The following is a 913,957-nucleotide window of genomic DNA, read 5'->3' as shown; positions in this document are numbered from 1 at the left end:
CCTATGGGCTGGGCGTCATCGTGGTGATGATGGTCTTCGAGGTTGTCGCCCGCTACGGCTTTGGCGCACCGACCTTCTGGGCGCACGAGATTGCTGGCCTATTGGGCGCGGTCGCGTTCCTGCTGGGCGGTGCGTATTGCATGACCGGTGGCTCGCACATGCGTGTCACAGCCCTGAGCGACCGGTTTCCGCCTGCTTTGAAACGTGTTTCCGAAGGTCTGGCACTCTGCTGCGGCGCGATCTACCTCGGCGCACTCGCCTACAGTGGCTGGTTGATTTCCCAGCGGTCCCTGTTTCGGTACATGCCCGATGGCACCTGGTTTCCGGAACGGTCTGGCAGTTCGTGGAACACGCCGCTTCCGGCATTCATCAAATTCGCACTGTTCATCGGGGCGGTTCTGTTTCTCGCGGTTGTGCTGCGGCAACTGGTAACGCTCGTGCGGACGGGTGACACACGCCGAAACCAAGACGGAACGCCGCACTGATGGACATCGGAACGATCACGCTATTGATCGCCGTATCCATGACGGTTCTGCTGCTCCTGGGCGTGCCTGTCGCCTTCGTATCGGGGTCAATCGCGGTCGTTCTGGCTTACGCCAATTTCGGGACGGCCGGGTTCTTCCTGATCTCGACGCGCACGGCAGAGTTTGTGGGATCATTCGAACTCATCGCGGTGCCGATGTTCGTGATCATGGCCTCTGTCATGGAAAAGTCGGGCGTCGCGGACGACCTTTACCGCGCCTTTCACGTCTGGGCGGGCGGTCTGCGCGGCGGCATCGGGGTGGTGACAACCTTTGTGGCCGTCCTTCTGGGCGCAACCACAGGCATCATCGGGGGCGAGATTGTCCTGCTCGGCCTCATCGCGCTGCCGCAAATGCTGAAGCTGGGCTACGACAAACGGCTCGCCATCGGGACGATCACGGCGGGCGGCAGTCTGGGCACCATGATCCCGCCCTCCATCATCCTCATTTTCTACGGTCTCACGGCCGAGGTCAGCATATCCCACCTGTTTCTGGCCACGCTTGTGCCGGGGCTGATGCTGGCCAGCTTCTACATCGCCTACATCCTGATCCGCTGCGGCTTCAATCCCGCGATGGGCCCACCGCTCAGCGCCGAAGAACGCGACATGCCCCTTGTGGACAAGCTCAAGCTGTTCGGGGGCGTGGCATTACCGATGCTGGTCGCCGGTGGCGTGCTGGTGTCGATCTATGCCGGCTTTGCATCCATCACCGAAAGTGCGGCACTCGGCGCGTTCGGGGCGACGGTCGCGGCGTGGGTCCGCGGGCGTTTCAGCTTCCAGATGCTGCGCGACGTGCTGGTACAGGCCATGCGCACCTGCGGCATGGTGTTCTGGCTTGTCTTCGGCACCAACGCCCTGATCGGGGTCTATAACCTCATGGGCGGGATCGATTTCGCGCGCACGACACTGGGCGGCGTGTCAAACGAACCTGCGGTGATCCTTGCCGTGATGATCGGCGTGTTCATCCTGCTGGGCTTTTTCATCGACTGGATCGGCATCCTGTTCCTGACGATGCCGGTGTTTCTGCCGGTGCTGACGTCCCTCGGGTACGATCCGATCTGGTTCGGGATCGTTTTCAACCTGTCGATGCAGATCGCCTATCTCACGCCACCCTTTGGGCCTGCCTGTTTCTACCTCAAGGGGGCCGCACCGCCGGACGTGACCTTGCAGGACATCTTTGCCGCGCAATGGCCCTTTATCGCGATCCAGGTGGTGGCCCTGCTCATTGTCGTGCTCTGGCCGGGCCTGTCGCTCTGGCTGCCTCAACTGGTTTACGGGTGATCTTTCATGGCTGACGCGTCCATCCTCGACACCTTGCCCACGCCGCAAACCAACAGGTTGAGCGGACAGGATCATCTCGCCCTGCTGGAACAGATGATGCTGATCCGACAGTTTGAAATCCGCGCGAAAGAGCTGTTCCTGAAGGGCGTGATCAAAGGGACAGCCCATTCATCTGTCGGACAGGAAGCAATCGCCGTCGGTGCCTGTCACGCGCTCGAACCTCGTGACTTCCTGCTCACCCACCACCGCGGCCACGGTCACACCCTCGCAAAAGGGGCCGACATCGGCCGGATGTTTGCCGAGTTGATGGGTAAGGCCGAGGGCTATTGTGGTGGCATCGGCGGTTCCATGCACATCGCCGATTTTGACCTCAACATTCTGGGTGCCAACGGGATCGTGGGCGCGGGTATGGGCCTTGGCACCGGGGCGGCGCTGGCCGCGAAACTGCGCGGCGACGGCGCGGTGGGCATCGCATTTTTCGGCGACGGTGCCTCGAACGAGGGGATTTTCCACGAGGCCATGAATCTCTGCGCGGTGTGGCAATTGCCGCTGATTTTCTTCTGCGAAAACAATCAGTACGGCCTGACCACGGCGACAGAAAGCGTGGTTGCAGGCAACGGCATCGCCGCACGTGGGGATGCTTACGGCGTTCCGAATGTCGTAATCGACGGCAACTCCCCCACGGCAGTGTTTGACGCCGTGGAAAACGCCGTCCTGCGCGCGCGCGCAGGGGATGGCCCCACGCTGATCGAGGCGATGACCTACCGCTGGGACGATCATTCCATGCGCGCCAATCTCGATGGCTACCGCAGTGCGACCGAAGAAGCCGACTGGCGCGCCCGCGACCCCATCACCCGCCAGCGTGATCTGGTCATCGCCGCAGGCGAAATCGACGCCCAGCAATTCGACGCAATGCAATCAGATGTCATCGCAAAGGTCGAGACCGCCATCGACTGGGCAACGGATCTGAAGGAACTCGACCTCGATGCCGCGCAGCAAATGGTCAAAGTGCCCCCCACTGCAATCCCTGTGCCGGAACCCGCACCCGGCACACGGTCCATCACCTACAAACAGGCCATCAACGAAGCCTTCCACCTCGAAATGGCCCGCGACGACAGCGTGATCCTAATGGGCGAAGACGTCGGCGCAATTGGTGGCATCTTTGGCACGACGGTCGGCCTGCAGCAGGCGTTTGGCCCCGACCGCGTGCGCGACGTCCCCATCGCCGAAGGCGTGCTTGCCAATTGCGGCGTGGGGGCGGCGCTGCGCGGGTTCCGGCCCATCATCGAAATCCAGCTATTCGACTTCGTCACCCTGATGATGGACGCCATCGTCAATCAGGCGGCCAAGGCGCGCTTCATGTTGGGCGGCAAGGCGCGTGTTCCAATTGTCTTTCGCGGACCGCAGGGCGCGGGCATCCGTCTGGCCGCCCAACACACGCAATCGCTCGAAATGCTCTTTGCCAATGTGCCCGGGCTCGAAGTCTACGCCCCCTCCACCGCCTACGACGCCAAGGGGCTGATGGCCCACGCCATCCGGTCAGACAATCCGGTCGTCTTTCTTGAACACAAACTGCTCTACCTCGGGGCGGAAACGCCCGTGCCGGAAGAGGCCTATGAGATTCCCGCCGGACGGGCCCGTATCGTGCGACAGGGCAGCGATTGCACCGTCATCGCCACGCTTGCGATGGTCGAACGGGCCGTACAGGCCGCCGAGCGTCTGGAAAAGAAAGGCATCAGCGTCGAGGTCATCGATCCGCGCACGATCAAGCCGCTGGACATGGACACAATCCTCGCCTCGGTCCGCAAAACCAACCGCGCCGTCGTCGTTCACGAAGCGCCCCTCTTCGGCGGCTTCGGAGGAGAGATCGCGGCCTCCATCATGGAACAGGCCTTTGACTGGCTGGACGCGCCCGTGATGCGCGTGGGCGCACCCGAAATGCCAGTGCCCTACAACGACCGGCTGGAACGGGACTACATGCCCGACGCCCGCGACATCGCCGCCGCCATCGAAACCGTCTGCTACAGGAGTTGACCCCGTGCCCAGTCGAAAAGTCATCATTCCCGAAGGGATGGAAAACATCTACGACACCTACCATTACGCCCCCGGCATCCTTGTCGGTGACACCCTCTATTGCTCTGGCCAGGTCGGTCGCGACGCAAGTCTGAACGTCGTTGAAGGGGTCGAAGCACAATACACCCAGGCCTTCGAGAACATGGGCAAAGTGTTGGCCGCGGCTGGCGCAGGCTGGGACGATGTCGTGGAACTGGAAAGCTGGTTCGCCCCCGACATGGGCAACCTCAAGACATTCATGGCCGTGAAGGACAGGTTCTTCACCAACCTCTACCCCACATGGACGGGCTTTGGCGTGCCCAGCTTTTCCATGCCCGGCATCATCGTGGAAATCAAATGCAAGGCGATCCTGGGGCTGTCCTCATGACCCGCGACCTCAAGGCGCAACTGTCCTCCGACCGGACCAGCCTGGGCACTTGGACCCAAATCGCAGCGCCTGAACTGGTCGACCTGATCGGACTGAACGGCTTCGGGTTCACCATCATCGACTGCCAGCACGGGCCCTTCGGCATCGAAACAGCCGAAAACCTCGCCCGTGCGGCGGATGCAAACGGGATCGCCAGCGCGGTGCGCCTTGCCGACAATGACTCTGTGCAGATCATGAAGGCGCTGGATGCCGGCATTCGCCACGTGGTGATCCCCAACCTCGAAACCGCTGATGCGGCGCAACAGGCCGTGGCAGCCACGCAGTTTGCACCACACGGCCTGCGCGGGGCCTGCCCGTGCTGCCGCTCGGGCGGGCACTTCATCCGCAACTGGACCGACTACGTCGCCGAAGAAGAGGCGCGGGTCGGCGCAATCGCCCTCGTTGAAACCGCGAAAGGCGTCGAAAACATCGAAGCCATCGTGAACGTGCCGGGCCTGACCGCACTAATGTGCGGCCCGTTCGATCTGTCCGTGTCCATGGGGTTCGAAGGCAACTGGCGCGCGCCCGAGGTCAGCGCGGCTGTGGAACATATGGTCGTTACCGCCGTGGCCGCTGGGGTGCCAGTGATGATGCCTGTCTTCTCCCCCGATCAGGAAGAGGCAAAACGGCTGATCACGCATTGGCGAACCAGGGGTGTCGCGACCTTTGTGATTGGATCCGACAAGATCCTGATCGCCGATGCGTTTTCGCAGTGGACGGGACGGCTTGGGGGTTAAGCAGCCTTCGAGACTGCTTAGGACTTGGCCGGCTGCCAGCATTCATTGCAGGTTTGTTTCTTCGTTGCTCACCGCTTGTGCCGCCGTACGAATGGTCGCGAGAATTCTGGATACGTCAGCATCGACGTTCCGCTCAGCAAGGCGATAAATACCAATTTCGATCTTTTGGCGTGATAGCTGTTGGACATTCAGCATGGTGACACCCCGCTCTTGGAAATACGAACGGCAGACCACTGGGTACATCAGAAACGCATCCGTGTCCTTCAAGATGTCCAGCCCAGCGGTCATTGAATTCGTACTCAGAAGGCCCGCCCGGCTCTTGCCAAGCGGTGCCAGTGACGGGTCGAATTCCGCGTGTTCAATGATGCCCAGGTGCTTGTTCACAAAGGGGGCAACGTCCAGTCTTGGGTACTGCCTTAGGTCACTTATGCTGACGGCCCGCCCGGCAAGTGGGTGACCTTTCCGTGCAAAAACAACATCTTCGACCGAAAATAGCCGTTCAAAGACCAGCCCCATATTGTCATTGAGCTGTGCGACCTTGGTGCCGACGAAACACGCGGTATCGCCAGATAACAGACTTCGAAGGCCATCAAGGCTGCTGCAAACATAGACGTGTAATGACACGCCCGAATGATCCTCCCAATACGACTTGACGATGTCGCGCATGAACAGCGACCACCACGCAAACCCGGTGCCGACCCGCACGGCCTTTTGGGTAGACGCCTTGAGGATGTTAATCTCGGCTGCTGCATGTTCATTCAGCCGCGCCATGACCTTGACGTGATCATACAAGATCTTGCCAAACTCTGTGAGCTGAACGCCGCGAGAGCTTCTTGTGAAGAACGCCACTCCATACTCTTCTTCGAGGCGGCGCAAGTTCACCGACACGGTGGGTTGCGACACATTCAGAGCCTCGGCCGCCGTTGTCACATTGCCGGTTTCTGCAACTGCCAGAAATTGGCTCAGCCGTCTATCCATACCCAAGCCCATTATAGGAAAAATCTATTTTAGTCGCCTGAAATCATATTTCCCTAATTCTGCGGTCAACACTAGCCTTTGCCGCAACCGCGTATCGCCAGGTGGCGGCGTCTATAAAAGGGAGGAACGTTTGAGAATGATGAAACACATTTCAACAGCTGCGATTGCTCTGGCGGCAACCGGGGCGATGGCTGACGGACATCTGATCGTCACGCCGGGCGAAGGTCTGTTCAATTGGCAGAGTTACGAGGAATTTGCGGCAAAGCATGACTATACCGGCCAAACCCTGACAATGGCGTCGCCATGGCTTGGCCCCGATGCGGTCGCGGCAGAGGCGGTCCTTGCCTATTTTGCTGAGGCAACCGGGGCAAAGGTCACTCAAGCCGGATCGGATAGCTTTGAACAACAGATCCTGATCGACACCGCCGCCGGGTCTCCGCCCAACCTCGCCGTATTCCCGCAGCCGGGCCTTGCCTGCGACCTCGCCTCGCGCGGATACCTGACATCGCTTGGTGAGGAAACGGCGAACTGGATGGCAGAGAATTATGCCGCCGGTCCATCCTGGGTCGCGCTGGGATCGTGTGCTGGCCTCGAGGGGTTTTACCACTTTGCCTATAGCGTCAATGTGAAGTCGTTGGTGTGGTACGTGCCGGAAAACTTCGAAGACGCGGGCTATGACATTCCGGAGTCCATGGAAGATCTCAAGGCTCTGACCGACCAGATTGTCGCCGATGGTGGTACGCCATGGTGCATCGGCGTGGGATCTGGGGGCGCTACCGGTTGGCCTGCAACGGATTGGGTCGAAGACCTGCTGTTGCGCACGCAACCGCCAGATGTTTACGACCAGTGGACCACAAACGAGATCCCCTTTGATGATCCTCGCATCGTCGCCGCCATCGAAGAATTCGGTGATTTCGCGTTGAACGACGACTATGTCGCTGGCGGGGCGGCCGCGGTCGCATCGACCGACTTCCGCGACAGCCCGGATGGAATGTTTGCAAGCCCACCGCAATGTTACATGCACCGGCAGGCCTCGTTCATTCCGGCGTTCTTCCCCGAGGATGTGGTTGTAGGTGAGGATGCGGACTTTTTCTACTTCCCCGCCTATGACGCATTGGATCTGGGCAAGCCTGTTCTGGGTGCGGGCGTGTTGGTGTCGATCACAGACGACAGCGAGGCGGCGCGTGGGTTCATCGAATTCCTGAAGACACCGATCGCGCACGAGATTTGGATGTCGATCGAGACGCAAGCCTTCCTGACCCCACATCTGGGCGTCAATCCAGACCTCTACCACAACGACACGCTGCGCGGTCAGGGAGAGATTTTGCGAAACGCCACAACCTTCCGGTTTGACGGCTCTGACCTGATGCCCGGCGGGGTTGGCGCAGGCACGTTCTGGACCGGCATGGTGGATTATGCCGGTGGTCAATCTGCGCAAGATGTTGCGGCGGAAATCCAAAAAAGCTGGGACGCATTGAAGTAACCTCCCGGTTTTTGGGCGCCTTTGCCCGAAAGCCAACCGCACCCTGGCTCTGGTCGGTCAGGGTGCACCCAACACTCCTGAAAATTTGAGCACGCCATGACACACTCGGATGCACCGTGGTGGAAAACCGCGACCGGATACCAAATCTATCCCCGCAGCTTCTGTGACAGCAACGGCGACGGCATCGGTGACATTCCGGGCATCACCTCCCGGCTGGACCACCTGCGCGACCTTGGCATCGGATTTGTCTGGTTGTCGCCCGTATATCGCTCACCCATGCGCGACAACGGCTATGACATCTCTGACTATTGCGACATCGCGCCCGAATTCGGGACACTGGCCGATTTCGACGACATGGTCGCCCAGGCGCGCGCGCGCGGCATCCGGATCGTGATGGACCTCGTGGTCAACCATTGCTCCTCCGAGCACCCGTGGTTTCAGGCCGCCTGCGCCTCCAGCCAGTGCGACGAACACGACTACTTCTACTGGCGAGAGGCCGGACCGGACGGCGGCCCGCCAGATGACCAACGCTCATGCTTTGGCGGACCGGCATGGATCTGGGTCGAGTCCGTGGGCAAATACTACTTCGGATTCTTCGGCCCCCAGCAACCCGATCTGAACTGGCAAAACCCGGCCCTGCGGCAAAAGATCTACCAGATGATGAACTGGTGGCTGGATCGCGGCATCGGCGGGTTTCGCATGGATGTGATCGAATTGATCGGCAAGGATGTCGACGCGCGGCACTATTATGAAGGCCCCGACATGCACCGGTTTATTCAGGAAATGCACCGCAAGGCGCTGGCTGGGCGGGACATCATGACTGTGGGGGAATCCGGTGCGGTCACCGCGCGCACTGCGCTGGACTATTGCGGACGCGACCGGGCAGAGCTGAACATGATGCACCAGTTCAATCACATCCACGCCGCGTGGGATCCGGAAAAGGGCAGGTTTGGCCCAAGTCATTTTGACCTTGTGACCCACAAACGCATTCTGGCGGACTGGCAGGACGCGCTGGCCGATGATGGCTGGAATGCGCTTTTCCTTTCCAACCACGACCTGCCACGGCCCGTTTCCCAATACGGGGACGAAGGGCGCTACCGTAAACGCTCGGCCAAGATGCTGGCACTTGTCACCTACCTGATGAAAGGCACGCCTTTCCTGTTTCAGGGCGAAGAAATCGGGATGACCAATGTCGCCTACGGGCGGATCGAACAGTTCCGCGACATCGAAACGCTGGGCCAGTACCGCGACCAAAGTGCGGCGGGCGTGTCCGACGCCGACTTCATCGCCGGGGCCAACACCAATGGTCGCGACAACGCCCGCACGCCGATGCAATGGAACACCACGGCACAGGCAGGCTTTACCTGCGGCACGCCATGGATCGATGTGAACCCGAACTACGTGGACATCAATGTGGCCGACGACAGGCGCGACTTCGACGGCATCTTCGCGTTCTACAAGTCCTTGATATCACTGAGAAAAAGCAACATCACCCTGCGAGAGGGCGCGTTCGCACTGCTTGAGGCGTCCCACCCGCAGATGTTCGCCTACACGCGCCGCCTGAACGGCACGTGCCTGTATGTTCTGGCGAATTTCAGCGCCGCAGAGGTGACGCTCAAAAGGCCCAAAGGGGTGACGACAGCCGCCAAAACCCTGCTCACAAACATGCCGACGCCCATGGACGTATCCGACACCCTGACCTTTGCGCCGTATGAGGCCTGCGTGCTGTGCGAACGCACCTGATCAGGATTGGCCCGCCGACAGCTTCTCCACATAATCGTCGGGGGAAATGGGTCCGCCTACCGCGTCGGTCGCATTGCGTTCCTCGTCGGTCAACGTGTCCTGAACGGCATCAATGCGCTTCCAGCTGGGATGCGGCTGCGCACCGGTCTTGTCCGGAACGTAGGGGCTGTTTTCCTGCCGCACATGTTTGTGCACATAACGCGCGCAATTCAGGAAAAAGGCGCTGACGGCCACCCGCATCAGCATGTTGGCCCCCGGATAATCGGACAGTTCAGGCGCATCCGTCTCGATCTGCGCATGGCCTTCGATGCGCACACGGTTCGGGGTTTCGAAGTCGATGAACAACAGGCCAACCTTGCCCGTTTCCATGGCGTTGCCCATGGACCGAAACATGCCGTTGCCGTCATAGTTGGGAAAGACCAGCGTGGTCGGATCCACAACCTGTACCACCCCCGGCGCACCGCCCTTGTGGGATACGGTGGGCATGCCATCGGCAGCAACCGTCGACAGGAAAAAGAAATCCCGGCTCTCGATAAAGGCCTTGTTCGGCGCGTCAATCTGATCGGCCACGATCGAGTGGAACACGGCATCCGCCAGCGCCTCGCGGTCATGCGCGCGTTGCAGCTTGCGCTGTGCGGATGTGTAAAACGTGTCGGGGGTCATGCCAGCGCCTCTGGCTCGCCTTGGGCGGTCTGCTCTTGTTCAGGCGGCGCCGCTGCTGGCCCGGACGAGCGGCCCAGAACGATACCGGCCACGTCGGGGCGGTTGTAGTGGCCCGCAGGGTCCGCAAACACCTTGGCCCCTTCAATCATGCCCAGATCAATATCGGCAATGGCAAGCCCGTCGGTGTGTTCGTCAATCGGGTCGGTCAAGCGGTATCCGTCGGGGCCAAACACGGCCGCCGCGCCGCCGCCCGTGGACACCATCGGGCGGGCGGCCTCGTTGCCCATGGTGATGTCGTCGATCATGTCTTCGGTGATGATGCTGCCGGGGGTCAGCACGAAACAGCCACCCTCAAAGGCATAGCTGCGCGACTCGTTCAGGTTCGCCTCCGCCGACAGCGCATAGGCTTCGCGGATGTCCTTGAACATGCCGAAACAGGGCCATCCCGCCACGTGGATCTGTTCGCCAAGCTGGTACATGCCCTGCCGGTTGATGGGTTGGATGTTCTCCCAGCAGCACAGGCCACCTACGGTACCGAATGGTGTTTCCGTGACCTTGAGATCGGTGGCAGGCCCTTCGCCCCAGACCGTCCGCTCCATGTGTGTGGGCTTCAGCTTGCGGCGGTTCATGACCCGTTCGCCCCGGTCATCCAGAAGCGCCTGGCTGCAATAGATCGACGCCTTGTCGCGCTCGGCATAGCCCAGCATCACATAGGTGCCTGCCTTTTTGGCGGCCTCTCCGATGGCCTTCATCTCGGGGCCGTCCGCGGCGATGGCGTTCATCCGGTGCCGCATGACCACCTCCATCGACGCCATGGGCGGCACCAGCCATATGGAGAACGGATATCCCGGCAACCAGACCTCGCCAAAGGCCAGAAGCTGGACGTCCTTCTTCCCGGCCTCTTCGATAAGCGCGATGGTCTTGTCCAGCGTTCCCTTGGCATCAAGCCAAACGGGGGCGGCCTGTACTGCGGCGACTTTGGTCATCTGAATACTCCCTGAATTCATGATCAGGAAAAATTAGATGGCAAAAGATTTGCCCTTGGAAGTCCCCGAACGGGTACCCTAGCAGCGGCGGCGAAAGGCGCTTGCCATGGCGGTTCGGTTGGTCGTTCCGAATGTCCTGTTCAGTGCTTTCAGATGCTTGCGCACGGCGGCCTCTCCGGTGCCGATCTGCTGAGCGATCTGCCGGTTCGACAGACCGTCAGCAGCAAGCGCGGCCACCTCTGCTTGCCGGTTCGTGAGGTTGGAACGTTGGACCGGAAGCGCCAGAAACTCCGACGCGATCTTCATCGCAACTGCAGACAATTCCAGCATCCCCTCGTGACCGATGCGTTTGACATTGGCAGACTGCGCAGCGCCAAAAAATAGAAGTGCCCGCATTCTGGAGGCGTCAAAGATCGGCAGCGTCGCAAAGCCCTCGATCTCGAAATGTTGGGAAACCTGATTGTAGAGCTGGCTGTTGTACCACCGTGGCCCCAACAGCGTCAGCGTGGAGACTGGAATGCCGCGTTCCTTGACCGAGGCGACCACCGGGTCAATCCGCAACCCGGTCAGCTCATAGGCGTCCTTGAACTTGCGCGGCAGACCCGCGATGTCCCCATCGCAGAATGTGCCATCCTCGCCAATCACATAGAGCCCGGCATTGTCCATCGCAGACAACGCCATTGCACGCTCCATCAGCGTGAACAATTTGCCATCGGGATAGATCGCGGTCGTCGCTGGAGACATCGAGGGACCAGTTTTTCACGTCGGACACAGCACTCTAAACAGAAGATCGGATTCGAGTCGAATTCGGAGACCTTAGCCAGACGCCTTCACCGCTGCGCAGGCCACTTCCCGAATCCACTTGTGCAGGGGGGCCTGATGTGTGCGTGTCGTCCAGAAGATATCCAATGCCAGCGGCACAGCGCTTGGCAGAGGGCGTTGCACCAAATCCGATGACATGGGCCGGGCGATCCGGTTTGGCAGGATCGCCACAAGGTCCGTCCCTGCGATGTACCCGCGCATATCACCGTACTCAGCCAGCTCCACAACCGGCTCGACCGTGATGCCGTGCGTTTCCAGATTGGCGAAGTACAGCGGTTGCCAGTGTCCGGCGAAGCTGACCGTCAGGAACTTTGCAGTCCGCAGGCCTTGGGCGGTCAAATCGCCCTGCGCCAACGGGTTGTCCGGGTCCATCACGCAAACATAGTAATCCTCAAGTAACCGCCGCTTGAAGACGTGTTCCCCGAGAAAATTCACTGGCCCCATCAACAGATCGCATTCCCCGCGCTTTAGCTGCTCTTCACCCCGCCCAAATGAATTCATGACGCGCAGGCGCACGTTGGGGGCTTGGGCCCGGCATGTGTTGATGAGCTTGGGCAGTACAATCATGCGCTCGTAGTGATTGCAGGAAATGGTCACCAGACCTTCCGCCGTGTCCGGCGAAAAGGCCCGACTTGTGGCGACCCCCTGAAACTCTTCAAGCAACCCAGCGGCGTGCTGCACAATCGCCCGGCATCGATCCGTCGGGATGGATGCGTTGCCTTCGCGCACAAACAGAGGGTCCCCAAAGCAGTCGCGCAGTTTTGCAATCGTGTAGCTGACGTTTGATTGGGTCTGACCAAGCCGTTCCGAGGCCAGCGAAAAGGATTTGAGATCATGCACGTATTGCAGAGTCCTGAGCGCGGCAAAGTCCACTTTCAGCAATCGGCTCATCGTTCGAACATCCTGTTTATCCAATACAATCAAATTTACTGATGTCGTAAATCAAATCAATCAAATTGACAGATGCTTGGAAGTTCGAATTGGTTCAGTGCATTGCAACCACTCGCATCCGGAGGATCGCCATGCCCAAGGACGTTCCGCATGTGTCGGATATCAGCATTGCCATGCTGACCGACGACCCGTATCCGTGCTTTGACCGGGTCCGTGATCGGGCCTCGGCCGTGTGGGTGGACAGCGCCCGTCTCAACCTTGTGACCCGGTTCGATGACATCATGGAGATTGAGCGCAACCACCACATCTTCGCATCGACTAATCCACAGTCTCTGATGAACACCGTCATGGGTCATTCGCTGATGCGAAAGGACGACGAAGCGCACCAGATCGAGCGCAAAGCAATTGAACCTTCGTTTCGGCCGGGCGTGGTCAAACAGCACTTCGCCCCGATTTTCAGTGTGATCGTCGATGAGTTGCTGGACGGCATCGCCGCCAAAGGACAAGCCGATTTATTTGACGCATTCGCGGCACCCATGGCGTCCCACGCTTTGATCGAACTGCTCGGGCTTGACGGTGTCGGATGGCAGGATCTGGCGCGATGGTCCCAAGCGCTGATGGACGGTGTGGGCAATTATGGCGCCGATCCAGACATCGCAAACCGGGCAAAGGATGCGTCCGATGCTGTTGACCGCGTCATCGACAAGGCGTTGCCCAGACATCTCAAGTCCAAAAACCCGACCATTTTATCCTCAATGGCACATGCCCCGACGCTGCACGGTATCAACCAAATCCGTGCCAATGTGAAAGTCATCATCGGAGGGGGCCTGAACGAACCGCGTGATGCCATTTTGACAAGCCTGCATGGGCTTCTGTCCCATCCCGATCAACTGGCAGCAGTCCGCGCCGACCCGTCCCTGCACAGCGCAGTTTTCGAAGAAGCCGTGCGCTGGGTGTCACCCATCGGTATGTACCCCCGGCGAGTCACATGCGACACGACCCTTGGTGAAACGCCACTGAAGGAAGGCGATCAATTGGGCATCTGTGTCGGCGCTGCAAACCGCGATCCGTCGCGCTTTACGCGCCCGAATGACTTCGACATTCACCGCCCACGTCAACAACACCTTGCCTTCGGAGCGGGGCCACATTTCTGCGCGGGCACGTGGGTGGCTCGTCAGATGGTGGGCGAAATTGCCGTGCCACGCCTTCTTCGAAGGTTAAAGGGGCTGCGGCTGGACAGTCAAAAGACGGTACAGGTCAGGGGTTGGGTTTTTCGTGGACCAACATCGCTGCCCGTGCTGTGGGATGCCTGAGGACAGATCAATGGTAAAGCTTACCTTCGTTCAAGCAGACGGTACCGAGCATCAGGTCGATGCCACACTCGGCTTGTCCGTGATGCAGGTCGCGCTAAGCCAGGGCGTTCCGGGGATTAGCGCTGAATGCAATGGCTCGGCGGCGTGCGCGACATGCCACGTTTATTTCGATGCGTCCGTATTCGACCTCTTGCCCGCAGTGCAGACGCATGAAGATGACATGTTGGACTTTGCCGCGTCTGATCGCAATCCGGGCAGCCGCCTGAGTTGTCAGGTACAGGTGACCGAAGCCATTGCAGGAACCCGCATTCAACTGCCCGACCTGCAGTGAACTGACCTGTTCATCGCCAAGTTTGCATGTATATCAGACATGCCGTCGGAAGAATTCCTAGCACCAATTTGTTGTGGCAAGGTCGAGGCAAACGTCCGCAACCATGGGCTTAAAGGACAAGACAGTTAGTCACGGCACTGCAAGATGTGCCGAGATTTCAGCAAACAGAACGCCAGATCACTCTTTTCTTGCATCCACGAGAAACGTGACGAGCGCCCTGACCCGATGTGGCAGTCGATCTCTTGACGGATAGGCCAATACTATGTCCTGAGGGTCGGTTTCAAAGTCTTCGAGCAGCCGAACGAGATGGCCCGCGTCGATGTCAGCGTTCAGGTAGTTTTCGCCCAGTCTGACAATGCCCAAACCGGCCTTGCACGCTTTGACCAGTGCGGCTGCGTTGTTGCTGGACCACCGCCCGGACACCTTCACCTCGAACGCAGCGCCGCCTTCGCGAAACATCCACCTTTGACCCGGTGCCGCAAGGCACGTATGCGCGCTTAGGTCACGTGGGGTATCGGGCAGGCCAGTACGCTCTAAATATGACGGAGAGGCGCAGACCTTGATCCGACGCTTGCCGATCTTGCGGACGACCAAGTCTTGATCATCGGGCATGCCGTAGCGCACGGCCAGATCAAACCCTTCGCGGATCAAATCGACCAGACGCTCGGTGATGTTCAGCTCAACCTCGATTTGGGGATGCTGCGATGCAAATTCGGACAGCTGTTCAGTCACCCAAGTTTCGCCAAACAGTCCTGCTGCCGCAACCCTCACCCGCCCCTTTACCAGATTTTGCTGTTCTGCAAGATCGGTTTCCAACGTCGCGATGTCGTCAAGAATGACATTGGCCCGTTCATAATAAAGCGCACCGATATCTGTCAGGTTCACGCTGCGTGTCGTGCGATGCAACAGTCGCACCCCCAACCGCGCCTCCAGTTCTGCGACACGCCTGCTGATGAAAGAGGTCGATACTCCGAGCGTCTCGCTGGCCCGGGTGAAACCGCCTTCAGTGACCACAGCGCAAAACTCGGCCAAGCCATCCAGCTTGCGCATTATCCCACTCCAGCAATAATCATTGAACCATTTACTATCTTAATCGCTTTGCGCGCAACGATTAGCTTCCTCTCATCAGACAAACAAGACACCAAAAAGGAAACACAAAATGTCCACGCAGACGCAAACAGCAGCAGAAATCGCCGCCGAACTTTTCGACCACTATCGTGCGCAGGACGTGCCCGCGATGGTCGCGATGTTCAAACCCGAAGGCATTGTGGAATACGTCCCCTTTGCCCTCGCCGGTCCTGTTGAGCAAGTTGGACCCGGCAGCTGGGGTGTCCTGATCGACAGCTTCCCCAACTTGTCCAATTCCATTCATTCGATTACGGGCGATGCAAGCGGGCGCAAAGCCTGGATCGACGTCGATATCTCGGGCACTCAGGCCAAGGAAGCCTTTGGCGTGCCAAGCAAGGGCCATGCATACAACCTGCGCCACTTGTTTGTCCTCGACACTGACGAAAACGGCAAGATCACACACATGACCGCCTTTTGGGACAACGTCGACTGGTACCGCCAGCTTGGCAAAGAGACCATTGATTGAACCCCGGCCAACACTTTTGAAAGCACGCTACCATGACACCTTCCCGTATCCTCATCGTCCTGACGTCCCATGATCAATTGGGCAATACCGGCGAGAAAACCGGCTTCTGGCTCGAAGAATTCGCAGCGCCCTACTACGAATTCCGAGACGCAGGCGCAGATGTAACGCTCGCGTCAATCGCAGGCGGACAGCCTCCGATTGACCCCAAAAGCGCATTGGCAGAATGGCAGACCGACGATACACGCCGCTTTGACAAAGATACTTTGGCAAAAGATGCGCTGGCCAACACAACGCCGATCGCAGACCTCGACGCTGGCAGTTTCGACGCGATCTTTTTCCCCGGTGGTCATGGACCCATGTGGGACTTTCCGGACAACAACACCCTCGCTCATTTGATCGAAGCGTTTGACGAAGAAGGCAAACCGGTAGGCGCAGTATGTCACGGTCCCGTGGCCTTGATGGCGGTCCGCAAAGCGGATGGCACACCATTGGTCGCTGGCAAACGCGTGACTGCCTTCACCAATGGAGAAGAAGACGCAGTCGGACTAAGTGACGTCGTACCATTTCTGTTGGAAGATCGCCTGCGTTCGCTTGGTGCAATCATCAGTAATGACACCGACTTCACAGTTAACGTGGTGACAGACGGCAATCTTGTAACCGGCCAGAACCCACAATCTTCAGCCGAAGGCGCACGCGCGATCCTCGCGCTGCTCAACGCAGAATAATACCGGACAGGAGGCTCCCCATGTCATTCGTTGCGACACACCCGATCCGCTCTTTGAACACGTCCCCTGTGCAAGCCGGAACAATTGCCGGACTGGCCGCCGCGATGATCTGGGGAGGATACCTGTCTTTATCCCGGGCCGGCGTGTCAGCAGGTTTGGACGGATACGACGTCGCCTTCCTTCGCTATGTCGTAGCCGGTCCATTGATGTTGCTCGCCTGGATGGTTTTCAACCCACGCGGACGGCCAAACATGCGACTGGGTCAAGCGCTGGCGGTCGCAGCGCTTTTGGGGCCGCCCTTCGTCTTTCTGAGTGTGGGGGGGTACGCATATGCCCCGTTGGCCCATGGGGCTGTGATTTTGCCCGCAACCCTGACGCTTGGTGGTTTTCTGCTTACGAGGATGTTTCTGCGGCAAAAACTGACGAAAGGACAAGCAACCGGGGCCATCGCGATCATTCTTGGATTGGTATTCATCGCGGGACCAAGCGCATTTCAAAGCGGCGTGGGTGCCTTGCGCGGTGATGCCATGTTTGCCCTAGCAGGGCTGCTCTGGGCCGGGTTCAGCGTGTTGCAGCAAAGATGGAAGCTGAACGCAATCGACGTCACGACGGTGGTATCCCTTGCCGGTCTTGTCACCGTTGTCCCTGTCTATCTGTGGCTGCGCGGGGTTGATGCATTTGCCGACTTGAGTGGACCAATGCTGAGCGCACAGATCATCATTCAAGGTGTCTTGTCCGGCGTGGTCGCGATGATCGCGTTTGCCAAAGCTGTGCTGTATCTGGGTGCCGCACGCGCCGCAACGTTTCCTGCGCTGGTTCCCGGCTTTGCCTTGCTGATCGGTATTCCACTCACGATGGAAATTCCGGGACCGCTCCAGGTTGTCGGCATCGTCATTGTGGGTCTCGGTCTTGTTTCTGCAATCTACAAACCGTGAGACCCGCCGATTGGATAACTCCACTCCCAGTTCAATGCAGCCACTGGCTGCCTTGGCTGGTTGCCATTTGAGGCTCGCATTCCCGACCTTCGCGATATCTTCAAGATCCACACGACGAACGACAGTCTCGTTTCGTCAATTTCAAACCTGTCAGAATTCGCCGCAGTCCACTAACAGCTTTGGCTCATTTCTTGCGGCTTGTTTGGTCAATGTTCGCTTTGTCTCTTCGGTTGTTCTGCGCAGTCCAATCGTTCAAGACCACGATTCAGAGGGTGGCGCGCATCCGAAATGCTCATCCCAACAGCGGCAGCTTAAGGGTCCCAAGTCATTGAAACCCAATCGCTCGACCAATCGCGCCCGGGTGCGGGAGGCGTCAGGAAAACGGCGTTGATCAGGCAGCGTTCAGGCAATGTCGAACGATAAGCGACACGCCCCATGTCATCGGTCAGCAGTCTTTCTTGCGCCACTTGGCCGTTGCGATATCGGCAGTGCAAATCGACCGGATGATGTGACGCTACTTTGTCTCCGGCATACAGCGTGATACCCGACCAGGACTTCACCCATTCATACTGAAATCCCAGCTGACGATCTTGGCCCTTATGGCCACCCAAATGCGTCAGCACTTTCGAGAACCGACGATAGGTTTCTCGCAGACCGCCATTTTGATTGGGGTTCGGCGGGTTTTCGGCAATCATATTGCTGGCCCCTACTTCCTCGGCAAAGGCAACGAAATCATCAACCGTTTCATGAACCAGCGCCGTTGGATAGGACGCAACCGCCAGTATGTGTAAGCCTTCGGCTTGGAACATCAGCGAAGGCATACCGTTTGCGAGGGAACGAGTGTGCAATACGTTCACCGCGCTGGGACCGATCCAATAGGCTTCTCTGTAGGCACGCGGCTCGAAAGGAAACACCTCGCCGTCAAAGTCTTCGCCAACAAAGACCTGCACTTCCAATGGCTGCTGAACGGCAGGCGTGCCCTCTACCGGTTCGATCCAAAATTCGTGAGCCTGCCCGCCAGTGCACATCGCAGCGCAGGCAACGCACCAAGCCCAAAAACTACGCATCGCCCAATACCCCGGTGGCCAAAACGGGACCAGTGGGCGCACCCGTCTGCGACCCGCCAACCGGTTCAAGGCTGACAGCGAGCAGCGCCCCTTCCTGCATGGTTGCCGTCGATAGACGCTCGGATTGATTAAAAGTGCCAAGCGACCGTGGTGTTCCATCCGCCGGGATCAACCAAAGTTCAAACGTGCGGTCGGGCACCACATCACCCGCAGTCAAAGCAATGTCCAACACATCGCCTTCGTCACCCACCGAAACAGAAAAGCTGTAATTGCTTTCATCGCTTCCAAGTTGTGCAGCAAGGTGCGGAGCATCACCAAGATTGGGCACAAAGAATCCGATGATTACCGCCATGGCCAGAACGGCGGTGACCAAGCTGATCGGCACCCGCCATCTGGATTTGCGCTTGGGAGCAGCAAACAGCCGCGCATCGATCCGGGCCTTCGATTGCCGCGACGGGTGGACTGTTCCGTAATTCTCATTCAGCCCGGCAAAGTATGCCTCCCAAGCATCTACCTCTTCGACAAATGCTGGCTCTTGACGCAATCGCGCTTCGACCGAGCGGCGTTCATCGAACGATAAAAGGCCCATGACGTACTCCCCCGCCAAGGCCCTGTCCACATCATGTGCGGTGGCGTCGGTCATCTCGGTGCTTGCTCCAAACAGTCGCGCAGACGCATCAGGCTACGACGCAGCCAGGTTCGAATGGTGTTCAGCGGGGTATCGAAGCGGTCCGCCAATTCTTGATAGGACCAACCCTCAAGGTAGGCTGCCCGCACCGCTTCTGCGCGTTGCGCCTCAAGCTCTTCGAGGCAGGCGTCGATCTTGGCGCGATTTTGCCTGTGGACCAGCGCGGTTTCCGGCGTCGGTCCGTCATCGGGGACGTCCTGGGCCATCTCAATAGGGGCCACGGGTGCCGTACGGATGCGCATGCGATCAATGGCCAAATTACGGGTGATTGCAATCAGCCATGACATCGACCGCCCTTCACCCGGCCTGTAACTGCCCGCTCGCTGCCAGATACGCACATAGGCGTCCTGCAGCACGTCTTCTGCCTCGGCCCGGTTTTTCATCATACGCATGGCGACCGCAAACAGTTGGCTGGACGTCATGGTGTAGAGTTGGTCAAACGCCGGGCGGTCTGACAGCGCTACCTGCGCGATCAACCCGTCCAGTTCATCCAGTATGGTCGAAGTACTGTCCATCACCGTGTTGCCCTCCTCTTAATAGACGCCGCCAAGTTCCAACCTGACGGGCCTCTGCGCACGTGTGATGCCACTTGGAACCGCATTGGGGTCAGTGTCGGTGCGTGCCTTTTGCAATGCGTTCAAGCGGTTTTCGTATGTCACCTTCAGGCTTTGTTCGGACCGCAAAACCGTTGGCTTGAGAAAGACAAACAGCGTGCGGCGTGTCTTGTTGCGATTGCGGGATTTGAACAGGTTTCCGAGAATTGGAATGTCGCCCGCGCCCGGCACTTTTTGCAGGCTCTTTAGGTCATCCCGGGTGATAAGCCCGCCCAGCACGATGGTGGAACCGCTGCGCGCCAGCACGCTGGTCTCTATGGACCGGCGGTTGGTGATCAGGTCTGCTGCACCCTCGATATTTGCGTTCACCAGCGACGACACTTCCTGACTGATGTCCAAGCGAACCGTGTCGCCATCGTTGATGCGCGGCAGCACATTCATGGTCAGCCCGACATCCTGCCGTTCGATGGTGGTAAAGGGTTGCACCGTGTTGCCATCCGTGGCGAACGTGCCCGTACGGAACGGCACATTTTGCCCCACGACAATGGATGCCGGTTGATTGTCGAGCGCCATAAGAGACGGGGTCGATAGCAGATTGGCGCTGGTCGACTGGTCCAACGCCTGCAAGAGAAGTCCGAAGTTGCCGCCTCCAATCGTGGCGCTGCCACCCGCTGTCGCCAATGCGGCGTTGGGCCTTCCAAGCGCTGCCAACAAGGTGCCAAGAGCAGCGCCACCATTGCCGAACGACGTGGCTGCAAGACCGCCGGGCAGGGCAAGCTCTCCCAATCCCAATTGCGCGCTGAGCCGTTGCGCAGTTTCGCCTGAGACTTCGACGATTGCCGCTTCGATCAAGACCTGCGCCCGTTTGCGGTCAAGTTGCTGAAGCAAGGCAGCTACTTCATTCAATTGATCCTCGGTCCCGCGGGCAACGATGGCATTTTGCGCCTCGTCCGCCGCGACGGTCACGTCGGGAACCTCCGAAACCGGCGCCGCCGCGTTCAGGCCGTTTTGCTGCAACTCATCGGCCACAGCATTCGTTGCCACTGCGCCAGCACCCGTCAAGGCCGTTGTCAGAATACCTGCCAATTGCTCGGCTTCGCCATACCGCAGCGGGAACACCCTTGTGGTCATGGCCACCTGCGGGTTGGAAACGGGCGGAACATCCATGGCCGTTGCAAGCATCGCGACCTCGGCCAATTCGTCCTCGGTGCCGCGAATGATCAGGGTGTTCGATCCCGGGTCCACCGACAATCGCGCACCTGTCGGGCTAGCCCCCAGCACTTCGGCAATCGCGGCCCCGACCACGGAGGCCTGCGTGTTGCGAAATTGAAGAACCCGCGAGGCGCGCGCTTCGTCCCTGTCGAGATTGCGGGCGATGGTCAGAATACGCGTCGCGCCTTCCGCTGTATCCGTGATCAGCACTGCATTGGGATCCTCCAACGCTTCGATGGACGCGGATGCTGCCACCAGCGGTTGCAGCACACGCACTGCTTCGCTGGCTGGCAAATTGTCCAGCGTTATCAAACGCGTAATGAAATCCTGACTACCTGCGCTGACCTCGCCCATGTCGACCCGCGCCGCTGCCCGCGCCGCTTCAAGCGGAACGATCTGCCAGATGACACCGCTTTGCACTGCGTGAAACCCGCGTGCGCGCAGGATGGACTGAAACAACTCCCAAGCCCCAGCACTGTCCAAAGGTTCGGCGGATACAACCGTGATCTCGCCTCGCAACTCCGGATGCACGATCAGGGTACGGCCCGTTATGTCGGCGATCTGCTCCGTTAGGATGGTGATGTCGGTCTGGCGCAGGTTGATTGTATAAGTCGCGTCTGCCGGCTGTGCGGATGCGGGCGCCGACAACGCCACCAAGAACACCATTGTTATGAACGGTCTCAACATCAGTCACCTCAGCGGAAAGGAAAAGGAAAGCAGTCGGCCGTCTCGTTCAACTTCGATCCGAGCCTGTCCGGCGGCTGCAATTTCGTCGTAGAACTGTTGGTCCTTTTCCGGATCACCAACCGCCTGGCCGTTGACTGTCCGGACCAGGTCACCGGACCGCAGGCCCGCCAACCGCACACCAACATCATGAGTTTCAGCGATCACGTAGCCCTCGTCCGTTGATCGCAAGCCAATCTCATCCAGAACGGCCTGCGGGTTTTTGCGGACACGATGACGCCAATAGTCGATATACTCGGCCGTGGTTTCCGGCTGCTCCGGTTTTTCGTACCTGGCGGGAACGACAAACCCACCCTGCAACCGGTCGAGCAATGATGGCGCATCAGTGACCACAGCAGCACGTTGCACATCGGTCTCGCTGTCAAAGCGCAGCGTGATTGTGCTTTCACCATCTGTCAGTTCGACCAATTCGGATGTGATTCGGGCGACATCCCATTGGTCCGTAACGCGCATCGCCTCACGGTAAAGACCAGGTTCGCCGTTCACGTCCAAAAGAGCAGTCGACAAAGCATCCCGAGCAGCAAAAATGCCACGCAATAAAATGTCGGGCCGGTCAGTGGTGTCTGTCGCCAAGGACCCATCTTCGACCGGAACACGGCCAAAGGGGGCCAACGCAAGCATGGCACTTAGGTCAGTGGCCGGTTCTTTCTGCTGCTCCGGCAGGTTCACGGGCATCGGCGCTTCAAGCACGATAACGCCTGCCACATGACGCGCCGCGGGCACAGCCGCCCAAGCGATATATCCGAGAGCCAGAAAGGCAAAACCCGCGCGTATTGCCGTATCCTTGCCGATCATTCGACGGCACCGCTTGCGGTGTCGATGAACCCGGTCAAACGCGCCAATACAACATCCCGGGCCACGGTTGTCGCGACAAGGATATCAACCCGTTCCAAATCCGGGTCAGGCGTTGCTGACTGGTCCACGCGGACCTCCCATTCGGTGCCGCCCATTTGGACGGTCCCGGACATCTCGCGCCGTGCCTCCAGTTGGACCATGGCGTTTTGCGCGACCCAGCGGGCAATGGTTCGATCAGTGACGGCGGTTACCGTGTGCGTATGCGCTTCAGTCGCTGACAGAATGACCGAGGACGACACGGCAAGCACCGTCATCGCCACAAGCGTTTCAATCAGGCTGAAGCCATCGGTCTTCGGCGCACGCATGTTCATGGCTGGTCTTGCAGGCGCACGCGCGCGCCATCAAAGAACACGATCTGACGGCCTGCACCGCGACCGAACTCGGCGCGAAAGGGTGTAGCACTGCTGGGTATCAAACGGGCGGACACGGCATAAACCTCTTTTGCATTGATTGAGATACGAGAGGTCGACGCAGAAAGTTTCGCCCGCGCGAGATGTTTGTCCGAATGCGCCACCCACTCGGCATCAGACCCGCGCTGAACAAACCGGATCGCTTCGCCATCGTGCAGGACGCCAAACCCTGTTCCGGTGACAAGCGCCTGATCAATGGCCCGGTCCAATTGCGCCACGAAGGCCCGGGCCGCCGCCTCATCAGATGTCGAACGCTGAGATTGGGGCAATGACAGAGCAACAGCACTCGCCACAATCGCAAACAGCGCCAACACGACCAGCATCTCAACAAGGCTGACGCCCGCATGACAGGCACGATGCTGTGTCACAACTCCGCTCGTGCCCGGGTGTCGCGCAATGGAATGTCTGCATTTACCCCGTCACCGCCCACGGCGGCGTCAGCCCCAAGCGAGACTAGATCGAACCGCCCACCCTCAGAGCGATAAACATAGGGCGTGCCCCAGGGATCCAACGGCAGCACCGTCAGGTACCCATCGGCGGGCCAGGTGCGTGGCAGCGGCGGTGTCACCGGCCTGATCGCCAATGCATTCAAGCCCTGCGCTGTCGTCGGGTAGCTGCCATTGTCCAACCGATACAGCTGCAATGCACCGGCAATGGACCGCATATCTGTCGCAGCGACGGACACGCGGGCTTCATCCGGGCGGCCAATCACATTGGGTACAATCAGTGCGGCGACAACAGAAATCATCACCAGCACAACCATCATTTCGATAAGCGTCACACCCGCCTCTGGGCTGCGTTTGGTCCGCGGATCGCGGCCATAAGACATCAATTCCGACATGAAACTATTTCCTCTTGCGGCTCGTATTGTCGATTACATAGGCGCGAAAATTCTCGCCGTAAAGGTAATTAATTATGCTAAATCAACAAGTTAGCATGGCTGACATTGATCGCCCAGATGCTTACTCAACGGCGTTGTCTCCCCTCCCGTCGGGCAACGATGTCCGGTCGGTTGATCCTGAACTTAAAGCGCGCTTGATGCGCGCGGCGGCGGCCTCGGACCGCTCTTCCCCCCAGGTGATCCCGGGTGCCGCCGTCCTTTTGCTCGCTCTTGACTTGCCCCTGAAAACGGATCGCAAGCGCCGCACGGCTGCTGCATACGCAGCCGAACCCTTTCTGGTGACGGGCCTCGACGAAACACATGTGGCGGTTGGTCCCCTGCTGCGCGGGTCGGTGCGCCTGTGCGCAGCGATTGATCGCAACGACCCGGAACTGCAAACTGGGGGTGACTGGGCTGTCCTACCAGATCTCTGTGCCGTACCCATGCCACTGACACCTGAGGCCTGGAGCCTGTGGTGCAGTCCTTACGCCGTTTACATCAGAACTGCTGATGGCGGAGGGTGCGTTGTCGACATCGAGTGTTTCGCCGACCTATGGCGCGCATTTGACCGACCACATATCGACCTTTGGCATGGTACGCCGCCTCCGGGCATAGACATCGGTCAGCACCATGCTGTCGTTCCCAAAGTAGACGCATCAACGTTCGATCTGGATATGCGTCCGGGCGGATCGCACTCTCTGAAACAGTGGCGCAGGCACCTGAATTTCGCCGTTGGCGTTGGCGCTTTCGCTGGCATGGCGCATGCCGCATTGTTGGTCCTCGACGCCCGTGCGCTGGACCGTGCGACAGCGGATCGCCGTGTCGCCCTTATCGAACATGCGTCTGACCGAGGGATATCGCTTGACCTGACCTTGCCCACCCCGGTGATAACCACAGACCTGATGCAACGCGCCCGCCCCGCTACATCGACGGATCCGTTGCTGCGGCTGCTTGCGCGCACGGGCGACGCGTTGTCCGGCACGGACAGCATCGCCTTTCGAGACCTGCGGTACGATGCAAGCGTTGGTACACTGACAATACTGATCAGCGCGCCTGATCTCGCAGCGCTCCAACGCGCCGAATACGCATTACGCACGGGCAGCATGACGGTCGCGAGCGGGGCGGCATCCACGGGCGCATCGGGCGCCGAAATGCAATTGGCCCTGTCGGAGGCCACTTGATGCGCAAAATGTCCGCCCGCGAAAGTGTGCTTTGCGCCGCAACCGCAGCTGTGATCGGCACCGTGGCATTGTGGAGCCTTGTCATCTCGCCGTCACTGTCGTCCCGCAGTGACAGCTTTGCACAATTGCGGAAAATCGACGTCCTTTGGGCCGTTCTGGACCAACTGCCGGATACGCTCACTTTGCCAGCAACGCGGACGACCCAGCCGCTGCGTGATCGGGTAACCGCTTCGGCGCGTACCGCGTCTATCGACATTCGCCGCCTTGATCCACAAGGCACGGCACTTTCTGTTTCACTGGATGCCGTGCCGTTTACTGCTCTGCTCGGTTGGTTGGAAACCTTGACGACGACGGAGGATGTACAGGTTTATTCAGCCGAAATCGGGCGTCGGCCCGAACCGGGGATCGTGTCCGCCCGCATAGTGATGGAGGACGCGCAATGACGACACTTCCTTACGCCTTTGCACGCAGCAACGAGGTGGTTGTTACGGGCGACCACTGTCATTTCACATCGCATACACCGTTTGTGGCACTGGCCGAGGCGCAGCGTGTGGCCGGTCAAGCTCTCAACTTTCGCGCAGTTTCCACGACCTTTCTAGCCGACATCATGGAAGACACTTATCGCGACAGTGCAAGCGCCGCCGCTGGCGCTGCCGAACAAGCTTCGGACCAAGGTGCAACGGACCTTGCTTCGTTGGCTGACACGGCTGCCGCTGTTGACGATCTGCTGGATCAGCGCGCAGATGCGCCCGTCGTCCGGTTGATCAATGCTATCCTGCTTGAAGCCATCCGGGCGCGCGCTTCGGACGTGCATATCGACGTTGAAGAGTCGCAACTGGTCGTGCGCTTCCGTGTAGATGGCGTTCTGCGCGAAGCGCTCACTTCGAACCGGGCACTTGCCCCGCAATTGGTCAGCCGCGTCAAGGTCATGGGGCGGCTCGACATTGCCGAAAAAAGACTGCCGCAGGATGGCCGCGTATCCCTGCGAGTTGCCGAGTTTCATCTTGATGCCCGGATCTCGACCATTCCCACGCAGCACGGCGAGCGTGTGGTCATGCGCCTGCTAGACCGGGGGCAGACGCGGTCGGGCGTGGTGGGTTTGGGCATGAGCGACCATATGCGCGCAGCATTTGAAGGCCTGCTCAATCGCCCCGACGGGCTGATCCTCGTGACCGGGCCAACAGGGTCCGGCAAGACGACAACGCTGTACGCCGGGCTCGACGCCCTGAACAACCTAGAGCGCAATATCATGACGATCGAAGATCCGATCGAATACGCTCTGCCCGGCATTGCTCAGATGCAGGTGAACACCGCGACGGACCTGACCTTTGCACGCGGCCTGCGCGCGTTGCTGCGCCAAGACCCGAACGTGATCATGGTAGGCGAAATCCGCGACGGCGAAACCGCCCGGGTCGCCGTGGAAAGTGCGATGACAGGGCACCTTGTGATGTCGACGCTACACACCAATTCTGCCATCGGATCCATCGCGCGCTTGATTGATCTTGGGGTCGAACGGTTCCTGCTTGCCCCCATGCTGCGCGGTCTGATTGCACAGCGTCTGGTGCGTCAAACCTGCGCGCGCTGCGCGGCGGCCCACACGATCACCGAAAGTGAAGCAGCGCTTTTGTCCCATGCGCTGACCGCAGGTGAAACGACGCTGGCAGGCTTGGGCTGCGATACATGCAATCACACCGGCTTTCACGGACGCCTCGCCCTTTACGACCTTGTCGAGGTCATTCCGGAGCTTGAGCGCGCCATCACCGACGGCGCATCCGAGGCGGAGCTTGCACAGCTTCTTAACCGCGCATTTCCGGGGCTGCTGTCCGACGGCGTGGACAAGATCCGAGAGGGCCTCACCACCCCGCGAGAGGTCGCGCGTGTGGTTTTTGAAATGGCGCAGGACGCCGGCATATGATCCGATTTCGCTACAGCGCGGTGGACTCCAACGGCAAGGCCCGCGCCGGACGGATCGAGGCCATAGGGATCGAAGCCGCCCGCGCCGCGCTACGCGTCAAGGGCCTGTTGCCCCTGTCCGTGGCACAGACGGGCGGGTGGCGATTTGAGATTGGCAGCGCTTTCACCCGGCATGGTTCCCGCCCCCTCTCGCCCACCGATCTGGCGGTTTTTACGCGCCAGATGGCAACCTTGTTGAGCAGCGGCGTGCAGGTCGAGGCGGCCCTCGCCACGTTGGCCCGGCAAGCCAACCCAAGGCTTGGTGCGACATGTCGGGCTCTGCGACAGGCGATCCTTGACGGCGCCAACCTCAGCACGGCTCTGCGGGACGCAAGAGCCGGATTTGACCGGTTCTACCTCACCTCGGTACAGGCGGGTGAGCGGGCCGGGCAACAGGGCGCGGTTTTGGCGCACCTCGCCGACCATGCAGAAGGACGGCTGCGCAACCGTCAGACGGTCGCGCTGGCGCTGATCTATCCCGCCATCCTGATCGTCGTGTCGATTGCCGTTGTTGTCGGCCTGTTGGTATTTTTGCTGCCTGATATCGTCCGTGTCTTTGCGACGCGCGGCGCCGATCTACCACCACTCACGAAACTGATGATCGGGCTCAGCGACTTTCTGACAGACAATGCGGTCATCGTGATCGGGATCGCACTTGCTCTGCTGATTGGGGTAACGGCAGGATTGAGGCTCCCGGTAGTGCAGCACGCTTGGCACACTGCGCTATGGCGCAGCGGTTTGGCGCGCCAAATGACTATTGTACAGTTTTCAGGTACACTCGCGACATTGACGCAAAGTGGCGTGCCGCTGGCTGATGCCCTTTCATCAGCCACTGCGACAGTCAGCAACCAGACCGCCCGGGACACTCTGGCCGAGGTCGCGCGCGACGTGCGCGATGGGGTCCCGATGTCGCGGGCGCTTGCTCGTCAAAACGGCTTTCCCCCGATGATGATCACCATGATTGCAAGCGGTGAAGCGGGCGGCAGCCTGCCCACCATGCTGGGCCGTTTTGCGCAGGATCAATCGCAAAATCTGCAGGCGCGAGTGAAAACGCTAGTCGGTCTGGTCGAGCCGCTTGTCCTGCTGGGCATGGGCGGCGTCGTGATGCTGTTGGTGCTCGCCATCCTTCTGCCGATCGTCAACCTGAACTCGCTGGTCGGATGATGCGCAGCCACACACCCACATCAGGAGTACCGCGCCATGTCAAACGGACAATCCCTTAGCCGCCGCAGATGCTTGGCCATGTTGGCAGCAACCCCAATAGCCGCAGCCTGCACCGACGTGTCCAAGGCCGAGCGGCGCGGGCGTCCCGCGCGGGCAGATGCGCAGGTTGCCCTGCTGCTTCCGCTGTCCGGCGCGCGCGCAACACTGGGCCAGCAAATGGCCAAGGCGGTTTGGTTGGTCGAAGACTTCGGCGGCGCGCCGGGCCAGACCAAGGTGCTGGACGCAGGCGAAACACCGCAGGCCGCAGCACAGGCCGCGCGCGTTGCGGTGGCGGAAGGGGCAAACATCATTGTCGGCCCCCTGTTTCGCGATCAGACACCCGCCGTGGTCGAGGCGGCGGGCAGCGTGCCAGTTCTGTCATTGTCCAATGATACGACCCTTGCCGCGACAGGGGCTTGGGTGTTTGGAGTTACGCCCGCGCAATCGGTGGACACTGTATTCGGGTTTGCCCAAAGCACTGGCGCGCAAAGGCTGGCGATCCTCGAAACCGGCGGCGTGCTTGGACAACAAGCAACAAAAGCACTGCAGTCACGGGCGCGCACGGCACGTATCACAGCGCTGCCCGCCGTTCCCGCCACAACGCGGCCCGAAGATATGGGTGATGCGCTTCGGCAATCGGGTGGAGGCACCATGCCCGACATCGTCTATGTTCCAGCGACAAACACAAACGCGCTTCACCAAGCGGAAGCCGCAGTGCAAACGGGTGTGACGACGATCGGCTCACTGCAATGGTCCGCCTTGGCTCAGCCTCAGTTGGATCGGCTCGACAAGGCCTGCTTCACCGGCCCGGACCCCGTTCGCTTCGACCGATTGTCCTCCTTTTTCAGGGCGCAACTCGAGGAAGAGATGGGCGTGATTGCAGCCCTCGCCCTAGACGCCGTCGGCTTGGCACAAACGGCGAGTAACGGCGGAGACCTGCGCCAACGTAAGAGCTACGAAGGCCTGTTGGGCGATACACGATTTGATCGGAACAAAACGTGCCAACGCACCATGGAAGTACTGAGGATTGATGGCGGTGCCGTACGCCCTGTCCTATGATTGTAAGGGCGCGAACAGCGGGTGTCACGCTCATCGAGATGCTGGTGTCACTCACGATCTCGGCGATGATCGGTCTGGCGGGGTTTGCCTTGCTGGAAAGCGTGACGCGGACAGAGGCAGGAGTGGCTGGCCGGCTTGACCATTTGACCTTGCAAGATCGCGCATTTCGTTTGCTGAACTTGGACATGGAAATCGCAACTCTTGCGCGTTTGGGGGAAGCGCTCGAACTGCGCATCTCGGGGCAGACTATCATCTGGGAGGCCACTGACCAAGGCGTTTTCCGCAGTGTCAACATCGCCAAAGGGGGCGTGATCAAACAGAGCCTTTTGGACCACCCCGCGCGCCTGTCGCGTCATGCGTCAGGCATCCTGGCTCTCCGATTGCCGGAAACGGGCGTCTGGCGGCTGGTTTCTCTTCCACCCACGCACAGCGAATGACACGGAACCGCCAATCCGGCGTTAGCCTCTTGAATGTGCTCGCGGTTCTCGCTGTTGGCACCGGGCTTGTGCAGATCATGTTGCGCGATCAGGATGCAGCGGTGCAACGCCTTGATCACACAAACAGCGCGGCCCAAGCGCACGCCTTGGCGAAGGGTGGCATTACCTCGGTTGCCGTCGCATTGCGGCGCGACTTTCAGGATAGCCCTGATATCGATCATCTTGGAGAACCTTGGGCGCAAGCAGCGCAGGATCAAATCGCGCTGGACTTTGGACAATTCGAAGTGTCGATCGAAGACGCACGCGGCAAATTCGATTTGAACGCACTGGGTCCGGCTGCGCTTGCCGAAATACGGGTGTTTGAAGCTCTGCTTGTCACTCTTGATCTGCCGAGGATTTTGGCTGGCCAAATCACGCAGATTGTTCTGCAAAACGGGCCATTGACCGGCCCTGAGGCACTGCTTGAATACGGCATCGCCCAAAGTGACGTCGACCGTCTAAACCCCCATGTCACCGCCACAGAAACGCGCGGCACACTCAACCTGAACACGGTGACAGCCCCCTTGATGGCAGCGTTGCTGCGCAACCCATCTGCTGCGCGGGGTCTGATCGCACGCCGCGCAGCACAGGGTTGGTTGGAGGCACGCGATCTTGCAGCCCTCGGTGTCGTGCAACCACCTATCTCCGGATACACCTCTGATACCTTTGACGTCACCACAGTTGCATCTGTGGGCGAAGCGCGGGCCAGACTGACACGCAGGCTTGCCCGCGATATGGATACGGGCAAAGTACACCGCATCGCACTGCCATGAAAAACGCCGCCGGGCGGACCCGGCGGCGGCTGTTTTCCTTGCTCTGGAGGATCAGAGTTCGAACGGATCCTGCGTCAATTGCAACACCAGATCGGCGTTCGACACGTCAATGGGGGTATCGTTCGGACGTTGCGCAAAAGCCTGCTGGAACGTTGAGCCCAATGCGCCGATGGCGTCAGCACCGCCGCCGCCCCCACCGCCGCAGGCCGCGATCAAGGCCAGTCCTGCGCCAGTCAACGCCAATCGTAAATGTGTAAGTGTCATGTCGTGCTCCTTTCTTGCCTATGCATCAGTTCACTACCGACACGGTACCGTTTGGAGACCCTGGGATCGGTTTGTTGAGATATGGAAATGCATTCTGCAGCTCTGTGGCCGAAATCGGCGCGCCGTCGGTCAGGGCAACGTTCCCAACCGGGGCTTGATCAGGCGTACAGAAACCAAGGTTAACGAGGTCGCTGGTTGTATCCTCTTCTGCGCCATCGACGCCCAGTTCGGCACCCAGAGGGACCGGGTGGCACAGCGCGCCTAAAGCCACACGCAAGATCACGTCGATGATGTCATCGCCAGGGCGACGGCCATTGGGGAATCCAGCCAGATCCTCTGCCACCACACCAAAGGAATTCTGCGCATCGCGGAGCGTGGGCGGGACGGCCGTGTTCAGACGCATCATTTCGGCCGCAGTGACGTTCTGCGGCTGGTTCAGCCCCGGCAACCCGGTCAGGAACGCTGCAACCAGATCAGTGCGCGGCAGGTTCTTGGGCGCAACATTGTCAACCAGACCAAGGTCGGGACCGAACAGCAACTCGACCAGACGCGGGAATGTCGGGTTGGTCACATAAGTGGCAAAACTCGCATCATCGATGGGCTCAGACCCATTGAAACGATCCTTGTCGGTGATGCCAATGACGATCTCGTTGACCAGCGGCGTCGACAGGCGCGATTGCTGCACCAGTGCGCCACCCACACGGGACGTATCCTCGTAGCTGGGTGACGGATTTTCCAACTCGCCTTGTGCCAAGCTGGACGATGTCCATGCCCCGATGACAGGGTCGTCGCCTTCGGTGACGCACGAAATCGGCAGCTCAAGCGCCAGCGTGGACACGTTTACCTTGCCGAACACATCGTCGTTCACCCGGCTCTGGGTGATCCCGCCGTCAAACCCGGCACCATCGCCCGCTCCCGGCGCACTGTCGCCTTCGATCGGAACAAAGTTGATGAGGTCGAACACTTCGCCCAGGTTCAATGCGAAGGCATCAGCGCGCTGGCCGACAAAGACCCGACCAGGCATGTCGCAACCCGCCATGTCGAAATCATAAATGAACTGGTTGGCATACCCGTCATAGTCAGGCAGTGTTTTCAGACCGACATGATCCAGTGGTTTGGTAAAGGTGACCTGCCCAGACCCGGATTGAGTGATGGCACTGCGGGTGCCACTGCGGCGATCCCCTTCAATCAGCGTCAATTGATAGCTCTCCGACTCGTTCAACAGCGACTGATCATTGGGCAGGATAGGACCCGCGTATTTTAGTGGAATCGCAACATTCACACCGCCAATGTCCAGACCGATGCCAGCACCATTGTTGGCCAACTGGTTCTCGAAATCGAACTGAAAGGTCAGGTCCTCGATCGCATCGCCATCGTTGTCGATGTGGATCTCATAGATCCCGTCGGCGTCCATCGTGTAGTAGCTAGGCCCGCCATAATTCACTTGCAGCGGCTGATAGTTCGCCAGCAGCGTGACATATCCTTCGCGGCCGGGTTCATAGCTTCGGAACATGTAAAAGTCCGTTCCGTCTACTTTTGGATGCTCGGTGATGGCAGGCGCTTCTCGGTGCGACGACGCCGCAACAGGGCCAGTTATAGCCGCAAGAACAGCCACAAGGGCGGAGCTTAGGGCCAATGCCTTTTGGGTCTTCATATCATGTCCTCTCAGATCGAATTTGCGCACGGCTTCCCCGATCGCAAAAACACATGCTTTTGCGCGACAAGCCGTCCGACAGCGGAACTCAGCCCTGGCGCGGAAACGCGCGGTTCTGGGACTTCAGGTGCTGCACCCAGCAAGACGAAGGCGCAGACAAAAAAGTTTCAGGTTTTGAAACAAGATTGCCGGCCCGCCCGTACTGGACAGTACGTAGGTAGGAAGGATGCGCATAGTGACCGGTCTGGAACAGATCAGCAGCACGGAATGGCTGTCGTCGCTCCTTCTTGGCGGGGTACTGGCTTGGGTGTGCGTGTTTGATCTCAGATACTTCCAGATCCCGGATATCGCCAGTCTCGGCCTCGTTGGCGCCGGACTGATCCTCAGCATATGGTCATCGTTGATCGTGCCCACCGACGCCTTGTTAGGGGCGACCGTGGGTTACGGTGTCTTCGCCGCTTTGGGCGCTTTGTTCTTTTGGCACACCGGTCAGGACGGGCTGGGATTGGGCGACGCCAAGCTTCTGGCTGCCGCCGGTGCGTGGCTCGGGCCAATGGATCTGCCTGTCCTTGTGGCCGTCGCAGCGATCAGTGCGCTTTCCTTTGCCCTTCTCACACGGCAGTGCAGGATCGCTTTCGGCCCGTGGCTGGCAGGCGCATTCTGGATAATCTGGATGGTGCGGATCAGCGCCTAGGCGCTGACCAGAACAAGGCAACCGGTCGGCATTGCGATTTCGGGATGCACGCTGCCGGGTTTGGCAACTTGAGCATCGCCTGCCGAATACAGTTTGCCTTCAATCCACAACTCCCCTTCAAGGATAAACAGGTGCTCGGCCCGTTCGTGAATGTGAGGCTTTATGGACGCGCCTGGCAGGCACCGCAAAAGGTACATGGAACGACCTGTTTCGGTCTCTTGCGCCAGCACCTTTTTCCAGACCTTTTCCGACCGTTGCTCCCAAACGCCTTCCTCGGCCCGTACGCTCTGGAACGGGGCGGACTCCGCGCCATCAATCTCGGCCTCGATCATGTCGAACAGGCCTTCGGGCGGCGCGGCCTCAGGCAGCCGGGACAGCAAAGGCGACAAATGCTCGGCAAATGCGGCTGTCTCATCCCTCAGATCGGGGCGCGTGCCCGGCAGGGTCGCATCAAGGCCCCCCAACGCGGCACTCAAGATCTCGGCGGAATGTGTCGCATCGCTCTTCTTCATATCATCGCTTCCTTCAAAGCCGCGATTCCGCGGCGCACCCAGCTTTTGGCCGTTCCGACCGGAACATCCATAACGCCAGCCAACTCGATATAGGTGTAGCCCTGGAAATAGCACAGCAGCAACGCTTGCCGATATTCCGGGCGCAACTCATTCAGCAACTTGCGGATAACCATCGTGTCCAAGGTCGTGCCAGCGGGGTCCGGATCACCGCCGATGTCGGGAATTTCATCCGAAAACTGGACAAACCCGCGGGCGCGCTCTGATCGTAGCCTGTCTATGGCACAATTTCGGGCGATGGATCCGATCCAAGACAGCGGGTTGCCGCAGTCAGCTCGAAAATGCCCCGCCCGTTTCCAGATTCTCACATAGGTTTCTTGCGCGACTTCGCTGGCAATCTCACGATCCCGGAGGATCCCAAGAACCACGCCAAAGACATAGCGCGAGCTCACATCATAGAACCGTCGGAAGGCTGCGCGATCTCCTGTCGCGCAGGCCGTCAACAGTTCCGCCTGTAATCGGGACTGTTCTGCCGTCCCCATTTTTGCCCTGACGCCCCCATGTTGCTGGGACCTGGGCACCAACTTGGTCACACCCACATCCGGTCCTTTCCCTCATGCTGTTTCATAGCACTACGGACCCCACCGATCAAAAGATGCACTCCATGAGAATCTTTTCGTCCCGCCCCATCAGGAGCGTATGTTCGGAGCGGTCATCGGTTGGCGCATGGCGGTGCATAGTAATCAGAAAGTGGGTGTGTCCGCGGCACTTGGCACGCACGAGGTCGCGCAATCCAGACCCGTGCAACGTAACGGACCCCAGGGGAATCCACACGGCATTTGCTGATTGACGGGCCACGATCTTCTGCCGGTCTGACAAAGCGTTGGTGACCACGTTGCCCGCCACCAGCCCTGCCAGAAAGGCGCCGATGACAAGCCAGCGGCGCGTGCGTGCGGGTAGATCAACCGCATCATCAAGGCGCGCTTCGATTTTCGCGAACAGGTCAGGCGTAGGCTCCGCCTCTTCCAACAGATGCACCAGAGGAGTCGCCGCCCCGACATCCGGATCGACCTTACTTGATGGGCGCAAAGTGGCGCGTAGGCGATGGACTAAGCTCTGCATACTGCGATCGGTTCGCGGGAAACGTGTGAATGTATCGGACATTACGGGCGCCAAGGCAGCGCGGTTGCAGCTTCCCCAGCGTCAGCTGCCTCAAATTCCCGCATACCATTCATAGCCGCGGTCTTCCCAATAGCCGCCACGTCCACGACCGACGGCAGAAAAGTCATCGACCAATTCGATTGCGCGGATGTATTTGGCCATCTTGTACCCCAATTGCCGCTCGACACGCACCCTCAACGGCGCTCCGTTGGGGACAGGCAACGCGGCACCGTTCATGCCCCACGCCAGAATCGTTTGCGGATGGCGAGCATCCACCAGATCGATGGTTTCATAGTACCGGACCGTTCCGGACAGGCTGCGTTCGATGGTGTCAAAGCAGTGAAAAAGCACATAGCGGGCTTCGCTGCGCACTCCTGCCACGCTGAGTACGTAAGCCAGAGGAACACCCGTCCAATCAGCGATACAACTCCACCCTTCGACACAGTCATGGCGGGTGATCTGCCGCCGCACGGGCATCGTGCGCATCTGGGCAAGAGACAACGACAATGGCTGGTGCACCATCCCGCCAACTTCCAGTCGGTAGTCGGCAAAATCGGTGGACTTCAGCGCCAGATAGGCATCGTCCTGCGGATTGGTGACGCCATTCGGGCGCTGCGGCTGTCGGATATCTGCAGCAGAATACTCTGTGGCCAGCGCGTCGCGATTCAGCACACCGCGCTGCATCGCCATTGTCAGGTCATTCGCCCGCTCCATGAAGCGGCGGATGGTGTTATCAGGCGCGCTCAGCCCATCCAACACCTTGCATCCGCCCAGCAGCGAGGCCGATGCGGCGGTCATTCCGGCGCGCAACAGCGCTCGGCGTGTCAGCAGACGATCAGACATCATCCACCTCCCCGACATCAGCACGATACCAACCGGTCAGAATAGCCCGCATTTCGTTCAGGGGGCCGGCCAATAGAACCATCGCAACATGCACAATGAAAAAGCCTGTCAGCGCCGCGGCGACCATAAAGTGTAGCGTACGAGCCGATTGCCGCCCTCCCAACACTTCGGGCAACCACGGCAGTGCGGCATTTGCACCAGGCGACATCGCCAACCCGGTGAGAACCATCAGTGGGAACAGGACAAACAGAACCAGCCCATAGCTCAATCGCTGCAGCGGCCCGTACCGCGCGCTGTGGCGACACCGAAAGCGCAGGTGCGCTGCCAGATCACTCCGCAGCCCAGCCCAGTGCTCACGACGCATCAACAGATCACGGCGCAACCGGCCCGCCACCAACGCACCCGCAAGCCATATCAGCAGCGTCGCTACAAACACCCACGCGAAAAAGAAATGGATTACGCGGCCAGTCGCAAGATCTACACCGCTGGGAATAGTGGCCCATTGCGGGAACGCACGCGCCGCCCCATCGGATGTCCCGAGCACACCGAACCCTCTAGCACGCATCCCAAAGAGCACGACAAACCTGCGGTCATCTTCGGCGCCGATGCGCAACACTGCGTTATCGAATTCGAACCCTGATTGATCGCCCCAATACAAAACCGGATGCGCGTTGAAAATCTGCAGGCCGGACAGCAGCAGAAAAAACAGGCAGGCCGCCCACGTCCAATGGGTGATCCGCGTGATGCATGTATGGCGGCGCACCAGCGGGCCGGGTGAATCGGGCATATCCATGGGTTCGGTCTCCTCTTGGGTGTCAGGCAGTACGCCGCCAGTAACGCGAGAGTTTCAGGACATTACTTCAATTCGAGGTGGACAGACTGGGCGAAACTTTTTCGGGGTTGGCTCCGTCTTTCCCGCTGTCCCCGCGGGGACACCCAAACCAATCGAAAGGAAATTCCATGTTCATCCCCCGCAAGACTGCCGCGGCACTCCTGTGCCTCGCACTTGGCCCCACTGCCTCCTACGCCGCAAATCCCGATGTGGGCGGCGCTCCGATGTTCACGAACAAGAACATCATCGAAAACGCGGTAAACTCAGCAGATCACACAACACTGGTGGCGGCCGTGAAAGCTGCAGGTCTGGCTGACGCACTGATGAGCGACGGACCCTTCACCGTGTTTGCGCCTGTTAACGATGCTTTCGCAGTTCTGCCCGCTGGCACGGTTGAGACTTTGCTTAAGCCCGAACAGAAAGAGCAACTAACCAAGGTCCTTACGGCACATGTTGTCGCTGGTGACATTACTGCCCAGGATATCAAAGCCAAGGCTTCGCGCAGCAGCGATGGTTTCGTGCACCTCGAAACCTTATCGGGCGACGCCTTGTCGGCTCAGGTGCGCGGCAACAGCGTTTTTGTCTATGATGAGAACGGCAATGCGGCCAAGATCACTATCGCAGATGTCGACCAGTCCAACGGCGTCATCCACGTTGTGGATAAGGTTCTGCTTCCAAAGTAGCACGAGCATTCTCGGGCGAGAGATACCTTAGATCACTCGCCCGCAAGACCAGTGGGTCGCGCGAAAATTTCGCCGTCTGAAATTGCGTATTGGCTTGGCACATAGCAACCTGCACGGATGATGAACCCGACGACAAGGCGTTCAAAGCGCATTTTTTCTTTCACCAAGATCAATGTCGGGCTCGCCGGAACTAACCGTTGAAGATTCCCGCCGCGAACAAGATCACTCAGGGCTTCGAGATGGCGCTTTGAGTAAGAAGCGTTCGAGTCCTGCTCCATAAAAATCCAGCGTTGTTACAGTTCAGGTTTTTCGCATGCCAAGCAACAACCACTGCATGACAGCAAAGACCACAGGACTGGATCAATAGCAGTCGGATCGGTGCACTGGCGTGCTTAAAGAAGCGGGGTCAGTGGCTACCCTAAGGTAAACATGCCCGACAGTCCTCCAGTCTGGTAAAGCGCTTCCGCCAAAAAATCCAATATGCCGAAGTTATGCGCATAAAACGCTCCGATTGCAGCGAAAGACACGGGCGGCGGACACGAGACGAAGACGCCAAGTACGCCGATGGCGAACGCACAAAAACATGGAACCCGTATGATGTGGGGGATTTGCCGGAATACCCAATCCGCCAGAATGCCGAAATCGGTCCGCATAATAACGGGCAAGCCATACGTTATTGCGATGCGGTCGATGCTTCAGCCCTACGCGGTTTTGTCGCCGCTCAAACGTTTTTGACCAAAAGTCAGTTCTTCAAAGTCCTTTGCAGCGAGCGGTCGCGAAAAGTAATAGCCCTGCAATACGTCACATCCCAGCTTGCCCAGGATCTCGACGCCTTTTTGCGTTTCGACACCTTCGGCGACAACCTCAAGGTTCAGGCGTTCGCTTAAACCGACTATGGTGGAAATGATCGATTGTGCTTCGGGCTCTTCGATACCAAACACGAATGAGCGATCAATTTTTAGCCGGTTGAGTGGCAAGGCCCGCACGTAGCTCAACGACGAATAGCCGGTCCCGAAATCATCCAATGCGATGGTGATACCTGCATCAGAGAGTTCCTCCAAAAGAAACTTCGTTGCCGGAACATCATCGATCAAGACACCCTCGGTGATCTCCACTTCAAGTCGCGTTGCGGGGAATTTTGTTTCGTCGAGAATGCGTTGAATCTTCTGCGCGACATTGCTGCGCATAACTTCAACCGGGGACAGGTTCACCGCCAACATGAGCGGTGTACCATCTTCCTGGGGCGCCCACTTCAAGGCATCCAAACAGGCCCGCCGAAGCAATTGCTCGCCAAGTTCGTGGATCAAGCCCGTTTCCTCAGCGATAGAAATGAACAAGTCGGGCGCTACAAAACCAAGCTCGGGATCATACCATCGCGCCAATGCCTCGGCACCGATCATGCGTCCGCTCTGCGCGCAGTGCTGCGGCTGGTAGTAGGACTCGATTGATCCGGCCTGCACAGCTTTACGAAGGCGTTCAGTCACGATGATCCGCTTTTGCACACCATCCATCATGTTGCTTACGAAGGCGACGCATCTGTTTCGCCCACCCCGTTTTGCTGCATACAGCGCGAGATCGACCTGACTGAGCAAAGTGGACCCTTGGTCAGTGTCCTGAGGGAATTTTGCGATACCGACGGAGCCAGACAATCCGATCTCCAGATGATCAATGTCAAAGGGCTTCGACATGCTTTCCAACAGTCGTTGTCCGATTTGATCCTGAGCGATCAGCATTTCATCGGCCTTCAGTTTGCAAATGACCAAAAATTCGTCGCCTCCCAAGCGGGCGACTTTTGACGCCCCGTCGACGGCGGCCTTTAGCCGCTCCGCCATCACCTGAAGCAACTTGTCACCGACGGTATGACCGTAGCCGTCATTGACCTGCTTGAAACCATCTAGGTCGATCTGGAAAATAATTGCATGGTCCCTTTCCGGGTCCAGATCTTCGAGAAAAGCCTGCACATAATTTCGGTTGTAGACTTGGGTAAGAGGGTCGTGTTTTGCTAGGAACTCAACATGGCGATTTGCTTCTATGGTTGCTGTCGCATCTGCGAAAATACCCCTGAAACCAGCGTAACCAGCATCTTCATACTGAGGTCGACCTTTCATCACGATCCACTTGACGGCACCGTCTGACCGCGACCTCAAGGGCAGAACGACATTGTGCAAGTCAACCTTTTCGTCGAAGGCTTTCTGCACCTTACCGACTTCTGACTGGTGATCCGGCTCAATGGAATTGCCAATGGTGTGGATGAGGTCGGCGCCCTCCACCGCGCCATCATCAACGCTCAGAAGTTCGAGAATTTGGGACGGGCAACTGACCAGCTTTCCCTTTGCATCGGTGCGCCAAATCCATTCATTGCCATGTTCTTCGTAGTCTTTCAGCAAGAGATCAACGACTTCGGTCTTGTGCGCCAGCGCCTCATGGTTTTTGAACGCACGCATCTGTTCCTTGGCACGTTCCAGCGTTGCGTTGAAAATTGCGGCCGACGCGACCACTGCCAAAACCCCAAGCAACAGGTCCTGAGACGTTCCCTTGGCAATGGAATACAGGGTTGGGACTGAAATGAGCGTCGTGGCTTGAATGGCCAGATACCAGAACGCGGCGATTGGGGCATGAGCGAACCCGATCGTTCCCAGGGCGAGGCTTCCCACCATGACTGAGGTCAAGACCGTTTTCGAATCCCCATCGGCAAACGGAAAGAACAACACGAACCCGAGGCACCAAATGGATGCGTTGATTTTCGTCTCGGTGACAAAGCGCGTCATGTCCGAAGCATGCCCATCCGTTCGGTAACTGGAAAGCCAAGCCCAAAAAAGCCACCAAGAGAAAGCAAGCATGACGGCAGTCCAACCAAGCACCATGCCATTTACGCCCGCACCCCACGCCTGAAACGCGAGGACCGGGGCGAAAAACGTATTGCCGATCACAAACACCCGCATCTGTTCGATCGCGCCGCGCATCTGCAGCTTCCGCAATCGATTGGCGGCATCAACAGGCATTGTCTCGAGCGAGATATCGTCCAGTCCAATTGCGCGGCGAACGAAGGTCGTGACAGACGTTAAAGCATAATTCATTCGAAATTGGCCCAGTGTTCCGGCGGGTCGGTTAAAGGAACAAGCTAGTTGCACAGTCGCTGAAAAAACGTGAATTCTCGCAGTCAGCCGACATCTAATTGCCTAAGTTTTAACTGAAATTTTTGGCTCACATCTGGGCAGGCTGAAACTCCGTCGATCGGTTATGAAAGACGGCACGGAAGCCTTCGACAAAGCAATTGAGTAATCACTTTACAGGGCTGATGGGGTATCAAGCGGCTTAGTGATCCTCTTGCAATTCAAAAAACAGCGTTGCGCGTCAATGTCTTGCGGTTGCCTGAAGCTTTCCAGTCCTGAAAATTACCTCCGGTCGAGGTTAAAAAGTCGAATTTGGAGACACAACTGTTCGCGACAGCGTAACCCGCTTGTGCCCATCAGGGTTAAGGGCCGCAACGCGCCACTTGAGCCGCTAAAGGCCGCCCAAAACTGCAACATTGAGGAAGTAGTTTTCAAGCTGCTGGTCACAAACTAGGCGGCTAGGGTCATTTTGACGATGCCACGGAGGCGGCATTCAATTGTGACCGGCAACCACCATCGTATTCTGCCTTTGCTAGGTACAACGCCTCCATTTTTTCCTCAGAAGACATGGCATGCATGCTGCTCTCGGCCATGATGGTCAGTCGATCAATCACAATTGGTCTGCCTCATCAAACTCCACTGGCCGCAGAACGCCGATACCGACTTGGCGCGGCAGACCGATTTGAAAGGTTCTGAAGACTTTGAGCCCGCCAACGACCAAAGTGATCCTTCAATCAACTTCGGCAGAATGATCGCCGTTAAGATCGATACGAGCACCCACTTCAGCGCTGCCCTGATCTGTTTCTAATAACATCAACGCGTTAGCAGAAAACAGCACGGACAGAATGGGCGCATGGAAGGTAGTTCAGTTAAGGTGGTCCTGAATTGCCTACCGCCATCGCCGAACATGCAGTCTCATTAAGCTACCCACACTTCGAAAAGCCGCAAGATGCGCAGGTCATGCATCCTTCAATCATCCGCATTTCGAAACTGCCGCAGCTTGAACACGACTTGCCACGCGGCGCATCAAGTCCCACGACCTCAGCCTTTGGATCGGATTTGAGGCCCATGCCTTCACCCTCAATGAAGCCGGTCGCGATCATGTGCTGTTCGATCACGCCGCCAATCGCCGCAAGGATCGATGGGATATATTTGCCCTGCATCCACGCGCCACCACGCGGGTCGAACACCGCCTTGAGTTCCTCAACCACAAAACTCACGTCCCCTCCCCGCCGGAACACGGCAGAGATCATGCGTGTCAGCGCTACAGTCCAGGCGAAATGCTCCATGTTCTTGGAGTTGATGAACACTTCAAACGGGCGACGGTGACCGCCGATCACCAGATCGTTGATGGTGATATAAAGCGCGTGTTCGCTGTCAGGCCATTTGACCTTATACGTGTTTCCTTCCAAGGCGTTGGGCCGGTCCAGCGGTTCGGCCATATAGATCACATCACCATGGGGTTGCAGCGGTTCAGAGTCATCGTTTGCGAGGACGGACGCTTCCTTGGGCTTGTCCTCGGCCACCGTCAGTACGGATCCCGTCACCGCGTTCGGGCGGTAGGTCGTACACCCTTTGCAGCCCGTGTCCCACGCCTGCATGTAGACATCCTTGAACGCGTCAAAGCTGATGTCTTCCGGGCAGTTGATGGTTTTGGAGATCGACGAGTCCACCCACTTCTGCGCGGCCGCCTGCATCTTGACGTGATCCGACGGGGCCAGCGTTTGTGCGTTCACGAAATAGTCGGGCAGCTCCGCATCGCCGAACTTGTCGCGCCACATTTGTACAGCGTAATCAACTACTTCCTCCTCGGTCCGGCTGCCGTCCTTTTGCAAAACCTTGCGGGTGTAGGCATAGGCAAAGACCGGTTCGATCCCCGACGACACGTTGCCGGCATAAAGGCTGATCGTGCCTGTGGGCGCGATGGAGGTCAGGAGCGCGTTGCGGATGCCGTATTCGGCAATGGCGTCGCGCACGTCTTCGTCCATCGCCTGCATGGTGCCGCTTGCCAGATACCCTTCGGCGTCGAACAGCGGGAAGGCACCCTTTTCCTTGGCGAGGTCCACCGAGGCGAGATACGACGCACGGGCGATGGCTTTGAGCCATGCCTCGGTCTGTGCCGCTGCCTCGTCCGAGCCATAGCGCAGGCCCAGCATCAAGAGAGCGTCGGCCAGCCCGGTGACGCCCAGACCGATGCGCCGTTTGGCGGCGGCTTCTCGCGCTTGTGCATCGAGAGGGAAGCGCGAGGCGTCGACCACATTGTCCATCATCCGCACCGCGGTGGCGACCAGGTCGGCCATCGCATCCCCGTCCAATTCCGCATTCCCTTCAAAGGGTTGACTGACCAGGCGCGCCAGGTTGATCGACCCCAGAAGGCACGCGCCGTACGGCGGAAGGGGTTGTTCACCACAGGGGTTCGTGGCGGCGATTGTCTCGCAATAATTCAGGTTGTTGGCGGCGTTTATGCGGTCAATGAAGATCACACCGGGTTCGGCGTAATCGTAGGTCGATTTCATGATGCCGTTCCACAGATCGCGCGCCTGTACGGTCTTGTAGACGGTGCCTTCGAACTCCAGATCCCACGATCCGTCGGCCTTGACCGCTTCCATGAACGGGTCTGTCACCAGCACGGACACATTGAACATGCGCAGGCGGGCGGCGTCGGATTTGGCGGTAATGAAATCCTCGATGTCCGGATGGTCGCAGCGCATGGTCGCCATCATGGCCCCGCGGCGCGATCCGGCGGACATGATCGTGCGGCACATGGCGTCCCAAACGTCCATAAAACTAAGGGGTCCGGAGGCGTCGGCGGCCACGCCTTTGACCCCTGCCCCTTTGGGCCGGATGGTCGAGAAATCGTAGCCGATGCCGCCGCCCTGCTGCATGGTCAGGGCCGCCTCCTTCAACATCTCGAAGATGCCACCCATGCTGTCGGGGATCGTGCCCATGACGAAGCAGTTGAACAGGGTGACGGAACGGGCCGTGCCTGCCCCCGCGGTGATGCGGCCGGCGGGCAGAAACTTGAAGTCTTCCAAGGCGTTATAAAACGTGTCTTCCCACTTGGCGGGGTCTTTTTCCACCTTCGCCAGATCGCGGGCAATGCGCCGCCAGCTGTCTTCGACCGTGGTGTCGATGGGGGTGCCGTCCGCATCCTTGAAGCGGTATTTCATGTCCCAGATCTGTTCAGCGATCGGCGCGGCGAAACGTGTCATCAAAGCATCCCCATGGCGAGGGCCGAATCTGTCGGTCCCTTTGGCAGGAAACCACGCTACCGCAGATAGCGGCACTTCGCTACCCTAAACCCCACACATTGCACCTGCGGCCATGCGCGCTACAATATAGGGTGTGGCTTGGGGACGACTCTGTGGATAAGTACATCAACCTGATCAAGCTGTCCGTGGGCAGCGAGACCTATGACGATCTGGCCGCTTGGCAGCAGACCAAGCGTGCGCAGACGGCGGACGGCTACCCGCGTCATGTCACCCGGATGTGGCCAAAACGCGAGGCCGAAATCCTGAATGGCGGGTCGATTTTCTGGGTCGTCAAGGGCGTTCTGACCTGTCGCCAGCGCGTTATTCGGCTGGACGAGGTGATTGGCAGTGACGGCATTCGGCGATGCGCCATTGTGTCGGACCCGGAACTGGTGCGGGTGCAATCGGCGTTGAAGCGGCCGTTTCAGGGATGGCGGTATTTGAAGCCGGAAGACACTCCGCCGGACCTGCCGAAAGGGCGCGAGCGGGAGGAGCCGTTGCCGGTCGAATTGAACCGGGCGCTGGCCGAGATTGGGGTGCTGTAGGGCGCTTGAGTTAACGGACAGTTCGGTGCGGTTTTGGGGCCGCATTTTGCGAAACTGTCCACTTTGCCCTGCGGTGTCCCATTAAAGCATGCCTGACTTACGGCCCGCGCAAAAGTTCCTGCGGGCTGCGTAACAATTGTTAGAGATTTGGCTCAGCTTGCGTCGAGACGGGCGAGCAGATGGCCCAAGGTAGCGCGGTCATCCTCCGAAACGTCGGCCACGCGGGACCGCCAGAGGGTCGCCTGACTGGCGAGGATCAGACCGTCACTCAGGATCTTGAGGTGGTTGGCGCGCAGGGTTTCGCCCGACGAAGTGATGTCGGCGATGGCCTCTGCCGTTTCGTTCGCCACGGTCCCTTCGGTGGCCCCCTGACTGTCCACGAGGGCATAGTCGGCGACCCCTGCGTCGCGCAGGAAATCGCGCACAAGACGGTGATACTTGGTGGCAATACGCAAGCGGAAGCCGTGGGCCGCGCGGAAGGCGGCGGCGGCAGCATCCAGATCGTCCGTCAGGTCCACATCCGTCCACGCCTGCGGCACGGCGATGATCAGGTCGGCGTGGCCAAAGCCCATCTCGGCCATCGGTTCGACCTGCTGTTCCCAGAGGGGGAGTTTTTCATGGATGAGGTCGGTGCCGGTGACGCCCAGATGGATGCGCCCGGCAGCCAGTTCGCGGGGCACTTCGCCCGCCGATAGCAGCACCAGCGACACCCCGTCGATGCCTTCGACAGCGCCCGCATATTCGCGATCCGACCCGGTGCGGGTCAGCGTGATGCCGCGCTTGTCGAACCACTGGAACGTCTTTTCCATCAACCGCCCCTTGGACGGCACACCCAGCTTGATCATGGCGCGCCCTCCAACTCGACCAACAGGCCCGGACGGATAACGGCCCCCACAGCCGGGATTTCCTGCCCTGCGCCGAGGCGGCGGGTCAGCGCGTCGTAGCGACCGCCGGACGCGACGGGCGGCAGGTCGGGGCGCCCTTCGGCGTAGAGGCCAAAGACGAAGCCGTCGTAGTATTCCATTGAGGTACGGCCGAAGCTCGCCTCGAACCCCAGCGCGTCCACGTCGATGCCACGTGCGCTCAGCGCCTCAGCGCGGGCATCCACGCGTTTGACCGCCGCGCGGATGGCGGGCAGGTCAACGCAGAGGTCGTGCATCTGCGCCAGCGCAAAGGGCAGCGTTTCGCGGACGTTCAACAGCGCGTCGAGGCAATCCATTTGCGCTTTTGAGAGGGGCGGTTCAGCGGCGTCCTCGTGCAGAGCATTGATCCGCGCGTCGATCTCGGACTGGCTGCGCAGGCCTGTCAGAGGGGCGTCGGTTTTGGCGTTGCCTGCAAGCAGGGCGGCGCGGGTTTCGGGGACGGGGCTGCGACCCGAGAAGCGGTCGAGCAGCGCCCGGAACCGGCGGGGGCGCCAGATGTGGCGGCGCAAGGCGGCCTTGCGCCGGTCGCTGGTGTCGAGCCCGTCAACGGCGGCCATGAGGATGCCGATATCGCCGGTGGCAGCACGCAGGTTGAGCCCCTGGGTGGCGTCAGTGATCAGGGCGAACACCTCGGCATCTGCCGCCGCCGGGTCGGTGCGGTCAAAAACCTCGTAGCCCACTTGCAGGTATTCATTGGCGCGGTCGGGGTCGTCTTCCTGCCGTCTGAATACCTCGCCCGCGTAGGTGTAGCGCGCCGGTTCTGCGCCGGTGTCCATGTGCATCTGCACCACGGGCACGGTGAAATCAGGGCGCAACATCTGTTCGCCGCGCAGGGCGTCGGTGGTGACGTAGGCGCGCGCGCGGATGTCTTCGCCATACAGGTCAAGGAGCAGGTCCGCCGGTTGCAGGATTGGCGGTTCAACCGCCTGGGCACCCTGCGCCACGAAGTGATCCCGCAGGGCATACGCCCGTTGGCGTGCTTGGGTCATTGGTTCAGGATCTCTTGGACCTTGGCCAGCATCTGGTTGCGGGGCACTTCGAACTGGCTGGGGTTCTCGGCCCATTCCTCGTGCGTGGCGGTTTCGGCGATTTTCGCACCAAGGTAGAGGTCCTTGATCTGGACGACGCTGCGCGCCTTCTCGTCCGCGCCTTCGATGATGGCGATGGGGGCATTGCGCTTGTCCGCGTATTTGAGCTGGTTGCCGAAGTTTTTCGGGTTGCCCAGATAGACCTCGGCCCGGATGCCCGCTTGCCGGAGTTCGGCGACCATCGCCTGGTAGTCGTCCATGCGGTCGCGGTCCATGACGGTGACGACAACGGGGCCTGCTTCGGTGGTGCCAATGCGGTTCGTGGCGCGCAGGGCGGCAAGCAGGCGGTCGACGCCGATGGAGACGCCGGTGGCGGGCACTTCCTGTCCCGTGAAGCGCTTGACGAGATCGTCGTAACGCCCCCCGCCCGCGACGGAGCCGAACTGGACCGTCTGGCCCTTTTCGTTCTGGACGTCGAAGGTGAGTTCGGCCTCGTAGACGGGGCCGGTGTAATAGCCCAAGCCACGGACGACGGAGGGGTCGATGACGATGCGGTCGGGGCCATAGCCTGCGATAGAAACTAACTCGTGAATCTCTCTGAGTTCAGAAACCGCGGATTCGCACAACGCATTCCCTTGCCCCACTTCAGACAAGACTTCGATCGCGACCAAAGATGGGTGTGAAGGAGCGTTTTCCGGTCCCAATGGGCCAGCAAATGCAACAGGTGCCGGTTTCTTGCCCTCGACGACGTCTAAGTATGCTTTGAAAAGATTATCCGGCAAATTCTGCTTCATCAGTTTGATGTTTTCAAGGATTTCGGTGACCCGCTCACCCGCGGCGACAAAGCTCATAATTGTGTCAATTTGCTCGTCATCCAGCTTTGCACCCTTCGTGAAGTCCCCGCTCTCGTCTTTGCGGCCTTCGCCCAGCAACGCACGCACGCCGTCCGGCCCGAGACGGTCGAGCTTGTCGATGGCGCGCAGGACGATGCTGCGTTCCGCCTCCTTGTCGTCTCCGGCGAGGCCCGCGACTTCCATCACACCATTCAGCACCTTGCGGTTGTTGATGCGGATCACGTAGTCGCCGCGCTCGATCCCGACGGCTTCGAGCGTGTCTGACAGCATCGCGCAAATCTCGGCGTCCGCAGCCATCGACGCCGTGCCCACCGTATCCGCATCGCATTGATAGAACTGACGATATCGCCCCGGACCGGGCTTTTCGTTGCGCCAGACCGGCCCCATCGTGTAGCGGCGATAAGGGTTGGGCAGGTCGTTGCGGTGCTGGGCATAAACGCGGGCGAGCGGGGCCGTCATGTCATAGCGCAGGGCGAGCCAGTCGCCGTCTTCCTCCTGCCAGGCGAACACGCCTTCGTTCGGGCGATCAACATCGGGCAGGAACTTGCCCAGTGCTTCGACCGTCTCAACGGCGCTCGATTCCAGCGCGTCAAAGCCGTAGCGATGGTAGACCCCGGCAATCGCCTGCAGCATCTCGGCCCGGTCCGAGACGTCGGTGCCGAAATAGTCACGGAACCCCTTGGGCGTCTGGGCCTTGGGGCGGGGGGTTTTCTTGGGCTTGGCCATGCTGGCGCTCCGGTTACGGGTTCGGGCGCGTCACTACCGCAGGCATGGGGGCTGGGCAAGCGGGGCTTGAGGTGGCAGGAGGGAGAGATGGAAAAGATGGAAGAACAAATCGCGCATCTGGAGCGCACGGTGGACGAGTTGTCAGAGGTCGTGGCGCGGCAGGAGACGGAGATTGCACTGCTGGTGCGCCGGGTGCAGATGCTGATGGAGCGTGAGGCGCAGCGCGAGGCCGATGGCGGCGGTGGTGTGGTGATCGGAGATGAGCGGCCGCCGCACTATTGAGCCTGTCAGCCTAGTTGGGATCGGTCCTGCGAAGCATATTGATCAGGGTGTCTTGAGCGCAGATGCCAGTACAGCGCCGTCATGCAACAACATATCCGCCCACTTCGCGTTGTCAGTGAAGTTTTCGTAGGCGCTGACAAATGTCGTGTTTCTTGAAAGCCGGTTGATCCGATCGCCGCACGGCTTGTTTCGACCGACATTGCAGACTTTTCGTTTCAGCTTTTCATAAGCCTGATCGGTCGAAGAATAGGGGTATTCCTCGGCCGGCAAGCCGTAGCGCAGTTGTTCATGGAATGCGGGGTCGCCGAACAGCGCGAGCGACGCCGTGAATTGGCGAGGGCAATTGTCGGAGAACCCGGTGATGTAAAATGTGCGGGGGGTTGTCGCATCGGGCGCTGTATCAAAAAGAGTGTAGCCACGGCCCTTGCGTGCTGCCTTGTCCACCACTTTTGCCGTCTGTGCCGGTTTTGCATCGCAGTTTCGCGCGATGATCCCAAAAGGAAGGACCGTGCCCACGGCCACGTCCGTGTTGTCTGGGCCGTTGCGCGCCGAAGTCGATGCCGCTCCGAACAGACCACGTCGTTTTTGCGGGTCGACCAGATCGCGGCTCGCTTCTGATTGTGCAGCTTTGGTCTTGGTTTTGTCTGGAACTACATCAAATTCGGCAGCGGGCACGGCGGCCGGAGCGACCGTGGGTTTTGTTCCTGTTGACGCTTCGGACTGCGCAGCCTGCCGCAGCCAGCCAAGGACACCCATGCGTTCAGGGACCGCTTCGTCGGCGTCCGACGAATTGCTCGACTTGGCCAAATCACTCGAGTTTCCTGTATCGGGCGCGATGTCTGAATCTGTTGCCCCAGGATCGTTTGCGGTTTGCGCTGGTCCGGTGAGCAGCTCGCCCAAAATGCTGCCTTCGCGTGCCAGTTCTTCTTCGGATGGCAAGGCGGCAGTACCGGGTTCAGGGGGCAAAGTCGCCCCGTCTGAGACGCGTTCGATCCCGCCTAAAGGGTCGCCACAGGCTGTCAACGCGAGCAAAAGCGCGCATGCCGTCGCAGATCGCTTCACGCGTCCGTCCTCCCTCAGTATCAAAACGTCCCGGTAACTACCTAGCGCCAAGCGCGTTTCAGGTCCAGCCAGACGGGCAGAGGGTCGCCTACATGTCCTGCACTTCAACCACGCCGGAAAGCGATTTTATCGCCCCTTTGATCTGTGGCGTGACCGGGAATTCGGTGCCCAGATCCATCTCGACTTCCCCCGGCAGACTATCGTCCATCAGGCAGATCGTGATGGGCCCGCGCCCCGCCCCTTTGGCGGCTTGTGCCGCCCCTTCGAGCACTGTGGCGACGGAGGCAAGTGCTGTTGGTGCTTCGACAAAGATGCGCAAGCCCATACCACCCACATCTGCAACAACTGCGTCGATGGGGGCCACGGACCGGCCCAGCAGCTTGAGTTGGTCGCTCTCCATCGTTGCCTCGACCGACACGATGACCTTGGCCCCGGTTACGAGATGATCCTGTGATTTTTCGAGGCTGTCAGAGAACAGAGTGACCTCGTACGCGCCTGTTGTGTCGGACATCTGACAGAAGGCAAAGCGGTTGCCCTTGGCCGATTTTCTCACTTGCAGGCCCGCCACGACGCCCGCGAGTTTGGCGTTCATGGCGGATTTTTTCCTGACCTCGTCCGTCAGTTCATCAAGCGTGAAGAAAGGTGTCGGCCCGCCGCGATGCTTGCGCCGCAGTGGGGCCATGTAGTCGTCGAGCGGATGACCGGACAGGTAGAAGCCCACCGCTTTGTGTTCCTCGCCCAGCCGTTCGGCGGGCAGCCAGTCGTCCACCGGCATGAGCCGTGGTTCGGGCAGGTCATCGCCTGCCTCGCCAAAGAGCGAGACCTGGTTGGAGTTTTTCTGGTCGTGGATCGCGGCCGAGTAGGCCGACAGCGCGTCGAGCGCGTCGAAGACGCGGCGACGGTTGGGGTCGAGTTGGTCAAAGGCTCCAGCGCGGGCCAGCATTTCGAGGGGGCGCTTGCCGACCTTCTTGAGGTCCACGCGGCGCGCGAAGTCGAAAAGGTTGACGAAGGATTTGCCATCCCGCGCTTCTTGCACCAGCCGCATGGCTTCGACGCCCACGTTTTTCAAAGCACCCAGCGCGTAAACAAGTGCGCCGTCGACCACTTTGAATGTTGCGTCTGATCGGTTCACGCAGGGCGGCACCCATGGCAGGTCGAGGCCCTTGCGGACCTCTTCGAAGTAAACAGCCAGTTTGTCGGTGAGGTGAATATCGCAGTTCATGACGCCTGCCATGAACTCGACCGGGTGGTTGGCCTTGAGCCATGCCGTCTGATAGCTGACCACGGCATACGCTGCCGCATGGGACTTGTTGAAGCCGTAGTTGGCGAACTTGTCGAGGAGGTTCCAGACCTCCATCGCCTTGTCCTTGTCCACGCCGTTTTCTTTTGAACCAGCAAGGAATTTGGGACGTTCGGCGTCCATCGCCTCCTGGATTTTCTTACCCATCGCGCGCCGCAACAGATCGGCACCGCCAAGCGAGTAGCCCGCCATTTCCTGCGCGATCTGCATCACCTGTTCCTGGTAGACGATGATACCTTGGGTTTCGTCCAGAATGTGATCGATGGAGGGGTGAAGCGTGTCGCGTTCGCTGAGACCGTTTTTCACTTCGCAGAACTTCGGGATGTTCTCCATGGGCCCCGGGCGGTAGAGCGCCACAAGGGCAATGATGTCCTCGATGCAGTCGGGCTTCATCCGCTTGAGCGCGTCGATCATGCCCGAGCTTTCCACCTGGAACACGGCGACCGTCTTGCCAGCGGCGTAGAGCTTATAAGACGGTTCGTCATCAAGCGGGATGCCGCCGATGTCATTCTCCATTCCATCCGCTGGCGTATAGAGCTCGGTGCCATCAGCAGCGACATGCAATTTGCGACCCGAGCCGAGGATTTGTTCAACCGCGTTCTGGATGACCGTCAGCGTTTTCAGACCGAGGAAGTCGAACTTCACAAGCCCCGCCTGTTCGACCCATTTCATGTTGAACTGGGTGGCGGGCATGTCCGAGCGCGGGTCTTGATAGAGCGGCACAAGCGCGTCGAGCGGGCGATCCCCGATCACGACACCAGCGGCGTGGGTCGAAGCGTTTCTGAGCAGCCCTTCGACTTGCTGGCCGTATTCGAGGAGGCGGGCGACCACCTCTTCGTTCCGTGCCTCTTCGCGCAGGCGCGGCTCATCGGCCAGCGCTTTTTCAATGCTGACGGGTTTGACGCCTTCGACCGGGATCAGTTTCGATAGCCGGTCCACTTGGCCGTAGGGCATTTGCAGCACCCGCCCGATGTCACGCACGGCGGCCTTGGACAAAAGCGCACCGAAGGTGATGATCTGGCCCACCTTGTCGCGCCCGTATTTCTCTTGCACGTAGCGGATCACTTCCTCGCGCCGGTCCATGCAGAAGTCGATGTCGAAGTCGGGCATCGACACCCGTTCGGGGTTGAGGAACCGTTCGAACAGGAGGGCATAGCGGAGCGGGTCAAGGTCCGTCACCGTAAGGGCATAGGCCACAAGCGAACCCGCGCCCGAGCCGCGCCCGGGGCCCACGGGAATGTTGTGATCCTTGGCCCATTTGATGAAGTCGGCCACGATCAGGAAATAGCCGGGGAACCCCATCCCTTCGATGATATCCAACTCGAAATCGAGCCGCTTTTGGTACTCTTCCACCGACGTTGCGTGTGGGATCACCTTGAGCCGGTCTTGCAAGCCCTCGTTTGCCTGACGGCGGAGTTCGACCACCTCGTCATCGGCGAACTTGGGCAGGATCGGATCACGCCTGTAGGCCATGAAGGCACAGCGCTGTGCGATTTCGACCGTGTTTTCAATGGCCTCTGGCAGGTCGGCAAAAAGCGTGACCATCTCGGCCTGTGACTTGAAATAGTGCTGCGCCGTCAGGCGGCGGCGCGGTTCCTGTTGGTCGACATAGGCCCCGTCCGCGATGCAGATCAGCGCATCGTGGCTTTCGTACATGTCCGGTTTGGGGAAATAAACGTCGTTGGTGGCGACCAAAGGCAAGTCCATGGCATAGGCCATTTCGATCAGCGGACGTTCGGTCAGACGTTCCGCTTCGGGCTGCCCGCCCTCCCCCGGATGGCGCTGCAATTCGACATAAAGCCGATCGGCAAAAATATCCTTGAGGCGGTCCATCAGAGCCTGTGCTGCGGGCACCTGGCTGGTCTGCAGCAGCATCCCCACCGGGCCATCGGGACCGCCGGTCAAACAGATCACGTCAGTGGAATGCCCTGCCAATTCTTCGACGGTGACGTAGGGCAATTCAGAGCCATCGCGCAGGTACAAACACGAGTTCAGCTTCATCAGGTTTTCGTACCCGACCTCAGTTTGCGCCAACAGCACGAGCGGGGCGGGGTCACGGGGCCGTTCACCGGGGCGGGGCGTCATGTATTGCAGATCGACCTGACAGCCGATGATGGGCTGCACCCCTGCCCCCGACGCCGCAACGGAAAACTCCAGCGCCGCGAACATGTTGTTCGTGTCGGTCAGCGCAATGGCGGGCATGCCCGCGTCGTGCACCAAAGCGGGCAGCTTTTTCAGGCGCATGGCCCCTTCCAGCAGCGAGTATTCGGAATGGGTGCGCAGGTGAATGAATCGGGGGGCATCGGTCATGGGGCTACGATATGTCGTGGCGCGCGCGCGCGAAAGCCCCACTGGATGTTATCCACAAGCTAATAGTTAGCTGGTTGACTAGGTGTATTGACTCGAATCATGACATATCAATACTTAGCAATATGACTAACCAACTCGACAACTTCTTCAGCGCCCTTGCCGATCCGACCCGCCGGGCTGTTGTGGAACGGTTGACCCAAGGTCCCGCCGCGGTCAGCGCCCTGCATGACGGGCACGACATGGCCCTGCCCACCTTCCTAAGGCACCTGAAAGTGCTGGAAGAAAGCGGGCTGGTGACCAGCACCAAAAAAGGGCGCGTGCGTACGGTCCACATTGAGGCAGCACCTTTGCGCATCTTGGATGACTGGTTGGCCCGTCACCGCGACCTGTGGGACGCGCGGCTGGACCGACTGACGCGGCTTGCCGAAGCCATGGAAGAAAGTGACGCAGATGACCCCATTTGACCAACGGACCGATCTGCGCATTGAACGCAAGATCGCGGCGAAACCTGAAACGGTCTGGCGCTGCTGGACGGACCCTGCCCTCCTGGCCCAGTGGTTTGCGCCTGCGCCCTTCACGGTCAAGGACATCGCCTATGACTTTGAACCCGGCGGGCGCGCCAATCTGACGATGGTGCTGGAAGATGGCGCAGAGATGCCTCTGAGGGGCTGCGTTTTGGTCGCTGACCCGCCCCGGCGCCTTGTGACCACGGACGCTTTGCTGGGTGGTTACCGCCCCAACGCCGCCCCATTCATGACTGTAATCTACGAGCTGGAGGCAGTGCCCGATGGCACCCTCTACCGCGCCACCGTCCTGCACGGCGACGAAGAGGCCCGCAAGCGGCATGAAGAGATGGGGTTCCATGAGGGCTGGGCCACAGCGATCCATCAGCTGGGCGATTTGGCCAACACAATCGAGGGGAAGACACCATGAGCACCGACACCGGACATTTCGAACTGACACGCACCCTGCCCCTGACGCCGGACCGGCTGTGGCATGTGCTGACAGATGGCAAGATGCGCGAAACCTGGGGCGCGCCCGAGGAAGGGATGGTGCTGACAATGGAGGTGTCGGATTTCCGGGTGGGTGGTTCTGAAACCCACCGGTGCGGACCCGCAGACACCCCGGACTTTACGGTGGACACGCGCTGGTACCGGATCGACGCGCCGCATGACGCGGCCTTTACCGAGACGGTGCACATCGGCGGCGATACGATCGCCACGACGCTTGTGACCTACCGTCTGAGCGCCGAAGGAACCGGGTCGCGGCTAGATGTGGCAGTGGCCGTGTCGTCGTTCACCGGGCCCGATGCGGACGGTGAGTTCAAGGCGGGATGGGAGGCCGGGCTGGCCAATCTTGAGGCACTGGTCGCCAAGATGGCGGCCTGACCCCCGGGCACCGCTTGCCATTGCCTGCCTGCGTCGCCTACCCTTTGTGCCAACAGCCCGTCCCCGGTCTACGCCGCATCGACCGAGGGGCCACAAAAGGGCGCTGGTACCGCGGCGGGCACAAGATATCATGCGCACGACCTTTCTTCTGAACGGAAGCGAGATCACGGCGGACACGTCCCCCACCACGACCCTGTTGGACTGGCTTCGCGACACCCAAAACCTGACTGGCACCAAGGAAGGCTGCAACGAAGGCGATTGCGGCGCCTGTTCGGTCATGGTGACGGATACGGATGGGGCGCGGGCACTGAATGCCTGCATCCTGTTCATGCCACAGCTTGCGGGCAAGGCCGTGCGTACTGTCGAAGGGATCAGCGCCCCTGACGGCACCTTGCACCCGGTGCAACAGGCGATGATCGACTACCACGGCAGCCAATGCGGGTTCTGCACGCCCGGTTTCATCACCACGATGGCAACAGCGCACCTGAACGGCGAGACAGACCACGACACCGCGCTTGCGGGTAACCTGTGCCGCTGCACGGGCTACGCACCGATCATCCGAGCAGCGCAGGCTGCCGAAAGTGCACCCGTCCCGGATTATGTCAGAGATGCCCCTCATCTTCCCTGTTTTGAAAAATCCTCGGGGGGAGCGCCGCAGGCGCGGGGGGCAGACAGCCCCCCAACAACGCCGGGCACCCTTGCAACGTGGATGGATCAGAACCCCGGTGGCACGCTGGTGGCGGGCGCCACAGATGTGGGTCTGTGGGTGACAAAGGATTTTCGCGATCTGGGGCCGGTGGCCTTTCTGAACCGCATTCCCGGATTGGCAGGTGTGACGGTGTCGGAGGACGAAATCCGCATTGGTGCGGCGACAACGCTCACCGATCTTCACGCAGTGATGGCAGAGCATCACCCCAGTTTTGCCGAACTGATCCGCCGCTATGGATCGGTGCAGGTGCGCAATGCAGCGACCATCGGGGGCAATGTGGCCAATGGCTCGCCCATCGGCGATGGCTCGCCCGCGCTGATTGCGCTTGGGGCGACGCTGCATTTGCGGTCGGTGGATGGGGTGCGGTCGCTGCCCGTCGAAGACTTCTTCATCGACTATGGCAAGCAGGACCGGGCACCGAACGAGTTTGTCGAGGCGATCACGATCCCGCGGCAGCGGGATCATCTGCGCTGCTACAAGCTGTCGAAACGGTTTGATCAGGACATCTCGACCGTATGCGGCTGTTTCTGGATTGACGTTCAAAACGGTGAGGTGGCCGACATCCGGCTCGCCTTTGGCGGGATGGCAGGCACGCCCAAACGTGCGGCCCGGGCCGAGGCGGCGTTGCGCGGGATGCCGTGGACGGACGCGACCGTGGCGTCGGCCATGCAGGCCATGACTCGGGATTTTGAACCGTTGAGCGACATGCGCGCCTCTGCCGACTACAGAATGGAGACGGCGCAGAACATGCTGCTGCGCGCGTGGCTGGAAGATCAGGGGCAGGCTACGAACGTGCTGGAGGTGTCGGTATGAGCGTCGCCAAGCCCCTGCCCCATGATGCGGCGCATCTGCATGTGACCGGTGCGGCCCGCTATGTGGACGACACGCCGGTGCCTGCGAGCGCGCTACATCTGGCCTTTGGCGTCAGTGATGTGGCGAAGGGCCAGATCACGTCGATGAATCTGGACGCTGTGCGTGCTGCGCCGGAGGTCGTCGCTGTGCTGGTGGCTGATGATTTGCCCTTTGCCAACGATGTGTCCCCGTCGGCCCATGACGAACCGTTGTTGTCGGACGGGTCCGTGCACTATGTGGGCCAGCCCCTGTTTCTGGTTGTGGCCGGGACCCATCTGGCGGCGCGTCATGCCGCACGGTTGGGCAAGGTCGAGATTGCGGAAGAGACGCCGGTGCTGACCATTGATGAGGCGCTGGCAGCAGACACAAGGTTCGAGGACGGCCCACGCATCTATGCCCGCGGCGATGCCGCCATGGCCATGGGCGGGGCAAAGCACCGCCTTACGGGGTCGTTTGAGATCGGCGGGCAGGAGCACTTTTATCTCGAAGGGCAGGCGGCTTTGGTTTTGCCGGGTGAGGATGGGGACATGCATGTCATCTCCTCCACCCAGCACCCGACGGAGATACAGCACAAGGTGGCCGATGCCATTGGCAAGCCCATGCACGCCGTGCGGGTCGAGACGCGGCGCATGGGCGGTGGCTTTGGCGGCAAGGAAAGTCAGGGCAATGCGTTGGCCGTGGCATGTGCCGTGGCAGCACGGTTGACCGGTCGCCCCTGCAAGATGCGCTATGACCGGGATGATGACATGATCATCACCGGCAAGCGCCATGATTTCCGCATCGACTACGATGTGGGGTTTGACGACATGGGCTGCATCACCGCGTTGGACGTACGGCAATACACGCGCTGCGGCTGGGCAATGGACCTGTCCCTGCCTGTCGCCGACCGGGCAATGCTGCATGCCGACAACGCCTATTGGTTGCCGCATATCCGGATCGAGAGCCACCGGCTGCGCACAAACACCCAATCCGCCACCGCGTTTCGCGGGTTCGGCGGGCCGCAGGGCATGTTGGGCATGGAGCGGATCGTGGACCATGTGGCGGGCCATCTGGGTCTTGATCCGCTGGCGGTGCGGGTTGCCAACTTCTATGCCTCCGGCGGTGGTATTTCCGGTCAGAAGAAACAGACAACACCCTATGGGCAGGAGGTCGACGACTTTATCGGCGATGTCGTTGTGGCACGGGTGCGGGACACGTCGGACTACGATGCCCGCCGGGCGGCAGTAGCGGAATGGAACGCTGCCAGCCCGGTGCTGAAAAGAGGGATCGCGCTGACGCCTGTAAAGTTCGGCATCTCGTTCACCCTCACCCATCTCAATCAGGCGGGCGCTTTGGTGCATGTCTATGCCGATGGGTCGATCCACCTGAGCCACGGCGGGACAGAGATGGGCCAAGGGCTGTTTCAAAAGGTAGCACAAGTGGCGGCTTCGCGCTTTGGGGTGCCGCTGGAGATGGTGAAGATCACCGCGACAGACACAGCCAAGGTGCCCAATACGTCCGCCACAGCTGCATCATCGGGCAGCGATCTGAACGGGATGGCGGTGAAGGCCGCCTGTGACACCATTCGCGATCGTATGGCTGAACATCTGGCCCAGTTGCATCAGGTCCGTCCGGACGAGGTTGTTTTTGACAATGGCCGCGTGCGCGCCGGATCGGGCGACTACAGCTTTGCCGAAGTTGCTACGCTGGTCTACAGCGCCCGCATCAGCCTGTCGGCCACCGGGTTTTACAAGACGCCCGACATCAAATGGGACCGGATCAAGGGACAGGGGCGGCCGTTTTTCTATTTCGCCTATGGCGCGGCGGTGACGGAAGTGGTGATCGACTCGCTGACCGGCGAGAACCGGATTTTGCGCACGGACATCCTGCATGATGCGGGTGCATCGCTGAACCCCGCGCTGGATATCGGGCAGGTTGAGGGCGGATACGTCCAGGGCGTGGGCTGGCTCACGACCGAGGAGTTGGTGTGGGACGGCAAGGGCCGCCTGCGCACCCATGCGCCATCGACCTATAAGATCCCGGCCTGTGGTGACAGGCCCGATATCTTCAACGTGGCCCTTTGGGAAGGCGAAAACCGGGCCGACACGATCTACAAATCCAAGGCCGTGGGCGAGCCGCCTTTGATGCTGGGCATCTCTGCCTTTCTGGCGCTGAGCGATGCGGTGGCGGCATGTGGGCCGCATTATCCGGACCTGCAAGCCCCTGCCACGGCAGAGGCGGTGTTGAAGTCGGTGCACACCGCGCGCGGCGATGTTTGATCGGGCAGGATTGATCTGCGCCTGTCAGGCGCATGGCCGCGTGGTGCGTGTGGTTGTGGCCGCTGTGCGCGGGTCGGCCCCGCGCGAGGTTGGAGCGGCAATGCTGGTCTGGGCCTCTGGCCAATCGGGGACCATTGGCGGCGGCGCGCTGGAATTCGAACTGGCCGCTTCCGCCCGAGATCTGGCGCAGGACACGCACAGCCGCCACGCACTTGGCCCGGATCTGGGCCAATGCTGCGGCGGAGCGGTCGAGGTGCTGAGCGAGGTCTATGACCTGAACCGGGCCCGCGCCCTGCCTTCTGATCTGATGGCACGGGGCCCGGACCCGATGCCCCTGTCGATCAAGCGCATGATGAAGGTGGCGCGCAATGAGGGGCGTCTGCCGCCCGCACAGATGAAAGACGGCTGGATGATTGAGCCGGTGCAAGCGCCCGATCAGGACATCTGGATCTGGGGGGCAGGCCATGTGGGCCGCGCGCTGGTGGATGTGTTGCAACATGTGCCGGGCTATCGGCTGACATGGGCCGATACGGGGGCGGAGCGGTTTCCGCAAGATGTGGCGGATGCGGTGACGGTTGTGCCTGCGGCGGACTTGCCTGCGCTGGCGGCCCATGCGCCGCAGGATGCACATCACCTGATCCTGACCTATGCCCATGATATTGATCTGGGCCTGTGCTACGCGCTGCTGACGCGCGGCTTTGCCTCTTGCGGGTTGATCGGGTCGGCGACCAAATGGGCGCGCTTTCGCAAGCGGTTGGGCGGATTGGGCCACAGCCCCGATGAGATTGCGCGCATCACATGCCCCATTGGCGATCCTTCTTTGGGCAAGGCACCGCATTTGATTGCGATTGGGGTCGCCTATCGGCTAGCACAGTCCACGCAGACCATACCGCAACGACTGGAGACGCGTGCGTGAGCCCCCTTTTGTCCCTGACCGGGTTGACCAAAGCCTATCCCGGCGTGGTGGCGAATGACGATGTGTCGCTGTCCATTGCACCCGGTGAAATCCATGCGCTCTTGGGCGAGAACGGGGCGGGCAAGTCGACGCTGGTCAAGATGATCTATGGGCTGGTCAAGCCGGATGCGGGTCAGATGCAGATGCACGGGACCGAGTTTGCCCCGGGTGATCCACGGGCCGCGCGGGCGGCAGGTGTGGGCATGGTTTTTCAGCACTTTTCGCTGTTCGATGCGCTGACAGTGGCCGAGAATATCGCGCTGGGAATGGAGACGCCGCCGCCTATGAGGGCTTTGGCCGCGCGTATTCGTGAGGTGTCAGAGACGTACGGGTTGCCCTTGTCACCGGACCGCGTGGTCGGAGATTTGTCTGCGGGCGAACGGCAGCGGGTGGAAATCATTCGGTGCCTGTTGCAGGACCCGAAGTTGCTGATCATGGACGAACCGACATCGGTTCTGACCCCGCAAGAGGTTGATATCCTGTTCGAAACCCTGCGCAAGCTGAGCGCGGAAGGCACGGCGATCCTCTATATTTCGCACAAGCTGGAGGAAATCCGCGCCCTGTGCGATGCGGCCACGATCCTGCGCGGCGGCAAGGTGGTGGGCGACTGCGTGCCGCGTGACACGTCCGCGCGCGAGATGGCGGAGATGATGGTGGGCAGTACGCTCGCCACGCCCAAGGCCGCCGCCCACGACGCCGGTGACGTGTTGTTGTCGGTGACAGGTCTATCCGTTGGATCGCCATCAGCCTTCGGCATGTCGTTGAAGGATATCTCGTTCGAGGTGCGCGCAGGCGAGGTGCTGGGCATCGGCGGCGTGGCAGGCAACGGGCAGGACGAACTACTGGCCGTGTTGTCGGGTGAACTGCCCTGCCGCGGCGGGATGGTGCGGTTCAAGGACCGTGACCTGTGCAAGGACGGACCCGAGGCGCGGCGCGGTTTGGGTGTGTTGTCAGCGCCGGAGGAACGTTTGGGCCATGCCGCAGCGCCCAACATGTCGCTGACGGAGAATGCCATGTTGACAGGGGCCGCCCGCGAAGGGCTGGCGCAGCGCGGTATGCTCAATTGGGCCAAGACGCGCGCCTTTGCCGAACGGATCATCGCAGGGTTTGATGTGCGCACGCCGGGGCCGGAAAACGCGGCCCGGTCACTGTCCGGGGGCAATCTGCAGAAGTTCGTGATCGGACGCGAGGTGCTGCAAAAGCCCGAGGTCTTGGTCGTGAACCAGCCCACTTGGGGCGTCGATGCGGCGGCAGCGGCAGCGATCCGGCAGGCTTTGCTTGATCTGGCGGCAGGCGGGTCGGCAGTTTTGGCGATTTCACAGGACCTGGATGAGTTGATGGAAATCTCGGACCGGTTTGCCGCGCTGAACGAGGGGCGGTTGAGTGATCCGCGTCCCACGGCAGGGCTGGATGTGGAGCAGATCGGTTTGATGCTGGGGGGTGCCCATGGCATGGAGGTTGCGCATGTTTGATATGGGCCCTCCGGGGGGGATTTTTTTGAAACAGGGAAGATGGAGGCCCCGCGCATGATCCGGATCGAGGCGCGTCCGCAACCCTCTGCCGTGATGGCCTATGCCACGCCGGTGCTGGCTGTTGTGCTGACCATGATCTTTGGCGGGGCCTTGTTTGCGGTGCTGGGCAAGGACCCGTTCGAAGCCATTGCCACGATTTTCTGGGAGCCGATCTTTGGCGAGTTCGCGTTCTTTTATCGCCCGCAATTGCTGATCAAGGGTGCGCCGCTGGTGCTGATTGCCATTGGGTTGGCGTTGGGGTTCCGGGCGGGGATCTGGAACATCGGGGCCGAGGGGCAGTACATTGTCGGGGCCATTTGCGGGGCTGGCGCGGGCCTGGCCTTTTACCCGACCGAGAGTGTTTTGATCTTTCCGCTGATGGTTTTGGCAGGCGCATTGGGGGGCTGGGCGTGGGCCATGATACCTGGCGTCTTGAAGGTGAAGTTCGGGACCAACGAGATTTTGGTGTCGCTGATGCTGGTCTATGTGGCCGAGCAGTTGCTGGCCTCCATGTCGTTGGGATTGTTGAAGAACCCCGAAGGGTTCGGCTTTCCCGGCTCGCGCAATTTGCAACAATACCCGTCGGCCCATAATGCCGAGATAATTGCAGGCACGGGGATGCATTGGGGTGTGGTGGCCGCGCTGATCGCGGTGATCTTTGCCTACGTATTGCTGACCCGGCACCGGCTGGGATTTGCGATCCGCGTCACGGGCGAGGCACCGCGCGCGGCGAAATTCGGCGGCGTGAATCCGGGACGGCTCGTGCTGTTCTGCCTTGGCATGTCGGGCCTGCTGGCCGGTCTTGCAGGCATGTTCGAGGTGGCGGGTCCCGCAGGTCAGATCAGCATTGATTTCAACGTTGGATACGGGTTCACGGCGATCATCGTGGCGTTTCTGGGCCGTTTGAATCCGCTTGGGATCGTGGCGGCGGGGCTGCTCATGGCGCTGACCTATATCGGTGGGGACATTGCGCAGTCGCAATTGGGACTGCCCGCGGCGGCGATACAGGTGTTTCAGGGGATGCTGCTGTTTTTCCTGTTGGCGCTGGATGTGCTGACAAACTACCGCGTGCGCTTTGGCGCGGCAGAGGTGGCCTGATGGACCTTTCCGCCATAAACCCCATCCTCCTGATCGCCGCCATGATCGCCGCCGCCACACCGATCCTGCTGGCGGCCATCGGAGAGCTTGTCGTGGAACGCGCAGGCGTTCTGAACCTCGGGGTCGAGGGGATGATGATCACTGGTGCGGTCTGCGGGTTCATCATTGCCGTCAATACCGGTTCCCCCACTGTCGGGTTCATCGCAGCCGCCGTCGGGGGCGCAGTGCTCAGCCTGCTCTTTGCCTTTCTCACCCAAGTGGCGCTGGCCAACCAGGTCGCCTCGGGCCTTGCGTTGACCCTGTTCGGGTTGGGGCTGTCGTCGCTCATGGGGCAAAGCTATGTGGGCATCAAACCGCCGCGGGCCGAGGCCACACCGCTGGGGCCGCTGGCCGAGATCCCCATCATCGGCCCCATCCTCTTTGGTCACGACCTGATGGTCTATCTGGGCCTTGGCATCGTGGCCGCCACATGGGCCGTTCTGAAATTCACCCGCATGGGGCTGGTCCTGCGGGCCGTTGGTGAAAACCACGATGCGGCCCATGCGCTGGGCTACAAGGTCAAACGCATCCGCACGCTGGCCATCCTGTTTGGGGGGGCCTGCGCGGGGCTTGGTGGCGCCTACATCTCACTCATCCGCGTGCCGCAATGGACCGAAGGGATGACGGCCGGGGTTGGCTGGATTGCTCTTGCGCTGGTTGTATTCGCGTCGTGGAAGCCGTGGCGCGTACTGCTCGGTGCCTATCTTTTCGGCGGGATCACCCAGCTTCAGTTGAACCTGCAAGGCGCGGGCGTTGCCATTCCGGTCGAGTATTTGGCAATGTCCCCCTACATCGTGACGATCATCGTTCTGGTGATTCTAAGCGCGGACAAATCGCGCGCCCCCGGCTCACTGGGGCGCACATTCCACGCCTCGGGATAAGGGGCGCACCTAAATGGGGAGAGACCTGAAATGAAACTTACGACACTTCTGGCAAGTGCCGCTCTGGCGCTTGGGCTGGCAGGCGGCGCAATGGCCCAAGACAAGACCAAGGTCGGCTTTGTCTATGTTGGTCCCGTGGGCGACGGCGGCTGGACCTATGAGCACGATCAGGGCCGCCTCGCGGTCGAGGCGGAATTCGGCGATCAGGTCGAAACCGTGTTTGTGGAAAACGTGGCCGAGGGCCCGGACTCTGAGCGCGTGATGACGCAGATGGCGCTCGACGGCGCGGACCTGATCTTTACCACCTCCTTCGGCTACATGGACCCGACCAACAATGTCGCGGCCAAGTTCCCGGATGTGAAGTTCGAACACGCAACCGGCTACAAGCGCCTGCATCCGAACGTGTCCACCTACTCGGCCCGCTTCTACGAAGGGCGCGCCATTCAGGGCCACATCGCGGGCAACATGACCAAGTCGAACATCATCGGCTATATCGGGTCCTTCCCGATCCCCGAGGTGATCCGTGGCATCAACTCCGCCTACGTCCACGCCAAGAAGGTGAACCCGGATGTCGAGTTCAAGATCATCTGGGTCTACACGTGGTTCGACCCCGCCAAGGAAGCGGACGCAGCCAAGACCCTGATCGACCAAGGTGCGGATGTTGTCCTACAGCATACCGACTCAACCGCGCCTCAGGCGGCTGCTCAGGAAGCGGGCGGCGTTGTGACCTTTGGCCAAGCCTCGGACATGGGCCAGTATGCCCCCTTCCCACGCGTGTCATCTATCATCGACGACTGGGCACCTTACTATATCGCGCGCACCCGTGCCGTGATGGAAGGCACATGGGAATCGCAAGACACTTGGGATGGTATCGGTGCCGGCATGGTCGGTATCGGTGAGATCACGGACGCAGTTCCAGCCGACGTACGCGAAGAAGCACTGGCGCTGAAAGCGGCACTGGCCGATGGGTCATACCATGCATTCACCGGCCCGTTGAACAAACAGGACGGCTCGCCCTTCCTGGCGGACGGCGAAACAGCGGATGACGGCACGCTGGCTGGCATGAACTTCTATGTTGAAGGCATCGAAGGCGACATTCCGCAGTAAGCGGTGATTGTAAGGCGGGGGTGTCCCCCCGCCCTTTGTGCACCCCCGGCCCCGCGTCGGGGGTTTTTCTTTGCCGTGGGCGCACGTCACCAGCGCATTGTTCGTAAGGCGGAGGTGTCCTCCGCCCCACCCATCAGAGTCGCAACCGCCGCTACTGCGCGAAAATCCGTACCATCTGCGCATCGAAATGCGCCCATGTCATCGTCGCCTTGTTGCCTGCATATCCGTGATAATGCGACTTGCCCGTGTCATTGGGCAGGCCAGCCCAGATCTTGGCCAGGTTGTTCATGAATGCCTCGCGTGGCATGTCACCCGCCAAAAAGGGCGCAAGACCCGCATCGGCCAACAAAATGTCGGCAAGCTGATCCTGAACCTCCGCCGTGAACCGTGTCTTTGGGCTGACCCCCGCCTGCCGCACCAGCCGCCGCAGGGTTGGTGGAATGAACTGGTAACGCCCAATGGCATGCGGTTGCCCGGGTGTTTGATCAATCCAATCGTAAATCTGCTGCACCGTCAGGTTGGTCGGCGCAGCGGGCGGTTTGACGGTGGCGCCATATTGCACCGCATCATAGCCTTTCGAACCTGCCTCTGCCTGTGCAATCAGGTTGCGCAGACGTGCCACGCGGCCAGAAACTGGATAGTTACGCAGGTTGTCCACTTCGCCTGGTTCAGGTGGCGCAAAAAGCCCAGTGACTGCGCGCCCGGCAAAAAGGCTCGGACCGGAATGGCGCATCATGGGCTGAGACCCAATCAGCGGCGCGGCCTTTGTCATCAAGCTGGCCCTGCTCACCATTGGCAAGGCTTCAGCCCATGCAAACGCCGCTTGCCCCACAAGGGCCACACAGGCCAAAAGACACCACATCCACCGCATAGCAACTCCATTCTGAAATCATCGCGTAGGGGGGTGATGCCCCAATGCGCGTTGACAGAAGGTTGCCGCGCCCGTGCCAATGCACTGACAAATTGGATCAAATTAGAGGTGTTTTTCAAAAACGGACCATACTGGCATCAGCGTCTCGATCCGGGACACGGTTGCCTTGATCAGTCCCGTATCGCGCCAGTCGTCGGGCATCGGGCCAGACACGGCCAGCGCTTTGCGCTTCAAAAGGTCTGCGTGCGGGTGATCCGGGTCGAAAGGCTTTGGCACACGCTTCAGCGGCTCCGGACCCCAATCGCTGATCTCGGCCCCTTTATCAGCTGCGTTATCCAGCGCGTCCTGCAGGCCGTCACCCCAGCTGTCCACAAAGGCGCGATAGCGGGTCAGGTGTTCACCCTGCAGGCCCATGACACCCATGCCCAGAATGAAATAGTCCGGTGCCAGTCCCCAGAACCACGACGGCGCCAACGGATCCTTGTCCGCAGGAGACCACATGATGTGCAAATGCGTGTTGAGCGGTGTCTTGTCTTTGGAAAAGCGCACATCTCGGTAGATACGGAACACTTTGGGACTGTGCGGCTTGCCCGTAATACGGGCGATGTCCTCTGCCACCAGATCAGCAAAGAACCCGGCCGGTCCGGCAATGGCATCCTTGTAATGCGCCTTGTGCGGCTCAAACCAAGCTTTGGTGTTGTTCTTGTCCAGCTTGGCAAAGAAGACCAGCGCCGCATCCACCATCGCTTCAAAACCGTCGGCCATACCTGTGCTCTCCATCCTGTTCCCTCCTGACCTTAACGTGTCATGGCGGATAATTCACCGCATCACACTGTCGGTTTGTGGCAGTGCTTCCCCATTTTGCACCTTAGCCGTTGCACGTGATGTGCCCCCCGTGGCACGAATTGGGGCATGACTACGTCCCTCAATGGCACCCCGCTTTCGCCCCTGACATTTGGCACCATGCAGTTTGGAGGCAATGCGGACGCCACCCAAAGTCGCGCCATGTTTGACGCCGCCCGTGTCGCGGGCATCACCCATTTCGATACCGCCTATGTCTATACCGACGGCGCGTCCGAGACATTGCTGGGAGAGATGGCGCAGGCCGTGCGCGAAGAGCTGATCATTGCCACCAAGGCTGCGTATGACGGTGGGTCCAGCCGTGAAAATATCCTCAACGGGTTTGCCACTTCCCAGCAGCGATTGCAGATGGATGTGGTCGATGTCCTCTACCTGCACCGTTTTGATGACGACACGCCGTTACAAGAAAGTTTCGACGCGCTGGCGACCCTGAAACATCAGGGCAAGATCCGTCATATCGGCGTGTCCAACTTCGCCGCGTGGCAGGTGATGAAAGCGCAGGCGGTAGCAGCGCAATTCGAGGTCCGGATCGACATCATCCAACCCATGCACAGCATCGTCAAGCGACAGGCAGAAGTCGAACTTTTCCCGATGGCTGTGGATCAGGGCATTGAAATTGCGCCTTATTCCCCGCTTGGCGGCGGGTTGCTGACAGGCAAATACGTGGGTGGTGGCACCGGACGGCTGACCGAGGATGAACGCTATGCAACCCGCTATGATGTGGCTTGGATGCATGACGCTGCGGCGAAACTAAGTGCTCTTGCGAAGGACCTTGGAACCAGCCCGGCCACGCTGGCCGTCGCGTGGGCCATGGCGCATCCCGCACGGCCCCGGCCCATTGTGTCCGCGCGGTCAGCGGAGCAATTGGCGCCATCGCTTGCCGCCCTCGACTTCGATATGACCGCAGATCTTTACGACCAGATCACCGGCTTCAGCATCACGCCGCCCCCTGCTACGGACCGGATCGAAGAGGCATGAGCGACATCATTGTCATCGGCGGTGGCATCGCCGGGGTGTCTGCGGCGGCGCGCCTGTCGAAGGGCGCACATGTCACGCTGATCGAAGGTGAAAATGCCCTTGGCTATCACGCTTCTGGCCGCTCTGCCGCCCTTTTCGAACAGAATTACGGCCTGCCCCCGGTGATCGCGTTGAACAAGGCAAGTGCTGCATTCCATCAACCCTACCTCAGCCCCCGTGGCTTCCTTCTGGTGGGTCGCGCAGGCGAGGATGCCGGGTTTGAGGCAGACGCCAAAACCCTCAAATGCCCGGAGATCTCAGTGGATGAGGCGCGGCAGCATGTGCCCATCCTCAACGACACGATCTCCCGCACGGCCTATCACGCAGAGGCTTGGGACATCGACACCGACCGAATGATCCAGGACTTCGCCAAAACGGTCCGCGCGAACGGCGGGCAGGTCCTGACAAGCAAACCGGTGACTGCGATCACGCGCAATGGAAGATGGAGCGTGCGGTGTGGAGATGACATCTTGACCGCTGACGTGTTGGTCAATGCCGCGGGTGCCTGGGCGGATCAGATTGCCGCTCTTGCCGGGGTTGGGCCCATCGGCATCGTCCCGCACCGCAGGTCCATGGCGCGCCTGCCTGCGCCGGATGGGCATGACGTGACCCGTTGGCCCATCTTTTTCGGCGTGGGCGAGACGTGGTATGCCAAACCGGATGCGGGAAAATTGCTTGTTTCTCCGGCGGACGAGGATGCGGTCGAACCGCACGATGCATGGGCAGACGACATGGTCTTGGCCGAAGGGCTTGATCGCTACGGCCAGCATGTGACTGCGCCGGTGACGAGGGTGGAGACCACATGGGCCGGTCTGCGCAGCTTTGCGCCCGACCGTTGTCTGGTGTTGGGACGTGACACTCAAGTACCTGATTTCGTTTGGTGCGCCGGTCAGGGGGGATACGGGTTTCAGACCGCCCCGGCAGCCAGTCAGCTTTTGGCGGACATGCTGCTGGACCGCGCGCCTGAGATTGACGCGAACACCATCAAATCCCTGTCGCCAGACCGATTTTGAACCGCTAGGGTCGACATATGTTGACCCGTTTTCTGATCGCAGCGCTTGTCCTGTTGACCGCCTGCGCGCCTGCTCCTGCTCCATTCACCGGCCCTATGATCATTGGCGATGCTGACCCGGTGCGATTTGCCGGGCGCCAGCCCAGCACATTCCCGGTGCGCGGCATGGATGCCGCCCGGTTTCAAACCCGTGTAGACTGGGAACGGGCAAAGGCCGTAGGGATTGAATTTGTGTTCCTCAAGGCAACCGAAGGCGGTGATCTGCTTGACCCGATGTTTCAAGACCACTGGCGCGGCGCAGGCCGCGCCGGCATCAAGCGCGGGGCCTATCACTTTTATTATTTCTGCACATCACCGGAAGTGCAGGCCCGGTTTTTCATCCGCACGGCCCCCAAGACACGCGGCAGCCTGCCGCCGGTGCTGGACATGGAATGGAATCCGTTTTCGCCAACCTGCCAACGCCGTCCGGATGCGGCCACCGTGCGCAATGAAATGCAGCGCTGGCTGGACATAGTGACCGCCTATTACGGGCAACGACCAATCATCTACACCACGCCCGGGTTTTATGACGACGCGGAACTGAACCGTTTGAAAGGCTATGAATTCTGGCTGCGGACGACGGCGAAGACACCATCCGAGGCGTTCCCCGGCCAGCGCTGGCGGTTCTGGCAATATACGTCGACGGGCACGCTGCCCAACACGCCCGGTGCCATCGACATCAACGCCTTCAATGGCTCGCGTTCCGATTGGGACAGCTGGCTGGACCGACGCACGGTCCGCTAGGCCGCAACTTCGTCGTCGCCGACACGGAAGAAGATGGCATAAAGTGCAGGCACCACGATCAGCGTCAGGACTGTTGCAAAGCTCAAGCCGCAGATGATGACGACAGCCAAAGAGGCAAAGAACGGGTCCCACAGCAGCGGCACGACACCCAGCACAGTGGTCAACACCCCAAGCGCCACAGGTCTCACCCGACTGACAGCAGCGTCCACGATGGCGTCCATGCGCGGTTTTCCGTCGGCAATCTGGCTGTCCGTCTCATCGATCAGAACGATGGCCGCTTTAATCAAAAGCCCAGTCAGCGACAGAACGCCGAGAATCGCCATGAACTCAAGCGGGGTTTGCGTGGCAGCCAACCCCCAGATCACCCCAATCAGGGCCAGAGGCACTGTCAGCCAGATGATCAGCGGCTGCCTCACCGCGTTGAACAGGAAGATCACCACAAGGATCATGGCCCCGAAGCCAAGCGGCATGGTCGATGCAAGACCTGCGTTCGCCTCCTGTGAGCTGCCATATTCCCCCTTCCATTCAAGTGCATAACCGGGGGGCAGTGTGATATCCTCGATCGGGGCGCGTACGGCGTCGAACAGATCACCGGATAACACGCCCGGCGCGTTGTCGGCCTGTGCCGTCACCGCCAATTGCCTGTCGATGCGGCGCAGATTGCCCGCCTCAAACACGATATCAAAGCGGTCCACCACCTGATTGATCGGGATGTAACCCCCTGCAACCTGACTGTAGACCTGCACATCACGCAACTCACTGACATCATCCCGCTCTGCCGCGACCGGACGCATGACGACGTTGAGCAATTCATCCCGTTCACGATAGACGCCCAAGGTTGCGCCGCTGAGATGCGTGGCCAAAGCGCCCGAAATCTCGCCCTGAGTGAGGCCCAAACGGCGCGCATTTTCCGTGTTCACCACGGGCCGGATCACTTGCACCTGCTCGCGCCAGTCATCCTTGACCGCGACAGCGCCTGCCTCGGACATGATCGCCTTTGCCTGTGCCGCCAGTTGGCGCAGCACGACTGTATCCGGGCCAGTGAACCGCGCCTCGACCTTGGACCCGCCGCCGGGGCCAAGCACGAATTTCCACACCTTGGCGTTCGAAGACGGATAGTTGGCGTCAATCCAACTTTGCAATTCGATCCGCAGGTCTTCGATCTGGCCGAAACTTTCGACATCAACAAGGATCTGACCATAAGCCGAGTTCTGCGTCTCAGCCTCGTAAATCAACATGAACCGTGTATGCCCGCTGCCGATGGCCGTGTTGGTGCCAGTCACGCCCGGGAGCGAGCGCACGTGATCGCCAATCGCAAGAATGTCGGCTTCGGTTTTGGAGATGTCAGTGCCCTGCGGCAGGAAGTAGTCAATGACGAACTGCGCCCGCGTGGAGGAGGGGAAGAACCCCGCAGGCACCATGCTGAACATGGCGATGGCCGATGCAAAGAGCGCCACGACAATGCCAATGGTCACATAGCGCACGGCGATGGCACGCTTGAGGAGATTGCGGTAGCCGCGAAGGATCGCGTTCTCCTGCGCTTCCACGCCTGTTCCGGGTTTGAGCAGAAGCGTGCAGAAATAGGGTGTCAGCCAGATGGCTACCAGCCATGAGAACAGCAGTGAAATCGCTATGGTCCAGAACAGACTGCCGGCATATTCACCCGTATTATCCGGTGAAAACCCGACGGGCGAGAAGGCAAGGATACCAACGATTGTCCCCCCAAGCAGCGGCCATTTCGTCTGGTTCACGACAGTGATCGACGCACTTGCTGCACTCTCCCCCTTTTGCACGCGCACCAATGTACCTTCGACCACGACGATTGCATTGTCGACCAGCATGCCCAGTGCGATGATCAAGGCCCCGAGCGAGATCCGCTGCATATCCAGACCATAAAGGTACATCCCAAAAAGCGTGCCTGCGACGGTCACAAGCAATATGCCCCCCATCAGGATGCCCGAGCGCAGCCCCATGAAAATCAGAAGCGTGCCCACAACAATGGCGAGGGCCACCACAACGTTCAGGACAAAGTCGTTGACCGACTCCTTGACCGTCACCGACTGGTCGGAGATCGCAATGACATCAATGCCAATTGGCCTTTGATCGATCTGTGCATCCATGCGCGCCTTCACGGCCTCGCCCATGTTCACTACGTTGCCGCCGAGGGTGTTGGAAATTCCGATGCCCACGGCTGGCCGCCCGTCGCGGTAGAGCAGCATCGTTGCGGGATCTTCTAGGCCGCGTGAGATCGTCGCGATATCGGACAGTCGGAAAGACGCCCCCGTCTGTGGATTCGTAATGATCAGATTACCGATTGCCTCGGTCGAGGACACAGCGCTTTCTGGACGTACCACAAGGCGCGTTTGCCCGGCCTGGATCGACCCGGCTGGCCGCACAAGGTTCTGCCCTTCCAGAATCTGCCCGATCTGATCCGGAGACAGTCCAAGCTCGATCAATCGCGCGGACGCATATTCGACGTAGATGACTTCGTCTTGAACACCGTTCAGGATGACCTTGGACACGCCGTCAACTGTGACCAGTTCGCGCTGCAAATCCTTGGCATATTCGTGCAGTTCACTGATCGAATACCCCTCGCCCACGACGGCGAAATACACGGCGTAAACGTCGCCAAAATCGTCAAAGACCTGACTGGGCAGCGCATTGGGCGGCAGTTGCCCCTGCGCGTCGTCAATCTTGGCCCGCATCTGCGAGAAGCGTTGGTAAAGGTCGGGATAGTCCGGCACGGACGCGATTGTGAACTCCACGGTCACAATGCTCAGTCCCGGGGACGACACGGATCGCACCTCGTCCACACCCAGCAATTGTTGCAGCGCGTTTTCAACAACTTCCGTTACTTCTTCGGCCACCTCTTCGGCGCTGGCACCGGGATAGGGCGTGATGATTTGAGCCTGACGGATGATAAACTCGGGGTCTTCAAACCGTGGCAACGCCGTGTAGGCAAAGTAACCAGACACGAGGATCAGCAGCGTCGCGATGGCCGAGATCAGACGCTTTTCGATGGCAAACCGGGCCAGGTCCATGACTTACTCCCCGACCCGGGTGATTGGGCGTACAACCATTCCGTCAATGACCTGACTGACACCTGCCGCAATCACACGATCTCCGACTGCAACACCATCCGTGACAGCGACTTGGGCACCTGCGGCCTCTCCCAGAGTGATGTTTTGCTTCGACACCGCATTATCGTCACCCAACCGCCAGACAAAGGGGGCGCCATCAGGCTCCGCGCCCACGGCTGTCAATGGAATGCGCAGTTCCGACGCCGACCCCGGCGCCGAGGCAAAGACACGTGCAACCATACCCGGCAGGATGAACGTGCCATTGGGTTGCGCGACACTGACACGTCCGCGATAGGTCTGCGTGGCGGCATCCGCCTGCACCGAAAATTCAACCACCACGGCATCGAAAACCTGTCCCGGCAACGCGTCGAATTCGACCTGCGTTTTGATCTGGCTTTGTCCGTTTGCCGACAGCGCGGTCACATCCGGTCCAGGCACGTCAAAGGCCAAGTGCACCGTCGACAGGTTCTGTAGCAGCGCGATGCTTTGTCCGGCTTGGACATTCGTGAAATTGTCGATGTTGCGACGTGCGATGACGCCGCCAAATGGTGCGGTCAGGGTCGCATCTTCAAGGTTGTCGCGGGCGACCTGCAACTGGGCTTCAAGTCCACGCAGCGCTGCTTCGGAAGCTTCAATGTCTTCGGCCCGGCCACCGGACTGACCAATGACGAGTTGTTCGCGTTGCGCTCTCAGATCCGCCTCAGCCACACGCAGCGACGCTTCGTCTCGTTCCAACTGTGCTTCGGCTACGACGCCACGTTCGGCCAATTCACGGGTGCGTTCGGCTTGATCGCGCGCCTGATCCACTTGCGCTTGCGCCGCTTCGACAGCGGCCTCCAAAGCCACGATTTCCTCTGAGCGAGCACCGGACCGAAGTGCGCGCAATTGCGCGTCGGATTGGTCGCGTGCACTTTCCAACTGCGCCACCTGCCGCTCAAAATCACGTGGATCGATTTGGGCAATCAAATCCCCTTCGGCCACATCCTGTGCCCCCCGAATGGGCAGGTCGATCACGCGACCACTTACGCGAAATGACAGCTCCACCTCTTCTGATGGTAGAACAATGGCGGGATAGCCCCGCCGGATCGTGGCCTCTGTCGCCTCGACGGTCGCGACCTTTGCCGGGCGCGGTGCTGTCTGTGCCACAGCACATGTGACGGCCCCCACGGCCAGACCGATACCCAATGCCAATAGCCTGAAAGTCGTCATTGCCGTGCCCCACGTCCCTGTCCCTCAATGCCGTGCAGCTTTAAGGGCCGCGGGAAACGAGTCAACGAAAGACCAACCAGTGGTGGAAAACGAGGCGAGCGCGTTTACCCGTCCTTACGGATCGCTTCGTTTTTGGGATCGTAGGGACTGTCTTCGACAATCTCCGCATCCCAAAGTTGATCGAGCATCTTCACCTTCAACTTGGTCCCCGGCACCGCCAGATGGGGCGTCACGTAGCCCATGCCAATGGATTTCCCAAACGCGACCGAATAGCCGCCAGACGTCAAACGGCCCACACGCGTGTCGCCATCATACAGCACTTCGCGGCCCCACGGGTCCGCATCCTCAGGTCCGTCGATCAGAAGCGTCACACATTTTGAACGAATGCCCTTGGCCTCCATCTCGGCTTTGCCGTGAAAGTCCTTCGACAGGTCCACGAAACGCGGCAGGTCTGCTTCAAGCGGTGTTGCATCACGGCCCAATTCAGTTCCGAATGCGCGGTAGGATTTCTCCTGCCGCAACCAGTTCTGTGCCCGGGCACCCACCAGCTTCATGCCGTGTTTCTCACCCGCAGCAACCAATTGATCCCACAGGTAATTCTGCATCTCAATCGGGTGGTGCAGCTCCCAGCCAAGCTCGCCGGTATAGGCCACGCGGATCGCGCGCACCGGGCACATCCCCAGTTCGATATCGCGGTAGCTGAGCCACGGGAACCGCTTGTTCGACAGCACCGTGGACGGGTCGGCATCCTTGACCAGTTCGTTCAACACATCGCGCGATTTTGGCCCGGCAATGGCGAACACACCCCACCGCGTCGTCACATCTTCCTCGTTGATGCGCCCGAACTCCGGCTCCTTCTCCATGATCGCCTTGTAAAGGTAATCCTGATCATAGGCATGCCAAGCGCCCGCCGACACGAGGTAATAGTCATCCTCGGCCAACCGAACGATGGTATATTCGGTGCGCGTCGTGCCATGGGCCGTCAGCGCATAGGTCAGATTGATGCGCCCCACTTTCGGCAGCTTGTTGGTGGTGAACCAATCCAGAAACGCCGTCGCCCCCGGCCCCGATATCCGGTGCTTGGTAAAGGCAGTTGCATCGACAAGCCCCACGCCCTCGCGGATAGCCTTCGCCTCGTCCACCGCGTGCTGCCACCAGCCACCACGGCGGAAGGATCGTGCATCGTGGTCAAAACTGTCGGGCGCGTCCAAAGGACCGTAATAGTTGGGCCGCTCAAATCCGTTTACGCAGCCAAATTGCGCCCCTGCCGCTTTTTGGCGGTCATAGGCAGGGCCTGTGCGCAGTGGGCGACATGCCGGGCGCTCTTCGTCCGGGTGGTGCAGGATATAGACGTGGTCGTAGCATTCCTCGTTCTTGCGCGCGGCATATTCGGTGGTCATCCAGTCGCCGTAGCGCTTGGGGTCAAGCGAGGCCATGTCGATCTCGGCCTCCCCCTCAACCATCATCTGAGCGAGATAATAGCCCGTGCCCCCCGCCGCCGTGATCCCGAACGAGAACCCCTCGGCCAACCACATATTCGTCAGGCCCGGTGCCGGTCCCACCAACGGATTGCCGTCGGGGGTGTAACAGATCGGCCCATTGAAATCGTCCTTCAAGCCGCTGTTTTCGCAGGACGGCACGCGATGGATCATCGCCATGTACTGCTCTTCGATCCGCTCAAGATCAAGCTGGAACAGATCGGCACGGAAGCTGTCGGGCACACCATTTTCAAACCGCGCAGGCGCGTTCTTTTCATAAACGCCCAGAATCCAGCCGCCCCGTTCTTCACGCACATAGGATTGCGCATCGGCGTCCCGGATCACCGGATGCTCGGCATTGCCCTCCGCCCGGTATTTCACCAGCTCCGGGTCCTGCTCCATCACGATGAACTGGTGCTCGACCGGGATGGCGGGCATCTTGATGCCCAGCATCTTCGCCGTGCGCTGCGCATGGTTGCCGCTGGCCGTCACGACATGCTCGGCCGTGATTACCACCTGCTCGTCCGACGGCACAAGGTTGCCACCTTTTTCGACCATCTTGGTTGCCGTGACCTCCCACGCCTCACCATTCCAGTGAAACGCATCGGCCTGCCACTTGCGTTCGATCATAACGCCGCGTTGGCGCGCGCCCTTTGCCATCGCCATGGTGACATCGGCAGGGTTAATGTAGCCGTCCGTCTGGTGGTACAGCGCGCCCTTCAGATCCTCTGTCCGGATCAGCGGCCACTTCGCCTTGATCTCATCCGGCGTCATGAACTCATAAGGCACGCCACAGGTCTCGGCGGTGGAGGCATAGAGCATATACTCGTCCATCCGCTCATCCGTCTGCGCCATGCGCAGGTTGCCCACGACGGCGAAGCCAGCGTTCAGACCCGTCTCTTCCTCGAGCGTCTTGTAGAACTTGATGGAGTAGTCGTGAATGTGGGTCGTGGCGTAAGACATGTTGAAATACGGCAGCAACCCAGCCGCGTGCCAAGTAGAACCGGATGTCAGCTCATCCCGTTCCAGCAGCATCACGTCATCCCAGGCCGCGCGGGCCAGATGATATGCAATCGACGTGCCCACGGCCCCGCCGCCCACAACCAGCGCTTTGACTTGGCGTTTCATGGCCCGACTCTCCCCTCGCAACCTATCACTGCCGTTCTAGGAAAAGCGCGCGCCCACCGCGCCAACAAGCCGACCGGTCACAGCAAAAAAACGACGCCGATCACCGGTCTAGTCTTCGATGTTTCCAAAAACTCTTGGGGGGACGGTGCAGCCGGGGGCTAGCCCCTTAAGCAAAATCGTCGCGCAAGCGGCCTTTGGTTCAGCGACCGAAGATTTTCCCGGGGTTCATAATGTTGAGGGGATCGAGCGCGGTTTTGATTGCTGCCATGTATTCGACCGTCGGTCCCAACTCCTTGATCAGATAGGGCATCTTGCCCTGCCCGATCCCATGCTCGCCGGTGCACGTGCCGTCCATACGAATGGCCTCGTCGGCAAGAAAGGCGGTAAACTCCTCTGCCCGGCGCACTTCATCCGCGTCCTCCATGTCGATCAGGACCAATGAGTGAAAGTTGCCGTCGCCCACGTGACCCACGATCGGGGCCAGAAGGTCCAGTTCCGCGGCCTTGGCTTGCGCCCCTGTCACCGCCTCTGCCAGCCGCGAGATGGGCACGCAGACATCCGTCGATATCCCCTGCGCGCCGGGGCGCAATTGCAGCGTCGCCCAATACAGATCATGCCGCGCTTTCCACAGCTTATTGCGCTCCTCTGCCGTGGCGGTCGTTGCGAAATCCGTCCCGCCCGCATCTTCGGCAATGGACCCGAACATCTCGGCCTGTTCGATCACACCACGGTCAGAGCCATGAAATTCCAGCAGCAAAAGTGGTGTCTCCGGCAGGCTCAAACCCGCATAGGCATTGGCCGCCTTCACATTGAGCTCGTCCATCAACTCGATCCGGGCCACGGGGATGCCATATTGGATCGTCGTCATCACGGCCTGACAAGCGGCGTCGATAGATGGAAAGGACATGCGCGCCGCCGAAATCGCCTCGGGAATACCTTGCAGCTTCAGCGTGATTTCGGTGATCAGCCCCAACGTGCCCTCAGAGCCAATCAAAAGCCGGGTCATGTCGTAACCTGCGGATGTCTTCTTTGCCCGTTGCGCTGTGCGGATAACGCGCCCGTCCGCCATCACAGCCTCAAGTGCCAGCACGTTGTCCTTCATCGTGCCGTAGCGCACCGCGTTGGTGCCTGACGCACGGGTGGAGGCCATGCCCCCAAGCGACGCGTTGGCCCCGGGATCAATGGGAAAGAACAGGCCCCGATCCCGCAGATAAGTGTTCAACTGTTCGCGTGTCACACCGGGTTGAACGACGCAATCCAGATCTTCAGAATTGACCGCGATGATCTTGTCCATCTGTGTGAGGTCTACAGATACACCACCCGCAGGTGCGTTCACATGCCCTTCGAGCGACGTGCCCGTTCCAAACGGAATGATCGGCACCTGATGGGTCGCGCACACTTTGACAATGTCGGACACTTCCTTGGTCGAACTCGGGAACACTACGGCATCTGGGGCCTGTGCCCTGATCCAAGTGGTCGTGTGCGCGTGCTGGTCGCGCATCGCTTGCCCGGTATGAAAGCGGTCTCCGAACTGCTGCTTGAGGATGCCAAGCGCCGTGGCGATGCCATCCTCGTTCCGTGGCAGATCAATGGCTTGTGCCATGCTCTTGTCCTTCCCTTGTGCGCAGACGTCAGTCGCCCAGCGCAATCCCTTCGCGACGCGGGTCGGCGCCGCCCAAAAGCGTGTCGCCAATTTCAATCGCATGCAGGCCAGAGTTCAATCCGCGGATATTCACCTCGAAGCCGAGAGCCTCCAAGGCGGGCGCCAAATCCGCTGCAGTTGTGCCTTCTTCAAAATCATAGGTGCCGAACCGATTGACCGCATGGGGCAAGCTGACGGCCTGTTGCACATCCATCCCCCAGTCGAGCCAAGCGATGATCGACTGGGCCGTGTAGCCGATGATCCGGCTGCCACCCGGGGAGCCGATGGCCAGCACAGGGGCGCCGTCTTTCATCACCACCGTCGGCGACATGGAGGACCTTGGGCGCTTGCCCGGCGCCAGTGCGTTGGCAATCGGTACGCCATCGACATGAGTGCGGAAGCTGAAATCGGTCAGTTCATTGTTCAACAAGAACCCATGTACCATCAACCGCGAGCCAAAGGCGTTTTCAATCGTTGTGGTCATGGAAGCCACATTTCCAAAGCTGTCGACGATCGAGATGTGGGAGGTTGACGGCAGTTCGATGCTTTCATCATCCGCCCAGTTCTGGCTGTGATCGAAGGCGGGGTTGCCAGGGGCAACCTCTTCCAGTGCCGCGTCACCACCCAATTGTGACGCGCGGTCAGCCAGATAGGTCGGATCGACAAGACCAGCTGTGGGCATCGGGACGAAATCGCTGTCGGCCATGAACCGCCCCCGATCCGCGAACGCGAGGCGCGAGGCATCCCCGATCAGCCGCCAGCTTTCCGGGTTTTCAGCACCAAGCGCCGCCAGATCATAGCTTTCCAGCATACCAAGGATTTGCCCGACAGTGAGCGCACCGGATGATGGCGGACCCATCCCGCAGACATCGTGGGCGCGGTACGTCACGCAAACCGGCGCACGTTCCTTGACCTGATAGACCGCCAGATCAAGCTCTGACAGCACCCCGGGGTTGCCCGGAGCAAATTGTACCGCCGCCATGATGTCCTGAGCGATCTTCCCGGTATAGAAGCTGTCTGCCCCTTCCGCCGCCAACAGCCGTAGCGTGTCCGCGTATTCGGGGTTTTGAAGCGTCGTGCCGACACTCAATGGTGTGCCGCCGGGCAGAAAGTAATCAGCCGTGATTGGGAAGCGGCCAAGGCGTTCAGCATCTCTTTCGATCAAACCGGCCAGACGCGGTGAGACGTCAAAACCATCTTCGGCCAATCCGATGCCGGCGTCGAACAGCGTGGGCCAAGGTTGATTGCCCCAACGCTTGTGAACTTCTTCGAGAAGTGCGGGTGTGCCCGGCGTACCGACCGACCGCCCCCCAACAACGGCATCAAAGAAGCCCATCGGTTCGCCATCATCGGTCTGAAACAGCTTCGGCGTGGCGGCCAGTGGTGCGGTCTCGCGGCCGTCCAGTGTGGTCAGCTCCTGCGTCTCAGCGTCATACCAGACTAGAAAAGCGCCACCGCCAAGTCCGGACGACTGCGGCTCAACGAGACCCAGAACAACCTGCACGGCAACCAGCGCATCGGCGGCAGTACCACCGGCGGCCAGAACCTCAACCCCGGCCTGCACTGCCAGCGGATTGGCAGCAGCCACCATATAACTCTGCGCTGCGACCGGCTCGCCCGCATCCTTGGACGCCTGCGCCGCGGCGATGGCCTCGGTCGTGGCAACGGCAGCGCCCTCGACCCCGGTTTCGGGTTGCACGGCATCGGCGGTCTGTTGGGCAAGTGCTGCCCCTGCAATGAGGGTGAAGGCGACGGTCAGGGAAAAGCGCATGGGGTCCTCCTTTGGCGCAGGCTCGGCAATCAGTTCGATCTAAACCAGGGCAGCCAAGCCGCCCGGGGCATCACAGCATGGACGGCACAACCTGGTCCGGGGGCCGGTGGCCGTCGTCGAAGGTCTTGATATTGATAATGACCTTCTCGCCCATCTCGATCCGACTTTCGCGGGTGGCCGAACCCATATGGGGCAGAAGGACAACGTTGGTCAGTTCACGCAAGCGCGGGTTCACTTCGGTCCCGTTTTCGTAGACGTCCAGGCCCGCACCGGCCAACTCACCCGCGCGCAACATCCGTGTCAGCGCGTTTTCGTCGATCACTTCACCGCGCGAGGTGTTCACGATCACAGCGTCTTCCTTCATAAGCTTCAGGCGACGGGCATTCATCAAATGAAAGGTCGAGGGCGTGTGCGGGCAATTCACGCTGATCACGTCCATGCGTGCCACCATCTGATCAAGGCTTTCCCACCATGTGGCCTGCAATTCCTCCTCCACTTCCGTCCGAAGACGGCGGCGGTTGTGGTAGTGTACCTGCATGCCAAAGGCCGCTGCTCGGCGGGCAACCGCCTGTCCGATCCGGCCCATGCCAAGGATACCAAGCCGACGGCCTGCAACACGTCCACCAAGGAACGCTGTCGGTGCCCAACCGTCCCAATCGCCGGATTGCATCGCGGCCAAACCTTCGGGCAGGCGGCGCGTGACGGCAAGGATCAGACCCATCGTCATGTCTGCCGTATCATCGGTCAGCACACCGGGGGTGTTCGATACCAAAATCCCGCGCTGGCGGGCTGTCGATACGTCAATATTGTCTACTCCAGCCCCGTAATTCGCAATCAGCTTCAGCCGCTCGCCCGCTTGACCGATCATCGCCCCGTCGATTGTGTCAGTGATTGTCGGCACCAGCACATCGGCAGATTTCATCGCCTCGACCACCTCGTTCCGCGACATGGGCGCATCATGATCGCGCAGTGTCACGTCGAACAATTCGCTCAGCCGGGTTTCCACCTCGGCGGGCAACCGTCGCGTAACGACAACACTCAGACGTTCCTTTGGCATTGCGCCCTCCCCGGTGCTTGGCCTCGCGACCTCTTTTTGGCATGGTGGCGGATGTGAGCACGAGGCACAAGAACCTCGGCCATATCAAGAGGCGAGAGATGAGCGGAAAGTTCCCGATGGTGGCGGTGTGGCGGTTTATGCTGTCGATGCTTTTGGTGCTGGGTCTGACCCTGCCCCTGATGGCGCGCGACACTGGTCCTGTGACGAACCTGCCCCTGCCCCGTTTCGTGTCGATGAAAGCTGCCGAAGGCAACGTGCGCCGCGGACCATCGCTGACCCACCGGATCGACTGGGTGTTCAAACGCCGCGACATGCCCCTGCGCATTACGGCTGAACACGGTCACTGGCGCCGGGTCGAAGATCGTGACGGTCTTGGCGGATGGGTGCATTATTCCCTTCTGTCGGGCACCCGCACCGTGATTGTCGAACAGGACATGCTGACACTTCGCACCAAGCCTGAGGCCAACGCGCCCGTAACTGTCGCACTGGAAGTCGGCGTCGTTGCGCGACTGGGAAAATGCGGACCGGAATGGTGCCGCCTGAGTTCAGGTGGTTACAAAGGATGGGCACCGAAAGCCCGCCTTTGGGGTGTCGCCATCGACGAGTTGCGCGACTAGTCCAAAGCCGCCACGACCCGTATTTCCACCACAGCATCAATCCGCCGCAATCCGGCGACTTCGACGGCTGTCCATGCAGGATATGGATCGGACAAGTGCTTAAGCCGCACAGTAACGAACAGATCAAAATGGTCGCGCAGACCCACATGATAGCTGGTCATTTCGACCAGCGCGTCCAGTGTCAGGCCCGCTTCGGCCAGCACGCCTGCAATTTTGGCAAAGCAGGCTTCGAACTGCGCCTGTGGCGTTTCGGGCATTGTGCCGTCGGGGCCTGCCCCCGTTACACCGGTCAGAAATACATGGTTGTGAGACACAATACCGGGCGACATGCCTGCCTTGCCGCACGCGTCGCGCAGCGCGGGTGGCATCAGGACCTGTAGGGTCATTGGAACTCTCCTTGCTCTTGTCAGTAACTCAAGTAGCATCCGCGCCATTGCCCACGGGCCACTTTGAAAAGACCATCCAAATGAAATGCATACAATACTCCCGTTTCGGCCCCGCCTCTGACGTTCTTTCACTCTCCGAAATCCCAACGCCGGATCCTACACCGGGCGAGGTCTTGGTGGAGCTTACGCATTCAGGTGTGAACCCATCGGATGTCAAAGCCCGGTCGGGCGCACGCCCCGGAGTGACGAAGCCGCCATTCGATCAGATCGTACCGCACAGTGACGGCGCCGGTCGGATTGTGGCCGTGGGTGACGGAGTGGCGGACACGCGCATGGGCGAGCAGGTTTGGATTTGGAACGGTCAATGGCAGCGCCCCTTCGGCACTGCATCCACGCATATCTGCCTGCCATCCAATCAGGCCGTGCCATTGCCGGACAGCATAGGCCCCGAAACCGGGGCCGTTCTTGGCATTCCCGGTCTAACGGCCGCGCACGCTGTCTTTGGTGGTGGTGACATTTCCGAACAGACACTGCTGATCCAGGGCGGCGCGGGCACGGTCGGGTTGCTCGCCGTTCAACTGGCCAAATGGGGCGGTGCCAAAGTGATTGCAACCGCCCGTGGCGATGGTTTGTTCGAGGCGGAAAAGGCGGGTGCTGATGTCGTGCTGAACTATGCGGACCCGGACCTGTCGCAGCACATACTGGCGGCCAACGGCGATGCGCCCGTGTCTCGGATCATCGAGGTCGAGTTCGGGCTCAACATCTCGACCGATGCGGACGTCATTGCGCCCAATGGAACAATCGCCGCGTATGGCTCAGCCAAGGAAATGGCGCCAACCCTGCCGTTCGGCCCGCTGCTGTTCAAAGCGGTAACGGTCGACATTCTGCTGATCTACTTGTTGCCCAAGGACCAACGGGATGCGGCAATCGCCAAACTTTACGACGCTTTGACGGCGAATGCCCTGAGCTGCCCAATCGCACAGACCTTTCCATTGGCACAAACCGCTGCGGCACATGATGCGGTCGAGGCAGGCAATCGCGCAGGTGCCGTTCTGGTCGAGGTTCAGTCTTGATACGTGCCTTAATCTTATTGCTGTGCCTGTGTACCACCCAAGTGTGGGCACAGGATACCAGCCAACCCCAAGGGACAATTGCGGTCGAAGACAGTGCATCACAGGATGCGGCCATCGCTGTCCGCATCCGCGACATCCTGAATGAGCTTGCAGGGTTTGATGGTGTCACAGTCTCCGTCACTTCGGGCATCGTTACCTTGCGCGGCACAACGGTCGACACCGCAACGGCGGACCGGCTGAACGAGTTGGTGGGCCGGGTTGAAGGTGTCGTCGCCATCGAAAACCAAGTGACGGAAACCACAGATGTCGTGGCGCGGCTCAATCCCGCGGTTGAACGGTTTCAGGCAAGGATCAGTCAAGCTCTGGCACTGCTCCCTCTGGTCGCGGTCGCAGTTGTGGCCTTTGTATTGGTCCTGACCCTGGGATTGCTGCTGGCCCGCGCGCGCTATCCATGGGACAGGATCGCGCCGAATGCATTCATCGCCAACATTTACCGGCAGGTCGTCCGCATCCTCTTCTTTGTCGCAGGTGTGGTCATCGCGCTGGACATCCTTGGGGCCACCGCGTTGCTGGGCACCATTCTGGGTGCTGCGGGCATCGTCGGTCTGGCCATCGGTTTTGCCGTGCGCGACACGGTCGAGAACTTCATCGCGTCCATCATGCTGTCCATACGTCAGCCCTTTCGACCAAATGACGTGGTCGAGATACAGGGCGACATTGGCAGGGTCATTCGCCTGACCAGCCGGGCGACGATCATCCTGAGCTTTGATGGCAACCACATCCGCATCCCGAATTCGACCGTGTTCAAAAGCCGGATCGTCAACTACTCAACCAACCACGAACGGCGCTTCAGCTTCGAGATTGGGGTAAGTTCCGATGCCGATCTGGCCGATGTCCGGCGTATGACCGAGGAAACGGTATCGGACCTTCCATTTGTCCTGACCGAACCCGCACCAATGTCCTGGATTGAAAGGATCGGCGATGGCGCGATCTTTCTCACCGTCACGGGCTGGATCGATCAGGAGGCGACGTCACTTGTCCGGGCGAAAGGCGAGGCGCTGCGTCTGGTCAAGGCGCGCATCGAGGGCGCCGGGATCGAAGTGCCAGACACGACGTACCGCGTGCAACTGCTGGGTGGCGCTGCCCCAACGACCGAAACCACACGCACCGTGCCGCCCAAAGTTGCACCTGTTGCACCGCCCGCCCCTGCAGTGGAAGCGGACGATGTCACCGATATGTCCGAGGCGGGCCTCGACAAGATGGTAGATGCCGAACGCAATGACCCGGATGCACCTGATTTGCTGACGGATGCGGCGCCCAAGGAATAGTCGGATTTTTGGTTCAAAGGGGCTTGCGCACATCGCTTCACCGCTCTAATTAGCGCGGCACGTTGGGATGTAGATCAATTGGTAGATCAACTGTTTTTGGTACAGTAGGTTGTAGGTTCGAGTCCTACCATCCCAGCCACTTCACCTATTTTCTGAAAGCTCGACGCTCGTGCCCCGCGGAATGTCGTGATTCCGTTGAAAGGTTCGGCCCTGACCTGCTAGCGATTGGGCATGAAACACATATCCCGATCCAACAGCCAAGCCGACGCAACAATCGCGTCTTTGCCGGATGTTCCTTGGCCCAGCGTTGATGCTTCGAAGCCAGCTACACTTCTGACCCGTTGCCCGGCCGCGGCTGAAACGCCGTTGCCCTCGTCGCCTGCTCTGGCCCAAAAGGCGGGTGTCGCTGACGTAGCTATAAAAGACGAGCGGATGCGTATGGGGCTTGGCAGCTTCAAGGCGCTTGGCGCGGCTTATGTCATCGCATGCGATGCCGAAGCGGGGCTCGCGCATGGGCGCACCTATGCCACGGCAAGTGCGGGAAATCACGGGTTGTCCGTTGCGGCAGGCGCGCAGGCGTTTGGTGCGCAAGCCGTGATATACCTCGCGGAAACCGTGCCGGAAGCCTTTGCCGACAGGCTGCGCAGCTTTGGGGCAGATGTGCGCCGTCACGGTGCCGTTTATGAGGACAGCATGACCGAAGCCAAGCGCGCCGCAGATGCCAATGGCTGGGAACTCCTGTCCGACAGCTCATGGCCCGGATATTTCGACGTGCCGCATCGGTTGATGGAAGGCTACACCGTCCTGATGCAGGAAACGGTCGCCGCCATGCACGCTCCAACCCACATCTTTCTACAGGCAGGTGTGGGTGGCTTGGCAGCCGCGTGTGCGGCTTATGCGCGAACGTCTTGGGGCGACGAACCCCGCATCGTTGTGGTTGAGCCGGAGGTCGCCCCGGCACTCTTCGCTTCCATAACCGCTGGCTGCGCTCAAGTCACCGAGGGTCCAAGCTCTGACATGGGACGTCTTGATTGCAAGGAGCCATCACTTATCGCGCTCAAGGGTTTGGCCCGCGACGCAAATGACTTCGTGCTCATCACCGAACAAGAGGGGTTCGACGGTGCCGCCGCGTGTACCGAAGCCGGGTTTGCGTCCTCAACATCCGGTGCGGCTGGTCTGTCCGCACTGCTTGCAAGCACGACGCATCGCGACACACTCGGACTGACGGACGCGTCGCGCGTGCTGGTCATCCTGAGCGAGGAGGCGTCTGGATGACGGACGCGTCACGGGGCTTTCCGGCATCGGAGTACCAAGAGCGAACCAACAAGGCCCAAGCCCTGATGGCGGAGGCCGGATTGGCGGCATTGTTGCTGACAACCGAGCCTGAGGTCCGTTACTACACAGGCTTTCTGACCAGGTTCTGGGAAAGCCCGACGCGCCCATGGTTTGTCGTGCTGCCTGCTGAAGGTGCACCGATTGCGGTGATCCCATCGATTGGCGCGTATCTGATGGGCCAGACATGGATCACCGACATCAGAACCTGGCAATCGCCCAACTATCAAGACGACGGCATTGCCCTATTGGCCGAGACGCTGCGCGAGGTCGTTCCAAACGATGGCAACATAGGATTGGCCGACGCGATGGAGAGCCACGCGCGCATGCCCTTGGCGGATCTAGGCACCTTGAAAAGTACGTTGTTGCCCCGCCGCATTGTCAGCGATGCGCAGATCACGCGGCGTTTGCGACTGATCAAATCCCCCGCAGAGATCGCCAAAATCCGTGCGGCCGCTCAGGTGGCAGATCGCGCATTCGATCGGGTGCCAGAAGTGGCGCAGGCAGGAACGCCCCTGAGCCTGGTGTTCCGCGGGTTTCAGGCGTTGTGTCTGGATGAGGGGGCCGATTGGGTGCCCTACCTTGCGGGCGCGTCGGATCAGGGAGGCTATGGCGACGTGATCTCTCCGGCGACGGACGCGCCTCTGGTACCCGGTGATGTGCTGATGCTGGACACGGGCCTCGTCCGGGATGGGTATTTCTGTGACTTTGACCGGAACTTCAGCGTGGGGCCGCCAAGCGCCTCCGTGCAGACCGGACATGCGCGCCTGGTCGATGCCACGCATATGGCTTTTGAATTGGCCCGCCCCGGCGCTGTCATCTCGGACCTTTTTCACGCGATGAACCGCGTTGCAAACCCCGACGGAGATGCCATGGAGGCCGGGCGGCTTGGCCACGGCTTGGGCATGCAACTCACTGAATGGCCGTCCATTGTTCCTGCCGACCAAACCCCGCTGATGCCCGGTATGGTGCTGACACTCGAACCATCTGTGGCTTTGCAGGGCGGCCAGATCATGGTGCATGAAGAAAACATCGTCGTGAGCGACCAAGGGGCGGAGTGGCTCTCACGTCCGCAAGACCGCAGCATTCGGGTTCTGGTATGAGTGTTGCGTATGATATCGATATCCGCCGCCCAACGCAGGTTGGCATAATCGCATTGCAAGCTGACGAGACAATTGAGCGGGACATGCGCCGCCTTTTGCCGCGCGACTTGGAATATATGGTCAGCCGTGTCCCATCGGGTACGTCGGTCACATCTGAGACCTTGCAGGAGACGGCCGGAAATCTGACGGCTTCCGCAGCCTTGTTTCCGCGCGGGGCGCGCATGGCTTGCGTTGCGTATGGATGCACCTCCGGTACAGCAGAGATAGGCGCGCCAAACATCGCCGATCTTGTTCTGGCAGGCACGCCGACGGACCATGTGACCGAGCCCGTCAGCGCCTTGATCGCAGCTTGCCGACATCTCGGCGTGGCGCGGTTAGGTCTGCTCAGCCCCTATATCGCGTCCGTGTCTGACAAGCTGCGAACTGTATTGGCTGCGTCGGATATTGACGTCACAGCCTTTGCCAGTTTCGACGAACCGGTCGAAGAACGTGTGGTGCGGATCGCTGGGGCCTCCTTAATTGATGCAGGCATAGCACTGGGCCAAACACCAGAAATCGATGCGCTGTTCCTGTCCTGCACCAATCTGCGCACATTGGACGCTATCCCAGCCATCGAAGCTAAGCTTGGCATTCCCGTGCTATCGAGCAACTTGGTCCTTGCATGGCACATGGCACGTCTGGCCAGCACGGCATTGCCGGACCACTTGCCATATCGACTGGTCACTCGGGACGCCACTCAGGTCGCGTCATCGCGATAAAGGTATCGCCTGCCCCGCCCTCGACATTCCGATCCACTACATCGCGCAAGGTTTCGGTCCGATTGATGGCTCTCCATCCAGGCCCGGAGAAGGTCTCGCGCTTGAATACGTGCTTTGACAGAAGCGGATTGGTCAGCGCCTGGCTAAACGCATCAAGCGCCACGAATTTCAGAACGAGGCTTGGCAACGGGCTGTTAGGCACGCGATCTTCGCAAAAGAGCCCAACGTGGAAATCCACATCTCTTGGGCCTTCATAGAAGTCCTGCAACATGCTCGCCACATCTGGATCGGACGAGATTGCCTCGAAACTGGCAGGGCGCGTCTGGCCCATATAGTCGCAATAGTCGGAAAAACTGGCGAGTGCGCAGTCGCGGTCCTGTTTGATCGACGCCACCTCGATGTGCAAAAGCGCGTCTGCAGTGTTCCTAGGCCCAAGTTCTGCGGCCTGCGTGTCGCAAATGCCTTCAAATGCCGCCAACAAACCATCATCGATCAGCAGCGCATTGTTCATGATAGTTGTGTGGACGGGCCGCGCCTCGCCTCCCCATTTCAGCGCGTCCGGGATCAGCGCGTGCCACCGGTACAGCAAGCTGAACTCGGTCGTGATCCAGTTGGGCTTGTTCCACGGGGCGGGCCATGCCACCGAAGGATCCGCACGCAGGTTAAACGGCAGTGGCGAGATGTGGTTGATGTAATCCTCGACCACGATCTTGATGAACATGACGATGACGGTGTTGCGTGCCGTTTCGAACACCCGGTCATCGTCCCAATCGGGATATTCCATTTCGATTTCGGACGCGAGGCGGTTGTGTTCGCGCAAGAACAATGTGTTCAGCATGGACACCTGCGGAACGGAATTGGCCCGATCCCCGCCAAATGCAAAAAGGGTGGCACGGCGCGTGTCGTCCAAGGTGCTTTGACCCAGAGGTGGATCAAGCACTTCGAAATGCGGATCCACCTTGCCGTCTTTGTAAAGGAAGGGCGCGTAATCCTCTCCGTTGATCATTTGGGAGGCGAGGCGGCCCTTGCGGCCCTTGTCTTCTGACCGCAACCGCAACGCCAAGGTCTGCGCGCGCGTCCGGCCATAGAGTGGGCAAAGATCAATCTCGTGATTGGACGTATTTCGCTTGAGGCGATGCAGCGGATCTTCACCGTCGGGCACAAGGTCTTCGGATTCTGTGCGGATAAATCCATCCGTGAGATATTGCGCGAAAGCTGGAAACAAGCAGGTCGATTTGGGACACATACGCTGCATTCCATCACGGCGACGGAACAGATCCGCCAGCGCGTCCGGATCGGGAGCATTCGGACGTGGTCGGGGTGGCAAGTGCCGCCCGCTCCACCGGCGGTCGGTCAACCCACCCCACCAGACATAATCCCGCTCTGTGCTCAGCGGATGCGGGCGGGGACGCGCGCGATTGACGATACGATTGATTGCCCAGCGGTTCACCAGCCTGGCTGCAAACGGGATGGCTTCGATAACGGAAAAAATCGCCTTTTGGGCGGAATAGGGAAGAATGGACATAATGTGCTCAAAATTTGAAAGACTGAATACACGGATCATCTGACAATCGACACGTCATTGCTAGGTAAAGTTGTACTTTCTAACCACACCGGCGAACTCAAGCGCACATCTTCGGCACAACCTGAAAGAAAGCGTAGACATCTCCCGTCAACTTCTGGTCTGCTCCAATAAACTGACTCGGTTGAATGCCAACGCATGACATCTAAGTCACTTGAGGTTCGCAGGTCGAACCAAATAATCAGGACGGTTTCCATGAAGCATCTAGCGTGTCTCGCTTTTCTTTTGGCTGCAACTCTTGGCACGGCCACAATTGCACAGCAGGGACCGCCGACCGTTACAGTGGCCAACCCGGTTGTTAAGACGATTGTAGAAGATGATGAATTTGTCGGCAGGTTCGAAGCGCAGTCCGAGGTGATCGTCAGGTCGCGCGTCTCCGGATACCTCGAAGAAGTGCATTTCGATGACGGTTCGCTGGTCGAAAAGGATCAACTGCTTTTTACAATCGATCAACGTCAGTTTCAGACTGCTTTGCGTCAAGCGCAGGCACAGATCGATGTGGCGGATGCGACCTTTGATTTTGCGTCGGAGCAGCTCGAGCGCGCACGGGCGTTGATCGGCAACGGGACGATCCCGCAAAGTGTTCTGGATGAACGTCGCGAAGCGTTTCTGGCCGCGCAGGGTGCGTTGGAGCAGGCGCGCGCCGCCGTGGAGCTTGCTGAACTTGATCTGGAGTTCTCGGAAATCCGTGCTCCGATGGCGGGCCGTGTTGACCGGGCGCAGATCGACCCCGGCAACCTTGTGTCTGCCGACCAGACGGAATTGACGTCCATTGTGTCAAAAGACCCGATTTACTTCTTCTTCGATATCGACGAGCGGTACTTCCTGGCCTATGCGCGTGACGCCCGCACCCGTGGCGAAGCGCTGCAAGAAGGCGGCGGCGCTTTGGAGGTCAAGGTGACCTTGTCGGATCGCCAGATTCCACCACAATCTGGCTATCTTGATTTTTCGGAGAACCGCATTGATGCCGAAACCGGCACAATGCGCGTCCGCGCTGTTCTGGAAAACCCCAATGAGCTCCTAACACCCGGGCTGTTCGGACGTGTCAACGTGCCCGGTTCCCTGCCGTATGAAGGCATCCTCGTGCCGGACCGCGCCATCGTTGCCGATCAGAACCGGCGATTGGTAATGACTGTCGACGGCGAGGGTCTGGTTACACCGCTACCTGTACGGCCCGGTCCCCGCATTGACGGGTATCGCGTCATCCGCGAGGGCATGGACGGCACAGAAACCATCGTGATTGACGGGCTGGTCAGTGCCCGACCGGGTACAACGGTTAACCCCGAGAAGGTGGACCTGCCGCTGGTCGCGGAAAACTAGGATGGGCCGTTTTTTCGTCAGCCGCCCCATTTTTGCCGTCGTCGTGTCTGTGATCATGACCATCGTGGGCATGATCTCGTACTATCAACTGCCGATCGAGCAATACCCCGAGATCGCGCCGCCCTCGATTGTCGTGCGCGCCTCTTACCCCGGCGCAGACGCGGCCACGATTGCCAACACCGTTGCAACACCGCTTGAACAAGAGATCAACGGCGTTGAGGGGATGCTGTACCTGTCGTCCTATTCAACCGCTGACGGATCGATGAGCCTGACGATCACCTTTGATCTGGGCACCGATCTGGATACCGCGCAGGTCCTTGTGCAAAATCGTGTCGCCATTGCCGAGCCGCGCCTGCCGCAGGAAGTGCGGGCATTGGGTGTCACGACCACCAAATCCTCGCCTGACCTGATGATGGTGGTGCACATGCTGTCGCCGGACGAGACGTTCGGACAGCTTTACGTCTCGAACTATTCACGGGCACGTGTTCGCGACAGGTTGGTGCGGCTGGACGGTGTTGGCGATCTCCAGATCTTTGGTGAGCGCGAGTTTTCAGCCCGCGTCTGGCTTGATCCAGACAAGTTGACGTCGCTTGGACTGACCGCGGCGGATGTCGTGGCAGCGTTGCGCGAACAAAATGTGCAGGTGTCCGGCGGATCACTTGGCGCGCCACCCAACCAATCAGCCAATGCGTTTCAGGTGTCTGTCACGACTCAGGGCAGGCTCGAAGATCCGCGCGAATTTGGCAGGGTCATCGTCAAGGCGTCCGATGATGGACGTGTCGTGCGCGTGCGTGACGTGGCGCGAGTTGAAATCGGTGCGCGATCCTACGTGACGAACTCCTATCTCGACAACAAGCCCGCTGTGGCCTTGGGCATTTTTCAGCGACCGGGATCAAATGCCCTTGCCACGGCCGCCGAAGTGCGGGCCACTATGGATGAGTTGGCCGAGGATTTTCCGCAAGGTCTGGAATACCGCGTCGTTTACAATCCAACCGAATTCATCAGCGCCTCCATCGATGCCGTCTACAAGACACTGTTTGAGGCTGTGCTGCTGGTCGTTTTCGTGATCCTCGTGTTCCTGCAAAGTTGGCGAACGGCGATCATCCCCTTGCTGGCCGTGCCGGTTTCGTTGATCGGCACATTCGCTGTGATGCTGGCCCTGGGATACACACTGAACCTGCTGACGCTGTTCGGCCTGATCCTTGCCATCGGTATCGTGGTCGATGACGCCATCGTTGTGGTCGAAAATGTCGAACGTAACATCGACAACGGCATGACACCGCGCGAGGCGTCCGCCCGCACCATGGACGAGGTACAAAGCGCTATCATCGGTACGTCTCTGGTGCTGATTGCCGTCTTTGTTCCGGCCGCGCTGGTGCCGGGGATCACCGGACAATTCTACAGACAATTCGCGGTGACAATTTCGGTCGCAACGGTCATCTCAAGTATCAATTCGCTTAGCCTGTCGCCAGCACTTGCCGCCGTGTTGCTGAAACCGCGCAGCGATGAGCCATCGCGCAATCCATTGGTGCGCATGGGCGGTTTTTTCGCAGGCGCATTCAACAGCGGCTTTGACGCGATGACGCGGGGCTATACCGCCATCGTGCGAGTGCTGGTTGGGACATGGGGCATGATCGGCGTGGCCCTCTTGGCATTTGTCGTCCTTCTGGGCAGTGCGTATTGGGTTAATGAACAGGTGCCGACGGGATTTATTCCTGATGCGGACCAAGGCTACGCCATCGTCGTAGTGCAATTGCCGGAAGGTGCTTCCCTTGACCGGACGGATGCCATCATCCGGCAGGCGACCGACATCGCGCGCGAAACGCCGGGGGTCAGCAATGCCGTGGCCTTTGCGGGTTTCTCGGGCGCTACGTTCACGAATGCCAGCAACCAAGGCGTGATCTTTACCACCTTCCAGCCATTCGAGGATCGACTTGAAAGCGGGCTGAATGCAAATGCCATCGTGGGGCAGTTGTTTGGGCGAATGCAGTCCATTCGCGAGGCGTTCATCATCGCGATCGCACCCCCTGCGGTTCGTGGTGTGGGCACCGGCGGTGGGTTCAAGCTGCAACTGCAAGATACGGAAAGCTCGGACATGGGGCGTGTTCTGAACACGGCCTACGCGCTCATGGGTGCATCGCAGCAATCGGACAAGGTCACTGGCGTTTTCACCACCTTCTCAGCCAGTTCGCCACAGGTCTATCTCGAGATCGACAGGGTGCGCGCGCAGATGCTGAACGTCCCGATCGGAGAAATCTTCGAGACATTGTCGATCAACCTCGGCTCCGCCTATGTGAACGATTTCAACGCCTTCGGTCGGCTGTTCCAGGTGCGTGCCCAAGCCGACCAGCAGTTCCGACTGGAAGAGGAAGACATCCGCTCGCTTCGCGTCCGCACGGCGACCGGTGGGCTTGTGCCGTTGGGCACGCTCGTATCTGTCGTTGATACGGCCGGTCCAGCCCTTGTCCAGCGCTACAATCAACTGGTGTCCGTCCCGATCCAAGGCAATGCCGGTGCTGGCGTCTCTACCGGTGAGGCGCTGATCGCGATGGAGAAATTGGCGGAGCAAATCATGCCGCCGGGAATCGAATACGAGTGGACCGAACTTGCATTGCAAGAGCGCAATCAGGGGAACACGGCCAGCTATATCTTCGCCTTCTCGGTCCTGTTCGCCTTCCTGTTTCTGGCTGCCCTGTATGAAAGTTGGGTCTTGCCCATGGCCATTATCCTCATTGTACCCTTGGCCGTACTGTCCGCGCTGTCGGGCGTAATGCTACGCGGCATGGACAACAACATCCTGACGCAAGTTGGGTTGATTGTGCTTGTCGGGCTATCCGCGAAAAATGCAATCTTGATTGTGGAATTCGCCAAGCAAGCGCAGGAAGAAAAGGGCATGACGCCAGCACAAGCTGCGGTCGATGCCTGTGCGCTTCGGCTCCGCCCGATCCTTATGACGGCCTTTGCCTTTATCCTCGGCGTCGTTCCGTTGATGATTGCAACAGGTCCCGGAGCCGAAATGCGGCAAGCCCTTGGGACGGCCGTGTTCTTTGGGATGTCCGGCGTGACCTTCCTGGGGCTATTCTTCACACCGGTCTTTTACGTCGCCCTGCGCCGTATTTTCCCCGGGAACACCAAGAAGACTGCGTCCGAAGACGCGGCGGAACCTGCCACCGGCTAAAGGCCGTCTTGCCGCATCGCATGAGGGCTTTGTCCAAAAACGGATTTGAACGCGCGGGTCATTGCACTCGCGTTTTCATATCCACATCTGCTTGCAATCTCGGCCACTGGCAATTCGGTTCCCTGAACCAGCCGCATCGCCGCATTCAGACGCTGCCGGCGATAGGTTGCTGCGGGCGTCATCCCCAACGTGGCACGCATGCGCAGCTCCAGCGTCTTTTGCGTGCACCCCACCCGACGCGCGATATCCGGGATCGAAAGCGGCACCTCGATGTTGTCCTGCATCAATGACACGGCGCGTCCAACCATGCGCGTTGCCGGGATTGGCCCCAACGGCGGCACCGCATCTCGCGACATAAACAGTTGCGCGACATTCAGTGCAACGTCGGGCCCATGTGCCGAGGCGATCAGATACATCACCAGATCAAACGCTGCCATTGCGCCGGAACATGTGATGCGATCCCGATCTACGACATAGCGTCGGCGTGCCGTATCCACATCGGGAAACGCCTCTGCGAAGGCGTCAAGCAAGTCCCAATGCAAGGTCGCGCTATAGCCATCAAGAAGGCCTGCGCGGCCAAGCAACCATGACCCGGTGTCGAACCCGCCGACGATCTCCGCGTTAGCGGCCGCGCGCCTGATAGCGCGCACAACGTCGGGCCGGTCCAACTCACGAATGCCATATGACGGCATCAACATCAGCGCAGGCCCCTCCGACGCGCTTAACGCCGCATGAGGCGCAATCTGCAGACCGCTCGAACTGACGACAGGAGCACCATTCAATGACAGGAAGCGCCATTGATATTGTGCAGTCCGGGCAAAACCATTAGCGGCTCTCAGGGGTTCGACAAAATTGGCGAGGCAGTGGTTCGAGAACTGATCGAACAGGACGATGTCCACATGCTGCATCGCGTCATGGATTTTGGGCCAATTCTGCATGATGAACACCCAATACAGCACATCATGAAAACGCAACCCGCGCTCTGATCGCACTCGTGCAACCCGGAGGCGCGCAAATGCAGTTTGGCCTGACCGAAGAACAGGACATGATCGTGTCCACAGTACGCAGTTTCGTCGAGAACGAGATTTACCCTCACGAGGCAGAGGTCGAGCGCACCGGCCACGTCCCCCACGAATTGGGAGAGGAGATCAAGCGCAAGGTCATTGACATGGGGTTCTACGCCTGCAACTTCCCCGAAGAGGTCGGCGGTGCGGGATTGAGCCACATGGATTTCACGCTGGTAGAACGCGAGTTGGGGCGCGGGTCCATGGCGTTGACCCACTTCTTTGGGCGGCCGCAGAATATCCTGATGGCCTGCAATAACGAACAGCGCGAACGCTACCTGCTGCCTGCGGTTCGGGGCGAACGAATGGATGCGCTGGCCATGACCGAACCAGATGCAGGATCGGATGTACGCGGCATGAAATGTTCGGCTGTGCGTGACGGCGGCGATTGGGTCATCAACGGGTCCAAGCACTTTATTTCAGGGGCCGAGCACGCAGATTTTTTCATCGTGTTCATCGCCACGGGGGTCGATGACACCCCGAAGGGCCCCAAGAAACGGATCACCACATTTCTTGTGGATCGCGGCACACCCGGGTTTGAGGTCCGTGACGGATACAACTCCGTCAGCCACAAAGGGTACAAGAATTGCATCCTGTATTTCGACGACTGCCGCCTGCCCGATGCGCAAGTGTTGGGCGAGGTCGACGGCGGCTTTGCCGTGATGAACGAATGGCTTTATGCCACACGTCTGACCGTTGCCGCCTTTAGCGTGGGTCGGGCGCGGCGGTGTTTTGACTATGCATTGAGTTACGCAGCCGAGCGCAAGCAGTTCGGCCAAGCCATTGGCAAGTTTCAGGGTGTCAGCTTTCAGATCGCCGATATGATCACCGAGATCGACGCCGCCGACTGGCTGACCCTTGCCGCCGCATGGCGTTTGGATCAGGGGCTGCCATCGAACCGAGAAATCGCGTCAGCCAAGCTCTATGCCTCAGAGGCGTTGGCGAGGGTCACGGACACCACTTTGCAGATCTATGGCGGGATGGGGTTGATGGATGACTTTCCCATTGAGCGGTTCTGGCGCGATGCACGGGTGGAACGCATCTGGGACGGGACCAGCGAAATCCAACGCCATATCATCAGCCGCGATCTTTTGCGGCCGTTGGGTGCCTGAAATGGTTTCGAATGGGCCAAGCCCATCCGACAGGAGCGAGGGGCCAGCCCCTCGCGCTCCCCGGGATTTTTCTGAGAAAGGGAATAAGGGACTGTCGCGTTTGCTGCGGCCTCGGTCCATTGCGGTTGTCGGTGGGGGGGCGTGGTGTGCCTCCGTCATCGCGCAGGCAGAGGCGTTTGGGTTTGATGGGCCGATCTGGCCTGTGCATCCAAAGGCTGTTGAAGTGGCAGGGCATGGAGCGTTTCCCTGTATTGAAGACCTTCCATATGCGCCCGACGCCACCTTCATCGGCGTCAATCGCCATGCGACGGTCGAAGTGGTCAGCGCACTTGCTATTTTGAACGCAGGAGGGGCGGTTTGTTTTGCTTCGGGGTTCTCCGAAGCGCAGGCGGAGGACGACACGAGCGGCGATTTACAAGAGCAGCTTGTGCAGGCTGCCGATGGGATGCCGATACTTGGGCCTAATTGCTACGGCTTCATCAACGCGCTGGATCAGGCGTTGTTATGGCCGGACCAGCATGGCTGTGAAACCGTCGCGTCAGGTGTCGCAATCCTGACCCAAAGCTCGAACATCGCGATCAACCTGACCATGCAGCAACGCGCGCTGCCCATTGCCTATGCCGTCACCTGCGGGAACATGGCCCAAACCAGTCAAGCTGCACTTGCCATGGCGATGCTGGACGACGCGCGCGTTACGGCCATTGGTCTGCATATTGAGGGGTTTGGCGACCTGCGGGAATGGGAAGCGCTTGCCGCCAAGGCTTGGGCCAAAAACGTGCCTTTGGTCGCACTGAAAGTCGGTGCATCGGAACAGGCGCAACAGGCGACGGTATCGCACACCGCTTCCTTGGCGGGTTCAGACGCTGGGGCACAGACGTTTCTGGACCGCCTTGGCATCCCGCGCGTTGATGCCCTGCCCGACTTACTTGAAACCCTGAAACTGTTTCATCTGCACGGGCCGCTGACCGGGCGAAACATTGCGTCCATCAGTTGCTCCGGGGGCGAGGCGAGCCTGATTGCCGACATGGCACTGGCCACGGACCTGCATTTTCCCGAACTGAACGAAACGCAAAAATCCCAGTTGCGCGAGGCACTTGGTCCCATGGTCGCACTGGCCAACCCACTGGATTACCACACCTATATCTGGCGCGATGCCGATGCGATGGCCCGTGCTTGGGGCGGAATGACCGGGGATGGGATCGATATGACGCTGTCGATTGTCGATTACCCGCTGACCGATCCGTCGGACTGGACCTGCGCCACCGAGGCCGCCCTTGCTGTGCATGCAAATACCGGAGCGGCATTTGGCGTTGTTGCGACCTTGCCCGAATTGATGCCTGGAGAGGTTGCAGAGATGTTGGCGCAAGGTGGCGTAGTTCCTTTTCTTGGCCTGCGCGAAGCCCTGTCAGCGATTGCAGCCGCGAGTGGGATCAGTGCCCCACATCCAACGCCAGTAGCCTTGCCCCGCTCTCCTGTGGACTCGACGCTGATGACAGAGGCTGAGGCCAAAGTCGCATTGACCGCCTATGGAGTGGAGACGCCGGAGTACCGCATACAGAACGTACAAACGGACAACAGCAGTCTGAAGGGTTTGTTTGCCGTGAAAGGCGTTGGTTTTGCCCACAAGACCGAAGCGGGCGCGGTGCATCTGAACATCGCACCGGAGGACATTTCAAGGGTTGCGGCGGACATCGGCACCGACACTGTATTGATCGAAGAGATGATCACAGACGGTGTGGCGGAACTGTTGGTTGGCGTTACATGCGACCCCGCACACGGATTTGTCCTGACGCTTGGCGCGGGCGGAGTGATGACTGAACTGATGCGCGACACCGCCTCATTGCTGTTGCCCACTACAGCGGACGACATTGACAGCGCGTTGACTAAATTGCGCTGCAACGCGCTGCTACAAGGCTATCGCGGCCAACCTGCAGCGGATCGGACCGCTGTCATCAATGCCATTCTTGCGGTGCAGGCATACATTCTTGCGCACATCGACACCGTCAGCGAAGTTGAGATCAATCCGCTGATCTGCACCCCCACGCGCGCTGTTGCCGTGGATGCCCTGATACGAAAGGCCTGAGCCATGAGCCCCCTAAAAACAAAGCGCGATGGCGCCATTTTGGAAGTCACGTTGGACCGGCCCAAGGCGAATGCCATCGACTTGGAAACCAGCCGGATCATGGGCGAGACATTCCTGGAGTTCCGCGACGATCCGGAGTTGCGGGTGGCGATCATCACCGGAGGCGGAGAGAAGTTCTTTTGCCCCGGTTGGGACCTCAAGGCCGCAGCCGATGGCGATGCGGTGGACGGTGATTATGGCGTCGGCGGCTTTGGCGGGTTGCAGGAAATGCGGGGCATGAACAAGCCCGTGATTGCTGCTGTGAACGGGATTGCCTGTGGTGGTGGGCTGGAGCTGGCGTTGAGTGCAGACATAATCATTGCTGCCGATCACGCCCAGTTTGCACTGCCCGAGATACGGTCGGGTACCGTGGCGGATGCGGCTTCTGTAAAGCTGCCAAAGCGTATTCCCTACCACATCGCGATGGAATTGTTGTTGACCGGTCGCTGGTTCGACGCCGAAGAAGCGCATCGCTGGGGGCTGGTCAATGAAATCGTTCCAGCCCAGGACCTTATGGGACGGGCATGGGACATGGCACAGCTGATAGCATCAGGTCCGCCGTTGGTTTACGCAGCCATCAAGGAGATTGTGCGCGACGCGGAAGACGCCAAGTTTCAAGACGCGATGAACCGGATCACCCAGAGCCAATTGCCGTCGGTTGAAAGGCTTTACCGGTCCGAAGATCAGCTTGAAGGCGCGCGCGCCTTTGCCGAAAAACGCGACCCCGTTTGGAAAGGTCGCTAGGGGTCTATCCGCGCATCGACCGGGAGGCCGCTGGGGACGGTTTCCGGTACGCCAAGCTTGTCGGACATGGCGGTCTCGCCCGTCAGTGCGTGCAGGAAGGCGACGATCTGGTCGACCTCTGTGTCTGTCATCGGGGTCGGTTCGATCTGGATGGCGGCGCGGTGGCGGGCCATTTCGCGGCTGTCTTGCCAGACCATGAAGTCGATGGCTTCGAGCCATGGGGCAGACGGCAGACCGGCCATGTCGCGCGTCCAATTGTCCAATGATTTCAGCGGCTCAAGGTGGTGGCGCACGATCCCTTCCAGCTTGGGATAGGCACCATTGTGGCCGTAGGGAGCAGTGAGGGCCACGTTCCGCAGCATGGGGGTTTTGAACGCGTAGGCGTCTTCCAGCGCATCACTTTCGCCCATCCGTCCGACATCCCGGACCATCGGATCGAAACGGCGGGTGCGACCGGGGCCGAACGGCGGTAAACCCAGAGCGTGGAATTGTTGGTCCGTCATCAGCGGGCCAGCGTGACAGGTGCTGCAATTGGCCTTGCCGTAGAACAGATCAAGCCCTTGTTTCTGTTCATGATTAAGTGCCGTGTGATCCCCTGTCAAATAGGCATCAAACGGGCTGTCGGTGCTGGTCCATTCCCAGATCATGAAGGCTGCAAGCGCGTTGGCGATGTCGGCAATTGTGATGTCTTTTGCAGTGTTGATGTGGTCGTATGCACCCGCGAACCCCTCGGCGTACGCAGGAATGTGCAGGACGCGGTCGGCGATGATGGGCCACGCGTAATCCATGCGTCGGTGGATGGCACCCGCCACCTCGTTTTCCTTTGGGTTTCCGGCCATTTCGAATTGAGCGACCAATGGGAAAATCGCCTGTGCAGCCAATAGGTTATCAAGACCTTCGGGTAGCCACTCCTCAGCCGGGGAGTTGAAGCCGTTTTCGTACGTGTCGGCCACGGAGAGGCGGCCATCATGGAAGATGGTGTGCAGGTCCTTCGCACCCAGGTTCCACAGCCCCGGTGCGTTTCGGGGGATGCGCTTGCGGATGCGGTTTTCGCCCACTCCGGCAGTGCGTTCGGAGCCCAATCCAACGCCCCCTTCGCCTATGCCAAGGCTCAGGCCATCGCCGGTCCCAAGGTCGGGATGGTGGCATGTGGAACAGGCGATATTGCGGTTGCCCGACAGGACGGGATCGTAGAACAGAAGCTGTCCGAGTTTGGCTTGCGCCGGGTCCACGGCGATGAAATCATCCGGTGTCAAAGACCGTGGCAGGCCGTCCGCAAAGGCCGGTGTCGCCGCAAGGAGGATGAGATGCACAAACTTGCGATAGCCCTTGTTTTGATAGCGTTTCCAGCTCTGGCGGAGATCGAGGAAGCGCGCGATTTGATGGAAGCCGGCGACTACAGGGCCGCCTATGACGCGCTGTGGCCCGCGGCCCGGTCGGGCAATGCGGATGCCGAGGAACTGATCGGTGTCATGTACGCTTTGGGACTTGGTGTCGAACGGGACGATGAACGGGCGTTCGAGTGGTATTTGCGATCTTCGATGAAGGGACATCCGGGCGCGCAAAGTGGGGTTGGATGGTACTATGAAGTCGGGCGCGGGATGCCCGCGCCCGACCTTGTGCGCGCCTACATGTGGTACACTTTGAGCGCGATTGGCGGCGACCCGGATGCGGCAATCTCGTTGGAAGAGGTGGTCAAGAAAATGACGCAGGATGAGATTGATCGGGCGCATATTCTGGTCGCTGACTACAAGGTTTGGATGTATCCGTTTCGGTGAGTTTGCCACCGGATTTTTTGCTTGGAAAGCCCCGAGCGCGCGCGACCGTGTTAATGCAACTTGCACTAGTTAAGATCAGATGAAATTCACACTTTGCGGGGCGGATGTGCCCCGCAAAATCCTTCATAATCGTTTCATATCTGGCCCGCGTTAACGTTCGAGCGAAACCGATTATTTTGGTTAGGGAATCGCGGGATGAACCCCGCCCTAAGGACGGAAAAATGTGATAGACTGTTGGCATGGCCGCCAAGACCATCGACGCCTTTCATGCTGCCCTGGCCCCCGAGGACCGGGAGATGTGCGACGTGCTGCGCACGGCGATCAACACCGCGCTGCCCGATGCGCTTGGCAAGATCTGGCACGCGCATCCGGTGTGGTTTCTGGAGGACAACCCCATCGTCGGGTACAGCCGATTGAAAGACTGCGTCCGGCTGATGTTCTGGAGCGGGCAGTCCTTTGAGACACCTGGATTGACCAAAAGTGGTACATTCAAGGCGGGTGAGCTGCGCATTCAGAGGCTTGCCGACGTGAAGGCCGCACCGCTGGAAGATTGGCTGGCGGAGGCGCGAACGATCCAGTGGGATTATAAGAACATCGTCAAGAACAAGGGGCGTCTAGACAGGCTGGTGTAGAGGCGGGGTGAACCCCGCCCTAGCGGGTTAACTAGCGGCCGCTGCGGTGAAGCCTTCGGCGGCTTGGGTCATGGCGTTGGCAAACGGACCGGGGCCATAGCTGGTGCGGGCCACGCCAAGGGCGGCGACCTGAGACACCGAAGACAGCTTGCCGCGCATCATCACGTTCACGGGCAGCGACGCAGCCTCGCAGACCTGCGTGATCATGTCGTGGTCGGTTAGGCCCGGGATGAAGAACCCGCTGCCCCCCGCCTCGGCATAGGCGGCGGCGCGGTCGAGCGCTTCGGCCATATGGTCGGCATGGGCGTCCGGTTTGGATTTGAGAAACAGGTCGGTGCGTGCGTTGATGAAGAGCGGCACGCCAGCCGCATCGGCGGCGGCACGCACAGCCTTGATCCGCGTCACTTGGGTGTCGAGCGGGTAGAGACCGTCGCCGCCCACAACCTGGTCTTCGAAGTTGAGGCCGATGGCACCAGTGCCGATCAGGGCCGTGATGTTCCCGGCGAGCTGATCGGGCTCGGTGGCATAGCCTCCTTCAAAGTCGATGCTGACGGGTAGGTCTGTACTGGCCACGATGCGCTTGGCAATAGGCAACAGGACTTCCAGCGGGATATGTTCACCGTCCGGATAGCCTTGCGCTTCGGCCACGGACCAGCTTCCGGTCGCGATGGCTTTGGCTCCGGCTTGCGACACGGCCTTGGCGGTGCCTGCATCCCAGATATTGTAGATGACCAATGGTGTACCCGGCACGTGCAGGGCAGCGAAGGCGGCGGCTTTGTCAGCTTGGGACATTTTAGAACCTTTGGGACGCGGAGTATTCGCCGCAGCTTTGCGCCGGTTGGAATGCGGTGCAAGGATTCGTCTGGAATTGCCGTGCCGAAGGACAGCCTATTCGCGCATGATTTGCCGAAACTTCGCAGGTGTGGTCCCAACCTTCTTGCGAAACACATCCGTCATATGGGCTTGACTGGAAAAGCCCACATCATACGCGATGTCCGCAATCGTCTGGTCGCTGTTCCTGAGATAGCTCTTGGCCCGCGCCAAGCGCCGTTGGATGACGTATTGATGTGGGTTGAACCCGGTTTCGGCCTTGAATGCCCGCATGAAGCGGAATTGGCTGATGCCGCTCAGTCCCGCAAGGTCTGCCAGCGTGATCCGCGTTGCGATGCACTGTTCTATGTAATCGACGACATCGCGCATCTGCCGAGGCGTGAGCGATGATCTGGCAGCCCCGACCAGTGCATCATCTTCAGCCCGGACCGCGTACCGCAGCAACGCCATGCCGATGTTGATGGTCCATTCGTCGTATTCGATTGCCGAAGGTGTCGGTGTTTCGCGGATAACAGAAATGTGCTGGGCGAGCGTACGGGTCAACTCAGGATCGCGACAGCCGAATTCTACCGGCACCTCCGCGTATAAGGCCGTGCGCGTGTCGATTTCGTCTGCGAGGTTTTCTACAGCCGCGATTGGAAGATAGACATGTATGTAGTCCACCAGATCATCACTGTTAAACACGCCCTCATCCTCTGCAGGCTGCAGGAATGCGGTGCCCGGTGTCAGGACGGCATCTGACCCTTCGCGACGGGTCGAGGCGCCGGACTCGTGATAGCAGATCGTATGGTAGTCATCGCGCGGTGTTGTATGCACGTCTGTCAGTTGCCCACGCCAATGGGCGAATTTGATGGTCCTTTCCGAGTCCCCGCTTCGGAATTCGACAAGAGGCACCCCGTTTCGTTCACGCGACATATACACGTGCCGCGGCGTCGTCTTATGAGCGATAACGTCGTGCATTCGTTCCTACGGTTCAGAGCGTACAAACCACAAACCTCCGCCAACGACTGCGTCCCGTGCAGTCGTCGCCGTGAGTGGCTGGCGCGCTCTTTTGCGCCACTGTCGCTTCGGTCGTGAACTGTCGCCACGATCAAGGCTTTGCACGGCTATCGTCTCACAGCGCTTTGGAATGCGATTCCATGTTTCTGCACCCTGCAAAACGATATGCGATTAGGCGGAAAACGGCGACACATGGGGTAAAGCCCGCATTTACGGGCGGCGGTTTCCGAGATTTTTTGCCCGTGAACTCTCGCCTTATCGTAAGTCATACAAAAAAAGACCGCCCCTCACAGGGCGGCCTTTGATTTTGATCAAGCGGACACTTGTGGCCCGCCCGACGTCAATTCAGATCAGCCGCGCGGGACGCATTCACGTCTTCTTCGGCGGCGGCTACAGCTGATGTCAGCGCGTCAAAGATTTCGGGACCACGGGCCACGTTCTCCTTGAACCAGTCATAGACCGGTGTGGACGCTTCGGCGAAGGCTGCCTTTTGCTCAGGTGTCGGCACATAGAGATCCCCGCCCCCGGCGACGAACTCTTCGTAAGCCTGGATCGACTTGCGCTTGGGCGAGGCGAATGTCGCTTGTTGCAGCGCATAGAAGCCATCGACGACGACGCGGCGCATATCTTCGGGCATCGCGAGGAAGTTCTCGTTCGACATCCACCAGAGCGCGCCCATGTAGGCGTGGCCGTCCAGCGTGACGTATTGCAGGCCCGCATCCGGGAATTTCATGCCCATGATGTCGGTGATACCGTTTTTCGATCCTTCAACCACGCCGGTCTGGAACGAGGTGAAGAGTTCCGGCCACGGGATCGGGGTGGGCGACGCGCCCAGGGCTTTTACAAGCTCCTGCGGCAGGTCGGCGACCACGGTGCGGATTTTCAGGCCTTCCATGTCCGCAGGCTCGGCCACGCGGCGCTGGGTGTTGGCAAAGTTGCGCCAGCCGCCGGTGTTACCGATGGTCATCAGGCGGATGGCACCACCGGAATCCTCAAGCGCCATGTCGCGCATGGTGCGGGTGAAGTCGCCCGACAGGACGTGTTCCGCGATGCGGTCATCGGCCATCAGGTACGGCAGATCGAGCACCTGCACGTAGGGGAAGATGCCCGAGGCGCCGCCGGAGGTGGAGATGTAGACGTCGATTGAGCCGTCGGCCACGCCTTGCAGGCATTCCGCGCCGTTCGAGCACAGCTGCGTACCGATGAAGAGTTCCACTTCAATGGCACCGTTGGAGGCCGCTTCGACGTAGTTCTTGAACACGACGAGGCCGTCATAGTCTTCGTCGTTGGTGTTCGAGTTGGCGGTGGCGCGGATCGTGTAGTCCTGCGCCTGTGCCATTATCGCGGAGCCCGCGACAAGCGCGGCGGCGGTCAGGGTTTTGAGGGTTGTTTTGAGCATTATGGTAGGTCCTCCCGGTTCAAAGCTCTGAGTTAGTTGGCAAACCCCGTGAGACGGGGAATGGTCATGGAAATGGCGGGCACGTAGGTGATCAGGAAGATCACCGCGATCTCGATGGCGAGGAAGGGCAGGATTGCCTTGGCGATGGTTTCCACCTTCTCGCGGCTGACGGCGGCGGCGACGAACAGCACAAGGCCCATGGGCGGCGTGGCCAACCCCACGGTCAGGTTCACGCTCATGATGATCGCGAAGTGAATCGGGTCGACGCCGAGGTCGACGAAGATGGGACCGAGGATGGGCCCGAGGATGATGATCGCCGGGCCTGCGTCGAGGAACATGCCGACAATGAACAGCAGCAGGTTGATCAGGAACAGCAGGACCAGCGGGTTTTCCGACAGTGTCAGGATGAAGTCCGCGAGGATTTGCGGGGCGTAGCTGAGCGAGACGACCGTTTTGAACGCGAGCGCTGCGCCGACCAGCAGCAGGACCACGGCAGAGGTGAGGCCCGCGCGGCTGAGGATGTCGGGCAGGTCCTTAAGCGACATGGTGCGCAGGACGAAGAAGGCGACGAACACGGCGTAGGCCACGGCGACTGCTGCGGCTTCGGTTGGTGTAAAGACACCGCCCAAGATACCGCCCAAGATCAGGACGGGCGTTTGCAGCGGCACGATGGCGCGTTTGCAGATTGTGCGGAATTCACTGCTGACTTGCGTGCGCAGGGCCAGCATCAGCGCGTGGGCGACGAGAATGGCGGCAAAGAATGTGACCCATGTCAGCAAGCCCGTGGTTTCTGGCAGGGGCGCGATGACCCAGAACAGGAGCCCAATGTTCAGCCGGGCAAGCGCGAAGCTCACCCATTTTTCCAAAGCGCCCAGTTCCACACCATCGAACTCGACCCGTTTTGCGGCGGGCAGGTCGTAGCGATCTGCAGTCACGCGGATCATCACCATGAGGCCAACGCCGACAAGGATGCCTGGTACGATACCTGCAAGGAACAGCGCGGCCACGCTTTCGCCCATGACATAGGCGTAGATGATCATGATGCCCGAGGGCGGGATGATCGGGCCGATAACCGACGAGGCTGCGGTGATCGCGGCGGCGTAGCGGCGTGTGTAGCCTTCTTTCTCCATCGCGGGGACCAGCATGGAGCCCAGCGCGGAGGTGTCGGCCACGGCAGAGCCAGACAGGCCCGCGAAGAGGATCGATGACAGGACATTCACTTGGGCCAGACCACCGCGCAGGTGGCCCATGAGGGCTTGGGAGAATTGCACAAGCCGGATCGTGATCCCGCCCTTGTTCATCAATTCGCCTGCCAGCATGAAGAACGGGATCGCCATCAATGGGAAGCTGTCCATGCCGTTGTAGACGTTGCGATAAAGCAGCGTGATGTCGCGCTCCTGCCCGTTCAGGTACAGCAGAATGCCAGGCGCCGCGAGCAGGCCAAAGAACACCGGCAGGCCGATCATCAGGAACAGCAGAAATAGCGGAAGGAACCAGATCAGCATATCATTCGCTCCCCGCAGCCATGTCGCCAAGATCAAGGTCCGGCAGTTGGTCACCGCCGCCCATCAACTCCACCAGCTTGCGCAGGATCAGTTCGACATTGACCATAAGCAGAAGGACCACACCCACCAGCAACGACAGCATCATCCAGCTGCGCGGCACACGGAACCAACCATCGAATGTGGGCAGGTAAAGCGACGCTGTGGCAAAGCGGCCACCGAAGCCAGTCACCTCGGAAATACCAATGGGCAGGGCGACCAACAGGATCGAGATCGAAATGAGCAGAAGGACCAGACCCAGGAGTGCAGCGACTGCCTTGGGCAGCACGCCAGAGATCATGTCGAGGGCAACAAACCCGCCGCGCCGGAACGCCGTGGGGGCCATCAGACCGGTCATCCATAACATGCAGAACCGCGCAGCCTCGTCCGGCCAGGGAAGAGCGTTGTTGAACAGATATCGGGCGACGACCTGAATCAGGATCGCAATGACCATGGCGGCAATGGCCACGATGCCGATGGCACGCCCGATCTTGAGCAGGGTGCCATTCACCCAGCTGAGCGGTGCAAGCACCGTCAGTAATAGACCCATGAACGGGCCCTCCCTTTGCGGTCGCCCGGCGGTTCGTCCCACCGTGGCCCATTTTCCGCTTTAACCCCGCGGGCGGGTCTTGACGTCGTTAGTCGACGCTGCCGAACTGGCCGGCGAAGAAGGTCAGCGGCTGGCCATCACGCATTTCGGTGCGCTGGACCTGGCCCACGACAATGACGTGGTCACCCGCGTCATGTGCCGCCACCCTGCGACATTCGAAGCGCGCAAGGCAATGATCAATCAGAGGAACTCCATCAGCGTTAAGGTGATGGGCGTGGTCGTGCAGCATATGCGCGTCACGTGCGGCCAGCTTGCAGACGTCGTGCTGTTCGGCGGCCAGCACGTGGATGGCGTAGTGATCGGCCATTTCAAAATACGGAAAGCGCCGCGCGGCCCGGTCGACGGACCACAGCACCAGGGCCGGGTCGAGCGATACCGACGAAAAGCTGTTTGCAACGATGGCGACAGGGCCGTCAGCGCTGGGGGCTGTGATCACCGTGACACCGGTGGCAAATTTTCCGAACGCGTCGCGCAATTGGCGGCTGCTGTCTGCGTCGGGGGTAAATGTTGTAGGTTGGTTCGGGCTTTGCATAATCATCAAGCCACCTCGTGTCCAAGCGCCGCCTCGTAAAGACGGAACCATGTGGGTCGGTCGAGCGACACCTTCGTGGCATCCCCGATATTTTTGATACGGTCGAGATTGTTTGTTCCCATGACCGGAATGATACGCGCAGGATGTGCCAACAAAAAGGCAGTCGCGATAGCGGCGCGGTCCACGCCGTGTTCATTTGCCAATTCAACCATCAAGGTCTGCAAAGGCCCACCACCAAACATGAGGTTGCCACCACCCAAAGGCGACCACGCCATGAGCGGCTGCCCGTGTTGCTGGTGGAAGGCCAAATCGCCATTTGTAAAAGGGCTGATTTCACTGAGGCTGATTTCGATCTGATTGGTGACCAGTTGCGTTTTCATACCGGATTGCAGCAGTTTCCAGTCCCAGGGCCGAAAGTTGGACACACCAACGGCGCCGACTTTTCCTGACTGCACGGCCTCGTCCAGTGCGGCCCCCGTTTCATTGTGATCCATGAACGGGTCCGGGCGATGGATCAGCAAAAGGTCGATATGATCAATCGCCATATCGCGTAGCGAGTTTTCGATGCTCTGCATGATGTGGGCGCGGCTGGTGTCGTAATACTTGACTGGCGCGCTTTCGTAACGACCAACGGGGGCCACGATATCGCACTTGGTCACGATCTCCATCTTGGAGCGCAGGCCTGTATCAGCCTTGAGCGCTTCGCCCAGCACCGCCTCGGCGACATAGCCGCCGTAGATGTCGGCCTGATCAAAGGTGGTGATGCCTTGGTCCAGACATGCGTGGATCTTGGCCTGCACATGCGCGGTGGATGTGTCTGCGTCATCGGCCAGACGCCACATACCATAGACGATGCGCGAGAAGTTCAGGGTATCGGATAGTTGGACGCGGTCCATTAGCGGCGCTCTCCTGCGGCGAGTGGGGTTGCGGGTGCCACGGCGGGCACCCGCCCATAAGCATGGGGCAGTGAGCAGGTTTTCAAGTGCGGCATGACGCGCGCGCCGAAATGTTTTGCTTCGTCCAGATGCGGGTAGCCCGAGAAGATGAAGGCGCGGATGCCCATTTTCTGGTACTCTTCGATCTTGCTCATCACCTGATCGGTGGAGCCGACAAGCGCCGCACCGCAGCCTGACCGCGCCCGGCCTACGCCCGTCCAGAGGTTCGGTTCGACATAGCCAAACTTGTCTGCCAGTTCGCGGGCTTTCGCCTGATGGGCGACGCCCAGCGACGTTGAGTCGAGCGCCCGGTCGCGGATGAGTTGGCCGTATTCGTCGTCGAGCTTCGACACGATGTAGTCGGCGTATTCGCGGGCTTCGGCCTCGGTGTCCCGCACAATCGTGTGCACGCGCAGCCCGTAATCCAATGTGCGGTCGTATTTCTCGGCCACGGCGTGCACATCGCGCATGCGCCCTGCCAGATTTTCCTGCGGTTCGGGCCACATCAGGTAAACGTCACAGTGTTGGCCGCACAACTCCAGTGCCGATGGGCTGTAGCCACCGAAATACAGAAGCGGCCCGCCTGTCTGGTAAGGGCGAACGGGATCGGTGGTGAGGCCTTTGAAGTTGTAGACCTCGCCTTCGTAATTGATCTCGTCCCGCGTCCATGCCTGTTTCAGGATTTCGACCACTTCACGCGAGCGTTGATAGCGGTAGTTGCTGTCAGCTTTCTCTCCGGGGAAATCGGACGAGATGATGTTCACCGTCAGCCGCCCCTCAAGCATATGATCCAGCGTGGCGATGGTGCGGGCGAGCATGATCGGTTGCATCTCTCCACACCGCACGGCGGCCAGCAGGTTGATCTTGTCCGTGATGGGCGCGCAGCCCGCGACAAAGGACAATGTGTCTTGGCCAACCTGATAGGACGAGGGGCAGAGAATGTTGCGAAAGCCCTGTGCCTCAGCCTCTTTCACGATGTCGGAGCAGTGCGCCCAGCTTGACCGCAGATCGCCATCGGGCACGCCGAGGAATTGGTAGTCATCCGAGCACAACGCCGAGAACCAGGACACTTCGGCCGCATCGAGATCTGGGGATGTGATGGGGACGATGGTCATCTTTGGTCTTTCAATGGCTTTAACTTGGCACTTGCGTAACACTGTCATTGATGTAGATCAATGGTGTATCAATTTCCACATACGCTCGTTTTAACGTCACGTGACCACCGCTCGACACTCCCCACATGCGCTGCCCATCTACGTGCAGATCGCCGAATTGCTGACCCGTGACATCGTGTCGGGGCGGCTTATGGATGGGGAACGCTTGCCGCCCGAGCGGGACATGGCGACAGAGTTGGGTGTGAGCGTCGGCACGTTGCGCAAGGCCCTGCGGGATATGGGCGACAAGGGGTTGGTGGAGAGCGTGCAAGGCTCCGGCAACTATATCCGGGCCGGGGGCGATACCGGCACTGTCTATGCGATGTTCCGGCTAGAATTGCTGGAGGGAGGCGGGTTGCCGCGGGCACGTGTTCTGTCTGTGGACCTCATGGACAAGCCCGCTGACCTGCCCGAATTCGGCACTTCAGCACAGGCCACACGCATCCGCCGGTTGCGGTCACTGAATGACACAATCATCGGTGTGGAAGAGATTTGGCTGGATGCAGATGCGGGAATCGTCTCTGAGACAACCATGTCCGAATCCCTCTATGCCACCTATCGCAAGGAACTGGGCCTGTGGATCCAGCGGGCCGAAGACCGGGTATCGCTTGGTGCCGTACCGGACTGGGCGCCTGATGCCTACGCCCCGCGCCCCGGCGACACTGTTGGGTATATCGAACGCCTCAGCTGGGCCGATGCTGCGGCCCCCATTGAATTTTCCCGCACATGGTATGACCCCGACCGGGCTGTCTATGTGCAACGAATGAAGTGAAGGAAAGCCGCTTGGAACAGGTACGCTATGGCATCATCGGATGCGGGATGATGGGGCAGGAACACATGCGCAATATCGCGCTCTTGCCGCAGGCGAGCGTGGCCGCGTTCTTTGAACCCGATGACGGAATGGCCGCCTTGTCGAACGCAATTGCCCCCACGGCCAAACGGGTCGGATCGGTGACAGAGTTGCTGGCGGTGGAAGAGTTGGACTGCCTGCTGATCGTCAGCCCGAATTTCTGTCACGCGGCACAAATGGAGCAGATCGCAGCAATACGCCCCCTGCCCCTACTGGTCGAAAAGCCGCTGTTCACCGACCCGCAGGATGCAGCCAAGCTGGCGGCGTTCCGCGACACCTACCCGGCGCCCATTTGGGTGGCGATGGAATACCGGTACATGCCGGTGATCTCTGAATTTCTGACCAAGGCCAATGCGGCCACGGGCGGCATCAAGCAACTCAGCATCCGCGAACACCGCTTCCCCTTCCTCGAAAAGGTGGGCGACTGGAACCGGTTCAACCGCTACACGGGCGGCACATTCGTCGAAAAGTGCTGCCATTTCTTCGACCTGATGCGGCTTGCAATGGGTGCGGAACCTGTGCGGGTGATGGCGTCGGCCTCGCAGGCCGTGAACCACCTGAACGAAAATTACGCAGGCGAAGTGCCTGACATCATCGACAGCGGCTTTGCACTTGTGGACTTCGACAACGGCACGCGGGCTATGCTGGAGCTGTGCATGTTCGCCGAAGGCTCAGCCTATCAGGAGGAACTGTCTGCCGTCGGCCCTACCGGCAAGATCGAAGCCTTTGTGCCAGGTCCCGGTCGCTTCTGGCCGGAACATCTGGGGCCCGCTCCGATTGCCAAGCTGGTAACCTCCCCACGCAAACCTCAGGGACCGGAGGTGCACAACATCCCGGTTGATCCGACACTGCTTGAAGCAGGCGATCATAACGGTTCGACGTTTTACCAACATCAGAAATTCGTGTCGGTGGTGCGCGGTCAAGGCACTCCCGAGGTGACGCTAGGAGATGGGTGGGCAGCTGTGGCGATGGGCATCGCAGCACAGGAAAGTGCGCGCACTGGACAGGCTACTGATCCGCGCCGGTGGATGTAAGCGACGATGGCGACAGACACTGTCATACGTGGTGCGGAGGCAGCCGATCATGCGCAGTGGCGGACACTGTTCGAGGGCTATAACGCGTTTTATGGCCGGTCTGGTGAGACGGCGTTGTCCGATGACGTTGTTCTGACAAGTTGGCACAGATTCCTAGCTGCCGACGAGCCGACACATTGCCTTGTCGCAGAAAAGGGCGAACGCTTGGTCGGCCTCGCGCATTTCGTATTCCACCGCAACACCATCACAATCGAAAACACCTGCTATTTGCAGGACCTGTTCACGGCCCCGGATGTTCGGGGGCAAGGCATAGGAAAGCTGCTGATCACTGCCTTCATGGAACAGGCGGAGCGGTCGGGCACCCGCGGCGTCTACTGGCATACGCATCAATCAAATAGCGCGGCCATGCGCCTGTATGATGAAGTCGCGGACAACACCGGGTTTGTTGTGTACCGGCGAACACTCGGCGGCACCAAAGACTAGGTCGCCTTGCACACCCATTGGTGCGCCAGAGTTATTCTGTCAGCATTTCTTTGAACGCGTGCCACGACCCTTTGGGCGTCCGCTCCAAAGTGTCGAAATCGACATGGACCATGCCGAAGCGTTTTTCATATCCCAGCGCCCATTCGTAATTGTCCATCAGCGACCAGGCCATGTAACCCTTCAGCGGCACGCCCTTTGCAATGGCGTCACGCACCGCTTGCAGGTGGCTTTGGAAGTAGGCGATGCGCGCATCGTCCTGCACCGCGCCGTTCACGATCACATCGGCATTGGACATGCCGTTTTCGGTGACAAACAGAGGCAGGTCGCCAGTATATTCCTTGGCTGTGCGCACAAGGAAGTCGTGCAGGCCCTGGGGGTAAATCTCCCACCCCATTTGCGTCTTTTCCAACGGTCCTTCGACGGCATGGTGATGCGGCCACGGGCCGTCATTCGGGGCAAGGATCGAACGGGTGTAATAGTTGATCCCAGCCCAATCCAGTGGGGCTTTGATCGCATCCATGTCATCTTGCCAGCCGTCGGGGAAATGATTCCCGAGGGCTGCGACCAGACGTTCGGGATATGTTCCTTTGAACGCGCCCGAGACAAAGAAATGGTTGTAGTAGTCGTCATGCAACGCGGCGGCCTCTGCCGCTTCGGCGCTGTCATCAACAGGTGTTGACCATTCCATGTTGAACACCGCACCGAGGTTGTCGATCCCCATCGCACGCATCCGGTCGATGGAGGTGCCGTGCGCCAGCAGGACATGGTGCATGGCGCGGGCTGTGGCACGGATGTCGCGCAGGCCGGGCGCGTGGTGGCCCAAAAAGTGGGAGAGCCACGACACGCACCAGAATTCATTGATCGTGGCAACGGAATAGGTGCGGTCACCAATGCGGCCCATAATGGCTTCGGTGAAATCCCCGAACCAACCCGCAATGTCCCGATTGCGCCAGCCGCCAAGATCCGCAAGGGCCGAGGGCAGTTCCCAATGATAAAGTGTGGCGCAAGTCTTCAGCCCACGTTCAAGCATTGCGTCGACAAGCCGGTCGTAGAAATCCAGTCCTTCCGGGTTCACGGTCCGCCCATCCGGCATCACTCGCGCCCAACTGGTGGAAAAGCGGTAGGCATCAAACCCGCCGTCACGCAGCAGGTCGAGGTCCGCTTCGTAGCGGTGGTAATGGTCACAGGCGCGCGCGCCATCCTCGGCGCGGACCACATTGCCGGGTGTCGCCGCGAAATCGTCCCACATGGCGCGGCCTGCGCCACCATATGCGTGGCCTTCGATCTGATAGGCAGACGTGGCTGCCCCGAACAGGAAACCTTCGGGGAAATCGGAGCGTTTGTGCGTGAACATGGTCAGTCCTTGGAATGGTCCGGCGCCGGGCCGGTCGACGTGCCTGCGACGAACTCGGCCTCCCACAACTCATTGATATGCGGCGCATTGGGTGCCTGGATGCGGTCGATCAGCATCTGAGCGACAGCGGCGCCAGCCAAGCGAACAGACGATTGCCAAGCCGTGAAAACGGGCTGATCACCACCGTTGCCGAAATAGCTGAGGCAGTCGTCGAAGGTCGCGATCGACACATCCTTGCCCGGTCGCAGCCCCCGTTCATCAAGCGCGCGACGAATACCGGCTGCACAGATGATCGATGCGGCCAGAAAGGCAGTTGGCGGGTTGTCCATGTCCAACATCGCGTTGGCTTGAGCGTGGCCATATCCTTCGGTCATTTCGCCCGTGCTCATCAATGCCGGATCAATGGGCAGACCCGCAAAGCGCAAAGAGGATTCGTACCCTGACCGGCGGCGGATGGCGAAATCCATCGTCTCTGGGCCGTTGATCAGCGCGATGCGACGATGGCCGAGGCTGGCAAGGTACGAGGTCGCCTCGGAAAAGGCGCGGGTGTTGTTCACGTCGAGCCACGTATAGGGCCGTTTGATACCGGTGGACCGCCCGTGCACCACGTATGGCAGGTCAATCTTGTCCAAAAGGGCAAGCCGCGAATCGTTGCGGCGCGGCGCGTGCACGACGACCCCGTCGACAGCGCCCCGCGCCTTGAGGCTGAGATAAGTGTCCGCTTCGTCCTGTGCGCCAACACGTGTGACCATCATGTCATAGCCGTGTGCCGCGTATGTTTCGCCCGCGCCCGCCATGAAATCCCCGAAGATCGGGTTCACCATTTCTGCCGAATCGCTGACCGAAATCACGTGTCCGATACACTTGGAATGGCCGGTGGCGAGGCCCTGTGCCCGCGTATTCGGGCTGTAAGCATGCGCCTGAGCGGCTTTCACCACCCGCGCGCGCGTCTTTTCCGACACCTCCGGATAGCCGTTCAGCGCCCGGCTGACGGTGGTCTGGCTAAGACCAAGCAGAGATGACAGTTCCTTAAGATTCACGGGGCGATCCGTTCCAAAGCGCTTGCAGTATGGAGACGCTAACGGCTGGTTGCGCTAACGTCAAAACTTCTCATGACTCCCGTCAAACGTGTTAAACTATTTTGCATCGACAGACGGTCAGCGTTTGACAGACGGTGAAATTTCAGCAACGGTCACGACATTCCAAAGCGCTTTGACAACTTTGAAAGCGCGCATGACCTGCTCTTTGGGTGGGGCGAATTTGGACACGATTGGGAGGACGACCAGAATGACCAACAAACTCTTGGCCAGCGCCGCGGCGTTGGCTATCACTGCTGCCACAGCACAGGCCGACGGCCACCTGGCCTTTGCACCGGGCGAAGGCCCGTTCAGCTGGGACAGCTACGACGCATGGGCCGAAAACGCCCCTGACCTGAGCGGTCAGACCGTCACCGTATTCGGCCCCTGGCTGACACCGGAAGATGGCTACCTGAACAACGCTCTGGCCTATTTCGAAGCGGCAACCGGCGCTGACGTGATTTACACCGGTTCCGACAGCTTCGAGCAGCAGATCGTGATCGACGCCGAAGCGGGCTCTGCCCCCAACGTCGCCGTGTTCCCGCAGCCCGGCCTTGCCGCTGTTATGGCCTCCAAGGGCCAGCTGCACCCGCTGCCCGACGGCAGTGCCGACTGGGTCAACGAAAACTACGCTGCCGGTCAGTCGTGGGTTGATCTGGGCACGTATCCGGATGCCGATGGCAACGACCAGATGTACGGCTTTTTCTACAACGTGAACGTCAAGTCGCTGGTGTGGTACAACCCCGAGAACTTCGAGGATGCAGGTTATGACATCCCCGAAACCATGGAAGACCTCAAGGCGCTGACAGACCAAATCGTTGCAGATGGTGAAACACCGTGGTGCATCGGTCTGGGTTCAGGTGCGGCAACAGGCTGGCCCGCGACTGACTGGGTCGAGGACATGATGCTGCGCACCGTTGATCCTGAGGTTTATGACCAGTGGACAACAAACGAGATCCCGTTCGACGATCCGCGCGTTGTCGCCGCCATCGAAGAGTTTGGCCATTTTGCACGTGACGACGCGAAAGTGTCGGGCGGTGCTGGTGCCGTTGCTTCGACGGACTTCCGCGACAGCCCCAAAGGCCTCTTCTCGTCGCCCCCGCAGTGCTACATGCACCGTCAGGCGTCGTTTGTTCCGGCCTTCTTCCCTGAGGACGTAGAGTTTGGTGTCGACACTGGCTTCTTCTACTTCCCCTCCTACGCATCCAAAGACCTGGGCAACCCGGTTCTGGGTGGCGGCACACTGATGGCGATCACTGAACCGTCGGATGCCACCAACGAGCTGATGACGTTCTTCCAACTGCCCATCAGCCACGAGATCATGATGGCGCAGACCGGCTTCCTGACACCGCACAAAGGCGTCAACACCGAAGCTTACAAGGACGACACGCTGCGTGCGCTGGGTGACGTTCTGCTGGGTGCAACCACATTCCGCTTCGACGGGTCCGACCTGATGCCCGGTGGCGTTGGAGCAGGCACGTTCTGGACCGGCATGGTGGATTACACTGGCGGCAAGGATGCAGCGGCTGTGGCCAGCGACATCCAGGCCAGCTGGGACGCGCTGAAGTAAGTCCCAACCACTCACAAGATCGACCGGTCCGCACGCTGTGCGGGCTGGTCAGCCACCCGGCCCTGCGCCGGACGCGAGAGACACGGGAATAACCGTGCCTCGCCATAGGGAGGAAGCCTCATGAACCCTGCACTGCAAGGTCTGTTGACCATCATCATCGGCGTCGGCGGTTGCATCGGATATTTTTATCTGTCCAACCAGTTTCTGGACAAGGTCCTGTTCCCGGCCAAGGGGCCGCAGGCGGGTCGGAACATCAACCGCGCCAATCTGGTGCGTCCGTGGCTGTTCCTGTTTCCGGCGTTGTTCGCTTTGGGTCTGTATCTGGCCTACCCTGTGTTCGAAACACTGCGCCTGTCCCTGACGGACCGTGATCTGGATGGCGCCTTTGTCGGTCTTTCCAACTATCAGCAGATGTTCGCAGAACCCAAGTTCTGGGAAGCGCTGAGCAACAACATGCTGTGGCTTATCGTTGTGCCCGCTGCCGCGACCGCCTTTGGTCTGCTGGCCGCACAACTGACCGACCGCATCAAATGGGGTTCCGTCGCGAAGTCTCTGATCTTCATGCCCATGGCCATCTCGTTCGTTGGCGCGGCCGTGATCTTCAAACTGGTCTATGACACCCGTCCAGTGGACCAGAACCAGATCGGCATCCTGAACGCCGTGTGGCTGCAATTTGAGGGTGGCGCGGGATCGTTCCTGTTCCTCAAGGTCATTCCGGCCCTGATCCTGATCAGCTTTGCTGGCATCGTGGCCTATGTCGGCTGGATCTTTGTCGCCCCCATCGCCAACAGCCGTGCAAATGGTGGCGGTGCCGGCTTTGTTCCTTTGCGCCTGTTCGTAGCCGCCGCATCGCTGTGGCTGGTCTATCTGTCGATCGGGTCGCTGTTTGGCATCTTTGCATTCCAGTTCCCCTACGGAGAGCCGCAGACCTGGCTGACCATTCCGTTCTGGAACAGCTTCTTCCTGATGATCGTCCTGATCTGGATTCAGACCGGGTTCGCCATGGTGATCCTATCGGCTGCCCTGCGCGGCATTCCCGAGGAAACCATCGAGGCGGCCATCGTGGACGGCGCCAACCCGTTGCAGGTCTTCTTCAAGATCAAGGTGCCGCAAATCATGGGCACCATTGTGGTGGTATGGACCACCATTACCCTCGTCGTTCTCAAGGTCTTTGACATCGTGTTTGCCATGTCCAACGGCCAATGGGAGACGCAGGTTCTGGCCAACTACATGTACGACAAACTGTTCCGCGCGGACGAGTGGGGTGTGGGATCGGCGTCTGCCATCATCATCATGCTGCTCGTGTCCCCGATCCTGATCTGGAACGTCTACAACGCCCGCAAGGAGATGAAATAATGGACAATATCGCTGGTTCCAAATCGTCCCTTGGCTGGGTCGTCCAAATCTCGACCATACTTCTGGTCGCTTTGTGGATCTTCCCGACGGTAGGCCTGTTGGTGTCGTCGTTCCGTACCGCGGACCAGATCTCGACCTCGGGCTGGTGGGCGGCTTTGTTCCCATCCGAGCAGACCGAGCGGTTCCGTGTCGCTGACCCGGATGACAACCGCGCAGCCCGCGGCGACCTGTTCGTGGTCGAAGGCAACTTCTTTGAAGAAAACGACAGCAGCGGCGAGATTACAAGCTGGGGCACCTCGTCCCGTGCAGTCGACGCCTATCAGGCTGGTGAAGTCGCCGATCTGGGCGATGGGGAAACCATCACCATCAATCCTGACAGCAGCTATGTCTGGTCCGGCACCGACGAGCAGATCAGTGGCCGTGGCCAGCGTGTGTTCGTGACCGCCGTGTCACCGCCGGAATTCACGACCGACAACTACAACACCATCCTGTTCTCGGGCACGGCTGGCGACAACATGACCAAAGCGTTCTTCAACACGCTGACGGTCACGATCCCCGCCACCGTCATTCCCATCGTTGTGGCTGCATTTGCGGCCTATGCGTTGGCATGGATGGACTTCCCGGGTCGGGCACTGCTGATTGCCATTATCGTGGGCTTGCTCGTTGTGCCATTGCAATTGGCGCTGATCCCGCTCTTGTCCCTGCACGTCGGTATCGGCATCGGCAAAGGGTATCTGGGCACATGGCTGGCCCATACGGGGTTCGGACTTCCACTAGCGATATACCTCTTGCGAAATTACATGGTTGGCTTGCCCCGAGACATCATCGAAAACGCCAAGGTGGACGGCGCGACGGACTTCCAGATCTTTACCAAGATCATCCTCCCACTGTCGTTCCCCGCCTTGGCGTCCTTTGCGATCTTCCAGTTCCTGTGGACCTGGAACGACCTGCTGGTGGCCAAGGTGTTCCTGATCGACTCAACGGGGCAGACCACAGTGATGACCGACCAGATCGTGAACCTGCTAGGCACCCGGGGTGGCAATTGGGAAATCCTTGCGACAGCGGCCTTCGTGTCGATTGCGGTGCCGCTGGTCGTGTTCTTTGCAATGCAAAAATACCTCGTGCGCGGTCTGCTGGCCGGCTCGGTGAAATAGGACCCCTTCAATGAATAAGAAAGCGGACTTCGACATGGCTCGGACTCTTGTGGCGGATCAGGACTGGTGGCGCGGGGCGGTGATCTACCAGATCTATCCGCGCAGCTTCCAGGACAGCAACGGCGACGGCATCGGTGACCTGAACGGGATCACCAGCCGCCTGCCCTATGTTGCGTCGCTTGGGGTGGATGCGATCTGGATTTCGCCTTTCTTCACGTCGCCGATGAAGGATTTCGGCTACGACGTCAGTGACTATCGCGGCGTGGACCCGATGTTCGGTACGCTGGCGGATTTCGACGCGCTTGTCGAAACCGCTCATGCCCTTGGCCTGCGGGTGATGATCGACCTGGTCCTCAGCCACACCAGCGACGAACACCCGTGGTTCCAGGAAAGCGCGCCCAGCCGCGACAATGACAAGGCTGACTGGTACGTCTGGTCCGACCCGAAACCCGACGGCACGCCACCCAACAACTGGCTGTCGATATTCGGCGGTCCCGCCTGGACATGGGAGCCTCGCCGCGAGCAGTACTACCTGCATAACTTCCTCACCACGCAACCAGACCTGAACTTCCACAACACGGATGTGCAGGATGCGCTGCTGGACGTCACCCGCTTCTGGCTCGACCGTGGGGTCGATGGCTTCCGTCTGGACACCATCAACTTCTATTACGCCGACAAGGAGCTGCGCGACAATCCGGCCCTGCCGCCGGAGCGCCGCAACGCCAACATCGCGCCGTCGGTGAACCCCTATAACCACCAGGAACACATCTATTCCAAGAACCGGCCCGAGAATCTTGAATTCCTGGCCCGCTTTCGGTCGCTGCTGGATGAATACCCCGGCACGGCCGCTGTGGGCGAAGTGGGCGATGCGCAGCGTGGGCTCGAAATCATGGGCGAATACACCGCCGGAGATGAGCGCGCGCATATGTGCTATGCCTTCGAATTCCTGGCCAAGGATCAATTGACCGCCACCCGCGCCGCCGAAGTGCTGGGCAAGGTGGACCAGGTCGCAAGCGACGGCTGGGCCTGCTGGGCCTTTTCCAACCACGACGTCATGCGCCACGCCAGCCGCTGGGACCTGTCGGATGCGGCCATGCGCGCCTATGCGACGCTGATCCTGTGCCTGCGCGGCTCCGTCTGCCTCTACCAGGGCGAAGAGCTGGGGCTGCACGAAGCCGATGTCGCTTTCGAGGACCTGCAAGACCCCTACGGCATCCAGTTCTGGCCCGAGTTCAAGGGCCGCGACGGCTGCCGCACCCCCATGGTGTGGGAGCCATCCAACAGCCATGGCGGCTTTACAGCCGGTGACCCGTGGCTGCCTGTCAGCCGCGAACACCTGCACAACGCGGTCGCCACACAAGAAGACGATCCAAGCGCGCTGCTGCATCACTACCGCAAGGCCATTGCCCTGCGTCAAACTCACAAAGCCCTGTCCAAGGGCACGCATGACGGGGTCAAAGCAACAGGTGATGTCGTGCATTTCACGCGTCAGCACGAGGATCAGGTCATCTTCTGCGCTGTGAACCTGAGCGACGAACCGGCGACGCTGGACCTGCCCGCAGGGGCATGGGTCCCCATCGGGTCGGAACTCGGCAGCACTGCACCCGGACCAGATGGACGCACTCATTTGGGGCCGTGGCAGGTTGCCATCGCCTTGAAGACATAAACGAGGAAAGCGGGGCCCGGGCAGCCGGGTTCCCGAAGGGAGGGACTAACCATGGCTGATCTCAAACTGACAGATGTCGAAAAGACATATGGCGGCACGGTCAACGTGCTCAACAACATCAACCTCGACATCTCAAAGGGCGAGTTGATCGTCTTTGTTGGCCCGTCGGGCTGCGGCAAGTCCACGCTTCTACGCATGATCGCGGGGCTGGAAAAGATTACCAGCGGCACGCTCGAAATCGACGGGACGGTCGTGAACGATGTGCCTCCGGCCCAGCGCGGCATCGCGATGGTGTTCCAGTCCTACGCGCTCTATCCGCACATGACCGTGCGGGACAACATGACGTTTGCCTTGAAGCTGGCCAAGAAATCCCCGCAAGAGATTGACGAGGCCGTAAATCGCGCCGCACGCATTCTGCAGCTTGAGCCCTATCTCGATCGTCTGCCCAAGGCCCTGTCCGGCGGTCAACGCCAGCGTGTCGCCATTGGCCGGTCCATTGTGCGTGATCCCAAAGTGTACCTCTTTGACGAACCGCTTTCGAACCTTGATGCTGCCTTGCGCGTCGCCACCCGGATCGAGATCGCGCAGCTGAAGGAATCCATGCCCGACAGCACCATGATCTATGTGACGCACGACCAGGTTGAAGCCATGACACTCGCCACCCGCATCGTGGTACTGGCGAACAAGGGGATCGCGCAGGTCGGCTCGCCCCTGCAACTCTATGAACGTCCCGAGAACGAATTCGTGGCCCAATTCATCGGCTCGCCCTCAATGAACCTGCTGCCGGGAGAGATTGTCGAGACGGGCGCACAAACCAAGGTGAAAATGGCAAACGGGTCCATCATCTCCTCTGCTGTGCCAACGCAGGATGGCGACAAAGGCATGCATGTGAATGTTGGTGTGCGCCCCGAAGACATGGTCGCCACGGACGGCGACGCGATCTTTGAAGGCAAGGTGGATTTCACCGAAGCCCTGGGCGAAGTGACGATCCTCTATTTCGAAGCGGAAGAGGGCAAGGACGCCGTGCTGGCCAAGATGCCGGGAATCCACAAGGACCTGCGTGGCAATGCCGTAAAGGTGACAGCCGCACCCGAGAAAGTGCAGTTGTTCCACAACGGCCAGTCGCTCTACTATCGCTAAGGGGCGTCAGCCCTGATCAAACAACGCTGCGGACCGGTCGAGGAACAATTGCCCGATGATCGGTCCGGCAGCCGCGCCAATCCCACGTGCATTGGCCCCTATCTGACCTTCAACCGTTTTTGGCCTGATCAATCCCCGCATGTCTTTGGCGGCCAGTGCCGTGCGCGTCATATCCACCAGACGACTGCGTATACCGGATGGCATTGCACCGTCGATCACAATGGCCTCCACATCGATGACGGCACAGGATGCGACGCTGGCGATCGCCAATGCATCCGCCGTCTGTTCCAGCCACGGTTCAACATGTGCGCTCAGATGCGACCAATCCTGCGGTTGTTGCCACAGCTGGCGCGGGTTTTCGTTCGCCCTGATCAACCGCAATTCCAGCGTGCGGATCGAGGCGAGGTCGATCAGGTGCCCCGGTTGGCCCCGCAGGTCAGCCACCGGCAGCGTCCCAAAAGCGCCCGCATTCTTCTGGTTGCCTTCGAACACGGCATGGTCCAGCACCACGCCGCCCCCGATAAATGCGCCAATGAAGAAGTAAACGTAATCGCGGTATTCGCGGCCAATCCCAAACACATGCTCGGCGCGACAGGCCGCTGTCGCATCATTGACCATGCGCACAGGCAAGGCCGTGATCCGGCCCACCTCGGCCACGAAATCCGCCTCTTTCCAGGCGGCAAATTCATCGGCCGGAGCGTCCAACACTTCGTGCCAGTTCCACAGCTCGAACGGCGCGGCAATGCCCACCCCGCACAGGCGCTCACGCATCTCGCCCGGCATCTCATCCATCAATTGCGCGAAACCTTCACGCAGGAACGTGAACACGGTTTTGGGCAGAGGATAGTCATAGGTATCGCGCAGCTGATGGCGTACATTCCCCATCGGGTCCAACACCAGCAGATCCGCACTGCGCCGCCCGATCTTGAGGCCAACCGAAAACACGCCGTCGGGATTGAGCAGATAGGGCACGGACGGCTTGCCCACCTTGCCCTTGACCGGCTCACCTTTCAGCAGCAGCCCATCCTGTTCCAGCTTGCGCAGAATGACCGACGCTGTCTGCGGCGACAGACCCGTCCGGCGGGCAAGGTCACTGCCCGGCAGGCCACCATTGCGCTGCAGAATCGAAAGCAACAGCCGTTCATTATAAGCCCGCACGCCCGTCTGGTTGATGCCAGCAGACAGGGTGCGCACGTGGTCCAGTGTCATCTGACTGGTACCTCCCTCGACCAATCTTTGCGCGCGTAAATTAATAAATCAAGTTGAATTATTAATTGACAGTCCTGCAGAATCGCGTTTCCCTTAGGGCAGTTCGGGTCGGGGGATTTACCGGCCTGGCATAATATTGGGAGGACACCATGAAGAAACTGCTTTTGGGCACAGCCGCTGCCATGACCACCATGGCCGGCGCCGCATTCGCCGAAGACGTATCGGCCTGCCTCATCACCAAAACCGACACAAACCCCTTTTTCGTAAAGATGCGCGAAGGTGCGACAGCCAAGGCGGAAGAGCTTGGCATCAACCTCAGTTCTTTCGCGGGTAAGGTCGATGGCGATCACGAAACCCAAGTGCAGGCGATCGAGACCTGCATCGCCAACGGCGCCAAGGGCATTCTGCTGACCGCATCGGACACGGCCAGCATCGTACCTGTGGTTCAACAGGCACGCGATGCGGGCCTTCTGGTCATCGCGCTCGATACGCCACTGGAACCCATTGATGCCGCCGACATGACCTTCGCCACGGACAACTTCTTGGCGGGTGAGTTGATCGGCGCATGGGCCGCCGCGACCTTGGGCGATGATGCCGCAAACGCCAAAATCGGCATGCTTGATCTGGCCATCAGTCAACCCACCGTGGGCGTGCTGCGCGATCAGGGCTTCCTGACCGGCTTTGGCATCGACGTCAAAGACCCCAACAAATGGGGTGACGAGGATGACGCCCGGATCATCGGCAACGATGTCACCGCTGGCAACGAAGAAGGTGGCCGCCGCGCCATGGAAAACCTGCTGGCGACTGACCCCGAGATCAACGTGGTCTACACCATCAACGAACCCGCCGCAGCCGGTGCCTATGAGGCGCTCAAGGCGATTGGCCGTGAAAACGACGTGCTGATAGTGTCCGTCGATGGCGGCTGCCCCGGAGTGCAGAACGTAGCCGACGGCGTGATCGGCGCCACATCGCAGCAATACCCGCTGCTGATGGCATCGCTCGGGATCGAGGCGATTGCCGCCTGGGCCGCTGACGGCACCAAGCCAGAGGCCACCGACGGCAAGGCGTTCTTTGACACCGGCGTTGCACTGGTCACGGACAAGCCCGCGGACGGTGTCGACAGCATCTCGGTTGCCGAAGGCAAGGACCTCTGCTGGGGCTGATCGTCTGACGATGATCCCTTGATGGGAGCCTTTGCGGCTCCCGTCTCGTCCACACTCCACATCTTGGGGGCGGGCCATGCGCCTGCCCCTTTCCCAACCCCAAGGATGGGACCCCATGACCCAATCGGACAATTACGAAGCCGCCGTCTCCTCTGCCGACGCCACAGTCGCAGAGTTTGAAGACCACCGCCGCGGCCTTGTCGGACGTTTGCAGCACACGTTGCACCAGACACCATCGCTGGTGCCGCTCATCGTGCTGCTTTTTTCGGTTGCGCTATTCGGCATCTTGCTGGGATCGCGCTTCTTCTCACCCTTCGCGCTCACACTGATCCTGCAACAAGTGCAGATCGTGGGCGTGCTGGCTGCCGCCCAAACCCTCATCATCCTGACCGCAGGCATTGACCTGAGCGTGGGTGCCATCGCTGTCCTGTGCACCGTGGTCATGGGTAAGGCATCTTTCACCTATGGCGTGCCTCCGGCCGTATCCGTCGCCATTGGCCTGACGGTCGGCACCGCCCTCGGAGCCATCAGCGGCTGGCTTGTCAGCCGGATGAAGCTGCCCCCCTTCATCGTGACGCTGGGCATGTGGCAGATCGTGTTGGCCGCCAACTATCTCTATTCCGCGAATGAAACGATCCGCTCGCAGGATATCGAGGCGGAGGCATCCTTCCTCCAGTTCCTCGGCACCAAAATCCAGTTCGGGGGGGCCACGTTCACGCTTGGAGTACTGGGTATGATCGCGCTGTTCGTGATCCTCGCCTACGCGCTTCGCTCCACTGCGTGGGGCAGGCATGTCTACGCCGTGGGCGACGACCCCGAAGCGGCAGAGCTTTCCGGCGTCGACGTGCACAAGACCTACATGTCCGTCTACATGGCCGCCGGATTCATCTGCGCGCTTGCAGGTTGGGTGATGATCGGGCGTTTCGGCTCGATCTCCCCCTCCGCCACGACGGGGGTGATCGGTAACATCCAGTCCATCACCGCTGTGGTGATCGGAGGCATATCGCTCTTTGGTGGACGCGGCTCCATCGCCGGCGCCCTGTTCGGTGCGCTCATCGTGGGTGTGTTCGAACTGGGCCTGCGCATGGCCGGGGCGGACCCACAATGGACCTTCATGCTGATCGGCCTGCTGATCATTGCAGCCGTGGCCGTGGACCAGTGGATCAGAAAGGTAAGCGCATGACCCGAACGCACCTCGAGCCGGCGCAAACAGCACGTTTGGCCCAATGCCCTCTCGACGATGCAAGCATCGCCTGCCGGGTTCGCGGCAAAGCCGCTGAGATCAGAAAGGTAAGCGCATGACCGAACCCATCCTCAAAGCCCGCAATCTGGTCAAACGCTATGGCAAGGTCACAGCTTTGGACCACGCTGATTTTGATCTGATGCCCGGTGAAATTCTGGCCGTGATCGGCGACAACGGCGCAGGCAAATCATCGATGATAAAGGCCGTGTCGGGGGCCGTCGTCCCCGATCAGGGGCAAGTGTGGCTCGAAGGGCGCGAGGTCAAATTCCGCTCACCTATCGAGGCGCGTGAGGAAGGCATCGAAACCGTCTACCAACAGCTTGCGATGTCCCCCGCCCTGTCCATTGCGGACAACATGTTCATGGGACGCGAGCTGCGAAAACCCGGGGTCATGGGCAAGGTGTTCCGTCGCCTCGACAAACAAGCGATGGAGAAATTCGCCCGCGAAAAGTTGAGCGAGCTGGGCCTCGCCACGATTCAGAACATCAATCAGGCGGTCGAAAGCCTGTCGGGCGGCCAACGCCAAGGCGTCGCCGTGGCCCGTGCTGCGGCCTTCGGGTCGAAGGTGGTGATCCTTGATGAACCCACCGCCGCCCTCGGGGTCAAGGAAAGCCGCAAGGTGCTGGAACTGATCCTTGATGTCCGGTCACGCGGCATCCCGATCATCCTGATCAGCCACAACATGCCCCACGTCTTCGAAGTGGCCGACCGCATCCACGTCCATCGTCTGGGCAAACGCCTGTGTGTCATTGACCCGAAGGATCATTCGATGTCCGACGCCGTTGCCTACATGACCGGTGCCGCGGTTCCGGAGATGGCGGCGTAGCATGACCCTCGACCAGATCTGCGCGCAGATCCTTGACCGACCTGCGACTCCGCACAGGCGATTGGTGGCCATTGTCGGCCCTCCGGCCAGCGGCAAGAGCACACTCGCCGCAGCGCTAGCAGCCCGTCTGACCGAGCAGGGCGAAGAAGCAGCCGTGGTGCCCATGGACGGCTTCCACCTCGACGACCGCTTGCTCTATGCAGACCGCACGCAGGACCGCAAAGGCGCGCCGCACACGTTCGACGCGGACGGCTTCGTCCGAATGATCGAGGCGCTGCAATCCACCGATCCGGTGGTCTACCCCATCTTCGACCGCAGCCACGAGATTGCCATCGCGGGCGCAGGGCGCGTGCCCGCCACTTGCAAGACGGTGGTTGTCGAAGGTAATTACCTGCTGCTCCAATCCGCACCATGGTCCAGACTGCACGCGCTTTGGACATATTCTGTTGCGCTGCACCCACCGATGGATCTGCTGATCAGCCGCCTCAAGGACCGCTGGATCGAACACGGCAAAGCGGATGCGCAGGCATGGATTGACACCAACGACGTGCCGAATATCACCACGGTACTTACAAAATCGGCTCCGGCCGACATCATCTGGACGGAGACACCCACATGATCCTTTGCGCAGGCGAAGCCCTGATCGACATGATCCCGAATGCCGACGACGCATACGTCCCGCATGTGGGCGGCGCGGTTTTGAACACCGCCGTTGCGCTGGGGCGTCTGGGCGAAGATGTGGGTCTGATTACCGGCCTTAGCTCTGACCCGTTCGGCACGATGATCGCGGATCACATGACAGCCAGCCATGTGTCCACCGACCACGCCGTGCGCAGTGATCGCAACACGACATTGGCCTTTGTGCACTTGGATCAAGGCAATGCCACTTACACCTTCTACGACGCGGACACGGCGACGCGAAACATCCAACCCGCTGATATTGCTGATGTCCCCGCGGGGACAAAGGCAGTGTTCTTCGGCGGGATCTCACTCTGCAACCCGCCCGTGGCGGACTCACTGCTTGATCTGGCCTTGTCGCAACCTGCCGACCGTTTGGTCATGGCAGACCCCAATATCCGCCCCGGCTTCGTGTCGGACCAAGACGGATATCGCACCCGTTTGACCAAGCTGATTGGACGCGCCGACATCGTGAAACTGTCCGATGACGACATCGAATGGCTGATACCCGACGGGGACCTCGCGACCAAAGCGCAAGCCATCCTCGACATGGGCACCAAGATGCTGCTCCTGACCGAAGGCGGCGATGGCGCAACCTCGTATCTTGCAAACGGCACACGAGTCCGCGTGGCCGCCGAAAAAGCCCAGGTAGTCGACACCGTCGGTGCAGGCGACACATTCAACGCGGGCTGCCTTGCGGCCCTGCAACGCGCAGGCGCTCTATCACCCGCCGCCATCGAAACGCTGGATGAAAGCACCATCACCGACATGCTCTCCCTCGCTGCCCGTGCGGCGGCTGTCACCGTCTCCCGCGCCGGGGCCAATCCGCCTTGGGCCAACGAACTGGAGTGACCCCATGAAACGTTCCCGCGTGAATGACATCCTCGCCAATGGCGCCGACTTCTTTGCCAAACACGGCTGGACGGTGCCCCCTTTCGGCACCTGGACGCCCGAAGAGATGCGCAGCGACAAGGCCGCCCATATTCGCGACCGGGGCCTTGGCTGGGACATTACGGATTACGGGCAGGGCAAGTTTGACGACATGGGCCTGTTCCTCTTCACCATGCGCAATGGCGACCTGACCGAGATGGGGCAACAGGGGGCCATGCTCTATGCCGAAAAGCTGATGATCTCACGGCGGGACCAGCTGTCGCCGATGCACCGCCACGTGCTCAAGACCGAGGATATCATCAACCGTGGCGGCGCCACGCTGGTGCTGGAGTTGTTCACCTGCGATGCCGAAGGCCAGATCGATCGCAAAGCCGACGTGAACGTCTTGACGGATGGTGTGCCGGTTACGTTGCCCGCCGGTGGGCACCTCAAACTGCCCGTGGGCGCGTCAGTCACTCTGACACCGATGACGTGGCATGCCTTTTGGGGTGAGGGCGGCGATTGCCTGATCCATGAAGTGTCGACCGTGAACGACGACCTGACCGACAACATCTTTGCCGAACCGATTGGGCGCTTTTCAGAGATTGAGGAAGACGCCGCCCCAACGCACCTTCTGGTCAGCGACTACTAGCCTGTGCCAAAGCGGCATCTGCTTCGGGTTTGGAACGTGCAACGGCCTCGGCCTTGACCGGACCGTACCCGCGAAATTCCAGAGGGGCAGCAAGAAACCGATGAGCCGCATCCAGGTCCGCAATGCCGTGGCTCAACCGCTCCAATCCCGCGACATACCAGTCGATCAACGCCCGCTCCTCGCGCCGTTCCGCCATGTATCCAAACGGATCAGCCCACGTGCCGCGCAGGCGCTTGCCTTTGGCCAGCACGCGCATGGCCCGCTGCATCCACGGCCCAAAGGCGCGCTTCACAGGCCGTCCGCGCGCATCCAATTTTCGCGACAGCAGCGGCGGTGCAAGGTGATGACGCACCGTGAAATCACCGTCGAACTGCTCTGATAAGTGGTCGTAAAACCCGGTCTGCGTATGCAGCCGCGCAACCTCGTACTCGTCCTTGTAAGCCATCAGCTTATAGAGCGCCTTGGCAGCCGAAACGCGCATCTCTTCGTCGAAACCGCTCGCATTTCGATCCAAGGCCTCGCGATACCGCGCGGCATAGGCTGCATCCTGATAGTCCGTCAGCAGCCAAGCCCGATGGGCGATGATCTCATCCGCGGTTTCAGGCATCTTTGCACCTTGCGGTGCCGCGACAGCGCCCGGATCATGCGCCCAGATCCGCCCGATATCAAAGGCCCGCGCGTTCTTCTCAACCGCCACACCGTTCAACGCGATGGCCTGCTTCAACGTCGCTTCGCTGACCGGCACCAGCCCCTTTTGCCAAGCAGCCCCCAACAGCATCACATTGGCAAACACACTGTCCCCCAACATGCGCTCGGCCAGCGCATTGGCGTCCAAAGCCCATAAGTTCTCCGCCCCGATCACCTCTGCAATCGCCGCCTCACGTTCATTCACACGCAAGCTGGCGTCGCGGTGCAGGACCAGATCACCCGTCGGCATCTCGGCCCTGTTCAGCACCATGCGCGTGCCGGAATGGTAGTGGGCAGAGGCCTTGGGGGCCGAGGACACAACCACATCGCACCCAATCACCGCATCCGCCGCAGCCTCTTCAATCCGCACCTGATGCAGCGCGTCCTGTGACGCGCCAAGACGGATATAGCTCAGCACCGTCCCAAATTTCTGGGCAAACCCGGTGAAATCGAGCACCGACGCCCCCCGCCCTTCCAGATGTGCTGCCATGGTGATCAGCGCGCCCACAGTGACCACGCCCGTGCCGCCAACGCCCGTCACCAGCAGGTCGAACGGAGTGTCGAGGGTCGGCACCTTGCGCACAGGTACGCTGGCAAGATGCTTTGCCATATCAAAGGCCTGCGCCTCAGGCGCTTTCCGCACCGCCCCCTCGACCGTGACGAAACTGGGACAGAACCCCTTGAGGCACGACATATCCGCATTACAGGTCGATTGGTTGATCTTGCGCTTGCGCCCCAATGGCGTCTCCAGCGGCTCGACGCTCAGACAATTACTCTCGACCGAACAATCGCCACATCCCTCGCACACATCCGGGTTGATCACGGCAAAACTTTGCACCGGCGGCAGGGTCCCCCGCTTGCGGCGTCGACGCTTCTCGGTGGCGCAGGTCTGTTCATAGATCAGAACGGTCAGGCCCGGGATGTCGCGCAATTCGCGTTGCACCGCGTCCAAGTCATCCCGGTCGTGAAAGCTGGTGCCCGGAGGAAAACCACCCCGCTCAAACTTGCCCACATCATCTGACACAAGCGCGACCCGGTCGACGCCCTCGGCACGGGCCGACCACGCAATCGCTTCAACGCTCACCGGTCCATCCACAGGCTGCCCGCCCGTCATGGCAACCGCATCATTGAACAGCACCTTGTAGGTGATGTTTGTCCCTGCAGCGACGGCCTGACGGATGGCGAGTGAACCGGAATGATACCACGTCCCCTCGCCCAAATTCTGGAAAATATGCTTGCCCCCATTGAACTTGGAGGCCGCGACCCAAGGCACCCCTTCACCGCCCATCTGGGCATAGCCGCCCGTCTCACGATCCATCCAGGACGCCATGACATGGCAGCCAATGCCTGACGCCGCGCGCGACCCATCCGGCACCTTGGTCGACGTGTTGTGCGGACAGCCCGAGCAGAAATAGGGCGTACGCGTGGCCCCTTGGACGGTCAGCAGCCTGGGCGGGGTTTGCAGCGCCTCAGCGCGCGCGGGCAGATCAAGATCGGGCACAAAGGCATGCAACCGTGCGGCAATCAACGGCGCCAGCAGCTTCGGTGACAACTCCCCTGTCCACGGCACCAGCGGCGCACCGGTCTCGTCATGCTTGCCCACCATACGCTCTGGTATGTCGCGCGGCAGATCATAGAACGCCTCCTTGAACTGGCTCTCGATGATCCCGCGTTTTTCCTCGATCACCATGACCTCGCGCTTGCCGCGCACAAAGGCCCGGGCATCGCGCAAGGCCAAGGGCCACACCATCCCAACCTTGTAAATGTCGATCCCCCGCGCCCGGCAGGTCGCCTCATCCAGCCCCAACAGCCGCAGTGCCTCCATCAGGTCCAGATGCGCCTTGCCCGTGCTCACAAACCCAAACCGCGCATCCGCCACGTCATACACACGCCGATCAATCGCGTTGGCTTGGGCAAAGGCCTGTACCGCCTCCAGCTTGTGCCCGATGCGCATCTCGATCTCGGGGCTGGGCAGGTCCGAAGGCCGGATATGCAGCCCACCCGGCGGCGCGATGTAGTCGGGTTGGGCAAATATTGGATCGGTCGGCAAAACCACCGACGCGCCACTCTCCACTGTTTCGGAAATCGCCTTGAAGCCCACCCAAGCTCCGGAAAACCGGCTCAGCGCAATGCCCCACGCGCCGAACTCCAGATATTCGGCCACCGACGCCGGGTTCAACGTCGGCATGAACCACGCCATGAAAGCGACGTCAGACTGATGCGGCATGGACGACGACACACAGCCATGATCGTCCCCGGCCACGACCAGCACACCGCCCAAAGGCGACGACCCATAGGCATTGCCATGCTTCAGCGCGTCGCCCGACCGGTCCACGCCCGGGCCCTTGCCATACCACATGGAAAAGATGCCCTCGTGGGCGCAATCCGGGTCCAGCACCGCCTGCTGCGCGCCCAACACGGCAGTGGCCCCCAAGTCCTCATTCACGGCAGGCATGAAGGTGATGCCGGCCTTGTCTGTCCGCTCCCGCGCCCGCCACAATTCCAGATCAAGACCGCCCAACGGCGACCCGCGATAACCCGACACAAACCCGCCCGTGTTCCGCCCAGCCGCCCGGTCCCGCCGCGCCTGATCCAGCATAATGCGCACCAGCGCCTGCGTGCCCGTCAGAAACACGCGCCCCTCGGTCCGGTCATAGCGATCCTTCAGGGCATAGGTGTCAAAGCGATGGCGCGGGTCAGACATGGGCGGTCTCCTTGGCTCCAGTATGGAGCCGGAACGGCGACCAAGGATTTCAATTTCTCGGGGTGTTGCGCCCACATTGGAATTCCGTTTCCCGTTTTGCCCAAAAATCGGATAGATTACCCAAATGAACCTTGATCACCGCGACCACGCCCTCCTGAAACTCCTCCAAGTGGACAGCCGTATCTCAAACGCGGACCTCGCAGAGCGGGTCGGCATGTCAGCCTCAGCCTGCTGGCGACGTATCAAGGCGTTTGAAGATGCAGGCATCATCGACCGATACGGCGCCATCCTGAACCCCCAAGCCGCGGGTCTGCACTTTCAGGCCATCGTGCACGTCCAACTCGCCCGCCATTCCGAAGACGACCTTACCGCCTTCATCCGCGGTGTCGAAACGCGGCACGAGGTCGTGGAATGCTACGCCACCACCGGGCAATCCGACTACCAGATGCGCGTGTTGTGCCGCGATCTCGACGCCTACAACGCGTTTCTTGAGACGTTCCTGTTCCGCCTGCCCGCAGTGGCCAGCGCACAGACCAACGTGGTCCTGCGCGAGATCAAGAAGAACACCGGCATCGGGTTCTAACGCAGATGGGCGCGTAGAAAATCAATGACGGCACGGACTTTGACAGGCAGATACGCGCGGCTTGGATAAAGCAGCCAGGCACCCGTATCAAACGTGGTCGCCGTCACGTCATGGTCCGGGAACAGGTGCACCAAATCCCCGCGTGCCACATCCGCATCCGTCATCCAATCAGCCAGCAACGCAGGACCAAGCCCATTTCGGGCAGCCTGCCGCAAGGCCAAAGCGTTCGAAATCAGGATAGGGCCGGACACCCCCACCACACGCTCCTCTCCATCCCGGCGAAAGCGCCACTCGGTGCGATAGTCGGGCAAGGTCATCCGCAAACAGTCGTGATCAACCAGAGCTTCGGGTGACGCAGGCACACCATGCCTGTCGACGTAATCCTGTGACGCCACCACGCGGTACCGCGTATCACGCAAACGCGCACTGATCAGATCGCCCTTGGGCGCAGGGGCCAGCCGAATGGCCAAATCAATCTGCCCGGCAACAAGGTCCATGGTCTGGTCGCTCAGGATCAGCTCCAGCTCAATCTCGGGCAAGGCGGTCCGCAAGGCGGCAAGATGCGGCACGATCATCTCATGTCCAAAGGCCACCGATGCCGTCAAACGCACCCGGCCGGACGGCTGGGTCCCGACATCCGCAGCGGCATCGCGCGCCATCTCAAGATCATCCAGCAGCGGCCCGATCCGGCCAAGATACAGCGCGCCGCTTTCGGTCAATGTCAGCTGCCGCGTCGAACGTTGAAACAGGCGCAAACCCAACTGCGCCTCCATCCCCGCCACAGTGCGACTGACGGAGCTTGGGTCCATGTCCAGAACCCGCGCCACGGCAGCAAAACTCCGATGATGCGCAACAAGCTGCACGGTGCGAAGGGCATCAATATCCATTCATGCAAAATACGCACGGATACGATGCGCACAACCGTATTTTTTGCATGTCCCGCACGAAATAGACCCGTTCCCACACCACCACACACAGGAACGTCACATGATCCGCACACTCCCCCTCGCCGCCCTCTTGCTGGGCACAGCCCCTGTCCATGCGGCCCCGACAGAATGGACGCTGGACCTTGGCCACGCGCATATCGGCTGGGAAATCAACCACATGGGCCTCAGCCGCACGGTCGGTCGCTTCAACAGCTATGACGGTACCTTCCTCATTGACGAAGCGGACCCGGCAAACTCGCAAATCACCTTCACCATCGACACTGGCAGCATCGACAGCAACCACGGCCCGCGCGACACACATCTGCGCCATGCCGACTATCTGGACGCAGAGAACCACGGCCAGATCACCTTCACCTCAACTGACGTCCTGATGCTGACGCCCACGTCCGGCAAACTGACGGGCGACCTGACAATGCGCGGCCAGACCGCGCCGGTCACGCTCGACTTCACCATGATCCGCGACCGCACCTACCCCGATTTCATCCCCAATTACGACGAAGTGCGCGTGGTCGGGTTCGAGGCCACGGGCGAGATCCTGCGCCTTGATCACGGCATGGATTTCATCGCCTTTCTCGACAGCCCCACAGGCCTCAGCGTCGATGTCGATCTGCATTTCGATCTGGTGCAATGCGCGGGCACACCGGACACGAACGTCCCCTGCACATGGGGGCGCTGAAAATGGGCCATGTGACAGGCAAAACAATTGTCATCACCGGCGCCAGCAAGGGGATCGGTGCGGCCACCGCCCGGGTCCTCTCGGCCATGGGCGCACATGTGGTGCTGGCCGCGCGCTCCACCCACGCCCTCAAGGAACTGGCCAAGGACACGGGTGGCACGGCCATTCCCTGCGACGTGAGGGACTTCGCGCAGGTGCAGGCGCTGATGGACACGGCAGGCGATGTCGATGTGCTGATCAACAATGCGGGCCTGATCGACCCCATCGCGCGTCTCGCGGACAGCGACTCCACCGCATGGGGCAATGTGGTCGATGTAAACATCAAAGGCGTCTACCACGGTCTGCGCGCCGCCCTGCCCGGCATGATCAAACGCGGCTCCGGCACGATCATCAACATCTCTTCAGGGGCGGCCACCTCTGCCCTCGAAGGATGGAGCCACTATTGCGCCACCAAAGCCGCCGTTCTGTCGCTCACCCGCGTGGCGGACAAGGAAGCACGCGCCGCAGGTGTCCGCGTCATGGGCCTCTCCCCCGGCACCGTCGCCACCGACATGCAGCGCGACATCGCGGCCTCCGGCATCAACCCGGTCAGCCAATTGGCATGGGACGCGCACATCCCGCCCGAATGGGTTGGCCAGACCATCGCGGTCCTCATCGGGCCCGAAGGCCAAAACTGGCGCGGCCAGGACTTCTCGCTCAAAAGCAATCAGGGAAGAACCATCGCCGGTCTGCCGTCACTCCCGACCTGACCCTTCACCTTCTTTCGGCCAAAAATATCCCGGGGGTTTGGGGGCTGGACCCCAAGAAAGGGGGTTTGGGGGCAGAGCCCCCATTCATATATGAATCGCGTCGCGCGCAGCGCGTCCTCCCGGTCACCGCACGTTGCGTTAACCCGTGCCGCACCGTGCGTTGGCGGTGCACAGGGGGTGTACGCAGGGTGCACAGGGGGTGACACCCTGCCACCGCCGTCAATCTCTATGAAAACAAGGTAAATGCAGGGCGCGACTCAGACAAAGGGCAGATAATAGTCCCGCACCTCATCCACCGATTTGTCCTTTAACCGCTTCCACTCATCCTGCTTGAGGAAGATCACCGCATCACAGATCTCCTCCCCCACAGCCCGACGCAGGGGTTTGTCGGCATCAAGGGCATCCAACGCCTTGTCCAGCGCCGACGGCACGTGCCGGGTCGCGCGCACATTCTCCAACCCGTCCAGATCTTCCGCAGGCTCCAGCCCATAGCCCTGCTCAACCCCCAAAAGCGCCGCCTGCAACACTGCCGCCACCGCCAGATACGGGTTCGTCGCGCAGTCCGCCGTCCGGTGCTCCAACCGCGCGGACCGGGGCGAGGTCACACAAGACCGCGTTGTCACCAACCGATGATCATCCGCCCAATTCGCCCAGTACCCCGCCATAGACGCAGGCCCCAAGCGATCATAGCTGTTCACCGTCATCGCAAGCAGCCCGGCCAACCCTTCGTGGTGATGGATCAGCCCCGCCAGGCAGCCCTTGGCGACATCCGACAACTCCCCATTCGGCGCAATCACGTTGGCCCCCTGCGCATCCGCAAAGCTGAAATTCACGTGCAGGCCCGACCCGCCCCGGTCCGGAATTGGTTTCGGCAGAAAGGTCAGCAACAGCCCCATCCCGGCCGCCACCTCCCGCGCCATGGTCCGGAACAGAAACGCGTTGTCACAGGCCGCCAAGGCGCCTTCAAACTTCAACGTCAGCTCGAACTGCCCGCTGTCATATTCCCCATTCATGGACTCAATCGGCAGACCACAGGTCGTGGCCGTGGACCACAGCGCATCCATCAACCCGGCGGGATCATTCTGCGGCCCCGTCCCATACACAAAAGCCCCCGGCGTGTCATAAGGCACCCAGACGCCGTCGGAATCCTGTTGAAAAACATAGGCTTCCATCTCAATCCCGACCATCGGGCTCAGCCCCTTCGCCTCCCACGCCGCGATGGCCGCCTGCAAACGCCCCCGCGCGCACAGGCCAAAAGGGCCTCCGTCTGCATGCAGCGTGCCCAACGCGATCTCGCTGTCACCCAGCCAATCGGGACGGCGGTCGCCGTCCAGCACCAACTCCATATCCGGGATACCGTCAAACACGCCCGCCCCCGGCACGGGGATCAGATCGCGATCAAAAGTGGTGCCAAAAACCCCACGGGCAAAGCCGATCTTGCCCCCCGCCGCCACATCTGGCGGCACAAATTTGCCCCGCGGCAGATTGAGCAGATCGCAAAACAGGGTACGTGTGCGTGTCGTCATGTCGGTCACTTGAGGCTGGGGCGGGCGGTCAGTGATTTGACCCCGCAGATAAAGTTCGAACGGGTCCAGGTGGGGCTGTCCACAACCTCCAACCGCGTGATGCGGGCGGCCAGTTCCTGCAACACGCATTTCAGTTCCAGCTTGGCCAACCACATGCCCAGACAGACATGCGGACCGCCCTGCCCAAAGGCCAGATGCCGGTTCGGGCTGCGATCCAGTCGAGCGAGGTGCGGGTCGTCAAACACCGCCTCATCCCGGCTGCCCGACACAAACCACATCAGCACCTTGTCGCCTGTCCGAATGGTTTGCCCATGCATCTCCACATCCCGCGTGGCCGTGCGCCGAAAGTGCAAAGTGGGCGATGCAAGGCGAATGAATTCATCCGCGCACGTCTCCCAAACCTCACCACTTTGCAGGGTCTCGAGCAGCCCATTTTGCTGCGTCAAAAGATGCAGCGCCATCGCGATGGAATAACGGGTCGTGTCATTACCCGCAGCCACCAGTAGGCAGAAGAAATTCTTGAACTCCTGCCCGGTGATCGCCCCATCCTCAGCCCGCAACACCCGCGCCAGAATGCCCGTCTCATCAATGCCGCGCGCGCCGTTAAGTATCTCTTCAGCATAGTCATATAATTCCACACCCGCCGGAGAGCGAAAGGGCATCATTCGGTACGCCTGCGTATCGACCTTGTCGATCACGGTGTTGGTAAAGTCCGGATCAGTGTTGCCAATCAGCGCATCGCCCCGGTCCACCAGCCAGTCCAGATCGGCGTCCGGCACGCCCAGAATGCGGCCCAGCATCAACATGGGCAGACGCTTGGCGATCTTGTCCACGGCGTCGAACTCAGGCTGCCTCAACGCCTCGGCCACAATGTCACAGGCCAGGTCCCGGATCAGCGGCTCGAACTGCGCGACAACCGGCTTGGCAAAGACCGGGTTCACCGCGCGGCGGGTCACTGTATGCTCGGGCGGATCGGTCTCCTGAAAGGTCCGGCGCGCGAGGTATTCCTCGCGGCTCTGATCCTCGATCCGGATTCCCTGGGCACTCGAAAACACCGTCGGTTCCTTCTGCGCCGCCATGATGTCGGCATAGCGGGTCAGGGACCAAAACCCCTTCTGACCCCCATGCGCCTCCGTCCAGTGCACCGGGTGATCCGCGCGCATCTGCGCAAACGTGTCATGCGGCACGCCATCCACAAAGCTGTCGTGGTCAGCAAGGTTCTTCATGGCGTGCCCCCGAAAAACCGCGTGACCCAATCGGCAAAAAGCTGGCCGTCATTGGCGCGGTTCAACGTGGCTTCGGCCTCCGCCACCTCCTCGGCGCTCAGGTGTGGTCTGGTGTAGTCCAGCACACAGCGCATGAACGGATCGGAAAACTCCGGATGCGCCTGCGTGGTAAAGATGTGATCCCCCTTGGCAAACCCGGCGATGGCGCATTTGGGCGAAGTGGCATAGGCGGTGCACCCCTCGGGCAGCACCGTCACCGCATCGTGGTGGAACTGATAAAGCCCGATGGTCGACGCAGGTGGCTGCATCCACGGCAAGGCTTGCGTCACCTCCACATAATCAATCCCGATATTCCACTCCTGCCGCGCCACCTGACCACCCAAGGCCATGGCAATGGCCTGATGCCCAAAGCACGCGCCAAAGAGCGGTTTGCCTGCCGCATCGCAGGCGCGGATGAAGTCATAAAGCGCTGGCAGAAAAGACAAATCATCCAGCACACTCAGCGGCGAGCCGGTGATAAGATAGGCGTCCTGCTCATCCAGATCACGCGGAACCTCACCCCCGATGGTCATGTAGACCCGGTAGTTGAACCGCTGCTCCTGCGCATCAAACAAGTCGCGAAAGCGGTGCGCGTCGTCGGGAAAGGCATCGCCCACCTCGACCGACCTGTCGTGGTTCACTTGCAGAATGCCGAGGTTCAGACGGGACATGGCTTATCCTTTGGAGAAGGGGGCGACCGCAGCCGCCCCCGATTGGCTCAGCGGCCCAGGATCTCGTTGATCTCAGCCGATTTGGCACGGTCCGCTTCAATACGCGCCTGCGCCTCATCCTGACCTTGCCAGTAAACGGCAGCCCCGGTTTCAGCCATCAACTGCTGCGCTTCCTCGGACGCCATGGTTTCGGCAGCCACGGCAGCAATGGTGTCGATCACCTCTTGCGGCGTGCCCTTGGTCACGAACAGACCGTTCCACAATTCCACATCATTGACACCCGACTGGGCAGAGATCGTTTCCACCCCGTCCAGTTTCGCAATAGGGTTCGCGCCAATGTTGCCCAGCACGTTGATCTCGCTCAGGCAGGGTTCGATCAGCGCCAGCGTCGTGTTGATCACATCCGCATCGCCCGAGGACAACGTGTTGCAATCCAGCGCATCAAAGGCGCTGTCATCCGCGAACTCAAACCCCATCTTAGCCGCCGCCGCCATGGACACTGCCGTGGGGGTCAGACCCGCGCCGAAGTGGCCCAGTACAACGTCGTTTTCCTTCGCATAATCAGCCAGTTCCGCCATGTTGGAATAGGGCGCGTCGCCTGATGCGGCCAGCACAAACGGATAGGTCAGAAAGATGCCCACGGGTACGAAACTGTCCTCTTCGATCCCGATGTCGATCTTTGGCCCGACGATGGGCACGCCGATCACGAAGGACCCAATGACCGACCCGTCATTGGGGCCGTTCAGCACCTCAAGCGCGCCCGGAAATGGCCCGTCACCGCCACCGGGGCGGTTGACCACAGACGCGGGCTGTCCCGTCGCTTCGGCCATGTCGGCGGCAATCATGCGTGTCAGGATGTCCTCGAAATCACCGGGGGGCCACGGCACGATGAACTGCACCGGTCCGGTGGGGTACTCGGCCAACGCGGGGCCGGTAATGGCGGCAAGCGCGAAGGCTGCCGAGGTCAAAAGCTTTTTCATGTTACTCTCCCTGAGTTTGTTTTTGGCTTTTGGTTAGTGTTCAAACCTCTTCGTGCGGAGGCTTTGGATGATCGTGACACCAATCACGATCAGGATGACAACAAAAAGTGTGCCCGCCACGGGCCGGTTGACCAGATCAAAGACGGTTTTGATCTGGCCCGAACCCGCTGTCAGCTTCTCGATCATGATGGAGCCAAGAACGAGCCCCAGCACGATGGGCACCAGCGGCCAGTCGAGGCGGCGCAGGACAAAACCAACGAACCCGAACCCCGCAGCGAACATGCAGTCGGCAAAGGAATTGCGGATCGAAAACACGCCGACAAAGGCGAGGATCAGGATGAATGCACCGAGCAGGCGGTTGGGCACATAGATGATCTTTGCGATCCATTTGGTGCTTATCAGCAGCGTAAGGATCACCAGCACATTGATGATCAGAAGCGCGATGAAGAGCGAGAACAGGAAGTCCGGATTGTTCTCGAAGATGTCCGGCCCCGGTTTGATGCCTGCGTCAAAGAACACAACCATCATCATGGCCGTCAGCGCCTCGCCCGGCACGCCCAGCGCCAGCAGCGGCACCATGGCGGCGGCGGGCACGGCATTGTTGCTTGCCTCTGACGCGATCAATCCGTCGGGCGCGCCACGCCCGAACTGGCCCGGTTCCTTGGACATGGCCCGCGCGGTAGAGTAGCTGAAGAACTGCGCCACAAACTCACCCACGCCTGGAATGATGCCCATGATCGTGCCGTAGCCTGCGCTGATGGTGGCGACGGCAGGGTGCTTGCGCAATTCTCCGAAGCCGCGCAACAGGCCGCCGTGCAATCGCGCCTCAGGCGGGTCGGCATCCTTGCCCGTCAGCAGGAACAGCGCCTGTGAAATCGCGAAGATGCCCACGATTACCACGATCAGGTTGAATCCGGGATAGAGGTATTCGATCTCGAATGTATAACGGTCAATCTGTTTCAAGGATTGCCGTCCGACCAGCGAAATGAGGCAGCCAAACCCGAAAAGCAGGGCCGCAATCCCCATCGTCTTGCGATGCGCGGCGATCAGCAGGACCGCACCCAAGGCGGCGGCCATGAAGATATCGCGTTGGCCGAAGAGTGCTCCCAGATCGCGCAGGTACGGGCCGAACAGCATCAGCGCCGACAGCCCCAGCAGGATCGAAAAACACCCCCCGAAGAACGATGCGGAATAGGCCAGTGACAGCCCGCGCGCCGCCTCGCCCCGCCGCGTCATCGCGTAGCCGTCATAGGTCGTCAGCGCGTTGACCGGTGTGCCGGGCGTGTTGATCAGAATGGCCGGGATCGCGCCGCCATACATGCTTGATCCGTAGACACCCAGCAGCAAGACCAGCGACACCAGATCATCCAGAAACACCGTCGCGGGCAACAGGATCGCAATGGCAATCGCGGGTCCAATCCCGGGCACGGCCCCAATCGCCAAGCCGCCCACTGACCCGATCAGAATGGCCACCAGCACCGGCAGGCTGGCAAGGTTATCAAGGCCGGTCCAGAACGCCTCCATCAGAACCACACCTGCATGAAGGTCTCTGCGCGTTGCGGCAGTTGGTTATAGAGCCAGATGTTCACCGGCGTGCGGATTTGCAGGCCCGTGCGAAACACCAAAACGATGGCAAAACTTGCGCCAAGGCAAATGCCCATCCAACGCGCCCCACGGTAGCCCAAACGCCAAGGCAGCAGCGTCCCCAGCATCAGCGTGGACACCAGATAGCCCAGCACCGGCACCAGCAATGTGTAGGCCACAAACCACGCCACGTATTCCAGCGCACGCAGCCATTGCATCACCTCATGGCCCATGGCCGTGGGCTGGCGGAACCGCTTGCGCCATGCGTGCGCCTTCCACGCGCCGCGCAGGTTCCACAGCGCCGCAGGTACCAGCACCGTCAGACACATCAACGGCGCGACCCAGCTTTGCTTGAGAATACGACCCAACCGCGAGGTCCGCCCCTCGGGCTCTGTCACCCCGAACTGGTCCATCCAATACCGCGCCATGTTCTGCGGCAGCTTGCGGTCTTCCCACCCTGTCTGAGTGAAGAAAAACACGAGGAAAAACAGCGCCAAAGCGGCCATGAACAGAGAGAACACCAGATCCCCCCGGCCCCGGCGGAAGTCCGTGATATCCGTCACGTTGATCTTCTTGTCTGGTGCGCAGGCGCTTTTGAAACCCTGCCCTGTCGCGCGGGACCGCAGGGGCCGCACCGCTGTCGCACTTTTCAGTGCGGAGGATGCGGCGCGAGAGGTCACGCCACCTCGGCCATGGCCTTCAGGCCGGTTTCGGTGGCGGAGAGGATTTTCTGCACATGCCCCGCATCGACAACCAAGGGCGGAGAGAAGATGGCGTTGTTGCCCGACACCCGGATCATCACCCCGTCCGCGTAAGCCGCCTTCTGAAACTCCAGTGGCAGGGCCTTGCCCACGGGTGTCTTCTTGCCCCGGTCGCTGACCAACTCGATGGCGCACATCAGCCCTTCACCGCGCACATCACCAATGACATCAAAGCGCTCGGCCAGTGCCTCAAGCCCCGCCTTCAACTCCGGCCCACGGGCGCGGGCATTGTCCCAAGGTTTGATCCGCATGGTTTCTTCAACCGCAGCCACAGCCGCCGCAGCGCCAACCGGATGACCGGAATAGGTGTAGCCGGAGTCGACCGACCCCACGCCGCTTTCATCATCCTCGAAAACCGCTGCCACATGGTCAGCGATCATCACCGCGCCAAAGGGGAAGTACCCGTTCGTGATAGCCTTGGCCGTGCACATCAGGTCCGGCTGCACGCCCCAGTGGCGCGACCCCGTCTCGGTCCCAGCCCGCCCAAACGCCGTAATCACCTCATCCGCGATCAGCAGCACGCCGTGCTTGTCGCAAATGTCGCGCACCATCGGCATGAACGAGGGATGCGGCGGGATCACACCACCTGCCCCCTGCACTGGCTCCATCACAAAGGCGGCGATCGTGTTGGCGCCCTGAAACGCGATTTCGCGCTCCAGCATGCCGGCACTCAGCCGCGCCAGTTCGGCGGGGTCATCCGTGCCAAACGGATTGCGATAGAGATACGGGCCGGGGATGTGAAAACACCCGGCCATCAGCGGCTCGTACGTGTTGCGGAACTTGGCGTTGCCGTTGACCGACGCGCCACCGAAATGCGTTCCGTGGTAGCCCTTGTCGAGGCTGATGAACTTCGTCCGCGCGCCCTCACCCCGGATGCGGTGATACTGGCGCGCCAGCTTCAATGCGATCTCAATACTGTCGGACCCGCCGCTGGTGAAAAAGCTGCGGCTCATCCCATCGGGGCCAAAGAACTCGGCCAGCAGATAGGCCAATTCGATGGCCTTGTCGTTCGATGTGCCCCGGAAGGTCGAGTAGTAGGGCAGCGCCTCCAACTGTGCGGCAATGGCATCCTTCACGGGCTGGCAGGAATAGCCAAGGTTGACGTTCCAAAGCCCGCCCACCGCATCAATGCTGCGGTGCCCATCCACGTCAGTGATAAAAACCCCTTCGCCCCCGGTCAGGATGGTCGGCGGGTTCGCCATGCTGTCTGCAGGATGCGCCATGGGGTGCCAGAACTGGCGTGCATTGTGTTCCTTCAGGAAATTGCTGTCCTTCATGACGCGGCCCTTTCACGGCTTGGGGTCCAGAGGTCGAGGATCTGGGGTGGCACCACACCCCCCATTGCCTCGCTGATGTCTTGCCCATGCTGCATCAGAAGGCGCGCCAGATGCGCTTCGGTCGCTTTGCCGCCGCGCCCGGTGGGATAGGCGATGGAACAGGTGGCAAAGGCGCGCGATGCGCCGTCGAATACGGGGATGGCGACCGATGACACGCCCAAGCGCAAAGCATCGCGGTTGCTGGCAAAACCGCGGCGGCCGATCAGTTTCAGCTCCGCCTCAATCTCCATCCGGTCTGGCGGCGGCGTTCCGGGCAGTCGGGTACGCGGATCGGCCAACGCCAGATCGAGCAGTCCACCAGGGGCAAAGGCCAGATAGGCCTTGCCCGACGCCGTCGCGAACAGGGGCGGCAGACCATACGCGTCAAAGCTGACGCGCACCGGATGGTCGTGGTCTTCGGCGTGATGCACATGGACCAGATCAAAGCCCTGCAGGCGGCTGATATGCACCAACTCCCCGGCCTCGCGGCTGAGGGCGCCAACAACACTGCGCACCATCTCGACCTCGGGCACGGTTCGGGCGCGCATCCCGGCCAGCCGCGTGATCGCAGGACCAAGGCGGTAGGCGCGTGTATACATATCCTGCTCCAGAAACCCGGCCTGTTCGAGGGCGACCAGATGCCGATGCACCGTGGCCTTGTCGCGCCCGGTCAGGCGCTGCGCATCTGACAGACCCAAACTGGGCTGCGCATCCGAGAACAGGTCCAACAGACCCAAAGCCTTGGCGATCGTTGACATGGAAGGCAGCTTGACCCGGTTTAAATCCCCTTGCAATATATTTTTGCGTCTATCGGTTCATATAATGAACCAATCAAGGAACCTGCCTCATGTCTGCGCTTGACGACAACATCGCGAAACTGGCGCCGCATCTGGCCCGGATTGGTGAGACCGGATTCCTCAATCACATCGGTGGCGTCGCACAGCCAGCCGTATCCGGTGCATGGTTCGAGACGACCTCTCCCACCGATGACAGCGTGATCGCGCATGTGGCCCGCGGTGACGCGCACGATGTGGATGCGGCGGCACAAGCTGCCAAAGCGGCGTTTCCTGCATGGCGCGATACACCTGCGACGACGCGCAAGCGCATCCTGCACGCCATCGCAGACGGGATCGAAGCGCGCGCCGAAGAAATTGCGCTGTGCGAATGCTGGGACACAGGCCAGGCGCTGCGCTACATGTCCAAAGCGGCGCTGCGCGGGGCTGAAAACTTCCGTTTCTTTGCGGATCGCGCGCCCTCGGCCCGCGACGGTCAATCACTGCCCTCGCCCAGCCTGATGAACATCACGACCCGTGTGCCCATCGGCCCCGTGGGGATCATCACGCCGTGGAACACCCCATTCATGCTGTCCACATGGAAGATCGCCCCGGCGCTCGCTGCGGGCTGCACGGTGGTCCACAAACCGGCAGAATTGAGCCCGTGGACCGCTCGCATCCTGATGGACATCGCGGAAGAGGCCGGGTTGCCCCCCGGCGTCTGGAACCTTGTGAACGGGATGGGAGAAGAGGCCGGGCGCGCTTTGACGGAGCATCCAGAGATCAAGGCCATCGCCTTTGTCGGGGACAGCAGCACGGGGTCCGCGATCATGGCGCAGGGTGCCGCGACCTTGAAGCGCGTACATTTCGAACTGGGTGGAAAGAACCCGATCATTGTCTTTGACGATGCCGATCTGGAGGCAGCACTCGATGCGACGATCTTCATGATCTACTCTCTGAACGGAGAGCGGTGCACATCCTCGTCGCGCCTGTTGGTGCAGGACACAATTGCGGACGACTTTGAGGTAAAGCTGGCAGCCCGTGCCAAAGCCATCACGGTGGGTCATCCGCTTGATCCTGCCACCGAAGTTGGCCCGCTGATCCACGAGGCGCATAGGGCCAAGGTCATGGCAAGCTTTGAAACGGCAGTCACGGAGGGCGCGGCCATCGCGGCTGGTGGGTGCCGCGTGGGCGATACAGGCCAGTTCGTTGCCCCGACCCTGTTCACCAACGCAACCAACGATATGGTCATCGCGCAGAAAGAAATCTTTGGTCCGGTCCTGACGGCTATCCGGTTCAGCACCGAGGACGAAGCTCTCGCACTCGCAAACGACACGCCCTATGGGCTGACGGGCTACATCTGGACCAATGACATCACGCGTGCCATGCGTTTCAGCGATGGGTTGGAGGCAGGCATGATCTGGGTCAACTCCGCCAATGTGCGCCACCTGCCCACACCCTTTGGCGGCATGAAGGCAAGCGGCATCGGGCGCGATGGCGGGGACTGGTCGTTCGAGTTCTACATGGAACAGAAACACATCGGGATCGGCACAGGCCCCGCGCAAATTCCGCGCCTCGGGGTCTGAATTCACGCTATGACTGGCGGAGGAAACCTCCGCCTTACACCTCAAAGGATACGACCATGAGCTGGGACGATTTCGCAAAACACGCCAAGGATGCCGCCGATTGGGGTGCCAACTACCACAAGACGATCCGCGACCGGCCCGTGCGTGCGCAGACCAAACCGGGTGACATTGCGGCGCAACTGGAGGCCAGTCCGCCCGAGGACGGCACCGATCTCGCCGCCATCATGCAGGATTTCGAGGACATCGTGATGCCCGGCATCACCCACTGGCAGCACCCCCGCTTCTTTGCCTATTTCAACTCCAACGCCGCCCCGGCAAGCGTGTTGGCCGAGTTCCTCGTCTCGATCATCGCGCCGCAATGCATGCTCTGGCAGACCTCTCCGGCGGCGACCGAAATGGAAACGCGGATGATGGATTGGCTGCGGCAAGGGCTTGGCCTGCCGGACAGTTATCAGGGCGTTATTCAGGACAGTGCGTCATCCGCCACCCTTGCAGCCGTGTTGACGATGCGGGAACGGGCGCTAAACTTCCGTGGCAACATTGAAGGGCTGCACGGGCAACCGCACTTGCGCATCTACTGCTCCGATCAGGTGCATTCCTCCATCGACCGGGCCATCTGGGTTGCGGGTATCGGGCAGGACAATCTGGTCAAGATCCGCACCACAGGCGATCTGCGCCACATGGACCCGCTGGACCTTGAGGCCGCCATTGCCGAGGATAAGCAAGCGGGCCGCATCCCCGCAGGGATCATCGCCGCGACCGGGGCCACGGGCATGGGCGCCTGCGACGATCTGGAGGCGGTCGCGGCTGTGGCCGAAGAACATGGCATCTACACTCACCTCGACGCGGCTTGGGCCGGGACGGCGATGATCTGCCCCGAGTTCCGCACGCTCTGGACCGGGGCCCACCGGTTCGACAGCATCGTGTTCAACCCTCACAAATGGCTGGGCGCACAGTTCGACTGCGCCGCACACTTCCTGCGCGACCCGGACCAGCTGCGCCAAACCCTCGCCATCCGGCCCGAATACCTGAAAACCCACGGGGCTGAGGACGTCACCGACTATTCCGAATGGTCGATCCCGCTGGGCCGCCGCTTTCGCGCGCTCAAACTGTGGTTCCTGATGCGGCACTACGGGATGGAGGGGCTGCGGGCGCGTATCCGCAACCACGTGAAATGGTCTCAGGCGCTGTGCGAACGGCTGCGGGCAGAGGGTGATTTCGAGATCGTGACCGAGCCGATCCTGTCACTTTGGACCTTCAAGGTCACGGGTGCATCGGATGATGATACGCAACGGCTGGTCGATGCGATCAACGATGACGGGCGCATATACCTGACGCAAACATTGGTCGACGGGCAGAAGGTGATCCGCTTTCAGGCCGGACAATTCGACTGCGAAGAACGGGACTTTGATACGGCATTCGATACGATCACCGGGATCGCGCGACAGCTCTAAGCGTGCGCAGGCGCGCGGGCCTCGGCGCCCACTTGTGCCAGCAACCGGGCCGTGCAGCCACCCAATGCAACGGTGTCGGACACAAACAGGAACGCCGGGATACGGGCGAACTGCCCGTCAAAACTGCCATCGGCACGCAACGGGGCCAGAACGCGTTCCCGCCGCTCAGGCGCCAACAGGAACTTCGCCAACGAGCCGTTGAAATACAGCCCCGCCCGCGGGAAATAGGAGTACGCCAGCTCGCGCACCATCAGGCCAAAGGCTTCGGTGCACACCTCAAGCGCTTCACGGGCACGGGGGTCATCCGACTTAGCCAGACCTTCGGCACTGTCGACATCCACCCCAATGACATGGGCCAGACGCAACAGACCCACGCCGGAAAACAGGTTCTCCACACTGTCAAAGCGGGATGTATCGGGCATATGCGACTGCAAGATCGACATCACACTGGACGGCAAGCTGGCATGCCCCTGCTCGGCCGTGAAGACCGTGCCGCTTTCCATGTTGACGGCCGATACGTTGAACCCGGTGCCAAGACCGACAACAAGCGCTTGGCCCGCACCGCCCAATTCGGCACCGTCATGCAATGGCTCAACCGCATCCATTGGCACTGTAGGCACAGCCTGCCCCAAAGCCTCAAGATCGTTCATCAAGACCACCCGTTCTGCGCCAAAGGCGGCTGAGAGTGCATTGGCATTGAAGTCCCAATTGCGGTTGGTCAGGCGCGCGTGGTCGCCGGCCACGGGACCGGCAACCGCAATCACGACATGGGACGGCACGGGACGGCCATCCAGGTAGTGCGTGGCCAGATCAAGAAAGCTGCCGAAACTGGCGTTCGGACACCGCACAACCGTGTCTGCAATCACACCGTTGCGATCCACAAACGCCATGCGCGTGTTCGTTCCGCCAACATCGGCGACCAGGCCAATGGCCTGATCCTGCTTTCCTGCGTTGCTCATTCCGACTCGCCCGGTTTCTTGCCCAAAATGATCATTCCGAGCAGGTCATCGTCGGTTACGTCGGCCACGTCAACCGTGCCCACCAGCTTTCCGTTCTTCATCACAGAGGCCCGGTCACACAATTCCATCACATCATGGATATCGTGGCTGATCAGGAAAATGCCGATACCATCGGCCTTGAGCTGCTGGATCAGTTCCGACACCATCTGCGTCTCGTGCGGACCCAGGGCCGCCGTGGGTTCGTCCATGATCAGGATGCGGGCGTTGAAATAGACCGCGCGGGCAATGGCGACGGATTGACGTTGACCACCCGACAGGGCGCTCACCGGGTCCTTGAACTTTTTGAAGTTCGGGTTGAGCCGCGCCATGATCTTGCGCGTCTCGGCCTCCATCGCGTCGTCATCGACAAACCCGACACTCGACACCAATTCGCGTCCCAGAAACAGGTTCGACGCAGCATCAAGGTTATCGGCCAGCGCAAGCGTCTGGTAGATCGTCTCGATGTTGTAGGACCGTGCATCGCGAGGGTTGGTGATGGTCGCCTTTTCCCCGTTCACATAGATCTCGCCCGAGTCCATTCCGTAGGCACCCGACAGGATCTTGATCAGGGTCGACTTGCCCGCCCCGTTGTGGCCCAGCAGGCCCACAACTTCGCCGGGATACAGGTCGACCGACACGTGATCCACAGCGTGGACCCCGCCGAACGAGATGCAGATGTCCCGCATATCGACAAGGGGTGTTCCAGTCCGATCGATTTTGGATTCACGATCAGTGGTGTGATCGATACTCATTTCGAAGCCCTCCGGTAGAGGTTGTCGAGATACACGGCCAGCACGAGGACAGAGCCCACGACGACCTGTTGAATGGCGGCGTCAAAGCCGATCAAGACCATACCCGTTTGCAGCGATTGCATCACGAAGGCACCCAGGATGGCACCATAGATCGTGCCGACCCCACCAGCGAGCGATGTGCCGCCGATGACAGCCGCTGCAATGACGTACAGTTCGTCCAGCGTGCCAAGCGCGTTGGTGGCCGAGCCAAGTCGGGCCGAGGCGACGGAAGCCGAAAGGCCGGTCAGGAAGCCCATGAGGGCAAAGATCTTGACCGTCATCCACTTGGTATTGATGCCCGCCAACGATGCCGCTTCGGGGTTGCCGCCGATGGCATAGACATAGCGACCAAAGCGCGTGCGGCTCATCACCAGTGTCATCACGATGGCAACGGCCAGCAGGATCAGAACCGGAATGGCAAAGCCGTGGCTGATGAACAGCCCGCCTTCGGGAATTTCGATCCCTTCGGCAGCGGCATAGCGACGGACAACGCCGCGCGGCCATGGATAGGCGTTGACCAACAGGACGGCACCAATCACGGCACCCGCTCCAATGGCGGCGATGAACGTGTCCGCCCACATCGGGCGTTGGGCAAAGCCATGCTTCTTGCGCTGCGTACGGCCTGCAAAGACCAGACCGACCACGATGGCTGCCGCGATGATCCCGATGATCCACGACCCCGTCGCGCCCACCGCGCCCTCGGGCGTGCCGCCCAGCAGACGGAAGGTGCTGTCGACCGGAGAGATCGTCTCGCCCCGCGCCACGAGGAAGGCAGCCCCGCGCCAGACCAGCAAACCGCCCAGCGTCACGATGAAGGCTGGGATTTGCATGTAGGCGATCAGGTAGCCGTGGAAGGCACCCACGATTGTTCCGGTGATCAGGCCGACGATGACCGCGATGATCCAGATCGACCAATGTTCCAGCCCTACGATCTGCGGCAAGAACCAGACCTGCGTGACGCCCATGACAATGGCACAAAAGCCCAGCAGCGAGCCGACCGACAGGTCGATGTGGCGGGTCACGATGACCAGCACCATCCCGCACGCCATAATCCCGATGGAGGAGGTCTGAACACTCAGGTTCCAGAGGTTCCGAGGTGTCAGAAACGCGCCGAAGCCGTTGACCAGCGCGCCATACATGTGAAAGCCGACCCAGATCAGGGCCAAGGCGCCGATCATGCCCAGAAGGCGGGTGTCGAGTTCAGTTGCCTGAAGAAAGCGCGCAACCGGCCCTTTCGCGGCAGGGGGCGTTTGTACGCCCGTGTCGTTTGATGTGTCCGTCATCACGTTGTCCCGGATAAAGGGCGCCTGTGACCACAAAGGCAAACCTTCGCAGTGCGCGCACGCTGATGATGTTGTGAAAGTGGGGTTTGGGGGTGGGTCCGGCGACGCAACGCCGCCGGACCCGAATAGTCAGTTAAGGGCTTAGCAGCCGTCAACACCGTCGATGGCACCGGCACAGACCTTGTCTTTGGCAATGTGGCCTGCGTCGATCACGGCGCTGATGTTGTCTTTGGTGATCGGCGTGGGATCGAGGAAGATGGCGTTCATCTCAACACCATTTGCACCACCGGACCACTGTACGGCACCGTCAACATCCGACAGCGATGTACCACCCGCCAGAGCCACGGCAATCTCAGCCGCCTTGGCACCCAGATCCAGCGAGTTCTTCCAGACCGACACGGTCTGCTCACCACGGGCCACACGGTTCAGAGCGGCGTGGTCGCCGTCTTGGCCGCCGACCGGCACATCCAGACCCTGCGCTTGCAGAGCGGCGATTGCACCACCGGCCATGCCGTCATTCTGGGACAGAACCGCGTCGACGTTGTTGTTTGCGGCGGTCAGGATCTGTTCCATGTTCTTCTGCGCATTGTCAGGCTTCCAACCGTCCGAGAACGCTTCGCCCGCGATGGTGATCTCGCCCGCTTCGACCTTGTCGCCGATGACTTCCATCATGCCTTCCAGCAGGAAGCCAGCGTTCGGGTCACCCTTGTCGCCCTTGATGATGGCGTAGTTGCCTGTGGGCTGAGCAGCCATCACGGTTTCGGCGATGATGCGGCCCACGCCCTTGTTGTCAAAGGTCAGGTAAAAGGTGCGGTCGTCTTCGATCAGACGGTCGTAACCCACAACCGGAATGCCTTCGTTGTCGGCCTGATCGATGGCCGGGCCAATGGCGTCCTTGTCCATCGCAAGGATGATCAGCGCGTCGGCGCCTTGCGCGATCAGCGCTTCAACATCCGTAAGCTGTTTGGCGGCAGAGGCCTGCGCGTCAGCCGAAATGTAGTTTGCGCCCAGCTCTTCCAGCTTTGCCTTGATCGCGGCTTCGTCTGTTTTCCAGCGTTCTTCCTGGAAGTTCGACCAGCTTACACCGACCGTCAGATCCTGTGCCTGAGCCAGCATCGGCGAAGAAATCATGGTGGCAGCCGCCAGGGCGCCAAGTAGCGTGCGTCGTTTCATAGGTGTCCTCCCAAAGACATGGCCAGCCGTCATGGTTTTGCGGCGGGTGACTCATTGTTAGCGACTTAAATTCGAAAAGCAAATTAAATTGGACAGCTTTCAAAAAAACAGTCATCATCCCATATACAGGCTGCAGGCCGCGCCGTGCAGCGGGAGGAAAAAAGAGAATAATATCATGGCATTCGGTCATCATAAGGTCGAAAGCAGGCGGCTGCTTTTGCGCGAAATATCGCAACGCGGACCCGTGCCGCGCATTGATCTGGCAGAGCATACAGGCATCAGCAGGGCCACGGTGACGTCCGTGACAGCCGACCTTTTGCGCGGCGGATTGATCGAGGAAGTGCCCCGCGAATCACGCAGCGACGAATCGGCCCGAGGCCGCCCGCGGGTCGATCTGAAGGTGGCAGGATGCGCGCATCTGATCGCCGGATTGAAAGTGTCGGGCACGTCCATTTCGCTGGTGCTGATGGATTTCGAGGGGGTGCACGTGGCCGATCACGAATGCCCGATCCCTACGGGCCGATTGACGCCTGACGCGCTCGCTGCACATATCCGCGACGGATTGGACGCGCTCGCTGCAAGGGCGGGGCGCGTGACCTCTGACATCTCGGGCGTCGGCGTTGGATTGGCCGGTGTGGTCGATGCGGAACATGGGCTGGTCTACTGGTCCCCGTCGCTGGATCAACGCAACGTGCCATTCAGCGAAATATTGCGGGACGTACTGGGCGTCGATGTCTACCTCGACAATGATGCAAACCTTGTGGCGATGGCCGAGCTCGCATTCGGGCTGGGCAAGGATCACTCGGATTTCATCGTGATCACGATTGAAAGTGGTGTGGGCATGGGGATGGTGCTGGGCGGTCAGCTTTATCGCGGCACGCGGGGATGCGGGGCGGAGTTCGGGCACACCAAGGTCCATCTGGACGGTGCCCTGTGCCGCTGCGGGCAACGGGGGTGTCTTGAAGCCTATGTGGCCGACTATGCACTCGTGCGAGAGGCATCGAGCGTCGGCGGCATGAGCCTGACCACGCCCACCAATCAAGCGGTTTCGACCGTCCTGACCGCCGCAAAGGCAGGTGACCCAACCGCCCGCACGGTGGTGGAGCGCGCCGGCAAGATGTTTGCCATGGGGCTTGCCAACCTCGTCAACATCTTCGACCCCGAACTGGTCATTCTGGCAGGCGAACAAATGCAGTTCGACCATCTCTATGCCGACACGGTGATCGAAGAGATGCGCAAGAGCATCGTGGAGATCGACAAGCCCGCGCCGGATGTTGTCGTGCACAAGTGGGACAACCTGATGTGGGCGCGCGGTGCCGCCGCCTATGCGCTGGAGTTTGTGCAGGACACCGCAGTGGAGGCACTGGAAGATGCCTGAGCGTGGCAGATTTTTCCAAAAATCTGACGTAGGGCGGGGCCTCGTCGCGGTGCTCCTCGGTCTGGCGCACCCGGCCGCTGCCGCCGATCCTCGTTTCGTTCCTGTGGACGTGCCGTCCCACGTTTATGACGGCGGGTGGGAGCATTTTGTGGGCGGTGGGTTGGCCGCGTTGGATTGCAATGGCGATGGGCTGACGGACCTTGTGGCCGCAGGCGGCACCAATCCGGCAATGCTGTTGCAGAATACCTCGGCCCCCGGCGGCACGGTTGCCTTTGTCGATGTAACGCCAGAGGCTTTGATCATGACAGGCACAACCGGTGCCTACCCGATCGACATCGACAACGATGGCCTGCTTGATCTGGTCATGCTGCGCGTGGGCCCCGACGTGATCCTGCGTGGCGATGGCGATTGCGGCTTCACCGCCATGCCCTTTCAATTCGGTGATCACTGGTCCACCGCATTCTCGGCCACGTGGGAGGCCGGGCAGACCGCGCCGACCCTCGCCTTCGGGCACTACGTCGACCGCAGCGATCCCGAAGGCCCGTTCGAGGCGTGCGATGTGAACCATCTGTGGCGGCCGGATGGAGCGATCTATACCGTCAGCGATCTGGCCCCGGGTCATTGCGCCTTGTCGATGCTGTTTACGGACTGGTCCCGGATGGGCCGCGCGGATCTGCGGGTGTCGAACGACCGGCACTACTATGTGCGCGAGGGTCAGGAACAGCTTTGGGCCATGGACCCGACCCCACGCCTATTTACAGAAGAGGACGGATGGGAACGCCACATGCTCTGGGGCATGGGCATCGCCGCACGTGATCTGGACCGGGATGGGCGGGACGAGGTGTACCTGTCCTCCATGGGCGATCAGCGTTTGATGAAGCAAGTGGGTGACGGGCCGGGCTTTGTTGATGTGCCGTTTGAGATGGGCACAACCGCGCAACGCCCCTATGTGGGCGGCGACGGACGCCCCTCGACCGGATGGCACATCGCCTTTGGGGATGTGAACAACAACGGCTTCGACGATGCCTTCATCGCAAAGGGCAATGTGCAGCAGATGCCCGGCAACGCGATGGAAGACCCCAACAACCTGCTGATGGGCCAGCCTGACGGCAGCTTTGCCGAAATGGGCGATGTGGCTGGTGTCGCTTCGATGCACCGCAGCCGAGGGGCGGCCTTGGTTGACTTCAACAATGATGGGCTGCTGGATCTGGCCGTTGTGAACCGGCGCGCGCCCTTGGAGGTGTGGCAGAACGCATCTGAGGCCACCGGCAATTGGGTCTCTGTATCCGTGACGCAGCAGGGCGTGAACACGCAAGCCGTGGGCGATTGGATAGAGGTGGATGATGGCCGGACGGTGCAGGCGCGCGAGATCGTCGTGGGCGGCGGGCATGCAGGGGGTGTCGCAGGGCCGCAGCACTTTGGTGTAGGTGCGACAGACAAGGTTTCGGTTCGCGTGCGCGGGCCACATGGATCGTGGGGCGACTGGCAAAAGGTCGATGTGAACACGGCTCTGTCCATCGAGCGGTAATCCAATAGACGCTGCGCGACGCGATTCGTTTCATCGAATGGGGGCTCTGCCCCCAAACCCCCGTGGTATTTTCAGTCAGAAGAAGTTGAAGGGCGTATTGTCTTATTGATCGACGGGCAATCCACTTGGCACGGTCGCAGGGATGCCGAGCGCGCCGCGGATGCTTTGTGGGTCAGTGAGCGCGTGCAGAAAGGCGAGGATATCGTCCACTTCGGCGTCGTTCAGGTTGACCGGCGCAAGGTCATTGGCGGCTGCTATGCGGTCCACTTCGGCCGGATCGTTCAGCACGCGCATGTCGGCGGCGTCAAACCCAGGCATGATCGCTTGGCCGATGTTGTAGCTGCGCAGGCTGGCAACCGGATCAAGGTGATGCCGCACCACCGCTTCGAGCGAGGCATAGGCCCCACCGTGTCCGTACGGAGCCGTTTGCGCCACATTGCGCAAGGGCGGAGTGCGGAAGGCATAGGCATCCTGCACGTCGCCCGTCACCCGCATGCGGCCCGTATCCTGCGCATGGCTTTCAAACCGCGCGGCCTTGCCCGGCCCGATCTGCGGCATGGCGATGGCATGGAAGTCGTGATCCGTCTGGAAGCGGCCCGCATGGCAGTCTGCGCACCCTGCCTTGCCATAGAACAGGTCCATGCCGCGCATGGCGGCGGGCTCCATTTCAGTCCCGTTGCGCAGGTAGAGGTCAAAGGGGCTGGCCACGCCGCGCCATTCGAAATCGAGAAAGGCCGCGACCGCATCGGAAATGTCGGTGAAGTGGATGGGTTTGTCCCCGATCACGTCGTCAAAGCGGGTGCGATATTCCGGGATCGCCTCGATCCGTTGCGAAAGCCTGTCCCACGCGCCACCGGGTCCGGTGATCAGGCCCTGCCGCACGGCCTGGGAAATGTCGTTCTCGCTGTAATGCCCCGCCATCTCGTCCGCCGACAGCACCGGGAACATGGATTGCGCTGACAATGCAGAGGCAAAACCCATCTCCATCTCCGACCCCAGTGGCGTGCGGATGCCGGAAGGGCGGGTTGCGTCCTCCTCCAACCGGCCATCGTGGAAGAACACCGTGAATTCTGTGGCCCCAAGGTTGAACAGTGGCGGCGCATTGCGGGGGATGCGTTGTTCCGGCAGGTTCTTGGGATCGGCCACCCGGTCCGGTCCCAAGCCATTTGCCCCGTCGCCAAGGCCCAGCGACACCCCGTCGCCCGTGGCGAATTTGGGGTGGTGGCACGTGGCGCAACTGACTGTCTTTGAGCCGGACAGGATCGGGTCGTAGAACAACAACTGGCCAAGTTCGACCTGTGCGGCATCGACGGCGGGAAACACAGGTTCCTCGAACGGCAGATCGGCGGCCCAGACCGGGGCCGCCATCAGGGCTAAACCAAGCGCCTTAAACGAAACGCGAAACATAGTTCTCCAGTATCTCCTGCCGACCCGAATGCGGCTGCGGCTCGATCCCTTCGGACAGCACACGGTCGGAAATCGACGCCAGATCACTGCCCAGCATCGCCTGCGCCTCGGCTGTCTCCCACCCGGCATAGCGGGCGCTCAAAGCGTCTTCCAAACCGCCATCCTCGATCATTGCTGCCGCAGCTTTGAGCCCGCGCGCGCAGATGTCCATGGCCCCCACATGCGCGGCAATCAAATCCTCGGCATCCAGAGACTGACGACGCAGTTTGGCGTCGAAGTTCGTGCCGCCCAGATCAAGGCCGCCCGCCTTCAGGATATGGTAGTAACACAGCGCCACCTCGGGCACGTTGTTGGGGAATTGATCCGTGTCCCAGCCCGACTGGTAGTCGTTGCGGTTCATATCGATGGAGCCCAGCAGCCCTTCGGAGGCCGCCACCGCAATCTCATGCTCGAACGAATGCCCCGCCAGAATGGCATGCCCTTGTTCGAGGTTCAGCTTCACCTCATCTTCCAGCCCATACTTGCGCAGGAACCCGATACAAGTTGCCGCATCATAGTCGTACTGATGCTTCGATGGCTCCTGCGGCTTCGGTTCTACCAGAATCTGACCCTTGAAGCCGATCTTGTGCTTGTACTCGACGACCATCGACAGAAAGCGGCCCATATGGTCCAGCTCTTGCCCCATATCGGTGTTGAGCAGGGTTTCGTACCCTTCGCGCCCACCCCACAGGACATAGTTCTGACCGCCCAGCTTTTGGGTCGCGTCCATGCACCCTTTGACCGTCGCGGCGGCGTAGGCGAACACATCCGGGTCCGGGTTGGTCGAAGCACCCGACATCCAGCGGCGATGGCTGAACATGTTGGCCGTGCCCCAAAGGCAGCCCACACCTGTCTCTTCCATCTTGGGGCCGAAATAGTCCGTGATCTCGTTCAACCGGTCGAGGCTTTCCGAGAACGTCGCGCCTTCGGGACGGATATCGGCGTCGTGCCAGCAGAAATAGGGGACACCGAGACGCGCAAACATCTCGAACGCCACGTCGGCTTTCATCTTGGCGCGGCCCATATCGTCCTGCGGATGCCACGGGCGAATGAACGTCTGCCCCCCAAATGGGTCGCCCCCTTCCCACGCAAAGGAATGCCAATAGGCGACGGCAAAGCGCAGGTGATCCTCCATCCGCTTGCCCATCACCACTTCGTCTGGGTTGTAGTGGCGGAAGGCCATCGGGTTGGTGCTGTCCGGGCCTTCGAATGTGGCAGGTGGTACGGCGTCAAAGAATCCTGTGGTCATGGCATGGCCTTCAGTTTGGGGTAAGCGCCTGCGAAGGCGGAATAAGCATCATCGTAGGCAGCAATCAGGTCCGCCTGCGGGTCTATCACGTCAGCGATGGGCGGTTTGGTCATCACGTCCTTGGGGTCCGCGCCCGTGTCACCGCACATGGCAATCCGGGCCGCCCCCAAAGCGGCTCCAAAAGCGCCCTCGTCCGGGCGTTCCAGCGGGATATTGAGGGTCGTGGCCAGCATACGGGTCCAGTAGTCGGACTGGCTGCCGCCGCCGATGGCAAGGGCAGACGGGAGGTGCGCGCCCGTGGCTTTGAGCGCCTCGAAGCTGTCGCGCAGGGCAAAGCTGACGCCAGCCATGACAGCGTGGGTCAGGTCTGTGGGTCCGCTGGCGATGCCAAGCCCTGTGAACCCACCGCGCACCTGCGCATCATTGTGTGGCGTCCGTTCGCCGGACAGATAGGGATAGAACTTCACCTCACCGGGCGCGGCCAGGACATCCCCCAACGCACCGGACAGGGCCCCGGCACTGTGCCCCGTGATCCGGCTCAACCAGTTCAGACTGTCGGTCGCGGCCAGCACCACGCCCATTTGATACCAGCGGCCGGGCACCGCGTGACAAAACGTATGTACCGCGCGGCCCGCATCGGGCGCATAGCTGCCCCGGCCCGCCAACACGACGCCAGAGGTGCCAAGGGACACGAACCCGTCCCCCTCGCCCAAGGCCCCGACACCGCAGGCGGCCACGGCATTGTCCGCGCCGCCCGCCACAACCTTGCAGCCCGCAGGCAGCCCCAGATCAGAGCGCGCGGCCTGCACCTCGCCCACCACGTCCGTGCCTTCCAACAGGTCCGGCATCTGATCACGGCGCATGCCGCCAAGGGCCAACAGGTCATCCGACCAGCCCCGCGCACCTACATCCAGCCACGAAGTCCCCGCGGCATCCGACATCTCGGTGGCATAGCGCCCTGTCAGCCACCACAGCAGGTAATCCTTGGGCAGCATGACGCGGGCGACCCGGGCAAAGACGTCGGGTTCATTCCTGGCAACCCACGCCAGCTTGGGCGCAGTGAACCCGGGGAAAACGATGTTGCCACTAACCGCACGCGCGACCGGGTCAGCATCCATCGCCGCCGCCTCCGCATGGCTGCGCGTATCGTTCCACAGAATACACGGGCGCAGCACAACGCCCGCAGCATCCACCATAACGGCCCCATGCATGTGGCCCGAAAAAGACAACGCCCGGATCGCGCCATACGCTTGCGCATGCGCGTCGCGCAAAGCAGCCAACGCCGCAGTGACCCCGACCACCCAATCGGCCGGGTCCTGCTCGCTCCACCCCGCAGCCGGGTTCGACACGTCATAGGTGGCGTCGGCACTGCCCACCGCGTGCCCGTCTTCATCGACCAGCAACGCCTTCACACCCGACGTGCCCAGATCAAGCCCAAGATACATCGACATCCTCCCTTGGCTTCACATTCGCGCCCATTAATTCACTTGTCAAACTAATTATGATGTACGCCCCTCAGAAATCCAGGGCGAGCGGCCACCACTTCCCTGTTTCAGAAAAATCCTCCCCGAAGGGCCCCTTTCCACCGGGCTGTCCGCCAGATATATCGCACCCACCATACAAGAGGCTGCCATGACCTTCGACCGCTCGATCAAGATCGCCCCCTCCATCCTTGCCGCCGACTTCGCCAATTTCGGCGCGGAATGCGCCGCTGTCGAAGCGCAAGGCGCCGACTGGATTCACGTGGATGTCATGGACGGCCATTTCGTCCCCAACATCACCTTCGGCCCCGCCACCTGCGCCGCGATCCGCCCGCACATCAAGGGGGTAATGGACGTGCACCTGATGATTGCCCCGGTTGATCCCTATATCGACGCTTTCGCTGATGCCGGAGCCGACGTGCTGACCGCGCATGTAGAGGCAGGCCCCCACATCCACCGCACCCTGCAAGCCATCCGCGGAGCAGGCATGAAAGCGGGTGTCGCCGTCAACCCCGGCACCCCCGCCGCAGCGGTTGCGGACCTGATGGACATGGTCGACCTGATCTGCGTGATGACCGTGAACCCGGGCTTTGGTGGTCAGAAGTTCATCGACATGACGTCCAAGATCAGCGTCCTGCGCGACATGATCGGCGACCGTCCCATCCACGTCGAAATCGACGGCGGCGTTGATCCCACCACGGCACCTCTGGTTGCGAAGGCTGGGGCGGACGTGTTGGTCGCAGGCTCGGCCGTGTTCCGGGGCGGTTCCGTCAGTGACCCCGCCCCTTACGGCGAGAACATCCGCAACATCCGCGCGGCCGCCGAAGGGGTCTGGACCTAGTCCAACAGGTCCGAGAACGTCTCGATCAACTTGTGCTTGAGGATTTTCCCGGTCGGGGCCGCAGGCAGGCTCTGCGCCAGAACATAGCGCGCGGGCCGCTTGTAGCCGGCCAACCTGTCCTTCACGAATGCACGCAGATCAGCCTCTGACAATACGGTTGCGTCTGGAACTTGAACAAAGGCCAGCACCTCTTCGTCGCCGTCCTTGGTGCGGCCCACAACAGCCGCCTGAACGACCTCAGGATGATCATTCAAAGCGGCCTCAACCTCCGGCGGAAACACGTTGAACCCACCGTGGATGATCAGCTCCTTCGCCCGTCCCAGAATGTGCAGCTTGCCGTCCGCATCGATCTGCCCAAGGTCCCCGGTACGCAACCAGCCGTCGTCACTCAAAACCTTCGCAGTCTCGCCCGGATTGCGGAAATATCCTTTCATCACATGTGGTCCACGGGTCAGCACCTCCCCGCCCGGCACCTCTTCATCAATCGCAATCTCGATCCCCGGCAGCGCCGGACCGACGGAGGTATCCGGGTTACCGATCTTGTTCAATGTCGCCGCCGTCCCCGCCGTGCTTTCGGTCATGCCGTAGCCGTTCTGGATCGCGACGCCGTAGAACGCCTCGGCCTCGCGTTTCCATGTGGGGTCAAGCGGGGCCGCGCCGGACGAGACGTAGCGGAGGGTTCTGGACCCAAGCGCCGTCTGCCCGAGCGCCTTGGCGTGGGCCATGAGCAGCGCGTGCATTTGCGGGACGGCAGAGAAGAGGGTGATGCCGTCACGCAGGGCGTCGAAGACGTCGGCCACGACGAAGCGGGGGATCAGGCGGACGGGGGCGCCCGCGTGGATGGCGGCGACGACCACCGAACACAACCCGAAGACGTGGGTGGTGGGCAGGACGCCGTAGATGAGGTCATCTGTGGTCATGCTGCGGAGTTCGGCGCTGGTTTTGCCGCCGAAGCGGACGTTGTCGTGGGTGAGCATGACGCCTTTGGGATCGCCAGTGGTGCCGGTGGTGTAGAGGAGGACGGCGACGTCGCTGTCCCCGGCGAAACTGTCCCCGCGGGGACAGTGTAGACACAGTTTGCCCCATCCGCCGGATATGGTGCTGGCGTCTATATCTGCGATATTTTGCTGTGCGGTGATGCTGTGCTTTTTCGCATCTGCCGAGACTTGTGTGGTGAAGAACACTGCTTTCGGCTCGGCATGGGCATCGACGCGGGCGATTTCGGCCTCGGTTTGGCGGGCGTTGATCGGGACCGCGATGGCCCCGATGCGCCATGTGGCGAAGAGGGCGGCGACCTTGGCGGCGCAGTTTTCGGAGACGATCATGACGCGGTCGCCGGAGGCGATGCCTTTGGCCTTCAGCACCTCGGCGATCTCGTCTACGGCGGCGCTGAGCTGCGCGTAGTTGAGTTGCGCGCCGGTGACATCTTCCAAGGCCAGCGCATCGGGCCGCGTGGCGACCTGATGGGCGAGGAGGTCGTAGACGCTAGGCACCTTTGACCCGTTTGTAGACGCCTGTGGAGGTGGCAAGTACGGTGCCGTTTTCGTCTTCCAGACGCCCTTCGGTGAAGATTGTGCTGCGACCTCCGCCTGCCACTTCGCCGGTTGCCACCACCACGCCGTCGCGTGCGGGGGCGAGGTAGTTGGTCGTCATGGTCAGTGTTGCCACTTTGGTGTCGCCCTTGTCGTCGACGGTGCGGGCTGCCGCGAAGCCCATCGCGTTGTCGAGCATGGCGGACATGATGCCGCCGTGCAGGCCGCCGTGGCGGTTGCCGTGCTGCGCACCGATGTCGAGCCAGCAGCGCGACACGCCGTCCGATTGCCGGATGTCCACGACATAGCCGAGCAGCGTTTGCGCGCCCGTCTCGTCGCGGATGATCCCTGGCCCGTCAGGCGGCAGAGAGGGCAATGAACCGCTCCAAGTGGTAGTCCGTGTCGCCGAAGCGGTGGTCGGCCATGACGATGCGCTTGGCGATGTGGGCCAGTTCGTATTCCTGCGTCATGGCGATGCCGCCGTGCATCTGGATCGCTTCTTCGGCCACGAGGCGACCGATGCGACCAATCAGGTTTTTGGAGGCCGACAGGTGCAGGTCGGCGTCCTTGTCATCCGCGTAGCCCGCGGCGTTGATGACGGCGGAGCGGGCCTGTTCCAATTCGATCAGCAGGTCGGACATGCGGTGCGCCAGCGCCTGAAACGTGCCGATGGGTCGCCCGAATTGCTTGCGCGTCATCAGGTAGTCCTTGGTGAGCGCGGTGGCGGTTTCCATGGCCCCCAGCGCTTCGGCGCATTGGGCGATGAGGGCGAGGCGATTGGCAGCCTCGTAATCTGCGAGCGTGAGGCCGAGGGGGTCGCCGGGGGTGTTGTCGAGCGTGACTTCGGCGGCGCGGCCGCCTGCGAGGAGCGGGTATCCCTGAATGTCGAGACCGGCTGCGCCCTTGTCCACGAGGTAGAGCGCGATGCCGTCGCCGTCCTTGGCCGAGACGATAAGGTGGTCGGCGGCTTCGGCGTTCATCACAACCGCCTTGCGGCCTGTGAGTTTGTCGTCGCTTGCGGTGGTGTTGACGTGGTCGAGGTCATAGCGGCTGTCGGGTTCGCCGTGGGCCACGGCAAGGTGCAGCGCACCGCCGATCACCTGTTCCACGAGGTCCGTTTTGCCCGCCGCGGCGAGGAGGCGACCGCCTATAAGCGCGCTGTCGAGGATCGGTTCGACCACGCCTGCGCGGCCCAGTTCTTCGAACACCACAGCGATGTCAAAACCTGCGCCGCCAAAGCCGCCCTGGTCTTCGGTGAACAGCGCGCCAAGCACCCCAAGCTCTGCGAGTTCGTTCCAGATATCGGCGGAAAAGCCGGTGTCAGAGGCAAGGATATCGTTGCGCCGTGCGGTGCCGTACTGTTCCCGCAGGTAGCGCCGCAACGTGTCCTGCAGCATTTGCCGTTCTTCGGTCAGGTCAAAGTTCATTGGCCGCCTCCGCTCATGGTGACTTTGGCGATGATGCCGCGCTGGATTTCGTTGGAGCCGCCGAAGATCGAGAGCTTGCGGTTGTTGAAATACTGGCCCGCGACGGGGCCTGCATCCAGTGGATCGGGGATGCGGTCGTTCGCTCCTTCGACCGCTTCGGAGGCGAAGGGCATGGCGTAGGGGCCAACGGCGCGGCGCGCCAAGTCGTTGATTTCCTGACGGATAATCGACCCTTTAACCTTGAGCATGGACGCTTCCAAACCCGGGGCCTCGCCTGCTGCAGCCTGCGAGATGATGCGCAGGTTCGTGGTGGCCATGGCGTGCAGGTCAATCTCCACCTGCGCCACGCGCGCGGCAAAGTGCGGGTTTTCGATCAGCGGTTTGCCGTTGTGGTTGGCCGCCTTGGCGATGCGTTTGACGGTCTTGAGCCCCGCCTGGGAGAAGCCGACGCCGCCCAAGCCGGTGCGTTCGTGGGTGAGCAGGTATTTGGCGTAGGTCCAGCCCTTGTTTTCCTCGCCCACGAGGTTTTCCACGGGCACTTTGACATCCGTGAACCAGACCTCGTTTACCTCATGGCAGCCATCCAGCAGGATGATCGGGCGCACTTCGACGCCGGGTGTGTCCATTTCGATCAGCAGGAAGCTGATGCCTTCCTGTTGCTTGGCATCCGCATCCGTACGGACGAGGCAGAAGATCATGTTGGCGAACTGGCCCAGCGTCGTCCACGTCTTTTGCCCGTTGACGATGTAGTGGTCGCCGTCGCGCACAGCCTTGGTTTTCAGCGAGGCAAGGTCGGAGCCTGCGCCCGGTTCGGAATAGCCTTGGCACCACCAGTCGGTGCCGTCGAGGATGCGGGGCAGCCAGTGGTCCTGCTGCTCTTTCGAGCCGAATTTTTGCAGGACGGGGCCGAGCATCGAGAGGCCAAAGGGTACGATGCGGGGGGCGTTGGCGTCAGCCGCTTCGGTGTCGTAGATATGGCGCTGGACGGCGGACCATTCGGCCCCGCCAAATGCCTTTGGCCAGTTTTGCGCCAGCCAGCCGCGGTTGTTGAGGATCGCGTGCCAGCGTTCCATGTCGTCCTTGGTCAGATCGGTGTCCAGGCGGACCTTTTCGGCGATGTCTGCGGGCAGTTCTTCTTGCAGGAACTGCCGTACCTCGGCTTGGAAGGCTTGTTCGTCGGGGGAATAGCTCAGGTCCATATCTCAGCCCTTTTTGTTCAGGTCATCGAAGGTTTTGTTGTCTGCCACCAGTTCTTCGAGCAGGGGCGCGGAGGCCCAGAAGTCGGGGTCTTCGGCGGCGTAGGATTTGATGTCTTGCAGCAGGGGTGCGAGCCCGACGATGTCGGCCCATTTCAGCGGGCCGCCCCGGTAGCGGGGGAAGCCGTAGCCGAAGAGCAGCGTCATATCGACGTCGAGCGGGCGGCGGGCGATGCCTTCGCCGACGACCTTGGCGCTCTCGTTGACCATGGCCGCCATATAGCGGCGCACGATTTCTTCGTGGGTGAAGGTGCGGGGCGTGATGCCCAGCCTGGCGCGATCGGCTTCGATCATAGGCAGGACGTCAGGGTTGGGCACGCGGGCTTTGTTGCCTGCGGCGTAGTCGTAATACCCTTTGCCCGTTTTCTGGCCGAAATGCCCCTGTTCGCAGAGCGTGTCGGCATAGGTCGCGTCGCGCTTAGGCGCGTGCCCTTCGGCCCGTTTGCGTTTGCGCACGGCCCAGCCGATGTCGAGGCCCGCGAGGTCTGCGACGGCGAACGGCCCCATGGCAAAACCGAACTCTTCGAGCGCTGCGTCGATGTCATAGGGTGAGGCGCCGTCAAGGATCATCTGGTCGGCGGCTTGCCGATAGGTCGCTAGGATGCGGTTGCCGATGAAGCCGTCGCAGACGCCCGCGCGAACGCTGATCTTGCTCAGCATCTTGCCCAGCGCAAAGCCTGTCGCCGTGACGTCGGGCGCGGTTTTGTCGCCCACGACGACTTCCAGCAGCTTCATCACATGGGCGGGGGAAAAGAAGTGCAGGCCGAGCACATCGCCGGGCCGCGAGGTGGTCGCTGCAATCTCGTCGATGTCGAGGTAAGAGGTGTTGGAGGCAAGGATCGCGCCCGGTTTGCAGACGCGGTCGAGCTCGGCAAAGACCTGTTTCTTGACCTCCATGTCCTCGAACACGGCTTCGATCACGAGGTCCACATCGCTCAGCTTGCTGTAGTTGGTCACAACCAGGAGGGTGTGGGTCAGGATCTGGTCATGCTGTTTGGGCGTGATCTTGCCCCGTTTGACGGCCCCCGACAGGTTGCGCTCGATGCGGTCGCGGGCGGCTTGACCGGCCTCGGCACTCATTTCCAAGAGCGTGACTTCGAGGCCAGCAAGCAAGGCGGCAGTGGCAATGCCAGCCCCCATGGTGCCGCCGCCGATGACGCCGATATGTTGCACGGCACGCGGTTTCACGTCCTTCAACTCGGGCAGATTGCTGACAGCGCGTTCAGAGAAGAAGGCGTGGATCATGCCCTGCCGCTGGTCGGTCTGCATCAGGTCATAGAAGATCTGGCGTTCGGCTTTCAGCCCGTCGGCAAAGGGTTTCTCAACCGATGCCTGCACCGCACGCACACACCATGCGGGCGAAATCTGGCCCCGTCCGCGGGCAAGCGTCGCCTCGAATGCGGCGTCCCAGTCAATGGCCGCAGGTGGGTCCATCTCGGACACAGGGCGGCGCGTGGCCCCCTGATCCAAAAGCTTCTGAGCATAGGCGAGGCCGTTGTGCATCTGGTCGCCGTCCTTGACGACATCGATGATCCCCAGATCATGCGCCTTGCCCGCACCGATGTGGCGGCCCGTGGTCATCACGTCCAGCGCCGCCTCACCCCCCGTCAAACGCGGCAGACGTTGGGTGCCGCCAGCGCCGGGGATCAGACCCAGATGCACCTCGGGCAGGCCCACTTTGGCAGACGGCACCGCGATGCGGTAGTGACAGCCAAGCGCCACCTCGAGGCCCCCGCCCAGCGACACGCCGTGCATCGACGCCACCACCAGCAAGGGTGACGCCTCGATCCGGTTGATCAGGTCGGGCAAGTGCGGCTCAAGCGGTGGTTTGCCAAATTCGGTGATGTCGGCACCGGCAAAGAACGCGCGCCCCTCACCCACGATCAGAACGGCGCGCACGCCCGCGTCGGCTTCGGCCTGATCCATACGGTCCCACAGGCCCTGCCGCACGGCATGGGACAAGGCGTTTACGGGTGGGTTTTGCACCGTCAGAACGGCGATATCACCCTCTCTTGAATAGGCAATCTTGTCGCTCATGGTCCCTCCGCCGGTGTTGAAAAGCGCACGGGGTCTTCCACCCGGCGCAAGGTTCAGCCTAGGCGTGCACGAAAAAAGGGCAAGCACTTCAACACGCGCCGCAACGTCACTTGGGCGCTGATCCGCTCTTCATCTTGCCAGATAAACTTTCCCCGAAGGGCCGATCTCAACCAGGTCGTGGTGCCGATCAGCTCTCGCGCCGGTAGATGAAACACCGCCCCGGCACCGCCCCTTCGGGCAAGGGCTGTTCGACCAGAGCATCGAAATACATCTTGTCCGATGACACCATCAAACCGCCCATGGCCAGCAGCGGTTCGATCAAGGGGGACACTTTTTGCGCAAAGATATCGTTTTTCTTTCGATTGTGCCCGCCCAGATCAGCGTGGATCAGCACAGCCGTCGGTCCAAAGCGCGCCTGTGCCTGCGGCAGGGTGTCGAACACATCGCCAAGCAGAACCATGTCATCGGGGGGCGTGCTGTCGGGATGCGAGGCGACGGCCCGTTCAAAGACATAGATGTCCCGCGACGGCATGATGTGACGCATATGGTGATAGGTTCGACCGTTCCCCAACCCCAGTTCGAACACCGGCCCATCCAGATCAGCGATGGTCTTGGCGGCATGATCCAGACAGGCGCGTTGGGACACCATACGGTCCACAAACAGGTCAAGGCGGCTTTGCGTCATCGTGTATTCCTTCGCTTTGCCCCTAGATGGGGCAAAAAGTGATGGAACGGTAGCACAATTGCGCGAGTTTCCCGTGTATGGACGTGGTCGTCGGAATCGGTTTGACTGGCACGTGCATGTGCGCGCTAACAAAGGACCTTGAATGGCCCCGCTTCTGGAAGTGAAGAACCTGTCGATCGGCTTTGGCTCGGCCCCGCCGGTTGTGGCCGGTGTCAACTTTTCGGTCGCGAACGGGGAAACGCTTGCGCTTGTGGGCGAGAGCGGGTCCGGCAAAACGCTGACCTGCCGGTCCGTATTGCGCATCCTGCCCAAGACCGCGCAGCTGCGTCAGGGTCAGGTGATATTTGGCACAGGGTCGTCGCGCGCTGACCTGTTGCAACTGCCCAACCGGGCCATCCGTGACATTCGCGGTGATCGCATCGCGATGATTTTTCAGGAACCGATGCGCTCGCTCTCGCCGTTGCACCGTATCGGCAATCAGGTGTCCGAGGTTCTGACCCTGCACCGTGACATGTCGGCCGCAGAGGCCAAGCGTGATGTTCTGGCCACCTTCGACCGCGTCGGCTTTGCCGATGCCGAACGCGCGTTCCGGGCCTATCCGTTCGAGATGTCGGGCGGCATGCGCCAGCGTGCGATGATCGCCATGGCCATGGTCGCCAAGCCTGATCTGCTGATCGCCGACGAGCCGACCACGGCCCTGGACGTGACGACCCAAGCGCAGGTGCTTGGCCTGATGAAGGACCTCCAACGCGACACCGGCATGGCGATGATCCTCGTCACCCACGATCTGGGCGTCGTCGCCAACATGGCCGACAGCGTCGTGGTGATGAACAAGGGCCACGTGATGGAAAGCGGCCCTGCGCCGGCAGTGTTGGGCGCGCCGGGCCATGGCTACACCCAAAAGCTGTTTGCCGCCGCCCCCATGATCCCGAAGGATCCAAAACCGGCAGAGCCTTTGCCGGACAAGGATCTGATCCTCGAGTTGAACAACGTCTGCAAGACCTACACCGTTCGCGCGGGCGGTTGGCGCGCCCAGAAAAAGGTGCATGCCTGTGTTGACGTGAACCTGAAGCTGCCGCGCGGCAAGACGCTGGCGGTGGTGGGCGAAAGCGGGTCGGGCAAGACGACCTGCGCCCGCATCGCACTGGGCGCCGAGGTGCCCGATGAAGGGTCCGAAGTGCTGTTCCGGGCCGACATCGACGAAGAGCCCGTGTGCATCAACAAGTTGAGCCGTGCCGACAAGGTGGCCTTTCAACGGCAGGCCCAGATGGTCTTTCAGGACCCCTATTCCTCGCTCAGCCCTCGTATGCGCGTGCAAGAGGCACTGACCGAACCGATGGAAATCCACCGCATGGGCAACAAGATCGCCCGCCGTGACAAGGCGGCCGAGATGTTGCGCTGGGTGGGTCTCGATCCCGACATGCTGAAACGCTATCCGCATGCGTTTTCCGGCGGGCAACGGCAGCGCCTGTCCATTGCGCGCGCGCTGACACTGGACCCGGTGCTGCTGGTCTGTGACGAGCCGACCTCGGCGCTCGACGTGTCCGTGCAGGAGCAGATCCTGTCCCTGCTGGAACGCATCCGCGACGGGATGGGGTTGAGCTATCTCTTTATCAGTCACGATCTGGCCGTTGTGGCCCGTATCGCCGACGAGGTGGCCGTGATGCGTCAGGGTGTCGTGGTGGAACAGGCCCCGCCGCAGACCTTGTTCTACAATCCGCGCCACCCATATACCAAGGCCCTGATCGCAGCACAGCCGGAACCGGATGTGCACAGGCCCATTGACCTGACCGAAGTTGCCCGTGGCGCGGGATCCCCCGCAAGCTGGCCAGATATGTTTCGCTTCGAGGGCGTGGATGCCCCTGCCCTCATACAAATCGAACCCGGACACAAGGTGCGCTGCCATGTTTAGACACGTTCGACTGCCCCGTTTGACTGCCGTTCTTTTTGCAGGGCTGATGGCGCTGCCCGCCACGGCCCAACCCGTTGTGCAGGAAAGTGAATTCTGGGCGCCGGAGGTGAAGAAAGGGCAGATGGACCCGGCGGTGGACCGCATCCCCGACACGCCGCTGATTGTCGATCTTGAAGCCAAGGGCCGCAAGTTCGGCACCCAAGGCGGCACCTTGCGCACCATGGTCACCCGCTCCAAGGATGTGCGGCAGATGGTCGTTTACGGCTATGCCCGGCTTGTGGGCTACGACCACAATTACGAGCTGAAGCCAGACATCCTGCGCGATGTGGAAGTCGAAGACGGGCGCATCTTTACCCTGCATCTGCGACCCGGTCACCGCTGGTCGGATGGCGCGCCCTTCACCTCGGCAGACTTCCAGTACTGGTGGGAACATGTCGCCCAGAACGACGAGTTAAGCCCCAATGGCCCGCCAGAAGTGATGCGCGTGGGCGACGAGATCGCCACGATGACCTTCCCCGATGACGTAACCGTGGTAGTCGAGTTCCCGAAAGCGAACCCCAACTTCCTGCAATCACTGGCGCAGGCCAGCCCACCGTTCATCTACCGCCCGGCCCACTACCTCAAACAGTTCCATGTCGCCTTCAACACGATGGAACAGATGGAAGAAATGATCGACGCCAAGCGCGTGCGCAGTTGGGCACCGCTGCACAACAAGCTCGACAATATGTACAAGTTCGACAATCACGAATTGCCGACCTTGCAGCCGTGGAAGCCCGCCTCGACCGGGGCGGCGATGCGGCATCTGTTTGTGCGCAACCCGTATTTTCACCGCGTTGACGCCCGCGGCACGCATCTGCCTTACATCGACGTGGTCGAGATGGACATCGTGGGCTCCGGCCTTGTCGCCGCCAAGGCCAACGCGGGCGAGACGGATTTGCAGGCCCGTGGCCTTGATTTCCGCGACACCTCGATCCTGAAAAAGGGCGAAGCGGACGGCGCGCCCTACCGCACCTATCTGTGGTCCAATGGCGCGGCGAGCCAGATCGCCATCTACCCCAACCTCAACTTTGCCGACCCGGTCTGGCGCGAGGTGATCCGCGATGCGCGGTTCCGCCGCGCGCTGTCATTGGGCATCGACCGACGCATGATCAACCGCGCCCTCTATTTCGGTCTCGGCAAGGAAGGGGGCATGACGGCGCTCGCAAAAAGCCCGCTGTTTGATCCGTCGAACCTGACCCAATGGGCGATCTACGATCCGGACACGGCCAATGTGATGCTGGACCAGATGGGTCTGAACCAACGCACGCCTGCTGGCATCCGGCTGCTGCCCGACGGGCGGCCCATGGAGTTTGTGATCGAAACCGCCGGCGAACGGCAAGAGGTCGAAAACGCCCTCGCCATCATCACCGACACGTGGCGCGACATCGGCATTCAGCTGATCATGCGCCCGCTGGACCGTGACATCCTGCGCAACCGGGTCTTTTCCGGCGTGACAATGGCAGCCGTCTGGTACGGATGGGACAATGGATTGCCGCAGCCCGACACGCCGCCCGGATATCTGGCACCCACCGATCAGGTGTTCTTTGCCTGGCCCAAATGGGGGCAATATTACCAGACCCACGGCGCTGCGGGCGAACCCGTGGACCTTGAGCCTGCTGCCCGTCTTATGGAGCTGAGCGCCGAGTGGAAGGAAACAAGCGACCGCACGGGGCGTACCCGCATCTGGGCGGAGATGCTGAAAATCCACGCCGACAACCAGTTCGGCATCGGCATCCTGAGCGAAGCACCGCAGCCCATCGTCGTGTCTGACCGGCTGCGCAATGTGCCGGTGCAGGGCAAATGGGCCTGGGACCCCGGTGCGCATTTCGGAGTGCACCGGATCGACGAATTCTATTTCTCGGATGATGAACAGATCGCGCAGGTGAGTGAATGATGTTCATCCGCTATGCAGCTTACCGGCTGCTGACGATGATCCTGACGTTGATCGTGGTGTCGATGCTGATTTTCATCATCATCAACCTGCCGCCCGGTGACTATCTGTCAAACCAGATTGCCGAGCTGCGAGCCACAGGTCAGGCCGAAGGTGTCGCCAAAGCGGAGTTTCTGCGCACCGAATATTCGCTCGACCGGCCATTGTGGCAACAATACCTGATCTGGGTTGGTGTCGCCCCCGGCCCGCAGGGGTTCTCGGGCCTCTTGCAGGGTGATTTTGGCTGGTCCTTTGAATTTGACGCGCCCGTGGCGGACATCGTGGGCGACGCGCTGTGGTTGACGGTTCTGGTGAACCTCGCTGCGGTTCTGTTCGTGTATCTTGTGGCCCTGCCCCTTGGGGTGTTGGCGGCGGCCCGGTCCGCCACCTGGGTCGACTACACCACCGCTTTCGTGGGCTATCTGGGCCTTGCCACGCCCAACTTCCTGCTCGCGCTGATGCTGTTCTATTACGGCAACAAGTACCTGGGCCTGCCCATCGGTGGCCTGATGGCGCCCGAATACGAAGGCGAGCCGATGAGCCTTGCTAAGGTGCAAAGCGTGCTGGTCCACCTGATCGTGCCCACCTTTGTCATCGGCACCTCCGGGGCTGCCGCGATGATGCAGCGCCTGCGCGCCAACATGCTGGACGAGCTGAGCAAACCGTATGTCGAGACCGGCATGGCCAAGGGCCTCGCCCCCGCCAAGCTGTTGACCAAGTACCCGCTTCGCATGGCCTTCAACCCATTTGTTGCCGATATCGGCAACCTGCTGCCTGCCATGGTGTCGGGGTCCGTTCTTGTGTCGGTGGTGCTAGGCTTGCAAACCATCGGGCCTGCGCTTCTGACAGCGCTCAAGTCGCAGGACCAATTCCTTGCGGCCTTCGTGTTGATGTTCGTCGCACTCCTGACCCTCATCGGCACGATGATCTCGGACCTGCTGCTGGTCCTGCTTGATCCACGCATCCGCTACGGCGCACGGGAAGGATAAGACCATGAGCACCCTGCCCGACGGCCGCTTTATCGACGACGCCCCCTATGACCCGAACGTGGACCTGTCGGCCCCCGAACGGTCGGACATGGATGCCCCCAACTGGGTGCTGGTCTGGCGCAAGTTCCGCAAACACAGGCTGGCCTTGATCTCGGGCATCTTCCTGTTTCTGGCCTATATGGCGATCCCGTTTGCCGGGTTCATATCGCCCTACACGCCCAATGAACGCAGCGCCGATTACCTGTACCACCCGCCCCAAGCCATCAAATTCTGGCACGAGGGCGAGTTTGTCGGCCCCTTTGTCTACCCCACAACCGGCAGCGCCGATCTGGAGAACTTCCAGTGGGTGTACGAGACGGACACATCCCGGCCCATGCCCTTGCAGTTCTTCTGCAACCGGACCGAATACAAGCTGTTCTTCCTGATCCCCGCCGACCGCCACCTGTTCTGCGCGCCCGAAGGGGCGACGGTGTTCATCTTCGGCTCCGACCGGCTGGGGCGCGACGTGTTTTCCCGCATCTCCTATGGCGCGCAGCTGTCGCTGACGGTGGGCCTGATCGGCATCACCGTGTCCTTCATTCTGGGCATCGGGTTCGGGGCCATTGCGGGCTATTTCGGCGGCTGGATCGACTGGGTCGTGAACCGCGCCATTGAAATCCTGCGGTCCCTGCCCGAACTGCCCTTGTGGCTGGCCCTATCGGCGGCGGTGCCATCAAACTGGGGGCCGGTGTCGGTGTTTTTCATCATCAGTATCATCCTTGGCCTCCTTGACTGGCCGGGGCTGGCACGGGCGGTCCGAAGTAAGTTCCTCTCGTTGAGAGAGGAAGAATATGTACGCGCAGCAGAGATGATGGGGGCAAAACCGTCCCGCGTGATCCGGCGACACCTGTTGCCGAACTTCATGTCTCACCTCATTGCGTCGGCCACCCTGTCGATCCCCGCCATGATCCTGGGCGAAACGGCCCTGTCCTTCCTGGGCCTTGGCCTGCGCGCCCCTGCGGTGTCGTGGGGCGTGATGCTGAATGATGCGCAGAACCTGGCCAGCATCGAGATCTACCCATGGACGGCCATTCCCATGCTGCCGATCATCATCGTGGTTCTGGCCTTCAACTTCCTTGGCGACGGGCTGCGCGACAGTCTGGACCCCTATACCTGATGCATATCGCGCAGATCCGCGCACGGGCGGTGATGGCACCGCTGGCCGTCCCCATCACCACGGCACAAGCCTCCATTCCTGCGGCCCCTCTGGTGCTGGTGGATGCAGAGACGGATCAGGGCGTGACCGGCACGGCTTATATCTTTGGCTACACCCCTTTGATGCTGAAGCCACTGGTGCAGTTTCTGACGGACCTGTCCGAAGTACTTAAGGGCACGTCGGCCCTGCCCGCCGATGTCGCACACCACACGGAAACACAGTTTCGCCTGCTGGGACGACAAGGCATGGTCGGCATGGCGCTGGCCGGTCTGGACCTGGCGCTTTGGGATGCGCAGGGCAAGGCGGCTGGGCTGCCGGTCTGCGCGCTTTTTGGGGCCACACCGCGCCCCTTGCCCTGCTATGACAGTCAGGGCCTGTTTGTGCCTGGGCGGGACGAGGGGCTGATCGAGGCATCCTTGGCGCGCGGCTTTCAGGCCATCAAGGTCAAGCTGGGCTTTCCAACCGTAGCCGAAGACGTCGCCGCACTGCGTGTGGTGCGTGACATGATCGGGCCAGAGCGGCGCTTGATGCTGGACTACAATCAGGCGTTTGACGCGCCCGAGGCCACCGCCCGCATCCGTGCCATTGAAGAGGCCGGGCTGAACCTGACTTGGGTGGAAGAGCCTGTGCCTGCTGAGGATCTGGCGGGCTACCGGCGCGTCCGCACGGCGGTTTCAACCCCCATCCAGTCGGGCGAGAATTGGTGGCACCCTGCCGATGCGGCCCGAATGATCGCGGACACCGACTATGCCATGCCGGACCTGATCAAGATCGGTGGCTTCACAGGCTGGTTCCGCGCGGCAGCCATGGCAGAGGCCGCAGGCGTGCCCGTGTCCAGCCATCTGTTTGTCGAAGCATCCGCGCACGCGCTGGCCGCCACCCCCAATGCGCACCTGCTGGAATGGCTGGATATCGCGGGCGGCTTGATGACCGAACCCTATGCGGTGGAGGACGGATATGTCACCGCACGCGGGCCCGGTCTGGGCATCACGTGGGACGACGAAAAAGTGGCACATCATCTGATCCGGTAAGCCACGCCGCCTTGAAACAATCGACCAGATGACTGCCTAAAGTCGCCATACTCTCAACAAATTCGTCTTCTACGCCTAGGCCCAACATACGGCGTAAGAGGGCGAGATGGACGCTTTTTTTGAACTTCTGGACGGTTTCACCGGGTTCCTGTTCGACTGGAATTCGCGTCTGGCGCTCTTGTATCTCTGCCTGACGGTGGTGCTGGTCTACGTGATCTGGCGCGTGCGCGGGCGGCCCACGTCCTTTTCCGCCTTCCTGTTGCCGCGCGACGTCTACACGCACAAATCGAACCTCGTCGATATCCAGATTTTCCTGTTCAACAAGCTGCTGACCGTGTCGGGCTTCTTTGCCGCCGTGACGCTGACGCCCGTGATCACGGCCACCCTGCTGACCACCATGCTGAACGCAACGGGGCGCGACTTGGCCCCGGCGGTGGGCGATGGGCAATGGGGCAAGCTGGCGCTCGCCACCATGATCATGATCCTGACGCTGGATTTCTGCAAATACTGGGCGCACCGCCTGCACCATGAAAACGCGCTGCTGTGGCCGTTCCACGCGCTGCATCATTCGGCAGAGGTGCTGACGCCCTTGACCGCAAACCGGAACCACCCGGTGTTCATCGTGATCCGCCTTTTCATCTACGCCGTGGTTGTCGGATCGGTGCAGGCGCTGATGCTGTTCCTGCTGATGGGCAAGATCGACGTGCTGACGATTGGCAGCGTCAATGCAGGCTATTTCCTGTTCAACGCCTTTGGATCGAACCTGCGCCACAGCCATGTATGGCTCAGCTATGGCCGGGTGATGGAGCATATCCTGATCTCGCCCGCGCAGCATCAGGTGCATCATTCCAACGACCCCAAACACTACAACAAGAACTACGGCGAGGTGTTCGCCTTCTGGGACCTGATGTTCGGATCGCTCTATGTTCCGCAGGCGCATGAAAAGCTGACCTTCGGCCTGTCGGACGAAAGCGGCGTGCCGATTGAACAGCCGCACCCGACCCTGCGCGCCGCCCTCATCCATCCCTTTGTCGAGGCTTGGGAGGCGCTGACCAAAGGCACCGACGATCCCTCCGCCCCGCAGAACCGGGAAACCGCGCAATGACACGGGGGCTGTCGCTGTGGCTCGATGCCTTGCGCGTGGCGGCCACCTTGATCGTGGTCTTTTCGCATGTGGCGTACGCGCGCTTTACCCGCGGGGATTACCAATTCGCCCGCGACCTGAACATCGGCAGCGATGCGGTCATCGTCTTCTTCGTGATCTCGGGCCTTGTCATCGCCTTCGCCGCCGAGCGCGACAAGACGCTTGGCACTTACACGTTCAACCGCGTCACACGGCTTTTGTCGGTGCTGTTGCCGGCCCTTGTGCTGACCTTCGTGCTGGACCAGATCGGACGGCCCATGGACGCGTCGGCCTACCCTGACCGGTTCTACCAACCCCTGCCCCTGTGGGACATGCTGGCCCGTGGTCTGACCATGTCCAACGAATGGGGCCTGTTTGAACGGGTGCGGCTGGGCACCAACGGCCCCCTGTGGTCGCTGAGTTACGAGGCCGCGTTCTACGTCCTGTTTGGCGTGGCCGTGTTCATGTCCGGCCTGCGCCGTGTTGTCCTCCTGGCCGGTCTGGCAATTGTCTTTGGCCCCCGCATCCTGCTCTTGATGCCTGCCTGGTTGATGGGTGTGGCCGTCTGGCACTTCGTGAAGTCCGGCGGTGCCGCGCGCATGAGCACTGGACCCGCCCGGTTGCTGGCATGGGGTGGGCCGCTGGCTTACGTTCTGTGTCAGGCGATGAACGTCCCCGACACGCTGGCGCAGCTGACAGCAGATGCGTTTGCGCCGGGTCATTACCGCTTCATCCTCGTCTTCTCGGACGAGTTCGTTTGGAACAACCTGATCGGGCTGTTCACCGCGCTGCACGTCATCGGCATGGCGCGGCTGGTGCAGGGCTACCAAGGCAGCCACCCGCACCTGCGCTGGTGGGCCGGGGCCAGCTTTTCCATCTACGTGGTGCACTATCCCGTGCTGCACCTGATCGACGCCGCATTCCCGGCCGAAACGCTTGCCCGCGATGCACTGCTGTTCTTCGGGTCGGTCGCGGCGGGGCTTGTGTTTGCCCAGATATTCGAACGGCCCATCGCAGGCGTTCGGGCGGCTGTGCGGGCCATTGCAGGGCGCGCGGGGCTTAGCGGTCGTCCCCGAAATCAGCGGCATCCTCAAGCAACTCTTCTTCCAGAGATGCCTGCGCCGCGGCGGTGATGGCCTTGCGGTCTTCCTCGTTCAGATCGTCGGCCTTTTTGCCATCGGCCAGACGCACGGTCACCTCGCGGTGGGCGAACTTGATGCCACGGCTTTCGAACAGCGCGCGGATCTCTTCATAAACCCGTTTGCGCACCAGCCACTGATCGCCGGGCTTGGTCATGAACTTGACGCGGATGATCATGGCGCTGTCCTGCATCTCGATCACACCCTGCGACTTCAGGGGCTGGATGAAGTTGTCCCCGATCACGGGATCATCCAGCAACTCGACCCCAAGGGTCTTGATCAGCTTGCGCACGTACTCCACGTCGGTGTCATAGGTGACGCGCAGGGGCAGCTTCATGATGACCCAATCGCGGGAATAGTTTGTCAGGACCTGAATCTCGCCAAAGGGCATGGTGTGCAGCGCGCCCAGATGGTGGCGCAACTGGAAACTGCGCACGCTGATCTTCTCGACAGTGCCCTTGACCCCGCCCACATCGATATACTCGCCCTTGCGAAAGGCATCATCGAACAGAAAGAACGCGCCTGAAAAGATATCGCGCACCAGCGATTGCGATCCAAAGCCCACGGCAACACCCACAATGCCCGCACCCGCAAAGAGCGGGCCGACATTGATCCCCATCTGCATCAGCATGATCAGCGCGATGGTCAGAACAATGACGATCAGCACGAAATTGCGGAACAACGGCAACAGCGTGGCCAAGCGCGACGCGGACGATCCACCGCCCTCATCGCCCAATTCGACCTCCTGCACTTCGCCCTGCTCTTCGCGGATCTTGTCGTCGATCCAGATGCGGAAGGCGTTGTAGGCGATGTAGCCGATGAACAGGATCACGATGATATCAAGCAGCCGGTCGGTCCAGCTGTCGCCCATCACCGGGGCCTCCGGGCTCCAGATCGTGACGAAGGCGTAGACGCCCGCAACAAAGGCAAGAATGCCCGCAACACGCTGGGCCAACCCTTCGAATGTCGTGATCCGTGGACCCGGCGCCATGGTCGTGGGGTCGGGGTCAATCTCGGCGGCGGGGACGATATTGTGTTCCCGAACCAGACGCGCACGGGCAAAGCTGCGCTCGATGAAGAAATTAATGACGCCGTAGACCACGATGATAGTGGTCAGGATGCCCCATGCCGCCGCAAGAAGCGGCACGCCAAGCGGGTCGCCAATCACAAGGTGATAGGTCTGATCCCCCCACGCGAACAGGAAATACAAAACCGCAAGCGGCCCCCACAGATGCGAGAGGGAGCGCAGGACCCACGTGGCCTCTGACGCCGCCTTGCCGTTCAGGATCGCTCCGGTGATGGCGCGGCCATTGACGGTCACCAGCAGGATATTCAGCAGCATCACAAAAAGACTGAGAAGCGAAAAGAGGAACACGTAGACTTCACTGTTCAGACCCAATTCCTCGATCCAGACACCAAAGAGGATGGCAAAGAACCCGAAGGCCGCCGCGCCCGACAGCCACAGATGCAAACGCCGGGCATCGCGGTCATTGAACAGCGGAATGCGGTATTGCGGCAGGTAGGGCGACAAGATCATGCGCCACAGGCCCGCCACCACCCGCGCCAGGAAATAGCCGATATTGATCAGCGTGACGGTGAATTGCATGGCGGCATCTTCAAGCGGGCCAAAGATGATGGCGCCAAGGATGTAGGCCACTGCCATGGACACCAGCGTGCCCACGACCCCCATGAAGAAACGGAACACGAGGAACGGCATCTTTTCGACATAGCCATCGGGGGCGTCGTTGATGCGGGCCACGACAAAGCGCTTGGCGATGCGTTTGCCGAATATCTGGGCCTCGAACACCATGCCTGCGGCGAACAGCGCCATACTGATCAACAGCGCCCGCACATAGGCAAAGATGGTCCCGTCCGGGCTGGTGGCGCGCAGGATATAGATCACCTCGTTGAAGGCCACGGGCAGGTTCAAAAGCCGGTCGACCAATGCCGTACGAAAGGCAACCGCCTCGTCCTGAATGGCCATCAGCGTGGTGCCGCTGCCCGGTGCCTGCGGCGGCTCGGCCGTGGCGCCTGTCTGGGTGACAACCCGGCCATCGCTGTCGATGACGATGACGCTGACCCCGTTTTGGGCCGCCGACTGCATGATGTCCGAGATGTTGCTGTTTTCGCTGTCGGTCGTGCGCGCGCCGGGCAGCAGATTGTTCAAACCTTGGGCATTGCCAAGTACCGGAGCCAACAGCGCGATACAAAGCAGGCACAAAAGAAGCAGCCGGTATAGAAAATTGGGCATTATGCGATGTCGCGTCACTGTCAGGTCAGCTTGACGCTACGCCAGCGCAGGTGCGTTTACAATCGGCACCCACCTGGAATTGAACAGGCGCGATCAACCACTTGCGGGCAGATTTTACAAATCGCCTTATATTTGCGATAGCGCGAACATAGGTGATCCCATCTCCGCTCAGACGTGCTGATGCGGCCTTGGGGAACGAAAAGTCTGTGATATACGGCTCAGAGGGATTCTCTGAGCGCCAGGGCACGTGACGTCCGCGAAGAGACGGGGTTAAAGAAGACGACGATGGGCCATTCCACTCCTGCTTCGCCAACTGCGGTTGGTGCCCGTTCGGGTCGCGTTCTTCTTTACAGTCACGACACCTTTGGTCTTGGGCATCTGCGGCGCAGCCGGGCCTTGGCATCGGCACTGACCCAATCGGGTGTGGCGGACAGTGCGATCATCCTGACCGGCAGTCCTGTCGCGGGCCGCTTCACCTTTCCGCCCGCGGTCGACCACGTCCGTTTGCCCGGCGTCAAGAAACTGGCGGATGGCAGCTATATCAGCCAGACCGAAGGCATGGATATCGAAGCGACGACCGCATTGCGGACCGCCCTGATTGATTCAACCATCGACCAGTACGAACCCGACCTCGTCATCGTCGACAAGGAGCCGACAGGCTTCAGGGGTGAGCTTTCGGACACGCTCCGGCGTCTGCGCGAGAATGGCCGCACCCGTGTTGTTCTGGGCCTGCGCGACGTGCTGGACGAACCCGACGTGCTGGCTACCGAATGGGCGCGCAAGGGCGCGGTGGAAGCAACCGAAGCCTTTTATGACGAAGTATGGGTCTATGGCGTGCGATCCGTGTATGACCCGACCCAAGGTTTGCCATTGTCCCAGCAGGTGCGGGACCGCACCGTCTGGACCGGCTATTTGCGTCGCAGCATCATTGATGCCGCAGAGGTGCCCGACACGCCCTACATTCTGGTCACACCCGGCGGTGGCGGGGATGGTGCGGCCATGGTCGATCTTGTGTTGTCAGCCTACGAGCAGGACCCGGATCTGCACCCTCACGCCGTATTGGTCTATGGCCCGTTTCTGTCCGGCGAGGTGCGCGAGAAGTTCGAGTTGCGCGTCGAGGCGCTGGGCGGCCGGGTCACATCCACGGGGTTCGACAGCAAGATCGAGCCACTCTTCGCCGGGGCCGAAGGCGTGATTTGCATGGGCGGGTACAACACGTTCTGCGAGTTGCTGTCCTTCGATCAGCGCGCCGTGATCGTCCCCCGCACCAAGCCGCGGCTGGAACAGTGGATTCGCGCCCACCGGGCAGAAGAGCTGGGGCTGGTGCGCAATCTGGATCGGTTCCGCGAGGGGCTGACAACGCAAGCCATGGTCGAGGCGATCCGCAAATTGCCACATCAGAAGCGCCCGTCCGAGGCTGGCGCGGACGGATTGCTCGACGGTCTCGACGTGGTGATATCACGGGCCCGCGCTTTGATGCAGCGACGGCTGACTGACGCCGCAGAATGACACCCGAATCCCCCCGATTGGCCATCGCGGTCAAAGGCTGGCCACGCCTGTCCGAAACGTTCATCGCGCAAGAGCTTGTGGCGCTGGAAGACGCAGGCGTGGACTTTGAAATCTGGTCCTTGCGGCATCCGACGGACACGAAAACGCACCCCCTGCATGATCGGTTGCAGGCGCGCGTGCACTACCTGCCGGAATACCTGCATGACGAACCGCTCCGGGTCTTGCGGGCGGTGGCGGCGGCGGTGCTGCGGCGCGGCTTCTGGCGCACATTCGGTCAGTTCCTGCGCGACCTGCGGCGCGACACAAACCGCAACCGGGTGCGCCGGTTCGGGCAGGCCTGCGTCATGGCGCATGAATTGCCCGCAGGCACCACTGCCCTTTACGCGCATTTTCTGCACACGCCATCCTCTGTCGCCCGCTACTGCGCGATGCTGCGGGACGTGCCGTGGTCCTTCTCCGCCCACGCCAAGGATATCTGGACCTCCCCGGAATGGGAGCTGCGCGAAAAGCTGGACGATGCCACCAGCGGTGCAGCCTTCGGGGCCACGTGCACGGCATTCGGCGCCGAGCACCTGAATGATCTGGCCCGCTCGACCCCCGTCGATCTGGTCTACCACGGCCTCGACCTGTCCCGCTTCCCGCCCGCCCCGGCCCGGACACCCCGCGCCGCAGGCGATCCGTTCCGCATGATGTCTGTCGGTCGGCTGGTCGAGAAGAAGGGGTTCGACCGGCTGCTCGACGCGCTTGCCCGCCTGCCCGCTGATCTCGACTGGCATTGGACCCATATCGGTGGCGGAGAACTCAAGCACGAGATGCAGGATCACGCCACACGTCTGGGCCTGTCGGACCGGATCACATGGCGCGGTGCCTGCGACCAGCCCGAAGTGATCGAGGCCATGCGCGCCGCAGACCTGTTTGTGCTGCCCAGCCGTGTCGCAGCCAACGGTGACCGTGACGGCCTGCCCAACGTGCTGATGGAAGCGGCCAGTCAAAAGCTGCCCATCCTCAGCACGCCCGTATCGGCCATTCCGGAATTCATCGACACCGAGGTGCACGGGATCCTCAGCAAGGACGACCCGGCCGACCTTGCGGACGCCATGATGCGCGTGGCATCTGACCCAAGCCTTGGATCCGCTTTGGCCGACGCCGCCCACGACCGCCTGCACACCGCGTTCACCATGCAGCCCGGCATCGCACATCTGGCCAAACGGTTGCGGTCCATCATGGGGCCTGCGTGAACCTCGCCTTCTACGCCCCGCTGAAAGCGCCGGATCATCCCGTCCCATCCGGCGACAGAACAATGGCACGCGCGCTGATCAAGGCGATGGAATACGCGGATATCGCCGTGTCCACGGCCTCCGATCTGCGGATCTACGACAGCGCGGGTGACACGGCCCGGCAGGCAGAGCTGATGCGTCAGGCAAAAGCGGAAACAGACCGTATTCTGACCGATCCGGAGGCGCAGACATGGCAGGCATGGCTGACCTACCACAACTATTACAAAGCCCCCGATCTGATTGGCCCTGCGGTCACCCGCGCCCTTGGCATTCCCTATGTGCAGGTGGAAAGCACCCGCGCCCGCAAGCGCCTGACGGGGCCGTGGGCCACATTCGCCGAGGCCGCCGAGGCGGCAAGCGACCATGCCCGCACGATCTTTTATGTCACCGAACGAGATGCAGAAACACTGCGCCGCGATGCACCGGACGGTCAGGTGCTGACGCATCTGCGCCCCTTCCTGCAACGTGCAGATTTGCCCGCCCGGTCGGACTACAGCGGCCCGATGCTCAGCGTCGGCATGATGCGGGCCGGGGACAAACTGGCGTCCTATCACCTGATCGCCGAGACGCTGCACCGGCTTGATGACGACCTCGACTGGCGCTTGGACATTGCAGGCGGCGGCCCGGCGCAGGCCGAGGTTGGGCAAGCGATGATGCCGTTCGGGGCACGGGTGCAGATGTTGGGCGCACTGGGGGCGGACGCGTTGCAGGACCGGTACGAACATGCGCGCCTGCTGTTCTGGCCCGGCGTGAACGAGGCGTTTGGCTATGCGTATCTCGAGGCGCAGGCCGCAGGTCTGCCCGTTGTGGCGCAGGACCGCCCCGGCGTGCGGGACGTGGTTGCAGGCATGCAACCCGCCATGTCCGAAGGCCCGGATGCCATGGCGCTGCGGTTGACGGGGTTGCTCAGCGATACAGACGCGGTTCAGACCCTCGGCGCCGCCGCTCGGGGCAAGGTGGCGGTCCATCACCTGTTGCCCGTCGCCGCGCGGACGCTTCGCACAGCGCTGGAGGATCTCATTTGATCCGCTTGGCCCTTTTGCGACATGGTCACACGGCTTGGAACCGCGAAGGGCGCCTGCAAGGGCGCAGTGACATTCCGCTGGATGACGCCGCGCGTGCGGACCTCGCGCAGCTTCGCCTTCCCGCCAACTGGGCCACCGCCGATCTGGTGTCGAGCCCGCTGAAACGCGCGGTCGAGACGGCGGAACTGGTGGCCCGCCGCGCGCCGCGTGTGGACCCCGCGCTGATCGAGATGAATTGGGGTGATTGGGAAGGGCAACACGGCGCAAAGCTTGCCGAAAACCCCGCAAATGGGTTTCGCCATATCGAAGACTGGGGCTGGACCTATTGCCCCCCGGGCGGAGAGACGCCCGATGCCTTGCGCCACCGTCTGACACCGTGGCTGGACACATTGCGCAACGACACCGTCGCCATTTGCCACATCGGCACCATGCGCGTGCTGATGGCCATGGCGACGAGCTGGGATTTTGACGGCCCCGCGCCGTTCCGGATCAAGCGCAACCGCCTGTTTGTGCTGACGGTCGCGGGCGGCCGCCTGTCCCTGTCACCCGATCCCGAACGGTTGGAGCGTATCTGATGCGGGTCATGATTGTCGTCACGCACCTGTTGGGCACCGGGCATCTTGCCCGCGCATTGACCCTTGGCCGCGCATTTGCGGCGGCGGGCGACACCGTGACCGTGATCAGCGGCGGCACGCCGGTGCCGCACTTTGACAGCGCGGGCCTGTCGCTGGTGCAACTGCCGCCGCTGCGGTCAGACGGCACCGATTTTACCAATCTGCTGACGGGCGAAGGGGGCGCAGCAGATCACGCCTACCACGCGTCCAGAACAGCCGACCTGATTGAAGACGCCACTCAATCAGCCCCCGATGTCCTGATCACAGAACTCTTTCCCTTTGGCCGCCGCTCACTCAAACACGAGTTTCAGGCGCTCTTGCAGGCCTGTGCAGCACTCCGCCCCCGCCCGCTGATCCTGTCTTCGATCCGGGACATCCTTGCGCCACCTTCCAAGCCCGCCAAAATCACCTTTGCCGACGATCTTGTCAGCCAATTCTATGACGGCGTTCTGGTCCACTCCGACCCGGACGTTATCCCGCTGGAACGCAGCTGGCCTGTGTCCAACGCTTTGCGCGACAAGCTGTACTACACCGGCTTCGTCGCCCCACCCGCATCCGCGATGCATGGGGAACCGGATGGCGACATCATCGTCAGCGCGGGCGGCGGCAGCGTCGGTGACGCCGTGTTCGCAGCAGCCTGCGCGGCTGCGTCCCACACGGCGCATCGAAGATGGCGCATGTTGGTGGGCGGCGATGATGCACGACGCGCCGCATGGGCGGACCGCGCGCCAGCCCACATGACGGTCGAAGCCCCCCGCTCAGACTTTCGCACCCTGCTGACGGGCGCTGCGGCATCCGTGTCCATGTGCGGATACAATACGGCGCTGGATGTCCTGCAAACAGGTGTGCCCGCGGTCCTGGTGCCCTTCGATGATGGTGGCGAGGTCGAACAGACATTGCGCGCAGAGGCGTTGCAAACCCTGCCCGGCATCACCGTGGTGCCGCAGGCAGGGCTCGATGGCGTCAGTTTGACAGCCGCCGTCGACGCCGTGGTCGCAGGCACGCGACGGCTGCCCAGATCCACAGGCATGAACGGCGCCCGCAAAACGGTCGACATCGTTCACGCCCTCAAGACCGGAGGCTCGGATGCACATTGACTGGACCCCCTTGCGAGTCGCCCTCGCCGCCAGCAGGCGCGACGGTTTGGATCTGCCCTTCTGGTGGCGGGACGACGACGCAATCGCGCCCACGTCAGCACTGGACCAACTCGCCGCACTTGGGGACGACGCCAGCCTACCGGTGCATCTAGCCGTCATTCCCGCACACGCAACCGATGCGCTGGCCGACCGTGTGGACGGCACACAGCTGATTCCGCTGGTGCACGGGTGGGCGCACAAGGATCACAGCGCCCCCGATCAAAAGAAGAACGAGTTCCTGACAGACCGTGTCGACCTCGCCCACGACAGCGCGCAGGCCCTGAAGCGCATGCATGATCTCTTCGGCCCGCGATTGCGGCACATGTTCGTGCCGCCGTGGAACAGGGTGCAGGACGGTCTCCTGCCCACACTGGCCACGCAAGGATACACCGCCCTGTCGACCTTTGGCCCCCGACGGCAGGCCGAGGCCGCGCCCGGCCTTGCCCAAGTGAACACGCATATCGACCCGATCTGGTGGAAGGGCACCCGTGATCTTGTGTCGCCGGACCATCTGGTGACACAAACCGCCGCCCATATCGACGCACGGCGGCGCGGAGACGAGGACGGGACCGAACCGTTGGGTCTTTTGACCCACCACCTCGTTCACACCCCCGCGATCTGGGCTTTTACCCATGGTTTCATACACGAAATGCTGTCAGGCGGCGCAACACCGTGGACAATGGAGACGACACGATGAGTAGACTGGAATCCATGCGGCGGCGTTTGACCGCGCAGATCGACGGGATCAACTGGGCCGCGGAAAAGATCGAAGCACTCGAGGGCGACGTCCTCGAAATGGGGCTCGGCAACGGGCGGACATATGACCACCTGCGCCAGGAGTTGCCTGGACGTCGGATCTGGGTGATCGACCGCATCCTGAAATGCCACCCCAGCTGCGTCCCACCCGAAGAGGATTTCCTCGAAGGTGAAGCCGAACCCATGCTGACCCGGCTGGCGCAGGACGGACGCAAGATGGCGCTGGCGCACTACGATTTCGGCTACGGGATCAAGGAAAAGGATGTCGAGGAAGGCGCCCGGCTCAGCCCCCTGATCGCGGCGATCATGCATCCGGGCGGGCTGATCCTGTCGCAGCAGCCGCTGGTCGGCTTTGAACAGATCTGCGGGCCCGACACGATCGCCCCCGATCGGTATCTTTTCTACCGTACCATGTAGGACCACGCGGCACTCATCACGATTACGCCCCACCCTGTTGTCACTCACCGGTAACGCCTTTTAAACTCCCGGTGATTCAAGGTCGCGCCAAAAGCGATCATGTCCAACGGGAGTAAAAGATGAAAATGTTCAAGACGGCCGCCCTGGCCGCCACAGCAATCATGTTGGCTACGGCCACATTTGCAGCCCCCCTCAAGCTGACACCAGCCAACCCCCAACCGTCAGGGTTGAAACCCGGGCTTGCTGTCAAATACGCCTATCCCCCTGATGTCAAAAGTCTGAACCAGGCCAACCGCGCCCTGAAACGGGGCAAGGCAGGCCCGGCGCTGGCAGGGCTCGACTACCGCGACACGGCGGACGGGGACAACACGCTGACATCCAAGCGGGCGCACCACGTGGCTGCTGGCATTTCCGGCTATGTGAAATTCGACGCGCCGGGCACCTACAACATTGATTTCCTTACGAATGATGGGCTCGACGCCAAGATCGGCGGCCAGACGGTGGGGTATTTCGACGGACGGCAAAAATGCTTCGAAACACGGGCTGTCCAGGTCGAGGTGCCGCAGGCAGGCTGGTACCCGGTCGACATCACCTACTTCCAGCGCGTGGGCACGGCGTGCCTGCACATGCGGGCCGGCCAAGGGGCCCCCGACTGGATGCCGAACACAGCGTTCGGGCACTGATACCATACCGGCGCTCAGGCGGCGGCACATGGGCTGAACCTGCACAGGCTTGGCCGGAAACAGCAAAATTCCAAACGGCCCCAAGCTTCGGTTTCGGGGCCGTTTTGCATGATCTGCACAGTGCGATCCGGGCAGAGAATGACCCAAAACCACACCAGACATCATCACACCCTGTGGCGACACGGGCGACATGGAACCAGACCGACAGCTGGATCGTTATGCCTTGGAACACGGTCGCACCGCGCGGCCCCATGCAAGGAGAAACAAGATGAAACGCGTGTTGATCATGACAGCCCTTCTGGGCCTTGCCGCCTGCGAGACAACCGAAGGCTTCGGCCGCGACGTACAGACCCTCGGCAGCGCAATCGAAGACGAGAGCCAGGAAGTACAATAAGACAAACGATGGTGAGTGGACGGCCCGGCCCCTATCTTGGGGGTCGGGTTTTTTTTGTGTTTGGGACAAGTGCTGCGCACGTGGTGATGCGCCAAAAAGCGATAAGGCGCCAGGGGCGCGGACCGAAATCCGTGCTGTGCCGCGAGCGACACACCCTGACGCCTCGTTGAACCTTATCTCCCCCCAGAGGGCGACACTCGGCCCAGCTTGCGCATGGCGTTGCCGCCACGTGCCGAGACTGCCTGACCAGGGTCAAACCGTCCCCCGCATCAACCCTGCTGACACCGCCTTTTCGTCACATCCCTTTCGAGATCACACGATCCGACCTGCATCCGGTTGCCCGTTGATGGTTCGGCTAGGTCTTGCAACCCGTCCGGATCATCCCGTTGCCCCCGGGGCCTTTGCGTCCACCGCGTCGTTCTATGAACTCTGCGCCGGTAGATAGAGATTGGGGCAGACAGGGTGAGTCGGGCAACGGAAAAATGACGAGTTTGCGAAATTTCTTGGGGATAAGGCCTTGATAACGCTTGTGGATTTCTTGTGGAGAAGATGGGGATAAGGTTGAAATGTGTAAGGCTGGCAGCGGTTTAGGTTTGGTCAGGAATGGTGTCGTAGGAAGGTTGGAACTACATCAGCCCACCGCCCGCATAAATGCCGCGATCACCCGTTGCCCTGCAGCCCCCGCCCTTTGCGGTCTAATCTTCCGCGGGTTTCTCTTTCGAAAACCAAATGCTGTAGATCGTAAAGCCCATGTTGATAAGCACCAACGCCAGTAAAATCAGATCAAATGTCACATCATACATTTCCGTATCCTCCTACGACCAGCATAGCGATTTGGAGCGAACCGGCCAATTGTGGTGATTGGGTAGTGTCGTAGGGCGGGGTTCCCGCCCCGCCGCCGTGTCCGTTCAACCCGCGTTAACCATGCCCCGCACATGGTTGCCCCATGCCAAACTACCGCCGACCCAAGATCACCGGAGCGTCCATCTTCTTCACCGTCGCGTTGGCGCAGCGTGGCGGCACACTGCTCGTTGACGAAGTCGACGCCTTGCGCGATGCAGTGAGGGTAACGCGTGCCGAGCGCCCCTTTCACATCGATGCATGTGTCGTGCTGCCCGACCACTTACATTGCGTCTGGACCTTGCCAGTGGGCGACCGGGATTTCTCGACACGATGGGCCGCAATCAAAGCGCGGTTTACGCGGACCATTCGGGACTACGGTAGGGTGGGTTTTCAACCCACCCATGCGAAACGGTTGGGACATGCGGTGGGGTGGAACCCCACCCTACGGCGTACGGAAAGCAAGATCGCGAAAGGAGATGCGGGTGTCTGGCAACGGCGATTTTGGGAGCATCATATTCGGGACGACGCCGATTACCTCGCGCATGTGCGATATTGTTGGATGAACCCGGTGAAACACGGGCTTGTAGAGCGGCCCGAGGATTGGGCGTATTCGAGTGTGCATCGGGACGCGCGGTTTCGGGCGGGGATGGATTTGGTTTTGTAGGGCGGGGTTTCACCCCGCCGGTGTTGTGGGTTCACTTGGAATGGCCCCCAATCCAACGATTTCTAAACTTACTAAGAGCGCATCCGAAACCAATCTCGAACAGTCAATTCCAGTCTTTCTTTTTCGTCGTCGGCCAATAATCCACAATGCGCTATAGGATTGCGCAATAAATTCAGTTGGCTCATAATTCTATCAACGGCCCGCTTTGAAGAAAGCACTGCGTTAAAAACATCAAAATTATTTGTAATCAGTTTACCCAGTTGTCCAAAGGTCAAGTAATCGATATTTCTTTCAGATCGAGTCGTAATTTCTGTATTAGCTTCATCAGACTGTATCCTTTGTACATATTCGCGAAACTCTTTCTCTACCCGCTCCGAATTCCACCAATCAGCGCCCTCTGCCTCCTCTAAAATGTTTTCGACTAGTTGTCTTATCGAGACCTCTAGGCAATAGAATATCTCGTAAAACTCAGACATCTGCGCTGCATCTGCACGAACCCTGCCCTCAAATTGATCATATCCCTCAAGCTTTCTGACCTTCTCAGCTCGCGGCCGCACCAGCAAATTGAGTGTCTTTTCCTTCTCAACTTTTGAAATGTCGTCCCGAATTTGAAAACCAGACATTCCAAATGCTCGGACTTTATCAAGGAGTGCACGATCAGTCATCGATCAATAAATTCTCCTTCAGGCTTTTAAAAATGGCATTGAATACAGAGATGTCATCCGTAGCCGGAAGGTTAAGATGAATATTGTAACCAATATTTAACTTCGGTGATTGAACTGAAACCTGCCCTAAATTTCTAAATTCAGCCGGCGGCGCTTCTGGTTCAGGCAAGGTGGCTGTTTGTTTCTCTATAATTTCCGAACGCCCACTAAAGTCCGCGAATTCGTTAAGCGCTTTGAAGCTGGATAAAGCCATTTTGACAGGATTGGAGTCGTCTGCATTCCCCGTTTCGTCGATAATCAAACCTTTCAAGGCTTCATCATCTAGGCTGTAAACGTACTCGTTTCGTTCAAATAGTGGTTGGTACGCTATACGCAAGCATTCAGCAATCGCTTCGCCGCTAGTTGTTGGGTTCCTGAGCTTATTATATAATTCAGTAGGAGACCCGCCAGCGTCCGCCAAACCAATTTTCTTTAAGAAACTCGTGATTTGATCACCAGAACCACCCTTAATGCCGAGAATGTTTTTAACGAAGTCGCCGGAAACCTTGGGTGGTGTAGCGGCTTTCTTAATTGCATCAATGGCTTTCGCAATATTACCCGTTGCTGTTACGTAAGGCAGATTCGCCATATCTGAACCGCTCCCTGTACTACTCAGCGTAGTAGAACAGAATGCCGCTTGATCATCCAGCATTTTCGCTTCATTTCTAAAAACGATGCTCAACCGGGTGCCGCTACGCGCATCGCTGCGCGATACGACTTTCGCGCACTGCTTTCATTTCCGCCCGATATGGACGGCTTAGCCGTCCATCTTGAGGGCGGAAATGAAAGCTTCTTGCGGGATATCCACCTTCCCGAACTGCCGCATCTTCTTCTTCCCGGCCTTCTGCTTGTCCAGCAGCTTCCGCTTCCGCATCCCTACGACAAGGCAAAAAAGCTAAAAACCGATAAATAAAAACCCAGGAAACCTTACCAATTCCCTAACACGCCCCTGTAACCCATTGAATTCTAACGAACGGAGTCCTGTCCCGCGCTGGGACACCCTCCGTCTCACCCATCCATTTTCAGAGCGGAAATAAACGCTTCCTGCGGGATATCCACCTTCCCGAACTGCCGCATTTTCTTCTTCCCGGCCTTCTGTTTGTCCAGCAATTTCCGCTTCCGGGTGGCATCCCCCCCGTAGCATTTTGCCGTCACATCCTTCCGCATCGCAGACAGGGTTTCACGGGCGATCACCTTGCCCCCAATCGCCGCCTGGATCGGAATCTTGAACATGTGGCGCGGGATCAGATCCTTGAGTTTCTCCACCATCGCCCGCCCCCGCATCTCGGCCCGGTCGCGGTGAACCATGATCGACAGCGCATCCACAGGCTCATCATTCACAAGGATCGACATCTTGACCAAATTATCCTCACGGTAGCCCGTCAGTTGATAATCGAAGGACGCGTACCCCTTGGTCACCGATTTCAGCCGATCATAGAAGTCGAACACCACCTCGTTCAGCGGCAGGTCATAGACAACCATGGCACGGCTGCCGGCGTAGGTGAGGTCTTCCTGGATGCCGCGGCGGTCCTGGCAGAGTTTCAGCACATCCCCGAGATATTCGTCGGGCACGAGGATCGTGGCCTTGATCCGCGGTTCTTCCATGTGGTCGACGATGGACAGATCGGGCATGTCGGCGGGGTTGTGCAGTTCCATCATCGTGCCGTCCCGCATGTGGACGTGGTAGATGACCGACGGCGCCGTAGTGATCAGTTCAATGCCGTATTCCCGCTCGATACGGTCGCGGATGACTTCGAGGTGGAGAAGCCCGAGGAAGCCGCAACGGAATCCGAAGCCGAGGGCGGCGGAGGTTTCCATTTCAAAACTGAAACTGGCGTCGTTGAGGGCGAGTTTGTCGATGGCGTCGCGGAGGTCTTCGAACTCGGCGCTGTCTACCGGGAAAAGGCCGCAGAAAACGACGGGTTGAGCGGGTTTGAAGCCGGGGAGAGCCTCGACCTCTTTGCGTTCGTGGGTGATTGTGTCGCCAACGCGGGTGTCGCGGACTTGTTTGATCGACGCCGTGAGGAAGCCAATTTCGCCGGGGCCCAAGCTCTCCACCATCTCCATCTGCGGGCGGAAAACGCCGACGCGGTCCACGTGGTGGACGGTGTTGTTGGACAGGAACTTGATCTTTTCGCCCTTCTTGAGCCGCCCGTCGATGACGCGGATCAGGACGATGACGCCGAGGTAGCTGTCGTACCAGCTGTCGACCAGCATGGCCTTGAGCGGCGCGTCAGGATCGCCCTTGGGGGCGGGGAGTTCGGTGACAATGGCCTCAAGCGTTTCCATGATCCCCTCGCCCGTTTTGGCGGAGACGGCGATGGCACCCGAGGCGTCGATGCCGATCACATCCTCGACCTGTTCGGCGACGCGATCGATGTCACTGGCGGGCAGGTCTATCTTGTTGAAAACAGGGACAATTTCGTGGTCGGCGTCGATGGCCTGATAGACGTTGGCAAGTGTCTGCGCCTCAACCCCCTGGGTGCTGTCCACGACCAGAAGCGAGCCTTCGACGGCGCGCATGGAGCGGCTGACCTCGTAGGCGAAATCCACGTGGCCGGGGGTGTCGATGAGGTTCAGGACGTAGTGCTCACCGTCCTTGGCGGTGTAGTCGATGCGGACGGTGTTGGCCTTGATGGTGATGCCCCGCTCGCGTTCGATATCCATGCTGTCGAGCAGCTGTTCCTTCATGTCCCGGTCGGCCACGGTGTTGGTGGACTGGATGAGCCGGTCGGCGAGGGTCGATTTCCCGTGGTCGATATGGGCGACGATGGAGAAATTGCGGATATGTGAGAGCGGTGTCATGGGCTTGGATATGTCGCGGAACGGGGGGTTGGTCAATGGGCCGGGACGCCGCGGCGCGCAACGTTCGGTGGGGCGTTTTGGCATCGGGCCGGGAATCGGGGGTTAACGCCAATGTTTTATGGCGAAATAGGGTGTCACCCCCCATGCACCCCCTGTGCACCCCCCGTACACCGGCTGTGCAGCGTTTGGGGGGTTAACGGGGCGTGCGGTGGGGTTTGTTGAGATTGGGTTAATGGGGCAGTGGCGTGGTTGAGCGGATGCAACCTGCCTTGGTAGGTTCGGGAAGTGATGCAGAAATTGCGGACATGTGCGAGCGGTGTCATGGTCGAACCGTGCACGGAAATTGAAGCTGGTTTCGCAGGTGGGGTACTTTTGTGAGTGAGGTGGATTTCTCGGACATCGAGCAGGCCAAGGCGTGGTTTGAGAAGCAAAGCCATGAGATGCGGTGCACTATGGCCAGCCGCTCAGCACTGCGGACGATCGCATTAGTCGGCCGTATGCAAAACCCACCTTTGCGAACCCGTGTTTTGCTGGCACTCAGGTCGATCATTACATCCGCAACTTGCGGCTTAAAACAAGCCTCAGATTCGAGAGAAGAATTACGCGTAGCTGCTGCTTCCGCTGCCAGAGCATTCAACGGCCCTGGCTTTTATGCTGCAGCTACCGCTGCCGAAAAAAACGTGACACGTTCCGCCGAGGCCGCCGCCGCAAGTGCCGCTGCCAATGGCAGCGCCTCCGTTGCTGATTATTTCGCTCACCAAACTGATGTAATGTTCAAACCTGAGCATTTGAGTTCATCTGCGGTTTGGCTCGACCCTCCTGCGCCAGAAGAAGTTTTTTTGGCCCACGGCGTTTTTTTTGCAGAGCCTATACCAACATCCGGATTGGGCCTTTTGGGCGAATTGTTATCGCGAGATGTGGAATGGAACGTTCCGCGATTGGGATCTGGCCGTTGAAGTGGCGAAGATCCCGAACGACGTTTGGGAGGGGGAAAATGCGGTCGCCAAGGTGGCTGAGGCGATCCGGGAGATTAAAGCGGATCTCAACACCAAAGACGCCTTGCCGCCTGAAGTCATCGAGTCGCAAGCAGTTGCTCTGATTGAGAATGCGACAACCAACGCCATAGCTGCATCTGGCCTTCAACAGCTTATCACGATGGCTACGAATGCCTACTCTCGTGAAATCTCTAACGCCTTGCCGGAGGCCTTAGAACCTTTAAGTGTATTGCCCGCTATATTGGAGCGTATCGCTTTGATATTGAATAGTAATGCGCCAAAGTCGCAACGAGAAACAGAGCTCCAAGACGCTCTGCGTTTGGCGGCAAACACCGTCTCGAACCTGAACCAACGGCTTGTTCGTGCCCAACAAGAGATCAGCGCGCTGAAGGATGCTGCTGATGCTGGTAGTCCGCGCAGATTGTTTGCAGATGCATTTTATAAAAAGGCAGGTGAAGGCGCCGCAGGCTTGATCACATCGAAAGTCTTATGGGCGTCGATCATCACTGGCAGTTCTTTCCTGCTTGGCGGGTCTGCGGATGCTTTGGTTGAGCAACTCGGCCAGTGTTATAAAGGGATCATTGCCCCAGAAGCGCCGGACGGCTTGCCACGATTGCCAAACGTGACCGAGGCGTAGAACGGCCTTTGCTTGGTTTTGTGGGTGTAGTTTGGCGGGCTGAAGCCCGACCTACGGTATTATTTTGGCAATCGTTGCACCAAGCCGCGCATCGGCTGGCCCTGGTCTGTCGATCCAAGGTTCGTACTGACGCACTTTATGGCTGCCAAGTACGTCTTCTATTTCACCGGCGTGCCAAGATCGACCAAATCGACAGGCCGTGGGAGGGCCTGCCCCCTCTCGGCAGATTTTGCTTTGGCAAAATCGCCTGACGGGCAATGGATGCGCGGCGGGCTTGCGCCCTTGATTCCGCGCGAGAATGTCGAAAACGAGGTTTGCAGAACGATTGATTGGCGGGCTGAAGCCCGCCCTACCGCAGCGGTGCTTGGTTGGAGGCTTACCCCCTCTCGTGCATTGCTTCGCAATACTCTGCCGGGGTGACGCGCACTGGCTTCGCCAGGACGCTAAATCGCCCGGTCCACTGCGTCTGCTGCGCGCGTGATGTCGCGGCCGAAGCCTTTGGCGGTTTCGCAGGCGGTCAGTGTTGTCGCGGCGAGGATCGCCAGCAGGATCAGGCGGGTGCGGGTCATTCTGCTCTCCGGTCTTTTGTGGATGTCTTAGCCAGACGGGTGCGCTTGGTCAAATCCGTGCTGGCCTGTCGGCGGGGTTTGGCTTTGGAGCGCAAGGGCGCTGTCCCCTCTCTTGCATCTTTGATGCGCTGCCGGGGCCGCGCGGGCTGAGTTCGTGATCGCTTTCCCCTCTCTTGCATCTTTGATGCGCTGCCGGGGCTACGCGGCCTGAGTTCTTGATCGCTTTCCCCTCTCGCGCATCTTTGATGCGCTGCCGGGGCTACGCGCGCGGCCCTTGGGGCCGCGCGCTTGTTCGTGAATTGCCCTCTCTCCGGAAATCCGCCATAATTGCATCCATTCAGAGCGGGCCAACCCGCCAGAGCAGAGGCGAGCGGAAACATGAAACGCGCGACCATGATTATTGCCGGGGTGGCAGCCCTGGGCCTGAGCGCCTGTGGCGGCGGCTCTTCCTATTCCAGCAGCCGGGCTGTGACCACGCAGCCGGTGTTGTTTGCCACCGGACCCATCTATTCCGCCTGCCGCAGTGGGGGCCGGGATCAGGCCAGCCGGGCCCGCTGTGGATGTGTGCAGGCGGTGGCGAACCAGTCCCTGTCCTCCAACGACCAACGTCGCGGCGCGGGATTCTTCAGCAATCCGCAGCAGGCGCAGGAGGTTCGGCAGTCGGACCGGGCCATTGATGAGCGGTTCTGGACCCGGTGGAAGGGGTACAGCGACGCTGCCGCCCGCCAGTGCAGCTGAGCTACAATTCTTTCATCCAGAATTGCAGGGGCTTGTCGGTCTCGACTGCCTGATCGACGTCTTTCCAGCCGAAATGCGCAACCACGCCCGGCAGACGGCTGTATCCGCGCCCTTCCCAGAACGGCTCGAGCGACCGGTACGCAGAGGGGCGCAGCGGGTGATCGGGCGGGCGCACAACCGCCGCAAAGCACATGTGCGAATAGCCCATGTCCCGCGCATGAGCCTCGCGTTTGTCAAAGAAGACATGTCCCAGCCCACGCCCGCGAAAGCGCGGCAGCAACACGCTTTCCCCGCAATAAAAGCAGGTGTCGATGTTGATTGTGGTGCCTGCAAACGCGTCAAAGAACGCGTCGGCATGTTCTGACAGGGGGGCTGCGGTGGCCGCCCCCACCATCCAGTCCCCGTCATAGACCGCGACGATGGTCGCCCGGTTGCTTTGCTCGTAGATCTCAAGGTAGCGGCGTTCGTAGGTGAAGTCGCCTTCGTAAAGGTAGGGCCAGTCGCGGAAGACCGCGAGCCGCAACCGGGCCACGTCGTCCAGCGCATCCGTGAGCGCGGCACCGGTCAGCAGGTCCACTCTCATGCGCTGACCTGTCGGATCCAGTCGGCGAGGTTGTAGTAGGTGGTCACACGGGCGATCCGGCCCTCCCGGATGTCAAAGAAGGACCCGGCGGGCAGTTGGTAGGTCTGGCCCGTGGCTTCGAGCAGGCCGTCATCCGTTTGCAAGTAGGTGCCGTTGACCGTGTACTCTGCAGCGGCGCGGGTGCCGTCCTTGCTGGCCATGATCACCATGTCCGTCAGGTTTTCGGCGTAGCAGCGGTTCATGTGGGCGCAAAACGCAGCAAAAAGATCCTTGCCTATGCGCACCTGCCCTTCGTTGACGTGGTGCGCCACATCATCGGTCAGACAGGCCAACATGCCATCCACATTGCCCGCATTGAAGGCTTCGAAATAGCGGGAGATCACATCCATTACTCTTTCTCCTGCGCTGGCCCCCAGCGGTCGGTGAGCCGGGTGATGATCTGGTCGCGGGCGGCGCGGTAGCTTTCCAGCTTGGCCTCGCGCGTTTCACCCAGCCCCGTGGGGTCGAGGATCGGCCAGTATTCGACGTCCAGGTGATAGTAACGGGTGAGCTCCAGCGCGCGACGCTGGCTGGCAGGGCTTAGCGCCACCACAAGGTCAAAGGACGACAGGTCGTCGCCCCAATCCTCCATCTCGTCAAAGCTGCGCGAGCGGTGGCGGCTCAACTCCACATCCAGTTCCTGGCAGACAGCGATGGAGAAGCCATCGATTTCCATGTCGTTTTTGACACCCACGGATTGGACATAGGTGCCGGTGCCATAGAACTTCTTCATGATCCCTTCGGCCATGGGGGAACGGACCGCGTTGTGATCGCAGCAAAACAGGATGGATTGCGGCAGGGGCGAGGTCATCTATCCCCCGAAGTGCAGAACGCAGATCAGGGTGAACAGGCGGCGGGCGGTGTCGGTGTCGACCTCTGCCTTGCCTTCAAGCCGTTCCTGCAAAACGCGGCTGCCCTCGTTGTGGATGCCACGGCGGGCCATATCGATGGTTTCGATCTGGCTGGGGGGCAGCTTTTTCACGGCCTCGAAGTAGCTTTCACAGATTTGAAAGTAGTCCTTTACGACCTGCCGGAAGGGGCCAAGCGACAAATGAAACTCAGCGGCCTTCTCGTCGGCCTCGGTCTGCACGTCAAAAACCAAACGCTTGTCCCGGATCGACAGGCCGACATGATAGGGGCCAGCGGGCACCGGGCGTTCGTCCCGTGCGGGCAGAACAAAGGTGTTGTCTTCAAGCAGGTCAAACATCGCCACTTTCCGCTCCTGCTCGATCTCGGGCGTGGGCGGTGGAAGGTTGGCATCGTCGAGGGTGATGCGGGCAATTTTGGTCATGGCTGCAAGGGCCTTTGGCAACGAAACAATCTTTCGCAATGCTTAGGGGCTGCGCCGCGCCAACACAATGGCGTGCCCCTGATTTCTGGGGCACCCCAGTCCACTTCTTCCGGCTAATAATATCCCGGGGGTCTGGGGGCTGGCCCCCAGTTCTAGCCGTTCAGCTTGCGCAAACGTGCGGTCACGGACAGCCCATGCGCTTCGAGGCTTTCGGACGCGGCAAGTCGTTCGGCCCCCGGACCAATGGCACGCAGGGCGTCGGGTGTCATCTGCGCCAGCGTGGTCCGTTTGACGAAGTCCATGACCGACAGGCCAGAGGAGAACCGGGCCGAGCGCGCAGTGGGCAGCACGTGGTTGGGACCGCCGATATAGTCGCCGATGGCTTCGGGTGTCCATTGACCAAGAAAGATGGCACCGGCATGGGTGATCTGTTCGGACAGCGCCACCGGGTCGGCCACGCACAGCTCAAGGTGTTCAGGCGCGATGCGGTCCGACAGGGCCGCAGCGGTGTCCAGATCAGAGACCGTGATAATGGCACCGAAATCGCGCCAACTGGCACCCGCAATGGCGCGGCGTTCGAGGGTTTCGAGCCGCGCGTTCACGGCGTCTGCCACGGCGCGGCCAAAGGCGGGATCGGTTGTGATCAGCAGCGATTGTGCGCTTTCATCGTGTTCGGCCTGTGACAGCAGGTCGAGGGCGATCCAATCGGGATCATTGTCGCCGTCCGCGATGACCAGAATTTCGGACGGGCCGGCGATCATGTCGATGCCGACCTTGCCGAACACGCGCCGCTTGGCGGCGGCGACAAAGGCGTTGCCGGGGCCAGTGATCTTGTCGACCGGAGCGATGGTGTCTGTGCCATAGGCCAGCGCGGCCACGGCCTGCGCCCCGCCGATGCGGTAGATCTCATCCACGCCGGAGATACGCGCCGCCAGCAGGACCAGCGGGTTGATCACGCCATCGGGCGTGGGCACCGTGATGGCGAGGCGCTTTACCCCTGCTACCTTGGCGGGGATCGCGTTCATCAGGACCGATGACGGGTAGCTTGCCAGCCCGCCCGGCACATAGAGGCCTGCTGCCGACACGGGCGTCCAGCGCCAGCCGAGCGTGGCCCCTGCATCGTCTGTCCAATGGGCGTCTTCAGGCAGTTGGCGTTCGTGGTACGCGCGGATGCGTGTTGCGGCGAGTTCGAGGGCTGCGCGGTCTTCGGCATTCACATCGGCGATGGCTGCGTCAACCTCCTCAGCGCTGATACGCAGCGTGTCCGGTGTCAGCGTGATCCGATCAAATTTTCCGGTCAGGTCGATCACCGCCGCATCGCCGCGCGCGCGCACGTCTGCGATGATGTCGGCCACGGTTGCATCCACGTCCGGGCTGTCCTCGCGCTTGGCGTTCAGCAAGGCGGTAAATTGCGCCTCGAAATCGGGATCGCTGTGGTCAAGAAACTGGGGCATGGCCGTCCTTTCCGGTTCGGATGCGACATAGCGGGCAGGTGCGGCAGGCTCAAGGGCGGGGCGGACGACACGTCCGCCTTACGATTGCGGCACAACGTCCGGCGCAGCTCTCGTAAGGCGCATCTATTGGTGCGCAATGGCGGATCAGGATCCGCCTTACGTCAGGCGCCGGATCATGATCAAATCAGTCTCGGACATGCCGTCGCTGAGGGTTGCATTGGGAATGCGCCCCACTTCGTGAAAGCCTGCACGGGTGTAGAACGCGATACCGCGCGCATTGCTGGACGCGACATATAGTTCGATTTGGCGGATACCCATATCAACGGCCGCCTCTGCCATGCCATCCAGCAAAGCCCGCGCGGTGCCAGTGCCTTGGGCATGTGGCTGGACAAAGAACGCGCCCAACTCGGCGCGGTGTTTTGTCTGTTCTCTGGTTAGGTGGATCAAGCTGCCGATGCCTACGAGGACCGCGTCTTGAAAGACGCCAAAGCTGTGCCCTGTGTCGAGCCGGTGCACGATGGTGTCCATCGGCACAGCCGCCGCCTCGTCATGGGTGGTCAGGAACGCCTGCGGATAGCGCGACAATGCCTCCAGCCGCAGTGCCCGCCACTCCGGCGCATCCGCCCCGGACAGGCGGCGCACAGATGGCTTAGTCATCGTGTTTCGGCACGGATTTCGAGGGAGCCACGTAGGGTTTAGTGACGTCCTTGAGCGTGGCCTCGATCGCCTCGACCGCAAGCCGGATCGCGCCGTCTCCTGCCAGCGTCAGAAGGATATCCCCGGCTTCGTCGTCGCCCGCCTCGAACGTCACGGACAGAAGCGACAGGATCACATCCTTGTCCGCCCGGTCCACGCCTTGGCTAGCGACTTGCAGAACGTTCTCGAAGGCCAAGACCGATTGCACCCGTTCGGGCGCGTGGCGGTCTGCGCCTGCATCTTCCCAGCGGAACCGGTTGAGCAGCAGGCCGAAGCGGCGGGCCTTGCGGTCCCATTGCATTTCCGTCACCGGAAACACCGCGTCCTGCGCCAGTGACGACAGGACCTGCAGGTCATCCGCGTCCAAAGCTCCGAGGTTCAGGGGCGTTTCGCGCCCGTCTTCAAACCGTGCGTCTTCCATCATTCCCCCGCAATGCGTTCGATATCTGCGCCCACGCCCGACAGCTTGCGCACCACATGTTCATAGCCGCGATCAAGGTGGTAGACCCGTGCGACGCGTGTTTCGCCTTCCGCCGCGAGGCCCGCAAGGATCAGGCTGACGCTGGCCCGCAGGTCCGTCGCCATGACCGGCGCGCCTTTGAGTTTCTCGACACCTGTAACCGTGGCGGTGCCGCCATGCACATCAATTTCGGCCCCCATGCGCACCAGTTCGGGCGCATGCATGAACCGGTTTTCAAAGATTTTCTCTTCGAGCACGGAGGTTCCTTCGGCGGTGCAAAGCAGTGCCATCATCTGTGCCTGAAGGTCCGTGGGAAAGCCCGGAAACGGTTCGGTTGTCACGTCCACGGCGCGGATACGTCCGTTCTTGCGCGCGACCTTCAGGCCCTTGTCTGTTTCGCTGACGCTGATCCCTGCGGCGTCAAGTTTCTCGCAGAAGGCGGCCAGCAGGTCGATCTTGCCGCCCAGCAACTCCACCTCTCCGCCACACATGGCCGGGGCCAGCATGTAGGTGCCCAGTTCGATCCGGTCGGTGACGACGCGGTGCGTGGCCCCGTGCAGCTTGTCGACGCCCTGGATCGTGATGGACGACGTGCCGTCCCCGTCGATCTGCGCGCCCATGGCCCGCAGGCAGGTGGCGAGGTCCACGATTTCCGGCTCGCGCGCGGCGTTGTTGACAACGGTGGTGCCCTTGGCGAGGGTCGCTGCCATCATAATGTTTTCGGTGGCCCCCACAGAAGCGAAGGGGAAGTCGATCACGGCCCCTTTGAGTTTGCCGCCGTCCGCCTTGGCGTGCAGGTAGCCGTCGCGCAACTCGATCTCGGCCCCCATCTTGGCCAGCCCGTCCGTGTGGATGTCCATGGGCCGCGCGCCGATGGCGCAGCCGCCGGGCAGGGACACTTCCGCGTGTCCTTCGCGCGCCAGAAGTGGGCCCAGCACGAGGTTCGACGCCCGCATCTTGCGCACGATGTCGTACTCGGCGCGCGTGTTGATGTCGCCATGGCAAGACATGGCCTGCACCTGACCATCCTGCATCGACGTGACCTCGGCCCCCAAAGACTGCAAAAGCTGCGTCATGGTGCGGATGTCCGACAGACGCGGGGCGTTTGTCAGTGTCAGCGGTTCGTCGCTGAGAAGGGTCGCAGGCATCAATGTCAGGCAGGCGTTCTTGGCCCCCGCAATCGGGATCTGACCATTCAGGGCGCTGCCGCCCTTTACCACAATACTATCCATCGTCCTGCTCCTGCTTTTTGCCTGCGTCCGCCCGTGCCCGCGCCTGTGCCTTGCGCTTGGCCATATTTGCCTTGAGCGCTTGCTTCAACCGCGCCTCGCGGTCGTCCTGCGCCGATGCCTTGGGTGGGGTTTTATCTGCCATGCCGCTTCTGTAACGCAGGGCGCATATGGCGTCCAGAATGGGCTTGCATGGGTGACTGTTTGGGGCTATCCCGCCGCGCACGGCGCTGCTGTAGCTCAGAGGTAGAGCACTCCCTTGGTAAGGGAGAGGTCGAGAGTTCGATTCTCTCCAGCAGCACCAGCCCGATCGCTTCCCGATGATACGTCTGCGCCACTTGGCAACCGTCAGGTCTCGACTTATGCGCATCGGCTGCGCCGTTGCGCTGAGTGCGGCGGCCCCTCTCGTGCATCGGCAAGGCCGATACCCTGCCGGGGCGACGCGCGCCGCCAAGGGCGGCACGCTGGTTCGATTCTCTCCAGCAGCACCAGCCCGATCGCTTCCCGATGATACATCTGCGCCACTTGGCAAGCGTCAGGTCTCGACTTACGCGCATCGGCTGCGCCGCTTCGCTGAGTACGCCTGCCCCTCTCGGGCATCGGCAAGGCCGATACCCTGCCGGGGCGACGCGCGCCGCCTTTGGCGGCACGCTGGTTCGATTCTCTCCAGCAGCACCATTTCAGGTTTTCTCCGATCAGAACGCGCCGCTCGATTGCTGGCCGATGTTTTTGATGCGCTGTCACCATCAGTCTTCCTCCGACAATGTCAGTGTCACGCGGTCGCCTGCGAACCATGTGCGGCCCAGTTCAACTGGCTGTCCGGTGGTATCCACGTTCAGACCATCGCTGCGCAGAAGCGGGTCGCCTTCGGCGATGCGCAGGTGCAGGGCTTGGGTCGCGGAGGCCAGCGTGGCTGTCAGCCGTGACCAGGCCCGTGTGTAATCCGCAACCCCGGCGTCTTTGAGCGCTGCTGTCACGGATCCGGACGCCTCGAACGCTGCTGGCAGGTCAGGGAAGGGTGTCGCAGGGAAAACCGAGCGGAAGATGGCGATCGGCTGGGCGTCAGCGAGGCTGAGCCCTTCATAGGCGTGCACCTGATCGTCCGGCTTTAGGCCAAGCGCTTCGCGCTCTTCGGGGCTGGCGAGGCGGGTGGTGAAGGACAGAACCTGCCGCGTCGGCATGCGCCCTGCGGCGCGCAGGTTTTGGTGGAACCGCACCCGTTTGCCAATGGGATAGTCCGTGGGGGTCTGCGCCACAAACGCCCCTGCCCCACGCCGTGTGTGGACTGTCCCCGCTTCGACCAGCGCCGACAGTGCATGGCGCACCGTGTGTCGGTTCACGCCGAAACGGGCGGCCAGTTGCGCCTCGGTCGGCAACTTGTCACCGGGCAGGTACAGGCCATCCGCAATCTCACCCGACAGATCGTCAGCGATGGATTTCCAGATGGGCGTGCGCGGCATATGCTGGTGAACCTTGTCATGAATTGGCTGGACGAGGCTTAGCGACTCGCCTATCACTTGTCTAGTTGTATAGGAATCTCGACAACTCTGAAAGATGTCTAGTTTGACGGCATCACATGATGAAGGAGCGGCCCTTTTGACGACCCTTGGGATTGATCACCTTGGCCTGACTGTGGGCGATCTGCGCGCGGCGCGCGACTTCTTTGTCGAATGTCTGGGCTGGACCCAGTTTGGCGGCAATGACGCGTATCCGTCCGCTTATGTCACCGATGGCCACGCAAAGCTGACGCTTTGGCAGCAGCGCGGAGGCACCCCGTTTGACCGGCACGAGGCGATTGGCCTGCATCACACCGCCCTGAAGGTGCCGGATCAGGCGACACTGGACGCACTGTTCGAGAAGGTGCGGAATTGGCCCGGTGTCGAGGTCGAGTTTGCGCCCGAAGTCTCGGGCAAGGGTCCGAAAGTGCATTTCATGATCTGCGAGCCGGGCGGGACGCGGCTGGAGTTTTCGTATGACCCACGTTGATGTGGCGTGCGGCCCATGAGTGGCCGGTTGATTGCGGTGGTTGGACCGTCCGGCGTGGGCAAGGACACGGTGATGGACGCCATGATCGCCGCTGACCCGCGCCTTGGCCGGGTACGACGGGTCATTACGCGCGCCCGCACTGACAGCGAGGATTTTCAATCGGTGCGCATGGCGGAGTTTGAGGCAATGGCGCGCGCCGGGGCGTTTGCCATCTGGTGGTCGGCACATGGGCTGTCCTATGGCATTCCGTCCGGCGTTGAGGTCGAATTGGCACGTGGCCGTGACATGTTGGCCAACCTGTCACGGGGCGTGCTTGGACAGGCGCAGGCCCGGTTTCCTTGCCTTCAGGTGATTGCATTGACGGCCCGGCCCGAAGTGCTGGCGGCGCGGCTGTCTACCCGTGGGCGCGAAGACCATGATGATATCGCGCGCCGTCTTGCACGGGCGGGCGTCGGGGTACCGGATGGAGTGCCTGCAACCATGATCGACAATTCTGGACCGCTGGACGCGACGGTACAGGCCGCACTGGCCGTGCTTTATCCGGTCAGGGCGTAGTGATGAATGTGGTGAAACATACCCTCGGCATCCTCGCCCAGAAGCGTCAGCCCGGCGATGCGGTAGGGTGTGAGGGCGATGGGGGTGAGCAACTGGTTCAAAGCCGCTTCGGCCTGCTGCGCCGTTGCCTTGTCCAGATTGCCGCTCAGCGTCATGTGAAAGCGGAACTGGTCGAGCACGTATGGATAGCCCCAGCGCATGAGATACGCGTCTTGCGCCGGCGACAGGCGTCTCGTCCGGCGTTTCGACAATTCGGCCTCCGACAATGGGGCGCGGAAGGTGTCGAGGTCCTGCACCACGCGGGCCGCCAACGCGCCGAGGTCATTGGCATCCCCCGTGGGAACAAGCGCGAGGAAACGGCCGAGTTGCGCCAGTTGCAGACCCGTCAGCGTGACGGGGGCGGTATCGGCACATACGGTGGCAAGCGCGCCCTGCATTTCATCAATGCTGCACCCTTCGGCAAGTCGGAAGGGCGGCTTGATCGTACCGTGGAACCCGTATTTGCGGGGCGTGGCGGTGACTGCCGCGACGTCTACCCCATCGATGTTCGGGTGCGCGCGGGCCGACCCTTGGGCGCTGTCCCAACCGAGCCACGCCGCGCCAAGCTCCGCCAGCGGTGTGCCCGCTTCGGGTGTGTGGTAAATGGCGTAGCGCGTGTACATATCCCATCCCCTTTCCAGCGTGAGATGACAGCCACATGACACAAGATACGATCCTCGCCAACGCCAAGCTGGTGCTGCCAAAGGAGGTCATCACCGGCCATGTCGTTGTGCGAGAGGGGCTGATTGCAGAGATCGGCACGGGCGCGGCGGTCCCGGCAGGGGCACTGGATTGCGGTGGCGACTATCTTGCCCCCGGCCTGATCGAATTGCACACCGACAATCTGGAGCGCCACATCGCACCCCGTCCCAAAGTGGCGTGGCCGCATGGACCCGCGATCCTTGCCCATGACAGGGAACTGGCGGGCGCCGGAATTACCACCGTCTTTGATGCAATGCGCGTGGGGTCGATCCCCGAGAGCAAGGGCCGGTATCCAAAATATGCGCGCGCTTTGGCGTCGGAGATGTTGGCGCTGCGGGCGCAGGGGTTCCTCAAGATCAGCCACATGCTGCATCTGCGGGCCGAGATCTGTTCCGAAACGCTGGTTGAGGAATTGTCCGAGTTCAGCACCGAGGACCGCGTCGGAATTCTCAGCCTGATGGATCACACGCCGGGGCAGCGTCAGTTCAGCGATCTTGCCAAGATGCGGGCCTACGTCATGGGCAAGCGGAACCTGACGAATGCAGAATTCGACGCGCACGTGGCCAATCTGCAAAGCATCCAGACCCGGTTCGGCGCGCAGCACGAGGCTGTGGCTGTGGCGGAGGCGGGGCGTTTGGGGGCGGTGCTGGCCAGCCATGATGACACCACGGCGGATCAGGTCGCAGTGTCTGCGGGCCACGGGGTCGCCATGGCGGAGTTTCCAACTACGCTTGCCGCCGCCGAGGCGTGCCGTGCCGCTGGCATTGCGATCATCATGGGCGCACCAAACCTTGTGCGCGGAGGGTCGCATTCGGGCAACGTCGCAGCGCAAGAGCTTGCTGACCGCAGCCTGCTGGACATCGTATCATCTGACTACGTGCCTGCTGCATTGTTGCTGTCGGCGGTCCAGTTGGGCGAGATCTGGGGCGACATGGCGCGGGGCATCGCCACGGTGACCGACGCACCGGCCCGGTCCGTGGGTCTGTCCGACCGTGGCCAGATTGCCTTGAGACGACGGGCTGATCTGGTGCGCTTTGCCAAACATGACGGAATGGCCGTTGCGCGCAACGTGTGGAGTGTAGGCCGTCAGGTCGCATGACCCAAATTGAAATGGCCGCACCCCAGGGGCGCGGCCATCTCCACTTTGCATACAGGCTGATGAAGATCAGAACAGGAAGTCGTCGACGGTCACTTGATCGGCCATGATCCCGTCGAGCGTCACGGTTGTGCGCCCGTAGCTGATCACTGCGCCATCTTCGCCGTCCGACACGATGTCCATCCGATCGCCATTGCCATGGTAGTTGCGCAGGGCAATGGCGTCCTCACCTTGGGTGAAGTCGGTGATCAGGTCGTCGCCGCCGCTGCGACCAAAGACAAAGATGTCCTCGCCTTCGCCTCCGGTCAGTTCGTCATCACCATGGCTGCCGATCAGGCGGTCATTGCCATTGCCGCCGTCCAGCGTGTCATCATCACGCCCGCCACCCAGAGTGTCGTTGCCATCACCGCCAATCAGGACGTCCTCGCTGGAACCGCCGAACAGCCGATCATCGTCGTTACCGCCGTCCATGGTATCATTGCCGCGCCCACCAAGAATGAGGTCATCGCCGTCACCACCAAGTCCGACATCGTTGCCACTGCCGAGACGGATGAAATCATTGCCGCCCTTGCCAGAGGCGAAGTCGTCATTCCAACCCGTGCGGATGACCGAGCCACTGTCGTCGTCAATGACGAAGTCGACGCGGCCGGGCCCGTTGCTTTGCAGCACGTCAACCGGCAACAGCACACCATCGATGACATGCGCGATGCCGTTGGATGCCTCAAGGTTGGTCGCGATCAGGTTTGGATCAGGCACGTCGGGGTCGTTGTCGACCAAGGTGGCCCCGTCCACGCCGATGGTGGCACCCAGCAGAGTGTCCAGCGTGGTGGACCCCAACACTGCGTCCGCGTCCTGCGACCCGGGCGACACGTGATAGAGGAGGATGTCCGTCAGCAACGCGATAGGATCGCCGCCAGCGCTCAGCAAGGTCAGCGCATCGACGATATAGGCGAACGCCTCTCCCTCGTCCGACCCGGCAAAGCCCAAGGCCGTCGCCAAGCCGACAAAAGCCGCATCGTTCGGGGCAAAAACGGTCAGGTCAGCTTCGGGATCGTCCAGCGCGCCTGCAAGCCCGGCGGCCTGAACCGCGTTCAGCAGAATGTCGAAGTCGGTCCCGTCTGTGTCGAACACCCCGCCGCTGGCAGCAACCAGACCTGTCAGGGTCGGCAGTTCAGGCGGCTCGGGCGTGTTGCCGGGAATATCGAGCGGCAAGAGCACCCGGTCGATGGCCTGGATTGTGCCGTTTGTGGCGGTGATATCCGGCACAACGATGTTCGGGTTCTCGATGTCCGGTTCGGCATCGATCAGTTCAGTGCCGTCTGCGCCGATGGATGCGCCCGTCAGCAACGTGTCTATCGTTCCTGCGTCTGCAATCTCGTCCGCCGTCCTGGCACCGGGCGACACGTGATACAATAGGATGTCCGTGAGCAGTGGAATTGGATCGCCGTCCGGTGCCAGTTCGGTCAACGCCGCGGCGATGGCGCCAAATACGGCATCTTCGTCGGACGTGTCGCCGGTAAACCCAAGGTCCACCGCCAGTTGTGTGAAGGCCGCGTCTGTCGGGGCAAACACGGTGATATCATTTGAATTCTGCACGGCTCCGACCAGATTGGCCGCAGTCAGTGCTTGAACCAGAATGTTGAAATCGTCAGATCCGGCCGCAATGGCCACGATGTTCTGTGTCGTGTCGCCGGCGCCAAGGTCTGCGTAGGCCACGTGGAAGACGTCTGCTGCGCCTGTCACCGTCAGTTCGGTGCCAGCAGGCGGCACGGCGCCACGATATGTGAAATAATCAGTGTGGCTGTGTTCCTGCTCGATCTCGATCAGGACGTATTCGTTGCCGTCCGAACCCGTGAGGTGGAATGCACGCTCGGCATAGACCCGTGCGCCTGTTCCGACGTCTTCTCCGCCAGACAGAATTGATGCCTCTTGCCCGTGTCGGTCGATGGAAAAGTCAAAAATGTCACCGCTGAGGGTGGCGTCGTTGTCGGTCACTTCGAATTCGAGGGTCGCGACGTCCGGTTGCGTAAAGACGGAGCCGTGCCCCAGGTTTCCCTGGGACAGGTCGCTTTCAGCAAATCCGGTAAAGGTGAATGTCGTTGTTGGCATGATTCAGTCTCCGTCCGGAAGGTGAGGGTTTAGGGAAGCAGAACGCGGTCGATCACGTGGATCACGCCGTTCGAGGCCAGAATGTCGGCCTGGATCACGTTCGACTTCTCGACCTTCACACCGTTGCGGCCGTCGATATGGACGTTTGCGCCATTTACGGTCGCAACGCTCAGGCGCTGACCGGCAAGGTCGGAGGACAGGGTCTGACCCGGCACGACGTGGTAGGTCAGGATGCTGACCAACTGGTCCTTGTTCTCAGGCTTCAGCAGATTTTCGACGGTGCCCGCAGGCAGTGCTGCAAATGCTTCATCCGTGGGGGCGAAGACGGTGAAAGGACCGGGGCTTTTCAGCGTGTCGACCAGATCAGCGGCCTGAACGGCGGCGACCAATGTGTTGAAGGACCCGGCAGCGATCGCGGTATCCACGATGTCGGGTTGCGTGTTCATCTCCGCGCAAGCGCCCAGAGTGGCCAGAGCCGCGCCAACGGCGGTCATCTTCATAAAGGAACGGCGTTTCATAGGTAGTCTCCCAAAGTTCACGACACGGGGTCGTGCTGTCCGATATTATATGTGGGAATATTTCCCACGGATGACGAAGTGACGCAGCCCCCGAAGAATTCAAGGTTTTGCGTGGAAAAATTTTCCACACGACGTATTGTTATGCCATGGCAAGAAGCGAGCACATTGACGTATCCGGCGCATTTCTGCGTATTCTCAGAGGGTTACTGCGCCCACTGGTACGCACGATGATTGCGCGCGGCCTGACGGCCCCGGTTGTCTACAGCCTGTTGAAACGGGTCTATGTCGAGGTGGCGGAGGAGTCTTTTCGCCTTGATGACAAGCCGCTGACCGACAGCCGCATCGCCCTTTTGACCGGCGTGCACCGCAAGGACATCCGCACAATCCGGGCCGAAGGTGCCGACGAAACGGGAGCTTCCCGCCGAAAAAGCGCGTTATTGGCGACCGTGATCGGGCAGTGGATGTCCGCCCCGGACTTCACCGAGGCCACCGGCACGCCCATCTTGCTGCCCCGGCAGGTGGACAGCGGCCCCGACTTCGAAACACTTGTCCGCTCCGTCAGCCGCGACGTGCGACCGCGCACCGTACTGGATGAGTTGCAGAACGCAGGCCTTGTCACCGAAACACCTGATGGGCTGCTGCAATTGGAAGCCGATGCCATTGTCGGCACCGGCAATGCTCCGGACAAGGAAGCGTTCTTTGCTGCCAATGTGGGGGATCATCTCGCCGCGGCGACAGAGAACCTGCTGGCAGAAACCCCTCCGTTCTTCGAGCGGGCGGTGTTCTACAACCAACTCCCGCCAGAGGCCGTGGATGCCATCGAGACCGCGGCGCGCGCGCAGGCTCAAGCCATGTTGGAAGACCTGAACCGCCAGTCCAGCGCCCTGCACCGCGACAGTAAAGATGCGCCCGGCCCTCGACAACGCTATCGTCTGGGCATTTACTTCTACCGCGAAGACACCGCTGATGCGGACCAAGACGAGAAGGCCCAAGACCCGTGACACGTTTGACAAGACGCACTGCGCTTGGGCTTTTGGGCGGCACCGCGTTGACAGCATGCGCCCCGGCCATTTCCACCTCCCAACTAGGTGACGATCCGTTTGAAGGCGGGATCGGCGGCACCGGCATCGTTGGACTGATGACAGGCAGCGGCAGCGTGCTTGTGAACGGCCTTCGGGTCGAGGTGACGTCCTCCACCCGCATTTTCGACGCAAACCGGCGCGGGGGCGACAGCATGCTTGTGCCCGGTCGCACGCTGACGACGCTGGCCCGTGCCCGGCTTGGCCGGTTTGAAGCCCAACGCATCGACATTGATGACCCGTTGACTGGCATCCTCTTGCGGCAGGGTTCGGGATACTCGGTGAACAGCACGCCCGTTCTTGGCCTGACAAACGCCGCCGCAAACGCAGGCGAGCGGGTCACGGTCAGCGGCATCTGGCAGTCGGATGGATCGGTCCAGGCCAGTCTTTTGCAATCCGCGCCACAGGGCGAAGACATCGTATCGGGCGTTTTGACCGGATCGGCGTCCGAGGGCTGGCGTATCGGGCAAACACCACTCACACCGCCGCCCGGTCGGAGCCTGATCTCCAGCCAATTCGTTGTTGCGAAAGGCCAGTTCACGCACGGAACGCTACAGGTCTCATCGCTCGATTTTGGCCGCTTCCGCGAAGGGGGCAACACGCTGCGCCAATTGTCGGTCGAAGGGTATCTTGAGCCTGTCGCAACGGCACCCGGCTTCCGGGTCGCAGGTCTGGGTCACAGCTTTGACCAGCGCTTGCAGCTTGGTGGATTTGCCAGCAGACGCGCCGTATATTTCGGGCCATACACGGGTCGCTTCGTGGCGCGACGCGCCGTGTTGCTGCCGGACGCGCCATGGCAGCGCGCCTCGCTTTTGCGCCCGGCAGACGGTCGCAACAGTGCGCGCTATCTGGGGGGCGATCAGGCCCGCAGCGTGCCGACGCGCTGATCTTCAGGACGTAAACAGGGACCGTCGCGCGGTGATCCACGCGGCCACAAAATCCACAAATGCGCGGACGCGCGCACTGCGCCGCAGGTCGCCATGCAGCAAAATCCACACCCCACGGCCCGGACCAGCCGGCACGCCCGGCACGCGCACCAGATCCGGATGCGGATCGGCAAGAAACGCTGGCACCCACGCCATGCCCAGGCCTGCGGCCGCCGCCTCGGTCTGCATGAAAATCTCAGGCAATTTGTGGCGCGGTTGCGCCTTGGGCAACGGTGTCTGAGCGATCCAGCTGTCATCACCGCCCCACCCGATCCAATGCGCGCCTTGGCCTTGCGTCTCGACAAGATCGGGGTGCGCGGCGATGTAATCCGGCGTGGCAAAGGCCGCGTTCACATAGTCGACCACACGGCGCCCGACGAGGTCATCATCGATCTTGTTGGCCGCCCGGACAGACACATCCGCCTCTTGCCGTGACAGGTCAGAGATCTTGTTGGTCGCGACCACGTCTACGCGGATGTCGGGGTATTGCGCCGTGAATTCCGCCAGGATCGACACGAAGAACTTGTGCCCGAAAGATGGTGGCAGACTGACACGCACCGTCCCGCTGGGCACGCTATCAAGCCCTGTCAGACGGCGCTGCACTTCGAGCATTCGCCGCTCCATCTCTTCGGCGTGGGGCAACAGCATCTCGCCCGGTTGCGTCAGTGTCAGACCGCGGGCAGAGCGATCGAACAGGCGTGTGCCAAGGCTACCTTCTGCCCCCTGCAACGCCCGCGCGACGGTCGCGTGGTTCACGTTCAGATCGGTCGCTGCCCCACGCAGGCTGCCCGCCCGGTGGATCGCCAGAAGTACCCGCATCTGGTCCCAGTTCATATCCGGCATCCTCACCCCCACTTGGATCGGTAACTATCCGCCATGGCCAAATATTGGCTGTACCACTCGCAAAACCAACGCGCTACACTTTCTCGTGTGAGGTGTGGTCCTGCCAAAAATTCCTGTCAACTATGGACTGTACCGAGTCGCGGCGCAGACCGCCCCTGCGCCCTGTTAACTGTCCTGATTCAAGGAGCTTTCCCCACATGACCGCCTTGTCTGCCCCCCTGGCTCCAAACCAGGCCATGGACCTGTTCACGCGTACGCGCACAAGAACCGATGCGCTGGCCGCCCCGCTCACGCCCGAAGACACGATGTTGCAAAGCATGGAGGATGCCTCGCCCGCGAAATGGCATCTGGCCCACACGACGTGGTTCTTCGAGGAGTTCATTCTGAAGCCGCGCGTGCCCGGATACACCTCGCCCGATGACCGCTTCGCATTTTTGTTCAATTCGTATTACACCCAAGCCGGTCCGCGCCATGCGCGCGACAAGCGGGGCCTTGTGTCCCGTCCGGGCGGCGAGGCGGTGCGGTCCTACCGCGCTCATGTGGAGGATAGCCTGTCCGATCTGCTGACCGCCCGCCGAGATGACTGCGACGACATTGCCGGGCTGGTCGAACTGGGCTGCCATCACGAGATGCAGCATCAGGAGCTTCTGGTCACAGACCTGTTGCACGGGCTCAGCTTCAATCCACTGATGCCCACCTACAAGGACCCTGCGCCGCTGCCTGTGACGTCCGAGGTCTCATTGACCTTTACCCGCCACGACGGTGGATTGGTCGAGATCGGGCATGATGGGCCGGGCTTTGCCTATGATTGCGAGGGACCCCGGCACAGGACTTACCTGACCCCCTATGAAATCGCGGACCGCCCCGTCACCAACCGCGACTGGATCGCGTTCGTGGAAGACGGCGGCTATGACGACGTCCGTCACTGGCTGATGGAAGGCCATGCCGTTTCCCAGCGCGAGGGCTGGTCTCATCCGCTGTACTGGTGGAGCCAGGACAATGAGTGGTGGACCTTCACCTTGCGCGGGCCGCAACCCGTCGCCTTGGACGCGCCCGTGGTTCATGTCAGCTATTACGAGGCCGATGCCTTCGCCCGTTGGGCCGGGGGCCGCCTGCCCACCGAGGCCGAGCATGAGGTGGCGTTCCGGGACACGGCCCTGCGTGGAAACCTGATGGGTGATGCGGACGCCATCGGTGCACTGCGCCCCCTGCCCGGTCCCGGCATCTGGGGCGATGTGTGGGAATGGACCGCGTCCGACTTTGCCCCCTATCCCGGCTTCCGGCCGCCCGAGGGGGCGCTTGGAGAATACAATGGCAAGTTCATGGTCAACCAGCGCGTGCTGCGCGGTGGATCCTGTGCCACACCACGCGAACAGATGCGCGCCACCTACCGCACCTTTTTCTATCCCCATCAACGCTGGCAAATGCTGGGCTTGCGCCTTGCGCGGGATGTGTCCTGATGGACGGCACATTGCAGGTCAAAACGACCGCGCACCCGGAAACCGACGCGTTGACTGTTGATGCGCTGGAAGGGCTGTCGCAGCCCCAGAAGACGCTCAGCCCCAAGTGGCTCTATGACCATACCGGCAGCGCCCTGTTTGAGCGGATCACGCAACTGCCGGAATACTACCCCACCCGGACCGAGGCTGGCATCTTGCGAGACAACGCCACTGCTTTGGCAGGCCTTGTGCCCAATGGCGGCGCCTTGGTCGAGCTTGGATCGGGCGCCTCCGTCAAGACACGCACGCTATTGGACGCAGGGGCGCATTTTGGCGCCTATGTGCCCATCGACATCTCGCGCGACTTTCTGTTCGAGACGGCGGAAGACCTTGCCCGGCGCTATTCTGCCCTGACCATCACACCTGTGGTCGCAGATTTCACCGGGCCTGTTGCCCTGCCCCCTACGCTGGCCCAAACACCCAAAGTCGGCTTCTTCCCCGGCTCGACCATTGGCAATCTCGTTCCCGAACGCGCTCAAGCCCTGCTTGCAGGCGCACGCAATTGGGACGGGATCGAGGCGTTCATTCTGGGCGCGGACATGGTCAAGGACACGCACGACCTGATCGCCGCCTACGACGATGCCCAAGGGGTCACTGCGCAGTTCATCAGCAACATCCTTGTACGGCTGAACCGCGAGGCGGGTGCGGATTTCGACCTGAGTGCCTTTGCTTACCGCGCCAGTTGGGACCCGGAATTGGCACGCATCGACATGGCACTGGTTTCATTGCGCGACCAATCGGTGACACTTGCGGGCGAGGTCTTTGCCTTTCACGATCAGGAACCGATCCATGTGAGTGCAGCCCGGAAGTACACACCTCAAAGCCTGGCCCTGTTGGCGCACGCGGCCGGATGGGAGGTTGCGACGCGCCACAGGGATGCAGATGACCGCTTTTCGGTCGTGGTGCTCGCTCCACGGGATTAATTCAGAACCGGCATCGCGCGCAGGCGCTCTCTGGCCATGTCAATGAAGGCACGCACCTTCGCCGGTGCGCGACGGCCTTCGGCGTGGACCAGGTGGATAGGCAGGGGGGCTGGTTCGAAACCTTCCAGCACGGTGCGCAAGGTCCCATCCATCAGGTCCGGGCCCACTTGATACGACAGAACACGTGTCAGTCCCCAGCCCTGTTTTGCGACCGCAATGGCAGCCGCCACACTGCTGAGCCGCAAGCGCGGCTTGACCCGAACGATCTGCTGCTGATCGGGGCCGAACCGCCAGTCGGCCACGGGGCTGACGGGTCCTGCCGACACGATTTGGTGCGCGGCCAGATCATCGGGGGTTTGCGGCACGCCTATGCGCGTCAGGTAGTCCGGGGACGCGCATATGATGCGCCGAACCTGCCCCACCCGCACGGCAGACAGGCCGGATGACGGCAGCGACCCGATGCGCACGGCCACGTCGAACCCTTCCTCGATCATGTTGACGACCCGGTCGACCATCAGCACATCGCTCGTCACATTCGGGTACATGTTCAGAAAGTCGGTCAGGATCGGGGTCACGTAAATGCGCCCAAACTCGTTGGAGCATGTGATGCGCAACTGGCCCACCGGGTTCGTCGCCGCCCCGACAGCGGCGTCATCGGCAGCCTGCAGCTGCGCCAGGATGTGGCGAGCGTCCTCAAGATAGGTCTGCCCTACTTCCGTCAACCGCACCCGGCGCGTGGTGCGGGTGAACAGACGTGCGCCCAACCGCTCCTCCAGCGCGTTCACTCCGCGGGTGGCCGAGGGTGCGCTGAGCCCCATGGCTCGCGCACCTCCGGCAAAGCTCTCGGCTTCGGCCACGGCGATGAAGACTTCCAAGCTTTGCAGTCGGTCCATAAGCCGCTCATTTACACCAAATTACGGAATAATGTCTTTCAGAATGGGTATATTCAATCGCTGTACGTCGCAATGTAAGTTTGAGCCACGGGCGGAACAGCCCCACCCCAAGACCCAAAGGACACGTCATGACAACCCAAGCGCCCCGCCCGCCTGTACCACCCTTCACCGCCGAAATGGCCGTGGAAAAGGTGCGGCTTGCCGAAGATGGCTGGAACGGCCGCGACCCAGCGAAAGTGGCCCTCGCCTATACGCCAGACAGCACATGGCGGAACCGGGCCGAGTTCGTGACCGGCCGCGCCGAAATCGAAGCCTTCCTGACCCGGAAATGGGCCAAGGAGTTGGACTACCGACTGATCAAAGAGCTTTGGGCCTTCGCGGGAAACCGCATCGCCGTTCGCTACGCCTATGAATACCACGACGACAGCGGCAACTGGTTCCGAGCCTATGGCAACGAGAACTGGGAGTTCGACGAGAACGGCCTGATGGCGCACCGTCACGCCAGCATCAACGAACACCCCATCGCGGAAGAAGACCGCAAATTCCGTTGGCCGTTGGGCCGACGCCCCGATGACCACCCTGGCTTAAGCCACTTCGGATTTTAATCGAAAGGACCCCAACCATGACATCCCCCATCAAACTTTACCGAAACCCCAAATCCGGCCACTGCCACCGGGTCGAACTGATGATGTCTCTGCTGGACGTGCCCTACGAGACGGTCGATCTCGACATGGCCAACGGCGCGCACAAAGCGCCCGAGTACCTTCAGATCAGCCCCCTGGGCCAAGTGCCCGCAATCGACGACGACGGCACGACATTGTCGGACTCAAACGGTATCCTTGCCTATCTGGTCAGCCGCTACGGCAGTGATGATTGGATCGGAACGACGCCCGTGGAAAAGGCCGAAATCCAGCGCTGGCTCTCCATCGCAGCGGGTGAGATCGCCTCCGGCCCCGCAGCGGCCCGACTGGTGACCGTGTTCGGCGCGGGCCTCGACCATGCGGCCGCCAAGGCCAAAGCGCACGGGCTTTTCAAGGTCATGGAGGCAGCGCTTGACGGCAAGACCTTCCTCGTGGGTGAGCGCCTGACCATCGCGGACGTGGCGGGCTACAGCTATGTTGCGCACGCGCCCGAAGGTGGTGTCAGCCTTGACGCCTATCCCAACATCCAAAGCTGGCTGGCCCGGATCGAGGCGCTGCCGAAGTTTGTCGGAATGGCAAAGTCTCCGATCCCCGACGCCGCCTGACCCTACCTTCTGCGCTGCGGGCTCTCCGGCCCGCGGCATCCCCACTCCTGATCCAAGGGACCCTTCCGATGTTTGATGCGACCAATCCTTTCCACCCCGGTGAACTCAAGGCACAAGTCCGCGCGGGCAAAACGGATGTCCCTGAATGGGCTGCCGGTTTCATTCGACCGTTCATGCCGGATCAACACAGAGACTTCTTTTCCCAACTGCCCTTTCTGGTGTTGGCGGGGGCAGACACGGCCGGACGCCACTGGGTGACGCTGCTGGATGGACCCGAGGGCTTCATCACATCCTCTGACCCGACGGCGCTGCAGATCAACACGACCCCAGATACGCAGGACCCGCTGGCCACCGCACTTGCAACCGGCAGCCCTGTCGGGATGCTCGGTATCGAATTGGACAGCCGGCGCCGCAACCGGATGAACGGGCACATGCGCTGCACAGCGGCAGGCTTCGTGATCGACGTTGACCAGAGTTTTGGCAACTGCCCGCAATATATTCATGAACGTACGTGGCGCCGTGTCCCCGCGGGGACACCTGTACGCGCCCAGCACTCAGTCTCGCTTTCGAAAGAGCAGACGGCGCGCATCGGCACGGCGGATACCCTGTTTATCGGAACAGGCCAGCAGCAACGCGAGGATCACGCGTCCAACGGGTTCGATGCGTCGCACCGGGGCGGCGCGCCGGGATTTGTCGATGTCGTGGACGCCACGCATCTGCGCATCCCGGACTATGCGGGCAACAACTTTTTCAACACCATCGGCAATCTCGTTGAAAACCCTGCCATCGGGTTGGTGTTTGTCGATTTCGAAACCGGAGGCCTGCTGCACCTGACAGGCCGCGCGACCATCGACTGGGAGCCCGAAGACAGCCACGATGAAGGTGCGCAACGAATGATAGATGTAACTATTGACGCGGTGGTGGATCGACCCGCTGCGCTGTCTTTGCGGTGGTCCACAGACACGAGCGGTCTGCGCGAACTCGTCGTGATCGACAAGGTCGTTGAAAGCGCAGATATCATGTCGTTTCATCTTGGATCGGCTGATGGCACACCACTTGAGCCTTTTGCAGCAGGTCAGCACTTGCCGATAGAACTGGATGTCCCGGGCCGTGAAGACGTGGTGAAACGCAGCTATTCGCTGTCTGGTGCACCCGGATCAGATCACTACCGTCTCAGCATCAAGCGTGAGGCCCATGGCACTGCGTCCCGGCACTTGCACGACGCCGTCGCTGTGGGAGATCGCATCACTGCGCGGACGCCGTCCGGTGATTTCGTGGTGCCGCGCGGCAATGGTCCGCTGGTTCTGGTCAGTGCCGGTGTGGGGCTGACACCGATGGTCGCCGCGTTGCATGAGGTCGCCGGTGAAGGGACAGAGCGTCCTGTCTGGTACGTGCATGGTGCGCGGGACAGTCGGCACCACGCGCTGACGGATGAAGTGCGCCAATTGGCGCGCAGCAGCGCTAATGTCTCGGTCAAAATTGCGTACAGCCAACCTGGGTCTGCGGATGTCGAAGGGCTGGATTATGACACGCAAGGCCGCGTGACAACCGAGCAGCTTTTGAACCTGAATGTCGGGCCAGACGCAGATTACATGCTGTGCGGTCCTGCCCGCTTTCTGTCTGATATCCGCACCGGGTTGGAACGTGCAGGGGTGCCCAGCGAGAGAATTCATTTTGAGACCTTTGGCCCGACAGGCTGAAGGATACCTGTCCTGTGCAGGCATTGGGGCGCGGATGGCATATGAGTGGTCACCGGTACTGTGGTGCAGACATCACCACCGCCCTTGGACCCACCCTACTCTCTAAGACCACTGTGCGGCACATGCAGTGCCGCCCTTCGACGTCTGTAAGCACGCCCGGTGCGGATAAATATGCGAATTCTCTCTAAATTGTTGCACATTGTCTCATTTAATGATACAAATAATCTCATTAAATGTAAAACGGCAAGGTCAACTGATATTCTCGATCCATGCCTTTTCGCACTCCAATAATGCCAGATTGATACCATGATAAGACCAGTATAGAGTTCTGCGCATGGCACTTCCTGTCGAAACCTTCTTCCTGCAACCCGGCCATCAAGGCACTTTGCAAAGCCAGGTGCAGCAGATGATTGCCCACGGCATTCTGTCAGGGCGGTTCGGATCGGGCGAAAAGCTGCCTTCGACCCGCAAACTTGCGACCCATCTTGGCATCAGCCGCATCACCGTGACGCTTGCCTATACCGAACTTGTGGCCTCCGACTACCTCACTGCGCGGGGCCGTTCCGGTTACTACGTGTCAGCCAATGCGCCCGTCCCGCCAAGCTATCAGCCGCAACCAGCATCCGGTGATGCCGTCGACTGGACCCGGGCCATCGGACAGCGCTTTTCGGGCGGCTTGACCCTTAGCAAGCCGCAGGATTGGGCCCGCTTCAAATACCCCTTCATCTACGGCCAGACCGATCCGCAACTGTTTGACCATGCCAACTGGCGCCAATGCGCGTTGCAGGCTTTGGGCCAACGGGATTTTGCTGCCTTGACGTCGGACTACTTTGATCAAGACGATCCGCAGCTGATCGAGTTCATCCAGCGCAACACGCTTCCCCGCCGCGGGATTTCAGCAAACGCAGATCAGATCCTCATCACTCTGGGCGCACAGAATGCGCTTTGGCTGGCGGCTCAGATCCTTTTGACACAACGCCGCACAGCCGCTTTCGAAGATCCGTGCTACCCGGCACTGCGCGAAATCCTAACGCAATCACGCTGCCATCTGGCACCTGTGCGCGTCGACCGCGATGGCTTGCCGCCAGATGGCATCCCCCCGGACACGGACGTCATCTTTTCGACCCCCAGCCACCAGTGCCCGACAACGTCCACCATGCCCATGGCCCGCAGGCAGGCCCTGCTGGACCGAGCACGCGAGTTGGACGCCCTGATTGTCGAAGACGATTACGAGTTCGAGATGTCGTTTCTCGAACCGCCTTCACCCGCGCTCAAATCCATGGATGTGGACGGGCGCGTGATTTATGTTGGCAGCTTCTCGAAATCCCTCTTTCCGGGTCTGCGGCTTGGGTATCTGGTGGGGTCAGAGCCATTTGTGCGCGAAGCCCGCGCGCTGCGTACCTCTGTCCTGCGCCACCCACCCGGACATATCCAGCGCACAGCGGCGTATTTCCTGTCGATGGGGCACTATGATGCCCAAATCCGCAAAATGGGCGCAGCTCTGCATAAGCGCCGCGATGCGATGCAATCCGCCATCGAGGCACACGGGCTGGAGATCGCGGGACAGGGTGCTTTCGGCGGCTCATCCTACTGGATGCGGGCACCACAGCACGTAGATACACGGCAATTGACGCAGCAGTTGCAAGGGGTTGGTGTCCTCATCGAACCGGGACACGCGTTCTTTTCCGGGGACGACCAGCCGCAGAACTACTACCGCCTTGGGTATTCGTCGATCAACATCGACCGTATCCACGATGGCGTTGGCCTCATTGCCAAAGCGCTATCAGACCACCCTGGACCTAAATAGACATTTCAACTGGCCCTAACGCGACGTCCCACACCCCTTTACCGTCTGCCCCAACCTACCCGGGGCGATTCGACGCCCCCGCCCCCTATTGGAGACTGCCCCATGAAGATGACCACCGAAGAAGCCTTTGTGAAATGCCTGCAGCGCCACGGTATCGAGCATGCCTTTGGCATTATCGGATCGGCCATGATGCCCATTTCCGACATCTTCCCGGACGCTGGCATCAAGTTCTGGGACTGCGCCCATGAAGGTTCCGCGGGCATGATGTCTGACGGCTTCACCCGTGCCACTGGCAAGATGTCGATGATGATTGCACAAAACGGCCCTGGCATTACGAACTTTGTGACGGCTGTCAAAACGGCATATTGGAACCACACACCGCTGCTTTTGGTGACCCCGCAGGCCGCGAATAAAACAATCGGTCAGGGCGGCTTTCAGGAAGTCGAACAGATGAAACTGTTCGAAGACATGGTCGCCTATCAGGAAGAAGTCCGTGACCCGACACGTGTGGCCGAGGTTCTGACCCGCGTGATCAGCCAAGCCAAGCGCCTGTCCGGCCCTGCGCAACTGAACATCCCGCGCGACTTCTGGACCCAAGTGATCGACATCGAAATTCCTGATCCCATCGAGTTCGAAGCGTCCCCCGGCGGCCAGAATTCGGTGGCTGAAGCCGCCAAGATCCTGTCCGAAGCCAAGAACCCTGTCATCCTGAACGGCGCAGGCGTTGTCCTGTCCCAAGGCGGTCTGGCCGCATCCCAGGCACTGGCGGAGCGTCTGACGGCCCCGGTCTGCGTGGGCTACCAGCACAACGATGCGTTCCCCGGAAACCACCCGCTGTTCGCAGGCCCGCTGGGCTACAACGGCTCGAAGGCCGGCATGCAGCTGATCTCCGAAGCGGACGTGGTTCTGTGCCTCGGCACCCGCCTCAATCCGTTCTCGACCCTGCCCGGCTATGGCATCGAATACTGGCCAACGGATGCGAAGATCATTCAGGTCGACATCAACCCCGACCGCATCGGCCTGACCAAAAAGGTCACCGTGGGCATCGTGGGTGACGCCGCGAAAGTGGCCAACGGTATCCTTGGCCAGCTCGCCGACGATGCGGGTGACGCAGGCCGCGCAGACCGCAAAGCCAACATCGCCCAGAAGAAATCTGCATGGGCGCAAGAATTGACGTCCATGAACGAAGAGCAGGATGACCCCGGCACCAACTGGAACGAGCGTGCCCGCGCGGCGAAGCCCGACTGGATGAGCCCCCGCATGGCGTGGCGCGCGATCCAGTCCGCGCTGCCTGTCGAGGCGATCATCTCCTCTGACATCGGCAACAACTGCGCCATCGGCAACGCTTATCCGTCCTTCGAAGAGGGCCGCAAGTATCTGGCCCCCGGTCTGTTCGGTCCCTGCGGCTACGGCCTGCCCGCCATCGTCGGTGCCAAGATCGGCCAGCCAGATGTGCCGGTTGTGGGCTTTGCCGGTGATGGCGCCTTCGGCATCGCGGTGAACGAACTGACGGCCATTGGCCGCGGCGACTGGCCCGCGATTACGCAGATCGTGTTCCGCAACTACCAGTGGGGCGCCGAAAAGCGGAATTCGACCCTGTGGTTTGACGACAACTTCGTCGGGACCGAGCTGGACGAGGACGTGTCCTACTCCGGTATCGCGAACGCCTGTGGCCTGAAGGGTGTCGTGGCCCGCACACAGGAAGAGCTGACCGCCGCGCTGAACCAAGCGATCAAGGACCAGATGGAAAACGGCATCACCACGCTGATCGAAGCCATGATCAACCAAGAACTGGGTGACCCGTTCCGCCGCGATGCGATGAAGAAGCCCGTGTCTGTCGCTGGCATCTCCAAAGACGATATGGTTCCGCAAACCGCTGCGTGATCTGTTAAAGACCGAGGGGACGGGTTTACGCCTGTCCCCTCATTTTTGTTTCCGAAAGGTATTTCGTGCCCCAATCCTTCCTGTCCGATGCCACTGCTATCCCCCCCGCGCACATCATCGAAATGGCGCAACAGGCGGCCAGCCCCCGCGTGGCAATCGCCCGCGCTGGTGCCCCCTTGCCGATGCTGGCAGCCAAGGAAGCAACCGAAGCCAACATGATGATCCCCGTCTTCACGGGTGAGCGTCACATGATCAAGGCGGAGGCAGAGAAGCTGGACTGGGACATCTCCGGCTTTGAGTTGATCGAGGCCGAGGGCGAAGCCGCGTCCGGTATGGCTGCGGCTTTGGCTTGTGGCGAGGGTCGGGCGGATGTCCTGATGAAAGGGCAACTCCATACCGATGCGTTCATGCGCGCCGCTGTCTCGCGCGACGCAGGCCTGCGCACCGGCCACCGCTTTGTCCATATCTTCCACATCACCACGCCTGACGGCACCGGGTCGATCACGATCTCCGACGCCGCTGTGAACGTGACCCCGAACCTCGACACGCGCAAAGATGCGACCGCCGAAGTGGTCAAACTGCTCCATAGACTGGGCAATGCACGCCCTAAGGTCGCGTTCCTGTCAGCGACCGAAAGCCCTATCGAAAGCGTGCCTTCCTCCATCGAAGCGCGCGACCTGCGTGATTGGGCGCTTGAGAACATCGCCGACGCCGATTTCTCCGGTCCGCTGGCGTTCGATCTGATCATGTCGCCCAAATCCGTCGCGACCAAGAAGATGACCGACGACCCCGTGGCAGGCAAAGCAGACGCGATCATTGTACCTGACATCGTATCGGGCAACGGCCTGTTCAAATCCTTCGTCTATCTTGCCGGGGGCTGCGCAGGCGGCATCGTTATGGGGGCCAAGGTCCCAATCCTGTTGACCAGCCGCGCCGACCCACCGGCTGCGCGCCTGTCTTCCGTGGCCCTCGGGGCCATCATGGCCGCCGCATGATTCTGGTCATCAACGCAGGCTCGTCCTCCATCAAAGTGGCGCTGTTTCAGCCCGACCTGAGCGAAGTGATGGCGGGACAAGTCAGCGGCATTGGCGGCGCATTGGCCCATCTGACTTTGGGCGACGAAGACCAAAATGTCTCCGCCCCGGATCATGACGCGGCGCTGACGACCATCCTCGAAAGCCTAGCACGGCAAGGGATCACACCAGACAAGCTGACCGCCGCCGCCCATCGCGTGGTTCATGGCGGCACGTCACTGGTGGACCCCGTCGCTGTTGATGATACCGTGCTCGCAGGGATCGAGGCGGCCACGCCCCTCGCCCCCCTGCACAACCCCAACAACCTCGCAGGCATCCGCGCGCTACAAACGCTCGCCCCCGGCCTGCCGCAATATGCAAGCTTCGGCACGGCGTTCCACGCCAACCAACCCGAGGTCGCCACCACTTACGCCCTGCCTAAAGAGCCGCGCAGCATGGGCATCCGTCGCTACGGCTTCCACGGCCTCAGTTACGCCTGGATCGTCACACAATTTGGCGACGCCTTGCCCAAACGCCTGCTTGCCTTCCACCTTGGCTCGGGCGCGTCGCTCTGCGCGATTCACAACGGCACCTCCGTCGCCACGTCCATGGGCTACTCCCCGCTCGATGGGCTGACCATGGGCACCCGCTCTGGCGCCATTGACGGCATGGCCGTCCTGCGCCTTGCCGAAATCTACGGGCACGACCAAGCTGCACATTTGCTGAACCACGAAAGCGGTCTCAAGGGCCTTGGCGGCAGCAACGACATGCGCCTTCTGCTGGCTGCCGACACTGATGCCGCAAACCTCGCCGTCGACCACTTCTGCTACTGGGCCGCCCGCCACGCAGGCTCTGCCGTCGTTGCGATGGGCGGTCTTGACGCAGTCGCCTTCACCGGCGGCATTGGCGAAAACGCAGAACCCATTCGGACCCGTATCATGGACCATCTCAAACTGTTCGGAGATGTCGACGTCCACGTCGTCAAAGCCGACGAAGAACGCCAGATCGCAACCGACGCCCTCGCCCTGATCCAAGGAGACACCTGATGCCCAAGGACCAACCGGACCTCGACCTCTCGCCAAAAGTCTCGGACGAGGTGCGCAAGACGACCTGCTACATGTGCGCCTGCCGCTGCGGGATCAACGTGCACCTCAAAGACGGCAAGGTCGCTTATATCGAAGGCAACCGCGACCACCCGGTAAACCAGGGCGTGCTCTGCGCCAAAGGCTCTGCTGGCATCATGCAGGTCAACGCGCCCTCGCGCCTGCGCAAGCCGCTCAAGCGTGTGGGCGAACGCGGATCGGGCGAGTTCGAAGAAATCGAATGGGACGAGGCGTTACAAATCGCAACCGACTGGCTAGCCCCGATTCGCAAGGACGACCCCAGCAAGCTCGCCTTCTTTACAGGCCGCGACCAATCCCAATCTTTCACCAGCTTCTTTGCCCAGAACTTCGGCACCCCCAACTACGCAGCCCATGGCGGCTTCTGCTCCGTCAACATGGCGGCCGCTGGCATCTACACAATGGGCGGCGCGTTCTGGGAATTCGGCCAGCCCGATTGGGACCACACCAAGCTGTTCATGCTGTTCGGCGTGGCCGAAGACCACGACAGCAACCCGATCAAAATGGGGATTGGCAAGATCAAGGCACGCGGCGCGCGTGTGATCGGCGTGAACCCGATCCGCACCGGCTACAATGCCGTGGCTGACGATTGGGTCGGCATCACACCCGGTACCGACGGCCTGTTCATCCTGTCGATGGTCCACTGCCTGATGAAAGCAGGCAAGATCGATGTGAACTATCTGGCGCAATACACCAACGCGCCTTGCCTTGTGAACGGGGACGAGAAATCTCCTGAATTCGGCCTGCTCTTGCGCGATGACGATGGCAAGGAACTGGTGATGGACCGCGCCACGGGCAAACTGACCCCGTTTGACCAAAAGGGCGTCAAACCGGACCTGACGGCCACGCACCGCCATGCAGGCATCAGCCACCGCACGGTCATGCAGCACATGGCCGAACGCTACCTCAGCGACGAATACGCGCCCGAAGCCGTGGCCGACCGCGTCGGCATCTCGGCCAAACGTATCCGTACACTGGCCGCGGAGATTGCCCGCGTGGCATTTGAAGAAGCATTCGAGCTCAACCACGCGTGGACCGATTTCCGGGGTGAGACTCACCTGACAATGCAAGGCCGCCCCGTCTCCTTCCACTCCATGCGCGGGATCTCGGCCCACGCCAACGGCTTCCAGACCTGCCGCGCCCTGCACGTTCTGCAAATCCTGCTCGGCAGCGTTGAGGTTCCGGGTGGCTTCCGCTTCAAACCGCCGTACCCCAAACCAGCCACGGCCCACCCGAAACCGCATTGCGGCACCACACCGGACAAGCCGCTTGATGGTCCACATCTTGGCTTTGTGCACGGCCCCGACGATCTGGCCCTCAAGGACGACGGCACCCCCGCCCGCATCGACAAAGCGTTCACATGGGAAAACCCCATGTCCGCCCACGGGCTGATGCACATGGTGATCTCGAACGCCCACGCGGGCGATCCGTACAAGATCGACACGTTGTTCATGTACATGGCGAACATGTCGTGGAACTCGTCGATGAACACCGGTGGCGTCATGGAAATGCTGACGGACAAGGACGACAATGGCGACTACGTCATTCCGCGCATAATCTATTCGGATGCGTATAGCTCCGAGATGGTTGCCTATGCCGACCTGATCCTGCCCGACACCACGTATCTTGAACGGCACGACTGTATCTCCCTGCTCGACCGGCCCATTTGCGAGGCCGACGCCGCCGCAGACGCCATCCGCTGGCCCGTGATCGAGCCCGACCGCGATGTGCGCGGCTTCCAATCCGTGCTCTGCGAACTTGGCGGCAAACTGGGCCTGCCCGGTTTCACCAACGAAGACGGCAGCCAGAAATACGCCGATTACGCAGACTACATCGTCAACCACGAACGCAAACCGGGCATCGGCCCGCTTGCCGGCTTCCGCATGGGCGAGGACGGGCTGACATCGGGCCGGGGCGGCGTGAACGCGAGCCAGTTGGAAAACTACATTGAAAACGGCGGCTTCTTTGTTGAACACATCCCCGAAGGCGCCAATTACTACAAACCTTGGAACGCCGCGTATCAGGACTGGGCCGTGGGCATGGGCCTCTATGACAGCCCGCAACCCTACCTCTTTTCGCTCTATGTCGAACCGATGCGCCGCTTCCAACTCGCCGCCGAAGGACATGGCGATCAACAGCCGCCCGATCACCTGCGCGAGCGGATCAAGGCCACGATGGACCCGCTGCCCATCTGGTACGACCCCGCGCCCGACAACAAGGTGGACGACTACCCCATCACCGCGCTCACTCAGCGCCCCATGGCCATGTACCACTCTTGGGGCAGCCAGAACGCGTGGCTCCGGCAGTTGCACGGGCACAACCCGCTCTACCTGCCCACCAAGCTGATGCGCGAAAACAACCTCGCAGATGGCGACTGGGCCAAAGTGACATCGCCCCACGGCGAAATCACCGTCCCTGTGCTCGAAATGGCCGCGCTCAACGAAAACACGGTCTGGACGTGGAATGCGATCGGTAAGCGCAAGGGGGCCTGGGCGCTCGACGAAAACGCGCCCGAGGCAACCAAGGGCTTCCTGCTGAACCACCTGATCCACGAATTGCTGCCGCCCAAAGGCGACGGGCTGCGCTGGGCCAACTCCGACCCGATCACCGGGCAGGCCGCATGGTTCGACCTCAAGGTGCGCATCGAAAAAGCAGATGCCCCTGCAGAATCTCAGCCAGCCATGAAGCCGATCAAATCGCCCGTGGGCAAAGGCCCAAAGACCCTCACTTGGAAGGTGGGCAAATGACGGGCATCCAGCGCACGCTCCTCGCCATCGCGGCTTTCGTTGCCATCGCCGTTGGAACATTTGTCTACTTCATCGCCAATTGGGACGCGTCCAAAGCGGAACCGATTGGCATGAAAAGCAACGAGACCCCCTTCATTTCGCCAAATAAACCGCGGGGTCTGGGGCAGCGCCCCAGTCCTGCCCTCTCTGTGAGGACAACCGCATGACCACACTCCCGCACTCCACCACCAAAAAGCTCGGCCTCGTCATCGACTTGGACACTTGCGTCGGCTGCCATGCCTGCGTGATCTCGTGCAAAGGCTGGAACACCGAAAACTACGGTGCGCCGCTGGCGGACACGGATGCCTATGGCAGCGACCCGTCTGGTACGTTCCTCAACCGCGTGCACAGCTATGAGGTCCAACCGCCACAGGGAGAAGCCCAACTTATCCACTTCCCCAAATCCTGCCTGCATTGCGAGGACGCCCCCTGCGTCACTGTCTGCCCGACAGGGGCCAGTTACAAGCGGGTCGAAGACGGGATTGTGCTGGTCAACGAATCCGACTGCATCGGCTGCGGCCTGTGCGCCTGGGCCTGCCCCTATGGCGCGCGCGAAATGGATGCGGTCGAAAAGGTGATGAAGAAATGCACCCTTTGTGTTGACCGGATCTACAACGAAAACCTGCCCGAGGAAGACCGCGAACCGGCCTGCGTGCGCACCTGCCCCGCAGGCGCGCGCCACTTCGGTGATTTTGCGGACCCAGACAGCAACGTGTCGAAACTGACCGCCGAACGCGGCGGCATGGACCTGATGCCAGAACAGGGCACCAAGCCCGTCAACAAGTACCTGCCGCCACGGCCCAAGGACACACTGTCCGAAGGGGCTGGCGACATCGACATCCTCGCCCCCTACCTCGAACCCGTCGCACAAGAGGCCAAAGGCTTCCTCGGTTGGCTCGACAAGACGTTGGAGAAACTCTGATGCATCCAGCCCCCTCAGTGATCTTCTTCACAGTCTTCAGCGGTATCGGCTTTGGCCTGCTGACCTTCCTCGGCCTCGGCTACCCGGCGGTCACCGGCTGGTCGGCCTTTGCGTTCTTCATCATTGCCTATCTCTGCGCGGTGGGTGGTCTGATTTCGTCCACATTCCATCTCGGCCACCCCGAGCGGGCCGTGAAAGCGTTCACACAGTGGCGCTCCTCATGGCTCAGCCGCGAAGGTGTCTGTGCTGTGATTGCTCTGATCACCATGGCGCTTTATGGCGCAGGCCTCGTGTTCTTCGGTCAACGCTGGGGCATCCTCGGCCTGATCGGCGCGATCTTCTCTCTGCTGACCGTGTTTACCACCTCCATGATCTACACTCAGCTCAAGACTATTCCGCGCTGGAACTCCCCCCTGACACCCGCCATGTTCCTCAGCTTCAGCCTCGCGGGTGGTGCGCTGCTGGCAAGTCAGGTCAAATGGGCCATGGCGCTCATCGCCATCTCCGGCGTCATTCAGGTGGTCGTCTGGATGCAGGGTGACGGTGCGCTCAAATCCTCCGGTACCACGCTTGCCACGGCCACAGGTCTCGGCACCAAGGGGGATGTGCGCGCGTTCGAACCACCACATACCGGCACCAACTACCTGCTGCGCGAATTTGCTTTTGTGGTAGGCCGCAAACACAGCATGAAGCTGCGGATTATTTCGTTTGTTCTGATGGTCGTGCTGCCGGTCCTGCTGCTGGCACTGCCGTTCACTCATTGGCTGGCGCTGCTGGCCGTGATCAGCCACGTGGGTGGCGCTCTCGCCTCACGCTGGCTGTTCTTTGCAGAGGCCGAACACGTGGTCGGCCTCTACTACGGCAAACGCTGACGTAGGGTGCGCGGTCTCCGCGCACCGCCTCATATCAAGCCGGCGTGCTCGAGGCCTGCATCGACCAACGCCTTGGTCTCATCCGCCAAACCGGTCAGGGGCAACCGCACCTCGTCCGAACACAGACCCAGACGGGACATGGCGTATTTCGCCCCGACCAACCCCGGCTCGGTAAAGATCGCCTTGTGCAGCGGCATCAGCTTGGTCTGGATGTCTAGTGCCGTGGCGAAATCACCCGCAAGGCACGCTTCCTGCATCTGGCTCAGCAGCTTCGGCGCCACATTGGCGGTCACAGAGATACAGCCGACGCCGCCTACGGCATTAAAGCCATGCGCCACCGCATCTTCGGCACACATCTGGATAAAGTCGGCGCCACAGGTGATGCGTGTATCGCACACTCGGGCCATGTCACCGGTGGCATCTTTCACACCGACGATACGCGGCAGTTTTGCCAGCTCACCCATCGTCTCTGGCGTCATGTCGATAACGGACCGGCCAGGAATGTTGTAGATGAAGATCGGAATGTCGGCGCAATCATGCAGAGCGGTATAATGAGCGATCAATCCGCGTTGCGTGGGCTTGTTGTAATAGGGCGTCACAACCAAAGCGGCATCGGCCCCTACACGCGCAGCATGCTCGACAAAGCGGATCGCTTCAACCGTGTTGTTGGATCCGGCCCCGGCAATCACAGGCACCCGGCCCGCAGCAGCCTTGACCACCGTCTCGATCACCGTCTCATGTTCTTCATGGCTCAGGGTCGGGCTTTCGCCCGTGGTCCCCACAGGCACCAACCCGTGTGATCCTTCGCCGATATGCCACTCGACCAGCTTCTTGAGGGTTTCCAGATCCAAAGCGCCGTTACGAAACGGCGTGACGAGGGCAGGCATAGAACCTTTAAACATTCTCACGCTCCTTTTTTACGTGTGGCAGGCAGAGGGCCTGGGATGAAATGCGCACATGCCCGGAAACGTGAGTTGAATCCTCGCGGGTCAGACATATGCTCACAGGCTCTAGCCACGCGACGACAGGAAATGCAAGATCATGCGCCCAATTGCCCTTGCCCTGACCTTGTTTTTTACACTCGCTGTGGCCGCATCTGCGGAACGGCCGCGCCCACTCGGCTGGGCGATGGACGCGCTGAGAAACGGCAATTGGGATAGCGCCGCCACCCTTGCCGCGCGTGATGGCCCCGTCGCCGCCGACGTCATTGAATGGCAACGCCTGCGTGCCGGACGGGGTACCTATGCCCAAGTTACCGCGTTCCTCGACCGCCGCCCCGACTGGCCGGGCGAGGCGCTGCTGCGCAGCCGTTCAGAAGAGGCGGTGATCGACCGCCCCGACGCCGACATTCTGTCCTTTTTCGCGGAAACGGGCCCCCAAACACCCGAAGGCATCCTTGCCCACGCCGCGGCGCTGATACGTGCCGACCGGATGGGCGAGGCAGAGGCCTCCCTTGTCCTCGCCTGGCGCACGCTCCCCATGGGCGCGCTGACACAGGCTCAGTATCTGGAGGCCCACGCCGACCTTCTCAAACCGCACCACACCGCCCGGCTGGACGCGCTTTTGTGGTCTGGCGACACCACAAGCGCACGGCGCATGTTGGGTCTGGTGGATGACGCTCACGTTGCGCTCGCAAATGCGCGCATCGCCCTGCGCGCGCTCTCGAACAACGTTGACGCAATGATCGACGCCATCCCCGACGCGCTGCAGGACGACCCTGGCCTCGCCCACGCCCGGTTCGAATGGCGGGTGCGCAAGGGCCGCTGGGCCGATGCCAAGGCTCTGCTCATGGACCGCTCACGCTCTGCCGAGAAACTCGGGCGCGCGGACGCATGGGCCAACCGCCGCCGGGCGCTGGCCCGCGATGAAATGCGCGACGGCAACCCGCCCCAAGCCTACCAGCTCGCCGCCCGCCACTTCCTGACCGAAGGGTCCGCTTATGCCGACCTCGAATGGCTCGCGGGCTACATTGCCCTGCGCCTGATGGATGACCCCGAAGTCGCCCTTGGCCACTTCACAAACCATAGAAACGCCACCCGCTCGCCCATTTCGCGCGGGCGCGCAGGCTACTGGATCGGGCGCACACACGAGGCGATGGACCAACCAGAGGCAGCCCAAGCCGCCTACGCCGAAGGGGCGCAATACCAAACCTCATTCTACGGCCTTCTCGCCGCCGAACGCGGGAACCTTCCCATGGACCCGCTTCTTGACGGCTCAGAGTCTTTCCCCGCCTCGCCCTACAATCCCCTCGCCGCCCGCGACCTCTTCGAGGCGGGCCTGCTCCTGCAAGCGTCCGGCGAACTCAGCCTCGCCGAACGGTTCTGGACTCATCTGGCCGAAACGCTCGACCGCGACGCCGCAGGCCGCTTGGGTCAGGTCGCCATCGCCGCAGGCCAACCGCACCTCGCCGTGATGATCGGCAAGCGCGTGGCGCGGCGCGGTATCACGATCCACGCGCCCTACTACCCCCTGCACCCGCTGGCTGATGCGGACCTGCCCATGGCCCCTGAAATGTCCCTCGCCATCGCGCGGCGCGAATCCGAATTTGACCCAGTCGTGCAATCAGGCGTCGGCGCGCGTGGGCTGATGCAAATCATGCCCGGCACCGGGCGCGAGGTGGCCGCCGGTCTGGGTCTGTCCGCCGATCACACAACCGCCCGACTGATCTCCGACCCGGTCTACAACGCACGGCTCGGCGCCACCTATCTCAACCAACTTGCGGGCCGCTTCGACGGCAACGTGATCCTGATGTCGGCAGGCTACAACGCCGGACCCAGCCGCCCCGATCAATGGATGCTGCGCTACGGCGACCCGCGCAAAGGGACCAAGGATTTCGACGTCATCGATTGGATCGAACACATCCCCTTCCGCGAAACCCGCAACTACGTGATGCGCGTGACCGAAAGCTTGCCCATCTACCGCGCCCGTCTGGGCAGCGACCCACTGCCGATTCCGTTTTCCGAAGAACTCACCGGCTCAACCCTGCTGCCGTTCGCGCCACAGGGTGAATAGACCCGCGGCCACGATGATGGCTGCACCGATGATCACATTCACCTCCAGCACTTCGCCAAACACGGTGATGCCCACCAGCGCGGCAAAGACCATCTGAAAATACGCAAAAGGCTGCACCGCGCTCGCCTCTGCCACCTCATAGGTGCGGATCAGCAGCCAATGCCCCAAGGCCCCCGTCAGGCACAGCGCGCCCATCCAGCCCCAATCGGGCGCGGTCATCGGCTCCCAAAACCACACGCCCACGCAGGTCATGGCCACAGCCCCCGTGGTCCCGGTCCAGAAAAAGCTCGTCGCCGTGCTGTCATCCCGCGCCACATACCGCGTCAGCAATCCGTACACGGCGAACATGATGGCCGACGCGAGCGGGATCACCGCCGCCGCATCAAACACGCCGAGGCCGGGTTTCAAAATAAACAAGACCCCAAGGAACCCAACACCAATAGCGGCCCACCGCCGCCAGCCCACATGCTCGCCCAGTATCGGGCCCGATAAGGCGGCCACCAACAAAGGGTAAGCCGCAAAAACCGCATGGCTCTCTACCAGCCCCAGCACGGTAAAGGCCGTGACCATCACGCAAATCTCCGCCGCCAACAGCAGCCCACGCAGTCCCTGCACCACCGGCTGCCGCGTCTGCGCCGCTGCCCGCAGCCCCCCAGCCTTGCGCGCTGCAATCGTGATGACAAAGGCCGCAAAGAACCAATACCGGATCATCACCACCATGAAGACGTTGTATTCCCCGGCCAAGTGTCGCGAGATCCCGTCCTGGCTCGCAAACACCACCGATACGGCGATCATCAGCGCAATGCCCAACCGCGTATTGTTGCCTTGGCTCACCCCAGAACGCCCCGCGTCATATGCCGCTTGCGGCCAAATCCGGGTACGCGGGTCACGGTGAACCCGGCCTCTTCCAACCCCCGCCGCACAAACCCCGCAGCCGTATACGTCGCGACTGTCCCCGCGGGGACAGTGTGACGCGCCACCTCAGCCATCAGGTCCGCGCCCCACAGTTCCGGGTTCTTCGCAGGCGAAAACCCATCCAGACACCATGCATCCGCATTGCCATCCCACGCGGCCAACGTCTGGCGCGCATCGCCTTCGATCACGGTTAGCGTCACGTCCTCAAATTCAGCCGACCCGCCACCGGCAGCAACCAGTTGCGCAGCCAACTGCGCAACCTCTGGAAACGCGGCCAACGCTTTCTCCATTGCGTGCAATTCCATTGGAAACGCCTCAAAGCTGGTGAAATGGAACCGACCCGCAACGCCAGCTTCTCGCCACGCCGCCCAAGTGGTTAGAAAGTTCAGCCCCGTCCCAAACCCCAACTCCGCAATGTGAAACCCGTCCACAAACCGCGCAGGCAGGTCGTTCCCATCCAGAAACACATGCCGCGTCTCGGCCAAGCCATTATCAAGCGAAAAATACGGATCATCAAAGCGCACAGACACCGGCACCCGGCCCTCGCGCCATTCCAAATCCGCCCGCTGGTCCTGCATTCCCTGCCCCTGTAAAGGATACCGGCGCGACCTTGGCGAAAGGCATGAAAAATGGCAACGGCAGACATCACCGTCCGCGGCGCAGGCATCTTTGGCCTGTCCATCGCGTGGGTCCTCGCGTGTCGTGGCGCACAGGTGCAGGTGGTTGACCCGAACGGTCTCGCCGCAGGCGCTTCCGGCGGCATCGTCGGCGCGCTGGCCCCGCATGTGCCCGAAAACTGGAACCCGAAAAAGCAGTTCCAGCTGGAAAGCCTGCTGATGGCCGAAACCTTCTGGGCCGAGGTGCAGCAGGCTGGCGGCATATCCCCCGGCTACGCCCGCACGGGCCGCTGCCAACCCATAGCAGACGAACCGGCCCTCACCCTCGCGCTCCAGCGCGTGGAAACCGCCAAAAACCTCTGGGGGAAAAACGCCACATGGACCGTCCGCCCCATCCAAAACCCCGAATGGGCCGCCAACAGCCCCACCGGCATGGAAATCCATGACACGCTCAGCGCGCGCATCCACCCGCGCCATGCCTGTCACGCCCTTGCCGCCGCGCTCGCATCCCAAGGCGTCGACATCCTCACGGACGCGCCCGAGACGGACATAACAGTCCACGCCACAGGCGTCGTGGGCCTCGACCAGCTCAACGCGGGTCGCACCCGTATGGTCGGCGCAGGCATAAAGGGCCAAGCCGCCCTTCTGGACTTCGCCGCGCCCGACGCGCCCCAACTTTTTGCCGACACGCTGCACATCATCCCGCACGCCGACGGCACCACCGCCATCGGCTCCACGACCGAGCGGGAATATGACGATGCGACCAGCACAGACCGGCAACTCGACGACATCGTCGCCCGTGCCCGCGCCGCAATCCCAGCGCTGAAAAACGCAAAAGTCATCGCAAAATGGGCTGGCCTCCGCCCCCGGTCACGCAGCCGCGCGCCGATGCTCGGGCCATGGCCCGGCAGGCCCGGTCACTTCATCGCGAATGGCGGCTTCAAGATCGGCTTCGGCATGGCCCCCAAGGTCGCACACACGATGGCCGACCTCATCCTTGATGGGCACGACACAATCCCGCAGGGGTTCGAGGTGCAGGCCTCGCTGTGAATTTTTGTTGCCTCAAGTCGAAAAGCTGAAAAGTGCGAACCACTTTTCAGCGACATGCTTCAAGCCTCCGCCTCCATACACATCCGCCCATCGGAGCCACGCACCCACAGCGTCCGTCCTTTCCGGCAAAACATGCCCACCTCGTGGTGCATCAACGGCGATGTTGCTCGGTATCGAAAAGTCTCCAAGGGCCCCAACGCCGCTTCAGCCATCAACATCAAATGCTGCGCCAACAGCGGCCCATGCACAACCAACCCGTCATAGCCCTCAACGTCGCGGGCATAGGGCTGGTCATAGTGAATCCGGTGCCCGTTGAAGGTCAGCGCCGAATAGCGAAACAGCAGCGTCGCATCGAACGACCGCTCCACCGCCTCTTCCTCATCCGCCGCAGCTATGGGGGGCACAGGCCGCACTGCACCCGGATCAGAATCCTCGCGATAGACCAGATCCTGCCACTCCGTCACACACGCCGCACCACCCTGCCATATCTCGTGGCGCAAAGTGACAAAGGCCAACGGTCCCGTCCGCCCTTCCTTGCGCTCGGCCTTTTCACAAACGGTCACCCGCTCCGCGGCGACCCCAAGGCGCAAGGGGGCATGAAAGGCCAAGCGTCCCCCGGCCCACATCCGCCGGGGCAGGCCCATATCCGGGATCACACCGCCCACCTTCGGATGCCCATCCCGGCCCAATCGTTCCGCAGGCTCCGGCGTCCAGAAATACGGCTGATGAAAGAACGGCGGCAATGGATCGCCCACCACCAAAGTCGCCGCCTGTCCCAAAGCCACCTGCATCGCACGGGCGCGGGCGGAGTCCATCACGTCGCTTTGACGAAGCCTATCTATCTTGGCACTTTGCATGAGTGCACCCTGTACGACGGAGCCGTAAAATGGAACAACCCACCCTCTACAGCCTTGATCATCTGGTCATCACTGCGGCCGACATGGACGCGACCATTACCTTCTATACGCAGGTCCTGGGCATGATGCACCGCACGCTGGAGGTGCCGGGCGAACGTCCGCGGCATGCGCTGTTCTTTGGGGGGCACAAGATCAACCTGCATCAGCTTGGGGCGGAATTCGAGCCGAAGGCCCGCATGGCCGACGCAGGCACAGCGGACCTGTGCTTTCTAACGCAAGACCCGCTTGATGCGTGGCAGGCGCATTTCGCGGCAACGGGCACCGAGATCGAATTGGGCCCGGTTCCGCGCACCGGGGCGCAATGGCCTATGCAGTCGCTTTATATCCGCGACCCGGATGGCAACCTGATCGAAGTCGGCGCACGCGCCTAGCGCCCTACCTCGGCGCGCAAGCTGTCCATCAATTGGGTCAACTCGCGCACATACATCTCTCCCGTCAAACGACCGTTGTCATCAAACTGCTCTGAACAATTGGCCAGATGAATTTCCGGCCCCTGCAGGATGCGCGGACGAAACGGGACCATGTAGCCACGCAACACCATCTGCGCCCGCTCCCCGCCGGCCCGACCAGACGCGGCCGACATCACGGCCAAAGGCTTGCCTGCCCATGGATTGCCCTTGACCCGGCTTACCCAATCCAATGCGTTCTTCAATACGCCGGGCGGAGCCTTGTTGTATTCCGGGGTCGAAATCAGCACAGCATCCGCTGCCTCGATCTGGGCAGCAATGGCCTTGGCCGCCTCGGGAATGCCCTCCGATGCCTCAAGATCACCGTCATATAGCGGCATCTGCAAATCTGCCTGAACATAGGTGCAGTCCCCAAACAGCCGCGCTGCCTCACGCAACAATTTCGTATTGGTCGATGCAGCGCGCAATGAGCCGGAGATGCCCAGCAAGTTCGGGGTGGTCATGAGGAATCCTTTGGCAGTCTGTCATGCACAGAATGGCGCACGCTCCTCACAACGCAAGAGGCCCCGGAGATGTTCCGGGGCCTCTGATCAGCGAATGATGGTTTTGTCAGCTTACTGTCGCGTGGGCAGGATCACGATCTCGACCCGACGGTTCTGCTGTTTGCCTGCCGCGGTGGCGTTGGTGGCAATCGGCTGGCTCTCGCCCCGGCCAAAGGTCTGCACGCGGTTGAACGGCACGCCTTGGTTCAGCAGCACGTCAGCGACGGCATTGGCGCGACGCTCGGACAGTTGCTGGTTGAAGGCGGCGTCACCGTCACTGTCGGTGTGGCCTACGATCTGAACGGTGGACTGCGGATAACGTTCGAGGCTGCGGGCCAGCGACGCCATGTCTGCATTCAGGCCCGGACGCACGGTAAAGCTGTTGACGGCGAACAGGATCGCTTCGGGGAAGGACACGATCAGGCGGTCGCCCGTGTTGGTGATGGTCACACCACTGTCCAGTTCGCGGCGCAACTCTGCCTCTTGCTGGTCAAGGTCATAACCGATGGCGCCACCGATCAGGCCACCGACAACGGCACCCGCGACAGCAGCGCCTGTATCGCCTGCGACGGCACCGATCACGGCACCAGAGGCAGCCCCGATGGCAGCACCAGTGTTGCGTTTCTGGTTGATGGGTTCACCGCTTGGACCAACTGTGCCGAGGGATCCGGGGTCGGTACACGCGCTCAGTGCAGCGATGGCGCCAATGGCGATGAATGTGGGGGTTTTAAGCATATCTATTGTCCTACTGCCTTCCAAAACGGGGCCGCGTTCGGGCACGCCCCCTTATATGGACGCAAGATAGGGGCGCTGTGTTCCAAGAAATAGGGGGAAAATGCCATAAGCGGCATCTTGCGCACAATTGTGAACGGGTATCTCAGGCCTCTGCCCGCGCCGATTCATAGGCCAGAAGAGCGCGTTTGACAGGCAGCCCCCAGTGGTATCCGCCAAGCCCGCCCGACTTGCGCAAGGCTCGGTGGCAAGGGATCAGCCAACTGACAGGATTGCGGCCCACGGCAGTACCTACGGCGCGCACCGCCCGGGGGTTGCCGATGCTGTCCGCGATCTCGGAATAGGTGGTCACGTGACCCGAAGGGACCTGCAACAATGCCTCCCACACCTTGATCTGGAAGGGTGCGCCGATCAGATACAGCGGTGCCTCCTTCAATTCGGCATCCTCCGCTCCAAAGGCGGCCAATACCCAAGGGCGCAGCCGCATCGGGTCCTCCACGAAGGCCGCCTTTGGCCAGCGCCGCACCAGATCCTGCATGGCCCAGTCTTCACCCATCTCGGCCGCAAAACCCAAGCCACAAATTCCCTTCTCGGTCCCCATGACCAGAGCTAAGCCAAACGGGCTGTCGAACCATCCCCAATAGATGGTGAGACCTTCGCCCCCCTTGGCATAATCGCCGGGGCTCATCGACTCCCAGCGCAGGAACAAATCATGCAGCCGCCCCGAGCCACTCAGGCCCGTTGCATGCGCCGTCTCCAACGTGGTGAACCGATCATTCAGCAGAGCCTTGGCATGGCCCAGCGCCAAATACTGCTGGTAACGCTTGGGCGACACGCCGACCCAGCGCGAGAATATGCGTTGAAAATGCGCCGAGCTCATGCCCATTTCGGTGGCCAAAGCATCAAGGCTCAACGGCTCGTCGGCTCCGTCGATCAGGTCGATGGCGCGGCGCATGACGTTGAAGTGGTAACCGGTTTCGGTGTCAGGGATCTGTGTCTGTTCCATGGTCCTGAAGGTATGGGAAGCGACAGACCTGTGCGACCCGTTTCCTGCGGGAATGTTGGGACTTCGTTTTACGGTTTGTAAGATCGAGCAAGGTGTCCTTCAAGCCGGCGGACGCTTTGGGTGGCTTGGGCGCGATGCGATACTCGCGGCGATCTGTCAGTCGAAACGTATTTAGCCAGTATGAACCGCAGATAGAAAGGGGAATTGCTCGCTTAGCTTTTTCCAGTTCTGGTCATTGATAAGGGGCACTCGTGGGGGGCGACGCCAAATTCTTTTGCTTCGAACATATGATCGGTAAGGCTGCGACGCTCCTTGGCCCAAATTGATTGTTCGAGTGTTGGTCGAATTCAAACCATCTGGAATTCGGATCACTCCGGCAGGCAGATAGAAGTGATCTGTCTCGATAAGGGCCGCGTTTGCCATACGGAGTTTCACACCGCTGCCGCCTCATCTCACCGGGCTGGACCTCAAATCTCGCGCAACATATCGGCACAGTTAGAGACAACAACGGGGAGCACGCTGCACGTCTTCGCATCTGTTCAAAAGCCAATGGAATGGGGCCAATTGGCCTAAAACGATATTTGGGATGTCAGGTGGCGAAGGCTGCGAATAAGCGCCTTAACGGTCCGCTCCGAGGGAGCATGTCCAACCGGAAACCACGCTTAACGCGCTTTGAGCAGAGAAGGTCCATAGGCAACCACAAACCCTCCAAAAGCTGCCAACCAAAATGCGCCGGACACATAGCTCAGCGGTTGATAAACGGACGCGCCCAAACGGGCGAACACAGACCCGAACAGACAGAAATAAATAGCGACCGTCGCCCTGTTCGCAGTCAATGGTTGCTGGGTATGGCCCAGTGTCGCCCGCGTCATCACCGCCAACGTCATTGCGCCAATCGCACCCGACATCCAAATGTGTTGTGCGGCGATCGTGGCGGGTTGTTCGATCACATGACCAAGACCAAGCGCCAAAGCACCCGCAGGGATGAACGCATAAGAAACATGCAGCACCCAAACCAGCGGCTCTTGCAGCGTATGATGCCCCTGCCACCTCGCCATCCGCGCCAGATGTAACAGACCGAACAAGGCCAACAGCATGGCAGTAGACGTGTCGACAGGTTTGGCAATCCAGAATGACAGGGCGATCACGCTAACGAGAAGGACAAACCTGTCAAAGCGCTGCATCGGTACCGCAGGTCGTGCGCTGCTGCCCGTGCCTTCCAACCAGTTGCGGGTAAACGTCGGAATGATCCGCCCGCCAATGACGGCAATCATCAAAATCGCCGTCGCAACCCCCAGTCGCAAACCAAAACCTTGGGCCGGATACCCACCTCTCATCCCTTCGATGTGAAACATGGCATTGGCCAGCGTGAACACCGCCAACAAGGCCAGAATGATCAAATTTCGCCAGTTCCGGCTTGCTACGATCTCGCGCAGGACAACCGCGCCCAGCACCAGTGGAAAGAGAAGATCGACCGTAAGTGGCACACCTTCAGGCAGTATGGCGGAAAACAGGATGGTTATCCTTCCCGCCAACCAGAGCGCCGTCAGACAGGCCAGCGGCCAACCTACAAAAGCCGGACGTCCAGTCCAATTTGGCACGGCCGTCAGCAGAAAGCCTGCCAGAACAACGCCTAGATATCCGAAGAGGAATTCATGGGCGTGCCACGACACCGGATCGAAATGCGTGGGCAGCGCGATGGCGCCCGCCAAAGCAGGCAACCACAGGAGCATCGCAAAACACGCCCACCCGGCTCCGAGCAGGAAAAAGGGGCGGAACCCGAAACTGAACAGCGCTGGCCCTTGCCAGCCTCCCACATGAACTTGGGTCGGTCGCGCCATCTCAGGCTCCTGCGTCCGTGCCACCCACTTCGGCGCGATCCATCAGATGGCGAATATGCCGGGCGAAGTACCATGTGGCTGGTATCCCGATCAGACACCCAAGCCCGATGGACCATACGGCTGACGCAATGGGGCCACCCATCCAACTGAAAATCAGCGAAGCGAAAAAGACATTCACCGCCGCGGCCCCCGCCCCGAACGGATAGAGCACAAGCGTGATCTTGGGTGTGGACCAGCCGCCTCCTGTCATCGGCGCGACACCAGCCGTTGGACCGCGATCATGGACACAACAAGGGCAAGGCAAGCGAGCCCATACCAGACTTCGGCGGTGGCCGATTGTGCCTGCGGAATTGGACGGTCAAATCCGTTTGCGAAAGCCGGGAATGAGATCAGGGTGGTGCACAAAATGGTCAGTCCGCGCATATCATGTCTCCTGTGTGAGGGTGCGATAGATGTCAGGCAGCGCCCGGTTCAGACGTTTTGGATCGGGCAGCAACGTGAATCCACCACGGCCAAAGATGCGGGCGAACCAATCCTGTCCATCCTCGTCGATGATGATGCCATGGAGGCTTTGACCTGCGGCACGGGCGTCACGCACGGCCATGTGGCTGTCCTCGATACCGTGCTGGCCTTCATAGTGGTCCAGATCGTTGGGCTTGCCATCCGTCAGGACGATGAGCAGTTTGCGCGCGCTTGGCTCTTCTGCCAGTTGCGCGGTGACATGTCGAATGGCAGCACCCAAGCGCGTGTAATGGCTGGGTGTCAGGGCCCCGATATTCGCTGTGATGTCGCCCGACATCGGCTCTTGGAACGTTTTGCATCGCGTAAGAAAGACCCTGTCGCGCCGTAGTGATGAAAACCCCCAAATCCCAAGCCTGTCGCCCACCGCATCGATCCCTCCCGCCAGGGCAACCATGGCGTCCCGGGCAACTTCGATCACCGATGTATCGCCAATTGCGGCTTCGGTGGACCGGGACGTGTCGATTAGAAACGCCACTGACAGGTCGCGTTCGATCTGGCGAGCGGAGTGCCAGATGCGGTCTGATCCGCGCCCGGTGGCCGCGATGTTGGCGCGGGCCGTCAGCAACGCATCAAGGTCCAGTTCGGCGCCATCCACTTGCCGGGGTTGCAAGATTCGGCGCGGACGCAGCGCTTCGAACTGACGGCGCACGTTGCGGATGTGTCGTTCGTTCGGATGAAAACGAATACAGCCCGGTTTGGCGGGTGCATCCAGAACGCGGCAATGATCGGCCATGTAGCTGCGGCTCCGGTGGTTCCATTCGGGATAGGTGTACGTGCCGGCCAGCGCTTCGTGATCTGCGTCCGCCGGCGACAGGTCCAGATGCAAGCGCAGCCGGGTTGCAGCCTTGCGATCCTGTTTCGACAGGGTGATCTCGTCCTGGTCGTCTGCCGCTTTCTGCGCGTTATCGTCGTCATCATCGTCAATACTGCGGTTGATGTTCATCGACTCGACCCAAGACAGGATGGATTCAAACCGATGAATGATGAAACTGTCCTTGCGGTTCTGCTGATCCCGATCCTTGCGCTTTCCCAGCTTGCGCGTGCTATGGGCAGCGTTTGGGGGCCGCGGTGCATGGTCGGCCTCCTCCTCTTCGGCAATTGCGCCTGATCCGGGCCGCGCAATGCGCAACCAGATTGGCACAGGTTCGGCGGCCATGTAGCCACGTGGAGCTGGAACAAGCGGTAAGAGCGGCGCGATGTCCTGTAGCTGATCACGGATCGCCATCTCCAGTGCGGTCTCCTGTGCGGGGCGCCAAAGCTCGTTGCGGGCTGCAAGACAGTGCTGCGCCATCCGTGCGTATGCCGGGCGCAATCCCGGACAGGCGGAGTAGGCCGCCTCAGTCGCGACGGCATTTGCACGCACATACGCGCAATCACCAGCCAGTCCGTCCTGAGGCATTTCAATGCCAGCCACATCGACTGATGCCGCCATCGCCGTCAGCCAGAAATATGCCGCACGGTTCAATATCGGATCGGCAAAAGCCGCAATAACCGGCGGTAACGCGAGCTGTTCCCCGTCAAACAGTGCGACACATTCCCGGTCCCGATCTGTGCCCAACTTACGGCGCAGCGGCTGGCGGTGCCGCACTACGGTTGCTGCCGCCTCGCGGATCTCTACCCCCGGTGCGCCCCCTAGGGACCGAAAGAGCACAGCAAGACTGGGCCGTACCGAGGTCAGTGCAATGGCCGCATCAGGATACCGGATATCCGCCCCGATCCCGCTGGCCATCCCGTGCCACAGGTTGCCCACCGTTTCTTCCGGCTCCATGAGGTCAAGAAGGCGCATCAGGCTTATCCGTAGATCGTCGCGACCAGATCACGCAGCGCCTGCTGCACGTCCGGCTCATCGCTCAGCGGTTCTATGATGGCCGCTTCCAGCGCCTGATCGACGCCCATGCCACCCGCCATCAGCGTCGCGGCATAGATCAACAACCGCGTCGATACGCCCTCTTCCAGATCCATGCCCGACAATCGCCGGATATGCCCGGCCAACCGCACCAAAGGTGCTACGCGACCCGCCTCCAAACCGCTTTCGCTGGCGACCACGGCGATCTCTGTCTCAGCGTCCGGAAAATCGAACGATACCGACAGAAACCGCTGCCTGGTCGAGGGTTTCAGCCGCTTCAGCACGTTCTGGTAGCCCGGGTTGTAGGACGCCACCAGCATGAAACCCGCAGGTGCCACCAGCTCTTCGCCCGTGCGGTCGATCATCAGGGTGCGGCGGGTATCCGTCAACGGATGCAGCACCACGGTTACGTCCTTGCGCGCCTCGACCACCTCATCAAGATAGCAAACGCCGCCCTCCCGCACGGCCCGGGTCAACGGCCCGTCGACCCAGACGGTGTCGCCCCCTTTGAGCAGATAGCGCCCAATGAGATCTGCCGCCGACAGGTCATCATGGCAGGCCACGGTATAGAGCGGCTTGCCCAGCCGCGCCGCCATATGCTCGACAAAGCGGGTCTTGCCGCAGCCGGTGGGCCCCTTCAGAAGAAGGGGCAAACCATTGTCATGGGCCGTTTGAAACAGATCGCATTCGCGCCCTGTGGGTTGATAGAACGGCAAGGTGGGTGTGTTTGCGATATTCATCACCTATTCCCCCGGCACGGACGCAGCAGGACCGGGGGCGATGATCTCGTCCTTGCGCACCACCAGCATCGAATAGATGAACAGAAGCGCCCCGATCACAACCGCGGCCCCCGCGCCAAAGCGCATGAGGTAGAAGACCGACAGGCTGTCCTGCACCTGCATGTAATAGTCTCCGATCACACGCTGCATGTGCGTCTGGATCGTGCCCGCGAAGGTCAGCACAAAGGTCATGAAGGCCATGCCACCCGTCATCAGCCAGAAGCTGGCCATGTTGAGCACCTGATTGTAAGGCGCACGTTCGCGCAGCATCGGCATGGCATAGCTGAAGAGAGCAAGATTCAACGCCACGTAGGCGCCGTAAAACGAAAGGTGCCCATGGGCGGCGGTGATCTGCGTGCCGTGACTGTAGAAGTTGACCCCGTGCAGCGTGTGCAGGAAGCCCCAGACACCGGCGCCGAAGAAAGCAACCGTACTGGACCCCAGCGACCACAACAGCGCGGCCTTATTCGGGTGGTTCTTGCGCCCCTTCCAGACCATGACGAACGCAAACGACATCATCAGGAAGAACGGGACCACCTCGAAAGTCGAGAAGATCGACCCGACCCATTGCCAGTAGCCCGGCAGTCCGATCCAATAAAAGTGGTGTCCGGTGCCAAGGATGCCCGAGAACAGCGCCGTGGCGACAATGACATAGAGCCATTTTTCGACCACTTCACGGTCCACGCCGGTCAGCTTGAGCAACAGAAAGGCGAGGATCGCAGCCATGACCAGCTCCCACGTTGCCTCCACCCAAAGGTGCACGACGAACCACCAGTACATCTTGTCCAGGGACAAGTTGTCGGGGTTGATGAAGGCAAAGACCCACAAGAGCGACAAGAGCCACAGGCCCATGAGCAAAACGTTGGTGATGGCTGTCTTCTTGCCCGCCAGCACCGTCATCGACACGTTGAACAGAAAGATCAGCGCGGCGACAAGAATGCCGAATTTGACCCAAAGAGGCTGCTCAAGAAATTCACGCCCGCCGTGGATGCCAACAAGATAGCTGCCCACAGCCCCCAGCGTGCCAACCAGCAGTATAATCAACTGGATATAGGCCAGTTTGGTTGACCATATCTCCCGCTCCGACTCCTCCGGGATCAGGAAATAGGCCGCACCGAAAAAGCCAAGCAGCAGCCAGACAATCAGCGCATTGGTGTGGATCATGCGGATCACGTTGAAAGGCAACAGCTCCGACAGGAAATTGGGCGACACATAAATCCAGCCCGCAAGCAGCCCGCCCAGCACCTGAATGCCGAACAGCGCCATCGCGGCAAGGATGTACCAATACGCCACCTTTTGAGATTGATATTTCATGGGGTGCCCTCCTTATCCGGCATCATTGGGCGGCCAGCCCTGCGTGTCTGTCTGATCGGCCCAGCGCAGAAATTCGGCGAGGCCGCGGATGTCTTCGTCGCTCATGTCATAGGCGGGCATCTGGCGGCGGCCTTCGATGCCGCTGGGCTGGCCTTCGATCCATGCTTTGAGCACTTCGAAGGCGTCTTCGGGGCTGTCCTGCACCCCCCACCGGGTCATGACATTGCCAAGTTCGGGGGCGAAATAGGCACCCTCGCCGTGCAGCGTGTGGCAGTTGATGCAGGAATGCCGTTCCCAGACATGCTTGCCATGGCGGACCTCATCGCTCAGTGCCATGCCAGCGGTCGATGTGGTCACCACGTATCGGTGCGAATGCACAGTCATCCCCACAAAGACGACGACAAAGAAGATCGAGCCTCCGTAGAAGATGTTGCGCGCCCGCGATTTCGTGAGAATTTCAGCCATGGTCCGGCCTCCTGCGTGATCGGGATGGCCAGTTTTACTTCGGCTCAGCCGCTCATAGTTTGCGCCAGCGCAACGTTTCGCTGGAATGCACGCCTATGATGGTCGGAGAAAGGAATGGTGCATGGTCCGTGTCCATCTGGATGATCCCGACCTGCCGCTGGCTGACCTGATGACCGAATGGCCACAGACGATTCCGGTCTTCGTGAAGCACAACATGCTTTGTGTTGGATGTTTGATCGGACCGTTTCATACGGTCACGGATGCCTGCGCCGAATACAGTCTGGATCAAGAGGTATTCTTGACCGAACTGATGCAGGCTGCCGGGTTGGCCTGACCGAACTCAGCCCTGGCTGAGGACCACAAGCGCGTGGGGGTCACAGACTTTGATGCGTTTGCGTTTGCTGGTCACGAGGCCCTGTTTTTCCCATGCGCTGAGCAGCCTGCTGACCGTGTGCAGTGTAGTGGCCGTCAACTCGGACAGATCCTGACGGGTGATGGGAAAGTCGATCTCGATCCCGTCCTCGACCTTGCGGCCCGTCTGGTTGATTAGCCGCAGGATCGCATTCGCGACGCGCTGTTCCACTTGTTGCGTCGCAAGCTCGACAATCCGGTTGTTCATCTCGCCCACACGTGCCCCGACAGTCTTGTAAGTCTCGGTGGCGAACCCGTCATAGTCCTGCACGAAATTGTCCCACAACCGCATGGGCCAGCTCAGCAGAATGGATTCCGACGCCGTCATTGCGGTGGCTGGATACGTGTCTTTGCCCAATGCCTTTGCTATCCCAAGCAACTGGCCTGCGGGAATATGCAGCGACGTCACCTGCTCTCCGTCGGATGTGACGCGTATCACGCGTACATACCCGTCCAGCAGCATATAGAACCGGTCCGCCACATCGCCTTCGCTGAAAACGCAATGGTTTGCCTCGCAACGCCGCGACGTTGCCTGGTCCAAAACGGTGCGGATTTGCCGGGTCTCCAGCTTTGAGAACGGGGGCAGATGGCTCAGCAGGCTTTCGTCAAGCCGCGGAAATGAAGTCTTTTTTGCGGCCACATCCATTCGAACGACCCTGCCACAGGTCAGCGCAAAACGCCACGTTCATTTGCCCTTGCCACATTCGCCGCTTTCTTTGCTCCAGCACAAACTTCCATCCCGCTCCGTCTGTCACAATTGGCGTCAACCGAAGCTGATCGAGAAGGGAACACCACGATGATCCGAACACTTGCAACCACGCTTGCACTCACCGCTCTCATGGGGTCGGCCGCATTTGCCGAAACCTTCGAGGTGCAGATGCTCAACAAGGGCTCTGACGGTGAACGCATGGTGTTTGAACCCGCCTTCGTTCAGGCGGCCCCGGGCGACACGATCAAATTCATCGCCACAGACAAGGGGCATAATGCCGAGGTGGGCAAGGACATGCTGCCCGACGGCGCCGACGCGTTCAAAGGCAAGATCAACGAAGAGATCGAAGTCACGCTGGATGTCGAAGGAGTCTACGGCGTGATCTGCAAACCGCATTACGCCATGGGGATGGTGATGACCATCGCCGTGGGCGATGTCACGGTCCCCGACAGCTTTCTCGAAGGACGCGTGCCCAAACGGGCCAAGGAACGCTTTGAGGCGCAACTGGGCAACCTGTGATGCCCGGCACCCCAACACCATGACATGAACTGGAGGAACCAATGACCAAACTCACCAATCCCGGCCTTGTGAAAACCAACCGTCGCAACGTCTTGCGCGGGTCCGTCCTGGCAGGTGCCGCCGCTGTGGCAGGCACAGGTGCTGGCGCAATGGCCACCCAGCGCCCCGCCAAATTCGACGCGATCAATGCCGCGTCAGCCAAGCTCTACAAGGCGGCAGGCGAACAAACGGCTGAAACCGATGCCAAGCCCGCAGACCTGTCCGGCTACACCCGTGTGAAGCAGGAACTTGTCGCCCCACCCTTTGCCCCCGAACATGAACAGGTCGCCACAGGCGGGCCCAAGATCATCGAAGTGACCATGGAAACCACAGAAAAGCTGATGGTGGTGGACGAGGATACAGGCGCGGAGGTCTGGGCGCTTACCTATAACGGCTCGGTTCCCGGCCCGCTGATCATCTGCCACGAAGGCGACATGGTCGAACTGACCCTGCGCAACCCGGTGGACAGCGTGATGGAGCACAATATCGACTTCCACGCCTCGACCGGGGCGTTGGGTGGCGGTGGCCTGACCCATGTCTATCCCGGCGAAGAAACTGTGCTGCGCTGGAAAGCGACGAAGCCCGGTTGCTTTACCTATCACTGTGCCCCCGGTGGCGCGATGATCCCTTACCACGTCTGCCACGGTATGAACGGTGCGATCATGGTCCTGCCCCGCGATGGGCTGAAGGACAGGGACGGCAACCCACTGCGCTACGACAGCATCGCCTATATCGGAGAGCAGGATTACTACCTGCCGAAAGACGAAAACGGCGACTACAAGACCTACGAAGCCGCAGGCGACGACTACGCCGACAGCATCGAAGCCATGCGCACACTGGTGCCCACCCACCAGATCTTTAACGGGGCCGTGGGCGCGCTGACCGGTGAAAACGCCCTCAAGGCAAAGGTCGGGGAAACCGTCCTGATGGTGCACAATTCGTGCAACGTCGACAGCCGTCCGCACCTGATTGGCGGGCACGGCAACTATGTCTGGGAAACCTCGTTCACCGATCCGGCGCTCACCGGGGTCGAGACATGGTTCGTGCGCGGCGGGTGTGCGGCGGCGGCCATGTACACTTTCGAACAGCCGGGGGTCTACGCCTACGTCAATCACAACCTGATCATCGGCGTTTTGCTGGGGGCCACCGCGCATTTTGTGGTCGAAGGACAGTGGGACAACAACCTGATGGAACAGGTCGTCGCCCCGCGCGAATTCTCAACCTGATGATTGGATAAAAACATGATCCCCGCCAAAATCTCTGGAACCCCGATGGCGCGATTTCTTCTTGCGGCGGCGTTCGGGATATTGGCGGCGGTTTTTCTTGGGGCCGCGCTCTTCGGACGCGGCCCCGACCCTGCTTATCTGCCGGACATGGCGGACCAGCCAATCGCCCTGTCCGACGGGGCCGCAATCTATGTCCAACGGCACGAGGTCACAGTCGCCGAATGGAACGCCTGCGCCACTGAGGGCGGTTGCACTCTGCATGTGCGTGCGCGCCCCGATCAGGACGCACAGGTGACACCGGCAACCGGCCTCAGCTATGTGGACGTCCAGCAATATGTCGCGTGGATCAACGCCAAAACCGGCCACAGCTTTCGGCTCCCAACAGCAGCCGAATGGGCCAATATGGCAGCAGCGGTAATGCCAGAGGCCCCGGATCCGATCTTTACCGATCCGTCCCTGACATGGGCCTCCGCCTATCTGATCGAAGGCAACGCGCCCCGCGCGCTGAAGCCACAGGGCAGCTTTTCCACCTCGCCCGAAGGCGTGGTCGATCTGGACGGAAGCGTGTGGGAATGGACGCAGGAATGCTATGCGGGATCTGCAGGAAGCATGGATTCAGACCGCTGCCCGGCTTTCTTTGTCGGCGGAGAGCATATTGCGGCGATGTCGTATCTTGTCCGCGACCCGGCGCGCGGTGGGTGTGCTGTCGGCACACCGCCTGCACATCTTGGAATGCGCCTCGTGTCGGATAAACCAACTTGAAATAGGTGTGCGTGTGTCCCTGCTTGGTCGAAAAGCAGCATTGATGAACAGAAAATGGCGAAGCGAGCAACAGCGCTCCAACGACGTTCAGCAATTCGGACCACAAAAGGTCGGCTGCGACTTAACTGGCGTTGGCTGTCGAAACAACCCCCGTTACTGTGCGTTTGGAAGCGACATGACACAGGGGCATGATTGAAGAAGATCATCATCACCGGAGCAAACGGCGTCGGGAAAAGCCATTTCGCCAAGCGATTGGCTTTGGTTCGGCCAGATGTTCCCGTGGTCTCCTTCGATGCGATCAAGCTTAGAACCGGCTGGCGGCAACGGCCGCGTTTCGAGACAGATGCCGCTCTGGCAAGCACGCTTGAACAGGATGCGTGGATACTGGAAGGCGGCCCGAGCCTTTTGGCGCAAGCGGTTGCAAAGGCTGACGCGCTGGTTTGGCTGGATCCACCAGAACAGGTCAGGGGATGGCAGCTTGCAACGCGCCCGTGGAAAAACCTTGGACGGACCAGACCAGAACTGCCACCCGGCAATGTCGATTGGCCATGGCAGCAGTACCGATTTGCGCTCCGCAGTCTCAGGAACAGGTCCAAATTCCACTCGTACATCTCGGAAGTATTCCGGAGTGCCGATGGTCTCAAAAAGTGGCGATGTCGGGACGAAAGCGACCGCAGTGCAGTTGAGCATGCATGGTCTGACCACTCAGGCTAGGGCGCAAATGGAAGCCAAGTTGGCCTCACATGGTGTGCTTCTTACACTTGCCAGGCACCCCTAGACGCAGGGCCCAATCGGCGCGGATACGCATTTTTGCATCCCGTGGTTTGTTCCATGCATGTGACTTTGCGATGGGAACTATTGTCGCTCGCTTTCGTTAACCTGTCGGTCGGGTGCTTAATACGCATCTGCAGAACGCAGGAAAAACATCATGAACCGCATTATCTACCTCGTTGGCTTGATCGTCATCATCTTACTGATTTTGTCGTTTTTCGGGCTGCGATGATCACGTGATAATGGCTCTTCGAAATACAGCTACCTGGCTTTTTGCGCTCACGATCTGCTCTCCTGCCGCGGCAGATCAAGTCGGTAATGTGGATGTCGACTGGCTGGGGAATGACATCGTGATTGAAGCCTTCGCAGACCCCAAGGTCGAAGGTGTAACATGCCACGTCGCTTACTTTGAACGTGGGCTGATTGACCGTTTGCAAAAGGGCAATTGGTTCGAGGATCCGTCAAATTCGTCCATTGCGTGCAGGCAGACTGGCGTCGTCTCCATCGGTGATATTGACCGTTCAGATGAGGGCGAAAGCGTGTTTTCCGAGGGTCGGTCGATTATATGGAAATCGCTGAAGGTGAAACGCATTTTCGATGAGGCCAATCAAACGCTGATTTATATCTCACATGCGCGGGACGTCCAGGATGGGTCCGCAAAGATGTCGATCTCAACCGTGCCTTTGTTTAATCCGTGACGCCACAGGAAGCGGATGACCTCGCAAACGGAAACGAAGATTGTAAGGACGTACTCGATGATATCCATTCCTAAGAATGACACCAAAGAGGACACGGTTTTGGCTGAGATCAACTCCGACACACCGTCAGAAGATGACACCGATCAAACTGAAAAAGACGAGGATGGCGCGGTTCTGGAAGACCTGAATGAGTATCAAAGGACGAAGTGATTTTTTGGGATCAAAAATGGGTGGCTCTGCTTTGCGAGTATTGCGGGCGGATCACTTGAACGGAGAATGAATATGTCAGAGCCTACATGTCCCAAGAATGCCTTCGTCGTCGTCGCATCCGGCGCAGAGGCCAAGTTCTTTTTGAACGATGGTTCGGCCGAGGATATCAAGCTGCGGCATGTCGGAGGCCTCACGCCGAAGAACCTTGATGATGACGGCCCGTCCGGAAATCGCCCTCCGGACTCCTCCGCTCAGGAGACCGATGAAGCGACCTTTGCCAAGCAACTGGCGCATCATCTTTATGCAAAGGCGCATGGCGGTGATTTTGATCATTTGATCCTGATCGCCGATCCCGACACGTTGGGTGAAATGCGTCCGATACTCCATCAGGAAGTCGTGGAGAAGATCACCATTGAGCTGGACAAAACGTTGATCAATTCGCCGACCAGCGACATTGAGCGCAGCCTGTCTTCAGCCTGATGGCTCGACAATCGGAAAGCTCGCGGAATGCCCCCCTGCCGATTGAGTTGGTTCGCCCGCCCTCGCGCTTGAACCCCCCAAAAGCTGTTCGAGTTTAATGCGCCCGCCGTCACAGGCACATGAATAGTTGCTACCGATACATGGATGCTCGGCATGACGCCGGCCATGTCCAAGCACTGCCGAAAGGGATCGAGGTGTCTGAACCAAAGCCCGCCACCGAGGGCACGCAAGGCCCTGACAAAGACTTGCTGATTGCCACGGGGATCATAGCGATTGTGGGCTCGATCCTGATGGTCCTGGGCAACATTGTGGGCAGCGTCGTTGTTCCGAACCACGACTGGGTTGCGGACACGGTCAGTGACCTGGCTGCGGGACGGTACGAGATCATTCAGGATGTGGCGCTGTACGGGTATGCGGCGGCGGTCATGGCGTGCGCGGTTGGCGCAGCACACCTGCATCAGGATGGCACCCGCTGGAACCTTGGCATCGGCTGTCTGGCGCTGCTGGTCATGTGCATCATCATTATCGGAGCGCGGAATGAATACGGCGACCAAGACAATGAGGGCGTCGTGATCCACATCTATGTTGTTTATGTCATTGGCTTTCTGTTTGCGGCCCTATTCCTTTTGATGGGACGCGGCATGGCGATGGTGGCTCGCCGTTATGCATTGATCAGTTATGTCTGTGCCGCATTTTGGATCTTTGGCGCGCCGATCTTTTTCTTCATGCCAACTGGCTATGATGGAGCGTATGAACGGGGCTTGGGCGTGATCACTGTCGTCTGGGTCGTGTCTTTCTCGTGGATGCTGATCTCGGTCGGACGCGAGAAATCGCACGCAACTTCAACACGTCAGAAATAGACAGTGTTTTTCGATCACGCTCTCCTCGATGCCATTGCCAAGGGCGCATTGCTGAGCGCGCTGGGGCTTGGTTGGATCATCCTTCTTGTTCGAGTGGTCGGGTTGCGGTCCTTCTCAAAGATGACCAATTTCGATTTCGTCATGACGGTCGCGATGGGCTCCCTTTTGGCGGGCGCCGCGCAGACCGGCAATTGGGCGGCTTTGCTGCAAACGATGACGGCAATGGCCGCATTGTTTGGCGTGCAGTTTTGTGTCGCGTACATGCGCCAACGGTCCGGCGTGATCGACTCAACACTTCAGAATGAACCGGTTCTGCTGATGAAAGATGGTGCAATCCTCCGTGGCGCGCTGCTGAAAACGCGGGTGACCGAAGAGGACCTGATGGCGAAGCTGCGCGAGGCCAATGCCATAGAACTGTCGACGGTGCGCGCGGTGGTTTTGGAGGCGACCGGAGACGTCTCTGTCCTGCACGGCGGGCATGTTGATGATGCTCTGCTCAACGGCGTCGTGTCGGCTGACTGACACACGGGATCATCGTGCCAAAAAGCGGTCAAAACTTGTTCTGGTTTAGTGCACCCAAGACCCGTCAGCGGGTTTGATCTGGTACTTACTAAGTAGCTTGAAAGGCTGGCGACATTTCCAGTCTGGGCCACCGAATTTGGTGATCGCAGAACCGCGCGTTCTCCGATCCGGAATGCGGGAAAATCACAAAAGACCGGCACCTTGATCGTTCGCCGCCCCTAGCGGCGTGGCGGCTGTGTGGGTCCTATCAGGGAAGAAGACATGACCTCGACCATGAGAAATCTGCTTGGCACCGTTGCGTTCGGCGCGATGGCTGCTGGCGGCGCATTCGCGCAATCTACAACCGAAACCAACGAAACCGCCGTTCCTGTTCAGGGTGGACAGGTTGTCGTGGAACAGGAAGACGCGACCGTCAACGTGACCGTGCCCGATCCGAATGTTGAAGTGACGCAAGGCCAACCTGTCGTCACCGTTGAACAGCCTCAGCCCGAAATCACAGTGGTTGTGCCCGAGCCGACAGTACGGGTGCGGCAACAGGCGCCAATCATCACCGTCGAACAGGCCCAGCCGCAGATCACCGTTGTGATCCCCGAGCCGGTTGTCACCGTCATGGTGCCAGAGCCTGAAGTTGACGTGGAAACCGGCGAGCCGATCATTGATCTGGACCAACCTGAGCCCGTCGTGCGCTTTATCCGTCCCGAACCCAAGATCACCATTCAAGAAGCGCAGCCGCGCATCGAATTCCAGCAGGGTGAAGCAGAGGTCAACGTGACTGCCTCTGACGCCGCCGAAATCAACGTGACCCAGGAAGACGCCCAAGTGAACGTGGAACAAGGCGACAATGCCGATGTGTCCGTCACCAGCGAAGAAGCCGAAGTCAACATCGTGGATGGTGGCGAAGCCGATGTGGAGGTTGAGCAGCTGCAGGCCCGTGTGGTCATGGAAGACTTCAACGCAGACGCACAAGGCAACATGTCGGATGAAGATCGCGCACGGTATCAGGATTCTGTTCGGGTATTGCCGATCTTTGACCAGAAAGCCGAAGATCTTATCGGGCGCAGTGTGGCAACAGAGTCCGGCGAAGACGTCGGCGAGGTCGATTTCATCGGCATGCGCGGCCAGACCCTCGTTGCCATCATCGGCGTCGGAGGTTTCCTTGGCATGGGTGAAAACGAAGTCGCAGTGCCGCTTGAGAAGCTGATCGTGCGTCGCAACGAACTGATCGTTCCCCAGTTCACTCAAACCCAGCTTGAGAACATGCCGGAATACAACGAAAGCGAAGTGCGCATTCTGGAACCCGGTGTTCGTCTGGCCGAAGAACTCGGCCTCGATTGATCGGACCCATTGGTAGCCGTCGTCTAGGCTGCATTTAACACGGGCGAAGTGTCTGAGCCGGATGTCTCCGGTTTACGATGCTTCGCCCATTATTAATGCCTCTAGTGAGGCATTTGAAAGGACGACACATCGCTGGAATAGGTTGGATCGGTCAATTGATCGTCGCTGCGGCAGGGGCCTGTGTGTTGATCTATGTGGCGCGTCTTGTCCGTCGCAAACATAGGCAATCGGGGGCAAGTGGCGGGTAATCCAAACGCGTGCCACCCCCCAACCCTATTCCCCTCGCTTAAGTATTCGCTTCGGACTTTGCGACCTCTTCGTCGCCGATGAATCTGGCGAAGGTCGAGAGTGTGTTTGTCTCATCGCAGACGATCTTGATCACGATCAGAACCGGTAATGCGACAACCATGCCCATAACCGACCAAATATAGGCAAAGAACGCGACGGTAAGAAAAACAACCGTTGTGTTCAAACGCATCCGCCGTGAAATGACGAGCGGGGTAATGAACTGCCCTTCAATCGACGTCAGCACAATGTACGTCGCAAAAACGCCCGCGGCGGCCCATGCCCCATCAAGGCTGACAAACGCAACGGCGGCTGCAATCGTTGCCCCCATGAGCCCGCCAAGAAACGGCACAAAATTCAGTCCGAATGCCATGAACCCGAAGACAAGCGCGTTCGGTAGGCCCCAAAGATGCATGGCAATCGCAACGGCTACTCCCAAGCCTGCATTGATGATCGCGATGCCGCCCAGATAGTAGCCAAGCCGGTCTTCGATGGAATGCAAAACCTCTACCGCGCGGCGCTTGTCCCGGAACCTTTCGAAACTCTGCACCGTCTTGATCAGGAACATGTCGCCAGAAGCCACGAGGAAGAAAAGCAGGATGAGGGCAAATGCGATCCGGCTTAGAAATCCCGGCGCCATGCTGAAAATTGTCGCCGCCACGCCTGTGTTGGAGACGACTTCAACGGCAACAGTGCTCCCATCCTGACCCGCCATGATTTCCTCGGCGGCGTCGGTCGCTTCATTGATCGCTTCAAGCGCGCCGCCGGACGCTGTCAGTTTCTCTTTGATTTCTTCCATCAACGACGGAAGGTCCTCGATGAACTGTGCGGCAGGGCTGCTAAGTTGGACCAGCAACACAACGATCAGCGCGGTCAGCAGTGTCGTGAACAGTGCGGCGGACAGCACGGGAGGAACGCCAACCTGCCCCAACCAACGTCGGGGTCTGTTCAGGACGAAATACCCCAGCATCGCTGTAATGACGGGCACGAGGAAGTCACTGGCCGACACCAGAACCTGCAGCATCAACAGGCCCAATATGCCTATGAGTGGGATCTCCAACCTGCTCCTGCTTTGTGGTGCAGACGCAATCGGCGCTTCGACGTTGTTCTTCTGGTCACTATTGTCCAACGTCCGCGCTCCTGTCGTCATTGAAATACACTGTCGCGGCAATGGGGAAGTGATCAGACCCAAAGCTCTCAAGGCGCGAGAAAGACACAAGACCGACATTGTCGGTCACGAAAAGCTGGTCAATTGGCAACCGCATGAAGGGGTAATCTGCATGAAAACTCGAAATCATGCCACGCCCGACGCGCGGTTCCGCAAAGTTGCCGTACTGTTTGAAGCGTTTGGTGGTCCACGACCATGCCACGTCGTTGAAGTCACCCATGCAAACGGTCGGACGCTCCGAAGATGACGTCATCAGCGCTGCCTTCTTGATCTGCCTATCGCGCGTTTCTGTGTCGTTGCCCGGAACCGGTGGGCGAGGATGCAAGCCAATGAAGTTGAACTCTGGCCCGTTGGACGCGCGCAAGACTGCCTTGACCGCCGGTGTCACATCGTCGTGCGGCCACAAGAACTCTGCGCTGATGACATCCAAACGGGTCGCAAAAATGAGGCCATAGTGGTCATCCGCCACATGCGATTTCACTACAGCGTATCTTGCAAGCACGTCTTGCAACGCTTCAGCCCAGATCGCGTCAGTCTCCATTAAGAGTAATACGTCGGGATCTTCGCGATTGATCACCTCGATCAGATCATCATGGCGCGTGTTTTCCATCAGAACGTTGATCGCCAACATGTCCACTTCTGCCGCGCCTTGGGGGGCCGTGGTCAACGCAATTTCGGTTGCGGCAAGCGGTGTGTACGGGAATATCTGCCACGCTTGGTACACAAACGCAGCAGAAACAGCCCCAATAAGCAGAGGTTTGTAAGTCACCGTGGTCAGCAAGGCCGCGAAAATCACGAGTAACGCAACACTTGAGATATGGAGACGGGGGAAGTCCCACATCCGTATCCACCATTGCACGCTGTTTGTCAGCGGCAAGAGCGTTGTGACAACAACGGCAACGGCCACGGACCAAAATATTGCATTCAACATTTGACTTCTGCCGCCGCTAAATACCGGCCGCCTCCCCCAGAGTGTCGGCCTTTTCGGCATCGCGTTGGCCCATAGGTAAATCACGACCCTGCGTCGTATCAACCCGTGTCTGCGCCTCTAGCTCGGCATTCAATTCGGCGCCCATCAGAATGATGAATGCGGAAATCCAGAACCACATGAGCAGCACGATGACGCCAGCCAATGTTCCGAAGCTTTCATTGTAGGACCCGAAGTTGCTGACGTAAAAGGCAAACCCCGCGGACGCCACGATCCAAAGCAGGCACCCTATGACCGCGCCCACTGACGCCCATTTCCACTCCGGCTCGTCCCGCGATGGCGCATAGCGGTAGAGGACGGAGAGCCCGAACATCGTCAACACGACAAGGCCGATCCAGAAGGCAATTGTAATGGTGGTTTCCATGAGCCCGCCAAGATCCACGAACGCCAGTACTGCCGGAAGGGCGAGCATTGACAGTAGGGCAACCAGCAATCCGATCATCAAAAACAAAGTCAGCGCAAACGTCACCAGTTTGAGCTTGATGAAGCCACGCTTCTCTTGCTCATCATAGGCGACGTTGATGCCTTCCATCAGGCTCCCCATTCCCTTGGACGCGGAATACAGGGCCACCAGAATGCCAAAGACAGCGGCCAGTCCCAATCCACCCTCGCGGGAGCCTGCCACCTCTGTTGCTTGGTCGGTGACGATTCCAATCACCTCTTCGGGCACCATGCCAGCCAGCCCACGCAGTTGTTCAACAATGGCACTTGGTTCAACCAAAAGACCGCTGATGGCGATGAGCGCAGTGATCGCAGGAAAAAGCGCCAGCAAACCATAGAAGGCGACACCAGCAGCGATAAGCCCCACCCGATCCTCTGCGATTTCATCCTTCAGCCGAAAGGCGATGTCTTTCCACCCTGCGCTGGGAATGCCGGTTGGTGCTTCTGCGTTGCGACCACGTACCATGGTGTGCCCTTCTCAGCGTCGTTCAAAGGAGATTAACGACGGGACCCCCCTTTTGGTTTCTCAAGTCTTGGGTTTGCCGAGCTTTTCTTTTTCAACGGCGGTTTTGGCCTTCTTTGCGATGCGCTCGGCTGCGTGCCTAGTACAGCGCCCTTTTCCGATTACAGCGGACTGACCCTTCGAAACGAGGCCGCTTGCGCAAGCCTGTGATCGGACCAGCATATGACCTTGGTTGGGACGGCGCGGTCTTCAGACACTAATCTGGTTTAGTGAACGCCGAATAACTCCCACCGATACGCCGATGACATCTTCCGGGGCCGCTATTCGCGGTTAGCGTGACGTCTCACTTTGATAGGACACATGATGCGCATCGACACATTGGAAGACCTGTATCTCGAGCAACTCAAGGACATCTACAGCGCAAACGAGCAGGCGCTGGATGTGACGGAAAAGATGACGGATGCGGCCAGCGGTACGGACCTTGGCAAAGCATTGCAGGCGGGTGCAGACAGCATTCGAGGGGGCCTCGCCGCACTGGAACAGATGGCGCAACGTCACGACGAACACCTTGGTGGTGCGCTGTGCAAGGGTATGGAAGGATTGGCGATAGAGGCTCATGCTCAAGCGCTCGCGCAACCTTTTGGTGACCCAACCACAAAGGATGCAATGATCATCACCCAGTACCAGCACCTCGCCCACTACGTTATTGCAGGCTATGGTTGCCTGATCGCTTTCGCAGACCGGTTGGAGCTGGATGACGATCTGGCGACATTGAAAGACCGCTTGGATGCCGCGTACGACACAGACCGAACCATGACACAACTGGCAACCGGTCGCGTAAGCAAGGATGCACGGACTTAAGAACCGGTTGATGCGGACATATCTGCCGTACTGGTCGGTTTCTCAGTATGGGCAGGTGGGAACCATGATGTGTCCATGTCATGGAATGCGTTCACAAATTCGCAGTCCCTTTCCCATTCATCCCGTTTGAGAAGCCGGAAATAGGGTCGGTCAATTTCGATATCGCCGTCATCGACAAATCTGCGCAGCAACTTGTTCACATAGATTGACGTCAGTCCCACAGCCTGGCCGATCTCGACCTGACTGAAAGGCACGCGAAATCGGTTCCCAAGTCCCACATTCGCAACCTCAAGTCGTGACCGAAGCTGAAGCAACCAGAACTTCAATTTGTTTGCTGCGTCCATTGATCCCAAACTGCTTGCATGATGGCGCAGCGCGATCTGATCGAGACTGCCCAGAGCGGTCAAAAGTGCGCCCAACCTGGGATAGTCGGAAAACAGCGGGGCGAGTCCGGTGCGTGGAAACGGGCAAATCTTGCCATCGGTTTGCATGATGATCCGGTGGTTGGCGTGGGTTGATCCGATTTCGGCAAGCCCCATAACCTCGCCCGGCAGATAGACCCGCAAGATCTGGCTGCGGCCATCCGCACTGTCGGCCTTTACGACCGCCCAGCCCGTTTTCAGAACCATGATGCCTTCGGTCACGTCGCCGACACTGATGACCGGCCTGCCTTTGCGACGGGGGTGTTCATCCCTTTCCATCTCTTCGATAAAGGCGCATTCAGCGTCCGTTAGGCTCACAAAACGCGATAGACGGCTGACCAGGCAGCTTTGTTCATCATCAGTCATGAATAATCTTAACATGGGTTAGGACGCGCGGTCGCATTTATCTTGCCGCGCGGATTGCTCGCGGTATCCTCAGGCTGGTTTACAAAGCCAACAATCGAACCTGCGCTCGTCTGATCGATGAGGCAGGACACAAAGGACGCGACATGATCCTGAACATAGACGTGTCCTTGGCCTACGGCTTGGACCAACCTGTCGACCTCATCCTGCAGATAGAAGCCCCCAGCTTTCACGATCAAACGGTTATGTCCGAGCACATCGACTTCGGATCACCTGATCATGTCGGACGGATCGCCGGTGAAGCCGGATTGGGCGCGCGCATTTTGATGCGCGCCGCTGAGAAGTTTCGGTGCACCTACAAAGCGCAGATCGAAATTGACCGGCCCGAGCTGACACTTGAGCAGCTTGATGCGGTTCCGGTGCATATGCTGCCCGGCGACACTGTGCGATATCTGATGCCATCCCGGTATTGCCAGTCAGACGAGTTGCAGAGTTTCGTGGCTGCGGAATTCGGCACCTTGACCGGCGGCGCGCGCATTGCAGCGATCCGCGATTGGATATCTCGTCACTATAGGTACATGCCCGGGTCCAGCACGGCGCAGACCACCGCGATCGACACATTCGTGCAGCGTCAGGGTGTTTGCCGGGATTTTGCGCATGTGATGATCACTCTGGCACGGGCATCAGCCATCCCGGCGCGTTTTGCGAGCGTGTATGCGCCGCATGTCACACCACAGGATTTCCATGCGGTGGCCGAGGTTTTTCTGAATGGCACTTGGCATCTTGTTGATGCAACCGGTATGGCCACTGCTGGGGAAATGGCCCGGATTGGGGTGGGTATGGATGCGGCGGAAGTGCCATTCCTGAGCAGCTTTGGCTGGATGTCTTTTCAAGAGCAACGGGTGTCTGTGTCTATCGTTGACGCCCCAGGCTGACTAAAATTCCCGAGCAGCCAGAATGCGAACAGGCAACCCGAGTTGAACCTGTTCCCACTCCAATCATCGCGTACTCAATCACCCGACCTCAGCGGCCGCGCCGAAAAAGAAGCGGATCATTTCAGCGCTGGCGTCTGGACCTTGTGGGTCAGTATACGAGCCTGCTGCTGCCCCACCGGACCAGGCATGCCCTTGCCCATCGATGCGCCAGTGTTCCACCATGCCAACGCCCGTGTCGTTCCTGATGATCTTGCGTGTGTAGGTCCGGCCATTCTCTGCGCCCCGTTCCGTTGTCTCAACGCTCTGACGTCCGACAACGTCCATCGCGCGCTGCACGATACGGTCGCCATTCTTTGGATGCACCGTCGCGTCGGCCGATCCATGAAAAACGACTGTCCGAACACCTGAACCCGCTTCGACTTTGCCAGAGGCTTCAAGGACAGTGCCTCCCATAGCTGCAAAGGCGGACGGCACGTCTTTGGCCGCGCCAACTGGCAATCCTGAATGCGCACCAACGGCTGCGAAAACGTCGGGGTAGGTTTCGCCCAAAATGGCGGCCATCGCCCCACCTGCTGACAAGCCCGCGACGAATGTTTGCTCTTTATCGACGCCGTGATCTGCCGCAACTTGCGCGGCCAATCCGGCCAGTATGGCAGGCTCACCTCTGCCCCGACGCTGGTCGCCTCGGCTAAACCAATTCCAGCAGGACTGAGCGTTGTCCCCACGCGATTGCGCTGGATAGATCACGACAAAGCCATTCTGGTCCGCCAGCCTGTTCATCCCTGTCCCTGCCGCGAAATCCACAGGGGTTTGCGTGCAGCCATGCAGCATCATGACAACGCCCGTTGCGCCCTCGAGCGCTGACGTCGGAGTATATATCCAATATGCACGAGTGCCCGCATCGCAGGCGTACGTGTTCTGGAGAAACTGCGCCCCCTCGGGGATTTTAGGTTGAGCCGCTGCGGTTGGACTATGCAATTGCGACAACCGAGCGAGCATGTCATCCATCGCGATCCCACCCGGCTGCGCCGTCCCCGATTGAGGGGCTAGCCCATGCCGTGCAAGAGTGCGTTGCACCAGATCATTGGCTGCAGACAGGCGTGCATCATCGGTCGCAGGGCGCCATGCGCCTATGTCAAAGAGTTTCATTTCGTTTTCCTTTTAAGCGTTGCGCACCTTACTTGATGCGGTCGGCAAGTGCTTTCTTGACGTCCGTACTGGCCTGCAAGGCACCCAGCACCGTGATGGACCCGATGGTTTGCAGTGCCAGTTCCGGTGTTACGGCACCATCGATCCGCGCGAGCCCGACGACCTTGACGTGCAGCATCTCGCCGGCGTCCCGCAATGTCTCCAGATCAGCGACCGAGTAGTCGCGCAAACCCAGTTCCATCGTATGTCGTTCAAGCGTTTTGCTGACCACGCCAGTATGCGTGTCCAACTGGTTCCGAATTGCTGTGCGGATCAGGTCACTTCTGTTTGAATAGAACCCTTCCTGAACCAGCAGGTCGATGCGCCCAAGGTCGACAAAGCCGAGGTTGATTGTGATCTTCTCATTCTCAGGCTGCTTGTCTCGTAGCTGTTTGACGTTGCTCACATCCATTCTCCATCCATGTGGATGGTATACGGCTGATATATCACTGTGTGCAAGCCCGGTCGTGACCTGCCTGCCAAAAAGGGCAACCAATTGCCGTGTATTCCGCCCAAAAGCTGTCCTGGTTTAGGATTTACCCAGATCACCCCCTGAGTGGGGTGGATACCGCCCCCGATGCTTGCGATGCCTTCAGGACTGCACAGGTCAAGACCGATCCTCCCCGCCGCCACAAATCCGCTTCGAGCGCTCGTGATGACATGACAAACTGACCGAGATTGGGCTTTGACCAGACTGCAATGATAAGGTCCCGACTGACGTTATGCTAAGACCGCCCACCGACAGTTGACTGAACGCCCGGGTATCTCCCACGACTTTGTAAGGGCCAACTGGCGGTACGTCGATTGAACTTCAGCCCAACGAATGGCCACCGAATGAACGAACCACACTACAATCTGGCCATCGTCGGCTTGGGCCCACGGGGCCACTACGCTCTGGAATGCTTTCTTCACAGTCTTGCCGCAGCATCCGACAGACAGAATGCAAAGATCATCCTGTTCGAGGAAACGGATCAGACAGGCAACGGCCCGGTTTGGGATATGTCTCAATCCGCCAGCAACTGGAGCAATATCAACGACCGCATTTTGATCCTGCCGGAACGGCCAGAAATCCAATTGGGATCAACAACGATCAGCGCATTTCCCAGCTATCATGATTGGGCAAATATAAGCCAAGCAGATGACGGCAAGAAGTCACCTGACGTCTACCCGCAGCGGCGAACTGTGGGTCAGTATCTATCAAAAAGGTTCGAGACGCTCTTGCAGCCGATTTTGGCGGCAGGTCTTGCAGAACTCGTGTCCGAGCGCGTGGACGACCTGTCTGTGATGAACGACCGCTTATCTGTCATGACCAAGACGGGGGCATCGTTTTCCGCAGACCAAGCCCTGCTGACTGTTGGGCATCAGCCAACGCACCGGGACGCTCAGATCAAAGACTGGATCGCCGCAACAGAAGACAATCCAGCACTGCATTTGTTCCCTGATCCCTATCCGGTGGAGCAGATCGTCAATAGCGTCAGCGAGATGACCAAGGTTAATATGGCGGTTCGTGGGTATGGTCTGGCGACAATTGATATCGCGCGCGCCACAGCGGAGGCGTTCGGTGATTTCACGATCCAAGATGAGTTGACGCGTGCCCAAAGCTTCGAGCTGGTCCGAGATGTTGAAGTGAACATCGTTCCTTTCTCACTCGATGGGCTGCCGTTGGGGCCAAAACCGCTGAACGAACGCCTTGATATGCAATTCAAGCCGTCGAAAGAGGCTTTGGACAAGCTCGACACTCAACTCAGCGATCCGAAGGCACAAGCTGCCGCTCAGGACGAGACGTTCTTGGTCGATGCGATTGTCCCGATCATGGCAGGCGTCTACCCGACGTTGCAGCACAGGCGCGAATGCGCCCCGGCTGATCCGCAAGACCTCGAGCGTCTGATCGCAGATTGGGTCAACGACCAGAGCCATGATCACAGCAGTATTTTAAGCACTGACGTCGCCCCTGTGGACCTCCTGCAAGAGCTCGTGGGTATGTCAGTCGGCGCCGCTCCGGTCAGCCTTGATTATTGCATTGGTCAGGTGTGGCGGCACTGCCATCCCACGATCTATACGGCGCTTTCGCATGGCCAGCTTTCGGACGAGGCCCTGGCCAACATCATATTCCTCGATGAAAGCATGAAGCGGTATTCCTTCGGTCCCCCGGTCGAAAGCCTGCAGCAGTTGATTGCGCTGCATGGTGCCGGTGTGCTGAATTTGGACCACGTGAATGATCCGGACATTGAGGTTTCCGGTGATGGTTGGACCTTGTCCAACGGATCCAACCGGACAACAGCCACCGTGATGGTCGATGCGGTTCTTCAGCCGCCAAAGATCAAGGATGTAAACGCACCTTTGATGGATCGGCTTTTGACCGATGGAATTCTGGCCGCGGTTCATGACGACCTTGGTGTGGACACAACAACTGATGGTTTCATCGTATCGGACTCAGACGATGGGGTGCCTGTCGCGGTCTTGGGCCGTTTGGCGAAGGGCACCATTATTGGCGTGGATGCGATCCTTGAATGCTTTGGCAAGCGGCCGCAGGACTGGGCGGCGGCAGCAGTGGAACGGATGATTGCCCGCGCCGCATAAGGTGATTGTCACATCGCCGTTTCTGTCAATGAAATGGCATGTGCGCCGGACAAATCGCCTACCAACATCTCGCGCAATTCATTCTGTTTCGCCTTATCCGGCGTTCGCAAAATGTGCGACGGGTGAACTGTTATCATGACTGGACGACCGCATAGTCCAGTTTCCAAGTGCCCGCGCCGTTTCAGAATATCACGACGGTCACCGGTGAGGGCCATGGCAGCCGTCGCGCCCATCGCAACGATGATCTTGGGTTGGATACGTCGAATTTCCGCATCCAACCAGAAACGGCAATGCTCAATCTCAGTTCTGTCTGGGCTTTGATGGATGCGCCGTTTCCCTCGGACGATATGTTTGAAATGCTTCACCGCGTTGGTCAGATAGACGCCTTCCCGATCAACCCCGGCCTGCGCAAACGCCCCATCCAATACTTTGCCAGCCGGGCCAGAAAACGGTTGACCGGTGAGGTCCTCTTGATCACCCGGTTGCTCGCCCACGATCATCAGACGCGCAGTGTCTGGGCCGCATCCGGCCACGGCTTGCGTTGCAGTGGCGTGCAGGGGGCACCGGGTGCATGCCGACAGGGCCGCACCCAAGGCGTCGCCGGGCCCTTTCCATGCGGTGTCAAAGTCAGCGGCGGCACGCTGTACCCGCGCTGTGCGCACAGGTGGCAAGGTCGGAGCGGCGTCAGCCATGGCGCGGGCGCGGGCCGGAGCGCCTGCAATCAGGTGCGGGATGGACGCGGCTTCAGGCAGGTTTTTCCAGTACTTCTTGGGCATCTCCGATGTCATGGCATTCACCTTCAACCGCGCCGGATTGAAGATGTTGCAGAAATAGGTGGTCCACAGCTTCTCGTTGGCATCTTCAGGGAAATCCGGCCGCGGCAGATCGAGCGCAAAGCACAGTTTACCGCCCTCAAAAATCGCAGAGACTGACGGGGTCACGATGCGCCAATCCATGTCCGCGAACCGCTTGGCGAAGAAGTCCGCCGTCGGCTCCATGGTGTTGTGCGTCGGCTCAAACCAGGCCGCAAAGCTGCGCCGAGGTGCGGTTGGATCACCAATCTCGCGGAAACGGACGAACGCCTTCATCTTGTGCTGACACCGATGCACCGCCTTTTCCATCTTGCGCAGTTGCGCGATGGCCGGATCCGCACGGTCGCGGATCAAGGTCGGGGTGCTGCGGATGCGGTAGAGTGCGGCGTAAAGTCGATCAAACCTGTCCGCGTCTGTGTGCCAGACAACCGACTGTGCGAGAGACACAAACGCTTTGGGCACCTTTGCCTGATCATGTACGGCGGGCGGTGCATCCGGCGCAGCGTCAAACAGCGAACTGTCCTCGGCGGTGTCACTCCAACGCACATCGTTTGGGTGCAGGTTCATCGCAAGACACACGCGCGCACTGTCGCGCCAAGCTGTTCCGGTCCCGAGACGCGGCAAGACAATGCGCTGAGTCATCGCAGCCTCAGAACAAGGTCAGCTGTTCTGGCGGGGGCGCGAACGTGGCCCGCAAGTCCGCGGTGTCGGACAGTCCATGCGGGCTCCAACCCAGCGCACTGACAAAGGCGCGCGCTTTTTTCATAGAGGCGCCCATCCGGTTGATGTCTTCGTATCGCAGAGTGCGGTGCCGCCGCGTGGTCAGAATGCGGTTCACGGTTTTCACGCCAAATCCCGGCACCCGCAACAAGACATCGCGCGGCGCGGTATTCACATCGACCGGGAAAAGGTCGCGATGGGCCAAAGCCCAGGCAAGTTTGGGGTCGATATCGAGATCCAGATTTCCGCCAAGCGCCGCGTCCGCAATCTCGTGCAACTGAAAGTCGTAGAACCGCAAAAGCCAGTCTGCCTGATACAGACGGTGCTCGCGTTGCAGAGGCGGACTAATCAAGGGCAGGCGCGATGACGCATCCGGTATTGGCGAAAAAGCCGAGTAATAGACCCGCTTCAGATCGTAGCTGCCGTATAAGCGCGTCGATTGTTTCAGAATCGTCAGATCGTTCGCGGCATCTGCACCGATGATCACTTGGGTTGACTGGCCTGCCGGGGCAAAGGGCGCAGGGCGGCGTCCGGTGTGCGATTTGTCCTTTGACACACGCCGGCGCAATTTGACGTCGGCCATTGCTTTCCGGATTTGAGACGGGTTCTTTTCAGGCGCGAAGGCTTCCACAGCGGCGTCGGTCGGCAGTTCGACATTGATCGACAACCGATCCGCCAATCGCCCCGCCTCTTCTATCAATTCAGGCGCTGCATCTGGGATGGTCTTTAGGTGGATATAGCCCCGAAAATTCTCTTCGTGGCGCAGTTTGCGCACGATACGCACCATGTCCTCCATGGTCTTGTCGGGTGAGCGTATGATGCCGGACGAAAGGAACAGTCCTTCGATATAATTGCGCCGATAAAAGTCAATTGTCAGCTTCACAACCTCGTCGACGCTGAACCGCGCCCGTTCAACGTTGGACGACACACGATTCACGCAATACACGCAGTCATAAATACAGAAATTGGTCATCAGGATCTTCAGAAGACTGATGCACCGGCCGTCAGGCGCGTAGGAATGACAGATCCCCGCCCCCGTGTTCGACCCAAGGCCTTTGCCATCTCGGCTGTCGCGTTTGTTTGACCCGGACGAGGCACAGGATGCGTCGTATTTTGCCGCATCGCTCAGCACTGCGAGTTTCTGTTGAAGTGATTTGGAAGCCATTTGTTCATGTTATGTTCCAAATATGTGAGTCGCAAGGCCTGTGTGGCTTTCGTCCGTGTTGGTGGTTTCGACACGGCATAGGAGCTATGAGCTCGGACACCTGCGGCGGACGATTACCGCATTGCGCTCTCGTCAAACACAAGGAGTGCCGCTCATCTTTTTGGTTGGTTGAACACCTTCCGCAGCAGCGACACTCACTGTCTTTCCCAAAGCTTCGGCGTCGGCTCGCTGGCCTTGCCGACGCGCACACGCTCACGGGCACCGTCGAACTGCCACTTGTAGTCCTCGTCAGACAAAGTCGCCTTCAACTCATCAAGCCTCAGCCCGACCGCACGCGGCACGGTATGCCCTTCGGCACGCAGACCTTCGAACCGGGCCAGCACGGCAAGCTTCTTTTTGGTCTGATGCGGCTGCACCTCGTCCAAGTACCGAGGATTGCACTCATTTTCGACCGTGACATAGCCAGCCTCTTGAGCCGCATTCAGCAGATCAAGACCCGCCTTGGTGCGCGCAATCACCGCGTTGGTGCCGAGGTCATCATCTTCTGTCGAAGGATCGGGCGAGCCGCCCGGCCAGGTGTCGGACGCCGCAATATCCGCCGCCTCTCCGATCCCATCGGGGCAGACCTTGCATCGGAACGGCAGCGTCCACATGCTTTGATCCGTGCCCCAAAAGTCGGTATACCGAAACTCCTGCGCCTCCCCGTCCTTGGTGGCAAAGCGCATTTTGCCGGGACAGCCGTGGCCGCGGAAACGGTATTCGGTCAGCGCTTCGTTCTCGACATCGTATTTCTGGCGCAGAAAGCGTGTCATGTCCTGCGGAGGCATGAACCCGCCACAAACAGGCGTCAGCCAGTATTTCACCAGTTCGTTCACGCGCGGATCGTGGCGCGCAAGATTGCGTAGGGCAGAGATGTCACAGGGTTTGCCAACAAAAGCGAAAGGCTGGCCCCGGTCCAGCACCTCCAGCACATCCACAAGCGGCGCGGCGGGGCCATAGCGCGATCCGGCTCCATCCAGAACGTCCGCCGCACTGTGGCTCTCGTGGCGCTCGCCAAAGGTGGCGTATGTGCCAGATTGCTTCACGTGCAATATGAAAACGACCTTTTTGGTGTCGATCAGGTACTGGCCCAAAGCGGTCAACACGCCGCCTTTTGACCCTTTGAAACGGACCTCGGGATCAGTGGCATAGGCCAGTGCCATACTCTGGTACGGCCCCCAAACCATGTCCATCTGCGTGTTGGCGTTTTGCAGTTCGGGCGGCAACCCTTCAAGGCGCTTGCCGGGGCAAACGTCTTCGATCCGGTCCATCGTTTCGTGATCAAGCGTGCCGGTCACGACGGGGCGTTCATAGCCGTTCTCGACCCGGGCGACACGAATGGTATCCGGTCCCGCAATCGACTGGCATAGGCCACAGCCAACGCACATTCCGTCCTGCACGATCTTGTACAGCCGCTCAGTCGGGGTCACGGGAGGATTGCTCATGATACAGCGTCCATTTTCTAAGTGTAGGTGCCCTTGAACGCCTTCAACCCCATGTTCTGACATGTTGCCGCGCGGCGCGTCTACCATGATCAGACCATTGGCAAAGCCCCGGCTGTGCTGGTTGCGCTGCACCGACTTCAACCAAGGCAGTGTCTTAAGCAAAGGTTGTGGCCTCGTGCTGGTTGTTCATAGCCTGCTCCGAAGATGTAGGCTTAGGCGCAGCAAGCCACCAATCGACCTCGAATTTGGTCAACTCCGGGTCCAGCGGGATCCAGCGAAAGGTCGTGCCCACACCACCGGGATAAACCTGAACTGCCGTCAGCGGCCAAAGATACCAGGCTGTAAAAATGTCTGTCTTTGCTGCCTGATCCGCTGCCGTGTCATTGGTGTCGCCGGACTGCGGCAGCGCGCAGTGCAGACGGCTGTCGCCGCGAGCGATGATCTTGTAGGCTTCGGGTTTTATAACACCTTCCGTGAACGTCTTGTGCACGATATGGCAATGATAGCATTCCGAGAAATTCTCGATCACGATCTTCCAGTTCGCCTTGAGCAATGCCTCTGTCCGGTGCGCGAAATGACAGGATGGCAAGTTCGGCAGATAGTCCCGTATCTCATCCGCTGTCGCCCCAAGGCCGGCCGCCAAAGGCGCCGCGTCAGTGTCTAGGTTTACAAAGACAAGACCCTGAAACACCTCAAGCGAGACGCGCCGCAACCCGTGCTCATTCAACTGAATTTCCAGGATATGCTTGGCATTGCGCAAGGATTTGAGCCGCCCGCGCGTATCGTAGCACCACGCGTGATAGGGGCACACAACGATGCGGCGGTTGCCTGATCCTTACAGTAGCGTATGGCCGCCATTTCGCGTTCGAAGACGGAGTCGTCCGTATAAAGATGCGCGGGCAGCGATTTGTATGCGCCTGCGTCAACTGCAACTTCGTCTGCGTGAATATCCATGGACCTTATGCCTTCAACTTGGGGTCATCGTGACAACGCGTTCTTCTGTCATGTCGCGAATTGCAGCGCGCAGGCCTTCCTTGCCTCACCCGGACGCGCTGCAGCCGCCATAGGGCATAGGGTCGGCCCGGTTGGACGACGTGTTGTTGATGTTGAACAGTCCGACCGTTACCTGACGCGCGGCGGCAAACGCGCGGTCGATATCACGGGTGAAAATCCCCGCCGACAGCCCGAACGGCGTGCCATTCACGGCGGCAATCGCATCGGTGAAATCGCTGCAGGGCACAAGACAGACCACCGGGGCGAACATTTCCTCGGCCATCAATGGCATCGTATCCGTCACGTCCGTTAACACTGTCGGGTGCAACATCGCACCGTCGCACGTGCCCGCCAAAACAACCGCGCCCCTGCATCGCATGCTGCCGAGATGTGTGCCTGCGCCGTGTCTGCATCCTGTGGGTCAATCATCAGGCCAACCTGCGTATCCGGATGGCGCGGATCACCGGCGGTCAACTTTTGCGCCGCAGCCATGAAAAGGCCCATGAACGCGCCCGCCACGTCCTCATGCACATAGAGCTGCTGCTACGACGTACATACCTGTCCCGCCTTGCGAAAAGCGGTTGCACAGCATTTCCGGGCCGCCTTTTGCAGACTGGCATCCTCGCACACGATGGTGGCCGAAATATTGCCCGGCTCCATCTGCGTGCGCCGCATGCCTGCCGCGGCTTGTATCAGCGCACCTGGATCACCGCCGCCCGTGAAGGCAAAGAAATTGACGCCCTGGTTTTCGGTCAGCGCGGCACCCGTGCGCCCGCCCGGACCGTTTACAAGATTAAGCCACCCTTTGGGCAGTCCGGCCTCCTCGAACACCTCGACCTGCAGCATGGCGGAGAATGGCGTGTAGCTGGCTGGTTTCAACACCACCGCATTGCCTGCTGCCAACGCCGGCGCGATCTTGTGCGCGACCGTATTGAGCGGCGAATTGAACGGCGTGATACAGGCGACCACCCCCACGGGCACGCGGATGGTAAAGGCCATTTCCCCGGTATGGCCGGGTGCGGAGGCGGTGGGAATGATCTCTCCGGTGATGCGCTTGGCCTCTTCTGCCGAGGTCAGCAGGGTCTGGACGCAGCGATTGAAATCGCTCGTGTTGTCGGATTGGGTAAACCCCGTCTCCGCGACCATGGCATCAATGATCTCATCCTTGCGTCGCAATAGAATGTCATGGGTACTCATCAGCAGCGCATAGCGCTCTGCCAGATCAATCACGCTCGACTGAAAGGCGCGCGATGCGGCAGCCACGGCCTCATCTACCAGCGCCTTATCCGCTGTCTGGGCGTGACCAATCACCTCGCGGGTGAATTTGTCAAAGACCTCGAATGTACTCGCACCGTCCCGCCAGACGCCGTCGATATAGAGCCTTGCCTCCCTCATGCCCGCATCCTTGTGCCATCCGGGTCAAACGGCGCTCTGACATGTATGTCCGCTGGATGGTGCGTGCCTGCGACATCAATCTCGAACCTGTCGGGCATCAGGTCGTCTGGCTTGACCGAACCCTGTTCAATCCACGCCAACGCAACAGATTGGCTCAGCGTGGGCGAATAGGCCGCTGATGTGACCTCCCCCCGCGAGCTGACCATTGCGGTAAATCGGTTTGTGCCCATGTGGCCAGGCCGCCATGTCCGTCGTCAGGGACACGAGGCGACGGGTCAGACCCCTCGCGCGTTGGCGCAGCAGCGCATCGCGCCCCCTGAACGACTGGTTCTTGGGCCATGCGACGGCAAAGCCCGAGGCCGCCTCCAGCGACGTATCGCGCGGTCCCATATCGTGCCCCCAACTGCGAAATCCGCGCTCCAGGCGCAGGACATTCAGTGCATGGGCACCAGCATGGACCAGATCGGACTGACCAGCGCTGCGGAGTGCCATGTGGTGCCCGAGGTCAGCTCGTTCTTTTCAAGCAGGACAACAGCGCGCCACCCAAGCTTGGTCGGGTGTTACAAAACCGAAAGGCCCACAATGCCGCCGCCAATGACCACAGCCCTGGCAGACTGGGTAAGGTCGCGGTTGGTCATGGGGTCCTCGGCGCGCAGTGACGGAACCCCAGGGCCTGCAATCGGCGTACCGCCAATATATTCTGGTTATAACAGCTATGCCGTGGACTGACCTACCAAGAGCACCTCGGGATCTTGTCTAACAGGCTTGAAGAAAGCAAAGGGCAAGCCATGACCGCACATGTTGAGGTGGCTATTATCGGAGGTGGTGTTGTCGGATGCAGCGTGCTGTATCACCTCGCGTTGAACGGCGTGGCTGACACCCTGCTTCTGAAAAAGAACGAACTGACGGCAGGGTCCACGTGGCATTCGGCGGGCAATGAGAACCGGAAATCGCGCGCTTTGCGGGGTCAGACCTGTCCATTGTACCAATGTTGCACCAGTATTTCGCGACCGACACCATCTCCGAGATCGAGGCGCTGGCCCAAGAGTTCCCGGCTGTCAGGGATCGCGAGAACTCGTTTTACCTGCATCGGGAACGTCAGGGCCTGTTGGTGGGGCCATACGAATCCAACCCATAGGTCTGGCACCCCTACGGCATTCCCGCCACATTCGGGCAGGAGTTGTTGCCCGATGATCTGGGCAGGCTGGAGGCTGGCATTCTGTCGGCCGTGCACCGCGTGCCCTGCCTGGAAAACGGCGGCGTCAGCCGGGTGGTGCACGGGCCGATCCCCTATACGCCAGATGAATGCCCGCTGATCGGGCCGCATCCCGACTTGCGCGACATGTTGGTGTGCGCAGGCACCGCGATTGGCATCATTCAGGGTGGCGGCATGGGCCGTTTCCTTGCCGAATGGATGACCGAAGGAGCGACGGAATGGGACCCGTTGGCGTGCCATCCGAGGCGTTTTGGCGACTACGCCACGGTCGAATACACCACCCCCCGCGCGATTAAAGCCTAAACCGAGCATTATGCCGAGGTGCCCTATCCGGGCCTCGAAGGGCGCGCCGGGCGGCCTGCGCAAACCGGTACCAATGACGACCAGCAAAGGACCGACGGCGCGGTGTTCGGCGTCGTCAACGGGTGGGAACGACCATTGTGGTTCGCTCCTCCGGGCACCGATCCGGTGGATAGCGTCAGCTTCAAACGGCCCGCCAGTTTCGCCCATGTCGCAGCCGAACACATAGCCTGCCGCGAGGATGCGGCCCTCTTCGACATGTCGATCTTCGGCAAATATCGGGTCACGGGGCCGGATGCGAAAACATGGTTTGAAAGCACATTCACCGGGCGTGTGCCGAAAACGGGTCGGGCCACACTTGCTCTGCTTTGCAACGAAAAAGGGGGCATTCTCGGCGACTTCGCAGCGGCGGCTGTGACCGACGACGAACTCTTCATCGTGGGCTCAGGCGGCGGCGAAGGGGTGCATTGGGACATCCTGAACGACACGCAGGGACTGAACATGCACCTTGCACGCGACACAACCCGCTTTGGCGTGCTGCACATCGCAGGCCCCAAATCCCGCGCGATCCTGGATGCGCTTGTTGCGGATGATGTCCCGGACGTAGCAATGCCGTTCCTGTCGGCCAGAACGCTGGATTTTGCCCTGTGCCGCTCCTTGACACTACGGGTCAGTTTTTCCGGGGACCTGGGCTACGAAAACCATGTCCCCATCGAATATCACCGCGCACTTTATGCCAGGATCAAGGTCGCGGGGGCGCCTATTGGGCTGCGCCTTGCCGGCGCGCGCGCTGCATTCGCTGCGGCTCGAAAAGGGTTGGTATCTGTGGAGGCACGATGTCACCGCCGAAGTGACCGCCTTTGAGGCGCATCTGTCCTTTCTGGTGAACCTCAAAAAGGACACCGACTTTCCGGACCGCACAGCCCTCAAGGCACTGGCGGACAAGCCGCTTAAGCATTGCCTCTGCCTGCTTGAGGTGGACGTGGACGATGCGGACTGCATCGATGCGGGATCTATTTTCAAGGACGGCATCTACATCGGACAGACCACATCAGGCAGGTTCGGTCATTGGGTGAAAAAGCCCATGGCAATTGCTTGGTTCGACGCGGCACACGCCAGGGCCGGAACGACCATGGACATCGAGCTTTACGGCGAGATGCGCAAAGCGCGGCCAAAACCAAAGGACGTGATAAGAACAAGCAATCCCCGGACACCTCCGCCACGCTTTTTGCAAAGGCCCGCCAGGTCATGCCCGTCGGCATCTCTCACCGCTACCGCTGGCGGCTGCCCAACCCCAACTATGTGGATCGGGCTGAGGGGGCTTATAAATGGGACGTCGAGGGGAAACGCTTCATCGACTACAAGATGGGTGCAGCCAGTCAGATGATGGGCCATTGTCATCCCGCGATTTTGCAGGCCATTGCCGAACAGGCGGGGCGCGTGATCTTCGCGGGTGATTGCAACCCGATTGAGATCGACTGGGCAAAGCGGATCACGGACATGGTGCCCTCTGCAGAACGGGTGCGGTTCACAGCCTCCGGGACCGAGGCCACGATGCTCGCCATCCGCGTGGCGCGGGCACATACCGGGCGTGCCAAGATCCTGCGTATCGACGGGCACTATCATGGCTGGCACGACCACCTGATGAAAGGCGCCAAAGCGGGGTCCGAAGCGCTGCCGTCACTTGGTGTGCCACCCGAAATCGCCGACCTCACGCTGGTTTGCGCACCCGACCGGGCCGCGATGGAGGCCGCCTTTGCCGAACATCCAGACATTGCGGCGGTGATCGTCGAAGCGTCTGGCGCGAACTATGGCGCGGTGCCCATGGCGCAGGACATCCTGTTGGCCGCCCGCGAGGTATCGCGCAGCCATGGATCGCTGATGATCCTCGACGAGATCATAACCGGGTTTCGCTGGGCGCCGGGCGGGCGGCAAGCACTGGCACAGGTCAATCCCGACATGACAACTCTGGCCAAGATCGCCACCGGTGGCATGCCTGGCGGTGCATTGGCAGGCAATGCCCAAGTGATGGACATGCTGGACCCATCCGTCACCAAAAACGGCATGGCGCCGGGTGTGCTGCATCAGGGTACCTTCAACGGCGCGCCCATTGTGGCGGCTGCGGCCGTGGTCATGCTGGACTTGCTCGCTGACGGGCAGGCACAGGCCCATGCCGACCGGATCGCGCACAACATCCGCGACGGGTTGAACGACCTAATGGGCAAACATAGCATTCCGGGACTAGCTTACGGTGAAAGCTCTACCTTCCATCTCTACTTTGGCGAAAATGACGGCACGCTGAACGACATTCCCGCCGCCACAATCCGCATGCCAAATCCAGCACTTGTCTCCGGCCTGATGAACGCCCTGAACGCGCGGGGCGTCGACCTCATGTCCGCAATGAGCGCGGTAACTTCCGCCGCACATACCGACCGCGATGTGGACGAAACACTCACCGCATTCGACGGGGCATTCCATGACCTGAAAGAGGCACGTATTCTGTGACAGGCTTGACTTCACGGGTTGCTCACATACCCCGGTGACGCACCACAACGGTTGGACCCGGTCACTTGGAACTCAGGCAGCTCAGATATTTTCGGGTGATCGCCGAAGTCAAAAGTTTCAGCCGCGCGTCGTCGGTCCTGCGCGTGTCCCAACCTGCGCTCAGTCGCCAGATCAAACTGATCGAAGCGGAACTGGGAACCGATCTGTTTTTCCGGGACGGCCGGGGCGTGCAACTGACGCCTGCTGGGCAGGAATTCTACGAACACGTGACCCGGATCGAGGCGCGGCTGATCAAGGCAAGGGAATCCGCGGCCAGACATGCCAACCGCCCCGGCAAGATCACCATCGGGCTCCTGCCCTCGTTCGGGCCGCTGTTCATGACGAAGGTGACCACCGACATCACGGCGCGGTTCCCGCAAGCCGATTTCGTGCTGATCGAGGACTACAGTTACCAGCTGATCGACTGGGTCAATTCAAAACGGCTCGATCTGGCAATCGTGTACGGGGATCAGGTTTCAGGCCCATGCCGAACGATCCCTTTCTCGACCGAACGACTCTTTCTCATGACGGCCGCCGACACATCCGTGATCAAGGATGAAATCCGCTTCGCTGACCTCGCCGGGTTTGAACTTCTGACCCAAGCCGTGCCCAGCACATCTCGCACGACGTTGGAGAGCATCGCGGAAACGCTGAATGTAAAGCTCACCTTCGGCTCCCAGATCGACTCGCTTCCGACTCTGCGGCACCTTGTGGCAAACCATGGGGCGCATTGTGTCATGCCCTACACATCTGCCGCTCAGGACGTGGCAAAGGGCGATTTGCGCGCGGTGCGCATCACCGACCCCAGCCCTGAACTGAACCTTTCAGTCATTGTGCCGAACGAACCGATCAGCGGGCATCCATGGGGAGAAGTGATCACCATACTCGAAAACTGTCTTGCGGACATGATCACCAGCGGCATGTGGCGCGGCGTTGTTTCGCGCCTCCGCTTGGATACGTCGACGTAAGCGCTGCGGCTCGACCTTAATTCTGAGCAGACGAGTATAACAAAACGGATCATTTCCCGCTGCCTTGAGGGTGGGTATCAAAGTGGAGAACGTCTTGCCCGTCCTGCTTGGCAACCGTTTCTCACCCGCGATCCGGCGCGAGAGACACCCCGTATTCTGCACCGCATGACAGCTTCGACGAACCAGAAACGAAGGTTACCCGTCTTCGTTCACGACAATAACCTCAACCCGGCGATTCATCTCGCGTCCTTCGGCTGTAAGGTTGCTGGCGACAGGGGATAGATAACCCATTCCACCCGCCTCGATCCGATCCCGCGAAACATCATAGCGATCCACCAGACGATCCCGCACGGCGCTGGCGCGGGCACGAGAAACAGCGATGTTCGCCTCCAACCCGCCCACCGTGTCGGTGTGCCCTACAACCGCGATCCGCAGGTCGGGACGATTGGTCATCAGTGCTGCGATTTGTTCCAACTCAGGTGCGGGGCCTTCGCCCAGGTTCGTGGTGCCCACCGCGAAATCAAGGCTGCGCAGAATGACCGATCCGGTTGCCAGCAATCGTTGTCCAAGATTTGTGGACGGCTGCGTGGGGACGACCGCAGATGGGGGCGGAGCGGAGGGCACTGCCGCCTCTTGCGCGCCAACCTGGATCACCTGCAAGTAGCCCGCTTCGGGGGCCGTGCTGGCCAGTAGCGTGACCGCATCGCCAGTATCGGGGTGGCGCGCACTGACGAAGTGATAGGACCGGACATTGACGTACATGTTGGGCGCGGGCAGCACATCTATGGCAAAGCGAAAATCGAAGCCACCGCAGGTATCTGCATCGCAATCCAGCAGCGTTTCATAGCCCGCGTCAACCAGTTGATCGCGAAGCGGTGCAAGGAGTTGCAAGGGCGTCAGGCCGGGCGATGGTACCCTATAGCTGCGCCGTTTGACGGGTCCGTCTATGCGTTCAGCAGCAACCGTGCCATCTGCGAAAGGGGCTGTGGCCACAGATACGCGGTCGAGAATGGTGTCGCGCGCCGCCGTTTGCCGGGCGTTCGATGGCAATTCCAGTTGCAGGGCCAGTGCCGGGCCCGCAAGGACACAAAGAAGGGCCGTTAGCCAAAGCTGCATACCTAGCGGGCCTGTCCGTGATACTCGGGGTTGGGCTGCATACCAGTTGCGCTGGCCACACGGTTGGACATGTTGAAAAAGGCGGTCACGTTGACCAGATCCCAAATGTCTCGGTCGATCAGCCCATGATCACGCAACGCTTGGCGGTCGGTTTCCTCGATCTGGGCTGATGCCAACGTGACCTTTTCGGCAAAATCCAGCATGGCACGTTGCCGGGGTGTGACAGGCGCCACGCGCCAATTCATTACCAATTGTTCTCCCAAGACGGGATCGTCGGACAACTGCCGGACCGCGGCCCCGTGTGCTGTCAGGCAGTAATAGCAGTGGTTCGTCGCACTGACGACAACAGCTACCATCTCGCGTTCGAGCTTGGTCAGGCCGCTGTCTGACAGCATCAGGTCGTTATAGAGCGCCGTGAACACGTTCAGCTTGTCGATGTCAAAAGCGTGTGCTTTCAGGACGTTGGGGATCATGCCCAGCTTGTCCTCGCACACGTCGAAATACTTCTGTGTCGCTTCGGGCAGTGGATCGACCATGGGCAGGTCGAGGGCGGTGGGCTGATCAGTCATGTGTTCTCCGGCGCTGTTCGGTAATGATAGCCGCAGAGATGCGTGAAGCCCAACCCCTGATAGAGCGCGTTGGCCGGGGTGTTGGCCGCCGTGGTCAGGACCGCGATATGGCTGGCTCCGTTTTCTGCTGCCCAGAAGGCGGCACGGCGCATGATCCATTGGGCAACGCCCCGGCGTCGTTGATGCGGCAGAACTTCGACCGCGTGGACCATGGCAATACCATCGTGGATGGCCGCAAAGGCCGTACCAGCGGGCTTGTCATTGTGCCTTGCGAGAATGGCCGTTTTGGTTTTCGCCCGGTGCATGATTGCCAAACGCGCAGGCCCGATCCCGCCCTTTGCCCAAATGTCTTCCATGATCGCCAGCGGCTCCCAGATGGCGAAGGCGGTGACGCGGGGAATGGGGACGTCGGTGAGTTTATCCACCGGCGCGATGTAGCCATTGGTAGGATCCACGACAGTGTAGCCGTTGGTGTCAAGCAGACGGTCGAGAGCCTCTTCGCCTTGCCGCACCATAAAGAGCGGAGACTGTCCGATGGCTCGCATGGCGTCTTCGGCCTGAGTGAGGTCCACGACGGGTTCCTCTGCCGTTGCGGCAGAGACACGTTTGCCACCACCTTGACCATTTCGAATTGTCCAAGGTCCTGCACACATGATTTCGGCGGCGGGCCATGTGCCGTCGATGGCGGCGTAGAAGGCCCCGGGCGTGATCATGCGGAGAATTGCTCGGCCAGCTTGGTCAGGGCCGTGTCCACCTCTGCCACGTCCGTGCCGCGAATAACCACGTTGGCGCCGTAACGTCCGTCTTTCTGGAACGGGTAGCAGCCAATGCTGAGATCGGGATGTGCGGTGGCCAGATCGCCCAGGGGGCCTGCGATGTCGCCCTCGCCCCGGTCGATGCGCAGGGTTTTCGAGATAAGAGGCGCACCGCCTGTGAGCGTGGGCAGGACGGAGGCGACCATGGCTTGAAACACCGAAGGCACCCCCGCCGTGACATGCACGTTTTTGATGGTGAAGCCGGGGGCCGTGGACACCGGGTTGTCGATAAGGGTCGCGCCATCCGGGATGCGCGCCATGCGCAGCCGTGCGGCGTTCAGTTCGAGGCCCGATTTGGCGTAGTGCGCCTCCAGCAACGCGCGGGCGTCGTCGCGGATGTCGATGAGCGTATCAAAGGCGGCAGCGATGCAGTCAGCCGTGATGTCGTCATGGGTCGGGCCGATGCCGCCAGAGGTGAAGACCGTGTCGTGACCCGCACTGAGCGCTTGCACGGCGGCAATGATCGCGTCGCGGTCGTCGCTGACCACGCGCACTTCCTTGAGGTCGATGCCGTGGTCTGTCAATTGCCCGGCCAGATAATGCATATTGGCGTCGCGGGTGCGACCGGAGAGGATTTCGTCTCCTATCACCAGCATGGCGGCGGTGGGGTTGGGCATTTGGCGCCTCCTTGCGTGTGCGGTCTGTGACGGTATAGGGCTGCGCCCATGCGCTTTCAAACCGAACTTGTGCCTGCCACCCTGATCCGCCGCTACAAACGGTTTCTGGCAGATTGTACGCTTGCAGATGGGCGCGAGGTGGTGGCGCATTGCGCAAACCCGGGTTCGATGATGGGGCTGGCAGAGCCGGGGATGCGCATCTGGCTGGAGCCGAATGACGATCCGAAGAAGAAGCTGAAGTACGGTTGGCGGCTGGTAGAACATGGGGACGGGCATTTTATCGGCGTCGATACCGCTGTTCCGAACAAGGCATTGCGGGCCGCGTTCGAGGCGGGCGAGGTGCCGGGGTTTGACGGCTACACCACCGTGCGGCCTGAGCAAAAATATGGGGAAGGCAGCCGGATCGACTTTCTATTGCAGGGCGCGGGCTTGCCCGATGCCTATGTGGAGGTGAAGTCTGTCACCTTGTCACGCCAGCCCGGATTGGCCGAATTTCCCGACTCTGTGACCGCCCGCGGGGCCAAGCATTTGGCGGAATTGGCCCGTATGACAGAGGCTGGGCACCGGGCTGTGATGCTGTATTTGGTGCAGCGTACCGATTGCACGCGGTTCACATTGGCCGCCGATATCGACCCGACCTATGCCAGCGCCTATGCGGCGGCGTCGGGGGCGGGGGTGGAAACCGTCTGTTTGGGCACCCATATATCCCCAAAGGGCGTACAGGTTGGTGCGCCCATTTCTGTTGCCCTATGACCTGCTGGCCCTTTTTGCCGCAGTGCAGTATGTTCTGACCGATAACGCCTATGGAGCGCACCTTGAACCACGAGACACGCGGCCGTCTGACAAAGGATGGCATTCGCATATATGACCCATCGGACTTTGCCGGGATGCACGCGGCAGGTCGGCTTGCGGCCGAGATTCTCGACGCGATGTCGGCGCACGTGTTTCCGGGGCAAACCACCGGTGTCATCGACAAAGTCATCACCGATATGGTCGAGGCAGCGGGCGCGAAATCTGCCACGATCGGCTACAAAGGCTACAAGCACGCCAGCTGCATCAGTGTGAACCACGTAGTGTGTCACGGCATTCCGGGCGACAAGGTTCTGAAAGAAGGCGACATTCTGAACATTGACGTCACTGTCATCGTAGATGGCTGGTTTGGCGACACGTCCCGCATGTTCGTGGCGGGCAAACTGCCGCGCAAGGCCGAGCGGTTGATCGAGATCACCCATGACAGCCTGATGCGCGGGATCGAAGCCGTGAAGCCGGGCAACACCTTTGGTGATATCGGCCATGCCATCCAGAGTTTTGTTGAAAGCCACCGCATGTCAGTCGTGCGCGATTTCTGTGGCCATGGTCTGGGCCGCGTGTTCCACGCGCCGCCGAATGTGCTGCACTATGGCCGTCCAGGCACGGGTGCGGTGCTGGAGCCGGGCATGTTCTTTACGATCGAGCCGATGGTGAACCTTGGCCGCCCCGAGACCAAGACGCTGGCCGATGACTGGACTGCCGTGACCCGCGACAAGTCGCTGTCGGCGCAATTCGAACATTCGGTTGGCGTGACCGAGAACGGGGTCGAAATCTTTACCCTGTCGCCTGCCGGGACGTTTCATCCGACCTATGGCTGAAGTGCATGGCGGATCGAGATCCGCCTTACCGTAAGGCGCATCTTGATGCGCCCTATTCCGCTTCGAGCAATGTGACATGCGTGCCGCCAAAGCGGCGTTGGTCCAGCATCGTATAGCCTTCGGGCGCGGCCATCGGTGCGTTTTCTTCCCAGACGATCAAGGCGTTCTCTGCACAGGCTGGCCGGATCGCGGCCAGTGCCTTTTGCCCCATCCCTTTGCCGTAGGGTGGATCGAGGAAGATCAGGTCAAAAGTCGGGTTGTCCCAGGTGCTGAACTTGGTAGCGTCCGTGCGCATCAGCTTTGCCTGATCGCCTGCATCGAGCTTCTTGATGTTGTCAGCGATCAGCTTTTGCCCAACCCGTCCGTTTTCCACAAAGGTGGCGTGGGCTGCACCGCGCGACAGCGCCTCAAACCCCAGCGCGCCCGTGCCTGCGAAGAGGTCAAGCACATTGGCACCGTCCAGCACATCGCGGTGGGTGAGCATGGAAAAGAGGCTTTCGCGCACCCGGTCGGGCGTGGGGCGCAGATGCGCGCCCGGATCGCCCTTGCCCACCGTTGCAAGCGGTATACCGCGCCACCGCCCTGCGATGATCCTCACTTGAGCATGGCTTTCAGGTCGCCTTCGGGGTCGGCCACAACCGCCGGGTCCGCCGTCTTGCCTGCCTCGATCAGCCGTTTGCCGATCATGTAGGCGCGCGGATCGTTGGCGGCATCCACGGCCAGCAATGTGTCGCCCGCGTAGTACCAGAAGGATTTGGCTGCGCCGCCGTCGCGCGTGACCACGTGGTCGTAGCCGGTGTTCAGCCCTGCGATCTGCAGTTTCACGTCGTATTGGTCGGACCAGAACCATGGCCTTGCGACATAGTCCTTGGCCGCGCCCATGATGTTTTCAGCCACGCATTCGGCCTGATCAATGGCGTTGGGCACGGATTCCAGGCGGATGCGGTCGTCTTTGTAGGGGAAGGACGCGCAGTCGCCCGCGGCCCAGACATGGGGGGCGGAGGTGCGGCCCTGGGCATCCGTTGCGATGCCGTTGTCGAGCGTGATCCCTGCCGCTTCGGCCAACTGTGTGGCGGGTGTGATCCCGACACCCACGATCACGAGGTCCACGTCGAGGCTGGTGCCGTCCGTCAGGTCAGCACCCGTCACGTTGCCGTCGCCTGTGAGGCGCGTCAGGCCGACTCCTTCGCGCAGGTCCACGCCATGCGAGGTGTGCAGGCTGCGGAAGTAATCGCTGGTCTCAGGCGCTGCCACCCGCTGCAGGATGCGGTCGGCCATTTCGACCAGCACCACGTTCAGGCCCAACTTGCAGCAGACTGCCGCCGCTTCAAGCCCGATGTAGCCACCACCGACGATCAGGGCCGTCTTGCCCTGCTTGCACCATGGGGCCATGGCATCGACATCCGCAAGATCACGGACGGTGAAGACCCCGTTCAAGTCTCCGCCGATGGCTGCGGGCAGGCGGTTGGGGGTGGACCCGGTGGTCAGGACAAGGTCCGTGTACTCCATCACCTCTTCACCAAGCGTGACCGTCTGAGCCGACGTATCAATGGCGGTCACAGTTTCACCAGTCCGCACCTCAATATCGTTGTCAGTGTAAAAACTGTCGGGGCGCAGGAACATGCGTTCCAGCGGCATCTCGCCCAGCAGATAAGCCTTGGACAAGGGCGGGCGCTGATAGGGCAGCGCAGGCTCGGACCCGATCAGCGTCACCCGCCCCTCAAACCCGCCATTGCGCAGTTTGGCGACGCAAGAAGACCCCGCCTGCCCTGCTCCGATGACCACAACATGGCTCATGTTCTTCACCTTTGCCCTCGCCCTCTGCCGTGGCGCAGCCTATATCGCAGGGGGACACAGACGCAATTCCAAGAAAGGCGCACATCATGGCTATTTCCGTTGGCGACACTCTGCCCCAAGCAACTCTGGTTCATTTGGGTGGCGACGGCCCCGAGCAGGTCAACCTTGGCGACAAGACCAAAGGCCGCAAGGTCGTGATCTTTGCCCTGCCCGGCGCCTATACCGGCACGTGCAGCACGGCGCATGTTCCGAGCTTCATCCGCACCATCGACCAGTTCAAGGCCAAGGGCGTGGACGAGGTGATCTGCGTGTCCGTCAACGACCCCTTTGTCATGGGCGCGTGGGGCGATGCCACCGGGGCAACCAAGGCGGGCATCACCATGCTGGGTGATCCCGATGCCACGTTTACCAAGGCGATGGGCCGCGCGTTCACCGCGCCGCCCGTGGGTCTTTATGACCGGTCAACCCGCTACGCGATGGTGGTTGAGGACGGCAAGGTGACTGTACTTCAAGAAGAAGAAAACCCCGGCGTCTGCGACGTGTCGGGTGGTGAGGCGCTGCTGGAAACGCTCTGATCGGCGCGCCAAATCAAAGATGTAGCAAAAGGCCCCCGGATCGGGGGCCTTTTTCATTTGGATCACGTTTGGATTTATTCTGCCGCCTGGACCAGCGTGCGCGTGGGGAACGGGATGTCGACGCCTGCGTCGTCCAGCGCCTCTTTGACCTTGCGCTTCATATCGGCCTGATACTGGAAGTAATCGCCGCTTTTGCACCAGACCCGCACCAGAAAATCGACCGAACTGTCGCCAAGGTTGTTCACCTGAATGAACGGCTCAGGGTCCGTCATCGACCTGTCGTCGGCCATGATCGTGTCGCGGATCGTATCTTCGGCCTGTTTCAGGTTCACGCCATAGCCCACGCCAAAGGTCCATTCGGCCCGGCGCGTGTCGTAGATCGAATAGTTGGTGATCACGTTCCCCCACACTTCGGAGTTGGGGATGATGACCTGCGCATTGCCCAGATCCGCCAGTTCGGTGAAGTTCAGGGTGACGTCCTTGACCGTGCCCATCTTGCCCGCCACATCCACGAAATCCCCGATCTTGAGCGGGCGGAACAGGATCAGCATGACCCCGGCGGCAATATTGGACAGGGTGCCTTGTAGGGCCAGACCGATGGCAAGGCCCGCCGCACCCACCGCCGCCACGACCGACGTGGTCTGCACCCCGAACGTGTTCAGCACGATCAGGAATGTGAAGCCCAGCACCACGTAGCGCACGATGGAGCCGAGGAAGTTGAACAGCGTGTCGTCCAGATGTTCGTGGTTCAGCCCGATCTTGCGCACCCGGCGGCCCAGCCATGCGGCGATTGTCCAACCAATGATCAGGATTACGATTGCGGCCACCACCGATCCCACGATGGAGGCCAGGAATTCCAGTGACAGGTAGTCGCCAAGCGTGTTGCCTTCCCACAGTTCTGTGGCAAGCAGGTCGTTGATATAGTCCATGATTTAGTCCGTCAGGCTGTCGAGTTTGCGGGCCAGTTTCACATCCAGCGTGCTCAGTCCACCCACATCATGGGTCGTCAGTGTCACTTCGACACGCTTGTAGACATTGAACCACTCTGGATGATGGTCCCATTTCTCGGCCCAGATGGCGGCGCGGGTCATCCATGCGAAGGCATCCACGAAATCCTTGAACTCGAACGTCTTGTGGATGGCGTCGCGCCCGTCCGTCATGGCCCATCCGGTTGCAAACAGCGGGTCCAGAAGGGTGCCGCGTGTCTCGTCGCTGAGCTTTTCCATTATTCCTGTTCCTCGATCTGGACCTTTTTGAAGGGCCCGTAATCCGTGAGAATTTCTATTTCCTCTTCCACCGCCTCACGCTCGGCTTCGAGGTAACGGGCGACGGCATCGGCAAAGCCCGCGTCCCCGATCCAGTGCAGGCTGTGAGTCTGTGTTGGCAAATATCCCCGTGCCAGCTTGTGTTCGCCCTGTGCCCCTGCCTCGACCCGTTGCAATCCGTGCTGGATCGCGATGTCGATGGCCTGATAATAGCACAGCTCGAAATGCAGGCAGGGATGGTGTTCCGTGCAGCCCCAGTACCGGCCATATAACGCCTGTGCGCCAAAAAAGTTCAACGCGCCCGCCACATAGCGACCTTCGCGTTCGGCCAGCACCAGCGCCATATCATCGGCCATCGTCTCGTGTGCAATGTCAAAGAAGCGGCGGGTGAGGTACGGCGTGCCCCACTTGCGCGCGCCGGTGTCCTGGTAAAAGCGCCAGAACGCGTCCCAGTGTTCTGGCCGCAGATCATCGCCCGTCAGCACGTGGATCGTGCCACCAAACTCCTGAGCCTGCTTACGCTCCTTGCGGATGTTCTTGCGCTTGCGGCTGGACAGAGTGGCGAGGAAATCGTCGAAGGACGCGTATCCGTCGTTCAACCAGTGGAATTGCTGTGTTGCGCGGGGCATGAGGCCAAGGTCCGCGCCGAAGTCGCGTTCCTCTTCTGTGCAAAAGGTCACGTGCAGCGAGCTGAGGTTGTTGTTTTCGGCCAATTGTACCGCGCCCGAGATCAGGCCGCGCATGCCCAACTCGCGGAAATCAGGGTGCGTCAGGAACCTGCGGCCCGTGGCGGGCGTATGCGGCACGGCGATCTGTAGCTTTGGATAATAACGCCCGCCTGCCCGCTCGAACGCGTGCGCCCAATTGTGGTCAAAGATGTATTCGCCTTGGCTGTGGTTCTTGGCGTACATCGGCGCGAAACCGATGGTCTGACCGTCTGCCACGGCTTGCAAGTATTGCGGCTGCCATCCGGTGCCTGCGCCCACCGAATTGCTGTCCTCCAGCGCCTTCAGGAAACGGTGCGTGGTAAACGGGTCATTGGACCTGCCGCCCTGCGCCGCTTCGGGGCAGGCGCAGGCATCCCATTCGGCCTCCGGGATCTGGGACAGGCTTGGCACCACACGAATTTCTATTTCTTGTTCAGACACCTGTGCCTTCCCCTGCTCTTGATAAGACATGTGTGTCACGTCCGGCGCGGATCAACCGGGATGCGGGGCGAGGTAGCCTTCGAAGGTGATATTTTGCGCGACTTGCCGCGCCTGTGCTTCTTGTTCGGGCGATTTGACCGTCCAGCACAGGATGTTTGCGCCCTTGGCCTTGAGGTCCGCGACGCGGGGGCGGTCGAGGTCCGTGATCTCGTGGCTGATGAAGGACGCGCCAACGCGGTCGAAATCGGGGATGGTGCGCAGGTGATCGCGGGTTTCATCGTTCAGCGGCCAGTCGGCGGCCTTGTAGGAACTGGTGACGATGCCGCGCGGGATGTCGGGGCACAGTTCGCCCATGCGGGCAACGCTGTGCGGGTTGAAAGACATCAGTGCCACAGGGCCTGCGTAGCCTTGCAGTGCATCTGCCGTGGCTTGTTCGAGCGGGCCAATGGCGTCGCCCATCGCGCCGTCCTGATCCTTGATCTCAATCAGCAGGGGGACCTGGCCTGCCACGAGTGTCAGCACTTCGGTCAGTATCGGGATGCCCTCGTCGCCGCCTTTGAGCGGGGTCTCTGAAAGTGTCCCCGCGGGGACAACGCGCACTGGACCCGTGCCGTGCGCCAACCGGTCCAATGCGTAGTCATGAAACACCATCGCCTGATTGTCGGCGCTGAGTTGCACGTCAATCTCGATCCCGTAGCCGTGTTTGATCGCCGCGCGGATCGCCGCGCGGCTGTTTTCCGGACGACCATCCGTCACGTCATGCAGAGCGCGATGCGCGAGGGGTGCACCAAGAAAGGCGGCAGGTAGGCGTGGCGTCATTTGATCTGGAAGATGCCTTCGATCTCGACCGCGACGCCCAGCGGCAGGGCCGCAGCCGACACGGCAGAGCGGCTGTGGCGACCTGCGTCGCCAAGCGCTTCGACCAAAAAGTCAGATGCACCGTTGATGACCTGCGGCTGGTTGGTGAAATCTGCTGTCGAGTTCACGAAACCCGTCAGCTTGACGACGCGCACGAGACGATCCAGATCGCCACCGCACGCGGCCTTGACCTGAGCCAGAAGGCTGATCGCACAGGTTTTTGCGGCGGCAGCCCCGGCCTCGACCTCCATATCCGCGCCCAGCTTGCCGGTGATCAGACCATCGGGGCCGTTGGAAATCTGGCCCGAGATGTAGACGATGTCGCCCACCTGCACGAAGGGCACGTAGTTGGCGGCCGGTGCGGGCGCGTCGGGCAGGGTCACGCCGAGGTCGGCAAGGCGGGCTTCGATGGACATGGGGGTACTCTCCGGTTCAGGGGTTTGCGCGGACGCTAGACCGCCCGCGCGCGCCTGAAAAGAGCCGATGTCAGGATTCGCGGAACGCGCGGTTGAAGTAGTCCGCCACCGGCTTGATCAAATAGGTCAGGGGCGAGCGGTCAGCGGTGCGAATAAATGCCTCCACCGGCATGCCTGGCACCAACACCTGCCCCTCGTTCAGTTTTTCGATCTCGCCGGGGTTCAGAACAATTTCAGCGCGATAAAAACTGGCGCCTACATTCTCGTCCTCAAACGCATCGGCAGAGACAAGCGCCACCTCACCAACCAGTTCGGGTGTTGTCCGTTGATCAAGCGCGGAGAACCGCAGGTTTACGGACTGTCCGGTCACGATCTGGTCGATGTGGATCGGATCGACACGGGCGGCAATTACCAATGGGCGGTCCTGCGGGATCAGGAACAGGACGGGATCGGCGGCCCGCACGACAGAGCGCATGGTCTGGACCCGCATGTTGTAGACGATGCCAGAAACAGGCGCACGGATTTCCATCCGCTCAATATCCGTCAGCAATGCCTGACGCTGTTCGATCAGTTCCAACTCGCGGGAGCGCAGGTCCCGCAGGCGCGTGATCGCTTCCTCGCGCTGTTGCGACGTAAGGCGAAGCACTTCAATCTCGATCTCGGTGATGCGTTGTTGCGACTGTGCCTTTGACGCAGCAAGCTCCCCGATCTGCCCATCAAGCGAGGCTTGCTGCCGTTGCAGCGCAAGCACGCCCGAGGCGGGAACGAGGCCGCGTTCGAACAGGCTTTCCTGTGCTTCAAGTTCCTGTTCGATCAATTCGAGCTGACGGGCGAGCGAGCGTTCCTGCGCTTCGATCCCCTTGATCTGGTTGCGGGTCTGCGCCGCACGTTCAGCAAGCTGTTCCGTCTGACGTGCGACAGATTCACGCCGGGCATGGAACAGGTTTTCCTGCCCGGTGATCAATTCCTGCACGTCCGGCCATGTCGTGGCGACAGCGATCAGGTCTTCTTCGAATGTGATCTCGTCCTTTTCGTCGCGTTCCGCTTCGAGCCTGCCGCGGCGGGCCATGAATTCGTAAAGCTGACCTTCGACAATGGCGAGGCTGGATTGCATTTGCTTCACATCAAGCTGGATCAACAGGTCACCCGCCGCAACACTGTCGCCTTCTTGGACAGCGATCTCGGACACGATCCCGCCGGTTGAGTGCTGAACAATCTGTCGGTTCTGGTCCACTTCGATCCGACCGGAGGCAATCACGGCGCCGGAGATTTCCGTCATTGTCGCCCAAGCCACGAGACCGCCGAGCAGACCAAAGAGGCCGAAAAAGCCGATGACAACCGGGGTCGTCGCGGACCAGCGCTTCTTGCTCATGTCACTCCCCCTGCGCCCGCGGGTGCACGTTTGATCTGTTCGTGGTTCTTGACCATTGATTTCAGCACTTCGTCTTTAGGGCCGAACGCTGTGCGCACGCCGCCGTCGATCACCAGCAGCAAGTCGCATTCCTGAATCGCGGCAGGCCGGTGTGCCATGATGATGACGGAACGCCCGTCCGCTTTGCCCGCCCGGATCGCCTGGTTCAGGGCCTGCGTGCCTTCGTTGTCGAGGTTCGAGTTGGGCTCATCCAGTACAAGGATCACCGGATCATCGTACAACGCGCGCGCCAGCCCAATCCGTTGCACCTGGCCACCCGACAGTCGCTGCTGACCTGCATCAATGCGCGTGTCGTATCCGTCAGGCAATTCGAGGATCATTTCATGCGCGTCTGCCTTCTGTGCGGCGGCCACGACCTTGTTGTCGTCAGGTGACGTCGACAAGCGCGCGATGTTTTCGGCGATTGTTCCGTCAAACAGCTGCACCCTTTGCGGCAGGTAACCGATATGTTGACCCAATACATCCGGTTCATATTGATCCAGCGCCGCTGCATCCAGACGGATGGAACCACCAGCCGGCCGCCAAACACCCGTCAAGCAACGCGCCAATGTCGATTTGCCCGCACCTGACGGGCCGATCACGCCCATCGCGTGGCCCGGTGGCAGATCGAAATTCAAACCGCGCAATGCAGCTGCTTTTTCGCCCGGCGGGACAACTGTCAGGCTTTTGGCAACAAGCCGCGCCTTTGGTTTCGGAAGGGCTGTACGTGCGGGTTCGGGTGCCACAGCGCCCAGAAGTTCGCTAAGCGCAGTCCAGCCCTTGATCGCACGTTGAACCACCGGCCATTGGGTCAGCATCAACTCGATCGGCGCCAACGCGCGACCCAGCAGGATGGAACCCGCGATCATCGCGCCCGGCGTCATCTCGTTTTGCAGCACCAGATAAGCACCCAGACCGAGCATCGCGCTTTGGAGGAACAGGCGCAATGTCTTGGTCAGCGACGTGAAGCCACCGCCAATGTCCGTCGCCTTGATCTGCTCATCAAGCGCCTTGCCGCGTGCGTTTTGCCAGCGGTCAAAGGCCGCGTCCCGCATGCCCATGGCCTGCACCATCTCGGCCTCAAGCCGCAGTTGGTCCGACATGGAGGAGGCCACTTGTCCGGCCTGACCCGCCCGCATCTGCGGCAGACGGGACAGCAGTTGGTTGGCCAGTGCAATCACAATCAGAAGTCCACCCCCAACCAGGGCCAGAATACCGAGCCACGGATGGAACATGAAGATCGCCAGAATGAAGATCGGTGTCCATGGCAGATCGAAAAATGCCATGAAAACAGGAGATGTGATGAACCGCTGCACCGCTTCGAGATCAGCGAGCCCCGTCTGGGTCCGCATGTCTGGAGCGATGGCGGATTTCCGCACAACGGCATCAAATACCCGCCGATCCAGATCGTTCTGAAACCGCGCACCGACGCGGGCCATGATCCGACCACGTGTGAAATCGAGAAGGCCCATGATGCCGTAGAGAAACACGACCAGAAGCGACAGCGCGATCAGCGTTTCCTCGCTCCGGCTGCCAAGCACACGGTCATAGACCTGCAGCATGTACATAGGCCCGGTGAGCATCAAAAGGTTAGCAAAAAGGCTGAAAAGGCCGACAGCCCAATACAGCCCTCGGCTCTTGCGACGAACGGCTCGCAATTCGGCCTGTCCCCGTTTCGTCAGATCATTCTGCATCTGCACCTTTTCGCTTGCTCACTGCTCTGTTTTGTTTTCTTACACGATGGCGTATTCTGCCTGTCACGCAAGTGTCACATGTGCAAGGTTCCACATGCGGCGCTATGGGCATTTAGAATAACCGTATTAATTACGTTCCTAGGAATATCCAACGGAGATTTACATTGTCTCTTTTTTACCGAGTGCGGCGTGCTGCCGTTCTGTTGCTTGCCGTCGGATCGTTGGCTGCCTGTGCCACAACTGAGCCGCGTTCGCTACAACCCGAGGGGATAAATGATCCCTATGAGGCGCAAAACCGCCGTGTTCACGAGTTCAACCGTGGGCTGGACCGTGCCATCGTGCGTCCGGCTGCCGTTGGCTACTCAACTGTGCTGCCGGACGAGATCGAGGACAGCATAAGCAACTTTGCGCGCAACCTTGGCGAGCCGTCGGTGACCGTCAACAGCCTGTTGCAGGGCGATTTGCGGGGGGCCGGCATTTCAACGGTGCGCTTTGTGACCAATTCCGTTCTGGGCATCTTTGGCCTGTTTGACGTGGCATCCGACTTTGACGTGCCGCGCCATGACACCGATTTCGGCGAGACATTGTTTGTCTGGGGTGTGGGTGAAGGCGCATATGTCGAGTTGCCCGTTCTGGGCCCATCGACCGCGCGCAATGCCACAGGCAAGGTGGTCGATCTGTTCACCAACCCGCTCAGCTATGCAGTCGACAGCCCAGAACAGTACTACGGCACTGTCGCAGCGGCGGCTTCTGGCCTATCGCGACGTGGCAGATTTTCCGACACGGTGGATTCGATCCTATATGAAAGTGCTGACAGCTATGCCCAGGCACGCCTGATCTGGCTGCAGAATCGGCGCTTTGAATTGGGCGATGGGGGAACCGGAAGCGAGATTGACCCGTTTGCCTTGGACACTGAGGGGTTTTAATGATGATACGACGCCATTTTCTAGCGACAGCCACCAGCTTTGCAGCCTTCGTTCCTGCGCTGCCTGCCTTTGCTCTGAATGAAGCCGGGGCAGAGCGTCTGATCAATTCGCTTGTCGGTGACATCAACGGTGTCATTGCCTCCGGCAAAGGCGAAAACGCCATGTTCCGCGATTTTGAACGTATCTTTGCCCGGTACAGCGACACATCCTACATCGCCGCATATGCAATGGGTGTTGACGGTCGCCGGGCCAGCAACGCGCAAAAACGCGCCTTCTCGGACGCCTTTCAAGGTTACATTGCGCGCAAATACGGGCGTCGTTTCCGCGAGTTCATCGGCGGTCGACTGGAAGTCAAAGGCGTGCGTAAGGTCAAGAACTGGTTCGAAGTTGAAACAACGGCCTTTTTGCGCGGTGAATCACCGTTTGCTGTGACGTTTCATGTGTCCAACCGTTCTGGTCGTGACCTGTTTTTCAACATGTTCATCGAAGGCGTGAACCTTCTGCTCACCGAACGTACCGAGGTGGGTGCATTGATTGACCGCAATGGCGGCAGTATCGACGCGATGATCTCTGACCTGCGCAAAGTGGGCTGAACCCGCTAGCGGCTTTCGCCGGGAATACGGTCATTCGGGCGGGTGGGGGCACTGCCTCCGCCCAGAATGTCCCGCACCAGCATTTCAATCAAACCTTCGGTGGTACGGGGGACTTCGCGTCTTTGCCTTGGTGCTGCCGGGGCAGGTTCGGGGCGTGATGCGCCCGCAGGGGCTTGCATCGGCAACGGCTTTGCTGGCACGCCTTCGTGCACACGTACCATTGTTTCGCGCCAGATCTCGGCCGGCAGGCCGCCGCCTGTCACCCCTGTCAGCGGCGTGTTGTCGTCGTAGCCCATCCAGACACCCGCCACATAATCAGCAGTGAAGCCCACGAACCATGCGTCCCGCGCGGCCTGCGTGGTGCCGGTCTTGCCTGCAATTTCGCGGCCGCCGAACTGGGCCCGCCCACCGGTGCCCTCGCTAACGACCTTTTCCATCATCCAGATCAGTTGCGCCGCCGCACTGTCCTGAACCACACGTTCGCCAATGCCACCGCCGGTGCCCATTAAGGGCTCATCATCCCCCTGCAGGCGCAGGTCAATCAGCCCGTAAGGCGTAACCGATGACCCGCCATTCAGAATGCCCGCGTAAGCCCCGGTCATATCGAGCAGCGTGCTTTCCGATGCCCCGAGCGCCAGGGCCGGACCATTGGCCATTTCGTTGTCGATGCCAAAGTCTGTCGCCACCCGTCGCACCAGATCGCGGCCTACACTTTCGGACACTTTGACAGCCGGAATGTTCAGTGATTGCGCCAAGGCTTGTGTCAGCGTCACCCTGCCTGAATAAGTGTTGGTGTAGTTGCGTGGGGACCACGGCCCAGACCCGGGAATATCGATGGTCATGGGGCTGTCATCCACCGTATCGAGCGGAGAGTAGCCAAGTTCAAGTGCGGCTGCATAAACAAAGGGCTTGAACGCGGAACCGGTCTGCCGTTCCGCCTGGATGGCCCGGTTGAATACACCCGATACGCGCGTTTCGCGGCCGCCCACCATCGCGCGCACGGCTCCGTCCGCGCTCATCACCACAATTGCGGCCTGGGCTTTAGAACCTTCGCGTACCTTGGTGTCGAAGACCTGTTTCAGCGCCTCCTCCGCGGCGCGTTGCAGGCGCTGGTCAAGCGTGGTGCGGATGATCACGTCTTCGGTGGTGTTGCGGGTGAAAAACTCCGGACCGGTCGACATGACCCAATCCGCGAAATAGCCACCGGCCTTGCGCCGCGCGGCGGGCGATAACGTTGCCGGGTTCTGCTGCCATTGGGTCACTTCGGCACCAGACAGATAACCCTGATCGCCCATCAGGCGCAGCACGGTGGCTGCCCGGTCCTGCGAGCGTTGCAGGTTGGATGTCGGCGCCATACGCGACGGCGCTGTCAGAAGGCCTGCAATCATCGCGCCTTCGGCAGGCGTGAGACCGGCGGCGGGCTTGCCGAAATAGCGCTGTGCGGCGGCCTCGGCCCCGTAAGCACCGCCGCCCATATAGGCGCGGTTGAGGTAGATCGACAGGATCTCGTCCTTGGAATACTTCGCCTCCATCGCCATGGCATAGATGGCTTCCTTGGCCTTGCGCTGGATTGATCCGCGACGGCAATCAGCAACATAAGCTGCTTCGGATTTCCATTCACTGGGGTCGTATTCAACACCGAGGCACAAGAGCTTGGCTGTCTGCTGAGTGATGGTCGAGCCGCCATGGCCCTGCAACGGCCCACGCCCTTCGCTCAGATTGATACGTATGGCCCCGGCCATACCACGCGGGCTAACGCCGAAATGGCGGTAAAACCGTTTGTCTTCGGTGGCAATCACCGCATTTTTTAGACCGGGCGCCACGGTCGAGGCCATTACCGCCCCACCGAACTGATCGCCACGCCATGCAAAGCGTTCGCCCTCGCGGTCCAGCAATGTGACGGACCCGCGCGCACGGCCATCAAGCAATTCGTTTACATCCGGCAGCGTGGTCCAGAAGTATCCCACTGCAAGTGCAATGCCTGCCGTGACGGTTAGTCCGACGCGCCACGTGACCCACCAGACAAGGCGCAGCACCCAACGGAACAAGCGGACAAAAATGTTGCGAGATGGTTTCTTGATCGGAGCCCTGCGACGCTTGGCCGGTCCCTTGCGCGCAACCTTTTTGACGGGCTTTTTCGCAGCCTTCTTGGGGTAGCGACGGTCGGCCACCAAGGGTCGTTTGCCCTTTTTTGAATCACTCATACTCGACCCCTGCCCGGCCTTTTGTTTGTGCCACTTTATCGTGTTTGACGCGCTTTGCCACGCCTAGCGCACGCGGCGTTCACGATTCTGATATGCTAAATTTTTAAGCTGTCACGTCGTTTTGCGCATTTTTTATGCACATACCCACTGCATGCGCGGTCTTTGCGCGGGTGAAATCTTTGCCCGCTTCGCCCGATGCTCTCTTTTCCCACACGTATCGCAGGACAACCTGCCAACGTAAGGGGACATGTGGTGAAACTCATCATTGCAACGATCAAGCCGTTCAAGCTGGAGGAGGTTCGCGAAGCGCTGACCGAGGCCGGTGTGCGCGGCATGATGGTCACGGAAATCAAGGGCTTCGGCTCTCAATCGGGTCACACGGAAATCTATCGCGGCGCAGAATACGCGGTGAACTTCGTGCCCAAGGTCAAGATCGAGATCGTGGTTGCTGCCTCAATGGCCGACCAGATCGTCGAAACCATCACCAAAACCGCCCAGACGGGCAAGATCGGGGACGGCAAGATCTTTGTTCTCGACGTCAGCCAAGCCGTGCGCGTGCGCACCGGTGAAACCAACGAAGACGCCATCTGAGCGCCAGTCATAGGGAAAAACGGAACAATGAAACTCACGAAATCTCTTGTAGTTGGTGCGGGTCTGACCGCCCTGCCGACGCTGGCGCTGGCGCAGGATGCCGCCCCGGGCTTTGACGAAATCGGCCCCTACATCATGACCACCCTGCTGTTCTGCATGGCGGGCTTTCTGGTTTTCTTCATGGCCGCAGGTTTTGCCATGCTGGAAGGCGGGCTGGTGCGTTCCAAGAACGTGACCATGCAGATGACCAAGAACATCGCGCTCTATTCCATTGCCGCGATCATGTATTGGCTTGTTGGCTTTAACCTGATGTATCCGGGCGAATTTAACGGCTATATCGGCAGCTTCTTTGTGCCCACCGTGCTTGATCCCGTTGGCGTTGCGGCAGAAAAGGCGGCGCTGGATTATGCGTCCATCGGGTCGGACTTCTTTTTCCAGCTGGTGTTTGTGGCTGCAACGGCATCCATCGTATCGGGCGCACTGGCCGAGCGCATCAAGCTGTGGCCCTTCCTGATCTTCGTCGTCGTTCTGACAGGCTTCATGTATCCGATTTCCGGTTCCTGGAAATGGGGCGCAGGTTGGCTGGACGCTGCAGGGTTCCAGGACTTTGCCGGTTCGACAGTCGTGCACTCTGTGGGTGGCTGGGCCGCTCTGGCCGGTGCCATTGTGCTGGGCCCGCGCCTAGGCAAGTACAAGGACGGTCGCGTGAACCCCATGCCCGGTTCGAACCTTGCCCTTGCGACTTTGGGGACGTTCATCCTGTGGCTGGGTTGGTTTGGTTTCAACGGCGGTTCGCAGCTGGCGATGGGAACCGTGGGTGACGTCAGCGACGTGAGCCGCATCTTTGCCAACACCAACATGGCCGCCGCTGCCGGTGCTGTGACGGCTCTGATCCTGACTCAGCTGCTGTACAAAAAGCCCGACCTTACGATGGTGCTGAACGGCGCGCTTGCTGGTTTGGTCTCCATTACGGCCGAACCTCTGGCCCCATCGCTCTTTGGTGCGCTTTGGATCGGTGCCATCGGTGGCGTGATCGTGGTCTTCACCGTGCCACTGCTCGACAAGCTGAAGATCGACGATGTGGTCGGTGCAATCCCGGTTCACCTGTTTGCAGGCATCTGGGGCACCATCGCGGTGGTCTTTTACAACAGTGACGCGAACCTTGGCACGCAGCTGATGGGCATCATCGCCTACGGTGTGTTTACCTTCGTGGCGTCGCTGATCGTATGGTTTGTTCTCAAAACCGTCATGGGTATCCGCGTCAGCGAAGAGGACGAGATCAACGGCCTCGATATGTCCGAGCTGGGCATGGAAGCCTATCCGGAATTCTCAAAAGGCTAAGGCTCCTTCCCCTTAGCTAGAGAACCAACTGACCGGGCGTTCGCGCCCGGTCTTTTTTTGATTTAATGGTCAGGTATCGCCTGCTCCAGACCGACCCTCCGGGGGGAGTTTATTTGGCAAGATGAAGAAATCTGCACCGCGTGGTCTTACGCGCGGTGAGAAGGTTCAGCTTGGCCACCAGGCTTGTTCACCAAAGGTTTCGCCTGCCCTCCAATGCACGGAAGACTGCCCCTTGAGCACCTCCGCCCCGCGCAATTGGTTCGCGATGTTTGCAAGATCCTCTGTCTCAAGCAGGGGTGCCCAAGCCTTTGCCGTGTTGGCGATGTGATAGAGGAAGACACTACGCGTTTCTATGTTGCTCGTGGCGCTGTCGGCGTAGTCTTCAAGACGTGCAAGGATAGCGCCGCGCACTGCCGGGTGACTGAGCGCTTGTTCAAACGCAGGACCTGCGAGCCCCGCGCGTTCCGCCATCTCGATCAGGTGATGGGCCACCACGTTGTCGCGCTTCCGGTTTTGATCAGACGCCCGCTTTGACAATGGCGTCTGCCAGGATCGGAATGGTTTGCGCTTTCAGGCCCGCGATGTTCATGCGGCTGTCTCCGACCATGTAAATGCCACTGTCTTCGCGCATCTTCACCACGTTTTCGGGGGCGGCCCCAAGGCGTGAGAACATGCCGCGGTGCTGGGCCAGAAAGCCGAAGCGGTTGGAGCCGGAGCGGGTCTCCAGTTCCTTGGCGAGCTGTTCGCGCAAGCTGAGCATGCCTATGCGCATGTCTTCCAGCTCTGCCTGCCAATCGGCGCGCAGGGCGTCGTCGTTCAGGATCATCGTCACCAGCCGCGCACCGTGGTCCGGCGGGAAGGAGTAGTTCTGACGGTTGAGGAAGTTGAGCGTGCCCTGCGCAATCGCCTTGTCCGTGCCACCCGCCACCAGCATCAGGATGCCAGTGCGCTCGCGGTAGATGCCGAAATTTTTTGAGCAGCTGGCCGCAATCAGGCATTCCGGCACCGCCGCCGCGACCTTGCGCGTGCCAGCGGCGTCCGCGTCCAGACCGTCGCCAAATCCTTGATACGCGATGTCGATCATCGGGGTTGCGCCCGTTTCGTGCAGGACCTTGATCACCTCATCCCATTGCGGGCCCGTCAGGTTGGCACCGGTGGGGTTGTGGCAGCAGCCGTGCAACAGGATCAGGTCGCCCTTTTTTGCCGTCTTCAGGTCCGCGATCATGCCGTCGAAATCCACGCCCCGCGTGTCATCATCGAAATAGCGGTACATCACCTTTTCCATGCCAAGGTAGTCGAGGATGGACAGGTGGTTGGGCCAGGTAGGGTCGGACACGAATACGCGTGCATCCGGGTTGGCCATCTTGACCAGTTCGAAGGCCTGGCGCACTGCCCCGGTGCCGCCGGGGGTGGCGACCGAGTTGACCGCAGCACGTGGCACCGCATCGCCCAGCACCAGATTGACCATCGCGTCGTTGAAGTCAGGCGCACCGGCAAGGCCCACGTAAGATTTGGTGTCCTGCGCCTCCCACAGCTTGTGTTCAGCGGCCTTGATCGCGCGCATGATCGGCGTGTTGCCGGATGCGTCCTTGTAGACGCCGACGCCAAGGTCGACTTTGTCGGTGCGCGGGTCTTCGCGGTACATCTGCATCAGCATCAGGATGCCGTCGGGTTTCTGCGCGGTCAGGTGTTCAAACATCAGGCGTCTCCTGTGGCGACGGGGACCATGAGCGACATGCCCCATTCGGCCCAACTGCCGTCGTAAAGGGCCCAACTGTCGTGGCCCATGCGGTCCAATGCCAGCGACAGGATGGCAGCAGTGATGCCTGACCCGCAGCTGGTGATGATAGGTTTGTCGAGGTCCACGCCGGCGGCTTCAAAAATGGCGCGAGTGTCCTGCGGTGATTTCATCGTTTTGTCTGCGTTCAGCAATGTGTCGTAGGGCACGTTGCGTGAGCCGGGGATGTGGCCGGGGCGCATTCCTTCACGCGGTTCAGATGCTTCGCCCTTGAAGCGGGCAGCGGCCCGGGCATCGACCACTTGCGTCGTACCCAATTTGGAAGCCTGGCTCACTTGGGTGACATCTCGAACAAGGTGGTTCTGGAACCGCGCTGTCAAGTGCCGGTCCTTGATGATGGGCGCCATATCTTCGACAGCACGACCTTCGGCTTGCCACTTGGGAAAACCGCCATCCAGCACGGCCACATCGCGGTGGCCCATAAGGCGGAACAACCACCAAACGCGCGCAGCACTCAGCAAGCCGTTGCCATCATAGACAACGACCTGATGCCCGTCACCCACGCCCATCGCACGCATGCGGGACATGAACTTCTCGGGTGGCGGGGCCATATGCGGCAAATCTGAACGTGCGTCGCTGACGTCGTCGATATCAAAGAAGCGTGTTCCGGGGATATGGGCCGCTTCGTATTCGGCCTTTGCGTCGCGACCGGCGTCAGGCAAATACCAAGACGCGTCAAGCAACCGCAGGTCAGGGTCCTTGAGATGCGCCGCCAGCCAGTCGGTCGAAACAAGGGTGCGTGGATCGTCTGACATGGGGTGAGTCCCTTCGAGTGGCCAAAAACGCCCTTGGGTAACGCCGTGCGACGCGCCGTTCAAGGGTGGTCCACCCTTCCCTATTCCAAAAAATCCGGCCCGAAGGGTCGATCTACAGGTGGGCAGGGTCAGCCACGTTCCTTGAGCAGGCGCTGTTTCTGGCGACCCCAGTCGCGCTTGGCCGAAGTGTCGCGCTTGTCGTGCAGCTTCTTGCCCTTTGCGATGCCGATCTTCAGCTTCGCCATGCCCTTGTGGTTGAAGTAAAGTACGAGAGGTACAAGCGTCATGCCCTTGCGTTGGGTGGCATTCCAAAGGTTGGACAGTTCCTTGCGCGACACCAACAACTTGCGGGGGCGACGCTCGTCATGTTTGAACGACTTTGCCTGATCGTAAGGCGCGATATAGCTGTTCACCAACCACAACTCACCATTGTCCACATGCGCGTAGCTTTCGGCAATGTTGGCCCCGCCCGCCCGCAGGGATTTAACCTCGGACCCTTCCAGCACGATACCGCATTCGAGGTCATCCTCGATTGCATAGTCAAAGCGGGCGCGCCGATTTTCGGCGGCCACCTTGTAGTTGGGGTCTGATTTACCTTGGGCCATGGACGGTGGATGTAGGGGGTTGGACTGGTGCAGGCAAGAGGTGCGTCGGGGTTCATGGAATCTTGGCGATTGTACGGATAGGGTCGCCGCAAGGGCAAGAAACGGAGAAGAGAGATGCGGGTGTGGTTGATCCTGTTGGCGTGCGTAACCCTGATCGGATGCACGGAGCCAGTGCCGCCGAACGGGGTTGCACGGATCATTGCGACTGGCGACAGCATGCTGGCTTGGAATGCCGGATCCAACCGATCCGTTGTCGCGGAGCTGGAAAAACGTTTGGGCGCGCAGGTTGTTGACCGGTCCGTGGTGGGCGCGCGGTATCACTATGTTTTGCCCATCAGCGGCAGCCTGGGTGTGCGGATCGGGGCGCAATACGTGTCTGGCCCGTGGGATTGGGTTGTGATGAACGGCGGTGGCAATGACCTGTGGCTGGGCTGTGGCTGCCGTAAGTGCGAAGCACAACTGGATCGATTGATTTCAAAGGACGGGTCCGCCGGGACCGTGGCCGACATGGTAAAGCGGGCACGGGCAGATGGCGCGCGGGTGGTGTTTGTCGGTTATCTCCGTACGCCGGGTCAGCCATCGATCATCGATCACTGCCGTACATGGGGTGAACAATACGAGACCCGCTTGGATCTTATGGCAGCACGCGACGACGGCGTGACCTTTGTCTCTGTGGCCGATGTTGTACCTTACGGTGATCTGAGCTTTCACGACGGGGACCGAATCCATCCCTCGCCCAAGGGCAGTGCCGCCATAGCTGCGCGGATTGCCGCCGCGATTCGCTGAAGTGGGTTCCAAGCGCGCGCCCCGAGCTGAGCCAAGGCGCGCGCGAAATGTCAGGAAAACGCCCGTTTCAATATCGGAATGCGTGACAGGATCAGCCAGTCGAGCAGCAGAACGGTCAACAGAGTGATGCCAGCCATCGGGAAGGCAAGCGACACCGCAAGCCCGACAAGCACGGCCCCCTGCCACAGCGGCATGTTGCGCGGCAGCGCGGGTGCGGCCAACCGTAGACCACCGGCGGGGCGCCGTTTCCACCACATCACCACGCCTGACAGCGACAGGAACAGCACGGCCAGACAGACGATTGTGTTGGCCAGCACGCTCCACAATCCCAGCGTGCCCATGTGCAGCGCGATGCCCACAGCCATGGCCTTGCCCGCAAGCGAATAGTCCGCGAATTTCACATCGGCCAGGATCTTGCCCGTGTACTGATCAACATGCGTGGTCCGGTCGGCCATAGGGTTTTCGCTGTCATTGCTCATGCTGTCGCGCGACAGGGTCCAGACCCCATCAGCCCCGCCGGGCACGTTCAACTGATACCGTGCGTCGAACCCGATCTGACGTGCCAGCATGTCCACACTGTCCAGCGTCACGGCCATGCCGTCCGGCAAGCCCGTGATCCCGGCCTGACTGCCCGACGCGGGCATGGGTGTTTGCTCCAGCGCCCACGGCACTTCCTTGGGGCCGTGGTTCATTGCGGCATGGGTGTCGTCGGACAAGGGAACATTGTCCCATTTCTCGGCGGGAAACTGGCTCCAGGCCTGAACCATCTTGCCGCCCCAGATGCCAGCCCAAGCAAGGCCCGAGATGAGGAAGAAGAACAGGAAGACCGAGATCCAGATACCGAAGACCCCGTGCAAAGATTTCCACGCGCTGCGCCCACGTCCCAAGGCAGGTATCAGTGCCGCCCGCCAGCCCGCACCTCGGGGCCACCACATATACAGACCCGTGGCGATCAGGACCATGCCAAGCGAGGCGGCAATTTCGATCATCCGATCGCCGGTGACGCCCAGCATGAGACTGCCATGCACATTGTCCGCAAAGTCGTACCAGCCGGAGCGGCGGGGGAAGGTTTCCAGGACGGCACCTGTGTAGGGGTCGATGGCAACCATGGTGGCGGTCTCGTCTACGTCCACACGGAAAATGGCAGCGCGGTCAGCGCTGCGCGGGGCCACGTATTGGCGTACCACGCCGTCCGGAACGGCGGCCACGGCGGCATCGGCCTGTTGCGAGATTGCGAGGGCGATCCCTTGCGGGACAACCGGGATGCGGTCACCGTCGCGCCCGTCAAGGAACGCGATCCAAAGCATTGCCATCCCGGTGATTGCCAGCATTGCGAAGAACGGGATGACGTAGAGCCCGGCGTAAAAATGCCATCGCCACGCGGCGCGATAGAGTTTGGAGGACGCAGTTGCGTCTTGCGCCCGTGCGGGCGCTTGTGTCGGGTCGATTGAGACCATGGAAATATTCCTCTGTCAGATCAATGTGTTGGATTGGGTCTGTCAGAGCGGCGTGGGTGGTCCCCTTGGCCTGGTGCGGTCGGGGCGATGCTGTGCCAACGCCGTAGAAATGCGGGTAAGGTTGGGCGCAAAGACCGTGATCTGGGCCGCTTCGGCACGGAAGGCCGTGTCCGGGAGACTATCAAGTGCGGTCTGGCCCGCCCAGTCGCAGAGCTGATGCTGCGCCTCGACCGGGTTGCCTTCGGCATCCAGTGTGACGGTTGTGGTTTCAAGCCCGGTGCAGATCACCATGGTGATGCCGCCCGCATTCGCTTCGGGCATGGCACCCGGCGCGATCAGGGAAAACAGGGTGAAGATCAGCGTGAACAGGGCGCGCGTGGCCCGTTGGGCCGTTCCAGAGGACCGGTTTGGAGCAACTGCGCGCATGCTCTCAATTTAGACGAGAAAAAACCCCTCCGCCACAGCCTTAACTGCGACGTGGCAGCGCGTCGCTGCCCAGCCTCTCAGGAAGGATTTGTCAGGAACAGGAACGAGCGCGGCGTGTTTGGTCAGTCGCCAAGTTTCTTGTGCACTTCGTCAAGGTCGATCTCACCAATGGGCATCTTGTTTGAAGGGTCTTCGAAGTCATATTTGAACACTTCGAAATCGCGCTTGTAGATTTCATAGACCAGATGCATCGACAGATCGTCGAAGTAGTCCTCGACCGGATGTGCGCGTTTCGGACCGTGCCCTTCGCTTTCGTTGAAGCGCGGGATGCCTGCAATGTCGATGGCGTGCGGGGTTTCAACCGCTTGCATCACCTGCTCCATGCCCTCATTGAATTTCTCGGTCCAGATGATCTTGTCATAGCGGCCTCCGTTCACGATGAACGTGCTGACGTGGCCGGACATAGCGGACCAGTGGATGTCAGGCTCCATCGGGCGGCGCCAGCGAATGGTGTCGCGGGCAAACAGAAGAAATCGGCGGAACGACTTGATCTGGTCGAATTCCTGCTTGCCATCGTCGCCGCCCACCTCGATCCCGTATTTCTGGATGAGCAGCGGCACGAGGTTGCCGCGGTAGCGTTTGCCATTGCGCTGGATGCCGCAGATCTTGTCAAAGAAGGATGACAGGATGCGGGTGTAGGGGTTGCGCACGCAGGTGAAGGAGTACGAGCCGTGAGTTTTCACGTTGTCGGTGATGATCGGCTGGCTCGCCTCAAGCGCCCATTTGTGCATGCCACCTTGCGCGTCATGGATGTCGCCGTCGAAGAATTCGCCGTGGTCGGAATAGAACATGATCTGCCCGATGGTCGAGCAGGCGCATTTCGGCACCACGCGGTACACCACGCTTTCACTTTCCGTCATCCAGGTGCCGGGAAATCCCATACCACTCGCCCTTTTTACCGATTGCGACCCTTGCCGTTCGCGTTGTGGCGCAAAAAAGCAAATAAATCCTGTTTATTCAATCTCTCCTTAGCTTTATCACCGTAAACAATCATACGCTAAGAGGCAGTAAAGTTTCCTGAATGGCAAGAATCGCCTACATCCTGCTGTGTCACAAGGACCCGGATGCCATCATCAAGCAGGCGGAACGGCTGACGGCCGCGGGCGACTACATGTCCATTCACTTCGATGCGCGCGCCAGCAGCGCCGCCTTTGCGGAGATACGTGCAGCGCTCAAGGACAATTCGAATGTGGTGTTTGCCCATAAACGTATCCGCTGTGGATGGGGTGAGTGGAGCCTTGTACAGGCGACTCTGCACGCCGTGGAAAGTGCGGTTGAAGCGTTCCCGCGCGCCACACATTTCTACATGCTTTCAGGCGATTGCATGGCCATCAAATCAGCTGAGTACACCCACCAGTTTCTAGACGACAATGACGCCGATTTTATCGAGAGCCTGGACTATTTCGAGAGCGACTGGATCAAGACAGGCATGAAGGAAGAGCGGTTGATCTACCGCCACTTCTTCAATGAACGCACGCAAAAGCGTCGTTTCTATGCGAGCTACCACCTGCAGCAACGCTTTGGCTTCAAGCGCGAGATACCGGCTGACATTCAGGTACAGATCGGCAGCCAATGGTGGTGTTTGCGCCGTCGTACAATTGAGTGGGTGCTGGATTTCACCCGCCAGCGCCGCGACGTGATGCGCTTTTTTCGCACCACCTGGATTCCGGACGAGACATTCTTTCAAACCATCGTGCGCCATGTCGTTCCAGAGGATGAGATTCGCACGCGCACGCTGACCTTCCTGATGTTTACCGACTATGGGATGCCGGTGACCTTCTATGACGATCACTATGATCTGTTGTTGAGCCAGGATTTCCTGTTCGCCCGCAAGATCAGTCCAGAAGCCCGCGATTTGAAACGCCGTTTGGGTCTGCTGTATGCCGCCGAAAACGTGCCGTTTCAGATATCGAACGAGGGCGCCAGCCTGTTCAAGTTTCTGACGGGGCGCGGGCGGATTGGCCGCCGTTTCGCCACGCGATTCTGGGAGACCGAGAGCACGCTCGGCCGAAATCGAGAGCTGTTGATCATCATTTGCAAGAAGTGGCACGTGGCCAAGCGGTTGCTTGAACGTATCCGCGTGATGACCAACGTGCCCGCCATCGAATACTTGTTCAACGAAGAACACACGCCCCTGCCCGATCTGGGCGGTATCCAGAACACGTTGGAAAAGCGCACGCGCCACCGCCGTGCCCTAATGCGGATGCTTTTCGACTATTACGAGACCGACAAGCTGATCGTGTGCATGGATCCCGGCAATCTGGATCTGTTGCAGGACTTCGCGGGAGATCGGTCGATCACTCGAATGCTGGAAATTCAATGTTCGTTTTCGGATGACTACTTGATCGGTCACGCCATGCGCGTGGGCTTGGCCGGGGAGCAGACCAGCCCGGAAACGCTGGAACGCCTGCTGCCCACAATCCGCAACGACATGATCTTTGAATCCGATCGCATTCGGGACGCTGATTTCGAACATCTGGATCGGATGCGGGAGGAGGCGGACATCGAAGACAACGCCAATGCCCTTTCCCGCTTTCTGACGGTGCCCACCGAGAAGGCGCGCGAGATCGCGACCGTCGATTACCTCTATGCCGACTGAGTTCGTCATTTGTGGTCGCGCCGGGCGGCGTGGGTCCCTATAGACGCGGGCATGTCCGAGGATATCCCTGCCCCCATTTTCGCAATTACCCTGCCCGGAATGGAAACCACTCTGGCGGAAGAGGCGCGCGGCTTTGGGTTTGATGTCCGTGATGTGATGCCCGGTGGGGTCAGCATGGCCGGAGGGTGGCCGGACGTGTGGCGCGCCAATCTGGAACTGCGTGGGGCAACGCGCGTGCTGTGGCGCGTTGGGTCCTTCATGGCCTTTCATCTCGCCCAACTCGACAAGCGCGCGCGCAAATTTCCGTGGGCTGACGTGCTCCGCCCGGATGTGCCGGTAAAGGTAGAGGTTGCGACGTCGCGCAAGTCCAAGATCTACCACGCGGGCGCCGCGACCAAACGGATCGAGACTGCTTTGGTGGAAAGTGCGGTCATGACCATCGCCTCGGACGCTCCGGTGGTTCTGAAGGTGCGCATTGACGACAACCGGGTCACCATAAGCGTCGATACATCGGGCGAGCCTCTGCACAAGCGCGGGCACAAGGAAGCCGTGGGCAAAGCCCCCATGCGCGAAACCCTGGCCGCCTTGTTTCTGCGCCAATGCGGATATGACGGGTCGGAGCCTGTGTTTGATCCCATGTGCGGGTCAGGCACATTTGTCACTGAAGCCGCCGAAGTGGCGGCAGGGCTGCAAGCAGGTCGGGCGCGCAGCTTTGCCTTTGAGCAACTGGTGGGGTTTGACCCGGATGCTGTGGCCGCGGTGCGGACATCTGAGCGGCGGGGCGCACCACAGGTGCGCCTTACTGGGTCGGACCGTGACCAGGGTGTGATCGCGATGGCCCGAGGCAATGCCGCGCGGGCCGGCGTTAGCGATTTGGTCCAGTTCGATCAGTGCAGTGCGGGGGACATCCTGCCGCCGGATGGCCCACCCGGACTGGTCATAGTGAACCCGCCATACGGTGCGCGGATTGGTAACAAGAAGGCGCTTTACCCCGTCTATGGCCGCTTGGGCCAAGTGCTGGCCGAGCGGTTCTCCGGCTGGCGCGTGGGTATCGTGACCAGCGAAGCATCGCTGGCCAAAGCCACCGGCCTGCCGTTCTTGCCCGAGGGTCCCAGCATCGCCCATGGTGGGTTGCGGGTGAAACTATGGCGTACCGCAGCTTTGACGTAAGGCGCAGGTGCCCTGCGCCCAGCGTGGCGGATCAAGATCCGCCTTACTCCACCGCTTCAACTGTAAAGCGGATCTTGATCCGCCCTATTTGGATTTCCACGTATCAAGCCAGCGCCGGATGCGCCCGCGCCTTTGCGACACTGCTTCACCTGCAGCGTCCCAACTGTCTTGGATCTCTTCCAGACGCGGATCGATTCTTGCCCTGCGGAATCTGCGCCAGCGGACCCAGATCGCATAGAAGATCGCCGCAATGAGTGTCAGTACGATGATGTTGACCCACGGAATGCCTTTGGATGCGTCCGGCCCCTCAATGGGCCGGAGCGAAATCGCATTGGGAAAGATCGTCAGAAATTCGTTCCGCCAGCCATAATGGGTGATCACGTACCACTCGGGGGCCGCCCGGGTCGAAACTGCATCGGCGGCTTCGGTGAACAGGTTCGAGGTGTCGAACTTGAAATACGGCGGCCAGCTCCAGCCTGTGTCCTCGTTCCGGTAAACCATGGGATTGCCATTCGCGCGCACGGTCTGGAGGAACTGCACATCGCGGTTGATCAGCGTGTCGGATTGTTCGTCGGGGCGCGACCAGAAGATACGTGTCCAGTCGTTCAGGTCCTGGCGCTCCTCGAATACGCGCACGATGCGCACGATGTCGCGCTGCGGCAGCGAGTAGTGCAGGAAGGCACCCGCCACGACCCAGAAGGCAATCAGAAGTGTCCAGCCGATGTAACGCATGTGGGTCCCCTTCAGGCGAAGTTCACTAGGTAGATGATCAGGCACACAAGCGCCATGGGGACGATATACACCCCGAGGATCAGTTTGCGCCTGAGCGATCCGTCGTAATCCGTCAGCCCGTGTTTGACATAAGCCTCGCGCGGGCCGGGTTTGTCGCCTTGATCCCATTCAGCCTCCAGCCGGTCACGGGCACGCGCGCGCGAGTAGAATGACAGCGAGATATAGATCACCGTCAGCACCACGAAGGCGATCAGAAACAGTCTGGCGATGGCCATATCCTTACCTCCTCACTGCGCCCCAAGGTCCCACGCGTGCGATCATATCGCGAGGTTTGACATCGGGCTCCATGGGGGCATCGTGCCCGAACAGTGCTGCCCGCGCCCCCACCTTGTCGGCCTTGTACTCGGCTTCGAGATACTGCGCGACATATTCCTTCTTCGCCTCGGACCATGTGGCATAGGCGGCATAGAACGCCTGCTTGTGGCAGATGAACAGCTGGCGCGCGTCACGTGGGCAAAGCTCGGCCAGCAACATGTTCACAAGGTCCGCATCCGGCGTGTCGGCAGCCCGCAACGTATAGAAATAGGCCGGATGTTCCGAGCTGATGCGCGGCCAAGCGCCGCCATGTTCGGCCCAGTTGACCAGATCGGCCAGTCCGCGGAATTCATCTGGCAGCAGGTGCGCGTGTTGGCGCGCCAGCATCCGCATGTCGCGGCGTGTGGTCCCTGCAAGGTCCACACCCGCTTCGGTCACGGCTGACACAAGGATGAAATCCATTTTCTGACGCAGGATCGCCGCCCCGTCGATGCCGCGCGCCTTGACCACCGGCTCCACCAGATCGTTGAACTCCAGGAACTTGGCAATCCGGTTTCGTTCGGTCAGATCAAAGGTGTATTTGGTGGGCACGTCCTGCGGCTTGTCCCCGGCCGCGATGGTCGCCGGATGGTCGAGCGTCTGGAAGATGTAAAGCCCACCGAAATGGGACGTCCAGAAATTGCCCTTCTCCACCGTCAGCGGCTTCAGCTTGACCGGGTTGCGCGTCACGTCGCCGGTTTGCCCCGCAAGCTGGATCATTTCACTGATCAGAACATCATCGAACCACGCGTCGTCCTCGCTCAGAAACGTGTCCACCTTGCACGCCAGCGTGGCCGCATTACGCACCGTGCCCCGGGTCGTGTCCGCCTCGACCGTGATGGCGCGCAGGTCAAAGAGCCGCGCAGGATGCGAGATATCGTAGACCGAGTTCACCAACTCCCCCGCCACCGCATCGCGGGCGGTCAGGGCAAACAGCGCTGCCTCATTTTCCGCGATGAACCGTTTCAGAATGCCCTGCGAGGTGGAAAAACTTGCATCCAGCAACGGACATTTGCGCTGTTCGGTGCTGAGCAGAATGAACTGCCGATTGACCCCGTTGTGGTTCAGGTAAAGCGGATCGCCCAGCTCATTGCCCACCTCGGGCGAATAGCCAGAGATGTCGATGTAGAAATCGGTGAGCGCCGTGCGCTTGCCCGTCAGGTGTTCAAGCGCGCGGTTGTAACGTTCGACCAGCGCGGGCGAGGCCACGTGAAAGAGATTGCCAAACATCAGACCACGCTGGATGAGGCGGATCATGGCGCACGCCCCATGCGGAAGATGAGCGGGGTTGCGAGCGCCAGCAGCGGCAGCGCAAAGGCGCGGAAGGTAATCTGGACGTTGTAGCCCAGATAGGCACCCCATGAGTTGTTGAAGAGCAGCATGGTCTCCGACAGCGACGTGCCTTCGAAGCCCATCGCGGTGTGGATGGCCGCTTGGACGAGGAACAGGAGCGCTACAGCGGCGAGAAAGCCCAAGAGCGCGCGCCGGAGCGGAAGGAGGCTGCCGAGTATCACGGCGGCGACGGTTATGAGGATCAGCAGCATCAGCTTTCCTTTTCTGCAAGGTCTTTGCCCCGCCATGCCTCGACACGCTGGGCCATATTGAGCCAGCACATAAGCATGATCGGGCCCCATGCGACTGCAAAAAGAAGTGAGCCACGGATAGCGATTTCGATGGCCAGAAAAAGACCGCCAGCTTGAGCAGTGCGTGCGAACTTGCCGGGTTGAAGGGCAGCGAACAAACCTGCAGAGACAAGGATCAGCACAACGGCTGAGGCGGCCATCGCAATGGCCACCTTTATGTGTGATCGCGTGTCGGACGGGGCGATGAAACGCGGCACGCACCAACCCAACGCACCTGCGATGCCAAGCGGCAGGCCAGTGTTCCAAAGTGTGATGGTGTCGGGGGTCATTTTCAAGCCTCGCACACAATGCCTGAACGGCCTGAAACTGGCACATCATGTGAACCGCAGGTGCCCGGCATCGCCGGGCCGCGCCCGATCTCCCCCCCGGGAGGGTGCATTGCTGATGTCACGCTTCGAATGGCCGAATTACGTGATGCCAGCGCCCCACATTGCGCTGATGCTGCGTGCGCCCACCCGAGGTCGGGCACGTCCCCGCTAACCACATTCTGAATTTGGTGAACCATCATTCCCTGTTGTCCCCCAAAAACCGCTTCTTCGCCTCTTCCTGCCGCCCAAACTCCCGCACCATCGCCTCGATCGCGACCTCATCCGACTTGTCCGCATAGCGAAACTCGCTGTCCGCGTAGCGGTTGATCTCCTGCACCACCATGTCGACCGTGATCGGCACACGCAGCTCTTCGATCATCGCTTTCTTCTCGTCATAGCCCTTGAACAGGAACAGCTCCGGGTTCTCCATCCATTCATCGGGCAACTCAAAGTCCATCGCCCGCACCTTCACCGCATCCGTGATGTTCTTGATCGCGCGGCCCGTGAACCGCTCATCCGCCTTCTGGATCGCCTTCAGATACGTGCCCAGCTTCGCAATCGTGTCCATCTCCCCGATGTCCGAATGCACTCGGTCAAACACCTCCATCAGCCCCGGTTCATGCGGGCGGGAGTGGCTGTCAAAGCTGGCGGCGACCGCCTTCTTGATCTCCTGGGCCGAGAACAACTCATGCGCACCCATCGGGATATCGTGGTTCTTGCCCATCAATAGCGCCAGAATGTCGATGTAATCCTCGCGCGTTTGCGGCCCATCCACCAGAAACCGCGCCCCAGCCCGCTGGCGCAGGGCGTCGTCCACGTTCTCGGGGTAGTTCGAGAACATGCCGAAGGTGCAATTGCCCCGCACAACAGTATTGGCGCCTGCAAAGCTCTCCATCAACACGGCGGTGATTTCCAACTGCCCCGCTGACGACTGCCGGTCGCCCCGTTTGCCCGCCAACTGGTCGATATCATCGATGGTGCCAAAGCCTATGACACCCGGATCAAGCACGTTGTTGATGAACGCCTTGGCATTCTGGCCCGATTTGCCCTGATAGCTGTCGATATTGTCCGTGCTCAGGTTCTGATAACGAAACGCATAGCCCGCGACCCCGCAATAGTCGTTGATCAGCCCCGCCATCATCTGGATCAGCGTGGTCTTGCCCGTCCCCGGCGCACCGTCCCCCATAAAGGTGAAGATGAAGCCGCCCAACTCGGCAAAGGGGTTCAGCCGCCGGTCAAAATCATAGGCCATCAGCATCTTGGCCAGCTTCATGGCCTGATATTTGGCGATGTGATTGCCCACAACCTCGTGCGGTTTCTTGAAGGTCATGGTCAGGGTTTGCGACTTGGCCTTTGTCGCCGGGGTAAAGCCCTGCACTGTGAAGTCGTCGGCCTCCACATGCCAAGACGCCCCGGTGAAGGGGGCAAGACGCGGGGCGTTCTGAGCGCGCAGGGCGACCTTTTCCATACATGCCTCCGCAAAGGCCGTGATGGTCGCAACAAGGTGGGTGTCGTCCGGGGCGTGGGTCGCGATGTCCTGATCCAGTTCCCACAGAATGCCGTGCAGGGCGGTCTGGCCATTGTCGGTCAGCACCTCCTCGACCTCACCCACCTCTGCCGTGATTTCGATCTGGTGCGCCGACAGCAAATACGCTGTCGCATTGCCAAAGACGTAGAGGGTGATGAGTGCCTCGGCGGCCAGCAATTCGGCAAACTCAGTCTTGCGCGCGGCGGGCAACGCCCCTTCAAGGTTGGCGCGTTTGAGATCGCCGAGACCCGAGACCGACGCATAGTTCTCGGCCACCGCCAGCGCGATTGAAATGGCGCGGCGCAGGGCGTTCAGCACCGTGGCCTGCACGGGCGACATCAGCGCATCGTCGTCATCGGCCCCTTCGATGGTGGCCATCAGTTGCACAGCACCCGTGGGCACAATGCGCCGCGTGGTTAGCCCCGGCGTGGTCGACCGAAACCGGCGCCGCGTGCCAACGCCGCTTGAGCGCTCTTGCTGAGGTGCCGCCTTGCCCGTCCCGATGCGCGGCGCATGATCAAAACCCTGCAACATGGACAGCGCCATGGGGTAGTGCGCAATGATCTCGGCCTCGCGCAGTTCCATCTGATCCGACGTTTGGCTCATTCACTGATCCCCTGCTTCATCTTGCAAAATAAACTCCCCCCGGAGGGCCGGTTCGCCATGCGTCCCACCCTTCAGTATCTGAGCACCCGCCCCGACGGGCTGACCACAAACTTGCGGACCGATCCAAAACCGGGCGGGTTCATCTCTTCAAGGGCCTGAAAGGCGCGCTGCGGCAACACGATGCTGCGTTCCATCCGTGTGGCTCCCAGATCCGCGCCACGACCCGAGAACGGATCGAGGGCAAAGACCTCACGTTCCACGGACGAAAACCAGCCCGAACGTTCCTCGATCACGCGTTCCGAATGCAGGTCTTCCTCGGTCCACACCAGCGCCCAGTCCTGGCCTGCGGGTGCACGCGCCGCCTTGAGGACATTCAGAATGGGCCCCGATTGATCGGTGAAGGCCGACGAATACATCGGCCCGGCATAGAAGCGGCGCAGGCGTTTGGGGTGCAGGTCGTCGAAATCCTCGTCAAAACCCTTGGCGATGGTTACCAGCTTCAGCTTGCCAAGCGATTGCGCCATCAGGTGCGCTTGGGCTTCCGGCCAGCGGCGGGGGTCTTTGGGCAGGGCGGTGCGGCCTGAGTCTTCGACCTCCATCATGTAGATGACGGGTAGGTTCAGTTCTGTATCGTACACGGCCCAATGGATGCGGAAGCTGCGGCGGTCGTCAGACAGATTGCCGGTCCAAACGATCTGGGGATCGTTGCGGGGCCAGAAAAGCTGACCGCGCACAAGATCCTCGTAATAAAGCCGCTGGGACAGGGCGAATTGCAGTTTCGTCGGCACCTGCCGGTCGCCGATGATGACCTCGACCATCTGCTTTTTCAGCGCGTCCGCCGGTTCGATCCGGTCAAGATGACGTCCCGCCTGCAGCGCGTCCGACGCCATGGTGAGCAATTCTTCGGCGGCGGGAAACCCGCTATAGCGTGTGTCGATTGCGAGACTGCCAAAGAAACGCCCGGTATCGCGGCCCACCAGCAGGTATTTTTGACCCAGCGCGCGGAAGGTAAAGGTGAGCTCAGCGATATAGCGGGTAAGGATCTTGACCTCGTCCCGGGTCAGATCACCCTCGGCCTCCATCACGCCCGCGACACGGCCAAGATGCCCGGTGATGGTCTCGAACTTCTTGAAATAGCGGCGCGATGCAAAGAGGTCGGTGAGGCCGGAGGTTTCGGATTTGATCATGTGCTCGCACCGGGGCCGGAACCATCGCCCCACTTTTGACGTCCGGATCGGTCAGCAGCGGCATCGTATGCGCCGATCCACGCCAACCCGATGAGGATCGGCAGAGACCCAATTGCGTAAGCCCACCAAGCCCCGTGAAATTGATGTACAAGGATCAAACAAAGAGCGCCAACAACGATCAGACCAATCTTCCACTGCATCAGCTTCAACCGTTTTCAAATATAAACAAGGGCAGCCCCCGGCCGCGGGTGGGGGTATAGCCCCCGCCCAGGGGGGCGGTCGGGGGCTGCCCGGAGGTGCCACCGGGCGGGCATTGGATTTGATCTCGCGCCCACAACTCCTGCAGAGTCCTCACCCGCTCTTGCGCCCCTTGGACAGCAGATAGAGCCCGACAATCCCGGAAAAGAACCCCACTCCGTTGACCCATGTGGGGGCGCCGAAGGCGAGTGCTGCCAGCAGGCAGATGATTGACACCGCGATGGCAGCAAAACCTAAATTCATGACTAGCCACCATACGCATTGCTGTCGTGCTTCTCGACGATCTGGGCAAAGCGGCGGGCAAAGCGTTCATCCGCCTTCGCCTTCTGCTCCAGCACGTCGCGGGCAAAGACCATGTGATCTTCGTGCGCTTCCAGCATGTCGGCCATGCGGGCGTTGGTGGCGGCCCCGATCCCGGCCATCGCCGTTTGGGCTTCCTGATCTGTCTGCACGCCTATCTCGTTGATGCGGTGGGCGACGTCCTGTTGTTGTGCTGTTTTCAGAGACTTGGTCAGCGCATCATACAGCACCACACGCTGCTTGGTGTCTGTTTGTAACTTGTTGATCAGCACCATCTGGGTCGCAGCCTGATTTTGCAGGGAGTCGACCCACGTCTTTCCCTTTTCGATGTACCGCTCAAGGGTCTGGGATTTCGCCAGCTTGACCTGCTCTTCTTGCACCATCTCGTTGTATTTCGTGTTCATCTCGGCCAGCTCGGTTTCCAACGCGGTCCGCGCGGCGGCGTCGGTCTCGGATGCGATCTTGTTTTCCAGCGTGATGATCTGCGGATCCATCGCCTGAATGTCGGCTTGCAGGGCCGACAGCTCCTGCACGGTGAATTCACGTTCGTCCAGCGTTTCGGTCAAGTTGGTTTCGACCTTGGTTTTCTGCTCTTCCAGCATGGTCAGCTGACCTTGCAGCAATTGGACGATCACGTCGGACTTGGAAATCAGGTCCTGCAGCTTGTCGTCGATGGAGGCGCTGCGCACGCGCTCCTGCCGCATGGATTCCGACTTGGCCTTGGCAAAGACACCGACAAAGCTTTCCCAGCCCGTTTTGGACCGCATCTCGTCAAAATCCTTTGAAAAGGCGGCGGTCACGTCGTCCAGACCCATGATCAGCTCAGCGATGTTGGCGTTCATCACATCCGTGTGGGCGTGCACGTCTTCCAGCGTGGCGTTTTCAATATCCATGGAAATGTCGTCGCCCGACTTCATCTTAGCCCGCGCCATTTCGATCCGGCTGGTCAATTCGGCGATTTTATCTTGTGCCTCGGCCACTTGCGCCTGAGATTCTTCGACCTGAGATGCGAAATTCGCCATTAAATACTCCCTTGTTTCAATGCGTTGGTACGCATATAGGCAATGTGACGAGGATTTACATCAGCGCATCCCCGGAATTCCCGCGAAGTGTTGCAAAACCACTGCGGGAATAAAAGGATGTGACCGGGGTTTTCCTGCCCTGCCCAGCCCGTTATGCCGTGAACGTGGTTCAAGACGGGGATGGGCATGGCCAGCAAAGCAGAAGAACGCCGCAACGCGTTGCGGGACAGGCTGATCACCCTTGCCGAGCAACAGATCGAGCAAGAGGGCATTCAGGCCATCAAGGCACGCCCGCTGGCGCAGGCGGCTGGGTGTTCTGTTGGTGCAATTTACAACGTTTTTGGCGATCTTGAAGACATCATTATCGCCGTGAACGGGCGCACGTTTCGCAAGCTGGGACGCTTCGTGGCCGCAGCACTTGAGGGCAAGGAGACCCTGCCCCCGACCGACCGTTTGATCGTGATGGCGCATGCCTATCTTGATTACGCGGGCGCACATCCCAAGCTGTGGCGGGCGCTGTTCGACTTGCGTATGTCCGCGGATATAAATGTGCCTGACTGGTACCTTGAAGAGCTGGCGCGCCTGTTCAGCCACATCAACGGACCGGTGCAGGAATGCTTTCCGGACATGGATCAGAACGAGGTCGATCTGTTGACCCGCGCGCTGTTCTCATCTGTGCACGGCATCGTGCTGTTGGGATTGGAAAACCGGATTTCCGCCGTCCCGCGCGACCAGATCCGCAACATGATCGCCCTGATCCTGCGCTCTGCGACCGGAAACAAGAAAATGTGAACATTGTTCATTGTTGTTCTTGAACAATGTTCATGCTACCCTTATCTGACCTTTCGTGAACGATGTTCATGAAAGGGAAACATGATGCTATCCACATTACGTACATTGATTGCAGGCGTTGATGCCCGGGCCGAAGACCGGCTGCGCGACGTCTATGCCATCGAGTTGATCGACCAGAAGATCCGCGAGACCGAAGCGCAGGTCCGCGCGGCCAAGTCTACGCTGGCGAGCCTGATCCAGCGCAGCCGGTCCGAGCAGAAGCTGCTTGATCTGCTGGGCACACGGATCGCCACATTGACCGGCCGCGCCCGCGAGGCGCTGGAGGCCGGGCGCGAGGATATGGCCACCGAAGCGGCCAATGCCGTGGCCGAAATGGAAAACGAAGCGACACTGCGGCAGGCGACCATCGACCGGCTGGACACCCAGACCACGCGCCTGCGCGCTTCCGTCGAACGGGGCCACCGCCGTGTCATCGACCTCAAGCAAGGGGCCATCACCGCCCGTGCCATGCGCCGCGAACAGGGCATGCAGGCCAAGCTGCACAGCACCCTTGCCGGAACATCTTCTGCCGATGAGGCCCAGGAGCTGATCGACCGGGTGGTGGGCAAGGACGACCCACTGGAGCAGGCGCAAATTCTGGCCGACATCAATGCCGGTCTGGACCACAGCGGGCTTGAAGACCGCATGGCCGACGCAGGCTTTGGCGCTGCCACCAAAGTGACGGGTCGGGATGTTCTGGCCCGCCTTAAAGACTGACCAAACCCAACACCGACGGAGAGAAAAAATGCACAATCAACAACCCGATAATACGCTTATCATGTTCGTCAACGGCGCTGGCGTGGCCATTGCCTATGTCATGCTGGGCCTGTCCCTGTGGCTCAGCACCGACGTGCCCCTTGCGACCAAGGGTTACTGGGGCATCGGCATTCTGATGCTGACCCTCAGCCTTGTGAACTTTGTCAAATACCGCTTCGACAATCAGCAGCGCATCGACCGCATCAACCGGATCGAGGAAGCGCGCAACGAGAAGCTGCTTGAGGATTATGTCGGCGACATCAAGGACGCGGCCTGATCCCCACAGGTCGCCCCGGCAAGGGGCGGCCCACCCGATTTGAGAAAGGTGATTTCATGGACAATTCAATGCCCAACCCCTTGCGCAAGCGCCTTCACTGGACGGCCCTGCCCATCGCGGCGCTGTTCTGGCTGGCCTATCTTGCCTATCGCGCGCCCGGCTGGATCCATAACCCCTATTGGATGGACACGCTGCATCCTGCGGCGGCTGGATTACTGTCCCTGATGGCGGGTTATGCCGCCGGGATGGTTGTCACGTTGGGGTATGATGCCCGCACCAGAGTGCGGTCCGCGATGTTTCCCATACACCGGCGCCGTGCCGTGATTGCGGCAGGCCTTATGGCTTTTACACCTGTGTTCTTTTGGGGTGAGATCCCGTTTTTTCCCGCTCTCGCCTTGGTATTTTTTGCCGGGATCCAGCCGGATATGTTTCTGGTCCTGATTCTGCCGGGCGCTGCCGCTCTTCTGGCCGCATGGTATTCCATCCTGTCCATACTGTCCGCTCACGAATGGATGTCCCGCCAGCAACGCATTCAATACACCATGCTGATCTTTGCCGGGAGTGCGGCGGCTGTTTTCATGTGGCTGCGCGAAGGATATTTCTGAGCCCTCTTGCCTCTGCTCGCGCTTTCCGCAATCTGGCGCGCGGACATGAGGGGAGAGAGCACATGGCATGGTCACCGGACAAAACCGAAGTCAAAAGCTGGAACGAATGGGACACGCTGCGCCACGTGATCGTGGGCCGGGCAGATGATTGCCATATCCCGCCCGAAGAACCTGCGCTGGACGCCAAGGTGCCCGAGGACAGCGACATGCGCGGCCAGTGGGGCCGCCGTCCACAAGAAACCATCGACCGGGCCAATGAGCTGCTGGACAATTTTGCCAACCAGTTGCAGGCGCGCGGCATCCGGGTGGATCGCCCGACATCGATTGACCATTCGGTGCCTGCCACCACGCCGGATTTTCACACCGAAAGCCAGTTTGGCTGCATGCCACCCCGTGACGTCTTGCTGACCGTGGGCCATGAGATACTGGAAGCCACGATGTCCTATCGCTGCCGGTGGTTCGAGTACCTGAATTACCGCCCGCTGATGCAGCAATACTGGGACGAGGACCCGAATTTCCGGCACGAGGCCGCCCCCAAGCCCCGCCTGACCGATGCCGATTATCACCCTGATTACCTGAGCGACAAGATCGGCAACGCCAAGCGGCTGGAATGGGCCGCAAAGAAGTTCTTTGTCACGACCGAAGAAGAGCCCCTGTTTGACGCCGCCGACGTGCTGCGCTTTGGCAAGGATCTGGTGGTGCAGCACGGGTTCACCACAAACCTCAAGGGCATCGAGTGGCTGCGCCGTCACTTCCCCGATCACCGCGTGCACACCGTCAACTTCCCCGGTGATCCTTATCCCATCCACATCGACGCGACCTTTACCCCCCTGCGCCCCGGTCTGATCCTGAACAATCCGCAGCGCCGGTTGCCCGACGATCAGCGCGGCATGTTCGAGGCGAACGGGTGGGAGATTGTGGATGCCGCCCAGCCTGCGCATAACTCGCCGCCGCCTTTGTGCTATTCGTCCACGTGGCTAAGCATGAACGTTCTGGTGCTGGACCCAAAGACCGTCTGTGTCGAGAAATCCGAGGTCTATCAGGCCGAGCAGATGGACAAGCTGGGGCTAGAGGTTGTCGAGGTCGAGTTGCGCGATGCCTACGCCTTTGGCGGCGGGCTGCATTGCTGCACTGCGGATGTGTACCGCGACGGCGATTGCGAGGATTATTTCCCCAAGCAATAGCCGCCGCGCGCGCTCAGCCGATCACATTGTGATCCGGGCCATAGGGGAAGCCGGTGATGTTCTCGTTACCGTCTTCGGTGATGATCAGGATGTCGTGTTCGCGGTATCCGCCCGCGCCCGGTTGGCCATCGGGGATCGTCAGCATCGGCTCCATCGAGATGACCATGCCGGGTTCCAGCACCGTGTCGATGTCTTCACGCAGTTCCAGCCCGGCCTCGCGTCCGTAGTAATGCGACAACACGCCGAAGGAGTGGCCGTAGCCGAAGGTCCGGTATTGAAGCAGGTCATGTTCGCGGAAATAGGCGTTTACGCCTTCCGTCACTTGCGCGCAGGTGGCACCGGGTTTCAGCAGCGACATGCCCAATTCATGCGCGGCGACGTTGTGGTTCCAGATGGCAAGGCTGGCGTCGTCCACCGTTTCCACGAACAACGTGCGTTCCAGCGCGGTGTAGTAGCCCGAGATCATGGGAAAGGTGTTGAGCGACAGGATATCGCCGCGTTCCAACTGCCGGCTGGTGACCGGGTTGTGTGCGCCGTCCGTGTTCAGGCCGGATTGGAACCAGACCCACGTGTCGCGGTATTCGGCATCGGGAAAGCGTTTGGCAATTTCCAGTTCCATTGCGTCACGGCCCGCCATGGCCACGTCAATCTCGCGTGCACCCAGCTTGATCGCATCGCGGATGGCATAGCCGCCCACATCGGCCACTTGGGCCCCGTGGCGGATCAGGGCGATCTCGGCCTCTGACTTGTACATACGCTGGCGCATGGTGGTATCCGACAGATCGACGGTGACGATGGGTTTCAGGAAATCTTCCATCTTGCCCTGTTGCTGCACGGTCAGGTGGTCGGCTTCGATGCCGATCACCGCAATCTCGCCCGTCACTTCGCGCACCGCGCGCCAGAAGTTGTCGCGCTGCCAGTCTGTGTAGGTGATGTTGTCGCCATGGCTGAGCCGCCATGGCTGGCCCGCGTCGATGCCTGCGCTGATCGTCACGCAGGCGTCGTCCGTCACGACGCAGGCATATGGACGGCCAAAGGCGCAATAAAGAAAGCCCGAGTAATAGGCGACGTTGTGCATGGACGTGAAGACCGCAGCAGATGCGCCTTGGGCATCCATGCGTTCGCGCAGTTCAGTCAGGCGGGCGTCATATTCGGCGGCCTCGAACGGCAATGCCGCTTTTGAGCCGTTGTGGAAGCGGTAGAAATCGGGACGGTTGGTCATCCTTGACCCTCCTTTGCAGAAAGGTCCCGGCGTTCAGGACAGTCTGGCAGATCAGCGGGCGACGCCATCGCCCGCAGCCGCTGCCTTGTTGCGCGTCAGGGCGCTGTGGTCAAGCGCCGGATCATGTCGCTGTCTGGGTCGGTCAGCGCGTCGATCACGTTGAAATGGTGTTCGCCGTCCGTGACCACGTGATCTGCCCCCCATGCCTTGGCCAGCCAACGCGCCTGATCAAGGAAAACGGGTCGTTCATCCGCCCCGACCCAGACCGTGACGGGCACGTCGGGTTTGGGTTGGTGGATCGGGCTTTCCGCCTGCGCCATGGCCGTGTCCATACCGAATTCAGCGTTCATGGCCGTTTGCAAGAGCGGTTCAAGGTCGGAGACGGGCGAGATCGGCATGACATGTGCAAGCCGCGCCGTCACGGACGCAGGCAGCATCCCCGGTGCCAGCATGCGCGACACCAGATGCCCGCCCGCGGAATGACCGGCCAGACTGATCGGCCCCATGCTGCCCTCGGCCACGGCCATGACGGCCTGCGCGATCTGTTGCGTGATCCCGGCGATGCGGATGTTTGGGCACAGATCGTAGGACGGCATCGCCACCGCCCAGCCTTTTGTCAGCGCCCCGTGGGCCAGATGTGACCAATAGGTGCGGTCGAATTTCAGCCAGTACCCGCCGTGCACAAATATCAGCGTTCCCTTGGCCGCCCCTTCGGGCAGAAAGTAATCAAGCGCCATGCGTTCGGATGGACCATATGTCAGACCGATGCGAGCACGGTCCCCAAGACTGTCACGAAACGCCTGTGCCTGCGCCACCCAGCGCGGTGGATAATCTGCGGCCCCTTCGATATAGGCCCCGTTTGCATACGCATCATCCATGTCTGGCATGATGTCCCCCCTTACTTTGGAACTGGACAAGCCTACCGCGTGTTGTTTCACATGCGCCAGACCTGAAAGGATGCCCCATGCTCGATCAGACCACTGACCTTAAATCCATGCTCAACGATCCGTCACTTCTTGAGACCCGCGCCTATGTGAATGGCGGGTGGATGGATGGCGACGAAGGCACGTTTGACGTGACCAACCCCGCGCGCGGGGATGTTGTGGCGCAGGTGGCCGATCTGAGCCGCGCGCAGGTGGCCGAGGCCATTGCCGGGGCCGAAGCGGCCCAAAAGGAGTGGGCCACGTGGACCGGAAAGGAACGCGCCGCCGTGTTGCGCACGTGGTTTGAGTTGATGATGAAGCATCAGGACGATCTGGGCACGATCCTGACCGCCGAACAGGGCAAGCCGCTGGCAGAGGCCAAGGGCGAGATTGCCTATGGCGCGTCCTTTGTCGAATTCTTTGCCGAAGAGGCCAAGCGCATCTATGGCGAGACGATCCCCGGCCACCAGCGCGACAAGCGGATCATGGTGATGAAGCAGCCCATCGGTGTGGCGGCATCGATCACGCCGTGGAACTTCCCCAACGCCATGATCACCCGCAAGGCCGCACCGGCGCTGGCGGCGGGCTGTTCGTTTGTGGCACGCCCTGCGGAATTGACGCCCCTGTCGGCCATTGCCATGGGCGTACTGGCCGAGCGTGCGGGTCTGCCTGCGGGGGTGTTTCAGGTGGTCACGACATCCGATTCCTCCGGCACGGGCAAGGAGTTCTGCGAGAACCCCGCCGTGCGCAAGCTGACCTTTACCGGATCGACCCAAGTGGGGCGCATCCTGCTGAAACAGGCCGCCGATCAGGTGATGAAGTGCTCGATGGAGTTGGGCGGCAATGCACCTTTCATCGTGTTTGACGACGCCGATCTGGATGCTGCCGTCGAAGGCGCGATGATGTGCAAGTTTCGCAATGCAGGTCAGACCTGTGTCTGTGCCAACCGGATTTACGTGCAGGCCGGGGTCTATGACGCCTTTGCCTCCAAGCTGAAGGACGCCGTCGAGGCGTTGAAGGTGGGTGACGGGTTCGAGGACGGTGTGACCACCGGGCCACTGATCAACGACAAGGCGGTGGAGAAGGTGCAGAACCATCTGACGGATATTGTAGAGCATGGCGGGGCCGTGCTGACGGGGGGTGAGCCGCATGCCTTGGGCGGCGGGTTCTTCCAGCCGACCATCGTGACCGGTGTGACGCAGGACATGACCGTCGCGCATGAGGAGACTTTTGGGCCGCTTGCTCCGCTGTTCAAATTCGACGACGTGGATGATGTGATTGCGATGGCCAACGACACGATTTTCGGCCTCGCTGCCTACTTCTATGCCAACGATCTGAGCCGCGTGTACAAGGTGGCCGAGGCGCTGGAATACGGGATTGTCGGCGTGAACACCGGCATCATATCTACCGAGGTGGCGCCGTTTGGTGGGGTCAAGCAATCGGGGCTGGGCCGCGAAGGGTCGCATCACGGGATCGAGGAATTTCTGGAAATGAAGTATGTGTGCATGAGCGTGTGATGTCCCACGCTGGGACAGCGCACCACATGAGCAATTCCAAGGGGTTACAAAGCCACGTTTGGAATTTGTTAAGGAATGCACCCCTCACATGGCCGTGACCAATTGCGGACAGGATTTTTCAAAACGGCCCAATTGCGCTATGCAAAGCGAACTTCAGTACGAGGAATTTGAACCGATGTTGACCAGACGCCATTTTGTAGTGACCACCGCCGCCCTGTTTTCGGCCCCGATTGCCGGGCCGGTTCTAGCCCGTCCGATCTCGGACCAGTCAAAATGGTCGGCTTGGGATGCGCAGGTGACGCCCGCGAATTATGACCCGGCCACGTCGAACCCTTGGGGCGTGCACCGCCGGTTCCTTCCGCAGCGGGTGCAGGCCAATGATGGGCTGACACCGGGGGACATCCATGTCGATGCCGTGGCGCGATACCTGTACCACATCCAGGCGGACGGTTCGGCCATGCGGTATGGCGCGGCCATCGCGCGCGGCAACCTGTACGAGCCGGGCACCTACACCATCAAGCGCAAGACGAAATGGCCCACATGGACCCCAACCGCCGCGATGATCGAGCGGGACCCGGATCTGTTCGAGAAACATGCTGACGGGATGAATGGCGGGCCGACAAACCCGCTTGGCTCACGGGCGCTGTATCTGTTTGTCGGCAATCGCGACACGTATCTGCGCATCCACGGCACACCCTACCCGCGATCCATCGGCGGGCGCGCAAGTTCGGGCTGCGTGCGGATGATCATGGCCCATATCAACCAGCTTTACCCCAATGTCGCACCGGGCTCGACCGCGTTTCTGTATCCATCGGAAGACGGCGTTACAGCGGCAAGTTGATCACGTAGCCGGCGTTGCTTCAGCCGCCGGACGTGTGCAGATCGGACGCCCTTCGCGCGAGCGGAGGGGCAGGAACGTCGTCTCGACCGGGCCAACGTGGCGGTAGACAAGGCAGCCATCAACCGGGTCGACCTTGACCGCGTTCAGGTCCTGTTTGGGGTCGGCCAGCGCCATGATCCGCTCGGGCAGAGGCGAAATGAAGGGTCCGCCATCCCCGCCCGTTTGTGTCGTCTCATCACAGGCCGCCAAAACTACAGCCGCTGCACCAAGCACCAAAAGTGTTCGTGTCATATCCGTCCCCACGTGGTCTGCGCCCGGTTGATCGTGCCGCGCGTCCATATGCGCTTTTATCATGCCATACGGGTGATCCTGCAACTGGCATCTGCGATGTGACGCCCTCGTGACTTGCAGTGCCGGGTCCGATGCAGTCTGGTTTGGGAATCCCTGTTCCGGAGAGCCCCATGATCCGCCTGATTGCCAGTTGCCTTGCCTTTTGCCTGATGTCCCTGCCCGCGCTGGCCTGTGGCGGGCGCGATGATGCCTGCGAAATTCCGTCGGGCAACTATCATATGGCCGTGCCCGAGGTCGCGCCGAAGGGCTTCGTGATGCACCTGCACGGCGGCGGGGGCCGGGGCCGCGGGTTGCTGAACTCAGGGCTTGCACGCGAGGCATTGGACCGCGGCTATATCTTCGTCGCCCCCGATGGTGATCAACCCACACGACGGTTCAAACGGGATTGGTCGGTGCGTGGCAAGGGGTTGGAATATGACCGGCAGGACTTTGGCTTCCTGCCCGAAGTGATGGCCGATGTCCGGGCGCGCACTGGGTTTGAAGGGGGCACCGTATTGCTGGCGGGCTTTTCGCGCGGTGGGTCCTTTGTGTGGGATATGGCATGCCAGCACCCCGAATTCGCCGATGCCTTTGCCCCACTGGCCGGGGCCTTCTGGGATGATCTGCCCACCGGCTGTGCCGCCCCCGTCCGTCTGTTTCACACCCATGGCTGGAATGACCGGACTGTGCCGCTGGAGGGGCGATCCTTTGCGGATGGGGCCGTTGTGCAGGGCGATGTCTGGGCGTCGTTGAAAATCCTGCGCGAAACCAATGGCTGCAATGCACGCCAGCCAGAGCGCAACAGTTTTGAGGGCGACCTGTGGTTTCGCCACTGGACTGACTGCAGGGCTGGCGACATCCGCCTGATGCTGCACAAGGGCGGGCACGGCGCGCCGCAGGGTTGGGCCGCCCGTGTCATGGACTGGTTCGAGGGCAAGGGGCTGGACGAGAGCGGCTGATCTGGGTCAGATGCGCCCATGCTGACCCGCTCCGATCTTGAGACCGCCGCCCGCTTTGTTCACGCCCGCATGGCCCCCACGCCGCAGCACCATTGGCCGCTGCTGAGTGCCGCCACGGGCGCGGAGGTGTGGGTCAAGCACGAGAACCACACACCCACCGGGGCCTTCAAGGTGCGCGGTGCGCTGACCTTTATGGATTGGCTGGTGCGCACGCACCCGGATGTGCCGGGCATTTGCACCGCAACACGCGGCAATCATGGTCAGGGGCAGGCCTGGGCCGCGACGAATGCGGGGCTGACGGCCAAGGTCTATGTCCCGCGCGGCAATTCGGTTGAGAAAAACGCGGCGATGGAGGCCTTCGGTGCAGAATTGATCGAGTTCGGCGACGACTTTGACACCGCGCGCGAGGAAGCCTTTCGCGTGGCGGACGAAGAGGGGTTGTTCATCGTACCGCCCTACCACCCCGAGCTGGTGCGCGGCGTGGCGACCTATGCCTTTGAGTTGTTCACGGCGCAGCCCGACCTCGACACCGTTTATGTGCCCATCGGGTGTGGGTCGGGCATTTGCGGGACAATCATGGCGCGCGACGCTTTGGGTCTGACCACCAAGGTGGTGGGCGTCGTGTCCGATCAGGCGCAAACCGCAAAGCTATCGGTCGAGGCGGGGCGGCTGGTAGAGACCAACTCGGCCAGTACCTTTGCCGACGGCATGGCCGTGCGGATACCGGTGCAAGAGGCGTTCGACATCTATTCCAAAGGCGCCGAACGCATCATTGCCGTCAGCGACGATGACGTGGCAGATGCAATCCGACTTTATTTTACGGCCACGCATAACGTGGCCGAGGGTGCCGGGGCCGCGCCACTCGCAGGCCTCATGCAGGAACGCGACCAGATGGCGGGCAAGAAGGTCGGCGTGATCCTGTGCGGCGGCAACATCGACACGGGCTGGTTTCGCACCGTGCTGGACGGGCAAACCCCACACGTGTGATGGACGGTTGACGCGACCGTCCCGCGCGCCTAAACCCCGCGCCTTTCCGCAGCGGCACGAGGGCGCGTCATGGCACAGGTTTTGGGCATTGATTTCGGCACCTCCAACTCGGCTGCGGGCTATGTCCGGGACGGCAAGCCGCATCTTGTGACCATGGCACCGGGGCAGACAACGCTGCCGACGGCCGTGTTCTTTGACTATGACGCGCGCAAGATGCTGATGGGGCATCCAGCGAATGCCGCACTTCTTGACGGGATCGAAGGGCGGTTCATGCGCGCGCTCAAGCGGGTGCTGGGCACGTCGATCATGCACGAAAAGCGGCAGTTGCTGAACACGCGGATGACCTTTGTGGACATCATCGGGCGCTTCTTGGCCGAGGTGAAAAAGCGCGCCGAAGCGGAGGCCGGGCACAGCTTTGACCATGCCCTGTCGGGGCGACCCGTGGTGTTTCACGGCACAGATGATCCGCGTGAGGCCCAGGCAGAAGCGGACTTGCGCGCCTGTTATCTGGCGGCCGGGTTCAAGGGCGTGTCCTTCCTGCCGGAACCCGAAGCCGCGGCCATTGCAAGCGGCGCGTTGGATCACCCCGGCGCCACGGGTCTGATCGTGGATATCGGCGGTGGTACGTCGGACTTTTCGGTGTTCCGCACCGGCAATGACGGGGTCACGATCCTTGCCAATCACGGTGTGCGCATCGGGGGCACAGACTTTGACCGGTCCATCAGCATCGACCGTGTCATGCCCCATTTCGGGGCGGGCACGCTGATCCGCAACGCCATCGGCCCCGGCACGCTGCCCGCGCCCAAGGCAATCTTCAACGATCTCGCCACGTGGGAGAAAATCCCGTTCCTCTACACGGCCAAGACCCGGCGCATGGCACGCGACATGGCGCAATTGGCGGAAGAGCCGGGCAAGATGGGACGCCTTGAGACGGTGCTTGAGAACGAACTGGGTCATGACGTTGCCTTTGCCGTCGAACAGGGCAAGATTGACGCAAATTCAGGACGGGAGGATGCGGTGATTGCACTGGATGAGGTGGCCCGAGGGCTGTCGGCAGCTGTGCCCGCCTCTGCGTTGCGGGGCATCCTTGAGCCACATGCAGCCGCATTGCGGAAAGGTGTGGCCGAGGCATTGGAGATGGCGGGCGTGGATGCCGATGGGATCGATCAGGTGATCTATGTCGGAGGCTCAAGCCTGATGTCGATGGTCACGGACACGATGGGCGATCTGTTCCCAACCGCCAAACATTCGTTTTCCGAGGTGTTCACAGCCGTGGCTGACGGGTTGGCAATTGCGGCAAGTCGCTAGGACGCGACGCCTCGGGCCAGCGCCCGTGTGGCGGCACGAATGAACTTTGAAGCGGACCGATAGTGGCTTGCACCAGCCGCTTCGGCCCAACGCCCGGGCGTCCACGCGTTGTTCGCCCCCTTCATCGGGCCACCATAGAGCGTGTCATCCGATTGATCGGCGATAAAGGACGTAAGCCGCGCATGGTTGTCCCGCAGAAGCGCCACCGCATCAGGCCAATCCAGATCCGCCTGCCGTTGGCGCAGGTCGGCATTGTACCGTTTCAAGTCGTTCCACTTGTACCCCTCGGCAGGGAAGAACACAGGTTTGCCCGCTTGCCCATCGGCATACCAGCCCAGAAACAATTCGATCCAATGGGCGCGGTGGCCGATGATATCCTTGATGCAGGTGTCATCCTCCAGCGTCTTCATCGCGATGTCTGGCTCAAGGGAGGCGATCAGCCTCTCCAGCTTGCCAAATTCCTTTTCGGTTACAGCGACAAGGTCGTGCTTGTTGTCTGCGGCCATGGTCCGTCCCCTTTCGCGCGGATCGGAACATAATGGCCGCTTCATGTCCTTGCGCTGGATCAGTTGCGCACGAAAAAACCCGGGATGCCTTCGCATCCCGGGTCCATCCAACAGGGAGGGTGTCGGACTTAGTTCACGGCCTTGGCGTCAACCACGTCGGTCTCAATCGCCTTTTGGTTGGCAATTTCGATGCGGCGGGGCTTCAGGGCCTCGGGAACTTCCTTGACCAGATCGATATGCAGCATGCCGTCCACATGGGACGCACCGGTCACGACCACGTGGTCGGCCAGATGGAACCGGCGTTCAAACGCGCGGGTTGCGATGCCACGGTGGAGGTAGGTCTTGTCCTCGCCTTCGGCTTTCTTGGCCGAAACGATCAGGCTCTTTTCCTTGACCTCGACACCAAGGTCAGCGTCCGAGAAGCCGGCAACGGCAATCGAGATGCGATACGCATCATCGTCGGTCTTTTCGATGTTGTAAGGGGGGTAGCTGTTTGCGTTGCCTTCTGTCGCAGTGACCCGGTCCATCAGGTCAGCGATTTGGTCAAAGCCAACGGTTGCGCGGTAAAGCGGTGCAAAGTCGTATGTACGCATGTCATCCTCATCTTGAGCGATTAACGGCGGGCTTTCCGGTTCGGACAAACCCGCATGGTTGCTATGGTCGGACCCCATTCGGGCATCCGATGACAGTAATGTGGTGAGGATTTTTGGCCGTTCAAGACCCCTAGGGCCGAACGAATTTCGCACCCGTATTGGACCGCTTGCCACCACCCACGGTGATGCGCCGGACTTGCGCCACAGGTGGAGCCACCTGCATGCGCATCTGGCGTTTCACCTCGGTCACGCGTGCGGGCAGCACCATCCCAATGGAGCGTTTCTGACCGTCGACTTCGACCATGCCAGAGATCACGGACATGATCTGACCCCGCCCGTTCCGATGCGTGAAAACTGGCGCGCCAGACGACCCGAAGGTCACATCGCAATCGAACACCATGGTATCACTGGAGCGGCCAAGCATCTGGCATTCCTTTTGCCGCGACTGAGTGGTTGCCCGCCCGCGGCCATAGCTGACAACGCTCACCGGCCCCGGCGTAACCCGCCCGTCATGGACATAGAATGGCGGCACATCGAAGGTGGAAATGGGCTCAGACAGCCTGATCAGACCAACATCATAGGATGCGTTCGTGGCTGTCAAAGCAGCCACTGCATCGAACCTGGAATGTGCGGCGGCATCTGCGGCCCGCCGCGTCGCAACGGCGCGTCCATCCCGGAAACCTGCGCTGAAACGAATGGTGTCCGCTGGCCAAAGCGTATTCGTACCCGGTTTATACAGGCAATGTGCAGCCGTCAGAACCAGATCACGGGCAATCAAAGTGCCGGAACAAAAGGCGCGGCCATCAAAGTCGATACGCCCCACCGCTTTCCAACTGGCCGCAGAATAATCAGTGTCGAGCGAGCGCAGTTGCGAGGTTTGCGCCTGCGCCCAAGGGGCGGCCAAAAGGGCCAGGATCAGCGCCAACGCCCTCATGGTTTGATAAATTTCGCCCCTGTGTCCCGGCGGGTTCCGCCAGAGATTCGAGGGCTCACATCATCACGCTGTGCCACAAGTTCGGCTTGCAGTCGTGCAAGTGGCGCACCAAGCGATGTCCCCAGAGAAACGGCTTTCCCTTCGACTTCAGCCTTGGCAGAGACCACGGACACGATCTGTGCCCGGCCTTGATCGATGACAAAGATCGGTGCGCCCGAGCTGCCGAATTCGACAGAACAGGACGTGACCAACAGACCATCCTGTTGCGCCAGCACGCTGCACAATTCTTGCAGGGACGGGGCTTCGGACCTGCCGGTGCCGTAACTGACAACGCCCACTTTAGCGCCACGGCGTGGGCGGGCTGCGGTTTCAAACGGAATGATTTTGCCGTTGCGGATGGGATGGTTCAGCTCCAGCAGCGCCAAATCGTTGCGCACACCTTCGGAACTTGCGTGCCCGGCATGGGCATAATCGGGATGGATCACGGCCCGGCGCACGTTCCGATAGGCAGAGGCGCGGCCATTGCGCCAGCCCGCCAGAAATTCGACCCGGGTGTGATCGATCCGCTCACCTGTCGCCTTGTCAAAGAGGCAATGTCCCGCCGTCAGCACCAGATTGGATGCGATCAAGGCACCGGTGCAAAAGCCCGTGCCACCGATGTTGAGCCGCCCGACGGCCTCCCACCCGGCGGCATCAGCGCCTGACTCCAGACGCCGTAATTGCGCATCCTGTGCAATCGCACCCGACGCTATCGCCAGCGCCGCTATGAAGAGGGCCATCCATCGGCGCATATGCACGAAATCTCCGATCCCAAGGGTCTGTCCGGTTTAGGATCGAATGGCGGCAAAATTAGGGCACGCGTCGAATTTAACGTAAAATGGGCACGTCGCTTGGGTGCCGGTCCAACGCGGGTGGACGCGGGCCACCTGTCGACCAATCCAGAAGCTCCACCGTATGCACCACAGGCACACCGGCGGCGGACCCGATCTGCATCATGCACCCAATGTTGCCCGCGGCAATGATATCCGGGTTCCTGGCCTGCAATGTCCGCACCTTACGCTCTTTCAACTGCTTGGAAATCTCGGGCTGCATCAGGTTGTAAGTCCCTGCAGATCCACAACAAAGATGGCTGTCAGCAGGCTCAACCACGGTATAGCCCGCGCGTTTCAGAAGGTCCTTGGGAAACGTCTTGATCTGCTGGCCATGCTGCAACGAACAAGCGGCATGGTAGGCGATTGTCATGCCCTTCGTGTCGCCCTCGGGCAGGTCCAACTTCATCAGGACCTCGCTCACATCCATGGCGATACCGGCCACGCGCGCGGCATCGTCAGCCAGAGGATCATTGCGGAACATGTGCCCGTAATCCTTGACCGTGGTGCCGCAGCCGGACGTGTTCACGACAATAGCATCCAGCCCCTTGCCATCCATCTCTGCCGCCCAAGCCTTGATGTTCTTGGCCGCCGTCGCGTGGCTCTCGCTTGCCTTGCCCATGTGGTGGGTCAGCGCACCGCAGCACCCGGCCCCCTCCGCCACCACCACTTCGCAGCCCAGCCGGGTGAGCAAGCGGATGGTCGCATCGTTGATATCCGTGTTCAGCGCCTTTTGGGCACAACCGGTCATCAGGGCCACGCGCATCTTCTTCTCGGCCAAGGGCGCAAAGCTTTGCGGGTCGTCATTGCGGCTGACGGGCGGAATGTGATCCGGCGCCATCTCAAGCATCGCGCGCAACCGCGCGTCCGGCATCAATCGCGCGAACGGGCGTCCCATCTTGGCCCCCAGCAACGCCACACGAAAGCGCATGGGATAGGGCAGGATACGGGCCAGGATCCAGCGCAAGGCACGATCGGTGAAGGGACGTTTGTACCGGTTCTCGATATACTCGCGCGCATGATCGACCAGATGTATATAGTGCACACCTGACGGGCACGTGGACATGCACGCCAGACACGACAGGCAACGGTCGATATGTTTGACCACTTTCTCATCCGGAACCCGGTCGTTTTCGAGCATGTCCTTGATCAGGTAAATACGCCCGCGCGGGCTGTCCAACTCATCGCCCAGCACCTGATACGTGGGGCACGTCGCAGTGCAGAACCCGCAATGCACGCAATTGCGCAGGATCTCGTTGGACCGTTCGATCTGCGGATCGGTCAATTGCTCGGGAGTAAAGGTGGTTTGCATTCTATCTCGCCATCATTTGAGCTGCGGCAAAGCCGAACCATGGCACCGTGGTGCCCATTGCGCATGCGATACGGATCAACCGCCCCGCCCGGACCGAGGGGAACCCCTGCTTCAACGCGCGCGATACAAGTGCCATCACCAGCACCCACGCCAGCCAGATAAAGACCACGCTCAGAACAGCGCCCGTCTCCTCGAAACTGAGGACAAGGCGCGCATCGCTGCGCAGGACAAAGCTGGCGAGAACAAGGATAAATGCGATCAAAGCCAGCGGCCAATGCCGCGATACCATGCGATCCAGCGCAAAAAACAAGGCAGGACCAACGACAAAGGCCATCAGGAACAGGGTCAGGATCATCAGGCCGCCATCAATCCGGGGTTCAGGATGCCCTGCGGGTCAAACCTCTGCCGCAATGCCGCGGTCAAGGCCGCCACGCCCGGGGCTTCGGGTTGGAATACGGGCACGGCGGCGCGAACGTCCTCCGGCCCCTTGATCAACGTTGCATGGCCACCAAGTGCAGCCACCTGCGCCTGCAGGCGCTCATGTGTGGCCGCACTGCCACCGCCGGTTTGACCGATCCAGAGCAGACCGCCCCCCCAATCCATCAACGTCTCGCAGGCGTCTGGAACATCCGCGATCACTGCAGGACCGTCACCCGGCTTGACCGAAACGCGCCAGACAGCGTCGGCCTGCTGCAAGGGCTTTGCATCCCGAACCGTAGCCCAATCGGCGTTCACCTCAGCGGCGTCACCAAACTCGGACAACAGCGATCTCAGCATGCCCGCGCGGTACGCGACCGATGCCTCGAACCCCTCAAGGCGCAGCCAGACCTGCCCGTCGACCCAGGCAGCGCCCGACACCTCGAAGGGCGACCCGAGGGCTTGGCTCATCGCGGCAACGGCGCGGGAGGGGTCCAGACCGTCGATGGCCAGCGTCATCTCGGCTTCAACCGACGGCATCACTTTCAGGCTGACCTCGGTCAGCACGCCCAACGTGCCCCACGATCCACACATCAGCTTCACCAGATCATACCCCGTGACATTCTTCATCACGCGGCCACCGTTTTTGACAACGCGCCCTGCGCCATCGACGAACCGCACGCCAAGCGCAAAGTCCCGCGCGGCCCCTGCCATAATGCGGCGCGGCCCGCTGGCATTGGTGGCAATGACCCCGCCAATTGTGGACGCACCCGAGGTTCCGAGCAGCCCCGTCAAATCATATGGCTCAAACGCAAGACGCTGGTTTTCAGCGGCCAGCGTGGCCTCAATCTCTGCCACAGGCGTGCCCGCCTGCGCCACGATGGTCAACGCGCCCGGTTCGTAAAGCGTCACGCCCGACAGGCCCGACACATCCAGCACCTCACCCACAACCGGTCGGCCCACAGACCGCGTACCGCCCCCGCGAATGGCCAATGGGCCTTGCGCTGATGCAACCGCGTCCGCAATCGCCTCTTCCGTCTTCAATTTGCTCATCTTCATCTTGCCCAATAAACTTCGGGGTGAGGCCATCAGGCCGAGGGGGCTGGCCCCCTACTCCGCTGCAATCTGCACGCCACGGCGTTGTTCCGACACGGCCAGAGGAAACACCTTGGCGGGGTTCAACAACCACCTTGCATCGAACACATCCTTGACGGCCATCTGCGCCTCAAGATCGGCTGGGGCATATTGATAGGTCATCAGATCACGCTTCTCGATCCCCACACCATGCTCTCCGGTCAGACAACCGCCCACCTCAACGCACAGCTTCAAAACTTCTGCACCAAACTCTTCGCACAGTTCGAGGTCACCGGGTTTGTTGGCGTCATAACAAATCAACGGGTGCATGTTGCCGTCGCCCGCATGAAACACGTTGCCCACAGGCAGGCCGTATTTTTCCGACATTTCACCGATGCGGCGCAGGACATAGGGCAGTTCCGACACAGGGATCGTGCCATCGAGGCACATGTAGTCGCTGATGCGCCCGATGGCCGAAAACGCCGCTTTGCGCCCCGCCCAGATGCGTGCGCTTTCCTCGGTCGACGCGCTTTCGCGCAGGGCCACCGGATTGTGGCGTTTGGCAATGTCCGTGATCAACGCCAATTGCGCATCAATCTCTGCATCCGATCCTTCGACTTCGACGATCAGCAGTGCACTGCACATGGGATAGTCGGCCTTGGCGAAATCCTCACAGACCTCGATCAGCATCTTGTCCATGAACTCTATGGCCACGGGCAGAACACCCGCCTTGATGATATCGGCCACGCATGCGCCTGCCACTTCGGCGCTTTCAAACCCCATCAGCACGGGCCGTGCGCCTTCAGGCTTGTGCAGGATGCGCAACGTCGCCTCGGTCACAACACCCAGCTGTCCCTCTGATCCGCAGATCACACCCAAAAGGTCGAGCCCCCCGGCATCCAGATGCGCGCCACCAATCTCGACCACAGTGCCGTCCATCTGCACCAGCGTCACGCCCATCAGATTGTTGGTGGTCACCCCGTATTTCAAACAGTGCGCCCCGCCTGAATTCATCGCGATATTGCCCGCGATGGCACAAGCCAGTTGGCTCGACGGATCGGGGGCGTAAAAGAACCCGTCCTCCTCGACCGCGCCCGTGACGCTCAGATTGGTGCGGCCCGTCTGCACGCGGATGATGCGGTTGTCATAGTCGGTCTCGATCACGTCATTCATGCGGGCCACGCCCAGAATAACGCAATCGGCCGTGGGCAGCGCGCCTCCGGCCAGTGACGTGCCTGATCCGCGTGGCACGACCGGTACACCTTCTTCGTGGCAAATACGCAGCACGTCCGAAACCTCGCCCGTGGTCGACGGCAATACAGCCACCATGGGCGGACAGCGATAGGCGGTCAGCGCGTCGCATTCATAGGCGCGCGTTTGCGCCGGATCATCAATCACGGCGTCAGCTGGCAACACACCGCGCAAACGCTCCACCACCCGCGCCTTGCGCGACAACACGTCAGAATCAGGGACAGGCATTTCCATGGGGCATCCTCCGGCGATTGGTAAAATAATATGACCAATTCCGCAGGGATGCAATCCCAAACGCTGCGGTGTAAGACCGCAGCCATGACCTGGATTGACCGATTTAGCCTGTTCACCCCTCTCGATTTCGGCGCACTTGGCTTGCTGGTGCTCGGGTGGGCGCTGATCGGCTGGCGGATCGAACACCCCGCCTCCAAGCATCCCTCGACCTCACAGATCATGGCCGGCTTCCGACGTGAGTGGATGCAGCAGATGATCACGCGCGAACCGCGGATTTTCGACGCTCAGGTTGTCGCAAGCCTGCGCCAGGGCACGGCCTTCTTCGCCTCGACGTCCGTGATCGCCATCGGCGGCACGCTGGCCCTGCTGGGCAATGCAGAACGGCTCACGGGCATCGCCAACGACCTCGTCTTGATGGACACTCCCGCCTTCGTCTGGGAGGCAAAGATGCTGGTGGTCGCCCTGTTCCTCACCAACGCGTTTCTGAAATTTGTCTGGGCCAACCGGCTGTTCGGCTATGCCGCCGTTGTCATGGCCGCCGTGCCAAACGACACGTCACACCCCGACTGCCACCCCCGCGCCGCCCAAGCGGCAGAGATCAACATCACCGCCGCCCGGTCGTTCAACCGCGGCCTGCGCTCGGTCTACTTTGCCCTCGCCTGCGTGGCATGGTTGGCAGGGCCAATCACCCTACTGGTCGCCACGACCTTCACACTGGCCGTGATATGGCGGCGCGAATTTGCCTCCCAATCGCGCACGATCCTTCTGGGCACGGACACGTGACATGACAGGCAGCCATCAACTGCTTACCCTTCCCATATGAAACGTTTGCTGCCCCTGCTGCTGATCGCAGCCCCCGCCTTCGCCGAAGAACCCGTGATCGAAGATGTCGCCATCACGAAAACCGGCGACGACACATACCGGTTCTCCGTGACGATCAGGCACCCCGACACAGGCTGGGACCACTACGCCGACGGCTGGCGGGTGCTGGATATGGACGGAAACGAACTGGGCATGCGGGTCCTCTTCCACCCGCATGAAAACGAACAACCCTTCACGCGCAGCCTCGACGGCGTGGTGATCCCGGCAGGTACGACAGAGGTGCAGGTGCAGGCCCGCGACCTGCCCAAGGGCTGGAACGAAGGCACCACGATCGTTCCGCTCCCCGGCAGCTAAACACCTTCTCTTGGCCAGAAATATCCCGGGGTTTGGGGCAGAGCCCCATTCAAGAAAAGAAATCGCGTCGCGCAAGCGGCCTTTGGATCACACCCGGTGATAGGGCGATCCGGCCAGGATCGACGCTGCCCGGTACAACTGCTCGGCCAGCATCACCCGCACCAGCATATGCGGCCACACCATCGCCCCGAACGACAACAAATGATCGGCCTCGGACCGAAGCGACGGGTCAATCCCATCTGCCCCACCAATGACAAAGGCGACATCGGCGCGCCCCATATCCCGCCACCCCGCAAGCCGCTTGGCAAAGGCGGGAGACGGCTCGACCTTGCCGCGCTCATCCAGACAGCACATAACAGCGCCTTTGGGAACCGAACGGCGCAACAGGTCCGCCTCGGCAGCCATGCCGCCGCCCTTGCGGTCTTCGACTTCGGTCAGGGTCAGGGGGCCAAGGCCAAGGGCCCGGCCCGTGCGGTCAAAGCGGGTGACATAGTCTTTGACCAAATCACCCTCGGGGCCACCGCGCAGGCGGCCCACCGCACAGATATGCACACGCACAGGTGCGCTACATCAGTTGGTCGCAGCAGCGCTTGGCTGCCACATCTTCTCCAACTGGTAAAACTCGCGCACTTCGGGACGGAACACGTGGACGATCACATCGCCCGTGTCGATCAGGACCCAATCGCCAGTATCCTTGCCCTCAACCCGGGTTGAAATGCCAAACTTGGCCTTCAGCCGTTCGACCAGCTTTTCGGAAATCGCCGCCACCTGGCGGGACGACCGACCGGAACAGATGACCATGTGATCACCCATGGCCGTCTTGCCGCGCAGATCGATCTGCACAACATCTTCGGCCTTGTCGTCTGAGAGGGAAGACAGCACAGCCTCAAGGATACCCTCGCTTGTGGCTTGCGTTTTGGGAGCGGCCATTACAGCCGCGGCTCCATCGGCGGAGTACACCGCGTCGGCAGAGATTGACAGGACATTGTCCTCCTTAGTCAGCACGCCGTCCAAAATCCCCGGCGCTGGGATAACCTGATCGTAACAACGCGCATGCGACATTTCAATGTAGGCGCGACATTCCGTGATCTTCCGTTGCGAAATGATCGAAGCCAAAATGTGATCTGACCTTCGACGCGTCCTATTGGGTCTGCGCGAAAATCCCCAATAAAATCGCAATGAACAGGATGGTCTGCCTTACCACTGTTTACCTCTTTCGAATCATTAATTACTGTTTTACATTAAGTTTTAGATATTAAACAGGAACACCTCATGCAAGACGACATATTCGCCCGCCGCGCCCGCACGTTCGAATGGGCCACCATCGGCCTGATCACGCTGCTGTGCGTGGCTGCTGCCATCAGCATTGCCGATGGCGGGCTCGGCGTTGCGGCATTGCGCGAGGATTACGCCACTACACACTTTCCCGACACGCCCGGACCATGGGCCATCGGCCTTTGGCGCATGGTCGAAGTCGCATCCTTCGGACTTCTGTTGTGGGTGCTGTGGTGCATTCGCAGCTGGTTGGCCGCCTGCGCGGACGGGGACATATTTGAAAGTGACACGGCCCGACAAGTCCTGCGCATCGGCCAAGGGCTGTTGGCGCTGGCAGTGATCAACGTGTTCAGCCACACGTTGGTCATCCTGGCGCTTACCTGGAACAACGCACCGGGCCAACGCACGCTGTCCGTCGCGATTGATGGCACCGGGTTGTTCCTGCTTCTGGCAGCGGCGGTGCTCACCCTGTTTGGATACATCCAGTCCGAAGCGGCGCGGCTGATGACCGAGAACAAGGAATTCGTATGACCGGCATCATCGTCCGCCTCGACGTGATGATGGCGCTGCGCAAGATCAAGGGGCGCGATCTGGCGGCCCAGATTGGCATCACCGAACAAAACCTCAGCCTGCTCAAATCAGGCAAGGTCAAAGGCATCCGCTTCGAAACGCTGGCAAAGCTGTGCGCCGCCCTCGACTGCCAACCGGGCGATCTGCTTGAGGCGGATGTTCAGAGCGCCGACCTGCAACCGGCCGACGTTCTGCGCTCTTGATCCGGGCCGGGCCTACCAGCCGTCTTCGGTGACGATTTTGTCGCTGTCCACGCCCATTTCGCTCAAGGCATCGCGCATCGCGTCCACATAGGCTTGCGGCCCGCAGATATAGAACATCCGGTCCAAATTGCTCAGATGCTTGCGCAGAAACGCGCCGTCGACCTGACCGTGGTGCAATCCATCCACCTGCTCTTGATCCAGCACGTGATCAACGGTCAGGTCCGTCATCCCATCCCACTCATCACGTAGAATAATGTCCTTTGCGCATGTGTTGGAAAAGATCAGGTGGCAGCCCTTCAGCGTGCCCGCGCGGGCGCGGTGGCGCAGGATCGCGATGAACGGCGTGATGCCGACACCCGCCGCGAGAAACACACCTGGTCCCTTGTCCTCGATTGCGCCAAAGGGGCCGTCCATCTCGAAGACGGTGCCGGGCTCGATGTCGGTCAGTTCATCGGTCACACCGTCCTTGCTCGGATAGCTCTTGATGACAAATTCCAATTCATCGTCTTCGGGCAGGGAGGTAAAGGTGAAGGGCCGCGACGCATCGCGCCATCCATCCCGGCAGATCGCAAGCTCTGCGGCCTGTCCGGGTTTGAAATCGAAATTGGCAGGGCGTCCGAAAACGTACCGATGCGTGTCGTGGGTCAATTGCGCGACGTCTCGCAGGGTCATGGTGTGTGGCATGTGGTGTCTCCTTTGATCACCCAACGCCTCGACACCTGTCCTGTTCCGCGCCTAGGCCAGACCCTCGGCAAACCGCACAAATGTCGCACCGTCGACAGCTGGCCCATGCCCAAACGCCACTTTCTTGGGCTGCAAGGCTGCAAGCTTACGGATCGACTGCCTGGCCGCGCCCATATCCCAGGTCGCAACGCCCAAGGGCAGGCCAAGCTCAGGCTTCGTGGTAAACAGGTTCATGCCGACGGCCGCATCACCGGCAATCAGCACGCCATCCGACGCCCGCCAGAACGAGATGTGGCCGCGCGTATGGCCGGGCGTCTCCACCACCTGAAATCCGCCCACATTGTCCCCCTCGACCAAGGTTCGGGCAACCGGATGCCCCCGCCCGGCAAAGAACGTCTGCTGCATCCGCGCCATGAGCGCGTTGGGTTTCGGAAATGAGCCCAGAACGTATCCGGTTTCGGCCGCCTCGCGTTCATCCGCGTGACACATGAGGGGCAGGTTCAGCGCATCGCACATATCGGCGGTTGCACCCTGATGGTCGGGATGGGCGTGGGTCAGCACGTGCGCCGACACGGCTTTGCCCCGCAGCGCACGCAGCAGCTTGGGACCCGACCGTTTGACGCCCGCATCCACCAGTACATCGCCCAGCAAATAGCAGTTGATCGACTGGCGTGGCATCACGGGTATTTGCCATGCCCCTTCCGCAATCTGGATCATGATCCGTCGTCCTCTCCCAACAACCGAACCTCGCGCTGCGGGAACGGAATGGAAATGTTGTTCTCTTTGAACGCGTCCCACAAGGCCAGATACACATTGCCCCTGATATTGGTCAGGCCCCCGGTCGGGTCCGTGATCCAGAAGCGCAGGATGTAGTCCACCGAACTGTCGCCAAAGCCCACGATGTGACACACCGGCGGGCGCGAGGACAGCACGCGCTCGACCTCCTTCGCGGCCTCAATCGCCAGCTTGCGGACCTTGTGCGGGTCACAGCCATAAGACGTGCCAAAGTAAATATCGAGGCGGACAAAATCGTTGGAATGAGACCAGTTGACCACCTGCCCGGTGATCAGGTCTTCGTTCGGGATCAGGTATTCGCGCCCGTCGCGCGTCACGACCGAGGCATAGCGCGCGCCCAGCGTCTGGATCCACCCGAACGTGTCGCCCAGCGAGATCACGTCACCGGGTTTGATGGATTTATCAAGCAGGATGATGACGCCCGACACAAGGTTCGACACCACCTTTTGCAGACCAAAGCCAAGGCCCACACCGATGGCACCGGACAGCACGGCCAGTCCCGTCAGATCGATCCCCAACGCCCGCACACCGGCGTAAAAAGCGATGGCGTAAAACCCGATCTGCACGACCTTCACGATCAGCACGCGCATAGAGGGCGAGATATCTTCGTTGGCCTGAATGCGGCTGGACGTGGTGACCGTGACAAAACGGGCCAGCGCCAGAAGACAGCCGATGATCACAACGCCCTGCACGATCAGCAGGGCCGATATCCGGAACTCCCCGATGCTGAACGCGGCGGCGTCCAGCACCTCTGCCGCCTCGTCCACAAGGCCCAGCACGTAAAGCGTGACATAGATATACGCCCCGTACCGCACTGTCCGGCGCAAAAAGATCGAGCGGATCAACCGCGTTGCAAAGACAACCAGCAGCCACGCCGTGGCCAGCGTTGCAATCAGGCCAAGCACATAGGACCGCGACGGCCACGTCACCTCGCGCATGATCCAGACAACCATCCAGATCAGGACAACGAAAAAGATCGCACGCAGCCTTTGATGCACGACCACAAGCACACGCATACGCCATTTGGGCCAGCCTTCGCGCGTGCCCATCCATTCCCGAATGCGCGGACCAAGGGTCCGGCGCAGCAGCAACGCCGCCACAAACACCAAGAGGGCGATGCCGATCTGGTAGGCCACCCAGGGCCGCAACAGTGATGACAACAGGGTCTGCGCATGCTCCAGCAGCAACAGTGCCAGCGATGCGACCACTTCCAGCAGCGTCTCGCCATCCTGCGACTCGCCCAGCGCTGCCGCTTCCGCCGCGGAATTCAGCGCGTCGGCAATCTCGTTGCCGGTGCTGTCCGTGTGATTGCTCATCGCTGCCCTCCGTTCCGGGCAGCATGCAACGCCCACGCCGGGTGATCAATCGAACCTCGCTTGATCGGCGCATGGAATCCCGTTATCTGGCACGCATGACACGCCTGTTCGACATGGATGACCGCGCACGGCTGCGCGAACGCTTTTTCGGGGCGACGCACACGGTGCTGGCACGCCTATAAGGCGGCTTGCCCTCCATCCATCTCAAAATCCGTTTTCCGAAGGGAGAGGACCCATGTCCCCCAAGACGCTCTATGACAAAATCTGGGATGCCCATGTCGCGCACGAAGCCGACGATGGCACCTGCCTGCTTTATATCGACCGGCACCTCGTGCACGAAGTGACCAGCCCGCAAGCCTTCGAAGGGCTGCGCATGGCAAATCGCCCCGTCCGCGCGCCCGACAAGACCATCGCCGTGCCGGACCACAACGTGCCCACCACGCTGGACCGCGCCAACGCCGCCACCATGACCGAAGACAGCCGCGTGCAGGTCGAAGCGCTCGACAAGAACGCCAAGGATTTCGGCATCCACTACTACCCCGTGTCCGACGTGCGCCAAGGCATCGTGCACATCGTCGGTCCTGAACAGGGCTGGACCCTGCCGGGCATGACGGTCGTGTGCGGTGACAGCCACACCGCCACCCACGGTGCGTTTGGCGCACTGGCCCACGGCATCGGCACGTCCGAGGTGGAGCACGTGTTGGCAACCCAGACGCTGATCCAGAAGAAATCCAAGAACATGAAGGTCGAGATCACGGGCAAGCTGCGCCCCGGCGTCACGGCCAAGGACATCACCCTGTCGGTGATTGGCGAAACGGGCACCGCAGGCGGCACCGGCTACGTCATCGAATATTGCGGCGAAGCGATCCGCGACCTGTCCATGGAAGGGCGCATGACCGTCTGCAACATGGCCATCGAAGGCGGCGCGCGCGCTGGCCTGATCGCACCGGACGAGAAAACCTTTGAATACGTGAAGGGCCGCCCCCACGCCCCCAAAGGCGCGCAGTTCGAAGCCGCCCTTGCATGGTGGAAAACGCTTTATTCGGATGATGACGCCCAGTGGGACAAGGTCATCACGATCAAGGGCGAAGACATCGCACCGGTTGTGACATGGGGCACCTCGCCCGAAGACGTGCTGCCGATCACGGCCACCGTGCCGTCGGCGGATGACTTCGAAGGCGGCAAGGTCGGCGCGGCCCAACGCTCGCTCGACTATATGGGTCTGACGCCCGGCACACCGCTGTCCGAGATCGAGATTGACACCGTGTTCATCGGCTCCTGTACCAATGGCCGGATCGAAGACCTGCGCGCCGCTGCGGAAATCCTGAAGGGCAAGAAAGTGGCCGTCAAACGCGCCATGGTCGTGCCCGGCTCGGGCCTCGTGCGCGCACAGGCCGAGGAAGAAGGGCTGGCCGACATCTTCAAAGAGGCGGGATTCGAATGGCGGCTCGCGGGCTGTTCCATGTGCCTTGCCATGAACCCCGACCAGCTGAGCGAAGGCGAACGCTGCGCCTCCACCTCCAACCGGAACTTCGAGGGGCGGCAAGGCTACAAGGGCCGCACGCACCTCGTGTCCCCCGGAATGGCGGCGGCTGCGGCCATCACCGGCAAACTGACAGACGTGCGGGACCTGATGTAATGCGCGGCGCACTTGCGATATTGGCGGTGGCAGCGGGGGTTGCAGTCCCCGCCGCGGCACAGAACCGAAACACGACATTCTGGTTCTCGCTGTCCGACAATTTCGCAATCGGCAATGCAAGGGCAAGTGCCTTCACCGACGGTGACGTGCGTTCCGCCCTTGCAGCGATCTGCCCCGGAAAAGCAATCTCCGGCTTCACCACATCGGTGGACAGCAGCGGCGACCGCACATTCTCCGCACTCTGCTCTGCCGGATACACAATGCGCACCGGCACGGTTTATGTTGATCGAACATCAACCGGATCGCTGCGCATCGCACCGCTACGCTGACGTCAGAACACACCCGATGGATCATCAAGCCCCAGCCAACGCACGCACCCAAGGGTTAACAGCCCGTTACACCACCTTCGCGGTCGGGGTGCACAGGGGGTGTACGGATGGTGCACGGGGGGTGACACCCTGTCTGCCACACCAAGACAACAAGATGTAGGGCGGGGTTCACCCCGCCGCCAACCTTTGAAAGGTTAACGACAATGGACAAATTCGAAACACTCACAGGGATCGCGGCGCCCATGCCGCTGGTGAATATCGACACCGATATGATCATCCCCAAGCAGTTCCTGAAAACGATCAAGCGCTCCGGCCTTGGCGCGAACCTCTTTGACGAGATGCGCTTTGACCGCTCCGGCAACGAAATTCCCGATTTCGTGCTGAACCAGGACGCATACCGTTCTGCAGAAATCCTCGTGGCCGGTGACAACTTTGGGTGCGGCTCGTCCCGCGAACACGCGCCTTGGGCGATCAAGGATTTCGGCATCCGCTGCGTCATATCCACCAGTTTTGCCGACATTTTCTACAACAACTGCTTCAAGAACGGCATTCTTCCCATCGCCCTGCCCGCCGACGCGGTCGAAGTTCTGATGAAAGATGCCGAAAAGGGCGCGAACGCCCGCATGACGGTCGATCTGGAGAACCAGACCGTGACCACGTCGGACGGCGAAAGCTTCTCCTTCGAGGTCGACGCCTTCAAAAAGCACTGCCTGATGGAAGGGCTCGATGACATCGGCCTGACGATGGAAAAGGTCAGCAGCATCGACACCTATGAGGCGCAGGCCGCACAAGCGCGCCCGTGGGTCTAAGCCTGCATTAACCAAGGTCTGGCATAGCGGTGGTGCGCCGCTATGCCTCCCTCAGAACGTGCACACAACATGTTGGGGTCGCACAATAGAGTGCCCAAACCCTGCCTCAGAAATGATGCACAAACGCACCACCCCGCCCCTCAAAATGCCCAACCATTTACGTTTCATTAACCATGAGACTTGAGACACCGGGTCAATCAAGGCACAAATGTGGCCAGAATGAGGCACCCGCCTGACCCGGCGGGATCAAGTTGGAACAAGTCGCGGCAACGTATCGGGACTGGCCAGTTTGAAGGGATCGAGAAACGTGATTGCACGATTGTCAGGTGCCGCGATGCGCGGCTTTCTTGTGGCATTGATGATTGCCACACCGGCCCTGGTGGTGCCCGGAGCCTCCATGGATTCATCGCAAGCAACCATCCTGATTGCGCTTCTTGCGGCGTTCCTCACCTTTGTCGAATACAATTCGACCAGTCCCAGCATCGTCGAATTCCGCGATGCTGCCCCCTTCAATCGCTTGCGCTTTGCCGCCTTGCTGGCGACCGTTTTCCTGCTCAGCATGATCTGCCGGGGCAAGACGGATCCGACGCTTTTGACCAATGCCCTCACCTCCGTGGGCACGATCATCGGCAACAGCATTGATTTTCCCTACAGCCCCGTGCGCCTTGTCGTGCTGATGCTGCCACCGGACGCACAGGACAGCATTGTGCAATCGGTGCGCACCGCCGCTGGCCTCGCCTATCTGATCTCCCTCACCGCCATGGCCGTGTTCCTGTTCCTTGTTCGGGTGTTGGGCTGGCCGTCGCGCAACGGGTCTTTCAACGTGTGGGTCAACCTGCCGCTGTTCGACCCCACAGCAGGCGGCGACGTCCTGTATCGGCTGAACCGTGACGCACGGATCAACATCGCGCTTGGGTTCCTTCTGCCGTTCCTCATTCCTGCGGTGGTCAAAATGGCCGCTGACCTGCTAAACCCGATCTCGCTTGAGAACCCGCAAACCCTGATCTGGACAATGAGCGCATGGGCTTTCCTTCCCGCCAGCATGATCATGCGTGGCATCGCGATGCAGCGGATCGCAGAGATGATCAAGGACCAGCGCAAGCGGGCCTACGCCAACGCCGACGCGGATTTGTTGCTGGCCTGATCCCGCTCTTCATGGCCCTCGCAACGGGGGCCATGGCACAGGCGGACACGATCCGCATCGCCACATACAACACTGAACTTCACCGCGACGGTCCGGGGCTGTTCCTGCGCGATCTGGCGCGCGGCGAAGATGATCAGATCAACGCTGTTCTGGCTGTCATCAAGCGCGCGGACGCGGACGTTCTGGCCCTGCAAGGCATCGACTACGACCTGACGGGCGAGGCGCTGACCCGGTTCGCCAAGGCCGCCGGATACCCTCACCATTTCGCCCTGCGCCCCAATACTGGCCTGCCCACCGGCCTCGACATGGATGGCGACGGGCGGCTTGGCGGACCGCGTGACGCGCAAGGCTACGGCCGCTTTTCGGGACAGGGCGGCATGGCGATCCTGTCGCGCTTGCCCATCGACGCAGGCAACGTGCAGGACCTGTCCGATCTGCTTTGGGTCGACATTCCCGAGGCGCTCCTTCCCGAGGTGTTGGGCGCGCCTTTCCCATCAGCGGAGGCCCAAGCTGCGCAACGACTGTCCACCACGGGGCACTGGATTGTGCCCATCGACACGCCAGACGGTCCGTTTCAGCTGATGACTTTCCACGCGTCGCCCCCGGTCTTTGATGGCCCGGAAGATCGAAACGGCAAGCGCAATCACGACGAGGTTCGGCTCTGGCAGCACGTGCTTGATGGAACGGTCGGCACAGCCCCACCCGGAGCATTTGTCATCGCAGGGGACGCCAACCTAGACCCCGAAGATGGCAGCGGTTTGCACAGCGGCATATCCAACCTCCTTTCAGATCAAAGACTTATCAATCTGTCCCCGCTGGGACACTTTGGAACAGACACCGTGGACTGGACCGATCCGGTGCCCGGCGACCTGCGCGTCAGCTATGTTTTCCCCTCGATCCATTGGCGCGTGGAAGACAGCGGTGTGCTGTGGCCCGCGCCAGACGACCCCTTTGCCGACACCGTCGCAACAGCCAGCCGTCATAGGCTGGTTTGGGCGGACCTGACCCTTGACCCTGCGGGCGGTGGTGAGTAGGCGAAAGCCCAAGCAATCAAAGGAGTTTCGCCCATGTCCAATCCGTCGATCTTGATCCTGCCCGGCGACGGCATCGGCCCCGAAGTCATGGACCAGGTGACACGTGTCATCGACTGGTACGGCGCGAAACGGGACCTGGCCTTTGACGTGTCCACCGACCTTGTGGGCGGTGCCGCCTATGACGCGCACGGGGTGCCGCTGCACGACGACACGATGGCCAAGGCGCAAGAGGTTGACGCTGTTCTTTTGGGTGCCGTGGGCGGCCCGAAATACGACGATCTGGACTTTTCGGTAAAGCCTGAGCGCGGCCTGCTGCGCCTGCGCAAAGAGATGGACCTGTTCTCGAACCTGCGCCCGGCGCAATGCTTTGACGCGCTGGCCGACTTCTCGTCCCTGAAGAAAGACATCGTTGCGGGCCTCGACATCATGATCGTGCGCGAACTGACCTCGGGCGTCTATTTTGGAGAGCCGCGCGGCATCTTCGAAGAAGGCAACGAACGCGTGGGCATCAACACGCAGCGCTACACCGAAAGCGAAATCGAACGCGCCGCCCGTTCGGCCTTTGAACTGGCGATGCGCCGCAACAAGAAGGTCTGCTCGATGGAGAAGGCCAACGTGATGGAGAGCGGCATCCTGTGGCGCGAAGTCGTCACACGCGTGGGTGCGGATTACCCCGAGGTGGAACTGAGCCACATGTATGCCGACAACGGTGCGATGCAGCTGGTGCGCGCGCCCAAGCAGTTCGACGTGATTGTGACCGACAACCTGTTCGGTGACATCCTGTCGGATTGCGCGGCAATGTTGACCGGGTCGCTCGGTATGTTGCCGTCTGCTTCGCTTGGTGCACCGATGGCCAACGGTCGGCCAAAGGCGATGTACGAGCCCGTGCACGGCTCGGCCCCCGACATTGCGGGTCAGGGCAAGGCGAACCCGATTGCCTGCATGCTCAGCTTTGCCATGGCGCTGCGGTACAGCTTTGACCAAGGTGACGAGGCCGCGCGACTGGAAAATGCCATCGAAAAAGTGCTGGCAGATGGCGCACGGACCGCAGACCTGATGGGCCCGGAGGGCGGCACGCCGCTGTCGACGGCCCAGATGGGTGACGCGATCCTCGCCGCCCTCGACGCCAGCCTGTAAGCCTGACGCGGGCGCGCGATAGCCATATTTCGCGCGCCTTGTAAGGGCAGGAATTCCTGACTTGGGCCATCACGGCACGATCACCACCTCGTGATCTGTTGTAACGGACCAAAGGAAATTCCATGTCCCTGTTCCCTCTTCGCGCCGCGTTGTGCGCCCTTGTTCTTGGTGGCCTCGCGGCTTGCGATCTTGCTTATCCCGTCACGGTCATCGGTGACGATGGCATGACGTTCCGAGGCTCTGCCACAGACACGTTCCTGCATGGCGGCAGCTTTCAGGCCACGAACGGCAATGCTGTTTGCACAGGCACCTATGACAAGTTCGCGGACATCAGCACGGTCAGCTTTCCGGTGTCCTGCAACAACGGTTTGCGCGGGGTCGGCACGGCATATTTCCAGTCGCCCACTGCCGGCTCTGGCTTTGTCACCATGACGGATGGCAGCCGCTGGCAGTTCATCTTTGGACAAGGTGCGTTGTCCATTTAAGTAGCGTCGGGGCTGGTGGACCACTGCCTGCCCCGCTATGCACCGCCCAAACCAACCACCAAGGCGACGCTCATGTCCTCCAACGCAAAAGGTGCCCTGCTGGCCCTGATCGCCTTTGGGCTCTTTTCCACCCACGACGTGTTTATCAAGACGTTGGGCGCGACCTATTCCCCGATCCAGATCGTGTTTTTCAGCGTTCTGCTCAGCTTTCCGCTGGCGACGATCATGCTGATGCGGGATGCCAAGCCCGGCACGCTGGTGCCCGTGCATCCATGGTGGATGGCGCTGCGTACGGTGGGGGCCGTGATCACGGGCGTTTCGGCATTTTATGCGTTTTCCAACCTGCCCTTGACGCAGACCTATGCCATCCTCTTTGCTACCCCGTTGCTGATCACGGTACTGTCGATTCCAGTGCTGGGGGAGAAGGTACGCCTGCCACGTTGGCTGGCCGTAATCGTCGGGCTGCTGGGTGTCATGGTGGTGCTGCGCCCCGGCACCACCGACCTGACGCTGGGCCATGCGGCCGCCATTGTGGCAGCCTTTGCCGGGGCGTTTGCGTCCATTGTCGTGCGCAAGATCGGGGCCGAAGAACGCACGGTCGTGCTGCTGCTCTATCCCATGACGGCGAATTTCATTGTGATGGGGATCGCGCTGGCATTTGTCTACAAGCCAATGCCGATTGAGCATCTGGGCATGCTCGCCGTCATCTCGGTCATGGCGTGGATCGCCGGGCGGTTCATCATTGCGGCCTACCAGACGGGTGAGGCGGCCATCGTGGCGCCCATGCAATACTCGCAAATCCTGTGGGCGACGGCCTATGGCCTGATCTTTTTCGACGAGACGCCGGACATCTACACCGGGGTCGGTGCGGCCATCATCATCGCTTCGGGCCTGTTCATTGTCTTCCGCGAAAGCACCTCCGGAAATTCGGAAAACACACCCGTTTTGCGCACCCGCAGCCGCGTGGGCACCCCCGGTGCGTTTCGTGTCAGCAGCTTGATGACCAGCGGCCGGTTCCGCGACAAGACACTTGCCAAGACGCAGGACGCGGAGTAATTCCGCGCGCATCGGTCGGAGTGTAGCTCAGCCTGGTAGAGCACTGTCTTCGGGAGGCAGGGGCCGGAGGTTCGAATCCTCTCACTCCGACCAATTTCCGAAAGGTTGATCTGTTCATTGGCTGTGGACCGACGTTGGCAAAATAGCCCTTCGATCCGCCGTCAATCCAAGATACCCATGTTTGGCTTGACCCCTTGAAAGACCCGCCCATGCCAACACTGCCCGATTTCCGTCTGGAGACCCATTTTGCCAAATGGGAGTTCAAGGCGCGCTACCACATGACGGCGTCGGACGCCGAAAGCCTCTCGATGCGCGACTTGCTGGCCATGGCGACGCCCGAGGACCGTGAAGAGTTCGAGGGGATGTGGCTGGGCTATACCGAGACCTTTGGCGCCCCCGATCTGCGCGCCGCGATCGCGGATACTTACGCCAGTCAATCTGCGTCCGACATCCTGTGTTTTGCGGGGGCAAGCGAAGGCATCTTTGCCGCCAACAATGTCATTCTGGATGCTGACAGCCATGCCATCGTGGTCACGCCCAATTACCAAAGCCACGAGACGCTGCCCATCGCAATTTGCGAGGCAACCGGCGTGCCACTGGATCCAAACGATGGCTGGTCGCTGGATATTGACCGCATCAAGGATGCCATCCGGCCAAACACAAAGCTTGTCACGATCAATTTCCCCCATAATCCGACCGGCACCATCCTGCCGTTGGATCGGTACATGGCCTTGATCGAGCTTTGCCGGACACACGGCATCTACATCCTTCATGACGAGATTTTTAACGGGCTTGGCCCTTCTGGCACTGAGCACCTGCCCTTTGTCGCGGATGTATACGAGCGGGGCCTGTCGCTGGGCGTGATGTCCAAATCCTATGGCCTTCCCGGGCTGAGGATCGGCTGGATCGCCTGTCAGGACCACGCGCTGCTGTCTCGGATGGAGCGGATGAAACACTACCTGTCCATCTGCAATTCCGGTCCGAGCGAGCGGTTGGCCAAGATCGCCCTCAAGAACCGGGACACATTGTTAGCCCGCAACTGTGGGATCGTGGATGAAAACCTACCCAAGTGGGATGCGTTCTTTGCCCGCCATGCCGACCTGTTCGACTGGGCGCGCCCCGACGGGTCCTGCATGGCGTTTCCGCGCTACAAAGGCCCCGAGGGCGTGGAGGAATTCTGCCGCACCTTGGTCGAAGACAGCGGCGTGCTGTTGTTGCCCAGCACGATCTATTCCTCGGAACTTGGCCAGACTCCCACGGATCGCTTCCGCCTTGGCTTTGGTCGCACTGGTTTGGATGAAGGGCTGGCCGCGATGGATGCGCACCTGATGAAGAACAGGCGCACCTGAAACCCCAAACCACCCGTCGCGGGCAGACTGGCGCATGTCGCGAAAGCACTGGACAGAACTGTCCAGTGTTTTGCACGCTGTGCGCAATCAAGACTCAGTCGACAGGGAACGGACATGAATTCGCAATACAGAGTAGTGGTGATTGGCGGTGGTGTTGTGGGGGCATCGGTCCTGTATCACCTGGCCAAGATGGGATGGTCGGACGTGGCCCTGATTGAACGGTCGGTGCTGACCGCCGGGTCCAGCTGGCACGCCGCTGGCGGTATTCATGCGTTGAACGCCGATCCGAACATGGCGTCGTTGCAAGCCTATACCATCGACCTGTTGCCCGAGATCGAAAAGGAAAGTGGTCAGAACATCGGGCTGCACATGACCGGTGGTCTGACATTGGCGGGCACGCCCGAGCGGTGGGAATGGCTGCAATCCGCGTTCCGCGTGTTCCAGTCCATCGGCATCGAAGACTGCGAATTGCTGACCCCCGGGCAGGCGCAGGACCGCTGCCCCATCATGTCCACAGATGGCGTGTTGGGCGCGATGTGGGCCGACCGTGAGGGCTATGTCGACACCACGGGCACCGTCCACGCCTATGCCACCGCCGCCAAAAAACGCGGCGCGTCCGTGTTCGAACACACCAAGGTCGAGGCGTTGGAGCAGGTCCATGACGGCTGGATCGTGAAGACCGACAAGGGCGACATTCGTTGCGAACACGTGGTCAATGCCGCGGGCCTTTGGGCCAAGCAGGTGGGGCGCATGGCGGGGATCGAATTGCCCGTGTCCCCGCTCAAGCACCATTACCTGATCACCGACCAGATCCCCGAAGTGGCGGCCCATGACTTCGAGATGCCTATGACCGTGGACCTCGAGGGCTTCACCTATATGCGGCAGGATCAGAAGGGCATCCTGATCGGTATCTACGAGTTGGAGCACCAGCACTGGGCCATGGACGGCGCGCCGTGGAATTACGGGATGGAGCTGTTTCAGGAAGACCTCGACCGGATCGAGAATGAGCTGATGCTAGGCTTTGCCCGCTATCCGTCGGCGGAGAATGTGGGGATCAAGACGTGGGTAAACGGGGCCTTCACTTTCTCGCCTGATGGCAACCCGCTGGTGGGGCCGGTGCCGGGCAAGAAGGGGTACTGGTCCGCCTGTGCCGTTATGGCCGGGTTCCTGCAGGGCGGCGGTGTCGGCAAATCCCTCGCCGAATGGATGATCGAGGGCGAGCCGGAGGCGGACGTTTATGCCATGGACGTGGCCCGCTATGGCAAGTTTGCCGAGAACAAGCAGTACATCAAGGAAACCACCGGACAATTCTATTCCCGCCGGTTCGTAATGTCCTATCCGAACGAGCAACTGCCCGCAGGCCGTCCCCTCAAGATGGCCCCGGCGCATGATGCTATGACCGCCGCCGGGTGCCGTTGGGGATCAAGCTGGGATCTGGAGACGCCGCTGTATTTCGCGCCGTCCGAGGATTTCGAGGAGAACCTGACCCTCAAGCGCTCGAACGCGCATGATATCGTCGCTGCCGAGTGCAAGAACGTGCGCGAAAATGTGGGCATGGTGGACATCACCGGCTTCTCGCGGTTCGAAGTGACGGGGCCAAAGGCCGAAGCGTGGTTGAACCACGTCATGGCGTCGAAACTGCCTGCACCGGGTCGGGCCAAGCTGGCGCCGATGTTGGGCGAGGATGGGCGGCTTAAGGGCGACCTGACAGTGCTCAATTGGGGGAACGGCACGTGGTGGATCATGGGGTCCTATTACCTGCGCGCCTGGCACATGCGCTGGTTCGACGATCACATGATGGACGGTGTCACGATCCGCGATCTGGGCGAAGAGATGTGTGGCTTTGGTCTGACCGGCCCGAACTCCCGCAAGGTGATCGAGAAGCTCTGCCATCAGGACATCGGGGCGCTGAAGTTCATGGGCTGTGGCGATTTCGATGTGGGCATGATCCGCGCCAAGGTGGCGCGCATGTCGGTCGCAGGCGAGATGGGGTTCGAGATCAACTGCCGCTATGGCGATCACGTCAAACTGCGCCGGATGCTGCTGGACGCGGGCGAAGAGTTTGGCCTGCAGGAATATGGCTTCAACGCCATGTTGTCGCTGCGGCTCGAGAAATCCTTTGGCATCTGGTCGGCGGAATTCACCCAAGGCTACACGCCCGGAATGACGGGCATGGACCGTTGGATCGACTGGGACAAGGACTTCGTGGGCAAAGAGGCGGCCGTGGCCGAGCGCGATGGCAACGGGCCTGCGCAGCATCTTGTGACGTTGGAGGTTGACGCAGACGATGCAGATGCCAGCGGGTATGAACCCGTGTGGAAAGGCGACACGCGTGTGGGCTTTGTGACCTCGGGTGGATACGGGCACACAGTGCAAAAGTCGCTCGCCATGGCATTGGTGGATGCGGATGCCGCCACAGAGGGCACCGACCTCAAGGTGCATGTTGTCGGCGTCGAACGGTCGGCCAAGGTGATCGCGCCGTCCCCCTATGACCCCACAGGCAAGGCGATGCGCGGATGACCGACCAACCTCGCCGTCGTCGGGGCCGTGGTGCACCACCGGCCAAAACCCGCACCACGAATTACCGCAATCTGCGCAATCCGTTCCCACCGATGAATGTGTTTTCGGAAGACCGGATTGCGGCGATGCACGAGGCGTCGCTGGATGTGCTGGAACGGCTGGGCATCAAGGTGCTGCTGTCCGAGGCGCGGGCGCAGTTCAGAGCGGGCGGCGCGCGGGTCGATGACAGCACCGAGATGGTGCATATCGGGCGTGAAATGGTGGAGGCGGCGCTGGACACCGCGCCCAAGTCTTTCCCTCTGATCGCAGGCAACCCGGATCGGAATCTGGTCATGGAGCTGGGGTCGATGATCTTTCAGCCCGGTGCGGGCTGTCCCCATGCCACCGATCTGGACCGCGGACGACGCCCCGGCACCGAGCAGGACTTTCGAGAGCTGATCCAGTTGACCCAGCACTACGATGTGCTGCACATGATCCCGCCACTGGTGGAACCACAGGATGTGCCCGTTCATTTGCGCCACTATGCGACGGTCAAAGGGCAGATGGAGCTGACGGACAAGCTGCCGTTCATCTTTTCACGGGGAACCGGGCAAGTTGAAGAGAGCTTTGAAATGCTGCGGGATTTTCGCGGGCTTTCAGATGCGGAATTTGCGGCCAATTCGCATAGCTACACGATTATCAACACCAACTCACCCCGCCAGTTGGACATTCCCATGGCCCTCGGGGTCATGGACTTTGCCAAGGCGGGTCAGATGGCCATCATCACGCCCTTTACCCTGATGGGCGCAATGGCACCGATCACGGTGGCCGGGGCCATGACGCTCAGCCATGCGGAGGCCTTGGCGGCGATCACATTGGGCCAGTTGGTCAACCCCGGCGCGCCGGTGTGCTACGGCACGTTCACGTCCAACGTGGATATGAAATCCGGTGCGCCCATCTTTGGCACGCCCGAGCACTTCAAGGCGTCGCTGGCTGCAGGGCAATTGGCCCGCCACATCGGACTGCCGTGGCGTTGTGCGTCCGGGTCGGCTGCAAATCTCAGCGACGTGCAGGCCGCAAATGAGACGCAGTTCGGCACGTGGGGCTGCCTTATGGCCGGGGCCACGGTCACGCTGCATTCTGCGGGCTGGTTGGAAGGTGGATTAACCATTTCCTACGAAAAACTGGTCACGGATGTGGAGGTCTTGCAGATGGTCGCCGAACTGTGCGCAGCCACACCCGCAGAGGACGCGGAGATCGCAATGGACGCGCTGGAAGAGGTGCAACCAGGCGGACATTTCTTTGGCGCTGCCCACACAATGGAACGCTACGCCACCGAATTCTACGAACCTGTCGTGGCCGACTTTGCCAATTTCGGAACATGGGAAGAGCGCGGCAGTGTCGATGCAACAACACGGGCCACGGATGTGTGGAAGGGCATTTTGCGCGATTTCACTCCGCCGCCGACCGACGGCGATCGGATCGAGGCACTGCATAAATACATCACTGACCGAACAGCCGCCGGTGGCTGTGCACCGACCAACTGATGGACGCTCCACTTCTGCACCGGGACGACCCCGACAAGGACCCGTTGATCGGCAATGTGAAGGTTACGCGTCAGGACTGGATGAATGCCGCCTTGACTGTGCTGAAACAGGGTGGCGTCGAAGCCGTCAAGGTCGCCGATCTGGCTGGACACTTGCAGGTGTCTCGGTCGAGTTTCTACTGGTACTTCAAGAATCGCACGGATCTTTTGAACGCCCTGCTGGAGCATTGGCAGAACACCAACACGGCTGCCATGGTGACGCAAGCGAATGCACCCGCGCGCACCATTACTGAGGCGTGTTGCAACATCTTCCATTGCAACATCGACACCGCATTGTTCGACAACCGGCTCGACTTTGCGATCCGGGACTGGGCGCGGCGGTCAGAACGGGTGAATACTGTACTAAAGGCAGGCGATGCGGCCAGACTGGATGCACTGACCGCCATGTTCACGCGCTTCGGCTATGCCCCATTGGAAGCCACGGCACGGGCACGGGTGATTTACTATATGCAGCTTGGTTACGACAACGCGAAACTGGGTGAAACGCTGGAGGAACGGCTTGCCATGGTCCCCGGGTACCTCGTGGCGTTCACGGGCAAAGACGCCGCCGAACACGAGATCGCGGCCTTCAACACCTATGCGCGCGAGGTGGCGGCACACTCCGCCCCTGCTTGACCTTTTTGGAAAATAGTTATGTCGTATGACGATACTTCCAGGGAGAACGTATGCGCACTCAGGTCGTCATAGTCGGTGGCGGGCCATCAGGCTTGTTGCTGGGCCAGCTTTTACACAAGGCTGGAGTTGAAACAGTGGTGCTGGAGCGTCAATCCCGGGAGTATGTGCTTGGGCGCATCCGCGCGGGTGTATTGGAACGCGGCCTTGTGGATTTGATGGGACAAGCCGGCGTCGACGCCCGCATGAAAGCCGAAGGGTTTGTGCATGATGGAACGTTGATCGCCTACGACAACGACATGTTTCGCGTGGATTTCGCGGCCCATACGGACGCCACGGTTCTCGTTTATGGCCAAACCGAGGTCACACGCGATCTGTATGATGCGCGCGACAGCACGGGCGGTGACACCCATTTCGAAGTAGAAGAGGTGTCGATCCAAGATGCCGACACCGATGCACCCTTCGTGACGTATTCCCAACACGGGCAAACTCACCGAATTGACTGCGATTTCGTCGCGGGCTGTGACGGGTTCCATGGGGTCAGCCGGAAAACGATCCCAGAAGATGTCCGAAGAGAATACGAGAAAGTGTATCCGTTCGGTTGGCTGGGCATCTTGTCGGAAACGCCTCCCGTCAATGACGAACTGATCTATGCCAACTCCGATCGTGGCTTTGCCCTGTGTTCGATGCGAAATGCCAATCTGAGCCGGTACTATATCCAGTGCGAGACATCGGATGACCCTGCGAATTGGACAGACGAGGCATTCTGGGACGAGCTGCGCCGCCGCATTCCCCCGCAAGCCGCCGAAGCGTTAGTGACAGGCCCCAGCATCGAAAAATCCATCGCCCCGCTGCGCAGTTTTGTGTGTGAACCCATGCGGTGGGGACGTCTGTTTCTATGCGGCGACGCGGCTCATATCGTGCCACCGACCGGTGCCAAGGGGCTGAACACGGCGGCATCGGATGTGCATTATCTGAACCAGGGCCTGCGCCAGTATTACGGCGAAGGTGATTCCGCGGGTATTGATCAATACTCGATAAGGGCCTTGGCCCGGGTGTGGAAAACTCAGCGTTTCAGTTGGTGGTTTTCGACGCTGATGCACCATTTCCCCGGTCAGACCGAATTCGACAAGAAGATGCAGTTGGCGGAGCTTGCCCTGCTTCGGGACAACAACGAGGCACAGGCTGCAATGGCCTTAAATTACGTAGGCCTTCCCTACTGATGGCGACCCCGGCAGGATTCGAACCTGCAACCTGCCCCTTAGGAGGGGGCTGCTCTATCCAGTTGAGCCACGGGGCCGTTGAACATCGAATTATCGTTTCGTGCAGCCGTTGTCACCCGTTTCAGCACGATACAAGCTGTCCAAACGCTTGAATCCTGAACGGTTTTGACGGTAACTCGGATGAAACACCTGAAAGGACCGTCTTTGACCGAACGCCCTGCCCGCCCGTTGACCCTGCGCGATGTTTCTGCCGCGTCCGGCGTGTCCGAAATGACCGTCAGTCGGGTGCTGCGCAACCGAGGGGATGTCTCCGAAGCCACGCGCAAAAAGGTACTGGAAGCTGCCAAAACGCTTGGCTACGTGCCCAACCAGATTGCCGGGTCCCTTGCGTCACAACATGTGAACCTTGTCGCGGTCATTGTCCCGTCGCTGAGCAATATGGTGTTCCCCGAGGTACTGACAGGCATCAACCAAGTGCTCGAAGAAACCGCCCTTCAACCTGTCTTTGGCGTGACCGACTACATGCGCGACAAGGAAGAACGGGTGCTGTACGAAATGCTGTCGTGGCGCCCGTCGGGCGTGATCATCGCGGGGCTTGAACACTCTGACGCGGCGCAGGCGATGCTACAGAATGCAGGTATTCCGGTGGTCGAGATCATGGACACCGACGGCAATCCGGTCGACAATATGGTTGGCATTTCGCACCGGCAGGCCGGGCTCGATATGGCCAAGGCCATCCTGAAACAGGGCTATTCGCGCATTGGATTTATGGGCACATCCATGCCCCGCGATCACCGCGCGCGCAAACGGTTCGAGGGGCTGACCGAAGGGCTTGCCAAAGCAGGGATCGAAATCGAAGCCCGCGATTTCTATGAGGGTGGCTCAGCGCTGGCCAAGGGGCGCGAGATGACCAAGACGATGCTGGATGCAAATCCAGACCTCGATTTCCTGTATTATTCCAATGACATGATTGGCGCAGGCGGCTTGCTGTACCTGCTGGACGAAGGCATCGATGTGCCAGGTCAGATTGGTCTTGCCGGGTTCAACGGAGTCGAACTGTTGCAGGGGCTGCCACGTCAATTGGCGACGACCGATGCCTGCCGGCTTGAAATCGGGCGCGCCGCAGCCGAGATCATACGCGACCGCAACGCCGACGGCGCAGATCCTGCGCCCAAGCACATCACGCTCACTCCCAAGATCTCCTACGGCGATACGCTGCGCCGCACCATGCGGACGTGACGCCCTTTACTCTATCGAACACTCAAGCGCGTGGCGTCTTTCTGCACCGTCACCTTTTGACAGAAACGCCCGCCGGTCCGGCCCATGGTGCCGCGCTGCTGGATCTGATCACACAGCTTGGCTTTGTCCAGCTTGACAGCATCAACACCGTTGCACGGGCGCACGATTTGATCCTTTTTGCGCGCAAACCTCGGTATCGGCCCAAGAACCTGAAAAACCTGTACGAGCGCGACCGCGCCTTGTTCGAACATTGGACGCACGACGCGGCGGTGATCCCATCGGCATTCTATCCGTATTGGCACCTGCGCCGCGAAAGAGACGCCGCCCGCCTGCGCGACAGGTGGAGCGAGTGGCGCCGCGACGGGTTCGAGGCGAAATTCCAACCCGTGTTGGACCGTATCCGAGAGCAAGGGCCATGCTGCTCAGGCGACGTGGGACAGGATGAAAAGCGAGGTTCCGGCGGTTGGTGGGATTGGCACCCGTCCAAAACCGCACTTGAATACCTTTGGCGCAGCGGCGCCCTTCAAGTCGTCAAACGTGAAGGCTTCCAGAAATACTACGACCTCACCGAACGGGTGCTGGACGCGCGCACTATCGGCAATGCACCAGATGTCGAGGAAACCATCGACTGGTGCTGCCGCGAGGCGCTGAGCAGGTTGGGCTTTGCCACACACGGTGAATTGGCCGCCTTCTGGGATCATGTCAGCCCGGCAGAGGCCAAGGCATGGTGCGCCCAAGCGCTTGCAACCGGGCGTATCATGCAGGTGAATGTGACGGGCGTGGATGGGGTGGCACGGACAGCTTTTGCTTGGCCGAACCTGCCCGATGACCCGGCCTTGCACCACGAACCCACGTCCCGTTTGCGTGTTCTGAGCCCGTTCGATCCTGCCTTGCGTGATCGCAAACGCGCCGAACGTCTGTTCGGATTCGCCTATCGGATCGAGATTTTCGTGCCTGAACCCAAACGCACCTATGGCTACTATGTCTTTCCCCTGATGGAGGGCGACCGGATCGTAGGCCGGGTGGATATGAAAGCGCACCGCGCCGATGATGTACTGCGTGTCCGCGCCGTGTGGCCCGAGCGTAAGGTGCGCTGGGGCAAGGGTCGGCAGGCCGCGTTCGAAGCGGAACTGGATCGTGTAACCAAAGTGGCAGGTGTCTCGCAGATTGCCTTTGAGGAAGGCTGGCTGCGGACGGCGCTTTGACTTGCGTCCGAAGTCAAAGCATCTACGCTGCCGCCCATGACACTCACCACCTCATACACACCGAAAATCCGCTCTGTTGGACTGGATGGTGTGCTTGTGACGTTTGGCGACAAGGCAACCGACGCAGCCAACCGCGCGGCGATCGCCTTTCGCGGTGCTGTGGATGCCGAACGCTGGGATATGATTTCGGAAAGCAGCAGCACACTGGTGTCGGCGTTCTTCCGTGTCGACCTGTCAGTGCATGCCTTCGAAGCCGTCGCAGACCGCTTGAATAGTGAACTGTCCTCCCGGAACTGGTTCGATGCGCCATTGCCCGAAGGCCGGGCGCTCTGGACCATCCCAGCTTCGTTTGGCGGGCACCGTGCACCGCAATTGGCCGAGGCCGCAGAGGCTGCCGGGGTGAGCGAAGAGGACGCTTTGCGTGAACTGACATCGACGCGCTTGAGGGTGCTCACATTGGGCTTCGCGCCGGGTCAGCCGTATCTTGGCACATTGGATGCGCATTGGAATATTCCCCGACAGAAAGAACTGACACCGAATGTTCCAGCGGGTGCGTTGGTGGCTGCGGTCCGTCAGATATGCCTGTTTGCAAATGACACGCCCACGGGCTGGCGGCATGTAGGTCAATCCGCATTTGCCTGTTTTCGCCCGCAAGGCGACACGCCCTTCCCCCTCGCGCCGGGCGATGAAGTTCAGTTCACCGATATCTCCGCGGCAGAGCTGGCGCGCATTGAAGACAAGGTGACCGATGGATCAGGCGGTGCCACGCGTGAGGTGCTGGGATGACCGCATTGCGTGTTGTTCAGGTGGGCCCCGGTGTTGCGGTACAGGATCTGGGCCGCACTGGACTTCTGGCGAAAGGGCTGACGCGCGGCGGTGCCGCAGATCGGCTGGCCGTATACGAGGGGGCCGCGTTGCTGAAGCAACCCAAGGACCTCGCGGTTCTCGAGATGGTCGGCACCGGCGGTACGTTCGAGGCGACGGCGGATATACGTGTGGCGTTTACCGGCGCAGAAATGACGGTGCAAATTGACGGATCTGCCGCGGCATGGAACGCCAGCCACATGGTCCCCAAAGGCGCGCTTTTGGTTATCGGGCCAACACGCGCCGGGACTTACGGCTACCTGCATGTCGGTGGCGGCTTTGACACCGAACCCATGTTGGGGTCCCGCGCAACACATCAATCCTGTGGGTTGGGCGCGTTGGTCACTGCTGGTGACACGCTACCGGTAGGACAGGATTCTGGTGGTGAGGTTGGTTTGACATTGCCACGTGATACCCGGTTTGAAGGGGGCACGGTGCGCATTGTGCCCAGCATGCAAACCGATGATTTCCCAGAAGAAACGCGCCATCGTTTCGAAGCCACAACCTTCCGCCGCGATCCACGCGCCAACCGGCAGGGCATCCGTATGGACAGCGAAGGCGAGGGCTTTGCGGCGCCAGCCGCGCTTGGCATCGTCAGCGAAGTGATTGTGCCGGGGGACATTCAGATCACGGGCGACGGCACACCCTTTGTCCTGATGGCCGAAAGCCAGACGACTGGTGGATATCCCCGGATCGGAACGGTGCTGCCATGTGATCTGCCGCGTGTAGCGCAGGCGCCTGCGGGCGCGTCGCTGCAATTTCAGTTTGTAAGCCTTGACGAGGGCGCTGGCATCGAGGCTCGCGCGCGCGCCGACTGGGCGGCGCTGTCAAAGGCCGCCGCGCCGCTGGTCCGTGACCCGGCGATGATGCAGGATCTGTTGAGTTATCAATTGGTTGGGGGCGTGGTATCGGCCACCTACGCCCCGCTGGACGAAGGATGAAATGACCATGCAAGTCGATCTGAACGCCGATATGGGCGAGAGCTTTGGCCCCTGGAACATGGGTGATGACGCGGCGCTGTTGGAGACGGTGACGTCGGCCAACATCGCCTGTGGCGCGCACGCGGGCGACCCCGATGTGATGGCGACGACCATGGGCATCGCGCTGCAGAAAGGCGTTGGGATCGGATCGCATCCGGGCTTTGCGGACATCCAGGGCTTCGGGCGACGACGCATTGATATGCCTTTGAAATCACTTCAAAATTCAATCCGATGCCAAGTGGGGGCTACGCTGGGCATGGCCAATGCGCTGGGGGCCACGGTGCGACATATCAAACTGCACGGCGCGCTTGGGAACATGACGTCCGAAGACGAGGACATGGCGCGCGGGTGCTACGAAGCGGCCCTGTCGGCGCATCCCGATGCCATCATCATGGTGCTGGCGGCGACGGCGCAGGAACGCGCCGCACGGACCATTGGCGCGAAGTTCGCCTGCGAGATATTTGCGGATCGCGCTTACAATGATGACGCCACCCTCGTGGATCGGCGAAAGCCCGGGGCCATTATCCATGATGCTGAAATTGCAGGGAAAAGGATGGTCGAGATGGTGAAGGCGCAGGCCATCATCACCGACAGCGGCACGCGGATCGAGACACCAGTCGACACAATTTGCTGCCACGGGGATACGCCGGAAGCAGTGGAAATTGCAGCCTCTGTCCGCCGGACTTTGGAAGCCGAGGGGATTGCCGTGCGCGCCTTTGATGGGCGGACCGGGTAGCGTACGCGCAACGGTTTAAGGCCGGCATACAGCCGCACCGCAGCGTAATTGCGTTAACGCCATGAAAACAAGGGGGATGGCCGGTGCACCGGGCGTGCACCCCCTGTGCACCCCCCGTACACCGCCGCAGCGCAGAAACAGCACATTTTGATGGGTTAACGCACCGTTCGCGGCTCATTGTTCACAAATGATTAATGGGGGCGAAGGACACCTCTGCCTGACCTCGTAAGGCGCACCTATCGGTGCGCCCCGCACGTCAAACCAGCTCAGCGTCCGTCATAATCTCGACCAGCGCGGGGCCATCCACATCCAACGCTTTTTGCAAGGCGGCTTGGATGGCGTCGGACGACACCACCTTTTCGCCGTGCGCGCCGCAGATCTTGGCAAAGGCCGCAAAGGACGGATTGTGCAAAGATGTTTCCCACACAGGCCATTCGCCGGATTTCTGTTCCTTGGTGATCTTGCCCAGCTCGCCGTTGTGGAGCAGCACGTGGGTGATATCCATGCCGTATTTCACGGCTGTCGTCAGTTCCATCGCGTATTGGCCAAAGCCGCCATCGCCCGAGATCGAGATGATCTTGCGCCCTTTCAGCCACTCGAAATCCTGCGTCGCCGCCCATGCGCCCATGGCCGCCGGAAAGCCAAAGCCGATGGAGCCGAGATAGCCGGACATCAGCACACGCTGGCCCTTGGTTTCGAAATAGCGGCCAAAGGAATAGGTGTTGTTGCCCACGTCGACCGCGATGATCGCGTCCTCTGGCGCCACGCGGCTGAGCGCGTCGAAGATGGCGAAGGCGTGGATACCCTTTTCGGTTTCTTCCTCCATCCGGGACCGCTTTTCCTTGCGCCAGATGTCCCAACGCTCGGCCAGTTCGGTGATCTGGTCGGCGGCGTCGGCAGGCCGCGACAGACCGGGTGTGATCGCATCGCAAAAGGCACCGATCTCGGACCAGATGGGCAGGTCAACGGGGTGGAATTTGCCAAGCTGCATCCGTTCAAAATCGACCTGGATGATGGGTTTTGACGGCTCGATACCCGTGTGGTTCGAGAACGACGTGCCAAGGGTCAGGATCAGGTCCGCTTCGTTCATGAACCACGATGCGATCGGCGTGCCGGAACGGCCCAGGACGCCCGCTGCATTGGGGTGGCTGTCAGCCAGCAGCCCTTTGCCCTTGAACGTCGTCAGCACCGGTGCGCCGAGGGTTTCGGCCAGCGCCGTGATCGCCTCCATATGCTCCCACGCGCCGAAGCCGATCACGAAGATCGGGCGCTTGGCCTTGGTCAGCATGTCGAGTGCGTCGGCAACGTCTTCGTCCGTAGGTTTGATGGCGACGCGGCCCATGCGGCCGTCCGGTTGCGAGGCAGGTGCGTCGGACGGGTTGGTCTGCATGTCATCCGGGAAGATCAGGTGTGCGACGTCCTGCTGCACCACCGCGTTTTTCATGGCGAGTGACACAAGCTCCGAGTGTTTGGACGTGCTGAGAACCGTCTGACTGAACTTGCTGACCGCGTCGAACGCGCTGGCAAGGTCGATGTCCTGAAACGCGCCGGGGCCAAAGACCTGCGTTTGGACTTGACCGGTCAGCGCAAGGACCGGCGCGCGGTCCACCTTGGCGTCCCAAAGGCCTGTGAGCAGGTTCGTCGCGCCGGGGCCCGCGATGGTGAGGCAGGCGGCAGGGTGACCCGTCAACTTGCCATAGGCGGACGCCGCAAAGGCAGCCGCCCCTTCGTGCCGGATGCCCACATATTTCATCTCGCCCGCTTCGACCCGCATGCGGATCGCATCGGCAAGGCCAAGGTTCGAGTGGCCGACCATGCCGAACACGTGCTTCAGCCCCCAGTTGACCATGCTTTCGGCCATCTGGTCACTGACAGTGCGTTCATGCGGCGGCTCGGGTTCGAGCCCCACGAAGATCTCGTCATCCTCGATCTTGAGCGGATAGATTTTCTGGCCTGTATCCTCATGCCCACCGGGAGGGGCACCGGTCAGCGGGTCAAAATCCCAGCCATGCCACGGGCAGCGGATCCAGCACTTGTCATCTTCGCCCTTCTCGATCGACCCTTCGCCCAAGGGGCCCCGCTGGTGCGGGCAATGGTTGTCCATCGCGGCCCATTGCCCATCGAAATGCGACAGGCATATCGACACGGTGCGGGCTGTCACGGTCTTGACCCGCCCCTCTGGCAAGTCGCCGGTTTGTCCCACACGGATCCAATCGAGCGTTTCGGTCATGCTACTCCTCCAAACGGCACGCCCGAGATATCGGACATGTCCTTTTTCCATGTGGTCAGGTCATCGATGTTGAATTTCGACAGGTGATCATGGCCGCAGGCGCGGGCCATGACCTGCATCAGTTCGGTGCTCGCGTCAAAGAAGTTGGCCAGTTGCCGGGCGGATTTTTCGATGACCAACCGGTTGACCAGATGCGGTTTCTGGCTGGCGATGCCGACAGGGCAATTGTTGGTGTGGCAGGCGCGCATGGCGATGCAGCCGATGGCCTGCATGGCCGAATTTGACAGTGCCACGGCATCCGCGCCCAGCGCCAATGCCTTGATGAAGTCCGCCGGTTTGCGCAGGCCGCCCGTGATGACAAGGCTGACGTCGTGCCGTTCGAGCCGGTCCAGATGCGCGCGCGCCCGGGCCAGCGCAGGGATCGTCGGCACGCTGATATTGTCACGGAAGATGATGGGGGCCGCGCCCGTTCCGCCGCCACGACCATCAAGGATGATGTAGTCCACGCCCACCTTCAGGGCCGCGTCGATATCCTTTTCGATATGTTGCGCAGACAGCTTGTAGCCGATGGGGATGCCGCCGGTGCGGTCCCGCACCTCGTCCGCGAAATCCTTGATTTGCGCGGGGTCGGTCCATTCGGGAAAGCGGGCCGGAGAAATCGCATCTTCGCCCTCGTCCAGATGGCGGACCTCGGCGATCTTTGAATTGACCTTGTGGCCGGGCAAGTGCCCGCCGGTGCCCGTCTTGGCCCCTTGGCCGCCTTTGAAATGGAAGGCCTGGCATTTCTGCACCTTCTCCCAGGCGAAACCGAACCGGGCAGAGGCCAGTTCGTAGAAATACTTTGAATTGGCCTTCTGCTCTTCAGGCAGCATACCGCCCTCGCCCGAGCAAATGCCGGTGCCCGAGAGTTGCGCGCCACGGGCCAGCGCCAGTTTGGCAGGCTCCGACAGTGCGCCATAGGACATGTCGGACACGAACAGGGGGATATCGAGGTGCAGTGGCTTCTGCGCGTTGGGGCCAATGACGACGCCGGTGCCAACCGCCTCGTCCTCAAGCAATGGCGGTTTGTGCAATTGCGCCGTGATCAACTGGATATCATCCCAGTCGGGCAGCTGAACCCGCGGCACGCCCATTGCGTCCACAACGCCGTGGTGGCCGGTTTTGGACAGCCCGTCGCGCGCATATTGCTGGATCAGCCCGGCATAGGGTTCTTCGTCCGTGCCGTGGGACGTGTCGGCATAGAGCCCGAGATAGGCATCGCGATTGAAGGGTTGCGGATTGGCATGGCCCCACGCGTTGATTTCAGTTGCATCGACGCAGATATCGTCGCCCTCGACCCATGATTTGAACTTTGGCAGGGCCTCATCATTGGCGTATTCACTGACCCCGCTGTCCAGACGATAGTCCCAGTCATGCAAGCCGCATATCAAGTTATTGCCACGCACAAACCCGTCCGACATCAGCGCGCCGCGGTGCAGGCAGCGGCCATAGAACACGGACACATCATCGTCGAAGCGCACGACAACAAGATCGACCTCCCCGACGATGGCATAGGCGGGGCTTCGGTCGGGCAGCTTTGAAAGCTGCGCCACTACTTCTTTTTGCATTCGGTCTTCCACTGTCGTCTGTCAGATCAAATTGACACACAACGGTATCGGAAGCATATCACATTTTTGGAAGATTGGTTTGGCCTACGTGGTCCTGCCGACCAGAGTGGCAATCCCCGCCTCGAACCGGGCAATGTCTTGCGCGGCCCGTGCCATGATCTGCGCCCCTTCAACCTGCGCCATGGCCGCCTGTGCCTCGGCTTTGGGGTCGGTGACCTGGCGAATGCTGCCATCCGACTTGCCCAACCGAAAGGCCGCTTCGAGCCACGCGACAACGTCCCGGTGGAAGGCGGCCAGCGTTGCCGTACCGTCCTTTGGCAGCGCCGATTGCGTGACGGACAAGGCAACACACAGGCAAAGGCTGCGCCCACCCTCCGACGCCTCCCGATACAGGTTGAGAAAGCGCAGCAATCGCGCACCGCCGGTGGTTTCTGCGTCGGCAATGCCGTGCAGTTTGTCGAGGAACACAGAGCGATATCGGTCGATCAGGGCCAAAGACAGATCGGCCTTGGCAGGGAAATGGTAATGGACGGACGGCTTTCGGATGCCCGCACCCTCGGCGAGGTCCGCAAAGCTGAACCCGTCAAAGCCACGCTGCCGTGCAAACCCTTCTGCTTGATCCAGTAAGTGTGTTCTGGTGTCCATATCTCTACTCTTGGGTCAGTCGCGTTCACAACGCTATGAGTGGCTAATAAAGAAATATAGGTCTGTACTCTTGCGCCTTCAACGTATTTCCCTACCTTTAGGAAGGTAGTGCGATTGGAGGCCCTCAGATGGAACTGAATGCGGATTTCACCCAGACCGTGCGCGTCTTGAATGACGACAACCCGTGGCGGGCCTCTCCTTCGGCCGGGGTGGAGCGCAAGATGCTCGACCGGATCGGGGATGAGGTGGCACGTGCCACCACAATTGTGCGTTTTGCCCCCGGCAGTGCCTTTGCCCCGCACACCCATGATGGCGGTGAGGAATACATCGTCCTCGAAGGTGTATTTCAGGATGAGGATGGCGATTTCCCCGTTGGCACCTATGTCCGCAACCCGCCAACCTCGCGGCACACGCCAAGTTCGAAACCAGGTGCCACGATCTTTGTGAAGCTGTGGCAGTTCGATCCCGACGACCGGCAGCATGTGCGTATTGATATGAACAGTGTTGAGACCAGCCGGGATGCGGCACGTGAGGGAGTTGCTGTGGCGACGCTGTTCGAGGATGCGCACGAGCATGTCGCGCTTGAGGTATGGGATGCGGACGTCACACAGACATTTGCCGCAGAGGGCGGAGCCGAGGCGTTGGTCTTGGACGGGTCCATCGATGACGGTGATACCACTTTGGGTCCGCGTGATTGGCTGCGCGTGCCACCCGGCAGCGCATCCACATTGACGGCTGGCCCGAATGGTGCCCGGCTTTGGGTCAAGACCGGTCATCTTCGGCAGATGGTCGATAAGTGAGCCATGCGCTCGTTCTTGGTGCAGGTCTTGCCGGTCTGACGGCTGCGCTGCGCCTGCATCAGGCCGGGCACGAGGTCACGGTTCTGGAAGCGCGAGACCGGGTTGGCGGGCGCGCGTTCAGTCTGCCCGTGGCGGCTGGTGGCATTGATCTGGGTCCAGCTTGGATTTGGCCCGCCTATCAGCCGCGTGTTGTCGCGGTGCTGCGAGAGGTAGGATTACACACGCTACCCCAGTACGAAGACGGCGATTTCATCTATGAAACCGCGACCCAGACCCAGCGCGGCGCGTTTCCACGGCGCTATGGCGATGCGGCGCGCATTCGCGGTGGTGTGCAGGCGCTGGCACGTCGTTTGGTTGAGGCGCTGCCCGATGGCGCCATTCACTTTGAAGAGGTGGTGTGTGCCGTGGACCTTGCGGACCGCCCAACAGTGAAAACCCGCAGCCGGACCTGGGATGCCGATGTGGTGGTCTGTGCCGTGCCCGGACCCATTGCAGCAACGTGGACCATGGCCCCCGGCTGGACTCCCGAGGTGGCCCGCGATCTGACCCGCTGGCCCACATGGATGGCGGCGCATGCCAAGGTCATCGCCCTTTATGACCGCCCCTTTTGGCGCGAGGCCGGGTTGTCTGGCGGTGCGGTCAGCCATGTTGGCCCGCTGGTCGAGATTGCGGACCAGTCCGATCCAGATACCAAGGTGTTCGGCCTTTTTGGGTTTGTCGGGGTCCCGTTTGAAGGACGGCAGGATGCGGACGCGTTGCGCGCGGCATCGCTGGCGCAATTGGTGCGGCTGTTTGGGGCCGAGGCTGCGCACCCGGTGCGGTTCGAGATCATGGATTGGGCGGCAGAGCCGTTCACTGCCACGCCTGCGGACCGAACACCGTCCCATGGTCATCCACCCTATGGCGCGCCTGCGTTGTCTCAGCCTGTGGCGCAGCGCTTTTTCTTTGCCGGGGCTGAGGTGTCGCAGGAAAGTGGCGGCTTGATCGAAGGGGCCATTGTGTCGGGCGAACGGGCTGCGGCACTGGCCGGGGCGGCATTGGTCAGCTAGAGGCGCAGGTCACTGTCGGCCGCGTCGAACACAGCTTTCATGTCGAAGAGCACGCCGTTGTCCTTGAGCAGCGCGCGCAGGTGGGACGGCCCTTGGGCCACGATAGTGTCGTGCGGCACGGCGAGGATGACCGCATCGTAATCCGCTGTGGCGGGCAGGTCCGTCAGGGCGACGTCATACTCTGCCATCACCTCGTCCGCGTCCGCCCACGGATCGTGAATGTCGGCCTGCATGCCGTAGCTGGCCAATTCGCCCAGCATGTCCACCACTTTGGTGTTTCGAATGTCCGCGCAGTTCTGTTTGAACGTGATGCCAAGGATCAGCACGCGCCCACCGTGCACTTGCGCCTGCGCCCGGATCATCGCCTTCACCAGCAGCGACACGGCGTGCTGCGCCATGCCGTCGTTGATCTCGCGCGCCATGCGGATGATGTCGGGGATGTGGCCTGCGCTGATCGACTTGTCGATCAGGTAATAGGGGTCCACCCCGATGCAGTGCCCGCCCACAAGGCCGGGGGTATAGCGGATGAAGTTCCATTTGGTCGCCGCCGCATCCAGCACATCGGTGGTGTCGATTCCCAGATGCGAAAAGACAATCGACAACTCGTTGATCAGCGCGATGTTCACGTCGCGCTGGGTGTTCTCAATCACCTTGGCCGCTTCGGCCACCCGGATCGTCGGCGCGAGATGTGTGCCTGCGGTGATGATGGTGCCGTAGAGCGCATCAATCACCTGCCCTGCTTCGGGGGTGGAGCCGGAGGTGACTTTGGTGATTTTGGGCAGCGGGCGGTCCTTGTCGCCGGGGTTGATCCGCTCGGGGCTGTAGCCTGCGTAGAAGTCGGAGTTGAGGCTGAGGCCCGAGACTGCTTCGACCAGCGGCAGGCAATCTTCTTCGGTCGCTCCGGGGTAGACCGTGCTTTCGAAAATCACGATGTCGCCGCGTTTGATCACCTCACCTATGGTGCGGGAGGCTGCGAGCAAGGGGGCAAGGTTGGGCTGACGGTGGCTGTCGATGGGGGTGGGAACGGCAACGATGTAGACGTTGCAGTGCGCGATGTCGGACAGGTTGGTGGTGTAGGTGAGGTGCGCGGCGGCGCTCAGGTCATCCACTTCGCCCGTGCTGTCGGTGCCTGCCTGCAAACCGGCCACCCGTTCTGCGTTCAGGTCGAAGCCAATGGTGGGCCTCTGCTTGCCAAACTCAACCGCCAGCGGCAGGCCGACATAGCCCAGCCCGAGCACGGCCACGCGCATGTCTTCGAGGTTCGGCAGGGGGGCTTGGGTCATGTCATGCGCCTTTGTCTTGCGCTGACCTGCCTAGCGGGCGGGACGGTACAGCGCAATATGAGGACGCGCAGGCGTGATTGCATGGTGATCAGGGGCCAAAGATACGTTTGAATGTGTCGATGCAGGCGCGGAATCCTGCCTCGAAGTCACCATTTCCGGGGTGATAGACGGATTCAAAGCTGATCACCCCGTCATAGCCATCTGCCCTGAGCGCATCGGCCATGGGTTGGAACAAGGGTCCAAGCTGGCCCTTGCCGATCTCGCGGACTTCGAGCGTCGCGCGGGGGGTGTCGACCTGCACGTCCTTGATGTGGACGTGGCCGAGATAGCCGTCCCGCACTTCGTTGTACCCATCGGGAAAGGCCAACTCGTGGCACCAGCAATTGTTGGCCGGGTCCCAGAGCACCTTGAGCACGTCCTTGGCATCCAGTTCGTCAATCAGCTTGCGCGCGGTGTAGTTGGAGTTGACCATGGTGCCGTTGCCCGTCTCAACCACCAGCGTGATGCCTGTCGCGCGGGCGAGGTCCACGGCGGGGGCGATCATGGGGGCCATCGTGTCCCAAGCGCCATGGGCGACGTTCCATTTTTCAGCGCCATTCCTGCCCCACAGGATCTGTTCCTTTTTCTGGGTCATGATGCGGACAAGTGGGCTGCCGACGATGTGCGCCATGTCGATCACGCGCTTGAGGGCATCCATGTGCTGCGTGTGCAGCGGGTCGCCGGGGCGGTTGTCAGACGTGGTGCCTGCAAAGATATGGCGGGAGAGGCAAGATACCGGCTTGCCGCGGTCCCGCAAGAGCGTGTCGATTGACCTGATCTCTTGCCTTGAGTGGTCCCCGACCTCGGTGTCCCCGATGAACTGCAGTTCGGCATAGGTCAGGTCAAACTCGTCCATGACATCGACAGCATGTGCCAGATCGCGGCTGATGCCATCGCAAATCACACCCAGCTTCATCGCGTCACCTTGGCGCCATCGCGGTGCAATTCAGCGCCCACAATCTCTTCGATCACTTGGGTGCAGGTCCAGTTGTCACCATCGGGATACCGCGTGCGGCCTGCGTGGAAGATCTGCATGGCAGACGCAGCTGTGTGGAGCGGAACGCCCAACTCTTCACCCAATGCCATGGAGATGGTCAGGTCCTTGTGCATTGTATTGATGTGGCTGCCCGTGCCTTCGAATTTCCGGTCGATGATCTTTTCAAGCGCGTTTTTCACCACGCCGCACCCGGCAGAGGAGGTAGAGAACACATCCAAAATCACCTGCCCCGGCACCCCTGCCTTGGCCGCCAAAGCGGCGGCTTCGAATGTGGCCGAGAACTGCGCACCGATCAGGGACTGCAGGCAGGCTTTGACCGTTTGACCCTCGCCCGGTGCGCTGCCCACGCGGTGGATGTTGGCCGACACCGCCTCCATCACCGGGCGCGCCTGCGCCATCGCGGCATCGGTGCCTGCGGCCATCATGGTCAGCGTTCCCGCTTGCGCACCGGGGTAGCCACCCGACACCGGGCTGTCGATCAGCTGCAAGCCTGTGCCTTCCAATCCGGCCCCAATGGCGCGCGCCTCTGACGGTTTCACGGTTGCTGTCAGCAAAATGCTGCTGCCGGGTGCCATAGACTGGGCCAGACCGCCGTCCCCGAGGATGACCTCATGCGCTTCGGCACCTTTCATGACCATGACAAAGACGGCATGGACATTCCGCCCGACTTCGGCTGTATCCGCCGCAGCATGGCCGCCCATGTCTGCAAAAGCCTGATGTCGCGCGGGCAGGATATCCCGGCCCCATGTCTCGAATCCGTTTGCAATCAGGTTCTTGGCCAGCCCGCTGCCCATATCCCCCAATCCAATCACACCAACTGACATCATCAGCGGGTCCTCCGTTTCGGTTTTCAGGGTGGGGTTTCACATCATGCGCGGATGCCGGGCAGGTCCAAAAGACACCCCCTGCCCTATCACGGCGCAGGCGATGCTGCGCAGCATGACGCTAGCACAGGATGGCCAAAGCACGAGGGTTTTTTAACCGACAGACACCAACTGCCCGCTCTCCGCCGCCTGCTTGATCGCCTCAATGACCTGCACAGCGCGCAGTCCATCAAGACCACTGACAAGAGGCGATGCCTTGCCCCGGATAACTTCGGCAAAATGCTCAACCTGGTCCTTGAGCGGGTCGGACAAAGGCAGCGGCACGCGGGTCTGGTTCATGGGAGCCCACCAGTCAGGGCCATCTTCCTGCGTCCATACGCTTAGGTTTGGCAAGGACAGCGCACCCTTGGTTCCACCGATCAGATAGCTGGACTGGTCTGTTTTGGGATAGGCTGGATTTTCACCTGCGGTAAGCTCCCAACTCCATGGCCCCACAGCGACATCAGACAGATTGACGGTGCCGAGCGCTCCGCTTGCAAAGCGCAAAGTCGCAACGGTGACCTCTTCGATGTCGGCACGGCGCACCGCGTTGCTTTCCATGGCTTGTACCTGCGCGATGGGACCACACAGATACATCAGCAGATCGATGTCATGGATCAGGTTGATCAGCAGCGGGCCAGCACCCTCTTTCTGCCGCCAAGACTGCTGATAGTAGCTGTCGGGCTTGGGCAACCAGCAGGTTCCCTGCACTGTTGTCACCGCACCAAGCCTACCGCCCTGAATGATTTCGCGCGCTTTGGCGACAAGCGGGTTGTGCCGCCGGTGGTGCCCGACAAGGATCGGCACGCCGGATCGTTCTGCTGCTTCGCAGACAGCAAGCCCTTCGGACGCGGTTGGGGTAAGTGGTTTTTCGATCAGGATCGGGCAATCCGCATCAATGAGGGCGAGGGCCACCTCGCCATGCAAGTGGTTTGGAACCGCCAGAATGACACCATCGGAACCCTCTGCAAGCTGGGCAAGGCTTTTGGTCACGGGCCACTGTACGTCCTCTTCAAGCGCCGGATCGAAAACCCCCGACACGGTTACATTTCGCGCTCGTTCTATTGCATCCAGATGTTGTCGACCGATCAGACCGACACCCGCCACACCGATTTTCATCACGCTCATCCCTTTGCCATTGCGGCCATGATCCCGCGCAATTCGGCCAGCCCACGCATCCGCCCTATCAGAGGGTACCCGGGCAAACTGTCACGTGTCCGGTCCATCAGGATCTCCTGCCCATGGTCCGGGCGCATCGGGATCGCATGATCCGTGCGACCCTCGATCCGGCGACGTGCTTCCTCATCCATCAGTGCGGCAATGGTCGCCACCATGTCGGTGTCCCCTTCAAGATGTGCAGCTTCGAAAAACCCGGGGCGGTCGGGGTCAGGCGACGGCAAGCGCTTGGTGTTGCGCAGATGTGCAAAATGGATACGTGGACCCAGGCGACCCACAAAGTCCGGAGCATCGAAACCTTGCGCTACACCCAGCGACCCGGTGCACAGTGTCGCTCCGTTCGCCTGTATATCCACGGCCAGCAGAACCGTTTCGTAGTCGTCGGTCGAGGACATGACCCGCGGCAAACCAAGCAAGGAAAAGGGCGGGTCATCCGGATGGCAGCACAGCCGCAGGCCAAGCTCTTGGGCCAAAGGCACTACCTCGGACAGGAAGTCGATCAAATGACGGCGCAAGGCAGCAGCATCCACGCCATCATAGGTCGAAAGGCGCGCACGCACATCATCGAGGCTCCAGCCATCATTTGCGCCGGGAAGGCCCGCTATGACAGTGCGTGTCAGGCGTGCGCGATCCGCATCATCCATCTGGGCGAAGGCGTCTCTGGCCGCGTCTTGCGCCAATGGCGGGTAGTCATCGGTCGCAACCGGTCGCTTCAAAATGAACAGATCAAAAGCGGCAAAATCGGCCAGATCGAACAGCATGGCCGTCCCGCCATGGGGTTGCGGCGCATGTGTTTGCGTGCGCGTCCAGTCGAGAATTGGCATGAAATTGTAACAGATCGTCCGCACGCCAGCCTGCGCGAGGGACTTCATGCTTGCCTTGTAAGCCGTCAGATGTGCTGCGGCCTCTGCTCCTTGGGTCTTGATTGCTTCGGACACCGGAAGGCTTTCGACCACTTCCCATGTCAGTCCGGCGGCTTCGATCATTTCCTTGCGCTCTGCGATGGCGCGCGACGGCCATTCCGTACCGGGCGGAAACTGATGCAAGGCCGTGACGACACCTGTCGCACCAACTTGTGGCAGGTCGGACAATTGCGTCGGATCATCGGGGCCAAACCAGCGCCAGCATTCGATCATGGCTGCCACCCATTCCGCAAAGGATGATCTTTAGCCAACGGCAACTCCAACCGCGCGGCCTCCCGATGGGAGGCATAAATGGCCGTGACCAGTTCGATGGACGCAGCCCCGTCGGCCAAAGTGACTGCGCGGTTGTCTTTACCCTTTAGAGCCATGCCCACTTCAGACAGAAAACCGGCGAAGCCCGTTGGACTTAAGGGTGTGGCCGCGCAGACTTGGTCCACTTCAGCCTGTTTGTCGGGATCTCGGGCTATGAACGTCCATGTCCCTTCGCCCGGCGCATACGGGTTCGTATTGGAAGTGACCGTCATGTGCTCATAGACAAACCGCAAGCGCGTCTCGTCCCGTGCCGCTCCGAGAGTTACGCTGCTTGTTGCGAGCGCTCCACCCTCCAACTCGAAGATGAGCGCGGCCGTGTCCTCCGTCTCGATCGTATTGATCAATGTGCCAAGCCGCGCGGTTACAGCACGTATCGGCGCCACGAAGGCCCCCAGCAAATCATGCGCATGAATGGCATGGCCCAGCACGGCGCCGCCTTGCTCTCCGGCCCACGTTCCGCGCCATGGGACAGCGTAATACGCGGCATCCCTGTTCCAGTGGGTTTCCAATGCAGCCATGCGCGGTGCACCAGCGAGCCCCGCCTCTTGCAACGCGGTCAGCTGATCAAATGCAGGGCCGAACCGATACTGAAAGACCGGGAACACGGACTTTCCGGCCCGATCCGCCGCATGCGCGATTGCATCCACTTGGGACAGCGACGTCGCCAAAGGTTTTTCGCAAATCACGTGCTTTCCCGCGTCCAATGCGGCAATTGCAACAGGTGCATGCAGGTGCGGCGGCAGGCAGATGTCGATCAGATCCACATCCGCTTCCAGCGCGGCATCCACCGTTTCGAGCGGCACAATCGTTTCTCCGCAGAGTGACGCGCAGCGGTCCGCATCCTGATCCACCAAATGGGTCACCCGAAAGCCTTCCAACATCTCGTAAGCGGCAAGGTGCTGCGCCCCGATACCTCCCCCAAGAATCGCAACGCGGATCATGCCTGGTGTCCCTCAGCCATCGCCTGCGCCCGCAGCGCCAACTCCATCACCTTGAAGCAGTAGGCCTGCGTCATCGCCGTTTCGGTCCGGTGGGCAATGTCGTGCAGAAGCCGTCCGAAATAGGGCAATCCAGCATCCCGCGCATCAAGTGTCTCGCAACGGTCGCCGTTCACCAGCACCAAATGATCCGTGCCTTCGCGCCCGCCCACATCCACGTATTTGCGAAGCTCGATATAGCCTTTAGTGCCCAGCAGGGTCAGCCGCCCATCGCCCCAATTGGGCAAGGCATCGGGGGTGTACCAATCGACACGGATGTAGCCTGAGGCGTGATCCGACCGCAGCGCCACTTCGCCGAAGTCCTGAAGGCCGGGATCGTCGGGATTGGCGTGGTTGGCCACATGCGCCATGGTCACTTGGGCGTCATCCGATCCGGTAAAGTGCAGAAACTGGTCAATCTGATGTGATGCGATGTCAGTCAGTACGCCTCCGTATATTTCGCGCTGGAAAAACCAGTCTGGCCGCGTGGGTCGGTTCAACCGGTGTGGCCCAAGGCCCGTGGTATGGACCACCCGGCCAATTGCGCCGTCCTGCACCAGTTGATCGGCACGGGTTACGCAAGGCACCTCGAACCGTTCGGAGAAATTGATGGACCAGATGCGGCCCGTCTCTGCCACACAGGCCTTTATGGCGTCCAGCTGCGCGATGGTTGTGCATCCGGGCTTGTCTGTCATGACGTCGTGCCCGGCCTGCATTGCCTTGATGGCAGCACTGGCCCGGTCCGCCGGGATGTTCGACACCAGCGCCAGATCGGCACCGGCAGCCAACGCGTCGTCCAACGTCGCGAACCGCCGCAAATTAGGGAACCGTTTGACATATCCGGCCAATGGCTGCGGATCACAGTCCGTCCAGAAACCAAGACACCGCGCGCCCTGCGCCAACATGTTCTCGGTCATGCCGTAGATATGGCGGTGGTCCAGCCCCAGGGCGACAAAGGCAAGGCTCATGCCACCACCTCGACCACGGTGCCGCTGCGGGCGGCCTGTTCCATCGCGTCGATGACAGCGTGCACGTGCAAGGCATCATCAGGCGGGGCAAGGGGCGGGCGCGTCTCGGACAATGCCGCAACGAAATCTTCAAGGATCGCCTGGTGCCAGGCGTGCGTAAACGCCATTGGATCGGCTCCGCCACCCGTGCTGACGGCATCATCCGGTGCGACGATTTCGACATCACCCGACAACCAATCAACACGCAAGCTGTCCCCTTCCAGATGGCAACGTGCCTTGGTTGTGGTCAGCGTGATGCTCTCAGTCCCACCGGGATAAGCGGTTGTCGTTGCGGTCAAGACGCCGGACGCCCCCGTTTGGAAGATGAAAAGAGCAGCGGCGATGTCCTCGGCCTCCATCCGGTGTAGCGGGCTGGTGCGCATCATGGCCTGCACCTGACCCACCGGCCCGGCAAGCCACAACGCCAGATCCAGCGTGTGGATCGCCTGATTGATCATGACGCCGCCGCCATCACGGGCATAGGTCCCGCGCCCCGGCGCATCGTAGTAGGATTGGTCACGCCACCACGGCACCCGCATCTCTACATGGACCAGATCACCGAGGGTTCCGCCGTCCAATTTTTGTTTCAGGCCTTGTGCGGCAAGGCGCGTCCGATGTTGAAAGCAAAACCCCAGTGTGACGTCCGACCGTGCATAGATATCAACGACCTCCCGCGCATTCGTCAGGCTGCGCTCCACCGGTTTTTCCATCAATGTCGGTACCCCGGCACGGCTCAAAGCATGCGCAAATTCTGTTCTGGCATCGGGCGGTGTGATCACGATGGCCATATCCGGGCGCGCCGCAAGGGCAGTTTCAATGTCAGTAAAAGGGGCAACGTCATACCCCAGTGTCAGTGATGCCTCGGCGCATACGGGCGCCACACGTGCCGCGTCGCGGCCCAGAACACCCATCAGCCGCGCGCCAGCCTGATTGTCACGCAGCGCAAGAATATGCGTCTGAGCGACCATACCCGCTCCGATCATCAATACGTTCATTCAGCCTCTCCCAATGATCAGAGTGGAGGCATTTTGCACATGCGCCAAGGGGCATTCGTGCTAGTCTGCACGAAAATGGAAAGGGGCAGGCATGGGGCTGATACTGGCAGGCGACGCGGCAGACATTTACGAAGGGATCAAGGGCGCGCCCATCGTGTCTCCGCACGGCCATTGCGACCCTGCATGGTTTGCAAAGGACCAGCCCTTTTCCGACCCTGCGGAGCTGCTGGTGATCCCGGATCACTACGTTTTTCGCATGCTTTATTCGCAAGGCATCCCCATGGAAGCCCTCGGCGTCGGCGTGCCCCCAGAAGAGCGTGATCCGCGCGCGATCTTCCGCCTGTTCGCATCCCACTGGCACCTGTTTCTTGGCACGCCAAGCCAACTGTGGATTGAATACGTACTGCGGGAAACCCTGCGCTGTGACCTGCCCTTGGGCGGTGAGACGGCAGATGCCATCTATGACCACATCGACGCATGGCTTGCCGATCCGGCAAACCGCCCCCGCGCGTTGTTCGACCGGTTCGGGATCGAAGTGCTGGCGACCACCGATGCCGCACTTGATCCGCTGCTCCATCACCAAACGATTGCAGCCAGCGATTGGACCGGCCGGGTTGTGCCAACCTTCAGGCCCGACGCGTTGCTCAACCCGAATATGATGGGATGGGCGCAAGAAGTGCGTGCGCTTGGCCGGCAGACTGGCGAGGATACGACGTCATACCCCGGCTTTCTGGCCGCCCTGCGCGCGCGCCGTGCCGCGTTCGAAGCCTTGGGCGCCACTGCCACAGACCACGCAATTGAGGTGCCGCAAACCGTGTGGCTGGACACCCCCGCTGCCGCGTTCGAGGCATTGCTGTGGGGGGACATGACCCACGCTGACGCTTTCCACGGGCACATGTTGATCGAAATGGCCCAGATGTCGCTGGACGACGGATTGGTGATGCAACTGCATGCGGGCAGCCGGCGCAACACCAACCACTCCATGTTCCAGCAGTTCGGTGCGGACAAAGGGGCCGACATCCCAATCGCCACCAACTGGGTTCAAGGGCTGGAGCCGCTGCTCAACCGTGTTGGCAATGACCCAAGCCTCACTCTGATCCTGTTCACGCTGGACGAAACCGCCTATGCACGCGAACTCGCGCCCATGGCGGGGCACTGGCCGGGCCTGCGGATTGGTCCTCCGTGGTGGTTCCACGACAGTGCCGCAGGGATCGCCCGCTATCTCGATCAGGTGGTGGAAACGGCTGGTTATCATAACCTTGCCGGGTTCAATGATGACACGCGTGCCTTCCTGTCGATCCCCGCGCGGCACGATTTGTGGCGGCGGGCGGTTGCCCAGCACTTGGCCTCGCAGATGGAGCGTGGATACTTTGGCCGTTCCACAGCCGACGAGATTGCCCAATTGCTGGCCACCGATCTGGCGCGCAAGACATACAGGCTGGGGTAGGACATGCCGCATATTCTACACCTCGGCGTTGGCAACTTCTTTCGCGCGCATGCCGCCGCCTACACGCAGGACAGCGCTGGCTGGTCGGTGACAGGGGTCAGCTTCAGGTCCGGCACCATACGGAATGGTTTGGCAGCACAGGGATTTGCCTATAGTCTGGTGATCAAGGATGCCGACGGCACAACGATCAAACCGATCAATTGCATCACGAACATGCTGGTTGCGTCCGAAGATCCGCAGGCTGTCATCGACGCCATCGCTTCCGACAGGTTCGATGTGATCACCCTAACAGTCACCGAAAAAGCCTATGGCCTTGGCCCGGACGGACGTTTGGACATGAACGCGCCGGACACGCGCGCGGACGTAAATGGCGCAGGCGCCACTGTTCTTGGAACACTTGCGCGCGGGCTGGCGCTGCGCACGACGCCTGTCACAGTGCTGTGCTGCGACAACCTGCCGGAAAACGGCGCAAAGCTGGCTCAGGCGGTGCGCGATTTTGCGACCGCCAGCAACTTGCAGGTTCCGGATCAGATTACCTTCCCCTCATGCATGGTCGACCGCATTACCCCCGCGACCACCGACGCGATAAGGGACGAGGCGAACGATCCCATGGCCGTTCCAACCGAGGCTTTCACGGAATGGGTGATCGAAGACAGGTTTGCCGCGGCCCGTCCCGATTGGCCGGGCGTGCAATGGGTGAACGACGTCACACCGCACGAGATGCGCAAGCTGCGCATGCTCAACGGCGCGCACTCTTTTCTGGCTTATGCAGGTATCCTGCGTGGCCACACCTATGTGCACGAGGCCATTGCAGATCCTGATCTGCGCAGCACAACACTGGCGCTTATGGCGGAAGCGGCGGAGACACTCCCCGGCGAAGTTCAGAAACAAACGGAAGCGTATGCAAAGGCATTGATCCAAAGGTTCGAGAACCCGAATTTGCACCACAGCCTGCGCCAGATCGCGATGGATGGAAGCCAGAAAATGCCAATTCGCATCCTGTCCACACTGACCGAACGACAGGGCAAATCCAGCCCGGCACTCAATCAGGCTATCGACGCCTGGGTGGGCTTCGTACGGGCCGAGGTCGCAGCAGCGCGTCCCCTGGATGATCCGAGAGCCGAAGCGTTGATTGCCGCTTGCCAATCCGAACACCCGGTCGCTGCGCTACGCGCATTGATAGACGGCTAGCGCGGCAGGATCGCGCCACGGTGTCCGATCACTTCGGCGGCCAAATTGTGTCCACTGTGCAAAGCCTCATCCTGCGGCGCACCGGTCAGGATGCCAGCCAGATAGGCCCCATTGAAACTGTCGCCCGCAGCCGTGGTATCCACGACCTTCGGGGCCGCCGGATAGGTGCCCGATGATCCCGTCTCAAGGCACAATGGCCCCACCTCGCCCCGCTTCAACGCCCCTGTGCGCTTCATGGCCAGAAATCGTTTGGCCACTTGCTCCGCCGTCTCTCCGGTCAGGTCCATCTCATCATCGACCGACGGCAACGCGATATCGCACAGCACCCACATGGCCGTCATCGCCGCGCGCGCCGCATCGACGTCCCCCCAAAGCTTTGGGCGATAATTGCTGTCAAAGGCCACGCGACCCCCCGTACGTCGGAAGGCCTGCAACCATCGGATCAACGCCGCGCGCGTCGACGCGGGCAGGATCGCAAGCGTGATGGCTGACAGATAGATCACGTCGTAGGTTTCCAGGGCTGAAAAATCCGGCCCCGTCGGTGTCGCGAACACCATGCGCGCCGCGGACGTATCGCGCCAATAGGTGAAGCTGCGCTCGCCCGCTGCGTCTGTTGTGATCGCGTACAACCCCGGTGTACCTTCTGGCACACGTTCAACCTGACCGGTGCCGATGTCTTCTGCTGCCATCGTCGCGACAATCCGATCGGAAAAGGCATCTGTGCCGACACGGGTGATATAGTCGACGTCCAGATCAGGCGCGCATCGCTTTAGGTATATCGCTGTGTTCAACGTATCACCCGCCACACGCACGACCGCGTTTTCTCCGTTCATGGACAATTCGATCATCGCTTCGCCAATCGCCGCAATTCTCATGTCACATCCTTTCGCGCGGTGCGTCGCCAGATGATCAACCCAGACACCACGATGATCGATGCCCCCAGCAGCGTCCAACCATCCGGGACATCGCCGAAGACCAGATAGCTGGCGACAGCAAGATACAGCAGAAAACTGTAGGTGTAGGGCATCAGCGTATTGGCTGGGGCATAGGCATGCGCCCGCGAAAAGATTTCGTGCCCGGCCCAGCCCCAAATACCCAACCCGATCATCAGCGCCCATTGCCAGACCGTTTCCGGTGTCGTCCACACGAAAAACGCCAGCGGCGCGAGCGTCACAGCCCCAAATGCGCCCATCCAGAACTGCATCGTTTCAGGTGCGACCACACCCGATATCTTGCGCGTAATAATGGAATACAGCGCCAGTGAAAACGCATTGTACACATTCAGGATCGCAATCGCATGAAAGGACGCGTCAAAGGGCCGGATCACCACCAGCACGCCCATGAACCCCAGAATGATGGCAAACCAGCGCCACGGCCCCACCCGCTCTCCGAGCAGCGGCCAGCTTAGCGCGCAGACAATGATCGGGGCCGAAAACATGATCGACCCCACCACCGTCAGCGGCAGGTAGTTGAGCGTGATGAAGTTGAACAGCGTGGCCGACGCCAGCAGGAACCCGCGCAGCAGCACCAACCCCATATGCTCGGATTGAAAGCTCGACCAGCTCACCCCTTTGCGCAGCAAAAGCGCGGTGGAGATCAGGAAGTGCGGAAAGTACCGCATGAAGGCCAATTGAAACGCAGGCAACCCGGCCACTAGCAGCCACTTCACCGACGTATCGATCAGCGTGAAAAACGCGTATGCCCCCAGCGTCATGGCAATGCCCAACGCCGCGCGGTCCTCTGTGGGATGGGCCGCGATGGCCACGGTTCAGCCTTTGAACCGGTCGGCGTAGTAGTCCACCATTTGCGAAACCATGTCGTCGCCCCGGCCATTGTCGCGCGCGTCTGTCAACGCGCCCAAAGCGCATTTTGACATGATCGATTCAACGCCCGCGTCAGACGCCATCTGCGCGTAGTACCCGACATCCTTGGCAGCATTCTTGATGGCAAAGGCCAGTTGGTTCGGATCACCGTCCACGCCATAACCCTTCACGAAATCCATCATGCCCGATTTGAGCGGCCCCGCGGCAATCACATCGTAAACGCTCTGCCGCTCGACCCCCATCACGTCCGCCATGGCAAACACCTCGGCCATGGCATTGGCGACGGTCATGCCAAAGAAGTTGTTGAGCAGCTTGATCGTGTGCCCAGACCCCAAAGCGCCCAGATGGAACACGTTTTCACCGAGATCATACAGAACAGGACGCACGCTGTTGAAGGCCGCCTCGTCCCCGGCACACATGATATTCAGCAACCCATCGACGGCATGGGACGGTGTCCGCCCCAAAGGCGCGTCCAGATATTGCCCGCCCGCAGCCGCGACCTCATTGCCCAAGGTTCGTGTCGAACCGGGCAGTGACGTGCCGAAATCAATCACAACCGCGCCGGGCTTCAGCCCTGCGATCACACCCTCGGCCCCGCGCATCCGCGCCTCGACATTGGCCGAAGTGTCCATGCACAACATCACGATGTCCGAAGCCTCGGCCACGGCCTTGGCCGTTGTCACCTCGGTCGCGCCACGCTCGATCGCACGGTCCACATAAGTCCGCGTCCGGTTCGCGATGACGGTCAGGTCATAGCCCTGATCCTGCAACCGCCCCACCATCGCCCCGCCCATCAGGCCCAGGCCAATAAATCCAATTGTCGGTTTGCTCATGTCATGTCTCCTTCGACGGAATGGTGTCAAAAGCCCGTGTCTTCAGGCTCTTTTGAATTTCATAGATGGATATCGGCACATCCGGTTGTGGCTGCGGAATGCGGATTGGAATGTCTTTCAGGCGCGGCGTCAGGGTCGGTTCACCGCACAGCATCCGCGTGTTGTAATCTTCGATCCCGTCCCACTTGGTCATGCTGCCCATGATCGGAAAGGCATCCGCCGCCATCATCTCGTAGAACAGAATGCGCCGCGCCCGGTCGCTTGTGTTCAACGCCGACCCATGCACGATGCGCCCGTGATGAATGCTGATCGACCCCGCAGGACCGGTCAGTTTCACTGCACCGGCCATATCCAAGCCGTTCTCTTTCGGCAGCATCGCCCCGGCAAAGACCCCATCCACATGGTGATCAAACACCGGCCCCCTGTGCGAGCCCGGAAACACCATCAGCGGCCCGTTCTCGTCGGCCATGTCGTCGATGCAAATGCCAATCGCCAGAATGTCGTCATTGGTATGCGGATAAAACGCATAGTCCTGATGCCACTCGACCGCCGCCCCGTAGCCCGCTGATTTCATGTTCAGTTTCGTGGTGTGCAGGCGCAGGTTAGGCCCGATCAAATCGCGCGCAGGGGCCAGCACATGATCCGAATACATCAACTCCCGCACCACGTCCGAGATCATGTGCGGCAGCTTGATCCGACGCAGGCGCGGGTCGTCGGGGGTGTGGCTGTCCTCAAGATCAAGGCGGTCGTTGCTGGTCGTCATGGTCGCGGCTTCGTCCTCGAACCGCGCAATCTCATCTCGGATCCTGGTCAGCCAATCGTCAGGAATGCGGTTCTCAACCAACAGATAGCCGTCGGCTTCAAACTGCGCCTTCTGATCAGCGGACAAGCACTCCATCACATCACCGCGCCAATCTGCCAGGGGACGAACTCGTAGTCGCCCAAGCCCTGCGCCTCTGACTTTGACATCTCACCAGACGCCACCCGCAGGAACAGCTCGTAAATCTGGCGGCCCATCTTCTCCAGCGACACCCCATCGCTCAGCATGGCCCCGGCGTTGACATCCATATCCTCGATCATCCGACCATACATTTCCGTATTGGTCGCGACCTTGATCGTTGGACTGGGTTTCGAGCCAAAGGCGGACCCCCGCCCGGTTGTGAAGCAAACGAGGTTGCACCCACCCGCGATCTGGCCTGTCACGCTTGCCGGATCGTAGCCAGGCGAGTCCATAAACGTGAACCCCCGCGCCCGCACGATATCGGCGTATTTGTAAACGCCTGTCAGCGGCGTGGTCCCCCCCTTGGCCGCAGCGCCCAGAGACTTCTCCAAAATCGTGGTCAACCCTCCGGCCTTGTTGCCGGGGCTGGGGTTGTTGTCCATCGACCCCTTGTTGCGGGCGGTGTAGTCCTCCCACCACCGGATCAAGTCCAGCAACCGCTCCCCCGTCGCCTGATCTACTGCGCGGGCGGTCAGCAAATGCTCCGCCCCGTAAATCTCGGGCGTCTCGGCCAGCACGCCTGTGCCACCCTGCGCCACCAGCAGGTCCGTGGCATAACCCAATGCCGGGTTCGCCGTGATGCCGGACCACGCATCCGACCCGCCACATTGCAACGCCACCTTCAACTCCGACGCCGGGCACGGTTCCCGCACCGCCTGGTTGGCCAGCGGCAGCATGGCCGAGACCTTCTCGATCCCCTTCTCAACCGTCTTGCGCAGACCCGCCACAGACTGAATGTTCATCGTGTGAAACAGCGGCCCCTGCTTCAGTCCGTAAGCTTCCAGCAACCAGTCGATCTGGTTCATTTCACAGCCCAAACCCACCATCAGCACGCCCGCATGGTTGGGATGCCGGGCATAGCCCCACATCACGCGCTGCAACGCCTCGAACCCGTCCCCACTGTCGGCCATGCCGCAACCGGTGCCGTGGACAAAGGCAACAACCCCGTCAACGTTGGGATAGTCGGCCAAAAGCTCGGGCGTGAAATGCGCTGCGATCATCCGCGCAGCCGTGGCCGAGCAGTTCACAGACGTCACAATCGCGATGTAATTTCGCGTGCCCACTTGCCCGTTCTCGCGGCGATATCCCATGAATGTATCAGGTGTCCCCGCGGGGACAGGTCGGAGATTGGTGGCGAACTCATACGCCACATCCGTCCCGCGAAATTCGACGTTGTGCGTATGCACATGATCCCCCGCCACAATCGGCATGGCAGCATAGCCGATCACCTGCGCGTATTTTCGAATGGGCTCCCCCTGCGGGATGTCGCGCATGGCAATCTTGTGCCCCGACGGGATCAGCGCGCGGGTGGCGACGCCCTCGACATCCACACCCACCTCAAGCGCGCGGGTCGCCGTAACGACGCTGTCGGACGGATCAAGACGAATGAAATCCATGGTACACCCCTACAACAGGATCGAGATGATGGGCGGCCAGATCAAGAGCACCGACAGCGCGATCAGCTGGATACCGATAAAGGGCAGGAACCCCTTGAAGATATCGGTCAGTTGAATATGCGGCGGAGCCACGGATTTCAGGTAGAACGCGGCCGGACCAAAGGGTGGCGACAGGAACGACACCTGCATGTTCATACAGAACACCACCCCGAACCAGATCGCCACATGGCGCGGGTTCAACTCTCCGAACATCCCGATCTCTTCAATGGGCAGCTTCAGCACGATGGGCAGGAAGACGGGGATGATCAACAGCACGATGCCCACCCAGTCCATGAATGCGCCCATGAACAGCAGGATCAGCATCATGAACAGGATCACCACCATTGTCGGCAGCTCTGACCCAACGATGAAATCAGCCACATAGTTCGGCCCACCGGCAATGGTGTAGGCGCCGGCGAGGGCCGTGGCACCGATCGTCACCCAAACAATCGTGCCTGTCGATTTGAGGGTCCGCATCAGCGAGTCCCACACCAGTTCAGGCGACGCTTCACCACGCAACACGGCGATGACAAAGACGGCCATGGCCCCCATGCCAGCCGCCTCGGTGATGCCCGTGATCCCGCCATAGATCGAGCCCATGACAACGCCGATCACCACGATGGGCGGTACAAGACCCTTGCCCATGGACCAGCCGGTTGCGGTACGTCCGCGCCCAAAGACCAAGAATGCCAGCACCATCGTTGCGGCAAAGATGCCCGCAAAGATGCCGATATACTCCGCTGTCCCCCAGAACGCCGCATCGCCCGTGTTGGCCGCGTTCGATCCCGAGAACTCGAAGAACGATGCCCGCAGGAACAGTGCTGCGGAAAAGCCGGCTAGCACCACGTTCAGGAAGGCCCCGAACAGCATCCATTTCTCGCCTCCGCGGGGTTGCGACTCCAGATCAGCCTTTTCGGCCATCAGCTCGTCGAACTCCCGCGCTTCCGCCTCGGTCTTGTCGGCGACGGCGTTCAGCGCAGCCAGACGCTTGGCAATCGTCTCTTCCGGCAATGGCGCGTCTTCAGGCTTTAACGTTGTGCGAATGACGATGTAGATGATGATGAATGACGCAAGCATGAAGCCCGGGATAAAGGCCGCCGTGAACAGCGCCTTGATCGACGTCTCGGTAATCAGGCCATAGATAATCAACACGATGGACGGCGGGATCATGGTGCCCAATGAGCCGGAGGCACAGATCACCCCGATGGCCAGGTTCTGGTTGTAGCCCAGTCGCAGCATCTGCGGCAGCGCGATCAGGCCCAGCAGAACCACTTCGCCGCCAATGATGCCCGACATCGCCGCCATGATGACAGCCATGATGGAGGTCACGATGGCAATGCCCCCACGGGTGCGGTTGAGCCAGACATTCAGAGACGAATACATCTCCTTGGCGATGCCTGACCGTTCCAGCAGGGCGGCCATGAAGATGAATAACGGTATGGATATCAGGACATAACTGGTCAGGACATCGCCATAGATCCTCTGCGGCAGGATGTTCAGCGGCCCCGATCCCGGTCGCCCGGTCAACAGCCCCTCGCCCCACAAGGCGGGGTTCATCAGCAGCGCAGGCTCGAACTTCATGAACAGGACCACGACCGCCATAAAGGCAGACGCAAAGCCCAGCGGCATGCCAATCGCCAGCAGCAGGATCAGGCCCAGCATCAGGACCAGTGAAATCGTTCCGACATCCATGACCTAGTCCCCTGCCACTTGCGCCTTGATGCGCTCAATTTCTTCTTCGTCGAGGTCTTCGCCGCCGTAATGCACCTCGTCCTTGTTCCAGTCCGAGATCAGGTTGACGATGGCTTGCAATGCCACAAGGGACACGATGATCAGCACCAAGGGCTTCATCGTGGCCGGGATCGGCGGGTCAAAAGCGGTGCCGAAAGTCTCCCATCGGTAAAACTTGTCAAAGGCCTCGCCATACCCGCCGTAGCAAAGGAAAAAGGCAAAGATGACGATGCAGGAGGTCGAGATAATGTCGAACACGCGCTGCACCGCGCGGGGCACAGCATCATAGAGCAGAACAATCCGGATGTGGCTGCGTTGCTGCATGGCATAAAGACCGGCACACAGGAACACGAAACCGGCCAGCCACAGGCTCATTTCATTGGCCCACAGGGTCGGGGCCTCGAACACATAGCGCAGCAGAACCTCGAACAGCATCACGCCGGTCAGGCACACGATCAGCATCATGGTGACGCGGCCTATGAAGACAGCCAGTCGGTCGGCAGGTTTCCAGCTTTCAAACTCCATGCCCGCGCGCTGCACGGTGCGGACACCGAAATACGCGGTGACGGGAATGCCGATCAACGCCAGCCAGTCCACGATATCGGCAAAGCCGCCAAACAGACCGCCCAGACCGGGGGTCACGTCATTGCGTTGAAACAGGGCCGACAGTTTGTCGAATTGGGAGGGATCAGTGGGGGGATAGAAGTCGAGAGTAAAGGCCGGCATGTGCCAGACCACCCAGCCCGCGCACAAGATAAAGGCCATAGGCACAATCCACTCGATCAGAGTGCCGGAGCGCACCTGCATCACGAAATCCCCCTGTGGTAGAACATGACCCGCGCGCATCTTGTCGGGTGCCGCGTCAGGCAAAGTGGGGCCGCGCGCAAACGCGACCCCGGATCGCTACATCTTATTCGGACACAAGGCCCAGCTGCTTGAGATAGCTCAGGTGCGCATCAACCAGCGCCTTGGCTTCCGGCGTATCTGCGAATTCAGGCCATGTGGCCTGTGCCGCGTCACGGAACTTCTGCAGCTCTTCCGGTGCCCACTGGGATAGGGTCACACCATCTTCGCGCAGCTGAGCAGCAGCTTCGGCGTTCTTCTTCTCGAACGTCAGGGCCGTGCGCAGAGCCAGCGCTTCCATCGCCACCTTCATGATGGTCTGGTGCGCTTCGGGCATCGCGTCGAACACAGCCTTGTTGCACGCCAGGTGATCCGACGGCATCGAGTGGAAGCCGGGGAAGTTGGCATACTTGACGATGTCATACAGACCCAGACCCACGTTGTTGGCCAGGCCCGATGCGTCCGCACCGTCGATGATGCCGGTTTCCAGCGCGGTGAAGATCTCGGTGAAGTCCATCACGATGGGCGACGCGCCCAGCTTTTCGAAGATCTTGGTTTCCATGCCGGGAGGCGACCGGAATTTCCAGTCCTTGAAGTCAGCAACTTTCTCGATGGGCTTGGAGGACGCGAACGACTCTTGGCCGTAAACCCACCAGCCGATCAGCTCCATGCCGTACTTGTTGTACAAGGGTGCGGCCGCTTCACGACCGCCGCCGAAATACAGCCAGCTCAGCTGTTGGTATGGCGTTTCATAGCCACCCATGATGTCGCCCACGAACTGGAACGCCGAGTTCTTGCCGGTCTGATAACCGCCACCGGTCATGTCACAGTCCAGAATGCCTGTGGCCGCCGCGTCGAAGGTCTCGACCGACTTCACAACAGACGAAGAATAGAACATCTCGACTTCGATTCCGCCTCCCGACATCGTTTGAATGTCGTCGATATACTGTGCGGCCAGCTTGCCCGAGACCGTCTCGGGGGCGTAGTGCGTCTGGATCCGCAGCTTGGTGGTTTCTGCTGACGCCGTCAGCGCCGTGGTGGCCGCAAGTGCGGCAACAGCAGCGACCGAGGCCGCCTTTTTCAGAAATGTCATGTCATCCTCCCTGACATTATGTAAGCGCACGGCGGGTTCATGTGCCCGCTTTGACGTGTCGTAGAGGAAAGCTATGCGCAGTTGCCCCCATCGGACAACAGAAAAATGAAATTAGGCCGATTTTTGAGATTATGGTGGAATTTCGAGATTTCGTGATTTAACGATAGGGGAATTCTGCACTGCTCGATGGCGGCACATGCCCTACGACACCGACATATACGAAACTCTGCGCTTCCGCCTTATGACCAACGCGTTCGAGCATGGTCAGAAGGTCAGAGCAGAGCATTTGCGCCAGGAATTTGGCTGTTCTGCCAGCACCATCCGCGAGGTCCTGTTCCGCTTGTCGACCCTTGGACTGGTCGAATTTCAGGAACAGCGTGGTTTCCGCGTGCCCGAAAAATCCGATTCGGTGATCCACGAGTTGACCCACCTGCGCGTGTTGCTGGAAGCCGAAGGAACCGCCATGTCGATCCGCCGCGGTGGCGTCGCATGGGAGGCACGGTTGACTGCCGCCCATCACCAACTCAGTCACCTCGAAATGCGGCTAAGCACGGCGACGGACAAGTCCCCATTCGTCGATCTGTGGTTCAACGCAGAGGCGCAGTTCCACGAAACCCTGATCTCCGCCTGTGGCTCACAAGCGCTGATCGACACGCACCACGGCGTCTATTGTCGCTTCCGCCAGCAACTGATGGTCGAAGACCGCGCGTTCGATTTCATCTCGAACAACATCATGCACCACCAGCAAATCCTTGACGCTGCAATGTCGGGGGACGAGGCGCTGACACGGCAAAAGATCCACGACCACCTCGCGCGGCACCTGCTGCCCAAAAGCGCGGTTGAAATGGCCTGAGATCACGCGGTCAATATCCCAACTTGCAACCTGCTCTCCGTGCGCCGAATGTCGTGCAACGACGGGTTTGGAAGGAAGAGCGCTGTGAAAATCATGTGCCTGAACGGCTGGGGCGGCAAACTCTACCAGGACCTTTTGCCTTTCGTGGAAAGCGCAGCGCCCGACATTCTGTGCCTTCAGGAAGTTGTTCACACCCCGGCATCGACCAAGGACTGGCTGACCTACCGCGACGGCGACCACATCCTACCGCAGCGGGCTAACTTTTTCCGTGACGTATCAATGGCTTTACCCAATCACATGGCTGTATTTTGTCCCGCGGCGCAAGGCATCCTTTGGGATGACGATCAGCAAGTGCTGTCACAATGGGGACTGGCCACATTTGTGCACAAATCCATCCCGATCATCGGTCAGGCTCAGGGTTTCGTTCACAAGACCTATTCACCTGTAGGCTACGGCGATCACCCGCGGTCGCGCAGCGCGCACGGTGTCCGGGTTTATGACTATGCCGCCAGCCGCGCCATCAGCGTGACACATATGCACGGCTTGCGTGACCTGAGGGGCAAATTGGACACGCCGGATCGGGCAGATCAGGCGCACAAGTTGCTCGATCTGTCTCGGCAGGTGTCTGAGCCGGATGATGTCGTTGTCATCTGTGGGGACTTCAATGTTGAACCGGACAGCGAGACGCTGAGTATTCTGTCGGGTGCAGGCCTATCCGAATTGGTAACGGGCCAAAACTTCTCTAGCACACGGAATTCGCACTATAAAAAGCCCGGGAAGTTCGCAGACTATATGCTGATCAACGATACGGAGGCCGTGCAAGAGTTCGACGTATTGTACGAACCGGAGGTCTCAGATCACTGCCCGCTGGTGCTCTCACTCTAGCTGCGTGGACAGCAATGCGGCCGCAGTCAGCGCGTCCGCCCGTCCAACTCCTCCTCCACATATACGTCGATGATCTCGCGGAACGTCTTTTCCGCTTCAAACCCCAACGCGGTCGCCCGGTCAGGGGCGAAATTGCGTGGCCAGCCGTCAACGATCTTGGCCACCGCCTCATCCCGCTGCGGTTTGATCAACGCCACCACATTGTTGCCCGCCACATCTCGCAACGCCTCAATCTGCTCGGCCACGGTGCAGCTTAGCCCCGGCAGGTTCAGCGCGCGCCGCCCCTCGAGCCGGTCCGTATCCAACACTGCGGCATGGGCCAGAAACCCAGCCGCCGACCGGGGCGAGGCGTGCCAATGGCGCACCGTATCCTCCACCGGCAGGATGGCTTCCATCCCGTTCAAAGGCTCGCGAATGATGCCCGAGAAAAACGAGGACGCCGCCAAATTTGCCTTGCCGGGACGCACGCAAATCGTGGGAAGGCGCAATGACATCCCGTCGATGAAGCCCTTGCGGGAGAAGTCCTGCACCAGCAACTCACACGCCGCCTTCTGCGCACCATAGCTGGTTTGGGGCGAGGTCAGGAACTCGTCCCCGATCTTGTCCGGATAAGGCCCGCCGAACACCGCAATGGACGACGTGAACACGACCCGCGGCACATATTCCCCGCCCGTCGCCCGGTGCTGGGCACGCAAGCCTTCCAGAAAGTGCCACATCGGCCACAGGTTCGTCTGCCAGCCCAGATCAAAATTCGTCTCCGCCTCACCCGAAACGATGGAGGCGAGGAAGAAGATCACGTCAAACCGCTCTGCCGCCAGTGCGGCCCCCTCGGCCAGAACGGAGAGGTTGCCCACGCGCTTGTCGTCGCCCACCGCATCCTCGGCAAAGCCCAGATCATGCAGCGTTACGGTAAAATCGCCAAATCCGGGCAAGCCCTGCGCCTCAAGCCGGCGGGCCAGCTTCTGGCCCACCATACCGCCGCCCCCAAGGATCAGAATGCGTTTCATGCCACACCTCCCTGCCGCGCTTTCAACTCAAGATACAGGCCCGAATGGTCCTTGTCCGCCCCATCCATGTGATCCACGAAATACGCAAAGCGATCACGCACATCTTGTGTCATGGGCAAAGTCATACCTGCTGCTTCCGCCTCGACCAGCACATTGTCCAGATCCTTCAACTGAAACTTGGACAACCCGCCGGGTTCGAAATTCCCGGTTGTCATCCGCTCCCCGTGCTGCTGCAAAATGGTGCTGTCGGCAAAGCCACCCTTCAACGCGGCCCGTAACGCAGCAGGGTCCGCGCCACCTTCCTCAGCCAGCAGCATTGCCTCTGCCACGGCCCCGATTGTCACGGCAACAATGGTCTGGTTGCACAGCTTCGATAGCTGCCCCGTGCCGGTCGGGCCCACATGTACTGGACGTCCCATCACCTCAAGCACAGGCTGCGCGCGCTTAAAATCCGACTCATCGCCCCCGGCCATGATGGCAAGGGTCGCACCCTCGGCGCCCTTGGTGCCACCAGACACCGGTGCATCCAAGAACCCAACGCCAAGCTCTGCCAAAGCCTCCCGTGCTGCGCGCGCTTCCCCCGGTTTGGTCGATGACATGTCGATCCATAGCGCACCCCGCGACAGTGCCCGCGACACCTCGGCAATGACCGACAAAACGGTTGGCCCGTCACTCATCATGGTGATGATCACATCTGCCCCTGTCACCGCCGCCGTGGTGCTTGCCGCGACAGCCGCCCCATCATCGGCCAAAGGATCAGCCTTGGCCTGCGTCCGGTTCCACACCGTCACAGGCACCCCTGCCCGCGCCATGTTCCGCGCCATGGGAAAGCCCATCAACCCCGTGCCCAGCAGGGCCACATTCTCGAACGCCATGACTTTCCTTTCGAAATTTTCGTGACGTCTGGTCAACGCCCGCACCTTGTCCTACGCTAACACCAAAACGCAGACCCCGCGTCTGCGCAACACCTGATCGGATAAGGGGAGGAGTGCATGGGCCGTCTTGACGGAAAGCGCGCACTTGTGACTGCAGCGGGCCAAGGGATCGGCCGCGCCAGCGCACTTGCCATGGCAAACGAAGGGGCAAAGGTCTTTGCCACCGACGTGAACACGGATGCACTCGACACGTTGCAGCACGACAATATCATAGCCTTCCGGCTAGACGCGCGCGACGAAAGCAGCGTGCATGACGGCGTGGCCGAAGCGCAGCCGGACATCCTGTTCAACTGCGCGGGCTTCGTCCACAACGGCACGATCATGGACAGCACAGATGACGAATGGGACTTCGCCTTCGACTTGAACGTCCGCTCTATGTACCACACCATCCGGGCCGCCCTGCCGGGGATGCTGGAGCGCGGAAGCGGGTCTATCATCAACATGTCGTCGGCGCTTGGGTCTATCATCGGCGCGCCCAACCGCTTCATCTATGGCACGACCAAGGCCGCCGTTGTCGGCCTGACGAAATCCGTGGCCGTCGACTACATCACCCAGGGCGTCCGCTGTAACTGCATCTGCCCCGGCACTGTCGAAAGCCCAAGCTGGCATGACCGCGTCACGGCCCTAGGCGAGCAGCTTGGCAGCTACGACAAGGCCATGGAACAATTCGTCGCCCGCCAACCCATGGGCCGCGTGGCCAAGGCCGAAGAAATCGCTGCCCTCGTCGTCTACCTTGCCAGCGACGAAAGCGCATTCACTACAGGACATACCCACATCATTGATGGAGGCTGGTCAGGACAATGACTGAATCTGGGACCAAGAAAATCGGAATAGAAAACCTGCGTTCGCGCAAGTGGTTCATGAACCCGGATAACCCGGAGATGACGGCGCTCTACCTCGAACGCTACCTCAACTACGGCCTCACGCGCGAGGAGCTGCAATCCGGCAAGCCCATCATCGGGATCGCGCAAACCGGCAGTGACCTGTCGCCCTGCAACCGCCACCATATCGAACTGTCCAAGCGGGTCCGCGACGGCATCATCGCGGCGGGCGGCACATGCATCGAAGTGCCCGTGCACCCCATTCAAGAGACGGGTAAACGACCCACGGCGATGCTCGACCGCAACCTCGCCTACCTGTCGCTGGTCGAAACGCTGTTCGGCTACCCGCTCGACGGCGTCGTCCTCAATATCGGTTGTGACAAGACAACCCCGGCGCTGCTCATGGCCGCCGCCACAGTGAACATCCCCGCCATCGCTTTGTCCGTCGGCCCCATGCTCAACGGCTGGTTCCGCGGCAAGCGCACCGGCTCCGGTTCCATCGTCTGGCAGGCGCGCGAGATGATGGCCAAGGGCGAGATTGACGAGGAAGGGTTCATGGAACTCGTGGCCTCCTCCGCCCCCTCGGTCGGCTATTGCAACACCATGGGCACGGCCACAACCATGAACAGCCTCGCCGAAGCGCTCGGAATGCAACTCCCCGGTGCCGCCGCCATCCCCGCTCCCTATCGCGAACGCGGCCAGATCAGCTATGAAACGGGAAAACGCGCGGTCGAGATGGTGTGGGAAGACCTCCGTCCCTCCGACATCATGACGCGCGAGGCATTCGAAAACACGATCGTCATCAACTCCGCCATCGGCGGGTCCACCAACGCCCCTATCCACCTCAACGGCATCGCCAAACACCTCGACGTGCCGCTGAACAATGACGACTGGCAAGGCGTCGGCCACCACGTGCCGCTTCTGGTCAACCTTCAGCCCGCAGGCGAATATCTGGGCGAAGACTACCAGCACGCGGGCGGCGTCCCGGCGGTCATTGGCGAGTTGATCGCCGCCGACTTGCTGCCCCACCCCGACGCCATCACCGCCAACGGCAAGACCATGCGCGAAAACTGTGCCCACGTGCGCAGCGAGGACCAGAAGGTTATCAAACAGGTCTCCGACCCGCTGAAAGAGCATGCCGGGTTCATCAATCTCAAGGGCAACCTCTTTGACAGCGCGATCATGAAAACCTCCGTGATCTCGTCCGATTTCCGCGCTCGTTATCTGTCCAACCCCGATGACCCCGAAGCGTTCGAAGGCCGCGCCGTGGTCTTTGACGGTCCCGAGGATTTCCACCACCGCATCGACGACCCGGCGGAAAACATAGACGAAAACTGCATCCTTTTCATGCGCGGCGCAGGCCCCAAAGGGTATCCGGGCGGCGCCGAGGTCGTTAACATGCGCGCGCCCTCATATCTACTGAAGCAGGGCATCGACGCGCTGCCCTGCGTCGGCGACGGGCGTCAATCCGGCACCTCCGGCTCGCCTTCTATCCTCAACGCCTCGCCCGAGGCGGCGGATGGCGGCGGTCTTGCCCTCTTGGAAAACGGCGACCGCGTGCGGATTGATCTGAAGAAATGCACCGCCGACATGCTGGTCGACGACACGATCCTGAAGGCGCGCGCCGAAGCGATCATGGCCGCAGGCGGCTACCCCGTACCGACCAGCCAAAGCCCATGGCAGGAAATTTTCCGCGACTATGTTGGTCGCTTTGACGAAGGCATGACCCTGCGCGGCGCGGACAAATACCAAGACATCTCGCGCAATCACATGCCGCGCGACAACCACTAGGGAGCCCCCATGAAACTCGTAAGATACGGTGACGTTGGTCACGAAAAGCCCGGCCTCATGGATGGCGAAATCCTCCGTGACCTCAGCGGCCATGTGGCCGACATCACTGGCGCGATGCTCGACGACGCAACGCTCGACAAACTGCGCAGCATCGACCCTGCCACGCTGCCCGCCGTCGACGGCACGCCCCGCATGGGTGCTTGCGTCGGCAACATTGGCAAGTTTCTCTGTATCGGCCTCAACTACTCCGACCACGCCGCTGAAACCGGTGCGGCCATCCCCGAACACCCCATCCTTTTCTTCAAAGCCAACTCCGCCATCGTCGGTCCCAATGACGACGTCGTCATGCCGCGTGGGTCGACAAAAACGGATTGGGAAGTCGAACTTGGCGTCGTCATCGGCACGACCGCCAAATATGTCAGCAAAGAAGACGCGTTGAACCACGTGGCAGGCTACTGCGTCGTCAACGACGTGTCCGAACGGCACTTCCAAAGCCAACTCACAGGCCAGTGGACCAAGGGCAAATCCTGCGACACGTTCGGCCCTACGGGTCCGTATCTTGTGACACGCGATGAAGTGCCAGACCCGCAAAACCTCGCCATGTCGCTCGACGTAAACGGCACGCGGATGCAGACAGGCAACACGTCCACCATGATCTTCACTGTGGCCGAGATCATCGAACACCTGTCCCAGCTGATGACCCTGCACCCCGGCGACGTCATCACAACGGGCACTCCGCCCGGCGTCGGCCTTGGCATGAAGCCCCCGACCTTCCTCAAGGTCGGCGATGTGATGGAGCTTACCATCGAAGGGCTCGGATCGCAGCGCCAAGAGGTGAAGCAAGATGCCTGACCTTCTGCAAATCGGTGGCATCACCGACACCATGCGCGACCGTTTGGCCGAACGCTTCACCATCCATCAGGCCACAGGCGACTACCCGGCGGACGCGATCACGCATATCGTCACAAACGGTCATGATGGCGTGCCTGCGGATATCCTCGCCAAGTGCACCAACGCCAAAGTGGCCGCCAGCTACGGCGTGGGCTATGACGCCATCGACACTGACGCCTGTGTAGAGCGGGGCATCATTGTCACCCACACACCCGACGTGCTGAACGCCGAAGTGGCCAGCACGACGATCATGCTGATGCTCACCAGCTTCCGCAATTTCCTTGCCGACGAGGCGCACGCCCGCTCAGGCAATTGGGAGGTAAACGGCAATGCGCCGCTGTCGCGCAGCTCCGACAACCGGCGCGTCGGCATCCTTGGCCTCGGGCGCATCGGCCAGGCCATCGCGGACAAACTCAAGGTGTTTAACTCCGATGTCCACTACCACACCCGCAGCAAAAAGGACGTGCCATACACCTACCACGACAGCCTTGTGGACATGGCGAAAGCGGTCGAGGTGATCATCTGCATCACCCCCGGCGGACCCGCCACGCACCACATCGTCAATGCCGACGTGATGGAGGCGCTGGGACCGACAGGCACCCTCATCAACGTCTCGCGCGGCTCCGTCATCGACGAAGCAGCGATGGTCGCGGCCCTGCAAACGGGCAAGCTCGGCTATGCCGCATTGGATGTGTTCGAGGAAGAACCCAAAATCCCAGACGCGCTCAAATCGATGTCCAACGTTGTCCTCCTGCCACATGTGGGCAGCGCTACGCATGAAACGCGGGCCGCCATGGGCGCACTCGTTGTCGACAACTTGATCAGCCATCTCGACAACGGCCTTGTGCTTACCTCCGTGCCTGAAACCGCCCACCTCAATGGCTAGGATCGCCGACGTTCAGGCGCGCCTGTTCGCCGTGCCGCTCGACGAAGTGCTCGTTGACGCCAAACACGGCGACCACAGCCACTTCCACCTGATCACCGCGACGGTCACGCTGGACGACGGGCGGACCGGCACCGGCTACACCTACAACGGCGGGCGCGGCGGGCATGCCACGGCGGCGATGATCACCCATGACCTCGCCCCCTTCCTGATCGGGCAGGACGCGGGCGACGTCGAACACCTCACCCACGCCATGGACGCTCACCTGCACTATGTGGGCCGGGGCGGTATCCTCTCCTTCGCCATCTCCGCCGTAGATATCGCGCTATGGGACGCGCGACTCAAAGGCACTGGCCAATCGCTGGTGCAAGCCGCCGGAGGGGCCGCAGACCGCTGCAAAGCCTATGCAGGTGGCATCGACCTTGGGTTTGATCTGCCCAAGCTGTTGGACAGCGTCCGCACTTACCTCGCGCGCGGGCACAACGCGGTCAAAATCAAGATTGGGCAACCGACAGAAGCCGAGGACATTACACGCATTAAAGCCGTCCGCGACCTCATAGGCCCCGACATGACCTTCATGATCGATGCCAACTATTCCATGACCACGGATCAGGCGATCAGTCTCGCCCACGCGGTTAAGGATCAGAACATCACATGGTTTGAAGAACCGATCGAACCCGACCATTTCGAAGACTACGCCGCCATCCGCGCTGCTACCGGCATGGCCACAGCCCAAGGCGAAAACCTGCACACGATGCATGAGTTTCGCCGCGCCTTGCCACATGTAGACTTCATCCAACCCGATGCCTCGAACTGCCTTGGCATCACCGGTTGGCTAGAGGTCGCAAAGATGGCGCGAAAGGCAGATGTCCCCGTTTGCAGCCATGGGATGCAGGAACTGCATGTGTCGCTTGTGTCCAGCCAAGTCCACGGCGGCTGGCTCGAAGTGCACAGTTTCCCCATTGACCGCTACACGACCCGACCCTTGGTGATTGAGGATCACTTGGCGGTTGCGCCGGACGTGCCGGGTATCGGGGTCGCGTTCGACTGGTCCAAACTGACCCCGCACGAAATTACCCTCTGAACGAAGTAGGGCGGCGCCAACGGCACCGCCCTCCCTAACTCCGATCTGACGAACCGTTTACTCGGTTGGACCCAACGCGTTCAGGCCCTTCAGGATGTCGATGGCATAAGCCAGCTGATAGTCATCCTCCCGCAACTCGGCCGCCGCTTCCGCCTTGGCGCGATCTTCCTCAATCTGCTTGATCTGATCTTCGGTCAGCGAATCGTTATCAAGGCTGCCGCGCAAATCCCCTTCGGACCGTGGTCCGATGGCGCTCGCTGGCCCATCCTCTTCCTCTTCCTCGTCTTGGCGACGACGCGGTTGTTCCACCACGATGTCAGGGCTTACGCCCAGCGCCTGAATGGACCGGCCCGACGGCGTGTAATAGCGCGCTGTGGTCAGGCGCATGGCCCCGTCCCCACGCAGCGGCATCACGGTCTGAACCGAACCCTTCCCAAAGCTCTTGGTACCCACGACAATGGCACGGCGATGGTCTTGAAGAGCGCCCGCCACGATCTCGGACGCCGAGGCGGAACCGCCATTGATCAGCACCACAATGGGCTTGCCCTGCGCCAGATCACCGGGTGTCGCGTTGAAGCGATCACCATCTGCGGGGTCACGCCCACGGGTCGAAACGATCTCACCCTTTTCCAAGAACGCATCCGACACGCGGATGGCTTGGGTCAACAACCCGCCGGGATTGTTACGCAAATCGAGGACAAAGCCGTTCACCGAGTCCATGCCGCCCAGCGTTTCCACCTCTTCTTCCAGCTTGGTCACAAGGTTCGGCGTGGTCTTGTCGTTGAAGGTGGTCACGCGCAGCACAACCGTCTCGCCCTGCGTCCGACTGCGGACCGCCTGCAGTTCAATCGTGTCGCGGATGATGGAAACATCGAAGGGTTCCGTCTCGCCCTCACGGACCACAGTGATGATGATCTCGGACCCGACGGGGCCGCGCATGCGTTCAACGGCAGAATCCAGTGTCAGGCCCAGCATCGACTCGCCATCGACATGGGTGATGAAGTCGCCCGCCTCGATCCCGGCCTCGGCGGCAGGGGTGCTGTCGATGGGCGACACAACCTTGATAAAGCCTTCTTCTTGCGTCACCTCGATGCCCAGACCGCCGAATTCACCGCGGGTCTGCACTTGCATTGCGGCCGCGTCGTCAGGTGAAAGATAGCTCGAATGCGGGTCAAGCGACGTCAGCATACCGTCAATGGCAGCCTCGATCAGTTCCTTCGGTTCCACCTCTTCCACGTACTGGCTGCGGATACGTTCAAAGATATCGCCGAACAGGTCCAACTGCTCGTAAACAGGCGCGTTTGCCGCGTTTTCCTGCGCCAAAAGCGGCCCGGCGATTTGCGTTGTCGCAATCACACCTGCCACCGTTCCGCCCACGGCGGCCATCACGAATTTCTTCATTCCAGCTTATCCATCCTGTTCGGTGCTGAACCACGTGAGGGGGTCCATTGGCACATTATTTTCTCTTACTTCTATATAGAGCGTTTCCGAGCGGTCAGCGCCACCCCCTTCACCACCTGTTGAAGCGGGCGTTGCAGCATCTTGCGCAGGCAGGCCGCCCATCAGGCCCAAAGGCGTGCCAGCAGAGATGATCTGCCCCGATGAGCCATAGCTTACGTCAAGCCCGGCAAGGACGATCAGAGTGCCGGGGCGTGGCTCAAGGATTGTCACCGTACCGAAATCCAGAAGCGGTCCGACATAGCGCAGCGTCGCAGCCGTGGGGGAGGTCACCAAAGTGCCGGGGCGCGTGGCCAGCAATATCCCCGGACGCGTGATTCCAGCCGCGTCCGGCTCACCCGCGCGGCGCAGGATCACGCCGCGGGCGGGCATTGGAAACTCGCCGATCAGGTCGTCAATTTCAGGTGGGGTCCAACCCGCATCATCTTCGGCAATGTTGGCAAGCCCACTTGAAAATGCATCCAACGTCTCTGCTGATGCGATGAGGATGGCCGTGCGCACCGGATCTTCGACAAAGCGCTGCGGCAGGTCGGTGCGCTCCGCCATCGCCTGGTTCAGCTCGGATCGAGCGGTTTGCACCTCGGTCAGGCCGGTTTGAAGTTGCACAGCCGCCTGCTCTTGCAAGACGCGCAGGCTTTCCACGTCGTCCAGGTCTTGCCGCAATTGCGCCGCCCGTTGGTTCAGGGCCGGTGTCAGTTCAGCCAGAAGCATCCCCGCGCGGGCGGTGCCATTTGGTCCATCGGGATGCAGAAAAGCGGTGGGCGACTGACCCGGGGACAGGGTTTGCAAGACGGCAACCAGCTGAGCGATTTCAGCATCCCGCGCCTGCAATTGCCCACGCAACTGTGCCTCTCGGATCGACGCACGACGCAATCCCGAGCGCATGGCCGACAGACCAGCCTCGTACGCGTGCACCGTCTCTGTCAGTGCGCGTACACGGTCCCGCGCACTGTCCGCTTCTGACAAACGAACCGATGCCGCCTCAAGCTGCCCGCCCGCAGCCCTTGCCAAGGCACCGGCATCGTCCTGCGCCAGCGCTGGCAGTGCCCACAGGCCAAGGAAAACTGCAGCGACCCATTTCATTCGATCAGACTGTGTCCCGTCATCTCAACTGGCTGTTCCAGCCCCATGAGTTGCAACAGCGTCGGTGCCAAATCGGCCAACCGCCCGTCCTTCAGCGTGCCCTCGGCACCGATCAGCGCCACGGGCACAAGGTTGGTGGTATGGGCCGTGTGCGGCGCGCCAGTGTCGGGATCGATCATGGTTTCGCAATTGCCGTGATCCGCAGTCAGGATCATCGCCCCTCCCACCTGTTCCAGAGCGGGCAGAACACGGCTCAGACCCGTGTCCACTGCCTCGCAAGCGGCAATCGCTGCCTCAAGATCACCCGTGTGCCCAACCATGTCCGGGTTGGCGTAGTTCACCACGATTAGGTCGTAACCGTCTTCGACGGCCGCGACAAACCTGTCCGTCACTTCCACCGACGACATCTCAGGTTGCAGGTCATATGTCGCGACCGAGGGCGACTTGGGCATCGCCCGATCCTCACCATTTTCAGGCTGCTCCTCTCCGCCATTCAGAAAGAACGTCACGTGTGGATACTTTTCGGTTTCCGCCAACCGGAATTGGCGCAGGCCCGCCTTGGCCACCCATGCGCCCAGCGTGTTGACGATCTCGGGCTTGGGATAAACGGTCGTCATATAGGCTTTGTGCGCCTCTGAGTAATCCGCCATGCCCATCAGGCCTGACCAGTCCGGACGTCCTTCTGGGTCAAAGGCGTCAAATCCGGGATCGCCAATGGCTGCCATGATCTCGCGTGCACGATCCGCCCGGAAATTCAGGCAAAAGAACCCGTCGCCATCCTTCGCGCCCTTGTAGCCATCCATGACCGTGGACGGGATGAACTCGTCGGTGGTGTCGTTGGCATATGCCGCTTCAATCGCCGCTTGCGCGCTTTCGGCAACGGGGCCATCGGCCCGGACCACGACGCTATACGCGGTTTCGACCCTGTCCCAGCGGTTGTCGCGATCCATGGCAAAGTAGCGACCTGTCAGGCTGACGACGCGGGCACCCGCCGGCAGATCGTCATGCAATTGCTCAAGATAGCTCAGCGCCGATTTCGGGGCGACATCGCGCCCGTCGGTGATTGCATGGATGACAACGGGCAGGCCCGCATCGGTGCACGCTTTCGCGGCGGCGATCAGGTGGCGGATATGACCGTGCACGCCGCCGTCAGACATCACACCCATCAGATGCGCGCGCCCGCCCGCCTCCTTGATGGCGTTGATCCAGTCGGTCAGGCGTGCGTTGCGGAAAAAGCTGCCGTCTTCGATGGCAAGGTCGATCTGACCGAGATCCATCGCCACCACGCGGCCTGCACCGATGTTGGTATGACCCACCTCGGAATTGCCCATCTGCCCGCGGGGCAGGCCCACGTCCGGGCCATGGGTGATCAGGGTCGCATGGCTGCACGTGTCCATGATGCGATCAAAGGTCGGTGTGCGCGCCAGCTTGGGGGCATTGCCCGTCTCATCTTCGCGCAGACCCCAGCCGTCGAGGATGCACAGTACAACGGGTTTGGGTGGTGCCATCTCGGGTGTCCTTCCGATGTGTTGGTTGCGTTCTACCGCGCGGCCTCGCGCTTGGAAAGAAGGCTTGCGCAGGCATGATGACCCGGTAGGTTTGCGCCGGACGGAGGATATGGACATGAGCGAACACATGCTGGTGCACCTGAACGTGGTGCGCCCTCTCGGTCCCTTCAGCGCCAGTCACCCGCACGCGCAGTACTTCTTTGGCCAACTGCCGCACGTCTTTGCCCGGGCCAAGGCCGATGACGGGATGTATTGGCACAACCACGGCGCACGCCTGCCCGACGGCACCTATGGCGAGATGAGTGACCTTCTGGCTCTGCAAACGGACCGGACCGAGGACAATTTCCATATCCTGACCATGGCTGCATGGCTGCATGGCAGGACGTGCAGGCGATGCACCGCTTTGCCTACCGCGACGAACTGCACCGCGAAGGCATGAAGACATTGCGCGGCTGGGTGGACCGAACACAGGGCCCGACCATGGTGATGTGGTGGGCGACAAAGGGGACGCGCGTGGCGCTGGAAGATGGCTGGAACCGCCTGCATCAGTTGCGGAAAGACGGCCCAAGCGTCGAGGCGTTCACGTTGCAGAACCGCTTCCCACCGCCGGACTGATCACGTGATACGATCCGGCAATCCACGTCGATTGTTCCACCACCGGTGCGGATTGTCGTTGTTCGGGTTGTAGGCTGCGCGACTGGCCCAATCCTCGCGCAGGAAGATCACCGGTTCTTCGTAGTGGTGCACATCCAGAATGGCCCCCATCACGCGCTCCAGCACGGTCACGTCCCGCTCGACAGAGATCTTCAATTCCACCATCGGATAGGTTTCCGTCGCGCCGGCCTTGAACCCGTCCACATGGGTCGTGGTGGTTGATCCCGGTTCGGGCTGCGCCGTCTCGACCCCTACGGCAGAGATGCTGGCATTGCGCTGATACCGGCCATATCCCAACGGGTGCACGGCCATCACTGCGTCCAGAATGCGGTCCGTATCCTCGGGCAAAGTCTGTATTTCCAGCGTCCAGACCGGGATGAACGTGCCCGATTTGGCCTTGTAATCGGCAAGTGTCGTCATGCTGTCCCTCTCAATCCGGGTTGCCCCGCGTAAAACTGATCTTCGACAAATCCGGTGCCTCTTGGGTGGCGGGTAACACCTCGACCGGGGCCGCACCCGGCGTCAGGATATGGCGCAAAAGGCCCACCGGATGGGCCCGCAGCGTCAAGCGGGTCGAGACGTAATCCTCCACCACCTCTTCGCCCAGGCTCATTTCAGGCAGCAGCGCCGTTGGTTCATCCACCACTTCGCCATCCAGATCGGTCGCAAACAGGGGCAGCGCGGGACCGGGCGCAATCGCCTTGGCCTCCCACAGCGCCTCGCGCCGATTTACACCCGCAGCGGCAAAAGCATCTGCTTCGGCCAGCCGCACAATGATACCCGGGGCCAGACCCGCACGGCGCCAGACATCCTGCACCGACTGATAGCCATTGCCCCGCGCCGCCGTCAGCCAACTGGCATCCTCTTCGCTCAGCCCCTTGATCTGCCGGAAGCCCAGCCGCAGGGCGAGACCGCCCTTGCCATCGGGCTCCATCGCATTGTCCCAGAAACTGGCATTCACGCAGATGGGGCGCACATCAACCCCGTGTTCGCGGGCATCCCGCACGATCTGGGCGGGGGCATAGAACCCCATGGGCTGTGAATTCAGCAGCGCACAGGCAAAAATGCCCGGATGGTGGCACTTGATCCAGCTTGAGGCATAGACGAGCAGCGCAAAGCTCGCCGCATGGCTCTCGGGAAAGCCGTAGGAGCCAAAACCCTCGATCTGGGAAAAGCACCGCTCGGCAAAGTCGTCCTCGTATCCGTTCTTGCGCATACCTTTCAGGAACAGGGCACGGAACTCACTGACGCTGCCATGCTTCTTGAACGTCGCGAGCGACCGCCGCAGCCGGTCCGCCTGATCGGGGGTAAAACCCGCGCCCACAATGGCGATCTGCATGGCCTGTTCCTGAAACAGCGGCACGCCCAGCGTCTTGCCCAACACCTGCCCCAACTCGTCCGAGGGGAAAGACACCTCCTCCTCCCCGTTCCGGCGACGGATATAGGGATGCACCATGTCGCCCTGAATGGGCCCCGGACGGATGATGGCCACCTCGATCACCAGATCATAGAAATTGCGGGGCCGCATCCGGGGTAAAAAGTTCATCTGCGCCCGGCTTTCGACCTGAAACACGCCGATACTGTCCGCCGCGCACAGCATGTCATAAACACGCGGGTCCTCTGGCGGCAAGGTCGCAAGGGTATAGTCCTGCTGGTGGTGCATGCTCAGCAAATCAAAGGCCTTGCGGATGCAGGTCAGCATGCCAAGGCTCAACACATCGACCTTCAGAATGCCAAGCGAGTCGATGTCATCCTTGTCCCAGCAGATGACGGTGCGGTCCTCCATCGTCGCGTTTTCAATGGGCACCAATTCATCCAGCCGCCCTTCGGTCACGATGAAGCCACCCACGTGCTGGGACAAATGCCGGGGAAAGCCGTTGATCTCATAGACCAGCTCAATGGTCTGTTGCAGGCGCCGGTCGCGGAAATCGAGGCCGATCTCGGCCATCCGCTCCGCCTCCAACCCCTTGGTCGAGAAGAAGCCCCAAAGCTGCGAGGACAGCGCGGAAATCGTATCCTCGGTCAGACCCATGGCGCGGCCCACCTCGCGAATGGCGCGCTTGCCCCGGTAATGCACGACCGTGGCGCACAGGCCCGCCCGGTGGCGGCCATAGCGCTTATAGATGTGCTGGATCACTTCCTCGCGCCGCTCGTGTTCGAAGTCGACGTCGATATCGGGCGGCTCGTCCCGCGCCTCTGATACAAAGCGTTCGAACACCATCGTGCCCATCTCCGGGCTGACGGAAGTGATGCCCATGCAGTAACACACCACCGAATTGGCCGCCGATCCGCGACCCTGACACAAGATCCCGCGGGATCGCGCGAAATGGACGATGTCGCGGACAGTCAGGAAATAGGGTTCGTATTTCAGCTTGGCGATCAGGGTGAGTTCATGGCGCAGCAGGGTCTGCGCCTTTTCGGGCGCGCCTGCGGGATAGCGCCATTTCAGCCCTTCGTAAGCCAGCCGCTCCAGCCGCTGGCTGGGCGTCTCGTTCTGCGTGATCTCGGACGGGTATTCATAACGCAGCTGATCCAGTGAGAAGGTCAAGCGCCTGGCCAACTCCCCCGTCCGGTGCACCGCCGCCTCGTGCCCGGCGAACAGACGCAGCATGTCCGCCTCACTGCGCAACCGCCCCTCGCCATTGCTAAGGGCCGCGCGGCCCAGTGCATCGACACGGCATTTAAGACGAATGGCGCTGACCACATCCGCCAGCTTGCGCCGCGCGCCGTGGTGCATGCGCGGCGCGGCAGAGGCGAGGGTAGGCAGGCCAAGGCTTCGCGCCTGATCCGCGATATGGTCAAAGCGCGCCGTGTCCCGCCCGTCATAGCTGGGGGTCATCAGTACATGGATGTTTCCAGCAAAGCGGCGCGTCAACCGTCGCGCCGTTTGCACCCAATCAACCGCGCCGCCCTGCACCGTTTGCGCCTGTGGCCACAAAAGCAGGTGGAGACCACCCGCAAAGTCTTCGAGGTCTTGCAATTGCAGGTCACACTCCCCCTTCTCGGCCCGAAGTCGCCCCTTGGAGATGATCCGGCACAGTGACCGCCAGCCTTGCCGGTCCAGTGGCAGCACCGTGATGGGCGGCGCATCGGAAAACAGCAGCCGTGTTGCCGGGATCAGGCGCGGCGTGAGGGCCACAGGCGCACTGGATGGGGCCGGGATGTGATCCGGCCTTGGTGGTCCAATCAGCCCGTGGATCGCGTCGAACTCCCGTCGTTCCTTCACGGCGCGCGCGATGGTCCTGGCCTGCGTGTGCGCGCGCACGATCCCCGCAACAGAATTGTCGTCAGCGATGGCCAGCGCATCCATCCCGATCAGGGTGGCACGGTTCACATACTCCTCGGGGTGGGACGCCCCGGTGAGGAAGGTGAAATTCGACGTGATCGACAGTTCAGTGAACATGTTTCTGGCAGATTCGGTGGCAGCAGAGCACCAGTATATTCACTTTTTGTTCTCATTTGAACGGGTCCTCTCTGGCTCCGCCCTAAACGCCGGGATTATTTGGAAACAGGGAAGGGGGACGGTTGCGCAGCATTCGGGTCGCGCCCGCCTGAATGGGTGGTGCAGATTGGCGCAAAGGAGACATCTCATGCCCACATTCACTGCCCTGCCCACCGCCATCGTCCAAGCCTACCGCGCCGGGGCGCCTGATGCCTTTGGCAATCCACCGGAACGCGCCGTGTCGAATGGCGACGGCAACCCATGTCGCCATTGTCTGCGCGATGTGCCCAAAGGGGCGGATATGCTGGTGCTGGCCCACAAGCCCTTTGACGGGGAACACCCCTATGCCGAGGTTGGGCCCATCTTTCTATGTGCTGATGACTGCCCGCGCGGGGGCGGTGCGGACCTGCCGCCCATCCTGACCACATCGCCGGATTACCTGATCAAGGGCTACTCCACGGACGACCGCATCGTTTACGGCACCGGCGCCATCACCGCGAGCCCCGACATTCAGGACCGGGTGGCCGCGATTTTTGCCGATCCTGACATCGCCTATATCCACGTGCGCTCTGCCCGCAACAATTGCTATCAAGCCCGCATTGATCGCAACGACTAGGCCCTTGTCTGCGCAGCACCCTTGGCCCATAAACGCGGGCGCATGCGCCGCAGCTGAGGATAGCCAACATGACCATTGAAGCGCCCGAAACCAAAACGGTCCACAGCCACCGCGTGGCCTGTGACGGGGGTGAAGGGGCATTGGGGCACCCACGGGTCTGGCTACAGATCCCCGAGGACACCGGCTGGGTCGAATGCCCCTATTGCGATTGCAAATACGTGTATGCAGAGCAAGCCGACGGCTAAGCCAGCCTAGTCGTCGATCACCTGCCGGATCAGCGCATCTACCTGGGTCTGCACGCGCACATTTGCCTGCTCGATCTTCTCGGACAATTCGCGAATCTCTGTTGCGATGATCGCGAAACCCCGCCCGTGTTCGCCGACATGTGCCGCTTCGATGGATGCGTTGATCGCGATCAAGCCCACATTCTGCGAAATCTCACTGATCTCGCGCAGCGCCGTGCGGGCATCTGTACCGGTTTGCGTCGCGACGGAACGCCGGTTCACCCGATCACCATGCAAATCCGCGCTCAGACGGTTCACCAGCTTGGCAAAATGCGCGTTGAAGTCGCCTGCGGCAAACCGGGTCAAGTCGCGCAGATGTGCAGGCTCACATCGCCCCGCTTCGAACGCGCGCGTCATCTCTGCGACTGCGCGGACAAAACGAGACATCGTCTCAACACTGTCGGGCATGTCTGCCACCGTTGCACGCAACCATGCCATCGCGTCCGGATCGATGCCGGGTTCAATCTGCGTACTGGACAACAGGCGCACGCCGGAATGCGCACCGGGCATCGCCCGCTGGATGCCTTCGATGCACTTCTCGCGATCCTCCGGTCCGTCCAGCAGCAATCCAACTGCGCTGTAAAGCGTTGCGCGCGCGCAGTGCGACCGGATCATATCCACGGCGCGCAACAGTTCGATCCGGGCCGCAATACCGGTTGCCCCGGTCTGCTGGCCCAATACATCTGTCACATCGCCCAAACGGTTCATCGCTGTCATGCGCCTGTTGTGGCAAAACTGAGTTAACAAAGGCTTGTGCTTTCCCCCTTTCGGGATTCGTGGCACATCACCCGGGCACAGGCTTACAAGGGGCGGTTCACATGGCGTTTGGCAAAGGGTGTCACCTGCATCTCATCGACGGTTCGGCCTTCATCTTCCGCGCCTATCACGCGCTGCCGCCGCTCACGCGCAAGTCCGACGGGCTGCCCATCGGGGCCGTCGCGGGCTTCTGCAACATGCTCCACAAATATGTCGAAGGGAATCACGGTCCCGACGCGCCGACCCATGTGGCCGTGATCTTTGACAAGGGCAGCCACACCTTCCGCAATGACATGTACGATCAGTACAAAGCCAACCGCGAAGCGATGCCCGAAGACCTGCGCCCGCAGATCCCGCTGACGCGCCAAGCGACCGAAGCCTTCAACATCGCCTGCAAAGAAAAGGAGGGGTACGAGGCAGACGACATTATCGCCACCCTGTCCGTGAAGGCTCGTGCCGCCGGGGGGCGCGTGACCATCATCAGCTCTGACAAGGACCTGATGCAGCTTGTGGGTGACGGGGTCGAGATGTTCGACGCGATGAAGAACAACCGCATCGACCGCGACGGCGTACATGCCAAGTTCGGCGTCTACCCCGAACGCGTGGTGGATGTGCAGGCACTGGCGGGCGACAGCGTTGACAACGTCCCCGGCGCACCCGGCATCGGGGTGAAGACCGCAGCCCTCCTGATCAACGAATACGGCGATCTGGACGCACTTCTCGAACGCGCTGGCGAAATCAAACAACCCAAACGCCGCCAGACCCTGATCGACCACGCCGACCAGATCCGCCTCAGCCGCGACCTCGTCCGGCTGGACGAAAACACGCCCCTCGACTTCACCATCGACGATCTGGAAGTACAGGACCCAAAGCCCGATCAGCTCATGCCCTTTCTGGCCGAGATGGAGTTCCGCACCCTCACCAAGCGCATTGCCGACCAGCTTGGCGTCGACGCGCCCAAGATCAAGGAACCCGCCCCGGCAGAGGCACAGGATGCCCCCGAAGCGCCCAGCTTTGATGATGCCACCTATGAGCACGTGCAGAACGCCGACCAGCTGCAAACCTGGATCGACCTGATCTACGAACGCGGCCACGTCGCCGTGGACACCGAAACCACCGGCCTGAACGAGATGATCGCCGACCTCGTCGGCATCTCGCTGGCCGTGAACCCCGGCCACGCCTGCTACATCCCGCTCACGCACAAGCAAGGCGGCGATGACCTCTTCGGCTCCGACGATCTGGCCGAAGGGCAGATGCCGTTCGAGACCGCGCTTGAGATGCTCAAACCCGTGCTTGAGGACGACAGCATCCTCAAAATCGGTCAAAATATGAAATACGACGCCAAGATCTTTGCGCGTCTGGGCATTCACGTTGCCCCGATCGACGACACCATGCTGCTGTCTTATGCGATGCACGGCGGGCTGCACAATCACGGCATGGACACGCTGTCCGAACGATACCTGGGTCACACGCCCATTCCGATCAAACCGCTCTTGGGTTCCGGTAAATCCGCCAAAACCTTCGATCAGGTCCCGCTGGACGATGCCGTCAAATACGCCACCGAAGATGCCGACATCACCCTGCGCCTCTGGCAGCAGTTCAAACCGCAACTGCATCGGGTGCAGGTTACGCGCGTCTACGAAACGCTCGAACGGCCCATGGTGCATGTTTTGGCGGGTATGGAACGATCCGGCATCAAGGTCGACCGCGATACGCTGTCGCGCATGTCCAACGCCTTTGCCCAGAAAATGGCGGGGCTTGAGGATGAAATCTACGAACTTGCGGGGCGCAAATTCAACGTGGGCTCGCCCAAGCAGCTTGGCGAAATCCTGTTCGACGAAATGGCCATTGAAGGCGGCAAGAAGGGCAAGACGGGGGCCTACGCCACCGGTGCCGACGTGCTCGAAGACCTCGCCACTGAACACGAACTTCCCGCCCGCGTGCTGGACTGGCGGCAACTCTCGAAACTCAAATCCACCTATACCGACGCGCTACAGGACCACATCAACGCCGACACGGGCCGCGTGCACACGTCCTACTCCATTGCAGGTGCGTCCACCGGGCGGCTCGCCTCCACCGACCCCAACCTGCAAAACATCCCGATCCGCACAGAAGAAGGGCGGCGCATCCGCGAGGCGTTTGTCTCCGAGCCGGGCAAAACCCTCGTCGCGCTCGACTATTCCCAGATCGAGCTGCGCATCCTTGCCCACATCGCGCAAATCCCCGAACTGAAACAGGCCTTCGACGACGGCATCGACATCCATGCGCTCACCGCATCGGAAATGTTCAACGTGCCCCTGGATGAAATGACGCCCGACATCCGCCGCCAGGCCAAAGCGATCAACTTCGGCGTCATTTACGGCATCTCGGGCTTCGGGCTGGCACGCAACCTGCGCATCCCGCGGGCCGAGGCGCAGGGCTTCATCGACCGCTACTTCGAACGTTTCCCCGGCATCCGCACCTACATGGACGACACCAAGGCGTTCGCCAAGGAACACGGCTATGTCCAGACGCTGTTCGGACGCAAGATCCACACGCCCGAGATTGCCTCCAAAGGCCCCCGCGCAGGCTTCGCCGCCCGCGCCGCGATTAACGCCCCGATCCAAGGGACTGCCGCCGACGTCATCCGCCGCGCCATGATCCGCATGCCCGACGCAATCAAGGACCTGCCCGCCGCCATGCTGCTGCAAGTCCACGACGAATTGCTGTTCGAAGTCGAAGATGGCGCTGTGGACGACCTGATTGGCGTGGCCCGCGACGTGATGGAAAGCGCCAATGACCCGGTGGTGAAACTGGACGTGAAACTGACTGTGGATGCGGGGCAAGGGCAGAATTGGGCCGAAGCGCACTAACAAGCACGCACAAGGAGCCTCTGGCGACGATGATGATACCGGCACAAGACGATCTGGATTTTCGCGCCCGGTTTGAAGCGGGCCAAGTCGCGCCAACGGATTTCGATCACCGCGCGCATCTGCGACTTGCCTACGTCTACTTGTGCGAAGGATCCGTAGATGCGGCCACAGCGCGCATGCGCACAACGATCAAATCATTCCTGCGCCGCAACGGCGTGCCCCATGGCAAGTACCACGAGACTCTGACCCGGTCTTGGGTGATGGCCGTTCGCTACTTCATGGACAAATCCATTGCCGCATCCTCATTCGACAGCTTCATTGTCTCTGACGCACGCTTGCTCGACACCCGGATCATGCTGACGCACTATCGCAAAGACACGTTGTTCTCTGATGCTGCGCGTGCGGCCTTCGTAGCACCGGACCTTCAGGCTATTCCGCCCGCGCCCTGATCTGCGCGTGCAACCATAAGCCTCTAACCCGCACTGGGCAGGATCGGAAAAACCGCGCCCTGTCGGGCACGATGGTGCATTTTTTCTGGTTAAAGTCCGCTACCAGACCGCGCGATGCCCCAACCCATTGATCCCAGAGCAAAACCATAAAACGCTTGAAAAGTCGTAACCCGACCGAACAGCCTGTCCCCGCGGGGACAAACTCAGTCCGGACGCGTCAACTTGCCCACCAAGCGCCGCGCGGCAGGGGCCACAATCAGCACAATCGGGAAGGCGACGGCCCAGCTTGGCAGCCATGCACCGATCCACTGGCCGATCACACCCGGTATAAATCCAACGGCAAGAAAGGTCGAAATGCCCGACACAAGGAAAGACATCATGCCGCTCAGAACAAATCCAAACGCGATATGGGCATAGCGGGCGGGGATCATGTCATGCTCCTGGACTTGGTCCCGTACACAGATACCAACCGCACCCACGCTGGCAATCTGTACCAGCGCACAGCCTCAGCGCATCCATTTCAACGTGTCGTCAGTGCGCCCGTCAGTTCGGTATTCCGCCGCGACCCAACCGTCATAGCCGCTGGCATCAATGGCTTCGAACAGTGCTGCAAAATCCACGCTGCCCGTCCCCGGCGCGCCACGGTTCGGGGCATCCCCGATCTGAATGTGACGGATCAGACCCTTCATTGCTTCGAAGGTGCCAATCGCATCACCGGTGATCTCCTGCGCGTGGTAGCTGTCAAATTGCAGGCCGACATTCGGCGCCCCCACAGCCTCGATCACTTCTGCGGCCAGATCAAAGCTGTTCATGAACCAATCCGACTGGCTGGCCGGGCACAACGGCTCGATGGTCAGGGTCAGGTCTTGCGGCAGCGTTTCCGACGCCCGCGTCAGGTTCGAGACCAGAGTGGCCCGGGCATCGGCCCCGCGACCGTTCCCGCTCATCACATGAATGATCGACACACCAAGCGCCTGTGCGTATCGCACCGCACGCCTCATGTCATAATCGAACCGTGTCTCTCCGCCCGGCACGGCAGCAAAACCGCGGTCCCCACCGGTGTAGTTTGGTCCCGGCGCATTCAGCAGCACCATCTGCAACCCATTGCGGTTCAGGGCCTCAAGCGTTTCGGGCACCGGCACGTCATAAGGTTGCTGAACCTCGACTGCCACGAACCCGGCCTCCGCCGCCGCATCAAACCGATCGAGATAGGGCAATTCGGCCCAAAGGTATGAAAGATTGGCGGCAAAACGAGGCATCGCGCGGACCCTAGCGAGCAGTTGCGCAATGCACCAGTACGATCAGAAGCTTTCAACCCACGGACGAAGTGCGATCTCATTCGACCAGGCGGAGCGGTGCTGGTCGATCAACTGCATATACGCGGTGGCAATTGCATCCGGGTCCAGCATCTTGTCGGTGCCATCGTCCGTCCGTTCGGCCCGCGCGGTGTTCGATATCCCGCCGTCGATATTGACCCAAGCCACGTGAATTCCCTTCGGGTGCAACTCGCGCGCCATGGATTGGGCCAGACCCCGCTGGGCAAACTTGCCCATGGCGAAAGGTGCGGATTGCGCGAACCCTTTGACGCCAGCGGACGCGCCGGTGAACAGGATCGTGCCGCGCTTGCCGTCTTGTTCATCTTGCCCCTGCATGATGCGGGCCGCAGCCTGTCCCATCAGGAAAGAGCCAAACGCCGTGATCTCGATCGCGCGCCGCACCTCTTCAGGATTAAGATCGGCCACGGGCGCGCGCTGGCGGGCCGATGGGTTGTAGATCGCCACGCGCAACGGGCCGTCGATGGACGCAAACAGCGCACTGACCTGCGCCGGATCGCTGCCATCAAGCGCGACGGTGCGGGCCTTTGTCTCGGACGCCAAATCCGCCAGCTTGTCGGTGTTGCGCGCGCCAAGGATGAGGTCATTCCCACGGGCATGGAGTTGACGGGCAAGCGACGCGGACAGGCCGCTGCCTGCGCCGATGATGACGGCTGTGCCTTGGGTCATGTGCATGTCTCCTGAGCGTGGGCGGACGACACGTCCGCCTTACGGGGATCAGGATGCAGCGGTTTGGCTTATCGAGCCAGAGCAGCGCGCGCACATGTGATGTGCAACCAGTAAGGCGCATCCTGATGCGCCCCGCACGTCAAGGCAGTTCGTCCGACGGGATAATGCCGAAGAACTGGCCCGATGACCAAACCCCGAACCAGCCGTCATGATGCACGCCAAGGTCGACCAACCGATAAAAACTCTTGCGATCAATCAACGCCTCAAGGTCCGCGCGGATCAGAACATATGGCGACGGCTCACCCGTTTCGGCATCCCGCTCCACCCGAATGGGATGCTCGGGGCCCGCCACCGCGCTGTCCTCCACATGCGTGACAAAGGTCAGCACCTGTTCTTCGCCCTCCCCCGACACCTCGAAATCAAGCGCCACAAACGGTGCGTCATCAACCGTGATCCCCACCTTCTCGACCGGGGTCACAAGGAAATACTTGCCCTCTTCACGCTTCAGGATGGACGAAAACAACTTGACCAGACCGGGCCGCCCAATGGGTGTGCCCTGATAGAACCACGTCCCGTCCCGCGCGATGCGCATGTCCAGATCACCGCAAAACGGCGGATTCCAAAGGTGCACCGGCGGCAAACCGCGTGTTTTGGCAGCACTTATCGACGCCACAAGCCCTTCTGCATCAGGTGTCACGGTTTTTTGTCCGCTCATATCTTTTGCCATTCTCCATTGAGGCAATAGGTTGGTATCAAGATCATATATCCCGAATGAAAGAGATGTCATGACTGACGCAGAGGACCTTGTTGCCGAAATCGAGACGCTGGGGGGCAAGTTGGCCGAGGCCAAGGCCTCCATCACAAAGCGGTTCATCGGACAGGAACGGGTTGTGGACCTGACCCTGACGGCGCTTTTGTGCGGCGGTCACGGCCTGCTGATCGGTCTGCCCGGTCTGGGCAAGACGCGTCTGGTCGAAACGCTCAGCACGGTGATGGGGCTGGATGGCAACCGTATCCAGTTCACGCCGGACCTCATGCCTGCGGATATTCTTGGCTCGGAAGTGCTGGACACAGCCGAAGACGGCCACCGCGAATTTCGCTTTGTGCCCGGCCCGATCTTTTGCCAGCTCTTGATGGCGGACGAGATCAACCGCGCCTCACCCCGGACCCAGTCCGCGCTGTTGCAAGCCATGCAGGAAAAGACCGTGACCGTGGCAGGCCATGACCGCTCCTTGGGGACACCGTTCCACGTGCTGGCGACGCAGAACCCGATTGAACAGGAAGGCACCTACCCCCTGCCCGAAGCGCAGCTTGACCGCTTCCTTGTGCAGATTGATGTTCTTTACCCAGATCGCGGAACCGAGCGGGACATTCTTCTGGCCACTACTGGCATCGAAGATGCGCAGGCCACCGCCGTCTTCACGGGTGAAGAGTTGCTGGCCGCCCAAACCTTGCTACGCAGGATGCCCGTGGGCGACAGCGTGGTCGAGATGATCCTTGATCTGGTGCGCGCCTTCCGTCCGGGCGAAGTCGACGCGTCGGAGCAGGTGAAGGAAACCGTCGCGTGGGGTCCCGGCCCGCGCGCCGCCCAAGCGCTGATGCTGGCCGTCCGCGCCCGTGCCCTCCTGCAAGGTCGTCTGGCCCCATCCGCAGAAGACGTGATAGACATGGCGCGCCCCGTCCTGATCCACCGCATGGCGTTGAACTTCGCCGCCCGTGCCCGTGGCGACAGCCTGTCCGATCTGATCGAGCAGACCGCTGCCGGTCTCAGCCGCAAGGACGCCGCCGCGTGATCACCCCCCTCGCCCTGCGCGAAAAGGCTGAAACGCAAGCCGCCCGCTTGCCTGCGCTCTTGGCGCGGGCAGAGCAGTTGGCAGGTGCCGTCCTACTGGGCGAGCATGGCCGCCGCCGTGCCGGTATGGGCGATGATTTCTGGCAGTACCGCCCGGCGCAGATTGGCGACAGCCGCCGCATGATCGACCACCGCAGGTCAGCCATGGGTGACGTCCAATTCGTCCGTGAACGTGAGTGGCAGATTGCGCAATCCGTGATGCTCTGGGTCGATCAGGGGGCCGCGATGCGCTTCGCCTCCAGCGATGAGGTGCCATCAAAGGCCGAGCGCGCCCGCGTGCTGGGTCTGGCCTGTGCCATCCTGCTGATCCGTGGCGGCGAACGTGTCGGTCTCACCGGCACCCGCCTGCCGCCGCGCCGGGGCAATGCACAAATCCTCCGGCTGGCCGAGATGTTCACCGAGGACGCAGAGCACGACTATGAACCGCCCGAGCACCGCGCCATGATCCCCCATGCCCGCGCCGTCTTTGTCTCCGATTTCATGGGCAACATAGATGACGTGAAAACCGCACTGACCAAGGCCGCGGATCGTGGGGTGCGTGGGGTTCTGCTTCATGTGCTTGATCCGGCTGAGGAGGCGTTTCCGTTTCGGGGACGCACCATTTTTGAAAGCGTCGGTGGGACGTTGGAGCATGAGACGTTGAAAGCCGCGGACCTCAAGGACCGGTATCTGGAGCGGCTTGCGGCGCGCAAAGCCGAGTTGCAGCACCTGTGTTCCGTTGCCGGTTGGCAGTACGGCTTGCACCACACCGACACGCCTGCGCAAGCGGGCCTGTTGTGGCTGTGGCGCGCGCTTGATGGCGGGCGGGCGGGCGCATGATGGTGCTTGGCCCCATCGGCTTCGCGGCCCCGTGGCTGCTTGTGGCGTTGGTCGCGTTGCCCATCCTGTGGCTGATCCTGCGCGCCATTCCCCCCGCGCCCATTCGCCAGCGCTTTCCCGGTGTGGCGCTGCTGTTGGGCTTGCAGGACGACGAAAGCGTGTCCGACCGCACCCCGTGGTGGTTGCTGCTGATCCGCATGCTGGCCGTGGCTGTGATGATCCTCGGGTTGGCTGGCCCCGTCCTGAACCCTGAAGATGATGGCACGGCAAGCGATGGCCCGCTTTTGATTGCCGTCGATGGCAGCTGGGCCGGTGCCGCGCGGTGGACGCGGTTGACCGAAGCGCTCGACGCTGAATTGCGCCGTGCAGGGGCCAATGGGCGAGAGGTGGCCTTGCTTGATCTGGCCGACCCGCAAGCGCCTGTATTCCGCGCCGCCAACACCGTGGCTGCGACCCTGCCCGGATTGACCCCATCTCCGTGGCAACCGGCGGGCGCAGATGCGTTGGCTGCAATCCTGCCCGAAGGTACGTTTGAAACGGTGTGGTTCAGCGATGCGCTGGACTACCCCGCCCGCGCTGACCTGCTGGCAGCTTTCCAGACCCGTGGCCCCGTGCGCGTTGTGCAAAGCGCCTCCGACATCATCGCCCTGACGCCCGCCGCCTACGTGGACGGCGTGGTCGAGGTGACGGCCGTCCGCGCCGACGGGGGACCGGAGCGTGGTGTCAGCATCTTGGCGCAAGGTCGTGACCCCGCGGGGAACGCGACGATCCTTGCCACCGCGAACGCCGTGTTCGACACCGGCGCCACGACAGCGACTACATCCCTGTCCCTGCCCGCCGAATTGCGCGCTCGTGTGACCCGGTTCGAAGTGGCAAATGCCCGCTCTGCCGGGGCTGTCACTCTGGTCGATGACAGTCTGCGCCGCCGCGAGATCGCTTTGATCGCAGGTCGTGAAGGCCGCGAGGGGTTGGAGCTGTTGTCGCCCCTCCACTACCTTGAACGCGCGCTTGCCCCGAATGCTGACCTGCTGCGCGGGGCGCTCACCGATGTGCTGCCTGCGAACCCGGACGTGATTGTGCTGGCCGATGTGGCGACCCTGTCGGACGGTGAGGGGGATGCCATTCTCGACTGGGTGGCAGAGGGCGGGCTGCTTCTGCGCTTTGCTGGGCCCCGCGTGGCCGCCAGCGATATCAGCCGCAGCACCGAGGACCCGCTGATGCCCGTGCGCCTGCGCGCCGGGGGCCGCAGTGTGGGCGGGGCGATGAGCTGGGGCTCCCCCAAGACGCTGGCCCCGTTCCGCGAAAACTCGCCCTTCTTTGGTCTGCCGGTGCCCGCCGATGTCGCCATCACGGCGCAAGTCATGGCCCAGCCCGATCCCACGCTGGCCGAACGCGTGATTGCTGAACTGAGCGATGGCACGCCGCTGGTCACACGCAAGCGCGAAGGGCAGGGCCAGATCGTGCTGTTCCACGTGACTGCGAACGCCGAATGGTCATCGCTGCCTTTGTCAGGCCTCTTTGTCGAGATGCTGGAACGGTTGGCTGTGTCGGCGACCAGTTCTTCGCCCGAAGCGGGCGACCTCGAAGGGACAATCTGGACACCGGAGGTGGTAATGGATGGATATGGCGCGTTGCGGGATGCAGGCGCGATGCCCGGCGTGCCCGGCCCCGCTTTGGTCAGTGACCCCACGGGGCCAAACCTGTTGCCCGGTGTTTATGTGTCCGGTGATCTTGCATTGGCGCGGAATGTGCTGACGGCAGAGGCAACGTTGGAGCCTGCGACGTGGCCCGCAGATGTGCCGGTGTCTGGTCTTGTGGCCGCACCTGAACGTCCTCTTGGTGGGCTCTTGCTTGCTGCTGCGATTGCGTTGTTGCTGGCGGATGTCTTGGCGTCACTGGCGCTGTCGGGACGACTGACAGGTCGGGTGCGGGCGACCGCTTCGGCCCTGATTGCGGCACTGCTGATCGGGGGTGTTGCCGCGCCGGGTGCGCAGGCACAGGAAGAACCGGTTGATGAAATCGCCGCTGCCGCCGAGGTGGTGCTGGCCCATGTCATTACGGGCGACCCTGATGTCGATGAGGTGGCCGAAGCGGGCCTGCGCGGTCTGTCGGACACGCTGTTCTTCCGCACCTCGGTCGAGCCTGCTCCGCCGTTTGCCGTCGATCTGGAAACTGATGAGTTGGCGTTCTTTCCCATTCTCTATTGGCCGATCACGCCCGATCAACCCCGCCCCTCTCAAGAAGCCTATGCCAAGCTGAACGACTACCTGCGCTCGGGCGGTTTGATCCTGTTCGACACGCGTGATGGTGATGTGGCGGGCTTTGGTGGGTCCACCCCGAACGGGCGCAAGTTGCAGGATTTGGCCGCGCCCCTCGATATCCCTGCGCTGGAGCCGGTGCCGCGCGACCACGTTCTGACCCGCACCTTCTACCTTTTGCAGGAGTTTCCCGGTCGCCACCTGAATGGTGAGATATGGGTCGAGGCCGCCCCACCCGGCGCCGAGCAAGTCGAAGGCATGCCCTTCCGCAACCTCAATGACGGCGTGACCCCTGTGGTCATCGGTGGCAATGACTGGGCCTCCGCCTGGGCTGTGACGTCATCGGGTCAAGCGATGCTGCCCGTGGGCCGCGGTTTTGGCGGCGAACGGCAGCGCGAGTTGGCGTATCGCTTTGGCGTGAACTTGGTCATGCACGTGCTGACTGGCAATTACAAAAGCGATCAGGTCCACGTGCCTGCCTTGCTGGATCGGTTGGGCCAATGACCGGAACTGTTCTGTTTGATCCGCTGTTGCCGTGGCCGTTTCTGGCGGTTGTCGCAGCGCTGGCTGTGGCCGGGGTTGCCTTGGCATTGATCCGGGGCCTGAACGGCTGGGCTTTGCGCGGGATGGCCGCACTGGTCGTGCTGGCCGCCTTATCTGGCCCGTCCTTGCAGCAGGAAGACCGCGCGCCGCTCTCGGATATCGTCATCGTGGCCGAAGACCAAAGCGCCAGCCAAGGGCTGCGTGACCGACCCGACCAAACCGCATCCGCCGCTGACGCGATCGAGGCCGCATTCTCGGCCCGTGAAGACACAGAAGTGCGCCGCATCACCGTACCCGATGGCGAGGAAGACGCGGGCACGCGCCTGATGACCGCCCTGTCCGACGCCTTGGCCGAGGAACCCCGCGCCCGTGTCGCCGGTCTGATTGCCCTGAGCGATGGGCAGGTGCATGACGCCGACCGGCCCCTTGATCTGCCAGCCCCCCTGCATCTGCTCCTGACAGGGCGCGAGACGGATTGGGACCGCCGCTTGCTGGTCAAGAACGCCCCGGCCTTCGCCATCATTGGCGAGCCTGTCACCCTGACCCTGCGCATCGAAGACACCGGCGCTGTCCCCGCGGGGACAGAAATTGCCCCGCTCGATATCTCTGTCGATGGGGCACCTCCACAACGTTTCAATGTGCGCATTGGTGAGGACATCGAACTGCCCGTCAGCCTGCCCCATGGCGGGCGCAATGTCATCCAGTTCACCGTGCCCGAGGCCGATGGCGAGTTGACCGACCGCAACAACACGGCCCTCATCCAGATGAACGGTGTGCGCGACCGCCTGCGTGTCCTGCTGGTGTCAGGCGAGCCGCATGCAGGGGGCCGCACATGGCGCAATTTGCTGAAGTCCGACAGTTCGGTTGACCTGGTCCACTTCACCATCCTGCGCCCACCTGAAAAACAGGACGGTGTGCCTGTGGGTGAGCTGTCTCTGATCGCGTTCCCGACCCGCGAGTTGTTTCTGGAAAAGATCGACGATTTCGATCTGATCATTTTTGATCGCTACAAGCGGCGGGGGATTTTGCCCGCGCTCTATCTGGACAACGTGGCCCGTTACATCCGCGATGGCGGTGCGGTTTTGATCGCTGCGGGTCCTGATTTTGCCAGTGCCGACAGTCTTTACCGTTCGCCCCTTGGATCCGTCATTCCGGCCCAACCGTCGGCGCGTGTGCTGGAAGAAGCCTTTCATCCCGAAGTGTCGGAGTTGGGTCAGAAGCATCCGGTCACCACGGGCCTGCCTGCGGCGGGTGATTGGGGCCGCTGGTTGCGTCAGATTGATGTAGAGGCGCAGTCGGGCAGTGTCGTCATGGAGGGTATCGACGAACGCCCCCTGCTGATCCTTGACCGGGTGGAGGAGGGGCGCGTGGCGCTACTCGCCTCTGACCATGCGTGGCTGTGGAACCGGGGTTATGAGGGCGGCGGGCCGCAGTTGGAATTGCTGCGCCGTCTGGCCCACTGGATGATGAAAGAGCCCGAGCTTGAGGAAGAGGCGTTGACAGCCGTGGCCACGGGTCAGTCGATGCGGATCGAACGCCGGACCCTGAACGATACCGTACCGCCTGTGACCATCACGGACCCCTCGGGCAACGTGGTCGAGTTGGAGATGACGGAGGCAGGGCCCGGTCGGTTTGCAGCGGAGTTCGAAGGGCCCGAGATTGGGCTTTATCGTTTGCAGAACGGCGAGTCTGAGACAGTGATTGGCCTTGGTCCCGCAGCCCCCAAGGAGTTCGAAGCGACCATCGCAACCGGTGACATTCTGGCAGCCCGCGTTGAAAGCACGCGCGGAGGTGTGCTGCGTCTGGAAGAGGGCACGCCGCGTATTCGTACCGTGCGCGAGGGACGCCCGGCTGCGGGCCGAGGCTGGATCGGGATCATGCCGCGCGGGGCGTATGAGACGCAGGATGTGCGCCAGATGGGCCTGTTGCCGCCGTGGCTGGTGTTGCTCTTGGCTTCTGGCTTCATCGTGGGCGCGTGGTTGCGTGAGGGGCGGCGCTAGCGCACTTCGATGCTGGCGCGTGTGCTGCGGCCTGTGGCGTCGATGACTGCGATGTCAGAGAAGCCTTGGTTAAGCGCGCCGATGTCGATCTGGCGGTCCCGGACCTGCGCGGCCACAACGGCACCGTTCACCAACACCGTCAGGGGCAGAGCGCCCCCCGCCACCTTCACCACCGCTGCGTTGTGCGCCAGTCGTGCGCCGTCTGGCGGGAACACCATTTCTGGGCCTGTGCCCATGTCCGCCCCGCGCCCGAACCGGCGCAGCGGCGGGGGCAAGTCTGCGGTCGCCAGTAGCAACGTATCCGGTGGCGGCGGTGGGGCCGGTGTGAGCTGTGGTTTCAATCGCCCGAACGCTTCGAACAGGATCGGTGCGGCATGTGCGCCGCCGAACGCGCCGGGCACGGGGGTGCCATCGGGCCGCCCCATCCACACGCCGATCACATGCTGCCCGTCGAACCCGATGGCCCATGCGTCGCGGTGCCCATAGGAGGTGCCGGTCTTGTAGGCGAGGCCCGCTGGTGCACCGGGGGGTGGCGCGATGCCACGCAGGATGTCGCCAACCTGCCAAGCGGCACGGGGCGCGATGAGGGTGGTGTCAGTGGCGGCGAGGTGTCCGTAGACCGACACAAGGTCTTCGAGGCTGAGACCAACGCCGCCCAAGGCCACGGCCAATCCGGCGCGTCCTCCGGGCAAGGCCGGGTCCGCGCCGAAAGCGCGCAGGGCAGCCATCAGGCGTTCGGGGCCAAGGGCTTCGGTCAACGCAACGGGTGGGATGTTGAGGGACAGGGTCAGCGCCTGCCGCGCAGTTACATCACCACGGTATGTGCCGTCAAAGTTCTGCGGGGCGTAACGGCCGAAACGTGTAGGTTTGTCGGCAAAGACAGTTGCGGGATGGGCCAGCCCACGGTCAAAGGCGAGCGCGTAGATCAGCGGTTTCAGGGTCGAGCCGGGGCTGCGCTTGGCGCGCGTCATGTCGATGAAGCCGGGGGTGCCGCCCGCGTCCGAATAGTGCGGCGCGCCGACACGGGCGAGGATGTCGCCCATGCGGTGATCCATAACCATCAGAGCAAGCGAGACCCCCGGGGCTTGCTTGGCGCCATGCAGCTGGATGAGCGTGTGCATCTGTCTTTGCAGGGGGGCCGAGAGGGTTGTGTGGAGATGCTGTTCGATTGGATTTGCCAGACGCAGCGCATCTGCTTCGTGCGGGGCGAGGCGCGGCAGGTTGCGCATTTTGGTTGGCACTTTTGTGTGCGATGGGTCCGCACCGACACGCGCCAGCACCCTGTTGCGCGCGACCTGAGCAGACTGCGGGTGCCGGTCAGGGCGGCGCGCTTCCGGTGCTTGGGGAAGGGCCACAAGCAGGGCCGCTTCGGCATCCGTCAACCGCGTGGGTTCCTTGCCGAACCATGTGAACGCAGCGCTCCGCACCCCTTCGATCCGACCGCCATAAGGGGCGTGTTGCAAGTACAGGTGCAGGATGTCGTCCTTGCTCAGCCGCCGCTCCTGCGCCCACGCGACCCGCATTTGCCGCAGCTTGCCCCGGATCGACCCGGTGCCGGAGTTTTCCAGCAGCCGCGCGACCTGCATGGTCAGCGTCGAGCCGCCCGACACCACCTGCCCGGATGTCACCGCCTGCCAAACGGCGCGCAGTATGGCCCGGCCATCGACGCCGTTGTGACGGTGGAACCGCTTGTCTTCATAGGCGATCAGCATGTCCGTCAGCCGTGTGTCCACGCCCCCGCGCGGGACCGCGAGCCTGATCCGCCCATCCTCCACCGCGAAGGCGCGCATGAGGGTGCCGTTCCGATCCACCATCTCGACGGAGGTTTCAGTGAGCGTTGTGGGCAGCACCGTTCGCTCCACCCACCCGTCCCATGCATCGTGCAGGCTGGCTGCCAAGAGCATCACCGCAGCAATGGCAAAGAGAGGACGATGCGGGTGTTTCACTCCGTCACCACCGTGCGGCCTGTGCCTGTGACGGCGCGGTATTCGGCACGGTACATATCCTCGACCAAGGCCGCCGGGTGGTAGAAGTCACCGGGACTGACCGCGCGCGCAATATAGGCGAGGCGGAAGGGGTCGTCGCTGCGGTGGTTCACAGCGGCAAGGAAGCGGTCGGAGCGAAACTCGGCATGTTCCGTCTGTGCTGTTTGCAACCAGTCGAGGCCCGCGATGTCGCCCGAGCGGATGAGGTTCGGGTTGTCGATCTCGATGCCCGCAGGCAGTGGGTCATCGATCATCAGGCGCGCGCCCACGGTTTCGAATGGTGTCACCGTCAGCACGATCACGCGGCGTTCCCCAATGGTCCATGGGCCTTGTACCTGCGCGCCTTCCATGTCGTAGGCGGTGCGGGTGATGCTGTAGCCGTAGCCGCCCGCCTCCGGTGCCGTCACTGGGACGCCGTAGGTTGTGAGGGTGACGTCCTGTGCTTGGCCCGAGATGTTGCGGATGACGGAGGTGGCATCGCCTTGGGTACGGCTTTGGACGACGGGACCGGAAACGGGTGTGTCATCGACCGAAAGTGCGGGTGTGCCTGCGCCTGTCCGCAACGCTTGGGCGGCCATCAGCACCTGGGCCGCTTCTTGGGTGGAGTAGCCGCCGCGCCTTGCGGTGATTGAGGCCGCAAGTTGCGATTGGTTCACGCGGGTGCTGCCTGCTTCGGCGGCGAGGTGCAGAAGGCCAGCCGCGTCCCGCAGGGGTGTGCCATAGTCGGAGCGCCAAAGGCCGCTGTCATTGCCCTGCGCCGCCAGATCCTGCGCCAGACCAAAGAGCCGGTCGGCGCGGGTTTGCTCTCCGTACGCGGCCAGAGCCGCACCGAGTTGTGCGCGGGCCAGTGGGGTTGAGAAGGCTTTCGCCTTGGTGTCGGCGTAGTAGCGCAGGTCACCGATAGAGGCGGCACCGTTGCGCGCCAGCACCATCAGGGCATAGGCGATGTCCTCGCCCCCTTCGTCGAAGTCGGGCGCGTAGTTGATCCGGTTGCGCAGGTTGTCGAGGGCGAGGCGCAGGGCGCGGTCGGGGACGTCGTGCCCTTGGTCCTGCGCGCGACTGAGGAAGTCAGTGACATAGGCGTCGAGCCAGAAGTCCCCCGATTGCGCACGCCAGAGGCCGAAGGCCCCGTTGCTGGCTTGCCGTGTGAGAACGCGGGTGATGGCCGTGTCGATCCGTTGGTCGATATCCGCCAGCCCTGCCGCCTGGGCCGTGCGCGGCAGGTAGAGCAGTGGGAGAGCCGCGGAGGTCACCTGTTCGGTGCAGCCATAGGGGTAGCGGTCAAGCTGGCTGATCAGGCCCGGCATGTCGAACCGTGCGAGCGGTCCGGCGGCCAGAGTGGCCCGCGCGTTGCCGGGGCGCAGGTTGGCAAAGACGTTGTCGTCGAAGGTCAGCGCCTCGCCTGCGGCCAGTGACAGGCGGCGGGTGGTGGCAATTGTGGGATCGTTGGACCGAACGCCCAGCGTCAGCGATTTATGCAGGACCGTGCCGTCGGGTGTGGTCAGGGCGATGTCGATGCTGTGGTCTCCGACACTGTCTGCCGACAGGGGAAGCGACAGGCGCAGGGTACCGCTTGCTGACAGGTCGATGTTGCCGGGTGCCGTCCCGACCGACACGCCATTGGCTGTGACTTGCAAGGGCATTTGGCCTGCTGCACCTGCCGCATGGACGAACTCCAGTTGCACGCGGCTTTGGTCCCCGGGGGCGAGGAAGCGCGGCAGGGCAGCGGAGATCACCACCGGGTCGCGCGCGACGATGTCTTGTGTGGCTTGCCCGACCCCTGCGTCAGACCATGCCACGGCCATCAGGCGGATAGTGCCGTTGAAGTTGGGGCGGGGGATCGTGACCTGTGCCGTGCCATCTGTCCCCACGGGGACAAGGCCGGAGAATGTGGCCATGACGGCCTCGGTCGGAGGTGGGCTTTGGCGTTGCAACCCGCCGCTGGCATCCCCGCCCGAGCGGACTGTGCCAAGCGCGCCGCTTTGTCCGTCAATGAGCCTGCCATAAACGTCGCGCAGATCGACGCCCAAGCGGCGCTGGCCGAAATAATGGCCCTGGGGGTTGGGCGGCTCAAAGCCCGTGAGGTTGAGTATGCCCACATCGACCGCTGCCAACGTGACGAAGCCCGCCGCGCCGTTGAAGCCATCGACGCGCACAGTGACGTCCGTGGTGCCGGGCTGACCATCCACCTCTTGCGGGGCGTCGATGGAAACGCTCAGCGCCTTTGCGCCGGGGTCAATGCTGGCATGGGCAAGGCCCAATACGCGGGCCGGGCCGGGGTCAGAAGATACACCGCTGCGCAGGACGGAGGCTGTGACGTATGCACCCGTGCCCCAGTCCGCCGTGATATCCAGCGGGATGACATTCTCACCTGCTGTGACAGGGATCGCCTGACGAGAGATGACATCGCCAGACAGGACCGACACCAGCGCCACGCCATCATGTGGTGGGACGATGCGCAATTGCGCCGTGTCGCCAACGGTGTAGCGTTCGGCATCCAGCGACAACGTCAACCGGTCAGGTGTATTGCTGCTGTCTGCGCCGCCGTACCAACCCGATGCGAAATTGACCGAGCTGGCAGTGTAGAGACCTTGGGTGCTTTCAACGATCAGTTCGTAATCGCCCCAGTCGGTGGGCGTGCTAATCTGGAGCGGGTCGGTGCCCAGAACGGCAGTTCCTTGGGCCACACGTATGCGCCGCGAAATCGGTTCCCAGTTCCAATTGCCGAACAGCTGATACCACTGGTAACGCGTCTCGACCCGATTGACGGTCCATTGCACCGGCATGTCCGATTGTGCACCGACAGCGATTACCTCGAACACGGCTGTGCCGCCTTCGGGCAGGACGTCGTCGAAGGCGGGTTTGATCCCAATGACAGGCCCTTGGGGCGCGATGGGGCGCGTCAGTTGGCGCTCGACCGGGCGGCCACCGCTGTCAGAGACGCGGATGGTGGCCGTGGCTTCGAGTAGGATGTCCTCGGCTTCAATCTGGGGCCATGGGAGTGCGAGTTGTACCTGCCCCGAAGTGTCCGTGCGTGCGCCGGAGGTATAGCGGCGCTGCGGAGAGAAGGCCGCATCATGGCGGCCAAAGCGGTAGCCGGGATAGGCCTCAAGCGTGGTGCGGCGTTGCAATTGTATGTCGCCTTCGACCGACAGGTCCGCGCCGGGTGCGCCGAAGAGGTATTGGGCATCCACGTTGATCATGGCGGGAATGCTGAGCGTCAGCGGGGTGTCATCTGCGGTCAGCGTCACGTCGATCCGGTCTGGGATAAAGTCTTCGACCAGCACGGTTTGGGTGGCGAGGGCTGGTGCATTTACATCGCCCTTCACCTCGATCCGCCATGTGCCGCGCGGGACGGTTGCGCCCAAGGGAAGCGCCACCACGTGCCCACCGCTTTGAGCATCTGTGCTGAGGGTCCGGCTGTACTCCACGCCGTCGGAGCGGCTGAGAATTACGGTGAGCGGCAGACCCGTGATGGCTTGCGCCTTGTCATCCCGGGCAAGCGCCGTCAGGTGGATCGTGGCGCCGGGTCGGTACGCGCCACGGTCGGTCGTTACAAAAAGGTCAATAGGTGGGGCCGGGGGACGTCCCTCGACGCCGCGGTTCGACAGGTCAAAGGCGGGGTCGGTCAGCGGCAGGAACACGAAGTCATCTGCTGTTTCCACCTGCACCATGGCCGGACGTGCAGCACCGCGGCCCCGAGTGAGCCCCGCATCGAACTCAACGAACCCATCGGCATCAGATTGCGCCGTGCGAAGCACTGCGTTGGCTTGGGAGATCAGGCGCACCGTTGCCCCTTGCACTGCGCCCGCATCACTGAGTGCGCGTACCGCAGCCGTCAGCCCGTCATTGCCCTGCCATGTGCTGAGCCCAAGATCGGACAGCACGAACCATTGCGTGGCCGCCACTACGTCAGACGCATCGCGCCCGGTTTGTCGTGCCGACACGACGTAGACGCCGGGCGGTTGGTCGGCCAGCGCTTCGTCCAATGGCAGGCGGGTGCGCATTTCGGTGTTCAGTTCGTTCTGCACTTCACCCGTACCACGCCAGATTTCCTGTGCGATGTCGGCATTGAACTCTTCCACCTGCCATTGCGACAGCGGGCGGCCAAAGAAGTCGCGGCGCAAGGACTGCACGAGGTTTCGGTCGCTCACACGGCTCAGGATCAGGTCGACGGTGTTCACATTCACCGTCTCGACCGGGATGCTGGCCCCTGCCCCGCGGGCCAGCACATAGCCGCGCCCGGGGAACCGTACGACAGGCGCGCGGTCACGCACATAAAGGGTCAGCGGCACGTCCTTGGACAAAACTTCTCCGCTGTCGGCGGGCAGGCCGGAGCGGAAGGTCACGGTGTAGCGTTCCCCGTGCACAACACCATCGATGCACAGATCACGGCCATCAGCCGAAATCACAAGACCCGGGGTGGTCGTGCGCACAAAAGGTTCATAATCCACGCCCCCTTTGGCCAGTGGCTCGGAAAAGGTGGCGCAAATGCGCGGAGCGGCACTGTCGTTGTCCACCTGATGTTCGATGATCCGGAACCCGAATTTTCCGATGGCGTCGTCCAATGCTTGGGCCACGTCATCGCGTGGCTGAATGCTTTGAGCCTGACGCAGTACGGTGATCGTGTCGCGGCCACGCCCATTGCGTTCCAACGCGTCGGCGAGGGTTTGAAGGGCGCTGACTTGTCCGCCCGGTGTCTCTGCACGCAGGTATCCGTTGTAGGCGGCAGGCACCGCTATCTGCCGCGCGCGGCGGCGGTCGGCAGACGACACATTTTCGGTCTGGCGCAGGGCGATGTAGGCATACCGGGTCCAGAGATCCGGCGCGTCTGTTACCGCCACGGCCGTGCCCATCCAGCGCAGGGCCGCCGCACGATCCCCCCGCGCCCATGCTGCCCGCGAAGCCGCCAGTAGATCGTCGATGGTTTCACCGGATTGGGCAAAGCGAAGGCCGATGTCCAAAGCCAAGGCACGGGCTGCGTCAGTGTCCTGTTGTGGTAGACCCAGCGCACTGGCACGTCGGTCAGCGGATGCTCTCAGGGTAGTCTGCAACGGCACCTTCGTGGCCGAGCGTGCACCCACGTAAGGTTGCCGGTCGGTAATCTGGGACTTTGGGAAACAGGCGTTTGAGCGGTCGTTGAAGGTGAACGCTTCGCACGCGTCATCGGCGCTGCACGCCCGCACACACGCGTCGAACGTGGTATCAAAAAGAGCCGTACGATCTGCTCCGAAGAAATCCATGTCTCGGGTGACGACATAGCGGTGGTCTGGAACAGCATCCTGCCCCCACGCCAATGTCGACCAGAATGCAGCACCCAGAATCGCAATCACGTAACGCATCTTTTTACCCCTCACTCCCGGCATCCATGGCTCAAGCCTGCCACGGCGCCAGTCCCGCGTGCAACGGTTTCGCCCCGGAGTTAAGCCGTTCTTCATCCTCTCCGTGGAATACCGGGACAATATGGTCGCGGCGGAGGGCTGGCATGAGCCTTGCAAACAAACTGGCAGAAGAGCGGCGCGGTCGCCTTGCAGCCGAACGTTTGCTCGAATTGAAAGAGGCAGAGCTTTCGGCGGCGAACCGTAAGCTTGGCAAACATGCCGCCGCCCTGCAGGGCGAGATCGTGGAGACCAGAGCCCAGGTGGCGACGGTCAAAACCGAAAACGAACGCGTCAAGACCGAGCTGGGGCAGGCAAACCAGAAGGTCCAGATCGCGGAGCGTCGGTTGTGGCATTCGGTTCAAACCATCACCGACGGCTTTGCCTTCTTCAACTCCGACAATCAGATGATCGCAGCCAACGAAAGCTACCTTGCGATTTTTCAGGGCATCGACTCCATCCGGCCCGGCGTGAATTACGTCAGCATCCTACAGATCATGACGGACGAAGGGATCGTGAACACGGACGGCATGGAGGCTCAGGCATGGCGGCAAGTGATGCTGGACCGATGGATGCAGCCGCAGCCCGAACCGGTGACGATCCGGCTCTGGAATGACCAGTACATCAAACTTGTGGACAGACGCGGGCAAGGCGGCGACATCGTCTCGCTTGGGCTGAACATCACCGAATCCGTGCGGTACCAACAGCAACTGAAGACCGCCCGCGCCGAGGCGGAGGCGGCCAGCCGCGCCAAGTCGGCCTTTCTTGCCAATATGAGCCATGAAATCCGCACACCCATGAACGGGGTGGTGGGTATGGCTGAACTGCTGGCCGATACCGGGCTGAATGAAGAACAACAGCTCTACGTCGACACGATCAAGAATTCGGGTGAGGCCCTGCTCGTCATCATCAATGACGTGCTCGACTATTCCAAGATCGAGGCCCAGAAGCTGCAATTGCATGTCGAGCCGTTCGATCTTGAGCGCAGCATTCACGAAGTCATCATGCTGCTGCAAACCTCGGCCCGCGATAAGGGGCTAACCTTGCTGCTGGACTACGATCTGTTCCTGCCGACCATGTATATGGGCGATCCGGGTCGTATACGGCAGGTTCTGACCAACCTGATGGGCAATGCCGTCAAATTCACCAGCGAGGGGCATGTCCTTGTCCGTGTCACAGGTATTCCCGATCTGGAGGCGGGGCATGCGGATGTGACCATCGTGATCGAGGATACCGGCATCGGCATTCCAGACGACAAGATCGATCACATCTTTGGTGAGTTCAATCAGGTCGAAAATGAACGCAACCGCCAGTTCGATGGGACCGGGCTGGGTCTCGCCATCTCGCAGCGGCTGGTCAAGTTGATGGAAGGCGAGGTTTGGGTCAGTAGTGAAGAAGGCTTGGGTTCGGTCTTTGGGTTCCGCATTCCTCTGAGGCTGAGCGAGGCGAAGTTGCCCGAACATCCGCCCGTGCCCGAAGGGTTGCGGCGCGTGATGGTCGTCGACGATGTCGAGGCAAACCGAATGATCCTGCAGCGCCAGCTTGAGCAGTTGGGCTTGGGCGTGATTTGTTGTGCATCAGGAAAACAGGCGCTGCGAGAGATGGATGACATCGATCTGATCCTGACCGATCACAACATGCCGGATATGGACGGGTTGGAATTGGCGGAAGCCGTGCGCGCTTCTGGTAGTGAAACGCCAATCCTGCTGCTGAGTTCGAACCCCAGCTTTGCAATCAATGATCCCGGCGCCAGGCACCTTCACGCGATCATGCAAAAACCGGTGCCACGCGCGGACCTGTTTGCGCGGCTCGAAAGCGTGGGGCCGGTCATCGGGCAGAACGGAGTCCCGATTGAGCCCTCAACGACGCGACGGATGATCGTTTTGGCGGCCGAAGACAACAGGACCAACCAGCTTGTGTTCAGCAAGATGGTCAAGGATGCGGATATCGATCTGCACTTTGCCAATAACGGGCTCGAGGCGATTGAGCTGTTCGAGGAGCTGTCGCCCGATCTGATCTTCATGGACATCTCCATGCCCAAGATGGACGGCAAGGAGGCGACCGAGAAAATCCGTGCGCTGGAAAAACAGAGTGGCGCCCATGTCCCCATAGTGGCGCTGACAGCGCACGCGATGGACGGTGATGACAAGGGCATTCTTGAGGCGGGCTTGGATCACTACCTGACCAAACCTCTGCGCAAGCCGGAAATCCACGGAATGCTACGCGAGAAATGCCCAGTAGATGTGAGCCCCCCCTTCACGGACCTGCCCGACGAGGGTGCCGCCTAGCTACTGGGGTACGGTCTCACGAATACCGGTTTCGCATCGGTGGACAGGTCAGACTTGTACACATACCCATCAGCGTTGAAATTGCGCACCCCGTCGATGTCGGTGACCCGGTTCTGGATGATGTGCCGCGCCATCGCGCCGCGTGCCCGCTTTGCAAAGAAGCTGACGATTTTCGGACCCTGTCCTTTGTCCTCCATGAACGCAGGGGTGATCAGTTGCAGCTTCAGTGCCATTTCCGGAACGGCGCCGAAATACTCTTGGCTGGCGCAATTCACGAGCATGTCTGTTCCGACCTGCTCGGCCTGCGTGTTCAGCGTTTTGGCCAGATCAGTGCGCCAATAGTCATAAAGCGATGTCCCCCGCCGCGTTTTCAGACGGCTACCCATTTCCAACCGATACGGCTGTATCGCATCGAGCGGGCGCAAAAGACCGTAGAGCCCGGACAGGATGCGCAGATGATCCTGCGCATAAGTAACATCATCATTGGACAGGGTCGCTGCATCCAGACCTTGATACGTATCGCCCGCAAATGCGAGCATCGCCGGTCGCGTGATTTCGGCGGTCGGATCATCTTCGAACGCCTGAAAGCGGTCACGGTTCAGGCGTGCGAGATCATCACTCAGGTCCATCAGTGACTTGAGCTTGCCGAGCGTCAGGTTCCGCGCGGTGCGTGCCAGCCGCACCGCATCGTCCTGCATGGCGGGGGCCGTCATCTGAACGTCCCGTTCTGCCCAGTCCAGCCGTTTGGCCGGAGAGATCACTACCAGCATGTCTGCCCCCTTGTCTTCGTTTCGGCTGATCTAGCTCGCAGCCCGCAGCACGTCCAGAAAGGCAGGGCCAAATCGTTCCGCCTTGCGATCGCCCAGCAGCCGTTCCAGTCCGGCATCATCGTCTGGACGCATCTGTGCCACCTTGGCCAATTGCGAGGCTGAGCAGCTGAGCGGCTTTTCAGTGCCATCCTCACCGCGCGACAATTCGGCCTGTACCGCCAGCAGTTGATCAAAGATCGTGCCCGCATTGTGCCCGGCCAGCTTGCGGCGCGACGGATGCACGGCAGCGGCCTCTCCGTTGATCACTTCAAGGAAAGCTGCACCAAATTTCTCCAGCTTCTTCTCCCCGACACCACTGACTTGCGCCATCTGGTCAAGGTTTGCGGGGCGCCGCTCCGCCATCTCGATCAGCGTCCGGTCGGGGAAGATGACGTAGGCCGGCACTTTGGCCGCCTCGGCCAGCGCGCGGCGTTTGGCCTTGAGCGCCGAGAGAAGTGGGGCATCTTCTTCGGACACCATGGATTTGACGGCCGGACGGCGCGCCGCCGCAGCCTTGATCGTGTCCTTGCGCAGGGTGATCCGCGCCTCATCACGTAGGATCGGCAGGGCCGCATCTGTCATCCGCAACGCGCCGTAGCGTTCGGGATCGGGGCGGACCAGATCGTGCCCCATCATCTGCCGGAATACGGCCTGCCACTCGGGCTTGGAATACTCCTTGCCCACGCCATACGTGGGTAGGTTGTCGTGGCCGCGCTGGCGGATCTTGTCCGTCTCATGGCCCAGCAGAATGTCGATCAGGTGACCTGCACCAAACCATTCATCGGTGCGCAGCATCGCCGACAGCGCCTTGCGCACCGCCGTTGTGCCATCAAAAACCTCTGCCGGTTGGTCGCACAGGTCACATTTGCCACAGCTGATTTCGGTTTCGCCAAAATAGCCCAACAGCGTTTGGCGTCGACAGGACAACGCTTCGGCCAGACCAAGCAGCGCGTTCAGCCGCGCGTGATCCGCCATGCGCCGTTCGGGCGGGGCAAGCCCTTCGTCGATCTGCGACCGCCGCAGCTTGATGTCGTCGGGACCAAACAAGGTCAGCGTTTCGGCAGGTGCACCGTCGCGACCCGCGCGCCCGATTTCCTGGTAGTAGGCTTCGATGGATTTCGGCAGATCCGCATGTGCCACCCAGCGAATATCGGGCTTGTCCACGCCCATGCCGAAGGCAACTGTGGCCGCCACGATCAACCCGTCTTCCTGCTGGAACCGGCGTTCGGCGATGCGGCGGTCCTCCGCCTCCATCCCGCCGTGGTAGTGGATCGCGACATGACCCGCCTCACGCAGCGCTTGCGCCAGCGTTTCCGTCTTGGCCCGCGTGCCGCAATAGACGATACCCGACTGCCCTTTGCGCGCAGCGGCAAAATTCAGGATCTGTGCGCGCGGCCCGTTCTTGGCGGCAAAGGCCAAGTGGATGTTGGGCCGGTCGAACCCACGCAAAAATGTGCGCGGTTGAACACCGTCGAACAGCTTTTGGATGATTTCGACCTGCGTTTCTGCGTCCGCCGTGGCTGTGAAAGCGGCCAACGGCACGTCGAGCGCGCGCCGCAACTCGCCAATGCGCAGGTAATCGGGGCGAAAGTCGTGCCCCCATTGGCTGACGCAATGCGCCTCGTCCACGGCGATCAGGCTGACACCGATGCGGCGCAACATCCCGATGGAGGACCCCGCCGCCAGACGTTCCGGCGCGATATAAAGCAGTTTCAGCTCACGCCGTTCGAGCGCTTCCCACACGGCGTCCGTTTCTTCGGGCGTGTTGCCCGACGTCAATGCGCCCGCCTGTACGCCCGCCTCTTGCAGGGCGCGGACCTGGTCTCGCATCAGCGCGATCAGCGGTGAGATGACCACCGTCACCCCATCCCGCATGAGCGCAGGCAGTTGAAAACACAGAGATTTACCGCCGCCCGTGGGCATGATGGCCAGCGCGTTTTCGCCCGCGCTGACAGCCTCAACGATCTCTTCCTGCCCGGGGCGGAAGCCGTCAAAGCCGAATACGTCTTTCAACAGCGTGGCAGCGCCGCTCATGTCCGTAACCCTGTCAAATTTTATGTAGTCTGCTCGTTGGATACAGACTCACATTTTAACAGGCCGTGAACAAGGGGGATCAGAAGAAGATCGCGGGCAGAATGATGCTGCGCAGGGCGATGACGATGACAAAAGCCACAAGCGGGGCCAGATCCAGCGGATGGGTGTCCGGCATGAACCGTCTGATCGGTTGGTAGATGGGTTCCAACAACTTGTTCAAACCGGTCCAGATCTGGCCAACCAGTGGCTGATGCATGTTCAGCACATTGAAGTTGATCAGCCAACTCATGATGATGTGCACGATCATGACCACGTACACGACGCTCAACACCAGATCGAGCAGTTGATAGATCACCAGCATGGGCAGGTCCCTTCATTGTTCCGAACAGACCTAGGCCGAACGCCCATGTGGCGCAAGGTCACGGTGGCCGCGCCATTGAACTTTTGCTGCAGCGCCGCAATTTAAGCATCAAGGAGTTAAGCCCATGTTTCCATTTGTTCGCCTTGCCAAGGAAATGATCAAAGCCCGTCGCCAAGCGCCCCTTGGCCTGACCGATCTGCATGTCACGCAGCATCGTGTCTGGCCTTGGGATCTGGATGGCTTCATGGAGCTGAACAATGGGCGTGCCCTGACCCTGTATGATCTGGGTCGTCTGGGTCTGGGCCAGCGCGCGGGTCTGATCGAAGTACTCAAGGAGAACCGTTGGGGCCTGACCATGGCGGGGTCATCGGTGCGCTATCGCCGTCGCCTGCACGCGTTCCAAAAGTTCGAGATGCGCAGCCGTGCCGTGTGCTGGGATGACAAGTTTACCTATCTGGAACAGTCGATGTGGAAACCCGACGGCGAATGCGCGAGCCACGTGCTGTATCGGTCCGCTGTGACCGACAAGAATGGCATTGTACCTCCGCATGAAGTGCTGTCAGCAATGGGACAGAACGCCAAGTCCCCGCCCACCCCCGACTGGATTGCTGCTTGGATTAAGGCAGAGGCACAGCGCCCATGGCCACCCATGCAGGACGCGGTTGCGCCCCAGTTGAAATCGGTCGCCTAAACCTTTTCTTGCCACATGGCCCCCGGCCTGCTTTGGTCCGTTCAACAAAAAGACGGGGAATGGGCGCGTGGCAGAAATCAGCTTGAAAAAGCGCATTTGGGGATGGTTCTTTTTCGATTGGGCCAGCCAGCCTTATCACACCGTTCTGCTGACGTTCATCTTTGGCCCGTTCTTTGTATCGCTGGCAAGCGAAAGCTATTTGGCTCAAGGGATTGAGACGGAGTTGGCCAAGGCCAACGCCCAGGCGATGTGGTCGTTTACGCTCACCATCACCGGGCTGCTGATCGGGTTTGGCGCGCCTTTGTTGGGTGCATTGGCGGATACGGGCGGGCGTCGCATTCCATGGGTGATCGGGTTCTCGCTGATGTTGTTCGCGGGCGCGGGTGGCCTATGGTTCACAGCACCTGATGGCAGCAACCTGACGTGGATGTTGATGGCCTTTGCCTTCGGCTTCATCGGGGCGGAATTCGCGCTGATCTTCATCAACGCACAGTTGCCGACCCTCGGCACGGAAGAGGAGATCGGCAAGATCTCGGGCTCCGGCTTCAGCTTTGGGTATGCGGGCGGTGTCTTGTCGCTGTTCCTGATCCTGCTGATCTTTGTCGAACAGCCCAATGGCAAAACACTGATTGGTCTGGACCCGCTCTTTGGCCTGCTGGACCCGGAGACGCGCGAAGGTACCCGCAGCGCCGGCCCCTTTGTGGCGGTTTGGTTTGCGGTATTCATGATCCCCTACTTCCTGTGGGTCCGTGACGTTCAGCCCACGGGTGCCCGTACATCCGTTGCCGCAGCATTGTCGCGGCTGTGGGGCACCGTTCGCGCCTTGCCCGCCAAGCGCAGCCTGTTCACCTATCTTGGGTCGTCGATGCTGTATCGCGACGCGCTCAACGGACTCTACAGCTTTGGCGGCACGTTTGCCCTTCTGGTGCTGGATTTCAGCGTCGTGCAAGTGGGCGTCTTCGGCATTATCGCCGCCATCGGGGCATCGGTGTTCAGCTATCTGGGCGGAATTGCCGACAAGCGATTTGGGCCAAAACCGGTGGTTATCGCTTCGATCTGGGTTCTGATGGGCGTGTGTTTCATGCTGGTGAACATATCCCGCGACAGCATGTTCGGCATCGGACTGGCCGAGGGTTCGGCAGCGCCAGACATCATCTTCTACATCTGCGGCGTTCTGATCGGCGGCATGGGCGGTGTCATCCAGTCCGCCAGCCGGACGTTGATGGTGCGCCATTGCGATCCCGCCGCCCCAACCGAAAGCTTTGGGCTCTATGGCCTGACCGGTCGGGCCACTGCCTTTATGGCCCCGTTCCTGATCGGCGTTGCCACGGCTGTCACGGGCAGCACGCAATTGGGTGTGTCGCCGCTTCTCTTCCTCTTCCTTTTGGGACTGTTCATGCTACGCTGGGTCAATCCCAAAGGTGAGGTTTGACAATGTCTTCGGTTCGACGCTCCTTGGCCCTGATCACGGCATTGCTGCTGTGCGCCTGCACCAGCGGGGCGGGCACGGATATTGACGGCACGCCCACACCAGACGTGGACCCGGCCACATTACAGAACATCGCCAAGGGACAGTTCGGCGGCAAGCGCCGCGCCTCGGTTCAGGATTCAGCGGCCTTTGGCAGCTACGCCAAAGGATGTCTCGCGGGCGGTGAGCAATTGGCCGAGACCGGACCCACATGGCAAGCCATGCGTCTGTCGCGCAACCGGAACTGGGGGCATCCTGAGCTTGTCGACTACGTGCAGGATCTGAGCCGTGAGGCCGCGAAACAGCCCGGTTGGGCAGGTCTTTACGTGGGCGACATGAGCCAACCGCGCGGTGGACCAATGCTGACAGGGCACCGCAGCCATCAGATTGGCCTTGATGCCGATATCTGGATGTTGCCCGCTCGCAACCTGTCGCTCAGTACAGCAGAACGCGAAAACATCAGCTCTATCTCGACCCGCCGCGCCTCTGGCGCTTACACCAATTCAAACTGGACCCGCGCCCATCACGAGATCATCAAAGCGGCAGCCAGCGACAAACGCACCGCACGCATCTTTGTCTTTCCGGGCGCCAAGGTGCAGATGTGCAAGGACGCCAAGGGGGACCGCAGTTGGTTGCGCAAGGTGCGGCCGTGGTGGGGACATCACTATCACTTCCATGTTCGTCTGAACTGTCCGCGCGGGGCACAAGGGTGCGCCGATCAAGCGGCACCGCCGCCCGGTGACGGATGCGCCGATGCCCAGCAATGGGTGAACAACATCCTCAACCCACCACCACCGGATCCCAACGCCCCTGCCCGCAAACCACGTCGCGAACTGCGCGTGGGCGACCTGCCGCAACAATGCTCTGGCGTTCTGGCCTCGCGCTGATCCTGAGTGCCGTCGCTGCCGTAGCCGAGCCGCTGAGCTTCGTCGGTCAGCATCCGCTCGCGTCGGACCTGCCCGGCTTTGGCGGCCTGTCTGCGATCGAAATGCGGTCTGGCACCTCTGCGTTGGTGCTGTCCGACCGAGGAATGTCCTTTGCCTTGACGTTGGACCGTGGCGCGCAGCGCGTAACGGCAGAGCCTGTCCCGGTCGCTTGGGACAACCGGGATTCCGAAGGGTTGGCATGGGCCAGCAATCGATTGTACGTCAGTTATGAAGGACCAGCAGAGGTTTCGACAGCCTCAGGTCGCGCCCTGCCCCGCGCTCCAAATTACTGGACATTCCCGGGCAACCGCGGCTTCGAGGCCCTTGCCGGTGCGCCCGATGGCACGCTCTATGCAATACCCGAACGCGGCCCCGCACGCAGCAATCCGATCCCGGTTTTCCGCTATCTCGCAGGCCGCTGGTCGACCTTGACCCACCTGCCACCGCCCAAAGGTTTCCTGCCCGTTGGCGCTGATATCGGACCGGATGGAAAGTTGTACCTGCTCTCGCGATCGTTTTCGCCACTGGGCTTTCGCAGTCGTATCATCCGCCTTGATCCCGAAGACCCGGAATCTGAACGGACCGTCTTGCTGACGACACGACCGGGGCAGTTCGACAATCTGGAAGGGTTGGCGATCTGGCAATCGGACAGCGGCGCGACCTGCCTGACCATGGTGTCCGATGACAACTTCCGCTCGTTGCAGCGCACGGAATTGGTGGAGTACGCCCTGACGGAAACGCTTGAAGGCGGGGCGACCTGCAACTAAGACGCGCACGTCCGGCATGTTGTCGGGCCAAGTCGCCGCAACCTTGCAAAAACGGGCACCATATATGACACGCGCACACCTTCCCGGCATCATAGCCATGGCCATCATCGTCGTGGCCTCGAACATCCTTGTCCAGTTCCTGTTCGGTAACTGGCTGACGTGGGGGGCCTTCACCTACCCGCTCGCCTTTCTAGTCACCGACATCATGAACCGCGTCTACGGCGCCGGTCCCGCCCGCACGGTCGTGTTCGTCGGCTTCATCGTCGGTGTGTTCTGTTCGCTCGTCGGCACGCAGATCATTTTGCAGGGCGATGGTTTCACCTATCCCGCCGTGACCTTCCGCATCGCCATCGGTTCCGGCCTTGCCTTCCTGACAGCGCAATTGCTGGACGTCGGCATATTTTCGGCCCTGCGTAACGGAACGTGGTGGAAAGCGCCGTTGGCATCGACGATCATCGGCAGTTCGGTCGACACGGCGATTTTCTTCACCATTGCATTCTCGGGCGGCCTGATCTGGCTGGAGCCAAGCAATGACGTGTCTTGGGCCGGGGAGGTTCTGCCGCTTCTTGGGGTGGGGCCGATGGTGCCACTGTGGGTGTCTCTCGCCACCGCCGACTGGATGGTCAAACTCACGCTGGCGCTTATTGCGTTGGCGCCGTTCCGCTGGGTGACGGCAAGGACGGACGGACCTGCCGAAATTCGTTGACTTTCACGAAGGCTGTGCCACCATCAAACGTGAGTTCAACAAATCGGAAGGAGGTGATCCAGTGTCGAGAAAGGTATTGGAGAGAGGTGTCGGAACAGCTTGGGGGGTCGCCTGCTGAGGCAATCCTATGCGGTGCAGACCGCCAAGTTGGTCGGTTGATCTAACCGGCACAACCTCCGAAACATTTCGAGAAGGGCCGCTGATCCAGCGGCCCTTTTTCGTGTCAGGTGTGGGGCTTCAAGCCGCGACAGCCTCCGCGTTCAATGACCGCCATGCGGCAATCTCGGTGTCATGTGTTTCAGCCTCTACCGGGATGACTTTGCCCATTGCCTCGATCAGTTGCTCGGCGCTGTCAGGGGCACCAACCACAACGTAGCGGCGTACATTCGTGATCGATTTGAAGCGGCTCTTCAACGCTTCCCAACTCCAGGTCGCGCCGCTTTCCGCGCCGTCGTACCGATCAAAGATCATGAGCAGGTCGACCTTGTCCTCGTGCGCGTCAAAGGCGTCGTTCATCAGCGCGGCCATGGCCTCCATGTCCTCTTGCGTCACCATCCTGGTGATCCGGAACGCGTACAGGTCAGGGCGGCTTGTGTTCACTTGTGTGATGCTTGGTGTGTCCAGCATGATCCGTCTCCAAAATTGTTTGCGATTGGAGGTGGAACGCACTGGCACGGTCAGCTGTTCCACACGTATCAAGGGCCATGCTGCGGATTAACGACGATATCACCATCGAGGACTGGGAGCTGAGCGAGCAATTCGTGCGCGCTTCGGGTCCGGGTGGGCAGAACGTCAACAAGGTCGCCACGGCGGTGGAATTGCGGTTCGAGGCGGCCCGGTCGCCGTCGCTTCCCGGGCCGGTCAAGACCCGGCTCAGGCGGCTGGCGGGGCGGCGCTGGACGACGGAAGGGGCGCTGATCATTCAATGTGATGAGACCCGCAGTCAGGCCCGCAACCGGGATATCGCGCGGCAAAGGCTGGTCGATCTGATCCGGAAGGCGCTGGTGGCGCCTAAAAGAAGGATCGCGACGAAGCCGACTTTGGGGTCCAAAAAACGCAGATTGAAGGCCAAGAAAATGCGGGGGGAGGTCAAGGCCCTGAGGGGTCGGATCGAGGAGTGATGGGCCCCGGAGAAATCAGGTGTCCCACGCTGGGACAGATTTCGGATCATTTAATTTCAATAGGTTACAGAGACGGTTTTACCGTTTGTTAGGTTTTTAGGGGGCATTCTCACGTTTGGTGCGTTTCTGGGGTTTGGTTCGACAAGATATAGTGCAGAGAAGCGCAGCTAGCGGACTTTGCAAAGTTTCAGACTATCGGCGGCTTTCCAGATAGGTACCGCCAATAGTAGATTTACATGATGCAGCTGTCATGCTGCGGCGCTATGCGTCGAACCAGCAGTCCGCCGCAGGTGAGAAACCGATCGGACAGCCAACGAGTAGTTTACGACAAACTCTACTTTACCGCGGTCAATATCTTATCGGGGTCCGCGATGCATACAAAATACCCCTCATTCCTCCGCATCATCAAACCCTTTGGCCTGAGATGCTTTCACAGGCTTTTTCAGGTTTTTGCCGTTCTGTTTGAGTTCTAGCGTGTTGGCCAACGCAGCTTCAACATGCTCCGCATTTGCGAATCTGAAGGATCTGCTCTTTCTCTTCTTCTGTTTGTTAAACAAACTTTGCGAAAGGGTCCTTGCCTTGTCTTTTCCGTGCTTCACGTATATTTGGGCGAGCTTGCGAACTTCTTTTTCATCTTCCGGTTCAAGCCCGTAGATCTTGAGGAATTCTTGCCACTTCACCTGAGTGACCAAGGAAATGTCCAAATGTGGCTGGATGTCTTTTTTTGCCTGCGCTGCGTCCGCGCCGTCCTGTTGACCACCACCCGTTGTTTTCGCCCTATTTTTTGCGTAGCTCAAGATTTCGTCAAGAATCATCTTTTTGGTCAGTGAAGGCATGTTCATTGATATGGATGCAACACTGTGAGCGGTATCCAGGGAAGCAGCCATCCCTTTCTTCTGCCCCGCTACTTGCGCTTCGACAAATTGCTTAACTGCAATCTCGAAGGTGCCATTTTCCCAAATCTTCTTTTTCCAATCAGAGGCCTCCGAACTCTTCTCCGCAGTCCTTTGTTCGATCTTGCTATTCGTTGTCAAAACGAGCTGTTTGAGATCGATATGCAGTGTCTTGGCAAGTTCAGGGCCGACCTCGCTGATGACTCTGCGGTTTTTCATCGTGACAGCGATCCTGAAGATGCCAAACATCTCCACATCGGCTTTGTCCCTCAGGCCCAATTGGGTCGCAAAAGCGTCTGGCTTGCCAATCACTGAGTAGCAATAATCCATAAATGGGCTGTCTGACGAGTAAAAGATTGAGACATAATTCGCGACTAAAAAATTTCCGGCGTCCAGACGTATGGCCTGAAAGAGTTGTGGATCTTTGAGATCCAGTTCCGTTGTGTCTTGGGCGTCACCTTCAGCCATCAAGGTTGCAAAGTCATCAACGGAACCATCCAGATCAACGCCTCCCTGGATCGATTCGCCGTCCAAGGGCTCTTCCTCGCCAGGAGGGCCAAATCCCGGCATGTCGGCCATACCTGCGTCGGGATTCTTAAACAGTGACTTGAACTCCCAAAGGTTCGCACCGCTGACATTGATCTGACGCTTTGCGCCTGGTTCGATAAAGGTTTGAACGATCTCAACCGGATCTTTCTGATCCTTTAGAGCAATAAAAAAATCCAGTGTATTTACAGCACTGGTGTTTCCCGCCACATGCGAACGGAAGAGTGGCAGCACTTGAGGGTGAGCCACAATGGCATCGATGCCGCCGCTGGCGTCAAATGATCCGATTTTTTTTCCGGATTCACCGGCTCTGTAAAGAATGATGGGGTTTGTCATTTTGCCTTTCCCTTTTTGACGTTGTGCAAGAGAGCCATTTGAGGGCGCGATTCCGACAAGTAGGCGACAGACGCGCCCTTTGGCCCGCCTGATACGGGAGTTGGAGAACCTCTTGTCCACGACGGGCTGGAGGTTATGCCTAGTTGAGTCCTCACAGCCTTGGAAAAGGTTCACGACAAAACACGTCTTTCACCTGCTGAATGTTCGTCGATAGAATGGATCAGGTTTTGAAAGTCTGCTTCGTGCTGGCAACAGTCACTGAAACCCTTCGGTGAACGGCAACTCCGTCCCCACAGCCGTCCTTGAGCCGGTCTCGCACAAGCCCGTGGGGTGGTGTTTCATCACCTGTTCGACAGCGCTTTGTGGCAGCAAAGTACAATCCACAGAATTTCCGTTCGGCACGGCAGCCAAAACACCAGCCCGCCGGGACGGGCTTGTGTTGGACCGGCGCCTTCGGCTTGATTCCGGTCCGGTCTGCGCACTGCACAGATGACCTCAGAGCCCGCTACGCCACTGGATCGCCTCCGTGCAGCAACGTCCCGTAGGGCTGACAACAATCACTGAGACCCTTCGGTGAACGGCAACTCTTGTCCCCGCAGTCGTCCTTAAGCCTGCCCCGCAAAAGCCCGTGGGGTCGTGTCTCATCCTCCGTTCGACAGCACTTTGTGGCAGCAAGGTACGGTCCACAGAATTTCCGTTTGGCACGGCAGTCAAAACACCAGCCCGCCGGGACGGGCCCCGTGTTGGACCGGCGCGCATCGCGCTTGTGTCCGGTCCGGTCAGCGCAATGCGCAGATGACCTCAGACTCAGCTACGCCACTGGATCGCCTCCGTGCAGCGAAGTCCCCTTGGGGCTGACACCAGTCCAACCCCACATCCACACGACACCAAGGCGCGGCCGTCTTGCATCGCCAAACCGCCCCCCGGCTGCCGATAGGCTTGGGCTTGGCGTGGCTAGACCACAACCTCCATCTCCACCTGTTCCCCAACCCCGAACACGCGCTTGTAGCGGTCGATCTCAGCCTGTGGTCCCATCGCCTTGTTCGGGTTGTCCGACAGTTTCACCGTGGGCCGTCCGTTGGCCGACACCGCTTTGCAGACCAGTGAGAACGGCGCAAGCTTGTCCGCCCGCGTCAGCCCTTTGAAATCGTTGGTCAGCATCGTGCCCCAGCCAAATGACACTTTTACCCGCCCTTTGAACTGCTGGTGCAGCTCAATGATCTTGTCTGCGTCCAGACCATCGGAGAAGATCACCAGCTTGTCGCGCGGGTCTTCGCCCCGGTCCTGCCACCATTTGATCGCGACCTCGGCCCCTGTAGCCGGGTCGCCGCTGTCGATCCGGATACCCGTCCAGCCCGCCAGCCAATCAGGCGCATGGGCGAGGAACCCTTCGGTCCCATAGGTGTCGGGCAGGATGATGCGCAGGTTGCCGTCATGTTCCTCGTGCCAGTCGCTCAGCACGTCATAGGGCGCCTGTGCCAGCGCCTCGTCCGTCTGCGCGAGCGCCGAATAGACCATGGGCAGTTCATGCGCGTTGGTGCCGATCGCTTCGAGGTCGCGGTTCTTCGCGATCAGGCAATTGGACGTGCCCGCAAACTGCGTCCCCAGCCCTTCGCCCATGGCCTGCACGCACCAGTCCTGCCAGAGAAAGGAGTGCCTGCGCCGCGTGCCGAAATCCGCCACCCGCAGCCCATCATGCCCCCGCAGCTTTTCGATCTTTTCCCAGAGCTTGGTCATTGCCCGCGCATAGAGCACCTGCAGTTCGAACTTGCCCATCTCGTTCAGGACAGCCCGCCCCCGCAGTTCCATCAGCACTGCCAGAGCGGGGATTTCCCACAGCATGACCTCGGGCCATGACCCTTCGAAGGTCAGCTCGTACTGGTCGTCCCGCCGTTCGAGGTGGTAGTCCGGCAGCCGCAGCGTTTCGAACCAGTCCATGAATTCGGGCGTGAACATCTGCCGTTTGCCGTAGAATGTATTCCCGCGCATCCATGTGCTTTCGCCGCGCCGCAGCGACAGCGACCGGATGTGGTCCAGTTGTTCGCGCAGTTCGCCCTCGTCGATCAGCTTGGCCAGCGGCACGTGTTTGGACCGGTTGATCAGTGAAAACGTGACCTGCGTGTCCGGCTTGTTCCGAAACACCGACTGGCACATGAGCAGCTTGTAGAAGTCCGTGTCGATGAGCGACCGCACAATCGGGTCGATCTTCCATTTGTGGTTCCAGACACGGGTGGCGATATCGACCATATGCAGGCTTCCTTGGATGGCTGGGACCGTTGTGCCCAATCAGGGGTAGCGGGGCAAGTCAGGCCCCACAGTCAAACAAGCGTGACACCGGCGGCTGCCATCCCCGATTGCGCGGAAGCCAGCGACCCGTCCAGATCGATGGCCCGGCACAGGTCCATGCGCACCTCGACCTTGAACCCGAGCCTTGCCGCGTCCACGGCCGAGAAGTTCACGCAGAAGTCCGTGGCGAGCCCCACAAGTGTCAGGTCGGTTATCCCACGGGTCCGCAGGTATCCTTCGAGCCCTGTCGGGGTCTTGTGGTCATTTTCGAAGAACGCCGAATAGCTGTCGATGCCCTGCCGGTAGCCTTTCCGCACGATCATGTCGGCGCGGTCGGTGTTCAGGTCGGCATGGAACATCGCCCCGTCCGAGCCCTGAATGCAGTGATCCGGCCACAGCACCTGCGGGCCGTATGGCATCTCGATCACCTCGTACGGGGTCTTGCCGTCATGCGACGATGCAAAGGACGAGTGGCCGCCCGGGTGCCAGTCCTGTGTCAGGATCACCGCATTGAAATCGGACATCAACGCGTTGATGCCCTCGACAATCTCATCCCCACCGGGCACGGCCAACGCGCCGCGTGGGCAAAAGTCGTTCTGGACGTCGATCACGATGAGTGCGTGGGACATGTGAGCCTCCGAATGCGGTTGCGGCAGTTTAGGCGCTGCACGGACAGAGGTGAAGGGCGCGTCGTTTGGTGCGCAAGCGGATATGTGCGATGTTTGGCGCGGGATTACACAGTGACGACATATGGAACAGCCGGACATCACCCTTTGCACCCTGCGCGACAGCGTGTGGATCATTGACGTCTATGCGTGCCCGGACGCGACACGGCTGTTTCGGGCCGAGGCCCTCGCCATGACGTGGACCGAGCCCATGTTCATGTGGCAGCTGCTGGTGTGGTTCGCCGCGCTTGTCGTCACCCTTTGGGTTCTGCGTCTGTTGTGGCGGGACATCCTGTGGGACAGCCGGTTCTGGTTTCGGGCCGTTGTCGTTCTGTTCGGAGCGCCCATCATCCTGACCCTGACCCTTTGGTTCATGAACGCGCCTTACGGCCTTGCCCGTCACGGATTGCAGCTGAGCCATGGGGAATCCATCGGTGTCTGCCTTGCCATTTGGTCGATGGTCATGGGGTGGTTGTTCTTCAAAGCCTCGCAAAGGTCTGGCGGAGGTTGAAGCCCGGCGCGGGGGGGCGTATTTGGCGCGCATGTACACCATCGCAGCTCTTTATCACTTCACACGTTTCGCGGACCCCGCTGCCATCAAGGGACCGTTGGCGGCACTGTGCTGCGGGCAAGACGTGAAGGGCACGCTGCTGCTGGCGCCCGAGGGGATCAATGGCACCATTGCGGGGCCGCGTGCGGGCATTGACGCCGTGTTGGCCCATATTCGCGCCCTGCCCGGATGTGCTGACCTCGAATGGAAGGAAAGCACCAGCGACACCGCCCCTTTCGGCAAGATGAAAGTGCGCCTCAAGCGCGAGATCGTGACCATGGGCCAGCCCGATGTGGACCCGGCCGCGCGCGTCGGTCACTACGTGGACCCCGCCGACTGGAACGCGTTGATCGGGCGCGAGGATGTGGCCGTCATCGACACCCGCAATGACTACGAAGTTGCCATCGGCACATTCGACGGTGCCATCGACCCCACCACCCGCAGCTTTGGCGAGTTTCCGGCGTGGTGGGAAGAAAACAAGCACCGCTTTCACAACAAGAAGGTGGCGATGTTCTGCACGGGCGGCATCCGGTGCGAGAAGTCCACGAACTACCTGCTGGGTCAGGGTGTCGAGGATGTGTTCCACCTCAAGGGCGGCATTCTGAAATACCTCGAAGAAGTGCCCGCGACGGACAGCACGTGGCAGGGCGAATGCTTTGTCTTTGATGGGCGCGTGAGCGTTGGCCATGACCTCAAGGTCGGCCCGCATCAGCTGTGTCACGCCTGCCGCCGTCCGATCCTGCCCAAGGACATGGAGCGCCCGGACTATGAGGCCGGTGTCAGTTGCCACCACTGCGTGGATGAGACAAGCGCTGACGACAAGGCCCGCTTTCGCGAGCGTCAGAAGCAGATCGAACTGGCCCGCGCCCGGGGTGAGGATCACCTGAGCGGCCCGATGGTGCCTGACAAGGGCTGAGGCAGGGGCCGGGGCGGACGACACGTCCGCCTTACGATTGGCGCTGTTTGATCATTCGAAGTTTTTACAGGCCTTTCGTAGAGAACGCGCCCTGAGCCGAGGCGTCCTGAGCATGGGCGTAGCGCCGTTGGTGCCGTCAGGCGGGTTGAAGCACCCGTCGCGGGCGGCCCCGCATCAGCAGCCAGACCATGATGGCAATGTTCAGCCCGTTCCACGCGATCCCGTTCCAGAACGCCATCTGGTAGCTGCCCGTCACGTCATAGACCCAGCCCGACATCCACCCGCCCAGCGCCATGCCCAAGATCGTTGCCATCATCACAAAGCCGACGCGCGCGCCCGCTTCGCGTGCGGGCATGTATTCCCGCACGATGATGGCATAGCTGGGCACGATCCCGCCCTGGCTGAGCCCGAAGATCAGGCTGACCACGTAAAGCGATACAAGCGCGTCGGATGGCAGGTACAGCACCAGTGCGATGCATTGCAGCACCGATCCAAGCAGCAACGTCCGCACCCCGCCAAGCCGGTCCGCCAGCAGGCCGGACACCAGCCGCGACCCGACGCCGCCCAGCAACATCAGCGCCAACATCTCGGCCCCGACGGCGGGGCCATATCCAAGGTCGACGCAGTAACTGACAATATGCACCTGTGGCATCGACATCGCCACGCAGCAGCCGATGCCCGCCATGCCTAAAAGCCATGCCAATGCCCGCGGCGGCAGCCCCACGGAGGCCGCGTTGCCGGACGACATCGTCTCTGCCATCTGGTGTGCCGCCTCGGGCACTTGGCGGCGCAGGGTAAACGCCAGCGGGATCACGACACTCAAGGTCACGATGGCCAGCACGGCATAGGCCATCCGCCATCCCTGCGTTTCGAGAATATCGGCCAGCAAGATCGGCCAGATGGCACCGGAGAGGTAATTGCCGCTGGCCGCAATCGCCACAGCGATGCCCCGCCGCTTCAGGAACCAGTGCGAGATATCGGCAATCAGCGGCCCAAAGCCCACCGAGGTGCCCAACCCGACCAAAAGCTGCGCAAGAGAAAGCGCCCAGATCGACCCGCTGAGCATCGCCAGCCCGTATCCCGCTGCAATCCCCACGGCGCAGACAACCAGAACCGGCGTGACGCCCCACTTGTCCACGGCCCGTCCGACCACGAAATTGCCGACCGCAAAGCCCACCATGGTCAACGTGTAAGGCATGCTGGCTGCCGCGCGGCTGACCCCGAACTCGGCCTCGACCGCGGGCATGATCACAATGATCGCCCACATGCCGACATTTGCGACCATGGCGATCAGCAGCGTCAGGCCAAGACGCATCCAGGAGTAACGGCTGTCATGTGCGGATGAGATCATGCCGTATCTGCGCACCGCGCGCCCGCCTGCGCAAGCGCAGCGTCGCAAGTTGCTGACAATTCTATGTGTTAAGCCAGCCGTAACGCGCGGCATGCTACCGATGGCCTTGGGTGAAATGTGAGGTGTGGACATGAGCGTGCAAGCCAATGCGCGGCCAATCATCATCAAGAAGAAGAAGGTTATCAGCGGTGGTGGACACCATGGTGGCGCCTGGAAAGTGGCCTATGCGGACTTCGTGACTGCGATGATGGCCTTCTTCATGTTGATGTGGCTGTTGAACGCAACGACCGAAAAACAGCGCAAGGGCATTGCCGATTATTTCTCGCCCACGATCCCGATCAACCGGGTGTCCGGGGGTGGTGATGGCAGCTTTGGCGGGGACAGTGTGTTTTCTGAAGTGACGTTGCCGCAGAACGGCACCGGGGCCAGTTCGAAGCGCCCAACCGAATCCAAACAGGCCCGGGGTGAGTTGGGTTCGCAAGACGCGGGCGACCTGACTGCGGAACAGGATGAGGTCTTTGAGAGCGTCGAGGCGCAGTTGATTGGCAAGGGCGGCGAAACCAAGGTGCTGGACAATGATCTCCAGCATATTGTGACCCGTCTGACCGACGAAGGGCTGGTGATCGAGCTGTTCGAGCTTGATGGCGTCCGGCTGTTCGAAGATGGCACCGACACGCCCACGCCATTGCTGCGCAATCTGGTCCAGCTGATTACAGAAGCCTCGAAAACCGTCGAAAACGACATCGCTGTTGAGGGCCATGTCCCGTCACAACCCATCGTGGTTGCGGAACAGTCGACCTGGCAGATGTCCGCGGCACGGGCGGATGCGACGCGCAGCCTTCTTGAGCAAACGGGTGTCGTGCCGCAGCGTATTCAACGGGTGACGGGGCATGCCGACCGCGAGACGGTTGCCAAGAACCCCATGGCCGTCCGCAACAACCGGATCGAAGTCATCTTTTTGCGCAAGTAGTGCACGCGAATACGTTGGATTTTATCTGTTAGCCCGGCGTTAAGGCAACGTCCCTATCTGTTGGCCCAATACGGTTGATACAGCAGAAAGGCGTGTCCATGACGATTTCTTCCTCGCTCAATGCAGGTGTTGCAGGGCTTCAGGCAAATGCAACGCGGCTTGCGTCCATCTCGGACAATATCGCGAACTCCTCCACCTATGGCTACAAGCGGGTCCAGACGGATTTTCAGTCACTGGTCATCTCTTCGAATGGCGGAACATATTCGGCGGGCGGCGTACGCGCATCGACGGAGCGGTTGATCGATCAGCGCGGCTCGCTCGTGTCCACCTCGAACGCCACCGATCTTGCCGTGCGCGGCCGGGGTATGCTGCCCGTCGCGCAAAGCAGCGAAGTGAATGCCGGCAACGGCAGCAGCCAGATGTATCTGACGACGACCGGCTCTTTCAGAACAGATGCGCAGGGTGTGTTGCGCTCCGATTCCGGCCTCGTGTTGATGGGCTGGCCCGCGCTTCCCGATGGGACCGTACCCACCTTCCCGAGGGACACTGCAGATGGGTTGGAGCCGGTTCAGATCAACGTCAACCAATTCTCGGGCGAACCCACGACGCAAATTTCGCTGGGCTTGAACTTGCCCGCCACAGACACCGACGCCGATTCAACTGGCGATGTGCAATACCTGTCGGTCGAATACTTCGACAATCTGGGCACGTCCGAGAACATCAACATCAGCTTCACACCGACCGTGCCTGCAACCGGTGCGTCGAACGAGTGGACGGTGCAAATGACCGACTCCGCGCTTGATGGAGCAGTGATCGGTGAATACGTTCTGACGTTCGATGACAGCCGGGCCGCAGGTGGCACATTGGCGTCTGTCGTCACTACCACGGGCGGGGCGTATGACCCGGCCACGGGCAGTATCGTGATCAACGCTGAGGGCGGGCCGCTTGAAATCAATATCGGTCAGCTAGGGAACAGCGACGGCCTGACCCAGCTTTCGGACAACTTCGCGCCCGTATCCATTTCCAAAGATGGCTCTCCGGTCGGAAACATGACCAATGTCGAGGTGGATGCTAACGGGTTCGTGACTGCATTTTTCGACACCGGCATCAGCCAGACCGTCTATCAGATACCGCTGGTCGACCTTCCGAACCCGAACGGTATGGTCGCACTTGATCAGCAGACCTATCTGCCGTCACCCGAAAGCGGGAGCTTCTTTCTGTGGAATGCCGGAGACGGCCCCACCGGTGATATCGTGTCTTACGCGCGTGAAGAATCTGCCGTCGATGTTGCAGGCGAACTGACCGCGATGATCCAGACACAACGCGCCTATTCATCGAATGCCAAGGTGATCCAAACCGTGGACGAGATGTTGCAGGAAACCACGAACATCAAACGGTAACGGCAAGCTCTAACTGAACAACGAATGGGGTCCGTATCATGTCTCTGACCAGCGCACTATCCTCGGCAATGTCGGGTATCCGGGCCGTGAGCCGCGGATCAGAGATCGTGTCGGGCAATATCGCCAATGCAAACACGCCAGGATATGCGCGTCGCACGTTGTCGATTTCGTCTGACAGCACGGGCCCCGCGATTGGCGTGCGCGTCAACGGGGTCGTGCGGCATGTGGATCAGCAGATCATCAATGATCGCCGCCTCGCCGCGGCGGAGACCGGGTATCGAAACGATACGACAACCGCATTGACCCGCATCGAAGACCTGATCGGCACGCCGGACCAGATCGGGTCCTTGGCAGCGCGCGTTGCCGATTTCGAACAAAGCCTGATCACTGCAAGCAGCCGTCCAGACGCCACCGAACGGTTAACGGCCGTGGCGTTCGGGGCCAAGGATCTGGCGCAATCGATCAACGCGGTGGCCCAGGGTATTCAGGATACGCGATCACAAGCGGACCGCAGCATTGATGCACAGGTCACGCGCCTGAACGATGCGCTCAAAGGGGTCGAAACGCTGAACGCACAGATCGTTTCAACCAATTCAAGCCGCGTGAATGCGTCCGCTCTCGAAGATCAACGTCAACTGCTGATTGACGAAATCAGCGAGATGGTACCGGTACGGCTGGTTGCGCGCGATCATGGCGCCGTCGCCTTGTATTCGACCGGTGGGACGGTTCTGCTTGAAGGGCGCGCCGCCGAACTCGGGTTTGAGCCTGCCAACACGGTAACGCCCTACGAGTCGATTGAAGACGGCACTTTGTCCGGCCTGACGATCAACGGTGTGTCCATAAACACATCCTCAACCAACGGACGTCTCAGAGGCGGCACGCTGATCGCTCAATTTCAGATCCGGGACGAAATCGCGCCGAACGCACAATCCCAAGTCGATGCATTGGCACGCGATCTGGTCGAACGCTTCGAAGACAGCTCTGTCGATCCGACACTTGGCGTCGGGGACCCGGGGTTGTTCACGGATTCAGGCGATCCGCTGGACACCGCCAGCGAAACCGGGCTGGCAAACCGCTTGTCGCTTAATGCGCTTGTCGACATTGACCAAGGCGGTGAAAGCTGGCGCATCCGCGACGGTCTTGGCGCGGCAGCACCCGGCGATGCTGGCGATGCATCCCTGTTGATTGCATTGACCGATGTCCTGAGTACGACGCGGCCACAAGCGTCCGGTGATTTTGGCCCATCCTCCCTGAGTGTCGAAGGCATCGTGGCCAGCCTGTCATCGCAGATTGGATCGGATCGGCTGCGGGAAGACCGGCAACTGTCTTTTGCATCCGCCCAATTGAACGAGCTTACGCAACTTGCGCTTGCAGACGGTGTCGACACGGACGCCGAGATACAGGCGCTTATGGTTCTTGAACAAGCCTATGCGGCCAATGCCCGCGTGCTTTCAACCGTCGACGAGATGTTCGACACACTTCTGAGGATTTGAGCATGAGCAGCTTTGGACTGGGCGATCTGGCGCAAACGTTCCTGTTGCAACGACGGGGTGCGGCGTTGAAGGCGGACATGACGCGCCTTAACGAAGAACTTACCACCGGGCAGGTGAGCGATGTGAAGTCGGTTTTGGCCGGAAACGTCAGCTATCTGTCGGATATCGAGGGCGATTTGCGCACGCTGTCCGGCTACAAGGTCGCCGGAACCGAAGCCGCACAATACGCGTCGTCTGCTCAAACGGCCTTGAGCAGAATTGACGCAAGCGCGACCAACTTGAGCTCAGCCCTGCTGACAATCGCATCGAACACGGTCGGCCCGGTTCTGGACCAGATGTCGGCTGATGCCGAAAGTGAAATGACGGCCATCGTTTCTGCGCTCAACACATCAAGCGCCGGGCGGTCACTGTTTGCGGGTGCCGCAACTGACAGGGCTGCCCTCAACAGCGCGGATACGATCCTCGCTGATTTGCGGGCTGCAATCGCCGGAAATACAACACCATCAGACATCAGCACCGCCGTCGATCAGTGGTTCGATGATCCAGCCGGCTTCAGCGCATCCGCATATGTGGGGTCGGACGCGTCAATCGCGCCGTTCCAGGTGTCGGAAGATGAACAGGTTGCCGTTGATCTAAAGGCCAATGACGCGGTTTTTCGCGATTTGATCAAAGGTGCGGCTATGGCAGCAATTGCCGCAGACGACAGTCTTGGCCTTGATGGTGTCGAGCAACAGGAACTGCTTTCCATTGCGGGCCGCGACTTGTTCTCAGCGAAAGATGATTTGATCGCAACACGAGGCGCGCTTGGTGCAGCCGAAGCACGGATCGATACCATCGCAACCCAGAATGCTGCCCGGGACACCTCGCTGCAATTCGCCAAGGGTGCTCTGCTTCAAGCCGACCCATATGACACCGCAACACAATTGGAGGCAGTCCAATTCCAGCTTCAAAGCCTATATACCATCACCTCGAGAATGTCCGGTCTTTCACTTGTGAATTTCATACGATGATGCGGTATTTGATCTGCATTCTGGCGCTCGTTTGCGGCACCATCGCGTCAGCCAGCCCGATCCGCATCAAGGATCTGGTCGATTTTGACGGCGTTCGCGGCAATGATCTTGTGGGGTATGGACTGGTTGTCGGACTGGATGGCACGGGTGACGGCTTGCGCAATGCCCCATTCACCGAAGACATCATGACGAACATCCTTGAGCGGTTGGGCGTGAACGTGACGGGGGAACAATTTCGCCCGAAAAACGTGGCAGCCGTCATCGTCACATCGACGCTGCCCCCATTCGCCCGCAGTGGCAGCCAGATCGACATCACCGTTTCCGCAATAGGAGACGCGAAAAGTCTTCTGGGTGGCACGTTGGTCATGACACCGATGAACGCAGCTGACGGCGAGATCTACGCCGTCGCACAAGGTACAATTATCGCAGGCGGTGCGGTGGCTGAAGGCGATGGCGCGCGTGTGACCCAGGGGGTTCCGACATCAGGCATCATCCCGTCGGGCGCGCGCATCGAGCGCGAAATTGACTTCGAGCTCAGCAGTTTGACCGATATGCGGCTGGCGTTACGGGATCCCGATTTCACAACGGCTGCTCGGATCGAAGATGCGATCAATTCGGTATTTGGACGCTCGGTTGCGACCATGCTGGACTCGGGCACCGTATCGTTGAACATCCCTCAAACACGTGCGCGCTCCGTGGCGCATGCGCTTGGCCGGATTGAAAACATCGCGGTCGAGCCGGAACGAAAAGCGCGGGTGGTGGTCGATCAACGGTCCGGCACCATTGTCATGGGGGATGACGTCCGCATCTCTCGTGTGGCCGTTTCGCAAGGAAACCTTACGTTGCGCATTCAGGAACAACCACTTGCCGTGCAACCCAACCCCTTTGCAGACGGTCAGACCGTTGTTGTGCCGCGGACCACAGTGGATCTGCAAGAAGAGGATGGACCGGGTTTGGCGGAAGTGCCGGAAGGCGCATCACTGTCCGAAGTCATTGCCGGCCTCAATGCACTCGGAGTGGATCCGCGCGACATGATTGACATTCTGAAGAGCATCAAGGCTGCGGGCGCGCTCCACGCTGAATTCGTTGTACGATGATCCGAAGTAAGTATGAACGCTCCTCCTTCATCGGCGTCTGTAATTCCAGAGAGAGCGCAAATTCGGATACTCCACTTTGTTTCTGGCCGGTCTGTATTCCGCAATCATGGAACCTTGCCCGCCGCTCAAGGTATGCGGCGCGCCTTCCGGTTAGGAATTCTACGGCGGCAAGTGAACTGGCAGCCCTCAAGTGGGCAGTCCAATCGTTTGTTCATTGGAATACCGGCGTGAAATCCTTCTGAACAGTTTGTGGGGCTTCAAGTGTCTGCTCTGAGCGATGGCACAGAAATGCGCTGACTCACAGTGCCGAAGCAGACAGTTAGCGTAGCCCTTAACTCCACGTGCGGGACAGTGTCTCCATGCACCGGACAATTCGGTGTCACAAACGGAGCCATTGCATCGAACCTGTGTTCGGAAGCCAGAAGAACTGCCTACAAATTGTAACTGGGTGCGATCGTTGAACCAAAGATCCCCGATCAGCGGCTACACTTGCTGTATCGGTCGTCTAAACGTGCTTCAGAAGTAACTGCGTACCAAGCTGCCAGCTATCAAGCTCCATCCATCGGCAATGACGAAGAAAGCCAACTTGAATGGCAGCGAAACGATCGCTGGCGGCACCATCATCATGCCCATGCTCATCAGGACCGCAGCAGCGACCAAATCAATAATGAGGAATGGGAGGAAAATGAGAAAACCGATTTGGAAAGCTCGAGAGATTTCCGACAAAAGAAAGCTTGGGATCAGAACAGACAGTGGTGCATCCGGCTCAAGGATTGCGCCGCGCGTGTCCGGCCTGAGATCCGCCATCGCAGAAAATGTATCGCTGTCCAGGCGAGCGGCCATGAAGCCGCGAAACGGCTCGAGCGTTCGCACGAATGCGGCCTCCGGGCCGATTTGCTCTTCCACAAGTGGCTGCAATCCGTTTGTCCACGCTTCGGTGAACACCGGCTCCATTATGAAGTAAGTCAGGAACAGTGCGAGGCTGACGATCAACATGTTTGGCGGGGATTGCTGCAAGCCGATTGCCTGCCGCAAGATGGAGAGAACCGTGACCAGAAACGGAAAGCAGGTCACCATGATTGCAAGCCCGGGCGCCAGGCTAAGGACGGTGATCAAAGCAATCAGTTGGAGCGTTCGCGCGCTGAGGGACGTTTCATCCCCCAACGAAATCGCAATGTCCTGTGCGCCGGCGGCGGCCGGAACCAACAGAGCGATACAAATGCATACTGCTCTCACTGACACTTGATTACAGACCTGCACCGAGGTCGAGAATCTCTGTCAAACGGACCACAAGCTGGCCGTCATCCCCGTCTTCGGCCTCTTCAAGCGTGCCGCGGGCAATCAATTTGTCACCTACGAACAGATCGACAGGGTCATCCACTCTTTTGTCCAGAGTGAGAACCGCGTTCGAGCCCAACATCACCAAATCGCGAACGAGGGGCCGCGCCTTTCCGACCGACACCGTGATTTCAATCGGCACAGCGGTGAAGGGGTTGTGAGTATCAGACGCGAGCGTTTTGGTTGAGGGAATATCAGACATCTTCCACCTCATTCAGTTGAGTTTCAAAATAGGATGCGATTGCTTCGGAGATGTCCGAGATGGCCCGATCGAGGTGCAGTTCCACCTCTCCGCGTTCCAACCGCAGCACAACCTGACTGGGTGCAAGCAAGTCATCTTCTATGATCACAAAAGGCTTGGGCGGATCGTCATCCAGCGCTGTTCGAACCGCCGTTTCGCTTTCTGGTGCGACAACAATTTCAATTTGCCGGTCCAAACTGTCACGCACGAGCGCCTGCACCTTTTCGCGCACATGGGCGCCAAGGCTCATCTGCGCAATTTGAGGCAGAATGACATCCGTCACACGCTCGAGAATCGTTTCGACAGACGTGTTAAGCGTTGCACGCAGTTCGTGATACTCAAATGATGCGTTCTGCAGGCTGCTTGCCAAGCCACTGGAAACAAACGACGAAGTCTCGGTCTGAGCGGCGACAGCATCGTCCCAACCGGCCTGATACCCGCTCTCGAAGGCTTCGAGCTTTTGATCCTCGACATCTTCGACCGGTAGACATGCCGCTGTGTTCGCGAGAGGTTTGGCATTTCCAAAGTCTTCGAATAAATGCGAAACGGCCATTACGCGCGCTCCTCTTCAAGCCAACTGCGCAGGATTTCCACAGTCTCCTCCTGTCTCTCACCAATCATTTCGCGGAGGCGATCAACTGGGTCGGCAGACAATGCGTTCTCACCAGATCCCGCGCCCTCGTAGTCCATGGCAGGCAAGTCAGGCAAAAGGTCGGGTGCCGCACTCATCTCGATATCCGGGAACGAAGCGTCTTCGCCCGCTGCGGGTGCGGCCAGCCCCGGCAATTCCATGGTTCCGGCGGGTGGCAGCGCAGCAAGGTCGCCACTGTTGCCTGGTGCACGTGACAATACAGGCCTGACAACGAAGAGACCGAGTATCAGCGTAACAACGGCAAGAATGGCCATTTGGATCGCCGACATCACGTCGATATGAAACTGATCAAAAATGGATGTTTCGGCGACTGTCCCCTGAGGGAGCACCGACTGCAACTCCATCGCCTTGATGGTAATCACGTCACCGCGAGTCTCATCAAAGCCAACTGCGGAGGCCACCAATTCTCGGAGCGCATCCAGCTCCTCCGGGGACCGCTGAGCAGTTTGCGCTTCTTCTCCGTTCGTGCTGATCGCTTCGTTGACAAGAACCGCGACCGTCACGCGCCGGATGGCCCCGGCCGCCTTCACAATGGCCCGCTCGGTTTCCGACACCTCATAGTTGATGCGTTCTCTGGTTTCAGAGTTTTGCGAGGACGCGCTGTCGCCTCCTGCGCCCTCCCCGTCGGGCAGATTGGACGCGACCGTGACGTCGCCGTTCCCAGCTTCGCTGGACGTGCTTGACCGTTCCTCGGTATCGGTGCTGATGACGACGCGTTCTTGCGGATCAAACCGCCGCTCTCTGATTTCCTCTGTTTCAGTGACCGTATCCACACTCACTTCCACGATGGCGTTGCCCGGTCCCACGCGGGCTTCAAGCAGTCTTTCCACACGCTCGCGCAGCATTTGAGCCTTGTCGTCCGCCCCGCTGGACGGCACCGCGTCGTCCGCCGCTCCGATCAATGCGCCATTGGCATCGATGACGGCAACATCATCGGCAGATAGCCCTGCAACAGCAGAAGCCACAAGGAATCGAATCGCTTTCGCCTGCTGTGCCGACAATTCCGCGCCGTTCGGGGTGATCGATACAGATGCCGTTGGCGTCACAGAGCGTTGAAACGGATTGGATCCCGTGGATGCGATATGCACACGCGCCATTGCGACATGCGGGCTGGATACAACGGTCCGCGCCAGTTCGCCCTCTTTTGCACGCCAATAGGCTGCATCGAACATCTGTGATGTCGTTCCGAAGCCGGACAAATTGTCCAACAGTTCATATCCACGATTGCTGTTCGCAGGCAGCCCTTCGCTGGCCAGCGTCAGGCGCAATTGATCACGATCCTTTGCATCGACAAAAATGGAACCACCGCGCACCTCGAATGCGACACCGCTTTGCTCAAGCGATCGGACAACGTCACCTGCTGCGCCATTTTCCAGACCCGCGTATAGCAGGGTCATGGTGGGCGCTGTAACGGCCCGAGACATGGCAAGGATCGCTAGAAACATTGCCACTGTTGCCACTACGACCGTGATCTGGCGCTTGATATCAAGGCCCATCCAGACATTTAGAAATTGCTGCACAATTGCCTCCGTCGTGTCGCGCGTTCTGCTCGACGTTGTGACAGCAATGACCGAACAGCCTTAACAATCGGTTAGTTGATCTGTGGCAATTCTGATTTCGACAATTTTGATCAGGACTCAAATGACAGACGCAGCAATCGATACACCGGAAGAGGTCCCGAAATCCTCGAAAATGCCACTCATACTTGGGTTATTGGCTCTGCTCCTTGGTGCAGGTGGCGGTTTTTACGCCACATTCTCCGGCATGATACTCGCCCCCGAATCAAGCGGTGGCAAGGATATGGAGATCGCGGCACCCGGCGATTTGCCCGACGTTTCATTTGTCGAAGTGGAACCGATGGTGATTTCCCTCACTCCCAGTACGCAAGGGCGCCATCTCCGGTTTCGCGCGCAATTGGAGGTCCCGGCTGAATATGCATCTGACGTCGAGTCGATCCTTCCCCGCGTTGTCGACGTGTTGAACGGATATCTACGCGCGCTTGAAACGCGGGACATCGAGAGCCCGGCGGCGCTGACTCGATTGCGGGCTCAAATGCTGAGACGCGTACAGATCGTAACTGGACCTGGGCGGGTGAATGACCTGCTCATCATGGAATTCGTTCTAACCTGATGGTGAATAAATGGACCTCGTAGCTGATATCTTGCTGGCCGCGGGCGCCTTGGGCGCAGGCTTTTACTGCTTCGTCCTTGGACGCCGACTGAGCCGCTTCAACAATCTTGAAAAAGGGGTTGGCGGCGCCGTGGCTGTCTTGTCCGCGCAAGTGGACGACCTGACAAAAACCCTCGAGGCCGCGCAGAGAACTGCGGCCGAATCCGCAGAGACGCTGAATGACACAACGCAGCGCGCAACCGAGATGGCGCGCCGTCTGGAATTGCAAATGGCCGCCCTGCACGACGTTCCGGAACCGGCACCTGAAAGGCCGTCGCCTCCGCCTTCGCAGGAACCCAGTGAACCAATTTTCACGCGCCGCGCCTCTGGAGTAAGGTAATGAAAACAAAACGCAAACGTTCCATTGCCAATCGGGGTTCAATTGCGCTCCTCGTTGGCTTGCTTGCCAGTTCCGCACTCCTCCGACTTGCCGTCGGTGCAAATTCCGCGCTGGCCGATGTTGATCTGGCTGCCGGGTTTTCCCTGCCCCTCGGAATCGAACGTTCCGACGTCAAGACCGAGACCACATCAGAGCCCGACATCAAGCCGCTTCTTGACGCCTTACGTGCGCGGGAAGAACGCGTGGTCGCGCGTGAAGATCAACTCGCTGCGCGGACCAAAGCACTGGATGTCGCACAGCGGGAGGTGGAGCGCCGGCTCGTGGCGCTCGAATCGGCAGAACAGCGTCTCCGCCAGACCCTTTCCATTGCGCAAACTGCGGCTGAAGACGACCTGGTGAAACTCACGACCGTCTACGAAAACATGAAGCCCAAGGACGCATCGGCTCTTTTTGAAGCGATGGAGCCGGCTTTTGCAGCAGGCTTTCTTGGCCGTATGGAACCTGCAGCTGCTGCCAAGATTATGGCGGGCCTTGAGCCGCAATCCGCATATTCAATAAGTGCCATTTTGGCAGGTCGAAATGCACGCGCCCCCAAAAACTGACGGGATGTGAGGCTTTATTAACCGCTGTCTGCAATCTTCCCATCTGAACGAATTGAGGGAATCGCGACGTGATCGGAATCATCGGCATTGTGACTATTTTCGTGATGGTGTTCGGCGGGTATTTGGCAGCCGGCGGCAAGATGGGAATCATCTTGAAATCGCTACCGTTCGAAATGACGATGATTATTGGCGCCGCAATCGGCGCTTTTCTGATCAGCAACTCGATGGCAGAAATCAAGCATACGATTAAAGACCTTGGTAAGGTCTTCAAGGGTCCCAAATGGGCGCACGATGATTACAAAGAACTGCTTTGCCTGCTTTTCGAATTGATCAGATTGGCGCGTCAAAACCCTGTGGCAATTGAAGAACATATTGAAGATCCGGCAAGCTCATCGATCTTTTCTCGCTATCCAAAGATCATTGCTGATCAGGAAGCAACCGCACTGATCTGTGACACCCTGCGTTCAGCATCCATGAACTATGACGACCCACATCAGGTCGAAGAAGTTCTGGAAAAGCGAATGGACGCAAACATGCATCATGCGATGCATTCGAGCCATGCCCTCCAGACTGTTGCGGATGGTCTGCCTGCCTTGGGCATCGTCGCCGCGGTTCTCGGCGTGATCAAAACAATGGCGTCGATCGATCAACCGCCGGAAATTTTGGGTAAACTGATTGGTGGCGCCCTTGTTGGTACATTCTTGGGGGTGTTCCTTGCCTACGGGTTGGTTGGACCATTCGCCGCCAAAGTCAAAGCCGTCGTCGAAGAAGATGGACATTTCTACCAATTGATCCGCGAAGTGCTTGTGGCCAACCTGCACAACCATGCAACGAACATCTGTATCGAAGTCGGAAGACAGAACACACCGTCACATTGCCGCCCATCGTTTTCTGATCTTGAAGAAGCCTTGAAAACCGTCAAACAGAACGCAGCATGAGGGGCATCTTTACGACCTTTTGCCTGACGATGGCTCTGACGGGTATGGCGTACGGGGCCGAAATTAATGTTCGCTCGGGCGCCCATCCAACATTCGCCCGCATTGTTCTGGATGTCCCTTCAGGAACAAACTGGACGGTTCAGCAGGGTGCGTCGGGCGCGCGTGTCACGATAGACAACCATGCCGATGGCTTCGACATCTCGAACGTCTTTGATCGAATTGATCAAACATATGTCGAAGCAGTGGAGGCTGATGCCACAACCTTGGACGTCAAGTTTGGCTGCCGTTGCCTCGCGCAGGTGTACCCATCCGGCCCAAACATGATTGTTGTGGATGTCGCAGAAACTGACCAACCGTTTCAGGATGACCAGCCGATAATTTCCACTACGGCTTTGCAATTCGTTGGTGATCAACAGCTGCAGTTTTCTCAACCCGGCGAAATAAGCGATCCAATTGATCGGCCAGCTCCGATGGCGGTCCCAGAGCTTGATTTGGCCAGAAATGTCACGCCGTCTCCTTTGCCCGCCCAGATCATCGAACCGCAGTACGAGGATCAATCTGATAGCCTCAACAAGGCCCAACAAAAATTGGCAGAACACATTGGACTGGCCGCAACAACAGGCATTCTTCGTGCCAACCGCCAATGGGAAAGCATACCAGACCGGCTACAACGCCCCCAGATCGACACGCGGGTTTTTGATGTCCCTGCTCCGGCAGAAACGGTTGACCCATCAAACGAACCACTGAACGGAAACCTGCGGATCTCTACAAGCAGAGACGTTTCGGATGCAGCGATGAATACACTCGCCACATCAACATCGTCGGGAGCACGCTGCATCGACCCTTCCGAAGTTCAGGTCCAGAACTGGGAAGGGCCCGCCGGCTTTGCCGCATCAATTGCAGCACTGCGCAGAGAGCTGTTTTCGGAGTTTGACACCCTTGAAACCATGACTGCTGTCGAATTGGCCCGCACATATCTGCACTACGGTTTTGGCGCGGAAGCGCAGCAGGTCCTGCTCATGTCGCACAAACTGGCATCGGAGAACCGAGCGTTGGTCGACATTGCTCGCATCATGGAGTTTGGGTTCTCAGGGCAGGACAGCTATTTGGCAAATTTTGTTGATTGCGACTCGGACGTTGCGCTGTGGGCGATATTGTCCATTGAAAACCTTCAACCAACAGCGACGATCGATAGCAGTGCCGCTATCCGGGCGTTGAGTGGTTTGCCGATCCACCTACGCCATTTCCTGGCTCCCAATTTGAGCAAAAAGCTATTGGCCTATGGCGACCAAGATGCAGCGGCAGCGGCCTTGCGTGGGTTGGAACGAACCAGCGAACCATTGCCATCTGCAGGTGAGCTGGTGAAGGCAGATATTGAGATTGCCACGGGTGACGTTGAAGCAGCAAGGACTCGGCTGGAAGGAATTGTAGCATCCAATGATCAGCAGTCAGCCGAAGCCTTGATAAGATACGTGGACACGCATCTTGAGGCGGAGCAAGACATCGAAGAAGACATTGCGACACTGGTCGAAGCCTACGCGATCGAGATGCGAAATGACCCACTTGGTGAAGAATTGCAACGGACGCATGTATTGGCGCTCGCCAAGTCAGGCCAGTTTGATGCAGCTTTTCGTGCCATGACCGATGGGCATTCAAACAGTGACGTTCAAGTTACGGATACGCTGTTTTCATCCGCAACCATTCTTCTGGCTCGCAATGCTGACGACGCGACATTTTTGGAACATGCGTTTGCGGCGATGACAGCGCGCTCGGATCGCATGTCGGTCCGCGCCTTGATGCATTTGGCAGAAAGGCTGACACGTCTTGGTTTTTACACCGAGGCAGAAGAACTGTTCTCGACCCGGCCCGACATGCCAGCGACAAAGGAACATCGAGTTCTGCGCGCGACTGTATCTCTGAGTCTTGAAAAGCCACGCGAAGCGATGGCCTTTCTCGGACGTCTTGAAGGCGAAGAACCAGATCGGTTGCGAGCTCGTGCACGCGAGATGTCCGGAGATTACGAAGTAGCCCACGAGCTTTACGGGACGTTGGGCGATGACGACGGTCAGCGGCAAACTGCGTGGCTTTCCGAAGACTGGCGGCGTTTACTCGAAACCAACGAGCCTGTGTTGGGTGCCGCTGTTGACGTAGCATCTGCTAATTTGGATTTGTCGACGGACGTTGATGGAATGTTGGGGCGGACGCAGGACGCTCTTGAGGAAAGTGGACAAGCACGAGATGCGATCGAGCAGTTGTTGCAAGTGAACGATTTTCTTGGAGAATACTGAGATTGAGTATCCAAGGAGATCTTGGTTACCAAATATAAACTGCACAAGGTCTAGGTTGGAATCATCACAGAAGTGATGAGGGCCCGCCGTGACAAAAAACGACTCTCAGCCGAATTGCGGCGACCACCAGAACACCTGCGTTTTGGCTTGGTACGAAGCTGCGTTGTCATTCCGTCAGTTGACTGGTGTACACGGTGCGAAAAACCGCGTGCGGAGCTGTAGATTACTAAGTTATCGAAAGTTTTCTATTTCGAATTTCTCGAAATCACGAGAGCCGTTCGAATTTGGCCTGTATCCACGTATTCTGGTGGGATCAGCTAGATCATGAAATTCTCAACGTCCGCCATTTTCAGCCCCACGGTCTTGCTGGCGGTTGCCCTAATGGCAATCATTGTAATGATGATTCTTCCTATGCCCGCATGGGTTCTGGACATCGGTCTCGCGGCATCTTTCGCTCTTGCGATACTCATCTTTACAATAACGCTTTTCATTGAACGTCCACTGGACTTTTCGGCCTTTCCAACAATCCTGCTCGCATCCTTGATGTTGCGATTATCGCTGAACGTTTCGTCAACTAAGCTTATCATTGGGCAAGGACACACCGGTACGCACGCGGCCGGAGAGGTCATAGAAGGGTTCGCTCAGTTCATTATGGGCGGTAGCGTGTTCCTCGGGCTGGTTGTGTTTTGCGTGCTTCTGATCGTGAACTTCATGGTGATCACGAAGGGTGCCACACGTATGGCCGAAGTGGGTGCCCGGTTTGCACTGGATGGAATGCCCGGAAAGCAGCTCGCCATTGACAGTGATATGTCGGCCGGCGCGATTGATCACAAAGAGGCGAAGATCAGGCGCGAGCTTGAGCAAGCCGAAACTACATTCTTCGGATCACTGGACGGCGCATCCAAATTCGTCAAAGGCGATGCTGTTGCCGGCTTGCTCATCACACTGCTGAACCTTGTCGCCGGATTGGTCATGGGTGTGGCAGTCCACGGTATGGCAATCGGCAGCGCATTCGAAACTTACGCCATTTTGACGGTCGGAGACGGCCTAGTCTCGCAGATACCCGCCGTCGTCATCTCGATCGCCTCTGCCCTGTTGCTGGCGAGAGGCGGAGCAAAAGGTGCGACCGATCTGGCCGTCTTTGGGCAATTGGGGAAGCATCCGGCAGCGCTTGCGACCGTAGCCGTCTTGATGGGCTTGCTCGGCTTGGTCCCCGGGCTGCCACTTCTACCGTTTTTGGCGGGTTCCATTGGCCTCGCTGTAACCGCCTTTCTCATCAACAAACGAAATGGCGCTGCTGAAGCGGTCGCAGTGACCGATTTGGAAGACCATGCGGACGCCCTTCCGGAAAAAACACTCGGCGATGTTTTGGAGCTGGATGACATCCACGTCGAATTCGCACCTGATCTCGTCAACATGGTCCTTGATCCTGGCACAGGCCTGGACGCGCGCATTGCAAACATGCGGGTTCACGTCGCCACCGTCTTTGGCCTCATTCTGCCCGAGATCCGGTTGACGGATAACCCGAGCCTGCCGACGGGCGGCTACGTGCTCCGGATACAAGGGGTCGAGCAGGCGCGCGGGTCGATCAAGCCTTCTGACATTCTGGCTCTGGCCCCCGATACAACCGAGGGCCTTCCCGATGGCGAAGACACAACAGAACCCGTGTACGGCGCACCCGCGCGCTGGATTTCAACGCAGGATCAGGAAGTCGCGGCCATGTCAGGCGTCACGCTGGTCACACCTACGGAGATTTTGGCCACGCATCTGCTTGAAATCGTCAAACGGAACTTCAGCCGACTGCTTACCTTGAAGTCTCTGAGACGTTTGCTCGAGGAGATGAAAACAGTCTCGGATCCGGCACGCGCCGAAGCCAACCGAAAGATGTTGGATGCATTGATACCGGACAAGGTGCCGATGGATATTCTGCATGCAGTTCTGCGACTGCTACTTGATGAGCAGGTGTCCATCCGCAACTTGCCGCTTATCCTTGAAGCCGTTGCAGAAGCACGCGCCGTAAATGCGCAGCCGGAAGCCATCTGTGAACATGTTCGCCAGCGTCTCGGCTTCCAGATTATCTCGGGTATCCGCCGGGACGATGGGACCTTGCCCTTGGTGCAACTTGCGCCCGAATGGGAAGACACATTTGCAAGCTATCAGGTGGATGCGGATCGAGGCCTGGACATCGCACTGCCCCCGGACCTGTTCAATCGTCTTGCGGACAATGTGTCTGACAAGCTGCAGGATGCAGGCGACCAAGGCATCTTCCCGGCTGTGGTGACAAACACACGTCGTCGGCGTTTCCTGAAAACCCTGATGCGCGCAAAGGGAATGAACAACCCCGTTTTGTCCTTCGAAGAAATTGGCGTGGATGCACGGCCAGCGTTGGTAGGCGTGGTCGCCGCATAATGGCAGCTGCAGAGGCAATTTCGCTATTACAAACACAGCTTTGGCTTGGTTTCGTGGTTTTTTTGCGCGTTGGCGCGGCAGTTGCCTTGTTGCCCGGTTTTGGTGAACAATCCGTGCCCATGCGCATCAAATTGGTTGTCGCGATTGCGTTCACCTTGATTGTGGCACCTGCACTTCCGCAAGAGCCCCCGGACCTTTCGATCAACAGCATGGTGTTGTTGGTTGCGACAGAAACCGTGGCTGGCGTTTTGATCGGACTTGGTGTGCGCCTCTTTACTTTGGCGTTGCAAACGGCGGGGGCCATAGCGGCACAGTCAACGTCTCTGTCTCAAATTCTGGGCGGTGCCGCGATCGAACCATTGCCAGCGATGGGCTACGTTTTGTCTGTTGGCGCCATCGCGTTGGCCGTGATGGCGGGCCTGCACATCAAAGCCGCGCACCTTCTCATTCATTCATACGTGTTGCTGCCGATGGGGTTGTTTTCGACGGGTAGCGATGTCGCCGATTGGGGGCTCACGCAGGTGGCGCATGCGTTCGAACTTGCCTTCTTGTTGGCCGCCCCGTTTGTGTTGATGTCGGTTTTGTACAATCTAGCGCTTGGGGTCATCAACAAAGCCATGCCGCAATTGATGGTCGCTTTTGTGGGGGCGCCCGTCATTACCCTTGGTGGGCTGTTTTTGTTATTTTTGGCGGCCCCGATCATGCTTTCCGTCTGGCTCGCCGCACTTGATCAATTCATGGCCTCACCGTTCGAGGCGCAAAGATGAGCGGCCAGGACGACGACAGCGACAAGTCATTCGATCCGACACCTCAAAAGCTTGAAGAGGCGCGGAAAAAGGGGGAGGTCGCAAAGTCAGTCGATCTTCAAACAGCTGCTGCATATGCCGGGCTGACGCTGACGCTGGTGGCCGTCGGGGCGCAAAGCCTGACGTCGTTTGGTGGCCAGATGCAGGTTCTTTTGGACCAGTCCGCAAGCTTGTCGGACACCTTGTTCAACGGCAGCCCTTCTGCGGTGATGGGCGCGATCCTCTGGAACACGTCCGCCGCGCTTGCACCGCTTTTCATCATCCCGGCCATCGCCGTCCTGGCGGCAATCCTCGCTCAAAAAGCGTTTGTTGTGGCCCCGTCCAAATTGCAGCCCAAGCTGTCCCGAATATCCCTGATCCAGAACGCAAAACAAAAATTCGGGCGTGGCGGGTTTTTCGAGTTCGGCAAAAGCTTCGTCAAGCTGTTGCTGTATTCAGGGTTTCTCGCGTTCTTTTTGGTAAGACGACTGCCGGAAATGGTTGGTGTCATGCACGCCTCGCCCGGCCTCGTTGTGATGCTTCTGGCAGAGATGTGTGTCGCATTTCTGTTTGTCGTGGTCTTGATCTCGACGGTCCTGGGCGGGATCGACGCGGTTTGGCAGCATCAGGAACACATTAGAAAAAACCGAATGTCGCGAAAGGAGATCATGGATGAAACCAAGAACTCCGAAGGTGACCCGCATCTGAAGCAGGAGCGGCGCGCACGCGCGCAAGCCATCGCGACACAACAGATGATGGCCGACGTGCCGACCGCGGACGTCGTGATTGTCAATCCGACGCACTACGCTGTTGTATTGAAATGGTCTCGCGCCGACGGAAGTGCACCGGTATGCGTGGCAAAAGGTGTAGATGAGATTGCCCTGCGCATCCGTGAAATTGCGCATGAAAGCGCGGTTCCCATCCACAGCGATCCACCGACAGCCCGCACATTGCATGCTGTCACCGCGATAGGTGATGAGATCCATCCTGATCAATATGGCGTTGTGGCAGCAGCAATTCGCTTTGCCGACAGGATGCGCGAACAAGCGCGTCGCGGGGTATAGGCGTGAACCTGTTTCAGCTACAGCAAATATCTGATCTGAAGTTTCGCCAGAGCGAACAGGCTCTGACCAAGCTACAGTCGAGAGAAGCCACCCTACGAAACGAGTTGCTGCGGTTGCAGGGTCTTGCCCACGAAACCAACAGCCAACCGGCTTCTGATGCCGAGCTGCGTTCGATCGGTGGTGACATCATCTGGCTCAGGTGGCTGGCTGACAGTCGGCGCAAGCTGAATATCGAACTGGCTCAGGTCCTGGCTCAGAAAGAAGCGCTTGTTGCTCGGCACAGGGTTGCGAATGGGAAGAAGATCGTGACCGACGCGCTTTTCGACAAACAACAAGCGTCATCTAAAAAAGAGAAAGCGGATCGCGCCCTTGCCAAAGCAATAGAAACGTCGGTCGCGCGTCCAAGCGATCAATAATCCTGGCGCGCAATCTCGATAATCAACACATCGGTGATTTGATCGCCCATGTCCTTTTGGGCCACTTCGCGCAACGCACCACGCAGAACCGCCAGATTGTTGGCGTTGGTGAACGCTCCGTCGAAACCGCCCACGTTCGCGTGATCAAACAGAACTTGCAGAAATGAATCTCGAAGCTTCGGCTCACGAGAATAAATGGAGTCTTTCTGACCCGCGGGCACCTCAAGGCTTAAGGACAGAACGACCAACGCCTGTACCGCATCGCCATTCACAATGGGCACGACAAACTGATTGTTCATCTTGACGTATTCACGGTCCGAGGTGTCCTCGGCCGTTCCGCCAATTTCCGGCGCCTCCGTCATCTCTTCGGATATCGCGGTTTCTTCAGGGTCTGGTACGGGGCGCATGAAGATACCCGCGCCGACGCCTGCACCGGCGCCGACCAAAAGCAAAATCAGAGGCAAGAGCTTTTTCATAACGTGCGCTCCTAAAAGGGTAAGATCACGTCAAGAACTTGCTGACCGATCCGTGGCTGCTGCACATCCGTGATCTGACCGCGTCCACCGTACGAGACCCGAGCCTGCGCAATTTTGTCATAGGTGATTTCGTTCTGGCGGGAGATATCCGCCGGACGCACAAAGCCAGACACCAAAAGCTCGCGCAGCTCGAAATTGACACGCAGTTCTTGTGACCCCGAAATCGACAATATGCCGTTTGGCAGAACATCAACCACCGTTGCAGCCACGCGTAGGGTCAATTTTTCCTCGCGTTTGACGGACCCGTCACCGCTTGACCCAGAACTGGAGGTGATTGAGACCAGATCGGACGTCGACGCGCCTTCCGGTAGCTTTTCGTCCAGCCGTTGCGGCAATCCACCGAGTTGCGGCACTTGCAGCCTTTCCGTTCCACTGCGCGACCGGTCCGTTTCGTTCGAGATTTCGGCTTTTTCATCAATCTCGATCACGACGGTCATGATATCACCGCGTTGCATGGCTCTTCGATCGCCCAAAAGCGACGATCTTTGCCCACTCCACAAAGATGCACGATCCGTTGGCCCAACCTCTTCAACGACAAGCGGCAGACTTGCGGATACCATTGCCGAGTGCTCACGCGTTTCCATCGGATTGGAAAAACTGGGTGCCTTGCCGATATGGTCGGCTCTGCCACACGCCACGGCAAGGCCACACAAGGCAAGCATCACAACTGTTCGAGTTGGTCGAAACGTCTTCACATTCATCGTGTCACCTTGATTGAACCATCTTCCTGCACAAAACCGAAAAGCGTAGCGCGCGAACTGAGGTTCATGACGCGCACTCGGTCTCCCACCCCTCCTCTTTCCAGCGCACGCCCGTCGGTCGTGATTGAAAGCCCCCCCGCATCAAAAAACAGGGGAACGATTTGATTTCTATTCACAATTGCAGGCGCGCCGATTGCGTCGAACGGGATGGGACGCCCGGCATAAAGCGCCATGCGCGCCTCTTGGCCAACGACGTCTGACACACGGTCGAACATGCCGGGGTGAACTCCGTCCCGCACGGTCAGGTCTGATGCCGTAATGAGCGTCCCGGGCCGCAATGTGCGGGTCGGCATAACCGTGTCCGCATACGCCCCAGTCGCCATCAGCATGAGTATGAAAATCCAACGCATCACCGCACCTGCGTCATCGCGCCCATCATCTGGTCCGCCGCAGAAATGACCTTGGAGTTCATTTCGTATCCGCGTTGGGCCGCAATCAACTCGGTTATCTCGCGAACGGCATCGACCGAGCTTTCCTCAAGGTACCCCTGTCGCAGGGTGCCCAGACCATCAAGACCGGGTGTGGTCGCAATTGGCGGACCAGACGCATCCGTTTCGGCAAACAGGTTGCTGCCCAATGCTTCGAGCCCCTTTGAATTGGTAAAGCCCGTGAGGTTGAACTGACCAATCAGCTGGCCGGCGGCAGTGTCCGCAAAATACGCATAAACCTCACCGTCGCCATTGATCGAGACGCTGCGCGCGTCTTCAGGCACCACGATTTCCGGCGCGACTGGGTACCCGTCAGACGTCACAATGACACCCTCGCCGGTTCGCTTCAGCGCACCATCGCGCGTATACGCGGTCTGCCCGGACGGCAGCGTTATTTCGAAATAGCCATTTCCGTCGATGGCCAGATCAAGATCACCACCTGTTGCTGCCAGTGACCCTTGAGCCAATTGAACCGACACGGCGGCCGGACGAACGCCCAGGCCCAACTGAACGCCAGTCGGCAATACGCTTCCGTCTGATGCATTGATCGCGCCAGGTCGTGTCATTTGCTGATAGTGCAAATCGGCGAACTCCGCGCGCCGTGCATTATACCCGGTCGTGCTCATGTTCGCGAGGTTGTTGGAGATCGTCTCCACTCGCATCTGTTGGGCGAGCATGCCTGTCGCGGCGATCTTTAGGGCGCGCATCTACGTCTCCTCAGTTTGATTTCATCATGGCATCCATCGCACGACGGACACGTTCATCTTCGGAATCAAGAAAGTTCTGACCCATCTCATAGGCCCGCTGAATCTCGATCATGCGAGCCAGTTGGCCGATGGAGTCCACATTGGATGCCTCGACAAATCCCTGCAGCATCCTCGCTGTGTCCGATGGTTCGAACCCATCATCTGCACGAAACATCACGCCGCCTTCGCGGATCAGGCTGGCGCTGTCATTCGGCTGAACAAGACCGATCTGCCCGACAAAAGCGCCGTTCGCACTGATCGTTCCATCTGGCGACACCGACAGTGATCGAACGCCGGGCGGAATGAAGACCGGAGCACCACCGGCGTCCAGAACGGCATACCCATCGGGTGTCACAAGGTCGCCCTGCCCATTTGGGGAAAAGCTGCCGGCGCGGGTCAAACGCTCACCATCAGGCGTCTGGATCAGAAAAAATCCCTCACCTTCAATTGCGAAATCGTAGGTTCCGCCGGTCTGCGTGAGCGTGCCTTGCACAAAGGACGTTTGGCGCACGTTGCCATGCCCCATCGACAAGGATGCACCGCCCTGAATTCCCTGCACGTATTCAGAAAACACGAGACCTTCTTGTCGGTACCCGCTTGTCGCACTGTTTGCGATGTTGTTCGCAACGATCTGCATTTCACGCATGAGACCGGACTGTCGGGTCAATGTGATGTAGCCTGTGCTGTCCATCTCAACCTCCAATTATCAGCGGGATGATCCTGCTCTGGAAAAAGGATACCAATGTTTGTGTCATGAAGCCCATCGACAACCAGAACACGACGACAATGGCCGCGAGCTTTGGCACGAACGTGAGGGTCATCTCTTGGATTGACGTGAGGGCCTGCACCAATCCGATCGACACGCCTGCCACCAAGGCAACCGTCAGGATTGGCATCGACACCAATACGGCGATCCATAGGCCCTGACGCAGGGTGTCAAAGAAGATGACTTCGTTCAGCATATCAGACCGGCATCCGCAGAATTTCCTGATACGCTTCGACCACCTTGTTGCGCACCGTCACTGCGGTCTCCACCGCCAGTTCGGTTTGCGCCAAGGCTTGCACCAAGGCGTGTGGGTCGGCCTGCCCGATCATCGCCTCTTTGGCGACCTGTTCGCCCTGTGCAACCGTCGTTGCAAAATCCATTGCGACCTTGCCAAAGACGCTGCCGCCCGCACCTTGGCCCGGCTGTGTTGCCGGACGTAGAGCTGCATAGTTCTGTACGGCGGATAAAGTTGCGGTTTCCATTCTGGATCTCCTTCAAATTGCCCGCGTCAGCGGCGCAAGAGTTGCATCAGGCTGGACGACATTTGCCGCGCCTGCTCGAACATCTTCAGATTTGCTTCGTAGCTCCGCTGCGCCTCTCGGGCGTCAGCCAATTCAATCAACAGATCGACGTTGGACCCGTCATAGTGACCTGAACCGTCAGCCATTGGGTGACCCGGATCATAAATCCGGGCAAGCGGCCGGTCGTCCAGCGACATGCGGCCAACTTCGACACTGGCAACACCGCCACCGGCATCAAATTCCGTACGGAACGGAATTGTTTTCCGGCGGTAACCCGGCGTATCGGCATTCGAAATATTCTCGGAAAGGTGGCGCAGACGAGACGCTTGCGCCTGCAGGCCACTTGCGGAAACGGAAAGGGATTTTGAAAATTCGCTCATGTCCAGTTCCTCACTGTCGACCAAGGCTTGAGCGGAGGACGTTCATCGCAGATTTGTAAATCGCCAATGATCTGTCGTGCTGGCGTTTGGCTTCCGTCGCGCGCAGCATCTCGGTCTCCAGTGAGACCGAATTTCCGTCCGGCGAGGCAAAAGTCTTGTCTTCGATCATGATGCCGTCAACACCGCCGGATCTGTCTCCGTGCATATGTGTTGACCGGGTCGCACGCTGCATGAATGCATTGCCTTCACCGGGCGCGTACACCTCTGTGAAGCTGGGCAAGTCACGTGAGACATAGCCAGGCGTGTCGGCGTTCGCGACATTCTGCGCGATGACGGCCTGCCTTTGACCTGCATGCATGGCCATTGCTTGTGCTGTGTCGAAAACAGCCAGTTTCTGAAACATCGGGGCTTCTCCCTCGTGTGATCTCAATCAACGCTTAACCCTGATTCCCTAAGAAACTGTTTGCAGACATCAGGAGGATCCGATGAGGCACGCCATGCGACTACAAATGCTGAAAACGCAGCTTTCCGAGGTGCAGGTGATGCGCCCAATCGGGCGGATCAGTGCCGCACACGGCAACGTTCTGACTGTCTCTGGCATGAACGATGTGGCCAAGATCGGAGACCGCGTTCTGGTCTCGCGGCAGTCCGGTGACACGCTAAGCGCCGAAGTTGTTCAACTCTCTCAGGCAGACGCAACGATCATGCCTGACGGTCCAGTTGAAGGGGTCGCGTTGGGTGATCGCGTCATCCTTGATGGTCAAAATACGATTGCACCGAATGACAGTTGGCTTGGCCGAATCATTGATCCGGATGGACAGCCTCTCGACGGACAAAAGTTAAGCCGCGGCCTCGAGAAAAGACCGCTGAAGTGCGCACCGCCAGCGGCGGCAACACGGCGTCCCTTGGGCGCGCGCATGGACACGGGACATGTGGTTTTTGATACGATGTTGCCGATAGTTCAGGGGCAGCGCATCGGTCTTTTTGCAGGCTCGGGTGTCGGCAAATCCAGCTTGATGGGACAACTTGCCAAACGGATGTCCGCAGACATCGTCGTCATTGCAATGATCGGCGAACGTGGTCGGGAAGTTCGTCAGTTTGTTGATGATGTGCTTGGCCCGGAAGGGTTGGCGCGATCTATTGTGATTGCCGCCACATCTGATCAGTCTCCGTTGCTGCGACGGCGGTGCGCGTGGACCGCAATGGCAGTGGCCGAGCATTTTCGTGACGAAGGCAAGTCCGTTTTGCTGTTGGCTGATTCCGTTACGCGGTTTGCGGAAGCACACCGCGAAGTGGCTGTCGCGGCTGGCGAGGCTCCGGTATTACGGGGTTTTCCAGCGTCTACTTCACATTTGATCATGTCACTTTGCGAGCGCGCGGGCCCCGGCGGCCCCAATCAAGGCGAGATCAGCGCCGTTTTCAGCGTGTTGGTGGCGGGGTCGGACATGGACGAGCCAATTGCCGACATTTTGCGCGGTGTTCTGGACGGGCACGTCGTTCTGGATCGCAACATCGCGGAGCGCGGCCGCTTCCCAGCAGTCGATGTGCTGCGTTCGGTTTCGCGCAGCTTGCCAGCGGCCGCATCCGACACCGAAAACGGAACAATTGCACAAGTCCGCAAGCACCTCAGTGTTTACACGCAAAACCAAATGATGATTAGCGCTGGTCTATACACCCAAGGATCTGATGCCGAAATCGACGCTGCCATTCAGGCTTGGCCTCATCTGGACAAGGCAATGGCGCATGTCCATGTGCAAGGGTGCGCGCACAGTTTTGACCAATTGGGGCTCGCGCTGCGTCGTGCTGGTAGCCCGAATGCCAATGGAATGGGGAAGCGTTAGGCTGACCGCGCAGGTGTTGCTTTTGAAAGCGCCAAATCATGTGCGACGAGGCCCGCGATCGGGCTGGCTACGAGGTCTTGGAAATTGCGTTGTCGGTTGATGACTTAGACACTCAAAAGCGTCAGTGCAATCGCAGCACCGGATGCACCTGTCCCGATACTATCGAGTTGTGATCGCGCCAGATACGTTGTGACCAAGCGGTCAAGTGTATCTTCTTGAGCGAAATCCGACGGATCGGAGACGCCCAATATCCGCTCGGACCGTTCCTGAAATACTTTCAGCTGTTGGTCGATGTCTACTTGTCCAAAAGCTTCGGGCAGACCAAGCGCAGTTTCGAACAATGACCTGAGCGGTGGTTGCCCCATAATGCTGAACCACTTTGACGCATCCGACCCTTCGGATTGAACCACGTCAGGCAGCGTTCGCTCTGCATACAGCGCGATCCGCATCGTCTCGTCCTGATTGCCGGTCTCGATTTCAAAGCTGTTCGCCTGAAACTTTGCGATGATACCTTCCGCAAAACCCGGCTCTAGTGCGCCTCTCAATTCGCCCGGTCCAAGGCCAAACGCTTCCGAAAACTCTCTGTAACGACTGTCGGTAAAGCGGTTTGCCAAAGCATCATCTGCAGTGGTGCCATCGCTCAACATCTTTTGTACAAAGAACGTGTTGTTTATGTCGTCTGACAGACCGAAGGCACCAAGGGCCACGGTCAGCAATTGACGATCAGACACCAAATCCTCAGCCGTCTCCACGGATGCGATTTTCTCTGCGAAATGGTCAGTGTCTCGCTTCAGTTGCGTTGACTCGCTGAACGCAGACAGCTGCTGATCATAGGTGCGCTGCAGAAACTGCCACCCGACCAATCCGGAAGAGATCAATATAGGCTGGTACATGGCTAGTGGCTCGCCGCCAATAGCCGTTCTTCACGCGGCAGAAGCGCGCGCAGTGCCTTCAGGCATTTGTAGTGATCATCGTGCACAAGCGCGTGCGATGCGATATCGAGATGTTTGCGGCTGTCTGCATCCACAAAGACCTGGCTCAACTCTTCGATGCTGCGCAATAGTTGCTGCCGAGCTTCGACCTTGTCCGAGTCACCAGACAGAACAAGCTGAACGGCGTAACAGACACGACGCACGGGTGTTTTGGCATCCTCAGGATGAATGGCGTCGCGCAATCGCAAGATGTTCGCATCGGGCGTGACTATTGCCAATCGGCTTCGGCGATCACCGTTTTCGATCACGGCTCCGTTGATCAGCACACGTTCCTTCGGGCTCAACTTGAGAATAAGGCCGCTCATACTGTTCTACCTTCCTGTTTCAAGCCGCGCAAAACAGCCATGTTGATTTCGAGGAGCGGCAGAACCGATGCTTTTTCCCGCAGGATGCGGCGGGTGTGATGTCGTGTAAAATCAGAAAGATAGACGATCCTGGACTTCAGCTCTTTCGGCAGCGGGTTTTGCGGATCCACAACATCGACGACCAAGGCGGTCCAGAGCCGCTGGTTCGCATGAAGCGCGTCAGCATAGGCCGGGAAGTTCTTTTTCGCGTCAACCGCGCGGTCTCGCAATTGCTGGGTAACCTTCGCGATCACCTCGTATTCAGACCGTCGGTCGCTTTTTGTCGACGGCGCGTGTTCTGCGTAGCCTTTCAAGGCTTGTGACATCGCGTTCAAGGTTTCACCTGCTCAATAATGGGAAAGTAGAAGGAGGCGCGGCGTTGCCCCGCCTCCTTCATGTGTTTTAACGGAACAGCGACAGGATCGACTGTGGTGCCTGGTTGGCAATCGACAGCGACTGAACACCCAATTGCTGCTGAGTTTGCAATGCCTGCAAACGGGCCGACACTTCTTCCATGTCAGCATCCACAAGAGAGCCGATACCGGATTTGAAAGAGTCGGTCAGGTTGCTGACAAAGTCCGATTGCGTTTCGATCCGAGTCTGAACCGTACCAAACGCCGCAGCGGCACTGATTGACTGTTCGATGAGACCATCGATTGCAGTCAATGCAGCTGTCGCACCGGAATCGGATGTGACGTCAAGCGTAGACAACGCACCAAGTCCGCCGGTCGAAGCGGTCGATCCAGGTGTGCCACCGTTCTGAAACACAGCGCCGACATCGACATCATCAGCCGTTGCACCGGTCGAAAATGTCAGAGTGCCTGCGTCAATATCAACAGTCACGGAATAACCATCTGCCCCATCAGTCGCCGCACCAAAGAATGCGCTCAACTGGTTGGCCAGACCATTAATGACGTCAGCTTGGCCATCTTCAGCACTCGCGACAAACTGGAAGTCACGACGGCCAGTTGCCGAGCTGCCGTCTGCGGTGTTGATCGACAGACCATCCAAGGTCAGCTGGTAGCTATTGCCAGCGGACACAGCACCAAAGGCCACAGTTGTACTGGTGCCACCAGTGACCGTCACCGACGAGACCGGATCAGTTGCTGCGGCTGCGAAGCCTGTGTTGGCAGCACCAACCTGGACAGCATCGTTGGCCAACGGCTGTGTAGACGCGCCAGCACCAAACGCCTGCGCATCAACCGGAGTCGTGGTTGACAGGTTTTGACGCGCGACATCAATTTGACCTGCAGTCACGGCACCAGTGTTGTCCCGGTTCAAGGACGACAGGATCTGCACGTCGTCCGTGCTGGTCCCATCAATCAGGTTCAGACCATTGAATTGAGCGGCAGCAACGACCGAACCGATCTGTTCCGTAAGTGCAGTGATATCCTGCTGGATCGAATCGCGGTCAACGTTTTCTTCCTGCGCCGCAACGATACGACCCTTCATGTCATTCAGCAGATCGGTGATTGTTTCCGACGCGTTTGCAGCGACTGCAACCGTGCTTTCACCCAACGACAGGCTTTCCGATACTGCCTTGAAGCCCGCAACGTCCGATTCCATCACTTTGGAGATGGCCCAGACCGCCGAATTGTCCTTGGCGCTTGCCACGGACTTACCGGTAGAAATTTCGCTCTGAGTCATCGCAAGGTCTTTGTTGATGGACTTCAGAGTCTGCAGCGCAACCATTGCGCTGTTATTCGTAAGAATGCTCGACATGTGCATTTCCTTTTGTCACGGCGCTTTGCGCCCTGGTTAACGTCCCGCCCCCCAGTGGGACGGCCAAACTGCCGTTCTGACAAATGCACACCCCGTCTTGGGGTCATGCGCCACCCGTCTTAGGATGCGCGGCCAATATGTGTCTGGTATCCCTAATGCTTCCCTAAGCTCCGGAAACTGAAAGCTTCGGATTTGATTCAATCCTGCTCATGCTCTTTTCTCGAGTGATCCGGACTGCTTCAGGTCGACTGTGCTGCGCTGACCCCGCGCGTCATATGTTTCAAGCGACTCGCGCACCCGTCGGATTGCAGCCAAACGCCGGGCGACCGAACGAACACCTTCCGCGGCGGAGCCCAGCAGATCCTGATTGCGTTCCAGTTTGTTTCGCAACGCGCTGGCTTTATGCTCTTCGATCTCATCAAAAGCGCTGACCGCCTCGACCAGCCGCGACTTGCGGTCGAACAGCCTGCTCACTTCTTCGAGGTTTCCGGCCAGCAATGCGGCACGCTCTGCATCAAGCAGGTCGTCCAATTCGTCGAATGTATTCCGAATGTCGTCGCCGTTCATGCGCTGCGTTCCTTAAGTGATTCGAACAGGGCTTCGGCCAATCCAATGCCTCCGGCCTCCACCATTTTTTCGGCCTGCGCCTGCACAAGGAACGACGAAAACTGATCCTCTCCGGCGCCACCGCCAAAGGCATCACGGCTTTCGCCAAGTCCCGCAGATTTAAGCATTTCCGCCAAAAATGCCGCTTCGAGTTTTTGCGCGGCCGAGCGCAAAGCCGCATCGTTTGAAGCGGCCGGCGCAATTGAGTTGGGTAAATTTGAACTGACGATCATGGGCGGTCCTTAGAATTGAATGGAATTATCCGGAACTTTGCGCATCAGCGGTAAAGAACCGGTAACTAAGCTTGGTCCATTCTGCCTCGAACGCGGAAGAATCCCGGAGAAACACGTGCAGCTCAATCAGCTTTTCAGCCAAAGCAGCCATACCAATGGCTTGGCTGGTTCATCGCGGCGGCATGATCCGCCCACCAGCTCCGGGTTCGAGGACGTGATAAATGCTGGGGCAAGTGCTGGTGCGGCCAAGTCCTCTCCCATGCGACAGCAAGACGACGGTATCGACGCGGGCACCGATGACGCTTTGGCCGAGCCGTTGCAAGATGGCGAGGCAAGAGTTCCGGACAATCCAACAACGCCCTCACAAGCCAAAGATGCGTCATCCCAAACTGCACGGCCTGACGGGACAAACTCCAAATCTGACCCGACGGATACTTCCAACCAGAGCACAGACTTGGAACACACGTCTCAGACATCGCCGCCCGATGCCGATGACGCGGTGATCGCGCCAGCCCGCCAAGCGAACAGGGAGTCGCCGATTACCGCGATGGTGCAAGGGATGTCGCAGTCGAGGGATGCGTCAAAACCGCAGGCCGGTTCGGCAAGGAACGCAGGCAATTCACACACTTTGCCGCCATCGGGCCCGGCGACCTTGTCGGTTCAAAAAGGGGGCACTGGCCAGCCAGGGATTGTCGAAGCTTCGGCTCAGAAATCTCTCTCGGGCACTGCTCAGTCGGTGCATGGAATCCCGGGATCGACGGTGGTGCTGCCGGCAACGGGGCAGGTGGCAAAAAGTAAGACCAGCGCTCCAACGATGACGCCCGGCGAACAGGCCGCAGCGATCAAGCCGACCACGACAGAGAACGCGGTGGCACTTTCAGCAACCGGGTCCACGCCCGCGGCACGCAACGCGGCGTCAGATATGGTTGCACAGATCAAAACAGACCAGAGCGCGTCCGACAGGAAAATGACCTTCGGTCAGACCGAAGCCACTGTTTCAACCGTGAAGTCGCCTGTTGATCGGACCCAAACGGCCGATGCGGTTTTGACCAAAGGTAGGGCTGCGGATGTGCAGACCGGACCTCGTACCGTCCCCGTCAACCAAACCACCTCCTTTTCGCAAATGCCTTTGGCGCAAAGGTCTGGGGCAACCGATCCAACGATCGTCTCGGATGAGCTGGTGTGGGACATGCGCCCAACGTCAGCACACCAAACCATGGCCAACCCTACATCTGTTCAGAAGCCTGAACTGCCTGCAAACATCCCACCCGCAATCGCGGACGCTTTCAAACGGGTACCCGACAAGCCCATCGAAATTGCGTTGAACCCAATCGAATTGGGCCGTGTCCGCATGGTCATGGCGACCAACGAAACCGGGATGATCGTCACAGTCACCGCAGAGCGGGGGGATACCCTCGACCTGATGCGCCGCTACATTGACGATCTCGGCAAGTCACTGAGCGATCTGGGGTTCGAGGACGTGTCCTTCACCTTTGAACAAGGCCAGGATCGAACCGATCAAAGGGAATTGGACGAAGGTGACACCACAGTTCTGGGCACCGGTGAACGCGAAGATACCCCCCTACAAAACAAGGCTCCCGGCCATATGGTGAGCGCTCTGCCCCTCGCCACCACCGGAATTGATATGAGGTTTTAAGACATGGACATCACACAAACATCTGCCGCCGCGCAGCCCGCAAGCAACGGCATTGGCAACGCCGCAACCTCCAGCGTTCTCAGTTCGGACTTCGAAGTGTTCTTGCAGATGTTGACCGCGCAGGCCGAGTATCAGGACCCGCTGGAACCCATCGATTCGTCCGAATATGCGGCTCAATTGGCGCAATTCTCCATGGTGGAACAGCAGGTCATGACGAACGATTTGATGCAGGAGATGCTGTCGGCATTGGGTGCCAACGACATGGCAAGTGCAGCCAATTGGATCGGTATGGAAGCCTTGGTGCAAGGCCCTGTGCAATTTGCCGGAGCACCGATTACCATCGCGCCCAATCCACCGGTGGCAGCGGATGAGGTGAACTTGGTCGTGACAAATGCGCAGGGCACCGAGGTCGCGCGGCGCAGTCTGCCGACCAGCGCCGAGCCCTATACATGGGATGGTCTGGACGCCAGCGGATCAGCGCTGCCTTACGGCGAATACAGCTTCGAGATCGAGAGCAGCTCGAACGGGGATACCTTGGTCAAAGAACCGGCCCTCGCCTACAATCGCGTGACCGAGGCACGAATAGAGAGCGGGTCCACCCTTCTTGTTTTGGAAAGCGGGTATCTGGTGCACGCCCAAAGCGTCACCGGATTGCGGGAAGCGCCTTAGGGCACCGCATCCGCAGCTTTGAACGCCGCGTATATGCCCGGCATGACCAGCCTGCGCTGTCGTCCAAACGGGAACCGCGCGGCAGGATCTGCCATGACGCTGGGATAATGTTCGGGTCGCTCGCCTGATGCCAAAGCCGCAAGCAAAGCGCCCGCATGCACCCCCATTGCGACACCGTTGCCGTGGTATGCAAACCCTGCCAAAACGCCCGGCATGTTCGGAACGGGTCCGACAAATGGCACGCGATTGCGCGACAAGCACACCATGCCGGACCATTCATGTGTTACGTCAACATCAGACCACGCGGGAAACATCGCCTTGAAGTCACGAGCAACAGCGGTCCGCGCCGCGTGTTCGGCGGATTGGCTCGCGCGCAACCCACCCCGCATTCCAAACAGAAACCGCCGGTCCGGCATCAATCGGAAATAGTGCAACAGATGCCGCGTGTCATAGGCCATCTGATCGCTTGTCCAGCCCTGCGCTTGCAGTTCGGCATCGGTCAAGGGCCGTGTGACGATCACGGTGGATTGCGCCGGCATGTATCGTCCCGCCATCCACGCCGGGATATCCTCGCTGGAATAGCCGTTCGTCGCAATGATCACGTGGTCTGCCGACACTGCCCCCCGCGCCGTGCGCACTCGGCCCGCGCCGACGTCTGAAACGGGGCTGTCGTCATGAATTTTTACACCCAACGCCGTGCACGCCGTCACCAGACCGGTCAAAAGTTTGCGCGGGTTCAATCCAAATCCGATGGGTATGGTCAGCGCCCCATGAAACGACCCGCCAAGCCCGGCCCCCTCCAATTCCGCCCGCGCCAGCACGTCGACATCCACGCCGTAATTCTCAGACGCCGCGCGGGCTTCGGCCCCGAACCCTGCAAAGTCGCGGCGACGGTGCGCAAGACAGGTTTCCCCTGCCGAATGTCGATCAACATCCATGGAGAGTTCGCGGATCAACCCATCGACCCGCTCTACTGCGGACCGTTCCGCTATCCGCCAAGCGCGCCGGGCGGTCACACCGTATTTTCTGTCGAACGCCGCATCCGACCGCATGCTGCCACCAAGACAACAAAAGCCGCCATTTCGTCCCGACGCCCCCCAGCCAACCGAATTGGCTTCCAGCACGACAACCTGCGCACCGCGCCGCGCCAGATGAAGTGCTGCAGACAGGCCGGTGAACCCTGCGCCCACGATGGCAACATCACAGGAGACATCGCCTGTCAGCGCCGGGTGGCTCGACAGGGTTGCCGTCTCATCCCACCAACATCCGTCGCGGGGTGCGTTGCCATATGCAAAGGACGGAAAGATGCGCGTCATGCCGCGCGCGCGGCAGCCTGCTCGTCCCGTTTGGCACGCACCGCCACCTGTTTCGAGGCAAGCGATGCTGCAATCACGCCAAGTGTGACCAGACCGATCAGGATCGTGCTCAGGGCGTTGATCTCGGGACTGACGCCCAGGCGAACAGACGACCAGATCTTCATCGGCAAGGTGGTCGCAGACGGACCCGAGGTGAAGGAGGCAATCACCAGATCGTCCAGACTGAGCGTGAAGGCGAGCAGCCACCCGGAAATGACCGCGGGCGCGATGATCGGCAACGTGACCAACCGAAACGCGTCAAGCGGCGACGCGCCCAGATCAAGGGCGGCTTCCTCAAGAGATCTGTCAAAACTCACCAACCGCGATGACACGACGACCGACACAAAGCACATCGAAAACGTGGTATGGGCAAGGACAATGGTCAAAACACCGCGGTCCAGCCCCAGCCCGATGAACAACAGCAACAGGGACAGGCCCGTGATCACCTCCGGCATCACCAGCGGCGCATAGATCATGCCCGAAAACAGGGTGCGTCCATAAAATCGACCCGCCCGAACCAGGACGTAAGCCGCCATCGTTCCCAGCACGGTGGCGATCGTGGATGAGATCACGGCGACCCGCAGCGTGACCCACGCGGCATCCAGAAATGCCTCGTTCGACATCAACTCGCCGTACCATTTGGTCGAAAACCCGGCCCAGACGGTGACGAGCTTTGACGCGTTGAAGCTGTAAATCACAAGGATCAGCATCGGCACGTAGAGAAACACAAACCCAAGCGTCAGCGACACGACATTGAAAGAGGACAGACGGTTCATCCCTCAGCCTCCACCTGCTTTTGCTCGTTGCGCTGGAACAGCACGATGGGGATGATCAGGATCAACAGCAGGATAACCGCCACAGCCGACGCGACAGGCCAGTCACGGTTCGAAAAGAACTCTTCGAACAGGACTTTGCCAATCATCAATGTGCCTGAGCCGCCCAGCAAGGACGGGATCACGAACTCGCCCAGCGCCGGGATAAACACCAGAAAACATCCCGCGATGATCCCATTGCGGGACAGTGGAATGGTGATCATCCAAAACGCCTTGAGGCGCGAACAGCCCAAATCCTCGGCCGCTTCGATGAGCGACCCGTCCGACCGGTCAAGCGCCGAATAGATGGGCAGGATCATGAAGGGCAGATAGGTGTAGACGATGCCGATATAGACCGCCGTATTGGTGTTCAAAATGGTCAACGGCGTGCTGATGATCCCGGTCCACATCAGAAACTGGTTCAGGAACCCCTCGCCTGACAGAATACCAACCCACGCGTAAACCCGGATCAGAAACGACGTCCAGAACGGCAGGATCACCAGCATCAACAAGGTGGGCCGCCACTGTTCCGGCGCACGGGCCATGGCATAGGCCATCGGATAACCAACCAGCAGCGTCAGCACGGTCGAGATCAGGGCGATCTGCAACGAACTCAGATAGGCTTTCCAGTACAGGTCATCCTCGGTGAGGAAGATGAAGTTCTCGAAATCCAGTTGCGACAGCATATTCCAGATGCCGTCCTTGGCCGTCGGCGTATAGGGCGGAATGGCCAACGCTATGTCGCTGAGCGAAATCTTGAACACGACAGCAAACGGGATCAGGAACAGCGCCAAAAGCCACGCATATGGCACCGCTATGAGAACCGCGCGCCTCATTTCGCCAACAACACTCCGGCCGTCTTGGTCCAACTGACCCACACCGGGTCTTCCCACGTGAAGTCCCGGCGCGAGATACGGCGCGTGTTGGCGACTTGCGCTTTGATGATGTCCCCGGTTGGCAATTCCACGTGGTAGGTGGACAGGTTGCCCAGATACGCAATGTCCAGCACCTTGCCCTGCACAGCGTTGTCCGCTGCGGGGCGGTCCTTGTGAATAGACACTTTTTCAGGTCGGATGGCCAAATGGCAGGCCTGTCCGTCCGAAAACGGGCGCGTGCTGGCGGCATGCACCGGGTTCTGACCCGCCGCCCACGCCACTTCATACGTGTCCGGTCCAACGGCTTTCGCGGACCCGTGCAGGATGTTCACGTCGCCAATGAAATCAGCCACATACACGCTGTCCGGCGCTTCATAGATACGCTCGGGCGTGGCCACCTGAATGATCTGCCCCTCGTCCATGACCGCGACACGGGACGCGACGGTCATCGCCTCTTCCTGATCGTGGGTCACGATGACAAAGGTGGTGCCCGTCTTTTCCTGAATGTCCATCAATTCGAACTGCGTCGCCTCGCGCAGCTTGGCGTCCAATGCCCCAAGCGGCTCATCCAGCAGCAGCAACTTCGGCGCCTTGGCCAAGGACCGCGCCAGCGCCACACGTTGACGTTGGCCCCCGGAAATCTGGTGGGGTTTGCGACGTGCAAATTTCTCAAGCCGGGTGAGCTTCAGCATCTCTTCGACCCGCGCGGCAATCGCAGCCTTGTTCTTGCTTTCACGCCGCAAGCCAAAGGCGATATTGTCCCAAACGCTCAGATGGGGAAACAGGGCATAGGACTGGAACATCATGTTCACGGCCCGCTTGTTGGGCGGCACACCGGCGATGTCTTGCCCCGACAATTCAATGGCACCGCCCGTCGGGTTCTCGAACCCGGCCAGCATCCGCATCATCGTGGTCTTGCCACAGCCGGACGGACCCAGCAGGGCAAAGAACTCGCGCTCGAAGATGTCCAGGGTCAGGTCGTCGATGGCTGTGAAATCGCCAAAGCGTTTCGTGACGTTGCGAAACCGGATCAGCGGCTTCTCATTCGGGTCGTCCCAGGGGGCGAAAACAGTCTCTGCCAAAGGGGAATCCGTTCAAAATGAAATGGGCGCGAGGGGGTCCCCGCGCCCAAGGTCGGGCGTCAGGTGCCCGACTTGATCTTGGTCCAGGTCCGCGTCAGATTGCGCTGATCGCGTGCGGCCCATGGGGTCACAGTGTACAGATTTTCAAGGGCCGCTTCGTCCGGATAGATCGCTGTGTCGTCGATCACATCCTCGATCAGAAACTCCTTCGATGCCGCATTGCCGTTGGCGTAGTAAACGTAGTTCGACGCCTGCGCCATGTTCTGCGCATCCATGATGAAGTTCAGGAACGCATGCGCGCCTTCGGGGTTAGGCGCATCCGCAGGGATCGCCATCTGGTCAAACCACATCAACGCCCCTTCGCTTGGCGCGGTATACGCAATCTCGACTCCGTTGTCGGCTTCTGCAGCACGGTCGCGCGATTGAAGGATGTCACCGGACCACCCAAAGGCCACGCAGATGTCACCATTGGCAAGCGCGTTGATGTATTCCGACGAATGGAACTTCTGAATGTGCGGGCGGACCGCCATCAGGACCTCTTCGGCCTTGGCCAGATCATCCTTGTCCTTGGAATCAGACGGCAGACCGGCATAGGTCAGGGCCGCCGGTATCATCTCGGTCGGCGCATCAAGGAAGTGGACGCCACATTCAGCGAGCTTTTCCATGTTGGCCGGATCAAAGATCAGCGACAGCGATCCGATGGGGGCGTCATCGCCCAGAATCTCGGTCACTTTGCCGACGTTCACGCCCAAACCCGTGGTGCCCCACATGTAGTTGATCGAATAGGCGTTGTCGGGGTCATAGGACTCGGTCCGCGCCTCGATCACGTCCCACATGTTCTCAATGTTCGACAGCTTGGATTTGTCGAGCGGCTGAAAGACACCGGCAGAAATCTGGCGCTGCAAGAACGTGCCTGTGGGGACAACCACGTCATAGCCGGACGATCCCGCCAGCATCTTGGTTTCCAGCACTTCGTTGCTGTCAAACACGTCATAGACCAGCTCAAGCCCGGTTTCTTCCTCGAACTTGGTCAGCAAATCTTCGTCGATATAGTCGGACCAGTTGTATACGCGCACTTCGTCTGCCAGCGCAGCACCCGTCAGGGCAAAGGCTGCGACGGTGGTCAGCAGTGTAGTCTTCATGGTGTACTCCCCGTATCACGCCCGGTAATCCCGGGTCAGCGCGCATGAAAACAAGTTTTGCACCATGCGTCCAGCAGGATTGCAGATGCTGGATTGACGGCTGCGCCTTTGCCCATATTGTCAGCACGTTGTTCAACCGCCCGAGGTCTCCATGCCCGCCATCACCAACCACCTGCCCACAGCCGAACTGCAAGCGCTGGATGCCGCCCACCACATGCACCCGTTCACCGCAGGGGGCGAGTTGGCCGAAAAGGGCGCGCGGGTCATCACGCGGGCCAATGGCGTGTACCTGCATGACAGCGAAGGCAACGAAATTCTGGATGGCATGGCGGGCTTGTGGTGCGTGAACATCGGCTATGGCCGTGGTGAATTGGCCGATGTGGCCGCCCGCCAGATGCGCGAACTGCCCTATTACAACACGTTTTTCCAGACGACCCACGTGCCCGCCATCGCGCTGGCCCAAAAAATCGCGGAACTGGCACCCGGCGACCTGAATCATGTCTTCTTTGCTGGCTCTGGATCAGAGGCAAACGACACCAACCTGCGCATGGTCCGCACCTACTGGGCGATCAAGGGCAAACCGGAAAAGCAGATCTTGATCAGCCGCAAGAACGCCTATCACGGCTCGTCCGTGGGGTCCGGCAGCTTGGGCGGCATGACGGCAATGCACGCACAGGGTGGTCTGCCCATCCCCGGCATTGTCCATATCGACCAACCCAACTGGTGGGCCGAAGGCGGCGACATGACGCCGGAAGAGTTTGGTGTTTCGCGCGCGAAACAACTTGAGGTTGCAATTCTCGAACATGGCGAAGACAACGTGGCCGCCTTCATCGCAGAACCCATTCAGGGCGCAGGCGGCGTGATCATCCCGCCCGCGACCTACTGGCCTGAAATCCAGCGCATCTGTGACAAATACGAAGTCCTTTTGATCGCGGATGAAGTGATCTGCGGTTTCGGGCGCACCGGCAACTGGTTCGGCTCGCAGACCCTCGGGATCAAGCCACACATCATGACCATCGCCAAAGGCCTGTCCTCAGGTTACCAACCCATCGGCGGGTCAGTCGTGTGCGATGAAGTGGCAGAGGTCATCGGGTCGGGCGAGTTCAACCATGGCTATACCTATTCCGGCCACCCCGTCGCCGCTGCCGTGGCGCTTGAAAACCTGCGTATTCTCGAGGAAGAAAATGTACTGGATCACGTGCGCGACGTCGCCATGCCCGCCCTGCACGAGATGTGGCACGGGCTGGCCGATCATCCACTTGTGGGTGAGACGACGATCACCGGCATGATGGGCTCGCTTGCCCTGACCCCGCACAAGGACAGCCGCGCCAAGTTCGCGATGGACGCTGGCACCGCCGGGTTCATGTGCCGCGAACGCTGCTTTGCGAACAACCTGATCATGCGCCACGTCTATGACCGCATGGTGATCTCACCGCCGCTGGTCATCACGCCGGACGAGATTGCAGAGATGGGCCGCCGCGCGCGAACGGCGCTCGACGAATGCTATGCCCAGCTGAAAGACGGCGACATGCTCAAACCGGCCGCCTGACAGATGCGTCGCGCCACGAGGGGCTCTGCCCCTCGCACTCCCCGGGATATTTTTAGCCAAGAGAAGTAACGGTCGATTAACCTTAATGAGGTCTTGATGAAGCACGGTACAGGCGGGGACGCCGATGACCGTGCCGGGAGAAGTCACAGCTTCTTTCCATGGGGGGTGCCTTAAACGGCATCCCCCATTTTCTTTCGGCCACAAATATCCTCGGGGGGAGGCGAAGCCGGGGGGCAGACAGCCCCCCTCACCGCTTTACAATCATGCCGCGCGGCCTATCACAAAGGCATTCGGCAGGCCCGCTTTCGGTGATGCGGATGCTCTCGGTGATCGCCAAACCCCACCCCTCCATCCAAAGACCCGGCATGAAGTGGAAGGTCATGTTGGGCTCAAGCACCGTATCATCCTCGGCGCGGAAAGATATCGTGCGCTCGCCCCAATCGGGCGGGTAACTCAGGCCAATGGGATAGCCGCACCGGGCGGTCCGTTCGATTCCGACCTTTTTCAATGCGCGGTTCAATGACGCCGCGACATCCCGCGCCTGATTGCCCGCGCGGGCTGCTTCGATCCCGGCCTCAAGCCCCTCGATCACAGCCGCTTCGGCGCGTTTCATCTCGTCCGGCGGATCACCGAGGAAGACGGACCGGCACAGCGGCGTGTGGTAGCGGCGGCAGCAGCCCGCGATCTCCAAGGTCGTCGCCTCACCCGTCCGGAAGCCGTCGCCGTTCCATGTCAGATGTGGGGCCGCCGCATCAGCCCCGGATGGCACCAAAGGCACGATGGCCGGGTAGTCACCCCAGTCTCCGCCGACCCCACGGATGGCATCGCGGTAGGCATCTGCCACCACTTCATTCTTGGGCACACCCGGCGCGATACGGTCGGCCATGCCGTCAATCACCGCTTCGGATATGCGGGCGGCCTTGCGCATAAACCCGATCTCGGTCTCTGACTTCACCGCGCGGCACCAGTTCACAAGCGAGGTCGCGTCGACCAATGCCAGCCCGACATCCCCCAGCACCGCATGCGCCTTGGCCGAGTAGTAGTAGTTGTCCATTTCGACCCCGACGCGGCCCGTCAGGCGGGTGGCGAGGTCCTCCATCGGGTGACGCGCAGGGGTCTGGATGTAGTGTTCGCCGTAGCCTACAGCGCCGCCATCCCCCATCCATGTCGTGCGCCGCGCACCGGCCACATCCTGCAGACGGCCCCACCACAGCGGGTCCGCATCATGGGTCACGATCACCCCCTGATGCACATAGAAGGACCAGCCGTCATAGCCTGTCAGCCACCCCATGTTCGACGGGTCGGTGATCAGAAGGCAGTCCAGATCAGCCTGCGCCATGGCCTCCCGCACCTGCGCCAGTCGCCCGCGATACTCAGCAATTTCAAAGGCGTGCCCCATGATTCCCACGTCCCATCGTTTCAACACTGCGGGAACATTGCCCGAAAACGCACAACAGTGCAGTGATTCCGACCGGATTGCGCTATCAAACCCGGTTTTACGTCATAGTTGGTTGCATTGCCTGGGCCACCTCGGTTTAGTTTGCGCCAAGCGGCGGCGTCAGACCGCCAAGATAACGGGGAGCCAGATTTGGCCGACACTGCGACCGACCAGGCGTTCGTCGAATTCGAACGCGTGCAGAAAAGTTATGATGGCGAGATCCTCGTCGTCAAAGACCTCAACCTCTCTATGCCGAAGGGCGAGTTTCTCACGATGCTCGGGCCATCAGGGTCCGGCAAGACAACCTGCCTGATGATGCTGGCAGGTTTTGAGACGGCCACGCATGGCGAGATCAAGCTGGACGGCCGACCCATAAACAACATCCCGCCGCACAAACGCGGCATCGGCATGGTGTTCCAGAATTATGCCCTGTTCCCGCACATGACGGTCGCCGAAAACCTCAGCTTCCCTCTGGAGGTTCGCAAGATCGGCAAGTCCGAGCGTGAAGAGAAAGTCATGCGTGCCCTTGGCATGGTACAGATGCAGGATTTTGCCGGGCGCCGCCCCGCGCAATTGTCCGGTGGTCAACAGCAGCGGATCGCGCTGTCCCGTGCGCTGGTCTTTGAGCCTGAGCTGGTTCTGATGGACGAACCGCTGGGCGCACTGGACAAACAACTGCGCGAAACGCTGCAATTCGAGATCACCAACCTTGCCCACGATCTGGGGATCACGACCGTTTATGTGACCCACGACCAGACCGAAGCCCTGACCATGTCGGACCGCGTCGCTGTCTTCGATGATGGGCGGATCCAGCAATTGGCACCCCCCGATGAGCTGTATGAAGAGCCGCAAAACAGCTTCGTTGCGCAGTTCATCGGTGAAAACAACACCCTCATGGGCACTGTCAGCAAGATCAATGGCGACCGTTGCGAGGTCACGCTGGACGGCGGTGAGATCATCGACGCCAAGCCCGTCAACGTGTCCGAAGTTGGGCAACGCACCCGTGTCTCCATCCGCCCGGAACGGGTCGAGATGAACAAGGAACGGCTGCAACCCGACGTGCACACGCTCAGGGCCGAAGTGCTGGAGTTCATCTATATGGGCGACATCTTCCGCACCCGCCTGCGGGTTGCCGGAAACGACGATTTTGTCATCAAGACACGCAACGCCCCGGATCAGGTCCGCCTGACACCGGGCACCCAGATCGAGATCGGGTGGTTGCCACAGGATTGCCGGGCGCTGGACGCCTGAGCAAAGAGAAGAAGGCCTGGGCGACGCCCGTGGTCCGGCCTTCGCACATATCAAACGGGCGTTACTAATGGGAGTAAGTTCATGAAACTCACCAAGACCCTACTTGCCACCACTGCCCTGACGCTTGCGTCGGGTACGGCATTCGCAGATGGCCACATGGCATCCGACATGACCCTTGTCAGCTGGGGCGGCGCATACCAGAACAGCCAGCAAAAGGCGTATGTCGAACCCTACCTTGCCGACAATCCCGGCGTGACAGCCGTATGGGACGAAAGCTCGGCCGAGGCCGTGGCGAAACTGCGCGCGATGAACGAAGCGGGCAGCGTCACATGGGACGTCGTTGACGTTGTGGCCGCAGACGCGATCCGCCTGTGCGACGAAGGTTTGGCGCTGGAAATCGACGCAGACGAAGATCTGGCCGCAGCGCCCGATGGTACATCCGCCTCTGACGACTTTGGTGACCTGCTGGTCAGCGACTGCTTCATTCCGCAGATCGTGTACTCGACCACGTTCGGTTACCGCACGGATCTGGTTGGCGACACAGCCCCAACATCCGTGTGCGCCGTGTTCGACACAGACGCATACCCCGGCAAGCGTTCGCTGGAAAAGCGTCCGATCAACAACATGGAATGGGCTCTGCTGTGTGACGGTGTGGCCAAGGATGACGTCTATGACGTGCTGGCCACCGATGAAGGTCAACAGCAGGCGCTGGACAAGCTGGCCACCATCAAGGACGACGTGATCTGGTGGTCTGCCGGTGCTGACACACCGCAACTGCTGGCTGACGGCGAAGTTGTGATGGGGTCGACCTACAACGGTCGCCTGTTTGCCGCGATCGAAGAGCAGGACCAGCCCATCGGCATGCTGTGGGACGCGCAGGTGTTCGATCTTGACGGTTGGATCATCCCAACGGGTCTGAGCCCCGAGCGTGAAGCGCGTGCGCGCGACTTCATCAAGTTCGCCACGGACACGCAGCGTCTGGCGGATCAGGCCAAGTACATCAGCTACGGTCCGGCACGTGCATCGTCCGCACCGCTGGTCGGTCAACACGCGGAACTGGGCATCGACATGGCACCACATATGCCAACCGATCCCGACAACGCGCAGAACACGTTCCTTTATAATTACGAGTTCTGGGCCGACTACCGCGACGACATCGACGCCAAATTCCAGGCGTGGTTGGCACAGTAAGCAGGTAAGGCGGAGTTCACTCCGCCCTGCCGCAAAACAATCGTAAGGCGGGGGTGTCCCCCGCCTTGCCCCACAGAAGGGAACGACCATGCCCAAAGGCTACATCATCGGCCACATCACCGTGAACGATCCCGAGGCGTACAAAGAGTATGTCGAAAAGGACACGCCGATCCTGCTGTCCCACGGCGCCGTGCCGCTGGTCCGCGGCGGCGATGCGCAGTCGATGGAAGGGCCGGAGTTTTCCCGCCATGTCGTCTTTGAATTTCCCACCTACGAGGCCGCCCTGGCCGCATATAACGACCCCGAATACCAAGAGGTCATGAAGATCCGCCATCGCACCGCGACATCCATGATCGTCGTCGCGAAAGGAGCCTGATCCATGGCTGAAGCAATGCTGGCCGCTGACGGCACACCGCTCAAACGCAGCTTGGCCCGCGCCCTGCGTCGCCAAAAGCTGCGCGCGCTGGCCTTGATTGCACCGCTGCTGCTGTTCGTCCTGATCACGTTCATCGTTCCCATCGCCTCGATGCTGTTCCGCTCGGTCGAGAACGAGATCGTCGCCAACACGCTTCCCTACACGGTCGAGGCGTTGGCGGATTGGGACGCGACCGGCACCGACCTGCCCTCCGATGCGACGTTCGAGGCGATGTTCTACGACATGTTCATCGCGGCCGAAGCCAAGCGGCACACCCGCCTTGGCACCCGCCTGAACTACGAGACAACAGGCGTCTCATCGCTTTTCCGTCAGTCCGGGCGGCGCATGGATGACGTCGCCGACATCTCCTACGAACCGCTCGAAGACCTCGACAAGGCGTGGGACGATGGCGCAACGTGGTATGCGCTGTTCAATGCCAGCGGCGATGCAGATCAGGCGCTGTTGTCCGAACAGCGCGGACGCGTCGCACGACTGAGCGGTAGTGACGCAAGTGCGGACATCAACTTTGCACCGGATGCGCAAGCCGCGGCGCTCCTGCCGCTTGCCGCCCGTGAATACACGGCGTGGGCCGTCTATGTGGCCACGCAGGACAATCGCGACCCGGCAGAGCGTGACCCGTGGGAGGCTGTGGCCCCCGCCCTTGTTACCGACCTGCAGACCGCTGACTTGTCAGGCTACTCCGGCCCCATGGCCGACATGCTGCGCACCGCCCAGCAGGCCAACCTGACCGTCCCGAATTTCACCAGGGAATTCGCCGATATGGACGAGGACTGGGCCACGCTTGAGCCGTGGCAAACGATCCAGACCCATGCCGGCACCTACACACCCGGCTATTTCCTGAATGCCATCGACGCGCAGAAAACGCCCGAAGGCATCGCCTGGCAGCCAGAGGAAAAGCAGATCCTGCTGACCCTCTTTGGTCGCACGATCTGGATGTCGTTGCTGATCACCTTCTCTTGTATCGCGCTTGGCTACCCCATCGCGTGGCTGCTGGCGAACCTGCCGATGCGCAAGGCCAACGTGCTCCTGATCCTTGTGTTGCTGCCGTTCTGGACATCGCTGCTGGTGCGCACATCCGCGTGGAAGGTCATGCTGCAGCAACAGGGTGTCATCAACGACGTGCTTGTCTGGGTCGGTCTGGTTGCCGATGATGGCCGCCTGATCATGATCAACAACCAGTTCGGCACGATCGTCGCCATGACGCATATCCTGCTGCCGTTCATGATCCTGCCGATGTATTCGGTGATGCAGACCATCCCGCCCAGCTACCTGCGGGCGGCCAAAAGCCTCGGGGCCACCAACTGGACAGCCTTCTGGCGTGTCTACTTCCCGCAATCGGTGCCGGGCATCGGGGCGGGCAGTATCCTCGTCTTCATCCTGTCCATCGGTTACTACATCACACCGGAAATCGTGGGCGGCACCAAAGGTGTCTTCATCTCGAACCGGATCGCCTACCACATCTCGTCATCGCTGAACTGGGGCCTTGCGGCTGCACTTGGCACCATCCTGCTGGCCGCCGTGCTGGTTCTGTATTGGGCCTATGACAAGATCGTAGGCATCGACAACGTCAAGCTGGGGTAACGATCATGGGCCTTCCTCCATATGCCACGCTGGGTCAGCGCATCTGGTACTACAGCTTTCGGGTGATCTGCGGGCTGATCTTCTTCTTCCTCGTGGCGCCCATCGTCGTGGTCATGCCGCTGTCGTTCAACGCGCAGGATTTCTTTACCTTCACGCCGGAAATGCTGCGGCTGGATCCTGAAGGCTACTCGCTCAAACACTACCGCGACTTCTTCACCAACCCACAATGGCAGCTGGCCCTGAAAAACTCACTGATCATTGCCCCTTTGGCGACGATCATCTCGGTCAGCCTCGGCACCCTCGCCGCCATCGGCCTCAGCCAGAGCCACGTCCCGTTCAAAGGGACAATCATGGCGATCCTGATCTCGCCCATGATCGTGCCGCTGATCATCTCGGCCACGGGCATGTTCTTCTTCTACGCCCAGCTTGGCAACTGGATGGAAAGCACGCTGGGCCTCGACAAGGGGTTCGTCGGCTACGTCAAAGTGGTGCTGGCCCACGCTGTCCTGGGCATCCCGTTCGTGATTATCACGGTCACAGCGACACTGGTGGGCTTTGACCGCTCACTCACGCGCGCGGCTGCCAACATGGGCGCAGGCCCAGTGACAACCTTCTTCCGCGTGCAGATGCCCCTGATCCTGCCCGGTGTGATCTCGGGTGGCCTCTTCGCGTTCATCACCAGCTTTGACGAAGTGGTCGTGGTTCTGTTTGTCGGTTCCGCCAGTCAGAAAACCCTACCCTGGCAAATGTTCATCGGTCTGCGCGAACAGATCAGCCCAACGATCCTGGCGGTCGCCACGATCCTAGTGGTGATCTCAATCGCGCTCCTGACGACCGTGGAACTGCTCCGCCGCCGCAGCGAACGCCTGCGCGGCATGAGCCCCGGCTAGCACCTTCTTTCGGCCAAAAATATCCCGGGGAGTTTGAGGGGCAGCGCCCCTCATCACGACAAATCGCGTCGCCGTCAGGCGCCTTTTTGATCAGCGCAACTGCTTGAGCAAGCTAAGCGACGCATACCCATCCGCGGTCAGGCCCTGCGCCTGCTGAAACGCCCGCACCGCCTCCAGCGTCTTGGGTCCGATCTTGCCATCCACGCCTTGCGTGCTGAACCCTGCCGCCGTCAAACGCCGCTGCATTTCCTGACGTTCCGAGAACGTCAAAGCCCGATCGCCACGTGGCCACTCCGCTTGAAACGCAGCGCCCCCACCGATCCGGTCACTCAAATGGCCCACGCCAATGACATAGGCATCCGCTGCATTGTACCGCTCGATCACTTCGAAATTCTTGAAGATCATGAAGGCGGCCCCCTGCCCGCCCGCAGGCAACAGGATCGACGCGGCCCCATGGTTCGGGACAGGTTTTCCATCGACACCGACAACACCCAAATTCGCCCATTGTCCGGGGCTGCGGGTCACCTTCCGATTGGCTGTCGCATAATCAAAGCCGCCCGGCAGCCGCACCTCAACACCCCAAGGCTGCCCTTTGGTCCATCCGAAGCGTGACAGATAGGCCGCCGTAGAGGCCAGCGCATCCGTGGGATCATCCGACCAGATGTCGCGCTTGCCGTCGCCGGTGAAATCGACGGCATAGTCCAGATAGGACGTCGGAATGAATTGCGTATGCCCCATCGCCCCGGCCCATGATCCGGTCATGTTGCGCGGGCTGGTGTCGCCGCTTTGCAGGATACGCAAGGCAGCAACCAGTTGCCCCTCAAAGAATTCACCACGCCGCCCGTCATAGGCCAGCGTCGCAAGGCTGCGCACCACATCGTTCTTGCCGCGGAACGTGCCGTAGTTGCTTTCCAGCCCCCAGACGGCCACCACGACCTCTTTCTCGACACCGTACTTCGCCTCAATCGCCGTCAGCACGCGGTCATGCGCGCGCAGCGCGTCCTTGCCGTTGCTGACCCGGCTGTCCGAGGCGGCACTGTCCAGATATTCCCAGATTGTCTTGGTAAATTCGGACTGGTTGCGATCCCGCTTGATCACATCCGGGTCGTAACGCACACCTTGGAACGCCCGGTCAAAGGTGGCGCTGTTGATACCCGCAGACAACGCCCGCCCCCGAAACCCATCAATCCAGCGCTGAAACCCCGCATTCGCCTTACTGTCCTCAGCCGGCACCGATGCCTGGCTTGCCAAGACTGCCGGGCGCGCTTGTGGACGGGCCACGGTCGTGTTGGCGACGACCACAGGCAGCAGGGTCTCTGCCCGGCTCACCGTCTCGGTCACGGGCCGCAACTCCGGTCGAATGGAAGATGGAACAGGCTGTGCCAAAGCCGTTCCCGCAAGGAAAATGGCGCTGCTCGTCGCGCTCAGGGTGACTGCCCACCGCATATGTGCCTCATGGTCGCTTGTTTCGCGTTGTTTCCAATGTAGCAACAATTCGCATCTCAACAAAGGGATCAGTCGAAATGAGCGCGGTCCTTTGCCACTTCGTGCACTTCGGCCCGGATCCGGGCAAGGTGATCGCGCAGCAGGGACACACGGTGCGGTCGAAAGCTCTGATCCGTGATTTCAAGATCATCCATACGGTCCAGGCGGAACACCCGGAAGTCTTCGCGCAGATGGCACCAGGCCAGCAACACGTTGGTGTTTTCCATATACACAATGCCAAGTGGCTTGACCGTCCGCACCGTCTGATCGCCCTTGGCGTCCTGATAGGCGAAATGCACGCTCACCTCATCCCATGCCGCTTGGCGCAAGGTGCCCACGTCAATCCGTGGTGGGTCGGGGCGCCAATATCGGCGCGCATCCAGCACCGCATGTTTCAATCGGTGCGCCTGTTTCGGCGGCACGCGCGCCTGTATCTTGGCCAGCGCTGAGGTCGCCGCCTTGGCCAACGCCGGGTCCGCAATCACCGCGACATCGCGCAGGCCAAGAACCAGCGCCTCCAACTCGTCATTTTCGAACCCCAAGGGCGGCAAGGACGCATCTTCGATCAAGGTAAAGCCAAACCCGGCTTCGCCATCAATCACGGCCCCAAGCCCCCGCAGTTCATCAATGTCGCGATAGATCGTGCGCAGGGACACATCCATTTCGTGTGCAAGTGATTGGGCCGTAATGGGCGGCGTCAGACGGCGCAGGGTCTGCATCAACTGGAAAAGGCGATGTGTTCTGGTCATGCACTCTTCATATCACATGTGCTGCCAGTTTCTGACAGCATGTCTCGATATCTCATCCTCAGAATTTCAACTTGAGGAGTGAAAGATGCTGACACTTGTGACTTACCCTCCCGCCTTTGGTCAGGCCAGCGGCAGTCCGTTCTGCGTCAAGGCGCTGTACCTTCTGAACCTGTCGGGCCTGCCGTGGCAGCGCAAGGACACCGCCGATCCGCGCAACTGGCCCAAGGGTAAGCTGCCCGCGCTGTGGGTCGAGGACGAAATCATCGGGGACAGCGACAATATCCGGTCATGGCTGGAAGAACGGGGCGCGCATTTCGATCAAGGGCTGAGCGATCTGGATCGGGCCACATCCCGTGCATTTATCCGCATGGCAGAGGAACACATGTACTTCCACGTGGTCATGGATCGCTGGGGTGACAAAGCCGTTTGGCCCCTTGTCAGAGACACATATTTCGCCGCGATACCCGCCTTTCTGCGTAAATTCATCACGCGCGGCATCCGGCGTGTATTGTTGCGCGGCATGGATGCGCAAGGGCTGGGGCGGCTGACCGCCGGAGAGCGGTTGGAGCGGATTGAACCCGACCTGCAAGCCATCACAGACCGTTTGTGGCATGGCCCATTCCTGTTCGGTGCACAGCCAAGTGCTGCTGACGCGAGTGTGGCTGCGATGCTCGGGGCCATGGCGTCGACACCGGGCGGAACGGCCCTGTCACGCCGGGTGCAGCAGGACGTGATGCTGGTCGACTACATGAAACGGGTCGAGGCGGCGCTGGGTTAGCGCCGCTTGCGGCTGACCTTGCGTTGGACCTTGTCCGTCTTGCGTTTCGATTTGGCGGGTTTGCGGCGCGCGCTGCGACCCGCAGGGCTGCGCCGCCCTTGGGGCAAGGATTGACCATCGAGCGCCAACAGATCCAGGGCGATCCCGCCCGTGACAGGCACCGCTTCGGCCAGACGGACTGTTGCGCGTTGGCCCAGCCCAATGACGATCCCTGTATTTGACCCCATCAGCGTGTTCGCCTCGCGGTCAAAGTGGAAATACTCGGCCCCGATGGACCGCATGGGCACCAGACCATCGGCACCGCTGTCGTCCAGCTTCACGAAGATGCCGAACTTGGCGATCCCAGAGATACGCCCCTCCAACTCATCCCCAACCCGTTCGCTCAGATAGGCGGCAAGGTAGCGGTCGGTTGTGTCACGTTCAGCGACCATCGACCGGCGTTCGGTGTCCGATATGTGCGTGCCTGTCTTTTCGAGGTTCTCGATATCCTCGGGTGACAGCCCATCCTTGCCCCAGCCATGAGCCGTAATCAGTGCGCGGTGCACAATCAGGTCGGCATAGCGTCGGATGGGCGAGGTGAAGTGCGCATAGCTGCGCAACGCAAGACCGAAATGTCCGAAATTCTGCGGGCTGTAATAGGCCTGCGTCATCGACCGCAGGGTCGAGATGTTGATCAGTTCCGCATCCTCGGTATCGGCCGCCTGTGCCAGCAACCTGTTCAGGTGCATCGTTTTCAGCACTTGGCCCTTGGCCAGGGTCAGGCCCGCCGCATGTGCCGTCTCTCGCAAGCTGTCCAATTTGTCCGGCGATGGCTCTTCGTGGTCGCGGAACAGGAGCGGGGTTTGCTTTGCAATCAGCGTTTCGGCAGCGGCGACATTCGCCAGCACCATGAATTCTTCGATCAGGCGGTGCGCGTCGAGCCGATCCTTGAATGACACCGACCGGACCGTGCCATCGTCATCCAGAACAATCTGCCGCTCGGGTAGATCCAACTCAAGCGGTTGCCGCCGTTTGCGTGCCTCAACCAGAGCGGCGTAGGCGGCATAGAGCGGTTTCAAAACAGGCTCTAACAGGGCAGATGTGCGATCATTCGGATGACCGTCAATGGCGGCCTGCACCTCTTCATAGTGCAGCGACGCGGGTGAGCGCATCAGTCCGCGATGAAAGCTGTGCCCGATCTTTTCGCCATGTGCGTCGATCTGCATGCGCACCGCGATACAGGCGCGCGGCACCCCTTCGTGCAGGGAACACAGATCACCTGACAAACGATCAGGCAGCATGGGCACGACGCGATCCGGGAAATATGTCGAGTTGCCACGTTTCTTCGCTTCGCGGTCCAGCGCGGAACCGGGCGTCACGTAGGCTGCGACATCGGCAATCGCGACCCAGATGACGTGCCCGCCGTCGTTCTTGGGGTCGTCGTCGGCATGGGCGTAGCAGGCGTCGTCATGATCCCGCGCATCGGACGGGTCGATGGTGATCAGAGGCATGTCGCGCAGGTCTTCCCGCCCCTTCAGGCCAACCGGCTTTTTTGCATCCGCTTCGGCAATGACCGCATCGGGAAAGGCATCGGGTATTCCGTGTTCATGGATGGCGATCAGCGACACGGCCTTGGGTGCGGACGGATCGCCTAGGCGGTTGACGATCCGGGCGCGCGGCAGGCCCATGCGGGCCTTCGGACCCGCCAACTCCGCCTCAACCAACTCACCGTCCTTGGCGCCGTGGGTGGCACCTGCGGGCACGGACCATTCCCGGTCACTGCCCTTTTCAACCGGCACGATCCGTCCACCTTCGGCGCCCGCACGGAACACACCCAGCACATGTTTGGGGTTCGTCCCGATCCGCCGGATCAGCCGCGCTTCGTAGTTATGGTCATCTTCCTTCACCAAAGTCAGACGGGCGAGGATGCGATCCCCTGCGCCCAAAGCGGGATCAGAGGCACGGGGCAGCACCAGAATTTTCGGCTCAACCCCTTCGCCCTGCCACTCCATCGGGCGGGCAAACAGATCGCCATCACCATCAGGCTCAGACACCTGCAACACGCTCACCGGGGGCAGGCGATCAGGGTCTTGGTACGTCTTCTTGCGCTTTTCCAGATGCCCTTCGGATTCAAGCTCTTTCAACAGGCGCTTGAGGTCGATGCGGGCAGCCCCCTTGATCCCAAAGGCCTTGGCGATGTCACGTTTGGCGGTGAGGGTGGGATTTGCGGAAATCCAGTCCAGGATTTCGGTCTTGGTGGGTATACGGCTCATGGTTTTGGGGTAACACGCACGCGCAGGGGCGTCATCGCAAATCGACGATTGTGTCGACGTCGGCCAGCGTATCGACCAATGCGACACGGGCTGCGCCAAGGCTCGCCCGGCTGTCTGACAGTGCATGCTCTGTTGACCAACGCACGCCGTCTAAGGCTGGTTTTCCCAACTTAGAGCCTGTTTTGACGCCAATCAACCAGTATCCACCATCCGGGGCCGGACCAAATACGGCGTCGTTCGAGCCCAAGGCCGCGAATGCCCGCGCGATCCTTTGACGGTTGATGCCCGGAATATCGGTGCCGATCACGCAGACGGGTCCACCCGCGCGGCGCATCATGCGGATCATTCTGTCACCCAAATTGCCCGCACCCTGCGGCCATCGTTCGAAATGTGCAGGCCAGACGCGGCACACCATCCCCTCGTGATCCGGTGCAACGGCCAGCACCACATGCCAACGCGGGTCTTCGATCCGCCGGAGCAGTGCCTGAACTTGATGCCGGAACCACCACGCCGCAGGCACAAGGCCAATGTCCTTGCCGAGACGGGTTTTCACACGTCCGGGCCGCGGCACCTTGAGCATGACGACCAGCGTTGGTCTCAAACTGGCCGCTCCATGTCGCGATGCGGGATACCGGCATCATCATAGACCGGACCATATGGAACAAACCCGAGCCGCTCGTAGAACGCCAGCGCATGGGTCTGCGCGCCCAGCTTGGCCTTGGTCACACCGTTCTGCTGGCGCGCCAAGTCCAGACACGCTTCGATAATAGCGGCACCCAGGCCCGCGCCCCGCGCAGCGTTCAGGACACAGACGCGCCCGATCTTGGCAACCTGCCCGTCCAGCAGGATGCGCGCGCAGCCCATGGGGACGTCATCGACGGATGCCAATACATGCAGCGCATCACCATCGCGGCCATCAACTTCCTCAGCCTCGCTCACCCCCTGCTCTTCGATGAAGACGGTACGGCGCAGAGCATGACAGGTCGTCAGATCATCGGTTTGCGCGATGACCCACGTCATTCGAAATAGTCCTTCAAGATGCGGCTGTATGTCGATTTGAGCTGGCGGATGTGGTCGACATGCACATGTTCATCCACCTTGTGCATGGATTGACCAACAAGGCCAAATTCGACCACCGGGCAATGGTCCTTGACGAACCTTGCATCTGACGTGCCGCCGGACGTGCTGAGAACCGGGGCAACGCCAGTCTCCGCTTCGACCGCTTTGGCGACCAGATCGGACAGGGGTCCGGGCGGGGTCAAGAAACTCTCGCCCGAGATCTTGATGTTCACCTCAATATCCACGCCGTATCCGACCGCCACGGCATCCGCCTGCGCCTTTAGCCACGCCGACAGGCTGTCGCCGGAATGCGTGTCATTAAATCGGATGTTCACGGTTGCGCGCGCCTGTGCAGGGATCACATTTGTCGCCGGGTTCCCGGTGTCCACGGTGACAACGGCCAAAGTGGACGGATCGAAATGGTCGGTGCCTTTGTCCAACTCATGGGTTGCCAGTTTATCCGTCAGGCGCATCAAGGGCGGCAGCGGGTTCTTGGCACGGTGCGGGTAGGCGGAATGGCCTTGCACCCCGGTCACGGTAAACCACGCAGTCATAGACCCCCGGCGCCCGATTTTCATCATCTCGCCCATGGTTTCAGGACAGGTAGGCTCGCCCACCAGACACACGCTCATCGCCTCGTCCTGTGCATCCATATAGGACAGGAGCGCGGTTGTGCCGTCGATCGCGTCGCCTTCCTCATCGCCCGTGATCGCAAGGATTATTGCCCCGTCGGGCGGCGTCTGGGTGACAAAATCAATGGCAGCGGCAGCAAAGGCGGCGACCCCTGATTTCATGTCCGTGGTACCGCGGCCGTACATAATGCCATCGCGCACCTCAGCCCCGAAGGGTGGGGCCGACCAATCGTCGGGATTGCCAATGGGAACGACATCGGTGTGTCCGTTGAACCCAAACGTGCGCGCGTGGCCCTTTGGACCAAAGCGGGCGAACAGGTTGCGAATGCCAGCCCGATCCGCCCACGCGCAGTCAAACCCAGCGGAGGACAGCAAATCGTGCAGCACGTCCAGCGCCCCGGCGTCTTCGGGTGTCACGGACGCGCAGCGCACCAGATCAGCGGTCAGGGCAACGGAATCAACAGGTTGCATCATGGGTTCCTCTACAAGCATGTGGCGAAAAGGACGCGATGGTCGCCCTCTGAACCGACAAGACAGTTAACAGCGCGCAAATTCCTGTGCTAGGGTGAACGTAATAATATGACCCGAGGCAGGGCATCAGCAGTCCGGTCGCCAACGTGCGGCCACAAAAGTGCAAAAACAAAGCACACGAAACGCGCAGGACAACTGCGCGCGCTGCACCTGTTCTGTCCTCGACCAAAGGGGTGGGACAGATATGCCGGCAGCAGAGCTTCCGATTCAAACAGTGCGCGAAGGCGTAGACGCCGCAGACATGGCGAATGCCATTTTTGGCGATGGTGTGCAGGTTGTTTCTGCCACCTATACCGGGGACCGCGACAGCGCGGGGATATACACCAACGGCGACTCTGTGGCACCGGGCGTTACGCCAAGCGACACAGGGGTGATCCTGTCCACAGGCGAGGTGGAGGATTTTACCAACTCCTCTGGCCAGGAGAACCAATCCGGCAGTACATCGACCAACACGTCCGGTCGAAACAACCAGGCTGACTTTAACGCGGCAGCCGGTGCACGGACGTATGACGCGTCCTATCTGGATGTCGATTTCATCCCCGATGCAGATCTGATGACGATGCAGTTTGTCTTCAGCTCGGAGGAATACCCGGAATTCCAAAACTCGATCTACCAGGACTTCGTGGGCGTCTGGGTGAATGGCGAATTTGTCGAGATGGAAGTGGGCAACGGCGATACCGACCCCGGCAACATCAACACGACAAACAACATCAATATGTTCGTCGACAACGCGAATGATGACTTCAACACCGAAATGGACGGGTTCACGATCACGCTGACCCTGACCATGCCTGTCAACCCGAACGAGGTGAACTCGATCCGGATCGGCATTGCGGACGTGTCGGATAACCGGTACGACTCCAGCTTGTTGATTGCAGGGGATTCCATCCAGACAACGCTGATCGCGGTTGGGGACGATGTGAACGTCTACCCGGACGGGACCACGTCGTTCAACGTGCTGGACAATGATGTGTCGCCCACGGGCAGTACGCTGACGATCACCCATATCAACGGGCAACCCGTCAGCTACGATGCAACGACCGGCATCGGCACCACGATCACCCTGCCGACTGGCCAACAGGTCACGGTTGGTGCCAATGGCGAGTTGACGGTCGTTGGTGACGGCGACGAAGAAGACTTCAACTTCACCTACTCCATCACGGACGGCAGCAACACCGATGTCGGCTTTGTCAATGCAACGTCCGTGCCCTGCTTTGTCGCTGGTACGTTGATCGCAACCCCTGAAGGTGAGGTGCCTGTCGAGACGTTGTCCGAGGGTGATCTGGTCCAAACCCAGGATGACGGCGCACAGCCCTTGCGCTGGATCGGCATGCGCACCGTGCCCGCCCGTGATCAGTACGCACCGATCCTGATCCGGGCCAACACGTTCGGCGCGCATGAGGATGTGATGCTGTCCCCGCTGCACCGCGTCTTGATCCGCGACAGTCTGGCTGAGCTGCTGTTCGGTGAGGGCGAGGTGCTGGTCGCCGCGAAGGATCTGGTGAACGACCGATCCGTTACCCGACGCGAGGGCGGTGACGTCACGTATGTCCATCTGATGTTCGACAAGCACCAAGTCGTGTTTTCGGGTGGGTTGGCGACAGAAAGCTTCCTGCCGGGACCACAAACCACCAAAAGTTTCGAGCGTGAGATCGTGGACGAGATTTGCGGCATCTTCCCCGAACTCGATCCCCAGACGGGCGAAGGGTATGGCCCTGCCGCCCGACGTACCTTGCGCGGATACGAGGCCGGTTTGTGGCGCAAGGCGCGTGCTGCTGCATGAGCTGGTTTGGGGTCACTGACCACGAAGACGGGCGGTTCTCCAAGACCGGCTTGGGCAGTGACGGTGCATCACGACAACTGGGCCCATTGCTTGAGCGCGGCACACTCATGTTCGAAACGCAGGTGGCCGGAAACGAGCGTCCGCACGATCTGTTCGGGGTGGCACATTTGTTTCCATGGCCGCGCGAACTGGCCTTTCGCGCCATTCCCGGCGGTGGCATTGCGATGCTGCACCGGCACAACATGGATATCACCCACGCCGCCATCCGATGGGCCGATGACGGGCGCACCAACACGCTGCGTGTGACCTATGCCTGGAACGCGCTTGAAGGGTGGGGGCGCCTTTGCCTTGAGCGCCCCGAAGGCAATCGGACCGTCAGTCGCCCGGTGCACATGCCTCGTCCTCTGATGACAGATGATTTGCGGGATATCATGCTGGCGCATCCGGCCCGCGCATTGTCCAAAGAGGTCCTGTTCGGCGCAGTTAGTGACGATATCCTGCCCGTTGGGCCGATGCCGTCCCTGCACCCGGCCACACCGATTGCGACCCCGCGCGGGTACCGTGCCGCCGAAGACCTGCGTCGCGGCGATACCGTCCTGACCGACATCGGCGACGTCGTTCCGGTCCTGCACACCGTCCGCCACACGGTTCCCGCAAGAGGCAGCTTTGCCCCTGTCCGTCTGCGCGCGCCCTATTTCGGCTTGCACCGTGATATCGTCGTGTCCCCCGAACAGCGGCTTGTGCTGAAAGGGTCGGAGGTTGAATACAATTTCGGCCACGAAGCGGTTCTTGTGCCCGCCCGGCATCTCGTAAACGGGCACGCCGCGATCTGGAGCAATGCGGCCAGTACCATCGATTACGTGCAGGTTATCCTGCCCGGGCATGAAGTATTGGTGGCTGCAGGATGTGCCCTCGAAAGTCTCTATATCGGGCGCATTCGTCGTGATGCGGAGCGTCTGGCAGCCAGTGTGTTTGCCGACGTGCCAAGCCGACTGCTGCCGGAACATGCGCGTCCCATTCATCAGGTTCTTGGCTCGTTCGAAGCTATCACACTGGTCGATCAGCGGGCTGCCTGAACCTGCTGTTTGCGTGCCTGACAACTCTAAGGGCAGTCTTCGCTATTTGTGACACCGCCACTCGTGTGACGGCTGGTGCCGACGCTGCGTGCCACTGCGCGGGCCGTCAAGTCAGCTGGCGTAGTTCGACCCTTCTTCATCCAGAATGGCCTTCAATTCGGTCAAATGCCGTTCGTCCTGTTCGGGATAGTCCTCGATCTCTTGCGCGGTCTTGGCGGCGATCTCGTCCGGAATCACGCGCAGTGGTTTGCCCGTCTGGAGCGCCAGCATGTAGGTCTGGCACGCCCGCTCGAAATAGAACATCCGGTTGAAGGTTTCCGCGACGGTCTGGCCAATGACCATGATGCCGTGATTGCCCATCACCATGACCTTTTTCCTAGGGTCGTCGAACAGTTGGGCACAGCGTTCGCCTTCTTCCTCGAACGCCAACCCGCCATAATGGCTGTCCACCACCACGCGATCAAAAAACATCGCTCCGTTCTGATCCACCGGGGGCAAAGTGCTGTCTGCAAGCGCCGCCAATGCCGTGGCATAGGGCGAATGCACATGCATGGCGCAGCGCGCATGCGGGCAGTGGCGGTGCATGCCACCGTGCAGGCCCCACGCCGTGGGATCAGGGGCGTCAGGCCCCTCCATGCTGTCGGGGTCGTTGGCATCCACGATGATCAGGTCCGATGCTTTGATCCGGGAAAAGTGCATCTGGTTCGGGTTCATCAGAAACTTTGTGCCATCATCATTGATGGCGAGCGAAAAGTGGTTCGCCACCGCCTCGTGCATGTTCAGGCGCACGGTCCAGCGAAAGGCGGCAGCAAGGTCAACGCGCTCTTGCCAGTGGTCCATATTGGGGCGAATCTGTGTGACGGTCATGCGGCTCTCCCTGTCGTTGGGCAAAGCGTGCACGGACCACACCGGTTCGATCAACACAAATCATGCGCCTTCTGCGACGTGCCCAACCACAGGGCGGCATAGCTTTGCCAAGAGGTATCAGAGCCCCCCTTGCACCTGCCCGCGAAACTTGATCCATTAGGACATGGAACATGACCTTTTCCCGTCCTGGCCCGATGTTGCCCCCGATCTTGTGAATGTCGCTGCTGGCCGTGCGCCCGCCGACACTGTCATTCGTGGTGGTGTTTGGGTAAATGTGCACACGCGCGAGGCGCTGCCGGACCACGATATCGCCATCAAACATGGGCGCATTGCCTGCGTGATCCCCGATGCCAGCGCGCAGATCGGGCCGCAGACCGAGATCATCGAGGCAAACGGCCGCTACATGATCCCCGGTCTGTGCGATGGGCATATGCATATTGAATCGGGCATGCTGACCCCCGCCGAATTTGCCGCCGCCGTCATTCCGCACGGCACCACCACCATGTTCACCGACCCGCACGAGATTGCCAACGTGCTTGGCCTCGAAGGCGTGCGGTTGATGCATGATGAGGCTCTGATGCAGCCGGTGAACATCTGGACCCAGATGCCGTCCTGTGCGCCGTCTGCACCGGGGATGGAGACAACGGGGTTCGAAATCAGTGCCGAGGATGTGGCGGAAGCCATGCCGTGGCCCGGCATCATCGGTCTGGGGGAAATGATGAACTTCCCCGGCATGGCCGCTGCCGACCCGCAGATGCTGGCCGAGGTTGCCGCCACCCAACGCGCTGGCAAAACCGTGGGCGGACATTACGCATCGCCTGATTTAGGGTCTGATTTCGCGGCTTATGTCGCTGGCGGTCCTGCCGATGATCACGAAGGGACGTGCGAAGCGGATGCAATCGCCCGTATGCGCCAAGGGATGCGGTCGATGATCCGTCTGGGCAGCGCGTGGTATGACGTCGAGACGCAGATCACGGCGATCACGGAAAGAGGCCTCGACCCCCGCAACATGATCCTGTGCACGGATGACTGCCATTCGGGCACGCTGGTGAATGATGGCCACATGAACCGTGTGGTGCGGCACGCCATAGATTGCGGATGCGACCCGCTGGTGGCTTTGCAAATGGCGACAATCAACACAGCCACGCATTTTGGGCTGGAGCGGGAAATCGGCTCACTGACACCCGGACGCCGGGCGGATGTAATCTTGACGTCTGACCTGAATACGCTGCCCATTGAGCAGGTCATCGCACGCGGTAAAACAGTCTCTATCAACGGGGAATTGACCGCGGAATGCCCACATCTCGACTGGCCCGCAAAGGCACGCCAAACGGTCAATATGGGCGCAGCCAAAACAGCCGAAGACTTCGAGATCAAAGCCCCCGAAGGCCGCAACTCTGTCACCGCCAACGTGATCGGCGTTGTCGAAAATCAGGCCCCGACCAAGGCACTGAAGCGGGACATGCCCGTGAGCGACGGCAAGGTCGAAAGCCACGGCGACACCTGCCAGATCGCACTTGTCGAACGGCACCGCGCCACCGAGGGCGTTACAAACGCGCTGGTGGCGGGGTTCAACTACCAAGGCAACATGGCCATGGCCTCGACCGTGGCGCATGACAGCCACCACATGATTGTCGTGGGCACCGACCGCGACCAGATGGCGCTGGCCGCGAACCGACTGGCTGAGGTGGGTGGCGGCATCACCCTTTTCCGTGACGGAGAGGAACTGGCGCTGGTCGAACTGCCCATCGCGGGCCTGATGTCCGACAGCCCCGCCCGCGAGGTTGCGGCCAAAGCCGACAAAATGATGCAGGCGATGACCCAATGCGGCTGCACCCTGAACAACGCCTATATGCAGCATTCGCTGCTGGCGCTTGTCGTTATTCCTGAACTGCGCATTTCCGACTTGGGACTGGTCGATGTTCGCACGTTTGATTTCATACCAGTCCTCGAGCCAACAACATGAAAACACTAGAACGGGCCGAATACGGCCACACCGAATTCCACGATGCCAAGGCAGCCGTCGCCCAGCTGCGAGAGCTTTATGACGATGCCGTCCAATTCCTGAGCCGCGAGTTTCAGCACGCGATGGAACACGGCGCGCCCGAAGGACGGATCAGGGCATACTACCCGGAAATCCGGTTTACCACGTCAAGCTATGCGCGCGTCGACACGCGGCTCAGCTTTGGGCACGTGGCTGATCCCGGCACCTATGCCACGACGGTCACACGGCCCGATCTGTTCAAGAACTACCTTGAACAGCAGATTGGCCTGTTGATCGCAAATCACGACCAACCGGTCGAGATCGGGTATTCGAACACGCCAATGCCCGTGCACTTTGCCGTTGCCAACGACCCGGATATCACCGTCCCGCAACAAGGGGCGGCCGCCTTTCCCCTGCGCGACGTGTTCGACGTGCCGGACCTGAGCAACACAAACGATGACATCGTCAACGGCACCTACGAGGCGACGGACGGCATCGGCCCACTTGCGCCGTTCACCGCCCAGCGCATCGACTATTCGCTGGCGCGGCTGACACACTACACTGCCACACACGCACATCACTTCCAGAACCACGTGCTGTTCACCAACTACCAATTCTATGTCTCGGAATTCGAAACCTATGCGCGTGCGCAGCTCGATGATCCGGACAGCGGCTATACATCCTTTGTCTCGACCGGCAATGCCGAGATCACCAAGGGCGACCAACCGCTCGAGGCCAGCCCGAAGATGCCGCAAATGCCCACCTACCACCTCAAGCGGGCGGACGGGTCGGGGATTACGCTCGTCAATATCGGGGTTGGCCCTTCCAACGCGAAAACGGCCACAGACCACATCGCTGTGCTGCGTCCACATGCGTGGGTTATGGTGGGCCACTGTGCCGGCCTGCGGAACTCTCAGGCCCTTGGGGATTTTGTTCTGGCGCACGCTTACTTGCGTGAAGACAACGTGCTGGACACGGATCTGCCGCCCTGGGTGCCGATCCCCGCGCTTGCAGAAATCCAGATCGCGCTGGAAGAGGCGGTGGCGCAGACCACCAAGTTGGAAGGGTACGAGCTGAAGCGCATCATGCGGACCGGCACCGTCGCCAGCTACGATGACCGCAACTGGGAACTGCGCGACCAGCACGGGCCGGTGCAGCGCCTGTCCCAGTCCCGTGCCATTGCGCTGGACATGGAGAGCGCCACAATCGCGGCCAACGGCTACCGGTTCCGCGTGCCCTACGGCACGCTGCTATGCGTATCTGACAAGCCTTTGCATGGTGAATTGAAGCTGCCTGGCATGGCCTCGAACTTCTACAAAGAGCAGGTCGCGCGACATTTGATGATCGGAATCCACGCGATGGAACACCTGCGAACCATGCCGCTGGAACGCATTCATAGCCGGAAATTGCGCTCGTTTGAGGAAACAGCCTTCCTTTAACGGCGAAAAACAGCGGAAAACCCCTTATTTTGGCTTGCCATAGGCCACTATTCGTTGTGTGTTCGCACAACATTCCGTTATATTGCGGAGCAGAGGCCCAAGTTGTCGGGCGGACGAAGGAGACCATGAAATGGCAAAACCAATGACAAAAACCCAACTCGTCGCCGCACTGGCCGAAGAAATGGGGACAGACAAGAAATCCGCAGGCGGCGCGCTTGACGCAATCTGCGGCCTGATCACCAAGGAAGTTTCCGGCGGTGGCGCAGTCACTCTGCCGGGCGTTGGCAAAATCTATTGCCGCGAGCGCCCCGAGCGTATGGTGCGCAACCCTGCCACGGGTGAGCAGTTCAAGAAAGAAGCGGACAAGGTCGTGAAAATGACCATCGCCAAAGCGCTGAAAGACAGCGTGAACGGCTAAGTCGATCTGTATCGACGGACTTCAGGGTCGCCTTCGGGCGGCCCTTTTTCATTCAGCCGTCGAACACCGTGGCCGCGTCCCCCAGATAGTTGTCCCATGCAAACCAGTAGCTGATGTGCCCCGCCACGCGCGGCATCGTCGCCCCGTCTGGTCCAATGAGCGCATCTTCGGTCACGCGCCATTCCGCGCCGGTGTTGTCCAGCAGCCGACCGTTTGCGGGGGTAAATGTCAGGTCCTTGCGCTCGTAAGCGCGCACGCTCCGCGTCTCTACATCACCGATCAACAAGAGCGGCGTACCAGCAATCGCGTCATTGATAATGGGACGCCCGTCAAACGCCTCCAACGGCCACGCGCGGGCAGCGCCGAATTGGCGCACGGCAAAGATGTAGTCTTTTTGCGCCAACTGCCGTTCGTCCACCTGCGCCGGGAACATCAGATCGGGTGAGGCGAAGTAGTCATTGTAGACCACGCCAGAGCCGTAATCCCGCCGGAACCCGGTATCGAGGCTCAGCACTTTCGTCCCCGGATTGGACGCCTTCCAGCTGTCCCAGGTGGTGATCACCACCGGACGCTGCTGCAACTCGATCCCGCTGTTCACAAGCGGACCGACCACAGGCTTGCCCGTCCACTGGTTCCAAAGCGAATGCGTTTCGCGGTCAAACATCAGCTTGTTCGACCGATAGAGAAACCCGGACGATCCAAAGACCAGCGGGTCTGACCGCCCCGCCACATCCGTTTCAAACAGAATACCCGACCCACAAAGGGTGCAATACGCAAGCGCGACTGGCACACCGCCAATCACCTCGTTAAACATCTCGTGCCAGCCCATGATCCGTAGCGGATACGCCCGCACATCACCGTTGATCGACACACCAAAGACCAGATCGTCGTCGCGCAGGTACTCCGCATCGCCCGCGGCGATCAGTTCAGGGTTGTCGAGTGACGGGATACCGTCCTTGACCACACCGCCCCACGTGATCTCCTCCAGCCGGATGCGCATCTGGTCCGGCTGGATATGCTCAGGCCGCAGGAACAGATCGAAATTCTCATCGACCCGCAGCAAAATCTCGCGTTTAAAGGTCGGGAAGTCTAGATGCGGCGTGATCTGCGGGTTCTGTTCCTGCCACAGCATCCACTGGAACCAGTCGGTAAAATGATCCTCTCCCGTGATGGCCGTCAGCGTCTCGGCTATCTGCGGCCCACGTGACCGGGAAAAGCGCAAACCGGTGATCAAGGCGGCAGCCATATCCGGCGACCCGCGTTCTGTGACCCAGGCCATTGCGGCCGCAAACTCGCTGGTGGTCGCCGACAGCGGCGCGCGCATTGCGTCAAGCGCGCTGATCTCTTGCGCGAACGCAGTATGGGGCAACAAGGCCCCCGACAGGGTGAGGCCCCCAAAGGCGCGGCGGGTCAGGGTCATGGCAAGGCTCCTTCGATTGGCACCATACATGGGCCAGACACTGATCACATACATCCAACAGGGTCGTGATCAGTGCCTTGCATCCCTGCCTGATTTCCCCGAACGTCCGGCCCAAGACGAAAGGGACGGCCATGGACATCCGCGCACTTCTGATGGGCCTGACCTTTGCCCTGATCTGGTCGTCGGCTTTCACCTCTGCCCGGATCATCGTCACCCATGCGCCCCCGCTTGCCGCCTCGTCGCTACGGTTCTTTATTGCCGGGATCATCGGCGTCGCGATCGCCCGGATGATGGGGCAGACGTGGAACCTGACGCGCGACCAGTGGCGGGCCACGCTGATCTTCGGGCTCTGCCAGAATGCGATCTATCTGGGCCTCAACTTCTACGCCATGCAAACGGTCGAGGCGTCGCTGGCGTCGATCATCGCGTCGACAATGCCGCTGATGGTGGCGTTCGCGGGTTGGGTCGTATTTCGGGACAAGCTGCCGCCGCTTGGGATCATCGGGCTGGTGCTGGGGATCACGGGCGTGACGCTGATCATGTCGGCGCGGCTTGATGCGGGCGTGGACGTCTATGGCGTCGCACTCTGCGTCATCGCCGCCATTGCCCTCACGATCGCCACGCTCTCCATGCGCACCATGTCCTCGGGCGGCAATCTGATGATGGTTGTGGGCCTGCAAATGTTCGTGGGCGCCATCGTTCTGGGCATCGTTTCCGCCTTTATAGAGACGATTGAGGTCACACCGACGCCTGCGTTGTACGTCGCGTTCACCTACACAGTTTTCATCCCCGGTCTTGCCGCAACCCTGATCTGGTTCGCACTGGTCGCCCGCATTGGTGCCACCAAGGCCGCGACCTTCCACTTTCTCAACCCGTTCTTCGGCGTGGCCATCGCCGCGGCCTTGCTGGGCGAACGGCTGGGCCTGCTCGATATCATCGGCGTTGCCATCATCACGGTGGGCATTCTTGCGGTTCAATTGTCACGACAAGTCAAAAGCTGACAATCGCGCTCTTGCGCGTGGCGACACCGGCAATATGGTGGCCGCAGATTTCAAACTTCCGGAGCCCATTTGATGCACCGCCGCACGTTCATTTTATCTGCTGCTGCCCTGTCGGTGCCCACGCTTGGCGCGGCCTATCCTGCCGAAACCTACACACCCGCCGTCTGGCGTGACCTGCGCAGCACCGATCAAACGGTTGTGATGAATTTCCGCGCGTCGTGGTCGCTCACCTGCCAGATCAAAGCCGATCTGATTGCCGAGGCGCTGGCCGAAAACCCCGCCTACAGCAACCTCACCTTTGTGGACGTCGATTGGGACACGTTTGGACCGTCGCAAATGACCCAACGGCTCAAGGTCGAACGGCGCTCGACCCTGCTGGTGATGAAGAACGGCGATGAAGTGACCCGGTTGGTGAACGAACCCTATGCCCGTAGGGTGCGTGCGCTTCTGGACGCGGCTCTTGCCGCCTGAGGCGACACAGCCAAGGCGCTATGCCTTTCTGCTTGTCCCCGGCTATTCCCAACTGGGCTTTGCCTGCGCGCTTGAGGCACTCAGCCTCGCCAACCTGCATCCGTCGGGTCAGGTGTTCTATACGTGGCGCGTGATCGGGGAAACGGGCGATCCGGTGCCCGCCTACAATGGCATCACCACCGCAGTGGACGCGGCTCTGCCAGACCTGTCCCGCGATGAAACGCTTGTCGTCTGCGCAGGCAACTGCGCGGCCGAGGGCAGCAGCAAACTGATCCTCAACTGGCTGCGCCGCGAAACGCGCAAAGGCATGGATTTCGGCGCGCTATCCTCGGGCACTTACACATTGGCTTTGGCGGGCCTCCTCGCTGGCAAGACGGTCACCACCCATTGGGAATACCGCGATGCGCTGATCGAGTTGCTCCCGGATGTGGTCATAGAAAACAGTCTCTATTCCAAGGATGGGCGCATCTTCACGACCGCAGGCGGGGCCGCGTCGATGGACATGATGCTGGACCGGATCAAGTCGGACTACGGGATCGACCTTGCCACATGGGTCGCGGACCAGATGGTCTATACCGACCCGCGTGCGGCCAGCCACGGCCAGCGCCTGTCGCGCCGGGCGCGGCCCGACATGGCGCATGGCAAGCTGGGCATGGCGCTTCAGATCATGGAAAACAACCTTGAAGATCCGCTGCGCCCGGACGAGATCGCGGATTTGATCGAACTCAGTACGCGGCAGCTTGAACGTCTTTTTGCCAAGCATCTGGGTATGTCGCCCAAACGGCACTACCTGCAACTCAGGCTCGAAAAGGCGCGCGGGCTGCTGCGCCAGACCAGCCTGAGCGTCACCGACATCTGCGTCGCTTGTGGCTTCCGATCGCTCTCGCATTTCTCCAAAAGCTACCGCGGCACCTTTGGCCTCAGCCCCGGGCAGGAAAAGCGCGGCACTGGTTCGATGTGGCCGGCACAGCCGTGATTGCAGCGCAGGCCAGCGCCATGTATCCAAGCCAAAAAGGAACGAGGGGCAGATGAAGCTACTGTTTGTGCACCAGAACATGCCGGGCCAGTACCGCGAATTGATCCAATGGCTGGCTGCGCAAGGCGGGCACGAGATCGTGTTTCTGACCCAACGCCAGAAGGCACCGCAGTTTTCCGGTGTCCAGACGGTGGTTTACAAGTCCCACCATCAGGCAAAGGACGACACATACGCCCTGTCGCGCACGTGGGAAAACGCGGCTGGAAACGGGTTTGGCGCCGTCAGTGCATTGCGGCAACTCGTGGACAAGGGCTTCACGCCCGACATCGTGATTGGTCACGTGGGCTGGGGCGAGATGACGTTCTTTCGCGAAGTGGTGCCTGACACCCCGATGATCGGGTTCTTTGAATACTACTACTCGGTGCATGGCGGCCCTGTCGGCTTCGACCCGGAAAACCCGATCAGCGAACACACGCCATACATCATGCACGGCCACAACGTGGTGCCACAGGTGAACATCAACGTGGTGGATGTGGCGCACAGCCCAACATTTTGGCAGCGGGACCGATTCCCAAAGAATTTTCACGACAAAATCTATGTGTGCCATGACGGCATCCGTACGGACAAGCTGAAGCCGAACAAGAAGGCGCAGGTGAACCTTGGACGCATTGGCCGACCATTGACGTCCAAGGACGAGATCGTGACGTTTATGTCCCGCAACCTCGAGACCACACGGGGCTATCACCAGTTCATGCGCGCGGTGCCCAAGATCCAGAAGGCGCGGCCCAATGCCCGGATTCTGGTGATCGGCGGCAACGACGTCTCCTATGGTGGCAAAAGCAAGCACCCCGGCGGGCTGCGCGGCCAGATGGAGGCCGAAGTGGGTCATCTGCTGGACTGGGACAGACTGCATTTCCTGGGCCAGGTGCCCTATGAAAGCTACCAGAACATCATCCAGATCAGCACCTGCCACATCTACCTGTCGATGCCGTTTGTGCTGTCGTGGTCCCTGCTTGAAAGCATGTCGATGGAAGCGACCATTGTTGCCAGCGACGTGGCCCCGGTGCGCGAGGCGATGGAACACGGCAAAACCGGGTTGCTGGTCGACTTCTTCGATCCCGAAGCGATTGCGGCCCAGGTGGTCGACGTGTTGGAAAAGCCACGCGACTACGCCCATATCGGCCCTTCCGCGCGGCGACACGTTGTCGACACCTACGATTTCGAAACGGTCTGCCTGCCCGAACATATTCGCCAGATCAACGCATTGGTTCCGGCGGACAAGCAGATCGCGATGGTCTGAGCTATGCGCATCGTAATGCTTGGTGCAGGGGGAAAGCTGGGGCAACTGCTTCGACCCCGGTGGCCCGGCGACGCCACATGGACCACGCGGGCCGAGGCAGATATCGATGACCTCGCTGCGCTAAAGCGGGCATTGACAGGTGCGGACGTCATCTTTTGTTTTGCCGGTGCAACGCCTTCCTCCGGCGCACCGATGGATGTCAATGTAACGGTCGCGCGCAAAACGCTGGATGCTGCCCAAGGTGCGCACGTGTTCCTGTTCTCATCCGCGGCGGTCTACGGCGCGTTGCAAGGCCCGTTGTCCGAGGATGGTCCAACCTCTGCCCAAAGCCCTTATGGGCAGTCTAAACTGGAGATGGAACAGATGGCCGCCGACCATGCCAATCCATGCACCGTGCTGCGCCTTGGAAATGTGGCGGGCGCGGACGCGATCCTCGGCAACTGGAAACCCGGCTTTCAACTCGATCAACTGGACGACGGGACGACCCCATCGCGCAGCTACATTGGCCCCACCAAATTGGCGCAGGTCCTCAAAACCCTCGCAACGCAAACACATCTGCCAAAGATTTTGAACGTCGCCGCACCCGGCACCGTACCCATGGGCGATTTGCTGGATGCAGCCGGGCTGGCGTGGACATCGAAACCGGCGACGAACCGCACAATCGCCAGAGTGCATCTGGACACGACCGTGCTGGAAACCGACGTCGCGTTCACGCCGGCGGACAGCACAGCGACCGGCATCGTGAATGACTGGAGACGTGAGATGCACACATGACCTGGCGCAAACGCATCTTCGATCTGTTCTTTGCCAGTCTGCTGGTGATCATCCTTGGCCCCGTCATTCTGTTCCTGATCTTGGTCATCTGGCGGAAACAGGGAAGGCCCCTGTTCTATGTGGCCGAGCGGATGAAAAGCCCCACGGAAAGTTTCGGCTTGTGGAAGTTTCGAACGATGACCGTGGTGGATACCGATCAAGGGGTGTCCGGCGGGCATAAAGAGGCGCGGATCACGCCCTTGGGCGCCAAGCTACGGTCCAAGCGCCTTGATGAGTTTCCACAGCTTTGGAACATCCTCAAAGGCGACCTGTCCTTTGTCGGGCCAAGACCACCATTGCGGGAATATGTTGAGCGATTCCCTGATATCTACGCCGATGTGCTCAAGTCGCGGCCCGGCGTGACGGGGTTGGCCACCATCCGGTTTCACAAACACGAAGACCGGCTTTTGTCGCGCTGCAACACGCCGAAAGAGACGGACGATACCTACTGCCGCATCTGTATCCCGCGCAAAGCGCGACTGGACCTGATGTACCAGCGGAATCAAAGCACCTGTTACGATTTTGATCTGGTGTTTCAAACAATTGGCAACCTGTTCCGGCGCAGCCGTAACTGAACCACAGGCCTTACCGAATCGATTGATTTATGTAAAAAGCAAGCAGGGACGCTTACTAAATAGGCATTTTTTGGCGCTTTTTTGCTGGTCGACCAGCAGCTTTTCTGCACTTGCGAAATAATCGCACGAATTTAAAAAAAGATCGTGCTATCGCTGGTTGCAGCCGGAAACGGTGAAGGACCGAGGGGGCAACATGTTGGATCTGCTGAAGTCGCTGTCGCGCACGCAGAAGCGGAACATCTTCATCGTTATCGATTCAATGCTCATTCCTGCAGCGTTGTTGTTCGCCTTCAGTCTTAATGTGTCCGAAGCGTCGGTATGGGACAGTTTCCGGGCGTATTTGCCGGTCCTGCCTTACATTCTTATCGTCTCTGCGGCGCTGTCGCTTTGGCTGGGGATTTCGACCGCAACCCTCAATGACTACGAGGCCGGGTCCATCGGGCGCAGCAGTGTCTATTCAGCGCTTTTGGTGATGACATCCATCCTGCTGACCACAGCTGCGAACCTGCAAATGTCGTTCTCGACGCATGTCATGTTTGGCGTGTCGTTCTTTGTGTTTCTGATCCTGACCCGGGCGATCCTGCTACAGGTGGTTGTCGCGATCTACCGCAACGGATCTGATCGGTGCCGCGTCTTGATCTACGGTGCGGGCACCACGGGCATGCAACTCGTGTCGGCCCTGCGCAGCCACAAGCAAATCGAACCCGTCGCCTTTGTGGACGACAGCCAAGCGCTTCAGGGCGTGAACGTATTGCGCCTGCCGGTCTACAGCCCCGTCCGTATTGCCGAGATCGTGGCCGAGAAAAAGATCGACCGCGTTCTGCTCGCCATCCCGTCGCAAACCCACCCCAAGCAGATGCAGATCGCGCGGCGTCTGCAGAAGATGGGGCTCGAAGTGCAATCCCTTCCCTCGTTCTCCCAACTGATCGGAGAAGAGGCACTGGTCGACAAACTGACACCCGTGAACCCGCGTAACTTCCTTGGGCGGGACGAGGTGATGACACCGCAGGCCGGTGGTGGCGAAGCCTATGCCGGGCGGCGTGTTCTGATCTCGGGTGCCGGTGGATCCATCGGCTCGGAACTCAGCCGTCAGGTGCTGGAGTATCGCCCGGCGAAGATCGTTCTTTACGAGTTGAGCGAACTCGCCCTGTATCAAATTCATCAGGAACTGACGCAGCTTGCCGAAGGCAGCGATATTCAGATCGTGCCGGTGCTGGGGTCCGTCACAGACGCGCGGCAGGTACGCAAGGTGCTCAGCGATCACGACATCCAGGTTGTCCTGCACGCCGCAGCCTACAAGCACGTGCCGCTTGTCGAATTCAATCCGCTGACGGGTCTGGCCAACAACACGCTGGGCACCCAGACGCTGGTCAGCGAAGCCGCCTCTGCCGGTGTCGAGCGTTTCATGCTGATTTCATCGGACAAGGCCGTGCGCCCGACCAATATGATGGGCGCGTCAAAGCGCCTCGCCGAATTGGCGGTACAGGATATCGCGCAACGGGTCGCAGCACCCAAGGGGCTCAATTTTTCGATCGTGCGCTTTGGCAATGTTTTGGGATCTTCCGGCTCTGTTGTGCCGCTCTTTCAGGACCAGCTGCGGCGCGGTGGCCCGCTGACGGTTACGCATCCAGAGGTGTCGCGCTACTTCATGACAGTGCAGGAAGCCGTGCACCTTGTCCTGCGCGCGGGATCGATGGCGTCGGGCGGCGAAGTGTTTGTTCTGGACATGGGCAAGCCGGTCAAAATCGAACAGCTGGCGCGACAGGTCATCGAAAGTGCTGGTTTCACCGTGCGGGATGCACAAAAACCGGACGGCGATATCGAAATCGAATTCACCGGCCTGCGCCCCGGCGAAAAAATGACCGAAGAATTGACGCTCAGCGGGACACAAGTCGGCACCGGGCACAAAAAGATCTTCTTCACGGTCGAAGACTGTCTGAGCGAGATCGAAGTTGCATCGGCCATGCGGTCGCTGCGCCACGCCTTGGCCGCCAGCGACGAAGACGCCGCCCGCGCCGTCGTCAAGCGCTGGGTCGAAGGGTTCGGAACACCGCAACAGCAGCACGAAGACGCAGGAACAGAGATCACCTACCCGGCCGAATAAAGTCGTAGAACGACAGGCTCACACCTGTCATGTTATTGAAAAAGCAAAAACGCCGGACACAACGCGCAACTGTAACAGCAGTGCAAGGGACAGACAGTGACGAAAGTTATCAACCGCAAGACACCCGCTCTTTTGTTGGGGCTGATCGGTGCAATGGCATTTCATGATCAGGCTCATGCCCAAGCTGAAACAACCTACACGCTGAGTTTCGGCGCAATCTCGGATGACTTTCTGGGCCGGTCCGAACAATACGGCATCCTCGCATTTGACAGTGCCGCAGTGTCGGCCAGCTCTCGGGTGGGGCAGTTTGTGTTCGACCTGACGGTGGGCGAAACGTTCGAAAATGAAGCCGTCGACAGTCTGCTGATCTTTGGCGATGTCGGCTACCGCTTTGGCAATGACAATTGGCAGGTCGGCGTCGGACAGATTGAACGCCATTGGTCGCCATCGGAGTACACATCTCTGGTCCTGTCGCGAAATGCGCCTGCGTTCGCCTCTGCCTATATCCGCAAGGAAGAGGCGCGCACCTCGGATGTGCCCGTGCTGCGCTGGATCGGTCCCTGGAACGGCGAGATTTTCCTCGGTCAGACCGATGATGCCGACCAACCGGACAACGCTCTGATCCTTGGCATGCGGTTGGGGCTTGAACCGATCCCCGACCTCGAAATCGAATTTGTGCGGGTGGCGCAGTATGGCGGCACCGGTCAGCCCGACGGCTTGGACACTTTCTTTGACGTGTTGGTGGGCAACTCCAACGAAGGCGACAGCGCGCCCGCCAACCAAATCGCTGGCGTAGGCGCGTCCTATCGCTTTGGCCCGGACACGTTCAGCAATCGCATCTACGGTCAGGCCGTGGGTGAGGACGAAGCAGGCGGGCTGCCCTCGTGTTTCTTCTTCCTCGCCGGTCTGGAAAACAAGTCACGGCTTTTCAATGCCGACAGCACGATCACGCTGGAATACGTGGACACGACAGTGAACTTCACCGATTCCGGGTTCTGTGGGCCGAACACGGCCTACAACAACGACGTCTATTCCTACCGCAACGAAGGGGTTGTGATGGGTGCCGCCATCGGATCGGAAAGCCGGTCCGCAAGCCTGCGCGGCAAGCATGACTTCGACAGCTGGGCGCTGGACTGGAATGTCGGCAAATTCACGATCAACGACTCATCAAACCCTGATCACAGCCTCAGCACCGCGCGGGAAACGGGCACAATTGTGTCTCTGAGCGCGCGCACGCAGCTTTGGGGCGGCACGCTTCAAGGCATCATCGCGCACCAGTCCTTCGATCTGGACACGGCCGAGCAGGACAGCGGTGTGCGCGTCGGCATCAACTTCAGCCAGTCCTTCTAGGATCCGGCGTCGGCCAACGCCGCCTCGACCGCGCCAGTGATGTCCCGCGACATCGGCGCGGTGCGTGATCCCCACGTGCCCAGAACGGCACCATCCGCACCGATCAACACCTTGTTGAAATTCCAGCGCGGGACAAAGCCAGCCTCGTCGCGCATCGCCTTGTAGAACGCGTGGGCCTCATCCCCCTTGAGCGGCAGGATATCCGTCATCGGCATATCCAGACCAAACGCAATCTCGCAAAACTCCCGCACCTCTTCGGCACTGTCCAGTTCCTGCCGGAACGTGTCGGACGGCACGGCCAGAACAACCAGACCATCGGCGCGATAGGTATCATACAGGGTCTGCAACGCCTCGTATTGATCCGTGAAGGCACATTGGGACGCTGTGTTCACAACCAACACCGGCTGCCCGTCCCACGCAGACATCTCAAGAACGCCGCCCTCAATGGACGGGAATTGCATGTCGCGGATATCGGCGTGGACCATCTGCGCAAGGCAGACCAAAAGTCCTGCAAGAAACGCACGCATGTGATCACTCCCTTTCCTTATTCACTTGCAAGGTAGAACGGCGGCGCGTCGCGTCATCCTCTTTCAATTTGCGCGCGTCACCCCAAATATGAGGAAACGCTGAACGGACAGGCAGATCATGACCCAATACACCAAGAACCCCGACGTCATCGCGACACTCTCCCCCGAAGAATTCTACGTCACCCAGGAAAGCGGCACGGAACGCCCCGGCACGGGCAAGCTGCTGGGCAACAAGGAACCCGGCATCTACGTCGACATCGTCTCGGGTGAGCCTCTGTTTGCATCCTCGGACAAATACGAAAGCGGTTGCGGCTGGCCGTCCTTCACCAAACCCATCGACAACGTCACGGAACACCGTGACGCCAGCCTTGGTATGATCCGCACCGAAGTGCGCAGCAAACACGGCGACAGCCACTTGGGCCACGTCTTTCCCGATGGCCCCCGCGACCGTGGCGGCCTGCGCTATTGCATCAACTCCGCGTCACTGCGGTTCGTGCACCGTGACGATATGGAAGGCGAAGGCTATGGTGCCTACCTGAACCAAGTGGAGGATGTAGCATGAGCGACCAACGCGCCGTACTGGCAGGGGGATGTTTCTGGGGCATGCAGGACCTGATCCGCAAGAAACCGGGAATCAAGGACACCCGCGTCGGCTACACCGGCGGCGACGTGCCCAACGCGACCTATCGCAACCACGGCACGCACGCCGAAGGGATCGAGATCATCTTTGACCCACAGGTCATTTCATACCGTGACATCCTGGAATTCTTTTTCCAGATCCACGATCCCACCACGCTGAACCGGCAAGGCAATGATGTGGGCCTCAGCTACCGCTCGGCCATTTATTACGTTGATGACGTGCAAAAGCAGGTGGCACTGGACACAATCGCGGATGTCGAAGCCTCAGGTATCTGGCCTGGCAAGGTCGTGACTGAAGTCGAACCAGTGGGCGACTTCTGGGAGGCGGAGCCAGAGCACCAGGACTACCTTGAACGCATCCCCAACGGCTACACCTGCCACTTCCCACGCGCGGGCTGGGTCTTGCCAAAACGGGCCGCCGAATAAAAGTCGGAACAATTCGCGCAATCGCTGCGTTCTTTCGCCAAGACGACACAGTCATTGAAAGGACATAGCCATGCTTGGATGGGCAATTACATTTCTGGTGGTCGCACTGATTGCGGCACTTCTCGGGTTCGGTGGAATCGCCGGTGCATCGGCCGGGATCGCGCAGATCTTGTTCGTGGTCTTCCTGATCCTGTTCGTGATCGCGATGGTGGCGCGTGCAGTCCGCGGTCAACCGCCGGTCTGACCCCCGGAAATACAGTCACACGGAAAGAGGTGGGCCCTGAGCCCGCCTTTTTTTATGTCGCGGCAATGCCCGGACGCCCCGTGGCCTCCGCCGTCAATGTGGCTTCGACAAATACCTCACGCGCCTCGGCCTGCGCCGTGCGAATGTCCCGCGCCACATGCAATTCGATGTCCGATGCCCCGGCAGCAAGCGCAGACACGCGCGCGTCTTCGGTCAAAACAGTCTCTAATCGGGCCAAAGCAGGCTCGGACGCCGCGAAATCCTCTGGCCCACTGTCCAGATGCACCCGAAACTGGCCCTCGCTGGGCGATGTGATCGTCCCGGTCCGGCGCACAGTCACACGGCCCACCACAGCGCCAATGGCATTTGCCACGCCGCCATCCTCCGGCAACTGCATCTCGCACCCCAACCGGGCTCCCACAGCCGGATAATACGCCCGCGCCGACGCCCCAAGACCCACCACAGGGACATCCAGCCCCGTATTGACCCGAACCAGACCCTTGGACCCTGACATCCCCCGCTGCATCAACGCATGGGTCGCCAAGGCTTCATCCATCCCGTCCTCGGCCAACGCCGCTTCCAACAAGGCCACACTTGTCTGATGGGTCAACTGATCCACAACACTCTGCGCCATCTTCTCAGGAGCATCAGCCAACCGCTCCCCCGCCCCGGTCCGCCGTCGCCCGAACAAAGCACAGGCCATGCGCGCAGCCTCCACATCCCAGACATCCAATCGCCCCAACACATGGCTCGCATCGGACGGCGTCAGCCCCGCAACCTGCACCAACCCACGGCCCACAAGCCGTTTCAGCGCCCCCTGTTCCATCCGCGTGCGCAACACCGCGCCCAGCCCATGCACCCCGTCCCCGATCCGCGCCAACAGATCGGCATCGCGTGCCGCCAGCCCATCGGCCTGCACGCCGGGCACGGCACGCACGAACCGCCCGTCATATTCACCGGGCACCGAGCCACGCATTTGTGTCTCTAACAAGGGCAAAACCACGTCCGGCACCTCATGCGCCAGCAACGACACCGGCAGAACCCGACGCGGCCCAAGGGTCACACCGCCGCGCAACCCCTCGGCCACAAAATGCACCTCACTGTCCCCGCCCAGCCCGGTGGTGCGCATCGCCACCGCCTCGACCATAGTGCGATGCGGCCCCACCCGTGCGCCATGCGGATCAATCACAGGTCGCCCGCCGCGCAGCACAGCCACATCCGTCGTTGTCCCGCCGATGTCACTGACCAGCGCATGGTCCGCGCCCGTCAACCACCGAGCACCAACGATGGACGCCGCCGGCCCGCTCAAGATCGTCTCAATCGGTCGCCCACGCGCCTGCGCCGACGACATCAATGCCCCATCGCCCCGCACCACCATCATCGGTGCGGTCACACCGATGGCGCGCAGCTCACCCTCAGCCCGACCAATCAGCGCATCAATCATCCCGATAAGCCGCGCATTCAACACCGCCGTCAGCGCCCGCTTCGGGCCACCCAGCTTGGCCGACAATTGGTGCGACGCCGACACGGGCCGTCCCGTCACCTCACGCACCAGCTCCATCGCGCGCAGCTCATGCGCCGGGTTGCGCGTAGCGAACTGCGCTGCCACAGCAAAACTGCTCACATCCCGCTTATGTGTCTCTAAAAAGGCCAAAAGCGCCGTTTCATCCAAAGGCGCCGCCTGCGATCCATCATGGGTATGTCCTCCTGCCAAAACGCACACAGGGTCCCCACCCAGCGCCTCGGCCAACCCCTGCGCCTGAACATCGCGCTCCCGAAACCCTATATAGATCAGCGCCACACGCCCGCCCTGACCCTCGACCAGCGCGTTGGTCGCCAAAGTCGTGGACAACGACGCCATGCCAACCGCTCCCGGCTCCACATCCGCCTCATCCAGCACCGCACGCACCGCCTGCCCGACACCCACAGCCAGATCATGGCGCGTGGTCAACGCCTTGGCGCGCGCCAGCACCCGGTCTTCGTCCTGCATCAAAACCGCATCGGTATAGGTGCCGCCGGTATCCACGCCCAGCAAAATTGCCATGCCTGCTCCCTCGTTTTTGGCGTGCTTACTGCGCCTGTTCGCGACCCGTCGCGCCCAATTGCGTCACCGCCCAGCGCGCCGCGTCTGCCACTGCCGGGTCCGGGTCATCAACCAACGCCTGTACCGCCGGGATCAACGCAGGCACCCCCGAATTGCCAATGGCATAGGCCACATTGCGCACAAACCGATCCCGCCCGATCCGCTTGATGGGCGAGCCGGAAAACCGCGCGCGAAAGCCCGCATCGTCCAGACCCGCCAGCTCTGCCAAAGGCGGCGCATCCACAGCCCCCAAATACCGCATGTCACTGGCCGCAATGGCGAACTTGTTCCACGGACACACGGCCAGGCAATCATCGCAGCCATAAATCCGATTGCCCAAACCGGGGCGCAGTTCCTCGTCCACAGGTCCCTTGTGCTCAATGGTCAGATACGAAATGCACCGCCGCGCGTCCAGTTGATAGGGCGCAGGAAACGCGCCCGTCGGACACACATCCAGGCACGCCCGACACGATCCACAATGATCAATCTCCTGCGCATCCGGCTCCAACGCCAAAGTGGTAAAAACAGACCCTAAATAAGCCCAATTGCCCCAGTCGCGGCTCACCAGATTGGTATGTTTACCCTGCCAACCCAAACCGGCGGCCTGTCCCAACGCTTTCTCCGGCACGGGTGCGGTATCCACAAACACCTTCACCTCGCCACCTGCCTCGGCAATCAACCAACGCGCCAATCGCTTGAGCCGCTTCTTCACGATGTCATGATAATCCCGTCCCTGCGCATAGACGGACACGGCCCCCAGCTCGGGCCGCTCCAACACAGCCAGCGGATCATGCTCCGGCGCATAGCTTTCGGCCAACATGATCACCGACCGCGCCTCGGGCCACAAAGCCGCCGGGTTCCCCCGCCAATGCATTCGCTCAGCCATCCAACCCATCTGCCCATGCCGGCCAGCCTCAACAAAGGCCTGAAGCCGACCCGCGACCTCGGGCACCGCGTCCGGCCGACACACCCGCGCCATCACGAACCCCTCTTCCAGAGCACGAGATATGACGTGCTCTTTCAGGCCCATGTCTTCTTCTGGCCAAAAATATCCCGGGGGTCTGGGGGCTGGCCCCCAGTCCGACGCCGGAATTCAGAAATCAAGATCATTGTAGTGCCGCGGCGGCGGGAAGCCGGAGACCTGATCCGCCAAAATCGACCGAAACGCAGGCCGCGATTTGATCTTGGCGTACCAATCCTTGACCACCTCGGACCGGTTCCAATCCACGTCCGAGATATAATCCAAAGCCGACAAATGCGCAGCTGCAGCAAAATCGGCCAAGGTCATCACATCGCCAGCCAACCAACGACGGTGATCCAGCAACCACGTCATGTAGTCGAGATGATACTTGATGGCCTTCGCCCCGTCCTTGACGTTTCGGCTGTCAGGAAAACCCTGACCCATCATCTTTTTGTTCACCCGCTCGTACAGCAGCTTGGACGTCACCTCGTTGTGGAACTTGTCGTCAAACCACCCCACCAAACGGCGCACTTCCAGTTTGGCCAAAGGGTCGGACGGCATCAGCGACGGCTCTGGCCGCGTCTCTTCGATATACTCGCAGATGGCGGCACTCTCGCTCATCATAACGCCGTCCAGTCGCAGCACGGGCACCTTGGCGGCGGGGTTGCGACGCAGGAAATCCGGGTCAGCCTCCCAATAGCGTTCCTCGACCAGCTCCACCTCGATCTTCTTTTCGGCAAGGCTCAGACGGACCTTGCGGCAGAACGGGGACAGGGGAACGTGAAACAGGCGGGCCATGATCAATCCGGTTTGGTCAAACGTTGGGCATCCATGCACGGCTGGACCGCGATTTTCAACTCTCGAAACAATCGGCACGTCCATCCGCGCGGATCGTGGCCGCCCCGCTCAGGATTTGGGACGCCCGCTTGCGCACGAACGACGACGGGTTGCGGGCCGACCGCCCCTTGGGATTGGGCAGGATCGCAGCCAATCGCGCCGCCTGCACATTGGACAAGTCGTCCGGGCCCACACCAAAGTAATGACGTGCTGCGGCTTCAACACCAAACACACCCTCGTCAAATTCAGCCACGTTCAGATACACCTCAAGGATACGGCGCTTGGACCACAGCGCTTCAACCAGCGGGGTCATGGCAGCCTCCATTACCTTTCGGACCCACGACCGACCGTGCCACAAATACACGTTCTTGACGGTCTGCTGGCTGATGGTCGACGCACCGCGATTGCCCCCCGCATCGATCGCCTTGCGAATGGCCGCGACGTCCAGACCCCAATGCAGGCAGAAATTGGCATCCTCCGCGGCCACGGCTGCGCGGGCCATGATGGGGGCGATCTCTTCTATCGGGACCCATTCGTGATCAACACCACCAAGGCGGCGGGATTCCTGCATCATGTACCACGTCGTGGGTGGGTTGAGGACGGACCAAAGCAAGCTCGCAACGACAGCCACCAGAAACACGACGCTGGTCAGGCGCAACCCCCAGCGAAACAGCCAGCGTCCGGGTCGAAACCGGCGCTTTGCCTTGCTCTTGGATGTCCGTTTGCTGCTCTTTCTTGCCATGCGCCCAGCTATAGGACGCAAGCCCGCGCATGAAAACTAGCGCGCGCGCGTTTGCGCCAGATAGGTGCCGATACGACGCGCTCCGGCGGGGGACGGGTGGATGCCGTCAAATGCAAACAGGGACCGGTCGCCGGGGTCCATCACATCTTCACTGTCGACAAATGTCAGGCCCGGCGTTTGGTTCGCAAGACGGGACAGCCGGGCGTCATATTCCACCAGATACGGGCGGCATCCGGTGAATTGACCGGACCGGGCGCTGGCATAATAGCCCATCCAGATGACCTCCGCTCCGGTGCGCGTCAGGCGCGCCAGAAAGCCCGGAACCTCACCGGTCAGATCCGGCGCAATCAACCCATCCAGCACCGTGTCACAGGCCTGACAGCCGCAATCGTTCAGAAAGTCATTTGCACCGCCATTGATCAGGATCACATCCCAATCGCCCGTCCGAAACTGTGCCCGCACATCAAAACCAGCTGCCCGGCCCAAGGTCGAAGCGTTGGAAAAGCGCGACGCGGCCACAGCGTCATTCTCGACCCGTGCATTCAGCAGTTCACCCATCACCGATGGAATATCGCGCCCGGTCCACTTGTGCCACGCCATGACGCTGTCACCAATCGCCAGCACCCGCAACGGGTCCGCCGACACAGACGACGCCAAACACAACAGGACAAAAGCAAACCAGCGCATGACCCAAAGCTATGGCAGCATCGGGCCAAGACCAGAGGTAACCTTCAATTCACCAATTAATCAGAAAACTATAATCAAAAACAAAGTGTTAATTGCTCACGAAGACGTGTCGATCATGCTATCTTCCCCAGTGGTGGGAGCACAAATTCGTGTTCGGAGATAGGAGATGATTGAAACGACGAACGGCGTCCAACCTGGCGCCATCGCCCCGCAATACCGCGTGCTCAACGCAGCCGATGCCGCCCTGGTCTGGGTGTTGAAGTGGTCCGGTGATGCGGATCATGTGATCGCCAACAAGCTTGGTACCATGCCAACCCGCGTTGCGGATATCCTGGCAGAAAACACCCATGTCGGCAGTAAGGACCAGGCGACCAAGATGGTCGCCCAGCCCAAGGAATAGGCTCTATTCCGCCGGAATGGCCGTTGGCTCTTCGCTGATCGGGTAAGCCAGCTTGTCCAGCATTTCCTTCGGGCAGACCTGAAGGAAATTGTGCTGTTCGGTGTCCCAGTGCTGCAAGATGTTGGCCGCTTTGGCGCTGCCGGTTTCCTCTTGATGCCGTTGCAGCAGCCCCTGCAGTTGCGACTTCCAGTGATTGACGGTCACCGGGCATGTCACCAGCGTTTCGGTGTTCATCAACGCCTCTGCATTGCCATCGGGATTATAGAGATACGCCATGCCCCCGGTCATGCCTGCACCGAAATTGGCCCCGATCTCGCCCAGGATAACGGCGACGCCGCCGGTCATGTACTCGCACCCGTTCGAACCACAGCCTTCGATCACAACCTTGGCGCCCGAGTTTCGCACCGCGAACCGCTCACCTGCGCGACCTGCCGCAAACAGATAGCCATCGGTGGCACCGTAAAGGACGGTATTACCGATGATCGTGTTGTCAGCGGCCACGATGGGCGACGACATCGGCGGCCGCACCACAACGATGCCACCCGACAGGCCCTTGCCCACATAATCGTTGGCATCCCCCGACACTTCCAGCTTCAGCCCCGGTGCTGCAAAGGCCCCAAGCGATTGCCCGGCCGACCCTTTCAGCTTCACCGTCAAGTGGTCCGGCTGCAGCGAATTGCGCATGCCGAACTTGCGGACAATATGGCTGCTGGTCCGTGTGCCCACCGTCCGGTGCGTGTTCTGGATGGCATAGGAAAGCTGCATCTTTTCGCCCTCCTCAAGGAAGCGCGCCGCATCCCGCACGATCTGTGCATCCAGCGTGTCGGGCACAACATTGCGGTCTTTGTCGCGGTTGTAGACGATGTCTTCGGCCCCATCGACGGTGATCAGCATCGGGTTCAGGTCCAGATCATCCAGATGCGCCGACCCGCGCGATACCTGCGCCAGCAAGTCCGCCCGGCCAATCACGTCATCCATGCTGCGCGCGCCGATGGAGGCCAGCAATTCCCGCACTTCCTGCGCATAGAAGGTGATCAGGTTCACCACCTTGTCCGCATTCCCGGTGAACTTCTCGCGCAGCGCTTCGTCCTGTGTACACACGCCCACAGGGCAGGTGTTCGACTGGCACTGACGCACCATGATGCAGCCCATAGCGATCAACGCCGCAGTGCCGATCCCGTATTCCTCGGCCCCCAGCATCGCCGCCATGACAATATCGCGGCCCGTGCGCAAACCACCATCGGTGCGCAGGGTCACACGATCCCGCAGGTTGTTCATCGACAGAACCTGATGCGCCTCCGTCAGGCCCATCTCCCACGGCAGACCCGCATACTTGATGGACGTCGCTGGCGACGCGCCGGTCCCACCATTGTGGCCCGAAATCAGGATCACGTCGGCCTTCGCCTTCGCCACCCCGGCAGCAATCGTGCCAACACCGCTGGACGCCACCAGCTTGACCGTCACCTTACAGCGCGGGTTGATCTGCTTGAGGTCATAGATCAGCTGCGCCAAATCCTCGATCGAATAGATATCGTGGTGCGGCGGCGGTGAAATCAGCGTCACGCCCTTGGTTGAATGTCGCAGCCGCGCGATCAGGTCGGTGACCTTCATGCCGGGCAACTGCCCACCCTCACCGGGCTTTGCACCCTGCGCCACCTTGATCTCAAGCTCTTCGCATTGGTTCAGGTACTCGGCTGTCACGCCAAAGCGGCCCGACGCCACCTGCTTGATCTTGGCCGACGGGTTGTCGCCATTGGGCTCCGGCAGGAAATGTGCGGGGTCTTCGCCACCCTCGCCGCTGTCCGACTTCGCGCCGATGCGGTTCATCGCGACATTGAGGGTCTTGTGCGCCTCCGGGCTGAGCGCGCCCAAGGACATTCCGGGCGTGACAAAGCGTTTGCGGATGGACGTGATGCTTTCCACCTCCTCCAGCGGCACTGGCTTGCCCAGCGGCTTGATGTCCAGCAGATCGCGCAAGTGAATGGGCGGGTTCGACCGCATCTTGGCGCTGTATTGCTTCCACATCTCGAACGACGCGCGGTTACAGGCCATCTGCATCATGTGCATGCTGGTCGCTTCCCACGCGTGCGTCTCGCCCGACTGCCGCGCTTTGTAGAAGCCACCGATGGGCAGCACATTGGTGCCGGTCCAGCCCATGGCATGCACGTCCTCGGCCTTCGACTGAATACCGGTCACACCGATGCCGGAGATGCGCGACGTCATACCGGGGAAATACTCCGCCACCATGGCACGGGACAGGCCCACAGCCTCAAAGTTCAGACCGCCACGGTAAGAGGACACAACCGAAATCCCCATCTTCGCCATGATCTTGAGCAGACCCTGATCAATCGCATTGCGATACCGCGCCACGGCTTCGGTCAACGTGCCATCCAGCAACCCGCGATCAAGCCGGTCGGCCAGGGAATCCTCGGCCAAATACGCATTCACCACTGTCGCACCACAGCCAATCAGAACAGCAAAGTAATGCGGATCAATACACTCAGCCGACCGCACATTCAGCGAACAGAAGGTGCGCAAGCCATTGCGGATCAGATGCGAATGCACCGCAGATGTCGCCAAGATCATCGGCATCGCCACCTTGTCGGCGTCCGAATGCTGGTCGGTCAGCACGATGTGCCCGGCGCCCGAGCGCACGGCATCCTCCGCCTCGGCCCGCACACGGGCCAGTGCTGCACTCAACGCGCCCTGACCAGCTTCAAACGTACAATCAATCTCCACCAGATCGGCGTTGAAGTAGCTGACCAGCTTGTCCCACTGCGCATTGCCCACGAACGGGCTGTCGAGGGTGATGATCTCGGTCTGTGCGCTGCTTTCATCCAGCACGTTCTTCAGGTTTCCGAACCGGGTCTTCAGGCTCATCACCCGGTATTCTCGCAAGCTATCAATCGGCGGGTTCGTCACCTGAGAGAAGTTTTGCCGGAAGAAATGCGACAGTGGTCGGTACTTCTTGGACAAGACGGCGGACGGCGTGTCATCGCCCATCGACGCCAACGCCTCTTTCGCATCCTCGGCCATCGGGGCCAGAATACTCTCCAATTCCTCTATGGAATAGCCCGCCGCAATCTGGCGACGGCGCAACGCCTCGCCCTCAAACAGCGCCTTCTCGGTCACACCGGACAGCTCGGATTCCAGATCGGTGATCTTGCCAACCCACTCGCCAAACGATTGCGAGGCGGCCAGTTGATCCTTGATCTCGGTATCGTGGTACAGTTTGCCCTCCGCCATATCGACGGCCAAAATCTGACCGGGGCCAAGCGCGCCCTTCTCGATCACATTGGCCTCTTCCAGCGGGACCATCCCCGTCTCGGACCCGGCAATGACCATGCCATCGCGGGTCACGACATAGCGCATCGGGCGCAACCCGTTCCGATCGAGACCGGCACAGACCCAGCGACCATCCGTCATCGCCAAGGCGGCGGGACCGTCCCAGGGCTCCATCACCGAGTTGCAGTAGGAATACATATCGCGCCATGCCTGCGGCAGCTCCACCGCCTGCTTGGACCAGCTTTCGGGCACCAGCATGGTCTTGGCCATGGGCGCATTGCGGCCCGCACGGACCAACACTTCAAACACGGCATCCAATGCAGCAGAATCCGACGACCCGTTCGCCACGATGGGTTTGATGTCCTCGGCCATCTCGCCAAAGGCACCCGACGCCATGCGGATCTCATGGCTTTTCATCCAGTTCAGGTTGCCCTTCAGCGTGTTGATCTCACCATTGTGGGCCAACATGCGGAACGGCTGCGCCAGCCACCACTGTGGGAACGTGTTGGTGGAGTACCGCTGGTGGTAGATCGCAAAGGCGCTCTCAAAACGGTCATCCAGCAGGTCAGGGTAAAACTCCGCCACCTGCTCAGCCAGCATCATGCCTTTGTAGATGATGGACCGGCACGACATCGACGCGATGTACAACTCGGGGACTTGCGCGGCGGCTGCCGCCTTCTCGATCCGGCGGCGAATGACATACAGTTCACGCTCAAACGTCTCTTCATCGACGCCCTTGGAATTCGAGATCAGGATCTGCTCAATCTCGGGCCGCGTCGCGTTTGCCTTCTCGCCCAGACAGCCAATGCTCACAGGCACATGGCGCCAGCCATAAATGTAATAGCCCATGCGCAGCACTTCGGTTTCCACGATGGTCCGGCACGTTTCCTGCGCACCAAAATCGGTACGGGGCAAAAACACTTGGCCCACGGCCACCATCTGATCGCGATTGGGCGTGTGACCCGTGCGCTCGATCTGGTCATAGAAGAACTCGACCGGGATCTGCACGTGAATGCCCGCACCATCGCCGGTCTTGCCATCCGCATCGACAGCACCGCGGTGCCAGATCGCCTTCAGCGCCTTGATCCCGTTTTCAACAACGGCGCGGCTTTTCGTGCCATCGACGGACACAACCAGCCCCACACCGCAGGACGAATGCTCTTCGGCTTCAGAATACAGACCGTTTTCGGCCATAAACGTGCGTTTGGCTTCTTCGCGGCGCACCCAGTCGGCATCAAATTTGGTCATGTCAGTCTCCTTCCGGCGATGCGAACATCGCAATCGTTTGTTCGGTGGTCAGGCGACGGTGGTCGCCGCTCAGCGCATAGCCCGCCGGGCATTTGTCACTGAAGAATTCAAGTTTCAGCGGCACATCATCAATGTCCGCGAACAGCCCCGCCGCCGGGTGGCGCGCGCCGTCTTCGGTGGTGCTGTAAAACAGCGTCGATCCGCAGGTCGGGCAAAATCCACGCTCCGCCCAGTCGGACGAGCGGAATGCTGTCACCGGCCCGTCAAAGACCAACGATCCTTCGTCTACAGCCAGCGACATGAACATCCCGCTGGTGTGTTGCCGGCACATGTCGCAATGGCAGGCGCGCAGGATCGGATTGCTGATCGTTGCAGTTGCGGTGATGGCACCGCACAGGCAGCAGCCCTTGATGTCGCGGGGCAGGGTCATGGCACGACCCCGTCGTTCAGGTGCGGGTTCTTAGCCTCGTAGTCCCTCTGAGATATGTGCGCGACGCTATGTCCTTCGATCCAATACCCATCGGGGTATCGATCAGCGTAAACCACACGTGTCAGCCGCGCATCGCCCGCATTGGAAAACAGCCCCGGTGACAACTCCAGATATCCATGATCCCGACCCGCGACATAGCGAAACCAGATCGGGGACCCACAGTCGTCGCACCACGCCCGCTCCGCCAGAGCCGAGGACCGATGGCTTTTCACAGGTCCGGTAATACGCACCGTATCCGGTTTCGCCTCGATACCCATTTGCAGGCCGCCGCCAAAACGCATGCACAGATCGCAAAAGCAGGCACTGATTTCATCGGCCAACCCATCAACCTGCACCTGCACGGCGCCACACAGGCAATGTCCTTGCTTTGATGGACTCATCACGTGTCCCCCGCCAGATCGGGGTTGATCGCCAGCACATCATCCCGCGTCAATCGCTTCTGGCCATCGTCCTGCAAGTGCAGACCACTTGGCGTATGATCCACAAAAATCTCATGCGTCAGAGTGAAGCCGTCAGGGTCATCGAAAATGCCCAAAGGCAGGTCCGTACCCCCAAACCACTTGTCCGGCTTCGTGTGACGGAAATACAGGTTCGTGCCGCATTCCCGGCACCACGCGCGTTCGGCCCAGTCGCTGGTGTTGCGGGTGGCGATATGTTCGGCCCCCGTCCACTCCACATCACCGGTCTTCACGCTCACTTCAAACAGGGCCGATCCGGTCCAGCGGCGGCAGGACGGGCAATGACAGATGCCAAAGGTGGACGGCACGTTACTCGCGACAAAGCGCACAGCACCGCACAGGCATCCTCCGTTTTTCTCCATCTCATCCATCCTTACGTCAGATCGGCTGACCTATTCGTTGCAAAAATCGCGATGCTGCGCGCGCGCCCGGTGCACGGGGGGTGTACAGGGGGTGCACGCGGGGTGCCCCCCTGTCAGACCGCCTTATTCGGCGGCAATCGCGGAAACAGAAAACTGGTCAAGTATCGCCTCGGCGCAGTCGCGCCCATCACGGATCGCCCAAACCACCAGTGACGCACCCCGCACGATATCACCCACGGCATAGACACCGTCGACAGCCGTCTTTCCTGTCGTAAACTCCGCCTTGATCGTCCCCCAACGGGTGACGTCCAGACCATCAGTGTCCCACAGTGTCGGCAGGTCCTCAGGCTCAAACCCCAGCGCCTTGATCACGAGGTCTGCATCCTCGACATAATCCGCGCCCTCGATCACTTCTGGCGCCTGACGGCCTGTTGCGTCCGGCTGGCCCAAGCGCATCTTCTGCACCATCACACCGGCCACGCTGTCACCGTCTGTTGCAAACCCTTTGGGCGCACTAAGCCATTCGAAAATAACGCCTTCTTCCTCGGCATTCTGCACTTCGCGCTGACTGCCCGGCATGTTGGCACGGTCCCTGCGGTACAGGCATTTCACAGACGTGGCCCCCTGCCGGATCGACGTTCGAACACAGTCCATCGCGGTGTCGCCACCACCGATGACGACCACGCGCTTGCCTTCTGCATTCAGACGACCACTGTCGAAGTCAGCCACGTCGTCACCAAAACTCTTCCGGTTGGACGCAGTCAGGAAATCAATCGCTTTTTCAATGCCTTGCGCTTCGCCATTGGGCATCGTCAGATCGCGGCTCTTGTAGACCCCGGTCGCGATAATCACCGCATCATGGGCCGCGCGAATGTCGTCAAACGCGATATCCTCGCCCACGTTGCAGTCCAGCTTGAAGATCACACCGCCCAGCTCAAGCTGTTTGTTGCGGCGCATGACCACGTCCTTCTCCAGCTTGAAGCCAGGGATACCGTAGGTCAGCAGCCCACCCGCGCGGTCATAGCGGTCATAGATGGTGACCTGAACACCCGCGCGACGCAGCACATCCGCAGCGGCCAAGCCACCGGGGCCAGCACCAATAATACCAACCGATTCAGTGCGTTCCACGGATGGAGCAATGGGCATCACCCACCCTTCTTCCCACGCGGTGTCGGTGATGTACTTCTCGACCGAGCCGATGGTGACGGTGCCGTGCCCGGATTGCTCGATCACGCAGTTGCCTTCGCACAAACGATCCTGCGGGCAGATGCGACCACAGATCTCGGGGAAGGTGTTGGTGGCCTGACTGACCTCATAAGCCTCTCGCAGCCGCCCTTCGGCCGTCAGTTTCAGCCAGTCGGGAATGTTGTTGTGCAGCGGGCAATGCGATTGGCAATAAGGCACACCGCACTGAGAACAGCGCGATGCCTGCTCCTTGGCCTTGGCATCGGCGTACTCAGCGTAAATTTCGTTGAAATCTTCACGACGTATGTCTGCTTCACGCTTTTCAGGCATATCGCGGTCGATTTTCACGAATTTCAACATCGGTTGTTCAGCCAAGACATGTCCTCCAAAGGTCGTTCGCGCCGTTTATGGCATTGTTGTACTGATTAAAAGTCAGTAATACTGTCCTACTTTACGTTTTCTGGGAACATACACACTGTAAAGCAACAGAAAACTAGGATTATAGGTCCGATACGGAACTATAATCTCGCTTTGCGTTCAGAATCAAAGGTTTGTATCGTCACGTTATCATGATCGCGGACACAAGATGACTCTTTTTCAACTCCTGATAGTGGCCGTGATCCAAGGCATCACCGAATTCTTGCCGGTGTCGTCCTCGGGGCACCTCATCTTGTTGCCGTCACTGACCGGAACACCAGATCAAGGTCTTGCGATAGATGTGGCCGTACACGTGGGCACCCTGTTGGCTGTTATCCTGTACTTCTGGGCCGATGTGCGGATTGCCGCCCATGGCCTCACGCGGCTGGCGCGGCGCAAGGTCGATACCCAAGGGGCCTTTTTGGCTCTGTGCCTGATCACAGCAACGATTCCTGCCGTCCTCGTTGGCTTTGCCATCAAAGTAACCGGCCTGGACGAGGCCATGCGCAGCGTCGCCGTCATAGGCTGGACCATGCTGATCTTTGGCCTTGTTCTATACTGGGCTGATATGCGCGGACCTACCGTTCGCACCGCTGAGCGCTGGACGATCAAGGACGCGGCCCTCATGGGTTTGGCCCAATGCCTTGCTCTGATCCCCGGCACATCCCGATCAGGTATCACGATCACAGCAGCCCGCGCCCTCGGCTACGAACGAGAGGGTGCGGCCAAATTGTCTATGCTGATGTCGATCCCGGTTATCATTGCCTCAGGTGTCGTGCTGAGTGTCGACGTGGTTGGCCAAGCCAATTGGGCGGTCTTGCGGGATGCCATCATCGCCGCCGCCTTTGCGTTCATCGCGGCACTGGGCGCACTTGTTCTGATGATGCGCCTGGTGCGCAGCGTGAGCTTTACGCCCTACGTGATCTACCGCGTTGTCCTCGGTGTCGGCCTGTTGATCTGGGCGTACACTTAGGCGCGCAGATTCTTCGCGCTTTCCTTGATCGCATCGTATTGGCCCGACGGACGGAACCGCCACAGATATTCGGGCAGCACGGAGCTTAGCGCAGTGGGCGTGATCCCGAGGTCGGAAAACCCTTTTACATCTTCCGCAACCACATTGTCATTGCGCAGGTTGCGCACTTGGTCACGGGTGATCTGTGCCGGGATCAGACCCAGTGAAATTGTGTTCAGCAAGTCAAAGCCGAAACCCATGATGGACGCAGCCCAGAACGGGATATTCACAACGGCACGGCGACGTCGGATCACATCCAGCATCACCGCCATCAATTCGCGGAATGTCCGAACATCCGGACCGCCCAACTCGTATACGCCTGCATCGACGTTCGAGGTCAGGGCCTGTTCAGCCGCCTTGGCAACATCATCCACATAGACCGGCTGGAACCGCGTTCCGGCCCCGACAACAGGCAAGATCGGACCAAAGCGGGTCATGGATGCAAACCGATTGAAGAACTCATCCTCCGCGCCAAACACAATGGACGGGCGCAGGATCACGGCATCCGGCATATGCTCCAGCACCGCAGCCTCGCCTTCGGCCTTGGTGCGGGCGTAGTCGCTTGGGCTTTCTGTATCGGCACCAATGGCAGAGACGTGAACCATACGCGTAACACCCTGTTCGGCCGCGATGCGGGCGATGCGGGCCGCCCCTTCGGACTGCACGGCCTCAAATGTGTTCTTGCCGTGCTTGGCTAGGATGCCGACACTGTTCACGACGGCATCCGCGCCTGTCATCACTTGCGCCACGGACGCATCATCCCGGATATTGCACAGGACAGGTTCGACTTGGCCGACCACGCCATATGGTTTGACAAAGATCGCCTCGTTCGGGCGGCGCACTGCGACACGCACACGCCAGCCTGCCTTGGCCATACGCCGCGCGATGTAACGCCCGACAAAACCGGATCCGCCATAGATCGTGACCAGTTTGGACATGTCTTGCTCCTTGCGCACAGGTTCGAAAGACGGTCTATCGCCCGCGTTGCGTTGAAACAAGTCGGCAATTTGGCGCGGGAAAGGTCTGTTTCTTTATTCCTGAAAAGTCCTTGCCAAAGGCATCGACCCATCGTGTGCCCCATCCGCAGAGAATCGCATTGACACCCCTAGCCCTCGCGCTTAAACGACGCTCCACCAACCCGTGCCCAGATGGCGGAATTGGTAGACGCGCTAGCTTCAGGTGCTAGTGTCCGTATGGACGTGGAGGTTCGAGTCCTCTTCTGGGCACCAATATCCTCAAAAATCTGCATTAAAGATGTCGCGGCCTGTTTTGCCGTCTCCGATTTCCGGGGGGAATGCCGCGCGGCGCTTACCAAAAACCCAATCAAAACCAGAACGCACCCAGCAATTTCAGCCGACGTCGGCGACACGCCGTTCGCCATCAAGGCAATGAACAACGCCACTCCGGGGGTGAAAGTTGGCAACAGGGCAGCAACCTGCGTCGGCAACGCGCGGACGGCACCGATCAATGCCACAACGCTCAGAACGCCACCGATTAATCCTTGCATGATGGCTTGAAAGACCACGCTTTGAAGCGGCGCGGATGCAAGCGTACCAAAAGCTACAGGCCCCAGAACAACGGCGGCCATTACCGCTGAGCCGGACGCAACCGCGATTGTACCGGACAACAGTGACACCTCCCACTTCTTGATCAGGACGGTGTAGGCCCCCCAGAGCATGCCTGCGCAGACAAAGAAAAAAGCCCCAACCCACCACGTGTCAGGCAGTCCGCTTGTCTGGAAGCCGACAAGCACGGCGAGGCCCGTGAACATCACAAGCGCCCCGAAAACACGGCCTTTCGACAGGCTGTCTTTCAATAAGATGTGCCCAAGAACGCCGCCGCTGAGAAAGACGGCAACTGGCGCGAACAACAGCCCATGGGACAACGGCGCGTATTCGTAGCCTGTCACTGCGATGGCGCCGAAAATGGGACCACCCAAAAGCACGAGCGCTGCAAGCCGTCCCAAACGAATGGGCATCACGCGTTGGCGCAGCGCCAAGAAACACGCGAGCGGCAGTGCTATCAAACCCGGAACTGCAAACCGCAGAAAGGCCAGTGCTTCGGGCGTGAGGCCATCTTCAATGCCTTGCTTTGCCGCGACGTTGTAGCTTGCCCAGCACAAGACTGTGAGAGTGCCCAAAGCGGTGCCGAAATAGGGTGATGTGGGCATGCGAAACCTCCTTTGCGGTATGAAGGTCAAAATGGCGCAGCATTTTCATGCCTTCCAATGCTATTAGAATCGCAAACCCATAACCCAGAGGTATCGAAGTGGAATTACGTCACCTGCGCTACTTTGTGGCCGTCGCCGATCATGGCGGCATCAGTCATGCCGCCGACAGGCTTCGCATTGCGCAACCAGCCGTGTCCCGCCAGATCAAGGATCTGGAAGCGGAGATGGGCGTCGATCTGCTGCTTCGGGAAGGGCGCCGCGTCGTTCTAACGGATGCAGGGCGTGCTTTTGCCACTCAGGCCCGGGCAATTCTCGCCAGCACGGATGCCGCAACTTATGAGGCGCAGCAAATTGCCAAAGGGACTGCGGGGCGATTGCGCATCGGGCTTCTGGAAAGCGCGTCATGGTCAGGGCATATGCCGATCGCGTTGAACAGGTATGCGCGGCGGTATCCGGATGTACGGCTCGATATCTCTCCGATGAGTTCGCTGGATCAGATCGACGCCCTTATGGCTGGGGACCTCGATGCAGGGTTCGTTTACCGACAGAACAGTCTGGACGACGAAAAGTTGAACGCGCATTGGCTGCGGACCGATGATGTCGTTCTTGCCGCGTCGACTGACCTTGTATTTGACTCAGATGGCCCCTTGGAGCTTGAGGATATTGACGGCCTGCCCCTCGTTGCCTTCCCGCGCGCGGTCGCACCGGCCTACCACGATCAGCTCGCAGATGCTTGGCGTGGCATCGGTCTGGACCCGGTCATTGTTCAGGAAGCGGAAAACGAGACCACCATGCTGAGCCTTGTGTCTGCCGGTGTTGGGTGTGCCTTTGTAAACTCGGCAAATATGCACCGCCCACCCGAGCGCGTTCAGTTCAGGCAGGTTCAAGGACTGTCTGTGCCGATCGAGTTTCTCTTCATTACTGGCAAAAATCCCGGCACGCTCACACAGGGACTAAGTGAGATCACCCGACAAATAGATACCCAATAGGCATCATTACCATACCAAATCGGACTTTTTAATTATCCTTCTACCCGCCTAGATTTGTCTCAACGCAACGAAAGCATGGAGACAAACAATGAAACGCCTTCTGAACACCGCCCTGATTTCAACAGCACTGACTGCCCTGCCAGCCGCAGCTGTGGTTCTGGCCTTGAACACTCCATCCTTTGCAAGTGACGCATCGGATGCGGGCAGCACCATCACCGCCGAAACACTGGTGGATCATGCCGAAATGGTGCGTATCGCAGACGCGTTGGACGCCGCCGTGGACGCCAAGGATTGGGCCACCGCCCGGTCGCTGTTCACCGACACCATCACTGTGGATTTCACATCGTTGGTTGGTGGTGAGCCTGCGACCATCCCGGCCGATGGACTGATCGCAGGCTGGTCGTCGAACCTGACAGCCGAGAAGACATCATTCCATCTGCGCGGCAACCACCGCATCACGTTCGAAAACGACGGGTCTGCCACCATGCAGTCTCACGGCTATGCCTGGAACCGGATGGAGCGTGGCGCCCTGCCCGAGAATGGCAGCGACCCGATGTGGGAGGTCTGGGGCACGTATGAGCACAGCTTTGTGCCCACTGACGATGGCTGGAAGATCGACGCCATGACCTTTGTCGCCACGGCAGAGCGCGGCAACCCATTTGTGCGCAACACGCCCGGCAGCTGATCGCTGATCCTCACCACTCACATTCCGAAAGGACACGACATGACCAACCCCACCACATCCCGCCGCGCCCTTCTGACAGGTGGCATTGCCACCCTTGCAGCTGGTGCCGCCGCCGCGAACAGCTTGAACCCCCAACCCGCCGCAACGCAGGTGAACCCAAATGGTCGCTTTCAGGACAAAGTGATAGCCGTCACAGGCGGCAACTCAGGCATCGGCGCAGCCACCGTGCGCGCCTTTGCGATGGAGGGCGGCAAGGTGGTCTTTGGCGCCCGCCGTGATGCCCTGGGCCGCGAGGTCGAAGCTGAGGTTCGCGCCATGGGCGGCGACGTGACATGGGTGCAGACCGACGTACGCGACCCGGCGCAGGTCGAACGCTTCGTCAACGCCGCTGTCGACACCTATGGCCGTCTGGACGTGCTGTTCAACAACGCCGGTATCTTCATGACCCCCGCCCTGATCGAAGACATCGACCTCGAGAATTTCGAGGACATGATGCAGACCAACGTGAATGGCGTATTCTACGGCATGAAATACGCGGTGCCGGTGATGAAGGCGCAAGGACGTGGCGTGATCGTCAACATGGCGTCCGTCGCAGCCCACCGCGGCTTTGCCAACACGGCGCATTACAACGCCAGCAAACACGCCGTGCTGGGGCTGACGCGCGCAGGGGCGCATATGGCCAAGGACAACATCCGCGTCACCTCCATTTCGCCCCTCGCGGTCGACACACCGATGCTGGAGGAAAGCTTTGAGTATCAGGGCCTGACCTATGACGGGATGAAGGAATTCTTTGTCACGCCCCGCATCATGGACCCGAACGAGATGGCCGAGGGTGTGCTGTTCCTCGCCTCCGACGCGGCCACGGCTTTTAATGGGACGGACTTTGACGCCACCGGCGGGCAACTGGCCTGATCCGATGGTGCACCGGGCCACGTGATGGCCCGGTGCCCTGTCAAACCGGGGGCGCATTAATGCACGCAGATGCCAAATTGCTGCCGACGGCGTACCGAAAAACATGGGACAGGATCGGCCTATGGTTCCCTCGCACAACACACGGATCGCCCTAATCTCGTAAGCCGGCAGCGTCGCAGCACTCTCACTACACGGTATATCATGTCCGCATCCGAACAGGTCACGCCCGAAGCGCAAACCCGGCTCAATCTGGCAGAGCAGCGGGGCTTGCGTCTTGGCATTGGCATCCGCACATCAATCGCGGCGGCGGCCTTTGTCTGGTATGTGGGTGCGGCCTTGCTGTTTCCGGGGGCGGACTTGCGCCTTGCCACAACCGTTGCGTTACTGCTGTTTACCGCAATTGGCGTCACGCATCTGTGCCTGATCGGCACGCGGTTTGACCGGGCTTGGATGAAATACACGGTCTACATGCTGGATGGGCTGACAATTTGCGCGCTCTTTGCGCTTGTGCCCATCAGCCGCGCAGACGACGTGCCGCAGATCATCGCCTTTCGCGCCTATGGCATCTACTTCCTGTTCCCCTTGCTCGCCATGGCTTGCCTGAGCCTGTCGTGGCGGCTTGTGCTTTGGACCGGGACGGTCTGCGTTGTCGGGTGGTGGGCGGCGTTTGCGTGGGTGTCCACGCAGATGGACCGCACTTTGTCATGGGCGGACATCCCAAGCGCTGCAACCCGCGCAGATTACGAAACGATTTTCCTGTCCATCGACTTTATCGGGCGCGGCAACCGGATCGAGGAAACAGCCATGCTGTTCTTTGCGGCGATTGCGCTCTCCGTCTCTGTCTACCGGGCGCGGGCAGTCTTTTTCGCGCAGGTGGCTGCGGATATCGACCGACGGCGTGAAAAGGCCGCCCGCGAACGGGTGTCGGACCTTCTTGGCAAATATGTGCCCGAAGAAATTGCGCATAAACTGATCGCCGATGACGCACCCATGCGGCCCCAGCGTGCGACGGGCACTGCCCTTGTCATGGATATTGCCGGTTTCACCCGCTTTTCTGCGGCCCACGACCCAAGCGAGGTTATCGCAAAGCTAGATACATTCCTTGCCGATGCTGCGCGTGCCGTTTCGGACAAGGGTGGGATTGTCATTTCGTATTTGGGCGATGGTTTTCTGGTCACGTTCAACGCACCTGTTGCTGTCAAATCCCATGCGACGGCAGCGGTGCAGGCCGCAACTGCTTTGGTGCCGGTCGCACGCGCGCACGCGTTCGACATTCGCGTGGGCATTGCCACGGGCGCGCTTGTCACTGGCATCATCGGATCAGATTCGCGGCAGTCGTTCACTGTCTATGGCGACGCTGTGAACCTTGCGGCGCGGTTGGAGGGGAAATGCAAAGAGCTTGGTGTGCAGATACTGATGGATGACCAAACACGGGCATCCGCCGGGGTTGCAGTGGACGTCCTCAATTGCGGCGACCTGCTTGTCGACGGTATCGAAACGCCCGTACAGGCTTTTGGATTGTCCGGCGTATCCGTCGTTTAGGCCGCAGACCCGCAAAACACGAGATCCGTTGTTCAGATGTAAACCCTCAGCGGCGCTTGGGCGGCTCATTGCCCCCAGCCTTGTACCGCTTGGGGCCTGAGCCGCTCTTTGGCCGACCGCCGCTTGGTCTTGTTGGCTTCCCGGTCTTACCACCCGGCTTGAAGCGTTTCGACGTATCGCTGGCGTTAGACGACGGCGGCTTGGGTTTGCCCTTTGCACCGCCTTTGGGACCGCGCGACTTGTGCTTGTCTGTGGGTGCTTTTTTGGCGGGCTTGGCGTCGCCCGTACTGTGTTCCGCATCACGGGGTTTCGACGCACGATGCGGCTTTACCGCACCATCATCAATGGCGCGTGACATTTTGGACGCGGATTTCTGGTCCCAGACCTTGCGGCTTTTTCCACGCCCTTCGGGCCCCTTTGAAGGAGGTCCATCTGACTTCTCTTTGTGTTTCGGCCCGCTGTAGCGGGGCAAAGCGCTCAGGTCCGGAGCTTCATCCAACTTGCGGGCCTTTATCCCGTCTTCGAGAACGAGACCGTCACCGATCGACGCAAGGAAACCCTGTACGCTGGACTCTTGAATCTCGACAAAGCTTTCTGACTGTTGGATTCGGATGGCGCCGATGGCGTCCTTGTCCAAATTGCCTGCGCGACAAATCAGGGGTAAAAGCCAGCGCGGTTCTGCTCGTTCGTCACGCCCGACAGAAAGCGCAAACCAGACACTTGGTCCAAAGGGCTTCCGCTCGCGTGCTTCCTTTCGGTCGGGGCGGGCACTTGGCGCGGACAGATCTTCGGGCGCGGAAAGGCGCGCGCGATGAAGCGCCAGATACGCCACGGCAATCTTTTCAGGACTGTGCAGATCCAACAACTTGGCAGCGAACGCCTCTTGTTCCGGTGTCGCGTCGGTCGTCCAGACGGGGTCTGCCAACAGTCGTTCCTCGTCCCGTTGGTGAATGTCTTCTGCCGATGGGGGCGCGGTCCAATCCGCTTCTATCTTGGCAAAGCGCAGCAGGCGTTCGGCCTTGCCAGTGCTCTTGGCTGGCACGATCAGGACAGAGATGCCCTTGCGCCCGGCCCGTCCGGTCCGGCCCGAGCGGTGCAACAACCCTTCGGCGTTCGACGGCAGTTCCGCGTGGATCACCAATTCAAGCTTTGGCAGGTCAATGCCGCGCGCCGCCACATCCGTGGCAACGCAGACCTTCGCCCGCCCATCGCGCATCGCCTGCAAAGCATGGGAGCGTTCGGTCTGGCTCAGCTCACCCGAAAGCGCAACGACAGAAAAGCCGCGGTTCGTCAGCCGTGCGGTCAGCCGGTTCACCATCGCTCGCGTGTTGGCAAAGACGATTGCATTTTCCGCATCCTGATATCGCAGGACGTTGATAATCGCGTTTTCGGTATCGTGCTGCGCCACGCGCAGCGCCTGATACGTAATGTCAGCGTGCTGTGAGGCGTCATTGAGGGTCGTCACACGCACGGCATCGCGCTGAAATTGCTTGGCAAGCTTGGCGATCATTGGCGGCACTGTGGCCGAGAACATCAAGGTCCGTCGGCTTTCCGGCGCTTCGCCAAGCATGAACTCAAGATCCTCGCGAAATCCGAGGTCCAGCATTTCATCGGCCTCATCCAGGACGATGGCCCGCAAGTTGCTCATGTCGAGCGATCCGCGCTGAATGTGGTCGCGCAGACGACCGGGTGTGCCCACAACGATATGCGCGCCGCGATCAAGCGCGCGGCGCTCGTCCCGCATGTCCATGCCACCGACGCACGTCGCCAGATACGCCCCCGCCTTGGAATAGAGCCAGCTCAGCTCGCGCTTGACCTGCAAGGCCAGTTCACGTGTCGGGGCGACAACGAGGGCAAGAGGAGCCTCGGCGCTTGGCAGCATCTCACCTTCGACCAGGATATTGGGCGCGACAGCCAATCCAAAACCGACTGTTTTGCCCGACCCGGTTTGCGCGGACACCAGCAAGTCCCGGTCGGTCAGATCAGAATCGGTGACCGCCGTCTGCACGGCTGTCAAATTTTCATAACCGCGCTCGGTAAGCGCATCGGTAAGAGCCTGGAACATGGATGAAATCAATCTGGACTGATGAGGCGCCACAGCGCGGAAGGCGACCGCCGATCAGCAGAGCCAAGCCGTCCGCATAAAGACATCCGATACGCCTGTACACCCATAAACCGCAGGTAAATGCCGCCGAAATCTTGCACAGTTGCAATCGGCTGACCAAAGGCTTTGCATCCTTTCAACTCTTGTCCGGACAGGGTGCATGGGCACAGATTTGTCTGTTTCTTGACCGCGTTGCCGCTTTTTTCAGCGTTTCCTGCCAAGCCCCTTGGCGGTTGATGCCCGTTGGTCCGTCACCACTTTTCTTACTCCGGCGAAGAACCATGCTACTGTCCAATGTGATGCCAATCCACAGGGGAGATGTCTTTCATGAATAAATTTGCGCTTACCTCGGCCCTGGCCGTTTTGCCATTCGCTGCAATGGCCGAAGAGTTGACGCCGGTCACATTCGGAACCAACTGGCTTGCCCAGGCCGAGCATGGCGGCTTTTATCAATCTGTTGCGGACGGAACCTATGCCGCCTGTGGTCTGGACGTGACCATCGTGTCAGGGGGCCCGCAAGTGAACAATCGCGCGCTGCTGCTGGCCGACCGTATCCAATACCACATGGGTGGCGACATGCTGCAGGCGTTCAACGCCGTGGCCGAAGACATTCCGGTCGTGGCCGTCGCGGCCATTTTCCAAAAACACCCGCAGGTGATCGTGGCGCATCCAGACGTGACCAGCTGGGAAGAGCTGAAGGACAAGACCTTGCTGATCGGCGACAACGGCTACAGCAGCTATTACCAATGGATGATCGCTGAACACGGGTTCACCGTCGAACAGCGGCAACCCTATACATTCAACCCTGCACCGTTCATCGCAAACACCGATGCGGCCATGCAGGGGTATCTTTCGTCCGAGCCGTACCTGATCGAAAAGGAAGCTGGTTTCAAACCCAATGTCTTTTTGATCGCCGACAATGGCTATTCATCCTACGCCACGACGATCGAAGTCATGCAGGCCACCATCGATGAGAACCCCGCGCAGGTGGAATGCTTTGTCGATGCATCTCTGACCGGATGGTACAACTATCTGTACGGGGACAGTGCCGCAGCGGATGCGATGATCCTCGAGGCGAATGCCGACATGACACAGGACAAGATCGAGTTTGCAAAGAACATGATGCGCGACGAGGGTATCGTGGACAGCGGCAAGACTTTGGATCTGGGCATCGGTGCCATGTCGGATGAGATCATTGGTGACTTTTATCAGAAGATGGTCGACGCTGGTGTGATTGCGGGAGATCTTGATTGGAAAGCGGCTTACACGCTCGACTTCACCAACAAGAAGGTCGGGATGGACATCAAACCCTGATCACAGCCACCCGATGACAAAAGCCCGGGCGCTTGCGTCCGGGCTTGGCAGGAGTAGCGGATGGCGAAGATCGCCCCATTTTCAGAGCGGCAAGAGCTGTTGCGTGTCAACGCCGTGGACAAGGTGTTCCCCGGTGATGTGCAGGCCTTGCGCGCGATGTCCCTAACTGTGCGCGAGGGCGATTTCATCTCGCTGCTTGGCCCGTCGGGGTGTGGCAAGTCGACAGCGCTGAGGCTGATTGCGGGGCTGTCAGCGCCAACGTCCGGGCGGATCGAATGGGCCAAAACACGCGCGCAGGGCGATTTGGGCGTCGTGTTTCAGGAACCGACACTCATGCCGTGGGCCACCGTGGCCCAAAACGTGTACCTGCCCTTCCGGCTTGAGGGCCAACCTTACAATGCCGTGAAAGACAACGTTCTGGAGGCGCTCAAGCTTGTGGGCCTCGATAAATTTCAGAACGCTTATCCCCGCGAATTGTCGGGAGGCATGAAAATGCGGGTGTCCATCGCGCGGGCCATGGTGACGCAACCCGAACTGATCCTGATGGATGAACCCTTTGCCGCACTTGACGAAATCACGCGGTTCAAGCTGAACAACGATCTGTTGGAGATGCAGGCGCGTATCGGATGCACGGTCATCTTTGTCACCCACTCGGTCTTTGAAAGCGTGTTTCTTTCCGACCGCATCGTCGTGATGGCCGCACGACCGGGGCGCGTGATCGAAGAACTGCATGTGGACGCCCCGTATCCCCGCAACGAAAATTTCCGAACCTCGGCCGAATATGCCGCCCATTGCCGCGCTGCGTCTCAGGCGTTGGAACTGGCGATGGAGGCGGCGGCATGAGCGTCGCCGACCTGAACAATCAATCCGCCCCCACCAAGGCACCCACTGTTGACGCGGAAGAAGCGCGCCGCGCCCGCAGACGTCGGATCGAAAAAACGGCACGGTGGCTGTTGCCGCTGCTTGTCATGGCACTGATGATCTGGGTCTGGGACCGCATCGTGGTCTGGAACGAAATCCCGCACTTCATCCTGCCCAGCCCCGGCCGGGTCTGGGGCAGCCTGACGGGGGATTGGGCAATCCTGTGGGATTCGGCACTGTTGACGGGCCGCATCACATTGATGGCTTTGGCCATTGCCGTCATCGGCGGCGCGGGCCTCGCCATTCTGTTCAATCAGAACAAGATGGTCGAGCTGTCGCTTTATCCCTACGCGGTGATCCTGCAGGTGACGCCGGTTGTCGCCATCGCCCCGCTGATTTTCATCTATGTGGAAAGCAAGACCGTGGGCATGCTGCTGTGCGCCTGGCTCGTCGCGTTCTTTCCGGTGCTCAGTTCCACCACGCTGGGCCTCAACTCCGTCGATCATAACCTGCGCGATCTGTTTCGCATCTACGGGGCCACGCGTTGGCAGCGTCTGTGGATGCTGCAATTGCCCTCCGCCCTGCCCTACTTCCTTGGTGGACTGAAAATCGCGGGCGGTTTGTCCCTGATCGGTGCCGTGGTTGCCGAATTGGTCGCCGGGACGGGTGGCGTCGGCACTGGCCTTGCCTTCCGCATTCAGGAGGCGGGCTACAGGCTCAACATCGCGCGCATGTTTGCGGCTCTTGCCATCGTGGCAGCCATGGGTGTGTTCATCTTTGCAGCCCTTTCACTTTTGTCCCACATGCTGCTTCGGAAGTGGCATGAGAGCGCCATCAAACGGGAGCATTAATGGACTTTCGCGCTCTGCCCAGCGGACCCATAACCCTTGCAAACGTCACCGTCCCTGCCTGTTTGATCGGACACTTTGGTGCCCTCGTTACGACCGACCTGCATATAGACAATGGGCAGATCAGCTCCACACCCGGGCAGCGGGTCGATATGGCCAGTGCGATGGTCCTGCCGTGCTTTACGGACATGCACGTGCATCTGGACAAGGGGCATATCTGGCCGCGTGCGTCCAATCCAGACGGCTCTTTTATGGGGGCACTGACCACTGTCCGCGCCGATCACACCAACTGGTCGGCCGCTGATTTACGGCCAAGAATGGAGTTTGGATTGGCTTGCGCCTATGCGCATGGAACACGGGCGGTGCGGACACATCTCGACAGCATCCCGCCGCAGCCGCAAATCACGTGGCCCCTGTTTGCCGAACTGCGCGAGGCATGGGCCGGGCGGATCGATCTGCAGGCCGTGTGCCTGATCGGGTGCGACAGCTTTTCCGAGAACGGCGATTTTCGCGTCACTGCCGATCTGGTTGCCGAACACGGTGGCGTTCTGGGCATGGTCACCTACCCGGTGCCAGATTTGCGTGACCGGCTGGAGGGGTTTTTTCGCCTCGCTGCCGCGCGGGATCTTGATGCCGATTTCCATGTGGACGAGACGATGGATGCCTCCTCGGAGACCCTGCGCCTGATTGCCGAGGTGGCCCTAAACGTTGGCTTCGAGGGGCGCATCGTTGTCGGGCATTGCTGTTCGCTGTCCACGCAGGACGAGGCCCGCGCGCTGGACACGCTGGACATGGTGGCGCGCGCCGGGTTGCACGTGGTCAGCTTGCCGATGTGCAACCTCTACCTTCAGGACCGGCGGCCCGACGGGATTGCGCGCACACCGCGTTTTCGGGGCGTCACACTTGTGCACGAGATGAAAGCACGGGGCATCCCGGTCTCCTTTGCCTCCGACAACACCCGAGATCCGTTCTACGCCTACGGTGATCTCGATATGCTTGAAGTGATGCGGCAGGCGACGCGCATTGCCCATCTGGATCACTCTGCGACGGATTGGGTCACCTCGTTCACCAGCCAACCCGCAGCGTCCTGCGGATTTGGGTCACAGACCCTTCTGCCCGGTGATCCTGCCGACCTTGTGATTTTCAAAGCGCGGGAATGGACTGAACTGTATGCTCGGCCTCAATCCGACCGCATCGTGCTGCGCGGGGGCGAGGCCATCGACCGCACGCTGCCCGACTACGCCACCCTCGACCATCTGTGGGAGACATCATGAATATTGACGCCGCCAAGGCCGCCCTGGCCCATCTCGACATCGAAGAGAAAGAGACAAACATTCGCGCCTCGAGCCGCGATTTCTTCTGGTATTCACCGGTGCTCAAGGATCGTCTGGACCACGTGGTGGCGGACTTTGTCGTGCGCCCCCGCAATGAGGCGGAAGTGATCGAGGTGCTCAAAGCCTGTTATGCGCATGACGTACCCGTCACAACGCGCGGTGCTGGCACAGGGAATTATGGACAGGCCATGCCGCTGCAAGGTGGATGCGTCATGCACTTGCGTTGGATGGACAAGGTCAAAGAGGTGCATCCCGGCCGTGTGATCGTCGAACCAGGTTGCCTGCTCAAGGACCTTGATGCGGCCTGCAAGGAACAGTCAGGCCAGGAAATCCGGATGTTCAGCAGCACGTGGGCCACCGCCACCATCGGCGGCTTCATCGCCGGTGGCTCTGGCGGCGTCGGGTCCTGCACGTGGGGATCTTTGCGCGATCTGGGCAACATCATCCGCCTGCGTGTCGTCACGATGGAGGAGGAACCGCGCGTGCTTGAGTTCCGGGGAGAGGAACTGGCCCGCGTCAGCCACGCCTATGGTACCAATGGCATCATCACCGAAATCGAAATGCCGCTGGCGCCCGCCTATGACTGGGTGGAGATGTTCGTCAAAACAACCGACTTCATGGCCGCTGCCCGTTTTGCCGAAGAATTGGCAAACGAAGATGGCATTCTGATCAAGCTCGCCACCGTGTTCGAGGCACCCATTGCCAAAGACTTCTTCCAACGCGTCGCCCCTCATGTCGAAGCCGACGACACCCTGATCGGCCTCATGGTTGCGCCGCATTCCATGGATGGCTTCACCACGTTTCTGGGCCGCCGATCCGACGTCGAACTGATCTATCGCAGCGATGACCACAGCTGGGACCGCGCACCCGGGACGGTGTTTGAATACGGGTGGAACCATACCACCCTGCGCGCGCTCAAAGTTGATCCGTCCATCACCTATCTACAGGTGCGCTACGGCTATCCCCAACATCTCGACCTGATCGAGCAAATGCGCGATGCGCTGTCGCCGGAAGTGTTGCAGCACCTCGAAGTGCTGAAAGAGGGCGGCAAGGTCATGTTCGCGGGCCTGTCCCTCGTCAAGTTCACGACCGAAGAGCGGCTGGATGAGATCGTGAAGATGCACGAAGACGCCGGTGCCATGATCTTCAATCCGCACCGCTACACCCTCGAGGAAGGCGGACGGCAAACCGTTGATGACCGGCAGCTTACGTTCAAACAGGAAGCGGATCCCAAAGGCCTTTTGAACCCCGGCAAGATGATTGCATGGGATGACCCGGATTGGGACTTTAGCCGCATGTATGCGTACCCGAAACTGCAGGCTGCGGAATGACCAGCGCGCCGACCGTTCCGGACGAGCCGCAACACGCCTTGGTGCTGGCGGCACATCCAGTGCCGGACAGCTTCAATGCGGCTTTGCACGCGCATGCAGTGGAAGCGCTGCAAGGACGCGGTTGGACGGTCGATGATTGCGACCTGTATGCTGAGGGGTTCAATCCGGTGATGTCCGAGGCCGACAGACGTGGGTATCACGATGTGCCGGACAACACTGTGCCTGTGCAAAACTATGTTGATCGCCTGCGCGCGGCAGACGCTTTGATCTTGGTCTTCCCGGTCTGGAACTTCGGCTACCCGGCCATGCTCAAAGGCTTTCTCGATCGGGTGTTCTTGCCGGGCGTGTCTTTCAAACTGGACGATGGCAAGGTCGTCCCGAACCTGACCCGCATCAGGCGACTGGCGGCGGTGACGACCTATGGCGGCACGCGGGTCCGGGCCATGATGTGTGGCGACCCACCGCGCAAATGTGTCACCCGCGCCGTTTGGCATGTCTGCCGACCCCGCACGACCAAATACCTTGCCCTTTACGACATGAACCGGGCCAGCGACGCAAAACGCCGCCATTTTCTGACCCATGTCGGAGAACAGTTAAGGACATTCTGATGCAGGCGCTTATTGTTTTCTGTCACCCCAAAGAGGACAGCTTCAACGCTGCGGTTCTTGATACGGTGACCTCGCACTTGGACAAGGCGGGCGTCGAATACAGGATGCGTGATCTTTACAGATCCAACTTCATGCCGGTGCTCACGGCACATGAGCTGGATTGCTACCTCGATGAAACCTGCAACGCGGATCCTGTCGCGCAGGATGTGGCCGACGTGCAATGGGCCGACGCGCTGATCTTCATCTATCCGACTTGGTGGTACGGCCTGCCAGCCATGCTCAAGGGATGGCTCGACCGCGTGCTTTTGCCGGGGGTGGCGTTTATCATGCCCAAAGGAGAAGGGGACAACATCCGCCCCGGTCTTACCCACATCAAACGGCTGGGTGTGTTCACGACATGCGGCGCTTCATGGTGGTTGACCACGCTCATTGGATCACCGGGGCGCAAGATGCTGACGCGGGGCGTGCGCGCCATCTGCTCCAAACGGTGCCGCACAGTGTTCGCCGCGCACTACCTGATGGACAGCTCGACAGATGCGTCGCGCGCGCGCTATCTCAGGACGGTGGCAGCCAGAATGGAAAGGCTCACAGCGTGATACCTGTTCTCGACTGGGCAGACGCGGCAACCGACAGAGCCGGATTTGCAACCGCACTTGGCAAGGCCGTCCGAGAGACGGGCTTTTTCCTGCTCACAAACAGTGAGGTCCCCGCATCTTTGCGGGCGGATGTGTTCCGCCATTCCAACGACTTTTTCAATCAGCCACGTGAGGCAAAGGCGAAGTTGTCGATCCTCGACACCCCACATTTTCGGGGTTGGGGCAAACCCGGCGACGAGTCGCTGGACGAAACACGGCCGGAAGTGGATACCAAGGAAACGTTCAACATTGGCTATGACCTTCCGCCCGACGATCCTCGGGTGCTGGCCGATGAACCGTTTCGCGGGGTGAACCGATGGCCGGATATCGCCGGGTTTTCAGATGCGATGCTCGCGTATTACGACGCCTGTCAGGCGCAGGCCTCTGGTCTGTTGAGTGTGATGGCCGAAGACCTTGGACTGCCCGCCGATCACTTCGCCACGCACTTCACCGAACCCTTGTCGGCGATGCGGCTGTTGCACTACCCACCCTCGACCGGGGCCGACAATGAAATCGGGGCCGGGGCTCATACTGACTACGGCGCCATCACCCTTTTGATGACGGACGGTGAACCGGGGTTGCAGGTGCGGCCCCGCGGCGGTGATTGGACCGACGTGCCACATGTGCCCGACGCGTATGTCGTCAATATTGGCGATTGCCTGATGCGCTGGACAAATGACATCTATGTCTCAACACCTCACCGCGTGCTGCCGCCCAAGCGGCAACGACGGTCGGTTGCATTTTTCTGCGAAGCCAATCCCGACGCTTTGATCGCAGCGCTGCCCGGAACAGGTGATGCCAAGTACCCGCCCATTCGCGCGGCGGACTACCTCGCCTCGCGCCTCGAAGCCACCTATGCCCCGAAGGAACCATCATGAGTGCGCGTGACTGGGCCGACCTGCGGATGCCCGAATTCGAGGGGCTGGACCCTGCAAAGACCATAGCCGTTCTGCCCACAGCCGCGATTGAGCAGCACGGACCACATTTGCCCGTAGGGACCGACACGTTGATTGCCGAGGGCATGTTGAACGCAGTGCGCAAGGCCTGCCCGGATGATCTCGACCTTTTGATCCTGCCCGTGCAGGCCATCGGCAAGTCCAACGAACATCTATGGGCGGCGGGCACGTGTACGCTGACCGCCGAGACGGCCTTGAAAGCATGGACGGAAATAGGCCTGTCGGTTGCGCGCGCAGGTCTCAAGAAGCTGATGATCGTGAATTCACACGGCGGCAATCTTGACCTGATCTCGATCCTGTCGCGCGAATTGCGGGTGCGCGCCGGGATGCTGGCGGTCAAGACGCAATGGGGATCGTTCGGTGCGCCGGATGGGCTGTTCAGCGCGCAAGAGAATACCTACGGCATACATGGTGGCGACAGTGAAACGTCCCTCATGCTGGCCTTCCGGCCCGACACGGTAGACATGTCGGCAGCGCGCGATTTCAGATCAACGGCTGAGGGTTCACTGATCCCGCCAATTGGCCCGATTTCGTATGGCTGGATCGCATCTGACCTGTCTGACAGCGGGGTGGTCGGAGAGGCCCACTTGGCCACTGCAGAAAAGGGTCATACCCTCGCCGCGCATCAGGCGAACGGGTGCGTGGCGCTGGCACAAAAGATGGTCGCGATGCCTGTTCCGGACGCGCCGGCAAACCGGGCGTTCTGATACTTCACAGCAGCCTAAGGTGCCAACCAGGAACCCAGCCACTCTGTTTCTCGTGTGAATTCTGCCCTTCGGTGACGCTCTCCCAGTTCCACGAGATCGATGTGATCGATGCGGCACCGCAAGACGGCAAAACGGTCCCGCACGGGCGGCTTTGTGTAGGCGTACACGTCATCAATTTCAGTGCCGGGGTCAGGCTCGGTTCCGTAGGACACGCGAGACGCCGGCGGGACACTCGCCCAAGCGATTTCCACCGTTTCGCCGGTCAGGATCTCCACCGTCGTCGTCAGCCGTATTTGCAGATCCGCCTTGGGCAGCCACACGTGCAGCGCGGCCTTGGGCAAGGCCCGCAAGGATTGGACCTTGGGCGTCACAATGTCCGTATGCACCTCGACCATCCCATCGGTTTGAGACGCGCGACGAAGTGCAACTGTGCGCAATTCGGGCAGGCCATCGGGCGACACGGTTGCAAATGTCGGATAGCGCGCGGGCGAGCGGCCATCGGCCACACCACGACCCAAGTGCTGCCATGCACTTGCAAGGAAAGCCGCCAGATCGTTTGGATCACTCATAGCCTGTCATCTCCAGATATCCGACACCTTCATGGCTGCCGGACATCGTCACCGGCCCTTCCCAATAAGGGATGCTCAGTGGCATCCACGCATTCGGGTTCACGGCATCAACCTCTACGTCAACACCACGATCTGCCAATTGGACCCGCCATGTCGTCGGTACATCCCGTCCGACCACACGGCTTTGCGTCAGTGGGTCAGCCACAAAAGCACCATCAGGATAAGCCGTTGTGGTGCCATCTGGCCCGATCCATGTCGACGCGCTGTAGGTCGACCCATCGCGTTGGCGAAGTTGAAAACCCATCAGCTTGTTCCCGTCCTCGAAGGAGAGGGAGAACCAGTCCCACCCCGATTGAGTGTCCGACAAAGGTTGCGATGACCATTCCCGATCCAGCCACGCACTGCCCGACACGTCAACCGGGCCATCGGGCAGCATGAGCGTCCCCGCGATCTGGTAAAACGGCTGCGAGTAATAATAGCTCGCCTGTCCCTCCGCAGATTTGACGGAAAATCCGCGTTGCCCGTGAAATACCAATGGCCCTTGTGCCTGCAAATTCATGTCATACGCAAAATCAGCCCCCTGAGCGCGCAAGCTCAGCGTGTCGAAATCCGGTCCCTCAAGCGCCCATTCGTCGATCCACGCCCGAAAGGGCGCATGCTCGACACCCGCCAATCCAATGCCACCCCGCGCAAAACGTTCGGTAGCAAAGTGATGGCTGGGTGTGGTCACGGCCGCATGGGCGAACCATACCTGAGGAGAGGTCCAGCCCTCCCCTTCTCCGGGCGCGAGGGCGGAGCGAAACAGTGTCCATTGCAGACCATACGCCGTGCCATCCGCCGCTTGTAGATTGGCGGTAAGGTACCACCATTCGATGCGGTAGTCGGGGTGTGGGCCATGGTCAGCGGGGAAATTGAATTCAGGTTCGGGCTGGGGCACGGCGAAGCCGTCCGCATCCGTGCCCAATCCGGCAAACCCTTGGGCCAATGCTGCGATGGGGAACAGGACAAGTAGGCAAAGCACCTTAACGTTCATGGGCAAAAACCTTGAGCAGCGCACTTGGTGGTGTCCGCATCAGCCGGACCGCAGGCCAAACGGCAGCCGCCACAGCGGCCAACATGGCGTAGAGTCCAAGGCGTGCGTAATCCAAGGGGAAAAGGAACATGGGCAGGCGCCAACCAAATGCCTCGACATTGATGATGGCCAGCAGAACCCATGCAAGCCCCAGCCCCACCGGCAGCGCGAACAGGCATACGACGACAGCGAACACAACCGCTCGAAGCAATTCCAACCGCCCGATCCTGCGCCGTGTCAGCCCGAGCGCCCAGACCGGAGCCAATTGAGGCACCCGCAGGTCGGCAAGCGTCAGCAAGCTCATCAGCATGGCAAAGCCAGCGACGGCCATGGTGAGGACGTTCAGTGCGGCGGTGACGGTAAAAGTGCGCTCGAACACTTGCAGCGAAAATGCCTTGAGCGCCGCCTGATCCGTGATTGCCCCATCGTCTACGCCCAAATCTGAGGTCAGAACGTGCCGCGCCGCAACCGGATCATCTGTACGCAGTCCGAATTGGCGAGGCGTCACATCAGGGTGCAGGTCGCGAAACAGCGCCTCCGACACAACAACCTGCCCACGCGGATTGCCATAGTCGGCAACGATGGCTGCAATGGGCAAGGACAAGCCCGGTGCGATGTCGATATCATCCCCAACCCAAAGGTTGGCGCGCCTGGCCAGTTGTTCATTGGTGACGGCCGCCTGACCGGCGTTCACCTGGTCCCATGCATCAGGCACGGCATCAAGGAACTTCCAATTCTCACGATATGTCGGCCCGACGCGCACGCCAAACAGTCGGGCAGGCAGATCCGCAACTTCAGTCTCGACCGTGAGCAGCGGCAACACCGTCACCCCTTGCGCCATCATGCCATCCTCGATGGCGTAGGCCTGCGCCTCATCTGCGGCCTCGACATACAATTCGGGCGCCAACCTTTGATCCAGAAAAGCGACAAAGGTCAGCCGAAAGCTCGACACCATGGTTGCCACTCCGATATTCGCCGAAATCGCCAAGAGCAGCGCCATCAAAGCAAGGCTGAGGCCCGGCAATTGCTGGCGCGTATCCGCCCAGAACCAGCGCGCCACTGGGCCTTTAGCCACGCGTTCGGCAAGCGTCAGAACAGGGCGCACCAAGAGCGGCAAGAGAAGCGCCGCACCGACCAAGAAACAGCCCAGCAGCGCAAATCCGGCCGTGAGGCCTTGCCCTGCCAGCGCCAAAACACATGCACCGCCCAAAAGTATCCCGGCACAGATCGCCTGCACGCGCTGCGCCCGAACCGATGTCATGGCCCATGCACGTGGGCGGGCGCTAGCCAAAAGCGGCATCCGCGCAATCTGCAACAGACGGATGCCTGCCGCAGCCACAGCCCCGATCACCGCGATGGCCAATCCCGATCCCCACCACGAGAAACGGAATTGCAGCGTCCCCGCCACCTCAGCGCCATAGAGCCCGCGCAAGGTCATCGCCACATCGGGCAACAGAAGCGCGGCAATGGCATATCCCAGCACGATCCCAATGCTCGCGCCGACAAACGCTAGCAGCAGCACCTCGGCCACCATAAGGCTGATCAGGCGCGATAGGGGCACACCCAGCGCGCGCAAGGTCCGAACCATGCCACGCCGCTGTTCAAACGCGAGGCCGATGGTGCTGTAGACAATGAACAAGCCAACAGCAAAGCTGAGCAATCCGAAAGCGGTCAGGTTCAAGTGGAAGCTGTCCGTCAACTCACCCATATCGGCCGTCTGACCTGCTGCTTGCAGACGCAGGTGAGGTGCCACGTCACTGAGTTCAGGGCGTTGCATCGGCTGATCGGACTGCACCAGAAGCCGAGAGATATCCGAGCGTCCGAGCAAGCGTTGCACCACGCCGATGTCCCCGACGGCAATACCCGGTGCAATGGTTGGGTCGATGACAACCGGGACACTCACAACCAACTGCGCCGCAGTCTCTGCATTGGCGAAAAGCTGTCCAGGGTTCAGAAAGGCCCCCAAGTCACCGGTGCCTGCGACCTGCCCAACGCCAAAGCCAGCAGGTGAAGACAACGGATCAAAACCCAAAAGCCTGACACCGCCCAAATCGCCCTCGATAATGGGTGACACGAGCCAGCCCTGCCGACGCAAGGACAGATAGTCAGCTTGTGCAATCGTATCTCCGACACGCGGGGCGATCTGATCGAACTGACCCTCTCCCAATGTCGCGGCGGCGGCATCATAGCTGGCGCGCGCCTCGGCGTTGATGGCTTGCACGCCCGACCACAACGCCGTCGCAAGGGCCAGACCGGTCAGAAATGCAAATAACTGCAACGGATTCCGCCGCCAATAAGACATCAAAGCCGCAAGGCATGCGCGCGTCACGCCACGCGCCCTTTGCTCAGATGCAATTGGCGGTCCATGCGCGCTGCGATGGCCGGTGAATGGGTGACAAGCATCAATCCCGCGCCGGTCTCGGCCACCAGAGCCAACAATTGACCCAGCACGTCGGCGGCCGTGCTTTCGTCAAGGTTTCCTGTCGGCTCATCGGCCAACAAAACCTTGGGGCGGGCCGCGATGGCCCGCGCAATGGCCACGCGTTGCTGCTGACCACCGGACAGCGCTTCGGGGTATTTGCGCATCTGTTCCGTCAGACCCAGTTTGCGCGCAAGATCAGCGACAAATTCACCGTCCACCCGGCCCGCAAGACGCGCTTGAAAGCTGATGTTGTCGGCAACCGTCAGCGACGGGATCAGGTTGAACTGTTGGAACACCACGGCCACCTCCGTGCAACGCACAGCGGCTCGTTGGGTGTCGGACATCCCGGTCAAATCATGACCGGCCACGTGGACGGCACCCGCATCAGCCATCTCCAGCCCGCCCGCGATGTGCAACAGGGTGCTTTTTCCGCTTCCGGACTCACCTGTCAGCGCCAACGTTTCTCCGGCAGCAAGGGACAGATCGACCCCACGCAGTATGGGTACGGGGCCATCAGCCCCATCGAACGACTTTTCCACGCCACTCAAATGCAAAATCTGCGCTTTGGTTTTCATTCCTGCTCCAGATAGGAACGAACCAGTGCGGTGACTGGCAGGCGCGCACGCAGCCGAGATGCCAATAGGAACATGCCGGCCACCTTACGCTGAATGTAAAGCAAACCCATCGGCACTGGCGGTGGGACAAAGCCGTCTGCCGCAAGCGCTTCACCCGCGCGTTGCAAACGCCGAGACAGGTCGGATGTACCAAGGTCAAGAACAGGATCGGCGCGGATCACGTCGAACACCAGCATGACCATGTCGATGATGCGGGTCGCAAACCGTTCTGGCACCGTATGCGGCACCAACCCCATATCTGCCACAAGGCGCGCAACGTCATCACGTTGCCCTTCCATCCCTGCCCGCATCAGTGCGCGCATTTGGGACGAAAGGGATGCAGGCACCGCTCGGGTCGCACCGAAATCCAACAATACGATACGTTCGTTCGTTTGGTCATAGCGATAGTTGGCAAAGTTCGGGTCGGTCTGCATGGTGGCGAAGACAAACAACTCGCGTAGCATGAGGTCACACAAGTGGTGCATCGCCAGATCGCGCTGCTCTTGCGGGGCATGCACAAGCGTCTCTATCGGGTCCGACGGAACATAGGTCATTGCCAACACCTTGCCGGTGGTCAGCGCCTTGTTCAGTTGGGGGAGCGTGAAAGTCGGGTCATCCCGCAAGAGCGCTCCAAAGGTTTCAAGATGCGCTGCTTCGGCCCGGTAGTCCGCTTCTTCCTTCAGTTGCGCCCGGGCTTCGTCAAGATAGGGATCCAGTTCGAACCCCTGTGGCAAAAGGCCGGACAATCGGATCAGTCGCCCGATATTGGCAACATCACTGTCGATGCTGTGGGCGATGCCTGGGTATTGGACCTTGATCGCCAATTCGGTGCCATCCGGCAGCCTTGCCCTATGCACCTGCCCAATCGAAGCAGCGGCGATTGGGCGAACATCGAACTGCGCAAATTGAGAGCGCCAGCCTGCGCCCCATTCCGCATCCAGCACGTCACGCAGCTGTTTGGGCGGCATGAAGTCAGCGTCAGCTCGCAACCGCGCCATGATCTCAGCCAACTCTGGCGGCAACACGTCGCCTGTATCCATCGATACCAATTGGCCAATCTTCATCGCAGCACCGCGCATTCGCGCAAGCTCATCGGCAATGTGGCGCATATTGGCAGAGGTCAAAAGCAAATCGCGCGCTGCAGGGCGACCGCCCTGCCCCCATTGGCGCGCGCCATCCAGCGCCATGCGCCCCGCTACGCCAGCCGCCAGTACGCCCATGCGACCTATCCGCGACACACGCCCGGACGGGACGGCAAGGGGCCGCGAAGTTTGTGAGTGATTGGTCATGTGCCTCTTGCGCGCTCGCCTCGGACGACAAGCTAAGCGGCAGAAGTGCAAAATCAATTGGCCGCACGCAAAGGTGCTCTGTCAGACACTGGAACGGCCGCAGCGTAGTCCCAATGCCTGATCGAAATAAGAAAAAGGCGCGGCTTCGAACCGCGCCTTTCGACGTTTTCAAAGAACGAAGCGTTATTCCCAACCAACTTCGTTGAAGATCTTCTGAGCCGCAGGAACGTTCTTTGCCACTTCGCTCAGGTTCACGGCGTCGGAGCGGAACAGTCCAAGGCTTGCAACCGAAGGGCTGAGGCCAACACCGGGCACTGCCGGATACTCGTCATTCCCGGCTGAAAAGTACTGCTGTGCCTGATCGCTGGCGAGATACTCCATGAACTTGACTGCGTTGTCTCGGTTGGGTGCGTTGGCGGCAACGCCACCACCCGACAGGTTCATATGCGCACCTTCGGCATTCTGTGCGGGAAACACCCATCCAATGTTCGCGCGGGCGTCGGCGGGCAAACCATCTACATCGCGACGGACGGCGCGCGCGAAATAGTACGTGTTGGAGATCGAGATATCGCACTCGCCCGATACCAAGCCACGCAGCTGGTCGGTATCGCCACCCTGCGGTGCGCGGGCAAAGTTGTTCACAACGCCTTGTGCCCAGCTTTTTGCGGCTTCTTCACCGTGGTTCTGGATCACGGCGGCCAACAATGTCTGCGAATACACGTTCGAGGATGAGCGGTGGCAGACCTGACCTTCATATGCAGGGTCCGCCAGGTCCACATATGTGGTGGGCGGGTTGGTCACGTCGGTCTTGTCGTAAAAAATGATGCGCGCGCGCTGGCTGAAGCCGAACCACTGATTGTCGGCGTCTTGCAAGTTAGCAGGAATGCGCGTTTCCAGTACGTCACTGTCGATGGACTGCAACACGCCTGCGTCCTTGGCCCGCTCCAAACGAGATGTATCGACGGTCAGCAGGATGTCTGCAGGAGAGTTGGCCCCCTCGGCCTGCATGCGTGCAATCAGCTCGTCCGCCTTGCCTTCGATCCGGTTGATGGTGATCCCGGTGGCGTCGGTGAAATCCGAGTACAGCCGTTCATCTGTGTCGTAATGGCGTGACGAATACAGGTTCAACTCACCTTCGGCGACCGCGCTGGTGGCCGTGATGGCAACCGCGGCAAGGGCAACAAACGGTGTTTTGGCAGTCATGGAAGGTCTCCGTTCTATCCAGAATCTAATTCTTACTGAAACAGTCAATTACAGGAGTCGCAGCGCAACGCAAGTCTTTCTGATCAAATTAGTCGGGAATTATTTGCACGACCTTTTCCCTTTTGCGTTCAATGCATTTGCCGCTACAGCTTGCCGTGATCCGTTTCACGAGGTGTAGAAATGCGTGCCGCTGTTGTCCGATCCTTTGGCCAGGACCTGTCGATCGAGACGGTGCCAGACCCATCCTGCCCCGACAACGGCGTCGTTATGGAAGTCGCGGCGTGCGGCGTGTGCCGCTCCGACTACCACGGCTGGACCGGCGAACATCCCAAGGTGCAGAACGGGTCGATACTGGGCCACGAATACTGCGGAACCGTGGTCGAGGCCGGGGCAAGCGCCAAACACAAGATCGGCGACCGCCTGATCGCGCCCTTCATCCTGTCCTGCGGTGACTGCCCTGCCTGCCATACAGGCGTGTCCAACACCTGCGAAAACCAGATCGTGCCCGGCTTCGGCACGCCCGGTGCCTACGCCGAATACGTCGCCGTCCCCTTCGATCACAATCTGGTCCATCTGCCCGACACAATGACCCCCGGTCTCGCCGCTGGCCTCGGGTGCCGCGTCACCACAGCATGGCACGCGCTGACGGACCGGGCCAATGTCCGCGCAGGCGAATGGGTGGCCGTGCATGGCACCGGCGGCATCGGCCTTGCCACGCTGTTGTTGGCCAAGATGCTGGGCGCGCAAGTCATTGTGGTCGATGTCGTCGAGGAAAAACTGACGCACGCCCAAAGCCTTGGGGCGGATGCCGCCGTAAACGCCACCACAACGGACGCAGCCGAAGCGATCCGCGACATCACAGGCGGCGGGGCGCATGTGTCGGTCGAAGCGCTGGGGATCGAAGCAACCACCAACGCCTCTATCGACTGCCTGCGCATCCTTGGCCGCCACGTGCATGTGGGCATGCCCGCCGGGTCCGGCATGATGGAAGTGAACATGCGCGGCATCTACACCAAGCAACTGTCCTTCTTCGGCACACGCGGCATGCCCGCATGGAAGTACCCTACATTGCTTGAGATGATCGAACGTGGCGACGTGGACCTGACACCGATGGTTGCGCGCGAAGTGCCCCTGTCGGGTGCCAGCGCCGAGTTGCGGGCGATGCACGGGCCAACGCCACCGGGCACCGCGGTGATCACGGACCTACACGGCTAGGCTCTATTCAAGGCGAAACCCGCGTTTGCGCATGAAGTCCCCGAACCCGGCCCGCTCAGGCGCACTGTACTGGCGCACCTTGTCGATGGACCAGGTGTAGGGCGCGACCTCTCCAAACGTCTCGACAAACCGTTGCCGTGCATAGGGCTGCGCCGCCGCCCGGTCCGCATCGTAGGATGCAACGGCATCACGCAGCCCATCCTCCTGATACCGATCCTCATGCACGGTCACATGCAGCGGCAAGCGCTTGGCAATCTCTGGCGCGGCCGCAGGATACCCAAGCGCAAGCCCCGCAAAGGGAAAGACATGATCGGGCAACCCCAACAGGTGCGACACCGCCCCCGCCTCGTTCCGTACCGCACTGATGGGACAGGACCCAAGGCCCAGCGCATCCGCCGCCGCCACAAAAGCCCCAAGCGCAATGGCCGCGTCTGCCGCCGCATTGATAACTGCATCCAGATGGTCATTGGCAAAAGGCACATCATGCCAGTCGTGCAGCAACCGCTGGCGTCGGTTGTTGCCACAGAACACCAGCAGCATGGGGGCCTGCGCGACCCACGCCTGACCGGACACCAGATCCGCCAATCGCTGCCGCGTCGCTGCGGACTTCAACACAACGATATCCCGCTGCTGCAAATCGCTTTTCGTGGGCGACGCAAGGGCGACCGCACAAAGCGTTTGCACCACATCATCGTGCACAGGCTGATCCAGAAACGCGCGACATGAACCGCGGGCCGCTAATGCATGCAACTCGGGACGATCCGCAACAGCATCCGGCGCATCGCTGAACCGGGCGGCCAAAAGCTGGGACAGGTTCGGTTCGGGCGTATCTGACATTCGGTCATCCTGTAAGAAACACTAACGGAAATGTTCAATACTTATCGCATTCATTAAGCATCCCTATCAGCTATACTCTGACACAAAGCGCGCATCCCCGGAAAGACCGAAGCCATATGACAACGCAGTCGATCAAGGTGACCATCGAACGCAGCCCAGACGAACAGGGTGCATTCGAGGTGCCCGCCTATGACAGCCAGACCGTGCTTGATGTCGTTTCGTGGGTCCAGCAGAATGCGGACCCCACGCTCAGCTATCGCTTCGCCTGCCGCGTCGGTATGTGCGGCAGCTGCGCCATGATGGTGAACGGCGTGCCGCGCTGGACGTGCCGCACGCACATATCAAAGGTGATCAAGGACGGTGCCGTGACCATCGCCCCCCTGCGCAACCTGCCCGTGATCAAGGATCTCGTGGTCGATATGGACCCGTTCTTTGACAAATGGGTGGAAGCCGAAGGGGTGCACCACGGCAGCCTGACACGGCATGACCCCATCGCACCGGTGGACGAAACCAGCGCCACACGGGTCGAAGCAAACGCCGGGATCGAATGTATCAACTGCTCCGTCTGCTATGCCGCCTGTGACACGGTTGCAGGCAACCCGAACTACCTTGGCCCCGCCGCGCTGCAACGGGCATGGACCCTGCTGAACGACGCCAAGGACGAAGGGCGCGTTGCGATCCTTGATGCCGTGTCAGGTTCAGGGGGCTGCCACAACTGTCACTCCATGGGGTCCTGCACCACCTATTGCCCCAATGACCTCGACCCCATGTCCGCCATCGCAGGGCTAAAACGCGAAACGGCGAAGTCGTTTTTCCGGAGGGAGCGCTGATGCTGTCGCTCCGCCTTTACATGCTGCAACGGATCACAGCATTGCTGATGGCACCACTTGTCGTGGGGCACCTCGCCGTGATGACCTACGCCATTCAAGGCGGGCTAAGTGCTGCCGAAATCCTTGGCCGCACTCAAGGGTCCGTCGCGTGGTTCCTGTTCTACGGACTGTTCGTCGTCGCCGTGTCGATCCACGGGGCCATCGGGCTTCGCACCATCGCCCACGAATGGGGCGGCGTGAAAGGACCGGCACTTGAGGCCACGATGTGGGCCATCGGCCTCGGTCTCTTCGCACTCGGGACACGGGCCGTCTGGGCGGTGACATTCGCATGAAACCCCACGGCATCACTTCCCGCGCGCATCCTTTGTGGCTCGCCTACATCCTGCACCGCCTGTCGGGTCTGGGCCTTGCCCTGTTCCTGCCCTTCCACTTCTGGATTCTGTCGCTAGCGCTGACCAACCCCGACAGGCTGGATGGCTTCCTTGCCTTCACCGAGATCGGAATCGTCAAACTGGCAGAGTTCGGGCTGGTCTTTCTGCTGGCCGTCCACATGTTCGGCGGCCTGCGTCTGATGGCAATGGAATGGCTGCCATGGACACCGCCGCAAAAGACATTGGCGGCAGGGGCCACGGCGCTGTCCTTCCTGATCGCAACACTCTTTCTGATGCAGGCGGTGTGACCATGAAACTCTCCGACATCGAACGCCACGATACCGATATCCTGATCCTCGGCACCGGGGGTGCCGGGCTGTTCGCAGCCCTCCACGCCCAGCAAACCGCGCCCGAAGGCACGAGAATTACAATCGCGGTCAAAGGGCTCATCGGCAAATGCGGCTGCACACGCATGGTGCAGGGTGGCTACAACGTCGCCCTTGGCGGCGGGGATACGGTCGAACGACACTTCATGGACACCATTCAGGGCGGCAAATGGCTGCCCAATCAAGACATGGCGTGGCGGCTCTGCGAACAGGCCGTGGTGCGAATCCGCGAATTGGAAAACGAGGTCGGTTGCTTTTTCGACCGCAACCCAGACGGGTCGCTGCACCAAAAGGCCTTCGCGGGCCAGACCGCCGACCGCACCGTGCACAAGGGCGACCTGACAGGAATCGAAATCATCAACCGCCTGATGGAAAAGGTGCTGGCAAGCGGTGTCGAGAAGATGCAGGAACACCGCGCCGTGGGTCTGATCCCGACGCGCGACGGCTCTGCACTGGCCGGTGTCCTGATGATCGACATGCGTACCGGACGCTTTCGTATGGTACGCGCCAAGACGGTGCTGATGGCCACAGGCGGCGGCCCCACGATGTACAAATACCACACGCCCTCGGGTGATAAGACGATGGACGGCCTCGCCATGGCCCTTCGCGCTGGCCTGCAACTGCGCGACATGGAGATGGTGCAGTTCCACCCCACGGGTCTCCTTGCCGGGGACCATACCCGCATGACTGGTACTGTGCTCGAGGAAGGGTTGCGCGGCGCAGGTGGGCAGTTGATCAACCATTCGGGCCAGCGGTTCATGTTCGACTATGACGGCAAAGGCGAACGCGCCACCCGCGACGTGGTCAGCCGTGGCATCTATGCCGAGATGCGCAAGAACAACAATCCCGACCAAGAGGGCGTGTTCATCTCAATGTCCCACCTTGGCCCCGACTGGGTGGCCAAGAAGTTCAAAGGCATGGTCAAACGCTGCGCTGACAGCGGATTCGATCTGGCCGCAGGCAGGGTCGAGGTGGTGCCAACCGCCCACTACTTTATGGGTGGCGTGGTGGTCGATGTGGACACGCGCACGGCGATGGAGGGGCTGTATGTGGCGGGCGAAGACGCCGGCGGCGCGCATGGCTCGAACCGGCTGGGCGGCAACGGGGTCGCCAACTCCACCGTCTATGGCGGCATCGCGGGCGACACGATGGGGCGCGACGTGGGCGGAATGACCCTGCGCGACCCGGACGAAGACGTGCTGGCCGCCGAGTTCGCGCGCGCGACCCATCCCCTGACCCGCACGCCGGACCTGATCCTGCCCCTGCGCAAACAGTTACAAGACCTTATGTGGGAAGAGGTGGGCGTGATGCGGACCGAAGCAGGCATGCAGCGCGGTCTGGACGGGATTGCAAACGTGTCGGACGCACTGATGGACGTTGGCGTGGACGCCAGCAACCTGGCATTCAACCTCACCTGGCACGATTGGCTGAACCTGCGGTCATTGTGTGATATGTCCGCGGTCATAACCAAGGCCGGGATCGCCCGCGAAAACTCTCGCGGCGCGCATTATCGCGAGGATTTCCCCGATGCGGGCGCAATGGAAGACAGTGATTTCACGGTGGCCACGCTTGACAGCGCGGGCATCAAAGTCACCCGTGAACCCGTTCAATTTACAATCGTAAGCCCGGGCGGGACAATCCTGCCCGACGGCGAACCTGAAACACTGGTGGCGGCACAATGACACAACGCAAGACAATCGAGGGCCGCGCGGCCCTTATCGTGATCGACATCCAGGCGTCGACCTTCATCGACATGAGCAGCGACCGGGCCATCGCCAACATGCCCGGCTATCGCGACCGGATGTTGGCGGCGCGCGCGCTGGTGGATGCAGCCCATGAAACCGGTGTACCAGTGATCTTCATTCAGGAAATCCACCGCGCGGACGGGATCGATTTCGGTCGTGAACTGGACGGCGACGAAGACGTGCATTGTCTGGACAATGACCCGCGCACGGAAATTGCCTTTGACGAAATGGGCTACCGGTCGGGGGACTATATCGTGCCCAAGCGCCGCTACTCCGCGTTTTTCGGAACCGACCTCGAAATCTTGCTGCGCGGGCTCAAAGTCGAAACACTTTTGCTCTGCGGCGGACTGACGGATGTGTGTGTGCACTATACATTCGTGGACGGACATCAATGGGACTACCACTGCCGCGTGGCCGAAGATTGCGTGGGCGGGTCTTCGATTGAGGCGCACGAGGCATCGTTGAGGGCCATGGAATATTTGCAAACTGGTGCGGTCCAACCCCGAGACACTCTGATCGCCGCCATGCGGGCCACATCTGGAGCATAGCCAAATGATCCCCATCAACCTCGTCCAATCCACCGCCGAGGTCCTCATGGACAAGGCGGCGATCGAGATACCGCAAGATTACCTCGATGGCCTGCAACACGCGGCCAAGACCGAGGATGGCGACCTGTCTTCCTTTGTTCTCAAGGCCATGCTGGAAAACTACGACGCCGCCAAGGAAGACCGCCGCGCCATGTGCGGTGACACCGGCGTGCCCCGCTGGTTCGTGAAAATGGGGAACGAGGCGCGGGTTGAGGGCGGGATGGTTGCCCTTGAAGCCGCCCTAAGACGCGCCACGGCCAACGCGACCAATGGTGTGCCCTTGCGCCCCAACCGCGTGCACCCGTTGTGGCGCACGGATCACGACAACAACGTGGGCATCGGCGCGCCAGAGATCGAATACGGGTTCGAACCGGAAGGCGAGTGGATCGACCTGATCACGGTGCACAAGGGGGGCCTTTTCGGCACCGACTACCGGATGCTGTTCCCCTCCGACGGCATTCAGGGGATCAAGCGGTTCTACCTCGACAGCCTCATGGCGTTCGGCAAACGCGGCCTTGCCTGCCAGCCTGCCATCATCGGCATCGGGCTTGGAGGGTCCAAGGACATCTGCATGACACTTGGCAAACGCGCCTCCACCCTGCGCATCGTGGGCAGCCGCAATTCCGACCCACGGATTGCGGAGATGGAGGATGAGTTCAAAGAGCTTGGCAATTCCATCGGCATGGGGGCCATGGGGTTCGTGGGCAAGAACATGGTGATCGATTGCAATATCGAGGTGGGCTACTGCCACACCGGCGGCATGCCGATGTCAGTGCATGCCTTCTGCCTGTCCTCGCGCCGCGCCGTGGCGCGCATCCATGCAGACGGGCGGGTAGAGCACCGTACGGACCCGGATTGGTTCACAGATTACCAACGGCGCGAAACGGTGGATTGGGAACCGCAACGGGAGGCGGCGGAATGAGCTACGACTTGATGGTCTTCAACCCTGCCGTTGCACCACGAACACGCACAACGTTTCTACAATGGTACGGTGACATTACGCGCTGGGAAGAAGCCAGAGACTATACCGATCCGATCGGGATGACGGGAAGTCTTATCAGTTTCTACCACTTGTTTCGCCGTGATTTTCCGCCGTTGAACGGTCCTCATGCAGTCGCATTGGAAAACGTTGATGATCCATATGTCACAGAATATTCCTTCGCTTCAGACGCGATTTACCTGTCGTTTGCTTGGTCTATTGCTGAATTAGCTCGAGAAGCCACGCTAGACGCCGCGCTGAATACTGCCGTCGGCTTTTTCGATGTGTCTGAGACCAACGGTGCCATTGCATACGATATCCACGACCTTGTTTCATTGAAGCGAGCCACGCAATGAGCCCGCGTGAAGTCCGCCTCTCCACCACCCCCACCGACGAGGCCATTGCCGATCTGCAGCTGGGCGACGTCGTCTACCTCGACGGTCTCATGTACACCGCGCGCGAGGGTGTCTACATGCGCGCGCTTGAGGACAAGGCCAACATACCGATGGAACTGCCCAGCCAATCGGCGGCCAACTTCCATTGCTCGCCCGCCGCCCGCATCAACCCCGATGGCAGCTTTGACATGGGCGCGGTGACGGCCACCGCGTCCTTCCGCTTTGCCAAGTGGCTGCCCGAGTGGATGGCCAAGACCGGGGCCAAGCTGATCGTCGGCAAGGGGGGCATGACGTCGAAGGACTACAAGGAGTACTTCGTTCCAAACGGGGCCGTATATCTGTCGACCGTAGGTTATGGCACAGGCGCGCTTTTGGGGCGCGGGGTCGAAAATGTCGAAGCGGTGCACTGGAACGAGCAGCTGGGTCTGGCCCAGGCCATGTGGGTGATCAAGTGCAACCGGATGGGGCCGTTCATCGTGGCCTCGGACATGAATGGCGACTGCCTGTTCGAACGGGAAAATGCCAAGATTGCCGAAAGCGTGGCCCGCGTCTACGAAGGGACGAAACCTGCGGTTCTCAAACGCTATGGCGAAAGCGATGACCGCACGGACGAGGTGATCTGAAGCGCATATGCCCGACCTGTCCCTGATTGCGTTTGCCAGCGCCGTTCTGCTGCTGGCAGGGACGGTCAAGGGCTTTATCGGCCTTGGGATGCCCACCGTGGCCCTGACCCTGCTCACGCTTCAGCTTGACGCACGGTCCGCTGTCTCGCTGATCGTGATCCCGATGCTGCTGAGCAATGCGTGGCAGTTCTGGCGGGGTCCGGACATGGTGGGATGTGTCAGGCAGCATTGGCGCTATGCGGCCATATTGATCCTGTTTGTGGCGGTGACCGTCTGGGCCAGCCAATCTGCCCCGGACAAATTGCTGCGCGCGGTGCTGGGTGTGTTCGTTCTGGCATTCTGCTTCTTCAGCTGGCGCAATCTGGTGCCCCCGATCCCGGCGCACCGGGTGCGCCTGTTCGAAGGGATCAGCGCCGTGGTCGCCGGGTTGGTCGGCGGATTGACCGCCGCCTGGGCACCACCGCTGGTCATGTACCTGACCGGCCTCCGGCTTGAGCGTGACGCGTTTGTGCAGGCGCTCGGCTTCCTGATCACGGCGGGCAGTGTGTCGGTCTTTGTCATGTATATCGCTGTCGGGCACAGTTCTGGCCCTGATCTTGTGGTTTCAACCTTTTTGCTGATACCGACGCTTGTCGGCTTCACCCTTGGTGAGCGCTTGCGGCATCGCACAAACCCTGATCAGTTCAAAAAGTACTTCCTGGCTGCGTTCGCGGTGCTGGGCGTAAATCTGTTGCTGGGCACGCTTTTGGGATGATGCGCGGCTACGCCAGTTCGCTCAGCAAGATGCCCACACCCATCGCCAGCGTCAGCAGGATCAACAACCGACGAAAGGTGATGTCGTTCAGACGGCGGAACACAAACAGACCCACTTGCGCCGCGATCAGACCACAGGGGATCGTCACGGCAATGGCCCTCAGGGCCACCGCATCATATGCCCCCCTGAAGAACAGCAGAGTCACCGTTGTCGTCAGCATGACCATGTTGAAGGGCTGCAAGACGGCGCGTGTTTCGGATTTGGTCCAGGGGCGGATAGACAGCCACATGGCCGGGAGGGCACCGGACACACCCGCAGCGCCACCAAGCGCGCCGCCCACAAATCCGACCAATCCGTCAATCAAAGGCGTGCTGCGCTCGAATGCAGGCAAGGACGCGCGGAACCCGAAATAGCCACCATAGATGATCAGAAACACGGCGATCCCCATGCGTAACGTCGCGCTGTCAGCGATGCTCAAAAGGACCAGACCAAGGGGCACGCCGCACAAGCCCGGCAGGATGAACCGCAACAACCGGTCACGGCGCGCAAAGATCGACGCGCGAACCACCCACAGCCCCTGTACGCCGACAAGAACCGACATCAGCGCCACGATGGCCACAGCCGTGACGGGCGGCACGACAACCAGATAGAACCCCAAAGCGAACAGGGCCGTGCCCGTCCCCGACAACCCGTTGATAAAGCCGCCCGCCGCAGCGCCCAGCACGAGGAACATGATCATTTCGAAAGTCATTGCGTGTCGGGTGATCCCTGGGTCTGGGCGCGTTCGATCACACCGGCAAAGGCGTTGTACAACTCTTCCATGGCCCGTGTCTTGACCTGATCTTGCAGATAGGCCAGCCCAAGGGTCCGGGTGGGCGCATCGGGCCCAAGGCCCAACCGTTTGACGGGAACGCCGTCTAAAGGCTTTACGGCCAGATCGGGCACAATCGACACACCCAGATTGGCGTGGACCATGCTGGCGATCGCCTCGGGACTGTCCAGTTCCATCGTCTCGGTCACACGGATACGTCTGGACATGATCCAGTTGTCGATCAGCGTGCCCAGAACCGCATTCCGGTTGAAGCGAATGTAGGGTTTGGTGCGCAACAGCTGCATGGGGTCATCTTCGGTTTCCTCCTGCGCAGCGATCAGTTGCATCGGCTCGTCGGTCAAAGCACGAAAGAGGATACCGGCAGGCATCAAATGCGGCTTGGTGATCAGGGCTGCATCCAGATTGCCCCGCTCAATATCCGCCAACAATCCGCCCGTCAGACCGGGGCGAATGTGCAGGCCAACACCCGGGAATTGCGCCTTGAACACAGCCATGGCCTGTGGCGTCAATCCCGTCAGCGTCGTGCTTAACGTGCCAAGCTGGATCACACCGCTTAGGCCCCCGTCTGCCAGAACGGACGGCACAAGGTTGTCATAGTCGGCGATCAATTTGCGAGCTTTGGCCACCAGTTCCTGCGCCACAGGTGTCAATTCGGGCGTCCGCCTGGCCCGGTTGAACAATGTCACGCCCAGCTCCGCCTCAAGCGTCCGCATCTGCTGGCTGACGGCGGCGTGCGTGACATGCACGGCCTCGGCGGCAGCGGTGAACGTCTTGTTGTCGGCAACCGCAACCAGAGTGCGCAACAGTCGGATGGTCATGGGATCTGCGCCTTTTGAAAGCAATCCTTTCGCTTACCATGGCTAGCGACCCATACCTGTAAGCGCAACTTGCAGCTTCCCTTTGGTGAGGTGCAATATCAAGACAGTCGTCAACGGAGATCAGCGCATCTCACACAGCTCGAACAGCAACGCATTGCGCTGATCAAGTATGATCTGTCTGGTAGTGGTGAGCCGTGCAGGGTTCGAACCTGCGACCCACTGATTAAAAGTCAGTTGCTCTACCAACTGAGCTAACGGCCCACTAGGCGGCCTATCTAGAAAGGGTGGGGCAAAGGGTCAAGCCGATTCTCCGATGTTTTCCTGCGACATACTGGATTCCCGAAAATCGCGGGGTTATATGCGCCGGATGGCAGATATGGCGACACCTGATTGGCCCTTCATGAAGATGCACGGGGCGGGCAACGACTTTGTCGTGATCGACGGTCGTGTGACACCTGTGGACCTGAGCGCGGACCTCGTGCGCGCACTGGCGGACCGGCACCGGGGCGTAGGTTTCGATCAACTGGCGCTGATCACGGATGGGACGGATCTGACCGTCACCTACTACAATGCCGATGGCTCGCAATCGGCGGCCTGCGGCAACGCCACCCGCTGCATCGCCGCGCGCGAACTGGCGCAGCGGAAGACCAACGCGCTCCAGATCGAAGTGACCGGGCGCGGAACGCTGAATGCCGTGCGGAACGCGGATGGAAGTACTGCCGTTAATATGGGGCACCCGCAACTCGACTGGCAGGATGTACCGCTGGCGCAAGACGTCGACATGCTGTCCCTGCCCATCGACGGCAACCCTGTCGCCACCGGCATGGGCAACCCGCATTGCACCTTCTTCGTGGACGACGTGGCAACCATCGACCTCGCCACCATCGGCCCACGGATCGAACACCACCCGCTTTTTCCCGAACGCACCAACGTCCAATTCGCTCAGGTGATCGGCCCTGACCATATCCGCATGCGTGTCTGGGAACGCGGCACCGGGATCACACTGGCCTCCGGCTCCTCCTCCTGTGCAACGGCCGTCGCTGCGGCCCGCAGGGGTCTCACAGGGCGCAAAGTGCAAATCGACCTCGACGGCGGCACGCTCCACATCGACTGGCGCGATGATGGCGTCTGGATGTCCGGACCCACAGCCCACGTGTTCAACGGCACCCTCACGCCTGAATTCCTGAACAGCCTATGAGTGTACCCGTCTTTTCCAACCACGGCTGCCGCCTCAACGCCTATGAAACCAAGGCGATGGAGGAGTTGGCACAACAGGCAGGCATGACCAACGCCGTCGTGGTGAACACCTGCGCCGTCACGGCAGAGGCGGTACGCAAGGCCCGCCAGGACATCCGCAAGCTGCGACGCACCCACCCCGATGCCAAGCTGATCGTGACGGGTTGCGCGGCCCAGACCGAACCCGACACTTTCGCCCAAATGGACGAGGTGGACGCGGTGATCGGCAACACCGAAAAGATGCAGGCGGGCACTTGGGCAGGGCTTGCCGGCAACTTCGGAACCGAACCCGTGCAAGTGGACGACATCATGTCGGTCACGGAAACGGCAGGCCACCTGATCGACGGCTTCGGCACCCGCTCCCGCGCCTATGTGCAGGTGCAAAACGGCTGCGACCACCGCTGCACCTTCTGCATCATTCCCTTTGGGCGTGGCAATTCCCGCTCGGTCCCCGCAGGGGTCGTGGTGGACCAGATCAAGCGGCTGGTAGACCGCGGCTTCAACGAAGTCGTGCTGACGGGCGTCGATCTCACCTCTTGGGGCGCAGACCTGCCCGGCACACCACAGCTTGGCAACTTGGTGATGCGCATCCTCACACTGGTGCCCGACCTGCCCCGGCTCCGGATCAGCTCCATCGATTCGATCGAGGTGGACGAGGCACTGATGCTGGCCATCGCCACGGAACGTCGGCTGATGCCGCACCTACACCTGTCATTGCAACACGGCGACGACATGATCCTCAAGCGGATGAAACGCCGGCACCTGCGCGACGACGCGATCCAATTCGCGCAAGAGTCGCGCAAGCTGCGGCCCGACATGACCTTCGGCGCAGATATCATCGCAGGCTTCCCAACCGAAACCGACGCGATGTTCGATAACTCCCTGAAGCTGGTTGAGGATTGCGACCTCACCTGGCTGCACGTTTTCCCCTACTCGCCACGGCCCGGCACGCCAGCCGCACGAATGCCGCAAGTGAACGGCAAGGCCATCAAAGACCGCGCCGCGCGCCTGCGCACCGCTGGCGAAAAACAAGTGCAGGCCCACCTGCAAGCGCAACAGGGCAAGGTCCATCACATACTGATGGAGAATCCGCACATGGGCCGCACCGAGCAATTCACCGAAGTCACCTTTGACACAGCCCAACCCGAAGGCCAGATCGTCACCGCGCGGATCGCCGGGCACAACAACACTGCGCTTACCGTTTCTTCTGACTGAAAATACCACGGGGGCGGCGCAAGCCGCGGGGGCAGAGCCCCCTCCGGGCGGCACCTCAATCACATGCGTCGGCACAGCAGAACCCGTAAGGCGCAGGTGTCCTGCGCCATGCCCCAATAAAAAAGCCCCACCAGATGGCGGGGCTTCCAAGCGCTCAATTCCAAGCGACTTATTTCTTTTTGTATCGGGCTTTGACCGGCGCCCACAGACGCTTGTTGGTCAGGTACAGCATGACCGACAGGATGGTCAGAAAGATCACACCGACAAAACCAGCCTGCTTGCGGGCCATCAGCTTCGGCTCAGCCGTCCACATCAGGAAGGCGGATACATCCTCTGACAGGTGATGCAGGTCCGTGGAATGCCCATCGGCAAACTCGACATCATCGCCATAGAGCGGGGGCGCCATGGCGATCCAGCCACCGGGAAACGCGGTGTTCTCGTACAGAACCGCGCCCGCCTCTTCCTTTTCCTCACCGGTGTACCCGTTGAGCAAAGCAACGATGTACTCAGGGCCGCCCATGCCTTTCAGCAACTGGTTGATGCCCAGACCGTACGGTCCATGGAACCCGGCACGGGCCTTGGCCATCAGGCTCAGGTCAGGTGCATTTTCCAAGTTGGAGCCGGGGAAGTGATCGTTAGGCGTTGCCGCGCGAAAATCGTCAATCTCCGGATCGAACACCTCATAGAATTCGGCATAGGCACGGACCTGATCGTCAGGCAGGTCAGGCCCGCCATCATCGCCAAGGGTCCGCAAGGGGACGTATTGCAAACCATGGCAGGCCGCGCAGATCTCGGTGTAGATCTGCAAACCGCGCTGCAACTGGTTCTGATCGAAAGACCCGAAGGGCCCGTCAAAGGAAAAGTCGACATCCTCGACGTGACCCGCACCGCCAGCGGCGAAGGCACCTGTGGCCAGCGCGAACGCCGCCACCATGCTTGCTGCAAGTTTCTTCAACATCTGCAGTCTCTCCTTATTCCGCAGGCTGGGTGGAGGGCGCGGCCGAACCGCTGTCCCCTTTGCCCATCTTCGCGGCAAAGTCTTCTTCGATGGTCGCAGGCTGCGCATCGGGTTTCTCAAGCACGCCAAGCAGCGGCAGGATCACCAGGAAATACGCAAACCAGTAGGTCGACCCGATCAGGGCGATGTAGGGATAAATCCCCTCGGCAGGCATCGCACCCACCCACATCAGAACAAAGAAGTTCACGACAAACAGCCAGAACCACCACTTGAACATCGGACGGTACCGACCCGAACGCACCGACGAGGTGTCGAGCCATGGCACCAGCGCCATCACCACGATTGCGCCGAACATCGCGATCACACCAAAGAACTTGGCGTCGATGATGCCGCCCGTCAGGGTCGATGCGATGATCACCACCCACACGTCGCCGTCAAAAGCACGCAGGATCGCGTAGAAGGGCAGGAAGTACCATTCCGGCACGATGTGCGCGGGCGTCGCCAGCGGGTTCGCCTCGATATAGTTATCGGGGTGGCCCAGATAGTTCGGCATGAAGCCCACGATGGCAAAGAACACCACCAGAATGACAGCCAGCGCAAACAGGTCCTTGATCACGAAGTAAGGCCAGAAGGGCAGCGTGTCTTTCTCGGCTTCCTCTTTCGACGTACGGCGCACTTCAACACCGGTCGGGTTGTTGTTGCCCGTCGTGTGGAAGGCCCAGATGTGTACGATTACCAGACCGGCAATCACGAAGGGCAACAGGTAGTGCAGGCTGAAGAAGCGGTTCAGCGTGGCATTGTCCACGGCGGGCCCGCCCAGCAACCATGTTTGCAGCGCATCACCGATGAACGGGATGGCACCAAACAGGCCGGTGATCACGGTCGCACCCCAGAAGGACATCTGACCCCACGGCAGAACGTAGCCCATGAAGGCGGTGCCCATCATCAAGAGGTAGATAAGCATACCGATGATCCACGTGATCTCACGCGGGGCCTTATAGGACCCGTAATAAAGACCGCGGAAAATGTGGGCATAGACGGCCACAAAGAACAGCGAGGCACCATTCATGTGCAGATACCGCAGCATTGCGCCACCGTTCACGTTGCGCATGATGTGTTCGACACTGGCAAAGGCCATATCGACATGCGGCGTGTAGTGCATGACCAGAACGATGCCGGTGATGATTTGCAGCGCCAGGCAGAAAGCCAGAACAATGCCCCAGATCCACATCCAGTTCAGGTTCTTTGGCGTCGGAATCATCAGCGTGTCGTACATCAGGCCAACAATCGGCAACCGCTTGGCCAGACCCTTTTCCCAGGCCGCCTTCGGTTCATAGTGGTCGTGAGGAATTCCACCCATGGTCTCTCTCCCTTAACCCAGTAGGATCGTGGTCTCGTCCACGAATTCAGCAACAGGAACCGGCAGGTTGGTCGGCGCAGGTCCACGACGGATCCGGCCAGCAGTGTCATAGTGCGAGCCATGACAGGGGCAGAACCAGCCGCCAAAATCCCCTGCATCGCCCAAAGGCACACACCCAAGGTGCGTACACACGCCCTGCATCACCAGCCACTCGCCCGTGTTTTCCGCACCACCGAAGGGCGGGAGAGACCGGTTTCCATCATCGCCCGGAGTGCCACCCGGCAAGTTTTCGTTCCTTGCTTCGGGGTCCGGAAGATCATCCAACGAAACAGCTACTGCTGCTTCAATCTCTTCTTCGGTACGACGGCGAATGAACACCGGCTTGCCCAAGAACAGGACGGTGATCTGCGTGCCGGGCGAAACACTCGACACATCAACGCGCTTCTTGCTTGCGGCCAGAACATCGGCCGATGGGTTCATCTGATCAACCAGTGGCCAGATCGCTGCACCCGCCGTTACCGCGCCTGCGCCAGCAGTGGCAAAGTACAGAAAATCGCGCCGGGTGCCTTCGTGGTCTTCTTCTGCGTGGGACACGGGGGACTTCTCCAGTTTCAAGGCGACCCCGACGGGGCCAATACATCATTCCATGCCGCGCGCGCGCGTCGGCTTTGACGGGCTATCTAGCGGGGTCACCCCCCCACGTCCAGCGCGCAATCTGACACACGTGGTCGCAGGTGGGTTGAATTAACCCTTTGATAAGATTCGAGACCGCACGGTTCGTTAACCACGGTTTTGGCGACGAACCGGTGTACGGGGGGTGCACAGGGGGTGTACGCATGGTGCCACCCCCATTTGCCTTGTTTCTTTGACGTTAACCGCGATTCGCTGGCGTTCGGTGGAAAACACCCACCGAGCGTTGCGCAACATCACCCTTGCGGGACGGTTGCCTCCATCGACGGACGCGCCGCAAACGCGTCATACCACTTGGCCAACGCGTCCCGTCCCCTGCGCCAATCCCGGTCGCCATGGCGGAAGTCGAGATAGCCCAATCCACAGCCCACACCGATATGACCGATGTCCATTGGCCCGGCCAAATGGCTCATCCAGCGGGCATTCAAGGCATCCAGCGCGCCTTCAACCTTGCCCCATTGCGCCTCGATCCACTTGGAAGATTGCTCGGCCTCATCCCGGAACCGCTTTTCATAGATCATCAGCACGGCAGCCTCCATCAGCGCATCCGCGGTGGCTTCCAATACCAGCGTGTCCCAGCCCTTATCCGGATACAGGCCGGCACCCGCCCGATCATCCAGATACCGGCAAATGACCCGGCTGTCATAAAGCGTCGGCCCCTCATCGCGCACCAGCGCGGGGATCTTGCCCACCGGGTTCGCGGCTTTCAGCGTCGCGTCGGTGCCGCCGGGCGCGGCGGTGACAGTCACCGTCTCCACATCATCGGTCTGCCCTGTTTCATGCAGCAAAACCAGCACTTTACGCACAAAGGGGCTGGGCCCCGCCATCAACAGCTTCATCGCGATTCTCCCTGTGAAGTTGCGCGCAGCCTAGGCCCCACGCATCAGCGCAGCAAGCAGGCGCACCTCCTGCCCCATGCCATAAGCGTCCACATAGTCCGCTGCGCGCAACCGCACCTCATCCGGCTTGTTCTGGTTCAGCTTCCAGGTGCCATCCACGGCCTCGATCGTCATGCGACACGGCACGATCTGGCGCATCATTTTGTCCAAGACCTCGGGCGTCATCTTGTTCGTCTTCCACGGTGTCTTCGGGACCAGCTGATCCTCGAAATGCTTCGACTGCCGATCCAGCATGTCCCGCATCATATCATGCGGCAGCATCTCCAAGCTGCCGGTGATATGCACCGCCACATAGTTCCACGTGGGCACCTGATCCGGCACCTCGTACCAGTCGGGCGAGATGTACCCATCCGCCCCACTGACCGCGATCTTCGCCTGCATCGGCGCTTTCAAGGCGCGCGCAATCGGGTTCGACCTCACAAGGTGAAGGTCCAACTGCGCGCCCTGTTCATCAATCAGAAAGGGGACATGCGCCATCATCGGCCCGCCTTCCCCGTTCATCGCCAACACGCCAAACGCACGCTCTCGCGCAAAGGCAATGTTCCGGTCTGCGGATTCGGTGTGAAAAATTGAGTTCGGGTGCATGGCGATGGTCCGTGATACGTCGCGTCCCTCTTGCCTCTCCGGCTTCGGCTTGGCAACCTGACGCTGTTCTCAGGGCGGGGTGAAATTCCCCACCGGTGGTATCTGCGCAAGCAGGAGCCCACGAGCGCCAAGAAAATTCGTACGAATTTTCTTGGGTCCAGCAGATCAGGTGAGACGCCTGAGCCGACGGTTACAGTCCGGATGAAAGAGAACGCGCAGTATTGTCCCCATACGTGGGTGCCAGTATCTGTGCGCAATCGCCTTGGGTGTTTAAGTGTCTGAACCTAAAGGAGATTTCGCATGACACACACCCGCTTCGCCTTTGTCAAAGCCCAGTGGCACGCCGCCATTGTCGATCAGGCTTTACAGGGTTTCACGGAAATAATCGCGTCAAATCAAGTGGATGTCTTCGATGTCCCCGGCGCATTCGAAATGCCACTCATGGCGCAAACCCTCGCAGAAACGGGAGGCTACAACGCCATCGCCTGCGCGGCCCTCGTGGTCGACGGCGGCATCTACCGCCACGATTTCGTGGCCTCCGCGGTGGTCGACGGATTGATGCAAGTTGGCCTGAAAACCGGCGTACCCATCCTGTCGGTCTCACTCACGCCCCACCACTTCCAAGAGACGGAGCATCACCTTGGCATCTATGCCGACCACTTCGTGCTCAAGGGACGCGAGGCCGCATAAGCGGCCCTCGGCATCGTGGACGCACGGCAGGGCCTGCGCTCAGCGGCCTAGATAGGCGCGCAACGCCTCAGGCGGGTCGGCCATCACCTCGGCCACCGCACGGGGCGGGTCCACACGGCCCGCCTCGACAAAAATCAGATCATCCGCCGCCCGCTCCGCATCCTTGGGTGCGTGGGTGATCATCAACACCGTCGCCCCTGCATCCCGCGCCACCTGCGACGTCAAATCCAACATCTCGGCCCGCAGCGCAGGCCCCAGCGCAGCAAAGGGTTCGTCCAATAAAAGCAACGGCTTGGCCTGCACCAAAACCCGCGCCAATGCCGCTCGGCTTTGCTGCCCACCCGACACATCCCCAGGTTTGCGATCCGCAAACTCCGCCAATCCAACGCGGTTCAACGCATCCCTCATCTGCGCCATCTCAGCTTCCGTCAACCGCAACGCAGGCCGTATCCCCAGCCCCACATTCTGCGCCAATGTCAGATGCGGAAACAGGTTCCCATCCTGAAACAGCATCGCGATCCCACGCTGATCCGGCGCGGCATCCGTCACGTCCTGCCCATCCACCTCAACCCGACCACCAGCGATTTCAATATAGCCGCCCAGCGCATTCAGCAGCGTGGACTTCCCCGCACCCGACGGTCCGATCACAGCCACACGCCGTCCCTTCGGCACTTCAAAATCAGCCGTCAGAGCGAACGCCCCCTGCTCAATCCGCAGCCCCTCAACCGTCAACATGCCGCCGCCCCCACGCATCGCAAATCCAGAACATTCCAAAGGCCAACGCCACCAGCACCAGGGCCGCTCCGGCAGCCGCCTCGGTCCGGTAACTGCCCATCAGGCGGTACATCTGAAGCGGCAATGTCGCAACGTCAGGGTCCGCGAACAGGGCCACAACGCCCAGGTCCCCCACACTCAGCGCTGCTGTCAGCCCGGCTGCAAAGCCGATCTGGGGACGCAGGCGCGGGATCAAGACAATACGCCAATTCGACACACCGCGCAGACCCAGACCCATGCTCAACCGCCCGTAATCATTGAACACTTGCCGCATCGGCGGCAGCAGAATGCGCACGGCAAAGGGCAGCGCCATCATCGCATTGATCAACGCAGTGACGGGCAAGGCAAAGGCCGTGGGCGACACATAGGGATAGATCAGAATGAACCACCCCGTCCCGATCATCAGGGGCGACGCCACCAGCCCCAGCAGCGTCAGCGCCTCGGCTCCGCCCCACCGCGCCTGCGCCAGCCAAGCCGCCATGGGCAGCGCAAGGGCCAGCAGAACAACGGTGCTCACGCAGGCCACCCAGATCGTTGTCCACGTGGCGCTCAGCACCGACAGGGGCATGTACGACAGGCCCGCAAGGCCCGACAGCGCAATCGACATAAGCGGCAGCAACAGGAACCCGGCAGCAAATGTGATCCAGATCGCGTCCCCCCAGGGTGCCGGCGCATCCCACCGGCGCACCGCGCGGTCCCGTCCATTCTGCAAGGCGATGGGGGGCAGAATCCATAGGGCCAGAACCGCCGCCGCCCCGGCCACCGCCAGTTGCAGCAGGCTCAACACCGCGGCGCGACCCAGATCAAAATCAAAGCGAAACGCCTGATAGATGGCCAACTCGATCGTGGTGGCCCGGGGCCCGCCCCCAAGTGTCAAAGCCACGGCAAAGCTGGTCAGGCAAATGACAAAGATCAGCGCAAAGGCTCCCGGAACCACCTGCCGCAGAATGGGCCATTCGATGACCCGAAACACCATGCGCGGCGACAATCCAAGCTGGCCCACCATGCGAAACTGCTCGGCCGGGACGGATTGCCACCCTTGCAGGATCAGCCGTGTCGCAAGGGGCATGTTGAAGAAAACATGTGCCAGAACAACGCCGTGGGCACCATAGATCGACACCTCTGGCAGGCCCAAAAGGCCAAGGCCCGTGTTCAGCCAACCCTTGCGGCCAAAGATGGCCAGCAGACCAAGCACAGCCACAATGACCGGCAGGATGAAGGGCGCACCCAGCAGCGTCACCAACACCCTGTGGCCGGGCAACCGCCGCCGCGCCAACGCCCGCGCCACCGGCACCGCCAACAGGACAGAGAGCAGCGCGGACAGCAGCGCCTGCCAAACGGTAAAGCGCACCGCCTGCCATTCAGCGATGCGCAAACCGGATGTGGCCTCGACCCGTTGGCCAATGCCGACAAAGGCGGCAATCACCACCGTAACGACGAACGCCGCCGCCACGATGCCGGGCCATGGGTTTATTGGCTGAGCGTGGCGCGCCATGTCTCGATCGCGTCCGCCTGCAGTGCTGCGGCTTCTGTTTCCGAGTAGAACAGCACCTTTTCGGGCAACGGCAGTTCGGTCCACCCTTCGGGCCAGTCGGCCTTGGGCAAGGCGGATGGCAGCGACCAGTTGGCCGTTGGGATGATGGTCTGGAAGTCGCGCGACATCACAAACTCAAGGAACTGATCCGCCAGCTCCGGTTGGTCCGTGCCTGCAATCTTGCCCACAGTTTCGACCATGAAATAGTGCCCTTCGGGGAAGATGGCCGCCTTTTTGGTAAAATCTTCTTCGGCGAACATGTGGTAGGCGGGCGAGGTGGTGTAGCTGAGCACCATGTCGGCTTCGCCATCGGTAAAGAGGCCGTAAGACGCCGACCAATCCTTGGTCACGGTCAGGATATTGTCGGACAATGCGTCCCACACCTCTGCCGACCGGTCGCCATAGACGGCCTGTACCCACAGCACCAAAGCAAGACCCGAGATTGACGTGCGCGGGTCCTGAATGACGATCTTTATGTCATCGGGCAGGGCGAGCAGATCATCGAATGACGCAGGCGGCGCGTCCATTGTAGTTTCGTCATAAATGAAAGCCGTGTGCCCATAGTTGAACGGCAGAAAGGTGTCGTCGGTCCATTTGATGGGCAGCGTCAACGCGCTGTTGTCTTGCCCATGCGGCGCGAACAACCCGGTGGCACGCGCCTTGGCCGTCACGTCCGAGGTCAGTCCAATCACCACATCCGCCTTGGTGCGTTCCCGTTCCAGCAATAAACGGGGCACCAGATCACCGGTGGACCACTCCAGATCGCATTCGCAGATCTTTTCAAACTCGGTCTCAAGGACGGGGCCCGGACCCCATTCGGACGTAAAATAATCCCCTGCATAGACCGTGAGTACAGGTGTATCGGCCAGCGCCGTTGTCGCGCCAAGCATGGCAGCCAAAGTCAAAGCGTATTTCATCGCATCCTCCAAATGCAGAGGCGGCGGGATAAGGGTCTTGGGATGATCCAAACCTTCCCTCCGCCGGTGTTAACCGGTTCAGGTTCAACGGGTTCGCATCATGCATCTCAGCTGTTTCCAGCACCCCGAGGTATGGCAATAGCTAGGGCGCGCACCGCCCGGTCGCAAGCGTAAAACGCCTTGAGCCGAAAAGACCGCACCGCTAGACGGGGCACGCAACAGGAGCGCGCACATGTCGATCAACAGCTTTGGCCATCTTTTCCGCGTGACCACATGGGGCGAAAGCCACGGGCCTGCCTTGGGCGCAACGGTCGATGGATGCCCTCCGGGGGTCGAGGTGGACGAGGCGATGATCCAGCAGTGGCTGGACAAACGCAAACCCGGTCAGAACAAGTACACGACCCAGCGGCGCGAGGCGGACGAGGTGAAAATCCTGTCTGGCGTGTTCGAGGGGCAGACGACTGGCACACCGGTGCAGTTGATGATCGAGAACACGGACCAGCGGTCGAAGGATTACGGCGACATTGCCGGGAAATTCCGCCCCGGCCATGCCGACATCACCTATTGGCAGAAATACGGCATTCGAGACTATCGCGGCGGTGGTCGGTCCTCGGCCCGAGAAACGGCGGCGCGTGTTGCGGCGGGTGGCTTGGCCCGTGCGGCGCTGGCCAAGCTGGTGCCGGGGATCGAGATCAAGGGCTACATGACCCGCATGGGCACGCACGAGATTGACCGGGATAATTTTGACAGGGACCAGATCGACCAGAACCCGTTCTGGGTGCCGGATGCACAGGCGGCAGGAACTTGGGCCGACTACCTTGATGGCCTGCGCAAATCCGGGTCGTCGGTTGGCGCGGTGATCGAAGTGGTCGCGCGCAACGTGCCCGCAGGTCTCGGCGCGCCAGTTTACGGCAAGTTAGACACTGATCTTGCTGCCGGTATGATGTCCATTAACGCCGTCAAAGGTGTCGAGATCGGCGAAGGCATGTCCGCCGCCATGCTGACGGGCGAGTTGAACGCGGACGAGATCACGATGGGCCCGGACGGCCCCGAGTATTCGTCCAACCATGCGGGTGGAATCCTTGGCGGTATCTCGACCGGACAGGACATCGTTGTGCGCTTCGCGGTCAAGCCAACCTCGTCCATCTTGCAAACGCGCAAGACGATCACCAAGACGGGCGAAGAGGCCGAGATTGTCACCAAAGGCCGCCATGATCCCTGCGTCGGCATCCGTGCCGTTCCGGTGGGCGAAGCGATGATGGCCTGCGTGATCCTCGACCATCTGCTGCTGGACCGAGGTCAGACAGGCGGCGTGCGCGGCCCGATCGGCTAAGCCAGCATCACACCAACAGACCGCACGATATTCTTAAGCGTGTCGTGATCAATCCGCGCGCGCGCCATCGTGCGCAGGCCGACATATTGCGCAATCAGCATATCAGCCAAGGCGGCGCGTTCTGCCGGGCTGAGCGTCGCATGCCGAGGCGACGCGCCCAGCGCCTCATAGATGCCATCGCGCAAAACGCCCAAGCCTGCCGACACGGCATGCGCAATTTCATCATCATACGTGCTTGGACCCGCGGCAGCTGTACACAGAAGACATCCGCGCGAATCCCCATCGATCACACGCTGATATGACCCTTGGAACATCGCCATCACGCGTTCTGCGCCATTTGGCACCGACGGGTCGGTCAACATGGCAACTCCGGCCTTGACCGCCTGCCCCTCATACCGCTCCAACACCTTCAAGAAGAGCGTCTTCTTGTCCGTGAACGCCTTGTAGAGGCTGCCACGGGTCAGCCCCATGCCCTCCAACAGGTCGGGCAGGGACGCGCCTTCATAGCCATGCGCCCAAAAGACATGCATCGCCTTTTCCAGCGCGTCGTCCGTGTCGAAAGATCTTGGCCGTGCCATTTTGCCTCCCCTGATGTCTACTTCTCAATATAGCGTTGGGAACCAAATAGTCCAGAACTCACGCGCATGTGATTTGGAACTGATCGGTTTCTAATGTTAGTAATGCGTCTACAAATCAGGCAACCATTCGCGGTTTGCTGAAATATTAATCGGAATGAAAATGCGATCATAGCCGTTGAATGTGAGCTCAGGCTTACACTTCGCTGAATGCACATCGAAAGGAACTCTACCGTGCTGAACTTCATCAAAACCCTTGCGCTGACACTTGCAATTGCTGTTGGCTTCGCCGCTGGGACAGCCTCGGCCGAAACCGTATCCTCCGGTACATTCACCGGCGCATCCGATCACATTACAACCGGCGGTGTCGACGTGATCAAGAACGCTGACGGCAGCCACACCATCGTTCTGGGCGACGATTTCAGCCTTGATGGCGCGCCTGACCCTCGCGTTGGCTTGGGCAAAGACGGCCACTTCAATGGCAACACCGACTCGGGCAAGTTGGGCAACCTGACAGGCAGCCAATCCTTCGTCATCCCCGCTGGCATCGACGTGTCAGAGTTTAACGAAGTCTACATCTGGTGTGAAAAGTTCAGCGTCCCCCTCGGCATCGCCAAACTGAACTGATCGCTTGCCAAACCTCTCCCGGCCCTACATGGATCGGGAGAGATGAAAGCCCCCACCACTCAAAACAAACCCGGCACCGCCATCGCTCTGAAGCTGATGGCGGTGTTTCTGTTCATGGTGATGGCGGCGATGATCAAGGTGGCGACGCAGAACGTGCCGTCGGGTCAGGCGGTGTTCTTTCGCTCCTTCTTTGCCATGCCGATCATCATCGCATGGATCTGGCGGGCCGGAGAGATGCGCGAGGCGCTCACGCCCAAGAACCTCAAAGGCCATATCTGGCGCGGCCTGTTTGGTACCGCCGCCATGGCGCTGACATTCGCGGGCCTCGGCCTGCTGCCGCTGCCCGAGGTCACGGCCATCGGTTACGCCACACCGATGTTTACGGTCATCCTTGCGGCCATCATGCTGGGCGAACGCGTTCGCCTGTTTCGGATCAGCGCGGTCGCCTTGGGCCTTGTCGGGGTGATGATCGTGATCTGGCCGCGTCTGTCGCTTGAGGCCATCGGAACCGCAGGCACCATTGGCGCGCTGTTCGTGTTAGGTGCATCCATCCTGCGAGCATTCGTCCAAATCCACATCCGCACCTTGGTCAAAACCGAACACACAGCGGCGATCGTCTTCTACTTCTCGCTGACGGCCACAACTCTCAGCCTGCTGAGCCTGCCCTTCGGGTGGATAGTTCCCACATGGACGGACCTGATACTTTTGATCGGCGCGGGATTGATCGGCGGGGCCGCTCAAATCCTGGTTACAGCCAGTTACCGCTTTGGTGCGGCATCTATGCTGGCACCCTTCGACTACACATCGCTGATCTTCGCAGCGCTCATCGGCTACCTGATTTTCGCCGAGCTGCCGACAACGGAAACGGTGATTGGCGCGTCATTGGTGGTACTGGGCGGCGTGCTGATCATCTGGCGCGAACGGCAATTGGGTGGCGGGCGCAGCAGGGCGCGGGCGGTGACAGACCCGAAGGGATAAGGAACCTTTCATCCACCGCTTCGTTATCCGGCTATGCCCCTCAAAAGCACACTCGCCCGCATCCTGCACCCTGTCGAAAAGATGGTCGACCGGATCAAGCACCGCCCAAACAAAACGCCGCTGATCGAGCCGTATCTGGGCTATGCGACGCCTGAAACGATCGTGTTGCGCGGTCGCATCCTCAGCCGGCAGCGACGCGGCGCGCCCAAACCGGATCAAGGCAAGTGGGCAAATTTCAAACAGATGCTGGCGCTGTTTGCCACGGACGAGGTGGCGAATGTGACCATTTCCACTGGCGATACGACCGCCATCAGCGATGAAGAAGGGTATTTCACCCTTGTGATCCCGCGCCCTGAAAAGCAATCAGGCTGGATTAGTGTCAACGTTCACCTGCCAGACAGCCCGCAGGAGACCGCAACGCTTGAGGCGCTGGTGCCAGCGCCAGACGCCACTTTTGGCATCATCTCTGACATTGACGACACGATGCTGGAAACCGGCGCCTACTCTTTGGCGCGAAACCTGTGGACATCCTTGACCGGCAACGCACTGACCCGCCGCGTCTTTCCCGACAGCATTGCCCTGATCGACGCTCTGCACGCGGGCCGGAACCCGGTGTATTATGTCAGTTCATCACCATGGAACCTGTTCCACTTCCTCCAAACGATCTTTACACGCAGCGGGCTGCACAAAGGGCCGATGTTCCTGCGTGACCTTGGACTTTCGGAAACACAATTCATTTCAGGCACACACGGCGATCACAAAGGGTCGGCCATTGATCAGATCCTGACCGCGCATCCCGACCTGCCTTTTGTCCTGATCGGGGACACCGGCCAGCACGACGCGCATGTGTATCTGACGGCGGCCCGCGCACATCCAACACAGGTCAAACGGGTCATCCTGCGCGAACCCGGCCCCGGACCGGACGACGACAGCAAACACGCGATCAAGGAATTGCAGGCACTTGGCGTGCGTGTCGACACCGGGCAAACGTTCTCTGACCTGCCTGAATTGTATAGTCAGCGTAGCGGAACATGGCAGGCCGAAGCTGATACAATCAGACCCTCCGCCCCAAAACACAGTGTTTCTGCGGCCAGCACATCCCGATGATTGCGATACGTCAAAACCATCATCCCATGCCCGTGGAACACATTGACAACCACAAAGGACAGGTCGGGTTGGGCAGCCAACGCTTTCGCCCAGTAAGCGCGCAATGCGGGCTTTCCGTGCAACGTGCCATGCCCGACAAGGCGCATCGCCTTTTATGAACGGAACACCACATCCTCGGCATAATGGGCCAGGATGCGGTTCAGATCATGTGCGTTCCACGCCGCCTCCCACTCGATGGCAAAGGCGTCGTAGTCCACGTTACTCGCGCACCAGCTTCTCATACCCTTCCGCGATCTCGCGGGTGATGCCGCCCACCTCAAAGTTGTAGTCTGCGATCTGCCCCACTGGTGTCACCTCAGCGGCGGTGCCGGTCAGCCAGCACTGCTCGAACCCTTCAAGCTCTTCCGGCATGATCACCCGCTCGTGCACTTTGATCTGGCGGTCCTTCAGCATTCCGACAACAGTCTGGCGCGTCAGGCCGTTCAGGAACACGTCGGCCTTGGGCGTATGCACCTCGCCGTCCTTCACAAAGAAGATGTTGGCGCCTGTGCACTCTGCCACGTAGCCGCGGTAATCCATGAAGAGGGCATCGGAACAACCCTTGGCCTCTGCCGCGTGTTTGGACGTAGTGCAGATCATATAGAGACCCGCCGCCTTGGCATGGACGGGCGCCGTCTCGGGCGACGGACGCTTCCACTTGGCGATGTCGATCTTCGCGCCCTTGTACTTGGCGTCGCCATAATAGCTGCCCCACTCCCACGCCGCGATGGCCAGGTGGACGGGGTTCTTGGCAGACGCGACACCCATATCCTCGCCCGCGCCACGCCACGCTACAGCGCGCACATAGGCATCTGTCAGTCCGTTCACGCTCAGCACTTCCTGCTTAGCGGCCTCAATCTCGTCCACTGTGTAGGGGATCTGGAAATCGAGCTCGCTTGCGGAAAAATGCAGGCGTTCCGAATGTTTGCGGCTCAGGAAAATCTTGCCGTTATAGGCGCGCTCACCTTCGAACACGGACGACGCGTAATGCATGGCATGGGTCAGAATGTGGACGTTCGCCTGACGCCAGTCGACCATTTGGCCGTCCATCCAGATTTTTCCGTCGCGATCATCATAGCCAGCCATGGCACCCTCCGAATTTACATTTATTGCGCAGATAAGTCCGATACGGTTACAAAGTTGCGCAAAACCTGCGATTCGATATCGCTTCAGTGTTGGAATGTCAACAAGACTGACTTAAACTGCCACAAAAGACGACGCTTTATGGGGGCGGGTATGGACGACGGACGGGCAACCACCACCAGAGGTGGAGAAAACCTGCTTTTCCTGACGGACGAACAGTTGCGGCAAGGTATCGAGGCGATGTTCTTTGCCTATCGCGGGTTTACCGCTGACCCGGATCGCATCCTGTCCGACATGGCATACGGGCGCGCCCATCACCGGGCGATCCACTTCATTAACCGTGCGCCGGGCACCACGGTCAACAACCTGCTCAACATCCTTGGTGTCACGAAACAGTCGCTCAACCGGGTATTGCGCACGTTGATAGAAGACGGGCTGGTCGAAAGCCGGATAGGCAAATCCGACAAAAGGGAACGGCATCTGTTCCTGACAGAAGATGGGCACGCGCTTGAGGGACGGTTGTCAGACGCACAACGGGCCCGTATGCGCGCGGCCTTTCGCGACGCGGGACCAGAGGCAGTGGCGGGCTTTCGCACCGTGCTAGAGGCAATGATGGACACGGAAATGCATCGGACCTATCAAAGACTTAAGGAGAGCGGTGCATGAGTGACTTCGATACCCATCTGTTGATCGTCGATGACGACGAACGCATTCGCAGCCTGCTGCAAAAGTTCCTGATGCGGAACGGGTTCCTCGTGACCTCTGCCCGCGATGCGGCTCATGCGCGTCGGGTTCTGTCGGGGCTCGATTTCGACATGATCGTGCTGGACGTTATGATGCCAGGCGAAGACGGGCTGAGCCTGTGCCGGTCCTTGCGTGAAACCCACGCCACGCCGATCCTGCTGCTCACCGCTAGGGGCGAGACTGGCAACCGGATCGAAGGGTTGGAGGCAGGCGCTGACGACTACCTGCCCAAACCGTTTGAGCCCAAGGAACTGCTGCTGCGCATCAACGCCATCCTGCGCCGTGTGCCCGACGTGGCCCCGGAAGAGGCTGCTCCCAAAATCCTCACCCTCGGCCCCATCCGATACGACATGGAACGGGGCGAGATGTGGCAGGGCGAAGACCTCGTGCGGCTCACGGCCACCGAGATGCAGTTGATGAAGATATTCTCCGGCAAACCCGGCGAAGCCATCAGCCGCGCCAAACTGGTCGAAGACTTGGGCCGTGACCGTGGCCAAGCGCAGGAACGGGCTGTGGACGTGCAGATCACGCGACTGCGGCGCAAGATCGAAAGCAACCCGAAGCAGCCCCGCTACCTGCAAACGGTGCGCGGCGCGGGATATATGCTCGCTCCGGATTGACCGTAAGGCGGATTTAAATTCGGCTTACCCGATAGCCCAACAGGACGCACACCAATGGCAACAGCCCTCCTGACCCATGCCGATGGTCTTTTGCACGTCACACCCCCCGGCATGCCCGAGCAAGTCGCGCGGCTTGACCATATCCAGCGCGCGCTTGCCGACCTCGACCTTGTCCGTGTCGATCCACCCCTTGCCGATGATGCGTCCATCGCGCTGTGCCATCCGCAGAACTACATCGACAGCGTCCGAGCCAAGATGCCAACCGACGGCTTCGCGGGCCTCGACAGGGAAACCGACGCCGAGACCTTCCTGTCCCCCACCTCCGAAAACGCCATCTGGCGCGCAGCCGGTGGTGCCGTCAAAGCGGTGGACATGGTGCTGGACGACGAGGTGACGAACGCCTTCGTCGCCATGCGCCCGCCGGGACACCACGCAGAACAGTCTCTACCCATGGGCTTTTGCATCTTTGGCAATGTCGCCATCGCAGCCAAGCACGCGCTTGAGGTGCACGGGCTGGAGCGTGTCGCAGTGGTCGATTTCGATGTCCACCATGGCAATGGCACCCAGGCGCTGCTTCAGGACGACCCGCGCGCGCTGGTCATCACCTCACAACAAATGCCGCTGTGGCCCGGCACCGGGCAGGCCTCGGACCGTGGGCCACATGGGACCGTCCTCAACATCCCGCTTGCGCCCCATACCGACGGTGCCCACGCGATTCAGGAATACGAACGTCAGGTCATACCGGCCCTGATCAAACACAAACCGGACCTCATCCTCATCTCTGCCGGGTTCGATGCGCATCAGGACGATCCGCTTGCCCAACTCAACTGGACGGCAGACACCTACACGCGCCTCACCGATATGCTGACGGAAACTGCACGAGAGCTGTGCAAGGGCCGGGTGGTGTCGGTGCTGGAAGGGGGCTATAATCTGGACGCGCTGGCCGCTTGCGCCCGCGCCCATGTCCAATCGCTGATGAAGGCCTCCACATGACTGACCGCCCCGTAGACGAAATGAGCTTCGAAGAAGCGATGGCCGAGCTGGAACAGGTGCTGGGCCAGTTGGAGCGGGGCGACGTGGCGCTGGACGATTCCATCAAGCTTTACGAACGTGGTGCCGCGCTTAAAGCGCGCTGCGAGAAGAAACTGAAAGAAGCTGAGGAGAAGGTTGCCGCCATCACCCTCGATGGCGATGGCAACCCCACTGGCCTGAAACCGGCAGGCGACCTGTAACCCATGTTCCGCGACCGGCTGAACGACACGGCTGCCGCCATTCAGGCGCAGTTTGATACGGTGTTGGGCACATTTGATGCCGTCCCGGTTGTGCGCGCCATGGCCCACGCAACAAACGGGGGCAAACGGCTGCGCGGTTTTTTGGTTCTGGAAAGCGCGCGGTTGCATGGAATAGACCCTAACAAGGCAATTTGGCCTGCCACCGGGATCGAAGCGCTTCACGCCTACTCCCTTGTCCACGACGATCTGCCCTGCATGGACGACGACGATCTACGTCGCGGCGAACCCACGGTGCATGTCAAATGGGACGAAGCCACAGCGGTGTTGGCAGGCGACGCCCTGCAAACACTCGCCTTTGAACTCGCAACACACCCGAGCGCCGGCAATGGCGACGTGTGTGCAGACCTTGCGCAATCACTCGCCAAAGCCTCCGGTGCCCAAGGCATGGTGCTGGGTCAAGCGCTCGACATCGCCGCCGAAACCGCCGACGCGCCCCTCACCCTTGACCAGATCACCGCCCTTCAACGCGGTAAGACCGGGGCACTGATCGAATGGTCCGCCACTGCGGGTGCGCGCATGGCCCAAGCCGATCTGGGACCGCTTCAAACCTATGCCCGCGCACTTGGCCTTGCCTTCCAGATCGCGGACGATGTGTTGGATATAACCAGTGACGCAGCCACCATGGGCAAAGCCACCGGCAAGGACGCTGATGCGGGCAAAGCAACCTTTGTTTCGCTTCTGGGACTGGACGAGGCGAAACGCCGCGCTGACCAACTCGTGACCGAAGCCTGCGACGCCTTACATGTATACCACGCGGACGGCGACGTGTTGCGGGACGCCGCCCGCTTTGTCGTGACCCGCAAGAGTTAGAGACTGATATGTCAGACCGCCCCAACACCCCGCTTCTTGATACCGTACAACGGCCTGCGGACCTCAAACGGTTCTCGGATGGGCAATTGCGCCAGATCGCAGACGAGGTGCGCGCCGAAACGGTATCCGCCGTGTCCGTCACAGGCGGACACCTTGGTGCAGGCCTTGGCGTGGTCGAACTCACAGTGGCGCTGCACGCCGTCTTTGACACTCCGCGCGACAAACTGATCTGGGACGTGGGCCACCAATGCTACCCCCACAAAATCCTGACCGAACGCCGCGACCGCATCCGCACTTTGCGGATGAAAGACGGGCTGAGCGGCTTCACCAAACGCTCTGAATCTCCTTACGATCCATTCGGCGCGGCTCACTCCTCCACCTCCATCAGTGCGGCCCTTGGGTTCGCCGTTGCGCGCGATTTGGGCGGCCAACCACCCGAAGGCTCCGGAGACGCCATCGCCGTGATCGGTGACGGGTCGATGAGTGCGGGCATGGCATATGAGGCGATGAACAACGCGGGCCACCTGGGCAAACGCCTGATCGTGATCCTGAACGACAACGAAATGTCCATCGCCCCGCCCACTGGTGCGATGTCCAGCTACTTGTCCCGGCTCTATGCCCAAAACCCGTTCCAGGACCTCAAGGCCGCCGCCAAAGGGGCTGTCAGCCTGCTGCCCGAACCGTTCCGCGAAGGGGCCAAACGGGCCAAGGAGATGCTCAAGGGCATGGCCGTTGGCGGCACGCTGTTCGAAGAGCTTGGTTTCAGTTATCTCGGGCCGATCGACGGGCATGACATGGACCAATTGCTGCCGGTCCTGCGCACGGTCAAGGACCGCGCAACCGGGCCCATCCTGATCCACGTTCTGACGAAGAAGGGCAAAGGCTACGCTCCGGCAGAAACCGCGCGCGACAAGGGTCACGCGACCGCAAAATTCGACCTGGTCACGGGCGAGCAGAAAAAAGCGCCCAGCAACGCGCCCAGCTACACATCCGTCTTCGCCCAGCACCTGCTGAACGAGGCCGAAGCCGACGACAAGATCTGCGCCGTCACCGCGGCCATGCCCGACGGCACCGGCCTGAACCTGTTCGCAGAACGCTACCCCAGCCGCTGTTTTGATGTGGGCATCGCGGAACAGCACGGCGTGACCTTCTCCGCCGCCCTCGCCGCCGGGGGAATGAAGCCGTTCTGCGCGATGTACTCAACTTTCCTGCAACGCGGTTATGATCAGGTCGTGCATGACGTCGCCATTCAGCGCTTGCCGGTCCGCTTCGCCATCGACCGCGCTGGCCTTGTGGGCGCCGACGGGGCAACCCACGCAGGCGCGTTCGACGTCGCTTACCTGTCCAATCTGCCCGGCTTCACCGTGATGGCGGCCGCGGACGAGGCGGAACTGGCCCACATGGTCGCCACTGCAGCGGCGCACAACGACGGCCCCATCGCCTTCCGCTTCCCGCGCGGCGAAGGCACTGGGGTCGAGATGCCGGAACGCGGCACACCGCTGGAAATCGGCAAGGGCCGCATGATCCAACGCGGCAAAGGCGTCGCCCTCCTGTCCTTCGGCACACGGCTGGAAGAGGTGCAAAAAGCTGCCGAGAACCTCGCGGCCAAGGGCATCACGCCGACCATCGCGGACGCCCGCTTTGCCAAGCCGCTGGACCGCGACTTGATCCTGCAACTGGCCGCAGATCACGAAGCACTCATCACGATCGAAGAGGGGGCCATAGGTGGCTTCGGCAGCCACGTGGCACAGCTTCTGGCAAATGAAGGCGTGTTCGACAGCGGGCTCAAGTACCGCTCCATGGTCCTGCCAGACATCTTCATCGATCAGGCCAGCCCGGCAGATATGTACGCCGTCGCAGGCATGAACGCCGACCAGATCGAAGCCAAGGTGCTTAACGTGCTTGGCGTTACGTCAATCGGTGAGGCGCGCGCGTAACCCTTGCGCGAACGGTGCCGTCTCGGCCAGTGTTAGGGTCACAATTAAGAGGCTCGGACACATGGACATCCATAGCCGCCCCGTTCTGTTCTACCGCTGGATCGTATTCCTTCTGGCGGCGGGCTATTGCCTGCAACAATTGCTGCTCGGCGCATGGAGCGGCGCAGGCGGGCCCTTCCGTTACCTCACGATCTGGGCACTGTTCCTATCGTTCTACGCCGCCAGTCGTATGCTGGCACTCAGCGAACACCGGATCACGCGCAAACACGAAGTGACGGCGATGTGCGCCGCCGTGCTGAATGTCATGGTCGTGTTCCTTTACTGGCGGCTTTACTTCACGGACCCGTCACTGGTGAACGGGCGCGGGCCCATCGACTGGTGGTTGCAATACTACCTGCATGCGCTTGGCCCCGCCCTGCAAATCATCGACGCGCTTTTCTTCGGCCGCGTGTTCCGCCGCGTCTGGCGCGCGGCCCTGCCCTTGATCATCATCATCGGGGCATACGTCGCTTGGGCGGAACTCTTCGTACAACGCTTCAACACCAAACCGGTCGGCGATGTGACCAGCGGGCTGCCCTACCCCTTCCTGAACTCTCTGGAATGGGCGGACCGCGTCACATTCTACGGCGTGAACGCGGCCACTGCTCTTGGATTACTGGCGGTGTTTGGCATCATCGGAGCGGTGATCTACCGTGTCTGGCAGCCTCAGGTCGCGGCCTGAACAACCCGCATCAGCGCGACGCCAATACCGCTCGCCACCACATAACCCGCGATCAGAAAATAGCCGTCCCGCGTCAGCAAGCCGAAGGACAACAGCGCCACCGCGCCTGCGCCAAAGGACGTAACAAAGGGCAACAGCTCAAGAAACGGCCACGACATCGGGATCGCCATACACACCAGCAAGGCCACCTGCCGCATCGGATTATGGGCCAGAAACCGCAGACGTGGATGTGAATGGCGATCAAACCATGTCGCAGGGCGGCGCAGCCAGTGGATCGCTTTCTGCAAACGCACGCGATCAATGCGTCTGCTCGCCAGCAGGGAGGGAAGCCAAAGGTGACGCCGTCCGGCAAGCGCCTGTCCGATCAACAGCAACAGAATGATGGCCGACAGCGTGGGCAAGCCGGGAATGCCGGACAGAGGCGACACCAGAAGGATGGACACCGCCAACACCACCGGCATGATCGATCGCTCGCCAATTTCGTCCAGAATGTCCTGAACCGACACCTTGTCATCGTCTCCCGCAACGTCCAGCGCATCCAGTAATTGGTTGAGCGTGCCATGCGTGTCGTCGGTCATTCCGACTGCTGCAGCAACGCGGCCAGCCCTTCCTTGTAGGTCGGGTACTTTAGCGTCACGCCCAGCGCATCCTTGATCCGGTCGTTCCGCACCCGCTTGCTTTCGGCATAGAAGCTGCGGGCCATCGGTGTCATCTCGGCCGTCTCGAAATCCTCGGCCGGTGGGATGGGCAGGCCCAGCAGATGGGCGGCATGTTCAATCACATCCTGCGGCGGGGCCGGGTCGTCATCACAGACATTGTATGCCGTGCCGGGGTCCGGGTTCGCGATAGAGGCGGCCACGATTTGCGCAATATCCTCAACGTGGATCCGCGAAAACACCTGGTTCGGCTTGATGATACGCCGCGCCGTGCCCGCGCGCACCTTGGCAAAGGGACCACGCCCGGGTCCGTAGATGCCCGCAAGGCGAAAGATATGCAGCAGCACATTGGGGATCGAAGCCCAGGCAGCCTCTGCCTCTTTCCGCCACTGACCACGCCGGGTCGAGGGGGACAGGGGCGTGTCCTCATCCACCCAATTGCCGCCATGATCGCCATACACACCGGTCGTGGACAGGTATCCAACCCACTCGAACTCCGCCGCCCGCGCTGCAATCTGATCGCCAACCGCACGCAACACCGGATCACCCTCGGCATCCGGCCCGGCAGAGATCAGAAGGTGCGTCGCAGTGCCGAGCGCCTCGGTCACATCGTCCCCGGGAAAAATCAATGGCTCGACTCCGGTCGCAGCCAACACTTCGGCCTTCTCGGCACTTCGGGTGGTTCCGATCACGCGCCAGCCTTGCGGGATCAGCAGTTCAGTCAACGCCTTGGCCGAATAGCCGTGGCCAAAGGAAAGTAGTGTCTTGGTCATGCCTCATAGGTGGCGCGGCGGGCGCGCGCGCACAAGCCCCTTGCCAAGGTCAGCGCCGCCCCGCCTAATCGGCACATGACCAAGGATCCGTCTCTCGAAAACGCCTACGCCCTCGAAACGCCCGAAGATTCGGTGCAGCTTTATTCCACTTGGGCCGACAGCTATGACAGCGATTTTGCCCGAGTTAGTGACTATATCCTGCACGAACAGGTCGCCCGCCACTTCGTGAATATCGGTGGGTTTGGCCCGGTTCTGGACGTGGGTGCAGGCACCGGCCTGTGCGGGGCCGCCCTGCGCGCCCGCGGGATTGGCCGGATCGACGGCACCGACATCTCGGCCGAGATGCTGGAAGTTGCGGCAGCCAAAGACATCTACCGCGCCACACGGGTCGAAAACATTTTCGACGGACTCGCCACACCATGCGGCCCCTATCAGGGCGCGGTCAGCTCCGGCACCTTCACCAACGGACATGTGGGGCCGGACGGGTTGGATGCCGTGATCGACGCCGTACGCCCGCGAGGATGGATCGTTGTTTCAGTGAATGCACAGCATTACGAAACAACCGGGTTCGCAGAAAAAATGTCCGTGTTAGAGCCACATATCGCAGACCTCAGCACAACCGAAGTCGCTATATACGGCCCAAACGCCACAGGCTCGCACGCCAAGGACACAGCCCTGCTGCTGGCCTTCCGCCGCGCCTAATCCTTGTCGAAAAACGGCGTCACTTGCGCGACAATCACGGCATTCTCGTCCAGCGCCCGCTGCATCAAAGCCCGCTCCTCGCCGTCAATCTCATGTCCTTCGGCCAACCGCTCATCCGCGGTGCCATACCCTGTCACGTCCAAGGGCGCGGTATCCGCCTGCTTCAGCAGCGCCACGGTCTCACGGACTGCTTCCGCCTCGTCCACACCGCTGGCAAAGCACATGAGCGCTGCGCCGGTCGCACCGTCTGGCAGACCGTCACCGTCCTTGCGCCCTATCTGCACAACCAGCGTATAAACCTGCTGCCGCGATGGCGCCTTGGTCTTTGGGTTCTTGGAGTTCGACATAACAATGGGCCGCCGCAGTTAGACAGCGACAGCCCTAGCCCAATTCGAGGCGGTGTAAAAGCGTCAGGCGCTGCGGACCGCGCGACCCACTGCGATTAGCAGGCACGCACCCACGACACCCACAAATAGTTGCCCGATCCATCCACCCAGTGACGACCCGAAAACAAAGGTCAGGATCGCGTTGAACACGACCGCGCCAAGGATCCCCAACACGATGTTCAGCAACAGCGAATGATCGGTCTTCATGATCTTTTCCGCGATCCAACCCGCAAGCGCACCCACGATGATCGCGGCAAACCAACCCAGTCCAGTCATCGGTCTTCTCCCTCTGTCAGTTGAGGGGATAACCGATGAGCAAGCCATTCGTTCCGATCAGTCGCGCAGCAATTCGTTGATCGATGTCTTGGAGCGGGTCCGTTCGTCCACCTTTTTCACGATCACGGCGCAATACAGGTTCACGCCATTCTTTGACGGCATGGACCCTGCCACAACAACGGACCCCGCAGGCACTTCGCCATAGGTAAACTCGCCCGTCTCGCGGTCCACGATTTTGGTCGACTGACCGATGAACACGCCCATGCCCAGTACGGACCCTTCGCGCACGATGCAGCCTTCGACCACTTCGGACCGGGCCCCGATAAAACAGTTGTCCTCGATGATGGTTGGTCCGGCCTGCATCGGCTCCAACACACCGCCAATGCCCACGCCGCCCGACAGGTGCACGTTCTTGCCAATCTGCGCGCAGGAGCCGACGGTCGCCCATGTATCAACCATAGTGCCTTCGTCCACATAAGCGCCTAGGTTCACGAAAGACGGCATCAGAACCACGCCCGGTGCGATGAAAGCAGACTTGCGGACGATGCAGTTTGGCACGGCACGAAAGCCTGCCTCTTTCCAACGATTCTCGCCCCAGCCCATGAATTTGCTGTCAACCTTGTCCCACCAGCCGCCGCCCTGCGGGCCGCCATCCTGCTGTTCCATGTCCTTGATACGAAAGCCCAGAAGCACCGCCTTCTTGGCCCACTGGTTCACATGCCAATCGCCGCTGTCCTGCTTTTCCGCCACACGCAGCTTGCCACTGTCCAAAGCGTTCAGCGTGTCCTCGATCGCCTCGCGCGTCTCGCCCGTGGTCGCAGGCGTGATGCTATCGCGGGCGTCCCACGCGGCTTCGATGGCGGTTTCAAGCTGGGCGTTGGACATGGTGATCCCCTTTGTCGGTGCAATGTGTTGGCGGTGCTATATGCGGACCCACCCGCCGTTGCAATCGGACGGGGGTATTCCTGACTTGTTGCAAAGGCTGGGGCGGGCAAGTCTACGGCTCAGTCACGCGTCAATTTTTCTGGCGCTCCTGACGGTATTTTAGGGAGGTTTTTCAGATGACGCAGACATTGTTTCCATTGGCGGTGATCATTCTTGCAGGCTCGCTTGCCGCTTTGCAGGCACCGGTGAACGCAGCCCTCGGGGCCAGCCTTGGCTCTGGCGTTGCGGCGGCCACCATTTCGTTTGGCGTGGGATTTGTCGTGCTCTTGGCGATCATGCTGTCCTCTGGTCAGGTCGACCACCTCGCGCGTGTTCTGTCGGTGAACCGTTGGCTTTTGCTCGGCGGCCTTCTGGGTGCGTTCTATGTCTGGGCCATTCTGTGGACGATCCCACTGCTGGGCGTGGTCACGGCCATCTCTGCCATGATCCTCGGGCAGCTTATCGTTGCGCTGGCGCTGGATGCGTTTGGCCCCTTTGGCCTGCCCATTCACGAGGTGTCAGTGCCTCGAGTTCTTGGCGTCGTGCTGGTGGCAAGCGGCCTCATATTGTCCAAGGTCTGACAGACGACCACGCGTGGACAAAGCGCTGCCAACCTGCCACTAACTCAGGACCTTGCGGACAGGAGCCCACGCATGAAAGACGACCACCGCAGCCCATTTCGCGATGCGCACACGGACCGACAAGCCGCCGAAGGTGTGCCCGACACACCGCAAACGCGGTCGCCCGCGTATGGTCTGGCTTTTGCTGATCCGGAATTTCTGTGCCGCGATGAACTGCGCCCCGTGCGGCTGCAACTGGAACTGCTCAAACCCGAAATGCTGATGAACGAGCAGGGGATCGAATCAACCATCGTCCTGTTTGGTGGTGCGCGAATCCCTGACCCCGTGGACAAAGGCAGTGCTCGCACCCAAACACTTGCCGATCTGTCGCAATTCTATGACGAAGCGCGTGAGTTTTCGCGCTTGATGACCCTGAAATCCATTGACAGCGGGTGCACTGAAAACGTCATCGTCACGGGCGGCGGTCCCGGCGTGATGGAGGCAGGCAACCGTGGGGCGGTGGACGCAGGTGGCCATTCCATCGGGCTGAACATCGTTCTTCCCCACGAACAAGCGCCGAACGCCTTTGTCACGCCTGACCTGTGTTTCAACTTCCACTATTTCGGCATTCGCAAGATGCACTTCCTGATGCGCGCCCGCGCCATCTGCGTCTTCCCGGGCGGCTTCGGCACGCTCGACGAATTGTTCGAAGCGCTGACCTTGATCCAGACGGGCCGCATGGAACGCGTGCCCTTCCTGCTGTTTGGCAAGGCCTTCTGGGAGAAGATCATCAATTGGGACGCGCTGGCCGATGCCGGCACGATCTCTGCCGACGATCTGGATCTGTTCCGCTTTGTCGATACCGCGCACGAAGCCATCGAATTGATCGAAAGCTGGGGGCCAACCGACAAACGTGGTGAAATTCCGGGGCGCTAGTCCAACAACAAGGCGCCCGGCGTATTCAGCACGTTATCAATGCAAACAGTGTGGGCCTGAACCCACAGTCAGTTCAGGCAGCGACATCGGCTGGCAGTTTGCACACAGGCACGCGGTGCGGCAGTGTTTCGACAATGTCACCGGCCTCGGTCTCGCGGATGCTATAGCCATAGCCCGCCAAACGGTGTTTCCACTCGCGACGCGACAGCGCCTGGCTACGCTCACGGCTCACCAGATCCAGAACATGCGCTTCGGCAAATTGCTCTTGTCCAAAGATAATCGACATACCAATCACTCCATTTCCTTTTCCCTGAGCCTGTCATGCCGAAGTACCAAGGCCCTATTGGTGCGCAAACAGGAAAAGATTGTGACCATTTCGAGAACAGTACACGGATAGCGAGCAACTAGGTTTGGGCGCGGCGCATCCACATGGTGCGGTTTGGGTCCATCGGGGCAAAGCCGTATTTCTCATACAGCCCGTGCGCGTCACGGGTCGACAGCATCCAGCCTGACACCACCTTCAGCTGTGGGTGCGAAAACAACGCGTCCATCAGAACATGGGCCAGCCCGCGCCCACGGTGCGGCTCAAACACGATCAGGTCGTAGATATAGGCGTGATATACACCGTCCGTGATGGCCCGGGCGACGGCGACCTGCTGCCCATCCTCGAACACACCAACCACGGCTGATCCGGCAAAGGCGCGGCGAATATCTTCGGCCTGCCGCCCTTGCCCCCAGTAACTCGACTGCACAGCGGGCACGATCTGATCAAAGTCAAACCGTTCCACATCCGTCACAATGTCAAACGTCACCCCAGACCCGCTTCGGCAGCAATCTCCTTGCGGCTCTTGCGGGCGCGCTCGGTCGCGGATTTCAGCTGCCCACACGCGGCCAGAATATCCTCACCCCGCGGCGTGCGAATGGGGCTGGCATAGCCCGCATTGTAAATGATGTTGGCAAAAGCGCGGATACGGTTGTTCGACGACCGCTTGTAAGGCACACCAGGCCATTCGTTGAACGGGATCAGGTTCACCTTGGCCGGGATGCCCTCCAGCAGCTTCACCAACCGGTGCGCATCAGCGTCTGTATCGTTCACACCATCCAGCATCACGTATTCAAAGGTAATGCGTTCCGAATTACGCCCGCGCGGATAGGCTTTCAAAGCCTCCAACAACGCCTCGATGTTCCACCGCTTGTTGATAGGCACCAGTTTGTTGCGGACCTCATCCGTGGTCGCATGGAAGGACACGGCCAACTGACAACCAATCTCATTCGCGGTCCGCTCGATCTCCGGCACCACACCCGATGTGCTCAACGTGATCCGACGGCGGGACAACTGAATGCCCTCCTCGTCCATGCAGATCTTCATCGCGTCGCGCACGTTCTCGAAATTATAGAGCGGCTCGCCCATGCCCATCAGCACGATATTCGACAACAGGCGCGTCTCATCCTTGGGCGCACCGGGCACAGGCCACTCATCCAGATCGTCGCGCGCCATCATCACCTGGCCCACAATCTCGGCAGAGGTCAGGTTGCGCACCAGTTTCTGCGTGCCGGTGTGGCAAAAAGAACAGGTCAGCGTGCAACCAACCTGAGAGGACACACACAGCGTCCCCCGGTCTTCCTCGGGAATAAAGACAACCTCAACCTCATGCCCGCCCGCAATGCGAACCAACCACTTGCGGGTGCCATCCACACTCACCTGCTTGGACACAACCTCAGGCACCTCAATCACAAAGCGCTCGGCCAACTCGGCGCGGTATGCCTTGGACAGGTTGGTCATGACGTCGAAGTCACGCACACCCCACTGGTAAATCCACTGCCAGATCTGACCCACACGCATCTTGGCCTGCTTTTCGGGCGTACCATGAGCGATCAACACCTCGCGCAACTGCACACGGGTCAAACCAACAAGGTTGATCGGCCCCTCCGGCAATTTCCGGGGGATCGTCAAAACATCCTGCGTGATCGGCGCGTCAGCCATGGCTCTGTCCATCGTTGGGGTGATGCGCCCCTATATAGGAAAGCAACCGACAATCAAAAGGATTCGCCCAAACGAAAAAGAGCAGCGGCGCGACACCACTGCTCTCTTCATCTTGCCAAATAAACTCCGGGGGGCCCGAAGGGCGGGGGCAGAGCCCCCTCCACAGATCACTCGGCCGCAACGCTCGTTTTCGGTTCCCATGCAAACGGGGCAAAGGCCGCGTCGGTGGGTGTCTCAAACAATGCATTGGTAAAGTTCGACATCACCTTCTGCGCATAGATCAGAATCGTATCCAGGATCGCGCGCTCGCCGTACCCGGCGGCCTCAAAGGCGGCGATGGCATCGGCGCCGGGGCGGCCGTGGCTCTCGCGGATGGCCAGGGTAAAGGTGCGCAGCGCTTCCAGCTTCTCGGGCAACGGGGTCTCGTCACGCAGGGCGTTCACGATATCCTCGTCGATTTTCTCCATCTTCGCGATGCCAGTGTGGGCGGGCACGCAGTAGTGGCAGGTGTTGGCGACATTGATGGCCATCCACACAACAGTCCGCTCTTCGGGAGTGAAGGCGGTCCCGTTGATCGCAAGGCGGTGCAGATGCTGGTAGCCTTCAAGCAGGCCGGGGCTTTCCGCCATCACGCCGTGCAGGCTGGGCAGACGACCAAACGCCTTGATGGAGTTTTCCAGCAAGGGCTTCGAGGCGTCGGGGGCAGTGTCGAGGTTATGAACAGTTGTGGTGACCATTGGGGTCTCCTTTTCGCATTGGGACGCCAAGCGATCTAATAAGGAACCAATAAGTTCCCAACTGCTCAGATGCACGAAGGGGCCGTGCACTGATGCACAGCCCCTCGCGGCCTTGTGAATTGAAATCTCGTCGCGCGTTACCCGCCGCAGCGGGCTTCGGCATCTTCGACCGCGGCGGTGAAGCCCAGCAGTGAAAACGTATCTTTTGTGGTGGTGCCACGGCTCGACACGCCGGTCACAATTGCGTCGGCCCCACGTTTCATCGCGGTCACGATCTTGGAGTCATCCGCCGGGGTCGCAGGCCACGCCCACTCCCCATCGGTGAACAACTCAAACTCGTTGCCACTGATGTTCACATTCACAGTCGATCCCGGCCGGAATGGATAGCCGCCGGTGAACGCCACCTGCCCCTTGGCCTCTGCGCTTGGGCGATAGAAGACCATCAACAGGATCTGCCCCCGGGTCGCCGCCACAACGCGGCCCTCGCGGGTGTTGACCACTTCCTTGGGCGTCGCAACACCCCAGCATTCTGTCGGGTTATCCTCGACAAAAACGCTCCAGTCGGTTTTCGCCGCCACACGGTTGGTGCTTTGCTCCTGAGCAACTCCAGCCCCCGCCATAAGCGAGAGTGCGCCGACCAAGCCAATTACTGTCTTTCCTAATGCCATCACCACAGCCTCCAAGCTGTCACAAACCTCAATACCTGATCCGTCCCACGGGCACGCCATTTTCAGCGCATTCTCTTGCAAGGGCGGTCTTTCTTCTCGACAAGTGGCACATTAGCGCGAAACGCGCGACGCAGGAAAGATGAATTGGCAGGAAATCGCCAAGAAGTGAGGAAAAGATGACGCATCCGGCGCATGGTGCTGTGACACTGACCGAAATCTGGCGCGGCCCTTTCCTGGAAAGTGCCCATCAGGGCCACGCGGTGGTCTGCGATGCCACCGGCCAGATCGTGGAAAGCTGGGGTGAACCGGGCACCGTCGTGCTGCCCCGCTCGTCCTCCAAGATGATCCAGGCGCTGCCCCTGATCCAAAGCGGCGCGGCCGCGGCCCACAGCCTCACACCCGAACATTTTGCGCTGGCCTGCGCGTCCCACCAGGGCGCTCAAGTGCACACAGACAAAGTCGGCACATGGCTGGATGCCATTGGGTGTGCTGATGACGACTTCAAATGCGGCCCCCAGGAATCACGCGACATCGATGTGCGGGATGCCATGATCCGCGCCCACGAATCCCCCTGCCGTATCCACAACAATTGCTCGGGCAAACACACCGGCTTCCTGACGCTGGCAAAACACCTTGGCGCGGGTCCCGACTATGTTAACCCTGACCACCCCGTGCAAAAGGCTTGCCTCGAAGCCTTCGAACGGGTCACGGGTGAAACCTCTCCTGGCTTCGGCATCGACGGCTGTTCCGCACCCAACTTCGCCTGCACATTGCATGGCATGGCGCGCGCCATGGCCCACTTCGCCGCTGCAGATGACGACAGCGCCGAAGCTCTCCTGCATCGCGCAATGGCACACCACCCCGATCTGGTTGCTGGCGAAGGACGCGCCTGCACCCGCCTGATGCGCGCGATGAACGGCAAGGTCGCGATCAAAACCGGGGCCGAGGCGTTCTTTGTCGCCATCCTGCCCGATCAGAAGATGGGCGTAGCGCTGAAGATCACGGACGGCAGCACGCGGGCCGCCGAATGCGCCATCGCTCAAATCCTTGTTCGGCTGGGCGCGCTTGATCCCAACCACCCGGAGGCACTGGCCTACACCAACGGTCCCATCCGCAACTGGGACGGATTGGTCACAGGACACATGCGGGCCGCCCCCGCCCTGCTCTAGGGCGGATCAAGATCCGCCTTACAGTTACCCCCCGCACCACGCACAAGTCACAAAGGCGGAGGATACCTCCGCCTTACATCTCGATGACGGGTGCCACCTCGACTGACCCGGAGCCGTCCGCAACCATCGGGCACCCCTTGGCCATCTCGCACGCCTCCTCGGGCGTGTCGGCCTGTACAATGGTAAAGCCGGATATCGGATTGGCCCCGCCATTCCCGGCGACACCCGATGCGGTCACAGTCATCGACTGCCCCACAGGATGTCCGCCATTCACAACGGCCTTTCCCATATCCTCAAACCACTTGCCCCAGGCCGCCATGGCCCTTTCACCCTCTTCCTGCGTCTCGGGGATCGTCCCCCCATGATAGGCAAACATATATTCCGGCATGCCCAGTCCCTCCCTGTTGGCTGGAAAAAGAGTACCACGATTCGGTCCATCTTCTGTGTTCTAGAAAAATCCCGGCGAAGGCCGCAGGTCGCGGGCAGAGCCGCTACGCACTCACAAACTCGGACCTTGCGTAACCCTGAAGATACAACAGAGCCGTCAAATCCCCGAAATTCACCCGCACATCACATCGCGCCGCCACGGCAGGCTTGGCGTGCAGGGCCACCCCCATCCCGGCGCGCGCCAACATGCCCAGATCATTGGCCCCATCACCAACAGCCAGCACATCGACCTCACCAATCCCAAGCCGGGCTGAAATCTCCTCCAGCGCATCGACCTTGGCTTGCTGTCCCAGAATCGGCCTCCTGACCTCTCCGGTCAGCACACCAGCTTCGGCTAGCAAGGTATTGGCACGGTTTTCATCAAACCCAAGATGCGCCGCCACGGCAGAGGTGAACGCCGTAAACCCACCGGACACCAACGCAGCATAGGCGCCGTGCGCCTTCATGGTCGCCAGCAACGTCGACCCACCAGGCATCATCGTGATCCGCGTCGCCAACACGTCGCCAATCACACTCTGCGGCAGGTCTTTCAGCAGCCCGACACGCTCGCGAATGGCCGCCTCAAAATCCAGTTCACCATTCATGGCACGGGCCGTGATCGCCTTCACCCGGTCGCCAAATCCCGCCACATCGGCCAGTTCATCAATGCACTCCTGCTGGATCATGGTGCTGTCCATGTCTGCAATCAGCATCTTCTTGCGCCGCCTTTCCATTGGCGCAATCACCAGATCCACACCCAGCGCCTGCAGATCTGCCCACACATCCCACCGATTGTCCGGCACGCGCTCCAACGAAAACGCCGCCGCCTCGTCCACGGCCAACCACTGCACATCGCCGCCACCCCACGCATTGCGCAGGTTGTCGATCAGGGCAGGGTCGAGGGACGGATTGGCAGGATCCGTTAACAGGGTACAAACAAACATGAAGGTCAGTTTCCGATACGCGACAGGCATGTCGCAAATAAATGCTCAAGCGGCGCTATAGCCCCGGATTCCCGGTTGCACCACCCCAAGCCCACCCGTACATGCCGCAGTGGGACACCCTTCCCCAACGAAGGGCGCATATCTGTAAGGATAACATCAGATGGCTACTCAAGCACCGGCAACGCGGCCGGCAAACCCGCGTTTTTCCTCTGGCCCTTGCGCCAAACCCCCCACCCATGACCTGACCGCATTGGCTGACGCGCCCCTTGGCCGCTCGCACCGGGCTGCCGTGGGCAAGGCGAAACTCAAACAGGCAATCGAAGATACGCGCGACATCCTCGGCGTACCTGCCGACTACAAGATCGGCATCGTGCCCGCTTCCGACACCGGCGCTTTTGAAATGGCGATGTGGTCGCTGCTGGGCGAGCGCCACGCGGACATGGTCGCATGGGAAAGCTTCGGCGCGGGCTGGGTCACGGACGTGGCCAAGCAACTGAAAATTGAACACACCGTCCACACCGCCGACTACGGGCACATCGTGGACATGGCCGCCCTGAACTACGACAACGATGTCTGCTTCACATGGAACGGCACGACCTCCGGCGTGCGCATGGCAAATGGCGACGCGATCCCGGCAGATCGCGCCGGGCTCACACTCTGCGACGCAACCTCCGCCGCCTTCGCGATGGACCTGCCGTGGGACAAGCTCGATGTGACGACGTTCAGCTGGCAAAAAGTGCTGGGCGGCGAAGCGGCCCACGGCATGCTGATCCTGTCCCCCCGCGCCGTGGAACGGCTGGAAAACTACACGCCCCCGTGGCCCTTGCCCAAGATCTTCCGGCTGACCAAAGGCGGCAAATTGATCGAAGGGATTTTCGTCGGCGAAACCATCAATACACCGTCGATGCTCGCAGTCGAAGACTACCTCTTCTCGCTCAACTGGGCGCGCGAGGTCGGTGGACTCAAAGGCCTGATCGCCCGCGCCGACGCCAATGCAAAAGCGGTCTGGGACTTCTGCGACAGCCACGACTGGATCGACAACCTCGCCGTTGACCCTTCCACACGGTCCACCACCTCCGTCTGCCTCAAGTTCACAGACGACCGGATCACGGACGGTGCCGCCTTCGCCAAGGCCGTCGCAAAACGGCTTGCGGACGAAAACGTGGCCCTCGACATCGGCGCCTACCGCGACGCCCCTCCGGGCCTGCGCATCTGGTGCGGCGGCACGGTCGAGACAGCAGACATCGAAGCGATGCTGCCCTGGCTCGCCCACGCGTTCGAGACCGAAATCGCGGCGGGCTGAAGTCCGCCCTACCGCTATCCCCCAATTCCGTAGGCCGGGCTTCAGCCCGGCACTTACGCAAGGACAAGACAATGCCCAAAGTACTCATCTCTGACAAACTCTCCGAAGCCGCCGTGCAAATCTTCCGCGACCGCGGGATCGAGGTCGTCTTCCAACCTGACCTTGGCAAAGACAAGGACAAACTGGCCGAGGTCATCGGCAACTATGACGGCCTCGCCATTCGATCCGCCACACGTGTCACACCAACGATCCTGAAGAATGCCACCAACCTCAAGGTCATCGGCCGCGCGGGTATAGGCACCGACAATATCGACAAGGAAGAGGCCAGCAAAAAAGGCGTGATCGTGATGAACACGCCCTTCGGCAACATGATCACAACCGCCGAACACGCCATCGCAATGATGTTCGCCGTCGCCCGCCAAATCCCTGAAGCGTCGGAATCGACCCACGCAGGCAAATGGGAAAAGTCCAAGTTCATGGGCACCGAGTTGACGGGCAAAACGCTCGGCGTCATTGGTGCAGGTAATATCGGTGGCATCGTCTGTGATCGCGCCCGCGGCCTCAAGATGAAGGTGCTGGCCTACGACCCCTTCCTGGGCGAAGAAAAAGCCGACAAAATGGGCGTCGAAAAGGTCGAACTTGAGGACCTGATCAAGCGTGCCGACTTCATCACCCTGCACGTGCCGAAAACCGAGCAGACCGCCAATATGATCACCGCAGACCGCATCGCGATGATGAAACCCGGCGTGCGGATCATCAACTGCGCCCGTGGCGGCCTCGTGGACGAAGAAGCACTGGCAGCAGCCCTCAAATCCGGCCACGTGGCAGGGGCCGCCTTCGATGTGTTCGCCGAAGAACCCGCCAAGGAAAACGCGCTGTTCAATCTGCCCAACGTCGTCGTCACGCCCCACCTTGGCGCGGCCACCACGGAGGCGCAGGAAAACGTCGCCCTGCAAGTGGCCGAGCAAATGGCCAATTACCTGCTCACCGGTGCCGTCGAAAACGCGCTCAACATGCCCTCCGTGACGGCGGAAGAGGCGAAAGTCATGGGCCCCTGGGTCAAGCTCGCCGGTCATCTGGGCAGCTTCATCGGCCAGATGACGGACGAACCGATCAAGGCGATCAACATCCTCTATGATGGCGTGGTCTCCACCATGAACCTAGATGCGCTGAACTGCGGCGTGATCGCGGGCATCATGAAGCGCGCCAACCCGGATGTGAACATGGTCTCCGCCCCCGTCATCGCCAAGGAACGCGGCATCCAGATCTCCACCACGAACCAGGAAAAGTCCGGCGCGTTCGAGGGGTATATCAAAGTCACGGTCGTGACCGACAAGCGCGAAAGGTCCGTCGCGGGCACGGTCTTCTCGGACGGCAAACCGCGCTTCATCCAGATCAAGGGCATCAACATCGATGCCGAGATTGGCGCCAACATGCTCTACACCACGAACGAGGACGTGCCGGGCATCATCGGCCTTCTGGGCAACACGATGGGCAAGAACGGCGTGAACATCGCGAACTTCACGCTGGGCCGCGCGGATGTCGGCGGCGAAGCCATCGCGCTGCTTTATGTCGACGACCCGATCCCCAGCGACGTGCTGAACACACTGGACGGCACCGGCATGTTCACGCAGGTCAAACCGCTGGCCTTCGATGTTGCCCAATGACGGGGCGCACGAACGGGGCCTGACGTGCGGGGCGGAGGACACCTCCGCCTTACGATCACCCCCGAACTGACCTACAAGCATGGGCGAACCGCAAGGACCGTCCATGCCACCCGCAGCCTACATCCTGTGCACAAGTCCCCGCAGCGGCAGTACTTTGCTCTGCACCCTCCTGCGCGACAGCGGCGTCGCGGGCCATCCGCAATCATGGTTCCATCGCCCATCACTTGAGGATTGGTGCAGGGGCCTCGACCTGCCCTCGGCCACACCGCTTACAGACATCTTCACCGCCGCCACCATCAAGGGTCGTGGCGGCACCAATATCTTCGGCCTCCGCCTGCAACGCCACAGCGCCCCGTTCTTCATTGCCCAACTGCGCGCCACGCACCCGCTGGCAACCAGTGATACCGCCGCCATCGCCGCACAATTCGGCCCCACCAAGTACATCCACCTGCACCGCGCCGACAAAGTGGCCCAAGCCGTCTCCCTCGTCCGCGCGGCGCAAAGCGGCCTCTGGCACCGCAACGCCGACGGATCAGACCTCGAACGCACGGGCCAAGGACAAACACCGCATTACGACCCACAGGCCATCGCCGCGGAACGGGACGCCCTCACCACCTATGACGCAGAATGGGAGGCTTGGTTTGCCGAGCAAGACATTGCCCCCATGCGGCTCACCTACGACGCCTTAGCAGCCAACCCGGCAGAGGCGCTGCACAAAACACTCGCCTTCCTCGACCTGCCCATAGCGGGCGAACCCAAACCAGCCACGGCCCCCCTCGCTGACGCAATCAACGCAGACTGGATCACCCGTTTCAAAGCCGACACCGCGACCTGAGCACCTCGTAAGGCGGAGGCATCCTCCGCCTTGCCCCCCACCGCAATATTGCTACGGTGCCCGCCATGCCTTCACTCGAAACCTTGCTCGCCTTCGTCGTCGCAACCGCGATCTTTGCCTACATCCCCGGCCCGGCAATGCTCTACGCCACAGCGCAAACACTGGCGCGTGGGGCAAGGGGTGGCCTGATGGCAGCGCTTGGCCTTCATATGGGTGGCTACGTGCACGTCATTGCCGCCGCGTTCGGCCTCGCCGTCCTGTTCGATCTGGTCCCGCCGCTGTATGTTGCGCTCAAATTCGTCGGCGCGGCCTACCTGATCTGGCTTGGCATCCAGATGATCCGCACCCGCAATACCCGTGTTCACGCCGAACCACAGACGGGCAAAGACCCCAAACGCGCCTTCCGCCAAAGCGTGATGGTCGAGGTGCTGAACCCGAAAACTGCGCTCTTTTTCGTGGCCTTCCTGCCGCAGTTCTCGGACCCGGCTGCGGCGCTGCCGATCTGGGCGCAACTCCTGATCCTTGGCACGGCCGTCAACATCATCTTCTCCAGCGCTGACCTGATCTGCGTAGCGCTAGCGCACCGCATCTCGACCCTCGTGGCGCAGTCGGAAAACGCCACTGCGCGGGCCAAAGCGATGGGCGGCTCGATCCTCGTAGGGCTCGGCCTCACGGTCGCTCTGGACCGCTAGGGGCGAAACCCGGTAAGGCGGACGTGTCGTCCGCCCCATACGAAAGCGCACCCATGCCCCCCATCTACGCCATCGGCGACATCCACGGCCAACAGGCCGAACTGGACCGCGTCCTGTCCCTGATCCAAGCGGATGGCGGCACAGACGCGCAGATCGTCTTTCTGGGTGATTACACCGACCGAGGCCCCGACAGCCGCACCACACTCGACACATTGATCGCTGGGCGGGACACAGGGCGCAACTGGACGTTCCTCAAGGGCAACCACGACCGTATGTTCGAATGGTTCATGGGCAACCCGATCCGGCACGACCCCCACATGATGGTCGAGCTGTACTGGCTGCACGACCGCCTTGGCGGCAATACAACACTGGCCTCCTACGGTGTCGACGCCAGCGGCCACCGGCGGGAAAAGGACGTGCAGGCGGATGCCCGTGCCGCCGTACCCGACGCCCACCTGACCTTCCTGCGCGACCTTCGCCTGATGCACATCGTGGGGGACATCATGTTCGTGCACGCGGGTATCCGCCCTGGCGTCGCGATCAAGGATCAGACGGAAGAAGACCTGCTCTGGATCAGGCAGGACTTTCATAACAGCACGGTGCCGCACCCCAAGCTGATCGTGCATGGCCACACCCCGGTCGATGAAGCAACGCACTACGGCAACCGGGTCAACCTCGACAGCGGCGCGGGTTACGGCAAGCCCCTGACCGCGGCGGTGTTCGAAGGGGGCAAGGTCTGGCTGTTGACGGACCAGGGACGTCAGGCGCTGACCCCGTAAGGCGGACGTGTCGTCCGCCCAACCCTCAGGTCCAGTCCAATACAACCTTGCCAGAAGAGCCCGACTTCATCGCCGCAAACCCGGCCTCGAACTCGGTCGCCTTGAACCGGTGCGTGATCACGCCCGACACATCCAGCCCGTTCTGCAACATCGCAATCATCTTGTACCAGGTCTCGAAAATCTCGCGCCCATAGACGCCCTTGATGGTGATGGCCTTGAACACAATCCGGCTCCAATCTACCGGGCTCTTGCCGGGCGGAATCCCCAACATCGCAATGCGTCCGCCCATGGTCATCGCCTCGACCATCTGGTCGAGCGCTTGCTGATTGCCCGACATCTCAAGACCCACGTCAAAGCCTTGGGTCATCTTCAATCCCGGCATCACATCGACCAGTTTCTGCTCGGCGACATTGACCGGCAGCACGTCTGCCACACGCGCCGCCAACGCCAGCCGGTCCGGGTTCACATCCGTGATCACCACGTTCCGCGCACCCACATGCCGCGCGACAGCGGCGGCCATGATCCCGATAGGTCCAGCGCCCGTCACCAGAACATCTTCTCCAATCAGATCAAAACTCAGCGCGGTGTGAACCGCATTCCCGAGCGGGTCCAGAATGGCCCCGATATCGTCGTCTATCTCATCCGGCAGCGGCACCACGTTGAAGGCAGGCAGCCGCAGATATTCGGCAAAGGCCCCCTGCTCATTCACGCCGATCCCGCGCGTCGCCGGATCCAGATGAAACTTGCCCGCGCGGCTCTGACGCGAGGTGGTGCCGATCAGATGCCCCTCCCCCGAACAGCGCTGGCCCAGCGCCAACTCTTCGACATTCCGGCCCATATCCACAATCTCACCGGCAAATTCATGCCCCGTGATCAACGGCGTCGGCACAGTGGCCGAAGCCCACGCATCCCAATTCCAGATGTGAATATCGGTCCCGCAAATCCCGGTTTTCTTCACCCGGATCAACACATCGTCGGGTCCAATCTCCGGCACCGGGGCCGCGACTTTCCACAGCCCTTCTCGCGGGTAAGTTTTTTCAAGCGCCATCATCTGGTTCATGCTGCTGCCCCCCGCTCAAACACCAGCCAGGTCCACGTCACATCCGCCGCACGGTTTCCCTGTTGCAAAGACTGTTTTTCCTTGCGTCTCAAAAGGGTCAGGCCAAGTGCGTCGGCTTGCGCCAAGGTGGCCTCTGTATCAATCCCGACCACCGGTCGCTCCGGGTGCCCACGCCCATGACGCAAGGACAAAACCATGCGCCCACCAGCAGCCAAAAGCCCGGTCAAACGGGCCAGTGCCGCGGGGCGATCACCGGGCGCAACATGCTGCCACACTGCATTCACAAGGATCAGATCATACCGCCCCCGCACGGTCCGCAATTCCGGCAACCGGTCCCGCGAAATGGTTGCTGCAGGGGCGCGCCGCATCGTCTCGGTCACAAAGGCCGCAACCGGATCCACAGCCGTCACATCATGGCCCAACGCGGCGAACCATTCGGTGTCGCGCCCACTGCCAGACCCCACATCCAGCACACGCACAGGTGCAGCCGGAAACAGGTCCTTCACGCCAGCATAGATCGCATCGGACGGCACCGCGTCATATTGCGCAATCAACGCAGGCGCTTGCGCCGCATAGCCCCGTTCAACCTCCACACCAATGCTCATGACAGCACACCCACAGCCTTACCTGCGACCTCGAACGCAGCAAGGCCACGGTCCAAATCCGCCCGTGTCAGAGCCGCATTCATCTGCGTCCGGATGCGCGCCTGCCCGCGTGGCACAACTGGAAAAAAGAAACCCGAAACATAGACACCTTCCTCAAACAGCCGCGCCGCCATGTCCTGCGCCAACTGCGCCTCACCCAGCATGACGGGGATGATCGGATGCTCGCCTGGCAACAGTTCAAAGCCCAATCGCTCAAGACCAGCGCGCCAATACGCGGCGTTGTCAAACAATTGCGCGCGCAGCGCGTCGCCCTCTTCCACCAACCGGATTGCCTCTATTCCCGCCGCAACAATCGCCGGTGGCAAAGAGTTCGAAAACAGGTAAGGCCGCGCCCTCTGGCGCAGCAAATCAATTACCGGCTGCGGCCCCGCGATATAGCCGCCAATCGACCCGCCCAGCGCCTTGCCCAATGTGCCCGTCAGAATGTCCACATCCACGCCCGCATGGGCCGGGGTCCCTTCCCCCTTCGGCCCCATGAAGCCCGTCGCATGACAATCATCCACCATCACCAGCGCGCCGAAATTGCGGGCCAGCGCCGTGATCTCAGGCAGCTTCGCCAGGTAACCGTCCATGGAAAACACGCCATCCGTGGCGATCATGATATGCCGCGCGCCATCCGACTTGGCAGCGCGCAACTGCTTCTCCAGGCTGTCCATATCGTTGTTGGCATAGCGATAGCGCTTGGCCTTACACAGCCGTATCCCATCAATGATGGACGCATGGTTCAGGGCGTCCGACACGATGGCATCTTCGGACCCCAACAGCGGCTCGAAAAGGCCCCCATTGGCATCAAAGCAAGCGGCAAACAGAATGGAATCGTCCTTGCCCAGAAAGCGCGCAATCCGGTGTTCCAATGCCCGGTGCAGATCCTGCGTCCCGCAAATAAAGCGCACAGACGCCATGCCAAACCCGTGACTGTCCATCGCCCCCTTCGCCGCAGCAATCAGGTCGGGATGATCGGCTAAACCCAAGTAATTGTTGGCACACAGGTTCAGAACCTCGCGCCCGGCAACCTCGATGCACCCCCCCTGAGGCGACGTGATCTCACGCTCCCGCTTCAGCATCCCATCCGCTTCGATCTGGGTCAGCGTGTCGGTCACATGGGTCAGAAAGGCTTGGGTCATGGATGTGCTCCTTTGACCCAGCGTCTAACATTTCGGAGGTGATTCCGGTAGAGCGGATATCGCAATTACGGACAAAAATCCGTGAAAACGGATATCACGCGTCCTGCACCACCAGAAACGCCCGCGCCGGGCCGTCCGCCTCAATCCGGTGCGGCACATCAGCGGCATATCGCGCGGTATCCCCCTGCCCGACCTTCTCGGACGCGCCGCCGCTGGTCACACGCAACTTGCCGTCGATCACCGTCAGATGTTCCCGCGCGCCGCGGGCATGGGGCTGGCTGTCCAGCACGCCCCCTTCCACAAATCTCAACTCATAGACCTCGTGCCGCCCGGCATCCTCCGGTGCACTCAGTATCCGAATGGTGCAGCCCGCACCCCGGTTCTCGATGCTCGGCACGTCACCCGACCGCAGCACCTCGATCCGGTCTGCTGCGCCCTCGTCTAAAAGCCCCGCGAAATCCACCTGCAAGGCCCGCGTCAGGTTCCAAAGCGTCGCAATGGTGGGCGACGACTCTCCCCGCTCAATCTGGCTGACCATGGACCGGGACACGCCCGACAGCTTAGCCACCGCATCCAGCGACAGCCCCTGTGCCCGCCGGGCGTCTTTCAGGCGGGTGGGCAAAAGCGACAATATAGCGTCATCATTTTCCGTCATGTCGGACAAATGGCCGTGCCGCTGCGTCAAAGTCAAGACAGCGGGCTGACACAGGCGCACCCCATCGTCATATCCTTATGCAAACGGAGGAATCCCCATGACCAACGACATCGTAATTCTGGACGGCGCACGCACTGCCATCGGCACTTTCGGCGGATCGCTGGCAGGCACCACGCCCATCGACCTTGGCACCGTGGCGGCCAAGGCGGCGTTGGAACGCTCAGGGGTCGAGGGCGGCCAGATCGGCCACGTTGCCTTTGGTCATGTCATCAACACCGAACCGCGCGACATGTACCTGTCCCGTGTCGCAGCGATGCAGGCAGGCGTGCCAGACACAACACCCGCCATGAATGTGAACCGTCTTTGCGGCTCTGGCGTGCAGGCGATTGTGAGCGTGATTCAGTCTCTAATGCTGGGCGATGCGGACTTTGGCCTTGCTGGCGGGGCGGAGAATATGTCCCGTTCCCCCTTCATCATTCCCAGCCAACGCTGGGGCGCAAAAATGGGCGATGTCAAAACACTGGACATGATGCTGGGCGCTTTGAACTGCCCCTTCGGCACCGGGCATATGGGTGTCACGGCAGAGAATGTCGCGGCAGAGCATGGCATCACGCGCAACGATCAGGACGCGTTCGCGATGCAAAGCCAGGACCGTGCAGCGGCGGCTATCGCGGACGGGCGCTTTGCTTCGCAGATCACGCCGGTTGAAGTGAAGGTCAAACGCGACATGGTGTCGTTCGATGTGGATGAGCACCCCAAGGCCACAAGCATGGAAGCATTGGGCGGCTTGCGCCCGGTGTTCCAGAAGGACGGATCGGTCACAGCGGGCAACGCGTCCGGCATCAATGACGGTGCAGGTGCCGTGGTGCTGGCAACCGCAGCGGCAGCCGAAAAGGCCGGACTGAAACCAAAAGCCCGGGTGCTGGGGTACGCCCATGCAGGCGTCCGGCCAGAGGTGATGGGCATCGGCCCCATCCCCGCCGTGCGCAACCTGCTGGACCGCACCGGCCTGTCGGCGAGTGACTTTGATGTGGTTGAATCGAACGAAGCCTTCGCAGCGCAGGCACTGGCCGTGTCGAACGACCTCGGGTTTGATCCCGCGAAGGTAAACCCGAACGGTGGCGCCATCGCGCTGGGCCACCCGGTTGGCGCAACCGGAGCCATCATCACGGTGAAGGCCCTGTACGAGCTGGAGCGCATCGGCGGGTCCAAGGCGCTGATCACCATGTGCATCGGCGGCGGGCAAGGGATCGCGCTTGCGATTGAACGGATGGCCTGACTGTCCCCGCGGGGAAGCGCGTCAGTCGCTGCCCCGCGCCTCTTTGGCCATGTTCTTGAACTCTTGCTTGGCCGCGCGCGCGGCATCGCTGAACCGCTTCAAATCAGCATCCATCTGTTTGTCCCGCACGCCATCTTCGTTGCCCGGCATCCGCAACATCAGCGCATAGCTGGCAAGGTCGATATGCTGCACAAAGGCATCGCGATAGCTGCTGAAATCCTCCGGCCGTCCGGTGTCCTTGTCTGGACCGGTGGCTGCCAGAAGCACACCAAGATGCGTCAAAGTTTCGATATCGCGCCATGCTGCATGCGCGATGTCGGCGTCCCGATCTTCCAGGCCGTCCGCGATCAATGCGCGTGTCCGTTTGTTGTCCGCTTCGTCCTGTGACTGCTTGCGCGACACAGACAGGTATTCATCCCGGTACTCCTCGACCAATTGTTTGAGAAAGATTGTGCAATAGAAAATCGGTCCCTCAAGATCGCGGTACAGGTTGGGAAATCCCTGTTCGGTTGCACGCTTGATGTTGTGCAGAAGGATGATGGCATCCGGCAGGTCGCGCATCTGTTCGCCATACGTCTTGGCCGACTTATGCGCCGTGATCAGGAAACGCGCGCGCTCGACCATGTTGTAGACGGTTTTGAAGTCCTCAAGCAGTTGCGCGACATATGCGGTGTGCGCTTCGATCCCCATTTTGCGATCATCCCACGCATCGAACAGCTTCTTCACGACCCCGCCCAGAACACCCCCAAAAGCCAGCGACAACCCGGCTGTCCCCACGGCGACGAGCAGTCGGGGCCCGGTGTCACCGCCATCCGTGTACCAATAGACGCCCGCCCAGATGCCAATGCCCGTGACAAAGGCCAACGCGATCCAGATCAGAACCGGGTATTGCGCTTTGGGTTTCTGATAAGTGTGCATCATTCGTGCCTCCGACACTGATCAATGGTGCGCGGGACGGTATCACGATTCGTTGTCTGTCAGTGTCAGAGCAGTGTTTCGAGCGTCAGGACCAGCGTTGTCCCAAACAGCGTACCAAGGACCAGCGCCAGCACAATCCAACGCCAGAACCCGCGCCGTTTCGGCGGTTGCGGGTTGGATTGCGCGATCAGCGCCTGTTCAACCAGACGCGGCAGGCGTGGACCAAAGCGGGACAGAACCCGGGCCGTCTTGTAGAGGTCACTGACAACAGCGCGGGGTCCGATTGATTTCTGGATGTAGTCGGTGACGACCGGCGACGCGACCTGCCAGATGTTCATGTTGGGGTTCAGCGACCGCGCGACCCCTTCGACCACAACCATTGTACGTTGCAGCAGGATCAGTTCGGTCCGGGTTTCCATGCCAAAGCGTTCGGTCACTTCGAAGAGGTAGGCCAGCAAACGGCCCATGGAGATTTTGGAGGCATCCATGCCAAAGATCGGCTCACCCACGGCGCGCAGGGCGCGGGCGAATTCATCCACATCCTTGTCGGCGGGCACGTAGCCCGCTTCGAAGTGCACTTCGGCCACGCGTTTGTAATCCTTGCGGATGAAGCCAAACAGGATCTCGGCGTAAACACGGCGCGTGTATTCGTCGATATGCCCCATGATCCCGAAATCATAGGCGATGATGTCGCCGTTGGGGGCCACCTTGAGGTTGCCCTGATGCATGTCGGCGTGGAAATACCCATCGCGCAGCGCGTGCAGAAGGAACAGTTTCAGCACCCGTTCGCTGAGGTCCACGCGGTTGTGACCCGCCGCATCAATGGCATCATTGTCGCCCATAGGCACGCCGTCTGCCCACTCCAGCGTCATCACGCGACGGGCGGAGTACTCCCACCGGATCTTGGGCAGTTTGAACCCTGCATCCTTTTCCGTGTTGGCGGCGAACTCACCCGCGGCAGAGGATTCGAGGCGCAGGTCCAACTCTCCCTGCACGACGCCATCGAAATGTTCGATCACGTCCATGGGTTTCAGACGGCGTGCGCCGGGGGCGAAAACCTCGACTATCCGTGCGGCGAAATAGAAGGCGTCGATGTCCTTTTGAAATGCCTTTTCGATGCCGGGGCGCAGCACCTTGACCGCGACGAATGTCTCTTCGTCCGCCAGCTTGGCCTTGTGCACCTGCGCGATGGAGGCGGCAGCGACCGGTTCGCTGAATTCGGAAAAGAGCGTGTCGGTGGGCACACCCAATTCGCGCGCCACTTCGGCCTTGGCGTCTGCAGCGGCGAAGGGAGGCAACTTGTCTTGCAGGACGCGCAGTTGCACGGCCAGTTCGTCGCCCACCACGTCCGGCCGTGTCGACAGGATTTGGCCGAACTTGATGTAGGCCGGACCCAGCGCTGTGATCGCGCGGATCGCGGGCGGCATGGACGGATCGCCCTTGTAGCCCAGCCAGCGGAATGGCTTGGCCAGCGCCTTGGCGACGAAGCGCAGGACCGGGGGGGCTTCGAACGCGTCGAGCACGACGTTCATCGCGCCCGCCCGTTCAAGTGTGGCGCCAGTGCGGATCAGGCGGATGATATTGTGCGGACCCCTCATGGGGTTGTCCCCGCGGGGACAAGGCGGGTCAAAAGTGTCCCCGCGGGGACACTTGCGCTTAACGCTTTGTTAACCACGACATCTGGGGTCATTGTCAGATTTTCCACCCGGAATGCAGTGCTGCGACGCCCATTGTCAGGTTTCGGTACTTGGCATTTTCAAAACCTGCATCGCGGACCATCGACAGGAACGTGTCCTGATCCGGGAACTTGCGGATGGATTCGACAAGATACTGATAGCTGTCGTGATCGTTGGCGATCAACTGGCCCATGCGCGGGATCACGTTGAAACTGTAGAGATCATAGAGCCTCTGCATGCCTTCGTTGGGCAATTGGCTGAACTCAAGCACCATGAGGCGGCCACCGGGTTTGAGAACGCGGTACGCCTCGGCCAGCGCATCCTGAGGCCGGGTCACGTTCCGAATGCCGAAGCTGATGGTGTAGACGTCGAACGTATTGTCGTCGAAAGGCAACGCCATCGCATCGCCCACCACCCAGTCGAGACTGTCGGCCATGCGATCTGCCTCCGCCCGTTTACGGCCTTCGACAAGCATCGGTTCGGTCAAATCCAGCACTGTGGCGTGCCCGTGGCCCGCGCGTTTGAGGAACTTGAACGAGATGTCGCCGGTGCCGCCCGCCACATCCAGCAGCTTTTGACCGGCGCGCGGAGCCAGCCAATCCATCATCGCTTCTTTCCAGATGCGGTGGATGCCGACGCTCATCACGTCGTTCATGATGTCGTATTTCGAGGCGACGGAGTTGAAGACCCCCTGCACACGCCCGGCCTTTTCCCCCTCGGGCACGGTTTCAAACCCGAAATGCGTGGTCTTGTCGTCGGTCATGGGAAAGGGCGTCTTTCTGTTTTGTCAGGCCTTGTTATAGGCCGCTTCTGGGCATACACAACGTAGCCCTTTTGCCGCAGGAGTGAGCGCATGCCCGAACTGCCCGAAGTTGAAACTGTGCGTCGCGGCCTTGCCCCTGCGATGGAGGGGGCCGTGATTGTGCAGGCGGATGTGAACCGACCCGATCTGCGCTGGCCGTTTCCGGCCGGGATGGCGGAGCGGTTGAACGGGCAGCAGGTGTTGGGGCTGCGGCGGCGGTCGAAGTACATCCTGGCGGATCTCGCATCAGGTGAGACACTGCTCATCCATCTGGGAATGTCGGGGCGAATGTTGGTGTCTGGCGATCCGCTGGGGCAGTTTGTGCATGACCACCCTGCGCCCGAGAAGCATGACCATGTTGTGCTGCACATGGACAACGGCGCGCGCATCACCTTCAACGATCCGCGCCGGTTCGGGGCGATGGATTTGATGGAGACGGCCAGCGCCGATCAGCACAAGTTGTTGGCGGTGCTGGGGCCGGAACCCTTGGGCAATACGTTCAACGAAGATCATCTTGTGGACGCGTTCGAGGGCAAGAATAGCCCCGTGAAATCAGCACTTCTGGATCAGAGAATCGTGGCCGGCCTGGGCAATATCTATGTCTGCGAGGCGCTTTTTCGGGCGGGTATCGCGCCCACACGAAAGGCGGGGCGCATTTCCAAGGCGCGTGTTGCAGCGCTGGTGCCGATCATTCGCGACGTGCTGGCCGAGGCAATCGAGGCCGGGGGATCTTCGTTAAGGGATTTCCGCCAAGCGGATGGCGAACTTGGTTATTTTCAGCATCGGTTTGATGTTTACGGACGCGAGGGGGAACCTTGTCGGACCCCGGGGTGTTCTCAATCCGTGGCACGTATCGTGCAGTCGGGGCGGTCGTCTTTCTACTGCAGGTCGTGCCAATCTTGACTTGAAACGGCAGACGCCCGTGATAAGCCTGCCTTCTTGAACCGTAACAGATGAAAGCAGATCCATGGCCTATGAGACGATCATCGTCGAAGTAGAAGACCACATCGCAAAGGTGACGCTGAACCGTCCCGACGCGCTGAATGCTCTGAACGATCAATTGATGTCTGAACTGGCCGACGCGATGGGCGCGGCACAGGCCAATGACAAGGTACGCTGCATCGTCATCACCGGGTCGGAAAAGGCATTTGCCGCCGGGGCCGACATCGCGATGATGAAGGACAAGTCCTACACTGAGGTTTTCACCGAGGATCTGTTTGGCCCCGAGACCGACGCCATCGTGCGCGTCCGCAAACCCGTGATTGCCGCCGTGAGTGGTTATGCGCTGGGCGGCGGGTGCGAGTTGGCTATGATGTGCGATTTCATCATTGCGTCCGACACGGCCAAGTTTGGTCAGCCCGAAATCAACCTGGGCGTAATGGCGGGCATTGGCGGCACACAACGTCTGACCCGCGCCGTGGGCAAGGCCAAGGCGATGGACATGAACCTGACGGGCCGCTTCATGGATGCGGAAGAGGCCGAACGGTCAGGGCTGGTCAGTCGTGTGGTGTCCACCAAGAAGCTGATGGACGAGGCGATGGGGGCTGCGGCCAAGATTGCCGAGAAATCGATGATCTCGACCATGGCCGTCAAGGAAGCCGTGAACCGGTCCTTCGAGACACCGCTGCGCGAAGGTCTGTTGTTCGAACGCCGCGTGTTCCATTCGCTGTTTGCAACCGAAGACCAGAAGGAAGGCATGGCCGCCTTCCTTGAAAAGCGCGAGGCGCAGTTCCGGGACAAATAACGGGGCGGCACGTTTGGTGCCTGCGAGTGTTTGCCGATGGTCCGGTCGGAACGGGCTTATTTCTGGTTTGCGCCCCGTATCTGGCGAATCGAAGCACGGATTCTGCGCCAGTCCTGAGCTTCCTCGGTTTTGCCCGCTTCGACTGCCATGCGTTCACGCTGGGCAACCTCGGCTTCAGCCTTGTCACCATGGGCGCGGTACAGCGCATGAGCATGCTGAGAAGTGGCCATGGGTTGTGTCATGTCGTCCTCCGTCAGTTAAAAGCTATGAGGGACCATACCACATCGCGGCGGGGTTTACTTGATTCAACGCAAGCGGGCTGCTGGGGCCGTTGACTCTGGTTTTTAAACCGCCTATCTGCGCGGCTTGTTGAAACTACCGCACCAATAGATTGGGACGAGATAAAATGGCAAATTCGCCTCAGGCCAAGAAGCGGGCCCGTCAAAACGAAAAACGCTTCCAAGTGAACAAGGCGCGACGCTCGCGAATCCGTACGCATCTGCGCAAAGTCGAAGAGGCGATTGCCTCGGGTGACAAGGACGCCGCAACAGCTGCATTGAAAGCCGCACAGCCCGAGCTGATGCGCGGTGTGACGAAGGGTGTGTATCACAAAAACACCGCTTCGCGGAAAATGTCGCGACTCTCTGCGCGAGTGAAGTCTCTGGGCTAATTCCCTCGATACACGAAGTCACAAAGCGTCGCATTTTTGCGGCGCTTTTTTTGTTTTTCCTATGAAAACAAGGGTCGCGCAGATTCTTTTTTCAGAATCCTAGAGTCAAGATTTAAGTTCTGTGGACGGCCCGCTCACGAACTTGCTACCCCTATCTTGCGATTTGGAATCGCCTTGGGGGGACAGGCCAGACATCGATGTGCATGGTACGCGCAAAATGTCTGGATTAGGGGATGACAGACTTCGTCTGAACCGAATTTTGTGCACGGCTGCTGGCCAATGCTCGACCTGTCAAAAAATTTGGTGTGCGGAAGGCACGTGCGAAAACCCGAAATATCGGGAAAGGCATGATGCCACATCTGTAAATATCCGAATGGATCAAAGCTACGCCGTAGGCAGTGGCCTGGTTTTGATCGCCTTGAGAACTGGGACGGGCTTTTTCGGCGGGCCGATGATCGCCGATGTTTGATAGTGCAGAAGGGATGGTTGGTAGCGCATGACACAAGAAAAATGGGGACAGCTGAGACAACGGCTGCTCAAGACCGTGGGCCAAAACAATTACACAACATGGATCGAACCGCTGCAGTTTCGGGGACTGCGCGAAGGCATTGCGACCTTCGATGTGCCGACCAATTTCATGGGGAACTATGTCAGCCAGAATTTCTCTGATCTGATATTGCACGAGCTGAAGTCCGAGGATGACAGCATTCGCCGCCTCAGCTTTGCCGTGGCCGCCAACTCACAGAACCGTCCCTCCGCCTTGGATGCACCTTCGTCGGCGCCGACGATGCCAACCGCTGGCAAATCCGCGCAATCCGCCCTGTCGGCGGCACCGCTGGACAAGCGATTCACCTTTGACAGCTTTGTTGTCGGCAAGCCCAACGAGTTGGCCCATGCTGCCGCCAAACGTGTCGCCGAGGGTGGCCCCGTCACCTTCAACCCGCTGTTTCTGTACGGTGGCGTCGGTCTGGGCAAGACGCACCTCATGCACGCCATCGCGTGGGAATTGCAGACCCGCCGCCCCGACCTGAACGTCCTTTACCTGTCTGCCGAGCAGTTCATGTACCGCTTCGTACAGGCCCTGCGCGACCGCAAGATGATGGATTTCAAAGAGATGTTCCGGTCTGTCGACGTGCTGATGGTCGATGACGTCCAATTCATCGCGGGCAAGGACAGCACGCAGGAAGAGTTCTTTCACACCTTCAATGCGCTGGTGGACCAGAACAAACAGATCATTATCAGCGCCGACCGCGCGCCCGGTGAGATCAAGGATCTGGAGGACCGCGTGAAGTCCCGTCTGCAATGTGGTCTGGTCGTGGATCTGCACCCCACCGACTACGAACTGCGTCTTGGTATTCTGCAATCCAAGGTCGAGCAGCAGATGAACACCTATCCCGACCTCAAGGTCGAAGCAGGCGTTCTGGAATTTCTTGCCCACCGCATTTCCACCAACGTGCGTGTGCTTGAAGGCGCGCTGACCCGTCTGTTTGCCTTTGCCTCCCTCGTGGGTCGCAAGATCGACATGGACCTGACGCAGGACTGTCTGGCCGACGTGTTGCGCGCCTCCGAGCGCAAGATCACGGTCGAGGAAATCCAGCGCAAGGTGTCCGAGCATTACAACATCCGCCTTTCGGACATGATTGGCCCCAAGCGTCTGCGCGCGTATGCCCGACCCCGCCAAGTGGCGATGTATCTGGCCAAGCACATGACATCCCGCAGCCTGCCCGAGATTGGCCGCCGCTTTGGCGGGCGTGACCACACCACCGTCATGCATGGTGTGAAGCGCATCGAAGAGCTGAAGCAATCCGATGGACAGATCGCCGAGGATCTGGAGTTGCTGCGCCGGTCGCTTGAGGCCTGAGCCTGCCGCATTTGAGGCACATGGGGCGTCCTTCGGGACGCCCTTTTCCGTTTTCAGTGCTCCGCGACTTGACGCCGTCGCGTACTCACCCGACAAGCAATAAAATGCTTGTGATGCACGGTGGTTGGGCTAGTGTGCCCATCCCGATGCAAGGTGGGGGAGAAAAGGCCATGAAGATCAGTGTCGAACGCGGTGTGCTGCTGAAAGCGGTGAGCCAGGCCCAATCCGTGGTCGAGCGTCGCAACACGATCCCGATCCTCGCCAACGTGTTGATCGAGGCGGAAGGATCTGACGTGACCTTCCGCGCCACTGATCTGGATATCGAGGTGGTGGACAAGGCCCCCGCGCAGGTTGAACGGGCCGGCGCCACAACCGTGGCGGCCACAACGCTGCACGAGATTGTCCGCAAGCTGCCCGATGGCGCGCTTGTGACCCTGATCGCCGACAGTGCTGCGGGCCGCTTGACGGTCGAGGCGGGACGGTCGAACTTTTCGTTGGCGACCCTGCCCAAGGAAGATTTCCCTGTCATGGCGTCGTCAGAGTACGCCTCGAATTTCTCGGTCGAAGCACCGAAGCTGCGCCGCTTGTTCGACAAATCCAAGTTTGCCATTTCGACGGAAGAAACGCGGTACTACCTGAACGGTGTCTACATGCACATTGCCGACGGTGATGATGGCAAGGCGTTGCGCTGTGTGGCAACTGACGGTCACCGTCTGGCGCGGATCGACAGCGATCTGCCCGACGGGGCCGCCGACATGCCGGGCGTGATTGTTCCGCGCAAGACCGTGGGCGAATTGCGCAAGCTGCTGGATGACGACGACATGAAGATCGCCGTATCCGTTTCCGAGACCAAGGTGCGCTTTGCCACGCCCGACATCACACTGACATCCAAGGTCATCGACGGCACGTTCCCCGACTACACGCGCGTGATCCCGGTGGGCAACACCCGCAAGCTGGAGGTGGACGCCTCCGATTTTGCCAAGGCCGTGGACCGGGTTGCAACCGTGTCATCCGAACGCTCGCGCGCGGTGAAATTGCAATTGGACGAGGATCGGTTGATCCTGTCCGTGAACGCGCCCGACAGCGGCGCGGCCGAAGAAGAGCTGGCCGTCGCCTATGGCGATGAGCGGTTGGAGATCGGGTTCAACGCGAAATACCTGCTTGAGATCGCCTCTCAGGTCGATCGAGAGAACGCGGTGTTCATGTTCAACTCTTCCGGTGATCCAACCTTGATGCGGGAAGGCACCGACCAATCGGCAGTCTATGTTGTCATGCCGATGCGCGTTTAAGATTTTTCGGCGAAAAATCTTGCCTCCGGCGGTGGTATTTTCAGTCAGAAGAAACAGGGGACAGGGGTGACGCTGTCCCTTTCCTCTTTGACCCTGTCCCATTTTCGGTCTCACAAGCTGGCGCGTTTGGAGCTGGATGCGCGACCCGTTGCGATCTACGGACCCAATGGCGCCGGAAAGACCAACATTCTGGAAGCTGTATCGCTGTTTTCACCCGGCCGGGGTCTGCGCCGGTCGTCGGCGGAGGATATGACGCGGCGGCCAGAGGCCTTGGGCTGGAAACTGTCTGGTGTGTTGCATTCCTTGCAGCAGGTGCACGAAGTCGAGACGTGGTCTGAAGGCGGCGCCGCGCGGCAGGTCAGGATTGATGGCAAGGCGGCGGCACAGACAGCCTTGGGCCGGATTGCACGGGTGTTGTGGCTGATCCCTTCCATGGACCGTCTTTGGATCGAAGGGGCCGAGGGGCGGCGGCGCTTTCTGGATCGCATGACCCTGAGTTTTATTCCCGATCATGCGCAGGTGTCATTGGAGTATGAGAAGGCGATGCGCGAGCGGAACCGCTTGCTCAAGGACATGGTGCGTGACGCGCATTGGTATGCAGCGCTTGAGTTGCGCATGGCCGAAACGGGGAGTGCCATTCACGCCAACCGCATGCGCGCCTTGGCGGAACTGGCCGAGGCGCAGGAGGGGGCGCAGACCGCCTTTCCAGCAGCGGACCTGACCCTGCAGCCCGGTGAGTTGGGGATGCCAGACACGGTTGAGGATGTGCGCGCAGCCTTGGCTGATGGGCGCGGTCGTGATCTGGCAGCCGGACGTACGCTCTTGGGGCCGCATCGCGCTGATCTATATGGGGTTTACGCGGCCAAGGGCGTTCCGGCGAAGGACTGTTCCACAGGTGAGCAGAAAGCGTTGCTCGTCTCTTTGATCCTCGCCAATGCGCGGGCGTTAGCGCGGGATTTTGGGGCACCACCCCTGCTGCTTCTTGATGAAGTCGCGGCACATCTGGATCAGGACCGGCGGGCCGCGCTTTATGACGAGATTTGTGCGCTTGGAGCACAGGCGTGGATGACGGGGACCGAGACGGAGCTGTTCGACAGTCTGGGGGACCGGGCGCAGTATGTGCACGTGACGGACCATGACGGTCTGAGCGAGGTGTCGGGGCCGTGACCCTCGCGCCTTGGGACATTGCGCTTTATGCAGGCGCGCTGGCGGTGCTGTTCCTGACACCAGGGCCCGTGTGGGTGGGCCTGATCGCGCGCAGCCTGTCAGGGGGGTTTCACGCCGCGTGGCCCTTGGCCTTGGGTGTGGTTGTCGGTGATGTGCTGTGGTCGCTGCTCGCCATCTTTGGCATCACGTGGATCCTGTCCGTCTATGGCGGGTTTCTTGCCGTCCTCAAGTGGGTCGCCGCGGCGATCTTCCTGCTGATGGGTGCGCTGGTGATCCGTAATGCGGACAAGACCATCGGCACCGATAGCCGCCTGACGCGACCCGGCATGTGGGCCGGATTTCTGGCTGGGTTGGCCGTGATCCTGGGCAATCCGAAGGCCATCCTGTTCTACATGGGCATGCTGCCGGGGTTCTTCGATTTGACCCGGCTGACGGCCTGGGACGTGGCTGTCATTGTGCTGTTGTCAATGATCGTGCCGCTGTTCGGCAACCTTGTCATGGCGCTGTTCATCGACCGTGCGCGGCGGCTTATGACCTCTGCCACAGCCCTGCGGCGGATGAACCTGATCGCAGGTGGCTTGCTGATCTGCGTCGGCCTGATCATCCCCCTGACCTGACACACAAAATCTTGTGTCAGTTGCGTGACAATGCCTGTGGAAAACAGTATATTTTGGGCAACGAACAAAGGGGCCCATCAATGGCTGACAACGAGCAAACCCCCGAAGAATACGGCGCGGATTCTATCAAAGTTCTCAAAGGCTTGGAAGCGGTACGCAAGCGTCCGGGCATGTATATCGGTGACACCGATGATGGCAGCGGTCTGCACCACATGGTCTATGAGGTTGTCGACAACGGAATTGACGAGGCGCTGGCCGGTCATGCGGACGCGGTGACCGTCACAATTCACGCGGATTCTTCGGTGTCGGTCAGCGACAACGGGCGCGGGATTCCGGTCGGGATTCACGAGGAAGAGGGCGTGTCCGCAGCCGAAGTCATCATGACGCAACTGCACGCAGGCGGGAAATTCGACTCGAACTCCTACAAAGTGTCGGGCGGTTTGCACGGTGTGGGCGTGTCGGTGGTGAACGCACTGTCGGTCGAGCTTGACCTGCGCATCTGGCGCGACGGCAAGGAACACGTGGCGCGGTTTGCGCATGGCGATACAGTCGAGCATCTGAAGGTTGTCGGTGACGCCGGTGGGCGCACGGGCACCGAAGTGCGGTTCCTTGCCTCAACCGACACATTCTCGAACCTCGAATACTCGTTCGAGACGCTGGAAAAGCGGCTGCGCGAACTGGCGTTCCTGAACTCGGGCGTGCGGATCATCCTGGTGGATGAACGCCCCATCGAACATCTGCGGTCCGAGCTGTTTTACGAGGGTGGGGTCAAGGAATTCGTCAAATACCTCGACCGGCACAAATCCTCCGTCATGCCCGAGCCGATCTTTATCACCGGCGAGCGGGACGACATCGGCGTTGAAGTCGCCATGTGGTGGAACGACAGCTACCACGAGAACGTCCTGCCCTTTACCAACAACATCCCGCAGCGCGATGGCGGCACGCACATGGCGGGCTTTCGTGGTGCGCTGACCCGGACGATCAACAATTACGCGCAGACCAGCGGCATCGCGAAGAAGGAAAAAGTGACCTTCACCGGCGATGATGCCCGCGAAGGGCTGACCTGTGTGCTGTCGGTCAAAGTGCCTGATCCCAAATTCTCGTCCCAGACCAAGGACAAGCTGGTCAGCTCCGAAGTGCGTCCTGCTGTCGAAGGGTTGGTCAACGAAAAGCTGGCCGAGTGGTTCGAAGAGAACCCGAACGAAGCGCGGATCATCGTTGGCAAGATCATTGAAGCGGCCCTTGCCCGCGAAGCGGCCCGCAAGGCGCGGGAACTGACGCGGCGCAAGAACCCGATGGACATGAACTTCCTCAGCTCCAAGCTGAAGGATTGTTCGGACAAGAACCCGGCCAATACCGAAATCTTCCTTGTGGAGGGTGACAGCGCCGGGGGTTCCGCCCAGACGGGTCGGGACCGGAAAACCCAGGCAATCCTGCCGCTCAAAGGTAAAATCCTGAACGTTGAACGTGCCCGCTTTGACCGCATGCTGGGCAGCCAAGAGATTGGCAACATGGTCATGGCGCTGGGCACCGGGATCGGGCGCGACGAGTTCAACATCGAAAAGCTGCGCTACCACAAGATCGTCATCATGACGGATGCGGACGTGGACGGCGCGCACATCCGTACCCTGCTGCTGACCTTCTTCTACCGTCAGATGCCGGAACTGATCGAAGGCGGGTATCTCTATATCGCGCAACCGCCGCTTTACAAAGTCGCGCGCGGCAAGTCCGAGGTGTATCTCAAGGACGAGGCCGAGATGCAGGATTACCTGATCCAACAGGGCATCGAAGGGGCCATGTTGCGCCAGGGCAATGGCGAGGAGATCGTCGGCCAGGACCTTGTCCGCGTGGTGGACGATGCACGGCAACTCAAACGCGTTTTGCAAGCCTTCCCCACCCACTATCCGCGCCACATTCTGGAACAGGCAGCGATTGCCGGGGCCTTTGTGCCCGGTGCGGTCGATGCCGACCTGCAAGGTGTGGCCGACAAGGTGGCCGAGCGATTGAACCTGATCGCGCTGGAATGGGAACGCGGCTGGCAGGGCCGGATCACGCAGGACAAGGGCGTGCGTCTGGCGCGTATCCTGCGCGGCGTCGAAGAGGTCCGTACGCTGGATGGGCCAATGATGCGGTCGGGCGAGGCGCGCAAGACCGGCTCGTTCACACAAGGGCTGCAAGATGTCTACGGCACCCCCGCCACGCTGATCCGCAAGGATCGGGTGCAAGCGATCATGGGGCCGATGGACCTGCTGGACGCCATCCTTGAGGAAGGCGAACGCGGTCTGTCCCTGCAACGCTACAAAGGTCTGGGCGAAATGAACCCCGATCAGCTGTGGGAGACGACTCTGGATCCCGATGCCCGTACATTGTTGCAGGTGAAGGTCGAGGATATGGCCGAGGCTGATGATCTCTTTACCAAGTTGATGGGTGACGTGGTCGAACCGCGCCGTGAGTTCATCCAGAAGAACGCCCTGAGCGTCGAGAACCTGGATTTCTGATCGTGTTTGCCAAGGACAAGCTGGAATACAACCAACTGCCCTTGCCGGACCGGCAGGACCTGAGCGACGACGAGATGCTGAGACGCGTCGAAGAGTTCCGCGATTTCATGGCCCAACGCCACACCGTGCGCGACTATTCCACCCGTCCCGTGGCCCAAGAGGTGATCGAGGCGTGCGTGGCCGCGGCGGGTACAGCGCCCTCGGGCGCCAACCACCAGCCCTGGCACTTCGTCGCGATCAAGGACGCGGACGTCAAACGCCAGATCCGCGAAGCTGCCGAAGAAGAAGAACGCAAGTTCTACGATGGCGGCGCAAGCGACGAGTGGATCAAGGCGCTGGAACCGATCGGGACCAATGCCGACAAGCCGCATCTTGAGGACGCGCCATGGCTGATCGTGGTCTTTGCCCAGCGCTATGGCCTGTTTGACGACGGCACGCGGTACAAGAACTACTACGTGCCCGAAAGCGTTGGCATTGCGACGGGTATGTTGCTGACGGCCCTGCACACCGCCGGTTTGGTAACGCTGACGCACACGCCGAACCCGATGAAATTCCTTGGCGACCTCTTGGGCCGACCCGAGAGTGAGAAAGCGACGATGATCATTGCTGTGGGTCACGCGGCAAAAGATGCGACAGTGCCCGCCGTCGCCAAGATCAAAAAGCCACTGACCGAAATCCTGTCGGTACGCTGACAGACGCCATTCTTGTTTCGTCAACTTGCCTCAATTCTGCCGCCAACTCGCGTCAGAATAGAACCTGTTGATTTGGCTAGAGGTTTCCCATGGCACAGGGACATGACGTATTTGCGGCGCGGCTTGCTCGCCTGAACGAAACGCACACACAACATCAAACCCGCCAAAGTGAAGCTGCGGCTGCCGCACGCGGGCGCACACCGGATTGGGTCCGCAATCTGGCCTATCCCGGTTCCATCGTTGGCGCGCTGTTTGTCGGCATTTTCACGGTAGTGCTGTCCCGATATGCGATGTTCCACGTCAACGGTGCCCCCGACCCAAACGTGGATCCGGATCTAACCATGCTGATGGATGGTGGTCTGGCCATTGCAATCGCCTTTGTTCTGCGGTCGGCCCTGAACCTGACGACCAAGGAACATCTCGCTGCAAAAACCGTCGGCATCTGGGTCGCTCTGACTTGCATGCACAATCTTGTGCACGCCTACCCCGGTGTTTGGACGGTTGCCTTTTCTCCGGAATGGGTCGACCGGACTACGTCAATCACGGAACCCCGGTCGTTCTACGTGCGCGGCTTTACCTTCAGTTTTGACGACACTGGCAACGCAAGCGACAGCGATGCCACCGTGTCCGATCCGGAACAGATGCCAACCACGACGGGCAAGACCGAGATCAAGATCAACCGGTATTGAATCGCAGATCAGCAAAAAATTTGACGGGGAAAAAGCGGCAAACTTTTTCCTTTGTTTCGGCACCCTTGCTGCTCTAACCTCCCGTCCAAGGTCATGAATGGTGGCCAAGTCCAACTGGTGGGAGACTAAGATATGGGCAAACGGGACGATCTGATCGCGCAATATGCGGACGATCTGAAAAACAAATGCAACATGGCGCCGGACATGGACCTGCTGACGAAAGTGACGATCGGCTGTGGTCCGTCGATCTACGACTCTGATGCATCCACCGTCGCGTCCAGCCAGCCGGGGGAGCTGGAAACGGTAAAGAACAACTTCCTTATCAAGAAGCTGGGCCTTGCAGACGGTCCCAAGCTGGACGAAGCGATTGCGTCGGTCATCGAGACCTACGGCAAATCAGAGCGCAACAAGTACCGCGCCGTCGTCTACTACATGCTGACCAAGCATTTCGGGAAAGAAAGCGTTTACGGCTGATATCACGGCTCTGGCGTTAACGAATGGGACACCCGCTTTAAGCGGGTGTTTCTTTTTTGGGTCCAATCGTTGCCACTATGAAATTGAGTTTTTAGCGTCGCACTGCTACGTACCATCCTGTCAGACCAGAAGGTCAGGCCCGAAATTCAGCCTTAGATGCGGTGGCCACTGGGAGTGTACACCGGGGTGAAAGAGGGTTCTGGCCGTGTCAGGTCAGAACCCTTTTTTCAAAACAGCATCAGAACCGCAGCGATCACCGTGCATCCGAATGTGGCATACCCCCCGTCGATCAGTGTCAGCCGAAACGGCCGTGCGCCAAACGCATAGAATGTCGCGATCCAGGGTGTGACCAGAAACAGCCCGATCCCAAAGCCGGACACCAACCCTTCACCAAAGCTGTCAATCGCACTCAGCGCGAATACGTGGCGCATCATACCCGCGACAAGGATCGCGCCAACGATGCTGGTGATGTAGGGCACCGGGTTTTTCTGATTTGCAGGCGCGTCGCCGGCAGCATTGAGCGGCACGCCAGACGCTTCCATCCATGGTTTGGCAAGCACCGTGTACCAAATTGCTCCGAACATGAACCCGGCGATACCCGCCACCAAAACTGCCAAAAATCCCATCTGTCCCTCCGTTTTCGGCCAATTGTGCTGTCAAACTGCCAGAGGATGGGGAAATTCCAAAGCGTTTAGGGGTCCACGCCCGCCATTTCACATACCACGGCCCATTCACGTTCCGTCACCGGCTGGACGGACAAGCGCGAGTTTCGGATCAGCGCCATCTCTTCCAATCGAGGGTCAGCCTTGACCATCTCAAGCGTCACGGGGGTCTTCACGGGCCCAATCGCCTTGATATCCACGCACTCCCACCGATCATCATCGGTGGTGCTGTCAGGATGGGCGTCGGCAATCACTTCAACGATGCCCACAACAGCCTTTTCGGTCTGCGAATGATAAAAGAACCCGCGATCGCCAACCTTCATGTCACGCATGAAATTCCGCGCCTGGTAGTTGCGCACGCCGTCCCATTCTTCGCCTGTGTCCCCCTTGGCGACCTGCTGATCCCAGCTCCAGGTCGAAGGTTCGGATTTGAAAAGCCAGTATTTCATGCCCCAATCACCTGTTTCCACGCCTTGATCTGCACGTCACGAAACAGGCCCGCCTTGGCATAGGGATCGCCGTCAGCCCACGCCTGTGCGGTTGCCATATCCTCAACCTCCAGCACGATCAGCGATCCGCACGGGTTGCCACCCGCGTCCAGAAACGGTCCGGCCTGTTTCACCACGCCGGTGCTCTCAAGGTAGTCGAGATGCGCGGGCCGATTGTCCATCCGCACGTCCAGCGCGCCGTCTTTGTCAAAGGCCATCAGGGCAAAAAGCATGTCATTCCTCCTTGAGCGGGCGGGCCAGCAAACGGGCCATCGCGCCTTGTATATCTATGATGCCGTCCACCAGATCAGCAATTGTGGCACAGACAGGCAAATCAAGATCGTGTTTGGCAGCAACCCCGCGCAGGGCCCGGGCGGTGGCTGCCCCTTCCACGGTGGTGGCGGCATCAAATTCCGTTCCTGCGCCAAGGGCAAGACCCAAGCGGTAGTTCCGCGACTTGTCGGAAGTGCAGGTCAACGTCAGATCGCCCAGCCCGCTCAATCCCATGAGCGTTTCAGGCTGCGCACCAAGGGCGGCACCCACGCGCTGCATCTCGGCAAAACCGCGGGTCAAAAGTGCGGCGCGGGCGCTGTCACCAAGGCCCGCACCCATGACAGCACCGCAGCCGATGGCAATGATGTTCTTGAGCGCCCCGCCCAGTTCCGCCCCAACCACATCCGTGGTGCGATACAACCGAAGTGTAGACGTAGACAGCTGCGATTGCAGCGTTTCGGCGCGTATCTCATCCCTGCAAGCCAGCGTCAGCGCCGTCGGCAAACCAGCGGCGATATCAGCAGCAAAGCTCGGGCCAGTCAGAACAGCGGCACAGTCGGCCCCCGACAGGGCATGCGTCGGCCCGGTCCCGGTTGTCAGATCGATCCCCTTGCAGCACGCAACGGCGGTCATTGCGCTGAGGTCATGACCGGCCACGAACGCGCCCAATGACTGCATTGGAACGGCAAACAGGACGATGTCACAGGCAAAAACAGTCTCTAATTGGGCGGTTATTGACAGATTGGCGGGGAAATTGGCACCGGGCAGACGGCGGCGGTTGCTTCGGTCTGCCTGCATTTCCGCCACGTGTTCTGCGTCGCGCGCCCACAGAACAACGGATTGTTCCTGTCCCAAGGTGATGGCCAAGGCCGTGCCGAAGGCTCCGGCACCTACGATGCCGACGCTCACGCCTTTGCCCCTTTCTTACCTGACCCAAGCATCGATGCACTTGTTGTATCAAGCGGCATGCGGGGACGCGCAGACAACCCCATCCCGTCCGGCGCGCGCAATGGCATTTGTTCGATCCCTGCCGCTGCAATCATGGCGGCGTTGTCCGTGCACAATGCCAGAGGCGGAGCGTTGAATGAGACGCCGACATCCTTGCAAACAGTCTCTAACGCAGCCCGGATGGTCATATTTGCTGCAACACCGCCCGCAACACAGAACGTGCGGGTTTGCGGCGACAGGTCCAGATACAGATCCAGCGCGCGCCGTGCCTTGCCTGCCAGACTGTCCGTGACAGCCGCCTGAAAGGACGCCGCAAGATCGGCCTGATCTGTTTGCGTCAGGCCCGCCTTTTCAGCCACGATGTCATCACGCGCGCGCAGCACCGCCGTTTTCAATCCGGAAAAGCTCAGGTCACACCCGGGCTTGTTCGCAAGCGGTCGCGGGAAGGCAAAGCGCGTTGCATCACCATCTTGCGCGGCGGCCTCAATCGCCGGGCCTCCGGGCTGACCGAGCCCGATCAGCCGCGCGACCTTGTCGAATGCCTCTCCCGGGGCGTCATCGATCGTTCCGCCCAACCGCGTGAATTTATCGGGACCGTGAGCCACCAGAAACTGGCAGTGCCCGCCAGACACCAACAGCATGAGGTAGGGAAACGGAATGCCATCGGACAGGCGCGGCGTAAGGGCATGGCCCGCCAGATGATTGATGCCGTAAAGCGGCTTGCCCGTGGCCGCCGACAACCCCTTGGCCGTCATCACACCCGCCACGACACCGCCAATCAGGCCGGGACCGCAGGTCGCGGCAATGGCGTCCATTTCACTCAGGGCCAAACCCGCCTCCTCCAGCGCACCTGCAACGCTGACGTCCAGACGCTCTGCATGGGCACGGGCCGCGATCTCGGGGACCACGCCGCCGAAATCAGCGTGCAGGGCTGTTTGACCAAAAACAACGGACGAAAGAATCTCCATTTGTCCGGGCACGCCGCGCACAACAGCCGCCGCCGTATCGTCGCAGCTGCTTTCGATCCCAAGAACTGTCACCGTCTGCGTCATAGCCCATCCGTTGCACCAAAGGCGCGTGCGAGGTATCAGCATAAGCCGTGGCAAACAATGCACCTCCCCCCCGCGTCACATTGCTGATGACCCGCCCGCGCGCCGCGGCCGAACGGTTTGTGGGCAACATGCCCGCCGAACTTCGCGCGCGTGTTGGTCCGCTTTTCAGCCCGGTGATGCGGATTGAAGGACTGAGCGGAACGGTGGCCCTCACCAAGTCTGAGATCCCGATTTTCACCTCGTCCAATGCGGTATCTCATGGACCAGAGAGCGATGGCAGACCTGCATATTGCGTGGGTGTTGCAACCACCAAATGGGCAAATCAGCACGGGTGGGGGGCCCGGATGGCCGGGGAAGATGCAGATGGTCTGGTGTCGTATCTGGAAAAATTACCGCCGGACCAGCCGTTTGTGCATGTGCGTGGCCGACACACGCGCGGCAATATCGTCGCCCGCCTGCAAGTCAGCGGACACAGTGCACGGGAGGCGATTGTGTATGAACAGGTGCTCCAACCACTGTCGGATGCTGCAAAAAATGCCATTTCGCGGGAACAAATGGTCGTGGCACCTCTTTTCTCTCCTAGAATGGCTGCACAATTTGCAAACCAGGCGCCGCGCGCCACATCGTTGCGTGTGGTGGCGATGAGTGCGGCGGTTGCGAACGCGGCTCAGCCGTTTACAGCGGCCGCGATTGCCGCCCGGCCCGACGCGCCGGCGATGTACGATGCCATTGCCGATGTCATCAGTGCGGGTTGAGGGGCGCGGGACCGCGCGCTAGACTTTGATGCGGTGCAGCAACCGCACGTGAGAATCGAAAGGGGGATTCCTTGGCCAAACGCAAAAGTCCGGAAAGTGGGCCCAAGGACGATCCCAAGGCGGAAACGCCGGAAACGCCCGACGCAGAGCCAAACGCTGAGGTCGTTCAACCGGACAGCGCTGAAGTGACCCCAGAGCAGGGCGATGCCGTGGGCACAGAGGTGTCCAACGAAGTTGCCGCAACCGAAATCATAGACCTTGAAGCGGAAGAAGTGGTGTTGGCCGATCCCGATGATCCGGCGTCGATCGAAGACACCGCGCAGGAATCAGAGCCAGAGCCAGAGCCAGAGCCAGAGCCAGAGCCAGAGCCAGAGCCAGAAGCTGTCTCATCGCCGCCACCTCCGCAACCGGAACCTGAACGCCGCAGCGTTTTGCCCATGATCTTTGCGGGCATCATTGTCGCGATGGCAGGGTTCATCGCGGCGCGGTCCGACATCCTTGATCCGATCTTCCCCAGCACATCTCCTGCCGGGGTCGACCCGGAAGTGGTGGAGCAGTTGAACAGCAGGGTCGATGACCTGACCGCGCGTCTGGATAACGCCACAGCGCAAATCGCGACGCTGACCTCTGACCTCGAAAACCAGCCGGTGCCGCAAACAGACCTTGGTCCGCTGGAACAACAGATCGCTGACCTCTCTGATCGGATCGAGGCGTTGGCAGATGCACCCGCCGTTGCACCAATTGTGCCCGATGATGCCATTGATGCGGCTTTGGCCGATCTGCGCAGCACCGCGACCGCGCAACAAGAAGAGATTGACCGCCTGCTCGAAGATGCGCGCGTTGCCCGCGAAAATGCGGAGGCGTCCGCCAGCGCAACCCTGGCCCGCGCGGCCGTCAATCGCGTGCTCGCGGCCCTTGACAGTGGTGGCCCGTTCGAAGCCGCGCTTGGTGATCTTGAACAAGCTGGCATTACGGACATCCCTGACGCATTGCGGGCACCTGCGGCGGACGGGGTGCAACCGTTGTCCGCACTGCAGGCGACAGCCTCTGACGCGGCGCGCGATGCACTGGCCGCAGCCCGCTCTGCGGAAGAGGGCGGTGGATTGGGCGCGTTTTTTGAGCGCCAGCTTGGCACACGGTCGATCCTGCCCAAAGAAGGCTCCGACCCGGATGCCATACTGTCCCGGATCGAAGCAGCCGCGCGTGACGGGCGGCTTGGCGACGCACTGGCCGAGGCCGAAGGCCTGCCCGAACAAGCACAAGCGGCCCTCGGGTCGTGGTTGGAACAGGCGCAACAGCGTCACGAAGCGGTTACGGCCGCAAACGCATTGGCGGAACGCCTGTCGGCACTCTGAAGGGGCCTTTTATGATCTGGTCATTGGTTAAAATCATCATTTTCGTGGTCGCGGTTGCGGCCCTGGCCCTCGGCGCCGGTTGGCTTCTCGAAAGCGACGGCGGCGTACGCGTCGTGGTGTCGGGCAGCGAATACACACTTGGTCCGCTGCAATCGGTGATCGGCCTTGTGGTGCTGGTCATCGCGGTCTGGATCGCGTTGAAGCTCTTGGGTCTGCTCATCGCCACGTGGCACTTCCTGAATGGCGACGACACCGCCATCTCGCGGTATTTCGAACGTCGCAAATACGCAAAAGGGTTCGACGCGCTGGCCGAGGGGATGATGGCCCTTGCATCGGGTGAAGCGCGCACAGCGCTTGCCAAAGCAGAAAAGGCGGATCGCTATCTGGACAGGCCCGAACTGACGAACCTGCTCACCGCCCAAGCGGCAGAGCAGGCGGGTGACAGGAAAAAGGCTGAAGAAACCTATCGCAAGCTGGTGGAGAATGATGCCACCCGCTTTGTCGGTGTGCGCGGGATCATGAAGCAAAAGCTGGCCGATGGTGACACGGACACAGCGCTGCAGCTTGCGGAAAAGGCATTTGCCATCAAACCCAAGCACGAGGAAACGCAGGATATTCTGCTGAAACTGCAAGCGGACAAGCAGGACTGGAAAGGCGCGCGCGAGACGCTGAGCGCCAAGCTGAAGCACGGCGCCCTGCCGCGCGACGTGCACAAACGGCGCGACGCGGTGCTCGCGCTGAGCGAAGCCAGAAAGGTGCTGGCAGAGGATGAAACGATCGAAGCGCGTGAGGCCGCGATCGAAGCCAACCGCCTGTCGCCCGACCTGATCCCTGCAGCTGTGATGGCAGCCCATGGCTATATTGAAAAGGGCCAGAAACGATATGCGACCCGCGTGCTGAAAAAGGCATGGGAGGCGCAACCGCACCCGGACGTCGCCGCCGCCTATGCCGCGATTGAACCGGACGAGGATGCGCAAGCGCGGCAGAAGCGTTTCGCGGCGTTGACCAAATCCAAAGCGGACCACCCCGAAACGCGCATGCTTCTGAGCGAGTTGCATATCGCGGCAGAAGACTTCCCATCGGCGCGGCGCGCGCTTGGTGATCTGGTGGAAACTGATCCAACCACCCGGTCACTGACCCTCATGGCTGCAATAGAGCGCGGCGAGGGGGCGAGTGATGCGGTTGTGCAAGGCTGGCTGGCCCGCGCCCTGACGGCCCCGCGCGGTTCGCAATGGGTGTGCGACAACTGTCACAACATCCATGGCGAATGGGCACCGACCTGCAGCAATTGCGGCGCGTTCGACACGTTGACGTGGGAACGTCCGCCCAATGCAGAGCTGTCACTGCCCGGCGGAACCGAAATGCTGCCGCTGCTGGTCGGCACTCCGGCCAAGGCCGAGGCATCCAACCTCGCGGTTGTCGATGATGCGGACGTGCTCGAAGCGGAAGATATGGGCAATCCGGAAAGTAAAACCACCTGATCTGGGGTTTTCTATTGTCAACGCGCAACGGTTTCGGCGATTGATTGCCCGTGCGATAGAATGGTTGTGTGCGCCGCCGATGTTTCCGGCTAAACCTGCTTGGAATATCGCGCCGTAAAGGCGCAGGGGGACAGATCTTGCAATATCCAATTCGCTTTTTTGCGTCTTTGATGATCATTGCGACAGTTGCGGCATGTACTCTGCCACGTGGTGCGGCTGTCGAAGGCGAAATAAATCGCAACCAAGACAACGAAGACGCAGCGTTTTCCGTTGTTCCGATCACACTTCAAAACGTATCGCAGCTGGCATCATGGCCAGCCACAGGGTGGGAGGGTCATTACCATTGGTTCTCTCGCGATCCGGGGCCGAAATCCAATGTCATTCGACCCGGCGACAGCATCAAGCTTGTCATTTGGGACAACCAGGAAAACTCGCTTTTGACCGGCCTGTCGCAGCAAGCCGTGTCGCTCGAGGAAATCATGGTGGCCGCCGACGGCATGATCTTTGTGCCCTACATCGACCATGTCCAGGTCAGTGGATCAACGCCCGACGCGGCCCGCCGCCAGATCGAAGAGCAATTGCGCGTCGTGATCCCTGACCCGCAGGTACAATTGTCCGTCACATCCGGCCCCGACAACTCGGTGGATGCCGTGGGTGGGTTCAATGCGTCCGGCAACTATCCATTGCCGAATCGCAATTACTCGATCCTCAGCCTGATCTCCGCTGCCGGAGGCGTGTCGTCCGATCTGGAAAATCCGCTGATCCGGGTCATCCGTGGCGGCAACTCTTATGAAATCCGGGCCGACGATCTGTATGAACGGCCCTCTGCCAATGTCATCCTGCGGGGCGGCGACAAGATCATCGCACAGGAAGACGAACGGTATTTCGTCGCATTGGGGGCCACCGGGTCCGAGACAATCGTGCCGTTCACGCAGGAACGGATCAACGCCATCGAAGCCTTGGCCCTTGTCGATGGCATCAATGACAACCGCGCCAATCCCAAAGGTGTGCTGATCCTGCGTGACTACGCCAGCAAGGATCTGCGGTCAGATGGCACTGGTCCTGCAAAAACCCAAGTGGTCTTTGCCATTGATCTGACCTCGGCAGATGCACTGTTTGCGGCACGAAAGTTCAACATCAATCCCGGCGACCTGGTGATGGCGACAGAAAGCCCGATCAACTCCGTCCGCACAGTCTTTGGCCTGATCGGATCGGTCGTGGGTATCGGCAACGCTCTGAACGACAACTAAAAAAGGCCGCGCAACGCGCGACCTTTCAAAGCGACTGACGGGCGGGGACATCCCCGCCCGTTTTCTTTAGTAGCGGTAGTGTTCCGGCTTGAACGGCCCGTCGGGCGACACACCGATGTACGAGGCCTGTTCGGGATCCATCTGGGTCAGCTTCACGCCAATCCGGTCCAGATGCAGACGGGCGACTTTCTCATCCAGATGCTTGGGCAGGATGTAGACGTCGTTCTTGTATTCATCACCCTTGGTCCACAGTTCGATCTGCGCCAGCACCTGATTGGTGAAGGACGCAGACATCACAAAGGATGGGTGGCCGGTGGCATTGCCAAGGTTCAGCAAACGACCTTCGGACAGCAGGATCAGGCGATTGCCGTTTGGCATCTCGATCATGTCCACCTGTTCCTTGATGTTGGTCCACTTGTGGTTCTTCAGGTTCGCCACCTGAATTTCATTGTCGAAGTGGCCGATGTTGCCGACGATGGCCATGTCCTTCATCTCGCGCATGTGCTCGATGCGGATCACGTCCTTGTTGCCGGTGGTGGTGACAAAGATGTCGGCGGTGCTGACAACATCCTCCAGCGTGGTGACCTGAAAGCCGTCCATGGCCGCCTGCAGCGCGCAGATCGGGTCCACTTCGGTCACGATCACGCGGGCACCAGCACCGGCCAGCGAGGCGGCCGATCCTTTGCCAACATCGCCATAGCCCATGACCACGGCGGTCTTGCCGGCCATCATGGTGTCGGTGGCGCGGCGGATGCCATCGACCAGCGATTCCTTGCAGCCATACTTGTTGTCGAACTTCGACTTGGTGACGCTGTCGTTCACGTTGATCGCGGGAAATGGCAACTGCCCGTCGCGCACCAGCTGGTACAGACGGTTCACACCGGTGGTGGTCTCTTCCGACACGCCCTTGATCTGATCACGCAGTTTGGTGAACCAACCGGGGCTTTGCGCCATCCGCTTGGCGATCTGCTTCTTGATCACCTCTTCTTCTTCGGAAGTGGGCACGGCAATGACGTCTTCGCCTGCTTCAGCACGAGCCCCGAGCAGAACGTAAAGGGTCGCGTCGCCCCCATCGTCGAGGATCATGTTCGGGCCATCTTCGAACTGGAACGACTTGTCCAGGTAATCCCAATGCTCTTCCAGCGACTGACCCTTGATGGCAAAGACCGGCGTTCCACTGGCCGCGATGGCCGCAGCCGCATGGTCCTGCGTCGAAAAGATGTTGCACGAGGCCCAGCGCACATCGGCGCCCAGTTCGACCAGCGTTTCGATCAGAACAGCGGTCTGGATCGTCATGTGAAGGGACCCGACAATGCGCGCACCGGCCAACGGTTTGCTTTCACCGTACTCTTCGCGGCAGGCCATCAGGCCCGGCATTTCCGTTTCGGCAATGTCCAATTCCTTGCGACCATAATCGGCCAAGGCGATATCTTTTACGACGTAATCTTGTGTCATCTGTTCTGTCCTTTCAAATCGGGTTGAAAGGCAGATAACACCGGACCCCCCAAGGGGCAATCATGTGGAAATTCGGCTGCTGCGCGGCACGGTCGCCGATGACAAAATTGTATCAGGATGCGTCAGCTTGCAGCATGTCCAGAAAGGCAATCGCGGATGCGGAACCACCGTCCTGCGACTCCAGGGACCGGCCAAGCGCAATCAGGGCATCATCGCCAGCCTGCCAGTTGTCACCCTGACTGAGGACGCAGGCCGTTCCGTCACCGTTCAACTCCATCAAGGTCCATGTACCGGTCGCCTCGGACGCCCAGAGTTGCTGTGCATCGACCCAAGCCCCCTCAACCGGTGCTTCGGCGTACCAATCGATCAGGGCCGCCTCCATTTCTGCTGCAAGCATGCAGACAGGATCGGCAGACGCGGCCGTGGCCGGGATAAAAGCTGCGAGGACAAGTGCGATGGTGCGTTTCATACTCTCTTCCTTTCACAGAAAACGCTGCCGCGTCTTTTAGGTTCCCGCGAACTTGCATTTCAGCTTCGTGCGGTGAAGGTGGGCGTCTGGACACGCGATCCTTCCAAGCAGCGCACGCCTGCGCTAGGACACGCCAAGATCGGAGGCGACATGGCCAAACAACCCCGCGCATGGCAGCGCATGCTGTCAGGCCGCAGGCTCGACCTGCTGGACCCGACCCCCATGGATATCGAGATTGAGGACATCGCCCACGGCCTTGCCTTTGTCGCGCGCTGGAATGGGCAGACGGCAGGCGACTATGCCTATTCAGTGGCAGAGCATTCCTTGCTGGTTGAGACATTGTTTGGACGCATCGCGCCCAAGGCCCCGGCAAAATGGCGATTGGCGGCCCTCCTGCACGACGCACCGGAATACGTGATTGGCGACATGATCTCGCCCGTGAAGGCCGCCGTTGGACCGGGCTATAAGGATCTGGATGACCGGCTCGAGGCGGCGGTCCATATCCGCTTTGGCCTGCCCGCCAAGGTGCCGCAAGCGATCAAGCGCCAGATCAAGAAGGCGGACAAGATCAGCGCCTGGATGGAAGCCACCCAGATCGCCGGATTTACCGAAGGCGAGGCCAGTAAATTCTTTGGCAAACCGGACCTCACCCTGATCGACGCCTTGCAGATTGTCCTGCGCCCGCCGGTCGAAACCCGAAACGCATTCACCGCCCGACACGCCGAATTGCTGGAGCACTGCACATGATCAACGTCCGCCGCGCCATCGCACTCGACGCCCCCTCCATGGCCGAACTGCTCAACACCATCATCGAAGAAGGTGGCACAACGGCGATCACCACCAAAGTTTCCGGCGACGATCTGGCCCAGTGGATGGCGGAAAAAGGGCGCGCGGCCTGGCATGTGGCCGTGGACAACGCCGAACGTGTGGTGGGCTTTCAATGGATCGCAAGCGGCACCGACTACCTGCCGCCCGAAGCGGCAGAGATTGCCACGTTTGTCCAGGTGGGCCAGACCGGGCTCGGCATCGGATCAAAACTGTTCGACGCCACCCGCAATGCGGCCAAAGACCTTGGTTACACATGGATCAATGCCAATATCCGCGCCGACAATGACGGTGGGCTCATCTATTACCAGTCGCGCGGATTTCAGGATTACGGCCGCATCGAAGATTACGAGATGGCGAACGGCCAGAAAGTGGACAAGATCCTCAAGCGCTACGACCTCTGATTTCGTTAACGCATCGTTACGCCACCTTCACGGTGGGGGTGCACAGGGGGTGTACGCAGGGTGCACGGGGGGTGACACCCTATGCAGCGGCCACAGATTTCAGAAATTGAAATCTACGGGTGGGCGCACAACCGTGCATCCAACCCGTCTCTGTTCCAGAAAATTCCTCGGGGGGAGGGCGCAGGTCGGGGGCCACACGGCCCCCTTGAACCTGTCAACGAGGCGAGCGTTTCGCCAAAATGCGCTGCAGCGTCCGGCGGTGCATATTCAACCGCCGCGCCGTCTCTGACACGTTGCGATCACACAGTTCATAGACACGCTGGATATGCTCCCAGCGCACGCGGTCGGCGCTCATCGGGTTTTCGGGCGGGGGTGGCAGATCATCACCCGTGGCCAGCAGTGCGTTGGTGATATCCGTCGCATCCGCGGGCTTCGACAGATAGTCAGTCGCGCCGATTTTCACCGCAGCCACAGCCGTCGCGATGGCACCATAGCCGGTCAGGACAACCACACGCGCATCCGGCCTGCGGTCACGCAACACCTCGACCACATCCAGCCCATTGCCGTCCTCAAGACGCAAGTCCACCACGGCATAGGCCGGTGGGCGCGCCGTCGCGATGGCCTTGCCAGCGGTCACGCTGTCGGCCGTTTCAATCTCGAACCCGCGTTTTTCCATGGCCTTCGCCAGCCGCCGCAGAAACGGTTCGTCGTCGTCAACCAATAAGAGAGTTTTGTCCTCTCCCAATTCCTGCTGTGCTGCTTCGGCCATCGAATTCTCCAGTTCCCGCTTATTATTCTGGCTGACGCAGAATATGGCGCGCGCAGGGACCTTGGTCAAATTATTCCGCGATATCAGGCATTTTCCACAAAGCAGGAAACCCGGTCCGCCATGGTGTCTGCGCTGACGTCACGGCGGAAAAACTCGACAAATCCATGTTCCGGCAAAACGAGATAGGTGAAGGTCGAATGATCCACGAGGTAGAACTCGTCCGACTTGTCATGGGCCTTGTAATACGTGCGATAGGTCTTGCTTGCTGCATCCGTTTGCTCAAGCGTTCCGGTGAGGCCAATCATCTTTTCATGCAAGTTATAGGCGAAATCTCCAACGACTTCAGGTGTATCGCGTTCCGGATCAACGGTGATGAAAATGGGCGTCACCGACATGCCGCGTTCGGCCAGTACATCCACGGCTTCGGCATTGCGGGCCGTGTCCAGCGGGCACACGTCGGGGCAGAATGTGTAGCCAAAATAGATCAGGCTTGGTTCGGTGATCACATCTGTGTCCGTCACGGTTTGCCCTTCGGCATTGACCAACTCGAACGGGCCGCCGATCTGATTGCCGTCACCCGCGATCTGGGTGGCACCGCATTGGGCAAAGGCTGTCTCTTCTCCACCCGATTGGGTCACCCACCAGATGCCCCCAAGAAAAAGGGCGGCGACAATGGCGGCAACGGGTGCGATGATACGGGTCATGTTCGGCCTCCGGGCTAGGGTTATACCCTAGCTATCAATCCCCGGCCTGAGTTCAATAAACGAAGAAGTGACACAATGGCGCAACCTGACATTGGCCTGCTGACCGGCCAACAAAGATCCAACTGGATTCGCTTGCGGACGATGATCCTGTTGCGTTGGGTCGCCATCGTTGGTCAGCTTGTTGCGTTGACCGTGGCGCAGCGCCTGTACGGCCTGCAGCTTGAGCTGGGCCTGTGCTATCTCGCCGTCGGTGTTTCGGTGATCGGCAACCTGATCGCCATCTTCGTTTTCCCGGAAAACAAACGCCTGAACGAGTTTGAGAACCTGCTGATGGTCCTCTTCGATGTATTGCAGCTTGGGTTCCTTCTGTTCCTGACAGGTGGATTGCACAATCCCTTTGCCCTTCTGCTTCTTGGACCCGTCACCATTTCGGCGGCCGTCCTGACCACACGGTCCACGTTGTTGGTGGGCGCCACGGCCATCGTTATCGTGACAGTCTTATCCGATTTCCATCTGCCCCTTCGCACCCAGCAGGGCTTCATCCTGCGCATTCCAGACCTGTTTGTTTTTGGAAACTGGATCGCCCTGGTCATCGCGATCTGCTTCATCGGCCTCTATTCCCGCCGCGTCACGTCAGAGATTCATTCGATGTCGGACGCACTGTCGGCCACACAATTGGCCCTCTCACGGGAACAGAAACTGACCGACCTTGGCGGCGTTGTGGCCGCTGCCGCGCACGAGTTGGGCACCCCACTTGCCACCATCAAGCTGACAAGCGCCGAATTGCTCGAAGAGCTGGATGACAGGCCGGAATTGAAGGAAGACGCAGCTCTGATCCGCGAACAGGCTGATCGTTGCCGGGATATCCTGCGCGACATGGGCCGTGCAGGCAAAGATGACCTGCACCTGCGCCAGGCCCCGTTGATGACGGTGGTGCAAGAGGCCGCTGAACCACACACGCAGCGTGGCAAGGTCGTTGAATACATCCATGACCCGGACGCAGGTGATGAAATTGACCAACCCGCCATCCTGCGACAGCCCGAAATCATCCATGGCCTGCGCAATCTTGTCCAAAACGCAGTCGACTTTGCCCGCGCCACCGTCTGGATCGAAGCGCACTGGACCAAAGACGAAATCACGATCCGCATCATGGACGATGGCCGCGGATTTCCTCCGCAGCTTTTGGGACGCATTGGTGATCCGTTTGTTCGGCGGCGAAAAACATCATCAGAACGCGCGCAGCGCCCGGAATACGAGGGAATGGGACTGGGCTTGTTCATCGCCAAGACATTGCTTGAACGATCCGGCGCAGAACTCACTTTTGCCAATGGTGCAGACCCTTATGGAACGTGGGAGCCCGGCGATACGCATATCGGGGCGATTGTCGAAGTGGTGTGGCCACGTCAAAAAGTGGACGCCCGTGTGGGCGAAAACGCCCTGTCGATTGGAAGAAATGAGCGCATAGAGGTTTGAAACCGACCACGCGTTAAGCCTGCGTTAACCATCCTTACCGAATACTCTCCCGCGGGTGGCGAAAGGTCGCGGAATGATGGTTGTCGAGATGTTTGTGGTGTTCAGCGCTGCGCTTTGCGCGGTTGTTGTCGGCATCCTGTACCTCGGTCGCTCTCCCGCAACCGCCACCCACGACGCATCGCCCGGCACATCGGACCCCATGTCTTTTCTGTTTGATGGCGTGGATTTGGAGCATGCTTCGCATGAGGCCGAAACCACGATGCAGCGCAGCCCCGACATCACCGATTGGCAGGCGTTGAAGGCTGGACTGAATGCTCGTTTCCCTGGACTGCCGGACGAAGGTGACATTCAAACCGTCGAAACTCTCACCCTGCAAGCCGCGCGTCCGGACGATTCGGCCGTGCTGCGATTGCACCGCGAAGACGACATGACACGCGTCGAGATTGATGATCACGTGTCAGTCGACGCAAGTACGAAACACGTCATGCAATCGCTCGCGTCTGAGCTGGATACCTTGCGCCTTGCTGCAATTGCGGCCCCTTATCCGATCTGGCTGGTCGACCAGAACCAAAGCATCACATGGCGCAACACCGCATATGACACGCTGGAACGCGCGGTGCATGGAACGGACAACAACGAAGTTCCGGTCGTGTTTGACTTCACGCCCATCGACATGACAGGCAAATCCTCGGTGCGGGTGCCTGTCAAAATGGACCGTAACGGCACAACGGAATGGTACAATGTCACAGCGACCCAAGCGGGGTCTACGACTGTGTTCCACGCCGTCGACATCAATGCCGTCATTCAGGCCGAGGTAGCCCAGCGCAACTTTGTCCAAACACTTGCCAAAACCTTTGCACAGCTGTCCATCGGCCTCGCGATTTTCGATCGGAATGGTCAATTGGCGCTGTTCAATCCGGCCCTTCTGGACCTGACATCGCTGCCAGCGGAGTTTCTGAGCGCGCGGCCCGATATGCTGTCGTTCTTTGACCGACTGCGCGACAATCGAGTGATGCCCGAACCCAAGAACTATGGATCATGGCGGCAAGAGATTTCCGCGATGATCAATGCGGCCTCCCATGGCAGCTATCATGAGACGTGGAACCTCGATACCGGTCACACCTACCGCGTCAGCGGGCGCCCACATCCCGATGGCGCAATCGCGTTCCTGATCGAAGACATCACCGCGGAGATATCGCTGACCCGCAACTTCCGGGCAGAGCTTGAACTGGGTCAATCGCTGATGGACACGTTCGAGGATGCGCTGGTTGTCTTTTCGTCTGCTGGTGTTCTGACATTCTGCAATGCCTCCTACAGAGAGATGTGGAAGCTTGATCCGGACAACAGCTTTGCCGACGTGACCATCGTCGACTGTTTGCAAGCGTGGCAGGAAAAATGTGTGCCAGATCCCGCCTGGGGGGATATGCGCGATTTCGTCATGAAGCTTGGCGAGCGTGCGATGTGGGATGCCGAAGTCCTGCACCATCAACATGGTCCGCTCAGGGCGCAGGTGTCGCCCATTGCGTCCGGGGCAACTGTCATACGGTTTTCAGTAACAGCGCCCGAAACTGCCCGCAAAGATGCTGAGCTGACCTGACCATTCCACCTTGCAGCGCCGGGTGATGGCAGTAGGTTGTGGACATGACCACGACGCCCTTCACGCTCAATTGGCCAACCGACGATGACACGGCTTATGCCGGTGCATCGCTTGGTCCACTGCTGCGTCCTGGGGACGTGATTTTGCTTGAAGGTGACGTGGGCGCTGGAAAGACCCATTTCGCGCGCGCATTGATCCAATCCGTGCTGCTTACGGCCGAAGATGTTCCTTCACCGACGTTCACCCTTGTCCAGGTTTACGAAACCCGAAACGGACCGCTTTGGCACACCGATCTGTACCGCGTATCTGCCGACACCGAAGTGGATGAGCTGGGCCTGACGGATGCTTTTGAGGATGCCATATGCCTTGTCGAGTGGCCGGATCGTCTTGGTCCGCTGACGCCCGCCAACGCGTTGACGATAGCAATAGAGGCGAAGGACGAGGGGCGCGAAGCCACACTGACATGGACAGATTCGCGCTGGGCTGATCGGCTTGAGAGTTTGGTGGCCCATGCCTGATCGCGCCGATCTGAAAACATCTTTTCTGCAGCATACGGGCTGGGATGGCGCGCACCGGGTTCTGGTGGCAGGTGATGCATCCAACCGGAAATATGAACGGCTGACACAAGCAGCTCAGACCCGGATACTGATGGATGCGCCGCCGGAAAAGGGCGAGGACGTCCGCCCCTTCGTCAATATCACGAGCTATCTGCGCAAAGCGGGACTGTCAGCGCCGGAAGTCCACGCTCAGGATGACGCAAACGGCTTTCTGTTGATCGAAGATCTAGGCGATGACCTGTTCGCCCGAGTGATCGAACAGGACCCAACGCGTGAAATGCCACTTTATGAAGCAGCCGTTGACGTTCTTCTGGACCTGCACCAAGCCCCCCCACCCGACTTGCCACGCTACGATGCTGATGTGATGACAGAGGCTGCGAGCCTTGCCTTTGATTGGTATCAACGCGGGGTGCGAGGGTCGGTGAACACCAATGCACGGAACGCATTTGGAACGGCCATGCGCGCCGCGCTTCAACCGTTGGACGCGGCACCTGCGGTTTTGATCCAGCGCGATTACCATGCCGAAAACCTGATCTGGTTGCCGGATCGATCCGGCGCGCGACGCGTGGGCTTGCTCGACTATCAGGACGCAATGCTCGGGCATCCGGCTTATGATCTCGTGTCGGTTTTGCAGGACGCCCGACGGGACGTGTCGCCAAGTGTCCAATCGGCCATGATGGACCGATACATCGCGGGGTCAGGTACAAATGACAGCGCATTTCGTGACGCCTATGCCCTGCTTGGATTGCAACGCAACCTGCGCATTTTGGGCGTGTTTGCACGGCTGTCACTTAGCTATGGCAAACCGCACTATGTCGATTTGATTCCCCGGGTCTGGCATCATATTGAGACCAATCTCGGGCACCCCGCGGCGGCGCACATCGCACCACTCATTCGGGCGGAATTGCCTGACCCGACCCCCACAATACTCCAAAGCCTGAAGAACCAATGCCAAACAATACCCCTGCCGTAATGATCTTTGCGGCCGGGTTCGGGACGCGGATGAAGCATCTGACCAAAGTGCAGCCGAAACCGATGATCCCGGTGGCGGGCAAGTCGATGATCGACCACGCATTGGATATGGTTGACCCGATCGCGCCTCCGCGGACGGTGGTCAACCTGCACTATCGGCCCGAGGTTCTGGAGGCACATCTGGCGGATCGTCAGGTCATAACAGTACGGGAAGAACCGGACATTCTCGAAACGGGCGGCGGGCTACGCAATGCTTTGCCATTGTTGGAATGTGATCCTGTCATCACGGTGAACCCAGATGCGATTTGGGCTGGCCCGAACCCGCTGCATATGTTGCTGGAGGCTTGGAATCCTGAAGATACAGACGCATTGCTGATGTGTGTGCCCAGCGCGAGGGTGCACGGACGTTCAAGCGGCGGCGACTTCCACTTGGACGACGAAGGGCTTTTGCACCGCGGCGGAGACATGGTCTATGGCGGTGTGCAGATCATGAAGACCGCTCTGCTGCGTGAGGTGCCTGACACGGCGTTTTCCCTGAATGTCGTATGGAGCAGGATGGCGGCAGACGGGCGGTTGCGCGGCCTGCACTACCCCGGGCATTGGTGCGACGTCGGTCATCCCGAAGGCATCGACATCGCCGAAGACATGTTGCGACATCACGATGTTTGACCCTTCGGACACAGCCCGCTTGTACGGATGCGCCCCTGGTGTCGATTTCCCCCTCGCCGTTGTGCGCGGATTGGAGGACCGTTTGAAAGACGCCCCGCCCGAAGCGTGGGCGCAGGTGACCTTGCTGGTCAACACCACTCGCATGGCGCGGCGGCTTCGCGCCCTGTTCGATGAAGGGCCTGCCCGGCTTTTGCCACGCATCCGCATGATCACGCAACTGGACGATCTGCTGCCCGCGCAACCATTGCCACCCAGCGCGTCACCCCTGCGGCGAAGGCTTGAGCTTGCGACATTAATCCAGACCTTGATCGACCGACAACCCGACCTTGCCCCGGACGCCGGGCCATTTGATCTGGCGGACAGTCTGGCCACTCTGATGGACGAGATGCAGGGCGAAGGCGTCAGTGCCGCGGACATCGCAAATCTGGATGTGTCGGATCAATCCGGGCACTGGGCGCGCGCGCAGCAATTCATCGCCATCGCCCAAGACTATATCGACGCCAGCAACAGCGCGCCTGATCCAGAAGCACGACAACGCGCAACTGTTCTGCAACTTGCAGAGCATTGGGCGCATACACCACCCAAGGATCCGGTGATTGTGGTCGGGTCCACCGGGTCGCGTGGGACAACCCTTTTGTTGATGCAAGCGGTCGCCGCACTTCCTCAAGGGGCCGTTCTGCTGCCCGGTTTCGATGATCATATGCCGGCAGACGTGTGGGACGTCCTGGCCAAGGATCAAACAGCTGAGGATCATCCCCAATTCCGCTTTCTGCGTCTGTGTCATGCCCTCAATCTGCAACCCGCAGATGTCACATCCTGGACGGGCTTGCCTCCAGCATCTCGCGCGCGAAATGCCCTTGTGTCGCTCGCTTTGCGCCCGGCGCCCGTCACCGACGCGTGGCGCGAAGAAGGTCCGCGCCTGACCGACCTAAGCACTGCAACAGCCAACATCACGCTTGTCGAGGCAGATACGCCGCGGGCCGAAGCAATTGCCATCGCCATGCGCTTGCGAAAAGCCACAGATGATGGGCAAAAGGCGGCTCTAATAACGCCTGATCGCATGTTGACGCGACAGGTGACGGCAGCATTGGATCGCTGGGAAATCGTCCCGGACGACAGTGCTGGCACACCTTTGCACCTCTCGCCACCGGGACGGTTCTTGCGGCACATGGCGGCGGTGTTTCAGTCGCCCCTGGATGCAGAAGCATTGCTTACACTGCTCAAGCACCCATTGGCCCATTCGGGCGCGGACCGAAATCTGCATCAGCTCAACACGCAACGTCTTGAGCTGCGCATGCGCAAGGATGGACTGCCTTATCCCGATCCTGATGGCTTGATCCGCTGCGCTGCGAAAGCCACCAAACAGGTGGAAGAAATCGAACCGTGGGCCACCTGGGTCGGAGACGTCTTGTGCGGGCGCGAGGTATCTGAGCAGCTGCCACTTGAAAGGTGGGTGTCGCTACATCGCACTCTGGCTGAGACGTTGGCGCAGGGACCAAACGGTACAGACGCAGGTGAGCTATGGGAGAAGAAGGCTGGCAAAGCTGCGCGCAGCGTCATGGATAGTCTGGCCGAGAATGCGGGTTACGGCGGCGAACTCTCTGCCCGTGATTATGCAAATCTGGTCGCGACCGCATTGCGACACGGCGACGATGTGCGGGACCGTGACACGCCGCATCCCGACATTATGATCTGGGGCACGCTCGAAGCACGGGTGCAGGGCGCAGACCTTGTGATCCTCGCTGGTCTCAATGATGGAACTTGGCCCGAACCACCCGCGCCCGATCCGTGGTTGAACCGAAAGATGCGCTTTGATGCCGGGCTGCTGCTGCCTGAACGCAGGATTGGCCTGTCTGCCCATGATTTCCAGCAAGCCATCGCTGCACCTGAGGTCTGGCTGACCCGGTCCATCCGGTCAGACGATGCGGAAACTGTCCCCTCCCGTTGGGTGAACCGATTGCGCAACCTATTGCAGGGATTGGCAAGTCAAGGACAAAAGGATCACTGGGCGGCGATGCAGGATCGCGGCACGCATTGGCTTGCACTAACCCGGCAGCTTGAAGCGGCGCCGGATGTACCGAAGGCAACGCGGCCTGCGCCCTGCCCGCCGGTATCCGCACGGCCACGTCGCTTTACCGTCACAGAAATTCAAACCTTGATACGGGACCCTTACGCAATCTACGCCAAGCACGTGTTGCGCTTGCGGGCCCTGCGGCCCTTGGTGCAAACACCCGACGCCCTGTTGCGTGGAATCCTGTCGCATGACGTCATGGAGCGGTTTGTGCGGGACACGCTGGACAAACCGGGCACCCTGACGGTTGACGCATTGATGGAGCACGCGCGTCACGTGCTGACGCGGGACGTGCCTTGGCCGGCCGCTCGTGCGCTTTGGCTAGCGCGTTTCAGTCGAGCCGCCGAATGGCTGGTTGATACGGAAAAGGTGCGGCAGACAATTGCCACTCCGACCCTGTTCGAGAACGAAGCCATCGGGAAGTTGACCCTGCTCGCCATCAAGACAGAACTTGAAGGGCGTGCGGACCGCATTGATGTCGACGCGTCGGGTGCCGTCATACTTTACGACTACAAGTCCGGATCACCCCCGACCAAGGATCAGCAAAAACACTTCGACAAGCAGCTGTTGATCGAAGCGGCGATGGTCGAGGAGGGCGCGTTCGCCACACTTGGCCCGCGGCCCGTTCGTGCGGCGCAATTCATTGGAATGGGCAGCACACCCAAAACCGAAGATGCGCCGCTGGACATCGAGCCTCCGCGTCAGGTGCTTGCAGAATTGGTGGGGTTACTGAGCGCGTATCTCGAAGGTGACAAAGGATATACATCGCGCCGCGCCCTCTACGAAGATCGGGAAGCGCGGGATTACGATCAACTGGCCCGATTTGGCGAATGGGATGTAACAGAGGAACCGGTCGCCGAGGTGCTGGAATGAGTATCGCTGCCAACGAAGCGACACATCGCCAACAACAGGCAGCGCAGCCGATGCAGTCCACATGGCTGTCTGCGAACGCCGGCTCGGGCAAAACGCGTGTGTTGACCGACCGTGTTGCGCGTCTGCTGTTGGAAGATGTCGAACCCCAGCACATCCTGTGCCTGACATATACCAAGGCCGCCGCGTCCGAGATGCAGAACCGCCTTTTTCAGCGACTAGGTGCATGGGCGATGCTGGATGACACCGCTTTGCGATCCGAGCTGGCCGAACTTGGGCTGGAACATGTTCCGGATGCAAAGGAACTGCGTCATGCGCGCACGCTCTTTGCACGTGCGATCGAAACTCCGGGCGGTCTCAAAATACAGACGATTCACTCGTTTTGTGCGTCTCTACTCAGGCGATTTCCACTCGAAGCGGGTGTAAGCCCTCAATTCACAGAGATTGAAGATCGCGCCGCCGAGTTGTTGCGGGCCGAGCTGGTCGATCAAATGGCTGAAGGTACTGACGCAGAGGCGTTGACGGGGCTGGCCGCACAATACAGGGGCGAGGACTTTCTTGCCCTCACCAAGGAAATCGTTGGCATCGGGACAGACTTTGGCGATTTGAAAATCGGCGATGCCTTGGCATTATTTGGACAACCACACGATTTGACGCGCGACAGCTTGCTTGCAGAGACCTTTTCACCCGCCGATTGGGACATGTTGCAAGAACTGATCCCGATCCTCGCAACACAGGGCGTCACGGACAAAGCTGTTGGTGAAACCCTGAAAGAAATCGTTTCGCTTGATACCGGCAGTCTTTCCATTGCCGAGGCGGCTTTTCTGACCCAAGCCGGTACGCGCAAGAAACGCTTTCCAACCAAGTCGACCCAGGCACAAGCGGCCCATTTGTTACCTCAGCTTGAGGCGCTGATTGAACGTGTGGAAGAGGCGCGCCAGTCGCGTCTTGCAATCGAAGCGGCTGAGCGGACTGTCGCGCTGCATCGTTTTGCCAGCCGGTTTTCACAGCTTTACGCCGAGGCAAAACAGAGACGCGGGTGGCTGGACTTCGATGATCTCATCCAGAAAGCGCGGCACCTGCTAAGCGACAAGGACGTGTCGGCATGGGTGTTGTATCGCCTGGATGGCGGGATTGATCATATCCTCGTGGACGAAGCGCAGGACACAAGCCCGACCCAATGGGACGTGATCCGGCGGCTTGCAGAAGAGTTTTCTAGCGGAGAGGGTGCGCGCCCAGACATCACCCGCACGATCTTTGTCGTTGGTGACAAAAAGCAGTCGATCTATTCGTTCCAAGGTGCCGACCCCCGAGAGTTTGATCGAATGCAGATGGAATTCGGCTCTAAGTTGGGAGAAGTCGGGCAAAAGCTCTGGGATCGCAGCCTCGATTTTTCCTTCCGGTCTTCTCCCGCGATCCTACGGTTGGTTGACAAGGTGTTTCAATCGGAGCCGGGGGCAGGCTTTGGCGATGGGGAACATATTGCGTTCAACGCCAATCTTCCCGGGCGGGTCGATTTGTGGCCGCTTGTGCCAAAGCCGGAAAAAACCACGGAGCGGGACTGGTTCGATCCTGTGGACAGGCGCAGCCACGAACATCAGTTCCGTACGCTTGCCATGGCCGTTGCAGAACAGATCAAGACGCTGTTGGATGATGGCACCCTGATTCCGGACGGGAACGGTGCGCGCCCTGTTCAACCGCGCGATTTCTTGATCCTTGTGCAGCGGCGCGGGGGCATCTTTCCCGACATCATCCGCGCCTGCAAAGAACTGGACCTGCCCATCGCGGGTGCGGATCGCCTGAAAGTTGGTGCGGAAACAGCCGTGCGGGATCTGGGCGCGCTTCTGTCATTCCTCGCCACGCCCGAGGACAGCTTGTCCTTGGCGACCGCACTCCGGTCCCCATTGTTCGGGTGGTCAGAGCAAGATTTGTTCACGCTTGCGCATCACAGATCAGAAGAAGAACTATGGCGATCTTTACGCAATAAACTGGACGAATTCCCCGAAACAGTCTCGATTCTGCGGGACTTGCGGGACAATGTGGATTTCCTGCGCCCCTATGACTTGATCGAACGCATGCTGACCCGTCACCGTGGGCGCCAGCGTATGCTCGCGCGCCTCGGAACCGAGGCAGAGGATGGGATCAACGCGCTGTTGTCGCAAGCATTGTCCTACGAGCGCAGTGAGGTACCAAGCCTGACAGGGTTTCTGACGTGGATGGAAACCGACGACCTTGAAGTCAAGCGCCAGATCGACAGCGCGTCTAACCAGATCCGGGTGATGACTGTGCACGGATCAAAAGGTTTGGAAGCGCCCATCGTGATCCTGCCCGAATGCGGAAAGCGCGATATCCAGATCCGCAACAACATAATTCGTATGACAGACACACCGGTGTGGAAAATGCCATCGGACCATCAGCCCGAAGCGATGGGCCAGCGGTTGGAAGAGATGAAAGCCGCACAGCGAGAAGAATCACTGCGTTTGCTTTATGTGGCACTGACGCGGGCTGAAAAGTGGCTCATTGTCGGGGCCGCCGGGGAATTGGACAAGAACGGCGATGATTGGCACCAGCGGGTTCAGGCCGGGATGGAGGAAAGCGGCTGTACCGCTTTTGACACGCCCGTGGGGCCGGGATTGCGGATGCAGCATGGCGATTGGGTGTTCGACGCACGCGATGACATCCCAGCCGACCGACAGATGAGCGCCACGTTGCCCACGCTTTATTCAGAACCTGCGCGCACCCCGGATGTAGACAAAACGACCGTGTCACCGTCCGACCTTGGAGGTGCCAAGGCTTTGCCCGGTGATGGGCTGGATGAGGAAACCGCCAAAGCATTTGGAACGCTGGTCCATGCGCTGCTTGATGGCTCTCGTTTGGGGGCACAGCTATTGGACAATTCGGCGCTTTCCGAAGCGCTGAAGTCTGATGCGCAGGCGCAAGCAAATCGGGTCATGTCTGATCCGGATCTTGCATGGCTTTTCGCCGATGACGTCTTTGCCGAAGTTCCGTTGACGGCCGCCCTGGGTGCGAACCGCATCCATGGCACAATTGATCGGTTACACATCACACCGGACATCGTGCACGTGGTGGATTTCAAGACAAATCGCATTGTGCCCGGCACAGCTGACCAAACGCCCGAGGGTGTCTTGCGCCAAATGGGTGCCTATGCCCATGCAATGGCTCAGATTTATCCCGATCGGGAAATTCGCCTTAGCATTCTGTGGACCCACACAGGTGTGCTGATGCCCATCTCGCACGATATCGTGACGACAGCGTTGTCTCGCACGCCATATCTTGACGATGCTCCGGGGCGTACCTAGGTTGCCACCCTACGCTTGAGCCTGGCAGGAGAACTCACATGGCAACCGTGGCAGTCACCGACGCGACTTTCGACGCCGAAGTCAAAAATTCCGATGTCCCCGTTGTGGTGGACTTTTGGGCCGAATGGTGCGGCCCGTGCAAGCAGATTGGCCCGGCTCTGGAAGAGCTGTCGTCCGAGATGGAGGGCAAGGTCAAGATCGTGAAAGTGGACGTGGATTCAAACCCAAACTCGCCCGCCCAGATGGGTGTGCGCGGTATCCCCGCATTGTTCATCTTCAAGAATGGTGAGGTCGTTTCGAACATGGCAGGCGCCAAACCGAAGGCTGCCCTGCAAAGCTGGATCGAAGACAGCATCTGATCATCCGAAGACTGGTTTTTGAAACGGCTCCGCGTGCGGGGCCGTTTTTATTTGCGGCGTCAGGTTTGGGTGATCAATGGCAAGTGTCGCGCGTGAGCTTTTCGGCCGCAATGCGTGTGCGGATTGAAGCCACTCAACGAACGTCGCATATAGGACCGAACATCAAGGAGATATCGCATGACCAGCTCAGACTTCCCCGGATGGCACGGAACCACCATCATCGGCGTGAAAAAGGGCGGCGAGGTTGTGATCGCCGGTGACGGGCAAGTGTCGCTGGGTCAAACAGTGATCAAGGGCACCGCGCGCAAGGTGCGTCGGCTCAACCCCGGTGGATATGACGTCGTCGCGGGCTTTGCCGGGTCGACGGCGGATGCATTCACGTTGCTCGAACGCCTCGAATCCAAGCTGGAGGCAACGCCCGGACAACTGGCCCGCGCAAGCGTCGAGTTGGCGAAGGACTGGCGCACCGACAAATACCTGCAAAAGCTGGAGGCGATGCTGATCGTGTCGGACGGTGCGGACATGCTGGTCATCACGGGCGCAGGTGACGTGCTTGAACCCGAACATGATGTGACGGCGATTGGGTCGGGCGGGAATTACGCTTTGGCCGCTGCCCGCGGGATGATGGACACTGACAAGGATGCCGAAGCCGTGGCGCGCGACGCCATGCAGATCGCGGCGGACATCTGCGTCTACACCAACGGCAACCTGACGGTGGAGAAGATTAGCAAATGACTGACATGACCTATACCCGCATGGGCAACTCGGGGCTGATCGTCAGCCGCATGTGCTTTGGCACCATGACCTTCAACCATGGGTCCGAGTGGATTCCCGGCGTTGCCAAGGTTGGACAAGACGCCGCGACCGAGATGGTGCATCGCGCGTTAGATGCTGGCGTGAATTTCTTTGACACTGCTGACGGCTATTCCAGCGGCGAGGCCGAAGATATCCTTGGCAAGGCGCTGGGCAAGCGCCGGAACGAGGCGGTGATCTGCACCAAGCTTGGTTTTCGCCAGACGGATCAGATTGGCGACGCGGGATTGAACCGCGCCCATGTCCTGAGACAGATCGAAGGCAGTCTGGGTCGGATGGATATCGATCACATCGATCTGCTGGTGCTGCACAAGACAGATTTCACAACCCCTTTGGAAGAGACGCTCGCCGCGCTGCAAATCGCCGTTGAGCATGGCAAGGTGCGGTATGTCGGTGTGTCAAACTGGAACGCGTGGCAGATGGCCCGCGCTGTGCAATATCAACGCGATCATCGCCTGGCGCCGTTCGTAGCAGGGCAATACCTGTATAACCTCGTGGCCCGCGACATCGAACTGGATGTACTGCCCATGATGACCGAAATGGGCGGTGGCCTGATGGCATGGTCGCCGCTTGCTGGTGGTTTGCTGTCGGGCAAGTACGACCCTGACAACCTCGAAGCAGGCGACGGGCGGTTGAGCGAGGGCGGTGATTTCCTTGGGATCGAGAAGGCTACCGCGCGGAAGATCATCGAAACGCTAAGCGACGTCGCCAAGACGCATGACGCGCATCCCGCAACTGTTGCGCTGGCGTGGTTGCTGGCTCAGGATCGGGGGCACAGCGTGATCTTTGGCGCTTCGAAGATGAGCCACATGGATGCAGCGCTTGCCGCACCCGGATTAACACTGAGCGAGAGCGAGCTGTCAGCCCTTTCGGACATTGCACCACCGGCAAAACGCTATCCGCACTGGTTTGACGCCATGATGACGGATGAGCTGAACACAAAAATCCTGTCGTGAAACGAAAAAGGCCGCTGTTCTGCACAGCGGCCTTCTTTTCGAACGTTGAACCGGATCAGTTCAACTTGGCAACGCCCAGCGGCACGTTGAACTTCTCGCACCAGATCCAGACTTCGTTATATGTCGCGGCGTCGATACCGGCGGGCACATCAAAGGTCTGCTTGCCTGAGTTCGCTTTCAAGAGACCCATCAGCGTGTCGCTGTCATAGCCATCGCGACCCAGCGCCACTTTTGGGTCGGGCGCACCGTCGAACCAGAAGTCATCCAGCAGGATCACCTGGCTTTTGCCATTCTTGGTGACCACTTCGGCGCGGCCTTTGGTGACGTGGTTGCTGGCGCCGGTGAACTCACCGATGCGGCCGTGACCGCCAGCAAAGCTGAAGGACGGGATGGCGGTGGAGGCCAGAAGGGTTGCGGAACCGATAAGGAAAGAACGGCGGTTGGTCATTGGGTCGTCTCCGAGGGGTTGTGTGACGGGACCAACCTACGCCCATGCTGCGGCAAAATAACCAGACCTCTCGCTCAAGTGATGCGCGCGTAATGAAATGCGCGGCAATCGTTGCGTTTTCCGGGTTTTTGCATAGGTAAGTCCAAACACTCTGTAACAAACGGGCCGCTTGTGACTGACCTGACCCCCCGCGAAATCGTCTCTGAACTCGACCGATTCATTATTGGCCAGAAGGATGCAAAGCGCGCTGTTGCCGTTGCACTGCGCAACCGCTGGCGCCGCAAACAGCTGGATGATGACCTGCGGGACGAGGTGTATCCAAAGAATATTCTGATGATCGGCCCCACCGGCGTGGGCAAGACAGAGATCAGCCGCCGTTTGGCCAAACTGGCGCGCGCACCGTTCCTGAAGGTGGAAGCGACGAAGTTCACCGAAGTCGGCTATGTCGGGCGTGACGTGGAGCAGATCATCCGCGATCTGGTCGACGCTGCCATCGTGGAAACCCGCGAATACATGCGGGAAGAGGTGAAAGCCAACGCGCATCAAGCTGCCGAAGATCGTGTGATCGAAGCAATTGCAGGGACAGACGCGCGGGACGCAACGCGGGACATGTTTCGCAAGAAACTCAAGTCGGGCGAGTTGGACGATACGATCATCGAACTGGACATCGCCGACACCACCAACCCGTTTCCTACCATGGACATTCCCGGTCAGCCCGGCGGTGGCATGGGTATGATGAACCTCGGCGATATCTTTGGCAAAGCGATGGGTGGGCGCACCGTGCGCAAGAAACTGACTGTCGCCCAAAGCTACGACATCCTGATCGGTGAGGAAGCGGACAAGCTTCTGGATGACGAAGCGGTGACCAAGACAGCGCTGGAAGCCGTACAGGAAAACGGGATCGTATTTCTGGACGAGATCGACAAAGTCTGTGCCCGGTCCGATGCGCGCGGCGCAGATGTCAGCCGCGAAGGCGTGCAACGTGACCTACTGCCCCTGATCGAAGGCACCACCGTCAGCACCAAGCATGGTCCGGTGAAAACCGACCACATCCTGTTCATTGCATCAGGCGCGTTCCATATCGCCAAACCATCGGACCTGCTGCCTGAATTGCAGGGACGTCTGCCCATCCGCGTGGAATTGCGGGATCTGACCGAGGATGATTTCGTGCGCATTCTCGAAGAAACCGACAACGCACTGACGCTTCAGTACGCCGCCCTGATGAAAACCGAAGAGGTGACTGTGTCCTTCGAACCCGAGGGTATCCGCGCCTTGGCCCGTATTGCGGCAGATGTGAACAAGAGCGTCGAAAACATCGGAGCCCGTCGCCTCTACACCGTGATGGAGCGGGTGTTCGAGGAGCTGTCATTCAATGCGCCGGATCGCGCGGGCGAAGCGATCACCGTCGATGCGGGGTTTGTTGAAACCCACTTGGGCGAACTTGCGCGGTCCACCGATGTAAGCCGCTACGTGCTCTAGCTGTTTGTGTGCCCCTCGGGTACACGCGACAGGTCTGCAGGGCGGCGGGGTACGGCAATGCGCGCAATTCTATTGGGGCTGATCATGGTCCTTGCGGCCTGCAATGACAGGACCGCAGCGCCTATCGTGCCCGCAGCAAAGTCGGTGGGCATCAATCGCGATATCTTCATCGGCACGACGCGAAGCCTCGATGACCAGGGGCAGTTCGGCATTGGCCGATCTTCGTCCCTCAGCCTACTACAGGCGACGGTGTCATTGCCGCCGAAACGTGCATTGGGCAGTGTCACGGACGGGCAAGACCGGCCCAAACCTGAACGTGACTTCGCGCTTGCTGCTTTGAACACCTATCCCGATGGATCGGGCTTTCGCGATGCCCTCGCTGCGGATCTTGCGTCCAAACCTGCGGATCAGCGCGAAGTCACGCTGTTCGTGCATGGGTTCAACAACAGCTTCACCAACGCAGCGTTTCGCATGGCACAATTGGCCGAAGATCTTGAGCTTCCGGGCAGTCATGTCAGCTATTCCTGGCCCAGCCGCGGCAATCCTTTGGGCTATGAATACGACCGCGACAGTTCGCTGTTCGCCCGAGACGGTCTGGCGGAATTGATGCGCGAAATCCGAGCGGCAGGGCAGCCTGATATCATCATTGTTGCCCATTCCATGGGTGGGTCACTGGTCATGGAAACACTGCGGCAGCTCGAAATCGCTGAGCCCGGTTGGGCAGGTCGCAACGTCAGTGGCGTGATCCTTCTGTCGCCCGATATCAACATAGACATTTTCCGTAGCCAGTTTGCACGTATCCAAAAGGTGCCGGACCCGTTCGTGGTCATGGTATCGCGCAAGGACGCCATCTTACGGATATCCTCGCGCCTCAGGGGCGAACGCACACAATTGGGCAATATCCAGAATGCGCAGTCTGTGGCGGACCTGCCTATCACGGTTGTGGATGTAACTGCCTTCTCCGACCGAAAGTCTGGCAACCATTTTGTCGCTGGCGGGTCGCCCGCTTTGATCCAGCTTTTGCGCAGGTCGTCCGATCTTGATCGGGAGTTTCTGCGGGGGCGCGGTGGATCTGTCCTGACAATTCCCGGTGCGCGGCGTGTACAAGTTCCAAACCGTCGCGCAGCCGTCGTTATGATTCCAGGCGAGTCCAGGTAGTGACCGGGACTGCCATGTCACAATCATTGGGCCAGTTCCTGCGAACCAATCAGCGGTGGCTTGGGGCAGGGGCGCTTTTGACGTTGCTGTCGTCCTTTGGGCAAACGTTCTTCATTTCAATCTTTGCCGCCGAAATTCAGGCAGACTTTGCTCTGACCCACGGGACATGGGGTGCCATCTATGGGCTTGGAACGGCTGCGTCAGCGGTTGTCATGATCTGGGCGGGGGGCCTTACCGACCACTTTCGCGCCAGAGCCATTGGAATGCTGATTTTGACGTTGCTGGCGGCGTCCTGCATTGCCATGGCTGTCAATCCATATGCCGCTGTCTTGCCATTTGTCATCTTTGCCCTGCGCCTGACAGGGCAAGGTATGACCAGCCACATCGCGATTGTCGCCATGGCCCGCTGGTTCGTTGCGACAAGAGGCAAGGCCCTTGCTGTTGCAACGCTTGGGTTTTCGTTGGGCGAGGCCATCCTGCCGTTACTGTTCGTTGCGCTGATGACAGTCTTTGATTGGCGGCTTTTGTGGCTGGTCGCGGCCGCCGTTGCCCTGATCGGCGTGCCGGTTCTGGCCCATCTTTTGAAAGAGGAGCGGACACCACAATCTATGGCGGGCGAAAACCAGAGCGCTGGCATGAACAACCAACACTGGACCCGAAACCAAACTCTGGCGCATCCGCTGTTCTGGTTCATGGTGCCCGCGTTGCTGGGTTTGTCCGCGTTTGGAACCGCCTTCTTTTTTCAACAGGCGCACTATGCGGAGTTGAAAGGATGGACGCACTTGTCACTTGTTGCGCTTTTCCCGGTGTACACAGGCGTCGGAATTGCGGCGATGATTGTGTCCGGGTTCGCCTTGGATCGCTTCGGCACTGCGCGTTTGATCCCCTACTACCAAATGCCACTTGTCCTCGCATTTCTCTGCTTTGCTTTTGCGGACGGTCTGTGGATGGCGGCATTGGGCTTGGTGTTTTTCGCGATCACGAGTGGGGCCAATTCAACATTGCCCAATGCCTTTTGGGCAGAGTTCTACGGAACGCGGTTTATCGGATCGATCAAGGCCATGGCGGCGGCGGTGATGGTTCTTGGGTCCGCGATTGGCCCGTTGGTCACAGGCATCCTGATTGACACCGGGGTATCGCTCGAAACCCAGTACATCTGGGTTGCCGTTTACTATGCCGTTGCAAGCCTTGGGATTTGGATCGGCATTCGACGTGCGCGTAACGACCTACCGGTTCCGGCGTAGGTAGACATAATACGCACCACCGCCTCCGTGGCGGACATTGGCTTGGCTCACCTGCATCACGACCGACGACAATGGCGGCATCGACAGCCATTGCGGTACTTGATGACGAAGAACGCCGAAACGGACCGGGATCGGCCCTTCATCGTCGCGGTTCTTGCCCTTGCCTGTCACCACCAAAACCAATCGCTTCCCTTGCGACTGTGCCGACAGGATAAACCGGGTCAGCGCCGGGTGCGCGCGATCCGTTGTCATTCCATGCAAATCCAATTTGCCTTCGGGTTTCAACTTGCCACGCTTCATTTGCGTGAACGCTTTCCTGTCCATTTGGACTGGCTGGGCCGCAACCTGATCCACGATGGACGGTGAAAGGTTGATTGATGTCGATGGCTTGGATTTCTGCGACTTGATAGGCGCCGGGGTCACTTCAAAGGACGCTCTGGTGCGTTGCTGTTGAGGGGGTGTTGTTACGAAATCATCCGGATGGAACGGCTTTTCCGGATGCAGCCGCTCTGTCTTGTCCGTTACCTTGCGCCACAGCTCTTCTTCGTCCGGGCGTAACCTGCGGCGGTTCATATCGCCCCCTCGGGCAACAAGGCATAGGCGCGCTGGATTGGCATCAACACCAACATTCGACCGGGATCGCGCAAACGTCCGGCCTCGCGACCTGCCTTGTCACCTGTCCCGAAAAAGACATCCGCGCGTTGCGCGCCCTTGATGGCAGACCCTGTATCCTGCGCAATCATCAGGCGACGCAGCGGATCAGCCCCATCCTTTTCAACCCAGACCGGCGCACCCAAAGGCACAAAGGCAGGGTCGACAGCCACAGACCGCATCGTTGTGATTGAACGGTTCATCGCCCCAAGCGGGCCGCGTTCCGCAGGCACTTCGCTGACCTCGCGGAAAAAGACATAGGACGGGTTGTGATACAAAAGCTCTTCGCCGACCTCCGGGTTGCGCCGCACGTAATTGCGGATGACCTGCGCGCTGACCTGATGCGAGGCATAGGTGCCACGGCGGACCAGCTCGGCACCAATCGACCGGTACTCATGACCATTGAAACCGCTGTACCCGACGCGGATCATCTCTCCGCTCGGGAGGCGAATACGGCCAGAACCTTGAATCTGCAGAAAGAAAAGCTCGACCGGGTCATCGACCCACGCGATCTCAAGACCGCGGCCCTGCATGATGGACCCTTCGAGAATCTGGCGACGGGTGAGCCACGGACGAATGACCCGCGCTTCGGGCGGCATGGAATATACGGGGTAACGGTAGCGGGCGCTGCGGCGAAGCGACCCTTCCAGTTCAGGTTCGAAATATCCGGTGAAGAGGGCGGGCTGGCCGTCTTCGATCAGGACAGGGCGAAAGAACAGTTCGAAAAAGGCGCGGGCATCCGGAACGTCTGCCGCCAGAGCACACAATGACGTCCAATCAGGATCGTCAAAGTCCCGGCACGTATTGCGAAAGGTCGAGAGCGCAGACTCATGATCATCCTGCGCCCAGCCATCCAGCGCGGCGAAGTCCAGAACCGTGTATTTTACGTCCGATCCAGCGGCAGTCATGGCCAGTGATATCGCACAGAAAAAGACAGCGCAGAAACGGATTACGCGTCTGTAGACACCAGTAGCCAATTCGGGTCGTCTGCCCCCATGGTTCTGGCGAAGGCCCACGTGTCCTTCTGCCGCTTCACCTCAGTCAGGCTACCTTCTACGATATCTCCGCCTTGATCGCGAACAGCTGATTTGAGTTCGGCCACGTAACGGATGGTCAATTCGCCTTCGTTCGTTTCAGGATCGAAGGTGGCATTCATCAACTTCAGCTCTCGTACGCCAAAGAATTCCGCCTCGATGGTCAGACCCTGATCTTCGCGGGCTGCGACGCCATCGACGAAGGATTCATAGATTTCTTCGGACAGAAAAGGCTGGATATCGGCCAGATTGCCGTTCTCGTACCCCATCACGATCATCTCGTAAGCGCCGCGTGCACCTTGCAGGAAATCGGCAACATTGAACGACGGTTCGGCACGTTTCATTTCAGTCAGCGCCTTGGCGGCGTCACTATCTTCGTCGACGTGGTCGGTGATATCCAGATCGGGACCGCCTTCGATCACCTCAAGGTCAGGACGGTTGATCCGATCGGATGCCTGTTTTGGAACCGGCGGTTGTTCGAACCCATCCCGTGTCCCCAACACGTTTTTAAGGCGTAAGATCAGGAAAACAGCGATGCCGGCAAGCACCAGCAACTGGATAAGCGGAGAGTTCATTCATGCCTCGTCATTCGGGGTCGGGTGGCGATAGCGCCGTTGAAACCTTATGTAGGTGTACGGGGAGCCCAAGTCCACTGTACGGCCCCTGACGAAAAGGAAAGGATTACGCGGATGTGGCTGTTTTTGGCCTTTCTTCTGGTTCCATTGATCGAGATCGCCCTGTTCATTCAGGTTGGCGGCGCAATCGGGTTGGGCTGGACGCTTCTTGTCGTGGTGATCACGGCGGTGCTTGGCACGATGCTGGTGCGCGCCCAAGGCATGCAGGCGTTGGGCCAGGTGAAGTCGTCATTCAGCGAAATGCGTGACCCAAGTGAGGCGCTGGCGCATGGCGCGATGATCCTGTTTTCCGGTGCTTTGCTGCTAACGCCGGGGTTCTTCACGGATGCTGTCGGTTTTGCGCTTCTGGTTCCAGGCGTCCGTTTGGCCGTTTTTCGCTGGGCGCGAAGCCGTATCAAAGTCACCACATTTTCCACGCACGCTGGACCCAACCGCCAACATCCCGACATCGTGGATGGTGAATACACCGAAGTTGACCCGGACAGACAAAAAGTTCGTGGCCCTTCGGGATGGACCAAGCATTGAGGCCTGTGGGCCAAGCTGTTACCAAGCGCGCAACTTAATTATTGCCTCGGAGAAAACAGATGGCCGAAGAACAAGCCACACAACCCACCGCGCCACAAATGCGGGTCTTGGGACAGTACATTCGCGACATGTCGTTTGAAAACATCGTGTCCCAAAAGGGTGCTGCACCTGACGTGCAGCCCGATGTGCAGGTTCAGGTGAATCTGGATGCGAAAAAGCGCAGCCAGGACAACCAGTACGAAAGCTCCATCAAGCTGAATGTCACATCAAAGGCGAAGGAAGGCGATACCGTCCTGTTTGTTCTGGAAATCGACTATGTCGGCATGTTCCACATCGAAAACGTGCCGGACGAGCAGATGCACCCGTTCCTGCTGATCGAATGCCCGCGCATGATCTTTCCGTTCCTGCGCCGCGTTGTCAGCGACATCACACGCGATGGCGGCTTCCCGCCGCTGAACTTGGAAAACATCGACTTCGTATCGCTGTACCGCAACGAGATCGCGCGCCGTCAAAAAGAAAACGCATCCACCGAAACGATCAACTGATCTTTCCAAATGATGTGAATGGCCCGGTCTTTGTACCGGGCCTTTTTATTTGGGCCAAAGGGCATCTTCGCCCAGTTTGTTGACAAAGGTCGCATGCGCATCACGCTCTTGCGCGGAAATGCGGCTTGCCAAGGCGCGCGGGCGGGGCGGCGGTGTCCAATTTTCCACCTCAATCGCACCTGCCGCAGAGCTGCCGGATGTCGACAATGCGAAGTCAGGCTGACGACCGCCAATAAGCTCAAGGTACACTTCGGCCAAAATTTCGCTGTCCAGCAAAGCGCCGTGTAGCGTCCGGGCCGAATTATCGATGCCAAAGCGACGGCACAGCGCATCAAGGGACGCCGGAGAGCCGGGGAATCGCCGTCGCGCGATATCCAACGTATCAATGGCACGATCATACGGGATTTGAGGCAGGCCCATCCACCGCAGCTCGGCATTCAGAAACTTCATGTCGAATGCTGCATTGTGAATGACCAGCTTGGCGTCCCCGACAAAATCGAGGAACTTCTGACCAAGCGCTGCAAATTTCGGTTTGCCACGCAGGAAGTCATCGCCCAATCCGTGCACTTCGAATGCCTCTTGGGGCATTGCCCGCTCTGGGTCGATATACTCGTGGAAGACATTGTCTGTGGGCACATGCCGCATCAGTTCAATGGCCCCGATTTCAACGATGCGATCCCCGTTTTCAGGGTCAAAACCGGTGGTTTCGGTATCCAGAACGATTTCGCGCATGTCAGAGCCTGCTTTTGATCTGTTGAACGACAGAATGGACTTGTGCACGGGCATGTTCAACCGTGTCAGTCGTTATGACAAAGTCCGCACGGGCGCATTTCTCAGCGCTCGGCATCTGCTTGGTGAGGATTGCTTCAAACTGGGCTTGGGTCATCGTGCCCCGATCCAAAACGCGGGTCCGTTGCGTCGCCGCATCGACATGGACGACGACGGTTGCATCCATGGCGCTGTCACCGCCTGTTTCAAAAAGCAACGGGATGTCAAAAACCAGGATTTCGGCAGTCGCAGACTTGATGAAATCAGCCCTGTCCTGCGCCACCAAAGGATGCACAATCGCTTCGATCTTGGGCAGGGCGGTCGGGTCATCGGAAATGATCGAGCGCAGCACATCGCGGGATACGGCGTCGTCCACCACAGCTTCGGGAAAGGCCTTGGCCATTGGCACTACCGCCAATCCGCCGACATCATACAAACGATGCACGGCGGCATCTGCATCCCACACGGCGCATCCTTCGTCTTCGAACATTTGCGCAGTCGTGGATTTGCCCATTCCAATGGAACCCGTCAGGCCCAGCTTGAACGTCATCGCAAAGCAGCCGCGCGCGCCGCGCTGTCGACCAGTGGCCTGTGACCAAACCAGCGTTCAAACGCAGGAACAGCCTGGTGCAACAGCATTCCCAGCCCATCAACGGTCACACACCCTGCGCTTTCGGCTGCCGCCAGCAAATCAGTTTTCAAAGGGGTGTAGACCAGATCGGTCACAACAGTGCCGCGGCGCAACCCATCCAGCGGCACCCGCATCGATGGTTTGCCAATCATCCCAAGTGACGTTGTGTTCACGACCAGCGCGGAGTCCTCAAGAATGTTACCGGCCTGCACCCAATCCACCACAGTGACTTTCTTTCCGAAGTCTTCTGCCAACTTCTCGGCGCGCACACGGGTGCGGTTGGTCAATAATATCTCTGGCACACCTGCATCCAACAGAGATGCGATAACGGCACGCGCGGCCCCCCCGGAACCCAATACGGTCGCGGGCCCACTATTGGGCACCCATCCGGGTGCACCGGACTTCAGGTTCTCGATGAAGCCATACCCATCCGTGTTGTCTGCGTGAATCTGGCCGTCCTTGCGAAAGATCAGTGTGTTTGAAGCACCAATCAATGTGGCACGGTCCGTGACAAGGTCCGCCAGTTCTAGGGCAGCTTCTTTATGGGGGATCGTGATGTTTACACCGACAAAGCCAGCCTTGGGCAGCGTACGCAAAACAACCTCAAGATCCTGCGCCGATACGTCCATTGGAATGTAGTCACCGCGCAGGCCAAGGGTTTTCAACCAGTGCCGATGCAGTTGGGGTGACTTCGAATGTGCCACTGGGGACCCGATGACACCCGCCAAAGGAATTTTGTCGCTCATCCTCGTCTGCCTTTGATTATCCGTCGATCACACCACGCAGCGTCAAGAATGCCAACAGTTCCAGCAAGGGCATTCCAAGGACGTTGAAATAATCCCCTTCGATGCTGTGGAACAGGCGCACTCCCTCCGCCTCTAGCTGATATGCGCCAACTGAGCGCCGAATGTCATCCCAATTCCGGTCGACATACCCATCAAGGTAGCTGTCAGACGCGTTTCGCATCCGCAAACGCACTTGCCCGACATGGCGCCAAATGGGCTTGCCCTCTTGGTAGATCACTGATGCCGACAAAAGCATGTGACGCTCACCCCTCAGAGCACGCAACTGTTTGCCGGCATCGACCCGATCTGTGGGTTTTGAAAGCAATTGGTTGTTGAGCGACAGCACCTGATCGCATCCAATGACCATCGCGTCTGGAACCTTGTCGGCAACCTTTCGGGCTTTCATCTCGGCCAGTGCGTCTGCAATATCGCGTGGCGGTGCGTCTTCAGCCAAAAGCGCCGCCTTCATCGCGTCTTCATCCACGCGGGGCGCTACGACCTCGAATTCGACGCCTGCATTCCGCAATAATTGAGCGCGGACGGCAGAGCCGGAGGCCAGGATGATGGGGACGGTCATGTGGATATCCTTGTGCATCTTGGAAGGTGAAATGAAGGATCAATGCCGTGAAAAACAGACCCGTCTGGGGGTCACGGGGAAATCAGGCATCGTTCGGAGTGATATCAGCCAAACTGTCCAGCGTGGGCAAGAACAACCTTCTTCCTGTGTGTAAGCAAGGTTGTCCAGACTTACGCACAGGGTTTTCCAGATCAAGGGTGCTCAGGAAAGCCACATAAGTCATTGTTTTAAATTTGAAAAATATGAAAATTTGTAGACACACGGATTTCGAGAAAATCATATCCCGATGTGGGCAAACCCCTTAAGAAATCGTTAATCCACAGAAATCCCGTTCCCTACAAAATCATCATCTCTTTTCTTTCTTATATTTATTTATAAGGGTGAGCCGGAACAGCGGGGACAAGACAGTCATGGAAATTCTGATCGGCTTCTATCCTTGGATCAAGGCATTCCACATCATGTCTGTGATCGCCTGGATGGCTGCTCTGTTTTACCTGCCACGTCTGTACGTCTACCACTCGGAAACGGTCGGTCTGCAAGGAGAGACCCACGCCTTGTTCCAGACGATGGAATACAAGCTTCTGAAAGTGATCATGAACCCGGCCATGATTGCGACTTGGGTGTTCGGTTTACTGCTTGCTTCTATCCCCGGAGTGATCGACTGGGGCGCGATATGGCCTTGGACCAAGCTGATTGGCATCTTGGCGATGTCTGGCTTCCATGGATGGCTGGGTGCGCAGCGCAAAGCCTTTGCGGCAGGAGGGCCGATCAAGACGGGTCGGCAGTACCGCATGATGAACGAAGTTCCGACGCTGTTGATGGTGCTGATTGTTCTGTCCGTGGTCGTGAAGTTCTGAACGCATTGACTCCGGGCGTGGCAGCGCCTATCTGGCCTTCAGCACCCCGTCCGGGGACCGCATACAGCTTTTACAACTGACTGGACGCGCACCGCTTCTCACAAGCGGGCCAAGAGTATTACCATGACCACTGAATCCCTGAACCTTGCTGACCTCAAGGCGAAGAGCCCCAAGGACCTCCTTGCCATGGCAGAGGAGCTGGAGATCGAAAACGCCTCGACCATGCGGAAGGGCGAGATGATGTTCCAGATCCTCCGCGAACGCGCGGATGAGGGATGGGAGATTTCCGGCGACGGTGTGCTTGAAGTTCTACAAGACGGTTTTGGTTTCCTGCGCTCGCCCGAGGCGAACTATCTGCCGGGTCCGGACGATATCTATGTCTCGCCCGAGATGATCCGTCAGTACTCGCTGCGCACTGGTGACACGATCGACGGTGTGATCAAGGCGCCCGACGATACCGAGCGTTACTTTGCCCTGACCAACGCCACGAAGATCAACTTCGAAGAACCTGAGCGCGCCAAACACAAGATCGCCTTCGATAACTTGACGCCACTGTATCCGGATGAGCGTCTGACGATGGAAACGGACGATCCGGCGACCAAGGACCGGTCTGCGCGGATCATCGACCTGGTGTCGCCCATCGGCAAGGGCCAGCGGTCCTTGATCGTGGCCCCGCCGCGGACGGGTAAGACCGTTTTACTGCAGAACATCGCGTCGAGCATCGAAAAGAACCACCCGGAATGCTACCTGATCGTGCTGCTGATCGACGAACGGCCCGAAGAGGTTACGGACATGCAGCGTTCCGTGAAAGGCGAAGTTGTCAGCTCAACCTTTGACGAACCGGCCACACGCCACGTTGCCGTGTCCGAGATGGTGATTGAAAAAGCTAAGCGTCTGGTTGAGCATAAACGAGATGTTGTGATCTTGCTGGACTCGATCACAAGACTTGGTAGAGCATTCAACACTGTGGTGCCTTCGTCGGGCAAAGTCCTGACCGGTGGTGTAGATGCCAACGCCCTGCAACGTCCCAAGCGGTTCTTTGGTGCGGCACGGAACATTGAAGAAGGTGGATCGCTGACAATCATCGCAACCGCGCTGATTGATACCGGCAGCCGGATGGACGAAGTGATCTTTGAAGAATTCAAAGGCACGGGTAACTCGGAAATCGTCCTGGATCGCAAGATTGCAGACAAACGCGTGTTCCCAGCCATCGACATTCTCAAGTCCGGAACGCGGAAAGAGGACCTGCTGGTCGACAAGGTCGATCTGACCAAAACCTTTGTTTTGCGACGTATCCTGAATCCGATGGGCACTACAGACGCCATCGAATTCCTGATCTCCAAACTCAAGCAGACCAAGACAAACAGCGAATTCTTCGATTCCATGAACACCTGATCAGTCAGCCGGGAGTAGGGGGATGGATACAATCTTTGCCCTTGCCACGGCGCAGGGACGCGCAGGTGTTGCTGTCATCCGCATATCTGGGCCGCAGTCAAAAGCGGTGGCCCAGAAATTGTGTGGATCCCTGCCCGAAGCACGGCGCGCTACCACGCGTAGGCTGCATGATGAAGACGGTCTTGTGCTGGATCACGCACTTGTCCTGGTGTTCGACGCGCCAGCCAGCTTCACCGGCGAAGATGTTGTAGAATTCCATCTGCACGGCAGTATCGCAGTCGTCGCCGCTGTTTTGCGGGAGCTGGGAAAAAGCCAGGCGCGCATGGCCGAGCCCGGTGAGTTCACGCGTCGCGCGCTTGAGAATAACAAAATGGACCTCGCTCAGGTCGAAGGACTTGGTGATCTGATCGAAGCGGAAACCGAAGCGCAGCGAAAACAAGCCTTGCGCACTGTCTCCGGTGAACTGGGTGCCCGCATCGAGCGGTGGCGCAGTCAGCTGATCAGGGCTGCATCCTTGATTGAAGTGACAATTGATTTCGCTGACGAAGAGGTTCCCGTCGATGTGACGCCAGAGGTTCAGGATCTGCTGACCTGCGTTACCGACGACATTTCTGATCAATTGAAGGGGTTCGCTGCCGCCGAGAGGATCAGGACCGGGTTCGAAGTAGCAATTGTTGGGCCACCGAATGCTGGGAAATCCACACTTCTAAACGCGCTGGCGCGTCGGGATGCTGCGATTACGTCGGCAACTGCAGGGACAACGCGCGATGTAATCGAAGTGCGTATGGATCTTGAGGGATTGCCGGTAACACTCCTGGACACGGCCGGGCTTCGCGAGGCTGTTGACGATATCGAGGCCGAAGGTATCTCGCGCGCTGTAGCGCGCGCAAATGCATCGGACCTCCGTATTTTCTTAATGGAGCCGGATGATACGCTGGAAGTGGACGTCCAGGAGGGCGACGTTGTTCGTGCGCCTAAAGCCGATTCCCGAACGGACGAGGCGTTGGCAGTGTCCGGTCTTACCGGGCAGGGCGTGGATACGCTCGTTGCCGAAGTCACAGCGTCGCTTCTAGATCGAAGCCAGAATGCAGGGTTGGCAACTCATGAACGCCATCGTGCGGCAATGACCGCTGCGCTCACTACGTTGAAATCGGTGTGGTCTTTGATTGGTGCAGGTCCTGATCGCTATGATATTGCGGCCGAAGAACTACGCGTTGCGATTCGATCGTTGGAAGCGGTTGTGGGGCGGGTTGATGTCGAAAACCTTCTGGATGAGATATTCTCGAGCTTTTGCTTAGGAAAATGATGGAGTGTTTCACGTGAAACATTTTGATGTTGTTGTCATTGGCGGTGGGCATGCCGGTACCGAAGCTGCGCACGCCGCGGCGCGTATGGGTGTACGCACTGCACTTGTCACTATGAAGCAGACTGATATCGGCGTAATGTCCTGCAATCCCGCCATCGGCGGTTTGGGCAAGGGCCATCTCGTCCGGGAAATTGACGCAATGGACGGCGTTATGGGCCGCGTGGCAGACGCCTCAGGAATCCAATTCCGCTTGCTAAACCGGCGCAAAGGACCGGCTGTACAGGGTCCAAGGACGCAATCGGACCGGGCAATCTATCAGCAGGAAATGCTGCAGATCATGCAGAACACGGCAAACTTGGAACTTATTGAAGCCGAAGTTACCGATTTCGTCATGGAAGGGCAGCGTGTCGCTGGCGTGAGGCTGAAGGATCAATCAGAGGTTTTGGCCAAAGCTGTCATTCTGACAACCGGCACATTTCTGCGCGGTGTCATACATATCGGCGACACCTCCTATTCAGGAGGTCGGATGGGTGACGATGCCTCTGTCTCTCTGGCCGATCGAATCGATGGTTTTGGTTTGCCTCTGGGTCGCTTGAAAACCGGCACCCCGCCTCGATTGGATGGCCGTACGATCAATTGGGATATCCTTGAACGACAATGTGCAGATGAAGACCCGTCGCTGTTTTCCTTCCTGTCGGACAAAGCGCCCATGCCGCAAGTTGCCTGCGGTATTACGCATACTAACACGCAAACGCATGACATCATTCAAAAGAACCTTGAAAGGTCCGCGATGTATGGCGGCCATATCGAAGGTGTTGGACCCAGGTATTGTCCATCGATTGAAGATAAGGTTGTGAGGTTTGCCGATAAGGACTCGCATCAAGTCTTTCTTGAGCCCGAAGGTTTGAACGATCACACGATCTATCCGAACGGCATTTCAACGTCGCTTCCTGCAGATGTTCAGGTTGAATACGTGCAATCCATGGCGGGGCTTGAAGAAGCGCGGATCCTGCAGCCTGGCTATGCAATTGAATATGATTACGTCGATCCGCGTGCATTGAGTGCCGACCTGTCCGTGATGGATGTCCCCGGACTGTTTCTTGCGGGCCAGATTAATGGGACAACTGGGTACGAAGAGGCGGCTGCTCAAGGTTTGGTAGCAGGCTTGAACGCAGCGCGTATGGCGTCTGGAGATGAACCGCTGCATTTCCGGCGCGACCAAAGCTACATTGGCGTGATGATTGATGATCTGACGACGCGGGGTGTGACGGAGCCCTATCGGATGTTCACGTCACGCGCCGAATTCCGTCTGTCTTTGCGTGCGGACAACGCTGATCAACGGCTGACGCAGCTTGGGCGCGATATCGGGTGTGTTTCCGACGAACGTATGGCGTCATTTTCAAAGAAACGGGACTTGTTGGATCGAGCTCGTGGCGAGTTGGAAAAAACAGAATTTACGCCGAAACAGATCGCGTCTCGTGGTATCCGTATCAACCAGGATGGAACGAAACGAACGGCATTTCAGCTGCTGGCGTTCCCGGATGTTACTTCTGACCAAATCTTCAACTTGGTTCCGGAAGCAACTTCATTCCCGGAAGGCATTCTGGAGCAGGTCGGTCGTGACGCACTGTACGCGAACTACATTGCCCGTCAGCAGAAAGACGTCGAAAAGTTGCGGAAGGATGAGCAACTCAAGATTCCAAGTGAGTTCGATTACTCGGCGATCTCCGGGCTTTCAGCTGAATTGACAAACAAGCTCACACAGGTACGTCCCGGCGATCTGGCTCAAGCTGCTCGTATTGATGGGATGACGCCTGCGGCGCTTGCCCTGGTTCTTGGTCGTATTCGTTTTCTCCAAAAGAAGTCAGCGTAATGGAGGCGCCCGCATGGTGGGTCGCCGATGTTTCACGTGAAACATTGGAAAAGTTACAGGCCTACGCTGATCTCATTCGAAAGTGGACGCCAAAGATCAACTTGGTGGCCAAGTCTACTGTAGGTGACCTGGAGGTCCGCCATCTCTGGGACAGTGCGCAAGTTTATGAACCAAGAGAAGATCATTGGGTAGATCTTGGAAGCGGCGGCGGGTTACCTGGCGTGGTTGTCGCAATTCTGGCGCAAGCAAACGGTGATGACGTAAAAGTAACTTTGGTGGAGAGCGATCAGCGAAAATGTGCGTTTCTCCGCACGTGCGCACGCGAGCTCAGCCTCCAAATAAATATTGTTGCAGGCCGCATCGAAGAAATTCCGCCGCTGAATGCAAAAACGATATCTGCCCGGGCGCTGGCGCCTTTGGATGAGCTTATGGGCTTGGCGAAGCCTCATTTGACGAACGACGGTCTGTGCATTTTTCAAAAGGGCGCACAGTGGGGTATCGAAATTCAGGCCGCACAGAAAAACTGGCGGTTTTCATATGAAGCGATGCCAAGTAAAACGAACAGCGAAGCAGTTGTCCTCAAAATCAAGGATATCACGCGTGTCTGACCCGACGCGCCCACCAGGGCCCAAGATTATTTCTGTTGCGAACCAAAAGGGTGGTGTGGGGAAAACCACTACCACGATCAATCTGGCTGCCGCACTGGTCGAGATTGGAAATCGCGTACTCGTGGTTGACCTTGATCCGCAGGGGAACGCATCCACGGGCCTTGGTATCGAGATGGAGGATCGTGTTCGGACCACCTACGACCTGTTGTTGGATGATGTCCCCTTAAACGACGTGATCCTTGCGACCGACATCGAAGACCTCGCAATTATCCCGGCGACCGTAGACCTAAGTTCCGCTGACATAGAACTGATCTCGAACGAGAAACGCAGCTTCTTGCTGCATGATGCGCTAAGGCAGACCGATATGGATGCCTATGCGTTCGACTTTATTCTGATTGATTGCCCGCCTTCCCTTAACCTGCTGACTGTGAATGCGATGATTGCAGCGCATTCGGTTCTGGTCCCGCTTCAAAGCGAATTTTTCGCTCTGGAAGGTCTGTCACAGCTGATGCTGACAGTGCGGGAAGTGCGTCAGACTGGCAATCCGAACCTCCGCATCGAAGGCGTGGTTCTGACGATGCACGATGCGCGGAACAAGCTGTCCCAGCAAGTGGAACAGGATGCGCGCGACAATCTGGGCGATATCGTATTTAAAACGCGAATCCCGAGAAATGTCCGAGTGAGCGAAGCGCCGTCGTTCGCTATGCCTGTACTGTCCTATGACGGCGCGTCCAAAGGCGCAGTGGCCTATCGCGATCTGGCCAAAGAGCTGATCGCCAATAACGCAGCAGTGGGGGCCTGATATGGCTAGCAATGACAAAAAGCGTGGATTGGGTCGCGGGCTGTCCGCATTGATGGCAGATGTCGCAGAACCAGTGCAAACGAGCGCTACATCTGGTAGTGGTGAGCAGCGTATCCCGATTGAAAAGATCAAGGCAAACCCCGATCAGCCACGCCGCCAATTTGATGCTGGCCCCCTTGAAGATCTGGTCGCTTCGATCAAGGAGAAGGGCGTTCTCCAACCATTGATCGTGCGACCCATTGGCGATGAGTATCAAATCGTTGCAGGTGAACGCCGTTGGCGTGCAGCCCAACAGGCCCAATTGCACGAACTGCCCGTGATTGTGCGCGACTTCTCTGACACCGAAGTGTTGGAAGTTGCGATCATCGAGAACATTCAGCGCGCTGATCTGAACCCGATAGAAGAGGCTGCAGGTTACAAGCAACTGATGGACCGCTTTGGCCACACACAGGAAAAGATGGCGGAGGCGCTTGGCAAGTCCCGAAGTCACATCGCCAACCTTCTACGCTTGTTGCAGCTGCCTGAAAGCGTCCGGGGTTTTGTTGTTGATGGATCGCTGAGCGCCGGGCACGCCCGAGCGTTGATTACCGCTGATGATCCGGCCGTATTGGCGAAGAAAATTATTGCTGGTGGGCTGTCTGTACGTGCAACTGAGGCGCTGGTGAAAAAGGCCAATGATGGCGTGGGCGACAATATTTTCACCGGCTCGACGCCCAAAGCCAAAGCGCCCGAAAAAGATGCAGATACACGAGCGCTCGAAGATGATTTGTCGGCGGCCACGGGGGTCAAGGTGACGCTGGCGCACAAACCAAACGGTGAAGCGGGTACGCTGACGCTGCAATATGAAAGCCTCGACCAGCTCGATGATCTGTGCAGACGCTTGAGCGCAACCTAATCGTTCAGCAGTTCGCGCAACACACCGTTCAACAGGCTAAACCCCTGATTTGTAACGGTTAATTTCGTTTTTTCGTGGGCAAGCAACCCCATGTCGACCAATTCGCCAATACGCGACGCGCTTAGAGGTGTGCCCGCCAAGTTTTCGTACCGGTTTATGTCAACGCCTTCCGACAATCGCAGCCCCATCATCAGAAACTCTACTGCCTGATCGGTCCGGGTCAGCGTTTCTGTCGTTTCGCGCTCCTCACCCTTCAGCCACGCATTTGGCATACGCCGCTGTTCGGTCGCCGTTCTTGTGCCCTCAATCGTCAGGCGACCATGCGCGCCCGGACCAATGCCGGCGTAGTCACCATACCGCCAATAGATCAGGTTATGCCGGGACTCAGAACCATCACGCGCGTGGTTCGAAACCTCATATCGCGGCATCTGAAAGTCGGAACAGACGTCTTGCGTCAACGCGTACATATCCGCTGACAAATCGTCGTTCGGCAACCCTTTCAATTTCCCACGCTTGTACCTGTCCCCAAATGCAGTGCCGGATTCGACCGTCAATTGATAAAGCGAGATGTGATCGAGGTCATATGACAACGCTGTACGAAGTTCCGCTTCCCATGCGCTCAGCGATTGATTTTGCCGCCCATACATCAAGTCAAAACTGACCCGATCAAAGACGGATCGGGCCACATCAAAGGCGGCGAGCCCTTCACTTGCGGTGTGCAGACGACCCAATGCGCGCAAATCGTCGTCGTTCAGGGCCTGAATACCCATGGACACACGGTTCACACCGGCGGTTCTGAAGGCAGAGAACTTGTTCGCTTCGACCGATGTGGGGTTGGCTTCAAGCGTCACTTCCAAGTCATTGGCGAGCGGCCAGGTCTTGGTGATTTCATCAAGGATGGCACCCGCGGTTTCAGGTGCCATCAAGCTGGGTGTGCCGCCGCCAAAGAAGACCGATCTCAGGACGCGGCCTTGGGTGAGTGCACCGATCCGCTGTACTTCCGCCACCAAAGCGGTGCGCCATGCATCGTGGTCTACGGAATTTGTAACGTGGCTGTTGAAATCACAGTACGGGCATTTGGCGGCACAAAACGGCCAATGGACATAAAGCCCGAAACCGCCCGCTTCCCAATCTTCAGCCAAAGCAGCCAGCGATCAGTTTTTTGAAGCTGTCCGCGCGGTGACTGATCGCATTCTTCTCGTCAGCCGACATTTCAGCGAACGTGCGGTCATATCCAACAGGCTGGAACATCGGATCATAGCCGTGACCCAACTGGCCCCGCACGGGCCAGACCAACGTGCCTTCGACAGTGCCAGCGAACACCTCGTCATGACCGTCCGGCCAAGCGAGCACAAGCGTCGAACAGAAACGGGCCGTCCAGGGTTGGGACGCGTTGCATGTCGTCAGTTCGGTGTGCGTGCGCGTCATCGCCAACATGAAATCACGCCCCTCAAGCGTTTCCGCCCAATCGGCGGTGTAAACGCCTGGTGCACCGCCCAGCCCATCAACTTCAATCCCGGAATCATCCGCTAGTGCTGGCAACCCTGTCGCTTTGACGGCTGCATGCGCCTTGATCCGCGCATTGCCGACAAATGTGGTCTCGGTCTCTTCCGGTTCGGGCAAGTCCATATCTGCCGCCCCAACGACGGTCACACCGAAGGGCTGGAACAGTTGCTCCATCTCTTCCAGCTTGCCAGCGTTGTGGGTCGCCACAAGGATGCGGTCACCTTCGAACCGTCGCGTCATTTGGAGACGCTCAATTGCATCTCGGCCAACTCAGTTACGCCTTTCTCGGCCAGATCCATGAGGGCGTTCATTTGATCGCGGCTGTACGTCGCCCCTTCGGCACTCATTTGCACTTCGATCAGCTGCTTGTCGCCAGTCATGATAAAGTTGCCGTCTACGCCCGCTTCGCTGTCCTCAGGGTAGTCCAAATCCAATACGGGCTGACCGGCATAGATGCCGCAACTGATCGCTGCCACAGGCGACACCAGCGGGTCAGTTACAACGTCGCCCGCTTTCATCAGCTTGTTAACTGCCAGACGCAGGGCGACCCAACCCCCTGTGATGGATGCACAGCGCGTACCGCCATCGGCTTGCAGCACATCGCAATCGACAGTGATCTGACGTTCGCCCAAGGCAACACGGTCCACGCCAGCGCGCAGTGATCGACCAATCAAGCGCTGAATTTCAACAGTGCGCCCGCCCTGCTTGCCCGCAGCGGCTTCGCGGCGCATGCGCGTGTTGGTGGCGCGGGGCAGCATGCCGTATTCAGCCGTGACCCAGCCCAGACCCGACCCTTTGATGAACGGCGGCACGCGATCCTCAATGGTGGCGGTGCACAGAACATGCGTGTCGCCCATCTTGATCAGGGCGGACCCTTCGGCATGTTTGGTAAAGCCGGTTTCGATGGAAACGGACCGCATTTGGTTCAGTTCTCGACCAGAGGGGCGCATGTAACTTCCTTTTTCGTGTATGGATTGGGGATAGCGCTGCGCCGGGGCAAGAGGCAACCCCGATTGACCTTTGATTCCCGCGCCCTTTTATTATCAACAATGACAGACACACAGAAACTGCTGGATGAGATGAACGACCGTTCGCGCGAAGTGTTTCGCCGCGTGGTCGAAGGGTATCTGAATTCCGGCGATCCGGTGGGGTCTCGAACGCTGACGCGGGATTTCAGCGAAAAGGTGAGCGCCGCGACTATTCGCAATGTGATGCAGGACCTTGAGTTCATGGGTCTGTTGAACAGCCCTCACATTAGCGCCGGGCGTATTCCCACGCAGCTGGGCCTGCGGATGTTTGTGGATGGCTTGCTGGAAGTTGGCATCCCCGACGAGTCAGACCGGGAGAAAATCGACGCGACGATGGGGTCAAATGAACGGGACGTTGCCGGATTGCTCGACCGCGTTGGATCGGCGTTGTCTGGCGTGACCCACGGGGCGTCTTTGGTTCTTACGCCAAAGCATGAGGCGGCCATCAAACACTTGGACTTTGTGCCGCTGGGCCCTGAACAGGCGCTGGTGGTTTTGGTGTTTGCCGATGGCCATGTCGAGAACAGATTGTTCCAACCGCCCCCCGGACAAACCCCGTCATCCATGCGCGAGGCGGCCAATTTCCTGAATGCCATGATCGAGGGGCGCACGCTGAGCGAAGTGAAAACGATCATGCAGCGCGAGATCACGGAACGGCGTCAGGAAATCGATGCCTTGTCCCGCGCCCTGGTGGAAAGCGGGCTGGCGTCCTGGGAAGGCGAGGGTGACACTCCGGAACGTTTGATCGTGCGCGGCCGGTCCAATTTGCTGGGCGAATCGACCGAAGCCGAAGATCTGGATCGCATCCGAACGCTCTTTGACGACCTCGAACGCAAACGCGATATTGCCGAATTCCTGAACCTGACCCAAGACGGCGACGGTGTACGCATTTTTATTGGTTCAGAGAACAAACTTTTCTCACTTTCGGGTTCCTCTTTGGTGGTTTCCCCATATATGAACGCTGATCGAAAGATTATCGGAGCGGTTGGGGTCATTGGGCCCACGCGGCTGAACTATGGCCGGATCGTGCCGATTGTGGATTACACAGCCCAGCTGGTCGGGCGAATGCTGACGGACCGCAATGAAAGGTGACATATGGCTGAGCCGAAGAACGAAGATTTCCTTGATGATATCGATATGGCCGAGGAAGAGGTTTATGCCGAAGAAATGGCAGAAATCGATGACGAGGCGCTCGAGATTGACCAGTTGAGAGCTGAGCGTGACGAGCTGAAAGATCGCTTTATGCGTGCGTTGGCCGATGCCGAGAATGCCCGCAAGCGGTCAGACAAGGACCGGCGCGAGGCTGAGAATTACGGCGGCTCCAAGCTCGCCCGTGACATGCTGCCCGTTTACGACAATATGAAGCGCGCGCTTGAGGCGGCGACAGATGAGCAACGCGAAGTCTCTGGTGCGCTGCTTGAGGGTGTCGAGTTGACGATGCGCGAGCTGCTGAACGTGTTCAAGAAATACGGGATCGAACGGATCTCTCCCGAGGTTGGCGATACATTCGACCCGCAGCTACATCAGGCGATGTTCGAAGCACCAGTGCCCGGGACCAAGGCAGGCGAGATCATTCAGGTGTCTGCCGAAGGATTTATGCTGCACGACCGGTTGCTGCGTCCCGCGCAAGTTGGCGTGTCATCCATGCCGGCCAGCTAAGGCATTTCAAATCTGAAGAACAACGAGGGCGCGGTCAGGATTTGGCCGCGTCTTTCAGTTTGTAGATCAGGTCGAGCGCCTCCCGCGGGGTCAGTTCGTCCGGATGCACCGTTTCAAGCATGTCCAATGCAGGCGACTCTCTGGTTTTCACTGGCTGCGGTGGCGGTGCAGCCGAGAACAGCGGCAGATCATCAATCAACGTCTTTTGCGTAGCACCGCCTTCACGCTCTCCGGACTCCAATGCATCAAGCACCACGCGCGCGCGGGCAATGACCGCCGGCGGCAATCCGGCCAGTTGCGCGACCTGCACGCCGTAAGACCGATCCGCAGCGCCGCGCTTTACCTCGTGCAAAAAGATAACCTCACCTTCCCACTCCTTCACCGATACAGTTGCGTTTTCGACGCCGCTCAATTTTCCGGCCAGTGCGGTCATCTCGTGGTAGTGCGTGGCGAACAGCGCGCGGGATTTGTTGACGTCGTGCAGATGTTCGAGCGTCGCCCAGGCGATCGACAAACCGTCGTAGGTGGCGGTTCCGCGCCCGATCTCGTCAAGGATCACCAGCGCCCGATCATCGGCTTGGTTCAGAATGGCCGCAGTTTCGACCATTTCGACCATGAAGGTTGATCGGCCACGCGCCAGATCATCGGATGCCCCAACGCGGCTGAAGATCTGGCTGACCAGTCCGATATGCGCAGACCGTGCGGGAACAAAACTGCCCATCTGCGCAAGGATCGCAATCAGCGCGTTCTGCCGCAAGAATGTCGACTTACCGGCCATGTTGGGACCCGTCAGCAGCCACACCGCCGCACCGTCTTCGGCATTCAGCTCACAACCATTGGCAATGAAAGGCGCACCGCCCTGCTGTGCCAAGGCGTGTTCCACGACAGGGTGGCGCCCGCCTTCGATCTCGAACGCTCGGGATGTATCGAGGACGGGTTTGCACCAGTTGCTCGACACGGCCAAGTCCGCCAGGGCAGTGGCCAAGTCCAGCTCCGCGAGCGCACGGGCGGTTTGACTGATTTGAGTCGCTGCCTCCAGAACGAGGGTCTTTAGCCCTTCGTAGAGACGCTTTTCAATGTCCAGTGCACGACCGCCCGCATTCGAAATACGTGTTTCAAGCTCCGAAAGCTCCACAGTCGTGAATCGCACCTGATTGGCCGTTGTCTGGCGGTGGATGAAGGTTTCGTTCAGCGGTGCCGACATCATCTTGTCGGCATGTGTCGCCGTGACTTCGATGAAATAACCCAAGACATTGTTGTGTTTGATCTTCAGCGATTGAACACCGCATTGGGCGGCATAATCCTGCTGCATTTTCGCAATGACGGATCGCCCTTCGTCCCGCAGCTGGCGCGCTTCATCAAGTTCCGCGTCGCATCCCGTCGCAATGAACCCGCCATCACGGGCCAGCAATGGAGGATCGGCAACAAGGTCATTGTCCAGCCGATCGATCAGATCCGCATGCCCCGCCAAATCCTTGAAGGCGTCTTGGAGCAAGGATGGCAGATCGTTCGGCTGTCCATCGAACAGTGTTTGCGCTTGCCCCAACCCATTCCGCAGCGCCGCAAGGTCGCGGGGCCCACCCCGATCCAATGACAGCCGCGACAGCGCGCGATCCATATCCGGGACGCGTTTCAACGCCTCGCGGGTGGCTTGGGCGAAACCTGTATCATCAGCGCAGTAGGAAACAGCATCCAACCGGTTCGAAACCGTGTCCAGCATGCGCGAGGGAGAGGCCAATCGCCGCCCGAGCAAACGCGCACCTGCTGCCGTGACCGTCCGATCGATCACGGACAGAAGCGATCCGCTGCGACCACCGGACAGGGCGGTTGTCAGTTCCAGGTTCCGGCGCGTCGCGGCATCTATCTGCACGGTGCGTGCCTGCACTTCTTGTCTTGGTGGCTGGAGGAGCGGCAGCTTGCCCTTTTGCGTGATCTCCAGATATTCGACGAGCGCGCCCATGGCCCCAACTTCGGCCCGGTCGAAATTGCCATACGCATCCAGCGTTTGAACATTGAACAAAGCGCCAAGGCGATCCGTCCCGGCGCTGCTGTCAAAGGCCGCACCACCAAGTGTCGTGATCGAGATGCCGAATTCTTCGACCAAGGGGCGCAGATCATTTTCCTTCGCATCCGTAACGATCAATTCCGACGGGGCCAGCCGTGCCAATTCAGGCCCTAACAAGGCCAAATCAAGCGACATGACGGAAAACGCGCCGGTTGAGATGTCCACCCACGCCAGCGCGCATTGACCCCGAACATCTGCGAACGCGGCCAGAAAGTTGTGCCGTCGTGCCTCCAGCAGGGTATCTTCGGTCAACGTACCGGGCGTGACTAGACGCACCACGTCCCGCTTCACCACGGATTTAGAACCGCGCTTTTTCGCTTCTGCCGGGCTTTCCAACTGTTCGCAAACCCCGACGCGAAACCCCTTGCGGATCAGGGTCAACAGATACCCTTCGGCAGAATGAACAGGCACGCCACACATCGGAATGTCAGCGCCGTCATGCTTGCCGCGCTTTGTCAGCGCGATGTCCAATGCCTCTGCCGCAGCGACGGCATCGTCAAAAAACATCTCGTAAAAATCGCCCATCCGATAGAACAGAAGGGCACCGGGATGCGCCTCCTTTATCTCAAGATATTGCGCCATCATGGGCGTGACTGACATGACTTCCCCCTGTTCGTCGCGCGACATTACAAACGCGGCGACCCGAGGAAAAGCCAAAGTCGATTGAGACACGGCACCCGGCGCGGTATGACGCCTGAGTGTCACGGGAGGACAACCGCATATGAGCAAGACAAAGGTCACGCCGGAAGAAGCCTTGGCGTTCCACATGGAACCCACGCCCGGCAAGTTCGAGATTCAGGCAACCGTGCCTATGACGACCCAGCGGGACCTGAGCCTTGCCTATTCCCCCGGTGTTGCGGTGCCTTGTGAGGCCATCGCCGAAAATCCCGAAACGGCTTATGACTACACCAACAAGGGCAACCTTGTTGCGGTGATCTCAAACGGCACAGCCGTGTTGGGCTTGGGCAATCTTGGCGCGCTGGGCTCCAAACCCGTGATGGAGGGCAAGTCGGTTCTGTTCAAACGCTTTGCCGACGTGAATTCCATCGATATCGAATTGGATACCGAGGACCCCGATGCCTTCTGTCAGGCGGTGAGGCTGATGGGTCCGACATTTGGCGGCATCAACCTTGAGGACATCAAGGCGCCTGAATGCTTCATCATTGAACAGCGCCTCAAGGAAGAGATGGATATCCCGGTCTTCCATGACGACCAGCATGGCACTGCCGTGATTTGCGCGGCGGGCCTGATCAATGCGCTGCACATCTCGGGCAAGAAAATCGAGGATGTGAAGATTGTTCTGAACGGGGCAGGGGCTGCTGGGATCGCGTGTATCGAGCTGCTGAAATCCATGGGCGCGCGGCATGATAATTGCATCGTCTGCGACACCAAGGGCGTGATCTACCAAGGTCGGACTGAGGGGATGAACCAGTGGAAATCAGCCCACGCGGTCAAGACCGAGTTGCGCAGCCTTGAGGAAGCGATGAAGGGTGCCGACGTGTTCCTTGGCGTGTCAGTCAAGGGGGCGGTCACGCCTGCAATGGTCGAGAGCATGGGGGACAATCCTGTAATTTTCGCCATGGCGAACCCCGATCCCGAGATCACGCCAGAAGAAGCCCACGAAGTACGTATGGATGCCATCGTGGCCACCGGGCGCAGTGATTACCCGAACCAGGTCAACAATGTGCTCGGTTTTCCGTACCTGTTCCGCGGCGCTTTGGACATCAACGCACGCGCCATTAATGACGAGATGAAGATTGCATGCGCTCACGCCCTTGCCGCTCTCGCGCGCGAGGATGTGCCGGATGAAGTGGCGCTAGCCTATGGCAAGTCGCTGTCCTTTGGGCGCGATTACATCATTCCGACACCGTTTGATCCGCGCCTGATCCACCGCATTCCGCCAGCGGTCGCACGGGCCGGCATGGACACAGGTGCTGCCCGTCGCCCCATCATCGACATGGACGCATACGAGCTGAGCCTGAAGTCGCGGATGGACCCAACGGCCAGCATTTTGACGGGCATTAATGCTCGTGCGCGGGCGGCACAGGCGCGCATGATCTTTGCCGAAGGCGATGACCCGCGCGTGCTGCGCGCTGCGGTCATGTATCAGCGCAACGGGTTCGGCAAAGCGCTGGTGGTGGGACGTCAGGACGATGTGAAGGCGAAACTGGAAACCGCCGGTCTGGGCGATGCCGTTCGAGAATTGGACGTGGTGAACGCGGCCAACACCATGCATCTTGATGCGTATAAATCGCATTTGTACGACCGTTTGAACCGGGGCGGTTTTGACCGTCAGGACATTCATCGCCTAGCCGCCCGGGATCGGCATGTCTTTGCGGCGTTGATGCTGGCGCATGGTCATGGCGATGGGATTGTGACCGGCGCCACCCGAAAGTCAGCGCACATTCTCGAGCGTATCGGACATGTCTTTGACGTCGATGAAACAAGCAAGGCGGCGGGTATCACGGCGCTTTTGCTCAAGGGTCGGATCGTGTTCATCGCGGATACGCTGGTCCACGAATGGCCGGATGAAGAGGACCTTGCCGACATCGCCGAACAGGCGGCAGTCGTCGCGCGCAATATGGGGCTTGAGCCACGAGTGGCCTTTGTCAGCTTTTCGACCTTTGGCTATCCGGTGTCCGAGCGGGCCGAGAAGATGCACAAGGCGCCTGTCGTTCTCGACCGTCGCGGCGTTGATTTCGAATATGAAGGTGAAATGACCGTAGACGTGGCTCTGAATGCTCAAGCGCAGGCGGCTTACCCATTCTCGCGGCTCACGGGCCCGGCGAACATCCTTGTCGTTCCGGCGCGTCACTCCGCGAGCATTTCCGTCAAGCTGATGCAGGAAATGGGTGGGGCAACGGTGATTGGCCCGATCCTTGCCGGTGTTGGGGGGTCCATCCAGATCTGCTCCTCCGTCTCTACGGCAAACGATATTCTCAACATGGCCGTTTTGGCGGCCTGCAAGGTGGGCTGATGGCAGTCTGGAACCTCGGCTCGATCAATATCGACAACGTGTACCGGGTGCCGCACCTGCCTGCGCCGGGTGAAACATTGGCTGCGACCGCGTTCAGTCAAGGGCTGGGCGGCAAGGGTGCCAATATGTCTGTCGCGATTGCGCGCGCCGCGTCCCGGGTCGCGCATATCGGCGCGGTCGGTGCCGATGGCAAATGGACTGTTGAACGGCTGATGGAATACGGCGTCGACACACGACAGATCGAAGTAGTTCATGGCGAGGCGACCGGGCACGCCATCATCGCTGTAGCCGAAGATGGCGAGAACCAGATCGTGTTGTTCGAAGGGACCAATCGAACCATCACCCAAGACAGGATTGGCGCGGCGCTGACAGAGGCGTCACCCGGCGATACGTTCCTCACGCAGAACGAAACCAGCGGTCAGCGCATGGGTGCGGACATAGCCAAACGTTTGGGGCTGCGGGTGGTCTATGCGGCCGCTCCGTTTGATCCGGGCGCGGTGAAGGACGTTTTGCCTTTCACCGATATGCTGGTTCTGAACCAGGTCGAGGCACAGCAGCTTGAGGACGCGCTGGGCAAACCCGTCAATGCGCTGGGCATCGAAAATGTTGTGGTGACGATGGGGGCAGAGGGATGTTTGTGGATGACGGATGCGGGCGGTGAAACGCACGTGCCGGCCATTTCAGTGACCCCAATCGATACGACGGGCGCGGGCGATACGTTTACGGGGTACCTTGTTGCGGGTCTGGACCGCGGCATGCCGATGCGCCAAGCGCTCGATCTGGCAACGCAAGCAGGTGCGCTAATGGTGACCCGGCTTGGCACCGCTGATGTCATCCCCGACCTGAAAGAGATCGAGGATGCCAGGCTGGGTTAGCTGCCTGCAAACGGAGCCGCATCACCCCAAAGCTGTTTGACACGCGCATCCCGCCCGCAGGCTTCGCGATAGGCCTTGTATGCGTTGGCTTTGGACTTCGGACCGAAACGCGTCAGAATCAGGCTGTTCTGTTTGTAGTAATCCTGATGGTACCCATCCGCCGGGTAGAACTCGGCCGCGCCAAGAATGGGCGTCACAATTGTCTGGCCCAAACTCGCTTGCGCGCCGGCTTTTGCAGCCTCAGCGGCTGCTTTTTGACCTGCTGTGGCAAAGATCGCCGTCCGATAAGTTTCACCCCGATCGCAGAATTGCCCGCCTGCATCGGTCGGGTCGACGGACCGGAAGAACAATTCATAAAGCGTCGCAGCGGACACTTTGGCCGGATCATAGGTGATTTGAACCGCTTCGTAGTGACCGGTGCCACCTTTGACGACTTGCTTGTAAGTTGGGTTTGAAACCGAGCCGCCCGCAAAACCGGACACCGCCTCTTTCACCCCATCGACCTTTTCGAAATCGGCCTCAACACACCAGAAGCATCCACCTGCGACGGTTATCGTTTCGAGCTGTTGCGCGTGGCTGGTCTTTGATTGCGCGATAAAGCCAAGCGCGATCATGACGCCAAGGGATACGGTTTTCAAAGTACGAAGCGATGTCATTGCATGTCTCCTGTTTGGCGACAGACTTACCGCAACAGCCATGACACTCAATTCACAGGACGGAGAGGTCGCGCAAGCGTGAGGTGATTTACCAAATGGTCAAAGGGTCTTAGCCTGTCGCCATGACGATACGTATTGCCATATGGTCCGGGCCCAGAAACCTGTCGACCGCCATGATGTATAGCTTTGCAGCCCGCGGTGATGCCCGTGTGGTGGATGAACCGTTTTATGCGGCCTACCTCGATCAAACGGGTGCGGATCATCCGATGCGGCATGATATCCTTGGCTCTCAGAGCACAGACCCCAGCGTCGTCGCGAAAATGCTGATTTCGCCTGTGTCAGAGACTGTTTTTTACCAAAAGCACATGACGCATCACATGCTGCCGGACTGGGATGAGGCGTGGATGAACGAGGTTCAGCACGTATTTCTGATCCGCCACCCGGCCCGTGTTGTCGCCAGTTACGCGCGCAAACGGGAGGCTCCGGTGCTGACGGATCTGGGGTTTGTCCAACAGGCGCGTATTTTCGATCAGGTCGGGGGTGGCGTCGTTGTGGATTCAAGCGACGTCCGCGCAGATCCAGCAAGGATGTTGCAAAGGCTGTGTGACCAGATTGGCATTCCGTGGACCGATCACATGTTGCATTGGCCTGCCGGGGGACATCCGGCGGATGGAGTTTGGGCGGCGCATTGGTACAACGCCGTCCACGGTTCTAACGGATTTGATGCAGCCGAAGGGCCGTTGCCAACGCTCGACGGAGAATATGCAGCGTTGGCGGACGCGGCGATGCCCTTTTATGAAAAGCTCGCCGCGCGCAAGATCACTTGAGCCGTCGGTCGCGTGCTGCGAGAAGCTTGAGGCGCAGCGCATTCAACTGAATGAAACCCGCAGCGTCCTTCTGATCGTAAGCGCCTGCATCATCTTCGAACGTCACGTGCGCTTCCGAATACAGCGAATGATCAGACCAGCGGCCAACGGTTCGGGCCAGTCCCTTGTACAGTTTCAATCGCACGGTGCCGGTCACATGCTCTTGGCTTTGGTCGATCAGGGCCTGCAGCATTTCGCGTTCCGGTGAGAACCAGAAACCATTGTAAATCAGCTCGGCATAGCGGGGCATCAACTCGTCCTTGAGATGGGCCGCCCCACGATCAAGTGTGATCTGTTCGATGCCGCGATGCGCTTCCAGCAAGATGGTGCCACCGGGCGTTTCGTAGATACCGCGAGACTTCATGCCGACAAAACGACCCTCAACAAGGTCGAGCCGACCAATGCCATGCTTACCGCCCAGTTCGTTCAACTTGGTCAGGACAGTGGCCGGAGACATCATTTCCCCGTTGATAGAGACTGCATCACCCTTCTCGAACCCGACTTCGACATATTCTGGTGTATCGGGTGCATCCTCCGGCGCAACGGTGCGCTGGTAGACGTAATCGGGCGCGTCCTCGGCCGGGTCTTCCAGTACTTTGCCCTCGGACGAGGTGTGCAGAAGGTTTGCATCGACGGAAAACGGTGCTTCGCCACGCTTGTCCTTGGCAATCGGGATTTGGTTCTTTTCTGCAAAGTCGATCAGCTTGGTGCGGCTGGACAGATCCCACTCACGCCACGGCGCGATCACCTTTATGTCGGGGTTCAGGGCATAGGCGGCCAATTCGAAGCGGACCTGGTCATTGCCTTTGCCTGTCGCACCATGGGCCACGGCATCCGCCCCTTCGGCGGCCGCGATTTCGACCAAACGCTTCGAGATGAGCGGCCGGGCGATGGACGTACCGAGCAGGTAAAGCCCTTCGTACAAAGCGTTGGCGCGGAACATCGGGAAGACGAAGTCGCGCACAAATTCTTCGCGCAGGTCCTCAATATAGATGGCCGATGCACCCATCATTTCGGCCTTGGCGCGGGCGGGCTCCAGCTCTTCTCCCTGGCCCAGATCGGCGGTAAAGGTCACAACCTCGCACCCGTATTCCGTTTGAAGCCATTTCAGGATGATCGAGGTGTCGAGGCCGCCGGAATAGGCCAGCACAACTTTCTTGGGTGCGCTCATCTTATCATGTCCCTTGCAAGAGTTGGCTGCCGATAGCGGTTTTGCAGCACAGGGGCAAGATTGACCCGTAGGGGAGGCACCGCTAGGTCAGTAGGATTGCCGACAAAGGGGTCAAATAATGAGCTTTCAGGACAAGGCGCGCGCGGGGGAACAGGCCATGCGCAGCGTGTTTCCGGCCACACCCCTTTTGCGGAACGAGGTGCTGTCGGATCGATTTCAAGCAGACATCTGGCTAAAGCGCGAAGATCTGAGCCCGGTTCGGTCCTACAAGCTGCGCGGCGCCTTCAATGCAATGCGAAAAGTGATGACGGATGGCGCCACGTTTGTTTGTGCCAGTGCGGGCAATCACGCACAGGGGGTTGCATTCATGTGCAAGCATTTTGGCGCTCGCGGTGTCGTCTTCATGCCGGTGACCACGCCGCAGCAAAAGATCATGAAAACGCAGATGTTTGGCGGCAGTCATGTCGAAGTGCGTCTGACTGGTGATTATTTCGACGACACGCTTACCTCGGCGCAGGCTTTTTGTAGCGAAGCGGGCGCACATTTTTTGTCGCCGTTTGACGATGATGACGTGATTGAAGGGCAAGCGTCAGTCGCCGTTGAGATTGAAGCGCAGCTTGGTCGCGCACCGGATCACATCATTCTCCCGGTGGGTGGCGGTGGGTTGTCGGCAGGCACGCGCAGTTTCTTTGAAGAACGGGTGACGTACACATTTGTGGAACCGACCGGCGCGCCATCCCTCGCGCAGGCCATTGCCGCCGGGCATCCGGTGAACGTGTCTCCGATCAACACATTCGTCGACGGTGCTGCCGTCGCGACCATTGGTGCGCGAACCTTTGCGCGGCTGAAATCGGCCAACCCTGAAACCGTCATCGACATCCCCGAAGACCGCATCTGCACCACTATCATTGATATGCTGAACGTCGAAGGGATTGTGCTGGAACCGGCAGGGGCGCTGGCAATCGAGGCGCTCAACGATGTTGCGGATCAGATCGCAGGCAAGAGGGTTGTGTGTGTCACATCTGGCGGCAATTTCGATTTCGAGCGCTTGCCCGAAGTCAAAGAGCGTGCGCAGCGTTATTCCGGCGTCAAAAAGTACTTCATCCTGCGTATGCCGCAGCGCCCGGGCGCGTTGAAAGACTTCTTGAACATCCTTGGGCCCGACGATGACATTGCACGCTTTGAGTATCTTAAAAAGTCAGCACGCAATTTCGGGTCGGTATTGATTGGTATCGAAACGAAGAAACCCGAAAACTTTGATCGGCTTCTGTCAGAACTGGACGCTGCCGGTTTCACGTACACAGACATCACCAATGATGAGACGCTTGCCCAATTCGTGATCTAGGCGGCCTTCCCCGCGGAAAGGCCGGACGTGAATGTGACTTCGGAGGCTTCGAAGCTTGCCACGATCGCTGGGACATCCACCTCTGACGCTTTTCCCTTGGCCGACAACGCCTCACCCTTGTGGCAAAGAACAGAGAAGTCGGTAAATCCCAGGTTGAGTGCGCTGCCTTTGAGGGCGTGCAGGTCTTCCTCGAGCCGAGACAGATCAGGGGTATCGCGAAGCGTATCGATTATGCCTGTTACCTCTTCAATGAACAGCGGCACAACTTCTTCAAAATCTTCTTCGCCAATTTCCGCGCGTAAGGTGTTGACCCGTTCCCAATCAATCATAGCCGTCTCCGATTCACTTGGGATGTTTGACCATGACCAGTCTTAATAAACCGTGATTGTTAAAGGTTTAGGCAATGAGCCGTTTCACTTCACCGCGCGTTAAGCGGCAGGCCGTAACAAGTGCCGAAGCAGTCGGAACACGTGTCAAATGAACGTTGAAATGATCCAGCAGACGGTGCCTGATACACCCGAAGACACCGATGTCCCGCATCGGGTGCTGATCGTGGACGACAGTCGCCTGCAACGAAAAATTCTGTCCAGTTCCGTAAAACGCTGGGGATTCGAAGTGTATGAGGCCGGATCGGCCGAGGATGCACTGGAGATTTGCAAGGATATCCTGCCCGATCTGGTACTTAGTGATTGGATGATGCCCGGCATGAACGGGCTCGAATTTTGTGACGCGTTTCGCAAGCTCAGTCAGGACAAATACGGGTATTTCATCCTGCTGACGTCCAAGAGCGAAAAAGCCGAGGTCGCGATGGGGCTTGAGGCCGGCGCCGATGACTTCGTAACGAAGCCGGTTGATGCCAACGAATTGCGCGCCCGGATCGCCGCGGGCGAACGCATTTTGCACATGCAGCGTGAGCTGACGGAAAAGAACCGTTTGATCACCGATACGCTGGACGAGTTGCAACGGTTATACGACTCGTTGGACAGCGACTTGCTAGAAGCAAAGAAACTCCAACAATCGCTTGTGCGCGAGCGTCACAAGTCTTTCGACACGGCCAATCTGAGCCTGATGCTGCAATCCAGCGGCCATGTTGGTGGCGATCTGGTTGGTTTCTTCCCGGCACAGGCGGGACATTTGGGTTTGTATTCGATCGACGTGTCCGGGCATGGAATAAGCTCGGCCCTTATGACCGCACGACTGGCGGGATATCTGTCTGCCGCCGCGCCTGATCAGAACGTTGCATTGCAACGTTTGGACAACGGGTCATACGCCTTTTTGCCGCCTGAAGAAGTGATTGAGACGCTCAACGATCTCGTCCTCGACGAGATGGACACAGAGCATTATTTCACTTTGCTACTTGCTGACGTCGATCTGGTCACTGGCCACGTTCGTATGGCGCAAGCTGGACATCCGCACCCGGCAATTCAACGTAAGAACGGCCAGATTGAGCAGAATGGACCTGGCGGATTTCCGGTGGGATTGATGTCTGGGATTTCCTTCACCCAGTTCGAAGTGCAACTTCAACCGGGTGATCGGATGCTGTTGTTGTCGGATGGCGTCACCGAATGCCCCGACCCAAACGGCGATATGCTCGAAGAAGCGGGGCTCGAGAGCTTGATGCGGGATCTGTCAGAGGTCGGCGGCCCAGCTTTCTTCGAAGCACTCTTGTGGCGACTGACCGAATTCGCAGGGGAAAGCACATTTCCCGATGATGTTTCTGGCATCCTGTTCGAATATCACGGCCCGGATCAGCAGAAGTAACGCTCCAGGAACGCCCGATCTCCGTCGTTATATACCGCTGCCGCCGCATCCTTTGGTGGCATCCAGGCAACCGAATGATCCTGCTCAACCGGATCACCCAATCGCAACGATGGGCGCGCGACAAAGATGTGGCAGATTTTTTCAGCCCACAGATCGTATTCCGGCATGTATGTGAAGCGCCTGAACGCACCCAACCTGCGGGGTGCCGAGATTTTCCAGCCGGTTTCCTCATGAACTTCGCGATGCAAAGCCTGAATCGGGCTTTCACCTGCATCAATACCACCGCCCGGCAATTGAAACTCTGGCTCAGGCTGGCTTTGAAACGTCAGAAGCAAGGATCGCCCAAGGGGTAGGATCGCATAGGCGCCGGGACGCACGATATACTTGCGCCTTGGGTGGGGTTGCTGTCCAAAACGTCGGATCACATGCCCCCCTTTCAGTTTCTGCGCGCTATCCTATATAGACGCGATATGCCAACGACTGGCACCAAAGGAAACCCCAATGACACTCGGTTCGCAACTCGCGTGGGACGATACCGTCCTGCCTTTCCAACTTGATGCTTCCGACATCCGTGGGCGCGTGGCGCGCCTTGACGGAGTGTTGGATGGCATCCTCAAACAACATGATTACCCTGATCAGGTCGAAGCGCTTGTCGCGGAAATGGCCTTGCTGACGGCGTTGATCGGGCAGACGATCAAACTGCGCTGGAAGCTGTCGCTGCAGGTTCAATCCAAGGGACCCGTGCGCATGATTGCCACAGATTATTATGGGCCCGAGACCGAAGGCGAAATTGCTCGCATCCGAGCCTATGCCAGCTTTGATCGCGACCGGCTGACCGACGGCACGCCGTTCGATCAGGTCGGTGACGGATACTTTGCCATCATGATCGATCAGGGCACCGGAATGACCCCGTACCAAGGGATCACGCCGCTGGACGGAGGGTCGCTTTCTGCCTGTGCAGAGACTTATTTTGCGCAATCTGAACAGTTGCCCACACGCTTTCAGCTGAGCTTTGGCAAGTCGACAGCACCTGGTTCACCAGAACACTGGCGGGCCGGTGGCGTGATGTTGCAGCACATGCCCAAAGCATCACCTTTTGCGGCGACGTCCGAAGGTACAGGTGATGTCCTACGTTCCGATGATCTGCTTGAGGGCGATGAATCCGAAAACTGGAGCCGTGCGAATATCCTTCTCGACACGGTGGAAGAGATGGAGTTGATCGGTCCGCAACTGGCGCCAAATGATCTGCTTCTGCGCCTGTTCCATGAAGAAGCGCCACGCGTGTTCGACACCCAGCCGGTCCGGTTTGGCTGTACCTGTTCCGAAGATCGTGTGCGGCAAAGCCTGTCCATCTACTCGGCCCGCGACATCGAAAAGATGACGACGGACGAAGGGCGTGTCACCGCAGACTGTCAGTTCTGTGGGGCGCACTACGATCTGGACCCGACCACTGTAGGTTTCGAGGCGGAAACTCAGGACGGTGCCTGATCTTATTGATCAAACCCGTGCGGCGCTTGAGCAATCAGGCGCCGCGTCTTCGGATTTTGATCTGAACAGTGGGATCACCCTGCCTGCTGACCGAAAATTGCGGCCCGCAGCCGTGCTGGCCCCGATTATCGAAGGGCGGAACGGATATGAGCTTATCCTGACAAAACGGTCTTCGGCCCTGAAGCATCATCCGGGTCAGATTGCCTTTCCCGGCGGTAAGCGTGACGAGGGAGATATCAGCCTGATCGAAACGGCGCTGCGTGAAGCGCGGGAAGAGATTGGGTTGCATGACCAAAATGTCGAAGTGCTGGGCACTTTCGCCCCGCATGAGACAGTCACGTCCTTTACCGTGACACCTGTGATCGCTTTGGTGAAACGTGAATTTGATGCCATGCCTGAGGCTGGCGAGGTGTCTGAGGTGTTCCGCGTGCCGCTGTCACATGTTCTCGCGCCAGAAAATTTCGTGATTGAGGCACGTCGCTGGCGCGGTCAGAAACGGATGTATTACACCGTGCCCTACGGCCCCTATTACATCTGGGGCGCAACCGCGCGTATATTGCGGGCATGGACCGACCTGTTGCCGCAAAACTAGACCCTAGCACTGGGTTTTTGACCGATCCGGGCGCGCAGACGCTGTGTGGCGCATTGGAAGATGCCGGGTATCAAGCCTATTTCGTAGGTGGGTGCGTCCGCAATGCGGTGATGGGGGTGCCCATCTCTGACATCGATATCGCAACAGACGCCTTGCCTGCACAGGTGATCGACCTGAGCAATGCGGCGGGCTTCCGACCGGTTCCGACAGGAATTGACCATGGCACAATCACTGTCGTCGTGTCGGGTGAGCCATTCGAGGTGACCACATTCCGCAAGGATGTCGAAACCGATGGCCGCCGTGCCGTTGTCGCATTTGCCACGAACCTGACCGAAGACGCGCACCGCCGAGATTTCACCATGAACGCGCTCTATGCTGACCCGCGCGGTCAGATCAGTGACCCAGTAGACGGCTTGAATGACGCGCATGCACGACGTGTGCGATTCATTGATGATGCAGGCGAGCGCATTCGCGAAGATTACCTGCGCACCCTCAGGTACTTCCGGTTCAACGCGCAATATTCCGACCCCGCCAATGGCTGGGATCCAGATGCGCTTGCGGGAATTGCAAAAAATCTTTCCGGGTTAGAGACACTTTCGGCTGAACGCGTTGGGTCTGAAATGCTGAAGTTGCTGGCTGCGCCCGATCCAACGCCCGCTTTGGCTGTGATGCAGCAAACAGGCGTTCTGCCAACTGTGCTTCCCGGTACTGATCCAACCTTCGTTGGCCCTTTGGTTCATCTTGAGAAGATGACCGGTGCGCAGATTGATCCGATGGCACGCTTGGCGGCCCTTGGCGGAATGGATATTCCGGACCGCCTGCGCCTGTCGCGCCGCGATCAAAAGCACCTCGAATCAATCCGACAGCTCAGCGTGTCGACGGACAGTGCGAAAGCGCTTGGACACATCGGCGGATTGGAGGCCGGGACCGCCGCCGTCTTGCTGCGTGCCGCCTATGCCAATGCACCGATTGATCGCAGTGATCTTTGCGCCGTGTCCGAAGGTGCATCCGCAGATTTTCCCATAAGCGCAAAGGATTTGGCACACCTGTCCGGCGTCGACCTTGGCATAGAATTGAAACGCCTTAAGCAACTTTGGCTGGCGTCCGATCTGACGAAATCGAAACAGGATTTGCTGACCCCGTGACATTCGCGATAACCCGCGCTATGTCATTTGTCGAACCTGATGGAGAGCAACATGGTATTTGGAATCTGGAACGACGCCTGATCGTCGCTGATTGTCCTTCGTGACATGCTGGGCCGCTTGCCCGCGTCACGCACCTGTTGCACTTACTTTTCACGGTCCTCCCCATGTTCAAGTTCTTTGAATCGCTCGTCGATCCTTATCTGCCCTACACTGAAACCGACACACCACCGACAAAGCTGTGGCCGTTCCTGCGCGAATATCTGAAACCGTTCCGGGCGGTGATCGCCATCACCTTTGTCTTCAGCACCGTGGTTGCCTTTGGGGAAATTCTGCTGATCTGGTACGTGGCCCGGATCGTCGACCTGCTTGCGCAAGGCACGCCAGAATTGATCATCCCGGAATACGGATTTGAGTTTGCGCTTGTCGCGCTTTGGGTTTTGGTTTTGCGCACAATCATGGGCTTTGTCGACGTGGCGTTGCTGCACAACACGCTTCTGCCCAACCTCGGCACGCTGATCCGCTGGCGGTCGCACCGGCATGTGTTGCGCCAGTCGGTTGGCTGGTTCGAGGATGATTTCGCGGGCCGCATTGCCAACCGCATCATGCAAACGCCGCCCGCTGCAGGTGAGGCAATGTTCCAAGTGCTTGATGCCGGATCGTTCTTTGCGGTGTCCGTCATTGGCGCTGTCCTGTTGTTAATGAGCTTTGATCTTTGGTTGGCGTTGCCTTTGGTCTTGTGGATCGTGGGTTATCTGCTGTTGTTGCGTTGGGTGATCCGGCGGGCTGGCCCTGCGGCCAAGGCCAGTTCGGATGCGCGCAGCGCGATCACGGGACGGGTCGTCGACAGTTACACCAACATCCATTCGGTCAAGATGTTTGCCCATCACAGCCACGAGATCGACTACGCCAAGGAGGCCATCGAAAACGCGCGCCAAACCTTTATGAAAGAGATGCGCATCGTTGTTCGAATGGATGTGGCGCTGACCCTTCTGAACGCCAGTATGATTGTGTCGATGGGTGGTTTGGCGATCTGGCTTTGGATTGGCGGCTTCACGACCGAAGGCATGGTGGCCGCCGCTTTGACCATCGCATTGCGGCTCAACAACATGACGTATTGGATCATGTGGGCAATGACGTCTCTGGTTCAGAACCTTGGCATCATTTCCGAGGGGATGGAGACGATTGCCCAGCCTGTCACCCTCAAGGATGCGGCGGATGCCAAACCTCTTCAGCTGACCAAGGGCGAGATTGCTTTGCACGGGCTGACACACCACTACGGTCGTGGCAGCGGCGGTTTGCAAGAGGTGACGACCGTCATCCAACCGGGTGAAAAGGTTGGACTTGTTGGGCGGTCTGGTGCCGGTAAATCGACATTGGTGAAGCTGCTGTTAAGGTTCTACGACGCCGAAGATGGGCAAATCATCGTTGATGGTCAGGACATCGCACAGGTGACCCAAGACAGCCTGCGCCTGAACATCGGAATGGTGCAGCAGGACAGTTCGCTTTTGCACCGGTCCGTGCGTGACAACATACTGTACGGCCGTCCGAGCGCCTCGGAGGAGGAGGTGTTTGCCGCGGCCAAACAGGCGCAGGCGCACGATTTCATTCTCGACCTCACCGATCCCGACGGGCGGAGCGGATATGACGCGCAGGTGGGTGAACGCGGTGTGAAACTGTCTGGCGGTCAGCGCCAGCGCATCACTTTGGCCCGTGTTATACTGAAAAACGCCCCGATCCTTGTGCTGGACGAAGCAACAAGTGCGCTTGATAGCGAGGTTGAGGCCGCCATTCAGGACACGCTCTATGACATGATGGAGGGCAAGACCGTGATCGCCATTGCGCACCGTCTGTCCACGATTGCACAGATGGACCGTATCCTTGTGTTGGACGACGGTAAAATTGTCGAAGACGGATCGCATGACGCGCTTTTGGCGCAGGGCGGACTATATTCCGACTTCTGGGCGCGCCAATCCGGTGGGTTCATCGCGACTGAGGCAGCAGAGTGAAGATTTCAGATTGGATCAGTGCGTTCCGACGGGCTGAGGGGCCGCCACCGCAAGAGCTGTGGCCCTTCATGCGTTGGTGTTTGTCCGGCGCTTGGCCTGCCTTGTGGTTGGCTGCGATCTGTTCTGCGGCGGCAGGCGCGCTTGAGGCGGGCACGGCGCTGATCCTGGGACGGGTCATTGATGCCACTGTGCAACTTGGGCCGGACGGGTTCTTTTCCGTCACTAACATTGGACTTATCGGCGGTGCGCTGGCCTTTTTCCTAGTCGCGCGACCCATCCTGTTTGGTCTCAGTTCGGCCACCAACTCGATCATTGTGCAACCGAATGTGAACCCCTTGGTATTGTCCCGCCTGCATCGCTGGACGCTGGGCCAATCGGTCACGTTTTTCGACGATGATTTTGCGGGCCGCATTGCGCAAAAGCAGATGCAAGCAGCCCGTGCTGTTACTGACGTCGTGTCCGAATTCATCAACGTGGTTGCTTTCGCCCTCGCCTCGCTTGTGGGGTCCACCTTGCTGTTGCTCGCCATCGACTGGCGGGTGGCGATGGGGTTTGCCGTTTGGCTGGTGGCCTACTTCGCGCTGATCCGCTGGTACCTTCCGCGCATCCGCAAACGCTCTGCTGCGCGGGCGGCGGCGCGGGCGATGGTGTCCGGGCAGGTCGTGGACACGATCACCAACATCAAGACGGTCAAGCTGTTCGCCCATGACGACCACGAGGATCAGGCCGCACTTGGCGCGATGGGCACGTTCCGTAAAACGGCGGTGGATTTCGGTATCCTGTCTGCTGGTTTCCGGTTTGCACTGATGACGCTTGCCGGATTGCTGCCCGTATTTTTGTTGGGTGGCACCATTTTGATGTGGCGGCAAGGCCTTGCGTCACCCGGTGACATCGTTGCCTCTGGCGCCATTGCGATCCGTATCGCCCAGATGACCGGTTGGGTCAGTTTCACGCTGATGGCGATCTATTCCAACGTGGGCGAGATCGAGGATGGGATGCGCACCCTCACACCACGCGCACGGGTGCAGGACGCGGACGATGCCAAAGCGCTGGGCAACATCGCGGGCAAGATCACCTTCGACGATCTGACCTTTAGTTACGGACGTGAAACTGGGGGGATCGATCGGATCAGCCTGACCATCGCGCCGGGTGAAAAGGTGGGTATCGTTGGTGCGTCGGGCGCGGGGAAATCCACACTCGTGTCGCTGCTTTTGCGTCTCTATGAAAGCGAAAGTGGCCGCATCCTGATCGATGATCATGACACCGCCCATGTGACCCAAGACAGCTTGCGGCATAATATCGGGATGGTCACGCAGGAAACTGCAATGTTCAATCGCTCCGCCCGTGACAATATCTTGTACGGTCGCCCCGGAGCGAGTGATGACGAGATGATTGCTGCCGCCCGCAAGGCCGAAGCGCACGACTTCATCCTCGATCTTCAGGATCACAGGGGCCGCCCCGGCTATGATGCGCATTTGGGCGAGCGTGGCGTGAAACTGTCCGGCGGCCAGAGGCAGCGGATTGCATTGGCCCGCGCGATCCTCAAGGACGCGCCAATCCTTGTGCTGGACGAGGCGACAAGTGCGCTCGACAGTGAGGTTGAGGCATCTATTCAATCCGCTCTGTCCCGCGTCATGGAAGGCAAGACCGTCCTTGCAATTGCGCACCGTCTGTCCACCCTGACCGAGATGGACCGTATCGTCGTGATGGATCAGGGCCGCATCGTAGAGGAAGGACCGCACGAGGTTCTTTTGGCCAAAGGCGGCCTCTATGCCCGGTATTGGCAGCGGCAGTCCGGCGGGTTCATCAGCACTCGCGCTGCCGAATAGGGCTTTTGCAATTGGGCGGGTGCGGTTAGGCCACGGCACATGACAACTGTGACAATCGAACGTTTGGGCCAGCAGGGCGATGGGATTGCCCCCGGCCCTGTCTTTGTGCCGCTTGCCCTGCCGGGTGAGGTGGTGAGCGGAACGCAAGCTGGGTCCGGGCTGACCGACATCCGGATCGTGACACCCTCGCCTGATCGTGTGTCTCCTCCATGCCCGCATTTCCGATCCTGCGGTGGCTGCCAGATGCAGCATGCGTCGGATGCTTTGGTGGCTGATTGGAAGCGCGATATTGTTGCTGCGGCGCTGAAATCGTATGGATTAGAGACTGATTTACGCTCGACGGTAACCTCGCCCGATCACTCCCGCCGCCGTGCCACCTTTGCCGCGCGGCGCACGAAAAAGGGTGCGATGGCTGGCTTCCATGCCCGCAAGTCGGACGCCATCATTGCAGTGCCCGAGTGCATACTGGTCACCCCTGCCCTGCGCGTTGGGCTGAAAGTGTCCGAAGATTTGGCACTGGCCGGAGCCAGCCGAAAAACAGCACTTGCAGTCACGGTCACTGAAAGCCTTGAAGGGTTGGATGTCGCTGTGACGGGTGGCAAACCGCTTGATGGGCATCTGCGGATCGTGTTGGCAGCATTGTGTGAACAGCACCGGTTGGCGCGCCTCACATGGGAAGATGAGTTGATCGGCATGCGCGTTCCGCCCGCTCAACCCATGGGCAAGGCACGGGTTGTGCCGCCACCGGGCGCATTCCTGCAAGCGACGGAGCATGGACAACAAACTCTGACAGACCTCGTGGCCGAGACTGTTGGCAACGCCAAGTCGGTGGCCGATCTGTTCGCCGGGTGCGGCACCTTCGCTTTGCCCTTGGCGCAGACGGCGGAAGTTCTTGCAGTTGAAGGGTCAGCCGACATGATGGCGTCCCTCGATGCGGGATGGCGGCAGGCCCAAGGGTTGAAACGTATCGTGACAGAAACCCGCGATCTGTTCCGCCGCCCCTTGTTGCCCGATGAGCTAGCCCGATATGATGCGGTTGTCATTGATCCACCCCGTGCCGGGGCCGCGGCGCAGATTGCAGAACTGGCAATTGCTCAGGTGCCGGTGATTGCTCATGTGTCGTGCAACCCGCAGACCTTTGCGCGCGATGCCGAAACATTAATCAAAGCGGGCTATGTTCTGGACTGGGTGCAGCCGGTGGACCAGTTCCGCTGGTCTGCGCATGTGGAACTTGTCGGTGCCTTCCGTTTGGCCCATATCGCCCGCTGAAGGAGGCCTTACATGGATCGCACCGCGCTTGTTCGCTGGCTGGAAAGCCCACGCATTACCAATGCCATCATCGCTGTCATTGTCCTGAACGCAATCACGCTGGGACTCGAGACGTCGGAGACCGCGATGGCGGTGGCGGGCGGGCTAATTGTTACCATCGACAAGATTTGTCTCGCCATCTTTACGGCCGAAATCATTGCCAAGCTGATCGCCTATCGCGGGCAGTTCTTCCGCAATGGCTGGAACATCTTTGATTTTGTCATCGTGGGCATCGCTTTGATGCCAAGTGCAGGTGGCCTGTCTGTCTTGCGCGCGCTGCGTATCCTGCGGGTGTTGCGCGTCATATCCGTGGCCCCCAGTCTGCGCCGTGTGGTGGAGGGGTTTGTGACCGCCCTGCCCGGCATGGGCAGTGTATTTCTGTTGATGGCGCTGATCTTTTACATTGGGTCTGTCATGGCGACGAAACTGTTTTCCAATAGTTTTCCCGACTGGTTTGGTGATTTGGGGCTCAGTGCCTATTCCCTGTTCCAGATCATGACGCTGGAATCGTGGTCCATGGGCATCGTTCGTCCGGTGATGGAAGTGTACCCTTACGCATGGGTATTCTTTGTTCCCTTCATCATGGTGACGACATTTGCCGTCGTGAACCTGCTGGTTGGTCTGATCGTGAATTCGATGCAGGATGCGCATGCCGAGGAAAGCAACGCCGCCACCGACAGCTACAGGGACGAGGTGATCAAACGGCTTGAAGCGATCGAAGCGCAGTTGAAGGACAAGTGATCTCGCACTGGTGATTGCTGCGGCCAAAAACCCACTTTGAGATTACAGTCGAACCGTGGTAAATTCTCGGCCAAATACAAAAACGACCTATTGGGACAGGACTTACATGAAGCGCAGACATCTTATGATGGGCGGGGCCGCAGCCGTTGGGCTAAGCGCCTGTTCGACACGAGACAGTAAATTCAAAAGATATTCGGGGCCCGATGTCACCTATGTGGTGGTGAACAAAGACACGCGCCGCATGTTTCTATTCAACAACAACAGGGTGCTGAAGGACTACGATATCGACCTTGGGTTCGAGCCCATTGGCGACAAGTTCTTTGAAGGCGACGGGCGTACACCCGAAGGCACATACATCATCGACCGGCGGAACCCGAACAGTCGGTTTTATCTGTCGCTCGGTATCTCGTATCCGAACAGTTTGGATCTGGAAGAAGCAGCCGCGCTGGGCAAACCGCCAGGCGGCGACATCTTTATCCATGGCAACTCCAGCCCGTTCCGGCGCAAGCGCGAGGACTGGACATGGGGCTGTATTGCGGTGACGAATTCCGAAATGGAAGACGTTTACGCGATGGTGCGCAACGGTACCCCGATCAAGATAAATCCCTGATCAGGTCGCAGGCGTGGTGATGATCACCACGTCCTCGCCCGTGTCATCTGTGGCGACCTCGTCTGGATTTGGCGTTGGGTCCGGCACAAGACGCGTGGCGGATGGGTTCGACGCCGGAATAAGCGGCGTGTCGTTGGGATTTCCCATCACCATGGTCCACCAGATCTTGCCATTGGGTTCCTGAAACCAGGCAAAGCCCATATCACCGGCTTGTGGCGACAGGATCGTGCGGCGGGTGTCCGGTTGCTCCATCCATGCGGCCAGCGTTTCTAACTCGGTTTCGTAAGTTTCCGAGATGTTTTCGCCGATCAGGCTGCCCGAGTAACCCACCCGCTGCAAACGATCGATGGGCGACGATCCATCCGAACCAAAGTGCCAAGGACGGTTCTGCAAGGACATGTCGCGTGAATGGGTTGCAGCCGCGGCATTCAATTTCGGGTCCAACTCAACCGGTGCGGCTCCTTGGGCACTGCGCAATGCGTTCACGGAATCGAGCATACGGAACTGTAGTTTGGCGGTATCATTGCCGCGGATACGATACAGTTGGGGCAACGGACGCCCGTCATCACCAATGGTCGGCGCGTTGGGTGTTGCACAGGCCGCCAAAGTGAGTAAAGCGACCAGAAGTACCGAGAAAATACGCATTGTTTCTGCACATCACTGTTGTTGTTTGAAACTCGATAGCCGCTTGGACGTTGCATTACAAACCCACATCGGCGTGAAGCTGCGCGATGACATCTGTTTGATTTGCGACTGTCACTTTCAAGCAATATTGTTCGCGCGACTGGCAGGATTACACATCGGAGAGGCATTTAATGTCCAAGAAATCATTCAATACCCCAAGCCGCCGGGCATTTTTGGCCGGGACGGCAGCGCTTTTGGGCGCTCCTGCGATTGCTCAGAATGTGCCTGCAGGCCAGGCGTCCCGTGATCCCGAACTCTCGGCGCGACGCAATATCTCGAGCTTCCGTTCGCTGGATTGGCAGCCCTATTTCGACAACTTGCGCAAAGGCGCGATCCTTGTCGACATCGACAGCCGTGCCGTTCACTACTGGAACGAAGAGCAGACGGTATACAAACTGTACCCCTCAAGCGTCCCTTTGACCGAAGATCTGACGCGCCGGGGCCGAACAAAGGTGATCCTGAAGGATCCGCAACCGGATTGGCGCCCTACACCGTCCATGAAACAGCGGAACCCTGAATGGCCCGACTATATCGGTCCTGGCCCGCAAAACCCGTTGGGCACGCGGTCTCTGCACCTGAGCTGGACGTATTACCGCATCCACGGCACCCACGATACGCGCAAGATTGGGCGGAAGTCGTCGAATGGATGTATCGGCCTCTACAACGAGCATATCGAAGAGCTTTACGAGATGGCGAACGTCGGAACGCAAGTGTTGCTTATTTGACGACATTGAGGCGGATCGGCTGCTAAGTCCCTGAAACAAGGTTTGCAATCGCGGGCTATTGCTGTTTACACAGACTCACGAGGTAAGTCTTGGGTGCGTTCTGGCGTTGTTTGCCAGCGCGCAAAACTGGAGGTTAATATGAAAAAACTCGTTCTCGCTGCTGCACTGACTGCTGCTGCTTCGACCGCATTTGCTGGCGCACCTGCCGAGCCAATCATCGAAGCACCCGTGATCGTTGAAGAGACTCAAAGCTCTTCCGGTGGCATCATCCTGCCCCTGCTGATCCTGATCGCTGTGGTAGCTGCTGTCGCGGACTAAGTCCTAGACATCATAAAAAGAAAAAGGCGGCTCATCGCGAGCCGCCTTTTTTGTTTGAATTGCCAGTTTTTCAATCCAGCCAGCCGCGTAGGTTTTCGTTGATCACTGTGCTCAGTGCCTCGATATGCGCATCATCATCGTTCAGACATGGAATATAGGTGAACATCTCGCCACCGGCCTCTTCGAAGCTTTCCTTGATCTCTTCGTTGATCTCTTCCAGCGTTTCGATGCAATCGGCTGAGAATGCTGGCGCACATACGGCGATGTTTTTCTTACCATTTTCGGCCAGGCGCGCGACCTCCTCGACCGTATAGGGCTTCAGCCACTCTTCAGGACCGAACTTCGACTGGAAGGTCGTTGTGATTTCAGTGTCCTGCCACCCCAGCCGCTCTTTGAGCAGGCGCGTCGTTTTCTGGCACTGGCAATGGTACGGATCGCCCTCCATCAGATAGCGCAGCGGCACGCCGTGATAGCTGCACACCAGGATATCGGGCCGCGTGTCCAGCGCGCCATAGGCCCGTTCGATGGATTGGGCGAGTGCTTCGATATATTTCGGGTGCTGGTAATAGGGTTCGACTGTGCGCGTGGTTGGCTGCCACTTTTCTTCCATCATGGCGCGAAAGAACTGGTCGTTCGCCGTGGCTGATGTTGCTCCGGCGTAATGCGGGTAGAGCGGGAAAAACAAGATCTTCTGGCACCCGGCTTCGATCATCTCGCGCACCTTGGATTTGGTCGACGGATTGCCGTAGCGCATGCAGAAATCGACCACCACCTGATCGCCATATTGTGCGTGCATGGCATCCTTGATCTTGGCCGTCTGGTCCTTGGTGATGGTCATGAGGGGGCTTTCGCCTGCTTCATGATTCCAGATCGATTTGTATGCCGCACCCGATGAAAACGGACGCTTTGTCAGGATGATCAACTGCAGCAGGGGTTGCCAGATCCACGGGCTATAGTCGATGACCCGCTTGTCCGACAGAAACTCGCCCAGATACCGGCGCATAGACCAGTAGTCGTAGTTATCGGGTGTGCCGAGGTTCGCCAGCAAAATGCCAACGCGCGCCGGCGGGATCGCCGGGTGGTCAACGGCGGCATGCGCCGGACGGATCGCTGTTTTGCTGGTATCAAGCATCTTGGTTCATTCCGTGGTCATCAATGGCCCTCAGATAAACGGTTTTGCTTGCAGGTCAATCTGACAGCGGCGTTTCGTCCGTCTTGAGGGCATCTGCCAGCCGTGCTTGCGCGGATCCTGGTCGCAACGGTTTTTGCTGGCTGTCATCGGGAGCCCACCCTGTTAGCACGATCAGCTCGAAGGTGGCGATGATCCCGCCATCATCGCCGGGAAATCCATTGGCATAGATGTCTGCAGCGCGGTTCAGGATGTTGCGCCGGGTCAGCGATCTGGTCCGTGCCGCAAGCGCGTTTGTCTCTCCCATCGCACGCAGATCGCGCATCAGATGCCACATGGATTGGTATTGCACCCGCAAAGATACGGTGTCTGCGACCGGCAAGGCCAATCCGGATCGCTGCAACAGGGCACCCAGATCGCGCACTTCCGCCATGGGCGCCACGCGCGGAGACAGACCACCGGTTTCCATCGCTTCCGATTCGGCGAGACACGCACGCAACTCATGCAATGTCTGACCGCCCAAACCCACGGCCAACAACAACCCATCGGCGCGCAAGGCGCGGCGGCATTGGATCAGTTGCCCAACCGGATCATTTGCCCAATGCAAGCCCAGACTGTGGATCACCAAATCGTGTGTCGCTGGGGTCAGCGCCAGTGTCTCTGTCTCCGGCAGAACCTCTGCCCCATCAATGCGACCGTGCCACAATGATGGAAAAGCGGCCACGATCCCGGCGGATGAAAAGGATTTGTTAACCATCTCCAGACGATCCTCGACCTCGTCCCGGGCTGCCTCTTGCAGAAACAGGGCCGACAGGTGCGCGCGGGCGCGGTTGCGGGTCAGCGCTGCGGTGTCGGTCAAGGGCGTGGGTTGGGTCATGGCGGCATAGGTAGGACAGGCATGGGCCTTTTACAAACAGCACTCACCGCGATCTATCCCCCCCGCTGTTTGGGGTGCGGAGAGATGGTGGACAGCGATTTTGGGCTGTGCGGTGCATGTTGGGGTCAAACGGCGTTTGTCGGCGGAACGGTGTGCGACATCTGCAGCACGCCTTTGCCCGGATCCGTCGTTGATGAAGTAGTGCATTGTGACGTCTGCTTGCGCGCGCCAAAGCCTTGGAAACATGGGCGCGCGGCACTGATCTATACTGGCATGGGGCGCAAATTGGTCCTGCGTCTGAAACACGGGGATCGCCAGGAAATTGCGAAACCAGCGGCAGGATGGATGCGGCAGGCGGTGATGGATATGGCACCGGAAAATGCCCTGATCGCGCCCGTGCCCTTGCATTGGATGCGGCTGGCCAAGCGGCGCTACAACCAGTCAGCGCTGATTGCGAAGAGCCTGTCGGACATGACCGGACTTGATGCCTGCCCTGATCTGTTGGAACGTCCGCGCAAGACGCCTTCGCTTGATGGAAAGACACGGGGCGAGCGCGCGGATATCTTGGACGGGGCCATTCGGATCAATCCGCGCCGCCGTCACCGGATCATCAATCGTACCGTCGTATTGGTCGATGACGTGATGACAACCGGGGCCACGCTCAGCGCCTGCGCAGAGGCGTGTCGTGCGGCAGGTGCCACTGATGTGTGCGTTGCTGTGCTGGCACGTGTGGCGAAAGATGCCTAGATATCCGGCAAATTGAATTTGCGCTGAAAGGATCTGCGCCATGAAAGATGTTGAAATCTATACCTCACCCCTGTGCGGTTTCTGTCACGCGGCCAAACGGCTGCTGAAGCAAAAGGGCGTGTCCTTTTCGGAAGTTGATGTGCTGAAGAATCCCGGGCGCAAGGCCGAGATGATCCAGCGTGCCAATGGCGGTCGGACCGTTCCGCAGATTTTCATCGGGGAAACTCATGTCGGTGGTTGCGACGATCTCTATGCGCTTGAGCAATCCGGCAAGCTTGACCCGCTGCTTGCAGCGTAAATGAAAGCGGCCCTGCTCCAACTGAATGTCTCGGATGATCCGGTGGCCAATCTGCTCCGGACCATCCAGATGGTTGAACAAGCGGCGGACCAGGGGGCTGAGTTCATCCTGACCCCGGAGGTCACGAATTGCGTCTCAACGAGCCGGTCGCATCAACAGTCCGTTCTACAGTTCGAAGATGAAGATCCGACCTTGAAAGCGCTGCGCGATGTTGCGGCAACCCGCGGCGTGCACATCTTGATCGGCTCACTTGGTTTGAAGACCAACGACCCGGACGGCCGATTTGCCAACCGGTCTTTTTTGATTTGTCCCCGCGGGGACATCCTCGCCCGTTACGACAAAATCCACATGTTCGACGTCGCGATTAATGAATCCGAGACGTTCAAAGAATCCTCCGGCTACCGCCCCGGAACACAGGCCGTGATGGCCCAGGCCGACTTTGGACAGATCGGCATGGCGATCTGCTACGACATGCGGTTTCCACGGCTGGCGGACGCACTGGTGTCGGCAGGTGCGCAAATTCTGACCTACCCCGCTGCCTTTTCGCCCGTGACCGGTGCGGCCCATTGGCACAGCTTACTGCGGGCCCGTGCGATCGAAGGCGGGGTGTGGGTGATCGCCCCGGCCCAGACAGGCACGCATTCCAGCGCCCAGAACAGGACGCGCGACACTTACGGTCATTCGCTGGTCGTTGATCCGTGGGGTGAGGTGATACTTGACGCAAGGACTGACCCCGGCGTTTATGTCTTTGATCTGGATTTGGAAAAGGTGGCCGAGGCGCGCCGCCGTATCCCATCACGGGACAATGCGCGCCCCTTCAAAGCCCCCTGATGGCGCATGAGCACGGAAAAACACGCACTTGCCATTTCGCTGTTCAGCGAGGTGTTGGCGGCGGACCAGATGGTCCGCAACCGCCTGAGCCGTGTGTTGCCCAAGGGCATGGAAATTTCCCATTTCTCGGTTCTGAACCACTTGGCGTGGCACGAGGGTGAGCGTAGCCCGGCGCAATTGGCTGAGACGTTCAACGTCACGCGCGGCGCCATGACCAACACGCTCAGCCGTTTGGAATGGGCAGGTTACATCCACATCCGCCCCGACTGGGACGACGCGCGCCGCAAGATGGTGGCGATCAGCCCCGCAGGCAAACGTGCCCGTGAACAGGCGCTGAGTGCGATTGCCCCGATGGTCAGCGATGTCATCGACAAGTTGGGGGAAGAGCGTGTGCGCTCGACCCTGCCGATCCTGCGTCAATTGCGCGTCGAGATGTCGAACAAACCTAAGCCGGATTCAGAGACGCCGTGACGTAGTTCACGCTGAGGTCTGTGTCCGACAGCTTCCAGCCCCATGTCAGCGGATTGAAGATGAAACCTTTGCGGTCGACTGGGTCCAGACCCGCGTTGCGCATCAGATCAAACAACTCATCCGGCGTGATGAATTTCGACCATTCATGCGTACCCTTCGGCAGCCAGCGCATCACATGTTCGGCCCCGATGATCGCCATCATGTAGGATTTTGGGTTCCGGTTGATCGTTGAACAGATGTGCAGCCCGCCGGGTTTCAAAAGCTGGCGACAGGCGGTGAGATAGCTGAGCGGATCGGCCACATGCTCGACCACTTCCATGTTCAGAACGACGTCGAACTGCTCACCCGCAGCGGCCATGTCTTCGGCCGTCGTGTGGCGATAGTCGATGGTCAGGCCGGATTGTTCCGCATGCACCTGCGCCACGGGGATGTTTCGTTCCGCCGCGTCTGCGCCGACAACTTCGGCCCCAAGCCGCGCCATAGGTTCCGCTAAAAGCCCGCCACCGCAGCCGATATCCAGAATGCGCAGGCCCTTGAATGCTTCAGGGCCGGTAAGGTCCCGGTCAAATTCGGCTGCAATCTGGCTGGTGATATAGTCCAGCCGGCAGGGGTTCAGCATGTGAAGAGGCTTGAATTTCCCGTTGGGATCCCACCATTCCGCCGCCATCGCCTCAAATTTCGCGATTTCTGACGGGTCAACAGTGGTTTGATGCGTTTGCATTTGCGTCTCCGTATGCTCATGTGCGCTTTAAGCCCTATGTAGGTCGGTACGATGGACAAACACAGTGATCAAAAGCGCGCGGTGCAATATCTGTATCCGCCCACCGATCCCTTCGATCAGCGCATGCTGGAGGTGGGGCAAGGTCACCGCATTTATGTAGAGCAATGCGGCAATCCTGACGGTGTGCCCGTTGTCGTGTTGCATGGCGGACCGGGCGGCGGATGCAGCCCGGCCATGCGCCGGTATTTCGATCCCGAACACTACCGGGTGATTCTGTTTGATCAACGCGGCTGTGGCCGGTCCCGTCCGCATGCGTCCGTGATGAACAACACGACGTGGCATCTGGTCGATGATATCGAGTTGATCCGCAAGTCTCTGGAAATTGATGCGTGGATTGTGTTCGGCGGCAGCTGGGGTGCAACGCTCGCTTTGATTTATGCCGAAGAGCATCCAGCCCGTGTGCGCAACCTTGTGCTGCGCGGTGTGTTCCTGATGACGCAGGCCGAGTTGGACTGGTTCTATGGCGGCGGTGCCGGCAAGTTCTGGCCCGAGGTTTGGGCCCGGTTCGAAGGGTTAATCCCCGAGGATGAGCGCGGCGATCTGATCGGGGCTTACCACCGGCGGCTCTTTTCCGGGGATGTCGCGATGGAAACACGCTTTGCCCGCGCGTGGTCGTCTTGGGAAAACGCGCTGGCATCGATCCATTCGTCCGGCGCGGGTGGTGAAGCGCCCGGTGACTATGCTCGCGCCTTCGCGCGGCTTGAGAATCACTACTTCACCAATGCGGGCTTTCTGGAATTCGACGGACAGATCCTTGCCCACGCGGGCAGGATCAAACACATTCCCGGCACCATCGTGCAGGGCCGCTATGACATGATCTGCCCGCCTGACAGTGCTTACGCGTTGTCACAGGCGTGGCCGATGGGGGAGTTGAAAATGGTCCGCAATGCTGGGCATGCCTTGTCTGAGCCGGGAATTTCGGCTGAACTGGTGCGCACCATGGACAGGATTGCAGGAAAATGACCCGGATCGACCGCCGCGCGCTTTTTGCTTCCGGTGCTGCCGCAGCCTTGCTGGCGGCCACGGGCGCATCTGCGCTGCCCAAGCGGGGCGGGCGGTTGAAGGCGGCGTTGTCGCCCGCGCTGTTTGATCAAGCGGTGGCCGCGACAGTCTTCGACAACCTGACAGAGATTGCGGCCGACGGCACGCTGCGCGGTGAATTGGCGACTGAGTGGTCGTCGGATGCAGAGGCGCGTGTCTGGCGGTTCAAGCTGCGCGAAGGTGTGAAGTTCCACGATGGTACCGTATTTAATGCGGCGTCTGTTGGTGGCTTCATGTGGAATGTGACCACGATTGATGACCTCACGTTTGAGATCACGCTGGATGCGCCGAACCCAAGCCTGCCTTATCTCTTGGCGCAGCCGGGGTTCGAAGTGCGGTCTACGACGGGCACCGGGTTATATGAAATACAGAAGCTCGACGCCGGGCGGCACTTCATCGGCAGTCGCGTAGAAAACCACTGGAAGCAGGGTGCCGGGTGGTTCGATTCGGTCGAGTTTGTGCAGTTCAGCGCCGAACAGATTCGTGGCGAAGCGTTGCGCGATGGGTTGGTGGATGTGGCCGATGTAATCGCTTTGGACGACTACGCCGACCCGCGCGATTTCCAGACATTGCCCAATGCGCATGCTGCGACGCATATCGCCAGCCGGTCGGTCACAGTGCCTGTCACCGTCGGCAAATCATGTCCGCTCGACAACCTGCGCATGGCTGAACGGTGGTGGATGGCCTGAACCCAATCGCATGGGGCTTGCAGACTCAGGACCACATGCGTATATCCCCCTCAACAGCGGCGCGCTGGGGTCCACACCCGACGCTCCACCGGGAAACACCAACGGGCCGCGCGCCCGTTTTTTTGTGCCCTGCACCTAGATATTGGACACCATGACCAACGACCTGATCGCCAAAGCAGCCATCGACCGCCGCCTGGCCGAGATCATCACTCCGGTGATCGAGGATCTGGGCTATGAACTGGTGCGCATCCGGCTGATGAGCGGCAAGGAAACGACGCTGCAAATCATGGCGGACAAGCCCGATGGCGGGATCGAAGTGGATGATTGCGGTGCGATTTCGACAGCCGTGAGCGCGACGCTGGACGTGGAGGATCCGATTCTGGACGCCTATACGCTTGAAGTGTCCAGCCCCGGTATTGATCGCCCGCTGACGCGCCTCAAGGATTTTGATGCGTTCGAAGGCTACGAGGCGAAGCTGGAAACCGACGAATTGATCGACGGGCGCCGCCGCTTCAAAGGTGTGTTGGCCGGGATTGAAGACGACGAAGTGCTGATCAACGTGGCCGAGGGCACGATTGGCCTGAAGTTCGAGTGGTTGAGCGATGCAAAGCTGGTCCTGACGGACGAGTTGATCAAGGAAATGCTGCGCCAGCGCAAAGCCGCGGGCGTGTTGAACGAAACTGATTTCGACGAGATACAGACCGAAGGGTCAGAGGAGGACGGCTGATGGCCATTACATCTGCAAACCAGCTTGAGCTGCTGCAAACCGCAGAAGCCGTTGCGCGCGAAAAGATGATCGACCCCGGTTTGGTGGTCGAGGCGATGGAAGAATCGCTCGCCCGTGCGGCCAAGTCCCGCTACGGGGCCGAAATGGACATTCGTGTCGCCATCGACCGCAAGACCGGCAAGGCTACATTCACCCGCGTCCGCACCGTGGTCGAGGATGAGGAGCTGGAAAACTACCAGGCCGAGTTCACCGTCGAGCAGGCCAAGCAGTACATGGAAAACCCTGCCGTCGGTGACACCTTTGTCGAGGAAGTCCCCCCGGTAGAGATGGGCCGCATCGCTGCCCAATCCGCCAAGCAGGTGATCCTGCAGAAGGTGCGCGAAGCCGAGCGTGACCGTCAGTACGAAGAGTTCAAGGACCGCGCGGGCACCATCATCAACGCGTTGGTCAAGCGTGAGGAATACGGCAACGTCATCGTGGACGTGGGTGCGGGCGAAGCCATCCTGCGCCGCAACGAAAAGATCGGCCGCGAATCGTACCGCCCGAATGACCGCATCCGCTGCTACATCAAAGATGTACGCCGCGAACAACGCGGTCCGCAAATCTTCCTGAGCCGCACGGCGCCTGAATTCATGGCCGAGTTGTTCAAGATGGAAGTGCCCGAGATTTACGATGGCATCATCGACATCAAGGCCGTGGCCCGTGATCCCGGCAGCCGTGCGAAGATCGCCGTGATCTCTTATGACAACTCCATCGACCCTGTCGGGGCGTGTGTGGGTATGCGCGGGTCACGCGTGCAGGCCGTTGTGAACGAATTGCAGGGTGAAAAGATCGACATCATTCCATGGAATGAAGATCAGCCCACTTTCCTTGTGAACGCGCTGCAGCCTGCGGAAGTGAGCAAAGTTGTTCTGGACGAAGAGGCCGGCAAGATCGAAGTGGTCGTGCCCGAGGAACAATTGTCCCTCGCCATTGGCCGTCGTGGTCAGAACGTTCGTTTGGCAAGCCAGCTGACCAACCTTGATATCGACATCATGACCGAAGCCGAAGAATCGGCCCGTCGTCAGGCGGAATTCGAGCAACGTACCAAGTTGTTCATGGACACGCTGGACCTGGATGAATTCTTTGCGCAGTTGCTGGTCTCCGAAGGGTTCACGAACCTCGAAGAGGTCGCCTATGTCGAGCAGGAAGAACTGCTGGTCATCGACGGCGTGGACGAAGGCACCGCTCAGGAACTGCAAGCCCGTGCCCGCGACGTGTTGGAAGCGCAAGCCAAGGCAGCACTGGATAATGCGCGCAGCATGGGTGCCGAAGACAGCCTTATTGAATTCGACGGGCTCACACCCCAAATGGTAGAGGCGCTCGCCAAGGACGACGTCAAAACCCTCGAAGATTTTGCGACATGCGCGGACTGGGAACTGGCCGGTGGCTGGACAACCGTCGATGGCGAACGTCACAAGGATGATGGTGTTCTGGAACCCTTTGAGGTTTCCCTGGAAGAGGCACAACATTTGATCATGACGGCCCGCGTATTGCTTGGTTGGGTCGACCCGGCAGAGCTTGAGGCCCAACAGGCCGAAGCCGAAGAAGACGGCGAAGAAGCCACCGAGGAGGCCGAGGCCTGATCTCAGGCCTCGGGTGGGCCTGATGGGACGCGGTGGCGCCTCAAAGGATCGGTCGGATGGACCGGAACGCAAGTGCATTGCCACGGGCGAGGTGCAACCCAAATATGGGTTGATCCGCTTTGTCGTGGGACCAGATGCGCAGATCGTGCCGGACATCGCGGGCAAGTTGCCCGGTCGTGGTATTTATGTTGCGGCGGATCGGTCAGCACTTGAGAAGGCAGTGCAGAAGAAGCTGTTTGCACGGGGGGCCAAGCAACCCGTGCAGGTGCCCGAAGGCCTGGTGGACGAGGTCGAACGCCAATTGGCGCGGCGTGTCGTTGACCTGATTGCCCTGTCCCGCAAGTCGGGCAGTGCCGTGGCCGGGTACGAGAAGGTCAAGAACATGCTTCAGATGGAAGAAGCACTGGTTTTGATCCAGGCGTCGGATGGTTCGGGCCGTGGCAAGTCCAAACTGAGCACGCCGCATTTTGGAACTTACATCGGCTGGTTGACGGCCGACGAGTTGGGTTTGGCATTCGGACGCCAAACTGTGATACATGGGGCGCTCGCCTCTGGTGGACTCACGCAACGTGTTGTAGAGGAAGCCAACCGTTTACGCGGGGTGCGCGAAAATGACGACGGCAAGGGCCGTCGGGAAGGATAGACGAGCTTTATGAGCGATACTGACGGGAAGAAGACTTTGGGTCTGCGCAGCGGCGCGCGTCCGGGCAATGTGAAACAGAGTTTCAGCCACGGACGGACCAAGAATGTCGTCGTCGAAACCAAACGCAAGCGCGTTGTGGTACCCAAGCCGGGTGCCGCAAAGCCTGCCGGCGCTGCGGGCTCTGCCGGTGGTGATCCAAGCCGTCGCCCTGCGGGCATTTCCGATGCTGAGATGGACCGCCGCCTGAAGGCCGTGCAAGCCGCCAAGGCGCGTGAGGTCGAAGAGGCCGCCAAGCGTGCTGAGGAAGAGAAAGCGCGCGAAGTCGAACGCGAGCGTCGCCGGGCCGAAGCCGAAGCCAAAGAGCAAGCCGAGCGTGAACGCGAGGAAGCCCTCAAGGCCAAGGAAGAAGAAGAGAAGCGCAAAGTGGCCGAAGCTGCCGCTGCTGCTCAGGCCGCTGCCGCGGCCCCTGCAGAGGCTGCAAAACCTGCGCAACGTCAGGCCACGCCTGCTGCGACCCCACGCAAGACGGATCGCGAGCGCGAACAGCGCCCCAGCAACCGTGGCCGTGACGATGGCGGTCGCCGCTCTGGCAAGCTGACGTTGAACCAAGCGCTGCGCGGTGGCGAAGGTGGCCGTCAGCGGTCCATGGCCGCGATGAAGCGCAAGCAAGAGCGTGCCCGCCAGAAAGCGATGGGCGGCTCGGTTGAGCGTGAAAAGGTTATGCGCACGGTTGCGTTACCCGAAGCGATTGTCGTGTCTGAGCTGGCCAACCGTATGGCCGAGCGTGTGGGCGATGTCGTCAAGGCGCTGATGAACAACGGCATGATGGTCACGCAGAACCAGACCATTGACGCGGATACCGCCGAGTTGATCATCGAAGAGTTTGGCCACAAGGTGCAGCGCGTTTCCGATGCTGATGTTGAGGACGTGATCAAAGAGGTCATCGACAACGATGAAGACCTGCAAGATCGTCCGCCCGTCATTACCATCATGGGTCACGTTGACCACGGTAAGACATCGCTGCTGGACGCCATCCGTGACGCCAAGGTCGTCTCGGGCGAAGCTGGCGGTATCACCCAGCACATTGGTGCCTATCAGGTGAAAACCGATGGCGGCGCGTTGTTGTCGTTCCTTGATACTCCGGGCCACGCGGCGTTTACGTCGATGCGGTCGCGCGGTGCGCAAGTGACGGACATCGTTGTTCTGGTGGTTGCGGCGGATGACGCTGTGATGCCGCAGACGATTGAGGCCATCAACCACGCCAAGGCGGCCGAGGTGCCGATGATCGTGGCGATCAACAAGATCGACAAACCCGATGCGACACCTGACAAGGTCCGCACCGATCTGCTGCAACACGAGGTCATCGTCGAGAAGATGTCCGGCGATGTTCAGGATGTCGAAGTTTCGGCCATCACGGGTCAGGGTCTGGACGAACTGCTGGAAGCCATCGCGCTGCAAGCCGAGATACTGGAACTGAAAGCCAACCCCGACCGCGCTGCCCAAGGTGCCGTGATCGAGGCGCAGCTTGATGTGGGCCGTGGTCCTGTTGCGACCGTTCTGGTTCAGAACGGCACGCTGCGTCAGGGCGATATCTTTGTTGTGGGTGAGCAGTACGGTAAGGTCCGTGCGCTGATCAACGACAAGGGCGAACGCGTCAAAGAGGCGGGCCCATCGGTGCCTGTCGAGGTTCTGGGCCTGAATGGCACACCCGAAGCGGGTGACGTTCTGAATGTGACAGAGACCGAAGCACAGGCACGCGAGATCGCGGAATACCGCGAGAAAGCGGCCAAGGACAAACGTGCGGCGGCTGGTGCGGCCACGACCCTTGAACAGCTGATGGCCAACGCCAAAGCCGACGAGAACGTCAGCGAGTTGCCCATCTTGGTCAAAGCGGACGTGCAAGGGTCTGCCGAAGCCATCGTTCAGGCGATGGAGAAGATTGGCAATGACGAGGTGCGCGTGCGCGTGCTGCACTCGGGCGTCGGTGCGATCACCGAAACCGATGTGGGTCTGGCCGAAGCGTCAGGCGCGCCTATCATGGGCTTTAACGTGCGTGCGAATGCATCCGCCCGGAACACTGCGAACCAGAAGGGCGTCGAAATCCGATACTATTCGGTGATCTATGACCTTGTGGACGATGTGAAAGCGGCGGCATCTGGCTTGCTGAGCGCGGAGATCCGCGAGACCTTTATCGGCTATGCTGAGATCAAAGAGGTCTTCAAGGTATCCAACGTCGGCAAGGTCGCGGGCTGTCTGGTCACCGAAGGTGTGGCGCGCCGCTCTGCCGGTGTGCGTCTGCTGCGCGACAACGTCGTGATCCACGAGGGCACCCTGAAAACTCTGAAACGCTTCAAAGATGAAGTGGCCGAAGTGCAGTCGGGCCAGGAATGCGGCATGGCGTTCGAGAACTACGACGACATCCGTCCAAAGGATGTGATTGAGATCTTCGAGCGCGAAGAGGTCACGCGGACACTCGACTAATCGCATTACTGACAAGCAAGGAAAAAGGGGACGGCGAAGTGCACCGTCCCCTTTTTTCTTCAGATCGTCGCGTTATGCAGTTTGCGTAACGGGTGTACCGGAGTAGTGAGCTCCGTCGACCCTGACAGTCATCCGTCCATCAGAAAGGGTTTTTACGTAAACCCCTTGGATTAGAACGGCACTGCCCAAGGCAATAGTGCGTAGCATGACTTTCCTCCCCAAAAAGAAAGTGATGCCTCAACTATAAGTATGATGGTTAACAAGTCATCAACAATGTCACAGAACTGTCTCTTTTTTCGCCAGTTTGTGAAGAATATGACTGAAACCTATAGCCAATCTCGGAGGATCGGGATCAGCGGGATGTCCGCTTCGGGCATGGGATAGTCCCGCAAATCCTTGGGCCGCACCCATTTCAGAGCCTGATTTTCGCGAGATTGAGGCGTGCCCTCCCACTTTCGACAGGCAAATAGCGGCATCAGTAGATGAAATGTCTCGTAGCTGTGGCTGGCAAAGGTCAGCGGCGCGAGACATGACTGCCACGTGTCGATTCCCAATTCTTCCTGCAACTCCCGGATCAAGGCAGCTTCGGGCGTTTCGCCCTGTTCGACCTTGCCACCCGGAAATTCCCAGAGCCCCGCCATGGACTTGCCTTCGGGCCGTTGGGCCAACAACACGCGCCCGTCCACATCAATCAGCGCCACGGCTGAAACCAGAACAACCTTCACGACCGGTAATCCGCGTTGATGTCGATATATCCATGGGTCAAGTCGCAGGTCCACACCGTGGCCTGCCCGTCTCCCATGCCGCAGTCTACCCGGATATGGATGTGGTCGCCCTTCATATGCGTTGCTGCATCTTCTTCACGATAGCTCGGACTGACCCATCCATTTTCAGCGACCAAAACATCGCCAAACCAGATCGACAGCGTGTCTCGATCAGCTGGCGCGCCAGATTTGCCAATTGCCATCACGACGCGGCCCCAATTGGGATCTTCGCCGGCAATGGCGGTTTTGACCAAAGGCGAGTTTGCAATGGACAGGCCGTGAGTTTTGGCCGCCGTATTGTCCGTGCAGCCCGTCACTGCGATCTCGACAAACTTTGTCGCGCCTTCGCCGTCCCGCACCACTTGATGCGCAAGGTCGAGCATGACGGAGTGCAGCGCATCCGCAAAATCAGTGCTGTCGGCAACATCCACCCCACTTGCGCCGGTTGCGGCCACAAGCAGGCTGTCCGACGTTGACGTGTCGCTGTCGACGGTAATGCAGTTGAACGTTCGATCGCAGATGCTGCTGGTCAAGTCCTGCAACGCGCCTTGTTCGATCAACGCGTCCGTAAAGATGTAGACAAGCATGGTCGCCATGTCCGGGGCGATCATGCCGCTGCCTTTGGCGATCCCCGCGATACGCACCGCAGTACCGTCAATGACCACCGTCTGCGCGGCACCCTTTGCGTAGGTATCCGTCGTCATGATCGCCGAAGCGGCATCAGCAATTGCATCTGGCGCTTGATTTGTAACGAGGTCGGCCAGATGCGCCGTGATCCGATCATGCGCCAAAGGCTCACCAATCACACCAGTCGACGCGGTAAAGACGCGGTCTTCCGGCAAACTGGTTGCTTGTGAGGTCGCCGTGACCAACGCCTGCACAGCGTCGGTTCCATTACGCCCAGTAAAGGCGTTTGCATTGCCTGCATTCACCAATATCGCCGCGCCAGCTTCGCTATTCCGCCCAATCTTGTTCTGGCAATCCAACACCGGCGCAGCGCGTGTCGCCGATTTGGTGAACACCCCGGCGACAGCCGTTCCCGGAGCGCACACCGCGAGCATGACGTCCTTTCGACCAGTATACCGCACACCTGCAGCGGTTGCTGCAAATGTTACGCCGTTGATTTCTGGCAGTTCGGGAAAACGTTCTGGTGCCAAGGGCGACCGAGGCAAAGCACCGGCCATCGTTTACTGTACCAAGGTCAGATCAAGGAGAACCGAAGGGTCAATCTCAGCCGCTGCGGATTGGTCAATCTGGGCACCTTCAGTCAGTTCCGCCACATATCCTTCGACTGCCGTATCACGGACGGTCTGTTCCAATTCCTCGCGCACTTCGTCCAAAGCGGGGGCTTCGGCGATCCGCGTTTCGTTCAGAACGATGATATGCCAGCCAAAGTCGGTTTGGACGGGGTCAGAGACTTCGCCCACTTCCAGTGCAATGACGGCCGCTTCGAAGCTGGGCACCATTTGACCTGTGCCGAACCAGCCAAGCAGTCCACCGTTCGGGCCCGATGGGCCAGTCGACTTTTCACGTGCCGTGGCTTCGAAATCTGCACCACCTTCGATTTCGGATTTGACGGCGGTCGCTTCTTCCTCTGTTTCCACGAGAATATGGGACGCGTTATACTCTTCCTTTGGTGTAGTCCCGGCGAATTGTGCCTCATACGCGGCCTGGATCGCATCGTCTGTCAGCTGCTCTTGAAACAGTACTTCCAGTGCTTCGCCAGCTGTCAAAGACCGGGTTTCGTTTTCAAGCTGAAACTGCGCGCGCTTCGGAAGTTCACCTTCGTAGGCCTGAGCGAGAAGGGTCTGGTTGATCAGTTGTTCAAGAATGCCGGTGAACAGCACTTCGGGTGGCAATTGCTGGAATTGCTGCGGCAGGGATGCGCGTGCCACAATCATGTGACCAACGGTGATGTCCGTTCCGTTTACAGTGGCGACAACCGTGTCCGCATCCTGTGCAGCCGCCGGTAGCGCCATCGCGGCGATCAGACCAAGCGCGGGCAGGGAAAAGAAACGTTTTTTCATGGAACAGTCCTTGGGCTTCGGCGCCCGTCCCGGGGCGCGCATTGACACGGTTTCTCGTGACCCTTACATCGCCCTATGGACGCGGCCCGGGCCGGTTTTCGCCCACCGTATCTATGGGCTTGGCGCGCGCCCGGCAAGCAGTTGCTGCATGAACATAATTGATCGGCTGGAGAACGCATGCTCGGTTTCGGAACCCTCACCAAGAAGGTGTTTGGCACACCCAATGATCGCAAGGTCAAGGGAGCGCGTCCGCTGGTCGAAAAGATCAACGCACTTGAGCCGGAATTCGAAGCGCTGAGCGACGAGGGCCTTCAGGAAAAGACCCAATCACTGGCCGAACGTGCCATAGGCGGCGAGAGCCTTGATGACCTTTTGCCTGAAGCCTTTGCCAACTGTCGCGAGGCTGCCAAGCGCACATTGGGTTTGCGGGCCTATGACACGCAGTTGTTGGGTGCCATTTTCCTGCATCAGGGCAACATTGCCGAGCAGAAGACCGGCGAGGGTAAGACCCTGACCGCGACCTTTGCCACCTACCTGAACGCTTTGACGGGCGACGGTGTCCATGTCGTGACCGTGAACGATTACCTCGTGCAGCGTGACGCGGAATGGATGGGCAAGGTATTTTCCGCCCTTGGCCTGACAACCGGCGTCGCCATTGCGGGTATGGACGAAGACTCCAAGCGCGAGGCGTATGCCTGCGACGTGACCTATGCCACGAACAACGAACTTGGCTTTGACTACCTGCGCGACAACATGAAGCCCACGATCGAGGATATGGTTCAGCGCGGCCACAACTACGCTATCGTGGACGAGGTCGACAGCATCCTGATCGACGAAGCACGGACACCGTTGATCATTTCCGGCCCATTGGCTGACCGGTCCGAGATGTATGTGACCATCGACGGGATCATCCCGTTGATCGAGGACGATCACTTTACCCTCGACGAGAAACAGAAAAACGTGACCTTCACCGATGAAGGCAACGAGTTTCTTGAAGAGCAGTTGCGGGTACGCGGTCTGATCGAAGAAGGCGCGTCGCTTTACGATCCCGAAAGCACGTCCATCGTGCACCACGTGAATCAGGGACTGCGCGCGCACAAGCTGTTCACGAAGGACAAGGATTACATCGTCCGGGATGGCGAAGTTGTCCTGATCGACGAATTCACCGGGCGCATGATGGCGGGGCGTCGTTTGTCCGACGGTCTGCATCAGGCCATCGAGGCCAAGGAAGACGTGAAGATCCAGCCTGAGAACCAGACCCTCGCGTCGGTCACGTTCCAGAACTACTTCCGCCTGTACAACAAACTGGCGGGCATGACCGGGACCGCTGCGACCGAGGCGGAAGAGTTCGGTGCCATCTACGGCCTTGGCGTTGTCGAGGTGCCAACGAACAAACCCATCGCGCGTGTTGATGAGGACGATCAGGTGTTCCGCACCGGTCAGGAAAAATATCAGGCCATGGTCCAAGAGATCAAGGCGGCCCACGAAAGGGGGCAGCCGGTTCTGGTCGGCACGACCTCCATCGACAAGTCAGAGATGTTTTCCTCCCTGCTGCAAGCGGAAGAAATCCCCCACAACGTTCTGAACGCGCGCCAGCACGAGCAGGAAGCGCAGATTATCGCGGATGCGGGCAAGTACGGTGCGGTGACAATCGCAACAAACATGGCGGGTCGTGGCACGGACATTCAGCTTGGCGGCAATGTCGAATTGAAGGTTCTCGAAGCAATCACGGCTGATCCGGAGGTCGATCCCGAAGAGACGCGCAAACGGATCGAAGCCGAGCATGAAGATGAGAAGCAGAAAGTGCTGGCCGCGGGCGGATTGTTTGTTCTCGCCTCTGAACGGCACGAAAGCCGCAGGATCGACAACCAGTTGCGCGGCCGGTCGGGCCGTCAGGGTGACCCCGGTCGTACGTCGTTCTACCTGAGCCTTGAAGATGACCTGATGCGCATCTTTGGGTCGGACCGCCTGGACAAGGTCCTCAAGACCCTCGGCATGGAAGAAGGCGAAGCCATCGTTCACCCATGGGTCAACAAGTCCCTTGAACGTGCGCAGGCCAAGGTCGAAGGGCGCAACTTCGATATCCGCAAGCAATTGCTGAAATTCGATGACGTTATGAACGACCAGCGCAAAGTGATCTTCAACCAGCGCCGCGAGATCATGGAAGCCGAAGACCTGTCGGAAATCACATCTGACATGCGTGACGAGGTGGTCGATGACCTGATCGACCAATACATGCCCGCCAACAGCTATGCCGATCAGTGGGATACGCACGGTTTGTATGCGGATGTCATCGAACACCTTGGCCTGGATGTGCCTGTGATCGCATGGTGTGAAGAAGAAGGCGTGGATGACGAACAGATCCGCGAACGCCTCATTGAAGCCAGCGATAAAATGCTCGCGGAAAAGGCCAAAGCCTTTGGCGAAGAGAATATGCGCAGCATCGAAAAGCAGCTGATCTTGCAGGCCATCGACGGCAAATGGCGGGAACACCTGCTGACGCTCGAACATTTGCGGTCTGTCGTTGGTTTCCGCGGGTATGCGCAGCGCGATCCGCTGAACGAGTACAAGAACGAGTCGTTCCAGCTGTTTGAATCCATGCTGGAAAGCCTACGGACCGAGGTGACCAATAAACTGTCCCGCATTCGTCCGCTGACAGACGAAGAACGTGCCCAAATGTTGGCGCAAATGAATGCGCAGCAACAGCAGGTTGTAGACGCTGCCGAAACCAACGCCCCGCCGGCACCAACGGCCGAAGCGGTCGAAAACGGCTTTGACGAAAACGATCAAAGCACGTGGGGCAATCCGGGTCGGAACGAGCAGTGCCCATGTGGCTCTGGCAAGAAGTTCAAACACTGTCACGGCGCGCTGGTCTGATCCAGCCGCCGCAATCCTGCCTCAAAGACTCCCAAAGCCGGTCATAACCCGGCCCGCTTGTTGTGCGATTCCCAACCTGAACCAATCCGTGGGAAGGGAATGGGACGATGCGACATATAAAAGAGATCGCGACAGCGGTCGGGACGTTGGCTATTGCTGTGGGTGTTGGTTTTGTCATGCAGAGCAGCGAAGCAGCAAAAGAAAGATATGGTGAGGCGGCTCGACCTTCCGCTGTTGCCGCACCGACGCCGGATGACGAACAGCTAAGCGGGACTTCAAGCGCGGATGTGCTGCTTGAGGTTCAAGAAATCGAACTGACATCCGCGAGCGAGGCGATGCCAGTACCGGTGCCACAAACGGACAGAGGCGTGCATCGGGTGTCAGCCCCGGCTTCGGCGAAAATGCCAGATGCCTCGGATGTTTTGCCACGGGCCGAAAGCTGCAGGATTGTTGCGGATGCGCAAAACGCCCCTGCGGCGATGGTGGCTTTGACGTTGGCCGCGCCGTGTGCCGCCAACGAGCGCCTGACCGTCCACCATAACGGCATGATGTTCACTGAGACCACAAACGCGACCGGCAGTTTGAATGTGATTGTCCCTGCATTGACCGAGCAGGCCGTGTTCATCATGGCTTTTTCAAATGGCGACGGGGCAGTGGCCCAGACAACTGTGCCGGAGTTGGAGCGATATGACCGTACCACGATCCAATGGCGTGGACGGGCTGGTTTTGAATTGCATGCCCGAGAATTCGGTGCTGACTACGGCCAAGATGGTCACGTCTGGTCGGGCATTGCGCAAAATGCCGAGGGGATGACCCAAGGCAACAATGGGTACATCATGCGCCTTGGCGACACGCAATCTGCGGAGCCATTGATGGCCGAGGTTTATACCTTTCCATCCGGGATATCGGCACAGGATGGGACCATCGATCTGAGCGTCGAGGCAGAGGTCACCGAAAGCAATTGCGGTCTCGAGGTTGAAGCACAGTCACTCGAAATGATGGATGGTGGGGTGATAAAAACTCAGGATTTGACCCTCGCAGTGCCTGGTTGTGATGCGATTGGTAGTTTTCTGGTGTTGAACAATCTCGTCGCAGACCTGAAAGTCGCCAGCAACTGACCGCTGCGAAATAGGCTTCATATGGCTTGGATACGTGCGGCGATTTTCGCCGCACTTTCTTTTTGGGGGATCGCGTCTTTTGCCCAAGACGTCACGCTCACTTCGCCCGACGGGCAGGTGGAACTGAGCGGGACACTTCTGGGGTTCGATGGCGAGTTTTACCGGATTGAAACCGTCTACGGCGAATTGACCGTGGATGGATCCGGTGTGCTGTGTGATGGACCTGCGTGCCCCAATCTGCAGGATTTCGTGGCCGAGATCAGCGTGTCGGGGTCCGCCACCATGGGATCTGTTCTGCTGCCCGCCCTGATCGAAGGCTTTGCGCTGCGCAACAATTACAAGGCGGAGCGTCGGGATGTAGACGCACGGAACTTTATCTATGAGTTGACCGATACTCTGACAGACAAACCGGTCGCTTTGTTCTTCTTCCATGTTTCCACGACGGATGAGGGGTTTGCGGATCTGCTTGCCAATGACGCGGATATTGTCATGGCGTTGCGAGAGATTCGCCCGGATGAACGGCAACTGGCCCGCGACGCTGGGATGGGCGACATGACCGAAGCCAACCGCAGCCGTGTGCTGGCGCTGGACGCGATGGTGCCGATTGTGGCGCCGTCCAATCCGATTGATCGAATATCTCCACAAGATCTGGCCGCCGTTTTCGCGGGTCGGATCACCAATTGGGCCGCCCTCGGCGGTGCGGATGCCCCGATTTCAATGCATTTGCCCGGGCTGCGCACGGGACTTGGACAGTCGGTTGAAGACGACATCATGGGACCTGCGCGCACGGCATTTGCCGACGGTATCGTGCGTCATGCGCGTGGGCTTGATGTGGTTGATGCTGTTCTGACCGACCCTTTCGCCATTGGGATTGCAAGCTTTGCCGATACCGGCAACACACGCGCGCTTACTTTGACAGGGCCATGCGGCTTTTCGTTGTCGGCGGGGCGGGAGACGATCAAGACCGAAGACTATCCGTTGACCGCGCCGATGTTCCTGTACCTGCCGGCACGACGTTTGCCCAAGATTGGACGAGAGTTTTTGGCCTTCACCCGCGGTCCATCGGCGCAAGTGGTCATCCGCCGGGCGGGCTTTGTCGATCAAGCACCGGAAGAGGTGTCGATCAATGATCAAGGATACCGCTTTGCCAACGCAGTGACGTCCGCCGGGCCAGAGGTATCGCTGGAAGAATTGCAGCGAATGACCCGCACGCTCTATGGGATGGCGCGTTTGACAACGTCCTTCCGCTTCGAGGCAGGGTCGGTGCGGTTGGACGCCCAGTCACGATCCAACGTTCAACAATTGGCCCGAGCGATCGAGCAGGGAAAGTACGATGCGCGGCAGATTTTGCTCGCGGGCTTCAGCGATGGGGATGGGCCCGCAACAGCCAATAGGGACATAGCACTGCGCCGGGCCGAAGCAGTGCGCCGCGCGATCGAATCGGCTGCGCCGACGGCAAATTTTGAACGAATTCAAATGGGTGTAGATGCGTTTGGAGAGGCGTTGCCGATGGCGTGTGATGACAGCGCGTGGGGGCGGCAGGCCAATCGGCGGGTCGAGGTGTGGGTGCGCTAGAGGTATCCTTCGGACTTGAAGCTCAACTCGCGGCTTTTCCCGACAATCAGGTGGTCATGTACCGTAATCCCCAGCGCGGAGCAGGCCATTTCCATCTTTTCCGTCATGTCGATATCTGACTGGCTGGGCGTCGGATCACCTGATGGATGGTTGTGCACAAGAATGAGTGCAGAGGCGTTCAGTTCCAGCGCTCGTTTCGCGACCTCACGGGGATAGACTGGCACGTGATCGACGGTGCCTTTGGCCTGTTCTTCGTCGGCGATCAGGACGTTTTTGCGATCCAAGTACAGCACGCGAAACTGCTCCGTTTCGCGGTGCGCCATGGTAGTGTGGCAATAGTCCAGCAACGCGTCCCAACTGGAAATAACCTGTTTGTTCAATACTTTGGCGCGGGCAAGGCGATGCGCCGCGGCCTCGATCACCTTCAATTCGCAGATCACTGCATCACCCACACCCTTGAACGCGCGAAGACGTTCGACGGGGGCGGTGACCACCCGATTGAAATCCCCAAATTCAGCCATCAGGGCATATGCGAGCGGCTTTACATCTTGTCGGGGGATGGCGCGGAAGAGGACAAGTTCCAGCATCTCGTAATCGGGCAAGGCAGCGGCACCGCCGTCCATGAAGCGGGCGCGCAGGCGCTTACGATGGTCTGCCATGTAGGAGGGTGTGCGCCCTTGGGAAATGGGCACCGGCGTTGCCTCGTCAAGGTCGAAAGGAAGCGGCTGTTCGGCGAAATGTGACATACCGTGAAGGTGCCCGAGCAGGGTTAGCGAAGGGTTAATTTGACCCGGAAAACAGGGTGTCACCCCCCGTGCACCATGCGTACACCCCCTGTGCACCCCCAACGCGCGATTGTTTGCAGTTTTACGCAACGGGTCGTCCGTCAGTCGCGTGATGAAGGCCGCGACGATGACGGACTGAAATCCGACTTGCGGAGGGGGAGCGTAAGGCGGATCTTGATCCGCCCTACGTGATGCTTCAGCCCTTCATCGAATCCCAGAAGGATTTCACCGATGAGAAGAAGCTGGAGGATTCGGGGTTGTTCTCTTCCGAGAGTTCCTCGAATTCGCGCAGCAGTTCTTTTTGTCGGCCCGTCAGGTTCACCGGCGTCTCAACCGCCAGTTCGATGAACATGTCGCCCGGCCCACCACCGCGCAGCGCTGGCATGCCTTTGGCGCGCAAGCGCATCTGGCGACCCGATTGCGATCCTGCGGGGATTTGCACGCGGCCACGGCCACCATCGATGGTCGGCACTTCGATGCTGCCACCCAAGGCGGCGGTGCCCATGCTGACCGGAACGCGGCAGAACAGGTTCGTGCCATCGCGTTCGAACAGTTTGTGATCGGCCACATCGATGAAGATATAAAGATCGCCCGAGGGTCCGCCGCGCATGCCCGCTTCGCCTTCACCAGCGAGGCGGATACGGGTGCCGGTTTCGACGCCCGCGGGGATGTTCACCGACAACGCACGGTCTTTTTCGACACGGCCCGCGCCGGAGCAGACCTTGCACGGGTCCTTGATGATCTGGCCAAGGCCGGAGCATGTGGGACACGTGCGTTCAACTGTGAAAAAGCCCTGTTGCGCACGGACTTTGCCCATGCCGGAGCATGTGGGGCAGGTTGTGGGTTCTGATCCACCTTCTGCGCCCGTGCCAGTGCAGTTTTCGCACTGAACAGAGGTTGGCACGTTGATGGTTTTTTGCAGCCCTGCAAATGCGTCTTCGAGTGAGACACGCAGGTTGTAGCGCAGGTCAGAACCTCGTGACGCGCGTTGCCGTCCGCCACCACCGCCACCGCGCTGTCCGCCCATGAAGTCGCCAAAGAGGTCGTCGAACACGTCGGAAAAAGCGGAGCCGAAGTCCCCCTGCTGGCCGCCAAAGCCACCACCGGGTCGTCCGCCGCCACCGCCCATGCCGCCTTCGAATGCGGCGTGGCCAAAGCGGTCATACGCCGCCTTCTTGTCGGCGTCTTTCAGGACTTCGTAGGCTTCGTTGGCTTCCTTGAACTGCGCTTCGGCGTTGGGATTGTCCGCATTGCGGTCCGGGTGCAGTTCCTTGGCTTTCTTGCGATAGCCCTTCTTGATCTCGTCGGCGCTTGAGCCCTTGGAGACGCCAAGCACATCGTAATAGTCACGTTTTGCCATGGATTATGTCCTTTGCTGGAACGTCTGAGGCCGGCCTGTTGTGGCCGGCCTCGCGATTGGTTCCTCTGAGGCCCAAAATCAGGCGCGCTTGTTATCGTCGTCGAGATCTTCGAACTCGGCGTCAACGATATCGTCGTCGTCGCCGCGCGGCTCGTCCGCCGCTTGGGGTTCTTCGTCGCCGTCGTCTTGCGCCGCTTTGTAGATCGCTTCGCCCAGTTTCATGGCCGCTTCAGTCACGTTCTGGATGCCCGATTTGATCTTGTCGGCATTTTCGCTTTCCAGCTCGTCCTTGAGCGCGGCAATGGCCAGTTCGATCGCTTCGACCGTGGTCGGATCAACCTTATCCGAATGCTCTTCCAGCGACTTTTCGGTCGAGTGGATGAGGCTTTCGGCCTGGTTGGTTGCTTCGACCAGTTCCTTACGGGCCTTGTCGGCTTCGGCGTTTTCCTCGGCGTCTTTCACCATGTTCTCGATGTCTTCGTCCGAGAGGCCACCGGAGGCCTGGATCGTGATCTTCTGCTCTTTCATCGTGCCCTTGTCCATCGCGCCCACGGACACGATGCCGTTGGCGTCAATATCGAAGGTCACTTCGATCTGAGGCAGACCGCGTGGTGCGGGCGGGATGTTTTCAAGGTTGAACGCACCCAGCAGCTTGTTGTCCGACGCCATTTCACGCTCACCCTGGAAGACCCGGATGGTCACGGCGTTCTGGTTGTCTTCGGCGGTCGAGAAGATCTGGCTCTTCTTCGTCGGGATCGTCGTGTTGCGGTCGATCAGACGGGTGAACACGCCACCCAGCGTTTCGATACCCAGCGACAGCGGTGTCACGTCGAGCAGAACAACATCTTTGACGTCGCCTTGCAGAACACCGGCTTGAATGGCGGCGCCCATGGCAACCACTTCGTCGGGGTTCACGCCCTTGTGGGGCTCTTTGCCGAAGAACTTGGTCACTTCTTCGACCACGCGTGGCATGCGGGTCATACCGCCGACTAGAACAACTTCGTCAATGTCCGATGCCGACAGGCCCGCGTCCTTGAGGGCCGCCTGGCAGGGTTTCATGGACGATTTGATCAGGTCACCGACCAGCTGTTCCAGCTTGGAGCGTGTCAGCTTCATGACCATGTGCAGCGGCTGACCGTTGGAACCCATCGAGATGAAGGGTTGGTTGATCTCGGTCTGGTTGGCCGAGGACAGTTCGATCTTGGCTTTTTCTGCGGCCTCTTTCAGGCGTTGCAGGGCCATTTTGTCTGCTGTCAGGTCAACGGCGTGCTCTTTTTTGAACTCATCCGCGAGGTAGTTCACGATGCGCATGTCAAAGTCTTCACCGCCGAGGAACGTGTCCCCGTTGGTGGATTTCACTTCGAACAGGCCCTCGTCGATTTCGAGGATCGTCACGTCGAATGTACCGCCACCAAGGTCATAGACCGCGATGGTTTGGCTGTCTTCCTTGTCGAGGCCATAGGCCAGCGCGGCCGCTGTCGGTTCGTTGATGATCCGCAGCACTTCGAGGCCGGCAATCTTGCCCGCGTCCTTGGTCGCCTGACGCTGAGCGTCGTTGAAGTAGGCGGGGACGGTGATGACCGCTTGGGTCACGTCTTCGCCAAGGTAGCTCTCGGCGGTTTCTTTCATTTTGCCCAGGATGAAGGCAGAGATCTGGCTGGGCGAGTATTTCTCACCACGGCTTTCGACCCATGCGTCGCCATTGCCGCCGTCGATTACGGCGAAGGGCAGGTTTTTTTTGTCCTTGGCCAGATCCGCATCGTCGTTGCGGCGGCCGATCAGGCGCTTGACGCCAAAGATCGTGTTGTCGGGGTTTGTAACCGCTTGGCGTTTGGCCGGTTGGCCCACCAAACGTTCATTTTCCGTGAACGCGACGATGGACGGTGTTGTCCGCGCGCCTTCGGAGTTTTCAATTACCCGGGGCTGGCTGCCGTCCATGATGGCGATGCAGCTGTTTGTGGTCCCAAGGTCAATACCGATGACTTTAGCCATATTTTCGATCCCTCATATCAGTTCAAGGCGATGACACGAAGCGGCGACCCGAGTTTCGGCATCGACGCCACGTATAGTTTTGCGCACGATTTCGTGCGCGCTGCGGCGTATATAAGGAGGGTGCATGTGCGCTGCAACCGTTCTGACGGGCTGTGAAACAGCAAAATTTGCGCATTTTGAGGGGGAAAAGGACCATGCACGCGACTGTGCGCGGATTTGAGATTTACAAAGGGTATCTGGATGCCGCGGCACAGGCCGGTTTGGTGGCCGATATCCGGCATGTCGCCGAATCTGCACCGATGTTCTCGCCCGAGACACCATATGGCAAACCGATGTCCGTGCGCATGACCTCTGCCGGGTCGGTGGGGTGGTATGCTGATCGGTCCGGCTACCGATATGCGCCGACCCATCCGAGCGGTGTGGACTGGCCGCCGATTCCCGATGCCGTTCTGACCCTGTGGCATGAATTGACAGGGGTAAAGCACCCGCCCGATTGCTGCCTGATCAACTATTATGGTGAAGGCGCGCGTATGGGGATGCATCAGGACAAGGACGAAGCGGATTTCAAATGGCCGGTTCTGTCCGTCTCATTGGGGGATGCCGGGCTGTTCCGCATCGGCAACACGACGCGCGGTGGCAAGACGGAATCGTTGTGGCTGGACAGCGGGGATGTGGTGGTGATGGGCGGTGACGCGCGGCTGACCTATCACGGGGTGGATCGGATCAGGTTCGGGTCATCGTCGCTGTTGCCCAAGGGGGGGCGGATCAACCTGACGTGTCGGGTGGTCCGCTAGCTCTATTCGGTGGGTGGTGCCAGGACAGAGGTGGTGGCCGGTTGTTCGAATGCGGCATCAAGGTCCAGCAATTGCAGTGTGTCGAGACCGACAAGAACCGAATCGACGGCAATGGTGGCAAGGATGATCCCCATGACCCGGCTGATCACGCTGGCCCCGGTATTTCCGATCAGGCGGTAGACGTAAGTGGCGGTCAGCAGCAGCACCAAAGTGACAATCAGCACCAACAGCAAAAGCCCGGCTGTCACGACCTGATCCGTCAGGCTTTCGGTGCTGTTGTCTGTCAGCACGACGATAGCAAGCATTGCGCCGGGCGATGCGATGGACGGCATGGCAAGGGGGAACACCGCGCCCGCAAGGTGATCACGCTCGGCCTCGGCAATCTCGGTCGTGGACTTGGCGTCGCCAAAGATCATGGTGAGCGCAAAGAGAAACAGGATGATCCCGCCAGCGATCTGAAAGGACCCAAGACGCAGGCCAATCGCCTCCAGCAGAAGCTGGCCACCGAGCAGAAAGGCAAAGAGGACGATGCCCGCGATTCCCACGGCCCGAATGGCAAATTGCCGGTGCAGCGCAGCGGGGACGTGGGCCACGGCAAACAGGAACACGGGCAACGACCCCACCGGGTCGATGACAACAAAGAGCGTGATGAAGTCGCGCAGCAGCGACAGCCAATCAAGGGTCATGGCGGCCTATATGCCGTTTAGCGCCGCGCGTTCCAACTGATAGATGCGTGACGTCGCGTGTAAAACTCGCCCATCAGCCCGACCATGAGCAGTATGACCCCGACCCACCACGCATATTCCCAGCTGGAATAACGGGGGTTGTAGTTGATGAACGTGTAGCCGCGCGCCTGGTCGATGGCGTGAAACAGGGGGTTCCAATCGAACATGGCCAGCATGAAGCCCGGCAAGGTGTTGGCGACGAACATCTTGCCCGACGCGATCATGTTGGCCCTTTGGTAGATCTGCGAAAAGATCGAAACAAAGGTTGGAAACCAGGGCTTTATCGCCAGCAGGACAAGCCCCAGCGCGCATCCTGTGAACCATGCAATCAGCAGCATCCCAAAAGCTTGGAACGGTTGTTCGATCTGCACGGGCGTAAAGGCCACGTGATAGACAAAGAGGATCATGAACAGCGACAACACTTGAATATAGAGCGCCCCCAGTGCTGCGGAGCAGATCGATACGATGGTGTTCATCGGTGCGTGCTGCATCATTGGGCTTGAGGGCCCTTCAGCCCCGAGCACCGCCCCGAGCGACTTGGTATGCGTCATGTAGAGGAAGATACCCGTCATGATGTAGAGCAGAAAATCGCCCCGAATTGCGGCCCCACGCAGTCCCAGCACGGAAAACATGACGTAGAAGGCCAAAACGAAAATGACCACCTGCAACATGTTTGTTGCGATGGCCATAAAGGCATTGTTGTGTGCCTTGCGAACGCTTCGCACGATCGAGTGATAAATCACCTCGAACATGGCAATGGCGCTGCCGAATCCCGTCTGCGGTTTACGCGTTGATTGAAACATATGCAGTTGTGCCTCGTGGGCTGCGAAGGTCGCAGGGAAATCTTGCCGTTCCGTTACCGCCGCATCATAAGGACCACGCGGGTCCTTTACAACAAATGCCCGACCACGGAGGCTTTTTGATGACCTATGACGACTTGATCCCGGTGATCCGCAAACTGGCGCTGGAAGCCGGCGACAAGATCATGGAGATCTACAACAGCGACGACTTTGACGTGAAGGTCAAATCTGATGACAGCCCCGTGACGGCGGCGGATGAAGCCGCAGATGCCCTGATCTCTGACGGGCTGCGCGCCGCCTTTCCCGATGTGATGCTGGTGACCGAGGAACAGGCCGCCACCCACAGCACAACAGGCAAGACGTTTCTGATTGTCGATCCGCTCGATGGCACCAAGGAATTCGTCCATCGCCGTGGTGATTTCACGGTCAATATCGCACTGGTCGAAGACGGCGTTCCAACCCGTGGCGTCGTCTATGCCCCGGCCAAGGATCGCATGTTCTACACGCAAGCCGATGGTCAAACCGTGGAAGAAACCGGTGCTCTGGACAAGGACACCGTGGGTGACGTCACCCCCCTGTCTGTGGCCGCGAGTGACAACAGCGCCTTGATGGTTGTCGCATCGAAATCCCATCGCGATCAGGCAACGGACGATTACATCAACAAATACGCCGTCAAGGACATGAAAAGCGCAGGCTCGTCGCTGAAGTTCTGTTTGGTGGCAACCGGTGAGGCTGATATTTATCCCCGCGTGGGTCGCACGATGGAGTGGGACACTGCCGCGGGTCATGCTGTTTTGACCGGTGCAGGTGGGATGGTTGTCCGTTTCGATGATCACAGCCCGCTCGAGTACGGAAAGGACGGATATGCCAACCCGTTCTTTATCGCCTACGCCCCTTCGGTTGATCTGAAGCCCGCCTGATGTCGGTCCTGATCGTCATTCCCGCGCGCTATGCGTCATCTCGCTATCCCGGCAAGCCGCTTGTGCCGTTGACCGGCGCGACCGGGCAGGCGCAAAGCTTGATCGAGCGCAGTTGGCGTGCAGCTATGGCCGTGTCCGGCGTGGACCGGGTGGTGGTTGCCACGGATGATGACCGGATCAAGGATGCCTCGGAGGCTTTTGGTGCCAAGGTTGTCATGACATCAGAGGCTTGCGGCAACGGCACCGAACGTTGTGCCGAAGCGCATGATGCGCTGGGCTCTGGTTACGACGTGGTTGTCAATTTGCAAGGTGACGCCCCGCTGACGCCAGCGTGGTTTATCGAAGGATTGGTGGAGGGCTTGCGCGCGGCACCGGAGGCCGAGATTGCCACCCCGGTTTTGCGATGTGACGGCGCAACGCTGAGCGGCTTTCTCGAAGACCGCAAGGCGGGGCGCGTCGGTGGCACCACGGCCGTGTTCGGTGTGTCGGGCCAAGCGCTCTACTTCTCCAAAGAGGTGATCCCGTACACCAACAATACCTATGCAGATGATGCGGATACGCCCGTCTTTCATCATGTGGGCGTCTATGCCTATCGACCTGATGCGCTGTCGGCCTATCCCACCTGGCCCGTTGGCCCGCTTGAGACGCTTGAAGGGCTGGAGCAGCTGCGGTTTCTGGAAAACGGGCGGCAGGTTCTGTGTGTCGAGGTCGAGGCCCGCGGGCGTCAGTTCTGGGAATTGAACAACCCCGCCGATGTGCCTCGGATCGAAGCCATGATGGCGGAGATGGGTGTGGCATGATCCACCCTTCGGTCAGTGTTGTGGTGGTGAGCCGCGACCGACCGACCGCGCTGATCTGGTGCCTGACAGGGCTTTCACAGCTCCAATACCCGACATATGAGATCGTCGTTGTCGCTGATCCGGCGGGGTGCGCCGCTGTGCAAGACGGCCCGTTTGAAGGTCAGGTCAAGTTGGTTGAGTTCGACCGCCCGAACATCGCGGAAGCCCGCAACACAGGCATCAGTCACGCGGCTGGGGACATTGTTGCCTTCATTGACGATGACGCCGTGCCCGAACCCAGTTGGTTGCATCAACTGGTTGCACCTGCACACCGTCCCGATGTTGCCGCCATGGCTGGATTTGTGCGGGGCCAAGACGGCATTTCGTGGCAATGGGAAGCCCGCACCGTGGATGCGTTTGGCGTGACCGAACCGCTTGATGTCAGTCCGTACCGGGCGACTGTGCTGACGCCGAAAGGCCGCCGCGCCATCAAAACCGAAGGCACAAACATGGCCTTCAGGCGCGATGTGCTGATCGCGCTGGAAGGCTTTGATCCCGGGTTTGCCTTCCACCTGGATGAAACGGATCTGAACCTGCGGCTTGCCCGCGCTGGCTATGCCACGGCGCTTGTTCCCATGGCTGAGGTGCACCATGGCTTTGCCGCAAGCCCGCGCAGACGACAGGATCAGGTGCCCCGTGATCTGTTCGACACAGGCTCAAGCTGGGCAGTGTTTCAACGCAAGTTCCTGTCCGAGGACAAGCGCAAGAAACACTGGCGCGCAATTCGGAGAACCGAACAAACCCGTATCCTGGATCATATGGTGACGGGGCATTTGGCCCCGCGGGATGTGCGGCACCTCATGTCGCGGTTGGATCAAGGGTACGGTCAGGGGTTGATGCGCCAACGTGGTGGGGCGCGTCTGTCCAACAGTCCGGTGTCGGCATTCAAACGGTACCCCTCCAGAACGCGGGCTTCGGTGGTTTTGTCCGGCCACATATGGCAGCGTGCGCGCCTTCGGGCAGAGGCTGTGGAGCGGGCGAATGACGGGGACATCGTGTCGTTGTTTCTGCTTTCTCCGACGACCGAGCACCATCACGTACGCTTTGATCCCGCCGGATTTTGGGAGCAGCGCGGCGGTCTGTTCGGCAGATCAAATCGGGACGCACCCGCCTTTCGGATGTTTACCTATTCCGAACGCGTTGCTGCAGAAACCCGTCGTGTCGGCAAACAGCGGCTGATTGGATAAGCGGGTTTGGCGCGTCTGGGCAACACTCCAAGCGCGCCCGCCCACACTCAAGAATTGGATATTTGTTAAGTAACGGTTAGTAGTAAGGGGAGGATATGACCGAGATTTGAAAGCAAGGGGTAGATATGCCTAAGAAAGTAACGAAGGCGATTTTTCCGGTCGCGGGGCTTGGAACCCGATTTCTGCCTGCAACAAAATCGGTGCCCAAGGAGATCATGACGCTCGTTGATCGCCCGTTGATTCAATACGCCATCGACGAGGCGCGCGCGGCGGGTATCAAGGAATTCATCTTTGTCACATCCCGCGGCAAAGGCGCGCTGGAAGACTATTTTGACCATGCCCCCACGCTGGAACAGGAACTGCGCAAGAAGGGCAAGGACCAGCTTCTTGAGACCCTCAAAGACACCAATATGGAAAGCGGGGCCATTGCCTATATCCGCCAGCACAAGGCGCTTGGCCTTGGACACGCGGTCTGGTGTGCCCGTCGTTTGATCGGCAACGAACCTTTTGCCGTGATTTTGCCCGACGATGTGATTGCGGCTGACACGCCCTGCCTTCAACAGATGGTCGAAGCCTACGACGAAACGGGCGGCAACATCGTGGCCGCCATGGAAGTACCGCAGGAACGGGCGTCGTCCTACGGTGTGCTTGATATCAAGAACGACATGGGCCAGTTGGTCGAGGCCAAGGGCATGGTTGAAAAGCCCGAACCCGGCAAAGAACCATCCAACCTTGCCGTCATCGGACGGTACATCCTGACGACCAAGGTGTTGCGGTCTCTCAACCAGATGAAGTCCGGCGCTGGCGGTGAGATTCAGCTGACAGACGCCATCGCAAGCGAAATCGGCGGTGAGGACGGTGTCTATGGGTTCCGTTTCCGCGGCCAACGGTTTGATTGCGGTTCGAAGTCAGGCTTCCTGCAGGCGACCGTTGCATTCGGATTGGCGCGCGACGAACTGAGAGACGACCTGCTTGGCTACATCCGTGATGTTGTCCAGATGGACAAGGCCGCAGAGTAAGGGCGGACCACAACGCGGCACCTGATCAAGCGCTGGCATAGGATGTTTAGGGTGCCACACGTATGACTGGGTGCGCAGCCCCGGTTTCACACCTGTCGCAGATGGCATTCTTGATCTCGGCTGAATGACCAACGCGTCCCACGCTTACACCGATGCCTGGAGATGGCAGCAAACTGTCCAAGACAACGCATAACGCACCGCTGACGCAATCATACGCTGCGCAGGCGATGACATCCTATCGCATGCGATGGAAACGCAGGCGTTTGCTGTGGCGGTCTTGGCGCAGTCGTCATCAACTGACCAGTGTTGCGGACAGGACCGCACAGATCGGACGACGCGATGTGGTCGCCGTGATGACGGTGCGCAACGAACAGCCTCGACTTGCCTATTTCTACAAGCACTACCGCGCTCTGGGCGTGACCCATTTTCTGGTGGTTGATAATCAAAGCGACGACGGAACCTTCGAATTTCTGAGGGATCAACAAGACACTTCGGTGTGGCGCACCGACCATAGCTATCGCGGATCGCGATTTGGCGTTGATTGGATGACGTGGCTGCAGATGAAGTACTGCCACCGCATCTGGTCACTGACGCTGGATGCAGATGAACTGCTTGTCTACGCCCATCACGACACCCGAAGCCTGACCCAATTGACCAAATGGCTCGAGGATCAGGGCAGATCAGTTTTCGGGGCGATGATGCTTGATCTGTATCCGCGCGGTGCCCTTGGGGAACAGACAGATAATTTGGGCGAAAATCCATTGGATCATCTTCAGTGGTTTGATGCAGGTCAGTACCGGTCGATGCGCCAACAGCCCGCACAGAACCTTTGGGTGCAGGGCGGCGCGCGCGAACGCGTCTTCTTTCAACGCGACACACGGCGCTCACCCACGTTGAACAAGATCCCGTTGATCAAGTGGGATCGATCATTCGCGTACCTGAATTCCTGTCATTCCGCGCTGCCACCCCGGTTGAACCATGGATATGACGGGCCCGGGTCCGATGATCCTTCGGGCGTGTTGCTCCACACGAAATTTCTGCCCAATGTCGTAGGCAAGGCGCGTGAGGACATGGAAAGGCGGCAGCACTTTTCCAACCCTGCAGCCATGAAGGATTACTACGATACAGTCCTGGATAACCCGCGTATGTGGACGCCGGAATCGACGAAATACGAAGATTGGCGGCAGCTGGAGGCGCTTGGATTGATGTCGTCAGGCGGGTGGAATTGAACCGCACAGGTCAGCTTGGATGAGTGTCGCGGCATTCAAAAAGAAGAAAACCACACAAACTCTTGGTAACTTCTTTTAAATTCGTTGCCCGTACACCTAAATTTAGGCCAAATAGAGCCAAAGAGCAAAGCGGAAGCCGCTGATTTCGAAGTGAAAACGCGGCCTTTCGAAGGAATGGAACACACAGGTGGGCATTTGGAACTCCTATAGAATGCGCTTGCGGCGGAAACGTCGCATCGTGCGTGCTGTGCGGAAATCCAGAGAGTTGCACAAAGTGCAGGACCGTACGCACCTGATTCGGCCCAACGACCTGTTGCTGTTTTGCACCTTTCGCAACGAAGCTGTGCGCCTTCCCTACTTCCTGTCGTATTACCGGGACCTTGGGGTCGACCACTTCTTTTTCGTGGACAACGACAGCACGGATGCCGGCGTTGAGCATCTGATAGGGCAAGATGACGTTTCGATCTGGCACACTCAAGGAAGCTATAAATCTGCGACCTTCGGTGTCGACTGGTTGAATTGGCTGCAACGCAAATACGCGCACGACCACTGGACGCTTGTCGTCGATCCGGACGAGTTTTTCGTCTACCCGTTTTGCGACACGCGCTCGCTCAGAGCGCTTACGGATTGGTTGGACGCATCTTCGATCCGGTCCTTTTCGGCCATGCTGCTGGATATGTATCCCAAGGGTCGATTGGACGAACAACCGTACGTTGCTGGACAGAACCCGATGGAAATCGCCAGTTGGTTCGACAGCGGAAATTACACGATCTCCAAGAACCACAGCATGGGCAATCTGTGGATCCAGGGCGGTCCACGCGCGCGCGTGTTTTTCCCGGACCAGCCGGAGCGTGCGCCTGCGCTGAACAAAATTCCGTTGGTCAAATGGAACCGCCGTTACGCCTATGCAAGTTCGACACACACACTGCTGCCGCGCGGATTGAATCAGGTCTATGACGAGTGGGGCGGAGAGAAAGCTTCGGGCGTTCTTCTGCATACGAAGTTCCTCGACACGTTTACGGCCAAGGCGGCCGAAGAACTGGAGCGCAAGCAGCACTACGCCGCATCGGTGGAATACAAGGCCTATGCCGCCAGCCTGCGCGATGATCCGGACCTGTGGTGCAAGTGGTCCGAAAAATACATCAACTGGCGTCAGCTGGAAATTCTGGGCCTCATGTCCAAGGGGAACTGGGCGTGAGCGTCGGTATCGTCATGCTGGTACATACGGCGCTGGACCGGGCCGAACAGGCGGCGCGCTTCTGGGCGATGGGCGGCTGCCCGGTTGTCATCCATGTCGATGTGAACGTGCCAAAGAAGACATATATCGCTTTCACCAAGGCGCTGTCGGACATCCCTGCCATCAAATTCTCGAAACGCTTTCGGTGCGAATGGGGCACTTGGGGCATTGTCGCTGCAAGTCAGGCTGCATCCGAATTGATGCTGGCCGAATTTGACGATGTGCGGCACGTTTACCTCGCATCGGGGTCATGCCTTCCTCTGCGCCCGGTGCAGGAACTGGTGGACTACCTTGCGGATCGTCCGCGCACGGATTTCATCGAAAGCGCGACAACGGCTGACGTGCCATGGACTGTCGGGGGCCTTGATCACGAGCGGTTTACGCTGCGCTTTCCCTTTTCCTGGAAGCGCCGCCGCTTCCTTTTTGACAAATACGTGGAATTGCAGCGCAAGATAGGCTTGAAGCGCAAGATCCCGGCCGGGCTTGTCCCCCACATGGGCAGCCAGTGGTGGTGTCTGACCCGCCAAACCCTGTCTGCCATTCTGCAGGGTCCGGACCGCAAGGAATATGATACCTACTTCAAACAGGTGTGGATTCCTGACGAAAGCTACTATCAGACCCTCGCCCGCCAATATGCGATCGAGATTGAAAGCCGGTCGCTGACCTTGTCCAAGTTCGATTTTCAGGGCAAACCGCACATTTTCTACGACGATCACCTGCAACTGTTGCGCCGGTCCGACTGCTTTGTCGCACGCAAGATCTGGCCGCATGCCAACCGCCTGTACGAAGCGTTTCTGACCGACCCATCGGGCGCCATGAAACGCACGGAGCCGAACCCGGGCAAGATCGACCGCATCTTTGCCAAAGCGGTTGAGCGGCGGACACGCGGACGACCCGGCCTTTACATGCAAAGCCGCTTTCCGAACGAAGATTGGGAGAACGGTGTGACTGCCGCGCCGTATTCCATGTTCCAGGGCTTTACCGAAATTTTCGAGAATTTCGAGCCGTGGCTTGCCAAGGCGACAGGCGCGCGGGTGCACGGGCATCTTTTCCATCCGGACCGCGTCGAGTTTTCCGAAGGGCAAACCACTTTGAACGGCGCGCTCAGCAACAGTGCCGAGGCGCGAGACTATAACGCCAACGCGTTTCTGACCAACGTGATCTGGAATACGCGCGGCGAGCGTCAGTGCTTCCAATTTGGGCCCGGTGACAATCAGGACATCAATTGGAAGGTGGCCAAAGATCCGAATGCCCAGATTTCGGTTATTTCGGGTGCCTGGTCGGTGCCGTTGTTCCGGTCCAATCTGAACTTCCTGGATATCCGCAAAGAGGCCGCGCGCCTGCAAAAGCTGGAAAGCGATCATCTGGATGTGCTTCGGTCCCCCTATGCCAAGGCGCGCATTCGCATCTGGACGATGGCCGAGTTTGTGGAAGCGCCGATGGAGCCTCTGCAGGGTATTTTGGACGAAATTGGCCTGACCCACGCACGCCGCCTGTCAGAAGTGCCGAAGCTGGCCGATCTGGCGGGCTTCGGGCAGTTCCTCCAGAACCTCAAGAATCAGGGCATGCACCCCTATCTCATGGGTGATTTCCCCGTAGCGTTGGGCCCGAAACCTGTTCAGGACCCGCCTCGCAAACCCTATCTGGTGCGCTGATCCGCTATGGCACAGTTCGACTATTTCGTTGTGTTTGCAGAGATGCGCACAGGCTCGAACTTCCTTGAGACAAATCTGAATGCGTTCGATGGCCTTGCCTGCCATGGTGAAGCGTTCAACCCTTTCTTTATTGGGTACCCGAATACGGATGCGCTCCTTGGTGTAAGTCAGGGTGCGCGCGACGCAGACCCCAGAACGCTCCTGCGCGAGATCAAGAAAGCGCCGGGCCTCAATGGCTTTCGGTATTTCCACGACCATGATCCACGGATTTTTGACAAGGTCGTCGATGACCCCAAATGCGCAAAAATCGTGCTGACCCGAAATCCCGTCGACAGCTACGTGTCGTGGAAGATTGCTCAGGCCACCGGGCAGTGGAAGTTGACGGATTCCAAGGCGCGCAAGGACGGGAAGGCAACCTTTGATGCGGATGAATTCGCGAACCATCTAACTGCGTTGCAAGAGTTTCAGGTGTCACTGTTGAACCGTTTGCAGGCATCCGGGCAGACCGCGTTTTATGTGGCGTATGAAGACCTGCAAAGCCTTGACGCAATGAATGGTTTAGCCAAGTGGCTGGGCGTGCACAGTGTTCTTGAGGCGCTCGACAAGAGCCTAAAAGTGCAGAACCCAAGCGCGTTGTCTGACAAGGTGAGCAACTTCGGACAGATGACCGAGGCGCTGTCGGGGCTTGACCGGTTCAATCTGACCCGCACGCCCAATTTTGAGCCGCGACGGGGGGCGGCCGCGCCCACTTACATCGCAAGTCAGGCTCAACCCCTGCTGTATCTGCCCATACGCGGATGGCCAGACGATCAGGCCGTGCGCTGGTTGCAAGCGCTTGATGGGGCAGGCGGGGCCAAGCCGGGATCGAAGCTGTCGCAGAATGACCTGCGCGATTGGATGCGCGCCCACCCCGGGCACCGCAGCTTTACCGTGTTGCGCCATCCGCTGGCTCGGGCGCATTCGGTGTTTTGCCATCGCATCCTGAACACCGGCAAAGGGAGCTATGGCGGTATCCGCGCCACGTTGTCCAAGCGCTACAAGATCGGATTGCCGGATGACCCCTCTGATCCGTCTTATGACAAGGGCGCCCACCGCAACGCGTTTGCGGCTTTCTTGCGGTTTTTGAAGGCGAACCTGAACGGTCAGACCGGCATTCGCGTCGATCCTGATTGGGCCAGTCAGGCCAAGACCATTGAAGGGTTCGCTGAATTCGTGCTGCCCGACCGCCTGATGCGGGTCGAGACGATGGCACATGAGCTGGCAGAGCTCAGCGCGACCGTTGGCCTTGCTGATCCGCCGCAGCTCGATTCAGCGCCGGACGACCGGCCCTACAGATTGATAGACATCTATGATCCGGAGATCGAAGGCTTGGCGCGCGCAGCTTATGCCCGCGATTACCTGATGTTCGGGTTTATGAATTGGATGGCGACTTAGGCCGCTTGCGCAGGCTTTGCTTCGTTCAGGATGGCGAACAATGTGGACGCGTCGGGGTTGGCCCGCAGCTTTGTGCAGATGGTCTGATCGCGCAGCGTCCGTGATACAAGTGCCAGTGCCTTGAGGTGTTCAACACCGGCTTCTTCCGGCGCGAACAGGGCAAAGGCGATGTCGACCGGCTGACGGTCGACGGCATCGAAGTCGATAGGCTTGTCGAGCAGAACAAACGCGCCCATGACGTCCGAAATTCCATCCAGACGGGCATGCGGCAAAGCCACGCCGTGCCCCACACCAGTGGGGCCAAGCGCTTCGCGTGCAATCAGGGCTTCGACCACCAGACCAGCGTTCAAGTCATAGCATCCTTGCACAAGATCACCGATCTCGTGAAAAAGCCGTTTCTTGGACGAGGCGGAGGTCACAACCTTGACAGCCTCGGGTTTCAAAAGAGTCCCAAAATTCATTCTGCTCGCTTGTCGGTGCGTCGTGGCACCGATCCCTTACGGGTCGATCCAGCCAATGTTCCCGTCTTCACGACGGTAGACCACATTCAGCCCGTCTTTTCCTTCGTTTCGGAACACCAGCACAGGGGCGCCCGCCAATTCCATTTGCATGACCGCTTCACCAACCGAGAGAGAGGGAATCTTCGTTTCCATCTCGGCTACGATCATAGGTTGTAGTGTCTCGGGTTCCGAGTCGTCTACTCCCCCGTCAGAGGCGAGGATATAAGAGGCTGCGCCAGAGAGTTCAACAGGCTGTGCGCGGTCCTTGTGATGGTCCTTCAGGCGCCTTTTGTAGCGGCGTAATTGCTTCTCCATCTTTTCGGAGCAACCGTCAAAAGCTGCATAGATTTCAGTGGCATGGGCCTTGGCTTGGGCTGTCAACCCGGTGGACAGGTGCACGGTTGCTTCACATACAAACTCGTGCGCGGACTTGGAAAACACCACTTGGGCGTTGGTGGGGCGTTCCGCATATTTCTGCACAACTGCGCCCAAATCATCCCTTACATGGGATTGCAGTGCTTCGCCGATATCGATCTGTTTGCCACTGATTTGATACTGCATTCTTTCTCCTTCTGGTGTGTCCGCAACGCGCATTACCCCCCTGTCGGTGATCGACGGAGCGTGTGCTGTCAGATGTGCGGAAGTGACTTGATCTGCCCCTGATCGGCTTGCCACCCTGACATCAGGATGGACGACGTGCGGATCGGGAACAGCAACAAAGCCATACCTCATTGCACGCCAAAAGGGTCGTGTCTGTCAATGAAAAGCGGACGTGGCCAACGGTGTTTCGGTTATCCGATCCGGAAATTTTCGCCCAGATAGACGCGGCGCACATTCTCGTTCTGCACAACATCTTGGGGCGTGCCGGACATCAGCACCTGCCCATCGTGGAGGATGTAGGCACGGTCCACGATTTCGAGGGTTTCGCGCACGTTGTGATCGGTGATCAGCACACCGATGCCTCTTTTCTTCAAATCCGCGACAAGATGCCGGATATCCCCGACCGAGATGGGATCAACCCCGGCAAAGGGCTCGTCCAGAAGCAGGTATTTCGGATTTGCCGCCAGCGATCGCGCGATTTCGACCCGGCGGCGTTCCCCACCGGACAAGGCCAACGCAGGCGCGCGGCGCATATGTTCGATTGAAAACTCGCTCAGCAATTCTTCTAGCCGCTCGCGGCGTTTGTGCCGGTTGGGTTCAGTGATGTCCAAAATGGCCAGAATGTTGTCCTGCACGCTCAATCCGCGGAAAATGCTCATCTCCTGCGGCAGATAGCCGATGCCCATTTGCGCGCGCCGGTACATCGGCAGATTGGTCACATCGACACCATCGAGTGTGACCGTGCCCCCCTCGGGTGTGACCAGCCCGGCCACGGCATAGAAGGTTGTTGTCTTGCCGGAACCATTAGGGCCCAGCAGGGCCACCACCTCGCCACGGTTCAGCTCCATCGAGAAGTCGCGGATGACCAGCTTCTTGCGATAGGACTTGCGCAAATGCGAGATCCGCAGGCCCGAAGACCCGCCTGCAATTTTCAAATCAGGTTTGGCCATCAGTTGTTGCCAGTCTGGAGGATCGTTTTGACGCTGCCCTGCATCCGGGCTGTGCCGTCTTCCAGGTTCACCGTCATGCGGTCGGATGAAATCGCGCTTTGCCCTTGTGCCAAAAGCACATCGCCGGTCATCACGATCAATCCTGTATCTATGCTGTAATCGGCGCGCTGGGACTCGGCGGCATCCGGACCCGACACAAGTGTCACCCCACCAGTCGCCTCCATCCGCTCTATCCCGGCCTGATCGTCTCGATACACGACAAGGACACGCGGCGCAGACAGGCGCATATCACCCTGACCAATCACGACATTTCCGGTGAAAATGGCGGCGCCGGTCTCTTGATCAACGTTCAGCTCATCCGCGCTCACTTCAACCGGGGCGGATGTATCCTGTCGGATCGCGCCAAAGGCGACTTGCGTGCCCTGAGCATAGAGTGGGGTAATCAGGCCTATAAAGAGCAGGCAGGCTATGGCACGAAAGAAAGTCACGGGTGTATTACTCTTCCAATTCTTCCGGGCGGTATATCAACTTTACGCCGTTTGTGAAAATCAAATGGGTGTTTTCCCCATCTTCGGTTTTTTCAAGACGCATCTGGCCCGCTTCGAGGTTGCCAGACAGGCCTGTGCCGGTGACAGGACCGGGAGATTCAACACTCATCTGGTCAAAATCGGTCAGCAATTCTTCGGAATTCAGTTTGTATCCGGTAGATGTCGTGATGACGACATTGCCTTCCAAAGATGACGCACCAGCGGTCATGTCGAACTCCCCGCGGTCCGAAAACAGGACAACGCGTGTGCCATTCGAAAGGTCGATATGCGCTGCGAGGTCGGTGGCAGCGTTGTTTTGCCCGCCCGCCGTTGCCATGGTGCCAGCCGACACCGAAATGCGATCTCCGCTTGTCGATGTGCCTGAAAAGAAGGGTGCCGTGACCTGCTGACCCTGAAGCCGTTCCTGAATTTCAGTCTCTGCAAAGGGGATGGACGCAACCGGATCGATGTTGCGCGACAGCAAAAACAGCGTCGACAACAGGCCAAGGGCTGCCAGCGGCAACAGCACCTTCAGCCAGGCGACGAGTTTTGAATAGCCGTCCATGCCATGTTCCTTAGCCCAGCCCCACGCGCAAGCAGTCGTGGATGTGCAGAATACCTTGCGGTGTCTGCGGTGCTCCTGCCTCTACAGCAAACACACATGTAATCTTGCGCGCATTCATGACCGCCACAGCTTCTTCGGCGAGGGCGGCACTGTCGATCGTTGTGGGTGAGGTGGTCATCACATCGGCCGCTGTCAAGGACAACAGCCCTTCCATGTGCCGGCGCAGGTCGCCATCGGTGATAATCCCCGCCAGTGTCCCATCGGCCTTGGTCACCCCAACAACCCCAAGGCTTTTCTGGCTGATCTCGATCAGCGCATCAGCCATAAGCGTCGTTTCGTCCACCAGCGGCATTGCGTTGCCTGTGTGCATCAGATCCCGCACCCGGCTGAGCTTCGCGCCCAATTTGCCACCCGGATGGAAGTCCCGAAAATGTTCCGCCGTGAAATCGCGGTGCTCCATTAGTGCGACGGCCAAGGCGTCCCCCATGGCAAGCGTCAACGTGGTCGAGGTGGTGGGCACCACGCCAGTGCCACACGCCTCGCCCAGGTCGGGCAATTGCAGGACCACATCACATTCACGCCCAAGTGCGCTTTTGGGCGCTTTGGTGATCCCGACCAAAGGTATTTCGAACCGGCGCGAAAACGCGACCATGTTGGCCAGTTCCGGAGCTTCGCCCGAGTTGGAGATCGCCAGAACAACGTCAGCCGACGTGACCATGCCCAGATCGCCGTGGCTTGCTTCGGCCGGGTGCACGAATTGCGCAGGCGTGCCGGTGCTGGCAAAAGTTGCGGCAATCTTGCGGGCGATATGTCCTGACTTTCCGATGCCCGTCACAATGACCCGACCCGTGGCATTCAACAGCAGATCGATGGCGGTGCGAAAATTGTCATCCAGCCCGTCTGCCAGCACGTTAAGCGCGTCAGCTTCGGCCCTGATGACGCGTCGCGCCGTGTCGATGAAGGGGGTCTTGCTGGTCATGAGTGTGCAAAGATGTCCGTCTCGGGCCATCCCGCCAGATCCAGACGCGCGCGCATAGGCAGGAAGTCGAAACAGGCCTGCGCAATCTCCATCCGCCCCTCGCGTTCCAGACGCAGGTTCAGTGCATCCCGCAGTTTGTGCAGGTACAGAACGTCCGATGCGGCATATTCAAGTTGCGCGTCGGTCAGGGTGTCGGCCCCCCAGTCGCTGGACTGCTGTTGCTTCGAGATGTCGATGCCCAGCAATTCCTGCAACAGATTTTTCAGCCCGTGCCGGTCCGTGTATGTGCGGATCAGGCGGCTCGCGATCTTGGTGCAATAAACAGGCGCCGTGACCGCGCCAAACGCGTTCAGCATCGCCGCGATGTCGAAGCGTCCAAAGTGGAACAGCTTCAACACATTGGGGTCCTCCAGCAGCCGGCACAGGTTTGGTGCCTCGGTCTGGCCCAGCTTGATCTGAACGATATGCGCGTTGCCATCCCCACCGGACAATTGCACGACGCACAGCCGGTCGCGGTGCGGGTTCAGGCCCATCGTCTCGCAATCGATGGCGACAAAAGGCCCCAGATCAAGATCATCGGGCAGGTCGGAAATATGCAGGTGGTTTGTCATGCGCACGCTATAGCGCGCGTTTTGCACTTGGGAAAGCGCGGTTTAGGCAGCTTTGATCACATCCAGATCGGGGCGCGCAAACCGTCGCAGCAGATCAGTGACCAACGCACGGCAATCATGACCTCGCCAATCCGACGAATGCGCCGCGCGCGGCAGGGTGGGATGCTTCAGCGCAAGACGTCGCCATGCATGGACGATCATCACGCGTAAAGCTGCGGTTTGCATGGGCGTCAGAGTGCTGGTCAATTCTTCGCGTATGTCGGTCAGCACAGCGTGAAGGGACTTGTACGCATCGCGCATTGTGTCGGTTTCGATCTGACCGCCCAGCCAGTCTGGCAGGCCGTTGGGTGTCATCTGCATTGCGCCTTCGGGCAACGAGGTGCCGATGCTGCACATAAACACACGAGGTCCGATCTGAGCAAAGCGCGTCGGGTCGAGGTCGGTGGGCGCGGGCATCAGGATCACGCGGGCAGCATCGTCCATGTCATCCGGCGCGCCATAAATGCGGGCACGGGCTGCGTCGCTGTCGCGTTGCCCCTGATCGGTCAGGCGATGCAGGCTGGTGCGCCCCCGCTTTTCCGATACCACCCAGCCATCACTGCGCAATCGGTGCAAGGCAACGCGGGTCGCTTCAGGCTTGATCCCGATCTCTGCCATGATGGCTGACAAGGTTGGTCCATCAAGCGGTCGGTCCGGTGCAAGATCGCCAAAAACAGTCACTAACAAGGACCAAACGCGCATCTGCCCAAGATCGCTCAGGCTGTCCAGTGCCTCGGAATAGGCGTCAGTAGGCATTCATCGTCAGCAGCTCGTATTCCGCCACTGCCTCATCGTCCTGATTGGTGAGGGTCACGTGCCAGCGCACCTCTCCATACTCATCATTGCGCGGCGTTTTGGCCTTGACGGTCAGGCGCACCTTGATGCTGTCGCCCGCCTCTACCGGTTTCATGAAGCGCAAATTATCCAGCCCGGTATTCGCCAGCACTGGTCCCGGATCAGGTTGCACAAACAGCCCCGCCGCAAAGCTGAGCAGCAGATACCCATGCGCGACGCGCCCCGGGAAGAACGGGTTCGCCTTGGCGGCTGCATCGTCCATGTGGGCATAGAAGGTGTCGCCGGTGAAATGGGCAAACGTCTCGATGTCGTCCAGCGTCACTTCGCGGGACGGGCTGTTGAACGTGTCGCCAAGCACCAGATCACCAAAGGGCCGCGTAAACGGATGTGGCTTGTCGCTCGCCTCGGCCGCACCCGGCACCCAACGCTGTCCAATGGCTGTCAGAATGTCCGGGCTGCCTTGAATGGCCGTCCTTTGCATGTAGTGTTTGACGGCACGAATGCCGCCCAACTCTTCGCCGCCGCCCGCACGTCCCGGTCCGCCATGGACCATGTGCGGCAGCGGAGCGCCGTGCCCGGTGGCCTCGGCCATGCTGTCGCGGTTGTTGAAATAGAGGCGGCCGTGGAAGGCCGCGGACGCCATCGTAATCTCCCGCGCCACGTCGCTGTCATGAGTGATCACAGAGGCCACAAGTGACCCTTTACCCCGGTTCAGCAAGGCCGCGGCATGGGCAACATCGCGATAGGGCATGACCGTCGATACCGGGCCAAAGGCTTCGACATCGTGCACGGCCTGCGCCGTGTCCGGGTCCGCGCAGTGAAACAACATGGGGGGCACAAACGCGCCCTTGCTGTCCGACATTGCGAAATCGTCCGGGTTGCCGAACACCCGCTCGGCCTCGGTTTCGATCTGCGCTGCCTTCTCCAAAACGTCGTTTTTCTGCGTGTTAGAGACGAGTGCGCCCATCCTCGTGGCTTCGTCGCGGGGATCACCAACGGTTGTTTTGGCAAGCCTCGCATTGATCGCATCAATCACCGCGTCCACGTGTGCTTCTGGCACCATGATCCGGCGAATGGCGGTACATTTCTGCCCGGCCTTCGCGGTCATCTCGCGCTGCACTTCCTTGACGAACAGGTCGAACTCCGGTGTACCGGGCGTGGCATCAGGCCCAAGGACAGAAGCATTCAGACTGTCCTGTTCCGCCGTAAAGCGCACAGCATTGTCGAGCAGGTTTGCGTTGCTTCGCAGCGTGCGCGCGGTATGGGCAGAGCCCGTAAAGGTCACCACATCCTGACAATCCAAGTGATCCAAGAGATCGCCAATCCCACCGGAAACCAGTTGCAACGCACCATCGGGCAATAGCCCGCTTTCGATCATCAGACGCACACAGGCTTCGGTCACATAGGACGTCGCCGTGGCCGGTTTCACGATGGCGGGCACACCCGCCAGCAAGGTCGGTGCCACCTTCTCCAACATCCCCCAGACGGGGAAATTGAACGCATTGATATGGACTGCAACACCCTGCAACGGCGTACAGATATGTTGCCCAAAGAATTGCCCGGCACGCCCCAACTGTTCCGGCGCACCGTCCAGATAGACCCGGCTATCCGGCATCTCACGCCGCCCTTTGGAGGCGAAGACCAGCATCGTACCAATCCCACCGTCGATATCGATCAGGTGGTCGGACTGCGTGGCCCCGGTGTCAAAGCTCAGGTCATACAGAACCTGCCGATGTTCCCGCAGATGCAGCGCCAGCGCCTTGAGCATCCGCGCCCGGTCGTGGAACGTCATCGCGCGCAACGCCGGACCGCCCGTATCGCGGGAATAGGCACGCATTGACTGCACATCCAAACGGTCATTCCCGGCCTCGGCAATCACGTCACCGGTGATCGCGCTGGAAATCGACCGCGCACCGGACCCCGGCGGGACCCATGCCCCGGCAGCAAACGAATGAACCTGGTGCATGATGCTCCCCTAGTGTTGATCGTAGTCGATGCTGAGCGTGTCGCTGATCGGATAGCATTGGCAGGTCAGAACAAAACCTGCTTCGACCTCGTAATCCTCAAGCGCGTGGTTGGTCAGCATCTCGTATTCGCCCTCGGTCACCTTGGCCTTGCAGGTCGAACAGACACCCGCCTTACAGGCAAAGGGCGCGTCCAGAGAATTGGCCAAAGCAGTCTCTAACACGGAGGTATCCTTGGCCATTTCCATCTGATGGGTCGTCCCATCCAGCGTGATCTGCACGGTCGTCTCAGCCGCACCTTCGGCCCGTGCGCTCACCGCTTGCTTTGCCAACCGCCCCTGCTGGCCGGCACCAAATAATTCGAATTTGATCTGATCTTTGGACAGGCCATGCGTCTCCAACGCCTCGGAAATCGCCATCATCATCGGCTCCGGTCCGCAGATAAACGCGGTATCGACTGTGCTTACGTTGATCCAGGATTTGAACAGCAGCGCGCATTTCTCCTGATCCACACGGCCCGAGAAGAGGTCGATATCCTGCCCCGTCTCCAGCACATGGATCAGGGTGAACCGGCCCATGTACCTGTTCTTCAGATCCTCCAGTTCCTCGCGGAACATGATCGTGTGCACGGCGCGATTGGCGTAAACGAGGGTAAACGTGCTGTCCGGCTCGCGTTTCAGCACTGTCTTGAGGATCGCCAGAACCGGCGTGATCCCTGACCCACCGGCAAAGCCAAGGTAGGATTTGCCCTTATTAGGCTCTATTTCTGCACCGAAATTGCCCATCGGCGGCATGGCGTGTAGCGTATCACCAACCTGCAATTCCGTATTGGCGAAGGTCGAAAACGCACCGCCGTCCACGCGTTTGACGCCCACTTGCAGCTTGCCGTCGTCAAGCCCCGCACAGATTGAATAGTTCCGGCGCAACTCGGTCCCGTCAAAGTCTTGTTTGAACGTTAGGTACTGGCCCGGAACGAAGTGAAACGCCTCGGGTTCCTGCGGTTCCAGCGTCAGCACAACCGCGTCGCGGATCGTGTGGTGGATGTCGGTGACGGTCAGGGGGTGAAACTGGCTCATATGCACTTGAAGTAGTCAAAGGGTTCCAGACAGTCGGTGCAGCGCCATTGCGCCTTGCACGGGGTCGATCCGAACTGGCTGATCTTTTCCACGCTTGTCGATTGGCAATGTGGGCAGCGCTCAGGTCCGCCAGCAGGTTGCGGCGGCGCGATGCCATAGCTTTCCAGCTTCGCCTTGCCCGCTTGCGTCATCCAATCGGTCGTCCAAGGGGGGGCAATCTTCCTTTTCAGAGACAGTTTTTCAATACCATTGGCACGCAGCGCCGCCTCAATCTCCATATTGATGATGGCAGTGGCGGGGCAGCCGGAATAGGTCGGTGTAACCGTCACCTCCAGCGTATCACCCTGCCAGCGCACGTCCCGGATGATCCCCAGATCGACAAGCGAGATCACGGGGATTTCCGGGTCCGGCACATCCGCAAGCCATGCCCAGACCTCGTCCACTGAGGTGCGCGCCGTCACCATGTTGCATCTGGATAGCTGCGGGGCAGGACTTGCATCGTCGCCAGCATATGCCCCAGATGTTCGGTATGCCGCGCCCCGGTCTTGCCCCCCATATGGGCAAAGTCACTGTCGGGCCGCACAAGTGTCGCCTCAGTCAAAACAGTCTCTAAATAGGCGTCAAATGTAGGTCGCAGCGCTGCCATGTCGGTCAGATCGTCGTCGTCCGTGCTGAACATCTCGCCCACATAGGGCCACAGCCGGTCCAGCGCCGCTTGCATCCGCGCATGGCTTTCCTCCGTCCCGTCGCCCAAAGCAATGACGGTATCGGAGGACCGTTCGCGGTGATACGTGACCTCCTTCACGGATTTCTGCGCAATTGCCGAAACCTCTGCATCCTCATGCGCGGCCAGCGCCTTCAGCGCCTCCAGATGCCAGGCGTCGAACAAAAACTGCCGCATCATGGTCACGCCGAAATCCCGGTTCGGCTGCTCGACCAGCAGCACATTCCGAAAGTCCCACGCGTCCCGGTGATAGGCCAAAGTATCCGCTGTCCGCCCCTCACCCTCACCCTCACGCTCCGCTGCCAGACCCAGCCACAACTGCGTCTGCCCGATCAGATCCAACGCAGTGTTGGCCAGCGCAATATCTTCTTCCAGCGCCGGCGCATGCCCGCACCATTCCGACACCCGCTGGCCAAGCACCAGCGTGTTGTCGCCCATACGGATAAGGCCAAGGGTACTCACATCGCCCCCACATCGTCTGGAATGTCGTAAAATGTCGGGTGGCGATACACCTTGTCGTCCGCCGGATCGTACAGCGCCTCTTTGTCATCGGGCGATGACGCCGTGATCTGTGCCGCAGGCACCACCCAGATACTTACGCCTTCCTTTCGGCGCGTATAAACATCACGCGCATTCTGGATCGCATGCTCCGCATCGGTCGCGTGCAGCGAGCCGACATGCCGGTGGCTCAGCCCATGCTGCCCACGAATGAATACTTCCCAAAGGGGCCATTCCTGTTTCATGCGCTTACCCCGCGGCCATGGCACAACGGCGCCATGCAGATGTGTCGACGAAATCCCAGCCAAAGGCGTCGTCGGTCGACCCATGATCGGTCAACTTCGCCAACCGCTCCATGGCCTCAGTCAGTGTTGGAATATGCCCCTCCGGCACATGCCACATCACGAAATGAGGCGTCTTCATCGGGACGAACCAATTCGTCCCCTTTTCGTAAAACCGCGCGTGCAGTGTATTGAACACGTAGTGCCCAAGGCTTGTCACATCGTCCCAGACGGAAAGGTTCGAGATCATGTCGGCATCGCCTGGCACTGAAATATCCGTCGCATTGCCGCTGTCCGACTGCATCCGCCAGACAAAACCGGGGCTGCGTTCCGCCATGGCGTTCATGCGGTCCAGATTGTCCATGAACTCCGCCATGCGGGCATCATCGGTGGGGTAGCGGGCATAGCCCACATTAAGCTGAGCCAGTTTCATTCCGCCGCCACCTTTGCTGCCTGTTTCTTGGCTGCATGCGCCATCCGCGCCTCGCGGACCCAAGCGCCATCGTCCCAAGCCTTCTGCCGCGCCTCGATCCGCTCGACCGAACAAGGGCCATTGCCCTTCAGCACGTCAAAGAACTCGGACCAATCAGGTTCGGCAAAGTCATAGCCGCCCTTTTCCTCGTTCCAGGCCAATGTCTTATCCGGCACGGTCAGCCCCAGATATTCCGCTTGCGGCACCGTCTGATCCACGAATTTCTGGCGCAGCTCGTCGTTGGAGTTCATCTTGATCTTCCAGCGCATAGACTGTTCGGAATGCACGCTTTCCTTGTCTGACGGGCCGAACATCATCAGCGACGGATACCAGAACCGGTTGAGCGCATCCTGCGCCATGCGCTTTTGCGCGTCCGTCCCGTTCGCCATCTTCATCATGATGTCAAAGCCCTGCCGCTGGTGGAACGACTCCTCCTTGCAGATGCGCACCATCGACCGGGCGTAGGGTCCATAGGATGTGCGCTGCAACGGCACCTGATTCATGATCGCCGCGCCATCGACCAGCCAACCCACAGCGCCCATATCCGCCCATGTCAGGGTCGGATACGAGAAGATGGAGGAGTATTTCATCCGCCCGTCCAGCAGCATCTCGGTCAGCTCATCGCGGCTCACACCCAGCGTCTCGGCTGCGCAATACAGATACAGACCATGCCCCGCCTCGTCCTGCACCTTCGCCAGCAGGATCGCCTTGCGCTCCAGCGTAGGCGCGCGGGTGATCCAGTTGCCCTCGGGCAGTTGGCCCACAATCTCGGAATGGGCGTGTTGCCCGATCTGGCGGATCAGCGTCTTGCGATAGCCTGCGGGCATCCAGTCCTTCGGCTCGATCTTGTCGCCCGCATCAATGCGCGCCTGAAAGGCGGCCAGCTTTTCGGGATCGTCCTGCGTCGCTTCGGATTTGATCATCTGTGCGTACATCGGTTTATCCTTTTCTAGCCTCTAAGAAGCTGTCTGAGCCGGTTGTGGAAGATTTGGCGGATTTTCTGCACGCCAATCTGCTGTTCGGGTTCTACCCAATTCCCTTCGCTGTCGTATCTGCCGCCATCGTCGTCCATAACAACAGCATCCAACTTGGCAGCGATGAACGACATTTTTGCAATCAGGTCATCCGGGGGACGGTCGACCAGCACGTTTCCTTCGCTCCATTGCAAGGGCCATTCGTCCCCCTGAGATGTGACATACCCAAAGGTGCCCTCCATCTGCCCCTTTACGTCGACGTTCTTGGACCTCGCAATCAAGTCAGGATCAGCTTCGGCACAGTCGCACCACTCGTCCAGCGAGATGATGGCGTCATCATCGTCTGCCCAAAATGCCCGCCGAGTGATGTGCAAGCTCCAGCCCATTTACGCGCGCTCCAATATGAGAGCGACGCCTTGCCCCACGCCCACACACATCGTGCACAGCGCATAGCGGCCGCCGGTTCGTTTCAATTGATAGGCGGCGGTCATCACCAACCGCGCGCCAGACATGCCCAGCGGATGCCCAATCGCGATGGCCCCGCCCTGCGCGTTCACGCGCGGGTCGTCATCTGTCACACCCAGACTGCGCAAGGTTGCGAGCCCTTGCGAGGCAAACGCCTCGTTCAATTCGATCACGTCCATCTGGTCGATGGTCAGACCCGCTCGCTTCAGCACCTTCTCGGACGCAGGCACCGGTCCAATCCCCATGACCCGAGGCTCAACGCCGGCGGCACACATGCCGACAATCCGCGCCATGGGCGTCAGCCCTTGGGCCTTCGCTGCGTCGGTCGAGGCGATCAGCATCGCCGCCGCCCCGTCATTCACACCTGACGCATTGCCAGCGGTGACGGTCAGGTCTGGCCCATTGATCCCACGCAACCCGGCCAGCTTTTCCGCTGACGTGCCGGGCCGTGGGTGTTCATCCGTATCCACAACAACCGGATCGCCCTTGCGCTGCGGGATCGTCACAACCGAAATCTCCTCAACAAAGACGCCCGCCTCATGCGCCGCAGCCCACCGGGCCTGCGACCGCGCGGCAAAGGCGTCCTGCGCCTCACGCTCCACCTGCCAATCGGCGGCAACGTTGTCGGCGGTCTGCGGCATGGAATCGATGCCATATTCCGCCTTCATCTTCGGGTTCACGAACCGCCAGCCGATGGTTGTGTCATAGACCTGATTGGCGCGCGAAAAGGCGGCTTCCGCCTTGGGCATGACAAAGGGCGCACGGCTCATGCTCTCGACGCCGCCAGCGACGACGATATCCATGTCACCTGCTTTGATCCCACGGGCCGCAATGCCCACCGCATCCATGCCCGATGCACACAGCCGGTTCACCGTGATCCCCGGCACATCGACCGGCAGACCCGCCAAAAGCCCAGCCATCCGAGCGACATTGCGGTTGTCCTCACCCGCCTGATTGGCGCAGCCCATGACCACATCATCGACGCGGGCCCAATCCAGGTCAGGGTTCCGCGCCATCAACGCGGCAATGGGGGCCGCCGCCAAATCGTCGGCGCGGACGCCAGACAAAGCGCCACCATACCGCCCGATGGGCGTGCGTTGCGCGTCACAAATCCATGCGTCCATAAAGGTCCTCCTGATGGGAAAATAGAGCGGACGGCGATTCCGTTCAATGATTAATGTTACACGATGCGGTGTGCGGCGCAAAATTTCGTAACGCTTTGAATGCCCGCTGGACGATCAGGACGGCGCACTGTTCTATGGCCGCAAGACAGCCACCAAAAACGGACCCGCCCCATGGATCGCGCCGCTATTGTTCACGACAACTTCCACCGGCGGCTCACGGCCAATGACCTGCCGGACGGAGACGGCGCGGGGAACATGGACGTCGACACGCTCCTGACCCTCTATCGCGCGCAATGCCTGTCGCGCCAACTCGACCGTACCAGTCGCGCGATGCAGAAGGCAGGGCAGGGGTACTACACCATCGGCTCCAGCGGGCACGAGGGCATGGCAGGCGTCGCCCACGCGTTGCGCCCGACGGACATGGCCTTCCTGCACTACCGTGATGCTGCATTTCAGATCGCACGTGCGGGCCAGGTGCCCGATCAAAACCCGGCGTGGGACATCCTGCTCAGCTTCGCCGCCTCTGCCGACGATCCCATGTCCGGCGGGCGTCACAAGGTGCTGGGATCGAAGGCGTTGAACATCCCGCCCCAAACCTCGACTATCGCCAGCCATCTGCCCAAGGCGGTGGGTGCTGCCTACTCCATCGGCCTTGCCAAACGCGCCCGTCCCGAACACGCGCACTTGCCCGATGACAGCATCGTCATGTGTTCGTTCGGGGATGCGTCGGCCAACCACTCGACAGCCCAAGGGGCGATCAACACGGCCTGCTGGACCAGCTTCCAAAACGTGCCACTGCCGCTGCTCTTCGTGTGCGAAGACAACGGCATCGGCATCTCAACCCCCACGCCTTCGGGCTGGATCGCCGCCAACTTTGCGCACAAACCGGGCCTCACATACTTCACCTGCGATGGCCTGAACGTCGCGGAAACCGCCCGCGTCGCGGCAGAGGCTGCCGCATTTGTCCGCCGCCACAAACGCCCGGCGTTCCTGCACATCCGCACCGTTCGCCTTTACGGTCACGCTGGCTCAGATGTCGAAGCCACATACCGCGACAAGGCTGCAATCGAAGCGGATGAAGCCAACGATCCGCTTTTGCACACAACACGCCTGTTGCGCGACAGCGGGGCGTGCACGCCAACCGAAGCGTTGGGAATTTACGAGGAGATCGGTGCTGACTGCGAAGCGCTCGCAGCCAAAGCCACCAAACGCCCCCGTTTGCAAACAGCCAAAGATGTCAGCGCCAGCCTGATCCCCCCAACCCGCACCTGCGCCCCAACGAATGGCCCAAAACCTGACGCGCGCGAAAAAGCCTTTGGTTCCGACCTCAAGGCAATGAGCGAACCGCAAGTGATGAGCAAACTCATCTCATGGGCCCTCACCGACCTCATGCTCGAACACCCCGAGGTGGTCATGGCAGGCGAAGATATCGGACGCAAAGGCGGTGTGTACGGCGCGACCCAGAAACTCCAGCAGCGGTTCGGCCCCAACCGCATCACCGACACACTGCTGGATGAACAATCCATCCTCGGCCTCGCCATCGGCATGGCCCACAACGGCTTCGTCCCGATCCCCGAAATCCAGTTCGTCGCCTATCTCCACAACGCCGAGGATCAACTCAGGGGCGAAGCCGCCACGCTCCCCTTCTTTTCCAACGGCCAACACACCAACCCCATGGTCCTGCGCATCGCGGGCCTCGGTTACCAACGCGGGTTCGGTGGCCACTTCCACAACGACAACTCGCTTGCTGTCCTGCGCGATATCCCCGGCCTCATCATCGCTTGCCCCTCACGCGGCGATGACGCCGCCAAAATGCTGCGGGAAGCCGTCCGGCTCGCCCGCGAAGAACAGCGCGTCGTCGTCTTCATAGAACCCATCGCCCTTTACCCCATGCGCGACCTGCACGGAGACGGCGACAAGGGCTGGATGTCGACCTACCCCACCCCCGACGAACGGATCGGGCTGGGTGAGATCGGCGTGCAAGGCGACGGCACCAACCTCGCCATCCTCACCTATGGCAACGGAAGATACCTGTCCGAACAAGCCGCCAAACGGCTGGACGCAGACGGCATCAAAACCCGCGTCATCGACCTGCGCTGGCTCGCACCGCTCGCAAAGGACGCGATCCTCGACCAAGTGCGCGCCTGCAATGCCACGCTGATCGTGGATGAATGCCGCCGCACCGGCAGCCAATCCGAAGCGTTGATGACACTCCTGACCGAAGCAAACATCCCCAACATCGCCCGCCTTACGGCCGAGGATTGCTTTATCGCCACCGGCCCGGCCTACGCCGCCACACTCCCCTCCACCGACGGTATTGTGAACGCGGCAAAGACCCTGATCTCCAAGTCCTGAAATTCCGGTTTCACGAAATTGACCCCTCCTCTTGATCGGCCTTTCCAATCCGGTCCAAGGTCGCCCCAAAGACAGGGAGAGGACCAATCATGACGCATCAGGCAGCGTTCTATCGCGGCGATAAACACTTCACGGTCGAGGCCGTCGACACCCCCGCACCCGGCCCGGGCCAGGTCCAGATCGACGTGGCCTTTTGCGGCATCTGCGGCACCGACCTGCACATCTACCTCGGCCATATGGACGCGCGTGTCGGCTTTGAACGCACCATCGGGCACGAGATGTCAGGCGTGATCGCCGCCGTTGGCGAAGGTGTCGAAGGCTTCAGCGAAGGCCAGAACATCGTCGTCCGCCCTCTCGACCATTGCGGCGATTGCCCAGCCTGCAACGCGGGCTACCAGCACATCTGCCACAACCTCAAATTCATCGGCATCGACAGCGACGGGGCATTTCAGCAAAAATGGAACGTCCCCGCCCACACGGTCCATGTCCTGCCCGCCGACCTGTACCTCGCCCATGCCGCACTGATCGAACCACTTGCCGTGGCTGTCCACGATGTGGACCGGGGCAAGGTGCAACCGGGCGAAGATGTGCTTGTCATCGGCGGCGGCCCGATCGGCATGCTGGTCGCCATGGCCGCGCGGGAGGCTGGGGCAAACGTCACCGTGGCCGAGATCAACGACAACCGCCTCGCCTTCGCGCAAAAGATCGGGTTCACCACGCTGGACCCCAAAACCACCGACGTTGCCAAGGCCATGCACGAGGCCACCGGCGGCAAAGGCGCGGACGTCGTCTTCGAAGTGTCTGGCAGCCAACCGGGCGTCGACCTGATGACAGCCGCCGCTGCCACACGGGGCCGTATCGTCATGGTCGCGATCCACGCCACCAAACCGCAGATCGACATGTTCCAATTCTTCTGGCGCGAGCTGGACCTGATCGGTGCGCGCGTCTACCGGCCCGAGGACTACGACAAGGCCATGGACCTGCTCGCCAAAGGCGTTGTCGATTGCGACGCCTTCATCACCGACATCAAAGGGCTGGACGACATCGAAGGCGCGTTCAAATCGCTCACCGAAAACCCCAACGCCATGAAATCCATGATCCGCGTGACGGAGGGGCTGCAATGACCGTTCTCGACACTTTCGACCTGTCAGGCAAAACCGCCCTCGTGACCGGTGCCAAACGCGGCATTGGGCGCGGTATGGCCGAAGCGCTGGCCGAAGCAGGGGCAGACATCATCGGCGTCAGTGCCACACTCGAACCCGGCTCGGACGTGCAAAAAAGCATCGAAGCCAAGGGGCGGAAATTCACACCGTACGCCTGCGACTTCTCGGACCGTAAAGCTGTCAAAGCCTTCGCCGCCCAAGTCCTTTCAGACCACCCGCCGATCGACATCCTGATCAACAACGCGGGCACCATCCTGCGCACCCCTGCCGCTGAACACCCCGACGACATGTGGGATAAAGTGATCGAGGTGAACCTGAACGCCCAGTTCATTCTCACGCGCGAGGTCGGCAAGAAAATGGTCGAACGTGGATCGGGCAAGATCATCTTCACCGCCTCCCTGCTCACCTTCCAGGGCGGGATCACGGTGCCCGGCTATGCCGCGTCCAAGGGCGGGATCGGCCAGCTGACCATGGCCTTTGCCAACGAATGGGCCGGCAAGGGCGTGAATGTAAACGCCATCGCACCAGGATATATCGACACCGACAACACCGAAGCACTGCGCAACGATCCGGTCCGATCCAAATCCATACTGGAGCGTATCCCGGCGGGCCGTTGGGGTAAGCCAGAGGATTTCAAAGGCCCCGCCGTCTTCCTCGCGTCCGACGCGTCCGCCTACATGCACGGCCACGTCATGCTGGTCGATGGCGGCTGGATGGGGCGCTAGTCCCTGATCGGATTGGGACCAGTATAGGTCCAGCGATATCCCGGCGGGGTCGGCCCCTTGTTCCGGCCCCCCTGTTGTTGCTGCTCATAGGCATGGGACAAGATGCCAACGCTGCGCGACAGGCAAAACAAACCCCGCGCCAAAGGCGCAGGAAAGCCTAACTCGGCAAAGATAACCGCCGTCGCCCCGTCGATATTCATCGGCACAGGCTTGCCCTTTTCCGCGGCCAATGCGGCCTCGATCTGGCGTGCGATCCCGGCAAAACGACCGGACACCGTACCTGCCTTCGCCGCATCATCGACCAGTGACAACAGCCGCGGCGCGCGCGGATCAACCGGCTTGTGAAAGCGGTGCCCAAAGCCCGGAACAAACCGTCCATGCTCCGCACGCCACGCTGCCAAAACTTCGGTCAAAGGCGCGTCAGAGGTATCAACGCGCATATACAACTCAACCGCCTGTTCGCCCGCCCCGCCATGCACATCGTCCAGCATGTTGACCGCCGACGCCATCGCCCCGTTTAGGGGCAAGCCACAGGTCACCGCCATCCGCGCCGCTGCAATCGACGGCGCTTGCGGCCCGTGATCCACGGCGGCGACCAACGCCGCCTCCAACAGCTTTGCCTCCGCCTCAGACGGCATATCACCCCGCGTCATCAACCAAATCATCTGTGGGAAACTCACCGCTCCGATCAACTCTTCAATCGGGTGTCCGCGTAGTCTGATCTGACCGGGGGCCATGTCGATGATATCGGTACTCCACCAGTCGGAAACGTCGCTCATATCGCGCCCTTGTCGTTCAATTCCGCAATGTCGTCGTCGCTCAACCCAAGCGCGCCCCAAACGTCAGCGCCATGTTCCCCCAACTGCGGCGGCGGGGTCGGCACAGTCAGCGGCGCACCGTCCATTTTGACCCCAGTGTTAACCACGTCGATATCCCGACCTACACCCGGAACGTCGGGGTAATGCGTCATCAACCCCCGCTCCGCCACCTGAGGATGGGACAGCACGTCGGGCACGGACATCACAGCTCCAGCAGGCACCCCAATCGCGTTTAACTCCTGCGCCAAGTCCTGCGCAGCCCAATCCGCCAACGCATCCTCAATCTCGAATCGCAATTCCATACGGTTCCGTTTGCGATCTTCCCGCGTGGCATAGTCCGCACGATCCCGCAGCGCCCCCAGCCCAAGGAAATCCGTCAGCAAAACCCACTGCTCGTCCTTGTTCGCTGCAATGTTGATCAACCCATCACCGGTCTGAAACGCACCCGACGGGGCGGAGGTCGGGTTCTCGTTCCCATTGGCGCTTGGCTCGGCCCCGGCGATCATATGGTTCGAAACAACCCACCCCATCGTCGCCAGCACGCTTTCAAGCATCGAACAATCAATGAACGCCCCGCGGGGACGGGCATTGAGCGCCGCGGCCACAGCAAAGGCCGCCGTCATCCCGCCCACCGTATCCGCCACAGGATAGCCGACGCGCAACGGTGCGCTGACCTCATCTCCGGTGATCGACATGACACCCGAAACACCCTGCACGATCTGATCATAGGCAGGCCGATCCACCCACGGACCGTCCTGCCCAAACCCGGAAATCGCGCAGTAGATCAGATCAGGTTTGCGGGCTTTCAACACGTCATACCCGAGGCCGAGCCGATCCATCACACCGGGGCGAAAGTTCTCCACCACCACGTCCGCCGTCTCGACCAACCGCAGAAACAACGCCTTGCCGTCGGTGTTCTTAAAGTTCACCGTGACCGACTTTTTCCCGGCATTCTGCGCAAGGAAGGACACGCCCATCCCCTTCGCATTCAACTCGGGATCAGCGCCCAACTGCCGCGCGAGATCACCTCGACCGGGGGCCTCGACCTTGATCACCTCAGCCCCCATATGCGCCAGTTGATGACAGCAGAACGGGCCCGCAAGTACGTTGGTCAGGTCAAGAACCCGGACCCCGTCCAATGGTTTAGTCACCGTCGGCCACTCCCGTCGCGCGCGCCCGCGCGCGACGTGCCCGGTAGCTGGGCAGGATCACCAGCAGGGCTGCGATGATCAGCAGGCCAAGCGTCATGGGTCGTTCCCAGATGAAGCTCACGCCGTCGTAAAGCTGCATGGAGCGGGAGAAGTTGTCCTCCAGCATACCGCCCAGAATGAACCCGATCAGCAGCGGAGCCAGCGGGTAGTCCGCAAACCGCAGGATTGTAGCACAGATGCCGAAGCCCACCAGCAGCAGCAATTCGGTCGCGTTGTTCTGCCCGATATAGGCCCCCATCAATGTGAAGAAGAGGATGAAGGGGATCAGGAAGTTGCGCGGCACGGCGAGGATTTTGGCGATATAGGGGATCAGCGGCAGGTTCAGGATCAGCAGCACGAGGTTGCCGATATACATCGAGATGATGACCGCCCAGAAAATCTGTGGATCGTCCACCATCAGGCGCGGACCGGGTGTGACGTTCAAGGCGATCAGCGCGCCCAGCAAGATGGCCGTGGTGCCCGAGCCGGGGATGCCGAGTGTCAGCAGCGGCACGAAGGACCCGGTGCAAGCGGCGTTGTTCGCCGTCTCAGGTGCGGCGAGGCCTTTGATCGACCCTTTTCCGAACTCCTGCTTTTCCTTCTCCGGCGCGATGTTGCGTTCGACCGCGTAGCCAAGGAAGGACGCGATCGTAGCCCCCGCGCCTGGCAGGACGCCGATGAAGAACCCTTGCAGGGACTGGCGGCCGATCACGGGGGCGATGGACTTGGCCTCGGCCCGTGTGATCCGCAGATCCTTGATGTCACCCGATTGACCCGACTTGGATCGGGCAGGGTCCATGACAAGGTACAGCGCCTCGGGCAGGGCGAACATCGCCATGGCGAGCGTGATGAAGGCAAAGCCCGATTGCAGATCCATCAGGCCCATCGTGAAGCGGGGCATGTTGAACAAAGCGCCCTCGCCCACGGTTGCCATGATGAGGCCGAGCAGGGTCATCAGGATGGCCTTAGCCACTTGCCCCGTGCCCGCGAAAGCGGCGATGGCAGACAGGCCCACGACCATCAGTGCGAAGTATTCGGCGGAGTGGAACAGGAGTGCGACCGACGACAGCATCGGCGCGAAGATCATCAACAGGATCGCCCCGATGGAGCCGCCGCAGAAGGACGCAATGGCGGCGATGGTGAGGGCCTTGCCCGCCTTGCCGTCGCGGGCCATAGGATAGCCGTCAAAGCTGGTCGCGACCGTGCCTGCGACCCCTGGCGCGTTGAGAAGAATGGACGAGGTCGAGCCGCCGAAGATGGCGCCGTAATAGACGCCTGCCAGAAGGATGAGGGCTGCGGAGGGGTCGCCCAAAGAGATGGCGACGGGGATCATGATGGCGATGATACTCATGGGTCCGAGACCCGGCAGCATGCCGATGAACGTGCCGATCAGACAGCCGCCGATGACCATGAGCAGGTTCTGGATGGAGAAGGCCGTTTGCAGGCCGATCAGGATACCTTCGAGCATGGCCTTATAACCCCATGAACGCGGGCAGGGGGCGCAGGAAGATGCCAAGCACCACCTGCACCAGATACCAGACGATGCCAGTGGCAAGGCCCGCGACGATCAGCATGATGATCCACCGGCGTTCGCCAAGGATCGCAGACCCGATGACGAGGAAGCCGACCGTTGCGAGGATGAACCCGGCGGGACGGAGTAGCAGGGCGTAGGCGACCATGAGGCCCAGCAGCAGACCTGCCTGACCGAGTTTGAATTCCTTGAGCTGGCGGTAGACGATGACGGAGGGGTTTTCCTCGCGGGGTTTGTCCGATTTTTCGAGACCCAGAACGATGATCAGTGCCACGATGATTCCCATCACGCTCAGCACCTTGGGGAAGGTCGAGGGCCAGATGGGGTTGCGCTGCATGAAGGGGGCGAGGCTGCCGTCCATGGTGAACCACGCGGCGTAGCCGTAGGCGGCGAAGATGCCCAAAAGGATCAGTCCGATCCAGCGATCAAGTGCCATGGTGTCCCCCCGAATGATCTGTCCCCGCGGGGACACCCCTGAATTCATTGAACAAAAGGGTTAATTTTACTTAATTTTAACGGTTTAACCCCCGTTCAAGGGCAGATGCGGGACCAGTGTGGACCCGCACCCAAAGCGATCAGATCAGAGGAAGCCGAGCTTCTTCATCAGGTCGCCGATGACTTTTTCCTGCTCTTCCAGGAAGGCGTTAAAGTCGTCGCCATTGTTGTGGATGTTGACCCAACCGTTGCGTGCACGGACTTCTTCCCATTCGGGTGTGTCGTACATCTTGGTCAGCGCGTCCTGATAGGCGGCCAGTTGCGCTTCGGGCAAGCCCGGCGCTGCGAAGAACCCACGCCAGTTCACGAACTCGGTGTCGATGCCCTGTTCCTTCATGGTCATGGCATCGGGGGCCGCGTCCACACGCTCGGGTGCTGTGACGCCGATGATTTTCACTTCACCTGCGTTGGCCAGATCAACCGCTTCGGAGAAGCCGGTGGAGAGTGCCGCGATTTCGCCCGACAGCAGCGCTGCCATGGCTTTGCCGCCCGCGTCGTAGGGGATGTATTTCACGCCGAGCGCATCCTTGCCCGCAGCTTCCATCACCATGGCTGCCACGAGGTGGTCCATGCCGCCGGGAACCGAGCCACCGCCCACGGCGGTGCCGTCGGGATCGGCGTCATAAGCGGCCAACAGGTCCTCCATCGAGTTGATGGGGCTGTCTTTGCCCACGACCATCGCGGCGTAGTCACCAATGGTGCCTGCGACCAGCGTGAGATCACGGAAGTTGTGCGGGAACACGCCGGTGAGCGAGCGGATCACGATGGGGGTCGAGTTGACCATCAGGGTGCCGTGGTTGCTGTCTGCGTTTTCAATCAGATAGCCGATGGCTTTGCCGCCGCCGCCGCCGGACATGTTTTCGAACGAAGCGGTGCCGACGAGGCCCGCATTTGTCAGCGCTTCACCCGTGCCACGTGCTGTGCCGTCCCAACCGCCACCGGCACCGCCGGGGATCAGGAAGTGGATGCTGTCGACGACCTGATGGCCGTCTGCGAATGCAGCACCGCTCAGGCCAAATGCCATAGCTGCGCCGAGCAGGGCGCGTCGGCCCATCTCAAAAGTTTTCATGGTATCCTCCCATTTGACTTCGCGTTATTTCGCGCGAATGCTGACGTGAAAACATGCGAACCTGACACAGACCTGTCACGGGGGCGCGGCGTGGGCGGATGACATGAAATACCTGCTGATCGAGGACAATGCCGAACTGGCAGGCGCGTTGTGCAATCGCATGCGTCTGGATGGGCATGTCATTGATCATGCAGGCACTTTGTCGGAAGGGTCGGATTTTCTGAGCGTGGGGGAGTACGATCTTATCCTTCTGGACATTATGCTGCCTGATGGTGATGGGCGCGGGTTTCTGGAGCGTCACCGGGCACGTGAGGATGACACGCCGGTTATTGTGCTGACCGCCCGGTCGGAGGTGTCGGACCGGGTTGGGATGCTGGATTTGGGCGCGGATGATTACCTGACCAAACCCTTTGACCATGCCGAATTGCAGGCCCGGTGCCGGGCTGTGTTGCGCCGTCGGACCGGGTCGGCGCAGACGGTTATTCGGCGGGGGGATGCGGCACTTGATCCGGTGGCGTCGGTGCTGACCATTGGGGAGGCGGAGGTGACGTTGCGCAACCGCGAGCTGCGGTTGTTGGAGTTGTTCATGAACGCGCCGGGGCAGATTTTCTCCAAGGACAAGCTGGTGGATCGGCTGTTTTCCTATGACGGGACGGTCACGGACAACGCGATTGAGGTCTATGTCGGGCGGCTGCGCAAGCATTTGGAGCCGTCTTGCCTAACCATTTCGACCCATCGGGGTCTGGGGTATCGGCTGGATGAGGGGTAGGGCGACGTCCCTTCGGCGGCGGCTGACCTGGACCTTAATTGGTGGGGCGGCGGTGCTGGCTGTGCTGTTTTATCTGGTTGTGCGGACCTATGCCCAGCAGATCGCGCAGCAAAGTCAGGACCGGATATTGGAGGCGTCTTTGACGTCTTTGATGGATGCCGCTGTGGTGCGTGAAGGGGCGGTTGAGGTTGACGTGCCTTATGCCGCGTTTGCGATGCTGGATACCGCTGCGGACGACCGCGTGTTTTATGCGGTGCATCAGGGGGAGGCGTTGCTGACCGGGTATGACGGGTTGGTTGACGGGCCGTTTGAACCTGCGGCGCGGCCTGCGTTCCAGACGCAGGCGTTTGGTGAGGCGGAAGTGCGGGTGGCGTCGTTGACGCAGTCTTTGCCTGCCAGCCCTGCGCCTGTTTTGCTGACCGTGAGCGTGGCGCAGACGCGGGACAGTCTGGCGGGGACTTTGTTGGCGATTTCGGTGAATGCGGCGCTGTTTGGCGGGGCGTTTTTTCTGTTGGCGGCGGGGATGGCGCTCTGGACGTCACGGTCCACCGTGCGGCCATTGAGCCAGATGGCGGAGGCTGTGGCGCGGCGGGGGCCGCGGGATTTGCGCCCCGTGGTGCGCCCTGTGCCGACGGAGTTGTCGCCTTTGGTCACGTCGTTGAATTCCCTGATGACACGGTTGAGTGCGTCATTGACCCAGTCGGAGACGTTTATTGCCGAGGCTGCGCACCGGGTGCGGACGCCGTTGGCCACTGTGCGCACCCATGCGGAGGCGACGTTGATGCGGGTAGACAAGGATGAGAACCGGGCGGCTTTGCGGTCTATGATCCGGGCGATTGACGAGAGTTCGCGGGCGGCGGGGCAGTTGTTGGATCATGCGATGGTGACGTTTCGCGGGGATCAGATGGAGCAGCGTCCGGTTGATCTGGTTGCTGTGTGCCGGGAATTGGTGGACCGGCTGACGCCTGTGGCGGAGATGAAGGATCTGGTGTTGGTGTTGGTCGCTAAAGGGCCAGTAGAGGTGCAGGGCGATCCGATCCTGATCCAGAACGCGGTGCGGAACTTGATTGATAATGCGTTGAAATACTCGCCGCCTGATGGGGCGGTGCGGATTGAGGTCGGCGCTGATCCTGTGGCGATTGTGGTGTGCGATGAGGGGGCCGGGTTTCCGGTTGGGCAGATGGCGGAGTTGTCGCAGCGCTTTCAGCGGGGGGTGAATGCGGGCGATACGGTGGGCTCTGGTCTGGGCCTGACCATCGCGCAAGACGTGGCCGAGGCGCATGGCGGGCGGTTGGAATTAAGCAATGCGGACGGAGGCGGGGCATGCGCAACATTGTATTTGTGATTGCATGGCTTTGGGCGTCCGTCTTGGGCGCGGCAGAGTTGGAAGACCGCCAGATGTTTCACGGCGAGGATGGCGTGACCCTGCGCGTGTTGTCGAGCACGGATACGGACATTTTTGCGCCGATCCTTGAGGGGTTTATTGCCCGTAACCCGTCGGTGTCGCTGGATTATGCCGTGGCGGGGTCGGCGGACATTGTGACCTTGATTGCGGAGTGCGGCGATTGCTTTGACGTGGTGATTTCGAGTGCCATGGATTTGCAGTTGAAACTGGCCAATGACGGGTTGGCGCGGCGTCTGGATGGGTTGGCGCAGGGCGGGTCGCAATGGCGGCAGAGCGTGTTTGGGTTTACGCTGGAGCCCGCGACGGTGGTGCTGAACCGGGCCGCATTTGAGGGGCGTGCGTTGCCCACGACGCGGCAGGCGCTGATCGAGGCGTTGCGGGCGGACCCGGAGCACTTTCGGGGGCGGCTCGGGACCTATGATGTGCGGTTGTCGGGGCTGGGGTATCTGTTTGCCACGCAGGATGCGCGGGCGTCCGAGACGTTCTGGCGGTTAATGGAGGTGTTCGGGAACCTTGATGCCCGACTTTATTGCTGTTCGGGGGATATGATCGACGATCTGGCCTCAGGCGAGTTGTTTGTCGCTTACAATGTACTGGGCAGTTACGCATCGACCCGGCCCGAGACGTTGGACAAGGTCACGATCATCACGCCGCAGGATTTTGCGACGACGATGATGCGGACGGCTTTGGTGCTGGAATCGACCGCTATTGGGGATGAGGCGGAGGCGTTGGTGGCCTACCTCACCTCGGGCGCTTGGGCGGCGCAGGATCGGCCCGGCTTTCCTTTGCCGTCGATTGGACAAGCGGAGGTACCGGGTTTGAATGTGGTCAGTCTGGACCCCGGGTTATTGGTCTATCTGGATCGGTTGAAGCGGGCGCTGTTTCTTGAGGCGTGGTCGTCGGCGCTGTTGCGCTGAGGCTTGTTGGTTACAAAATCAACAGTTACCGATGCGACGACTTTTGCAACGGACACCTGCATGACCGCCCCTTTGACCCTGTACAGTTACTGGCGTTCCACGACGTCTTACCGCGTGCGGGCGGCGTTGAACCTGAAGGGTGTGCCGTTTGATATTGTGCCGGTGGACCTGTTGGCGGGGGCACAGAAGGACGCCGGCTATGCCGAAATGAACCCCGGAAAAGGTGTGCCGACGCTGGTGCTGGAGGATGGGTCTGTGCTGACGCAATCGCTTGCGATCCTCGACTATATCGAAGCGCGGTGGCCTGAGCCTGCCTTGTTGCCTGCTGATCCCTTGGCCCGCGCCAGGGTGCAGGCGGCGGCCCATACCTTGGCCGTGGATGTGCATCCTGTGAACAACCTGCGCGTTGTGACCCACCTGCGTGATGCCTACGGCGCGGATACGGATGGCGCGATGGACTGGATGCGGCACTGGATGGTCGAAGGCTTTACCGCGTTCGAGGCGCTGGTGCGGGACGACACTCCCTTTGCCTTTGGGCTCGCGCCGGACCTTGCCGATCTGTGCCTTGTTGCGCAGGTGTATAATGCGCATCGCTGGGGTGTGGATGTGACCCCCTTCCCGAATGCACAGCGGATCGAGGCGGCGTGTCTGGACGTGCCTGCCATTGCTGCCGCCCATCCTGACCAACAACCTGACGCTTCCTGAAAGGACCCGACACATGGCCAAAGCCTTCGCCTCTCAAGGTGACATCACCGAAAAGACGATCACCTTTGATGAGATCGGGGAGGGTCTGTGGGCCTTTACCGCCGAGGGCGATCCGAACTCCGGCGTGATTATTGGTGATGACAGCGTGATGATTGTTGAAGCGCAGGCGACGCCGCGGCTGGCTGAAAAGGTGATTGAGAAGGTGCGGGGCGTGACGGACAAGCCGATCAGCCATGTCGTCTTGACCCATTACCATGCGGTGCGCGTGCTGGGCGCGTCGGCCTATGGTGCCGATCAAATCATCATGTCGGACATGGCGCGTGGCATGGTGGCCGAGCGGGGCCAAGAGGATTGGGACAGCGAGTTCCAGCGCTTTCCGCGTCTGTTCGAGGGGCATGAGAGCATTCCGGGGCTGACCTGGCCGACGACGACGTTTTCGGATTCGATGACAGTGTATCTCGGGTCACGTCGCGTGGACATCAAACACGTAGGTCGCGCCCATACGGCAGGGGATGCTGTGATCCATGTGCCGGATCAGAACGTGATGTTTACTGGCGATATCGTTGAGTATCATTCGGCCTGTTATTGCGGCGACGGGTATTTCGGCGATTGGGGCGACACATTGGATGCGATCAAAGCCTATGACGTGGATGCGATTGCGCCGGGGCGTGGTGATGCGCTTGTGGGGTCCGAGATGGTGAACAAAGCCGTCGAAAGTACGCGGGATTTTGTCGACAGCACGTACCGCCCGGCGGCGCGGGTCGCGGCGCGTGGGGGCACGTTAAAAGAAGCGTGGGATGCGGTGCGCGCTGAGTGTGATCCGAAGTTCAGCGACTATGCGATTTACGAGCACTGCCTGCCGTTCAATGTCGCCCGCGCCTATGACGAGGCCCGCGGCATCGCGCATCCGCGCATCTGGACGGACAAGCGCGATATCGAGATGTGGGAGGCGTTGCAGGGGTAGGCCATGGTCGATGTGCGGTATGACATAGCATTTCAGCTTTACCCATACGCGCCCGTCGCGGCGCAGTCTTTGCCCGCGCAACGGCACCCAGTGGTCATTGTCGGCGGTGGACCCATCGGGATGGCCTTGGCGTTGGATCTTGGGCGCAAGGGCACGCCGGTGCTGGTGCTGGATGACCACGACGGCGTGGGTCAGGGCAGCCGGGCGATTTGTTTTGCCAAGCGGACCTTGGAGATTGCCAATCGGTTAGGTGCGGGGCAGCGCATGATCGACAAGGGGGTGGTGTGGAACGTGGGCAAGGTCTTTCACGGGGACGACCGCGTGTTCCAGTTCAACCTGCAGCCTGAGGATGGGCATCGTTGCCCGGCGTTCATCAACCTGCAGCAGCCGTATTTTGAGAAGTTTCTGGTGGATGAGATCCGGGTGGCTCAGGAGGAGGGCGCACCGATTGAGATCCGGGGGCGCAATGCTGTCACGGCGATGGAGCAGCGGGGTGACCACGTACTGCTGGATGTGGATACGCCGGATGGGCCTTATCAGATCGAGGCCGAGTGGCTGATTGCGTGTGACGGCGCGCGCAGTCCAATCCGTGACATGATGGGGTTGAGCTTTGATGGGCGGGTGTTTGAGGATAATTTCCTGATTGCCGACGTCAAAATGACCGCTGATTTTCCGACCGAGCGGTGGTTCTGGTTTGAGCCGCCGTTCAAGGACGCAGGCCAATCGGCGCTGCTGCACAAGCAGCCAGATGACATCTGGCGGATTGATTTTCAGCTTGGGTGGGACATTGATCGGGCCAAGGAGCTGAAGGAAGAGAACATTCGCGCCCGTGTGGATGCGATGCTGGGCGAGGGGGCGGCGTATGAGCTGGAGTGGACGTCGATCTACACGTTCCAGTGCCGCCGGATGCAGGAGTTTCGGCATGATCGTGTGATCTTTGCCGGGGACAGCGCGCATCAGGTGTCGCCGTTTGGGGCGCGAGGGGCCAATAGCGGTGTGCAGGATGCGGACAATCTGGCGTGGAAGCTGGATTATGTGCTGCGGGGGCTGGCACCCGAGACGTTGCTCGATACCTATTCCGAGGAGCGGGCAGTTGCTGCGGATGAGAACATTCTGAACTCAACCCGTGCCACGGATTTCCTGACGCCCAAGAGTGACATCAGCAAAGTGTTTCGCAATGCGGTGCTGGAACTGGCGCGGGACCATGCCTTTGCCCGGCCTTTGGTCAATTCAGGGCGGTTGTCGGTGCCCTGTGTCTATGACGGGTTGTCGTTGAACGGGCCGGATATGTTGGATGGGCCCGCGCGGACGCGGGTGGGTGCGCCGGCTGTGGATGTGCAATTGGACGATGGCTATCTTCTTGATCGGCTGCCCGGTGGGTTTACGCTGCTTTGTATCGACGCGGCTGCGCCGGACATTTCGGAGGTGGATGGCGTGGCGGTCACGCGTCTGGACCTGATGCGGCGGGACAATCCGGTCTTGTCAGAGCGGTATCTGGGGGATGCCAAAGGTGCTGTTTATCTGATCCGCCCGGATCAGCACGTTGTGGCGCGTTGGGCTGAAGCGTCGGCGGATGATGTGGCTGCGGCTGTGCGGATTGCTTTGGGGAAGGGCGCGTGATGGAATTGAACCTTGAGCCGAACATCGTCGACCCGGATGGGTTTTATGACGAGTTGTTAGCCGCCCATCAGGGGCTGAGCAAGGACGACAGCGACGCGCTGAATGCGCGGTTGATCCTTGTGCTGGCCAATCATGTCGGGGATCGCGATGTACTTTCAGCCGCACTGAAGGCGGCGCGGCGTTAGCTGGTTTCGACGCAATGCCGACGGAAGGCGCGTTTGAGCATGTCCAGCTCTTCGCGCAGAAGCGCCACTTCGCCCCGAATGTCGTCGCCAAGCGCCTCGCCCGCGATCAGGGTGAATTGACCCAGTTTTTCATCGTCCGTCGCGTCCGAGATGACAAAGACCTGTACGCCATCGGCAATAGCCTCGGCAGGGACGGGCACTTGCAACAGCCACTGACCGCCATCGCCCTGTTCGGTGACTTGGACGTCGGGGATGTCGTTTCCCAGATGCGTGACCTTGATCTGCGGCACGCCGGTGCCGTTCTGCTGGATCAGGCCCTGCCAGATGCCGAACCGCATTTTGGTTGGTGTGAGGGTCAGAGTGCTCATGGCTTCCCTTTCGTCACAGGGCCGCGCGCGGACGGCGCGAGAAGGTGAGGTCGCGCAAGGTGACCTGGTTCATTTCCGGCCCTTCAAAGATTAGGTCGATCCACGCCCGCTCCACCCGTTTTTCGTTCAGCTTGGAGTAGGCGAGGTCGAATTCGACGGTCACATCCTCTTCATTCAGAGGCAGTTCGCGGACGATCTGTTCGGTGTTGGGGCCGTGGCGCACGTTAAGGCGGGCGAAGATTTCGAGAGGTTTTTCCATTTCGACAATCGCGTTCATGCCGACAAGATGGTTCTTGGTCAGCCCTTTGACTGCGTCCTCGGGCAAGTCGATCACGAGAGACAGGAACGAGCCGTCGAACTTGAACACGTCAAGCCGGACACCGTAGGGGGCCAGATCTTCTTCGCGCAGGTTGCGCAGCTGGCGCAGGGTCAGTTCGCTGAGTTCGCAGTCATGAAACAGAGTGACCTCATTTCCGAGCATCGATTTGGTTTGAACCGATGATCGTCCGGGAGTTGGCAAGGAGCCACGCCACAATTCGGGCCGCCACGCCCAGTCGGCGTTGTGCGGACGGGGGAATGCGGTCGAGCCGATGGCGGGCAATGCCAGCCGTTCGTCGGCACGGTGGATCAGGCGGTCAAGATGGCTGCGCAGCAAGCGCGCGGCGGACCGCAAACCGCGCAATTCAGACAAGGTGGTATCATTTGCATTGCGCGCCGCACGCGCCCAGCGCCGCACACTTCGCCTGTGCGTGATCTTGTCGATGAAAGAGATGCGGTTGCCTGCCATGTGCCCCTGCGCCCGGTTCGCGTGCCGGTCACTTATCTATGCCAAAGGTTTCACTCAAATAAACCCGAGAGGAGACCACCGTTGGTTTGTTTCGGGCCGCCCGTTGCAGAATTGTCCTGAAGTGCGACCAGTGCCACGACGCTTTGTTCCTGTGTGCGCTCATATGTCTGGATCAGAAGGTTCGGGGCTGTTGCACCCAGATCCTGACCGCTCGTCGCCTCGTAGATGGCCAGACCGACAACGTGATTGCCGACCCGTGCAGCCCCGCGCCAATAGGTATCGCGCATGTCCGGGCTGGGCGGTGCGCCTTTGACCTGCACCAGTGCAAGCGGGCCGTCATCGTCCTGTTGCAGAACCGTTTCCGATGCCCCCGCAACGTCTGATGTGCTGACCTGTGCCGGGCCGGTCACTGCGAGCGTGGTCGCGGTGATGACGGCCAGCGGCGCGTCTGTGTTCAGGTTTCCGCCAAGCGTGTCGCACCGCGCCATGATCGCAAAGCTTTTCCGCAAGCTGCGCTTGTCCACGCAAAAGCCCGGCGGCGGGACCAGTTTGATAGTCCCATCGCCCAAGGTTGCATTGCGCAATGCAAGGTTTTCGCCTGTGGTTGCCCCGCCAAGGTCCAGCGCTGCGATATCTTCGCAGGCGGCCAGACCCATCAGAAGTGCTCCGAGCAGGAAACCCTTACAGGTCCCAGTACTCATGCCGCTCTGCCTTTGCGCCGGGGTGCGTGACCGCCCCTTTGTATGTTTCACCGACAAGCTGCGCGTATTTCCACAGTGCGCCAGAGGCGTAGATGGTTTCGCGCGCGCCAGCCCATGCCGCTTTGCGCGTCGCCAGCTCTTCGTCCGAGAGGTCCACGTTGATGGTGCCCTCGATCGCGTTGATGGTGATCACGTCGCCATCTTTCAGAAGTGCGATGGGGCCACCATGGGCCGCTTCGGGTCCAACATGCCCGATGCAGAAGCCACGTGTCGCGCCAGAGAAACGGCCATCGGTGATCAGCGCCACCTTTTTGCCCATGCCTTGGCCCGAAAGCGCTGCCGTGGTCGCCAGCATTTCGCGCATGCCGGGGCCGCCGGACGGCCCTTCGTTGCGGATGACGAACACGTCGCCTTCCTCGTAGGTGCGGTTCTGAACCGACTCGAACGCGTCCTGTTCACATTCGAACACACGTGCTGGGCCAGTAAAGATCTGGTGCTGGGCTTCCATGCCCGCGACCTTCACGATGGCGCCTTCGGGGGCCACATTGCCCTTCAGGCCAACAACGCCACCCGTCTTGGTGATGGGGTTCTCGATGGGGTAGATGACGCGCCCGTCGGCCTCGAGGCTAATCTTGTCCAGCTCTTCGCCGATGGAGTTGCCGGTGGCGGTCATGCAGTCTTCGTGGATCAGGCCCGCCTTGCGCAGTTCCTTCATCACGACATAGATGCCGCCCGCTTCGTACATGTCCTTGGCCACGTATTGCCCACCCGGTTTCAGGTCGACGAAATAGGGTGTGTCGCGGAAAATCTCGCAGACATCATCAAGGTAGAAGTCGATGCCAGCCTCGTGCGCCATGGCCGGCAGGTGCAGGCCGGCGTTGGTGGACCCACCGGTGCAGGCCACCACGCGGGCCGCGTTTTCGAACGCTTCACGGGTGCAGATGTCGCGCGCGCGGATGTTCTTTTCGATCAGGTTCATGACCGCGGCACCGGACGCTTCGGCGTATTGGTCACGGCTTTCGTAGGGGGCGGGGGCCCCGGCGGAGTTGGGAAGGGCAAGGCCGATGGCTTCGGACACGCAGGCCATGGTGTTGGCAGTGAACTGGCCACCACACGCACCCGCCGACGGGCAGGCGACGCGTTCAAGCACGTCAAGCTCCGCTTCGGTCATGGTGCCGTTTTGCTGGTGTCCGACCGCTTCGAACATGTCCTGCACGGTCAGGTCGCGGTTGGCGTATTCCTCGGGCACCTTGGCCCCGACAGGGGCGCGACCCGGCAGGATCGACCCGCCATAGAGGAAGACGGACGGCACGTTCAGACGGATCATCGCCATCATCATGCCGGGCAGGGACTTGTCACAGCCCGCGAGGCCCACGATGGCGTCATAGCAGTGGCCGCGCATGGTGAGTTCCACGGTGTCGGCGATGGCTTCGCGACTGGCCAGCGAAGAGCGCATGCCCTCGTGGCCCATGGCGATGCCGTCGGTGACGGTGATGGTGGTGAACTCACGCGGTGTGCCGCTGGCGGATTTGACGCCCATTTTCACCGATTGCGCCTGACGGTTCAGGGCAATGTTGCAGGGGGCCGCTTCGTTCCAGCAGGTGGCGACGCCGACCAGAGGCTGGTGAATTTCAGCCTCTGTCATACCCATGGCATAATAGTACGACCGGTGCGGCGCGCGCGCGGGCCCTTCGGTCACATGGCGGCTGGGCAATTTGGACTTGTCGAACTTGCCTTTGAGCATTTGGCGTCTCCCCTGAAAGCGTCTGGACCGGAATAGCCATTGGTCCGCTGTGCTGCAAGCGTCCGCGGTTGTAATAGGACATTGCTGGCACTAGGTTTTCCGGACGGATCGCACCCGGTTGTCGTTTCAACCAATTGGACAGGGGCGGCGCCCGCCAGGACGAGTTATGGATTCCACCATCTTCGCTTTCATCTGGAAGCACTCCAAGCGTGATCAGTTGATGCTGTTGGGGCTCACGATTGTGACGTTCCCGTTTCTCTATGCGACGCTCGAATTGCCCAAGCGCATCATCAACGATGCCATTGGTGCGTCGGGTGGATTGATCAACTTTTTCGGGTTTGACCTGACCCAAATCCAGTTCCTTCTTGCCTTGTGTTTTGGCTATCTGGCCGCCGTTCTGGCGCATGGTTTGCTGAAGATGCGCCTGAACACCATGAAAGGCGTGACGGCAGAGCGGTTGTTGCGCCGCTTTCGGTTCCAGCTGATCACCCGCATGTTGCGGTTTCCGCGCAGTTATTTCCGTTCGACCAGTCAGGGTGAGTTGGTCAGCATGGTCACATCCGAGGCGGAGCCGATGGGTGGCCTGATGGGTGATATGGTGGCACAGCCTGTGTTCCAGGCCGGTCAGATGCTGATCATCGTGGTGTTTCTGTTCCTGCAATCGGTGTGGTTTGGCTTGGCCGGGATCGCGCTGATCCCTCTGCAGGCCTACGTCATTCCGATGCTGCAACGGCGGATCAACCTCCTGAACAAGGACCGGATCAAGCAGGTGCGCGCATTCTCGGCCGAGATTGGCGAAAGCGCGGCAGGCATCTCTGATCTGCGCACCAATGGCGGTCTGCGGTACCGGCAGGCGCAGTTTACGGATCGGTTGGGGCGGATTTTCGAGCTGCGGTTCAAGATCTACCAGCAGAAGTTCTTTATGAAGTTTCTCAACAACTTCATCACGCAGCTGACGCCGTTTTTCTTTTATTCCGTGGGTGGGTATCTGGCCATTCGTGGCGACATCACCGTGGGCGCGCTGGTGGCGGCGATTGCGGCCTACAAGGACCTGTCGAGCCCGTGGAAAGAGCTGCTGACCTACTACAACCAGACGCAGGACATGTCCTTGCGGTGGGAGATCGTGACGGACCGCTTTGCCCCGCGCGACATGATTGACGAGGCGCTGTTCGAGGGCGAGCCGGAGGTTATTCCCCACCTGCAGGGCGACATCGTCATGGACAACGTGACGATCCGCAACGCGGAGAATACGCCTGTTCTTGAGCGGATCGACCTGACCATTCCCAAGGGCGCGCGTGTTGCCATTCAGGCCAAGAACCAATCTGAGCGGACCGCATTGGCCGAGCTGTTGACACGTGAGGTGTTGCCGACGCGTGGCACGATCACGATGGCCGGGCACGACCTGTCGGAACTGCACCAAGAGATTGTGTCGGCCCGCATCGGCTATGCCCAGTCGCGCCCGTACCTGTTTGACGGCACGCTGGGCAGCAACCTGTTGATGCCGCTGATGACCCGTCCGAACACCGTGCCGTGGAATCAGCGCGGCAAGGATCGCTACACCACCGAAGCGCTGCGGTCTGGCAACAGCGTCGACCGGGTGGATACGGAATGGGTTGATCCGGGCCTTGCCGGTCTGGGTACTGAAGATGAAGTGCGCGCGTGGTGGTTCGAGCTGGTCGAAGCTATGGGCATCGACGAATTCATGTTCCGCCGCATGCTCAACAGCCGCATTGACCCGCAAAAACATCCGGAATTGGCCAAAGCCGTTGTTGATCTGCGCCCCAAGGTCGAGGAGTGTCTGCGCGACAAGGGGATGCTGGACGAAGTGTACCGCTTTGATCCCGACGAATTTAACCCAGCCGTGCCTTTGGGCGGCAACCTGTTGTTTGCCGCGCCGTCCCGCGACATCTCGCAACAGGGGCTGGCGCGCGATCATCGCTTCATCAATCTGGTCTTTGAACATGGGCTAGCCGAACAGGGTATCGCCATCTCGCAAACCCTGATTGACACGCTGCACCAGACCTTTGGCCGCGACGGAACAAGCCACCCGTTGTTTACGGCGCTCAACATCGAAGAAGAGATGTATGAGCAGCTTGTCGATATCTCTGCCCGCCGTCGGGAACGTGGCGATGTGGCCTTGACCGATGATGAATTTGCGTTGCTGTTGACCGTGCCCTTCGCCTTTACGGCAGAACAGATTGGCCCCGCATTCCCGGAAAGCTTCAAGAACGAGATCGTGCAAATCCGCAAGACCAACGGGGCGGCGCTGCGCGAGCAGACCAAGGGCATCTTTATCCCGATCGAGCCGGAAACATATCTGCCACGCCTCACTTTGCTGGAGAACGCGCTTTATGGTCGAATCTCCATGGTTGCGGGTGCGAAGGGGGAGTTGATCGAAGATCTGGTTGCCGAACTGATCAGCGACAACAATCTGCGGCGACAGGTGGCTGAAACGATCTTTGATATCCGCACGGGGCTTGGCGGTACCAACTTGCCAACGATCTTCCACGAACGCGCGGCGTTTTCCCGGGCCGGTATCAAGCGCCCGGACATTCTGGTGCTTGATCGGGCGTTGGCAAGCCATGGCGGCGATCAGCGACGCAAGACGCGGACGGCCCTGCGCAAGCTGTTGCCTGACGCCACACTGATTTTCCTTGAGGAACATTTCAACAACCCGGATGCCTATGACCTTTTTATCGAGATCAAGGATGGGCGCATCGACGGTGTGCAAGCCAATGAAGATGATGAGGAGGCCGATGACCTGAGCCGCAAGTTGCGGGTCATCTCTCGGGCTGAGTTGTTTTCGGGGATCGACAGTCGAAATCAGCGCCTGCTTGCCTTTGCCGCGCAGTGGTACACTGCCGAAGAGGGGCAGCGCATCTTTTCGATGGAGGAGAAAGCGGATGCTGCGTATCTGTGCGTCAAGGGCAGCGCCGTGCTCAGCTACGATTCCGATGATGGTCAAGACAGACAGGTGTCCGTGGTCGAACCGGGTCGTTTGATCGGCGACCTTGCGATCATCCTGGACGAGCCGCGCCAGCTGCACCTGACCGCCCTGTCCGAAGTGACATTCCTGCGCATCGGTGCGGCGGAGTTCCGTGCTGTGCTGGAAGAGGATGCAGATGTCTTGATGAGCTTGCTGCACACCGTTGCAAGCCATTTGACGGGGGCGGCCGAGTTGTTGCGCCAGGCCAATGTGCAAATTCCGCAGGACGAGGGCCCGCCGCCCCCGCCGATTGACGACTGATGGGTGTTCTCAGCTTTGATTATCGCCCGCATGCGCGCTTCATCGATCCCGCGCGGGATCGCGCGCAGCTGTGGCGGTTGATCCTTGGCGTCATTCTGGTCGCGGGGTTCTTCCTTGTTCTCAGCCAGCTGGTGTTCGGCACCATTCTCGGCTTGTTGGAGCCGCAGACAGCCAATGCCGTTCTGCGCGACGCCCAGACTGGCCAGACGGCGGGTGGCATGCTTTTGCTCTTGTTCCAGTTGGGTCTTTTGGCGGTCTCTGCCGCACTGGTCGTGATTGTGGTGCACAACCGTCGCCCCGCGACACTGATTGGGCCCGTGAGCCTTGCTGTGCGCCAATTCACGGCGGTGCTGTTCATGATGGTTCTGTTGACCGCTGCGTTGTGGCTGTTGCCCCCTTATGACGCAGGCGAACCGCTGTCGCAGAATATGAATGTAGGCCGGTGGCTGATTTTGCTGCCCATCGCAATTGTCGCTGTTTTTGTGCAGATCGGCGCGGAAGAGGTTCTGTTTCGCGGCTACTTGCAGCAGCAGCTGGCGGCGCGGTTCAAGTCACCAATCATCTGGATGGTTGCGCCAGCCATGCTGTTTGGATTTGGCCATTACCTCCCCGAGAGCGCGGGCAGCAATGCGGTCACGATTGCGCTTTGGGCGACGCTGTTCGGGATATTGATGGCGGACCTGACGGCGCGCTCGGGCACCCTTGGTCCTGCAATGGCCGTGCACTTTTCCAACAACATCTCGGCCATGGTTCTGACGGCCACCCCGGACGAGATGTCCGGTCTTGCCTTGTATGTTTTGCCCTTCGGCATTGGGGACGAGGCGGCGATGGCCGCGTGGCTGCCGGTGGACTTCGGTTTCATGCTGGTCAGTTGGCTTGCGGCCCGCCTTGCCATTCGCGCTTGATTGCATTTGGCGCGGCCCCGGATTATCTGACATGCACCACGGCAGCAGGAAGCCCACATGAACTGGATTACCAACTACGTCCGGCCCCGGATCAATTCGATCTTTTCGCGGCGCGAGACACCGGACAATCTGTGGACCAAATGCGATGACTGCGGCACCATGCTGTTTCACCGCGAGTTGTCGGACAATCTGAACGTCTGCACCAACTGCAACCACCACATGGCGATCACGCCGCGTGATCGGTTCACCGCACTGTTTGATGGCGGCATCTTTACCGAGGTTGAGGTGCCTGCGCCGTTGGCCGACCCCCTGCATTTCCGCGATCAGAAACGATATCCCGACCGGATGAAGGCCGCCCAGAAGGCCACGGGCGAGGAAGAAGCGATGCTTGTCGCGCGCGGCGAGATTGGCCGTACGCCCATCGTCGCCTGCGCACAGGACTTTTCCTTCATGGGTGGATCCATGGGCATGTATGTGGGCAACGCCATCATCGCCGCCGCCGAAGAGGCGGTGAAGCTGAAGCGCCCGTTGGTTCTGTTTTCCGCCGCAGGTGGTGCGCGGATGCAGGAGGGTATCCTGAGCCTCATGCAGATGCCCCGGACAACCGTGGCCGTGCAGATGCTGAAAGAGGCGAACCTGCCCTACATCGTTGTGCTGACCCACCCGACGACCGGTGGTGTGACGGCCAGCTATGCCATGTTGGGTGATGTGCATATCGCTGAACCCAACGCCCTGATCTGTTTTGCCGGTCCACGCGTGATCGAACAGACCATCCGTGAAAAGCTGCCCGAAGGGTTTCAGCGGGCCGAGTATCTTCTGGATCATGGCATGCTCGACCGCGTCACAAGCCGGACCCAAATGCGCGACGAGTTGATCACGATCACGCGTATGTTGATGGGCCTGCCCCCCGCCGTCAAAGGCGACCTGCCGGCACCTGATCCTGCCCCGACCGAGGCCGAGGACGCCGCACAGGAATGAGCGCCGGTTCCGATGCCATCCTCGCACGGATGATGGCGCTGCATCCCAAGGTGATCGACCTGACGCTTGACCGCGTGTGGCGACTGCTTGAGGCACTGGGCAACCCGCAGAACGATCTACCGCCCGTCATCCATGTCGCAGGCACCAATGGCAAGGGGTCGACCCAGGCCATGATCCGTGCGGGTCTTGAGGCCGCAGGGCACCGCGTCCACGCTTACACCTCGCCGCATCTGGCGCGCTTTCACGAGCGTATTCGGCTGGCAGGGGATTTGATTTCAGAGCCTGATCTGACGGCCTATCTGGACGAATGCTATGCCGCCAATGGTGGCGATGACATCACCTATTTTGAAATCACGACCTGCGCGGCCATCCTTGCCTTTGCGCGCACGCCTGCGGACTACACGCTGCTTGAGGTGGGCCTTGGCGGGCGGTTGGATGCCACCAATGTCATTGCCAAGCCTGCGCTGACGATCATCACGCCGGTGTCTATGGATCACGAGGCGTTTCTGGGCGACACGCTGGCCAAGATCGCGGGTGAAAAGGCCGGGATCATCAAGCGGCAAGTGCCCTGTATTGTTGGTCCACAAGATGAAGACGGGTTGAATGTGATCGAAGCGCAGGCCATGCGGCTGGGCGCGCCGCTACAGGTGTACGGTCAGCACTGGCATGCAGCACCCGAACGGGACGGGATGGTGTATCAGGACGAAGCTGGTCTGCTCGATTTGCCGCGTCCTGTGCTGCCCGGCGATCACCAAATCCAGAATGCAGGTATGGCGCTGGCAGCTTTGCGACATCTGGGATGTGACGAGGCGGCTTGTCTTGCCGCGGTGACAAACGCCGAATGGCCCGCCCGAATGCAGCGCTTGCGCACGGGTCCTTTGGCAAAGCGTGCGGCTGCAGTTGGGGTGGAGTTGTGGCTGGACGGCGGTCACAACCCGGCGGCAGGGGTGGCGATCGCAAGTGTCCTGCGCAGCCTGCCCAAACGGCCCACGCATTTGATCTGCGGTATGCTCAATACAAAGGATGCGCGCGGGTATCTCGAACCGCTGGCGGCAGAGGTGGACGGGCTGACCGCTTTGTCCATTCCGGGTGAAGCGAATACATTGCCGGCGGCAGAAACGGCCAAGGCCGCGCGCGATGTCGGTATGACGGCGACGGAGGCTGAAAATGCGGAAGCCGCCCTTGAAACGATCCTGACCCGCCATCCCAACGCCCGCGTCTTGATCTGTGGGTCGCTCTATCTGGCCGGGTCGGTTTTGCGGGAAAACGGCTGACGCTGCCCGATCTCTGGCCGGGTGGAGCAGGTCGTATTGGCCGATCTGCGGATTGCGCCGGTGCGTCAATGGCAGGGTCAAGCCGCCCAATCCACACTTTGCATTTCCCGCAAGCGCGACGCCGTGCGTTCAAATTCGAACGTCCCTTCGCCCTCAAGGTATAGCATTTCCGGCGTGTCAGCGGCCGAGCAGATCAGTCTCACACGCGCCTCGTAAAGCGCGTCGATCAGGGTCACAAAGCGCTTGGCTTCGTTGAAGTTGCTGCGGCCAAGGCACGGGATATTGTCGATCATCAGAACCTTGCAGGCCTCTGCAACGGCTAGAAAATCGGCCGGGCCCAGCGGTTTCGAGCACAGGTCAAAGAAGTTGCTGCGCCCGATCCCGTTGCGGAACTGTGGAATGGTCACGGTGCGTCCGTTGACCGTCAGGTCCAACGGCTCCGACGCGCCGCCGGACAGGTCGGACCAGATCGCATCCATCCCTGCCCGTGCTGCGCCGCCCAATGGTGAGAAATAGACGGGGCTTCCGGACAGGCGGTCCTGCCGGTAATCGGTGGGAGAGGCCAGTTCCCACACCTCCATCTTGTCTTTCAAAAGGTCAATGAAGGGCACGAAAAGCTGCCTGTTCAGACCATCCTTATAGAGGTCATCCGGCACCCGATTTGATGTGGTCACCACGACAACACCAGCCGCAAACAGCGCCTCGAACAAGCGGCCCACAATCATCGCATCTGTGATGTCGGTGATCTGCATTTCGTCAAAGGCGAGCAGGCGGACCGAGGCGGCGACATCTACAGCGACCGGGGCAATTGCGTCGTCCACGCCCTTCTGCCGGGCGACGTGCATGGCGGCATGAATTTCCTGCATGAAAGCGTGGAAATGGACCCGCCGTGCCGGAACGTCGAGGCGCGCGGCAAAGAAGTCCATCAGCATCGACTTGCCGCGTCCGACACCGCCCCACAGATAAAGACCCTTGGGCGCTTCGGGTGCTTTTCGAAACAGCCCCTTTTTCACGGGCGCAGCAAGGGCCGCACGGATACGCTCAAACTCAGGCAGAACGGCCAGTTGGGCATCGTCACCTTGCAGCTCGCCCTTGTCTACAAGCGTTTGATATTCGGTCAGCAAATCGGTCATTGCCCCTGTGGTAGCGCGCACGCCGCCGCATGGGAAGCCCAAGGGAAATCGGGTCAGTTCAGCTTTGGTGATGTGACGCCAAGAATTCCTGATTTGACGCATGTACCTGCGTCCATACAGTCGAGCGTATCAATCAAAGGCGCTTGCATGACCGACCGTACCCCGCTGTTTACACCCGTCCTTATCGTGGGCTGCGTCATCATCATGGTCAGCTTTGCGGTGCGCGCCTCATTTGGTGTGTTCCAGATCCCCATCGCGGAGGAGTTCGGCTGGCTCCGTACCGAGTTCTCACTCGCCATTGCGATTCAGAACCTTGCGTGGGGGATCGGCCAGCCGATCTTTGGTGCGATTGCGGAGAAAATCGGGGATCGCAAAGCCATTTTCATGGGTGCGATCATCTACGCTGTGGGTCTGGTGCTGAGCGCCGGAGCCACGACACCGATCGAGCATCAGCTCTATGCTTGGCTGGTTGGTTTCGGCGTGGCTGGCACCGGTTTTGGCGTCATCCTCGCCGTTGTGGGCCGTGCCAGCAGTGACGAAAACCGGTCCATGTCACTGGCGGTCGTGGCGGCGGTGGGATCGGGTGGGCAGATATTTGGCGCGCCCGTGGCCGAATGGATGCTGAGTTTCATGCCGTGGCAGTCCGTGTTCCTGTGGTTTGCGCTGGCTATCATTCTGTTGGTTCTCACGTTGCCCGCGATGAAGGTTCCGTCCATGGCATCGAAGGCGGAGTTGGAGGAATCGCTGGGTCAGGTTCTGGTGAAGGCGTTCAAGGACCCGTCCTATACCCTCATCTTTCTGGGCTTCTTTTCCTGCGGTTATCAGGTCGCCTTTATGACAGCGCACCTGCCCGCCTTCGTGACGGAAGTGTGCGGCCCGATTGTTCCCGGCGGAGTGCTGCACAATATCGGGATCACAACGACGTCTGCTTTAGGGGCCGTTGCCCTGTCGTTGATCGGGTTGGCCAATATCGCGGGTACGTTGGCAGCTGGCTGGGCGGGCAAGCACTTTCCCAAGAAGTACCTGTTGGCGGGCATCTACGCGGGACGGACGGTGGTTGCATCGCTGTTCATCATCCTGCCCATGACGCCGACGACCGTCATTATGTTCTCTATCGCGATGGGATCTTTGTGGTTGGCAACGGTTCCGCTGACCAGCGGTCTGGTCGCCCACATCTATGGCTTGCGGTACATGGGCACGTTGTACGGCATCATTTTCCTCAGCCACCAGTTGGGGTCTTTTCTGGGTGTGTGGCTGGGTGGGCGGCTTTACGACGCTTACGGAACATACGATCAGGTCTGGTGGATCGGCGTGGCAATCGGCGCGTTCAGTGCCATTGTGCATCTGCCGATCCGCGAAAAGCCCTTGGGTCAGCCAGCAGCCGCTTAACCGCGTGACGCGCGGATCGCCTCAAGAACCATATCGGTATGAGTGTGGGGCAGGGAGTGCCCCGCTTCTGGAACGACGACTTGATGGGCGTTTGGGTTCCACTCAGCCAGCGTGTCTTTGCAGCTCAGAGGGATGACACCGTCTTCTGCCGCCCAGACGGCAAGGACGGGGACACCGGCCGCCGCGATGGCCCTGTGCTGATCTTCGCAGGTCGTACGCAGCAGGCCGCGCAAACTGGACAGCACCGCGGGAAAGTAGCCGCGCCGCGTGGTTTCGGCATGCTGCAGATCATATATCCCGTCAACCGTTGTGGGCAGATGCTCTTCTGCTTTGATGCCGCGCCTCACTTCCCAAGGGTAGGCCGCCAGAAACAGCCAATCGCCTATGATCGGCAGGTCGCGGGCCAGAGCGATGCGGCTGCCGGCAAGCTCGAACATACCTGCCGGAGCCAGCAGGATGAGTTGTTTGACGCGCTGCGGATGGCGCGCTGTGAAATGGGCTGCGACAGCGCCCCCCATTGAGTAACCAAGCACCGTCAGGTTTCCGTCGATATTCTGGTCGCCGAGCAAGTCGACCAGTTGTCGATCAAAAAAGTCGGCGTCCTGATCACCCCTGATCCGGTCGGAATAGCCGCGCCCATACAGATCATAGACGAGGACCCGGAACCCCATCAGGGCCAGTCCTTTCGCCATGCCCCGCCACACGAACGAAGGGGTCGTCAGCCCGTGAATGCAAACGGCAACCGGGCCACGTTCCGGTCCCAACCATTCGTAGTGCGTGGTGCCCTGGGACAGCAGGGCAAATTGCCCGGGTGCTCTTGCGCGCTGGGCGTCGGACATGCCCGACCGCATGAGTTCGGTCGTTATCGGTATGGCCAGAATGCCCAACAGGATCACCACGACCCACATCACGCGGCGGTCCACCGATCCAGAATGTAGCGGCTGGTCATCAGGTCCAAATGTGCGCCGCCGCCATTCTTGAACAGGGTGATATCCTCGTCGTTTCGGGTGAACGCGTTCAGATCGTAGTAGTCGGCCAACAGGTGGTCGCGGCTGATCGTACCGGCCTCAAGCGGGATTTTCACCTCCCCAATATGACCGATGGTTGTGTCGAAACTGTCCACGAACACGCGGGATTTCAGCAGGGCCGTGTCATCCACCTCTCGCATGTCAGGGCGGTAAGCGCCGATCAGGTCGATGTGCTGGCCGGGTTGCAGCCAGTCGCCCTGGATCACGGGTTCGGTCGACATAGTGGCGCTGGTGATGATGTCGGCGCGGCGCACGGCCTTTTCCAGATCATCGGCCACAGTCAGCGTGGGCCGCTCCGCCGCCATCGCCAGCGCATTTGCACGGGTGCGGTTCCAGATGTGAAAATTAGCGCTGGGGAAGATCGCGGAGTAGGCATCGTGCAGAGCCCGACCCACTGTTCCGGCACCCACAATCAGGATGTTGTTGCTGTCAGGACGGGCCAGTTTGCGGGCCGCCAGCAGGCTATCGCCCGCGGTTTTCCACTTGGTTACAAGATGGAAGTCGATGATGGCCTGCAATGTGCCGTCGCCATCGGAATAGAGGTTCACACCCCCATTGATCATCGGTGCACCCCTGCCGGGATTGCCGGGAAAGACCGTTGCGGTTTTGACAGCCATGCCCATTCCGTCGATCCACGCCGCGCGGCTGAGCAGTGTGTCCGGATCGCGATACAGGAACGTGTCTCCGATTTCAGCCTTGGGCAGGGTGTGCCCGGCGGCGAACGCATCGGTCAGGCCGATCCAGTCCAACACCGCCTCGCCTTCCGTAAATGGAATATAGGGGACCGAAGTCACGCCGCTTCGCTTTCCGTCAGCAAGCCTTCTTTCACCAGTCGGTTTGCCCAGCCGTCCGGGCCCTTGAAGTGATGTGTGCGCCAGCCACGCATCTGGGCGGCGGCGATGTTGTCGGCGCGGTCATCGGTAAAAATCAGGCTTTCGCCGCGCAGGCCGCTCGCGTCCTCAAGCATCTTGTAGATATTCGCGTCGGGCTTGACGACCTGCATATGGCCCGAGATGAAGTCGCGGTCGAATTCGTTCAGAAACGGATAGCGGGTGGCAGCGAAGTCGTAGCTGCCAATACCGAAATTGGTGAGCGAAAATACCGGCACCTCGTTGGCCTGAAGCGCTTTCATCAGGCGGACCGAATGGTCGATTGCGGGTGACGCCATTTCAATCCAGCGGTCGTGCCACATGCGAATTTCGTCCCGCCAATCGGGGTACTCTTCGGCGGCCGCATAGATGGTTTCGGTAAACGGGTGGCCCAGATCGACCTTTTCGTTCACGCCATGCAGATCGACGGCCTTGAACATGGCGCGACGACGGTCTTCGCCAATCACGCTGTCATAGAAGCGCTCGGGTTGCCATTCGATCAGCACGTTGCCGATATCGAACACCACAGCTTTGATCATCATCTTTTGGCAGCCCTTAATTCTCTTTCCAATGCGTCCAGAAAACGCGATCTGTCAGCCTTGGTAAAGCCCTTCCCGCCGCCTTGCCGAAACGGGTCTGCCGCGCGCAGGTCGGCCATCAGGTCGCGGGTGGCGAGCACGTTGCCGATATTGGCGGCTGTCAGCGCTTCGCCGTTGTGTTTGAGCACCCGCGCACCCGCTTCGACGCATTTGGCGGCAAGGGGGATATCGCCTGTGATCACCACGTCGCCCGTTGTCGCCCGATCCGCGATCCACATGTCCGCGATGTCAGGACCTTCCGGCACGATAACAGTCTCTACCAAAGGGTTTTGCGACGGGCGTAGTCCGCCGTTGGACACGACTTTCATCGGCACCTTGTGGCGTGTTGCGACCTTTTCGGCCTCTGCTTTCACCGGGCAGGCGTCGGCGTCAATATAGAGGGTGGTCATGCCCAAAGGTGTTCCGCATGGAAGGCGACGTGGTCCTCCATGAAAGTCGAAACAAAGAAGTAGGAGTGGTCGTAACCCGGCTGCATCCGGAACTGGATTTGCTGACGTCGGGCAGCGGCGGCTTCGGCCAGCGCTTCGGGTTTCAGCAGGTCGATGAACTGGTCATTGGTGCCCGTGTCGATCAACATCGGCCCGTCAAAGCCCCGATCCCGCATGCAAAGGGTGGCGTCGTGCGGCGACCAGAGGTCTTCATTGCTTCCCAGATATGCCGAGAGCTGCTTGCGTCCCCAGTCGCTGGCGCTGGGGTTTGTGATAGGCGAAAACGCTGACACAGACCGAAAGCGGCCCGGAGCAGACATCGCCATGGTCAGCGCCCCGTGCCCGCCCATGGAGTGGCCGGTGATCGACTGGCGATCCATATCGACGGCGAACGTGTTGCCCAGAAGCTCTGGCAAGTCCTCCATCACGTAATCCCACATGCGGTAGTGGCTGGCCCACGGTTCTTCGGTTGCGTTCACGTAGAAGCCGGCGCCCTTGCCCAGGTCATAGCCATCATCGTCAGCCACCTCGTCGCCGCGCGGGGATGTATCGGGAAAACACAGGGCAATCCCGTGTTCTGCCGCCCAGGCTTGCGCGCCCGCCTTGGTCATGGCGTTTTCGTGTGTGCAGGTCAGGCCCGACAGATACCAGAGCAGGGGGACGGGCCCGTCTTGGGCTTCCTGCGGCAGGAACAGGCCGAATGTCATGTCACACGAACAGGCGCTGGAGCGGTGGGTATAGATCCCTTGGGTACCGCCGAAGCAGGCGTTTTCGGAGTTGGTTTGCATGGGCGTGATCCTCTCTGTTGGTTCATCGCTAGCGGGCGTTGGCGCTTGCGGCAAGTTTCGGGAGCCTCCGGCGGGAGTTTATTTGGCAAGATGAATGCGGATCAGCTTACCCATGCAATGACGGCGGTAAGGGTGACGACGCTGAGGGCGGTCGAGACGAGGATAGCGGCGGAGACGCGTTGGGGTGCGACGCCGTAGTGTTGGGCGAGCATGTAGATGTTGCCCGCAACCGGCATGGCGGCGCAGGCGATGATCATGGCAGCCCCGAACGGTTCGACGTTGAAAAGATAGATGGCGGAGAAGGCGACAAAGGCCGGGTGCAGCACCAGTTTACAGAAGCTGAGCCAGCCCGCGATCTGGATGCGTTCTGTGGTTTTTGAAGCGAGCGATGCGCCGATGGCGAAGAGTGCACCGGGTGTCGCAGCGCCGCCAAGGATGCTGAGGAAATCATTCATCGGGTCTGGGATCGGGATTTGTAAGCCGGACCACAGCAAGCCAAGTGCCATTGCCACGATCATTGGGTTTTTGATCAGGCCTATGCCAATGGTTTTTATGATGGCTGGCGACATGCGTCCGTCCCGGCCCACTGTGATCAGGATGACGATCAGGCTGGAAAAAACGATGAGGTCCGTGGCCAGCACAAGCATCACCGGGCCAATAGCTTGAGGGCCGAAGAGGAGTGCCAGCATCGGCAGACCCAAAAAGCCCGCGTTGCCGATCACCGCGCATTGCGCCTCGACCGCGTTGGTCTGTACGTCGAGCCCACGCAAGAAGCCGACCATGGTGGCGATGCCGTAGACGAAGGCGGTGCCCCATAGGTAGGCCGCGACCAGCCGAGCATCCCAGACCTCGGCCAGTTCCAGGTTCGCGGCAAAGCGGAAGATCATCGCGGACAGGGCAAAGTAAAAGACGAACTTGGTGAGGTAGGCGGTTGCCTCTTCCGTGAAGAACCGCGTGCGGCCTGCCCAATAGCCAAGGCCGATCAGGGCAAAAAAGGGTAGGGTCTTCAACAGGATCGGCAACATGGGTCAGGGATAGCGCGTGTGGCGCCGCCTATCCACTGCCGATCAACACCCCGGCTGCAAAAACCAACGCGCCCCCTACGACCACCTGCAGAGTTGCCCGCCAGAATGGCGTATCCATGTACTTGTTCTGAATCCATGCGATGGCCCACAACTCGACAAAGACCACGAAGATGGCGGTGATCGTGGCGGTCCAGAAGTCCGCGATCAGGTACGGCAGCGCGTGGCCCAAGCCCCCGACAGTGGTCATGATGCCGGACGCAAATCCGCGTTTGATGGGCGAGCCGCGGCCAGACAATTGGCCGTCGTCGGATGCAGCCTCGGTAAAGCCCATCGATATGCCCGCGCCCACGGATGCTGCAAGGCCGACAAGGAACGTGGTCCAGGTGTCTTGGGTCGCAAAGGCCACGGCGAAGATGGGCGCGAGGGTGGAGACGGAGCCGTCCATCAGACCCGCAAGGCCGGGTTGGACATAGGTCAAGATGAACTGGCGATGCGCTTTCTCATCTTCGGTGGACCGTGTGTCCGGGTCGAGATGGGCGGCTTCCAGTGTTTCGGCCTTTGCTTCGTGCCCTGCCTCGGCGGCGGCGAGATCGCCAAGCAATTTGCGCGTTGCCGCGTCAGAGGTGCGGGCGGCTGCGGCGGCATAGAAGCGTTCGGCATCGCGTTCCATGGCTTCGGCTTCGGACCGGATACGTTCGAGGCTCAGGTTTTCGACCAGCCACACGGGTCGGCGGGCGTAGTAGCCAGACACGTGTTCGCGCCGGATCAGGGGGATCGTGTCGCCAAAGCGGTCTCGATGCAGGTCGATCAGGCGCTGGCGGTGGTCGTCTTCTTCCAGCGCCATGTCTTCGAAGATGGCGGCACTTGCGGGGTAATCCGTGCGCAACCGCTCGGCATAGCCGCGATAGATGCGTGCATCGTCCTCTTCGGATGAAATGGCGAGGGCCAGAACCTCTTGCTCGGTCAGGTCGCTGAAGCGTTTGCGTTGGGTCGTGAAGCGCATCGTACCACCGTTACTTTAGAACCATTCCAAACTATCATGCCCCACAGGATCGAAGATGCAACAGGCGGGATGACTTTTTTGGTATGGAAAGTGAACGAAGCGGTTTATATTGGCGTTATTCCCCGAAACAGGATGGCAGATGAACGACGCAACCCCCATCGTCCGCAAGGGCCGGAAATTTGACCAGGTGCTGGACGGCGCGCGCGATGTGTTCATGGTGGACGGGTTTGAAGGGGCAAGCGTGGATGACATTGCCCGCGCGGCAGGGGTCAGCAAGGCGACGCTGTACAGCTATTTCCCGGACAAGCGCTTGTTGTTCATGGAAGTTGCGAACACGGAATGTGCCCGCCAAAGCCAGGATGCCATCGACAATATCGACATGACAGCCGCCCCACGCGATGTGTTGTGTCAGGCGGGCAAGCACTTCCTGCGCTTCATCACCTCGAAATTCGGCCAGCAGGTGTTTCGCATCTGTGTGGCGGAATCGGATCGGTTTCCCGAGATCGGGCGTGCCTTTTACAAGTCGGGGCCGGAACGGATGCGGGCCGAGATGGGTGACTATTTTCGGGCTGCGGTTGAGCGGGGCGAGCTGAAAGTCGAGGACTTTACGCTGGCGGCGGATCAATTTGGTGAGCTGTGCAAAGCGGATCTTTGGCCACGCCTGATGTTTGGGGTCATTGATACCGTGACCGAGGACGACATCGACCGGGTCGTCGACAGTGCCGTCGAAACCTTCCTTGCGCGCTACGGCGTCTGACTTTTTCCTGATCTGACTTCTCGACTCGGGCCCGCGACTCAGCATATCCATAATCAGAACAAAATGCGAACATTTGCGTATGCCCGACCGTCGTATCCTGTCCATCTGGTTCCCCCGGCTGGGGGCCGAGCGCCTGATCCGCCGTCAGCCCATGCTGGCCGATCAGCCCGTTGCCGTGGTGGAGGAACACCAGAACATGCAGGTGATCACGGCCCTGAACGGGGTCGCGCAGGGCGACGGTTTGCAGGTCGGGCAACCGGTCCGCGATGCTCATGCCATGTGTCCGGGATTGTTGACGTTTCCCCGATCCGAGCAGGGCGAAAAGCAGTTTCTTGAGGCGCTGCAGCGCTGGGCGGGCAAGTTCAGCCCGTGGGTTGCACCCGAGGATGGCGACGCTTTGGTGGTGGACCTGACAGGCTGTGCGCATCTATTCGGGGGCGAGGCGGAGTTGATGCAGGTGGTGCAGGATGATTGCACCGATCTGGGCCTGAGCGTGTTGATGGGTGTAGCGGATACACGGGGGGCGGCGTGGGCGCTGGCCCGCTATGCAGGTCGTGCGACTGGATCGGATCGGTCCGGTGATGCCATTGATCAGGAGGCGCGCGCCACACGGTCCCGTGCGGGCAAGCGGCGGCATTGGACCAAGGGGGGGGCGGCCCCAGCCGTTGCGGCGCAGGCTCTTGATGTCACGCGTATTTCGCCGCCTGGCCAGACCTATAGCGCGCTGTCGCCCTTGCCTATTGCCGCCTTGCGGCTCGCGCCTGAGATGACCGCACAGCTGGGCCGTTTGGGCCTGCGCCGGGTTGGGGATTTGCTGGGGCAGCCGCGGGCCGGGTTGGCCCGCCGTTTTGGCCGGGGTCTGGTGCTGCGGCTGGATCAGGCGATGGGCAGTGCGCCTGAGCCTGTGTCGCCTGCCAAGCCGCCGGATCATTTTGCGGTGCGCATGACCCTGCCCGACCCCATTGGGTTGGCCGAGGACGTGATGGCAGCCATTGATCGTGTTTTGCCGAGACTGTGCAAGATGCTGGAAGATAAGGGAAAAGGCACGAGGCTGGTGATGTTGCAGGCCTTTCGCAGTGACCATGCGGTCGAGGTGGTAGAGGTGGGGCTGGCCCGCCCGACCCATGATCCACATCGCATTCGCCCGTTGTTGGAGATGAAGATCGAGGGCATCGATGCGGGCTTTGGCATCGACATGATCCGCGTTCTGGCGGTGCAGGTGGAGCCCATGCACGACGTGATGACCGTGGGCCACCGGGAGGCCGGGGCGGCGGTGCAGGCGCGGTTGAACAACGCTAATGCGATGGACGATCTGATCGGGCGGTTGGGCGCGCGGGTGGGGCTGGATGCGATCCGCCGCTTTGAACCGGCGGACAGCAACATCCCTGAAAAGTCACATAAAATCATGTCTGCGGCCTGGTCAAAGCCGCATGAGGGGCCGTGGCCCTTGCCCCCGAACCCACGCCCCATGCTGCTGTGGCATCCCGAGCCTGTACACGCGCCTGCCACGCCCAAATTACCGCAAAGCTTTCGCTGGCGAGGGATGGATCTGACCCGGCAGCGGGCCATTGGGCCGGAACGCATTGCGCCGGAATGGTGGCTGGATGACCCGAACTGGCGGTCGGGGACGCGGGACTATTGGGTCACGGATACGGAGGACGGGCAGCGGTTGTGGCTGTTCTATGCGCATGGCGGAGGCATGTCGCCGGGGTGGTTTTGTCAGGGATCCTTTGCCTGACCCTGCGGTGAGGTTCAGGCTCTTCAGATAACCCCGAACTCTACGTCGACAAAGATGTGACCTCGAAAGGCCGAACGTTTGTTCCGAGTTGAGAGGGAAGATGGGGACTGCGGCCCGTTGCGCGGGTTTGCTCAAACGACTGACTACTGAGGCTTGGGAGCTTCTTCTTCATACATCTCCTCGAACCAACTCTGACGGTTATCCGCTTGTCCGATCATTCCCCGGTGACAAAACCGCATGCAAAGCCGCGGAGATGAGTGTTCGCAGCGGTTGGCTTTCATCCTGAGACAAAGCTTTTGCGCCAATTGAGACGCGACCGACGTAGAAATCGGAGATGATACTGAAGATCACGCCTACCTTCTGTTTGGCAGCGTCACCCCAAATCAGTGCGGCAAGCTCATCGACCATCGGATCAAACCCGTTGTCCGCATCGGTCTTGATCGGTAGGTATTGCGCGATGAAATCCACTGGCACCACAAGGTTCTGCCGTATCGCTGACCAATGGGTGCGTTGTCGAAGCCGTTCGCAAAGCAGATTGGAACGACGCAACGGGTGGGAAGATCCGAAAAGGCCTGATGAAGGAGCAGGGCAAGGCGGTCTAGGATGCGACCTCCAACTACGAATTTGACGCCGTCCTGCAAAGGTTCGCAACCGAGCTTGGGAGAGTCAGGTTAAAGGGAACTTTCGCGTATTGCGCCGTGTCTTCAAGCTGTAGGGTAGGAGCACGGCGCTGATGTGAAGAATGGCAAAGCCGCCGGACAGAAAAGCAATCCGTCAGGAGACGTTGCTTATTCCCGCATTCTCCCGCCGAACCAATTTAGCCGTCACCAGAATTTCTGCACCGCTCTCGCACGCCCCCAGAATGCCCGGAGAGAACAGCGAATTCGAAGGATACTTCCCTTAATTCGCCGTTGGACGTCGCTTGTTTAGCGGTGGGCGCGGCGAGCCGAACATGTTGTCAGCCAGATGAAAGACAAAGAACGCAAAGACGGCGGCCTCATCAGCGGGTTGGGCCAGCGGTGTCACGCGCGCGCCCAGCACGAACACCTCGTGTGACGTGCCGTTCTTGCGATAATGGGTCATTGTGGTGAACGCCTGCCCAACCTGCTCAACTTCCTGCCTGAACGACAGGGCGGCCTGATAGTCGGTGTCTTCACCAAGAAGCAGACGCGGCGATTCACCGATCAAATCAGCGCCTTCAAACCCAGACATGTTCTCAAGCGCCTGATTGATGAACAGGAACCTCAGAGGAGCCGTGGCATCGCTGCGAAACAGCAGCGTCGCGGGCAATTTGAGGGACTCCAGAAATTTACTGACAGCTTCGCTTTCCTTCAAACCACTCAACAGAGGATCAATAAGAGGGATCGTCGCGGCAGGCATCTTATTGATACCGGTATTCTGGTAGGTCACGCCCGCAAAGCCTTTCTGAACGCGCCAGGAGGTACGCCGATCGCCTTTGAGAAGGCCGCCGTCATGTGCGACTGGTTCGAAAAGCCTGTCGCATAAGCAATCTCGGCCAGAGGTGCGTTGCTCTGCGCCAGCATCTGCTTGACCCGCATCAGACGCCGCTGGATCAGGAATTGGTGCGGGCTTTCGCCCGTTGCAGCCTTGAACGCCCGGGAAAACCCAAAGGCGTCCCGGTCCAGCAGGCCCGCCATGTCGCTGAGGTCGAAATTGTGCTCCATCTCTGCTTCGATGAATTCAATCAACGTATTCAGTTCGGCTTGGGTCAGCGGGGCTGCACCAGCCTTTTGGGCATCAGAACCGTTGAAAGCCGTGAAAATCTCGTACGCAATGCGGAGCGAAATCGCTTCGGACAACACCCGCCAACCATCGTCTCCGGCGGCCATGACCGCATAGTGTTCCTCGACCAGTTTTTGCAGCGCCGGCCGAAAAAAGGAGGCACGCGGCTCAAGACCGCCTACACGTCCCAAACCCGGGTTGGATTCCGCAACGCGGTCAAGCAGAGACTGATTAATCGAAAGAAACGTGTTTGTCGTTTCGCCATCAAAATCATAGTGTTGATCAATGCCAGGGGGCATGAACGTCAACGATCCCGAACGAATTTCGGCGTCGTGCTTACCGCCACCCGCTTCGACCCGTAGCTTGCCCGCGGATTGGGTCGACAAGACAAGAACAGCATTACCGTATTCAGCATCGATATGCGATTGATGCGCCGCAACGGAAAAGCGTGCGCAATTGATTTCGGATTTTGGTCGAACAACGACGTGCCGTTGCTCCAGTTGGCTTACGGCATCCATCCAGTCAAATGCACGCAATGTAGGCCGTTTTTCCTGCGTCGCCGTTATTCGCGCATAGCTCATAGTGTCAGCTCCCGACGGGATCCCGTCAATATCAGCACGTTTGGCCCAATGCCCCGCCCGGAAGTGCTGAATAGGTCAAATTGTTGTCTCATAACCGCTCCCCGGTCTCAACTGCTGTCCGATCTGATATGCGATATATAGGTGTGTAATTCGATATGACCTTTCGAAAGTGACCTTTCTATCGAAATCTTGCGGGTACTGCCTCAAACGTCCTGCTCAACCAACGCAAGCCTGCGCCGCCACGCGCGGTGCGCCGCCTGATGCGTCGCCATAAGCTGCACTGTGCTTTCGTCATCGGCCTCGCGCGCAACGTCAATGGCTGCGCCAACCGAGTGGATCGCTTGGCGATGCCCTTCATGTAGGTTGCGCACCATCTCCCTGAGCGTGGGTATTCCGTTTGCAGTCGGCGGATTGACCGCAACAACCCCATCCGAATAATCAAGCACCGCGTGGCCGCCCAAATCCACAATATGGCCCGCGAGCGGGTCTATCGACATGTGCATCGCTTCGGCCTGCTCGCGAAAGCAGGCCTGTGCCAAAACCGCGCCGCGCCCAGACACATTCCATTCATAGCTTTTGGCTGTCCGCGACAAACGGCATGTGTTGCCGAGGATGTGGCACAGCGACTCGTGCAGTTGAGCAGGCTCTATCATGCAGGTGTCTCCGGCAGTTGAGCGGTTGGTTGGGCAAACGCCAACATTCAGACGCGCCTTACCTGCGCAGTTTCGTGATGCTCTTTCGAACCGGACTCATACACACCGCCTCAAAGGGCGACAGGCTTCGTCGTGATGTGCACGCACGTGTTCCTGTTTGCAATCATACCACCCATCGCAAATGGCGGCTTCCGGAAGTTTGCTCGATCCTGTCAACGATCGCGTATCGCAAGATTTCAATACGTCGGCCTGCGTCGAAAGAACGCAAGAGGGCCTGAACCTAAGTCGGCTTGTAACGTTTCAATGGACATTCAGAACGATGCATAGACGAGACCATGCCACAGACGAAGCGCTGCACTTCCAAGGGTCGGACTATCTACTTGTCGTGCGGCGACCCGGCGCGTGCCGGATCACAGTGCCAGCCAAGCATCATTTCCTCGATATCTATCTTGGGAAGTCTGACGGCACCTATGAGGTTGCGGGCTTTGAGGACCTTGGCACCGTTTCGAGGCCCTCCACATTCGTTTTCCTGCCTGCAAATGGTGAACGCGAGATCGCGGCGGCGCGTTCGGGGTGGAGCATACAGCTTGCCTTCGACGCTACCCGCATGGATAACGCGATTCAGGCAGCGGACAGTGGCAGTATCAACCTGAATGAACGGTCGGGTCTGCGCGCGATCTGCCACGCCGAAGACGACACTCTGCTTGCCATTGCGCAGCTGATCGCAGGGTTCTGGATTGACGAGTTGCCCAGCCCAACAAAGGAAGAAATCGATGCGGCCGCTACGTTGTTGATGCTCCGCATGCGCCATCATACGCGGCACAGCGACATACGCCCAAGAAAACCGGCTGCTTCATCCAGATGGGTGCAACGCGTTCTCGATCATATCGAGGCAGACCTGAGCGAGAGCCATACCCTGGAAGAGCTGTCCGAGATTGCTGGCGTCAGTCCGTATCACCTGTCACGCGAGTTCCGAAAAGCCACTGGCCGAAACGTACATCGGTATGTCACGGAACGGCGTCTCGCCCACGCCAAACGGAGCTTGCGTAATTCCGATGACTCGATTGTGTCGATCGCTTACGCATGCGGGTTCAGCTCGCAAAGCCATATGACAGATGTGTTCAACAAAGTGCTCGGTACGACGCCGGGAAGGGTCAGACGCGAAGCGATTTGACACCCGACTTGGCGCCTCAAGTGCCGCAGCAGCAACGGACTTTTCCAAGGCTTTCCAGAAAGAGCCAAGTTCAAGTTTTTTTTACAGCGTATTCCCAATTCGGTAGATCGTGCGTCGGCTGTCCAGTATCGGATCGAGAACCCTATGCTTTAGCGCCGATCAACGATCCGGACGGCTTTGCCTTGTGACCGGGCGACTTGCCCTGCGTCGGCGACATCCACAGTTACTGTAATGCCGATGGTCTGCTTGATCTGAGCGGCCAACGCCTGAGCCGCGTGAGCACGATCCGTGTTCTGATCGTTTGCTTCGCAAAGCACCCGCATCTGGTCCATGCGGTCGGGTTTGGACAGTTCGATCTGGAAATGCGGAGCGAGACCATGGGTGGCCATCAGGCATTCCTCGATCTGGGTGGGGAAGACGTTCACGCCGCGCAGGATGATCATATCGTCGGACCGTCCTGTGACTTTCTCCATCCGCCGCATGGTGCGTGCGGTGCCGGGCAGCAGACGCGTGAGATCGCGGGTGCGGTAGCGGATGATCGGGAACGCTTCCTTGGTGAGCGACGTGAAGACAAGCTCGCCCATTTCGCCCTCGGCCACCGGTTCACCTGTGTTCGGGTCGATGATTTCAGGGAAAAAGTGGTCTTCCCAGATGTGCAACCCGTCCTTGGTTTCCACACATTCCATGGACACACCGGGGCCAATGACTTCCGAGAGACCGTAAATATCGACCGCGTGCATGTCGAAGGCCTGTTCGATTTCGCGGCGCATGGCATTGGTCCAGGGTTCAGCGCCGAAGATGCCGACTTCGAGCGACGAGGCGCGGGGGTCGAGGCCCTGTGCGGTGAATTCATCAAGGATCGACAGGGCGTATGACGGGGTGACCGTGATGCCCTTGGGTTTGAAGTCTTCGATCAGCCGAACTTGGCGGGGTGTCATGCCGCCAGAGATTGGGATGGTTGTAAGCTCGAGTGCGTCGGCCCCAAGGTGGATGCCCAAACCCCCGGTGAATAGGCCGTAGCCATAGGCATTGTGTAGCAGATCGCCGGGTGTCATCCCTGCGGCGCGCAAAGATCGGGCGACGACCTGGCCCCAATGACTGAGGTCGTTTTCGGTGTATCCCACGACGGTCGGTTGGCCTGTCGTGCCGGATGATGCGTGGATGCGTTTCACCTGATCGCGCGGGACGGCGAACATGCCGAACGGGTAGTTGGCGCGCAGGTCCTGTTTTGTGGTGAAGGGGAATTTTGCCAGATCGCTGAGGGAGATCAGGTCGTCCGGGTGGATGCCCGCGGCGTCGAAGGCGGCTTTGTAGTGCGGCACATTTTCGTAGGCGTGCGCGAGGGACCATTTCATGCGGTCGAGTTGGAGCGCCTCAATCTCGTCCCGGCTGGCGATTTCGATGGGGTCGAGGGTGTTCGGGGCGGGCGTGAGGTCTTTCATTCTGCGTCCTCGTCGAAATGGGTGCCTTGGATGGTGCGCGACAGGCCACGGAACAGGGCGATCTGGCGGTTATCTGCGCCTGTCACGGTCACATCATAGGTGCCGGAGCGGCCTTGGCGGGCTGTTTCGGTCGCGGTGGCGGTGAGCAGTTCACCGGGTCGTCCGGGCGTGAGGTAGGTGATCTGGTTTTGTTGGGCAACTGTGAGCATGTTATAGGTATTGCAGGCAAAGGCGAAGGCGCTGTCGGCCAGCGTGAAGATCATGCCGCCGTGGCAGATACCGTGACCGTTCAACATGTCGTCGCGCACCGACATGGTCAGCGTGGCGTGACCTGGTGCGATATGTTTGATCTCCATGCCGAGCGCCTGGCTGGCCTGGTCAGAGGCCCACATGCTGTCGGCGCTGCGCTGGGCGCGCTGCTGTGGTGTCATCCGGCATCCTCCCTTATGCGTTTCAGACTGGCGTGACATTGCATGGGTTCTGTAACACGTTCAAGCGCATTGGCTTGCCTCTTGAAATTGTGGCCGCGCCGCGCAAGTGTTGCGGCATGACGCTTCACACGCCTCCTCCCTCAAATCTGCGAGAAATGCCAAGCCCGCAGGTCGCTTTCCATCGGACCGAGTTGTCGGTGATCCTGTCCCTTTATGGCCGCATGGTGGCCGCGGGCGAATGGCGCGATTACGGGATTTCCTGCCTGAAGGAAGTTGCCGTGTTTTCCGTGTTTCGACGGACGGCGGAAAACCCGATGTACCGGATTGAGAAGCGCCCAAAGCTGCGCGGCAAGCAAGGCATGTACGCCGTTATTGGTATGGATGGTCAGGTGCTGCGCCGAGGGCATGATCTGAAGACCGTGTTGCGGGTACTGGAGCGCAAGCTGATCCGGGCCGTTGAGTGATCCAATTGTCCGCTGACGCGGGCGCGACTTATTTTTGCTGACGAGGGGCGCTGCCCCTCGAGCTCCCCGGGATATTTTCAGCCAGAAGAAGATCAGGGACGTAAGTGGTTGGTGATATCGCCACCGCCTTTGGCCGCGATACGTTTTTTGGCGGTGTCGATGGATTCTTCGACCACTGACATGTGAAACGCGTTGGCGTGGATCATGTGGGTGGGGCTTGTGACGAGGGCAACATGCCCTTTCCAGAACAACAAGTCACCGGGCTGGTGTGGGCCGTTGGCTGTTTCGAACGCTGCCTCTTGCTGGTCGCTGTCGCCGGGGCATGGGATGCCTGCGGTGGTGAGTGCAATTTGGGTGAGGCCGGAGCAGTCGATGCCTGCCCGTGTGTTGCCACCCCAGAGGTATGGGGTGCCGAGGAAGAGGCGCGCAGTTTCGATGGCGTTTGCCGTGAAGGGCAGCGGCGAAAGTTGTGCCTTTGGCACGTGGCCGAAGGCTGTTTCGATGAAGTCGGGTGTGTCCGACAATGCCGTGACCTTTGCGCCGAAGGTCAGTGTTGCCGTTTCGGCGGTCTTAATGTTTGCGGCACTGTAGGCATGGGCGGCGGGCGTTATGACCAAATGCGTTGCGGGCGTGACAGGGCCGATTGCGGTTGCCGGAACAAAGCCGACATAGCCGTCGAGATCGGCACGGACATAGGCGTGGCCGTCTGTCTGCACAAGCACAGTGACTGTCGCCCCTGCAATGAGTTGCCGGTCGCGTGGGCCGCTTGGCCGCGACAGCAGATCTGTATGGGCGGCAGAAATCTGGCCCGGCGTCGTGCCATCGACCAAGTGGGGGTCGGGTGTTGTGCGGCGGTCTGTCAAAGGTTCAACATCTGCGGCAAAGCATCAAGCAGGGCGCGCGTGCCTTGGCCGACGCCGCCTTTTGGTCGTGCGGGCGCGTCGCTGGGTTGCCATCCGTAGATGTCGAAATGCATGTAGCGGCTTGTGTCCACGAACCTTCGCAAGAACAACGCTGCGGTGATGGAGCCCGCGAACCCGCCTTTGGGCGCGTTGTCCAGATCGGCGATCCCGGGTTCGATCATCGCCTCGTAAGGCGTGTGGAAAGGCATCCGCCAGACAGGGTCGGCGGTGGACGTTGCTGCAGCCTCAAGTGCGGACACCAATTCAGGATCATCCGTATAGTAGGGCGCGAGGTCGGGGCCGACGGCGACGCGCGCTGCACCCGTGAGCGTGGCCATGGATATGATGAGATCGGGTTCGCCTTCGTCAGCCAAGGTCAGCGCGTCGGCCAGTACCAGGCGCCCTTCGGCGTCGGTGTTGTTGATCTCGACAGTAAGGCCCTTGCGACTGGTCAGGATGTCCTGCGGGCGAAAGGCGTTGCTGGACACGCTGTTTTCGACGGCCGGAATCAGCACGCGCAGTTGCACGGGCAGCCCGGTCGCCATGATCATGTGGGCAAGGCCCAGCACGGCGGCGGACCCGCCCATATCCTTTTTCATCAGCCCCATTGAGCTGCCGGGTTTGAGGTTCAGCCCGCCGGTATCAAAGCACACACCTTTGCCCACAAGTGCAAGTTTTGGACCTTTGTTGCCCCATCTCATGTCGATCAGACGGGGTGCGCGATCAGCAGCGCGCCCGACCGTGTGGATCATCGGATAATTTTGCGCGATCAGATCTTCACCCGTTGTCACGTTGATCTGCGCACCAAAGGTCGACGCGAGATCGCGGGCGGCCTGTTCCAGATCCGGTGGCCCCATGTCCGATGCAGGTGTATTGATCAATGAGCGGCTGAGCGCTTCGCCATTGGCAATCGCAGTGATCCGCGCGGCATCCAATCCGTCGGGCGCTACAAGCTCGGCACCCATTGGCGATTGGTCCTTGTACCGGTCAAACCGATAGCTTGCCAGAAGCCAGCCAAGTGCCTCCACTTCCAGCGTGCCGGGGGCAAGGTCTGACACAAGTTCGTAAGTGCCCGCCGGCAGCTTGGCAGCGCCCGCGGCCAGATGGAACCGACCGCGGGCGCGTGATTTTGTGTTGCCATATCCAACAATGGCACCTGCATCACCCGGAAGAAGCAGAGCCTGACCGATCGCCCCGGTAAAACCGTGCGTTTCGGCCCAATTCCGAACCGGCTCGGGCTGATCCGCAAGCCAGCTTGGGGCGGCCGTGTCATCCAATAGGCGAACGGGCCGGGTCGTGTCAGTCCGAGCGGCAAAGCTAAGCGTCATGATGGAAAAGATCCTGCGGTTGTGTTGCGCAGAGCCTAACCAGTTTGCATATCGCCGCAAGTGGGCGCAGGCACCGTCAAATTGTGACGTCCTGCAAATCCCAGATCGCGGTCAACGATCCCTCGCCCGTGCGCAGCAGTCGGCCCAGGGTTGCTGCGATGGCGACCTGATCCCGTGCTTCGGCGCAGCGGACGACGTCACCCGCGACCTTTGCAAGCGCATCCATGCCAATTTGATCGGCAATCGCGATCAGTGACTTCGCTGATCGGCGCAGATCATTGAGCTGACCCTTGCGGTACAACCGATCACAATGACCCATGCGCAGGGCCAGTTCTTCCATCGCGCGACATACGACATCCTCCGCGTTTGCGGGGTCCATTTCCCCGTAAAGCGCGTTCAGGCGGTCGTGATTGACCTGCACGGACTCGTGCAGCTGAATTTGTGTTACTGTTGACAAAACGTCACCTCTACTCACCCAAAAGTCTTACTGCCCCCACGGCTGGTCTTGGGTATAGGTCACAGACCCTTCCCAAATCGTTATGCGCGCACTGTCTTTTCGCTCGAATTTGTTGCGAAATGGGGCTAATCACCGCCTCCAAGGGCGACATGACAGACTGACCGGGGACGCACATGCACAGGATGAAGCCGCTTCCGACGTTTCTTTTGCAGCGGTATCAGGGCTGGAAGGCCACGACCTATGAAGAGAACAGCGCTTGGTACAAGCGCCTGGCCACCGAAGGTCAGCGTCCGCGCGCCATGGTCATTTCCTGCTGTGACAGTCGGGTGAATGTGACGTCGATCTTTGGCGCCGATCAGGGTGAATTCTTTATCCACCGCAACATTGCAAACCTTGTGCCCCCCTATGAGCCGGATGGCGACCACCATGGCACCTCCGCTGCCGTCGAGTATGCCGTGAACGTATTGCAGGTCGCGCATCTGGTCGTGCTGGGCCATTCCCGTTGTGGCGGCGTGCAGGGCTGTATCGACATGTGCGAGGGCCGCGCGCCCGAGCTGGAGGAAAAGGAAAGCTTTGTGGGTCGGTGGATGGACATCCTGCGCCCCAAGTTCCCCGAAGTGGCCGATTTGGCCGCACCCGAGGACAAGGCGCAGCGCCTTGAGCAACTGGCCGTTGTCACGTCGATGGAGAACCTGATGACCTTCCCGTTCGTGGAAGAGCGGGTGAACAACGGCTCCCTCAGCGTGCATGGGCTTTGGACTGATATTGCCGAAGGTGGGCTGAAGCAGTTCATGGGCAAGACGCTTGATTTTCAACCCGTTTGATCCGGGCCACCCGAGGGGACAGTTTTGGACCAAATCCTGAGCCTTGCGGCGACAAACCTGTTGTCGCCCATCATCCTGAGTTTTGCGCTGGGCGTGGCGGCGTCCTTGGCCCGGTCGGATTTGAACATTCCCGAAGCCGTGGCCAAGGGCATGTCGATTTACCTGCTGTTTGCCATCGGCTTCAAAGGTGGCGTGAGCGTGGCCGATCATGGGATTGACGGCACTTTGGCGGCGTCCCTGCTGGCGGGCATCGTGTTGTCCGCGGCCTTGCCCGTTGTCGCTTTTGGTCTGTTGCAGGTCATGGGCAATCTGAGCCGGTTGGATGCCGCAGCCGTTGCTGCGCATTACGGGTCGATTTCCATTGTCACCTTTGTGGCAGCGACCTCCGTCTTGGACAGCAGCGGGATCGCGTCCGAAGGGTACATGGTTGCCGTGGCCGCGGCGATGGAAGCGCCTGCGATCCTGTCGGCTCTGTGGTTGATCTCTCGCGGTGGGGACAGTCGGCGCATGGACCCTGAGCTGTTGCGGGAGATCATGCTGAACGGGTCCATCGTCCTGCTGGTTGGCAGTTTCGTTATCGGCTGGATCACGGGTGTGGACGGGTTGGCCAAGATCAGCGCGTTCATCGTATCGCCGTTTCAGGGTGTTTTGTGCTTGTTCCTGCTGGATATGGGGCTTGTCGCGGGCCGGGGCCTGCGCGGTGGGTCAGGTGTGTTGAAGCCCGGTGTGCTGGTCTTTGGCATGGTGATGCCGCTGGTGGGGGCCACCTTTGGCTGTATCGCGGGCCTTTTGTTGGGTGTCAGCACGGGCGGCGTGGCGCTGTTCATGGTTCTGTCCGCCTCGGCCAGCTATATCGCCGTGCCCGCGGCCATGCGCGTGGCTCTGCCCGAGGCGAACCCGTCCATCTACCTGACCCTGTCGCTAGGGGTTACATTCCCATTCAATCTGACGCTTGGCATCCCGATCTATGTCGCCATCGCCAGCGCGCTGACCGGAGGATAAGCCCATGCAGACGCACAAGGCCAAACGTGTTGCCATCATCATCGAACAGGTGATGCAAAGCCGTCTGACCGATGCATTGTCCGACGGAGGCGTGACCGGGTGGACGGTTTTGCCCGTGTTGGGCGGATCGGGTCGGTCGGGCGCATGGAGCCGCGAGGGGCAGGTCAGTCGGGGAACAGGCATGGTGCAGGTCGTCTGTATCATCAAGCCCGAGCGCCTCGATGAGATGCTGGATGCCGCCTTTGCCGTTGTGGAACGGCATATCGGCGTGGTCACGGTCAGCGATTGCGAAGTGCTGCGCGCCGAACGGTTCTGAACGAAAAAAGGGCGGCACGTCCCTCAGAATGCGCCGCCCAGACCACTCGTTACCCCACAAACCCGCGCGCCACTCACCCCATTCACTGGTTCCTTCACCGCGCGGATGTTTCGTGCATCAACCGCTGTCCACCGCGCATAGGCATCTGTCCTCTGGCGTCGGGTCACCCACGACCCCGGCCACTGGTTTGATCCTGCGATGGAATGCGGCATTCTGCCGTTTTTGACGCAATCAATTGCGTTTGCGTCGGGGACATGGATCAAGGCGTTACCCGCCTTTTTCGTCCCAAGGCCGACCATGTAGCCGGCCGATGAGGCAGGTATGACAGAGCGGTATTACCAATTGCTTTCCCGGACACCGAGCCGTCTTAACGAGTGCAATGATCCGGAGATTTATCCATTTGAAACAACGTGGTAGCAAGTAATGTCACTTGCGTACAAATTGACCGAACTCGCAAAAGTGCCGCATAGCGCACGTTTAAAGCGGCCTTTTGACTAGCGCAGCACCTTACCTTCGGGCCATGTGAGCGTGGTATCTATGGAAATGGTTTCGGTTTCACCTGCGTCCAGCGACAGTTGCCATTCCAGAATGCCGCGCTGATCATCAACGGCTTCGTGGTCTGGGGCCGGTGAAGCAGACCAGTCGATCTCAAGATCTTCCTGTTCGGAAAACGGGACCGCGTCACGCACGGCCACGTCCCACGCGCGGTCTGTCAGGTTCTCGACCTCGATCCGTACGGCTTCGGTTTCCTCGTTTGACCGGGTGATGATGCCGCGGTCGCCTTCGTTGCGGTCCAGCACCGTGCGGGTCAGGCGCAGGCCGTCGATGCGGCCAAAGAAAAGGTCGGCCTTTGCATTCGGTGGCAGTGCAGCAACCTGTGTTCTGCCGACCAACTGCCCATCCACATAAAGCAGCGCGCGTCCGGGCAGCAGGATTTCCGGGCTGGTGTTGGTGATTTTTGCCAGCCGGAATGCGGTTTCGTCAAAAAGCGGGATCGCTTGTGCGCTGAGCGTGGCATCCATATCCAGCGTATCGAGAGCGACCTGCAGGTCTTCGCTGCGTGCCTTGATCGTGACGAGGGTGGGCAGGGTGTAGGTAACACCGATGCCGTCGAAGTTGGCGGCGGCGGCTTCTTCTACGATCACGGGGGCTTCCATGATGGGTTCAGCGGCACCCATGACGCTGTCGGCTTGCAGCCGGGACAGTTCGCGTTTTTGCTGCACCGGGTCTTCGATCCGGCGCCTTTGGGGCCAGAGTTGACTGGGTTCGGATTGGGCAAAGGGTTCGAGGGTGGAGAGGGTCAGTTGGATATCGGTCCAATCCTCGTTCGTGAATTGCGAGATGACGGCGCTGCGCGCGATTGAAAGAGCCGTGTCGTCCGTCAAGTTGATGTCATAGACCGGAGCCCAAGATACGCCACCTGTGAGGTAGGTCAGGTCCAGCGCAACCGCGACCGGTTGCGGGACGCTGACGTTGAGCGACAAGGTCGCAGGGGCCGTGTTTGTCGGCGTGACAGCATCCAGCGCGGCTTGGGCTTGTGCCATGGCGAACTCCAGATCGGGGCGATCGCGGCGGAGTTGCCGCGCTTCGGCCTCGGCTGCGCGCATGGCGGCGCGAGCGGCAGTGCCGTCGCTGGCGATCAATTGACCGATGGCGCGCAGGTCGTCCACATTTGTGGCCGCGTCTTCGGGAACTGTCAGCCCGTTCAGGAATTCGATCTGATCCTGGGCTGCTTGGGCTGACGCAAGGGCCAATGCGATCCGATCATCCAATGCCGCCAGTGCTTCGGTGGCGGTGTCGAGGGCGTCCTTTGCAGCCACCCAGTCGGGTGTACGCGGTGCGCGGTAAGGGGCGTTTGGCCGCTGCGTCCAACTGCGGGCGATGATCGTGGCCCCGGTCAAACGGATGTCCATCGCGTCCAGCGACAGGCTCGGGTCCATATCGCGCAGCTCAACCGTGTGTTGGCCTGCGGGCAGGTCGACCGTTGCGTTGCGAGAGACGAGCGCCCCTTGCGCATAGACCGTGGCGGCCACTAGCGGGGCTTGTACGACGAAGGTGTCAGCCAGAACAGGCAGGGGCAGCAGGGCAAGGATCAGGGCGAAACGCATGGGGGCACCTTAGGTTGGGTACCGACAGTCTGCACCGTGCGGGCCAAAAGAAAAGGGGCCGATTGGCCCCTTGTTCCCCGCAAGCTGCGTTTGAGACCTAGCCCTTTTTTAGGCACCGCGTGCCCAGCACCTCTGCGATCTGCACCGCGTTCAGGGCAGCGCCCTTGCGCAAGTTGTCCGACACGCACCAGAAGTTCAGGCCGTTGTCGATGGTGCTGTCCTGCCGCAGACGGCTGATGAACGTGGCAAAGTCGCCCACACATTCGATCGGCGTGACGTAGCCGCCGTCTTCGCGCTTGTCGATCACCATGATGCCGGGCGCTTCGCGCAGGATGTCGCGTGCTTCGTCCTCGTCGAGGAAGTCCTCGGTTTCGATATTCACCGACTCCGAGTGGCCGACAAACACGGGCACCCGCACGCATGTCGCCGTGACCTTGATCGACGGGTCGATGATCTTCTTCGTTTCCGCGACCATCTTCCACTCTTCCTTGGTCGAGCCATCGTCCATGAAGCTGTCGATATGCGGGATCACGTTGAAGGCGATCTGCTTGGTGAACTTGGCGGGCTCCACGTCCGTGGTGGGATTGTAGACGGCCTTGGTCTGGTCCCACAGCTCGTCCATGCCAGCAGCACCGGCACCCGACACGGATTGGTAGGTGCTGACCACAACGCGCTTGATCTTGGCCCGGTCGTGCAGCGGCTTCAGCGCCACGACCATTTGCGCGGTCGAGCAGTTGGGGTTGGCGATGATGTTCTTCTTGGCATAGCCTTCGATCGCGTCGGCGTTCACTTCGGGCACGATCAGCGGGACATCGGGGTCGTAGCGGTAAAGCGACGAGTTATCGATGACCACGCAGCCTGCCTTGGCCGCGGCTGGTGCGTATTTCTTGGTCGCGTCCGAGCCGATAGCGAAGAGCGCGATGTCCCAACCCGTGAAGTCGAAGGTATCAAGGTCCTTTGTCGTCAATGTCTGCTCACCAAAGGACACCTCTGTCCCCAGGCTGCGGCGGCTTGCCAGAACGGCCAGCTCGTCCACGGGAAACTGGCGCTCGGCCAGGATGTTCAGCATTTCGCGGCCCACGTTACCGGTGGCGCCCGCGACGACGACACGATACCCCATTTTCGACTCCTTTTCGGGTAGGTGCGTGGGCCTTACACCCAATGCCTGCCGGGGGAAAGGGCGTCAGTCAGTCGAGTCACGGCTGAGTGCATAGATGGCCACACCTATCGCGAGGGCGATGGCGAAAAAGCCGAAGATGGCGATGTAGGGGGCTGTGGGGTCGCCGCCTGCCGTGGCCGTGTGGATGCGGCCCGAGATGGTTTGCATGACCCCGACGCCGCCGATGCCAAAGAGGTTCATCAGTGTGACCCCACGCCCGGTCAGGTGCGGTGGGAAAAAGCTGCGGGCGTGGGCGATGATGACGGGGAAGGACGCGCCGAGGGCGCCGATGGCGGCAAAGAGGGCGATGGACATCCACGGACCTGTGTCGATCCACAGGATCACCAGCGCCAGCATGGCGACGGTCAGGGCATTGCCCGCGAAGACAATCCATTTGCGGGTGCCGAAGATGCGGTCGAGCGGGCCATAGGCGATGGTGCCGAGGATCATGGCGAGGCTCATCACCAGCGTGGCGATCCCGATCTGGGCTGTCGTCTGGTCGAACACGTCGCGCATGTAGGGGCCGATCCAGAGGCCGCGCACGGCGGCGACGGGGGCGTAGTTGACGAACATGATGGGGAAGATGAACCACAGGGCGGGCATGCGCAGCAGGTCCAGAAGTGATCCTTGGCCCGCGGCGTCGGCCCTGGCCGGGTCGCGGACGGACAGAAGGACGCCGATGGCGATCAGCGCCGTGGTTGCCGACAGGACCCACATGGCGTTGCGCCAGCCCATCGTGTCGACCGCGAAGGCCATGGGGTAGCTTGAGATCAGGTTGCCGATGGTGCCGATGCCGATCATCAGCGCGGCGAGCGTGGCAAAGCGGGCCGGATCGAACTCGCGCGCGAAGATGTAGAAGCTGGCCATCAGGACGGGTGAGCAGCCGATGCCGATGAGGGCCATGGCGGCATGGATGTAAAGAGGGCCTTGGGCCAGTGCGAAGAGGGCAGCACCGCCAGCCCCGCCGATGAGGAACAGCCAGCCTCCTGTGCGGCGGGGGCCAAGTGTATCTAGCGCTTTGCCCACGGGCAGTTGCATGAGTGCAAAGGCGAGGAACCAATATCCGGAGGCTGTGGCCAGCACATCGGGTGTGATGCCCAACTCCGTTTCGAGCGGCCCTGTGAGTACGGCCAGGAAGGCGCGAAAGAACTGGCTGAGCACATAGGCCAGCGCCAGCAGGATCAGTCCGGTTTGCATGGAGGTCTCCGTTCCCTGTGCATTGGGTCGCATGGGGTTGGGGTGCGCGCAAGGGACATTGTGTGGGGGCGGACCCGTGTTAGGGTCTGGCGGGAAGGGGTTCAGAGATGTTCTATGATGACCTGCCGCGGCTGACGGCCTTTGACGATGTGGCTGATCTTGGGCGCTATACGCCGCTTCCGGATGATTGGGTTGTTGGCGTGTCCGATATCGTCGGCTCCACCGATGCGGTGGCGGCGGGTAAGTACAAGACCGTCAACATGATCGGGGCGGCGGTGATCTCGGCCCAGATCAATGCGGCGGGGGGCCGGGCCTTTCCGTATGTGTTTGGCGGCGATGGGGCCGCGTTTGCCCATCCGCCGGAGTTTGCGGACGAGGCGGGGCGTGCTTTGGCCGCCGTGCGGGTCTGGGCGGAGGCAGAGTTTGGCATGGGTCTGCGCGTGGGTCTGTATTCTGTTGCCGATATTCGGGCGGCGGGGCCGGAGGTGGCCGTGGCGCGCTATGCGGTGTCGGAGGGTGTGGATTACGCCATGTTTGCAGGTGGCGGTGTGAGTTGGGCCGAGGGTCAGATGAAGGCCGGGGAAGAGACTGTGCCCCCTGTCCCCGCGGGGACACAGCCCGATTTGACGGGGCTGAGTTGTCGGTGGAGCCATATGAAGGCGCGCAACGGGACGATCCTGTCGCTGCTGTTGTCCCCTGTTGAGGGTGTGGATCAGGCCCGGTTCGGCACGGTGGTCGAGGCGGTGCTGGCCGAGGTCGCGCATCTGGATCGCGGCGGGCACCCGTCGCCGCCCGAGGGCCCTGGCACCGATTGGCCGCCTGCGGGGGCGACGCTGGAGGCGCATGCCAGCCATGGGAGCAAAGGCGTGAGGGCGCGCAAGCGGCAGGTGCTGTTCGAGACGTTGATTGCCTGGGTGCTGATCAAGACGGGGATCAAGCTGGGTGGGTTTGATCCCACGCACTATCGAAAGACCGTGGGTGACAATGCGGATTTCCGTAAATTCGATGACGGGTTGAAAATGACTGTCGATTGCGATGCGGCGACGGTGTCGCGCTTGCGCGCGGTGCTGGACGAGGCGCGGGCGGATGGTGTGGCGCGCTATGGGCTACACACGCAGGACGAGGCGATGATGACCTGCATCGTGCCGTCCATCATGGACGACACGCATGTGCACTTCATTGATGGCGCTGCGGGTGGGTATACGCAGGCGTCCGTTGGGTTGAAGGCAGGCTAGGCGGCAGGGCGGGCTTCAGCCCGCCTTGGCTTTCCAGGTTGCGGCCAGGTCGCGGAGTGCTTTGGCGAGGATCAAGAGGTCGAGCCCGGTGGCGACAAAGCGCGCGCCCCAGTCGAGCGCGTCTTGCGTGAATTCGGGCGTCGTTGTCAGGATACCGGGCGCTTTGCCTGCCGCCTCGATCCGGGCGATTGCGCCTTTGATCGTGGCCTGCACGTCCGGGTGGGTGAGTTGGCCCATGTGGCCCATGTCTGCCGAGAGGTCTGCGGGGCCGATGAAGACGCCGTCGATGCCATCGACCGCGAGAATGTCGTCGAGATTGGCGATGCCTGCGCGGTTTTCGACTTGGATCAGCAGGCAGATCTGGTCGTCTGCGGTGGGGCCGTAGTCGGTGATGGCACCAAACCGGCTGCACCGTGCGCCGGAGTAGCCGACGCCGCGCCCGCCCGTGGGGGGGTAGCGCACGTCGTGTACCAGTTGTTTTGCCTGCTCGGCCGTTTCGACCATGGGGACCAGAACGGTTTGCGCACCTGCATCGAGGACCTGTTTGATGATCCATGTCTCGCCCACAGGTACGCGGACAGCGGCGTGGCTGTCTGACGCTTCGAGCGCCATGAGTTGCATGCGCATTTTGGAGATGTCGTAGGGTGTGTGTTCGCCGTCGATAAGAAGCCAGTCAAATCCCGCCGTGCCCGCAATTTCGGTGGCGAGGGGGTCGCCCAGAGAGAGCCAGCAGCCGATGACGGTTTCGCCGCTTTTGATGGCAGCTTTGAATGGGTTGATCGGGGCGGGCATGGGCAGTCTCCTTTGATTTGGGGCACCCTAGACCCGTGGTCGCACCCGTGGCTACTGGTGAATTGCGGCGCGTGCGCGCCACGCGATTTGATACATCTGCCATCCGGCAGATGGGTTTCGCCTCCGGCGGCGGTTTATTCGGCGAAATGAAGTTCAGAGGACTTTGATGACGTCTTTTTCCACAGACAACATGTAGCCGCGTCGGGCGATGTTCTTGACCAGAAGTTCGCTGACGATCTGGTTGCCCAGCGTGTCGCGCAGGCGTTTGATGCGGGTGGCGCCTGCCGCCTCTTCGCAATCCGCAGCGGAGCGGCCCGAGATCACGCCCTCGATCTCGGAGCCGGAGAGCACATCGTCGTCCATGCGTGCCTCGGCCAGAACCGACATGGTTTCCATGGCCGCGTCTGTGAGTTTGAAGCCGAGGTTGTTGAGGTAGACGGTGTTTTCTTCGCGGCTGATCAGGAGGGAGTTCACCTGGATGCCCGCGCGTTCGATCTGGGCCATGCGGCGGTTGAAGCCGACGAGCAAGAGAAGGAATACGAGGGCGGCGATCATCATACCTGTGGCGAAGACCAACAGGACGAAGATCACCAGCCGGTAGCTGGCAAGCGTGTCCGCAAAGGCGGTGCCGGATTGGGCCAGGATTTCCAGGAGCTTGATTTCGGCTTGGCTGGTGAGGTCTGCGTTCTCAATAAACATACGCTCGACCCGGGCGTCGAAGGCACCGGCGTCGGGGAGTGTGAAGAACAGCAGCGCGGCGGCGAGGATCAACAGCAGCACGATGCCCGCGATCCCGAAGATCACGAGCCGCCCGCCGGTGCGCCGCATCTCAGAAGCGGAGGTAGTATTGTCCTGCACTGGCTTTCCTTTGATCGAGACCCTCTGGGCCGAAGACGGACTGGACTTGCAGCAAGGTCCATCCTTGTGCGGCGAGCCGCGACCGAAGCTGCCCTGTGGCGTTACCGGCGCTGCATGCGCCTGACACCTGCGCCACACCATAATGCAGACGCAGCGGGTTGTCCTGTTTGGCCTTGTAGTCGGCAAAGCACTGGGCCTGAGCGGCCCCGGCCAGCGCCAGTGACAAGGCGAGGGATATGGCGATCTGTTTCATGGGGTCAACCTGCGCTGAAACCCCAAGATATTCAATAACCACAACGGTCTGAGCGCCGCGATATTGGATAACACAGGCCCGCTATTGCCTGTCTTTCCGGGCGTGGCCCAAGTTCGGTTCAGCACCAATGCTGCTTCGTTCGCCTTGTTACGCAATTCCTGGAAAGGACACCTTATGACCCATCGTGTACACCGTCAGTTCATTGGCCTTGTTGCAGCAATTGCAATTGCCATCACTGGGTTCACCGCAGCCCCCGCCCGTGCGGGAGACGATGAAGTTGGAGCGGCCATTGCCGCCCTCTTGGGACTGGCCATCGTGGGCGCCGTCATTCACGACAAGAAGAAAGACAAGAAGAAGCGCCACAGTGTTCATAGACCGGTACATCCCAAGCCAATTCCGAAACGGGTGAACCGCAAGCTGTTGCCGCAGCAATGTCTGCGAAGTGTTCCGACGGACCGTGGATATCGCCAGATATTTGGACAGCGGTGTCTGAATAATCACTACCGTCATGTGAACAGCCTGCCGCATGCATGCCACCGTGATGTGTATACCAACCGCGGTTGGCGCCGAGGGTTTTCGGCGCGGTGTCTGAACCGGCATGGTTACCAATTGGCCCGTCGCTAAGAGCGGGCAGATGGGCCATGCCTGCATGGTCCACCTTGCAAAGGGCGGTGTTCGGGCACCGCCCTTTTTTCATTGCGTCGCCTTGCGGCGACACGTGATGTTTGCACTTTCCTCCGGAAAATGCGTTTTGCCTCCGGCGGTGGTATTTTTGGTCAGAAGAAACGGATGACGCTGTGCCGGATTTTGAGATGGAAGCGCGGATTTGTGGGCGCGTGGCTGGTGTGGATGAGGTCGGACGTGGGCCATTGGCCGGACCCGTGACGGCGGCGGCAGTCGTTTTGGACCCTCATGCGATTCCCGATGGGCTGGACGATTCAAAGAAGTTGACTGCCCGCAAGCGAGAAGCGGTTTTGGATGCCATTCTTGGATCTGCGGATGTGTCGGTTGCTCATGCGTCGGTTCGGGAGATCGAGGAGTTGAACATCTTGCGTGCGTCGCATCTGGCGATGGAGCGTGCGGTGGCCGGGCTGCGGATACGTCCGGATCATGTGTTGATTGATGGGACAATGCTGCCGCGCGGGTTGGCTGTTCGCGCGACACCGGTGGTGCGCGGGGACGCCCGGTCGCTCAGCATCGCAGCGGCTTCAATTGTGGCCAAAATATGTCGCGATCGGATCATGGTGGATTTGGCGCAACAGCACCCCGGCTACGGCTGGGAGACGAACATGGGATATCCGTCAAAAAGCCACAGGTTGGCGTTGGAAAATCTTGGGGTGACCCCACACCATAGACGAACCTTCAAACCCGTCCACAATATGTTGTATCAAGAAAAAATCATAAGTGACTGATTCAAAAAAGAATTTGACGACGAATCGGGTATGACTCATCTTAGCTGCAACCAACGAGTGCAAAATGCACCGGGGACAGAGGCAGACGATGACGAAACATGTAAAGGGCGCCGAGGCGCTTCCCTTGAACCAAATCCTTGCGGGTGACTGCATTGATGTGATGAACAGCCTGCCTGCTGGCAGCGTTGATCTGATATTTGCTGATCCGCCCTATAATTTGCAGCTGAAAGGTGAGCTGCACCGCCCCGACAATTCAAAGGTCGATGCGGTGGATGATCATTGGGATCAGTTCAATTCGTTCCGTGCTTATGACGAGTTCACCACTGCCTGGTTGAAGGCTGCGCGTCGCTTGCTAAAGCCCAATGGGGCGATCTGGGTCATTGGCAGTTATCACAACATTTTCCGGGTTGGTGCTGCGCTCCAGAATGAAGGGTTCTGGATCCTGAACGACGTGGTGTGGCGCAAGTCTAACCCTATGCCGAACTTCCGCGGCAAACGCTTCACCAATGCCCATGAGACGATGATCTGGGCGGGCAAGGACGAAGCCAGCAAATATACCTTCAATTATGAGGCGTTGAAGGCCCTGAACGAAGGCATTCAAATGCGATCCGATTGGGTTCTGCCCATCTGCACCGGGCACGAGCGTCTAAAAGATGATCAGGGTGACAAAGCGCATCCGACGCAAAAGCCCGAAAGCTTGCTGCACCGTGTGCTTGTTGGCTCGACCAACCCCGGTGACGTGATTCTTGATCCGTTCTTTGGCACAGGCACCACCGGCGCTGTCGCCAAGATGCTGGGCCGCGAGTTCATCGGGATCGAGCGTGAGGCCGCGTACCGCAAGGTGGCCGAGAAGCGCATCGCCGCTGTTCGCAAGTTCGATAAGGAGGCGTTGACTGTGTCCGCCTCGAAACGCGCCGAGCCGCGTGTGCCTTTTGGCCAGTTGGTTGAGCGTGGTATGCTGCGTCCGGGCGAGGAACTCTATTCCATGAACAAGCGCCACAAGGCCAAGGTCCGTGCCGATGGCACGTTGATCGGCGATGATATCAAAGGGTCGATCCATCAGGTGGGTGCCCATCTGGAAGGCGCGCCCAGTTGCAACGGCTGGACCTATTGGTGCTTCAAGCGCGATGGGCAGACCGTGCCCATTGATGTCTTGCGCCAACAGATTCGGTCGGAGATGCACGACTAATTCTCGAGACACCGCCAGGTGCCTGCGGCCTTAACCAAGGCCAGTCAATGGCACTGCACCTTGCCCCGCCTTTTTGGCGGGGCTTTTTTGTTACTCCGGTTTACATTTGCCGTGCGGACACACGAGGGCAGACAGAATGGTCGATATCAGCAGCACACTGGCGACAGCCGGTCGCAATGACCGTGATGATGAGGTGCCCGCGCACCGCCACGCGCAAGAGGCATTGGCCCGCAACAAGCGCGAGGGGATGGACCTGGCCGTCAAGGCACGCATCGGTGCGTTGTCTGTCACGGCGATCATGCTGGTGTTCCTGAACCCGAACTGGGATGTGATCTGGTACCTGTTCCTGCTGTTCTGTCTTGTGCTTGTAGGACTGGCGCAGCGCCGTGTGGGTCGCGTGGGCCAATCACGAGCTGAGCTGGGATTGCTGTTTTTGGACCTGCTGTTGATGACGCTGGCCTTGCTGGTGCCCAACCCATTGCAGAATGAACCGGTCCCAACGGCGCTGATCTATAACTTCGAGGTTTTCCAGTATTTCTTCATCATTCTGGCCGCAGGGGTGCTGACCTATTCGTGGCGGACCATCATCGCGATTGGCAACTGGACCACGGCCCTTTGGTTGCTGGGCACGCTTTGCGTCTGGTGGTTTGGCAGGACATTTCCGGAGTTGTCCGATGCTGCCGTGCAGATGTTTCCCGACAATCCCGATCTGGCCCGCGCCTTTGATCCGAACAATGTGAACTGGGACCTGCGCTTTCAACAGGTCGTCGTGTTTGTCGTTGTGGCGGCGATCCTTGCTGTGGCGGTGCGCCGCTATCAGAACCTTGTGCTGGACAGTGCCGAGATGGCGCGCGAACGGACCAATCTGGCCAGATATTTTTCGCCTACGATGGTCGAAGAATTGTCGACCAAGGACGAGCCGCTCGGGCAAATCCGCAGCCATGATGCTGCTGTGCTGTTTGTCGATATCGTCGGCTTCACGACCTATGCCAATGGCCGTCCCGCTGAGGAAGTGATTGAGACGTTGCGCGCCTTTCACGCCCGCATGGAAAGCGAGGTGTTCGCCCATGGCGGAACGCTCGACAAGTATCTGGGGGACGGGTTGATGGCGACGTTTGGCACGCCATTACCGCTTGAGGATGATGCCGCGCGTGCGGTGGCCTGTGTGCGGGCGATGGTGGACCGGATGGATGCGTTGAACGCCGACCGGGGGACCGACGGACTGCCAGAGATCGACGCCCGGTTCGGCCTCCATTTCGGGCCCGTTGTTCTGGGTGACATCGGCGCGAACCGCCTGGAGTTTGCCGTGCTGGGGGACACCGTGAATGTCGCCAGCAGGCTTGAGGCGATGACCCGTGGTCTGGATGTGCGCGCTATTGTCAGCGATGCGATTATGGTTGCGGCAGGTGGCACCGATGGCTTCCACCGCGCACCAGATCAAACGGTGCGCGGTGTAGCTAAGCCTTTGCCGGTCTGGGTTCTGGATTAACGCGGGAGCGGGTTGGAAGCCTTGTTATATGCGCTCCAATCCGTGATTTCGGGGTAGTACATGTCCCGCCATTTCTGCACCCGCGGGTTCATTACCCGTTTCCAGACGCTTGGCATCATCGCGGCAATCGTCATCACCGGATAGCCATAGGGCAGTTGGGGGGCGTCCGCTTCGGTGTAGTTTTGCAGGACCGGGAAGCGGCGGTCGGGTTTATAGTGGTGGTCGGAATGCCGCTGAAGGTTGATCAGCAGCCAGTTCGATGCCTTGTGTGCGGCATTCCACGAATGCCGTGGTTGGACATGCTCGTATTTGCCATCGCCCAGATGTTTGCGGGTCAGGCCGTAGTGTTCAATGTAGTTGACCAGTTCCAGCTGCCAGATCGCGACCCCGGCTTGCAGGACGAAAAGGCCAACGCCAGCCCAGCCGCCCAGGATGAAGGCCAGCATGAAGCAGATCAATTGCAGGTAGGCGTATTTCCAGAACGGGTTTGAACTGTCGGTTGCAGGCAGGTCCTTGCGGGCCAGCATCGCCTTTTCGGCGTTCAACGCGGACAAAAAGCACTGTTTCAGAACGCGAGGGTAGTAGCGGTAGAACGTCTCGTTCATGCGGGCAGTGACGGGGTCGCGCGGCGTGGCGACATAGCGGTGGTGCACCAGCAGGTGTTCTGACCGAAAGTGGGAATAGAGGACCATCGCCAACAACGCGTCACCCAGCCAGCGTTCCAACTTGTTCTTCTGGTGCATCAGTTCGTGGCTGTAGTTGATCCCGACCGAGCCGGTGATGACGCCGATGCCAAAGAAAATCGCGATCTTTTCCAGCGTATTCAGGTGTTCGGCCGGGGCGACATAGCCGATCAAGCCAAAGAGCATCAGGAATTGTGCAGGCACCCATGCGACCGTGATCATGCGATACCAGAACAGGTCGTCATCCGTCGCCTCAAGATCAGCATTGTCCGTGTTCAGACCGACCGCCAAATCAAGGATCGAGAACATGTACCAAGTGACTACCGGCAATAGGATCACCGTCCAGCCGCCATAGACTGCGCTGACGATGGCCAGAGGGATCAGGAGGAACGACAAGGCAAAGGGCAGCGCGTTCTGCACCTTGGCGACTGTTTCGGGAGGCAGGGTCATACGAGTTAAAATCCTATGGTGTTCGTACTAAAACAATAGGCCCGCCTACGATGGTCTGCCAAGCGTGACGCTACGCCGCGTGCCTTCACTTCTGCGACAGATCGAATGCTTTGCGCATCACGGTGGGCAGGTCCGACGGGCGGAAGTCGGTGCGTGCAAGGAATCGCCCCCGATCAGGAGTGATGTCGTCCACTTTTGCGATCATCACATCGAGAATCAGGTGGAAATGGGTGAACGTGTGCCGCACTTCCCCTTGCAGCTTGTGCCATGCAGTTTCGAGTGGCGGGTCGGTGGGGCGCGGCAGAGACGTGTCTACCCAATCTGAGCCTGGCCACCCCATCATGCCACCCAGTAGCCCTTTGTCCGGGCGGGTTTCGACCAGCCATGCGCCATCGTCGCGCTGGGCGAGGTAGACAGTGCCATGGCGGACAGGCTTTGGCTTTTTCGGGGTCTTCTTCGGCAGTTCAGGTGCTGTGCCTGCGATGCGTCCGGCACAGGGGTCGCGCCACGGGCAGATGCCGCAAGCCGGTGATTTGGGGGTACAGATCGTGGCTCCCAGATCCATCACCGCCTGCGCATGATCGCCGGGTCTGTCGGTTGGCGTCAGGCGGTCGGCATGTTCCGTCAGGATCGGTTTGGCTGCGGGCAGGGGCGTATGTTCATCAAACATACGCGTCATGACCCGCTCGACATTGCCGTCCACCACGACGTGGCGCAGGTCAAAGGCGATGGAGGCGATGGCTGCCGCCGTGTAAGGACCGATCCCCGGCAATTTCAACAAGGCGGCATGATCGGCGGGGAACTGGCCGCCATGATCATTCACTACGGCGCGGGCGCATTTCAGCAGGTTGCGGGCGCGGGCATAGTACCCAAGACCCGCCCATTCCCCCATGACATCGGCGTCTTGTGCGGCTGCCAGATCAGCCACCGTAGGCCAACGGGTGATAAACCGTTTGAAGTATTCAGTGACCGCCGCCACGGTCGTTTGCTGCAGCATGATCTCCGACATCCAGACCGCATAGGGGTCGGGTCGCACGCCGTCCTTCTTGCCTGTCGGGCTTACCCGCCACGGCATGGTCCGGGCATGAACGTCGTACCAGTCCAAAAGGTCGCGGCTGAGGTCACGCAAGAGTTATGCTTTCCCTATTGAGATGGGTGGTGATCATGCCTTGATCCGCTATGATCACGTCCAAGTGACAGGGAACATAGCCATGGCCACGCGGCGCGCCAGTACAAAAGGGTTCAAACGGACAGCTTCGTTGCTGACCGGGCGTATCCGGCAGGCCAGTGAAAGCCGTGGCTTTGCCCAAAGCCGATTGCTGACGGATTGGTCAGAGGTCGCTGGCGCCGATATTGCCTCGATCGCGCGGCCTGTCGAAGTGAGCTATGGCCGTGGCGGAATGGGGGCAACGCTGACGCTGCTGACCACCGGGGCGCAAGCACCGATGCTGGAAATGCAGAAAGAGCAACTGCGCGAAAAGGTGAATGCGGTCTATGGCTACAACGCCATCGCGCGCATCCGGATCACGCAAACAGCCGCGACCGGGTTTGAAGACGGGCAGGTGGCCTTTGCCCACCGCCCGAAGGAAGACGGACCCAAGCAACCCGCGCCGGAGATGACGCAGGCGGCCAGCAAGGTTGTGGCCCCTGTCGAAGATGAAACACTGCGCATGGCCCTCGAACGGCTGGGCGCACATATCCTGACAAAAGAAAAACAAGGAACACGCACATGAACCGTATCGTTGCCATCCTCGCCGTTGTTGTCGGCGTCGGCGGGTATTTCCTGTGGAACTCGATGCAGTCCAGTGGCCCGTCCACGCAAGAGCAGGCGCAGGCTGAACGGCTGTTGGGTGCGGCCAATGCGCAGGAAGCGTCGAGCGATGTCGACACCTCAAGCGTGGTCGAAATGCAGTTGGGCAATCCCGATGCGCCTGTGACCGTGATCGAATACGCAAGCTACACCTGTCCGCACTGCGCCAGCTTCCACACAGGCGCATATAAGCAGTTGAAGGCGGACTATATCGACACGGGCAAGATCAACTTCATTTACCGCGAAGTGTATTTTGACCGCTTCGGTCTGTGGGCATCCGCCATTGCGCGCTGTGCTGGCACGCCCGAGACGTTCTTTGGCATCACTGACATCCTGTATTCGACCCAGTCCGAATGGGCGCGCGCCGGTGGTGGTGATCCGGCACAGATCGCGGATGAACTGCGCAAGGTCGGTCGTCTGGCGGGCCTTGGTGGTGACAGCGTCGAGGCGTGTCTGACAGACGCGGACAACCTGCGCACGTTGGTGGCGTGGTATCAGGAAAATGCCGCTGCCGATGGTGTCAGCTCGACCCCCAGCTTTGTCATCAACGGGACCACGTATAACAACATGGCCTATTCCGAGATGTCGACCCTGATCGAAGAAGCCGCTGGCAGCTGATCCGTATCAGCCTTTCACCGATATGACGCTCGGCCCTTTGGCCGGGCGTTTTTCATGTGCGGGTTGCGAGTGATTGTATTGCCGCGCGCCTAAGCGTTCTGCGTTGATGATAATGGTACTGGCAGGGCCTTGAGAGCTGCGTCCAGTGCTTCGGGATTGTCGAAAGACAGTCGCACGGGAAGCGTGATGACCTTCGATCGAAACGCAGCTGGCAAGCGCGCAGCATCCTTTTCTGTGGTCACAAGCTGTGCATTCTCGGCCCGTGCGTCACGCTCAAGCCGCGTCAGAAACGCCGCACTGAGTTTTTGATGATCCCCGAGCGCTTCGGTACGCAGAAGTTTTGCGCCTAACGCGCGCAATGTCTCGAAGAATTTATCGGGCCGTCCGATGCCCGCAAATGCGATCAGACGCATACCGGTCCAGTCCATGCCGGTCTGCAGCGGTGTCAAGGCGGCCCTGATATGTGGAAGGTCGCTGGGTAAGGTACTATCGTCAAACCGCTCTTGCGCGGCATCCGACCCAATGGTCAGCACAATGTCCGCACGCGAGAGGCCAACGTCAATCGGTTCGCGCAACGGTCCAGCTGGCACGCACAAGCCATTTCCGAATCCGGTTTCAGCATCCACCACAACAATCGAAAGGTCGTGGGCAAGCGAACGGTCCTGAAACCCGTCGTCCAGGATTATGGCGGTCGCTCCGCCTGCGATCGCTGCGCGCGCGCCTGCAACACGATCACGGGCGACCCATGTGCGGGCAAATGCGCTGAGAAGAAGAGGTTCGTCCCCGACCATCTCGGCGTTGTGACGCAGTGGGTCGACTTCGATGGGGCCGGTCTCTGTCCCGCCATAGCCGCGACTGACGATATGGGGGTCATGGAACTGATCACGCAGCTTTTCCGCGATGGCCATGACAGTCGGTGTCTTGCCTGTACCACCTGCGTTGATGTTGCCAACACAAATGACAGGTACGGGCAACTGCTCTGCCTGTCCCTTGGCGATCCGATTTGCAGTGGCGCGGGCATACAACAGACCCAGCGGCGACAGGAGTTTTCCACGCCAATCAGGTTGTGGCTGTGACCAGAAAGCAGGCGCGCGCATCAAGCGACCCCGCCGCGACGTGCATCCAACCGCGCCTGGATCAAAGAGATGATGCGGTCGAGGCTGTCAGCCCCGCGGGTGACCACATCCCAGCCCGCCATTGCCATGTGGGCGGCGTGATCCGGTGCAATCATCTGACTGACGGCACGCCCCAGTGAAGATGTGTCGTTCACGATCCGCGCCGCACCTGCATTCATCAGTCGGGTAAAGGCATCGACATGCGGGCCTATGTTCGGGCCATATATGATCGCCGTTCCGTGGGCTGCAGCAGAAAATGGGTCACACACTTCGGATCCCGACCGCATGGAGCCTCCGAGGAAGGTGACGGTAGCGACCCGCAACCAAAGCCCCAGTTCATCATCATCGTCCGCAATCAGGACTTGGGTGTTCTCGTCGGGAAATTCGCCCTCTGTCCAGTTGGCCACGCGCAGCCCTTGATCCGTTGACTGCGCCTGAGCGTTCTTGGCCTGTGCCAGATCGGAAAAGTGAAGGATCAGCAGAAGCCGGTGCGAGGCCTTGAGAGCCTGTTTATGTGCGGACAGGATCGTTGCACACTCTGCGGGCGCCGTTCGGGCTGACAGCCAAGTCGGTCGCCCGCCAAGGGCCGTGGACAAATCCGACAGGTCGCTTTCGGCAGCAGGCATCATCTTTCCGAAGGGATGAAGCGCGTCTGCCAGTTCCATCGCACCCACCGGGCGGCCCATCTGGGCCATACGTTGATGCGCGTCTTCGTCACGGGCCGTGACGTGGTTGAATTGAGCGAGCAGGGCGCGGGGCACTTCGGGCAGCCAGCGGTCGCGACGCTTTTCAAAACCGTCGCGCGCGGCGTCCACCAGTATCATGTGTGCACCGCTTTCGGCGGCTGACAGAACAAGATTGGGCCGCAGATCCCCCCAAGCCCATACGAGCACGTCGGGGGCCCAATGCGAGATAAAGGCGTCAGTCACCACTGGATGATCTGGCGGCATGTCTTCCTGCCAGACATCATGTGACCCGCGATCACCAAAGGCATCATGGGCCGCCGTCAGCATCACGTTGCAGCCGGGTCGCATGAACGCCAACCTGTGCGCCAGATCGTTGAGTGCGCGATTGTTGCCCGGCTCGGCTGCGTGGATCCACACCAATTCACCCTCTGGCCGGTCGCGAGACGGAGCAAAGGCGGGCGGCGTACGCCGTCCTGACAATGTGCGATAGGCCGACAGCCCGAGCGATCCGCGCACGTTGGGGTCAGCCCAACTCTTCTGTAGTGGCTGTTTCGCTTTCCTCATCCCGCAGGCGGTGCAGATGCGCGATGTAGTAGCGCATATGCGCGTTGTCGACGGTGCGTTGCGCTTCGGATTTCCAAGCGTCATAGGCGGCCTGGTAATTCGGGAAGATGCCGACAATGTGCAGGTCATCGATGTCCTTGAAAACGTTCTTGGACGGGTCCACCAGTTCGCCACCAAAGACGAGGTGCAGGCGCTGTGTCATCGCGTATTCCTTTGATCATGGGCCGGGCTGCGTGGCGCAGTTTGACCATATGGGTCGAGGGGTCAAGGTGATCAGGCGGCGCGCTCGGGGCCCAGTTCGTTGACCAGTGCACTGTGCAGGCGCGGTCCGGCAGCCACGACTCCATTCAGCGCAGGATGGGAATTGTTGAAGCGCAAGGGGGCTCCGGTCCGGTCTGTTATCATGCCTCCGGCCTCTGAAACGATGAGGGCGCCCGCGGCGATGTCCCATTCCCAGCTGGGGCGCAAAGTGATCATTCCGTCAAACCGACCCTCGCCCACAAGGGACAAACGATACGCCAGCGATGGGCGGTAATGGCGGTCGACAGGTGGCGCACCGTTGCGCCAATGCTTGTCGTTGAAATTGGGCCGTGCGGCCAGAACCGTGCTGCCGGGTTCCATGTCCGCGTGTGTCGCGGTCAGGGGTGTGTTGTTCAGTGTTGCGCCCAATCCCTTGCCAGCCGCATACAGCTTGTCGCGTCGGGGGAGGTAAATTGCTGCCGCAGTGATCTGGCCCTGATGCGCCACGGCAATCGAGATGGCCCAGGTTCGCGCCCCTTCGACAAAGCTGCGGGTGCCGTCAATCGGATCAATGATAAACAGCGTGTCCGCAGACAGGCGCTTGGCGTCATCCTCGGTTTCTTCGGACAGCCAGCCATAATCCGGTCGCGCCAGCCGCAGGGTGGACGCAAGCACGTCGTTCACAGCCAGATCGGCCTCGGTCACTGGGCCCGCGTCGCCGGGTTTGTCCCACCGTGCCGCGGCAGGTCCCGTAAAGCTTGTGGCAACGCGTCCGGCGATCCGCGCGGCGTCGATCAGAAGGGGCAGATCAGCTGCCGGCAAGGGTCATGCCTGCAATCAACAGCGATGGGACAACGCGGCTCAGGTGCGGGCGCGCATCGTTGGCCGGCACAATACGGCGCAGCATGTCCATCAGGTTGCCCGCGATGGTGCATTCGTTGACCGGATAGGCGATCTCTCCGTTCTCGATCCACAGGCCCGACGCCCCACGCGAGTAGTCGCCGGTGTTCGGGTTGATTGTCGAACCGATCATGGAAGTCACCAGAAGCCCCGTGCCCATGTCGCGGATCAAGTCGGTGCGGGATGCGTCGCCGCTGTCCAAGGTGACGTTCCAGTTCGACGGGCTGGGCGGAGCAGACGTGCCGCGCGCGGCGTTGCCGGTGGGTTCCATATTCAGTTTGCGCGCTGTGGACAAATCCAGGGTCCACCCGGTCAGAACGCCGCTTTCGACAATGGTTCGCGCCTGCGTAGGCAAACCTTCTGCGTCAAAAGGGCGGGTGCCGGAGGTGCGAGGCCGCAACGGGTCTTCGGTCAGATTCAGGCCATCCGGCAACACGGCATGTCCAAGCTTGTTGCGCAGCCAGGACGACCCGCGCGCAACACTGGCGCCATTGGCGGCAACCAGCAGATGTCCAATCAGCGTTGATGAAATGCGTTCGTCAAACAGCACCGGATAAGTGCCGGTGGGCGGCTTGCGCGCGCCAATGCGTTCGACAGTCCGCATGCCCGCTTCGGTTCCAATGTCACGCGCGCTGCGCAAATCGCCCTGAAAGATACGACTGTCGCCGCTGTAATCCCGCTCCATATCGGTGCCAGTGCCGGAAATGGCGACGCAGCTCAGTGCGCGGTCGGTCCTACGATACCCGCCTGAAAATCCGTTGCTGCCAGCCAACCATATGTCACGTGCGCCATATGCGGCAGAGGCTTGTTGGACCTGCGACACGCCTTCTACGGCCAAGGCTGCGGCCTCTGCTTCCAATGCATCTGATTGAAGAACGTCAGCCGCAGGTTCGGGCGTCGGGTCGTTAAGCTCCAGCGCATCAATGTTCCACGAGGTCGCCAATTGGTCGGGATCGGCCAGACCGGCATAAGGGTCATCGGGCGCTTCGCCCGCCATGGCAACGGCGCGCATTGCCATCTCTTCGATGGTACGGTCCGTGGTGTCGGATGCAGAAACATTTGCCTGTTTCTGCCCGACGAACACGCGCAGCCCGATGTCGATCGCCTCTGACCGTTCTGCCTGTTCCAACGCTCCGGCGCGCACGTCGACGGAAACGGACGTGCCCTGTACCGCCATGGCATCAGCAGCATCTGCCCCAGCAGATTTTGCCGCCTCAAGCAGGCGTTGGGTCAGGGTCGACAGGTCGGAAGGGGTCATGTGTGTGCTCCGCAGGCGTGTGCATTCAGGTAGCTGCGCAAGGGAGCAGGTGCAAGGGTGACGGTCTGCGCCACCCTCGCCTGTGTCTGTTCAGCGGATGCGCTGACCGTTGGCCAACACGTGGCCTTGTTCATTCACTTCGATTTTCGAATCCAGTGTATCTTCGCCCTCACCCGGCACGGCGAAGAGGCCCATCATCATGCGGGCACCCATGGCCTGATCTTCGGGCAGCAGGCCCATCCCAACAAGTTTTTCGATCAGCCCGTTGGCCCCGACAAGGTTCAGGTCCACCGCACCCTCTGGCCGTGGCAAACCATCGAAAGAGGTCAGATCACTGTTGTCGAAAGTGAAGTCCCCCGATCCGGTCAGGCGCGCACCTACGGCATCGAGCTCAAGCTTGTTGATGGTCAGCGCATTCAATTCACCGGGCACAGCATCCGCTTGCTCCAATACGGCGGCCTGGTCCGGGTCCAGGAAGTCGAACAGCACCTTGGCTTTGCCGCTCAGATCCACAACCAATGTCGCAGGATCACGCGGCAATTGCCCTGTAGGGTCAAACAGGCTCCAGATGACATCGGACATGGCAAAGTCATTCAGCGTCACGGCAAGGCCGAAATCCTGCTCTTCATTCGACTTTTGCAGGGGCACCAGAAAGCGTGTTCCGATCTGCTCGGCTGAAAAGGACAGGGGCAGGGGCAGCTCGGTCAGCAACATGTTCATGCTGACGCCGGTCTGCGCGATGTCATACAGCAGCCCGTCCGGGCCAAGGGACACGTCAAACGCAGCCCCCGTTGATGTGGCATTGGCCGTGCCACTGCCATCGGATCCGCTGCTGAAAGACATGTCATAGCCGCCGCCTGCCGTGGTGAACGACCCGGCTGCCTTGAAGCCGTCGTCCAGCATGGCGTTGAAGTCCTGAACATCCGTTTCTGTCGGCAAGTCGCCCGTGCCGTCCAGTTTCAGGTCCTGCATATTACCCGTGACTTTGAAACTTTCGTCGTTTTGCGGATCGCTGAATGCGACGTCATAGTCGACGGAGGCAACGGTCATATCCTGCGCCACATTGCGCAACTCGCCCAATGTCATTCTCGTGACCTGGGACAGGTCATTCATGGTGATGTCCACTTTGGCAACATCCGGCCCAAGTGAAACACCGTCGATGGTGACGGACTGCAACGCCATGCGCGCCGCTTCGGCTGCGTAGGTATAGGTCAGATCGTTCGGCTCACCCGTCGCCACCATATTGTGCGCGGTTTGCTCGAAGTTGATTGCCAGGGACACGTTTTCACCTGTCTCGGGTTGGAACGCCATGTTCATGATGGTGCTGGCGGGCAATTCGATTGCAACGCTGCCGTCGCCCTGCTCAACGAAGTTGATCGTCTCAAGCACCATGTCGAACGCACCGCCACCGGTGTCGTCGTCAAACTCCATCTTCAACGTCATGTCGGATACGGAGACGGATCCCGCTTCGGTCACTTCCGAGGATGTCACGGTGTAGCCCGAGCTTTCCATGTAAGCTTGCCAGTCGGACCAGACCTCTGCGGCGGTCAGATCCGCAAGCGCTGCCGTGGCAGGCAGACAGACCAGAATGGCAGTACCGGAAAACAACTTCGAAATACGAGACATGACAGAATCCTTGGTTAGCGTTGGCCGTATCGTCTGGGACAGCAAGAAATGCGTCAAGGCCACAGGGTGGACCTATGCGGCTGTTCTGCCTACCACAAGACCAAGCCAGCACATCGGAGGATATGATGCACGATATGAGCGGAAAAACGGTCCTGATCACAGGGGCCAGCCGGGGAATCGGGGCAGACACGGCGCGCGTTTTTGCACAAGCCGGGGCCAACGTTGCACTGGTCGCACGCGGTGCCGATGCGATCACGTCGCTTGCGGAAGAGATTGGACCGCAAGCCTTGGCCTTGCCTTGCGACGTGAGCACCTACGCGGACGTCTCTGACGCGGTTGCCGCTACACGGGACAAGTTTGGCGGGTTGGACGTTCTGATCGGCAACGCCGGTGTCATTGAGCCGATTTCGCATCTGGCGACGGCTGACCCCGACGCGTGGGGTCATGTCATCGACATCAATCTCAAGGGGGTCTTCTTTGGCATGCGCGCGGCGCTGCCGGGTATGTTGGAGGCTGGCGGCGGCACCATCCTCACCATCAGTTCCGGCGCAGCCCATGGCCCGGTCGAGGCTTGGTCGCACTACTGCGCATCCAAGGCAGGGGCCGCGATGCTGACCCGTTGCCTCGACAAGGAAAACGGCGGCAAAGGCATTCGCGCCATGGGCCTGTCACCCGGCACTGTCGCGACGCAAATGCAGCGCGAGATCAAGGCGAGTGGCATCAACCCTGTCAGCCAACTTGACTGGTCCGACCACATCCCGGCGGACTGGCCTGCAAAGGCGCTCCTCTGGATGTGCTCCGCCGATGCGGACGATTGGGTCGGGCAAGAAATTTCGCTGCGCGATCCAGACATTCGCGCACGGGTGGGTTTGACATGATCGACATTGATCGCACTGGCCCGATCCACACCCTGACCATCAACCGTCCTGACAAGGCGGGGGCGCTTACCGAACAGATGTTGATCGACCTGCGCGATGCCGTCCTCGAAGCCAAGGATGCGGCGGCGTTGATCCTGACCGGAACGGGCAAGGTGTTCAGTGCCGGAGCCGACCTTGACGCTGCACGTGCCGGGCTGGCCACCTCCCCGCTATGGGAAGAACTGTCGGGCGCCATCGCAGAATTGCCCTGCCTGACCATCGCGGCGCTGAACGGCACGGTCGCAGGAGGAGCGACGGGCATGGTGCTGGCTTGCGACATCCGCATCGCCGTGCCGACGGCAAAGTTCTTTTACCCGGTGATGAAACTTGGATATCTGCCGCAACCCAGCGACCCTGTGCGCATGGCGGCCCTGATTGGGCCCGCCCGGACCAAATTGATTTTTCTGGCAGGGGAAAAGATCACCGCGCACACCGCATACACGTATGGGTTGGTAGACGAAATTGTCGAAGACGGCGCCGTCACCGATCGGGCACGCGAACTTTGCGCTGATTCTTCGGCGGCTGATTCTTCGAAGGCGCGAGATATTAAAGCCATTTGCAATCAACCGCTTAAGTCCTGAAACACAACAGTTGTCAACTTTGTGTGACAGGGTGTATCCTGTAAGACAATGGCCCGTGACAACCGGATAGAGCGCGCCAAACGCGTGCCCAAGCCCGTGCAGCAAGCTCGGGATTTGACCACGTCAGAACGTGTTCAACTTCTGGTGTCGAATGTTCTGGGCGACGTCACCGACCGACTGGATAAAAAACGCACTCAAGCGCCGAAATCGGGAAGGCGTTGACGTTTCCGTCGGGCCCCCGGCACCTTTGACGCAAATCCCGGCGGTCGCTTTCCCACCCACTTGAAGAACTTTGCCAATCGCGGATGCGAACGCAGCGCTTCGGGCGTGTTGTACGCACGGGCCAGCTCGGCCTCTGTCAGGGTGGCGTGAATCTCGCGGTGACAGATATGATGAAGCAATACCGTTGGCCCACCCTTGCCCCCTTTCAGTTTCGGGATCAGATGGTGCGCGCTTTGCGGGACATCAGGTGGGATGGGACGGCCACATAGGGGGCAGATCGGATCGGACAGCGGGTATGTTCCCTTGCACAGTTGGTGTTGCCCGTGACAATTGGCGCGTCCCGAGACCGAGGCAAGAGGTGCGCCGTGGAGTTTGATCTCGAAAGCCAGCCAGAGATTGTGCAGACCATTGCGGGTTATGCGCTGCAAGGGTGGGAATTGGCACTGACATGGTTGCTGAGCCCGGTGGCGTGGTCGCAGTTTGCTTTGCTGATTGTCGCCTACCTCGCCGCCATTGTAATCACGCGCCGTTTGCGTCCGGCGCTGGCGCGGGTGCTGGACCCCGGCGACAGCGACAATTTCATTGCCACGTCCCGGCGTTTCATCGCGCAATTCCTGCCTCTTTTGCTGCCCCTTTTGGCCTATGCGTTGACCGGAATCGGCGAAAGCGTTGTCCGATCGATCTTTGACAGCGGTGCCGTCATCGCCTTCGGCAAGCGCATCTTCCTGTTTTTGGCGGTGCGCGCTTTGGTGCGGGACATCATCACCGACCCGTTCCTCAAGCTGCTCGGACGCTACGTTCTGATCCCCATTGCTGCGATCTATGCGCTTGGGTTGCTGGACGCCGCGACCGAATGGCTGACGGCCATGCAGGTCAGTTTCGGCAACATCCAGTTTTCGGCCATGGCGCTGGTCCGTGGCGTCATCGCGGGCGGCTTCCTGTTCTGGTTGGGCCGGTGGTCAAACGATCAATCGACGGCCTTCATCTCCAAGCAGGCAGAGATGCGGCCCTCCCTGCGCCAACTGCTGGCCAAGACGGTCGAGTTTGCGATCTTTGCCACCGCCTTTTTGCTGTTGATGAACATCATGGGCATCAACCTGTCAGCCCTGGCGGTGCTGGGGGGTGCCATTGGTGTCGGTCTTGGCTTTGGTCTGCAAAAGATCGCGTCGAATTTCATTTCGGGTGTGATCCTGTTGGTCGAAGGGCAGGCGACGGTCGGTGACTATGTGGAACTGGACGGCGGAGAGGCAGGCACCATCGTCAAGATGACTGCGCGCGCCGCGATCCTTGAAACCTATGACGGTCGCTGGATCGTTGTCCCGAACGAGGATTTCATCACCACCCGCGTGGTGAACTATTCCGACAGCGGATCGGCCAACCGGTACGAAGCGCCGTTTTCCGTCAGTTACGACACGGACATAAACGAAGTGCCCGCCATTATCGAAGCTGCGGTCGCGCAGCACCCAGAGGTGTTGGATGCCCCCTATCCCCCGGATTGCGAACTGCGTGGTTTTGGCGACAGCGGCATAGACTTCGCGGTCGAGTTCTGGGTGAACGGCATCGATGACGGGCCGAACAAATACACGTCGGATGTGCTGTTCCTGATCTGGAACGCCCTCAAGGAAAACGACATTACCATTCCTTATCCGCATCGCGTGGTCGAGATGAAGGGTGAACTGCGGACGATATCGGAGTGAGCAAGGTTGCGGTCATCGGTGGCGGACCAGCGGGCCTTGCAGCGGCCGAGGTGATGGCAGAAGCCGGGTTGTCGGTCACCGTGTACGAGGCCAAGCCAACCGTTGCGCGCAAGTTTCTGATGGCAGGCAAGTCCGGCCTGAACCTGACCAAGGCCGAAGACATCGAAACGATGCTGCCGCGCTATGCCGAGGCGTCCATATGGCTCTCGCCCGCACTCAAGGCGTGGGACGCGGACGCCATCGCGCGATGGGCGGAAGGATTGGACCAGCCGGTGTTCACAGGCTCAACCGGGCGGGTGTTTCCGAAGGCAATGAAGGCGTCGCCATTGCTGCGCGCATGGTTGCTGCGGCTTGACGGGCTGGGCGTTGAAATACGGCCGCGTCACCGATGGATCGGTTGGGTCGGTTCACGTCCGGTGATCGCCGGACCCGATGGTACTTCGGAAAAGATAGAAGCCGACGCCATTGTCCTGGCCTGCGGAGGGGCAAGCTGGGCGCGGTTGGGCTCTGATGGTGCTTGGGCAGATTGGATCGATGCCGAAACCAAGCCTTTCGTTGCGTCGAATGCCGCGATTTCGGTGATATGGTCCGAGCACATGCACAAGCACATGGGGCAACCCATCAAGGGTGTCGGTTGGCGGGCGGGTCCGTATCGGTCGCGCGGGGAAGCCATTGTATCGCGCCGCGGTCTTGAGGGTGGTGGCATCTATTCGGTTTCGCGCGGCGTGCGCGAGGGGGGTGACCTGTTCATTGACCTGCTGCCGGATCTGAGTGTGGACGACGTCGCCGCGCGACTTGAACGGCCACGCGGCAAAACAAGTTTTGCCAACCATCTGCGCAAAGTACTCAAACTGTCTCCGCTCAAGATCGCGCTGGCGCAGGAATGGGGACGTCCGTGGCCTGATGACACGGTTAAGGTCGCGCGGCGGCTGAAGAAACTGCGCGTCACGCAGGCGGGATTGAGACCAATGGATGAGGCAATCTCGACCGGTGGCGGCGTTCCTGCTTCGGCCTTGGACACGACATTAATGTTGCACGCAAAGCCGGGCGTATTTTGCGCGGGCGAGATGCTGGATTGGGAGGCGCCCACAGGCGGCTATCTTTTGACGGCGTGCCTTGCGACGGGCCGTTGGGCTGGACAGGGCGTCGTGCGGTACCTCCAGACCTAATGGTCCGCCGCGGCGCGAAAGGCGGGGCGGGCCCGCAGACGTTTGGAATAGGCTTTGACGCCGTCAGGCAAGGGGGGAAACCCGGCACCAAAGGCCCAGCCGAAACAGTGTACGGCCAATAGGTCAGGCAGCGTTATCTGATCGCCCATAATAAATGCGCCCGATTGGTCCAGCATCCCGGCGAAGGTTTCGGCATTGCGGGCAAATTCCTTGTGCAACGTCGCCGAGATGTCCGGCACACGGAGGTTTTCGGGCAGGACAAACGCGTGCTTGCTGTTTGTCCAAAGCAGTGCATCCAGCTCATCAATCAGCCACAGGGTCACCGCATCCTGACGTGCACGCTCTGGCGTGCCCGCAGGTGCCGTCAGTCCGCCGTGCTTGTCGGCCAGATAGGTCATGATGGCGACACTGTCGGTCAGCACCTCGTCACCGTCCACAAGGGCCGGGATCTTGCCCAACGGGTTGAACTTTGTCGCCTCGTCAGAGCGCGGAAACGCCTCCACCAACTCGTAGGGCTGCCCCAGTTCTTCGAGCATCCAAAGCACCCGGAAGGCGCGACTTTTGACGGTTCCAATGACGCGATACATGGCTGCCCCTTTTCTGTTTCCGAAGGATCGCAGGCATGGGTACCAGCCGCAAGGCTGCTGTCAGAAAATGACACGGACCAGTGCTATGCTTGGGCAAAGAACCAAGAGGAGGTTGTCATGTCTCATTCAGGATCCTGCATCTGCGGTGCGGTTTCTTTCACCATCACCGCTCCGGTCACCGAAACCGGCGCATGCCATTGCAGTATGTGCCGCAAGTGGTCTGGTGGCGTGTTTCTGGGCGTTCAGGTGCCCAAGGGCGGCATGCAGATCGAGGGGGAAGAGAACCTCGCTGTCTACACGTCGTCAGAGTGGGCCGAGCGGGCGTTCTGCAAAACCTGCGGGTCCTCAGTCTTTTACCGCGTCACCGCACCGGGCCCGATGAACGGCGAAATGCATGTTGGCATGGGCACATTCGACGATGCATCGGGCATTCCGCTTACTGGCGAGATTTTCATTGACCTGAAACCCGACGGATACGCATTTGCAGGTGAGGGGCGGAATGTGATGACTGAGGCCGAAGTGATGGCGATGTTCGCAGCCCCACCGGAAGACCATCCGTGATCCAAAGGGCGCTTGCGCGACGACATTCCAAGGGGGGCCAGCCCCCCGGCTTCGCCGCCCCCCATTGATAGTCCTGGAACAGAGAAGAATGGACCTGCGCGTTGATCAGCGTCGTGCGAGCATGGCAAGACGGATGAAACAGCGTTCCACAAGCGCAAGGGCCGGCGCATTTTGCCCGGCCGAGCGGAGTTGCAGGTCTGTGTCCGTCAGTTCCGTCAGAGCAAGTTCCAGTTTCGGCGCCCCCCAATTGCGGGCTTGCGCCAGCATCTTGTCACGATTGGGCCCCCAGATCTGTGGACGGCCAGAGGTGTCGCTTGCGGCTCGGTGCAAGGACCGGAAGTGCCGCATGGCGCCGATACACAGTGCCACCGCATTGACGCCCTGGGCCTGCAATCGCTGCATGACAGGGCCAATGGCAGCTGCGTTCCCATCGCCCACGACCAACAGCACATCATCCACATCCGCCTCAACGGATGCCGGCGCGCAAGCCGTGATGTCATCCGCGCTGAGCGGTTCAGGATCGTTCAGCTTGTAAAGCCCCACCTTCTCCAGTGTCTGACGAAAATCGCCGGGCTCAAGTTGCCGCGCGAGGTCCATCAATAGGTGCATCGCCTCTTGCGGCGGGTTTGTGATGCCTGCGGCAGTGAGATCACGCTCGATCTCGTCTCGGGTCGGAGGGTTATCGTAGATCCCTACGGCATAGGCTGCCGTATGCGCTTCGAAGGCCTTGCGCAGTTTGGACGTGGGTTTCAGCGTTCCGGCGGTGACAACGATTTGGGCGTCGCCTGCGGCCCAGTCCGAAATTGCATCCGTGATGATCGGACCTACGGTTTCATTTGCATCCTCGACAAGCGCGACACGTGGGCCGGGGAAAAACCCAATGGCCTTGACGGCGTCCAGCAGCAACGCGGGTTCCTTGCGCAGATCACCAGCCGCGATCCGTGTCAGGCGCATTTCTTCCTCGCCCTGCGGACCAATCAGCGCCGCCACCACCTGTTGTCGCTTAAGCGCGATACGCATCCCGTCAGCGCCGTATATCAACAGGCCAGCCGCATCCGGATCCGGTTTTGAGAAATAGGCGTTGGCTTGCCCCGTATTCAGCTTCACAGGTCAGAGGCCTGTAATTGCAACACGATTTCGTCTGCAAGCATTGTCATCAGCCGTTCCGTCGCGTCCCGCTTGGCCGCCAACGTCGCCACGGTTGTGCCGGTGGCAGAATAACCCACGAAGTTATCCACAGTATTTGATTGGACCACTGCGCCGGTTGACGTGTCCGACAGCGAATAAGTTGCCTCGCCAATGACGTGGAACCGGCGAATGTCGCCATCGGGGTCAATCGCGCGCGCTTCTTCTTTCACCGACAGCTGGATACCCAGTGCGTAGGCGGGATCACCGCTCCGGCCCAAACGTTCTTCCAATTGGCGGACCAGCAGGAACCCTTCGCGGTCGATGGGTTTGTCGACCAGCACACGGTTCTGCAACTGCGTTCCTGCGCCGCCGGGGCCGTAGACCGGCTCGAACCCGCAGGCGGCGACGGTCAGGATCAGGGCAAGGGCGGCAAGGATGCGCATGTTGGGTCAGACCACCACGTTGACGATACGGCCGGGCACGACGATCACCTTCTTGGGGGACCCGCCGTCCAGTGCCTTTTGCACAGCTTCGGTTGCCAGCGCCTGTTTTTCAACCTCGGCCTTGTCCATATCGGCGGGAACGGTCAGTTCGCCGCGCCTTTTGCCATTGATCTGGATGGGCAGGGTCACGGTGTCGGACACCAGCATTGCCTTGTCCGCCGTGGGCCAAGCTGCATGGATCACAAGACCCTCACCGCCCTGATGCGCCCAGATATCTTCGGCAAGGTGCGGCGTCATGGGGGCCATGAGCTGCGCAAGCGTCATCACGGCTTCGCGCTGGGCGGCATGGCCTGCCTTGGACTTCTGCAGGGTGGCCGTAAAGCCATAAAGCTTGGCGATGGCCGCGTTGAAGCCGAAGGATTCCACACCCATGGTCACGTCATGGATGGTCTTGTGCATGGCCCGCAACAGATCGTCATCGCCGGTGCCGGGCGCGTCCTTGTCCATCTGGCTGATCCGATCGCAGATATTCCAGACGCGGGTCAGGTGTTTGAAGGCCGCTTCCGCGCCCGAGGCTGTCCATTCCACATCCCGTTCGGGGGGCGAGTCGCTCAGCACGAACCAGCGCGCGGTGTCGGCGCCGTAGCTGGCGATGATGCCAAGCGGGTCGACCACGTTCTTTTTGGACTTGGACATCTTGGCCGACGGGATCACATCCACCGGCTCGCCAGTTGCGCCAAGCCGTGCACCCGATTCCGTCCACTCAATGTGTTCGGGCAGATGATAGACGGGCCGGTCCTTCTCATCACGTGTCACGTAAATCTCGTGCGTCACCATGCCTTGCGTGAACAGCGCATCGAACGGCTCTTCACACCCTTGGGGAAGATGGCCGGTGATACGCATCGCGCGCGCAAAGAAGCGCGAGTAAAGCAGGTGCAGGATCGCGTGTTCGATGCCGCCGATATACTGGTCCACATTCATCCAGTACGCGGCATCCTCCAGATCAGTGGGTGTCGCAGCATGCGGCGCAGTGAAGCGGGCGAAGTACCAAGACGAATCCACAAACGTATCCATCGTGTCCGTTTCGCGCTTTGCGGGCTTGCCACAGTACGGACAGGGCACATCGCGCCATGTTGGATGGCGGTCCAGCGGATTGCCGGGGATATCAAAACTGACATCATCGGGCAGCTCGATCGGCAGGTTATCTTTCTTTTCCGGCACCACGCCGCAGTCATCACAGTGAACAACCGGAATCGGACAGCCCCAATAGCGTTGGCGGCTGAGGCCCCAGTCACGCAACCGATACTGCGTTTGCCCTTTGCCAAGGCCATGTGCTTCGAAATAATCGATAGTGGCGTCGATACCTTGTTGGCTTGTCGCCTCCGCAATCCCTGCAAAGTGGTCGATGTAAACAACTTTCTCGGTCTTCGTAGGCACGAGAGCATCATCCGCGACCTCGGTTTCGTCGCCGGGCATGTAAAACGCATTCTGCACCGGCAAACCGTATTTACGCGCAAAGTCGAGATCGCGTTGATCATGCGCCGGACAGCCAAAGACGGCACCGGTGCCGTAATCCATCAAAACAAAGTTGCCGATCCAGACGGGCAGGTCCACGTCCGCATAGACGGGGTGCTTGACTCGCACGCCGGTGTCGATCCCCTTCTTCTCGGCCTTCTCCATTGCCGCTTCGGTTGTGTCCATCTTGCGGCATTCGTCGATAAACGCAGCCAGATCAGGGTTCTGGGCCTCAAGCGCTTTTGCGACCGGATGGTCGGGCGAAACGGCGATGAACGACGCGCCACGCATCGTATCGGGGCGGGTTGAGTAGCACAGGATGGTGCCGTCGCCATCTGTCCGAACAAAGGGGATGTCGATGCCTCTGCTCTCACCGATCCAGTTTTCCTGCATCAGGCGGACCTTGGCGGGCCAATTGTCGAGCCCGGCAAGCGCGTCTTTCAACTCTCCCGCCATGTCGGCAATCTTGAAGAACCACTGCGTCAGTTCGCGCCGCTCTACCTCGGCACCCGAGCGCCAGCCCTTGCCGTCAATCACCTGTTCATTGGCGAGCACGGTCATGTCGACCGGATCCCAATTCACCTGCGCGTTCTTGCGGTACACAAGCCCGGCCTCAAGGAAATCAAGAAAGAGGGCCTGCTGTTGCCCGTAATACTCAGGGTCACAGGTCGCAAACTCGCGGGACCAGTCGATGGACAGGCCCAGCGGTTTCATCTGGCTGCGCATGTCGGCGATATTGTCGTAGGTCCATGTCTTGGGGTGACCGCCGATGGCCATGGCCGCATTCTCGGCTGGCATCCCGAACGCATCCCAGCCCATGGGGTGCAGCACGTTGTGGCCGGTCGACATTTTATAGCGCGCGATCACGTCGCCCATTGTGTAGTTGCGCACATGGCCCATGTGGATGCGGCCCGACGGGTAGGGGAACATCTCAAGCACGTAATACTTTGGCTTGTCGGCGCTGCGCTTAGCCTTGAACACATCGGCCTTGTCCCAGGCGGCTTGCCAGCGGGCTTCGATCTCGGATGGGGTGTAGGTTGCCATGGGGTCTGGTCCTGAATGTGCAAACGCCGGGCACAAGGGCCCGGCGCATCTGATAATGGGGAATGCTGTGCTCTGGAAGGGCTTAAAGGCGGTTGTCTGCCACACGCAGTTGGCGCGCACGGGTCAGGATCGCATCCTCGATCGCGCGCACGGTTGCGGCGCTGGCTGGGCCGTTACGGGTCTGCAAGGCCACATTCAGGGATCTTGCGTCCAGCGCCGGGTCGCCAATCAGGACAGTGGCCCGGTACGCACGACCACCGCCCGGCGGTGTGCCAAAGCCGGTCACAATGACGCCCGTAAACGGGTCAACCGATTGAATCGGAAGAAAATCGAGGACTTGCAGGCTTGCGGACCAGATGTATTTGTTGACCCGAACAATGGATTCCTGATTTCGGCGTGCACGCAGTGCTTCGCCCAGTGTCGTGCCCGACCGAATGTCACGCTCTCGTGCGCTGTCACCGTCACCGACAATACGTTCCGAGTCCGGGTCGGTAATACCGACGCGACCGCCGCATGCCGTCAGCACAAGCGCCAAAGAAAGAATGGCCAAGCGGCCCATTGCACGCGTTTTACGCATTGGAAGTCCCAACCCCTGTTCGTTGGGGACCGTGATAGCCAAGTTGCCAGCGGCTCGCAAGACACGGGCAAGGTGGCGTATCACACTGTTAATGCAGAAGGGACGGTGTGACCGGACTGTGGCAAAGCTGCACCAACCATGCCGGAATTGCGGCCAACACATGATGCGTCGCTTGAGATGCTCCGGCAAATGGTTGAGACAGCATCCATCCCCTCGCCGGATTCCCCGGTTAGGGCGTGTGACTTGAAACCGAGGGAAAACCAATGAAAAAAGTTCTCTTCGCTACAACCGCGCTGATTGCCACGACTGGCATGGCAGCTGCGGAAGTTAGCTTTGGCGGCTTTGGCCGCTTCGGCCTCGTTTATGACGAAAACAACGATGATACTGTCGGCAACGACGATGTCCGTATCGAACAGCGTTTCCGTCTGACCGTAACCGGCACCACAACTTCCGACAACGGTCTGGAATTCGAAGGTCGTATCCGCTTCCAAACGGATGACCAAGCCAATGGCAACAGCAGCCTGGCCGAGCAGTCGGCAGCTGGTTTTGCTGTGTCGACAGGCGGCTTCCGCCTCGACGTTGGTTCGGTTTCCGACGTTCTCGACTCGGGTGACGTTGTTGACTACTACGGCTTCGGCGTTGGTCTGACATCGTCGCTGGAACAGTCGACCGGTTTCGGCCTGCCTGCAAACGGCTTCGGCACCGTGGGTGACCCAGACGACCTGGTAACCGAGCAGGTTACTCCAACAGTTAAGCTGCGTTACACTGCAGGCGACTTCACTGTGTCGGCATCGGTTACAGACGGTACGTCCGCGCAGGACGAAACTGCTGGTACAGCAACCGAAGTTGAAGAATACCAGATTGGTGTTGGCTACAACTTCGGCAACTACTCGGTTGGCTTCGTGTACGGTAACGAAGAAACTGAAGATCGTGACGCTTCCGACGCTGTAGTCGCATCCACGGATGACGACTTCTGGGCCGTGTCGTTCGGTGGTGAAATCGGCGCTCTGGCGTTCTCGATCCTGATCGCGGACTACGATGCCAACGACGACACATCCTACGGCTTCTCGGTCAAGTATGACGTTGGCGCAGCAACCGAAATCCGTTTCGCTTTTGCTGACACCGGCATCGACGGCGACGACGAAGTCTACGGCATCGGCTTCCGCCACTCGCTGGGCGGCGGTGTATCGCTGCAAGGTGGTGTTGGTGAACTCGCCGACGGCGACACCTTTGCTGACCTGGGTGTGGTCTTCAACTTCTAATAGTTGACGACACAGACGATTTGGGGCGGGCCATTGGCCTGCCCCTTTTCGTTTCGACCCCTTTGCATTTGATCGCACGTCGTGCTTTGTGCCACCCATCCCCGAGGCGATAGGTGCACCCGATGTCACTTTCTGAAATAGCGGCAAGAATTGAAGCAGCCTGCGTCAAGGCAGGGCGGGCTCCTGACGCTGCACAACTGATTGCGGTCAGCAAGGTGCAACCTCTTGAGCGGGTGACGGCGGTATTGGATCAGGGACATCGCCTGTTTGGCGAGAACCGCGTGCAGGAAGCGGCTGGCAAATGGCCGGACCTGCGGGATCAATACGGCGACATTGATGTTCATCTGATCGGACCGCTGCAAAGCAACAAGACGCGGCAGGCGATGGAGCTTTTCCAGGCCATTCACTCTGTTGATCGACCCAAACTGGCCAAGACCATTGCACGACTGGCGCAAGAGATGGGGCATTGCCCTGACATCTTCCTGCAAATCAACACGGGCGAAGAGCCGCAAAAGGCCGGTGTCTTGCCTGCTGAGACCGATGCGTTTGTCGCTGAGTGCCGTGGGCTGGACCTGCCGATCCAAGGGCTGATGTGCATCCCGCCGGTCGATGAAGAGCCGTCGCTTCATTTTGCACTGCTGGCCAAGCTTGCAAACCGCAATGGGTTGTACGGGCTCTCCATGGGAATGAGCGGCGACTTCGAAAGCGCCATAGCGCTCGGAGCCACACATGTCCGCGTCGGCTCAGCCATTTTTGGCGAGCGGACAACACAGGCCTGAAGTCAGACGACGATCAACCGCGTCTGATACCGAATGCGCGGTGCAATCCACGCCAGATGATCCGGGCGCAATCCGATGCAGCCTTCGGTTGGATATCCCGGCCGGCGCCACCGGTGCATGAAGATGGCTGATCCTCGACCGGGCACGGCATATGGCCAATTCCAGTCCGTCAGGATCACCAGATCATACAGCGGATCCGCCCTGCGCAGCCGTTCGTGGCTGGGGGCATAGGGCGCACGCACCATGAGGTTGTAGTCCTCGTCATCCACATCATCGGACCACACGTCGCCGGGGCGAATGGGCAAAGCCCAGTTTGACGGGCGGGCCATGCGATCTGGACGGTACAGCATGCCAACGATCCGGTGAACGCCACGCGGAGTGGCACCATCGCCTTCGCGCTTGGTTCCCGTGACGCCACTTCTGCCGACAGTGCAGGGAAAGCAGCGCCCTGCAAATCGCATGCCGCGCGGCGTCACCACCATATCCAAGGGTGTCACAGCAGGTGCCCTGATTTCGCCGCCTTGGTGGCCAGATAATCTCGATTGAACCGGTTCTCGCCAACCTTCAGCGGCACACGTTCGGTCACGGTCACACCGCTGGCTTCCATCATCGAAACCTTGGCCGGGTTGTTGGTCAGCAACCGGACAGCGCTGAAACCCATGGACTTCAGAATATCTGACCCCAACCGGAAATCCCGTTCGTCATCCTCGAAGCCCAGGCGGTGGTTCGCATCTACCGTGTCAAAACCCTGATCCTGCAGAGCATATGCGCGCATCTTGTTCGCCAATCCGATGCCGCGCCCCTCCTGGTTCATATACAGCAGAACGCCGGTCCCCTCGGCCCCCATCTGGGCCAAGGCACCACGCAACTGCGGACCACAATCACATTTCAGACTGCCCATAAGATCGCCGGTGAAACAGGCCGAGTGCAATCGGGCCAACACCGGCTGACTGCGATCCGGGCGGCCAATCTCGATGGCGTAATGCTCTTCCCCGCCATCTTCGGGGCGAAACACATGCAGCCGTCCGGCCTCGGACACTTCCATTGGCAAACGGGCCTGCACAATCGGATGCAATGGGCTGCGGTCCTGCAAGAGCGGCTCCGCCAACGCCAAAGGCACAGCGGTGAGCCCTTGGGCCGCAGCCAAGGCAAACCCGTCCGGCACTTCAACGCACAAGGCCGCGGGCAGCAACCGGGCGGACTTGCACAATTGCAGCGCCGCACGATGGGGGGCGGCGTCGCCGTCGCGCACGGACCGCAACGGCCCCTTCATCGGTGTCGCCAAATCGTCGGCAGGATCAGCCAATGACTGCAACCATCCCAGCGCGGCGGCGTCAGGTACGGCAATCCGGGCCACGTCACCATCATAGACACGGGCCTTCAGCGTTTCCGCCCGCCATCCGGTCAACGCCAGCTCCAGGGATCCACCAAGGGCGCGCAACCCGGCCAGACGGTCAGGCGACAGCGCCTCCACCGCGACAGCCAGAATATGGGCCTCACCCATCACCACAATTGGCACGCCCATCCGCAGGTCCGCGCGTGCCCGCGCCAGCGTTTCGGTGATATCCGGGCCCAGTCCCATGTAACAAATCCTTTCCTACGCACCGCTCGACATAAGCAAATCCCACGAGAATTGAAACATTTGCACACTCCGTCACACATGGGCGTGAAACAAAACCTCCATAACTTGCTGAAATCACCCCCAAAGCGCATCTATCCCTCAACACGGACAGGGAGAAGAGCCATGGCACAACTGAAAAAGATTCTGCTGGTCGACGATGACGAAGACCTGCGCGAGGCGCTCAGCGAACAGCTGGTCATGACCGAAGACTTCGACGTGTTCGAGGCGGGCAATGGTCAGGACGCGCTGGTCAAGGCCAAGGAGGCGATCTACGACCTCGTGATTCTCGATGTGGGCCTGCCCGACACGGACGGCCGCGAACTTTGCCGCGTGATGCGCAAGCAGGGGGTCAAATCACCCATCCTGATGCTGACGGGTCACGACACCGACGCAGACACGATCCTCGGCCTTGATGCGGGTGCGAATGACTATGTCAGCAAGCCTTTCAAGTTCCCTGTCCTTCTGGCCCGTATCCGTGCCCAGCTGCGTCAGCATGAACAATCCGAAGATGCCGTTTTCACGCTTGGGCCGTACACGTTCAAGCCATCCGTCAAGATGCTGATCACCGAAGATGACCGGAAAATCCGCCTGACGGAGAAGGAAACCAACATCCTCAAATTCCTCTACCGTTCGACCGAAGGTGTGGTGGCCCGCGACGTGCTGCTGCACGAGGTGTGGGGTTACAATGCGGGTGTCACAACCCACACGCTGGAAACGCACATCTACCGTCTGCGCCAGAAAATCGAACCAGATCCGTCAAATGCGCGCCTTCTTGTGACCGAATCTGGTGGATATCGTCTGATGGCCTGAGTTTGATTTGGGTCAAGGCGGAACCTTTCGCCTTGGCTCAGGTTACAGGCTAGAAGCCCGCACATGTCGGGGCCGCCTCGCGGCAAAACATGTACCTCCCTGTTGGACTTGCCCGGGCCTGCGTGCCCGGGTTTTTTTTGTGCAGTGGTCAAGGTGACAGTGGCGTTGGAAGCGGGTGAATCCGCAGCAATGCGGTGGCGCAAGACGCTCCTTGGGCCAAGGCGCAGACTGCCGTCAAACGTGGCTCAGATGATCTTGCAACAGGGCTGCAAACAGGTCCGGTTTCTCAAGATGCACGGCATGGGCGCAAGCCGGAACAACGGCAAGGCGCGTGTTCGGGATTGTCTTCCACAACTGTTCCGTCTGCGCCCATGCATAGGTCCGGTCGCAGTCTCCCCAGATGATCAGCGTCTTTGGCCGAAGAGCGGCAAGTGCGGCTTCGCCTGACCAGCCTTCCATCGCATCCAGTCCCGCCATGATGGCGGGCAAAGTCGCCCGTTCTGCGATTGCGGCGCAGCTTGCATAACCGGGGGCGGCGTCGCCCCGCAGGAACCAGGTCGCTGCGATCCGCCGGGCGGTAGTGCGTGCCCCATCTGTCTGTGCCCGCGCCTTGCTTTGCGCGATTGTCTCGAACCGTCCGGGCAAGACGCCCTTGGCCCCCGTCGCATAGAGGATAAGGGACGCGATCCTGTCCGGCACCTTCCGAGCAATGTCCTGAACGATCATACCGCCCATGGAGTGGCCAAGCAGGTGGAACTGACGCACCCCCCGTTTCTCCAACTGCTCAGTCACCCAGTCCGCGAATCCGCCAATGGTGTTGATCGGCTCCAAATCGGCGTTCCGTCCGAACCCCGGCAGGTCGAGGGCAATCACCTCGTGACTGTCCGACAGCGCCGCCACCTCGCCATCCCATTGCGCGCCACCACCCATGAACCCATGGACCATGACAAGCGGTGTCACTTGCGCTGCCCCTGAACAATCCGGTCAAGGATCATCGCGCAAAACAGGATTGCAAAGCCGGCAAGGATCCCCTGGCCGACATTCGCGTATTGCAGCGCTTCCAGCACGTCCTCGCCCAGCCCCTTGGCCCCGATCAGAGAGGCGACAACAACCATCGCCAGCGACAGCATGATCGTCTGGTTGATGCCCGCCCGGATCGAGGGGCTGGCAAGGGGCAAATCAACCCGCGTCAACAAATACCACTTGTTCGCCCCGAAAGAGATCGCAGCCTCGCGCACGCTTTCCGGCACACCGCGCAGGCCAAGTACAGTCAGGCGCACCACAGGCGTGCCACCAAAGATCATCGTGGTCACCACGGCCGCAGGCTTGCCGGTCCCGAAAAAGGCGATGACAGGGATCATGAAGACAAAAGCAGGCATGGTCTGCATGAAATCCATGATCGGCTGAATGGCCGAATAGAACCGCGGACGGCGTGCCGCGAACATACCCAGGGGAATACCAATCAGGATCGACAGGCACGCGGCAGTGCCCAGCAGGGCCAGCGTTGTCATCGCTTTTTCCCAGAACCCCAGCAAGCCCATGTAGGACAGGAACGCGCCCGAATAGATCGCCATGCGGACACCAGCCGTCAACCAAGTCAGCAGGATGATCAACGCGGCAATCACGATCCACGGCGTACTGACAAACACGATCTCCAGCGCGTCCAGCAGCAGGCGGATCACGAAGGTGATCCCGTCGAACAGCGCCTCGCCATTCAGAACCGCCCAGTTGAAAAAGGTCTCGACCCATTCGATGCTGGTCAGGCGGATGTCCGGGTTGGTCGGGAAATTGCCCAGCAGATCGAAGCGCCCCGGAAAGCTGTAGTGCAGCATCGCGGCCAGCACGATCAGGGCCATGAATATCGCGCTAAAGACGATCTGGGATACGGGCATGCCGGACCGGACCGAGCGGTCGGACAACCAGTCGGAAAAGCGCGCCTCAAGCGCCCAGTTGGCCACCATCGCCTGTGCCGCCTTGGCCAGCAGCAAGATGACCAAGCCGATCAGCACGATCTGTGGCCCCTGCGCGGCCATGGCGGCCGCCTCGTCGCGCATGCCGCCAATGTTGGCCTCAAGACCCTCTACGGCCCTTTGGAAGGCATCGACCCTGTCGGACCCGCTTTCGATGGCGGCGGCCAGTTGCTGGCGCCGCAGCTCCAGCGTGCCCTCGATTGAGGCGATGCGCGCCATCGCATCCGCGCCCAGATCACCGAAAAGGCCGCGCGCAATTTGCACCAGCGCCAGCGCTTCGATGATCAGAAATGGCAGGGCCCAGGACCACAGCCCACGTGCCCCGAACCAGATGGGACCAAACAGCCCGGCCATCAGGTTGAGGGTCGGGGTGAACCGGGCCGACGCGCCAATCTTGTTGAAATTCCTGATGTAGTAATCCGGACTGGTCCGCACGAAGGTGCGGATATTGTCACGCCGCTCTTCTGCATAGGCGATCGCGGCATCGCTGTGCGGATCGTCGAGTGGGTTCACTGTGGCGTCCATCATGAAACCTCCGTTCCTTCGATCACGGTGCGCAGCAGATCCGCGCGGGTGATGATGCCTGCATCCTGCCCACCGTCCTGCACAAGGATCGGGTTGGCGTCGTCAATGGCGAGGTTGATCAGATTGCTCAGGGTCTCCTGCCCGTCGACACGCGGGGCGCTGGCCGGGATCGGGCCATTGCTGGCGACATAGGCGTCCATCGGCTGCATGACGGCATGGGCATGCACCACTTTCAGGCGCGAGATACCGGCAACGAAATCCGCCACATAATCATCCGCGGGCTGCATCACGATATCCTCGGCCGTGCCGACCTGAACCACCTTGCCATCGCGCATGATGGCAATGCGGTCGCCAATGCGCACGGCTTCATCCAAGTCATGCGTGATAAAGATCGTGGTCTTTTTCAGGATTTTGGACAGGCGGATGAACTCGTCCTGCAACTGCCGCCGAATAAGCGGATCAAGCGCAGAGAACGGCTCGTCCATCAACAGGACATCCGGGTTCGCGGCCAAGGCGCGTGCAAGGCCGACGCGTTGCTGCATGCCGCCCGACAACTCATGCGCAAATTTGGAGCCCCAGGCCCCCAACTCGACAATATCAAGGATGGCGGCCGCCTGCCGCATACGTTCATTCTTGGCGACTTGCCGAATTTCCAGCGGCATCGCGACATTGTCCAGAACAGACCGATGCGGCATCAGGGCAAAGTTCTGAAACACCATGCCGATCTTGCGATTGCGGAAGGTCTGCAACTCTTTCGGCCCAAGGGCCATGACATCGGTGCCCTCAATCTCGATCTTGCCCGCTGTCGGTTCCAGCAGGCGATTGAAATGGCGCACAAGGGTGGACTTGCCGCTGCCGGACAGACCCATGATGCAGAAGATCTCTCCGCGATTGACGGACAAGCTGACATCGGCGACGCCCACGACGGCATTGTGTTCCGCCAGCACCTCGGCCTTGCTCAGCCCACGGTCGCGAATGGCTTGCAGTGCCTGCTCCGGCTTGGCGCCAAAAATCTTCCAGACGTTGGAGATTTCGATGACCCGTTCATTGGTCTGCATTGTCGCGTCACCCACATTCAGGGGCGTCGGCACGGGGGACCGTGCCGACAGGGATCATGGTCTTGCGCGGATCAAAGACCCAACATCGCGTCCACGCGATCCGAGTTCGCTTCGACCCAGTCTTTTGCAACGTCAGCCGGCTCACGACCTTGGGCGCTGATCTCGAAGGCAAGGTTGCTGACATCATCGGCGGACAGCGCGAAATTGGCAAAGAACTCGGCAATGGCCGGTGATCGGTCGCCCAGCGAGTTGGACCATGCGATCTGCACCTGCTTGAGGTCATCCTTGGTGGCGACCATCGACTTTTCATACCAGTCCGCATCGTCGGAGGGCTGGATCATGTTGTATTTTGCTGGATCGAAGGTTGGCTCCGTCAACATGGTCACGTCGAACATGTACCAGACCGCGTGCGGCTCATAGCAGTAGAACGCATAACCTTCGCCTTTGGCGATGCTGTCCTTGATGCGCGCCGTTTTCACGGCTTCTTCGGCGCGGATGGGTTCAATAAAGTCGAGCAGGCCGTAATCGCGGACCTTCACCTCGTTCACATTGGCAGAGGCCCAGCCGGGTGCACCAATCCACATCTCTCCCAGGCCGTTGCCGTCGCTGTCCATCAGGGCGGCCACGTCAGGACGCCCCAGGTCCGCAATGTCAGTGATGTCGTTGGCGGCAGCAAAGTCCTTGGAGACGCAAAAACCCTGATTGCCTTGATACGGGTTGGACGACAACGTCACCGTGCCCGCCTCATCGACATATTGCTTGGTGAAACTTTCCTGGTTCGGCAGCCAGACATCGGGGTGGACATCAATGTCGCCTTCGCCCTGATCCATGGCTTGGAAAATGGTGGCATTGTTGCCCGGAACATAGTCAACGGTTCCGCCAATGCGCGTGGTCACAATCTCGCCCAGGACATAGGCGATGGCCTGTGCGCCGGTCCAGGTCGGGACACCGATTTTCACTTCTTCTGCAAAGGCCGGCACGGCGAGGACGCTTGTCATCGCCGCCGTCATCAATTTCATCTTCAATGTCATTTCAGGTTTCTCCTTGTTGGTCAGTCTTTTTTGTTTTTATGAGCTGTAGCCCGGCAAATCGAAGGTCTCGGGATAGCCGAACAGGGCGGCACTGCCGCCAGTATGGGTGAAAACGACGTTGCTCATACCGTCGAAATAGCCCTTGCGGGTCAGGTCGATCAGCCCATCAAGGCCCTTGCCGGAATAGACCGGGTCGAACAAAAGCCCTTCGGTCTGCGCCAGCAGTTTCAGCGCGGCGATCATCCCGTCCGTCGGAAGACCATAGCCCGGACCGACATAGTCGCAATTGGCACGGACGCTGCTGCGGGCGATGTCGTCGGGCATGCCCAGAAAGGCCGCTGTTTTCTGTGCAAGGTCAAAGACCATGCCTTCCTGCTTTTCTTGCGGTGCCCGCACGCCGATGCCCAGCAGGTGAATGTCGCTTTCGATGGCGGCCAATCCTGCGACCAGCCCGGCCTGCGTACCGGACGATCCGGTGGCATGCACAAGCGCGTCGATCTTCAGGCCCATGCCGCTGGCCTGCTCGACCAGTTCGCGGGCGCAATTGACATACCCCAGCGCGCCAATCGGGTTGGAGCCGCCGCCGGGGATGATGTAGGGCGTCTTTCCGTCCTGCTGCAAACTGTCGGCCAACCGCTCCATTTCCGCATTCATGTCGGTGCCGCCGCTGCGCTTTGACACGGTCGCCCCATGCAGGCGATCCAGCAGCACGTTGCCGTTCATGATGTAGTTTTCATCATTTGACCCGGTGCGGTCCTCAAGCAGAATATGACAGCCCATGCCAAGTTTGGCCGCCGCCGCAGCGGTCTGGCGGGCATGATTTGACTGGGTGGCGCCTTGGGTGATGATGGTGTCTGCACCCTTTTGCTGGGCGTCAGCCATCAGATACTCAAGCTTGCGGGTCTTGTTGCCGCCCGACGACAGACCGGTACAATCGTCCCGTTTCACCCACAGTCGCGGACCACCCAGCATCTCGCTCAGGCGGTCCATCGGTTCCAGCGGGGTCGGAAAGTGTCCCAGCGCGACCCGCGGAAACTGCGCCAGCCGCACGGCAAGCTCCTTGCAGCGGCTCGCCAGCACATCGGTGTCACTGGTCAAATCTTGCGCCGTCATGTGTTCAGTAGCAGTCACGATGTCCCCCATGCCTCGATCAGCCCAAGCATCATCTAGGGCCAGATAGAAAAACAGTGCTTTTTGCTTGGGCTGCCCATACATTTCCTTTGGCTGGACCTGGGGGACGCGATGCAATTGCAATGGTTGGACGACGTTCTTGTCTTGCTGGAAGAAGGGAACATGTCCCGCGCCGCCGCCCGCCGAAACATCACTCAGCCTGCATTCTCAAGGCGTATTCGCGGGTTCGAGGACTGGCTTGGCGTGACCGTTCTGGACCGGCAGACCAACAGGGTGGAGATCAGCGACGCCCTTCTGTCCAACGAGGCCGAAATCCGCGCGCTGATGGCCCGCCTGCGAGAGCTGCGCACAAAAATTGCGCAATTCGACAAGGCGCGTCAGACGGTTGAGCTGGCCGCCCAGCACGCTCCTGTCTGTGCAACCTTCCCCGATATGGCACTGCGGGCCAGGCGCAGCTTTCCGGGCCTGCAATTCCGCGTGCGCGCCGGCAATCTGAATGACTGTGTGTCCATGTTTCTGCGGGGCGATACCAGCATGCTGCTGTGTTACGAGGCCGAAAGCATCGGCCCGCTTCAGTTCGGCCCGGAGATCCGGCGCGGCATCTGGGGAAACGACTATCTGGTCCCGGTGGTCGGCGGCGCGCTGCGCTATATCGTGACGGACGCGGGCGAGGTTCCGGCCGACACGCCCGCGATCGTCTATCCGGTGGGCAGCTACTTCGGTGAGGTGCTGCAGAAGAACGACAGGCCGTTCGGCATTGCGGGCTCCGGTGCCAACGCATTCAGCGTGTCAGCCTTTTCCAGCGGCACACGGGAGCTGGTGCTTCATGGGCTTGGCATTGGCTGGCTCCCCTTCAGCATGGCGCATCGTGAGATCGAAAGCGGTGAACTGATCTCGCTTGCGAACCGCTATGGTCAGGAAGCGTTGCAGGCGGCGGTCTATGCCAACAGGAACGTCGAAATGGCACAAGCCTTGATGGAGCTTTGGTCAAAGGGCGCGTGACAGGCAAACGCCGCGCCTCGCCTAGAAGGGCAAGGCGCGATCATACTCGCGCACGCGCAGATCACCGGCGAAGCTTACGATGCCGCCGGTTTCGGGTTCGCCGCACGGGACAGAACGAACAGCGCGACTGCCCCGCCCACTCCAATCAGGTCCGACACAATACCGCCCTCGATCATAAAGAGCGCGACAACAATCAACCCAGCCCGGATCGGCCAGCTCGCCCGCCGTGCGGTCCACCAGCCCTGCACGCCCGATGACAACAGGAAGACGCCAAAGATGGCAGTCGCACCGGCACGCAAAACCTCGAACCACGTGCCGTCCATCAACAGTGCTGAGTTATAGAAGAACATGAACGGCACGATGAAGGCAGAGATTCCGATCTTGAAGGACGCGACAGAGGTTTCCATCGGATTGGCCCCGGAAATACCAGCAGCAGCATAGCTGGCCAGCGCCACAGGCGGCGTGATGGCAGAGACGACGGCGAAATAGAACACGAAGAAATGCGCGGTAAGGGCGGGAATGCCCAGCTGAACCAAGCCCGGCGCCACGACGCTTGCGGCAACCGCATAGGCGGCTGTCGTGGGCATCCCCATGCCCAACAGGATCGAAATGCACATGGCAAAGAACAGCGCCAGCAACTGGTTCGCATCTGCAATGCTCAGCAACACGGATGAGAACCGCGCGCCCACACCGGTCAGGGAAATGACGCCGACGATAATGCCCGCGCAGGCGCAGACGGCAATGATCTGGATCGACATGATGCCCGCCAGCTCGAACGCCTTCGCGATGGATCGCAGGCCCATGCGGTAGGGGGTAAACCAACTGACCACGGCGGCGGCAGCCGTCGCCAATGTCCCGGCGCGGATCACCGAATAGCCCATGAACAGGGCCGCGATCAGAATGACAATCGGCAGGAACAGGAACACCCGCCGCGCCATGTCGCGGAACTTTGGCAACTCATCCTCGCGCATCCCGCGCATGCCAAGCTTCGCGGCCTCGAAATCGACCATGAAATAGATCGATACGAAATACAGGACCGCAGGAATGATCGCGGCGATGGCAATGTCGGTATAGGGAATGCCGGTGATCTCGGCCATGATGAACGCACCGGCGCCCATGATGGGCGGCATGATCTGCCCGCCGGTAGAGGCTGCCGCCTCAACCGCGCCTGCGGTTGTCTGCCTGTAGCCGACCTTTTTCATCAGGGGGATCGTCAGGGACCCGGTGGCCACCACGTTGCCCGCCGATGTCCCGTTGATCATCCCCATCAAGCCACTGGCAAAGATGGAAACCTTGGCCGGACCACCGCGCGCGCGGCCTGCGGCGGCAAAGGCGAAGTTGACGAAATACTCGCCAACTTTCGACGCCTGCAAGAAGGCGGCAAAGATGATGAAGAGAATGATGTAGGTCGAGGACACCGCCGTTGTCGGCCCCAAGATGCCCGCATCGGTATAGACTTGGCTGAAGAAACGCTGCCACGCGATGTCGGGTGCGTTCAGGAAGCCGGGCAGCAGGTCACCGACAAACACGTAGACCAGAAAGATGCCCGCAATCACGATCAGGGCCAGACCGGCCACCCGCCGCGTCATCTCCATGATCAATGCGGTACCTGCCACGGCGGCAAGGCTCATTCCGATGGGGGCAAAGGGCGTGCCGGTGGCGTTGCGCATCAACGTGCCAAAGACGGTGATCAGATAGATCGCGACAGCAACGGAACAGACAACAAGCACCAGATCCGCCGACGCGATACTGCCGCGCACCCGCGGCCGCAGCCAGCCAACCACGATGCCAATCGCCGTGGCCGCGATCAGCGGCACGCCGTAGTGCCAAATCTCAGCCGTTCGAATGGCCGCATCAATGCCGTTCCACATCGTGCCGCCCGCGATCTGCGTGGCAAAGGTAATCGCTGTGTAGCAGGCATAGAAGGCAGGCAGCAAAGCCAGGTAGGCGACCATATCAAGCGGGTGCCTGCCGCCCCTGTCCCGCTCCGGAAATTCGCGTGCCGAATACAGCAGGAATCCAAGGATCAAAGCCCCGGCAATGTGAACAATCCGAAAGTTCCACGTCTCCATCGGAAAGACGGGAAGGCCCGGAATATCGATCCCCGTCCACGAATTGATCGACCACCCGTTCAGGACGGCCATGTGGAAAATGGCGTAGAGACCGGAAATCGTGGCAATGGCCAGATAGGCCCGACCTTCGAAGGCGCGGCGATTGTGTTCTACGGGTTCGTCATCAACACCATCGACATTGATCGGCCCGTCGGGCACATCGTCTCGCTGAGCGTTGATGGTCATTCTATACCCCCTTGCCGTGCGCCCTTGTGGCCGCATCATTCCGTCGCTTTGAAATGTCTCATGATATGGAAAAGCGATGGCCGCACCAGCGGCGCGGCCATCACAAAGGGCTTATTTGCTGTGGATCTGGTCCGCAGGGATATCAGCGCCCGCGTTTTCGACAAACCACTGGGCCGCACCGGGGTGCCATGCAATGACGCCGCCGTTCTTGTCCCAGTTCTCCGGAAGGGTAGAGCGGGCAGCCTTGTGAATGTTCATCATCCGCTCATTGTCGGACATGATGATGTCGACCACCGCATTGACCATGCTGTCGGGCAGGTCGCAGTTGGCGATGGCAAAGTTCCACATCGACACCGACCGCGCATCCGCGTCCAGCGTCGAATACGTGCTGGCCGCAATGTCGAAGGGGGCCACGGGGAAGGCTTCCATGATCGTGGTTTGCTCGGCCTCGGTGAATTCGATGATGTTCACATCCGTCTGCACCTCAAGCTGGCTGACCGCAGGCACGGGCACACCGGCGGCAAAGGCGATCACGTCGATCAACCCGTCCTGCAGCTGTCCGCCAAGGTCGCTCCACGACCCGTTGCGGCGGTCAAACTCCACGCCCAGAGTTTCCATCATGCGCGGGAAATACGTGTCGGATGTTGAACCCGCCGGGCCAAAGCCGATCCGGGAGCCTGCGGGGATATCCGCGATTGTCGTGATACCCGACGACGACAGCGCCGTCACCGAGAACGGCGTTTGGTACATCGGGAACATCGCGCAGGCGTTGGTCATCTCAAGGCCGGGCGCAATCGGGCTGAGGCCCGCAATCGCCTCGGCTGCGGGACCCATCGTGGTCATGCCGAACTGCGCGTCGCCGGTATGGACCAGCGCCATGTTCTGTCCGGGTCCACCCGTCACTTCGCCACCGCCGGTCAGGCCCAGCTCCTCGGCAACAAGGTTCGCCCAGCCCGACCCGTAGGCGAAATACGTGCCCCCTTGCGAGGCCGTCGCGACGGTAAAGCTTTCGGGCCAGCCGGTCCGATCCTGATCGCCTTCCGCAAACGCGGTTGTCGTGGCAAGCACCGTTGCAGCAAGTGTTGCTATGGCTTTCATGTGTGAGTCCTCCACTGTTTTTGTCCGACCCCCGAAGGATCAGCTTGTGTCGATGGGGGCCCGAACGTCGGACCCATCCGAGGAGAGGTAGGTCGCAGGTGGGGGTTTCTCAACAAATGCCCCACGATTTTCGTAGGCTTTTCGGTTTCACCCTTCAAAAAAAGGGCGAACAACAGCACGCGGACGGGCCTGAACGTGCGAAGACGCACGGCCCCGGCAGCCTGCAAACTCAAACCAGAGGTCGCGGATCAAATTGCGCCGTCAGCAGATCCAGCCGCCGACCGATGAAATCTCCGGACCGGGTCACCAGCACCAACGACCGTCGGCTTTCTGCCGGCGCGGGGAACTTCACCAGATCCTCATCGGCGTACCGGTTCACATCCGGGCCGGGAAGCAGCGTAAACCCCAACCCCGCTTTGACGCACCCCATGATCGCTTCCAGATTGTCGAGCACCACAATGGGCGCGTCGGCGGGGCGATCAATTGGCTTCATCGCATCCGCGATCAGTTGCCCGATCCCGGTCTGCGGCATGAAGTGAAAGAACGTATGGCGGGCGATCAAAGCACCAAGGCCATCGCCCGCAATCCCCGAATGAGCGGCAAAGACAAACGGCTCCCGGCGCAGCTCCACTTGGGTCAGGCCACGCAAGTTCCCCTCGGTCCCCGTGACCACTGCCGCATCAAGGCGCCCGGTCAGGACGCTCTCCTGCAAGGCCCTGGACAACCCCGTTTCAAACGCGAAAGTGGCGCGTTTCATGCCCCGCTGCGTGTTTTTGAGGAACAGCGGCAACAGCCGCGCCGCCGCAGACGTGACAAACCCGATGCGGAACGTGCCAACCAGATCATCGTCGGGCACACACAGGTCCAGCAACGCATCTTCGCGCGCCAGAACATCTTCGGCCTTGTCGACAATGGCCCGTCCAATGGGCGTCAGGCGCGGCGGCCTCACAGACCGGTCAAACAGCTGAACGCCAAGCTCGGTTTCCAGCCCTTTCATCTGCATGGACAGCGCCGACAACGTCATGTTCAGCTGCTCCGCCGCGCGCAGAAACGACCCGACATTTGCGGTTTTGACAAGGTTTCTCAGGGCACGTGTTTGCATAAGTTCAGGTTTCCTGAATTTGATATTCATTCTTATTTCGTTGAGTTGAAGAAATCCAGCGATAAACTATTCGTGAACAACCCGGAGGCTCCGCAATGTCACATCCAGCCGTCGCCAAAGCCAAAGACCTCGCACCCCTCTTTGCAAGCCGCGCAGCCACGTGGGACACCGAGCGGACCTATTGCTGGGACAACATCGCCGATCTGGTGGATGCAAACATCATGGGGATGAGCCTCCCAAAGGAATTTGGCGGATCGGGTGCCAGTTGCCTGGATGTCGTTCAGGTGGTGGAAGAGATCGCCAAAGCCTGCACGCTGACAGCCCGCGTTGTTGTCGAGGCGAACATGGGCGGCATCAGCGCCATCATGGCATATGGCACCGAGGCGCAGAAAGCGTTTTGCGCCCCCATCGTTCTGGCCGGTGACAAACCTGCGATCTGCATCACCGAGCCCGAAGCGGGCAGTGCGGCAACCGACATGCGCACAACGGCGCAAAAGCGCGGCAAGACCTACGTGATCAACGGGACCAAGCACTGGATCACCGGCGGCGGCGTCTCAAAGCTGCATCTGGTGTTCGCCCGAGTGCTGGACGAGGCCGGTCGCCCGTTGGGCATCGGCGGTTTCATCGTTCACGTGGACCCGGACGCAGGTATTGCACCCGAAGGCTTCAGGATCACGGGTCGCGAAAAGACGATGGGGCTGTGCGGCATGCCCGAGGCCGAACTGACAATGGAAAACCTTGTCATTGCCGAAGACTGGGCCGTTCTTCCGCCATCCGGGTTCCGGCACGGTTTTGCCGATTTGATGAACGCCTATAATTCGCAACGGGTGGGTGCGGGTACAATCGCGATGGGTGTGGCAGCAGGGGCCTGTGACCGGGCCAAGGATTACCTGCTGGAACGCCAGCAATTCGGGCGGCCACTGGCAGAGTTTCAGGGCCTGCAATGGATGGTGGCCGACATGGAAACGCAGATACATGCCGCGCGTCTGATGCTGCATGATGCGGCACGGTCGCGCGGGCCAAACGGCAGCCAGTTCCCCGACATGACATCGGCGGCGCGGGCCAAGCTCTTTGCCTCGGAAATGGCGATCAAGGTCGTGAACGATGCGTTGCAGATGTTTGGCGCGCGGGGCTATGGCGACAAGGAACCGCTGGAACGCATGTACCGCGACGTGCGCATGTTCACCATCGGCGGCGGCACGGCACAGGTCCTGCGCACGCAAATTGCGGGATCAGCCCTTGGTATCCGCACGCCACAGACAAGGGACGGCTTTGCAACGACGCCCGTTCACCATCTGCACGCCGCTGAATAGATCCCAACCGAAGACGCTGCGCAGGCACATCCGCGCTTACAACAACCCGTCGGGCATCTTCTGCTCTGCCGCCGTGTTGGCACGGCGGAAATAAAGCGTGATCAGCGTCGACACAATCACGATGAACAGGGAATACAGCACAGGCACGGCGTTGACCGACTGCTGCTCGACCCCGGAAAACGTGAACGCGATGATGGCAATGGCAAGCGGGCCGTTCTGGATACCCGTCTCAAGCCCAACGGTGCGCGCGTTGCGCGGATGCAGCTTGAGCGCCTTGGCAAAGAGGTAGCCCACGGTGATACCGATCAGCCCCAGCGCAATCGACGCCGCATAGGTCGCCCAACCCGTCTCCATCAGGAATGCGAAATTGCGGGGGATCCACGACACGATCAGGAACGCGATAAAGAAGATCGCCAGCATCGAGCCCATGAATTCCGTCACCGCGCCGACATTGGCGTTAAGTTTGCGCATCACCATCCCGATGGCGACAGGCACCAACAGCAAGACAAGCGTGATGATGATGTTCTCGCGCGGGATATCCACGTCCAGTGCGCCCGCATAGATCACCAGCACAATCGGGATCAGGATCACGCCAAACACGGTCGACGTGACGGTCATCAGCACGGACAGCGCCAGATTGCCCTTTGAGAAGTAGGTAAAGATGTTCGATGTCGTCCCGCCGGGCATGCACGACATGATCAGGATGCCGATCTTGATCGGGTCCGATACCGGCAGGACAAGCGCCAGTATGAACCCAATGAACGGCATGAAGCCGTATTGTGATATCACGCCAATCATCAATCCATAGGGGCGCTTCAGCGCCAGTATGAAGTCGCGCGGTGTCAGGGATGCCCCCATGCCAAGCATGATCACAAAGATCATGAGCGCGAGGATCGCCTGTTCGAATTGTCCGACCATTTTGGGTACTACCTGTAATCCGTATCTTCAGGACGCGTTGCGCAACGCGGTGTCTTCGTTCCGCAAATCCTTGCGCAGGATTTTTCCGACGTTCGATTTTGGCAGGTCATCGCGGACTTCAACCGATGCCGGCACCTTGTACCCCGTCAGATGTTCCTTGCAGTAGGCGCGGATCGCCTCTGGGGTCAGCGTCTTGTCCCGCAGAACGACAAAGGCTTTGACGGCCTCTCCCGATGCGCCGCCCGGAACCCCGATGACAGCCGCCTCCAGCACGCCCGGATGGCGCGCAAGGCAGTCTTCGATCTCGTTGGGATAGACGTTAAAGCCAGAGACAAGGATCATGTCCTTCTTGCGGTCCACGATCGAGAAATAGCCATCCGCATCCATGATCCCGATGTCGCCCGTCAACAGCCAGTCGCCGCGCATGGTCTTGGCGGTTTCCTCGGGCCTGTTCCAGTATCCCTTCATGATCTGCGGACCACGGGCCGCCAGCTCTCCGGCCTCGCCCTGCGGCACCTCGTTGCCGTCTTCGTCCAGACAGCGCAGGTCGGTGGACGGCACCGGTATCCCGATAGAATTGGGGCGCATCTTGCCCGGCGGATTGAACGTGATGACAGGCGACGATTCCGTCAGCCCGTACCCCTCCAGCACCGGCTTGCCCGTCACCTCCTGCCACCGCTGCGCGACAGACCCTTGCAGCGCCATCCCGCCCGCGGATGCAAATTTGAGGTGCTTCGGTGGGCTGTCCTGAAACCAGATTTCGTTGGTCAGCCCGTTGAACAGCGTATTCACACCACTCATCCAGCTGATCGGATAGTTCTCGAACGCCCGCTTCAGGTTCGTCAAAGGGCGTGGGTTCGGGATCAGGATGTTGCGCGCACCAAGGGAATAGAAGCCCAGCAGGTTCACCGTAAACGCAAAGATGTGATACAGCGGCAGGGCCGTCAGGGCGACCTCCTTGCCCTTCTCCACACCGCTGATCATTTCCATGGTCTGTTCCATGTTCATCATCAGATTGCCGTGGCTCAGCATCGCACCTTTCGACACACCCGTGGTGCCGCCCGTGTACTGCAAGCACGCAAGATCGTCGGGCGACAGGGCCGCACGATATTCCTCCACGGCGATGCTGTTGCGCACACTCTCCTGCTGTCCGGCCTCAATCGCTTCGGGCAGCCGGATATGCGGCAACGTGATCGGAGCAAGCGTCCGATCCCAGTGCTTTTGCACAAGCCGCACAATCCCGCGCGGCATCGCAGGGAAAAACTCGGCCACCTGCGTGACGATGATATTTGGAATGGGATGACCCTTCAGGGCCTGGGTCAGCTTGTCGGCAAAGATATCGACGACAATCAGCGCCTGAGGGTCAGCATCAGCGAACTGATGGGCCATCTCCTCGGCCGTATACAGCGGATTGACGTTCACCACGACACATCCCGCTTTCAGGATGGCAAAGGCAGCCACGGGAAAGGACAGACCATTGGGCACCTGCAACGCAACGCGATCCCCCTGTTTCAGACCGGCAGTTTCGCGCAGATAAATCGCAAGCCCGTCAGACATCTCATCGACCTGCGCAAAGCTCAGCGATCCGTTCATCCCGTTGGGCAGGCACGCCGTGAACGCAGTCTGCTTTTTGTACAGATGCGACACCGCGCTCACCATGTCGCCGATGGTCCGGTAGTGGGCGGTGTCGATGTCAGTGCGCATGGACGGCCCGTAAAAGGCCGACCACGGATGATCTGCTTGGCTCATAATCCCTCCCCCAGGACAGTCACGCCACCCTACCGGTCCCCCGCGCGAAGTGCAAAAGCCACACGGACACCCGTGACGTATCTGCAAACGCCCAACGGGTGACGCCGCGCAACACCGGCACCCACCAGAACCTAGAATGCGCCCATCCAAAGACCACAGCCATCGCACATCACCGCGCTGCAACGATCCCTCATTTTCCGGGTGGAGGCCCCGCCCACACGCGTCTACTCTGCCGCCAAACCCAACGCCGGAGCCCACCCCATGCCCTTCACGCTTGCCACCTGGAACATCAATTCCGTCCGCCTCCGCGAACCCATCGTGCTCAAGCTGCTGGAGGAGGAAGGGCCCGACGTCCTCTGCCTGCAAGAGTGCAAAAGCCCCGTCGACAAGATCCCCCGCGACGGGTTCGAAGCACTGGGCTACACCCACATGGTCGCGCGTGGCGACAAGGGCTACAACGGCGTGGCCATCCTGTCCAAAATCCCCATGGTCGAATCCAGCGCACAGGATTTTGCGCGCCTCGGCCACGCCCGCCACATCGCGGGGCAGCTCGAAAACGGCGTCACAATCCACAACTTCTACGTTCCCGCAGGCGGCGACGTGCCGGATCGAGAGAAGAACGACAAATTCGGCCAGAAACTCGACTACCTCACGGACATGCGCGACTGGTTCCACGGCGACAAACCGCAAAAATCCATCCTTGTGGGTGACCTCAACATCGCCCCGCGCGAGGATGACGTCTGGTCTCACAAGCAGCTTCTGAAGGTTGTCAGCCACACGCCGGTCGAGGTCGAACACCTTGCCGAGACCCAGGACGCAGGCGGCTGGGTCGACGTCACCCGCGCCGACATCCCCGACGGCCAGCTTTATTCGTGGTGGTCCTACCGGGCCAAGGACTGGGACGCCGCCGACAAGGGCCGCCGCCTCGACCATGTCTGGGCCACGGGCGACATCTCGAACGCGGCACATTCAAGCCGCATCCTGCGCGACGCGCGGGGGTGGGAAAAGCCAAGCGACCACGCCCCGGTGTTTGCGACGTTTGATGTGTAAGTAAAGCGGGTGGCCAAGGGATAGGTGCGCAGCAGCGCTCACAGCCAAACGGATCGGCGCGCACGCGATAGCACCTCAGACATCACCGTCACCAAACGCGTGCAATTGCAGGGCTTTCTTGATCCAAGCCAGACGCTGGCCAGGGGACAGGTACGCCTTGCAGACAAAGCTGACCCGCCTTCAACTCACTGACCGGACCGGAATCAAGCCGAAGGCGCCGGTCCAACACAAGCCCGTTCCGGCGGGCTGGTGTTTTGGCTGCCGTGCCGAACGGAAATTCTGTGGACTCTGTCTGGCTGCCATAAAGCGCTGTCAAACAGACGATGAAACACCACCCCACGGGCTTGTGCGGGACAGGCTAAAGGACGGCTATGCGGGACTTTGCTGCCGTTTGCCAGTTGAGGCTCAATGTCGGCTATCGCTTCCGATCTGCCTAGATCAAATTGAGTTCCTCAAAAAATCCATTCCTAGGCTGGCAAGCGACAAATGGGTCCGCAATCAAAGTTTCAGGCCTCTCCACAACTTTAAAGCGCATGCCTCTTGGCGACCAGTTGTACACGTTCAAGCCGCTATCACCTTCTACAATAAGCAGTCCGTGGAAGTACCAAGTGTCACCGACTTTGTAACCTGATCTGGTCGTATAGAAGGATAAGCCGCGAAGCCCAAACATGGAGCTTAGTTCTCTCTCAATCGGTGAGTGTTCGCCAATGCAGTATGCACGGTTTGCGGACGCTTCGACGGCGCTTGCGTAAGCTAGGGGAACCGTAGCTAGCGACCAAACCCCAACCAAAATAGGAAGGACGAAAACGCCAAATGCGACCGACCTAGCTTTTTGCCTAGCGGCTGAGACGAGCAGAATGGAAGTGGCACACGCTAATGTCAGAGCCGTTCCGTGCAGTATGACCATTTCTGTTCCGCCGCCCGACAAAGCCATCAAAACGAATGTGGTGAACGCTCCGGCGCTAAAAAAAATCAAGGCAAGGACTAACGCTAAAACGACCGGTATCCTCCGACGACTAACAATTGAAAGCGCCAAGATAGCGAATGGCATGAGAGGCAAAACAGCAACGGACCATTCCAACCAAGTCGCCTTTGGAAGTGACGGGTCGGTCAAGGGAACGGGAACAAAGCCAAATCCGATGATCGCCGCACCAAAGAGCGCTGCATATCTTTGAACGTTGGAGATAGTCCATGCCCTCCGCTCGGTCACTATAGCCGCACCACTTCAATCAATTCCTGAAGCCGACATTGGCTGCATCACAACATTCTTGCAAGATGGGCTCCTTCAAGCCGGTCGCTGCATCCCCCTCCAAAGGCTGCATTTCTCCTTCGGAACAGCAAAAGCCATTCAGTCAAAGCTGCGCGGTGTTCAACAAGGTCACGACCGGGGCGAAGATCGAATTTCGCATCGCCGATCTCTCCAGACCAGTCGAGGCCGATAGGTGTGCAGTCACCTTTGGTCAGCATCGCAACAGGACTGGCTCATTCGAATGTATGCCGGGCCACGAAAATGGCCCGGACAGCATCAAATCCCGGGGCGTTGCACCAGGTCTCAGAGCATGTGCCAACCCTCGACCTTTCGGAAAGCCCGAGGGTGAAAGCACGAAATGGCGTCCGACCAAGACCGCTGCTTGAGACCCAAGTTCCTTAACAACTCCCTAATCCACCTCTGTAACCCCTTGATTCTCCGGGGCCCACCTCCTGTCCCAGCGTGGGACACCCAACTCCCCCTTGGCAGGCCCGCCAATTAAATCCATATAACCCCCAATATCTGAAAAAGGATCGAGATCATGGATTTGGGATTGTCTGCCGGCCCGGCCGAGGCTGATCTGATCAAGGACGGCTCCGAGGCCACCTTCATGCAGGACGTGGTCGAGGCGTCCCAGACCGTCCCCATCGTCGTGGATTTCTGGGCCCCCTGGTGCGGCCCCTGCAAGACCCTCGGTCCCCAATTGGAGGCCGCCGTCACCGCCGCCAAGGGCGCGGTAAAGATGGTCAAGATCAACGTGGACGAGGCCCAGGCCATCGCAGGCCAACTCCGCATCCAATCCATCCCGACCGTGTACGCGTTCTGGCAGGGTCAGCCCGTGGACGGGTTCCAAGGGGCGGTGCCACAGTCGGAAATCAACGAGTTCATCGACCGGGTCATCAAGGCCGCAGGTGGCGAAGCCCCCGCAGACAACCTTAATAGCGCCGTTGAGGCAGCCGAAGAAATGCTTGCCGAAGGCGCGGCCGTAGATGCGGCACAAACCTTCGCTGCGATTCTCGGGGAGGATGCAAACCATGCAGGCGCCTATGGCGGGCTGGTGCGCGCCCACATCGCGATGGATGATCTCGATCAGGCTGAGGCCATCCTGAACGGAGCGCCAGCAGAAATCTCCGACAGCACAGAGTTGGAAGCGGCCCATGCCCAGCTCCAGCTTGCCCGCCAGGCCGCCGATGCGGGACCCGTGGCGGAGTTGCGCGCGGCGGTCGAGGCAGAGCCGGACAATCATCAGGCCCGCCTCGATCTTGCTCAGGCGCTTTATGCCAACGGAGATGCCGAAGCTGCCGTGGACGAGTTGCTGACCATTTTCGGCAAGGATCGCGAGTGGAACGACGGCGCGGCCAAGGAGCAGCTTTTCACGATTTTCGACGCGCTCAAGCCCACTGATCCGATTGTTCTGAATGGCCGTCGCCGCCTGAGTTCAATGATATTTGCCTGAGCCGCTTTGCGAGCTAGCTGACACTTCATGATAAAAGTGGCTGACCTTCCCGGAGTGATCCCGATCTTTCCATTGCCGGGTGCTCTTCTTTTGCCGCGCGCGCGTTTGCCGTTGCATATTTTCGAACCGCGGTATCTGCAGATGTTCGACGACGCGTTGAAAACGCCCGGTCGATTGATTGGCATGGTGCAGCCAAACGAGGTTGAAGGTCGCAAGGGCAATGGCCTGCAAACAATCGGCTGCGCAGGCCGTGTGACTCAGTTTTCCGAAACAGAAGACAATCGCTATCTGATCACCCTGACCGGGATCTCGCGGTTTCGCGTGCAAGAGGAGGTCGACGGGTTCACCCCCTATCGCCGGTGCGAGGTGTCTTGGAGCGGCTTTGACCGTGATCAGGGGCGAACCGAAGAAGATCTGAGCTTTGATCGGCCCGTGTTTCTGGACATTCTGGGCCGATACTTTGCGGCGCAATCCTTGTCTGCGGATTGGGAGACGTTGAAGGACGCGGATGACGAGCTGCTGATCAATTCGCTGTCGATGATGCTGGACTTCGATCCCGAGGACAAACAGGCCTTGCTTGAGGCCCCGTCGCTGAGTACCCGTCGCGAGACCTTGGTCACATTGATCGAGTTTGCGCTACGGGGCGGCGAAGGGGAAATGATGCAATGACCACTGACATTGACCGCCGGGTTCTTGAGGCGCTGATTTGCCCGCTGACACATGCGACCCTGCGCTATGATGCAGACGCGCAAGAATTGATCTCGGACGCGGCGCATTTGGCCTATCCTATTCGCAACGGTATTCCGGTCATGCTGGAAGACGAGGCGCGCAAGCTGGATTGACGGGCGGGGCGGACGACACGTCCGCCTTACGGGTGTTCTGTAAGGCGCAGCTTGCTGCGACAGCACCAGCGGTCACATGGGAACGATGCAGCAACTGTAAGGCGCACGTGTCGTGCGCCCCATCAGAGGGGTTGGCCTTGCATCAGTCGCGGCAAGTCGCCGGTTAGGCCCGCTGCTTCGCGGATGAAACTGCGACGCAGACCAGGCAGCGCGTTGACCACACCCATGCCGATATCGCGGATGCCCCGGACCATTGCATTATCGTTTGAGAACAAACGGTTGAATCCATCCGTCGCCATCGCAAGCGCCGTGTTGTCGAAGCGCCGCCATTCTTCGTAGCGGTGCAGGACGGCGATGCTGCCAGGATCTTCGCCGCGTCTTGTGGCGTCTGTGATCACTTCGGCGAGTGCTGCGATGTCGCGCATGCCTGCGTTGAGGCCTTGGCCTGCAATAGGGTGCACTCCGTGCGCAGCGTCTCCGATGAGCGCGAGACGGTCATCTACGAGGTTTTGTGCGAGCGACAGGGACAAAGGGTAGGTATAGCGCTGGCCTGCGAGGCTTATATTGCCAAGGAAGTCGCCGAAGCGGGGGCGGAGCATGGCCAGATACTCATCGTCTGGCAGTGCGTTGAAGGCAGTAGCGGTTTCCGCTGTTTCGCTCCAGACGATGGAACTGACATTGCCGGGCAAGGGCAGGATGGCAAGAGGCCCTGCGGGCATGAAGAACTGGTGCGCGATGCCATGGTGTGGCTGTTCATGCGCGATGGCGCAGACAAGCGCCGTCTGCCCGTAACCCCAGCCAGTGCGCTTGATGCCTGCCCGTTCGGCCGTACTGCTGCCACGCCCATCTGCGCCGATCAGAACGCTGCCTGACAATGTTTTGCCAGAAACAAGTGTTACCGTCACGCTGCCGGGAGTGACTTGCTGCGCCGTGACCGTTTCACCCGACAGGTGGGTGATGCCATCCGACTGGGCCATCGCATCAAGCAACACGCGCCGGATGTGCCTGTCTTGCACCATGTGGCCCATCGGACCTTCCTCGATCTCGGCATGGTCGAAATGCATGAAGAAGGGTGATGGCCCTTCACCTGCGCGCCCGTCGCTGACCTTAATCTCAAGGATCGGCTGGCTGTTGTCGGCGATGGCGTCCCAGACACCGATACTGTTCAGAAGTCGCTGCGACGTGAGCGCCACGGCATAGCTGCGCCCGTCAAATGCGGCGTTCTTGCGCACTTTTTCCGTTAGTGCGTCGATCACCGTCACGCTGTGTCCACTCTGGGCCAGTGCCAGTGCGAGGATGGGGCCGGACAGTCCGCCTCCGACGATCAGGATATCGCTGTCATGGGTCATGCGGGGCAATATGGCGGGGCGCTTGGGATTGTCCATGCGCCCGACCGTCGCTACCGTTTGCGAAGCGCGACTGGAGGGCAAAGCATGCAAGAGTGGATCGACAAGAGTGCTGCGGATTTGGGCCGAGCCATTGGAGCGGGGGAGGTCGATCCGGTTGATCTGGTTCAGGCATTTTTTGAGCGCATCAAGGGGCATGACTTGGCGGATCGCGTCTATGCCCGGTTGACCGAGGAGCGCGCCTTGGCCGAAGCGCAGGCGGCGTCTGCACGCGCCAAATCGGGGCGACGGTTGTCGGTTCTGGATGGAGTGCCGGTCAGCTGGAAGGACTTGTTTGATACGGCGGGTGACGGGACCGAGGCGGGATCGAAATTGTTGGCCGGGCGTGTGCCGGATCGAGACGCGGTTGTGGTGCAGAATGCGACCGCCGCAGGGCTGGTATGTCTGGGCAAGACCCATATGAGCGAGTTGGCGTTTTCGGGTTTGGGGTACAATCCATCCACCGCCACGCCGCCTTGTGTGAATGATGCGGATGCCGTGCCGGGGGGGTCATCGTCAGGTGCGGCCGCGTCTGTTGCCTTTGGTTTGGCCCCGGCAGCTATCGGGTCGGATACGGGCGGGTCGGTGCGCATTCCGTCGGCGTGGAACGATCTGGTTGGCTTGAAGACAACCCATGGGCGGTTGTCTCTGGAAGGGTGTGTGCCCTTGTCTTTGAAGTTCGACACCGTGGGGCCGTTGACGAAGACCGTTGAAGATGCGGCGCTTTTGATGGCTATCCTGGAAGGGGAGGTACCCGGTGATTTACGCGGTGCATCGTTGGAGGGAAGGCGCTTTGCGGCGTTGCAGACCGTGGTTCTGGACGACATTCGGGATGCGCCCAGGACCGCCTATGATGATGCCGTGGCGCGCTTGGAGGCGGCGGGAGCCGTGGTGGAGCCGTTGGAAGTTCCGGAGTTGGAAGAGGCGATGGCGCAGGCCGGGCCGTTGATGCCCGGTGAGGTTTACGGGCTATGGCGCGATGTGATCGAGGCCGATCCGGAGGCCATGTACTCGGAGGTGTTGCAGCGCTTCAGGCTGGGTAAGAATTTCAGTGCGCCGGATTACAACGCAGCCTGGGCCAAGTTGGAATCGGTGCGGCAGGCCTGGGACGTGGCTGTGGCACCGTTTGATGCAGTGTTGGCACCATCCGCGCCGATCCTGCCGCCGAACCTGGAGCGGTTGAACTCCGATAGTGAGTATTACAAGACCGAGAACCTGCTGGCTCTGCGTAATACGCGGGTTGGAAATTTGATGGGCATTTGTGCGCTGACACTGCCGACAGGTGTGCCCAGTTGCGGGATCATGTTGATGGGGCCGCAGAATTGCGAAGAAGCGCTGTTGCGGATGGGTGTGGCAGCAGAGGCGGCGTTGGGCTGATCCGAAGGGCGCCTGACGGCGATACGATTTGTCATTTTATGGGGGCTCTGCCCCCAAGCCCCCGGGATATTTGTGGCCAGAAGAAGCCGGGATTGGCGGATTTGCCACAAGGTGACGTTTTGACGTGGTTTTTCTGGACGCCGGAGTCTTGCTTGGGGTACATTCGGGGAAACGGGGCGTGAATGATCCCGAACCTGAGGCAGTTTTATGAAGTTTCCCGAGCGGTTTTCGAACCTTCCGGCTTATGCGTTCCCGCGTTTGCGCGCTTTGCTTGATCATATCGAGCCGGGTGGTGACGTGGTGCATATGACCATTGGGGAGCCGAAGCATGCCTTTCCCGCTTGGGTCACCGATGTGATTGCCGAGCATGCCGCGGGCTTCAACAACTACCCTCCGAATGAAGGGCTGCCGGAGTTAAGGCAGGCGTTTTGTGATTGGTTGGGTCGTCGCTATGGCGTGTCGATGGATGCCGATGCCAATGTGATGCCGCTGAATGGCACGCGTGAGGGGCTCTATAATGCGGGCATGGCCTTGTGTCCCGAGGTGAAGAACGGGCAGCAGCCTGTCGTGTTGATGCCCAACCCATTTTATCAGGTTTATATGCTGGCTGCCATTTCGGCAGGGGCCGAACCGGTGCTGGTGCCAGCCACGGCAGAGACAGGGCATCTGCCGGATTACGGATCGGTTGATCCAGAGATATTGAACCGCACTGTTGCTTGCTACATGTGTTCGCCTGCAAACCCGCAGGGGGCCGTAGCTGGTACGGATTATTGGCGCGATTTGATTGCGTTGGCTGAGAAGTACGATTTCCAGGTCTTTGCCGACGAATGTTATTCCGAGATTTACCGCGACGTGCCACCCGTCGGTGTGTTGCAGTGCATTGGCAACGCGGACCCGGAACGCGTCGTTGCGTTTCATTCGCTGTCGAAGCGGTCGAACCTGCCGGGCCTGCGGTCGGGTTTCATTGTCGGCGGGCCTGCAACCATTCGTGAAGCCAAGCAACTGCGCACCTATGCGGGTACGCCGCTGCCAACGCCGCTGCAACATGCGGCGGCCGCCGTTTGGGCGGATGAGGAGCATGTGATTCAAAACCGCGCGCAGTATCATGAGAAATACGACCTGGCAGATCGCATTCTGGGCGATGTGCCGGGGTATGTGGCTCCGGAAGCCGGGTTCTTTCTCTGGCTGCCCGTGCCGGATGGCGAAGCAGCGGCTTTGAAATTGTGGAAAGAGACCGGTGTACGTGTGCTGCCGGGCGCGTACCTGGCGCGCGAGATCGACGGATTCAACCCCGGACATGAGTTTATCAGGGTCGCACTTGTGGCCCCAAAGGCAGAGACCGAGCGGGGCCTGACGGCAATCCGCGACGTCATCTACGCCACATAAGAAAAGACGAGGCGAGGCATGGCATATCAGACACGGCGGGATCCGCTTTTTGATCAAGGGATGCAGGTGGCGTTGGAAAAACGCGGCCGCGAGTTGGTGGGCATCGGCCTGCTGATCGCGGGCCTGATCGCGGCAGCGATGATGCTGAGCTATACGCCAGATGATCCGAACTGGATGGCATCCACGGACGCGCCGGTGCAGAACTGGTTGGGCCGGACCGGTGCCTCGATTGCTGCACCTTTGTTCATGATCGGCGGCTGGGGTGTCTTTGGCATCGCCATTGTGCTGATGGCATGGGGCGTGCGTTTCGCCCTGCATGTCGGGACTGAGCGGGCGCTGGGGCGTTTGATCTTTGCACCCATCGCGATTGCGTTCGGGTCAATCTATGCCGCGACGTTGCAGCCGGGTGACCTGTGGTTGGCGACGCATGGCTTTGGGTTGGGGGGCCTCTTTGGCGACACGGTCATGGCCTTCATCCTGACTGTTCTGCCCCTCGGGTCGAGCTTTGCCGTCAAGCTGATGTCGCTGTTGATGGGCATCGGGATCGTGGTGTTTGGTGCGTTTGTGCTGGGCTTTACCCGGTTGGAAGTGGCGCGTCTGGCGCGGTTCCTGCTGGTGGGGCTGGTCATGGCCTATGCTCTGTTGATGACTGTTCTGGGCCGTGGCGCAAGCGGGGCCGTGCAAGCCGCGCGGATCATGCAGGAGCGTCAGGCGGAACGTAAAGCGGCGCGTGAGGCTGAGGCGGCGGAGGCAGAAGCCTATGCGGCTGCGGTGCCGCCGGTGCATGCCTATGAAGAGCCGGAGTATGAAGAGGCTGCAAAGCCAAGCCTGCTGGCGCGTATGCCTGCCTTGATCAAACGGTCCGACCCTGTTCCGGATGAAATGCCTGAACAGGAGTTGATCGAGACCTACAGCGATGTGGATGTGGGTGAAGGTCCGGGCGACGAGCGGATCAAAACCAAGATCGCCGATGTCATCAAGTCGCGTGTTCGGTCAAACCCGGCCGTGCAGGCCGAGAGTGTCGCACCGCTGACCAAGGGGCGTGGCCGCGGTCCAGACCCGCTGGTTCTGAACACGACGCCGCAAGCGATCTTGCCACCCGAGCCGCCACTGACGGCTGCAGCGTCATTGGGCCGGATGGAGCCGCCATTGACTGCGGCACCTTATGCGCCGGAACCTGTCCAAGAATATGTGCCAGAGCCCGGACAGTTGGATGCGCCCATTCCGGAGCCCGTGGAAGCGGCCCCCGTCATTCCTGTGGCTGAACCGCGTACCGTGGTGCATCAGCCCACGCGCAAGCCGGTGCAGCCGAGCACCCGTGCGCAACTGGAAGCGCAGCCGAAGCTGAGCTTTGAGGACACGCATCCGGGCTTTGAACTGCCGCCCCTGAACCTGCTGGAAAGCCCCAGCGTGGTGCAGCGCCATCATCTGAGTGATGAGGCGTTGGAAGAAAACGCGCGGATGCTTGAGAATGTCCTGGACGACTACGGTGTGAAGGGTGAGATCGTGTCGGTCCGTCCCGGCCCCGTGGTCACCATGTACGAATTGGAGCCTGCGCCGGGTTTGAAAGCCAGCCGTGTGATTGGTTTGGCGGACGACATCGCCCGGTCCATGGCTGCCCTGTCGGCCCGTGTGTCGACGGTGCCCGGCCGGTCCGTGATCGGGATCGAATTGCCGAACGAGAACCGCGAGAAAGTTGTCCTGCGGGAGATTTTGGCCAGCCGTGACTTTGGTGATGGCAATCAGAAGCTGCCGCTTGCCTTGGGCAAGGACATTGGTGGCGATCCGGTGGTGGCGAACCTTGCCAAAATGCCTCACCTGTTGATCGCGGGTACGACCGGGTCGGGTAAATCGGTGGCGATCAACACGATGATCCTGTCGCTTCTGTACAAGCTGACGCCCGAGGAATGTCGGTTGATCATGATCGACCCGAAGATGCTGGAACTGAGCGTTTATGACGGCATTCCGCACCTGTTGTCGCCTGTTGTGACCGATCCGAAGAAGGCTGTTGTCGCCCTGAAATGGGTCGTGGGCGAGATGGAAGAACGCTATCGCAAGATGTCCAAGATGGGCGTGCGCAACATCGACGGCTACAATGGCCGGGTGAAAGAGGCGCTGTCCAAGGACGAGATGTTCTCGCGCACCGTGCAGACCGGCTTTGATGACGAGACGGGCGAGCCGATTTTTGAGACCGAAGAATTCGCGCCCGAGGCGATGCCGTACATCGTCGTGATCGTGGACGAGATGGCCGACCTGATGATGGTGGCAGGCAAGGAGATCGAGGCGTGTATTCAGCGACTTGCGCAGATGGCGCGTGCGTCGGGTATCCACCTGATCATGGCCACACAACGCCCGTCGGTTGATGTGATCACCGGAACGATCAAGGCGAACTTCCCGACGCGGATTTCCTTTCAGGTGACCTCGAAAATCGACAGCCGCACCATTCTGGGCGAGATGGGGGCGGAGCAGCTTCTGGGTATGGGCGACATGCTCTACATGGCAGGCGGGGCGAAAATCACGCGGTGTCACGGGCCGTTTGTGTCCGATGAGGAAGTCGAAGAGATCGTGAACCACCTCAAGGCCTTTGGTGCGCCGGATTATGTGTCGGGCGTCGTGGATGGCCCTGCCGAGGACAAGGAAAGCAACATTGATGCTGTTCTGGGTCTGGGCGGGAACACGGATGGTGAGGATGCGCTGTACGATCAGGCCGTCGGCATCGTGATCAAGGATCGCAAATGTTCGACCTCGTATATCCAGCGGAAACTGGCCATCGGCTACAACAAGGCTGCGCGTCTGGTTGAGCAGATGGAGGACGAAGGCGTTGTGTCGTCGGCCAACCATGTGGGCAAGCGCGAGATCTTGGTGCCGGAGCAGGGGTAAGCGGGGAACTGCACAGCATCGCTCCCCGTTGATATCGCATATCAGTCGGTTGCGGCCTATATCAGTGCCAAGACCAAGACGCGAAAGGTGAGCGGTATGACTCTGATGACCCGGATGGCAGCGGTTGCGCTGGCGGTTGTGACAGCACAAGCGGCGTGGGCGGACAAGTTGCCGCTCAATTCCATTTCCAGCTATTTGAATGACCTGCGCACGGCGGAAGGCACGTTCACGCAGATCAATGATGACGGGACTGTCGATACCGGCAAGATCTATATCAAGCGCCCGGGCAAGATGCGGTTTGAATACAACGCGCCGAATGAAGGACTGGTCGTGGCCAGTGCCAACGCCGTCTACATTGTCGATTCAAAATCGAACCAACCGCCCGAGACATATCCGCTGCGTCGCACGCCCTTGTCGCTTATTTTGGCGCGGAATGTGAACCTGTCACGGGCGAATATGGTTGTGGGGCATGACTTTGACGGCACGGCCACCATTGTGACGGCGCAGGACCCTGAGCATCCGGAATATGGCAACATCCAGATGAAATTCACCGGTAACCCGGTCGAACTGCGCCAATGGGTGATCAACGACAGCGGCGGCGGTCAGACGACCGTCATTCTGGCGGAGTTGGAAAAAGGCGGCTCAATCTCGAACCGCCTCTTTGATGCGCCACGTCGAACGACGGACTGACTTAACAGGACTGCAGCTGTACCGCGTACATGTCAGAGCGGGCGTCAACCTCGCCCGCGACCCGCATCAGCCACGCCTTGTTGCGGTAGGAGCCGCGGGTAAAGCCGGTGCGCCCCTCGTGGTAGGCGAGGTATTGGTTGCGGGTATCGCTGAGCGGAATGCCAAGCCGAGCATTCGTTTCGGCCATGTACCAGCCCATGAAGTCGGTTGCATCGCGGATGCTGTCCCGCCGGGCGCGGCGTTTGCCGGTCGAGTCCAGATATTCACCCCATGTGCCATCCAGTGCCTGGCTGTAGCCATAGGCGCTTGAGATGCGGCCCGTCGGGATCACGCCCGCAGCATAGCGGTAGGGTGGGCGCGCATCCGAGATGAATTTGCTTTCCTGATAGATGGTCGCCATCTGCACGTGCACAGGCACGCCGTATTTGCGTTCAACGGCCCTGAAGGCGCGAAGGTATTCTGGGCGCTCACTGACAATGGAACAGGCGTTGTCCAGCCGGTTGGGGGCCGTACCCGACCCGCCACCACAGCTGGCAGCCAAAAGAACCAAAGCCATTGCGCGAAAGAGTCTGCTCATCTGCCTCACTCGCTTTTTTATGTTTTTTCTTACTTTACCGGAAAATATCGCACGGGGAAATCACGATTTGTCACAGGACAAAGGCGAGGATCACCGGGAGTGCTGCAACCGACATGAGGGTTGACGCAACAACGAGACCAGCGACCTTGTCGGGCTGGGCGCCGTATTTCTCGGCCAAGAGATAAGAGGTAACAGCCACCGGGGTCGCGACTTGCAAAACCAGCACGCCAAAGGCGGTGGGATCGAGGTTGAAGTACCGTCCAACGACCCATGCAATGCCGACGCACAGGCTGAGCTTGAGAGCAGAAAGAACGGCGGCTTGCGCAAGACCCTTGGCGGACAGTCGCGCCACGGCAACGCCCAAGGTGATCAACATCATCGGGATGGCCATTTGCCCCACAAGGTCCAGCGCATTGGTCAGAAAAATAGGGGTTTGCCAGCCCCGCCAAAGGAACAACGCACCCAGAACGGTTCCCCAGACCAGCGGTTCGCGCAGCACTTTGCCAAACGCACCCGCACCTGCAACCAACCAGATCCCGTAGGTATAGGACCAGAGCGCCATGATCGCGAAAACGATGATTGCGTAGCTGAGCCCGATGTCTCCGAACGCAAAAAGAGCAAGCGGCAGGCCCAGATTGCCGGTGTTGCCGAAGATAAGTGGGGCCGCATAGGTACGTGTGTTCAAGCGCGCCAATCGGACCAGTGCGAGCATCACCAAAGTAACAGCGGCGTATGCAACAACCGACGCAACGGAGAGAGCACCAAGGGCCGCCGGATCGATCTCGGTCCGCATGAGGGACACGAAAATCAGGCAGGGTAGGGACAAGGTCATTGCCAGCTGCGTGACGAACTGGATGCGGTATTCAAGACCCGCTTTCACCCATGCGAAACCAATGCCCGCCAACAGGAAAACGGGTGCCACGATTTGCAGGACTGTTAAGGTGAGGTTCACAGACTGTTTCCAGCAATATTGCGCTCAATTATTGGACAAGTGTCCCTTGCACCGTGTACTTACGTGCCTTAGGGGGCGCAATGTCATGCTGAGAACACGCGCAAAATATCATCTGGGCCAGGTTGTCCGTCACAAGAAGCATCCCTTTCGGGGTGTGATCTTTGACGTCGATCCGGAGTTTTCGAACACGGACGAGTGGTACGAGGCGATCCCCGAGGACAGCCGTCCCAAAAAGGCGCAGCCGTTTTATCACCTTCTGGCTGAGAACGATCAAAGCTACTACGTGGCCTACGTGTCTGAGCAGAACCTGGTGGCGGACTATTCCGGCCAGCCCGTGGACCACCCCGATATTCCGGACCTGTTCGGCCCGTTTGAGGACGGGTCCTACCCCCTGCACTTCCAGCTGAATTGAGGGGCGGGGCGGAGGACACCTCCGCCTTACCTCGTTCCTAGTACCCGAGCGCGCAGCCGTCTTTGCGTGGGTCACTTGCCCCTTCCAGCACACCGTCATCGCGCATCAGGATCGCCTGGGCGCCGCCGATGGCCGTATCAGGAATGCTGACCTTGTGGCCCAGTTCGCTCAGCTCTGCGCGCACCTGATCAGAATAGCCTCTCTCCACCTTCATGTCGCCTGCGTCCGAGAAGGCGCGCGGCGCGTCGATGGCTGTCTGCGGGTCGAGGTCGAAGTCGGTGAGGTTCGACACGACGCGCGCGTGCCCGTTCGGCTGGTACGCCCCACCCATCACGCCAAAAGGCATAATCGGCTTGCCGTCCTTGGCCAGCATGCCCGGGATGATCGTGTGCATCGGCCGCTTGCCGCCTTTCAGCTCATTCGGGTGCCCTTCCTCCAGCGTGAAGCCCGCGCCACGGTTCTGGAACAGGATGCCGAACTTGTCGCTGGCGATGCCAGACCCGAAGCCGTGGAAGATGGAATAGATCATGGACACGGCCATGCCGTCGCGGTCGACCACTGTGATGTAGATCGTGTCCTTGTGCACTTGCTCGCTCAAGCTCGTGGCGTTTGCCATGGCTTTGTTAGGGTCGATAAGTGCCGCCAATCTGTTGGCTGTTTCGGGCGACATCATGTGGTCCACACGTGTTGTGTGGTCCGCGTCTGCGAGGAAGCGGTTGCGTGCATCATAGGCCAGTTTTGCAGCCTCGGCTTCGATATGCGCACGCTGGCTGCCCCACGGATCCATATCCGCGATGTCGAAATGCTTCAGGATGTTAAGCATCAGGTTGGCAGTGGCACCGTGACTGTTTGGCGGGTGCTCGATCAAATCCACGCCCTTGTAGGCGCTGCTGATCGGTGTGGTATCCGTGCATTTGGTGTTCGCAAAGTCTTTGGCCGTGTGCTTGCCGCCCAGAGCGTTGAGCGCCGCAAGCATGTCATCGGCAATCTCGCCGCTGTAAAAGGCATCCCGCCCATTCTTGGCGATGCGGCGCAACACCTCCGCTTGACCGGGAGCGGAAAAGGCTTGGCCGACCTTTGGAGCAGCACCGTTTAACAGGAAAGCCTCGCGCGCCGATCCTTGCAGAACGGCTTGATCCTTTGCCCAGTCGAACGCGACGCGTGGCGCAACGGGAATTCCCGTGTCAGCATAGTGGATGGCCGGGGCCAGCAGGCGGTCAAGACCAAGACGGCCTACGCGATCCGAAAGGGTGCAGAACGCGTCGATTGCGCCGGGCACAGTGACCGCGTGCGCGCTGTAGGGCGGAACGGTTGTTTCGCCCGCGTCGCGAAGTTCAGCGGCATCCAGTGCGGCTGGTGCACGACCTGAGCCATTCAGGGCTTGCACCGTTCCATTCGCATCGGACCACAGAACGAAGCAATCGCCGCCGATACCGGTCATCTGGGGTTCGCAAATGCCCAGCAGTACTGCCCCGGCGATGGCCGCATCCATGGCATTGCCACCCGCCTTCAAAACCTCGATGGCGGTTTGTGCCGCCAGCGGGTGCGACGTGGCGCACATGCCGGAGGTTGCCAAAACAGGTGAGCGGCCGGGCAGGTGAAAGTCGCGCATGGTGGTCCCCAAGGTTTTGTTGCAAGGCGCAACCTAACTGGCGAATGGTTGTTGTCCACTGGATATTGTAGGGAGAAGATCCTCGGTGCCGCGCACTGGGTGGGGGCAATTACACGCGACACCGAGGGAAGCTATATGCAGCTACAAGGACCTGTATGCCGTTTGATTTGGGCAGGAATATGGTGGATCGGCGTCTGTTTTGAGAAGTCGGCAAAATCCTCAAAACCTTTGCGGATTAGCTCAGCGCGACAGCGACGCGCATACGCAAGTGATTTTCCATATCGTGCCGCTGGTATGTGACGTCTTTGGCCAGATCCTTGATCAGGAACCAGCCAAACCCGCCTTCGGGCATATCGCAAAAATCGACATCAAGGTCTGCAGCCGCGCCGACAGGCGTGCGGCCATCGGGCATGGCGCGGCCAGCATCAACAACGGTCAGGTGTAACCCGTCCCTTGCGTGCTCGCACGAAATGCGAATCGGGCCGCTTGTGTCACCCTCCGGATACGCGTGTTCGACGATGTTGTTCAGCGCCTCCGCCATGACCAGCTCAACAGTGCCCGCTTCTTCCACATCGAGGTCCAATGGCTTCAGGCCGTCCAGCAATTGGCGTAGCGCGTCCCTGACGGCCAATTGTCCACTCTCCACCAGGATACTGAAAACGGGCAATAATGTCGTGCGGGTCATCGAAAGGACTTTCATCTGGGGCGACAAACTCAGGTCTTCAGCTTGGTAATGGCCCCATCGAGGGTCGGAAAAACGGGAAAGACACTGTCCATGCGGGTCAGGCGAAACACCTTTTCGACGGTGGGTGTCAGCCCGGCCAGTGCCAGTTTGCGGGACTGCCCCATCTGCTTCATTGCGGCAACGATTGCGCCCAGACCGCTGGAATCGATGAACTGAACCTCGCTCAAATCCAGCACGACGGTGTCGTTGCCGCCATCGGTTGCGCTGCGCATGGCTTCCTTGAATTCGATAGCCACGGCTGCGTCGATGCGGCTGTCGTGCACTGACACCACTTGCAGTGTGTCTTCTGATCGGCTGCGAAGATCCATGCGCGCCCTCTTGCAATTCTCTGGTTACATTGTCTGTCTAGGCCGCAATCCTTACTATTAGGTTGCCACCATCAGACCGGAGACACAGGCCATGAAACCAGTTGTGATCGCAGGTGCTTCGCGCACCCCCATGGGCGGCTTCCAAGGCGCGTTGTCAGACATGTCTGCCTCTGCATTGGGCGGCATCGCGATCAAATCCGCGTTGGAGGGCGCCGGTGCGGCGACCGTGGATGAAGTGCTGATGGGTTGCGTCTTGCCCGCGGGTCAGGGTCAGGCCCCGGCCCGGCAGGCAGGTTTTGCAGCCGGTTTGGGTGAAGAAGTGCCCGCCACCACCCTCAACAAGATGTGTGGATCGGGCATGAAGGCGGCGATGATGGCCTTTGACCAGATCGCCCTGGGCCACGCCGACACCATGATTGCGGGCGGGATGGAGAGTATGACAAACGCCCCTTACATGCTGCCCAAGATGCGCAACGGCGCGCGATTGGGCCATGGGCAGGTCATTGATCACATGTTTCTCGACGGGCTCGAAGACGCCTATGACAAAGGCCGTCTTATGGGCACTTTTGCCGAAGACTGCGCCGAGACTTACCAATTCACCCGAGAGGTGCAGGATGCGTTCGCGCTGACATCTCTCAGCCGTGCACAGGCTGCGATAGATACGGGCGCGTTCGAGGATGAAGTCGCGGCGGTAGAGGTCAAGACGCGAAAAGGCGCGGTGGTGGTGCAGACGGACGAACAACCCGGAACAGCGCTCCCAGACAAGATCCCACACCTGAAACCGGCATTCCGCGATGGCGGCACGGTGACGGCAGCCAATTCATCGTCCATCTCTGATGGGGCCGCGGCGCTGGTTCTGGCATCGGAAGACGCGGCCACGGAGCGCAATCTGAACGTCCGCGCACGTATTCTCGGTCATGCCAGCCACGCGCAAGCACCTGGCCTGTTCACAACAGCCCCCGTACCCGCCGCGCAAAAGCTGCTCGACCGGATCGGCTGGGCGAAAGAGGATGTGGACCTGTGGGAGGTGAACGAAGCCTTTGCCGTTGTTCCGCTCGCGTTCATGCGGGAAATGGGACTCAGCCATGATGTCGTCAACGTAAACGGCGGTGCATGCGCCTTGGGTCACCCGATTGGAGCATCGGGCGCACGTATCATCGTGACGCTGCTGAACGCTCTGGAAAAACGGAACCTCAAGCGCGGTGTCGCGGCCATTTGCATTGGCGGCGGCGAGGGAACAGCCATCGCCATTGAGCGGGTTTGAGTTTCTTCTGACTGGAAATACCACGGGGTCTGGGGCAGAGCCCCAGTCCAAGACGCGCATAAAAGGAAACTCCGTGCCCGACTACGACATGCTCGCCAAATCAATTCAAAGCCTGACCGAAGGCGAGGACGATACAGTCGCCTTGATGGCCACGGTCGCCTGCGAAGTGCATCACAGCGACGACCGCTTTGACTGGACGGGATTTTATCGCGTGACGGCCCCCGAGATGCTCAAGATCGGGCCCTATCAGGGCGGTCATGGCTGCCTGCAGATCCCATTCTCCCGGGGGGTATGTGGCGCCGCGGCGCGCACGGGCAATGTGCAACTGGTCGCAGATGTGGATGCCTTTCCCGGTCACATCGCCTGTGCCACCTCAACCCGGTCGGAGCTGGTGTTGCCGGTGCTGAATGCCGATGGTGACCTTATAGCTGTCTTTGATATCGACAGTGACCAGCCGGACGCTTTCTCAGAAAGCGATGCCGAGGCCCTTAAAGCGATTCTCACGGATGTTTTTGCGCGCTCGTGAAAATCTAGCTTGATTTTTCATTTCGGTTGACCTTACGTGAATTCGAAAAGGGAATTTCACGACGCATGCTGCAAACCGATCCAACCATTGCTCACAGCCTCGGCGCGGACTTGCGTGCGTTGCGCAAGGCACGTGGGTTGACGTTGCAGGATATGGCGGATGCGCTGGGTCGGTCTGTGGGATGGGTCAGTCAGGTCGAACGGGACCTGTCGGAGCCGTCGATCACCGATCTGCGCCACATTGCGGCCAAGCTGGATATTGCTGTATCGACCCTGTTTCGCAGGGGGGCTGCCCCCGCGCATGAAGAAGGGTATGTGGTCCGCAGCGGCGCGCGGCGGCCTATCGGGTCACGCACAGCCGGGCTGGTCGAAGAACTTCTGTCGCCCGACCTGACCGATGATTTCGAAATGGTGCACTCGACCTTTGAGCCGCATAGCGAAATCACACAGACCGTGACACGCCCCACACAAGAGGTGGGCTATCTTATCTCGGGCCGTCTTGACTTGGAGATCGCGGGCCAAACCTACGTCATCAATCCCGGCGACAGCTTTCGTGTCCGGGGTGAGCCGTTTCGTTGGAAAAACCCATATGACGCGCCTGCCGTTGCGATTTGGGTTATCGCGCCTCCGGTCTACTGATGTCGGTTGAGGGGTGGATCATATTCGCACTGTTCTGGGTCGTGTTTGTCACGACGCCTGGCCCAAATGCCGTGAACTGCATCACCAACGGGATGACGCTTGGCTTCCGTCGGTCGGTGCCCGGTATCCTCGCGATCCTGACCCAAGCCACGCTGTTCCTGGTCCTGTCGGCGGCCGGCATCACCGCCTTGATTGCCGCGTCACCCACAGCGTTCTTCGTGGCCAAGCTGATCGGAGCCGGGTTCCTGATCTATCTCGGCGTGCGCGGTTGGCTAATGGCGCGGACACCACCGAAGGTGGCGGCTCAATCAGGCAGGTCCATTTATGTCCGCGCGCTGGCCATTGCCACGATCAATCCCAAAAGCGTGGCGGGATACCTCGCGGCTTTCTCGCAATTCGTGCAACCTGACGTGCCCGTCTGGGATCAGATGTGGTTGATCATGCCCACAGCGCTGACGATCACGGCGGTCAGCTATTCCGGCTTCACCGCTCTTGGTGCTGGCATCGGTCGGGCGGCCTTGGGGGCCGTGTTCAACGTGTGGGTTCGCCGTGTCATGGCAGTCTGTTTCGTTACCTACGGTGTGCTTCTTGGCGCGTCGTCGACACCAGCGAGGACCTGAAATGCTGACTGGATCCTGCAACTGCAAGGCCGTGACATGGACAGCGCAGGGCGACATCGGTCAGCCTGCCATGTGCCACTGCGTGCAGTGCCGCAAGCAATCGGGCCATGCGTGGGCATCGGGCTATTGCGACGAAGCGGACCTGACGATCAATGGGGACGTTCAGTGGTACGCCCTGACCGAAACCGCCAAACGGGGCTTCTGCCCGACATGCGGTGCGTTCCTGTTCTGGAAGGACCATTCCGAAAAATGGATCAGCTTTTCCATGGGGTCGGTCGACGGACCGTCGGGTCTGAAGCTGCGCATGCATATCTTTACCGTCCACAAGGGCGACTACTACGACATCGCGGACGACGTGCCGCAACGGGAGGACTGAGATGAGCGATTTTCCAACAATGGCCCGCGTGGTCATAATTGGTGGCGGTGCGGTTGGCACGTCGACGCTCTACCACCTTGCCAAGGCCGGTTGGAAAGACTGCGTCCTGCTGGAAAAGAACGAACTGACGGCAGGCTCCACTTGGCACGCGGCGGGCAATTGCCCCAACTTCTCAGGCTCCTGGGCCGTGATGAACATGCAGCGCTATGGGCTGGAAATGTACCGCTCACTGGCCGATGACGTCGATTACCCGATGAACTACCACGTCACCGGATCGCTCCGCCTCGCCCACTCCAAAGAGCGGATGCAGGAGTTTGAGCGCGTGTCCGGCATGGGCCGGTATCAGGGCCTTGAGATGCCGATCATGACCGCATCCGAGATGCAGGACTACCATCCCTTCATGGAAACGCATGATCTGGCGGGTGGCATGTGGGATCCGCTGGACGGGGACATTGACCCCGCGCAGTTGACCCAAGCACTGGCCAAGGGCGCGCGTGATCTGGGTGCCCGGATCGAACGTTTCTGTCCTGCGACCGGCATTGAGCGGGACGGTGACGAGTGGATTGTGAAAACCGACAAGGGAGACATCCGCTGTGACTATGTCGCGAACTGCGCGGGATACTACGCGCAGCGCGTGGGCGAAATGTTCAGGCCCTTTGGCGGGCGCACCGTGCCCATGGTCGTCATGTCCCACCAGTATTTCCTGACCGATGAAATCCCCGAGGTCGCCGCATGGACCAAGGAGAAGGGCCACAAGCTGCCCATCATCCGGGACGTCGACATCAGCTACTATCTGCGGCAGGACAAGAATGGCCTGAACCTTGGCCCCTACGAGCGGAACTGCAAGGCGCACTGGATCACACCCGAAGACCCGATGCCAGAAGACTTCAGCTTCCAGCTATACCCGGATGATCTGGAACGGCTTGAGTTCTATATCGAAGATGCGATGGCCCGCGTCCCTGCCCTGGGCACCGCAGGCGTTGGCCGCAATATCAATGGCCCCATTCCATACGCGCCCGACGGTCTGCCCTTGATCGGCCCCATGCCCGGGGTGAAGAACGCGTTCGAAGGGCACTGCTTCACCTTCGGCATCGCGCAGGGTGGTGGCGCGGGCAAGGTGCTGTCGGAATGGATCATGCACGGCGAAACCGAGTGGGACATGTGGGCGACCGATCCGCGCCGCTACACAGGCTACGCCGACCACGACTATTCGCTGTCGAAGGCGTTGGAGACGTACGGCCACGAATACGCGATGCACTTCCCGAACCACGAATGGCCTGCGGGCCGGGACAAGAAACTGTCTCCGGTCGATGATCGTATCCGTGCGGCAGGTGGTCAGATGGGCGCCTATAACGGCTGGGAACGGGCCAATTGGTTTGCCAAGGCTGGCGATGACACCTCCGAGGAGGCAACGCATACATGGGACCGTGAAGGACCGTGGCACGTGCGTGTGAAAGAAGAGGTCGAGGCGGTGACAAATGGCGTCGGTGTTCTGGATCTACCGGGCTTTTCCCGCTTCAATCTGAGCGGTGAGGGCGCTGCCGAATGGCTGCGTGGTCGTATCGCCGGTGCGCTGCCCAAGGCGGGGCGCATGACGCTGGGCTACTTCCCAGACAGCCGGGGGCGCATTCTGACCGAGATGTCGATCATTCGGCATGGCGAGGATGACTTTACCCTAATCACTGCCGCACTTGCGCAGTGGCATGATTTCGAATTGCTGAACAAGGACCTGCCCGCGGGTCTGACCCTCACCGACCATACGGAGGAGGTGTCGACCTTGATCGTCAGCGGTCCCAAATCGCGTGCGCTGTTCGAAAAGTTGGGCGTCGAGGCGGACCTGTCGCTGGGTTGGCTGACCCATCAGGATGCTGTTCTTGCAGGCAAGGCCGTACGCTTGCTGCGCGTGTCCTTCGCCGGAGAGTTGGGCTGGGAGGTGCATGCACCAATGGCCGACATCCCCGCGCTGTACGATGCGATTGTGGGTGCCGGGGCCACACCATTTGGCATGTACGCACTGAACTCGATGCGGATCGAGAAAGGATACCGCGCATGGAAGGGCGATCTATCCACAGATTACACTCTGTTCGAAGGCGGTCTTGACCGGTTCGTCAAACTCGACAAACCGCAGGATTTCCCCGGCAAGGCAGCGCTCCTGAACGAAAAGCAGCAGGGATCGAAGAAGCGTTTCGTGACCATGCTGGTGGAGGCAGGCGATCAGGACGCGCCATACATGTCCACGATCTGGAATGGTGATGATGTCGTGGGCGAGACAACTTCGGGCGCGTGGGGGCATCGGATTAACGCCTCTGTCGCCTTGGGTGTTGTGCGGACGGACCTGTCCACGCCCGGCACGGCGCTTGAGATCGAGATGTATGGCAAGCGCTATGCCGCGACCGTGCAGCCGGACCAGCCGCTTTGGGATCCTGCCAACGAACGGTTGCGTGCTTGAGCATTTTCCAACAGGGAAGCCGGACCAGACACCACGTCGGTGTCCGGCACCTCTGACGGAGACGTAGCATGGCAGATATCATCCTTCTTGATGGCGGCATGGGGCAGGAACTGGTGCACCGCGCCGGGGACAAACCCACGCCGTTGTGGTCCACCCAGATCATGCTGGATCACCCCGGTCTGGTCACGCAGGTGCACCGCGACTTCTTTGACGCTGGGGCCACGATTGCCACGACCAACAGCTATGCCATTCACCATGATCGTTTGATGGATACGCCGGTGGAGGGCGCGTTTTCTGCCCTGCACCAAAGTGCATTGTACGAAGCACGCACAGCGCGGCGCGAACATGGGTCCGGCCGGATCGCCGGTGCCATCGGTCCATTGCGGGCCAGCTATCGCCCCGACCTGCACCCATCTGCAGACGAAGCCGTTCCGTTATTCGCGGAAGTCGCCGCTTTGCTGGCCCCTGCCTGCGATCTGTTGATTTGCGAGACGGTCGCGTCTGTTGCTCATACGCGGGACATTCTGGCTGCAAGTGTGCCTTTGGGCCTACCGGTTTGGTTGGCGCTCACGGTGGACGATAAGGATGGGTCCAAACTGCGCTCGGGCGAGCCTGTGTCCAACGCCGTGCCCGTGGCCGAAGCCGGTGGCGCGAGTGCCATCCTGATCAACTGTTCCACGCCAGAGGCGATCCCACCCGCCTTGGCTGGCCTGTCCGGTACCACGTTACCCTTCGGCGCTTACGCCAATGGCTTCGAACAGATCAGCGAAGGGTTCATGGACGATAAACCAACCGTCGATGCCCTGACTCTGCGCCGCGACTTCACGCCCGAACTCTACGCCGATCACGTCATGACCTGGGTGGCGTCCGGCGCCACCATCGTCGGGGGCTGCTGCGAAGTTAGCCCCGCCCACATTGCCGAAATCGCCCGACGCCTGCGCGCGGATGGGCATACTATCGTCTGAGGATTTTTGCTCATGCCTGACCTTCCCACCTCTGCCCGCGTTGTCATCATTGGTGGCGGCGTCATTGGCTGTTCTGTTGCCTACCACCTGACGAAACTGGGGTGGAAAGACGTCGTGCTGTTGGAACGCAAGCAACTGACATCGGGGACAACATGGCATGCGGCGGGACTGATTGCACAGCTCCGCGCGACGGCGAACATGACGAAGCTGGCGCGGTATTCGCAGGAGCTTTATGGCGATCTTGAAGCTGAAACAGGCGTCGCCACGGGCTTCAAACGCGTGGGGTCGATCACGGTGGCTCTGACCAATGAAAGGTTGGAAGAGCTGCGACGTCAGGCCGGAATGGCGCGTGCGTTCGGGGTTGAGGTCGAGGAGATTTCACCCGCCGAAGTGAAGGCGAAATACGAGCATCTGAACATCGAGGATGTGACGGGCGGCGTGTATCTCCCCCTCGACGGGCAAGGAGACCCGGCCAACATAGCATTGGCATTGGCCAAAGGGGCGCGGCAGCGAGGAGCCAAAGTGCAGGAGCGGGTGGCCGTCACCAGCATCGCCCGTGACGGGCGCCGCATCACCGGTGTCGACTGGCAAGGTGAGGACGGCACGAGCGGGCACATCGCCTGCGACATGATGGTGAATTGCGCCGGCATGTGGGGCCGTGAGGTGGGCAAGATGGCGGGCGTAAACGTGCCGCTACAGGCTTGCGAACATTTCTACATCGTGACCGAGGCTATTCAGGGCCTGCAACAATTGCCGGTGCTGCGCGTGCCGGATGAGTGCGCGTATTACAAGGAAGATGCTGGCAAAATGCTGCTCGGTGCGTTTGAGCCGAATGCCAAGCCTTGGGCTGTAGATGGTATTCCGCGCGACTTTGAGTTCGACCAGCTGCCGGAAGATTTCGACCACTTTGAGCCAATTCTCGAAGCCGCCGTAAACCGCATGCCGATGCTGGCCGAGGCAGGCATTCACACATTCTTCAATGGACCGGAATCGTTCACGCCTGACGACGCCTACCATCTGGGCCTTGCACCCGAGATGGACAATGTCTGGGTGGCGTGTGGCTTCAACTCTATCGGCATCCAGTCTGCTGGCGGTGCAGGCATGGCGCTGGCGCAGTGGATGGAAGACGGTCAAAAACCTTTTGATCTGGGCGATGTGGACATCAGCCGCATGCAGCCCTTCATGGGCAACAAGACCTACCTTGCGGACCGGTCGACCGAGACACTTGGCCTGCTTTACGCCGACCACTTCCCTTACCGCCAGAAAGCCACGGCGCGCGGTGTGCGGCGCACGCCCTTCCACAACCACCTGCTGCAACATGGCGCCGTGATGGGTGAGCTGGCGGGCTGGGAACGGGCGAATTGGTTTGCCCGGAACGGTCAGGACCCAGCCTATGAATACTCATGGAAGCGGCAGAACTTCTTTGGAAATGTCGCTGATGAACACAAGGCGATCCGCGAGAATGTGGGCATGTACGACATGTCCTCCTTCGGCAAGATCAGGGTCGAAGGGCGCGACGCCGAGGCGTTCATGAACTATGTGGGCGGTGGTAACTATTCGGTGCCGAATGGCAAGATCGTCTACACCCAGTTCCTGAACAATCGCGGCGGGATCGAGGCGGATGTGACGGTCACGCGCCTGACCGAGACGGCCTATCTGGTCGTCACCCCTGCCGCCACGCGGCTGGCAGATCAGACATGGATGCAGCGCCATGTGGGTGATTTCAACGTGGTGATCACCGATGTCACAGCAGGGGAAGGCGTGCTGGCTGTGATGGGGCCGAACGCGCGCAAGCTGCTGCAAATGGTCAGCCCTGCGGATTTCTCCAATGATGTGAACCCTTTCGGCACGGCGCAGGAGATCGAGATTGGTATGGGCCTCGCCCGGGTGCACCGCGTGACCTATGTGGGTGAGCTTGGGTGGGAGGTCTACGTCTCCTCTGACATGGCGGGTCACGTGTTCGAAACGCTCTATGAGGCCGGGCAGGATCTGGGGATGTCGCTGTGTGGGATGCACATGATGGACACCTGCCGGATTGAAAAGGGCTTCCGCCATTTCGGCCACGACATCACCTGTGAAGATCACGTCCTGGAAGCGGGCCTTGGCTTTGCCGTGAAGAAGGACAAACCGTCCTTTATCGGGCGTGACGCGGTGCTGCGCAAACAGGACGAGGGGCTGGCCAACCGCCTGCTGCAATTCAAGCTGACAGACCCCGAGCCGCTGCTCTATCACAACGAGCCGATTCTGCGGAATGGCGACATCGTGGGCTACCTCAGTTCCGGTGCGTATGGGCACCATCTGGGGGCGGCCATGGGCCTTGGCTATGTGCCGTGCAAAGGGGAAAGCGCGGCGGAGGTTCTGGCTTCGACCTACGAGATTGACGTGGCGGGCACGCGGGTTCGGGCAGAAGCGTCATTGAAGCCGATGTACGACCCGAAATCCGAGCGTGTGAAGGCGTGACGCTGGCGTAGAGCGATGCTAGGGGTGGGACTGAAAGGACCACCCCATGACACAAGCATCCGGTGACACACCCCAAGGGTTGGGCTTTGCCCTATCCGCCTATTTTCTTTGGGGTTTTCTGCCGCTTTATATGAAGCTGCTCAGCCATCTCGGCCCGGCAGAAGTGGTCGCGCATAGGATCATCTGGTCGGTGCCGATTGCTGCTGTATTGCTGGTCCTACTGCGACGGACAGGGGACTTGATGGCCGCGCTGCGCAATCCGCGGATGCTGGCGATGGGCTGTGTGACGGCGGCGCTGATCACGGTGAACTGGGGAATCTACGTGTGGGCGATCACCAGCGGGCATACGCTGGATGCGGCACTTGGGTACTACATCAACCCGTTGTTTTCAGTGGCTTTGGGTTCCGTGCTGCTGCGCGAACGGCTGACGGGTGCGCAGTTGGTGGCGATTGGATTGGCGGCTTGCGCGGTCGCCGTCCTGACCATCTCGGCGGGTGTAGTACCTTGGGCTGCGCTGGGATTGACGGTGACGTGGGGGTTCTATGCATTGGCGAAAAAGCAGTTGCCGATTGGGCCGAACCAGGGATTTCTGCTTGAGGTGCTGATCCTGCTGATCCCTGCGCTTGGCTATGTGGCGTGGCTGGCGTGGACCGGGCAGGGGCAGTTTATGGCGGGTGACCCTGGCACGAATTGGTTGCTGCTGGGCTGCGGTGCAGTGACGGCTATCCCGTTGATCTTGTACGCAAACGGGGCCAAGGGCTTGCGGCTCACGACCATCGCGATCCTGCAATACATTGCGCCCACGATGATTTTCCTGTGTGCCGTTGTGGTGTTCAAGGAGCCGTTTGGGCAGGCGCGGATGATTGCGTTTCCGATGATCTGGGCGGCGCTGGTGATCTACTCCACATCGATGATCCGGCAGATGCGGGCGGCGGCCTAGGCGCCTTCGAACCAGTCGCGGGCGAGCGTGGTCCAGCCGCGGGGCATGCCGTGGCCGCCATCGTGTTCGCAGAATTTTATCGCGCCGTTTCCGCAACTTGCGTTCCAGTCGCGGCAGCGGAAACGCTCTCCGATATCTATTGTGTCGGGGTGGGTGCGGCACTGGTTTGCGGCGCGGGCCAGATCAAGGCTGTCCCACAGGCTGCCTTGGTGCCAGTCGCGGATGGCGCGTCCTTCGAAGGGGACTTGATTGTCGGCGAAACCGTGGATTTGGAGGAAGCGAACGGGGGCTGTGGGGCAGTCTGATGTGTCGTTGGGTTCGCGCAGTGCGCCGGAGATGGAGGCGTAACCTGCGAAGTGTTCAGCTTCTTTGCAAGCCATGAGCCAAGCCATTGATCCACCTGCGGAAAAGCCTGCAACATAGATGCGGTCGGGGTCGATATTGGCTTTGGTTTTGGCGTCTTGGATCACGTCGAGGACGAAGCCCACATCGTCCCGCGTGCTCCCGTCGCGGCCTGACCAGCGGCGGGTTTGGCGGCCATCAATGGGTGTGCCGTTGGGGGCGATGACGACATAGCCTGCGTCGGTGAAATCGGATTTGATCCCGCCCCGGAAAATCATCTGTCCGGTGGCGTTGTGGCCGTGGAAAAAGACGAGTGCAGGCTTGGGATCGGACCCGGTTTCTGCACCTGCCATGTGGTAGCTGCCGCCGTTGATTTCGCAGGGTGCGTCAGAGCCGCATTGGGCGAAGGCGAAGGTTGGGAGGGCGAGGAGGAGCGCGGCTAAGTATTTCATATTGCTGACAGAACATGGGTTTGCGATTCAGGCAATCTGTCAGTGACACCCTCGCTGAAACGTGATGGGGGTTGTCTTTGGTCTGCGTATTTGAGAGGCGGTTTCTCATGGATGATGTCTATGCCCCGCCTGATGATCCTTTGGACATTCTGCACGACGATGCGGAGATGGTGGTGGTGTCGAAACCGTCGGGCCTGCTGAGCGTTCCGGGCAAGGGGGAGCATCTGTCCGATTGCCTGATCGCCCGGGTGCAGGCGGTGTGGCCACAGGCGCTGTTGGTGCATCGGTTGGACCGGGACACAAGCGGGGTGATGGTGTTTGGTTTGACGCCCCATGCGCAGCGGTTTCTGTCGAAGCAGTTCGAGTTGCGTGCGGCGAAAAAGACATATGTGGCAAGGGTTTGGGGGAGGATGACGCCCAAGACGGGGCGGGTTGATCTGCCCCTGATCGTGGACTGGCCGAACCGCCCGAAACAGCATGTGGATCATGAGAACGGCAAGCCTGCGGTGACGGATTGGCGGGTGCTGCGGGACACGGAAACGGAGAGCCGGGTGAGGCTGTTTCCGCAGACGGGGCGGAGCCATCAGTTGCGGGTGCACATGCTGGCTTTGGGGCATCCGATACTGGGTGATCCGTTCTATGCGGAGGGGCCTGCGCGGGAGTTTGAGCGGTTGATGCTGCATTCGGAGGAGCTGCGGATCAAGCATCCGGACAGCGGCAAGATGATGCGATTCCGAAGCCCCGCACCGTTTTGACGCGCAACGTTCGGTGGTCGTTTCGGACGTAACGTCATGAAATGCGCGTTAATCCCTTGCGAATAAGGGGTTTGGGGCCTGTCACCCCCCGTGCACCCTGCGTACACCCCCTGTGCACCCCTTCGGGTGCGTATGGATGCAAATGCCGTGGTTAACGCACCGCACGGTCCCTAATCTTAACAACGGGTTGATGCGTCGGGGCGGAGGACACCTCCGCCTTACGCATAGCGCTGGCGTTCGATATCCATCGCTGCGCGCCATTCGGTGCGCAGGAGGTCCATGCGACGCGGGATCTTGTCCGGCAGCACGTCTGCCTGAGTGATACGTTCGGTGCGGAAGTAGCGGAAGGCGGCGCGCAATTCGCACCATGCGGCGATGATGCGTCCGGCATCGCGGTAGCCGATCAGGATCGGCCAGATGATGCGCTCGGTCCTTGTCCCGGTGCCGCTTTTGTAGGTGAGCCTGATCTTGTGCCGCTGGCGGATCGCAAAGCGGATATCGGCGGCGCTGAGCACCTCGGCAGGTGGTGTCGTCGGGGCCACGCTGGTGGCGGATTCGACAAAGATGCCCTGTGCATCGTCGGGGGCGACCGCGGCAATCTTGGTGATCAGGCTTGCGGCAGCGTTTGCGAGGGTTGGCTCACCCCGGTTTTGCACCCATTGCGCGCCCAGCACGGCGGCTTCGATCTCGTCCGCGGTGAGCATGAGTGGGGGCATATGAAAGCCTGCCTCAAGAACATAGCCGACGCCCGCCTCGCCCCTTATGGGCACGCGTTGGGCCATGAGGGCGGCGATGTCGCGGTAGATTGTGCGTTTCGTCACGTCCAGTTCCGCGCCGATCGTGTCGGCCGAGATGGGACCCTGCGCGCGGCGCAGGATTTCGATGATTTCGAACAGTCGGTCGCCGCGTCTCATGCCATGCCTCCTGCCGACAGAGTGTCATATGCATGCTGACACCATGCTGTCAGCATGGGGCGGATAGACCCGTGGTGCAATCATTGGACCCGGGAGAGATTTGGATGGAGATTAAGGGAAGTTGCATGTGTGGAGCGGTGCGGTTTGCGATCAGCGGGCCGCCCAAGATGATGGGGACCTGCCATTGTTCGCGGTGTCGCAAGCTGGGCACCTCGACGATTGTGTTTGTGGAACGGGATCAGTTCACGTTGGTGGACGGGGAAGGGGAGATTGAGACGGTGGTGCCTGTGCCGCCCTTTACCTATCATCGGTCGTTTTGTCGGGCATGCGGGACCTCATTGGGCGAGCCGTTGTCGCCGGAGGCGTCCTTTCCCATCAATGCGCAGTGTCTGGATGATGATCCGGGCGTGCGGAATGCGTTTCACGAGCATGAGGCGGATCGGCCCATGTGGGCGGAGGGGTGAGGCGGGGTGAAACCCCGCCTTACGGTGTCATGCTTGTGCTGTATTGGGGTGGTCAAAGTGGGAGGGGGGCCAGCCCCCCGGCTGCGCCTCCCCCCGAAGTTTATTTGGCAAGATGAAGTTGGATCGTGCCGTGCGTTATTCGGCGGCCCAACCGGAGACGGCTTTGACCTCCAGGAAATCCTCGATCCCCCAGACGCCGCCCTCGCGTCCGTTGCCGGACTGTTTCATGCCGCCGAACGGGGAGCCAGCGGCGCGGGAGGTGCCGTTCATTTCGACCATGCCGGAGCGGAGCGCTTGGGCCATGCGGTTGAGCCGAGCGCCATCCTGGGTCTGGACGTAGTTCGTCAGGCCATAGGGGGTGTCGTTGGCGATTTGAACCGCTTCTTCCTCGGTCTCGAACGGGATGATGGACAGGACGGGGCCGAAGATTTCCTCGCGCGCGATCGTCATGTCGTTGTTTACGTCGGCGAAGACGGTGGGGCGGACGTAGTAGCCCTTGTTGAAGCCTTCGGGGCGGCCCGTGCCACCGGCGACCAGCTTGGCTCCTTCGTCGATGCCTTTTTGGATCAGGTCCTGGATTTTGGTCCATTGGACTTCGTTCACGACGGGGCCGATATGGCGGCCTTCTTCGCTTGCCGGGCCCACGGTGACTTTGTTTGCGACGGCTGCGGCTTCTTCGACGGCGGCGTCGTATTTGCCGCGCTGGACCAGCATGCGGGAGGGCGCGTTACAGCTTTGGCCGGTGTTGTTCATCATGTGCAGGACGCCGCGTTTGACCGCCTTTTCGTCGGCGTCGTCGAAGATCACGTTGGCCCCTTTGCCGCCCAGTTCGAGATGCACGCGTTTGAGCGTGTCGGCGGCGTTTTTGGAGATCAGGCGGCCCGCGCGGGACGAGCCGGTGAAGCTGACCATGTCCACGTCCGGATGGCCCGACAGGACTGTGCCCACGCCGGGGCCGTCGCCGTTCACGAGGTTGAAGACGCCCGCAGGGAAGCCCGCCTCGTCCATCATCTCGGCAAAGATCATGGCGTTGAGGGGGGATTCTTCGGAGGGTTTCAGGATCATGGTGCAGCCCGCGATGGCCGCCGCGCCCACTTTGAGCGTGACCTGGTTCATGGGCCAGTTCCACGGGGTGATGAGGGCCGCGACGCCGACGGGTTCGTGGATGATCCGGTCATTCGGGGCGTGATCGCCCAGCGGTTTGATGAAGTCGAAGGATTTCGCGGCGCGGATGAAGTTTTTGAGGTGGTAGGTGCCTGCGCCCACCTGCTGGCTGCGCGACATGTCGAGGGGCGCGCCCATCTCAGCGGACATGGCTTGGGCGAGGTCTTCGCCGCGGGCCTCGTACACTTCGATCAGTTTTTCGACCAGCGCGATGCGGTCTTCTAGCGGGGTGGCCATCCATGCGGGAAGGGCGGCTTTGGCCGCGGCAATGGCCGCTTCTGCGTCTTCTGTGCCGCCGAGTGAGATGACGGCGGTTGGCTCTTCGGTCGAAGGGTCGATCACGTGGTGATCAGTGCCGTTCAGTGGTGCGACCCATTGGCCGCCGATGTAGAAGTCGCGTTTTTCGAGCATTGGAAAACTCCCTGAGATTTGGGTGGACTGTGGCACCCGCGAACCGGGTGAGCAAGTCGGGGGATGAAATGGCGGGCCGGATCACTTAGGTTGCGTCTGACGACATTATCCCGACGGAGGACACCATGGGTTTGCGCATTAACGACACGATCCCCGATTTGACGGTTGAAACGGATCACGGCACCCTTTCGCTGCACGATTGGATTGGCGACAGCTGGGCCATTCTGTTTTCGCATCCCAAGGATTTCACCCCTGTCTGCACGACCGAATTTGGCGCTGTGGCGCAATTGGCAGATGAGTGGGAAAAGCGCGGAACCAAGGTGATTGGTGTATCCGTGGACGGCGTTGAGGACCACAAGAAGTGGAAGGGCGACATCGAGAAGGTCGCTGGCACCACCGCCGGTTTCCCGATCATTGCCGATGCGGGTCTGGAAGTGTCGAAGGCCTTTGATATGCTGCCAGCCGAAGCCTATTTGCCCGATGGGCGCACACCTGCGGACAGCGCCACGGTGCGGTCCGTGTTCATCATTGGGCCGGACAAGCAACTGAAGCTATCGATGACCTATCCGATGACTGTGGGTCGGAACTTTGCCGAGGTGGTGCGGGCGCTGGACGGGTTGCAAATGTCTGCCAAGGGTGTCGCGACGCCAGCCAACTGGGTGCCGGGCGAGGATGTGATCATTCCGCCGACCGTGTCCAATGAAGATGCAAAGGCGAAGTTTGGGGAGTTCGAGACGGTGCTGCCCTATCTGCGCAAGACCAAGGCGCCAACCTGATCCTGTGGCGGCTCGGCTCCTGTGATCAGGGGGCGGGCCATCCAAAACGGTCGATCATGGCAGCGATCTGTTGATCGTTGCCACCGGCCGCGTTTGTGGTTTTAAGCGAATCCACCGGATCGCGTTCCCATTCCAAAATGCGATGGTATTCACCGAATTTGTATGCTTCGACACCGTTCAGGCGGTGCATCCAGTACAACCAGACATCGTCTGCCGTCGGGCACAGGGCTGAAGCTGTTTCCCAATCCGTTACGCCAGCTGCAAAGCAGCCCGGCGCGTACAAAATACCCGACACACCTGTGGGAAAGATGAGCCCCGACCGCGTGGGTGCGGAGTGGTTCATCGTCCAATCACCATAGGGTTTTGGCCGGCCATCTTCTTGCAGTTGGACATAATGGCCCCGAACGCAAACAACCGGGGCACCACTGTCATGATGTGCCGTCACGATATCTTCCAGCCAGTGCGGCGGATAATATACGTCGTCATCTGCTGTGATGATCGTGGCATCAGGCGCTTCGGCGAGTGCGGGAAGAATCTTTTTATAAGAGCGTAGATTTGGGCAGCTTCGAATCTCGAGTCCATCGTCCGCTAAGTCGCGGACGGAAACAGGAAGGGCATCCATGTCCTCTTCTGCAATCCAGAGGATCGTGCGATCTGCTGCCATGGTCTGCTTCAGAATACCCTGCAATGTCAGCGCGAGCTTGTCGAAACGCGGGGGATAGCTGGTCAGCGACACGATCAGCGGGGTTCGCAGAGGGTGAGGTTTTGGTGTGACGGTACGGGCGGCAAGCTCGGCCCGGGCACGTCGCCGCCGGATCAGGTACTTCAATCCTCGAAATGCGTCGTCGAGAAATTTTATTTTCACGGGTTCACCCACGCCTGCCGCAGCCAATTCACATCGCCGATGCGCCTGTACCACTTGCTGCCCTTGCCGTTCAGCGCATCGTGCATCTTGGGTTCGCCCGCGAAGACAACAATACGCGCGCCGTCGGGCAGGCTGGGATCGGACAGGTAGCTGCGCAGACCCCGCGGCACGCAGTGGTTCTTGAAACTGACGCACCAATCGTTGGGCCAGTAGTTGAGGTGCCCGTGCTTCGCGAGTTGGGCGCTTTGGAACTGCTGCGAGATTTCGAAACCGGCGGTGGCGGCGGCTGGGTCCGCCAGATAAGCGTCCAGAATGTAGCTGTGCGCGCCGACTGTATAGCGAAACACGGAAGAGTTGCCGACCGCATGCAGGAATTGGTCCCGTTCGGGATTGACGCGCCGCAATGGCTTGTTTCGGAACAGGTCGTCGTCGCGGATGATGCGGAAGGGCGCATCATCCTCAAAAAACGGGTCAAGCGAGGCCACGACGATCAGGTCGAGGTCCAGAAACAGTGCTGTGCCGGACAGACCGGAGAGGTCTTTTGCAAAGAGCCCCAGTTTGCGCCAGCGCGTATCCTCGTGCCCTCCAGGCAGGCGCATTTCGGGCAAGGGCAGCGCTTCGATTCCATCTGCGAGGCCGGTGCTGTCGTCGGTGAAGCAGATGAACCGGTACGGACGCTTCAGGTGCTTTGCTACGCCTGCGGCGAGACGATTGACGTATTCAGGTCCGTAAAGCGTGCCCCATTTCATTGTCAGGATCAGGGCAGGATCGTCCGGCTGTTTGAGGGCAGTGTCCGTCATTTGCCGAAGATCTTTGTATAGAGTGAGGAGTTGCCGCCGAACGCGGCTGTGATGCGTCCGGTGATGAGGCCAAGGCGTTGTGTCAGTTTCAGGATGCCGCGTCCGCCGGTGAAGGGCAACGTGACAGCCAGTACCATGGCGCTGATCAGTTTGAACAGCAGGCTGAAGGGCAGGCGCAGCCAGTAGAACCGTTTGTCCATTTGATCCAAACGAATGCGGTTGATTGTGCGGCTATGCGCTTCGCGCAATTGCGTGCCGAAGGTCAGCCGGTCGGCAGTCATGTCGGCGTAGACCACGGCCTTGGCCGCCCATTCCAGTTTGAACCCGCGATCCCGCGCGGTGTGGAAAAAGCGGCTGTCGGAGCCGCCTGTGAAGCGCAGGCTCTCGTCGAACCACAGGTCGTGTTCGGTGAATAGCGACACCTCGCCCAGCCAGTTGTTTGTCACTGGGCTGAAGCGCCCTTCGGCTGCGGCGGAAATCGCGTGTGCGGCGCGTTGCTTATAATCGGCCGTCAGGTCATCGTGAAACGCCTGCTCAATGCGGGTCAGGGTTTCGCTGCTGGGTGGGATCAGGATCGGTCCGCCAATCAGTGCCGCCCCTGTCTCGCGGTAGCGGTTCACGATCTCGACCAACCATTTCGGATCGACATATTCATCATCATCCACATAGGTCAGCAGGTCGGCGCCCCATGCGATCGCCTCTTTGGCGGCGCGGTTGCGCCCAAAGGGAATGCCCAGTTCGGATTCCAGCACATAATCAAGCGCCAGCCCATTGGCGAGCGGCAGGCAGGCTTGCACGGCGGCTTCTGTCTTACGCTCTGTGTCGTTTTCGACAATCAGGCAGCGCACCTCGCAATTGTCGGGCAGAGCCATGTCGCCAAAGGACCGGATCATATTTGCCACCAGCACGGGCCGCTTGCGCGTGAGCGCCGACACCACGATGCGCAGTTTGCGTGATGCGGGGCCCGTGTCGGTTTGCTGGGGTGTGTTGGCTGTCGCTGTCATGTCCCTTGCCGATTGGCCATTCGGTTTTGCATTGTTTTCAGTCGGCCACGGGTAGCAGTTTCGCCCGTTCAGATAAAGGGCGTTTGCGGCTGGACAGGGTCAGAACGCGTTTGCTGAACGTGTCGTATGAAATGGGGTGAGAGCTGCGTGTGTGCAGGTCGCGCAGCCAGCCTGCGTCCAGATAGGCGTCGCTGTGCTGGGGGCTGCGTTGCAGGTAGAACCCGGCCAGATGCTCGAGCAGCCAATCGGCACGTGGGGCGACAAATTCGGCATATTGCCAGTCGATGATCGACATTGCGCGCGTATCGGGGTGGACCATGATGTTTGCGTCGCGCCCGTCCAGATGATTGGCACCCGCAGCATATAATTCGGTCAGCGCCTGTGCTGCGATCTGGCCGCATTCGGCCACGGTAAACCGTTGTCGCCGCAGTAGTTTGGAGAGTTCGCGGTATCCGTTCAGATCTTCGAACACGGCACCGACGCAAGTTGTGCGCCCCCATTTGCGCTGTTCGATATAGGCGTAGGTGTCGGGTACAGGCAGCCCAAGCGCACGGGCCGCGCGGGTCTTTTCGAACTCGGTCAAGGCGTATTTGCGGGGGTGGAGGCTGCTGAGCAAGTTCAGGGGAAAGAGTTTGACCACCTTTGATCCGTCGGGGCCAACACACCGGTAGATGAAGCGCTGGCGCGCCGATTTCAGCAGGTTGGCGTCGTCTTGGAGGCTGGGCCGCGCAAAGTCTGTTTGCGACAGGAGTACTGTCTTGTCGCGCGCGCTGTGGTCGACCCAAAAGAACCGAGTGCCGTCGGCGGCACGGTCTGTTGGCAAGTTAGCGATGCTGTCGGGGTGTGACATGGGCGTGCTCCGGTGGCGTTGATCTGGCGCAGGTTGTGCGCGTCATGCTGTCCGCCGTGGAGAGGCTGGGGAAACGCCCCCGACCTGAGCCGGGGACGCTGTGAGCGAGAGGATTACTCCTCGGCCGCTTCTTCTTTTTTCACTTCTTCGCCGGTTTCCTGATCGACGACTTTCATCGACAGGCGGACCTTGCCGCGATCATCGAACCCCAGCAGCTTGACCTTGACCTCTTGGCCTTCCTTCAGAACGTCCGAAGGGTGGTTGAGGCGGCGGTTTTCGATCTGGGACACGTGCACAAGGCCGTCGCGCTTGCCGAAGAAGTTCACGAAGGCGCCGAAATCGACGATCTTCACGACGGTGCCGGTGTAGATCGCACCTTCTTCGGGTTCGGCCACGATCGAGTGGATCATGTCGTAGGCTTTCTTGATCGAGTCGCCATTGGGCGATGCGATCTTGATGATGCCATCGTCGTTGATGTCGACCTTGGCGCCCGACACTTCGACGATTTCGCGGATCACTTTACCGCCCGAACCAATGACCTCACGGATTTTGTCCGTGGGCACCTGCATGGTTTCGATGCGCGGCGCGTGGACCGAGAATTCCTGTGCGCCGGTGATGGATTTGCCCATCTCGCCCAGGATGTGCATGCGGCCATCTTTGGCCTGTGCAAGCGCCTTCTCCATGATCTCGGGCGTGATGCCTGCGATCTTGATGTCCATCTGCAGCGAGGTGATGCCGTTTTCGGTGCCTGCCACTTTGAAGTCCATGTCGCCCAGGTGGTCTTCGTCACCCAAGATGTCGGACAGGATGGCGTAGCTGCCGTCTTCTTCGAGGATCAGGCCCATGGCCACACCGGCAACCGCGTTCTTCAGCGGAACACCCGCGTCCATCATCGACAGCGAGCCGCCGCAGACGGAAGCCATGGAGCTGGAGCCGTTGGATTCGGTGATTTCCGAAACCAGACGCACGGTGTAGGGGAAGTCAGTCGAGGCGGGCAGCACGGCTTGCAGCGCGCGCCATGCCAGTTTGCCGTGACCGATTTCACGCCGTCCGGGAGGGCCCACGCGTCCCGCTTCACCCACCGAGTAGGGGGGGAAGTTGTAGTGCAGCAGGAAGTTGGATTTGAAGTTGCCGTGCAGGGCATCGATGAACTGTTCATCATCGCCGGTGCCCAGTGTTGTGACCACCAAACCTTGCGTTTCACCGCGGGTGAACAGCGCTGAGCCGTGGGTCCGGGGCAGCAGGCCTGTCTGGCACACGATGTCGCGAATTTCGTCGGTTTTGCGACCGTCGATTCGGGTACCGGTTTTCACAACGTCGCCGCGCAGGATGGAGGCCTCAAGACCTTTCATCGCGGAGCCGAGGTTGGCGTCTTCTTGCTGCTCTTCTGTCAGCGCTTCGATGATCGCAGCGCGTGCTTCGGAGACCGCCGTGGTGCGTTCCTGCTTGTCGCTGATCGCGAAAGCGGCGCGCATCTGCTCTTCGCCTGCGGCTTTGACGGCTGCGGACAGGTCCGAGTAGTCGGGGGCCTGGAAGTCGAACGGCTCTTTCGCGGAATCTTCTGCCAGCGAAATGATCAGGTCGATCACGGGCTGGATTTGCTCGTGTGCGAAGTTGACCGCGCCCAGCATTTCAGCTTCGGACAGTTCGTAGGCTTCGGATTCGACCATCATCACGGCGTCTTTGGTGCCGGCGACAACCAGATCGAGGCGCTGGTCGGGGTTCAGGCGCAGGTCCTGCATGTCGTCGACGGTCGGGTTCAGGATGTATTCGCCATCCTCGAAACCGACGCGGGCGCCGGCAATCGGACCCATGAACGGCGCGCCCGAGATTGTCAGGGCGGCGCTTGCCGCGATCATCGCGACGATATCGGGGTCGTTGACCAGATCGTGGCTGAGCACGGTGCACATCACCAGAACTTCGTGCTTGAAGCCGGAGACGAACAGGGGCCGGATCGGACGGTCGATCAGGCGGGCGGTCAGGGTTTCTTTCTCGGTGGGCCGGGCCTCACGCTTGAAGAAGCCACCGGGGATCTTGCCCGCGGCGTAGTATTTTTCCTGGTAGTGGACGGTCAGGGGAAAGAAGTCCTGACCCGGTTTTGGCTTTTTCGCGAACGTCACGTTCGCCATGACGCTGGTTTCGCCCAGCGTGGCAATCACGGAGCCGTCAGCCTGACGGGCAACCTTGCCGGTTTCCAGTGTGAGCGTTTCTTCGCCCCACTGCATGGATTTTTTCACTTCGTTGAACATCTAGGTTTCCTAAGTTGGCCGGGTGGCCATTTGCGTAGGGGGCGTATTCCCCCTGACCTCGGTATCTTCTTTTGACACCATCTACTTTCGGGCGCTGAGGTCCGGGCGCCTGGCTTTCAGATTGTGCGCGCATACATGAGAATTGCGGGAAATGAAAGCGTTGCGCATTGCGGCTTATCGGCGCTCAGGACCATGGCCTTTTGGGCGGTCTGGCAAAGGCAATCGGCGCGTCGGGAAATAGGTCGTCTGTCCGGCTTTCCGGCGCTGCGGTGCCCCATTTCTGCATCCACCGCTTTGGCGGGGCAAACGTGCCAGCCGGAGCCCATTCGAAGTAACCCAGTGCACCAGGGGCTGGAATGGGATCGCAGGGTTCGGGGTCTTGCAGTGTCAAGCCCGCCTGGCCGCCGAACCACGGACTGTCGCTTTCAGTGATGATGCCCGTGACCTCGACGGAACCGATGATGGCACCGCGCGGAAGGTCCAGCGGATGCGGGCATCGCACGCCGTGTTTGTCGAGGCGCCAGTAGAGGTAGCGGAATTCTTCTTCCTTGAGGCCCGCCGCGGCATGCAGCGCAATCCGCCCGGGCCCCATACGCCCGGCGCGGATTGAGCCGAGGCTGCGGTTCTCGATGGGTTTGTGGCCCGTGATGATCGCCCAGGCCGAGGGCTGGCGGACCGACAGAGCGATGCGGGGCAGATCATGCATAGGACAGAGGTAGGGGGTACGACAGGTCTGTCCATGTTGTCTGGCACCTCTGAGCGTCCCTTGAGTGTGTTGAACACATTGCGATGGGTTCGTTGCGCGGATTACAATCCTGATGTCTGTTTCGAGGGTGAGATACCGCCGTGACCCAGTCGAAAACGCTGATCTTCTTCGCAAAGATCATTGCCTTTTCGTTCGCGATCGGGGCGATGACAACCTTGCTGAATACGCAGGACGGGATTGCGATCCCGGAACTGTTCGTAGGCGGCGTGACTGGTGCAATGATCGGAGCCGGATGCCTGGTGTTTGAGGTGTTCTGGCTGTCGAATCGATCCATTCGCTGGCTGCGCAAAGTGCCCATCGCAATCATCGTGGTGATGCGGGCGACAGCCTATTCCTTGATCATCGTGATCAGTCTGGTTCTGCCGGCCTTGGTATTTCTGGGCAGGTCGCTCTGGCAGGAACCTGATTTTCTGTTCAGCTTTTCGCTGTCGATCAGCATCGCGGTCGCGATTTCCACGGCTCTGGAGTTGTTCCAGCTTTTGGGTCGAGAGGCGTCGCTGGCTGTGTTCACCGGACGCTACAGGCGGCCAAGGTTGGAAAACCGGATTGTCATGTTTGCAGACTTGACCGGGTCGACCGCGATGGCAGAGCGTTTGGGCGAATTGCGGTTTCACGAGTTGCTGGGTGATGTGGCCTATGATCTGGATGTCCCGATTGCCAACGCGGGAGGTGAAATTCACCGCTATGTCGGGGACGCAATCATCGCCACGTGGCCCATGGTCGAATCGAAAAATTTCGAGCGCGGTTTGGTCTGCGCGGCCGAGATGGTGGGGACGCTGAAAGCAAGTTCTGCCACCTACAGCGCGCGGTACGGACAAGAGTTGCGCATACGGGTTGCGCTCCATTGTGGGCCGGTTGCAGCAGGTGAAGTGGGCGCTTGGAAGAAGGAAATCGCCCTGTTGGGCGACACGATGAACAGTGCGGCGCGGATCGAGAGTGCGGCGCGCGCATATGGTGCGGATATTGTTGTATCCGATACCTTTAAAGGCCATCTGCCGGATACGTGGCAAGCGCGCCTGCGCCGACTGCCAGACTATGCCGCACATGGCAAACATGATGCTCTGCGGCTGTGGGCCTTGGATGCGCGGCGCGATGCAGACGGTTCACAACACGTGTCGCTCAAATGAAAACCGCGCCGAATGGCGCGGTTTCTGGCCGTTCGGTTTTGCGCGGGATTAGCGGCGCAGGCCTAGACGTTTGATCAGATCGGTGTACCGCGCTTCTTCCTTGGCTTTCAGGTAGTCGAGCAGCTTGCGGCGCTGGGCAACCATTTTGAGCAGGCCGCGGCGGCCGTGGTTGTCTTTTTTGTGCGTTTTGAAGTGCTCGGTCAGCGTGGCGATGCGTGAGCTGAGGATGGCAACCTGGACTTCGGGCGAACCGGTGTCGCCTTCCTTGGTGCCATATTCTTTCATCACGCGTGCTTTGTCTTCGGCTGTGATCGACATCGGGATCTCCTTTTCAGGTTAGAGTGAGACGCCGCCGGCCGGGATGTCGTCCAGCACGGGGCCAAGAACCCGGGTGTTACCGGGATGCGCGCGTATAGGAGAGATTCGCTGCGTTGGCAACGGCCCCTGTTCGGCGGCTGAGGGTTTTAGACAGGTGCCATGCCTGTGCTTTGCGCAAGGCTGAGCGGCATGAGGGCAATATCCTCAATCGTCAGGTCAGCGCCGTTCATCACATTTGCAACGGCCACGCCATCCATAATGACATTGGTGACCGCCGGATCATCTGGATCGATTTCCAAAGTGACGTCAGGCACCTCTTCTTCGTCTTCATAGACCAGCAATAAGTTGTCATCGTCCGCGTCGAAATCCATGATTGTCACGGCCGTGCCGTCAGTAATCCAACTGCCCATGACAATGGTGTCTTCGCCGTTGCCGGTCGTCACCACGTCATCGTCACCGGCGATGATAACGTCGTTTCCGCCGCCGCCATTCAGGTAGTCACTGTCATCGGTGTCGTCGACCGTGTCGGTACTAGCGTCAATCACTACACCGTTGATGACGTCATTTCCCCATCCACCGAACAGGGTGTCCTGACCTTGGCCGCCATCCAGCGTGTCGTCATCGAGACCACCATGCACAGCGTCATCACCCGTTCCGCCCGCGACACTGTCGTCGCCCATGCCGCCATGTATCTCGTCATTGCCCGCGCCGCCGTCCAGCGTGTCGCTGTCATTGTCGCCAAACATGTGGTCCGCGCCGTCGCCGCCGTCGATTGAATCGGCGCCGTCCTCGCCGTGCAGCGTGTCATCGCCGCTGCCGCCGCCCACGATGTCATCACCTTCTTCGCCATAAAGGGTGTCATCGCCATCGCTGCCGATCAGCGTATCGTCGTCTTCCGATCCGAGTGTCAACGTGTCGGAACCGTCGTTCAAGCCCGCCTCATCTTCGATCGAGGGCACGGCATCGGCCGTATCATCGCTGATCTCTGGTTCTTCTGACGAGACTTCGACGCCTTCGTCTTCGTCAGATTCTTCGGTGGACATCATGTCGATGGTGCCGACCGCACCGACCGCCATAAGCCCCATCAAACCAGCAAGCCACAACATGTTCAAAATCCAAAGCAAAGGGCGGAAATACCCACGATTCTCTTACCCGAGCCCGTGGTTCGAAACAAAGGTAATCCCGGAAAATGGTTAACGTAGGGTAACGGCGGGCGTCACCGCCCATGGCTGGGGTTGCTGTGTGTAAGGCAGGTAAAGCGGATGCTTGGGGTGACCGGCTTTCGACAGGCCAAGATGAAACAAGGGCCTGTCTACCGCGTTCAAGAGCTGCTCCACATGCACGCCCCGGTCCAGATGCGCTCCGTGTGTGCCCCAAGCCGCAATCACATCGTTGGCCCATGTCGCGCGCTCGACAATCGCTTCGTCGTTCGCGGGTCCAACGGGGTCGGTGGCTGCGCGCATCAATTTGGGATCGGTGTCGCGCCAGGCGAAGATGTTGGTGACTGCAAAACTGCCATATCCCAGAGTGCGGGCGCGCCGTTCGCAGCGTTCGACGGTCGGGTCGTTCTGCACTTCCGTCGCGGTGGACGGGTTGAGCATCACGAAATTCACGCGTTTGCCGCTATCGTCCCAGACCCGCGTCAGGCTGTAACGGTAGCGTTCACAATCGGAATAGATGGCGGTTGAGGGCGCATCGCCCTTGGTGTGTGTTCGAACGATCATGGGGCGGTTCTGCCAGCCGCAGACCGCCCCATCAATGTGTTTATTCAGGTGCCGTTATTCGGCGGGGATGGCCATCGGCTCGCGGCGCAGGTCCAGCACGGCGCCTTTGGCTTCCATGATGCCCGCTGCGACCACGGCGTAGACGATGTGGCCCCACAGAGCGACCCATGTGATGCCTGTCCAACCCAGGAACGGTTTGTTGCCCGTCACGAGGTGCGCCATGAAGTAGAGCGCAAAGACCCAGAGCGCGATGCCGTAAACCACGGCTGTGATCGACCAATGCAGGCGCGGCATGACAGCCAGCTGGATAGGCCGTGCAATGGCGAAGTAGCCCACAGCGTAGAAGATCAGGCCCGTCAGGGCGTGCAGCAGGTGTGCGGCCCCCGAGGGGTTGGCGCCGAAGATCGCTTTGATGGACGCGCCTGCAAGGCCGACGGGGGCCAGTTTGGCGTAGCCGAAGAGGGGGCTGATGGCTTGGCCGAAGGCGTCGAATGCGATGGTGGCGAAAGCGCCTGCGGTCAGGACGGTGCCTACGGTGCGGAGTGTGACGTTTGTCATATCTGAATTCCCATTCATGGACGTTGTTTCTGTCTTGATGGGAGTAATATGGACCAATTGGTTCCTAACGGGTAGGGACCTCACGCGGTGCTTACCTCGGACCCGGTAATTGTAACATTTTAACTATGTTTTTGCCGTGGATTCGTCTGGTTCACCCGTCGAATTCGCCCGTTTGTTACAAATTGAAGACCCGCGTCGGGTGCAATTCGCCCGCCTTGTATCGCCCGACCGCCACAGGCTTGCCATCGAAGGACGCCCAGCATTCATCGCCATAGTCGACATCCGCCGTCATAACCATGCCCGGATTGCCGTTGCGTAGCCGTGCCGCGCCTTCGGCTGTTGCGCGCACTTCTGGCAGATCTGCCAAGCCCTCGGAGATGGGACGCAGATGGTCGTCGAGAGCAGGGGTTTGTGCCATCTCTTCGATCTGATCATACGTCAGTCCATCCGAGGCTTCGAACGGGCCTGACCAGATACGGCGCAATTCGCGCACGTGGCCGTAGCATCCCAGCGCCTCGCCCAGATCGCGGGCGATGGAACGGACATAGCCGCCTTTGCCGCAGATCATTTCAAGCTCCACGTGGTCGGCGTCGGGCCGGTCGGTCAGCACGAGTTCCTCGACCCAGAGGGGGCGCGCTGTCAGTTCCACGTCCTCGCCATCGCGCGCCAGCTTGTAGGCGCGTTGTCCCTCGATCTTGACAGCCGAGAACTTCGGTGGGACCTGCATGATGTCGCCGACGAAGTGGCCGAGAGCGGCCTTGATCTGCGTATCGGATGGCCTTGTGTTGGATTGTGCGATCACCTCGCCTTCGGCATCGTCGGTGTTTGTTGCCTGCCCCAGCCGCACAGTGAAGCGGTATGCCTTGAGCGCGTCGGTGATGTAGGGGACCGTTTTGGTCGCCTCGCCCAGTGCCACGGCCAGAACGCCCGTTGCGTCGGGATCAAGCGTGCCCGCATGCCCCGCCTTTTTGGCCTGCAATGCCCAACGGACCTTGTTCACTACGGCGGTCGAGGTCATGCCCGCGGGCTTGTCCACCACCAACCATCCGGAAATGTCGCGCCCTTTGCGTGTGCGGCCCATGTCACCCTCGTTTTCGTGCAAGGGCTGCCGCGTATCGCAGGCCCGCGCCCCTTGTCAATCGGCGGTCTCGACCACGCCGATGATCGGCCCAAGGGCAAAGCCGAAATCGTCACGATTCACATCCGGCGCGTAGAGCCGCGAGATGTTGCCATCGAAAAACAGCGCATTGGGGAGCTGGAGGTGGTCGCGGAAAAGGCTGCCGAATTCGTGGAAGGTGACGGCGTTGTTCGAGATGGCGAAGATTGCCTTTGATCCGTCCTTGGTCGTGCCCACACCGTTACGGATGAAGCGGGAGGTGCTGTCGGTCAGGAAGCGCGGGTGCAGGTCGCCGTCGATCACCAGCATGGGCCCCGATTGGGTGGCGTGGGTGCAGTCGGGCGCTTGATCCACGTAGTCGAGTGTTTCGAACACGTCGGCGCGGCCAGCACGCAGACACAAGATGCCGTTGGGCAGCAGGCCGAAATTGCCGGGTCCGGGGTTTGAGATCACGCGCATGATCTCCTCCCCGTCCTCTACATAGTGGCCCACCGGAGCGCGGTCGTCGTGGTACATGCCTGCGTTCATCGCGAATCTGAGCGCCTTGCCTTCGTCTGCCAGCGTCCGATCCACGGCACTGAACTGGCCCAAAGGCGCGTCGTTGTCGTCATAGAGGAAAAGCCGCAACTCCTCCTGCGCGGGATCGACAGTGCAGATTGTATAGCGGTTGCCATCGTATTGGATGTTTTCGCAAGTCACGGCCCACGCGGGCACCGCCCACGCCAGCATGGCAAGCGCCGCCCATCGCATCATGCGTCGGTATCGCGCCGCACGGCGTCCTGGTTCAGCATGCGCCGCGTGTCGTCCATCCGGTCAAATGTTTCGTCCAGCTGGAACCGCAGGTCGGGCGCGAATTTCAGGGCCAGCTTCTTGGACACGGCGCGCCGCAGCTCGCCCTTGTTGCGGGCCAGCAGTTTCAACACGTCCTCTTGCCCCTGACCGCCCAGCGGCAGGACATAGGCCGTCGCGATCTTGAGATCGGGGGACGTGCGCACTTCGCCCACGGTAATCGACATGCGGTTGAGGTCGGGGTCATGCACGTCGCCCCGCGCCAGCACCTCGGACAGGGAGCGGCGGATCAGTTCGCCCACGCGCAACTGACGCTGAGAGGGGCCGGGGCCGTCGTGAAACTTGTTCTTTGCCATGTGCCCCATCTAAGACAGGCGCTGACCTTTGCCAAGCGTGGCGGAGCAGGCTAGGGAAGCGGGAAACCGCCAGAGAGGGTGAGGGACATGTCAGATTTGCCGGGTATCGTGATTGCAGGCGCCTCGGGCCGGATGGGTCAGATGCTGATTGAATCCGTATTGAAAGATGATCGGATGCGCCTTGTGGGGGCACTGGAACGTCCGGGCCACGACTGGGTCGGTCGTGATGTGGGTGAGGCGATGGGTGGTCAGCCGCTGGGTGTCTCTGTTTATGATGATCCGCTAGAGCCGATGGCCCGTGCACAGGCTGTGATTGATTTCACCGCGCCCGAAGCGACGATTGCGCTTTCGAAAATTGCAGCGCAGGCCCGCGCTGCGCATATCATTGGCACCACCGGCATGAGCGATGACCAGATCGCGCAGTTGGAACCGGCGTCCCGCCATTCGCCGATTGTGCGGGCGGGCAACATGAGCCTTGGTGTGAACCTGTTAGTGCAGTTGACCAAGCAGGTGGCCGCCGCTTTGGACGAGGACTTCGACATCGAGGTGATAGAGGCGCACCACCATCACAAGGTCGATGCGCCCTCGGGTACGGCCTTGATGCTGGGCGAGGCGGCCGCCGAAGGGCGAAATGTGGATCTGGACAAGGTGCGCGATGCAGCCCGTGACGGGATCACAGGGGCGCGAAACCGGGGCGATATCGGGTTTTCGGTCATTCGCGGTGGCGACATCGTGGGTGAACATGAGGTGCTGTTTGCGGGCGCGGGTGAACGGGTTGTGCTGAAACACATGGCGACGGACCGGGCTCTCTTTGCAAAGGGGGCTTTGCGCGCCGCTCTGTGGGCGCAGGACAAGGTGCCCGGGCAGTACGACATGCTCGATGTGCTTGGAATGCGTGGGTAAACGCCACCGTGTAGCGGCCTTTTTCGGTCCTGAGTGAACCAGTTGCCCGGATCACGCGTAGATATTGGCAAAGGACGCCATCGCGTGAAGGTGATTGTGATATGCGTATGCTGATGTTTGCGGCTGTGGCCGCCGTTGCCGCTGGGCCAGCTTTGGCCGATCTGTTCAAGGTCGATAACCAGCAGACATTCGTGCAATTGGTGAATGGCAAGACGCTGACGCGTCCGTTCGTGAAGCTGAACGTGAAGCCGGATGGCCAGATCGAAGGGCGCGGGGCGCGCTGGGATGTTGAAGGCACATGGTCCTGGCAGAACGGATATTTTTGCCGTGACCTGTTCTGGGGCGGAGACGCCTTGGGCTACAATTGCCAGGAAGTGCAGGCCAGCGCCGATGGCCGGATCAAGTTCACGTCCGACCGGGGCGCCGGTGACAGCGCCATGTTCCGGCTGCGCTGAACGCGATCAAAAGTCGATCGCCAACCCCTTTTTCTCCCAATCTCCATAACGCACGGGCTCTGGCCCGTCGCGTCCACCAAGTTCTGTTGGCAGGTTAACAGCGTCTGCAGTCTTGCGCCGTTCCTCGGCCTCGGCCAAGGCGCGCTGTGCGGCAGGCGGCAGGTCTGCGCCCGTTTGTGGCGGCATCTCGGGTGGCGAGGTTGGGCCCGGTGGTGACTGTGGTGGCAGATCTGGTTGAGGGGCCTCGGGGGGCGCGGGCGCCGGGGCGGGGTCCGGTATGGGCGGAATGCCCGGTGGTGCGTCGGGGCGATTTGGATCGTCTGACATGGTGGGTTCCTCTTGGGACGTCCCCTTGATATACGCCCGGCCTTGGCCCGGGCAAGCGGGTGCGACAGGAATGACCGGGGACGGAAATGAGCGATACGGGACTGCCCGCGCGGCGCAGCGCGATCTATCTGCTGGATCAGATCATTGGCGAGGGCAAGCTGATGCCCGAGTTGATTGGCGCAGGTGTTCTGGACAAGCTCGACCCCGCAGACCGCGCCCGTGCCCAGCGTCTTGCCACCGAGACCCTGCGCGGGATGGAGCGGGCAGACCGCATCCTTCAGAAGCATTTGCAGAAATATCCGCCCCTGACCGTCCGCAACGCGTTGCGTGTCGGCACAATTGAATTGTGCGCGGGTGAAGCAGCGCATGGCGTGGTAAATTCCATGGTGAACGTCGTGTCGCGCCACAAGCATTATGGCCACCTCAAGGGGCTGGTGAATGCCGTTCTGCGCAAGGTCGCGGACAAGGGGGCCGACCAATGGCCGACATTGCGCACGCCCCGCTTGCCCAAGTGGTTGCGGGGGCCGCTGGTTCAGGCGTGGGGTGGAGAGACGGTGCTGGCGATGGAGGCTGTGCACTTCACCGGCGCACCGCTGGACCTGACCGCCAAGAGTGATGCCGCAGCCGTTGCGGAGGCGGTCAAGGGGGATACCTTGCCCACAGGGTCCGTGCGTTTGACCGATGGTGGTCAGGTGTCGGCCCTTGCAGGCTACACGGCGGGCGATTGGTGGGTGCAGGACGCCGCCGCCGCGATCCCTGCAAAAGTACTCGATGCGCAGGCGGGTGAAAAAGTGTTGGACCTGTGTGCGGCCCCGGGCGGCAAGACGCTACAGCTGGCGGCGGCAGGCGCGGATGTGACGGCGGTCGATATCTCCGAAGGGCGGATGGAGAGGGTGAAGCAGAACCTTGTCCGCACGAAGTTGGATGCGACCACTCTGGTTGAGGACGCGTTCAGTGTGACCGGGCAATTTGATGCGATCCTGCTGGACGCGCCCTGTTCGGCCACAGGCACGATTCGGCGTCACCCGGACTTGCCCTTTGCCAAGGACGGGTCCGAGTTCGGCGCACTGATCGAATTGCAGGAGCGTATGCTCGACCATGCCGTGACCTTACTGAAGCCCGGCGGCCGGATGGTGTTTTGCACCTGCTCATTGCTGCCGGACGAAGGCGAAGTGCAGGTGGAAGAAGCCCTTGAGCGGCATCCGTCGCTGAGCGTGGATCGCAAGGCGCTCGACCGTCCGGGCATCGAACCTGCTTGGATCACGGAAGAGGGTGGATTGCGCTTGCGCCCGGACCATTGGGCGGATCGGGGCGGCATGGACGGCTTCTATGTCGCGTGCCTGCGCAAATCGGACTAACCGACGCGTGACTCGCGCCATGGCCCAAGCTATGGTGCGCCTCAAAACGCCGCAGACGCGTAGAGGCAGAGAGCATGTCCATCCCGAGAGGGTTTACCGAACGCAAGGCACGGTTCCTGAACCGTTGGCACGCGCGCCGTGCCACGCGGGCCAAGGCCGTGACGGCCTTTGTGTCGTCGCCCGAGCCGCGCACGATTGGCAGCTTTGCCAAGGGGCGGCAGTTGGTGGCCGGAAACTACCTGTTTGCCGGGGCATTGATCGAGGCCAAGGGCATTTTGATCTGGGACGTTCCCGCGCCCGACACCGGATATCTGAACGAAATTCATGGCTTTGCGTGGCTGGATGATCTGGCCGCTGTCGGAGACGTCACCACCCGAGAGTTGGGACAGGCGTGGCTATGGGGCTGGATTGACCGATTTGGGCGCGGCCGTGGGCCGGGGTGGACACCGGACCTGACGGGCCGACGCCTGATCCGCTGGATCAACCATGCGCTGTTCCTGCTGCGCGGCCACGAGGTGCCGGTGACAGACGCGTTCTACCTCAGCCTTGCCCAGCAGACCCGTTTTCTGTCCAAGCGTTGGCACGCGGCCGCACCGGGTTTGCCGCGTTTCGAGGCGCTGACCGGGTTGATCTATGCCGGGCTTGCGCTTGAGGGGATGGAAGAATTGGCCCCACCGGCGATTGAGGCCCTCGCGAAGGAGTGCGAGAGCCAGATCGACGCCCAAGGTGGTCTGCCGACGCGCAATCCCGAAGAGCTTTTGGACGTGTTTACGCTTCTCACTTGGGCGGCGGCAGCGTTGGAAGAAGCGGAACAGACCGTACCAAGCGCGCATACTGAAGCCATTGAACGGATTGCCCCGACCCTGCGGACACTGCGCCACTCGGACGGTGGCCTTGCCCGGTTTCACGGTGGCGGGCGCGGGCAGGAAGGGTGGCTTGACCACGCGCTTGCCGCATCGGGCGTAAAGACGCGGCAACCGGATGGTTTGTCGATGGGTTATGCCCGTCTCAGTTCCGGACGCACCAGCGTCATCATTGATGCGTCTGCGCCGCCGAAACCCGAGGCTGGACACAATGCGCATGCCTCGACCTTGGCGTTTGAGGTGACATCTGGTCGCCGCCCCCTGATCGTGAATTGCGGCTCGGGTGCCAGTTTTGGCGCCGATTGGCGACGCGCGGGCCGCGCCACACCGTCGCATTCGGCCCTGTCGCTGGACGGCTATTCCAGCGCCCGGCTGGGCGACGCTGAGCGTGCAACGGCCCGCGAAACGCTGATCGATGCCCCCACCCATGTCCCGATCGAGATCAACCACGCCTCTGACGGTTTGCGCTTTCAGGGCGGGCACAATGGCTATGTCCGGACCCATGGCTTGACGCACGCACGCCAGTTGGAGCTGACCTTTGACGGGCGTGGCATGGCCGGAGAGGATATGCTCCTGTCCTTGGAAGATGCCGAAAAACGCCTGTTCGACAAGGTGATGGACGCCAAAAGGCTGGCGGGGATTCCGTTTGATATTCGCTTCCATCTCCACCCGGAGGTGAATGCTGAGCTGGATATGGGCGGCTCTGCGGTGTCCATGGCGTTGAAAAGTGGAGAGCTGTGGGTCTTCCGTCATGACGGCACGCAGGACCTGACATTGGAGCCGAGCGTGTATCTTGAAAAGGGGCGTCTGAAGCCGCGTGCGACGCAGCAGATTGTGCTGACCGGGCGCACCATGACCTATGCCACCCGCGTGCGCTGGTCCTTGTCCAAGGCGCAGGAAACTGCCATGGGCATCCGCGACCTGAACCGGGATGAACTCGGAGAGGTCTATGACTGAAGGATTGCTGCCCACATGACCGACCTCTACCCCGTTCGCCGCGCTTTGATTTCCGTGTCCGACAAGACCGGACTGGTCGATTTCGCCACTGCCCTCGCAGGCCATGGGGTCGAATTGTTGAGCACCGGTGGCACGGCGCGCGCGCTGCGTGATGCAGGGTTGGCCGTAAAGGATGTGAGCGAGGTCACAGGCTTTCCCGAGATGATGGATGGTCGCGTGAAGACCTTGCACCCGGTGGTGCATGGAGGGCTGCTGGCCCTGCGCGACAATGATGATCACGTGGCGGCGATGGACGCGCATGACATCGGAGCCATCGATCTGGTGGTCGTGAACCTGTATCCGTTCGAGGAGACCGTTGCGAAGGGCGCGGAATATGCCGAGGTCATCGAGAATATCGACATCGGTGGTCCGGCCATGATCCGCTCTGCCGCCAAGAACCATGGCTTTGTGAATATCGTTGTGGATGTCGAGGATTACGACGTGGTGCTGGCAGAGATGTCGGCCAATGCAGGGCAAACGACGTATGGGTTGCGCCAGCGCCTGGCACAGACCGCCTATGCCCGCACCGCCGCCTATGACACGGCTGTCAGCACGTGGATGGCAGCGCAAGTCGGCGAGACACCCCGCCGCCGCACTTTTGGCGGGCAGTTGGCGCAATCTCTGCGCTATGGTGAGAACCCGCATCAGGCGGCCGCCTTCTATACCGATGGCTCGGCGCGCCCCGGTGTCGCGACAGCCATGCAACATCAGGGCAAGGAACTGTCCTACAACAACATCAACGACACGGATGCAGCGTTTGAGCTGGTGAGCGAGTTTGCAGGCCAGGGCCCGGCCTGTGCCATCATCAAGCACGCGAACCCGTGCGGTGTCGCGACGGGTGCGACGCTGAAAGACGCGTACTCACGTGCCTTTGATTGCGACCGCACATCGGCCTTTGGCGGGATCATCGCGCTGAACCACGAACTGGATGCGGAGACGGCGCAGGAGATCACGGGTATTTTCACCGAGGTGGTGATTGCCCCCGGCGCGACGGCGGAGGCGCGTGAGGTCTTTGCCGCGAAAAAGAACCTGCGCTTGCTGACCACCAACGGGTTGGCAGACGCCGACACCGCAGCGCTGGCCGTCAAGCAGGTGTCGGGCGGTTTCTTGGTGCAGGACAAAGACGTGGGCCGGATCAGCCGCGATGATCTGAAGGTGGTGACTAAACGCCAGCCCTCGGAACAGGAACTGAGCGATCTCCTGTTTGCCTGGACCGTCGCCAAGCACGTGAAATCGAACGCCATCATCTACGTCAAGGACGGCGCGACCGTGGGCGTGGGCGCAGGCCAGATGAGCCGCGTGGACAGCACGCGGATTGCTGCACGCAAGGCGCAGGACATGGCCGAAGCGATGGGGCTGGACGCGCCGCTCACCCAAGGGTCGGTTGTGGCATCGGACGCATTCTTTCCCTTTGCGGATGGGTTGATCACGGCGGCCGAGGCCGGGGCAACAGCCCTGATCCAACCCGGCGGGTCGATGCGCGATGACGAAGTGATCGCCGCGGCGGACGAGGCCGGACTGGCCATGGTCTTTACCGGCATGCGTCATTTCCGGCATTGAGGCGCGCATGAAACTTCTCTGGATATCTGCGGCCATCGCTTTTCTGCTCGATCAGGTGTCGAAATACGTCGTCATTCACGTGATGGGCGTGTCGCAGTTCAATCCAATCGATGTGCTGCCGCCATTGCTCAACTTCCGATACGGCGAGAACCGGGGGATCAACTTTGGTTTGCTAGGCGATGGCACCAGCGTTTGGGCGCTGATCGCTGTGGCACTGGTGATCTGCTGCGGGGTGCTGTGGTGGATCCGGCGCCATCCGCAAGGGGGGCTTGCCAATGCCAGCGCCGGTCTGTTGATCGGCGGCGCGCTCGCCAACGTGCTGGACCGGTTGCTGTATGGCTTTGTTCTCGACTTCCTGAACATGTCTTGCTGCGGCATCAACAATCCGTTTGTGTTCAACGTGGCAGACATCTTTATCTTTGCGGGGGCCATTGGGCTTGTGTTCTTTGCCAAGGACGGGACACCGCAGAAAAAGGGCGCGTGACAAGGGGTGTGAAGCTGCGATAATGCACGCCGAACAAGGGAGAGTTCCAATGCGACTGATCGCATGTGCCATGATAGCCGTGACCTTCCTCGCCGCGTGCGAGAATCAAGGTCTGCGCCAGATCACGTCGCGTGGTGAAGGACCTGACGAGTTTATCGTCGTACCTGCCAAGCCACTGGAACAACCCGAGAGCTTTTCCGCCCTGCCTGCCCCGACACCCGGTGGGTTCAACCGGTCCGATCAGCGACCGCTTGAGGACAGTGTCGGTGCGCTTGGTGGTCAACGCTCGTCTCCCAACGCGCCAATTCCGGGATCGGACGGTGCATTGGTCAACCACGCCAGCCGCTTTGGGCGCGACGCAAGTATTCGCGCCACCTTGGCGGCAGCAGATGCCGAATTCCGCAAGCGTCAGTCGCGCCTGACCCAGATCCGGGTCGTGCGCGAAGACCTTTATAATCAGGCCTATCGGCGTCAGGCGCTGGACCCCGTGCAAACCGCCCGGAAATTCCAACGTGCTGGCATTCCAACCCCCATGGCCCCACCCAGGATCGTGCGGCGCGGACGGCGCTGAGCCGGTATCGCTCACAAAACTGCCAGTTGTGCTTGATCCCGGGCGTCGGGACCGTATCTCTTGGTCAACACACATTGCCTGAGGTTGACCTGACATGCCCCGATTCCGCTCTGCCCTTGCCGGGCTTGCACTGACCCTATCACCATTGGCGTTGCATGCGGCGGATGACGGGGTGACGTCGTTCACCCTGGACAATGGAATGCAGGTGGTCGTCGTCGAAGACCACCGCGCGCCGGTGTTGCAGCACATGGTCTGGTACAAGGCGGGCTCTGCCGATGAACCCGTCGGGTCGTCTGGCGTGGCGCATTTTCTTGAACATCTGCTGTTCAAGGCAACCGACACTTTGGCGGATGGTGAATTGTCAGCCACCGTTGCCGCCAACGGCGGCACGGACAACGCGTTCACCAGCTACGACTACACCGCGTATTTCCAACGCGTTGCCGCTGACCGGCTTGAGCTGATGATGCGGATGGAAGCGGACCGGATGCGCAACATCAACTTCACGACGGAGAATGTGGCGACGGAACGCGACGTGATCCTCGAAGAACGCAACCAGCGCACCGACAGCAACCCACGGGCGCTGTACTCGGAACAAATGAACGCGGCGCAGTATCTGAACCACCGATACGGCGTGCCGATTATCGGCTGGCGTCACGAGATGGAGGCGCTGGATAAGGCCGACGCGTTGGGGTTCTACAACACCTACTACTACCCGAACAATGCCATCCTCGTGGTGTCGGGTGACGTGACCCCGGAAGAGGTGCGCGCGCTGGCCGAGACATACTATGGCGTGATCCCGGCCAACCCGGACCTGCCGGAGCGGGTTCGTTCGAAAGAGCCGCCTCAGACCACGGAACGCCGCCTGATCTACCGTGACGCGCGTGTGGCGCAGGAATATGTGAGCCGGTCCTATCTGGCCGCCGAACGTGATCCGGGGGACCAGACGGAAGCGGCCGCCCTGACCCTCTTGGCAGAGGTCTTGGGTGGAGGGCAGACAAGCTACCTGACGGAAAAGCTGCAGTTCGAACAGCAAAAGGCTGTGTTCACTGGCGCGTTCTACCGCGGCACGTCGCTGGACGATACGACCTTTGATGTTGTGATCTTGCCGGTGCCGGGTGTGAGCCTTGAAGAGGCGGAAGCCGCCATGGACGCAACCCTTGCCCAATTCCTTGAGGACGGCGTGGACGCCGAACAGTTGGAACGGATCAAATACCAGTTGCGCGCCAGCCAAGTCTATCAGCGTGACAATGTAGATGGCATTGCCCGTCGTTATGGCGCGGCTCTGTCTGTTGGCCTGACGGTGGAGGATGTGCAGGCGTGGCCCGACATTCTGCAAGCTGTCACCGAAGAAGACATCATGAACGCCGCCCGCACGGTTCTGACACGTGAGGCATCGGTGACCGGTTGGTTGACCCGCCCGGTATCCGAGGAGGTGACCCAATGATCCGCTTGTTTGCAGCCTTGACCGTTGCCTTGTTCGCCAGCCTGCCCGCACGGGCCGAGGTCGAGATACAAGAGGTCGTCAGTCCCGGTGGCATCACCGCGTGGTTGGTGCAGGAACCGTCGATCCCGTTCATGGCACTTGAGCTACGATTTCGCGGTGGTGCATCGCTGGACGCGCCCGGCAAGCGCGGTGCGATCAATCTGATGACAGGTTTGCTGGAGGAAGGATCAGGTGACCTCGACTCCCGTGCCTTCGCCCGCGAGGTTGAGGCACTTGCGGCGTCCTTGGGCTATGATGTCGGGGATGACTCGCTGTCCGTGTCGGCTCGTTTTCTGACGGAAAATCGGGCGGCTGCCGTGGAATTGCTGCGCAAGTCGATCATCGAGCCAAGCTTTGATCAGGAAGCGCTGGACCGTGTACGCGGACAGGTGCTGACGGGTCTGCGGTCGGACGCTCAGGACCCGAACAAGATCGCGCGCGCCGCCTTTGACGAACTGGCCTTTGGCGATCATCCTTATGGATCGAATTACCGCGGCACCATCGACAGTGTGAACGCATTGACACGCGAGGATATGCTGGCGGCCCATAGTGCCGTGTTTGCCAAGGACCGGCTCTATGTCGGTGCGGTTGGGGATATCACGCCCGAAGAACTTGGCCCGCTTCTGGATGAATTGCTGGGGGCATTGCCGGACGAAGGTGCGCCGCAACCCGGCCCCGCCGAAATCCTGATCGAAGGCGGCACGACCGTGGTGCCGTTCGACACGCCGCAGTCGGTTGCCATTTTCGGGCAGGCGGGGATCGAACAGGATGACCCGGATTTCTTTGCAGCCCGGGTCTTGAACCAAGTGTTGGGCGCTGGCGGCTTTGAAAGCCGTTTGATGACCGAAGTGCGCGAAAAACGCGGTCTGACCTACGGTGTGTATTCCTTCCTCGTGCCACAGGATCACGCCGCGACTTATCAAGGGCAGGTGGCGTCCGCCAATGAACGCATTGCAGAGGCGGTGTCCGTCATCCGTGATGAGTGGGCGCAGGCTGCCGCAGATGGTGTGACGCAAGAAGAGCTGGATGCAGCAAAGTTGTATGTGACGGGTGCATACCCATTGCGCTTTGATGGCAACGCCCCCATCGCGCGGATCATGGTCGGCATGCAAATGCTGGGTCTGCCCATCGACTACATCGCGACCCGGAACGAAAAGGTCGAGGCGGTGATGCTAGACGATGTGCGCCGTGTCGCGGGTGAATTGCTGGATCCCGAAAGCCTGCATTTTGTTGTGGTCGGTCAGCCGGAAGGGCTGGAGACCACCGTCGGGAATTGAGTGCTAGCGCACACGCGATCTGATTTTGCCTGACGAGGGGGCTGCCTGCCCCCTCGACCTACCCCGAGGATTTTCTTGAGACAGAGAAAAGGGACGTTGGCCCTTATTCCCCGTACGGCACCCAGATGGTCTTGACCTCTGTCGCCGCCTGGAGAAAGGCCTTGCCTTCGCCTTCTGAGCCCATCCAATCGCGCATTTTGCCGTGATTCACCCACGTGCGTTTGAGGTTGCCAGCGGCATCCCGTTCGATCGTTGCTGACAGGTCGGTGCCCGAGAAGGACCAAACCGCATCGACGTTCAGATGCTTCGCCATGTGCGTGGCCATGTCGGCGTGATTGCCTGTCAGGATGTTGACCACACCTGCAGGTACATCTGACGTTTCCACGATTTGGTAAAAGTCGGTCGCGGCCAACGGGAACGGCTGGGATGCTGCCAGCACCACGCGATTGCCCATCGCGATGGCTGGGGCCATCAGCGACACGAGGCCCAGAAGCGGCGCGTCGTCCGGGCAGAGGCCCGCGATGATCCCGGTGGGTTCATTCATGGCCAGTGCCACACCGCGCAAGGGAACACCTTTGGCCGCGCCATCGTATTTGTCCGCCCATGCGGCGTAGGTAAAGAGCCGCTGGATGGTTGCTTCGACCTCTTTGTCGCCGGAGCGTCCGCCCTGCAGCGCGTTCAGGCGGTGGGCAAATTCGTCTCCGCGCGCTGCGAGGTTTTCGGCGATGTAATACAGGATTTGCGCCCGCAGGTGCCCGGTGGTTTTGGCCCAGCCTTTGGCTGCTGCGGCCGCTTCGACCGCGTTACGCACGTCCTTGCGGTTGGCAAGGCTGGATTGGCCCAGAAGTGCGCCGTTCTTGCCATAGACATTGCGGGAATAACCGCCATCAGGGCGCGCCTGCTTGCCGCCAATGTAGAGTTTGGCCGTGCGATCCAGCGGGTCGGATGGGGTGTCATCACCTGTGTAGGCCGCAATGGGTTTGAGCGTTTTGGCGTTGCCTTTGGATCTGGTGTAGGCGAGCAGCCCTTCCCAGCCGCCTTCGCGTCCAAAGCCGCTTTCGCGCACGCCACCAAAGCCTGCGGCGGCATCGAAAAGGTTGGTGGCGTTAACCCAAACCACCCCTGCCGCAAGCTTGGGTGCCACGTCGAGGGCGAGGTTCACGTTTTCAGTCCAGAGTGTCGCGGCCAGCCCGTAGCGGGTGTTGTTGGCCAACTCCACCGCCTCGGATGGCGTGCGGAACGTCGTGGAGACGAGGACGGGGCCAAAGATCTCTTCCTGCATCAACGGGTCTGCGGTGTGCAGGCCAGTGATGAGTGTGGGGGGGTAATAGCAACCTGTCGCCGGCAATGCGGTTTGGGTTTGATAGACTTCTCCGGCAGAATTGCTTCGGACCATATCGGTAATGGTGTCGAGTTGAACGGGGTCCACAACCGCGCCCACGTCGATGGACTTGTCCAGCGGGTCGCCAATGCGCAGCTTGTCCATGCGCGCGCGCAGCTTGGCATAGAACGCGTCGGCGACCGGTTCGTGCACCAAAAGGCGCGAACCTGCACAGCAAACCTGGCCCTGATTGAACCAGATGGCGTCGACCAGCCCTTCAACTGCCGAGTCGAGGTCGGCATCGTCGAAGACGATGTAGGGGGATTTGCCGCCCAGTTCGAGTGTCAGGGATTTGCCGGTGCCTGCAGTGGCTTCGCGGATGCGGCGGCCCACAGCGGTGGAGCCGGTGAAGGCCACCTTGTCCACGTCTGCGTTCACGATCATCTCGCCTACGGCGCCATCACCGGTCACGATGTTGATCACGCCCTTGGGCACGCCCGCCTGACGGCAGATGTCTGCAAACAGCAGCGCGGTCAGGGATGTGTATTCCGCAGGTTTCAGGACAACCGTGTTGCCCATCGCAAGGGCAGGCGCGATCTTCCACGCGAGCATCAGCAGCGGGAAGTTCCAAGGGATGATCTGGCCGCAAACGCCAAGCGCTTCGCGGTCAGGCAGTTCGGCGTCCATCAGTTGCGCCATGCCGGCGTGGTAGTAGAAGTGGCGTTGGGCCAAGGGCACGTCGATGTCGCGGCTTTCGCGGATCGGCTTGCCGTTGTCGAGTGTTTCAAGGACGGCGAAGAGGCGGCTGTGTTTTTGCAGCAGACGCGCGATGGCATAGAGGACGCGGGCGCGGGCGTGGCCACCGGACTTGGCCCATTTGGGTTGGGCGGTACGGGCGGCCTTTACGGCGGCGTCCACTTCGGCTTGGGTGGCTTGCGATAGGGTGGCCAGCACCTCGCCCGTGGCGGGGTTCTTGCTGTCGAACCCGTCCGTGTGGTCGGTAAACTCGCCATTGATGAAGTGGCCAAACCGGGCGCCCTGATCGACGATCCACGCCAGTGCATCACCGGCCGCTTCGGGCGCGAGGCCATAGTCCATGCTTTCGAAAATCTCTTTGACGGTCATGTCATGTGTCCTTTCGGGTCAGCCCATGGCGTGGCGATAGCCAGCGGAGTAGGCGCCGGTCAGGTGGTGTTCAAGCTGACGCTCAATGTCGCCCAGTAGGGACGAAGCCCCAAAGCGGAAGAGGTCCGGTTGCAGCCAGCGGTCGCCGAGCTCTTCCTTGATGAGCGACAGGTAAATCAGCGCGTCCTTGGCCTTGGATATACCGCCTGCGGGCTTGTACCCGACACGGAAACCGGTGTGTTCATAGTAGTCGCGGATCGCCCGGATCATCACCAGTGTCACGGGCAGGGTCGCGTTCACGCTTTCCTTGCCCGTCGATGTCTTGATGAAATCCGCCCCCGCCATCATGCAGACCAGCGATGCACGGGCGACGTTGCGCAGGCTGCCCAATTCGCCAGTGGCAAGGATCGCTTTGACATGGGCCTCGCCGCAGGCTTCGCGCATCTCGGCCATCTCATCATACAGGGCTTGCCAGTTGCCTTCCAACACGTGGCGGCGCGAGATCACGATGTCGATTTCCTCAGCTCCGGCTGCGACGCTTTCGCGGATTTCCTGAATCCGCAGGTGGAAGGGCGATAGGCCTGCCGGAAAACCGGTGGAGACGGCGGCGACCGGGATGCCCGAGCCCTGCAGAGCAGTAACCGCCGCCGGGATCATCTCGTGATAAACGCAGACCGCGCCCGTGGTCAGGCCCGGCATCCCAAACGCCTCAAGCATCGCGGCCTGTACGGGTTGGCGTGCCTTGGCACACAGCCGATGCACGCGGCGTTCAGTGTCGTCACCGGACAGCGTGGTCAGGTCGATGCAGCTGACCGCCTTTAAAAGCCACGCCGCCTGATGGTCCTTCTTGATCGACCGGCGTCCGGGCAGCGTTGCGCAGCGCCGTTCAATGGCGGACGTGTTGGCCTGCACCCGGGCGACCCAATCCAGATCCAGCTTGGTGCCGGGATTGCGGGGCTCGGTCACCTGCGGCAACTGTGCCGAGGTCGTGGCCGTGGTGGTCGTACTCGTCGTTGTGGTTTGCATCTTCGTGATCCTTTCGGACGGCGACGGAGTCCCGGAGTGGCACGGGCACGCGTCTTTGGCAACCATTGCCGCTGTGTCACCGATCTGCACAAACCCTGCACAAGTGGCCCGACATCTCCTGCACCTGCGCCTGTCACTTATGCCTCAAAGCAATGGACCAAAAGGGACAGGACAATGCAGGCTTTGACGATACCGGGTGTTCCGGTGGCGATGCAACAGGATGGGTGGTGGTTGGATGCGCCGACCGACAAGGAAGATCGCCGCCGGGTGGTGCGCCGCCGCGATGCAGGCAAGGCGGGATTGCTACTGGCGCTTATCGCCTTGGGTGATGTCCTCGTTTGGGGATTTGCGCCGGGGCTGAACCTCGCGCTGTTTGCCGGTGTTGTGTTGTTTGCGGGATTGGGGCTGGCGTGGCCGCAGCTTCGGGCGCGCACGCGCGGCGCCATTGCTGCAGGCGGGGTTTTGAGCCTGTTGCCGATGGTCGAAGTGCTGCAGCCACTTTCGATTCTGATCGCTCTGGTGGGGTTGTCGCTGTGTGCGGCTGCCCTTGCCGGTTTATCGCGTGGTGATCTTCTACGCGGCGCCGCGCGGTTGTGGTGGGTGGCGCCGGTGCAATCTGTGTCTGATGGCGCTAACGGCGCAAAAGCCCTGAGTGACCTGAACCTTACGCGTGTTGATCTGCGCGCTCTGGTGATGGTGTGGTGTGTCCCCGCGGGGACAACTCTGATCTTCGGAGTGCTCATCCTTGCCGCGAACCCGGTGTTGGACCGTTGGGTTGCGGACGCCATGACCTGGAACCTGCCTGAACCTGATCTTTGGCGCGCATGGTTCTGGGTCTGCCTAAGTGCAGCAATCTGGCCCATGCTGGTGACATGGCGGATGCGTGAGCGCTTGCGGGCACGCAAGCTGCAACGGCACACGGTGAAACGCGAAGGGGTGATCAACGCGGAATCCGTGGCCCGGTCGCTTGTCGCCTTCAATGCCCTGTTTGCGGTGCAGACCGGGATGGACGTCTTGTTTCTCTACGGAGATGCGGGGTTGCCGGACGGGATCAGCCCGGCCGCCTACGCCCATCGCGGGGCCTATCCATTGCTTGTCACGGCGCTGCTGGCCGGTCTGTTTGCGGTGCTCGCCCGGCCCTATCTGGCGGGTCGGCCCGTCTTGCGGTGGCTGATGTTGATCTGGCTTGTGCAAACGTTGGCCTTGGTGGTGGCGTCCGTCTGGCGGCTGGATATCTATGTTGACGCTTTCGGACTGACCCGTCTGAGACTGGCGGCCTATGTCTGGATGGGGCTGGTCGCGGCAGGGCTGTGCATCGTGGTTTGGCAAATCTGGCAGGACAGGCATGCGGCATGGATGATGCTGCGCAGCAGCGCGCTAGGGGCGGTCACCTTGTATGCCTGCGCTTTTGTCAGTTTTGATGCGGTGGTGGCGCGACACAACCTGACCCACCATGACGAACCGGACATGATGCTGCTGTGTCGGTTGTCAGAGGACGCGATCCCTTCGTTGCGCCATACCCTTGGACTCAATTGGCGCGCGCACTGCCTTTCGGAATATACCCAACCGCGCTTGTTCCAGCCGGACAATTGGCGCGAATGGGGCTTTCGCAACTGGCGGACGCGCAATAGCCTTGCCGCCATGACGATCGAGATTGCCGTACCATGACCCAGACGCATCTGCTGGTGGTTGATGATGACCCGCACATCCGGTCCGTCCTGCGCATCGCCCTCGGACAGGCAGGCCACAACGTGGATGAGGCCGGTGATGGAGCCGAAGGTTTGGCCAAGGCGCAATCTGGGCGCTATGACCTGATTGTCTTGGACATTGGCTTGCCTGAAATGGATGGGCTGGCCTTGTGCCGCGCTCTGCGCGCGAGTGACCAGACCCCCGTACTTTTCCTGACTGCGCGCGAGGACGAGATTGATCGCGTTCTGGGGTTCGAGCTGGGCGGTGACGACTATGTGACCAAGCCGTTCTCCCCCCGCGAACTTGTGGCCCGGATTTCCGCCATTCTAAAGCGCGCACGTCCTGCGCCGTCGCCATCGTTCGTGCATGGTATCTTGCGTATCGATCCGGCACGTCACCTATGTGAGGTCAGCAACGTGCCCCTGAATTTGACAGCCCGTGAGATGGATATCCTAGCACATCTCATGGACCATCCGGATCAGGTGTCCGCACGGCCCGCGTTGGTTGATGCGGTATACGGCATGGCGCAGGTCAGTGATCGCACGCTCGACAGCCACTTGCGGAACTTGCGGGCCAAACTGGCGGCGGCAGGATGCCCGGACGCTATTGAAACGGTGCACGGGATCGGCATTCGGATGGGCGCATGCGCAGGTTCGTAAAGAAGTGGCGCCCGCCCTTGGCCTTGGTTCTGGGCGGCACATTGGCTGCGGTCCTGACGCTGCCCATCCTTGGCATCGTCAACCTGCGGCTCTGGGGCAACGTGCTGGGCTGGGGGGAGGCTGCGTGGCTGATCGCGTGGATCGCCATCATCGCAACGGCTGTTCTGGGCTTTTTGCTGTGGCGGCTGGTGCTGCGCCCGGTCTGGGCGCTTGATCGATACGCCCAAGATGTACGGAACGGCGGCCAGCCGGACGCCCCGACGCATCTTGGCACGCCTGAGTTCATGGCACTGGCGGGCAGCGTCATGGGGATGGGTGAAAGCCTGCAAAGCCGGGCGGACAGTCTGCAGGCCTATGCCAACCACGTCACACACGAGCTGAAGTCGCCGCTGACCGCAATCCGGGGTGCGGCTGAGTTGTTGGATGCCGGCGCAAGCGGCGCGGATGCCGCAACGCTGAGCAAGACAATCATGGACGCATCAAGCCGCATGCAGGATCTGCTGGATGATCTGGTCCGCCATGCACAGGCTGCGTCCTCAGGCGGTGTGGGATCGGTGTGCTTGTCCGAGGTGGTCGATGGTCTGGCGCTGCCCGTTGAAATCCTGCAAGACGGGATGGTTCCGCTGGTGCGTGAGGACCTGCGCACCATCCTGACCCAACTGGCGGGCAACGCGGCGGACCATGGTGCAACTGTCTTGACGGTGCGCGTTTTGGAAGGCGGGATTGAAGTGGCGGATGACGGGCCGGGGGTCAGCCCAGGCAATCGCGACCGCATCTTTGATCCGTTTTTTACAACGCGACGGGAACAAGGCGGCACGGGCATGGGTTTGAGCATTGTGCGCAGTCTGGTGACGGCACGGGGCGGTCAAATTGCGTTGTCGGATGAGGGCCCGGGAGCCTGTTTTCTGGTCTCTTTCGGATGATCCGCCTCCAAAAACGGAAATGTTATTGCGAGTCATTCTCATTCTATTGACTTCTTGCGAATGACTCTCATATTCATTCACATGAAGCACGCAACCTCTTTCCACCTATCGCGTCGGGCGATGCTCGCAGGATTGGGCGCTATGGCGGCATTGCCGACATATGCCAGCACCGCCCCTCTGAACATCGTCGCGACCACCGGAATGATTGCCGATATGGCACGCACTATTGGCGGCGATTTGGTAAGCGTCAAAGGACTGATGGGTGCAGGTGTTGACCCTCATGCCTACCGTCAGACGCGCAGTGATATCGTGGCTATGACACGGGCTGATGCGGTGCTGTGGCACGGTCTTTATCTCGAAGCGCAAATGGAAGACTTCCTTGCGGATCTGGGGCGGAAACGCCCGGTGCATGCGATTGCCGAAACGCTCGATCCCACCCGCCTTGTCGCGCACGAGGATTACGATGGCCGCTTTGACCCGCATGTGTGGATGGACCCGGACCTTTGGGTGCAATGTGTGCCCGCTGTTGTTGATGCATTGTCTGATCTGCGCCCGGATGCACGCGGCACGTTCGAAGCCAATGCAGAAGCTTTCGTGTCCGAAGCGGGAGCACTTTCGATCTACGCCCGCGAGATGCTTTTGAGCGTCCCGACAGAGCGGCGCGTGCTGCTGACCGCCCATGATGCGTTTGGGTATTTCGGCACCGCCTATGATTTCGAGGTGCTGGGCATTCAAGGAATCTCGACCGAAAGCGAGGCGGGTTTGAACCGTATCGGCGAACTGGTCGATCTGCTTGTGGCCCGGGACTTGCCAGCGGTCTTTGTCGAGACTTCGGTATCGGACCGCAACATAAGGGCGTTGGTCGAAGGCGCTGCGGCGCAGGGCCACGAGGTGCGCATCGGCGGATCGCTTTTCAGTGACGCCATGGGCCCGGACGGCACATATGAAGGGACTTGGCTTGGTATGATCGATCACAACGTGACCACGATCGCACGCGCCTTGGGGGCAAATGCCCCCCCTGGTGGACGGTTGGGCAAATTGAGGGCGGCGGCATGAATCTTGCTCTTGTGACATCGCGTGACACCGACCAGGCTGTGCGAGTGGCCAGCCCGCTGGCCGTGCGGGGCATGACAGTATCTTACGGTCAAACGCCTGCCATATTCTCGGTCGACATGACTGTGCGCGCAGGGGCCATGACGGCTGTTGTCGGGCCAAACGGGGCAGGCAAATCCACGCTGCTAAAGGCAGCGTTGGGTGTGATTGCACCGCTGGCGGGATCCGTGACCGTCTTTGGACAACCGATGGCCGCGATGCGCGACCGGATTGCCTATGTCCCGCAGCGGACGAGTGTGGATTGGGATTTCCCGGTCCGCGTGATCGATGTGGTGATGATGGGCATGTACCGCAAGCTAGGCCTGTTGGGGCGCGTGCGTGGTCAGCACAAGGCGTTGGCGCAGGACTGTCTGGACAGGGTTGGCATGGCCGACTTTGCGCACCGCCAGATCGGGCAATTGTCCGGTGGTCAGCAGCAACGTGTGTTCCTGGCCCGTGCATTGGCGCAAGAGGCGGATATCTACGTGCTGGATGAACCGTTTGCAGGGGTTGATGCGGCGACGGAAAAGGCGATTATCGCGGTTCTTCAAGGGCTTCGCGACGCAGGCAAGACGGTACTGGCCGTGCATCACGATCTGGCGACGGTGCCTGACTATTTCGACGATGTAGTATTGTTGAACACACAGGTCGTCGCCGCTGGCCCCGTGGCAGAGGCATTTACCGAAGCCAACCTGCAAGCCGCCTATGGCGGTCGTTTGACCACGGCGCGGGTCGATCCGGAAAGCGTGGCGGGCTAGGTCATGCTGGCCGATGCGCTGCTCTTGCAGCTGGGCTACAACGCGACGCTTGTGACCCTTGGCGCGGCCCTATTGGGCATTGCAGCTGGGGTCGCTGGCACCTTCCTGTTCCTGCGTAAGCGCGCACTTGTCAGCGACGCAATTTCGCATGCCACTTTGCCCGGCGTTGGTCTTGCTTTTGTCGTCATGGTGGCGATGGGGGGCGAGGGGCGGTCGCTGTTCGGTTTACTGCTTGGTGCAGGTGTATCCGCAGCGCTGGGATTGCTGTGCGTGCAGTGGCTGACGCGTCGAACGCGGCTTGGCGAAGATGCCGCCATTGGCGCTGTACTATCGGTGTTTTTTGGCTTTGGGATCGTCATCCTGACTGTCATCCAGACCATGAACGCGGGCCGTCAGGCAGGGCTTGAGGGGTTCCTGTTGGGCTCGACCGCCGGGATGCTGCGCAGCGATGCAATCCTGCTGGCGGTGTCCGCTGCGCTGGTGCTGGCGCTGGTATTGATCCTGCGGCGGCCCTTGGGGTTGGCGGCCTTTGATCCCGGCTATGCCGAGGCGACGGGTTGGTCGCTGCCGCGCATTGATCTGGCGATGATGGGGATCGTGCTGGTTGTAACGGTCGTGGGCCTCAAGGTGGTTGGGTTGATCCTGATCGTGGCGCTGTTGATCGTGCCTGCGGTGACGGCGCGGTTTTGGACGGAACGGGCGGATCACGTGGTGATCATTGCCGGGGTCGTGGGCGGTGTGTCGGGCTACGTTGGTGCGGCGGCGTCTGCGGTCGCCCCGGCCTTGCCCACGGGGCCGATTGTCGTGCTGGTGGGCTTTGCCATTTTCCTCTTTTCCCTGCTCTATTCCCCGCGCCGTGGGGTGTTGGCATCGGTGCTGACGCATCTGCGCTATCAGCGCCGCGTGCATGTGCGACAGGGGCTGTTGGCGTTGGCAAACGGGCAACCGATTTATGAGGCTTTGACGCGGCGATTGCTGGCCCGTTCGGGCCTGATTTTGCCGGACGGCGTGCCTACGGCTGAGGGGCAGGCGGCGGCGTCGAAGGCGCTGCTGGATGAGACGCGGTGGGCGATTGTGCGGGGGGATCAGGCCTATGCCTTGGCGGCGACGCGGTATGATGGTTTGACGCCGATAGAGACGGTTTTGACGCCTGATCAACTAACCGAAATTGATGGAAAAATTGCGGCCCCGCGGGGGATTGCGTGATGGGGGCGGAGTTTGTTGCCCTGTCCTTGCCACCGATTCTGATCGGGGTGCTGGTGGCGGTGGCGTGCGCGTTGCCGGGGAATTTTTTGCTGTTGCGCGGGCAGGCGCTGATCGGGGACGCGATCAGCCACGTGGTGCTGCCGGGGATCGTCGTCGCGTTCCTGCTGACGGGGCTTGTTGCGACGGGGCCGATGCTGCTGGGCGCGGCAGGGGCTGCGGTGATTGCAGTGGTCGCAATTGAGGCCGTGCGACGTTTGGGCAAGATTGAAGCGGGTGCCGCGATGGGCGTCATTTTTACCGCCATGTTTGCGGGGGGCGTGCTGCTGTTGGAGCAGTCGGATACGTCCTCGGTCCATCTGGACGTTGAGCATGCGCTCTATGGCAATCTGGAAAGCTTGATTTGGCTGGATGCGACCGGCTGGGGGTCATTGCTAGACCCCGTGGCCCTCGCCGGATTGCCGGTTGAGCTACCGCGCATGGCGCTGGCACTGCTTGTTATCGCCGTGTTCGTAGGGCTTTTCTGGCGACCTTTGGCCCTGTCCACCTTTGACGAAGGCTTCGCCCGTGGCCTTGGTATCCGCACCGCGCCGCTGGGTCTGGCGTTGGTCATCATGTCGGCCATAGCAGCCGTCGCCGCCTTTGATGCGGTGGGGTCGATCATCGTTATTGCGATGTTCATCTGCCCGCCCGCAGCGGCGCGGATGATGACGAACCGGCTGGGTCATCAGGTGGCGTGGTCGGTGGTGTTTGCAGTGCTAGCGGCGGTGTCGGGATATGTGCTGGCAGGCTATGGACCGCTGTGGATCGGGGCGCAGGCATCCGTCAGCGCGGCGGGGATGATTGCGACCGTGTCGGGGATCATTCTGGGTCTTGCCGCGGTTGCAGGCCCGCACCGAACGCGCAACGGTTGACGTCACAGTCGGCCACACCCCAAACCTAACTGCCCCGATACGTTGAATAGCCATAGGGCGAGAGCAGGAGCGGCACGTGATAGTGCGCCTCTTCGTCCGTAATGCCAAAGCGGATCGGGACTTGATCAAGGAACTTGACCTCGTCCGTCATCAGCCCGTGTACGTCCAGATAGTCGCCGCAGAAGAAAATCAGTTCATACTGCCCCTGCTTCATCTTGCCTTGCGGCAGGATAGGCGCGTCGGTGCGGCCATCGGCGTTTGTTTCAGCCTCGGCGATCTTTTTATGGCTGTTGCCCGACACGCGGTAGAGCGCGATCTTGATGCCCGGCGCGGGTACCCCGCGGGCCGTGTCGAGGACGTGTGTGGTAAGGTATCCGGCTGCCATTGCATCCCGCCTTGTTTGGTCGCAGATTGGCGACATCTCACCTTGATTGTCTGGGGAAGTCCATGGCCGAGTTGCCGCCGCGCTATCCGCGCGATTTTCATGGCCATGGGGCCGATAGACCTGATGCAGCCTGGCCGGGTGGCGCGCGCATCGCCGTGTCCTTTGTTTTGAACTACGAAGAGGGCGGCGAGAATTGCCTGCTGCATGGCGATGCCGCATCCGAGGCATTTCTGTCAGAGATTGTCGGTGCCGCGGCGTGGCCCGGGCAGCGGCATTGGAACATGGAATCGATTTACGATTACGGCGCGCGCGCCGGGTTCTGGCGGTTGCATCGCCTGTTTACCAAAGCCCGCGTGCCGGTGACCGTGTATGGCGTGGCAACGGCGTTGGCTCGGTCGCCTGCGCAGGTCGAGGCGATGCAGGCGGCCGATTGGGAGATCGCCTCGCACGGCTTGAAGTGGATTGACTACAAGGATCATACCGAGGCGGAGGAGGCTGCTGATATGGATGCAGCGATCGCCCTTCATACCGAGGTCACGGGAAACGCTCCGCGCGGGTGGTACACTGGGCGGTGTTCGGTGAATACAGTCGCCTTAGCTGCCGCGCGTGGGTTCGACTGGATCAGCGACACCTATGACGATGATCTGCCCTATTGGGCGCGCATCGGGGACCGAGATCAGCTGATCCTGCCCTATACGCTTGATTGCAACGACATGCGCTTTGCCACGCCGCAGGGGTTCAATTCGGGCGATCAATTCTTTGCCTATTTGCGGGATACGTTTGATGCGCTCTATGCTGAAGGGGCGGCGGGGCGGCCTGCCATGATGTCCGTGGGCCTGCACTGTCGGTTGATCGGGCGACCCGGTCGGGTGCAGGCGTTGCGCCGTTTCATTGACTACGTGCAGGAGCATGAGGGTGTGTGGTGCGCGCGACGGCAAGACATTGCAGCGCATTGGGCAGAGGCGCATCCGCCGGTGCCCGCACGCGGCTGGCACCTGCTGGACCGCGATGCGTTTGTTGCGCGGTTTGGCGGTATCTTTGAGCATTCGCCGTGGATTGCAGAGAGCGCTTGGGCGCTGGAATTGGGGCCTGCACATGACTGTGCTTTGGGCGTGCATAGTGCGCTGTGCCGGGTGTTTCGGGCGGCTTCGGAGGACAAGCGGCTGGATGTTTTGCGCGCCCATCCGGATCTGGCGGGCAAATTGGCGGCGGCCAAGCGGTTGACAGCAGACAGTACCGAAGAACAGGCGAGTGCGGGGTTGGACGCGTTGACGGACGCAGAGCGCGCAGCATTCGAGCGGATGAATGCGGACTATACCGCCAAGCATGGGTTTCCCTTCATCATCGCGGTGAAGGACCACGACAAGGCTGGCATTCTGCGTGCCTTTGAACGGCGCATTGGCCATGAAACGGAGACTGAGATGGCGGAGGCGTGCCGTCAGGTCGAACGCATCGCGCGGTTGCGCTTGGAGGCGATGGAATGAGTTATGCCTTCCCCCCCGGCGGGTTGCCCAGTCAGAACGAACACCCCGAAAGCACTGCGGTGTTTACCGAAAGCTACGCGGTTATTCCCGCCTCTGTGCAGCGCGATATCGTGACGTCTTTCCTGCCCGGATGGGATGGAACGCGGGCGTGGATATTGGCCCGGCCCATGAGCGGATTTGCAGAGAGTTTCGCGCAATACGCGGTCGAGTTGGCGCCTGAAGGCGGCAGCAATGATCCAGAACCGGATGTGGACGCCCAAGCCGTGCTGTTCGTGGCGCATGGCACCGCGCACCTTACACTGGGGGCGGACCTGCATGTGCTGCGGGCAGGCAGCTTTGCCTATATTCCGCCGGGTGCACGGTGGACGCTTTGGAACCGGTCCGAACGGATGTGTGGCGTGCATTGGATACGCAAAAAATATGTTCCCGGGTTGGGCCTGAGCCTGCCGGATGCTGTGGTGACGCATGATCAGGATGTGCCGCCCGCACCGATGCCGGATTGCGGGAACCTGTGGGCGACGCAGCGGTTTCTGGACCCGCTCGACATGCGATACGACTGCCATGTGAATGTCGTGAACTTCCAGCCCGGCGGGCGCATCCCCTTTGCCGAGACGCATGTGATGGAACATGGGCTTTATGTGCTGGAAGGGACGGCGGAGTATCTGCTGAACAAGGATTGGGTAAGCGTGGGGCCGGGCGACTTCATGTGGCTGCGTGCGTTCTGTCCGCAGGCGTGCATTGCCACCGGCGATGGCCCGTTTCGCTATCTGCTCTACAAGGACGTGAACCGGCATGTCCCGCTTTGAGATCACTGCGCAGCCTTTGACGCAGGACGCATTCGCACCCTTTGGTGATGTACTGGAATGCGCGGGCAATCCAGACAAGATCATCAATGCAGGCATGTGCGGGCGCTATCACGACCGGGCGCAGCTGGATTTTGGCGATGCGCGGGGTGGTATCAGCCTCTTTCAAGCGCAGCCACGCGCATTGCCCTACACGCTCGATCTGTTGGAGCGGCACCCGGAAGGATCGCAAGCCTTTATTCCGATGTCGGAGCATGGGTTCCTCGTAACTGTGGCCCCGGATGAGGACGGGAGACCGGGCGTGCCGCTGGCCTTTCTGACCGCGCCGGGACAGGGCATCAACTTGCATCGCGGTGTATGGCATGGGGTGCTGACGCCGCTGCATCTGCCCGGTTTATTTGCAGTTGTCGACCGGATCGGGGAAACCCCAAATCTCGAAGAGTTTTTTCTTGATCGCCCATATGTAGTGGTTCCATAGTCCGCGCGAGCTGCGACAAGACAGCTTGGGAACAGGGATACTCAGAATGACAGACATGACCTCGGGCACGTTTTCGGACCCGGATATCACCCCACCTTTGCATCAGGCCGTACCACTGGGCGTGCAGCACGTTCTGGCGATGTTCGCCTCGAATGTGACGCCGTCGATCATCGTTGCTGGGGCCGCGGGCCTTGCCTTTGGCGGAGCGGAGCAGGTGTACCTGATCCAGATGGCGATGCTGTTTGCAGGCATTGCGACACTGTTCCAGACGGTGGGCCTTGGTCCGGTGGGCGCGCGCTTGCCGATCATGCAAGGCACGAGTTTTGCCTTTGTGGGTGTGCTGGCCGGTGTGGCGGCGACCCAAGGGCTGGGTGTGGCGCTGACCGCCTGCCTGATTGCCGGTGTGATCCATTTCGCTCTGGGGTCGGTCATTCAGCATTTGCGCTGGCTGTTTCCCCCGCTTGTCACGGGCCTCGTGATCCTGGCCATTGGTCTGTATCTGATCCCTGTTGCGATCAAATACGCCGCCGGTGGCGCAGCGACCTTCCAGATGGAGGCGGAAAGCTTTGGATCGCTGATGCACTGGTCCGTGGCGTTGAGCGTGGTGATCGTGGCGCTGGTGTTGAAGTTCTTCACCAAGGGGCTGCTGAGCAATGCGGCCATTCTCGTCGGGCTGCTGGTTGGCTATGTGTTGGCATTTGCATTCGGGATGGTGAATTTCGGCGCTGTGGCCAATGCGTCGTGGTTGATGGTGCCCGCACCGCTGCCTTACGGCTTCGAATTTTCGCTGGGCGCGGTGATTGCTGTCACGCTTGTCAGCGTTGTGTCAGCCATTGAGACGGTCGGTGACGCGTCTGCCACCACAAAGGCGGGCGCTGGGCGCGAGGCCACCGACCGGGAAATTGCTGGGGCCACTTACGCCGATGGCGCGGGTACGGCTGTGGCGGCTGTCTTTGGCGGGTTGCCCAACACATCCTTCAGCCAGAATGTCGGCATCGTGGGCATGACCGGGATCATGTCCCGCCATGTTGTGACCATAGGGGCGCTTGTCCTGATCATTTGCGGCCTGATCCCAAAGATCGGCGCCGTGATCGCTTCCATGCCGTTGCCTGTGTTGGGCGGCGGTGTGATCGTGATGTTCGGGATGGTGGCCGCTGCCGGTCTGAACGTGCTGACCGAGGTCAGGATGAACCGCCGCAACATGGTGATCATCGCGGTGTCTCTTGCGGCGGGTCTGGGTCTGAACCTTGTGCCAAGCGCGGTCCAATATCTGCCCGGTGTGGTGAAAACACTAATGACCAGTGCCGTCGCCCCCACCGCGCTTGTGGCGATTGTGCTGAACCTGGTGCTGCCTGAAGAAGTCTGATCCTTCGGGACCTATGTGGCATTGAAAGAAGCAGGGCGCTTGCTCTGCTTCTTTTTTTGTGGCCCGGTGAGGGCAACCGAGGGAGGCCATGATGAAAGACGACAATTTCCTGCGCGCCAACAACGCCCGCCATATGTGGCACCCGATGGGTCATCCGGGCGAGGCGATGGCCCATGCGCCAACCATTATTACCGGGGCCGAGGGGTCGGTGATCGAGGATATTGACGGACACAAGACCGTGGATGCGGTGGGTGGTTTGTGGTGTGTGAACCTGGGCTATTCCAACAACGCAGTGAAAGACGCGATTGCCAAGCAGCTCTATGATCTGCCCTATTACTCCGCCTTCTTCGGCACCTCGAACCCGACGGCGATTGAGGCGTCTTATGCCGTGCGCTCGTTCTTTGAGGCTGATGGGATGGCGCGGGTGTTCTTTACCTCCGGGGGCTCGGATTCGGTCGAAACGTGTTTGCGTCTTGCCCGGCAGTATCACCGCATCAAGGGCGAACCGGGACGGAGCAAGTTCCTGTCGCTGAAGAAAGGCTATCACGGAACGCATTTCGGCGGGGCGTCGGTCAACGGCAACAATCGTGTTCGCATCGCCTATGAGCCGCTGATGCCCGGCTGTTTCCATCTGCCGTCGCCCTATCCTTATCGCAATCCGTTTCACGAAACGGACCCGGCTGTGTTGGCTCAGAACATCGCCGCCGCGATGGAGGATGAGATCCAGTTCCAAGGGCCGGGCAGCATTGCCGCCTTCATCATGGAGCCGATCCAGGGTGCGGGCGGTGTCATCGTCCCGCACGAGACATTCATGCCGCTGATGCGCGAGATTTGTGACCGGCACGGCATTCTGATGATTGCTGACGAGGTGATCACCGGGTTTGGCCGAACGGGCGATTGGTCAGGGTCGCGGCATTGGGGCGTGCAGCCGGATATGATGAGCTGTGCCAAGGGCATCACCTCGGGCTATTTCCCGGTTGGTGCTGCGCTGATGAGCGAGGCAGTGGCTGAAGTATTTGAACACGCGGATGCCGATGGCGCGATTTTCCACGGCTACACCTATTCGGCGCATCCTGTGGGGGCGGCTGCGGTGACGGCCTGTCTGGAGGAAACCTTGCGACTGGACACCCGCGCGAATGCGGGGCCGCGGGGTGCACAGCTTTATGACGGCTGTGTCTCCCTGATGGAAAAGCACAGCGTTGTCGGTGACGTGCGCGGCGGACACGGGTTGATGACCGGAGTTGAGTTGGTAGCGGACCGGGGCACCAAGGCCCCTTTGGACGCGGAAACCACCAAGCGCATCCACAAGGCCACGTATGAGGCGGGCGCCATGGTGCGCATCGGGGGCAACAACATCATGATGTCACCGCCGCTTGTGGTGACGGAGGACGAGATTGCGCAGGTGTTGTCAGCGTTGGATGCGGGGTTGGGTGCGGTTTGAGTGGCGGCGTGTTTTGGTTGTCGGTAGCGGGGGAAGGTCTGCTGTCGAGCCCACAGTGACCAATGCTGCAGTCAACGCGAATGTCCGTATTCCTTAACCACGCTTGGCCGCGAAGCTCAGCAAAGCCATTTGGATATCGTGAGATTTGGCTTCCGTCGAGCCAACGCCATAGAACGGTGCGATTCTGGGCCACATAACGACAATTTCCCCAAATACCGTTCACAAAACGGTAGGGCTAAAATGAAATATCTTTGCATCCTTGCTCTCCTTATATTTGGCAGTATCACCCATGCTGAGGATGATATGCTCTTCAATGCATGGCCGGAATTGAACGACGTGAATGCCCGGACTCTGTCACCAGCGCAGTTCGCCAAACTTGCAAAGCAATCGAGAACACGTCGCGAGGCGCGAGATGCCAAGCTGACGGAACTGGCCATGGACGCCTTGCGGCTCGTAGAGGTGCAGGTTTTGGTTCGTGAAGCGGACGACGATTTCACGCCAGCCGTCCGCCCAAAAGCGCGGGCGCATCGCCTCGCCTGTCTGGATGGCGATGGGCGGCGCTGTCTGGAACTGGCCGAACTTTATCGCCTTGGGATTGGTACCTGGATAGACAGGGATCTGGCGACCGCGATGTTCGAACTTGGCTGCTATCGGGGCGTGATGGAAGGGTGCCACAAGATCGACCCTTTATTCGGGCCGTTCCGGCTCGACGTCGACGACGCCAGAGCAGCCCTTGTTCCGGTTCTTGTTTCAGCATGCGACTTGGGCGACGGCATCGCTTGTGACGCTTTGGCGGACCGCGCCGAGAAGCTATACATGCGACACTCAGACCCGCGCGCCCTGAAAGAGATGCGGGACCTGAAGTCCCGATCCCGGCGGCTGAGCCGAGCGGCTTGCGCAAGCGGTGACGGGGCGAATTGTCATGCGACTTACCTGTTTGCGTTGAGTGACAATTATTCCTTGGCGACTGGTCTTGCCCGGGATGAAGAGACACAACCACCGGATTGGGATGACGTCGTCCGTAACCTTGAAACAGGGTGCGACCAATTTCATGCGGATAGCTGCGCATCTCTGGCGTCTGTCCTTAAGGAAGGCAAATTCGTCACAGCAGATGTGGAAAGGGCACGTGTTTACAAAGAGCGTGCGTGCAACCTTGGTAAAGCGTGGGCGTGTCGAAATACGGGTCGCGCGTCAGAGGTGTCTCAAGCACCCGTGGTTTGTGGCTCTGGCAGTCCGGAGGCGTGTCTGGAAACACTTCCGAACCCCCACCGTGACCTCGCGACAAGTTGGAATGACGCCCGTGCAAGAATGGCCGAAAATCGTGCCGGAGGTTCGGTGTTCGAGGCACTCGTAAAACCTGAGTACTTTCTTTTTCCCCCGGAGACGCACGGAGCCGTCCGCAGAACAGCGCGTGCCTGTGCAAGTGGTCAGAATGCAGCCTGTGCGACATTGGCCGGGTTCTACGACGACCGCGCCGGGCGTGGGTTCGACTGGGGCCATTTCGACGGTATCGGCGACCGCGAGACGCGCGGGGCGATCTTTGAAGGTCTGTGCGCCACAGGGTATTTCCCGGCCTGCACACATTTCGGAGACATGCATTCCGGACGTGGATCGCGAAGTCGCCCCGACCTGTTTCTGCCCGCATGGCAGCGCGGTTGCGACAACGGCGAAGGTGCAAGCTGCGACAGGCTTGGGATGGAGTTCGAGCTTGGAAGGAATGTTGGGACGGACGAGCATGAAGCCATCAAGTTGTTTCGACGCGCCTGTGACTTGGGGGAAGTTTCCGGATGCCGTCATTTGGCGGGGTACACAGACGGTGATGCAGAAATCTACGCCGCAGCGAACTTGCGTGCGTGTCTCGAAGATGGATCTGGCTGCTCTATTCTGGCTCAGGAGTATGACCAAGGGAGCGACGGTTTCCGGCGTGACAGGAGTTTGGCCAATCGCATCCGCAAATTTCCCTGCGATCTAGGTGCTTACGAGTACTGCAACTGAACTATAGATATTTTGCCAATGCTGATATTGGTATCGCTATCGACAAGTACGCTTTGTCCTCATAGCGGCCAGCAAAATAATTCGGCAACCCGTTCGCACGCTCACCGCGTGCAGACCCCAACACACACGCAACGTACCCACCCACCCGTCTGTGACAAAACGCGCATGTGCACCCTGTCGCACCCCCGCTGACCCGGGTCATGCGGGGTCTATATCTGACCCAAGACACGACAACGTAACCGTTTTTCTTAAGCGGAGGCCTTTATGGACACCCTCATGCTGTCCCGTATTCAATTCGGGGCCAATATCTCGTTTCACATCCTGTTCCCGACGATCACGATCGCCTTGGGCTGGGTGCTGCTGTTCTTCAAACTGCGCTTCAATGCGACCGGCAATGTGCGCTGGATGGATGCCTACCGCTTCTGGGTGAAGGTGTTCGCCCTCAGCTTTGCAATGGGCGTGGTTTCGGGCATCACCATGTCCTTCCAGTTCGGGACCAACTGGCCCGGTTTCATGGAGACCGTGGGCAACATCGCGGGGCCGCTGCTGGCCTATGAGATCATGACGGCCTTCTTCCTGGAGGCGGTGTTCCTTGGCATCATGCTGTTCGGGTTTTCCCGCGTTCCCAGTTGGTTGCACACGTTGGCCACCTTCCTCGTGGCCTTTGGGACAACCATGTCCGCTTTCTGGATCATCGTTCTGAACAGCTGGATGCACACGCCACAGGGGTTCGAGATGCGCGAAGGCGTGGCCTTTGCCACCAGCTGGTTCGACATCATCTTCAACCCGTCTATGCCCTACCGCTTTATCCACATGATGCTGGCATCGGGGCTTACAGTGGCCTTCCTGATCGCGGGCTTCAGCGCCTTCCGCTGGCTTTTGGGGGATCGCAGCCAGGGCGTGCGTGTGACGCTGAAAACCGGTGTGTTCATGGGTGCGATGCTGATCCCGGTGCAGATCTTCATGGGTGACCTGCACGGCCTCAATACGCTTGAATACCAGCCGCAGAAGGTCGCCGCGATGGAGGGCAATTGGGAGACGCAATCAAACGTCCCTCTGCTGCTGTTCGCCATTCCTGATGAAGAGGCGCGGACCAATCACTTTGAGGTCGGCATTCCCAACATGGCCTCTGTCATCCTCAAGCACAAAGCGGATGGGGTTGTGCCGGGTCTGAACGACTTTGTCACCGAAGATGGCGAGGTGCTGCACCCGCCTGTGGCCCCCGTGTTCTGGTCCTTCCGCATCATGGTGGGCACCGGGTTCGCCATGCTGTTCCTGAGCTGGGCGGGCGCGTTCCTGATGCTGCGCAAAAGACGCGGCCCCGAAGGCATTCCGACATTCATGTACTACGCAATGGTGCCGATGGCTTTTTCGGGCTGGGTGGCGACGCTGGCCGGGTGGTACACGACCGAGATCGGGCGTCAGCCATGGCTGGTGCAGGGCGTGCTGACCACCAAACAGGCGGTGGCGGATGTGCCTGCACCCTTTGTGGGCACCACATTGGGCGCGTATCTGGCGATCTATGCCCTACTCTTGTCGGCCTATATCGGCGTGCTGTTCTTCCTCGCCCGCAAGGCGGTGGACGGTGACGTGCCGCGGCCCCGGACACCCCTGTCCGGCCAAGCCATCGCACGTGAAGTTCCGGCGGAGTAAAGCGCATGGAGATGTTTGGCGATCCGGCACAATGGCTGCCGTTCACCTTCGCAGGCCTGATGGGCGTGTCGATCCTCGTTTACGTGGTCCTCGACGGCTTCGATCTGGGCGTGGGGGTCTTGTTCCCCTTCGCCACAGATGGTGAAAAGGACATGATGGTGGCCTCCATCGGTCCGTTCTGGGACGCGAACGAGACGTGGTTGGTTCTGGCCATCGGGCTGTTGCTGGTGGCGTTCCCCACCGCCCATGGCACGATCCTGACAGCGCTGTACCTGCCCGTGGCGATCATGCTGATCGGTCTGATCCTGCGCGGTGTTGCGTTTGAGTTTCGGGTCAAAGCACCTACACCGCACAAGGCCACATGGAATTGGCTGTTCTTCATCGGGTCGCTGATGACGTCGCTGAGCCAGGGGTTCATGCTTGGCAAATACGTCATGGGCCTTGAAAGCACTTTGGGCACGTGGGCCTTTGCGATGATCACCGCCGTGTTCCTGACGGTTGCCTATTCGATGATCGGCGCGTGTTGGTTGATCCTGAAAACCGAAGAGCAGCTGCAGTTTAAGGCGGTCACATGGGCGAAGGGTGGTATCTGGGGCCTTGTCCTTGGGCTTGGCGCTGTATCGCTGGCCACACCGCTGGTCAGCCCGCGTATCTTTGACAAATGGTTCGCGGTGCCGGAAATCTTCATACTGGCACCGCTGCCGATCCTGTCGGGGATCATGGTCCTCCTGCTGTGGCGATCACTGCGACGCTTGCCGAACCCGACGGATGCCGGGGCCAAGTCACCCTTCGCCTACGCGATTGCACTGTTCATCTTGGCGTTTGGCGGTTTGGCCTATTCCTTTTACCCCTACGTCGTGCCGGAAAAGCTGACGATCTACGAAGCAGCCAGTGCGCCTGAAAGCCTCATGATCATCCTCGTGGGCGCGATCGTGGTGATCCCGATGATCGGCGGCTACACGGCACTCGCCTATTGGGTGTTCAAGGGCAAGGCTGCAGAATTGCGCTACGACTAGGGCATCTTCTGACTAAAAATACCACGGGGGAGGCCAAAGGCCGGGGGCAGCGCCCCAATCCCCCTTTCGTCTCCCGCGCGCCGCATCTAACGTGGCGGGCGGGAACGAGAGGGACACCGACATGTACGACCTGGCCGTCATGGGCGCATGGCTGGAATTCGCAGTGCGCTGGCTGCATGTGATCACGGCCATCGCGTGGATCGGGTCGTCGTTCTATTTCATCGCGCTGGATCTGGGCCTGCACCGGGATCGCAACCTGCAAAGCGGCGCGGATGGCGAGGAATGGCAGGTCCATGGCGGCGGGTTTTACCACATCCAGAAGTATCTGGTGGCCCCCGCTGGCATGCCTGACGGGTTGATCTGGCACAAATGGCAAAGCTACTGGACCTGGATCAGCGGGTTCATCCTGCTTGTGCTGGTCTATTATCTGGGGGCCGAGTTTTACTTGATCGACCCCAATGTGATGGATCTGGCGACGTGGCAGGCGGTGGGCATTTCGCTTGTCTCACTGGCCGCCGGTTGGATGATTTACAATACGCTCTGCAAGGTCTTCGTGAACGCCGACCAGACCGTTCTGATGGTGGCGCTGTTCGCCGTGCTCATCGCGATGTCGTGGTTCTACACACAGGTGTTCACCGGTCGCGCCGCCCTTCTGCATCTGGGCGCGTTCACGGCCACGATCATGTCGGGCAACGTGTTCTTCATCATCATCCCGAACCAGAAGATCGTGGTGGCCGATCTGATGGCCGGGCGCACGCCCGATGCGATCTACGGCAAGATCGCCAAACAGCGCTCAACCCACAACAACTACCTCACGCTGCCGGTCATCTTCCTGATGCTCTCCAACCACTACCCGCTCGCTTTTGCGTCCGAATGGAACTGGGTGATCGCCAGCCTCGTCTTCCTCATGGGCGTCACGATCCGGCACTGGTTCAACACCCACCATTCGCGCAAAGGGAACCCGCACTGGACGTGGGGCGTGACGGTGATCCTGTTCATCCTGATTGCGTGGCTGTCCACGGTCCCCACGGATGACCGGGAGGCGGCCGTGGTCACCCGCTTTGCAGAGGTGCCGGGTTTCACGGATGTCCACAACATCGTGCTGGGCCGGTGCAGCATGTGCCACGCAGCCGAACCTGTGTGGCCGGGCCTGCATTGGGCGCCCAAAGGTGTGGTGCTGGAGACGGAGGCCGATCTGACGCGGCAGGCCCGCGCGGTGTACCTGCAATCGGGCGTCAGTCACGCGATGCCGCCCGCAAACCTCAGCTACATGGAAGACGACGAACGCGCCGCCATCGTTGCGTGGTATCGCAACGCAATCGGCGGCTGAACCGCTGGTCGAATCGGCGCGCCACATGCTAAGTCTTGTGGCA

890 protein-coding genes, 6 tRNA genes, 4 pseudogenes and 2 riboswitches (2 of these 902 cut by a window edge) are annotated in these 913,957 nt (G+C 60.2%); of the genes and pseudogenes, 463 read left to right on the top strand and 437 right to left on the bottom strand.

Annotated features, from left to right (window positions below; genetic code table 11):
- The 5 genes in view from Q1A32_RS09075 to Q1A32_RS09055 are tightly spaced (at most 6 nt apart) and all read left to right on the top strand, a layout consistent with a single transcriptional unit that may run on beyond the window.
- Positions 1–485, top strand: the 3' portion of a protein-coding gene (locus Q1A32_RS09075) for a TRAP transporter small permease subunit (protein WP_299652049.1). The gene continues 37 nt to the left of window position 1, outside the view; only the last 485 of its 522 coding nucleotides appear in the window; the start codon falls outside the window, past its left edge; it ends in the stop codon at positions 483–485.
- On the top strand, positions 485–1,801 hold the full coding sequence (locus Q1A32_RS09070; protein ID WP_299652047.1) for a TRAP transporter large permease subunit: 1,317 nt from the start codon (positions 485–487) through the stop codon (positions 1,799–1,801). The genes Q1A32_RS09075 and Q1A32_RS09070 overlap by 1 nt, the downstream gene beginning before the upstream one ends.
- Before the next feature lie 6 nt (positions 1,802–1,807).
- Positions 1,808–3,835, top strand: a complete 2,028-nt coding sequence (locus Q1A32_RS09065; RefSeq protein ID WP_299652045.1) for a dehydrogenase E1 component subunit alpha/beta — start codon at positions 1,808–1,810, stop codon at positions 3,833–3,835.
- 4 nt (positions 3,836–3,839) lie between these two features.
- On the top strand, positions 3,840–4,241 hold the full coding sequence (locus Q1A32_RS09060; RefSeq protein WP_299652043.1) for a RidA family protein: 402 nt from the start codon (positions 3,840–3,842) through the stop codon (positions 4,239–4,241).
- Positions 4,238–5,017 carry an HpcH/HpaI aldolase/citrate lyase family protein gene (locus Q1A32_RS09055; protein WP_299652041.1) on the top strand — a complete coding sequence of 260 codons (780 nt, stop codon included), beginning with the start codon at positions 4,238–4,240 and terminating at the stop codon, positions 5,015–5,017. The genes Q1A32_RS09060 and Q1A32_RS09055 overlap by 4 nt, the downstream gene beginning before the upstream one ends.
- A 42-nt stretch (positions 5,018–5,059) precedes the next feature.
- On the opposite strand, the gene Q1A32_RS09050 is transcribed toward Q1A32_RS09055, so the two are convergent.
- Entirely contained in the window at positions 5,060–5,995 is a 936-nt protein-coding gene (locus Q1A32_RS09050) for a LysR family transcriptional regulator (RefSeq protein ID WP_299652039.1), read from the bottom strand.
- A 136-nt stretch (positions 5,996–6,131) separates the two neighbouring features.
- On the opposite strand from Q1A32_RS09050, the gene Q1A32_RS09045 reads away from it, so the two are divergent.
- Entirely contained in the window at positions 6,132–7,478 is a 1,347-nt protein-coding gene (locus Q1A32_RS09045) for an ABC transporter substrate-binding protein (RefSeq protein WP_299652037.1), read from the top strand.
- Positions 7,479–7,574: 96 nt separating this feature from the next.
- Complete coding sequence (locus Q1A32_RS09040) at positions 7,575–9,221, top strand: alpha-glucosidase (RefSeq protein ID WP_299652035.1); 1,647 nt, start codon at positions 7,575–7,577, stop codon at positions 9,219–9,221.
- On the opposite strand, the gene Q1A32_RS09035 is transcribed toward Q1A32_RS09040, so the two are convergent.
- From Q1A32_RS09035 to Q1A32_RS09020, 4 genes are all read right to left on the bottom strand, one after another.
- Positions 9,222–9,884: a pyridoxamine 5'-phosphate oxidase family protein gene (locus Q1A32_RS09035; RefSeq protein ID WP_299652033.1), complete on the bottom strand. Its 663-nt coding sequence runs from the start codon at positions 9,882–9,884 to the stop codon at positions 9,222–9,224.
- Positions 9,881–10,870 carry a carbon-nitrogen hydrolase family protein gene (locus Q1A32_RS09030; RefSeq protein ID WP_299652031.1) on the bottom strand — a complete coding sequence of 330 codons (990 nt, stop codon included), beginning with the start codon at positions 10,868–10,870 and terminating at the stop codon, positions 9,881–9,883. The genes Q1A32_RS09035 and Q1A32_RS09030 overlap by 4 nt, the downstream gene beginning before the upstream one ends.
- A 78-nt stretch (positions 10,871–10,948) precedes the next feature.
- On the bottom strand, positions 10,949–11,614 hold the full coding sequence (locus Q1A32_RS09025) for a helix-turn-helix transcriptional regulator (RefSeq protein ID WP_299613288.1): 666 nt from the start codon (positions 11,612–11,614) through the stop codon (positions 10,949–10,951).
- Positions 11,615–11,686: 72 nt separating this feature from the next.
- On the bottom strand, positions 11,687–12,583 hold the full coding sequence (locus tag Q1A32_RS09020) for a LysR family transcriptional regulator (RefSeq protein ID WP_299652029.1): 897 nt from the start codon (positions 12,581–12,583) through the stop codon (positions 11,687–11,689).
- 131 nt (positions 12,584–12,714) lie between these two features.
- Here Q1A32_RS09020 and Q1A32_RS09015 point away from each other — a divergent pair, with 131 nt between their 5' ends.
- Complete coding sequence (locus Q1A32_RS09015; RefSeq protein ID WP_299652027.1) at positions 12,715–13,896, top strand: cytochrome P450; 1,182 nt, start codon at positions 12,715–12,717, stop codon at positions 13,894–13,896.
- Between the two features lie 10 nt (positions 13,897–13,906).
- Positions 13,907–14,227 carry a 2Fe-2S iron-sulfur cluster-binding protein gene (locus tag Q1A32_RS09010; RefSeq protein WP_299652025.1) on the top strand — a complete coding sequence of 107 codons (321 nt, stop codon included), beginning with the start codon at positions 13,907–13,909 and terminating at the stop codon, positions 14,225–14,227.
- A gap of 177 nt (positions 14,228–14,404) precedes the next feature.
- Here the strand turns inward: Q1A32_RS09010 and Q1A32_RS09005 are convergent, their stop codons facing one another.
- Positions 14,405–15,277, bottom strand: a complete 873-nt coding sequence (locus tag Q1A32_RS09005) for a LysR family transcriptional regulator (protein WP_299652023.1) — start codon at positions 15,275–15,277, stop codon at positions 14,405–14,407.
- A gap of 109 nt (positions 15,278–15,386) precedes the next feature.
- Between Q1A32_RS09005 and Q1A32_RS09000 the strand changes: the two genes are divergently transcribed.
- From Q1A32_RS09000 to Q1A32_RS08990, 3 genes are read left to right on the top strand one after another with little or no spacing between them, the layout of a single operon-like run.
- Positions 15,387–15,821: a nuclear transport factor 2 family protein gene (locus tag Q1A32_RS09000; RefSeq protein ID WP_299652021.1), complete on the top strand. Its 435-nt coding sequence runs from the start codon at positions 15,387–15,389 to the stop codon at positions 15,819–15,821.
- A gap of 32 nt (positions 15,822–15,853) precedes the next feature.
- Positions 15,854–16,546, top strand: a complete 693-nt coding sequence (locus Q1A32_RS08995; RefSeq protein WP_299652019.1) for a type 1 glutamine amidotransferase domain-containing protein — start codon at positions 15,854–15,856, stop codon at positions 16,544–16,546.
- Positions 16,547–16,566: 20 nt separating this feature from the next.
- On the top strand, positions 16,567–17,481 hold the full coding sequence (locus Q1A32_RS08990; RefSeq protein WP_299652017.1) for a DMT family transporter: 915 nt from the start codon (positions 16,567–16,569) through the stop codon (positions 17,479–17,481).
- Positions 17,482–17,792: 311 nt separating this feature from the next.
- Here Q1A32_RS08990 and Q1A32_RS08985 read toward each other — a convergent pair whose 3' ends face one another.
- The 8 genes from Q1A32_RS08985 to gspG form a co-directional block, all read right to left on the bottom strand.
- On the bottom strand, positions 17,793–18,431 hold the full coding sequence (locus Q1A32_RS08985; RefSeq protein WP_299652015.1) for a hypothetical protein: 639 nt from the start codon (positions 18,429–18,431) through the stop codon (positions 17,793–17,795).
- 109 nt (positions 18,432–18,540) lie between these two features.
- Positions 18,541–19,191 carry an anti-sigma factor gene (locus tag Q1A32_RS08980; protein ID WP_299652013.1) on the bottom strand — a complete coding sequence of 217 codons (651 nt, stop codon included), beginning with the start codon at positions 19,189–19,191 and terminating at the stop codon, positions 18,541–18,543.
- Positions 19,188–19,751, bottom strand: coding sequence for a sigma-70 family RNA polymerase sigma factor (locus Q1A32_RS08975; protein ID WP_299652850.1), 564 nt, complete (start codon positions 19,749–19,751; stop codon positions 19,188–19,190). Before Q1A32_RS08975 ends, Q1A32_RS08980 begins: the two co-directional genes overlap by 4 nt.
- An 18-nt stretch (positions 19,752–19,769) precedes the next feature.
- Entirely contained in the window at positions 19,770–21,689 is a 1,920-nt protein-coding gene (gene gspD / locus Q1A32_RS08970; protein ID WP_299652011.1) for a type II secretion system secretin GspD, read from the bottom strand.
- A gap of 3 nt (positions 21,690–21,692) precedes the next feature.
- Positions 21,693–22,541 carry a hypothetical protein gene (locus Q1A32_RS08965; RefSeq protein ID WP_299652009.1) on the bottom strand — a complete coding sequence of 283 codons (849 nt, stop codon included), beginning with the start codon at positions 22,539–22,541 and terminating at the stop codon, positions 21,693–21,695.
- Positions 22,538–22,912, bottom strand: a complete 375-nt coding sequence (gspI, locus tag Q1A32_RS08960; protein ID WP_299652007.1) for a type II secretion system minor pseudopilin GspI — start codon at positions 22,910–22,912, stop codon at positions 22,538–22,540. Before gspI ends, Q1A32_RS08965 begins: the two co-directional genes overlap by 4 nt.
- Positions 22,909–23,379 carry a prepilin-type N-terminal cleavage/methylation domain-containing protein gene (locus Q1A32_RS08955; RefSeq protein WP_299652005.1) on the bottom strand — a complete coding sequence of 157 codons (471 nt, stop codon included), beginning with the start codon at positions 23,377–23,379 and terminating at the stop codon, positions 22,909–22,911. The genes gspI and Q1A32_RS08955 overlap by 4 nt, the downstream gene beginning before the upstream one ends.
- Entirely contained in the window at positions 23,376–23,852 is a 477-nt protein-coding gene (gene gspG, locus Q1A32_RS08950; RefSeq protein WP_299652003.1) for a type II secretion system major pseudopilin GspG, read from the bottom strand. Before gspG ends, Q1A32_RS08955 begins: the two co-directional genes overlap by 4 nt.
- Positions 23,853–23,947: 95 nt before the next feature.
- Between gspG and Q1A32_RS08945 the strand changes: the two genes are divergently transcribed.
- The 7 genes from Q1A32_RS08945 to Q1A32_RS08915 all read left to right on the top strand — a co-directional run bounded on the left by Q1A32_RS08945 (position 23,948) and on the right by Q1A32_RS08915 (position 30,536).
- The gene (locus tag Q1A32_RS08945; protein WP_299652001.1) at positions 23,948–25,072 is read left to right on the top strand and encodes a type II secretion system protein GspL; all 1,125 of its coding nucleotides are present in this window, start codon (positions 23,948–23,950) and stop codon (positions 25,070–25,072) included.
- Positions 25,072–25,515 carry a type II secretion system protein GspM gene (gene gspM / locus Q1A32_RS08940; RefSeq protein ID WP_299651999.1) on the top strand — a complete coding sequence of 148 codons (444 nt, stop codon included), beginning with the start codon at positions 25,072–25,074 and terminating at the stop codon, positions 25,513–25,515. Before Q1A32_RS08945 ends, gspM begins: the two co-directional genes overlap by 1 nt.
- Positions 25,512–26,987 (top strand): GspE/PulE family protein, encoded by a 1,476-nt coding sequence (locus tag Q1A32_RS08935; RefSeq protein ID WP_299651997.1) that lies wholly within the window; start codon positions 25,512–25,514, stop codon positions 26,985–26,987. Before gspM ends, Q1A32_RS08935 begins: the two co-directional genes overlap by 4 nt.
- Positions 26,984–28,189, top strand: a complete 1,206-nt coding sequence (locus tag Q1A32_RS08930) for a type II secretion system F family protein (protein WP_299651995.1) — start codon at positions 26,984–26,986, stop codon at positions 28,187–28,189. The genes Q1A32_RS08935 and Q1A32_RS08930 overlap by 4 nt, the downstream gene beginning before the upstream one ends.
- Before the next feature lie 78 nt (positions 28,190–28,267).
- On the top strand, positions 28,268–29,287 hold the full coding sequence (locus Q1A32_RS08925; RefSeq protein ID WP_299651993.1) for a penicillin-binding protein activator: 1,020 nt from the start codon (positions 28,268–28,270) through the stop codon (positions 29,285–29,287).
- Entirely contained in the window at positions 29,284–29,724 is a 441-nt protein-coding gene (locus Q1A32_RS08920) for a prepilin-type N-terminal cleavage/methylation domain-containing protein (RefSeq protein ID WP_366141214.1), read from the top strand. Before Q1A32_RS08925 ends, Q1A32_RS08920 begins: the two co-directional genes overlap by 4 nt.
- Positions 29,721–30,536 carry a general secretion pathway protein GspK gene (locus tag Q1A32_RS08915; RefSeq protein WP_299651989.1) on the top strand — a complete coding sequence of 272 codons (816 nt, stop codon included), beginning with the start codon at positions 29,721–29,723 and terminating at the stop codon, positions 30,534–30,536. The genes Q1A32_RS08920 and Q1A32_RS08915 overlap by 4 nt, the downstream gene beginning before the upstream one ends.
- Positions 30,537–30,587: 51 nt before the next feature.
- Here the strand turns inward: Q1A32_RS08915 and Q1A32_RS08910 are convergent, their stop codons facing one another.
- Both Q1A32_RS08910 and Q1A32_RS08905 read right to left on the bottom strand, forming a co-directional pair.
- The gene (locus tag Q1A32_RS08910) at positions 30,588–30,800 is read right to left on the bottom strand and encodes a hypothetical protein (protein WP_299651987.1); all 213 of its coding nucleotides are present in this window, start codon (positions 30,798–30,800) and stop codon (positions 30,588–30,590) included.
- A gap of 25 nt (positions 30,801–30,825) precedes the next feature.
- A complete protein-coding gene (locus Q1A32_RS08905) occupies positions 30,826–32,454 on the bottom strand; it encodes a DUF4331 domain-containing protein (protein WP_299651984.1) in 1,629 nt (542 codons plus the stop codon).
- A gap of 226 nt (positions 32,455–32,680) precedes the next feature.
- Between Q1A32_RS08905 and Q1A32_RS08900 the strand changes: the two genes are divergently transcribed.
- Positions 32,681–33,148, top strand: coding sequence for an A24 family peptidase (locus tag Q1A32_RS08900; protein ID WP_299651982.1), 468 nt, complete (start codon positions 32,681–32,683; stop codon positions 33,146–33,148).
- Here the strand turns inward: Q1A32_RS08900 and Q1A32_RS08895 are convergent.
- The 5 genes from Q1A32_RS08895 to Q1A32_RS08875 all read right to left on the bottom strand — a co-directional run bounded on the left by Q1A32_RS08895 (position 33,145) and on the right by Q1A32_RS08875 (position 36,454).
- Positions 33,145–33,660, bottom strand: a complete 516-nt coding sequence (locus tag Q1A32_RS08895; RefSeq protein WP_299651980.1) for a cupin domain-containing protein — start codon at positions 33,658–33,660, stop codon at positions 33,145–33,147. The genes Q1A32_RS08900 and Q1A32_RS08895 overlap by 4 nt on opposite strands.
- On the bottom strand, positions 33,657–34,199 hold the full coding sequence (locus Q1A32_RS08890; protein ID WP_299651978.1) for an RNA polymerase sigma factor: 543 nt from the start codon (positions 34,197–34,199) through the stop codon (positions 33,657–33,659). Before Q1A32_RS08890 ends, Q1A32_RS08895 begins: the two co-directional genes overlap by 4 nt.
- Positions 34,200–34,305: 106 nt before the next feature.
- Positions 34,306–34,779: a hypothetical protein gene (locus Q1A32_RS08885; RefSeq protein ID WP_299651977.1), complete on the bottom strand. Its 474-nt coding sequence runs from the start codon at positions 34,777–34,779 to the stop codon at positions 34,306–34,308.
- Between the two features lie 90 nt (positions 34,780–34,869).
- On the bottom strand, positions 34,870–35,661 hold the full coding sequence (locus Q1A32_RS08880) for a molybdopterin-binding protein (protein WP_299651976.1): 792 nt from the start codon (positions 35,659–35,661) through the stop codon (positions 34,870–34,872).
- Positions 35,654–36,454 carry a cytochrome b/b6 domain-containing protein gene (locus Q1A32_RS08875; protein WP_299651974.1) on the bottom strand — a complete coding sequence of 267 codons (801 nt, stop codon included), beginning with the start codon at positions 36,452–36,454 and terminating at the stop codon, positions 35,654–35,656. Before Q1A32_RS08875 ends, Q1A32_RS08880 begins: the two co-directional genes overlap by 8 nt.
- 167 nt (positions 36,455–36,621) lie before the next feature.
- Between Q1A32_RS08875 and Q1A32_RS08870 the strand changes: the two genes are divergently transcribed.
- Complete coding sequence (locus Q1A32_RS08870; protein WP_299651972.1) at positions 36,622–37,176, top strand: fasciclin domain-containing protein; 555 nt, start codon at positions 36,622–36,624, stop codon at positions 37,174–37,176.
- Between the two features lie 701 nt (positions 37,177–37,877).
- Here Q1A32_RS08870 and Q1A32_RS08865 read toward each other — a convergent pair.
- Both Q1A32_RS08865 and Q1A32_RS08860 read right to left on the bottom strand, forming a co-directional pair.
- Entirely contained in the window at positions 37,878–40,253 is a 2,376-nt protein-coding gene (locus Q1A32_RS08865; RefSeq protein ID WP_299651970.1) for a bifunctional diguanylate cyclase/phosphodiesterase, read from the bottom strand.
- A 959-nt stretch (positions 40,254–41,212) separates the two neighbouring features.
- Positions 41,213–43,501: an adenosylcobalamin-dependent ribonucleoside-diphosphate reductase gene (locus Q1A32_RS08860; RefSeq protein ID WP_299651968.1), complete on the bottom strand. Its 2,289-nt coding sequence runs from the start codon at positions 43,499–43,501 to the stop codon at positions 41,213–41,215.
- 152 nt (positions 43,502–43,653) lie between these two features.
- Between Q1A32_RS08860 and Q1A32_RS08855 the strand changes: the two genes are divergently transcribed.
- A complete protein-coding gene (locus Q1A32_RS08855) occupies positions 43,654–44,085 on the top strand; it encodes a DUF1489 family protein (RefSeq protein WP_299651965.1) in 432 nt (143 codons plus the stop codon).
- Between the two features lie 152 nt (positions 44,086–44,237).
- Here Q1A32_RS08855 and hisG read toward each other — a convergent pair whose 3' ends face one another.
- From hisG to Q1A32_RS08840, 3 genes are read right to left on the bottom strand one after another with little or no spacing between them, the layout of a single operon-like run.
- Entirely contained in the window at positions 44,238–44,930 is a 693-nt protein-coding gene (gene hisG, locus Q1A32_RS08850) for an ATP phosphoribosyltransferase (protein WP_299651963.1), read from the bottom strand.
- Positions 44,927–45,997: an ATP phosphoribosyltransferase regulatory subunit gene (locus tag Q1A32_RS08845; protein WP_299651961.1), complete on the bottom strand. Its 1,071-nt coding sequence runs from the start codon at positions 45,995–45,997 to the stop codon at positions 44,927–44,929. Before Q1A32_RS08845 ends, hisG begins: the two co-directional genes overlap by 4 nt.
- Positions 45,994–47,616, bottom strand: coding sequence for a HisS family protein (locus Q1A32_RS08840; RefSeq protein WP_299651959.1), 1,623 nt, complete (start codon positions 47,614–47,616; stop codon positions 45,994–45,996). Before Q1A32_RS08840 ends, Q1A32_RS08845 begins: the two co-directional genes overlap by 4 nt.
- 87 nt (positions 47,617–47,703) lie before the next feature.
- Between Q1A32_RS08840 and Q1A32_RS08835 the strand changes: the two genes are divergently transcribed.
- Positions 47,704–47,898: a SlyX family protein gene (locus tag Q1A32_RS08835; protein WP_299651957.1), complete on the top strand. Its 195-nt coding sequence runs from the start codon at positions 47,704–47,706 to the stop codon at positions 47,896–47,898.
- 42 nt (positions 47,899–47,940) lie between these two features.
- Here Q1A32_RS08835 and Q1A32_RS08830 read toward each other — a convergent pair whose 3' ends face one another.
- Positions 47,941–48,960: a hypothetical protein gene (locus Q1A32_RS08830; protein ID WP_299651955.1), complete on the bottom strand. Its 1,020-nt coding sequence runs from the start codon at positions 48,958–48,960 to the stop codon at positions 47,941–47,943.
- A gap of 88 nt (positions 48,961–49,048) precedes the next feature.
- Positions 49,049–52,570: a DNA polymerase III subunit alpha gene (gene dnaE / locus Q1A32_RS08825; protein ID WP_299651953.1), complete on the bottom strand. Its 3,522-nt coding sequence runs from the start codon at positions 52,568–52,570 to the stop codon at positions 49,049–49,051.
- 122 nt (positions 52,571–52,692) lie between these two features.
- Between dnaE and Q1A32_RS08820 the strand changes: the two genes are divergently transcribed.
- The 10 genes from Q1A32_RS08820 to Q1A32_RS08775 all read left to right on the top strand — a co-directional run bounded on the left by Q1A32_RS08820 (position 52,693) and on the right by Q1A32_RS08775 (position 63,368).
- Positions 52,693–53,034, top strand: a complete 342-nt coding sequence (locus Q1A32_RS08820; RefSeq protein ID WP_299651951.1) for a helix-turn-helix transcriptional regulator — start codon at positions 52,693–52,695, stop codon at positions 53,032–53,034.
- Positions 53,021–53,503: an SRPBCC family protein gene (locus Q1A32_RS08815; protein ID WP_299651949.1), complete on the top strand. Its 483-nt coding sequence runs from the start codon at positions 53,021–53,023 to the stop codon at positions 53,501–53,503. Before Q1A32_RS08820 ends, Q1A32_RS08815 begins: the two co-directional genes overlap by 14 nt.
- Positions 53,500–53,958 carry an SRPBCC domain-containing protein gene (locus tag Q1A32_RS08810; protein ID WP_299651947.1) on the top strand — a complete coding sequence of 153 codons (459 nt, stop codon included), beginning with the start codon at positions 53,500–53,502 and terminating at the stop codon, positions 53,956–53,958. The genes Q1A32_RS08815 and Q1A32_RS08810 overlap by 4 nt, the downstream gene beginning before the upstream one ends.
- Positions 53,959–54,088: 130 nt before the next feature.
- Entirely contained in the window at positions 54,089–55,480 is a 1,392-nt protein-coding gene (xdhA, locus tag Q1A32_RS08805; protein ID WP_299651945.1) for a xanthine dehydrogenase small subunit, read from the top strand.
- Positions 55,477–57,777 (top strand): xanthine dehydrogenase molybdopterin binding subunit, encoded by a 2,301-nt coding sequence (gene xdhB, locus Q1A32_RS08800; RefSeq protein WP_299651942.1) that lies wholly within the window; start codon positions 55,477–55,479, stop codon positions 57,775–57,777. Before xdhA ends, xdhB begins: the two co-directional genes overlap by 4 nt.
- On the top strand, positions 57,770–58,693 hold the full coding sequence (xdhC, locus tag Q1A32_RS08795; RefSeq protein WP_299651940.1) for a xanthine dehydrogenase accessory protein XdhC: 924 nt from the start codon (positions 57,770–57,772) through the stop codon (positions 58,691–58,693). The genes xdhB and xdhC overlap by 8 nt, the downstream gene beginning before the upstream one ends.
- Positions 58,690–60,204 carry an ABC transporter ATP-binding protein gene (locus Q1A32_RS08790; protein ID WP_299651938.1) on the top strand — a complete coding sequence of 505 codons (1,515 nt, stop codon included), beginning with the start codon at positions 58,690–58,692 and terminating at the stop codon, positions 60,202–60,204. Before xdhC ends, Q1A32_RS08790 begins: the two co-directional genes overlap by 4 nt.
- Positions 60,205–60,258: 54 nt before the next feature.
- Entirely contained in the window at positions 60,259–61,341 is a 1,083-nt protein-coding gene (locus tag Q1A32_RS08785; RefSeq protein WP_299651936.1) for an ABC transporter permease, read from the top strand.
- Positions 61,341–62,261, top strand: a complete 921-nt coding sequence (locus Q1A32_RS08780; protein WP_299651933.1) for an ABC transporter permease — start codon at positions 61,341–61,343, stop codon at positions 62,259–62,261. Before Q1A32_RS08785 ends, Q1A32_RS08780 begins: the two co-directional genes overlap by 1 nt.
- A 30-nt stretch (positions 62,262–62,291) precedes the next feature.
- Positions 62,292–63,368: a BMP family ABC transporter substrate-binding protein gene (locus Q1A32_RS08775; RefSeq protein ID WP_299651931.1), complete on the top strand. Its 1,077-nt coding sequence runs from the start codon at positions 62,292–62,294 to the stop codon at positions 63,366–63,368.
- A 151-nt stretch (positions 63,369–63,519) separates the two neighbouring features.
- On the opposite strand, the gene Q1A32_RS08770 is transcribed toward Q1A32_RS08775, so the two are convergent.
- Entirely contained in the window at positions 63,520–64,239 is a 720-nt protein-coding gene (locus Q1A32_RS08770; protein ID WP_299651929.1) for a hypothetical protein, read from the bottom strand.
- 102 nt (positions 64,240–64,341) lie between these two features.
- Positions 64,342–65,004: a DUF2461 domain-containing protein gene (locus tag Q1A32_RS08765; protein WP_299651927.1), complete on the bottom strand. Its 663-nt coding sequence runs from the start codon at positions 65,002–65,004 to the stop codon at positions 64,342–64,344.
- 147 nt (positions 65,005–65,151) lie between these two features.
- Here Q1A32_RS08765 and Q1A32_RS08760 point away from each other — a divergent pair, with 147 nt between their 5' ends.
- Genes Q1A32_RS08760 through Q1A32_RS08750 form a run of 3 tightly spaced genes read left to right on the top strand, consistent with a single transcriptional unit; the run spans position 65,152 to position 67,912 of the window.
- Positions 65,152–66,078, top strand: a complete 927-nt coding sequence (locus tag Q1A32_RS08760; RefSeq protein ID WP_299651925.1) for an aldo/keto reductase — start codon at positions 65,152–65,154, stop codon at positions 66,076–66,078.
- Positions 66,075–67,130: an FAD-binding oxidoreductase gene (locus Q1A32_RS08755; RefSeq protein WP_299651923.1), complete on the top strand. Its 1,056-nt coding sequence runs from the start codon at positions 66,075–66,077 to the stop codon at positions 67,128–67,130. Before Q1A32_RS08760 ends, Q1A32_RS08755 begins: the two co-directional genes overlap by 4 nt.
- Before the next feature lie 17 nt (positions 67,131–67,147).
- Positions 67,148–67,912 carry a GH25 family lysozyme gene (locus Q1A32_RS08750; protein ID WP_299651921.1) on the top strand — a complete coding sequence of 255 codons (765 nt, stop codon included), beginning with the start codon at positions 67,148–67,150 and terminating at the stop codon, positions 67,910–67,912.
- Here the strand turns inward: Q1A32_RS08750 and Q1A32_RS08745 are convergent.
- The 6 genes from Q1A32_RS08745 to Q1A32_RS08720 all read right to left on the bottom strand — a co-directional run bounded on the left by Q1A32_RS08745 (position 67,909) and on the right by Q1A32_RS08720 (position 79,277).
- Positions 67,909–70,953: an efflux RND transporter permease subunit gene (locus Q1A32_RS08745; RefSeq protein WP_299651919.1), complete on the bottom strand. Its 3,045-nt coding sequence runs from the start codon at positions 70,951–70,953 to the stop codon at positions 67,909–67,911. The genes Q1A32_RS08750 and Q1A32_RS08745 overlap by 4 nt on opposite strands.
- A gap of 3 nt (positions 70,954–70,956) precedes the next feature.
- The gene (locus Q1A32_RS08740) at positions 70,957–72,201 is read right to left on the bottom strand and encodes an efflux RND transporter periplasmic adaptor subunit (protein WP_299651917.1); all 1,245 of its coding nucleotides are present in this window, start codon (positions 72,199–72,201) and stop codon (positions 70,957–70,959) included.
- A gap of 104 nt (positions 72,202–72,305) precedes the next feature.
- Positions 72,306–74,807, bottom strand: a complete 2,502-nt coding sequence (locus Q1A32_RS08735) for an FAD-dependent oxidoreductase (RefSeq protein ID WP_299651915.1) — start codon at positions 74,805–74,807, stop codon at positions 72,306–72,308.
- A gap of 199 nt (positions 74,808–75,006) precedes the next feature.
- Complete coding sequence (locus tag Q1A32_RS08730; RefSeq protein ID WP_299651913.1) at positions 75,007–76,410, bottom strand: FAD-binding oxidoreductase; 1,404 nt, start codon at positions 76,408–76,410, stop codon at positions 75,007–75,009.
- 28 nt (positions 76,411–76,438) lie between these two features.
- Complete coding sequence (ggt, locus tag Q1A32_RS08725) at positions 76,439–78,220, bottom strand: gamma-glutamyltransferase (RefSeq protein WP_299651911.1); 1,782 nt, start codon at positions 78,218–78,220, stop codon at positions 76,439–76,441.
- A 70-nt stretch (positions 78,221–78,290) separates the two neighbouring features.
- Positions 78,291–79,277: a D-glycerate dehydrogenase gene (locus Q1A32_RS08720; protein WP_299651909.1), complete on the bottom strand. Its 987-nt coding sequence runs from the start codon at positions 79,275–79,277 to the stop codon at positions 78,291–78,293.
- 146 nt (positions 79,278–79,423) lie between these two features.
- Between Q1A32_RS08720 and Q1A32_RS08715 the strand changes: the two genes are divergently transcribed.
- Positions 79,424–79,894 carry an SH3 domain-containing protein gene (locus Q1A32_RS08715; RefSeq protein ID WP_299613787.1) on the top strand — a complete coding sequence of 157 codons (471 nt, stop codon included), beginning with the start codon at positions 79,424–79,426 and terminating at the stop codon, positions 79,892–79,894.
- Here the strand turns inward: Q1A32_RS08715 and Q1A32_RS08710 are convergent.
- Entirely contained in the window at positions 79,891–80,280 is a 390-nt protein-coding gene (locus tag Q1A32_RS08710; protein ID WP_299651907.1) for a RidA family protein, read from the bottom strand. The genes Q1A32_RS08715 and Q1A32_RS08710 overlap by 4 nt on opposite strands.
- A gap of 80 nt (positions 80,281–80,360) precedes the next feature.
- Between Q1A32_RS08710 and Q1A32_RS08705 the strand changes: the two genes are divergently transcribed.
- The 6 genes from Q1A32_RS08705 (at position 80,361) to Q1A32_RS08680 (ending at position 85,874) form a co-directional block, all read left to right on the top strand.
- On the top strand, positions 80,361–81,353 hold the full coding sequence (locus tag Q1A32_RS08705; RefSeq protein WP_299651905.1) for an NADPH:quinone reductase: 993 nt from the start codon (positions 80,361–80,363) through the stop codon (positions 81,351–81,353).
- On the top strand, positions 81,350–82,681 hold the full coding sequence (locus tag Q1A32_RS08700) for a mechanosensitive ion channel family protein (RefSeq protein ID WP_299651903.1): 1,332 nt from the start codon (positions 81,350–81,352) through the stop codon (positions 82,679–82,681). Before Q1A32_RS08705 ends, Q1A32_RS08700 begins: the two co-directional genes overlap by 4 nt.
- 63 nt (positions 82,682–82,744) lie before the next feature.
- Positions 82,745–82,820, top strand: a tRNA-Gln gene (locus tag Q1A32_RS08695).
- 92 nt (positions 82,821–82,912) lie between these two features.
- Complete coding sequence (locus Q1A32_RS08690; RefSeq protein WP_299651901.1) at positions 82,913–83,956, top strand: pyridoxal-phosphate dependent enzyme; 1,044 nt, start codon at positions 82,913–82,915, stop codon at positions 83,954–83,956.
- Positions 83,953–85,116 (top strand): Xaa-Pro peptidase family protein, encoded by a 1,164-nt coding sequence (locus Q1A32_RS08685; protein ID WP_299651899.1) that lies wholly within the window; start codon positions 83,953–83,955, stop codon positions 85,114–85,116. Before Q1A32_RS08690 ends, Q1A32_RS08685 begins: the two co-directional genes overlap by 4 nt.
- The gene (locus tag Q1A32_RS08680; protein WP_299651897.1) at positions 85,113–85,874 is read left to right on the top strand and encodes an Asp/Glu racemase; all 762 of its coding nucleotides are present in this window, start codon (positions 85,113–85,115) and stop codon (positions 85,872–85,874) included. Before Q1A32_RS08685 ends, Q1A32_RS08680 begins: the two co-directional genes overlap by 4 nt.
- Here the strand turns inward: Q1A32_RS08680 and Q1A32_RS08675 are convergent.
- Positions 85,837–87,399: a peroxidase family protein gene (locus Q1A32_RS08675; protein ID WP_299651895.1), complete on the bottom strand. Its 1,563-nt coding sequence runs from the start codon at positions 87,397–87,399 to the stop codon at positions 85,837–85,839. The two genes, Q1A32_RS08680 and Q1A32_RS08675, sit on opposite strands and share 38 nt — an antisense overlap.
- A 252-nt stretch (positions 87,400–87,651) precedes the next feature.
- Between Q1A32_RS08675 and Q1A32_RS08670 the strand changes: the two genes are divergently transcribed.
- On the top strand, positions 87,652–88,776 hold the full coding sequence (locus Q1A32_RS08670) for an efflux RND transporter periplasmic adaptor subunit (RefSeq protein ID WP_299651893.1): 1,125 nt from the start codon (positions 87,652–87,654) through the stop codon (positions 88,774–88,776).
- A gap of 1 nt (position 88,777) precedes the next feature.
- Positions 88,778–91,954: an efflux RND transporter permease subunit gene (locus tag Q1A32_RS08665; RefSeq protein WP_299651889.1), complete on the top strand. Its 3,177-nt coding sequence runs from the start codon at positions 88,778–88,780 to the stop codon at positions 91,952–91,954.
- Here Q1A32_RS08665 and Q1A32_RS08660 read toward each other — a convergent pair.
- Positions 91,951–92,892 carry a GlxA family transcriptional regulator gene (locus Q1A32_RS08660; RefSeq protein ID WP_299651887.1) on the bottom strand — a complete coding sequence of 314 codons (942 nt, stop codon included), beginning with the start codon at positions 92,890–92,892 and terminating at the stop codon, positions 91,951–91,953. The two genes, Q1A32_RS08665 and Q1A32_RS08660, sit on opposite strands and share 4 nt — an antisense overlap.
- 77 nt (positions 92,893–92,969) lie before the next feature.
- On the opposite strand from Q1A32_RS08660, the gene Q1A32_RS08655 reads away from it, so the two are divergent.
- The 3 genes from Q1A32_RS08655 (at position 92,970) to Q1A32_RS08645 (ending at position 96,996) form a co-directional block, all read left to right on the top strand.
- A complete protein-coding gene (locus tag Q1A32_RS08655) occupies positions 92,970–94,130 on the top strand; it encodes an acyl-CoA dehydrogenase family protein (protein WP_299651885.1) in 1,161 nt (386 codons plus the stop codon).
- A 100-nt stretch (positions 94,131–94,230) separates the two neighbouring features.
- Positions 94,231–96,213, top strand: a complete 1,983-nt coding sequence (locus Q1A32_RS08650; protein ID WP_299651883.1) for an acetate--CoA ligase family protein — start codon at positions 94,231–94,233, stop codon at positions 96,211–96,213.
- A 3-nt stretch (positions 96,214–96,216) separates the two neighbouring features.
- Positions 96,217–96,996 carry a carnitinyl-CoA dehydratase gene (locus Q1A32_RS08645; protein WP_299651881.1) on the top strand — a complete coding sequence of 260 codons (780 nt, stop codon included), beginning with the start codon at positions 96,217–96,219 and terminating at the stop codon, positions 96,994–96,996.
- Here the strand turns inward: Q1A32_RS08645 and Q1A32_RS08640 are convergent.
- Entirely contained in the window at positions 96,993–98,309 is a 1,317-nt protein-coding gene (locus tag Q1A32_RS08640) for a cytochrome-c peroxidase (protein ID WP_299651879.1), read from the bottom strand. The genes Q1A32_RS08645 and Q1A32_RS08640 overlap by 4 nt on opposite strands.
- Here Q1A32_RS08640 and Q1A32_RS08635 point away from each other — a divergent pair.
- Both Q1A32_RS08635 and Q1A32_RS08630 read left to right on the top strand, forming a co-directional pair.
- The gene (locus Q1A32_RS08635) at positions 98,304–98,774 is read left to right on the top strand and encodes a tetratricopeptide repeat protein (protein ID WP_299651877.1); all 471 of its coding nucleotides are present in this window, start codon (positions 98,304–98,306) and stop codon (positions 98,772–98,774) included. The two genes, Q1A32_RS08640 and Q1A32_RS08635, sit on opposite strands and share 6 nt — an antisense overlap.
- Before the next feature lie 239 nt (positions 98,775–99,013).
- The gene (locus tag Q1A32_RS08630; protein WP_299651875.1) at positions 99,014–99,406 is read left to right on the top strand and encodes a DUF1801 domain-containing protein; all 393 of its coding nucleotides are present in this window, start codon (positions 99,014–99,016) and stop codon (positions 99,404–99,406) included.
- A 27-nt stretch (positions 99,407–99,433) separates the two neighbouring features.
- On the opposite strand, the gene Q1A32_RS08625 is transcribed toward Q1A32_RS08630, so the two are convergent.
- From Q1A32_RS08625 to Q1A32_RS08590, 8 genes are all read right to left on the bottom strand, one after another.
- Complete coding sequence (locus Q1A32_RS08625) at positions 99,434–100,198, bottom strand: isocitrate lyase/phosphoenolpyruvate mutase family protein (RefSeq protein ID WP_299651873.1); 765 nt, start codon at positions 100,196–100,198, stop codon at positions 99,434–99,436.
- A gap of 96 nt (positions 100,199–100,294) precedes the next feature.
- Complete coding sequence (locus tag Q1A32_RS08620; RefSeq protein WP_299651871.1) at positions 100,295–101,053, bottom strand: AraC family transcriptional regulator; 759 nt, start codon at positions 101,051–101,053, stop codon at positions 100,295–100,297.
- A 523-nt stretch (positions 101,054–101,576) separates the two neighbouring features.
- Positions 101,577–102,635 carry a TRAP transporter substrate-binding protein DctP gene (gene dctP / locus Q1A32_RS08615; RefSeq protein WP_299651870.1) on the bottom strand — a complete coding sequence of 353 codons (1,059 nt, stop codon included), beginning with the start codon at positions 102,633–102,635 and terminating at the stop codon, positions 101,577–101,579.
- A 32-nt stretch (positions 102,636–102,667) separates the two neighbouring features.
- Positions 102,668–104,140 (bottom strand): TRAP transporter large permease, encoded by a 1,473-nt coding sequence (locus Q1A32_RS08610; RefSeq protein ID WP_299651868.1) that lies wholly within the window; start codon positions 104,138–104,140, stop codon positions 102,668–102,670.
- A gap of 1 nt (position 104,141) precedes the next feature.
- On the bottom strand, positions 104,142–104,726 hold the full coding sequence (locus Q1A32_RS08605) for a TRAP transporter small permease (RefSeq protein WP_299651866.1): 585 nt from the start codon (positions 104,724–104,726) through the stop codon (positions 104,142–104,144).
- 88 nt (positions 104,727–104,814) lie between these two features.
- Complete coding sequence (locus tag Q1A32_RS08600; protein WP_299651864.1) at positions 104,815–105,324, bottom strand: flavin reductase family protein; 510 nt, start codon at positions 105,322–105,324, stop codon at positions 104,815–104,817.
- Positions 105,324–106,214, bottom strand: a complete 891-nt coding sequence (locus Q1A32_RS08595; protein WP_299651862.1) for an aldo/keto reductase family oxidoreductase — start codon at positions 106,212–106,214, stop codon at positions 105,324–105,326. The genes Q1A32_RS08600 and Q1A32_RS08595 overlap by 1 nt, the downstream gene beginning before the upstream one ends.
- A complete protein-coding gene (locus Q1A32_RS08590) occupies positions 106,214–107,368 on the bottom strand; it encodes an LLM class flavin-dependent oxidoreductase (RefSeq protein WP_299651860.1) in 1,155 nt (384 codons plus the stop codon). The genes Q1A32_RS08595 and Q1A32_RS08590 overlap by 1 nt, the downstream gene beginning before the upstream one ends.
- Before the next feature lie 100 nt (positions 107,369–107,468).
- Here Q1A32_RS08590 and Q1A32_RS08585 point away from each other — a divergent pair, with 100 nt between their 5' ends.
- From Q1A32_RS08585 to Q1A32_RS08575, 3 genes are read left to right on the top strand one after another with little or no spacing between them, the layout of a single operon-like run.
- Positions 107,469–108,179 (top strand): GntR family transcriptional regulator, encoded by a 711-nt coding sequence (locus Q1A32_RS08585; RefSeq protein ID WP_299651858.1) that lies wholly within the window; start codon positions 107,469–107,471, stop codon positions 108,177–108,179.
- Between the two features lie 11 nt (positions 108,180–108,190).
- A complete protein-coding gene (locus Q1A32_RS08580) occupies positions 108,191–109,291 on the top strand; it encodes a Gfo/Idh/MocA family protein (protein WP_299651856.1) in 1,101 nt (366 codons plus the stop codon).
- 6 nt (positions 109,292–109,297) lie between these two features.
- A complete protein-coding gene (locus Q1A32_RS08575) occupies positions 109,298–109,774 on the top strand; it encodes a GNAT family N-acetyltransferase (protein WP_299613452.1) in 477 nt (158 codons plus the stop codon).
- Between the two features lie 31 nt (positions 109,775–109,805).
- Here Q1A32_RS08575 and Q1A32_RS08570 read toward each other — a convergent pair whose 3' ends face one another.
- On the bottom strand, positions 109,806–111,128 hold the full coding sequence (locus Q1A32_RS08570; RefSeq protein WP_299651854.1) for a GH1 family beta-glucosidase: 1,323 nt from the start codon (positions 111,126–111,128) through the stop codon (positions 109,806–109,808).
- A 2-nt stretch (positions 111,129–111,130) separates the two neighbouring features.
- Positions 111,131–112,168: a substrate-binding domain-containing protein gene (locus Q1A32_RS08565; RefSeq protein WP_299651852.1), complete on the bottom strand. Its 1,038-nt coding sequence runs from the start codon at positions 112,166–112,168 to the stop codon at positions 111,131–111,133.
- Between the two features lie 247 nt (positions 112,169–112,415).
- On the opposite strand from Q1A32_RS08565, the gene Q1A32_RS08560 reads away from it, so the two are divergent.
- From Q1A32_RS08560 to Q1A32_RS08540, 5 genes are all read left to right on the top strand, one after another.
- On the top strand, positions 112,416–113,774 hold the full coding sequence (locus tag Q1A32_RS08560) for an ABC transporter substrate-binding protein (protein ID WP_299613457.1): 1,359 nt from the start codon (positions 112,416–112,418) through the stop codon (positions 113,772–113,774).
- Positions 113,775–113,894: 120 nt separating this feature from the next.
- Positions 113,895–115,130, top strand: a complete 1,236-nt coding sequence (locus Q1A32_RS08555) for a carbohydrate ABC transporter permease (protein WP_299613459.1) — start codon at positions 113,895–113,897, stop codon at positions 115,128–115,130.
- Entirely contained in the window at positions 115,130–116,284 is a 1,155-nt protein-coding gene (locus Q1A32_RS08550) for a carbohydrate ABC transporter permease (protein WP_299613461.1), read from the top strand. Before Q1A32_RS08555 ends, Q1A32_RS08550 begins: the two co-directional genes overlap by 1 nt.
- Positions 116,285–116,294: 10 nt before the next feature.
- Entirely contained in the window at positions 116,295–117,950 is a 1,656-nt protein-coding gene (locus Q1A32_RS08545; RefSeq protein WP_299651850.1) for an alpha-amylase family glycosyl hydrolase, read from the top strand.
- Positions 117,951–118,001: 51 nt separating this feature from the next.
- A complete protein-coding gene (locus Q1A32_RS08540; RefSeq protein ID WP_299651848.1) occupies positions 118,002–119,090 on the top strand; it encodes an ABC transporter ATP-binding protein in 1,089 nt (362 codons plus the stop codon).
- 6 nt (positions 119,091–119,096) lie between these two features.
- On the opposite strand, the gene Q1A32_RS08535 is transcribed toward Q1A32_RS08540, so the two are convergent.
- On the bottom strand, positions 119,097–120,299 hold the full coding sequence (locus tag Q1A32_RS08535) for an ROK family transcriptional regulator (protein WP_299651846.1): 1,203 nt from the start codon (positions 120,297–120,299) through the stop codon (positions 119,097–119,099).
- A gap of 149 nt (positions 120,300–120,448) precedes the next feature.
- On the opposite strand from Q1A32_RS08535, the gene Q1A32_RS08530 reads away from it, so the two are divergent.
- The 6 genes from Q1A32_RS08530 to Q1A32_RS08505 all read left to right on the top strand — a co-directional run bounded on the left by Q1A32_RS08530 (position 120,449) and on the right by Q1A32_RS08505 (position 125,731).
- Positions 120,449–121,462, top strand: a complete 1,014-nt coding sequence (locus Q1A32_RS08530; protein ID WP_299613470.1) for a sugar ABC transporter substrate-binding protein — start codon at positions 120,449–120,451, stop codon at positions 121,460–121,462.
- 115 nt (positions 121,463–121,577) lie between these two features.
- Entirely contained in the window at positions 121,578–122,645 is a 1,068-nt protein-coding gene (locus Q1A32_RS08525) for an ABC transporter permease (protein WP_299613472.1), read from the top strand.
- Positions 122,646–122,760: 115 nt separating this feature from the next.
- Positions 122,761–123,531, top strand: a complete 771-nt coding sequence (locus Q1A32_RS08520; protein ID WP_299613474.1) for an ATP-binding cassette domain-containing protein — start codon at positions 122,761–122,763, stop codon at positions 123,529–123,531.
- A gap of 1 nt (position 123,532) precedes the next feature.
- Positions 123,533–124,150, top strand: a complete 618-nt coding sequence (locus Q1A32_RS08515; RefSeq protein WP_299651844.1) for a nucleoside/nucleotide kinase family protein — start codon at positions 123,533–123,535, stop codon at positions 124,148–124,150.
- Positions 124,147–125,061: a carbohydrate kinase gene (locus Q1A32_RS08510; RefSeq protein WP_299651842.1), complete on the top strand. Its 915-nt coding sequence runs from the start codon at positions 124,147–124,149 to the stop codon at positions 125,059–125,061. The genes Q1A32_RS08515 and Q1A32_RS08510 overlap by 4 nt, the downstream gene beginning before the upstream one ends.
- Positions 125,062–125,065: 4 nt before the next feature.
- Complete coding sequence (locus tag Q1A32_RS08505) at positions 125,066–125,731, top strand: D-lyxose/D-mannose family sugar isomerase (protein WP_299651840.1); 666 nt, start codon at positions 125,066–125,068, stop codon at positions 125,729–125,731.
- Here the strand turns inward: Q1A32_RS08505 and Q1A32_RS08500 are convergent.
- Positions 125,718–129,122: an indolepyruvate ferredoxin oxidoreductase family protein gene (locus Q1A32_RS08500; protein WP_299651838.1), complete on the bottom strand. Its 3,405-nt coding sequence runs from the start codon at positions 129,120–129,122 to the stop codon at positions 125,718–125,720. The two genes, Q1A32_RS08505 and Q1A32_RS08500, sit on opposite strands and share 14 nt — an antisense overlap.
- A gap of 124 nt (positions 129,123–129,246) precedes the next feature.
- Between Q1A32_RS08500 and Q1A32_RS08495 the strand changes: the two genes are divergently transcribed.
- Positions 129,247–129,705 (top strand): Lrp/AsnC family transcriptional regulator, encoded by a 459-nt coding sequence (locus Q1A32_RS08495; RefSeq protein WP_299651836.1) that lies wholly within the window; start codon positions 129,247–129,249, stop codon positions 129,703–129,705.
- Here Q1A32_RS08495 and Q1A32_RS08490 read toward each other — a convergent pair.
- Positions 129,702–130,592 carry a LysR family transcriptional regulator gene (locus Q1A32_RS08490; protein WP_299651834.1) on the bottom strand — a complete coding sequence of 297 codons (891 nt, stop codon included), beginning with the start codon at positions 130,590–130,592 and terminating at the stop codon, positions 129,702–129,704. The genes Q1A32_RS08495 and Q1A32_RS08490 overlap by 4 nt on opposite strands.
- 100 nt (positions 130,593–130,692) lie before the next feature.
- Here Q1A32_RS08490 and Q1A32_RS08485 point away from each other — a divergent pair, with 100 nt between their 5' ends.
- Together Q1A32_RS08485 and Q1A32_RS08480 are read left to right on the top strand one after the other, a co-directional pair.
- Entirely contained in the window at positions 130,693–131,328 is a 636-nt protein-coding gene (locus Q1A32_RS08485) for a YceI family protein (protein ID WP_299651832.1), read from the top strand.
- On the top strand, positions 131,316–132,077 hold the full coding sequence (locus Q1A32_RS08480; protein WP_299651831.1) for an SDR family oxidoreductase: 762 nt from the start codon (positions 131,316–131,318) through the stop codon (positions 132,075–132,077). Before Q1A32_RS08485 ends, Q1A32_RS08480 begins: the two co-directional genes overlap by 13 nt.
- A gap of 257 nt (positions 132,078–132,334) precedes the next feature.
- On the opposite strand, the gene Q1A32_RS08475 is transcribed toward Q1A32_RS08480, so the two are convergent.
- From Q1A32_RS08475 to Q1A32_RS08440, 8 genes are all read right to left on the bottom strand, one after another.
- On the bottom strand, positions 132,335–133,603 hold the full coding sequence (locus Q1A32_RS08475) for a glutamine synthetase family protein (RefSeq protein ID WP_299651829.1): 1,269 nt from the start codon (positions 133,601–133,603) through the stop codon (positions 132,335–132,337).
- A 5-nt stretch (positions 133,604–133,608) separates the two neighbouring features.
- A complete protein-coding gene (locus tag Q1A32_RS08470) occupies positions 133,609–134,829 on the bottom strand; it encodes a cytochrome P450 (RefSeq protein ID WP_299651827.1) in 1,221 nt (406 codons plus the stop codon).
- A complete protein-coding gene (locus tag Q1A32_RS08465) occupies positions 134,826–135,539 on the bottom strand; it encodes a type 1 glutamine amidotransferase (protein ID WP_299651825.1) in 714 nt (237 codons plus the stop codon). The genes Q1A32_RS08470 and Q1A32_RS08465 overlap by 4 nt, the downstream gene beginning before the upstream one ends.
- Before the next feature lie 47 nt (positions 135,540–135,586).
- Entirely contained in the window at positions 135,587–136,519 is a 933-nt protein-coding gene (locus Q1A32_RS08460) for a tripartite tricarboxylate transporter substrate-binding protein (protein ID WP_299651823.1), read from the bottom strand.
- Positions 136,520–136,552: 33 nt separating this feature from the next.
- Complete coding sequence (locus Q1A32_RS08455; protein ID WP_299651821.1) at positions 136,553–138,043, bottom strand: tripartite tricarboxylate transporter permease; 1,491 nt, start codon at positions 138,041–138,043, stop codon at positions 136,553–136,555.
- A complete protein-coding gene (locus Q1A32_RS08450; RefSeq protein ID WP_299651819.1) occupies positions 138,043–138,666 on the bottom strand; it encodes a tripartite tricarboxylate transporter TctB family protein in 624 nt (207 codons plus the stop codon). The genes Q1A32_RS08455 and Q1A32_RS08450 overlap by 1 nt, the downstream gene beginning before the upstream one ends.
- A 113-nt stretch (positions 138,667–138,779) precedes the next feature.
- Positions 138,780–140,141, bottom strand: coding sequence for an aminotransferase class III-fold pyridoxal phosphate-dependent enzyme (locus Q1A32_RS08445; protein ID WP_299651817.1), 1,362 nt, complete (start codon positions 140,139–140,141; stop codon positions 138,780–138,782).
- Positions 140,138–140,938, bottom strand: a complete 801-nt coding sequence (locus tag Q1A32_RS08440) for an IclR family transcriptional regulator (RefSeq protein ID WP_299651815.1) — start codon at positions 140,936–140,938, stop codon at positions 140,138–140,140. The genes Q1A32_RS08445 and Q1A32_RS08440 overlap by 4 nt, the downstream gene beginning before the upstream one ends.
- Before the next feature lie 89 nt (positions 140,939–141,027).
- On the opposite strand from Q1A32_RS08440, the gene hpaE reads away from it, so the two are divergent.
- Both hpaE and Q1A32_RS08430 read left to right on the top strand, forming a co-directional pair.
- Positions 141,028–142,539, top strand: coding sequence for a 5-carboxymethyl-2-hydroxymuconate semialdehyde dehydrogenase (gene hpaE, locus Q1A32_RS08435; protein WP_299651813.1), 1,512 nt, complete (start codon positions 141,028–141,030; stop codon positions 142,537–142,539).
- Positions 142,540–142,595: 56 nt separating this feature from the next.
- A complete protein-coding gene (locus tag Q1A32_RS08430) occupies positions 142,596–143,993 on the top strand; it encodes a pyridoxal-dependent decarboxylase (RefSeq protein ID WP_299651811.1) in 1,398 nt (465 codons plus the stop codon).
- Here Q1A32_RS08430 and Q1A32_RS08425 read toward each other — a convergent pair.
- From Q1A32_RS08425 to Q1A32_RS08410, 4 genes are all read right to left on the bottom strand, one after another.
- Complete coding sequence (locus Q1A32_RS08425) at positions 143,990–144,952, bottom strand: glucokinase (RefSeq protein ID WP_299651809.1); 963 nt, start codon at positions 144,950–144,952, stop codon at positions 143,990–143,992. The genes Q1A32_RS08430 and Q1A32_RS08425 overlap by 4 nt on opposite strands.
- On the bottom strand, positions 144,949–145,743 hold the full coding sequence (locus Q1A32_RS08420) for an ATP-binding cassette domain-containing protein (protein WP_299651807.1): 795 nt from the start codon (positions 145,741–145,743) through the stop codon (positions 144,949–144,951). Before Q1A32_RS08420 ends, Q1A32_RS08425 begins: the two co-directional genes overlap by 4 nt.
- The gene (locus Q1A32_RS08415) at positions 145,740–147,065 is read right to left on the bottom strand and encodes a sugar ABC transporter permease (RefSeq protein WP_299651805.1); all 1,326 of its coding nucleotides are present in this window, start codon (positions 147,063–147,065) and stop codon (positions 145,740–145,742) included. The genes Q1A32_RS08420 and Q1A32_RS08415 overlap by 4 nt, the downstream gene beginning before the upstream one ends.
- A 141-nt stretch (positions 147,066–147,206) precedes the next feature.
- Entirely contained in the window at positions 147,207–148,196 is a 990-nt protein-coding gene (locus Q1A32_RS08410; RefSeq protein ID WP_299652847.1) for a substrate-binding domain-containing protein, read from the bottom strand.
- Between the two features lie 217 nt (positions 148,197–148,413).
- Here Q1A32_RS08410 and Q1A32_RS08405 point away from each other — a divergent pair, with 217 nt between their 5' ends.
- The gene (locus Q1A32_RS08405) at positions 148,414–149,616 is read left to right on the top strand and encodes an ROK family transcriptional regulator (protein WP_299651803.1); all 1,203 of its coding nucleotides are present in this window, start codon (positions 148,414–148,416) and stop codon (positions 149,614–149,616) included.
- Complete coding sequence (locus Q1A32_RS08400; protein ID WP_299651801.1) at positions 149,609–151,144, top strand: VCBS repeat-containing protein; 1,536 nt, start codon at positions 149,609–149,611, stop codon at positions 151,142–151,144. The genes Q1A32_RS08405 and Q1A32_RS08400 overlap by 8 nt, the downstream gene beginning before the upstream one ends.
- A 102-nt stretch (positions 151,145–151,246) precedes the next feature.
- Here Q1A32_RS08400 and Q1A32_RS08395 read toward each other — a convergent pair whose 3' ends face one another.
- The 3 genes from Q1A32_RS08395 to xylB are packed head-to-tail and all read right to left on the bottom strand — an operon-like array spanning position 151,247 to position 155,284.
- Complete coding sequence (locus Q1A32_RS08395; RefSeq protein ID WP_299651799.1) at positions 151,247–152,551, bottom strand: cytochrome-c peroxidase; 1,305 nt, start codon at positions 152,549–152,551, stop codon at positions 151,247–151,249.
- Positions 152,532–153,839: a xylose isomerase gene (xylA, locus tag Q1A32_RS08390; protein WP_299651797.1), complete on the bottom strand. Its 1,308-nt coding sequence runs from the start codon at positions 153,837–153,839 to the stop codon at positions 152,532–152,534. The genes Q1A32_RS08395 and xylA overlap by 20 nt, the downstream gene beginning before the upstream one ends.
- Positions 153,836–155,284, bottom strand: coding sequence for a xylulokinase (gene xylB / locus Q1A32_RS08385; protein WP_299651795.1), 1,449 nt, complete (start codon positions 155,282–155,284; stop codon positions 153,836–153,838). The genes xylA and xylB overlap by 4 nt, the downstream gene beginning before the upstream one ends.
- A gap of 187 nt (positions 155,285–155,471) precedes the next feature.
- On the opposite strand from xylB, the gene rpe reads away from it, so the two are divergent.
- Positions 155,472–156,161 carry a ribulose-phosphate 3-epimerase gene (gene rpe, locus Q1A32_RS08380; RefSeq protein ID WP_299651793.1) on the top strand — a complete coding sequence of 230 codons (690 nt, stop codon included), beginning with the start codon at positions 155,472–155,474 and terminating at the stop codon, positions 156,159–156,161.
- Here rpe and Q1A32_RS08375 read toward each other — a convergent pair.
- The 6 genes from Q1A32_RS08375 to Q1A32_RS08350 form a co-directional block, all read right to left on the bottom strand.
- Positions 156,158–157,654: a class I adenylate-forming enzyme family protein gene (locus Q1A32_RS08375; protein WP_299651791.1), complete on the bottom strand. Its 1,497-nt coding sequence runs from the start codon at positions 157,652–157,654 to the stop codon at positions 156,158–156,160. The two genes, rpe and Q1A32_RS08375, sit on opposite strands and share 4 nt — an antisense overlap.
- Positions 157,647–158,069, bottom strand: coding sequence for a PaaI family thioesterase (locus tag Q1A32_RS08370; protein WP_299651789.1), 423 nt, complete (start codon positions 158,067–158,069; stop codon positions 157,647–157,649). Before Q1A32_RS08370 ends, Q1A32_RS08375 begins: the two co-directional genes overlap by 8 nt.
- Complete coding sequence (locus Q1A32_RS08365; protein ID WP_299651787.1) at positions 158,050–159,120, bottom strand: acyl-CoA dehydrogenase family protein; 1,071 nt, start codon at positions 159,118–159,120, stop codon at positions 158,050–158,052. The genes Q1A32_RS08370 and Q1A32_RS08365 overlap by 20 nt, the downstream gene beginning before the upstream one ends.
- The gene (locus Q1A32_RS08360) at positions 159,117–160,319 is read right to left on the bottom strand and encodes an acyl-CoA dehydrogenase family protein (protein WP_299651785.1); all 1,203 of its coding nucleotides are present in this window, start codon (positions 160,317–160,319) and stop codon (positions 159,117–159,119) included. Before Q1A32_RS08360 ends, Q1A32_RS08365 begins: the two co-directional genes overlap by 4 nt.
- A gap of 3 nt (positions 160,320–160,322) precedes the next feature.
- Complete coding sequence (locus Q1A32_RS08355; protein ID WP_299651783.1) at positions 160,323–162,413, bottom strand: 3-hydroxyacyl-CoA dehydrogenase NAD-binding domain-containing protein; 2,091 nt, start codon at positions 162,411–162,413, stop codon at positions 160,323–160,325.
- A 187-nt stretch (positions 162,414–162,600) separates the two neighbouring features.
- Positions 162,601–163,098 carry a class I SAM-dependent methyltransferase gene (locus Q1A32_RS08350; protein ID WP_299651781.1) on the bottom strand — a complete coding sequence of 166 codons (498 nt, stop codon included), beginning with the start codon at positions 163,096–163,098 and terminating at the stop codon, positions 162,601–162,603.
- Positions 163,099–163,240: 142 nt separating this feature from the next.
- Here Q1A32_RS08350 and Q1A32_RS08345 point away from each other — a divergent pair, with 142 nt between their 5' ends.
- The 7 genes from Q1A32_RS08345 to Q1A32_RS08315 all read left to right on the top strand — a co-directional run bounded on the left by Q1A32_RS08345 (position 163,241) and on the right by Q1A32_RS08315 (position 172,450).
- Positions 163,241–165,010, top strand: coding sequence for an ABC transporter ATP-binding protein (locus Q1A32_RS08345; RefSeq protein WP_299613519.1), 1,770 nt, complete (start codon positions 163,241–163,243; stop codon positions 165,008–165,010).
- Positions 165,011–165,056: 46 nt separating this feature from the next.
- The gene (locus Q1A32_RS08340) at positions 165,057–166,943 is read left to right on the top strand and encodes an ABC transporter substrate-binding protein (RefSeq protein WP_299652844.1); all 1,887 of its coding nucleotides are present in this window, start codon (positions 165,057–165,059) and stop codon (positions 166,941–166,943) included.
- On the top strand, positions 166,940–167,968 hold the full coding sequence (locus Q1A32_RS08335; protein WP_299613521.1) for an ABC transporter permease: 1,029 nt from the start codon (positions 166,940–166,942) through the stop codon (positions 167,966–167,968). Before Q1A32_RS08340 ends, Q1A32_RS08335 begins: the two co-directional genes overlap by 4 nt.
- Positions 167,969–167,972: 4 nt before the next feature.
- Positions 167,973–169,124 (top strand): ABC transporter permease, encoded by a 1,152-nt coding sequence (locus tag Q1A32_RS08330; RefSeq protein ID WP_299613523.1) that lies wholly within the window; start codon positions 167,973–167,975, stop codon positions 169,122–169,124.
- Positions 169,124–170,194 (top strand): enolase C-terminal domain-like protein, encoded by a 1,071-nt coding sequence (locus Q1A32_RS08325; protein WP_299651779.1) that lies wholly within the window; start codon positions 169,124–169,126, stop codon positions 170,192–170,194. The genes Q1A32_RS08330 and Q1A32_RS08325 overlap by 1 nt, the downstream gene beginning before the upstream one ends.
- Before the next feature lie 106 nt (positions 170,195–170,300).
- Complete coding sequence (locus Q1A32_RS08320; protein ID WP_299651777.1) at positions 170,301–171,299, top strand: sterol desaturase family protein; 999 nt, start codon at positions 170,301–170,303, stop codon at positions 171,297–171,299.
- On the top strand, positions 171,296–172,450 hold the full coding sequence (locus Q1A32_RS08315) for an acyltransferase (protein WP_299651775.1): 1,155 nt from the start codon (positions 171,296–171,298) through the stop codon (positions 172,448–172,450). Before Q1A32_RS08320 ends, Q1A32_RS08315 begins: the two co-directional genes overlap by 4 nt.
- On the opposite strand, the gene Q1A32_RS08310 is transcribed toward Q1A32_RS08315, so the two are convergent.
- Positions 172,377–174,707, bottom strand: coding sequence for a mechanosensitive ion channel family protein (locus Q1A32_RS08310; protein WP_299651773.1), 2,331 nt, complete (start codon positions 174,705–174,707; stop codon positions 172,377–172,379). The genes Q1A32_RS08315 and Q1A32_RS08310 overlap by 74 nt on opposite strands.
- 285 nt (positions 174,708–174,992) lie before the next feature.
- Between Q1A32_RS08310 and Q1A32_RS08305 the strand changes: the two genes are divergently transcribed.
- The 10 genes from Q1A32_RS08305 to Q1A32_RS08260 all read left to right on the top strand — a co-directional run bounded on the left by Q1A32_RS08305 (position 174,993) and on the right by Q1A32_RS08260 (position 184,025).
- The gene (locus Q1A32_RS08305) at positions 174,993–176,216 is read left to right on the top strand and encodes a glycosyltransferase family protein (RefSeq protein WP_299613533.1); all 1,224 of its coding nucleotides are present in this window, start codon (positions 174,993–174,995) and stop codon (positions 176,214–176,216) included.
- The gene (locus tag Q1A32_RS08300; protein ID WP_299651771.1) at positions 176,213–177,454 is read left to right on the top strand and encodes a glycosyltransferase family 4 protein; all 1,242 of its coding nucleotides are present in this window, start codon (positions 176,213–176,215) and stop codon (positions 177,452–177,454) included. Before Q1A32_RS08305 ends, Q1A32_RS08300 begins: the two co-directional genes overlap by 4 nt.
- The gene (locus Q1A32_RS08295; protein WP_366141213.1) at positions 177,451–178,518 is read left to right on the top strand and encodes a glycosyltransferase; all 1,068 of its coding nucleotides are present in this window, start codon (positions 177,451–177,453) and stop codon (positions 178,516–178,518) included. Before Q1A32_RS08300 ends, Q1A32_RS08295 begins: the two co-directional genes overlap by 4 nt.
- Positions 178,515–179,093: a histidine phosphatase family protein gene (locus Q1A32_RS08290; RefSeq protein ID WP_299651769.1), complete on the top strand. Its 579-nt coding sequence runs from the start codon at positions 178,515–178,517 to the stop codon at positions 179,091–179,093. The genes Q1A32_RS08295 and Q1A32_RS08290 overlap by 4 nt, the downstream gene beginning before the upstream one ends.
- The gene (locus Q1A32_RS08285) at positions 179,093–180,229 is read left to right on the top strand and encodes a glycosyltransferase family protein (RefSeq protein ID WP_299651767.1); all 1,137 of its coding nucleotides are present in this window, start codon (positions 179,093–179,095) and stop codon (positions 180,227–180,229) included. Before Q1A32_RS08290 ends, Q1A32_RS08285 begins: the two co-directional genes overlap by 1 nt.
- Entirely contained in the window at positions 180,219–180,965 is a 747-nt protein-coding gene (locus Q1A32_RS08280) for a polysaccharide deacetylase family protein (protein WP_299651765.1), read from the top strand. Before Q1A32_RS08285 ends, Q1A32_RS08280 begins: the two co-directional genes overlap by 11 nt.
- Positions 180,962–181,441: a class I SAM-dependent methyltransferase gene (locus tag Q1A32_RS08275; protein WP_299651763.1), complete on the top strand. Its 480-nt coding sequence runs from the start codon at positions 180,962–180,964 to the stop codon at positions 181,439–181,441. Before Q1A32_RS08280 ends, Q1A32_RS08275 begins: the two co-directional genes overlap by 4 nt.
- 125 nt (positions 181,442–181,566) lie before the next feature.
- Complete coding sequence (locus Q1A32_RS08270; protein ID WP_299652838.1) at positions 181,567–182,124, top strand: PA14 domain-containing protein; 558 nt, start codon at positions 181,567–181,569, stop codon at positions 182,122–182,124.
- A 268-nt stretch (positions 182,125–182,392) separates the two neighbouring features.
- Positions 182,393–182,518 carry an entericidin A/B family lipoprotein gene (locus tag Q1A32_RS08265; protein WP_299651761.1) on the top strand — a complete coding sequence of 42 codons (126 nt, stop codon included), beginning with the start codon at positions 182,393–182,395 and terminating at the stop codon, positions 182,516–182,518.
- Positions 182,519–183,464: 946 nt separating this feature from the next.
- Positions 183,465–184,025, top strand: coding sequence for a transposase (locus Q1A32_RS08260; RefSeq protein ID WP_299651759.1), 561 nt, complete (start codon positions 183,465–183,467; stop codon positions 184,023–184,025).
- Between the two features lie 71 nt (positions 184,026–184,096).
- Here the strand turns inward: Q1A32_RS08260 and Q1A32_RS08255 are convergent, their stop codons facing one another.
- From Q1A32_RS08255 to lepA, 4 genes are all read right to left on the bottom strand, one after another.
- On the bottom strand, positions 184,097–184,690 hold the full coding sequence (locus Q1A32_RS08255; protein WP_299651757.1) for a Swt1 family HEPN domain-containing protein: 594 nt from the start codon (positions 184,688–184,690) through the stop codon (positions 184,097–184,099).
- Positions 184,683–185,381, bottom strand: a complete 699-nt coding sequence (locus tag Q1A32_RS08250) for a DUF5343 domain-containing protein (RefSeq protein ID WP_299651755.1) — start codon at positions 185,379–185,381, stop codon at positions 184,683–184,685. The genes Q1A32_RS08255 and Q1A32_RS08250 overlap by 8 nt, the downstream gene beginning before the upstream one ends.
- Before the next feature lie 105 nt (positions 185,382–185,486).
- Positions 185,487–185,555, bottom strand: a complete 69-nt coding sequence (locus Q1A32_RS24035) for a hypothetical protein (protein WP_366141226.1) — start codon at positions 185,553–185,555, stop codon at positions 185,487–185,489.
- A 182-nt stretch (positions 185,556–185,737) separates the two neighbouring features.
- A complete protein-coding gene (gene lepA, locus Q1A32_RS08240; protein ID WP_299651751.1) occupies positions 185,738–187,534 on the bottom strand; it encodes a translation elongation factor 4 in 1,797 nt (598 codons plus the stop codon).
- A gap of 374 nt (positions 187,535–187,908) precedes the next feature.
- Between lepA and Q1A32_RS08235 the strand changes: the two genes are divergently transcribed.
- Positions 187,909–188,490 carry a hypothetical protein gene (locus Q1A32_RS08235; protein ID WP_299651749.1) on the top strand — a complete coding sequence of 194 codons (582 nt, stop codon included), beginning with the start codon at positions 187,909–187,911 and terminating at the stop codon, positions 188,488–188,490.
- Positions 188,450–189,166, top strand: a complete 717-nt coding sequence (locus Q1A32_RS08230) for a hypothetical protein (protein WP_299651747.1) — start codon at positions 188,450–188,452, stop codon at positions 189,164–189,166. Before Q1A32_RS08235 ends, Q1A32_RS08230 begins: the two co-directional genes overlap by 41 nt.
- A gap of 443 nt (positions 189,167–189,609) precedes the next feature.
- Here the strand turns inward: Q1A32_RS08230 and Q1A32_RS08225 are convergent, their stop codons facing one another.
- On the bottom strand, positions 189,610–189,735 hold the full coding sequence (locus tag Q1A32_RS08225; RefSeq protein WP_299613548.1) for an entericidin A: 126 nt from the start codon (positions 189,733–189,735) through the stop codon (positions 189,610–189,612).
- A gap of 378 nt (positions 189,736–190,113) precedes the next feature.
- Here Q1A32_RS08225 and Q1A32_RS08220 point away from each other — a divergent pair, with 378 nt between their 5' ends.
- Positions 190,114–190,473: a hypothetical protein gene (locus Q1A32_RS08220; RefSeq protein ID WP_299613549.1), complete on the top strand. Its 360-nt coding sequence runs from the start codon at positions 190,114–190,116 to the stop codon at positions 190,471–190,473.
- Position 190,474: 1 nt separating this feature from the next.
- Here the strand turns inward: Q1A32_RS08220 and Q1A32_RS08215 are convergent, their stop codons facing one another.
- The 9 genes from Q1A32_RS08215 to Q1A32_RS08175 all read right to left on the bottom strand — a co-directional run bounded on the left by Q1A32_RS08215 (position 190,475) and on the right by Q1A32_RS08175 (position 196,370).
- On the bottom strand, positions 190,475–191,056 hold the full coding sequence (locus Q1A32_RS08215) for a GNAT family N-acetyltransferase (protein WP_299613550.1): 582 nt from the start codon (positions 191,054–191,056) through the stop codon (positions 190,475–190,477).
- Positions 191,053–191,445 (bottom strand): ketosteroid isomerase-related protein, encoded by a 393-nt coding sequence (locus Q1A32_RS08210; protein ID WP_299651745.1) that lies wholly within the window; start codon positions 191,443–191,445, stop codon positions 191,053–191,055. Before Q1A32_RS08210 ends, Q1A32_RS08215 begins: the two co-directional genes overlap by 4 nt.
- Entirely contained in the window at positions 191,445–191,906 is a 462-nt protein-coding gene (locus Q1A32_RS08205; RefSeq protein WP_299651743.1) for a low molecular weight phosphatase family protein, read from the bottom strand. Before Q1A32_RS08205 ends, Q1A32_RS08210 begins: the two co-directional genes overlap by 1 nt.
- Positions 191,907–192,386 carry a UPF0262 family protein gene (locus Q1A32_RS08200; RefSeq protein WP_299613553.1) on the bottom strand — a complete coding sequence of 160 codons (480 nt, stop codon included), beginning with the start codon at positions 192,384–192,386 and terminating at the stop codon, positions 191,907–191,909. It abuts the gene before it with no gap.
- A gap of 152 nt (positions 192,387–192,538) precedes the next feature.
- Complete coding sequence (gene hisD / locus Q1A32_RS08195; RefSeq protein ID WP_299651741.1) at positions 192,539–193,840, bottom strand: histidinol dehydrogenase; 1,302 nt, start codon at positions 193,838–193,840, stop codon at positions 192,539–192,541.
- 156 nt (positions 193,841–193,996) lie between these two features.
- Complete coding sequence (locus tag Q1A32_RS08190) at positions 193,997–194,497, bottom strand: GNAT family N-acetyltransferase (RefSeq protein WP_299651739.1); 501 nt, start codon at positions 194,495–194,497, stop codon at positions 193,997–193,999.
- The gene (locus tag Q1A32_RS08185) at positions 194,490–194,957 is read right to left on the bottom strand and encodes a DUF2948 family protein (protein WP_299651737.1); all 468 of its coding nucleotides are present in this window, start codon (positions 194,955–194,957) and stop codon (positions 194,490–194,492) included. The genes Q1A32_RS08190 and Q1A32_RS08185 overlap by 8 nt, the downstream gene beginning before the upstream one ends.
- Positions 194,957–196,228, bottom strand: a complete 1,272-nt coding sequence (murA, locus tag Q1A32_RS08180) for a UDP-N-acetylglucosamine 1-carboxyvinyltransferase (RefSeq protein ID WP_299651735.1) — start codon at positions 196,226–196,228, stop codon at positions 194,957–194,959. Before murA ends, Q1A32_RS08185 begins: the two co-directional genes overlap by 1 nt.
- Positions 196,221–196,370: a hypothetical protein gene (locus Q1A32_RS08175; protein ID WP_299651733.1), complete on the bottom strand. Its 150-nt coding sequence runs from the start codon at positions 196,368–196,370 to the stop codon at positions 196,221–196,223. The genes murA and Q1A32_RS08175 overlap by 8 nt, the downstream gene beginning before the upstream one ends.
- A gap of 84 nt (positions 196,371–196,454) precedes the next feature.
- Here Q1A32_RS08175 and Q1A32_RS08170 point away from each other — a divergent pair.
- Positions 196,455–196,529: transfer RNA gene (locus Q1A32_RS08170), tRNA-Thr, on the top strand.
- A gap of 442 nt (positions 196,530–196,971) precedes the next feature.
- Here Q1A32_RS08170 and phnF read toward each other — a convergent pair.
- Positions 196,972–197,685, bottom strand: a complete 714-nt coding sequence (gene phnF / locus Q1A32_RS08165; RefSeq protein WP_299651731.1) for a phosphonate metabolism transcriptional regulator PhnF — start codon at positions 197,683–197,685, stop codon at positions 196,972–196,974.
- 103 nt (positions 197,686–197,788) lie between these two features.
- Here phnF and Q1A32_RS08160 point away from each other — a divergent pair, with 103 nt between their 5' ends.
- Together Q1A32_RS08160 and phnN are read left to right on the top strand one after the other, a co-directional pair.
- The gene (locus Q1A32_RS08160; RefSeq protein WP_299651729.1) at positions 197,789–198,211 is read left to right on the top strand and encodes a VOC family protein; all 423 of its coding nucleotides are present in this window, start codon (positions 197,789–197,791) and stop codon (positions 198,209–198,211) included.
- Between the two features lie 15 nt (positions 198,212–198,226).
- The gene (gene phnN / locus Q1A32_RS08155) at positions 198,227–198,766 is read left to right on the top strand and encodes a phosphonate metabolism protein/1,5-bisphosphokinase (PRPP-forming) PhnN (protein WP_299651727.1); all 540 of its coding nucleotides are present in this window, start codon (positions 198,227–198,229) and stop codon (positions 198,764–198,766) included.
- Here the strand turns inward: phnN and Q1A32_RS08150 are convergent.
- Entirely contained in the window at positions 198,748–199,428 is a 681-nt protein-coding gene (locus Q1A32_RS08150; RefSeq protein WP_299651725.1) for a DUF1045 domain-containing protein, read from the bottom strand. The genes phnN and Q1A32_RS08150 overlap by 19 nt on opposite strands.
- 35 nt (positions 199,429–199,463) lie before the next feature.
- Here Q1A32_RS08150 and Q1A32_RS08145 point away from each other — a divergent pair, with 35 nt between their 5' ends.
- On the top strand, positions 199,464–200,606 hold the full coding sequence (locus Q1A32_RS08145) for an alpha-D-ribose 1-methylphosphonate 5-triphosphate diphosphatase (RefSeq protein WP_299651723.1): 1,143 nt from the start codon (positions 199,464–199,466) through the stop codon (positions 200,604–200,606).
- A 66-nt stretch (positions 200,607–200,672) separates the two neighbouring features.
- Here the strand turns inward: Q1A32_RS08145 and Q1A32_RS08140 are convergent, their stop codons facing one another.
- Positions 200,673–202,712: a fasciclin domain-containing protein gene (locus Q1A32_RS08140; RefSeq protein WP_299651721.1), complete on the bottom strand. Its 2,040-nt coding sequence runs from the start codon at positions 202,710–202,712 to the stop codon at positions 200,673–200,675.
- 29 nt (positions 202,713–202,741) lie between these two features.
- Entirely contained in the window at positions 202,742–203,230 is a 489-nt protein-coding gene (locus Q1A32_RS08135; protein WP_299651719.1) for a fasciclin domain-containing protein, read from the bottom strand.
- A 146-nt stretch (positions 203,231–203,376) separates the two neighbouring features.
- Between Q1A32_RS08135 and Q1A32_RS08130 the strand changes: the two genes are divergently transcribed.
- Together Q1A32_RS08130 and Q1A32_RS08125 are read left to right on the top strand one after the other, a co-directional pair.
- The gene (locus Q1A32_RS08130) at positions 203,377–204,231 is read left to right on the top strand and encodes a DUF6502 family protein (protein WP_299651717.1); all 855 of its coding nucleotides are present in this window, start codon (positions 203,377–203,379) and stop codon (positions 204,229–204,231) included.
- A complete protein-coding gene (locus tag Q1A32_RS08125; protein WP_299651715.1) occupies positions 204,228–205,196 on the top strand; it encodes a DUF5666 domain-containing protein in 969 nt (322 codons plus the stop codon). The genes Q1A32_RS08130 and Q1A32_RS08125 overlap by 4 nt, the downstream gene beginning before the upstream one ends.
- 3 nt (positions 205,197–205,199) lie before the next feature.
- Here the strand turns inward: Q1A32_RS08125 and Q1A32_RS08120 are convergent, their stop codons facing one another.
- Positions 205,200–206,069, bottom strand: coding sequence for a LysR family transcriptional regulator (locus Q1A32_RS08120; RefSeq protein ID WP_299651713.1), 870 nt, complete (start codon positions 206,067–206,069; stop codon positions 205,200–205,202).
- A gap of 206 nt (positions 206,070–206,275) precedes the next feature.
- Here Q1A32_RS08120 and egtB point away from each other — a divergent pair, with 206 nt between their 5' ends.
- Together egtB and egtD are read left to right on the top strand one after the other, a co-directional pair.
- A complete protein-coding gene (gene egtB, locus Q1A32_RS08115; RefSeq protein ID WP_299651711.1) occupies positions 206,276–207,538 on the top strand; it encodes an ergothioneine biosynthesis protein EgtB in 1,263 nt (420 codons plus the stop codon).
- A complete protein-coding gene (gene egtD / locus Q1A32_RS08110) occupies positions 207,538–208,500 on the top strand; it encodes an L-histidine N(alpha)-methyltransferase (RefSeq protein WP_299651709.1) in 963 nt (320 codons plus the stop codon). The genes egtB and egtD overlap by 1 nt, the downstream gene beginning before the upstream one ends.
- On the opposite strand, the gene Q1A32_RS08105 is transcribed toward egtD, so the two are convergent.
- Entirely contained in the window at positions 208,497–209,393 is an 897-nt protein-coding gene (locus tag Q1A32_RS08105; RefSeq protein ID WP_299651707.1) for a LysR family transcriptional regulator, read from the bottom strand. The two genes, egtD and Q1A32_RS08105, sit on opposite strands and share 4 nt — an antisense overlap.
- 128 nt (positions 209,394–209,521) lie before the next feature.
- Between Q1A32_RS08105 and Q1A32_RS08100 the strand changes: the two genes are divergently transcribed.
- The 10 genes from Q1A32_RS08100 (at position 209,522) to Q1A32_RS08055 (ending at position 222,744) form a co-directional block, all read left to right on the top strand.
- A complete protein-coding gene (locus tag Q1A32_RS08100; protein WP_299651705.1) occupies positions 209,522–209,998 on the top strand; it encodes a nuclear transport factor 2 family protein in 477 nt (158 codons plus the stop codon).
- Positions 209,999–210,015: 17 nt separating this feature from the next.
- The gene (locus Q1A32_RS08095; RefSeq protein ID WP_299651703.1) at positions 210,016–210,639 is read left to right on the top strand and encodes a glutathione S-transferase family protein; all 624 of its coding nucleotides are present in this window, start codon (positions 210,016–210,018) and stop codon (positions 210,637–210,639) included.
- A 68-nt stretch (positions 210,640–210,707) separates the two neighbouring features.
- The gene (locus Q1A32_RS08090) at positions 210,708–212,339 is read left to right on the top strand and encodes a pyridoxamine 5'-phosphate oxidase family protein (protein ID WP_299651701.1); all 1,632 of its coding nucleotides are present in this window, start codon (positions 210,708–210,710) and stop codon (positions 212,337–212,339) included.
- A 334-nt stretch (positions 212,340–212,673) separates the two neighbouring features.
- A complete protein-coding gene (locus Q1A32_RS08085; RefSeq protein ID WP_299613589.1) occupies positions 212,674–214,146 on the top strand; it encodes a PLP-dependent aminotransferase family protein in 1,473 nt (490 codons plus the stop codon).
- Positions 214,147–214,248: 102 nt separating this feature from the next.
- A complete protein-coding gene (gene xsc, locus Q1A32_RS08080) occupies positions 214,249–216,030 on the top strand; it encodes a sulfoacetaldehyde acetyltransferase (RefSeq protein WP_299651699.1) in 1,782 nt (593 codons plus the stop codon).
- A 65-nt stretch (positions 216,031–216,095) separates the two neighbouring features.
- The gene (locus tag Q1A32_RS08075) at positions 216,096–217,025 is read left to right on the top strand and encodes a phosphate acyltransferase (RefSeq protein WP_299651697.1); all 930 of its coding nucleotides are present in this window, start codon (positions 216,096–216,098) and stop codon (positions 217,023–217,025) included.
- Positions 217,022–218,089, top strand: coding sequence for an acetate/propionate family kinase (locus Q1A32_RS08070; RefSeq protein ID WP_299651695.1), 1,068 nt, complete (start codon positions 217,022–217,024; stop codon positions 218,087–218,089). The genes Q1A32_RS08075 and Q1A32_RS08070 overlap by 4 nt, the downstream gene beginning before the upstream one ends.
- A complete protein-coding gene (locus Q1A32_RS08065; protein ID WP_299651693.1) occupies positions 218,089–220,911 on the top strand; it encodes a molybdopterin oxidoreductase family protein in 2,823 nt (940 codons plus the stop codon). The genes Q1A32_RS08070 and Q1A32_RS08065 overlap by 1 nt, the downstream gene beginning before the upstream one ends.
- A 202-nt stretch (positions 220,912–221,113) precedes the next feature.
- Positions 221,114–221,872 carry a 4Fe-4S dicluster domain-containing protein gene (locus Q1A32_RS08060; RefSeq protein ID WP_299651691.1) on the top strand — a complete coding sequence of 253 codons (759 nt, stop codon included), beginning with the start codon at positions 221,114–221,116 and terminating at the stop codon, positions 221,870–221,872.
- Complete coding sequence (locus tag Q1A32_RS08055; RefSeq protein WP_299651689.1) at positions 221,872–222,744, top strand: DmsC/YnfH family molybdoenzyme membrane anchor subunit; 873 nt, start codon at positions 221,872–221,874, stop codon at positions 222,742–222,744. The genes Q1A32_RS08060 and Q1A32_RS08055 overlap by 1 nt, the downstream gene beginning before the upstream one ends.
- 29 nt (positions 222,745–222,773) lie before the next feature.
- Here the strand turns inward: Q1A32_RS08055 and dapA are convergent, their stop codons facing one another.
- Positions 222,774–223,646 carry a 4-hydroxy-tetrahydrodipicolinate synthase gene (gene dapA / locus Q1A32_RS08050; RefSeq protein ID WP_299651687.1) on the bottom strand — a complete coding sequence of 291 codons (873 nt, stop codon included), beginning with the start codon at positions 223,644–223,646 and terminating at the stop codon, positions 222,774–222,776.
- Between the two features lie 139 nt (positions 223,647–223,785).
- Here dapA and Q1A32_RS08045 point away from each other — a divergent pair, with 139 nt between their 5' ends.
- A complete protein-coding gene (locus tag Q1A32_RS08045) occupies positions 223,786–225,756 on the top strand; it encodes a lytic transglycosylase domain-containing protein (RefSeq protein ID WP_299651685.1) in 1,971 nt (656 codons plus the stop codon).
- On the opposite strand, the gene Q1A32_RS08040 is transcribed toward Q1A32_RS08045, so the two are convergent.
- Together Q1A32_RS08040 and mnmD are read right to left on the bottom strand one after the other, a co-directional pair.
- Positions 225,721–226,590 carry a DMT family transporter gene (locus Q1A32_RS08040; RefSeq protein WP_299651683.1) on the bottom strand — a complete coding sequence of 290 codons (870 nt, stop codon included), beginning with the start codon at positions 226,588–226,590 and terminating at the stop codon, positions 225,721–225,723. The two genes, Q1A32_RS08045 and Q1A32_RS08040, sit on opposite strands and share 36 nt — an antisense overlap.
- On the bottom strand, positions 226,587–227,249 hold the full coding sequence (mnmD, locus tag Q1A32_RS08035) for a tRNA (5-methylaminomethyl-2-thiouridine)(34)-methyltransferase MnmD (RefSeq protein ID WP_299651681.1): 663 nt from the start codon (positions 227,247–227,249) through the stop codon (positions 226,587–226,589). The genes Q1A32_RS08040 and mnmD overlap by 4 nt, the downstream gene beginning before the upstream one ends.
- Positions 227,250–227,300: 51 nt before the next feature.
- Here mnmD and Q1A32_RS08030 point away from each other — a divergent pair, with 51 nt between their 5' ends.
- Positions 227,301–228,338, top strand: a complete 1,038-nt coding sequence (locus Q1A32_RS08030; protein WP_299651679.1) for an FAD-binding oxidoreductase — start codon at positions 227,301–227,303, stop codon at positions 228,336–228,338.
- A gap of 59 nt (positions 228,339–228,397) precedes the next feature.
- Here Q1A32_RS08030 and Q1A32_RS08025 read toward each other — a convergent pair whose 3' ends face one another.
- On the bottom strand, positions 228,398–229,153 hold the full coding sequence (locus Q1A32_RS08025; RefSeq protein ID WP_299651677.1) for an acyl dehydratase: 756 nt from the start codon (positions 229,151–229,153) through the stop codon (positions 228,398–228,400).
- A gap of 71 nt (positions 229,154–229,224) precedes the next feature.
- On the opposite strand from Q1A32_RS08025, the gene Q1A32_RS08020 reads away from it, so the two are divergent.
- A complete protein-coding gene (locus Q1A32_RS08020; protein ID WP_299651675.1) occupies positions 229,225–229,626 on the top strand; it encodes a VOC family protein in 402 nt (133 codons plus the stop codon).
- Here the strand turns inward: Q1A32_RS08020 and Q1A32_RS08015 are convergent.
- From Q1A32_RS08015 to Q1A32_RS07970, 10 genes are all read right to left on the bottom strand, one after another.
- Positions 229,623–230,165, bottom strand: coding sequence for an NADPH-dependent FMN reductase (locus Q1A32_RS08015; RefSeq protein WP_299651673.1), 543 nt, complete (start codon positions 230,163–230,165; stop codon positions 229,623–229,625). The two genes, Q1A32_RS08020 and Q1A32_RS08015, sit on opposite strands and share 4 nt — an antisense overlap.
- A gap of 111 nt (positions 230,166–230,276) precedes the next feature.
- Positions 230,277–230,939 carry an OmpA family protein gene (locus Q1A32_RS08010; RefSeq protein ID WP_299613615.1) on the bottom strand — a complete coding sequence of 221 codons (663 nt, stop codon included), beginning with the start codon at positions 230,937–230,939 and terminating at the stop codon, positions 230,277–230,279.
- A 142-nt stretch (positions 230,940–231,081) separates the two neighbouring features.
- Positions 231,082–231,942 carry a bifunctional helix-turn-helix domain-containing protein/methylated-DNA--[protein]-cysteine S-methyltransferase gene (locus Q1A32_RS08005; RefSeq protein WP_299651671.1) on the bottom strand — a complete coding sequence of 287 codons (861 nt, stop codon included), beginning with the start codon at positions 231,940–231,942 and terminating at the stop codon, positions 231,082–231,084.
- A 662-nt stretch (positions 231,943–232,604) separates the two neighbouring features.
- The gene (locus Q1A32_RS08000; protein ID WP_299651669.1) at positions 232,605–233,783 is read right to left on the bottom strand and encodes an NnrS family protein; all 1,179 of its coding nucleotides are present in this window, start codon (positions 233,781–233,783) and stop codon (positions 232,605–232,607) included.
- Between the two features lies 1 nt (position 233,784).
- A complete protein-coding gene (locus Q1A32_RS07995) occupies positions 233,785–234,033 on the bottom strand; it encodes an NnrT protein (protein ID WP_299651667.1) in 249 nt (82 codons plus the stop codon).
- Positions 234,030–234,206: a protein NnrT gene (locus tag Q1A32_RS07990; RefSeq protein ID WP_299651665.1), complete on the bottom strand. Its 177-nt coding sequence runs from the start codon at positions 234,204–234,206 to the stop codon at positions 234,030–234,032. Before Q1A32_RS07990 ends, Q1A32_RS07995 begins: the two co-directional genes overlap by 4 nt.
- 1 nt (position 234,207) lies before the next feature.
- Complete coding sequence (locus Q1A32_RS07985) at positions 234,208–236,091, bottom strand: nitric oxide reductase activation protein NorD (protein ID WP_299651663.1); 1,884 nt, start codon at positions 236,089–236,091, stop codon at positions 234,208–234,210.
- 5 nt (positions 236,092–236,096) lie between these two features.
- Complete coding sequence (locus Q1A32_RS07980) at positions 236,097–236,891, bottom strand: CbbQ/NirQ/NorQ/GpvN family protein (RefSeq protein ID WP_299651661.1); 795 nt, start codon at positions 236,889–236,891, stop codon at positions 236,097–236,099.
- Between the two features lie 3 nt (positions 236,892–236,894).
- On the bottom strand, positions 236,895–238,244 hold the full coding sequence (locus Q1A32_RS07975) for a cbb3-type cytochrome c oxidase subunit I (RefSeq protein WP_299613629.1): 1,350 nt from the start codon (positions 238,242–238,244) through the stop codon (positions 236,895–236,897).
- A gap of 12 nt (positions 238,245–238,256) precedes the next feature.
- The gene (locus Q1A32_RS07970; protein ID WP_299651659.1) at positions 238,257–238,709 is read right to left on the bottom strand and encodes a cytochrome c; all 453 of its coding nucleotides are present in this window, start codon (positions 238,707–238,709) and stop codon (positions 238,257–238,259) included.
- 121 nt (positions 238,710–238,830) lie between these two features.
- Here Q1A32_RS07970 and Q1A32_RS07965 point away from each other — a divergent pair, with 121 nt between their 5' ends.
- The gene (locus tag Q1A32_RS07965; RefSeq protein WP_299651657.1) at positions 238,831–239,043 is read left to right on the top strand and encodes a DUF1858 domain-containing protein; all 213 of its coding nucleotides are present in this window, start codon (positions 238,831–238,833) and stop codon (positions 239,041–239,043) included.
- Between the two features lie 6 nt (positions 239,044–239,049).
- Here the strand turns inward: Q1A32_RS07965 and Q1A32_RS07960 are convergent, their stop codons facing one another.
- On the bottom strand, positions 239,050–239,766 hold the full coding sequence (locus Q1A32_RS07960) for a Crp/Fnr family transcriptional regulator (protein WP_299651655.1): 717 nt from the start codon (positions 239,764–239,766) through the stop codon (positions 239,050–239,052).
- 150 nt (positions 239,767–239,916) lie between these two features.
- On the opposite strand from Q1A32_RS07960, the gene Q1A32_RS07955 reads away from it, so the two are divergent.
- The 10 genes from Q1A32_RS07955 to Q1A32_RS07910 all read left to right on the top strand — a co-directional run bounded on the left by Q1A32_RS07955 (position 239,917) and on the right by Q1A32_RS07910 (position 247,251).
- The gene (locus Q1A32_RS07955) at positions 239,917–240,348 is read left to right on the top strand and encodes a pseudoazurin (protein WP_299651653.1); all 432 of its coding nucleotides are present in this window, start codon (positions 239,917–239,919) and stop codon (positions 240,346–240,348) included.
- Positions 240,349–240,389: 41 nt separating this feature from the next.
- Positions 240,390–241,613, top strand: a complete 1,224-nt coding sequence (gene nirK / locus Q1A32_RS07950) for a copper-containing nitrite reductase (RefSeq protein ID WP_299651651.1) — start codon at positions 240,390–240,392, stop codon at positions 241,611–241,613.
- Positions 241,614–241,628: 15 nt separating this feature from the next.
- Positions 241,629–242,375, top strand: a complete 747-nt coding sequence (locus Q1A32_RS07945; protein WP_299651649.1) for an SUMF1/EgtB/PvdO family nonheme iron enzyme — start codon at positions 241,629–241,631, stop codon at positions 242,373–242,375.
- Between the two features lie 192 nt (positions 242,376–242,567).
- On the top strand, positions 242,568–243,089 hold the full coding sequence (locus tag Q1A32_RS07940) for a DNA topology modulation protein FlaR (RefSeq protein ID WP_299651647.1): 522 nt from the start codon (positions 242,568–242,570) through the stop codon (positions 243,087–243,089).
- 299 nt (positions 243,090–243,388) lie between these two features.
- The gene (locus Q1A32_RS07935) at positions 243,389–243,844 is read left to right on the top strand and encodes a CreA family protein (RefSeq protein ID WP_299651645.1); all 456 of its coding nucleotides are present in this window, start codon (positions 243,389–243,391) and stop codon (positions 243,842–243,844) included.
- A 57-nt stretch (positions 243,845–243,901) separates the two neighbouring features.
- Positions 243,902–244,054, top strand: a complete 153-nt coding sequence (locus tag Q1A32_RS07930) for a hypothetical protein (protein WP_299651643.1) — start codon at positions 243,902–243,904, stop codon at positions 244,052–244,054.
- 72 nt (positions 244,055–244,126) lie between these two features.
- Entirely contained in the window at positions 244,127–244,534 is a 408-nt protein-coding gene (locus tag Q1A32_RS07925) for a host attachment family protein (protein WP_299651641.1), read from the top strand.
- Between the two features lie 194 nt (positions 244,535–244,728).
- Positions 244,729–245,394, top strand: a complete 666-nt coding sequence (locus tag Q1A32_RS07920) for a DUF998 domain-containing protein (protein ID WP_299651639.1) — start codon at positions 244,729–244,731, stop codon at positions 245,392–245,394.
- 3 nt (positions 245,395–245,397) lie between these two features.
- Entirely contained in the window at positions 245,398–245,916 is a 519-nt protein-coding gene (locus tag Q1A32_RS07915; RefSeq protein ID WP_299651637.1) for a DUF421 domain-containing protein, read from the top strand.
- A 261-nt stretch (positions 245,917–246,177) separates the two neighbouring features.
- Entirely contained in the window at positions 246,178–247,251 is a 1,074-nt protein-coding gene (locus tag Q1A32_RS07910; protein ID WP_299651635.1) for a PRC-barrel domain-containing protein, read from the top strand.
- Positions 247,252–247,537: 286 nt separating this feature from the next.
- Here the strand turns inward: Q1A32_RS07910 and Q1A32_RS07900 are convergent, their stop codons facing one another.
- Genes Q1A32_RS07900 through Q1A32_RS07890 form a run of 3 tightly spaced genes read right to left on the bottom strand, consistent with a single transcriptional unit; the run spans position 247,538 to position 250,599 of the window.
- On the bottom strand, positions 247,538–248,665 hold the full coding sequence (locus Q1A32_RS07900; protein ID WP_299651631.1) for an AI-2E family transporter: 1,128 nt from the start codon (positions 248,663–248,665) through the stop codon (positions 247,538–247,540).
- Positions 248,655–249,635 carry an endonuclease/exonuclease/phosphatase family protein gene (locus Q1A32_RS07895; protein ID WP_299651629.1) on the bottom strand — a complete coding sequence of 327 codons (981 nt, stop codon included), beginning with the start codon at positions 249,633–249,635 and terminating at the stop codon, positions 248,655–248,657. The genes Q1A32_RS07900 and Q1A32_RS07895 overlap by 11 nt, the downstream gene beginning before the upstream one ends.
- Positions 249,636–249,651: 16 nt before the next feature.
- Positions 249,652–250,599 carry a YihY/virulence factor BrkB family protein gene (locus tag Q1A32_RS07890; RefSeq protein ID WP_299651627.1) on the bottom strand — a complete coding sequence of 316 codons (948 nt, stop codon included), beginning with the start codon at positions 250,597–250,599 and terminating at the stop codon, positions 249,652–249,654.
- 360 nt (positions 250,600–250,959) lie between these two features.
- Here Q1A32_RS07890 and Q1A32_RS07885 point away from each other — a divergent pair, with 360 nt between their 5' ends.
- Positions 250,960–251,457, top strand: coding sequence for a DUF892 family protein (locus tag Q1A32_RS07885; protein WP_299651625.1), 498 nt, complete (start codon positions 250,960–250,962; stop codon positions 251,455–251,457).
- Here the strand turns inward: Q1A32_RS07885 and Q1A32_RS07880 are convergent.
- Positions 251,454–252,245, bottom strand: a complete 792-nt coding sequence (locus Q1A32_RS07880) for a Crp/Fnr family transcriptional regulator (RefSeq protein WP_299651624.1) — start codon at positions 252,243–252,245, stop codon at positions 251,454–251,456. The two genes, Q1A32_RS07885 and Q1A32_RS07880, sit on opposite strands and share 4 nt — an antisense overlap.
- Positions 252,246–252,388: 143 nt before the next feature.
- Here Q1A32_RS07880 and Q1A32_RS07875 point away from each other — a divergent pair, with 143 nt between their 5' ends.
- Positions 252,389–253,177 carry a transglutaminase family protein gene (locus Q1A32_RS07875; protein ID WP_299651623.1) on the top strand — a complete coding sequence of 263 codons (789 nt, stop codon included), beginning with the start codon at positions 252,389–252,391 and terminating at the stop codon, positions 253,175–253,177.
- 78 nt (positions 253,178–253,255) lie between these two features.
- On the opposite strand, the gene Q1A32_RS07870 is transcribed toward Q1A32_RS07875, so the two are convergent.
- Both Q1A32_RS07870 and Q1A32_RS07865 read right to left on the bottom strand, forming a co-directional pair.
- Positions 253,256–254,326, bottom strand: a complete 1,071-nt coding sequence (locus tag Q1A32_RS07870) for a PHB depolymerase family esterase (protein WP_299651621.1) — start codon at positions 254,324–254,326, stop codon at positions 253,256–253,258.
- Positions 254,327–254,354: 28 nt separating this feature from the next.
- Positions 254,355–254,771: a CopG family transcriptional regulator gene (locus tag Q1A32_RS07865; RefSeq protein WP_299651619.1), complete on the bottom strand. Its 417-nt coding sequence runs from the start codon at positions 254,769–254,771 to the stop codon at positions 254,355–254,357.
- Between the two features lie 428 nt (positions 254,772–255,199).
- On the opposite strand from Q1A32_RS07865, the gene Q1A32_RS07860 reads away from it, so the two are divergent.
- Entirely contained in the window at positions 255,200–256,945 is a 1,746-nt protein-coding gene (locus Q1A32_RS07860; protein ID WP_299651617.1) for an FAD/NAD(P)-binding protein, read from the top strand.
- 8 nt (positions 256,946–256,953) lie between these two features.
- Here the strand turns inward: Q1A32_RS07860 and Q1A32_RS07855 are convergent, their stop codons facing one another.
- The 8 genes and pseudogenes from Q1A32_RS07855 to Q1A32_RS07825 all read right to left on the bottom strand — a co-directional run bounded on the left by Q1A32_RS07855 (position 256,954) and on the right by Q1A32_RS07825 (position 264,006).
- Complete coding sequence (locus tag Q1A32_RS07855) at positions 256,954–258,399, bottom strand: UdgX family uracil-DNA binding protein (RefSeq protein WP_299651615.1); 1,446 nt, start codon at positions 258,397–258,399, stop codon at positions 256,954–256,956.
- A 7-nt stretch (positions 258,400–258,406) separates the two neighbouring features.
- A complete protein-coding gene (locus Q1A32_RS07850) occupies positions 258,407–259,642 on the bottom strand; it encodes a putative DNA modification/repair radical SAM protein (RefSeq protein WP_299613679.1) in 1,236 nt (411 codons plus the stop codon).
- A gap of 194 nt (positions 259,643–259,836) precedes the next feature.
- Complete coding sequence (locus Q1A32_RS07845; RefSeq protein WP_299651613.1) at positions 259,837–261,126, bottom strand: Coenzyme F420 hydrogenase/dehydrogenase, beta subunit C-terminal domain; 1,290 nt, start codon at positions 261,124–261,126, stop codon at positions 259,837–259,839.
- A gap of 154 nt (positions 261,127–261,280) precedes the next feature.
- Positions 261,281–261,943, bottom strand: coding sequence for an SRPBCC family protein (locus Q1A32_RS07840; protein ID WP_366141225.1), 663 nt, complete (start codon positions 261,941–261,943; stop codon positions 261,281–261,283).
- 222 nt (positions 261,944–262,165) lie between these two features.
- A complete protein-coding gene (locus Q1A32_RS07835; protein WP_299651609.1) occupies positions 262,166–262,498 on the bottom strand; it encodes an aldehyde dehydrogenase family protein in 333 nt (110 codons plus the stop codon).
- Positions 262,429–263,514 (bottom strand): annotated as a pseudogene (locus Q1A32_RS07830) (aldehyde dehydrogenase family protein). The gene Q1A32_RS07835 and the pseudogene Q1A32_RS07830 overlap by 70 nt, the downstream one beginning before the upstream one ends.
- On the bottom strand, positions 263,511–263,720 hold the full coding sequence (locus Q1A32_RS24030) for a glycine cleavage T C-terminal barrel domain-containing protein (protein WP_366141212.1): 210 nt from the start codon (positions 263,718–263,720) through the stop codon (positions 263,511–263,513). The pseudogene Q1A32_RS07830 and the gene Q1A32_RS24030 overlap by 4 nt, the downstream one beginning before the upstream one ends.
- A complete protein-coding gene (locus Q1A32_RS07825; protein WP_299651607.1) occupies positions 263,641–264,006 on the bottom strand; it encodes a hypothetical protein in 366 nt (121 codons plus the stop codon). The genes Q1A32_RS24030 and Q1A32_RS07825 overlap by 80 nt, the downstream gene beginning before the upstream one ends.
- 296 nt (positions 264,007–264,302) lie before the next feature.
- On the opposite strand from Q1A32_RS07825, the pseudogene Q1A32_RS24025 reads away from it, so the two are divergent.
- From Q1A32_RS24025 to Q1A32_RS07805, 6 genes and pseudogenes are all read left to right on the top strand, one after another.
- Positions 264,303–264,437 (top strand): annotated as a pseudogene (locus Q1A32_RS24025) (FAD-dependent oxidoreductase); the annotation flags it as partial.
- Positions 264,438–264,697: 260 nt separating this feature from the next.
- The gene (locus tag Q1A32_RS07820) at positions 264,698–265,033 is read left to right on the top strand and encodes a hypothetical protein (protein WP_299651605.1); all 336 of its coding nucleotides are present in this window, start codon (positions 264,698–264,700) and stop codon (positions 265,031–265,033) included.
- 18 nt (positions 265,034–265,051) lie between these two features.
- A complete protein-coding gene (locus Q1A32_RS07815) occupies positions 265,052–265,894 on the top strand; it encodes a hypothetical protein (protein WP_299651603.1) in 843 nt (280 codons plus the stop codon).
- Positions 265,881–266,417: a glycine cleavage T C-terminal barrel domain-containing protein gene (locus Q1A32_RS24020; protein ID WP_366141211.1), complete on the top strand. Its 537-nt coding sequence runs from the start codon at positions 265,881–265,883 to the stop codon at positions 266,415–266,417. The genes Q1A32_RS07815 and Q1A32_RS24020 overlap by 14 nt, the downstream gene beginning before the upstream one ends.
- Positions 266,333–267,535: an aminotransferase class III-fold pyridoxal phosphate-dependent enzyme gene (locus Q1A32_RS07810; protein ID WP_366141224.1), complete on the top strand. Its 1,203-nt coding sequence runs from the start codon at positions 266,333–266,335 to the stop codon at positions 267,533–267,535. The genes Q1A32_RS24020 and Q1A32_RS07810 overlap by 85 nt, the downstream gene beginning before the upstream one ends.
- 65 nt (positions 267,536–267,600) lie before the next feature.
- A complete protein-coding gene (locus Q1A32_RS07805) occupies positions 267,601–268,542 on the top strand; it encodes a LysR family transcriptional regulator (RefSeq protein WP_299651599.1) in 942 nt (313 codons plus the stop codon).
- 195 nt (positions 268,543–268,737) lie between these two features.
- Here Q1A32_RS07805 and Q1A32_RS07800 read toward each other — a convergent pair whose 3' ends face one another.
- Genes Q1A32_RS07800 through Q1A32_RS07785 form a run of 4 tightly spaced genes read right to left on the bottom strand, consistent with a single transcriptional unit; the run spans position 268,738 to position 271,659 of the window.
- On the bottom strand, positions 268,738–269,658 hold the full coding sequence (locus Q1A32_RS07800; RefSeq protein WP_299651597.1) for an OmpA family protein: 921 nt from the start codon (positions 269,656–269,658) through the stop codon (positions 268,738–268,740).
- A 2-nt stretch (positions 269,659–269,660) separates the two neighbouring features.
- Entirely contained in the window at positions 269,661–270,227 is a 567-nt protein-coding gene (locus tag Q1A32_RS07795) for a peroxidase-related enzyme (protein WP_299651595.1), read from the bottom strand.
- Entirely contained in the window at positions 270,224–270,940 is a 717-nt protein-coding gene (locus tag Q1A32_RS07790; protein WP_299651593.1) for a GNAT family N-acetyltransferase, read from the bottom strand. Before Q1A32_RS07790 ends, Q1A32_RS07795 begins: the two co-directional genes overlap by 4 nt.
- Positions 270,937–271,659, bottom strand: a complete 723-nt coding sequence (locus Q1A32_RS07785; RefSeq protein ID WP_299651591.1) for a molybdopterin-binding protein — start codon at positions 271,657–271,659, stop codon at positions 270,937–270,939. Before Q1A32_RS07785 ends, Q1A32_RS07790 begins: the two co-directional genes overlap by 4 nt.
- A 48-nt stretch (positions 271,660–271,707) precedes the next feature.
- Between Q1A32_RS07785 and sfsA the strand changes: the two genes are divergently transcribed.
- Positions 271,708–272,412 carry a DNA/RNA nuclease SfsA gene (gene sfsA / locus Q1A32_RS07780; RefSeq protein WP_299651589.1) on the top strand — a complete coding sequence of 235 codons (705 nt, stop codon included), beginning with the start codon at positions 271,708–271,710 and terminating at the stop codon, positions 272,410–272,412.
- Between the two features lie 62 nt (positions 272,413–272,474).
- Complete coding sequence (gene map / locus Q1A32_RS07775; RefSeq protein WP_299651587.1) at positions 272,475–273,287, top strand: type I methionyl aminopeptidase; 813 nt, start codon at positions 272,475–272,477, stop codon at positions 273,285–273,287.
- Positions 273,288–273,339: 52 nt separating this feature from the next.
- Here the strand turns inward: map and rsmD are convergent, their stop codons facing one another.
- Both rsmD and Q1A32_RS07765 read right to left on the bottom strand, forming a co-directional pair.
- Positions 273,340–273,885 (bottom strand): 16S rRNA (guanine(966)-N(2))-methyltransferase RsmD, encoded by a 546-nt coding sequence (gene rsmD, locus Q1A32_RS07770; RefSeq protein ID WP_299651585.1) that lies wholly within the window; start codon positions 273,883–273,885, stop codon positions 273,340–273,342.
- Positions 273,882–275,084, bottom strand: coding sequence for an NAD(P)/FAD-dependent oxidoreductase (locus tag Q1A32_RS07765; RefSeq protein ID WP_299651582.1), 1,203 nt, complete (start codon positions 275,082–275,084; stop codon positions 273,882–273,884). Before Q1A32_RS07765 ends, rsmD begins: the two co-directional genes overlap by 4 nt.
- 86 nt (positions 275,085–275,170) lie before the next feature.
- Here Q1A32_RS07765 and Q1A32_RS07760 point away from each other — a divergent pair, with 86 nt between their 5' ends.
- Positions 275,171–275,659, top strand: a complete 489-nt coding sequence (locus Q1A32_RS07760; protein ID WP_299651581.1) for a peroxiredoxin — start codon at positions 275,171–275,173, stop codon at positions 275,657–275,659.
- Positions 275,660–275,733: 74 nt separating this feature from the next.
- Here Q1A32_RS07760 and Q1A32_RS07755 read toward each other — a convergent pair whose 3' ends face one another.
- From Q1A32_RS07755 to Q1A32_RS07725, 7 genes are all read right to left on the bottom strand, one after another.
- Positions 275,734–276,579, bottom strand: a complete 846-nt coding sequence (locus Q1A32_RS07755; protein ID WP_299652835.1) for a mechanosensitive ion channel family protein — start codon at positions 276,577–276,579, stop codon at positions 275,734–275,736.
- A 12-nt stretch (positions 276,580–276,591) separates the two neighbouring features.
- Complete coding sequence (locus Q1A32_RS07750; protein WP_299652832.1) at positions 276,592–276,888, bottom strand: 4a-hydroxytetrahydrobiopterin dehydratase; 297 nt, start codon at positions 276,886–276,888, stop codon at positions 276,592–276,594.
- Positions 276,885–278,072 carry a GNAT family N-acetyltransferase gene (locus tag Q1A32_RS07745; RefSeq protein WP_299652829.1) on the bottom strand — a complete coding sequence of 396 codons (1,188 nt, stop codon included), beginning with the start codon at positions 278,070–278,072 and terminating at the stop codon, positions 276,885–276,887. The genes Q1A32_RS07750 and Q1A32_RS07745 overlap by 4 nt, the downstream gene beginning before the upstream one ends.
- A 51-nt stretch (positions 278,073–278,123) precedes the next feature.
- On the bottom strand, positions 278,124–278,891 hold the full coding sequence (locus Q1A32_RS07740; protein WP_299651579.1) for a glycerophosphodiester phosphodiesterase family protein: 768 nt from the start codon (positions 278,889–278,891) through the stop codon (positions 278,124–278,126).
- Positions 278,888–279,346 (bottom strand): RidA family protein, encoded by a 459-nt coding sequence (locus Q1A32_RS07735; RefSeq protein ID WP_299607509.1) that lies wholly within the window; start codon positions 279,344–279,346, stop codon positions 278,888–278,890. The genes Q1A32_RS07740 and Q1A32_RS07735 overlap by 4 nt, the downstream gene beginning before the upstream one ends.
- 70 nt (positions 279,347–279,416) lie before the next feature.
- A complete protein-coding gene (locus Q1A32_RS07730; protein ID WP_299651577.1) occupies positions 279,417–280,718 on the bottom strand; it encodes an HlyD family type I secretion periplasmic adaptor subunit in 1,302 nt (433 codons plus the stop codon).
- A complete protein-coding gene (locus Q1A32_RS07725) occupies positions 280,715–282,451 on the bottom strand; it encodes a type I secretion system permease/ATPase (RefSeq protein WP_299651575.1) in 1,737 nt (578 codons plus the stop codon). The genes Q1A32_RS07730 and Q1A32_RS07725 overlap by 4 nt, the downstream gene beginning before the upstream one ends.
- Before the next feature lie 164 nt (positions 282,452–282,615).
- Here Q1A32_RS07725 and Q1A32_RS07720 point away from each other — a divergent pair, with 164 nt between their 5' ends.
- Together Q1A32_RS07720 and Q1A32_RS07715 are read left to right on the top strand one after the other, a co-directional pair.
- Positions 282,616–283,377 (top strand): VacJ family lipoprotein, encoded by a 762-nt coding sequence (locus Q1A32_RS07720; RefSeq protein WP_299651573.1) that lies wholly within the window; start codon positions 282,616–282,618, stop codon positions 283,375–283,377.
- 2 nt (positions 283,378–283,379) lie between these two features.
- Positions 283,380–283,970, top strand: coding sequence for a phospholipid-binding protein MlaC (locus Q1A32_RS07715; RefSeq protein WP_299607517.1), 591 nt, complete (start codon positions 283,380–283,382; stop codon positions 283,968–283,970).
- A gap of 5 nt (positions 283,971–283,975) precedes the next feature.
- Here the strand turns inward: Q1A32_RS07715 and Q1A32_RS07710 are convergent, their stop codons facing one another.
- Positions 283,976–286,174: a transglycosylase domain-containing protein gene (locus Q1A32_RS07710; protein ID WP_299651571.1), complete on the bottom strand. Its 2,199-nt coding sequence runs from the start codon at positions 286,172–286,174 to the stop codon at positions 283,976–283,978.
- Between the two features lie 252 nt (positions 286,175–286,426).
- Between Q1A32_RS07710 and Q1A32_RS07705 the strand changes: the two genes are divergently transcribed.
- Together Q1A32_RS07705 and Q1A32_RS07700 are read left to right on the top strand one after the other, a co-directional pair.
- A complete protein-coding gene (locus Q1A32_RS07705) occupies positions 286,427–286,765 on the top strand; it encodes a P-II family nitrogen regulator (RefSeq protein WP_299607522.1) in 339 nt (112 codons plus the stop codon).
- 27 nt (positions 286,766–286,792) lie between these two features.
- On the top strand, positions 286,793–288,106 hold the full coding sequence (locus Q1A32_RS07700) for an ammonium transporter (RefSeq protein ID WP_299651569.1): 1,314 nt from the start codon (positions 286,793–286,795) through the stop codon (positions 288,104–288,106).
- A gap of 165 nt (positions 288,107–288,271) precedes the next feature.
- On the opposite strand, the gene Q1A32_RS07695 is transcribed toward Q1A32_RS07700, so the two are convergent.
- The 4 genes from Q1A32_RS07695 to smpB all read right to left on the bottom strand — a co-directional run bounded on the left by Q1A32_RS07695 (position 288,272) and on the right by smpB (position 291,264).
- Entirely contained in the window at positions 288,272–288,598 is a 327-nt protein-coding gene (locus Q1A32_RS07695) for a hypothetical protein (protein ID WP_299651567.1), read from the bottom strand.
- 25 nt (positions 288,599–288,623) lie between these two features.
- Positions 288,624–289,805, bottom strand: a complete 1,182-nt coding sequence (locus Q1A32_RS07690) for an amino acid aminotransferase (RefSeq protein ID WP_299651565.1) — start codon at positions 289,803–289,805, stop codon at positions 288,624–288,626.
- Positions 289,805–290,659 carry a 3-mercaptopyruvate sulfurtransferase gene (gene sseA, locus Q1A32_RS07685; protein ID WP_299651563.1) on the bottom strand — a complete coding sequence of 285 codons (855 nt, stop codon included), beginning with the start codon at positions 290,657–290,659 and terminating at the stop codon, positions 289,805–289,807. The genes Q1A32_RS07690 and sseA overlap by 1 nt, the downstream gene beginning before the upstream one ends.
- A gap of 128 nt (positions 290,660–290,787) precedes the next feature.
- Positions 290,788–291,264 carry an SsrA-binding protein SmpB gene (smpB, locus tag Q1A32_RS07680; protein ID WP_299607533.1) on the bottom strand — a complete coding sequence of 159 codons (477 nt, stop codon included), beginning with the start codon at positions 291,262–291,264 and terminating at the stop codon, positions 290,788–290,790.
- A gap of 114 nt (positions 291,265–291,378) precedes the next feature.
- Here smpB and Q1A32_RS07675 point away from each other — a divergent pair, with 114 nt between their 5' ends.
- On the top strand, positions 291,379–292,050 hold the full coding sequence (locus tag Q1A32_RS07675; protein ID WP_299651561.1) for an SGNH/GDSL hydrolase family protein: 672 nt from the start codon (positions 291,379–291,381) through the stop codon (positions 292,048–292,050).
- A 50-nt stretch (positions 292,051–292,100) separates the two neighbouring features.
- Here the strand turns inward: Q1A32_RS07675 and Q1A32_RS07670 are convergent, their stop codons facing one another.
- The 3 genes from Q1A32_RS07670 to Q1A32_RS07660 form a co-directional block, all read right to left on the bottom strand.
- Positions 292,101–293,507, bottom strand: coding sequence for a PepSY domain-containing protein (locus Q1A32_RS07670; protein ID WP_299651559.1), 1,407 nt, complete (start codon positions 293,505–293,507; stop codon positions 292,101–292,103).
- Between the two features lie 42 nt (positions 293,508–293,549).
- The gene (locus Q1A32_RS07665) at positions 293,550–293,933 is read right to left on the bottom strand and encodes a hypothetical protein (RefSeq protein WP_299651557.1); all 384 of its coding nucleotides are present in this window, start codon (positions 293,931–293,933) and stop codon (positions 293,550–293,552) included.
- A gap of 122 nt (positions 293,934–294,055) precedes the next feature.
- Positions 294,056–294,874, bottom strand: a complete 819-nt coding sequence (locus Q1A32_RS07660; protein WP_299651555.1) for a sulfotransferase family protein — start codon at positions 294,872–294,874, stop codon at positions 294,056–294,058.
- Between the two features lie 140 nt (positions 294,875–295,014).
- Here Q1A32_RS07660 and Q1A32_RS07655 point away from each other — a divergent pair, with 140 nt between their 5' ends.
- Together Q1A32_RS07655 and Q1A32_RS07650 are read left to right on the top strand one after the other, a co-directional pair.
- Positions 295,015–296,592 carry a DUF5928 domain-containing protein gene (locus Q1A32_RS07655; RefSeq protein WP_299607543.1) on the top strand — a complete coding sequence of 526 codons (1,578 nt, stop codon included), beginning with the start codon at positions 295,015–295,017 and terminating at the stop codon, positions 296,590–296,592.
- A gap of 51 nt (positions 296,593–296,643) precedes the next feature.
- Positions 296,644–297,762 carry a class I SAM-dependent RNA methyltransferase gene (locus Q1A32_RS07650; protein WP_299651553.1) on the top strand — a complete coding sequence of 373 codons (1,119 nt, stop codon included), beginning with the start codon at positions 296,644–296,646 and terminating at the stop codon, positions 297,760–297,762.
- Between the two features lie 84 nt (positions 297,763–297,846).
- Here Q1A32_RS07650 and Q1A32_RS07645 read toward each other — a convergent pair whose 3' ends face one another.
- The 9 genes from Q1A32_RS07645 to Q1A32_RS07605 form a co-directional block, all read right to left on the bottom strand.
- Positions 297,847–298,494, bottom strand: a complete 648-nt coding sequence (locus Q1A32_RS07645; protein WP_299651551.1) for a DUF1523 family protein — start codon at positions 298,492–298,494, stop codon at positions 297,847–297,849.
- Positions 298,495–298,505: 11 nt separating this feature from the next.
- Positions 298,506–298,769 carry a hypothetical protein gene (locus tag Q1A32_RS07640; RefSeq protein WP_299607550.1) on the bottom strand — a complete coding sequence of 88 codons (264 nt, stop codon included), beginning with the start codon at positions 298,767–298,769 and terminating at the stop codon, positions 298,506–298,508.
- A 4-nt stretch (positions 298,770–298,773) separates the two neighbouring features.
- Positions 298,774–300,105 carry a DUF6638 family protein gene (locus Q1A32_RS07635; protein ID WP_299651549.1) on the bottom strand — a complete coding sequence of 444 codons (1,332 nt, stop codon included), beginning with the start codon at positions 300,103–300,105 and terminating at the stop codon, positions 298,774–298,776.
- Positions 300,102–300,392 carry a hypothetical protein gene (locus tag Q1A32_RS07630; protein ID WP_299651547.1) on the bottom strand — a complete coding sequence of 97 codons (291 nt, stop codon included), beginning with the start codon at positions 300,390–300,392 and terminating at the stop codon, positions 300,102–300,104. The genes Q1A32_RS07635 and Q1A32_RS07630 overlap by 4 nt, the downstream gene beginning before the upstream one ends.
- Complete coding sequence (locus Q1A32_RS07625) at positions 300,392–300,760, bottom strand: hypothetical protein (RefSeq protein WP_299651545.1); 369 nt, start codon at positions 300,758–300,760, stop codon at positions 300,392–300,394. The genes Q1A32_RS07630 and Q1A32_RS07625 overlap by 1 nt, the downstream gene beginning before the upstream one ends.
- Positions 300,761–300,995: 235 nt before the next feature.
- Positions 300,996–302,933, bottom strand: coding sequence for an ATP-binding protein (locus Q1A32_RS07620; protein WP_299651543.1), 1,938 nt, complete (start codon positions 302,931–302,933; stop codon positions 300,996–300,998).
- Positions 302,934–303,004: 71 nt separating this feature from the next.
- The gene (locus Q1A32_RS07615) at positions 303,005–304,120 is read right to left on the bottom strand and encodes a hypothetical protein (protein WP_299651541.1); all 1,116 of its coding nucleotides are present in this window, start codon (positions 304,118–304,120) and stop codon (positions 303,005–303,007) included.
- Between the two features lie 351 nt (positions 304,121–304,471).
- Complete coding sequence (locus Q1A32_RS07610) at positions 304,472–304,621, bottom strand: hypothetical protein (RefSeq protein WP_299651539.1); 150 nt, start codon at positions 304,619–304,621, stop codon at positions 304,472–304,474.
- 2 nt (positions 304,622–304,623) lie between these two features.
- A complete protein-coding gene (locus Q1A32_RS07605) occupies positions 304,624–305,700 on the bottom strand; it encodes a hypothetical protein (protein WP_299651537.1) in 1,077 nt (358 codons plus the stop codon).
- A 186-nt stretch (positions 305,701–305,886) separates the two neighbouring features.
- Here Q1A32_RS07605 and Q1A32_RS07600 point away from each other — a divergent pair, with 186 nt between their 5' ends.
- From Q1A32_RS07600 to Q1A32_RS07580, 5 genes are all read left to right on the top strand, one after another.
- Positions 305,887–306,492, top strand: coding sequence for a TetR/AcrR family transcriptional regulator (locus tag Q1A32_RS07600; RefSeq protein ID WP_299651535.1), 606 nt, complete (start codon positions 305,887–305,889; stop codon positions 306,490–306,492).
- A gap of 84 nt (positions 306,493–306,576) precedes the next feature.
- The gene (locus Q1A32_RS07595) at positions 306,577–307,248 is read left to right on the top strand and encodes a PspA/IM30 family protein (protein ID WP_299651533.1); all 672 of its coding nucleotides are present in this window, start codon (positions 306,577–306,579) and stop codon (positions 307,246–307,248) included.
- Positions 307,249–307,276: 28 nt separating this feature from the next.
- Positions 307,277–307,564, top strand: coding sequence for a hypothetical protein (locus tag Q1A32_RS07590; RefSeq protein WP_299607570.1), 288 nt, complete (start codon positions 307,277–307,279; stop codon positions 307,562–307,564).
- A 56-nt stretch (positions 307,565–307,620) separates the two neighbouring features.
- Positions 307,621–308,169 carry a hypothetical protein gene (locus Q1A32_RS07585; RefSeq protein WP_299651531.1) on the top strand — a complete coding sequence of 183 codons (549 nt, stop codon included), beginning with the start codon at positions 307,621–307,623 and terminating at the stop codon, positions 308,167–308,169.
- 62 nt (positions 308,170–308,231) lie between these two features.
- Positions 308,232–309,353 carry a serine/threonine protein kinase gene (locus Q1A32_RS07580; RefSeq protein WP_299651529.1) on the top strand — a complete coding sequence of 374 codons (1,122 nt, stop codon included), beginning with the start codon at positions 308,232–308,234 and terminating at the stop codon, positions 309,351–309,353.
- 13 nt (positions 309,354–309,366) lie between these two features.
- Here Q1A32_RS07580 and Q1A32_RS07575 read toward each other — a convergent pair whose 3' ends face one another.
- Both Q1A32_RS07575 and Q1A32_RS07570 read right to left on the bottom strand, forming a co-directional pair.
- The gene (locus Q1A32_RS07575) at positions 309,367–310,575 is read right to left on the bottom strand and encodes an aminopeptidase P family protein (RefSeq protein ID WP_299651527.1); all 1,209 of its coding nucleotides are present in this window, start codon (positions 310,573–310,575) and stop codon (positions 309,367–309,369) included.
- 95 nt (positions 310,576–310,670) lie between these two features.
- Positions 310,671–311,462, bottom strand: coding sequence for an alpha/beta hydrolase (locus tag Q1A32_RS07570; RefSeq protein WP_299651525.1), 792 nt, complete (start codon positions 311,460–311,462; stop codon positions 310,671–310,673).
- Positions 311,463–311,539: 77 nt separating this feature from the next.
- Here Q1A32_RS07570 and Q1A32_RS07565 point away from each other — a divergent pair, with 77 nt between their 5' ends.
- Together Q1A32_RS07565 and Q1A32_RS07560 are read left to right on the top strand one after the other, a co-directional pair.
- Entirely contained in the window at positions 311,540–313,015 is a 1,476-nt protein-coding gene (locus tag Q1A32_RS07565) for an NAD-dependent succinate-semialdehyde dehydrogenase (protein ID WP_299651523.1), read from the top strand.
- 175 nt (positions 313,016–313,190) lie between these two features.
- On the top strand, positions 313,191–313,856 hold the full coding sequence (locus Q1A32_RS07560; protein ID WP_299651521.1) for a L,D-transpeptidase: 666 nt from the start codon (positions 313,191–313,193) through the stop codon (positions 313,854–313,856).
- Here Q1A32_RS07560 and Q1A32_RS07555 read toward each other — a convergent pair whose 3' ends face one another.
- On the bottom strand, positions 313,857–314,147 hold the full coding sequence (locus Q1A32_RS07555; RefSeq protein WP_299607584.1) for a hypothetical protein: 291 nt from the start codon (positions 314,145–314,147) through the stop codon (positions 313,857–313,859).
- Positions 314,148–314,317: 170 nt separating this feature from the next.
- Between Q1A32_RS07555 and Q1A32_RS07550 the strand changes: the two genes are divergently transcribed.
- The 3 genes from Q1A32_RS07550 to Q1A32_RS07540 all read left to right on the top strand — a co-directional run bounded on the left by Q1A32_RS07550 (position 314,318) and on the right by Q1A32_RS07540 (position 317,440).
- The gene (locus tag Q1A32_RS07550; RefSeq protein ID WP_299651519.1) at positions 314,318–315,145 is read left to right on the top strand and encodes a PHB depolymerase family esterase; all 828 of its coding nucleotides are present in this window, start codon (positions 314,318–314,320) and stop codon (positions 315,143–315,145) included.
- A gap of 18 nt (positions 315,146–315,163) precedes the next feature.
- Positions 315,164–316,132 (top strand): threonine dehydratase, encoded by a 969-nt coding sequence (locus Q1A32_RS07545; RefSeq protein ID WP_299651517.1) that lies wholly within the window; start codon positions 315,164–315,166, stop codon positions 316,130–316,132.
- Between the two features lie 69 nt (positions 316,133–316,201).
- Entirely contained in the window at positions 316,202–317,440 is a 1,239-nt protein-coding gene (locus tag Q1A32_RS07540; RefSeq protein WP_299651515.1) for an Hsp70 family protein, read from the top strand.
- Here the strand turns inward: Q1A32_RS07540 and Q1A32_RS07535 are convergent.
- The 8 genes from Q1A32_RS07535 to Q1A32_RS07500 all read right to left on the bottom strand — a co-directional run bounded on the left by Q1A32_RS07535 (position 317,437) and on the right by Q1A32_RS07500 (position 324,630).
- The gene (locus Q1A32_RS07535) at positions 317,437–317,946 is read right to left on the bottom strand and encodes a ClbS/DfsB family four-helix bundle protein (RefSeq protein WP_299651513.1); all 510 of its coding nucleotides are present in this window, start codon (positions 317,944–317,946) and stop codon (positions 317,437–317,439) included. The genes Q1A32_RS07540 and Q1A32_RS07535 overlap by 4 nt on opposite strands.
- A 128-nt stretch (positions 317,947–318,074) precedes the next feature.
- The gene (locus Q1A32_RS07530) at positions 318,075–318,539 is read right to left on the bottom strand and encodes an Hsp20 family protein (RefSeq protein WP_299607593.1); all 465 of its coding nucleotides are present in this window, start codon (positions 318,537–318,539) and stop codon (positions 318,075–318,077) included.
- A 130-nt stretch (positions 318,540–318,669) separates the two neighbouring features.
- The gene (locus Q1A32_RS07525) at positions 318,670–319,473 is read right to left on the bottom strand and encodes a serine protease (RefSeq protein WP_299651512.1); all 804 of its coding nucleotides are present in this window, start codon (positions 319,471–319,473) and stop codon (positions 318,670–318,672) included.
- Positions 319,470–320,264: a serine protease gene (locus tag Q1A32_RS07520; protein ID WP_299652826.1), complete on the bottom strand. Its 795-nt coding sequence runs from the start codon at positions 320,262–320,264 to the stop codon at positions 319,470–319,472. Before Q1A32_RS07520 ends, Q1A32_RS07525 begins: the two co-directional genes overlap by 4 nt.
- A gap of 76 nt (positions 320,265–320,340) precedes the next feature.
- Positions 320,341–321,654: a glycolate oxidase subunit GlcF gene (gene glcF / locus Q1A32_RS07515; protein ID WP_299651510.1), complete on the bottom strand. Its 1,314-nt coding sequence runs from the start codon at positions 321,652–321,654 to the stop codon at positions 320,341–320,343.
- A 1-nt stretch (position 321,655) separates the two neighbouring features.
- Positions 321,656–322,009, bottom strand: coding sequence for a hypothetical protein (locus Q1A32_RS07510; protein WP_299651508.1), 354 nt, complete (start codon positions 322,007–322,009; stop codon positions 321,656–321,658).
- A complete protein-coding gene (gene glcE / locus Q1A32_RS07505; protein ID WP_299651506.1) occupies positions 322,009–323,124 on the bottom strand; it encodes a glycolate oxidase subunit GlcE in 1,116 nt (371 codons plus the stop codon). Before glcE ends, Q1A32_RS07510 begins: the two co-directional genes overlap by 1 nt.
- Positions 323,125–323,181: 57 nt before the next feature.
- Positions 323,182–324,630 carry an FAD-linked oxidase C-terminal domain-containing protein gene (locus Q1A32_RS07500; RefSeq protein ID WP_299651504.1) on the bottom strand — a complete coding sequence of 483 codons (1,449 nt, stop codon included), beginning with the start codon at positions 324,628–324,630 and terminating at the stop codon, positions 323,182–323,184.
- Positions 324,631–324,714: 84 nt separating this feature from the next.
- Here Q1A32_RS07500 and Q1A32_RS07495 point away from each other — a divergent pair, with 84 nt between their 5' ends.
- Complete coding sequence (locus Q1A32_RS07495; RefSeq protein WP_299607607.1) at positions 324,715–325,413, top strand: DUF599 domain-containing protein; 699 nt, start codon at positions 324,715–324,717, stop codon at positions 325,411–325,413.
- Positions 325,414–325,449: 36 nt separating this feature from the next.
- Entirely contained in the window at positions 325,450–325,806 is a 357-nt protein-coding gene (locus Q1A32_RS07490; protein WP_299651502.1) for a hypothetical protein, read from the top strand.
- An 87-nt stretch (positions 325,807–325,893) separates the two neighbouring features.
- Here the strand turns inward: Q1A32_RS07490 and rlmH are convergent, their stop codons facing one another.
- Complete coding sequence (gene rlmH, locus Q1A32_RS07485) at positions 325,894–326,364, bottom strand: 23S rRNA (pseudouridine(1915)-N(3))-methyltransferase RlmH (protein ID WP_299607611.1); 471 nt, start codon at positions 326,362–326,364, stop codon at positions 325,894–325,896.
- Between the two features lie 12 nt (positions 326,365–326,376).
- A complete protein-coding gene (gene rsfS, locus Q1A32_RS07480) occupies positions 326,377–326,736 on the bottom strand; it encodes a ribosome silencing factor (protein WP_299607612.1) in 360 nt (119 codons plus the stop codon).
- Between the two features lie 342 nt (positions 326,737–327,078).
- Here rsfS and Q1A32_RS07475 point away from each other — a divergent pair, with 342 nt between their 5' ends.
- Positions 327,079–327,612: a hypothetical protein gene (locus Q1A32_RS07475; protein ID WP_299651500.1), complete on the top strand. Its 534-nt coding sequence runs from the start codon at positions 327,079–327,081 to the stop codon at positions 327,610–327,612.
- Entirely contained in the window at positions 327,609–327,854 is a 246-nt protein-coding gene (locus tag Q1A32_RS07470) for a helix-turn-helix transcriptional regulator (protein ID WP_299607617.1), read from the top strand. The genes Q1A32_RS07475 and Q1A32_RS07470 overlap by 4 nt, the downstream gene beginning before the upstream one ends.
- Before the next feature lie 12 nt (positions 327,855–327,866).
- Here the strand turns inward: Q1A32_RS07470 and Q1A32_RS07465 are convergent, their stop codons facing one another.
- Genes Q1A32_RS07465 through Q1A32_RS07455 form a run of 3 tightly spaced genes read right to left on the bottom strand, consistent with a single transcriptional unit; the run spans position 327,867 to position 330,649 of the window.
- On the bottom strand, positions 327,867–328,538 hold the full coding sequence (locus tag Q1A32_RS07465) for an FAD-binding oxidoreductase (RefSeq protein WP_299651498.1): 672 nt from the start codon (positions 328,536–328,538) through the stop codon (positions 327,867–327,869).
- Between the two features lie 51 nt (positions 328,539–328,589).
- Complete coding sequence (locus tag Q1A32_RS07460) at positions 328,590–329,255, bottom strand: MBL fold metallo-hydrolase (RefSeq protein WP_299651496.1); 666 nt, start codon at positions 329,253–329,255, stop codon at positions 328,590–328,592.
- Entirely contained in the window at positions 329,252–330,649 is a 1,398-nt protein-coding gene (locus Q1A32_RS07455; RefSeq protein ID WP_299651494.1) for a mechanosensitive ion channel family protein, read from the bottom strand. The genes Q1A32_RS07460 and Q1A32_RS07455 overlap by 4 nt, the downstream gene beginning before the upstream one ends.
- A gap of 71 nt (positions 330,650–330,720) precedes the next feature.
- On the opposite strand from Q1A32_RS07455, the gene Q1A32_RS07450 reads away from it, so the two are divergent.
- The 15 genes from Q1A32_RS07450 (at position 330,721) to pobA (ending at position 345,571) form a co-directional block, all read left to right on the top strand.
- Positions 330,721–330,831 carry an isopropylmalate isomerase gene (locus tag Q1A32_RS07450; RefSeq protein ID WP_222521904.1) on the top strand — a complete coding sequence of 37 codons (111 nt, stop codon included), beginning with the start codon at positions 330,721–330,723 and terminating at the stop codon, positions 330,829–330,831.
- Between the two features lie 53 nt (positions 330,832–330,884).
- A complete protein-coding gene (gene leuC / locus Q1A32_RS07445) occupies positions 330,885–332,288 on the top strand; it encodes a 3-isopropylmalate dehydratase large subunit (protein WP_299607628.1) in 1,404 nt (467 codons plus the stop codon).
- Positions 332,288–332,617, top strand: coding sequence for a hypothetical protein (locus Q1A32_RS07440; protein WP_299651490.1), 330 nt, complete (start codon positions 332,288–332,290; stop codon positions 332,615–332,617). The genes leuC and Q1A32_RS07440 overlap by 1 nt, the downstream gene beginning before the upstream one ends.
- A 203-nt stretch (positions 332,618–332,820) precedes the next feature.
- Positions 332,821–333,426, top strand: coding sequence for a 3-isopropylmalate dehydratase small subunit (gene leuD / locus Q1A32_RS07435; protein ID WP_299651488.1), 606 nt, complete (start codon positions 332,821–332,823; stop codon positions 333,424–333,426).
- A gap of 307 nt (positions 333,427–333,733) precedes the next feature.
- Complete coding sequence (locus Q1A32_RS07430) at positions 333,734–334,570, top strand: hypothetical protein (protein ID WP_299607633.1); 837 nt, start codon at positions 333,734–333,736, stop codon at positions 334,568–334,570.
- An 11-nt stretch (positions 334,571–334,581) separates the two neighbouring features.
- Positions 334,582–335,604: an endonuclease/exonuclease/phosphatase family protein gene (locus Q1A32_RS07425; protein ID WP_299651486.1), complete on the top strand. Its 1,023-nt coding sequence runs from the start codon at positions 334,582–334,584 to the stop codon at positions 335,602–335,604.
- 33 nt (positions 335,605–335,637) lie between these two features.
- Entirely contained in the window at positions 335,638–336,741 is a 1,104-nt protein-coding gene (gene leuB, locus Q1A32_RS07420) for a 3-isopropylmalate dehydrogenase (protein WP_299651484.1), read from the top strand.
- Positions 336,742–336,863: 122 nt separating this feature from the next.
- Positions 336,864–337,226 (top strand): hypothetical protein, encoded by a 363-nt coding sequence (locus Q1A32_RS07415; RefSeq protein WP_299651483.1) that lies wholly within the window; start codon positions 336,864–336,866, stop codon positions 337,224–337,226.
- Between the two features lie 72 nt (positions 337,227–337,298).
- Entirely contained in the window at positions 337,299–338,282 is a 984-nt protein-coding gene (locus tag Q1A32_RS07410) for a DMT family transporter (protein ID WP_299651481.1), read from the top strand.
- Positions 338,283–338,298: 16 nt separating this feature from the next.
- Positions 338,299–338,375, top strand: a tRNA-Pro gene (locus tag Q1A32_RS07405).
- 116 nt (positions 338,376–338,491) lie between these two features.
- On the top strand, positions 338,492–339,631 hold the full coding sequence (locus Q1A32_RS07400) for an aminotransferase class I/II-fold pyridoxal phosphate-dependent enzyme (protein WP_299651479.1): 1,140 nt from the start codon (positions 338,492–338,494) through the stop codon (positions 339,629–339,631).
- Positions 339,632–339,745: 114 nt separating this feature from the next.
- Positions 339,746–342,151, top strand: coding sequence for an FAD-dependent oxidoreductase (locus tag Q1A32_RS07395; RefSeq protein WP_299651477.1), 2,406 nt, complete (start codon positions 339,746–339,748; stop codon positions 342,149–342,151).
- Entirely contained in the window at positions 342,148–343,677 is a 1,530-nt protein-coding gene (locus Q1A32_RS07390) for a trimethylamine methyltransferase family protein (RefSeq protein ID WP_299651475.1), read from the top strand. Before Q1A32_RS07395 ends, Q1A32_RS07390 begins: the two co-directional genes overlap by 4 nt.
- The gene (locus Q1A32_RS07385) at positions 343,674–344,351 is read left to right on the top strand and encodes a TetR/AcrR family transcriptional regulator (RefSeq protein ID WP_299652823.1); all 678 of its coding nucleotides are present in this window, start codon (positions 343,674–343,676) and stop codon (positions 344,349–344,351) included. The genes Q1A32_RS07390 and Q1A32_RS07385 overlap by 4 nt, the downstream gene beginning before the upstream one ends.
- Before the next feature lie 50 nt (positions 344,352–344,401).
- Positions 344,402–345,571: a 4-hydroxybenzoate 3-monooxygenase gene (gene pobA / locus Q1A32_RS07380; protein ID WP_299651473.1), complete on the top strand. Its 1,170-nt coding sequence runs from the start codon at positions 344,402–344,404 to the stop codon at positions 345,569–345,571.
- Here the strand turns inward: pobA and Q1A32_RS07375 are convergent.
- A tRNA-Arg gene (locus Q1A32_RS07375) sits at positions 345,572–345,648 on the bottom strand.
- Positions 345,649–345,751: 103 nt separating this feature from the next.
- Here Q1A32_RS07375 and Q1A32_RS07370 point away from each other — a divergent pair.
- From Q1A32_RS07370 to Q1A32_RS07350, 5 genes are read left to right on the top strand one after another with little or no spacing between them, the layout of a single operon-like run.
- Positions 345,752–346,810, top strand: coding sequence for a LacI family DNA-binding transcriptional regulator (locus tag Q1A32_RS07370; RefSeq protein ID WP_299607658.1), 1,059 nt, complete (start codon positions 345,752–345,754; stop codon positions 346,808–346,810).
- Positions 346,807–348,015: a winged helix-turn-helix domain-containing protein gene (locus Q1A32_RS07365; protein WP_299651471.1), complete on the top strand. Its 1,209-nt coding sequence runs from the start codon at positions 346,807–346,809 to the stop codon at positions 348,013–348,015. Before Q1A32_RS07370 ends, Q1A32_RS07365 begins: the two co-directional genes overlap by 4 nt.
- A 36-nt stretch (positions 348,016–348,051) precedes the next feature.
- The gene (locus Q1A32_RS07360; RefSeq protein WP_299651469.1) at positions 348,052–348,801 is read left to right on the top strand and encodes an allophanate hydrolase subunit 1; all 750 of its coding nucleotides are present in this window, start codon (positions 348,052–348,054) and stop codon (positions 348,799–348,801) included.
- Positions 348,798–349,820: a biotin-dependent carboxyltransferase family protein gene (locus Q1A32_RS07355; protein WP_299651467.1), complete on the top strand. Its 1,023-nt coding sequence runs from the start codon at positions 348,798–348,800 to the stop codon at positions 349,818–349,820. The genes Q1A32_RS07360 and Q1A32_RS07355 overlap by 4 nt, the downstream gene beginning before the upstream one ends.
- A 1-nt stretch (position 349,821) precedes the next feature.
- A complete protein-coding gene (locus Q1A32_RS07350) occupies positions 349,822–350,595 on the top strand; it encodes a LamB/YcsF family protein (protein WP_299651465.1) in 774 nt (257 codons plus the stop codon).
- Between the two features lie 256 nt (positions 350,596–350,851).
- Here the strand turns inward: Q1A32_RS07350 and Q1A32_RS07345 are convergent, their stop codons facing one another.
- The 3 genes from Q1A32_RS07345 to Q1A32_RS07335 all read right to left on the bottom strand — a co-directional run bounded on the left by Q1A32_RS07345 (position 350,852) and on the right by Q1A32_RS07335 (position 355,077).
- A complete protein-coding gene (locus Q1A32_RS07345) occupies positions 350,852–352,825 on the bottom strand; it encodes a thiamine pyrophosphate-binding protein (protein ID WP_299651463.1) in 1,974 nt (657 codons plus the stop codon).
- Positions 352,822–354,432, bottom strand: a complete 1,611-nt coding sequence (locus tag Q1A32_RS07340) for a glutamate synthase-related protein (protein ID WP_299651460.1) — start codon at positions 354,430–354,432, stop codon at positions 352,822–352,824. Before Q1A32_RS07340 ends, Q1A32_RS07345 begins: the two co-directional genes overlap by 4 nt.
- 84 nt (positions 354,433–354,516) lie before the next feature.
- Positions 354,517–355,077, bottom strand: a complete 561-nt coding sequence (locus Q1A32_RS07335; RefSeq protein ID WP_299651457.1) for a TetR/AcrR family transcriptional regulator — start codon at positions 355,075–355,077, stop codon at positions 354,517–354,519.
- A 128-nt stretch (positions 355,078–355,205) separates the two neighbouring features.
- Between Q1A32_RS07335 and Q1A32_RS07330 the strand changes: the two genes are divergently transcribed.
- Positions 355,206–355,877 carry a cupin domain-containing protein gene (locus tag Q1A32_RS07330; protein ID WP_299651454.1) on the top strand — a complete coding sequence of 224 codons (672 nt, stop codon included), beginning with the start codon at positions 355,206–355,208 and terminating at the stop codon, positions 355,875–355,877.
- Positions 355,874–356,926 carry an NAD(P)/FAD-dependent oxidoreductase gene (locus tag Q1A32_RS07325; protein WP_299651451.1) on the top strand — a complete coding sequence of 351 codons (1,053 nt, stop codon included), beginning with the start codon at positions 355,874–355,876 and terminating at the stop codon, positions 356,924–356,926. Before Q1A32_RS07330 ends, Q1A32_RS07325 begins: the two co-directional genes overlap by 4 nt.
- On the opposite strand, the gene Q1A32_RS07320 is transcribed toward Q1A32_RS07325, so the two are convergent.
- The 8 genes from Q1A32_RS07320 to Q1A32_RS07285 form a co-directional block, all read right to left on the bottom strand.
- Positions 356,923–358,209, bottom strand: coding sequence for a nucleotide sugar dehydrogenase (locus tag Q1A32_RS07320; protein WP_299651448.1), 1,287 nt, complete (start codon positions 358,207–358,209; stop codon positions 356,923–356,925). The genes Q1A32_RS07325 and Q1A32_RS07320 overlap by 4 nt on opposite strands.
- Before the next feature lie 88 nt (positions 358,210–358,297).
- Positions 358,298–359,164, bottom strand: a complete 867-nt coding sequence (locus Q1A32_RS07315; RefSeq protein WP_299651445.1) for a sugar phosphate isomerase/epimerase — start codon at positions 359,162–359,164, stop codon at positions 358,298–358,300.
- The gene (locus Q1A32_RS07310) at positions 359,161–360,072 is read right to left on the bottom strand and encodes an NAD(P)-dependent oxidoreductase (protein ID WP_299651442.1); all 912 of its coding nucleotides are present in this window, start codon (positions 360,070–360,072) and stop codon (positions 359,161–359,163) included. Before Q1A32_RS07310 ends, Q1A32_RS07315 begins: the two co-directional genes overlap by 4 nt.
- 150 nt (positions 360,073–360,222) lie before the next feature.
- Positions 360,223–361,236, bottom strand: coding sequence for a Gfo/Idh/MocA family protein (locus tag Q1A32_RS07305; protein ID WP_299651439.1), 1,014 nt, complete (start codon positions 361,234–361,236; stop codon positions 360,223–360,225).
- Entirely contained in the window at positions 361,233–362,420 is a 1,188-nt protein-coding gene (gene uxuA, locus Q1A32_RS07300) for a mannonate dehydratase (protein ID WP_299651436.1), read from the bottom strand. The genes Q1A32_RS07305 and uxuA overlap by 4 nt, the downstream gene beginning before the upstream one ends.
- Complete coding sequence (locus tag Q1A32_RS07295; protein ID WP_299651433.1) at positions 362,417–363,460, bottom strand: Gfo/Idh/MocA family protein; 1,044 nt, start codon at positions 363,458–363,460, stop codon at positions 362,417–362,419. The genes uxuA and Q1A32_RS07295 overlap by 4 nt, the downstream gene beginning before the upstream one ends.
- Positions 363,457–364,464: a Gfo/Idh/MocA family protein gene (locus Q1A32_RS07290; protein ID WP_299651430.1), complete on the bottom strand. Its 1,008-nt coding sequence runs from the start codon at positions 364,462–364,464 to the stop codon at positions 363,457–363,459. Before Q1A32_RS07290 ends, Q1A32_RS07295 begins: the two co-directional genes overlap by 4 nt.
- Positions 364,461–365,498 (bottom strand): Gfo/Idh/MocA family protein, encoded by a 1,038-nt coding sequence (locus Q1A32_RS07285; RefSeq protein WP_299651427.1) that lies wholly within the window; start codon positions 365,496–365,498, stop codon positions 364,461–364,463. The genes Q1A32_RS07290 and Q1A32_RS07285 overlap by 4 nt, the downstream gene beginning before the upstream one ends.
- A 91-nt stretch (positions 365,499–365,589) precedes the next feature.
- Here Q1A32_RS07285 and uxaC point away from each other — a divergent pair, with 91 nt between their 5' ends.
- Both uxaC and Q1A32_RS07275 read left to right on the top strand, forming a co-directional pair.
- The gene (gene uxaC, locus Q1A32_RS07280) at positions 365,590–366,945 is read left to right on the top strand and encodes a glucuronate isomerase (RefSeq protein WP_299651424.1); all 1,356 of its coding nucleotides are present in this window, start codon (positions 365,590–365,592) and stop codon (positions 366,943–366,945) included.
- 3 nt (positions 366,946–366,948) lie between these two features.
- On the top strand, positions 366,949–368,136 hold the full coding sequence (locus Q1A32_RS07275; protein WP_299651421.1) for a mannitol dehydrogenase family protein: 1,188 nt from the start codon (positions 366,949–366,951) through the stop codon (positions 368,134–368,136).
- Here Q1A32_RS07275 and Q1A32_RS07270 read toward each other — a convergent pair.
- Genes Q1A32_RS07270 through Q1A32_RS07235 form a run of 8 tightly spaced genes read right to left on the bottom strand, consistent with a single transcriptional unit; the run spans position 368,133 to position 376,895 of the window.
- Positions 368,133–369,011 (bottom strand): sugar kinase, encoded by an 879-nt coding sequence (locus Q1A32_RS07270; protein ID WP_299651418.1) that lies wholly within the window; start codon positions 369,009–369,011, stop codon positions 368,133–368,135. The two genes, Q1A32_RS07275 and Q1A32_RS07270, sit on opposite strands and share 4 nt — an antisense overlap.
- Positions 369,008–369,901, bottom strand: coding sequence for a DMT family transporter (locus Q1A32_RS07265; protein WP_299651415.1), 894 nt, complete (start codon positions 369,899–369,901; stop codon positions 369,008–369,010). The genes Q1A32_RS07270 and Q1A32_RS07265 overlap by 4 nt, the downstream gene beginning before the upstream one ends.
- Before the next feature lie 3 nt (positions 369,902–369,904).
- The gene (locus Q1A32_RS07260; RefSeq protein ID WP_299651412.1) at positions 369,905–370,792 is read right to left on the bottom strand and encodes an NAD(P)-dependent oxidoreductase; all 888 of its coding nucleotides are present in this window, start codon (positions 370,790–370,792) and stop codon (positions 369,905–369,907) included.
- 1 nt (position 370,793) lies between these two features.
- Positions 370,794–371,690, bottom strand: a complete 897-nt coding sequence (locus Q1A32_RS07255; protein WP_299651408.1) for a phytanoyl-CoA dioxygenase family protein — start codon at positions 371,688–371,690, stop codon at positions 370,794–370,796.
- Positions 371,690–373,189, bottom strand: a complete 1,500-nt coding sequence (locus Q1A32_RS07250) for a UxaA family hydrolase (protein WP_299651405.1) — start codon at positions 373,187–373,189, stop codon at positions 371,690–371,692. The genes Q1A32_RS07255 and Q1A32_RS07250 overlap by 1 nt, the downstream gene beginning before the upstream one ends.
- Positions 373,190–373,198: 9 nt before the next feature.
- The gene (locus Q1A32_RS07245; RefSeq protein ID WP_299651402.1) at positions 373,199–374,920 is read right to left on the bottom strand and encodes a TRAP transporter large permease subunit; all 1,722 of its coding nucleotides are present in this window, start codon (positions 374,918–374,920) and stop codon (positions 373,199–373,201) included.
- 3 nt (positions 374,921–374,923) lie between these two features.
- A complete protein-coding gene (locus Q1A32_RS07240) occupies positions 374,924–375,829 on the bottom strand; it encodes a TRAP transporter small permease subunit (protein WP_299651400.1) in 906 nt (301 codons plus the stop codon).
- Between the two features lie 40 nt (positions 375,830–375,869).
- A complete protein-coding gene (locus Q1A32_RS07235; protein WP_299607723.1) occupies positions 375,870–376,895 on the bottom strand; it encodes a TRAP transporter substrate-binding protein in 1,026 nt (341 codons plus the stop codon).
- Positions 376,896–377,091: 196 nt separating this feature from the next.
- On the opposite strand from Q1A32_RS07235, the gene Q1A32_RS07230 reads away from it, so the two are divergent.
- The gene (locus Q1A32_RS07230; protein WP_299607724.1) at positions 377,092–377,748 is read left to right on the top strand and encodes a GntR family transcriptional regulator; all 657 of its coding nucleotides are present in this window, start codon (positions 377,092–377,094) and stop codon (positions 377,746–377,748) included.
- 93 nt (positions 377,749–377,841) lie between these two features.
- Entirely contained in the window at positions 377,842–378,633 is a 792-nt protein-coding gene (locus Q1A32_RS07225) for an endonuclease/exonuclease/phosphatase family protein (RefSeq protein ID WP_299652820.1), read from the top strand.
- Between the two features lie 26 nt (positions 378,634–378,659).
- On the opposite strand, the gene denD is transcribed toward Q1A32_RS07225, so the two are convergent.
- Positions 378,660–379,640 carry a D-erythronate dehydrogenase gene (gene denD, locus Q1A32_RS07220; RefSeq protein ID WP_299651396.1) on the bottom strand — a complete coding sequence of 327 codons (981 nt, stop codon included), beginning with the start codon at positions 379,638–379,640 and terminating at the stop codon, positions 378,660–378,662.
- Positions 379,637–380,551 carry an NAD(P)-dependent oxidoreductase gene (locus tag Q1A32_RS07215; RefSeq protein WP_299651394.1) on the bottom strand — a complete coding sequence of 305 codons (915 nt, stop codon included), beginning with the start codon at positions 380,549–380,551 and terminating at the stop codon, positions 379,637–379,639. Before Q1A32_RS07215 ends, denD begins: the two co-directional genes overlap by 4 nt.
- 81 nt (positions 380,552–380,632) lie before the next feature.
- Between Q1A32_RS07215 and Q1A32_RS07210 the strand changes: the two genes are divergently transcribed.
- Genes Q1A32_RS07210 through Q1A32_RS07190 form a run of 5 tightly spaced genes read left to right on the top strand, consistent with a single transcriptional unit; the run spans position 380,633 to position 386,045 of the window.
- Positions 380,633–381,379, top strand: a complete 747-nt coding sequence (locus tag Q1A32_RS07210; protein WP_299651391.1) for an SDR family oxidoreductase — start codon at positions 380,633–380,635, stop codon at positions 381,377–381,379.
- Positions 381,376–383,187, top strand: a complete 1,812-nt coding sequence (locus Q1A32_RS07205; protein ID WP_299651388.1) for an IlvD/Edd family dehydratase — start codon at positions 381,376–381,378, stop codon at positions 383,185–383,187. The genes Q1A32_RS07210 and Q1A32_RS07205 overlap by 4 nt, the downstream gene beginning before the upstream one ends.
- Before the next feature lie 9 nt (positions 383,188–383,196).
- The gene (locus tag Q1A32_RS07200) at positions 383,197–384,039 is read left to right on the top strand and encodes a fumarylacetoacetate hydrolase family protein (RefSeq protein ID WP_299651386.1); all 843 of its coding nucleotides are present in this window, start codon (positions 383,197–383,199) and stop codon (positions 384,037–384,039) included.
- Positions 384,032–384,964 (top strand): 2-hydroxyacid dehydrogenase, encoded by a 933-nt coding sequence (locus Q1A32_RS07195; protein ID WP_299651384.1) that lies wholly within the window; start codon positions 384,032–384,034, stop codon positions 384,962–384,964. The genes Q1A32_RS07200 and Q1A32_RS07195 overlap by 8 nt, the downstream gene beginning before the upstream one ends.
- Positions 384,957–386,045: a mandelate racemase/muconate lactonizing enzyme family protein gene (locus tag Q1A32_RS07190; protein WP_299651382.1), complete on the top strand. Its 1,089-nt coding sequence runs from the start codon at positions 384,957–384,959 to the stop codon at positions 386,043–386,045. Before Q1A32_RS07195 ends, Q1A32_RS07190 begins: the two co-directional genes overlap by 8 nt.
- 57 nt (positions 386,046–386,102) lie before the next feature.
- Here Q1A32_RS07190 and Q1A32_RS07185 read toward each other — a convergent pair whose 3' ends face one another.
- The 3 genes from Q1A32_RS07185 to gpmI are packed head-to-tail and all read right to left on the bottom strand — an operon-like array spanning position 386,103 to position 390,094.
- On the bottom strand, positions 386,103–387,446 hold the full coding sequence (locus Q1A32_RS07185) for a S41 family peptidase (protein ID WP_299651379.1): 1,344 nt from the start codon (positions 387,444–387,446) through the stop codon (positions 386,103–386,105).
- 6 nt (positions 387,447–387,452) lie between these two features.
- Entirely contained in the window at positions 387,453–388,586 is a 1,134-nt protein-coding gene (locus Q1A32_RS07180; RefSeq protein WP_299651376.1) for a murein hydrolase activator EnvC, read from the bottom strand.
- Positions 388,583–390,094 (bottom strand): 2,3-bisphosphoglycerate-independent phosphoglycerate mutase, encoded by a 1,512-nt coding sequence (gpmI, locus tag Q1A32_RS07175; RefSeq protein ID WP_299651373.1) that lies wholly within the window; start codon positions 390,092–390,094, stop codon positions 388,583–388,585. Before gpmI ends, Q1A32_RS07180 begins: the two co-directional genes overlap by 4 nt.
- Before the next feature lie 115 nt (positions 390,095–390,209).
- Between gpmI and Q1A32_RS07170 the strand changes: the two genes are divergently transcribed.
- Both Q1A32_RS07170 and Q1A32_RS07165 read left to right on the top strand, forming a co-directional pair.
- Entirely contained in the window at positions 390,210–390,533 is a 324-nt protein-coding gene (locus Q1A32_RS07170) for a hypothetical protein (protein ID WP_299651370.1), read from the top strand.
- Positions 390,488–390,709, top strand: coding sequence for a DUF3291 domain-containing protein (locus Q1A32_RS07165; protein WP_299651367.1), 222 nt, complete (start codon positions 390,488–390,490; stop codon positions 390,707–390,709). The genes Q1A32_RS07170 and Q1A32_RS07165 overlap by 46 nt, the downstream gene beginning before the upstream one ends.
- Here the strand turns inward: Q1A32_RS07165 and Q1A32_RS07160 are convergent, their stop codons facing one another.
- Positions 390,710–391,168 (bottom strand): hypothetical protein, encoded by a 459-nt coding sequence (locus Q1A32_RS07160; protein ID WP_299651364.1) that lies wholly within the window; start codon positions 391,166–391,168, stop codon positions 390,710–390,712. It abuts the gene before it with no gap.
- A gap of 10 nt (positions 391,169–391,178) precedes the next feature.
- The gene (locus Q1A32_RS07155) at positions 391,179–394,151 is read right to left on the bottom strand and encodes an error-prone DNA polymerase (RefSeq protein WP_299651361.1); all 2,973 of its coding nucleotides are present in this window, start codon (positions 394,149–394,151) and stop codon (positions 391,179–391,181) included.
- A gap of 187 nt (positions 394,152–394,338) precedes the next feature.
- Here Q1A32_RS07155 and Q1A32_RS07150 point away from each other — a divergent pair, with 187 nt between their 5' ends.
- Together Q1A32_RS07150 and Q1A32_RS07145 are read left to right on the top strand one after the other, a co-directional pair.
- Positions 394,339–394,806: a DUF1203 domain-containing protein gene (locus tag Q1A32_RS07150; protein WP_299651358.1), complete on the top strand. Its 468-nt coding sequence runs from the start codon at positions 394,339–394,341 to the stop codon at positions 394,804–394,806.
- A gap of 68 nt (positions 394,807–394,874) precedes the next feature.
- Complete coding sequence (locus tag Q1A32_RS07145; protein WP_299607762.1) at positions 394,875–395,051, top strand: zinc-finger domain-containing protein; 177 nt, start codon at positions 394,875–394,877, stop codon at positions 395,049–395,051.
- Between the two features lie 6 nt (positions 395,052–395,057).
- Here the strand turns inward: Q1A32_RS07145 and Q1A32_RS07140 are convergent, their stop codons facing one another.
- Entirely contained in the window at positions 395,058–395,807 is a 750-nt protein-coding gene (locus Q1A32_RS07140) for a methyl-accepting chemotaxis protein (protein ID WP_299651355.1), read from the bottom strand.
- Between the two features lie 101 nt (positions 395,808–395,908).
- On the opposite strand from Q1A32_RS07140, the gene polA reads away from it, so the two are divergent.
- Together polA and Q1A32_RS07130 are read left to right on the top strand one after the other, a co-directional pair.
- A complete protein-coding gene (gene polA, locus Q1A32_RS07135; RefSeq protein WP_299651352.1) occupies positions 395,909–398,698 on the top strand; it encodes a DNA polymerase I in 2,790 nt (929 codons plus the stop codon).
- Between the two features lie 29 nt (positions 398,699–398,727).
- Positions 398,728–399,147 carry a hypothetical protein gene (locus Q1A32_RS07130; protein ID WP_299651349.1) on the top strand — a complete coding sequence of 140 codons (420 nt, stop codon included), beginning with the start codon at positions 398,728–398,730 and terminating at the stop codon, positions 399,145–399,147.
- A gap of 203 nt (positions 399,148–399,350) precedes the next feature.
- Here Q1A32_RS07130 and Q1A32_RS07125 read toward each other — a convergent pair whose 3' ends face one another.
- The 4 genes from Q1A32_RS07125 to Q1A32_RS07110 form a co-directional block, all read right to left on the bottom strand.
- Positions 399,351–399,578, bottom strand: coding sequence for a DUF2798 domain-containing protein (locus Q1A32_RS07125; protein WP_299651346.1), 228 nt, complete (start codon positions 399,576–399,578; stop codon positions 399,351–399,353).
- A gap of 75 nt (positions 399,579–399,653) precedes the next feature.
- Complete coding sequence (locus Q1A32_RS07120; protein WP_299651343.1) at positions 399,654–400,406, bottom strand: hydroxypyruvate isomerase family protein; 753 nt, start codon at positions 400,404–400,406, stop codon at positions 399,654–399,656.
- Positions 400,407–400,448: 42 nt separating this feature from the next.
- Positions 400,449–401,150, bottom strand: coding sequence for an SDR family NAD(P)-dependent oxidoreductase (locus Q1A32_RS07115; RefSeq protein ID WP_299651338.1), 702 nt, complete (start codon positions 401,148–401,150; stop codon positions 400,449–400,451).
- Between the two features lie 139 nt (positions 401,151–401,289).
- A complete protein-coding gene (locus Q1A32_RS07110) occupies positions 401,290–401,865 on the bottom strand; it encodes a DUF1285 domain-containing protein (RefSeq protein ID WP_299651335.1) in 576 nt (191 codons plus the stop codon).
- Between the two features lie 70 nt (positions 401,866–401,935).
- On the opposite strand from Q1A32_RS07110, the gene Q1A32_RS07105 reads away from it, so the two are divergent.
- Genes Q1A32_RS07105 through Q1A32_RS07090 form a run of 4 tightly spaced genes read left to right on the top strand, consistent with a single transcriptional unit; the run spans position 401,936 to position 408,622 of the window.
- The gene (locus Q1A32_RS07105) at positions 401,936–402,943 is read left to right on the top strand and encodes a MoxR family ATPase (RefSeq protein ID WP_299607781.1); all 1,008 of its coding nucleotides are present in this window, start codon (positions 401,936–401,938) and stop codon (positions 402,941–402,943) included.
- A complete protein-coding gene (locus tag Q1A32_RS07100; protein WP_299607783.1) occupies positions 402,940–403,821 on the top strand; it encodes a DUF58 domain-containing protein in 882 nt (293 codons plus the stop codon). Before Q1A32_RS07105 ends, Q1A32_RS07100 begins: the two co-directional genes overlap by 4 nt.
- A complete protein-coding gene (locus Q1A32_RS07095; RefSeq protein WP_299651332.1) occupies positions 403,818–406,583 on the top strand; it encodes a DUF4159 domain-containing protein in 2,766 nt (921 codons plus the stop codon). The genes Q1A32_RS07100 and Q1A32_RS07095 overlap by 4 nt, the downstream gene beginning before the upstream one ends.
- Positions 406,580–408,622, top strand: coding sequence for a hypothetical protein (locus tag Q1A32_RS07090; protein WP_299651330.1), 2,043 nt, complete (start codon positions 406,580–406,582; stop codon positions 408,620–408,622). Before Q1A32_RS07095 ends, Q1A32_RS07090 begins: the two co-directional genes overlap by 4 nt.
- Here Q1A32_RS07090 and pbpC read toward each other — a convergent pair.
- Together pbpC and Q1A32_RS07080 are read right to left on the bottom strand one after the other, a co-directional pair.
- Positions 408,619–410,526, bottom strand: coding sequence for a penicillin-binding protein 1C (pbpC, locus tag Q1A32_RS07085; protein WP_299652817.1), 1,908 nt, complete (start codon positions 410,524–410,526; stop codon positions 408,619–408,621). The genes Q1A32_RS07090 and pbpC overlap by 4 nt on opposite strands.
- Positions 410,527–410,564: 38 nt before the next feature.
- On the bottom strand, positions 410,565–415,949 hold the full coding sequence (locus Q1A32_RS07080; protein WP_299651328.1) for an alpha-2-macroglobulin family protein: 5,385 nt from the start codon (positions 415,947–415,949) through the stop codon (positions 410,565–410,567).
- A 143-nt stretch (positions 415,950–416,092) separates the two neighbouring features.
- Here Q1A32_RS07080 and Q1A32_RS07075 point away from each other — a divergent pair, with 143 nt between their 5' ends.
- Entirely contained in the window at positions 416,093–418,273 is a 2,181-nt protein-coding gene (locus Q1A32_RS07075; RefSeq protein WP_299651326.1) for a response regulator, read from the top strand.
- Here the strand turns inward: Q1A32_RS07075 and yaaA are convergent.
- The 3 genes from yaaA to Q1A32_RS07060 all read right to left on the bottom strand — a co-directional run bounded on the left by yaaA (position 418,270) and on the right by Q1A32_RS07060 (position 421,477).
- Positions 418,270–419,043 (bottom strand): peroxide stress protein YaaA, encoded by a 774-nt coding sequence (gene yaaA, locus Q1A32_RS07070; RefSeq protein ID WP_299651323.1) that lies wholly within the window; start codon positions 419,041–419,043, stop codon positions 418,270–418,272. The genes Q1A32_RS07075 and yaaA overlap by 4 nt on opposite strands.
- 30 nt (positions 419,044–419,073) lie before the next feature.
- Positions 419,074–421,116, bottom strand: a complete 2,043-nt coding sequence (gene recQ / locus Q1A32_RS07065) for a DNA helicase RecQ (protein ID WP_299651320.1) — start codon at positions 421,114–421,116, stop codon at positions 419,074–419,076.
- Between the two features lie 79 nt (positions 421,117–421,195).
- Positions 421,196–421,477: a YggT family protein gene (locus Q1A32_RS07060; protein ID WP_299607799.1), complete on the bottom strand. Its 282-nt coding sequence runs from the start codon at positions 421,475–421,477 to the stop codon at positions 421,196–421,198.
- Positions 421,478–421,601: 124 nt separating this feature from the next.
- Here Q1A32_RS07060 and Q1A32_RS07055 point away from each other — a divergent pair, with 124 nt between their 5' ends.
- The 5 genes from Q1A32_RS07055 (at position 421,602) to Q1A32_RS07035 (ending at position 426,035) form a co-directional block, all read left to right on the top strand.
- Positions 421,602–422,168 carry an acyl-CoA thioesterase gene (locus Q1A32_RS07055; protein ID WP_299651316.1) on the top strand — a complete coding sequence of 189 codons (567 nt, stop codon included), beginning with the start codon at positions 421,602–421,604 and terminating at the stop codon, positions 422,166–422,168.
- A gap of 67 nt (positions 422,169–422,235) precedes the next feature.
- Positions 422,236–423,600 (top strand): MFS transporter, encoded by a 1,365-nt coding sequence (locus Q1A32_RS07050; RefSeq protein WP_299651313.1) that lies wholly within the window; start codon positions 422,236–422,238, stop codon positions 423,598–423,600.
- A gap of 2 nt (positions 423,601–423,602) precedes the next feature.
- The gene (gene mepA, locus Q1A32_RS07045; RefSeq protein WP_299651310.1) at positions 423,603–424,523 is read left to right on the top strand and encodes a penicillin-insensitive murein endopeptidase; all 921 of its coding nucleotides are present in this window, start codon (positions 423,603–423,605) and stop codon (positions 424,521–424,523) included.
- The gene (locus tag Q1A32_RS07040; RefSeq protein ID WP_299651307.1) at positions 424,496–425,329 is read left to right on the top strand and encodes an esterase-like activity of phytase family protein; all 834 of its coding nucleotides are present in this window, start codon (positions 424,496–424,498) and stop codon (positions 425,327–425,329) included. The genes mepA and Q1A32_RS07040 overlap by 28 nt, the downstream gene beginning before the upstream one ends.
- 64 nt (positions 425,330–425,393) lie before the next feature.
- Complete coding sequence (locus Q1A32_RS07035; protein ID WP_299651304.1) at positions 425,394–426,035, top strand: queuosine precursor transporter; 642 nt, start codon at positions 425,394–425,396, stop codon at positions 426,033–426,035.
- Positions 426,036–426,272: 237 nt separating this feature from the next.
- On the opposite strand, the gene Q1A32_RS07030 is transcribed toward Q1A32_RS07035, so the two are convergent.
- Positions 426,273–426,662 carry an STAS/SEC14 domain-containing protein gene (locus tag Q1A32_RS07030; protein WP_299651301.1) on the bottom strand — a complete coding sequence of 130 codons (390 nt, stop codon included), beginning with the start codon at positions 426,660–426,662 and terminating at the stop codon, positions 426,273–426,275.
- Positions 426,663–426,739: 77 nt separating this feature from the next.
- On the opposite strand from Q1A32_RS07030, the gene arfB reads away from it, so the two are divergent.
- On the top strand, positions 426,740–427,156 hold the full coding sequence (gene arfB / locus Q1A32_RS07025; RefSeq protein ID WP_299607815.1) for an alternative ribosome rescue aminoacyl-tRNA hydrolase ArfB: 417 nt from the start codon (positions 426,740–426,742) through the stop codon (positions 427,154–427,156).
- Positions 427,157–427,545: 389 nt separating this feature from the next.
- Here the strand turns inward: arfB and Q1A32_RS07020 are convergent, their stop codons facing one another.
- The 3 genes from Q1A32_RS07020 to pncA all read right to left on the bottom strand — a co-directional run bounded on the left by Q1A32_RS07020 (position 427,546) and on the right by pncA (position 431,846).
- Entirely contained in the window at positions 427,546–428,931 is a 1,386-nt protein-coding gene (locus Q1A32_RS07020; RefSeq protein WP_299651298.1) for a hypothetical protein, read from the bottom strand.
- A 954-nt stretch (positions 428,932–429,885) separates the two neighbouring features.
- Positions 429,886–431,178 carry a nicotinate phosphoribosyltransferase gene (gene pncB / locus Q1A32_RS07015; RefSeq protein ID WP_299651296.1) on the bottom strand — a complete coding sequence of 431 codons (1,293 nt, stop codon included), beginning with the start codon at positions 431,176–431,178 and terminating at the stop codon, positions 429,886–429,888.
- Between the two features lie 71 nt (positions 431,179–431,249).
- The gene (pncA, locus tag Q1A32_RS07010) at positions 431,250–431,846 is read right to left on the bottom strand and encodes a bifunctional nicotinamidase/pyrazinamidase (protein ID WP_299651293.1); all 597 of its coding nucleotides are present in this window, start codon (positions 431,844–431,846) and stop codon (positions 431,250–431,252) included.
- A gap of 121 nt (positions 431,847–431,967) precedes the next feature.
- Between pncA and Q1A32_RS07005 the strand changes: the two genes are divergently transcribed.
- The gene (locus Q1A32_RS07005) at positions 431,968–432,393 is read left to right on the top strand and encodes a hypothetical protein (protein ID WP_299651290.1); all 426 of its coding nucleotides are present in this window, start codon (positions 431,968–431,970) and stop codon (positions 432,391–432,393) included.
- 31 nt (positions 432,394–432,424) lie between these two features.
- Positions 432,425–433,348 (top strand): rhodanese-related sulfurtransferase, encoded by a 924-nt coding sequence (locus Q1A32_RS07000; RefSeq protein ID WP_299651287.1) that lies wholly within the window; start codon positions 432,425–432,427, stop codon positions 433,346–433,348.
- A 136-nt stretch (positions 433,349–433,484) separates the two neighbouring features.
- On the opposite strand, the gene Q1A32_RS06995 is transcribed toward Q1A32_RS07000, so the two are convergent.
- Entirely contained in the window at positions 433,485–434,699 is a 1,215-nt protein-coding gene (locus Q1A32_RS06995) for an MFS transporter (RefSeq protein ID WP_299651284.1), read from the bottom strand.
- 130 nt (positions 434,700–434,829) lie between these two features.
- On the opposite strand from Q1A32_RS06995, the gene Q1A32_RS06990 reads away from it, so the two are divergent.
- The 5 genes from Q1A32_RS06990 to Q1A32_RS06970 all read left to right on the top strand — a co-directional run bounded on the left by Q1A32_RS06990 (position 434,830) and on the right by Q1A32_RS06970 (position 440,669).
- Positions 434,830–435,669, top strand: a complete 840-nt coding sequence (locus Q1A32_RS06990) for a flagellar motor protein MotB (protein ID WP_299651281.1) — start codon at positions 434,830–434,832, stop codon at positions 435,667–435,669.
- A gap of 98 nt (positions 435,670–435,767) precedes the next feature.
- Positions 435,768–437,069 carry a flagellar hook protein FlgE gene (locus Q1A32_RS06985; RefSeq protein ID WP_299607839.1) on the top strand — a complete coding sequence of 434 codons (1,302 nt, stop codon included), beginning with the start codon at positions 435,768–435,770 and terminating at the stop codon, positions 437,067–437,069.
- A 38-nt stretch (positions 437,070–437,107) separates the two neighbouring features.
- Positions 437,108–438,562 carry a flagellar hook-associated protein FlgK gene (flgK, locus tag Q1A32_RS06980; protein ID WP_299651278.1) on the top strand — a complete coding sequence of 485 codons (1,455 nt, stop codon included), beginning with the start codon at positions 437,108–437,110 and terminating at the stop codon, positions 438,560–438,562.
- A 2-nt stretch (positions 438,563–438,564) separates the two neighbouring features.
- Positions 438,565–439,572: a flagellin gene (locus Q1A32_RS06975; protein ID WP_299651275.1), complete on the top strand. Its 1,008-nt coding sequence runs from the start codon at positions 438,565–438,567 to the stop codon at positions 439,570–439,572.
- The gene (locus tag Q1A32_RS06970) at positions 439,569–440,669 is read left to right on the top strand and encodes a flagellar basal body P-ring protein FlgI (protein ID WP_299607847.1); all 1,101 of its coding nucleotides are present in this window, start codon (positions 439,569–439,571) and stop codon (positions 440,667–440,669) included. Before Q1A32_RS06975 ends, Q1A32_RS06970 begins: the two co-directional genes overlap by 4 nt.
- Positions 440,670–441,185: 516 nt before the next feature.
- Here the strand turns inward: Q1A32_RS06970 and fliP are convergent.
- From fliP to fliF, 4 genes are read right to left on the bottom strand one after another with little or no spacing between them, the layout of a single operon-like run.
- Complete coding sequence (gene fliP, locus Q1A32_RS06965; RefSeq protein WP_299652814.1) at positions 441,186–441,878, bottom strand: flagellar type III secretion system pore protein FliP; 693 nt, start codon at positions 441,876–441,878, stop codon at positions 441,186–441,188.
- 37 nt (positions 441,879–441,915) lie between these two features.
- Entirely contained in the window at positions 441,916–442,209 is a 294-nt protein-coding gene (locus tag Q1A32_RS06960) for a FliM/FliN family flagellar motor C-terminal domain-containing protein (protein ID WP_299607852.1), read from the bottom strand.
- On the bottom strand, positions 442,202–442,801 hold the full coding sequence (locus tag Q1A32_RS06955; RefSeq protein WP_299651272.1) for a hypothetical protein: 600 nt from the start codon (positions 442,799–442,801) through the stop codon (positions 442,202–442,204). Before Q1A32_RS06955 ends, Q1A32_RS06960 begins: the two co-directional genes overlap by 8 nt.
- Positions 442,801–444,420: a flagellar basal-body MS-ring/collar protein FliF gene (fliF, locus tag Q1A32_RS06950; protein WP_299651269.1), complete on the bottom strand. Its 1,620-nt coding sequence runs from the start codon at positions 444,418–444,420 to the stop codon at positions 442,801–442,803. The genes Q1A32_RS06955 and fliF overlap by 1 nt, the downstream gene beginning before the upstream one ends.
- Before the next feature lie 121 nt (positions 444,421–444,541).
- On the opposite strand from fliF, the gene fliL reads away from it, so the two are divergent.
- The 9 genes from fliL to Q1A32_RS06905 all read left to right on the top strand — a co-directional run bounded on the left by fliL (position 444,542) and on the right by Q1A32_RS06905 (position 453,911).
- The gene (gene fliL, locus Q1A32_RS06945; protein WP_299607861.1) at positions 444,542–445,030 is read left to right on the top strand and encodes a flagellar basal body-associated protein FliL; all 489 of its coding nucleotides are present in this window, start codon (positions 444,542–444,544) and stop codon (positions 445,028–445,030) included.
- 10 nt (positions 445,031–445,040) lie between these two features.
- Positions 445,041–445,409 carry a hypothetical protein gene (locus Q1A32_RS06940; RefSeq protein ID WP_299607864.1) on the top strand — a complete coding sequence of 123 codons (369 nt, stop codon included), beginning with the start codon at positions 445,041–445,043 and terminating at the stop codon, positions 445,407–445,409.
- Positions 445,409–446,011: a MotE family protein gene (locus Q1A32_RS06935; RefSeq protein WP_299651266.1), complete on the top strand. Its 603-nt coding sequence runs from the start codon at positions 445,409–445,411 to the stop codon at positions 446,009–446,011. The genes Q1A32_RS06940 and Q1A32_RS06935 overlap by 1 nt, the downstream gene beginning before the upstream one ends.
- Before the next feature lie 68 nt (positions 446,012–446,079).
- Positions 446,080–446,949 carry a flagellar motor stator protein MotA gene (gene motA, locus Q1A32_RS06930; RefSeq protein ID WP_299607869.1) on the top strand — a complete coding sequence of 290 codons (870 nt, stop codon included), beginning with the start codon at positions 446,080–446,082 and terminating at the stop codon, positions 446,947–446,949.
- Positions 446,946–449,237 (top strand): hypothetical protein, encoded by a 2,292-nt coding sequence (locus Q1A32_RS06925; RefSeq protein WP_299651264.1) that lies wholly within the window; start codon positions 446,946–446,948, stop codon positions 449,235–449,237. The genes motA and Q1A32_RS06925 overlap by 4 nt, the downstream gene beginning before the upstream one ends.
- A 324-nt stretch (positions 449,238–449,561) precedes the next feature.
- Entirely contained in the window at positions 449,562–451,646 is a 2,085-nt protein-coding gene (gene flhA, locus Q1A32_RS06920) for a flagellar biosynthesis protein FlhA (RefSeq protein ID WP_299651262.1), read from the top strand.
- Complete coding sequence (locus Q1A32_RS06915; protein WP_299651259.1) at positions 451,646–452,413, top strand: flagellar biosynthetic protein FliR; 768 nt, start codon at positions 451,646–451,648, stop codon at positions 452,411–452,413. Before flhA ends, Q1A32_RS06915 begins: the two co-directional genes overlap by 1 nt.
- Complete coding sequence (locus Q1A32_RS06910; RefSeq protein WP_299651256.1) at positions 452,410–453,495, top strand: flagellar biosynthesis protein FlhB; 1,086 nt, start codon at positions 452,410–452,412, stop codon at positions 453,493–453,495. The genes Q1A32_RS06915 and Q1A32_RS06910 overlap by 4 nt, the downstream gene beginning before the upstream one ends.
- Positions 453,496–453,497: 2 nt before the next feature.
- Entirely contained in the window at positions 453,498–453,911 is a 414-nt protein-coding gene (locus Q1A32_RS06905) for a hypothetical protein (RefSeq protein WP_299607882.1), read from the top strand.
- Here Q1A32_RS06905 and Q1A32_RS06900 read toward each other — a convergent pair.
- From Q1A32_RS06900 to Q1A32_RS06860, 9 genes are read right to left on the bottom strand one after another with little or no spacing between them, the layout of a single operon-like run.
- Positions 453,905–454,387, bottom strand: a complete 483-nt coding sequence (locus Q1A32_RS06900; protein ID WP_299651253.1) for a flagellar basal body-associated FliL family protein — start codon at positions 454,385–454,387, stop codon at positions 453,905–453,907. The two genes, Q1A32_RS06905 and Q1A32_RS06900, sit on opposite strands and share 7 nt — an antisense overlap.
- 11 nt (positions 454,388–454,398) lie before the next feature.
- The gene (gene flgH, locus Q1A32_RS06895; RefSeq protein WP_299652811.1) at positions 454,399–455,109 is read right to left on the bottom strand and encodes a flagellar basal body L-ring protein FlgH; all 711 of its coding nucleotides are present in this window, start codon (positions 455,107–455,109) and stop codon (positions 454,399–454,401) included.
- A 35-nt stretch (positions 455,110–455,144) separates the two neighbouring features.
- Complete coding sequence (flgA, locus tag Q1A32_RS06890; protein ID WP_299651250.1) at positions 455,145–455,558, bottom strand: flagellar basal body P-ring formation chaperone FlgA; 414 nt, start codon at positions 455,556–455,558, stop codon at positions 455,145–455,147.
- The gene (gene flgG, locus Q1A32_RS06885) at positions 455,558–456,343 is read right to left on the bottom strand and encodes a flagellar basal-body rod protein FlgG (RefSeq protein ID WP_299607889.1); all 786 of its coding nucleotides are present in this window, start codon (positions 456,341–456,343) and stop codon (positions 455,558–455,560) included. Before flgG ends, flgA begins: the two co-directional genes overlap by 1 nt.
- Before the next feature lie 10 nt (positions 456,344–456,353).
- Positions 456,354–457,073 (bottom strand): flagellar hook-basal body complex protein, encoded by a 720-nt coding sequence (locus tag Q1A32_RS06880; protein ID WP_299651247.1) that lies wholly within the window; start codon positions 457,071–457,073, stop codon positions 456,354–456,356.
- A gap of 1 nt (position 457,074) precedes the next feature.
- Positions 457,075–457,344, bottom strand: a complete 270-nt coding sequence (locus Q1A32_RS06875; RefSeq protein WP_299607892.1) for a flagellar biosynthetic protein FliQ — start codon at positions 457,342–457,344, stop codon at positions 457,075–457,077.
- 1 nt (position 457,345) lies between these two features.
- The gene (gene fliE, locus Q1A32_RS06870; protein ID WP_299651244.1) at positions 457,346–457,630 is read right to left on the bottom strand and encodes a flagellar hook-basal body complex protein FliE; all 285 of its coding nucleotides are present in this window, start codon (positions 457,628–457,630) and stop codon (positions 457,346–457,348) included.
- Between the two features lie 26 nt (positions 457,631–457,656).
- A complete protein-coding gene (flgC, locus tag Q1A32_RS06865; protein ID WP_299607897.1) occupies positions 457,657–458,049 on the bottom strand; it encodes a flagellar basal body rod protein FlgC in 393 nt (130 codons plus the stop codon).
- A gap of 10 nt (positions 458,050–458,059) precedes the next feature.
- Entirely contained in the window at positions 458,060–458,452 is a 393-nt protein-coding gene (locus Q1A32_RS06860) for a FlgB family protein (RefSeq protein ID WP_299651241.1), read from the bottom strand.
- 94 nt (positions 458,453–458,546) lie between these two features.
- On the opposite strand from Q1A32_RS06860, the gene Q1A32_RS06855 reads away from it, so the two are divergent.
- On the top strand, positions 458,547–459,890 hold the full coding sequence (locus Q1A32_RS06855) for a FliI/YscN family ATPase (protein WP_299651238.1): 1,344 nt from the start codon (positions 458,547–458,549) through the stop codon (positions 459,888–459,890).
- Positions 459,891–459,994: 104 nt separating this feature from the next.
- Here the strand turns inward: Q1A32_RS06855 and Q1A32_RS06850 are convergent, their stop codons facing one another.
- The 6 genes from Q1A32_RS06850 to Q1A32_RS06825 form a co-directional block, all read right to left on the bottom strand.
- Positions 459,995–460,783 (bottom strand): DUF1217 domain-containing protein, encoded by a 789-nt coding sequence (locus Q1A32_RS06850; RefSeq protein ID WP_299651235.1) that lies wholly within the window; start codon positions 460,781–460,783, stop codon positions 459,995–459,997.
- 2 nt (positions 460,784–460,785) lie between these two features.
- A complete protein-coding gene (flbT, locus tag Q1A32_RS06845; RefSeq protein ID WP_299651232.1) occupies positions 460,786–461,187 on the bottom strand; it encodes a flagellar biosynthesis repressor FlbT in 402 nt (133 codons plus the stop codon).
- Complete coding sequence (gene flaF, locus Q1A32_RS06840; RefSeq protein WP_299652808.1) at positions 461,184–461,552, bottom strand: flagellar biosynthesis regulator FlaF; 369 nt, start codon at positions 461,550–461,552, stop codon at positions 461,184–461,186. Before flaF ends, flbT begins: the two co-directional genes overlap by 4 nt.
- Positions 461,553–461,628: 76 nt before the next feature.
- A complete protein-coding gene (locus Q1A32_RS06835; protein WP_366141223.1) occupies positions 461,629–462,918 on the bottom strand; it encodes a flagellin in 1,290 nt (429 codons plus the stop codon).
- A 237-nt stretch (positions 462,919–463,155) separates the two neighbouring features.
- A complete protein-coding gene (locus tag Q1A32_RS06830) occupies positions 463,156–463,515 on the bottom strand; it encodes a flagellar biosynthesis protein FlgN (RefSeq protein ID WP_299651226.1) in 360 nt (119 codons plus the stop codon).
- The gene (locus Q1A32_RS06825) at positions 463,512–463,787 is read right to left on the bottom strand and encodes a rod-binding protein (RefSeq protein ID WP_299607918.1); all 276 of its coding nucleotides are present in this window, start codon (positions 463,785–463,787) and stop codon (positions 463,512–463,514) included. Before Q1A32_RS06825 ends, Q1A32_RS06830 begins: the two co-directional genes overlap by 4 nt.
- An 814-nt stretch (positions 463,788–464,601) precedes the next feature.
- On the opposite strand from Q1A32_RS06825, the gene Q1A32_RS06820 reads away from it, so the two are divergent.
- Both Q1A32_RS06820 and Q1A32_RS06815 read left to right on the top strand, forming a co-directional pair.
- Entirely contained in the window at positions 464,602–465,444 is an 843-nt protein-coding gene (locus Q1A32_RS06820) for a flagellar hook-length control protein FliK (protein WP_299651223.1), read from the top strand.
- Positions 465,445–465,447: 3 nt separating this feature from the next.
- A complete protein-coding gene (locus tag Q1A32_RS06815) occupies positions 465,448–466,113 on the top strand; it encodes a flagellar hook capping FlgD N-terminal domain-containing protein (RefSeq protein WP_299607925.1) in 666 nt (221 codons plus the stop codon).
- Here the strand turns inward: Q1A32_RS06815 and Q1A32_RS06810 are convergent.
- The 5 genes from Q1A32_RS06810 to Q1A32_RS06790 are packed head-to-tail and all read right to left on the bottom strand — an operon-like array spanning position 466,110 to position 471,379.
- On the bottom strand, positions 466,110–467,429 hold the full coding sequence (locus Q1A32_RS06810) for an FAD-binding oxidoreductase (RefSeq protein WP_299651220.1): 1,320 nt from the start codon (positions 467,427–467,429) through the stop codon (positions 466,110–466,112). The two genes, Q1A32_RS06815 and Q1A32_RS06810, sit on opposite strands and share 4 nt — an antisense overlap.
- Positions 467,426–468,244: an ABC transporter permease subunit gene (locus Q1A32_RS06805; protein ID WP_299607931.1), complete on the bottom strand. Its 819-nt coding sequence runs from the start codon at positions 468,242–468,244 to the stop codon at positions 467,426–467,428. Before Q1A32_RS06805 ends, Q1A32_RS06810 begins: the two co-directional genes overlap by 4 nt.
- A complete protein-coding gene (locus Q1A32_RS06800) occupies positions 468,241–469,116 on the bottom strand; it encodes an ABC transporter permease subunit (RefSeq protein ID WP_299651217.1) in 876 nt (291 codons plus the stop codon). The genes Q1A32_RS06805 and Q1A32_RS06800 overlap by 4 nt, the downstream gene beginning before the upstream one ends.
- A complete protein-coding gene (locus Q1A32_RS06795) occupies positions 469,113–470,237 on the bottom strand; it encodes an ABC transporter ATP-binding protein (protein ID WP_299651214.1) in 1,125 nt (374 codons plus the stop codon). Before Q1A32_RS06795 ends, Q1A32_RS06800 begins: the two co-directional genes overlap by 4 nt.
- A gap of 59 nt (positions 470,238–470,296) precedes the next feature.
- On the bottom strand, positions 470,297–471,379 hold the full coding sequence (locus tag Q1A32_RS06790; RefSeq protein ID WP_299651211.1) for a polyamine ABC transporter substrate-binding protein: 1,083 nt from the start codon (positions 471,377–471,379) through the stop codon (positions 470,297–470,299).
- Between the two features lie 151 nt (positions 471,380–471,530).
- On the opposite strand from Q1A32_RS06790, the gene Q1A32_RS06785 reads away from it, so the two are divergent.
- Positions 471,531–472,928, top strand: a complete 1,398-nt coding sequence (locus Q1A32_RS06785; RefSeq protein ID WP_299651208.1) for an aspartate aminotransferase family protein — start codon at positions 471,531–471,533, stop codon at positions 472,926–472,928.
- Positions 472,929–473,175: 247 nt separating this feature from the next.
- On the opposite strand, the gene Q1A32_RS06780 is transcribed toward Q1A32_RS06785, so the two are convergent.
- Positions 473,176–474,327 carry a M24 family metallopeptidase gene (locus Q1A32_RS06780; RefSeq protein ID WP_299651205.1) on the bottom strand — a complete coding sequence of 384 codons (1,152 nt, stop codon included), beginning with the start codon at positions 474,325–474,327 and terminating at the stop codon, positions 473,176–473,178.
- A gap of 189 nt (positions 474,328–474,516) precedes the next feature.
- On the opposite strand from Q1A32_RS06780, the gene Q1A32_RS06775 reads away from it, so the two are divergent.
- The 5 genes and pseudogenes from Q1A32_RS06775 to Q1A32_RS06755 all read left to right on the top strand — a co-directional run.
- Positions 474,517–475,617 (top strand): ABC transporter ATP-binding protein, encoded by a 1,101-nt coding sequence (locus Q1A32_RS06775; protein ID WP_299651202.1) that lies wholly within the window; start codon positions 474,517–474,519, stop codon positions 475,615–475,617.
- Between the two features lie 81 nt (positions 475,618–475,698).
- On the top strand, positions 475,699–476,808 hold the full coding sequence (locus Q1A32_RS06770) for an extracellular solute-binding protein (protein ID WP_299607948.1): 1,110 nt from the start codon (positions 475,699–475,701) through the stop codon (positions 476,806–476,808).
- A gap of 88 nt (positions 476,809–476,896) precedes the next feature.
- Positions 476,897–477,184: a DUF1330 domain-containing protein gene (locus Q1A32_RS06765; protein ID WP_147111938.1), complete on the top strand. Its 288-nt coding sequence runs from the start codon at positions 476,897–476,899 to the stop codon at positions 477,182–477,184.
- A gap of 3 nt (positions 477,185–477,187) precedes the next feature.
- Positions 477,188–478,825, top strand: a complete 1,638-nt coding sequence (locus tag Q1A32_RS06760) for an ABC transporter permease (RefSeq protein ID WP_299651198.1) — start codon at positions 477,188–477,190, stop codon at positions 478,823–478,825.
- An 11-nt stretch (positions 478,826–478,836) separates the two neighbouring features.
- Positions 478,837–479,715, top strand: a pseudogene (locus Q1A32_RS06755) (ABC transporter permease); the annotation flags it as partial.
- Positions 479,716–479,805: 90 nt separating this feature from the next.
- Here Q1A32_RS06755 and Q1A32_RS06750 read toward each other — a convergent pair.
- The gene (locus tag Q1A32_RS06750) at positions 479,806–481,161 is read right to left on the bottom strand and encodes a lytic murein transglycosylase (protein WP_299651195.1); all 1,356 of its coding nucleotides are present in this window, start codon (positions 481,159–481,161) and stop codon (positions 479,806–479,808) included.
- Between the two features lie 68 nt (positions 481,162–481,229).
- Positions 481,230–481,949: a YafY family protein gene (locus tag Q1A32_RS06745; RefSeq protein WP_299607962.1), complete on the bottom strand. Its 720-nt coding sequence runs from the start codon at positions 481,947–481,949 to the stop codon at positions 481,230–481,232.
- Positions 481,950–482,034: 85 nt separating this feature from the next.
- Between Q1A32_RS06745 and Q1A32_RS06740 the strand changes: the two genes are divergently transcribed.
- Positions 482,035–482,727, top strand: a complete 693-nt coding sequence (locus tag Q1A32_RS06740; RefSeq protein ID WP_299651192.1) for a glutathione S-transferase family protein — start codon at positions 482,035–482,037, stop codon at positions 482,725–482,727.
- Here Q1A32_RS06740 and rnr read toward each other — a convergent pair.
- From rnr to dapE, 4 genes are read right to left on the bottom strand one after another with little or no spacing between them, the layout of a single operon-like run.
- Positions 482,724–484,979 (bottom strand): ribonuclease R, encoded by a 2,256-nt coding sequence (gene rnr / locus Q1A32_RS06735; protein ID WP_299651189.1) that lies wholly within the window; start codon positions 484,977–484,979, stop codon positions 482,724–482,726. The genes Q1A32_RS06740 and rnr overlap by 4 nt on opposite strands.
- A gap of 31 nt (positions 484,980–485,010) precedes the next feature.
- On the bottom strand, positions 485,011–485,580 hold the full coding sequence (locus tag Q1A32_RS06730) for a TIGR04282 family arsenosugar biosynthesis glycosyltransferase (RefSeq protein WP_299651187.1): 570 nt from the start codon (positions 485,578–485,580) through the stop codon (positions 485,011–485,013).
- Positions 485,577–485,999 carry a GNAT family N-acetyltransferase gene (locus Q1A32_RS06725; protein WP_299651184.1) on the bottom strand — a complete coding sequence of 141 codons (423 nt, stop codon included), beginning with the start codon at positions 485,997–485,999 and terminating at the stop codon, positions 485,577–485,579. The genes Q1A32_RS06730 and Q1A32_RS06725 overlap by 4 nt, the downstream gene beginning before the upstream one ends.
- Positions 485,996–487,141, bottom strand: coding sequence for a succinyl-diaminopimelate desuccinylase (dapE, locus tag Q1A32_RS06720; protein ID WP_299651181.1), 1,146 nt, complete (start codon positions 487,139–487,141; stop codon positions 485,996–485,998). The genes Q1A32_RS06725 and dapE overlap by 4 nt, the downstream gene beginning before the upstream one ends.
- 244 nt (positions 487,142–487,385) lie before the next feature.
- Between dapE and Q1A32_RS06715 the strand changes: the two genes are divergently transcribed.
- Together Q1A32_RS06715 and Q1A32_RS06710 are read left to right on the top strand one after the other, a co-directional pair.
- Complete coding sequence (locus Q1A32_RS06715; RefSeq protein ID WP_299651178.1) at positions 487,386–488,984, top strand: Hint domain-containing protein; 1,599 nt, start codon at positions 487,386–487,388, stop codon at positions 488,982–488,984.
- Positions 488,981–490,060 carry a Hint domain-containing protein gene (locus Q1A32_RS06710; protein WP_299651175.1) on the top strand — a complete coding sequence of 360 codons (1,080 nt, stop codon included), beginning with the start codon at positions 488,981–488,983 and terminating at the stop codon, positions 490,058–490,060. Before Q1A32_RS06715 ends, Q1A32_RS06710 begins: the two co-directional genes overlap by 4 nt.
- A 111-nt stretch (positions 490,061–490,171) precedes the next feature.
- On the opposite strand, the gene Q1A32_RS06705 is transcribed toward Q1A32_RS06710, so the two are convergent.
- Positions 490,172–490,927 carry a class II aldolase and adducin N-terminal domain-containing protein gene (locus tag Q1A32_RS06705; RefSeq protein WP_299607986.1) on the bottom strand — a complete coding sequence of 252 codons (756 nt, stop codon included), beginning with the start codon at positions 490,925–490,927 and terminating at the stop codon, positions 490,172–490,174.
- Between the two features lie 163 nt (positions 490,928–491,090).
- Between Q1A32_RS06705 and ade the strand changes: the two genes are divergently transcribed.
- From ade to Q1A32_RS06690, 3 genes are all read left to right on the top strand, one after another.
- A complete protein-coding gene (gene ade, locus Q1A32_RS06700) occupies positions 491,091–492,893 on the top strand; it encodes an adenine deaminase (RefSeq protein ID WP_299651172.1) in 1,803 nt (600 codons plus the stop codon).
- On the top strand, positions 492,890–494,350 hold the full coding sequence (locus Q1A32_RS06695; protein WP_299607992.1) for an AMP nucleosidase: 1,461 nt from the start codon (positions 492,890–492,892) through the stop codon (positions 494,348–494,350). Before ade ends, Q1A32_RS06695 begins: the two co-directional genes overlap by 4 nt.
- A gap of 130 nt (positions 494,351–494,480) precedes the next feature.
- Positions 494,481–494,768 (top strand): HU family DNA-binding protein, encoded by a 288-nt coding sequence (locus Q1A32_RS06690; protein ID WP_039684873.1) that lies wholly within the window; start codon positions 494,481–494,483, stop codon positions 494,766–494,768.
- Positions 494,769–494,820: 52 nt separating this feature from the next.
- On the opposite strand, the gene Q1A32_RS06685 is transcribed toward Q1A32_RS06690, so the two are convergent.
- A complete protein-coding gene (locus Q1A32_RS06685; protein WP_299651170.1) occupies positions 494,821–496,188 on the bottom strand; it encodes a DUF3179 domain-containing protein in 1,368 nt (455 codons plus the stop codon).
- 131 nt (positions 496,189–496,319) lie between these two features.
- On the opposite strand from Q1A32_RS06685, the gene Q1A32_RS06680 reads away from it, so the two are divergent.
- From Q1A32_RS06680 to Q1A32_RS06645, 8 genes are all read left to right on the top strand, one after another.
- A complete protein-coding gene (locus tag Q1A32_RS06680; RefSeq protein ID WP_299651168.1) occupies positions 496,320–497,189 on the top strand; it encodes a DMT family transporter in 870 nt (289 codons plus the stop codon).
- A gap of 72 nt (positions 497,190–497,261) precedes the next feature.
- On the top strand, positions 497,262–497,660 hold the full coding sequence (locus Q1A32_RS06675) for a thioredoxin family protein (protein WP_299608004.1): 399 nt from the start codon (positions 497,262–497,264) through the stop codon (positions 497,658–497,660).
- Positions 497,629–498,636, top strand: a complete 1,008-nt coding sequence (locus Q1A32_RS06670; RefSeq protein WP_299651166.1) for a GlxA family transcriptional regulator — start codon at positions 497,629–497,631, stop codon at positions 498,634–498,636. The genes Q1A32_RS06675 and Q1A32_RS06670 overlap by 32 nt, the downstream gene beginning before the upstream one ends.
- A gap of 52 nt (positions 498,637–498,688) precedes the next feature.
- Positions 498,689–499,936, top strand: coding sequence for a glycosyltransferase family 4 protein (locus Q1A32_RS06665; protein WP_299651164.1), 1,248 nt, complete (start codon positions 498,689–498,691; stop codon positions 499,934–499,936).
- Positions 499,937–499,939: 3 nt separating this feature from the next.
- Complete coding sequence (locus tag Q1A32_RS06660; protein ID WP_299651161.1) at positions 499,940–500,710, top strand: NAD(P)-dependent oxidoreductase; 771 nt, start codon at positions 499,940–499,942, stop codon at positions 500,708–500,710.
- Positions 500,707–501,324: a sugar transferase gene (locus Q1A32_RS06655; protein WP_299651158.1), complete on the top strand. Its 618-nt coding sequence runs from the start codon at positions 500,707–500,709 to the stop codon at positions 501,322–501,324. The genes Q1A32_RS06660 and Q1A32_RS06655 overlap by 4 nt, the downstream gene beginning before the upstream one ends.
- A gap of 193 nt (positions 501,325–501,517) precedes the next feature.
- On the top strand, positions 501,518–503,428 hold the full coding sequence (locus Q1A32_RS06650) for a nucleoside-diphosphate sugar epimerase/dehydratase (protein WP_299651155.1): 1,911 nt from the start codon (positions 501,518–501,520) through the stop codon (positions 503,426–503,428).
- 96 nt (positions 503,429–503,524) lie between these two features.
- Complete coding sequence (locus Q1A32_RS06645; RefSeq protein ID WP_299651152.1) at positions 503,525–504,778, top strand: capsule assembly Wzi family protein; 1,254 nt, start codon at positions 503,525–503,527, stop codon at positions 504,776–504,778.
- Here Q1A32_RS06645 and Q1A32_RS06640 read toward each other — a convergent pair.
- The gene (locus Q1A32_RS06640) at positions 504,775–505,305 is read right to left on the bottom strand and encodes a glutathione peroxidase (protein WP_299651147.1); all 531 of its coding nucleotides are present in this window, start codon (positions 505,303–505,305) and stop codon (positions 504,775–504,777) included. The two genes, Q1A32_RS06645 and Q1A32_RS06640, sit on opposite strands and share 4 nt — an antisense overlap.
- A 118-nt stretch (positions 505,306–505,423) precedes the next feature.
- Between Q1A32_RS06640 and msrB the strand changes: the two genes are divergently transcribed.
- From msrB to Q1A32_RS06625, 3 genes are all read left to right on the top strand, one after another.
- Positions 505,424–505,867, top strand: coding sequence for a peptide-methionine (R)-S-oxide reductase MsrB (gene msrB / locus Q1A32_RS06635; RefSeq protein ID WP_299651144.1), 444 nt, complete (start codon positions 505,424–505,426; stop codon positions 505,865–505,867).
- A complete protein-coding gene (msrA, locus tag Q1A32_RS06630; protein WP_299651139.1) occupies positions 505,864–506,370 on the top strand; it encodes a peptide-methionine (S)-S-oxide reductase MsrA in 507 nt (168 codons plus the stop codon). The genes msrB and msrA (Q1A32_RS06630) overlap by 4 nt, the downstream gene beginning before the upstream one ends.
- 70 nt (positions 506,371–506,440) lie before the next feature.
- Complete coding sequence (locus Q1A32_RS06625; protein WP_299608033.1) at positions 506,441–506,614, top strand: DUF1328 domain-containing protein; 174 nt, start codon at positions 506,441–506,443, stop codon at positions 506,612–506,614.
- Positions 506,615–506,666: 52 nt separating this feature from the next.
- On the opposite strand, the gene Q1A32_RS06620 is transcribed toward Q1A32_RS06625, so the two are convergent.
- The 5 genes from Q1A32_RS06620 to Q1A32_RS06600 all read right to left on the bottom strand — a co-directional run bounded on the left by Q1A32_RS06620 (position 506,667) and on the right by Q1A32_RS06600 (position 511,924).
- On the bottom strand, positions 506,667–508,658 hold the full coding sequence (locus Q1A32_RS06620) for a hydantoinase/oxoprolinase family protein (RefSeq protein WP_299651136.1): 1,992 nt from the start codon (positions 508,656–508,658) through the stop codon (positions 506,667–506,669).
- Between the two features lie 25 nt (positions 508,659–508,683).
- Positions 508,684–509,727 (bottom strand): tRNA epoxyqueuosine(34) reductase QueG, encoded by a 1,044-nt coding sequence (gene queG, locus Q1A32_RS06615; RefSeq protein WP_299651133.1) that lies wholly within the window; start codon positions 509,725–509,727, stop codon positions 508,684–508,686.
- 63 nt (positions 509,728–509,790) lie between these two features.
- Positions 509,791–510,456 (bottom strand): glutathione S-transferase family protein, encoded by a 666-nt coding sequence (locus tag Q1A32_RS06610; protein ID WP_299608040.1) that lies wholly within the window; start codon positions 510,454–510,456, stop codon positions 509,791–509,793.
- Between the two features lie 55 nt (positions 510,457–510,511).
- Positions 510,512–511,237 (bottom strand): monofunctional biosynthetic peptidoglycan transglycosylase, encoded by a 726-nt coding sequence (gene mtgA, locus Q1A32_RS06605; protein ID WP_299608043.1) that lies wholly within the window; start codon positions 511,235–511,237, stop codon positions 510,512–510,514.
- Positions 511,238–511,273: 36 nt separating this feature from the next.
- Positions 511,274–511,924, bottom strand: coding sequence for an SGNH/GDSL hydrolase family protein (locus tag Q1A32_RS06600; protein WP_299651130.1), 651 nt, complete (start codon positions 511,922–511,924; stop codon positions 511,274–511,276).
- Between the two features lie 166 nt (positions 511,925–512,090).
- Between Q1A32_RS06600 and Q1A32_RS06595 the strand changes: the two genes are divergently transcribed.
- Complete coding sequence (locus Q1A32_RS06595) at positions 512,091–512,324, top strand: hypothetical protein (protein ID WP_299608048.1); 234 nt, start codon at positions 512,091–512,093, stop codon at positions 512,322–512,324.
- A gap of 3 nt (positions 512,325–512,327) precedes the next feature.
- On the opposite strand, the gene gltB is transcribed toward Q1A32_RS06595, so the two are convergent.
- From gltB to Q1A32_RS06570, 5 genes are all read right to left on the bottom strand, one after another.
- Positions 512,328–516,857: a glutamate synthase large subunit gene (gene gltB, locus Q1A32_RS06590; RefSeq protein ID WP_299651126.1), complete on the bottom strand. Its 4,530-nt coding sequence runs from the start codon at positions 516,855–516,857 to the stop codon at positions 512,328–512,330.
- A 1-nt stretch (position 516,858) separates the two neighbouring features.
- Positions 516,859–517,287, bottom strand: a complete 429-nt coding sequence (locus Q1A32_RS06585) for a GFA family protein (RefSeq protein WP_299651122.1) — start codon at positions 517,285–517,287, stop codon at positions 516,859–516,861.
- The gene (locus Q1A32_RS06580; protein ID WP_299651119.1) at positions 517,284–517,727 is read right to left on the bottom strand and encodes a GFA family protein; all 444 of its coding nucleotides are present in this window, start codon (positions 517,725–517,727) and stop codon (positions 517,284–517,286) included. The genes Q1A32_RS06585 and Q1A32_RS06580 overlap by 4 nt, the downstream gene beginning before the upstream one ends.
- On the bottom strand, positions 517,727–518,167 hold the full coding sequence (locus Q1A32_RS06575) for a GFA family protein (RefSeq protein ID WP_299651116.1): 441 nt from the start codon (positions 518,165–518,167) through the stop codon (positions 517,727–517,729). The genes Q1A32_RS06580 and Q1A32_RS06575 overlap by 1 nt, the downstream gene beginning before the upstream one ends.
- Positions 518,168–518,290: 123 nt before the next feature.
- The gene (locus Q1A32_RS06570) at positions 518,291–519,727 is read right to left on the bottom strand and encodes an NAD(P)-dependent oxidoreductase (RefSeq protein WP_299651114.1); all 1,437 of its coding nucleotides are present in this window, start codon (positions 519,725–519,727) and stop codon (positions 518,291–518,293) included.
- 211 nt (positions 519,728–519,938) lie between these two features.
- Between Q1A32_RS06570 and Q1A32_RS06565 the strand changes: the two genes are divergently transcribed.
- A complete protein-coding gene (locus tag Q1A32_RS06565) occupies positions 519,939–520,742 on the top strand; it encodes an undecaprenyl-diphosphate phosphatase (protein WP_299651110.1) in 804 nt (267 codons plus the stop codon).
- Here Q1A32_RS06565 and Q1A32_RS06560 read toward each other — a convergent pair.
- A complete protein-coding gene (locus Q1A32_RS06560; protein ID WP_299651107.1) occupies positions 520,739–521,719 on the bottom strand; it encodes a complex I NDUFA9 subunit family protein in 981 nt (326 codons plus the stop codon). The genes Q1A32_RS06565 and Q1A32_RS06560 overlap by 4 nt on opposite strands.
- A 204-nt stretch (positions 521,720–521,923) precedes the next feature.
- Between Q1A32_RS06560 and Q1A32_RS06555 the strand changes: the two genes are divergently transcribed.
- Positions 521,924–522,010: transfer RNA gene (locus Q1A32_RS06555), tRNA-Leu, on the top strand.
- Positions 522,011–522,150: 140 nt separating this feature from the next.
- Here Q1A32_RS06555 and Q1A32_RS24015 read toward each other — a convergent pair.
- Positions 522,151–522,951 (bottom strand): annotated as a pseudogene (locus Q1A32_RS24015) (DMT family transporter); the annotation flags it as partial.
- 98 nt (positions 522,952–523,049) lie between these two features.
- Between Q1A32_RS24015 and Q1A32_RS06545 the strand changes: the two are divergent.
- The 4 genes from Q1A32_RS06545 (at position 523,050) to Q1A32_RS06530 (ending at position 527,079) form a co-directional block, all read left to right on the top strand.
- Positions 523,050–523,940 carry a LysR family transcriptional regulator gene (locus tag Q1A32_RS06545; RefSeq protein WP_299651101.1) on the top strand — a complete coding sequence of 297 codons (891 nt, stop codon included), beginning with the start codon at positions 523,050–523,052 and terminating at the stop codon, positions 523,938–523,940.
- 88 nt (positions 523,941–524,028) lie between these two features.
- Entirely contained in the window at positions 524,029–524,625 is a 597-nt protein-coding gene (locus Q1A32_RS06540; RefSeq protein WP_299651098.1) for a nuclear transport factor 2 family protein, read from the top strand.
- Between the two features lie 39 nt (positions 524,626–524,664).
- Positions 524,665–525,537, top strand: coding sequence for an SDR family NAD(P)-dependent oxidoreductase (locus tag Q1A32_RS06535; protein WP_299651095.1), 873 nt, complete (start codon positions 524,665–524,667; stop codon positions 525,535–525,537).
- 201 nt (positions 525,538–525,738) lie between these two features.
- The gene (locus Q1A32_RS06530; RefSeq protein ID WP_299651092.1) at positions 525,739–527,079 is read left to right on the top strand and encodes an adenylate/guanylate cyclase domain-containing protein; all 1,341 of its coding nucleotides are present in this window, start codon (positions 525,739–525,741) and stop codon (positions 527,077–527,079) included.
- 46 nt (positions 527,080–527,125) lie between these two features.
- Here Q1A32_RS06530 and Q1A32_RS06525 read toward each other — a convergent pair whose 3' ends face one another.
- Positions 527,126–529,144, bottom strand: a complete 2,019-nt coding sequence (locus Q1A32_RS06525) for a DEAD/DEAH box helicase (protein WP_299651089.1) — start codon at positions 529,142–529,144, stop codon at positions 527,126–527,128.
- Positions 529,145–529,510: 366 nt separating this feature from the next.
- On the opposite strand from Q1A32_RS06525, the gene Q1A32_RS06520 reads away from it, so the two are divergent.
- Genes Q1A32_RS06520 through Q1A32_RS06480 form a run of 9 tightly spaced genes read left to right on the top strand, consistent with a single transcriptional unit; the run spans position 529,511 to position 537,777 of the window.
- Positions 529,511–530,497: an ABC transporter substrate-binding protein gene (locus tag Q1A32_RS06520; RefSeq protein ID WP_299608083.1), complete on the top strand. Its 987-nt coding sequence runs from the start codon at positions 529,511–529,513 to the stop codon at positions 530,495–530,497.
- A gap of 60 nt (positions 530,498–530,557) precedes the next feature.
- A complete protein-coding gene (locus Q1A32_RS06515; protein WP_299651086.1) occupies positions 530,558–531,340 on the top strand; it encodes an ABC transporter ATP-binding protein in 783 nt (260 codons plus the stop codon).
- Positions 531,337–532,209 (top strand): ABC transporter permease, encoded by an 873-nt coding sequence (locus Q1A32_RS06510; protein ID WP_299651083.1) that lies wholly within the window; start codon positions 531,337–531,339, stop codon positions 532,207–532,209. Before Q1A32_RS06515 ends, Q1A32_RS06510 begins: the two co-directional genes overlap by 4 nt.
- A complete protein-coding gene (locus Q1A32_RS06505; protein WP_299651080.1) occupies positions 532,209–533,480 on the top strand; it encodes a cytosine deaminase in 1,272 nt (423 codons plus the stop codon). Before Q1A32_RS06510 ends, Q1A32_RS06505 begins: the two co-directional genes overlap by 1 nt.
- Complete coding sequence (locus Q1A32_RS06500) at positions 533,477–534,871, top strand: FAD-binding oxidoreductase (RefSeq protein WP_299651077.1); 1,395 nt, start codon at positions 533,477–533,479, stop codon at positions 534,869–534,871. The genes Q1A32_RS06505 and Q1A32_RS06500 overlap by 4 nt, the downstream gene beginning before the upstream one ends.
- A complete protein-coding gene (locus tag Q1A32_RS06495; protein WP_299651073.1) occupies positions 534,868–535,479 on the top strand; it encodes an NAD(P)H-dependent oxidoreductase in 612 nt (203 codons plus the stop codon). Before Q1A32_RS06500 ends, Q1A32_RS06495 begins: the two co-directional genes overlap by 4 nt.
- Positions 535,479–536,075, top strand: coding sequence for an NAD(P)H-dependent oxidoreductase (locus Q1A32_RS06490; protein ID WP_299608098.1), 597 nt, complete (start codon positions 535,479–535,481; stop codon positions 536,073–536,075). The genes Q1A32_RS06495 and Q1A32_RS06490 overlap by 1 nt, the downstream gene beginning before the upstream one ends.
- Positions 536,072–536,992: an isopenicillin N synthase family oxygenase gene (locus Q1A32_RS06485; protein ID WP_299651070.1), complete on the top strand. Its 921-nt coding sequence runs from the start codon at positions 536,072–536,074 to the stop codon at positions 536,990–536,992. The genes Q1A32_RS06490 and Q1A32_RS06485 overlap by 4 nt, the downstream gene beginning before the upstream one ends.
- Positions 536,989–537,777, top strand: coding sequence for a creatininase family protein (locus Q1A32_RS06480; RefSeq protein ID WP_299651068.1), 789 nt, complete (start codon positions 536,989–536,991; stop codon positions 537,775–537,777). Before Q1A32_RS06485 ends, Q1A32_RS06480 begins: the two co-directional genes overlap by 4 nt.
- Before the next feature lie 14 nt (positions 537,778–537,791).
- Here the strand turns inward: Q1A32_RS06480 and Q1A32_RS06475 are convergent, their stop codons facing one another.
- The 6 genes from Q1A32_RS06475 to Q1A32_RS06450 form a co-directional block, all read right to left on the bottom strand.
- On the bottom strand, positions 537,792–538,346 hold the full coding sequence (locus tag Q1A32_RS06475) for a pyridoxamine 5'-phosphate oxidase family protein (protein WP_299651065.1): 555 nt from the start codon (positions 538,344–538,346) through the stop codon (positions 537,792–537,794).
- Positions 538,339–539,379 carry a lipocalin-like domain-containing protein gene (locus Q1A32_RS06470; protein ID WP_299651062.1) on the bottom strand — a complete coding sequence of 347 codons (1,041 nt, stop codon included), beginning with the start codon at positions 539,377–539,379 and terminating at the stop codon, positions 538,339–538,341. Before Q1A32_RS06470 ends, Q1A32_RS06475 begins: the two co-directional genes overlap by 8 nt.
- Complete coding sequence (locus Q1A32_RS06465) at positions 539,369–541,747, bottom strand: ABC transporter permease (RefSeq protein WP_299651059.1); 2,379 nt, start codon at positions 541,745–541,747, stop codon at positions 539,369–539,371. The genes Q1A32_RS06470 and Q1A32_RS06465 overlap by 11 nt, the downstream gene beginning before the upstream one ends.
- Positions 541,744–542,415, bottom strand: a complete 672-nt coding sequence (locus tag Q1A32_RS06460; protein WP_299651056.1) for an ABC transporter ATP-binding protein — start codon at positions 542,413–542,415, stop codon at positions 541,744–541,746. Before Q1A32_RS06460 ends, Q1A32_RS06465 begins: the two co-directional genes overlap by 4 nt.
- On the bottom strand, positions 542,412–543,674 hold the full coding sequence (locus Q1A32_RS06455; protein WP_299651052.1) for an AarF/ABC1/UbiB kinase family protein: 1,263 nt from the start codon (positions 543,672–543,674) through the stop codon (positions 542,412–542,414). Before Q1A32_RS06455 ends, Q1A32_RS06460 begins: the two co-directional genes overlap by 4 nt.
- 252 nt (positions 543,675–543,926) lie before the next feature.
- Positions 543,927–544,946, bottom strand: a complete 1,020-nt coding sequence (locus Q1A32_RS06450) for an extracellular solute-binding protein (protein WP_299651049.1) — start codon at positions 544,944–544,946, stop codon at positions 543,927–543,929.
- Between the two features lie 180 nt (positions 544,947–545,126).
- Between Q1A32_RS06450 and Q1A32_RS06445 the strand changes: the two genes are divergently transcribed.
- Entirely contained in the window at positions 545,127–546,161 is a 1,035-nt protein-coding gene (locus Q1A32_RS06445) for a zinc-dependent alcohol dehydrogenase family protein (protein ID WP_299651047.1), read from the top strand.
- Positions 546,162–546,164: 3 nt separating this feature from the next.
- Here Q1A32_RS06445 and Q1A32_RS06440 read toward each other — a convergent pair whose 3' ends face one another.
- On the bottom strand, positions 546,165–546,998 hold the full coding sequence (locus Q1A32_RS06440; protein ID WP_299651045.1) for a nitroreductase family protein: 834 nt from the start codon (positions 546,996–546,998) through the stop codon (positions 546,165–546,167).
- Positions 546,999–547,114: 116 nt separating this feature from the next.
- Between Q1A32_RS06440 and Q1A32_RS06435 the strand changes: the two genes are divergently transcribed.
- Genes Q1A32_RS06435 through Q1A32_RS06395 form a run of 9 tightly spaced genes read left to right on the top strand, consistent with a single transcriptional unit; the run spans position 547,115 to position 553,668 of the window.
- Positions 547,115–547,828: a succinate dehydrogenase/fumarate reductase iron-sulfur subunit gene (locus Q1A32_RS06435; protein ID WP_299651042.1), complete on the top strand. Its 714-nt coding sequence runs from the start codon at positions 547,115–547,117 to the stop codon at positions 547,826–547,828.
- Entirely contained in the window at positions 547,828–548,160 is a 333-nt protein-coding gene (locus Q1A32_RS06430; RefSeq protein WP_299651039.1) for a succinate dehydrogenase, read from the top strand. The genes Q1A32_RS06435 and Q1A32_RS06430 overlap by 1 nt, the downstream gene beginning before the upstream one ends.
- Positions 548,157–548,507 (top strand): succinate dehydrogenase, cytochrome b556 subunit, encoded by a 351-nt coding sequence (gene sdhC / locus Q1A32_RS06425; protein WP_299651036.1) that lies wholly within the window; start codon positions 548,157–548,159, stop codon positions 548,505–548,507. Before Q1A32_RS06430 ends, sdhC begins: the two co-directional genes overlap by 4 nt.
- 2 nt (positions 548,508–548,509) lie before the next feature.
- Complete coding sequence (locus Q1A32_RS06420) at positions 548,510–550,267, top strand: L-aspartate oxidase (protein ID WP_299651033.1); 1,758 nt, start codon at positions 548,510–548,512, stop codon at positions 550,265–550,267.
- Entirely contained in the window at positions 550,264–550,878 is a 615-nt protein-coding gene (locus tag Q1A32_RS06415) for a cysteine hydrolase family protein (protein WP_299651030.1), read from the top strand. Before Q1A32_RS06420 ends, Q1A32_RS06415 begins: the two co-directional genes overlap by 4 nt.
- A 4-nt stretch (positions 550,879–550,882) precedes the next feature.
- The gene (locus tag Q1A32_RS06410; RefSeq protein WP_299651027.1) at positions 550,883–551,839 is read left to right on the top strand and encodes a fumarate hydratase; all 957 of its coding nucleotides are present in this window, start codon (positions 550,883–550,885) and stop codon (positions 551,837–551,839) included.
- On the top strand, positions 551,836–552,252 hold the full coding sequence (locus Q1A32_RS06405; RefSeq protein WP_299651024.1) for a hypothetical protein: 417 nt from the start codon (positions 551,836–551,838) through the stop codon (positions 552,250–552,252). Before Q1A32_RS06410 ends, Q1A32_RS06405 begins: the two co-directional genes overlap by 4 nt.
- Positions 552,249–552,914: a fumarate hydratase C-terminal domain-containing protein gene (locus tag Q1A32_RS06400; protein ID WP_299651021.1), complete on the top strand. Its 666-nt coding sequence runs from the start codon at positions 552,249–552,251 to the stop codon at positions 552,912–552,914. Before Q1A32_RS06405 ends, Q1A32_RS06400 begins: the two co-directional genes overlap by 4 nt.
- A gap of 7 nt (positions 552,915–552,921) precedes the next feature.
- On the top strand, positions 552,922–553,668 hold the full coding sequence (locus Q1A32_RS06395; protein WP_299651018.1) for a sulfite exporter TauE/SafE family protein: 747 nt from the start codon (positions 552,922–552,924) through the stop codon (positions 553,666–553,668).
- A gap of 7 nt (positions 553,669–553,675) precedes the next feature.
- Here the strand turns inward: Q1A32_RS06395 and Q1A32_RS06390 are convergent, their stop codons facing one another.
- From Q1A32_RS06390 to Q1A32_RS06380, 3 genes are all read right to left on the bottom strand, one after another.
- Positions 553,676–554,407 (bottom strand): sulfite exporter TauE/SafE family protein, encoded by a 732-nt coding sequence (locus Q1A32_RS06390; protein WP_366141210.1) that lies wholly within the window; start codon positions 554,405–554,407, stop codon positions 553,676–553,678.
- Between the two features lie 8 nt (positions 554,408–554,415).
- Complete coding sequence (locus tag Q1A32_RS06385) at positions 554,416–555,318, bottom strand: LysR family transcriptional regulator (protein WP_299651012.1); 903 nt, start codon at positions 555,316–555,318, stop codon at positions 554,416–554,418.
- A gap of 185 nt (positions 555,319–555,503) precedes the next feature.
- Positions 555,504–555,579: transfer RNA gene (locus tag Q1A32_RS06380), tRNA-Lys, on the bottom strand.
- A 115-nt stretch (positions 555,580–555,694) separates the two neighbouring features.
- Here Q1A32_RS06380 and dapF point away from each other — a divergent pair.
- Positions 555,695–556,516, top strand: a complete 822-nt coding sequence (dapF, locus tag Q1A32_RS06375; protein WP_299651009.1) for a diaminopimelate epimerase — start codon at positions 555,695–555,697, stop codon at positions 556,514–556,516.
- Positions 556,513–557,769 carry a tRNA (N(6)-L-threonylcarbamoyladenosine(37)-C(2))-methylthiotransferase MtaB gene (gene mtaB, locus Q1A32_RS06370; RefSeq protein ID WP_299651006.1) on the top strand — a complete coding sequence of 419 codons (1,257 nt, stop codon included), beginning with the start codon at positions 556,513–556,515 and terminating at the stop codon, positions 557,767–557,769. The genes dapF and mtaB overlap by 4 nt, the downstream gene beginning before the upstream one ends.
- A 169-nt stretch (positions 557,770–557,938) precedes the next feature.
- Here mtaB and Q1A32_RS06365 read toward each other — a convergent pair whose 3' ends face one another.
- From Q1A32_RS06365 to Q1A32_RS06345, 5 genes are all read right to left on the bottom strand, one after another.
- Entirely contained in the window at positions 557,939–558,727 is a 789-nt protein-coding gene (locus tag Q1A32_RS06365; protein ID WP_299608160.1) for a cytochrome c1, read from the bottom strand.
- Between the two features lie 13 nt (positions 558,728–558,740).
- On the bottom strand, positions 558,741–560,087 hold the full coding sequence (gene petB / locus Q1A32_RS06360) for a cytochrome b (protein ID WP_299608163.1): 1,347 nt from the start codon (positions 560,085–560,087) through the stop codon (positions 558,741–558,743).
- Between the two features lie 12 nt (positions 560,088–560,099).
- Entirely contained in the window at positions 560,100–560,681 is a 582-nt protein-coding gene (gene petA, locus Q1A32_RS06355) for a ubiquinol-cytochrome c reductase iron-sulfur subunit (RefSeq protein WP_299651003.1), read from the bottom strand.
- Positions 560,682–561,013: 332 nt separating this feature from the next.
- Entirely contained in the window at positions 561,014–561,616 is a 603-nt protein-coding gene (locus Q1A32_RS06350) for a glutathione S-transferase (RefSeq protein ID WP_299651000.1), read from the bottom strand.
- 30 nt (positions 561,617–561,646) lie between these two features.
- A complete protein-coding gene (locus Q1A32_RS06345) occupies positions 561,647–562,261 on the bottom strand; it encodes an FMN-binding negative transcriptional regulator (RefSeq protein ID WP_299650997.1) in 615 nt (204 codons plus the stop codon).
- Between the two features lie 61 nt (positions 562,262–562,322).
- A riboswitch (FMN riboswitch) is annotated at positions 562,323–562,478 on the top strand.
- Positions 562,479–562,561: 83 nt separating this feature from the next.
- Here Q1A32_RS06345 and Q1A32_RS06340 point away from each other — a divergent pair.
- On the top strand, positions 562,562–562,951 hold the full coding sequence (locus tag Q1A32_RS06340) for a 6,7-dimethyl-8-ribityllumazine synthase (RefSeq protein WP_299650994.1): 390 nt from the start codon (positions 562,562–562,564) through the stop codon (positions 562,949–562,951).
- A gap of 39 nt (positions 562,952–562,990) precedes the next feature.
- Here the strand turns inward: Q1A32_RS06340 and Q1A32_RS06335 are convergent, their stop codons facing one another.
- From Q1A32_RS06335 to Q1A32_RS06325, 3 genes are read right to left on the bottom strand one after another with little or no spacing between them, the layout of a single operon-like run.
- Complete coding sequence (locus Q1A32_RS06335) at positions 562,991–563,686, bottom strand: ATP-binding cassette domain-containing protein (protein ID WP_299650991.1); 696 nt, start codon at positions 563,684–563,686, stop codon at positions 562,991–562,993.
- The gene (locus Q1A32_RS06330) at positions 563,673–565,220 is read right to left on the bottom strand and encodes a thiamine/thiamine pyrophosphate ABC transporter permease ThiP (RefSeq protein ID WP_299650988.1); all 1,548 of its coding nucleotides are present in this window, start codon (positions 565,218–565,220) and stop codon (positions 563,673–563,675) included. The genes Q1A32_RS06335 and Q1A32_RS06330 overlap by 14 nt, the downstream gene beginning before the upstream one ends.
- Entirely contained in the window at positions 565,196–566,176 is a 981-nt protein-coding gene (locus tag Q1A32_RS06325; RefSeq protein WP_299650985.1) for a thiamine ABC transporter substrate binding subunit, read from the bottom strand. The genes Q1A32_RS06330 and Q1A32_RS06325 overlap by 25 nt, the downstream gene beginning before the upstream one ends.
- A 38-nt stretch (positions 566,177–566,214) precedes the next feature.
- Positions 566,215–566,314, bottom strand: a riboswitch (TPP riboswitch).
- A 94-nt stretch (positions 566,315–566,408) separates the two neighbouring features.
- Here Q1A32_RS06325 and aroC point away from each other — a divergent pair.
- Positions 566,409–567,509, top strand: coding sequence for a chorismate synthase (aroC, locus tag Q1A32_RS06320; protein ID WP_299650982.1), 1,101 nt, complete (start codon positions 566,409–566,411; stop codon positions 567,507–567,509).
- Here aroC and Q1A32_RS06315 read toward each other — a convergent pair.
- Complete coding sequence (locus Q1A32_RS06315; protein ID WP_299650979.1) at positions 567,506–568,087, bottom strand: TetR/AcrR family transcriptional regulator; 582 nt, start codon at positions 568,085–568,087, stop codon at positions 567,506–567,508. The genes aroC and Q1A32_RS06315 overlap by 4 nt on opposite strands.
- Before the next feature lie 231 nt (positions 568,088–568,318).
- Between Q1A32_RS06315 and Q1A32_RS06310 the strand changes: the two genes are divergently transcribed.
- Genes Q1A32_RS06310 through Q1A32_RS06300 form a run of 3 tightly spaced genes read left to right on the top strand, consistent with a single transcriptional unit; the run spans position 568,319 to position 570,796 of the window.
- Positions 568,319–568,711, top strand: a complete 393-nt coding sequence (locus tag Q1A32_RS06310) for a DM13 domain-containing protein (RefSeq protein WP_299608189.1) — start codon at positions 568,319–568,321, stop codon at positions 568,709–568,711.
- Between the two features lie 42 nt (positions 568,712–568,753).
- Entirely contained in the window at positions 568,754–569,689 is a 936-nt protein-coding gene (locus Q1A32_RS06305) for a DMT family transporter (protein ID WP_299650975.1), read from the top strand.
- A 33-nt stretch (positions 569,690–569,722) separates the two neighbouring features.
- Positions 569,723–570,796 (top strand): App1 family protein, encoded by a 1,074-nt coding sequence (locus Q1A32_RS06300; protein WP_299650972.1) that lies wholly within the window; start codon positions 569,723–569,725, stop codon positions 570,794–570,796.
- Positions 570,797–571,054: 258 nt separating this feature from the next.
- Here Q1A32_RS06300 and Q1A32_RS06295 read toward each other — a convergent pair whose 3' ends face one another.
- Positions 571,055–571,921 carry a branched-chain amino acid aminotransferase gene (locus Q1A32_RS06295; RefSeq protein ID WP_299650969.1) on the bottom strand — a complete coding sequence of 289 codons (867 nt, stop codon included), beginning with the start codon at positions 571,919–571,921 and terminating at the stop codon, positions 571,055–571,057.
- Between the two features lie 150 nt (positions 571,922–572,071).
- Here Q1A32_RS06295 and Q1A32_RS06290 point away from each other — a divergent pair, with 150 nt between their 5' ends.
- From Q1A32_RS06290 to Q1A32_RS06260, 7 genes are all read left to right on the top strand, one after another.
- Positions 572,072–572,584 carry a MarR family winged helix-turn-helix transcriptional regulator gene (locus Q1A32_RS06290; RefSeq protein ID WP_299650966.1) on the top strand — a complete coding sequence of 171 codons (513 nt, stop codon included), beginning with the start codon at positions 572,072–572,074 and terminating at the stop codon, positions 572,582–572,584.
- Positions 572,581–573,282: a response regulator gene (locus Q1A32_RS06285; RefSeq protein WP_299650963.1), complete on the top strand. Its 702-nt coding sequence runs from the start codon at positions 572,581–572,583 to the stop codon at positions 573,280–573,282. The genes Q1A32_RS06290 and Q1A32_RS06285 overlap by 4 nt, the downstream gene beginning before the upstream one ends.
- 54 nt (positions 573,283–573,336) lie before the next feature.
- Positions 573,337–574,275: a histone deacetylase family protein gene (locus tag Q1A32_RS06280; RefSeq protein ID WP_299650960.1), complete on the top strand. Its 939-nt coding sequence runs from the start codon at positions 573,337–573,339 to the stop codon at positions 574,273–574,275.
- Positions 574,272–574,514 (top strand): exodeoxyribonuclease VII small subunit, encoded by a 243-nt coding sequence (locus tag Q1A32_RS06275; RefSeq protein WP_189367148.1) that lies wholly within the window; start codon positions 574,272–574,274, stop codon positions 574,512–574,514. The genes Q1A32_RS06280 and Q1A32_RS06275 overlap by 4 nt, the downstream gene beginning before the upstream one ends.
- Before the next feature lie 3 nt (positions 574,515–574,517).
- On the top strand, positions 574,518–575,384 hold the full coding sequence (locus tag Q1A32_RS06270) for a polyprenyl synthetase family protein (RefSeq protein WP_299650957.1): 867 nt from the start codon (positions 574,518–574,520) through the stop codon (positions 575,382–575,384).
- Positions 575,385–575,392: 8 nt separating this feature from the next.
- Entirely contained in the window at positions 575,393–577,321 is a 1,929-nt protein-coding gene (dxs, locus tag Q1A32_RS06265) for a 1-deoxy-D-xylulose-5-phosphate synthase (RefSeq protein WP_299650954.1), read from the top strand.
- A 61-nt stretch (positions 577,322–577,382) separates the two neighbouring features.
- The gene (locus Q1A32_RS06260; RefSeq protein WP_299650951.1) at positions 577,383–578,042 is read left to right on the top strand and encodes a hypothetical protein; all 660 of its coding nucleotides are present in this window, start codon (positions 577,383–577,385) and stop codon (positions 578,040–578,042) included.
- On the opposite strand, the gene Q1A32_RS06255 is transcribed toward Q1A32_RS06260, so the two are convergent.
- Both Q1A32_RS06255 and Q1A32_RS06250 read right to left on the bottom strand, forming a co-directional pair.
- Positions 578,027–578,620, bottom strand: a complete 594-nt coding sequence (locus Q1A32_RS06255; RefSeq protein WP_299608223.1) for an exopolysaccharide biosynthesis protein — start codon at positions 578,618–578,620, stop codon at positions 578,027–578,029. The two genes, Q1A32_RS06260 and Q1A32_RS06255, sit on opposite strands and share 16 nt — an antisense overlap.
- Entirely contained in the window at positions 578,617–579,471 is an 855-nt protein-coding gene (locus Q1A32_RS06250) for an SDR family oxidoreductase (protein ID WP_299650948.1), read from the bottom strand. Before Q1A32_RS06250 ends, Q1A32_RS06255 begins: the two co-directional genes overlap by 4 nt.
- 75 nt (positions 579,472–579,546) lie before the next feature.
- Between Q1A32_RS06250 and Q1A32_RS06245 the strand changes: the two genes are divergently transcribed.
- Positions 579,547–580,173 (top strand): class I SAM-dependent methyltransferase, encoded by a 627-nt coding sequence (locus Q1A32_RS06245; protein ID WP_299650944.1) that lies wholly within the window; start codon positions 579,547–579,549, stop codon positions 580,171–580,173.
- Here Q1A32_RS06245 and Q1A32_RS06240 read toward each other — a convergent pair.
- The 3 genes from Q1A32_RS06240 to dapD form a co-directional block, all read right to left on the bottom strand.
- On the bottom strand, positions 580,170–580,520 hold the full coding sequence (locus Q1A32_RS06240) for a hypothetical protein (RefSeq protein ID WP_299650941.1): 351 nt from the start codon (positions 580,518–580,520) through the stop codon (positions 580,170–580,172). The genes Q1A32_RS06245 and Q1A32_RS06240 overlap by 4 nt on opposite strands.
- 63 nt (positions 580,521–580,583) lie before the next feature.
- Entirely contained in the window at positions 580,584–580,835 is a 252-nt protein-coding gene (locus Q1A32_RS06235; RefSeq protein WP_299608230.1) for a GlsB/YeaQ/YmgE family stress response membrane protein, read from the bottom strand.
- Between the two features lie 57 nt (positions 580,836–580,892).
- Complete coding sequence (gene dapD, locus Q1A32_RS06230) at positions 580,893–581,720, bottom strand: 2,3,4,5-tetrahydropyridine-2,6-dicarboxylate N-succinyltransferase (protein WP_299608232.1); 828 nt, start codon at positions 581,718–581,720, stop codon at positions 580,893–580,895.
- Positions 581,721–581,896: 176 nt separating this feature from the next.
- Between dapD and Q1A32_RS06225 the strand changes: the two genes are divergently transcribed.
- Both Q1A32_RS06225 and Q1A32_RS06220 read left to right on the top strand, forming a co-directional pair.
- On the top strand, positions 581,897–582,340 hold the full coding sequence (locus Q1A32_RS06225; RefSeq protein WP_299650938.1) for a DMT family transporter: 444 nt from the start codon (positions 581,897–581,899) through the stop codon (positions 582,338–582,340).
- A gap of 72 nt (positions 582,341–582,412) precedes the next feature.
- Positions 582,413–583,255 (top strand): TIGR00730 family Rossman fold protein, encoded by an 843-nt coding sequence (locus Q1A32_RS06220; protein ID WP_299650935.1) that lies wholly within the window; start codon positions 582,413–582,415, stop codon positions 583,253–583,255.
- Positions 583,256–583,328: 73 nt separating this feature from the next.
- On the opposite strand, the gene Q1A32_RS06215 is transcribed toward Q1A32_RS06220, so the two are convergent.
- The 5 genes from Q1A32_RS06215 to Q1A32_RS06195 all read right to left on the bottom strand — a co-directional run bounded on the left by Q1A32_RS06215 (position 583,329) and on the right by Q1A32_RS06195 (position 586,644).
- Entirely contained in the window at positions 583,329–583,541 is a 213-nt protein-coding gene (locus Q1A32_RS06215; RefSeq protein ID WP_299608235.1) for a hypothetical protein, read from the bottom strand.
- 118 nt (positions 583,542–583,659) lie between these two features.
- Positions 583,660–584,067, bottom strand: a complete 408-nt coding sequence (locus Q1A32_RS06210) for a GNAT family N-acetyltransferase (protein ID WP_299650932.1) — start codon at positions 584,065–584,067, stop codon at positions 583,660–583,662.
- A complete protein-coding gene (gene rlmN, locus Q1A32_RS06205) occupies positions 584,064–585,239 on the bottom strand; it encodes a 23S rRNA (adenine(2503)-C(2))-methyltransferase RlmN (protein ID WP_299650929.1) in 1,176 nt (391 codons plus the stop codon). The genes Q1A32_RS06210 and rlmN overlap by 4 nt, the downstream gene beginning before the upstream one ends.
- A 167-nt stretch (positions 585,240–585,406) precedes the next feature.
- On the bottom strand, positions 585,407–585,976 hold the full coding sequence (locus Q1A32_RS06200; RefSeq protein ID WP_299650926.1) for a carboxymuconolactone decarboxylase family protein: 570 nt from the start codon (positions 585,974–585,976) through the stop codon (positions 585,407–585,409).
- A gap of 137 nt (positions 585,977–586,113) precedes the next feature.
- Positions 586,114–586,644 carry an invasion associated locus B family protein gene (locus Q1A32_RS06195; protein ID WP_299608245.1) on the bottom strand — a complete coding sequence of 177 codons (531 nt, stop codon included), beginning with the start codon at positions 586,642–586,644 and terminating at the stop codon, positions 586,114–586,116.
- 176 nt (positions 586,645–586,820) lie between these two features.
- Between Q1A32_RS06195 and Q1A32_RS06190 the strand changes: the two genes are divergently transcribed.
- On the top strand, positions 586,821–587,813 hold the full coding sequence (locus tag Q1A32_RS06190) for an asparaginase (RefSeq protein WP_299650923.1): 993 nt from the start codon (positions 586,821–586,823) through the stop codon (positions 587,811–587,813).
- Between the two features lie 73 nt (positions 587,814–587,886).
- Here Q1A32_RS06190 and Q1A32_RS06185 read toward each other — a convergent pair whose 3' ends face one another.
- Both Q1A32_RS06185 and serB read right to left on the bottom strand, forming a co-directional pair.
- Positions 587,887–588,201 carry a YciI family protein gene (locus Q1A32_RS06185; protein ID WP_299608249.1) on the bottom strand — a complete coding sequence of 105 codons (315 nt, stop codon included), beginning with the start codon at positions 588,199–588,201 and terminating at the stop codon, positions 587,887–587,889.
- A 103-nt stretch (positions 588,202–588,304) separates the two neighbouring features.
- Positions 588,305–589,183: a phosphoserine phosphatase SerB gene (serB, locus tag Q1A32_RS06180; RefSeq protein ID WP_299650920.1), complete on the bottom strand. Its 879-nt coding sequence runs from the start codon at positions 589,181–589,183 to the stop codon at positions 588,305–588,307.
- Between the two features lie 160 nt (positions 589,184–589,343).
- Between serB and Q1A32_RS06175 the strand changes: the two genes are divergently transcribed.
- From Q1A32_RS06175 to Q1A32_RS06155, 5 genes are all read left to right on the top strand, one after another.
- The gene (locus Q1A32_RS06175; protein ID WP_299650917.1) at positions 589,344–590,486 is read left to right on the top strand and encodes a phosphoserine transaminase; all 1,143 of its coding nucleotides are present in this window, start codon (positions 589,344–589,346) and stop codon (positions 590,484–590,486) included.
- Positions 590,487–590,557: 71 nt separating this feature from the next.
- Entirely contained in the window at positions 590,558–592,153 is a 1,596-nt protein-coding gene (gene serA / locus Q1A32_RS06170; protein WP_299650914.1) for a phosphoglycerate dehydrogenase, read from the top strand.
- 103 nt (positions 592,154–592,256) lie between these two features.
- Positions 592,257–592,988, top strand: coding sequence for a Stf0 family sulfotransferase (locus Q1A32_RS06165; RefSeq protein WP_299650911.1), 732 nt, complete (start codon positions 592,257–592,259; stop codon positions 592,986–592,988).
- Positions 592,989–593,053: 65 nt separating this feature from the next.
- The gene (locus Q1A32_RS06160) at positions 593,054–593,680 is read left to right on the top strand and encodes a LysE family translocator (protein WP_299650908.1); all 627 of its coding nucleotides are present in this window, start codon (positions 593,054–593,056) and stop codon (positions 593,678–593,680) included.
- Positions 593,681–593,733: 53 nt separating this feature from the next.
- Positions 593,734–594,459: a metallophosphoesterase family protein gene (locus Q1A32_RS06155; RefSeq protein ID WP_299650905.1), complete on the top strand. Its 726-nt coding sequence runs from the start codon at positions 593,734–593,736 to the stop codon at positions 594,457–594,459.
- Positions 594,460–594,484: 25 nt separating this feature from the next.
- Here Q1A32_RS06155 and tdh read toward each other — a convergent pair whose 3' ends face one another.
- The 4 genes from tdh to Q1A32_RS06135 form a co-directional block, all read right to left on the bottom strand.
- The gene (gene tdh, locus Q1A32_RS06150) at positions 594,485–595,510 is read right to left on the bottom strand and encodes an L-threonine 3-dehydrogenase (RefSeq protein WP_299652805.1); all 1,026 of its coding nucleotides are present in this window, start codon (positions 595,508–595,510) and stop codon (positions 594,485–594,487) included.
- 5 nt (positions 595,511–595,515) lie between these two features.
- Positions 595,516–596,124: a bifunctional 2-polyprenyl-6-hydroxyphenol methylase/3-demethylubiquinol 3-O-methyltransferase UbiG gene (locus Q1A32_RS06145; protein WP_299650902.1), complete on the bottom strand. Its 609-nt coding sequence runs from the start codon at positions 596,122–596,124 to the stop codon at positions 595,516–595,518.
- Positions 596,121–597,308, bottom strand: coding sequence for a glycine C-acetyltransferase (locus Q1A32_RS06140; RefSeq protein WP_299650899.1), 1,188 nt, complete (start codon positions 597,306–597,308; stop codon positions 596,121–596,123). The genes Q1A32_RS06145 and Q1A32_RS06140 overlap by 4 nt, the downstream gene beginning before the upstream one ends.
- Before the next feature lie 94 nt (positions 597,309–597,402).
- Positions 597,403–597,963, bottom strand: a complete 561-nt coding sequence (locus tag Q1A32_RS06135; protein WP_299652802.1) for a helix-turn-helix domain-containing protein — start codon at positions 597,961–597,963, stop codon at positions 597,403–597,405.
- A 97-nt stretch (positions 597,964–598,060) separates the two neighbouring features.
- On the opposite strand from Q1A32_RS06135, the gene Q1A32_RS06130 reads away from it, so the two are divergent.
- Positions 598,061–599,242, top strand: coding sequence for an acetyl-CoA C-acyltransferase family protein (locus Q1A32_RS06130; protein WP_299650896.1), 1,182 nt, complete (start codon positions 598,061–598,063; stop codon positions 599,240–599,242).
- Between the two features lie 21 nt (positions 599,243–599,263).
- On the opposite strand, the gene Q1A32_RS06125 is transcribed toward Q1A32_RS06130, so the two are convergent.
- From Q1A32_RS06125 to ubiE, 3 genes are all read right to left on the bottom strand, one after another.
- Positions 599,264–600,163: a hypothetical protein gene (locus tag Q1A32_RS06125; RefSeq protein WP_299650893.1), complete on the bottom strand. Its 900-nt coding sequence runs from the start codon at positions 600,161–600,163 to the stop codon at positions 599,264–599,266.
- Positions 600,164–600,225: 62 nt separating this feature from the next.
- The gene (gene ubiB / locus Q1A32_RS06120) at positions 600,226–601,758 is read right to left on the bottom strand and encodes a 2-polyprenylphenol 6-hydroxylase (protein ID WP_299650890.1); all 1,533 of its coding nucleotides are present in this window, start codon (positions 601,756–601,758) and stop codon (positions 600,226–600,228) included.
- A gap of 94 nt (positions 601,759–601,852) precedes the next feature.
- Entirely contained in the window at positions 601,853–602,599 is a 747-nt protein-coding gene (gene ubiE, locus Q1A32_RS06115; protein ID WP_299650887.1) for a bifunctional demethylmenaquinone methyltransferase/2-methoxy-6-polyprenyl-1,4-benzoquinol methylase UbiE, read from the bottom strand.
- A 90-nt stretch (positions 602,600–602,689) separates the two neighbouring features.
- Here ubiE and mutM point away from each other — a divergent pair, with 90 nt between their 5' ends.
- Positions 602,690–603,541, top strand: a complete 852-nt coding sequence (gene mutM / locus Q1A32_RS06110; protein ID WP_299650884.1) for a bifunctional DNA-formamidopyrimidine glycosylase/DNA-(apurinic or apyrimidinic site) lyase — start codon at positions 602,690–602,692, stop codon at positions 603,539–603,541.
- A 64-nt stretch (positions 603,542–603,605) separates the two neighbouring features.
- Positions 603,606–604,382 carry an enoyl-CoA hydratase gene (locus tag Q1A32_RS06105; protein WP_299608282.1) on the top strand — a complete coding sequence of 259 codons (777 nt, stop codon included), beginning with the start codon at positions 603,606–603,608 and terminating at the stop codon, positions 604,380–604,382.
- Between the two features lie 56 nt (positions 604,383–604,438).
- On the opposite strand, the gene Q1A32_RS06100 is transcribed toward Q1A32_RS06105, so the two are convergent.
- Positions 604,439–604,624 (bottom strand): hypothetical protein, encoded by a 186-nt coding sequence (locus Q1A32_RS06100; RefSeq protein ID WP_299608284.1) that lies wholly within the window; start codon positions 604,622–604,624, stop codon positions 604,439–604,441.
- Between the two features lie 164 nt (positions 604,625–604,788).
- Here Q1A32_RS06100 and rpsT point away from each other — a divergent pair, with 164 nt between their 5' ends.
- The 9 genes from rpsT (at position 604,789) to Q1A32_RS06055 (ending at position 614,339) form a co-directional block, all read left to right on the top strand.
- Positions 604,789–605,052 (top strand): 30S ribosomal protein S20, encoded by a 264-nt coding sequence (gene rpsT / locus Q1A32_RS06095; protein WP_299608286.1) that lies wholly within the window; start codon positions 604,789–604,791, stop codon positions 605,050–605,052.
- A gap of 496 nt (positions 605,053–605,548) precedes the next feature.
- Positions 605,549–606,913 (top strand): chromosomal replication initiator protein DnaA, encoded by a 1,365-nt coding sequence (gene dnaA, locus Q1A32_RS06090; protein WP_299608288.1) that lies wholly within the window; start codon positions 605,549–605,551, stop codon positions 606,911–606,913.
- A gap of 170 nt (positions 606,914–607,083) precedes the next feature.
- On the top strand, positions 607,084–608,202 hold the full coding sequence (gene dnaN, locus Q1A32_RS06085) for a DNA polymerase III subunit beta (RefSeq protein WP_299650881.1): 1,119 nt from the start codon (positions 607,084–607,086) through the stop codon (positions 608,200–608,202).
- Positions 608,203–608,268: 66 nt separating this feature from the next.
- A complete protein-coding gene (gene recF, locus Q1A32_RS06080) occupies positions 608,269–609,369 on the top strand; it encodes a DNA replication/repair protein RecF (protein ID WP_299650878.1) in 1,101 nt (366 codons plus the stop codon).
- On the top strand, positions 609,366–609,986 hold the full coding sequence (locus tag Q1A32_RS06075; RefSeq protein ID WP_299650875.1) for a LysE family translocator: 621 nt from the start codon (positions 609,366–609,368) through the stop codon (positions 609,984–609,986). The genes recF and Q1A32_RS06075 overlap by 4 nt, the downstream gene beginning before the upstream one ends.
- A gap of 80 nt (positions 609,987–610,066) precedes the next feature.
- Positions 610,067–612,484 carry a DNA topoisomerase (ATP-hydrolyzing) subunit B gene (gene gyrB / locus Q1A32_RS06070; RefSeq protein WP_299608297.1) on the top strand — a complete coding sequence of 806 codons (2,418 nt, stop codon included), beginning with the start codon at positions 610,067–610,069 and terminating at the stop codon, positions 612,482–612,484.
- Positions 612,485–612,486: 2 nt separating this feature from the next.
- The gene (locus Q1A32_RS06065) at positions 612,487–613,176 is read left to right on the top strand and encodes a nitroreductase family protein (RefSeq protein WP_299650872.1); all 690 of its coding nucleotides are present in this window, start codon (positions 612,487–612,489) and stop codon (positions 613,174–613,176) included.
- Positions 613,177–613,265: 89 nt separating this feature from the next.
- A complete protein-coding gene (locus Q1A32_RS06060) occupies positions 613,266–613,865 on the top strand; it encodes a hypothetical protein (RefSeq protein ID WP_299650870.1) in 600 nt (199 codons plus the stop codon).
- 132 nt (positions 613,866–613,997) lie between these two features.
- Positions 613,998–614,339: a DUF2853 family protein gene (locus Q1A32_RS06055; RefSeq protein ID WP_299650867.1), complete on the top strand. Its 342-nt coding sequence runs from the start codon at positions 613,998–614,000 to the stop codon at positions 614,337–614,339.
- Positions 614,340–614,566: 227 nt separating this feature from the next.
- Here the strand turns inward: Q1A32_RS06055 and Q1A32_RS06050 are convergent, their stop codons facing one another.
- The 5 genes from Q1A32_RS06050 to tsaD form a co-directional block, all read right to left on the bottom strand.
- Positions 614,567–614,965, bottom strand: coding sequence for a DUF1761 domain-containing protein (locus tag Q1A32_RS06050; RefSeq protein WP_299608307.1), 399 nt, complete (start codon positions 614,963–614,965; stop codon positions 614,567–614,569).
- A gap of 65 nt (positions 614,966–615,030) precedes the next feature.
- Positions 615,031–615,450: an EVE domain-containing protein gene (locus tag Q1A32_RS06045; protein ID WP_299650864.1), complete on the bottom strand. Its 420-nt coding sequence runs from the start codon at positions 615,448–615,450 to the stop codon at positions 615,031–615,033.
- A complete protein-coding gene (locus Q1A32_RS06040) occupies positions 615,447–615,722 on the bottom strand; it encodes a YciI family protein (protein ID WP_299650862.1) in 276 nt (91 codons plus the stop codon). Before Q1A32_RS06040 ends, Q1A32_RS06045 begins: the two co-directional genes overlap by 4 nt.
- A 1-nt stretch (position 615,723) precedes the next feature.
- Positions 615,724–616,671, bottom strand: a complete 948-nt coding sequence (locus Q1A32_RS06035; RefSeq protein ID WP_299650859.1) for an NAD(P)H-dependent glycerol-3-phosphate dehydrogenase — start codon at positions 616,669–616,671, stop codon at positions 615,724–615,726.
- On the bottom strand, positions 616,668–617,762 hold the full coding sequence (gene tsaD, locus Q1A32_RS06030) for a tRNA (adenosine(37)-N6)-threonylcarbamoyltransferase complex transferase subunit TsaD (protein ID WP_299650856.1): 1,095 nt from the start codon (positions 617,760–617,762) through the stop codon (positions 616,668–616,670). Before tsaD ends, Q1A32_RS06035 begins: the two co-directional genes overlap by 4 nt.
- Before the next feature lie 86 nt (positions 617,763–617,848).
- On the opposite strand from tsaD, the gene Q1A32_RS06025 reads away from it, so the two are divergent.
- From Q1A32_RS06025 to Q1A32_RS06010, 4 genes are all read left to right on the top strand, one after another.
- Entirely contained in the window at positions 617,849–618,517 is a 669-nt protein-coding gene (locus Q1A32_RS06025; RefSeq protein WP_366141209.1) for a uroporphyrinogen-III synthase, read from the top strand.
- A gap of 71 nt (positions 618,518–618,588) precedes the next feature.
- Positions 618,589–619,872: a COG4223 family protein gene (locus tag Q1A32_RS06020; protein WP_299650853.1), complete on the top strand. Its 1,284-nt coding sequence runs from the start codon at positions 618,589–618,591 to the stop codon at positions 619,870–619,872.
- Positions 619,873–619,883: 11 nt separating this feature from the next.
- Positions 619,884–621,353 carry a heme biosynthesis protein HemY gene (locus Q1A32_RS06015; protein WP_299650851.1) on the top strand — a complete coding sequence of 490 codons (1,470 nt, stop codon included), beginning with the start codon at positions 619,884–619,886 and terminating at the stop codon, positions 621,351–621,353.
- 137 nt (positions 621,354–621,490) lie between these two features.
- A complete protein-coding gene (locus Q1A32_RS06010; RefSeq protein WP_299650848.1) occupies positions 621,491–622,603 on the top strand; it encodes a polysaccharide biosynthesis/export family protein in 1,113 nt (370 codons plus the stop codon).
- A gap of 66 nt (positions 622,604–622,669) precedes the next feature.
- Here Q1A32_RS06010 and ahcY read toward each other — a convergent pair whose 3' ends face one another.
- Positions 622,670–624,058 carry an adenosylhomocysteinase gene (gene ahcY, locus Q1A32_RS06005; RefSeq protein WP_299608328.1) on the bottom strand — a complete coding sequence of 463 codons (1,389 nt, stop codon included), beginning with the start codon at positions 624,056–624,058 and terminating at the stop codon, positions 622,670–622,672.
- Positions 624,059–624,170: 112 nt separating this feature from the next.
- Positions 624,171–624,527: an S-adenosyl-L-homocysteine hydrolase gene (locus tag Q1A32_RS06000; protein ID WP_299650845.1), complete on the bottom strand. Its 357-nt coding sequence runs from the start codon at positions 624,525–624,527 to the stop codon at positions 624,171–624,173.
- A 150-nt stretch (positions 624,528–624,677) separates the two neighbouring features.
- Between Q1A32_RS06000 and Q1A32_RS05995 the strand changes: the two genes are divergently transcribed.
- Both Q1A32_RS05995 and Q1A32_RS05990 read left to right on the top strand, forming a co-directional pair.
- Positions 624,678–625,274, top strand: coding sequence for an HD family hydrolase (locus tag Q1A32_RS05995; RefSeq protein WP_299650842.1), 597 nt, complete (start codon positions 624,678–624,680; stop codon positions 625,272–625,274).
- Complete coding sequence (locus Q1A32_RS05990) at positions 625,271–625,756, top strand: GNAT family N-acetyltransferase (protein ID WP_299650839.1); 486 nt, start codon at positions 625,271–625,273, stop codon at positions 625,754–625,756. Before Q1A32_RS05995 ends, Q1A32_RS05990 begins: the two co-directional genes overlap by 4 nt.
- 214 nt (positions 625,757–625,970) lie before the next feature.
- Here Q1A32_RS05990 and Q1A32_RS05985 read toward each other — a convergent pair whose 3' ends face one another.
- Positions 625,971–626,525: an ActR/PrrA/RegA family redox response regulator transcription factor gene (locus Q1A32_RS05985; RefSeq protein ID WP_299650836.1), complete on the bottom strand. Its 555-nt coding sequence runs from the start codon at positions 626,523–626,525 to the stop codon at positions 625,971–625,973.
- An 83-nt stretch (positions 626,526–626,608) separates the two neighbouring features.
- Complete coding sequence (locus tag Q1A32_RS05980; protein WP_299650833.1) at positions 626,609–627,229, bottom strand: SCO family protein; 621 nt, start codon at positions 627,227–627,229, stop codon at positions 626,609–626,611.
- 75 nt (positions 627,230–627,304) lie between these two features.
- Between Q1A32_RS05980 and regB the strand changes: the two genes are divergently transcribed.
- The 10 genes from regB (at position 627,305) to Q1A32_RS05930 (ending at position 640,886) form a co-directional block, all read left to right on the top strand.
- The gene (gene regB / locus Q1A32_RS05975; RefSeq protein WP_299608340.1) at positions 627,305–628,702 is read left to right on the top strand and encodes a sensor histidine kinase RegB; all 1,398 of its coding nucleotides are present in this window, start codon (positions 627,305–627,307) and stop codon (positions 628,700–628,702) included.
- Positions 628,703–628,775: 73 nt separating this feature from the next.
- Positions 628,776–630,299, top strand: coding sequence for a PAS-domain containing protein (locus tag Q1A32_RS05970; protein WP_299650830.1), 1,524 nt, complete (start codon positions 628,776–628,778; stop codon positions 630,297–630,299).
- 44 nt (positions 630,300–630,343) lie between these two features.
- Entirely contained in the window at positions 630,344–630,817 is a 474-nt protein-coding gene (tsaE, locus tag Q1A32_RS05965; protein WP_299650828.1) for a tRNA (adenosine(37)-N6)-threonylcarbamoyltransferase complex ATPase subunit type 1 TsaE, read from the top strand.
- Positions 630,810–631,829: an aminoglycoside phosphotransferase family protein gene (locus Q1A32_RS05960; protein WP_299650825.1), complete on the top strand. Its 1,020-nt coding sequence runs from the start codon at positions 630,810–630,812 to the stop codon at positions 631,827–631,829. The genes tsaE and Q1A32_RS05960 overlap by 8 nt, the downstream gene beginning before the upstream one ends.
- Positions 631,805–632,497, top strand: a complete 693-nt coding sequence (locus Q1A32_RS05955) for a nucleotidyltransferase family protein (protein WP_299650822.1) — start codon at positions 631,805–631,807, stop codon at positions 632,495–632,497. The genes Q1A32_RS05960 and Q1A32_RS05955 overlap by 25 nt, the downstream gene beginning before the upstream one ends.
- Positions 632,490–635,441 carry a double-strand break repair protein AddB gene (gene addB, locus Q1A32_RS05950; RefSeq protein ID WP_299650819.1) on the top strand — a complete coding sequence of 984 codons (2,952 nt, stop codon included), beginning with the start codon at positions 632,490–632,492 and terminating at the stop codon, positions 635,439–635,441. The genes Q1A32_RS05955 and addB overlap by 8 nt, the downstream gene beginning before the upstream one ends.
- Entirely contained in the window at positions 635,438–638,758 is a 3,321-nt protein-coding gene (addA, locus tag Q1A32_RS05945; protein ID WP_299650816.1) for a double-strand break repair helicase AddA, read from the top strand. The genes addB and addA overlap by 4 nt, the downstream gene beginning before the upstream one ends.
- A 38-nt stretch (positions 638,759–638,796) precedes the next feature.
- A complete protein-coding gene (trxA, locus tag Q1A32_RS05940) occupies positions 638,797–639,117 on the top strand; it encodes a thioredoxin (protein ID WP_299608354.1) in 321 nt (106 codons plus the stop codon).
- 177 nt (positions 639,118–639,294) lie between these two features.
- Complete coding sequence (hslV, locus tag Q1A32_RS05935) at positions 639,295–639,852, top strand: ATP-dependent protease subunit HslV (RefSeq protein WP_299650813.1); 558 nt, start codon at positions 639,295–639,297, stop codon at positions 639,850–639,852.
- The gene (locus tag Q1A32_RS05930) at positions 639,849–640,886 is read left to right on the top strand and encodes an aldo/keto reductase (RefSeq protein ID WP_299650810.1); all 1,038 of its coding nucleotides are present in this window, start codon (positions 639,849–639,851) and stop codon (positions 640,884–640,886) included. The genes hslV and Q1A32_RS05930 overlap by 4 nt, the downstream gene beginning before the upstream one ends.
- A 55-nt stretch (positions 640,887–640,941) precedes the next feature.
- Here the strand turns inward: Q1A32_RS05930 and Q1A32_RS05925 are convergent, their stop codons facing one another.
- Positions 640,942–641,334: a DM13 domain-containing protein gene (locus Q1A32_RS05925; protein ID WP_299608360.1), complete on the bottom strand. Its 393-nt coding sequence runs from the start codon at positions 641,332–641,334 to the stop codon at positions 640,942–640,944.
- 171 nt (positions 641,335–641,505) lie between these two features.
- On the opposite strand from Q1A32_RS05925, the gene hslU reads away from it, so the two are divergent.
- Genes hslU through Q1A32_RS05910 form a run of 3 tightly spaced genes read left to right on the top strand, consistent with a single transcriptional unit; the run spans position 641,506 to position 645,215 of the window.
- The gene (hslU, locus tag Q1A32_RS05920; protein ID WP_299650807.1) at positions 641,506–642,813 is read left to right on the top strand and encodes an ATP-dependent protease ATPase subunit HslU; all 1,308 of its coding nucleotides are present in this window, start codon (positions 641,506–641,508) and stop codon (positions 642,811–642,813) included.
- A 57-nt stretch (positions 642,814–642,870) separates the two neighbouring features.
- On the top strand, positions 642,871–643,971 hold the full coding sequence (locus tag Q1A32_RS05915; protein WP_299650804.1) for an alpha/beta hydrolase: 1,101 nt from the start codon (positions 642,871–642,873) through the stop codon (positions 643,969–643,971).
- A gap of 14 nt (positions 643,972–643,985) precedes the next feature.
- The gene (locus Q1A32_RS05910; RefSeq protein ID WP_299650801.1) at positions 643,986–645,215 is read left to right on the top strand and encodes an MFS transporter; all 1,230 of its coding nucleotides are present in this window, start codon (positions 643,986–643,988) and stop codon (positions 645,213–645,215) included.
- On the opposite strand, the gene Q1A32_RS05905 is transcribed toward Q1A32_RS05910, so the two are convergent.
- The 3 genes from Q1A32_RS05905 to Q1A32_RS05895 are packed head-to-tail and all read right to left on the bottom strand — an operon-like array spanning position 645,198 to position 647,475.
- Positions 645,198–645,788 carry a Smr/MutS family protein gene (locus Q1A32_RS05905; RefSeq protein WP_299650798.1) on the bottom strand — a complete coding sequence of 197 codons (591 nt, stop codon included), beginning with the start codon at positions 645,786–645,788 and terminating at the stop codon, positions 645,198–645,200. The genes Q1A32_RS05910 and Q1A32_RS05905 overlap by 18 nt on opposite strands.
- Positions 645,785–646,774: a murein transglycosylase A gene (locus Q1A32_RS05900; protein WP_299608366.1), complete on the bottom strand. Its 990-nt coding sequence runs from the start codon at positions 646,772–646,774 to the stop codon at positions 645,785–645,787. Before Q1A32_RS05900 ends, Q1A32_RS05905 begins: the two co-directional genes overlap by 4 nt.
- 41 nt (positions 646,775–646,815) lie before the next feature.
- A complete protein-coding gene (locus Q1A32_RS05895; protein ID WP_299608367.1) occupies positions 646,816–647,475 on the bottom strand; it encodes a Tim44/TimA family putative adaptor protein in 660 nt (219 codons plus the stop codon).
- A 114-nt stretch (positions 647,476–647,589) separates the two neighbouring features.
- On the opposite strand from Q1A32_RS05895, the gene Q1A32_RS05890 reads away from it, so the two are divergent.
- Both Q1A32_RS05890 and secB read left to right on the top strand, forming a co-directional pair.
- Positions 647,590–648,060, top strand: coding sequence for an FxsA family protein (locus Q1A32_RS05890; RefSeq protein WP_299650796.1), 471 nt, complete (start codon positions 647,590–647,592; stop codon positions 648,058–648,060).
- 59 nt (positions 648,061–648,119) lie between these two features.
- The gene (gene secB / locus Q1A32_RS05885; RefSeq protein WP_299608370.1) at positions 648,120–648,605 is read left to right on the top strand and encodes a protein-export chaperone SecB; all 486 of its coding nucleotides are present in this window, start codon (positions 648,120–648,122) and stop codon (positions 648,603–648,605) included.
- A gap of 45 nt (positions 648,606–648,650) precedes the next feature.
- On the opposite strand, the gene dnaQ is transcribed toward secB, so the two are convergent.
- Genes dnaQ through Q1A32_RS05865 form a run of 4 tightly spaced genes read right to left on the bottom strand, consistent with a single transcriptional unit; the run spans position 648,651 to position 651,366 of the window.
- The gene (dnaQ, locus tag Q1A32_RS05880; RefSeq protein WP_299608371.1) at positions 648,651–649,337 is read right to left on the bottom strand and encodes a DNA polymerase III subunit epsilon; all 687 of its coding nucleotides are present in this window, start codon (positions 649,335–649,337) and stop codon (positions 648,651–648,653) included.
- A 1-nt stretch (position 649,338) separates the two neighbouring features.
- A complete protein-coding gene (coaE, locus tag Q1A32_RS05875; protein ID WP_299650794.1) occupies positions 649,339–649,923 on the bottom strand; it encodes a dephospho-CoA kinase in 585 nt (194 codons plus the stop codon).
- On the bottom strand, positions 649,920–650,750 hold the full coding sequence (locus Q1A32_RS05870) for a shikimate dehydrogenase (protein ID WP_299650792.1): 831 nt from the start codon (positions 650,748–650,750) through the stop codon (positions 649,920–649,922). Before Q1A32_RS05870 ends, coaE begins: the two co-directional genes overlap by 4 nt.
- Before the next feature lie 16 nt (positions 650,751–650,766).
- Positions 650,767–651,366 carry a Maf family nucleotide pyrophosphatase gene (locus tag Q1A32_RS05865; protein ID WP_299650790.1) on the bottom strand — a complete coding sequence of 200 codons (600 nt, stop codon included), beginning with the start codon at positions 651,364–651,366 and terminating at the stop codon, positions 650,767–650,769.
- A 410-nt stretch (positions 651,367–651,776) separates the two neighbouring features.
- On the opposite strand from Q1A32_RS05865, the gene Q1A32_RS05860 reads away from it, so the two are divergent.
- The 7 genes from Q1A32_RS05860 (at position 651,777) to Q1A32_RS05830 (ending at position 659,102) form a co-directional block, all read left to right on the top strand.
- Entirely contained in the window at positions 651,777–652,223 is a 447-nt protein-coding gene (locus Q1A32_RS05860; RefSeq protein ID WP_299608377.1) for a CopD family protein, read from the top strand.
- Positions 652,224–652,346: 123 nt separating this feature from the next.
- The gene (gene rho / locus Q1A32_RS05855) at positions 652,347–653,618 is read left to right on the top strand and encodes a transcription termination factor Rho (protein WP_299608379.1); all 1,272 of its coding nucleotides are present in this window, start codon (positions 652,347–652,349) and stop codon (positions 653,616–653,618) included.
- 22 nt (positions 653,619–653,640) lie between these two features.
- The gene (gene mnmE / locus Q1A32_RS05850; protein WP_299650788.1) at positions 653,641–654,924 is read left to right on the top strand and encodes a tRNA uridine-5-carboxymethylaminomethyl(34) synthesis GTPase MnmE; all 1,284 of its coding nucleotides are present in this window, start codon (positions 653,641–653,643) and stop codon (positions 654,922–654,924) included.
- Positions 654,925–654,937: 13 nt separating this feature from the next.
- The gene (gene mnmG, locus Q1A32_RS05845) at positions 654,938–656,797 is read left to right on the top strand and encodes a tRNA uridine-5-carboxymethylaminomethyl(34) synthesis enzyme MnmG (protein WP_299650786.1); all 1,860 of its coding nucleotides are present in this window, start codon (positions 654,938–654,940) and stop codon (positions 656,795–656,797) included.
- Positions 656,797–657,405, top strand: coding sequence for a 16S rRNA (guanine(527)-N(7))-methyltransferase RsmG (rsmG, locus tag Q1A32_RS05840; RefSeq protein WP_299650784.1), 609 nt, complete (start codon positions 656,797–656,799; stop codon positions 657,403–657,405). The genes mnmG and rsmG overlap by 1 nt, the downstream gene beginning before the upstream one ends.
- Positions 657,398–658,207 carry a ParA family protein gene (locus Q1A32_RS05835; protein ID WP_299650782.1) on the top strand — a complete coding sequence of 270 codons (810 nt, stop codon included), beginning with the start codon at positions 657,398–657,400 and terminating at the stop codon, positions 658,205–658,207. Before rsmG ends, Q1A32_RS05835 begins: the two co-directional genes overlap by 8 nt.
- Before the next feature lies 1 nt (position 658,208).
- Positions 658,209–659,102 (top strand): ParB/RepB/Spo0J family partition protein, encoded by an 894-nt coding sequence (locus Q1A32_RS05830; RefSeq protein WP_299650780.1) that lies wholly within the window; start codon positions 658,209–658,211, stop codon positions 659,100–659,102.
- Here Q1A32_RS05830 and hemW read toward each other — a convergent pair.
- From hemW to rph, 3 genes are read right to left on the bottom strand one after another with little or no spacing between them, the layout of a single operon-like run.
- Positions 659,099–660,244: a radical SAM family heme chaperone HemW gene (hemW, locus tag Q1A32_RS05825; protein WP_299650778.1), complete on the bottom strand. Its 1,146-nt coding sequence runs from the start codon at positions 660,242–660,244 to the stop codon at positions 659,099–659,101. The two genes, Q1A32_RS05830 and hemW, sit on opposite strands and share 4 nt — an antisense overlap.
- The gene (gene rdgB / locus Q1A32_RS05820) at positions 660,237–660,848 is read right to left on the bottom strand and encodes an RdgB/HAM1 family non-canonical purine NTP pyrophosphatase (RefSeq protein WP_299650776.1); all 612 of its coding nucleotides are present in this window, start codon (positions 660,846–660,848) and stop codon (positions 660,237–660,239) included. The genes hemW and rdgB overlap by 8 nt, the downstream gene beginning before the upstream one ends.
- Positions 660,845–661,558, bottom strand: a complete 714-nt coding sequence (gene rph / locus Q1A32_RS05815; protein WP_299650774.1) for a ribonuclease PH — start codon at positions 661,556–661,558, stop codon at positions 660,845–660,847. The genes rdgB and rph overlap by 4 nt, the downstream gene beginning before the upstream one ends.
- Before the next feature lie 99 nt (positions 661,559–661,657).
- Between rph and hrcA the strand changes: the two genes are divergently transcribed.
- Together hrcA and Q1A32_RS05805 are read left to right on the top strand one after the other, a co-directional pair.
- The gene (hrcA, locus tag Q1A32_RS05810; protein WP_299608391.1) at positions 661,658–662,728 is read left to right on the top strand and encodes a heat-inducible transcriptional repressor HrcA; all 1,071 of its coding nucleotides are present in this window, start codon (positions 661,658–661,660) and stop codon (positions 662,726–662,728) included.
- Positions 662,729–662,731: 3 nt separating this feature from the next.
- On the top strand, positions 662,732–663,295 hold the full coding sequence (locus Q1A32_RS05805) for a nucleotide exchange factor GrpE (protein ID WP_299650772.1): 564 nt from the start codon (positions 662,732–662,734) through the stop codon (positions 663,293–663,295).
- 34 nt (positions 663,296–663,329) lie between these two features.
- Here Q1A32_RS05805 and mutS read toward each other — a convergent pair whose 3' ends face one another.
- Positions 663,330–665,960, bottom strand: coding sequence for a DNA mismatch repair protein MutS (mutS, locus tag Q1A32_RS05800; protein WP_299650770.1), 2,631 nt, complete (start codon positions 665,958–665,960; stop codon positions 663,330–663,332).
- A 121-nt stretch (positions 665,961–666,081) separates the two neighbouring features.
- On the opposite strand from mutS, the gene Q1A32_RS05795 reads away from it, so the two are divergent.
- Positions 666,082–668,337, top strand: a complete 2,256-nt coding sequence (locus tag Q1A32_RS05795) for an NADP-dependent malic enzyme (protein ID WP_299650768.1) — start codon at positions 666,082–666,084, stop codon at positions 668,335–668,337.
- On the top strand, positions 668,337–669,212 hold the full coding sequence (locus Q1A32_RS05790) for a ribokinase (protein WP_299650766.1): 876 nt from the start codon (positions 668,337–668,339) through the stop codon (positions 669,210–669,212). The genes Q1A32_RS05795 and Q1A32_RS05790 overlap by 1 nt, the downstream gene beginning before the upstream one ends.
- On the opposite strand, the gene msrA (Q1A32_RS05785) is transcribed toward Q1A32_RS05790, so the two are convergent.
- A complete protein-coding gene (gene msrA / locus Q1A32_RS05785; protein ID WP_299650764.1) occupies positions 669,209–669,868 on the bottom strand; it encodes a peptide-methionine (S)-S-oxide reductase MsrA in 660 nt (219 codons plus the stop codon). The two genes, Q1A32_RS05790 and msrA (Q1A32_RS05785), sit on opposite strands and share 4 nt — an antisense overlap.
- A gap of 122 nt (positions 669,869–669,990) precedes the next feature.
- On the opposite strand from msrA (Q1A32_RS05785), the gene Q1A32_RS05780 reads away from it, so the two are divergent.
- Positions 669,991–670,695 (top strand): HAD family hydrolase, encoded by a 705-nt coding sequence (locus Q1A32_RS05780; protein WP_299650762.1) that lies wholly within the window; start codon positions 669,991–669,993, stop codon positions 670,693–670,695.
- Here Q1A32_RS05780 and Q1A32_RS05775 read toward each other — a convergent pair.
- Positions 670,688–671,905 (bottom strand): argininosuccinate synthase, encoded by a 1,218-nt coding sequence (locus Q1A32_RS05775; RefSeq protein WP_299650760.1) that lies wholly within the window; start codon positions 671,903–671,905, stop codon positions 670,688–670,690. The two genes, Q1A32_RS05780 and Q1A32_RS05775, sit on opposite strands and share 8 nt — an antisense overlap.
- A 118-nt stretch (positions 671,906–672,023) precedes the next feature.
- Between Q1A32_RS05775 and ilvA the strand changes: the two genes are divergently transcribed.
- Complete coding sequence (gene ilvA / locus Q1A32_RS05770) at positions 672,024–673,250, top strand: threonine ammonia-lyase IlvA (protein ID WP_299650758.1); 1,227 nt, start codon at positions 672,024–672,026, stop codon at positions 673,248–673,250.
- Here ilvA and Q1A32_RS05765 read toward each other — a convergent pair.
- Positions 673,247–673,579, bottom strand: a complete 333-nt coding sequence (locus tag Q1A32_RS05765; RefSeq protein WP_299608407.1) for an Hpt domain-containing protein — start codon at positions 673,577–673,579, stop codon at positions 673,247–673,249. The two genes, ilvA and Q1A32_RS05765, sit on opposite strands and share 4 nt — an antisense overlap.
- A gap of 160 nt (positions 673,580–673,739) precedes the next feature.
- Between Q1A32_RS05765 and Q1A32_RS05760 the strand changes: the two genes are divergently transcribed.
- On the top strand, positions 673,740–675,011 hold the full coding sequence (locus Q1A32_RS05760) for a PP2C family protein-serine/threonine phosphatase (RefSeq protein WP_299650756.1): 1,272 nt from the start codon (positions 673,740–673,742) through the stop codon (positions 675,009–675,011).
- Here Q1A32_RS05760 and Q1A32_RS05755 read toward each other — a convergent pair.
- Positions 674,999–675,436: an NUDIX hydrolase gene (locus Q1A32_RS05755; RefSeq protein ID WP_299650753.1), complete on the bottom strand. Its 438-nt coding sequence runs from the start codon at positions 675,434–675,436 to the stop codon at positions 674,999–675,001. The genes Q1A32_RS05760 and Q1A32_RS05755 overlap by 13 nt on opposite strands.
- A gap of 76 nt (positions 675,437–675,512) precedes the next feature.
- Here Q1A32_RS05755 and Q1A32_RS05750 point away from each other — a divergent pair, with 76 nt between their 5' ends.
- The 8 genes from Q1A32_RS05750 to Q1A32_RS05715 all read left to right on the top strand — a co-directional run bounded on the left by Q1A32_RS05750 (position 675,513) and on the right by Q1A32_RS05715 (position 684,730).
- Positions 675,513–676,499: an Hsp33 family molecular chaperone HslO gene (locus Q1A32_RS05750; protein ID WP_299650750.1), complete on the top strand. Its 987-nt coding sequence runs from the start codon at positions 675,513–675,515 to the stop codon at positions 676,497–676,499.
- A complete protein-coding gene (locus Q1A32_RS05745; protein WP_299650748.1) occupies positions 676,492–677,091 on the top strand; it encodes a CoA pyrophosphatase in 600 nt (199 codons plus the stop codon). The genes Q1A32_RS05750 and Q1A32_RS05745 overlap by 8 nt, the downstream gene beginning before the upstream one ends.
- Positions 677,092–677,108: 17 nt before the next feature.
- Positions 677,109–678,236 carry a CCA tRNA nucleotidyltransferase gene (locus Q1A32_RS05740; RefSeq protein WP_299650745.1) on the top strand — a complete coding sequence of 376 codons (1,128 nt, stop codon included), beginning with the start codon at positions 677,109–677,111 and terminating at the stop codon, positions 678,234–678,236.
- A gap of 164 nt (positions 678,237–678,400) precedes the next feature.
- Positions 678,401–680,242: an ABC transporter ATP-binding protein gene (locus Q1A32_RS05735; protein WP_299650742.1), complete on the top strand. Its 1,842-nt coding sequence runs from the start codon at positions 678,401–678,403 to the stop codon at positions 680,240–680,242.
- Positions 680,239–682,071, top strand: a complete 1,833-nt coding sequence (locus Q1A32_RS05730) for an ABC transporter ATP-binding protein (RefSeq protein ID WP_299650739.1) — start codon at positions 680,239–680,241, stop codon at positions 682,069–682,071. Before Q1A32_RS05735 ends, Q1A32_RS05730 begins: the two co-directional genes overlap by 4 nt.
- A 39-nt stretch (positions 682,072–682,110) precedes the next feature.
- Entirely contained in the window at positions 682,111–683,340 is a 1,230-nt protein-coding gene (locus tag Q1A32_RS05725) for a class I SAM-dependent RNA methyltransferase (RefSeq protein ID WP_299650736.1), read from the top strand.
- A gap of 12 nt (positions 683,341–683,352) precedes the next feature.
- Entirely contained in the window at positions 683,353–684,120 is a 768-nt protein-coding gene (locus Q1A32_RS05720; RefSeq protein WP_299608427.1) for an ion transporter, read from the top strand.
- Positions 684,121–684,226: 106 nt separating this feature from the next.
- Positions 684,227–684,730 carry a murein L,D-transpeptidase family protein gene (locus tag Q1A32_RS05715; protein WP_299650733.1) on the top strand — a complete coding sequence of 168 codons (504 nt, stop codon included), beginning with the start codon at positions 684,227–684,229 and terminating at the stop codon, positions 684,728–684,730.
- Here the strand turns inward: Q1A32_RS05715 and Q1A32_RS05710 are convergent, their stop codons facing one another.
- Entirely contained in the window at positions 684,731–685,375 is a 645-nt protein-coding gene (locus Q1A32_RS05710) for a CAP domain-containing protein (RefSeq protein ID WP_299650730.1), read from the bottom strand.
- A gap of 170 nt (positions 685,376–685,545) precedes the next feature.
- Here Q1A32_RS05710 and Q1A32_RS05705 point away from each other — a divergent pair, with 170 nt between their 5' ends.
- Both Q1A32_RS05705 and Q1A32_RS05700 read left to right on the top strand, forming a co-directional pair.
- Entirely contained in the window at positions 685,546–686,139 is a 594-nt protein-coding gene (locus Q1A32_RS05705) for a L,D-transpeptidase (protein ID WP_299608432.1), read from the top strand.
- A gap of 138 nt (positions 686,140–686,277) precedes the next feature.
- A complete protein-coding gene (locus Q1A32_RS05700) occupies positions 686,278–686,457 on the top strand; it encodes a hypothetical protein (protein ID WP_299650727.1) in 180 nt (59 codons plus the stop codon).
- Between the two features lie 70 nt (positions 686,458–686,527).
- Here the strand turns inward: Q1A32_RS05700 and hemH are convergent, their stop codons facing one another.
- Both hemH and Q1A32_RS05690 read right to left on the bottom strand, forming a co-directional pair.
- Entirely contained in the window at positions 686,528–687,589 is a 1,062-nt protein-coding gene (gene hemH, locus Q1A32_RS05695) for a ferrochelatase (RefSeq protein WP_299650724.1), read from the bottom strand.
- A 55-nt stretch (positions 687,590–687,644) separates the two neighbouring features.
- Positions 687,645–688,463, bottom strand: a complete 819-nt coding sequence (locus Q1A32_RS05690; RefSeq protein WP_299650721.1) for an SAM-dependent methyltransferase — start codon at positions 688,461–688,463, stop codon at positions 687,645–687,647.
- Between the two features lie 21 nt (positions 688,464–688,484).
- Here Q1A32_RS05690 and Q1A32_RS05685 point away from each other — a divergent pair, with 21 nt between their 5' ends.
- From Q1A32_RS05685 to Q1A32_RS05670, 4 genes are read left to right on the top strand one after another with little or no spacing between them, the layout of a single operon-like run.
- Positions 688,485–689,210 carry a ComF family protein gene (locus Q1A32_RS05685; RefSeq protein ID WP_299650718.1) on the top strand — a complete coding sequence of 242 codons (726 nt, stop codon included), beginning with the start codon at positions 688,485–688,487 and terminating at the stop codon, positions 689,208–689,210.
- A gap of 40 nt (positions 689,211–689,250) precedes the next feature.
- The gene (gene grxC, locus Q1A32_RS05680) at positions 689,251–689,508 is read left to right on the top strand and encodes a glutaredoxin 3 (RefSeq protein ID WP_299608445.1); all 258 of its coding nucleotides are present in this window, start codon (positions 689,251–689,253) and stop codon (positions 689,506–689,508) included.
- Positions 689,509–690,339, top strand: a complete 831-nt coding sequence (locus Q1A32_RS05675) for a carbon-nitrogen hydrolase family protein (protein ID WP_299650714.1) — start codon at positions 689,509–689,511, stop codon at positions 690,337–690,339.
- Between the two features lie 6 nt (positions 690,340–690,345).
- Positions 690,346–690,810, top strand: coding sequence for a MarR family winged helix-turn-helix transcriptional regulator (locus tag Q1A32_RS05670; RefSeq protein ID WP_299045065.1), 465 nt, complete (start codon positions 690,346–690,348; stop codon positions 690,808–690,810).
- On the opposite strand, the gene ubiG is transcribed toward Q1A32_RS05670, so the two are convergent.
- Positions 690,785–691,531 (bottom strand): bifunctional 2-polyprenyl-6-hydroxyphenol methylase/3-demethylubiquinol 3-O-methyltransferase UbiG, encoded by a 747-nt coding sequence (ubiG, locus tag Q1A32_RS05665; protein ID WP_299650711.1) that lies wholly within the window; start codon positions 691,529–691,531, stop codon positions 690,785–690,787. The genes Q1A32_RS05670 and ubiG overlap by 26 nt on opposite strands.
- Positions 691,532–691,582: 51 nt before the next feature.
- Here ubiG and pip point away from each other — a divergent pair, with 51 nt between their 5' ends.
- The 6 genes from pip (at position 691,583) to infB (ending at position 698,797) form a co-directional block, all read left to right on the top strand.
- Positions 691,583–692,554, top strand: a complete 972-nt coding sequence (gene pip / locus Q1A32_RS05660) for a prolyl aminopeptidase (protein WP_299650708.1) — start codon at positions 691,583–691,585, stop codon at positions 692,552–692,554.
- Complete coding sequence (locus tag Q1A32_RS05655; protein WP_299650705.1) at positions 692,551–693,321, top strand: ABC transporter substrate-binding protein; 771 nt, start codon at positions 692,551–692,553, stop codon at positions 693,319–693,321. Before pip ends, Q1A32_RS05655 begins: the two co-directional genes overlap by 4 nt.
- Positions 693,322–693,472: 151 nt before the next feature.
- A complete protein-coding gene (rimP, locus tag Q1A32_RS05650; protein ID WP_299608455.1) occupies positions 693,473–694,048 on the top strand; it encodes a ribosome maturation factor RimP in 576 nt (191 codons plus the stop codon).
- Complete coding sequence (gene nusA, locus Q1A32_RS05645; RefSeq protein WP_299650703.1) at positions 694,048–695,673, top strand: transcription termination factor NusA; 1,626 nt, start codon at positions 694,048–694,050, stop codon at positions 695,671–695,673. The genes rimP and nusA overlap by 1 nt, the downstream gene beginning before the upstream one ends.
- Before the next feature lie 22 nt (positions 695,674–695,695).
- Entirely contained in the window at positions 695,696–696,316 is a 621-nt protein-coding gene (locus tag Q1A32_RS05640) for an RNA-binding protein (protein WP_299650701.1), read from the top strand.
- Positions 696,317–696,325: 9 nt separating this feature from the next.
- Complete coding sequence (infB, locus tag Q1A32_RS05635) at positions 696,326–698,797, top strand: translation initiation factor IF-2 (protein WP_299650699.1); 2,472 nt, start codon at positions 696,326–696,328, stop codon at positions 698,795–698,797.
- Between the two features lie 326 nt (positions 698,798–699,123).
- Here the strand turns inward: infB and mutT are convergent, their stop codons facing one another.
- From mutT to Q1A32_RS05620, 3 genes are read right to left on the bottom strand one after another with little or no spacing between them, the layout of a single operon-like run.
- The gene (gene mutT, locus Q1A32_RS05630; protein ID WP_299608462.1) at positions 699,124–699,522 is read right to left on the bottom strand and encodes an 8-oxo-dGTP diphosphatase MutT; all 399 of its coding nucleotides are present in this window, start codon (positions 699,520–699,522) and stop codon (positions 699,124–699,126) included.
- Positions 699,519–700,745 carry a bifunctional glutamate N-acetyltransferase/amino-acid acetyltransferase ArgJ gene (gene argJ / locus Q1A32_RS05625; protein WP_299650696.1) on the bottom strand — a complete coding sequence of 409 codons (1,227 nt, stop codon included), beginning with the start codon at positions 700,743–700,745 and terminating at the stop codon, positions 699,519–699,521. Before argJ ends, mutT begins: the two co-directional genes overlap by 4 nt.
- Before the next feature lie 3 nt (positions 700,746–700,748).
- Entirely contained in the window at positions 700,749–701,588 is an 840-nt protein-coding gene (locus Q1A32_RS05620; protein ID WP_299650693.1) for a peptidylprolyl isomerase, read from the bottom strand.
- A 177-nt stretch (positions 701,589–701,765) separates the two neighbouring features.
- Here Q1A32_RS05620 and secA point away from each other — a divergent pair, with 177 nt between their 5' ends.
- The 3 genes from secA to Q1A32_RS05605 all read left to right on the top strand — a co-directional run bounded on the left by secA (position 701,766) and on the right by Q1A32_RS05605 (position 707,158).
- On the top strand, positions 701,766–704,465 hold the full coding sequence (secA, locus tag Q1A32_RS05615) for a preprotein translocase subunit SecA (RefSeq protein ID WP_299650690.1): 2,700 nt from the start codon (positions 701,766–701,768) through the stop codon (positions 704,463–704,465).
- 107 nt (positions 704,466–704,572) lie between these two features.
- Positions 704,573–705,583 carry a hypothetical protein gene (locus tag Q1A32_RS05610; RefSeq protein ID WP_299650687.1) on the top strand — a complete coding sequence of 337 codons (1,011 nt, stop codon included), beginning with the start codon at positions 704,573–704,575 and terminating at the stop codon, positions 705,581–705,583.
- A gap of 21 nt (positions 705,584–705,604) precedes the next feature.
- Entirely contained in the window at positions 705,605–707,158 is a 1,554-nt protein-coding gene (locus Q1A32_RS05605) for a phosphate ABC transporter substrate-binding/OmpA family protein (protein ID WP_299650684.1), read from the top strand.
- Here the strand turns inward: Q1A32_RS05605 and radC are convergent.
- The 3 genes from radC to dnaK all read right to left on the bottom strand — a co-directional run bounded on the left by radC (position 707,155) and on the right by dnaK (position 711,295).
- Positions 707,155–707,904: a DNA repair protein RadC gene (radC, locus tag Q1A32_RS05600; RefSeq protein WP_299650681.1), complete on the bottom strand. Its 750-nt coding sequence runs from the start codon at positions 707,902–707,904 to the stop codon at positions 707,155–707,157. The two genes, Q1A32_RS05605 and radC, sit on opposite strands and share 4 nt — an antisense overlap.
- 235 nt (positions 707,905–708,139) lie before the next feature.
- Positions 708,140–709,303, bottom strand: coding sequence for a molecular chaperone DnaJ (dnaJ, locus tag Q1A32_RS05595; protein ID WP_299650678.1), 1,164 nt, complete (start codon positions 709,301–709,303; stop codon positions 708,140–708,142).
- A gap of 78 nt (positions 709,304–709,381) precedes the next feature.
- Positions 709,382–711,295, bottom strand: a complete 1,914-nt coding sequence (gene dnaK, locus Q1A32_RS05590; RefSeq protein ID WP_299650675.1) for a molecular chaperone DnaK — start codon at positions 711,293–711,295, stop codon at positions 709,382–709,384.
- Positions 711,296–711,489: 194 nt separating this feature from the next.
- On the opposite strand from dnaK, the gene Q1A32_RS05585 reads away from it, so the two are divergent.
- Positions 711,490–712,089: an alpha-ketoglutarate-dependent dioxygenase AlkB gene (locus Q1A32_RS05585; protein ID WP_299650672.1), complete on the top strand. Its 600-nt coding sequence runs from the start codon at positions 711,490–711,492 to the stop codon at positions 712,087–712,089.
- 2 nt (positions 712,090–712,091) lie between these two features.
- Here the strand turns inward: Q1A32_RS05585 and Q1A32_RS05580 are convergent, their stop codons facing one another.
- Both Q1A32_RS05580 and Q1A32_RS05575 read right to left on the bottom strand, forming a co-directional pair.
- Entirely contained in the window at positions 712,092–712,775 is a 684-nt protein-coding gene (locus tag Q1A32_RS05580; RefSeq protein WP_299608488.1) for a MarC family protein, read from the bottom strand.
- A gap of 17 nt (positions 712,776–712,792) precedes the next feature.
- Complete coding sequence (locus tag Q1A32_RS05575) at positions 712,793–713,617, bottom strand: ABC transporter permease (protein WP_299650668.1); 825 nt, start codon at positions 713,615–713,617, stop codon at positions 712,793–712,795.
- Positions 713,618–713,736: 119 nt separating this feature from the next.
- On the opposite strand from Q1A32_RS05575, the gene cysQ reads away from it, so the two are divergent.
- The 8 genes from cysQ to Q1A32_RS05535 all read left to right on the top strand — a co-directional run bounded on the left by cysQ (position 713,737) and on the right by Q1A32_RS05535 (position 723,134).
- Positions 713,737–714,534, top strand: a complete 798-nt coding sequence (cysQ, locus tag Q1A32_RS05570) for a 3'(2'),5'-bisphosphate nucleotidase CysQ (RefSeq protein ID WP_299650665.1) — start codon at positions 713,737–713,739, stop codon at positions 714,532–714,534.
- Positions 714,534–715,334 carry a 3-deoxy-manno-octulosonate cytidylyltransferase gene (locus Q1A32_RS05565; protein WP_299650662.1) on the top strand — a complete coding sequence of 267 codons (801 nt, stop codon included), beginning with the start codon at positions 714,534–714,536 and terminating at the stop codon, positions 715,332–715,334. Before cysQ ends, Q1A32_RS05565 begins: the two co-directional genes overlap by 1 nt.
- The gene (locus Q1A32_RS05560; RefSeq protein WP_299650659.1) at positions 715,331–716,560 is read left to right on the top strand and encodes a glycosyltransferase family 2 protein; all 1,230 of its coding nucleotides are present in this window, start codon (positions 715,331–715,333) and stop codon (positions 716,558–716,560) included. The genes Q1A32_RS05565 and Q1A32_RS05560 overlap by 4 nt, the downstream gene beginning before the upstream one ends.
- Before the next feature lie 125 nt (positions 716,561–716,685).
- On the top strand, positions 716,686–717,579 hold the full coding sequence (galU, locus tag Q1A32_RS05555; protein WP_299608500.1) for a UTP--glucose-1-phosphate uridylyltransferase GalU: 894 nt from the start codon (positions 716,686–716,688) through the stop codon (positions 717,577–717,579).
- A gap of 227 nt (positions 717,580–717,806) precedes the next feature.
- Entirely contained in the window at positions 717,807–718,808 is a 1,002-nt protein-coding gene (locus tag Q1A32_RS05550; RefSeq protein ID WP_299650654.1) for a glycosyltransferase family 2 protein, read from the top strand.
- Between the two features lie 211 nt (positions 718,809–719,019).
- Positions 719,020–720,006: a glycosyltransferase family 2 protein gene (locus Q1A32_RS05545; RefSeq protein WP_299652796.1), complete on the top strand. Its 987-nt coding sequence runs from the start codon at positions 719,020–719,022 to the stop codon at positions 720,004–720,006.
- Complete coding sequence (locus Q1A32_RS05540) at positions 720,003–721,700, top strand: beta-1,6-N-acetylglucosaminyltransferase (RefSeq protein ID WP_299650650.1); 1,698 nt, start codon at positions 720,003–720,005, stop codon at positions 721,698–721,700. Before Q1A32_RS05545 ends, Q1A32_RS05540 begins: the two co-directional genes overlap by 4 nt.
- A gap of 6 nt (positions 721,701–721,706) precedes the next feature.
- A complete protein-coding gene (locus Q1A32_RS05535) occupies positions 721,707–723,134 on the top strand; it encodes a sulfotransferase family 2 domain-containing protein (RefSeq protein ID WP_299650647.1) in 1,428 nt (475 codons plus the stop codon).
- Here Q1A32_RS05535 and Q1A32_RS05530 read toward each other — a convergent pair.
- The 17 genes from Q1A32_RS05530 to pcaF form a co-directional block, all read right to left on the bottom strand.
- Positions 723,131–723,595, bottom strand: coding sequence for a PTS sugar transporter subunit IIA (locus Q1A32_RS05530; RefSeq protein ID WP_299650644.1), 465 nt, complete (start codon positions 723,593–723,595; stop codon positions 723,131–723,133). The genes Q1A32_RS05535 and Q1A32_RS05530 overlap by 4 nt on opposite strands.
- A 36-nt stretch (positions 723,596–723,631) precedes the next feature.
- Positions 723,632–724,195 (bottom strand): ribosome-associated translation inhibitor RaiA, encoded by a 564-nt coding sequence (gene raiA / locus Q1A32_RS05525; RefSeq protein ID WP_299608515.1) that lies wholly within the window; start codon positions 724,193–724,195, stop codon positions 723,632–723,634.
- Positions 724,196–724,425: 230 nt separating this feature from the next.
- Complete coding sequence (gene lptB / locus Q1A32_RS05520) at positions 724,426–725,184, bottom strand: LPS export ABC transporter ATP-binding protein (RefSeq protein ID WP_299650642.1); 759 nt, start codon at positions 725,182–725,184, stop codon at positions 724,426–724,428.
- On the bottom strand, positions 725,184–725,672 hold the full coding sequence (gene lptA, locus Q1A32_RS05515) for a lipopolysaccharide transport periplasmic protein LptA (RefSeq protein WP_299650639.1): 489 nt from the start codon (positions 725,670–725,672) through the stop codon (positions 725,184–725,186). The genes lptB and lptA overlap by 1 nt, the downstream gene beginning before the upstream one ends.
- Before the next feature lie 7 nt (positions 725,673–725,679).
- Entirely contained in the window at positions 725,680–726,276 is a 597-nt protein-coding gene (locus tag Q1A32_RS05510) for a hypothetical protein (protein WP_299608522.1), read from the bottom strand.
- A gap of 10 nt (positions 726,277–726,286) precedes the next feature.
- Positions 726,287–727,255 carry an SIS domain-containing protein gene (locus Q1A32_RS05505; RefSeq protein ID WP_299650636.1) on the bottom strand — a complete coding sequence of 323 codons (969 nt, stop codon included), beginning with the start codon at positions 727,253–727,255 and terminating at the stop codon, positions 726,287–726,289.
- Complete coding sequence (locus Q1A32_RS05500) at positions 727,252–727,866, bottom strand: ribonuclease D (RefSeq protein ID WP_299650633.1); 615 nt, start codon at positions 727,864–727,866, stop codon at positions 727,252–727,254. The genes Q1A32_RS05505 and Q1A32_RS05500 overlap by 4 nt, the downstream gene beginning before the upstream one ends.
- A gap of 42 nt (positions 727,867–727,908) precedes the next feature.
- On the bottom strand, positions 727,909–728,661 hold the full coding sequence (locus Q1A32_RS05495) for a PaaX family transcriptional regulator C-terminal domain-containing protein (protein ID WP_299650630.1): 753 nt from the start codon (positions 728,659–728,661) through the stop codon (positions 727,909–727,911).
- Positions 728,651–730,666, bottom strand: a complete 2,016-nt coding sequence (gene paaZ / locus Q1A32_RS05490) for a phenylacetic acid degradation bifunctional protein PaaZ (protein ID WP_299650627.1) — start codon at positions 730,664–730,666, stop codon at positions 728,651–728,653. The genes Q1A32_RS05495 and paaZ overlap by 11 nt, the downstream gene beginning before the upstream one ends.
- Positions 730,667–730,675: 9 nt before the next feature.
- Entirely contained in the window at positions 730,676–731,740 is a 1,065-nt protein-coding gene (locus tag Q1A32_RS05485) for a 2Fe-2S iron-sulfur cluster-binding protein (RefSeq protein ID WP_299650624.1), read from the bottom strand.
- On the bottom strand, positions 731,737–732,204 hold the full coding sequence (gene paaD, locus Q1A32_RS05480; RefSeq protein ID WP_299650621.1) for a 1,2-phenylacetyl-CoA epoxidase subunit PaaD: 468 nt from the start codon (positions 732,202–732,204) through the stop codon (positions 731,737–731,739). Before paaD ends, Q1A32_RS05485 begins: the two co-directional genes overlap by 4 nt.
- Complete coding sequence (gene paaC, locus Q1A32_RS05475; protein WP_299652793.1) at positions 732,198–732,902, bottom strand: 1,2-phenylacetyl-CoA epoxidase subunit PaaC; 705 nt, start codon at positions 732,900–732,902, stop codon at positions 732,198–732,200. The genes paaD and paaC overlap by 7 nt, the downstream gene beginning before the upstream one ends.
- Before the next feature lie 20 nt (positions 732,903–732,922).
- Positions 732,923–733,207: a 1,2-phenylacetyl-CoA epoxidase subunit PaaB gene (gene paaB / locus Q1A32_RS05470; RefSeq protein ID WP_299650618.1), complete on the bottom strand. Its 285-nt coding sequence runs from the start codon at positions 733,205–733,207 to the stop codon at positions 732,923–732,925.
- Positions 733,208–733,211: 4 nt separating this feature from the next.
- On the bottom strand, positions 733,212–733,676 hold the full coding sequence (locus tag Q1A32_RS05465; protein ID WP_299650615.1) for a DUF3291 domain-containing protein: 465 nt from the start codon (positions 733,674–733,676) through the stop codon (positions 733,212–733,214).
- Positions 733,673–734,650: a 1,2-phenylacetyl-CoA epoxidase subunit PaaA gene (gene paaA, locus Q1A32_RS05460; RefSeq protein ID WP_299650612.1), complete on the bottom strand. Its 978-nt coding sequence runs from the start codon at positions 734,648–734,650 to the stop codon at positions 733,673–733,675. Before paaA ends, Q1A32_RS05465 begins: the two co-directional genes overlap by 4 nt.
- 14 nt (positions 734,651–734,664) lie before the next feature.
- Entirely contained in the window at positions 734,665–735,075 is a 411-nt protein-coding gene (locus Q1A32_RS05455; RefSeq protein WP_299650609.1) for a hypothetical protein, read from the bottom strand.
- Entirely contained in the window at positions 735,076–736,278 is a 1,203-nt protein-coding gene (gene pcaF / locus Q1A32_RS05450) for a 3-oxoadipyl-CoA thiolase (protein ID WP_299650606.1), read from the bottom strand.
- Positions 736,279–736,449: 171 nt separating this feature from the next.
- Between pcaF and Q1A32_RS05445 the strand changes: the two genes are divergently transcribed.
- The 3 genes from Q1A32_RS05445 to Q1A32_RS05435 all read left to right on the top strand — a co-directional run bounded on the left by Q1A32_RS05445 (position 736,450) and on the right by Q1A32_RS05435 (position 740,521).
- Entirely contained in the window at positions 736,450–738,633 is a 2,184-nt protein-coding gene (locus Q1A32_RS05445) for an alpha-ketoacid dehydrogenase subunit alpha/beta (RefSeq protein WP_299650604.1), read from the top strand.
- 89 nt (positions 738,634–738,722) lie between these two features.
- Complete coding sequence (locus tag Q1A32_RS05440; RefSeq protein WP_299650601.1) at positions 738,723–739,757, top strand: zinc-binding dehydrogenase; 1,035 nt, start codon at positions 738,723–738,725, stop codon at positions 739,755–739,757.
- On the top strand, positions 739,754–740,521 hold the full coding sequence (locus Q1A32_RS05435) for an SDR family NAD(P)-dependent oxidoreductase (RefSeq protein ID WP_299650598.1): 768 nt from the start codon (positions 739,754–739,756) through the stop codon (positions 740,519–740,521). Before Q1A32_RS05440 ends, Q1A32_RS05435 begins: the two co-directional genes overlap by 4 nt.
- Here Q1A32_RS05435 and Q1A32_RS05430 read toward each other — a convergent pair.
- From Q1A32_RS05430 to Q1A32_RS05410, 5 genes are all read right to left on the bottom strand, one after another.
- A complete protein-coding gene (locus Q1A32_RS05430; RefSeq protein ID WP_299650595.1) occupies positions 740,518–741,300 on the bottom strand; it encodes a citryl-CoA lyase in 783 nt (260 codons plus the stop codon). The two genes, Q1A32_RS05435 and Q1A32_RS05430, sit on opposite strands and share 4 nt — an antisense overlap.
- Positions 741,297–742,490 carry a CaiB/BaiF CoA-transferase family protein gene (locus Q1A32_RS05425; protein ID WP_299650592.1) on the bottom strand — a complete coding sequence of 398 codons (1,194 nt, stop codon included), beginning with the start codon at positions 742,488–742,490 and terminating at the stop codon, positions 741,297–741,299. Before Q1A32_RS05425 ends, Q1A32_RS05430 begins: the two co-directional genes overlap by 4 nt.
- Positions 742,483–743,997: a tripartite tricarboxylate transporter permease gene (locus tag Q1A32_RS05420; RefSeq protein ID WP_299650589.1), complete on the bottom strand. Its 1,515-nt coding sequence runs from the start codon at positions 743,995–743,997 to the stop codon at positions 742,483–742,485. Before Q1A32_RS05420 ends, Q1A32_RS05425 begins: the two co-directional genes overlap by 8 nt.
- A 4-nt stretch (positions 743,998–744,001) precedes the next feature.
- Positions 744,002–744,496: a tripartite tricarboxylate transporter TctB family protein gene (locus Q1A32_RS05415; protein ID WP_299650586.1), complete on the bottom strand. Its 495-nt coding sequence runs from the start codon at positions 744,494–744,496 to the stop codon at positions 744,002–744,004.
- A gap of 144 nt (positions 744,497–744,640) precedes the next feature.
- A complete protein-coding gene (locus tag Q1A32_RS05410; RefSeq protein WP_299650583.1) occupies positions 744,641–745,624 on the bottom strand; it encodes a tripartite tricarboxylate transporter substrate binding protein in 984 nt (327 codons plus the stop codon).
- Between the two features lie 103 nt (positions 745,625–745,727).
- Here Q1A32_RS05410 and Q1A32_RS05405 point away from each other — a divergent pair, with 103 nt between their 5' ends.
- The 7 genes from Q1A32_RS05405 (at position 745,728) to Q1A32_RS05375 (ending at position 752,189) form a co-directional block, all read left to right on the top strand.
- Positions 745,728–746,393, top strand: a complete 666-nt coding sequence (locus Q1A32_RS05405; protein WP_299650580.1) for a response regulator transcription factor — start codon at positions 745,728–745,730, stop codon at positions 746,391–746,393.
- A gap of 61 nt (positions 746,394–746,454) precedes the next feature.
- Positions 746,455–747,738 carry a sensor histidine kinase gene (locus Q1A32_RS05400; protein ID WP_366141207.1) on the top strand — a complete coding sequence of 428 codons (1,284 nt, stop codon included), beginning with the start codon at positions 746,455–746,457 and terminating at the stop codon, positions 747,736–747,738.
- Entirely contained in the window at positions 747,717–748,715 is a 999-nt protein-coding gene (locus tag Q1A32_RS05395) for an ABC transporter substrate-binding protein (RefSeq protein WP_299650574.1), read from the top strand. Before Q1A32_RS05400 ends, Q1A32_RS05395 begins: the two co-directional genes overlap by 22 nt.
- A gap of 60 nt (positions 748,716–748,775) precedes the next feature.
- Complete coding sequence (gene maiA / locus Q1A32_RS05390) at positions 748,776–749,420, top strand: maleylacetoacetate isomerase (RefSeq protein ID WP_299650571.1); 645 nt, start codon at positions 748,776–748,778, stop codon at positions 749,418–749,420.
- A 13-nt stretch (positions 749,421–749,433) separates the two neighbouring features.
- Positions 749,434–750,384: an MBL fold metallo-hydrolase gene (locus Q1A32_RS05385; RefSeq protein WP_299650568.1), complete on the top strand. Its 951-nt coding sequence runs from the start codon at positions 749,434–749,436 to the stop codon at positions 750,382–750,384.
- 3 nt (positions 750,385–750,387) lie between these two features.
- Positions 750,388–752,004 (top strand): FAD-dependent oxidoreductase, encoded by a 1,617-nt coding sequence (locus tag Q1A32_RS05380; protein WP_299650565.1) that lies wholly within the window; start codon positions 750,388–750,390, stop codon positions 752,002–752,004.
- A complete protein-coding gene (locus Q1A32_RS05375; protein ID WP_299650562.1) occupies positions 752,004–752,189 on the top strand; it encodes a DUF2783 domain-containing protein in 186 nt (61 codons plus the stop codon). Before Q1A32_RS05380 ends, Q1A32_RS05375 begins: the two co-directional genes overlap by 1 nt.
- On the opposite strand, the gene Q1A32_RS05370 is transcribed toward Q1A32_RS05375, so the two are convergent.
- From Q1A32_RS05370 to ilvD, 4 genes are read right to left on the bottom strand one after another with little or no spacing between them, the layout of a single operon-like run.
- A complete protein-coding gene (locus Q1A32_RS05370) occupies positions 752,186–752,557 on the bottom strand; it encodes a hypothetical protein (RefSeq protein WP_299650559.1) in 372 nt (123 codons plus the stop codon). The genes Q1A32_RS05375 and Q1A32_RS05370 overlap by 4 nt on opposite strands.
- Before the next feature lie 13 nt (positions 752,558–752,570).
- Complete coding sequence (locus tag Q1A32_RS05365) at positions 752,571–753,344, bottom strand: DUF6478 family protein (RefSeq protein ID WP_299608584.1); 774 nt, start codon at positions 753,342–753,344, stop codon at positions 752,571–752,573.
- A 50-nt stretch (positions 753,345–753,394) separates the two neighbouring features.
- Positions 753,395–754,045 (bottom strand): hypothetical protein, encoded by a 651-nt coding sequence (locus Q1A32_RS05360; protein ID WP_299650556.1) that lies wholly within the window; start codon positions 754,043–754,045, stop codon positions 753,395–753,397.
- Entirely contained in the window at positions 754,026–755,789 is a 1,764-nt protein-coding gene (ilvD, locus tag Q1A32_RS05355) for a dihydroxy-acid dehydratase (RefSeq protein WP_299650553.1), read from the bottom strand. The genes Q1A32_RS05360 and ilvD overlap by 20 nt, the downstream gene beginning before the upstream one ends.
- A gap of 166 nt (positions 755,790–755,955) precedes the next feature.
- Between ilvD and Q1A32_RS05350 the strand changes: the two genes are divergently transcribed.
- Genes Q1A32_RS05350 through Q1A32_RS05335 form a run of 4 tightly spaced genes read left to right on the top strand, consistent with a single transcriptional unit; the run spans position 755,956 to position 762,193 of the window.
- Entirely contained in the window at positions 755,956–759,036 is a 3,081-nt protein-coding gene (locus Q1A32_RS05350; protein ID WP_299650550.1) for an ABC transporter transmembrane domain-containing protein, read from the top strand.
- On the top strand, positions 759,036–759,941 hold the full coding sequence (locus Q1A32_RS05345; RefSeq protein WP_299650547.1) for a CPBP family intramembrane glutamic endopeptidase: 906 nt from the start codon (positions 759,036–759,038) through the stop codon (positions 759,939–759,941). Before Q1A32_RS05350 ends, Q1A32_RS05345 begins: the two co-directional genes overlap by 1 nt.
- Positions 759,942–759,998: 57 nt before the next feature.
- The gene (gene accD, locus Q1A32_RS05340; RefSeq protein WP_299650544.1) at positions 759,999–760,919 is read left to right on the top strand and encodes an acetyl-CoA carboxylase, carboxyltransferase subunit beta; all 921 of its coding nucleotides are present in this window, start codon (positions 759,999–760,001) and stop codon (positions 760,917–760,919) included.
- A complete protein-coding gene (locus Q1A32_RS05335) occupies positions 760,916–762,193 on the top strand; it encodes a folylpolyglutamate synthase/dihydrofolate synthase family protein (RefSeq protein WP_299650541.1) in 1,278 nt (425 codons plus the stop codon). Before accD ends, Q1A32_RS05335 begins: the two co-directional genes overlap by 4 nt.
- 77 nt (positions 762,194–762,270) lie before the next feature.
- Here the strand turns inward: Q1A32_RS05335 and zapE are convergent, their stop codons facing one another.
- A complete protein-coding gene (gene zapE / locus Q1A32_RS05330; RefSeq protein WP_299650538.1) occupies positions 762,271–763,326 on the bottom strand; it encodes a cell division protein ZapE in 1,056 nt (351 codons plus the stop codon).
- 147 nt (positions 763,327–763,473) lie between these two features.
- Between zapE and Q1A32_RS05325 the strand changes: the two genes are divergently transcribed.
- Positions 763,474–764,715, top strand: coding sequence for an MFS transporter (locus Q1A32_RS05325; RefSeq protein ID WP_299650535.1), 1,242 nt, complete (start codon positions 763,474–763,476; stop codon positions 764,713–764,715).
- Here the strand turns inward: Q1A32_RS05325 and Q1A32_RS05320 are convergent.
- The 7 genes from Q1A32_RS05320 to mbfA all read right to left on the bottom strand — a co-directional run bounded on the left by Q1A32_RS05320 (position 764,712) and on the right by mbfA (position 770,455).
- Positions 764,712–765,623 (bottom strand): alpha/beta hydrolase, encoded by a 912-nt coding sequence (locus Q1A32_RS05320; RefSeq protein ID WP_366141222.1) that lies wholly within the window; start codon positions 765,621–765,623, stop codon positions 764,712–764,714. The two genes, Q1A32_RS05325 and Q1A32_RS05320, sit on opposite strands and share 4 nt — an antisense overlap.
- On the bottom strand, positions 765,623–766,537 hold the full coding sequence (locus tag Q1A32_RS05315) for an ornithine cyclodeaminase family protein (RefSeq protein ID WP_299650528.1): 915 nt from the start codon (positions 766,535–766,537) through the stop codon (positions 765,623–765,625). The genes Q1A32_RS05320 and Q1A32_RS05315 overlap by 1 nt, the downstream gene beginning before the upstream one ends.
- Positions 766,534–767,154: an HAD family phosphatase gene (locus Q1A32_RS05310; RefSeq protein WP_299650525.1), complete on the bottom strand. Its 621-nt coding sequence runs from the start codon at positions 767,152–767,154 to the stop codon at positions 766,534–766,536. The genes Q1A32_RS05315 and Q1A32_RS05310 overlap by 4 nt, the downstream gene beginning before the upstream one ends.
- The gene (locus Q1A32_RS05305; RefSeq protein ID WP_299608613.1) at positions 767,151–767,600 is read right to left on the bottom strand and encodes a YaiI/YqxD family protein; all 450 of its coding nucleotides are present in this window, start codon (positions 767,598–767,600) and stop codon (positions 767,151–767,153) included. Before Q1A32_RS05305 ends, Q1A32_RS05310 begins: the two co-directional genes overlap by 4 nt.
- Entirely contained in the window at positions 767,597–768,427 is an 831-nt protein-coding gene (fghA, locus tag Q1A32_RS05300; RefSeq protein WP_299650522.1) for an S-formylglutathione hydrolase, read from the bottom strand. The genes Q1A32_RS05305 and fghA overlap by 4 nt, the downstream gene beginning before the upstream one ends.
- 101 nt (positions 768,428–768,528) lie before the next feature.
- Complete coding sequence (locus Q1A32_RS05295; RefSeq protein ID WP_299650519.1) at positions 768,529–769,452, bottom strand: AEC family transporter; 924 nt, start codon at positions 769,450–769,452, stop codon at positions 768,529–768,531.
- A gap of 28 nt (positions 769,453–769,480) precedes the next feature.
- The gene (gene mbfA, locus Q1A32_RS05290) at positions 769,481–770,455 is read right to left on the bottom strand and encodes an iron exporter MbfA (protein ID WP_299650516.1); all 975 of its coding nucleotides are present in this window, start codon (positions 770,453–770,455) and stop codon (positions 769,481–769,483) included.
- Between the two features lie 139 nt (positions 770,456–770,594).
- On the opposite strand from mbfA, the gene Q1A32_RS05285 reads away from it, so the two are divergent.
- Together Q1A32_RS05285 and Q1A32_RS05280 are read left to right on the top strand one after the other, a co-directional pair.
- Positions 770,595–771,212, top strand: a complete 618-nt coding sequence (locus tag Q1A32_RS05285) for a TetR/AcrR family transcriptional regulator (protein WP_299608625.1) — start codon at positions 770,595–770,597, stop codon at positions 771,210–771,212.
- 79 nt (positions 771,213–771,291) lie between these two features.
- Positions 771,292–772,950 (top strand): DNA polymerase Y family protein, encoded by a 1,659-nt coding sequence (locus Q1A32_RS05280; protein ID WP_299650468.1) that lies wholly within the window; start codon positions 771,292–771,294, stop codon positions 772,948–772,950.
- Between the two features lie 198 nt (positions 772,951–773,148).
- On the opposite strand, the gene Q1A32_RS05275 is transcribed toward Q1A32_RS05280, so the two are convergent.
- The 4 genes from Q1A32_RS05275 to Q1A32_RS05260 all read right to left on the bottom strand — a co-directional run bounded on the left by Q1A32_RS05275 (position 773,149) and on the right by Q1A32_RS05260 (position 775,927).
- The gene (locus Q1A32_RS05275) at positions 773,149–773,424 is read right to left on the bottom strand and encodes a hypothetical protein (protein ID WP_299650465.1); all 276 of its coding nucleotides are present in this window, start codon (positions 773,422–773,424) and stop codon (positions 773,149–773,151) included.
- Positions 773,425–773,850: 426 nt separating this feature from the next.
- Positions 773,851–774,360, bottom strand: a complete 510-nt coding sequence (locus Q1A32_RS05270; protein WP_299650462.1) for a PAS domain S-box protein — start codon at positions 774,358–774,360, stop codon at positions 773,851–773,853.
- The gene (locus Q1A32_RS05265; RefSeq protein WP_299650459.1) at positions 774,357–775,274 is read right to left on the bottom strand and encodes an AraC family transcriptional regulator; all 918 of its coding nucleotides are present in this window, start codon (positions 775,272–775,274) and stop codon (positions 774,357–774,359) included. Before Q1A32_RS05265 ends, Q1A32_RS05270 begins: the two co-directional genes overlap by 4 nt.
- A gap of 203 nt (positions 775,275–775,477) precedes the next feature.
- Positions 775,478–775,927 (bottom strand): ferritin-like domain-containing protein, encoded by a 450-nt coding sequence (locus Q1A32_RS05260; protein WP_299650456.1) that lies wholly within the window; start codon positions 775,925–775,927, stop codon positions 775,478–775,480.
- A 319-nt stretch (positions 775,928–776,246) separates the two neighbouring features.
- Between Q1A32_RS05260 and Q1A32_RS05255 the strand changes: the two genes are divergently transcribed.
- On the top strand, positions 776,247–777,101 hold the full coding sequence (locus tag Q1A32_RS05255; RefSeq protein WP_299650453.1) for a helix-turn-helix domain-containing protein: 855 nt from the start codon (positions 776,247–776,249) through the stop codon (positions 777,099–777,101).
- A gap of 149 nt (positions 777,102–777,250) precedes the next feature.
- Here the strand turns inward: Q1A32_RS05255 and paaK are convergent, their stop codons facing one another.
- Entirely contained in the window at positions 777,251–778,543 is a 1,293-nt protein-coding gene (gene paaK, locus Q1A32_RS05250) for a phenylacetate--CoA ligase PaaK (protein ID WP_299650450.1), read from the bottom strand.
- Positions 778,540–778,974, bottom strand: coding sequence for a hydroxyphenylacetyl-CoA thioesterase PaaI (paaI, locus tag Q1A32_RS05245; protein WP_299650447.1), 435 nt, complete (start codon positions 778,972–778,974; stop codon positions 778,540–778,542). The genes paaK and paaI overlap by 4 nt, the downstream gene beginning before the upstream one ends.
- A gap of 116 nt (positions 778,975–779,090) precedes the next feature.
- Between paaI and Q1A32_RS05240 the strand changes: the two genes are divergently transcribed.
- Positions 779,091–779,438, top strand: coding sequence for a DUF2794 domain-containing protein (locus Q1A32_RS05240; protein WP_299650444.1), 348 nt, complete (start codon positions 779,091–779,093; stop codon positions 779,436–779,438).
- A 92-nt stretch (positions 779,439–779,530) separates the two neighbouring features.
- Here Q1A32_RS05240 and Q1A32_RS05235 read toward each other — a convergent pair whose 3' ends face one another.
- The 3 genes from Q1A32_RS05235 to Q1A32_RS05225 all read right to left on the bottom strand — a co-directional run bounded on the left by Q1A32_RS05235 (position 779,531) and on the right by Q1A32_RS05225 (position 782,125).
- Positions 779,531–780,301 (bottom strand): C40 family peptidase, encoded by a 771-nt coding sequence (locus Q1A32_RS05235; RefSeq protein ID WP_299650441.1) that lies wholly within the window; start codon positions 780,299–780,301, stop codon positions 779,531–779,533.
- Positions 780,298–781,668, bottom strand: coding sequence for a M17 family metallopeptidase (locus Q1A32_RS05230; protein ID WP_299650438.1), 1,371 nt, complete (start codon positions 781,666–781,668; stop codon positions 780,298–780,300). The genes Q1A32_RS05235 and Q1A32_RS05230 overlap by 4 nt, the downstream gene beginning before the upstream one ends.
- Positions 781,669–781,744: 76 nt before the next feature.
- Positions 781,745–782,125, bottom strand: coding sequence for a hypothetical protein (locus tag Q1A32_RS05225; protein WP_299613937.1), 381 nt, complete (start codon positions 782,123–782,125; stop codon positions 781,745–781,747).
- Between the two features lie 173 nt (positions 782,126–782,298).
- Here Q1A32_RS05225 and Q1A32_RS05220 point away from each other — a divergent pair, with 173 nt between their 5' ends.
- From Q1A32_RS05220 to Q1A32_RS05210, 3 genes are read left to right on the top strand one after another with little or no spacing between them, the layout of a single operon-like run.
- Positions 782,299–782,949 (top strand): carbonic anhydrase, encoded by a 651-nt coding sequence (locus Q1A32_RS05220; RefSeq protein WP_299650434.1) that lies wholly within the window; start codon positions 782,299–782,301, stop codon positions 782,947–782,949.
- Between the two features lie 24 nt (positions 782,950–782,973).
- On the top strand, positions 782,974–783,951 hold the full coding sequence (locus tag Q1A32_RS05215; RefSeq protein ID WP_299650431.1) for a sodium-dependent bicarbonate transport family permease: 978 nt from the start codon (positions 782,974–782,976) through the stop codon (positions 783,949–783,951).
- 4 nt (positions 783,952–783,955) lie between these two features.
- Positions 783,956–784,267 (top strand): transcriptional regulator, encoded by a 312-nt coding sequence (locus Q1A32_RS05210; protein WP_299608660.1) that lies wholly within the window; start codon positions 783,956–783,958, stop codon positions 784,265–784,267.
- A gap of 494 nt (positions 784,268–784,761) precedes the next feature.
- Here Q1A32_RS05210 and Q1A32_RS05205 read toward each other — a convergent pair whose 3' ends face one another.
- The 3 genes from Q1A32_RS05205 to Q1A32_RS05195 form a co-directional block, all read right to left on the bottom strand.
- Positions 784,762–786,375: a DUF4139 domain-containing protein gene (locus tag Q1A32_RS05205; RefSeq protein WP_299650428.1), complete on the bottom strand. Its 1,614-nt coding sequence runs from the start codon at positions 786,373–786,375 to the stop codon at positions 784,762–784,764.
- A gap of 97 nt (positions 786,376–786,472) precedes the next feature.
- A complete protein-coding gene (locus Q1A32_RS05200; protein WP_299650425.1) occupies positions 786,473–787,495 on the bottom strand; it encodes an aspartate-semialdehyde dehydrogenase in 1,023 nt (340 codons plus the stop codon).
- A 63-nt stretch (positions 787,496–787,558) separates the two neighbouring features.
- Positions 787,559–788,731, bottom strand: coding sequence for an MFS transporter (locus Q1A32_RS05195; RefSeq protein WP_299650422.1), 1,173 nt, complete (start codon positions 788,729–788,731; stop codon positions 787,559–787,561).
- 107 nt (positions 788,732–788,838) lie between these two features.
- Here Q1A32_RS05195 and Q1A32_RS05190 point away from each other — a divergent pair, with 107 nt between their 5' ends.
- Positions 788,839–789,966 (top strand): DUF3095 domain-containing protein, encoded by a 1,128-nt coding sequence (locus tag Q1A32_RS05190; RefSeq protein ID WP_299650419.1) that lies wholly within the window; start codon positions 788,839–788,841, stop codon positions 789,964–789,966.
- Between the two features lie 15 nt (positions 789,967–789,981).
- Here the strand turns inward: Q1A32_RS05190 and Q1A32_RS05185 are convergent, their stop codons facing one another.
- From Q1A32_RS05185 to Q1A32_RS05175, 3 genes are all read right to left on the bottom strand, one after another.
- A complete protein-coding gene (locus Q1A32_RS05185) occupies positions 789,982–790,758 on the bottom strand; it encodes an HpcH/HpaI aldolase/citrate lyase family protein (protein ID WP_299650416.1) in 777 nt (258 codons plus the stop codon).
- A gap of 153 nt (positions 790,759–790,911) precedes the next feature.
- Positions 790,912–791,616 carry a hypothetical protein gene (locus Q1A32_RS05180; RefSeq protein ID WP_299608677.1) on the bottom strand — a complete coding sequence of 235 codons (705 nt, stop codon included), beginning with the start codon at positions 791,614–791,616 and terminating at the stop codon, positions 790,912–790,914.
- Positions 791,588–791,869, bottom strand: a complete 282-nt coding sequence (locus Q1A32_RS05175) for a hypothetical protein (RefSeq protein ID WP_299608679.1) — start codon at positions 791,867–791,869, stop codon at positions 791,588–791,590. The genes Q1A32_RS05180 and Q1A32_RS05175 overlap by 29 nt, the downstream gene beginning before the upstream one ends.
- 174 nt (positions 791,870–792,043) lie before the next feature.
- Here Q1A32_RS05175 and Q1A32_RS05170 point away from each other — a divergent pair, with 174 nt between their 5' ends.
- The 4 genes from Q1A32_RS05170 (at position 792,044) to Q1A32_RS05155 (ending at position 795,959) form a co-directional block, all read left to right on the top strand.
- Positions 792,044–792,493, top strand: a complete 450-nt coding sequence (locus tag Q1A32_RS05170) for a hypothetical protein (RefSeq protein ID WP_299650413.1) — start codon at positions 792,044–792,046, stop codon at positions 792,491–792,493.
- A gap of 188 nt (positions 792,494–792,681) precedes the next feature.
- A complete protein-coding gene (locus Q1A32_RS05165) occupies positions 792,682–793,281 on the top strand; it encodes a ribonuclease HII (RefSeq protein WP_299652790.1) in 600 nt (199 codons plus the stop codon).
- Between the two features lie 88 nt (positions 793,282–793,369).
- Positions 793,370–794,470, top strand: a complete 1,101-nt coding sequence (locus Q1A32_RS05160) for a site-specific DNA-methyltransferase (RefSeq protein ID WP_299650411.1) — start codon at positions 793,370–793,372, stop codon at positions 794,468–794,470.
- A 136-nt stretch (positions 794,471–794,606) separates the two neighbouring features.
- Entirely contained in the window at positions 794,607–795,959 is a 1,353-nt protein-coding gene (locus Q1A32_RS05155) for an adenylate/guanylate cyclase domain-containing protein (RefSeq protein WP_299650408.1), read from the top strand.
- Here Q1A32_RS05155 and Q1A32_RS05150 read toward each other — a convergent pair.
- Together Q1A32_RS05150 and mutY are read right to left on the bottom strand one after the other, a co-directional pair.
- Positions 795,956–797,092 (bottom strand): alkane 1-monooxygenase, encoded by a 1,137-nt coding sequence (locus Q1A32_RS05150; RefSeq protein ID WP_299608690.1) that lies wholly within the window; start codon positions 797,090–797,092, stop codon positions 795,956–795,958. The two genes, Q1A32_RS05155 and Q1A32_RS05150, sit on opposite strands and share 4 nt — an antisense overlap.
- An 85-nt stretch (positions 797,093–797,177) precedes the next feature.
- The gene (gene mutY / locus Q1A32_RS05145) at positions 797,178–798,221 is read right to left on the bottom strand and encodes an A/G-specific adenine glycosylase (RefSeq protein WP_299650405.1); all 1,044 of its coding nucleotides are present in this window, start codon (positions 798,219–798,221) and stop codon (positions 797,178–797,180) included.
- An 82-nt stretch (positions 798,222–798,303) separates the two neighbouring features.
- Between mutY and Q1A32_RS05140 the strand changes: the two genes are divergently transcribed.
- Positions 798,304–798,825: a DUF721 domain-containing protein gene (locus tag Q1A32_RS05140; RefSeq protein ID WP_299650402.1), complete on the top strand. Its 522-nt coding sequence runs from the start codon at positions 798,304–798,306 to the stop codon at positions 798,823–798,825.
- Positions 798,822–799,520 carry a DsbA family protein gene (locus Q1A32_RS05135; RefSeq protein WP_299650399.1) on the top strand — a complete coding sequence of 233 codons (699 nt, stop codon included), beginning with the start codon at positions 798,822–798,824 and terminating at the stop codon, positions 799,518–799,520. Before Q1A32_RS05140 ends, Q1A32_RS05135 begins: the two co-directional genes overlap by 4 nt.
- Before the next feature lie 89 nt (positions 799,521–799,609).
- On the opposite strand, the gene lpxK is transcribed toward Q1A32_RS05135, so the two are convergent.
- From lpxK to Q1A32_RS05105, 6 genes are all read right to left on the bottom strand, one after another.
- Positions 799,610–800,617, bottom strand: a complete 1,008-nt coding sequence (gene lpxK, locus Q1A32_RS05130; RefSeq protein ID WP_299650396.1) for a tetraacyldisaccharide 4'-kinase — start codon at positions 800,615–800,617, stop codon at positions 799,610–799,612.
- Complete coding sequence (locus Q1A32_RS05125) at positions 800,617–801,837, bottom strand: 3-deoxy-D-manno-octulosonic acid transferase (protein WP_299650393.1); 1,221 nt, start codon at positions 801,835–801,837, stop codon at positions 800,617–800,619. The genes lpxK and Q1A32_RS05125 overlap by 1 nt, the downstream gene beginning before the upstream one ends.
- A 7-nt stretch (positions 801,838–801,844) precedes the next feature.
- Positions 801,845–802,087: a DUF4170 domain-containing protein gene (locus tag Q1A32_RS05120; RefSeq protein ID WP_299608708.1), complete on the bottom strand. Its 243-nt coding sequence runs from the start codon at positions 802,085–802,087 to the stop codon at positions 801,845–801,847.
- Between the two features lie 71 nt (positions 802,088–802,158).
- Positions 802,159–802,947: a 3'(2'),5'-bisphosphate nucleotidase CysQ gene (locus Q1A32_RS05115; RefSeq protein ID WP_299650390.1), complete on the bottom strand. Its 789-nt coding sequence runs from the start codon at positions 802,945–802,947 to the stop codon at positions 802,159–802,161.
- Positions 802,934–804,283, bottom strand: a complete 1,350-nt coding sequence (locus Q1A32_RS05110; RefSeq protein WP_299650388.1) for a TldD/PmbA family protein — start codon at positions 804,281–804,283, stop codon at positions 802,934–802,936. Before Q1A32_RS05110 ends, Q1A32_RS05115 begins: the two co-directional genes overlap by 14 nt.
- A 90-nt stretch (positions 804,284–804,373) precedes the next feature.
- Positions 804,374–805,909 (bottom strand): DUF2125 domain-containing protein, encoded by a 1,536-nt coding sequence (locus tag Q1A32_RS05105; protein ID WP_299650385.1) that lies wholly within the window; start codon positions 805,907–805,909, stop codon positions 804,374–804,376.
- A 125-nt stretch (positions 805,910–806,034) separates the two neighbouring features.
- Between Q1A32_RS05105 and Q1A32_RS05100 the strand changes: the two genes are divergently transcribed.
- On the top strand, positions 806,035–806,787 hold the full coding sequence (locus Q1A32_RS05100) for an SDR family oxidoreductase (protein ID WP_299650382.1): 753 nt from the start codon (positions 806,035–806,037) through the stop codon (positions 806,785–806,787).
- Positions 806,784–807,407 carry an enoyl-CoA hydratase/isomerase family protein gene (locus Q1A32_RS05095; RefSeq protein WP_299650379.1) on the top strand — a complete coding sequence of 208 codons (624 nt, stop codon included), beginning with the start codon at positions 806,784–806,786 and terminating at the stop codon, positions 807,405–807,407. The genes Q1A32_RS05100 and Q1A32_RS05095 overlap by 4 nt, the downstream gene beginning before the upstream one ends.
- A 194-nt stretch (positions 807,408–807,601) precedes the next feature.
- Here the strand turns inward: Q1A32_RS05095 and Q1A32_RS05090 are convergent, their stop codons facing one another.
- Positions 807,602–807,919, bottom strand: coding sequence for an HNH endonuclease (locus Q1A32_RS05090; protein ID WP_299652787.1), 318 nt, complete (start codon positions 807,917–807,919; stop codon positions 807,602–807,604).
- 75 nt (positions 807,920–807,994) lie between these two features.
- Here Q1A32_RS05090 and Q1A32_RS05085 point away from each other — a divergent pair, with 75 nt between their 5' ends.
- Positions 807,995–809,326 (top strand): mechanosensitive ion channel family protein, encoded by a 1,332-nt coding sequence (locus Q1A32_RS05085; protein WP_299650376.1) that lies wholly within the window; start codon positions 807,995–807,997, stop codon positions 809,324–809,326.
- A complete protein-coding gene (locus Q1A32_RS05080) occupies positions 809,323–810,495 on the top strand; it encodes a TIGR03862 family flavoprotein (RefSeq protein WP_299650373.1) in 1,173 nt (390 codons plus the stop codon). The genes Q1A32_RS05085 and Q1A32_RS05080 overlap by 4 nt, the downstream gene beginning before the upstream one ends.
- On the opposite strand, the gene Q1A32_RS05075 is transcribed toward Q1A32_RS05080, so the two are convergent.
- Positions 810,492–811,082: a glutathione S-transferase family protein gene (locus tag Q1A32_RS05075; RefSeq protein WP_299650370.1), complete on the bottom strand. Its 591-nt coding sequence runs from the start codon at positions 811,080–811,082 to the stop codon at positions 810,492–810,494. The genes Q1A32_RS05080 and Q1A32_RS05075 overlap by 4 nt on opposite strands.
- 117 nt (positions 811,083–811,199) lie before the next feature.
- On the opposite strand from Q1A32_RS05075, the gene Q1A32_RS05070 reads away from it, so the two are divergent.
- Positions 811,200–811,643: a GFA family protein gene (locus Q1A32_RS05070; RefSeq protein ID WP_299650367.1), complete on the top strand. Its 444-nt coding sequence runs from the start codon at positions 811,200–811,202 to the stop codon at positions 811,641–811,643.
- 105 nt (positions 811,644–811,748) lie between these two features.
- On the opposite strand, the gene holA is transcribed toward Q1A32_RS05070, so the two are convergent.
- The 4 genes from holA to Q1A32_RS05050 form a co-directional block, all read right to left on the bottom strand.
- Positions 811,749–812,750 (bottom strand): DNA polymerase III subunit delta, encoded by a 1,002-nt coding sequence (holA, locus tag Q1A32_RS05065; RefSeq protein ID WP_299650364.1) that lies wholly within the window; start codon positions 812,748–812,750, stop codon positions 811,749–811,751.
- Positions 812,747–813,214, bottom strand: a complete 468-nt coding sequence (lptE, locus tag Q1A32_RS05060; RefSeq protein WP_299650361.1) for an LPS assembly lipoprotein LptE — start codon at positions 813,212–813,214, stop codon at positions 812,747–812,749. Before lptE ends, holA begins: the two co-directional genes overlap by 4 nt.
- Before the next feature lie 6 nt (positions 813,215–813,220).
- On the bottom strand, positions 813,221–815,773 hold the full coding sequence (gene leuS / locus Q1A32_RS05055; protein WP_299650358.1) for a leucine--tRNA ligase: 2,553 nt from the start codon (positions 815,771–815,773) through the stop codon (positions 813,221–813,223).
- 82 nt (positions 815,774–815,855) lie between these two features.
- Positions 815,856–816,350 carry a DUF3576 domain-containing protein gene (locus Q1A32_RS05050; RefSeq protein WP_299608745.1) on the bottom strand — a complete coding sequence of 165 codons (495 nt, stop codon included), beginning with the start codon at positions 816,348–816,350 and terminating at the stop codon, positions 815,856–815,858.
- 263 nt (positions 816,351–816,613) lie between these two features.
- On the opposite strand from Q1A32_RS05050, the gene Q1A32_RS05045 reads away from it, so the two are divergent.
- Together Q1A32_RS05045 and Q1A32_RS05040 are read left to right on the top strand one after the other, a co-directional pair.
- Positions 816,614–817,612: a porin gene (locus Q1A32_RS05045; protein WP_299650355.1), complete on the top strand. Its 999-nt coding sequence runs from the start codon at positions 816,614–816,616 to the stop codon at positions 817,610–817,612.
- A 122-nt stretch (positions 817,613–817,734) separates the two neighbouring features.
- Complete coding sequence (locus Q1A32_RS05040; protein WP_299650352.1) at positions 817,735–818,391, top strand: YggS family pyridoxal phosphate-dependent enzyme; 657 nt, start codon at positions 817,735–817,737, stop codon at positions 818,389–818,391.
- A gap of 2 nt (positions 818,392–818,393) precedes the next feature.
- Here Q1A32_RS05040 and Q1A32_RS05035 read toward each other — a convergent pair whose 3' ends face one another.
- On the bottom strand, positions 818,394–818,888 hold the full coding sequence (locus Q1A32_RS05035) for a L,D-transpeptidase (RefSeq protein ID WP_299650349.1): 495 nt from the start codon (positions 818,886–818,888) through the stop codon (positions 818,394–818,396).
- Entirely contained in the window at positions 818,885–819,973 is a 1,089-nt protein-coding gene (gene ribA / locus Q1A32_RS05030; protein WP_299608757.1) for a GTP cyclohydrolase II, read from the bottom strand. The genes Q1A32_RS05035 and ribA overlap by 4 nt, the downstream gene beginning before the upstream one ends.
- Positions 819,974–820,135: 162 nt before the next feature.
- On the opposite strand from ribA, the gene Q1A32_RS05025 reads away from it, so the two are divergent.
- Positions 820,136–820,822, top strand: coding sequence for a response regulator transcription factor (locus Q1A32_RS05025; RefSeq protein ID WP_299608760.1), 687 nt, complete (start codon positions 820,136–820,138; stop codon positions 820,820–820,822).
- 234 nt (positions 820,823–821,056) lie between these two features.
- Here Q1A32_RS05025 and Q1A32_RS05020 read toward each other — a convergent pair whose 3' ends face one another.
- The 5 genes from Q1A32_RS05020 to Q1A32_RS05000 form a co-directional block, all read right to left on the bottom strand.
- Complete coding sequence (locus Q1A32_RS05020; RefSeq protein ID WP_299650346.1) at positions 821,057–821,782, bottom strand: alpha/beta fold hydrolase; 726 nt, start codon at positions 821,780–821,782, stop codon at positions 821,057–821,059.
- Positions 821,779–823,317 carry a proline/glycine betaine ABC transporter permease gene (locus Q1A32_RS05015; protein WP_299652784.1) on the bottom strand — a complete coding sequence of 513 codons (1,539 nt, stop codon included), beginning with the start codon at positions 823,315–823,317 and terminating at the stop codon, positions 821,779–821,781. The genes Q1A32_RS05020 and Q1A32_RS05015 overlap by 4 nt, the downstream gene beginning before the upstream one ends.
- Positions 823,317–824,375 carry a glycine betaine/L-proline ABC transporter ATP-binding protein gene (locus Q1A32_RS05010; RefSeq protein ID WP_299610893.1) on the bottom strand — a complete coding sequence of 353 codons (1,059 nt, stop codon included), beginning with the start codon at positions 824,373–824,375 and terminating at the stop codon, positions 823,317–823,319. The genes Q1A32_RS05015 and Q1A32_RS05010 overlap by 1 nt, the downstream gene beginning before the upstream one ends.
- Before the next feature lie 71 nt (positions 824,376–824,446).
- The gene (locus Q1A32_RS05005) at positions 824,447–825,406 is read right to left on the bottom strand and encodes a glycine betaine ABC transporter substrate-binding protein (RefSeq protein ID WP_299650343.1); all 960 of its coding nucleotides are present in this window, start codon (positions 825,404–825,406) and stop codon (positions 824,447–824,449) included.
- Positions 825,407–825,442: 36 nt separating this feature from the next.
- Positions 825,443–826,456, bottom strand: coding sequence for a D-cysteine desulfhydrase (locus Q1A32_RS05000; protein ID WP_299652782.1), 1,014 nt, complete (start codon positions 826,454–826,456; stop codon positions 825,443–825,445).
- Positions 826,457–826,648: 192 nt separating this feature from the next.
- On the opposite strand from Q1A32_RS05000, the gene Q1A32_RS04995 reads away from it, so the two are divergent.
- Positions 826,649–827,539, top strand: coding sequence for a LysR family transcriptional regulator (locus tag Q1A32_RS04995; RefSeq protein WP_299650340.1), 891 nt, complete (start codon positions 826,649–826,651; stop codon positions 827,537–827,539).
- A gap of 74 nt (positions 827,540–827,613) precedes the next feature.
- Here the strand turns inward: Q1A32_RS04995 and Q1A32_RS04990 are convergent, their stop codons facing one another.
- The 3 genes from Q1A32_RS04990 to Q1A32_RS04980 all read right to left on the bottom strand — a co-directional run bounded on the left by Q1A32_RS04990 (position 827,614) and on the right by Q1A32_RS04980 (position 832,036).
- Positions 827,614–829,836, bottom strand: a complete 2,223-nt coding sequence (locus tag Q1A32_RS04990; protein WP_299650337.1) for a TRAP transporter fused permease subunit — start codon at positions 829,834–829,836, stop codon at positions 827,614–827,616.
- A gap of 111 nt (positions 829,837–829,947) precedes the next feature.
- Positions 829,948–830,934 (bottom strand): TAXI family TRAP transporter solute-binding subunit, encoded by a 987-nt coding sequence (locus Q1A32_RS04985; protein WP_299650335.1) that lies wholly within the window; start codon positions 830,932–830,934, stop codon positions 829,948–829,950.
- A 229-nt stretch (positions 830,935–831,163) separates the two neighbouring features.
- Positions 831,164–832,036 carry a LysR family transcriptional regulator gene (locus tag Q1A32_RS04980; protein WP_299650332.1) on the bottom strand — a complete coding sequence of 291 codons (873 nt, stop codon included), beginning with the start codon at positions 832,034–832,036 and terminating at the stop codon, positions 831,164–831,166.
- 95 nt (positions 832,037–832,131) lie between these two features.
- Here Q1A32_RS04980 and acdA point away from each other — a divergent pair, with 95 nt between their 5' ends.
- The gene (acdA, locus tag Q1A32_RS04975; protein WP_299650329.1) at positions 832,132–833,349 is read left to right on the top strand and encodes a 3-sulfinopropanoyl-CoA desulfinase; all 1,218 of its coding nucleotides are present in this window, start codon (positions 832,132–832,134) and stop codon (positions 833,347–833,349) included.
- A 36-nt stretch (positions 833,350–833,385) separates the two neighbouring features.
- Here acdA and Q1A32_RS04970 read toward each other — a convergent pair whose 3' ends face one another.
- Both Q1A32_RS04970 and Q1A32_RS04965 read right to left on the bottom strand, forming a co-directional pair.
- On the bottom strand, positions 833,386–834,267 hold the full coding sequence (locus Q1A32_RS04970; RefSeq protein ID WP_299650326.1) for a bile acid:sodium symporter family protein: 882 nt from the start codon (positions 834,265–834,267) through the stop codon (positions 833,386–833,388).
- Between the two features lie 27 nt (positions 834,268–834,294).
- Positions 834,295–836,016, bottom strand: coding sequence for an AMP-binding protein (locus Q1A32_RS04965; protein WP_299650324.1), 1,722 nt, complete (start codon positions 836,014–836,016; stop codon positions 834,295–834,297).
- A 261-nt stretch (positions 836,017–836,277) separates the two neighbouring features.
- Here Q1A32_RS04965 and Q1A32_RS04960 point away from each other — a divergent pair, with 261 nt between their 5' ends.
- The 5 genes from Q1A32_RS04960 to Q1A32_RS04940 all read left to right on the top strand — a co-directional run bounded on the left by Q1A32_RS04960 (position 836,278) and on the right by Q1A32_RS04940 (position 840,613).
- Complete coding sequence (locus tag Q1A32_RS04960; protein WP_299650321.1) at positions 836,278–837,066, top strand: exodeoxyribonuclease III; 789 nt, start codon at positions 836,278–836,280, stop codon at positions 837,064–837,066.
- Between the two features lie 899 nt (positions 837,067–837,965).
- Positions 837,966–838,241 carry a hypothetical protein gene (locus Q1A32_RS04955; protein ID WP_299650318.1) on the top strand — a complete coding sequence of 92 codons (276 nt, stop codon included), beginning with the start codon at positions 837,966–837,968 and terminating at the stop codon, positions 838,239–838,241.
- Positions 838,242–838,853: 612 nt separating this feature from the next.
- Complete coding sequence (locus Q1A32_RS04950; protein ID WP_299652779.1) at positions 838,854–839,771, top strand: co-chaperone YbbN; 918 nt, start codon at positions 838,854–838,856, stop codon at positions 839,769–839,771.
- Between the two features lie 27 nt (positions 839,772–839,798).
- Positions 839,799–840,440, top strand: a complete 642-nt coding sequence (locus tag Q1A32_RS04945) for an LON peptidase substrate-binding domain-containing protein (RefSeq protein ID WP_299608892.1) — start codon at positions 839,799–839,801, stop codon at positions 840,438–840,440.
- Positions 840,437–840,613, top strand: coding sequence for a Trm112 family protein (locus Q1A32_RS04940; protein ID WP_299608895.1), 177 nt, complete (start codon positions 840,437–840,439; stop codon positions 840,611–840,613). The genes Q1A32_RS04945 and Q1A32_RS04940 overlap by 4 nt, the downstream gene beginning before the upstream one ends.
- Positions 840,614–840,735: 122 nt before the next feature.
- Here Q1A32_RS04940 and Q1A32_RS04935 read toward each other — a convergent pair whose 3' ends face one another.
- Positions 840,736–841,998: an FAD-dependent monooxygenase gene (locus Q1A32_RS04935; protein WP_299650315.1), complete on the bottom strand. Its 1,263-nt coding sequence runs from the start codon at positions 841,996–841,998 to the stop codon at positions 840,736–840,738.
- 48 nt (positions 841,999–842,046) lie between these two features.
- On the opposite strand from Q1A32_RS04935, the gene Q1A32_RS04930 reads away from it, so the two are divergent.
- From Q1A32_RS04930 to Q1A32_RS04915, 4 genes are all read left to right on the top strand, one after another.
- Complete coding sequence (locus Q1A32_RS04930) at positions 842,047–843,375, top strand: amidase (protein ID WP_299650312.1); 1,329 nt, start codon at positions 842,047–842,049, stop codon at positions 843,373–843,375.
- A gap of 207 nt (positions 843,376–843,582) precedes the next feature.
- Complete coding sequence (locus Q1A32_RS04925) at positions 843,583–844,761, top strand: aminotransferase class I/II-fold pyridoxal phosphate-dependent enzyme (RefSeq protein WP_299650309.1); 1,179 nt, start codon at positions 843,583–843,585, stop codon at positions 844,759–844,761.
- A gap of 18 nt (positions 844,762–844,779) precedes the next feature.
- Positions 844,780–847,641, top strand: coding sequence for a DNA translocase FtsK (locus Q1A32_RS04920; protein WP_299650306.1), 2,862 nt, complete (start codon positions 844,780–844,782; stop codon positions 847,639–847,641).
- A gap of 105 nt (positions 847,642–847,746) precedes the next feature.
- On the top strand, positions 847,747–848,331 hold the full coding sequence (locus Q1A32_RS04915) for an outer membrane lipoprotein carrier protein LolA (RefSeq protein ID WP_299610900.1): 585 nt from the start codon (positions 847,747–847,749) through the stop codon (positions 848,329–848,331).
- A gap of 1 nt (position 848,332) precedes the next feature.
- Here the strand turns inward: Q1A32_RS04915 and Q1A32_RS04910 are convergent, their stop codons facing one another.
- Both Q1A32_RS04910 and Q1A32_RS04905 read right to left on the bottom strand, forming a co-directional pair.
- Positions 848,333–848,908, bottom strand: a complete 576-nt coding sequence (locus tag Q1A32_RS04910) for a lytic transglycosylase (protein WP_299608910.1) — start codon at positions 848,906–848,908, stop codon at positions 848,333–848,335.
- Positions 848,909–848,978: 70 nt separating this feature from the next.
- Positions 848,979–849,860, bottom strand: coding sequence for an AEC family transporter (locus Q1A32_RS04905; RefSeq protein ID WP_299650304.1), 882 nt, complete (start codon positions 849,858–849,860; stop codon positions 848,979–848,981).
- Positions 849,861–849,945: 85 nt separating this feature from the next.
- Between Q1A32_RS04905 and hspQ the strand changes: the two genes are divergently transcribed.
- On the top strand, positions 849,946–850,272 hold the full coding sequence (hspQ, locus tag Q1A32_RS04900) for a heat shock protein HspQ (RefSeq protein ID WP_299548990.1): 327 nt from the start codon (positions 849,946–849,948) through the stop codon (positions 850,270–850,272).
- A 37-nt stretch (positions 850,273–850,309) separates the two neighbouring features.
- Here hspQ and Q1A32_RS04895 read toward each other — a convergent pair whose 3' ends face one another.
- The 3 genes from Q1A32_RS04895 to Q1A32_RS04885 form a co-directional block, all read right to left on the bottom strand.
- A complete protein-coding gene (locus Q1A32_RS04895) occupies positions 850,310–851,884 on the bottom strand; it encodes a gamma-glutamyltransferase family protein (RefSeq protein ID WP_299650301.1) in 1,575 nt (524 codons plus the stop codon).
- 235 nt (positions 851,885–852,119) lie between these two features.
- Complete coding sequence (locus Q1A32_RS04890) at positions 852,120–852,569, bottom strand: ATP-binding protein (RefSeq protein ID WP_299650298.1); 450 nt, start codon at positions 852,567–852,569, stop codon at positions 852,120–852,122.
- Between the two features lie 29 nt (positions 852,570–852,598).
- Entirely contained in the window at positions 852,599–852,937 is a 339-nt protein-coding gene (locus tag Q1A32_RS04885) for an STAS domain-containing protein (protein WP_299650295.1), read from the bottom strand.
- A gap of 91 nt (positions 852,938–853,028) precedes the next feature.
- Here Q1A32_RS04885 and Q1A32_RS04880 point away from each other — a divergent pair, with 91 nt between their 5' ends.
- The 9 genes from Q1A32_RS04880 to rarD all read left to right on the top strand — a co-directional run bounded on the left by Q1A32_RS04880 (position 853,029) and on the right by rarD (position 863,175).
- On the top strand, positions 853,029–854,201 hold the full coding sequence (locus Q1A32_RS04880) for an acetyl-CoA C-acyltransferase (protein WP_299650291.1): 1,173 nt from the start codon (positions 853,029–853,031) through the stop codon (positions 854,199–854,201).
- 88 nt (positions 854,202–854,289) lie between these two features.
- Positions 854,290–854,727 carry a GAF domain-containing protein gene (locus Q1A32_RS04875; protein WP_299652776.1) on the top strand — a complete coding sequence of 146 codons (438 nt, stop codon included), beginning with the start codon at positions 854,290–854,292 and terminating at the stop codon, positions 854,725–854,727.
- 65 nt (positions 854,728–854,792) lie between these two features.
- On the top strand, positions 854,793–855,365 hold the full coding sequence (locus Q1A32_RS04870; RefSeq protein WP_299650286.1) for a helix-turn-helix domain-containing protein: 573 nt from the start codon (positions 854,793–854,795) through the stop codon (positions 855,363–855,365).
- A complete protein-coding gene (locus tag Q1A32_RS04865; protein WP_299650280.1) occupies positions 855,365–855,985 on the top strand; it encodes a LysE family translocator in 621 nt (206 codons plus the stop codon). Before Q1A32_RS04870 ends, Q1A32_RS04865 begins: the two co-directional genes overlap by 1 nt.
- 1 nt (position 855,986) lies before the next feature.
- Positions 855,987–856,361 carry a GFA family protein gene (locus Q1A32_RS04860; protein ID WP_299650277.1) on the top strand — a complete coding sequence of 125 codons (375 nt, stop codon included), beginning with the start codon at positions 855,987–855,989 and terminating at the stop codon, positions 856,359–856,361.
- Between the two features lies 1 nt (position 856,362).
- Positions 856,363–858,810 (top strand): FAD-dependent oxidoreductase, encoded by a 2,448-nt coding sequence (locus tag Q1A32_RS04855; protein WP_299650274.1) that lies wholly within the window; start codon positions 856,363–856,365, stop codon positions 858,808–858,810.
- 68 nt (positions 858,811–858,878) lie between these two features.
- The gene (locus Q1A32_RS04850; protein ID WP_299650271.1) at positions 858,879–859,775 is read left to right on the top strand and encodes a homocysteine S-methyltransferase family protein; all 897 of its coding nucleotides are present in this window, start codon (positions 858,879–858,881) and stop codon (positions 859,773–859,775) included.
- 12 nt (positions 859,776–859,787) lie between these two features.
- On the top strand, positions 859,788–862,235 hold the full coding sequence (locus Q1A32_RS04845; RefSeq protein WP_299650268.1) for an FAD-dependent oxidoreductase: 2,448 nt from the start codon (positions 859,788–859,790) through the stop codon (positions 862,233–862,235).
- 46 nt (positions 862,236–862,281) lie between these two features.
- Positions 862,282–863,175, top strand: coding sequence for an EamA family transporter RarD (gene rarD / locus Q1A32_RS04840; protein WP_299650265.1), 894 nt, complete (start codon positions 862,282–862,284; stop codon positions 863,173–863,175).
- On the opposite strand, the gene Q1A32_RS04835 is transcribed toward rarD, so the two are convergent.
- Positions 863,172–863,969: a PHB depolymerase family esterase gene (locus tag Q1A32_RS04835; protein ID WP_299650261.1), complete on the bottom strand. Its 798-nt coding sequence runs from the start codon at positions 863,967–863,969 to the stop codon at positions 863,172–863,174. The two genes, rarD and Q1A32_RS04835, sit on opposite strands and share 4 nt — an antisense overlap.
- 107 nt (positions 863,970–864,076) lie before the next feature.
- Here Q1A32_RS04835 and Q1A32_RS04830 point away from each other — a divergent pair, with 107 nt between their 5' ends.
- Positions 864,077–864,724 carry an RluA family pseudouridine synthase gene (locus Q1A32_RS04830; RefSeq protein ID WP_299650258.1) on the top strand — a complete coding sequence of 216 codons (648 nt, stop codon included), beginning with the start codon at positions 864,077–864,079 and terminating at the stop codon, positions 864,722–864,724.
- A gap of 218 nt (positions 864,725–864,942) precedes the next feature.
- Here Q1A32_RS04830 and Q1A32_RS04825 read toward each other — a convergent pair whose 3' ends face one another.
- A complete protein-coding gene (locus Q1A32_RS04825; RefSeq protein ID WP_299650255.1) occupies positions 864,943–865,638 on the bottom strand; it encodes a YafY family protein in 696 nt (231 codons plus the stop codon).
- A 125-nt stretch (positions 865,639–865,763) separates the two neighbouring features.
- Between Q1A32_RS04825 and Q1A32_RS04820 the strand changes: the two genes are divergently transcribed.
- Positions 865,764–866,102 carry a GFA family protein gene (locus Q1A32_RS04820; protein WP_299650252.1) on the top strand — a complete coding sequence of 113 codons (339 nt, stop codon included), beginning with the start codon at positions 865,764–865,766 and terminating at the stop codon, positions 866,100–866,102.
- Between the two features lie 135 nt (positions 866,103–866,237).
- Here Q1A32_RS04820 and Q1A32_RS04815 read toward each other — a convergent pair whose 3' ends face one another.
- Positions 866,238–867,677 carry an aldehyde dehydrogenase family protein gene (locus tag Q1A32_RS04815; protein ID WP_299650250.1) on the bottom strand — a complete coding sequence of 480 codons (1,440 nt, stop codon included), beginning with the start codon at positions 867,675–867,677 and terminating at the stop codon, positions 866,238–866,240.
- A gap of 125 nt (positions 867,678–867,802) precedes the next feature.
- Here Q1A32_RS04815 and Q1A32_RS04810 point away from each other — a divergent pair, with 125 nt between their 5' ends.
- Complete coding sequence (locus Q1A32_RS04810) at positions 867,803–868,453, top strand: peroxiredoxin (protein ID WP_299650247.1); 651 nt, start codon at positions 867,803–867,805, stop codon at positions 868,451–868,453.
- Positions 868,454–868,478: 25 nt separating this feature from the next.
- On the opposite strand, the gene Q1A32_RS04805 is transcribed toward Q1A32_RS04810, so the two are convergent.
- The 6 genes from Q1A32_RS04805 to Q1A32_RS04780 form a co-directional block, all read right to left on the bottom strand.
- A complete protein-coding gene (locus tag Q1A32_RS04805) occupies positions 868,479–869,318 on the bottom strand; it encodes a glycosyltransferase (protein WP_299650244.1) in 840 nt (279 codons plus the stop codon).
- Entirely contained in the window at positions 869,315–870,118 is an 804-nt protein-coding gene (locus Q1A32_RS04800) for a hypothetical protein (RefSeq protein ID WP_299650241.1), read from the bottom strand. The genes Q1A32_RS04805 and Q1A32_RS04800 overlap by 4 nt, the downstream gene beginning before the upstream one ends.
- Positions 870,115–871,122 (bottom strand): glycosyltransferase family 2 protein, encoded by a 1,008-nt coding sequence (locus tag Q1A32_RS04795; protein ID WP_299650238.1) that lies wholly within the window; start codon positions 871,120–871,122, stop codon positions 870,115–870,117. Before Q1A32_RS04795 ends, Q1A32_RS04800 begins: the two co-directional genes overlap by 4 nt.
- 37 nt (positions 871,123–871,159) lie before the next feature.
- Entirely contained in the window at positions 871,160–871,972 is an 813-nt protein-coding gene (locus tag Q1A32_RS04790) for a lipopolysaccharide kinase InaA family protein (RefSeq protein ID WP_299650235.1), read from the bottom strand.
- 113 nt (positions 871,973–872,085) lie between these two features.
- The gene (pnp, locus tag Q1A32_RS04785; RefSeq protein WP_299650232.1) at positions 872,086–874,221 is read right to left on the bottom strand and encodes a polyribonucleotide nucleotidyltransferase; all 2,136 of its coding nucleotides are present in this window, start codon (positions 874,219–874,221) and stop codon (positions 872,086–872,088) included.
- A gap of 184 nt (positions 874,222–874,405) precedes the next feature.
- Complete coding sequence (locus Q1A32_RS04780) at positions 874,406–874,927, bottom strand: hypothetical protein (RefSeq protein WP_299650229.1); 522 nt, start codon at positions 874,925–874,927, stop codon at positions 874,406–874,408.
- 140 nt (positions 874,928–875,067) lie between these two features.
- Here Q1A32_RS04780 and Q1A32_RS04775 point away from each other — a divergent pair, with 140 nt between their 5' ends.
- On the top strand, positions 875,068–876,114 hold the full coding sequence (locus Q1A32_RS04775; RefSeq protein ID WP_299650226.1) for an adenylate/guanylate cyclase domain-containing protein: 1,047 nt from the start codon (positions 875,068–875,070) through the stop codon (positions 876,112–876,114).
- 48 nt (positions 876,115–876,162) lie between these two features.
- Here Q1A32_RS04775 and rpsO read toward each other — a convergent pair whose 3' ends face one another.
- The 7 genes from rpsO to rbfA form a co-directional block, all read right to left on the bottom strand.
- The gene (gene rpsO / locus Q1A32_RS04770) at positions 876,163–876,432 is read right to left on the bottom strand and encodes a 30S ribosomal protein S15 (RefSeq protein WP_299608977.1); all 270 of its coding nucleotides are present in this window, start codon (positions 876,430–876,432) and stop codon (positions 876,163–876,165) included.
- A 146-nt stretch (positions 876,433–876,578) separates the two neighbouring features.
- On the bottom strand, positions 876,579–877,538 hold the full coding sequence (locus tag Q1A32_RS04765) for a calcium-binding protein (protein ID WP_299650223.1): 960 nt from the start codon (positions 877,536–877,538) through the stop codon (positions 876,579–876,581).
- Positions 877,539–877,625: 87 nt separating this feature from the next.
- Positions 877,626–878,156, bottom strand: coding sequence for a DUF1643 domain-containing protein (locus Q1A32_RS04760; protein ID WP_299650221.1), 531 nt, complete (start codon positions 878,154–878,156; stop codon positions 877,626–877,628).
- A 54-nt stretch (positions 878,157–878,210) separates the two neighbouring features.
- Positions 878,211–878,714, bottom strand: a complete 504-nt coding sequence (locus Q1A32_RS04755) for a hypothetical protein (RefSeq protein WP_299608984.1) — start codon at positions 878,712–878,714, stop codon at positions 878,211–878,213.
- Positions 878,715–878,889: 175 nt separating this feature from the next.
- A complete protein-coding gene (truB, locus tag Q1A32_RS04750; protein ID WP_299650218.1) occupies positions 878,890–879,795 on the bottom strand; it encodes a tRNA pseudouridine(55) synthase TruB in 906 nt (301 codons plus the stop codon).
- 54 nt (positions 879,796–879,849) lie between these two features.
- Positions 879,850–880,584 carry a phosphodiester glycosidase family protein gene (locus Q1A32_RS04745; RefSeq protein ID WP_299650215.1) on the bottom strand — a complete coding sequence of 245 codons (735 nt, stop codon included), beginning with the start codon at positions 880,582–880,584 and terminating at the stop codon, positions 879,850–879,852.
- Positions 880,581–880,976 carry a 30S ribosome-binding factor RbfA gene (gene rbfA, locus Q1A32_RS04740; RefSeq protein ID WP_299608991.1) on the bottom strand — a complete coding sequence of 132 codons (396 nt, stop codon included), beginning with the start codon at positions 880,974–880,976 and terminating at the stop codon, positions 880,581–880,583. Before rbfA ends, Q1A32_RS04745 begins: the two co-directional genes overlap by 4 nt.
- 87 nt (positions 880,977–881,063) lie before the next feature.
- Here rbfA and dapB point away from each other — a divergent pair, with 87 nt between their 5' ends.
- The gene (gene dapB, locus Q1A32_RS04735) at positions 881,064–881,879 is read left to right on the top strand and encodes a 4-hydroxy-tetrahydrodipicolinate reductase (protein ID WP_299608993.1); all 816 of its coding nucleotides are present in this window, start codon (positions 881,064–881,066) and stop codon (positions 881,877–881,879) included.
- A 101-nt stretch (positions 881,880–881,980) separates the two neighbouring features.
- Positions 881,981–882,334, top strand: a complete 354-nt coding sequence (locus Q1A32_RS04730; RefSeq protein WP_299608995.1) for a dihydrodipicolinate reductase — start codon at positions 881,981–881,983, stop codon at positions 882,332–882,334.
- Between the two features lie 6 nt (positions 882,335–882,340).
- Here the strand turns inward: Q1A32_RS04730 and Q1A32_RS04725 are convergent, their stop codons facing one another.
- Entirely contained in the window at positions 882,341–882,520 is a 180-nt protein-coding gene (locus Q1A32_RS04725) for a DUF1674 domain-containing protein (RefSeq protein ID WP_299652773.1), read from the bottom strand.
- 227 nt (positions 882,521–882,747) lie between these two features.
- Here Q1A32_RS04725 and Q1A32_RS04720 point away from each other — a divergent pair, with 227 nt between their 5' ends.
- The 7 genes from Q1A32_RS04720 to Q1A32_RS04690 all read left to right on the top strand — a co-directional run bounded on the left by Q1A32_RS04720 (position 882,748) and on the right by Q1A32_RS04690 (position 891,253).
- Positions 882,748–884,019 carry an RsmB/NOP family class I SAM-dependent RNA methyltransferase gene (locus tag Q1A32_RS04720; RefSeq protein WP_299650212.1) on the top strand — a complete coding sequence of 424 codons (1,272 nt, stop codon included), beginning with the start codon at positions 882,748–882,750 and terminating at the stop codon, positions 884,017–884,019.
- Between the two features lie 74 nt (positions 884,020–884,093).
- Complete coding sequence (locus Q1A32_RS04715; RefSeq protein ID WP_299650209.1) at positions 884,094–885,839, top strand: heparinase II/III family protein; 1,746 nt, start codon at positions 884,094–884,096, stop codon at positions 885,837–885,839.
- 15 nt (positions 885,840–885,854) lie between these two features.
- Positions 885,855–887,438, top strand: coding sequence for a bifunctional phosphoribosylaminoimidazolecarboxamide formyltransferase/IMP cyclohydrolase (gene purH / locus Q1A32_RS04710; RefSeq protein ID WP_299650206.1), 1,584 nt, complete (start codon positions 885,855–885,857; stop codon positions 887,436–887,438).
- Between the two features lie 7 nt (positions 887,439–887,445).
- Positions 887,446–887,922 (top strand): signal peptidase II, encoded by a 477-nt coding sequence (lspA, locus tag Q1A32_RS04705; RefSeq protein ID WP_299650203.1) that lies wholly within the window; start codon positions 887,446–887,448, stop codon positions 887,920–887,922.
- A 49-nt stretch (positions 887,923–887,971) separates the two neighbouring features.
- The gene (locus Q1A32_RS04700; RefSeq protein WP_299609008.1) at positions 887,972–888,493 is read left to right on the top strand and encodes a DUF3035 domain-containing protein; all 522 of its coding nucleotides are present in this window, start codon (positions 887,972–887,974) and stop codon (positions 888,491–888,493) included.
- 94 nt (positions 888,494–888,587) lie between these two features.
- A complete protein-coding gene (locus tag Q1A32_RS04695) occupies positions 888,588–889,937 on the top strand; it encodes a pitrilysin family protein (RefSeq protein ID WP_299650200.1) in 1,350 nt (449 codons plus the stop codon).
- Entirely contained in the window at positions 889,934–891,253 is a 1,320-nt protein-coding gene (locus Q1A32_RS04690) for a pitrilysin family protein (protein ID WP_299650197.1), read from the top strand. The genes Q1A32_RS04695 and Q1A32_RS04690 overlap by 4 nt, the downstream gene beginning before the upstream one ends.
- 103 nt (positions 891,254–891,356) lie before the next feature.
- On the opposite strand, the gene Q1A32_RS04685 is transcribed toward Q1A32_RS04690, so the two are convergent.
- The gene (locus tag Q1A32_RS04685; RefSeq protein ID WP_299650194.1) at positions 891,357–893,699 is read right to left on the bottom strand and encodes an aldehyde dehydrogenase family protein; all 2,343 of its coding nucleotides are present in this window, start codon (positions 893,697–893,699) and stop codon (positions 891,357–891,359) included.
- Between the two features lie 18 nt (positions 893,700–893,717).
- Positions 893,718–894,725 (bottom strand): deoxyribose-phosphate aldolase, encoded by a 1,008-nt coding sequence (deoC, locus tag Q1A32_RS04680; protein WP_299650192.1) that lies wholly within the window; start codon positions 894,723–894,725, stop codon positions 893,718–893,720.
- A 174-nt stretch (positions 894,726–894,899) separates the two neighbouring features.
- Between deoC and Q1A32_RS04675 the strand changes: the two genes are divergently transcribed.
- The 7 genes from Q1A32_RS04675 (at position 894,900) to Q1A32_RS04645 (ending at position 901,963) form a co-directional block, all read left to right on the top strand.
- On the top strand, positions 894,900–896,393 hold the full coding sequence (locus Q1A32_RS04675) for a DUF4153 domain-containing protein (RefSeq protein ID WP_299650189.1): 1,494 nt from the start codon (positions 894,900–894,902) through the stop codon (positions 896,391–896,393).
- Positions 896,390–897,073 (top strand): response regulator transcription factor, encoded by a 684-nt coding sequence (locus tag Q1A32_RS04670; RefSeq protein ID WP_299650186.1) that lies wholly within the window; start codon positions 896,390–896,392, stop codon positions 897,071–897,073. The genes Q1A32_RS04675 and Q1A32_RS04670 overlap by 4 nt, the downstream gene beginning before the upstream one ends.
- Entirely contained in the window at positions 897,058–897,996 is a 939-nt protein-coding gene (locus Q1A32_RS04665; RefSeq protein ID WP_299650183.1) for a HAMP domain-containing sensor histidine kinase, read from the top strand. The genes Q1A32_RS04670 and Q1A32_RS04665 overlap by 16 nt, the downstream gene beginning before the upstream one ends.
- Positions 897,997–898,137: 141 nt before the next feature.
- Positions 898,138–899,052, top strand: a complete 915-nt coding sequence (locus Q1A32_RS04660; protein WP_366141203.1) for a metal ABC transporter solute-binding protein, Zn/Mn family — start codon at positions 898,138–898,140, stop codon at positions 899,050–899,052.
- A complete protein-coding gene (locus Q1A32_RS04655) occupies positions 899,049–899,846 on the top strand; it encodes a metal ABC transporter ATP-binding protein (protein ID WP_299650180.1) in 798 nt (265 codons plus the stop codon). The genes Q1A32_RS04660 and Q1A32_RS04655 overlap by 4 nt, the downstream gene beginning before the upstream one ends.
- A 3-nt stretch (positions 899,847–899,849) precedes the next feature.
- Positions 899,850–901,052 carry a metal ABC transporter permease gene (locus Q1A32_RS04650; RefSeq protein ID WP_299650177.1) on the top strand — a complete coding sequence of 401 codons (1,203 nt, stop codon included), beginning with the start codon at positions 899,850–899,852 and terminating at the stop codon, positions 901,050–901,052.
- A complete protein-coding gene (locus Q1A32_RS04645; protein WP_299650173.1) occupies positions 901,049–901,963 on the top strand; it encodes a metal ABC transporter permease in 915 nt (304 codons plus the stop codon). The genes Q1A32_RS04650 and Q1A32_RS04645 overlap by 4 nt, the downstream gene beginning before the upstream one ends.
- 25 nt (positions 901,964–901,988) lie before the next feature.
- Here Q1A32_RS04645 and uraH read toward each other — a convergent pair whose 3' ends face one another.
- Positions 901,989–902,348, bottom strand: a complete 360-nt coding sequence (uraH, locus tag Q1A32_RS04640; protein ID WP_299650170.1) for a hydroxyisourate hydrolase — start codon at positions 902,346–902,348, stop codon at positions 901,989–901,991.
- Positions 902,349–902,410: 62 nt separating this feature from the next.
- Between uraH and puuE the strand changes: the two genes are divergently transcribed.
- The 10 genes from puuE to mutL all read left to right on the top strand — a co-directional run.
- Positions 902,411–903,832: an allantoinase PuuE gene (gene puuE / locus Q1A32_RS04635; RefSeq protein ID WP_299650167.1), complete on the top strand. Its 1,422-nt coding sequence runs from the start codon at positions 902,411–902,413 to the stop codon at positions 903,830–903,832.
- Positions 903,829–904,638 carry a bifunctional allantoicase/(S)-ureidoglycine aminohydrolase gene (locus tag Q1A32_RS04630; RefSeq protein ID WP_299650164.1) on the top strand — a complete coding sequence of 270 codons (810 nt, stop codon included), beginning with the start codon at positions 903,829–903,831 and terminating at the stop codon, positions 904,636–904,638. Before puuE ends, Q1A32_RS04630 begins: the two co-directional genes overlap by 4 nt.
- Positions 904,625–905,113 carry an ureidoglycolate lyase gene (locus Q1A32_RS04625; protein ID WP_299650161.1) on the top strand — a complete coding sequence of 163 codons (489 nt, stop codon included), beginning with the start codon at positions 904,625–904,627 and terminating at the stop codon, positions 905,111–905,113. Before Q1A32_RS04630 ends, Q1A32_RS04625 begins: the two co-directional genes overlap by 14 nt.
- A 46-nt stretch (positions 905,114–905,159) precedes the next feature.
- Entirely contained in the window at positions 905,160–906,479 is a 1,320-nt protein-coding gene (locus Q1A32_RS04620) for a uracil-xanthine permease family protein (RefSeq protein WP_299609048.1), read from the top strand.
- A gap of 91 nt (positions 906,480–906,570) precedes the next feature.
- On the top strand, positions 906,571–907,920 hold the full coding sequence (locus Q1A32_RS04615) for an aminotransferase class III-fold pyridoxal phosphate-dependent enzyme (protein WP_299650159.1): 1,350 nt from the start codon (positions 906,571–906,573) through the stop codon (positions 907,918–907,920).
- A 240-nt stretch (positions 907,921–908,160) separates the two neighbouring features.
- Positions 908,161–909,915, top strand: a complete 1,755-nt coding sequence (locus Q1A32_RS04610; RefSeq protein WP_299650156.1) for a hypothetical protein — start codon at positions 908,161–908,163, stop codon at positions 909,913–909,915.
- Positions 909,916–910,179: 264 nt separating this feature from the next.
- Positions 910,180–911,568, top strand: a complete 1,389-nt coding sequence (locus Q1A32_RS04605; protein ID WP_299650153.1) for a cytochrome ubiquinol oxidase subunit I — start codon at positions 910,180–910,182, stop codon at positions 911,566–911,568.
- Positions 911,569–911,573: 5 nt separating this feature from the next.
- Entirely contained in the window at positions 911,574–912,584 is a 1,011-nt protein-coding gene (locus Q1A32_RS04600; RefSeq protein ID WP_299650150.1) for a cytochrome d ubiquinol oxidase subunit II, read from the top strand.
- 121 nt (positions 912,585–912,705) lie between these two features.
- Positions 912,706–913,914 carry a urate hydroxylase PuuD gene (locus tag Q1A32_RS04595; protein ID WP_299650147.1) on the top strand — a complete coding sequence of 403 codons (1,209 nt, stop codon included), beginning with the start codon at positions 912,706–912,708 and terminating at the stop codon, positions 913,912–913,914.
- A gap of 42 nt (positions 913,915–913,956) precedes the next feature.
- Position 913,957, top strand: partial view of a DNA mismatch repair endonuclease MutL gene (mutL, locus tag Q1A32_RS04590; protein ID WP_299650144.1) — a 1-nt sliver only. It continues 1,796 nt past the right edge of the window; a 1-nt sliver of its 1,797-nt coding sequence is all that appears in the window; its start codon straddles the right edge of the window (only 1 of its three bases is visible, at position 913,957); its stop codon lies beyond the right edge, outside the window.

Origin of the sequence: uncultured Tateyamaria sp. (assembly GCF_947503415.1) — a bacterium.
Lineage (GTDB): Bacteria > Pseudomonadota > Alphaproteobacteria > Rhodobacterales > Rhodobacteraceae > Tateyamaria.
Note: the sequence above shows the minus strand (reverse complement) of the source record. Positions and strands in the feature narration are given on the sequence as shown.

Coding starts and splice junctions, on each gene's coding strand:
- Q1A32_RS07080 (WP_299651328.1), bottom strand. CDS start 415,949: ATGCGTTACGTGATTGCGATTCTGGGTGCTGCATTCTGGTCGACATTG.
- Q1A32_RS07195 (WP_299651384.1), top strand. CDS start 384,032: ATGCCTGACCTTCTGCAAATCGGTGGCATCACCGACACCATGCGCGAC.
- Q1A32_RS06000 (WP_299650845.1), bottom strand. CDS start 624,527: ATGAAACGCACCATCGCACTTGTCCTCGCAGCTTTTATCCCGGCCACG.
- Q1A32_RS05530 (WP_299650644.1), bottom strand. CDS start 723,595: ATGAATTTTGGGACTCTTTTGAAACCCGAGGCTGTCAAGGTTGTGACC.
- Q1A32_RS06940 (WP_299607864.1), top strand. CDS start 445,041: ATGGACCTCGTAGCTGATATCTTGCTGGCCGCGGGCGCCTTGGGCGCA.
- Q1A32_RS05980 (WP_299650833.1), bottom strand. CDS start 627,229: ATGACCCGTATCATCGCACCCGTTGCCGCCATTGTCGCCGCCCTTTTT.
- Q1A32_RS08895 (WP_299651980.1), bottom strand. CDS start 33,660: ATGAAGAAGAGCGATGCGACACATTCCGCCGAGATCTTGAGTGCCGCG.
- Q1A32_RS05905 (WP_299650798.1), bottom strand. CDS start 645,788: ATGAACCGCCGCAGGTTACGCCCGGACGAAGAAGAGCTGTGGCGCAAG.
- Q1A32_RS04810 (WP_299650247.1), top strand. CDS start 867,803: ATGGGTTTGCGCATTAACGACACGATCCCCGATTTGACGGTTGAAACG.
- ilvA (WP_299650758.1), top strand. CDS start 672,024: ATGAGCTTTCAGGACAAGGCGCGCGCGGGGGAACAGGCCATGCGCAGC.
- Q1A32_RS06190 (WP_299650923.1), top strand. CDS start 586,821: ATGACGCATCCGGCGCATGGTGCTGTGACACTGACCGAAATCTGGCGC.
- Q1A32_RS08175 (WP_299651733.1), bottom strand. CDS start 196,370: ATGGCAGATAAAACCCCACCCAAGGCATCGGCGCAGGACGACCGCGAG.
- Q1A32_RS05870 (WP_299650792.1), bottom strand. CDS start 650,750: ATGAGCGACAAAATTCCTTTGGCGGGTGTCATCGGGTCCCCAGTGGCA.
- Q1A32_RS07005 (WP_299651290.1), top strand. CDS start 431,968: ATGGAACAGCCGGACATCACCCTTTGCACCCTGCGCGACAGCGTGTGG.
- Q1A32_RS06235 (WP_299608230.1), bottom strand. CDS start 580,835: ATGACTGGACTGGGTTGGTTTGCCGCGATCATCGTGGGTGCGCTTGCG.
- addA (WP_299650816.1), top strand. CDS start 635,438: ATGAGTATCGCTGCCAACGAAGCGACACATCGCCAACAACAGGCAGCG.
- Q1A32_RS07690 (WP_299651565.1), bottom strand. CDS start 289,805: ATGTTTGAACACCTGACCGCGCAGAAACCCGACGGCATCCTGATGCTG.
- Q1A32_RS07490 (WP_299651502.1), top strand. CDS start 325,450: ATGAAACGTTTGCTGCCCCTGCTGCTGATCGCAGCCCCCGCCTTCGCC.
- Q1A32_RS04865 (WP_299650280.1), top strand. CDS start 855,365: ATGTCGGTTGAGGGGTGGATCATATTCGCACTGTTCTGGGTCGTGTTT.
- Q1A32_RS07590 (WP_299607570.1), top strand. CDS start 307,277: ATGCACAATCAACAACCCGATAATACGCTTATCATGTTCGTCAACGGC.
- Q1A32_RS06280 (WP_299650960.1), top strand. CDS start 573,337: ATGGCAACAGCCCTCCTGACCCATGCCGATGGTCTTTTGCACGTCACA.
- Q1A32_RS06825 (WP_299607918.1), bottom strand. CDS start 463,787: ATGATCGTCAGTTCAAATTTACCCAACTCAATTGCGCCGGCCGCTTCA.
- Q1A32_RS06585 (WP_299651122.1), bottom strand. CDS start 517,287: ATGACCCTGCCCCGCGACATCAAGGGCTGCTGCCTGTGCGGTGCCATC.
- mnmE (WP_299650788.1), top strand. CDS start 653,641: ATGGATACAATCTTTGCCCTTGCCACGGCGCAGGGACGCGCAGGTGTT.
- Q1A32_RS06400 (WP_299651021.1), top strand. CDS start 552,249: ATGAGCCCGCGTGAAGTCCGCCTCTCCACCACCCCCACCGACGAGGCC.
- Q1A32_RS06725 (WP_299651184.1), bottom strand. CDS start 485,999: ATGACGTGGGTCATCGCGCAAACCGATGATCTGACGACCTGTCATGCT.
- Q1A32_RS05510 (WP_299608522.1), bottom strand. CDS start 726,276: ATGGACGGCTATTCAAAACTCGTCGCCTGGCTGAAGGTGCTGTTGCCG.
- Q1A32_RS07555 (WP_299607584.1), bottom strand. CDS start 314,147: ATGACACGAACACTTTTGGTGCTTGGTGCAGCGGCTGTAGTTTTGGCG.
- Q1A32_RS08655 (WP_299651885.1), top strand. CDS start 92,970: ATGCAGTTTGGCCTGACCGAAGAACAGGACATGATCGTGTCCACAGTA.
- Q1A32_RS09020 (WP_299652029.1), bottom strand. CDS start 12,583: ATGAGCCGATTGCTGAAAGTGGACTTTGCCGCGCTCAGGACTCTGCAA.
- ribA (WP_299608757.1), bottom strand. CDS start 819,973: ATGGGACTGGGCCCGGATATCACCGAAACGCTGGCGCGGGCACGCGCG.
- Q1A32_RS07700 (WP_299651569.1), top strand. CDS start 286,793: ATGAAACTCACGAAATCTCTTGTAGTTGGTGCGGGTCTGACCGCCCTG.
- Q1A32_RS08055 (WP_299651689.1), top strand. CDS start 221,872: ATGCATCCAGCCCCCTCAGTGATCTTCTTCACAGTCTTCAGCGGTATC.
- Q1A32_RS04745 (WP_299650215.1), bottom strand. CDS start 880,584: ATGATGCGATGGGCGGCGCTTGCCATGCTGGCGTGGGCGGTGCCCGCG.
- Q1A32_RS08590 (WP_299651860.1), bottom strand. CDS start 107,368: ATGACCATCGTCCCCATCACATCCCCAGATCTCGATGCGGCCGAAGTG.
- arfB (WP_299607815.1), top strand. CDS start 426,740: ATGCTGCGGATTAACGACGATATCACCATCGAGGACTGGGAGCTGAGC.
- flgC (WP_299607897.1), bottom strand. CDS start 458,049: ATGAGCGAATTTTCAAAATCCCTTTCCGTTTCCGCAAGTGGCCTGCAG.
- Q1A32_RS07400 (WP_299651479.1), top strand. CDS start 338,492: ATGCCAACACTGCCCGATTTCCGTCTGGAGACCCATTTTGCCAAATGG.
- Q1A32_RS08205 (WP_299651743.1), bottom strand. CDS start 191,906: ATGACCTCGCCCCTGCCGCAATCCATCCTGTTTTGCTGCGATCACAAC.
- Q1A32_RS08350 (WP_299651781.1), bottom strand. CDS start 163,098: ATGACGCAAAGCCGCCTTGACCTGTTTGTGGACCGTATGGTGTCCCAA.
- radC (WP_299650681.1), bottom strand. CDS start 707,904: ATGTCACATTTCGCCGAACAGCCGCTTCCTTTCGACCTTGACGAGGCA.
- sdhC (WP_299651036.1), top strand. CDS start 548,157: ATGAAACCCCACGGCATCACTTCCCGCGCGCATCCTTTGTGGCTCGCC.
- Q1A32_RS04955 (WP_299650318.1), top strand. CDS start 837,966: ATGACCATTTCTGTTCCGCCGCCCGACAAAGCCATCAAAACGAATGTG.
- Q1A32_RS04620 (WP_299609048.1), top strand. CDS start 905,160: ATGACAGACATGACCTCGGGCACGTTTTCGGACCCGGATATCACCCCA.
- Q1A32_RS05750 (WP_299650750.1), top strand. CDS start 675,513: ATGACACTCGGTTCGCAACTCGCGTGGGACGATACCGTCCTGCCTTTC.
- Q1A32_RS07040 (WP_299651307.1), top strand. CDS start 424,496: ATGCTCTGGCGTTCTGGCCTCGCGCTGATCCTGAGTGCCGTCGCTGCC.
- Q1A32_RS07740 (WP_299651579.1), bottom strand. CDS start 278,891: ATGACGCCACGCCTACCTGCCGCCTTTCTTGGTGCACCCCTCGCGCAT.
- pncA (WP_299651293.1), bottom strand. CDS start 431,846: ATGTCCCACGCACTCATCGTGATCGACGTCCAGAACGACTTTTGCCCA.
- Q1A32_RS07980 (WP_299651661.1), bottom strand. CDS start 236,891: ATGAATATCGCAAACACACCCACCTTGCCGTTCTATCAACCCACAGGG.
- Q1A32_RS05155 (WP_299650408.1), top strand. CDS start 794,607: ATGGTCGATATCAGCAGCACACTGGCGACAGCCGGTCGCAATGACCGT.
- Q1A32_RS07155 (WP_299651361.1), bottom strand. CDS start 394,151: ATGTTCACTGAACTGTCGATCACGTCGAATTTCACCTTCCTCACCGGG.
- Q1A32_RS06195 (WP_299608245.1), bottom strand. CDS start 586,644: ATGGCATTAGGAAAGACAGTAATTGGCTTGGTCGGCGCACTCTCGCTT.
- Q1A32_RS08100 (WP_299651705.1), top strand. CDS start 209,522: ATGACAACCCAAGCGCCCCGCCCGCCTGTACCACCCTTCACCGCCGAA.
- Q1A32_RS07650 (WP_299651553.1), top strand. CDS start 296,644: ATGTCCGAGGATATCCCTGCCCCCATTTTCGCAATTACCCTGCCCGGA.
- Q1A32_RS06270 (WP_299650957.1), top strand. CDS start 574,518: ATGTTCCGCGACCGGCTGAACGACACGGCTGCCGCCATTCAGGCGCAG.
- Q1A32_RS05150 (WP_299608690.1), bottom strand. CDS start 797,092: ATGACCCTGCCTCCCGAAACAGTCGCCAAGGTGCAGAACGCGCTGCCC.
- fliL (WP_299607861.1), top strand. CDS start 444,542: ATGACAGACGCAGCAATCGATACACCGGAAGAGGTCCCGAAATCCTCG.
- rbfA (WP_299608991.1), bottom strand. CDS start 880,976: ATGGCAAAGAACAAGTTTCACGACGGCCCCGGCCCCTCTCAGCGTCAG.
- Q1A32_RS07605 (WP_299651537.1), bottom strand. CDS start 305,700: ATGGCGAATTTCGCATCTCAGGTCGAAGAATCTCAGGCGCAAGTGGCC.
- tdh (WP_299652805.1), bottom strand. CDS start 595,510: ATGATGGCGCTTGAAAAAACTTACCCGCGAGAAGGGCTGTGGAAAGTC.
- nirK (WP_299651651.1), top strand. CDS start 240,390: ATGACCAAACTCACCAATCCCGGCCTTGTGAAAACCAACCGTCGCAAC.
- cysQ (WP_299650665.1), top strand. CDS start 713,737: ATGACCTATGACGACTTGATCCCGGTGATCCGCAAACTGGCGCTGGAA.
- Q1A32_RS07180 (WP_299651376.1), bottom strand. CDS start 388,586: ATGAAATGGGTCGCTGCAGTTTTCCTTGGCCTGTGGGCACTGCCAGCG.
- Q1A32_RS06565 (WP_299651110.1), top strand. CDS start 519,939: ATGACTCTTTTTCAACTCCTGATAGTGGCCGTGATCCAAGGCATCACC.
- hemH (WP_299650724.1), bottom strand. CDS start 687,589: ATGCTTGATACCAGCAAAACAGCGATCCGTCCGGCGCATGCCGCCGTT.
- Q1A32_RS08545 (WP_299651850.1), top strand. CDS start 116,295: ATGAATAAGAAAGCGGACTTCGACATGGCTCGGACTCTTGTGGCGGAT.
- Q1A32_RS08255 (WP_299651757.1), bottom strand. CDS start 184,690: ATGACTGATCGTGCACTCCTTGATAAAGTCCGAGCATTTGGAATGTCT.
- Q1A32_RS08335 (WP_299613521.1), top strand. CDS start 166,940: ATGATGTTCATCCGCTATGCAGCTTACCGGCTGCTGACGATGATCCTG.
- Q1A32_RS04845 (WP_299650268.1), top strand. CDS start 859,788: ATGCCTGACCTTCCCACCTCTGCCCGCGTTGTCATCATTGGTGGCGGC.
- Q1A32_RS07410 (WP_299651481.1), top strand. CDS start 337,299: ATGTCCTCCAACGCAAAAGGTGCCCTGCTGGCCCTGATCGCCTTTGGG.
- glcF (WP_299651510.1), bottom strand. CDS start 321,654: ATGCAAACCACCTTTACTCCCGAGCAATTGACCGATCCGCAGATCGAA.
- mnmD (WP_299651681.1), bottom strand. CDS start 227,249: ATGCAGGACCAGCGGGCGGATTTGGAATGGCGCGAGGGCCGGGTGCCG.
- Q1A32_RS06490 (WP_299608098.1), top strand. CDS start 535,479: ATGCAGGCGCTTATTGTTTTCTGTCACCCCAAAGAGGACAGCTTCAAC.
- Q1A32_RS07955 (WP_299651653.1), top strand. CDS start 239,917: ATGATCCGAACACTTGCAACCACGCTTGCACTCACCGCTCTCATGGGG.
- Q1A32_RS08975 (WP_299652850.1), bottom strand. CDS start 19,751: ATGGACAGTACTTCGACCATACTGGATGAACTGGACGGGTTGATCGCG.
- queG (WP_299651133.1), bottom strand. CDS start 509,727: ATGGGCCTGAAAGAGCACGTCATATCTCGTGCTCTGGAAGAGGGGTTC.
- Q1A32_RS06740 (WP_299651192.1), top strand. CDS start 482,035: ATGCTGACACTTGTGACTTACCCTCCCGCCTTTGGTCAGGCCAGCGGC.
- Q1A32_RS07185 (WP_299651379.1), bottom strand. CDS start 387,446: ATGAAGAAATTCGTGATGGCCGCCGTGGGCGGAACGGTGGCAGGTGTG.
- Q1A32_RS08870 (WP_299651972.1), top strand. CDS start 36,622: ATGTTCATCCCCCGCAAGACTGCCGCGGCACTCCTGTGCCTCGCACTT.
- lpxK (WP_299650396.1), bottom strand. CDS start 800,617: ATGCGCGCGCCTGCTTTCTGGTCACAGCCACAACCTGATTGGCGTGGA.
- Q1A32_RS06785 (WP_299651208.1), top strand. CDS start 471,531: ATGCCCGCCATCACCAACCACCTGCCCACAGCCGAACTGCAAGCGCTG.
- Q1A32_RS06060 (WP_299650870.1), top strand. CDS start 613,266: ATGGCACAGGGACATGACGTATTTGCGGCGCGGCTTGCTCGCCTGAAC.
- Q1A32_RS08740 (WP_299651917.1), bottom strand. CDS start 72,201: ATGACGACTTTCAGGCTATTGGCATTGGGTATCGGTCTGGCCGTGGGG.
- Q1A32_RS08000 (WP_299651669.1), bottom strand. CDS start 233,783: ATGGCGCGACCGACCCAAGTTCATGTGGGAGGCTGGCAAGGGCCAGCG.
- Q1A32_RS08340 (WP_299652844.1), top strand. CDS start 165,057: ATGGCGCTGCCCGCCACGGCCCAACCCGTTGTGCAGGAAAGTGAATTC.
- Q1A32_RS04960 (WP_299650321.1), top strand. CDS start 836,278: ATGCCCTTCACGCTTGCCACCTGGAACATCAATTCCGTCCGCCTCCGC.
- Q1A32_RS06415 (WP_299651030.1), top strand. CDS start 550,264: ATGACACAACGCAAGACAATCGAGGGCCGCGCGGCCCTTATCGTGATC.
- Q1A32_RS08605 (WP_299651866.1), bottom strand. CDS start 104,726: ATGGGTCTATTACTGACGGTGCTTGCACCGCTCAGCTGGGTGAATGGC.
- Q1A32_RS08410 (WP_299652847.1), bottom strand. CDS start 148,196: ATGATTTCTTCGCCGATGCTGGCTCAGGCACAGGATCTGACGGTCGGT.
- Q1A32_RS05775 (WP_299650760.1), bottom strand. CDS start 671,905: ATGAGCGCACCCAAGAAAGTTGTGCTGGCCTATTCCGGCGGCCTCGAC.
- Q1A32_RS06935 (WP_299651266.1), top strand. CDS start 445,409: ATGAAAACAAAACGCAAACGTTCCATTGCCAATCGGGGTTCAATTGCG.
- argJ (WP_299650696.1), bottom strand. CDS start 700,745: ATGGCCGGTGCTTTGCCTCGGTCGCCCTTGGCACCAGAACGTTTTCCC.
- Q1A32_RS07500 (WP_299651504.1), bottom strand. CDS start 324,630: ATGGAAATGCCTGTCCCTGATTCTGACGTGTTGTCGCGCAAGGCGCGG.
- Q1A32_RS06455 (WP_299651052.1), bottom strand. CDS start 543,674: ATGGGCGTACTGGCGGCTGGCGTAGCGGGGCGCATGGCGCTGGATGGC.
- Q1A32_RS06025 (WP_366141209.1), top strand. CDS start 617,849: ATGACCCGCCCGCGCGCCGCGGCCGAACGGTTTGTGGGCAACATGCCC.
- Q1A32_RS07210 (WP_299651391.1), top strand. CDS start 380,633: ATGGGCCGTCTTGACGGAAAGCGCGCACTTGTGACTGCAGCGGGCCAA.
- uxuA (WP_299651436.1), bottom strand. CDS start 362,420: ATGATCGAATGCTGGCGCTGGTTTGGCCCCGATGATCCGACGCAATTG.
- zapE (WP_299650538.1), bottom strand. CDS start 763,326: ATGACCGATTTGCTGACCGAATATCAAACGCTTGTAGACAAGGGCGAG.
- Q1A32_RS06675 (WP_299608004.1), top strand. CDS start 497,262: ATGCACCGCCGCACGTTCATTTTATCTGCTGCTGCCCTGTCGGTGCCC.
- Q1A32_RS07960 (WP_299651655.1), bottom strand. CDS start 239,766: ATGGATGTGGCCGCAAAAAAGACTTCATTTCCGCGGCTTGACGAAAGC.
- maiA (WP_299650571.1), top strand. CDS start 748,776: ATGACCGCCCCTTTGACCCTGTACAGTTACTGGCGTTCCACGACGTCT.
- Q1A32_RS05670 (WP_299045065.1), top strand. CDS start 690,346: ATGAGCACGGAAAAACACGCACTTGCCATTTCGCTGTTCAGCGAGGTG.
- Q1A32_RS07520 (WP_299652826.1), bottom strand. CDS start 320,264: ATGCGCCGATGGATGGCCCTCTTCATAGCGGCGCTGGCGATAGCGTCG.
- Q1A32_RS07270 (WP_299651418.1), bottom strand. CDS start 369,011: ATGAGAATTGCGGCGATTGGCGAAGCGATGATCGAATTGTCCATGAAC.
- Q1A32_RS08495 (WP_299651836.1), top strand. CDS start 129,247: ATGAACCTTGATCACCGCGACCACGCCCTCCTGAAACTCCTCCAAGTG.
- Q1A32_RS07675 (WP_299651561.1), top strand. CDS start 291,379: ATGCGGGTGTGGTTGATCCTGTTGGCGTGCGTAACCCTGATCGGATGC.
- Q1A32_RS05610 (WP_299650687.1), top strand. CDS start 704,573: ATGCGACATATAAAAGAGATCGCGACAGCGGTCGGGACGTTGGCTATT.
- Q1A32_RS06185 (WP_299608249.1), bottom strand. CDS start 588,201: ATGCCGGAATATATGTTTGCCTATCATGGGGGGACGATCCCCGAGACG.
- Q1A32_RS07335 (WP_299651457.1), bottom strand. CDS start 355,077: ATGGACACCAGAACACACTTACTGGATCAAGCAGAAGGGTTTGCACGG.
- Q1A32_RS05230 (WP_299650438.1), bottom strand. CDS start 781,668: ATGACGCTTAGCTTTGCCGCTCGGACTGACACGACCCGGCCCGTTCGC.
- Q1A32_RS08420 (WP_299651807.1), bottom strand. CDS start 145,743: ATGAGTATCGATCACACCACTGATCGTGAATCCAAAATCGATCGGACT.
- Q1A32_RS06450 (WP_299651049.1), bottom strand. CDS start 544,946: ATGACTGCCAAAACACCGTTTGTTGCCCTTGCCGCGGTTGCCATCACG.
- Q1A32_RS05620 (WP_299650693.1), bottom strand. CDS start 701,588: ATGAAAAAACGTTTCTTTTCCCTGCCCGCGCTTGGTCTGATCGCCGCG.
- Q1A32_RS08465 (WP_299651825.1), bottom strand. CDS start 135,539: ATGTCCCGTCTGAACCTCGGCATTCTGCAAGTGAACCACGACAGGTCG.
- Q1A32_RS07475 (WP_299651500.1), top strand. CDS start 327,079: ATGCAAGACGACATATTCGCCCGCCGCGCCCGCACGTTCGAATGGGCC.
- Q1A32_RS04980 (WP_299650332.1), bottom strand. CDS start 832,036: ATGCAAACACGTGCCCTGAGAAACCTTGTCAAAACCGCAAATGTCGGG.
- Q1A32_RS06685 (WP_299651170.1), bottom strand. CDS start 496,188: ATGACCCTGACCCGCCGCGCCTTTGGGGGCCTCACCCTGTCGGGGGCC.
- Q1A32_RS06975 (WP_299651275.1), top strand. CDS start 438,565: ATGAGCAGCTTTGGACTGGGCGATCTGGCGCAAACGTTCCTGTTGCAA.
- Q1A32_RS07550 (WP_299651519.1), top strand. CDS start 314,318: ATGATCCGCCTGATTGCCAGTTGCCTTGCCTTTTGCCTGATGTCCCTG.
- Q1A32_RS06350 (WP_299651000.1), bottom strand. CDS start 561,616: ATGAAGCTGTTGATGGCGGGGCCCAGCCCCTTTGTGCGTAAAGTGCTG.
- Q1A32_RS08685 (WP_299651899.1), top strand. CDS start 83,953: ATGACGGACGCGTCACGGGGCTTTCCGGCATCGGAGTACCAAGAGCGA.
- Q1A32_RS08345 (WP_299613519.1), top strand. CDS start 163,241: ATGGCCCCGCTTCTGGAAGTGAAGAACCTGTCGATCGGCTTTGGCTCG.
- Q1A32_RS06470 (WP_299651062.1), bottom strand. CDS start 539,379: ATGAACGTTAAGGTGCTTTGCCTACTTGTCCTGTTCCCCATCGCAGCA.
- xylB (WP_299651795.1), bottom strand. CDS start 155,284: ATGTATCTTGGGCTTGATCTGGGCACGTCGGGTGTGAAGGCGTTGCTG.
- rsfS (WP_299607612.1), bottom strand. CDS start 326,736: ATGGCCGCTCCCAAAACGCAAGCCACAAGCGAGGGTATCCTTGAGGCT.
- Q1A32_RS08820 (WP_299651951.1), top strand. CDS start 52,693: ATGACTAACCAACTCGACAACTTCTTCAGCGCCCTTGCCGATCCGACC.
- Q1A32_RS06445 (WP_299651047.1), top strand. CDS start 545,127: ATGCGTGCCGCTGTTGTCCGATCCTTTGGCCAGGACCTGTCGATCGAG.
- Q1A32_RS07075 (WP_299651326.1), top strand. CDS start 416,093: ATGAGCCTTGCAAACAAACTGGCAGAAGAGCGGCGCGGTCGCCTTGCA.
- secA (WP_299650690.1), top strand. CDS start 701,766: ATGCTCGGTTTCGGAACCCTCACCAAGAAGGTGTTTGGCACACCCAAT.
- Q1A32_RS08480 (WP_299651831.1), top strand. CDS start 131,316: ATGGGGGCGCTGAAAATGGGCCATGTGACAGGCAAAACAATTGTCATC.
- Q1A32_RS06525 (WP_299651089.1), bottom strand. CDS start 529,144: ATGTTCCAGGCTCTTACCGATGCGCTTACCGAGCGCGGTTATGAAAAT.
- Q1A32_RS08425 (WP_299651809.1), bottom strand. CDS start 144,952: ATGAGCAACGCAGGAAAGCAGGATCAGGCCATTGGCCTGGTCGCCGAT.
- glcE (WP_299651506.1), bottom strand. CDS start 323,124: ATGAGCAAATTGAAGACGGAAGAGGCGATTGCGGACGCGGTTGCATCA.
- Q1A32_RS05160 (WP_299650411.1), top strand. CDS start 793,370: ATGACGAAACATGTAAAGGGCGCCGAGGCGCTTCCCTTGAACCAAATC.
- leuB (WP_299651484.1), top strand. CDS start 335,638: ATGTCCAATCCGTCGATCTTGATCCTGCCCGGCGACGGCATCGGCCCC.
- Q1A32_RS04595 (WP_299650147.1), top strand. CDS start 912,706: ATGTACGACCTGGCCGTCATGGGCGCATGGCTGGAATTCGCAGTGCGC.
- Q1A32_RS08760 (WP_299651925.1), top strand. CDS start 65,152: ATGACTACGTCCCTCAATGGCACCCCGCTTTCGCCCCTGACATTTGGC.
- Q1A32_RS07725 (WP_299651575.1), bottom strand. CDS start 282,451: ATGCAGAATGATCTGACGAAACGGGGACAGGCCGAATTGCGAGCCGTT.
- Q1A32_RS07945 (WP_299651649.1), top strand. CDS start 241,629: ATGATCCCCGCCAAAATCTCTGGAACCCCGATGGCGCGATTTCTTCTT.
- Q1A32_RS07345 (WP_299651463.1), bottom strand. CDS start 352,825: ATGACCGAAACGCTCGATTGGATCCGTGTGGGACAAACCGGCGACTTG.
- Q1A32_RS07415 (WP_299651483.1), top strand. CDS start 336,864: ATGTCCCTGTTCCCTCTTCGCGCCGCGTTGTGCGCCCTTGTTCTTGGT.
- Q1A32_RS04825 (WP_299650255.1), bottom strand. CDS start 865,638: ATGAGACGCGGCGACCGACTGTTCGAAATCATCGAAATCCTGCGCCGC.
- Q1A32_RS04610 (WP_299650156.1), top strand. CDS start 908,161: ATGAAATATCTTTGCATCCTTGCTCTCCTTATATTTGGCAGTATCACC.
- Q1A32_RS05220 (WP_299650434.1), top strand. CDS start 782,299: ATGCACAGGATGAAGCCGCTTCCGACGTTTCTTTTGCAGCGGTATCAG.
- rpsT (WP_299608286.1), top strand. CDS start 604,789: ATGGCAAATTCGCCTCAGGCCAAGAAGCGGGCCCGTCAAAACGAAAAA.
- Q1A32_RS06245 (WP_299650944.1), top strand. CDS start 579,547: ATGACCAAGGATCCGTCTCTCGAAAACGCCTACGCCCTCGAAACGCCC.
- Q1A32_RS06250 (WP_299650948.1), bottom strand. CDS start 579,471: ATGACCAAGACACTACTTTCCTTTGGCCACGGCTATTCGGCCAAGGCG.
- Q1A32_RS08095 (WP_299651703.1), top strand. CDS start 210,016: ATGACATCCCCCATCAAACTTTACCGAAACCCCAAATCCGGCCACTGC.
- Q1A32_RS07260 (WP_299651412.1), bottom strand. CDS start 370,792: ATGAGCAAACCGACAATTGGATTTATTGGCCTGGGCCTGATGGGCGGG.
- Q1A32_RS06440 (WP_299651045.1), bottom strand. CDS start 546,998: ATGTCAGATACGCCCGAACCGAACCTGTCCCAGCTTTTGGCCGCCCGG.
- Q1A32_RS05890 (WP_299650796.1), top strand. CDS start 647,590: ATGTGGCTGTTTTTGGCCTTTCTTCTGGTTCCATTGATCGAGATCGCC.
- Q1A32_RS05335 (WP_299650541.1), top strand. CDS start 760,916: ATGAGCGCCGGTTCCGATGCCATCCTCGCACGGATGATGGCGCTGCAT.
- Q1A32_RS07660 (WP_299651555.1), bottom strand. CDS start 294,874: ATGGGATTTCCCGGCACCTGGATGACGGAAAGTGAAAGCGTGGTGTAC.
- Q1A32_RS08145 (WP_299651723.1), top strand. CDS start 199,464: ATGACACAAGATACGATCCTCGCCAACGCCAAGCTGGTGCTGCCAAAG.
- Q1A32_RS04965 (WP_299650324.1), bottom strand. CDS start 836,016: ATGAGCCAAGCAGATCATCCGTGGTCGGCCTTTTACGGGCCGTCCATG.
- denD (WP_299651396.1), bottom strand. CDS start 379,640: ATGAAACGCATTCTGATCCTTGGGGGCGGCGGTATGGTGGGCCAGAAG.
- Q1A32_RS08060 (WP_299651691.1), top strand. CDS start 221,114: ATGACCACACTCCCGCACTCCACCACCAAAAAGCTCGGCCTCGTCATC.
- Q1A32_RS07925 (WP_299651641.1), top strand. CDS start 244,127: ATGTCAGAGCCTACATGTCCCAAGAATGCCTTCGTCGTCGTCGCATCC.
- flgA (WP_299651250.1), bottom strand. CDS start 455,558: ATGCGTTGGATTTTCATACTCATGCTGATGGCGACTGGGGCGTATGCG.
- Q1A32_RS08755 (WP_299651923.1), top strand. CDS start 66,075: ATGAGCGACATCATTGTCATCGGCGGTGGCATCGCCGGGGTGTCTGCG.
- Q1A32_RS05205 (WP_299650428.1), bottom strand. CDS start 786,375: ATGCGTTTCGCCCTGATCCTTGCCCTGCTGCCCCTGCCTGTTCTGGCT.
- Q1A32_RS08935 (WP_299651997.1), top strand. CDS start 25,512: ATGACGACACTTCCTTACGCCTTTGCACGCAGCAACGAGGTGGTTGTT.
- Q1A32_RS06880 (WP_299651247.1), bottom strand. CDS start 457,073: ATGGACAGCACAGGCTACATCACATTGACCCGACAGTCCGGTCTCATG.
- accD (WP_299650544.1), top strand. CDS start 759,999: ATGAACTGGATTACCAACTACGTCCGGCCCCGGATCAATTCGATCTTT.
- Q1A32_RS04760 (WP_299650221.1), bottom strand. CDS start 878,156: ATGATCGTTCGAACACACACCAAGGGCGATGCGCCCTCAACCGCCATC.
- gspI (WP_299652007.1), bottom strand. CDS start 22,912: ATGAACATGCGTGCGCCGAAGACCGATGGCTTCAGCCTGATTGAAACG.
- Q1A32_RS05805 (WP_299650772.1), top strand. CDS start 662,732: ATGGCTGAGCCGAAGAACGAAGATTTCCTTGATGATATCGATATGGCC.
- Q1A32_RS05465 (WP_299650615.1), bottom strand. CDS start 733,676: ATGAAACTGGCTCAGCTTAATGTGGGCTATGCCCGCTACCCCACCGAT.
- Q1A32_RS09045 (WP_299652037.1), top strand. CDS start 6,132: ATGATGAAACACATTTCAACAGCTGCGATTGCTCTGGCGGCAACCGGG.
- Q1A32_RS08285 (WP_299651767.1), top strand. CDS start 179,093: ATGCGGGTCATGATTGTCGTCACGCACCTGTTGGGCACCGGGCATCTT.
- Q1A32_RS05915 (WP_299650804.1), top strand. CDS start 642,871: ATGCGCGCAATTCTATTGGGGCTGATCATGGTCCTTGCGGCCTGCAAT.
- Q1A32_RS08630 (WP_299651875.1), top strand. CDS start 99,014: ATGGCCGCCAAGACCATCGACGCCTTTCATGCTGCCCTGGCCCCCGAG.
- Q1A32_RS08555 (WP_299613459.1), top strand. CDS start 113,895: ATGAACCCTGCACTGCAAGGTCTGTTGACCATCATCATCGGCGTCGGC.
- Q1A32_RS08530 (WP_299613470.1), top strand. CDS start 120,449: ATGAAGAAACTGCTTTTGGGCACAGCCGCTGCCATGACCACCATGGCC.
- Q1A32_RS07125 (WP_299651346.1), bottom strand. CDS start 399,578: ATGATCCCCGCCCGCTATGCCCATATCGCGTTTGGATTTGTTCTGAGC.
- Q1A32_RS06715 (WP_299651178.1), top strand. CDS start 487,386: ATGCCGGCAGCAGAGCTTCCGATTCAAACAGTGCGCGAAGGCGTAGAC.
- Q1A32_RS06130 (WP_299650896.1), top strand. CDS start 598,061: ATGACCAACGACATCGTAATTCTGGACGGCGCACGCACTGCCATCGGC.
- Q1A32_RS06330 (WP_299650988.1), bottom strand. CDS start 565,220: ATGGCGCGCCACGCTCAGCCAATAAACCCATGGCCCGGCATCGTGGCG.
- Q1A32_RS04765 (WP_299650223.1), bottom strand. CDS start 877,538: ATGTTGTGGCTTGCTGGTTTGATGGGGCTTATGGCGGTCGGTGCGGTC.
- Q1A32_RS07620 (WP_299651543.1), bottom strand. CDS start 302,933: ATGAGCCAAACGTCGGATCAGATGGAACTGCGCGAGGCCGAGATCATT.
- Q1A32_RS05405 (WP_299650580.1), top strand. CDS start 745,728: ATGAAATACCTGCTGATCGAGGACAATGCCGAACTGGCAGGCGCGTTG.
- Q1A32_RS05285 (WP_299608625.1), top strand. CDS start 770,595: ATGAACGACGCAACCCCCATCGTCCGCAAGGGCCGGAAATTTGACCAG.
- paaK (WP_299650450.1), bottom strand. CDS start 778,543: ATGAAAGACCTCACGCCCGCCCCGAACACCCTCGACCCCATCGAAATC.
- Q1A32_RS06790 (WP_299651211.1), bottom strand. CDS start 471,379: ATGAAGACTACACTGCTGACCACCGTCGCAGCCTTTGCCCTGACGGGT.
- Q1A32_RS08575 (WP_299613452.1), top strand. CDS start 109,298: ATGGCGACAGACACTGTCATACGTGGTGCGGAGGCAGCCGATCATGCG.
- Q1A32_RS05830 (WP_299650780.1), top strand. CDS start 658,209: ATGGCTAGCAATGACAAAAAGCGTGGATTGGGTCGCGGGCTGTCCGCA.
- Q1A32_RS08715 (WP_299613787.1), top strand. CDS start 79,424: ATGCTTTTGGTGCTGGGTCTGACCCTGCCCCTGATGGCGCGCGACACT.
- paaA (WP_299650612.1), bottom strand. CDS start 734,650: ATGTACGCACAGATGATCAAATCCGAAGCGACGCAGGACGATCCCGAA.
- Q1A32_RS05280 (WP_299650468.1), top strand. CDS start 771,292: ATGCCCGACCGTCGTATCCTGTCCATCTGGTTCCCCCGGCTGGGGGCC.
- Q1A32_RS08365 (WP_299651787.1), bottom strand. CDS start 159,120: ATGAACTTTGACCTGACCGAAGAACGGCAAATGCTGCAGGACACGTTG.
- Q1A32_RS08220 (WP_299613549.1), top strand. CDS start 190,114: ATGAAACGCGCGACCATGATTATTGCCGGGGTGGCAGCCCTGGGCCTG.
- Q1A32_RS07545 (WP_299651517.1), top strand. CDS start 315,164: ATGCTGACCCGCTCCGATCTTGAGACCGCCGCCCGCTTTGTTCACGCC.
- Q1A32_RS06430 (WP_299651039.1), top strand. CDS start 547,828: ATGCTGTCGCTCCGCCTTTACATGCTGCAACGGATCACAGCATTGCTG.
- Q1A32_RS07835 (WP_299651609.1), bottom strand. CDS start 262,498: ATGCGATGCAGGGGCGCGGTTGTTTTGGCGGGCACGTGCGACGGTGCG.
- Q1A32_RS08325 (WP_299651779.1), top strand. CDS start 169,124: ATGCATATCGCGCAGATCCGCGCACGGGCGGTGATGGCACCGCTGGCC.
- Q1A32_RS05190 (WP_299650419.1), top strand. CDS start 788,839: ATGTTCTATGATGACCTGCCGCGGCTGACGGCCTTTGACGATGTGGCT.
- Q1A32_RS06125 (WP_299650893.1), bottom strand. CDS start 600,163: ATGATGCACACTTATCAGAAACCCAAAGCGCAATACCCGGTTCTGATC.
- Q1A32_RS08525 (WP_299613472.1), top strand. CDS start 121,578: ATGACCCAATCGGACAATTACGAAGCCGCCGTCTCCTCTGCCGACGCC.
- Q1A32_RS05485 (WP_299650624.1), bottom strand. CDS start 731,740: ATGAGCCAGTTTCACCCCCTGACCGTCACCGACATCCACCACACGATC.
- leuS (WP_299650358.1), bottom strand. CDS start 815,773: ATGGCAACCTACACCCCATCCGAGATCGAAGCCCGCTGGCAAGCCGCC.
- Q1A32_RS05140 (WP_299650402.1), top strand. CDS start 798,304: ATGGCCACGCGGCGCGCCAGTACAAAAGGGTTCAAACGGACAGCTTCG.
- pcaF (WP_299650606.1), bottom strand. CDS start 736,278: ATGGACGCATGGATTTGTGACGCGCAACGCACGCCCATCGGGCGGTAT.
- Q1A32_RS04800 (WP_299650241.1), bottom strand. CDS start 870,118: ATGACGGACACTGCCCTCAAACAGCCGGACGATCCTGCCCTGATCCTG.
- Q1A32_RS04935 (WP_299650315.1), bottom strand. CDS start 841,998: ATGGACAATCCCAAGCGCCCCGCCATATTGCCCCGCATGACCCATGAC.
- polA (WP_299651352.1), top strand. CDS start 395,909: ATGGCGTTTGGCAAAGGGTGTCACCTGCATCTCATCGACGGTTCGGCC.
- Q1A32_RS08520 (WP_299613474.1), top strand. CDS start 122,761: ATGACCGAACCCATCCTCAAAGCCCGCAATCTGGTCAAACGCTATGGC.
- dnaJ (WP_299650678.1), bottom strand. CDS start 709,303: ATGGCAAAACGTGACTATTACGATGTGCTTGGCGTCTCCAAGGGCTCA.
- Q1A32_RS04850 (WP_299650271.1), top strand. CDS start 858,879: ATGGCAGATATCATCCTTCTTGATGGCGGCATGGGGCAGGAACTGGTG.
- Q1A32_RS06695 (WP_299607992.1), top strand. CDS start 492,890: ATGAAAACACTAGAACGGGCCGAATACGGCCACACCGAATTCCACGAT.
- Q1A32_RS06810 (WP_299651220.1), bottom strand. CDS start 467,429: ATGACGCGCATCTTTCCGTCCTTTGCATATGGCAACGCACCCCGCGAC.
- pbpC (WP_299652817.1), bottom strand. CDS start 410,526: ATGCTCTTGGCAGCCAGCCTGCACGATGCATGGGACGGGTGGGTGGAG.
- Q1A32_RS06805 (WP_299607931.1), bottom strand. CDS start 468,244: ATGAACCGTCTGTCCTCTTTCAATGTCGTGTCGCTGACGCTTGGGTTT.
- Q1A32_RS07970 (WP_299651659.1), bottom strand. CDS start 238,709: ATGGCTGAAATTCTCACGAAATCGCGGGCGCGCAACATCTTCTACGGA.
- aroC (WP_299650982.1), top strand. CDS start 566,409: ATGTCGATCAACAGCTTTGGCCATCTTTTCCGCGTGACCACATGGGGC.
- addB (WP_299650819.1), top strand. CDS start 632,490: ATGTTTGACCCTTCGGACACAGCCCGCTTGTACGGATGCGCCCCTGGT.
- deoC (WP_299650192.1), bottom strand. CDS start 894,725: ATGCAAACCACAACGACGAGTACGACCACCACGGCCACGACCTCGGCA.
- rnr (WP_299651189.1), bottom strand. CDS start 484,979: ATGAGCCGTATACCCACCAAGACCGAAATCCTGGACTGGATTTCCGCA.
- Q1A32_RS09050 (WP_299652039.1), bottom strand. CDS start 5,995: ATGGATAGACGGCTGAGCCAATTTCTGGCAGTTGCAGAAACCGGCAAT.
- Q1A32_RS06155 (WP_299650905.1), top strand. CDS start 593,734: ATGCCCCCCATCTACGCCATCGGCGACATCCACGGCCAACAGGCCGAA.
- tsaD (WP_299650856.1), bottom strand. CDS start 617,762: ATGACGCAGACGGTGACAGTTCTTGGGATCGAAAGCAGCTGCGACGAT.
- Q1A32_RS06435 (WP_299651042.1), top strand. CDS start 547,115: ATGACAACGCAGTCGATCAAGGTGACCATCGAACGCAGCCCAGACGAA.
- dapF (WP_299651009.1), top strand. CDS start 555,695: ATGGCGACACCTGATTGGCCCTTCATGAAGATGCACGGGGCGGGCAAC.
- hisD (WP_299651741.1), bottom strand. CDS start 193,840: ATGCCCCAGTTTCTTGACCACAGCGATCCCGATTTCGAGGCGCAATTT.
- Q1A32_RS08150 (WP_299651725.1), bottom strand. CDS start 199,428: ATGTACACGCGCTACGCCATTTACCACACACCCGAAGCGGGCACACCG.
- gspG (WP_299652003.1), bottom strand. CDS start 23,852: ATGTCGGAATTGATGTCTTATGGCCGCGATCCGCGGACCAAACGCAGC.
- Q1A32_RS06915 (WP_299651259.1), top strand. CDS start 451,646: ATGGCAGCTGCAGAGGCAATTTCGCTATTACAAACACAGCTTTGGCTT.
- dnaE (WP_299651953.1), bottom strand. CDS start 52,570: ATGACCGATGCCCCCCGATTCATTCACCTGCGCACCCATTCCGAATAC.
- ahcY (WP_299608328.1), bottom strand. CDS start 624,058: ATGACACAAGATTACGTCGTAAAAGATATCGCCTTGGCCGATTATGGT.
- Q1A32_RS04780 (WP_299650229.1), bottom strand. CDS start 874,927: ATGCATGATCTGCCCCGCATCGCTCTGTCGGTCCGCCAGCCCTCGGCC.
- Q1A32_RS06655 (WP_299651158.1), top strand. CDS start 500,707: ATGACCTGGCGCAAACGCATCTTCGATCTGTTCTTTGCCAGTCTGCTG.
- Q1A32_RS07785 (WP_299651591.1), bottom strand. CDS start 271,659: ATGCCCAACCCCACCGCCGCCATGCTGGTGATAGGAGACGAAATCCTC.
- Q1A32_RS05095 (WP_299650379.1), top strand. CDS start 806,784: ATGATCGACATTGATCGCACTGGCCCGATCCACACCCTGACCATCAAC.
- Q1A32_RS05985 (WP_299650836.1), bottom strand. CDS start 626,525: ATGGCCGAAGCAGCACAGCAGGAATTGGGAGAGGACAAAACTCTCTTA.
- paaI (WP_299650447.1), bottom strand. CDS start 778,974: ATGACACCACAGCAGCGCGCCCAGCGCAGCGCCGACAGCATGTGGGCC.
- Q1A32_RS06515 (WP_299651086.1), top strand. CDS start 530,558: ATGGCGAAGATCGCCCCATTTTCAGAGCGGCAAGAGCTGTTGCGTGTC.
- hslV (WP_299650813.1), top strand. CDS start 639,295: ATGACCAGCTCAGACTTCCCCGGATGGCACGGAACCACCATCATCGGC.
- Q1A32_RS08265 (WP_299651761.1), top strand. CDS start 182,393: ATGAAACGCGTGTTGATCATGACAGCCCTTCTGGGCCTTGCCGCCTGC.
- Q1A32_RS07395 (WP_299651477.1), top strand. CDS start 339,746: ATGAATTCGCAATACAGAGTAGTGGTGATTGGCGGTGGTGTTGTGGGG.
- Q1A32_RS09015 (WP_299652027.1), top strand. CDS start 12,715: ATGCCCAAGGACGTTCCGCATGTGTCGGATATCAGCATTGCCATGCTG.
- Q1A32_RS07150 (WP_299651358.1), top strand. CDS start 394,339: ATGCCCACATTCACTGCCCTGCCCACCGCCATCGTCCAAGCCTACCGC.
- Q1A32_RS05765 (WP_299608407.1), bottom strand. CDS start 673,579: ATGATTGATTGGGAACGGGTCAACACCTTACGCGCGGAAATTGGCGAA.
- Q1A32_RS05195 (WP_299650422.1), bottom strand. CDS start 788,731: ATGCAAACCGGACTGATCCTGCTGGCGCTGGCCTATGTGCTCAGCCAG.
- Q1A32_RS06580 (WP_299651119.1), bottom strand. CDS start 517,727: ATGAGTCCATCAAAGCAAGGACATTGCCTGTGTGGCGCCGTGCAGGTG.
- dnaK (WP_299650675.1), bottom strand. CDS start 711,295: ATGGCTAAAGTCATCGGTATTGACCTTGGGACCACAAACAGCTGCATC.
- Q1A32_RS08215 (WP_299613550.1), bottom strand. CDS start 191,056: ATGAGAGTGGACCTGCTGACCGGTGCCGCGCTCACGGATGCGCTGGAC.
- Q1A32_RS07465 (WP_299651498.1), bottom strand. CDS start 328,538: ATGCCACACACCATGACCCTGCGAGACGTCGCGCAATTGACCCACGAC.
- Q1A32_RS04720 (WP_299650212.1), top strand. CDS start 882,748: ATGAGCGATACGGGACTGCCCGCGCGGCGCAGCGCGATCTATCTGCTG.
- Q1A32_RS05380 (WP_299650565.1), top strand. CDS start 750,388: ATGGTCGATGTGCGGTATGACATAGCATTTCAGCTTTACCCATACGCG.
- Q1A32_RS08415 (WP_299651805.1), bottom strand. CDS start 147,065: ATGACGGACACATCAAACGACACGGGCGTACAAACGCCCCCTGCCGCG.
- Q1A32_RS05565 (WP_299650662.1), top strand. CDS start 714,534: ATGTCGGTCCTGATCGTCATTCCCGCGCGCTATGCGTCATCTCGCTAT.
- Q1A32_RS04945 (WP_299608892.1), top strand. CDS start 839,799: ATGATAAAAGTGGCTGACCTTCCCGGAGTGATCCCGATCTTTCCATTG.
- Q1A32_RS06765 (WP_147111938.1), top strand. CDS start 476,897: ATGCCCAAAGGCTACATCATCGGCCACATCACCGTGAACGATCCCGAG.
- Q1A32_RS08905 (WP_299651984.1), bottom strand. CDS start 32,454: ATGAAGACCCAAAAGGCATTGGCCCTAAGCTCCGCCCTTGTGGCTGTT.
- Q1A32_RS07575 (WP_299651527.1), bottom strand. CDS start 310,575: ATGACCAACCGTCCCGATTTCTACCGCTTCCACAACGGCTCAAAAGCG.
- Q1A32_RS07730 (WP_299651577.1), bottom strand. CDS start 280,718: ATGAGCAAGAAGCGCTGGTCCGCGACGACCCCGGTTGTCATCGGCTTT.
- Q1A32_RS08515 (WP_299651844.1), top strand. CDS start 123,533: ATGACCCTCGACCAGATCTGCGCGCAGATCCTTGACCGACCTGCGACT.
- Q1A32_RS07320 (WP_299651448.1), bottom strand. CDS start 358,209: ATGACCCAAGCCCCCCTGCCGAACCTCGAAGACATGCGCGTGGCCGTG.
- Q1A32_RS04940 (WP_299608895.1), top strand. CDS start 840,437: ATGACCACTGACATTGACCGCCGGGTTCTTGAGGCGCTGATTTGCCCG.
- egtD (WP_299651709.1), top strand. CDS start 207,538: ATGGACGGCACATTGCAGGTCAAAACGACCGCGCACCCGGAAACCGAC.
- Q1A32_RS05410 (WP_299650583.1), bottom strand. CDS start 745,624: ATGAAAACTTTTGAGATGGGCCGACGCGCCCTGCTCGGCGCAGCTATG.
- Q1A32_RS06640 (WP_299651147.1), bottom strand. CDS start 505,305: ATGCGTGCGTTTCTTGCAGGACTTTTGGTCTGCCTTGCGCAGATGGTC.
- Q1A32_RS06970 (WP_299607847.1), top strand. CDS start 439,569: ATGATGCGGTATTTGATCTGCATTCTGGCGCTCGTTTGCGGCACCATC.
- Q1A32_RS07205 (WP_299651388.1), top strand. CDS start 381,376: ATGACTGAATCTGGGACCAAGAAAATCGGAATAGAAAACCTGCGTTCG.
- Q1A32_RS07190 (WP_299651382.1), top strand. CDS start 384,957: ATGGCTAGGATCGCCGACGTTCAGGCGCGCCTGTTCGCCGTGCCGCTC.
- msrA (WP_299650764.1), bottom strand. CDS start 669,868: ATGACATCGCTTCGTACTTTGAAAACCGTATCCCTTGGCGTCATGATC.
- Q1A32_RS09005 (WP_299652023.1), bottom strand. CDS start 15,277: ATGCGCAAGCTGGATGGCTTGGCCGAGTTTTGCGCTGTGGTCACTGAA.
- Q1A32_RS05700 (WP_299650727.1), top strand. CDS start 686,278: ATGAAAAAACTCGTTCTCGCTGCTGCACTGACTGCTGCTGCTTCGACC.
- Q1A32_RS07890 (WP_299651627.1), bottom strand. CDS start 250,599: ATGGTACGTGGTCGCAACGCAGAAGCACCAACCGGCATTCCCAGCGCA.
- dapB (WP_299608993.1), top strand. CDS start 881,064: ATGTCAGATTTGCCGGGTATCGTGATTGCAGGCGCCTCGGGCCGGATG.
- gspM (WP_299651999.1), top strand. CDS start 25,072: ATGCGCAAAATGTCCGCCCGCGAAAGTGTGCTTTGCGCCGCAACCGCA.
- Q1A32_RS04670 (WP_299650186.1), top strand. CDS start 896,390: ATGACCCAGACGCATCTGCTGGTGGTTGATGATGACCCGCACATCCGG.
- Q1A32_RS08990 (WP_299652017.1), top strand. CDS start 16,567: ATGTCATTCGTTGCGACACACCCGATCCGCTCTTTGAACACGTCCCCT.
- Q1A32_RS08280 (WP_299651765.1), top strand. CDS start 180,219: ATGCACATTGACTGGACCCCCTTGCGAGTCGCCCTCGCCGCCAGCAGG.
- Q1A32_RS08785 (WP_299651936.1), top strand. CDS start 60,259: ATGATCCGGATCGAGGCGCGTCCGCAACCCTCTGCCGTGATGGCCTAT.
- Q1A32_RS08635 (WP_299651877.1), top strand. CDS start 98,304: ATGCACAAACTTGCGATAGCCCTTGTTTTGATAGCGTTTCCAGCTCTG.
- fliE (WP_299651244.1), bottom strand. CDS start 457,630: ATGGAAACCGCAACTTTATCCGCCGTACAGAACTATGCAGCTCTACGT.
- Q1A32_RS05005 (WP_299650343.1), bottom strand. CDS start 825,406: ATGACATTGAAGATGAAATTGATGACGGCGGCGATGACAAGCGTCCTC.
- Q1A32_RS05370 (WP_299650559.1), bottom strand. CDS start 752,557: ATGAGCACTCTGACCCTCACACCAACCAAAATGCGGTTCGGCATCTGG.
- Q1A32_RS06560 (WP_299651107.1), bottom strand. CDS start 521,719: ATGTCCAAACTGGTCACGATCTATGGCGGATCCGGTTTTGTCGGGCGT.
- Q1A32_RS05420 (WP_299650589.1), bottom strand. CDS start 743,997: ATGCTCGAAGGTATCCTGATCGGCCTGCAAACGGCCTTCTCCATCCAG.
- grxC (WP_299608445.1), top strand. CDS start 689,251: ATGAAAGATGTTGAAATCTATACCTCACCCCTGTGCGGTTTCTGTCAC.
- Q1A32_RS08610 (WP_299651868.1), bottom strand. CDS start 104,140: ATGCTGATCTGGTTCCTTCCGCTATTTCTGCTGTTCCTGATGATCGGC.
- Q1A32_RS08845 (WP_299651961.1), bottom strand. CDS start 45,997: ATGACCCAAGCACGCCAACGGGCGTATGCCCTGCGGGATCACTTCGTG.
- Q1A32_RS06335 (WP_299650991.1), bottom strand. CDS start 563,686: ATGTTGACGGTTGAGGGGCTGCGGATTGAGCAGGGGGCGTTCGCTCTG.
- Q1A32_RS04890 (WP_299650298.1), bottom strand. CDS start 852,569: ATGACCCGCACGACATTATTGCCCGTTTTCAGTATCCTGGTGGAGAGT.
- Q1A32_RS07425 (WP_299651486.1), top strand. CDS start 334,582: ATGGCCCTCGCAACGGGGGCCATGGCACAGGCGGACACGATCCGCATC.
- Q1A32_RS08015 (WP_299651673.1), bottom strand. CDS start 230,165: ATGACCACCCCGAACTTGCTGGGCATCTCCGGCTCATTGCGCGCTGCA.
- Q1A32_RS07290 (WP_299651430.1), bottom strand. CDS start 364,464: ATGAGCCTTGCCTTTGTCGCCCTGGGGCTGGACCACCGCCATATCTAC.
- paaC (WP_299652793.1), bottom strand. CDS start 732,902: ATGGGCGACAACACGCTGGTGCTTGGCCAGCGGGTGTCGGAATGGTGC.
- Q1A32_RS05585 (WP_299650672.1), top strand. CDS start 711,490: ATGCACGCGACTGTGCGCGGATTTGAGATTTACAAAGGGTATCTGGAT.
- Q1A32_RS06850 (WP_299651235.1), bottom strand. CDS start 460,783: ATGTACCAGCCTATATTGATCTCTTCCGGATTGGTCGGGTGGCAGTTT.
- dctP (WP_299651870.1), bottom strand. CDS start 102,635: ATGCTCAAAACAACCCTCAAAACCCTGACCGCCGCCGCGCTTGTCGCG.
- Q1A32_RS08705 (WP_299651905.1), top strand. CDS start 80,361: ATGAAATGCATACAATACTCCCGTTTCGGCCCCGCCTCTGACGTTCTT.
- Q1A32_RS08710 (WP_299651907.1), bottom strand. CDS start 80,280: ATGACCCTACAGGTCCTGATGCCACCCGCGCTGCGCGACGCGTGCGGC.
- Q1A32_RS07250 (WP_299651405.1), bottom strand. CDS start 373,189: ATGGATTTCATTCGTCTTGATCCGTCCGACAGCGTCGTTACGGCGACC.
- Q1A32_RS08735 (WP_299651915.1), bottom strand. CDS start 74,807: ATGAAACGCCAAGTCAAAGCGCTGGTTGTGGGCGGCGGGGCCGTGGGC.
- Q1A32_RS07455 (WP_299651494.1), bottom strand. CDS start 330,649: ATGAGCAATCACACGGACAGCACCGGCAACGAGATTGCCGACGCGCTG.
- Q1A32_RS04875 (WP_299652776.1), top strand. CDS start 854,290: ATGCTCGCCAAATCAATTCAAAGCCTGACCGAAGGCGAGGACGATACA.
- Q1A32_RS07935 (WP_299651645.1), top strand. CDS start 243,389: ATGGCTCTTCGAAATACAGCTACCTGGCTTTTTGCGCTCACGATCTGC.
- Q1A32_RS08890 (WP_299651978.1), bottom strand. CDS start 34,199: ATGGGGACGGCAGAACAGTCCCGATTACAGGCGGAACTGTTGACGGCC.
- Q1A32_RS08690 (WP_299651901.1), top strand. CDS start 82,913: ATGAAACACATATCCCGATCCAACAGCCAAGCCGACGCAACAATCGCG.
- Q1A32_RS07765 (WP_299651582.1), bottom strand. CDS start 275,084: ATGAGCCATGTTGTGGTCATCGGAGCAGGGCAGGCGGGGTCTTCTTGC.
- Q1A32_RS05320 (WP_366141222.1), bottom strand. CDS start 765,623: ATGTGGGTCGTGGTGATCCTGTTGGGCATTCTGGCCATACCGATAACG.
- pncB (WP_299651296.1), bottom strand. CDS start 431,178: ATGGTCGATATCGCCACCCGTGTCTGGAACCACAAATGGAAGATCGAC.
- Q1A32_RS04930 (WP_299650312.1), top strand. CDS start 842,047: ATGCAAGAGTGGATCGACAAGAGTGCTGCGGATTTGGGCCGAGCCATT.
- truB (WP_299650218.1), bottom strand. CDS start 879,795: ATGGGCCGCACACGCAAAGGGCGCGACATTTCCGGATGGTTGGTGGTG.
- Q1A32_RS07735 (WP_299607509.1), bottom strand. CDS start 279,346: ATGTCCATCGAAGCCCGCCTTGCCGACCTCGGCGTGACCCTGCCCGAC.
- Q1A32_RS06770 (WP_299607948.1), top strand. CDS start 475,699: ATGAAACTCACCAAGACCCTACTTGCCACCACTGCCCTGACGCTTGCG.
- Q1A32_RS09010 (WP_299652025.1), top strand. CDS start 13,907: ATGGTAAAGCTTACCTTCGTTCAAGCAGACGGTACCGAGCATCAGGTC.
- Q1A32_RS08130 (WP_299651717.1), top strand. CDS start 203,377: ATGGCAAGAAGCGAGCACATTGACGTATCCGGCGCATTTCTGCGTATT.
- lptE (WP_299650361.1), bottom strand. CDS start 813,214: ATGCGCATCCTTGCCGCCCTTGCCCTGATCCTGACCGTCGCCGCCTGC.
- Q1A32_RS04675 (WP_299650189.1), top strand. CDS start 894,900: ATGCAGGCTTTGACGATACCGGGTGTTCCGGTGGCGATGCAACAGGAT.
- Q1A32_RS08485 (WP_299651832.1), top strand. CDS start 130,693: ATGATCCGCACACTCCCCCTCGCCGCCCTCTTGCTGGGCACAGCCCCT.
- pnp (WP_299650232.1), bottom strand. CDS start 874,221: ATGTTCAACGAAGTGAAAAAATCCATGCAGTGGGGCGAAGAAACGCTC.
- Q1A32_RS08835 (WP_299651957.1), top strand. CDS start 47,704: ATGGAAAAGATGGAAGAACAAATCGCGCATCTGGAGCGCACGGTGGAC.
- Q1A32_RS05040 (WP_299650352.1), top strand. CDS start 817,735: ATGTCACTTTCTGAAATAGCGGCAAGAATTGAAGCAGCCTGCGTCAAG.
- Q1A32_RS08260 (WP_299651759.1), top strand. CDS start 183,465: ATGCCAAACTACCGCCGACCCAAGATCACCGGAGCGTCCATCTTCTTC.
- Q1A32_RS05305 (WP_299608613.1), bottom strand. CDS start 767,600: ATGACCACCCTCTATATTGACGCCGACGCCTGCCCGGTGAAAGCAGAG.
- Q1A32_RS05970 (WP_299650830.1), top strand. CDS start 628,776: ATGATGGTTGTCGAGATGTTTGTGGTGTTCAGCGCTGCGCTTTGCGCG.
- Q1A32_RS05075 (WP_299650370.1), bottom strand. CDS start 811,082: ATGTATCGCGTCATTGGAACCGTCAAAAGTCGCGCCTTCCGGGTGCTT.
- hpaE (WP_299651813.1), top strand. CDS start 141,028: ATGTCTGCGCTTGACGACAACATCGCGAAACTGGCGCCGCATCTGGCC.
- dapD (WP_299608232.1), bottom strand. CDS start 581,720: ATGTCCAACGCCCAGCTTGAAACCGCCATCGAAGCCGCGTGGGACGCC.
- Q1A32_RS08570 (WP_299651854.1), bottom strand. CDS start 111,128: ATGTTCACGCACAAACGCTCCGATTTCCCCGAAGGTTTCCTGTTCGGG.
- ubiE (WP_299650887.1), bottom strand. CDS start 602,599: ATGACCGACGACAAGACCACGCATTTCGGGTTTGAAACCGTGCCCGAG.
- Q1A32_RS08200 (WP_299613553.1), bottom strand. CDS start 192,386: ATGACCAAAATTGCCCGCATCACCCTCGACGATGCCAACCTTCCACCG.
- Q1A32_RS04795 (WP_299650238.1), bottom strand. CDS start 871,122: ATGACAGCGACAGCCAACACACCCCAGCAAACCGACACGGGCCCCGCA.
- Q1A32_RS05720 (WP_299608427.1), top strand. CDS start 683,353: ATGGATCGCACCGCGCTTGTTCGCTGGCTGGAAAGCCCACGCATTACC.
- rimP (WP_299608455.1), top strand. CDS start 693,473: ATGACCAACGACCTGATCGCCAAAGCAGCCATCGACCGCCGCCTGGCC.
- Q1A32_RS05165 (WP_299652790.1), top strand. CDS start 792,682: ATGGAAGCGCGGATTTGTGGGCGCGTGGCTGGTGTGGATGAGGTCGGA.
- Q1A32_RS04925 (WP_299650309.1), top strand. CDS start 843,583: ATGAAGTTTCCCGAGCGGTTTTCGAACCTTCCGGCTTATGCGTTCCCG.
- Q1A32_RS07370 (WP_299607658.1), top strand. CDS start 345,752: ATGAAACACCTGAAAGGACCGTCTTTGACCGAACGCCCTGCCCGCCCG.
- mutM (WP_299650884.1), top strand. CDS start 602,690: ATGCCCGAACTGCCCGAAGTTGAAACTGTGCGTCGCGGCCTTGCCCCT.
- Q1A32_RS07145 (WP_299607762.1), top strand. CDS start 394,875: ATGACCATTGAAGCGCCCGAAACCAAAACGGTCCACAGCCACCGCGTG.
- Q1A32_RS05995 (WP_299650842.1), top strand. CDS start 624,678: ATGGCCAAACAACCCCGCGCATGGCAGCGCATGCTGTCAGGCCGCAGG.
- Q1A32_RS06660 (WP_299651161.1), top strand. CDS start 499,940: ATGCGCATCGTAATGCTTGGTGCAGGGGGAAAGCTGGGGCAACTGCTT.
- Q1A32_RS04755 (WP_299608984.1), bottom strand. CDS start 878,714: ATGACAAACGTCACACTCCGCACCGTAGGCACCGTCCTGACCGCAGGC.
- flgH (WP_299652811.1), bottom strand. CDS start 455,109: ATGCTTGCCTTGTGTGGCCTTGCCGTGGCGTGTGGCAGAGCCGACCAT.
- Q1A32_RS07585 (WP_299651531.1), top strand. CDS start 307,621: ATGGACAATTCAATGCCCAACCCCTTGCGCAAGCGCCTTCACTGGACG.
- Q1A32_RS06800 (WP_299651217.1), bottom strand. CDS start 469,116: ATGAGGCGCGCGGTTCTCATAGCGGTGCCATATGCGTGGCTTTTGGCG.
- Q1A32_RS05910 (WP_299650801.1), top strand. CDS start 643,986: ATGTCACAATCATTGGGCCAGTTCCTGCGAACCAATCAGCGGTGGCTT.
- uraH (WP_299650170.1), bottom strand. CDS start 902,348: ATGGCAGCCGGATACCTTACCACACACGTCCTCGACACGGCCCGCGGG.
- flgK (WP_299651278.1), top strand. CDS start 437,108: ATGTCTCTGACCAGCGCACTATCCTCGGCAATGTCGGGTATCCGGGCC.
- Q1A32_RS07870 (WP_299651621.1), bottom strand. CDS start 254,326: ATGAAACTCTTTGACATAGGCGCATGGCGCCCTGCGACCGATGATGCA.
- Q1A32_RS08510 (WP_299651842.1), top strand. CDS start 124,147: ATGATCCTTTGCGCAGGCGAAGCCCTGATCGACATGATCCCGAATGCC.
- Q1A32_RS08460 (WP_299651823.1), bottom strand. CDS start 136,519: ATGAAAAAGCTTTTGACCTCGGCAGCCTTCGCGCTTGCCGCCATTACC.
- Q1A32_RS05350 (WP_299650550.1), top strand. CDS start 755,956: ATGGATTCCACCATCTTCGCTTTCATCTGGAAGCACTCCAAGCGTGAT.
- Q1A32_RS04625 (WP_299650161.1), top strand. CDS start 904,625: ATGTCCCGCTTTGAGATCACTGCGCAGCCTTTGACGCAGGACGCATTC.
- Q1A32_RS08065 (WP_299651693.1), top strand. CDS start 218,089: ATGCCCAAGGACCAACCGGACCTCGACCTCTCGCCAAAAGTCTCGGAC.
- Q1A32_RS04995 (WP_299650340.1), top strand. CDS start 826,649: ATGCAATTGCAATGGTTGGACGACGTTCTTGTCTTGCTGGAAGAAGGG.
- Q1A32_RS06015 (WP_299650851.1), top strand. CDS start 619,884: ATGATCTGGTCATTGGTTAAAATCATCATTTTCGTGGTCGCGGTTGCG.
- Q1A32_RS05435 (WP_299650598.1), top strand. CDS start 739,754: ATGACCGTTCTCGACACTTTCGACCTGTCAGGCAAAACCGCCCTCGTG.
- Q1A32_RS07860 (WP_299651617.1), top strand. CDS start 255,200: ATGAACGAACCACACTACAATCTGGCCATCGTCGGCTTGGGCCCACGG.
- Q1A32_RS06220 (WP_299650935.1), top strand. CDS start 582,413: ATGAAAGACGACCACCGCAGCCCATTTCGCGATGCGCACACGGACCGA.
- Q1A32_RS07845 (WP_299651613.1), bottom strand. CDS start 261,126: ATGAGCAATCCTCCCGTGACCCCGACTGAGCGGCTGTACAAGATCGTG.
- mutS (WP_299650770.1), bottom strand. CDS start 665,960: ATGTCAGTCACGCCCATGATGGCGCAATATCTTGAGATAAAGGAGGCG.
- Q1A32_RS08680 (WP_299651897.1), top strand. CDS start 85,113: ATGAGTGTTGCGTATGATATCGATATCCGCCGCCCAACGCAGGTTGGC.
- Q1A32_RS05265 (WP_299650459.1), bottom strand. CDS start 775,274: ATGAGCTATGCGCGAATAACGGCGACGCAGGAAAAACGGCCTACATTG.
- Q1A32_RS07060 (WP_299607799.1), bottom strand. CDS start 421,477: ATGCTGGTGATCTATCAACTGCTCGATCTGGTGTTGAGCGTCGTGTAC.
- Q1A32_RS04605 (WP_299650153.1), top strand. CDS start 910,180: ATGGACACCCTCATGCTGTCCCGTATTCAATTCGGGGCCAATATCTCG.
- Q1A32_RS05415 (WP_299650586.1), bottom strand. CDS start 744,496: ATGGCACTTGATCGCTGGATCGGACTGATCCTTTTGGGCATCTTCGCC.
- Q1A32_RS07760 (WP_299651581.1), top strand. CDS start 275,171: ATGGCTATTTCCGTTGGCGACACTCTGCCCCAAGCAACTCTGGTTCAT.
- Q1A32_RS06960 (WP_299607852.1), bottom strand. CDS start 442,209: ATGTCTGATATTCCCTCAACCAAAACGCTCGCGTCTGATACTCACAAC.
- Q1A32_RS06295 (WP_299650969.1), bottom strand. CDS start 571,921: ATGGCTGGCTATGATGATCGCGACGGAAAAATCTGGATGGACGGCCAA.
- Q1A32_RS07630 (WP_299651547.1), bottom strand. CDS start 300,392: ATGCTGCTGATCCTCATAACCGTCGCCGCCGTGATACTCGGCAGCCTC.
- Q1A32_RS05735 (WP_299650742.1), top strand. CDS start 678,401: ATGTTCAAGTTCTTTGAATCGCTCGTCGATCCTTATCTGCCCTACACT.
- Q1A32_RS07360 (WP_299651469.1), top strand. CDS start 348,052: ATGACACTCACCACCTCATACACACCGAAAATCCGCTCTGTTGGACTG.
- mtaB (WP_299651006.1), top strand. CDS start 556,513: ATGAGTGTACCCGTCTTTTCCAACCACGGCTGCCGCCTCAACGCCTAT.
- Q1A32_RS06055 (WP_299650867.1), top strand. CDS start 613,998: ATGGGCAAACGGGACGATCTGATCGCGCAATATGCGGACGATCTGAAA.
- leuC (WP_299607628.1), top strand. CDS start 330,885: ATGTCCCCCAAGACGCTCTATGACAAAATCTGGGATGCCCATGTCGCG.
- Q1A32_RS08720 (WP_299651909.1), bottom strand. CDS start 79,277: ATGCCAAAGGAACGTCTGAGTGTTGTCGTTACGCGACGGTTGCCCGCC.
- Q1A32_RS08400 (WP_299651801.1), top strand. CDS start 149,609: ATGCCTGAGCGTGGCAGATTTTTCCAAAAATCTGACGTAGGGCGGGGC.
- Q1A32_RS08430 (WP_299651811.1), top strand. CDS start 142,596: ATGAGCTGGGACGATTTCGCAAAACACGCCAAGGATGCCGCCGATTGG.
- Q1A32_RS07510 (WP_299651508.1), bottom strand. CDS start 322,009: ATGATCCTGACCCTGTTCCTGATGGCCTTTGTCGTTGGTCCTGCCTTG.
- Q1A32_RS05960 (WP_299650825.1), top strand. CDS start 630,810: ATGCCTGATCGCGCCGATCTGAAAACATCTTTTCTGCAGCATACGGGC.
- Q1A32_RS08490 (WP_299651834.1), bottom strand. CDS start 130,592: ATGGATATTGATGCCCTTCGCACCGTGCAGCTTGTTGCGCATCATCGG.
- Q1A32_RS04885 (WP_299650295.1), bottom strand. CDS start 852,937: ATGGATCTTCGCAGCCGATCAGAAGACACACTGCAAGTGGTGTCAGTG.
- Q1A32_RS04715 (WP_299650209.1), top strand. CDS start 884,094: ATGTCCATCCCGAGAGGGTTTACCGAACGCAAGGCACGGTTCCTGAAC.
- Q1A32_RS07665 (WP_299651557.1), bottom strand. CDS start 293,933: ATGCGCGCAGTTGCTCCAAACCGGTCCTCTGGAACGGCCCAACGGGCC.
- Q1A32_RS05500 (WP_299650633.1), bottom strand. CDS start 727,866: ATGACAAACCACCTGCATATTTCCGACCTGCCCGATGATCTTGATCTG.
- secB (WP_299608370.1), top strand. CDS start 648,120: ATGGCCGAAGAACAAGCCACACAACCCACCGCGCCACAAATGCGGGTC.
- Q1A32_RS07670 (WP_299651559.1), bottom strand. CDS start 293,507: ATGGTCTCAATCGACCCGACACAAGCGCCCGCACGGGCGCAAGACGCA.
- Q1A32_RS06240 (WP_299650941.1), bottom strand. CDS start 580,520: ATGTCGAACTCCAAGAACCCAAAGACCAAGGCGCCATCGCGGCAGCAG.
- Q1A32_RS05210 (WP_299608660.1), top strand. CDS start 783,956: ATGCAGACGCACAAGGCCAAACGTGTTGCCATCATCATCGAACAGGTG.
- Q1A32_RS05955 (WP_299650822.1), top strand. CDS start 631,805: ATGCCAAACAATACCCCTGCCGTAATGATCTTTGCGGCCGGGTTCGGG.
- Q1A32_RS08560 (WP_299613457.1), top strand. CDS start 112,416: ATGACCAACAAACTCTTGGCCAGCGCCGCGGCGTTGGCTATCACTGCT.
- Q1A32_RS07225 (WP_299652820.1), top strand. CDS start 377,842: ATGTGCCTGAACGGCTGGGGCGGCAAACTCTACCAGGACCTTTTGCCT.
- Q1A32_RS04895 (WP_299650301.1), bottom strand. CDS start 851,884: ATGCGCGACTTTCACCTGCCCGGCCGCTCACCTGTTTTGGCAACCTCC.
- Q1A32_RS06175 (WP_299650917.1), top strand. CDS start 589,344: ATGGCTACTCAAGCACCGGCAACGCGGCCGGCAAACCCGCGTTTTTCC.
- Q1A32_RS08090 (WP_299651701.1), top strand. CDS start 210,708: ATGTTTGATGCGACCAATCCTTTCCACCCCGGTGAACTCAAGGCACAA.
- Q1A32_RS05860 (WP_299608377.1), top strand. CDS start 651,777: ATGGAAATTCTGATCGGCTTCTATCCTTGGATCAAGGCATTCCACATC.
- Q1A32_RS07295 (WP_299651433.1), bottom strand. CDS start 363,460: ATGATCCGCGTTGCGATTCTTGGGGGAGGTATCGGGGCGCAGCACCTT.
- phnF (WP_299651731.1), bottom strand. CDS start 197,685: ATGCCGCGCACGCCCATCTGGAAATCCATCGCTGACGATCTGTCGGGT.
- Q1A32_RS06600 (WP_299651130.1), bottom strand. CDS start 511,924: ATGCGCTGGTTTGCTTTTGTCCTGTTGTGTTTGGCGTCGTCTGTGTCG.
- Q1A32_RS05360 (WP_299650556.1), bottom strand. CDS start 754,045: ATGAGTACTGGGACCTGTAAGGGTTTCCTGCTCGGAGCACTTCTGATG.
- Q1A32_RS04860 (WP_299650277.1), top strand. CDS start 855,987: ATGCTGACTGGATCCTGCAACTGCAAGGCCGTGACATGGACAGCGCAG.
- Q1A32_RS07165 (WP_299651367.1), top strand. CDS start 390,488: ATGCACCGCTTTGCCTACCGCGACGAACTGCACCGCGAAGGCATGAAG.
- Q1A32_RS08270 (WP_299652838.1), top strand. CDS start 181,567: ATGTTCAAGACGGCCGCCCTGGCCGCCACAGCAATCATGTTGGCTACG.
- Q1A32_RS06875 (WP_299607892.1), bottom strand. CDS start 457,344: ATGCTGAACGAAGTCATCTTCTTTGACACCCTGCGTCAGGGCCTATGG.
- Q1A32_RS08965 (WP_299652009.1), bottom strand. CDS start 22,541: ATGATCGGCAAGGATACGGCAATACGCGCGGGTTTTGCCTTTCTGGCT.
- Q1A32_RS08225 (WP_299613548.1), bottom strand. CDS start 189,735: ATGACCCGCACCCGCCTGATCCTGCTGGCGATCCTCGCCGCGACAACA.
- Q1A32_RS07305 (WP_299651439.1), bottom strand. CDS start 361,236: ATGAGCGTGATGAAAATCGGTGTGGCGGGTGTCGGTCTGATCGGTCGA.
- Q1A32_RS06835 (WP_366141223.1), bottom strand. CDS start 462,918: ATGGTTGCGCTGCAGACTCTGAAGTCCATCAACAAAGACCTTGCGATG.
- Q1A32_RS06100 (WP_299608284.1), bottom strand. CDS start 604,624: ATGACACAACCCATGGCCACTTCTCAGCATGCTCATGCGCTGTACCGC.
- Q1A32_RS08535 (WP_299651846.1), bottom strand. CDS start 120,299: ATGACACTGGACCACGTGCGCACCCTGTCTGCTGGCATCAACCAGACG.
- ggt (WP_299651911.1), bottom strand. CDS start 78,220: ATGCGCTTTTCCCTGACCGTCGCCTTCACCCTCATTGCAGGGGCAGCA.
- Q1A32_RS07310 (WP_299651442.1), bottom strand. CDS start 360,072: ATGATGTCAGTTGGTGTGATTGGATTGGGGGATATGGGCAGCGGGCTG.
- Q1A32_RS07615 (WP_299651541.1), bottom strand. CDS start 304,120: ATGATCAAATCCGAAACCTCCGGCCTCACCGACCTCTTTGCATCGCGC.
- ubiG (WP_299650711.1), bottom strand. CDS start 691,531: ATGCAAACGCATCAAACCACTGTTGACCCGTCAGAAATCGCGAAATTT.
- Q1A32_RS05930 (WP_299650810.1), top strand. CDS start 639,849: ATGACTGACATGACCTATACCCGCATGGGCAACTCGGGGCTGATCGTC.
- gpmI (WP_299651373.1), bottom strand. CDS start 390,094: ATGGCACCACCCAAACCCGTTGTACTGTGCATCCTCGACGGCTGGGGT.
- Q1A32_RS08315 (WP_299651775.1), top strand. CDS start 171,296: ATGACACGGGGGCTGTCGCTGTGGCTCGATGCCTTGCGCGTGGCGGCC.
- Q1A32_RS07160 (WP_299651364.1), bottom strand. CDS start 391,168: ATGACGACACTTGCCGATTACAAGGCCAAATCGGGCACGTTCATCCCG.
- Q1A32_RS07990 (WP_299651665.1), bottom strand. CDS start 234,206: ATGCGCGGACTGACCATTTTGTGCACCACCCTGATCTCATTCCCGGCT.
- Q1A32_RS07855 (WP_299651615.1), bottom strand. CDS start 258,399: ATGACTCAGCGCATTGTCTTGCCGCGTCTCGGGACCGGAACAGCTTGG.
- Q1A32_RS06760 (WP_299651198.1), top strand. CDS start 477,188: ATGGCTGAAGCAATGCTGGCCGCTGACGGCACACCGCTCAAACGCAGC.
- Q1A32_RS06665 (WP_299651164.1), top strand. CDS start 498,689: ATGAAGCTACTGTTTGTGCACCAGAACATGCCGGGCCAGTACCGCGAA.
- Q1A32_RS04855 (WP_299650274.1), top strand. CDS start 856,363: ATGAGCGATTTTCCAACAATGGCCCGCGTGGTCATAATTGGTGGCGGT.
- Q1A32_RS06815 (WP_299607925.1), top strand. CDS start 465,448: ATGGACATCACACAAACATCTGCCGCCGCGCAGCCCGCAAGCAACGGC.
- Q1A32_RS07020 (WP_299651298.1), bottom strand. CDS start 428,931: ATGACAAACCCCATCATTCTTTACAGAGCCGGTGAATCCGGAAAAAAA.
- Q1A32_RS08670 (WP_299651893.1), top strand. CDS start 87,652: ATGAAGCATCTAGCGTGTCTCGCTTTTCTTTTGGCTGCAACTCTTGGC.
- Q1A32_RS07450 (WP_222521904.1), top strand. CDS start 330,721: ATGGAATCCCGTTATCTGGCACGCATGACACGCCTGTTCGACATGGAT.
- Q1A32_RS06535 (WP_299651095.1), top strand. CDS start 524,665: ATGACCAACCCCACCACATCCCGCCGCGCCCTTCTGACAGGTGGCATT.
- ade (WP_299651172.1), top strand. CDS start 491,091: ATGGAACATGACCTTTTCCCGTCCTGGCCCGATGTTGCCCCCGATCTT.
- petB (WP_299608163.1), bottom strand. CDS start 560,087: ATGGGTGGAATTCCTCACGACCACTATGAACCGAAGGCGGCCTGGGAA.
- Q1A32_RS07885 (WP_299651625.1), top strand. CDS start 250,960: ATGCGCATCGACACATTGGAAGACCTGTATCTCGAGCAACTCAAGGAC.
- Q1A32_RS08250 (WP_299651755.1), bottom strand. CDS start 185,381: ATGCTGGATGATCAAGCGGCATTCTGTTCTACTACGCTGAGTAGTACA.
- Q1A32_RS07640 (WP_299607550.1), bottom strand. CDS start 298,769: ATGGCCATCGCCAGACTGTTTCTGATCGCCTTCGTGGTGCTGACGGTG.
- Q1A32_RS07560 (WP_299651521.1), top strand. CDS start 313,191: ATGTTGACCAGACGCCATTTTGTAGTGACCACCGCCGCCCTGTTTTCG.
- Q1A32_RS06830 (WP_299651226.1), bottom strand. CDS start 463,515: ATGAACGGCGACGACATTCGGAATACATTCGACGAATTGGACGACCTG.
- tsaE (WP_299650828.1), top strand. CDS start 630,344: ATGACCACGACGCCCTTCACGCTCAATTGGCCAACCGACGATGACACG.
- Q1A32_RS07495 (WP_299607607.1), top strand. CDS start 324,715: ATGACCTGGATTGACCGATTTAGCCTGTTCACCCCTCTCGATTTCGGC.
- leuD (WP_299651488.1), top strand. CDS start 332,821: ATGGACAAATTCGAAACACTCACAGGGATCGCGGCGCCCATGCCGCTG.
- Q1A32_RS08770 (WP_299651929.1), bottom strand. CDS start 64,239: ATGCGGTGGATGTGGTGTCTTTTGGCCTGTGTGGCCCTTGTGGGGCAA.
- Q1A32_RS08780 (WP_299651933.1), top strand. CDS start 61,341: ATGGACCTTTCCGCCATAAACCCCATCCTCCTGATCGCCGCCATGATC.
- Q1A32_RS07645 (WP_299651551.1), bottom strand. CDS start 298,494: ATGCGTTACATCGGCTGGACACTTCTGATTGCCTTCTGGGTCGTGGCG.
- Q1A32_RS05105 (WP_299650385.1), bottom strand. CDS start 805,909: ATGTCTCGTATTTCGAAGTTGTTTTCCGGTACTGCCATTCTGGTCTGT.
- Q1A32_RS07600 (WP_299651535.1), top strand. CDS start 305,887: ATGGCCAGCAAAGCAGAAGAACGCCGCAACGCGTTGCGGGACAGGCTG.
- Q1A32_RS05715 (WP_299650733.1), top strand. CDS start 684,227: ATGAAGCGCAGACATCTTATGATGGGCGGGGCCGCAGCCGTTGGGCTA.
- Q1A32_RS07200 (WP_299651386.1), top strand. CDS start 383,197: ATGAAACTCGTAAGATACGGTGACGTTGGTCACGAAAAGCCCGGCCTC.
- Q1A32_RS08900 (WP_299651982.1), top strand. CDS start 32,681: ATGCGCATAGTGACCGGTCTGGAACAGATCAGCAGCACGGAATGGCTG.
- murA (WP_299651735.1), bottom strand. CDS start 196,228: ATGGATAGTATTGTGGTAAAGGGCGGCAGCGCCCTGAATGGTCAGATC.
- Q1A32_RS06275 (WP_189367148.1), top strand. CDS start 574,272: ATGACTGACCGCCCCGTAGACGAAATGAGCTTCGAAGAAGCGATGGCC.
- Q1A32_RS24030 (WP_366141212.1), bottom strand. CDS start 263,720: ATGGTCAGCTCGCGGGGGGAGGTCACATCAGCGGCCTATTCGCCCACG.
- Q1A32_RS05200 (WP_299650425.1), bottom strand. CDS start 787,495: ATGGGGTATCGTGTCGTCGTCGCGGGCGCCACCGGTAACGTGGGCCGC.
- xdhC (WP_299651940.1), top strand. CDS start 57,770: ATGTTTGATCGGGCAGGATTGATCTGCGCCTGTCAGGCGCATGGCCGC.
- Q1A32_RS04600 (WP_299650150.1), top strand. CDS start 911,574: ATGGAGATGTTTGGCGATCCGGCACAATGGCTGCCGTTCACCTTCGCA.
- Q1A32_RS08025 (WP_299651677.1), bottom strand. CDS start 229,153: ATGGACTCCGCCCGCGCCCGTGCGATGCAGGTGGCTTTGGGACAGGCG.
- Q1A32_RS06215 (WP_299608235.1), bottom strand. CDS start 583,541: ATGTCGATTATCTTTGGACAAGAGCAATTTGCCGAAGCGCATGTTCTG.
- Q1A32_RS04630 (WP_299650164.1), top strand. CDS start 903,829: ATGAGTTATGCCTTCCCCCCCGGCGGGTTGCCCAGTCAGAACGAACAC.
- Q1A32_RS06340 (WP_299650994.1), top strand. CDS start 562,562: ATGACACACACCCGCTTCGCCTTTGTCAAAGCCCAGTGGCACGCCGCC.
- Q1A32_RS05545 (WP_299652796.1), top strand. CDS start 719,020: ATGCGCTTGCGGCGGAAACGTCGCATCGTGCGTGCTGTGCGGAAATCC.
- xdhB (WP_299651942.1), top strand. CDS start 55,477: ATGAGCGTCGCCAAGCCCCTGCCCCATGATGCGGCGCATCTGCATGTG.
- acdA (WP_299650329.1), top strand. CDS start 832,132: ATGTCACATCCAGCCGTCGCCAAAGCCAAAGACCTCGCACCCCTCTTT.
- lepA (WP_299651751.1), bottom strand. CDS start 187,534: ATGACACCGCTCTCACATATCCGCAATTTCTCCATCGTCGCCCATATC.
- Q1A32_RS07995 (WP_299651667.1), bottom strand. CDS start 234,033: ATGACAGGAGGCGGCTGGTCCACACCCAAGATCACGCTTGTGCTCTAT.
- Q1A32_RS07910 (WP_299651635.1), top strand. CDS start 246,178: ATGACCTCGACCATGAGAAATCTGCTTGGCACCGTTGCGTTCGGCGCG.
- Q1A32_RS05175 (WP_299608679.1), bottom strand. CDS start 791,869: ATGAAACAGATCGCCATATCCCTCGCCTTGTCACTGGCGCTGGCCGGG.
- Q1A32_RS07570 (WP_299651525.1), bottom strand. CDS start 311,462: ATGCCAGACATGGATGATGCGTATGCAAACGGGGCCTATATCGAAGGG.
- Q1A32_RS04970 (WP_299650326.1), bottom strand. CDS start 834,267: ATGGTCGGACAATTCGAACAGGCGATCCTCGCGCTCATGATCTTTGTG.
- Q1A32_RS05780 (WP_299650762.1), top strand. CDS start 669,991: ATGACGATACGTATTGCCATATGGTCCGGGCCCAGAAACCTGTCGACC.
- Q1A32_RS08355 (WP_299651783.1), bottom strand. CDS start 162,413: ATGAGCGACAAGATTGCCTATTCAAGAGAGGGTGATATCGCCGTTCTG.
- Q1A32_RS07095 (WP_299651332.1), top strand. CDS start 403,818: ATGATGGTGCTTGGCCCCATCGGCTTCGCGGCCCCGTGGCTGCTTGTG.
- Q1A32_RS06405 (WP_299651024.1), top strand. CDS start 551,836: ATGAGCTACGACTTGATGGTCTTCAACCCTGCCGTTGCACCACGAACA.
- Q1A32_RS07625 (WP_299651545.1), bottom strand. CDS start 300,760: ATGACCCCCGACACCATCACACTTTGGAACACTGGCCTGCCGCTTGGC.
- Q1A32_RS07850 (WP_299613679.1), bottom strand. CDS start 259,642: ATGGCTTCCAAATCACTTCAACAGAAACTCGCAGTGCTGAGCGATGCG.
- Q1A32_RS08595 (WP_299651862.1), bottom strand. CDS start 106,214: ATGGACCGCGTCCAACTATCCGATACCCTGAACTTCTCGCGCATCGTC.
- raiA (WP_299608515.1), bottom strand. CDS start 724,195: ATGCAGTATCAAATCAGTGGCAAACAGATCGATATCGGCGAAGCACTG.
- Q1A32_RS04730 (WP_299608995.1), top strand. CDS start 881,981: ATGCGTATGCTGATGTTTGCGGCTGTGGCCGCCGTTGCCGCTGGGCCA.
- Q1A32_RS04655 (WP_299650180.1), top strand. CDS start 899,049: ATGAATCTTGCTCTTGTGACATCGCGTGACACCGACCAGGCTGTGCGA.
- Q1A32_RS05310 (WP_299650525.1), bottom strand. CDS start 767,154: ATGATGATCAAAGCTGTGGTGTTCGATATCGGCAACGTGCTGATCGAA.
- Q1A32_RS06955 (WP_299651272.1), bottom strand. CDS start 442,801: ATGGCCGTTTCGCATTTATTCGAAGACTTTGGAAATGCCAAACCTCTC.
- Q1A32_RS07875 (WP_299651623.1), top strand. CDS start 252,389: ATGATCCTGAACATAGACGTGTCCTTGGCCTACGGCTTGGACCAACCT.
- Q1A32_RS06395 (WP_299651018.1), top strand. CDS start 552,922: ATGCCCGACCTGTCCCTGATTGCGTTTGCCAGCGCCGTTCTGCTGCTG.
- Q1A32_RS06480 (WP_299651068.1), top strand. CDS start 536,989: ATGAGTGCGCGTGACTGGGCCGACCTGCGGATGCCCGAATTCGAGGGG.
- Q1A32_RS05605 (WP_299650684.1), top strand. CDS start 705,605: ATGGCTTGGATACGTGCGGCGATTTTCGCCGCACTTTCTTTTTGGGGG.
- msrA (WP_299651139.1), top strand. CDS start 505,864: ATGAGCGACCAACGCGCCGTACTGGCAGGGGGATGTTTCTGGGGCATG.
- Q1A32_RS07710 (WP_299651571.1), bottom strand. CDS start 286,174: ATGAGTGATTCAAAAAAGGGCAAACGACCCTTGGTGGCCGACCGTCGC.
- Q1A32_RS08135 (WP_299651719.1), bottom strand. CDS start 203,230: ATGAAACGCCGTTCCTTTATGAAGATGACCGCCGTTGGCGCGGCTCTG.
- serA (WP_299650914.1), top strand. CDS start 590,558: ATGCCCAAAGTACTCATCTCTGACAAACTCTCCGAAGCCGCCGTGCAA.
- Q1A32_RS06160 (WP_299650908.1), top strand. CDS start 593,054: ATGCCTTCACTCGAAACCTTGCTCGCCTTCGTCGTCGCAACCGCGATC.
- Q1A32_RS09035 (WP_299652033.1), bottom strand. CDS start 9,884: ATGACCCCCGACACGTTTTACACATCCGCACAGCGCAAGCTGCAACGC.
- Q1A32_RS06995 (WP_299651284.1), bottom strand. CDS start 434,699: ATGATCTCATCCGCACATGACAGCCGTTACTCCTGGATGCGTCTTGGC.
- Q1A32_RS08105 (WP_299651707.1), bottom strand. CDS start 209,393: ATGGACCGACTGCAAAGCTTGGAAGTCTTCATCGCCGTGGCCGAAGCC.
- Q1A32_RS07795 (WP_299651595.1), bottom strand. CDS start 270,227: ATGACTGATCAGCCCACCGCCCTCGACCTGCCCATGGTCGATCCACTG.
- nusA (WP_299650703.1), top strand. CDS start 694,048: ATGGCCATTACATCTGCAAACCAGCTTGAGCTGCTGCAAACCGCAGAA.
- Q1A32_RS05295 (WP_299650519.1), bottom strand. CDS start 769,452: ATGTTGCCGATCCTGTTGAAGACCCTACCCTTTTTTGCCCTGATCGGC.
- Q1A32_RS08470 (WP_299651827.1), bottom strand. CDS start 134,829: ATGAAGAACCTTGCTGACCACGACAGCTTTGTGGATGGCGTGCCGCAT.
- pip (WP_299650708.1), top strand. CDS start 691,583: ATGGACAAACACAGTGATCAAAAGCGCGCGGTGCAATATCTGTATCCG.
- Q1A32_RS07595 (WP_299651533.1), top strand. CDS start 306,577: ATGCTATCCACATTACGTACATTGATTGCAGGCGTTGATGCCCGGGCC.
- Q1A32_RS08865 (WP_299651970.1), bottom strand. CDS start 40,253: ATGAATTATGCTTTAACGTCTGTCACGACCTTCGTTCGCCGCGCAATT.
- Q1A32_RS08505 (WP_299651840.1), top strand. CDS start 125,066: ATGAAACGTTCCCGCGTGAATGACATCCTCGCCAATGGCGCCGACTTC.
- Q1A32_RS07895 (WP_299651629.1), bottom strand. CDS start 249,635: ATGTTGAATGCAATATTTTGGTCCGTGGCCGTTGCCGTTGTTGTCACA.
- Q1A32_RS06505 (WP_299651080.1), top strand. CDS start 532,209: ATGGACTTTCGCGCTCTGCCCAGCGGACCCATAACCCTTGCAAACGTC.
- Q1A32_RS05385 (WP_299650568.1), top strand. CDS start 749,434: ATGGCCAAAGCCTTCGCCTCTCAAGGTGACATCACCGAAAAGACGATC.
- Q1A32_RS05170 (WP_299650413.1), top strand. CDS start 792,044: ATGACCCATCGTGTACACCGTCAGTTCATTGGCCTTGTTGCAGCAATT.
- Q1A32_RS08945 (WP_299652001.1), top strand. CDS start 23,948: ATGGCTGACATTGATCGCCCAGATGCTTACTCAACGGCGTTGTCTCCC.
- Q1A32_RS05045 (WP_299650355.1), top strand. CDS start 816,614: ATGAAAAAAGTTCTCTTCGCTACAACCGCGCTGATTGCCACGACTGGC.
- Q1A32_RS08020 (WP_299651675.1), top strand. CDS start 229,225: ATGGAACAACCCACCCTCTACAGCCTTGATCATCTGGTCATCACTGCG.
- Q1A32_RS04690 (WP_299650197.1), top strand. CDS start 889,934: ATGATCCGCTTGTTTGCAGCCTTGACCGTTGCCTTGTTCGCCAGCCTG.
- Q1A32_RS07130 (WP_299651349.1), top strand. CDS start 398,728: ATGATGATACCGGCACAAGACGATCTGGATTTTCGCGCCCGGTTTGAA.
- Q1A32_RS08045 (WP_299651685.1), top strand. CDS start 223,786: ATGCGCCCAATTGCCCTTGCCCTGACCTTGTTTTTTACACTCGCTGTG.
- Q1A32_RS09030 (WP_299652031.1), bottom strand. CDS start 10,870: ATGACCAAAGTCGCCGCAGTACAGGCCGCCCCCGTTTGGCTTGATGCC.
- rph (WP_299650774.1), bottom strand. CDS start 661,558: ATGCGCCCCTCTGGTCGAGAACTGAACCAAATGCGGTCCGTTTCCATC.
- Q1A32_RS05640 (WP_299650701.1), top strand. CDS start 695,696: ATGGGACGCGGTGGCGCCTCAAAGGATCGGTCGGATGGACCGGAACGC.
- Q1A32_RS07390 (WP_299651475.1), top strand. CDS start 342,148: ATGACCGACCAACCTCGCCGTCGTCGGGGCCGTGGTGCACCACCGGCC.
- rpsO (WP_299608977.1), bottom strand. CDS start 876,432: ATGTCGATCACAGCCGAAGACAAAGCACGCGTGATGAAAGAATATGGC.
- Q1A32_RS06305 (WP_299650975.1), top strand. CDS start 568,754: ATGAAAGCCCCCACCACTCAAAACAAACCCGGCACCGCCATCGCTCTG.
- Q1A32_RS07350 (WP_299651465.1), top strand. CDS start 349,822: ATGACCATGCAAGTCGATCTGAACGCCGATATGGGCGAGAGCTTTGGC.
- gyrB (WP_299608297.1), top strand. CDS start 610,067: ATGGCTGACAACGAGCAAACCCCCGAAGAATACGGCGCGGATTCTATC.
- Q1A32_RS05325 (WP_299650535.1), top strand. CDS start 763,474: ATGACCGACCGTACCCCGCTGTTTACACCCGTCCTTATCGTGGGCTGC.
- flgG (WP_299607889.1), bottom strand. CDS start 456,343: ATGCGCGCCCTAAAGATCGCCGCGACAGGCATGCTCGCCCAACAGATG.
- Q1A32_RS05445 (WP_299650604.1), top strand. CDS start 736,450: ATGGATCGCGCCGCTATTGTTCACGACAACTTCCACCGGCGGCTCACG.
- dapE (WP_299651181.1), bottom strand. CDS start 487,141: ATGCAACCTGTTGATTCCGTTGCCCTGACCGCTGATCTGGTGCGCTGC.
- mtgA (WP_299608043.1), bottom strand. CDS start 511,237: ATGGCAAGAAAGAGCAGCAAACGGACATCCAAGAGCAAGGCAAAGCGC.
- Q1A32_RS06385 (WP_299651012.1), bottom strand. CDS start 555,318: ATGACCATCCGACTGTTGCGCACTCTGGTTGCGGTTGCCGACAACAAG.
- Q1A32_RS06460 (WP_299651056.1), bottom strand. CDS start 542,415: ATGAAAACCAAAGCGCAGATTTTGCATTTGAGTGGCGTGGAAAAGTCG.
- Q1A32_RS06365 (WP_299608160.1), bottom strand. CDS start 558,727: ATGTTGAAGAAACTTGCAGCAAGCATGGTGGCGGCGTTCGCGCTGGCC.
- Q1A32_RS07230 (WP_299607724.1), top strand. CDS start 377,092: ATGCCCTACGACACCGACATATACGAAACTCTGCGCTTCCGCCTTATG.
- Q1A32_RS04830 (WP_299650258.1), top strand. CDS start 864,077: ATGGATGATGTCTATGCCCCGCCTGATGATCCTTTGGACATTCTGCAC.
- Q1A32_RS05560 (WP_299650659.1), top strand. CDS start 715,331: ATGATCCACCCTTCGGTCAGTGTTGTGGTGGTGAGCCGCGACCGACCG.
- paaB (WP_299650618.1), bottom strand. CDS start 733,207: ATGAAACAGGAATGGCCCCTTTGGGAAGTATTCATTCGTGGGCAGCAT.
- Q1A32_RS08305 (WP_299613533.1), top strand. CDS start 174,993: ATGGGCCATTCCACTCCTGCTTCGCCAACTGCGGTTGGTGCCCGTTCG.
- Q1A32_RS06650 (WP_299651155.1), top strand. CDS start 501,518: ATGTTGGATCTGCTGAAGTCGCTGTCGCGCACGCAGAAGCGGAACATC.
- gltB (WP_299651126.1), bottom strand. CDS start 516,857: ATGACCAAATTTGATGCCGACTGGGTGCGCCGCGAAGAAGCCAAACGC.
- rho (WP_299608379.1), top strand. CDS start 652,347: ATGACCACTGAATCCCTGAACCTTGCTGACCTCAAGGCGAAGAGCCCC.
- Q1A32_RS08190 (WP_299651739.1), bottom strand. CDS start 194,497: ATGACTAAGCCATCTGTGCGCCGCCTGTCCGGGGCGGATGCGCCGGAG.
- Q1A32_RS07030 (WP_299651301.1), bottom strand. CDS start 426,662: ATGCTGGACACACCAAGCATCACACAAGTGAACACAAGCCGCCCTGAC.
- Q1A32_RS05655 (WP_299650705.1), top strand. CDS start 692,551: ATGACCCGGATCGACCGCCGCGCGCTTTTTGCTTCCGGTGCTGCCGCA.
- Q1A32_RS08930 (WP_299651995.1), top strand. CDS start 26,984: ATGATCCGATTTCGCTACAGCGCGGTGGACTCCAACGGCAAGGCCCGC.
- Q1A32_RS04615 (WP_299650159.1), top strand. CDS start 906,571: ATGAAAGACGACAATTTCCTGCGCGCCAACAACGCCCGCCATATGTGG.
- Q1A32_RS04820 (WP_299650252.1), top strand. CDS start 865,764: ATGTGTGGAGCGGTGCGGTTTGCGATCAGCGGGCCGCCCAAGATGATG.
- Q1A32_RS07825 (WP_299651607.1), bottom strand. CDS start 264,006: ATGGCACTCCGCAGCGCTGGTCAGTCCGATCTGGTCCATGCTGGTGCC.
- Q1A32_RS05430 (WP_299650595.1), bottom strand. CDS start 741,300: ATGAGCGACGTTTCCGACTGGTGGAGTACCGATATCATCGACATGGCC.
- Q1A32_RS06910 (WP_299651256.1), top strand. CDS start 452,410: ATGAGCGGCCAGGACGACGACAGCGACAAGTCATTCGATCCGACACCT.
- Q1A32_RS05365 (WP_299608584.1), bottom strand. CDS start 753,344: ATGGCAGGCAACCGCATCTCTTTCATCGACAAGATCACGCACAGGCGA.
- Q1A32_RS08455 (WP_299651821.1), bottom strand. CDS start 138,043: ATGGAGGCGTTCTGGACCGGCCTTGATAACCTTGCCAGCCTGCCGGTG.
- hspQ (WP_299548990.1), top strand. CDS start 849,946: ATGCTGAGAACACGCGCAAAATATCATCTGGGCCAGGTTGTCCGTCAC.
- Q1A32_RS08330 (WP_299613523.1), top strand. CDS start 167,973: ATGAGCACCCTGCCCGACGGCCGCTTTATCGACGACGCCCCCTATGAC.
- msrB (WP_299651144.1), top strand. CDS start 505,424: ATGACCCAATACACCAAGAACCCCGACGTCATCGCGACACTCTCCCCC.
- Q1A32_RS06610 (WP_299608040.1), bottom strand. CDS start 510,456: ATGGCCCGCCTGTTTCACGTTCCCCTGTCCCCGTTCTGCCGCAAGGTC.
- Q1A32_RS04990 (WP_299650337.1), bottom strand. CDS start 829,836: ATGACCATCAACGCTCAGCGAGACGATGTGCCCGACGGGCCGATCAAT.
- Q1A32_RS05495 (WP_299650630.1), bottom strand. CDS start 728,661: ATGCCTACTGACGCCTATTCCGAGGCACTGGACAGCCTGAGCGATCTT.
- Q1A32_RS06325 (WP_299650985.1), bottom strand. CDS start 566,176: ATGAAATACGCTTTGACTTTGGCTGCCATGCTTGGCGCGACAACGGCG.
- Q1A32_RS06260 (WP_299650951.1), top strand. CDS start 577,383: ATGGACATCCATAGCCGCCCCGTTCTGTTCTACCGCTGGATCGTATTC.
- rarD (WP_299650265.1), top strand. CDS start 862,282: ATGACACAAGCATCCGGTGACACACCCCAAGGGTTGGGCTTTGCCCTA.
- xdhA (WP_299651945.1), top strand. CDS start 54,089: ATGCGCACGACCTTTCTTCTGAACGGAAGCGAGATCACGGCGGACACG.
- Q1A32_RS05070 (WP_299650367.1), top strand. CDS start 811,200: ATGTCTCATTCAGGATCCTGCATCTGCGGTGCGGTTTCTTTCACCATC.
- Q1A32_RS05255 (WP_299650453.1), top strand. CDS start 776,247: ATGCATAGACGAGACCATGCCACAGACGAAGCGCTGCACTTCCAAGGG.
- Q1A32_RS05120 (WP_299608708.1), bottom strand. CDS start 802,087: ATGACACAGCGCCTGCACCTCGTCTTTGGTGGCGAACTGGTGGACCCG.
- Q1A32_RS06925 (WP_299651264.1), top strand. CDS start 446,946: ATGAGGGGCATCTTTACGACCTTTTGCCTGACGATGGCTCTGACGGGT.
- Q1A32_RS08475 (WP_299651829.1), bottom strand. CDS start 133,603: ATGACGACACGCACACGTACCCTGTTTTGCGATCTGCTCAATCTGCCG.
- regB (WP_299608340.1), top strand. CDS start 627,305: ATGGCGCAACCTGACATTGGCCTGCTGACCGGCCAACAAAGATCCAAC.
- Q1A32_RS08730 (WP_299651913.1), bottom strand. CDS start 76,410: ATGGCACAAGCCATTGATCTGCCACGGAACGAGGATGGCATCGCCACG.
- Q1A32_RS08860 (WP_299651968.1), bottom strand. CDS start 43,501: ATGACACGTTTCGCCGCGCCGATCGCTGAACAGATCTGGGACATGAAA.
- Q1A32_RS05025 (WP_299608760.1), top strand. CDS start 820,136: ATGGCACAACTGAAAAAGATTCTGCTGGTCGACGATGACGAAGACCTG.
- Q1A32_RS05110 (WP_299650388.1), bottom strand. CDS start 804,283: ATGACCCCTTCCGACCTGTCGACCCTGACCCAACGCCTGCTTGAGGCG.
- Q1A32_RS05015 (WP_299652784.1), bottom strand. CDS start 823,317: ATGGACGCCACAGTGAACCCACTCGACGATCCGCACAGCGATGCCGCG.
- Q1A32_RS05705 (WP_299608432.1), top strand. CDS start 685,546: ATGTCCAAGAAATCATTCAATACCCCAAGCCGCCGGGCATTTTTGGCC.
- Q1A32_RS07880 (WP_299651624.1), bottom strand. CDS start 252,245: ATGACTGATGATGAACAAAGCTGCCTGGTCAGCCGTCTATCGCGTTTT.
- Q1A32_RS07525 (WP_299651512.1), bottom strand. CDS start 319,473: ATGAGGGCGTTGGCGCTGATCCTGGCCCTTTTGGCCGCCCCTTGGGCG.
- Q1A32_RS05505 (WP_299650636.1), bottom strand. CDS start 727,255: ATGACCAGCAAGACCCCCTTCATCGACACGGCGCGACGCGTCATCAGG.
- Q1A32_RS06710 (WP_299651175.1), top strand. CDS start 488,981: ATGAGCTGGTTTGGGGTCACTGACCACGAAGACGGGCGGTTCTCCAAG.
- Q1A32_RS07470 (WP_299607617.1), top strand. CDS start 327,609: ATGACCGGCATCATCGTCCGCCTCGACGTGATGATGGCGCTGCGCAAG.
- Q1A32_RS08660 (WP_299651887.1), bottom strand. CDS start 92,892: ATGCAGAATTGGCCCAAAATCCATGACGCGATGCAGCATGTGGACATC.
- Q1A32_RS05375 (WP_299650562.1), top strand. CDS start 752,004: ATGGAATTGAACCTTGAGCCGAACATCGTCGACCCGGATGGGTTTTAT.
- Q1A32_RS05575 (WP_299650668.1), bottom strand. CDS start 713,617: ATGTTTCAATCAACGCGTAAACCGCAGACGGGATTCGGCAGCGCCATT.
- Q1A32_RS08885 (WP_299651977.1), bottom strand. CDS start 34,779: ATGCAGAGCTTAGTCCATCGCCTACGCGCCACTTTGCGCCCATCAAGT.
- Q1A32_RS06500 (WP_299651077.1), top strand. CDS start 533,477: ATGAATATTGACGCCGCCAAGGCCGCCCTGGCCCATCTCGACATCGAA.
- Q1A32_RS08360 (WP_299651785.1), bottom strand. CDS start 160,319: ATGGACCTGAGCTATTCCCCCGACGAACAAGCCTTCCAAGCCGAGGTA.
- rsmG (WP_299650784.1), top strand. CDS start 656,797: ATGGAGGCGCCCGCATGGTGGGTCGCCGATGTTTCACGTGAAACATTG.
- Q1A32_RS04920 (WP_299650306.1), top strand. CDS start 844,780: ATGGCATATCAGACACGGCGGGATCCGCTTTTTGATCAAGGGATGCAG.
- Q1A32_RS07330 (WP_299651454.1), top strand. CDS start 355,206: ATGGAACTGAATGCGGATTTCACCCAGACCGTGCGCGTCTTGAATGAC.
- Q1A32_RS08675 (WP_299651895.1), bottom strand. CDS start 87,399: ATGTCCATTCTTCCCTATTCCGCCCAAAAGGCGATTTTTTCCGTTATC.
- Q1A32_RS06040 (WP_299650862.1), bottom strand. CDS start 615,722: ATGCTTTTTGCCCTGATGGCCTTTGACAAAGACGGCGCGCTGGACGTG.
- Q1A32_RS08840 (WP_299651959.1), bottom strand. CDS start 47,616: ATGGCCAAGCCCAAGAAAACCCCCCGCCCCAAGGCCCAGACGCCCAAG.
- Q1A32_RS09065 (WP_299652045.1), top strand. CDS start 1,808: ATGGCTGACGCGTCCATCCTCGACACCTTGCCCACGCCGCAAACCAAC.
- Q1A32_RS08500 (WP_299651838.1), bottom strand. CDS start 129,122: ATGTCTGACCCGCGCCATCGCTTTGACACCTATGCCCTGAAGGATCGC.
- recQ (WP_299651320.1), bottom strand. CDS start 421,116: ATGAGCGGCGCTGCCACGCTGTTGAAAGACGTATTCGGCTTTGACGGC.
- pobA (WP_299651473.1), top strand. CDS start 344,402: ATGCGCACTCAGGTCGTCATAGTCGGTGGCGGGCCATCAGGCTTGTTG.
- Q1A32_RS08875 (WP_299651974.1), bottom strand. CDS start 36,454: ATGGATATGCCCGATTCACCCGGCCCGCTGGTGCGCCGCCATACATGC.
- Q1A32_RS08395 (WP_299651799.1), bottom strand. CDS start 152,551: ATGTTTCGCGTTTCGTTTAAGGCGCTTGGTTTAGCCCTGATGGCGGCC.
- lspA (WP_299650203.1), top strand. CDS start 887,446: ATGAAACTTCTCTGGATATCTGCGGCCATCGCTTTTCTGCTCGATCAG.
- Q1A32_RS05690 (WP_299650721.1), bottom strand. CDS start 688,463: ATGACCCAACCCACGCCCTTGACCGACACCGCAGCGCTGACCCGCAAC.
- Q1A32_RS05580 (WP_299608488.1), bottom strand. CDS start 712,775: ATGACCCTTGATTGGCTGTCGCTGCTGCGCGACTTCATCACGCTCTTT.
- Q1A32_RS06680 (WP_299651168.1), top strand. CDS start 496,320: ATGGACATCCGCGCACTTCTGATGGGCCTGACCTTTGCCCTGATCTGG.
- Q1A32_RS06315 (WP_299650979.1), bottom strand. CDS start 568,087: ATGGCACGGCCAAGATCTTTCGACACGGACGACGCGCTGGAAAAGGCG.
- Q1A32_RS06140 (WP_299650899.1), bottom strand. CDS start 597,308: ATGACCCAAGCCTTTCTGACCCATGTGACCGACACGCTGACCCAGATC.
- Q1A32_RS08915 (WP_299651989.1), top strand. CDS start 29,721: ATGACACGGAACCGCCAATCCGGCGTTAGCCTCTTGAATGTGCTCGCG.
- Q1A32_RS08925 (WP_299651993.1), top strand. CDS start 28,268: ATGTTGGCAGCAACCCCAATAGCCGCAGCCTGCACCGACGTGTCCAAG.
- Q1A32_RS05345 (WP_299650547.1), top strand. CDS start 759,036: ATGGGTGTTCTCAGCTTTGATTATCGCCCGCATGCGCGCTTCATCGAT.
- Q1A32_RS06855 (WP_299651238.1), top strand. CDS start 458,547: ATGCGACTACAAATGCTGAAAACGCAGCTTTCCGAGGTGCAGGTGATG.
- Q1A32_RS07055 (WP_299651316.1), top strand. CDS start 421,602: ATGTTTCCATTTGTTCGCCTTGCCAAGGAAATGATCAAAGCCCGTCGC.
- Q1A32_RS06985 (WP_299607839.1), top strand. CDS start 435,768: ATGACGATTTCTTCCTCGCTCAATGCAGGTGTTGCAGGGCTTCAGGCA.
- Q1A32_RS07965 (WP_299651657.1), top strand. CDS start 238,831: ATGGTCCGTGTCCATCTGGATGATCCCGACCTGCCGCTGGCTGACCTG.
- Q1A32_RS07140 (WP_299651355.1), bottom strand. CDS start 395,807: ATGACAGCGATGAACCGTTTGGGCGATGTGACAGATGTATTGGGCCAG.
- Q1A32_RS04665 (WP_299650183.1), top strand. CDS start 897,058: ATGCGCAGGTTCGTAAAGAAGTGGCGCCCGCCCTTGGCCTTGGTTCTG.
- Q1A32_RS05925 (WP_299608360.1), bottom strand. CDS start 641,334: ATGACCAACCGCCGTTCTTTCCTTATCGGTTCCGCAACCCTTCTGGCC.
- Q1A32_RS04700 (WP_299609008.1), top strand. CDS start 887,972: ATGCGACTGATCGCATGTGCCATGATAGCCGTGACCTTCCTCGCCGCG.
- sseA (WP_299651563.1), bottom strand. CDS start 290,659: ATGTCAGACGATCCACGCACCCTTGTTTCGACCGACTGGCTGGCGGCG.
- Q1A32_RS06820 (WP_299651223.1), top strand. CDS start 464,602: ATGACGCCCGGCGAACAGGCCGCAGCGATCAAGCCGACCACGACAGAG.
- Q1A32_RS07975 (WP_299613629.1), bottom strand. CDS start 238,244: ATGAAATATCAATCTCAAAAGGTGGCGTATTGGTACATCCTTGCCGCG.
- Q1A32_RS08980 (WP_299652013.1), bottom strand. CDS start 19,191: ATGACCGACGCCACCGCACATGATGTGGACAGGGCCTTGGCGGGGGAG.
- Q1A32_RS07115 (WP_299651338.1), bottom strand. CDS start 401,150: ATGACCCAAGGCACAGCCGTCATCATCGGCGCAGGCAGCGGCCTGTCC.
- dnaQ (WP_299608371.1), bottom strand. CDS start 649,337: ATGCGCGAAATCGTTCTGGATACCGAAACCACCGGTTTTGACCCTGAA.
- Q1A32_RS07275 (WP_299651421.1), top strand. CDS start 366,949: ATGCCGCATATTCTACACCTCGGCGTTGGCAACTTCTTTCGCGCGCAT.
- Q1A32_RS08600 (WP_299651864.1), bottom strand. CDS start 105,324: ATGATTATGCAAAGCCCGAACCAACCTACAACATTTACCCCCGACGCA.
- Q1A32_RS07535 (WP_299651513.1), bottom strand. CDS start 317,946: ATGGCCGCAGACAACAAGCACGACCTTGTCGCTGTAACCGAAAAGGAA.
- rpe (WP_299651793.1), top strand. CDS start 155,472: ATGACCTTCGACCGCTCGATCAAGATCGCCCCCTCCATCCTTGCCGCC.
- Q1A32_RS06135 (WP_299652802.1), bottom strand. CDS start 597,963: ATGACGGAAAATGATGACGCTATATTGTCGCTTTTGCCCACCCGCCTG.
- Q1A32_RS05135 (WP_299650399.1), top strand. CDS start 798,822: ATGAACCGTATCGTTGCCATCCTCGCCGTTGTTGTCGGCGTCGGCGGG.
- Q1A32_RS04910 (WP_299608910.1), bottom strand. CDS start 848,908: ATGAGCAGACTCTTTCGCGCAATGGCTTTGGTTCTTTTGGCTGCCAGC.
- Q1A32_RS06750 (WP_299651195.1), bottom strand. CDS start 481,161: ATGCGGTGGGCAGTCACCCTGAGCGCGACGAGCAGCGCCATTTTCCTT.
- Q1A32_RS08010 (WP_299613615.1), bottom strand. CDS start 230,939: ATGCTTAAAACCCCCACATTCATCGCCATTGGCGCCATCGCTGCACTG.
- Q1A32_RS07105 (WP_299607781.1), top strand. CDS start 401,936: ATGACTGACGCAGAGGACCTTGTTGCCGAAATCGAGACGCTGGGGGGC.
- dxs (WP_299650954.1), top strand. CDS start 575,393: ATGTCAGACCGCCCCAACACCCCGCTTCTTGATACCGTACAACGGCCT.
- flbT (WP_299651232.1), bottom strand. CDS start 461,187: ATGAGCGGCCTTATTCTCAAGTTGAGCCCGAAGGAACGTGTGCTGATC.
- Q1A32_RS04835 (WP_299650261.1), bottom strand. CDS start 863,969: ATGAAATACTTAGCCGCGCTCCTCCTCGCCCTCCCAACCTTCGCCTTC.
- Q1A32_RS08625 (WP_299651873.1), bottom strand. CDS start 100,198: ATGTCCCAAGCTGACAAAGCCGCCGCCTTCGCTGCCCTGCACGTGCCG.
- Q1A32_RS05760 (WP_299650756.1), top strand. CDS start 673,740: ATGATCCAGCAGACGGTGCCTGATACACCCGAAGACACCGATGTCCCG.
- lptB (WP_299650642.1), bottom strand. CDS start 725,184: ATGGCCAAACCTGATTTGAAAATTGCAGGCGGGTCTTCGGGCCTGCGG.
- Q1A32_RS05010 (WP_299610893.1), bottom strand. CDS start 824,375: ATGCAGACCAATGAACGGGTCATCGAAATCTCCAACGTCTGGAAGATT.
- Q1A32_RS06860 (WP_299651241.1), bottom strand. CDS start 458,452: ATGTTTCAGAAACTGGCTGTTTTCGACACAGCACAAGCAATGGCCATG.
- Q1A32_RS06285 (WP_299650963.1), top strand. CDS start 572,581: ATGAGTGACTTCGATACCCATCTGTTGATCGTCGATGACGACGAACGC.
- Q1A32_RS08765 (WP_299651927.1), bottom strand. CDS start 65,004: ATGGCCGACGGTTTTGAAGCGATGGTGGATGCGGCGCTGGTCTTCTTT.
- Q1A32_RS07355 (WP_299651467.1), top strand. CDS start 348,798: ATGACCGCATTGCGTGTTGTTCAGGTGGGCCCCGGTGTTGCGGTACAG.
- Q1A32_RS05865 (WP_299650790.1), bottom strand. CDS start 651,366: ATGACCGTCCCCATCATCCTGGCCTCCGGCTCTGCCGTCCGCGCTCAA.
- Q1A32_RS07800 (WP_299651597.1), bottom strand. CDS start 269,658: ATGCAGCTTTGGCTAACGGCCCTTCTTTGTGTCCTTGCGGGCCCGGCA.
- Q1A32_RS06345 (WP_299650997.1), bottom strand. CDS start 562,261: ATGCACCCGAACTCAATTTTTCACACCGAATCCGCAGACCGGAACATT.
- Q1A32_RS08440 (WP_299651815.1), bottom strand. CDS start 140,938: ATGTCAACGATCGCCAAGGCTTTGGGTCTGTTGGACCTGTTCTCGGAT.
- rlmN (WP_299650929.1), bottom strand. CDS start 585,239: ATGGCTGACGCGCCGATCACGCAGGATGTTTTGACGATCCCCCGGAAA.
- Q1A32_RS07610 (WP_299651539.1), bottom strand. CDS start 304,621: ATGAATTTAGGTTTTGCTGCCATCGCGGTGTCAATCATCTGCCTGCTG.
- Q1A32_RS06705 (WP_299607986.1), bottom strand. CDS start 490,927: ATGACCGTCACACAGATTCGCCCCAATATGGACCACTGGCAAGAGCGC.
- Q1A32_RS07245 (WP_299651402.1), bottom strand. CDS start 374,920: ATGGATGTCGGAACGATTTCACTGGTCCTGATGCTGGGCCTGATCCTG.
- Q1A32_RS08005 (WP_299651671.1), bottom strand. CDS start 231,942: ATGGAACAGACACAGATCCCTGACACCGAAACCGGTTACCACTTCAAC.
- Q1A32_RS08540 (WP_299651848.1), top strand. CDS start 118,002: ATGGCTGATCTCAAACTGACAGATGTCGAAAAGACATATGGCGGCACG.
- Q1A32_RS04915 (WP_299610900.1), top strand. CDS start 847,747: ATGACCCGGATGGCAGCGGTTGCGCTGGCGGTTGTGACAGCACAAGCG.
- Q1A32_RS04695 (WP_299650200.1), top strand. CDS start 888,588: ATGCCCCGATTCCGCTCTGCCCTTGCCGGGCTTGCACTGACCCTATCA.
- Q1A32_RS08310 (WP_299651773.1), bottom strand. CDS start 174,707: ATGCCCAATTTTCTATACCGGCTGCTTCTTTTGTGCCTGCTTTGTATC.
- Q1A32_RS08230 (WP_299651747.1), top strand. CDS start 188,450: ATGTGGAATGGAACGTTCCGCGATTGGGATCTGGCCGTTGAAGTGGCG.
- Q1A32_RS08810 (WP_299651947.1), top strand. CDS start 53,500: ATGAGCACCGACACCGGACATTTCGAACTGACACGCACCCTGCCCCTG.
- Q1A32_RS07930 (WP_299651643.1), top strand. CDS start 243,902: ATGATATCCATTCCTAAGAATGACACCAAAGAGGACACGGTTTTGGCT.
- flaF (WP_299652808.1), bottom strand. CDS start 461,552: ATGTCACAAGCCTTGAAAGGCTACGCAGAACACGCGCCGTCGACAAAA.
- Q1A32_RS06105 (WP_299608282.1), top strand. CDS start 603,606: ATGGCCTATGAGACGATCATCGTCGAAGTAGAAGACCACATCGCAAAG.
- Q1A32_RS04870 (WP_299650286.1), top strand. CDS start 854,793: ATGCTGCAAACCGATCCAACCATTGCTCACAGCCTCGGCGCGGACTTG.
- egtB (WP_299651711.1), top strand. CDS start 206,276: ATGACCGCCTTGTCTGCCCCCCTGGCTCCAAACCAGGCCATGGACCTG.
- Q1A32_RS06990 (WP_299651281.1), top strand. CDS start 434,830: ATGAGCGTGCAAGCCAATGCGCGGCCAATCATCATCAAGAAGAAGAAG.
- Q1A32_RS08920 (WP_366141214.1), top strand. CDS start 29,284: ATGATTGTAAGGGCGCGAACAGCGGGTGTCACGCTCATCGAGATGCTG.
- Q1A32_RS04685 (WP_299650194.1), bottom strand. CDS start 893,699: ATGACCGTCAAAGAGATTTTCGAAAGCATGGACTATGGCCTCGCGCCC.
- Q1A32_RS06390 (WP_366141210.1), bottom strand. CDS start 554,407: ATGATCATGTTCCTCGTGCTGGGCGCTGCGGCGGGCGGCTTTATCAAC.
- Q1A32_RS05725 (WP_299650736.1), top strand. CDS start 682,111: ATGACAACTGTGACAATCGAACGTTTGGGCCAGCAGGGCGATGGGATT.
- Q1A32_RS09000 (WP_299652021.1), top strand. CDS start 15,387: ATGTCCACGCAGACGCAAACAGCAGCAGAAATCGCCGCCGAACTTTTC.
- trxA (WP_299608354.1), top strand. CDS start 638,797: ATGGCAACCGTGGCAGTCACCGACGCGACTTTCGACGCCGAAGTCAAA.
- Q1A32_RS07655 (WP_299607543.1), top strand. CDS start 295,015: ATGGCAAGAATCGCCTACATCCTGCTGTGTCACAAGGACCCGGATGCC.
- purH (WP_299650206.1), top strand. CDS start 885,855: ATGACCGACCTCTACCCCGTTCGCCGCGCTTTGATTTCCGTGTCCGAC.
- Q1A32_RS05550 (WP_299650654.1), top strand. CDS start 717,807: ATGACATCCTATCGCATGCGATGGAAACGCAGGCGTTTGCTGTGGCGG.
- Q1A32_RS08210 (WP_299651745.1), bottom strand. CDS start 191,445: ATGGATGTGATCTCCCGCTATTTCGAAGCCTTCAATGCGGGCAATGTG.
- Q1A32_RS06620 (WP_299651136.1), bottom strand. CDS start 508,658: ATGGCAATTTTGCTGGGCGTGGATACCGGCGGCACCTATACCGATGCG.
- Q1A32_RS08030 (WP_299651679.1), top strand. CDS start 227,301: ATGGCAACGGCAGACATCACCGTCCGCGGCGCAGGCATCTTTGGCCTG.
- Q1A32_RS08750 (WP_299651921.1), top strand. CDS start 67,148: ATGTTGACCCGTTTTCTGATCGCAGCGCTTGTCCTGTTGACCGCCTGC.
- Q1A32_RS07110 (WP_299651335.1), bottom strand. CDS start 401,865: ATGAGCGGACAAAAAACCGTGACACCTGATGCAGAAGGGCTTGTGGCG.
- Q1A32_RS06595 (WP_299608048.1), top strand. CDS start 512,091: ATGATTGAAACGACGAACGGCGTCCAACCTGGCGCCATCGCCCCGCAA.
- Q1A32_RS07235 (WP_299607723.1), bottom strand. CDS start 376,895: ATGACATTTCTGAAAAAGGCGGCCTCGGTCGCTGCTGTTGCCGCACTT.
- dnaN (WP_299650881.1), top strand. CDS start 607,084: ATGAAGATCAGTGTCGAACGCGGTGTGCTGCTGAAAGCGGTGAGCCAG.
- Q1A32_RS06540 (WP_299651098.1), top strand. CDS start 524,029: ATGAAACGCCTTCTGAACACCGCCCTGATTTCAACAGCACTGACTGCC.
- Q1A32_RS08405 (WP_299651803.1), top strand. CDS start 148,414: ATGGCATTCGGTCATCATAAGGTCGAAAGCAGGCGGCTGCTTTTGCGC.
- Q1A32_RS05260 (WP_299650456.1), bottom strand. CDS start 775,927: ATGATAGAGCCTGCTCAACTGCACGAGTCGCTGTGCCACATCCTCGGC.
- Q1A32_RS07440 (WP_299651490.1), top strand. CDS start 332,288: ATGCGCGGCGCACTTGCGATATTGGCGGTGGCAGCGGGGGTTGCAGTC.
- Q1A32_RS06410 (WP_299651027.1), top strand. CDS start 550,883: ATGATCCCCATCAACCTCGTCCAATCCACCGCCGAGGTCCTCATGGAC.
- Q1A32_RS06420 (WP_299651033.1), top strand. CDS start 548,510: ATGAAACTCTCCGACATCGAACGCCACGATACCGATATCCTGATCCTC.
- Q1A32_RS09040 (WP_299652035.1), top strand. CDS start 7,575: ATGACACACTCGGATGCACCGTGGTGGAAAACCGCGACCGGATACCAA.
- Q1A32_RS06745 (WP_299607962.1), bottom strand. CDS start 481,949: ATGACCAGAACACATCGCCTTTTCCAGTTGATGCAGACCCTGCGCCGT.
- Q1A32_RS08445 (WP_299651817.1), bottom strand. CDS start 140,141: ATGAAGGACAGCAATTTCCTGAAGGAACACAATGCACGCCAGTTCTGG.
- Q1A32_RS07635 (WP_299651549.1), bottom strand. CDS start 300,105: ATGATCCGCCTCATCCAGCGTGGTCTGATGTTTGGCAATCTCTTTCAC.
- Q1A32_RS06780 (WP_299651205.1), bottom strand. CDS start 474,327: ATGGGGCACGCCTTTGAAATTGCTGAGTATCGCGGGCGACTGGCGCAG.
- paaZ (WP_299650627.1), bottom strand. CDS start 730,666: ATGCACCAGGTTCATTCGTTTGCTGCCGGGGCATGGGTCCCGCCGGGG.
- dnaA (WP_299608288.1), top strand. CDS start 605,549: ATGACACAAGAAAAATGGGGACAGCTGAGACAACGGCTGCTCAAGACC.
- sfsA (WP_299651589.1), top strand. CDS start 271,708: ATGCGCTTTCAAACCGAACTTGTGCCTGCCACCCTGATCCGCCGCTAC.
- ilvD (WP_299650553.1), bottom strand. CDS start 755,789: ATGCTCAAAGGCAAGTTCGACAAGTCCAAATTGCCCAGCCGCCATGTG.
- Q1A32_RS06510 (WP_299651083.1), top strand. CDS start 531,337: ATGAGCGTCGCCGACCTGAACAATCAATCCGCCCCCACCAAGGCACCC.
- Q1A32_RS05240 (WP_299650444.1), top strand. CDS start 779,091: ATGACGCTTCACACGCCTCCTCCCTCAAATCTGCGAGAAATGCCAAGC.
- Q1A32_RS08645 (WP_299651881.1), top strand. CDS start 96,217: ATGAGCCCCCTAAAAACAAAGCGCGATGGCGCCATTTTGGAAGTCACG.
- Q1A32_RS08775 (WP_299651931.1), top strand. CDS start 62,292: ATGAAACTTACGACACTTCTGGCAAGTGCCGCTCTGGCGCTTGGGCTG.
- flhA (WP_299651262.1), top strand. CDS start 449,562: ATGAAATTCTCAACGTCCGCCATTTTCAGCCCCACGGTCTTGCTGGCG.
- Q1A32_RS06575 (WP_299651116.1), bottom strand. CDS start 518,167: ATGGAGAAAAACGGAGGATGCCTGTGCGGTGCTGTGCGCTTTGTCGCG.
- Q1A32_RS08085 (WP_299613589.1), top strand. CDS start 212,674: ATGGCACTTCCTGTCGAAACCTTCTTCCTGCAACCCGGCCATCAAGGC.
- paaD (WP_299650621.1), bottom strand. CDS start 732,204: ATGGTGACGGCGCGCACCTCAGTGGACGAGGTCTGGGCATGGCTTGCG.
- Q1A32_RS06495 (WP_299651073.1), top strand. CDS start 534,868: ATGACCAGCGCGCCGACCGTTCCGGACGAGCCGCAACACGCCTTGGTG.
- Q1A32_RS05675 (WP_299650714.1), top strand. CDS start 689,509: ATGAAAGCGGCCCTGCTCCAACTGAATGTCTCGGATGATCCGGTGGCC.
- dapA (WP_299651687.1), bottom strand. CDS start 223,646: ATGTTTAAAGGTTCTATGCCTGCCCTCGTCACGCCGTTTCGTAACGGC.
- Q1A32_RS07530 (WP_299607593.1), bottom strand. CDS start 318,539: ATGCGTACATACGACTTTGCACCGCTTTACCGCGCAACCGTTGGCTTT.
- coaE (WP_299650794.1), bottom strand. CDS start 649,923: ATGACGTTCAAGCTGGGCCTGACGGGTTCCATTGGAATGGGCAAATCC.
- Q1A32_RS08120 (WP_299651713.1), bottom strand. CDS start 206,069: ATGAACTGGGACCAGATGCGGGTACTTCTGGCGATCCACCGGGCGGGC.
- Q1A32_RS06300 (WP_299650972.1), top strand. CDS start 569,723: ATGCCCCTCAAAAGCACACTCGCCCGCATCCTGCACCCTGTCGAAAAG.
- Q1A32_RS06045 (WP_299650864.1), bottom strand. CDS start 615,450: ATGAAATACTGGCTTTTCAAATCCGAACCTTCGACCTGGAGCTGGGAT.
- Q1A32_RS06050 (WP_299608307.1), bottom strand. CDS start 614,965: ATGGGATTTTTGGCAGTTTTGGTGGCGGGTATCGCCGGGTTCATGTTC.
- serB (WP_299650920.1), bottom strand. CDS start 589,183: ATGTTTGTTTGTACCCTGTTAACGGATCCTGCCAATCCGTCCCTCGAC.
- ubiB (WP_299650890.1), bottom strand. CDS start 601,758: ATGAGGGGTCCGCACAATATCATCCGCCTGATCCGCACTGGCGCCACA.
- Q1A32_RS05795 (WP_299650768.1), top strand. CDS start 666,082: ATGAGCAAGACAAAGGTCACGCCGGAAGAAGCCTTGGCGTTCCACATG.
- Q1A32_RS09025 (WP_299613288.1), bottom strand. CDS start 11,614: ATGTCTCCAGCGACGACCGCGATCTATCCCGATGGCAAATTGTTCACG.
- Q1A32_RS05050 (WP_299608745.1), bottom strand. CDS start 816,350: ATGCGTAAAACGCGTGCAATGGGCCGCTTGGCCATTCTTTCTTTGGCG.
- Q1A32_RS05990 (WP_299650839.1), top strand. CDS start 625,271: ATGATCAACGTCCGCCGCGCCATCGCACTCGACGCCCCCTCCATGGCC.
- xsc (WP_299651699.1), top strand. CDS start 214,249: ATGAAGATGACCACCGAAGAAGCCTTTGTGAAATGCCTGCAGCGCCAC.
- Q1A32_RS04660 (WP_366141203.1), top strand. CDS start 898,138: ATGGCGGCATTGCCGACATATGCCAGCACCGCCCCTCTGAACATCGTC.
- rdgB (WP_299650776.1), bottom strand. CDS start 660,848: ATGACGCGACGGTTCGAAGGTGACCGCATCCTTGTGGCGACCCACAAC.
- Q1A32_RS08320 (WP_299651777.1), top strand. CDS start 170,301: ATGGACGCTTTTTTTGAACTTCTGGACGGTTTCACCGGGTTCCTGTTC.
- yaaA (WP_299651323.1), bottom strand. CDS start 419,043: ATGCTGGTAGTGATCTCTCCGGCCAAACGGCTGGACTGGGCAGAACGG.
- Q1A32_RS07035 (WP_299651304.1), top strand. CDS start 425,394: ATGACACGCGCACACCTTCCCGGCATCATAGCCATGGCCATCATCGTC.
- smpB (WP_299607533.1), bottom strand. CDS start 291,264: ATGGCCCAAGGTAAATCAGACCCCAACTACAAGGTGGCCGCCGAAAAT.
- Q1A32_RS07170 (WP_299651370.1), top strand. CDS start 390,210: ATGAGCGAACACATGCTGGTGCACCTGAACGTGGTGCGCCCTCTCGGT.
- Q1A32_RS06225 (WP_299650938.1), top strand. CDS start 581,897: ATGACGCAGACATTGTTTCCATTGGCGGTGATCATTCTTGCAGGCTCG.
- Q1A32_RS07000 (WP_299651287.1), top strand. CDS start 432,425: ATGTACACCATCGCAGCTCTTTATCACTTCACACGTTTCGCGGACCCC.
- Q1A32_RS05685 (WP_299650718.1), top strand. CDS start 688,485: ATGGGCCTTTTACAAACAGCACTCACCGCGATCTATCCCCCCCGCTGT.
- Q1A32_RS05900 (WP_299608366.1), bottom strand. CDS start 646,774: ATGACTGCCGCTGGATCGGACGTAAAATACACGGTTCTGGACTTCGCC.
- Q1A32_RS09070 (WP_299652047.1), top strand. CDS start 485: ATGGACATCGGAACGATCACGCTATTGATCGCCGTATCCATGACGGTT.
- Q1A32_RS06520 (WP_299608083.1), top strand. CDS start 529,511: ATGAATAAATTTGCGCTTACCTCGGCCCTGGCCGTTTTGCCATTCGCT.
- Q1A32_RS09055 (WP_299652041.1), top strand. CDS start 4,238: ATGACCCGCGACCTCAAGGCGCAACTGTCCTCCGACCGGACCAGCCTG.
- galU (WP_299608500.1), top strand. CDS start 716,686: ATGCCTAAGAAAGTAACGAAGGCGATTTTTCCGGTCGCGGGGCTTGGA.
- Q1A32_RS06530 (WP_299651092.1), top strand. CDS start 525,739: ATGTCCGCATCCGAACAGGTCACGCCCGAAGCGCAAACCCGGCTCAAT.
- Q1A32_RS06145 (WP_299650902.1), bottom strand. CDS start 596,124: ATGAGCATTGGTGTGGAGGTTGAACGGGGCTATGCGGCGCAAGCGCCT.
- Q1A32_RS05710 (WP_299650730.1), bottom strand. CDS start 685,375: ATGCGTATTTTCTCGGTACTTCTGGTCGCTTTACTCACTTTGGCGGCC.
- Q1A32_RS08745 (WP_299651919.1), bottom strand. CDS start 70,953: ATGGACCTGGCCCGGTTTGCCATCGAAAAGCGTCTGATCTCGGCCATC.
- Q1A32_RS08140 (WP_299651721.1), bottom strand. CDS start 202,712: ATGCCAACAACGACATTCACCTTTACCGGATTTGCTGAAAGCGACCTG.
- Q1A32_RS08275 (WP_299651763.1), top strand. CDS start 180,962: ATGAGTAGACTGGAATCCATGCGGCGGCGTTTGACCGCGCAGATCGAC.
- Q1A32_RS06900 (WP_299651253.1), bottom strand. CDS start 454,387: ATGAAAAAGCTCTTGCCTCTGATTTTGCTTTTGGTCGGCGCCGGTGCA.
- Q1A32_RS07285 (WP_299651427.1), bottom strand. CDS start 365,498: ATGAACGTATTGATGATCGGAGCGGGTATGGTCGCTCAGACGCATATT.
- Q1A32_RS05185 (WP_299650416.1), bottom strand. CDS start 790,758: ATGCCCGCCCCGATCAACCCATTCAAAGCTGCCATCAAAAGCGGCGAA.
- Q1A32_RS05895 (WP_299608367.1), bottom strand. CDS start 647,475: ATGAACTCTCCGCTTATCCAGTTGCTGGTGCTTGCCGGCATCGCTGTT.
- Q1A32_RS07090 (WP_299651330.1), top strand. CDS start 406,580: ATGACCGGAACTGTTCTGTTTGATCCGCTGTTGCCGTGGCCGTTTCTG.
- Q1A32_RS08070 (WP_299651695.1), top strand. CDS start 217,022: ATGATTCTGGTCATCAACGCAGGCTCGTCCTCCATCAAAGTGGCGCTG.
- Q1A32_RS08815 (WP_299651949.1), top strand. CDS start 53,021: ATGACCCCATTTGACCAACGGACCGATCTGCGCATTGAACGCAAGATC.
- Q1A32_RS05440 (WP_299650601.1), top strand. CDS start 738,723: ATGACGCATCAGGCAGCGTTCTATCGCGGCGATAAACACTTCACGGTC.
- Q1A32_RS06625 (WP_299608033.1), top strand. CDS start 506,441: ATGCTTGGATGGGCAATTACATTTCTGGTGGTCGCACTGATTGCGGCA.
- Q1A32_RS07255 (WP_299651408.1), bottom strand. CDS start 371,690: ATGGAGTGCTTGTCCGCTGATCAGAAGGCGCAGTTTGAAGCCGACGGC.
- Q1A32_RS07580 (WP_299651529.1), top strand. CDS start 308,232: ATGGCATGGTCACCGGACAAAACCGAAGTCAAAAGCTGGAACGAATGG.
- infB (WP_299650699.1), top strand. CDS start 696,326: ATGAGCGATACTGACGGGAAGAAGACTTTGGGTCTGCGCAGCGGCGCG.
- uxaC (WP_299651424.1), top strand. CDS start 365,590: ATGGGGCTGATACTGGCAGGCGACGCGGCAGACATTTACGAAGGGATC.
- Q1A32_RS07565 (WP_299651523.1), top strand. CDS start 311,540: ATGCTCGATCAGACCACTGACCTTAAATCCATGCTCAACGATCCGTCA.
- Q1A32_RS05790 (WP_299650766.1), top strand. CDS start 668,337: ATGGCAGTCTGGAACCTCGGCTCGATCAATATCGACAACGTGTACCGG.
- Q1A32_RS06165 (WP_299650911.1), top strand. CDS start 592,257: ATGCCACCCGCAGCCTACATCCTGTGCACAAGTCCCCGCAGCGGCAGT.
- Q1A32_RS07790 (WP_299651593.1), bottom strand. CDS start 270,940: ATGATCACGCCCGGGGCCTTCTACGCCGCCATCGACGGCACATGGCCC.
- Q1A32_RS07120 (WP_299651343.1), bottom strand. CDS start 400,406: ATGCCTCGTTTTGCCGCCAATCTTTCATACCTTTGGGCCGAATTGCCC.
- Q1A32_RS05535 (WP_299650647.1), top strand. CDS start 721,707: ATGGCACAGTTCGACTATTTCGTTGTGTTTGCAGAGATGCGCACAGGC.
- Q1A32_RS04880 (WP_299650291.1), top strand. CDS start 853,029: ATGAAACCAGTTGTGATCGCAGGTGCTTCGCGCACCCCCATGGGCGGC.
- Q1A32_RS08185 (WP_299651737.1), bottom strand. CDS start 194,957: ATGGAAGACGCACGGTTTGAAGACGGGCGCGAAACGCCCCTGAACCTC.
- Q1A32_RS07715 (WP_299607517.1), top strand. CDS start 283,380: ATGATACGACGCCATTTTCTAGCGACAGCCACCAGCTTTGCAGCCTTC.
- hisG (WP_299651963.1), bottom strand. CDS start 44,930: ATGATCAAGCTGGGTGTGCCGTCCAAGGGGCGGTTGATGGAAAAGACG.
- Q1A32_RS06255 (WP_299608223.1), bottom strand. CDS start 578,620: ATGACCGACGACACGCATGGCACGCTCAACCAATTACTGGATGCGCTG.
- mbfA (WP_299650516.1), bottom strand. CDS start 770,455: ATGCGCTTCACGACCCAACGCAAACGCTTCAGCGACCTGACCGAGCAA.
- Q1A32_RS07340 (WP_299651460.1), bottom strand. CDS start 354,432: ATGCAAAAAGAAGTAGTGGCGCAGCTTTCAAAGCTGCCCGACCGAAGC.
- Q1A32_RS04650 (WP_299650177.1), top strand. CDS start 899,850: ATGCTGGCCGATGCGCTGCTCTTGCAGCTGGGCTACAACGCGACGCTT.
- Q1A32_RS08880 (WP_299651976.1), bottom strand. CDS start 35,661: ATGTCTGATCGTCTGCTGACACGCCGAGCGCTGTTGCGCGCCGGAATG.
- Q1A32_RS08910 (WP_299651987.1), bottom strand. CDS start 30,800: ATGACACTTACACATTTACGATTGGCGTTGACTGGCGCAGGACTGGCC.
- Q1A32_RS04815 (WP_299650250.1), bottom strand. CDS start 867,677: ATGCTCGAAAAACGCGACTTCTACATCGGCGGCCAATGGGTCGCACCA.
- Q1A32_RS06475 (WP_299651065.1), bottom strand. CDS start 538,346: ATGAGTGATCCAAACGATCTGGCGGCTTTCCTTGCAAGTGCATGGCAG.
- Q1A32_RS08995 (WP_299652019.1), top strand. CDS start 15,854: ATGACACCTTCCCGTATCCTCATCGTCCTGACGTCCCATGATCAATTG.
- puuE (WP_299650167.1), top strand. CDS start 902,411: ATGGCCGAGTTGCCGCCGCGCTATCCGCGCGATTTTCATGGCCATGGG.
- Q1A32_RS07540 (WP_299651515.1), top strand. CDS start 316,202: ATGGCACAGGTTTTGGGCATTGATTTCGGCACCTCCAACTCGGCTGCG.
- Q1A32_RS07315 (WP_299651445.1), bottom strand. CDS start 359,164: ATGAAGCTGGGTGTGATTTGCGATGGCATCAGCCGCGATCTGGCACAT.
- hrcA (WP_299608391.1), top strand. CDS start 661,658: ATGACAGACACACAGAAACTGCTGGATGAGATGAACGACCGTTCGCGC.
- Q1A32_RS04790 (WP_299650235.1), bottom strand. CDS start 871,972: ATGTCACACCCCGACAGCATCGCTAACTTGCCAACAGACCGTGCCGCC.
- gspD (WP_299652011.1), bottom strand. CDS start 21,689: ATGTTGAGACCGTTCATAACAATGGTGTTCTTGGTGGCGTTGTCGGCG.
- xylA (WP_299651797.1), bottom strand. CDS start 153,839: ATGACCACAGGATTCTTTGACGCCGTACCACCTGCCACATTCGAAGGC.
- fghA (WP_299650522.1), bottom strand. CDS start 768,427: ATGCAAACCAACTCCGAAAACGCCTGCTTCGGCGGTACCCAAGGGATC.
- Q1A32_RS04985 (WP_299650335.1), bottom strand. CDS start 830,934: ATGAAAGCCATAGCAACACTTGCTGCAACGGTGCTTGCCACGACAACC.
- Q1A32_RS05100 (WP_299650382.1), top strand. CDS start 806,035: ATGCACGATATGAGCGGAAAAACGGTCCTGATCACAGGGGCCAGCCGG.
- Q1A32_RS05395 (WP_299650574.1), top strand. CDS start 747,717: ATGCGCAACATTGTATTTGTGATTGCATGGCTTTGGGCGTCCGTCTTG.
- Q1A32_RS04725 (WP_299652773.1), bottom strand. CDS start 882,520: ATGCCGCCACAAACGGGCGCAGACCTGCCGCCTGCCGCACAGCGCGCC.
- Q1A32_RS08665 (WP_299651889.1), top strand. CDS start 88,778: ATGGGCCGTTTTTTCGTCAGCCGCCCCATTTTTGCCGTCGTCGTGTCT.
- Q1A32_RS06690 (WP_039684873.1), top strand. CDS start 494,481: ATGGCAAAACCAATGACAAAAACCCAACTCGTCGCCGCACTGGCCGAA.
- Q1A32_RS05455 (WP_299650609.1), bottom strand. CDS start 735,075: ATGGGCTGGAGCTTGCACATCACTCGGCGGGCATTTTGGGCAGACGAT.
- Q1A32_RS07985 (WP_299651663.1), bottom strand. CDS start 236,091: ATGCGCCTTCTTGACCTCATGGAGCCGGAAGAAACGGTGGGCAACCTG.
- phnN (WP_299651727.1), top strand. CDS start 198,227: ATGAGTGGCCGGTTGATTGCGGTGGTTGGACCGTCCGGCGTGGGCAAG.
- Q1A32_RS08550 (WP_299613461.1), top strand. CDS start 115,130: ATGGACAATATCGCTGGTTCCAAATCGTCCCTTGGCTGGGTCGTCCAA.
- Q1A32_RS07460 (WP_299651496.1), bottom strand. CDS start 329,255: ATGATCCAGATTGCGGAAGGGGCATGGCAAATACCCGTGATGCCACGC.
- Q1A32_RS06290 (WP_299650966.1), top strand. CDS start 572,072: ATGGACGACGGACGGGCAACCACCACCAGAGGTGGAGAAAACCTGCTT.
- mepA (WP_299651310.1), top strand. CDS start 423,603: ATGTCTTCGGTTCGACGCTCCTTGGCCCTGATCACGGCATTGCTGCTG.
- Q1A32_RS06200 (WP_299650926.1), bottom strand. CDS start 585,976: ATGGTCACCACAACTGTTCATAACCTCGACACTGCCCCCGACGCCTCG.
- Q1A32_RS08300 (WP_299651771.1), top strand. CDS start 176,213: ATGACACCCGAATCCCCCCGATTGGCCATCGCGGTCAAAGGCTGGCCA.